The sequence below is a fragment of the Streptomyces sp. IBSNAI002 genome (assembly GCF_052244475.1).
In the GTDB taxonomy this organism is placed as follows: Bacteria; Actinomycetota; Actinomycetes; order Streptomycetales; family Streptomycetaceae; genus Streptomyces.
In genome coordinates this window covers 3,429,599-4,327,508 of record NZ_JBQPXG010000002.1, presented here as the reverse complement: position 1 = coordinate 4,327,508, position 897,910 = coordinate 3,429,599, and the positions used below count along the sequence as shown (strand labels likewise).

Annotated in this window: 824 protein-coding genes, 9 tRNA genes, 6 rRNA genes, 1 other RNA gene, 14 pseudogenes and 2 riboswitches (2 of these 856 cut by a window edge); of the genes and pseudogenes, 468 read left to right on the top strand and 386 right to left on the bottom strand. The window is 71.8% G+C overall.

All coding sequences use genetic code 11. The annotated features are described in order from the left end of the window. The 5 genes from ACTVZO_RS20900 to ACTVZO_RS20880 form a co-directional block, all read left to right on the top strand. A protein-coding gene (locus ACTVZO_RS20900) for an RrF2 family transcriptional regulator (protein WP_443299834.1) crosses the window boundary here: on the top strand, positions 1-4 show its end. It extends 509 nt beyond the left edge of the window; the window shows 4 of its 513 coding nt (coding positions 510-513); the start codon falls outside the window, past its left edge; the stop codon is at positions 2-4. 45 nt (positions 5-49) lie between these two features. After that, positions 50-448, top strand: a complete 399-nt coding sequence (locus tag ACTVZO_RS20895; protein WP_443299833.1) for a RidA family protein — start codon at positions 50-52, stop codon at positions 446-448. A 100-nt stretch (positions 449-548) separates the two neighbouring features. Next, positions 549-962 carry a hypothetical protein gene (locus tag ACTVZO_RS20890; protein ID WP_443299832.1) on the top strand — a complete coding sequence of 138 codons (414 nt, stop codon included), beginning with the start codon at positions 549-551 and terminating at the stop codon, positions 960-962. Then, on the top strand, positions 959-1,921 hold the full coding sequence (locus tag ACTVZO_RS20885; RefSeq protein WP_443303233.1) for an ATP-binding cassette domain-containing protein: 963 nt from the start codon (positions 959-961) through the stop codon (positions 1,919-1,921). Before ACTVZO_RS20890 ends, ACTVZO_RS20885 begins: the two co-directional genes overlap by 4 nt. Further along, positions 1,918-2,796 (top strand): ABC transporter permease, encoded by an 879-nt coding sequence (locus tag ACTVZO_RS20880; protein WP_443299831.1) that lies wholly within the window; start codon positions 1,918-1,920, stop codon positions 2,794-2,796. The genes ACTVZO_RS20885 and ACTVZO_RS20880 overlap by 4 nt, the downstream gene beginning before the upstream one ends. A 157-nt stretch (positions 2,797-2,953) precedes the next feature. Here the strand turns inward: ACTVZO_RS20880 and ACTVZO_RS20875 are convergent, their stop codons facing one another. The 6 genes from ACTVZO_RS20875 to ACTVZO_RS20850 all read right to left on the bottom strand — a co-directional run bounded on the left by ACTVZO_RS20875 (position 2,954) and on the right by ACTVZO_RS20850 (position 7,539). After that, positions 2,954-3,127 carry a hypothetical protein gene (locus tag ACTVZO_RS20875; protein WP_443299830.1) on the bottom strand — a complete coding sequence of 58 codons (174 nt, stop codon included), beginning with the start codon at positions 3,125-3,127 and terminating at the stop codon, positions 2,954-2,956. 64 nt (positions 3,128-3,191) lie between these two features. Continuing rightward, complete coding sequence (locus tag ACTVZO_RS20870; protein ID WP_443299829.1) at positions 3,192-3,557, bottom strand: hypothetical protein; 366 nt, start codon at positions 3,555-3,557, stop codon at positions 3,192-3,194. A gap of 136 nt (positions 3,558-3,693) precedes the next feature. Then, entirely contained in the window at positions 3,694-4,371 is a 678-nt protein-coding gene (locus tag ACTVZO_RS20865) for a hypothetical protein (protein WP_443299828.1), read from the bottom strand. 201 nt (positions 4,372-4,572) lie between these two features. Beyond that, on the bottom strand, positions 4,573-4,818 hold the full coding sequence (locus ACTVZO_RS20860) for a hypothetical protein (protein WP_443299827.1): 246 nt from the start codon (positions 4,816-4,818) through the stop codon (positions 4,573-4,575). A 188-nt stretch (positions 4,819-5,006) separates the two neighbouring features. After that, a complete protein-coding gene (gene pucL / locus ACTVZO_RS20855; RefSeq protein ID WP_443299826.1) occupies positions 5,007-5,924 on the bottom strand; it encodes a factor-independent urate hydroxylase in 918 nt (305 codons plus the stop codon). Between the two features lie 253 nt (positions 5,925-6,177). Beyond that, positions 6,178-7,539: an aspartate aminotransferase family protein gene (locus ACTVZO_RS20850; protein WP_443299825.1), complete on the bottom strand. Its 1,362-nt coding sequence runs from the start codon at positions 7,537-7,539 to the stop codon at positions 6,178-6,180. Positions 7,540-7,697: 158 nt separating this feature from the next. Here ACTVZO_RS20850 and ACTVZO_RS20845 point away from each other — a divergent pair, with 158 nt between their 5' ends. Next, positions 7,698-8,120 carry an ATP-binding protein gene (locus ACTVZO_RS20845; RefSeq protein ID WP_443299824.1) on the top strand — a complete coding sequence of 141 codons (423 nt, stop codon included), beginning with the start codon at positions 7,698-7,700 and terminating at the stop codon, positions 8,118-8,120. A gap of 43 nt (positions 8,121-8,163) precedes the next feature. On the opposite strand, the gene ACTVZO_RS20840 is transcribed toward ACTVZO_RS20845, so the two are convergent. Beyond that, positions 8,164-8,988: a SigB/SigF/SigG family RNA polymerase sigma factor gene (locus ACTVZO_RS20840; protein ID WP_443299823.1), complete on the bottom strand. Its 825-nt coding sequence runs from the start codon at positions 8,986-8,988 to the stop codon at positions 8,164-8,166. Between the two features lie 279 nt (positions 8,989-9,267). On the opposite strand from ACTVZO_RS20840, the gene ACTVZO_RS20835 reads away from it, so the two are divergent. Next, complete coding sequence (locus ACTVZO_RS20835) at positions 9,268-10,245, top strand: ATP-binding cassette domain-containing protein (RefSeq protein WP_443299822.1); 978 nt, start codon at positions 9,268-9,270, stop codon at positions 10,243-10,245. Beyond that, positions 10,242-11,048 carry an ABC transporter permease gene (locus ACTVZO_RS20830; protein ID WP_443299821.1) on the top strand — a complete coding sequence of 269 codons (807 nt, stop codon included), beginning with the start codon at positions 10,242-10,244 and terminating at the stop codon, positions 11,046-11,048. The genes ACTVZO_RS20835 and ACTVZO_RS20830 overlap by 4 nt, the downstream gene beginning before the upstream one ends. Here the strand turns inward: ACTVZO_RS20830 and ACTVZO_RS20825 are convergent. The 3 genes and pseudogenes from ACTVZO_RS20825 to ACTVZO_RS20815 all read right to left on the bottom strand — a co-directional run. Next, a pseudogene (locus ACTVZO_RS20825) lies at positions 11,032-14,157 on the bottom strand (BTAD domain-containing putative transcriptional regulator); the annotation flags it as partial. The gene ACTVZO_RS20830 and the pseudogene ACTVZO_RS20825 overlap by 17 nt on opposite strands. A 97-nt stretch (positions 14,158-14,254) precedes the next feature. Then, entirely contained in the window at positions 14,255-14,632 is a 378-nt protein-coding gene (locus tag ACTVZO_RS20820) for a hypothetical protein (protein WP_443299820.1), read from the bottom strand. Between the two features lie 96 nt (positions 14,633-14,728). Next, the gene (locus tag ACTVZO_RS20815; protein ID WP_073917174.1) at positions 14,729-14,932 is read right to left on the bottom strand and encodes a cold-shock protein; all 204 of its coding nucleotides are present in this window, start codon (positions 14,930-14,932) and stop codon (positions 14,729-14,731) included. Positions 14,933-15,330: 398 nt separating this feature from the next. On the opposite strand from ACTVZO_RS20815, the gene ACTVZO_RS20810 reads away from it, so the two are divergent. Beyond that, positions 15,331-15,756: a hypothetical protein gene (locus tag ACTVZO_RS20810; protein ID WP_443299819.1), complete on the top strand. Its 426-nt coding sequence runs from the start codon at positions 15,331-15,333 to the stop codon at positions 15,754-15,756. A 40-nt stretch (positions 15,757-15,796) separates the two neighbouring features. Here the strand turns inward: ACTVZO_RS20810 and ACTVZO_RS20805 are convergent, their stop codons facing one another. Next, positions 15,797-17,155: a chloride channel protein gene (locus ACTVZO_RS20805; protein ID WP_443299818.1), complete on the bottom strand. Its 1,359-nt coding sequence runs from the start codon at positions 17,153-17,155 to the stop codon at positions 15,797-15,799. After that, on the bottom strand, positions 17,152-17,691 hold the full coding sequence (locus tag ACTVZO_RS20800) for a potassium channel family protein (protein ID WP_443299817.1): 540 nt from the start codon (positions 17,689-17,691) through the stop codon (positions 17,152-17,154). The genes ACTVZO_RS20805 and ACTVZO_RS20800 overlap by 4 nt, the downstream gene beginning before the upstream one ends. 175 nt (positions 17,692-17,866) lie before the next feature. On the opposite strand from ACTVZO_RS20800, the gene ACTVZO_RS20795 reads away from it, so the two are divergent. Beyond that, on the top strand, positions 17,867-18,796 hold the full coding sequence (locus tag ACTVZO_RS20795) for a YhjD/YihY/BrkB family envelope integrity protein (protein WP_443299816.1): 930 nt from the start codon (positions 17,867-17,869) through the stop codon (positions 18,794-18,796). On the opposite strand, the gene ACTVZO_RS20790 is transcribed toward ACTVZO_RS20795, so the two are convergent. Next, complete coding sequence (locus tag ACTVZO_RS20790; RefSeq protein ID WP_443299815.1) at positions 18,714-20,027, bottom strand: hypothetical protein; 1,314 nt, start codon at positions 20,025-20,027, stop codon at positions 18,714-18,716. The genes ACTVZO_RS20795 and ACTVZO_RS20790 overlap by 83 nt on opposite strands. Positions 20,028-20,241: 214 nt before the next feature. On the opposite strand from ACTVZO_RS20790, the gene ACTVZO_RS20785 reads away from it, so the two are divergent. Together ACTVZO_RS20785 and ACTVZO_RS20780 are read left to right on the top strand one after the other, a co-directional pair. Next, the gene (locus ACTVZO_RS20785) at positions 20,242-20,517 is read left to right on the top strand and encodes an isoamylase early set domain-containing protein (protein WP_069920970.1); all 276 of its coding nucleotides are present in this window, start codon (positions 20,242-20,244) and stop codon (positions 20,515-20,517) included. 7 nt (positions 20,518-20,524) lie between these two features. Next, a complete protein-coding gene (locus ACTVZO_RS20780) occupies positions 20,525-21,052 on the top strand; it encodes a SixA phosphatase family protein (RefSeq protein ID WP_443299814.1) in 528 nt (175 codons plus the stop codon). A 72-nt stretch (positions 21,053-21,124) separates the two neighbouring features. On the opposite strand, the gene ACTVZO_RS20775 is transcribed toward ACTVZO_RS20780, so the two are convergent. After that, complete coding sequence (locus ACTVZO_RS20775) at positions 21,125-21,865, bottom strand: PP2C family protein-serine/threonine phosphatase (RefSeq protein ID WP_443299813.1); 741 nt, start codon at positions 21,863-21,865, stop codon at positions 21,125-21,127. 85 nt (positions 21,866-21,950) lie between these two features. On the opposite strand from ACTVZO_RS20775, the gene ACTVZO_RS20770 reads away from it, so the two are divergent. Then, a complete protein-coding gene (locus ACTVZO_RS20770) occupies positions 21,951-22,250 on the top strand; it encodes a hypothetical protein (RefSeq protein ID WP_443299812.1) in 300 nt (99 codons plus the stop codon). Between the two features lie 332 nt (positions 22,251-22,582). Here the strand turns inward: ACTVZO_RS20770 and ACTVZO_RS20765 are convergent. The 3 genes and pseudogenes from ACTVZO_RS20765 to ACTVZO_RS20755 all read right to left on the bottom strand — a co-directional run bounded on the left by ACTVZO_RS20765 (position 22,583) and on the right by ACTVZO_RS20755 (position 25,834). Continuing rightward, positions 22,583-23,781: pseudogene (locus ACTVZO_RS20765) on the bottom strand (NAD(P)/FAD-dependent oxidoreductase). Positions 23,782-23,905: 124 nt separating this feature from the next. Further along, positions 23,906-24,850: an RNA polymerase sigma factor SigJ gene (gene sigJ / locus ACTVZO_RS20760; RefSeq protein WP_443299811.1), complete on the bottom strand. Its 945-nt coding sequence runs from the start codon at positions 24,848-24,850 to the stop codon at positions 23,906-23,908. A gap of 42 nt (positions 24,851-24,892) precedes the next feature. After that, complete coding sequence (locus ACTVZO_RS20755; protein ID WP_443299810.1) at positions 24,893-25,834, bottom strand: alpha/beta fold hydrolase; 942 nt, start codon at positions 25,832-25,834, stop codon at positions 24,893-24,895. Between the two features lie 125 nt (positions 25,835-25,959). On the opposite strand from ACTVZO_RS20755, the gene ACTVZO_RS20750 reads away from it, so the two are divergent. Together ACTVZO_RS20750 and ACTVZO_RS20745 are read left to right on the top strand one after the other, a co-directional pair. Continuing rightward, positions 25,960-26,577 carry a TetR/AcrR family transcriptional regulator gene (locus ACTVZO_RS20750; protein WP_443303232.1) on the top strand — a complete coding sequence of 206 codons (618 nt, stop codon included), beginning with the start codon at positions 25,960-25,962 and terminating at the stop codon, positions 26,575-26,577. Positions 26,578-26,678: 101 nt separating this feature from the next. Further along, a pseudogene (locus ACTVZO_RS20745) lies at positions 26,679-26,894 on the top strand (SUMF1/EgtB/PvdO family nonheme iron enzyme); the annotation flags it as partial. A 141-nt stretch (positions 26,895-27,035) separates the two neighbouring features. Here ACTVZO_RS20745 and ACTVZO_RS20740 read toward each other — a convergent pair. The 6 genes from ACTVZO_RS20740 to ACTVZO_RS20715 all read right to left on the bottom strand — a co-directional run bounded on the left by ACTVZO_RS20740 (position 27,036) and on the right by ACTVZO_RS20715 (position 31,105). Continuing rightward, the gene (locus ACTVZO_RS20740; protein WP_443299809.1) at positions 27,036-27,599 is read right to left on the bottom strand and encodes an NADPH-dependent FMN reductase; all 564 of its coding nucleotides are present in this window, start codon (positions 27,597-27,599) and stop codon (positions 27,036-27,038) included. Positions 27,600-28,239: 640 nt separating this feature from the next. Then, the gene (locus ACTVZO_RS20735; protein ID WP_443299808.1) at positions 28,240-29,439 is read right to left on the bottom strand and encodes a PP2C family protein-serine/threonine phosphatase; all 1,200 of its coding nucleotides are present in this window, start codon (positions 29,437-29,439) and stop codon (positions 28,240-28,242) included. A 199-nt stretch (positions 29,440-29,638) separates the two neighbouring features. Further along, positions 29,639-29,923: a hypothetical protein gene (locus ACTVZO_RS20730; RefSeq protein WP_443299807.1), complete on the bottom strand. Its 285-nt coding sequence runs from the start codon at positions 29,921-29,923 to the stop codon at positions 29,639-29,641. Between the two features lie 50 nt (positions 29,924-29,973). Further along, positions 29,974-30,243 carry a hypothetical protein gene (locus tag ACTVZO_RS20725; RefSeq protein WP_443299806.1) on the bottom strand — a complete coding sequence of 90 codons (270 nt, stop codon included), beginning with the start codon at positions 30,241-30,243 and terminating at the stop codon, positions 29,974-29,976. 92 nt (positions 30,244-30,335) lie between these two features. Then, a complete protein-coding gene (locus ACTVZO_RS20720) occupies positions 30,336-30,524 on the bottom strand; it encodes a hypothetical protein (protein ID WP_443299805.1) in 189 nt (62 codons plus the stop codon). A gap of 5 nt (positions 30,525-30,529) precedes the next feature. Continuing rightward, positions 30,530-31,105: a DUF5994 family protein gene (locus tag ACTVZO_RS20715; protein ID WP_443299804.1), complete on the bottom strand. Its 576-nt coding sequence runs from the start codon at positions 31,103-31,105 to the stop codon at positions 30,530-30,532. Between the two features lie 280 nt (positions 31,106-31,385). On the opposite strand from ACTVZO_RS20715, the gene ACTVZO_RS20710 reads away from it, so the two are divergent. Next, the gene (locus tag ACTVZO_RS20710) at positions 31,386-31,886 is read left to right on the top strand and encodes a DUF5994 family protein (protein ID WP_443299803.1); all 501 of its coding nucleotides are present in this window, start codon (positions 31,386-31,388) and stop codon (positions 31,884-31,886) included. A 145-nt stretch (positions 31,887-32,031) separates the two neighbouring features. On the opposite strand, the gene ACTVZO_RS20705 is transcribed toward ACTVZO_RS20710, so the two are convergent. Then, positions 32,032-32,232, bottom strand: a complete 201-nt coding sequence (locus ACTVZO_RS20705) for a hypothetical protein (RefSeq protein ID WP_443299802.1) — start codon at positions 32,230-32,232, stop codon at positions 32,032-32,034. Positions 32,233-33,123: 891 nt separating this feature from the next. Between ACTVZO_RS20705 and ACTVZO_RS20700 the strand changes: the two genes are divergently transcribed. Further along, positions 33,124-33,600 (top strand): cupin domain-containing protein, encoded by a 477-nt coding sequence (locus ACTVZO_RS20700; protein ID WP_443299801.1) that lies wholly within the window; start codon positions 33,124-33,126, stop codon positions 33,598-33,600. A gap of 8 nt (positions 33,601-33,608) precedes the next feature. Then, positions 33,609-33,760 (top strand): annotated as a pseudogene (locus tag ACTVZO_RS20695) (amino acid permease); the annotation flags it as partial. A 41-nt stretch (positions 33,761-33,801) separates the two neighbouring features. Here the strand turns inward: ACTVZO_RS20695 and trxB are convergent. From trxB to ACTVZO_RS20680, 3 genes are read right to left on the bottom strand one after another with little or no spacing between them, the layout of a single operon-like run. Further along, positions 33,802-34,785, bottom strand: a complete 984-nt coding sequence (gene trxB, locus ACTVZO_RS20690) for a thioredoxin-disulfide reductase (RefSeq protein ID WP_443299800.1) — start codon at positions 34,783-34,785, stop codon at positions 33,802-33,804. A 5-nt stretch (positions 34,786-34,790) separates the two neighbouring features. Beyond that, positions 34,791-35,210: an arsenate reductase ArsC gene (locus ACTVZO_RS20685; protein WP_385979178.1), complete on the bottom strand. Its 420-nt coding sequence runs from the start codon at positions 35,208-35,210 to the stop codon at positions 34,791-34,793. Positions 35,211-35,258: 48 nt separating this feature from the next. After that, a complete protein-coding gene (locus ACTVZO_RS20680) occupies positions 35,259-35,888 on the bottom strand; it encodes an arsenate-mycothiol transferase ArsC (protein WP_443299799.1) in 630 nt (209 codons plus the stop codon). Positions 35,889-35,964: 76 nt separating this feature from the next. On the opposite strand from ACTVZO_RS20680, the gene ACTVZO_RS20675 reads away from it, so the two are divergent. The 4 genes from ACTVZO_RS20675 to ACTVZO_RS20660 all read left to right on the top strand — a co-directional run bounded on the left by ACTVZO_RS20675 (position 35,965) and on the right by ACTVZO_RS20660 (position 38,515). Beyond that, the gene (locus ACTVZO_RS20675) at positions 35,965-36,279 is read left to right on the top strand and encodes an ArsR/SmtB family transcription factor (protein WP_393784786.1); all 315 of its coding nucleotides are present in this window, start codon (positions 35,965-35,967) and stop codon (positions 36,277-36,279) included. A 40-nt stretch (positions 36,280-36,319) separates the two neighbouring features. Continuing rightward, positions 36,320-37,111, top strand: a complete 792-nt coding sequence (locus tag ACTVZO_RS20670; protein WP_443299798.1) for an aquaporin — start codon at positions 36,320-36,322, stop codon at positions 37,109-37,111. Continuing rightward, on the top strand, positions 37,108-38,163 hold the full coding sequence (locus ACTVZO_RS20665) for an ArsO family NAD(P)H-dependent flavin-containing monooxygenase (protein WP_443299797.1): 1,056 nt from the start codon (positions 37,108-37,110) through the stop codon (positions 38,161-38,163). The genes ACTVZO_RS20670 and ACTVZO_RS20665 overlap by 4 nt, the downstream gene beginning before the upstream one ends. Before the next feature lie 73 nt (positions 38,164-38,236). After that, a complete protein-coding gene (locus tag ACTVZO_RS20660) occupies positions 38,237-38,515 on the top strand; it encodes a hypothetical protein (protein ID WP_393784783.1) in 279 nt (92 codons plus the stop codon). 17 nt (positions 38,516-38,532) lie between these two features. Here ACTVZO_RS20660 and ACTVZO_RS20655 read toward each other — a convergent pair whose 3' ends face one another. Next, positions 38,533-39,027 (bottom strand): GNAT family N-acetyltransferase, encoded by a 495-nt coding sequence (locus ACTVZO_RS20655; protein ID WP_443299796.1) that lies wholly within the window; start codon positions 39,025-39,027, stop codon positions 38,533-38,535. Beyond that, positions 39,024-39,386, bottom strand: coding sequence for an ArsR/SmtB family transcription factor (locus tag ACTVZO_RS20650; protein ID WP_393784781.1), 363 nt, complete (start codon positions 39,384-39,386; stop codon positions 39,024-39,026). Before ACTVZO_RS20650 ends, ACTVZO_RS20655 begins: the two co-directional genes overlap by 4 nt. A gap of 113 nt (positions 39,387-39,499) precedes the next feature. Here ACTVZO_RS20650 and ACTVZO_RS20645 point away from each other — a divergent pair, with 113 nt between their 5' ends. Both ACTVZO_RS20645 and ACTVZO_RS20640 read left to right on the top strand, forming a co-directional pair. Continuing rightward, positions 39,500-40,864, top strand: a complete 1,365-nt coding sequence (locus ACTVZO_RS20645) for an NAD(P)-binding domain-containing protein (RefSeq protein ID WP_393784780.1) — start codon at positions 39,500-39,502, stop codon at positions 40,862-40,864. A 5-nt stretch (positions 40,865-40,869) separates the two neighbouring features. After that, positions 40,870-42,105: an MFS transporter gene (locus tag ACTVZO_RS20640; RefSeq protein ID WP_443299795.1), complete on the top strand. Its 1,236-nt coding sequence runs from the start codon at positions 40,870-40,872 to the stop codon at positions 42,103-42,105. A 40-nt stretch (positions 42,106-42,145) separates the two neighbouring features. On the opposite strand, the gene ACTVZO_RS20635 is transcribed toward ACTVZO_RS20640, so the two are convergent. From ACTVZO_RS20635 to ACTVZO_RS20625, 3 genes are all read right to left on the bottom strand, one after another. Then, positions 42,146-43,681: an ISL3 family transposase gene (locus tag ACTVZO_RS20635; protein WP_443299794.1), complete on the bottom strand. Its 1,536-nt coding sequence runs from the start codon at positions 43,679-43,681 to the stop codon at positions 42,146-42,148. 19 nt (positions 43,682-43,700) lie between these two features. Then, positions 43,701-44,075, bottom strand: a complete 375-nt coding sequence (locus ACTVZO_RS20630; protein ID WP_443299793.1) for an STAS domain-containing protein — start codon at positions 44,073-44,075, stop codon at positions 43,701-43,703. A gap of 415 nt (positions 44,076-44,490) precedes the next feature. After that, positions 44,491-44,691 (bottom strand): hypothetical protein, encoded by a 201-nt coding sequence (locus ACTVZO_RS20625; RefSeq protein ID WP_443299792.1) that lies wholly within the window; start codon positions 44,689-44,691, stop codon positions 44,491-44,493. 161 nt (positions 44,692-44,852) lie between these two features. Here ACTVZO_RS20625 and ACTVZO_RS20620 point away from each other — a divergent pair, with 161 nt between their 5' ends. Then, positions 44,853-45,173 carry an isoamylase early set domain-containing protein gene (locus ACTVZO_RS20620; protein WP_443299791.1) on the top strand — a complete coding sequence of 107 codons (321 nt, stop codon included), beginning with the start codon at positions 44,853-44,855 and terminating at the stop codon, positions 45,171-45,173. Between the two features lie 215 nt (positions 45,174-45,388). On the opposite strand, the gene ACTVZO_RS20615 is transcribed toward ACTVZO_RS20620, so the two are convergent. Next, positions 45,389-45,949 carry a hypothetical protein gene (locus tag ACTVZO_RS20615; RefSeq protein WP_266594587.1) on the bottom strand — a complete coding sequence of 187 codons (561 nt, stop codon included), beginning with the start codon at positions 45,947-45,949 and terminating at the stop codon, positions 45,389-45,391. Between the two features lie 220 nt (positions 45,950-46,169). Between ACTVZO_RS20615 and trhA the strand changes: the two genes are divergently transcribed. Then, complete coding sequence (gene trhA, locus ACTVZO_RS20610; protein ID WP_443299790.1) at positions 46,170-47,000, top strand: PAQR family membrane homeostasis protein TrhA; 831 nt, start codon at positions 46,170-46,172, stop codon at positions 46,998-47,000. Between the two features lie 67 nt (positions 47,001-47,067). On the opposite strand, the pseudogene ACTVZO_RS20605 reads toward trhA, so the two are convergent. Beyond that, a pseudogene (locus ACTVZO_RS20605) lies at positions 47,068-47,426 on the bottom strand (PRC-barrel domain containing protein). Positions 47,427-47,981: 555 nt separating this feature from the next. On the opposite strand from ACTVZO_RS20605, the gene ACTVZO_RS20600 reads away from it, so the two are divergent. Beyond that, positions 47,982-49,193 carry a PP2C family protein-serine/threonine phosphatase gene (locus ACTVZO_RS20600; protein ID WP_443299789.1) on the top strand — a complete coding sequence of 404 codons (1,212 nt, stop codon included), beginning with the start codon at positions 47,982-47,984 and terminating at the stop codon, positions 49,191-49,193. A 118-nt stretch (positions 49,194-49,311) separates the two neighbouring features. On the opposite strand, the gene ACTVZO_RS20595 is transcribed toward ACTVZO_RS20600, so the two are convergent. Beyond that, the gene (locus ACTVZO_RS20595; RefSeq protein WP_030726644.1) at positions 49,312-49,650 is read right to left on the bottom strand and encodes a MerR family transcriptional regulator; all 339 of its coding nucleotides are present in this window, start codon (positions 49,648-49,650) and stop codon (positions 49,312-49,314) included. 987 nt (positions 49,651-50,637) lie between these two features. Here ACTVZO_RS20595 and ACTVZO_RS20590 point away from each other — a divergent pair. After that, complete coding sequence (locus ACTVZO_RS20590; protein ID WP_443299788.1) at positions 50,638-50,997, top strand: hypothetical protein; 360 nt, start codon at positions 50,638-50,640, stop codon at positions 50,995-50,997. Positions 50,998-51,100: 103 nt separating this feature from the next. Here the strand turns inward: ACTVZO_RS20590 and ACTVZO_RS20585 are convergent, their stop codons facing one another. The 5 genes from ACTVZO_RS20585 to ACTVZO_RS20565 form a co-directional block, all read right to left on the bottom strand. Further along, positions 51,101-51,412, bottom strand: a complete 312-nt coding sequence (locus ACTVZO_RS20585) for an SCO5918 family protein (protein ID WP_443299787.1) — start codon at positions 51,410-51,412, stop codon at positions 51,101-51,103. Between the two features lie 49 nt (positions 51,413-51,461). Further along, positions 51,462-51,866 (bottom strand): CBS domain-containing protein, encoded by a 405-nt coding sequence (locus tag ACTVZO_RS20580; protein WP_443299786.1) that lies wholly within the window; start codon positions 51,864-51,866, stop codon positions 51,462-51,464. 46 nt (positions 51,867-51,912) lie between these two features. After that, positions 51,913-53,427, bottom strand: coding sequence for a DEAD/DEAH box helicase (locus ACTVZO_RS20575; RefSeq protein ID WP_443299785.1), 1,515 nt, complete (start codon positions 53,425-53,427; stop codon positions 51,913-51,915). A gap of 310 nt (positions 53,428-53,737) precedes the next feature. After that, positions 53,738-53,941, bottom strand: a complete 204-nt coding sequence (locus tag ACTVZO_RS20570) for a cold-shock protein (RefSeq protein WP_030647895.1) — start codon at positions 53,939-53,941, stop codon at positions 53,738-53,740. A 493-nt stretch (positions 53,942-54,434) separates the two neighbouring features. Continuing rightward, positions 54,435-54,698: a hypothetical protein gene (locus tag ACTVZO_RS20565; RefSeq protein WP_443299784.1), complete on the bottom strand. Its 264-nt coding sequence runs from the start codon at positions 54,696-54,698 to the stop codon at positions 54,435-54,437. A 1,043-nt stretch (positions 54,699-55,741) separates the two neighbouring features. On the opposite strand from ACTVZO_RS20565, the gene ACTVZO_RS20560 reads away from it, so the two are divergent. Together ACTVZO_RS20560 and ACTVZO_RS20555 are read left to right on the top strand one after the other, a co-directional pair. Continuing rightward, positions 55,742-56,482 carry a helix-turn-helix domain-containing protein gene (locus ACTVZO_RS20560; protein ID WP_266879765.1) on the top strand — a complete coding sequence of 247 codons (741 nt, stop codon included), beginning with the start codon at positions 55,742-55,744 and terminating at the stop codon, positions 56,480-56,482. Between the two features lie 2 nt (positions 56,483-56,484). Beyond that, positions 56,485-57,258: a hypothetical protein gene (locus ACTVZO_RS20555; RefSeq protein WP_443299783.1), complete on the top strand. Its 774-nt coding sequence runs from the start codon at positions 56,485-56,487 to the stop codon at positions 57,256-57,258. 116 nt (positions 57,259-57,374) lie between these two features. Here ACTVZO_RS20555 and ACTVZO_RS20550 read toward each other — a convergent pair. Further along, positions 57,375-57,448 (bottom strand) — tRNA-Gly (locus ACTVZO_RS20550). A gap of 180 nt (positions 57,449-57,628) precedes the next feature. Here ACTVZO_RS20550 and ACTVZO_RS20545 point away from each other — a divergent pair. From ACTVZO_RS20545 to ACTVZO_RS20535, 3 genes are all read left to right on the top strand, one after another. Then, positions 57,629-57,841: a hypothetical protein gene (locus ACTVZO_RS20545; RefSeq protein ID WP_384215272.1), complete on the top strand. Its 213-nt coding sequence runs from the start codon at positions 57,629-57,631 to the stop codon at positions 57,839-57,841. Between the two features lie 85 nt (positions 57,842-57,926). After that, complete coding sequence (dcd, locus tag ACTVZO_RS20540) at positions 57,927-58,514, top strand: dCTP deaminase (RefSeq protein ID WP_030755680.1); 588 nt, start codon at positions 57,927-57,929, stop codon at positions 58,512-58,514. Continuing rightward, a complete protein-coding gene (locus ACTVZO_RS20535) occupies positions 58,511-59,014 on the top strand; it encodes a phosphoribosyltransferase (protein ID WP_443299782.1) in 504 nt (167 codons plus the stop codon). The genes dcd and ACTVZO_RS20535 overlap by 4 nt, the downstream gene beginning before the upstream one ends. 90 nt (positions 59,015-59,104) lie before the next feature. Here ACTVZO_RS20535 and ACTVZO_RS20530 read toward each other — a convergent pair whose 3' ends face one another. After that, positions 59,105-60,028, bottom strand: coding sequence for a Yip1 family protein (locus tag ACTVZO_RS20530; RefSeq protein ID WP_443299781.1), 924 nt, complete (start codon positions 60,026-60,028; stop codon positions 59,105-59,107). 252 nt (positions 60,029-60,280) lie between these two features. On the opposite strand from ACTVZO_RS20530, the gene ACTVZO_RS20525 reads away from it, so the two are divergent. Further along, positions 60,281-61,261, top strand: a complete 981-nt coding sequence (locus ACTVZO_RS20525) for a hypothetical protein (protein WP_443299780.1) — start codon at positions 60,281-60,283, stop codon at positions 61,259-61,261. A 93-nt stretch (positions 61,262-61,354) separates the two neighbouring features. Here ACTVZO_RS20525 and ACTVZO_RS20520 read toward each other — a convergent pair whose 3' ends face one another. Further along, on the bottom strand, positions 61,355-63,646 hold the full coding sequence (locus tag ACTVZO_RS20520) for a heterodisulfide reductase-related iron-sulfur binding cluster (RefSeq protein WP_443299779.1): 2,292 nt from the start codon (positions 63,644-63,646) through the stop codon (positions 61,355-61,357). 110 nt (positions 63,647-63,756) lie between these two features. Continuing rightward, a complete protein-coding gene (locus ACTVZO_RS20515; RefSeq protein WP_443299778.1) occupies positions 63,757-64,293 on the bottom strand; it encodes a sugar transferase in 537 nt (178 codons plus the stop codon). A gap of 243 nt (positions 64,294-64,536) precedes the next feature. On the opposite strand from ACTVZO_RS20515, the gene dnaK reads away from it, so the two are divergent. Genes dnaK through ACTVZO_RS20495 form a run of 4 tightly spaced genes read left to right on the top strand, consistent with a single transcriptional unit; the run spans position 64,537 to position 68,731 of the window. Continuing rightward, a complete protein-coding gene (dnaK, locus tag ACTVZO_RS20510; RefSeq protein WP_443299777.1) occupies positions 64,537-66,396 on the top strand; it encodes a molecular chaperone DnaK in 1,860 nt (619 codons plus the stop codon). After that, a complete protein-coding gene (gene grpE / locus ACTVZO_RS20505; RefSeq protein WP_443299776.1) occupies positions 66,396-67,043 on the top strand; it encodes a nucleotide exchange factor GrpE in 648 nt (215 codons plus the stop codon). Before dnaK ends, grpE begins: the two co-directional genes overlap by 1 nt. A gap of 39 nt (positions 67,044-67,082) precedes the next feature. After that, positions 67,083-68,264 carry a molecular chaperone DnaJ gene (gene dnaJ, locus ACTVZO_RS20500; protein ID WP_443299775.1) on the top strand — a complete coding sequence of 394 codons (1,182 nt, stop codon included), beginning with the start codon at positions 67,083-67,085 and terminating at the stop codon, positions 68,262-68,264. A 2-nt stretch (positions 68,265-68,266) separates the two neighbouring features. After that, a complete protein-coding gene (locus tag ACTVZO_RS20495) occupies positions 68,267-68,731 on the top strand; it encodes a heat shock protein transcriptional repressor HspR (RefSeq protein ID WP_443299774.1) in 465 nt (154 codons plus the stop codon). A 97-nt stretch (positions 68,732-68,828) separates the two neighbouring features. On the opposite strand, the gene ACTVZO_RS20490 is transcribed toward ACTVZO_RS20495, so the two are convergent. Beyond that, complete coding sequence (locus ACTVZO_RS20490) at positions 68,829-69,851, bottom strand: helix-turn-helix transcriptional regulator (protein WP_443299773.1); 1,023 nt, start codon at positions 69,849-69,851, stop codon at positions 68,829-68,831. An 84-nt stretch (positions 69,852-69,935) separates the two neighbouring features. Here ACTVZO_RS20490 and ACTVZO_RS20485 point away from each other — a divergent pair, with 84 nt between their 5' ends. Both ACTVZO_RS20485 and ACTVZO_RS20480 read left to right on the top strand, forming a co-directional pair. Continuing rightward, entirely contained in the window at positions 69,936-70,178 is a 243-nt protein-coding gene (locus ACTVZO_RS20485) for a hypothetical protein (RefSeq protein WP_443299772.1), read from the top strand. Beyond that, the gene (locus ACTVZO_RS20480; RefSeq protein WP_030026718.1) at positions 70,178-70,492 is read left to right on the top strand and encodes a hypothetical protein; all 315 of its coding nucleotides are present in this window, start codon (positions 70,178-70,180) and stop codon (positions 70,490-70,492) included. Before ACTVZO_RS20485 ends, ACTVZO_RS20480 begins: the two co-directional genes overlap by 1 nt. A gap of 152 nt (positions 70,493-70,644) precedes the next feature. On the opposite strand, the gene ACTVZO_RS20475 is transcribed toward ACTVZO_RS20480, so the two are convergent. Then, complete coding sequence (locus ACTVZO_RS20475; protein WP_443299771.1) at positions 70,645-71,049, bottom strand: pyridoxamine 5'-phosphate oxidase family protein; 405 nt, start codon at positions 71,047-71,049, stop codon at positions 70,645-70,647. A 137-nt stretch (positions 71,050-71,186) separates the two neighbouring features. On the opposite strand from ACTVZO_RS20475, the gene clpB reads away from it, so the two are divergent. Both clpB and ACTVZO_RS20465 read left to right on the top strand, forming a co-directional pair. Next, positions 71,187-73,787, top strand: coding sequence for an ATP-dependent chaperone ClpB (clpB, locus tag ACTVZO_RS20470; protein WP_443299770.1), 2,601 nt, complete (start codon positions 71,187-71,189; stop codon positions 73,785-73,787). A 113-nt stretch (positions 73,788-73,900) separates the two neighbouring features. Beyond that, positions 73,901-74,440, top strand: coding sequence for a YbjN domain-containing protein (locus ACTVZO_RS20465; protein ID WP_443299769.1), 540 nt, complete (start codon positions 73,901-73,903; stop codon positions 74,438-74,440). Positions 74,441-74,449: 9 nt separating this feature from the next. Here the strand turns inward: ACTVZO_RS20465 and ACTVZO_RS20460 are convergent, their stop codons facing one another. The 3 genes from ACTVZO_RS20460 to ACTVZO_RS20450 all read right to left on the bottom strand — a co-directional run bounded on the left by ACTVZO_RS20460 (position 74,450) and on the right by ACTVZO_RS20450 (position 77,371). Next, positions 74,450-75,640, bottom strand: a complete 1,191-nt coding sequence (locus tag ACTVZO_RS20460; RefSeq protein ID WP_443299768.1) for a glycosyltransferase family 39 protein — start codon at positions 75,638-75,640, stop codon at positions 74,450-74,452. Positions 75,641-75,778: 138 nt separating this feature from the next. Then, complete coding sequence (locus tag ACTVZO_RS20455; protein WP_443299767.1) at positions 75,779-76,969, bottom strand: pyridoxal phosphate-dependent aminotransferase; 1,191 nt, start codon at positions 76,967-76,969, stop codon at positions 75,779-75,781. Between the two features lie 66 nt (positions 76,970-77,035). After that, positions 77,036-77,371: a hypothetical protein gene (locus ACTVZO_RS20450; protein WP_443299766.1), complete on the bottom strand. Its 336-nt coding sequence runs from the start codon at positions 77,369-77,371 to the stop codon at positions 77,036-77,038. A 305-nt stretch (positions 77,372-77,676) separates the two neighbouring features. On the opposite strand from ACTVZO_RS20450, the gene ACTVZO_RS20445 reads away from it, so the two are divergent. The 13 genes from ACTVZO_RS20445 (at position 77,677) to ACTVZO_RS20385 (ending at position 92,824) form a co-directional block, all read left to right on the top strand. Then, positions 77,677-78,225 carry a DUF2617 family protein gene (locus ACTVZO_RS20445; RefSeq protein ID WP_443299765.1) on the top strand — a complete coding sequence of 183 codons (549 nt, stop codon included), beginning with the start codon at positions 77,677-77,679 and terminating at the stop codon, positions 78,223-78,225. Positions 78,226-78,422: 197 nt separating this feature from the next. Then, a complete protein-coding gene (locus ACTVZO_RS20440) occupies positions 78,423-80,066 on the top strand; it encodes a polyamine aminopropyltransferase (RefSeq protein ID WP_443299764.1) in 1,644 nt (547 codons plus the stop codon). A 33-nt stretch (positions 80,067-80,099) separates the two neighbouring features. Then, a complete protein-coding gene (locus ACTVZO_RS20435) occupies positions 80,100-81,032 on the top strand; it encodes an SRPBCC domain-containing protein (RefSeq protein WP_443299763.1) in 933 nt (310 codons plus the stop codon). A gap of 31 nt (positions 81,033-81,063) precedes the next feature. Continuing rightward, positions 81,064-81,852 (top strand): aldose epimerase family protein, encoded by a 789-nt coding sequence (locus ACTVZO_RS20430; protein ID WP_443299762.1) that lies wholly within the window; start codon positions 81,064-81,066, stop codon positions 81,850-81,852. Positions 81,853-81,873: 21 nt separating this feature from the next. After that, positions 81,874-82,413, top strand: coding sequence for an orotate phosphoribosyltransferase (gene pyrE / locus ACTVZO_RS20425; RefSeq protein WP_362295002.1), 540 nt, complete (start codon positions 81,874-81,876; stop codon positions 82,411-82,413). Between the two features lie 254 nt (positions 82,414-82,667). Continuing rightward, positions 82,668-83,690, top strand: a complete 1,023-nt coding sequence (gene fbaA, locus ACTVZO_RS20420) for a class II fructose-bisphosphate aldolase (protein ID WP_443299761.1) — start codon at positions 82,668-82,670, stop codon at positions 83,688-83,690. Positions 83,691-83,827: 137 nt separating this feature from the next. Further along, positions 83,828-84,241, top strand: coding sequence for a DUF3151 domain-containing protein (locus ACTVZO_RS20415; RefSeq protein WP_443299760.1), 414 nt, complete (start codon positions 83,828-83,830; stop codon positions 84,239-84,241). 146 nt (positions 84,242-84,387) lie between these two features. Continuing rightward, positions 84,388-85,233 carry a tryptophan 2,3-dioxygenase family protein gene (locus ACTVZO_RS20410; RefSeq protein WP_443299759.1) on the top strand — a complete coding sequence of 282 codons (846 nt, stop codon included), beginning with the start codon at positions 84,388-84,390 and terminating at the stop codon, positions 85,231-85,233. After that, the gene (gene kynU / locus ACTVZO_RS20405; RefSeq protein ID WP_443299758.1) at positions 85,226-86,431 is read left to right on the top strand and encodes a kynureninase; all 1,206 of its coding nucleotides are present in this window, start codon (positions 85,226-85,228) and stop codon (positions 86,429-86,431) included. Before ACTVZO_RS20410 ends, kynU begins: the two co-directional genes overlap by 8 nt. A 171-nt stretch (positions 86,432-86,602) precedes the next feature. Next, positions 86,603-87,481, top strand: coding sequence for an alpha/beta hydrolase family protein (locus ACTVZO_RS20400; RefSeq protein WP_443299757.1), 879 nt, complete (start codon positions 86,603-86,605; stop codon positions 87,479-87,481). A gap of 241 nt (positions 87,482-87,722) precedes the next feature. Next, positions 87,723-89,333: a PKD domain-containing protein gene (locus tag ACTVZO_RS20395; protein WP_443299756.1), complete on the top strand. Its 1,611-nt coding sequence runs from the start codon at positions 87,723-87,725 to the stop codon at positions 89,331-89,333. A 100-nt stretch (positions 89,334-89,433) separates the two neighbouring features. After that, a complete protein-coding gene (locus tag ACTVZO_RS20390) occupies positions 89,434-91,083 on the top strand; it encodes a PKD domain-containing protein (RefSeq protein WP_443299755.1) in 1,650 nt (549 codons plus the stop codon). 37 nt (positions 91,084-91,120) lie between these two features. Next, positions 91,121-92,824 (top strand): PKD domain-containing protein, encoded by a 1,704-nt coding sequence (locus ACTVZO_RS20385; RefSeq protein ID WP_443299754.1) that lies wholly within the window; start codon positions 91,121-91,123, stop codon positions 92,822-92,824. 77 nt (positions 92,825-92,901) lie between these two features. On the opposite strand, the gene ACTVZO_RS20380 is transcribed toward ACTVZO_RS20385, so the two are convergent. Both ACTVZO_RS20380 and ACTVZO_RS20375 read right to left on the bottom strand, forming a co-directional pair. After that, positions 92,902-93,432, bottom strand: a complete 531-nt coding sequence (locus tag ACTVZO_RS20380; protein ID WP_443299753.1) for a carboxymuconolactone decarboxylase family protein — start codon at positions 93,430-93,432, stop codon at positions 92,902-92,904. Positions 93,433-93,587: 155 nt separating this feature from the next. Beyond that, positions 93,588-94,871, bottom strand: a complete 1,284-nt coding sequence (locus ACTVZO_RS20375; RefSeq protein ID WP_443299752.1) for an adenylosuccinate synthase — start codon at positions 94,869-94,871, stop codon at positions 93,588-93,590. Between the two features lie 184 nt (positions 94,872-95,055). Here ACTVZO_RS20375 and ACTVZO_RS20370 point away from each other — a divergent pair, with 184 nt between their 5' ends. After that, on the top strand, positions 95,056-95,886 hold the full coding sequence (locus ACTVZO_RS20370; protein WP_443299751.1) for a diacylglycerol kinase: 831 nt from the start codon (positions 95,056-95,058) through the stop codon (positions 95,884-95,886). Between the two features lie 23 nt (positions 95,887-95,909). After that, complete coding sequence (locus ACTVZO_RS20365) at positions 95,910-96,506, top strand: hypothetical protein (protein WP_443299750.1); 597 nt, start codon at positions 95,910-95,912, stop codon at positions 96,504-96,506. Here the strand turns inward: ACTVZO_RS20365 and ACTVZO_RS20360 are convergent. Beyond that, entirely contained in the window at positions 96,479-96,979 is a 501-nt protein-coding gene (locus tag ACTVZO_RS20360; RefSeq protein ID WP_443299749.1) for a GbsR/MarR family transcriptional regulator, read from the bottom strand. The genes ACTVZO_RS20365 and ACTVZO_RS20360 overlap by 28 nt on opposite strands. A gap of 75 nt (positions 96,980-97,054) precedes the next feature. Between ACTVZO_RS20360 and ACTVZO_RS20355 the strand changes: the two genes are divergently transcribed. Next, positions 97,055-97,984 carry an ABC transporter ATP-binding protein gene (locus tag ACTVZO_RS20355; protein ID WP_443299748.1) on the top strand — a complete coding sequence of 310 codons (930 nt, stop codon included), beginning with the start codon at positions 97,055-97,057 and terminating at the stop codon, positions 97,982-97,984. Then, positions 97,981-99,555 (top strand): ABC transporter permease, encoded by a 1,575-nt coding sequence (locus ACTVZO_RS20350; protein WP_443299747.1) that lies wholly within the window; start codon positions 97,981-97,983, stop codon positions 99,553-99,555. The genes ACTVZO_RS20355 and ACTVZO_RS20350 overlap by 4 nt, the downstream gene beginning before the upstream one ends. A gap of 22 nt (positions 99,556-99,577) precedes the next feature. Here the strand turns inward: ACTVZO_RS20350 and ACTVZO_RS20345 are convergent, their stop codons facing one another. From ACTVZO_RS20345 to ACTVZO_RS20315, 7 genes and pseudogenes are all read right to left on the bottom strand, one after another. After that, positions 99,578-100,564, bottom strand: a complete 987-nt coding sequence (locus ACTVZO_RS20345) for an IS481 family transposase (RefSeq protein WP_443298085.1) — start codon at positions 100,562-100,564, stop codon at positions 99,578-99,580. 168 nt (positions 100,565-100,732) lie between these two features. Continuing rightward, positions 100,733-101,941, bottom strand: a complete 1,209-nt coding sequence (locus tag ACTVZO_RS20340) for a cytochrome P450 (protein WP_443299746.1) — start codon at positions 101,939-101,941, stop codon at positions 100,733-100,735. 9 nt (positions 101,942-101,950) lie between these two features. Then, complete coding sequence (locus ACTVZO_RS20335; RefSeq protein WP_443299745.1) at positions 101,951-102,610, bottom strand: response regulator; 660 nt, start codon at positions 102,608-102,610, stop codon at positions 101,951-101,953. Next, entirely contained in the window at positions 102,607-103,968 is a 1,362-nt protein-coding gene (locus tag ACTVZO_RS20330) for a sensor histidine kinase (protein WP_443299744.1), read from the bottom strand. The genes ACTVZO_RS20335 and ACTVZO_RS20330 overlap by 4 nt, the downstream gene beginning before the upstream one ends. Before the next feature lie 233 nt (positions 103,969-104,201). Further along, positions 104,202-104,513: pseudogene (locus ACTVZO_RS20325) on the bottom strand (acyltransferase family protein); the annotation flags it as partial. A gap of 381 nt (positions 104,514-104,894) precedes the next feature. After that, on the bottom strand, positions 104,895-105,437 hold the full coding sequence (locus tag ACTVZO_RS20320) for a MarR family winged helix-turn-helix transcriptional regulator (protein WP_443299743.1): 543 nt from the start codon (positions 105,435-105,437) through the stop codon (positions 104,895-104,897). Next, a complete protein-coding gene (locus tag ACTVZO_RS20315; protein ID WP_443299742.1) occupies positions 105,430-106,059 on the bottom strand; it encodes a DJ-1/PfpI family protein in 630 nt (209 codons plus the stop codon). The genes ACTVZO_RS20320 and ACTVZO_RS20315 overlap by 8 nt, the downstream gene beginning before the upstream one ends. A 242-nt stretch (positions 106,060-106,301) precedes the next feature. Between ACTVZO_RS20315 and ACTVZO_RS20310 the strand changes: the two genes are divergently transcribed. The 3 genes from ACTVZO_RS20310 (at position 106,302) to ACTVZO_RS20300 (ending at position 109,165) form a co-directional block, all read left to right on the top strand. Then, on the top strand, positions 106,302-107,663 hold the full coding sequence (locus ACTVZO_RS20310) for an aspartate aminotransferase family protein (protein ID WP_443299741.1): 1,362 nt from the start codon (positions 106,302-106,304) through the stop codon (positions 107,661-107,663). Between the two features lie 96 nt (positions 107,664-107,759). After that, positions 107,760-108,428, top strand: a complete 669-nt coding sequence (locus ACTVZO_RS20305; protein WP_443299740.1) for a GntR family transcriptional regulator — start codon at positions 107,760-107,762, stop codon at positions 108,426-108,428. An 86-nt stretch (positions 108,429-108,514) separates the two neighbouring features. Beyond that, positions 108,515-109,165, top strand: coding sequence for a hypothetical protein (locus ACTVZO_RS20300; RefSeq protein ID WP_384215315.1), 651 nt, complete (start codon positions 108,515-108,517; stop codon positions 109,163-109,165). A 136-nt stretch (positions 109,166-109,301) separates the two neighbouring features. Here ACTVZO_RS20300 and ACTVZO_RS20295 read toward each other — a convergent pair whose 3' ends face one another. Further along, the gene (locus ACTVZO_RS20295) at positions 109,302-110,057 is read right to left on the bottom strand and encodes an SLATT domain-containing protein (RefSeq protein WP_443299739.1); all 756 of its coding nucleotides are present in this window, start codon (positions 110,055-110,057) and stop codon (positions 109,302-109,304) included. A 267-nt stretch (positions 110,058-110,324) separates the two neighbouring features. Between ACTVZO_RS20295 and ACTVZO_RS20290 the strand changes: the two genes are divergently transcribed. The 7 genes from ACTVZO_RS20290 to ACTVZO_RS20260 all read left to right on the top strand — a co-directional run bounded on the left by ACTVZO_RS20290 (position 110,325) and on the right by ACTVZO_RS20260 (position 116,541). After that, positions 110,325-110,669 carry a YbaB/EbfC family nucleoid-associated protein gene (locus ACTVZO_RS20290; protein ID WP_384215317.1) on the top strand — a complete coding sequence of 115 codons (345 nt, stop codon included), beginning with the start codon at positions 110,325-110,327 and terminating at the stop codon, positions 110,667-110,669. A gap of 36 nt (positions 110,670-110,705) precedes the next feature. Then, positions 110,706-111,305 carry a recombination mediator RecR gene (gene recR, locus ACTVZO_RS20285; RefSeq protein WP_361750654.1) on the top strand — a complete coding sequence of 200 codons (600 nt, stop codon included), beginning with the start codon at positions 110,706-110,708 and terminating at the stop codon, positions 111,303-111,305. Continuing rightward, the gene (locus ACTVZO_RS20280) at positions 111,298-111,945 is read left to right on the top strand and encodes a DUF5063 domain-containing protein (protein ID WP_443299738.1); all 648 of its coding nucleotides are present in this window, start codon (positions 111,298-111,300) and stop codon (positions 111,943-111,945) included. The genes recR and ACTVZO_RS20280 overlap by 8 nt, the downstream gene beginning before the upstream one ends. 272 nt (positions 111,946-112,217) lie before the next feature. Then, positions 112,218-113,492, top strand: a complete 1,275-nt coding sequence (locus ACTVZO_RS20275; protein WP_443299737.1) for an aspartate kinase — start codon at positions 112,218-112,220, stop codon at positions 113,490-113,492. Beyond that, entirely contained in the window at positions 113,489-114,562 is a 1,074-nt protein-coding gene (locus ACTVZO_RS20270; protein WP_443299736.1) for an aspartate-semialdehyde dehydrogenase, read from the top strand. The genes ACTVZO_RS20275 and ACTVZO_RS20270 overlap by 4 nt, the downstream gene beginning before the upstream one ends. A gap of 246 nt (positions 114,563-114,808) precedes the next feature. Then, on the top strand, positions 114,809-115,480 hold the full coding sequence (locus ACTVZO_RS20265; protein ID WP_443303231.1) for a SigE family RNA polymerase sigma factor: 672 nt from the start codon (positions 114,809-114,811) through the stop codon (positions 115,478-115,480). Then, complete coding sequence (locus tag ACTVZO_RS20260; RefSeq protein WP_443299735.1) at positions 115,477-116,541, top strand: hypothetical protein; 1,065 nt, start codon at positions 115,477-115,479, stop codon at positions 116,539-116,541. The genes ACTVZO_RS20265 and ACTVZO_RS20260 overlap by 4 nt, the downstream gene beginning before the upstream one ends. Positions 116,542-116,574: 33 nt before the next feature. Here the strand turns inward: ACTVZO_RS20260 and ACTVZO_RS20255 are convergent, their stop codons facing one another. Then, a complete protein-coding gene (locus ACTVZO_RS20255) occupies positions 116,575-117,381 on the bottom strand; it encodes an SURF1 family protein (RefSeq protein ID WP_443299734.1) in 807 nt (268 codons plus the stop codon). 34 nt (positions 117,382-117,415) lie between these two features. After that, complete coding sequence (locus ACTVZO_RS20250) at positions 117,416-119,191, bottom strand: prolyl oligopeptidase family serine peptidase (protein ID WP_443303230.1); 1,776 nt, start codon at positions 119,189-119,191, stop codon at positions 117,416-117,418. A gap of 187 nt (positions 119,192-119,378) precedes the next feature. On the opposite strand from ACTVZO_RS20250, the gene ACTVZO_RS20245 reads away from it, so the two are divergent. From ACTVZO_RS20245 to ACTVZO_RS20235, 3 genes are all read left to right on the top strand, one after another. Further along, a complete protein-coding gene (locus ACTVZO_RS20245; RefSeq protein WP_167739578.1) occupies positions 119,379-119,546 on the top strand; it encodes a hypothetical protein in 168 nt (55 codons plus the stop codon). Between the two features lie 66 nt (positions 119,547-119,612). Next, positions 119,613-120,917, top strand: a complete 1,305-nt coding sequence (gene codA, locus ACTVZO_RS20240; RefSeq protein ID WP_443299733.1) for a cytosine deaminase — start codon at positions 119,613-119,615, stop codon at positions 120,915-120,917. Between the two features lie 39 nt (positions 120,918-120,956). Continuing rightward, a complete protein-coding gene (locus ACTVZO_RS20235) occupies positions 120,957-121,481 on the top strand; it encodes a DUF5956 family protein (RefSeq protein WP_443299732.1) in 525 nt (174 codons plus the stop codon). A gap of 30 nt (positions 121,482-121,511) precedes the next feature. Here the strand turns inward: ACTVZO_RS20235 and ACTVZO_RS20230 are convergent, their stop codons facing one another. From ACTVZO_RS20230 to ACTVZO_RS20215, 4 genes are all read right to left on the bottom strand, one after another. Continuing rightward, a complete protein-coding gene (locus ACTVZO_RS20230; protein WP_443299731.1) occupies positions 121,512-123,026 on the bottom strand; it encodes a SulP family inorganic anion transporter in 1,515 nt (504 codons plus the stop codon). Between the two features lie 113 nt (positions 123,027-123,139). Beyond that, positions 123,140-123,213: transfer RNA gene (locus ACTVZO_RS20225), tRNA-Pro, on the bottom strand. 40 nt (positions 123,214-123,253) lie between these two features. Further along, complete coding sequence (locus tag ACTVZO_RS20220; protein ID WP_443299730.1) at positions 123,254-123,961, bottom strand: Pr6Pr family membrane protein; 708 nt, start codon at positions 123,959-123,961, stop codon at positions 123,254-123,256. A 19-nt stretch (positions 123,962-123,980) separates the two neighbouring features. After that, the gene (locus ACTVZO_RS20215; RefSeq protein ID WP_443299729.1) at positions 123,981-124,919 is read right to left on the bottom strand and encodes a metallophosphoesterase; all 939 of its coding nucleotides are present in this window, start codon (positions 124,917-124,919) and stop codon (positions 123,981-123,983) included. Positions 124,920-124,987: 68 nt separating this feature from the next. Here ACTVZO_RS20215 and ACTVZO_RS20210 point away from each other — a divergent pair, with 68 nt between their 5' ends. After that, positions 124,988-125,449, top strand: a complete 462-nt coding sequence (locus ACTVZO_RS20210) for a GatB/YqeY domain-containing protein (protein ID WP_443299728.1) — start codon at positions 124,988-124,990, stop codon at positions 125,447-125,449. Positions 125,450-125,549: 100 nt separating this feature from the next. Here the strand turns inward: ACTVZO_RS20210 and ACTVZO_RS20205 are convergent, their stop codons facing one another. Further along, positions 125,550-127,844 (bottom strand): transglycosylase domain-containing protein, encoded by a 2,295-nt coding sequence (locus ACTVZO_RS20205; protein ID WP_443299727.1) that lies wholly within the window; start codon positions 127,842-127,844, stop codon positions 125,550-125,552. Between the two features lie 397 nt (positions 127,845-128,241). Here ACTVZO_RS20205 and ACTVZO_RS20200 point away from each other — a divergent pair, with 397 nt between their 5' ends. Then, a complete protein-coding gene (locus ACTVZO_RS20200) occupies positions 128,242-128,592 on the top strand; it encodes a WhiB family transcriptional regulator (RefSeq protein WP_443299726.1) in 351 nt (116 codons plus the stop codon). A 36-nt stretch (positions 128,593-128,628) separates the two neighbouring features. On the opposite strand, the gene ACTVZO_RS20195 is transcribed toward ACTVZO_RS20200, so the two are convergent. Together ACTVZO_RS20195 and ACTVZO_RS20190 are read right to left on the bottom strand one after the other, a co-directional pair. Then, on the bottom strand, positions 128,629-129,945 hold the full coding sequence (locus ACTVZO_RS20195) for an ArsA family ATPase (RefSeq protein WP_443299725.1): 1,317 nt from the start codon (positions 129,943-129,945) through the stop codon (positions 128,629-128,631). Between the two features lie 23 nt (positions 129,946-129,968). After that, on the bottom strand, positions 129,969-130,952 hold the full coding sequence (locus tag ACTVZO_RS20190; protein WP_443299724.1) for an ArsA-related P-loop ATPase: 984 nt from the start codon (positions 130,950-130,952) through the stop codon (positions 129,969-129,971). 53 nt (positions 130,953-131,005) lie between these two features. On the opposite strand from ACTVZO_RS20190, the gene ACTVZO_RS20185 reads away from it, so the two are divergent. From ACTVZO_RS20185 to ACTVZO_RS20170, 4 genes are all read left to right on the top strand, one after another. Continuing rightward, positions 131,006-131,167 (top strand): DUF4177 domain-containing protein, encoded by a 162-nt coding sequence (locus tag ACTVZO_RS20185; protein ID WP_007264966.1) that lies wholly within the window; start codon positions 131,006-131,008, stop codon positions 131,165-131,167. Then, positions 131,164-131,637 carry a RidA family protein gene (locus tag ACTVZO_RS20180; RefSeq protein ID WP_443299723.1) on the top strand — a complete coding sequence of 158 codons (474 nt, stop codon included), beginning with the start codon at positions 131,164-131,166 and terminating at the stop codon, positions 131,635-131,637. Before ACTVZO_RS20185 ends, ACTVZO_RS20180 begins: the two co-directional genes overlap by 4 nt. A gap of 120 nt (positions 131,638-131,757) precedes the next feature. Next, complete coding sequence (locus ACTVZO_RS20175) at positions 131,758-132,657, top strand: NUDIX hydrolase (RefSeq protein ID WP_443299722.1); 900 nt, start codon at positions 131,758-131,760, stop codon at positions 132,655-132,657. Further along, positions 132,654-133,502, top strand: a complete 849-nt coding sequence (locus tag ACTVZO_RS20170; RefSeq protein WP_443299721.1) for an MBL fold metallo-hydrolase — start codon at positions 132,654-132,656, stop codon at positions 133,500-133,502. The genes ACTVZO_RS20175 and ACTVZO_RS20170 overlap by 4 nt, the downstream gene beginning before the upstream one ends. Here ACTVZO_RS20170 and ACTVZO_RS20165 read toward each other — a convergent pair. Then, entirely contained in the window at positions 133,499-134,305 is an 807-nt protein-coding gene (locus ACTVZO_RS20165) for a nucleotidyltransferase domain-containing protein (RefSeq protein WP_443299720.1), read from the bottom strand. The two genes, ACTVZO_RS20170 and ACTVZO_RS20165, sit on opposite strands and share 4 nt — an antisense overlap. Before the next feature lie 153 nt (positions 134,306-134,458). After that, on the bottom strand, positions 134,459-135,133 hold the full coding sequence (locus ACTVZO_RS20160) for a Crp/Fnr family transcriptional regulator (protein WP_003981529.1): 675 nt from the start codon (positions 135,131-135,133) through the stop codon (positions 134,459-134,461). A gap of 233 nt (positions 135,134-135,366) precedes the next feature. On the opposite strand from ACTVZO_RS20160, the gene nth reads away from it, so the two are divergent. The 3 genes from nth to ACTVZO_RS20145 all read left to right on the top strand — a co-directional run bounded on the left by nth (position 135,367) and on the right by ACTVZO_RS20145 (position 138,350). Then, positions 135,367-136,260: an endonuclease III gene (gene nth, locus ACTVZO_RS20155; RefSeq protein WP_443303229.1), complete on the top strand. Its 894-nt coding sequence runs from the start codon at positions 135,367-135,369 to the stop codon at positions 136,258-136,260. Between the two features lie 127 nt (positions 136,261-136,387). After that, the gene (locus ACTVZO_RS20150; protein ID WP_443299719.1) at positions 136,388-137,134 is read left to right on the top strand and encodes an NUDIX hydrolase; all 747 of its coding nucleotides are present in this window, start codon (positions 136,388-136,390) and stop codon (positions 137,132-137,134) included. A gap of 13 nt (positions 137,135-137,147) precedes the next feature. Beyond that, complete coding sequence (locus tag ACTVZO_RS20145) at positions 137,148-138,350, top strand: MarP family serine protease (RefSeq protein WP_443299718.1); 1,203 nt, start codon at positions 137,148-137,150, stop codon at positions 138,348-138,350. Positions 138,351-138,698: 348 nt separating this feature from the next. On the opposite strand, the gene ACTVZO_RS20140 is transcribed toward ACTVZO_RS20145, so the two are convergent. From ACTVZO_RS20140 to ACTVZO_RS20120, 5 genes are all read right to left on the bottom strand, one after another. Continuing rightward, positions 138,699-139,673 carry an alpha/beta fold hydrolase gene (locus ACTVZO_RS20140; protein WP_443299717.1) on the bottom strand — a complete coding sequence of 325 codons (975 nt, stop codon included), beginning with the start codon at positions 139,671-139,673 and terminating at the stop codon, positions 138,699-138,701. Further along, positions 139,670-140,128, bottom strand: a complete 459-nt coding sequence (locus tag ACTVZO_RS20135) for a phage holin family protein (RefSeq protein WP_443299716.1) — start codon at positions 140,126-140,128, stop codon at positions 139,670-139,672. The genes ACTVZO_RS20140 and ACTVZO_RS20135 overlap by 4 nt, the downstream gene beginning before the upstream one ends. A gap of 50 nt (positions 140,129-140,178) precedes the next feature. Beyond that, positions 140,179-141,588: a Na+/H+ antiporter NhaA gene (gene nhaA / locus ACTVZO_RS20130; RefSeq protein WP_443299715.1), complete on the bottom strand. Its 1,410-nt coding sequence runs from the start codon at positions 141,586-141,588 to the stop codon at positions 140,179-140,181. A gap of 224 nt (positions 141,589-141,812) precedes the next feature. Further along, entirely contained in the window at positions 141,813-143,816 is a 2,004-nt protein-coding gene (gene acs / locus ACTVZO_RS20125) for an acetate--CoA ligase (RefSeq protein ID WP_443299714.1), read from the bottom strand. A gap of 167 nt (positions 143,817-143,983) precedes the next feature. Further along, on the bottom strand, positions 143,984-146,311 hold the full coding sequence (locus ACTVZO_RS20120; RefSeq protein WP_443299713.1) for a SulP family inorganic anion transporter: 2,328 nt from the start codon (positions 146,309-146,311) through the stop codon (positions 143,984-143,986). Between the two features lie 235 nt (positions 146,312-146,546). Here ACTVZO_RS20120 and ACTVZO_RS20115 point away from each other — a divergent pair, with 235 nt between their 5' ends. Continuing rightward, a complete protein-coding gene (locus tag ACTVZO_RS20115) occupies positions 146,547-147,857 on the top strand; it encodes a hypothetical protein (RefSeq protein WP_443299712.1) in 1,311 nt (436 codons plus the stop codon). Here the strand turns inward: ACTVZO_RS20115 and ACTVZO_RS20110 are convergent. Next, positions 147,811-148,845 carry a nucleotide-binding protein gene (locus tag ACTVZO_RS20110; protein WP_443299711.1) on the bottom strand — a complete coding sequence of 345 codons (1,035 nt, stop codon included), beginning with the start codon at positions 148,843-148,845 and terminating at the stop codon, positions 147,811-147,813. The genes ACTVZO_RS20115 and ACTVZO_RS20110 overlap by 47 nt on opposite strands. A gap of 109 nt (positions 148,846-148,954) precedes the next feature. Here ACTVZO_RS20110 and ACTVZO_RS20105 point away from each other — a divergent pair, with 109 nt between their 5' ends. Further along, the gene (locus tag ACTVZO_RS20105) at positions 148,955-149,776 is read left to right on the top strand and encodes an oxidoreductase (protein ID WP_443299710.1); all 822 of its coding nucleotides are present in this window, start codon (positions 148,955-148,957) and stop codon (positions 149,774-149,776) included. Positions 149,777-150,207: 431 nt separating this feature from the next. Here ACTVZO_RS20105 and ACTVZO_RS20100 read toward each other — a convergent pair whose 3' ends face one another. Beyond that, entirely contained in the window at positions 150,208-151,083 is an 876-nt protein-coding gene (locus ACTVZO_RS20100; protein ID WP_384219927.1) for an HAD family hydrolase, read from the bottom strand. Positions 151,084-151,535: 452 nt separating this feature from the next. On the opposite strand from ACTVZO_RS20100, the gene ssd reads away from it, so the two are divergent. The 7 genes from ssd to ACTVZO_RS20065 all read left to right on the top strand — a co-directional run bounded on the left by ssd (position 151,536) and on the right by ACTVZO_RS20065 (position 156,483). After that, positions 151,536-152,702 (top strand): septum site-determining protein Ssd, encoded by a 1,167-nt coding sequence (ssd, locus tag ACTVZO_RS20095; protein ID WP_443299709.1) that lies wholly within the window; start codon positions 151,536-151,538, stop codon positions 152,700-152,702. After that, a complete protein-coding gene (locus ACTVZO_RS20090) occupies positions 152,699-153,847 on the top strand; it encodes a TadA family conjugal transfer-associated ATPase (protein ID WP_443299708.1) in 1,149 nt (382 codons plus the stop codon). Before ssd ends, ACTVZO_RS20090 begins: the two co-directional genes overlap by 4 nt. Beyond that, the gene (locus ACTVZO_RS20085; RefSeq protein ID WP_443299707.1) at positions 153,844-154,728 is read left to right on the top strand and encodes a type II secretion system F family protein; all 885 of its coding nucleotides are present in this window, start codon (positions 153,844-153,846) and stop codon (positions 154,726-154,728) included. The genes ACTVZO_RS20090 and ACTVZO_RS20085 overlap by 4 nt, the downstream gene beginning before the upstream one ends. Then, on the top strand, positions 154,728-155,501 hold the full coding sequence (locus ACTVZO_RS20080) for a type II secretion system F family protein (protein WP_443299706.1): 774 nt from the start codon (positions 154,728-154,730) through the stop codon (positions 155,499-155,501). Before ACTVZO_RS20085 ends, ACTVZO_RS20080 begins: the two co-directional genes overlap by 1 nt. Before the next feature lie 61 nt (positions 155,502-155,562). Beyond that, positions 155,563-155,760 (top strand): DUF4244 domain-containing protein, encoded by a 198-nt coding sequence (locus ACTVZO_RS20075; protein ID WP_443299705.1) that lies wholly within the window; start codon positions 155,563-155,565, stop codon positions 155,758-155,760. Positions 155,761-155,824: 64 nt separating this feature from the next. Then, on the top strand, positions 155,825-156,133 hold the full coding sequence (locus tag ACTVZO_RS20070) for a TadE family type IV pilus minor pilin (RefSeq protein WP_443303228.1): 309 nt from the start codon (positions 155,825-155,827) through the stop codon (positions 156,131-156,133). Further along, positions 156,130-156,483: an Rv3654c family TadE-like protein gene (locus ACTVZO_RS20065; RefSeq protein WP_443299704.1), complete on the top strand. Its 354-nt coding sequence runs from the start codon at positions 156,130-156,132 to the stop codon at positions 156,481-156,483. Before ACTVZO_RS20070 ends, ACTVZO_RS20065 begins: the two co-directional genes overlap by 4 nt. Here the strand turns inward: ACTVZO_RS20065 and ACTVZO_RS20060 are convergent. Next, on the bottom strand, positions 156,419-158,905 hold the full coding sequence (locus tag ACTVZO_RS20060) for a DEAD/DEAH box helicase (RefSeq protein ID WP_443299703.1): 2,487 nt from the start codon (positions 158,903-158,905) through the stop codon (positions 156,419-156,421). The two genes, ACTVZO_RS20065 and ACTVZO_RS20060, sit on opposite strands and share 65 nt — an antisense overlap. An 81-nt stretch (positions 158,906-158,986) precedes the next feature. On the opposite strand from ACTVZO_RS20060, the gene bldG reads away from it, so the two are divergent. The 11 genes from bldG (at position 158,987) to ACTVZO_RS20005 (ending at position 175,066) form a co-directional block, all read left to right on the top strand. Beyond that, a complete protein-coding gene (bldG, locus tag ACTVZO_RS20055; protein ID WP_042812494.1) occupies positions 158,987-159,328 on the top strand; it encodes an anti-sigma factor antagonist BldG in 342 nt (113 codons plus the stop codon). Between the two features lie 100 nt (positions 159,329-159,428). Further along, positions 159,429-159,869 carry an ATP-binding protein gene (locus ACTVZO_RS20050; protein ID WP_443299702.1) on the top strand — a complete coding sequence of 147 codons (441 nt, stop codon included), beginning with the start codon at positions 159,429-159,431 and terminating at the stop codon, positions 159,867-159,869. A gap of 256 nt (positions 159,870-160,125) precedes the next feature. Continuing rightward, complete coding sequence (locus ACTVZO_RS20045) at positions 160,126-162,528, top strand: sodium-translocating pyrophosphatase (RefSeq protein WP_443299701.1); 2,403 nt, start codon at positions 160,126-160,128, stop codon at positions 162,526-162,528. 172 nt (positions 162,529-162,700) lie between these two features. Next, a complete protein-coding gene (locus ACTVZO_RS20040) occupies positions 162,701-163,267 on the top strand; it encodes a small secreted protein (RefSeq protein WP_443299700.1) in 567 nt (188 codons plus the stop codon). Between the two features lie 175 nt (positions 163,268-163,442). Further along, on the top strand, positions 163,443-164,957 hold the full coding sequence (locus ACTVZO_RS20035; RefSeq protein WP_443299699.1) for a DUF7059 domain-containing protein: 1,515 nt from the start codon (positions 163,443-163,445) through the stop codon (positions 164,955-164,957). A 113-nt stretch (positions 164,958-165,070) separates the two neighbouring features. Beyond that, a complete protein-coding gene (locus ACTVZO_RS20030; RefSeq protein ID WP_443299698.1) occupies positions 165,071-165,268 on the top strand; it encodes a hypothetical protein in 198 nt (65 codons plus the stop codon). A gap of 300 nt (positions 165,269-165,568) precedes the next feature. Next, complete coding sequence (gene topA / locus ACTVZO_RS20025) at positions 165,569-168,382, top strand: type I DNA topoisomerase (protein WP_443299697.1); 2,814 nt, start codon at positions 165,569-165,571, stop codon at positions 168,380-168,382. A gap of 212 nt (positions 168,383-168,594) precedes the next feature. Next, positions 168,595-171,813, top strand: a complete 3,219-nt coding sequence (gene tmk, locus ACTVZO_RS20020; protein WP_443299696.1) for a dTMP kinase — start codon at positions 168,595-168,597, stop codon at positions 171,811-171,813. A 76-nt stretch (positions 171,814-171,889) separates the two neighbouring features. Further along, positions 171,890-173,101, top strand: a complete 1,212-nt coding sequence (locus ACTVZO_RS20015; protein WP_443299695.1) for a DNA polymerase III subunit delta' — start codon at positions 171,890-171,892, stop codon at positions 173,099-173,101. 195 nt (positions 173,102-173,296) lie between these two features. Then, positions 173,297-174,847: an alpha/beta hydrolase gene (locus ACTVZO_RS20010; RefSeq protein ID WP_443299694.1), complete on the top strand. Its 1,551-nt coding sequence runs from the start codon at positions 173,297-173,299 to the stop codon at positions 174,845-174,847. A 145-nt stretch (positions 174,848-174,992) separates the two neighbouring features. Further along, positions 174,993-175,066: transfer RNA gene (locus ACTVZO_RS20005), tRNA-Thr, on the top strand. 194 nt (positions 175,067-175,260) lie between these two features. On the opposite strand, the gene ACTVZO_RS20000 is transcribed toward ACTVZO_RS20005, so the two are convergent. From ACTVZO_RS20000 to ACTVZO_RS19935, 14 genes and pseudogenes are all read right to left on the bottom strand, one after another. Beyond that, entirely contained in the window at positions 175,261-175,422 is a 162-nt protein-coding gene (locus ACTVZO_RS20000; protein ID WP_443299693.1) for a hypothetical protein, read from the bottom strand. Between the two features lie 7 nt (positions 175,423-175,429). Further along, positions 175,430-175,672 carry a hypothetical protein gene (locus ACTVZO_RS19995; protein WP_443299692.1) on the bottom strand — a complete coding sequence of 81 codons (243 nt, stop codon included), beginning with the start codon at positions 175,670-175,672 and terminating at the stop codon, positions 175,430-175,432. Positions 175,673-176,116: 444 nt separating this feature from the next. Continuing rightward, on the bottom strand, positions 176,117-176,977 hold the full coding sequence (locus ACTVZO_RS19990) for an immunity 49 family protein (RefSeq protein ID WP_443299691.1): 861 nt from the start codon (positions 176,975-176,977) through the stop codon (positions 176,117-176,119). Continuing rightward, entirely contained in the window at positions 176,978-179,713 is a 2,736-nt protein-coding gene (locus tag ACTVZO_RS19985) for a hypothetical protein (protein ID WP_443299690.1), read from the bottom strand. After that, on the bottom strand, positions 179,710-180,138 hold the full coding sequence (locus ACTVZO_RS19980; protein ID WP_443299689.1) for a DUF6507 family protein: 429 nt from the start codon (positions 180,136-180,138) through the stop codon (positions 179,710-179,712). The genes ACTVZO_RS19985 and ACTVZO_RS19980 overlap by 4 nt, the downstream gene beginning before the upstream one ends. Before the next feature lie 48 nt (positions 180,139-180,186). Next, positions 180,187-180,498 carry a pore-forming ESAT-6 family protein gene (locus tag ACTVZO_RS19975; RefSeq protein ID WP_443303227.1) on the bottom strand — a complete coding sequence of 104 codons (312 nt, stop codon included), beginning with the start codon at positions 180,496-180,498 and terminating at the stop codon, positions 180,187-180,189. A 96-nt stretch (positions 180,499-180,594) separates the two neighbouring features. Further along, a complete protein-coding gene (locus ACTVZO_RS19970; RefSeq protein WP_443299688.1) occupies positions 180,595-180,927 on the bottom strand; it encodes a hypothetical protein in 333 nt (110 codons plus the stop codon). A 119-nt stretch (positions 180,928-181,046) separates the two neighbouring features. Continuing rightward, positions 181,047-182,465: a DUF6177 family protein gene (locus ACTVZO_RS19965; RefSeq protein ID WP_443299687.1), complete on the bottom strand. Its 1,419-nt coding sequence runs from the start codon at positions 182,463-182,465 to the stop codon at positions 181,047-181,049. Between the two features lie 78 nt (positions 182,466-182,543). Continuing rightward, positions 182,544-186,518, bottom strand: coding sequence for a type VII secretion protein EccCa (gene eccCa, locus ACTVZO_RS19960; RefSeq protein ID WP_443299686.1), 3,975 nt, complete (start codon positions 186,516-186,518; stop codon positions 182,544-182,546). Positions 186,519-186,520: 2 nt separating this feature from the next. Continuing rightward, entirely contained in the window at positions 186,521-187,774 is a 1,254-nt protein-coding gene (locus tag ACTVZO_RS19955) for a MinD/ParA family protein (protein WP_443299685.1), read from the bottom strand. A 20-nt stretch (positions 187,775-187,794) separates the two neighbouring features. Beyond that, a complete protein-coding gene (gene eccD, locus ACTVZO_RS19950) occupies positions 187,795-189,150 on the bottom strand; it encodes a type VII secretion integral membrane protein EccD (protein ID WP_443299684.1) in 1,356 nt (451 codons plus the stop codon). 244 nt (positions 189,151-189,394) lie between these two features. Further along, positions 189,395-189,676 (bottom strand): annotated as a pseudogene (locus ACTVZO_RS19945) (hypothetical protein); the annotation flags it as partial. Between the two features lie 149 nt (positions 189,677-189,825). Beyond that, positions 189,826-190,668, bottom strand: coding sequence for a hypothetical protein (locus ACTVZO_RS19940; protein ID WP_443299683.1), 843 nt, complete (start codon positions 190,666-190,668; stop codon positions 189,826-189,828). 62 nt (positions 190,669-190,730) lie between these two features. Then, positions 190,731-192,302, bottom strand: coding sequence for an outer membrane protein assembly factor BamB family protein (locus ACTVZO_RS19935; protein ID WP_443299682.1), 1,572 nt, complete (start codon positions 192,300-192,302; stop codon positions 190,731-190,733). Positions 192,303-192,456: 154 nt separating this feature from the next. Here ACTVZO_RS19935 and ACTVZO_RS19930 point away from each other — a divergent pair, with 154 nt between their 5' ends. The 4 genes from ACTVZO_RS19930 (at position 192,457) to ACTVZO_RS19915 (ending at position 196,229) form a co-directional block, all read left to right on the top strand. After that, positions 192,457-193,671, top strand: coding sequence for a serine hydrolase domain-containing protein (locus ACTVZO_RS19930; RefSeq protein WP_443299681.1), 1,215 nt, complete (start codon positions 192,457-192,459; stop codon positions 193,669-193,671). Between the two features lie 126 nt (positions 193,672-193,797). Beyond that, complete coding sequence (locus ACTVZO_RS19925) at positions 193,798-194,286, top strand: GNAT family N-acetyltransferase (protein ID WP_443299680.1); 489 nt, start codon at positions 193,798-193,800, stop codon at positions 194,284-194,286. A gap of 56 nt (positions 194,287-194,342) precedes the next feature. Next, complete coding sequence (locus ACTVZO_RS19920) at positions 194,343-194,861, top strand: SigE family RNA polymerase sigma factor (RefSeq protein ID WP_443299679.1); 519 nt, start codon at positions 194,343-194,345, stop codon at positions 194,859-194,861. A 60-nt stretch (positions 194,862-194,921) separates the two neighbouring features. After that, positions 194,922-196,229, top strand: a complete 1,308-nt coding sequence (locus ACTVZO_RS19915; protein ID WP_443299678.1) for a hypothetical protein — start codon at positions 194,922-194,924, stop codon at positions 196,227-196,229. Positions 196,230-196,265: 36 nt separating this feature from the next. Here the strand turns inward: ACTVZO_RS19915 and ACTVZO_RS19910 are convergent, their stop codons facing one another. Continuing rightward, positions 196,266-197,936 (bottom strand): bifunctional 3'-5' exonuclease/DNA polymerase, encoded by a 1,671-nt coding sequence (locus ACTVZO_RS19910; RefSeq protein WP_443299677.1) that lies wholly within the window; start codon positions 197,934-197,936, stop codon positions 196,266-196,268. Positions 197,937-198,050: 114 nt separating this feature from the next. Between ACTVZO_RS19910 and ACTVZO_RS19905 the strand changes: the two genes are divergently transcribed. From ACTVZO_RS19905 to ACTVZO_RS19895, 3 genes are all read left to right on the top strand, one after another. Further along, entirely contained in the window at positions 198,051-199,229 is a 1,179-nt protein-coding gene (locus tag ACTVZO_RS19905) for a DUF2786 domain-containing protein (RefSeq protein ID WP_443299676.1), read from the top strand. A gap of 160 nt (positions 199,230-199,389) precedes the next feature. Beyond that, a complete protein-coding gene (locus ACTVZO_RS19900) occupies positions 199,390-201,435 on the top strand; it encodes an FUSC family protein (protein WP_443299675.1) in 2,046 nt (681 codons plus the stop codon). 130 nt (positions 201,436-201,565) lie between these two features. Then, entirely contained in the window at positions 201,566-201,811 is a 246-nt protein-coding gene (locus tag ACTVZO_RS19895; RefSeq protein ID WP_030656519.1) for a DUF397 domain-containing protein, read from the top strand. Positions 201,812-201,930: 119 nt separating this feature from the next. On the opposite strand, the gene ACTVZO_RS19890 is transcribed toward ACTVZO_RS19895, so the two are convergent. Further along, positions 201,931-202,437, bottom strand: a complete 507-nt coding sequence (locus ACTVZO_RS19890; protein ID WP_443299674.1) for an ATP-binding protein — start codon at positions 202,435-202,437, stop codon at positions 201,931-201,933. A 330-nt stretch (positions 202,438-202,767) separates the two neighbouring features. Here ACTVZO_RS19890 and ACTVZO_RS19885 point away from each other — a divergent pair, with 330 nt between their 5' ends. The 9 genes and pseudogenes from ACTVZO_RS19885 to ACTVZO_RS19845 all read left to right on the top strand — a co-directional run bounded on the left by ACTVZO_RS19885 (position 202,768) and on the right by ACTVZO_RS19845 (position 212,152). Beyond that, entirely contained in the window at positions 202,768-203,646 is an 879-nt protein-coding gene (locus ACTVZO_RS19885; protein WP_384229075.1) for a helix-turn-helix domain-containing protein, read from the top strand. Between the two features lie 89 nt (positions 203,647-203,735). Further along, complete coding sequence (locus ACTVZO_RS19880) at positions 203,736-205,193, top strand: aldehyde dehydrogenase family protein (protein WP_443299673.1); 1,458 nt, start codon at positions 203,736-203,738, stop codon at positions 205,191-205,193. A 57-nt stretch (positions 205,194-205,250) separates the two neighbouring features. Further along, positions 205,251-207,326: pseudogene (gene mrdA / locus ACTVZO_RS19875) on the top strand (penicillin-binding protein 2); the annotation flags it as partial. 107 nt (positions 207,327-207,433) lie between these two features. Further along, positions 207,434-207,946 (top strand): DinB family protein, encoded by a 513-nt coding sequence (locus ACTVZO_RS19870; RefSeq protein WP_443299672.1) that lies wholly within the window; start codon positions 207,434-207,436, stop codon positions 207,944-207,946. A 35-nt stretch (positions 207,947-207,981) separates the two neighbouring features. After that, complete coding sequence (locus tag ACTVZO_RS19865; protein ID WP_443299671.1) at positions 207,982-208,626, top strand: PadR family transcriptional regulator; 645 nt, start codon at positions 207,982-207,984, stop codon at positions 208,624-208,626. Positions 208,627-208,742: 116 nt separating this feature from the next. After that, on the top strand, positions 208,743-209,678 hold the full coding sequence (locus tag ACTVZO_RS19860; protein ID WP_443299670.1) for an ATP-binding cassette domain-containing protein: 936 nt from the start codon (positions 208,743-208,745) through the stop codon (positions 209,676-209,678). After that, entirely contained in the window at positions 209,675-210,475 is an 801-nt protein-coding gene (locus ACTVZO_RS19855) for an ABC transporter permease (protein WP_443299669.1), read from the top strand. The genes ACTVZO_RS19860 and ACTVZO_RS19855 overlap by 4 nt, the downstream gene beginning before the upstream one ends. Positions 210,476-210,558: 83 nt before the next feature. Further along, positions 210,559-211,317: a MerR family transcriptional regulator gene (locus ACTVZO_RS19850; protein WP_443299668.1), complete on the top strand. Its 759-nt coding sequence runs from the start codon at positions 210,559-210,561 to the stop codon at positions 211,315-211,317. Between the two features lie 142 nt (positions 211,318-211,459). After that, a complete protein-coding gene (locus ACTVZO_RS19845) occupies positions 211,460-212,152 on the top strand; it encodes a DedA family protein (RefSeq protein WP_443299667.1) in 693 nt (230 codons plus the stop codon). Between the two features lie 107 nt (positions 212,153-212,259). On the opposite strand, the gene ACTVZO_RS19840 is transcribed toward ACTVZO_RS19845, so the two are convergent. From ACTVZO_RS19840 to ACTVZO_RS19830, 3 genes and pseudogenes are all read right to left on the bottom strand, one after another. After that, positions 212,260-213,900: a threonine/serine ThrE exporter family protein gene (locus ACTVZO_RS19840; protein ID WP_443299666.1), complete on the bottom strand. Its 1,641-nt coding sequence runs from the start codon at positions 213,898-213,900 to the stop codon at positions 212,260-212,262. Between the two features lie 270 nt (positions 213,901-214,170). Next, positions 214,171-214,299: pseudogene (locus ACTVZO_RS19835) on the bottom strand (inorganic diphosphatase); the annotation flags it as partial. Between the two features lie 175 nt (positions 214,300-214,474). Next, positions 214,475-214,828, bottom strand: a complete 354-nt coding sequence (locus ACTVZO_RS19830; RefSeq protein WP_443299665.1) for a hypothetical protein — start codon at positions 214,826-214,828, stop codon at positions 214,475-214,477. A gap of 427 nt (positions 214,829-215,255) precedes the next feature. Between ACTVZO_RS19830 and ACTVZO_RS19825 the strand changes: the two genes are divergently transcribed. After that, positions 215,256-215,870, top strand: coding sequence for a hypothetical protein (locus ACTVZO_RS19825; protein WP_443299664.1), 615 nt, complete (start codon positions 215,256-215,258; stop codon positions 215,868-215,870). A gap of 123 nt (positions 215,871-215,993) precedes the next feature. Further along, the gene (locus ACTVZO_RS19820) at positions 215,994-217,640 is read left to right on the top strand and encodes a hypothetical protein (protein WP_443299663.1); all 1,647 of its coding nucleotides are present in this window, start codon (positions 215,994-215,996) and stop codon (positions 217,638-217,640) included. Positions 217,641-217,766: 126 nt separating this feature from the next. On the opposite strand, the gene ACTVZO_RS19815 is transcribed toward ACTVZO_RS19820, so the two are convergent. After that, the gene (locus ACTVZO_RS19815) at positions 217,767-217,919 is read right to left on the bottom strand and encodes a hypothetical protein (RefSeq protein WP_443303433.1); all 153 of its coding nucleotides are present in this window, start codon (positions 217,917-217,919) and stop codon (positions 217,767-217,769) included. Between ACTVZO_RS19815 and ACTVZO_RS19810 the strand changes: the two genes are divergently transcribed. After that, a complete protein-coding gene (locus ACTVZO_RS19810) occupies positions 217,889-219,538 on the top strand; it encodes a tyrosine-type recombinase/integrase (RefSeq protein WP_443299662.1) in 1,650 nt (549 codons plus the stop codon). The two genes, ACTVZO_RS19815 and ACTVZO_RS19810, sit on opposite strands and share 31 nt — an antisense overlap. Before the next feature lie 102 nt (positions 219,539-219,640). Here the strand turns inward: ACTVZO_RS19810 and ACTVZO_RS19805 are convergent, their stop codons facing one another. After that, entirely contained in the window at positions 219,641-220,132 is a 492-nt protein-coding gene (locus tag ACTVZO_RS19805) for an inorganic diphosphatase (protein WP_364852626.1), read from the bottom strand. Positions 220,133-220,305: 173 nt separating this feature from the next. Here ACTVZO_RS19805 and dacB point away from each other — a divergent pair, with 173 nt between their 5' ends. The 7 genes from dacB (at position 220,306) to ACTVZO_RS19770 (ending at position 228,152) form a co-directional block, all read left to right on the top strand. After that, the gene (gene dacB, locus ACTVZO_RS19800; protein WP_443299661.1) at positions 220,306-221,742 is read left to right on the top strand and encodes a D-alanyl-D-alanine carboxypeptidase/D-alanyl-D-alanine endopeptidase; all 1,437 of its coding nucleotides are present in this window, start codon (positions 220,306-220,308) and stop codon (positions 221,740-221,742) included. A gap of 38 nt (positions 221,743-221,780) precedes the next feature. Then, entirely contained in the window at positions 221,781-222,926 is a 1,146-nt protein-coding gene (locus ACTVZO_RS19795) for a zinc-dependent metalloprotease (RefSeq protein ID WP_443299660.1), read from the top strand. A gap of 236 nt (positions 222,927-223,162) precedes the next feature. Beyond that, on the top strand, positions 223,163-224,224 hold the full coding sequence (tilS, locus tag ACTVZO_RS19790) for a tRNA lysidine(34) synthetase TilS (protein WP_443299659.1): 1,062 nt from the start codon (positions 223,163-223,165) through the stop codon (positions 224,222-224,224). A 65-nt stretch (positions 224,225-224,289) separates the two neighbouring features. Then, complete coding sequence (hpt, locus tag ACTVZO_RS19785; protein ID WP_362394741.1) at positions 224,290-224,850, top strand: hypoxanthine phosphoribosyltransferase; 561 nt, start codon at positions 224,290-224,292, stop codon at positions 224,848-224,850. A gap of 209 nt (positions 224,851-225,059) precedes the next feature. Beyond that, positions 225,060-227,096, top strand: coding sequence for an ATP-dependent zinc metalloprotease FtsH (ftsH, locus tag ACTVZO_RS19780; RefSeq protein WP_443299658.1), 2,037 nt, complete (start codon positions 225,060-225,062; stop codon positions 227,094-227,096). 74 nt (positions 227,097-227,170) lie between these two features. Beyond that, a complete protein-coding gene (gene folE / locus ACTVZO_RS19775) occupies positions 227,171-227,779 on the top strand; it encodes a GTP cyclohydrolase I FolE (RefSeq protein WP_443299657.1) in 609 nt (202 codons plus the stop codon). A 97-nt stretch (positions 227,780-227,876) separates the two neighbouring features. Next, positions 227,877-228,152 carry a hypothetical protein gene (locus ACTVZO_RS19770; RefSeq protein WP_443299656.1) on the top strand — a complete coding sequence of 92 codons (276 nt, stop codon included), beginning with the start codon at positions 227,877-227,879 and terminating at the stop codon, positions 228,150-228,152. Here ACTVZO_RS19770 and ACTVZO_RS19765 read toward each other — a convergent pair. The 6 genes from ACTVZO_RS19765 to ACTVZO_RS19740 form a co-directional block, all read right to left on the bottom strand. Next, positions 228,149-228,634: a DUF3180 domain-containing protein gene (locus ACTVZO_RS19765; RefSeq protein WP_443299655.1), complete on the bottom strand. Its 486-nt coding sequence runs from the start codon at positions 228,632-228,634 to the stop codon at positions 228,149-228,151. The genes ACTVZO_RS19770 and ACTVZO_RS19765 overlap by 4 nt on opposite strands. Positions 228,635-228,686: 52 nt before the next feature. Then, positions 228,687-229,295, bottom strand: a complete 609-nt coding sequence (gene folK, locus ACTVZO_RS19760) for a 2-amino-4-hydroxy-6-hydroxymethyldihydropteridine diphosphokinase (RefSeq protein ID WP_443299654.1) — start codon at positions 229,293-229,295, stop codon at positions 228,687-228,689. Continuing rightward, entirely contained in the window at positions 229,292-229,651 is a 360-nt protein-coding gene (folB, locus tag ACTVZO_RS19755) for a dihydroneopterin aldolase (RefSeq protein ID WP_030010912.1), read from the bottom strand. The genes folK and folB overlap by 4 nt, the downstream gene beginning before the upstream one ends. 131 nt (positions 229,652-229,782) lie before the next feature. After that, entirely contained in the window at positions 229,783-230,226 is a 444-nt protein-coding gene (locus tag ACTVZO_RS19750) for a nuclear transport factor 2 family protein (protein WP_443299653.1), read from the bottom strand. 22 nt (positions 230,227-230,248) lie between these two features. Then, complete coding sequence (folP, locus tag ACTVZO_RS19745) at positions 230,249-231,121, bottom strand: dihydropteroate synthase (protein WP_443299652.1); 873 nt, start codon at positions 231,119-231,121, stop codon at positions 230,249-230,251. 111 nt (positions 231,122-231,232) lie between these two features. Next, positions 231,233-233,086: a phosphatidylglycerol lysyltransferase domain-containing protein gene (locus tag ACTVZO_RS19740; protein WP_443299651.1), complete on the bottom strand. Its 1,854-nt coding sequence runs from the start codon at positions 233,084-233,086 to the stop codon at positions 231,233-231,235. 151 nt (positions 233,087-233,237) lie between these two features. On the opposite strand from ACTVZO_RS19740, the gene ACTVZO_RS19735 reads away from it, so the two are divergent. Beyond that, positions 233,238-234,347: an alpha/beta hydrolase-fold protein gene (locus ACTVZO_RS19735; RefSeq protein WP_443299650.1), complete on the top strand. Its 1,110-nt coding sequence runs from the start codon at positions 233,238-233,240 to the stop codon at positions 234,345-234,347. Positions 234,348-234,418: 71 nt separating this feature from the next. Here the strand turns inward: ACTVZO_RS19735 and ACTVZO_RS19730 are convergent, their stop codons facing one another. Then, positions 234,419-235,387, bottom strand: a complete 969-nt coding sequence (locus ACTVZO_RS19730) for an ABC transporter ATP-binding protein (RefSeq protein ID WP_443299649.1) — start codon at positions 235,385-235,387, stop codon at positions 234,419-234,421. Between the two features lie 144 nt (positions 235,388-235,531). On the opposite strand from ACTVZO_RS19730, the gene ACTVZO_RS19725 reads away from it, so the two are divergent. From ACTVZO_RS19725 to ACTVZO_RS19705, 5 genes are all read left to right on the top strand, one after another. After that, positions 235,532-236,245 carry an ABC transporter permease gene (locus tag ACTVZO_RS19725; protein WP_443299648.1) on the top strand — a complete coding sequence of 238 codons (714 nt, stop codon included), beginning with the start codon at positions 235,532-235,534 and terminating at the stop codon, positions 236,243-236,245. Positions 236,246-236,249: 4 nt separating this feature from the next. Next, positions 236,250-236,924 carry an ABC transporter permease gene (locus ACTVZO_RS19720; RefSeq protein WP_443299647.1) on the top strand — a complete coding sequence of 225 codons (675 nt, stop codon included), beginning with the start codon at positions 236,250-236,252 and terminating at the stop codon, positions 236,922-236,924. Positions 236,925-236,955: 31 nt separating this feature from the next. Next, positions 236,956-237,936, top strand: a complete 981-nt coding sequence (locus tag ACTVZO_RS19715; RefSeq protein ID WP_443299646.1) for an ABC transporter substrate-binding protein — start codon at positions 236,956-236,958, stop codon at positions 237,934-237,936. Between the two features lie 98 nt (positions 237,937-238,034). Then, the gene (locus ACTVZO_RS19710) at positions 238,035-239,066 is read left to right on the top strand and encodes a hypothetical protein (protein ID WP_443299645.1); all 1,032 of its coding nucleotides are present in this window, start codon (positions 238,035-238,037) and stop codon (positions 239,064-239,066) included. Positions 239,067-239,188: 122 nt separating this feature from the next. Next, positions 239,189-240,271: an IS630 family transposase gene (locus ACTVZO_RS19705; protein ID WP_443303152.1), complete on the top strand. Its 1,083-nt coding sequence runs from the start codon at positions 239,189-239,191 to the stop codon at positions 240,269-240,271. Positions 240,272-240,388: 117 nt separating this feature from the next. Here the strand turns inward: ACTVZO_RS19705 and ACTVZO_RS19700 are convergent, their stop codons facing one another. From ACTVZO_RS19700 to ACTVZO_RS19685, 4 genes are all read right to left on the bottom strand, one after another. Next, positions 240,389-241,597, bottom strand: coding sequence for an IS701 family transposase (locus ACTVZO_RS19700; protein WP_443299644.1), 1,209 nt, complete (start codon positions 241,595-241,597; stop codon positions 240,389-240,391). Between the two features lie 74 nt (positions 241,598-241,671). Further along, entirely contained in the window at positions 241,672-241,887 is a 216-nt protein-coding gene (locus ACTVZO_RS19695; RefSeq protein ID WP_443299643.1) for a hypothetical protein, read from the bottom strand. A gap of 29 nt (positions 241,888-241,916) precedes the next feature. Next, positions 241,917-242,759 (bottom strand): arylamine N-acetyltransferase family protein, encoded by an 843-nt coding sequence (locus ACTVZO_RS19690; RefSeq protein WP_443299642.1) that lies wholly within the window; start codon positions 242,757-242,759, stop codon positions 241,917-241,919. 57 nt (positions 242,760-242,816) lie between these two features. Further along, positions 242,817-243,959 carry an NADH-quinone oxidoreductase subunit D gene (locus ACTVZO_RS19685; RefSeq protein ID WP_443299641.1) on the bottom strand — a complete coding sequence of 381 codons (1,143 nt, stop codon included), beginning with the start codon at positions 243,957-243,959 and terminating at the stop codon, positions 242,817-242,819. A 31-nt stretch (positions 243,960-243,990) separates the two neighbouring features. Between ACTVZO_RS19685 and ACTVZO_RS19680 the strand changes: the two genes are divergently transcribed. Together ACTVZO_RS19680 and ACTVZO_RS19675 are read left to right on the top strand one after the other, a co-directional pair. Further along, entirely contained in the window at positions 243,991-244,482 is a 492-nt protein-coding gene (locus ACTVZO_RS19680; protein ID WP_443299640.1) for a PH domain-containing protein, read from the top strand. After that, the gene (locus ACTVZO_RS19675) at positions 244,479-245,843 is read left to right on the top strand and encodes a PH domain-containing protein (protein WP_443299639.1); all 1,365 of its coding nucleotides are present in this window, start codon (positions 244,479-244,481) and stop codon (positions 245,841-245,843) included. Before ACTVZO_RS19680 ends, ACTVZO_RS19675 begins: the two co-directional genes overlap by 4 nt. Positions 245,844-245,912: 69 nt before the next feature. Here the strand turns inward: ACTVZO_RS19675 and ACTVZO_RS19670 are convergent, their stop codons facing one another. Next, positions 245,913-246,590 carry a response regulator gene (locus ACTVZO_RS19670; protein ID WP_443299638.1) on the bottom strand — a complete coding sequence of 226 codons (678 nt, stop codon included), beginning with the start codon at positions 246,588-246,590 and terminating at the stop codon, positions 245,913-245,915. Positions 246,591-246,607: 17 nt separating this feature from the next. After that, a complete protein-coding gene (locus ACTVZO_RS19665; protein WP_443299637.1) occupies positions 246,608-247,810 on the bottom strand; it encodes a sensor histidine kinase in 1,203 nt (400 codons plus the stop codon). A 107-nt stretch (positions 247,811-247,917) separates the two neighbouring features. Here ACTVZO_RS19665 and ACTVZO_RS19660 point away from each other — a divergent pair, with 107 nt between their 5' ends. Next, entirely contained in the window at positions 247,918-248,913 is a 996-nt protein-coding gene (locus tag ACTVZO_RS19660; RefSeq protein WP_443299636.1) for an SAM-dependent methyltransferase, read from the top strand. 116 nt (positions 248,914-249,029) lie between these two features. Here the strand turns inward: ACTVZO_RS19660 and ACTVZO_RS19655 are convergent, their stop codons facing one another. From ACTVZO_RS19655 to ACTVZO_RS19625, 7 genes are all read right to left on the bottom strand, one after another. After that, complete coding sequence (locus tag ACTVZO_RS19655; protein WP_443299635.1) at positions 249,030-250,580, bottom strand: M28 family metallopeptidase; 1,551 nt, start codon at positions 250,578-250,580, stop codon at positions 249,030-249,032. 127 nt (positions 250,581-250,707) lie between these two features. Next, positions 250,708-251,832, bottom strand: a complete 1,125-nt coding sequence (locus ACTVZO_RS19650) for a DUF5937 family protein (RefSeq protein WP_443299634.1) — start codon at positions 251,830-251,832, stop codon at positions 250,708-250,710. Positions 251,833-252,132: 300 nt separating this feature from the next. Next, complete coding sequence (locus tag ACTVZO_RS19645) at positions 252,133-252,942, bottom strand: type III pantothenate kinase (RefSeq protein WP_443299633.1); 810 nt, start codon at positions 252,940-252,942, stop codon at positions 252,133-252,135. 3 nt (positions 252,943-252,945) lie between these two features. Further along, positions 252,946-253,926 carry a carboxylating nicotinate-nucleotide diphosphorylase gene (gene nadC / locus ACTVZO_RS19640; protein WP_443299632.1) on the bottom strand — a complete coding sequence of 327 codons (981 nt, stop codon included), beginning with the start codon at positions 253,924-253,926 and terminating at the stop codon, positions 252,946-252,948. A gap of 2 nt (positions 253,927-253,928) precedes the next feature. Beyond that, positions 253,929-255,683: an L-aspartate oxidase gene (locus ACTVZO_RS19635; protein WP_443299631.1), complete on the bottom strand. Its 1,755-nt coding sequence runs from the start codon at positions 255,681-255,683 to the stop codon at positions 253,929-253,931. After that, complete coding sequence (gene panC, locus ACTVZO_RS19630) at positions 255,680-256,672, bottom strand: pantoate--beta-alanine ligase (protein WP_443299630.1); 993 nt, start codon at positions 256,670-256,672, stop codon at positions 255,680-255,682. Before panC ends, ACTVZO_RS19635 begins: the two co-directional genes overlap by 4 nt. Further along, a complete protein-coding gene (locus tag ACTVZO_RS19625; protein ID WP_443299629.1) occupies positions 256,669-257,583 on the bottom strand; it encodes a Rossmann-like and DUF2520 domain-containing protein in 915 nt (304 codons plus the stop codon). Before ACTVZO_RS19625 ends, panC begins: the two co-directional genes overlap by 4 nt. A 98-nt stretch (positions 257,584-257,681) precedes the next feature. Here ACTVZO_RS19625 and ACTVZO_RS19620 point away from each other — a divergent pair, with 98 nt between their 5' ends. The 7 genes from ACTVZO_RS19620 (at position 257,682) to ACTVZO_RS19590 (ending at position 261,649) form a co-directional block, all read left to right on the top strand. Beyond that, on the top strand, positions 257,682-258,857 hold the full coding sequence (locus ACTVZO_RS19620) for a threonine aldolase family protein (protein ID WP_443299628.1): 1,176 nt from the start codon (positions 257,682-257,684) through the stop codon (positions 258,855-258,857). A 136-nt stretch (positions 258,858-258,993) separates the two neighbouring features. Next, positions 258,994-259,182 carry a DUF397 domain-containing protein gene (locus ACTVZO_RS19615; protein ID WP_443299627.1) on the top strand — a complete coding sequence of 63 codons (189 nt, stop codon included), beginning with the start codon at positions 258,994-258,996 and terminating at the stop codon, positions 259,180-259,182. A gap of 53 nt (positions 259,183-259,235) precedes the next feature. After that, positions 259,236-259,832 carry a hypothetical protein gene (locus ACTVZO_RS19610; RefSeq protein ID WP_443299626.1) on the top strand — a complete coding sequence of 199 codons (597 nt, stop codon included), beginning with the start codon at positions 259,236-259,238 and terminating at the stop codon, positions 259,830-259,832. A 14-nt stretch (positions 259,833-259,846) separates the two neighbouring features. Beyond that, positions 259,847-260,014: a hypothetical protein gene (locus tag ACTVZO_RS19605; RefSeq protein WP_443299625.1), complete on the top strand. Its 168-nt coding sequence runs from the start codon at positions 259,847-259,849 to the stop codon at positions 260,012-260,014. 98 nt (positions 260,015-260,112) lie between these two features. Continuing rightward, positions 260,113-260,604, top strand: coding sequence for a BlaI/MecI/CopY family transcriptional regulator (locus tag ACTVZO_RS19600; protein WP_443299624.1), 492 nt, complete (start codon positions 260,113-260,115; stop codon positions 260,602-260,604). Between the two features lie 10 nt (positions 260,605-260,614). Continuing rightward, positions 260,615-261,145, top strand: coding sequence for an amino-acid N-acetyltransferase (locus ACTVZO_RS19595; RefSeq protein ID WP_443299623.1), 531 nt, complete (start codon positions 260,615-260,617; stop codon positions 261,143-261,145). A 165-nt stretch (positions 261,146-261,310) separates the two neighbouring features. Then, positions 261,311-261,649 (top strand): histone-like nucleoid-structuring protein Lsr2, encoded by a 339-nt coding sequence (locus tag ACTVZO_RS19590; RefSeq protein ID WP_384222814.1) that lies wholly within the window; start codon positions 261,311-261,313, stop codon positions 261,647-261,649. On the opposite strand, the gene ACTVZO_RS19585 is transcribed toward ACTVZO_RS19590, so the two are convergent. Beyond that, positions 261,628-262,233, bottom strand: coding sequence for an SCO3374 family protein (locus ACTVZO_RS19585; RefSeq protein ID WP_443299622.1), 606 nt, complete (start codon positions 262,231-262,233; stop codon positions 261,628-261,630). The genes ACTVZO_RS19590 and ACTVZO_RS19585 overlap by 22 nt on opposite strands. Positions 262,234-262,719: 486 nt before the next feature. Between ACTVZO_RS19585 and ACTVZO_RS19580 the strand changes: the two genes are divergently transcribed. Together ACTVZO_RS19580 and ACTVZO_RS19575 are read left to right on the top strand one after the other, a co-directional pair. Continuing rightward, entirely contained in the window at positions 262,720-265,245 is a 2,526-nt protein-coding gene (locus tag ACTVZO_RS19580; protein WP_399923346.1) for an ATP-dependent Clp protease ATP-binding subunit, read from the top strand. 408 nt (positions 265,246-265,653) lie between these two features. Next, a complete protein-coding gene (locus ACTVZO_RS19575) occupies positions 265,654-266,292 on the top strand; it encodes a M23 family metallopeptidase (RefSeq protein ID WP_443303226.1) in 639 nt (212 codons plus the stop codon). Positions 266,293-266,326: 34 nt separating this feature from the next. Here ACTVZO_RS19575 and ACTVZO_RS19570 read toward each other — a convergent pair whose 3' ends face one another. The 7 genes from ACTVZO_RS19570 to ACTVZO_RS19540 form a co-directional block, all read right to left on the bottom strand. After that, on the bottom strand, positions 266,327-267,565 hold the full coding sequence (locus tag ACTVZO_RS19570; protein WP_443299621.1) for a LamG-like jellyroll fold domain-containing protein: 1,239 nt from the start codon (positions 267,563-267,565) through the stop codon (positions 266,327-266,329). 72 nt (positions 267,566-267,637) lie between these two features. Next, the gene (gene cseC, locus ACTVZO_RS19565) at positions 267,638-268,954 is read right to left on the bottom strand and encodes a two-component system sensor histidine kinase CseC (RefSeq protein WP_443299620.1); all 1,317 of its coding nucleotides are present in this window, start codon (positions 268,952-268,954) and stop codon (positions 267,638-267,640) included. After that, positions 268,951-269,664 carry a two-component system response regulator CseB gene (gene cseB / locus ACTVZO_RS19560; protein WP_443299619.1) on the bottom strand — a complete coding sequence of 238 codons (714 nt, stop codon included), beginning with the start codon at positions 269,662-269,664 and terminating at the stop codon, positions 268,951-268,953. The genes cseC and cseB overlap by 4 nt, the downstream gene beginning before the upstream one ends. Before the next feature lie 52 nt (positions 269,665-269,716). Beyond that, positions 269,717-270,397 carry a hypothetical protein gene (locus ACTVZO_RS19555; protein ID WP_443299618.1) on the bottom strand — a complete coding sequence of 227 codons (681 nt, stop codon included), beginning with the start codon at positions 270,395-270,397 and terminating at the stop codon, positions 269,717-269,719. Then, positions 270,385-270,945, bottom strand: a complete 561-nt coding sequence (locus ACTVZO_RS19550) for a SigE family RNA polymerase sigma factor (protein ID WP_069920779.1) — start codon at positions 270,943-270,945, stop codon at positions 270,385-270,387. The genes ACTVZO_RS19555 and ACTVZO_RS19550 overlap by 13 nt, the downstream gene beginning before the upstream one ends. Before the next feature lie 239 nt (positions 270,946-271,184). After that, positions 271,185-272,117: an A/G-specific adenine glycosylase gene (locus ACTVZO_RS19545; protein WP_443299617.1), complete on the bottom strand. Its 933-nt coding sequence runs from the start codon at positions 272,115-272,117 to the stop codon at positions 271,185-271,187. A gap of 29 nt (positions 272,118-272,146) precedes the next feature. Then, positions 272,147-272,755, bottom strand: coding sequence for a phosphatase PAP2 family protein (locus ACTVZO_RS19540; RefSeq protein ID WP_443299616.1), 609 nt, complete (start codon positions 272,753-272,755; stop codon positions 272,147-272,149). 159 nt (positions 272,756-272,914) lie between these two features. On the opposite strand from ACTVZO_RS19540, the gene ACTVZO_RS19535 reads away from it, so the two are divergent. Together ACTVZO_RS19535 and ACTVZO_RS19530 are read left to right on the top strand one after the other, a co-directional pair. Further along, a complete protein-coding gene (locus ACTVZO_RS19535) occupies positions 272,915-273,706 on the top strand; it encodes a hypothetical protein (RefSeq protein WP_443299615.1) in 792 nt (263 codons plus the stop codon). A 171-nt stretch (positions 273,707-273,877) separates the two neighbouring features. Further along, a complete protein-coding gene (locus tag ACTVZO_RS19530) occupies positions 273,878-274,930 on the top strand; it encodes a S1C family serine protease (protein WP_443299614.1) in 1,053 nt (350 codons plus the stop codon). A 36-nt stretch (positions 274,931-274,966) separates the two neighbouring features. Here ACTVZO_RS19530 and disA read toward each other — a convergent pair whose 3' ends face one another. Next, positions 274,967-276,091, bottom strand: a complete 1,125-nt coding sequence (gene disA, locus ACTVZO_RS19525) for a DNA integrity scanning diadenylate cyclase DisA (RefSeq protein ID WP_274548915.1) — start codon at positions 276,089-276,091, stop codon at positions 274,967-274,969. Positions 276,092-276,244: 153 nt separating this feature from the next. Beyond that, a complete protein-coding gene (gene radA / locus ACTVZO_RS19520) occupies positions 276,245-277,657 on the bottom strand; it encodes a DNA repair protein RadA (RefSeq protein WP_443299613.1) in 1,413 nt (470 codons plus the stop codon). 147 nt (positions 277,658-277,804) lie between these two features. On the opposite strand from radA, the gene ACTVZO_RS19515 reads away from it, so the two are divergent. Beyond that, positions 277,805-279,532 carry a BACON domain-containing protein gene (locus ACTVZO_RS19515; RefSeq protein WP_443299612.1) on the top strand — a complete coding sequence of 576 codons (1,728 nt, stop codon included), beginning with the start codon at positions 277,805-277,807 and terminating at the stop codon, positions 279,530-279,532. Between the two features lie 20 nt (positions 279,533-279,552). On the opposite strand, the gene ACTVZO_RS19510 is transcribed toward ACTVZO_RS19515, so the two are convergent. After that, positions 279,553-280,410: a hypothetical protein gene (locus tag ACTVZO_RS19510; protein WP_443299611.1), complete on the bottom strand. Its 858-nt coding sequence runs from the start codon at positions 280,408-280,410 to the stop codon at positions 279,553-279,555. 63 nt (positions 280,411-280,473) lie between these two features. Between ACTVZO_RS19510 and ACTVZO_RS19505 the strand changes: the two genes are divergently transcribed. The 4 genes from ACTVZO_RS19505 (at position 280,474) to ilvD (ending at position 284,894) form a co-directional block, all read left to right on the top strand. Beyond that, positions 280,474-281,412: a Ppx/GppA phosphatase family protein gene (locus ACTVZO_RS19505; RefSeq protein WP_443299610.1), complete on the top strand. Its 939-nt coding sequence runs from the start codon at positions 280,474-280,476 to the stop codon at positions 281,410-281,412. 56 nt (positions 281,413-281,468) lie between these two features. After that, a complete protein-coding gene (locus tag ACTVZO_RS19500) occupies positions 281,469-282,302 on the top strand; it encodes a sugar phosphate isomerase/epimerase family protein (protein ID WP_443299609.1) in 834 nt (277 codons plus the stop codon). Then, positions 282,299-282,916 (top strand): TetR/AcrR family transcriptional regulator, encoded by a 618-nt coding sequence (locus ACTVZO_RS19495; protein WP_443299608.1) that lies wholly within the window; start codon positions 282,299-282,301, stop codon positions 282,914-282,916. Before ACTVZO_RS19500 ends, ACTVZO_RS19495 begins: the two co-directional genes overlap by 4 nt. Positions 282,917-283,043: 127 nt before the next feature. Beyond that, entirely contained in the window at positions 283,044-284,894 is a 1,851-nt protein-coding gene (gene ilvD / locus ACTVZO_RS19490) for a dihydroxy-acid dehydratase (protein WP_443299607.1), read from the top strand. A 101-nt stretch (positions 284,895-284,995) separates the two neighbouring features. Here ilvD and ACTVZO_RS19485 read toward each other — a convergent pair whose 3' ends face one another. Next, positions 284,996-287,146 (bottom strand): serine/threonine-protein kinase, encoded by a 2,151-nt coding sequence (locus ACTVZO_RS19485; protein ID WP_443299606.1) that lies wholly within the window; start codon positions 287,144-287,146, stop codon positions 284,996-284,998. 105 nt (positions 287,147-287,251) lie between these two features. Here ACTVZO_RS19485 and ACTVZO_RS19480 point away from each other — a divergent pair, with 105 nt between their 5' ends. The 5 genes from ACTVZO_RS19480 to proC all read left to right on the top strand — a co-directional run bounded on the left by ACTVZO_RS19480 (position 287,252) and on the right by proC (position 290,779). After that, positions 287,252-287,554 carry an SH3 domain-containing protein gene (locus ACTVZO_RS19480; protein WP_443299605.1) on the top strand — a complete coding sequence of 101 codons (303 nt, stop codon included), beginning with the start codon at positions 287,252-287,254 and terminating at the stop codon, positions 287,552-287,554. Between the two features lie 80 nt (positions 287,555-287,634). Next, positions 287,635-288,192 carry a hypothetical protein gene (locus ACTVZO_RS19475; protein WP_443303225.1) on the top strand — a complete coding sequence of 186 codons (558 nt, stop codon included), beginning with the start codon at positions 287,635-287,637 and terminating at the stop codon, positions 288,190-288,192. A 67-nt stretch (positions 288,193-288,259) separates the two neighbouring features. After that, entirely contained in the window at positions 288,260-289,099 is an 840-nt protein-coding gene (locus tag ACTVZO_RS19470; RefSeq protein ID WP_443299604.1) for an ABC transporter ATP-binding protein, read from the top strand. After that, the gene (locus tag ACTVZO_RS19465) at positions 289,096-289,851 is read left to right on the top strand and encodes an ABC transporter permease (RefSeq protein WP_443299603.1); all 756 of its coding nucleotides are present in this window, start codon (positions 289,096-289,098) and stop codon (positions 289,849-289,851) included. Before ACTVZO_RS19470 ends, ACTVZO_RS19465 begins: the two co-directional genes overlap by 4 nt. Positions 289,852-289,969: 118 nt before the next feature. Further along, positions 289,970-290,779, top strand: coding sequence for a pyrroline-5-carboxylate reductase (gene proC / locus ACTVZO_RS19460; RefSeq protein WP_443299602.1), 810 nt, complete (start codon positions 289,970-289,972; stop codon positions 290,777-290,779). A 52-nt stretch (positions 290,780-290,831) separates the two neighbouring features. Here proC and trpS read toward each other — a convergent pair whose 3' ends face one another. Beyond that, a complete protein-coding gene (gene trpS / locus ACTVZO_RS19455; RefSeq protein ID WP_443299601.1) occupies positions 290,832-291,830 on the bottom strand; it encodes a tryptophan--tRNA ligase in 999 nt (332 codons plus the stop codon). Between the two features lie 928 nt (positions 291,831-292,758). Here trpS and ACTVZO_RS19450 point away from each other — a divergent pair. The 11 genes from ACTVZO_RS19450 (at position 292,759) to ACTVZO_RS19400 (ending at position 304,692) form a co-directional block, all read left to right on the top strand. After that, positions 292,759-294,283, top strand: a 16S ribosomal RNA gene (locus ACTVZO_RS19450). Positions 294,284-294,566: 283 nt separating this feature from the next. Further along, positions 294,567-297,690 (top strand): 23S ribosomal RNA (locus tag ACTVZO_RS19445). A gap of 76 nt (positions 297,691-297,766) precedes the next feature. After that, a 5S ribosomal RNA gene (gene rrf, locus ACTVZO_RS19440) occupies positions 297,767-297,883 on the top strand. The 16S, 23S and 5S rRNA genes sit together here, the layout of an rRNA operon. A gap of 133 nt (positions 297,884-298,016) precedes the next feature. Then, positions 298,017-298,670 carry an HAD family hydrolase gene (locus tag ACTVZO_RS19435; protein WP_443299600.1) on the top strand — a complete coding sequence of 218 codons (654 nt, stop codon included), beginning with the start codon at positions 298,017-298,019 and terminating at the stop codon, positions 298,668-298,670. 43 nt (positions 298,671-298,713) lie between these two features. Beyond that, positions 298,714-299,952: an MFS transporter gene (locus tag ACTVZO_RS19430; protein WP_443299599.1), complete on the top strand. Its 1,239-nt coding sequence runs from the start codon at positions 298,714-298,716 to the stop codon at positions 299,950-299,952. Further along, positions 299,924-301,072, top strand: a complete 1,149-nt coding sequence (locus ACTVZO_RS19425; RefSeq protein ID WP_443303224.1) for an acetoin utilization protein AcuC — start codon at positions 299,924-299,926, stop codon at positions 301,070-301,072. Before ACTVZO_RS19430 ends, ACTVZO_RS19425 begins: the two co-directional genes overlap by 29 nt. A gap of 78 nt (positions 301,073-301,150) precedes the next feature. Next, positions 301,151-301,981, top strand: a complete 831-nt coding sequence (locus ACTVZO_RS19420; RefSeq protein ID WP_384228976.1) for a phosphatase — start codon at positions 301,151-301,153, stop codon at positions 301,979-301,981. A gap of 114 nt (positions 301,982-302,095) precedes the next feature. Then, positions 302,096-302,305, top strand: a complete 210-nt coding sequence (locus ACTVZO_RS19415; RefSeq protein WP_008738568.1) for a helix-turn-helix domain-containing protein — start codon at positions 302,096-302,098, stop codon at positions 302,303-302,305. Between the two features lie 121 nt (positions 302,306-302,426). Beyond that, positions 302,427-302,525: a 30S ribosomal protein bS22 gene (locus ACTVZO_RS19410; RefSeq protein ID WP_003948845.1), complete on the top strand. Its 99-nt coding sequence runs from the start codon at positions 302,427-302,429 to the stop codon at positions 302,523-302,525. A gap of 95 nt (positions 302,526-302,620) precedes the next feature. Continuing rightward, positions 302,621-303,712 (top strand): NAD-dependent epimerase/dehydratase family protein, encoded by a 1,092-nt coding sequence (locus tag ACTVZO_RS19405; RefSeq protein ID WP_443299598.1) that lies wholly within the window; start codon positions 302,621-302,623, stop codon positions 303,710-303,712. Further along, positions 303,712-304,692, top strand: coding sequence for a lysophospholipid acyltransferase family protein (locus tag ACTVZO_RS19400; protein WP_443299597.1), 981 nt, complete (start codon positions 303,712-303,714; stop codon positions 304,690-304,692). Before ACTVZO_RS19405 ends, ACTVZO_RS19400 begins: the two co-directional genes overlap by 1 nt. Before the next feature lie 193 nt (positions 304,693-304,885). On the opposite strand, the gene ACTVZO_RS19395 is transcribed toward ACTVZO_RS19400, so the two are convergent. The 3 genes from ACTVZO_RS19395 to ACTVZO_RS19385 all read right to left on the bottom strand — a co-directional run bounded on the left by ACTVZO_RS19395 (position 304,886) and on the right by ACTVZO_RS19385 (position 308,538). Then, entirely contained in the window at positions 304,886-306,103 is a 1,218-nt protein-coding gene (locus ACTVZO_RS19395) for a DUF5667 domain-containing protein (RefSeq protein ID WP_443299596.1), read from the bottom strand. A 236-nt stretch (positions 306,104-306,339) separates the two neighbouring features. Next, the gene (locus tag ACTVZO_RS19390; protein WP_443299595.1) at positions 306,340-307,155 is read right to left on the bottom strand and encodes an ECF subfamily RNA polymerase sigma factor, BldN family; all 816 of its coding nucleotides are present in this window, start codon (positions 307,153-307,155) and stop codon (positions 306,340-306,342) included. Positions 307,156-307,572: 417 nt separating this feature from the next. Beyond that, positions 307,573-308,538 (bottom strand): HAD family hydrolase, encoded by a 966-nt coding sequence (locus tag ACTVZO_RS19385; RefSeq protein WP_443299594.1) that lies wholly within the window; start codon positions 308,536-308,538, stop codon positions 307,573-307,575. Between the two features lie 80 nt (positions 308,539-308,618). Between ACTVZO_RS19385 and ACTVZO_RS19380 the strand changes: the two genes are divergently transcribed. The 8 genes from ACTVZO_RS19380 (at position 308,619) to ACTVZO_RS19345 (ending at position 317,393) form a co-directional block, all read left to right on the top strand. Continuing rightward, a complete protein-coding gene (locus ACTVZO_RS19380) occupies positions 308,619-308,897 on the top strand; it encodes a glutaredoxin family protein (protein ID WP_443299593.1) in 279 nt (92 codons plus the stop codon). A gap of 273 nt (positions 308,898-309,170) precedes the next feature. Beyond that, the gene (locus tag ACTVZO_RS19375; RefSeq protein WP_443299592.1) at positions 309,171-309,980 is read left to right on the top strand and encodes a redox-sensing transcriptional repressor Rex; all 810 of its coding nucleotides are present in this window, start codon (positions 309,171-309,173) and stop codon (positions 309,978-309,980) included. Then, the gene (locus tag ACTVZO_RS19370; protein ID WP_443299591.1) at positions 309,977-311,668 is read left to right on the top strand and encodes a glutamyl-tRNA reductase; all 1,692 of its coding nucleotides are present in this window, start codon (positions 309,977-309,979) and stop codon (positions 311,666-311,668) included. Before ACTVZO_RS19375 ends, ACTVZO_RS19370 begins: the two co-directional genes overlap by 4 nt. Further along, positions 311,665-312,633, top strand: a complete 969-nt coding sequence (gene hemC / locus ACTVZO_RS19365) for a hydroxymethylbilane synthase (protein WP_443299590.1) — start codon at positions 311,665-311,667, stop codon at positions 312,631-312,633. Before ACTVZO_RS19370 ends, hemC begins: the two co-directional genes overlap by 4 nt. Beyond that, the gene (locus ACTVZO_RS19360; protein WP_443299589.1) at positions 312,630-314,297 is read left to right on the top strand and encodes a uroporphyrinogen-III synthase; all 1,668 of its coding nucleotides are present in this window, start codon (positions 312,630-312,632) and stop codon (positions 314,295-314,297) included. Before hemC ends, ACTVZO_RS19360 begins: the two co-directional genes overlap by 4 nt. Positions 314,298-314,461: 164 nt before the next feature. Continuing rightward, a complete protein-coding gene (proP, locus tag ACTVZO_RS19355) occupies positions 314,462-315,958 on the top strand; it encodes a glycine betaine/L-proline transporter ProP (protein ID WP_443299588.1) in 1,497 nt (498 codons plus the stop codon). A 78-nt stretch (positions 315,959-316,036) separates the two neighbouring features. After that, the gene (gene hemB / locus ACTVZO_RS19350) at positions 316,037-317,038 is read left to right on the top strand and encodes a porphobilinogen synthase (protein WP_443299587.1); all 1,002 of its coding nucleotides are present in this window, start codon (positions 316,037-316,039) and stop codon (positions 317,036-317,038) included. Positions 317,039-317,120: 82 nt separating this feature from the next. After that, positions 317,121-317,393, top strand: a complete 273-nt coding sequence (locus ACTVZO_RS19345) for a DUF1876 domain-containing protein (RefSeq protein ID WP_443299586.1) — start codon at positions 317,121-317,123, stop codon at positions 317,391-317,393. Between the two features lie 62 nt (positions 317,394-317,455). Here ACTVZO_RS19345 and ACTVZO_RS19340 read toward each other — a convergent pair. Both ACTVZO_RS19340 and ACTVZO_RS19335 read right to left on the bottom strand, forming a co-directional pair. Then, a pseudogene (locus ACTVZO_RS19340) lies at positions 317,456-318,201 on the bottom strand (ABC transporter permease). Further along, positions 318,198-319,124 carry an ATP-binding cassette domain-containing protein gene (locus ACTVZO_RS19335; protein WP_443299585.1) on the bottom strand — a complete coding sequence of 309 codons (927 nt, stop codon included), beginning with the start codon at positions 319,122-319,124 and terminating at the stop codon, positions 318,198-318,200. The pseudogene ACTVZO_RS19340 and the gene ACTVZO_RS19335 overlap by 4 nt, the downstream one beginning before the upstream one ends. A 103-nt stretch (positions 319,125-319,227) precedes the next feature. Here ACTVZO_RS19335 and ACTVZO_RS19330 point away from each other — a divergent pair, with 103 nt between their 5' ends. Continuing rightward, complete coding sequence (locus ACTVZO_RS19330) at positions 319,228-319,998, top strand: TetR/AcrR family transcriptional regulator (RefSeq protein WP_443299584.1); 771 nt, start codon at positions 319,228-319,230, stop codon at positions 319,996-319,998. On the opposite strand, the gene ACTVZO_RS19325 is transcribed toward ACTVZO_RS19330, so the two are convergent. Together ACTVZO_RS19325 and ACTVZO_RS19320 are read right to left on the bottom strand one after the other, a co-directional pair. Further along, entirely contained in the window at positions 319,970-320,155 is a 186-nt protein-coding gene (locus ACTVZO_RS19325; RefSeq protein ID WP_443299583.1) for a DUF397 domain-containing protein, read from the bottom strand. The two genes, ACTVZO_RS19330 and ACTVZO_RS19325, sit on opposite strands and share 29 nt — an antisense overlap. Further along, positions 320,152-320,937 carry a helix-turn-helix domain-containing protein gene (locus ACTVZO_RS19320; RefSeq protein WP_443299582.1) on the bottom strand — a complete coding sequence of 262 codons (786 nt, stop codon included), beginning with the start codon at positions 320,935-320,937 and terminating at the stop codon, positions 320,152-320,154. The genes ACTVZO_RS19325 and ACTVZO_RS19320 overlap by 4 nt, the downstream gene beginning before the upstream one ends. A gap of 179 nt (positions 320,938-321,116) precedes the next feature. Between ACTVZO_RS19320 and ACTVZO_RS19315 the strand changes: the two genes are divergently transcribed. Continuing rightward, a complete protein-coding gene (locus ACTVZO_RS19315) occupies positions 321,117-321,479 on the top strand; it encodes an ATP-binding protein (protein WP_443303223.1) in 363 nt (120 codons plus the stop codon). Positions 321,480-321,491: 12 nt separating this feature from the next. On the opposite strand, the gene ACTVZO_RS19310 is transcribed toward ACTVZO_RS19315, so the two are convergent. Further along, the gene (locus ACTVZO_RS19310) at positions 321,492-322,289 is read right to left on the bottom strand and encodes a VOC family protein (RefSeq protein ID WP_443303222.1); all 798 of its coding nucleotides are present in this window, start codon (positions 322,287-322,289) and stop codon (positions 321,492-321,494) included. A gap of 373 nt (positions 322,290-322,662) precedes the next feature. On the opposite strand from ACTVZO_RS19310, the gene ACTVZO_RS19305 reads away from it, so the two are divergent. Beyond that, positions 322,663-323,142, top strand: a complete 480-nt coding sequence (locus tag ACTVZO_RS19305) for a hypothetical protein (RefSeq protein WP_443299581.1) — start codon at positions 322,663-322,665, stop codon at positions 323,140-323,142. Here ACTVZO_RS19305 and ACTVZO_RS19300 read toward each other — a convergent pair. Next, positions 323,073-325,979 (bottom strand): BTAD domain-containing putative transcriptional regulator, encoded by a 2,907-nt coding sequence (locus ACTVZO_RS19300; RefSeq protein ID WP_443299580.1) that lies wholly within the window; start codon positions 325,977-325,979, stop codon positions 323,073-323,075. The two genes, ACTVZO_RS19305 and ACTVZO_RS19300, sit on opposite strands and share 70 nt — an antisense overlap. Positions 325,980-326,184: 205 nt before the next feature. Here ACTVZO_RS19300 and ACTVZO_RS19295 point away from each other — a divergent pair, with 205 nt between their 5' ends. Both ACTVZO_RS19295 and ACTVZO_RS19290 read left to right on the top strand, forming a co-directional pair. Next, on the top strand, positions 326,185-327,078 hold the full coding sequence (locus tag ACTVZO_RS19295) for a Crystal protein ET79 (protein WP_443299579.1): 894 nt from the start codon (positions 326,185-326,187) through the stop codon (positions 327,076-327,078). 2 nt (positions 327,079-327,080) lie between these two features. Beyond that, entirely contained in the window at positions 327,081-327,635 is a 555-nt protein-coding gene (locus ACTVZO_RS19290) for a hypothetical protein (RefSeq protein ID WP_443299578.1), read from the top strand. 66 nt (positions 327,636-327,701) lie between these two features. Here the strand turns inward: ACTVZO_RS19290 and argS are convergent, their stop codons facing one another. Next, positions 327,702-329,462: an arginine--tRNA ligase gene (gene argS / locus ACTVZO_RS19285; RefSeq protein ID WP_443299577.1), complete on the bottom strand. Its 1,761-nt coding sequence runs from the start codon at positions 329,460-329,462 to the stop codon at positions 327,702-327,704. A gap of 177 nt (positions 329,463-329,639) precedes the next feature. Here argS and lysS point away from each other — a divergent pair, with 177 nt between their 5' ends. Then, positions 329,640-331,370: a lysine--tRNA ligase gene (lysS, locus tag ACTVZO_RS19280; RefSeq protein WP_443299576.1), complete on the top strand. Its 1,731-nt coding sequence runs from the start codon at positions 329,640-329,642 to the stop codon at positions 331,368-331,370. Positions 331,371-331,467: 97 nt separating this feature from the next. Here lysS and ACTVZO_RS19275 read toward each other — a convergent pair whose 3' ends face one another. From ACTVZO_RS19275 to ACTVZO_RS19265, 3 genes are all read right to left on the bottom strand, one after another. Beyond that, positions 331,468-332,820 (bottom strand): DUF2637 domain-containing protein, encoded by a 1,353-nt coding sequence (locus ACTVZO_RS19275; RefSeq protein WP_443299575.1) that lies wholly within the window; start codon positions 332,818-332,820, stop codon positions 331,468-331,470. 114 nt (positions 332,821-332,934) lie between these two features. Then, positions 332,935-333,696, bottom strand: coding sequence for a DUF3558 family protein (locus ACTVZO_RS19270; RefSeq protein ID WP_443299574.1), 762 nt, complete (start codon positions 333,694-333,696; stop codon positions 332,935-332,937). A gap of 136 nt (positions 333,697-333,832) precedes the next feature. Further along, on the bottom strand, positions 333,833-334,678 hold the full coding sequence (locus tag ACTVZO_RS19265; protein WP_443299573.1) for a DUF3558 domain-containing protein: 846 nt from the start codon (positions 334,676-334,678) through the stop codon (positions 333,833-333,835). Between the two features lie 192 nt (positions 334,679-334,870). Between ACTVZO_RS19265 and ACTVZO_RS19260 the strand changes: the two genes are divergently transcribed. Then, positions 334,871-336,064, top strand: a complete 1,194-nt coding sequence (locus ACTVZO_RS19260) for an RtcB family protein (protein ID WP_443299572.1) — start codon at positions 334,871-334,873, stop codon at positions 336,062-336,064. A 61-nt stretch (positions 336,065-336,125) separates the two neighbouring features. Here ACTVZO_RS19260 and ACTVZO_RS19255 read toward each other — a convergent pair whose 3' ends face one another. Next, positions 336,126-336,698, bottom strand: coding sequence for a Uma2 family endonuclease (locus ACTVZO_RS19255; protein WP_443299571.1), 573 nt, complete (start codon positions 336,696-336,698; stop codon positions 336,126-336,128). A gap of 160 nt (positions 336,699-336,858) precedes the next feature. Continuing rightward, entirely contained in the window at positions 336,859-337,944 is a 1,086-nt protein-coding gene (locus ACTVZO_RS19250; protein ID WP_443299570.1) for a hypothetical protein, read from the bottom strand. Between the two features lie 202 nt (positions 337,945-338,146). On the opposite strand from ACTVZO_RS19250, the gene ACTVZO_RS19245 reads away from it, so the two are divergent. From ACTVZO_RS19245 to ACTVZO_RS19235, 3 genes are all read left to right on the top strand, one after another. Then, a complete protein-coding gene (locus tag ACTVZO_RS19245; RefSeq protein ID WP_443299569.1) occupies positions 338,147-339,250 on the top strand; it encodes a glycosyltransferase family 39 protein in 1,104 nt (367 codons plus the stop codon). Between the two features lie 77 nt (positions 339,251-339,327). Then, on the top strand, positions 339,328-340,527 hold the full coding sequence (locus tag ACTVZO_RS19240; RefSeq protein WP_443299568.1) for a glycosyltransferase: 1,200 nt from the start codon (positions 339,328-339,330) through the stop codon (positions 340,525-340,527). A 33-nt stretch (positions 340,528-340,560) separates the two neighbouring features. Beyond that, the gene (locus ACTVZO_RS19235) at positions 340,561-341,232 is read left to right on the top strand and encodes a polysaccharide deacetylase family protein (RefSeq protein ID WP_443299567.1); all 672 of its coding nucleotides are present in this window, start codon (positions 340,561-340,563) and stop codon (positions 341,230-341,232) included. Here ACTVZO_RS19235 and ACTVZO_RS19230 read toward each other — a convergent pair. Both ACTVZO_RS19230 and ACTVZO_RS19225 read right to left on the bottom strand, forming a co-directional pair. Further along, a complete protein-coding gene (locus ACTVZO_RS19230; RefSeq protein WP_443299566.1) occupies positions 341,229-341,990 on the bottom strand; it encodes an SDR family NAD(P)-dependent oxidoreductase in 762 nt (253 codons plus the stop codon). The genes ACTVZO_RS19235 and ACTVZO_RS19230 overlap by 4 nt on opposite strands. A 55-nt stretch (positions 341,991-342,045) precedes the next feature. Further along, positions 342,046-342,381 (bottom strand): YnfA family protein, encoded by a 336-nt coding sequence (locus ACTVZO_RS19225; protein ID WP_443299565.1) that lies wholly within the window; start codon positions 342,379-342,381, stop codon positions 342,046-342,048. A 142-nt stretch (positions 342,382-342,523) separates the two neighbouring features. Between ACTVZO_RS19225 and ACTVZO_RS19220 the strand changes: the two genes are divergently transcribed. Continuing rightward, a complete protein-coding gene (locus ACTVZO_RS19220) occupies positions 342,524-343,015 on the top strand; it encodes a hypothetical protein (protein ID WP_443299564.1) in 492 nt (163 codons plus the stop codon). Here ACTVZO_RS19220 and ACTVZO_RS19215 read toward each other — a convergent pair. From ACTVZO_RS19215 to ACTVZO_RS19110, 22 genes and pseudogenes are all read right to left on the bottom strand, one after another. Further along, complete coding sequence (locus ACTVZO_RS19215) at positions 343,003-344,568, bottom strand: FAD-dependent oxidoreductase (protein ID WP_443299563.1); 1,566 nt, start codon at positions 344,566-344,568, stop codon at positions 343,003-343,005. The two genes, ACTVZO_RS19220 and ACTVZO_RS19215, sit on opposite strands and share 13 nt — an antisense overlap. A 56-nt stretch (positions 344,569-344,624) precedes the next feature. After that, the gene (locus ACTVZO_RS19210) at positions 344,625-345,368 is read right to left on the bottom strand and encodes a Mut7-C RNAse domain-containing protein (protein WP_443299562.1); all 744 of its coding nucleotides are present in this window, start codon (positions 345,366-345,368) and stop codon (positions 344,625-344,627) included. Between the two features lie 78 nt (positions 345,369-345,446). After that, positions 345,447-345,986, bottom strand: a complete 540-nt coding sequence (locus ACTVZO_RS19205; RefSeq protein WP_443299561.1) for a GNAT family N-acetyltransferase — start codon at positions 345,984-345,986, stop codon at positions 345,447-345,449. Between the two features lie 104 nt (positions 345,987-346,090). Beyond that, positions 346,091-347,494, bottom strand: coding sequence for an MGMT family protein (locus tag ACTVZO_RS19200; protein WP_443299560.1), 1,404 nt, complete (start codon positions 347,492-347,494; stop codon positions 346,091-346,093). Positions 347,495-347,561: 67 nt separating this feature from the next. Next, positions 347,562-348,710 carry an NADase-type glycan-binding domain-containing protein gene (locus ACTVZO_RS19195; protein WP_443303221.1) on the bottom strand — a complete coding sequence of 383 codons (1,149 nt, stop codon included), beginning with the start codon at positions 348,708-348,710 and terminating at the stop codon, positions 347,562-347,564. Positions 348,711-349,982: 1,272 nt separating this feature from the next. Next, positions 349,983-350,048, bottom strand: a pseudogene (locus tag ACTVZO_RS19190) (zinc-ribbon domain-containing protein); the annotation flags it as partial. Positions 350,049-350,053: 5 nt separating this feature from the next. After that, positions 350,054-350,626 carry a phage tail protein gene (locus tag ACTVZO_RS19185; protein WP_443299559.1) on the bottom strand — a complete coding sequence of 191 codons (573 nt, stop codon included), beginning with the start codon at positions 350,624-350,626 and terminating at the stop codon, positions 350,054-350,056. Beyond that, positions 350,623-352,608 (bottom strand): putative baseplate assembly protein, encoded by a 1,986-nt coding sequence (locus ACTVZO_RS19180; protein ID WP_443299558.1) that lies wholly within the window; start codon positions 352,606-352,608, stop codon positions 350,623-350,625. The genes ACTVZO_RS19185 and ACTVZO_RS19180 overlap by 4 nt, the downstream gene beginning before the upstream one ends. After that, positions 352,608-353,030, bottom strand: coding sequence for a GPW/gp25 family protein (locus ACTVZO_RS19175; RefSeq protein WP_030722541.1), 423 nt, complete (start codon positions 353,028-353,030; stop codon positions 352,608-352,610). Before ACTVZO_RS19175 ends, ACTVZO_RS19180 begins: the two co-directional genes overlap by 1 nt. Beyond that, positions 353,030-353,347, bottom strand: coding sequence for a PAAR domain-containing protein (locus ACTVZO_RS19170; protein WP_443299557.1), 318 nt, complete (start codon positions 353,345-353,347; stop codon positions 353,030-353,032). Before ACTVZO_RS19170 ends, ACTVZO_RS19175 begins: the two co-directional genes overlap by 1 nt. 76 nt (positions 353,348-353,423) lie before the next feature. After that, complete coding sequence (locus ACTVZO_RS19165) at positions 353,424-355,241, bottom strand: VgrG-related protein (RefSeq protein ID WP_443299556.1); 1,818 nt, start codon at positions 355,239-355,241, stop codon at positions 353,424-353,426. Further along, positions 355,238-355,966, bottom strand: coding sequence for a CIS tube protein (locus ACTVZO_RS19160; protein WP_443299555.1), 729 nt, complete (start codon positions 355,964-355,966; stop codon positions 355,238-355,240). The genes ACTVZO_RS19165 and ACTVZO_RS19160 overlap by 4 nt, the downstream gene beginning before the upstream one ends. An 87-nt stretch (positions 355,967-356,053) precedes the next feature. Further along, a complete protein-coding gene (locus tag ACTVZO_RS19155; protein ID WP_030664136.1) occupies positions 356,054-356,479 on the bottom strand; it encodes a phage tail protein in 426 nt (141 codons plus the stop codon). Positions 356,480-356,522: 43 nt separating this feature from the next. Beyond that, the gene (locus ACTVZO_RS19150; protein WP_443299554.1) at positions 356,523-359,600 is read right to left on the bottom strand and encodes a hypothetical protein; all 3,078 of its coding nucleotides are present in this window, start codon (positions 359,598-359,600) and stop codon (positions 356,523-356,525) included. Between the two features lie 4 nt (positions 359,601-359,604). Beyond that, positions 359,605-359,763, bottom strand: coding sequence for a DUF6760 family protein (locus ACTVZO_RS19145; RefSeq protein WP_167739575.1), 159 nt, complete (start codon positions 359,761-359,763; stop codon positions 359,605-359,607). Continuing rightward, positions 359,760-360,269: a hypothetical protein gene (locus ACTVZO_RS19140; protein ID WP_443299553.1), complete on the bottom strand. Its 510-nt coding sequence runs from the start codon at positions 360,267-360,269 to the stop codon at positions 359,760-359,762. The genes ACTVZO_RS19145 and ACTVZO_RS19140 overlap by 4 nt, the downstream gene beginning before the upstream one ends. After that, complete coding sequence (locus ACTVZO_RS19135) at positions 360,266-360,706, bottom strand: phage tail protein (RefSeq protein ID WP_030388073.1); 441 nt, start codon at positions 360,704-360,706, stop codon at positions 360,266-360,268. Before ACTVZO_RS19135 ends, ACTVZO_RS19140 begins: the two co-directional genes overlap by 4 nt. A gap of 35 nt (positions 360,707-360,741) precedes the next feature. Next, entirely contained in the window at positions 360,742-362,298 is a 1,557-nt protein-coding gene (locus ACTVZO_RS19130; protein ID WP_443299552.1) for a phage tail sheath family protein, read from the bottom strand. A gap of 180 nt (positions 362,299-362,478) precedes the next feature. After that, a complete protein-coding gene (locus tag ACTVZO_RS19125) occupies positions 362,479-364,644 on the bottom strand; it encodes an ATP-binding protein (RefSeq protein WP_443299551.1) in 2,166 nt (721 codons plus the stop codon). Then, positions 364,641-365,345, bottom strand: coding sequence for a DUF4255 domain-containing protein (locus ACTVZO_RS19120; RefSeq protein ID WP_443299550.1), 705 nt, complete (start codon positions 365,343-365,345; stop codon positions 364,641-364,643). Before ACTVZO_RS19120 ends, ACTVZO_RS19125 begins: the two co-directional genes overlap by 4 nt. Then, a complete protein-coding gene (locus tag ACTVZO_RS19115; RefSeq protein WP_443299549.1) occupies positions 365,342-368,494 on the bottom strand; it encodes a hypothetical protein in 3,153 nt (1,050 codons plus the stop codon). Before ACTVZO_RS19115 ends, ACTVZO_RS19120 begins: the two co-directional genes overlap by 4 nt. Positions 368,495-368,649: 155 nt before the next feature. Continuing rightward, positions 368,650-369,321, bottom strand: coding sequence for a LuxR C-terminal-related transcriptional regulator (locus ACTVZO_RS19110; RefSeq protein WP_443299548.1), 672 nt, complete (start codon positions 369,319-369,321; stop codon positions 368,650-368,652). Positions 369,322-369,489: 168 nt separating this feature from the next. Here ACTVZO_RS19110 and ACTVZO_RS19105 point away from each other — a divergent pair, with 168 nt between their 5' ends. Next, entirely contained in the window at positions 369,490-370,854 is a 1,365-nt protein-coding gene (locus ACTVZO_RS19105; protein ID WP_443299547.1) for a COG1470 family protein, read from the top strand. 219 nt (positions 370,855-371,073) lie between these two features. On the opposite strand, the gene ACTVZO_RS19100 is transcribed toward ACTVZO_RS19105, so the two are convergent. Both ACTVZO_RS19100 and ACTVZO_RS19095 read right to left on the bottom strand, forming a co-directional pair. Continuing rightward, positions 371,074-373,137, bottom strand: a complete 2,064-nt coding sequence (locus ACTVZO_RS19100; protein ID WP_443299546.1) for an eCIS core domain-containing protein — start codon at positions 373,135-373,137, stop codon at positions 371,074-371,076. 246 nt (positions 373,138-373,383) lie between these two features. Continuing rightward, complete coding sequence (locus tag ACTVZO_RS19095) at positions 373,384-373,821, bottom strand: hypothetical protein (protein WP_030161262.1); 438 nt, start codon at positions 373,819-373,821, stop codon at positions 373,384-373,386. 304 nt (positions 373,822-374,125) lie between these two features. Here ACTVZO_RS19095 and hemL point away from each other — a divergent pair, with 304 nt between their 5' ends. The 8 genes from hemL (at position 374,126) to ACTVZO_RS19055 (ending at position 382,332) form a co-directional block, all read left to right on the top strand. Beyond that, positions 374,126-375,448 (top strand): glutamate-1-semialdehyde 2,1-aminomutase, encoded by a 1,323-nt coding sequence (gene hemL, locus ACTVZO_RS19090; protein ID WP_443299545.1) that lies wholly within the window; start codon positions 374,126-374,128, stop codon positions 375,446-375,448. After that, entirely contained in the window at positions 375,445-376,125 is a 681-nt protein-coding gene (locus tag ACTVZO_RS19085; protein ID WP_443299544.1) for a histidine phosphatase family protein, read from the top strand. Before hemL ends, ACTVZO_RS19085 begins: the two co-directional genes overlap by 4 nt. A 144-nt stretch (positions 376,126-376,269) precedes the next feature. After that, positions 376,270-377,490, top strand: coding sequence for a hypothetical protein (locus tag ACTVZO_RS19080; RefSeq protein WP_443299543.1), 1,221 nt, complete (start codon positions 376,270-376,272; stop codon positions 377,488-377,490). Positions 377,491-377,556: 66 nt separating this feature from the next. Beyond that, positions 377,557-378,192, top strand: coding sequence for a TlpA family protein disulfide reductase (locus tag ACTVZO_RS19075; protein WP_443299542.1), 636 nt, complete (start codon positions 377,557-377,559; stop codon positions 378,190-378,192). A 5-nt stretch (positions 378,193-378,197) separates the two neighbouring features. Beyond that, entirely contained in the window at positions 378,198-378,971 is a 774-nt protein-coding gene (locus ACTVZO_RS19070) for a cytochrome c biogenesis CcdA family protein (RefSeq protein WP_443299541.1), read from the top strand. Positions 378,972-378,984: 13 nt separating this feature from the next. Continuing rightward, positions 378,985-380,724 (top strand): cytochrome c biogenesis protein ResB, encoded by a 1,740-nt coding sequence (resB, locus tag ACTVZO_RS19065; RefSeq protein WP_443299540.1) that lies wholly within the window; start codon positions 378,985-378,987, stop codon positions 380,722-380,724. Beyond that, positions 380,721-381,803, top strand: coding sequence for a c-type cytochrome biogenesis protein CcsB (ccsB, locus tag ACTVZO_RS19060; protein ID WP_443299539.1), 1,083 nt, complete (start codon positions 380,721-380,723; stop codon positions 381,801-381,803). Before resB ends, ccsB begins: the two co-directional genes overlap by 4 nt. Before the next feature lie 25 nt (positions 381,804-381,828). Further along, entirely contained in the window at positions 381,829-382,332 is a 504-nt protein-coding gene (locus ACTVZO_RS19055) for an SRPBCC domain-containing protein (RefSeq protein WP_443299538.1), read from the top strand. A gap of 24 nt (positions 382,333-382,356) precedes the next feature. Here ACTVZO_RS19055 and ACTVZO_RS19050 read toward each other — a convergent pair whose 3' ends face one another. After that, positions 382,357-382,671 (bottom strand): PLD nuclease N-terminal domain-containing protein, encoded by a 315-nt coding sequence (locus ACTVZO_RS19050; RefSeq protein WP_443299537.1) that lies wholly within the window; start codon positions 382,669-382,671, stop codon positions 382,357-382,359. 90 nt (positions 382,672-382,761) lie between these two features. Between ACTVZO_RS19050 and ACTVZO_RS19045 the strand changes: the two genes are divergently transcribed. From ACTVZO_RS19045 to ACTVZO_RS19025, 5 genes are all read left to right on the top strand, one after another. Then, positions 382,762-384,219, top strand: coding sequence for a menaquinone biosynthesis decarboxylase (locus ACTVZO_RS19045; RefSeq protein WP_443299536.1), 1,458 nt, complete (start codon positions 382,762-382,764; stop codon positions 384,217-384,219). A gap of 76 nt (positions 384,220-384,295) precedes the next feature. Continuing rightward, on the top strand, positions 384,296-384,790 hold the full coding sequence (locus tag ACTVZO_RS19040; protein ID WP_443299535.1) for a hypothetical protein: 495 nt from the start codon (positions 384,296-384,298) through the stop codon (positions 384,788-384,790). A 64-nt stretch (positions 384,791-384,854) separates the two neighbouring features. Continuing rightward, positions 384,855-385,775, top strand: coding sequence for a menaquinone biosynthesis prenyltransferase MqnP (gene mqnP / locus ACTVZO_RS19035; RefSeq protein WP_443303220.1), 921 nt, complete (start codon positions 384,855-384,857; stop codon positions 385,773-385,775). A gap of 19 nt (positions 385,776-385,794) precedes the next feature. Next, positions 385,795-385,959, top strand: a complete 165-nt coding sequence (locus tag ACTVZO_RS19030) for a hypothetical protein (protein ID WP_443299534.1) — start codon at positions 385,795-385,797, stop codon at positions 385,957-385,959. A gap of 182 nt (positions 385,960-386,141) precedes the next feature. Then, the gene (locus ACTVZO_RS19025) at positions 386,142-386,885 is read left to right on the top strand and encodes a UbiX family flavin prenyltransferase (RefSeq protein WP_443299533.1); all 744 of its coding nucleotides are present in this window, start codon (positions 386,142-386,144) and stop codon (positions 386,883-386,885) included. Here the strand turns inward: ACTVZO_RS19025 and ACTVZO_RS19020 are convergent. After that, on the bottom strand, positions 386,882-387,016 hold the full coding sequence (locus ACTVZO_RS19020; protein ID WP_443299532.1) for a hypothetical protein: 135 nt from the start codon (positions 387,014-387,016) through the stop codon (positions 386,882-386,884). The genes ACTVZO_RS19025 and ACTVZO_RS19020 overlap by 4 nt on opposite strands. Positions 387,017-387,137: 121 nt before the next feature. On the opposite strand from ACTVZO_RS19020, the gene ACTVZO_RS19015 reads away from it, so the two are divergent. From ACTVZO_RS19015 to ACTVZO_RS18995, 5 genes are all read left to right on the top strand, one after another. After that, positions 387,138-387,593 carry an Lrp/AsnC family transcriptional regulator gene (locus ACTVZO_RS19015; RefSeq protein ID WP_069920705.1) on the top strand — a complete coding sequence of 152 codons (456 nt, stop codon included), beginning with the start codon at positions 387,138-387,140 and terminating at the stop codon, positions 387,591-387,593. Positions 387,594-387,645: 52 nt separating this feature from the next. Then, positions 387,646-388,809 carry an aminofutalosine synthase MqnE gene (gene mqnE / locus ACTVZO_RS19010; RefSeq protein ID WP_443299531.1) on the top strand — a complete coding sequence of 388 codons (1,164 nt, stop codon included), beginning with the start codon at positions 387,646-387,648 and terminating at the stop codon, positions 388,807-388,809. A 94-nt stretch (positions 388,810-388,903) separates the two neighbouring features. Then, entirely contained in the window at positions 388,904-389,428 is a 525-nt protein-coding gene (locus ACTVZO_RS19005) for a GNAT family N-acetyltransferase (protein WP_443299530.1), read from the top strand. A 140-nt stretch (positions 389,429-389,568) separates the two neighbouring features. After that, positions 389,569-389,835 carry a DUF4229 domain-containing protein gene (locus ACTVZO_RS19000; protein ID WP_443303219.1) on the top strand — a complete coding sequence of 89 codons (267 nt, stop codon included), beginning with the start codon at positions 389,569-389,571 and terminating at the stop codon, positions 389,833-389,835. A gap of 399 nt (positions 389,836-390,234) precedes the next feature. Continuing rightward, entirely contained in the window at positions 390,235-391,590 is a 1,356-nt protein-coding gene (locus ACTVZO_RS18995) for a dicarboxylate/amino acid:cation symporter (RefSeq protein ID WP_443299529.1), read from the top strand. 103 nt (positions 391,591-391,693) lie between these two features. Here ACTVZO_RS18995 and ACTVZO_RS18990 read toward each other — a convergent pair whose 3' ends face one another. From ACTVZO_RS18990 to ACTVZO_RS18980, 3 genes are read right to left on the bottom strand one after another with little or no spacing between them, the layout of a single operon-like run. Beyond that, entirely contained in the window at positions 391,694-392,008 is a 315-nt protein-coding gene (locus tag ACTVZO_RS18990; protein ID WP_443299528.1) for a hypothetical protein, read from the bottom strand. Further along, positions 392,005-393,405 (bottom strand): hypothetical protein, encoded by a 1,401-nt coding sequence (locus ACTVZO_RS18985; RefSeq protein WP_443299527.1) that lies wholly within the window; start codon positions 393,403-393,405, stop codon positions 392,005-392,007. The genes ACTVZO_RS18990 and ACTVZO_RS18985 overlap by 4 nt, the downstream gene beginning before the upstream one ends. After that, complete coding sequence (locus tag ACTVZO_RS18980) at positions 393,402-393,851, bottom strand: hypothetical protein (RefSeq protein ID WP_443299526.1); 450 nt, start codon at positions 393,849-393,851, stop codon at positions 393,402-393,404. The genes ACTVZO_RS18985 and ACTVZO_RS18980 overlap by 4 nt, the downstream gene beginning before the upstream one ends. A 139-nt stretch (positions 393,852-393,990) precedes the next feature. Between ACTVZO_RS18980 and ACTVZO_RS18975 the strand changes: the two genes are divergently transcribed. After that, positions 393,991-394,536, top strand: coding sequence for an SCO4225 family membrane protein (locus ACTVZO_RS18975; protein ID WP_443299525.1), 546 nt, complete (start codon positions 393,991-393,993; stop codon positions 394,534-394,536). Here the strand turns inward: ACTVZO_RS18975 and ACTVZO_RS18970 are convergent. Beyond that, positions 394,503-394,685 carry a DUF397 domain-containing protein gene (locus tag ACTVZO_RS18970; RefSeq protein ID WP_443299524.1) on the bottom strand — a complete coding sequence of 61 codons (183 nt, stop codon included), beginning with the start codon at positions 394,683-394,685 and terminating at the stop codon, positions 394,503-394,505. The two genes, ACTVZO_RS18975 and ACTVZO_RS18970, sit on opposite strands and share 34 nt — an antisense overlap. Next, on the bottom strand, positions 394,682-395,539 hold the full coding sequence (locus ACTVZO_RS18965; protein WP_443299523.1) for a helix-turn-helix domain-containing protein: 858 nt from the start codon (positions 395,537-395,539) through the stop codon (positions 394,682-394,684). Before ACTVZO_RS18965 ends, ACTVZO_RS18970 begins: the two co-directional genes overlap by 4 nt. 152 nt (positions 395,540-395,691) lie before the next feature. On the opposite strand from ACTVZO_RS18965, the gene ACTVZO_RS18960 reads away from it, so the two are divergent. From ACTVZO_RS18960 to ACTVZO_RS18935, 6 genes are all read left to right on the top strand, one after another. Beyond that, a complete protein-coding gene (locus ACTVZO_RS18960; protein WP_443299522.1) occupies positions 395,692-396,120 on the top strand; it encodes an ATP-binding protein in 429 nt (142 codons plus the stop codon). Between the two features lie 225 nt (positions 396,121-396,345). Then, the gene (locus ACTVZO_RS18955) at positions 396,346-397,335 is read left to right on the top strand and encodes a helix-turn-helix domain-containing protein (RefSeq protein WP_443299521.1); all 990 of its coding nucleotides are present in this window, start codon (positions 396,346-396,348) and stop codon (positions 397,333-397,335) included. Positions 397,336-397,357: 22 nt separating this feature from the next. After that, positions 397,358-397,873 (top strand): DUF6232 family protein, encoded by a 516-nt coding sequence (locus ACTVZO_RS18950; RefSeq protein ID WP_443299520.1) that lies wholly within the window; start codon positions 397,358-397,360, stop codon positions 397,871-397,873. Next, entirely contained in the window at positions 397,873-398,202 is a 330-nt protein-coding gene (locus ACTVZO_RS18945; protein WP_443299519.1) for a hypothetical protein, read from the top strand. Before ACTVZO_RS18950 ends, ACTVZO_RS18945 begins: the two co-directional genes overlap by 1 nt. Before the next feature lie 294 nt (positions 398,203-398,496). After that, entirely contained in the window at positions 398,497-400,392 is a 1,896-nt protein-coding gene (locus ACTVZO_RS18940) for an AMP-dependent synthetase/ligase (protein WP_443299518.1), read from the top strand. A gap of 104 nt (positions 400,393-400,496) precedes the next feature. Continuing rightward, on the top strand, positions 400,497-402,035 hold the full coding sequence (locus ACTVZO_RS18935; protein ID WP_443299517.1) for an alpha/beta hydrolase: 1,539 nt from the start codon (positions 400,497-400,499) through the stop codon (positions 402,033-402,035). 37 nt (positions 402,036-402,072) lie between these two features. Here ACTVZO_RS18935 and ACTVZO_RS18930 read toward each other — a convergent pair whose 3' ends face one another. Beyond that, the gene (locus tag ACTVZO_RS18930; protein ID WP_443299516.1) at positions 402,073-403,254 is read right to left on the bottom strand and encodes a lipase family protein; all 1,182 of its coding nucleotides are present in this window, start codon (positions 403,252-403,254) and stop codon (positions 402,073-402,075) included. A 202-nt stretch (positions 403,255-403,456) separates the two neighbouring features. On the opposite strand from ACTVZO_RS18930, the gene ACTVZO_RS18925 reads away from it, so the two are divergent. Continuing rightward, the gene (locus tag ACTVZO_RS18925; RefSeq protein WP_443299515.1) at positions 403,457-403,951 is read left to right on the top strand and encodes a hypothetical protein; all 495 of its coding nucleotides are present in this window, start codon (positions 403,457-403,459) and stop codon (positions 403,949-403,951) included. A gap of 49 nt (positions 403,952-404,000) precedes the next feature. Here ACTVZO_RS18925 and ACTVZO_RS18920 read toward each other — a convergent pair whose 3' ends face one another. Beyond that, positions 404,001-405,011, bottom strand: coding sequence for an AraC family transcriptional regulator (locus ACTVZO_RS18920; RefSeq protein WP_443299514.1), 1,011 nt, complete (start codon positions 405,009-405,011; stop codon positions 404,001-404,003). A 161-nt stretch (positions 405,012-405,172) separates the two neighbouring features. Between ACTVZO_RS18920 and ACTVZO_RS18915 the strand changes: the two genes are divergently transcribed. Both ACTVZO_RS18915 and ACTVZO_RS18910 read left to right on the top strand, forming a co-directional pair. Continuing rightward, positions 405,173-406,906, top strand: coding sequence for an AMP-dependent synthetase/ligase (locus ACTVZO_RS18915; protein WP_443299513.1), 1,734 nt, complete (start codon positions 405,173-405,175; stop codon positions 406,904-406,906). A 117-nt stretch (positions 406,907-407,023) separates the two neighbouring features. After that, entirely contained in the window at positions 407,024-407,881 is an 858-nt protein-coding gene (locus ACTVZO_RS18910) for a trypsin-like serine peptidase (protein ID WP_443299512.1), read from the top strand. Here the strand turns inward: ACTVZO_RS18910 and ACTVZO_RS18905 are convergent. Genes ACTVZO_RS18905 through ACTVZO_RS18885 form a run of 5 tightly spaced genes read right to left on the bottom strand, consistent with a single transcriptional unit; the run spans position 407,878 to position 411,955 of the window. Next, positions 407,878-408,318 carry an NUDIX hydrolase gene (locus tag ACTVZO_RS18905; RefSeq protein ID WP_443299511.1) on the bottom strand — a complete coding sequence of 147 codons (441 nt, stop codon included), beginning with the start codon at positions 408,316-408,318 and terminating at the stop codon, positions 407,878-407,880. The two genes, ACTVZO_RS18910 and ACTVZO_RS18905, sit on opposite strands and share 4 nt — an antisense overlap. A 40-nt stretch (positions 408,319-408,358) precedes the next feature. Beyond that, positions 408,359-409,609, bottom strand: a complete 1,251-nt coding sequence (locus ACTVZO_RS18900) for an ABC transporter permease (protein WP_443299510.1) — start codon at positions 409,607-409,609, stop codon at positions 408,359-408,361. Next, positions 409,606-410,358, bottom strand: a complete 753-nt coding sequence (locus tag ACTVZO_RS18895) for an ABC transporter ATP-binding protein (protein WP_443299509.1) — start codon at positions 410,356-410,358, stop codon at positions 409,606-409,608. Before ACTVZO_RS18895 ends, ACTVZO_RS18900 begins: the two co-directional genes overlap by 4 nt. Then, complete coding sequence (locus tag ACTVZO_RS18890; protein WP_443299508.1) at positions 410,355-411,449, bottom strand: peptidoglycan-binding protein; 1,095 nt, start codon at positions 411,447-411,449, stop codon at positions 410,355-410,357. The genes ACTVZO_RS18895 and ACTVZO_RS18890 overlap by 4 nt, the downstream gene beginning before the upstream one ends. Next, positions 411,446-411,955, bottom strand: a complete 510-nt coding sequence (locus ACTVZO_RS18885) for a hypothetical protein (protein ID WP_443299507.1) — start codon at positions 411,953-411,955, stop codon at positions 411,446-411,448. The genes ACTVZO_RS18890 and ACTVZO_RS18885 overlap by 4 nt, the downstream gene beginning before the upstream one ends. Before the next feature lie 90 nt (positions 411,956-412,045). Between ACTVZO_RS18885 and ACTVZO_RS18880 the strand changes: the two genes are divergently transcribed. The 8 genes from ACTVZO_RS18880 (at position 412,046) to ACTVZO_RS18845 (ending at position 421,537) form a co-directional block, all read left to right on the top strand. Beyond that, on the top strand, positions 412,046-412,708 hold the full coding sequence (locus tag ACTVZO_RS18880; RefSeq protein ID WP_443299506.1) for a response regulator transcription factor: 663 nt from the start codon (positions 412,046-412,048) through the stop codon (positions 412,706-412,708). Next, a complete protein-coding gene (locus ACTVZO_RS18875; protein WP_443299505.1) occupies positions 412,705-413,946 on the top strand; it encodes a sensor histidine kinase in 1,242 nt (413 codons plus the stop codon). Before ACTVZO_RS18880 ends, ACTVZO_RS18875 begins: the two co-directional genes overlap by 4 nt. A gap of 26 nt (positions 413,947-413,972) precedes the next feature. Continuing rightward, positions 413,973-414,845: a L,D-transpeptidase family protein gene (locus ACTVZO_RS18870; protein WP_443299504.1), complete on the top strand. Its 873-nt coding sequence runs from the start codon at positions 413,973-413,975 to the stop codon at positions 414,843-414,845. 204 nt (positions 414,846-415,049) lie between these two features. Beyond that, on the top strand, positions 415,050-415,997 hold the full coding sequence (locus tag ACTVZO_RS18865) for an LLM class F420-dependent oxidoreductase (RefSeq protein ID WP_443299503.1): 948 nt from the start codon (positions 415,050-415,052) through the stop codon (positions 415,995-415,997). Between the two features lie 24 nt (positions 415,998-416,021). Next, entirely contained in the window at positions 416,022-416,807 is a 786-nt protein-coding gene (locus ACTVZO_RS18860) for an SDR family NAD(P)-dependent oxidoreductase (RefSeq protein WP_443299502.1), read from the top strand. A 105-nt stretch (positions 416,808-416,912) separates the two neighbouring features. Beyond that, positions 416,913-418,034 carry an LLM class flavin-dependent oxidoreductase gene (locus tag ACTVZO_RS18855; protein WP_443299501.1) on the top strand — a complete coding sequence of 374 codons (1,122 nt, stop codon included), beginning with the start codon at positions 416,913-416,915 and terminating at the stop codon, positions 418,032-418,034. 234 nt (positions 418,035-418,268) lie between these two features. After that, positions 418,269-420,059, top strand: coding sequence for an N-acyl-D-amino-acid deacylase family protein (locus ACTVZO_RS18850; protein WP_443303218.1), 1,791 nt, complete (start codon positions 418,269-418,271; stop codon positions 420,057-420,059). Next, positions 420,056-421,537, top strand: a complete 1,482-nt coding sequence (locus ACTVZO_RS18845) for an aldehyde dehydrogenase family protein (protein WP_443299500.1) — start codon at positions 420,056-420,058, stop codon at positions 421,535-421,537. Before ACTVZO_RS18850 ends, ACTVZO_RS18845 begins: the two co-directional genes overlap by 4 nt. Positions 421,538-421,546: 9 nt before the next feature. On the opposite strand, the gene ACTVZO_RS18840 is transcribed toward ACTVZO_RS18845, so the two are convergent. Then, the gene (locus tag ACTVZO_RS18840; protein WP_443299499.1) at positions 421,547-422,662 is read right to left on the bottom strand and encodes a DNA alkylation repair protein; all 1,116 of its coding nucleotides are present in this window, start codon (positions 422,660-422,662) and stop codon (positions 421,547-421,549) included. Between the two features lie 286 nt (positions 422,663-422,948). On the opposite strand from ACTVZO_RS18840, the gene ACTVZO_RS18835 reads away from it, so the two are divergent. Continuing rightward, complete coding sequence (locus tag ACTVZO_RS18835; protein WP_443299498.1) at positions 422,949-424,514, top strand: APC family permease; 1,566 nt, start codon at positions 422,949-422,951, stop codon at positions 424,512-424,514. Between the two features lie 179 nt (positions 424,515-424,693). Continuing rightward, a complete protein-coding gene (locus tag ACTVZO_RS18830; protein WP_443299497.1) occupies positions 424,694-424,972 on the top strand; it encodes a hypothetical protein in 279 nt (92 codons plus the stop codon). 25 nt (positions 424,973-424,997) lie between these two features. Here ACTVZO_RS18830 and ACTVZO_RS18825 read toward each other — a convergent pair whose 3' ends face one another. Then, positions 424,998-425,396, bottom strand: coding sequence for a VOC family protein (locus ACTVZO_RS18825; protein WP_443299496.1), 399 nt, complete (start codon positions 425,394-425,396; stop codon positions 424,998-425,000). A 101-nt stretch (positions 425,397-425,497) separates the two neighbouring features. Here ACTVZO_RS18825 and ACTVZO_RS18820 point away from each other — a divergent pair, with 101 nt between their 5' ends. Continuing rightward, positions 425,498-426,100, top strand: a complete 603-nt coding sequence (locus ACTVZO_RS18820) for a flavodoxin family protein (protein WP_443299495.1) — start codon at positions 425,498-425,500, stop codon at positions 426,098-426,100. Between the two features lies 1 nt (position 426,101). On the opposite strand, the gene ACTVZO_RS18815 is transcribed toward ACTVZO_RS18820, so the two are convergent. Both ACTVZO_RS18815 and ACTVZO_RS18810 read right to left on the bottom strand, forming a co-directional pair. Continuing rightward, positions 426,102-426,350, bottom strand: a complete 249-nt coding sequence (locus ACTVZO_RS18815; RefSeq protein WP_443299494.1) for a DUF397 domain-containing protein — start codon at positions 426,348-426,350, stop codon at positions 426,102-426,104. Continuing rightward, a complete protein-coding gene (locus ACTVZO_RS18810) occupies positions 426,347-427,198 on the bottom strand; it encodes a helix-turn-helix domain-containing protein (protein ID WP_443299493.1) in 852 nt (283 codons plus the stop codon). Before ACTVZO_RS18810 ends, ACTVZO_RS18815 begins: the two co-directional genes overlap by 4 nt. Positions 427,199-427,316: 118 nt before the next feature. Here ACTVZO_RS18810 and ACTVZO_RS18805 point away from each other — a divergent pair, with 118 nt between their 5' ends. Next, positions 427,317-427,736 (top strand): ATP-binding protein, encoded by a 420-nt coding sequence (locus ACTVZO_RS18805; RefSeq protein ID WP_443299492.1) that lies wholly within the window; start codon positions 427,317-427,319, stop codon positions 427,734-427,736. Here ACTVZO_RS18805 and ACTVZO_RS18800 read toward each other — a convergent pair. The 3 genes from ACTVZO_RS18800 to ACTVZO_RS18790 form a co-directional block, all read right to left on the bottom strand. Further along, positions 427,733-427,966 carry a hypothetical protein gene (locus ACTVZO_RS18800; RefSeq protein ID WP_443299491.1) on the bottom strand — a complete coding sequence of 78 codons (234 nt, stop codon included), beginning with the start codon at positions 427,964-427,966 and terminating at the stop codon, positions 427,733-427,735. The two genes, ACTVZO_RS18805 and ACTVZO_RS18800, sit on opposite strands and share 4 nt — an antisense overlap. A gap of 371 nt (positions 427,967-428,337) precedes the next feature. Then, positions 428,338-429,198, bottom strand: coding sequence for a TIGR03619 family F420-dependent LLM class oxidoreductase (locus ACTVZO_RS18795; protein ID WP_443299490.1), 861 nt, complete (start codon positions 429,196-429,198; stop codon positions 428,338-428,340). Between the two features lie 99 nt (positions 429,199-429,297). Then, on the bottom strand, positions 429,298-430,425 hold the full coding sequence (locus ACTVZO_RS18790; protein WP_443303217.1) for an ADP-ribosylglycohydrolase family protein: 1,128 nt from the start codon (positions 430,423-430,425) through the stop codon (positions 429,298-429,300). A gap of 507 nt (positions 430,426-430,932) precedes the next feature. Here ACTVZO_RS18790 and ACTVZO_RS18785 point away from each other — a divergent pair. Continuing rightward, on the top strand, positions 430,933-431,997 hold the full coding sequence (locus ACTVZO_RS18785) for a tyrosine-protein phosphatase (RefSeq protein ID WP_443299489.1): 1,065 nt from the start codon (positions 430,933-430,935) through the stop codon (positions 431,995-431,997). A gap of 77 nt (positions 431,998-432,074) precedes the next feature. Here the strand turns inward: ACTVZO_RS18785 and ACTVZO_RS18780 are convergent, their stop codons facing one another. Continuing rightward, positions 432,075-434,666, bottom strand: a complete 2,592-nt coding sequence (locus ACTVZO_RS18780; protein WP_443299488.1) for a bifunctional FO biosynthesis protein CofGH — start codon at positions 434,664-434,666, stop codon at positions 432,075-432,077. Between the two features lie 51 nt (positions 434,667-434,717). After that, positions 434,718-435,500: an SDR family oxidoreductase gene (locus ACTVZO_RS18775; RefSeq protein WP_443299487.1), complete on the bottom strand. Its 783-nt coding sequence runs from the start codon at positions 435,498-435,500 to the stop codon at positions 434,718-434,720. Positions 435,501-435,727: 227 nt separating this feature from the next. On the opposite strand from ACTVZO_RS18775, the gene ACTVZO_RS18770 reads away from it, so the two are divergent. From ACTVZO_RS18770 to ACTVZO_RS18760, 3 genes are all read left to right on the top strand, one after another. Next, positions 435,728-436,987: a serine hydrolase domain-containing protein gene (locus tag ACTVZO_RS18770; protein ID WP_443299486.1), complete on the top strand. Its 1,260-nt coding sequence runs from the start codon at positions 435,728-435,730 to the stop codon at positions 436,985-436,987. A 456-nt stretch (positions 436,988-437,443) separates the two neighbouring features. Next, the gene (locus ACTVZO_RS18765) at positions 437,444-438,337 is read left to right on the top strand and encodes a helix-turn-helix domain-containing protein (RefSeq protein ID WP_443299485.1); all 894 of its coding nucleotides are present in this window, start codon (positions 437,444-437,446) and stop codon (positions 438,335-438,337) included. 46 nt (positions 438,338-438,383) lie between these two features. Continuing rightward, on the top strand, positions 438,384-438,983 hold the full coding sequence (locus ACTVZO_RS18760) for a Uma2 family endonuclease (protein ID WP_443299484.1): 600 nt from the start codon (positions 438,384-438,386) through the stop codon (positions 438,981-438,983). Here the strand turns inward: ACTVZO_RS18760 and ACTVZO_RS18755 are convergent. Further along, positions 438,962-440,212, bottom strand: coding sequence for an aminotransferase-like domain-containing protein (locus ACTVZO_RS18755; RefSeq protein ID WP_443299483.1), 1,251 nt, complete (start codon positions 440,210-440,212; stop codon positions 438,962-438,964). The two genes, ACTVZO_RS18760 and ACTVZO_RS18755, sit on opposite strands and share 22 nt — an antisense overlap. Before the next feature lie 128 nt (positions 440,213-440,340). Here ACTVZO_RS18755 and ACTVZO_RS18750 point away from each other — a divergent pair, with 128 nt between their 5' ends. Continuing rightward, entirely contained in the window at positions 440,341-441,186 is an 846-nt protein-coding gene (locus ACTVZO_RS18750) for a hypothetical protein (RefSeq protein ID WP_443299482.1), read from the top strand. A gap of 171 nt (positions 441,187-441,357) precedes the next feature. Here the strand turns inward: ACTVZO_RS18750 and ACTVZO_RS18745 are convergent, their stop codons facing one another. The 3 genes from ACTVZO_RS18745 to ACTVZO_RS18735 all read right to left on the bottom strand — a co-directional run bounded on the left by ACTVZO_RS18745 (position 441,358) and on the right by ACTVZO_RS18735 (position 443,627). Beyond that, a complete protein-coding gene (locus ACTVZO_RS18745) occupies positions 441,358-441,567 on the bottom strand; it encodes a DUF397 domain-containing protein (protein ID WP_443299481.1) in 210 nt (69 codons plus the stop codon). A 208-nt stretch (positions 441,568-441,775) separates the two neighbouring features. Continuing rightward, positions 441,776-442,669, bottom strand: a complete 894-nt coding sequence (locus tag ACTVZO_RS18740; protein ID WP_443299480.1) for a helix-turn-helix domain-containing protein — start codon at positions 442,667-442,669, stop codon at positions 441,776-441,778. A 220-nt stretch (positions 442,670-442,889) separates the two neighbouring features. Continuing rightward, complete coding sequence (locus tag ACTVZO_RS18735; RefSeq protein ID WP_362304143.1) at positions 442,890-443,627, bottom strand: GOLPH3/VPS74 family protein; 738 nt, start codon at positions 443,625-443,627, stop codon at positions 442,890-442,892. Positions 443,628-443,799: 172 nt separating this feature from the next. On the opposite strand from ACTVZO_RS18735, the gene ACTVZO_RS18730 reads away from it, so the two are divergent. The 4 genes from ACTVZO_RS18730 to ACTVZO_RS18715 all read left to right on the top strand — a co-directional run bounded on the left by ACTVZO_RS18730 (position 443,800) and on the right by ACTVZO_RS18715 (position 450,290). Continuing rightward, positions 443,800-446,253, top strand: coding sequence for a hypothetical protein (locus ACTVZO_RS18730; protein ID WP_443303216.1), 2,454 nt, complete (start codon positions 443,800-443,802; stop codon positions 446,251-446,253). Between the two features lie 151 nt (positions 446,254-446,404). Further along, positions 446,405-448,270, top strand: a complete 1,866-nt coding sequence (locus tag ACTVZO_RS18725; protein WP_443299479.1) for an MFS transporter — start codon at positions 446,405-446,407, stop codon at positions 448,268-448,270. A gap of 99 nt (positions 448,271-448,369) precedes the next feature. Beyond that, positions 448,370-448,570: a hypothetical protein gene (locus ACTVZO_RS18720; protein WP_443299478.1), complete on the top strand. Its 201-nt coding sequence runs from the start codon at positions 448,370-448,372 to the stop codon at positions 448,568-448,570. A 415-nt stretch (positions 448,571-448,985) separates the two neighbouring features. Continuing rightward, positions 448,986-450,290, top strand: a complete 1,305-nt coding sequence (locus ACTVZO_RS18715; RefSeq protein ID WP_443299477.1) for an ATP-binding protein — start codon at positions 448,986-448,988, stop codon at positions 450,288-450,290. On the opposite strand, the gene ACTVZO_RS18710 is transcribed toward ACTVZO_RS18715, so the two are convergent. The 3 genes from ACTVZO_RS18710 to ACTVZO_RS18700 form a co-directional block, all read right to left on the bottom strand. After that, positions 450,193-451,059 (bottom strand): nitroreductase/quinone reductase family protein, encoded by an 867-nt coding sequence (locus ACTVZO_RS18710; RefSeq protein WP_443299476.1) that lies wholly within the window; start codon positions 451,057-451,059, stop codon positions 450,193-450,195. The two genes, ACTVZO_RS18715 and ACTVZO_RS18710, sit on opposite strands and share 98 nt — an antisense overlap. Positions 451,060-451,288: 229 nt before the next feature. Then, positions 451,289-451,361 (bottom strand) — tRNA-Arg (locus tag ACTVZO_RS18705). Positions 451,362-451,522: 161 nt separating this feature from the next. Continuing rightward, positions 451,523-455,113 carry a ricin-type beta-trefoil lectin domain protein gene (locus ACTVZO_RS18700; RefSeq protein WP_443299475.1) on the bottom strand — a complete coding sequence of 1,197 codons (3,591 nt, stop codon included), beginning with the start codon at positions 455,111-455,113 and terminating at the stop codon, positions 451,523-451,525. Positions 455,114-455,711: 598 nt separating this feature from the next. On the opposite strand from ACTVZO_RS18700, the gene ACTVZO_RS18695 reads away from it, so the two are divergent. Both ACTVZO_RS18695 and ACTVZO_RS18690 read left to right on the top strand, forming a co-directional pair. Continuing rightward, a complete protein-coding gene (locus ACTVZO_RS18695; protein WP_443299474.1) occupies positions 455,712-462,188 on the top strand; it encodes an RHS repeat-associated core domain-containing protein in 6,477 nt (2,158 codons plus the stop codon). Beyond that, positions 462,185-462,637 (top strand): hypothetical protein, encoded by a 453-nt coding sequence (locus tag ACTVZO_RS18690; RefSeq protein WP_443299473.1) that lies wholly within the window; start codon positions 462,185-462,187, stop codon positions 462,635-462,637. Before ACTVZO_RS18695 ends, ACTVZO_RS18690 begins: the two co-directional genes overlap by 4 nt. 114 nt (positions 462,638-462,751) lie before the next feature. Here the strand turns inward: ACTVZO_RS18690 and ACTVZO_RS18685 are convergent, their stop codons facing one another. From ACTVZO_RS18685 to ACTVZO_RS18675, 3 genes are all read right to left on the bottom strand, one after another. Further along, the gene (locus tag ACTVZO_RS18685; protein WP_443299472.1) at positions 462,752-463,150 is read right to left on the bottom strand and encodes a TOBE domain-containing protein; all 399 of its coding nucleotides are present in this window, start codon (positions 463,148-463,150) and stop codon (positions 462,752-462,754) included. Between the two features lie 9 nt (positions 463,151-463,159). After that, complete coding sequence (locus ACTVZO_RS18680) at positions 463,160-464,104, bottom strand: zinc-binding dehydrogenase (RefSeq protein WP_443299471.1); 945 nt, start codon at positions 464,102-464,104, stop codon at positions 463,160-463,162. A gap of 157 nt (positions 464,105-464,261) precedes the next feature. Further along, positions 464,262-465,539, bottom strand: coding sequence for a M6 family metalloprotease domain-containing protein (locus ACTVZO_RS18675; RefSeq protein WP_443299470.1), 1,278 nt, complete (start codon positions 465,537-465,539; stop codon positions 464,262-464,264). Between the two features lie 248 nt (positions 465,540-465,787). Here ACTVZO_RS18675 and ACTVZO_RS18670 point away from each other — a divergent pair, with 248 nt between their 5' ends. The 3 genes from ACTVZO_RS18670 (at position 465,788) to ACTVZO_RS18660 (ending at position 469,051) form a co-directional block, all read left to right on the top strand. Next, positions 465,788-466,498, top strand: coding sequence for a TetR/AcrR family transcriptional regulator (locus tag ACTVZO_RS18670; RefSeq protein ID WP_443299469.1), 711 nt, complete (start codon positions 465,788-465,790; stop codon positions 466,496-466,498). A gap of 77 nt (positions 466,499-466,575) precedes the next feature. Further along, positions 466,576-468,117, top strand: coding sequence for an MFS transporter (locus tag ACTVZO_RS18665; protein ID WP_443299468.1), 1,542 nt, complete (start codon positions 466,576-466,578; stop codon positions 468,115-468,117). A 142-nt stretch (positions 468,118-468,259) separates the two neighbouring features. Continuing rightward, entirely contained in the window at positions 468,260-469,051 is a 792-nt protein-coding gene (locus ACTVZO_RS18660) for a dioxygenase family protein (RefSeq protein WP_443299467.1), read from the top strand. Here ACTVZO_RS18660 and ACTVZO_RS18655 read toward each other — a convergent pair. Then, the gene (locus tag ACTVZO_RS18655; RefSeq protein WP_443299466.1) at positions 469,048-469,695 is read right to left on the bottom strand and encodes a Uma2 family endonuclease; all 648 of its coding nucleotides are present in this window, start codon (positions 469,693-469,695) and stop codon (positions 469,048-469,050) included. The two genes, ACTVZO_RS18660 and ACTVZO_RS18655, sit on opposite strands and share 4 nt — an antisense overlap. A gap of 506 nt (positions 469,696-470,201) precedes the next feature. Here ACTVZO_RS18655 and ACTVZO_RS18650 point away from each other — a divergent pair. Continuing rightward, entirely contained in the window at positions 470,202-471,179 is a 978-nt protein-coding gene (locus tag ACTVZO_RS18650) for a sigma-70 family RNA polymerase sigma factor (protein ID WP_443299465.1), read from the top strand. A 97-nt stretch (positions 471,180-471,276) separates the two neighbouring features. On the opposite strand, the gene ACTVZO_RS18645 is transcribed toward ACTVZO_RS18650, so the two are convergent. Further along, positions 471,277-472,224 (bottom strand): helix-turn-helix transcriptional regulator, encoded by a 948-nt coding sequence (locus ACTVZO_RS18645; RefSeq protein ID WP_443299464.1) that lies wholly within the window; start codon positions 472,222-472,224, stop codon positions 471,277-471,279. A gap of 63 nt (positions 472,225-472,287) precedes the next feature. Here ACTVZO_RS18645 and ACTVZO_RS18640 point away from each other — a divergent pair, with 63 nt between their 5' ends. The 4 genes from ACTVZO_RS18640 (at position 472,288) to ACTVZO_RS18625 (ending at position 477,799) form a co-directional block, all read left to right on the top strand. Continuing rightward, complete coding sequence (locus ACTVZO_RS18640) at positions 472,288-473,874, top strand: MFS transporter (protein WP_443299463.1); 1,587 nt, start codon at positions 472,288-472,290, stop codon at positions 473,872-473,874. 135 nt (positions 473,875-474,009) lie between these two features. Further along, positions 474,010-474,771, top strand: a complete 762-nt coding sequence (locus tag ACTVZO_RS18635) for a DeoR/GlpR family DNA-binding transcription regulator (protein WP_443299462.1) — start codon at positions 474,010-474,012, stop codon at positions 474,769-474,771. Next, on the top strand, positions 474,768-475,718 hold the full coding sequence (gene pfkB, locus ACTVZO_RS18630; RefSeq protein WP_443299461.1) for a 1-phosphofructokinase: 951 nt from the start codon (positions 474,768-474,770) through the stop codon (positions 475,716-475,718). Before ACTVZO_RS18635 ends, pfkB begins: the two co-directional genes overlap by 4 nt. 20 nt (positions 475,719-475,738) lie before the next feature. Beyond that, positions 475,739-477,799, top strand: coding sequence for a PTS fructose transporter subunit IIABC (locus ACTVZO_RS18625; RefSeq protein ID WP_443299460.1), 2,061 nt, complete (start codon positions 475,739-475,741; stop codon positions 477,797-477,799). A gap of 92 nt (positions 477,800-477,891) precedes the next feature. Here the strand turns inward: ACTVZO_RS18625 and ACTVZO_RS18620 are convergent, their stop codons facing one another. Beyond that, positions 477,892-478,662, bottom strand: a complete 771-nt coding sequence (locus ACTVZO_RS18620; RefSeq protein WP_443299459.1) for a DUF6227 family protein — start codon at positions 478,660-478,662, stop codon at positions 477,892-477,894. A 192-nt stretch (positions 478,663-478,854) separates the two neighbouring features. On the opposite strand from ACTVZO_RS18620, the gene ACTVZO_RS18615 reads away from it, so the two are divergent. Continuing rightward, positions 478,855-479,496 (top strand): vitamin K epoxide reductase family protein, encoded by a 642-nt coding sequence (locus ACTVZO_RS18615; RefSeq protein WP_443299458.1) that lies wholly within the window; start codon positions 478,855-478,857, stop codon positions 479,494-479,496. An 81-nt stretch (positions 479,497-479,577) separates the two neighbouring features. After that, on the top strand, positions 479,578-480,795 hold the full coding sequence (locus tag ACTVZO_RS18610; protein ID WP_443298897.1) for an IS30 family transposase: 1,218 nt from the start codon (positions 479,578-479,580) through the stop codon (positions 480,793-480,795). A 91-nt stretch (positions 480,796-480,886) separates the two neighbouring features. Here ACTVZO_RS18610 and ACTVZO_RS18605 read toward each other — a convergent pair whose 3' ends face one another. Then, positions 480,887-481,297, bottom strand: coding sequence for a rodlin (locus ACTVZO_RS18605; protein WP_443299457.1), 411 nt, complete (start codon positions 481,295-481,297; stop codon positions 480,887-480,889). A gap of 270 nt (positions 481,298-481,567) precedes the next feature. Between ACTVZO_RS18605 and ACTVZO_RS18600 the strand changes: the two genes are divergently transcribed. Together ACTVZO_RS18600 and ACTVZO_RS18595 are read left to right on the top strand one after the other, a co-directional pair. After that, on the top strand, positions 481,568-482,011 hold the full coding sequence (locus ACTVZO_RS18600) for a hypothetical protein (RefSeq protein WP_443299456.1): 444 nt from the start codon (positions 481,568-481,570) through the stop codon (positions 482,009-482,011). A 142-nt stretch (positions 482,012-482,153) separates the two neighbouring features. Beyond that, entirely contained in the window at positions 482,154-482,393 is a 240-nt protein-coding gene (locus ACTVZO_RS18595) for a chaplin (RefSeq protein ID WP_443299455.1), read from the top strand. A 69-nt stretch (positions 482,394-482,462) separates the two neighbouring features. Here the strand turns inward: ACTVZO_RS18595 and ACTVZO_RS18590 are convergent, their stop codons facing one another. The 4 genes from ACTVZO_RS18590 to ACTVZO_RS18575 all read right to left on the bottom strand — a co-directional run bounded on the left by ACTVZO_RS18590 (position 482,463) and on the right by ACTVZO_RS18575 (position 485,114). Continuing rightward, a complete protein-coding gene (locus tag ACTVZO_RS18590) occupies positions 482,463-482,810 on the bottom strand; it encodes a hypothetical protein (protein ID WP_443299454.1) in 348 nt (115 codons plus the stop codon). Positions 482,811-482,987: 177 nt separating this feature from the next. Beyond that, a complete protein-coding gene (locus ACTVZO_RS18585) occupies positions 482,988-484,133 on the bottom strand; it encodes a chaplin (RefSeq protein ID WP_443299453.1) in 1,146 nt (381 codons plus the stop codon). A 121-nt stretch (positions 484,134-484,254) separates the two neighbouring features. Further along, the gene (locus ACTVZO_RS18580) at positions 484,255-484,488 is read right to left on the bottom strand and encodes a chaplin (protein WP_443299452.1); all 234 of its coding nucleotides are present in this window, start codon (positions 484,486-484,488) and stop codon (positions 484,255-484,257) included. Between the two features lie 215 nt (positions 484,489-484,703). After that, the gene (locus ACTVZO_RS18575; protein ID WP_443299451.1) at positions 484,704-485,114 is read right to left on the bottom strand and encodes a rodlin; all 411 of its coding nucleotides are present in this window, start codon (positions 485,112-485,114) and stop codon (positions 484,704-484,706) included. A 296-nt stretch (positions 485,115-485,410) separates the two neighbouring features. Here ACTVZO_RS18575 and ACTVZO_RS18570 point away from each other — a divergent pair, with 296 nt between their 5' ends. The 9 genes from ACTVZO_RS18570 (at position 485,411) to ACTVZO_RS18530 (ending at position 496,650) form a co-directional block, all read left to right on the top strand. Next, the gene (locus ACTVZO_RS18570) at positions 485,411-486,520 is read left to right on the top strand and encodes a DUF3344 domain-containing protein (protein WP_443299450.1); all 1,110 of its coding nucleotides are present in this window, start codon (positions 485,411-485,413) and stop codon (positions 486,518-486,520) included. Positions 486,521-486,539: 19 nt separating this feature from the next. Beyond that, positions 486,540-487,727 carry a glycosyltransferase gene (locus tag ACTVZO_RS18565; protein ID WP_443299449.1) on the top strand — a complete coding sequence of 396 codons (1,188 nt, stop codon included), beginning with the start codon at positions 486,540-486,542 and terminating at the stop codon, positions 487,725-487,727. Next, complete coding sequence (locus ACTVZO_RS18560) at positions 487,724-489,250, top strand: exopolysaccharide biosynthesis polyprenyl glycosylphosphotransferase (protein WP_443299448.1); 1,527 nt, start codon at positions 487,724-487,726, stop codon at positions 489,248-489,250. Before ACTVZO_RS18565 ends, ACTVZO_RS18560 begins: the two co-directional genes overlap by 4 nt. Then, on the top strand, positions 489,250-490,644 hold the full coding sequence (locus ACTVZO_RS18555) for an O-antigen ligase family protein (RefSeq protein ID WP_443299447.1): 1,395 nt from the start codon (positions 489,250-489,252) through the stop codon (positions 490,642-490,644). Before ACTVZO_RS18560 ends, ACTVZO_RS18555 begins: the two co-directional genes overlap by 1 nt. Before the next feature lie 332 nt (positions 490,645-490,976). Next, positions 490,977-492,773, top strand: a complete 1,797-nt coding sequence (gene murJ / locus ACTVZO_RS18550; protein ID WP_443303215.1) for a murein biosynthesis integral membrane protein MurJ — start codon at positions 490,977-490,979, stop codon at positions 492,771-492,773. Then, positions 492,763-493,539: a polysaccharide deacetylase family protein gene (locus ACTVZO_RS18545; RefSeq protein WP_443299446.1), complete on the top strand. Its 777-nt coding sequence runs from the start codon at positions 492,763-492,765 to the stop codon at positions 493,537-493,539. Before murJ ends, ACTVZO_RS18545 begins: the two co-directional genes overlap by 11 nt. Then, a complete protein-coding gene (locus ACTVZO_RS18540; RefSeq protein WP_443299445.1) occupies positions 493,536-494,705 on the top strand; it encodes a glycosyltransferase in 1,170 nt (389 codons plus the stop codon). Before ACTVZO_RS18545 ends, ACTVZO_RS18540 begins: the two co-directional genes overlap by 4 nt. A gap of 32 nt (positions 494,706-494,737) precedes the next feature. Continuing rightward, positions 494,738-495,511 carry a lipopolysaccharide biosynthesis protein gene (locus ACTVZO_RS18535; protein ID WP_443299444.1) on the top strand — a complete coding sequence of 258 codons (774 nt, stop codon included), beginning with the start codon at positions 494,738-494,740 and terminating at the stop codon, positions 495,509-495,511. Beyond that, a complete protein-coding gene (locus tag ACTVZO_RS18530; RefSeq protein WP_443299443.1) occupies positions 495,508-496,650 on the top strand; it encodes a GNAT family N-acetyltransferase in 1,143 nt (380 codons plus the stop codon). The genes ACTVZO_RS18535 and ACTVZO_RS18530 overlap by 4 nt, the downstream gene beginning before the upstream one ends. A 5-nt stretch (positions 496,651-496,655) precedes the next feature. Here the strand turns inward: ACTVZO_RS18530 and ACTVZO_RS18525 are convergent, their stop codons facing one another. After that, entirely contained in the window at positions 496,656-498,263 is a 1,608-nt protein-coding gene (locus tag ACTVZO_RS18525; RefSeq protein WP_443299442.1) for a glycosyl hydrolase, read from the bottom strand. A 294-nt stretch (positions 498,264-498,557) separates the two neighbouring features. Between ACTVZO_RS18525 and ACTVZO_RS18520 the strand changes: the two genes are divergently transcribed. From ACTVZO_RS18520 to ACTVZO_RS18500, 5 genes are all read left to right on the top strand, one after another. Further along, positions 498,558-499,910, top strand: a complete 1,353-nt coding sequence (locus ACTVZO_RS18520) for a carboxylate--amine ligase (protein ID WP_443299441.1) — start codon at positions 498,558-498,560, stop codon at positions 499,908-499,910. Between the two features lie 31 nt (positions 499,911-499,941). Continuing rightward, entirely contained in the window at positions 499,942-501,216 is a 1,275-nt protein-coding gene (locus tag ACTVZO_RS18515; RefSeq protein WP_443303214.1) for an NAD(P)-binding domain-containing protein, read from the top strand. Positions 501,217-501,252: 36 nt separating this feature from the next. Continuing rightward, positions 501,253-501,498, top strand: coding sequence for a hypothetical protein (locus ACTVZO_RS18510; RefSeq protein ID WP_443299440.1), 246 nt, complete (start codon positions 501,253-501,255; stop codon positions 501,496-501,498). A gap of 14 nt (positions 501,499-501,512) precedes the next feature. Beyond that, positions 501,513-503,600, top strand: coding sequence for a SpoIIE family protein phosphatase (locus tag ACTVZO_RS18505; protein WP_443299439.1), 2,088 nt, complete (start codon positions 501,513-501,515; stop codon positions 503,598-503,600). Positions 503,601-503,671: 71 nt separating this feature from the next. After that, a complete protein-coding gene (locus ACTVZO_RS18500) occupies positions 503,672-503,848 on the top strand; it encodes a hypothetical protein (protein ID WP_443299438.1) in 177 nt (58 codons plus the stop codon). A 40-nt stretch (positions 503,849-503,888) separates the two neighbouring features. Here the strand turns inward: ACTVZO_RS18500 and ACTVZO_RS18495 are convergent, their stop codons facing one another. Continuing rightward, positions 503,889-504,320: a DUF6299 family protein gene (locus tag ACTVZO_RS18495; protein ID WP_443299437.1), complete on the bottom strand. Its 432-nt coding sequence runs from the start codon at positions 504,318-504,320 to the stop codon at positions 503,889-503,891. 186 nt (positions 504,321-504,506) lie between these two features. On the opposite strand from ACTVZO_RS18495, the gene ACTVZO_RS18490 reads away from it, so the two are divergent. Both ACTVZO_RS18490 and ACTVZO_RS18485 read left to right on the top strand, forming a co-directional pair. Beyond that, a complete protein-coding gene (locus ACTVZO_RS18490) occupies positions 504,507-505,175 on the top strand; it encodes a DUF4352 domain-containing protein (protein WP_443299436.1) in 669 nt (222 codons plus the stop codon). Between the two features lie 57 nt (positions 505,176-505,232). Next, on the top strand, positions 505,233-505,727 hold the full coding sequence (locus ACTVZO_RS18485) for a DUF5949 family protein (protein ID WP_443299435.1): 495 nt from the start codon (positions 505,233-505,235) through the stop codon (positions 505,725-505,727). A gap of 116 nt (positions 505,728-505,843) precedes the next feature. Here the strand turns inward: ACTVZO_RS18485 and ACTVZO_RS18480 are convergent, their stop codons facing one another. From ACTVZO_RS18480 to ACTVZO_RS18470, 3 genes are all read right to left on the bottom strand, one after another. Further along, on the bottom strand, positions 505,844-507,091 hold the full coding sequence (locus ACTVZO_RS18480; RefSeq protein ID WP_443299434.1) for a cytochrome P450: 1,248 nt from the start codon (positions 507,089-507,091) through the stop codon (positions 505,844-505,846). A gap of 67 nt (positions 507,092-507,158) precedes the next feature. Beyond that, positions 507,159-508,292, bottom strand: coding sequence for a low temperature requirement protein A (locus ACTVZO_RS18475; protein ID WP_443299433.1), 1,134 nt, complete (start codon positions 508,290-508,292; stop codon positions 507,159-507,161). A gap of 44 nt (positions 508,293-508,336) precedes the next feature. Further along, positions 508,337-509,059 (bottom strand): sirohydrochlorin chelatase, encoded by a 723-nt coding sequence (locus ACTVZO_RS18470; protein WP_443299432.1) that lies wholly within the window; start codon positions 509,057-509,059, stop codon positions 508,337-508,339. A gap of 202 nt (positions 509,060-509,261) precedes the next feature. Between ACTVZO_RS18470 and nirB the strand changes: the two genes are divergently transcribed. The 12 genes from nirB (at position 509,262) to ACTVZO_RS18410 (ending at position 525,238) form a co-directional block, all read left to right on the top strand. After that, complete coding sequence (gene nirB, locus ACTVZO_RS18465; protein WP_443299431.1) at positions 509,262-512,012, top strand: nitrite reductase large subunit NirB; 2,751 nt, start codon at positions 509,262-509,264, stop codon at positions 512,010-512,012. Positions 512,013-512,144: 132 nt separating this feature from the next. Beyond that, on the top strand, positions 512,145-513,554 hold the full coding sequence (locus ACTVZO_RS18460; protein WP_443299430.1) for an MFS transporter: 1,410 nt from the start codon (positions 512,145-512,147) through the stop codon (positions 513,552-513,554). 168 nt (positions 513,555-513,722) lie between these two features. Continuing rightward, complete coding sequence (locus ACTVZO_RS18455) at positions 513,723-515,027, top strand: anaerobic C4-dicarboxylate transporter family protein (protein ID WP_443299429.1); 1,305 nt, start codon at positions 513,723-513,725, stop codon at positions 515,025-515,027. Positions 515,028-515,234: 207 nt separating this feature from the next. Beyond that, the gene (gene pflB / locus ACTVZO_RS18450) at positions 515,235-517,505 is read left to right on the top strand and encodes a formate C-acetyltransferase (RefSeq protein WP_443299428.1); all 2,271 of its coding nucleotides are present in this window, start codon (positions 515,235-515,237) and stop codon (positions 517,503-517,505) included. A 105-nt stretch (positions 517,506-517,610) separates the two neighbouring features. Then, entirely contained in the window at positions 517,611-518,438 is an 828-nt protein-coding gene (gene pflA / locus ACTVZO_RS18445; RefSeq protein WP_443299427.1) for a pyruvate formate-lyase-activating protein, read from the top strand. Positions 518,439-518,506: 68 nt separating this feature from the next. Next, a complete protein-coding gene (locus tag ACTVZO_RS18440; RefSeq protein ID WP_443299426.1) occupies positions 518,507-519,604 on the top strand; it encodes an MFS transporter in 1,098 nt (365 codons plus the stop codon). Continuing rightward, positions 519,601-521,931 carry a molybdopterin oxidoreductase family protein gene (locus tag ACTVZO_RS18435; RefSeq protein ID WP_443299425.1) on the top strand — a complete coding sequence of 777 codons (2,331 nt, stop codon included), beginning with the start codon at positions 519,601-519,603 and terminating at the stop codon, positions 521,929-521,931. Before ACTVZO_RS18440 ends, ACTVZO_RS18435 begins: the two co-directional genes overlap by 4 nt. Before the next feature lie 6 nt (positions 521,932-521,937). Next, entirely contained in the window at positions 521,938-522,537 is a 600-nt protein-coding gene (locus ACTVZO_RS18430) for a 4Fe-4S dicluster domain-containing protein (protein WP_443299424.1), read from the top strand. After that, the gene (locus tag ACTVZO_RS18425; RefSeq protein ID WP_443299423.1) at positions 522,534-523,193 is read left to right on the top strand and encodes a ubiquinol-cytochrome c reductase iron-sulfur subunit; all 660 of its coding nucleotides are present in this window, start codon (positions 522,534-522,536) and stop codon (positions 523,191-523,193) included. The genes ACTVZO_RS18430 and ACTVZO_RS18425 overlap by 4 nt, the downstream gene beginning before the upstream one ends. After that, a complete protein-coding gene (locus ACTVZO_RS18420) occupies positions 523,190-523,558 on the top strand; it encodes a hypothetical protein (protein WP_382641896.1) in 369 nt (122 codons plus the stop codon). Before ACTVZO_RS18425 ends, ACTVZO_RS18420 begins: the two co-directional genes overlap by 4 nt. A 2-nt stretch (positions 523,559-523,560) precedes the next feature. Continuing rightward, the gene (locus ACTVZO_RS18415; RefSeq protein ID WP_443299422.1) at positions 523,561-524,988 is read left to right on the top strand and encodes a NarK family nitrate/nitrite MFS transporter; all 1,428 of its coding nucleotides are present in this window, start codon (positions 523,561-523,563) and stop codon (positions 524,986-524,988) included. Positions 524,989-525,025: 37 nt separating this feature from the next. Next, positions 525,026-525,238 (top strand): hypothetical protein, encoded by a 213-nt coding sequence (locus ACTVZO_RS18410; protein WP_443299421.1) that lies wholly within the window; start codon positions 525,026-525,028, stop codon positions 525,236-525,238. 31 nt (positions 525,239-525,269) lie between these two features. On the opposite strand, the gene mscL is transcribed toward ACTVZO_RS18410, so the two are convergent. The 6 genes from mscL to ACTVZO_RS18380 form a co-directional block, all read right to left on the bottom strand. Beyond that, positions 525,270-525,788, bottom strand: a complete 519-nt coding sequence (gene mscL / locus ACTVZO_RS18405) for a large conductance mechanosensitive channel protein MscL (RefSeq protein WP_443299420.1) — start codon at positions 525,786-525,788, stop codon at positions 525,270-525,272. A 105-nt stretch (positions 525,789-525,893) separates the two neighbouring features. Beyond that, the gene (locus ACTVZO_RS18400) at positions 525,894-526,508 is read right to left on the bottom strand and encodes a hypothetical protein (RefSeq protein WP_443299419.1); all 615 of its coding nucleotides are present in this window, start codon (positions 526,506-526,508) and stop codon (positions 525,894-525,896) included. 255 nt (positions 526,509-526,763) lie between these two features. After that, positions 526,764-527,597, bottom strand: a complete 834-nt coding sequence (locus ACTVZO_RS18395; protein ID WP_443299418.1) for an S-methyl-5'-thioadenosine phosphorylase — start codon at positions 527,595-527,597, stop codon at positions 526,764-526,766. 78 nt (positions 527,598-527,675) lie between these two features. Further along, positions 527,676-527,981, bottom strand: coding sequence for an FmdB family zinc ribbon protein (locus ACTVZO_RS18390; protein ID WP_443299417.1), 306 nt, complete (start codon positions 527,979-527,981; stop codon positions 527,676-527,678). 67 nt (positions 527,982-528,048) lie between these two features. Then, positions 528,049-529,449, bottom strand: a complete 1,401-nt coding sequence (locus ACTVZO_RS18385; protein WP_443299416.1) for an MFS transporter — start codon at positions 529,447-529,449, stop codon at positions 528,049-528,051. Positions 529,450-529,843: 394 nt separating this feature from the next. Further along, positions 529,844-531,379 (bottom strand): potassium/proton antiporter, encoded by a 1,536-nt coding sequence (locus ACTVZO_RS18380; RefSeq protein WP_443299415.1) that lies wholly within the window; start codon positions 531,377-531,379, stop codon positions 529,844-529,846. 224 nt (positions 531,380-531,603) lie between these two features. Between ACTVZO_RS18380 and ACTVZO_RS18375 the strand changes: the two genes are divergently transcribed. After that, positions 531,604-534,432: a penicillin acylase family protein gene (locus ACTVZO_RS18375; RefSeq protein ID WP_443299414.1), complete on the top strand. Its 2,829-nt coding sequence runs from the start codon at positions 531,604-531,606 to the stop codon at positions 534,430-534,432. Here ACTVZO_RS18375 and ACTVZO_RS18370 read toward each other — a convergent pair. Further along, a complete protein-coding gene (locus tag ACTVZO_RS18370) occupies positions 534,429-535,037 on the bottom strand; it encodes a 5-formyltetrahydrofolate cyclo-ligase (protein WP_443299413.1) in 609 nt (202 codons plus the stop codon). The two genes, ACTVZO_RS18375 and ACTVZO_RS18370, sit on opposite strands and share 4 nt — an antisense overlap. A 95-nt stretch (positions 535,038-535,132) precedes the next feature. Here ACTVZO_RS18370 and galU point away from each other — a divergent pair, with 95 nt between their 5' ends. The 9 genes from galU (at position 535,133) to ACTVZO_RS18325 (ending at position 545,766) form a co-directional block, all read left to right on the top strand. After that, a complete protein-coding gene (gene galU / locus ACTVZO_RS18365) occupies positions 535,133-536,035 on the top strand; it encodes a UTP--glucose-1-phosphate uridylyltransferase GalU (RefSeq protein ID WP_443299412.1) in 903 nt (300 codons plus the stop codon). Between the two features lie 4 nt (positions 536,036-536,039). Next, the gene (gene glp / locus ACTVZO_RS18360; protein WP_443299411.1) at positions 536,040-537,377 is read left to right on the top strand and encodes a molybdotransferase-like divisome protein Glp; all 1,338 of its coding nucleotides are present in this window, start codon (positions 536,040-536,042) and stop codon (positions 537,375-537,377) included. 73 nt (positions 537,378-537,450) lie between these two features. Beyond that, entirely contained in the window at positions 537,451-537,930 is a 480-nt protein-coding gene (gene moaC / locus ACTVZO_RS18355) for a cyclic pyranopterin monophosphate synthase MoaC (RefSeq protein WP_030662516.1), read from the top strand. Between the two features lie 140 nt (positions 537,931-538,070). Further along, positions 538,071-538,562, top strand: coding sequence for a MogA/MoaB family molybdenum cofactor biosynthesis protein (locus ACTVZO_RS18350; RefSeq protein WP_443303213.1), 492 nt, complete (start codon positions 538,071-538,073; stop codon positions 538,560-538,562). Continuing rightward, entirely contained in the window at positions 538,559-539,188 is a 630-nt protein-coding gene (locus tag ACTVZO_RS18345) for a GNAT family N-acetyltransferase (RefSeq protein ID WP_443303212.1), read from the top strand. Before ACTVZO_RS18350 ends, ACTVZO_RS18345 begins: the two co-directional genes overlap by 4 nt. A gap of 159 nt (positions 539,189-539,347) precedes the next feature. Further along, positions 539,348-540,388, top strand: coding sequence for a divisome protein SepX/GlpR (gene sepX / locus ACTVZO_RS18340; RefSeq protein ID WP_443299410.1), 1,041 nt, complete (start codon positions 539,348-539,350; stop codon positions 540,386-540,388). A gap of 78 nt (positions 540,389-540,466) precedes the next feature. Further along, a tRNA-Ala gene (locus ACTVZO_RS18335) sits at positions 540,467-540,540 on the top strand. 185 nt (positions 540,541-540,725) lie between these two features. Further along, complete coding sequence (locus tag ACTVZO_RS18330) at positions 540,726-544,331, top strand: hypothetical protein (RefSeq protein WP_443299409.1); 3,606 nt, start codon at positions 540,726-540,728, stop codon at positions 544,329-544,331. Between the two features lie 91 nt (positions 544,332-544,422). After that, positions 544,423-545,766: a CoA transferase gene (locus tag ACTVZO_RS18325; RefSeq protein WP_443299408.1), complete on the top strand. Its 1,344-nt coding sequence runs from the start codon at positions 544,423-544,425 to the stop codon at positions 545,764-545,766. Positions 545,767-545,775: 9 nt separating this feature from the next. Here the strand turns inward: ACTVZO_RS18325 and ACTVZO_RS18320 are convergent, their stop codons facing one another. Continuing rightward, complete coding sequence (locus ACTVZO_RS18320) at positions 545,776-546,270, bottom strand: GNAT family N-acetyltransferase (protein ID WP_443299407.1); 495 nt, start codon at positions 546,268-546,270, stop codon at positions 545,776-545,778. Positions 546,271-546,308: 38 nt separating this feature from the next. On the opposite strand from ACTVZO_RS18320, the gene ACTVZO_RS18315 reads away from it, so the two are divergent. Next, the gene (locus ACTVZO_RS18315; protein ID WP_443299406.1) at positions 546,309-547,112 is read left to right on the top strand and encodes an exodeoxyribonuclease III; all 804 of its coding nucleotides are present in this window, start codon (positions 546,309-546,311) and stop codon (positions 547,110-547,112) included. On the opposite strand, the gene ACTVZO_RS18310 is transcribed toward ACTVZO_RS18315, so the two are convergent. After that, on the bottom strand, positions 547,094-547,828 hold the full coding sequence (locus ACTVZO_RS18310) for a MerR family transcriptional regulator (RefSeq protein ID WP_443299405.1): 735 nt from the start codon (positions 547,826-547,828) through the stop codon (positions 547,094-547,096). The genes ACTVZO_RS18315 and ACTVZO_RS18310 overlap by 19 nt on opposite strands. Positions 547,829-547,981: 153 nt before the next feature. Here ACTVZO_RS18310 and ACTVZO_RS18305 point away from each other — a divergent pair, with 153 nt between their 5' ends. The 4 genes from ACTVZO_RS18305 to ACTVZO_RS18290 all read left to right on the top strand — a co-directional run bounded on the left by ACTVZO_RS18305 (position 547,982) and on the right by ACTVZO_RS18290 (position 551,595). Beyond that, positions 547,982-549,541 (top strand): flavin-containing monooxygenase, encoded by a 1,560-nt coding sequence (locus ACTVZO_RS18305; protein WP_443303211.1) that lies wholly within the window; start codon positions 547,982-547,984, stop codon positions 549,539-549,541. After that, positions 549,538-550,458 (top strand): alpha/beta fold hydrolase, encoded by a 921-nt coding sequence (locus ACTVZO_RS18300; RefSeq protein ID WP_443299404.1) that lies wholly within the window; start codon positions 549,538-549,540, stop codon positions 550,456-550,458. Before ACTVZO_RS18305 ends, ACTVZO_RS18300 begins: the two co-directional genes overlap by 4 nt. Then, entirely contained in the window at positions 550,455-551,339 is an 885-nt protein-coding gene (locus ACTVZO_RS18295; protein WP_443299403.1) for an SDR family oxidoreductase, read from the top strand. Before ACTVZO_RS18300 ends, ACTVZO_RS18295 begins: the two co-directional genes overlap by 4 nt. Positions 551,340-551,415: 76 nt before the next feature. After that, positions 551,416-551,595 (top strand): hypothetical protein, encoded by a 180-nt coding sequence (locus tag ACTVZO_RS18290; protein WP_443299402.1) that lies wholly within the window; start codon positions 551,416-551,418, stop codon positions 551,593-551,595. Positions 551,596-551,670: 75 nt separating this feature from the next. Here the strand turns inward: ACTVZO_RS18290 and ACTVZO_RS18285 are convergent, their stop codons facing one another. Further along, positions 551,671-554,934 (bottom strand): S41 family peptidase, encoded by a 3,264-nt coding sequence (locus tag ACTVZO_RS18285; RefSeq protein ID WP_443299401.1) that lies wholly within the window; start codon positions 554,932-554,934, stop codon positions 551,671-551,673. A gap of 165 nt (positions 554,935-555,099) precedes the next feature. Between ACTVZO_RS18285 and ACTVZO_RS18280 the strand changes: the two genes are divergently transcribed. Beyond that, on the top strand, positions 555,100-555,690 hold the full coding sequence (locus ACTVZO_RS18280) for a TetR/AcrR family transcriptional regulator (protein WP_443299400.1): 591 nt from the start codon (positions 555,100-555,102) through the stop codon (positions 555,688-555,690). A gap of 129 nt (positions 555,691-555,819) precedes the next feature. Next, positions 555,820-558,021: an MMPL family transporter gene (locus tag ACTVZO_RS18275; protein ID WP_443299399.1), complete on the top strand. Its 2,202-nt coding sequence runs from the start codon at positions 555,820-555,822 to the stop codon at positions 558,019-558,021. A 95-nt stretch (positions 558,022-558,116) separates the two neighbouring features. Here ACTVZO_RS18275 and ACTVZO_RS18270 read toward each other — a convergent pair whose 3' ends face one another. Beyond that, positions 558,117-558,542, bottom strand: a complete 426-nt coding sequence (locus tag ACTVZO_RS18270) for an SsgA family sporulation/cell division regulator (protein ID WP_385062997.1) — start codon at positions 558,540-558,542, stop codon at positions 558,117-558,119. A 166-nt stretch (positions 558,543-558,708) separates the two neighbouring features. On the opposite strand from ACTVZO_RS18270, the gene ACTVZO_RS18265 reads away from it, so the two are divergent. From ACTVZO_RS18265 to ACTVZO_RS18250, 4 genes are read left to right on the top strand one after another with little or no spacing between them, the layout of a single operon-like run. Continuing rightward, positions 558,709-559,758: an energy-coupling factor ABC transporter permease gene (locus ACTVZO_RS18265; RefSeq protein ID WP_443299398.1), complete on the top strand. Its 1,050-nt coding sequence runs from the start codon at positions 558,709-558,711 to the stop codon at positions 559,756-559,758. A gap of 1 nt (position 559,759) precedes the next feature. Further along, positions 559,760-560,521, top strand: a complete 762-nt coding sequence (gene cbiQ / locus ACTVZO_RS18260; protein ID WP_443299397.1) for a cobalt ECF transporter T component CbiQ — start codon at positions 559,760-559,762, stop codon at positions 560,519-560,521. After that, complete coding sequence (locus ACTVZO_RS18255) at positions 560,509-561,315, top strand: energy-coupling factor ABC transporter ATP-binding protein (RefSeq protein WP_443299396.1); 807 nt, start codon at positions 560,509-560,511, stop codon at positions 561,313-561,315. The genes cbiQ and ACTVZO_RS18255 overlap by 13 nt, the downstream gene beginning before the upstream one ends. A gap of 22 nt (positions 561,316-561,337) precedes the next feature. After that, positions 561,338-562,516: a serine hydrolase domain-containing protein gene (locus ACTVZO_RS18250; RefSeq protein ID WP_443303210.1), complete on the top strand. Its 1,179-nt coding sequence runs from the start codon at positions 561,338-561,340 to the stop codon at positions 562,514-562,516. A 9-nt stretch (positions 562,517-562,525) separates the two neighbouring features. Here ACTVZO_RS18250 and ACTVZO_RS18245 read toward each other — a convergent pair whose 3' ends face one another. Beyond that, positions 562,526-563,005 carry a YbaK/EbsC family protein gene (locus ACTVZO_RS18245; protein ID WP_443299395.1) on the bottom strand — a complete coding sequence of 160 codons (480 nt, stop codon included), beginning with the start codon at positions 563,003-563,005 and terminating at the stop codon, positions 562,526-562,528. Positions 563,006-563,278: 273 nt separating this feature from the next. Beyond that, positions 563,279-563,446, bottom strand: a pseudogene (locus ACTVZO_RS18240) (Twin-arginine translocation pathway signal); the annotation flags it as partial. On the opposite strand from ACTVZO_RS18240, the gene ACTVZO_RS18235 reads away from it, so the two are divergent. Then, positions 563,421-563,573, top strand: a complete 153-nt coding sequence (locus ACTVZO_RS18235) for a hypothetical protein (RefSeq protein WP_443303432.1) — start codon at positions 563,421-563,423, stop codon at positions 563,571-563,573. The pseudogene ACTVZO_RS18240 and the gene ACTVZO_RS18235 overlap by 26 nt on opposite strands. Before the next feature lie 31 nt (positions 563,574-563,604). On the opposite strand, the gene ACTVZO_RS18230 is transcribed toward ACTVZO_RS18235, so the two are convergent. Continuing rightward, positions 563,605-565,248: a penicillin-binding transpeptidase domain-containing protein gene (locus ACTVZO_RS18230; protein ID WP_443299394.1), complete on the bottom strand. Its 1,644-nt coding sequence runs from the start codon at positions 565,246-565,248 to the stop codon at positions 563,605-563,607. A gap of 661 nt (positions 565,249-565,909) precedes the next feature. On the opposite strand from ACTVZO_RS18230, the gene ACTVZO_RS18225 reads away from it, so the two are divergent. Beyond that, on the top strand, positions 565,910-566,062 hold the full coding sequence (locus ACTVZO_RS18225; protein WP_443299393.1) for a hypothetical protein: 153 nt from the start codon (positions 565,910-565,912) through the stop codon (positions 566,060-566,062). 153 nt (positions 566,063-566,215) lie between these two features. Then, complete coding sequence (locus tag ACTVZO_RS18220; protein WP_443299392.1) at positions 566,216-566,374, top strand: Mu transposase domain-containing protein; 159 nt, start codon at positions 566,216-566,218, stop codon at positions 566,372-566,374. On the opposite strand, the gene ACTVZO_RS18215 is transcribed toward ACTVZO_RS18220, so the two are convergent. Next, positions 566,365-566,754, bottom strand: a complete 390-nt coding sequence (locus tag ACTVZO_RS18215) for a hypothetical protein (RefSeq protein WP_443299391.1) — start codon at positions 566,752-566,754, stop codon at positions 566,365-566,367. The genes ACTVZO_RS18220 and ACTVZO_RS18215 overlap by 10 nt on opposite strands. A 165-nt stretch (positions 566,755-566,919) precedes the next feature. Between ACTVZO_RS18215 and ACTVZO_RS18210 the strand changes: the two genes are divergently transcribed. Both ACTVZO_RS18210 and ACTVZO_RS18205 read left to right on the top strand, forming a co-directional pair. Further along, positions 566,920-567,342, top strand: coding sequence for a hypothetical protein (locus ACTVZO_RS18210; RefSeq protein WP_443299390.1), 423 nt, complete (start codon positions 566,920-566,922; stop codon positions 567,340-567,342). 11 nt (positions 567,343-567,353) lie between these two features. Beyond that, entirely contained in the window at positions 567,354-567,569 is a 216-nt protein-coding gene (locus tag ACTVZO_RS18205) for a hypothetical protein (RefSeq protein ID WP_443299389.1), read from the top strand. Positions 567,570-567,911: 342 nt separating this feature from the next. Here ACTVZO_RS18205 and ACTVZO_RS18200 read toward each other — a convergent pair whose 3' ends face one another. After that, complete coding sequence (locus ACTVZO_RS18200; RefSeq protein ID WP_443299388.1) at positions 567,912-569,684, bottom strand: dolichyl-phosphate-mannose--protein mannosyltransferase; 1,773 nt, start codon at positions 569,682-569,684, stop codon at positions 567,912-567,914. Positions 569,685-569,771: 87 nt separating this feature from the next. Between ACTVZO_RS18200 and rsmI the strand changes: the two genes are divergently transcribed. The 14 genes from rsmI to ACTVZO_RS18130 all read left to right on the top strand — a co-directional run bounded on the left by rsmI (position 569,772) and on the right by ACTVZO_RS18130 (position 586,937). Beyond that, complete coding sequence (gene rsmI, locus ACTVZO_RS18195) at positions 569,772-570,680, top strand: 16S rRNA (cytidine(1402)-2'-O)-methyltransferase (protein WP_443299387.1); 909 nt, start codon at positions 569,772-569,774, stop codon at positions 570,678-570,680. A 159-nt stretch (positions 570,681-570,839) separates the two neighbouring features. Continuing rightward, complete coding sequence (locus tag ACTVZO_RS18190) at positions 570,840-571,349, top strand: hypothetical protein (protein ID WP_443299386.1); 510 nt, start codon at positions 570,840-570,842, stop codon at positions 571,347-571,349. Between the two features lie 10 nt (positions 571,350-571,359). Continuing rightward, positions 571,360-572,256: a TatD family hydrolase gene (locus ACTVZO_RS18185; RefSeq protein WP_443299385.1), complete on the top strand. Its 897-nt coding sequence runs from the start codon at positions 571,360-571,362 to the stop codon at positions 572,254-572,256. Between the two features lie 224 nt (positions 572,257-572,480). Further along, positions 572,481-573,569 (top strand): IS110 family transposase, encoded by a 1,089-nt coding sequence (locus tag ACTVZO_RS18180; RefSeq protein WP_443297374.1) that lies wholly within the window; start codon positions 572,481-572,483, stop codon positions 573,567-573,569. Between the two features lie 334 nt (positions 573,570-573,903). Then, positions 573,904-575,205, top strand: a complete 1,302-nt coding sequence (locus tag ACTVZO_RS18175) for a ubiquitin-like domain-containing protein (protein WP_443303209.1) — start codon at positions 573,904-573,906, stop codon at positions 575,203-575,205. Beyond that, positions 575,202-576,104 carry a 16S rRNA (adenine(1518)-N(6)/adenine(1519)-N(6))-dimethyltransferase RsmA gene (gene rsmA / locus ACTVZO_RS18170; RefSeq protein WP_443299384.1) on the top strand — a complete coding sequence of 301 codons (903 nt, stop codon included), beginning with the start codon at positions 575,202-575,204 and terminating at the stop codon, positions 576,102-576,104. Before ACTVZO_RS18175 ends, rsmA begins: the two co-directional genes overlap by 4 nt. After that, positions 576,101-577,000 (top strand): 4-(cytidine 5'-diphospho)-2-C-methyl-D-erythritol kinase, encoded by a 900-nt coding sequence (locus ACTVZO_RS18165; protein ID WP_443299383.1) that lies wholly within the window; start codon positions 576,101-576,103, stop codon positions 576,998-577,000. The genes rsmA and ACTVZO_RS18165 overlap by 4 nt, the downstream gene beginning before the upstream one ends. A 97-nt stretch (positions 577,001-577,097) precedes the next feature. Beyond that, positions 577,098-578,420, top strand: a complete 1,323-nt coding sequence (locus ACTVZO_RS18160) for an acyltransferase family protein (RefSeq protein WP_443299382.1) — start codon at positions 577,098-577,100, stop codon at positions 578,418-578,420. Positions 578,421-578,448: 28 nt separating this feature from the next. Next, a complete protein-coding gene (locus ACTVZO_RS18155; protein ID WP_443299381.1) occupies positions 578,449-580,251 on the top strand; it encodes an ABC-F family ATP-binding cassette domain-containing protein in 1,803 nt (600 codons plus the stop codon). A 144-nt stretch (positions 580,252-580,395) separates the two neighbouring features. Then, a complete protein-coding gene (locus ACTVZO_RS18150; protein WP_443299380.1) occupies positions 580,396-582,063 on the top strand; it encodes an outer membrane protein assembly factor BamB family protein in 1,668 nt (555 codons plus the stop codon). Positions 582,064-582,104: 41 nt separating this feature from the next. After that, the gene (locus tag ACTVZO_RS18145) at positions 582,105-583,826 is read left to right on the top strand and encodes an outer membrane protein assembly factor BamB family protein (RefSeq protein WP_443299379.1); all 1,722 of its coding nucleotides are present in this window, start codon (positions 582,105-582,107) and stop codon (positions 583,824-583,826) included. Positions 583,827-583,950: 124 nt separating this feature from the next. Beyond that, positions 583,951-584,640: a response regulator transcription factor gene (locus ACTVZO_RS18140; RefSeq protein ID WP_443303208.1), complete on the top strand. Its 690-nt coding sequence runs from the start codon at positions 583,951-583,953 to the stop codon at positions 584,638-584,640. 75 nt (positions 584,641-584,715) lie between these two features. After that, positions 584,716-585,675: a UDP-glucose 4-epimerase GalE gene (gene galE, locus ACTVZO_RS18135; protein ID WP_443303207.1), complete on the top strand. Its 960-nt coding sequence runs from the start codon at positions 584,716-584,718 to the stop codon at positions 585,673-585,675. A 488-nt stretch (positions 585,676-586,163) separates the two neighbouring features. Then, positions 586,164-586,937 (top strand): LuxR C-terminal-related transcriptional regulator, encoded by a 774-nt coding sequence (locus ACTVZO_RS18130; protein ID WP_443299378.1) that lies wholly within the window; start codon positions 586,164-586,166, stop codon positions 586,935-586,937. Here the strand turns inward: ACTVZO_RS18130 and ACTVZO_RS18125 are convergent. Next, the gene (locus tag ACTVZO_RS18125; protein WP_443299377.1) at positions 586,896-587,393 is read right to left on the bottom strand and encodes a MarR family winged helix-turn-helix transcriptional regulator; all 498 of its coding nucleotides are present in this window, start codon (positions 587,391-587,393) and stop codon (positions 586,896-586,898) included. The two genes, ACTVZO_RS18130 and ACTVZO_RS18125, sit on opposite strands and share 42 nt — an antisense overlap. A 161-nt stretch (positions 587,394-587,554) precedes the next feature. Between ACTVZO_RS18125 and ACTVZO_RS18120 the strand changes: the two genes are divergently transcribed. Then, the gene (locus ACTVZO_RS18120; protein WP_443299376.1) at positions 587,555-588,412 is read left to right on the top strand and encodes a trans-aconitate 2-methyltransferase; all 858 of its coding nucleotides are present in this window, start codon (positions 587,555-587,557) and stop codon (positions 588,410-588,412) included. 2 nt (positions 588,413-588,414) lie between these two features. After that, entirely contained in the window at positions 588,415-588,783 is a 369-nt protein-coding gene (locus ACTVZO_RS18115; RefSeq protein ID WP_443299375.1) for a VOC family protein, read from the top strand. Between the two features lie 83 nt (positions 588,784-588,866). On the opposite strand, the gene ACTVZO_RS18110 is transcribed toward ACTVZO_RS18115, so the two are convergent. Together ACTVZO_RS18110 and ACTVZO_RS18105 are read right to left on the bottom strand one after the other, a co-directional pair. Then, complete coding sequence (locus ACTVZO_RS18110) at positions 588,867-589,541, bottom strand: TetR family transcriptional regulator (protein ID WP_386186608.1); 675 nt, start codon at positions 589,539-589,541, stop codon at positions 588,867-588,869. Then, positions 589,538-590,518 carry an acyl-CoA desaturase gene (locus tag ACTVZO_RS18105; RefSeq protein WP_443299374.1) on the bottom strand — a complete coding sequence of 327 codons (981 nt, stop codon included), beginning with the start codon at positions 590,516-590,518 and terminating at the stop codon, positions 589,538-589,540. Before ACTVZO_RS18105 ends, ACTVZO_RS18110 begins: the two co-directional genes overlap by 4 nt. A gap of 322 nt (positions 590,519-590,840) precedes the next feature. Between ACTVZO_RS18105 and ppc the strand changes: the two genes are divergently transcribed. Beyond that, positions 590,841-593,612 carry a phosphoenolpyruvate carboxylase gene (gene ppc / locus ACTVZO_RS18100; RefSeq protein ID WP_443299373.1) on the top strand — a complete coding sequence of 924 codons (2,772 nt, stop codon included), beginning with the start codon at positions 590,841-590,843 and terminating at the stop codon, positions 593,610-593,612. Positions 593,613-593,674: 62 nt separating this feature from the next. Here the strand turns inward: ppc and pth are convergent, their stop codons facing one another. The 5 genes from pth to ACTVZO_RS18075 all read right to left on the bottom strand — a co-directional run bounded on the left by pth (position 593,675) and on the right by ACTVZO_RS18075 (position 597,879). Beyond that, entirely contained in the window at positions 593,675-594,265 is a 591-nt protein-coding gene (pth, locus tag ACTVZO_RS18095) for an aminoacyl-tRNA hydrolase (RefSeq protein ID WP_443299372.1), read from the bottom strand. Positions 594,266-594,364: 99 nt separating this feature from the next. Further along, complete coding sequence (locus tag ACTVZO_RS18090) at positions 594,365-594,946, bottom strand: 50S ribosomal protein L25/general stress protein Ctc (RefSeq protein WP_443299371.1); 582 nt, start codon at positions 594,944-594,946, stop codon at positions 594,365-594,367. A 194-nt stretch (positions 594,947-595,140) separates the two neighbouring features. Continuing rightward, positions 595,141-596,118 (bottom strand): ribose-phosphate diphosphokinase, encoded by a 978-nt coding sequence (locus ACTVZO_RS18085; protein WP_443299370.1) that lies wholly within the window; start codon positions 596,116-596,118, stop codon positions 595,141-595,143. 134 nt (positions 596,119-596,252) lie between these two features. Beyond that, positions 596,253-597,698, bottom strand: coding sequence for a bifunctional UDP-N-acetylglucosamine diphosphorylase/glucosamine-1-phosphate N-acetyltransferase GlmU (gene glmU / locus ACTVZO_RS18080; RefSeq protein WP_443299369.1), 1,446 nt, complete (start codon positions 597,696-597,698; stop codon positions 596,253-596,255). Positions 597,699-597,807: 109 nt separating this feature from the next. Then, a tRNA-Gln gene (locus tag ACTVZO_RS18075) sits at positions 597,808-597,879 on the bottom strand. A gap of 259 nt (positions 597,880-598,138) precedes the next feature. On the opposite strand from ACTVZO_RS18075, the gene ACTVZO_RS18070 reads away from it, so the two are divergent. After that, positions 598,139-599,407: a sensor histidine kinase gene (locus ACTVZO_RS18070; protein WP_443299368.1), complete on the top strand. Its 1,269-nt coding sequence runs from the start codon at positions 598,139-598,141 to the stop codon at positions 599,405-599,407. A 72-nt stretch (positions 599,408-599,479) separates the two neighbouring features. Here ACTVZO_RS18070 and ACTVZO_RS18065 read toward each other — a convergent pair whose 3' ends face one another. Continuing rightward, on the bottom strand, positions 599,480-599,989 hold the full coding sequence (locus ACTVZO_RS18065; RefSeq protein ID WP_443299367.1) for an SUKH-3 domain-containing protein: 510 nt from the start codon (positions 599,987-599,989) through the stop codon (positions 599,480-599,482). A 2-nt stretch (positions 599,990-599,991) separates the two neighbouring features. Then, entirely contained in the window at positions 599,992-600,597 is a 606-nt protein-coding gene (locus ACTVZO_RS18060; RefSeq protein ID WP_443299366.1) for a YwqJ-related putative deaminase, read from the bottom strand. 230 nt (positions 600,598-600,827) lie between these two features. Between ACTVZO_RS18060 and ACTVZO_RS18055 the strand changes: the two genes are divergently transcribed. The 3 genes from ACTVZO_RS18055 to ACTVZO_RS18045 all read left to right on the top strand — a co-directional run bounded on the left by ACTVZO_RS18055 (position 600,828) and on the right by ACTVZO_RS18045 (position 605,298). Beyond that, positions 600,828-601,835: an SMI1/KNR4 family protein gene (locus ACTVZO_RS18055; RefSeq protein ID WP_443299365.1), complete on the top strand. Its 1,008-nt coding sequence runs from the start codon at positions 600,828-600,830 to the stop codon at positions 601,833-601,835. Positions 601,836-601,842: 7 nt separating this feature from the next. Beyond that, a complete protein-coding gene (locus ACTVZO_RS18050; protein ID WP_443299364.1) occupies positions 601,843-604,302 on the top strand; it encodes an SUKH-4 family immunity protein in 2,460 nt (819 codons plus the stop codon). A gap of 123 nt (positions 604,303-604,425) precedes the next feature. Beyond that, positions 604,426-605,298 carry a cellulose-binding protein gene (locus ACTVZO_RS18045; RefSeq protein WP_443299363.1) on the top strand — a complete coding sequence of 291 codons (873 nt, stop codon included), beginning with the start codon at positions 604,426-604,428 and terminating at the stop codon, positions 605,296-605,298. Positions 605,299-605,423: 125 nt separating this feature from the next. On the opposite strand, the gene ACTVZO_RS18040 is transcribed toward ACTVZO_RS18045, so the two are convergent. Beyond that, the gene (locus ACTVZO_RS18040; protein WP_443299362.1) at positions 605,424-606,290 is read right to left on the bottom strand and encodes a hypothetical protein; all 867 of its coding nucleotides are present in this window, start codon (positions 606,288-606,290) and stop codon (positions 605,424-605,426) included. Between the two features lie 82 nt (positions 606,291-606,372). Then, positions 606,373-608,055 (bottom strand): MFS transporter, encoded by a 1,683-nt coding sequence (locus ACTVZO_RS18035; RefSeq protein ID WP_443299361.1) that lies wholly within the window; start codon positions 608,053-608,055, stop codon positions 606,373-606,375. A 365-nt stretch (positions 608,056-608,420) separates the two neighbouring features. Here ACTVZO_RS18035 and ACTVZO_RS18030 point away from each other — a divergent pair, with 365 nt between their 5' ends. Further along, entirely contained in the window at positions 608,421-609,197 is a 777-nt protein-coding gene (locus ACTVZO_RS18030) for an ABC transporter ATP-binding protein (protein ID WP_251063796.1), read from the top strand. Positions 609,198-609,250: 53 nt separating this feature from the next. Beyond that, positions 609,251-611,779: an FtsX-like permease family protein gene (locus ACTVZO_RS18025; protein ID WP_443303206.1), complete on the top strand. Its 2,529-nt coding sequence runs from the start codon at positions 609,251-609,253 to the stop codon at positions 611,777-611,779. Positions 611,780-611,855: 76 nt separating this feature from the next. Here ACTVZO_RS18025 and ACTVZO_RS18020 read toward each other — a convergent pair whose 3' ends face one another. Beyond that, a complete protein-coding gene (locus ACTVZO_RS18020) occupies positions 611,856-613,277 on the bottom strand; it encodes a DUF2079 domain-containing protein (protein WP_443299360.1) in 1,422 nt (473 codons plus the stop codon). 23 nt (positions 613,278-613,300) lie between these two features. After that, entirely contained in the window at positions 613,301-613,432 is a 132-nt protein-coding gene (locus ACTVZO_RS18015; RefSeq protein ID WP_443299359.1) for a hypothetical protein, read from the bottom strand. 131 nt (positions 613,433-613,563) lie between these two features. Here ACTVZO_RS18015 and mfd point away from each other — a divergent pair, with 131 nt between their 5' ends. Next, positions 613,564-617,103 carry a transcription-repair coupling factor gene (mfd, locus tag ACTVZO_RS18010; protein ID WP_443299358.1) on the top strand — a complete coding sequence of 1,180 codons (3,540 nt, stop codon included), beginning with the start codon at positions 613,564-613,566 and terminating at the stop codon, positions 617,101-617,103. A 66-nt stretch (positions 617,104-617,169) separates the two neighbouring features. On the opposite strand, the gene ACTVZO_RS18005 is transcribed toward mfd, so the two are convergent. Next, positions 617,170-617,343 carry an Rv0909 family putative TA system antitoxin gene (locus ACTVZO_RS18005; RefSeq protein WP_443299357.1) on the bottom strand — a complete coding sequence of 58 codons (174 nt, stop codon included), beginning with the start codon at positions 617,341-617,343 and terminating at the stop codon, positions 617,170-617,172. A 208-nt stretch (positions 617,344-617,551) separates the two neighbouring features. On the opposite strand from ACTVZO_RS18005, the gene ACTVZO_RS18000 reads away from it, so the two are divergent. Next, complete coding sequence (locus ACTVZO_RS18000; RefSeq protein ID WP_443299356.1) at positions 617,552-618,184, top strand: hypothetical protein; 633 nt, start codon at positions 617,552-617,554, stop codon at positions 618,182-618,184. Next, positions 618,181-619,695, top strand: a complete 1,515-nt coding sequence (locus ACTVZO_RS17995) for a protein kinase domain-containing protein (protein ID WP_443299355.1) — start codon at positions 618,181-618,183, stop codon at positions 619,693-619,695. Before ACTVZO_RS18000 ends, ACTVZO_RS17995 begins: the two co-directional genes overlap by 4 nt. Here the strand turns inward: ACTVZO_RS17995 and ACTVZO_RS17990 are convergent. Then, positions 619,683-622,031: a YfhO family protein gene (locus ACTVZO_RS17990; RefSeq protein ID WP_443299354.1), complete on the bottom strand. Its 2,349-nt coding sequence runs from the start codon at positions 622,029-622,031 to the stop codon at positions 619,683-619,685. The genes ACTVZO_RS17995 and ACTVZO_RS17990 overlap by 13 nt on opposite strands. A gap of 192 nt (positions 622,032-622,223) precedes the next feature. Between ACTVZO_RS17990 and ACTVZO_RS17985 the strand changes: the two genes are divergently transcribed. Further along, complete coding sequence (locus tag ACTVZO_RS17985) at positions 622,224-622,847, top strand: SurA N-terminal domain-containing protein (RefSeq protein WP_443299353.1); 624 nt, start codon at positions 622,224-622,226, stop codon at positions 622,845-622,847. Positions 622,848-622,875: 28 nt separating this feature from the next. Beyond that, a complete protein-coding gene (locus tag ACTVZO_RS17980) occupies positions 622,876-623,928 on the top strand; it encodes a nucleoside triphosphate pyrophosphohydrolase (protein WP_443299352.1) in 1,053 nt (350 codons plus the stop codon). Positions 623,929-623,963: 35 nt separating this feature from the next. Here ACTVZO_RS17980 and ACTVZO_RS17975 read toward each other — a convergent pair whose 3' ends face one another. Next, positions 623,964-625,184, bottom strand: coding sequence for a globin domain-containing protein (locus ACTVZO_RS17975; protein ID WP_443303205.1), 1,221 nt, complete (start codon positions 625,182-625,184; stop codon positions 623,964-623,966). Between the two features lie 121 nt (positions 625,185-625,305). Between ACTVZO_RS17975 and ACTVZO_RS17970 the strand changes: the two genes are divergently transcribed. From ACTVZO_RS17970 to ACTVZO_RS17940, 7 genes are all read left to right on the top strand, one after another. Beyond that, positions 625,306-626,592, top strand: a complete 1,287-nt coding sequence (locus ACTVZO_RS17970) for a cytochrome P450 family protein (RefSeq protein ID WP_443299351.1) — start codon at positions 625,306-625,308, stop codon at positions 626,590-626,592. A gap of 102 nt (positions 626,593-626,694) precedes the next feature. Continuing rightward, positions 626,695-627,729, top strand: a complete 1,035-nt coding sequence (locus ACTVZO_RS17965) for a transglycosylase family protein (protein WP_443299350.1) — start codon at positions 626,695-626,697, stop codon at positions 627,727-627,729. A gap of 276 nt (positions 627,730-628,005) precedes the next feature. Then, positions 628,006-628,178, top strand: a riboswitch (cyclic di-AMP (ydaO/yuaA leader). 3 nt (positions 628,179-628,181) lie between these two features. Beyond that, positions 628,182-628,886: a transglycosylase family protein gene (locus ACTVZO_RS17960; protein ID WP_443299349.1), complete on the top strand. Its 705-nt coding sequence runs from the start codon at positions 628,182-628,184 to the stop codon at positions 628,884-628,886. A 283-nt stretch (positions 628,887-629,169) separates the two neighbouring features. Beyond that, positions 629,170-630,456 carry a phosphopyruvate hydratase gene (gene eno, locus ACTVZO_RS17955; protein ID WP_030156501.1) on the top strand — a complete coding sequence of 429 codons (1,287 nt, stop codon included), beginning with the start codon at positions 629,170-629,172 and terminating at the stop codon, positions 630,454-630,456. Between the two features lie 90 nt (positions 630,457-630,546). Next, on the top strand, positions 630,547-631,038 hold the full coding sequence (locus ACTVZO_RS17950; RefSeq protein WP_384225154.1) for an FtsB family cell division protein: 492 nt from the start codon (positions 630,547-630,549) through the stop codon (positions 631,036-631,038). A gap of 86 nt (positions 631,039-631,124) precedes the next feature. Next, a complete protein-coding gene (locus ACTVZO_RS17945; RefSeq protein ID WP_443299348.1) occupies positions 631,125-631,676 on the top strand; it encodes a DUF501 domain-containing protein in 552 nt (183 codons plus the stop codon). Then, positions 631,673-632,671: a Ppx/GppA phosphatase family protein gene (locus ACTVZO_RS17940; protein ID WP_443299347.1), complete on the top strand. Its 999-nt coding sequence runs from the start codon at positions 631,673-631,675 to the stop codon at positions 632,669-632,671. Before ACTVZO_RS17945 ends, ACTVZO_RS17940 begins: the two co-directional genes overlap by 4 nt. A gap of 66 nt (positions 632,672-632,737) precedes the next feature. On the opposite strand, the gene ACTVZO_RS17935 is transcribed toward ACTVZO_RS17940, so the two are convergent. Both ACTVZO_RS17935 and ACTVZO_RS17930 read right to left on the bottom strand, forming a co-directional pair. Further along, positions 632,738-633,007, bottom strand: coding sequence for a type II toxin-antitoxin system RelE family toxin (locus ACTVZO_RS17935; RefSeq protein WP_443299346.1), 270 nt, complete (start codon positions 633,005-633,007; stop codon positions 632,738-632,740). Next, positions 633,004-633,276, bottom strand: coding sequence for a type II toxin-antitoxin system Phd/YefM family antitoxin (locus ACTVZO_RS17930; protein ID WP_443299345.1), 273 nt, complete (start codon positions 633,274-633,276; stop codon positions 633,004-633,006). The genes ACTVZO_RS17935 and ACTVZO_RS17930 overlap by 4 nt, the downstream gene beginning before the upstream one ends. A gap of 525 nt (positions 633,277-633,801) precedes the next feature. Here ACTVZO_RS17930 and ACTVZO_RS17925 point away from each other — a divergent pair. Both ACTVZO_RS17925 and ACTVZO_RS17920 read left to right on the top strand, forming a co-directional pair. Next, positions 633,802-635,187 (top strand): NAD(P)/FAD-dependent oxidoreductase, encoded by a 1,386-nt coding sequence (locus tag ACTVZO_RS17925; protein ID WP_443299344.1) that lies wholly within the window; start codon positions 633,802-633,804, stop codon positions 635,185-635,187. Between the two features lie 136 nt (positions 635,188-635,323). Beyond that, positions 635,324-636,658: a class I SAM-dependent methyltransferase gene (locus ACTVZO_RS17920; protein ID WP_443299343.1), complete on the top strand. Its 1,335-nt coding sequence runs from the start codon at positions 635,324-635,326 to the stop codon at positions 636,656-636,658. A 93-nt stretch (positions 636,659-636,751) separates the two neighbouring features. Here ACTVZO_RS17920 and ACTVZO_RS17915 read toward each other — a convergent pair whose 3' ends face one another. Then, on the bottom strand, positions 636,752-639,304 hold the full coding sequence (locus tag ACTVZO_RS17915) for an ABC transporter permease (RefSeq protein WP_443299342.1): 2,553 nt from the start codon (positions 639,302-639,304) through the stop codon (positions 636,752-636,754). Positions 639,305-639,359: 55 nt separating this feature from the next. Next, positions 639,360-640,133, bottom strand: a complete 774-nt coding sequence (locus ACTVZO_RS17910) for an ABC transporter ATP-binding protein (protein WP_443299341.1) — start codon at positions 640,131-640,133, stop codon at positions 639,360-639,362. A 440-nt stretch (positions 640,134-640,573) separates the two neighbouring features. Between ACTVZO_RS17910 and ACTVZO_RS17905 the strand changes: the two genes are divergently transcribed. Both ACTVZO_RS17905 and ACTVZO_RS17900 read left to right on the top strand, forming a co-directional pair. Then, positions 640,574-640,658 (top strand) — tRNA-Leu (locus ACTVZO_RS17905). A gap of 100 nt (positions 640,659-640,758) precedes the next feature. After that, entirely contained in the window at positions 640,759-642,024 is a 1,266-nt protein-coding gene (locus tag ACTVZO_RS17900; RefSeq protein WP_443299340.1) for a tyrosine-type recombinase/integrase, read from the top strand. On the opposite strand, the gene ACTVZO_RS17895 is transcribed toward ACTVZO_RS17900, so the two are convergent. Beyond that, on the bottom strand, positions 642,025-642,171 hold the full coding sequence (locus tag ACTVZO_RS17895; RefSeq protein WP_443299339.1) for a hypothetical protein: 147 nt from the start codon (positions 642,169-642,171) through the stop codon (positions 642,025-642,027). A gap of 363 nt (positions 642,172-642,534) precedes the next feature. Here ACTVZO_RS17895 and ACTVZO_RS17890 point away from each other — a divergent pair, with 363 nt between their 5' ends. Then, complete coding sequence (locus ACTVZO_RS17890) at positions 642,535-642,756, top strand: helix-turn-helix transcriptional regulator (protein ID WP_443299338.1); 222 nt, start codon at positions 642,535-642,537, stop codon at positions 642,754-642,756. On the opposite strand, the gene ACTVZO_RS17885 is transcribed toward ACTVZO_RS17890, so the two are convergent. After that, entirely contained in the window at positions 642,753-642,953 is a 201-nt protein-coding gene (locus ACTVZO_RS17885) for a hypothetical protein (protein ID WP_443299337.1), read from the bottom strand. The two genes, ACTVZO_RS17890 and ACTVZO_RS17885, sit on opposite strands and share 4 nt — an antisense overlap. Before the next feature lie 145 nt (positions 642,954-643,098). Between ACTVZO_RS17885 and ACTVZO_RS17880 the strand changes: the two genes are divergently transcribed. Further along, positions 643,099-644,097, top strand: a complete 999-nt coding sequence (locus ACTVZO_RS17880) for a hypothetical protein (RefSeq protein ID WP_443299336.1) — start codon at positions 643,099-643,101, stop codon at positions 644,095-644,097. Positions 644,098-644,201: 104 nt separating this feature from the next. Here ACTVZO_RS17880 and ACTVZO_RS17875 read toward each other — a convergent pair whose 3' ends face one another. The 30 genes from ACTVZO_RS17875 to ACTVZO_RS17730 form a co-directional block, all read right to left on the bottom strand. Further along, positions 644,202-644,399 carry a hypothetical protein gene (locus tag ACTVZO_RS17875; protein WP_443299335.1) on the bottom strand — a complete coding sequence of 66 codons (198 nt, stop codon included), beginning with the start codon at positions 644,397-644,399 and terminating at the stop codon, positions 644,202-644,204. 258 nt (positions 644,400-644,657) lie between these two features. After that, positions 644,658-645,134 carry a hypothetical protein gene (locus ACTVZO_RS17870; protein ID WP_443299334.1) on the bottom strand — a complete coding sequence of 159 codons (477 nt, stop codon included), beginning with the start codon at positions 645,132-645,134 and terminating at the stop codon, positions 644,658-644,660. A 401-nt stretch (positions 645,135-645,535) separates the two neighbouring features. Further along, positions 645,536-645,979: a hypothetical protein gene (locus ACTVZO_RS17865; RefSeq protein WP_443299333.1), complete on the bottom strand. Its 444-nt coding sequence runs from the start codon at positions 645,977-645,979 to the stop codon at positions 645,536-645,538. Then, positions 645,976-646,326, bottom strand: coding sequence for a DUF6415 family natural product biosynthesis protein (locus ACTVZO_RS17860; RefSeq protein WP_443299332.1), 351 nt, complete (start codon positions 646,324-646,326; stop codon positions 645,976-645,978). The genes ACTVZO_RS17865 and ACTVZO_RS17860 overlap by 4 nt, the downstream gene beginning before the upstream one ends. Before the next feature lie 108 nt (positions 646,327-646,434). Then, entirely contained in the window at positions 646,435-647,619 is a 1,185-nt protein-coding gene (locus tag ACTVZO_RS17855) for a helix-turn-helix domain-containing protein (RefSeq protein WP_443299331.1), read from the bottom strand. 95 nt (positions 647,620-647,714) lie between these two features. After that, positions 647,715-649,307, bottom strand: coding sequence for an SGNH/GDSL hydrolase family protein (locus ACTVZO_RS17850; RefSeq protein WP_443299330.1), 1,593 nt, complete (start codon positions 649,305-649,307; stop codon positions 647,715-647,717). A 642-nt stretch (positions 649,308-649,949) separates the two neighbouring features. Then, a complete protein-coding gene (locus ACTVZO_RS17845) occupies positions 649,950-650,297 on the bottom strand; it encodes a hypothetical protein (RefSeq protein WP_443299329.1) in 348 nt (115 codons plus the stop codon). Between the two features lie 13 nt (positions 650,298-650,310). Then, on the bottom strand, positions 650,311-650,565 hold the full coding sequence (locus tag ACTVZO_RS17840; RefSeq protein ID WP_443299328.1) for a holin: 255 nt from the start codon (positions 650,563-650,565) through the stop codon (positions 650,311-650,313). Between the two features lie 16 nt (positions 650,566-650,581). Beyond that, positions 650,582-651,394, bottom strand: coding sequence for an N-acetylmuramoyl-L-alanine amidase (locus ACTVZO_RS17835; RefSeq protein ID WP_443299327.1), 813 nt, complete (start codon positions 651,392-651,394; stop codon positions 650,582-650,584). Between the two features lie 66 nt (positions 651,395-651,460). Beyond that, positions 651,461-651,958: a hypothetical protein gene (locus tag ACTVZO_RS17830; protein ID WP_443299326.1), complete on the bottom strand. Its 498-nt coding sequence runs from the start codon at positions 651,956-651,958 to the stop codon at positions 651,461-651,463. A gap of 8 nt (positions 651,959-651,966) precedes the next feature. Further along, the gene (locus ACTVZO_RS17825) at positions 651,967-654,678 is read right to left on the bottom strand and encodes a hypothetical protein (protein ID WP_443299325.1); all 2,712 of its coding nucleotides are present in this window, start codon (positions 654,676-654,678) and stop codon (positions 651,967-651,969) included. Between the two features lie 9 nt (positions 654,679-654,687). Beyond that, a complete protein-coding gene (locus ACTVZO_RS17820; protein WP_443299324.1) occupies positions 654,688-656,697 on the bottom strand; it encodes a hypothetical protein in 2,010 nt (669 codons plus the stop codon). An 18-nt stretch (positions 656,698-656,715) separates the two neighbouring features. After that, entirely contained in the window at positions 656,716-657,021 is a 306-nt protein-coding gene (locus ACTVZO_RS17815; RefSeq protein WP_443299323.1) for a phage tail assembly protein T, read from the bottom strand. Positions 657,022-657,071: 50 nt separating this feature from the next. Then, complete coding sequence (locus ACTVZO_RS17810; protein ID WP_443299322.1) at positions 657,072-657,437, bottom strand: hypothetical protein; 366 nt, start codon at positions 657,435-657,437, stop codon at positions 657,072-657,074. Between the two features lie 8 nt (positions 657,438-657,445). Next, complete coding sequence (locus tag ACTVZO_RS17805; protein ID WP_443299321.1) at positions 657,446-657,868, bottom strand: phage tail tube protein; 423 nt, start codon at positions 657,866-657,868, stop codon at positions 657,446-657,448. 13 nt (positions 657,869-657,881) lie between these two features. After that, positions 657,882-658,283 carry a DUF3168 domain-containing protein gene (locus tag ACTVZO_RS17800; protein WP_443299320.1) on the bottom strand — a complete coding sequence of 134 codons (402 nt, stop codon included), beginning with the start codon at positions 658,281-658,283 and terminating at the stop codon, positions 657,882-657,884. Continuing rightward, complete coding sequence (locus ACTVZO_RS17795) at positions 658,280-658,660, bottom strand: HK97-gp10 family putative phage morphogenesis protein (RefSeq protein ID WP_443299319.1); 381 nt, start codon at positions 658,658-658,660, stop codon at positions 658,280-658,282. The genes ACTVZO_RS17800 and ACTVZO_RS17795 overlap by 4 nt, the downstream gene beginning before the upstream one ends. Position 658,661: 1 nt before the next feature. Then, positions 658,662-658,988, bottom strand: a complete 327-nt coding sequence (locus ACTVZO_RS17790; protein ID WP_443299318.1) for a hypothetical protein — start codon at positions 658,986-658,988, stop codon at positions 658,662-658,664. Between the two features lie 9 nt (positions 658,989-658,997). Continuing rightward, a complete protein-coding gene (locus tag ACTVZO_RS17785; protein WP_443299317.1) occupies positions 658,998-659,336 on the bottom strand; it encodes a phage head completion protein in 339 nt (112 codons plus the stop codon). Beyond that, positions 659,333-659,926 carry a hypothetical protein gene (locus ACTVZO_RS17780; RefSeq protein ID WP_443299316.1) on the bottom strand — a complete coding sequence of 198 codons (594 nt, stop codon included), beginning with the start codon at positions 659,924-659,926 and terminating at the stop codon, positions 659,333-659,335. The genes ACTVZO_RS17785 and ACTVZO_RS17780 overlap by 4 nt, the downstream gene beginning before the upstream one ends. A 16-nt stretch (positions 659,927-659,942) precedes the next feature. Next, positions 659,943-660,308, bottom strand: coding sequence for a hypothetical protein (locus ACTVZO_RS17775; RefSeq protein ID WP_443299315.1), 366 nt, complete (start codon positions 660,306-660,308; stop codon positions 659,943-659,945). A gap of 1 nt (position 660,309) precedes the next feature. Further along, positions 660,310-660,675, bottom strand: coding sequence for a hypothetical protein (locus ACTVZO_RS17770; RefSeq protein WP_443299314.1), 366 nt, complete (start codon positions 660,673-660,675; stop codon positions 660,310-660,312). 14 nt (positions 660,676-660,689) lie between these two features. Continuing rightward, the gene (locus ACTVZO_RS17765) at positions 660,690-661,553 is read right to left on the bottom strand and encodes a phage major capsid protein (protein ID WP_443299313.1); all 864 of its coding nucleotides are present in this window, start codon (positions 661,551-661,553) and stop codon (positions 660,690-660,692) included. Between the two features lie 14 nt (positions 661,554-661,567). Beyond that, entirely contained in the window at positions 661,568-662,314 is a 747-nt protein-coding gene (locus tag ACTVZO_RS17760) for a hypothetical protein (protein WP_443299312.1), read from the bottom strand. A gap of 154 nt (positions 662,315-662,468) precedes the next feature. Continuing rightward, positions 662,469-663,434 (bottom strand): hypothetical protein, encoded by a 966-nt coding sequence (locus tag ACTVZO_RS17755; RefSeq protein ID WP_443299311.1) that lies wholly within the window; start codon positions 663,432-663,434, stop codon positions 662,469-662,471. After that, on the bottom strand, positions 663,431-664,912 hold the full coding sequence (locus ACTVZO_RS17750) for a phage portal protein (RefSeq protein ID WP_443299310.1): 1,482 nt from the start codon (positions 664,910-664,912) through the stop codon (positions 663,431-663,433). Before ACTVZO_RS17750 ends, ACTVZO_RS17755 begins: the two co-directional genes overlap by 4 nt. Before the next feature lie 10 nt (positions 664,913-664,922). Further along, complete coding sequence (locus ACTVZO_RS17745) at positions 664,923-666,569, bottom strand: hypothetical protein (protein ID WP_443299309.1); 1,647 nt, start codon at positions 666,567-666,569, stop codon at positions 664,923-664,925. Then, entirely contained in the window at positions 666,553-666,894 is a 342-nt protein-coding gene (locus ACTVZO_RS17740) for a hypothetical protein (protein WP_443299308.1), read from the bottom strand. Before ACTVZO_RS17740 ends, ACTVZO_RS17745 begins: the two co-directional genes overlap by 17 nt. A gap of 993 nt (positions 666,895-667,887) precedes the next feature. Next, positions 667,888-668,319, bottom strand: a complete 432-nt coding sequence (locus tag ACTVZO_RS17735) for a hypothetical protein (protein WP_443299307.1) — start codon at positions 668,317-668,319, stop codon at positions 667,888-667,890. A 154-nt stretch (positions 668,320-668,473) separates the two neighbouring features. Continuing rightward, positions 668,474-668,698: a MerR family transcriptional regulator gene (locus ACTVZO_RS17730; RefSeq protein WP_443299306.1), complete on the bottom strand. Its 225-nt coding sequence runs from the start codon at positions 668,696-668,698 to the stop codon at positions 668,474-668,476. A 95-nt stretch (positions 668,699-668,793) separates the two neighbouring features. On the opposite strand from ACTVZO_RS17730, the gene ACTVZO_RS17725 reads away from it, so the two are divergent. Next, positions 668,794-669,039, top strand: a complete 246-nt coding sequence (locus ACTVZO_RS17725; protein WP_443299305.1) for a hypothetical protein — start codon at positions 668,794-668,796, stop codon at positions 669,037-669,039. 95 nt (positions 669,040-669,134) lie between these two features. Here ACTVZO_RS17725 and ACTVZO_RS17720 read toward each other — a convergent pair whose 3' ends face one another. From ACTVZO_RS17720 to ACTVZO_RS17590, 27 genes are all read right to left on the bottom strand, one after another. Next, positions 669,135-669,605 (bottom strand): DUF6221 family protein, encoded by a 471-nt coding sequence (locus ACTVZO_RS17720; protein ID WP_443299304.1) that lies wholly within the window; start codon positions 669,603-669,605, stop codon positions 669,135-669,137. Positions 669,606-669,634: 29 nt separating this feature from the next. Beyond that, positions 669,635-669,850, bottom strand: coding sequence for a hypothetical protein (locus tag ACTVZO_RS17715; RefSeq protein WP_443299303.1), 216 nt, complete (start codon positions 669,848-669,850; stop codon positions 669,635-669,637). Between the two features lie 8 nt (positions 669,851-669,858). Further along, complete coding sequence (locus ACTVZO_RS17710) at positions 669,859-670,260, bottom strand: hypothetical protein (protein ID WP_443299302.1); 402 nt, start codon at positions 670,258-670,260, stop codon at positions 669,859-669,861. 73 nt (positions 670,261-670,333) lie between these two features. Beyond that, on the bottom strand, positions 670,334-670,597 hold the full coding sequence (locus ACTVZO_RS17705; RefSeq protein WP_443299301.1) for a hypothetical protein: 264 nt from the start codon (positions 670,595-670,597) through the stop codon (positions 670,334-670,336). Continuing rightward, the gene (locus ACTVZO_RS17700) at positions 670,594-670,746 is read right to left on the bottom strand and encodes a hypothetical protein (protein ID WP_443299300.1); all 153 of its coding nucleotides are present in this window, start codon (positions 670,744-670,746) and stop codon (positions 670,594-670,596) included. The genes ACTVZO_RS17705 and ACTVZO_RS17700 overlap by 4 nt, the downstream gene beginning before the upstream one ends. A gap of 84 nt (positions 670,747-670,830) precedes the next feature. Beyond that, on the bottom strand, positions 670,831-671,286 hold the full coding sequence (locus tag ACTVZO_RS17695; protein ID WP_443299299.1) for a hypothetical protein: 456 nt from the start codon (positions 671,284-671,286) through the stop codon (positions 670,831-670,833). A 121-nt stretch (positions 671,287-671,407) separates the two neighbouring features. Further along, positions 671,408-672,328, bottom strand: a complete 921-nt coding sequence (locus tag ACTVZO_RS17690) for an IS3 family transposase (RefSeq protein ID WP_443297102.1) — start codon at positions 672,326-672,328, stop codon at positions 671,408-671,410. Beyond that, positions 672,325-672,633, bottom strand: coding sequence for a transposase (locus ACTVZO_RS17685; protein WP_443299298.1), 309 nt, complete (start codon positions 672,631-672,633; stop codon positions 672,325-672,327). The genes ACTVZO_RS17690 and ACTVZO_RS17685 overlap by 4 nt, the downstream gene beginning before the upstream one ends. A 66-nt stretch (positions 672,634-672,699) precedes the next feature. Continuing rightward, a complete protein-coding gene (locus tag ACTVZO_RS17680; protein WP_443299297.1) occupies positions 672,700-672,831 on the bottom strand; it encodes a hypothetical protein in 132 nt (43 codons plus the stop codon). Between the two features lie 330 nt (positions 672,832-673,161). Continuing rightward, complete coding sequence (locus tag ACTVZO_RS17675; RefSeq protein ID WP_443299296.1) at positions 673,162-673,542, bottom strand: hypothetical protein; 381 nt, start codon at positions 673,540-673,542, stop codon at positions 673,162-673,164. 9 nt (positions 673,543-673,551) lie between these two features. After that, positions 673,552-673,764 carry a hypothetical protein gene (locus tag ACTVZO_RS17670; protein WP_443299295.1) on the bottom strand — a complete coding sequence of 71 codons (213 nt, stop codon included), beginning with the start codon at positions 673,762-673,764 and terminating at the stop codon, positions 673,552-673,554. Next, complete coding sequence (locus tag ACTVZO_RS17665; protein WP_443299294.1) at positions 673,764-674,759, bottom strand: WhiB family transcriptional regulator; 996 nt, start codon at positions 674,757-674,759, stop codon at positions 673,764-673,766. The genes ACTVZO_RS17670 and ACTVZO_RS17665 overlap by 1 nt, the downstream gene beginning before the upstream one ends. A 9-nt stretch (positions 674,760-674,768) precedes the next feature. Beyond that, the gene (locus ACTVZO_RS17660) at positions 674,769-674,939 is read right to left on the bottom strand and encodes a hypothetical protein (RefSeq protein ID WP_443299293.1); all 171 of its coding nucleotides are present in this window, start codon (positions 674,937-674,939) and stop codon (positions 674,769-674,771) included. Beyond that, complete coding sequence (locus ACTVZO_RS17655; protein WP_443299292.1) at positions 674,936-675,472, bottom strand: hypothetical protein; 537 nt, start codon at positions 675,470-675,472, stop codon at positions 674,936-674,938. Before ACTVZO_RS17655 ends, ACTVZO_RS17660 begins: the two co-directional genes overlap by 4 nt. Positions 675,473-675,500: 28 nt before the next feature. Then, positions 675,501-675,863, bottom strand: a complete 363-nt coding sequence (locus tag ACTVZO_RS17650; RefSeq protein ID WP_443299291.1) for a hypothetical protein — start codon at positions 675,861-675,863, stop codon at positions 675,501-675,503. Beyond that, the gene (locus ACTVZO_RS17645) at positions 675,860-676,075 is read right to left on the bottom strand and encodes a hypothetical protein (protein WP_443299290.1); all 216 of its coding nucleotides are present in this window, start codon (positions 676,073-676,075) and stop codon (positions 675,860-675,862) included. The genes ACTVZO_RS17650 and ACTVZO_RS17645 overlap by 4 nt, the downstream gene beginning before the upstream one ends. Next, positions 676,072-676,389, bottom strand: a complete 318-nt coding sequence (locus ACTVZO_RS17640; protein ID WP_443299289.1) for a hypothetical protein — start codon at positions 676,387-676,389, stop codon at positions 676,072-676,074. The genes ACTVZO_RS17645 and ACTVZO_RS17640 overlap by 4 nt, the downstream gene beginning before the upstream one ends. 10 nt (positions 676,390-676,399) lie before the next feature. Next, positions 676,400-676,591, bottom strand: a complete 192-nt coding sequence (locus tag ACTVZO_RS17635; protein ID WP_443299288.1) for a hypothetical protein — start codon at positions 676,589-676,591, stop codon at positions 676,400-676,402. Between the two features lie 13 nt (positions 676,592-676,604). After that, positions 676,605-677,585 (bottom strand): hypothetical protein, encoded by a 981-nt coding sequence (locus ACTVZO_RS17630; RefSeq protein WP_443299287.1) that lies wholly within the window; start codon positions 677,583-677,585, stop codon positions 676,605-676,607. A gap of 42 nt (positions 677,586-677,627) precedes the next feature. Continuing rightward, complete coding sequence (locus ACTVZO_RS17625) at positions 677,628-677,990, bottom strand: hypothetical protein (protein WP_443299286.1); 363 nt, start codon at positions 677,988-677,990, stop codon at positions 677,628-677,630. 211 nt (positions 677,991-678,201) lie between these two features. Then, positions 678,202-678,357 (bottom strand): hypothetical protein, encoded by a 156-nt coding sequence (locus ACTVZO_RS17620; protein WP_443299285.1) that lies wholly within the window; start codon positions 678,355-678,357, stop codon positions 678,202-678,204. Continuing rightward, positions 678,354-678,788 (bottom strand): hypothetical protein, encoded by a 435-nt coding sequence (locus ACTVZO_RS17615; protein ID WP_443299284.1) that lies wholly within the window; start codon positions 678,786-678,788, stop codon positions 678,354-678,356. The genes ACTVZO_RS17620 and ACTVZO_RS17615 overlap by 4 nt, the downstream gene beginning before the upstream one ends. Continuing rightward, positions 678,785-679,321, bottom strand: a complete 537-nt coding sequence (locus ACTVZO_RS17610) for a hypothetical protein (protein ID WP_443299283.1) — start codon at positions 679,319-679,321, stop codon at positions 678,785-678,787. Before ACTVZO_RS17610 ends, ACTVZO_RS17615 begins: the two co-directional genes overlap by 4 nt. Further along, complete coding sequence (locus ACTVZO_RS17605; RefSeq protein WP_443299282.1) at positions 679,311-679,799, bottom strand: hypothetical protein; 489 nt, start codon at positions 679,797-679,799, stop codon at positions 679,311-679,313. The genes ACTVZO_RS17610 and ACTVZO_RS17605 overlap by 11 nt, the downstream gene beginning before the upstream one ends. Then, on the bottom strand, positions 679,796-680,212 hold the full coding sequence (locus ACTVZO_RS17600) for a hypothetical protein (RefSeq protein ID WP_443299281.1): 417 nt from the start codon (positions 680,210-680,212) through the stop codon (positions 679,796-679,798). Before ACTVZO_RS17600 ends, ACTVZO_RS17605 begins: the two co-directional genes overlap by 4 nt. A 97-nt stretch (positions 680,213-680,309) precedes the next feature. Further along, complete coding sequence (locus ACTVZO_RS17595) at positions 680,310-680,567, bottom strand: hypothetical protein (protein WP_443299280.1); 258 nt, start codon at positions 680,565-680,567, stop codon at positions 680,310-680,312. Further along, positions 680,564-680,818, bottom strand: coding sequence for a helix-turn-helix domain-containing protein (locus ACTVZO_RS17590; RefSeq protein ID WP_443299279.1), 255 nt, complete (start codon positions 680,816-680,818; stop codon positions 680,564-680,566). The genes ACTVZO_RS17595 and ACTVZO_RS17590 overlap by 4 nt, the downstream gene beginning before the upstream one ends. 161 nt (positions 680,819-680,979) lie before the next feature. On the opposite strand from ACTVZO_RS17590, the gene ACTVZO_RS17585 reads away from it, so the two are divergent. Beyond that, entirely contained in the window at positions 680,980-681,387 is a 408-nt protein-coding gene (locus ACTVZO_RS17585; RefSeq protein WP_443299278.1) for a helix-turn-helix domain-containing protein, read from the top strand. 312 nt (positions 681,388-681,699) lie between these two features. Continuing rightward, positions 681,700-682,554, top strand: coding sequence for a Bax inhibitor-1/YccA family protein (locus ACTVZO_RS17580; protein ID WP_443299277.1), 855 nt, complete (start codon positions 681,700-681,702; stop codon positions 682,552-682,554). A gap of 105 nt (positions 682,555-682,659) precedes the next feature. Here the strand turns inward: ACTVZO_RS17580 and ACTVZO_RS17575 are convergent, their stop codons facing one another. After that, the gene (locus ACTVZO_RS17575) at positions 682,660-682,890 is read right to left on the bottom strand and encodes a DUF4287 domain-containing protein (RefSeq protein ID WP_069920555.1); all 231 of its coding nucleotides are present in this window, start codon (positions 682,888-682,890) and stop codon (positions 682,660-682,662) included. Positions 682,891-682,991: 101 nt separating this feature from the next. Between ACTVZO_RS17575 and ACTVZO_RS17570 the strand changes: the two genes are divergently transcribed. Beyond that, on the top strand, positions 682,992-683,327 hold the full coding sequence (locus tag ACTVZO_RS17570) for a hypothetical protein (protein WP_443299276.1): 336 nt from the start codon (positions 682,992-682,994) through the stop codon (positions 683,325-683,327). Here ACTVZO_RS17570 and ACTVZO_RS17565 read toward each other — a convergent pair. The 3 genes from ACTVZO_RS17565 to ACTVZO_RS17555 form a co-directional block, all read right to left on the bottom strand. Further along, the gene (locus tag ACTVZO_RS17565) at positions 683,311-684,141 is read right to left on the bottom strand and encodes a hypothetical protein (protein ID WP_443303204.1); all 831 of its coding nucleotides are present in this window, start codon (positions 684,139-684,141) and stop codon (positions 683,311-683,313) included. The genes ACTVZO_RS17570 and ACTVZO_RS17565 overlap by 17 nt on opposite strands. A 384-nt stretch (positions 684,142-684,525) precedes the next feature. Beyond that, the gene (locus tag ACTVZO_RS17560; RefSeq protein ID WP_385063172.1) at positions 684,526-685,746 is read right to left on the bottom strand and encodes an acetyl-CoA C-acetyltransferase; all 1,221 of its coding nucleotides are present in this window, start codon (positions 685,744-685,746) and stop codon (positions 684,526-684,528) included. A gap of 124 nt (positions 685,747-685,870) precedes the next feature. Beyond that, positions 685,871-686,908 carry an SGNH/GDSL hydrolase family protein gene (locus ACTVZO_RS17555; protein WP_443299275.1) on the bottom strand — a complete coding sequence of 346 codons (1,038 nt, stop codon included), beginning with the start codon at positions 686,906-686,908 and terminating at the stop codon, positions 685,871-685,873. 134 nt (positions 686,909-687,042) lie between these two features. Here ACTVZO_RS17555 and ACTVZO_RS17550 point away from each other — a divergent pair, with 134 nt between their 5' ends. After that, entirely contained in the window at positions 687,043-688,425 is a 1,383-nt protein-coding gene (locus ACTVZO_RS17550) for a cystathionine beta-synthase (RefSeq protein WP_443303203.1), read from the top strand. Between the two features lie 339 nt (positions 688,426-688,764). On the opposite strand, the gene ACTVZO_RS17545 is transcribed toward ACTVZO_RS17550, so the two are convergent. Continuing rightward, positions 688,765-689,142, bottom strand: a complete 378-nt coding sequence (locus ACTVZO_RS17545; RefSeq protein ID WP_443299274.1) for a hypothetical protein — start codon at positions 689,140-689,142, stop codon at positions 688,765-688,767. 141 nt (positions 689,143-689,283) lie between these two features. Here ACTVZO_RS17545 and ACTVZO_RS17540 point away from each other — a divergent pair, with 141 nt between their 5' ends. After that, entirely contained in the window at positions 689,284-690,126 is an 843-nt protein-coding gene (locus tag ACTVZO_RS17540; RefSeq protein WP_443299273.1) for a MurR/RpiR family transcriptional regulator, read from the top strand. Between the two features lie 52 nt (positions 690,127-690,178). On the opposite strand, the gene ACTVZO_RS17535 is transcribed toward ACTVZO_RS17540, so the two are convergent. Further along, positions 690,179-691,519 (bottom strand): diaminopimelate decarboxylase, encoded by a 1,341-nt coding sequence (locus ACTVZO_RS17535; protein ID WP_443299272.1) that lies wholly within the window; start codon positions 691,517-691,519, stop codon positions 690,179-690,181. 103 nt (positions 691,520-691,622) lie between these two features. On the opposite strand from ACTVZO_RS17535, the gene hutU reads away from it, so the two are divergent. The 8 genes from hutU (at position 691,623) to ACTVZO_RS17495 (ending at position 701,302) form a co-directional block, all read left to right on the top strand. Further along, on the top strand, positions 691,623-693,287 hold the full coding sequence (gene hutU / locus ACTVZO_RS17530) for a urocanate hydratase (protein ID WP_443299271.1): 1,665 nt from the start codon (positions 691,623-691,625) through the stop codon (positions 693,285-693,287). A gap of 11 nt (positions 693,288-693,298) precedes the next feature. After that, the gene (locus tag ACTVZO_RS17525; RefSeq protein ID WP_443303202.1) at positions 693,299-694,489 is read left to right on the top strand and encodes an allantoate amidohydrolase; all 1,191 of its coding nucleotides are present in this window, start codon (positions 693,299-693,301) and stop codon (positions 694,487-694,489) included. Further along, positions 694,480-695,835 carry a formimidoylglutamate deiminase gene (locus tag ACTVZO_RS17520; protein ID WP_443299270.1) on the top strand — a complete coding sequence of 452 codons (1,356 nt, stop codon included), beginning with the start codon at positions 694,480-694,482 and terminating at the stop codon, positions 695,833-695,835. Before ACTVZO_RS17525 ends, ACTVZO_RS17520 begins: the two co-directional genes overlap by 10 nt. Positions 695,836-695,877: 42 nt before the next feature. Next, positions 695,878-697,056 carry an imidazolonepropionase gene (gene hutI, locus ACTVZO_RS17515; protein ID WP_443299269.1) on the top strand — a complete coding sequence of 393 codons (1,179 nt, stop codon included), beginning with the start codon at positions 695,878-695,880 and terminating at the stop codon, positions 697,054-697,056. 121 nt (positions 697,057-697,177) lie between these two features. Continuing rightward, entirely contained in the window at positions 697,178-697,852 is a 675-nt protein-coding gene (locus tag ACTVZO_RS17510) for an LPXTG cell wall anchor domain-containing protein (protein WP_443299268.1), read from the top strand. Between the two features lie 17 nt (positions 697,853-697,869). Then, positions 697,870-698,913 carry a COG1470 family protein gene (locus tag ACTVZO_RS17505; protein WP_443299267.1) on the top strand — a complete coding sequence of 348 codons (1,044 nt, stop codon included), beginning with the start codon at positions 697,870-697,872 and terminating at the stop codon, positions 698,911-698,913. After that, the gene (locus ACTVZO_RS17500) at positions 698,910-700,013 is read left to right on the top strand and encodes a hypothetical protein (protein WP_443299266.1); all 1,104 of its coding nucleotides are present in this window, start codon (positions 698,910-698,912) and stop codon (positions 700,011-700,013) included. The genes ACTVZO_RS17505 and ACTVZO_RS17500 overlap by 4 nt, the downstream gene beginning before the upstream one ends. Then, entirely contained in the window at positions 700,010-701,302 is a 1,293-nt protein-coding gene (locus ACTVZO_RS17495) for a hypothetical protein (protein WP_443299265.1), read from the top strand. Before ACTVZO_RS17500 ends, ACTVZO_RS17495 begins: the two co-directional genes overlap by 4 nt. A gap of 67 nt (positions 701,303-701,369) precedes the next feature. On the opposite strand, the gene ACTVZO_RS17490 is transcribed toward ACTVZO_RS17495, so the two are convergent. After that, positions 701,370-702,887 carry a peptide MFS transporter gene (locus tag ACTVZO_RS17490; RefSeq protein ID WP_443299264.1) on the bottom strand — a complete coding sequence of 506 codons (1,518 nt, stop codon included), beginning with the start codon at positions 702,885-702,887 and terminating at the stop codon, positions 701,370-701,372. A 494-nt stretch (positions 702,888-703,381) separates the two neighbouring features. Here ACTVZO_RS17490 and ACTVZO_RS17485 point away from each other — a divergent pair, with 494 nt between their 5' ends. Then, a complete protein-coding gene (locus ACTVZO_RS17485; protein WP_069920540.1) occupies positions 703,382-704,059 on the top strand; it encodes a response regulator transcription factor in 678 nt (225 codons plus the stop codon). A gap of 14 nt (positions 704,060-704,073) precedes the next feature. Further along, a complete protein-coding gene (locus ACTVZO_RS17480) occupies positions 704,074-705,339 on the top strand; it encodes an ATP-binding protein (RefSeq protein ID WP_443299263.1) in 1,266 nt (421 codons plus the stop codon). A gap of 21 nt (positions 705,340-705,360) precedes the next feature. Here ACTVZO_RS17480 and ACTVZO_RS17475 read toward each other — a convergent pair whose 3' ends face one another. After that, positions 705,361-705,903 carry a GtrA family protein gene (locus ACTVZO_RS17475; protein ID WP_443299262.1) on the bottom strand — a complete coding sequence of 181 codons (543 nt, stop codon included), beginning with the start codon at positions 705,901-705,903 and terminating at the stop codon, positions 705,361-705,363. Between the two features lie 190 nt (positions 705,904-706,093). On the opposite strand from ACTVZO_RS17475, the gene ACTVZO_RS17470 reads away from it, so the two are divergent. The 4 genes from ACTVZO_RS17470 (at position 706,094) to ACTVZO_RS17455 (ending at position 710,149) form a co-directional block, all read left to right on the top strand. Further along, positions 706,094-707,233 carry a 5-(carboxyamino)imidazole ribonucleotide synthase gene (locus ACTVZO_RS17470; RefSeq protein WP_443299261.1) on the top strand — a complete coding sequence of 380 codons (1,140 nt, stop codon included), beginning with the start codon at positions 706,094-706,096 and terminating at the stop codon, positions 707,231-707,233. After that, positions 707,230-707,766 (top strand): 5-(carboxyamino)imidazole ribonucleotide mutase, encoded by a 537-nt coding sequence (gene purE, locus ACTVZO_RS17465; protein ID WP_443299260.1) that lies wholly within the window; start codon positions 707,230-707,232, stop codon positions 707,764-707,766. The genes ACTVZO_RS17470 and purE overlap by 4 nt, the downstream gene beginning before the upstream one ends. Next, the gene (locus ACTVZO_RS17460; protein ID WP_443299259.1) at positions 707,763-708,944 is read left to right on the top strand and encodes a dipeptidase; all 1,182 of its coding nucleotides are present in this window, start codon (positions 707,763-707,765) and stop codon (positions 708,942-708,944) included. Before purE ends, ACTVZO_RS17460 begins: the two co-directional genes overlap by 4 nt. Before the next feature lie 143 nt (positions 708,945-709,087). Next, positions 709,088-710,149, top strand: a complete 1,062-nt coding sequence (locus tag ACTVZO_RS17455) for a membrane dipeptidase (RefSeq protein WP_443299258.1) — start codon at positions 709,088-709,090, stop codon at positions 710,147-710,149. An 8-nt stretch (positions 710,150-710,157) separates the two neighbouring features. Here the strand turns inward: ACTVZO_RS17455 and ACTVZO_RS17450 are convergent, their stop codons facing one another. Continuing rightward, complete coding sequence (locus tag ACTVZO_RS17450; RefSeq protein ID WP_443299257.1) at positions 710,158-711,501, bottom strand: UDP-glucose dehydrogenase family protein; 1,344 nt, start codon at positions 711,499-711,501, stop codon at positions 710,158-710,160. 229 nt (positions 711,502-711,730) lie between these two features. Between ACTVZO_RS17450 and ACTVZO_RS17445 the strand changes: the two genes are divergently transcribed. Beyond that, a complete protein-coding gene (locus ACTVZO_RS17445; RefSeq protein ID WP_351298970.1) occupies positions 711,731-712,903 on the top strand; it encodes an acyl-CoA dehydrogenase family protein in 1,173 nt (390 codons plus the stop codon). A gap of 253 nt (positions 712,904-713,156) precedes the next feature. Further along, on the top strand, positions 713,157-714,239 hold the full coding sequence (locus tag ACTVZO_RS17440; RefSeq protein WP_443299256.1) for a sugar phosphate nucleotidyltransferase: 1,083 nt from the start codon (positions 713,157-713,159) through the stop codon (positions 714,237-714,239). 62 nt (positions 714,240-714,301) lie between these two features. Here the strand turns inward: ACTVZO_RS17440 and ACTVZO_RS17435 are convergent, their stop codons facing one another. Then, positions 714,302-715,603: an LCP family protein gene (locus ACTVZO_RS17435; RefSeq protein ID WP_443299255.1), complete on the bottom strand. Its 1,302-nt coding sequence runs from the start codon at positions 715,601-715,603 to the stop codon at positions 714,302-714,304. A gap of 106 nt (positions 715,604-715,709) precedes the next feature. Between ACTVZO_RS17435 and ACTVZO_RS17430 the strand changes: the two genes are divergently transcribed. Further along, a complete protein-coding gene (locus tag ACTVZO_RS17430) occupies positions 715,710-716,246 on the top strand; it encodes an acyl-CoA thioesterase (protein WP_361752045.1) in 537 nt (178 codons plus the stop codon). 40 nt (positions 716,247-716,286) lie between these two features. Here ACTVZO_RS17430 and ACTVZO_RS17425 read toward each other — a convergent pair whose 3' ends face one another. Beyond that, complete coding sequence (locus ACTVZO_RS17425) at positions 716,287-717,786, bottom strand: LCP family protein (protein ID WP_443299254.1); 1,500 nt, start codon at positions 717,784-717,786, stop codon at positions 716,287-716,289. 165 nt (positions 717,787-717,951) lie between these two features. Here ACTVZO_RS17425 and ACTVZO_RS17420 point away from each other — a divergent pair, with 165 nt between their 5' ends. Then, positions 717,952-718,977: a glycosyltransferase family 2 protein gene (locus ACTVZO_RS17420; protein WP_443299253.1), complete on the top strand. Its 1,026-nt coding sequence runs from the start codon at positions 717,952-717,954 to the stop codon at positions 718,975-718,977. Positions 718,978-719,059: 82 nt separating this feature from the next. Here ACTVZO_RS17420 and ACTVZO_RS17415 read toward each other — a convergent pair whose 3' ends face one another. From ACTVZO_RS17415 to ACTVZO_RS17400, 4 genes are all read right to left on the bottom strand, one after another. After that, positions 719,060-720,772: an LCP family glycopolymer transferase gene (locus tag ACTVZO_RS17415; RefSeq protein ID WP_443299252.1), complete on the bottom strand. Its 1,713-nt coding sequence runs from the start codon at positions 720,770-720,772 to the stop codon at positions 719,060-719,062. Between the two features lie 62 nt (positions 720,773-720,834). Further along, positions 720,835-722,571, bottom strand: coding sequence for an LCP family protein (locus ACTVZO_RS17410; protein ID WP_443299251.1), 1,737 nt, complete (start codon positions 722,569-722,571; stop codon positions 720,835-720,837). A 223-nt stretch (positions 722,572-722,794) separates the two neighbouring features. Next, positions 722,795-724,048, bottom strand: coding sequence for an LCP family protein (locus tag ACTVZO_RS17405; protein WP_443299250.1), 1,254 nt, complete (start codon positions 724,046-724,048; stop codon positions 722,795-722,797). A 175-nt stretch (positions 724,049-724,223) separates the two neighbouring features. Beyond that, a complete protein-coding gene (locus ACTVZO_RS17400; protein ID WP_443299249.1) occupies positions 724,224-724,973 on the bottom strand; it encodes a TIGR03089 family protein in 750 nt (249 codons plus the stop codon). A 140-nt stretch (positions 724,974-725,113) separates the two neighbouring features. On the opposite strand from ACTVZO_RS17400, the gene ACTVZO_RS17395 reads away from it, so the two are divergent. Both ACTVZO_RS17395 and ACTVZO_RS17390 read left to right on the top strand, forming a co-directional pair. Then, a complete protein-coding gene (locus ACTVZO_RS17395; RefSeq protein ID WP_443299248.1) occupies positions 725,114-726,505 on the top strand; it encodes a peptidoglycan recognition protein family protein in 1,392 nt (463 codons plus the stop codon). Between the two features lie 207 nt (positions 726,506-726,712). Continuing rightward, a complete protein-coding gene (locus ACTVZO_RS17390) occupies positions 726,713-727,711 on the top strand; it encodes a DNA-3-methyladenine glycosylase family protein (protein ID WP_443299247.1) in 999 nt (332 codons plus the stop codon). Positions 727,712-727,732: 21 nt separating this feature from the next. On the opposite strand, the gene ACTVZO_RS17385 is transcribed toward ACTVZO_RS17390, so the two are convergent. From ACTVZO_RS17385 to ACTVZO_RS17375, 3 genes are all read right to left on the bottom strand, one after another. Then, a complete protein-coding gene (locus ACTVZO_RS17385; RefSeq protein ID WP_443299246.1) occupies positions 727,733-729,052 on the bottom strand; it encodes a coenzyme F420-0:L-glutamate ligase in 1,320 nt (439 codons plus the stop codon). After that, positions 729,049-730,008, bottom strand: a complete 960-nt coding sequence (cofD, locus tag ACTVZO_RS17380; protein ID WP_443299245.1) for a 2-phospho-L-lactate transferase — start codon at positions 730,006-730,008, stop codon at positions 729,049-729,051. Before cofD ends, ACTVZO_RS17385 begins: the two co-directional genes overlap by 4 nt. Positions 730,009-730,088: 80 nt before the next feature. Next, positions 730,089-730,583: a cysteine dioxygenase gene (locus ACTVZO_RS17375; protein WP_443303201.1), complete on the bottom strand. Its 495-nt coding sequence runs from the start codon at positions 730,581-730,583 to the stop codon at positions 730,089-730,091. 643 nt (positions 730,584-731,226) lie between these two features. Here ACTVZO_RS17375 and ACTVZO_RS17370 point away from each other — a divergent pair. The 3 genes from ACTVZO_RS17370 (at position 731,227) to ACTVZO_RS17360 (ending at position 736,883) form a co-directional block, all read left to right on the top strand. Beyond that, entirely contained in the window at positions 731,227-731,490 is a 264-nt protein-coding gene (locus tag ACTVZO_RS17370; RefSeq protein ID WP_003983763.1) for a WhiB family transcriptional regulator, read from the top strand. 279 nt (positions 731,491-731,769) lie between these two features. Next, the gene (locus tag ACTVZO_RS17365) at positions 731,770-735,399 is read left to right on the top strand and encodes a glycosyltransferase family 2 protein (RefSeq protein WP_443299244.1); all 3,630 of its coding nucleotides are present in this window, start codon (positions 731,770-731,772) and stop codon (positions 735,397-735,399) included. Beyond that, complete coding sequence (locus tag ACTVZO_RS17360; protein WP_443299243.1) at positions 735,396-736,883, top strand: DUF5719 family protein; 1,488 nt, start codon at positions 735,396-735,398, stop codon at positions 736,881-736,883. Before ACTVZO_RS17365 ends, ACTVZO_RS17360 begins: the two co-directional genes overlap by 4 nt. 62 nt (positions 736,884-736,945) lie before the next feature. On the opposite strand, the gene ACTVZO_RS17355 is transcribed toward ACTVZO_RS17360, so the two are convergent. Further along, a complete protein-coding gene (locus ACTVZO_RS17355) occupies positions 736,946-737,425 on the bottom strand; it encodes a metallopeptidase family protein (protein WP_443299242.1) in 480 nt (159 codons plus the stop codon). Positions 737,426-737,515: 90 nt separating this feature from the next. Between ACTVZO_RS17355 and ACTVZO_RS17350 the strand changes: the two genes are divergently transcribed. The 6 genes from ACTVZO_RS17350 to ACTVZO_RS17325 all read left to right on the top strand — a co-directional run bounded on the left by ACTVZO_RS17350 (position 737,516) and on the right by ACTVZO_RS17325 (position 743,060). Continuing rightward, positions 737,516-737,890, top strand: coding sequence for a DUF3499 domain-containing protein (locus ACTVZO_RS17350; protein WP_384221232.1), 375 nt, complete (start codon positions 737,516-737,518; stop codon positions 737,888-737,890). Positions 737,891-737,968: 78 nt separating this feature from the next. Further along, complete coding sequence (locus ACTVZO_RS17345) at positions 737,969-739,339, top strand: phosphomannomutase/phosphoglucomutase (RefSeq protein ID WP_443299241.1); 1,371 nt, start codon at positions 737,969-737,971, stop codon at positions 739,337-739,339. 176 nt (positions 739,340-739,515) lie between these two features. Further along, a complete protein-coding gene (locus ACTVZO_RS17340; RefSeq protein WP_037797711.1) occupies positions 739,516-739,701 on the top strand; it encodes a Trm112 family protein in 186 nt (61 codons plus the stop codon). 32 nt (positions 739,702-739,733) lie between these two features. Next, on the top strand, positions 739,734-740,867 hold the full coding sequence (locus ACTVZO_RS17335) for an SIS domain-containing protein (protein WP_443299240.1): 1,134 nt from the start codon (positions 739,734-739,736) through the stop codon (positions 740,865-740,867). A gap of 39 nt (positions 740,868-740,906) precedes the next feature. Then, positions 740,907-742,064, top strand: coding sequence for a mannose-6-phosphate isomerase, class I (manA, locus tag ACTVZO_RS17330; protein WP_443299239.1), 1,158 nt, complete (start codon positions 740,907-740,909; stop codon positions 742,062-742,064). A 72-nt stretch (positions 742,065-742,136) separates the two neighbouring features. Beyond that, positions 742,137-743,060: a cation diffusion facilitator family transporter gene (locus ACTVZO_RS17325; protein WP_443299238.1), complete on the top strand. Its 924-nt coding sequence runs from the start codon at positions 742,137-742,139 to the stop codon at positions 743,058-743,060. A 68-nt stretch (positions 743,061-743,128) separates the two neighbouring features. On the opposite strand, the gene lepB is transcribed toward ACTVZO_RS17325, so the two are convergent. Then, the gene (gene lepB / locus ACTVZO_RS17320) at positions 743,129-743,779 is read right to left on the bottom strand and encodes a signal peptidase I (protein WP_443299237.1); all 651 of its coding nucleotides are present in this window, start codon (positions 743,777-743,779) and stop codon (positions 743,129-743,131) included. Between the two features lie 176 nt (positions 743,780-743,955). Further along, entirely contained in the window at positions 743,956-746,052 is a 2,097-nt protein-coding gene (locus ACTVZO_RS17315; protein ID WP_443299236.1) for a fructose-specific PTS transporter subunit EIIC, read from the bottom strand. Between the two features lie 367 nt (positions 746,053-746,419). Between ACTVZO_RS17315 and ahcY the strand changes: the two genes are divergently transcribed. Continuing rightward, entirely contained in the window at positions 746,420-747,856 is a 1,437-nt protein-coding gene (gene ahcY, locus ACTVZO_RS17310; RefSeq protein WP_443299235.1) for an adenosylhomocysteinase, read from the top strand. Positions 747,857-747,945: 89 nt separating this feature from the next. Continuing rightward, positions 747,946-748,563, top strand: a complete 618-nt coding sequence (locus ACTVZO_RS17305) for a hypothetical protein (protein ID WP_443299234.1) — start codon at positions 747,946-747,948, stop codon at positions 748,561-748,563. 4 nt (positions 748,564-748,567) lie between these two features. On the opposite strand, the gene ACTVZO_RS17300 is transcribed toward ACTVZO_RS17305, so the two are convergent. Further along, a complete protein-coding gene (locus ACTVZO_RS17300) occupies positions 748,568-749,545 on the bottom strand; it encodes an RDD family protein (RefSeq protein WP_443303200.1) in 978 nt (325 codons plus the stop codon). Between the two features lie 112 nt (positions 749,546-749,657). Here ACTVZO_RS17300 and ACTVZO_RS17295 point away from each other — a divergent pair, with 112 nt between their 5' ends. The 5 genes from ACTVZO_RS17295 (at position 749,658) to ACTVZO_RS17275 (ending at position 757,749) form a co-directional block, all read left to right on the top strand. Next, positions 749,658-750,665 (top strand): stage II sporulation protein M, encoded by a 1,008-nt coding sequence (locus ACTVZO_RS17295; RefSeq protein ID WP_443299233.1) that lies wholly within the window; start codon positions 749,658-749,660, stop codon positions 750,663-750,665. A 611-nt stretch (positions 750,666-751,276) separates the two neighbouring features. Next, positions 751,277-752,801: ribosomal RNA gene (locus ACTVZO_RS17290) — 16S ribosomal RNA — on the top strand. 284 nt (positions 752,802-753,085) lie between these two features. After that, positions 753,086-756,209, top strand: a 23S ribosomal RNA gene (locus ACTVZO_RS17285). A 76-nt stretch (positions 756,210-756,285) separates the two neighbouring features. Further along, positions 756,286-756,402, top strand: a 5S ribosomal RNA gene (gene rrf, locus ACTVZO_RS17280). A 144-nt stretch (positions 756,403-756,546) separates the two neighbouring features. Then, positions 756,547-757,749 carry a cation:proton antiporter gene (locus tag ACTVZO_RS17275; protein WP_443299232.1) on the top strand — a complete coding sequence of 401 codons (1,203 nt, stop codon included), beginning with the start codon at positions 756,547-756,549 and terminating at the stop codon, positions 757,747-757,749. Between the two features lie 16 nt (positions 757,750-757,765). Here ACTVZO_RS17275 and ACTVZO_RS17270 read toward each other — a convergent pair whose 3' ends face one another. Genes ACTVZO_RS17270 through ACTVZO_RS17250 form a run of 5 tightly spaced genes read right to left on the bottom strand, consistent with a single transcriptional unit; the run spans position 757,766 to position 763,552 of the window. After that, on the bottom strand, positions 757,766-759,076 hold the full coding sequence (locus ACTVZO_RS17270; RefSeq protein ID WP_443299231.1) for a DUF58 domain-containing protein: 1,311 nt from the start codon (positions 759,074-759,076) through the stop codon (positions 757,766-757,768). Further along, positions 759,076-760,056, bottom strand: a complete 981-nt coding sequence (locus ACTVZO_RS17265; RefSeq protein ID WP_443299230.1) for an AAA family ATPase — start codon at positions 760,054-760,056, stop codon at positions 759,076-759,078. The genes ACTVZO_RS17270 and ACTVZO_RS17265 overlap by 1 nt, the downstream gene beginning before the upstream one ends. Further along, entirely contained in the window at positions 760,053-761,627 is a 1,575-nt protein-coding gene (locus tag ACTVZO_RS17260) for a DUF4350 domain-containing protein (protein ID WP_443299229.1), read from the bottom strand. The genes ACTVZO_RS17265 and ACTVZO_RS17260 overlap by 4 nt, the downstream gene beginning before the upstream one ends. After that, a complete protein-coding gene (locus tag ACTVZO_RS17255) occupies positions 761,624-762,304 on the bottom strand; it encodes a DUF4129 domain-containing protein (RefSeq protein WP_443299228.1) in 681 nt (226 codons plus the stop codon). Before ACTVZO_RS17255 ends, ACTVZO_RS17260 begins: the two co-directional genes overlap by 4 nt. Before the next feature lie 6 nt (positions 762,305-762,310). Then, positions 762,311-763,552 carry a hypothetical protein gene (locus ACTVZO_RS17250; RefSeq protein ID WP_443299227.1) on the bottom strand — a complete coding sequence of 414 codons (1,242 nt, stop codon included), beginning with the start codon at positions 763,550-763,552 and terminating at the stop codon, positions 762,311-762,313. A gap of 232 nt (positions 763,553-763,784) precedes the next feature. Here ACTVZO_RS17250 and mtrA point away from each other — a divergent pair, with 232 nt between their 5' ends. The 6 genes from mtrA to ACTVZO_RS17220 all read left to right on the top strand — a co-directional run bounded on the left by mtrA (position 763,785) and on the right by ACTVZO_RS17220 (position 770,623). Further along, entirely contained in the window at positions 763,785-764,474 is a 690-nt protein-coding gene (mtrA, locus tag ACTVZO_RS17245) for a two-component system response regulator MtrA (protein WP_189747360.1), read from the top strand. A gap of 1 nt (position 764,475) precedes the next feature. Next, entirely contained in the window at positions 764,476-766,428 is a 1,953-nt protein-coding gene (mtrB, locus tag ACTVZO_RS17240) for an MtrAB system histidine kinase MtrB (RefSeq protein WP_443299226.1), read from the top strand. Beyond that, complete coding sequence (locus tag ACTVZO_RS17235) at positions 766,406-768,280, top strand: LpqB family beta-propeller domain-containing protein (protein WP_443299225.1); 1,875 nt, start codon at positions 766,406-766,408, stop codon at positions 768,278-768,280. The genes mtrB and ACTVZO_RS17235 overlap by 23 nt, the downstream gene beginning before the upstream one ends. Before the next feature lie 101 nt (positions 768,281-768,381). After that, positions 768,382-768,672: a ComF family protein gene (locus tag ACTVZO_RS17230; RefSeq protein ID WP_443299224.1), complete on the top strand. Its 291-nt coding sequence runs from the start codon at positions 768,382-768,384 to the stop codon at positions 768,670-768,672. Positions 768,673-768,983: 311 nt separating this feature from the next. Further along, positions 768,984-769,679: a ribosome hibernation-promoting factor, HPF/YfiA family gene (gene hpf, locus ACTVZO_RS17225; RefSeq protein ID WP_384217608.1), complete on the top strand. Its 696-nt coding sequence runs from the start codon at positions 768,984-768,986 to the stop codon at positions 769,677-769,679. Positions 769,680-769,870: 191 nt separating this feature from the next. Then, on the top strand, positions 769,871-770,623 hold the full coding sequence (locus ACTVZO_RS17220) for a response regulator (protein WP_443299223.1): 753 nt from the start codon (positions 769,871-769,873) through the stop codon (positions 770,621-770,623). A 13-nt stretch (positions 770,624-770,636) separates the two neighbouring features. On the opposite strand, the gene ACTVZO_RS17215 is transcribed toward ACTVZO_RS17220, so the two are convergent. Together ACTVZO_RS17215 and ACTVZO_RS17210 are read right to left on the bottom strand one after the other, a co-directional pair. Beyond that, positions 770,637-771,818 carry a winged helix-turn-helix domain-containing protein gene (locus ACTVZO_RS17215; protein ID WP_443299222.1) on the bottom strand — a complete coding sequence of 394 codons (1,182 nt, stop codon included), beginning with the start codon at positions 771,816-771,818 and terminating at the stop codon, positions 770,637-770,639. Between the two features lie 10 nt (positions 771,819-771,828). Next, positions 771,829-772,413, bottom strand: coding sequence for a GNAT family N-acetyltransferase (locus tag ACTVZO_RS17210; RefSeq protein WP_443299221.1), 585 nt, complete (start codon positions 772,411-772,413; stop codon positions 771,829-771,831). 240 nt (positions 772,414-772,653) lie between these two features. On the opposite strand from ACTVZO_RS17210, the gene secA reads away from it, so the two are divergent. Then, positions 772,654-775,449: a preprotein translocase subunit SecA gene (gene secA, locus ACTVZO_RS17205; protein ID WP_443299220.1), complete on the top strand. Its 2,796-nt coding sequence runs from the start codon at positions 772,654-772,656 to the stop codon at positions 775,447-775,449. Between the two features lie 93 nt (positions 775,450-775,542). Here the strand turns inward: secA and ACTVZO_RS17200 are convergent, their stop codons facing one another. Continuing rightward, on the bottom strand, positions 775,543-775,989 hold the full coding sequence (locus tag ACTVZO_RS17200) for an Rv3235 family protein (RefSeq protein ID WP_443299219.1): 447 nt from the start codon (positions 775,987-775,989) through the stop codon (positions 775,543-775,545). Between the two features lie 319 nt (positions 775,990-776,308). On the opposite strand from ACTVZO_RS17200, the gene ACTVZO_RS17195 reads away from it, so the two are divergent. The 3 genes from ACTVZO_RS17195 (at position 776,309) to ACTVZO_RS17185 (ending at position 782,852) form a co-directional block, all read left to right on the top strand. After that, positions 776,309-776,809, top strand: coding sequence for a DUF6912 family protein (locus ACTVZO_RS17195; RefSeq protein ID WP_443299218.1), 501 nt, complete (start codon positions 776,309-776,311; stop codon positions 776,807-776,809). After that, positions 776,806-777,519 carry an HAD family hydrolase gene (locus ACTVZO_RS17190; protein WP_443299217.1) on the top strand — a complete coding sequence of 238 codons (714 nt, stop codon included), beginning with the start codon at positions 776,806-776,808 and terminating at the stop codon, positions 777,517-777,519. Before ACTVZO_RS17195 ends, ACTVZO_RS17190 begins: the two co-directional genes overlap by 4 nt. Positions 777,520-777,884: 365 nt before the next feature. After that, complete coding sequence (locus ACTVZO_RS17185; protein ID WP_443299216.1) at positions 777,885-782,852, top strand: NAD-glutamate dehydrogenase; 4,968 nt, start codon at positions 777,885-777,887, stop codon at positions 782,850-782,852. A gap of 101 nt (positions 782,853-782,953) precedes the next feature. On the opposite strand, the gene ACTVZO_RS17180 is transcribed toward ACTVZO_RS17185, so the two are convergent. Together ACTVZO_RS17180 and ACTVZO_RS17175 are read right to left on the bottom strand one after the other, a co-directional pair. Beyond that, positions 782,954-783,748, bottom strand: a complete 795-nt coding sequence (locus ACTVZO_RS17180; RefSeq protein ID WP_443299215.1) for an ABC transporter ATP-binding protein — start codon at positions 783,746-783,748, stop codon at positions 782,954-782,956. Beyond that, positions 783,741-784,649, bottom strand: coding sequence for an ABC transporter permease (locus tag ACTVZO_RS17175; RefSeq protein ID WP_443299214.1), 909 nt, complete (start codon positions 784,647-784,649; stop codon positions 783,741-783,743). Before ACTVZO_RS17175 ends, ACTVZO_RS17180 begins: the two co-directional genes overlap by 8 nt. 134 nt (positions 784,650-784,783) lie before the next feature. On the opposite strand from ACTVZO_RS17175, the gene ACTVZO_RS17170 reads away from it, so the two are divergent. After that, positions 784,784-785,419: a TetR/AcrR family transcriptional regulator gene (locus ACTVZO_RS17170; protein WP_443299213.1), complete on the top strand. Its 636-nt coding sequence runs from the start codon at positions 784,784-784,786 to the stop codon at positions 785,417-785,419. Between the two features lie 11 nt (positions 785,420-785,430). On the opposite strand, the gene ACTVZO_RS17165 is transcribed toward ACTVZO_RS17170, so the two are convergent. The 5 genes from ACTVZO_RS17165 to ACTVZO_RS17145 form a co-directional block, all read right to left on the bottom strand. Beyond that, a complete protein-coding gene (locus ACTVZO_RS17165) occupies positions 785,431-787,683 on the bottom strand; it encodes a bifunctional glycosyltransferase/CDP-glycerol:glycerophosphate glycerophosphotransferase (RefSeq protein ID WP_443299212.1) in 2,253 nt (750 codons plus the stop codon). 165 nt (positions 787,684-787,848) lie between these two features. Then, on the bottom strand, positions 787,849-788,745 hold the full coding sequence (locus ACTVZO_RS17160; protein WP_443299211.1) for a carbohydrate ABC transporter permease: 897 nt from the start codon (positions 788,743-788,745) through the stop codon (positions 787,849-787,851). Beyond that, complete coding sequence (locus tag ACTVZO_RS17155) at positions 788,742-790,106, bottom strand: carbohydrate ABC transporter permease (RefSeq protein WP_443299210.1); 1,365 nt, start codon at positions 790,104-790,106, stop codon at positions 788,742-788,744. Before ACTVZO_RS17155 ends, ACTVZO_RS17160 begins: the two co-directional genes overlap by 4 nt. Before the next feature lie 4 nt (positions 790,107-790,110). Then, on the bottom strand, positions 790,111-791,472 hold the full coding sequence (locus ACTVZO_RS17150) for an ABC transporter substrate-binding protein (RefSeq protein WP_443299209.1): 1,362 nt from the start codon (positions 791,470-791,472) through the stop codon (positions 790,111-790,113). Between the two features lie 153 nt (positions 791,473-791,625). After that, positions 791,626-794,571 (bottom strand): FHA domain-containing protein, encoded by a 2,946-nt coding sequence (locus ACTVZO_RS17145; RefSeq protein WP_443299208.1) that lies wholly within the window; start codon positions 794,569-794,571, stop codon positions 791,626-791,628. 414 nt (positions 794,572-794,985) lie between these two features. Here ACTVZO_RS17145 and ACTVZO_RS17140 point away from each other — a divergent pair, with 414 nt between their 5' ends. Next, positions 794,986-796,728, top strand: coding sequence for a protein kinase domain-containing protein (locus tag ACTVZO_RS17140; RefSeq protein WP_443299207.1), 1,743 nt, complete (start codon positions 794,986-794,988; stop codon positions 796,726-796,728). Positions 796,729-796,887: 159 nt separating this feature from the next. Continuing rightward, complete coding sequence (locus ACTVZO_RS17135; RefSeq protein WP_443299206.1) at positions 796,888-798,159, top strand: serine/threonine-protein kinase; 1,272 nt, start codon at positions 796,888-796,890, stop codon at positions 798,157-798,159. Between the two features lie 102 nt (positions 798,160-798,261). Here ACTVZO_RS17135 and ACTVZO_RS17130 read toward each other — a convergent pair whose 3' ends face one another. Next, positions 798,262-799,275 (bottom strand): isopenicillin N synthase family dioxygenase, encoded by a 1,014-nt coding sequence (locus ACTVZO_RS17130; protein ID WP_443299205.1) that lies wholly within the window; start codon positions 799,273-799,275, stop codon positions 798,262-798,264. Between the two features lie 328 nt (positions 799,276-799,603). Between ACTVZO_RS17130 and prfB the strand changes: the two genes are divergently transcribed. Beyond that, positions 799,604-800,713: a peptide chain release factor 2 gene (gene prfB / locus ACTVZO_RS17125; protein ID WP_443299204.1), complete on the top strand. Its 1,110-nt coding sequence runs from the start codon at positions 799,604-799,606 to the stop codon at positions 800,711-800,713. A 100-nt stretch (positions 800,714-800,813) separates the two neighbouring features. Here prfB and ACTVZO_RS17120 read toward each other — a convergent pair whose 3' ends face one another. After that, entirely contained in the window at positions 800,814-801,005 is a 192-nt protein-coding gene (locus tag ACTVZO_RS17120; RefSeq protein ID WP_069920483.1) for a hypothetical protein, read from the bottom strand. A gap of 255 nt (positions 801,006-801,260) precedes the next feature. On the opposite strand from ACTVZO_RS17120, the gene ftsE reads away from it, so the two are divergent. The 5 genes from ftsE to ssrA all read left to right on the top strand — a co-directional run bounded on the left by ftsE (position 801,261) and on the right by ssrA (position 805,174). Further along, on the top strand, positions 801,261-801,950 hold the full coding sequence (ftsE, locus tag ACTVZO_RS17115; protein WP_069923855.1) for a cell division ATP-binding protein FtsE: 690 nt from the start codon (positions 801,261-801,263) through the stop codon (positions 801,948-801,950). Between the two features lie 17 nt (positions 801,951-801,967). Next, positions 801,968-802,930, top strand: coding sequence for a permease-like cell division protein FtsX (ftsX, locus tag ACTVZO_RS17110; RefSeq protein WP_443299203.1), 963 nt, complete (start codon positions 801,968-801,970; stop codon positions 802,928-802,930). A gap of 67 nt (positions 802,931-802,997) precedes the next feature. Further along, positions 802,998-804,197, top strand: coding sequence for a S41 family peptidase (locus ACTVZO_RS17105; RefSeq protein WP_443299202.1), 1,200 nt, complete (start codon positions 802,998-803,000; stop codon positions 804,195-804,197). 18 nt (positions 804,198-804,215) lie between these two features. Then, positions 804,216-804,701 carry an SsrA-binding protein SmpB gene (gene smpB, locus ACTVZO_RS17100; RefSeq protein ID WP_361761784.1) on the top strand — a complete coding sequence of 162 codons (486 nt, stop codon included), beginning with the start codon at positions 804,216-804,218 and terminating at the stop codon, positions 804,699-804,701. A gap of 84 nt (positions 804,702-804,785) precedes the next feature. Then, positions 804,786-805,174, top strand: a transfer-messenger RNA (tmRNA) gene (ssrA, locus tag ACTVZO_RS17095). Positions 805,175-805,248: 74 nt separating this feature from the next. On the opposite strand, the gene ACTVZO_RS17090 is transcribed toward ssrA, so the two are convergent. Continuing rightward, the gene (locus ACTVZO_RS17090; protein WP_443299201.1) at positions 805,249-806,529 is read right to left on the bottom strand and encodes an SH3 domain-containing protein; all 1,281 of its coding nucleotides are present in this window, start codon (positions 806,527-806,529) and stop codon (positions 805,249-805,251) included. A gap of 47 nt (positions 806,530-806,576) precedes the next feature. Further along, a complete protein-coding gene (locus ACTVZO_RS17085) occupies positions 806,577-807,923 on the bottom strand; it encodes an MFS transporter (RefSeq protein WP_443303199.1) in 1,347 nt (448 codons plus the stop codon). A 94-nt stretch (positions 807,924-808,017) separates the two neighbouring features. Between ACTVZO_RS17085 and ACTVZO_RS17080 the strand changes: the two genes are divergently transcribed. The 8 genes from ACTVZO_RS17080 (at position 808,018) to ACTVZO_RS17045 (ending at position 817,936) form a co-directional block, all read left to right on the top strand. After that, positions 808,018-808,983: a LysR family transcriptional regulator gene (locus ACTVZO_RS17080; RefSeq protein WP_443299200.1), complete on the top strand. Its 966-nt coding sequence runs from the start codon at positions 808,018-808,020 to the stop codon at positions 808,981-808,983. 99 nt (positions 808,984-809,082) lie between these two features. Continuing rightward, on the top strand, positions 809,083-810,453 hold the full coding sequence (locus tag ACTVZO_RS17075; RefSeq protein WP_443299199.1) for a nitrate/nitrite transporter: 1,371 nt from the start codon (positions 809,083-809,085) through the stop codon (positions 810,451-810,453). A gap of 71 nt (positions 810,454-810,524) precedes the next feature. Then, positions 810,525-811,697, top strand: a complete 1,173-nt coding sequence (locus ACTVZO_RS17070; RefSeq protein ID WP_443299198.1) for a uroporphyrinogen-III synthase — start codon at positions 810,525-810,527, stop codon at positions 811,695-811,697. 32 nt (positions 811,698-811,729) lie between these two features. After that, positions 811,730-812,278, top strand: a complete 549-nt coding sequence (locus tag ACTVZO_RS17065; protein WP_443299197.1) for a GNAT family N-acetyltransferase — start codon at positions 811,730-811,732, stop codon at positions 812,276-812,278. A 164-nt stretch (positions 812,279-812,442) separates the two neighbouring features. Further along, positions 812,443-813,012: a CGNR zinc finger domain-containing protein gene (locus ACTVZO_RS17060; RefSeq protein ID WP_443299196.1), complete on the top strand. Its 570-nt coding sequence runs from the start codon at positions 812,443-812,445 to the stop codon at positions 813,010-813,012. Positions 813,013-813,128: 116 nt separating this feature from the next. Beyond that, a complete protein-coding gene (locus ACTVZO_RS17055; protein WP_443299195.1) occupies positions 813,129-815,435 on the top strand; it encodes a HelD family protein in 2,307 nt (768 codons plus the stop codon). Positions 815,436-815,900: 465 nt separating this feature from the next. Then, positions 815,901-817,310, top strand: a complete 1,410-nt coding sequence (locus ACTVZO_RS17050; protein WP_443299194.1) for an NAD-dependent malic enzyme — start codon at positions 815,901-815,903, stop codon at positions 817,308-817,310. A gap of 344 nt (positions 817,311-817,654) precedes the next feature. Further along, positions 817,655-817,936 (top strand): HU family DNA-binding protein, encoded by a 282-nt coding sequence (locus tag ACTVZO_RS17045; protein WP_007264399.1) that lies wholly within the window; start codon positions 817,655-817,657, stop codon positions 817,934-817,936. Between the two features lie 278 nt (positions 817,937-818,214). On the opposite strand, the gene murA is transcribed toward ACTVZO_RS17045, so the two are convergent. Next, a complete protein-coding gene (gene murA / locus ACTVZO_RS17040) occupies positions 818,215-819,561 on the bottom strand; it encodes a UDP-N-acetylglucosamine 1-carboxyvinyltransferase (RefSeq protein ID WP_443299193.1) in 1,347 nt (448 codons plus the stop codon). A 263-nt stretch (positions 819,562-819,824) separates the two neighbouring features. Here murA and ACTVZO_RS17035 point away from each other — a divergent pair, with 263 nt between their 5' ends. The 13 genes from ACTVZO_RS17035 (at position 819,825) to ACTVZO_RS16975 (ending at position 836,147) form a co-directional block, all read left to right on the top strand. After that, positions 819,825-820,385 carry a YqgE/AlgH family protein gene (locus ACTVZO_RS17035; RefSeq protein WP_384217476.1) on the top strand — a complete coding sequence of 187 codons (561 nt, stop codon included), beginning with the start codon at positions 819,825-819,827 and terminating at the stop codon, positions 820,383-820,385. A 29-nt stretch (positions 820,386-820,414) separates the two neighbouring features. Next, a complete protein-coding gene (locus ACTVZO_RS17030) occupies positions 820,415-820,699 on the top strand; it encodes a DUF3039 domain-containing protein (RefSeq protein WP_030010729.1) in 285 nt (94 codons plus the stop codon). 146 nt (positions 820,700-820,845) lie between these two features. Further along, positions 820,846-822,591, top strand: coding sequence for a beta-N-acetylhexosaminidase (locus tag ACTVZO_RS17025; RefSeq protein ID WP_443299192.1), 1,746 nt, complete (start codon positions 820,846-820,848; stop codon positions 822,589-822,591). 257 nt (positions 822,592-822,848) lie between these two features. Next, entirely contained in the window at positions 822,849-823,721 is an 873-nt protein-coding gene (locus ACTVZO_RS17020) for an FAD binding domain-containing protein (protein WP_384217481.1), read from the top strand. Next, positions 823,718-825,664, top strand: a complete 1,947-nt coding sequence (locus tag ACTVZO_RS17015; protein WP_443299191.1) for a (2Fe-2S)-binding protein — start codon at positions 823,718-823,720, stop codon at positions 825,662-825,664. The genes ACTVZO_RS17020 and ACTVZO_RS17015 overlap by 4 nt, the downstream gene beginning before the upstream one ends. Beyond that, on the top strand, positions 825,661-828,009 hold the full coding sequence (locus ACTVZO_RS17010; RefSeq protein ID WP_443299190.1) for a xanthine dehydrogenase family protein molybdopterin-binding subunit: 2,349 nt from the start codon (positions 825,661-825,663) through the stop codon (positions 828,007-828,009). The genes ACTVZO_RS17015 and ACTVZO_RS17010 overlap by 4 nt, the downstream gene beginning before the upstream one ends. A gap of 134 nt (positions 828,010-828,143) precedes the next feature. Next, a complete protein-coding gene (locus tag ACTVZO_RS17005) occupies positions 828,144-828,647 on the top strand; it encodes a hypothetical protein (protein ID WP_443299189.1) in 504 nt (167 codons plus the stop codon). Further along, entirely contained in the window at positions 828,647-830,041 is a 1,395-nt protein-coding gene (locus tag ACTVZO_RS17000; protein WP_443299188.1) for a WXG100 family type VII secretion target, read from the top strand. The genes ACTVZO_RS17005 and ACTVZO_RS17000 overlap by 1 nt, the downstream gene beginning before the upstream one ends. 48 nt (positions 830,042-830,089) lie before the next feature. After that, positions 830,090-831,241 (top strand): type VII secretion-associated serine protease mycosin, encoded by a 1,152-nt coding sequence (mycP, locus tag ACTVZO_RS16995; RefSeq protein ID WP_443299187.1) that lies wholly within the window; start codon positions 830,090-830,092, stop codon positions 831,239-831,241. 47 nt (positions 831,242-831,288) lie between these two features. Then, on the top strand, positions 831,289-831,714 hold the full coding sequence (locus ACTVZO_RS16990; protein ID WP_443299186.1) for a hypothetical protein: 426 nt from the start codon (positions 831,289-831,291) through the stop codon (positions 831,712-831,714). 8 nt (positions 831,715-831,722) lie between these two features. After that, positions 831,723-834,020: a hypothetical protein gene (locus ACTVZO_RS16985; RefSeq protein ID WP_443299185.1), complete on the top strand. Its 2,298-nt coding sequence runs from the start codon at positions 831,723-831,725 to the stop codon at positions 834,018-834,020. Positions 834,021-834,070: 50 nt separating this feature from the next. Continuing rightward, positions 834,071-834,571, top strand: coding sequence for a hypothetical protein (locus ACTVZO_RS16980; RefSeq protein WP_443299184.1), 501 nt, complete (start codon positions 834,071-834,073; stop codon positions 834,569-834,571). A 742-nt stretch (positions 834,572-835,313) separates the two neighbouring features. Then, positions 835,314-836,147 (top strand): alpha/beta fold hydrolase, encoded by an 834-nt coding sequence (locus ACTVZO_RS16975; protein WP_443299183.1) that lies wholly within the window; start codon positions 835,314-835,316, stop codon positions 836,145-836,147. Between the two features lie 283 nt (positions 836,148-836,430). Here ACTVZO_RS16975 and ACTVZO_RS16970 read toward each other — a convergent pair whose 3' ends face one another. Both ACTVZO_RS16970 and ACTVZO_RS16965 read right to left on the bottom strand, forming a co-directional pair. Next, positions 836,431-837,123 carry a response regulator gene (locus ACTVZO_RS16970; protein ID WP_443299182.1) on the bottom strand — a complete coding sequence of 231 codons (693 nt, stop codon included), beginning with the start codon at positions 837,121-837,123 and terminating at the stop codon, positions 836,431-836,433. A gap of 294 nt (positions 837,124-837,417) precedes the next feature. Continuing rightward, entirely contained in the window at positions 837,418-837,684 is a 267-nt protein-coding gene (locus ACTVZO_RS16965) for a hypothetical protein (protein ID WP_443299181.1), read from the bottom strand. 214 nt (positions 837,685-837,898) lie between these two features. Between ACTVZO_RS16965 and ACTVZO_RS16960 the strand changes: the two genes are divergently transcribed. Continuing rightward, positions 837,899-838,033 (top strand): SDR family oxidoreductase, encoded by a 135-nt coding sequence (locus ACTVZO_RS16960; protein WP_443299180.1) that lies wholly within the window; start codon positions 837,899-837,901, stop codon positions 838,031-838,033. 215 nt (positions 838,034-838,248) lie between these two features. On the opposite strand, the pseudogene ACTVZO_RS16955 reads toward ACTVZO_RS16960, so the two are convergent. Next, positions 838,249-838,953: pseudogene (locus ACTVZO_RS16955) on the bottom strand (IS3 family transposase); the annotation flags it as partial. 2 nt (positions 838,954-838,955) lie between these two features. Here ACTVZO_RS16955 and ACTVZO_RS16950 point away from each other — a divergent pair. Then, positions 838,956-839,291: pseudogene (locus ACTVZO_RS16950) on the top strand (tyrosine-type recombinase/integrase); the annotation flags it as partial. 97 nt (positions 839,292-839,388) lie between these two features. Here the strand turns inward: ACTVZO_RS16950 and ACTVZO_RS16945 are convergent. After that, positions 839,389-839,463, bottom strand: a tRNA-Cys gene (locus tag ACTVZO_RS16945). Between the two features lie 178 nt (positions 839,464-839,641). On the opposite strand from ACTVZO_RS16945, the gene ACTVZO_RS16940 reads away from it, so the two are divergent. The 5 genes from ACTVZO_RS16940 (at position 839,642) to ACTVZO_RS16920 (ending at position 845,216) form a co-directional block, all read left to right on the top strand. Next, positions 839,642-841,093, top strand: a complete 1,452-nt coding sequence (locus ACTVZO_RS16940) for an MFS transporter (protein WP_443299179.1) — start codon at positions 839,642-839,644, stop codon at positions 841,091-841,093. Between the two features lie 38 nt (positions 841,094-841,131). Next, positions 841,132-841,257: a hypothetical protein gene (locus ACTVZO_RS16935; protein WP_443299178.1), complete on the top strand. Its 126-nt coding sequence runs from the start codon at positions 841,132-841,134 to the stop codon at positions 841,255-841,257. Positions 841,258-841,373: 116 nt separating this feature from the next. Continuing rightward, positions 841,374-843,158: a DEAD/DEAH box helicase gene (locus ACTVZO_RS16930; RefSeq protein WP_443299177.1), complete on the top strand. Its 1,785-nt coding sequence runs from the start codon at positions 841,374-841,376 to the stop codon at positions 843,156-843,158. 395 nt (positions 843,159-843,553) lie between these two features. Beyond that, positions 843,554-844,195 (top strand): IclR family transcriptional regulator, encoded by a 642-nt coding sequence (locus ACTVZO_RS16925; protein ID WP_354384399.1) that lies wholly within the window; start codon positions 843,554-843,556, stop codon positions 844,193-844,195. Between the two features lie 244 nt (positions 844,196-844,439). After that, complete coding sequence (locus ACTVZO_RS16920) at positions 844,440-845,216, top strand: YlbL family protein (protein WP_443303198.1); 777 nt, start codon at positions 844,440-844,442, stop codon at positions 845,214-845,216. Here ACTVZO_RS16920 and ACTVZO_RS16915 read toward each other — a convergent pair. From ACTVZO_RS16915 to ACTVZO_RS16885, 7 genes are all read right to left on the bottom strand, one after another. Beyond that, on the bottom strand, positions 845,146-846,441 hold the full coding sequence (locus ACTVZO_RS16915; RefSeq protein WP_443299176.1) for an MFS transporter: 1,296 nt from the start codon (positions 846,439-846,441) through the stop codon (positions 845,146-845,148). The two genes, ACTVZO_RS16920 and ACTVZO_RS16915, sit on opposite strands and share 71 nt — an antisense overlap. A gap of 87 nt (positions 846,442-846,528) precedes the next feature. Beyond that, positions 846,529-847,164 carry an ArsR/SmtB family transcription factor gene (locus ACTVZO_RS16910; protein ID WP_443299175.1) on the bottom strand — a complete coding sequence of 212 codons (636 nt, stop codon included), beginning with the start codon at positions 847,162-847,164 and terminating at the stop codon, positions 846,529-846,531. Positions 847,165-847,293: 129 nt separating this feature from the next. After that, on the bottom strand, positions 847,294-848,277 hold the full coding sequence (locus ACTVZO_RS16905) for a glycine betaine ABC transporter substrate-binding protein (RefSeq protein WP_443299174.1): 984 nt from the start codon (positions 848,275-848,277) through the stop codon (positions 847,294-847,296). Beyond that, positions 848,278-849,162, bottom strand: a complete 885-nt coding sequence (locus tag ACTVZO_RS16900) for an ABC transporter permease (RefSeq protein ID WP_443299173.1) — start codon at positions 849,160-849,162, stop codon at positions 848,278-848,280. It lies immediately after the preceding gene. Next, positions 849,159-850,448: a betaine/proline/choline family ABC transporter ATP-binding protein gene (locus ACTVZO_RS16895; protein WP_443299172.1), complete on the bottom strand. Its 1,290-nt coding sequence runs from the start codon at positions 850,446-850,448 to the stop codon at positions 849,159-849,161. The genes ACTVZO_RS16900 and ACTVZO_RS16895 overlap by 4 nt, the downstream gene beginning before the upstream one ends. After that, positions 850,441-851,088 carry an ABC transporter permease gene (locus tag ACTVZO_RS16890; protein ID WP_443299171.1) on the bottom strand — a complete coding sequence of 216 codons (648 nt, stop codon included), beginning with the start codon at positions 851,086-851,088 and terminating at the stop codon, positions 850,441-850,443. Before ACTVZO_RS16890 ends, ACTVZO_RS16895 begins: the two co-directional genes overlap by 8 nt. Positions 851,089-851,104: 16 nt before the next feature. After that, positions 851,105-851,581 (bottom strand): Lrp/AsnC family transcriptional regulator, encoded by a 477-nt coding sequence (locus ACTVZO_RS16885; RefSeq protein WP_443303197.1) that lies wholly within the window; start codon positions 851,579-851,581, stop codon positions 851,105-851,107. Between the two features lie 121 nt (positions 851,582-851,702). Between ACTVZO_RS16885 and hppD the strand changes: the two genes are divergently transcribed. Further along, a complete protein-coding gene (gene hppD / locus ACTVZO_RS16880; RefSeq protein WP_443299170.1) occupies positions 851,703-852,857 on the top strand; it encodes a 4-hydroxyphenylpyruvate dioxygenase in 1,155 nt (384 codons plus the stop codon). A gap of 133 nt (positions 852,858-852,990) precedes the next feature. On the opposite strand, the gene ACTVZO_RS16875 is transcribed toward hppD, so the two are convergent. Further along, positions 852,991-854,529 carry a tetratricopeptide repeat protein gene (locus tag ACTVZO_RS16875; protein ID WP_443299169.1) on the bottom strand — a complete coding sequence of 513 codons (1,539 nt, stop codon included), beginning with the start codon at positions 854,527-854,529 and terminating at the stop codon, positions 852,991-852,993. A gap of 127 nt (positions 854,530-854,656) precedes the next feature. On the opposite strand from ACTVZO_RS16875, the gene ACTVZO_RS16870 reads away from it, so the two are divergent. Beyond that, positions 854,657-856,039: an FAD-binding oxidoreductase gene (locus ACTVZO_RS16870; protein WP_443299168.1), complete on the top strand. Its 1,383-nt coding sequence runs from the start codon at positions 854,657-854,659 to the stop codon at positions 856,037-856,039. 26 nt (positions 856,040-856,065) lie between these two features. Here the strand turns inward: ACTVZO_RS16870 and ACTVZO_RS16865 are convergent, their stop codons facing one another. Beyond that, a complete protein-coding gene (locus tag ACTVZO_RS16865) occupies positions 856,066-856,545 on the bottom strand; it encodes an SsgA family sporulation/cell division regulator (protein WP_443299167.1) in 480 nt (159 codons plus the stop codon). 258 nt (positions 856,546-856,803) lie between these two features. Here ACTVZO_RS16865 and ACTVZO_RS16860 point away from each other — a divergent pair, with 258 nt between their 5' ends. Further along, positions 856,804-858,408, top strand: coding sequence for an RDD family protein (locus tag ACTVZO_RS16860; RefSeq protein WP_443299166.1), 1,605 nt, complete (start codon positions 856,804-856,806; stop codon positions 858,406-858,408). A gap of 77 nt (positions 858,409-858,485) precedes the next feature. Continuing rightward, positions 858,486-859,250, top strand: coding sequence for an RDD family protein (locus ACTVZO_RS16855; RefSeq protein ID WP_443299165.1), 765 nt, complete (start codon positions 858,486-858,488; stop codon positions 859,248-859,250). Between the two features lie 29 nt (positions 859,251-859,279). On the opposite strand, the gene ACTVZO_RS16850 is transcribed toward ACTVZO_RS16855, so the two are convergent. Beyond that, positions 859,280-859,630 (bottom strand): hypothetical protein, encoded by a 351-nt coding sequence (locus ACTVZO_RS16850; RefSeq protein ID WP_443299164.1) that lies wholly within the window; start codon positions 859,628-859,630, stop codon positions 859,280-859,282. Positions 859,631-860,102: 472 nt separating this feature from the next. Between ACTVZO_RS16850 and ACTVZO_RS16845 the strand changes: the two genes are divergently transcribed. Together ACTVZO_RS16845 and ACTVZO_RS16840 are read left to right on the top strand one after the other, a co-directional pair. Beyond that, complete coding sequence (locus tag ACTVZO_RS16845) at positions 860,103-862,460, top strand: immune inhibitor A domain-containing protein (RefSeq protein WP_443303196.1); 2,358 nt, start codon at positions 860,103-860,105, stop codon at positions 862,458-862,460. A 112-nt stretch (positions 862,461-862,572) separates the two neighbouring features. Beyond that, the gene (locus tag ACTVZO_RS16840) at positions 862,573-862,875 is read left to right on the top strand and encodes a hypothetical protein (RefSeq protein WP_069920444.1); all 303 of its coding nucleotides are present in this window, start codon (positions 862,573-862,575) and stop codon (positions 862,873-862,875) included. Between the two features lie 38 nt (positions 862,876-862,913). Here the strand turns inward: ACTVZO_RS16840 and ACTVZO_RS16835 are convergent, their stop codons facing one another. Both ACTVZO_RS16835 and ACTVZO_RS16830 read right to left on the bottom strand, forming a co-directional pair. Then, positions 862,914-863,519, bottom strand: a complete 606-nt coding sequence (locus ACTVZO_RS16835) for an isochorismatase family protein (RefSeq protein WP_443299163.1) — start codon at positions 863,517-863,519, stop codon at positions 862,914-862,916. A gap of 140 nt (positions 863,520-863,659) precedes the next feature. Further along, complete coding sequence (locus tag ACTVZO_RS16830; protein WP_443299162.1) at positions 863,660-864,988, bottom strand: nicotinate phosphoribosyltransferase; 1,329 nt, start codon at positions 864,986-864,988, stop codon at positions 863,660-863,662. An 80-nt stretch (positions 864,989-865,068) separates the two neighbouring features. On the opposite strand from ACTVZO_RS16830, the gene clpS reads away from it, so the two are divergent. The 8 genes from clpS to ACTVZO_RS16790 all read left to right on the top strand — a co-directional run bounded on the left by clpS (position 865,069) and on the right by ACTVZO_RS16790 (position 870,404). Then, positions 865,069-865,383 carry an ATP-dependent Clp protease adapter ClpS gene (gene clpS, locus ACTVZO_RS16825; protein ID WP_361750857.1) on the top strand — a complete coding sequence of 105 codons (315 nt, stop codon included), beginning with the start codon at positions 865,069-865,071 and terminating at the stop codon, positions 865,381-865,383. Continuing rightward, a complete protein-coding gene (locus tag ACTVZO_RS16820) occupies positions 865,383-865,985 on the top strand; it encodes a DUF2017 domain-containing protein (RefSeq protein ID WP_443299161.1) in 603 nt (200 codons plus the stop codon). Before clpS ends, ACTVZO_RS16820 begins: the two co-directional genes overlap by 1 nt. A 330-nt stretch (positions 865,986-866,315) precedes the next feature. Then, positions 866,316-867,770: an amino acid permease gene (locus tag ACTVZO_RS16815; protein ID WP_443299160.1), complete on the top strand. Its 1,455-nt coding sequence runs from the start codon at positions 866,316-866,318 to the stop codon at positions 867,768-867,770. Positions 867,771-867,852: 82 nt separating this feature from the next. Continuing rightward, the gene (locus ACTVZO_RS16810) at positions 867,853-868,275 is read left to right on the top strand and encodes a Mov34/MPN/PAD-1 family protein (protein WP_443299159.1); all 423 of its coding nucleotides are present in this window, start codon (positions 867,853-867,855) and stop codon (positions 868,273-868,275) included. A gap of 88 nt (positions 868,276-868,363) precedes the next feature. Then, positions 868,364-868,471: a putative leader peptide gene (locus ACTVZO_RS16805; protein ID WP_312847437.1), complete on the top strand. Its 108-nt coding sequence runs from the start codon at positions 868,364-868,366 to the stop codon at positions 868,469-868,471. 90 nt (positions 868,472-868,561) lie between these two features. Further along, complete coding sequence (locus tag ACTVZO_RS16800; RefSeq protein WP_443299158.1) at positions 868,562-868,840, top strand: MoaD/ThiS family protein; 279 nt, start codon at positions 868,562-868,564, stop codon at positions 868,838-868,840. After that, positions 868,840-869,790 (top strand): PLP-dependent cysteine synthase family protein, encoded by a 951-nt coding sequence (locus ACTVZO_RS16795; protein WP_443299157.1) that lies wholly within the window; start codon positions 868,840-868,842, stop codon positions 869,788-869,790. The genes ACTVZO_RS16800 and ACTVZO_RS16795 overlap by 1 nt, the downstream gene beginning before the upstream one ends. 170 nt (positions 869,791-869,960) lie before the next feature. Further along, positions 869,961-870,404 carry a DUF7144 family membrane protein gene (locus ACTVZO_RS16790; protein WP_443299156.1) on the top strand — a complete coding sequence of 148 codons (444 nt, stop codon included), beginning with the start codon at positions 869,961-869,963 and terminating at the stop codon, positions 870,402-870,404. A 65-nt stretch (positions 870,405-870,469) separates the two neighbouring features. Here the strand turns inward: ACTVZO_RS16790 and ACTVZO_RS16785 are convergent, their stop codons facing one another. Next, positions 870,470-870,826, bottom strand: coding sequence for a DUF488 domain-containing protein (locus tag ACTVZO_RS16785; RefSeq protein WP_443299155.1), 357 nt, complete (start codon positions 870,824-870,826; stop codon positions 870,470-870,472). Further along, a complete protein-coding gene (locus ACTVZO_RS16780; protein WP_443299154.1) occupies positions 870,823-871,257 on the bottom strand; it encodes a hypothetical protein in 435 nt (144 codons plus the stop codon). Before ACTVZO_RS16780 ends, ACTVZO_RS16785 begins: the two co-directional genes overlap by 4 nt. A gap of 205 nt (positions 871,258-871,462) precedes the next feature. Between ACTVZO_RS16780 and ACTVZO_RS16775 the strand changes: the two genes are divergently transcribed. After that, complete coding sequence (locus ACTVZO_RS16775) at positions 871,463-872,215, top strand: MBL fold metallo-hydrolase (protein ID WP_443299153.1); 753 nt, start codon at positions 871,463-871,465, stop codon at positions 872,213-872,215. A 48-nt stretch (positions 872,216-872,263) separates the two neighbouring features. Here the strand turns inward: ACTVZO_RS16775 and ACTVZO_RS16770 are convergent, their stop codons facing one another. From ACTVZO_RS16770 to ACTVZO_RS16760, 3 genes are all read right to left on the bottom strand, one after another. Continuing rightward, positions 872,264-873,178: a DUF7916 family protein gene (locus ACTVZO_RS16770; protein WP_443299152.1), complete on the bottom strand. Its 915-nt coding sequence runs from the start codon at positions 873,176-873,178 to the stop codon at positions 872,264-872,266. 95 nt (positions 873,179-873,273) lie between these two features. Then, positions 873,274-874,500, bottom strand: coding sequence for a PTS transporter subunit EIIC (locus ACTVZO_RS16765; protein ID WP_443303195.1), 1,227 nt, complete (start codon positions 874,498-874,500; stop codon positions 873,274-873,276). A 367-nt stretch (positions 874,501-874,867) separates the two neighbouring features. Then, positions 874,868-876,169: a PTS transporter subunit EIIC gene (locus ACTVZO_RS16760; RefSeq protein WP_443299151.1), complete on the bottom strand. Its 1,302-nt coding sequence runs from the start codon at positions 876,167-876,169 to the stop codon at positions 874,868-874,870. 253 nt (positions 876,170-876,422) lie between these two features. On the opposite strand from ACTVZO_RS16760, the gene ACTVZO_RS16755 reads away from it, so the two are divergent. The 4 genes from ACTVZO_RS16755 to rdgB all read left to right on the top strand — a co-directional run bounded on the left by ACTVZO_RS16755 (position 876,423) and on the right by rdgB (position 878,653). Further along, the gene (locus ACTVZO_RS16755; protein ID WP_069920430.1) at positions 876,423-876,656 is read left to right on the top strand and encodes a glucose PTS transporter subunit EIIB; all 234 of its coding nucleotides are present in this window, start codon (positions 876,423-876,425) and stop codon (positions 876,654-876,656) included. Between the two features lie 96 nt (positions 876,657-876,752). Beyond that, positions 876,753-877,478 (top strand): ribonuclease PH, encoded by a 726-nt coding sequence (rph, locus tag ACTVZO_RS16750; RefSeq protein WP_030717976.1) that lies wholly within the window; start codon positions 876,753-876,755, stop codon positions 877,476-877,478. Positions 877,479-877,574: 96 nt separating this feature from the next. Then, entirely contained in the window at positions 877,575-877,973 is a 399-nt protein-coding gene (locus ACTVZO_RS16745) for a hypothetical protein (protein WP_443299150.1), read from the top strand. Between the two features lie 77 nt (positions 877,974-878,050). Further along, positions 878,051-878,653: an RdgB/HAM1 family non-canonical purine NTP pyrophosphatase gene (gene rdgB, locus ACTVZO_RS16740; RefSeq protein ID WP_443299149.1), complete on the top strand. Its 603-nt coding sequence runs from the start codon at positions 878,051-878,053 to the stop codon at positions 878,651-878,653. Positions 878,654-878,707: 54 nt separating this feature from the next. On the opposite strand, the gene ACTVZO_RS16735 is transcribed toward rdgB, so the two are convergent. From ACTVZO_RS16735 to bcp, 3 genes are all read right to left on the bottom strand, one after another. Then, a tRNA-Leu gene (locus ACTVZO_RS16735) sits at positions 878,708-878,791 on the bottom strand. 48 nt (positions 878,792-878,839) lie between these two features. Continuing rightward, positions 878,840-879,553 (bottom strand): HNH endonuclease signature motif containing protein, encoded by a 714-nt coding sequence (locus tag ACTVZO_RS16730; RefSeq protein ID WP_443299148.1) that lies wholly within the window; start codon positions 879,551-879,553, stop codon positions 878,840-878,842. Between the two features lie 446 nt (positions 879,554-879,999). Next, positions 880,000-880,467 carry a thioredoxin-dependent thiol peroxidase gene (gene bcp / locus ACTVZO_RS16725; RefSeq protein ID WP_443299147.1) on the bottom strand — a complete coding sequence of 156 codons (468 nt, stop codon included), beginning with the start codon at positions 880,465-880,467 and terminating at the stop codon, positions 880,000-880,002. Between the two features lie 106 nt (positions 880,468-880,573). On the opposite strand from bcp, the gene ACTVZO_RS16720 reads away from it, so the two are divergent. The 3 genes from ACTVZO_RS16720 to ACTVZO_RS16710 all read left to right on the top strand — a co-directional run bounded on the left by ACTVZO_RS16720 (position 880,574) and on the right by ACTVZO_RS16710 (position 881,773). After that, positions 880,574-880,891 carry a DUF3618 domain-containing protein gene (locus ACTVZO_RS16720; RefSeq protein ID WP_362297359.1) on the top strand — a complete coding sequence of 106 codons (318 nt, stop codon included), beginning with the start codon at positions 880,574-880,576 and terminating at the stop codon, positions 880,889-880,891. A 61-nt stretch (positions 880,892-880,952) separates the two neighbouring features. After that, positions 880,953-881,294 (top strand): GroES family chaperonin, encoded by a 342-nt coding sequence (locus ACTVZO_RS16715; protein ID WP_030239046.1) that lies wholly within the window; start codon positions 880,953-880,955, stop codon positions 881,292-881,294. Between the two features lie 57 nt (positions 881,295-881,351). Beyond that, positions 881,352-881,421, top strand: a riboswitch (guanidine-III (ykkC-III) riboswitch). Positions 881,422-881,452: 31 nt separating this feature from the next. After that, on the top strand, positions 881,453-881,773 hold the full coding sequence (locus tag ACTVZO_RS16710; RefSeq protein WP_030026576.1) for a DMT family transporter: 321 nt from the start codon (positions 881,453-881,455) through the stop codon (positions 881,771-881,773). Positions 881,774-881,805: 32 nt separating this feature from the next. Here the strand turns inward: ACTVZO_RS16710 and ACTVZO_RS16705 are convergent, their stop codons facing one another. Next, positions 881,806-884,265, bottom strand: coding sequence for a transglycosylase domain-containing protein (locus ACTVZO_RS16705; RefSeq protein WP_443299146.1), 2,460 nt, complete (start codon positions 884,263-884,265; stop codon positions 881,806-881,808). A 187-nt stretch (positions 884,266-884,452) separates the two neighbouring features. Between ACTVZO_RS16705 and ACTVZO_RS16700 the strand changes: the two genes are divergently transcribed. From ACTVZO_RS16700 to ACTVZO_RS16680, 5 genes are all read left to right on the top strand, one after another. After that, positions 884,453-885,256 (top strand): ABC transporter permease, encoded by an 804-nt coding sequence (locus tag ACTVZO_RS16700; protein ID WP_443303194.1) that lies wholly within the window; start codon positions 884,453-884,455, stop codon positions 885,254-885,256. Then, positions 885,249-886,160 carry an ABC transporter permease gene (locus ACTVZO_RS16695; RefSeq protein WP_443299145.1) on the top strand — a complete coding sequence of 304 codons (912 nt, stop codon included), beginning with the start codon at positions 885,249-885,251 and terminating at the stop codon, positions 886,158-886,160. Before ACTVZO_RS16700 ends, ACTVZO_RS16695 begins: the two co-directional genes overlap by 8 nt. 2 nt (positions 886,161-886,162) lie before the next feature. Continuing rightward, positions 886,163-887,137, top strand: a complete 975-nt coding sequence (locus tag ACTVZO_RS16690; RefSeq protein WP_443299144.1) for an ABC transporter ATP-binding protein — start codon at positions 886,163-886,165, stop codon at positions 887,135-887,137. A gap of 74 nt (positions 887,138-887,211) precedes the next feature. Then, positions 887,212-887,868, top strand: a complete 657-nt coding sequence (locus ACTVZO_RS16685; protein ID WP_443299143.1) for a DUF1707 SHOCT-like domain-containing protein — start codon at positions 887,212-887,214, stop codon at positions 887,866-887,868. A gap of 525 nt (positions 887,869-888,393) precedes the next feature. Continuing rightward, positions 888,394-889,797, top strand: a complete 1,404-nt coding sequence (locus ACTVZO_RS16680; RefSeq protein ID WP_443299142.1) for a DUF445 domain-containing protein — start codon at positions 888,394-888,396, stop codon at positions 889,795-889,797. 44 nt (positions 889,798-889,841) lie between these two features. Here ACTVZO_RS16680 and ACTVZO_RS16675 read toward each other — a convergent pair whose 3' ends face one another. Both ACTVZO_RS16675 and ACTVZO_RS16670 read right to left on the bottom strand, forming a co-directional pair. Then, the gene (locus ACTVZO_RS16675) at positions 889,842-890,141 is read right to left on the bottom strand and encodes a hypothetical protein (protein WP_384228899.1); all 300 of its coding nucleotides are present in this window, start codon (positions 890,139-890,141) and stop codon (positions 889,842-889,844) included. Between the two features lie 53 nt (positions 890,142-890,194). Beyond that, entirely contained in the window at positions 890,195-890,374 is a 180-nt protein-coding gene (locus ACTVZO_RS16670) for a hypothetical protein (RefSeq protein ID WP_443299141.1), read from the bottom strand. A 165-nt stretch (positions 890,375-890,539) separates the two neighbouring features. On the opposite strand from ACTVZO_RS16670, the gene ACTVZO_RS16665 reads away from it, so the two are divergent. From ACTVZO_RS16665 to ACTVZO_RS16640, 6 genes are all read left to right on the top strand, one after another. Beyond that, positions 890,540-891,076: a GNAT family N-acetyltransferase gene (locus ACTVZO_RS16665; RefSeq protein WP_443299140.1), complete on the top strand. Its 537-nt coding sequence runs from the start codon at positions 890,540-890,542 to the stop codon at positions 891,074-891,076. 37 nt (positions 891,077-891,113) lie between these two features. Then, a complete protein-coding gene (locus tag ACTVZO_RS16660) occupies positions 891,114-892,574 on the top strand; it encodes a hypothetical protein (protein ID WP_443299139.1) in 1,461 nt (486 codons plus the stop codon). A gap of 34 nt (positions 892,575-892,608) precedes the next feature. Further along, positions 892,609-893,070 carry a very short patch repair endonuclease gene (locus ACTVZO_RS16655; RefSeq protein ID WP_443299138.1) on the top strand — a complete coding sequence of 154 codons (462 nt, stop codon included), beginning with the start codon at positions 892,609-892,611 and terminating at the stop codon, positions 893,068-893,070. Positions 893,071-893,146: 76 nt separating this feature from the next. Next, a complete protein-coding gene (locus ACTVZO_RS16650; RefSeq protein WP_443299137.1) occupies positions 893,147-895,240 on the top strand; it encodes a helix-turn-helix domain-containing protein in 2,094 nt (697 codons plus the stop codon). Next, positions 895,237-896,220, top strand: a complete 984-nt coding sequence (locus ACTVZO_RS16645; protein ID WP_443299136.1) for a hypothetical protein — start codon at positions 895,237-895,239, stop codon at positions 896,218-896,220. The genes ACTVZO_RS16650 and ACTVZO_RS16645 overlap by 4 nt, the downstream gene beginning before the upstream one ends. A gap of 56 nt (positions 896,221-896,276) precedes the next feature. Further along, a complete protein-coding gene (locus ACTVZO_RS16640) occupies positions 896,277-897,167 on the top strand; it encodes a DUF6339 family protein (protein WP_443299135.1) in 891 nt (296 codons plus the stop codon). A gap of 20 nt (positions 897,168-897,187) precedes the next feature. Here the strand turns inward: ACTVZO_RS16640 and ACTVZO_RS16635 are convergent, their stop codons facing one another. After that, on the bottom strand, positions 897,188-897,910 hold the 3' portion of the coding sequence (locus tag ACTVZO_RS16635; RefSeq protein WP_443299134.1) for a DNA cytosine methyltransferase. 555 nt of this gene lie beyond the right edge of the window; 723 of the gene's 1,278 nt are visible here — the last part of the coding sequence; the start codon falls outside the window, past its right edge; its stop codon occupies positions 897,188-897,190.

Genomic DNA, 897,910 nt, shown 5'->3' with positions numbered 1-897,910 from the left:
GTAGTCACACCGCACGTACGGAAACGGAAACGGAACCAGGGAGCTCGGCATGACGCGCAGCATCATCAACCCGGCAGGACTCCACACCCCGACCGCCTACGGCTACAGCCACATCGTCTCCGCCCCCGGCGAGCAGGTCTTCATAGCCGGCCAGTACGGCTCCGACGGGAACGGGCACGTGGTGTCCGGGGAGTTCGCCGACCAGGTCGCGCAGGCCTTCGCCAACCTCCGCACGGCACTGGCCGCCGCCGGACTCGGCCCCGCCGACGTGGTCCGCGTCGGCACGTACATCGTCGGCCACGACGAGGAGAAGCTGGCCGTCCTCCTCGAGGAACTGCACGCCACCTGGGGCACCGAACTGCCCGCGCAGACCCTGATCGGAGTGGCCGCACTGGCCCTGCCCGGCATGCTCTTCGAGATCGACGCGGTGGCGGTGCGCCCCGCCTGACCCGTCCGCACGCCCCTCCGCCCGGCCCGTCCGCCGGTTGATCCACTTGCCGGTCGGGGGCGGCGGGTGTGCCCTGGATGATGGGAGAGAGGAGCCCGTCATGGCACATGTGGCACCCACCGCCTCCCGGCGGCACGACTACCGTCCGACCGCGACGGCCACTGACCACACCGCCAGGAACGCCCTCACGCGGGCCCTGCTCGCCGGACTCGTCTACGGGGTCTGGGCGGCCTTCATCAAGCGCCAGATGGGCCCCGTGGACGCGGGCAACGTCTTCTACGGCATCCTGTGCGGGGCGATCTTCGCCGGCATCATGTTCGCGCTGAACCGGGTCGGGCCCCGGCTGCAGCGCGAGCTCCACGCCGCCGCCTACGGAGTCTTCCTGGGCGTCGCGGCGGGCTACCTGCACAGCCTGACCAACTCCAGCGTCCTCAGGGCGACCGTCATCGGTCTGTTCGTCGGCATCGGCGTCGGGGTCACCGCCTTCTACCGGTACTACACGCGCGAGGACTGAGTCCCACGGGTTCCGCCGGCCACGCCATCGAGACAGCCGGCCTCGTCAAGGTGTTCGGGGAGACCCGGGCCGTCGACGGTGTCGACCTCACCGTGCCCGCCGGAACCGTCTACGGGGTCCTCGGCCCCAACGGGGCGGGCAAGACCACCGTGGTGAAGATGCTGGCCACCCTGCTGCGCCCGGACGGCGGGGAGGCCCGCGTCTTCGGCAAGGACGTCACCCGCGAAGCGGACGCCGTGCGCGGCCGGGTCAGCCTCACCGGCCAGTACGCCTCGGTCGACGAGGACCTGACCGGCACCGAGAACCTGGTGCTGCTCGCGCGGCTGCTCGGGCATTCCCGGCCCGCCTCCCGGGAGCGCGCCGCCCAGCTCCTGGAGGCCTTCGGGCTCTCGGCCGCGGCCGGCCGCCAGGTCAAGCAGTACTCCGGCGGCATGCGGCGGCGCATCGACATCGCCGCCTCCATCCTCAACACCCCCGACCTGCTCTTCCTCGACGAGCCGACCACCGGCCTCGACCCGCGCAGCCGCAACCAGGTCTGGGAGATCGTGCGCGCCGTCGTCGCGCAGGGCACCACCGTGCTGCTCACCACCCAGTACCTCGACGAGGCCGACCACCTGGCCTCCCGGATCGCCGTCATCGACCACGGCAAGGTGATCGCCGAGGGCACGAAGGGCGAGCTGAAGGCCTCCGTGGGTGCGGGCAGCGTGCACGTCCGGGTGCGGGACCCGGCCCAGCGGGCCGAAGCCGTGCGCCTGCTGGCCGCCGTACTCGACGAGTCCGTCACGCCCGATCCGGATCCCGTCGCGCTGACCGCCCGCGTCGACGACGCCCGCTCCGCCGCGGCCGCCCTGGCGGAGCTGGCCCGGGCCGGGATCGTGGTCGACACCTTCGCCCTCGGCCAGCCCAGCCTCGACGAGGTCTTCCTCGCACTCACCGACGACAAGGGGGCGACGACGTGAGCGTCCCCGCCACCGACGAGCCGGCCACGACGACCGGTACGGCCGCTCACGACGCGGAGTTCGCTGCCCCGCACGCCGACCAGCTCGCCGCACTGCTGGTCTCCGGCCGGCGCCCGCCGCGCCCGAGCGCGCTCTCGACCTCGCTGACCTTCGGCTGGCGGGCGGTCCTGAAGATCAAGCACGTCCCCGAGCAGCTCTTCGACGTCACCGCCTTCCCGATCATGATGGTGCTGATGTACACGTACCTCTTCGGCGGTGCGCTGGCCGGCTCCCCGGGGACGTACATCCAGACCCTGCTGCCCGGCATCCTCGTCATGTCGATCGTGATGATCACGATGTACACGGGCGTCTCCGTCAACACCGACATCGAGAAGGGCGTCTTCGACCGCTTCCGCACGCTGCCCATCTGGCGGCCGTCGACGATGGTCGGCTACCTGCTCGGCGACATGCTGCGCTACGCGATCGCGTCGGCCGTGATGCTGGCCGTGGGCCTGCTCCTGGGCTTCCGCCCGGCGGGCGGGGTCATGGGGGTGCTGGCCGGGGTGGCGCTGCTGATCGTCTTCTCGTTCGCCTTCTCATGGGTGTGGACGATGTTCGGGCTGCTGCTCCGCAGCGAGAAGTCCGTCATGGGCGTGAGCATGATGGTGCTGTTCCCGCTCACGTTCCTCAGCAACATCTTCGTGGACCCGAGCACGATGCCGGGCTGGCTGCAGGCCTTCGTCAACAACAGCCCGGTGACCCACCTCACCACCGCCGTGCGCGGTCTGATGGCGGGCCGGTGGCCCGCCGCCGAGATCGCCTGGTCACTGGGGTGGGCGGGACTTCTGGTCCTGGTCTTCGGGCCCGTCACGATGCGGCTCTACAACCGCAAGTAGCCGTCCTTTCGGCCGGGTCCGGCCGGTACCTCTGCCCGAGGCGGCCGGGGGGCCGCCCGGCGCAGACTGGTCGTGGCGCCGGTTCCCGTGCCCGTGGTCGAACCTCACATGACCACTCTCCGTTGCCGAGGGCGTGGGAACCGGCGCCCCTCCATTTCTACGCGGCGGAGTCCGCGGCGGCCGTCTGCTGGGGTTCGCTCTCGGGCTCGGGCGCCGAGCCCGCGGTCTTCTGGGACACGGCCGGGTCGGCACTCTGGCGCACCGGCGGCGTGAACCGGGTGACTTCGGCACGGAGCATGGCGTTCAGGGCGGCGTACGCGTCGATGGGCATGGCGGAACCTCACGGTGCTCAGGGGGGTGTGGGGGGACTGCGCTGCTCCGGAGCCTCGGCCGGCTCAGCAGCGCAGGACCACACTCCGCACCGTCCGCGCGGACAGCGGCGGCCCGGCCGTCCGCCACACGGGCGCGGCCACGGGCCGGTCCTCGGCATGTTTCACGTGAAACACCGGCAGCGGAGTCCGCCGTACACCGGGTGTCCCGCGCTGAGCCGACCGTACGGCGGCCCGCGCCTCGGGTTCGGCGGCCGGATCGGACTGGCCCTCGGTGGGCTCGGCGGGGGCGGAGGAGGAGGGCCGGGACTCGGCGACCGTCGCCGCGGCCGGACCGGCACCGAACACGCACAGCAGCACGACACAGGCCGCCGTCAGGGCCTTGGTCAGGGCCCCGATCAGCGCCGCGCGCACGTGCTGCCTCCCGCTCATGCGAGGGGTGTGCCCCGACACGCCGGGCGACTCCCGTCCCGGTTGCCAGAAGCGCCCGACCGGCCGAACGAAGAGCGCCCCGTCGGCTGACAGCGGCCAGGTCGGCGGCCAGGTCGGCGGCCAGGTCGGCGGCCTGTCAGCGGCCCCGGCGCTGTCCCGTCAGCCGGGCCAGTACGGCGGTTTCGCCACCCACCAGCCGCAGTTGGGGCCGTCCGGACCGGCCCTCGTGTCCGCCGGACGCACCGGGGGAGAGCCGGATGACCGTGAACACGGCCGTCCGGCCGTCGTCCCGGGCGATCTCGACGGTCCGGCCCCGCTGGAGCCCGGCGAGGTCCAGCCCCGGACCGCTGATCACGGCGGTACCGGCCGACCCGGGCGCCGGACCGCCGCCCTGCCACGAGGCCCCGTCCCGCCGGTCCCGCCCGGCATGCCCGTCCTGCCCGCTCCGGCCGGCCCCCTCGGCCGCGTCGGGCCCTCCCGGCGTCCCCGGCACCCGGAACACCGGCACGTCGATGCCCAGGCTCGGCACCCGCAGCCGCAGCGGCCGCGCCGCCCGCAGGGGCACCGTGACCGGCCGCAGCGGTCCCGCCGCCGTCCTCGGCGACCGCACGCCGTGCCCGGGAACGTGCGCACCGGGCAGCTCCCGCTGCCGGGCCAGGCGCCGGTGGTCGGACAGCCCCAGCGCCCGCGAGGGCAGGGCGTCGTCGGTGGCCGAGACCGAGGGGTCGGCGCCCTCGGTGCGCTGCAGCACACCGATGCCGGTGGCCAGCAGAACCACCGTCAGTGCGGCGACGACCGACTTGGCGCGGGGCATGCGGGTCCCTCCGGTCCGGCTCGGGCGGCCGGGTCATGTGAGCAGTGGATACCTCCTCTGCCCTCCGGCACCCGGTGAAACACGGGAGGCTGACGGAACGTCACGGGCGTGTCGCCTCCGGGGAACCGGCGTTTTCCCAGCTGGCGGCGGGTCCGGCCCGATCGCCCCGGGCAGGGGACGCCCTACACCCGAACGGGTGATTCAGGTCGTCACCAGCGTCGCCGTCGCCGCGCCCATCAGGACCGCGGCGAGGTGGACCGCCGGGTGGCCGTAGTCCCCGCACCACAGGTGGCGGGCCAGGCCGCCGAGTGCGGCCAGGGAAGCGATCACACCGAGCTGGCCGAAGAGCGTGACGGCGGTGAAAGGGGCCAGGAGCAGCAGGAAGGAGTTCAGCCAGAAGGGGGCTGCGCCCGTCCAGCCCCGCCATTCCCTGATCGCCGTCGGCATGGAACTACAGGCCCCCTCGCCCATTCGTGGTCAACTCGTCGGCTGCACAGCCTCCTTGGGTGCGGCGATCGGCACAAGGGTCTGTTTCGGCTACCGAACCGGAACCGCGGCTGGAACTCGCCCACCCAGCGGAACGGCCCGGACCCCGCAGCGGGGTCCGGGCCGAACGGAGCGGCAAACGGAAGGCGTCAGGCGACGATCCAGTCGGAGGTCGCGATCACCGGCTGGACGCCGTCGCGGTGGATGGTGCCCTCGATGAGGCCGTACATCCGGTCCGCCGCGAAGTAGACCTCGTTGTCGTTCTTGAGGCCGAAGGGCTCCAGGTCGACGAGGAAGTGGTGCTTGTTGGGGAGGTTGAGGCGCACCTCGTTGACCTTGGGGCAGTTGTCGAGCACGCGCTCGGCCATCTGGTTCAGGGTCTGCTGCAGCGAGTACGAGTAGGTCTCCGCGAAGGCTTCCAGCATGTTCTTGCGGACCTTCTTGTACGCCTGGTCCCAGTCGTGGGAGGCGTCGTCGGCGGCCAGTGCCGAGTGTGCCCAGCGCGCGGTGACCTTGGTCGCCAGGATGCGGTCGTACGCCTCCTGGAGCGTCGTGTACTTGTCCTTGATGAAGCCGTGGAACTCGGAGTTCGTCGAGTTCATCACCGTCAGGTCCTTCAGACCCGAGATGACCTGGAGGCCCGTCGTCTCGCTGTAGGTGATCTGCGCGGTGCGCACCTCCTGGCCCTTGCGGACGAAGGAGTGCTGCTCCTTGCGCGTCGGGACCGGGATGCGGTCCCACACGTATTCCTCGATGCGGATCTGGGCCTCGCGGATCGGCTGCTGCGAGGAGACGAAGTGCTTGGCGAGCAGGATGCCGAAGGCCTCGGGGGACTCGATGCCGTGTTCCTTGCCGAAGGCGTACACCGTGTTCTTGGTGGTGTCGGTCGGCAGGCAGTTGGCGTTGTCGCCGGTCAGGTGGACGTCGCGGAACTCGCCGCGGAGCGCGACCGACACGTTGAGGTCGCGGATCTCGTGCCACGAGCCGTCGCCGCCCTTGCGGGTCACCTTGACGATGCGGTTCTCGGCCTTGCCGTACTGGTTCTGCGCGAGGACGTGCTTGCTCATGCTGTCTTCCTTCGGATTCGGGAACACGGAGTCCGGTCGTCTGGATCCCGTACGCCCGGCGTCCAGCGGCGCCTGAAGACGTCCCGCTCCCCGCCGTTCGGCCCCGCAGGACCGCCCCGGGACTGACGTGCATCCCGGTCCGTAGGTGCTTGTTCGTACGCACGGATTGCAGCATGTGTACGGCGCGTTAACCACCGTACGGATCATCCGAACACCAGCACCCACGATTTGGGCGACCCCACAGATCCGCAGGTCAGAGCATGTGAGCATCCGCGACCGAGAGGGCCTCGCCGAGGATTTCCAGCCCCTTCGCGACGTCCTGCGCCGAGATGTTGCAGGGCGGCGCGACGTGGATGCGGTTGCCGGCGACGAGCGGCCACAGGCCGCCCTTCTTGCAGGCGGCGCCGAAGGCGGCCATCGGGGCGTTGTCCGCCCCGGAGGCGTTGTACGGCACGAGCGGTTCGCGCGTGGCGGCGTCCCGGACGAGCTCCAGGGCCCAGAAGGTGCCCAGGCCCCTGACCTCACCGACCGAGGGGTGCCGCTCGGCGAGCGCGCGCAGTCCGGGGCCGAGCAGCTCGGCGCCGGTGCGGGCGGACCGCTCGACGATGCCCTCCTCCTCCATGACGTTGATCGTCGCGACGGCGGCGGCGCAGGCCAGCACGTGCCCCGAGTACGTCAGCCCGCCCGGGTAGGGCCGGCGGGCGAAGGTCTCGGCGATGGCGGGCGAGATGGCGACCCCGCCGAGCGGCAGGTATCCGCTGGTCACGCCCTTGGCGAAGCAGAGCAGGTCGGGGACGACGTCCCAGTGCTCGGCGGCGAACCACCGGCCGGTGCGCCCGAAGCCGACCATGATCTCGTCGAGGATGAAGACGATGCCGTAGCGGTCGCAGAGCGCGCGCACGCCGGGCAGGTAGCCGGCGGGGGGCACGAGGACGCCAGGGGCCCCGCCGACGGTCTCCAGGATGATCGCGGCGATGGACTGCGGGCCCTCGAACACGATGGTGTCCTCGAGGTGGCGCAGGGCCCGCTCGCACTCCTCGGCCTCGGTGGCCGCGTAGAACGGCGAGCGGTAGGCGAAGGGGCCCCAGAAGTGCACGACGCCGGCGGTCGCGGTGTCGTTGCCGAAGCGGCGGGCGTCGCCGGTCAGGTTGATCGCGGTGGACGTGGCCCCGTGGTACGAGCGGTACGCGGACAGCACCTTGGGACGCCCGGTGTGCAGCCGGGCCATGCGGACGGCGTTCTCGACGGCCTCGGCCCCGGCGTTCGTGAAGAAGATCTTGTCGAGGTCGCCCGGGGTGCGCTCGGCGATCAGCCGCGCCGCCTCGGAGCGGACGTCCACGGCGAAGCCGGGTGCGACGGTGCACAGCCGCGCGGCCTGCTCCTGAACGGCCGCGGTGACCTTCGGGTGCTGGTAGCCGATGTTGGTGTAGACGAGGGCGCTGGAGAAGTCGAGGTAGCGGTTGCCCTCGTAGTCCCAGAAGTACGAACCCTCGGCCCCGGCGACGGCGAGCGGGTCGATGAGCTCCTGTGCCGACCATGAGTGGAAGACGTGCTTCCGGTCGGCGTCCTTCACAGCGTCCCTCGCGGCGGCGGGGTCGTGGGCTTCTGCGTTCATGAAACGAGAGTAGTTGTCCACGATGTGGAATAGGCGGCCGTCCGCGCTTCGGGACGGCCCGCGCCGATGCCGGAAGAGGCCGGTGCGGCCCGCCCTAGGATTGGCAGCCCCGGGTAGGGGTACATGCGGCGCGGAGAGGCGCGGAGACGGGAGGCCCTGTGGCCGAGCAGACGCGGAGGCTCGTTCTCGGCGGCGCCACGACCGGTGTCGTGGGCCGGTGCCGGGACTTCACCCGCAAGGCGCTGGCCGACTGGCAGTGGCCCGGGGAGGCGGAGTCCGTGGAGGACGTGCTGCTCCTGGTCTCCGAAGTGGTCACCAACGCCTGTCTGCACGCGGGCGGCCCCCGGGAGCTGGTCCTGCGGCACACCCCCGAACGGCTGCGCGTGGAGGTCAGCGACGACAGCCCCGAGGTCCCGAGGCGGCGGCCGCCCGGCGACCGCGCACTGCCGGGGGGACACGGGCTGATCGTGCTGGAGCGGCTCGCGCGCGGCTGGGGCGCGGTGCCCGCGCCGGACGGGCGCCCGGGCAAGACGGTCTGGCTGGAGGTCCCGGTCCGCGGAGGCCCCCGCGACGTGCGCTAGGGTCAGACACCCCCTAGCGCCGTGACCCGGTGAACCGTCCCGGTCACAGCACGAGGCCGTCTTCGTGGTCCGGGCCGTCGGTGAGCAGCCCGGTGCGCAGGCGCTCCAGGGTGCGGGTCAGCAGGCGGGACACGTGCATCTGGGACAGGCCCAGCCGGTCGCCGATCTCGGACTGCGTCAGCTCCTGCCCGAACCGCAGGGAGAGCAGCATCCGCTCGCGCTCCGGCAGACAGGCCAGGATCGGCTTGAGCGACTCCAGGCAGTCGATCCGTTCGTACGCCGGCTCCTCCTCGCCGAGGGAGGGCCGGTCGGCGCCCGATTCGCGCTCGCCCTCCTCCTGGGCGGGTGCGTCCAGGGAGCGCGCGGAGTACGCGCAGGCGGCCTTGCGGCCCTCCACCAGCTCCTCGGGCGTCACGTGCAGCCGCTCCGCGAGCTCGGAGTCCGTGGGCTCGCGGCCCAGTGCCTGTTCCATCGCGTCGTGCGCCTTGGCCGCGTCGATCCGCAGCTCCTGGAGCCTGCGCGGCACCTTCACCGCCCAGCTGGTGTCCCGGAAGAACCGCTTGATCTCCCCGGTGATCGTCGGCATGGCGAACGAGGTGAACTCCACCCCGCGCTCCGGGTCGAACCGGTTGATGGCCTTGATCAGGCCGATCGTGCCGACCTGGACGATGTCCTCCATCGGCTCGCTGCGGCCGCGGAAGCGCCGGGCCGCGTACTTCACCAGGCTGAGGTTCAGCTCGACCAGGGTGTTGCGGACGTAGCTGAACTCCGCGCTGCCCTCCTCCAGCTCGGCCAGCCTCCGGAACAGGGCCACGGACAGGGATCTGGCCTCGTGGGTCGCGACGTCGGTGAGTTCTGTGTGGTGCATGGCGCTGCGCTCCTCCGACGGGCGGGCCCCGCTGGATCCGGGGGACGCGCCGTCGTGGTGTCCCGAGCTCTCTCGTGCCGACTCACTGTCTCCAGGGATATACCCGCCCGGAACGGTACGTACCCCACCCGGATGTCCGCCGCGGCCCCGTATCAGCGATCTGTCAGCGGCTCTCAGCGCCGCCGAGGGCCCCTCTCAGCGGTCTCTCCGCGCGCTGTCAGGCCCCCCGGCCAAGGTGACGCCATCACCACCGCAGCGCACCCGAAACGAGGGGACACCATGCACCGGATCCCGACCCGCGAGACCCGGCCGGCGGCCATCACCGCCACCGGGCTCCGCAAGTCCTACGGGGACAAGACCGTCCTCGACGGCATCGACCTGCACGTCCCGGCGGGCACGGTCTTCTCGCTGCTCGGCCCGAACGGCGCCGGCAAGACCACCACCGTCCAGATCCTCTCCACCCTCGTCTCCGCCGACGCCGGCCAGGTGCGCGTCGCCGGGCACGACCTGGCCGCGGCCCCCGGCTCCGTGCGCTCCGCCATCGGCGTCACCGGCCAGTTCTCGGCCGTCGACAAGCTGCTCACCGCCGAGGAGAACCTCCGCCTGATGGCGGACCTGCGCCACCTCGGCAAGCGGGCCGGCCGGCGCCGCGCCACCGAGCTGCTGGAGGCCTTCGACCTGGCCGACGTGGCCGGGAAGGTCGCGATGACCTTCTCCGGAGGGATGCTGCGCCGCCTCGACCTGGCGATGACCCTGATGGGCGGCCCGCAGATCATCTTCCTCGACGAGCCGACCACCGGACTCGACCCGCGCAGCCGCCGCGCGATGTGGCAGATCATCCGCGACCTCGTCGCCGGCGGGGTCACCATCTTCCTGACCACCCAGTACCTGGAGGAGGCCGACCAGCTCGCCGACCGCATCGCCGTCCTGGACGGCGGCAAGCTGGTCGCCGAGGGCACCGCGCACGAGCTGAAGCGGCTGGTCCCGGGCGGGCACATCCGGCTGGAGTTCACCGACCCGGCCGGCTTCGAGCGGGCCGCCCGCACCCTCGGCGAGGTCACCCGCGACGAGGAGGCCCTCACGCTCCGCGTTCCCAGCGACGGCGGCGTGCGCTCGCTGCGCTCCCTGCTCGACCGGCTCGACGCCCGGGCGATCGAGGTCGGCGGCCTCACCGTGCACACCCCCGACCTCGACGACGTCTTCCTCGCCCTGACCGGGCAGACCATCCCGACCCAGGACAAGGAGTCCGTGCGATGACCACCACCGCCCCCCTCACCGGCCCCGCCCCCGCCCCCGCGAAGCACCTGTTCCGCGACTGCGGCACCATGCTGCGCCGTCAGCTGGTGCACGCCCTGCGCTACCCCGGCCTCTCCCTCGGCACCATCGCCGTACCGATCGTCTTCCTGCTGCTCTTCGTGTACGTCCTGGGCCGGCCCCTCGCCGCGGGCATCGGCACGGGCACCGACTACATCAACTACCTGGCCCCCGGAATCCTCCTGATGACGGTCACCGCCGCCTCCATGACCACCGCGGTCTCCGTCTCCACCGACCTGACCGAAGGCATCGTCGCCCGCTTCCGCACCATGGCGATCTCCCGCTCCTCGATCCTCGTCGGACACGTGCTCGGCAGCATCATCCAGACCATGATCAGCGTCGGCCTCGTCATCGGGCTGGCCCTGCTGATGGGCTTCCGCCCGAACGCCGGCCCCACCGGCTGGCTCGCCGCACTCGGCCTCATCGCCCTGCTCGCCATCGCGGTGACCTGGCTGTCCGTCGCCCTCGGTACGCTCAGCAAGTCCCCCGAAGGCGCCAGCAACATCGTCATGCCGCTGGCCTTCCTGCCCTTCATCGGCAGCGCCTTCGTCCCCACCGACTCCATGCCCGCCGTCGTCCGCGCCTTCGCCGAGCACCAGCCCTTCACCCCGGTCATCGAGACCATCCGGGCCCTGCTCATGGACACCCCGGTCGGCAGCGAGGGCATCGCCGCCGTCGCCTGGTGCACCGGGATCGCCGTGGCCGCCTGCCTCTGGGCGAACAGGCTGTTCAACCGCCCAGCGTGACCCGCGCCAGCTCCCGTACGTCCTCCATGGCCACCGCGCTCCCGTGACGCGCCGCCTCGGCGAAGTACTCCTCGTACTTCTCCCCGAGCGCGGCGCGCGCCGCGTTCTCCACCCGGTCCGCGTCCGGGCGCGAACGGTCCGGCCCGCCCCGCACCGCCAGGGCCGTCGCCAGCAGCCGCGCGGCCTCCTCCGGCCGGCCCGCCCGCGCCGCCTGGTCCGCCACGCCGACCAGCACCTGGGCAACGGTCGGGGCGTGCAGGGAAGCGACCGCCAGCTCCAGGGCCTCGGCCCGGTGCGCTCCCGCCGCCTCCAACTCGCCGTCGGCCGAGTCCAGATGGCCGAGGGTGTCGAGCAGCAGCGCATGGAACACCTGGTGGACGGCGACCGCCCGGACCTCCTCCCGGGCCCGCGCCACCTCGGCGCGCGCCTGCGCCGGGTCCCCGCTCCAGCGCGCCAGATCCGCCCGGCCGTGCGCGGTGGCGGCCAGCGCCTCCGGCCAGCCCGCGGCCCGGGCGTCCCGCTCGGCCCGCGCCATGGCCGCGGCGGCCGCCGCCGGATCCCCGGCCAGCCAGTACAACTGGGCCTGCTTGACCCGCGCGTGCAGCTGGTCCTGTACGGCCCCCATCTCGCCGATCACGGCGATGGCCTCGGCGTAGTGGCCCAGCGCCGCCGCGAAGTCGCCGCGCTGGGCGACCAGTTCGGCCAGCACCGTCAGCGCGAACGAGATCCCCCAGCGCTCCCCGAGCCCCCGGAAACCGGCCAGCGCCTCCTCGATCTCCGCTTCGGCCACGGCCGGCGGGCCGCCCGCCGAGAGCCGGGTGCGCGCGCCGCCCAGCAGGGCCTGCGCCCGCACCCACGGGTCCTCGTCGGCCAGCAGCGCCGACCAGGCGTCCAGCGGCGGGCCGCTCGCGCCGTCGGCGCGCAGCAGCCGGTCCAGCGGTTCCATGAACCGCACCACCGGGTGCCGGGTGTCCCTCCGTTCGGCGAGCAGCAGTCCCCGGGCCAGCAGCTCCGCGGTCTGCCGGTCGTCCCCGAGCCCGGAGGTCGCGAACAGCACGGCCAGCGCGCAGGCCAGCGCGCGGCTCTCCTCGTCCCGGGGCGACTCGGCCTCCCCGGCGGGCAGCGGCAACGCCAGGGCCCGCGCGGACAGTTCGCCGCCCTCCGCCTTGCGGCCGCTGAGCCACCAGTACCACCCGGCCGCCGCGACCAGCCGTACGGCCTCCCGGGCCTCGCCCGCCGCGATCGCTCCGCGCAGCGCCGCGTTGAGGTTGTCGTGCTCCTCGCCGAGCCGGGCGAGCCACTCCAGCTGCTCGGCCCGCCGCAGGTACGGGTCCGCCGTCGACGCCAGCCGGGTGAAGTACGCGGCGTGCGCCCGGCGGAGCCGCTCCTCCTCCCCGGCCTGCGCGAGCCGCTCCAGGCCGTAGGCGCGGATCGTCTCGAGCATCCGGTAGCGCCCGTCGCCCGCCGTCACCAGCAGCGACTTGTCGGTGAGCGAGGTGAGCAGGTCCAGTACCCCGTACGCCTCCACCGGTCCGCCCGCGCACACCCCCTCGGCCGCCTCCACCGTGGCGCCGCCCGGGAAGGCCGCCAGCCGGCGCAGCAGCGCCCGCTCCGGCTCGGTGAGCAGCTCCCAGCTCCAGTCGACCACCGCGCGCAGGGTCTGGTGCTGGCGGGGGGCCGTCCGTGCGCCGCCGGTCAGCAGCCGGAACCGGTCGTCGAGCCGGGCGGCCAGCTGCTCGGCGCTCATCGTGCGCAGCCGGGCCGCGGCCAGCTCGATGGCGAGCGGCATCCCGTCCAGCGCCCGGCAGATGCGGATCACCTCGGAGGCCGTCTGCTCCGTGACCGCGAAGTCCGAACGGGCCGCCGCGGCACGGTCGTTCAGCAGCCGGACGGCCGCGTACGACATGGCCTGCGCGGCGTCGGCGCCCTGCGGCGGCAGGGCCAGCGGGCGCACCGGCCACAGGGCCTCGCCGGTGAGGCCGAGCGGTTCGCGGCTGGTCGCCAGGACGTGCAGTCCGGGGCATTCGCCGAGCAGCCGGTCGGCCATCGCGGCGGCCGCCCCGATCAGGTGCTCGCAGTTGTCCAGGACCAGCAGGGCGGTTCGCGTGCGCAGCGCCGAGGCGAGGCGGTCCAGCGGATCGCCCGCGGCCGTCGTGTGTTCCCGCAGGCCCAGCGCGGTCAGGACGGCCTGCGGTACGTCTGCCTCCGCGCTCAGCGGTGCCAGCTCCACCAGCCAGACGCCGTCGGGGAACCGGCCGAGCTGCGGACGGGCGCTCTGCACGGCCAGCCGGGTCTTTCCGGCGCCGCCCGGCCCGGTGAGGGTGGTCAGCCGGAAGCGGCCGATCAGGTCCGCCACCCCGGCGAGGTCCTCGTCCCGGCCCACGAAACTGGCCAGCGGGGCCCGCAGGTTGGTCGGCGGCGCATCGGCCTCCGGTGCGGCGGATGCGGCAGCGGGGGCAGCGGCAGGGGCGGGCCCGGGTATCGGCGCGGCCGGCTCGCCGCGCAGGACGGCGGTGTGCAGCGCCGACAGCTCCGGTGACGGGTCGGTGCCGAGCTCCTCGGCGAGCACCTCGCGGGCCCTGCCGTAGGCGGCGAGCGCCCCGCAGGTCGGCCTCGATGCGGTCCTCCAGCGCCGCCATGCGCAGCTCGCCGAGCCGGGCCACCGGCGCCCGGAAGAACTCGGACGCGGCCACGTCCAGCAGCGCGGGCCCGCGCCACAGCCCGAGCGCCCGGCGCAGCAGCGCCGAGGCCTCGCCCGGGTCGGTGGCCAGGGCTTCGCGGCCGGCCGCGGCCAGCCGCTCGAACCGCACCACGTCCACCTCGTCCGGATCGAGGAGGAGGCGGTAGCCGGCCGGATGCGAGGCGACGTCCACGCCTGGCAGGGCCCGGCGCAGCCGGGACACCAGCGCCTGCAGGGCGTTCGAGGCGCCCATCGGCGGATCGTCCTCCCAGATCCCGTCGATGAGCAGCTCGGAGGCCACCACCCGGCCCGGTTCCAGTGCCAGCAGGATGAGCAGGGTCCGCAACCGCGCCCCGCCGACCCCGACGCCGCCCCCGTCTTCGCCCCGTACCTCCAGGGCCCCCAGCATCGAAATGCGCATGACGTCATTCTGCGGGAGGCCCGTGGGGCGGGTGGGCGGGCGGGCGGGCGGTTGCGGTGGGGGCAGGGTGCAGTGGGTGCAGTGGGTGCAGTGGGGCGGCGGGAGTTACTTGTCCGAGTAGCTGAAGTCTCCGACGGTCCAGGCGCTGACGTCCTTGAGCGCGATCCGGTACATCCCTCCGGTCTCGGGGATGCCCAGGGTGCCCTGGAGGATGCGTGCCACGTGGAAGTGCAGGTGAGAGGGGGTACCGGCGTCGGGCGGGGTGCGGCCTGCGGGGCTGGTTCCTCTGAACACCCCGGCGAACGGGGCCAGTTGGTCGGAGTCCTGGAGGACTTCGGCGACGCGCTGGCGCCAGACGCTCTCGGGGGCGAGGCGGCCGGTGATGACGGCGCCGTGGACCACGACGGTCAGGGACATCTGATTGGTTTGCTCCGACTCGACCATGGCGGCGAGATCGATGAGCAGGTCGTCAGGGGTCGACATGGGCGGGACTCTAGCAAGCGCGGACGCCGTGGAAGACGACAAAGCCGGGGCCCGCACCGTGAGGTGCGGGCCCCGGCCCGACTGTGCGTGCCGACGTCAGGCGGGAACGATGTTCTCGGCCTGCGGGCCCTTCTGGCCCTGCGTGACGTCGAAGGTGACCTTCTGGCCTTCCTGGAGCTCACGGAAGCCGGAGGCGGCGATGTTCGAGTAGTGCGCGAAGACGTCGGCGCCGCCGCCCTCCTGCTCGATGAAGCCGAAGCCCTTTTCCGCGTTGAACCACTTAACGGTGCCGGATGCCATCTGAATTCTCCTTTGGGGCAGTGCCCGGAATCGCACTGTGCGAATACCGGTCGTCGCTGTGATGATTGCCCCGCCGGAAAGAATACCGGTAATAAGAAGTATTTTGGGAACCACAACTGCAACTGACGTCACCGTAACACAGAAAGGTGCTGTGAGCAGGGCGACTTCCCCTTCCGGGTCGGCCTAAACGAATTTCTTCCCGGGAAATTCATATAATTAATTTTCTGGGCGGTGGCGCATGCCGTCACCCGCCCAGCGGAACGCGCCGTGCGGCGCCTTCCCCCGAACGGTCCGGATGTGGATGCGGAATGTGATCATTCATGCCTAATTTGGCGGGGTGCGGTCAGGCCCCCCGGGCCTGCACGACCGCTCCCGTCTCCCTGAGGAAGGCCCCGCCCATGAAGCGATTCCCGGTGATCGGCGTGCTCTGCGTCGGCGCGGCGTTCGGTCTCGCCGCGTGTTCCGACGACAGCTCGCCGTCCGAGGAGGCCACCAAGGCCGCGGCCGAGGTCTGCAGCGGCCTGACCGAGCTCAGGGCGGACAACGCCAAGCTCAAGGCCCTGGACCCCGCGGTCGCGACCAAGGACCAGGTCAAGGACGCCTACCAGGCCGTGCGCGAGGACTGGGACGGGGTGAAGGACAACCTCGGCAAGCTGAAGGACGCGGAGCGCTCCGCCCTGCAGTCGGCCTCCGACGACCTCAAGAAGGCCTACGAGGACCTGCCCGGCGACACGACCGGCAAGGACGCGCTCACCAAGCTCCAGCCGCAGATCCAGAAGCTGGAGGAGACCTCCGCGGCCGCCGCGACCGGTCTCCAGTGCTGACGAACTGACGGCGGGCGGGCGCCCGGCGGCCCGGCGCCCGCTACGCGGCCACCGGGCGCCCGGCGGGCAGCAGTTCGGTGACGACGAAGGCCACCACGGCCGCCAGGATCACCACGGGCATCATCGCGGTACTCCCGAGCACCAGGACCACCAGCACCACGCTGCTCACCGGCAGGCGCAGGGTCGCGACGGTGGCCGCCGCCATCCCGGCCGCCATCGCGGGGACGAAGCCCAGGCCCGGCAGGGGCGCGAGGAGCACGCCCGCGGCGGCTCCGAGGAAGAGCGAAGGGAACACCGGGCCGCCGCGCAGGCTGCCGAGGCACAGCGCGTAGGCGGCGCCCTTGAAGGCCAGGACGGCGACCAGCGCCCCGATGCCCCAGGCCTGCGGGTCGGCGGCGAGCGGGGCGAGGGCGGCCTCGCCGGAGGAGGCCACCTCGGCGGGAGACCGCCCGGTGGCCAGCGCGTACGCGGCGGCGCAGGCCGCGGCGCCCAGGGCGAACGGCACGGTCCGTACGAGGGGCCGCACCCGCACGTACGCGGCGACCGCCCGGGCCCCGGCCCGCACCGGGTACATCGCGACGGCCACGACCACCGCGACGGCCAGCGACCACAGCACGTCCGCCAGGTCCAGGCGGGGGAGCGGCGCGGACAGCTTCAGGGACAGTTCGCCGGTCCCCAGCCCGGTCCAGCGCCCCAGGCCCGTGAACACCAGGGACCCGACCCCGCTGGACAGCAGGGCGGGCAGCATCACCGCGAAGAGCTGCGGCCCGCCCACCCCCGCCACCTCGATCAGCAGCACCGCGGCGACCACCGGATTGCCGAAGATCGCCGAGATGGCCGCCGCCGCTCCGGCCGCGCCCAGCAGCGCGGTGTTCTGCGGGGTCGCCGGGGCCTGTGCCAGGTCCCGGAAGAGCAGGGCCAGCCCGCCGCCCAGCGCGATGAGCGGAGCCTCCGGACCCAGGACGGCGCCGAGCGGCAGACTGGCCGCGGCGGCGAGCAGGACTCCGGGCAGCGCGGCCGGTGAGGAGCCCCCCACCTGCATTCCGGCGGCGGGCACGTGGCCGCCGGCGCCGGGCAGGTGCGTGACGATCAGGCCGACGAGCACGCCCGCGACGAGCAGCAGGGGGAACGGCCACCACCAGGGCGGAGCGTCCTGGCCCAGCGCCTGCGGCAGATCGGCCCACAGCAGGTGCTCGAGCCGGCGGAGCCCGACGAGGAACCAGAAGGCGGCGAGGGACACCGGTACGCCGATGAGCGCGCAGAAGACGAGCAGCTTCGGGTAGCCGGGGCTGCGGAGCAGATGCCGCAGGACGTCCGGTTCCGGCGGCACGGCCCCGGCCCCGCCGCCGCTCCCGGGGTCACCGGTGTTCCCGGCCCCGCTGGAGCGAGACTCCGTCATGGGTCACTCCCTTCCGCCGTCCCCCGCCTGCGCACCCCGATCCGTACCGCCCCGAAGAGCACTTTGGCGATCACTCCCACCACGACCAGATCGGCGACCATCTGCACGGTGGTCAGCGCGCGGCTGAGTTCGCTGGTGGGCACGATGTCCCCGAACCCGACGGTGGCGAACACCGTGACGGAGAAGTAGAGGGAGTCGGTCCGGTTCAGCGGTTCCGAGAAGGACTCCGGCACCTGCGCGGAGAGCAGGAAGTACGTGACGGAGAACAGCACCAGGAACAGCGGCACGGCGGTGGCGAGCGCCTCCACGGCCCGCAGCCGCGGATACTCCGCGCGGGTGATGGCCCGGGCCTGCCAGACGACGAGCCACCCGAACAGTCCCAGCCCGGCCACGAGCGTGACGACGGTGAGGGTCCCGAACCCGCGGTCCAGGGGGGCCAGGTAGAACAGCGCGGTGATCAGGACCACCCAGGTCACGGACCGGAACGTGTGACCGGCCAGGACGCGTCGGCGGCGCTGGGCTGCGTTGCCTTCCATGGCTTCAGGAGAACGGGCCGCGGCCCGTTCCGCGACCGGAGCGGACTCGGAATGCGGGGGCGTCGTATACGAGGTATGTGAAGTATGTGAGGTATGCCAGGCGAGAGGTATTCCTCCGCGTTTCGTGGAAGGGTGGTGACCGCCGTCGGTGGATCGTCCCCGTGAGGAGCTCACCGTGCCGGAACCGGAGGAGGCCAGTCCCCGCCGGATCGTCCTGCCCGCCAGGCTGCGCGGCTGGATGGAACGTCACACCCCCCTGCTGGGACGGCTCCTCGAGCAGCTCGGCGCCGTCAACGTGCTGGACTGCGCCACCAGACTGGCCGCCCAGGCCTTCCTCGGCGCGGTGCCCGCCCTCTTCGTCATCGGCGCCCTCGCGCCCGACTGGCTCCAGGAACAGCTGGTCTCCTCGGTCCGCACGACCCTCGGACTTCAGGACGCCGCGCTGGACCAGGTGCGGGCCGTGTACTCCGCCACCGACTCCACGGCCACCGCGAGCACCGGTGTGGTGGGGCTCGTGGTGACCCTGCTGTCGGCGACCGCGTGCAGCCGCGCCCTCCAGTCGATGTGCGAGCGGTCCTGGCACCTGCCCAAGGCCAAGGCCCGCCTCGCGGCCTGGCGGTGGCTGGTCTGGCTCCTGGTCTGGCTCACCGCCCTGCTGTTCCAGGGGCCGGTGCAGAACGCCTTCGGCACCGGATTCGCCGCCGGCTTCGTCCTCGCGGTGATCAGCGGCACGCTGCTGTGGTGGTGGACCCAGCACCTGCTGCTCGGCGGCCGGATCCCGTGGCTTCCGCTGCTGCCGGGTGCGCTGCTGGCCGGGGTGGGGGAGCAGGTGCTGTCCGTGGCGTCGAGGGTCTACATGCCCCTCGCCGTGGAGCGGAGCCTGCGCCAGTTCGGCAGTCTCGGCTCCGTCTTCGTCCTGCTGTCCTGGCTGATCGTGCTGTTCGTCGTCATCACGGTCGCGGTCGCCGTCGGGTACGTGATCGCCCGCGAGCCCGTGCCGGCCCGCTGGCTGCGCACTCCGCTCAACTCCCTCCGGGAGTCCCGTTCCGGCGGCCCGCCCGGTCACCCGCCGGGCCACCTTCCCGGCCACCTTCCCGGCCGCTGACCCCGCCGCCGCCCCCGCCGCCGACCCGGCCGTCCGCGGCCAGCAGCGCCAGCACGGCGAGCACCGCCAGCAGGATCGTCGCCAGCAGCAGCACCGCCGGCACGGTCGGGTGGTTCCACAGCGCGAACCCGAGCGCGACCAGCAGCACCGCCCCCACCGTCAGCGGGCGGCGCCGCGCCTCCACCCACGCCCCGGCCCGTCCCGTGCCGACGCCGTGCGCGGCGGCCCAGTGCGCGGCGGAATCGGCCGTCCGGTCGGCGCCGCCGCGCAGGCCGCGCGGCAGCCGGCCGCCGCCGGACAGGTAGGCGCCGAGCGCCACGACCACCCCGAGGACCAGCGTGGTCCGCAGGCTGACCCGCAGGAACCGCACCAGCGTGTCGAAGACCGCCGCTGCCGCCGCCGGGGACTGGACCTGGGGCGGAAGGTGGTCGAGGTAGTAACGGCGGGCGACGGCCAGGCCGATGCCGACCAGGAGGCAGGCGGCGGCCCCGCACAGCGCCGTGGTCACCAGGGCCCGCCGGCGGCGCCGGGCGAGCAGGACTCCGGCCGCTGCGAGGAGGACGGTGAGCACGGGCAGCCAGTTGCCGAGGACGTCGAGCAGGCGGACCGCGCCCCTGACCTTCCCCAGCTCGTCGGACCGGAACAGCACCATCTGCTTGTCGACCTCGGGGATCCGCTCGGCCGGTGCGAGCCCTGCCTGCACGAGCTCCTCCTTGACGGTCTCCACCGCGCTGCCGACGTCGAGGGTGACGGTCCCGCCGTCGATCCCGACGGCGCCGCGGCCCCGGCCCGTCAGCGCGTGCACCACGGCGGTGTGGGCGGCGCGATTGGCCCGCGTCCACAGCGCCTCGAACCGGTCGCTCTCCACGAATCGGGTCGCCACCTTGGAAACGGCCTGGTCGGCGGCCGCGTCCAGGCCCGGGCCGAGCGCCTTGACCGCCGTGCCCACGCGCGGCGGCAGCCCCTGGGCCTCGAGCCACCGCGCCAGGTCCGCCGTGACCCGGGTGCCGTCCACCCGGACGTCCGCTGCCTCGCCGATGCGGCGGACGGCGGCCTCCTCGACCGCCGGGTCCGAGGCCAGCGGGGCGACCGTGGCCACGTACCGGTCGTTGTCCAGCACGATGTCGTGCACCCAGACGGTGAGCAGCGAGACCGGTACGAGCAGACAGGTCAGGGTGATCAGGACGGCCGAGAAGGCACTCATGGCGACCCGTCCGGCTCGCTGGCTCATGGCACTCCCGGGGACGCGCGCTGCGAGAACCGCTTCCCGCCCATTGGACACGCACCGCCCGGGGAGCGGCGTGTTCGGTTGAGCCCACCGTGTCCCACACGTGGTGGACGGGTGATCCCTGCCCGCGCGGCGGAGGCGTCGACATGCGGGCCGCCCGCCTGGCCCGGAGGATGGGCGCCATCCCGTCCGCCTCCGCAGTCAGGAGCTGTTTCCCATGCTGGAGCGCAAGCTGCGCAAGGACCGTACCGAGGTCACCTTCGTCCTTCCGGCGGACACCCCGCCCGGGCCGGTGAGCGTGGTCGGCGACTTCAACGACTGGCAGCCCGGCGCGCACACGCTGAAGCCGCGCAAGGACGGGAAGCGGGCCGTCACGGTCGAGCTGCCGTCCGAGAGTGCGCACTCCTTCCGCTATCTGGCCGCCGGTGACTACTGGTTCAATGACGACAGCGCCGGCGACCGGGACGGCCCCAACAGCCGCCTGCACACGTGAGGCATCCATGACAGCGGGTACGGTCCGGCGGCTCGTCGTCCTGCGGCACGCCAAGTCCGCCTGGCCGCCGGACGTGCCCGACGCCGAGCGCCCGCTCGGCCCGCGCGGTCTGCGCGACGCCCCGGCCGCGGGCCGCTGGCTGCGCGAGGCGGACCGGGTACCCGACCGCGTCGTGTGCTCGCCCGCCCGCCGCACCCGTCGGACCTGGGAGCTCGCCGCGGCCGAAGCCGGGCTCGGTGCGCCGGTGGAGTACGAGGAGCGCGCCTACGGGGCGAGCGCCGGGGAACTGCTGGACCTCGTACGGGAGACCCCCGCGCGGGTGCGGACGCTGCTGCTCGTCGGGCACAACCCCGGCTCCCAGGAGCTGGTGCTGCTGCTCGCCGGCGAGGGGGACGCGGCCGCGCTGGAGCAGGCCCGTACGAAGTTCCCGACCTCCGCGATCGCGGTGCTGGACCTGGCCGGTCCCTGGTCGTCACTGGCACCGGGCACCGCCAGGCTGTCCGGCCTGGCCGTGCCCCGGGGCGTCAAGTCCTGACGCGGGGGCGGACGGTGGGCCCGGCCGCGGTCCTGGGGCCGATTCGTCGGCCGGGTCCTCGGCCCTCGGGCCTCACTCGCCGATGCGTACCAGGGCGAGCGTGATGTTGTCCGGGCCCCCGGCCCCGATGGCCGCCTTCCACAGTTCGAAGGCCGCCTTGCCGTCGTCGTGCACGCGCAGCAGGCCGTCGATGGTCTCCTCGGGCACCGGGTCGGTCAGCCCGTCGCTGCACACCAGGTAGCGGTCGCCGGGGGTCAGCGGGAAGTCCGCCACGTGCGGGGTGACCGGGGTCTGCCCGCGGGTGCCGCCGAGCACCTGGGTGACGGCCGAGGTGGTGCGGTGGCCCGGCGCCGGGGGCGGGCTGTCGTCCACGCTGAGCTGGCGCAGCCCTTCCCCAGTCGCCTGGAACACCTTGCTGTCACCGACGTTGAAGGCCAGCAGCGACTCCTCCAGTACGAGGGCGCCGGCGACCGTGGTCCCCATGGCGGTCAGGTCCGGGCGGCCTGCGGCGGCCTCGTACACCGCGCGGTTGCAGACCTCCAGGGCGTCGCGGACGGCCTCGCCGCCGTCCAGCGACGGGCCGAGCAGGGAGAGCTCGCGGACGACCAGCTCACTGGCGACCTCGCCGGCCGGCTGACCGCCGAGCCCGTCGGCCACCGCGACGACGAGCGGCCTGCCGAGCGGGAACACGAGCGTCTGGGGGCTCTCGGTCGCGGTCCCGCACAGCGTCCACGGGCCGATGACCAGGCTGTCCTCGTTGTGCTCGCGCACCAGCCCGGTATGACTCAGGGCGGTCACGGCGATGTACGGCACCCCACCATTGTTGCGCCGCTCGGCATGCGGCGCGTGACCTGCCGGAGCAGGCTGGTCGTGGGGCCCGAGGAAAGGACTGCGACAGATGTTCGCGAGGCTGAGCACCTACCAGGGATCACCCGTTCCCGCGGAGGGAGACCTGAGCGCGCATTCGGAGGAGATCGTCCGGCAGGTCCAGGACCTTCCCGGTTTCCGGGGCGTCTACTACCTCGTCGACCGCGCCTCGGGGAAGGCCACCTCGCTGACCTTGTGGGACGACGAGCGGACCATGCGGGAGAGCGAGGAGCGGGCGACCCGGATCCGCGAGGAGACGGCCCTGCGCGAAGGCCAGCGGATCGTGTCGGTCGAACGCTTCGAGGTCGGCTTCAGCCGTCTCGAGCCGTAGCGCGGAGCCGCGACGACTGCCCGGCCGTACGAACCAACGGGAGTCCCCATGACGCAACCGAAGCCCGCCCCGCCGACCACGTCCTTCCCCCCGGACCCGGCCGGCCGGCCTTCGCCCGCCGGCCACCGAGGTCACCCCGGGCACCCCTTCCCGGCCGACCCGCAGGCGCCGAGACCGGCCCGCGGCCCCGTCCCGGAGCCTTTGCGCCCGGAGTCCTCGCGCCCGGAGCCCGAAGCACCGGGTGCGCACGGCTGGACCGTCCCCGAACCCGGCGGCCGCGGCCGCCCGTAGCCGAACCGGCGGGCTCCGCGTGACCGGCCCGGGCCGCGAGGTCAGGCCGTGGCCCGCGCCCGGTCGAGGCTCGCGGTCTCCTGCCGTACGACGCGCCGGCGGCGGGCCGGGATGCCCAGGGTCGGGTTGGCGACGCCCCAGGCCGCGCCCTTGCAGATCAGCTCCTTGTAGCGGGCGGCCGTGCGGCCCGTCAGGGCGCGTTCGACGGCGCGGTCGTCGGCGGTGACGAACTGGATCAGGCCGTCGCGGCGGCCGAGGGAGACGCACTGCTGGGAGTAACGGAGGGGGATGCGGGGGATCTTGGTGCCGGCGAGGCGGGCGGCGAGGGCGTCGGCGGCCTGCCAGGTCATGGGGATGCCCGAGGCGCAGGACATGCGCAGGGGCTTGTCGCCCGGGCCGAGCGCCATCGCCGCGTCGCCCACGGCGTACACGTCGGGGTGCGAGACCGAGCGCATGGTGCCGTCGACCACGATCCGGCCGTCGTCGGCGAGCTCCAGGGTGGTGGCCCCGGCGATCGGGTGGACGGCGAACCCGGTGGTCCACACCGTGACGTCGGAGGGGAGGGTCCGGCCGTCGTCGACGGTCACGCGGTCCGCTTCCACGGCGTCGACCGCGGTGTGTTCGTGGACGGTGATGCCGAGCCGGCCGACGACCTTCCGCAGGTGGGCGCGGCCCTTCTCCGAGAGCCAGTCACCGAGGGCGCCGCGCGCGACGAGCGCGACGTCGAGGTCCGGGCGGGTCTCGGCGATCTCGGTCGCGGCCTCCAGGCCGGTCAGGCCGCCGCCGACCACGACCACGGTCCGGCCGGTGCCCAGGGCGGCCAGGCGGTCGCGGAGGCGCTGCGCGCCGGGGCGGCCGGCGATCTCGTGGGCGTGTTCGGCGACGCCGGGGACACCGCCGTCGTTCCAGCCGCTGCCGAGGGCGTAGACGAGAGTGTCGTACGCGAGTGCTTCCCGCTCGGGGCCGTGTCCGGCGGCGTCACCGTCTTGCGGTCCACGTCCACGGCGCCGACCTTCGCGAGCTTCAGCTCCACACCCGTGCCCGCGAACATCTCCCCGAACGGCCGGGGCCTGAGTTCCTGGCCGGCCGCGATCTGGTGCAGCCGGACGCGCTCGACGAAGTCGGGCTCGGGGTTGACGAGCGTGATGCTGACATCCGCGCGGTGCAGCCGCTTGGCGAGGCGGCCGGCGGCGAGGGCTCCGGTGTAGCCGGCTCCGAGGACGACGATGCGGTGCTGCATGTCCGTGCTCCTGTCTGGGCGGGGGCCGCCGGTGTCCGGCGTCGTTACGCCCCTTGAACCGGACAGCCCTCCATTCCCTGACAGGTGCGGGATGTGACCTGCATCACACCGCTCCGGAAGGGTCTCAGAGGGTGTGCAGCGGGACCTCCCCGCGTCCCGCGTCGGCCCACTGCCCGGTCGCCCGCACGAGCTTGTCGGGGTTGACCTGGCTGCGGATCGCGACGATGCCCTCCGCGGTGGCCTCCAGGCAGATGATCCCGGCGACCCGCCCGTCCACGACCGCCACGATGGCGGGCCCGCCGTTCGCGGTCGTGGCGAAGATCTCCGGCACGCCGCCGATATGGGCGCGCTTGGCCGCGCTGGGCTTGAACAGGCCGCGCATGAACGTCGCGACCGCGAGCGCGCCCTCGAACGCCTTCGCACGGGCCGGAACCTTCCCGCCGCCGTCGCCGACCGCGACGGCGTCCTGCGTGAGCAGGCGGATGAGGGGCTCCGTACGCCCACTGGTCGCCGCGGCCAGGAACTCCTCGACGATCCGGTGGGCGGCGGCCTCGTCGATCTCGGTGCGCGCCCTGCCGTCCGCGATGTGCTTCTTGGCCCGGTGGTAGGTCTGCTGGCTGGCGGCTTCGGTGATGTCCAGGATCTCGGCGATCTCCCCGTGCGGGCAGGCGAAGGCCTCGCGCAGCACGTACACCGCCCGCTCGCCCGGCGACAGGCGCTCCAGCAGGACGAGGACGGCGTACGACACCGAATCGCGCTGCTCGGCGGTATCGGCCGGACCGAGCATCGGGTCCCCGGCGAGCAGCGGCTCGGGCAGCCACTGGCCGACGTACGTCTCGCGCCGGGCGCGTGCCGAAGTGAGCATGTTGAGGCACCCGTTGGTGAGCACCTTGGTCAGCCAGGCCTCGGGCACCTCGATCCGCCCGATGTCGGCCGCCTGCCAGCGCAGATACGTCTCCTGCACGGCGTCCTCGGCGTCGCTCGCCGACCCGAGCAGCCGGTAGGCGATGGCCTCCAGCCGCGGCCTGGCGGCCTCGAACCGGTCCACGTCACTCATGATCAGCGCCATGCCCGCGATCCTAGGTGCCCCGAGACCGTTGTCGGCCGCCGCCTACGGATTCGAACGGGCGGCGTCGAGGGAGTCGATGTCCTCCATGAAGGACAGCATCCGGGCGTTGACCACGTCCGGGTGGTCGATCTGCGGGCCGTGTCCGGTCGCGCTGACGATCTCGGCGCGGGCTCCGGGGACGAGGCGCGGTACGCGTTCCAGCTGCCGCTCGGGGTGCACGAGCAGGCTGTGCTTGCCCATGATGACGTAGAGCGGGGTCCGGACGGACCGCAGCGCGTCCTCGGCCAGCGGCAGGGGCGCGGGGCGGCGGATCCGGTACGCGCGGGCGCCGAGCTGGATCCACCTGCGCATCTCGGGGACCGCGAGCACCGGCTGGTCCAGCCAGGCGGCGAGGCGCGGGCGCAGCGCCTTCGGGGCGAAGGTGGCGAACAGGCTCACGAACACCCAGGCGAAGAAGCGCAGGCCGACCTTCTCCAGGCCGCCCGGGTCGAGGGCAGTGACGGAGGCGAGCCGTCCGGGCCGCCGGTGGGCCTGGTTGAGGACGAGCCAGCCGCCGTAGGAGGAGCCGACGAGGTGGACCCGGTCGAGGCCGAGCGCGTCCAGGGCCTCGTCCATCCACTGCGCGGCGCGCTCGGGCTGCCACATGGGCTCGCGGTGGACGCTGCGGTTGGCGTCGCCCGGGGTGTCGAGGGCGTAGACGGGGCGGTCGAGGCTGAGTCCGGGGGTGTTGGGGTACCACATCGCCGAGCTGTAGCCGGCGCCGTGGATGAGGACGATCGGGGTCCGGGCCCCGGCGGCGGGGTCCACGGGGCCGTACCGGTAGACGTGGGTGGTGCCGAAGCCCGTCTCGACGTCCGTCTCGGAGCGGGCGGGCGCCCCCATCGCGTGGAGCACGTCCTCGGCGGCGAAGTAGCGGTCGCGCAGGGCTTCGTTGACGTAGCGGCCGACATCGCGGCGGCGTGCGCGGGCGGTGTTCTCGGGCACGGCGGCACCTCCTGGGAAGATCCATTCTTCGTGGTACGACCGTACCATCAATATGGTACGCCGGTATCATGAAGAAGTCCGGGCAGCGGGAACGCGCCCCCATCGACAGGCGGAGACACGAGAAGATGCCGAAGCGCGTGGATCACGAGGAGCGGCGCGCCCAGATCGCCGAGGCACTCATCCAGGTCGCGGGACGGCGCGGACTGCATGCCGTCGGCATGCGCGACGTCGCCGCCGAGGCGGGAGTATCCCTGCGTCTCGTGCAGTACTACTTCGAGACCAAGGAGAAGCTGCTCTTCCACGGCCTGCGCCACCTGACCGACCGCTTCACGGCGAGGGTGGGCGCCCGCCTGGCCGCCGCCGGCCCGGACCCCGGGCCGCGCGCCACGGTGGAGGCGCTGCTGCTGGCCTCGCTGCCGACCGACGAGGAGAGCCGTACCTTCCACCTGCTGTACAGCTCGTACGCGATCCTGTCGGTGACCGACGAGGCACTGGCCGCCCAGCCCTTCATCGACAACCCCGACGCCGCGGAGAACGCCCTGACCGGACTCCTCGAGCAGGCGCAGGCGGCCGGCCTGGCCGACCCGGCCGCCGACGCGCGCACGGAGGCGATCAGCCTGCTCGCGATGGCGGCGACCCTGGGCACCGGCATCCTGGTGGGCCAGCGGACCCCGGAATCGGCGATCGCGGTACTCGGCCACCACCTGGACCGGATCTTCACGACGGCGGAGACGCCCGAATAGGGACATGGGGACGCGGATCCGACCCGCGCGAGGCGGCGTCCGTACGCGTGGTTACGCGTCGTTGCGCGGTGCGCGTCGGCGCGTGAGGCACGGTGAGGGGCATGAGCGTCACCGTGCGGCCCCCGACGAAGGCCTCGGCGAAGGACATGGTCCGGATCCCGGGCGGGACGTTTCTGATGGGGTCGGCCGACTTCTATCCCGAGGAGAGGCCGGTCCACCCGGTGACGGTCGACGGCTTCCGGATGGACGCGCATCCGGTCACCGTCGCGGAGTTCCACCGGTTCGTGAAGGCGACCGGGTACGTGACGGTTGCCGAGCGGGAGCTCGATCCCGCCGACTACCCCGGCCCTTCACCTTCACCGGCGGTACCCTGCACCGCGTCGCCGTCGACGTCAGCGGCGAACCGTACGTCGACCTCGAACGCGAAGCGGAGGCCATGCTCGCCCGCGAATAGCGGCCTATTGCCGCTCGGGTTCCGGCACCGGTCCGCAGGCCTCAGCCAGCAGGGCGATCACGCCGCCCATCTGCTCGCGCACCTGCGGATCGCCGATGAGCCCGTCCGCCCCGACCGCATGAGGGGCCACCGGAATCCGGGCGCAGGCCGGTTCCACGATGGCGGCGCCGGTATGGCCCAGCACGAGGCGCAGCGTTGCCTCCGCCCCCTGGCCACGCCCGGGGGCGGCGGCGTTCACCCACGCCACGGGCTTGTCGCAGATCTCGGTGCCGCCGACCGTCCAGTCCAGCAGGTTCTTGAACGAGCCGGGCAGCGTGCCCGCGTACTCCGGAGTGCAGATCAGCACCGCGGCAGCCCCGCCGATCGCAGCCCGCAGCCCGGCCACGGGAGCGGGCAGCGGATCGGCGTCGTCGTCGGGGTTGAAATGCGGAAGCCCGGCCAACCCCTCGTACACGACGGTACGCACATGCGCGGGGGCCACTGCGCGCGCGGTGTTCAACACCGCCTCGTTGGAGGACCCGGCCCGCAGGCTTCCGGACAGCAAGAGGATCGACGGCAGCTCGGACACCCCGGCACCCTACCGATCGTCGTTGTCAGTGCCTCCTCTTAAGGTCACCGCATGACGACGTTCCGTTCCAGCCTCACGCTCTGGCGGATGGTCAGCGGGGCACGGGAGCTCACTGAGCACCCCGAGTGTGCTGGAGCGCATCGGTGCAGTGCTGCGCGTCATGGAGCCCGCCTCCGGCGGGAGCAGGTACGGCAAGGGCAGGCCCTTGGTGAACGCCTTGGAAGATGTCGCCCAAGAATTGGTCCTGCTCGGAGACTTCGCTCTTGCGCAGCGGTTCCAGCGCTTCGCCGCCTACGCCGGCGGCGAACTGTTCCTCGAAATCCTCGAGAACCACTACGACGAGAACGCCCGGCGTCGTAGCGAGGAAGGCATACGCAGGCTGGTGGCCATCGGTGCCGATCGAGCGGTGGCCGTTCTGGACGCCCTCTCCAAGGACGACCCCGAGGCGACGGTGGCTGCTCCACGGTTCCCACGATGTCGGGTCTGCCCTGTCGGGCCGGGCACGGAATCCCGTCGGCCGGAGGCATCGCCCCAACGGCGTACGGGAAAGCCGGGCCGGGTCAGCCCGCCGAGCTCCACGTCGTACGGATCCGAACCGTTGTTCACCGTCCCTGCCGGCACGTTGGGTCAGGGCCTTCCGTCATCCGCGCCACTCGAACAGGACGAGCGTCGCATCGTCCGAGGTGGTTTCGCCGCGTGCCCGCATGAGGGTGTGGGACAGGTCCCGGGCCACCGCGCGGATTCCCTGGTCAGCCTGCTCAAGCTGGTTCACCCAGTCGATCAGCTGCTCCTCGCCGAACTGTTCCTGCCCGCTTTGGTGTTCTTCGATCAAGCCGTCGGTGAAGCACAGGACGCGGTCGCCCGGCTCCAGAGTCACCGCGCTGACCTGTGGCTGGGCCCCTCCGAAGCCGACGGGAAGGGTCGTGGGGCTGTCCAGACGGCGTACGACGCGGTGCGCGCGGATCAGCATCGGCGCAGGATGCCCCGCGTTGACCCACTGGAGGCGTCCCGTGTCCGTGTCCAGGCGCATCATCTGGGCCGTCACGAAGTGGTCCGGGTCGAACTGTTCGGCGACGGCCCGGTCCATGAAGAGGTAGATCTCGGACAGTTCGATGCTGATGCGGCGCGCGTGGCGGTATGCGCCGATGGCCACCGTGGCCATCGTGGCCGCGTCCAGGCCGTGCCCCATGGCGTCGACCATGGCGAGGTGCAGGACGTCGCCGTTCAGGGCGTAGTCGAAACTGTCCCCCGCCACGGCGTAGGCGGGCTCCAGGACTCCGGCGACAGCGACGCGCGGCATCACCATCGACAGCGGGGGCAGCAGGGACCACTGGATCTCTGCGGCCACGCTCATCGGTTCGCTGCGGCGGGTGCGGAAGAAGAGGTCGGTGTAGCCGTTCTTCGTCTCCAGCAGGTCGGCCACCAGGCCCGCGACCCTGCGCAGGAGCCGGCGGGTGTCGTCGTCGATCCCGCCCAGAGTGACCGCCAGGACCCCCACCTGGTCGCCGCCGTCCAGCAGGGGCAGGTGGACCCGTACGCCGTCGGGCGTCAGGACTTCGAAGGGGCGTGCCTCCAGGAAGCACCGGCCGGCTTCGGACCGGTCGATGGGCTGCGGCTCACCAGCGGCCAAGCCGCCGACGGGCAGGGGGACCAGCTGTCGCTGTCCGTAGTCCTGGAGCAGGATCTGTGGTTCGCGTCCCCCCAGCCGGGCCATCGTCTCGGCGACGAGCGGGCCGACCATGTGTGGTGCCAGCTCGGGCGCACGGTCCAGGAACACCCCGAGCAGTTCCTCCCCGAAGCTCTCCGAGCGGTCCGGGTCCCCGCGCCCTCCGACGGTCATCCTCTTGCCTCCAACCGGGCGGCGGGCCGGCGTCCGGCTGCATGGGCAGCCTGGCCTTCAGGATGCTCCCCCGCGACCGGGCCCGCCACACGGCTTCCGTGCCCGACGGCCTTTTCCGGTTCGCCTGGCGTCCGCGTCCGCGCGCACATCGGCCGTCCCTGAACGCTCGTGATCAATACATCAGGGCGTGCCTTTCGGATCAGTCCGGGCGCCTGGCCGTCCCTTCCTCCTCGGCCTCCATGCGCCGGATTCCCTCGTGGGTGAGGGTGACCATCGCGGGGGTGTTGCCGGGTTCCCAGTCGACAGTGATCAGTCCTTCGCCGGCCAGATACGTGCAGGCGGCGGCCAGGTCCTGTTCCGGTACGTGAAGGTCGCGCCGCAGCTGCGCTCCGGTGAGGCCGAGGAGGCGGTTGCCTTCGACGGCTTCGTACAGGACCTGGAGCACCTGTTCGCGGTAGGTCTTGCGTTCGCGCAGTGTGGCCATGACCGCGTCCTTTCGTGTGTGGGGTGCGCTCCGGGGCCCGCCGGGGCTTCTCAGATCTCGTCGGAGTGGGCGCCGGTGCCGACGGGGGTCCGGCTGGCGGCCAGCCACGAGCGGGCGTCGGGGCCGGCGGGTGTTGCCGTGTCCACGGTGAGGTGGAGGCGGGTGTCGCCGTCGAGACCGGGGTAGCTGCGCGCCTCGGCACCGGCGAAGCAGCCGCGGAGGGCTTCCGCGACCGCGCGGGCGGCTTCGGGCGTGTGGGCGATGATCCGTACCTCGGCGTGCCCGAGCGACGGCAGTTCCTGGGTCTTTATGTACTTCACGTGGGCGTGTTCCCTTCGTAGTGGGCGGAGGATTCGGCGGGTGGGCGCGGGGCGCCCGCCCGACGGCCCCGGTCAGGAGGAAGGCCTGTTCCTCACCGGTCGGCATCCGTGCGGTGGGCTCGACGACCGGTGGCGTCCGGCAGACCGGGAGGTCTCGGCAGGGGGTCGCTGAACTGGTAGGCCGCGATCCGCGCGTCGTGCTGGGCGTTCAGCAGGTGGATCCAGCGCATTCCGGTGGCGATCGCGAGGATGATCACCGCGGTGAGGACGACGGTCTCCACGAAGCTCACCTCCAGCCGATTCCGGGCAGCGGGAGGGCGCTTCGGCCTATCGGGTTCCCGAAGGCGGACATGCATGCCCCGCCCTCGCCCTCCCAGGTGTCTTCCCGACGACGGGCATCGCGGATGCTGCGCCCTATGGCGGCTTCGTTGGCCATCAGCACGCTCGAGGTGAGGACGCTGCCCGGTATCGCCGCGGCGGCCATCAGGCGGGCCGCGGCTGCGGGTGCGGTCTCGGGCGGAATCACGAGGAGGTCCCAGCGGCCGACGGTGTAGGAGAGCAGGATCAGTTTGTCGGGGTCCTGTTCGGTGAACCAGCCCACGTGCAGCGTGCGCCCGTCCATGGCCACGGTGTGCGGTACGACGGGCCAGCGGGTGGGGTTCACGGTGACGCGGGTGATGCGGCCCCAGGGCTCGTCCAGGGCGGCCAGCAGCCTCGGGAGCTCGGCTTCAAGGTTGCGTGAGAGGGGCCACCAGGCGCCGTCCAGCCGGCCGGCGAGCGTGCTCTTCGGGGTGAGGGACAAGCGAGCCGGAAGCTCTGCGGCGAGGTCGCGGGGGGCGGTCCGTGCGAGGGTCGTGGCCATGATGTGGACCTGCCCCCGGACTGCCCATCGGCAGCCCGGTATTTAGGCGATCGCCGGAAATGACACCCGCGTGAAAGCCGGTGTGCGAAGTACTTCCGGTGCTTTCACTGTACGCCTGTTCGGCCGACCATGACCGGCGTGACCTGGTATTTCCGACGGGCCGCGGAGCGCGTGGCGGGAGTACCGTGAAAGGACGGGCCCGCGCACGTCGCCCGACGGCACCGCACTGGTGCCGACCTGCGACGCAGCACGGCCGCACCCCGTAGACGGGCGGACCCACATGGCTGACTCCGACACCCCCCACACGTCTCCACTGCTCCTGCCGGACGCGATCCACGAGGCGATCAAGCCCGGTACGGCACTGCTGCGCCTGGAGACCACGAGCTCCCGGCAGGGGCGCCTGGACGGCGCGTGGTGGCCGCGCACCCGCGACATCGAGACCGAGCTGCCCGCGCTGATCAGCGTGTTGACCGGGCATCTCGGCCTGATTACCCGCGTGGGCGTGGACGCGTCCGCCTGGAACGGCCTCCCGACCCGCCTGGTCATCGACGGCCGGGTCGTGCACCTCGACTCCGACCCGGTCGGCGACGACACCGTCCTCATCACCCGCGGCCACAACGACCACTTCGCCCTGCTGGTGGTTCCCCCGGACACCACCGCCGACGCCGCCCGCGAAGCCATGGCCCGCGCCGTCCGCGCCGACAACATCACGCAGGCCGCTCAGATCCTCATCGCCACCACACCCGAACCTGAGGACAGCACCGCCGATGCGGCAGGCTGACCCCGGTTCCTCAGGGGCCTAGCCGAGAGCGTGGCGCCACCGTGGCGGGCAGCCCGGTCCCCTCCGGCGTCGGGGTGCCACAGAGCCCGGCCGGAGTGACTGTGGACCGGCCGGGCTCTGGGCGTGTGGGCGAGTCGTGCGCTGGTCAGAGCCCCTCGTCGTGCAGGTCCTCTTCGCGCAGCAGGTCGTCCTCACGGCGGCGCGAGGTCTCCTTCGGGCCAGGCTTCTGTCCCTTCTCGCGGGACGGCTTGCCCGGCTGGGGCTGCGCGGGGTCTCCGGGGCGACGGTGCTCCTGCGCCTCGCGGCCCTTGCCCGACTCCTGACGCTTGTCCTGCCTACCGTCCATGACGGCGACTCCTCTTGGTGAGTGGGGTACGGATTCCTCTCGGATCACGCTGACACGCACAGAGACGGCCCGCATCATGTCGACTGCGAAGCGAGGCACACGGATGAGGCCCCTCCCGAGCGGGCAGCGTCGAAAGGCCGGCCATCCCTCCAGCGCCGAGGAGGACGCGATCCGCACCCCGCCCAGGGCCCAACCTGACGCCCTACGAGGGCACTTGTGGCACGCGAATGGCATGAGACCCCAGAGGGATCTGGACAACAAACAAGCCCCAGGTCTGTGACCTGGGGCTTTGTCATGGAGCGGATGACGGGAATCGAACCCGCTCTATAAGCTTGGGAATCATGACGCTGCGGGTGTCGATATGGCTTCTGACCTGGGGATACGGTCGGCTGTAAGGCCTGCGTCGGGCGTCTGTCCGGAACTCTGTTGACCGCTGCTCGCCGCCCTGAAGGGCACGGATGGGGCACGCTCCTGCCTGGCGCCTCGGCGAGGCGGGGCAACCCGTGATTTTCGTCCGTCCGTGGGACGGGCGGGCGGAGGCCGGACTGCTGGGTTGCACGAGCAACGCGCTCACCGCAGGTGCCTGGCCGAGATGGCGAGGGCGGTGGCCGGCCGCCGCGTGTGTCAGCAGGTGCCTCGGGCGGTTTGGCGCGGTGCGTCAGAGGCCCTGATGGTCCGCCGTTGTTCTGTTCGCCGGCTTCCTGTTGGCCGTGGTGTTCGACTGCACGACCGGGCGTACGGCGGAATGCGGCAACGCATCGCAGCCGTTCGTGCGGTAGCGGCTCGCGCGCTTGCGGCCGGAAGAGCCCATGGCTCTGAGAGTGTTGACGTGGGCGGGCGCAAGACCATGACCGTGTACCGCGTGCCGCCTTCGTCGACCAGGGGAGAAGCATGACCACCAAGGACGTCGGGCCGGAACCTCAGAGTTTCGACCTTGAGAAGGCGACGCTCGAGAACTCGAACTATCGCGCGGTCGCCTGGTCTGGGAAGTACCTTCAGCTGACCCTCATGTCGATCCCGGTGGGTGAGGACATCGGCTTGGAGGCGCACCCGGAGACTGACCAGTTCCTACGGCTCGATGCGGGCCGGGGCCGCGTACAAATGGGCCGCACGAAGGATCGACTCGACTTCGACCGGGAGGTCGAGGATGGCTGGGCGATCTTCGTGCCCGCCGGCACGTGGCACAACGTCACCAACATCGGTGAGGAGACCCTGCAGCTCTACGCCGTGTACGCGCCGGTCCACCACGCGTCGGGCAAGATCCATGGGACAGCCGCCGACGCGGAGCGCGATGAGGACTCGGGCGATGACGAGCCGCCGAGCTGGTCGGTCCAGCCTGTCCAGCAGCCTTCGGACGAGCACGCCTGACCAGCGAGGGCACCGTCGTGGCCGTACTTGGCGCGAGTGCCGACGTGCGCGGGACGATCGGCCTTCCTCCTTCGGGGCGCTCGCCTACTGCACCATCGCCAACGCCTCCGCTTGGACGTTGACTCCGGCCGAGAGTCGGCCGGAGCGGATCATGCCGGTCGGGGCCCACTCGCCGGAGTGGGCCCCACCAGTCTGCTCAGGTCAGACGGCTGAGGCTATCGGCTCGTTCTGTGTGCGCAGGGCGGCAAGGTACCGCTCGGCGTCCAGCGCTGCCGCACAGCCGGTGCCGGCTGCGGTGATCGCCTGGCGGTAGGCGTGGTCGACGACGTCGCCGGCGGCGAAGACGCCGGGGATGTTCGTCCGTGTGGACGGAGCCTCGACGTCGATGTAGCCCTCGTCGTCGAGGTCGAGCTGGCCGGTGAACAGCTCGGTGCGAGGGTCGTGCCCGATCGCGATGAACAGTCCGGTCACGTCGAGGTCGCGGGTCTTGCCGGTGAAGGTGTCGCGTAGGACGACACCGGAGAGCATGCCGTTCGTCTCCTTGATCTCGGCGATTTCGCTGTCGAAGGCGAAGGAGATCTTGTCGTCGGTGAAGGCCCGGTTCTGCATGACCTTGGATGCGCGCAGTGTGGAACGGCGGTGGACGACGGTGACGGACTTGGCGAAGCGGGTGAGGAAGGTGGCTTCCTCCATGGCGGTGTCGCCTCCTCCGACCACGACGATGTCACGGTCGCGGAAGAAGAACCCGTCGCAGGTCGCGCACCAGGACACCCCGCGACCGGAGAGTTCGTCCTCATTGGGCAGGCCGAGCTTGCGATAGCCGGAACCGGTGGCGATGATCACCGTCTTGGCGCGGTGGACGGTGCCTTCGGAGTCGGTGACTTCCTTGATGGTGCCCGTGAGGTCGACGGAGACGATGTCATCGTCGATCATCTCGGCGCCGAACTTCTCGGCCTGGGCCCGCATGTTGGTCATGAGGTCCGGGCCGTCGACCCCGTCGGGGAAGCCGGGGAAGTTCTCGACCTCGGTCGTAGTGGTCAGCGACCCGCCGACGAAGATGGAGCTGCCGAACAGCAGCGGCTTCAGCTGGGCGCGGGCGGTGTAGAGGGCGGCGGTGTACCCGGCGGGGCCGGAGCCGATGATGATGACGTCGCGTATGCCGTCACCAGCGGTGGTCTGCGGCATCGGTGTCAGCCCTGCTTCTTGGCGTCGATCTCGGCGATGAGGCCCTCGATGAGGCCCTTGATCTCGTCGCGGATGGGGCGGACGGCCTCGACACCCTGGCCGGCCGGGTCCTCGAGCTGCCAGTCGAGGTAGGTCTTGCCGGGGAAGTACGGGCAGGCGTCGCCGCAGCCCATGGTGATGATGTAGTCGGAGGCCTGGGCGGCTTCCGGGGTGAGGACCTTCGGCTTCTGGTCGGAGATGTCGATGCCCAGCTCGGCCATGGCGGCGACGGCGGAGGGGTTGATCCGCTCGCCGGGCACGGAGCCGGCGGAGCGGACCTCGACGCGGTCGCCCGCGAGGTGGCGCAGGAACCCGGCCGCCATCTGGGAGCGGCCCGCGTTGTGGATGCAGACGAACAGGACGGAGGCGGCAGGAGCGGAGGACATCTGTTCTTCCTTGGAGTGAGTCGACTGCGGTGGGGATCTGCGGGGGCTTCAGGGAGCGAGCTGGGTGAGGAGCTCGGTGATGTGTGCGTCGATGGCGTCGCGGATGTCGCGTACGACGGCGATCGGCGCTCCGTCGGGGTCGGCCCCGGGCCAGTCGAGGTAGCGGCGGCCGGGCATGACAGGGCAGGTGTCGCCGCACTCCATCGTGATCACGATGTCGGCGGCCTCGACGACTTCCGAGGTCAAAGGCTTGGGGTAGGCGTCCGTGAGGTCCGCGCCCGCCTCGGTGAGGGCCTGTGCGATGTGCGGCTCGACCTCGTCGGCGGGGTGGGTACCCGCGGAGGAGACGGTGACGCGCTCGCCCGCCCGGTGTGCGAGGAGAGCTGCTGCCATCTGGGAGCGGCCAGCGTTCTGGCTGCACACGAACAGCACCCGCGTCGGGCCGCTCGTCAGCCCTTGTGCGTGGGCGAGGGCGCCCAGGCGGTCGGCGGTCAGCCGTTCCGCCAGCACGACGAGGTGCGTACGGATCCGTGCCTGCTCGGCGAGCCGGGTGTAGGAGTCGGCGAGCAGGCCCAGCACGGTTTCCGGCGCGAAGTGGCCGGCGTAGCGGGAGGCGAGACGGGCAGCCCCTGCGGCCAGGCGTTCGTCCGGCAGGAGGGGTGAGGAGGGCGTGGGCATGGCGATCCCGTTCAAAGGAGCCAATAAGGTCAGCTCGGGCTGGTGTCAGCCCCAGCTGATGTGACAGTATCAGCCCATGATGACGTCAGTCGACACTGATCTGATCCGGGTTCTGGCCGACCCGCTCAGGCTCCAGATCGTGACCCTGCTCGCGCGCGAGACGCTGTGCACCACCCACCTCGTGGAGGAGACGGGTGCCAAGCAGACGAACCTCTCCAACCACCTGAAGGTGCTCCGGGAGGCGGGGGTCGTGGAGACGGAGCCATGCGGGAGGTACATCTACTACCGCCTGCGCCCGGATGTCATCGAAGCCCTCGCCGGTCAGTTCGCCGACCTCGCCCAGACCGCGCGTGCCACCGCCGAAGCGAACCTCAAGCGGTCCTGCCCGTAGCTTTTCGCGCTTTGCCTCACCTGCCCGAGGAGACCCTGCCTTGACCGCCACCGAGCCCGTCGCCGCCCCCGCAGCGGAGAGCGACATAGCCGCCGACGCGCCCCAGCCCGCACCCGGCGCGACCCCGCCCCGCACCCCGCTGATCGCCCGCGCCGCCGCCGAGCTGGTCGGCACCGCGGCCCTGGTCGCGATCGTCGTCGGCTCCGGCATCCAGGCCACCGACCTCACTCAGGACGTGGCCCTGCAGCTGCTGGCCAACTCCACTGCCACGGTCTTCGGCCTCGGCGTGCTGATCGCCCTCCTCGGGCCGGTCTCCGGCGCGCACTTCAACCCGGCCGTCACCCTGGCCGAGTGGTGGACCGCCCGCCGCGGCGGCGCCGGAGTCACAGCCCGCGAGCTCGCCGTCTACGTCCCCTCCCAGATCGTCGGCGCCATCGGGGGCGCGATCCTGGCGGACGCGATGTTCGGCGAGCCGCTGGTGAAGTGGTCGCAGCACGACCGCTCGGCCGGCAACCTCCTGCTCGGCGAGGTCGTGGCGACCGCCGGCCTGATCCTGCTGATCTTCGGACTGGCCCGCACCGACCGCCTGCGCTTCGCCCCCGTCGCGGTCGCGTCGTACATCGGCGCGGCGTACTGGTTCACCTCGTCCACGTCCTTCGCCAACCCGGCCGTCACCGTCGGTCGCGCCTTCACCGACACCTTCGCGGGCATCGCCCCGGCCTCCGTGGCCGGGTTCATCGGCATGCAGCTGGTCGGCGCGATCGTGGGCCTGGCGCTCGTGGCGGTCATCTTCATGCGCGGCAAGAGCGACACGGAGCGGCCCGCGGCATGACGCGCAGTGCGGATGTGGTGGTGATCGGCGGCGGCCAAGCAGGGCTCGCCGCCGGGTACCACCTGCGCCGTCTGGGCGTCGAGCACGTCATCCTCGACGCGCAGGCGGCACCCGGCGGGGCCTGGCAGCACACCTGGGACTCCCTCCGTCTGTTCTCCCCGCCGCAGTACTCCTCGCTGCCCGGGCGGCTGATGCCCGCCCAGCCCGGCGAAACGTACCCGGACGCGCGGCATGTCGTGGAGTACCTCGCCGACTACGAGAAGCGGTACGAGCTGCCGGTCGAGCGCGGGGTGTGGGTCGACGCCGTGCACCGCGACGGCACTCATCTGCGGGTGGAGAGTGAAGCGGGCGACTGGCGGGCCCGCACGGTCATCAGCGCGACAGGCACCTGGACCCGCCCGTTCATTCCCGCCGTCCCCGGTCGTCGTGAGTTCTCCGGACGCCAGCTCCACACGGTGCAGTACAAGAGCCCGGTCGAGTTCGCCGGCCGGCGGGTGATCGTGGTCGGCGGCGGCAACTCCGGCGCCCAGGTCGCCGCCGACCTCGCCTCCGTGGCCGAAGTGACGTGGGCCACCCAGCGTCCGCCCCGCTACCTGGCCGACGACATCGACGGCCGCGCCCTCTTCGACGCGGCCACCGCCCGCCGCCAAGCGCTGGACGCTGGAAGCACCGACACCGGCGGCGTCGCCTCCCTCGGCGACATCGTGGCCGTGCCGCCCGTACGTGCCGCCCGCGACGCCGGACTCTTGCACGCGAAGCCGATGTTCACCCGGCTCACCCGCACGGGTGCCGAGTGGGCCGACGGCACCCTCGCGGAAGCGGATGCGGTCATCTGGTGCACCGGCTTCCGCCCCGCCCTCGCTCACTTCGCCTCACTGCGCCTGCGCGGCACCCGCGGCCACATCGCGACCGTCGGCACCCGGGCCGTCGACGACCCGCGGCTGCACCTGCTCGGCTACGGCGACTGGACGGGCCCCGCCTCGGCCACCCTCATCGGCGTCGGCCGTCCCGCGCGCGACGCCGCCCGCGAGATCGCATCCCTGCTGTCCTGACGCCCAGTGTGACCCCTGACGCGCCTACGCTGGAAAGGCAAGCCTGTCCGGGGGCCTGCCGAAAGGCCGTCCGATGCACATGCGCCACCACTTCCACATCGACCACGCGGGGCACTCGGTGAGCGTCACTGTCGAGACCGGCCGCAACCCCGTTGTGGGGGTCCTCGTGGACGGCAAGGAGGTCGTCCACGAGACGGCTGACCACGACCGGCCCATGGTCCTCCCCATTGAGCTGCCCACCGACCCGCCGACTCCGGCCGAGGTCAGGACGGCATCGGGGCCCGGCGTGCCACGCTGCATCCTGCACCTGCCCGACGGCGAGCAGCACGTCATGTCCCCGCGTTCTTACTGACCGGCAGTCGGGAAGCGTCAGGTGACGGCGGGGCTGCGGCGCTCCAGCAGCACCACGTCGCGCCAGACGCCGTGGTGGCGGCCGATGCGTTCGCGGGTGCCGATGATCCGGAAGCCGGCCCGCTGGTGGAGGGCGAGGCTGGCGTGGTTTTCGGGGAAGATGCCGGACTGGATCGTCCAGATCCCCGCGGCCTCCGTCGAGCCGATGAGGGCCGTCAGCAGGGCGGAGGCGACACCCTGGCCACGGGCGGCAGGGTGGACGTAGACGGAGTGCTCGACCACGCCCGCGTACGCGCACCGGTCCGAGACCGCGCTCGCCGCGACCCAGCCCAGGACCTTGCCGTCGGCGGCGATGGCGACGAAGCGGTGCTCCGGCAGCTTGCCCGCCTCGAACACCCGCCAGGTGGGGGCGGTGGTCTCGAAGGTGGCGTTGCCCTCGTCGATCCCTGCCCGGTAGATCGCCAGGACCTCATCCGCGTGCGCTGCGTCCAGTGGCGCGATGGTGATGCTCATGCGGAGGCCGCGCGGGTCAGGAGCTGCCCCATGGCGGCGAGCACCGCGGGCTCCACCCGGTAGTACACCCAGGTGCCGCGCCGCTCGGAGGAGAGCAGGCCCGCGTCCTTGAGCTTCTTCAGGTGATGGGAGACCGTCGGCTGGGAGACGCCGACATCCGAGATGTCGCACACGCAGGCCTCGCCGCCCTCGTGGGAGGCGACGGCGGAGAACAGCCGCAGGCGTACCGGGTCGCCCAGGGCCTTGAACATGACGGCCGTCCGCTCGGCCTCCTCGGCAGTCAGCGGGCGCTCCGTCAGGGGCGGGCAGCACGCCGCCACGGCCTCCGGTTCCAGCAACGGCAACACCTTCGTAGTCATGCCCCCATCATCCGAGAAACTTCGACGGATGTCTATGTTGACGAACATCGATCCAGCTGCCAATCTGAGGATGTCAGGACATCGACAGACGTCGAATCAACTGGGAGCCCGCCGTGAACGCATCCACCGAAGCCCTGCCCGTCGTCGTGATCGGCGCCGGCCCGATCGGACTCGCCGCGGCTGCCCGACTCATCGAGCGGGACATCGAGCCCCTGGTCCTGGAGGCCGGACCGGCCGCCGCGTCCGCCGTGCGCGACTGGTCGCACGTACGCCTCTTCTCCACCTGGTCCGAGGTCGTCGACCCGGCAGCCGAGAAGCTCCTCGCGCCGACCGGCTGGGTGAAGCCGGACGGTGCCACCTACCCGTCCGGCGGAGACTGGGCCGATCTCTACCTCCAGCCCCTGGCCGACACCCTCGGCGACAAGGTCCGCTACGACGCGACCGTCACCGGTGTCTCGCGCACCGGCCGCGACCGCATCGTGGACGCCGACCGCGAGACCCAGCCCTTCGTCGTTCACCTCACCAGCCCCGACGGCCGCGAAGAGCGGATCTTCGCCCGCGCCGTCATCGACGCCTCCGGAACCTGGTCCACCCCGAGCCCTGCCGGCGGCAGTGGCCTGCACGCCCTCGGGGAGAAGAGCGCGGTCGACCACATCACCTACCGCGTCCCCGACCTCAAGGACGCCGTCGTCCGCACCCGCTATGCCGGCAAGCGCACCGCCGTCATCGGCTCCGGCGCCTCCGCCTTCACCGCTCTGGCCTACCTCGCCGATCTTGCCAAGGCGGAGGACGGCGCCGGGACGCACGCGACCTGGATCCTCCGGCGCGGGATCAGCGGATCCACCTTCGGTGGCGGTACCGCCGACCAGCTGCCCGCCCGTGGCGCCCTCGGCCTCGCCGCCAAGGCTGCTGTCGACGGCGGCTATGCCGACGCGGTCACCGGCTTCCGCACCGACGCCATCGAGAAGACCGAAGACGGCCGCCTGGTCCTGGTGGGCGAGGACGGCCGCCGCCTGGATCCGGTCGACGAGGTCATCGTCCTCACCGGCTTCCGCCCCGACCTCACCTTCCTGGACGAGCTGCGCCTCGGCCTCGACGAGCGCCTCCAGGCGCCGGTCGAGCTCGCGCCGCTGATCGACCCCAATCAGCACTCCTGCGGAACGGTCTACCCGCACGGCGCGAACGAGCTCTCCCACCCGGAGAAGGACGTCTACCTCGCCGGCATGAAGTCCTACGGCCGCGCCCCGACCTTCCTCGCCATGACCGGCTACGAGCAGGTCCGCTCCATCGCCGCCGCCCTCGCCGGTGACCTCGAGGCCGCCGAGCGCGTGGAGCTGACCCTTCCCGAGACCGGAGTGTGCGGCGGCGCGGGCCTCTTCGACCAGCCCGAGGCCGCGGAAGAGACCGGAGGCGGCTGCTGCGCCGCCCCGGCCACCCTCACCATCGGAGCCCCCGCCACCGTCTCCGGCGGCTGCTGACCACCGTGCCCAACACCCAGGCCGGCGTGGCCGCGACCGGAACGGGGGTCCGGTCGCGGCCACGCGCCGCCCTGCCCGCCCTGTGCGCCACCCAGGTCACCAGCTGGGGAATCCTCTACTACGCCTTCCCCGTTCTGGGCTCCCGGATCACTGCTGACACCGGCTGGTCCCCGGCCGCCACCACCGCGGCCTTCTCCGGAGCCCTGCTCGTCTCCGCCGTGGCGGGCATCCCCATCGGCCGGATCCTCGACCGCCGAGGACCGCGAGCCGTGATGACCGCCGGCTCCGCGCTCGGTACGCTCGCCCTCCTGGTGATCGCAGCCGCACCCAATCTCACTGCATTCAGCGCGGGTTGGCTGCTCGCGGGCGTGGCCATGGCCGCCACCTTCTATCCGCCCGCCTTCGCCGCCCTCACCCGCTGGTGGGGTCCCCACCGCGTCCGCGCCCTGACGATCGTCACCCTCGCCGGCGGACTTGCCTCCACCGTCTTCGCACCGCTGACCGCATCCCTCGCCGAGCACCTGAGCTGGCGGGCCACGTACGCGGTCCTCGCGGCGATCCTGGCCGCAGTCACCATCCCCGCGCATGCCCTGGCGCTTCGTGCCCCGTGGCCGGCCGCCCCACCGCCGCCACCCGCCATCAGTCGCACGCCCGTCCCCCGCAGCCGCCCCTTCCTCCTCCTGGCCGCAGCCTTCACCCTCTCCAGCTTCGCCATGTACGCCGCCGTCATGGGCCTCATCCCACTCCTCACCGAACGCGGAGCAACACCCATCCAGGCTGCCTGGGCCCTGGGGCTCGGCGGAGCAGGCCAGACCCTCGGCCGCACCCTCTACGCGAGCCTGTCCGCCCGCACATCCGTCACCACCCGCACGGCCACCCTCATCGCCCTCGGCGGCGCGACCACGGCAGCCCTCGCCCTCATTCCCGGCCCCGTCCCCCTCCTGGTGATCCTCGCTGTCCTGGCGGGAGTCGTCCGAGGCAACCTCACCCTCCTCCAGGCCACCGCGGTCACCGATCGCTGGGGCACCGCGCAGTACGGCCGTCTCTCCGGGCTCCTCGGCGCGCCGGCCCACATCGCCGCAGCGCTCGCACCGTGGGCGGGCGCCGTCCTCGCAGGTCCACTCGGCGGACACCAAAACCTATTCCTGCTCCTCGCAGCCCTGTCCCTCGTAGCCACGATCCTCTCGCTCGGAACCGTCCGATCGCAGAGGGTCTGTCCAGTAGACGGCTCTGTCCCGTAATCGGCTCTGTCCCGTAATCGGTGGTAACGAAGGGTCACGGTCAGTGCAGGAGGATGCGGTGCCGAAGGAGGTCGAAGCCTGCGCGGCAGTGCATCTGCCTCATGATCCGTTTGGTGCGGGTATTGACGCCTTCGGTCCGGCCGTTGTGGTGCGGGAGGGTGATGCCCGCGTTGACGGTCGCGCGGTCGAGCTCGAGACCGTTTGCAAAGGCATGGAGGTAGGGCAGCTGGGCCGTGCGGACGCCGGTGATCCACGCGGTCAGCTTCTTGTCGTTGCCTGCGGCCGGAGTGAGGAGCTGTGCGAACTCACGGATAAATGAGGCTAGTTGGGCCATCTCGGGGCAGGCTGCGGTGAGCTCGGCGAGGAGGCTTGTGTCCTTGTCCCGGAGGTGGTCGGGATGGGTGAGCAGGAGGCGGGCCAGCCATCGCGGGGTGGTGACGGGCCGGTCGCCTTCGGCCCGGCCCTGGGTGATGTAGCGGTAGAGGAGGTTGAAGCTGCCGGTGTAGCCCTGCTCCTGTACCTCGCGGAACAGCTGTTTCACGGGGACGGCGGGGTCGGCCGCACGGCGTTCGCGCAGGTGGTCGCGGTAGGGGTCGACCAGGGTGGGACGGTAACGCGGCGCCCGGCGCAGGGCCTCGGGTTCACGGGTGCGTGCGTAGCGCTTGACGGTGTTGAGTGACAGGTTCATGCGGCGGGCGCATTCGAGGAGGCCGACGCCCTTGCCGAGAAGGTCGTGGATCTGGTGCCAGCGTTCCCGGGTGGTCTGCTCGTGGACGCCGGCCGGGCGGGGTGTGTTCGCGGTGGCCCAGCAGGCGCTGTGGGAGCGGACCTCGGCCAGGGTCTTCTCACACAGGTTCTTCCACGGGTGCCAGCGGCCGCTGACCTGCACCGCTTCGGGGAGGGCCCGGCGGACGGCCTCGCCGTAGGCGCCGGAGCCGTCGCGGCAGACGATCTCGACGCCGGGGTGCTTGCGCAGCCATCTCTCCAGGGCGTCGGCGCCGCGGCCCGGGAGTACGTCGATGCGTGCGCCGGTTTCAGCGTCGATCAGGACAGTCGCGTAGCGGTGGCGACGCTTGAGCGCGAAGTCGTCGACGCCGAGGACGCGCGGCACCCGCACCACGGGCAAGGGCAGGTGGGCGAGAAGCCTGAAGGCGGTTGAGCGGGATATCGCCGCAGCCAGGACACGGGAGAGGCGGGCGCCTGCCCGGCCCGCTAACTCCTTCACCACCGAGCCGAGCTGGTCGGCGAGCCGGCATGTGCGCCGCTGATAGCGTTCGATCAGGCCCGGGACCTGTTCCCGGAACGTCTGCCGGGGGCAGCCCGACACCGGACAGACCAGGCGCCGGACCTGTACCGACACCACGACCCGCCTGCCATCCGCCGGCACGTCCGCGATCGTACGACGGTGGATGCCGTGCACCTGCCCAGTAGGCTGCCCGCACACCGGGCACTGCACTGGCTCGTCCCGCGTCCGGGCCCGCACCCGGATGTACTCGCCCTCGTCCGCCACATCCTCGACGACCAGCGATGCAAGTCCCGAAAACACCACGCTCACAAGGTCGTTGACATCTTCCATGCAGCATCAACGACGACCGTCACCCTTGGTTACCACCGATTACGGGACAGAGCCGTTCCTTGTACAGGCCCACGTCGTGTGGCGGGGTGCGGCGGAGCAGGTGGTTGCTGGAGGTGAGGGTGAGGAGCCGAGTGGGCTGCCGCTGGAATCCACTGATGGTCAACGATGCCTGCCGCTGCTGGAAGTCGCGGTCGAGGTCGAGCAGCAGGTGCAGTGCAATGACGTCCATGAAGGGCACGCCGACGAGGTCCAGTCGTAAGGGGGCGCCGTCGGCTGCCGCGGCGGCGGTGGCCTCGTGCAGGGCCGGGCAGGTGTCCATGTCCAGTTCGCCGGCCACCTTGATGACCGTGCCTTCTAGATCGTGGCTCATGGTGACGCGGATGCCGTCGTTCATGGTTCGCCCCGTTCAGGGGTCGAGCCCATCACGGTTGCCCGCCGATGCGGGAAAGAAGGCCGCTGAGCGCGCGGCGTAGGGCCGCGCACAGCCGAGCGAGACCACCCGTACCAAACCTTGGCCATTGCATGGCCGTAGGGGCGGCGCGGGGTCTCCCACCAGACCAGGCTGGTTGTCCCCCTTACGGTCCCAGAAGTCGTGGCCGCAGTACAGACGGCGCCCGGCCGCTCTGGGTATACCGTGCTGTCCGCCGCTGAGGTAAGAGAAGATCAGCCGCTGTACCTGCCGGAGCGAAGCAGCCTGCACAGTTCGCGGAGCGCCGGCCCTGTTACTGAGCTTGCAGCGACGTGACACAGCCCGGCCGGGGGACTGCGGTCCGGCCGGGCTCTGGGTGTGTGGGCGAGTGGTGCTCTGCTCAGAGGTTCTCGTCGTGCAGGTCCTCTTCGCGCAGAAGGTCGTCCTTGCGGCGGCGCGAGGTCTCCTTCTGGACCTGCCTCTGCCCCTGCTCGCGGGACGATTTGCCCGGCTGGGGCCGTGCAGGGTCTCTGGGGCGCTGGTGCTCCTGCGCCGCGCGGCCCTCGCCCGGCTCCTGGCGCATGTCCTGCCTACCGTCCATGACGGCGACTCCTCTTGATGCGGGGGTACGGATTCCTCTCGGATCACGCTGACACCCGCAGTAGCGGTCTGCATCACGTCGACTGCGAGGCGAGGCACACGGGTGACGCCTGTCCCCGGTGTGGCGGCGTCGGAAGGCGCGCCATCCCTTCGGTACCGAGGATGGACGCAATCCGCACCCGCCCCTGCTGGCAGGAGCCCCGTCTCATGCTGGAGCCCACGCTGCGCAAGGACCGCACAGAGGTCACCTTCATCCTGCCCGCCGACACCCCACCCGGCCCGGTCAGCGTGGTGGGCGACTTCAAGGACTGGCAGCCCGGTGTCCACACCCTGCGGCCGCCTAAAGACGGGAAACGGGCCGTCACTGTCGAACTGCCGAGCGAGAGTACGCATTCCTTCCGGTATCTGGCCGCCGGCGATCACTGGTTCAACGACGAGAGCGCCGGCGATCAGGACGGCCCCAACAGCCGTCTGCACACCTGATGGACCCAGCGGCGTGAGCTGGCAAGCCCTGTGCCGTTGACCGCCGACACGTGCCCCGGCCCCACACCCCCGAGGCCGGGAGGCGTGCGACGGCCTCTGATTCCGTGCCCGCTCAGGGGCCGTCGTCGTCCGCGCAGGCCAGAGGCTGCCGAGCAGCGGCGGCGCTCGTCGATGGCCCGTCTACGGCCGTCCTGTGTCGAGAGGAAACCTGGCGCTCAGACACACCTCCATGCGTCGAGGAAGGCTTTCCGCTCAGCCGGATCAGCTGATTTGTGGTCCGCGTGCAGGACCCGCCAGGCGGTGAGTTCGAGATCCCGGAGCCACAGCTCGCCGATGACCTGCGTCTTGAGGTCGGGGAGGTGGTCGGATTCGGCGAGCGCCTGGCCGATTACCTCTCCGGCTGCGACGCGCTGGGGCGGGGTCATCTCGTCGACAGCCGAGAGGATCTGACCGGCCAGACCGGTGCCTTCTCCGGCCAGCGAACTCAGCACGAACGTCTTGATGTTGGCGGGCAGCAGGTAGAGGGAGCCTGAGGTCCTCCACAGGTCCGACCAGAAGCGTTCTCCGGCCTCGGTGGGAGCGGGGAGCGCGGCCAGCAGTCCGAGGAGGTGCGCGGTGGCCGCGTACCCATCGGAGTGGGCGGATGCTACGACGGCGATGTCGGCGACGCGCTCGACGTCGATTCGGCCCGCTTCGAGGCGTGGGTCCAGTCCCAGTCGCTGTTCCAGCTGGTGGGAAAGGGGGGCGGATGCGTGGGAGCGGAACTCGGGAAGCATCGGCGGTCCTTGAACGTAGGAGAGCGGAGAGGCCCGTTCGGAAGCCCTGATCGTTCCCATGGCACGCCGACTTACACGACTTCCACGGCCCCAGTTGGGGGCAGGCCTCCAGGACCGGAACCATGGGGCGGCTGAACAGACCGAGTCCGGCGGTGCCGGCCCGGTGGCCCGAGGCAGGCCTCGGGCAATGCTCCTGCGGGCAGGCTCCTAACATGAGCACGTGGTTGCCAGTGACGCCCAGCAGTCCGAGGCAGGAAGGGAAGCCGTGTCCCGCGACGATGTCGAAACCGGCGGTGTGTCTTCCGCACCGACGGTCGGAGGATGCGAGGCAAGTGGTCCTCCCACCGGATCGCACCGTGACAAGGCCGCCGAGGACTCCCACCCGGTTGCCGACCTGGTCGAGCGAGCGGCCGATCTGGTGGAGCCGATCAAGCCGAAGCTACGAGGCTGGCTTCACGCCGGAATGGTCCCCGCATCGCTGGCCGCGGGCATCGTCCTCATCTGCCTGGCGGGGACACCGCACGCCACCCTGGCCTGCACCGTGTACTCCGTCACCGCCTGGATGCTGTTCGGGACGAGCGCCGTCTACCACCTCGGCACGTGGGGACCACTCGGTGAGGCCGTTCTGCGTCGCCTCGACCACGCCAACATCTTCCTGATCATCGCCGGCACCTGTACCCCGCTTGCCGTGCTCCTCCTCCCCCCTGACCAGCGGTCCGTCCTGCTGTGGATCGTGTGGACGGGCGCTCTGGCCGGCATCGCCTTCCGTGTCCTGTGGGTCGGAGCTCCCCGCTGGCTGTACACCCCCTGCTACCTGGCCCTGGGCTGGGCACCGGTGCGTTACCTGCCCGACTTCCTGGACAGTGGTGGGGCGCCCGTACTCGCCTTGATCGTGACCGGCGGGCTTCTCTACAGTGCGGGCGCGGTTGTGTACGCCCTTCAGCGCCCCGACCCCTCGCCCCGCTGGTTCGGCTTCCACGAGGTCTTCCACGCCCTGACCGTGGCAGCCTTCACCGCGCACTACATCGCCATCTCCTTCACCGTCTACTGAGCACGGCAATGTTCTGCCCGGGGGCTGCTGTCGCCCTGGGGCGGGCGAGTTGCCGACTGGCTTCGGGTCAGGGTGCGAGGGGGCGGCGGAGGGAGAGGTAGTAGTTGCCGACGGCGGACAGGTAGCGGTGGTCAGCCGTTTCGCTGTCGGTGGTGAACTGGGGAGCGGCTTTGATCTCTTCCCGGGTCCCTGACACCTTTACCGTCCGTGTTTCGGTGTCGATGCCGGCGACGGCGCCGACCGGGATCAGAATGCTCTTGCCGAACACCCACACGCCGGTGTCGACGAACAGGTGTTGCATGCCGGGCTGGTCCTGCTGGCGGTCCACGTGCCCGATGGTTCCGTCAGCCGCCTAACCGTGAACCCCACCAGTGACTGCCGGGACGTGTAGCCGCTGTCCTGCGCGTACATCCGCACACCGCTCACAACCCCGTCTCCTCACTCTCGGCTCGAAGGCGGCGGCCACAGCCACACCGCCGGCTTGACTCGTCCATCCCCATGCCCCGGTGTTGACCACGCAACCGAGTCCTCAGAGGGTTGCGGACGTGCGCACGACGCCGGCAGCCGTGCGGCGGATTGCGAAGTCGAGAGGTGAGGCACCCTGCCCGGTTGCCTCTCACCAGCGCATACACACCGATTCCGGCAACGCCCCCCGTATGGGGGCCGGTGCGCTGTTCGGGTGAACCAGTCAGGCAGTACGGCTTGCACGCGCAGCAGCGGACCCCCGGCGTGCGGGTGCTCGGGCAGGGTTGAGAACCGGTCGGCCCAGAGGGGCCCTCGGATGCACGGAGCAGCCTTCGGCGAGGCAGTAGTGGACGACCGCAAGGCCTCGGGCGCTCCGGGAACAGCGCCAGGGAGCAGTTCTCGCGGCGAGGCCGGATTCCACGATGTCGGAGGAGGAGAGGAGCGGCCATGCCACCAACTGAGGAGCGGGACACAGATGCCCGTCGGGGGCGCGCCGGCTGTGAGCGGCAGACGGAGATGGACCTGGCCGGCGCGCTCGCGGCGGCGGAAGCCGCCTCCCCGGTCGAATCACTGGACGTTGTGGCGCGGATGCTCAGGGACCGTCTGAACGCTGCAGCGGTCTCGTTCCTCATCGTCGACTTCACCGGGTCGTCGGTGGTGCGGCTCGGCGCGTCTGACAGCGTCGAGTCCGACGAGCCCCCTGAGCGCATCGCTCTGCCCGGCACCCTCTACGGGGACGTGCTACGCACACAACGGCCTGCCCTGCAGCGACAGAGCGGCGGCGGCCCCGTCAGGGTCGTGGCGCCGGTCACCAACCGCGGCGACGCCATCGGCATGCTCGAGCTTTTCCTGCCGGATCATCCCGACGAGGACGCGATGCGGCAGATTGGCGCGACCGCGCACGCCCTGGCCTACATCGTCATCGCCAACCGGTCCTTCACCGACGTCTACCAATGGGGCCGCCGTACTCGGCCCCTGAACCTGGCCGCAGAAATTCAGCACCGGCTCCTCCCCGCCTCACTGGCATGTGAGGCGGCCCAGTTCACGGTCGCCGGAGCACTGGAACCGGCGACGTATGTCGGCGGTGACACCTTCGACTACGTCGTCGACCGCGACACCATGCAGCTCTCCGTCACCGACGCCATGGGCCACGACGTGGAAGCCGCCCTCCTCGCCACCCTGGCCGTGGGCGCCCTCCGCAGGGCCAGACGGGCCGGCGCCGAGCTCGAGGAGCAGGCTCACGAGGCCAACCAGGCAGTCGTCGACAACGGCAGGCAGGGCTTCGTCACCGGGCAGCTGCTCCGCGTCAGCCTGCTCGACGGGACCACCCAGTTTGTCAACGCGGGGCACCCCTGGCCGCTGCGCCTGCGACACGGAACGGTTGACGAGATGGTTCCCAAGGTGGACCTACCCTTCGGTGTCCAGCCCCGTACCGCCTACCGTGTGCAGCGGCTGGACCTGCAACCGGGGGACCGGCTCGTGATGCTCACCGACGGCATGCTCGAGCGCCGCGCCGTGGATGTCGACCTTCCCTCCCTGATCGTGCGCACAGCCGATCTCCACCCCCGCGAGGCCTCCCGCGCTCTGGTCGCTGCGATTCTGCACGCCCACGGCGGGCACCTTCAGGACGACGCGACGGTGATGTGCCTGGACTGGCACGGCACCCACCAGGCCACGCGCAGCGCTAACGCCGGGGCGGACCTCACGGAAGCATCAGCGCCTGAATAGCACTCCGCCCACAACCCACCTTGCAGCCGCGACCCGACGATCACGACCGAAGCGGGGCGGTTGAGCGAACGCCGCCCCCTGGGCGCGCAGCACGCCGATGCTGACGGGCACCCTCACCTCAGGCCGAGGACGGCGGCGCGGATGATTCGGCGGCGCGGCGGTATTCGGCGTTGATGCGCTGGGCTTCTTCGAGCTGGTCCTCGAGGATGATGATGCGGCAGGCGGCCTCGATGGGGGTGCCCTGGTCGACGAGCTCCCGGGCGCGGGCGGCGATACGCAGCTGGTAGCGGGAATAGCGGCGGTGGCCGCCCTCGGAGCGGAGCGGTGTGATCAGGCGGGCCTCTCCGAGGGCGCGGAGGAAGCCCTGGGTGGTGCCGAGCATGTCTGCCGCCCGGCCCATGGTGTAGGCGGGGTAATCGTCGTCGTCGAGACGGCCGAACGAGTCGTCTGCTGTCATTGAACCTCTCTCATGGAACGCGTGGAAGGGCCCTGGTGCCGTACGGCACCAGGGCCCCGAAGGAACTACTACACCATCTGTCGGCCCTGATACTGCGCCGACCCTGTGTTTCCGCCGACCCGTCCGAACGGGGACAGGCTGTGCGGGGATCGCGGTTGCTTGACCGGAGACCACCTCACTATCGATGTCCTGCGGTACCCGGGCTCAAGGCTTCCGCCCGGGCGATCCTGATGGTGCTCGGCTCCTCCGTTCTTCCCTCGGTGATCAACTGTTTACTGCTTGCACTGCTCATACTGCGTACTGCTGGTGGCCTGACCCAGCGCCACTCTTCGGCAGCCAGCCCCGTTGCCCGTCCTGCGTCTGCTCTGGCTTGGAACCCCACTGCCGAACTTCCCGGTGCGCGCGCCCGCAGCCGACGCCTTCACCGAGGTGCTGCTCACTCACTTCACTGCTGGGTACTGCGAACTGCACTCACTTCGGGTACTGCTACTGCGTTAACTGCGTACTGCTCACGGCGGCCCCTGATCACTGCGGGCCGCCCGGTCCGGTCGTCAGTCCCGTCGCCGTCCTGCAACAACCCTGGCTTCGGAACTCCACCACCGCACCGTCATGCGAACTGCAACTGCGGGTACTGCTGCCCGGCAGTTCGTCTCTGCCAGGCCCTGCTGTCTCTCTGGGCTACGAGAGAAACCATAACCACGCCACAGGCCAATGTCTACTCCGGCCGTCACAGATTTTCGCCGAGGAGAGCTAGACCTTCGCGGTCGGACCAGATGTGCAGAGAGCAGCCTGCACAGCAGGTCAGGGGCTCGGACGCCCTGTCCTGTACGGCCGTACCGGTGGATTCGGCTGTCCCATGGTCACCGCATCGCCCGAGCAACCGGTGTCACCCGTCGGGCCTCCGGTGGGAAGACGGTCAGTGCTCTTCTCGACCGGTAGTGCTACCGGTCGAGAGGACGGGACGACCGGTGCATAAAATCGGCTCTCATGTCGAAGCCTGACGAGCTGCTCGTTGACGTTGCCACCTTGGTGGAGTCCGGGCAGAGCAATCAGATGTCTCTGACCGTGGTCACCGGTGGTGCTGTCATCACCGGTCGGCTGGCTCCCGAAGCCGTGTGGAGGCAGCGGGTGTCGGAGGTCCTGACGGACTCGGCCCGCCTGGGTGAGTTCGCCGCCATCTTCACCGCAACGACACCCCAAGAGGGGCTGCCCACCCATCTGCACTTCCATGTGGCCCGCATCCTTCAGGGCACGGTGGGGATCCCGGAGACGGGTGGGATGTATCGCGTCTCGATCGCGGATGTCAGCGCCTGGACCATGGGCGACTTCAGCTACTCCGACCACTGACCCGACATTCGCGTAACTCCCGGTATGCGGGAGGGCCCGACCGGCGCGTGCCGGTCGGGCCCTCCTCGCTGTTGGGGATGTCGGCTCGCGCCGGCCCTGTCCGTCAGACGGTCACCGGGATGCCGAGCAACGCGGAAGCCTGCTGGAGCGGGCTGAGGACACGCGTGGGCACGGCAGCCCGGGGGAGGCCGCGGCAGGTGAACCCGAGCTGGGTCATGGCCCGGAGGACTTCACCGGCGCTGAAGTCACGGCGGTCCTGGCGGGTGATGACCTGACCGACCTGCTTGACGGGGTAGGTACGGCGCCCGATGACCACGGACTCGCCGACGACCTGCTCGGGCTTGACGCCCTTCATCGACTCCAGGACACCGCTCTTGGTCAGGTCGAACGGGAAACGGGCGATGACACAGCGCATGTTGCCTCACAGGAAGTAGAAGGGGACGGTCGTTCCGCGGTGAGGCGGTTCAGCGGGCAAGGGCGAGAACGCCCAGAGCACTGCCCTGCTCGTCGACGACCGGCAGGGCATCGAGCCTGCGGTAGCGCATCGCGTGCTCGGCTTCGGCCATCGTGGTCACGGGCGAGGTGACCGGCCCGCGGCCGCCGAGAACATCGCGCAGACGGACCTGGTCCGTGTACGCCGCGCTGTCGCGGACGGTGGCGAGCCTGGCCTGGGTGACCAGCCCGGTGCACAGGCCGTCCTCGTCGCAGACGAGCAGATGACCCGCGCGGGCACTGGCCATGACAGCCAGGACCACCTCGACCGTCATGTCGTCACAGACCTGTGGACCGGCCGCCTCCATCGCGTCGCCCACCGTCCGGTGCACAGGGTTGGCGTTTGCCGAGCGGGGCTGCATCTGGACCAGCGTCACAACGTGCCTCCTGCAGAGATGGGTCAGTTTCCTGATCACGTGGTTCTCAGGCCGCCGCATCGAAGGCGGACTGCCGCACGCTCACACGCCGGACCGTCGACGCGGGCCGTCGCCTGCCACGGGAGGCCGTGCTGCGCTTGGCACGTTCGACGACCGGTGCGGCAATGATGACGGGGACGCCGGAGGGTGCCTGGGCACCGGTGATCCGGTTCAGGGCCTCTTCGCCCGAGCGGACCTGGGTGGTCTGCGGGGTGATGCCCGCAGCCTGCATGAGGCGGGTCATGTCGCGGCGCTGGTTGGGGGTGACCAGGGTGACGACGCTGCCGGACTCGCCGGCGCGGGCGGTGCGGCCACCCCGGTGGAGGTAGTCCTTGGGGTCGGTGGGCGGGTCGACGTTCACGACGAGGTCGAGGTTGTCGACGTGGATGCCGCGCGCCGCCACGTTCGTCGCGACCAGCACGGTCACGTGGCCGGTCTTGAACTGGGCGAGGGTGCGGGTGCGCTGCGGCTGCGACTTCCCGCCGTGCAGGGCGGCGGCCCGGACACCACTGTTCAGCAGGTCCTGGGTCAGCCGGTCGACGGCGTGCTTGGTGTCGAGGAACATCATCACCCGGCCCTCGCGCGCCGCGATCTCCGTGGTTGTCCGGTGCTTGTCGGCGCCGTGGACGTGCAGCACGTGGTGCTCCATCGTGGTCACCGCACCGGCCGAGGGATCCACCGAGTGCACGACCGGGTCGGTCAGGTAGCGACGGACCAGCAGGTCGACATTGCGGTCCAGGGTCGCGGAGAACAGCATCCGCTGCCCCTCGGGGCGCACCTGGTCCAGGAGAGCGGTGACCTGCGGCATGAAGCCCATGTCGGCCATCTGGTCGGCTTCGTCCAGGACGGTGATCGCGACCGGATTCAGCCGGCAGTCGCCGCGGTCGATGAGGTCCTTCAACCGGCCGGGCGTGGCTACGACGACCTCCGTGCCTCCGCGCAGCGCTCCGGCCTGCTTGCCGATCGACATGCCGCCGACGACCGTGGTCAGGCGCAGTTTCACGGCGCGGGCGTACGGCGTGAGGGCGTCGGTCACCTGCTGGGCCAGCTCGCGGGTGGGGACGAGGACCAGGGCGAGCGGCTGGCGGGGCTCGGCGCGCTGTCCGGCGGTGCGGGCCAGCAGGGCGAGACCGAACGCGAGGGTCTTGCCGGAGCCGGTGCGCCCGCGGCCGAGCACGTCACGGCCCGCAAGGGTGTTGGGCAGGGTGGCGCCCTGGATCGGGAAGGGCACGGTCACACCCTGCGCGCCGAGAGCGGCCAACAGCTCGGCCGGCATGGCGAGGTCGGCGAAGGCCTCGACGGCGGGCAGCGCGGGAGTGATGGTCTTCGGCAGGGCGAACTCGCCTTGGACCGCGGCGGGCCGGCGGCCGTAGCCGCCCGAGCGGCTCGAACGTCCGGAACGGCTCGGGGTTGACGATCCGAACCGGTTGCCCCGTTCCGAACCGGCGGCAGCGCCGAAAGTGGGGCCGCCGGTGCGCGTGCGGGTGCGGGAGGAACGGTCGTTCGTACGTGTGCGGTTCATTCAGAACCTTCCTTGATACGGCACGTATCAAGGAATTCCCGCAGCGGAAACGCAGCGCAGGGAATCACAAGAACGGGCCGAATGGAATGCGAAAGCGACTCTGGACTACAGAGATTCTGTACGGTCGCAGGCACTGGGATGGGGTGGCGTCATGTGGACGCGAAATCCAGAAAAATCGAGTGGGTGAAGCTCCGAGGAGGCTGTAACCCTGAATGCTTCATCCCGCAGGTGACACCACTACGGGGAATGGGCGCAGCTGGGGCCCGCACCCCGAGGGATGCGGGCCCCAGCTACGAAATGCGCGTCAGCGTCAGGCGGGAACGATGTTCTCGGCCGTCGGGCCCTTCTGGCCCTGTGCGATGTCGAAGGTGACCTTCTGGCCTTCCAGCAGCTCGCGGAAGCCCTGGGCTGCGATGTTCGAGAAGTGGGCGAAGACGTCGTCGCCGCCACCGTCCTGCTCGATGAAGCCGAAGCCCTTTGCCGCGTTGAACCACTTCACGGTGCCAGATGCCATGTCATATCTCCTTTGGGGCAGTACACCAGCGTCCGCACTGTACGGACACCGTGTCGCCGCGATGATGCCCCGCCGGATATCTACCGGAAATATGAAGTGCTCGAAAGTGGCGCGAAGGCCGACTGGAGCACTTGAAGTTTTTGGGTACCAAAACTGCAACCGAGATCGACAGTAGCATGCCGCAGCGGTTGGTGTGCGTGAAATATCTCCATCGTGTGCGGCGCGGAAAAACTCTCCCTGCGGGGTCCATTAAACTCTCTGACCGCGGGGATAGATATTGATTCCCCCCGAGTGCAGCGTTTCGGGAGCAAGGGTGTCCGCCAGCTGCGACGTGCGGTCCATCGGAACGTGAGCCTGCGGGGTGGGTCCGCAGCGCCCTCCCGATGGGATCAGCAGCTCGCAGGTGCTCCATGGCGGTCTCGGGGGCGCTCACGGCGAGGCGGCGTGACCAGCCCCCACACTCGCTACACGTCTGGTCCACAGCGCCTGACCATCACTGCGGTCGTTCGCGCAGCCGCTCTCGAAGGTGGAGGAGAACCTCGGTGTCGGCGATGTCGACCAGGGCTGCCAACAGGATCCGGATACGTACCTCATCGCCGTGGCGCACAGCCTGCACGATGGCCTCGGCGGTGGCGGCCGCCTCGGCGGGAAGGCATAGCGGGCCGGCCGTGGCCCACACGTGAACGGCAGGACCATCCCTGCCCGGCCGCTCCGCCGGAGTCTCCTGCTCAGGGTCACTGCCTTCATCCATCGGCACCCGCGGGAACCTCCTGACGAGATGATCGGCTGAATGGTGATCTCCAGGACCATCTCGCCGACGCGGCTGGACCATAAGCCCCCCGAGTCCCGGTGCGCAGCTTTCTCCGAGACTCGCATCAGTGGAGACCGGTGTGTGAAGCCTGTCCCGCTGAGAGGCGTGGCACTCTCGTCGCGAGCACCGTTGGCGGGGAAGGGTGGCGCAGGGGATGGCTGAGTTGAAGTTCGAAACCGTCGTGTGCCCGCACTGTTCGGCCTGCCCAGCCACTGGGCAGGCCCGTACCATCGCCGTCGACCGGCGCCGGGTGACGGTGACGTGGCATCTCCCTTCCTGCCCGCACTACGCCGCCGATTGTGTGTTGGCCGGGAAAGAGGACTAGGTAGTCCCGCCTCGGGTCTGCGCCGCCCCTTCCGGTCAACCGCCTCTTTGGGAAGGCGAATTCACGCGGCGGGGGCAGTCGTGTGACGCAGGTCATCAAGAATGCGTCTCGCGGGTCCGAGATCGGCGGGGCCCGTGTGGTGCAAGTGGTGCGTGAAGGGCCCTTCGAGCAGGGCATTCCCGCCAGTTGGGGCACGCAGAGGGCACGGCAGGGGCTGAGAGGTCTAGACAATGAAGAAGGCCCAGGTCGCTGACCTGGGCCTTCTTGTAAGAGCGGATGACGGGAATCGAACCCGCGCTATAAGCTTGGGAATCTATGGCGGGCGGGGTATCTGTAATGCGCCTGACCTGCGAAAACAGCCCGCTGAGGGAGCTGCCGCGAGGGTCTGCGCGTGCCCGTATGGACCGCTGTTCACCGCTCCGCAGGGCACGGATGGGGCACGTGTCTGCCGGATTGGCGGGATGGGGCATTTCCCCCACTCGGTAGGCGAATCGCCAAGGGTTGCTGCTGAGGGCCACGTGCCACAGAGGTAGATCGTGCGTCGCCGCGTCGGTGATTGCGCCTTGCCTCCCGAAAACGTGAGAGTTGACGCAAGGGGACCGGGGCGAGAGACTGGTTGCGTGTTCTCTCCTTGGTCCGTGAGAGGAGGCGCAAGGAGGCGGGCATGGAATTTCTGTCGGTGAAACAGGCTGCGGCCCTGCTCGGGGTGGACGACTCCCGTGTTCGTCAGTTGCTGCATGACGGAAAGCTCCAAGGGCAACGAGTCGGAGGTCGTTGGCTGGTCGCAGGGGACAGCGTCCGGGATCGCAAGGACCGTGGCCCTCGTTCGCGGAGACCGCTGTCGGCCCGCAATGCCTGGGGCGTTCTGGCGGTGCTGGACGGCCATCAGCCGGTGGGTCTGTCCGATGCCGAGAAGTCCCGGGTGCGGATGCGGTTGCGGAATCTCCTTGCCCACGGGCAACTGGCGCCGGACCTGCTCCAGGAGCTTCTTGCTGCCCGCGCCGAGGTTCGCTCGTACCGCGTTCATTCAGGCGTACTGCCGGTTCTGCTCGCCGCTCAGGATGTGGTGAGGGGGGGAGCGAGCGCCGCGGCGCAGGCGGGGGCGGACTACGTCGCTCTCGGGCGTGCGGAGATCTACGTACATCCCGACAGGCTTGACAAGCTGGAAGCCGAGTTCGGCATGGTCCGTGACGAAGGGCGGGGCAATGTCTCGGTCCGAATCCCCCCGGCGGAGATGTGGCCGTTCCTGACCTCAAGGTCTGAAACGCCCGGGCAGGGCCGTGACGTCCCCGCCTCAGTGGTGGCGGCCGACTTGCTGGACCGCCATGAGGGCCGAGCCGACGCTGCCGCAGCCGGGTTGCTTGAGTCTCTGCTGGCTCGCTACGCGCAGCCTCGGAAGGTGTGATCATGGCGGCTGATCTGCCCGACGTACGACTGGAGTCGGACCTGTTCACCAGCCCGCTGGTGGAGTTGTGGGGCGTGCTGTTCGACCTTGCGGAGCAGGTGCCGGACGCCTGGTCGCTGATCGGCGGGCAGATGGTGCTCCTGCACGGCCTGGAGCACGGTCGGACCCCACCGGCGGCGAGCGCCGACCTGGATGTCCTGGCTGACGTGCAGTCGGACCAGCAGAGCTTGCGCCGTTTGGTTGCGGCGCTGGAACGGCTCGGATTCTCCCCCGCCGGCATGTCGCCGCAGGGCAATCTGTTGCACCGCTATCAGCGCGGTGTGGAGCCACAGCGGTTGGTGGTGGATCTGCTGGCGCCTGACAACCTCGGCCCCCGTGCAGACCTCACAACGACGCCGCCCGGTCGCACGCTGGAGGTGCCAGGGGGCCGTCAGGCTGCGCGGAGAACCGAGGCTGTGAGTGTGCGACTGGGGCCGCGGACCGGCCGGATCCGTCGCCCCAGCCTGTTGGGGGCGATCGTGGCGAAGGCTGCAGCGGTGAGCATCAAGACCGCTTCACCGGAGCGGCACTACCGCGATCTGGCGTTCTTGCTCTCGTTGCCCGCCAATCCACTGCAACTCAGAGATCAACTCGACAAGGGCGACCGTAAGAAGCTCGCGTTCGCGAAGGCCTTGAGCGAGCCGCAGCACGCAGCTTGGCGTCAACTGGCCGACGAGGGCGCCCGGGCGGACGGCCAGGCCATGTACGCGTTCTTGTCTCCGCCTGCGACGACGTGAGAACAGCCGAAGGCCCGCGACCTCGTCGCCGTCAAGGTGGTGCACAAGTGGTGCGGGACTCCTGAATAGGTCTAGGCAACACAAAAGCCCCAGGTCGTTGACCTGGGGCTTTGTCGTGGAGCGGATGACGGGAATCGAACCCGCGCTATAAGCTTGGGAAGCTCATGTTCTACCATTAAACTACATCCGCGCAGCGGTCCAGTTGTCTGGATCGGTAGCGTTGTCCACTCTACCCCATGATCGACCCCCGGTGAATCCGCCCCGGTGGCGTTGGCGCGTGGCGTGTGCACGGAGGCGTGTGGGGGCGGGAGTTGGGGCGTACCGTGGGGGTGCCGGAGCGGCGGCTGGAGTGGGTCCCGATCATCCCCTAATGTGGCGATTCGTCGCAGTACAGCTCGTTGGGGAAAGGGACTCGATGGAGCACACCGTCGTCCGTTGTGCCGAAGGGCACGTTTTCAGTACCGCCTCCTTCCCGCTGCAGCACCTCGGTGCCGGCCGGATCGGGCCCGGGCGGCTGTTGCGGTGTCCGCGGTGCGCGCGGCTGAGGCAGGCCGTGCCCGTGGGTGGTGCCGTCAGGCGGTAGTGGGGACGGCAGGTTCCGGCAGGCGTGGCGCGCGGGTGCCGCTCTCGATTGGGGGTGGCCCGCGCGCTCTGCGTATCCTCGGGACGTGCTTCTCTCTGACAAAGACATCCGGGCCGAGATCGACAGCGGACGGGTTCGCATCGACCCGTTCGAGGAGTCGATGGTGCAGCCCTCCAGCATCGACGTACGCCTCGACCGGTTCTTCCGGGTGTTCGAGAATCACCGGTACGCCCACATCGACCCGGCGATCGAGCAGGTGGACCTGACCCGGATGGTCGAGCCGGAGGGGGACGAGGCCTTCATCCTGCACCCCGGGGAGTTCGTGCTCGCGTCGACCTACGAGGTCATCTCGCTGCCCGACGACATCGCCTCCAGGCTGGAGGGGAAGTCCAGCCTGGGCCGCCTCGGTCTGGTGACGCATTCGACCGCCGGGTTCATCGACCCCGGGTTCTCGGGGCACGTGACCCTGGAGCTGTCGAACCTCGCCACGCTGCCGATCAAGCTCTGGCCGGGCATGAAGATCGGGCAGCTGTGCATGTTCCGGCTCAGCTCGCCCGCGGAGTTCCCGTACGGCAGCGAGCGGTACGGGTCCAGGTACCAGGGCCAGCGCGGGCCGACCGCCTCGCGCTCCTTCCAGAACTTCCACCGCACCCAGGTGAGGCACGAGGCATGAGCAACGGCGCAGTGCGCGAGAATCTTGACTACGAGGGGTTCGGGCGGGCTGTGCGCGAGCTCGCGCAGACCATCGCCGACGACGGGTACGAGCCCGACATCATCCTGAGCATCGCCCGCGGCGGGGTGTTCGTCGCCGGCGGGCTGGCGTACGCGCTCGACTGCAAGAACATCCACCTGGTGAACGTGGAGTTCTACACGGGCGTGGGCACCACCCTGGAGATGCCGGTCATGCTCGCGCCGGTGCCCGAGGCGATCGACTTCACCGACAAGAAGGTCCTCATCGCCGATGACGTGGCCGACACCGGCAAGACCCTGAAGCTCGTCCACGACTTCTGCCTCGGCCACGTCGCCGAGGTGCGCTCCGCCGTCATCTACGAGAAGTCCCACTCGCTCGTGAAGTGCGAGTACGTGTGGAAGAAGACCGACGAGTGGATCAACTTTCCCTGGTCGGTCGAGCCGCCCGTCGTGCGGCGTGAGGGACAGGTTCTCGACGCCTAGGGGACGTGGACGCGTCTCACGCGTGAGAGGGCCCGCCGTGCGGTTGTCGCGCGGCGGGCCCTCTCTCGTGTGCGTGACGTGACCGGGCGGTCAGATCGTGCCCAGTTTGATGATCGACAGCAGTGCGATCAGCTGGATCGCCGACGCGCCCAGGGCCTTCGGCCACGGCAGGTCGTGGGACTTGCCGATCAGCGCCGTGAACAGGGCGCCCGCCGCCAGCCAGGTGGCCCAGCCGAGGACCTGGACCAGCCCGTTGTCGCCGCCCAGGAACACGGCGAAGAGCAGGCGCGGGGCGTCCGTCAGCGACATGACCAGCATGGACAGGCCCACGGTGGGCTGCCAGGAGCCGTCGCCGCCCAGCTGGCGGGCCAGCGTGTGGGTGACCGCGCCGAGCAGCAGCCCGCAGATCACGAAGGCCACGCCCGTCGAGAGGACGATCGGCACGGCCTTGGAGAGGGTCGCGTTGATCACGTCCTGCCGGGCGTCGTCGAGGCCGAAGACCGCGAGGAGCCCGTAGAGGAAGGTCACGGTCAGCGCCGGACCCCAGACGGCGTAGTCGCGCATCTGGAGGAAGGTCTGGCCCGGCCGCGTCACGATGCCGCGCAGCAGATCCTTCCACGGCAGCCGCGGGCCGGACGGGGCGGCCGCGGCCGCGCCCGCCTGGTACGTCGCGCCCTGGCCGTACGGGTCCTCGCCGACGGCGAAGACCTGGGTGTGCCCCGGGTTGTCGTTGGTGTAGCCCCCGTGACCGCCCTGGCCGCCGTGCCCGCCCTGGCCGCCGTGGCCGTACGGGGCCTGCGGGTGCTGCTGCTGGCCGTACGGGTCGAAGTACTCGGGCTCGCCGTGTCCCCCGGCGCCCGGCTGCGGCCACTGCTGTTGCGGCGGCGGGCCTGCGGGAGGGTAGGGCTGCTGGCCGTACGGAGGCGGTTGCTGCTGTCCGTACGGCTGCTGCCGCGGAGGTTGTTGCGGGGTGCGGTTGTTGTCCCGGCCGCGTCCGATCCTGAATCCAGCCACGTGATCGAAAGTACCTGGTCCCGCCGCGCCCCGTGGACGGGCGGCCGGAAGGAGGGGCCTTTGCGGCTGACCTGTGACATCCCCTAGGGGGCGGCAGGGTGTCCGGTTTACATGGCTGCGTCGGATTCTGTGGGCCTTCGTTACGTTACCGACGGAATGCCCACATATGGGGCCCGTAGCTTCGTGTCCGTCGACGACGCCTCGCAGAGCAATCGCCAGAGCACGAGTACGAGCACGAGAAGAGCACCCATCATGCGCAGCACCCGCCGCACCACCCTCCGTACCGCCGCCGTCCTCACCGGCGCGGCCGCCGTCCTGGCCCTCCCCGTCGGGTCCGCCTTCGCGGACTCCCCGGCCGTTCCGGAGCCGGAGGTGCTGCCCGGCATCGAGCAGCCGCAGGTCGACCCGTCCGTCGACCCGTCCGTCGACCCGTCGGTCAAGCCCACCCAGCCCACAAAGCCGGCGAAGCCCACCCCTCCGCCGGCGAAGCCGACCGCCGGCGTCCGGGTGTACGTCACCACCGTGAAGCTGGCCGACGGCTCCGTGGCCAAGGTCTACAGGCTCGGCGCGCACCACTTCGAGGCGGACATCTTCTCCGGCTCCACGAAGCTCGACACCCTGGTCAGCAAGGGCGGCGCCGCCGCGTACGGCCAGAACAACGGGCTGCACGTCGTGCTCCAGCCGAACGGCACCGTGACCACCTGGATGGAGGGCGGGGAGAAGCCGAAGCCGCACGTCAAGCCCGAGGTGAAGAAGGAGAGCTCGGTGCGGATCACCATGCCCGACGGCCGCACGGCCAAGCTGGTCGACGGCCCGTACGGCAAGCGCGTCGACCTCTCGATGCCGAACGGGAAGGCCCTCGGCAGCATCGACCTGAAGCACCCGAGCACGCAGAACGACGGCTGGACGTACAAGCTCGTCCAGGACGGCAAGCGCGTGAAGTTCGTCGTCATCGACGGCAAGGGCGGCGGGAACAGCTGGGTGTACGACTTCAACGGCAAGCTGATCGAGAAGTACACCGTGCAGAAGGACGCGAAGAACGACGCGAAGAAGGGCGAGGCGAAGCCCGCCGTCGTCGGGAAGGTCGTGCCCAAGGGCGGCGTGCAGGCCGGCGCGGAGGGTGTCGCCGAGCCTACGGGCGACACGCCGAAGCTGGTCGCCGCGGGCGGCGGGATGGCCGCGGTGGGTGCGGCCGGCCTCGGCTTCGCGATGCTCCGCCGCCGGTCCTCCTGACCAGGTCCGAGCGGGTGTGACACCACAGCGCAACGGCCGGTCCCCCGCGGGGGACCGGCCGTTGCGCTGTGTGCTGCGGGGCGCCGCGTACTGCTACTTGGCTTCCTCGGGCTTCGCCTCGGCGGCCACATCGGCCTCCGTCTCCGCCTCCGCCTCCGCCTCGACCTCGACCGGCTCCGGCGTCTTCACCGAGTCCAGCAGCAGCTGCGCCACGTCGACGACCTGCACGGACTCCTTCGCCTTGCCGTCGTTCTTCTTGCCGTTCACCGAGTCGGTGAGCATGACGAGGCAGAACGGGCAGGCGGTCGACACGATGTCCGGGTTGAGGGACAGCGCCTCGTCGACGCGCTCGTTGTTGATGCGCTTGCCGATCCGCTCCTCCATCCACATCCGCGCGCCACCGGCGCCGCAGCAGAAGCCCCGCTCCTTGTGGCGGTGCATCTCCTGCTGGCGCAGCCCCGGCACGGCCGACATGATCTCGCGCGGCGGCGTGTAGACCTTGTTGTGCCGGCCCAGGTAGCACGGGTCGTGGTACGTGATCAGGCCCTCGACCGGCGTCACCGGCGTGAGGCGGCCCTCGTCGATCAGGTGCTGGAGCAGCTGCGTGTGGTGGATGACCTCGTACTCGCCGCCCAGCTGCGGGTACTCGTTCGCGATGGTGTTGAAGCAGTGCGGGCAGGTCGAGACGATCCGCTTCGCCGACTTCGGCTTGCGGGTCGACGGGTCTTCGTCGTCCTCGCCGAACGCCATGTTCAGCATGGCCACGTTCTCCTGGCCCAGCTGCTGGAACAGCGGCTCGTTGCCCAGGCGGCGGGGCGAGTCACCGGTGCACTTCTCGTCGCCGCCCATGATCGCGAACTTGACGCCCGCGATGTTCAGCAGCTCCGCGAAGGCCTTCGTCGTCTTCTTGGCCCGGTCCTCCAGGGCGCCGGCGCAGCCGACCCAGTAGAGGTAGTCGAACTCCGAGAGGTCCTCGGCGTCCTTGCCGATGATCGGGACCTCGAAGTCGACCTCCTTGGTCCACTCGACGCGCTGCTTCTTCGCCAGGCCCCAGGGGTTGCCCTTCTTCTCCAGGTTCTTGAGCATCGTGCCCGCCTCCGACGGGAACGCGCTCTCGATCATCACCTGGTAGCGGCGCATGTCGACGATGTGGTCGATGTGCTCGATGTCGACCGGGCACTGCTCCACGCACGCACCGCAGGTGGTGCAGGACCACAGCACGTCCGGGTCGATGACGCCGTTCTCCTCGGCGGTGCCGATCAGCGGGCGCTCGGCCTCCGCGAGGGCGGCGGCCGGGACGTCCTTCAGCTGCTCCGCCGTCGCCTTCTCGTTGCCCTCCATGTCCTTGCCGCCGCCGGCGAGCAGGTACGGGGCCTTGGCGTGCGCGTGGTCGCGCAGCGACATGATCAGGAGCTTCGGGGACAGCGGCTTGCCGGTGTTCCAGGCCGGGCACTGCGACTGGCAGCGGCCGCACTCCGTGCACGTGGAGAAGTCGAGGATGCCCTTCCAGGAGAACTGCTCGACCTGCGAGACGCCGAAGACGTCGTCCTCGCCCGGGTCCTCGAAGTCGATCTGCTTGCCGCCGCTGGTCATCGGCTGGAGGGCGCCGAGCGCGGTCGCGCCGTCGGCGTTCCGCTTGAACCAGATGTTCGGGAAGCCGAGGAAGCGGTGCCAGGCGACACCCATGTTGGTGTTGAGCGAGACCACGATCATCCAGATCAGCGAGGTGCCGATCTTGATCATCGCGGTGAGGTAGATGGCGTTCTGCAGGGCGCCGAGCGAGAGCCCCTTGAAGGCCAGCACGAGCGGGTACGACACGAAGTACGCCGCGTCGTACGAGTCCACGTGGTGGATGGCGCCTTCGAGGCCGCGCAGCGCGAGGATGGCGAGGCCGATGGTCAGGATGATGTACTCGACGAAGTACGCCTGCCAGGCCTTCGAGCCGGTGAAGCGCGACTTGCGGCCCGCCCGGGAGGGCAGGTTGAGCAGCCGGATCGCGATGAGGACGAGGATGCCCACGACCGTCATCAGGCCGATGAACTCGATGTACATCTCGAACGGCAGGAAGCCGCCGATGACCGGCAGCGTCCAGTCGGCCTGGAAGAGCTGCCCGTAGGCCTGCGCCAGTGTGGGCGGCAGCGTCAGGAAGCCGACGGCGACGAACCAGTGCGCGAAGCCGACGATGCCCCAGCGGTTCATCCGGCTGTGGCCCAGGAACTCCCGGACCAGGGTGATCGTTCGGGCCTTCGGGTCGTCCGTACGGCTGCCGGCCGGCACGGGCTGGCCGAGCTTCACGAAGCGGTAGATCTGCGCCACGGCTCGGGCGAGCAGCGCGACGCCGACCACGGTCAGGACCAGCGACACGATGATCGCGGCGAGTTGCATGGAAGGGCTCCTCGGGCGGCACTTACTAAGCGGTAACTTATGAAGTCAAGGCTTGAGGTTACCCATTCCCGACGCCGCAATGTAGCTGAGCGTGCGGTGATCTGTGTCGCTCAGGGCTGCCTATGTCGGTAGGCCGCCCGTGGGGTCTGCGCCAGGATCGCGAGGTCCATCCCGAGCCAGTGGTTCTCCACATAATGCAGGTCGAGCAGGGGCATCTCCTCCCACGGTAGGTCCGAGCGGGCGCTCACCTGCCACAGGCCGGTCATGCCGGGGCGTACGAGGAGCCGCTCGGGCCGGTCGGTACGGGGCTCCGGGCGCGGCCCGACCAGGGACATCTCGCCCCGGAGCACGTTGATCAGCTGTGGCAGGGCGTCGAGGGCGCACCGCTCGACGGCCTCGCCGGCGCCGCCCGCGCCGTCGGTGCGCAGCCGCCGGACCAGGAACGGCCGCCCGGCCAGGCCGGCGGCGGGCTCCCGTACGAGGACCCGGCCGCCCTGGGTCACGTAGAGCAGGGCGGCGGCGAGGGCGAGCGGTACGGCCGCCACGGCGAGCAGGAGCACGGCGCCGGCCAGGTCGACCACCCGTTTCGCCGGCGGGGCGGTGGGCACCCGGAGCCGTGGCCGGGGGGCGGTGAGTGTGAGCGGCATTCCAGCACCGTGCCGGACGCCTCCCGGCGGGGGCGGGGTGGCGCGCGGTCGGCGGGGCGTGGGGAACCCGTTCGGCTGCGGCGCCGCTCCGGGGGCTGCGTCCGCCCCGTGCCCCGGTGTGGCGCAGGGTTGCGCGTAAGGATGGGCTAAAGGTTGAGTCGAGCCGACTCAGTTCTGTTGACGCGAGCGCGGCGGTACGGCATCCTTGAGCCTGTTGCACTCAAGTCAGCTGGAGGAATTGAAATGGCACGTGCGGTCGGCATCGACCTGGGCACCACTAACTCCGTCGTCAGCGTTCTGGAAGGCGGCGAGCCCACCGTCATCACCAACGCCGAGGGCGCCAGGACCACGCCGTCCGTCGTCGCCTTCGCCAAGAACGGCGAGGTCCTCGTCGGCGAGGTGGCCAAGCGCCAGGCGGTCACGAACGTGGACCGGACCATCCGCTCCGTCAAGCGCCACATGGGCACTGACTGGAAGATCAACCTGGATGGCAAGGACTTCAACCCGCAGCAGATGAGCGCCTTCATCCTGCAGAAGCTGAAGCGCGACGCCGAGGCGTACCTGGGCGAGAAGGTCACGGACGCGGTCATCACCGTCCCGGCCTACTTCAACGACTCCGAGCGTCAGGCGACGAAGGAGGCCGGCGAGATCGCGGGCCTGAACGTCCTGCGTATTGTCAACGAGCCGACGGCCGCCGCCCTGGCCTACGGTCTCGACAAGGACGACCAGACCATTCTCGTCTTCGACCTCGGTGGCGGCACCTTCGACGTGTCGCTCCTCGAGATCGGCGACGGCGTCGTCGAGGTCAAGGCCACCAACGGTGACAACCACCTCGGTGGCGACGACTGGGACCAGCGCGTCGTCGACTACCTGGTGAAGCAGTTCGCCAACGGCCACGGCGTCGACCTGTCCAAGGACAAGATGGCGCTCCAGCGTCTGCGCGAGGCCGCCGAGAAGGCGAAGATCGAGCTCTCCTCCTCCACGGAGACCTCGATCAACCTGCCCTACATCACGGCCTCCGCCGAGGGCCCGCTGCACCTGGACGAGAAGCTCACGCGCGCTCAGTTCCAGCAGCTGACCGCGGACCTGCTCGACCGCTGCAAGACCCCGTTCCACAACGTCATCAAGGACGCCGGCATCGCGCTGTCCGAGATCGACCACGTGGTCCTGGTCGGCGGCTCCACCCGCATGCCGGCCGTCGCCGAGCTCGTCAAGGAGCTCACCGGCGGTCAGGACGCCAACAAGGGCGTCAACCCGGACGAGGTCGTCGCCATCGGCGCCACCCTCCAGGCCGGCGTGCTCAAGGGTGAGGTCAAGGACGTCCTGCTCCTCGACGTGACCCCGCTGTCCCTCGGCATCGAGACCAAGGGCGGCATCATGACCAAGCTCATCGAGCGCAACACCACGATCCCGACCAAGCGGTCCGAGATCTTCACGACGGCCGAGGACAACCAGCCGTCCGTGCAGATCCAGGTCTACCAGGGTGAGCGCGAGATCGCGGCGTACAACAAGAAGCTCGGCATGTTCGAGCTGACCGGCCTGCCGCCGGCCCCGCGTGGCGTCCCGCAGATCGAGGTCTCCTTCGACATCGACGCGAACGGCATCATGCACGTCACGGCCAAGGACCTTGGCACGGGCAAGGAGCAGAAGATGACCGTCACCGGCGGCTCCTCGCTCGGCAAGGACGAGGTCGACCGCATGCGCCGGGAGGCGGAGCAGTACGCGGACGAGGACCTCCGTCGCAAGGAGGCGGCCGAGTCCCGCAACCAGGGCGAGCAGCTCGTCTACCAGACGGAGAAGTTCGTCAAGGACAACGAGGACAAGGTCCCGGCCGAGGTCAAGACCGAGGTCGAGGCCGCCGTCTCCGAGCTGAAGGAGACCCTCAAGGGCGAGGACACGGCCGAGATCCGTACCGCCACCGAGAAGCTCGCCGCGGTCAGCCAGAAGCTCGGCCAGGCGATCTACGCCGACGCCCAGGCCGCTCAGGGCGCCGCCGGTGCCGCTCCCGGTGACGCCGGTCAGGCCGGAGCGACCGACGCCGCGGACGACGTCGTCGACGCCGAGATCGTCGACGACGAGAAGCCGAAGGGTGGCGCTGCCTGATGTCGGAGGAGACCCCGGGTTTCGACGAGAAGCCCGAAGTCCCCGCCGACGGCACGCCCGACGAGCCGAAGGCCGCCGACTCCGCGAAGGAGGAGGCGGCCCCGGCCGGGGACGCGGCGCAGGACGTGGCGCTGCTCGCACAGCTGGACCAGGCCCGTACGGCGCTCGGTGAGCGCACCGCGGACCTCCAGCGGCTCCAGGCGGAGTACCAGAACTACCGCCGCCGGGTGGAGCGGGACCGGATCGCCGTCAAGGAGATCGCGGTCGCGTCCCTCCTGACGGAACTGCTCCCGACCCTGGACGACATCGGCCGGGCGCGGGAGCATGGCGAGCTGGTCGGCGGCTTCAAGTCGGTGGCCGAATCGCTGGAGACCGCCGCGGCGAAGATGGGATTGCAGCAGTTCGGCAAGGAGGGCGAGCCCTTCGACCCGACGATCCACGAGGCCCTGATGCACTCGTACGCGCCGGACGTCACCGAGACGACCTGCGTGGCGATCCTGCAGCCGGGGTACCGGATCGGCGAGCGTACGATCCGCCCCGCGCGGGTCGCGGTGGCCGAGCCCCAGCCGGGCACGGCCCCCAAGTCGGAGTCCGCGGAGGGCGAAGCGCCGTCGGACAAGGACGCGGATGCCCCCGACAAGGGCTGAAGCTGAACCAGTAGAGGTACGAGAGGAGGGACACCGCGGATGAGCACGAAGGACTTCGTCGAGAAGGACTACTACAAGGTCCTCGGTGTCCCGAAGGACGCGACCGAGGCCGAGATCAAGAAGGCGTACCGGAAGCTCGCGCGCGAGTTCCACCCGGACGCCAACAAGGGCGACGCCTCGGCCGAGGAGCGCTTCAAGGAGATCTCCGAGGCGAACGACATCCTCGGCGACGCCAAGAAGCGCAAGGAGTACGACGAGGCGCGCGCCCTGTTCGGCAACGGCGGCTTCCGCCCGGGACCGGGCGGGGCCGGCGGCTCGTTCAACTTCGACCTCGGAGACCTCTTCGGCGGTCAGCAGCAGGGCGGCCAGGCCGGCGGCTTCGGCGGTGGCCTGGGCGACGTCTTCGGCGGCCTGTTCAACCGCGGCGCCGGCCCCGGTGCGGGCACCCGCACCCAGCCGCGCCGCGGCCAGGACATCGAATCGGAGGTCACCCTCTCCTTCACGGAGGCGGTGGACGGGGCCACGGTCCCGCTCCGGATGTCCTCGCAGGCCCCCTGCAAAGCCTGTTCCGGAACCGGCGACAAGAACGGCACCCCCCGGGTGTGCCCGACCTGCGTCGGCACCGGGCAGGTCTCGCGGGGCAGCGGCGGCGGCTTCTCGCTGACCGACCCCTGTGCGGACTGCAAGGGCCGCGGCCTGATCGCGGAAACCCCCTGCGAGGTCTGCAAGGGCAGCGGGCGCGCCCGCAGTTCGCGCACCATGCAGGTCCGGATCCCGGCGGGCGTCTCCAACGGCCAGCGGATCCGGCTGCGTGGCAAGGGTGCGCCGGGCGAGCGCGGGGGCCCCGCCGGTGACCTGTACGTCGTCGTGCACGTGGATGCCCACCCGGTGTTCGGCCGCAAGGGCGACAACCTCACGGTGACCGTCCCGGTGACCTTCACCGAGGCGGCCCTGGGCGCCGACATCAAGGTCCCGACCCTGAACGGCCCCTCGGTGACGCTGAAGCTGCCGCCGGGCATCCCCAACGGCCGCACCATGCGGGCCCGCGGCAAGGGAGCGGTCCGCAAGGACGGCACCCGCGGCGACCTGCTGGTGACGGTGGAGGTCGCGGTCCCGACCGAGCTGTCGGACAAGGCCCGCGAGGCGCTGGAGATGTACCGCGATGCGACGGAGTCGCAGGACCCGCGTACCGCGCTGTTCGAGTCCGCGAAGGGAGCATGACCATGGACGGCCGCCGACGACAGTCCTCCCGCCTGGGCGGGGGCTACCAGCTCACCGATGAGACCCCGGTCTACGTGATCTCGGTGGCCGCCCAGCTCTCGGGCCTGCATCCGCAGACCCTCCGCCAGTACGACCGCCTGGGCCTGGTCTCCCCGGACCGGACGGCCGGCCGCGGCCGGCGCTACTCGGCCCGCGACATCGAACTGCTCCGCACGGTGCAGGCGCTGTCCCAGGACGAGGGCATCAACCTGGCGGGCATCAAGCGGATCATCGAGCTGGAGAACCAGGTCGCCGCGCTCCAGCAGCGCGTGGCCGAGCTCTCCGCGGCGGTCGACGGCGCGGCGGCCACGCTCCGGGCCCGCGAGGCCCAGGTGCACGCCTCGTACCGGCGCGACCTGGTTCCGTACCAGTCTCCGCAGCCGGGCAGCGCCCTGGTCGTCTGGCGCCCCAAGCGCCCGATGGACTGACGGCGCAGCGGCGGTTTTCAGCCAGCGCACGCATGCGGAAGGCCCCTGCCCGGGAACGGGCGGGGGCCTTCCGTTTGTGTGGGTCGGCAGTGGGTAGTCAGAGCTGCCGGTGTTCCGGGGTGTCGAGGATCCCGGACTGGGCGATGAGGAAGCCGAGTTGGGCGCGGCTGCCGCTGCCCAGGTAGGCGGCGAGCTTGGCGATGTGCGCCCGGCAGGTGCGTACGTTCATCCCCAGGCGGCGTGCGATGGCCTCGTCCACGTGCCCCTCGACGAGCAGCTGGGCGATGGTGCGCTGTACGCCCGAGATGCCGTCCGGTGCGTGCGTGTACGTCACTTCCTCGCTCAACGGCACGGCGCGGCGCCACAGTTGCTCGAAGACCTTGATGAGGTAGTCGACCAGTCCCGGGTGCCGGAGCTCCAGTGCCACCGTCCGGTCGTCGCTCGCGGGGATGAAGGCCACCGTGCGGTCGAAGATCATGAGACGCTCTATGAGCTCCTCGAGTGTGCGGATCTCCGCCTTCCCCGTGGAGATCCGGTCCACGTAGGCGAGCGTGCCCTGGCTGTGGCGTACCGTGTGCTGGTAGAGCGTGCGGATGCTCACGCCGCGGTTGAGCAGCGGCGCGGCGCGCTCCAGTGCCTCGGTGAGGATGAAGCTGGGCCGGGCTCCGCCCGGTTGGACGGTCAGGGCCTCGGTGTGGCACTCGGCGGTGGCCAGGTCGAGGGCCGCGTTGATCTGCTCGAAGCCCTCCAGCACGGTGATGGCGTGGGTGGTCGCGGGGCTCTGGGCGCTGATGGTCAGGAACGGCTCGAATGCGTCGGCGAGATCTACGGCGCTGCGTCTCCGGTCCCGGATCTCACGTTCGAGCGGATGGAGCCGCTGGGTGAGGGCGACGGACGGGGGAACCGCGCGCAGCTGGTTCGCGTCATCGGGGTCAGGCCTCAGCAGAGCGAATTCGAGCAGGCAGGGGGCGTTCTCCACCTCGCCGCGGGAGACGCGGCCGGTGCTCAGCGCAGCCGCGTAGAGGCGCGCTCCCTCGGGGCACATGGCTGTGACCGGGTGGGGATGTGTCGGGTTTGTGTCGCTCTTGGGCAAATCTCCACCCCCCAGGGTCCTGAACATGTAAGAACATGATGCATCGTCCCTGTGGCACTGACGTGCCTGAATGAGCCATCGTCAGTCACGCGGGGGAGAGGATTCCATCAAGTGAGGACGAAGCCGACCATGTATAAGAGAATGCTTCGCTCGGTGCTTGCCGTTGTTTTCTCCGTCGTTGCGGTCCATGGGGCAGTCGTCGCCTTCAACGGCGACGCGGGAAGCGTTCAGGCCGACACCGGTACCGGTACCAGTACCAGCACGCCCGTCGAATCGGTAGGCAAGACCGATCTGGGCTGGAACACGGCTCCCGCTGATCTCGGCTGGAACACCACGCCGGCGAAGGTCTCCTGATGACCCCCGACGACCGCGGCTTCCGCCGCGAAATGGCCTCTGCCTACCGCTCCGGCTGGCAGTTCATCGACCTCGCCACGGCCATCCCCCACCCTGGCGACTCGTTGATGGTCACCCTGTTCGGACAGCCGATCGTCATCGTGCGCGAGGAGGACGAGGACGTACGTGCGTACCGCTGCCTGCGTCGCCCCCGCGGCGCGCCGCAGCCCGTCCGCTGCGAGGTGCGCTACGGAATGGTCTTCGTCAACCTCGACCAGCGCGATCACCAGCTCTTCGAACCTGATATCACCACCGCCACCCCCCGCAGTGCCTGAAGCGATTCCCCCGTCGTTGCAGATCGCTCAGGTGCTACCCCCACACAACGGCGCCATCGTGGACCTGACCACGATGGCGCCGTTGTGATGTCCGCGTCCACTCGTCGGCCGGACAAGATTTGGTTGCGGACCGCGCCCGGGGCCGGCCGCCGTCAGGCCCGGCCCATCGCCCGCTCCAGGGTGATCTCCACGACCACCCGGTCGGGATTGGGCGAGGGGGTCCGCCCGTAGCGCTCCGCGTAGCGCGCCACCGCGTCGGCGACCGACGCCTCGTCCGTACGGATCACCGCGCGCCCCTCGAGGGTGGCCCAGCGGCGTCCTTCCATCTGGCAGACCGCGACCCGGGCGGTGCCCGGTCCCGCCGCCAGGATGTTGCGGACCTTCCTGCTGTGCCTGTTGCTGATCACCCGGGCCAGTCCGGCCTCCGGGTCGTACGTCACGCCCACCGGCACCACGTGGGGCGATCCGTCGGGGCGCGGGGTGGTCAGCGTGCAGACGTGCCGCTCCCGCCAGAAGGCGAGGTACTCGGGCGTCGGGTTGAGTACGTCATGGGACATGGCCGAAGGGTACGGGGCGGGCCCGTCCGGGCGACCGCCCGCCTGCCTTGAGCGGACCGCCTTGAGTGGAATAGACTCAACTTTGCATAGGTTGTTCATGTCATGGTTCTGTCCCCCCAGAGAGGAGCACATCACCCGTGGATGCCGAGCTGACCAACAAGAGCCGGGACGCGCTGAACGCGGCCACCAGCCGGGCCGTCAAGGGCGGCCACGCCGATCTGACGCCCGCGCACCTGCTGCTGGCGCTCCTCGCCGGAGAGGACAACGAGAACGTCACCGACCTCCTCGCCGCCTCCGACGCCGACCAGGTCGCCGTACGGGACGGCGCGGAGCGGCTGCTCGCCGCCCTGCCCAGCGTCACCGGGTCCACGGTCGCGCCCCCGCAGCCCACCCGTGAGCTGCTCGCCGTACTCGCCGAGGCCGACGCCGAGGCGGGCAAGCTCGGCGACGACTACCTCTCCACCGAACACCTCCTCATCGCGCTCGCCGCCAAGGGCGGCGCGGCGGGTGAGGTCCTTTCCGCCCAGGGCGCCAGCGCGAAGAAGCTGCTGGACGCCTTCCAGAACGCACGAGGAGGGCGGCGGGTGACCACCCCCGACCCCGAGGGTCAGTACAAGGCGCTGGAGAAGTTCGGCACCGATTTCACGGCTGCCGCCCGCGAGGGCAAGCTCGACCCGGTGATCGGCCGGGACCACGAGATCCGCCGCGTCGTCCAGGTGCTGTCGCGGCGCACGAAGAACAACCCGGTGCTGATCGGCGAGCCGGGCGTCGGCAAGACGGCCGTGGTGGAGGGGCTGGCGCAGCGCATCGTGAAGGGCGACGTGCCGGAGTCGCTGAAGAACAAGCGGCTGGTCTCCCTGGACCTGGGCGCCATGGTCGCCGGCGCGAAGTACCGCGGTGAGTTCGAGGAGCGGCTGAAGACGGTCCTGGCGGAGATCAAGTCCAGCGACGGCCAGATCATCACCTTCATCGACGAGCTCCACACGGTCGTCGGCGCGGGCGCCGGCGGGGACTCGGCGATGGACGCGGGCAACATGCTCAAGCCCATGCTGGCCCGCGGTGAGCTGCGCATGGTCGGCGCGACGACGCTGGACGAGTACCGCGAGCGGATCGAGAAGGACCCGGCGCTGGAGCGCCGCTTCCAGCAGGTGCTGGTCGCCGAACCGTCCGTCGAGGACACGATCGCGATCCTGCGCGGGCTCAAGGGCCGCTACGAGGCGCACCACAAGGTGCAGATCAACGACAGCGCGCTGGTCGCCGCGGCCACCCTCTCCGACCGCTACATCACCTCCCGCTTCCTGCCGGACAAGGCCATCGACCTGGTCGACGAGGCGGCTTCGCGGCTGCGCATGGAGATCGACTCCTCGCCGCTGGAGATCGACGAGCTCCAGCGGGCGGTGGACCGGCTGCGCATGGAGGAGCTGGCCCTCAAGAACGAGTCCGACCCGGCCTCGCTCGAGCGCCTCGACAAGATCCGCAAGGACCTCGCCGACCGCGAGGAGGAGCTGCGCGGGCTGACGGCGCGCTGGGAGAAGGAGAAGCAGTCCCTCAACCGCGTCGGTGAGCTCAAGGAGCGCCTGGACGACCTGCGCGGGCAGGCCGAGCGCGCCCAGCGCGACGGGGACTTCGACAGCGCCTCCAAGCTGCTCTACGGGGAGATCCCGACGGTGGAGCGGGAGCTGGCGGAGGCCACCGAGGCCGAGGCCGAGGCGTCGAAGGACACCATGGTCAAGGACGAGGTCGGCCCCGACGACATCGCGGACGTGGTGGGTGCCTGGACCGGCATCCCGGCCGGCCGCCTCCTGGAGGGCGAGACGCAGAAGCTGCTGCGCATGGAGGACGAGCTGGGCCGCCGTCTGATCGGCCAGGGCGAGGCCGTACGGGCCGTCTCGGACGCCGTGCGCCGCACCCGGGCCGGGATCGCCGACCCGGACCGGCCGACCGGCTCGTTCCTCTTCCTGGGCCCGACGGGCGTGGGCAAGACCGAGCTGGCCAAGGCGCTGGCGGACTTCCTCTTCGACGACGAGCGGGCGATGATCCGCATCGACATGTCGGAGTACGGCGAGAAGCACTCCGTGGCCCGCCTGGTCGGCGCCCCGCCCGGATACGTGGGCTACGAGGAGGGCGGCCAGCTCACCGAGGCCGTCCGCCGCCGCCCGTACTCCGTGGTGCTCCTGGACGAGGTGGAGAAGGCCCACCCGGAGGTCTTCGACATCCTGCTCCAGGTCCTGGACGACGGTCGTCTCACCGACGGCCAGGGCCGCACCGTGGACTTCCGCAACACCATCCTGGTGCTGACCTCGAACCTGGGCAGCCAGCTTTTGATCGAGCACAGCATGATGGACCCGGCCACCTCGGCGGAGCAGAAGAAGCAGCAGGTCCTGGACGTGGTCCGGGCGAGCTTCAAGCCCGAGTTCCTCAACCGTCTCGACGACCTGGTGGTCTTCTCGGCGCTGACCGGCGACGAGCTGGCCCACATCGCCGAGCTCCAGATCGGCCGCCTGGCCAAGCGGCTGGCCGACCGCCGCCTGACGCTGGAGGTCACCCCGGCCGCCCTGGCCTGGCTGGCGGACAAGGGCAACGACCCCGCGTACGGGGCCCGGCCGCTGCGCCGGCTGATCCAGACGGCGATCGGCGACCGCCTCGCCAAGGAGATCCTCTCGGGCGAGGTCAGGGACGGCGACACCGTGCGGGTCGACGTCGCCGGCGAGGGCCTGCTGGTCGGCAAGGCGCTCTGACCTCCCCCGCCGCACCCCCGTGTCCGCCCGGAGCGGATCGAGCGCCGTCGGGCTGGACACGGGGTGGGCGGCATGGGGGAGGATGCAGGTATCCGCACGAAGGGAAGTACACGGTGAGCATCGACCCGGCCTCGATTCCGAACTTCGGAGGGCAGCAGCCCGATCCGCAGGCCACAGGACCGGCGGGCCCCGTCGTCCCCGACCAGGATCTGGTCAAGCAGCTGCTGGAGCAGATGGAGCTCAAGTACGTCGTCGACGACGAGGGTGACCTCGCGGCGCCGTGGGAGGAGTTCCGCACGTACTTCATGTTCCGCGGCGAAGACGAGCAGCAGGTCTTCTCCGTGCGGACCTTCTACGACCGTCCGCACAAGATCGACGAGAAGCCCCAGCTCCTCGAGTCGATCGACGACTGGAACCGCCGCACCCTGTGGCCGAAGGTCTACAGCCACACCCACGACGACGGCTCGGTCCGTCTGATCGGTGAGGCGCAGATGCTGATCGGCACCGGCGTGAGCCTGGAGCACTTCGTGTCCTCCACGGTCAGCTGGGTCCGCGCCTCCATCGAGTTCGACAAGTGGCTCGTCGAGCAGCTTGGCCTGGAGAAGGAGATCGACTCCACGGGCGGCGACGACGAGGGCGACACCAACGGCTAGGACCCGCTCCTAGAGCGGTACGCGGGCCACGAGCAGCAGGTAGAGCCCGTAGCCGTAGCTGAGCCCGGCCAGCCCCGCGGTCACCATGACCGCGGTGCGCGGCCGGGCTCTCGCCATGACGGCCGCGACCGGCAGCAGCAGCGGGAAGGCCGGGAGCAGGAACCGCGGCTTCGACTCGAAGAAGCCGGCCCCGCCGTACGCGATCAGCAGCAGTATCGCCGTGTAGGCGAGCAGCGGCAGCGGGATGCGGTCCAGCACCAGCAGCATCGCCAGCAGCCCGGCCGCGGCCAGCAGGACCACGGTCACGGTGGTGGCCAGCGGCACGTGCCCGCCGGTCAGCACCCGCTCGGCGGAGCGCAGTGCCCCGGCCCCGAAGTCGAAGCGCGAGCCCCACTGCCGCTGCACCGCGAAGTACCCGCCGAGGGGATCGCGCACCCGCACCCCGACGGCCACGACGTACGCCGCCCAGCCCGCGGGGGCCAGCAGCCCGGCCACCCACACCTCGGGCGCCCGGGACCGGCGGCTGAGGATCGCGCACAGGGCCGTCACCGAGACGGCCGCGGCGACCGCGAGCCCGGTCGGCCGGGTCAGCCCCGCGAGCACGGCGAGGCCGGCGGCCCACAGCCAGCGCTCGCGCAGCAGGGCGTAGAGGGCCCAGGCGGCGAGCGCGGCCAGCAGGGCCTCGGTGTAGGCCAGGCTCAGCACCACGGCGTGCGGCAGCGCCGCCCACAGTCCGACGAGCAGCAGTCCGGCGCGGGGCCCGATCACCCGTTCGCCGATCCGGTACACGCCGACGGCGGCGACCGCGGCGCAGATCCAGGCGACGAGGATCCCGGCCGGGACCAGCCCGCCGGGCAGTACCGAGCCGACCAGCCTGATCAGGGTCGGGTAGAGCGGGAAGAAGGCGTAGTCGCTCTGGATGGAGCCGGTGCCGGTGGTGGGGTTCGGCCACATCTGGGTGCGCCCGTAGCCGTTGGCGGCGATCCCGAGGTACCAGACGGAGTCCCAGGACCTGCCCAGGACCCGGAGCGGGTCCTTCCCGGCCCACCAGGAACCGAGGGTGAGGATCAGTACCCCGGCGCCGCGTACGGCGGCGAACACCCCGAGCGCGATGACCGTCGCCGGCGCGGCGGCCCGCACCGCCTTGACGGCGCGCATCTCCAGGGGCGACGCGGACACCGAGACTCTGCCCGTTGCCATGTATCCCGACTTTCCTGCTCTTCGTGAGTACGCTCATCCGATGATGAGAGCTTCGGGCACGTTCCAGGCCGTCAGCTTCACACCGGCCTCGCTCACCCCGCAAGCACACCTGGCAAACGACGACGCCCCGGTCCGGGGCTAGAGACGGCCCAGGCGGGACACGGCTTCACGGAGGACTTCGGTCCGCTTGCAGAAGGCCCAGCGGACCTGGGTGGCCCCCGCGGACTTGTCGTCGTAGAAGACCTGGTTCGGGATGGCGACCACGCCGCAGCGCTCGGGCAGGGCGCGGCAGAAGGCCAGTCCGTCCTTCTCGCCGAGCGGGGTGATGTCGGTGGTGACGAAGTAGGTGCCCTGCGGGCGGTAGACCTCGAAGCCGGCCGCCGCCAGGCCGTCGGCGAGGAGGTCGCGCTTGGCGGCCAGGTCCGCGCGGAAGTCCTCGTAGTACGCGTCGGGCAGGGCGAGGGCCTCGGCGATCGCGTACTGGAAGGGCCCGGAGGAGACGTAGGTGAGGAACTGCTTCGCCGAGCGGACCGCCGTGACCAGCTCGGGGGGCGCCGTCACCCAGCCGACCTTCCAGCCCGTGAAGGAGAACGTCTTCCCGGCGGAGGAGATGGTGACCGTGCGCTCGCGCATGCCCGGGAACCCGGCCAGGGGCGTGTGGACGCCCTCGAACACCAGGTGTTCGTAGACCTCGTCCGTGACGACCAGGAGGTCGCGCTCCACGGCGAGGGCGGCGACGGCGGAAAGCTCCTCGCGGGTCAGGACCGTGCCCGTCGGGTTGTGCGGGGTGTTCAGCAGGAGCAGGCGGGTGCGCGGGGTGACGGCGGCGCGCAGTTCGTCCAGGTCGAGGACGAAGGCCCCGGCGTGCGGGCGCAGGGTGACGGGGACGCGCACGGCGCCGGCCATCGCGATGCAGGCCGCGTACGAGTCGTAGTACGGCTCCAGGGCGATGACCTCGTCGCCCGGTTCGAGCAGGGCCAGCAGCGCGGCGGCGATGGCCTCGGTGGCACCGGCCGTGACCAGGACCTCGGTGTCGGGGTCGTAGCCGAGGCCGTAGAAGCGCTGCTGGTGCGCGGCGATCGCGGTGCGCAGCTCGGGGACGCCGGGGCCGGGCGGGTACTGGTTGCCGAGGCCCGTGAGGACCGCGCGGGAGGCCGCCTCGGCGATGGCGGCGGGGCCGTCGGTGTCGGGAAACCCCTGGCCCAGGTTGATCGACCCGGTGCGGGCGGCCAGCGCCGACATCTCCGCGAAGATCGTGGTGCCGAAGGCCGCCAGACGGCGGTTGAGGAAGGGGCGGTCGCTGCTCACGGGTGCGCTCATGAGCGCCATCCTGGGGGGAACCTCTGGAGTTGCTCAAGTGTGCTTTGGGCCGCGTGGCCTGGGGGCATCCCCCCTTCACACGGGACGCGGGGATCCCGTCCCCCGGGAAGACCGGGGCGTGAGAGAGGGGGCGGACATGGTGTTCGTCTTCATTGTGATCGGCTTGATGGTCTTCGCCTTCGTCGCCTTCATCGCGACGGTGGCGGCCCGTTCGTTCCAGAAGGGGTACTCCGGATCCGGCTCGGGTTCGGGCTCGGGTACGAGCAGCAGCAACAGCAGCTGGTGGGCGGGGGGCGGCAGCAGCGGATCGTCGTCCTCCTGCGGTTCGTCCTCCTCCTGCGGATCGTCGTCGTCCTCCTGCGGCGGTGGCGGGGGGTGCGGCGGTTCCAGCTGACACGGGGCAGCTGGCACCGCGCGCACGAGGGCGCCCGGCGGTACGTTTGCCGCCGGGCGCCCTCTGCTTTCGCGGACGCACCACGACGCGCGGGACGCGTGTGGTTGAACACGTGAACTGTGGAGCCCCCGGGGGGATGTAAACCCCGTCAAGTTGGGTAAAAACGCTGTGAGTGCCGTGCCTTTCATGATTCCCTCGGTTGAGTAGACCAGTCCTCGGACCTCCCTGGACTTCCTGTGGACCCGTGCCGGTGTCCCCCCACCCGTTGACTACCGCTGGCGGGCCCCGGCCCATCTCCCTCGCGCGTTTGCGGAGCCGACTCATGCTCACGACCCTCCAGACCACCTACACCGACACGCGTGCCGCCGATCTCGCCTGGGCCCTGGGTCGGGACCGGCTGCCCGCCCTGGCCGTACTGAACCTCGACCTGTCGGGTGCGAAGGTGGAGCTGCGCTTGCTCGGGGCCTCTCATCAGGTGCTCCTGGAGGAGGGCGAGGTGCTCTGTTCGGAGACGGTCGCCTGTATGCCCGGCAGCAGTACGCCGCTGCCGCTCGGCGTGGCCAAGCGGGTGGGCGACTGGGAGTACGAGTTCGCCGCCCGGGTCGAAACCCTGTCCCGCGGCTCCTTCGCGGGCCGGGCGCAGGAGCTGCTCGCACTGGTCGCCGACCACCCGAACGGACTAGCGGGCACCTTCCCGGGCAGTCCGCACGCCTTCACCGCCATGCTGGCGCAGCACTACGAGGGCCAGGTGCGCTGGCGGACCTGGCACGCGTACCCGCAGGAAGGTCAACTCGTGGCCACCCGGACCCGGATCGGCGTACGCGCGGGCGCCTCGGCCGTGGCCACCCTGGAGTCGCACGCGGTGCTCTGAACCGTCTCCCCCTGCCCGCCGAGGCACGGCGGGCCGCTGCGCCCCGCCTCCGGGAGCGCGCCGGGGCGGCCGCGGGGCCCGGTGGTCCGCGGGGCGCGACCGGCCCCGCGGGATTACGCCAACTGGCCGGATCAGTGCGCCACTTGCACCCATGTGGGTGACCGGATGCGAGTGGGCGGTGACGTACGGTTCGCTTCATGATCGACCGTTCCGTCCCGCGCCGGGTCCTCCCGGCTCCGGAGCCGCGGGGCGCGGGGACCGTCCCGGCCGCCCTGCCCGTACGGCCCCGGACCGGCCGACTCCTCGTGCTGGCCACCGTGTTCGTCTGCGCCGCCTGCGGGCTCGTATACGAACTGGAGCTGCTCGCCCTCGGCTCCTACCTCATCGGCGACTCCGTCACCCAGGCGTCGGTCGTGCTGTCCGTCATGGTCTTCGCCATGGGCGTCGGCTCCCTGCTCGCCAAGCGGCTGCGGCACCGGCCCGCCTTCGGCTTCGCCGCCATCGAGGCCGGGCTCGCGCTGCTCGGCGGGCTCTCGGCCATAGCGTTGTACGCGAGCTTCGCCTGGCTGGGCGAATCACGGCCCGCCCTCGTCGCCTTCTCCTTCGCGATCGGCGTCCTCATCGGCGCGGAGATCCCGCTCCTGATGGCCCTCATCCAGCGCATCCGCAGACAGGACGCGGGCGGGGCCGTCGCCGACCTGTTCGCCGCCGACTACGTGGGCGCCCTGGTCGGCGGCCTGGCCTTCCCCTTCCTGCTGCTGCCGGTGCTCGGCCAGCTCACCGGCGCCATGCTCACCGGCACGGTCAACGCGGTCGTCGGCGGCGGGCTCGTGCTCTGGCTGTTCCGCCGCGACCTGAGCCGGCGCGCCCGCTGGACGCTGGTCGCCGCCAACGTGACGGTCCTGTCCGTGCTCGGCTGCGCGACCGTCCTCGCCGACGACTTCGAGCGGGTCGCCCGCGGCGCCGTCTACGGCGAGGAGGTGCGGGTCGCCGTCCAGACAGGGGTGCAGGAACTGGTGCTCACCGGGCCGTCGACCGGCTCCCCGCGCTCACTCGACCTGTACCTCGACGGTCGGCTGCGGGTCAGCGGCTACGACGAGTACCGCTACCACGAGGCCCTCGTCCACCCCGCCATGACCGGCGCGCACACCCGGGTCCTGGTCCTCGGCGGCGGTGACGGGCTCGCCGCCCGCGAGGTGCTCCGCTACCGCGACGTCGCCTCCGTCACCGTCGTCGAACTCGACCCCGGCGTGGTCCGGCTCGCCCGCACCGACCCGATGCTCTCCGCGCTCAACGCCGGCGTGTACGAGGACCCGCGGCTCGGCGTCGTCACGCAGGACGCCTTCCGCTGGCTGCGCGGACCGGCCGCCCGGGGCCGCTTCGACGTGATCGTCTCCGACCTCCCCGACCCCGGGATCACCCCGAGCACGAAGCTGTACTCGCAAGAGTTCTACGGGCTGGCCGCGCGGGCCCTGCGGCCCGGGGGCCGGATCGCCGTGCACGCCGGACCGATGGCCACGCGCCCGCGCAGCTACTGGACCGTCGAGTCCACCCTGCGCGCGGCCGGACTGCGGACCTCCCCGTACAGCGCGGGCGGCCGCCTCTCCGGCTTCGCCGCCGGACCCGACCGCACCCCCCTCGGCGGCAGCGGCGCGCCCCCGCAGGACTGGGGCTTCGTACTGGCCTCCCGCGAACAGGCGCCCCCGCTGAAGGTGGACCGCGACACGCCGGCGCTGCGCTCGCTGTCGACGCGCTCGCTCCAGGACGCGGCGCGCGACGCCGAGCGCACCCGGATGACGGGACTTCCGCCGTCGACCCTGCCGCACCCGCGGTATTCGTGACCCGGTGCGGTCCTCGTCGGTAGGCTCGACCGCATGGAGCATCAGACGTTCGTTCCGGTACCGGCAGACAGTCTCCGCGCCGTGCTGCGCGACCCCGTCCGGACGGCCCGGTGCGTGCCGGGGCTCCAGCAGGACGCCGATTCCGCGTCCGGACCGCTCTCCGGACGGCTGAAGATCCGGGTCGGCGGGCACACCGTGACCTACCGGGGCGCCTTCTCCGTCGCCGAACGGGACCGAGACCACTTCGCCGTCGACGGCGAGGGCACGGAGGTCCGGGGCAGCGGGACGGTGAAGCTCGCCCTCGCGCTGCGGATCACCCCGGAGGGGGACCACCGGACCCGGCTCGACTTCACCGCCGGGGCCACCGCGGACGGCCGTGCCGCCGCATTCGGGCCCGAGGCCACCGCGACCGCCGTGCGGCGGCTGCTGGACCAGACCGCCGAGCGCCTCGCGGAGGCGGCGCGCGGCGAGCCGGCGGGATCCGAAGGGCCCGCAGAGTCCGGCGCGTCCGGCTCGTCCGGCTCGTCCGCCTCATCCGGCTCGTCCGCCTCGTCCGGGGAGTCCGTCGGGCCCGAGGTGAGCGATCCCGTGGCGGACGCCGAGGAGGACGAAGGCGCCGGGTCCGCGGGATCCGAGGACGAGGACATCACCGAGGTCACCGCCTCGGTCTTCGACACCGACGTACCGCCGCCCTCCCTGGACCCCTTCCTGGCCGGCGGGTTCGACGACCTCGACGACCTCGGCGATCTCCCGCGGCCCCCGGCCGAGGCCGCCCACGCCCGCCGCACCATGATCGGCCGCAGCGCCGAGGAGGTGGACCACGCGCCCCCGCGCGGCCGGTACGCCCCCGTCCCCGCGCCCGCCGCCACCACCGCGGGTGACAGCCTGCGCTGGCTCGCCCCCGCCGCCGTCCTCGCCCTGGCCTCGGCCGTCGTCATCGGCCGCGCTCTGCGCCGCCGACGCTGAACGGCGCGCCAGCCGCATTAGGGTCGACCGCATGAGTACGCAACTGAGCGCCGGCGGCGCCGAGCTGACCATCGACCAGGAGAACGGCTGCCGGATCAGCAGCCTGCGCGTCGACGGGACCGAGCTGCTCCGCCAGGGCCCGCACTTCGGGGCCTTCCCGATGGTCCCCTGGTGCGGCCGCACCGCGAACGGGCGGTTCCGTGACGGCGGGGCCGTCCACCAACTGCCGCTCAACCACCCCCCGCACGCCATCCACGGCTTCGGCCGCGACACCGCCTGGCGGCGAGGCAGGCTCACGGACACCGAGGCGGCCTTCGTCTTCGACCTCGCCGACCCGTGGCCGTGGCCCGGCCGGGTCACCCAGGGCTTCGAGCTGACCCCCGACGGGCTGACGCTCTCCATGGGCGTCGAGACGTACGGCGACTCCTTCCCGGCCCAGGCGGGCTGGCACCCCTGGTTCCGGCGCAACCTCGGCACCGGCGGCGAGGACGTGCGGCTCGACTTCGCACCCGACTGGCAGGAGGAGCGCGGCGACGACCACCTCCCCACCGGCCACCGCATCGACCCGAAGCCCGGTCCGTGGGACGACTGCTTCGGCATGCCGCACGGCGTGGACGTCACCCTCACGTGGCCCGGCGCGCTGGAGCTCAAGGTCACCAGCCGCGAGGAATGGGTGGTCGTCTACGACGAGGAGGCCGAGGCCGTCTGCGTCGAGCCGCAGTCGGGCCCGCCGAACGGGCTGAACAGCCTCCCGCGCCTGGTCACCCCCGTCGACCCGCTCGAGGTCTCCACCACGTGGACGTGGCGGCGGCTCCCGTAGAGCCGAATTAAGCTCAGGGGCATGAGCGACGTACGCGATGAGCTTCTGCAGCAGATCAAGGACAAGGCCGTCGTGCACGGCAAGGTGATCCTCTCCTCCGGCCGGGAGGCCGACTACTACATCGACCTCCGCCGGATCACCCTCGACGGCGAGGCGGCCCCGCTGGTCGGTCAGGTCATGCTCGACCTCACCGCCGACCTCGACTTCGACTGCGTCGGCGGCCTCACCCTGGGCGCCGACCCGGTCGCGACCTCGATGCTGCACGCCTCCGCCGCGCGCGGCGGGCGGCTGGACGCCTTCGTCGTCCGCAAGGCCCAGAAGGCGCACGGCATGCAGCGCCGCATCGAGGGCACCGACGTCAAGGGCAAGCGCTGCCTGGTCGTCGAGGACACCTCCACCACCGGCGGGTCCCCGCTGACCGCCGTCGAAGCGGTCCGCGAGGCCGGCGGCGAGGTCGTCGCCGTCGCCACGATCGTCGACCGCGGTGCGGCCGGGGCCATCGCCGAGGCGGGGCTCCCCTACCTCACCGGCTACCGCCTCGAGGACCTGGGCCTGTCCTAGCCACCGGAGTCCGGACACCGCACCCGGACAACTGGGGCCGAAGGTCCCCGTACGTCCTGGATCATGTCCTGACCTGCTGCTTTTCTGGCGGCCGGGATGTTTCACGTGAAACATCCCGGCGGCTTCCGGCCGTACTGGCCGACAGCGGGGGTGGAGTGTCGGGCGGAGTCTGGAAAGATGGGTGCGACGATGACGTCGCCCCCAGGTCAGGGCCCGCAATAAGCACACTCCCCGCACATCCAAGGAGCGGACAGATGCCCATCGCAACCCCCGAGGTCTACAACGAGATGCTCGACCGGGCGAAGGCAGGCAAGTTCGCCTACCCGGCCATCAATGTGACCTCGTCCCAGACCCTGCACGCTGCGCTGCGCGGCTTCGCGGAGGCCGAGAGCGACGGCATCATCCAGATCTCCACCGGTGGTGCGGAGTTCCTGGGTGGCCAGCACAACAAGGACATGGTCACCGGCGCCGTCGCCCTGGCCGAGTTCGCGCACATCGTCGCCGCCAAGTACGACATCACGGTCGCGCTGCACACGGACCACTGCCCCAAGGACAAGCTGGACGGCTACGTCCGTCCGCTGCTCGACATCTCCGCCGAGCGCGTCGCCAAGGGCCTGAACCCGCTGTTCCAGTCGCACATGTGGGACGGCTCCGCCGAGACCCTGGCCGACAACCTGGCCATCGGCCAGGAGCTGCTCGCCAAGGCCGCCGCCGCGAAGATCATCCTCGAGGTCGAGATCACCCCGACCGGTGGCGAGGAGGACGGTGTCAGCCACGAGATCAACGACGAGCTGTACACCACCGTCGACGACGCGATCCGTACCGCCGAGGCCCTGGGCCTGGGCGAGAAGGGCCGCTACCTGCTGGCCGCCTCCTTCGGCAACGTGCACGGCGTCTACAAGCCGGGCAACGTCGTCCTGCGCCCCGAGCTCCTCAAGGACCTCCAGGCCGGCGTCGGCGAGAAGTACGGCCAGGCCTCGCCGTTCGACTTCGTCTTCCACGGTGGCTCGGGCTCCACGGCCGAGGAGATCGCCACCGCGCTGGAGAACGGCGTCGTGAAGATGAACCTCGACACCGACACCCAGTACGCGTTCACCCGCCCCGTCGTGGACCACATGTTCAGCAACTACGCGGGTGTGCTGAAGGTCGACGGCGAGGTCGGCACCAAGTCCAAGTACGACCCCCGCACCTGGGGCAAGGCCGCGGAGGCCGGCATGGCCGCGCGCGTCACCGAGGCCTGCGCCAACCTGCGCTCCACGGGCACCCGGCTGAAGTAGGCGCTCGCGCGCACGCCGAAGTGAGCGCTCGCGCGCGTACGTTCACGCCGTTCCCACCGAAGGGCCCGGCCCGCCGTCCGACGACGGCGGGCCGGGCCCTTCGGCGTTCGTGCCCCGCGATACCCCAGACTGGGGGCATGTCCATTCACCAGAACCTGCTCGGGGGCCCCGCCCCCACCCACCTCCCCGACGAGCCCGGCCGCGAGGCCCTGGCGTCCGGCACTCCCGCGGTCGAGGTGGCGGCCGCGCACCCCACCTCCTCCCTCGCCTGGGCGACCCTCGCCGACGAGGCCTTCGCCGCCGGCCGCACGGTCGAGTCGTACGCGTACGCCCGCACGGGCTACCACCGCGGACTCGACGCCCTGCGCCGGGCCGGCTGGAAGGGCCACGGCCCCGTGCCGTGGGAGCACGAGCCGAACCGCGGCTTCCTCCGCGCCCTGAACGCCCTGGCCCGCGCCGCCGGGGCGATCGGCGAGAAGGAGGAGTACGAGCGCTGCTCGACCTTCCTGCGCGACTCCTCGCAGACGGCCGCGGACGCGCTGGGGGCCTAGCCGCCGAGGCGGGGGTGTGACGTACGCCACTCTCCGCTGGAGCCCCGCCCCGACCGGGTCCTATGATGCGGGCAGGGGACCGGGGCTCCACTTGCCTCACGGAAGGAGCGGACCGCTACCCGGAAGCACGTGTCGAGGAGACAGCGATGTCGAACACCCTTGATGCCTCCGGAGCCGGTTCGGACACCCCGAACCTCGACTTCGCCGGCACGACCCCGTACGAGGACTACGTCCAGGCGGACGTCCTCACCCACCTCCAGAACCTCCGCTCGGACGACCCCGGCGAGATGGTCTTCCTGGTCACCACCCAGGTCATGGAGCTGTGGTTCACGGTCATCGTCCACGAGTGGGAGACCGCGGCGAAGGCCCTGCGCGAGGACCGCGTACCGGTCGCGATGGATGCGCTGAAACGATCCCTCCGCGAACTGGAGGCCCTCAACGCCTCCTGGCGCCCGCTCGCCCAGCTCACTCCGGGCCAGTTCAACGCGTACCGCGCCGCGCTCGGCGAGGGCTCCGGTTTCCAGTCGGCGATGTACCGCCGCATGGAGTTCCTGCTCGGTGAGAAGTCCGCCTCCATGCTGGTCCCGCACCGGGGCGCCCCGCGGGTCCACGCGGAGCTGGAGAAGGCCCTGCACGAGCCCAGCCTCTACGACGAGGTCCTGCGCCTGCTGGCCCGCCGCGGCCTGCCGGTCCCGGACGCGGTCCTGAACCGCGACCTGTCGCAGCGCTACGAGCCCTCGGCGGAGGTCGAGGCCGTCTGGACGGGCCTGTACGCCGCCCCGGACGAGCACCTGGACCTGCACCGGCTGGGCGAGGTCCTCACCGACGTCGCCGAACTGGTCTGGCGCTGGCGCAACGACCACCTCGTGGCCACCCGCCGCGCGATGGGCGCCAAGACGGGCACCGGCGGCTCGGCGGGCGTCACCTGGCTGGAGAAGCGCGCCACGAAGAACGTCTTCCCGGAGCTGTGGACGGCCCGCAGCCATGTCTGAGCCGATGCGGATACCCGGTCTCCAGGCCCGCGCCGAGGCCCTGGACACCGCCGACGAGCTGGCCAAGCTCCGCGAGCGCTTCACCCTGCCCGAGGGCGTCGTCTACCTGGACGGCAACAGTCTCGGCGCGCTGCCGGCCGGCGTCGCCGACGCCACCGCCGATGTCGTCGCCAGGCAGTGGGGCGAGCTCCTCATCCGCTCCTGGGACGAGAGCGGCTGGTGGACCGCCCCCGAGCGGATCGGCGACAAGCTCGCCCCCCTGATCGGCGCGGCCGCCGGCCAGGTGGTCGTCGGCGACTCCACCAGCGTCAACCTGTTCAAGGCCCTGGTCGGCGCCGCCCGCCTGGCGGAGCCGGGCCGCACGCGGCTGCTGGTCGACGCCGCCACCTTCCCCACCGACGGCTACATCGCGGCCTCGGCGGCCAGGATGACCGGCCTCGAAGTGGTCCCCGTGGACGCGTCCGCAGCCGCGGGGGCGATCGGCGAGGACACCGCCGCGGTGCTCCTCAACCACGTCGACTACCGCTCCGGCCGGCTGCACGACCTCCCGGCCCTGACGGCGGCCGCCCGCGCCGCCGGCGCGGTCACGGTCTGGGACCTGTGCCACTCCGCGGGAGCCCTCCCCGTCGGCCTCGACGAACACGCCGTCGACCTCGCGGTCGGCTGCACGTACAAGTACCTCAACGGCGGCCCCGGCGCCCCCGCGTACCTGTACATCGCCGAGCGCCACCAGGCCGCCTTCGACTCCCCCCTCCCCGGGTGGAACGGCCACGCCGATCCCTTCGCCATGACGCCGGAGTTCATCCCGGCCGACGGCGCGCGGCGCGGCCGCGTGGGCACGCCGGACATCCTGTCCATGCTGGCCCTGGAGGCGGCGCTCGACGTCTGGGACGGCGTGTCCGTCGAAGCCGTGCGCGCCAAGTCCCTGGCCCTGACCGACTTCTTCCTCGAATGCGTCGCGGCGTACGTGCCGCGGGACAAGGTCGAATCGGTCACCCCGGGCGAGCACGCGCACCGCGGCAGCCAGGTCTCGCTGCGCACCGCGAACGCCCGCGAGGTCATGCGGGAGCTCATCGCGCGCGGCGTCATCGGGGACTTCCGGGCCCCCGACGTCCTGCGCTTCGGCTTCACCCCGCTCTACGTCGGATTCGCCGACGCGGAGCGTGCGGCGCGCACACTGGGTCACATTTTCGGGTGACCCCGTAGCGAAACGTCACATCACCGGGCGGGCGGGGCTACGGCTCCGCCCGCTCCGGCACATCCCGGGCCCCGCACGGAACGGCGCGTTCCGGACTGATACGGTCCCGCTCTGCCGGACCACCGGAACATCTGTCCCCGCTGTCCCACGCGTTACCGAGAGGTTGAGCCGATGACGGACCCCGCCGCAGTGGAACGGGACGCCGCCGAGGCTGCCTCGGCCTTCTCCCATCCGGCGGTCGCGCCGGACGCGACCGCCGCGTACGGGGAACACCCCGACCAGGTCGTCGACTTCTACGCCCCGCGCGGCGCGGGCGAGGGCCCGGCTCCGCTGGTCGCCGTGCTGCACGGCGGGGCCTGGCGGGCTCCGTACGACCGCCGGCACATCACGCCGTTCGCCGATTTCCTGGCCCGGCGGGGCTTCGCGGTCGCCAACGTGGAGTACCGGCGCGGGAGTTCCCTTCCGCACCAGGGGTCCGAGGGTCCCGTCGCCGGACGTTGGCCGGAAACCTTCGATGACGTCGCCGCCGCTCTGGACGCCCTTCCGGACCTCGCCGCGGCCGCCCTGCCGCAGGCCGACATCCGCCGGGTGGTCCTGACCGGCCACTCGGCCGGCGGCCACCTCGCGCTGTGGGGCGCGGCCCGGCACGTGCTCCCGTACGACTCCCCGTGGCGGCTGCCCTGCCCGCCGCCGCTGCGCGGAGTGGTGGCGCTGGCCCCGATCGCGGACTTCGCGGTGGCGGAGGAGCTCGGCGTGTGCGGCGGCGCGAGTGCGCAGCTGCTGGGCGGGCCGGAGCGGTTCGCCGCCCGCCTCCCCTTCGCCGATCCGGCGGCCCTGCTCCCGACGGGCATCGCGACGGCGGTGGTCCAGGGGCGCGCGGACATCGTGGTCCCGGCCGCGGTGGTGGAGTCGTACGTGGCCGCGGCGGCGAAGGCGGGGGAGACGGTGGGGCTGACCCTGCTGGACGGGGTCGGCCACTTCCCGCTCATCGACCCGGCGGCGGACGCCTGCGCGGTGGTGGCGGAGGAGATCTCGCAGCTGGCCTGGTAGAGCCCGCCGGACTTGGGGGGCGGGTCGGCTGCCCAGAACGGGACAGGACGGGGCGGTCCGGGACAGACCGGAGTCGGTTTCCCGCCACCCGCCCGAATACCCGGCTGAACCCTCGCCGTAAGGTATGTAGGCTGCACCCGATACATCCTGAGCACGTTCAAAAATGGGGGGATCGGTGCGCAGTCGCCGTCTCGTAGTATCCGCCGCACTCATCGCAGCCGGTGCGGGTCTCATACCGGGAATGGCCCACGCGGCCGACCCGGGCAAGCCGGCCTCCAACCGCGTGGCCGCCTCCGCCGTGGACCTGGACAAGGCCGCGGCGTCGAGCTTCAAGAAGTTCACCAGCCCGGCTGACAAGTCGGTCCGCAAGACCCTGCCGACGGCCCAGGGCAAGGCCGCCACCGCCCAGGCGCAGGGGGCCGCCGTGGGCAACCCCGACCTGGCGATGATCCTGAACGCCAGCGGTGAGACCGCGCACGGCCTCACGCTGGACACCGAGATCATCAGCGCGTCCGCCTCGCTCAGCATCACCATCGAGTGGGGCGACGGCAAGAAGGACACGACCACGGCCGGCGGCTCCACCACGCTGACCAACAGCCACACGTACGCGGAGCTCGGCGAGTACACCGTCAAGGTCACCGTGACGGACGCCGCGAACCAGGCCGAGATCGTCAACACGCTGCCGATCCAGACCGCGGGCTCGGACTTCACCCCGTACGGCCCGACCCGTCTGCTGGACACCCGCAGCGGCATCGGCGCCACCAAGGGCAAGGTCCCGGCGCGCGGCACGGCCCACCTGAAGGTCGGCGGCAACGGCGGCATCCCGAACGGCGTCACGGCGGTCGTCCTGAACGTCACCGCCACGAACACCACCCAGGCCGGTCACGTCACCGTCTTCGGTTCGGGCCACGAGCAGCCGATCACCTCGAACGTCAACTTCGAGGCCGGTCAGACCGTCCCGAACCTGGTCATCGTGCCGGTCGGCAAGGACGGCTACGTCGAGCTGTTCAACGGCGGCTGGGAGTCCATCGACCTCCTCGCGGACGTCACGGGCTACTTCACCCGGTCCGCGGCCAGCGGTTACACGTCGATGAACCCGACCCGCTTCGTCGACTCCCGCGAGGGCCTCGGCACCTCCAAGGGCCAGGTCGCCGGCCAGTCGGTCTTCAGCACGCAGATCAGCGGCCTGCGCGGGGTGCCCCAGGGCATCACGGCGGTGGCGCTGAACGTGACCGTCACCAACCCGAAGGAGACCGGTCACCTGACGGTCTTCCCGAGCGGCCAGTCGGCTCCGTCCACGTCCAGCGTGAACTTCACCGCCGGTCAGACCATCGCCAACTCGGTGATCGTGCCGGTCGGCCCTGACGGGAAGATCAGCATCCGCAACGGCGCCTGGGCCGGTGCCGACGTCATCGTCGACGTCGTCGGCCACTACAGCCAGGCGAGCAACGGCGCCTACGTGCCGGTGTCGCCGGGCCGCCTGATCGACAGCCGCGACCCCGCGAGCCCGATCTACGGTGAGCTCCCGGGCCGCATGTACTTCGCGCTGGAGATGCCCGGCTACGAGGCCGGCATCGCGGGCTACGTGCTGAACACCACGGTCACCAACACCCAGGGCGCCGGCTTCCTCTCGGTCGCCCCGGACCCGAACAGCATCGAGGACTACTGGGACGGCGTCGCGGTCGAGCCCGCGCGTCCGGGTGCCTCGACCCTGAACTGGACGGCGGGCAAGACCGTCCCGAACCTGGTCCAGGCCGGCACGGGCCCCTTCGGCGTCGTCGACTTCTGGAACCAGGGCTGGGAGCCCACGGACCTGATCGTCGACATGTTCGGCTACTACGAGACCAAGTAGCGGCACGCACCACCGCCCCGGGCCCGGCCGTCGAGGCCGGACCCGGGGCGCTTTTCTACCTCGACCCAGCAACGCACACAGACAGAAATATGGGGGGCCGGTGCGCAATCGCCGACTCGTAGTTTCCGCCGCTCTCGTCGCGGCAGGTATCGGTCTGATCCCGGGCACCGCCCAGGCGGCGGGCCCGGTGGCGCCCGCGGGGCAGGGGCCGGGCGTGTTCGCGGCGGCTCAGGGCAAGGCCGGGGGGCAGGGCAAGGGGGAGGCCGTTCGCAGCGGCGCGGACCGTACGGTCGTCACCTCGCGGGCCGACGCGGCCGGCAACCCGGACCTCGCCATCGAGCTGGCGGCCTACGCCAACTCCGCGCACGAGGTCCTGCTGGTCACCGACGTGAAGAGCGCGGCCGCCGCGCTCGAGGTCACCGTCGACTGGGGTGACGGGGCCACGGAGAAGTACGCCGCGGCCGGCGCCGACACGCAGAACAAGACCCACATGTACGCCGAGGTCGGCACGTACAAGGTCAAGGTCACGGTGAAGGACACGACCAACGGCGGCACGGTCGTGAACGAGGTCGGGTTCGTCACCGCCGGCAGCGAGTTCACCCCGCACGCGCCCACCCGCCTGCTGGACACCCGCGAGGGCGTCGGTGCGGCGAAGGCCAAGGTCGGTGCGAAGGGCATGGTGGCCCTGAAGGTCGGCGGCAGCGCCAAGATCCCCGCGGACGTCGCCGCCGTGGCCCTCAACGTCACCGTCACCAACGCCACCGACGCGGGCCACATCGCGGTCCAGCCCGGCAAGGACTTCCTTCCGCCCAAGACGTCCAACCTCAACTACGTCGCGGGCCAGACCGTCCCGAACCTGGTGATCGTGCCGGTCGTCGACGGCTACGTCCACCTGGTCAACGGCGGCTGGGGCCCGGTCGATCTGATCGCCGACGTCACCGGCTACTTCACCCACTCCGCGGCGAGCGGCTACGCCCCGCTGACGCCGGTGCGCGCCGTCGACACCCGCGAGGGCCTGGGCACCGCCAAGGGCCAGGTCGCCGGATACGGCACGTTCGGCGTGGAGGTCGCGGGGCGCCACGGCATCCCGAAGGGTGCCACCGCCGTGGCGCTGAACCTGACGGCCACCAACCCGCAGGAGGCCGGTCACCTGACCGCCTTCCCGAGCGGGCAGGCGGCGCCGTCGACGTCCAGCGTGAACTTCTCGGCCGGTCAGACGGTCGCGAACTCGGTGATCGTGCCGATCGGTGCTGACGGGAAGATCAGCGTCCGCAACGGCAGCTGGAAGGGAGCCGACGTGGTGATCGACGTCGTCGGCTACTACAGCCCCGAGAGCAACGCCGCCTTCCGGTCGGCGGACGAGCCGTTCCGGTTCATCGACACCCGCGAGAACGCCTGGTACCGCACCGCCGGCCCGGTGCCGGCCCGCGAGTACCTGCTGCTGCCGCTCCTGGGCGATTCGGCCGAGCCCGTCACGGCCTGGGTGCTGAACGCCACGGTCACCAACACGCGCGGCGCGGGTCACCTTTCGGTCGCTCCCGACCCGAACACGTGGACCGACTACCAGAAGGGCCGGCAGGTCAGGCCGGAGCGTCCGGGCTCCTCCTCGCTGAACTGGACGGCGGGTGCGACCGTCCCGAACCTGGTCCAGACGTCCGGGGGCAAGGGCGACGTCATCGACTTCTGGAACCAGGGCTGGGAGCCGGTGGACATGATCATCGACTGCCTCGGCTACTACGAGACCAAGTAGAGCCGACATCGACATCGACAGAGGAATGGGGGGATCGGTGCGCAATCGCCGACTCGTAGTCTCCGCCGCCTTCGTGGCGGCGGCTTTCGGCCTGGTCCCGGGCCTGGCCCACGCGGCGGGTCCCGTTCCGGTGGGCCCCGCGTCCGCGGGCCACGGGAAGGCCGCTCCGGCCGTGGACCTGGACAAGGCCCGGGCCGCCGCCGCCCTGACCTTCGCCAGCCCCGCCGACCGTACGGTCCGTACGGTCGGCAATCCGCCGCCGGCCGGCCGGCACAAGGCCGCAGGGGCCCCGGCCCAGGCCCCGGCCCAGGCGCAGGCCGCCGAAGGGAATCCGGGCCTCGCCGTCGCGCTGTCCGGATCGAGCCACACCGCGCACGGACTCGACCTGGAGTCGACCGTCACGAGCGCCGGCGCCCAGCTCGACATCAGCATCGCCTGGGGCGACGGGACCGCGGAACGGGTCACGGCCTCCGGCTCGACCGTGCTGAACAACAGCCACAGCTACGCCGAGGTCGGCACCTACACCGTCACCGTCTCCGTGTGGGACGCGACGAACAAGGTCTCGGCCGTGAACACGACCGAGATCGTCACGGCGGGTGCAGACTTCACGCCCCACGCCCCCACCCGGCTGCTGGACACCCGGGAGGGCGTCGGCGCGCCGAAGGCCAAGATCGGCCGGTGGGGAATGACGGCCCTGAAGGTCGGCGGCGTCGGCAAGATCCCCGCCGGGGTCACCGCCGTGGCGCTCAACGTCACGGTCACCAACACCACCGCCTACGGGCACATCGCGGTCCAGCCCGGCAAGGAGTACGTCGAGCCCACCACGTCGAACGTGAACTACGTTCCCGGGCAGACCGTCCCCAACCTGGTGATCGTTCCGGTCCACGAGGGCTACGTGCACCTGGTCAACAACGGTGCCGGCTCGGTCGACCTGATAGCGGACGTCACCGGCTACTTCAGCCGGACGGAGTCCAGCGGCTACACCTCGCTGACTCCGGTCCGGTTCGCCGACACGCGTGAGGGCCTCGGCACGGTCAAGGGACAGGTCCCCGGCTACGGCACGTTCGGACTGGACATCGCCGACCGTCGGGGCGTTCCGAAGGGTGCCACCGCGGTGTCCCTGAACGTGACCGTCACCAACCCGAAGGACGCCGGTCACCTGACCGCCTTCCCGAGCGGGCAGGCGGCGCCGTCGACGTCCAGCGTGAACTTCTCGGCCGGTCAGACGGTCGCGAACTCGGTGATCGTGCCGATCGGTGCCGACGGCAGGATCAGCATCCGCAACGGCGGCTGGGCCCCGACCGACGTGGTGGTCGACGTCGTCGGCTACTACAGCCCCGAGAGCAAGGCGGCCTTCATGCCGCTCGTCCCGAACCGGCTCCTCGACACCCGCAGCTGGGCCTACGGTCCGCTGCCGGGCCGCAGCTACGTCCCCGTGCCGATCTACACCGGTGCCCCCGGCATCGAGGGCTACGTGCTGAACGCCACGGTCACCAACCCCCGTGGGGACGGCTTCCTGTCGGTCTCCCCGGACCCGAACTCGTGGGACCTGTACGAGAACGGCACCGCGGGCTGGCCCGAGCCGCCCGTCTCGTCCACGCTGAACTGGACGTTCGGCGCCACCGTCCCGAACCTCGCCCAGGCGAGCGCGGGCAGGAACAACGTCATCGACTTCTGGAACCAGGGCTGGGACGACATCGACCTCGTCGTCGACATGTTCGGCTTCTACGCGAAGAACTGATCCACCCGGCGGACACGGGGAAGGGGCGGTGCACCGTACGGCGCACCGCCCCTTCCCCGTGTTCTCGGTCAGCCGCGTCAGCCTCGGTCCCACTGCTCGTCGGCCAGCGAGGCGACCGGCTGCGGCTTGCCGATGACCGCGAGGGCGATGAAGAAGCTGATCTGGCCGATCGCGATGGTGAGCGTGGCGAGGGCCTTCTCGTCGTAGTGCTCCGCCACCTCGGCGTACAGCTCGTCGGTCACGCGCTCCCGGCCGTGCGGCGCGGGCTGGAGGGTGGCCTCCACCAGGGCGAGCGCGGCCCGCTCGGCGCCGTCGAAGTACGGGGCGTCCTGCCAGGAGGCGACGGCGGTGATCCGCTCCTCGCTCTCCCCGGCCTTGCGCAGGAACGAGGTGTTGAGGACGGTCAGGTAGGTGTTCCCGACGATCTGCCCGGCCCGCAGCTGGACGAGGCTGATCGTCTTGCGCGGCACCGAGCGGTTGCCGGTCGCCCGGAAGAGCGCCGCGCTGACCTCGCCCAGCTCGGGCACGAACGCACCCGGGTCGGCCATCCGGGACGGCGGGGTCTTCGTCGGGGTGGAGGTGTTCGTGTCCGTGTTGGTGTTCGTCATGGCTGCTCGCTCCTTCGGGCCGGTGTCTTCACAGCACTGACGCAGGGGCGGGCACGGATGTGACCGGTGGCGGGAGATTTCTTTTCCGAGGCGTCCCGGAACGCCGACGGGGCGGCGGGCGCGGGTGCGCCGGCCGCCCCGTCGGGGGGTACCGCCTAGAGGAACGAGTTGATCTCGATCGTCTCGGTGCGGCCGGGGCCGACGCCGATCGCGGAGATCGGGGCGCCCGACATCTCCTCGAGGGCCTTCACGTACGCCCGGGCGTTCGCCGGAAGCTCCTCGAAGGTCTTCGCCTTCGTGATGTCCTCGGACCAGCCGGGGAGGTATTCGTAGATCGGCTTCGCGTGGTGGAAGTCCGTCTGCGAGTACGGGAGCTCCTCGACGCGCTTGCCGTCGATCTCGTACGCGACGCACACCGGGATCTGCTCCCAGCCGGTCAGCACGTCCAGCTTGGTGAGGAAGAAGTCGGTCAGACCGTTCACGCGCGTGGCGTAGCGTGCGATCGGCGCGTCGAACCAGCCGCAGCGGCGGTCACGGCCGGTGGTCACGCCGCGCTCGCCGCCGATGCGGCGCAGGTCCTCGCCGTCCTGGTCGAACAGCTCGGTCGGGAACGGGCCGGCGCCGACGCGGGTCGTGTACGCCTTCAGGATGCCGATGACGCGGCTGATCTTCGTCGGGCCGACACCGGTACCGGTGCAGGCGCCGCCCGCGGTCGGGTTCGAGGAGGTGACGAAGGGGTACGTGCCGTGGTCGACGTCGAGCAGGGTGCCCTGGCCGCCCTCGAAGAGCACGACCTTGTCCTCGTCCAGCGCGTTGTTGAGGATCAGGGTGGTGTCGGCGACGTAGCCCTTGATCTGGTCCGCGTACTGGAGCATCTCCTCCACGATCGCGGCGGCGTCGATCGCGCGGCGGTTGTAGAGCTTCGCGAGGAGCTGGTTCTTGCCCTCGAGCGCCGCTTCGACCTTCTGGGTGAGGATCGACTCGTCGTAGAGGTCCTGGACGCGGATGCCGACGCGGTTGATCTTGTCCGCGTACGTCGGGCCGATGCCGCGGCCGGTCGTACCGATCTTGCGCTTGCCGAGGAAGCGCTCGCCGACCTTGTCGAGGGTGACGTTGTACGGCGTGATCAGGTGCGCGTTGCCGCTGATGAGCAGCTTGGAGGTGTCGATGCCGCGCTCGTTCAGGCCGCGCAGCTCGGAGAGCAGGACGGCCGGGTCGACGACGACGCCGTTACCGATGACCGGGGTGCATCCGGGCGAGAGGATGCCGGAGGGGAGAAGGTGCAGTGCGTACTTCTGGTCGCCGACGACGACCGTGTGGCCGGCGTTGTTGCCACCCTGGTAGCGCACTACATAGTCAACGGATCCACCGAGCAGGTCGGTGGCCTTTCCCTTGCCCTCGTCACCCCACTGAGCTCCGAGCAGCACAAGAGCGGGCACAGGCGTACACCTCTTCCGGATGGGGCATGTCGAAGGTCAGGGGGCGTACGACGATGTACACCGCAGGCTGAGCCGTCGGACCGGTACCCCGGAATAGACGAAGGCCCTGGCGCAATAGCGCAAGGGCCTCTTGCACAAAGATGCTACCCGAGGAAGGACCGAGGTGTCGGCTCCAGAGCCCACCATGAGCCAAGCGGGCGCGCCGGTAGGCGGCCTTCTCGTGCTCGTCGACCCGGTCGCCCGCCGTCTTGACGGCGAGTCCGTGCGGATCGCGAAGGATGTGTTGTCAGCGGGCGCGGCGGCGAAAATCTGCCTCCCGGACTCACAGGAGGAGTTTGCGCGGGCCCTGGCCCGCCGGGGTCATCGGCGGCCCGTGATCGTGGGCGACGACCGGGCCCTGGTGCGCGCCGTCGGGCTGCTGCACCGGGAGCGGGGGCTGGCGGAGGGTGCCCTTTCGCTGGTGCCGGTGGGGCCTGCGGGGTCGCTGGGGCTGGCCGGGGCGCTGGGCGTGCCGCTGTCGGCCGTCGCGGCGGCGCGGGCGGTGCTGGAGGGTGCGGTTCGGATGTGCGACCTGCTGGTGGACGACAGCGACGGGGTGGTGCTGCGGACGCTGCGGATCCCGCCGCTGCGGGCGGCGGCCGCCGGGCCCCCGGCCGGTCCCTCGGTGTGGAGCGCGTACCGCTCGCTGGTGCGGACGCTGGTCCGGCCGGTGGCCGGGGCGGGCGACGCGGCCCGGCTGCGCCTGCGGGTGGAGGCGGACGGGGTGCTGCTGGCGGACGTGGTCCGGCCGGTGGAGGACGTCTCGGTGACCACCGGGGAGGACGGCGGGCTCGCGGAGGTCGTCGTGCGCACGGGGGGCGGGGGCGCGGGTTCGACGGTGTCGGCGCGGGCCAAGACGGTCTCGGTGTCGGGCACGGACTTCCGCTACCGGGCGGACGCGGCGATGACCGGTCCGGTACGGCGGCGCACGTGGACCCTGCACCCCTCGGCGTGGGCGCTCACCGTGCCCCGCTGAGGGCGACGGGCGGGAGGGGTCCTGTGGCGGAGGCGGAGGCGGTGTCGGGGGCGGCGGTGTCGGAGGCGATGCGCGGGGCGTTCGCCGACTGGCGGCGGGACGGGCTGCTGCTGTGCCTGCTGCCGGTGTTCTGCTGGCCGGCGGTGGTCGCGGCGGTGCTCACGCGGCCCGTGGCGCTGCTGGTGCTGCTGAGTCCGGTGGTGTTCGGGGTACGGGAGCTCCTCGCCGCCCGGTGGGCGGGCCGGGCCCTGCGGGATCCGGCCGCGCGCTGGACCACGTACGAGGCCGTGGTCGTGCGCCGCGGGTGGCTGCCTCCGGTGCTGGTGCTGGTGCTGCCGTCGGGGGAGCGCACCGGGCAGCGGGCCCGGGTGAGCCCGGGGCTGCTGGGCCGGCGGGTGCTGCCGCCGGGCCTGTCGCGCCCGGCCGCGGGGGGTCGGGGCCCCGGGGACGGCGTGGTGAGGGTGCTGCTCGCCGGGGATCCCGCGGTCGGGGGCGTCCTGTGGGTTCCGGCGGTCCGTCGGCTGGGGCGGGCCCGGCCTGCCGGGGCGGGCTGGACAGGCCGGGCGGGCCGGGCGCGCCGCGGGGGCCGGTTTCAGCCCAGGTCCAGGGTCTCCCGGTAGGTCCGCCAGCGGTCCAGCAGGCCGAGCAGCTCGCCCTGCATGAACTCGAAGAACGCCGCCGTCTCGGCGACGCGCGCCCCGGCCGGGGTGTCGGCGCCCAGGCCCGCGGCGCCCTCGCGCAGGGTCTTCTCCCACAGGGTCAGCACCTGGTCCCGCCGGGTGAAGGTCTCGTACCAGAGCTCGTTGTGCAGGACGTACAGGTCGCGCCGCGAGCCCGGTTCGCGCTCGCGGCTGACCATGTTGACCTGCGCCAGGTAGGCCACGGCCCCGGACACCGCCGCCGGGCTGATCCGCAGGGCCTCGCCGAGCTCCGCCGAGGTCAGCGCGGCGCTGTCACTGGCCAGCAGCTGTGCGAAGACCCGCGCGGCCATCCGCGGCATGCCCGCCTCGGTCAGCTGCGCGCCGAACCGCTCCACGAAGCGGGAGACCGCTTCCCCGTCGCGTACCGCCATCGCGTCCATCTCGTCTGCCATCTCATCCGCCACCTTCCCAACTTTATGCGATTTCTTAACTTCACAAATTTGTGAAGTAAGCGTACGTTCGGAAGTATGACGAAGGCAATCAGCGTCGCCGGACTCCACAAGGCGTTCGGCCGCACCCACGCCCTGGACGGGCTCGACCTCTCCGTCGCCACCGGCGAGGTGCACGGCTTCCTCGGCCCCAACGGCGCCGGCAAGTCCACGACGATCCGGGTCCTGCTGGGCTTGCTGCGCGCCGACTCCGGCACCACCGAACTCCTCGGCGGTGACCCGTGGGCCGACGCCGTCGCCCTGCACCGCCGCGTCGCCTACGTGCCCGGCGACGTCACCCTGTGGCGCAACCTCTCCGGCGGCGAGGTCATCGACCTCTACGGGCGGCTGCGCGGGGGCCTGGACCGGACCCGCCGCGCCGAGCTGATCGAACGGTTCGAGCTGGACCCGGCCAAGAAGGGGCGCACGTACTCCAAGGGCAACCGGCAGAAGGTCGCCCTCGTCGCCGCCTTCTCCTCCGACGCCGAACTGCTCATCCTCGACGAACCCACCTCCGGCCTCGACCCCCTGATGGAAGGCGTCTTCCGGTCCTGTGTGGCCGAGGCCCGCGCCGCCGGGCGGACCGTCCTGCTGAGTTCGCACATCCTCGGCGAGGTCGAGGCGCTCTGCGACCGGGTGAGCATCATCCGCAAGGGCCGCACCGTCGAGACGGGTACGCTCGGCGACCTCCGCCACCTCACCCGTACCTCGATCAGCGCCGAACTGGCCGCGCCGCCCAACGGCATCGCCCACCTGCCGGGCGTGTACGACGTGCGCGTGCAGGGCCTGCGGGTCAGCCTCCAGGCCGACACCGACAAGCTGGACGCCGTGCTGCGCGCTCTCACCACGTCGGGCGTACGGTCGCTGACCTCGACCCCGCCCACCCTCGAGGAGCTGTTCCTGCGGCACTACGCGGCCGCCGACGCGGCCGCCGACTCGGACTCGGACTCGGAAGGTGCCTCGCGATGAAGGACCAACTCGCGGGTACGGGAACCCTGCTGCGGCTGGCCCTGCGACGTGACCGGGTGATGGTGCCGGTCTGGACCGCGGTCGTGTCGCTGCTGGTGCTGAGCATGCCCGCCGCCCTCGAATCGGTGTACGCGACGCCCGCCGACCGGGCCCGGCTGGTCGTCACGATGGGCGGCAACGGCTCCCTGCGCGCCCTGTACGGACCGCTGTTCGGCGACTCGGTCGGCGCCCTGACCGCCTGGCGCAGCGGGGTCTTCGCCGGGCTGCTCGCAGGGGTGATGAGCCTGGTCATCGTGGTCCGGCACACCCGCGAGGAGGAGGAGACGGGCCGTCAGGAGATGCTCTCCGCCGCCATGGTGGGCCGTCGGGCCCCGCTGACGGCCGCGCTGCTCGCCGCCCTCGTGGCGAACGGCATGGTCGCGCTGGTCGTCACCGCCGGCCTCGCGGGGCGGGGGGCGGGCGGTGCGCCGGCCCTCGGACTCGGCCTCGGCGCCACCGGGATGGTCTTCGCGGGGCTGGCGGGCATCGCGGTCCAGCTCACCGAGAGCGCACGGCTCGCGAAGGGGCTCACGGGGGCGCTGCTCGGCGCCGCCTTCGTCCTGCGCGCCGCGGGCGACGCGGGCTCACGGACCGGCTCGTCGGTGCTGACGTGGGTCTCGCCGCTGGGATGGCTGGAACACGTACGGGCCTTCGCCGCCGAACGCTGGTGGGTGCTCGCCCTGTTCGCCGCCGCCGTGACCGCGCAGGTGGTGACGGCGTACGTGCTGGCCGGGCGCCGCGACGTGGGCATGAGCTTCCTGCCCGCCCGCCCCGGCCCCGCTCAGGGCCGGCTCGGCTCGGCCGGGGCGCTGGCCTGGCGGCTGCAGCGCGGCAGCCTGACCGGCTGGAGCCTGGGCTTCCTCGCGGCCGGCCTGGTTTTCGGCGGGATGACGGACGGGGCCACGGAGCTGGTCGGGGACAACGAGAGGACCCGGGAGATCATCGAGCGGATGGGTGGTCAGAGCGGGATCGCCGACGCGTTCCTCGCCACGATGGCGGGGATGCTCGGCCTGGTCGCCGCCCTGTACATCGTCTCGGCGGTGCTGCGGCTGAGCGGCGAGGAGTCGGGGCAGCGCGCCGAACCGCTGCTGGCGCACGCGGTCGGACGGCTGCGCTGGGCCGGCGGTCACCTGGCCGTCGCCTTCGCGGGCTCGGCGCTGATCCTGCTGCTCGGCGGCCTCGGCCTGGGCATCGGACACGGGCAGGACGTCGCCGGGGCCGTCGCCGCCGCGCTCGCGCAGCTTCCGGCGGTCTGGGTGATCGGGGCCGTCGCCGCCCTGCTCTACGGCGCGGCTCCCAGGTACGCGGTGGCCGCCTGGGCGGTGGCCGGGGCCGCACTGGCCCTGGGCTGGGTCGGGCCCGCGCTGCGGCTCCCGGAGGCCGTCATGGACCTCTCGCCCTTCGCCCACCTGCCGAAGCTGCCGGGAGCCGAGGCCCTGACCTGGACGCCGCTGCTGACCTTGACGGCTCTGGCGGCGGCCCTGACGGCGGCCGGCCTCGCGGCCCTGCGCCGCCGCGACATGGCGGCCTAGGTGTGCGACTGCTGGTGCTTGATTACACCGGGGCCTCGGTCTTCTGCTTGAGGCGTTCGTAGGGTGTCTGGCCGCCGAGGGCGCCGTGGGGGCGGTGGTAGTTGTAGTAGTCCTCCCACTCTCGCAGCTTGTCGTTGAAGACGCCTGTGTCGTCGATGACGAGGCCGTCGAGCATGCGGTAGAACTCCTCGGCGTCGATGCGATGGGAGCGTTCGACTTTGCCGTTGAGGTGCGGTGATGCGGGTTTGATGTAGGTGTGGGCGATGCCCTTGTCGAGAACGTTCCAGTGGAAGGCTGACTGGAACTCCGCGCCGTTGTCGGTCTGGATGACCTCGATGCGGAACGGCAGGCGCTCGAGGACGTAGTCGAGGAACTGGACGGCGGTCTTCTGGTCGCACCGCGGGTAGATCCGCAGCACCCGCAGCCTGGTGCAGTCGTCGATGGCGGTGAACTGGTAGTACTTCGCCCGGCGCCGCCGTTTCGGAAGGGGCCCGGTCACCGGCGCTGCCGCAGGAGCCTGCGCAGGGAGGCCGATCGGCTCGATGAATTTGACGTCGATCTGGACGCGGTTGCCGGGCAACTGCTTCTCGTAGCGGGTGTAGCGCTTGTCGTGGCGTTTGTAGCGCTGGGAGGCCGGCAGCCGGTTCAGCCCGAGCTTCTTGAGGATGCGGTAGACGGCTGAACAGGCGATGTCGATGTCGTGGTACCGCTTGAGGTACATCTTGATCTTCATCGGACCGAAGTAGTAGTGCCGCCGCAGGTAGACGATCTTGTTCACGACGTCGGCCTCGGTGGCGTGAGGACAGTGGTGCGGCTTGCTGGACCGGTCCCGCAGGCCGTCGAGGCCTTCGTCCTGGTAACGGCGCTGCCACTTATAGAAGCAAGTGCGGCTGATGCCGTAGTACCGGCAGGTCAGCGCGACGTTCCCCGTGACTTCTTCGGCGTGTCGCAGGACCGCAAGGCGGTGCTGGGCCTGACGGTCCTGCTGCTGTTGAGGTGAAGGGGGCACGGCAGACCTCCGTCTACTCGGAGACCCATGTGTAACCAACGTCCGGCAGTTTCATACCTAGGGCCTGTCGTCAAACTCCCGTCGTCGCCCGGAGGGCGGCCCAGGCGTCGCGGGGCAGACGGGAGTTTGACGACAGGCCCTAGGGTCCGCCGCCCGGGCGCCCGCCGCCTAGAACTCCACGAGCAGGCGCTCCAGCCCCCGGATGACGTACCCGTCCCGCCACTGCGGCTCCTCGGCGAGCCGCAGTGGCGGGACGCCGTCTGCGAGCAGCGCTCCGAAGGAAGCCTCCAGTTCGCGGCGCGCGAGCGGCGCCCCCAGGCAGTAGTGGATTCCGGCCCCGAGCGAGAGATGCGCGTTGTCGGGCCGTACGAGGTCCAGGGTGTCGGGATCGGTGAACCGCGCGGGATCCCGGTTCGCGGACCCGAAGAGCAGCGCGACCTCGGCCCCGCGGGGGATCTCGGTGTCCCCGATCCGGATGTCGTCGAGCACCCAGCGTTCGAACAACTGGAGGGGCGTGTCGTACCGCATGAGTTCATCCACAGCTGTGGACAACTTTTCGGGATTCGGATCCGCACGCAGCGCATCGAGCTGCCCGGGGTTGCGGAACAGCGCCCACCAGCCGTTGACCGTGGTGTTGACGGTGGCCTCGTGCCCGGCGTTCAGCAGGAGCACACAGGTGGAGATCATCTCCTGCTCGCTGAGCCTGCCCTCCTCGTCGTGAGCGGCGATCAGGCCGGAGATCAGATCCTCGCCGGGCCGTGCGCGCCGCTCGGTGATCAGCCCGCGCAGATACGCGCTGAACTCCACGCTCGCCCGCACCGCCCGCCGCGCGGTCTCCTCGTCCGGCCGGAGCTCGTACATCCCGCAGATGTCCGCCGACCAGGGCCGCAGCATCCCCCGGTCCGCCTCCGGCACGCCCAGCAGCTCCGCGATCACCGCCACGGGCAGCGGTTCGGCGACCACGGTGAGCAGGTCCCCGCCCCCGTCCGCGAGCAGCTGCCCCACCAGCTCCCCGGCCAGCCGCCGCACGGCCGGCACCAGCCGCTCCACCGTCCGCGGGGTGAAGGCCTTCGCGACCAGCCTGCGCACCCGTGCGTGCGCGGGATCCTCCAGGTCCAGCAGCCCGTTCCCGTTGAGCACGTGGAAGGGCTCGTGCTCCGGGGGCGGCGCCTCGCGCCCGAACTCCTCGTGCGTGAACCGGTGCAGGTACGTTCGCCCCAGCCGCCGGTCCCGCAGCAGCGCACTCACATCGGCGTAGTGCGGCACCAGCCACTGCCCGGTGGCCTCGCACCACATCGCCCGCCCCTGCTCCCGCAACTCCCGGTACGCCGGGTACGGATCGGCGACGAACGCGGCATCCCACGGATCAAAGCCCATCCCCGCACCCTACGACGGAGTCACCAGCCGGGTCTCGTAGGCGAACACGGCGGCCTGGGTGCGGTCCCGCAGGCCCAGCTTCACCAGGATGCGGCTCACATGGGTCTTGATGGTGGATTCGGCGACGATCAGCCGGCCGGCTATCTCCCCGTTGGACAGCCCCTGCGCGATCAGTACCAGCACCTCCTTCTCACGGTCCGTCAACTCGCCTACCCCGGCCGGGTCCGCGACCCTCGGCGTCTCGGCGAGCTTCGAGAACTCCGAGATCAGCCGCTTGGTCACCGACGGCGCCAGCAGCGCCTCCCCGGCCGCCACCACCCGTACGCCGTCGGCCAGCTGACGGGCCGACGCGTCCTTGAGCAGGAACCCGGAGGCCCCGGCCCGCAGCGCCTGGTACACGTACTCGTCGAGGTCGAAGGTCGTCAGGACCAGCACCTTCGCGTCCGTGTCCGCCGCCACGATCTCCCGCGTCGCCTCCAGCCCGTTCATCAGCGGCATCCGGATGTCCATCAGCACCACATCCGGGCGCAGCGCCGCCACCTGTGCGATGGCCTCACGGCCGTCGACGGCCTCTCCGACGACCTCGATGCCCTCCATGGCGTTCAGCAGGACGGAGAATCCCTCGCGCACCATCATCTGGTCGTCGACGATCAGCACCCTGATCGTCATGGCGTCCCCACCCCCGTCCCCGTCCCGGTCTCCTTCGGTGACCCGGCCGGGGGCTCCGCACGGTGGGGCACCGGTATGAACACCGCCACCTCGTACCCGCCCGCCGCCGTGACACCGGCGGTCATCTCCCCTTCCAGCATGGCCACGCGCTCCCGCATCCCCGTGATCCCGTGCCCGGCCCCCTGCGAGGGCCGTACGTCCCCGGTCGCCGCCCCGTTGACGATTCGTATCCCGAGGCCGCCCAGCACGTACGAGACCTCCACCGAGGCAGCCGACCCCGGCGCGTGCCGCAGCGTGTTGCTCAGTGCCTCCTGGATGATCCGGTACGCCGACAGCTCCACCCCCTGCGGAAGCTCGCGCATGGCGCCCGTGACCGTCTTGTCCACGCTCAGTCCGGCCTCGCGCACATTGGCCAGGAGTCCGTCCAGCGAGGCCAGCGTCGGCTGAGGGGCGTCCGGAGCCTCGTAGTCCGCGGAGCGCACCACACCCAGCACCCGCCGCAGCTCCGTCAGAGCCGCCACCGCGTTCTCCCGGATGGTGACGAACGCCGCCTCCAGCTCCGGCGGCGGGTTCTTCACCCGGTACGGCGCGGCCTCCGCCTGGATCGCCACCACCGACATGTGGTGAGCGACCACGTCGTGGAGCTCCCGCGCGATCGTGGTGCGCTCCTCCAGCAGCGTCCGCTTGTCCCGCTCGACGGCCGTGACCTCCTGCTGCGCGCTCACCTCGGCCTTCGCGGAGCGGCGTATCTGGATGCTGCTCGCGATCGCCAGCGCGATCGCCGAGGTCACCGCCATCTGCGGCAGACCGGTCGCGTACCCGTTGCCGAGCAGCACCGACATCCCGAAGCCGAGCGCGAGGGTCAGCGTCCACATCCAGGCCGCGACCCGCGGGCCGGTCCGCAGGGTGACGAGGACCATGACCGCGAGGTAGGAGAGGAAGCTGCCCGGGCTCCAGGGCCACTCCGGGCCCCCACCGATCACGGCGAGCACCAGCGTCATCGCCACGGCAGCCCACCACGCGGCCACGGGCCGCACCAGCGTCATGAGGACCGGGACCGCGGCTATGAGCCCCACGGCGAGCCTGCCGGCGTCGCCCATGAACACCGAGTGCGTGGCGGCCGTGAACAGGACGACGAAGAACGCCAGACCCGCCACCGCCGCATACTGCCGCCACGGCGCGTACCGGCGTATCGCCCCGGGCAGCCGGCGCACGAAGCGCCCCTGCGTCTCCACCAGGGGCAGAGGCCGGTAGGCGAAGATGTCGGTGAAGAGGTCCTGGCGCAGGGTCTCGATCACCCCTGATGCCATTTGGATCTCAGGCGTCCGGGCTGTCCCCCCGGTGGTCGTCTCGGTCATACACACCACCGTAGGCCGGTGCCGTCGTCGTCCGCGTCGCCGCCCAAGGGGATTTCCGCAGGTCCCTCTCAGGTACTACACGGGTGATCTCAGTAGCCCGTCGGACGGACCAGCCCGGTCTCGTACGCGAACACGGCGGCCTGGGTGCGGTCCCGCAGGCCCAGCTTCACCAGGATCCGGCCCACATGGGTCTTCACCGTCTGCAGCGCCTCGTACACGTACTCGTCGAGGCGAAGGCGCCCGCCGACCCAGGTGCGGTACGAGTCCCCGCGCTCCCGCGCCGAGGCGTAGCCGCGGGCGGCGACCTGCCCGCCGATGAGGAAGAAGACGGCCAGTGTCTGGAACACCCAGGACACCGGGGCGAGCATGCCCGTGTACGCCAGCGGACTGGTGCTGCTCAGCCCGCCGTCGGCGGTGGTCAGGGCGGTGACCAGCCAGTGGCCGAGGACCACGCCGAGGATCGCGAAGGCCCGCAGTGCGTCCACGGCCCGGTCGCTGCCCCGGCCGTCGAAGGTGAGGAACCGCGCCGTACCGGCCGCGTCCATGGCGCGCAGCCTCGCCGCCCGCCCGGTGCGTCCGGCGTCCGCCGCCATCCGCGCCGCCTCGGCGAGGTCGGCCAGGTTGGCCGCGTACCGGTCGAGGGGCGTGGCGGACTCGGCGAACGCCGCGGGTACGGGCGCGGGGACGTTGGGGGAGGAGGCGGCGGACAGCGGAATCACGACGGCCGCTGCGACCAGCGTCGCCAGCAGGGTCCGGCGCGGCCGGCCGGCCGGCGCCAGGCCACGAGCGAGACCCGCCAGGCCGCGGCCGCGGCTGCGGCCACGACCGCGCGCCTCCGGTATCGCCGTAGCCGTAGCCGTAGCCGTAGCCGTAGCCGTAGCCGTAGCCGGCGCCGCCGCCTCTCGACCGCGTAGCCGTCGTCGCCGTCACGGCGCCTGGTCGTCAGCCCGGGGCTCCGCCATCGCGTCCAGGGCCTTCGCCAGGCGGTTCAGGACGTGGACCGTTTCCGCGAACGCCGCGTCGCCCAGTTCCTCCGCCAGGCGCGTGGCCAGGGTGGCGTGGCCCGGGGTGATCCGGGCGATCGCCGCGCGGCCCGCCTCGGTCGGGCGCAGGAGTTTGGCGCGGCGGTGGGCCGGGTTCGGGACGTACTCGGCGAGGCCCTTCGCGGCGAGCAGGTCGGCGATGCGCTGGACGCTCTGCCGCGTGATGCCCATGGCCCGGGCGATGCCCGCGACCGGGAGCGGCTCCCGGAGCACGGCGCCGAGCACCTGCCACCACGCCGCGGTCAGTCCGGCCGGGCGGGCCAGTTCCTCCGATACCGCGAGGAACTGGCCGTTGAGGCGGAACACCCCGAGCGCGGTCCGGCTCAGCAGGTCCTGACGAGCCCGAAGCGGCAACGGCAACGGCAACGGCAACGGCTCCGGCTCCGGCTCCACGTCGTGCCCGGCGTCCTGCTCCGCCTCACGCATCGCCCGACTCCGCCGCCGCCATCAGGACCGGGTACGCGCTCGGGTCCGAGTCGTGGAAGAGGCGGTACCACGCGTCGAGTACGTCCGGCTTGTACACGTCCAGCCGGGCGAAGACCTCGCGGGCGAAGGCCACCGGTTCCGTCGGCCCCGCCGTGATGAGGTCGCCGTCCGTCACCGCGTCGGCCTCGACGTAGTGCTCGGCGCCCCCGTACCCCGGCTGCTCCGCCAGGTAGAAGGAGACCGCGCTGGTGTGGGCGCGCCCGTCCAGCAGGCCCTCCCGGGCCAGGCCGGCCGTGGCTCCGCAGATCGCCGCGACCGGAACCCCGGCGTCCAGGAACTCCCGGGCCTTCGCCGCGAACGGTGCCAGCTCCTCGCCGGTGTCCCACAGCGCGGCGCCGGTGAGGATCAGCAGCGAGGAGTCCTGCGGCCGCAGCTCGGCCAGTGCCTGGTCGGGCTGGACGCGGACGCCGCCCATGGTGGTGACCGGCCGCTCCGCGGACAGGGCGACGGTGCGGACCTGGTGGCCGCGCTGGGTCAGGTGCGCGGTGGTGTGGCCGGTCTCCCAGTCCGCGTACGTGTCGTAGACGGCGAGGTGGACGGGCTTGCGCGGGGTCTCGTTCATCGTGATCGCCTCCGGCGTTGACTGCGTTGACGTTCGGGCTCCGTACGACGTTCGGTACGACGTTCTTCCGTGCTACTGCGTGCGACCTGCTCCGCTCTATGACAAGAGGCTGTCATGATGACAGGATGTTGTCAATGAGCAGGGCGGCACACCGCGCGGCCGACAGACTGCCGAGACCGGCCCCCCACCCGCATACAGTCCGCCGATATCCCGCCCCACCTGCGCACTTCTAGCGTGACGCCATGACCCCTCATGTCACCTCGCACACCCTCGCCGCAGTGAAGGACGCTGACCGGAAGCACGTCTTCCACTCCTGGTCCGCCCAGGCCCTGATCGACCCGCTCGCCGTGGCCGGGGCCGAGGGGTCGTACTTCTGGGACTACGACGGCAAGCGCTTCCTCGACTTCTCCTCCCAGCTGGTCAACACCAACATCGGCCACCAGCACCCCAAGGTCGTCGCCGCCGTCCAGGAGCAGGCCGCCCGGCTCTGCACCCTCGCACCCGGCTTCGCCGTCGACGTCCGCTCCGAGGCCGCACGCCTCATCGCCGAGCGGACCCCGGGCGACCTGGACAAGATCTTCTTCACCAACGGCGGCGCCGAGGCCGTCGAGAACGCCGTCCGCATGGCCCGGCTGCACACCGGCCGGCAGAAGGTGCTGTCCACCTACCGCTCGTACCACGGGGCCACCGCCGCCGCGATCAACCTGACCGGCGACCCGCGCCGCTGGCCCTCCGACACGGCCGCCGCCGGTGTCGTGCACTTCTGGGGCCCGTACCTCTACCGCTCCGCCTTCCACGCCACGACCGAGGCCGAGGAGTGCGAGCGCGCCCTCGCCCACCTCGCCGACACCATCGCCTTCGAGGGGCCGCAGACCATCGCGGCGATCATTCTGGAGAGCGTCCCCGGCACCGCCGGGATCATGACCCCGCCGGCCGGCTACCTCGCGGGCGTGCGCGAGCTCTGCGACCGCCACGGCATCGTCTTCGTCCTCGACGAGGTCATGTCGGGCTTCGGCCGCACCGGCACGTGGTTCGCCGCCGACCACTGGGGCGTCACCCCCGACCTGATCACCTTCGCCAAGGGTGTGAACAGTGGATACGTGCCCCTCGGCGGCGTGGCCATCTCCGGCGCCATCGCCGAGACCTTCGCCACCCGCCCCTACCCGGGCGGACTCACGTACTCCGGCCACCCGCTGGCCTGCGCCGCCGCCGTCGCCACGATCAACGCGATGGAGGAGGAGGGCATCGTCGAGCACGCCGCCCACCTCGGCGCCAACGTGATCGGCCCGGCGCTCGCCGAGATCGCCGAGCGCCACCCCTCGGTCGGCGAGGTCCGCGGGCTGGGCGCCTTCTGGGCCCTGGAACTCGTACGGGACAAGCAGACGCGCGAGCCCCTCGTCCCGTACAACGCCTCGGGAGCCGACAACGCGCCGATGGCCGAATTCGCCGCGGCCTGCAAGGCCTCCGGGCTGTGGCCGTTCGTGAACATGAACCGCACCCACGTCGTCCCGCCGTGCACCATTTCGGAGACGGAGGCGAAGGAGGGCCTGGCCCTGCTGGACGAGGCGCTGACGGTCGCAGACCGCCACACCACGTCCGGATAGCGGACGGTACATTCGCATACCGATCTCCAACCGCTCTATTTCAGCCTCGCTGTCTGGCCTAAGGTGTCCGGAGTTCACCTAAGGAGACGGACCCCTATGCCAGGCAGCGGCGCTGTCACCCGCAACACACTTCGCCAGCAGATCGCGGACGCGCTGCGTGACGAGGTGCTCGCGGGACGTCTGCCGCCCGGGACCGAGTTCACCGTCAAGCAGATCGCCGAGCAGTACGAGGTCTCCGCGACCCCGGTCCGCGAGGCGCTGGTCGACCTCTCGGCGCAGGGGCTGCTCGAACTGGTCCAGCACCGGGGCTTCCGGGTGCGGATCTTCTCCGTGGACGACTTCCGGGGAATGATCGAGGCCCGCTCGCTGGTCGTGGACGGGATCTTCCGCAGGCTCGCCGAGCGGGGCGCCGCCATCGGCTCGGGCGAACTGCTCGTGTCCGTACGGCGCCGGGCCGACGAGGCGCGCCGGGCCGCGCAGAGCGGTTCGCTCGAAGTGCTGATCGGCTACGACCTGCGCTTCTGGCGGGAGCTCAGCGAGCTGGTCGGGAACACGTACATCTCGGAGTTCCTGCACCGCATCCGCGTGCAGTGCTGGGTCTTCGCCGTGCCCCACCTCCAGCGCGATCCGGAGCAGCTGCGGGCGGCGCTGTGGGACCAGCACAGCGACCTGGTGGACGCGGTGACCCTCGCCGACGCCGACGCGGTGCGCCGCATCGTGCGGGGCTACAACCAGCACGGGCTGGACTGGGCGGCCGGGCTCTAGAAGTACGGGTTCTGCGCACCCCTTCGCGGAGCGTGTCCGGCGCACTACGCTGGCCGGATCGGCGGCAACGACTGATCGGAGCCCGCGTGGCCTGTGACCTGTGGCTGGTCCCCCTTGTCGACGTGCTGTGCCACAGCCCCGACAACCCGTTCGCGGAAGAGATCGCCTCGTACGACAAGGCGCTCGGCGAGGCCGGGCTGCCGTCCGTGCCCGTGTTCGCCTACATGCCGGGCCTGAGCGGGGACGTGGCCCCGGTCGCCGGCTTCGACTACGACGCCCTGCACTTCCTGCGGCGGGCGTACCTGCTCCAGATCTGCGGGCTGCCGGTGACTCCGGTGGACGAGCTGGGCGGGGACTACGAGCAGCTGCTGGAGATGTTCGAGCCGACGGCCCAGCAGTCGCACCTGGTGTGGCACTACGACCATGCCGGGGCGTACGTTCCGGTGGACTTCGCGGCTCCGCTGGCGAACGAGGAGCTGCTGGCCGGCGGCGGGCCGCTGGGGTCCGCGCAGGGGCTGCTGCGGGAGCTCTGGGTGGTGGCTCCGGCCATCGGGATAGACCCCGGGAACCCGCCCGCCGCGCCTGCTCCGCCGGGGAGGCCGACCTCGCTGGAGGAGCCCGCGGGGCCGATTCCGTACGACGACAGTCCGTTCGCGCGGGAGCGGCACGTGTGGCTGGGGCTGCACGCCGCGGCCACGCGGAGCCTGGGCCAGGGGTCGATGATCATCTTCAGCTGAGCCGCATGCGCCGGCCGTCGGCGTACCGGGCGGGGCCGGGGAGGGGGCGGGGGTCCGAGAATCCGGGGCCCCGCACCGCAGACCCCCGCACCGCAGACCCCCCGCCCCTCCGCCCACGGCCTCGGGCCACACCGAATCAGCGCGGCTGCTCCGGGGGCCGCTGGCGCGGCATGTTGGGGCGGGTGCCCGGCGGGAGGGGGAAGCGGGCCGGGGGGACGTAGGCGTCGGGGCGGGCCCCGTTGGCACCCAGGGACTGCATGACCAGGGGGGCCGGGCCGGAGCTGAATTCCACCATCCACTCCGCGGTCTCGGAGCGCACCAGCTCGGTCACGTCCTCCGAGAACCGCCGCAGCACCGTCAGGCACCGCTCGGCGGCCTCGCTGGCCGTGCCCTCGGTCGGCCCGAGCACCTCGCGCACGTTCTCCGAGGCCCAGTCGAACTGCAGGGTCTGGAGGCGGCGCTGCACCGCCTGGGCCGTGGCCACGTCCCGCATCCAGCCCGAGGTGAGGCCGAAGAACCGGTCGCAGGCCAGGCAGGCCGCCGCCAGCAGCAGCGACAGGAACCCGTACCCCGAGGCGCCGGGCACCGAGCCCGTCAGCTCCATCAGCGGCAGCGCGGCGCCCGTGACGGCGCCCAGGGCGGCCCCGACGCGCAGCACGCGCGCCCCCCGGCGCTTCCACGCCCGGTCGGACAGGTACCACTCGGCGGTGCGCAGCGCATCGGCCTCGACACGGCGGTAGAGCTCGTCGAGCCGCTCGGCAGGCTCGCCCCAGTCACCGAGGGGGAACGGCCGTCCGGTCAGATCGCCCGCCGCCATCGGTCCGCCGCCCTCCTCCCGGGGATCCCGGGGATCCCGGGGTGGCCCCTCGGGCTGCATCTCCGGCTGGCTCACCCGGCACTCCCTCTGCCTGCGCTGACGTGTGGTGGTGCGCGTGTGCGCAATGATGCGCATGCTCTTCCTACCTTCGAATGGGGCGCGATGGGCAACGAATCCCGGGATTTCCGCCCACAAGGAGGTCTCCATCAGGTACGCGTACGTCCTGTCTCTCACTCGAAAGAGTTGGTCCTCACGGCGTAGGGCGCAGCGCGCGGGGAGCACGTAGGCTCGGATTGACCAAGCTGCCCCAGGCTTGGACCGATGCTACGGAGTGAGTTACCTGTGATTCCCGGTGGTGGCCAGCCCAACATGCAGCAGCTGCTCCAGCAGGCCCAGAAGATGCAGCAGGACCTCGCCGCGGCCCAGGAAGAGCTGGCCAGGACCGAGGTCGAGGGCCAGGCGGGCGGCGGCCTCGTCAAGGCGACGGTGACCGGTTCCGGTGAGCTGCGCGCCCTGGTGATCGACCCGAAGGCGGTCGACCCCGAGGACACCGAGACCCTCGCCGACCTGGTGGTCGCGGCCGTGCAGGCGGCCAGCGAGAATGCCCAGGCGCTCCAGCAGCAGAAGCTGGGCCCGCTGGCCCAGGGGCTGGGCGGCGGCAGCGGCATCCCCGGCCTCCCCTTCTAGCACTCCCACCCCACCCGAACGAAAGAAGGCAGTCCGTTGTACGAAGGCGTGGTCCAGGACCTGATCGACGAACTGGGCAGGCTGCCCGGCGTCGGGCCCAAGAGCGCGCAGCGGATCGCCTTCCACATCCTGCAGACGGAGCCCACCGACGTCCGCCGCCTCGCGCACGCGCTGCTCGAGGTGAAGGACAAGGTCCGGTTCTGCGCGGTGTGCGGGAACGTGGCGCAGGAGGAGCGGTGCAACATCTGCCGTGACCCGCGCCGCGACACCACGGTCATCTGTGTCGTGGAGGAACCGAAGGACGTCGTCGCGATCGAGCGGACCCGCGAGTTCCGGGGCAGGTACCACGTCCTCGGCGGCGCGATCAGCCCGATCGAGGGCGTCGGCCCCGACGATCTGCGCATCCGCGAGCTGCTGGCGCGGCTGGCGGACGGCGAGGTGACCGAGCTGATCCTGGCCACCGACCCGAACCTGGAGGGCGAGGCGACCGCCACCTACCTCGCCCGCATGATCAAGCCCATGGGCCTGAAGGTCACCCGCCTGGCCAGCGGGCTCCCCGTCGGGGGAGATCTGGAGTACGCGGACGAGGTCACGCTCGGGCGGGCCTTTGAAGGAAGGCGACTTCTCGATGTCTGACGCAACGCTGCACGCACTGGGCCAGGATCCGGACGACTTCGCGGCTTCGATCGCGGACCAGATCGAGTCCTTCATCGTCGCGGTCACCGAGGTGGCCAAGGGCGAGGACCCGGACAGCGCGGTGCCCTTCCTCCTCCTGGAGGTCTCCCAGCTGCTGCTGGCGGGCGGCCGGCTGGGCGCGTACCAGGACGTCCTGCCGGACGAGCGTTACGAGCCCGACCTGGGCCCGGAGCCGGACGTGGACGACCTGCGCGAGCGGTTCGCGATCATGCTGGAGCCGGTCGACGTCTACTCCGAGGTCTTCGACCCGTACGAGCCCCGCAAGGCCCCGGTGGCGCACAGGATCTCCGACGACCTGGCCGACGTGGTCGCCGACCTGCGGCACGGGCTCATCCACCACCAGGCCGGCCGGATCACGGAGGCGCTGTGGTGGTGGCAGTTCTCGTACTTCACCAACTGGGGTCCGACGGCCTCGGCCACCCTGCGCGCGCTCCAGTCGCTGATCGCGCACGTACGCCTGGACCAGCCGCTCGCCGCCCTGGACGGCCTGGACACGGACGAGGACCTGGCGGAGGACGACCTCGCGGAGCAGGCCGGAGAGGTGATGGCCCAGGAGCTCGGCGGCCTCGGCCGCGCATGAGCCCCGCGCCGAGCGAGAACCCGCGCCGAGCGAGAACCCGCGCGAACCGAGAGCCCGCGCGAACCGAGAGCCCGCGCGAACCGAGAGCCCGCGCGAACCGAGAGCCCGCGCGATGTGAGAACCCGCGCGAAGGGGGAACGCTCGCGAAACGAGCACCGCGCACGGGAACCCATCCTTTGATCTTCACGTCTCATGATGTGGTACGAAGCGGTCGGATCCCGGGCGCTCGTTAGACTGCACCAGCAATGAGACGGACTGAGCGAGGAGCGCACGTGGGCCTTGTCGTGCAGAAGTACGGAGGCTCCTCCGTAGCCGATGCCGAAGGCATCAAGCGCGTCGCCAAGCGGATCGTGGATGCCAAGAAGAACGGCCACCAGGTGGTCGTCGTGGTTTCCGCGATGGGCGACACGACGGACGAGCTGATCGATCTCGCCGAGCAGGTTTCACCCATGCCTGCCGGACGCGAATTCGACATGCTGCTGACCGCCGGAGAGCGGATCTCCATGGCCCTGCTGGCCATGGCGATCAAAAACCTGGGCCACGAGGCCCAGTCGTTCACCGGCAGCCAGGCAGGCGTGATCACCGACTCGGTCCACAACAAAGCGCGCATCATCGATGTCACGCCGGGCCGTATCCGCACCGCGCTGGACGAGGGCAACATCGCCATCGTCGCCGGCTTCCAGGGCGTGTCCGCGGACTCCAAGGACATCACCACCCTCGGCCGGGGCGGCTCGGACACCACCGCCGTCGCGCTCGCCGCGGCGCTGGACGCCGAGGTCTGCGAGATCTACACCGACGTGGACGGCGTCTTCACCGCGGACCCCCGCGTCGTGAAGAAGGCCCGGAAGATCGACTGGATCTCCTCCGAGGACATGCTGGAGCTCGCCGCCTCCGGTTCCAAGGTGCTGCTGCACCGCTGTGTCGAGTACGCACGCCGATACAACATCCCGATCCACGTCCGCTCGTCCTTCTCGGGACTGCCGGGCACGTGGGTCAGCAACGAGAATCCGCAAGGGGACGAGCAGGTGGAGCACGCCATCATCTCCGGAGTCGCTCACGACGTCTCCGAAGCCAAGATCACGGTCGTCGGCGTCCCGGACAAGCCGGGCGAGGCCGCGGCGATCTTCCGCGCGATCGCGGACGCCGAGATCAACATCGACATGATCGTGCAGAACGTGTCGGCGGCCTCGACGGGCCTCACCGACATCTCCTTCACGCTCCCCAAGGCCGAGGGCCACAAGGCCATCGACGCCCTGGAGAAGGCGAAGGGCCAGATCGGCTTCGACTCCCTGCGCTACGACGACCAGATCGGCAAGATCTCCCTGGTCGGCGCGGGTATGAAGACCAACCCGGGCGTCACCGCCTCGTTCTTCCAGGCGCTGGCCGACGCGGGCGTCAACATCGAGCTGATCTCCACCTCGGAGATCCGCATCTCCGTCGTGACCCGCCAGGACGACGTCAACGAGGCCGTCCGCGCCGTGCACACGGCCTTCGGCCTCGACTCCGACAGCGACGAAGCCGTCGTCTACGGAGGCACCGGACGATGACGACGCCCCGGTCCTCCGGCCCGGCGCTCGCCGTGGTCGGGGCGACCGGAGCGGTCGGCACCGTACTGCTCCAGATGCTGTCCCTGCGGGCCGACGTCTGGGGCGACATCCGCCTGATCGCCTCCGCGCGCTCGGCCGGCCGCATGCTGGCCGTCCGCGCGGAGCAGACCGAGGTGCTCGCCCTCACCGAGGACGCCTTCGACGGCCTCGGCCCGGGCGACGTCGCGCTCTTCCTGACCCCGGCCGACATCTCCGCCCGGTGGGCCCCCGTCGTCACCGCACGGGGCGCCGTCGTCGTCGACCAGTCCGCCGCGTTCCGCGAGGACCCCGAGGTCCCGCTCGTGGTGCCCGAGGTCAACGGGCACGCCGTACGGGTCCGGCCGCGCGGGATCGTCGCGACCCCCGACTGCGTGACCGCCGCGATGATCGCGGCCCTGGGCGCGCTGCACGCCGAGTACTCGCTCACCGAGCTGTTCGTCTCCTCGTACCAGGCCGCGAGCGCCGCCGGCCGGGCCGGCTCCGAAGCGCTGCGCCGCCAGCTGTCGCTGGTCGCCGGGACCTCCCTGGGCGAGCAGCCCGGAGACGTGCGCCGCGCCGTGGGCGAGGACACCGGCCCCTTCGCGGCTCCGCTCGCGCTCAACGTCGTGCCCTGGTCCGGGGAGCTCCGCGAGGACGGCTGGTCCTCGCACGAACTGGCCGTGCGCCAGGAGACCCGGCGGATCCTGGAACTGCCGGAGCTGCCGATCGCGGTCACCTGCGTACAGGTTCCCGTGGTGACGGGTCATTCGGTGACCGTGCGGGCCCGGTTCGAGAACGAGGTGGACGCCGCGCACGCCCGGCAGATCCTGGACGCCGCGCCCGGCGTGGTCCTCGTGGACGCACCGGAGGCGGGGGAGTTCCCCACGCCGGCGGACGCCGCCGGGACGGATCCGGCCTGGGCGGGACGGGTGCGGGTCTCGCTCGACGACCGGCACGCGCTGGAGTTCTTCGTGTGCGCCGACAATCTCCGCAAGGGCGCCGCCCTGAATGCCACTCAGATCGCGGAACTGATCGCAGGTGAATTTGCGTAATTCGCTTTGTAGGATCGGTGTGTAGATCCCTTGATCAAGGTGATGGCCCGACTGCCGTCTCGATAGACGGGGCAATCGGGAAGAGCGGGTACGCATGAGGGCAATGGGGATATTGCTGTGGCGGCTGCCTCGCGCGTACAACCCTGACGGGGGGACGCGTGTCCTACAGGCGTGGCAGAGGCACTGCTCGAACTGGCCGTCCTACCGGCGCGCAGCGGGTTCATCCCGTCGCGCCGGGGCTCCCGCATGCCCGGCGGCGGTCTTCCTGTGATCGTTCCCGTCCCGCCGGCCGGGCCGTCCGAGGTGCCCGTCCGGGGCGCCGTACCGACCCCGGGCGGCCGCGTGCCCTCGCCGCGCGACGGCGCTGAGGCGGGCGGGGCGCCCGCGGGGGCCGAGGCCGGGGCCGTGACCGAGGTGGTGGCGGGCACCACCGTCGACCACCTCACGGAGACGTACCAGGCGCACTACCGCTCGCTCCTCGGTCTGGCCGCGCTGCTCCTCGACGACACGGCGTCCTGCGAGGACGTGGTCCAGGAGGCGTTCATCCGCGTGCACTCGGCCCGCAACCGGGTCCGTGACCGCGAGAAGACGCTGGCGTACCTGCGCCAGACCGTCGTGAACCTCTCCCGGTCCGCCCTGCGCCGGCGCATCCTCGGCCTCAAGCTGCTGTCCAAGCCGATGCCGGACATGGCGAGCGCCGAGGAAGGCGCGTACGACCAGCTGGAGCGGGACGATCTGATCAAGGCGATGCGCGGACTGCAGCGCCGCCAGCGAGAGGTGCTCGTGCTGCGTTACTTCGCGGACATGACGGAGGCTCAGGTCGCGGAGACGCTCGGGGTGTCACTCGGCTCGGTGAAGGCGTACGGTTCGCGGGGCATTGCCGCGCTGCGGGTGGCGATGGAGGCTGCGCAGTCATGATGGACGACCACACGGCGCCCGGCGGCGCGAGTGAGGAAGACAGGCTGCGGGGCCTGCTGCACGGGGCCGTCGAGGGCCTGAAGCCCGCCGACGGCGCGCTGGAGCGGCTGCGGTACGCCGTCCCCGCCCGCCGGACCCTCAAGCGGCAGGCCTTCGTCGGCGCCGCGGCCGTCGCCCTGCTCGCCGGAACCGCCATCCCGGCCGCCCTGCACATGACGGCCGGCGAGGGCGCCACCACCGACCACTCGGCGATGGCCGGGCACGGGTCGGAGGCCGGGAAACCGGGCGCCGCGTCCTCGGACCCGCACCAGAACGGATCGGGCAGCCATCCCAGGGCCACCCGCTCCGGAGGCGGCGCGCCCGAAGCGGGCGGCACCACCGGGCAGCGGGACCCGAAGACCGGCGGGGCCCCGGCCGGCGGAGCGACGGCCGGCCCGTCGAGCAGCGGCACCGACCCCGGCACGGTCGTGGGCACCGGGAACGGCCCGCAGCCGCCGGCGTCCGCACCGGGTGTCCCCGGGTGCGGGGCAGAGCAGCTGGGCGTGGTGGGATCGGCCCGCACCCCGGAGGCCGACGGCAAGATCTACGGCAGTTTCAAGGTCACCAACGTCTCCGCGCAGGGCTGTCTCGTCACCGGCCCGGACACCGTGACCGCGGCCGCCGCGGCCGGTGCCCCGACCGGCCCGGGCGGCGGTGTCGCCGTGGTCGGCCACACCGCGGGGGACCCGGCGAGCGGGCTGCTGCCCGATCCGTCGGCGGAGACGCCCCTGCTGGTGCTCCAGCCGAACGCGGCGTACGAGGTCCGCTTCGCCTGGGTGCCGTCGGCCGAGCCCTGTCCCGCGGCGAGCCAGGACGCGGGGGCGAAGCCGCCGCAGGGCCAGTCCGCCGATACGCCCGTCGCCGACCCGGAGACGGGGAGCACGCCCCCGGCCGCCCCGGGCGTGGCCGTGTCGCACACGCCGCCGTCGGGCGCCCCGGTCACCCGGACGACGATCCCCGAGGCCTGCGGGGGAACGGTCTACCGCACGGGAGCGATCCCGGTGGACACGCCGAAGCCGTAAGGGCCCTCGCCGAACGGGCCGGGCGCGGCGGGGTCAGACCCGCTCGGCTGCCGTCGCCGTCGCCGTCGCCCGCGGCTGCGCCGGGGCCTCCGGCAGCAGGCCCGCCTCCGCGTCGCGGAGGGTCTCCAGCTCGCGGCGGTAGAGGCGGAACCACATGAACAGCACGAAGGCGACGAAGACGAACCACTCGCCGGTGTAGCCGAGGTTCTGGAAGGCCTTCAGGTCGAGCCCGGTGTTGTTGGGGGCCGCGGCGGGCACCGGCGTCATGCCGTCCGACGGGGTCTGCACGGTCAGCCATGCGTCGTACAGGCCGTACGGGACGATGTTGACCAGCGAGGCCGCCCCGATCACGCCGAGCTGGCCGGCCGGCAGGCCGCCCTGGGAGTGGACCCCCTTGGTGCCGGAGTTCTCCGAGGCCTGGAGCGCGCCCGTGACCTCGACGCGGCCGGCCGGCGCCGCCGGGGCCTTCGCCGGATCGGCGGCGCCCGGCAGCCAGCCCCGGACCACGGGGACGGCCTTGCCGGAGTCCGTCTTCAGCAGGGTCAGCACGTAGAAGCCGGTCGCTCCGTCCAGCCGCCTTTCGGGGACCAGCAGTTGGTCGCCGTACTCCCCGGCGATGGAGGCCAGCCGTCCGGAGGTCTTCTTGTCCACCGGGAGCAGCGAGTCCAGCGGCGCCGCCGTCTGCTCGGCGGGCCGCTCGGAGGTCGCCTCGCGGTGGCTGTCGACGCGGTCCTCGAACCGGCCGAGCTGCCAGGACCCCATGAACAGGCAGAAGGGGACGGCGAGCGCGACGAAGACGTTGATCCCCCACCAGCGCGGGGTCAGGAGAAACCGGTGCACCCCACCACCGTACGGGGGGTGCACCGGCGCGGGTCTAGCGGGGCAGGTGCTTGAGCGCGAAGTCCAGCTCCATCCGGACCTGCTTGATGCGCTCCTCCACGACCAGCGAGCCGTGCCCGGCGTCGTAGCGGTACACCTCGTGCACCGCATCGCGCGCCGCCAGCCGGTCGACGTAGTTCTCGATCTGCTTGATCGGGCAGCGCGGGTCGTTGAGGCCCGCCGCGACGTAGACCGGAGCCGTCACCGCGTCGACGTACGTCAGCGGCGAGGAGGCCTCGAAGCGGTCCGGCACCTCCTCCGGCGTGCCGCCGAAGAGGGTGCGGTCCAGGGACTTCAGGGCCTCCATCTCGTCGTGGTACGCCGTCACGTAGTCGGCGACCGGTACGGAGGCCAGGCCCACCGCCCAGGCGCCGGGCTGCGTGCCGAGGCCCAGCAACGTCAGGTAGCCGCCCCAGGAGCCGCCCGAGAGCACCAGCCGGGCCGGGTCCGCCAGGCCGGAGGAGACCGCCCACTCGCGGACCGCGGCGATGTCCTCCAGTTCGATCAGGCCGACCCGGTGCTTGAGGGCGTCCGTCCAGGCGCGGCCGTAGCCGGTCGAGCCGCGGTAGTTGACCCGGACGACCGCGAAACCGTGGTCCAGCCAGGCCGCCGGGGTCGCCGCGAAGGAGTCGCTGTCGTGCCAGGTGGGGCCGCCGTGGATCTCGAAGACCGTCGGGAAGGGGCCGTCGCCCTGCCCGGCCGGCCGCTGCGCGAGCGCGTGGATCCGCCCGCCGGGGCCCTCCACCCACACGTCCTCCACCGGCACCGAGCCGGGCGCCCGGAAGCCGGGCGGGTCCAGGACGGTCGCGCCCGAGGTGGACCGTACGGCCGAGGGCTCGGCCGCCGACGACCACTGGTACTCCACGGTTCCGTCGGGACGCGCCGTGGCACCCGACACCGTCCCCGGCGGCGTGTCCACGCGTACGAGCTCCCGCGCGGCCAGGTCGTACCGCCAGAGCTCGCTGCGCGCCTCGAACTCGTGCGCGATCAGCAGGGCGGAGCCGTCCGGGTACCACTCGGCGCTGACGTCGCCCGGCAGGTCGATCGCGAGCTCCTCCTCGGTGCCGGCGGCCACGTCCCACACCATCGGCTCCCACCGGCCGCGCCGCTGGTGGCCGACCAGGAGCCGGGTGTCGCCGGCGACCGGCGCGAAGCCGAGTACGTCCAGGCCCAGATCCTCGGTGCCGCCCCGGGAGTCGTCCAGCTCGGCGACGGCGGCGCCGTCGAGGGTGATCACGCGCAGCGCGGAGTGCATGGCGTCACCGTGCTCGGTGTGCTCGACGGCGACGAGGGTCCCGTCGTGGGACAGGTCGCCGACCCCGGCCGATTCGCGGTGCCGGTAGATCACGGAGGGCGCGCTGCCGTCCGGCCGCCACACGTGGATCGTCGTGCCGTCCTCGTCGGTGGAGCGGCCCACGACGGCCGTGCCGTCACGGCCGATGGCCAGCCCGGAGGGGTAGGAGGGCTCCAGGCCGGGCGTGGCCGGTTCGTCGGGGCCGCCCGCGAAGGGCTGGCGCACCCAGGTGCCGAACTCGTCGCCGTCGGTGTCGGAGAACCACCAGATCCACTCGCCGTCGGGGGAGAGGGTGCCGTCGGTGGTGCCGTTGGGGCGGTCGGTGGCCTGGCGCTGGGTGCCCGTCGCGCGGTCCCAGGCGTAGAGCTCGAAGGTCCCGGTCGCATTGGAGACGAAGAGCGAGCGGTCCGGAGCGTCCTCGGCCCACTCGGGCAGCCCGACGCGGGGCGCCCGGAACCGTTTCTCCCAGGCGGGCATCCCCTCACCCGGGGCCGTGCCCGGGGTCGTGCTCGTGTTCGCGGTTTCGCCGGTTTCGCCGGTGGTCAGATCGGTGTCGCTGGTCATGCCCCCATTCTTGCCGCACGCCGCGCCGGGATGCCGACTGCTCCGGACGGGCGCACAGTGGAACCCGTACGCGTGTTCCGTGTCCCGAGGAGGAGTGATCATGGCCAAGAAGGCTCGCACCGGACACCACGGCCACCAGGATTCCGAGCGCGCACTGGCGAAGAACACCGCGGCCGAGGCGCGCGCCAAGGCCGCCGTCCGAGACGTGCAGTCGCTCTCCGCGAAGACGCGGGGCATGCAGCAGAAGGCTCAGGCCAAGCGCGGCTGAGTCCGGCACCCGGTCACGGCCCGCGCCCTCCCACGAGGGGGCGGGCCGCGTGCGTACGCTGACCGCATGCGGATGATCGTCCGGGGTGCCCGGCTGCTGCACGCTCACGGCCCGTCCGACGGCCTCTGCGACGTCGAGGTCGCGGAGGACGGGCGGATCGCGCGGGTGATCCCGTACGACGACCAGAAGGAGCCGCCCGCCACCGGGACCCTCATCGAGGCCCACGGATCGCTCCTCACCGCCCCCTTCGTCGAGCCGCACATCCACCTCGACACCGCCCTGACGGCCGGGCAGCCGCGCCCCAACGCCTCCGGCACCCTCTGGGAGGGCATCGCCTGCTGGAGCGAACGCAAACGGACCCTGACCCGCGAGGACGTCGTCGCCCGGGCCACCGGGGTGCTGCGCTGGCAGGCGGCGCAGGGCGTGCTGCACGTGCGGACCCACTGCGATGTCACCGACCCGGCGCTCACCGCCCTCGACGCGCTCCTCGAAGTCCGCGACCGGGTCCGGGACGTCATGACCCTGCAGATCGTGGCCTTCCCGCAGGAGGGCATCGTCTCCTTCCCGGACGGCGAGGCACTGCTGCGCGAGGCCGTGGCGCGCGGAGCGGACGTGGTCGGCGCCATCCCGCACTTCGAGGACACCCGGGAGGACGGGGTCGCCTCGCTGCACACCGCCTTCGCGCTGGCCGAGGAGCACGGGCTGCGGGTGGACGCGCACTGCGACGAGATCGACGACGAGCAGTCCCGCTTCGTCGAGGTACTGGCCGCGCTCGCGCTCCGCTCGGGCCTGCGCGAGCGCGCCACGGCCTCCCACACGACGGCCATGGGCTCCTACAACGGCGCCTACAGCTTCAAGCTCCAGCGGCTGCTGTCGCGTTCGGGCATCAACCTGGTCTCCAACCCGTTCGCCAACCTCAACCTCCAGGGCCGCTTCGACGGCTATCCCAAGCGCCGCGGCCTCACCCAGGTCAAGGAGATGCTGGCGGCGGGGGTCAACGTGGCCTTCGGCCACGACGACGTCATGGACCCCTGGAACGCGCTCGGCACCGGCAATCCGCTTCAGACCGCCCTGGTCGGCCTGTACGCCGCCCAGCTGACCGGCGCGGACGAGATCCCGCTGGCCTTCTCGATGGTGACCGACCGTGCGGCGCGGGTCCTGGGCCTGCCGGACACCGAGTACGGCATCAGGGAGGGCGCCCCCGCCTCCTTCGTCCTGCTCCCGGCCCCGACGCCCGAGGAGGCGATCCGCCGCCAGGTCCGGCCCCGGTACGTCGTCTCGAACGGCACCGTCCTGGCCCGGACCCCGCCCGCCCCGACCGTCCTCAGCTGGCCGGGCGAGCCGCCGGCGGAGGTCGACTTCAGCGTGTGAGAACCGGGTTCGCGGGGCCGCGCCGGATAGCGTGCCCGCATGTCGTGGGACGAGGACGGAACACCGCACCCGCTCGCACTGCGCCGCACCGGCCGCAGCGAACTGGAACCGGACCGGCTGCCCGAGGTACGGGAGCTGGAGGTGCTCGGCTGGGAGCCCGCGCCCGAGGAACTGCGCTGGGCCTTCCTCCCGTACGTCTGGCCCCCGGCGGCCCGCACCTGGATCCCGGACCGCTCCACGCACTGGGCGGTGGAGACCTCGCTGGACGGCCACGGCCACATCACCGGGATCGAATGCGCCCCGCTCCCCGACACCGACCTGAACGGCCTCGACGGCGAGACCGACACCGCCCTCGCCGCCCTCGGCCTGCCGCCCCGCCCCCGGGGACGGCTCTGGCTGCTCCGCCCCGTCGGCCCCTTCCCCACCCTGGCGGCGCTCCTCGCCCGCCTCGACGCGACGGCCGCGGCGCGGGGAACGGAGCCCGGCCTCTCCCCGGAGTTCCTCACCCTGGTGCGCACCGAACTCGCCGGACTCGCCGGACCCACCGCGCTCGACGAGGAGTAGGGGCCGGGGAGGGGAAGCGGAACCCGGGGGTCAGTGCCCGGAGGAGAGTTCGCCGCTGAGGCTGCCGTGGATGCGGGCGCTGGCCTCGTTCAGGCCGGTGATCTCCACGGTCTTGCCCCGCTGGGCGTACCGGTGCCCGATCGCGTCCAGTGCGGCCACCGAGGACGCGTCCCAGATGTGGGCGGCGCCGAGGTCGATGATCACCTCGTCCGGGTCGCCCGCGTAGTCGAACTGCCCGACCAGGTCGTTGGAGGAGGCGAAGAACAGCTCGCCGGTCACGCGGTAGACGACCCGGCCGCCGTCCGGATCGAGGACGGAGGTGACGTTGGCGAGGTGCGCGACCCGCTTCGCGAAGATGACCATCGCGGTCACGCAGCCCACGACCACGCCGACGGCCAGGTTGTGGCTGGCCACCACGCACACGACGGTGACGACCATGACGGTGGTCTCCCCGGCGGGCATCCGCCGGAGCGTCTTCGGCGCGACCGAGTGCCAGTCGAAGGTGGCCAGGCACACCATCACCATGACCGCGACGAGCGCCGCCATCGGGATCTCGGAGACGACCGGCCCGAAGACGATGCACAACACCATCAGGAAGACGCCCGAGAGGAAGGTCGACAGCCGGGTCCGGGCTCCGGACACCTTCACGTTGATCATCGTCTGGCCGATCATCGCGCAGCCGCCCATGCCGCCGAAGAACCCGGTGACGATGTTCGCGACGCCCTGGCCGATGGACTCCCGCGTCTTCGAGGACCGGGTGTCGGTGATCTCGTCGACCAGCTTCGCCGTCATCAGCGACTCCATCAGCCCGACGAGCGCCATGGCCAGCGCGTACGGGGCGATCAGGGTCAGCGTGTCCAGGGTGAACGGCACGTCCGGCAGGCCCGGCACCGGCAGTGCGGACGGCAGTGCGCCCTTGTCTCCGACGGCCGGCACGGCGATGCCCGCGGCCACGGTGATCGCGGTCAGGGCGGCGATCGAGACGAGCGGCGCCGGCACCGCCTTCGTGACCTTCGGGAAGAGCACCAGCAGCCCCAGCCCGGCGGCGAACAGCGCGTAGGCGGCCCAGGGGACGCCGCGCATCTCGCGGACCTGGGCCATGAAGACCAGGATGGCGAGGGAGTTGACGAAGCCCACCATCACCGAGCGCGGGATGAACCGCATCAGCTTCGCCACGCCCAGCGCGCCGAGCACGATCTGGAAGACGCCGGCCAGGATCACCGCCGCGATCAGGTACCCGAGCCCGTGCTCCCGGTTCAGCGGAGCGATCACGAGGGCCACCGCACCGGTGGCGGCGGAGATCATCGCCGGCCGGCCGCCCACGACGGAGACCACTACGGCCATGGTGAACGAGGCGAACAGCCCCACCGCCGGATCCACCCCGGCGATGATCGAGAACGAGATCGCCTCGGGGATCAGCGCGAGCGCGACCACCAGACCGCCGAGCACCTCGGTCCGCAGCACCTTGGGCGAGAGCCGCACGCGCCGGCCCGGACGACGTATGCCGCGCAGCCGCGCGAACCCGGACGCAGGAGAAGAAGACACGGGGGCTCAGACCTCGGACTCGGGCGCGCCCGAGCCGGCGGCCGGGCACGCGGAGACAACAGGAAGGGCCTGATCCGCTCTGCGGATCAGGCCCTTGACCTGGTCTTACGAAGTCGGGGTGGCGGGATTTGAACCCACGACCTCTTCGTCCCGAACGAAGCGCGCTGCCAAGCTGCGCTACACCCCGATCGTCACCCTTGCAGCGCTTGCTGCCCTGGCGACATCGATTACTTTAGCGGACCCTCGGCCGGAGACGAAATCCGGTTTTCACGCGGGGCCCGCCCGGCCAGGGGCGGAACCGGACGGCGGCGGTCCACCGCGACGAGGGCGAGGCCGAGGGCGTAGAAGAGGATGCCCAGGACGAACGAGTTCAGGGCGACCCGGCCGTAGCCGTACTGGGCCACGTCGATGAAGGGGTACGTGTACCGGGTCTTCGTGCCGGGGGCGAGCAGCGCGCCTCGGACCAGCGCGAAGGTCACGTACGCGAGCGGGAAGGCCAGCCACTGGAGGGCGTACCGCGGGCGCAGGGTGCGCGGGGCCGTCAGGAGGAGGAAGTCCAAGGCGGCGCCGACGGGCGTGACCGTGTGCAGGAGCTGGTTGGCGGCGGCCTTGGCCCCGGTCAGCTTGTCGAGATCCTCGGCCGTGTTGAACGGGCTCGCCGGGTTGGCCAGGACCAGGTGGAAGACCAGCCCCGTCACCAGGATGAAGAGCAGCACCCCGCCCCGGTGGAGGGGGGCGACGTCCGGCCGTCCCCGCCACGCGCGGACGGCGGAGAGGCCGAAGACGACCGCCACCGCGATGTTCGTCCAGATGGTGAAGAAGCTGAGCACGACCGGGACGCTGCCGTACGCGCACTCGATGACGACCCCCGTCACCGCCGCGGCGCAGATCAGGGTGCGGAAGGCGGCCGGGACGACGCGCTGGGCTGTGGTCATCCCGGAAACGTACCCGCCGCTACGCCTTCGGCGTCAGGGTCAGGAGGGTGGCTTCGGGCGGGCAGGCGAAGCGGACCGGGGTGAAGCGGTTGGTGCCGCAGCCGGCCGAGACGTGGAGGTACGCGCGGTTGCCGTCCGCCTCGTGCGTGGACAGGCCCTTCACCCGCTTGGTGTCCAGGTCGCAGTTGGTGACCAGCGCCCCGTAGAAGGGGATGCACAGCTGTCCGCCGTGCGTGTGGCCGGCGAGGATCAGCGGGTACCGGTCGGCGGTGAAGGCCTCCAGGACCCGCAGGTACGGGGCGTGCACCACGGCCATCGAGAAGTCCGCGTCCCGCTCCGGGCCGCCCGCGACCTGTTCGTAGCGGTCGCGCTTGATGTGCGGGTCGTCCAGCCCGGTGAAGGCCAGCTCCAGGCCCTCCACCTTCAGCCGTGCCCGCGTGTTGGTGAGGTTCAGCCAGCCCGCCGCGTCGAAGGCGTCCCGCATCTCCTCCCACGGGTTGTGGACGGCGCCGACGACCGGCTTGTTGCCGTTCAGCCCGTGCCGGCCCTGGGCCTTCTCGAGCAGGTAGCGGCCGGGGTTGCGCAGCCGCGGCCCGTAGTAGTCGTTCGACCCGAAGACGTACACGCCCGGGAAGTCCATCAGGGGGCCCAGCGCGTCGAGCACCTCCGGGATGCCCTCGGTGTCCGAGAGGTTGTCGCCGGTGTTGACGACGAAGTCGGGGCGCAGGCCCGCGAGGGACTGGAGCCAGGCGCGCTTCTTGCGCTGCCCGCCGACCATGTGGATGTCCGACACCTGGAGCACGCGCAAAGGGCGCATGCCCTGGGGGAGGACGGGCACCGTGACCCGGCGCAGCCGGAAGGAACGGGCTTCGAAACCGGCGGCATAGGCCACGCCCGCGGCCCCCACCGCGGCGATTCCGGCAGCTGCCTTCAGGGGGACTCCGTAACGCGCACGCATGGCCCCATCGTCGCAGACCGGGAAAACCCGCGGGCGCCACCGCCCCCGCAGGTGGCAGACTCGTGTGCATGACCACGCTCAAGGCCAAGCTCCAGGAAGACCTCACCGCCGCCATCAAGGCGCGCGACGAACTGCACTCGTCCACGCTGCGGCTGACCCTCTCCGCCATCACCAAGGAGGAGGTCGCGGGCAAGGAGGCACGTGTCCTCTCCGATGAGGAAGTCCTCAAGGTGATCGCCAAGGAGGCGAAGAAGCGCCGCGAGGCGGCGGAGGCCTTCGGCCAGGGCGGCCGCCCCGAGCAGGCCGCCCGGGAGACCGCGGAGGGCGAGTTCCTCGACACCTACCTCCCCAAGCAGCTGACCGACGACGAGCTCGTCGCGATCGTGGCGCAGGCGGTCGAGGAGGCCAAGGCGGGGGGCGCCGAGGGCCCGCGGGCCATGGGCGCCGTCATGAAGATCGTGAACCCGAAGGTGGCCGGCCTGGCCGACGGCGGGCGCGTCGCCGCCGTCGTCAAGCAGCAGCTCGCCTGAGCCGTACGCGGTACAGGCCGCGCGCGCGGCACAGGCCGTACGCGACGAGAGGGGCCCCAGCCTGATCCGGCTGGGGCCCCTCTCGTCGTGCTGCCGCCCGCTACTGGCCTTCGCGGCCGCCGATCACACCCGGCGGGAGCGTGATGCCGGGGAACGGGTTCTCCGGGGTGGCGCCGCCCGTGGCACCGCCCGTGGCGCCGCCGTCGGCGCCGCCGGGGCGTCCGCCGGGCTTGTTGTCACCGCCGGGCTTGCCGGGCTTCCCCGGCTTGCTCGGGTTCGTGGCCGGCCGTCCGCCGTTGTTGCCGCCCGGGAGCACGGGCTCCGGGATGCTGACGGTGGTGAAGTCGGCGGACTCGCGGCCGGACAGCGCGCCGGTGATCGCGTTCTTCCAGATCGGGCCGGGCAGGCCGCCGCCGAAGACCTTGGGGTAGTACCTGCCGCCGATCTCGATGTTCTCCATCGTGATCTTCTTCGCGCCGCCCGAGCCGACCCACACCGCGCCCGAGATGTTCGGGGTGTAGCCGACGAACCAGGCGTTGTAGCGGGAGTCCGTCGTACCGGTCTTGCCCGCGCTGTCGCGGTCGGTCAGGCCGGCCCGCTCACCGGTGCCGGAGTCGACCACTCCGCGCAGCAGGGTGTTGATGGTGTCGGCCGTCTCCGGTGCCATGGCCCGGTCGCACTTGGGCTTCGGCACGGCGAGCGCCTTGCCGTGCGCGTCGGTGATCGACTCGATGGCCACCGGCGTGCAGTACACACCGCGGTTGGCGAAGGTCGCGTAGGCGTTGGCCATCGTCAGCGGGGAGAGTTCGGCGGAGCCGAGCGCGATCGAGGGGGCCTCGACGAGCTTCTCGCCGTTGGCCGAGTTCACGCCGAGCTTCTGCGTCATCTCCATGACCGGGCAGAGGCCGATCTCCGAGACCATCTGCACGAAGTAGGTGTTGATGGACTTCTCCATCGCCGTCCGCAGCGCGTACGGACCGATCTCGTCCTCGGTCTCGTTCTCGGCCGTCTGCAGCTTGCCGTTCGACAGCGGCAGGTTGAGCCAGTTGCTGCCGTCGCACTTCTGCACCGGGCTCGGATAGTCCATCTTGTTCGGCGCCGGGTACACCTTGGACGCCGGCATGCCCCGCTCTATGGCCGCGGCCGCGATGAACGGCTTGAACGTGGAGCCGACCTGGAAGCCGAAGTTCGAGCCGCCCATCCGCTTGTCCACGGAGTAGTTGATCTGCGTCTCGTTCTTGCCGAAGCCGTACGGCTTGGACTGCCCCATCGCCAGCACCCGGCCGGTGCCCGGCTGGACCATGGTCACGGCCGTCGCGATCGAGTCGTCCTGGTTGACGTGGTCCTTGATCGACTCGTTGGCCGCGTCCTGCGACTGCGGGTCCAGGGTGGTGCGGACCGTCAGGCCGCCCTGGTTCCAGAGCTTGGCCCGCTCCTCGCGGGTCTTGCCGAAGACCGCGTCGGTCAGGAAGCTGTTGCGGACGTAGTCGCAGAAGAAGCCCGCGCCCTTGACCGCGGTGATGCAGCCGTTCTTCGGCTTGGTCACCTTCAGCGTGACGGGCTTGGCCTTCGCCGCGTCCGCCTCGGCCTGCGAGATGTCCTTGATGTCGGCCATCCGCTGGAGGACGAGGTTGCGGCGCTTCATCGCCTCCTGCGTGTCGTTCACCGGGTCGTACCGGCTCGGCGACTGGACGACGCCGGCGAGGAGCGCGGCCTCTTCCAGGGCCAGGTCCTTGGCAGGCTTGCTGAAGTAGCGCTGGGCCGCGGATTCGACCCCGTACGCCTGCTGGCCGAAGAAGGTGATGTTGAGGTAGTTCTCGAGGATCTTCTTCTTCCCGAGTTCCTCTTCGACCTGGATCGCGTACTTCAGCTCGCGGATCTTGCGGCCGAGGCTCTTCTCCTGGGCCTCGCGCACCTTGGTCTCGTCGTCGCCGGCCTCTTCGACGAACACGTTCTTCACGTACTGCTGCGTGAGCGTCGAGGCGCCCTGTGCGGCGCCGCCTTCCTGAGCGTTGCGGTTGACCGCGCGCAGGATGCCCTTGAGGTCGACCGCGCCGTGCTCGTAGAAACGCGAGTCCTCGATGGCGACGATTGCCTTCTGCATGTACGGGGAGATCGCCGTGAGGGGGACCACCTGCCGGTCACGCGAATAGACAGTGGCGATCAAGCCACCTTCGGAGTCCAGGATCGTGGTCCGCTGGCTCAGTGGCGGAGTCTTGAGATTGGCCGGGATCTCATCGAATCCCTCGACCGTGCCCTTGGCAGCGAGTCCCAGGGCTCCTGCCGCCGGAATCGCCATGCCGGCCAGCACAACTCCGGAGAGAACGGACACCCCGAGGAACTTGGCGGCCTGCTGGCTCCCCGTGAGCCCGCCGCCCGAGCGCTTCTTTCCCATGGAGGGCAGCCTACGTTCTCATTCGCCGGACACGCGCGAATGCCTTGGCCTAAGCTGTCCTCAACTGTCACAGCAGCGCGGTCCGACATCAACCCCTCGGCTTGATTTTCACCCTTCCCGAATGGGGTGGACTCATGTCCGAATCTCGCCTCCCGTGATGAGGGCGGCCCACTGGCGACTCGGTGATTTCACCCGAATCGCCGGAATGGTCGGGCATGTCGTCCGATCACTCCGTCGGGTGATCTGCCGCTTACCCATAGTCCGTTCGGACCATTCAAGATTGGGCCCGTCGGGGGTGTTGCACTGTGCTCGCCTTCCGTAACGTCCTCAACTGGCAGCGGTGAATATGCCGCTACCGCCGTGGGGGAGCCTCGATTCGGGAGAGGACGGCGCCGGGATGGGCTGGGTTACCGACTGGAGTGCGCAGGCAGCCTGCCGCACTACCGATCCGGATGAACTGTTCGTTCAAGGAGCGGCACAGAACAGGGCCAAGGCGGTGTGCACCGGATGTCCGGTGCGGACCGAGTGCCTGGCCGACGCGCTCGACAATCGTGTCGAGTTCGGCGTGTGGGGCGGAATGACCGAGCGGGAACGCCGTGCGCTGCTGCGCAGGCGTCCCACCGTCACCTCGTGGCGACGGCTGCTCGAGACCGCCCGTACGGAGTACGAGCGCAGTACGGGCATCCTGACCATGGATGCCGATGACGAGATCGACGTTCCGTACGAGGCGTACGCGGCAGTCGGGTAGATCACCCGGGCGCCACGTCGTACGGACACCGAACGCCTATGCTCCGGCCGGAACCCCGGCCGCGAGTCGCTCTCCGATGGCCCGCAGCCCGGCGAGGTCGTGCACATCGCCGGGCAGGGCCGCCACTTCGGCCACTGCCACCTCGGGGTGCAGTGAGGTGAAGCGATCGCGTGTGCGCTGTTCGCGCGCGATCACCTGCATCCGTTCGGCGTGCAGCCGCAGCAGTCCTGCCGTGATCTCGTCCACGTCGGGGGCGGGAGGCCCGTCGTCGGCGGAGTCGGTGGGGTCGGCGGAGTCACGAAGTCCAGCTTTCCCGGACTCCTGATCGACAATGCCGCCTTCTTCAAGATTCTCTGCGGCGGCCAGGGCCCGCTCGGCGGACAGCTGGTCGGCGCCGCTGCCGTGCACCCGGTTCAGTACCAGACCGGCCAGCGGCATCTTCTCCGCGGCCAGCCGCTCCACGAAGTACGCCGCCTCGCGCAGGGCGTCCGGTTCGGGAGCCGCGACCACGAGGAAGGCCGTACCGGGAGCCTGGAGCAGCCGGAAGGTGGCGTCCGCGCGCGTGCGGAATCCGCCGAACATGGTGTCCATCGCGGCCACGAAGGTCTGTACGTCCTTCAGCAGCGAGGCGCCCATCAGCTTGCTCAGCGTGCCCGTCATCATCGACATGCCGACATTCAGGAACTTCATTCCGGCCCGGCCGCCCACCTTCGCGGGAGCCATCAGCACGCGGATGAACTTGCCGTCCAGGAAGGACCCGAGCCGCTTCGGCGCGTCGAGGAAGTCCAGCGCGGACCGGCTCGGCGGGGTGTCCACGATGATCAGGTCCCAGTCGTCCCTGGCCCGCAGCTGCCCCAGCTTCTCCATCGCCATGTACTCCTGCGTGCCCGCGAAGCCGGCCGACAGGGACTGGTAGAAGGGGTTGGCGAGGATGGCCTGGGCCCGCTCGGCGTCCGCGTGACCCTCGACGATCTCGTCGAAGGTCCGCTTCATGTCCAGCATCATGGCGTGCAGTTCGCCGCCGGCAGCCCCGTTACCGCCCCCGCCCCCGCCCCCGCCCCGGCCCCCGTTGCCGCCGGCCTCGCCGCCGGCCTCGCCGTCCGCGTCCCCGGATCCCACCCCGGTGACCCTCCGCGGCGTGTTGTCCAGCGAGTCGATCCCCATCGACTGCGCCAGCCGCCGCGCCGGGTCGATGGTGAGCACGACCGCCTTGCGGCCGCGCTCCGCCGCCCGTACGCCCAGGGCCGCGGCGGTGGTGGTCTTGCCGACCCCGCCCGCCCCGCAGCACACGATGATCCGGGTCTGCGGATCGTCCAGCAGCCCGTCCACGGCCAGCCGCGGCGGAGTGTCCATGCCCACGGTGTGCACCCCCTCGCTCATTCGCCCACCGACTGCTTCCGCAGTTCCTTGGCGAGCTCGTACAGCCCGGCCAGATCCATTCCTGCGCCGAGCAGGGGCAGTTCGTACGTCGGCACGTCCAGCCCCGCCAGTACGGCGCGCTGCGCGCGTTCCAGCTCCACCCGGCCCGCGTGCTCGGCGGCCTGCGCCAGCAGCGGCTCGACCAGCCGCTCGGCCAGCCCGCCGCGGCGTGCGCCGCCCAGGCCCGCCCGGGACAGCGCCTGGGCCAGCCCGGCCCGGTGGTCCTCGGCCGCGGCCCGCAGGGTGTCCTCGTCCAGGTGGTGCGGGCGCACCATGTTGACGACGACCCGGCCCACGGGCAGCCCGGCCCGGCGCAGTTCCTCGATGCCGTCCGCGGTCTCCTGGACGGGCATCTCCTCCAGCAGGGTGACCAGGTGCACGGCCGTCTCCGGGGACTTGAGCACCTTCATGACGGCCTGGGCCTGGTTGTGGATCGGCCCGAACCGGGCCAGGCCCGCCACCTCGTCGTTGACGTTCAGGAACCGGGTGATCCGCCCGGTCGGCGGCGCGTCCATGATCACGTGGTCGTAGACGAACCGGCCCGCCTTGTCCTTGCGCCGCACCGCCTCGCACGCCTTGCCGGTCAGCAGTACGTCGCGCAGCCCGGGGGCGATGGTCGTCGCGAAGTCGATGGCCCCGAGCTTCTTGAGCGCGCGGCCCGCCGAGCCGAGCTTGTAGAACATCTGGAGGTAGTCCAGCAGCGCCCGCTCGGCGTCGATGGCGAGCGCGAAGACCTCACCGGTGCCGCCGGGCGCGACGGCGATCTTCCGCTCCTCGTAGGGGAGCGCCTCCGTACCGAAGAGCTGTGCGATGCCCTGCCTGCCCTCGACCTCCACCAGAAGAGTCCGCTTGCCCTCGCGTGCGAGGGCCAGCGCGAGCGCCGCGGCGACCGTGGTCTTGCCGGTGCCGCCCTTGCCGCTGACCACCTGGAGCCTGCTCACAGCGTCCGAGCCTAATTCCTTCGCCTCGGACCGCAGGCACTACCCTCGCTCCCATGACCAAGAAGTTCGAATACGCGACGGTCCCGCTGCTGGTCCACGCCACCAAGCAGATCCTGGACACCTGGGGCGAGGACGGCTGGGAGCTCGTCCAGGTCGTGCCCGGGCCGAACAACCCCGAGCAGCTGGTGGCCTACCTCAAGCGGGAGAAGGCATGAGCGGCGTCGTCGAGGCGAAGCTGGCCGAACTCGGCCTGACCCTGCCCGAGGTCGTCCCGCCGCTGGCCACGTACCAGCCGGCCGTGCGGTCGGGCGCGTACGTGTTCACCTCGGGCCAGCTCCCGATGGTCAAGGGCAGCCTGCCGGTCACCGGCAAGGTGGGCGCGGAGGTCTCGGCGGAGCAGGCCAAGGAACTGGCCGCCACGTGCGCGCTGAACGCCCTGGCCGCGGTCAAGTCGCTCGTCGGTGACCTCGACAAGATCGCGCGCGTCGTGAAGGTCGTCGGCTTCGTCGCCTCGGCCCCCGACTTCACGGGCCAGCCGGGCGTGCTGAACGGCGCGAGCGAACTCCTGGGCGCCGTCCTCGGCGACAAGGGCGTCCACGCCCGCAGCGCCGTGGGCGTCGCGGTCCTTCCGCTGGACGCCCCGGTAGAGGTCGAGATCCAGGTCGAGCTGACCGCCGGAGCCTGACACCCGCTCGCCGACGGGGCCGGCCTTCCCGGCCCCGTCGGCGTTCGGGGCGCGGAGTTCCGGGAGGCCGGGCACAGGGCGGCCCTCGAACATCGGGCCGGATGGCCGTAGCATCCGGCCATGCCGAATGGTCAGCACGGTCAGCAGCAGCCCCCCGCCGGAGGCCAGTGGTACCCGCCGGAGTGGCCCGACCGCATCCGCGCGCTCGCGGACGGTTCCCTCACCCCGGTCGACCCCAGACGCGCCGCCACCGTGATGCTGCTGCGCGACACCCCGGCCGGTCCCGTCGTGCACATGCTGCGCCGCCGGGCCTCCATGGCCTTCGCCGGAGGCGCGTACGCCTACCCCGGCGGCGGGGTCGACCCCCGCGACGAGGAGCACCAGGTCGGCTGGGCCGGTCCGAGCCAGGAGGACTGGGCCGACCGCCTCGGCACGGATGCCCGTACCGCCCAGGCCATCGTCTGCGGCGCCGTACGGGAGACCTTCGAGGAGGCGGGCGTGCTGCTCGCCGGCGAGACCCCCGGCACCGTCGTGGGCGACACCACCGGTGACGACTGGGAGGCCGACCGGCAGGCCCTCGTGGCGCGGGAGCTGTCCTTCGCGCAGTTCCTGGACCGCCGCGGCCTGCGGCTGCGGTCCGACCTGCTCGGTGCGTGGGCCCGCTGGATCACCCCGGAGTTCGAGCCGCGCCGCTATGACACCTGGTTCTTCGTCGCCGCCCTCCCCGAGGGCCAGCGGACCCGCAACGCCTCCACGGAAGCAGACCGGACCGTCTGGATCCGCCCGGCCGACGCCGCGGACGGGTACGACAAGGGCGAGCTGCTGATGATGCCGCCGACCATCTCCACCCTGCGCTCCCTCGAGCCGTACGGGCGCGCCGCCGAGGCGCTCGCCGCGGCCGGGGCGCAGGATCTGACCCCCGTACTGGCCCGGGCCGCGCTGGAGAACGGCGAGCTGGTGCTCAGCTGGCCGGGCCACGACGAGTTCACCAAGCGAGTGCGCCTCGGAGGCCCCTCATGACCGATGCCGCCGCACTGCCCGGCCAGCCCCGCGGAAACGTCACCTCCGGGCCCGCCACCGCCCGCGCGGTCAACATCCTGGCCCCCAACCCCTCCGCGATGACCCTGGACGGCACCAACACCTGGCTGCTGTGCGAACCCGGATCCACCGAGGCCGTGGTCATCGACCCGGGCCCGCTGGACGAGGCCCACCTCCGGGCGGTCGTCGACACCGCCGAGCGGGCCGGCAAGCGGATCGCCCTCACCCTGCTCACCCACGGCCACCCCGACCACGCCGAGGGCGCCGGCCGGTTCGCGGAGCTCACCGGCACCAAGGTCCGCGCCCTGGACCCGGCCCTGCGGCTGGGCGACGAGGGCCTGGCCGCGGGGGACGTGATCAGGACCGGCGGCCTGGAACTGCGGGTGGTCCCGACCCCCGGGCACACCAGCGACTCGCTCTGCTTCCACCTGCCCGCCGACCGCGCCGTCCTGACCGGGGACACCATCCTGGGCCGCGGCACCACCGTGGTCGCACACCCCGACGGCCGCCTGGGGGACTACCTGGACTCCCTGCGCCGGCTGCGCTCGCTCACCGTCGACGACGGCGTGCACACGGTCCTGCCGGGCCACGGGCCGGTCCTGGAGGACGCCCAGGGAGTCGTGGAGTTCTACCTGGCCCATCGCGCGCACCGGCTCGCGCAGGTCGAGACCGCCGTCGAGGACGGGTTCCTGACCCCGGAGGCGGTCGTGGCCCACGTCTACGCGGACGTGGACCGCTCGCTGTGGCCGGCCGCGGAATGGTCCGTACGGGCGCAGCTCGAGTACCTCCAGGAACACGGGCTGATCCCCGGCGGCCCCGAACTCTAGGCGCTCCTGGGGGCCTTCGTGCCGTGCCGGGCGGTGTACTCGTCCGCGAGCCACGGCCCGAGGTCCTCGATGTACGCGCGCAGCACCGCCGGGTCGGCGACGGGGTCCAGCGCCACGGCGGCCGCGGCCCGCATCTGGGCCGCACGCTCCGGGTAGTACGTACCGAAGATCTCCGCGGACTCGGCGAGATCGCTGGTCCAGCCTCCCCACCGGGGCATGACCAGGGTGAATCCGGTGCGCACCAGGCGCCGCGCGCAGGTCCGGCTCAGCCTGCGGTAGTCGTCCGGGGCCGAGGCCTCCCGGAGCCTGGTCCGCCACCCGGGCAGCAGGTCGGCCAGGTCGCCGTTGGTCTCGCGGGCCAGCAGGCTGTCCGGGCGGTAGCGGGGCAGGTGCTCGGCCAGGTCCGCGCCCAGCAGCGGGGTGCACAGGCAGGCCAGGAACCAGCCCAGGTCGAATCGTTCCGCCTCGCTCAGCACACGGGCCTTGTCCTCGAGCAGGATGCCGGCCCCGTCGATCTCCGGGAAGTCCTCGTCGAGCCCGCGCGCCAGCACCTCGGCGGCGTCCCGGTCCTGGTCGGCCGGCGCCTGGTGCAGGACGAGCAGCAGGTCGAGGTCGGACCGCCCGGGCCGGGCCGTTCCGCGCGGCACGGAGCCGTACAGGTAGGCGCTGTGCAGCCGCCGCCCGTACGCGTCGCCGGTCCGCTCCCGCGCCGCTGCGACGACGCCCCGGAACTCCCCGCGCACCGCGCCGAGGGACCCCTCCCGCTCGAAGTACCCGTACGCGTCCAGGCCTCTGTGCTCCATGCCTCCACTGTGCCCGGCGGCCCCGCGAATCCGGCTGAGCCCGGACGGAGTCCGGGCGGCGGAGCGGGGCGGCGGAGTGGGGCCGGACGCGGCGGCCGGGCGCGCGAAGGCCCCGCCCGGGCTACGGGCGGGGCCTTCGCGGAGCCGGGAAGGTCAGCGGGACCGCTTGGCGAGCCGCTCCACGTCCAGGAGGATCACCGCACGGGCCTCGAGGCGCAGCCAGCCGCGGCCCGCGAAGTCGGCCAGTGCCTTGTTCACGGTCTCGCGGGACGCGCCGACGAGCTGCGCCAGCTCCTCCTGCGTGAGGTCGTGCACCACGTGGATGCCCTCCTCCGACTGCACGCCGAACCGGCGCGACAAGTCGAGGAGCGCCCGCGCCACGCGGCCGGGTACGTCGGAGAAGACCAGGTCGGACATCTGGTCGTTGGTCTTGCGCAGGCGCCGGGCGACGGCGCGCAGCAGCGCGGTCGCGACCTCGGGCCGGGCGTTGAGCCAGGGCTGCAGGTCGCCGTGCCCGAGGCCGAGGAGCTTGACCTCGGTCAGCGCGGTGGCGGTGGCGGTGCGCGGGCCCGGGTCGAAGAGCGACAGCTCGCCGATCAGCTCGCCGGGGCCGAGGACGGCCAGCATGTTCTCGCGGCCGTCGGGGGAGGTGCGGTGGAGCTTCACCTTGCCCTCGGTCACGACATACAGCCGGTCGCCGGGGTCGCCCTCGTGGAACAGGGCGTCACCGCGTGCGAGGGTCACCTCGCCCATGGAGGCGCGGAGCTCCGCGGCCTGCTCGTCATCGAGCGCCGCGAAGAGCGGGGCGCGCCGCAGAACGTCGTCCACGAGTTTCTCTCCTATGTCGACCAGCTCAGGGGACCGGTCTCCCATTTTGCCGGACGGCTCAAACAGTGCGATCAATCACTACCAAGGATGCCGGACGGACGCGCGTGCTGGGTGATGAGAGACCAATCAGAGTGGTGTTACCTGAGGTCCGGGCGGGTGTCGGCGCCCGGCCTTAGGCTGGCCGGGTGTCCAATAAGCCGGTGAGAGCACAGGCCAAGGGGTCCGCGGGAGTGATGGCGGCCCGAAATTCTGCTGTGGGCGAACAAGGTCCCGTGGAGGCGTCCGCGAAGGCCCGACCCGCCCCCGAGGGCAAAGGTTCGGCCAAGAAAACCGCCGCGAGACCTGCCGCGGCGAGGCCGGAATCCCGCCTGGCCATGGTGCGCCGGGCCCGCCGCATCAACCGCGAGCTGGCCGAGGTCTACCCGTACGCCCATCCGGAGCTCGACTTCCGCAATCCGTTCGAGCTGCTCGTGGCGACCGTACTGTCCGCGCAGACCACCGACCTGCGGGTGAACCAGACGACCCCGGCCCTCTTCGCGGCCTACCCGACCCCCGAGGACATGGCAGCGGCCTCTCCGGAGCACCTGGAGGAGCTGATCCGGCCGACCGGGTTCTTCCGGATGAAGTCGAAGTCCCTGCTCGGGCTCTCGCAGGCGCTGCGGGACCGCTTCGGCGGGGAGGTGCCGGGACGGCTCGAGGACCTGGTCACCCTGCCCGGAGTCGGCCGCAAGACGGCGAACGTGGTCCTGGGCAATGCCTTCGGCGTCCCGGGGATCACCGTGGACACCCACTTCGGCCGGCTCGTGCGCCGCTGGAAGTGGACCGAGCAGGAGGACCCGGAGAAGGTCGAGGCGGAGATCTGCGCGATCTTCCCCAGGAGCGAGTGGACGATGCTCTCGCACCGCGTGGTCTTCCACGGCCGCCGGATCTGCCACGCCCGCAAGCCGGCCTGCGGGGCCTGCCCGATCGCCCCGCTCTGCCCGGCGTACGGGGAGGGCGAGACGGACCCGGAGAAGGCGGCGAAGCTGCTGAAGTACGAGAAGGGCGGCCAGCCGGGCCAGCGCCTGACCCCGCCCCCGGACTACCCGGGCCTGCCGGCCGCGCCCCTGGGCTCCGCCCCGGCGTGATCCGCCCCCGGGGCGATCGAGGCGCGGGGCCCCGGCGGCGGCCGCGCCTGAGGAACGAATCGGTACCCGCACCGCGTTTGGCGGTGTGGGAGACGGTGCTGACAGAGAGACGCGGACAGGGACGCCTATGACTGGGGCTACGCAGGACCGCCGGGCCGGCGCCGACACGCACCGGCCGTCGTACGAGGGCCGGAGCGGCGGGCTCGACGGCCCGGCCCTGTCCACCGAAGGCCTTCCGGCCTGGCTGGACCCCGTCGTCGAGGCCGCCCGGACCATCGAGCCGCCGCAGCTGAGCCGCTTCCTGCCGCCCGAAGACGGCCGGGGGCGGCAGTCCGCCGTGCTCGTCCTGTTCGGCGAGGGCCCCCGCGGGCCCGAGCTGCTGCTCATGGAGCGCGCCGGCACCCTGCGCTCGCACGCGGGCCAGCCCTCCTTCCCGGGCGGCGCCCTCGACCCGGAGGACGGCGATCCGCACACCACCGGCCCCCTGCGCGCCGCGCTGCGCGAGGCCGAGGAGGAGACCGGCCTGGACCCGTCCGGTGTCCAGCTCTTCGCGGTGCTGCCCCGGCTCTACATCCCCGTCAGCGAGTTCGTGGTCACCCCGGTCCTCGGCTGGTGGCGCACCCCGAGCCCGGTCGGCGCCGTGGACCCGGCCGAGACGGCCCGCGTCTTCACGGTGCCCGTGGCGGATCTCACGGACCCCGAGCACCGGGTCACGGCCGTGCACCCGAAGGGTCACCTGGGGCCCGGTTTCACCGTCGAATCGGCGCTGGTCTGGGGTTTCACCGCCGGAGTGATCGACCGGCTGCTGCACTTCGCGGGCTGGGAGCGCCCCTGGGACCGCTCGCGGCGGGTCCCGCTCGACTGGCACGCGTGAGACGGTGGCCCCTGTGAACGTGCTGGACATCCTGTTGCTGCTGGCGGCCGTGTGGTTCGCCATCGTCGGCTACCGCCAGGGGTTCGTCGTCGGCATCCTGTCGGTGATCGGCTTCCTCGGCGGTGGTCTCGTCGCCGTGTCCCTGCTCCCGCTGATCTGGGACCGGGTGACCGACAACGGCACCCAGGTGTCCACCACGGTCGTGGTGATCGCCGTCGTCGTCATCATCGTCTGTGCCTCGATCGGCCAGGCCCTGACCACCCACCTGGGCAGCCGGCTCCGCCGCCAGATCACCTGGTCGCCGGCGCGGGCGCTGGACGCGACCGGCGGGGCCCTGGTCAACGTCGTCGCGATGCTGCTGGTGGCCTGGCTGATCGGCTCCGCGCTCGCCGGGACGTCACTTCCCACGCTGGGCAAGGAAGTCCGCAACTCCAAGGTGCTCCTCGGTGTGTCGCGGGTGCTGCCCGCACAGGCGAACACCTGGTTCTCGGACTTCAGCTCCACGCTCGCGCGCAACGGCTTCCCCCAGGTGTTCAGCCCGTTCTCCAACGAGCCCATCACCGAGGTCAAGGCGCCCGATCCGGACCTCGCCTTCAGCCCCGTCACCGAGCAGGCCAAGCAGTCCATCGTGAAGGTGGTCGGCACCGCGCCCGGCTGCAGCAAGGTGCTGGAGGGCACGGGCTTCGTCTTCGCGCCCGGCAAGGTGATGACCAACGCGCACGTCGTCGGCGGGGTCGGCGAACCGACCGTGCAGATCGGCGGCGAGGGCAAGCTCTACGACGGCAAGGTCGTGCTCTACGACTGGGAGCGCGACATCGCCGTACTGGACGTGCCCAAGCTGAAGGCCCCGGCGCTGGAGTTCACCGACCGGGACGCGGGCAGCGGCAGCGACGCGATCGTCGCCGGGTTCCCGGAGAACGGCGCGTACGACGTCCGCGCCGCGCGGGTCCGCGGCCGGATCAACGCCAACGGCCCGGACATCTACCACCGGGGCACCGTCCGGCGCGACGTCTACTCGCTGTTCGCGACGGTCCGTCAGGGCAACTCCGGCGGACCGCTGCTGACGCCCGAGGGCAAGGTGTACGGAGTCGTGTTCGCGAAGTCCCTCGACGACCCGAACACCGGCTACGCCCTGACCGTGGACGAGATCCGCGACGACATCCGGATCGGCCGCACCGCGGTACAGCGGGTCGACAGCCAGGGCTGCGCCCTCTGACACCGGTTCCGCCGGGTTCACCGGGCCCATCGGGTCCAGCGGGCTCACCGGGCCCGCGGGCCCGGTGGAGCGCCGGGGTCTCTACGTCCGTGGATGGCGCAGGCGCGCCGAGACCCACAGGGCCCTTCGGCGCAGGATGCGCGGAATCCCGAGGCGGAGGTCGTGGCCGTCCCGGCCGGTCCTCCCGTGGGTGCCCGGCGTCGCGGCCGAGCGGCGTTCGTGTGCGGTGTCACCGTAGTCGTGCGTCCAGCCCATACTCCGAGCTGTGCCCGTGACCCATGGTCGGTAACCCCGTACGCGGCGGCCAATTGGCCTATGCGCGAGGCAATTGAATGTTTGTCATACCGGTCAGCGGTCCGGTTCGGGGTCCTTGAGCCAGTTCACCAGCTCGGTCGAGAAGGCCACCGGGTCCTCCTCGTGCGGGAAGTGCCCGAGACCGTCGAACAGCCGCCACCGGTACGGGGCTTCGACGTACTCGCCGGATCCGGCCGCGCTCCGCGTGCGCATCACCGGGTCGAGCGAGCCGTGCAGGTGCAGCGTCGGCACGCGCACCGGTCGCTTCATGCGCCGGTTGAACTGGAGGCCGTCGGGCCGTGCCATCGACCGCATCATCCAGCGGTAGGGCTCGATCGAGCAGTGTGCGGTGGAGGGGATGCACATCGCCCGCCGGTACACGGCGAGCGCCTCCTCGTCCGCGACGCCGTCCTCCTGCAGCCGGGGCCCCGACCAGTCCCGGATCAGCTCCGCCACGAGCGCCCCGTCGTCGGCGACCAGCTGCCGCTCGGGGATGAACGGGCGCTGGAAGCCCCAGATGTGCGAACTCGCCCTGGTCTGACCGAAGTCGGACAGCATCGCCGACCGCCAGCGGCGGGGGTGCGGCATGGACGAGACGACCAGGCGGCGCACGAGCTTGGGCCGCATCACGGCCGCGGTCCAGGCGAGGTAGCCGCCCAGATCGTGCCCGACGAGCGCGGCGTCCGGCTCGCCGAGGGACCGTACGACCCCGGTGATGTCCAGCGCGAGATTGGCCGGGTCGTAGCCGCGCGGGGTGCGGTCACTGCCGCCCACTCCGCGCAGGTCCATCGCGACAGCCCGGTAGCCGGCGTCGGCGAGCGCGGCCATCTGGTGCCGCCAGGTCCACCAGAACTGCGGGAAGCCGTGCAGCAGCAGCACCAGCGGCCCGTCGCCGACCTCGGCGACGTGGAAGCGGGCGCCGTTGGCGGCGACGTCCCGGTGCGTCACCGCCCGCCCGCCGGGCAGATCGAGCCGGATCGCCGAGGCGGCGGTGGGCGGATTGCCGGGGTCAGGTGTGGGCGCTGTCATGAGGACGAGCGTGCCACACCCACGGCCTTGTCACTCACCGGCCGCGCGTGCGGCTTGACGGTCCCGACGAGCGCCGCGGTCTGCTTGACCGATTCGATGGTCTTCACCGGCGGCTTGACCTTCTTGAACTTGACCATGGCGAGCAGCCCGGTCAGGCCCGCGAGCAGCCAGAACGCGCCGCCGACGATGAGGAAGGACCACGCGAGGCCGAGCCCGAGGTTATGGATTCCGTAGGCCGCGGCGAAACTCAGTACGGGGAGGGAGAAGAGCAGCAGCACGCCCGCGACGATCGCGGCACCGCTGCCGATGCCCGCGCGCTTGACGTCCTGCTTGATCTCCACCTTGGCGAGCGCGATCTCGTCGTGCACCAGGGCCGACATCTCGGCGGTGGCCGAGGCGACCAGCTGGCCGAGTGTGCGCTCGGCTCCTTGCGCCCCTTGGTCCACTGCGCTCATCGCTCTCTCCCTCTGTCGTCTGCCGCGTCGGTACGCCGCCCTCCGTCAGATCATGCCGGACGGTCGCCCTCGATGCTGGACCCGGCCGCCGCTTCGGCCCTGCGCCGGTGCTCCGCGGCCTTCGCCTCGTGGATCCTGGCCATCCGCAGGTGGTACGCCGGGGTGTGCTCCTCGTAGATGTCCGGGATGCCGTCGTGGTCCTCGTCGCGCTCCTCGGCGTCGGTCAGGGCCCGGTACTTGCGGTCGCGGAGCTTGAGCAGGACGCAGGCGAACACCGCGGCGATGAGGGAGCCGATGAGGACGGCCGCCTTGACCTCGTCGGTGAGGAGCGGATCGCCGGCGAAGGCGAGTTCGCCGATGAGCAGCGAGACGGTGAACCCGATTCCGGCGAGGGAGGCCACGGCGAGCACGTCCGGCCAGGCGAGGTCGTCGTTGAGTTCGGCCTTGGTGAAGCGGGCGGCGAGCCAGGTGCCGCCGAAGATGCCCACCGTCTTGCCGATGACCAGGCCGAGGACCACCCCGAGGGTCTCGGGCCGGGTGAAGACCTGGCCGATGGACTCGTCGGAGAGGGAGACCCCGGCCGCGAAGAGGGCGAAGAGCGGTACGGCGAGACCGGCCGAGACCGGCCGTACGAGGTGCTCGATGTGCTCGCCGGGGGAGTGCTTCTCGCCGTCCCTGCGGGTGCAGCGCAGCATCAGGCCCATGGCGACGCCGGCGATGGTGGCGTGCACGCCGCTGTTGTACATCAGGCCCCAGATGGCGAGGGCGAGGGGCACGTAGACGTACCAGCCGCGGACGTCGCGGCGCAGCAGGAACCAGAACAGTATGAGGCCCACGACCGCGCCGCCGAAGGCGAGGAAGTCGATCTCGCTGGTGAAGAACACCGCGATGATGACGATCGCGAAGAGGTCGTCGACGACGGCGAGGGTGAGCAGGAACGCGCGCAGGGCGGAGGGCAGCGAGGTGCCGATGACCGCGAGGACGGCGAGTGCGAAGGCGATGTCGGTGGCGGTCGGGACCGCCCAGCCGTCCAGGGACCCGCTGCCGAATACGTTGACGAGGGCGTAGACCCCGGCGGGGGCGGCCATGCCGCATATCGCGGCGATGACGGGGAGGGCGGCGGCCTTGGGGTCGCGCAGGTCGCCCGCGACGAGCTCGCGCTTGAGCTCGATGCCGGCGACGAAGAAGAAGATCGCCAGGAAGCCGTCGGCGGCCCAGTGCTGGATGGAGAGGTCCAGGCCGAGGGAGGCGGGGCCGATGTGGAAGTCCCGGACGGCCTGGTAGCTCTCCGCCAGGGGAGGGGTGTTCGCCCAGATCAGGGCGGCGACGGCGGCCACGAGGAGCAGAACACCGCCGACGGTCTCGGCGCGCAGGGCGTCGGCCACGAACCGCCGCTCGGGGAGCGAGAGGCGGCCGAGGAGCTTGCGGCTCTGGTTGTCGGTGGGGTTGGGCGCGGCCACGGTGGGACACCTCCGGTTGGTCGACGGCATGGCTAATGCAGTTGCCGACCAGACTTCCCGGCGCACCCTGAGATTTCGAACGTCAAATCTTGACGCTTCTCATACATTACAGGGTGACGCGGTCGTATCAGGCGATCTTCACCTTAAATGGCAGAGGGGCGCCCGGCGCGCTGTGCGCCGGACGCCCCCTTCCGCCTTGTGGGCCGGTGGCCCCGAGGCCCTGCTCAGTCCTCGCTGGACGCGGACGGCAGCTTGCTCTGGATCAGGTCCATGACCGAGGAGTCCGCGAGCGTGGTGACGTCGCCGACCGTCCGGTTCTCCGCCACATCGCGCAGCAGGCGCCGCATGATCTTGCCGGAGCGGGTCTTCGGCAGCTCCTGCACCGGCAGGATCCGCTTCGGCTTGGCGATCGGGCCGAGCGTGGCACCCACGTGGTTGCGCAGCTCGGCGACCAGGCTGTCGGTCTCCGAGGCGCTGCCGCGCAGGATGACGAAGGCCACGATGGCCTGGCCGGTGGTCTCGTCGGTGGCACCGACCACGGCCGCCTCGGCGACCGAGGGGTGGGAGACGAGCGCCGACTCGACCTCGGTGGTCGAGATGTTGTGGCCGGACACCAGCATCACGTCGTCCACCCGGCCGAGCAGCCAGATGTCGCCGTCGTCGTCCTTCTTGGCACCGTCGCCCGCGAAGTACTTGCCCTCGAAACGCGACCAGTAGGTGTCGATGAACCGCTGGTCGTCGCCCCAGATGGTGCGCAGCATCGACGGCCACGGCTCGGTCAGGACCAGGTAGCCGCCTCCGCCGTTCGGGACCTCGTGCGCCTCGTCGTCCACGACGGTGGCGGAGATCCCGGGCAGCGCGCGCTGCGCCGAGCCCGGCTTGGTCTCCGTGACGCCCGGCAGCGGGGAGATCATCATCGCGCCGGTCTCGGTCTGCCACCAGGTGTCCACGATCGGGCAGCGGTCGCCGCCGATGTGCTTGCGGTACCAGATCCATGCCTCGGGGTTGATCGGCTCGCCGACCGAGCCCAGCACGCGCAGGCTCGACAGGTCGAACTTCGCGGGGATGTCGTCGCCCCACTTCATGAACGTACGGATGGCCGTGGGCGCCGTGTAGAGGATGGTGACGCCGTACTTCTGCACGACCTCCCAGAACCGGCCCTGGTGCGGGGTGTCCGGCGTGCCCTCGTACATCACCTGGGTGGCGCCGTTCGCGAGCGGCCCGTAGACGATGTACGAGTGCCCGGTCACCCAGCCGATGTCGGCGGTGCACCAGTAGACGTCGGTCTCCGGCTTCAGGTCGAAGACGGCGTGGTGGGTGTACGCGGTCTGCGTGAGGTAGCCGCCCGAGGTGTGCAGGATGCCCTTGGGCTTACCCGTGGTCCCCGAGGTGTAGAGGATGAAGAGCGGGTGCTCGGCGTCGAAGGCCTGCGGGGTGTGCTCCGCGGACTGCCGGCCGACGACCTCGTGCCACCAGACGTCGCGGCCCTCGGTGAAGGCGGTGTCCTGGCCGGTGCGCTGTACGACGAGCACGTTCTTGACCTGCGGACACTTGCCGACTGCCTCGTCGATGGCGGGCTTGAGGGCGGTGGCCTTGCCGCGGCGGTAGCCGCCGTCGGCGGTGATGACCAGTTTGGCGTCTGCGTCCTGGATGCGGGAGGCGACGGCATCGGCGGAGAAGCCGCCGAAGACCACGGAGTGCGCGGCGCCGATACGGGCGCACGCGAGCATCGCCACGACCGCCTCGGGGATCATCGGCAGGTAGACGGCGACGCGGTCGCCGGCCTGTACGCCCAGCTCGGTCAGGGCGTTGGCGGCCCTGGAGACCTCGTCCTTGAGCTGCGCGTAGGTGATGGAGCGGCTGTCGCCGGGCTCGCCCTCGAAGTGGATGGCGACGCGCTCGCCGTTGCCGGCCTCCACGTGGCGGTCCACGCAGTTGTAGGCGACGTTGAGCTTGCCGTCCGCGAACCACTTCGCGAAGGGCGGGTTCGTCCAGTCGAGCGTCTCGGTCGGCTCCGTGGCCCAGGTCAGCCGCCGGGCCTGCTCGGCCCAGAAGCCCAGCCGGTCCGCGTCGGCCTGTGCGTACGCAGCCTGTGTCACGTTGGCGGCGGCGGCCAGATCGGCGGGCGGTGCGAACCGCCGCTCCTCCTTCAGCAGATTGGCCAGGCTTTCATTGCTCACGACATGTCCCTTTCCCAGGGTGTCCGTTGTGTCCCCGGCATAGCTCATCAGTCAGCGGCCCAGGTGACAAGAGCTAACCGAAAATTGGTTTAGACCTATAGCGTGTCCGGGTGCGCGCGACGGCCCCTTCCCGCTGCAGGGTGCGGAAAGGGGCCCAAAGGATGGCACGGATACCGCAGGGTATCGGTTCGCGCGTGCCGGGAAGGTGTCGCGAATCAGGCGTTCTGGCCGACCGTGTCGAAGACCCGGCAGTCGAAGAAGTCCTCGCCCTCGGACAGCAGGTAGGCCTGCGCCTCACCCACGTGGAAGTACATGCCGTGCAGCTCCAGCGTGCCCTCGGCGAGCCGCCTGGCCACCGATTCGTGGGCCCGCAGGTGCTCCAGCTGCTGCACCACGTTGGTCAGGCACAGCTGTTCCACCGCGTCGGCCGGGAGCCGGCCCGAGATGCGGGCCCAGGCGTGGTGCCTGCTCGCCATCCGCTCCAGGCTGGGCAGCCCGTGCCGCAGCCAGCGGCGCAGCGGGGTCATGGGCGTTCCGGGGGAAGAGTTGAGCAGCGCCTGCATGGCTCCGCAGCCCGAGTGCCCGCACACGGTGATGCTGTCCACCTTGAGCACGTCGACCGCGTACTCGATGGCCGCGGCGACGGAGTCGTCGGTGGACTCGGCGCCCGGCAGGGGGACCAGGTTGCCGACGTTGCGGACCGTGAACAGGTCGCCCGGACCGCTTGCCGTGATCATGCTGGTCACCAGGCGTGAGTCCGCGCAGGTGAGGAAGAGCTGCGAGGGCCGCTGCCCCTCGCGGGCCAGGCGGGCCAGCTCGTCCCGTACGTGCGGGGCCGTATCGCGCTGGAAGGCGCCGATCCCGTTGGCCAGTTGACCGGCGCCCCGCCGCCGCTGCGGAGCCGGCGCCGGGGCTGCCGGCGCGGCCGCGGCGGCCGGGTCCGGGAGGGCACCGACGGCCTGGTGGTCGCAGTGGTTCTGCCACGGGGTCCAGGGGCGGCAGCACTGGTGCCCGCCGCGCTGCGCGGCGCGCCCGGAGCGCGGGAACGCGTCGGCCCGGCGGCCGGTGACCTCCACCGACCCGCCGTGGGCGAGGTGGGAGTCCTGCCAGTCGCGCAGGGTCTCGTAGGCCGCGTGGTCCATGAAGGAGCCGTCCAGCTCGATCACCACGCGCCCGTCGTGCGGGATCTGGTTCAGCACCCGGCTCAGGCGGGGTACCGCGAGGAAGGTCAACTGCCCGCGTGCCCACACCTGGTGGACGCCGCTGTCCAGCTGTTCCACCGTGATCCGCGTCTTGGCCAGCCGGTGCAGGGCGAGGGCGACCGCCACCGCGATGCCGATGGCCACGCCTTCCAGGACCCCGCCGAGGACCACGGCCACGATGGTCGTGCCGTAGACCGGGATCTCCCGGTGCCGGGTGACGCTGCGCAGGTGCGTGATGCTCACCATCTGCACGCCCACGGCCATGACCAGCGCGGCCAGGGCGGCGAGCGGGATCAGGTCGAGGACGGGGACCAGCAGTCCGGCCGCGAGCAGCACCCAGAAGCCGTGCAGCATGGACGATTTCCGGCTGACCGCGCCGGCCTTCACGTTGGCCACGCTGCGGACGGCCACGCCCGTGATCGGCAGTCCGCCCAGCGCTCCGGAGACGATGTTCGCCGCGCCCTGGCCGCGCAGTTCGCGGTTGAGGTCGGCGCGCGGCGGGCGGTTCGTACCCCGCTCGGAGGCGATCAGCTTGTCGGTCGCGACCGCGGAGAGCAGCGACTCGACGCTGCCGACCAGGGTGATGGTCAGTACGGCGGCGGTGAGGCCGAGCACGGGCCCTTCGGGCAGTTCGGGCAGGGCGTGGCTGCGCCAGGAGGGCAGGTCGACCCGGGGCAGCGAGAGCCCGGCCAGGGCCGCGAAGGCGGTGGCCGTCGCCACGGCCGCGAGCGCGGCCGGGACCTTGCGCAGGGCGCTGCCCGTCCGCCCGGGCAGCCGTGGCCAGCCGAGCAGTACGACCAGCGTCAGCACGCTGACGCCGAGCGCGACCGGATGCAGGTCCGCCAACTGGCCCGGCAGGCCGAGGACGTTCGCCACGGCGGAGCTCTGCGGGGTGCCGCCGAGCACGATGTGCAGCTGGGCCAGCGCGATGGTCACGCCGATGCCGGCGAGCATGCCGTGCACGATGGCGGGGCTGACCATGAGCGCCGACCGGGCGGTGCGCAGCAGGGCGAGGCCGAGCTGGCAGAAGCCGGCGAGCACGGTGATGGCACATGTGGTGCGCCATCCGTAGTGCTGGATCAACTCGGCGGTGACGACGGTGAGTCCGGCTGCGGGGCCGCTCACCTGGAGCGGGGCTCCGCCCAGCCGTGCGGCGACGATTCCGCCGACCGCCGCCGCGACCAGTCCGGCCTGGAGCGGTGCGCCGGTGGCCAGCGCGATGCCGAGGGAGAGCGGCAGGGCGATCAGGAACACGGCGACGGAGGCGGAGAGGTCCGCCGGCAGGTCCTTGCGGAGCTGTGCGCGGTCTTTGGCTGTGGGGGTGCGTGGTGTGGCTGTCATAAGGTCCCGTCTCCTCGGGGGAGGGGTGAAGCGGCGGGAGTCTCAACACTCGGTAAATGGATGGTAATGGAGAGTAAAGGCCCGTGGTGAAAAATACGGGCAAATGGACTACGAATTAACCCTCTGGGGTGATTAAGCATTTTGTTCGGCTTGTCATACCTTCCTCAGGTCAGACCGCATGGGACGTTGCGGCGCGGAAGTCCTGCGATGGAACTGCGAGGGAGAGGTGGGGCGGATGATCGCCGCCACGAAGAAGATCGCCGGCGGCCTGGTCGCCACGGCCCTGGTCCTGGGAGCCGCCGGGTGCAGCGGCTCCGAGCCTGCCAGGTCCCCGGCCCCCGGTCCTCAGAAGCCCCGCGAGGGCGCCGCCGCCCCCGAGGCCCCCGGCAGCGTCAACCGGCCCATCGGCGACGGCTCGACCGCGTACACCGGTGCCCAGCCGAACGTCCGGAAGGCGCAGAAGCTGGGACCCGGTGAGAAGCCGCCGCAGTTCGTCGTGTTCTCGTGGGACGGGGCCGGCGAGGACAGCCAGAAGCTCTTCTCGCATTTCCGCGAGGTCGGCAAGAAGTACAACGCCCGGATGACGTACTTCCTCAGCGGTGTCTACATGCTCCCGGAGGAGAAACGCTCCCTCTACACGGCTCCGCAGCACGAGTCCGGCCGTTCGGACATCGGTTTCGGCGACCTCCAGGGCATCAAGGACACCGCCACCCAGGTCCGCGCGGCCTGGCTGGAGGGCAACGAGATCGGCACCCACTTCAACGGCCACTTCTGCGGCCCGGAGGGCGGCGTCGGCACCTGGTCCGTGGACGAGTGGAAGAGCGAGATCAGCCAGGCCAAGTCCTTCGTCAAGAACTGGAAGACGAACGCGGGCCTGAAGAACATGGAGGCGCTCCCCTTCGACTACGACAAGGAGCTCATCGGGGCCCGCACCCCCTGCCTCGAAGGCCAGAAGAACTTCATGCTCGCGGCGAAGGACCTGGGCTTCCGGTACGACTCCAGCGGCATCAGCAAGCAGATCTGGCCCAAGAAGACGGACGGGCTCTGGGACATCCCGCTGCAGCTGGTCCCCGTGCCGGGGCGGGCTTTCGAGACCCTGAGCATGGACTACAACTTCATGACGAACCAGTCCGGAACCACCTCTCAGGGCGACCCCTCGCAGCACACGTACTGGGGCGACCAGATGCGCGACGGCCTGCGCCAGGCCTTCGACCGCGCCTACCAGGGCAACCGGGCGCCGCTGATCATCGGCAACCACTTCGAGTCCTGGAACGGCGGCACCTACATGCGCGCCGTCGAGGAGTCCATCAAGGGGATGTGCACCCAGAAGGAGGTCCGGTGCGTGCCGTTCCGCGAGCTGGCGGACTGGCTGGACGCGCAGGATCCCAAGGCCGTGGAGTGGATGCGCACCCTCGACGTCGGCGAGGCGCCGAAGGAGGGCTGGGCGAAGTTCCTGACCGCGGGGCCGCCGCCCGCACCGCCGACGGCCCCCGCCGGGGTCACGCCGGCTGAGGAGCGGGCCGAAGCCGCGGCGGACGAGGGCTGACGAGGGCCTCGATCCCTTCTTCGGTCCCCTCGCGCAGGACGAAGCCGGGGTCGACCTGGTCCGCCAGGTCGACCCCGGTCTTGGCGTTGCCCCAGCTCTCCGCGTTCTTCAGGTGGAACCGCACCATCTGCTCGGTGTACCGGTCCCAGTCGCGGTGCGCGTACGAGTCGTCCGCAGCGTCCTGGAGGGACTGGAGGGCGAGCCGGTTGGTGGCCTCCAGCAGTTCGAAGGCGGCCGGCCGGCCCTTCTCCATGGCCCGCACCCAGTCGGAGTGCCCGACGGTGACCAGCAGGTCCTCGCCGACCTCGTCCTGGAGGAACTCGATGTCCTCGGGGCCCTGCACCTTGTTGCCGACGACCTTCAGCGCGACCCCGAAGTCCCGCGCGTACTCCTTGTACTGGCGGTAGACGGACACGCCCTTGCGGGTCGGCTCGGCGACCAGGAAGGTCACGTCGAAGCGGGTGAACATGCCCGAGGCGAAGGAGTCGGAGCCCGCGGTCATGTCGACGACGACGTACTCGTCGGGGCCGTCGACGAGGTGGTTCAGGCAGAGCTCGACCGCCCCCACCTTGGAGTGGTAGCAGGCCACGCCCAGATCGGCCTCGGTGAACGGACCCGTCGCCATGAGGCGTACGGGCTCCCCGTCGAGCAGGAGCGTGCGCGCGCAGGCCTCGTACACCGGGTTGTCCTCGGTGACCCGCAGCAGGCGCGAACCCCGGCCGGGCGGCGTGGTCTTGATCATCGTGTCGGCGGACGCGATGCGCGGGTTGGAACCCCGCAGGTAGTCCTTGATCAGGGGCAGGTGCGCGCCGAGTGCGGGCAGTTCGGCGGCCTCGTCCTCGCCGAGCCCGAGGGCGGTGCCCAGGTGCTGGTTGATGTCGGCGTCCACCGCGACGACGGGGGCTTCATTGGCGGCGAGGTGGCGGATGAAGAGGGAGGACAGCGTGGTCTTGCCGCTGCCGCCCTTTCCCACGAAAGCGATCTTCATGTTCACCAAGCGTAGTGGGTCGACAGCGTTGAGTTGTCAAGGTGAGTGAAGAAGACCACTCCAAGGAGGGGTCGGTGCTACGGGCGTGCAGTGCGTAGGCTCCCTACCTATGAGTAGCGCTTCTGACCCGCTGGCCGCCCTGTCCGGGCTGCCGGGTGTCGCAGATTCCGTGGATTCCGTACGCAAGGCCGTGGACCGGGTCTACGGGCACCGGGTCATGCGCCGCCGCAGTGGCGAGATCACCTCGGAGGCCGCGCTGCGCGGCGCGCGCGGGAGCGCGGCCCTGTCCGGCGCGGACTGGGCGCTCGAAGAGGTGCGGCGGCGCACCGACTTCGGTTCCGAGCCCGAGGCCCTGACGGTGGGCGCGGCGCTGCGGCTGACGGCGGAGGCCGGTCAGCTGCTGAGCATCTGGCGCCAGTCTCCGATGCGGGTGCTGGCGCGGCTCCACCTGGTCGCTTCGGGGTCCACGAAGGACGGCGACGTGGTGGGCCGGCCCCGCCTGGCCGGCGAGCCGGTGGACGAACCGCTGGTGGGGCTGCCGCTGCCGGGCGCGGACGAGGTCGCGGGCCGACTGGACGGGCTGTCCGGCCTGGTCATCGCGGGCGGCTCCGCCCCGGCGCTGGTCACGGCGGCGGTGGTGCACGGGGAGCTGCTGGCCCTGCGCCCCTTCGCCACCTACAACGGGCTGGTGGCGCGGGCCGCCGAGCGCATCGTCCTGATCAACAGCGGTCTGGACCCGAAGGCGATCTGCCCGGCGGAGGTAGGCCACGCGGAGCAGGGCCGGGATGCCTATCTGGCCGCTTTCGAGGGGTACGTCTCCGGGACTCCGGAGGGGATGGCCGCCTGGATCGCGCACTGCGGACGCGCGATCGAGCTCGGTGTGCGGGAGTCGACGGCGGTGTGTGAGGCGCTGCAGCGCGGCGCGGCCTGAGGCGCGCGAACTCCGCCGGGAACCCGGTGTCCGCGGCTTCCGGGCCCGGACATGGGTTGCGGCGACACCGTACTGCTCTGGTGTCGCCGCTGGCACTTACGCCCAGTTACCAAGCGTCCTCGAAAGTTGCCCATCAGGTCGGGAGCTTTGCCCGTCACCTGGTGCGGCTGGCCCGTAATCGACGGGTCGACGTCGCGTGGGTGCTCGGCGTTCATGCTTCGGTCCGTGGGCCTTACTGCGTTTTAAAGATGATCCTCTCGGATGTTCTTTGGTCTCGCGGGCCGTTGCTTTATTTGTACTCCGCTTCGGAGCCAAGCGAAACCCCTGATTCCAGTTTTTACTTTCCGGGGCGATCGTGGGTGAACCGGACACCCTGTATCGCCCCAGGTCAGGACATTCGGGGGGTTGGGGCGGGGCCGGGAGGGCGCCTGTCAGGAGGACGAGGCGGCGGCCAGGGCGCTGGCCCGGCGCCGGCTCGCGTACCAGACCAGCCCGGCGGTCGCGGCCGCGGCGCCCACCGCTGCGGCGGCGACGAGGGCGGGTCGTGCGGGCATCGACAGCCCGGGCAGCCGCTGCTTCAGCCGCACCGGGCGGTTGAACACGAGCACCGGCCACTCCCGGGCCAGCGCCTCGCGGCGCAGCGCGCGGTCGGGATTCACGGCGTGCGGGTGCCCCACCGCTTCCAGCATCGGGATGTCCGTGACCGAGTCGCTGTAGGCGTAGCAGCGGGCGAGGTCGTACCCCTCGGACTCCGCGAGCTCGCGGACGGCTTCCGCCTTCGTGGGTCCGTAGGCGTAGTACTCGATCTCGCCGGTGAAGCAGCCGTCCTCGCCGACCACCATGCGCGTGGCGACGACACGGTCGGCGCCGAGCATCTCTCCGATGGGCTCGACCACCTCCGCGCCGGAGGTCGACACGATCACCACGTCGCGGCCCGCGGTGTGGTGGGCCTCGATGAGGGAGGCTGCCTCGTCGTAGATGATCGGGTCGATGAGGTCGTGCAGGGCTTCCGCGACGATCTCCCGGACCTGCTGCACGTTCCAGCCCTTGCAGAGGGCGGAGAGGTACTCGCGCATCCGTTCCATCTGATCGTGGTCGGCGCCGCCGGCCAGGAAGATGAACTGCGTGTACGCGGTGCGCAGCACGGCCCGCCGGTTGATCAGGCCGCCCTGGTAGAAGGACTTGCTGAACGTCAGGGTGCTCGACTTCGCAATGACCGTCTTGTCCAGGTCGAAGAAGGCTGCGGTGCGAGGTGAGGAGTGCGGCAAGGGCTGATTTTCCACGCTCCGAGCATATGCGCCCACCATTCGGCGTAAGGTGTGGCGCGTGGGTTTGCCTGAGAAGGCTCTCGGGTACACCATGGAAGTCACGGATCGTTCGCGACCGTGCTAACCCGGTCTGGCTCCTCCCCCCCCGAGTCGGACCGTGGGGACGACCCCCGCTCTCCCCCCCGGCGGGGGTCGTCGCATGTCCGGACGCGGTTCGCGTCCCTGCCTCCGGCCCCAAGTGACCATCCCTTCGGCCCTCCTTGTCGATGGAACCTCCGCGGCGAAGGCCCTCACCCCTTGAGACTCGTGACGGTGCGTAGCGGTTCCGCCGCGCTCTGGAACTCACCTGTGCGGGTGGCCGGGTTATTCACAATCGACTCGTTGTCCACAGTTTTCGAGCAAGATCCACTTCTTTTTCCCGATGGCTGCACGGTGATTCCGGCCGCGAAGTGCGCGGTGCTGGATTTCGCAGGGAGAAGGGGGCGGAGATCGTGGCTCGATCGAAGTCGTGTGAAACGCCGGAGTCCGTGCCGGCCGGGGCGGGGACCGTGGCCGCGGGGCCGGCCTGGGGCGCCGGCGGGCGGCCGCTGATCATCACCGAGGATCCCCTGCTGCTCGACGACCTGCTGCGGCTGTGCGCCGCCGCGGGCGCCGAGCCGCACGTGCACCACGAGGTGCCGGAGCCGAGCGGTGCGGCCGGACCCGGCGGTGTCGGCTGGGAGTCCGCGCCGCTCGTCCTGGTCGGGGACGACGCGGCCGGGCGGGTGCGCGGGGCGCCGCGCAGGGACGGCGTGTTCCTCGTCGGACGGGACCTGGACGACCCCCTCGTGTGGCAGCGGGCGGTCGAGATCGGCGCCGAGGAGGTGCTGAGGCTCCCCGATGCGGAGAGCCTCCTGGTCGACCGGATCGCCGACGTGGTGGAAGGAGCCGGCCGGCCCGCCCTCGCCGTCGGGGTGATCGGCGGCAGCGGCGGGGCCGGGGCCTCCACCCTCGCCTGCGCCCTCGCGCTGCGGGCCGCCCGCACCGGCGAGCGGACCATCCTCATCGACGGCGACCCGCTGGGCGGCGGGATGGACGTCCTCCTCGGGGGCGAGGCCGCGGAAGGGCTGCGCTGGCCCGACTTCGCGGGCTCGCGCGGACGGGTCGGCGCGGGAGCCCTGGAGGAGTCCCTGCCCGAACTGCACGCCCTGCGCGTGCTCAGCTGGGACCGCGGGGACCGGGTGGTGGTGCCGCCCGCCGCGATGCGGTCGGTGGTGGCCGCGGCGCGGCGCCGGGGCGGGGTCCTGGTGGTCGACCTGCCGCGGCGGGTGGACGAAGCCGTGGCCGAGGTGCTGGCCCAGCTCGACCTGGTCCTGCTGGTGGTGCCGGGCGAGCTGCGCGCGGTGGCCGCCGCGGGCCGGGTGGCGGCCGGAGTGCGGATGGTGGCCCGCGACGTCCGCGTCGTCGTACGGGGGCGCTGCCCGGGCGGCCTCGAACCGGAGGCCGTGGCCGCGCTCCTGGGAGTGCCGCTGGCCGGTGAGGTCCCGGTCGAGGTCGGCCTCCCGGGCCGGGTGGCCGAAGGAGAACCACCGGGGTCACAGGGGCGGGGCGCGCTGGCCCGCTTCTGCGACGGCTTCTGGCAGCGGGCGCTCAACTCCGCCCAGGGGGTGCCGGCATGAGCGCGGTACTGCTGGACGCGGTGCGCAGGCGGCTCGCCGAGACCGGAGCGGAGCCGACCCCGGCGCGGGTGGCGGCGGCCCTGCGGGCGCAGGGCAGGCTGCTGGGAGACGCGGAAGTGCTCGGAGTCGCCGCCGAGTTACGGTCCGAGCTGGTCGGCGCCGGCCCGCTCGAGCCGCTGCTCGCCGACCCGGAGGTCACCGACGTGCTGGTGGCCGCTCCGGACCGGGTGTGGGTGGACCGGGGCGGCGGGCTCGAGCTGACCGGAGTGACCTTCGAGGGCCCCGAGGGGGTGCGCAGGCTCGCCCAGCGGCTGGCCGCCGTCGCCGGGCGCAGGCTGGACGACGCCCGGCCCTGGGTGGACGCCCGGATGCCTGACGGCACCCGGCTGCACGCGGTGCTCCCGCCCGTGTCCGTCGGGTCGGCCTGCCTCTCGCTGCGCGTGGTGCGGCCGCGCGCGTTCACGCTGGAGGAGCTGGTCGAGGCGGGCACCCTGCCGCCCGGCGGGCAACGGCTGCTGCGGGAGATGGTCGAGGCCCGGCTCTCGTTCCTCGTCTCGGGCGGGACCGGAACGGGCAAGACCACCTTGCTCAGCGCCCTGTTGGGGCTGGTGGGTCCCACCGAGCGGATCGTGCTGGCCGAGGATTCGGCCGAGCTGCGCCCCGACCACCCGCATGTGGTGCGCCTGGAGACCCGGCCCGCCAACCAGGAGGGTGCGGGCCTGGTCACCCTGGCGGACCTGGTGCGGCAGGCACTGCGGATGCGCCCGGACCGGCTGGTGGTCGGCGAGGTCCGGGGCCCTGAGGTCGCGGACCTCCTGGCGGCCCTGAACACCGGACACGAGGGCGGCTGCGGCACGGTCCACGCCAATGCGGCCGCCCACGTACCGGCCCGGCTGGAGGCGCTGGGGACGGCCGCCGGGCTCGACCGGGCCGCCCTGCACAGCCAGTTGGCTGCCGCGCTGACCCTGGTGGTCCACCTCGTCCGGGACCGGGAAGGCCGGCGCCGGGTGGCCGAGGTGCACGTGCTGGAGCGGGACGCGGCCGGGCTGGTGGTCACCGTGCCGGCGCTGCGCTGGTCCGCGCGGGGCTTCGTACGGGAGCGGGGCTGGGAGCGGCTGCGCCCGCTGCTGCGAGGTGCCCGGTGAGCCCCGGGGCCGCGCTGCCGCTGCCGGTGTTCGCCGGGGTGCTGTGTGCGGCGGCGGCCGCCTGGGGGCTGAGCGGCGCGGACCGGGTGTCCCGGCGGGCCCGGGTGGTGCTGGCCGGGGGCGGTCCGGTGGTGCCCCGTGGTCCGGCCCGCGTGGAGCGGCTGCTCGTCGGCGTACGGGTGCGGTCGGCGCGGTGGCGGGAGTGGGCCGCCCTCGGGGTGGGGCTGCTGGTCGCGGTGGCCGGCGGGTCGGTGATCCCGGCGCTGGCCGGAGCCGCCGCGGTGCCCCTGGTGAGGCGCTGGCTGCGGATCCGGGCGCGGGAGCGGGCCCGGGTGGCGCGGGCCGCCGAGGTGGTGGCGCTGTGCGGGGCGGTGGTGGGCGAGCTGCGGGCGGGGGCCCAGCCCGGGCAGGCCCTGACCGCGGCGATACGGCGCACGGTGGACGGCCCCGGCGGTCCGGGTGCGGCGGAGGCAGGGGTGCTGGCCGCCGCGGCGTTCGGCGGGGACGTGCCCGGGGCGCTGCGGCAGGCGGCCCGCGAGCGGGGCGCGGAGGGGCTGGCCGGGATGGCCGCCTGCTGGCGGGTGTCGGTGGACGGCGGCGCGGGTCTGGCCGCCGGGCTGGACCGGCTGGAGGGCGCTCTGCGGGCCGAGCGGGACCGGCAGGAGTCGCTGCGCGCCCAGCTGGCGGGGGCGCGGTCCACGGCCGTGGTGCTCGCCCTGCTGCCCCTGGTGGGGCTGCTGATCGGCACCGGGCTGGGTGCGGATCCGCTGCGGGTGCTGCTGCACACCCCGATGGGGTGGGGGTGCCTGGTCGCGGGAGCGGTGCTGGAGGCGCTCGGGCTGCTGTGGTGCCGGCGGATCGTACGGACGGGGGAGCGGTGATGGGCGGCTTCGCGATCCACAGGCTGGGGACGGCGCTGTGCCTGACGGCGGCGCTGTGCACGGCGCTGGCGCTGGCGGCGGCGGTCCGGGAGCGGCGGGCGCGGCGCAGGCTCGGGCTGCTGCTGGGGGTGCGGCCGAGGCGGCGGGAGCCGGTGTGGCGCGCCCGGACGCACGGCGCGGTGGCCGGCTGGGCCGGGCCGGCCGGGGCGCTGCTGTCGGGCTGGGTGCTCGTCGGCGGGATGGCCGGGATGGTCGTGGGAGCTCTGGCGGCGCTCGGAGTACGGCGCTGGCAGGGCAGGGCGCGCCCCACGGCCGGGGTGGATCCGCGGGAGGCGGAGCGTCAGCTGGCGTTCGCCGCGGACCTGTTGGCCGCCTGTCTGGCGGCCGGGGCCGGGCCCGTGGAGGCCGCGGAGGTCGTGGGGGAGTCGCTGGGCGGCCCGGTGGGCGAGCGGCTGGCGCGGGCCGGGGCCGAACTGCGGCTCGGCGGCGAACCAGGAGCCGCATGGGGGAGGTTGGCGGAGATACCGGGTGCCCGCGCCCTCGCGGAGTGCCTGGAGCGGGCCGCCCGGACGGGGGCTCCCGCGGCCGAACCGGTCTCCCGGCTCGCGTCGGCCCTCCGGGAGGACCGGACCCGGCAGGCGGGTGCCAGGGCGCAGAAGGCGGCGGTGCTCGTCACGGCCCCGGTCGGGCTGTGTTTCCTCCCCGCATTTCTCGCGATCGGGGTCGCTCCGGTGGTGATCGGAATGGCCTCCGGCCTTCTCTCGAACACCTGACGTCACATGAGCCACGCACATTAACCACTCACATCAACAACGGAAATCAACAGGAGTAGCCATGAGGATCATCTGGTTTCGGATGCGGACGGCACTGCGCGGCCGCGGAGGCGATGCGGGGATGTCCACTTCGGAATACGCCATGGGCACGATCGCGGCCTGTGCGTTCGCCGCTGTTCTGTACAAGGTGGTGACGAGTGAGGTGGTCTCCACGGCCCTTCAGTCGACCATCGGAAAGGCACTCGATGTTCCGTTCTGAGGACGAATCCGGGGCCGTGGGGGAAACGGGGGACCGGGGATTCGTCACGGCGGAGGCGGCCTTGGTGATTCCCGCTCTGGTGCTCTTCGCCGCGCTGCTGGTGTGGGCGCTGATGGCGGCGGCCGCGCAGATCCGGTGCGTGGACGCCGCCCGGGCCGGGGCCCGGGCGGCGGCCCGGTCGGAGCCTGCGGAGGTGGCGGTGGCGGCGGCCCGGGCGGCCGCCCCGTCGGGGGCGCGGGTGTACCTGGAGCGGGCGGGCGACCTGTGGCGGGTTCGTGTGGAGGCCCCGGCTCCGGGACCGCGCGGGCTGCCGGTGCGGCTCGGGGCGCGGGCGGTGGCCCTGGCCGAGGACAGCGTGGGGCCGCCGCCGTGAGCCGGGACCGGGGTTCGGCGACGGTGTGGGCGGTGCTGGTGGCCACGGTCCTGGGCGCGGTCTTCGGCGGTGTGCTGCTGCTCGGTCAGGCGGTCGTGGCCCGGCACCGGGCGGCCGCCGCCGCGGACCTGGCGGCGCTCGCGGCGGCGGCGTCCTGGGCCCACGGGCCCGGGAGGGCCTGTGGGGCGGCGCTGCGGGTGGCCCGGGCCCAGGGCGCGGTCCTGGCCGCCTGCGGCCTGCGGGGCGAGGTCGCGGAGGTCACGGCGCGCCCGGAGGCCGGGGCCTTCACCCCGGAGATCCGGGCCCGGGCGGGCCCGCCCCGGGAGGAGCCTGCGCCAGGAGGCGGGTGAGCAGGCGGATGGCGCCGCGCTTGTGGAGGGGGTCGTTGCCGTTGCCGCACTTGGGCGACTGGATGCAGGACGGGCAGCCGGCCTCGCATTCGCAGGCCGCGATGGCGTCGCGGGTCGCCGTCAGCCAGGCGCGGGCCGTGTGGAAGGCCCGTTCCGCGAACCCGGCGCCGCCGGGGTGGCCGTCGTAGACGAAGACCGTGGGGAGGAGGGTGTCGGGATGCAGCGGCACGGAGACGCCGCCGATGTCCCAGCGGTCGCAGGTGGCGAACAGCGGGAGCAGGCCGATGGAGGCGTGCTCGGCGGCGTGCAGGGCGCCGGCGAGGATCTCCGGGTTGATCCGTGCCTCGTCGAGCTGGTCCTCGGTGACCGTCCACCACACGGCCCGGGTGCGCAGGGTGCGGGGCGGCAGGTCGAGTCTGGTCTCGCCCAGCACCTCGCCGGTGATCAGTTTGCGCCGCAGATAGGAGACGACCTGGTTGGTGACCTCGACGGAGCCGTAGCAGAGCCGGGCCGGGCCCCAGGGGACCTCGGTCTCGGTCTCCAGGACGGAGATGGAGGTGGTGTCGCGGGCGGTGGTGGAGAAGGGCGGGTTCGACTCCTCGACGAGGGCCGCCGCGTCCGCCAGGTCCAGGTGCTTCACGAGGTACGTGCGGCCCTGGTGCAGGTGCACGGCCCCCTCGTGGACGGCGGTGTGGGCGGCCGACTCGTCGACCGTGCCCAGCAGCCGCCCCGTCGAGGCCTCGACGATCTGCACCGGGCGGCCGCCGCCGCCCCGGATGTCGGTCAGGTCCGAGGCCCGCTCCCGGCGGGTCCAGTGCCAGGCCGTGGCCCGCCGGCGGAGCAGCTTCGCCGCTTCGAGCTGGGGGAGGAGGTCCTTGGTCGCCGGGCCGAAGAGGTCCAGGTCGGCGTCGGTCAGCGGGAGCTCCGCCGCGGCCGCGCACAGGTGGGGGGCGAGCACGTACGGGTTGTCGGGGTCCAGCACGGTGGCTTCCACGGGCTGCCGGAACAGCGCCTCGGGGTGGTGGACGAGGTAGGTGTCCAGGGGGTCGTCGCGGGCGACCAGCACGGCCAGGGCGCCCTGGCCCGAACGCCCGGCCCGGCCCGCCTGCTGCCACAGGGACGCCCTGGTGCCCGGGTAGCCGGTGATCAGGACCGCGTCCAGCCCCGAGACGTCCACGCCCAGCTCCAGGGCGGTCGTGGCGGCCAGTCCCAGCAGCTCCCCGGAGTGCAGGGCCCGCTCCAGGGCCCGCCGCTCCTCGGGCAGGTAGCCGCCCCGGTAGGCGGCGACCCGCCGGGCCAGCGACCGGTCCACCTCGGAGAGGCGCTCCTGGGCGATCACCGCGATCAGCTCGGCGCCGCGCCGGGAGCGCACGAAGGCCACCGTACGGACCCCCTGGACGACCAGGTCGGTCAGCAGGTCCGCGGTCTCCGCCGTGGCCGTACGGCGCACGGGGGCGTCCTTCTCGCCGCGCAGCTCGGTGAGGAGCGGCGGCTCCCACAGGGCGAAGACGACCTCGCCGCGCGGCGAGGCGTCCTCGGTGATCTCGGTCACTCGCGTTCCGGTCAGCCGTGAGGCGGCCGCCGCCGGGTCGCTGGCGGTGGCCGAGGCCAGCAGGAACACCGGATCGGAGCCGTAGCGGGCGCACAGCCGCCGCAGCCGGCGCAGGACCTGGGCCACGTGGGAGCCGAATACCCCGCGGTAGGAGTGGCACTCGTCGATCACGACGTAGCGCAGGGCCTTGAGGAAGGAGGACCAGCGGGGGTGGGCCGGGAGGATGCCGCGGTGCAGCATGTCGGGGTTGGTGAGGACGTAGTTGGCGTACTGGCGCACCCATTCGCGCTCTTCCACCGGCGTGTCGCCGTCGTAGACGGCGGGGCGGACCGCGTTGCCGAGCGGGGCGGCCAGTTCCCGCACGGCGCGGCGCTGGTCGGCCGCCAGAGCCTTGGTAGGGGCCAGGTAGAGGGCGGTCGCACCCCTGCCGTTCGGCGCCTCCGCTCCGTCCGCGAGGGCGGAGAGCACGGGCGCCAGGTAGGCCAGCGACTTGCCCGAGGCGGTTCCGGTGGCGACGACGACGGATTCGCCGTCCAGGGCGTGCTCGGCGGCCGCGGCCTGGTGTTCCCACGGATGGCCGATCCCGGCCGCCTGAATCGCGGCTACGACATCCGTTCGGATGCGGTCGGGCCAGACTGCATGACGGCCCTCCCGAGGGGGCAAGTGCTCCGTATGGGTGATGCGCGCAGCCCGGGAAGGCCCCCGTGACAGGCGGTCCAGGACCGTGCCGGGAGTGGGTCGTGGGTCCGCGGGTGCCGTGGGCCGACCGGGGCGGTGAGTATTGGCCATTGGAACCGAGTGTGTCACCGGCGTGCGGGACAATGGTCCCAAGGCGTCGTGCGCGCCTGCCGGTAAGTGATTGAATGCCATCGCGGCAGCCAATCCCTCGCCTACCTTCGGGTGGGGAGGCCCCTGGGGGGCGCCGCTCGATAGCAAGGTGCTGGAGGATCCGTGGACCTGTCCCTGTCGACTCGCACTGTCGGCGACCGTACGGTCGTAGAGGTCGGTGGCGAGATTGATGTGTATACCGCGCCCAAGCTGCGCGAGCAGTTGGTCGAGTTGGTGAACGACGGCAGCTACCACCTGGTTGTCGACATGGAGCGAGTGGACTTCCTCGACTCCACCGGGCTTGGTGTGCTCGTGGGAGGCCTCAAGCGCGTCCGCGCGCACGAGGGTTCGCTGCGGCTGGTGTGCAACCAGGAGCGCATCCTGAAGATCTTCCGCATCACCGGTCTGACCAAGGTGTTCCCGATCCACACCTCCGTGGACGACGCCGTCAACGCCACCGACTGACGGCTCCCGAAGGCAGGGAGCCGATAGGAGAGCGGGGGTACCGGGCCACTGACGGCCCGGGCCCCTGTCAAGGCACGCCCGTAGTCCGAGGGGGACGCGCATGGCCACCGTTGAACTGCGCTTCAGCGCCCAGCCCGAACACGTCAGGACGGCCCGCCTCGTCGCGGCCGCCGTGGCGCGCCGGGCGGGAGTGGAGGAAGCCGTCCTCGACGAGGTCCGCCTCGCCGTGGGCGAGGCCTGCTCGCGCGCCGTCGGACTGCACATCAGCAACGGGCTGACCGCGCCCGTCCGGGTCGTCCTGACCGAGGAGGAGAAGGTGTTCTCCATCGAGGTCGGCGACGAGGTTCCCGGACCGGCCGGCGGCCCGGGCGATGCCGTGTCCGGCATCGACGCCGCCCTGGACCCCGACGCCGACGGAGAGGACGAGATGGGCCTCGCGGTGATCAGTGGGCTCGTCGACGACGTCGAGGTGACCAGTGGGGAATCGGGCGGGACCATCCGGATGAGCTGGCCCGTCTCGGGCGCCGGCGATCTGCCGTAGATCCACTGAGCGCGGATTCCTTCGTATCTTCCGATCTTTATCAAGGCCCTGCTGAGCAGGGCCTTTTTCATTTCCCTAGATCAATGACCGGGCGTCAATGCCTTTGCCCCATTACCACTTTCGAGGGTAATGGAGTGACGCGATCTATTGCTGAGGAGCAAGAGCACGCCAATTCCGTTTCCTGTGCACTGTTTTGATCAGGGTGCGCTCCCTACAATCCGTCCACATCTTGAGCTCATCACGTCAAGGAGGACGAATGACGGGGCTCTTCACCCCTCTCGCGCCGGATCGCACCTCTGATCTGGCAGCCGCAGTACTCACCGATGACAACCGGCTCATCGTGATCGTCATCGCGGCCGTGGCACTGGCCGCCCTCGTCGTCGCGCAGATCCTGGTCCGCCAGGTCCTCGCCGCCGACGAGGGAACCGACAGCATGAAGAAGATCGCCGCGGCGGTGCAGGAAGGCGCCAACGCCTACCTGGGCCGTCAGCTGCGCACCCTCGGCGTCTTCGCCGTCGTGGTGTTCTTCCTGCTCTTCCTGCTCCCCGCCGACACCTGGTCGCAGCGGGCGGGACGTTCCGCCTTCTTCCTCGTGGGCGCCCTCTTCTCGGCGGCCACCGGCTACATCGGCATGCGGCTCGCGGTCCGCGCCAACGTCCGCGTCGCCGCCGCCGCACGCGAGGCCACCCCCGCCGAGGGCGAGCCCGCCAAGGACCTGACCGAGGTCTCCCACAAGGCGATGAAGATCGCCTTCCGTACGGGCGGCGTCGTCGGCATGTTCACCGTCGGCCTCGGCCTGCTCGGCGCCTCCTGCGTCGTCCTGGTCTACGCGGCCGACGCCCCCAAGGTCCTGGAGGGCTTCGGCCTCGGCGCCGCGCTGATCGCGATGTTCATGCGTGTCGGCGGCGGCATCTTCACCAAGGCCGCCGACGTCGGCGCCGACCTGGTCGGCAAGGTCGAGCAGGGCATTCCGGAGGACGACCCGCGCAATGCCGCGACCATCGCCGACAACGTGGGCGACAACGTCGGCGACTGCGCCGGAATGGCCGCCGACCTCTTCGAGTCGTACGCCGTCACCCTGGTGGCCGCGCTCATCCTCGGCAAGGCCGCCTTCGGCGACCTGGGCCTGGCGTTCCCGCTGATCGTCCCCGCGATCGGCGTGATCACCGCGATGATCGGCATCTTCGCGGTCTCCCCGCGCCGCAGCGACCGCAGCGGAATGGCCGCCATCAACCGCGGCTTCTTCATCTCCGCGGTGATCTCCCTGGTGCTGGTCGCGATCGCCGTCTACGCCTACCTGCCGGCCACCTACAAGGAGCTCGTCGGGGTCGAGAACGCCGCGATCCTGAACCACTCCGGAGACCCGCGCGTCCTGGCCGTCGTCGCCGTCGCGATCGGCATCGTGCTCGCTGCCCTGATCCAGCAGCTGACCGGCTACTTCACCGAGACCAACCGCCGACCCGTCCGGGACATCGGCAAGTCCTCCCTCACGGGTGCGGCCACCGTCGTCCTCGCCGGCATCTCGGTCGGCCTGGAGTCCGCGGTCTACACGGCGCTGCTGATCGGCCTCGGTGTCTACGGGGCGTTCCTGCTCGGCGGCACGTCGATCATGCTCGCGCTCTTCGCGGTGGCCCTGGCCGGCACCGGACTGCTCACCACCGTCGGCGTCATCGTCGCCATGGACACCTTCGGGCCGGTCTCCGACAACGCCCAGGGCATCGCCGAGATGTCCGGGGACGTCGAGGGCGCCGGTGCGCAGGTGCTGACCGACCTGGACGCGGTGGGCAACACCACCAAGGCCATCACCAAGGGCATCGCCATCGCCACGGCCGTACTCGCGGCGGCCGCGCTGTTCGGCTCGTACAACGACGCCATCGCGACCGCGGTCAAGCAGGTGGGTGCCAAGGCCGGGGAGATGAACCTCAGCCTGGACATCGCGCAGCCCAACAACCTGGTCGGGCTGATCCTGGGCGCGGCGGTCGTGTTCCTGTTCTCGGGCCTGGCCATCAACGCGGTCTCCCGCTCCGCGGGCGCCGTGGTCTACGAGGTGCGGCGCCAGTTCCGCGAGCACCCCGGGATCATGGACTACACCGAGAAGCCCGAGTACGGGCGCGTGGTGGACATCTGCACCAAGGACGCGCTGCGCGAGCTCGCCACGCCCGGCCTGCTCGCCGTCCTCACCCCGATCGCCGTGGGCTTCACCCTCGGGGTCGGCGCCCTCGGTTCCTTCCTCGCGGGCGCCATCGGCACGGGCACGCTGATGGCGGTCTTCCTCGCCAACTCCGGCGGCGCGTGGGACAACGCGAAGAAGCTCGTCGAGGACGGCCACCACGGCGGCAAGGGCAGTGACGCCCACGCGGCGGTCGTCATCGGCGACACGGTCGGCGACCCGTTCAAGGACACCGCGGGTCCGGCCATCAACCCGCTGCTGAAGGTCATGAACCTGGTGGCACTGCTGATCGCCCCGGCGGTCGTGCAGTTCAGCTACGGCCCGGACACCAGCGCGACCGTACGGGCGGTCGTCGCCGTGCTCGCGATCGGCGTCATCATCGGCGCGGTGTACGTCTCCAAGCGCCGCGGCATCGCCGTCGGCGAGGAGCCCGAGTCCGGAGCCGCCGAGCGGGTGGGCCAGCCGGCCGACCCCGCGACGGTCTCCTGACCCGAGGCACGGCGGCGCAGGGGGCGCGGGCCGGGCAGGGCCGGCCGGAAGCCCCGTGCGCCCGAACGGCGGACAGGCGGCGCGGACTGACGCGCCGTCTGTCCGCCTTTGTGCGCCGCCGGATGACGGCCGTGTATCTTCCGGGCCGAGAGCCTTCGAAGGGACCAATCCGGTGAACAAGAAGCTTGCGGCCGCAGTGTCGGGCGGTGCGGTACTGATGCTCGTCCTGTCCGGGTGCGGTGGGGACGACGGCGACAAGAAGGCCGACGCCTGGGCCAAGAAGGTCTGCGACCAGTGGCAGCCCGAACTTGAGAAGGTCGAGGCGGCCAACGCCGAGATCAAGCGCGTGGCGACCGAGAGCAGCAAGCCGGAGGAGGTCCAGAAGACCGATTCGGCGGCGTTCGCGACCATGTCCGAGTCGTACAAGACGATGGGGACCGCGCTGCAGGGGGCGGGAGTTCCGCCGGTCAAGAACGGCCAGGCGACGCTGGACGCGGCGGTCAAGGGCTTCGAGGAGACCTCCAAGGGCTACGCCGACCTGAAGACCAAGATGGACGCGCTGGACGCCAAGGACCAGACGAAGTTCGCCGAGGGGCTCAAGGAGCTGGCGGGCGGCCTCCAGGAGGCCACGAAGGGCGGCAAGGACGCCCTCGCCCAGCTCAACGCGGGCGGCCTGGACAAGGCGATGAACAGCCAGAAGGGCTGCCAGGTCACGGCGCCCTCGCCGTCGCCCAAGTAGCCCTGCGGGGCGGTGGGCTGACGGCGGCCGGGGCGGCCGCGTTCCGGAAGGGACGCGGCCGCCCCGTCGCACGTCCGGGCCCGCGACGGCCCGCGACGGCCCGCATTGGCCCGCAACGGCCCGCGGCGCCCGCGCGGGCGCACCGATCGCCGGTCCCAGCGGCCACAATGGTGGGGTGAGTACCACCAGCCTTCCCTCGCCCGACCACGCCGCCGAGCTGCGTACCGCCCTGCTGGCCGCCGGCTTCACCGCCGACGGGCTGCTCGACCTGCTCGGTGCCCCCGCCTACGCCGCCCTCGCCCGCAGCGAGACGGTCCCCGCCCTGCGCGCCACGCGCGGCGGCGGTGACGGCGCGCTCGCCAGCCTGGTGCGGCTGTTCCTGCTCCAGCAGCCCGTCCCGTACGTGCACGCCCAGGGCGCGCTGCCCGTCGAGGATGCCCTCGCCGACGGCTGGCTGCGCGCCGAGGGCGACGAGGTGCACGCCACCGTCGACGTGCGCCCGTACGGCGGGCCCGACGGCGAGGACTGGTTCATCGTCTCCGACCTCGGCTGCGCCGTCGGCGGGGCCAGCGGGATCGGCAGCCGCGAGGAGGGCGTGGTCCTCGGGGTCGGCGGTGCCTCCACCACGCTGGCCGGGATCACCGTCCGCCTGCCGGTGGGCTCGGCCCTGGACCTCGGCACCGGATCGGGCATCCAGGCGCTGCACGCGGCCCAGCACGCCACACGGGTCACCGCGACCGACGTCAACCCCCGGGCGCTGGAGTTCACCCGGTTGACGCTGGCACTGTCCGGCGCCCCGCAGGCGGAGCTGCTCACCGGGTCGCTCTTCGAGCCCGTCGGGGAAGCGACGTACGACCTGATCGTGTCCAACCCGCCGTTCGTGATCTCCCCCGGCGCCCGCCTCACGTACCGGGACGGCGGCATGGGCGGCGACGACCTGTGCCGGACCCTGGTCCAGGAGGCCGGCGCGCACCTGAACCCCGGCGGGTACGCGCAGTTCCTGGGCAACTGGCAGCACGTGGAGGGCGAGGACTGGCACGACCGGGTCCGCTCCTGGGTGCCGCGAGGCTGCGATGCGTGGATCGTGCAGCGTGACGTGCAGGACGTGACGCAGTACGCCGAGCTGTGGCTGCGGGACGCGGGTGACCACCGTGCCGACCCCGCCGAGTACGCGCGGCGGTACGAGGACTGGCTGGACGAGTTCGAGGCCCGCAAGACGAAGTCCGTCGGCTTCGGCTGGATCACCTTGCGCCGGACGGACGCGGCCGAGCCCTCGATCGTGGTGGAGGAGTGGCCGCACTCGGTGGAGCAGCCGCTCGGCGAGACCGTCCTGGCCCATTTCGCACGCCAGGACTACCTGCGCGACCACGACGACGCGGCTCTTCTGGAGGGCTACTTCCAGCTGGCGGTCGAGGTCGTGCAGGAGCAGGTCGGCGCGCCGGGCTCGGAGGATCCCGAGCACGTCGTGCTCCGGCAGAACCGCGGAATGCGGCGCGCGACCAAGGTCGACACGGTCGGAGCGGGTTTCGCCGGAGTGTGTGACGGCTCACTGAGCGCGGGGCGGATCCTGGACGCGATCGCGCACCTGGTCCAGGAGGATCCGGTCGTGCTGCGGGACCGGACCCCGGAGGCCATCCGGATGCTCGTCGAGCAGGGCTTCCTGGAGCCGGTCACCGACCCGGGGCGGTAGCCGGAACCGGGATGTAACCCGGGGTTCGCCCGCCGTATCCGAACGGCTGGAAGGCTCTCGCGCAGCGGGATCCGGGGGGATCCCGGGAGCGGCCCAGGGGTAGGGAGAGCGGCATGGAGAACGGTCCGGCGATCTTCTCGGGCGCCGTGTTCCTGCTGTTCGGGGCGGCTCTGCTGGCCTGGACGGGGGCGCGCGCCCTGCGCGGCGCGCTGGTGGCCGAAGGAGTGCGCCCCGCCGTGGCCGTCCCGCTGGCGCTGCTCGCCGGCGGGGTGTCGCTGGCCCTCGGCGCGTGGTGCCTCGCGAGGCCCTGACGCGGGGCCTCGGCCGCTTCGTTCCGGCCCTCGAAGCAGGTCCGGACGGCGATGCGGAAGCCGGTGCGGGGGAGGCTCGGGGAGGGGTCCGAGGGCGGGGCCAGACGGCCCCCCGGACACTCGGCCCGGTGACCGGCAGGGGCCCGGCGCGGCATCCGGGCGGCAGAACCGGCACTTGTCGGGTTACCGTTCGAGTGGCCGTTGCGGGCTTGTGCCGTTTGACACGGGGGCGGGTTGTACCGTCACACTCCGCAGCGTCGCCGTACCGCGACCGAGTGCCGACCGGAGAGAAGAGCCAAGTTGTCCCCGACTAGCGAGACCGCAAAGGGCGGCCGCCGACTCGTCATCGTCGAGTCCCCTGCCAAGGCGAAGACGATCAAGGGCTACCTCGGCCCGGGATACGTCGTCGAGGCGAGCGTCGGGCACATCCGCGACCTCCCGAACGGCGCGGCCGAGGTTCCCGACAAGTACACCGGCGAGGTCCGCCGCCTCGGCGTCGACGTCGAGCACGACTTCGCGCCGATCTACGTCGTCAACGCCGATAAGAAGGCCCAGGTCAGGAAGCTCAAGGAGCTGCTGGCCGAGTCCGACGAACTCTTCCTCGCCACCGATGAGGACCGCGAGGGCGAAGCCATCGCGTGGCACCTGCAGGAAGTCCTCAAGCCCAAGGTCCCCGTCCACCGGATGGTCTTCCACGAGATCACCAAGGACGCGATCCGCGACGCCGTCGCCAACCCGCGCGAGCTGAACCAGCGCATGGTCGACGCGCAGGAGACCCGCCGCATCCTCGACCGCCTCTACGGCTACGAGGTCTCGCCGGTCCTGTGGAAGAAGGTCATGCCGCGCCTGTCGGCCGGCCGCGTCCAGTCGGTGGCCACCCGCCTCGTCGTCGAGCGGGAGCGCGAGCGCATCGCCTTCCGCTCCGCCGAGTACTGGGACCTGACCGGAACCTTCGCCACCGGGCGCACCGGTGACGCCTCCGACCCCTCGACGCTGGTCGCCCGCCTGAACACGGTGGACGGCAAGCGCGTGGCGCAGGGCCGTGACTTCGGCTCGAACGGGCAGCTCAAGAGCGAGGTGCTGCACCTCGACGAGGGAGGCGCCCGGGCGCTCGCCGCCGCGCTGGCGGAGACCTCGTTCGCCGTCCGCTCGGTCGAGTCCAAGCCGTACCGCCGCTCCCCGTACGCCCCGTTCCGTACGACGACGCTCCAGCAGGAGGCCTCGCGCAAGCTGGGCTTCGGTGCGAAGGCGACCATGCAGGTGGCCCAGAAGCTGTACGAGAACGGCTTCATCACCTATATGCGTACGGACTCCACCACGCTGTCGGACACCGCGGTGTCGGCGGCGCGGGCGCAGGTCACGCAGCTCTACGGGGCCGACTACCTGCCGGAGAAGCCGCGCGTCTACGCGGGCAAGGTCAAGAACGCCCAGGAGGCGCACGAGGCGATCCGTCCTTCGGGTGATCGTTTCCGCACCCCGGCGGAGACCGGTCTGACCGGCGACCAGTTCCGCCTCTACGAGCTCATCTGGAAGCGGACCGTCGCCTCCCAGATGAAGGACGCGGTCGGCAACAGCGTCACCGTGAAGATCGGCGGGCGGGCGGCCGACGGCCGGGACGCCGAGTTCACCGCCTCCGGCAAGACGATCACCTTCCACGGGTTCATGAAGGCCTACGTCGAGGGCGCGGACGACCCGAACGCCGAGCTCGACGACCGCGAGAAGCGCCTCCCGCAGGTCGCGGAGGGCGACGCGCTCGCCGCCGAGGAGATCACGGTGGACGGTCACTCGACCAAGCCGCCGGCCCGCTACACCGAGGCCTCGCTGGTCAAGGAGCTGGAAGAGCGCGAGATCGGCCGCCCGTCGACGTACGCGTCGATCATCGGAACGATCCTCGACCGCGGCTACGTCTTCAAGAAGGGCACGGCGCTCGTGCCGTCCTTCCTGTCGTTCGCCGTGGTGAACCTGCTGGAGACGCACTTCGGCCGGCTGGTCGACTACGACTTCACCGCGAAGATGGAGGACGACCTCGACCGCATCGCGCGGGGCGAGGCCCAGTCCGTGCCGTGGCTGAAGCGGTTCTACTTCGGCTCGGAGGACGCGACCGAGGTCGTGCCCGCCGACGGGGACCACCTCGGCGGTCTGAAGGAGCTGGTCACGGACCTGGGCGCGATCGACGCCCGGGAGATCTCCTCCTTCCCGGTCGGTCAGGACATCGTGCTGCGCGTCGGCCGCTACGGGCCGTACGTGGAGCGGGGCGAGAAGGACGCGGAGGGCCACCAGCGGGCCGACGTACCGGACGACATGGCTCCGGACGAGCTGACGGTCGAGTACGCGGAGGAGCTGTTCGCCAAGCCGAGCGGCGAGTTCGAGCTCGGCAAGGACCCGGTCAGCGGCAACGAGATCGTCGCCAAGGACGGCCGCTACGGGCCGTACGTGACGGAGATCCTCCCCGAGGGCACGCCGAAGACGGGCAAGAACGCGGTCAAGCCGCGGACGGCCTCGCTCTTCAAGTCGATGAGCCTGGACACGGTCACCCTCGACGACGCGCTGAAGCTGATGTCGCTGCCGCGCGTGGTCGGCGTGGACGCGGAGAACGTCGAGATCACGGCCCAGAACGGCCGCTACGGCCCGTACCTGAAGAAGGGCACGGACTCGCGGTCGCTGGAGACCGAGGACCAGCTCTTCTCGATCACGCTGGACGAGGCGCTGGCCATCTACGCGCAGCCCAAGCAGCGCGGCCGGGCCGCGGCCAAGCCGCCGCTGAAGGAGCTGGGCACGGACCCGGTCAGCGAGAAGCCGGTGGTGGTCAAGGACGGCCGCTTCGGGCCGTACGTGACGGACGGCGAGACGAACGCGACGCTGCGCCGGGACGACGACGTCGAGACGATCACGCCGGAGCGCGGCTACGAGCTGCTCGCGGAGAAGCGGGCGAAGGGCCCGGCCAAGAAGACGGCGAAGAAGGCCCCGGCCAAGAAGGCTCCGGCGAAGAAGGCGACGGCGACGAAGACCGCTGCCGCGAAGAAGACGACGGCGGCCAAGAAGACGACCGCGAAGAAGACGGTGGCGAAGAAGGCCACGGCCAAGAAGGCGGCCGCGGCGCCGGCGGACGAGTAGCCCCCGGCCGGTCCCGGCCGGTCCCGGCCAACGGATCGCCGGCCGACGGGCCGGACGGCGTCGTGTGCTCCGCACGAGGCCGTCCGGCCCGTCGGCGTTCGCGGCGCGGGGGTCCGGGGTGGGGGCCCGGGGAGCGAAGGTGGGTCCGGGGTCACAGTGGACCTTGTCCACAGGCCTCCGCAGCGGCCAAGCGCAGCGGATAGGCTGGGCGGATGACGCGAGCCGAGCAGCCGACGGTCGTGACCGCCCCCGCGAACCCCGCCTACGACGAAGCCCTAGCCGCGGATTCCCGCGAGCGTGCGGTGCGCGCACTGCTGCGCACCCCAAGGCTGCGCCGGCTGTGGAGTGCCCAGTTGGTGAGCGGCATCGGTGATGCCCTCGCGCTGCTGGTGCTGGTGCTGCTGGCCCTTCAGGCCGCCGCCACCGAAGGAGCCTTCGGCGGCGGCTACCGGGGTGCGGCCCTCGCCGTGGCCGTCGTCTTCGGGGTCCGGATCCTGGCCACCCTGTTCTTCGGAGCGGTCCTGCTGGGACCGCTTTCCGGTCTGCTCGCCCCGGGCGGCAAGCTGGACCGCCGCTGGACGATGATCGGGGCCGACGGGGTGCGGCTCGCGCTCTTCGTCGTCGCCCCGCTGTGGCTCGACTGGATCCCGGCCCACGCGCTCACCGCGCTGCTGGCCACCGTCTTCGTGGCCGGCGCCGCCGAGCGGCTGTGGACCCTGGCCAAGGAGAGCACGGCTCCGGCCCTGCTGCCCGTGCCGCCGCCCGAGGGGGCGACCGTACGACCGCTTCCTGACCACTTGGACGCGCTGCGCCGGCTGAGCCTGCGTACGGCGTTCGCGGCGCTCCCGGTCGCGGCGGCCGCGCTGCTCGCCGCCACCCTGGTCGGCAAGGCCCTCGGGCTCGGCGTCGACTGGTTCGCCGCGAACCAGGCCGCGCTCGGCTCGTACGTGGCCTCCGGCCTCTTCGCGGCCTCCGTGTCGCTGCTGCTGCCGCTGGTGCTGCCCGGCGGGAAGACCCCGCGGCCGCGTTCGCCGCTGGAGGGCCTGCGCGCCCCCAAGACGGGGGACCGGCCCGACAAGGGCCGGACCGGCGTCATCCCGCTGCTGGTCCTGGCCTGCGCGGCCGTCGCGGGCGCGGTGTCCTGCGCCGTGGCCGTGGCCGTGCTGCACGCCTTCGACCTCGGCGGCGGTCCGGCCGCCTTCGCACTGTTCGTCCTCGCGCTGGTCGGCGGCACCGCTGCGGGCATCCGCGCCACCCAGGCCGGCAAGGTGCTGCCCGCCCTGTCCAGGCGGCGGCTGCTGGCCCTGGCCATAGCGGTGGCCGGGCTGTCGCTGCTGCTCGCCGGGCTGGTCGCGGACACCGCCACCGTGCTGTTCCTCTCGCTGCTCGCCGGCGCCTCCGCAGGTGTCGCCGCCAACACCGGGCACACGTTGCTGGACCAGGAGACCGAGGAGTTCCGCCGGGCCCGGGTCACCGAGCACCTGCACGCGGTCGTACGGGTGGCCGTGGCGCTCGGAGCCGTCGTGGCGCCGGTGCTCGCCGCGGTGATCGGGCCGCACCGGCTGGGCGGGGGCGAGGTCGTCGTCGCGCACGGCGGCGCCGCCTTCACCCTGATGCTCGTCGGCGCCCTGCTGCTGCCGGTCGCGGCCGTGGTCCTCGCCAAGGCAGACGACCGCAGCGGAGTGCCCCTGCGGCGTGACCTGCGCGAGGCGCTGCGCGGCGGGGAGCCGGTGCAGGCCCCGTCCGGCACCGGGTTCTTCATCGCCCTGGAGGGCGGCGACGGCGCCGGCAAGTCCACGCAGGTGGAGGCGCTGGCCGACTGGATATGGGGCAAGGGCCACGAGGTCGTCGTGACGCGGGAGCCGGGGGCCACCCCGGTGGGCAAGCGGCTCCGTTCGATCCTGCTCGACATCTCCTCGGCCGGGCTCTCGAACCGTGCCGAGGCACTGCTGTACGCCGCCGACCGCGCGGAGCACGTGGACACGGTGGTGCGCCCGGCCCTGGAGCGCGGCGCGGTGGTCATCTCGGACCGCTACATCGACTCCTCCGTGGCCTACCAGGGGGCGGGCCGCGACCTCTCCCCGACGGAGATCGCGCGGATCTCGCGCTGGGCCACCGACGGGCTCGTCCCGAACCTGACCGTGCTGCTCGACGTGTCGCCGGAGGCGGCGCGCGAGCGGTTCACGGAGGCTCCGGACCGGCTGGAGTCGGAGCCGGCCGAGTTCCACCAGCGGGTGCGGTCCGGGTTCCTGACCCTGGCCGCGGCCGATCCCGGTCGCTACCTGGTGGTCGACGCGGGCCAGGACCCGGACTCGGTGACCACCGTCGTACGGCACCGGCTGGACCGGATGCTGCCGCTCTCGGAGGCCGAGGTGGTGGCCCAGGCCGAGGCCCGGCGGCTCGCCGAGGAGGAGGCCCGGCGCCGGGCGGAGGAAGAGGCCGCGCGCAAGGCGGAGGAAGCCCGGCTGAAGGCCGAGGAGGAGGCCCGGCTCGCCCGCGAGGCCGAGGCGGCCCGGATCAAGGCCGAGGCGGAGGCCGCGCGCAAGGCCGAGGAAGAGGCGCGGGCCCGGGCCGAGGCCGAGCGGCTGCGTGCCGAGGCCGAGGAGAAGGCCCGGGCGGCCGAGGAGGAGCGGCTGCGCCGGCAGGCGGAGGAGGAGGCCCGGCTGCGCGCCGAGGCCGAGGAACGGCGGCTGGAGAAGCAGCGGCGGGCCGAGGAGGCCCTGCTGAAGGCCGAGGAAGCGCGCCGGCTGGCTGCTGCGGCGGCGGCCGAGGCGGCGGCCCGGGCGTCGGCGGCAGCGGCGGCTTCGGCTGCTGCGTCGGCTCCTGCTCCCGCTCCTGCTCAGGCGTCGGCCCCGGCTCCGGCTCCGGCTGCTCAGGCCCCGGCTCCGGCTCCGGCTGCTCAGGCCCCGGCTGCCCCGGCTCAGGAACCGGCTTCGGCTCCGGAGCCGGATGGTCCGCATCCGGACGATGCGGTGACGCTTGAGACGCCGGCGCTCCGGCGGGTCGTCCAGCCCGACGACATCACGCAGACCGTCCCCGTCCCGAAGGTCGACACGACGAAGCCGCCGGTCCGGCCGACGGACGAGACCGCCGTACTGCCTCCCGTGCGGCCGACGGAGGAGACGGCCGTACTGCCTCCCGTACGCCCGCAGGCCTCGCGGCCCACGGCCCGGCGCCCCGAGGAGAACCCGGCCGACCGGGTGCCTCCGGGCATCTTCCGGGACTCCGGGGGCGCGGGCACGGCGGGCGAGGACCGGACGCGCGAGCTCCCGGTCCTCGGCGAGGACGGCCGTCCGCGCCGGCCGCGGTCGGACTGGGCCGAGGAGACCCCGCTGGACGATCTGCCGTCGCTGGCGGACGAACTGCTGGGCCGCCGCCGGGACGACGAGCACGGTGAGGACGACGAGCGTGGCCCGCGCCGACGGCGCTGACCTGGGCGGGACCGGATTGTCAGTGCCGCGCGCCACAATGGGTGCACGCAGAGTGAAGTGAAAGGTGGTGGGCGGGATGCCCGTGTGGGACGACCTGGTGGGACAGGAGCGGGTCCAGAGGCAGCTGGCCGCCGCCGCCCGCGATGCCGACGCCCTGGTCACGGCCGCCACGGACGGCACCGCGCCGCCCGCCGCCTCCAAGATGACCCACGCCTGGCTCTTCACCGGGCCGCCCGGCTCGGGGCGGTCCACCGCCGCCCGGGCCTTCGCCGCGGCCCTGCAGTGCACCAGCCCCGACCGCGCCCTCGGAGGTGAGCCGGGCTGCGGGTTCTGCGACGGCTGCCACACCACCGTGATCGGCACGCACGCCGATGTGGAGATCGTCCGCACCGATCTGCTGTCGATCGGTGTGAAGGAGACCCGCGAGCTCGTGCGCCGGGCGCAGCTCTCCCCGGCCGTGGGCCGCTGGCAGGTCATCGTCCTGGAAGACGCCGACCGGCTCACCGAGGGCGCGGGCAATGTGATCCTCAAGGCCGTGGAGGAGCCCGCCCCGCGCACGGTGTGGCTGCTGTGCGCACCCTCGCTGGAGGACGTGCTGCCCACCATCCGTTCCCGCTGCCGGCACCTGACGCTGCGCACCCCGCCGGTCGACGCCGTGGCCGAGGTGCTGGTCCGGCGCGACGGCATCGAACCCGCCGTGGCCGCGGCCGCCGCCCGCGCCACCCAGGGCCACATCGGCCGGGCCCGCCGGCTCGCGACCGACGAGTCCGCCCGCTCCCGCCGGGCCTCCGTGCTGAAGCTCCCGCTCCGCGTCGACGACGTCGGCGGCTGCCTGAAGGCCGCGCAGGAGCTGGTGGACGCCGCCGCCGAGGACGCGAAGCAGGTCGCGGAGGAGGTCGACGCCAAGGAGACCGAGGAGCTGAGGGCAGCCCTCGGTGCCCAGGCGGGCGCCGGCAGCCGGATGCCGCGCGGCACGGCGGGTGTGATGAAGGAGCTGGAGGACCGCCAGAAGCGCCGCCGCACCCGCACCCAGCGCGACACCCTGGACCTGGCGCTGACCGACCTCACCGGCTTCTACCGGGACGTGCTGGCCCTGCAGCTCGGCTCGACCGTGGCCATCGCCAACGAGGAGATACGCCAGGACCTCGACCGGATCGCCCGTGCCTCGGGTCCCGAGCGGACCCTGCGCCGGATCGAGGCGATCATCGCCTGCCGGGAGGCCCTGGAACGCAACGTGGCGCCCCTGCTCGCGGTCGAGGCCATGACGATGTCCCTGCGCGCGGGCTGACCGGCCCGTCGGCGTCCACGCCTGGTTGACCGGCTCACCCGTACGGGCGGACCAGTCGCCGGCGCCCGGACGGTCCAGGTCCGTTCCCGGTCCGCGCCCCGCCCGGCGGGGGCCGCGGAACGGGCGGGGCTGTCCTGGCCCCGGGCGCGGTCTGGCCGCGGCCAGACCGCGCCCGGCAGGACGTAGTCTCCGAGGATGGACACCAGTCGCCTGCTGCGTACCACCGGAACCGTGATGGCAGCCGCCGGGCTGCTGCTCGTCGGATGCTCCTCCGGAGGGTCGGCGGGCCCCCGGGCGGCCGCGTCCTCCGCCTCGGCGCAGCCGTCCCCCGATCCGGCGGCGCTGCGCCCGTACTACGAGCAGAAGCTGAGCTGGCGCGACTGCGGTGTTCCCGGGTTCCAGTGCGCCACCATGAAGGCCCCGCTGGACTACGCGAACGCCGGCTCCGGCCAGGACGTCGACATCGCGGTGGCCCGCCGCCAGGCGACCGGCCCGGGCAAGCGGCTCGGCTCCCTGGTGGTCAATCCGGGCGGCCCGGGCGGATCGGGCATCGGGTACCTCCAGGCGTACGCGGGCATCGGCTATCCCGCCGCCGTCCGCGGCCAGTACGACATGGTCTCCTTCGACCCGCGCGGGGTGGACCGCAGCAGCCCCGTCGAATGCCTGACCGGCCCGGCGATGGACAAGTACACACAGGTGGACCAGACCCCGGACGACGCGGCCGAGCAGGCACTGCTGGTGGCGGCCTTCAAGGAGTTCGCCGCCGGCTGCCAGGCGCACTCCCAGCGGGTCCTGCCGCACGTCTCCACGGTCGACGCGGCCCGCGACATGGACCTGCTGCGCGCGGTGCTGGGCGACGAGAAGCTCACGTACGTCGGCGCGTCGTACGGCACCCTCCTGGGGGCCACGTACGCGGACCTCTTCCCGGGCCGGGTCGGGCGGCTGGTGCTGGACGGGGCGATGGATCCGTCCCGCCCGGCGCTCGACCTGAACCGGGACCAGACGGCGGGCTTCGAGACGGCCTTCACCGCCTTCGCGAAGGACTGCGCCAAGCAGGACGGGTGCCCGCTCGGCACGGGCGCTCCGGATGCGGTGGCGGCCCGCCTGAACGAGTTCTTCCGCAAGCTCGACGCCCAGCCCGTACCCACGGGCGACGACGCCCGGCCGCTCGGCGAGGCCCTGGCGACCACGGGGGTGATCGCGGCCCTGTACGACGAGAGCGCCTGGCCGCAGCTGCGCGAGGCGCTCACCTCGGCGATGGACGGCGACGGGGCGGGCCTGCTGAGCCTGGCCGACAGCTACTACGAGCGCTCGCCGGACGGCACGTACGCCAACCTGATGTCCGCGAACGCCGCCGTCAACTGCCTGGACCAGCCCCCGGCCTTCACCGGCCCGGACGCGGTGCGATCCGCCCTGCCCTCCTTCGAGAAGGCCTCCCCGGTCTTCGGCAAGGGCCTGGCCTGGGCCTCGCTGAACTGCACGTACTGGCCGGTGAAGGCCGCGGGCACGGCGAAGCCCCTGGCCGCGAAGGGCGCCCCGCCGATCCTGGTCGTCGGCACCACCCGCGACCCGGCGACCCCGTACAAGTGGGCAGAGGCCCTGGCGGACCAGCTCGAGTCGGGCACCCTCCTCACGTACGACGGCGACGGCCACACGGCGTACGGCCGCGGCAGCGACTGCGTCGACACCGCGATCAACAGCTACCTGCTGGAGGGCAAGGTCCCGCAGAAGGGCAAGAAGTGCTGAGCCGAGGACGAGGCATTCACCCCGGTATGTGACCTACGTCCCACCCCTGCGAAACCTGGTTCGAGGCACCCGCCGACACCCTGTAGACTTGGCGCCGCTGCTGATGAGAGCACCTCTTCGAGGGAATACTTGTCAGACCAGCGGTGCCGCCTTAGCTCAGTTGGCCAGAGCAACGCACTCGTAATGCGTAGGTCTCGGGTTCGAATCCCGAAGGCGGCTCTGTAGAACCCCCAGGACTCACTCGCCGTGACCTGGGGGTTTTGCTTTTTTGCCGCGCAAGGGTTCCTCCGTGACGATGCCTGAGGAGCTGTTGCGTGAGCGGGTCGCCGGGCGGTCGGTGGGGCCTTACCTGAGTGCGGTGTGCTTCCTCGTCATATGGGACTGCCACGCCCAGCGGGCGAGCCCGCCGACGGTCAGGGAGACGATGATGGCGCCCCGGTCGATGACGTGGGGGAGGCCGGGAAGAAGGAGAAGAAGGCGAGGGGCATCGCGGCGCCCGTGAGGAGGGCGACGATCCCGGCACGGCGGCGTTTGGCGGCCCAGGCGGGGTCTTCGGGAGTGGGCTGGGCGGTCATGTGCGGCTCACATCGTGATGTTCCGGCACTGGCTGACCCGGCGCGTGCCGTTGATGTTGAGGTGCGCGCACGCCTTGCCGTAGCGGGGCAGTGTCTGGGGTGAGTTGTCGCGCATCGGGTGGATCTCGCACTCCGTGTGGGTCTTGCCGCGGGAGATGCGGTAGGTCTTGTTGTTGGTGTCCGCGTAGGTGAAGTCGATGCGCCAGTTGCAGAAGCCGGCGTTGAGTGCGCCGACGAAGCCGCAGTCCACGCCGGCGTGCGCCTCGGCGGGAGGTGAGACGGCCAGCGTGGCGGTCGTGGCGAGAGTGGCGATGATCCGGGCTGTGAAGAGCTTGCCCGTCGGTAACCGTCGCCCCGGTTACCGGCGTTGTGTGTGAGCGCTGCGTGGGCGGGCGGCACGCGGAGGTCGCTGTCGAGGTCCTTGTGGGGCGACGTGCCGGCGCAGGGACTGCGCCGGCTGCGGGAGAAGCGGTGGCTACGTGGGGAACTCGCCGCGCCAGGAGCGGTTCAGGAGCCGGCTCGGGAGGTACTCCGGGACCACGTCGATGGGGAATTCGCCGTCGTGGGCGAATGCCGGGGGAGTTCTCCAGGGGCTCGGTGCCCTCTATCGCGGTGGCCGTCATCCGCGCCGCGTAGTCCTCGTCGTCAAAAGCCTGCTGCGCCATGCCGGTCAACAGTGACGGTCATCCGGTGGCTACGTCGGGAATTCGGCGGCCCAGGTGCCCTCGACCAGGTGCTTCGGCAGGTACTCGGATTCGACTTCGAGGGGAAAGTCGGCGTCCTGGGCCAGGCAGGCCATTGCCAGGGGGGCCAGGGCCACCCATCCGTAGCAGGAGTCGGCACGCTCCTGGTCGGCGGTCCAGTACGCCTTGTGAGCGCGGAGTGCCTCTTCGAGCGAGCGGTTGAACTCGTCATGACTGCCGGTGGCCCGCCAGCGCAGAAGGTCCATCGGCGGCCATACGATCTGCGAGACATGGTCCGGTGCGACGAACGAGGTTGCGTCGGGGTCGGTGCCCCGAGCGGCTTCCACCAACCGTTCGGAGAAATCAGGTCGACCCAGCCAGAAGGACTTCAGTGTTTCGATCCACGCGTAGTTGAATTCGTCGTAGACCGCCCCCGATGCGCGCAGCGCCTCCGTCGGAACATTGCAAAGGTCCGTGATCCGCTGGGCATTGCGGCAGATGACCGCCAGGTAGAAGGACGTGGTCCAGTGACCGGCATCGACGAATGATTCGGGGCTGGTGAAGGCCGGCACCGTGCGGGTCTCGTGGTGGATGAGGCACTCCACGCCGGCTTCTGCCGTCGTGGCGGCGGCGAAGATGGCTGCCCCGCACTGCATGGCGACGACCCAGGACTCCCACGACTCCAGCCATGCGGCGGCGGGGTCTTGCACGCTGCGTTCGTAGGCCGTGACCAGAGCCGTTGACATGGCGCTCTCCAAGGCGAAGGGCGCCTTGTGGATCCGTTCGAGGAGCTGCGTCGTGTGCTCCGGCAGTGCGGGCTCCCGGTCGGGAAGGTCCTGCCGGGAGATGGTGTGGCGGGGAACGGTGGCCACTTAGCTCGCTTCCTTGAAGATCTTGAAGTACTGGAGTTCTCCACCAGCATAGGTGCCGGTATGGTGCTTCGCCTGAACCATGACGTATTGGACCTTTTCGTCCAGCAGGGCAATGCGGAGTTTGATCGCGAGCTCCCGGTCCCGGCCTCCGCGCGCGTACATCTCCGACGCGATGGTGTGGGCGTATTCGAGCGTTCCTTGCCTGACTTGCCTGTTGGCGTCGGCGCCGACGCCCTGGCGCCAGGCGAGCCGTCCGTCGGGCGCCTTGGCCTCGACTATCAAGTAATCGCCGTTCTTCAGCTTGTAGAGCTGATCGAAAGCACGAGAGCCGTTGGGGGTGCTGGGGAGATCGGCGATTTCCCTGGCCCCGGGGAAGACCTCGGGGATGACGTGCAGGCGCGCGGAACCCTCGCCCAGGGCTTCGCCTACCTTGGTATTGACCGGCACATCACCGAAGGCTTCCTTCGCCGCCTTCAGTGCGGCTGCGGTTTCCGTGGTCGGGTCGGCTTTGTGGGCCCGCTCCGCAACCCCGAGTTCCGTGTATTCCTTGTGTTTCGACGCAAGGGAATTGAGTTCGTTCGTGGCCGTGTCGGACAGGTTGTCAAGCGTGGGAGTTTCGGGCTTGAGGCGGAACTGTTCTCCCGGGCCGTAGGGGAGATTGCTGGTGGAAATGAGCTTCCCGCCCTCGACCTCCTTCAATATGGGCAGATACTGTCCGTCGACGATTTCGTTCGCGTGTCGACGATGGTTGGCCGCGTCGTAGTACCTGCTGCGCCAAGCGGGGTCCTCATTGGCCAACCGGACGTGTTCGTCCTGGACGACCTTGGCTTCCTCGGGCGTCCTGTCGACCAGTTGGTCCGGCTGATCCGCGTGACGGCCTCCGTCCGCCGCGTCGCCCGCGTGGCTGCCGCCCGTGCCCGACGCCCCCGGGGGCTGGTGGCCGCCCGCAGCCGGGCCGCCCGTGTGGGTGGCGGCGGTGCCCGGGCCGTCGGGGTGGGTGGCGGCGGTGCCCGGGGTGTCCGGGTGGGTGGCGGGTGTGGACGGGGTGTCCGGGCGGGGGGTGCCGCCCGGGTTGTTCAGGTCGTTGCGCGGCATGTTGTCCGGGGCGTGGCCGCCCGGGGTGTTGTCGACGCCGCGCGGGCCGAGTGCGCCGTCGTCCAGCGCGTGGACCGGGTCGGAGATGTTGCTGCCGAGGCGGATGCCGTCGTCGCCGCCGCGGCCGCCGACGCCGGCCAGTTCGCGCTCCGGGACCTTGGCGGTGGCCGGGGAGTCCACCTTCGGGGCGTCGGTCTTCGGCACGCCCGCGTCCGCATCCGGCTTGCCCGTCGGGGCGTCCTTCGCGTGCTGGGTGATCGCGCCGTCCGCGTCGTAGAGGTTGCCCTTGGGGTCCATGAACTGCGACGGGCCGTCCACCGGCAGCTTGACCGTGCCCGGGGGGAACGTCGTCGTGCCCTCGGGGAGTCTGATGGTGCCGTCCGGGAGCTTGGCCACGCCTTCGGGGACCGGGGCGCCGGAGGGGAGGTGGATCGCGCCGTCCGGCAGCATGACCGCGCCGTCGGGGAGGGCGATCGCGCCGTCCAGGTTGATGCTCGGGGCCTCGACCTTGCCCATGCCCTTGAGACCGGCCATCACGTCGCCGATCTTGGAGAAGCCCGCTCCGGCTCCCTTGAACATGTACGTCATCGGGTCGATCGCCCGGCCGGCCTTGCCCGCGAAGGACAGGGCCTTGGCGACCGCACCCGCCTTGCCCGCGCCCGAGACCGCGCCGCCCGCACCACCGGTGAAGACAGTGGTCAGGACGTTGAAGGTGACCGCGCCGGCGGCACGGGACGGGTTGGAGCCCCACTGGTCCCAGGCGAGGAGGGCCTTGCCGGTCTCCTTCATCGCGGTGCGCGAGTCGCGGAGCCAGGAGGGGAGTTTGTCGTCGGGGGCGGCGAGGAAGAGGGGGCCGGCGCCCGGTATCGACATGATGGCGAGGCCGGTGCCCAGTTTGGCAAGGCCGGTCCAGGACTGCTTGAACGTGTCCCAGCCCTGGAGCCCGACCAGGCCGCCGAGGCCCTTGAGGGTGCCCCAGACGCCGTCGACGACGATGCCCTTGCCGAACTCCCACGCGTGTTCCCACACCTGCCAGGCGGGGATGGACTCCTCGACCGCGTCGCCCCAGGGCAGGGACTTGGACTGCTTCATCGCCTCGGCGTCGTAGCCGTACATGTCCTTGGCGTTGGAGCCGTCGTTGACCTTCAGCGGCTTGCCCCCGACCAGCGCGACGATCTTCGCGTAGGCGGCTCGTTCCACTTCCTGGAACTGGGCCCAGACCTCGGCGATCTCGTTGCGGCGATCGAGGTTCTCGTCGATCAGATCGCCGTCCTCACGCCACTTCTCGTCCTTGTCCGTCTTCTCGCGGAACGTTTCCGCTTCCCGCTTCAGACTCTCCAGCTTCTTGATGACCGGCTCGGCGTCGCGGGAGTACGTGCCCAGGGCGCCGGCGATCGTGCACATGTCGGAGCTCAGCTTCAGCCCGAGGTCGGAGACGGGCTTGGTCGTCGCGAACAGCTGATCGGCCTCGGGCGCCTGGTAGAAGGCCTGGATCCCACCGAAGCTCGTATGCACATCCGAGGTCTTCGTCGCGACCGCCGCACCACCCGACGAGATCGCCTTGACCTTCTCCTCGAGCGTCGCCAGATTTCCCGTGAAGACCGGCACCTCAGCCGGATCGACCGGCGCGTCCCCACTCACTTGCCGCCCCCCGGCTTCTCACGCAGCACATCGAGATTGACGGCCCTGGCCGCGTCCTGGGCGGCCTTGGCCTGCTCCAGATCGCCTTCCAGGTACTCGTTCGTCGCCTTCACCGCACCGAGGATGCACGCCTCGATCCGCTCCGCCATCGACGTGAACTCCGGCTTGCGGGCCGTCAGGTACTCACCCAGGGCGGCCGCCACCGGACCCATCGCCTTCTGGCTCAGATGCGGCTGCCCCACCGGCACCGGACCCGCCAGCTTCGTCTCCGCCTGCGAACCCGGCACCGCCGTCCCCGCCGCCTGAGCCGCCTCCGACATCGCCGTCAACAGCGCGTTCAGCGCCTTCTCCAGCTCGCCGGCATGCGTACCGACCGTCCTCAACTGGCCCTGCACACCCTGCGGCTTGATGTCCCACGCCGTCACCAACGAACCCCCGTACCACCCCACCGACCGACCTGCCCACCCGCCTGCTCAGCCGATGTCGTCGACCGCGGCCTTCGCCCGCTGGAGCGTCTGCCGCGCCGTCACGTCGTTCTTCTCCAACGTCGTGTTCAACAGCCGGATGATGTTCTTGACCTCCTGCGACGCGTTCTTCCACCGCAGCTCCTTGGCGTGGTAGTCATCCGCCACACCATCCGCCGCGAAGTCCGTCATCGCCGCCGACACCTGCGCCTCACGCGCCGCGATCACCTGCTCCAACTGCCCGATCACGGCCTTGATACCGCCCTGCACCTCCGTCGAGGCACCCACGTCATACGCACGACGATCCGTCCCACCAGCCACCACAACCACACTCCCCGCGAGAACAACAACCATCAGAACAAGCCGCACCAACAGGACCAACACGACCACCAGGACCCGCAGGACCCGCAGGCAGACCTAACGGCCCCGGAAACGCGCCCCGTCGAAGTTCGCCGCACCCTGCTGCTGACGCGCGTTCTCACCCTGCTCCGCGTCACCCGACCCGAACGCCTGCTCCATCCCCGACTGACCACCCACGATCGCCGCCAGCGAAGCGTTCAGCTCCTTCGCGATGTCATCGGCACGCAGCTTGAACGAATCGAACGCCACCTTGCCCTGACCCTGGAACTTGCCCTCCAACGGCTGCGCCGCAGCCACCAGCTGCTTGATCAGCGAACCCAGATCCGTATTCGAGCCACGCGACCCCGACATCAGATTCGTCAGAACCTGCGTCCCCATGTCGAACTTCATCCCACACCCCCGTACATCCGAACGATCGTAAGCATGTCCAGTTCTATCAAGTCACGTCGCTCCTGCAACCAGCAATGAGCCTGTTGTGACCCACCCATGACAAACCCCGCCAGAGGTCTTCACGAGCCCTTCAGATGGCCCATCAGCCGCTCGAAGTCAGCCCACCCCGCCAGGTCCGACGGGTCCCCCGGCAGCGGGTAGTAGTAGGCGGGACGGGACTTGGGGCCCAACCGCACGGGCTGCGCGGCCAGCGGGGTGCGCCGGGCCCGGTCGTCCGGCATCGCCCGGACCTCCTCCGAGCCCAGGACGAAGGCCAGCGGCACGCCCGGTCCCTCGAAGCGCGGCGGCACCAGCAGATCGCGGCGCGCTTTGCGGAGCTGTACGAGCATCGACTGGAGGTGGTGGCGGGTGGCGAGGGCCTCCGCGGTGCGGGGCAGGGCGTCCAGCGGGGGTTCCTCGCCGGCCCCGTAGCCGAGCGCCAGCGTCACGGTCTCCTCGACGCCCGCCTTCGTACGGCTGATCCGCACGGTGGCGAGACCGGGCCGCTCGGGGCTGCCGACGACCACGAACCAGGTCGGCTCGGGGGCCCGGGCGAAGGCCGCGTCGGTGAGCCGGCCCGGAGACCAGGGCAGGTTGGCCGGTTCGGCCGTGCCCCAGCCCGCCGGGGGCTCGCCGGTCAGCTCGCGCCACACCGTCTCCAGGGAGCCGCCGAGGACGAGGCGGTCGTCCGCGGGGTGGATGGTGCGGTAGGTGATGGCCAGCTGCCGCTCGGGCGTCTGCGCGACCTCCTTGTACGAGCCGGCGACGGGCGTCCGCGGGTCCTCCTCGGTGGCGTCCTCGGCCACCACGGTGGCGAACATGCCCTCCTGCCAGCGCAGCACGGCGCCCGAGAGCCCGTCGTAGTAGCCCTCCCGCTCGTCCTGGACCACCCACCGCGAGGGCCAGTCCGGCATGTTGGCCAGCATCGCCGGGGACAGCAGGGTGCCGGGCGGAGTGACGATCTGGAGGCCCCGCTCGGCGGCCGCGGCGGCCCGGAAGGCGTCGGAGAGCCAGGCCGTCATGGCGACGACCGGACGGTCCATGATGACCACGGCGACGTGGGGGGTCAGCACGTCGACGGCGGGCTGCGCCGCGGCGGGCGTGGGCGCGACGCTGACCCCGTCGCTCCGCACCACGCCCGTCGAGCGCGCCGCCTCCGGCGGCCAGGCCGTCCCCCCCGAGAGGACGGAGAGGCGGGCCGCGAAGGTCCCCGCGAGGCGCTCGGCGTCGGGGACACCGGTGGTGGCGCGGGCCTCCGTCCACCAGTACGGAACGCGCGGCGGGGTGGCCCCGAGCAGCCGCTCGGCCTCCCCCTCCACCTGAACCAGCAGCGGCGCCTCGACCGACACCAGCGGCCGCCCCTGCTCGTCGCAGAGCTGTACGACCGCCCCCTCGCCCGTCGTGTCCACCAGCTTGTCGGGGCCTCCGGAGAGGAGTCCGGCGACCACCGCCCACGGATCGGGCATCTTCGGGGTGAGGGCTATGACGTCCTTGGTCATGGGGTCGTACGGTCCTTCGCAGTCCGGTTTCAGGCAGGGGGCGGGCAGGGGGGCGGGCAGGCAGGGGCGGGACGGGCACTACCCGGGCGTGTACACGGTCTGGATCAGGCGGTTGGGCTGGCCCCTGCGGATGAGCACACCGCGGCCGGCGGGCTGCTGGGAGGCGTACGCCCCCGGGAACAGCTGGCCCTCGCTCCGGTCGCCCGCCATGACGACCGCCGAGGCCCCCGATTCGCGCAGGCCCTGCACCAGCGGTTCGTACATGCCGCGCGAGGCGCCCGCGACGCGGCGCGTCAGGACGAAGTGCAGGCCGATGTCGACCGCCGAGGGGATGTACGGGACGAACGGGGCGAGCGGCGACTGCCCCGCGGTGGTGAGCACGTCGTAGTCGTCGACGAGGACCACGATCCGCGGTCCGCCGCCCCAGCTGCCCGGCTCCAGGTCCTCCAGCGGGGCGCTGTCGTCGGGCATCCGCCGTTCCAGCTCGGTGGCGATGCCCGCGGCCAGCCCGGCGCACATCTTGGCGTTGTAGGCGTAGCCGCCGTTGAACTCCTCCGGGACGGCGCCGCGCAGGCTGCGCCGCGGGTCCATGACGGCGAAGACCAGCTCGTCCTCGCCGTAGCGCTCGATGAGCCCGCCGGCGACCGTCTTCAGCAGGTTCGTCTTGCCGCATTCGCTGTCGCCCATGACCAGCAGGTGCTGGTCGTGCCGGAACAGGTCCAGCAGTACGGGCGCCAGCGCGCTCTGGTCGAGGCCGATCGGCACTCGCTGCGGCTCGGCGACCGGGCCGGGCAGCAGGTGCGGCTCCAGCAGGTGCGGCAGCACCCGCACCGGCTGGGCGGCCTCGCCGGTCCAGGTGGCGCGGATCGTACGGGCGGTGCGCTCCAGCACCGCGCCCAGCTCGCTCGTCTCGCGCAGGCCGTCCGTACGGGGCAGCGCCACCTGGGCGAAGAGCTTGCCGTCGGTGAGGACGCGGCCGGGTTCGTCGGGCGAGAGGGTTTCGGCGAGCTTGCGCTCGATGCTGGACTCGCCGGGGTCGTTGAGGCGCAGCTCCACGCGGGTGCCGAAGTTCGACTGGGTGGCGATGCGCACGTCGTTCCAGCGGAGCATGCCCGCGACGACGTGGATGCCGTAGCCGCCGCCGCGCTTGAGGATGTCGACGACGGCGTCGTCGAGCTCTTCGAAGTCGTCGCGCAGTGCGCCGAAGCCGTCGATGACCAGGACGATCTCGGCGGAGGCCAGCTGGGGCAGCCGGCCGGCCGCGTGCAGGGTGCGCAGTTGCTCCACGGAGTCGATGTGGTGCTCGCGGAACACGTCCTCGCGCAGGGCGAGCATCGTGCGCACCTCTTCGACGGTCCGGGCCGCGCGCTCGCGGTCGGCGCGCCCCGCGATCCCGCCGACGTGCGGCAGGCCCGACAGGGCCTGGAGGCCGCCGCCGACCAGGTCGAGGCCGTAGACGCCGACCTCCTGCGGGGTGTGGGTCAGCGCGAGCGAGAGGACGAGGGTGCGCAGCAGGGTGGTCTTGCCGGACTGCGGGCCGCCGATGACGGCGGCGTGGCCGCCCGCGACGGTCAGGTCGAGGAACCACTCGCCCTGCCACTGCTTCGTCGGATCGTCGAGCAGGCCGAGCGGGACCGACAGCCGTCCGCGGCGCTTGGCGAGCTGCATGCCGCGCGCGCCCACGTCGAGGGGGCCGGCGACCGTGTCCAGGGAGATCGCCCCGGGCAGTGGGGGCAGCCAGATGCGGCGGACGGGTGCGGCGGCGCCCCGCAGCTGGTCGACGATGACGCCCATCTCGGTGGGCCCGGTCTCGCGGCGCCGGGCGGAGGGCTCCTGGCCGCCGCTGCTCTCCGGCTTGGACAGGGTGTTGAAGGCCTCGTACTCCAGGGCGAGGGGGCCGGTGTCCTCGTCTTCGGTGCGCTGTACGGGGCCCCGGTAGGCGCCGGAGACGTAGCTCGCCTTGAACCGCTCGTAGTGGCTGGTGTCGACCTTGAGGTAGCCGAAGCCGGGCAGCGGAGGCAGGTGGAAGGCGTCCGTGGTGTCCAGGACCGTACGGGACTCGTCGGCGGAGAAGGTGCGCAGGCCCAGCCGGTAGGAGAGGTACGTGTCCAGGCCCTTGAGCTTGCCGCCCTCGATGCGCTGGCTGGACAGCAGCAGGTGCACGCCGATGGAGCGCCCGATGCGGCCGATGGACAGGAACAGGTCGATGAAGTCGGGTTTGGCGGTGAGGAGTTCGCCGAACTCGTCGATGACGACGAACAGGTGCGGCAGCGGGTCCAGGTCGGGCCGGCGGTCGGCGCGCAGCGCGGCGTAGTCACCGATGTCGGCGACGTTGCCGGCGTCCTTGAGGACCTGCTGGCGGCGTTTGACCTCGCCTGCGAGGGAGGCGTGGACGCGTTCGACGAGACCGGCCTGGTTCTCGAGGTTGGTGATGACTCCCGCGACGTGCGGCAGGTCCGCGAACGGCGCGAAGGTGGCGCCGCCCTTGTAGTCGACGAGGACCAGGGCGAGGTCCTCCGGCGGGTGGGTGGCCACCAGGGCGAGGACGAGGGTGCGCAGCAGTTCGGACTTTCCGGAACCGGTGGCGCCGACGCACAGGCCGTGCGGGCCCATGCCCAGTTCGGAGGACTCCTTCAGGTCGAGCAGTACCGGCTCGCGGGAGTCGCTGATGCCGATGGGCACGCGCAGGAAGGCGCGTTCGCCGCGCGGGGCCCACAGCTCCGGCAGGTCGAGGCGGGCCACGTCGTCGATGCCGAGCAGGTCGGCGAAGTCGACCGGACCGGAGAGCGGGGCGTCGATGAGGGATTCGGCGGACAGGCGCAGCGGGGCGAGCATCCGGGCGAGGCCCTCGGCGAAGGGGATGCCGACCTCGTCGACGGTGCCGTGGGCGCTGATGGGCTCGTCCTGGCGGAGGTCCTCGATGAGGATCGTGTCGCCTTCGACGGTGATCCGTACGCCGACGTGTCCGGGCTCCTGGACCCGCTGTTCGAGCAGGTGGAGGACGGTGACGCCCATCTCGCGCAGGCCGACCGCGTCGTCGGGGCGGGGCAGTTCGACGGCGTCGTCACCGTGTCCGTCGGTCACGACGAGCAGCCGGGAGGTCATGGTCAGGGCGTCCTTGCCGGACAGTCCGCGGCGCACCTCGGCGGCGTAGGAGGCGCGGCGGCGCAGCTCGGGGCCGACCTGCCGGGCGAGCTGGGCCGGGGAGGGGGCGATGCGGCGGGCGGCGACGGGGCCGTCGAGCTGCTCGGTGTCCAGGAGGTGCGGCATCCACTTGGCCCACTCCCAGTCGTCCCGCCGGTCGCCGGGGACGGCGAGCGCGATCGCCACGTCGTCGGGGGCGTGCAGGGCGGCCGTCTGGACCAGCAGGGCGCGGGCGACGCGCAGGCAGTCCTCGCGGGGGCCGATGACGCTGATGTTGCCGACGCGGTCGAGGGGGACGGTGAGGGGGAGTTCGGTGCCGTTGCGGAAGCGGGCCGTCAGCGCCGAGGCCTCGTTGAGCATGAACTGGTCGGGCGGGGTGAGGACGGTGGATCCCTGCTGGCCGATCTGCAGGTCGCGCACGGGCATCTCGCCGGTGCCGACGCGCACGCGCAGGAAGTCGCCGTCGACGCGGCGGCGCTCCCACAGCCGGGCCGGGTCGCGGACGATGTCGTACAGGGCGTACGGCGGCGGGTTGAGCACGTCGGCGTGCTCGCCGCGTTCGCGCTCCTCGCCGGCGAGTTCCTCGCGCAGGTCCTCCAGGTAGGCGAGGTAGGCCTCGCGCTGGGTGCGGCGGGTGCGCTGGGCCTTGCCGCGCTGCGAGAAGACGAGCGTGAGGGAGCCGATGATGGTGACGACGAGGATCAGTGCGCCGAGCGCGGCGAACTGGCTGTTGCGCACGACCGTCATCATCACGACGGACGACATGACCCCGGCCACGGGCAGCAGCGACATCGCGATGTTGCCCGCCTTCCCCTCGGGGAGGTTGGGCGGGGCCTCGATGGTGCGTGCGGCGGGGGCGGCCGGCGGCCGGATGGTCCGCGCCGGGCGGTGGATCAGTCGGGTACTCATCGTCAGTGGCGCTTCTGGGAGAGCTGGAAGACGTCCGCGGCGAGCCGGGCGGCGGTCTGCCTGGTCGAGTGGGCGAGCAGTTCGGTACGGATCCGGCCGCCGTCGGCGAGGTGGCGGTCGTACGGCAGGACGTGGACGCTCGGTCCGGCGGCCTGGAGGGTGCGGGCCGCCTCGGCGAGGTCGACGCCGGAGTGCGGCGCCTGCTCGGTGAGCACGGCGACCGTGCTCGCCATGACGTGCGGGGGCAGGCCCTGCATCCACTGGAGGACCGCGTACGTGCTGGTGACGCCGTCCAGGGTGGCGGGGGCCGCCAGGACGCGGGCCTGGGAGGCGGAGAGCGCGACGCGGGCCACCTCGGCGGGCAGCGTCTCGCAGTCGACGACGGTCACGCCGAAGTAGCGGCGCAGCGCGACCATGGCCCGCTCGTAGGCGCGGGTGTCGAGCATCGCGCCGATCTGGCCCTGGCTGCCGGGCAGCAGCCAGGCGTTGTCGCGGAGCTGTACGAGGTAGCCGGTGACGTCGAGCAGCGACATCTGGGGTTCGACGATGTCCGCGACGTCGCCGGTGGTCCAGCGCAGGGTGTCGGCGCCGAGGCGGATCGGCAGCGAGCCCAGGGCGGGGTCGGCCTCGACGAAGAGGACGGGGTCCTGCCGGTAGTGCGCGTACGTGGTGCCGAGCAGTGCGGCGACCGTGGACTTGCCGGCGCCGCCGCGGATCGAGGTGACGGCGATCTGCCGGCCGGTGGTCACGGGCTGCTGGAGCAGCTCGGCGGCGCGGGTGGCCTCGGCGACTTCGCGGGCGGCGGAGGAGGAAACGGTTCTGCGTACGGCGCGCAGGGCGCGGGCCGAGAACGGCTCACCGCGCCTGGGCTTGCGCCCCGCACCGGCGAGGTTCCGGTCCACGGCGGGCCGCGACTCGGGGGCGGGGGCTCCCTGCCGGTGTCCCGCGGAGGTGTACGCGGGCTGCGGACCGGCCTGCGGATGGGCCTGCGGACGGGCCTGCGGCGCCGGGTAGCCCTGGGGTGCGCCGGAGGGCTGGGCCGCCGGTGCTCCGGCCGGGCCCTGCGGCGGGTAGCCGTAGGCGGGGTCCGGGGCGCCCGGGGCGGGGGCCTGCTGGGCGGGTCCGGGCGCCGGATACTGCGGGCCGCCGGGGCCCGGCGCGGGGTGCTGCGGGCTGCCCTGGCCCTGCGCGTCGGGCTGCGCTCCGCCCCTGAGGTCGCGCAGGACGTCGCCCTGCCAGTTGTCTCCGTGTCGCATGTCTGCGCCTGCCCTCTTCCTCAGAACTTGTTGAGCAGCTGCCCGTACACGCCGAACACCCCGACGGCGAGCGGGAAGAGCCCCACCATGCCCACCGATTCGACGAGGTCGGCCGTGCGCCGCAGCCGGACCTGCACGTGCTCGGGCGGCTGCACCGCGAGGACGAGCAGGGGCAGCAGTCCCGCCAGACCCAGGACGGCGAGCGGTCCGGCGCCGGCCCCGTGCTCGGTCCACAGCATCACGAGGCGTACGACGAGCAGCGCCGCGGCGGCGATCAGCGCCACGACCTCGGCGACCAGCGGGAAGGCCCGCGCCCTCGACAGGAGCACCACGGCGACGAGCGCGGGCAGTGCCACCGTCCACACGGACGGCTGGTCGGCCAGCGTCAGCAGCCAGCCGGCGGCCGCCGCCGAGATCGCGGTGGCGATCGTCGCGAGCGCCAGCCCGCGGTGCGTGGCGGCGAGCGCGTTGCCCACCTCGTGGCGGCTCACGGAGGCCCCGCCCGAGCGGCGGTCGTCGAGCGCGGTGAGGCCCGAGGCCATCAGGGCGAGCCGCGGCAGCAGGCCGAGCAGCACCACGGAGACGAGGGCCATGACCGCGCCGAGCCGGGCCGGGTCGCTCTGGAGGGCGGCGACGGCCTCCCACAGGGCGGTGATCACCGCGGTGGCGACGGCGCCGAAGAGCCCGCCGCGGCCGAGCGGCGAGAAGTAGCCGAGCAGCAGCAGGGTCAGGACGAGCGCGCCCGCGACGGCGGCGAGCCGTGCGCCGCCCGACCAGTGGTAGGCGTCCGCGGCGGTCCACGCGGTGAGCAGGCCCAGCCCGCCGGAGGCGAGCAGGAGGGCCGTGGCCAGGCCGCGGTTGCCCTGCCCGATCCGGGAGACGAGGGCGCCGGCCGCCATCAGGACGAGCGTGACGGCGGTCAGTGCGCCGGCCAGCGATTCGAGTCCGAACTCGCGGCGGGCGAGCAGTGCGGCGGTCATGGTGAAGGCGACGGTCGCCACGCCCGCGCTGCCCCGCCGGGCGGCGGGACGCCAGCGCCAGGCCTGCAGGTCGAGGTCGTCGGAGACCAGGTCGGTGACGTCGTGGACCACGGGGGCGGGCGGCGCGGAGTGGCTCCTGACGAGCCGCAGGACGGCGCCGTCGGCTATCCCGGCCGACGCGAGCGTGCTCTCGTGCGGCAGCGCGGAGCCGTCCGACGTGATCAGCTGACGGGTCAGCGGGCGGGTGGCGGCCCGGTCGTCGAGCAGCTGCAGTATGTCCGGCAGCAGCTGCCCGATCGGAGTGTCGGAGGGCAGGACCACATCGGCCCGGCGCCGCTCGCCGACCAGGGTCACCCGGCTCAGTTGCGCCCGGGAAGTCGTTGCTGTGCTCACCACTTACGGGAACCTATCATCGCGGGATTGCGACCTTTCGGGCCATTGGGGACAAGGCGCTGCTGCCGGACTGTGAACTCTCCCGGATCCGCACGAGCCTCTGCTTCTTCCTCTGCGACTCCGGCTGCGCCGGCTCCTACGACGGCGTCGGCTTGGCGGACTTGGCCGGGGCCGCGGGCGTGGGCTGCGCCGTCTGCGGCGGTTTCGACGGCTTCGCCGACTTCGACGGGGACGCCGACGTGCCCGCCGGTCCGGACGGCTGCGCGGCCGGCGGCTGCATCCGGCCCTGCTGTTGCTGTTGCTGCTTCTGCTGCTCGGCCTTCTGCTTGGCGAGCGTGTGCTGGACGAAGGACCAGCCGACGCAGCCCGCGCACAGGACGGCCGCGATGGCGATCCCCGCGAAGAGCTTCCCGAGCCGCTCGTCCGCGGTGCGCCGTGCACGCTGCGCGCCGAACAGCAGGGCGTCCCTCATCCTGCGGCGGCGTACCGCCACCGATTCCAGAAGCTGGCTGTCGTAGTCCCGTGCCATCCGTCGTCCGTTGCCTCAGTCTCGGCTCGTCGAGCGCCGGCCACCGCTCCGGGGCGCGGCCGCTGCGCGTGCGCCATACGAAGTCCCCCGTGTTTTGCCCCTGCAACATAGAGCATGCGTCCGAATCCGGCACATCCGGACCGGGGCGGTCAGGGGGCGAGGGGCTCCGGCTCCTTGGGATCGCCGGCGAGGCGGACGGTGCTCATGATGCGCATGATCAGGTCGTCGCGGACGGCGCCGGGCACGCCCGTGCGGCCGTGGAAGTCCCATGCGACGAAGCCGCCCTTGGAGTTCTTGAAGCCGAAGACCACCGCCTGGCCGTCGCCTGCGCAGCGGTTGGGCTGCGTGGCGCCCGCGGAGCGGGCCTTGACGTAGGTGCCCTTGACCCCGGCCTTCGTGCGGTACTCCACCGGCTTGTCCCAGGTCACGAGGGATTTGTCGGGCTGGGTGTGGGCGGCGTAGACCCAGGTCGGCGCGCTCTTCTCGGCGACGTCCGCTGTGTCCTTGGCCCCTTCGGCACCCTTGGTCCCGGAGGAGGCGAGCTTCACGTCGTCGATCCGGCCGTCGCCGGTCGCGTCGATGCTGCACCACTTGGACTTGTAGAAGGCGGGCGCCGTGTGCCCGATGAGGACCTTGTCCGGGTCCTTGCGGTCGGTGTAGCCGCTGAAGACGCTGGGCTCGGCGACCTCCCAGTCCGGCGGGACGTCGAAGGCGGTGCCGTGCTGGGGGTTGACCACCGTCTTCCAGCCCGCGATGAGCGGCTTCGTCGGATCGGCCGGGGCGGCCTCGCGCCCGCCCCCGCCGTCGCCGTTCCGGACGTACACGACGGCGGTGACGGCTGCGGCGACCGCCGCCACGGTCAGCACGCAGATGCCGACGAGGGTCCGCTGCCGTGCCCGCCCCGGCTGCTGTGGCTGTGGCTGTGGCTGTGGCTGCTGCGGCGGCGGCCATTCCGGCGGGCCGAAGCCGTCCTGCTGGTACGGGTTCTGCACGTGTCCCCCTGTTTTCCTGAGCTCGCCTGCTCGCCTGCTCGCCTGCTCGCCTGCCCGTTCGCCTACTTGCCGAAGGAAAGGATCGCGCGGCTCGCGACCTTGGGCTCCGGGCCGACCACCCTGCCGTTGAGCAGGAACAGCCGTCCCCCCGCCCAGGCGATGCGGACCCCGTGGTCGTAGAAGACGCCCTCGGCCCCCGCGGCCACCGCCGGGCTCTGCAGGAGCGGCTGGGCCGAGCCGTCGGCCGGGGAGAGGGAGACGACGGAACCGGACGCCCCGCTGCCGGGCGCGACGTAGACGACGACCCGGCCGTCCTCCACGGCGAGCGGCCACATGGTGCGGCCCTTCGGCTGCTCGGCCGTGCTCCACTTCTCCTTGCCGGTGTTCAGGTCGACGGCGACGACCTTGAGGGTGTCCTCGATGCCGAGCTCCTTGCCGGGCTTGCCGGCGCCGACGTAGAGCGTGTCGGCGTCGGCCGCGGCGGCGTAGCACTCCTGGTAACCGGTCGAGTTGCCCCAGCCGTTGCAGCGGCCGCTGACCCCGAAGGCGGCGTCGCTCTGCGAACGGACCTTGCCGTCGGCCGTGAACGCCGTGATGTTCCAGGTCTTCTTTTCCTTGTGGTAGGCCGCGACCACCAGCGGGTCCACGGACAGCACCCGGCCGACGGTCCAGCCCTTGTCGTACGTGTGGCTCCACTTGGAGCCGCCGGTGGCCGGATCCAGCTCCTCGACCATCGACTGCGCGGCCGAGGTCGGCTCCTTCGGGGGGAAGCAGTAGCGGAGGCTGATCAGTCGGGAGCCCCCGGCGAACGCGTGGGGGGAGCAGCCGTTCGTGTTCGACGTACCGAAGAGCTTCCTGCCGTCGGTGACCGAGAAGCCGCTCATGACCGCTGACCTGGCGACGGCCACGGTGTCACCGGTGATGGCCAGCTCCAGTTGCAGCGCCGTGTCGTAGCGGTTCTCCTGCGGCACCGGAACCTTCCAGCCCGCCGTCCCCGTGGTGAGGTCGATCTGCTGGAGCTGGTTGCACTGCGCCGTCGTCGAGTCGGTCTCCTTCACGCCCACGACGAGCTTGCCGGTGGCGGCGGGGGCGCGCGGGACCCCGCACAGCGGGGTCTGGAGGGGCAGCTTCCACTTCTCCTGGCCGTCGGCCACCGCGTAGCCGGTGACCTCCTTGTTCATCGCCTTGACCACGACGTCGCCCACCCGCCACGGGCCGAACTGCGAGGCCCCCGACTCGGCGAGCTCGGTCTCGTTGTCCCGCAGCCACACCCGGGACTCGCCGGGCTGGATGCCGGCATTGGGGTCGTAGGTGTCGGGGCCGACACCGGGGCCCTTGCCGTCGCCCTGGTCGACGGAGGGAGAACCGGTCGGCGCGGCCGGATCCGCGGCGGCCTCGGGGTCCTTGCCCCGGTCGCCGCCGAACGTGACGTACGCCCCGCCGCCGATGACGAGCAGGACGCAGGCCAGCGCCGTCAGGATGACCGCCGTCCGGCCCCGGAACGCGCCGCGCGGCCCGGCGGGCCCGGCGGGCCCGGCGGGCCCGGCCGGAGCGGAAGGACCGGCACCGGTGCCGCCGGGCCGCGGCTCGAACGGTTCGGGTGGCGGCCCGAAGCCGGCCGGTGTCTGGTTCATGACACGAGTGTGGCCGGTACGGAGGCCTTTCTAGAATAGATTTTTAGACTACTTCGGCCGGTTCAGGCCATGCCGCCCCGGTCGCCCGGGAGGGGGCGCCGGGCTACTTTGGGAAGGGTGGGGGGGCTTCGCTTCGCGTGGCGGGAGGCCGGCCATGGTGACACGGTGGCGCAGTGCGGCGGTGGGAGCGGCCGCGGTGGGGCTCGCGCTGGCACCCCTGGGGGCGGGAACCGGATACGCGGGGGACACAGCGGCGCCTTCCCCGGCAACGGTGGCGTCGGCGCCCGCCGTCGAGGACTTCCCCGCGCTGACCTCGGCGGTGGCCGCTCGGCTGGACGCGGCCGTCAAGAAGGTCATGGCCGACGCGAAGGTGCCCGGGGTGATGGTGGCCCTCTCGGCGCCGGGCAAGGGCGAGTACGTACGGTCCTTCGGCATCGCGGACAAGGCGACGGACGCGCGGATGGCCAGCGACCTGTACATGCGGATCGGCAGCGTGACCAAGACGTTCACCGTGACCGCCGTGCTCCAGCTGGTCGATCAGGGCAGGGCGGCGCTCGACGACCCCATCGGCAAGTACGTCGAAGGGGTCCCGAACGGCGACCGGATCACCCTGCGCGAGCTGGCCGGCATGCGGAGCGGGCTGTTCAACTACTCCGCGGACGAGGACTTCTACAAGGCCCTGACCAGCGACCCCCAGCGCGTGTTCACCCCGCAGGAACTGCTCGAGTACGCGTTCAGTCACCCCGTGCTCTTCGAGCCGGGCGCGGACTTCCTCTACTGCAACACCAACCTGATCCTGCTCGGGCTGGTCGTGGAGAAGGTGACCGGGCAGAAGCTCGAGGACTACGTCAACCGCGAGGTCGTCGTGGCGGCCGGGCTGAAGCACACGCTGTTCCCGACCGGCGCGGAGTTCCCGAGTCCGCACGCCCACGGCTACACGGACCAGACGGCCTCCGGCACGACCGAGGACGCCACGAACTGGAACCCCTCCTGGGGCTGGGCGGCCGGTGCGATGATCTCCGACCTCCCCGACATGCGGAGCTGGGCGAAGACCCTCGCCACCGGGACCCTGCTGACCCCCGCCACCCAGGCCGAGCGGGTGAAGGTGGACCCGGCGCTCCCCGGCGCGGGTTACGGCCTGGGCATCTTCAACGTCGAAGGCTGGATCGGGCACAACGGCTCCCTGCCCGGCTACCAGGCGCTGGTGGTGTACCTGCCGCAGGCGCGGGCCACGCTGGTGGTGCTGCTCAACACGGACATCTCCTCCGAGGGCTCGGAGCCCAGCACGCTGTTCGGCAAGGCGATCACGAACGTCGTCACCCCCGGGCACGTGTTCTCGCTGCCCGCCCAGTCCGTGACCGGCCACTGACGCCGCGTGCTCCTCGGCCCGCCTCCTCGGCCCGCCTCCTCGGCCCGCCCCTCCGCGCTGCCTCCGCGCCGCGTCCTGCCCGCACAATGGTCCCGGCGCGCGGCAGTCGGATCCGAGGAGACACGCATGACACGTACGAACGCGAACGGCCGGGCGGCACAGTCGGGCGTCGCGGTGCGCACCGCGGGCGAGGGGGACCTGGAGGTGGCGGCGGAACTGTTCCGCGGCTACCTGGAGTTCTACGAGGTCGACGTGAAGGATGCGGAGCGGCCGCGCGCCTTCCTGGCGGAGCGCCTCGCGAAGGACGAGTCGACCGTCCTGCTCGCCGACGTCCCCGGCGCCGGGACGGTGGGGTTCGCCCAGGTCTACCGGACCTTCTCGTCGCTCTCCATGCGGCCCGTCTGGATCCTGGGCGACCTGTACGTCGCACCCTCCGGCCGCCGCACCGGCGCGGGCCGTGCCCTGCTGCGCGAGGTGCTGAGCCGGGCGCGTGCGGCCGGGGTGGCCGGGGTGCAGCTGGAGACGGCGTACGACAACACGGTCGCGCAGGGGCTGTACGAGGCGGAGGGCTTCGTCCGCGAGGGCTTCCACGTCTACTTCCACGAACTGGGCTGAAACATTTCCGCACCCCCGTCGCGTCATGGGGGTGAGACGGGCGGGAGGGGGAGTGGATGCGGCAGGGTCGCAGGGACGGGTTCCGGGAGTTCGCGGCAGGACGGTCCGGTCATCTGTACCGGTCGGCCTGTCTGCTGACGAGCGGGGACACCCACCTCGCGGAGGACCTGGTGCAGGAGACCCTGGGGCGGATGTACCTGCTCTGGGGGCGGATCTCGCGCATCGACAATCCGTCGGCGTACGCGCAGACGGTGCTGGTGCGGGCCTTCCTGACGCACCAGCGGCGCCGGTCGGCAGGTGAGCGTCCGGTCGGGGAGTTCCCCGAACCGGGCACGGCGGGGGCGGTCGGCGGCGCCGATCCCGCGCTGCGGCTGACGCTGCTGGAGGCGCTGGGTCGGCTGGCGCCGAAGGACCGGGCGGTGCTGGTGCTGCGGTACTGGGAGGACCGCAGCGTCGAGGAGACCGCCGACGCGATGAACGCCAGCTCGGCGGCGGTCCGTACCCGGACCACGCGGGCGCTCGCCCGGCTGCGCGAACAACTGGGCGGCAACCTCACCGAGTTCGCCGAGCTCTGAGCGTGCCGGTCCGTCTCGTGGACCCACCCCATCGTTCAAAACCGGAAGGTCTGGTTCCCTATGTCCCTCGAAGATGAACTCGGCGAAGCCCTCCGGCGTGCGGGGAACGGCTTCACGGCCGACCGGGACGCCCTCGTGGAGGCCGGTGAGCGGCGCGGCCGGCGCCTGGTGGCGCGCCGCCGGGCCGCCGTGACCGGCGGCTCGGTGCTGGCCCTGGCCGTGATCGGGGCGGCCGGCGCCTACACCGGCGGCCTGTTGGACGGTTCCCGGAGCGGCGGCGCCCGCCCGGTGCTCATCGCCGCGCCGCCACCGCCGACGGGCGGCGGGTCCGGCGCGGACGCCGCGCCGGTGCTGCCCGGGGGCGGTACCGGCGCGGTCTCCGGCGAGCAGCTGCTGGCCGTGTTCAGGGAACTGCTGCCCGGGGGGACGCTGACCGGCACCACGACGCGCGGCACCGAGGAACCGCCGTACGTGTCCGGGGTGTACGACGACGGCAAGGGCAAGGCGGTCATCGGCCTGGCCCTCTCCCGGGTGGACCCGCACGGGAGCAACGCCCTCGAGCTGACCCGGTGCGGGGACAAGAACGTCCAGGAGTACGACGACTGCACGGTCGAGCAGCTCGCCGACGGGTCCAGACTGCTGCTCCACCAGGGCTACGAGTACCAGGACCGGCGGGAGGCCACGAAGCTCTGGCGGGCCGTGCTCGTCACCCCGCGGGGCTTCCTGGTCGAGGCGTCCGAGTGGAACGCACCGGCCGAGAAGGGCATGCCGGTCAGCCGGCCCAACCCGCCGCTGACCACCTCGCAGTTGAAGGCCCTGGTCACGTCGGACCGGTGGCACCCGGCGCTGAACGACCTGCCGGCGGCCGAGCGGGAGCTGCCGCCCGGGCCGAACGCCGGTGCCGGTGCGGACCCCGGCGCCGACGCCGCGATCCCGCTGCGGGAACGGCGGGTCGAGGCGGCACTGAAGAGCCTGCTGACCCCCTACGGCATCGCGATCCTCTCCCAGGGCGGCCAGGAGGGCCAGGGCTACGCCGTGCTCGACGACGGCCAGGGCAAGTCCCTGGTGCGGCTCAACGTCCAGTGGACCGACAACACGGGCGTCTTCACCGTCCTGTTCTCGGGCGCCGGGGTCACCACGCTGCCCGACGGCACCCGGGTGAGGATCACGCAGGGCGCTGCCGAGGAGGGCAGGGGAGTGGTCGAGTGGTCGGTGGACACCCTGCGCGAGGACGGGCTGCGCGTGCAGGTCACCGGTTACAACACCGCCAACCAGTCAGGCTCGGCCACCCGGCGGACGCCCGTGCTGAGCCTGGACCAGCTCAAGGAGATCGCGCTCGCACCGGGGTGGATCCGGCCCGGCGACTAGGACGTCGCTGCCGGCCCTGCCGTCTCCCGGCGGTGCCTACTTCGCGTCGGCGTAGCACTCCACGACCGCCGTGGTGAAGGGGAACCGGACCGGGGTGTCGCCGAACGCGATCCGGCCGGCCCGGTCACCGGCGGCGCGGATCGCCTCGGAGACGGCCGCCGCCTCCTCGGCCGGGCAGTGCACGATCACCTCGTCGTGCTGGAAGAACACCAGCTCGGCCCGCATCCCGGCCAGGGTCTGCCGCAGGGCCGCGAGCAGCAGCAGGGCCCAGTCGGCGGCGCTGCCCTGCACCACGAAGTTGCGGGTGAACCGGCCGCGGGCCCGGGTGTTGGTCGAGGCGTAGCTCGGGGTCCAGGAGTCCTCCCGGTCCTGGGGGATCCCGGCCTCCCCCTCCTCGGGGACCTCGGCCGGCGGCGGGCAGGTGCGGCCGAGCCAGGTCCGTACGAGCCGGCCCTCCTCCCCGGCCCTGGCCGCGTCGTCCACGTACGCCACGGCCTGCGGGAAACGGCGGCGCAGGGCGGCCAGGTTCTTGAGGCCGTCCCCGGAGGTCTGCCCGTAGACGGCGCCCAGCACGGCGATCTTGGCCTTGTCGCGGTCGCCGGAGAAGCCCTGGCGGGAGACGGCGGTGTAGAGGTCCTCGGGCCGGCCGGCCACCTCCATGAAGGCGGGGTCGCGGGAGATCGCCGCGAGCACCCGGGGCTCCATCTGGTCGGCGTCGGCCACCACCAGCCGCCAGCCCGGGTCGGCGACGACGGCCCGGCGGATCACCTTGGGGATCTGCAGGGCCCCGCCGCCGTTGGTCACCCAGCGGCCGGTGAGGGTGCCGCCCGGGATGAACTCCGGGCGGAAACGGCCGTCGCGCACCCAGTCCGCGAGCCAGCTCCAGCCGTGGGCGGTGTAGATCCGGTACAGCTTCTTGTACTCGAGGAGCGGTTCGACGGCGGGATGGTCCAGCTCCTGGATCGCCCAGCGGCGGGTGGACGTGAGCCTGATCCCGGCCTCGGCGAAGGCCTTGACGACGTCGGCGGGCAGGTCGGGGCGCACGCGCCGGCCGAAGGCGGCGGAGACCGTGTCGGCCAGCTCGGCGAGGCGGCGCGGCTCCCCGCCGCCCGCGTACCGCTCGCCGAGCAGTTCGGTCAGCAGGGCGCGGTGGACGTCGGCCCGCCAGGGCAGGCCCGCGCGGTTCATCTCGGCGGCGACGAGGAAGGCCGCGGACTCGGCGGCGGTGAGCAGCCGCATGCGGTCGGGGTGGGCGGTGGCTTCGAGCCGTTTCACCTGGTCGGCGTGGACGGCGAGCAGGGCGTCGAGGGTGACGGGGGTGGCCGGCCGCGGGTCGAAGAGGGAGTCCTGGGCGGCGGGGTCGGCGGCGCGCTGCGGCGGGTCGGGCGGTACGGGGGCGTTGCTGAGGCGGGCCCAGGCGGCGGCCGCCGAGCGGGGCTCGCCGAAGCGGCCCTCGTGGCCGAGGAGCAGCAGCTCGGCGTCCTCGACGTCGTGGCACCGTTCGACGCGGGCGCCGGCGGCGAGCAGGCGGGGGTACACGGCCGCGGTGGACCGCCACACCCAGCGGGTGGCGGGGGGCGCGGCCCGGACGGCCTCCGCCGGGTCGCGCACGGTGATCCGGGGGCCGGCGGCCGGGAGCACGGGCGCGGCGTGCCATCGCCCGTCGGCGTCCTCGGCCAGGGCCCAGCGGCCGGCGTTCTCGCTCACGAGTGCGAGTGTCCCACCGGGGTCTGACAGCCCCGCCGCGCCGCGCCCGGGCGCTCCGCCCCCGGACTCCCCGCCCGGAAGGGGCGCGAAGGGGGACATGCCAAGCTGAGAGGTGTGAGAGACCTTGCCGAAACCGTCGACCGAGCCTTCGCCGCCGCCCTCTACGCCCAGGACGACACCGGGCTGGACACCGGGGCCTCCCTGCTGGTCGCCGAGTCCGGGCGGTGGGCCGGGGTCGGCCGGGAACTGCTGGGGCGCGGGGAGGCGTACGCACGGCAGGGCTGGGAGCGGGGCTGGCGGCCGGCCGACGTGCTCCGGCTGGTCCGCCGGGACCTGGAGGAGCGCCACCTGCGGATCGCCGGGGACGTGATCGCCGCCGAGGCGCGCCGCTACGCCCGGCTCCCGGAGCGCTGGACCGACGCCGAGGTGTGGTGGGGCGAGGACGGCTCGTACGCGGAGCGGCTGGCGCAGCGGGAGCGGACGGACCGGTTCACGCTGGCCACCGCCGTTCTGGAGGTGTTCCGGCTGCTGATCCGGCTGCCGTCGATCGAACCGGTGGGCCCGCTGCCCGGCGACCCGGTGGACGCGCTCGCCGAGCACGCGCACATCGAGCCGCGCATGCTCGGCCGGATCCGCGCGCTGCTCGCGAAGGCCGAGGCGACCACCTACCCGGAGGAGGCGGAGGCGCTCAGCGCCAAGGCCCAGGAACTGATGGCCCGGCACACCGTGGACGAGGCGCTGCTCGCCGCCGGCGCCAAGGGCCCGGCCCAGGTGCCCGGGGCCTGCCGGATCGGTGTGGAGCCGCCGTACGAGGAGGCCAAGGCGGTGCTGCTCGACGCGGTGGCCACCGCCAACCGCTGCCGGGCGGTGTGGAACAGCGGGTTCGAGTTCTCCACGGTGGTCGGCTTCGAGAGCGACCTGGAGGCGGTGGAGCTGCTGTACACCTCGCTGCTGGTGCAGGGCACGGCGGCGATGACCCGCGCGGAGGCGGCGCAGCGCGCGGGCGGACGCAAGCGGACGAAGACCTTCCGGCAGTCCTTCCTGCTCGCGTACGCCAGCCGGCTCGGGCGCCGGCTCGCCGAGACGGCCGAGCACGCGGTGAGCGGGACGGCCGAGCACCTGCCGGCGCTGGTCGCGCGGGACGTGGCGGTCACGTCGAGGGCGGAGGAGATGTTCCCGCGGACGACGACGACACGGTTGCGGGGCGCGAGCGACCACGCGGGGTGGGAGGACGGCACGGCGGCGGCGGACGCCGCACACGTCACGGGCCGCCGCCCCCGCCTGCCCCGCTGACCGGGCCGCGCCCGCCCCGCTGGCCGGGGCCCGGACCGGGCACGTTCCAGCCCCGCCGGCGTTTGAGGCGTGGGGGTTCGGGGGTGGAGCCCCTGACGGCGGCCCGCACCCGGACGGGTTGAACCAGGGCGCACCTGGGCAAAACGGTACGCTCGGCGCCATGAGTTGGCTTCGGGCACTGAAGGACACCGCCCGGGTCGGCATGACGGTCGAGCGGACCCGCCTGGAGCCGCTCGTCGCGCTCCGCGCCACCGCCGGCCTCGCCATCGTCGTCGCCGCCGGCCTCGTCCTCCTCGGGCCGGGCTCGGCGGCCAGTTCCGCCTTCGGCGCCTTCATGGCGGCCATCGCCACCTTCCAGAAGAGCTGGCGCCCGCGCCCCGTCCTCGCCCTCGCCGCCGGGCTGACCCTGGCCGTCTCCACCTTCGTCGGGTACCTCGTCGGGGCCTCGCACACCGGGTTCTTCCTCGCCCTGCTCGCCGTCTGGACCTTCCTCGCGGGCCTGATGTGGGCGGCCGGCCCCACCGCCGGGATCATCGCCTCCGGCAACGTCGCGATCGTGCTCGTCACCGTCACCCTGCCCACCTCCGTGCCGCAGGCCGCCGGCCACGCCGCGATGATCGCCGCCGGCGGGGTCGTCCAGGCGCTGCTGATCGTGCTGTTCCCGGTCCGCCGCTGGGGCGCCCAGCGCGACGCCCTCGCCGACGCGCTCGCCGCCGAGGCCGACTACGCGCGGCGCCTGCGCCAGGACCCCCTCGCGCCCTTCGACCCGCAGCCCCTGATGAGGGCCCGGGCCGCCGCCACCGTGACCGTGCGCCAGGCGCGCCGTCGCCCCGCCGAACTGCACGGCGCGCGCGGGCTCGCCGAGCGCGTGCGGCCCGTGCTGGCCGTGCTCGCCGACCCGGCGGTCGGGGCCCCCGCCGAGGGGCCGGGCCGGGACCGGGTGCGCGAACTGCTCGCCGCCGCCGCGGCCGTGCTGGACGCCGCCGCGCGGGCGATCCGGCACGGGGATCCCGTACGCCTCCCCGCGCCGGCCCTGGCGGTCCTGAAGTCCCCCGACACGGCGGACCTCCTGGCCGGCGCTCCGCTCCGGGCCGCGCGCCGGCTCGCCGCCCTGCTGGACGACGTACTGGAGACGGCCGAGCCCGGATCCGGCCGCACCGCCGATCCCGGCGAGTCGATGCTCAGGCCCACCCTTCCGGGGCTGGTGCCGCTGGTCCTGCGGGCCGTGCGCGCCGAACTGCGCCCGGACTCCCCGGTCCTGCGGCACGCGCTGCGCCTGACCGCGGTGGCCTGCGCGGGCCTGGTGATCGGCCGCGCGCTGCCGTTCGGGCACGCCTACTGGGCGCCCATGGCCTCCGTGATGGTCATGCGGCCGGACTTCACGCAGACCTACTCGCGCGCCGTGGCCCGCTTCGGCGGGACCCTCGTGGGCGTGGCCGTCGCCACCGGCATCGTGCAGCTCGCCCAGCCCGACATGTACCTGTCCGGGTTCCTCGCCGTGCTCAGCGCGGGCCTGATGTACGTCCTGATGCGCACCGGGTACGCCGTCTCGCAGGTCTTCGTCTCCGCCTACGTGGTCTTCCTGCTCGGCATGGGCGGGGTCCGCTGGGACCAGACCGTGCCCGACCGGGTCGCCCTCACCCTGGTCGGCGGACTGCTCGCGATGATCGGCTACGCCCTCTACCCGGCCTGGGAGACCCCGCGGCTGCGGACCCGCCTCGCGGACTGGATCGCGGCCGACGGGCGGTACGCGGCCGCCGTGCTCGGCCAGTACGCCGATCCGGCCGGGGCCCGGCGCGCCGACGTACGGGAGGCCCTGCTGGCCGCCCGCGACGCCCGGGTCGCCTGGCAGGAGGCCCTGGACCGGGCCGCGGGGGAGCCCGTGCGCCACCGCGGCCTGTCCCGCGCGGCCGCCGACGGCGCGGGGGACGCCGTGGCCGCGCTGGGCCGCGGCGCGATGCTCCTGGAGGCCCACCTGCCCGACCGGGCGCACGAGCCGGTGCCCGGTGCGGCCGCCCTGGCGCAGGCGGTGCGGACCGCCACCGAGGCGGGTGCGAAGGCGGTACGGGAGCGCCGGGTCCCGGCATGGGACGAGGTCAGGGCCGTGCTGGCGGACGGGGATGGGCCCGGTCCCGGGCTGCTGCGGGAGGCCGGAGAGCAGCTCTTGGACTCGCTGGACGGGGTGTCGCTGGCCCTGCGCCCCTGAGGGCCTTCCCCGGCCGGACCGCTCTGTGATCAGGGAAGCACCGCGCGTGCACGTGCATCTGCCCATGCATCCGCTTATGAACACAGCTATGATCCGGTGCAGTTGACATCTGCACTATCGGGGGCTTCCTGTGGACCACGCGTACAACGGGATGGCAGCTGCAGAACTCGCTTCCTTGTTTGAGCTGACCTGGCAGAAGAGCAGACACAGCAACTCGCAGGGATCCTGCGTGGAGTTCGCGAAACTGCCCGGCGGCGATGTAGCCATGCGCAACTCGCGCTTTCCGGACGGCCCGGCGCTCGTCTATACGCCGGCCGAGATAGAAGCCCTGCTCCTGGGCGTCAAGGACGGCGAGTTCGATCACCTGATCGGCTGATCTTCTGACGGAACAGCGCACTTCTTCGAGCCATGCACGTGCACTGGCCGGGAATGATCACTGAGATCAGTCCCGGCCAGTCGTCGTGTCAGGGGCGGGTGGTTCCCGGTGGTTCCCGCTCAGTCGTGGAGCAGGAACAGGGCCCAGACCACCTTGCCGGTCAGCCGGCCCGCGAGCGGGTGCCAGCCCCAGCTGTCGCTGTAGGAGTCCACCAGGAACAGCCCGCGGCCGGACTCCAGGTCGCAGTTCTCCTCCGTGCGCTCGGGGGAGAAGGAGCCCCCGGGCCGGTCCTCGCTGGGGTCGCGCACCGCGCAGACCAGCCGGGTGCTCCACCGCATCAGGTGCAGCCGCACCGGCGGCTCCGCCTCGCCCGCGGCGCGCGCGTCCTCGGGCAGGGCATGGCGCAGCGCGTTGGTGACGAGCTCGGAGACGACCAGCGCGACATCGTCGAACCGCTCGTCGAGGCCCCACTGGGACAGGGTGGACCGGCAGAAGGAACGTGCCCCGCGGACGGCTTCCAGGCGGGCGGGCAGAGCGCAGGACGCGGACCCGGACACAGCCGTGGGGTCGACCGGGGGAAGCCCCTGCCGTAACGGCTCGAGCATGGTCGATCCATTCGTCCCCATGCGAGGCACTCCCGGGATTCGCGGACGGGGCGGCGGCCTCGTCCAAAGAGAACTGCGGGGTGGGTCCGGCGCCGGCGCGAAGTGCACGCAGGTGCGCGGGGACCATCGTTCCGAATGGGAGAGCCGGATGCAAGGGCAGATGCACGTGCACGCGCCGGACCTGTCCACTCCCGTGATGGTTCTTGCTCATTTCTTCCTACGCATACTTACGGACTTCTTTTCCGAGAGCCGGGATTCCGTTACAGAACGAGTACGGGCCGATGCGTTTTGGTGGCAGACTGCGGGCCCTGGGGTGCGGGGGCCCCTCGACGCGCACGCATGCCAATTGCGATGGGGAGGGCAGTACTAGTGACCGCAGAAGCGAGCGGTTCCGTGGTGCGCCGCATCCTCCTGGGCTCCCAGCTCAGGCGACTCCGAGAATCCCGCGGCATCACCCGTGAGGCGGCCGGCTACTCGATCCGCGCATCCGAATCGAAGATCAGCCGCTTGGAGTTGGGAAGGGTGAGCTTCAAGGCCAGAGACGTGGAGGACCTCCTCACGCTCTACGGGGTCACGGACAACGCCGAGCGCGAGTCCCTCCTGGGGCTGGTCCGCGAGGCCAACGCGACCGGCTGGTGGCACAGTTACGGCGACGTACTGCCCGGCTGGTTCCAGACCTACATCGGCCTGGAGGGCGCCGCCTCGCTCATCCGCATCTACGAAGTCCAGTTCGTCCACGGCCTGTTGCAGACCGAGGCCTACGCCCACGCCGTCGTCAGCCGGGGCATGCCCGGCGCCACCGCGGCCGAGATCGACCGCCGCGTCGCGCTGCGCCTGGAGCGTCAGAAGGTCCTGGTCTCCGAGAACGCGCCGGTCTTCCACGCCGTCCTCGACGAGGCCGCCCTGCGCCGTCCGTACGGCGACCGCGACGTGATGCGCGGCCAGCTGGAGCACCTCATCGAGGTCTCCCAGCGGCCCAACGTGCAGCTCCAGGTGATGCCCTTCTCCTTCGGCGGCCACGCGGGCGAGAGCGGAGCCTTCACCCTGCTGCGCTTCCCCGAGTCCGACCTCCAGGACATCGTCTATCTGGAACAGCTGACCAGTGCCCTCTACCTGGACAAGGACGAGGAAGTGGGACAGTACGAGCGTGCGATGGAGCGGCTTCAGGCCGATTGCCCCGACGTGGACCGGACGCGGGATCTTCTGCGTGGCCTGCTCCAACTGTCTTGATTCGAACGTACTATGACTCCTGATCAGTGCATGATGACCGATCGGTCTCCGGTGCAGCGCACGGGTGCGCGCTCGCAGTAAGGGATGGCATGTCCATATTCAGCGACCTGGCTCACCAGTACATCGACGGCGAATGGCTGGCCGGTACCGGTTCGTGGGACATCATCGACGTCAACCCCTACAACGGGGAGAAGCTCGCGGCCATCACGGTGGCCACCGTCGAGCAGGTGGACCAGGCCTACCGCGGTGCCGAGCGCGCCCAGCGGGAGTGGGCCGCCACCAGCCCGTACACCAGACGCGCGGTCCTGGAGCGTGCCCTGCGGATCACCGAAGAGCGCGAGAAGGAGATCGTCGAGGCGATGATCGACGAGCTCGGCGGGACCCGTCCCAAGGCCGAGTACGAGATCTACCTCGCCAAGGAGTTCATGCGCGAGGCGATGCAGCTCGCCGTCCGCCCCGAGGGCCGCATCTTCTCCTCGCCCGTCGAGGGCAAGGAGAACCGGGTCCAGAGACTCCCGGTCGGCGTGATCACCGTGATCAGCCCCTTCAACTTCCCGTTCCTGGTCACCCTGAAGTCGGTCGCCCCTGCGCTGGCGCTGGGCAACGCGGTGGTGATCAAGCCGAACCAGAACTCGCCCGTGATCGGCGGCGGGGTCATCGCCAAGATCTTCGAGGACGCGGGGCTGCCGGCCGGACTGCTGAACGTCCTGGTCACCGACATAGCCGAGGTCGGCGACGCGCTCCTGACCCACCCCGTCCCCAAGGTCATCTCCTTCGCGGGCTCGGACCGGGTCGGCCGGCACGTCGGAGCGGTCGCCGCCCGCCACTTCAAGCGCACGGTCCTGGAGCTCAGCGGCAACAGCGCGCTCGTCGTCCTCGACGACGCCGACCTCGACTACGCGGTGGACGCGGCCGTCTTCAGCCGCTTCGTCTACCAGGGCCAGGTCTGCATGGCCGCCAACCGCATCCTGGTCGACGCCTCCGTCGCGGAGGAGTTCACCGAGAAGTTCACCGCCCGCGTGCGCGCCCTGAAGACGGGCGACCCGCACGAGGCCGACACCCACATCGGCCCGCTGATCAACTCCTTCCAGGCCGACGCCCTGACCGCGCTGGTCGACCAGGCCGTGGAATCCGGGGCCCGGGCACTCGTACGCGGGTCTACGCGCGGCAACCTGGTCGAGCCGACCGTGCTCACCGGCCTGCCCGAGGACTCCCCGCTGATGAGCCAGGAGATCTTCGGCCCGGTGGCCCTCCTGGTGGTCTTCGACGGCGAGGACGAGGCGGTCCGGATGACCAACGCCACCCCCTACGGCCTGAGCGGGGCCGTGCACACGCGGGACGTGGAGCGCGGCGTCCGCTTCGCCCAGCGGATCGAGACGGGGATGATCCACGTCAACGACTCGACGATCGGCGACGAGCCGCTGGCCGCCTTCGGCGGCGAGAAGGCCTCGGGCCTGGGCCGGCTGGGCGGCGAGGCCACCGTGGAGGCCTTCACCACCCAGAAGTGGATCTCGGTCCAGCACGGCCGCAGCCGATTCCCTTTCTGACATCCGAAAGGTCCTAGACTCGACCGGGCGTAGTGGAGCCGCCCGGGGGAGTGCAAGTTGAGCAACATACCCGAGACCGGCCGGACCCCTCGGGTCCAGAACCGTCTCGTCGTCATCCAGATCGTGGTCTTCTCGCTGCTGCTCACCCTGGGCGGACGGCTCTGGTACCTCCAGATACGCAATGGCCAGGAGTACACCGACGAGGCCAAGAACAACCACGTCCAGCGGGTGGTCCAGCCCGCCGTGCGCGGCTCGATCCTGGACTCGCGCGGGGTGCCGCTCGCCGACAACGCGACCCACCTGGTGGTCTCCGCCAACCGCACCGAGCTGCTGACCATGAAGGACCGCGGCAAGGCCGTCCTCACGCGCCTCGCGGGCGTCCTGGGCATGGACCCCCAGGAGGTCGTCGACAAGGTCCGGCTCTGCGACTCCAAGACCCCCCAGCCCTGCTGGAACGGCTCGCCGTACCAGCCGATCCCGGTCAGTGACGAGGCCACCACCGAACAGGCCCTCCAGATCCACGAGCACGCCGAGGACTTCCCCGGCATCACCGCCGAGCCCACGGCCATGCGGCGCTACGCCGCGCCCGACGAGGCCAACACCTCCCAGGTGCTCGGCTACCTCTCGCCGGTCACCGACGAGGAGATCGCCAAGGCGAAGAGCTCCGAGTCCCCCTACCTGCGCTCCGACCAGGTGGGGCGCTCCGGCCTGGAGCGCACGTACGACAAGGAGCTGCGCGGCAAGGCGGGCATCACCCGCTACGAGGTCGACAACCTCGGCCGGGTCATCGGGCAGGGCGAGACGGACAAGGCACTGCCCGGCTCGAACGTCGTGACCTCGATCGACTCCCGGGTCCAGGCGGTCGCCGAGCGCGAGCTGGACAACGCGATGATCGAGGCCCGCGACCAGTACGACAAGAACACGCGCAGGAACTACGAGGCCGACTCGGGCGCGGTCGTGGTCATGGAGTCCAGGACGGGCCGGATCGTGGCGATGGCCTCGAACCCGACCTACGACCCGAACGCCTGGGTGGGCGGCATCTCCGCCAAGGACTACGCGTCGCTCACCGACAAGGAGTCGAACTACCCGCTGCTGAACCGGGCGATCCAGGCCCAGGCGGCGCCCGGCTCGATCTTCAAGGTGGTCACCTCGACCGCCGCGGTCAACGCCGGGTACCCGTTCAACAACCGCTACCCCTGCCCCAGCTCGTACTCGGTCGGCAGCCAGACCTTCACGAACTTCGAATCGCAGGGCCACGGCGACATCACGATCGGCCGGGCCCTGGAGGTCTCCTGCGACACGGTCTACTACCTGCTCGCGGACCAGGAGTGGAAGAAGGACGGCGGGATCAACCCGAAGAAGAACCCGAACGACTGGTTCTTCAAGACCGCCCACGAGTTCGGACTGGGCAAGCGCACCGGCATCGACCTGCCGAACGAGGTCCCCGGCCGGGTCCCCGACCGCAAGTGGAAGCAGGACTTCTTCGAGGCGAACAAGGACGCCTGGTGCCGGGACGGCAAGAAGAACGGCAGCTTCGCCGAGCAGATCGCCTACGAGAACTGCCGCCAGGGCAACCAGATGCGCGAGGGCGACGCGATCAACTACTCGATCGGGCAGGGCGACACCCTCGTCACCCCGGTCCAGATGGCCTCCGTCTACGCGGCCATCGCCAACGGCGGCACGCTGCACCAGCCCAGCGTCGGCAAGGCGATCGTCAGCGCCGACGGGACCTCGGTCCGGGAGATCGCGCCGAAGGAGCAGGGCAGGCTCCCGATGGACGCCAAGACCCGGAACAACATCAACGAGGCCCTCGCCGGGGTGGCCACCTCGGGCAGCGCCGCCTGGCGGTTCGGCGGCTGGCCGCAGAAGCAGATCCCGATGCACGCCAAGACCGGCACCGCCGAGGTCCAGGGCAAGCAGACCACCTCGTGGTTCGCCTCCTACACCGAGGACTACACGATCGTCATGACGATCTCCCAGGGCGGCACCGGCTCGGGCGCCTCGGGGCCGGCGGTCCGAAAGATCTACGAAGCGATGTACGGCCTCGACCCGACGGGGAAGCAGGACCTGTCCAAGGCCCTGCTGCCGAAGCCGGCCACCGCGCTGCCCGCGATTCGCCCGGACGGGGAAATCTCCCCGCACTGAGGCTGCATCTAGGACAGGAGCTGACCGCGATGCTCCGTAGCGTGTGAGGTGTCGGGGGGAGCGGCTCCCCGGCACCCCACAGAAGGCGGTCGGTCATGGCACAGATTTCCACCGAGGTCCTCGGCGACGAGCGCGGCACGCTCCTCGCCTTCGTCGAGGCCCAGCGGGCGGCCCTGCGCGCATCGGTGCTCGGGCTGACCGACGAGCAGGCCGCGAGCCGCCCCAGCGCCAGCGAGCTGTCCCTGTCCGGGCTGCTCAAGCACGCGGCCGAGGTCGAGCTCAACTGGCTGCGGCTGGCCCAGCAGCAGCCCAACGAGCGGCAGCGCAGCGCGGAGACCTGGGGCGAGGCCTTCCAGCTCGTCGACGGCGAGTCCATCCCCTCCGTCCTGGCCATGTGGGAAGGGGTCGGCGAGGAGCTGGAGGACTTCGTCCGGGCCCTGCCCAGCCTCGACGAGGTGTTCCCGCTGCCTCCGGCTCCCTGGTTCCCCCAGGACGCCAAGGTCTCGATGCGCTGGATGCTCCTGCACCTGGTGGAGGAGTACGCCCGGCACGCGGGCCACGCGGACATCCTCCGCGAGAGCATCGACGGCACCAAGGCCATGGGCTGAGCGGGGCCCTGAGCGGGGCTTAGTAGCCTGGCCCCATGTCAGCGATCCGGCTTCTCGTCCTCGGCGCCGTCCGTCAGCACGGGCGGGCGCACGGGTACCAGGTGCGCAACGACCTCGAGTTCTGGGGCGCGCACGAGTGGTCCAACACCAAGCCCGGATCGATCTACCACGCGCTGAAGCAGATGGCGAAGCAGGGCGTCCTGCACGCGCACGAGGTGGCGCCCAGCGCCGCCGGCGGGCCGCCGCGCACCGAGTACGAGGTCACGGACGCGGGGCGCGCCGAGTACTTCAGGCTGCTGCGCGAGGCCCTGGCGGCGTACGACCAGAAGACGGACGTGCTGTCCGCGGCGATCGGATTCATGGTCGATCTGCCGCGGGCCGAGGTCCTGGAACTGCTCGGTGAGCGGCTGTCGAAGCTGGCGGGCTGGCGGTCGTCGGTGACGGACTACTACGAGCCGGAGGCCGGCCCCGGGCAACTGGGGCACATCGGCGAGATCATGCACATGTGGGTCCACTCCGCGGACGCCGAGGCGGAGTGGACGCGGGGGCTGATCGCTCGGATCGAGGGCGGCGCGTACTCCTTCGCGGGCGAGGGCGGGGAGCCGTTCGTGGGGGTCCTGGCGGACGGCGAGGAGAACCCGTACGCGCAGTCCGGCCCGTCGGCCCCGTCCTGCCCGTAGTCGACGGCCGCTCGGAGCATGATTTCTAATCAAGTTTGACTAGCCGCTCGCGGGGCACTACCTTGCAGGTCGCTAATCAAGTTTGACTAGCGAGGACGAGTAAGGAGTCGGTCGCGTTGGCGATCTCCCTCGAAGGTGTCCACAAGCGGTACGGCGACAAGCACGCCCTGGCCGGGCTCGACCTGGAAGTGGCCCCCGGCACGGTCCACGCGGTGCTCGGCCCCAACGGGGCCGGCAAGACCACGGCCGTGCGGATCATGAGCACCCTGCTGCGCCCCGACGAGGGCGTGGTGCGGGTGGCGGGTCTCGACGTACGGACCGACGCGGCGGCCGTCCGCTCCCGGATCGGGCTCCTCGGCCAGCACGCCGCGCTCGACGAGGATCTGGACGGGCGGCAGAACCTGGAGATGTTCGGCCGCCTCTACCACCTGGGCGCGCGCCGGGCCGGACTGCGGGCGGACGAGCTGCTCGAGGGCTTCGGCCTCTCGGACACCGGCCGCAAGCCGGTGAAGAAGTACAGCGGCGGCATGCGCCGCCGCCTCGACCTCGCGGCGTCCCTGATCACGGACCCCGAGGTGCTGTTCCTGGACGAGCCGACCACCGGCCTCGACCCGCGCGGCCGCGCCGAGGTGTGGAGCGCGGTCCGCTCCCTGGTCGGCGGCGGCACGACCGTCCTGCTGACCACGCAGTACCTGGAGGAGGCCGACCAGCTGGCCGACCGCATCGCGCTGATCGATGCCGGACGGGTGGCCCGGGAGGGCACGGCGGACGAGCTGAAGGCGCTGGTCGGGGCCGACCGGATCGTCGTCGTCCTGGGGGACCCGGCGCGGCTGGCCGAGGCCGCGGCGCTGCTCCCGGACCCGTCGGTGGACCCGGACTCCTCGACGCTCAGCTTCCCCGTGGAGGACCGGATGGCGGGCCTGGCCCTGACCCTGCGGGCGCTGGAGGGCGCCGGCATCGAGGCGGAGGACCTCGGGGTCCGGCGGCCCACGCTGGACGAGGTCTTCCTGCACCTGACGGACGCGTCCGGCCGCGAGGAGGTGGCGGCATGAGTGCCACGTGGGCGGTCTCGGACTCCTGGACGATGACCCGGCGCGAGCTGGCGCACTGGGCGCGGCAGCCGGTGCAGGTGGTCGTCGGACTGGTCTTCCCGGTGATGCTGCTGCTGATGTTCGGATTCCTGGTGGGCGGCGGCCGCGGGATCGACGGCGAGTACGTCGAGTTCCTGGTGCCCGGGATGTTCGCGCTGACCATGGCCTTCGGGCTGGAGTCGACGATGACGGCCGTCACCCGGGACCTGGAGAAGGGGGTCATCGACCGGTTCCGGGCCATGCCGATGTCCTCCTCGGCGGTCCTGGTCGGCCGCAGCATCGCCGACATGATCCAGTCGGCCGTGGGCCTCGTGGTCCTGGCGGGGGTCGGGCTGCTGCTCGGCTGGCGCTGGCACGGCTCGCCGGCGGCCGCGCTGGCGGCCTTCGCGCTGCTCCTGCTGCTGCGCTTCGCGATGCTGTGGATCGGGATCCACCTGGGCATGGTCGCGGGCCGGCCGGAGCTGGTGCAGGCGGTGCAGATCCTGGTGTGGCCGGTGGGCTTCCTGTCCAACGCCTTCGCCACCCCGCAGTCCATGCCGGGCTGGCTGGGGGCCGTGGTCGAATGGAATCCGATGTCGGCGACGGCGACGGCGGTCCGCGACCTGTTCGGCAACCCGGCGGCGGCCTCCGCCCCGGCCGGGGAGCCGGTGAGCTGGGCCTTCGAGCACGCCGGCCTGCTGGCCGTCGGCTGGCCGCTCCTGCTGCTGGCGGTCTTCTTCCCGCTGGCGGTGCGCCGCTTCAGGGGCCTGAGCACGTAGCCGTCCCGGCGGACTTGCACCTCACGCGGCGTGAGGGCCCACAGTGAAGGGCGTACCCGACCGGAACGAGGAGGGAGGCGGACATGGGCTACTCCGTGGGCCAGGTCGCCGGATTCGCCGGAGTCACGGTGCGCACCCTGCACCACTACGACGAGATCGGGCTGCTCTCGCCGAGCGGCCGCAGCCACGCGGGTCACCGGCGCTACGGCGACGCGGACCTGGACCGGCTGCAGCGGATCCTGTTCTACCGGGAGCTCGGCTTCCCCCTCGACGAGGTCGCGGTCCTGCTGGACGATCCGGAATCCGATCCGCGGGAGCATCTGCGCCGGCAGCATGCCCTGCTGACCGACCGGATCGCCCGGCTCCAGCAGATGGCCAAGGCCGTTGAGCACGCCATGGAGGCGAAGAAGATGGGCATCAACCTCACGCCCGAGGAGAAGTTCGAGGTCTTCGGGGACCACGACCCCGAGCAGTACGACCAGGAGGCGCGGGAGCGGTGGGGCGGCACCGACGCCTACGCCGAGTCGCGGCGCCGGGCGGCCTCGTACACGAAGGACGACTGGCAGCGGATCCAGGACCAGTCCGCCGAGTGGGGCATCCGCTACGCGGCCCTCATGGAGGACGGCGGGCCCGCCGAGGGCGAGCGCGCCATGGACCTGGCCGAGGAGCACCGGCTCCACATCACCACCTGGTTCTACGACTGCCCGTACGAGATGCACACCTGCCTCGGGGAGATGTACGTCGCGGACGAGCGCTTCAAGGCGTTCTACGAGGCCCTGCGGCCGGGTCTCGCCGAGCACCTGCGGGACGCCATCCTGGCCAACGCCGTGCGCAAGGCGTAGCCGAAACGTCACGCACCCGACCCCCTCCGGGAACTGGAACCGGGAGGGGGTCGTGTGCGTTGATAATTGAGACCGCCTTTACCTTGCCCGCAACCGCCTGCTGCCCCCGGCACGCCCCCCGATCCAGGAGAGTCCGGAACCCGTGTACACGATTGCGCTCGGCCCTGAGTGGCTGTCCCCGGACTATCTGATCTCGCACTTCGGACTGATCGGCATCCTGGTCATCGTCTTCGCGGAGTCGGGACTCTTCGCGTTCCTGCCCGGTGACTCGCTGCTGTTCACCGCGGGTCTGCTGGTCGCGGACGGCCAATACATCACGCAGCCGCTGTGGCTGGTCTGCACGCTGATCGTGGCCGCCGCGATCATCGGCGACCAGGTCGGCTACATGATCGGCAAGTACTTCGGGCCGAAGCTCTTCAACCGTCCGAACTCCAAGCTCTTCAAGCGGGAGAACCTCGACAAGGCGCACGAGTTCATGGACCGGCACGGCCCCAAGGCCATCGTGCTGGCCCGCTTCGTGCCGATCATCCGCACCTTCGCGCCGATGGTCGCGGGCGCCGGCACGATGAAGTACCGCACCTTCCTGACCTACAACATCATCGGCGGCATCGGCTGGGGCGCCGGCGTCACGATCGCGGGCTACTGGCTCGGCCAGATCGAGTTCATCAAGACGAACGTCGAGCCGATCCTGGTGGGCATCGTCCTGATCTCGGTGATCCCGGTGGTCTTCGAGGTGCTCAAGGCCCGCAAGGAGAGCAAGGCCGCGGCCGCCCAGGCCCCGCTCGACGCCGAGGGCCAGGCCCCGGGCCAGCGCGGCCGCCACGCGAAGCGCTAGGCCGTCCCGGCCGTCCCGTACCGCCCGTACGCCCCGGAACCCCGCGAGGGGTCCCGGGGCGTACGCGTCGGCCCCCTCCGGCCCCCCTCCGGCCCCCCTCCGGCCCCTCAGAAGCCGCGGGTGCGCTTGGCGGCGCGGCGCTTGGCCGCGCTGGCCGCCCCCGGGATCCGCATGAACAGGCGGGAGGCCTCCGAGCCCAGGTTGACGCCGATCGCGATGGCGAGGGCGATGGCCGCGGCGTTCACGAGCGAGGCGAGGCCCTCGTTCAGCCGGTTCTCGGCGATCAGCAGCAGCCCGTAGTACGTCGCCGAACCCGGTAGCAGCGGCCCGATGGCCGCGGTCGTGTACGGCAGGGCGGAGGCGAAGCGGTAGCGGGAGAAGAGCTGCCCGAACAGGCCGACCAGCCCGGCGGCGATGGCGGTGGACGGGACCGGCGGGATCTGGCCCGCGTAGTGAAGGGCCCCGAAGGTCACCCAGGCCACCGCGCCGTTCAGCGTCACGATCCACACGGTGGAACGTTCCTGCTGGAGGAGGACCGCGAAGGTGAACACCAGCACCATCGAGGCCGCGATCTGGATCAGCGGCCGCTGCTGGATCTGCAGGACCTCCTCCGGCCGCGGGGAGGCGTCGAACTGCAGGCCGATGTACAGCACGACCAGCACGCCCATGATGATGCCGATGAAGAGGTACATGACCTCCAGCAGCCGGGCGGAGGCGGTGATGTAGTAGCCGGTCAGCCCGTCCTGCACCGCCGCGACCAGGGCCCGTCCGGGCAGCAGCGCGAAGAGCCCGCCGGTGATCACGGCGGAGGCCTTGACGTCGATCCCCGTCATGTTGAGCGCCACCCCGATCGCGGCCGGCGGCATCGCGGCGACCACGAACTGGTAGAACTCCGGCAGCCCGCGCCCGGCGCACAGCCAGGCCAGCCGGTCGCCGAGGACCGCCCCGAGGGCGGCCGCGATGAAGACCAGCACCCCGCCGCCGACCAGCGTGGAAGCCGCCCCGGCGAGCAGTCCGGCGGCGGCCGTGAGCATCCAGCCGGGGTACGGGTGGCGGTTGCGGCGGATCTCGGCGAGGCGCCGGTAGGCCTCCTCCAGCGAGACGTCGATCTCGTGGGCGCTGATGTCGTCCACGAGGCGGAAGACGGCGGAGAGCCGGTTGTAGTCGGTGCCCCGGCGGCGCACGGTCCGGTTCGCCGACACCGGGTCGTCCACCAGCGAGGGCTGGTGGGTGATCGACAGCATGGTGAAGGTGACCGTGGGCTCGCAGCGGTCCAGCCCGTAGGAGCGGGCCACCGCGAACATGGCGGCCTCCACGTCCTCGGCGCCCTCGCCGCCGGCGAGCAGGAGCTCGCCGATGCGCAGGGTCAGGTCGAGCACGCGGCCCACGGCGGGCCCGGTCTCGGCCGTCCGCTGCACCAGGTCCGGCACGGGCCGCACGTCCACCGGCATGCGCAGCATCGTGCGCATGCGGTCCTGCCAGGGGGACTCCTTCAGCCGGGCGATGGGGAAGCCCTGGCCGGGCGTGTAGGCGGGCGGGGAGTGCGCGGCGCTGTACGTGGCCGGGTTCGCGAAGGCCGAGCCCTCGGGCTCGGGCTGCACCGGCTCCGCGCCCGCCGGGAGCGCGAACTCCGAGGTGGGCTGATCGTCCTCCGGAGCCTCGGGCTCCATCCCGGGCGGCGGTGTGAAGGCGCTGTGCGCCTCGTCGGACTGGGGCTTGCGGTCCTCCACCCCATCGGCTTCCGCCACGCGCCCTCCAGCTCCGCGATCACCTGCCGTATCAGTATGCGGAACCGTTTCCTCCCCGGCGACGCCGCGTCCCTCCCGCCGCCGGCCGTTCCTCTACCCGCCCTGCCCCGGTTCCCCGGGTCTACGCCCCGGCCCCCGTCGCGGGGCTGCGGGGGCCCATGGGGCACGGGGCCGGACGTGACAGCGGGCGGCACCCCGTCGAGGGGTGCCGCCCGCTGTCGAGCCCGAGGGGCCGGGGGAGGTCCCCGCCGGCCCGCTCACCGGCGGAGCCTAGTGGTGGCCGCCCTGCGCCTCGAGGCGCTTGTACGAGGCCTCGATCTCGGCCTCGGCCTCGGTACGGCCGACCCAGTTCGCGCCCTCGACCGACTTGCCCGGCTCCAGGTCCTTGTAGACCTCGAATTGTTGCGCTGACCTGCGGCTACGTCCAATCGTTGGCTGAGCTGCGCGTGGGTGGTGGTTGATGGTGGTCGAAGGTGCCCCCTGGCGGTCGTCCCACGGCCCGGAGACGGCCCGGCCCGGGGCCCCAGGACTCGCAGTGCGTCCGGACGCGTGAACGCTGACGGACGGGGCTGTATCAGACGGACTGAGACGAAAACTCACCCTTGGCGTAGCGTCGGGGTGTGCTGGCGAACATGCCCGCGTCGAGCCGAAGATCCGTGACCAGAAGGCGTCCGGGATCGGCCTGCTGCGCTCCCGCGAGCTGGATGTGAACGCCGCCTGGCTCACCGCCACCACCCTCGCCGCTGACCTCAGCTGCTGATTTCAGCTCCTCGCCCTCGACCTGGCCAAAGCCACCCCCAAGACCCTGCGCTACGGCATCCTCCACGTCCCCGCCCGCCTCGTCAGAGGCCAGCGCAGACGCCGCCGTGCAACTCCCCGACACCTGGCCCTGGAACACGGCGATCATCCGCTCCTTCGAACGGATCATCGCCTTGCCCCACCCCACCTGAGCAGCACGAGGGGGGCTACCCGCAAGCCCTGGGCCCGTGGAACCCGGCGTCCTCCGGCACGCCAGTCGACGCGCACCCCTGACCAGAACCGTCCCCGGACAGGCATCAACGCGACATCACGGACGCAAGATCAACCGGCTACTGCCGTGAAACAACGAGGCTGGAACCGGTAAGGAACCGCTGGAACACCAATCCTGCGCGCGGCTGAAGACCCTTCGGAACGCGCATCACGCGTCTGCGCCCTGCCGGCGCGACGGCCTCTTGGGGTGCCCCAAGTGCTGACTGTATGGCTCTGCCGCGCTGTATCACCCGCGCGTTTACTGGTCCGCATATCGGCGATTACCGCCCGAAGAACCGTATCTCCAATGGCCGATCAGCCACTGCCGGAATGGAAAACACGAGAACATGAGCACACTTGAAGAGAATTCACCCGCGTTCATCCTCGCGAATGGACTGTACGCATCGGTTACTACCGGCACATACGACGCTACTGTCTACGAGAGCGATCTCTGGCAGCACATGCGAATTCATTGGGGAACCCATCCCACCCCCGAGTGGGAGACCTCCATGGATGCCGAGGTGAAGAGTGTACTCGATCAGCTCAAGAAGGTATGCGAGCAGAATCACTTCGAAATCGGAACATTCCTTCAGACCACTCTTCCCGCAGCGCTCCATCAGATCCTTCCGCACGGTTCAGGGCGGCAGGATCACCAGAAACATCAGAAGGTCGAGAAGGAGCCGGTCACTGGCCCCTCAAACGGCGGAGACAAAACATGGATCCCCAGCAAGGCCGAAATAGACGACCTGGCTAACTACTTCTCCACGTGCAACGCACTGGAGGAAATTGCAGAGGACGGTGAGGGCTTCATGCACCCGGACTTCTATTTTGCAGTGCTTAAGATGCTGAACAAGAGTGGTGACTTCGACGTCGCCGCGGAGGCCACCCCTGGAATTTTGGTTGCCGAGAGCAGCGACGGCGTGACCATCGAGAGTATTAAGGGAAACGTCGTGGTGCAGTAGCCCGCCGGTATCGCCGTACACGAACGCAGGCCACCGAGGATCTCACAGCATTTTCGAACCATCGAAAATCATCGTCTCTCACACGAACCTCACGTCACCAATCTAAGGAGAGAGTTCTCTTCCATGGAACCAACTACCACCACCACGATCCTTTGGCAGCTCGTCGGAGCAAGCAAGAACATGGTTCCGATCGACTACCCGATCGACATGCAGCCAACAATCCAGCAGGATGCCTTCGGCACGGGGCTTGACGTAAATCGGAACGGGACCTGCCTCGCATCGAAACAGATGTCGATTCGGTTCACATACGAAAAATTCCACAGCGCCCTCGCGACCACAAACGCGAAGAACATGCCTAAGCGGGCTCTTGTTTTGGCCGCCATGAAGGCGAATCTGGAACGACTTGAGAAGCAGTACGGAAAGTTCGACGAGGACGTCGCACGCCAGAAGCTCAAAATTCAGGAATACAAGAAGAAGGTACGTTTTCGGGTGCCGATCGAGATCAACTTCGATCTGACTCAGTACGAGAGGCTGGTGCACACGGATTTCGTGCGCTGGCAGGCCAAAATCGAGGGCTTGGCGAGCCAGCCTGGTTACGCCGGGACCCCCCTACCCGACTTCGACGGCGAGAAGATTTCTAGGTACTGCAAAATCGGCAGCGTCTCCGTCCACAGCGGGGGCCATGCCAAGAAGAAGAACTCCAACTCCGAGAAGTTGCTAATGAAGATCCATGTGATCTGCGACGGCCCGCATGACAACGAGGGCATGGCGACTCGAAACAAGCGGCTCATCCGCATCAAGGTAGACGTCACCTCCCCCGGCGTCTTGGGCTGGGGCGACAAGGTGGAGGAAAATTTCGAGCTCGCCTATTGGGCAAGTATCGACGCGGGCGTAGAGAAGGTCGAGAGGACGACCCTGGTGGCCCTTGGCCACGATGACGATGACGATGACGGTGACGATGACGACCAGCCTCACTGGCGTCATGACGTTGATAGTCGCACGAAAGCCCACTTCAAGGATGCATCGACTGAATCTCTCAAGCATTTCCGGGAGAGGCAGGCCAAGGGAAAGGAGGGAAAGAAGGTGAAGAAGAAGGAAGATAAACTCGATAAGCGCGCACACCAGAACAGCTACGAAAACATCACCATCCCTCCACGGAATCATGCTCAGCCAATTGGCGAAATGTCAGAAGCAGCCGTCTGGGAGATCATCCGAAGGGCTTTCGGTGAAAAGAAGACCGGATACCGCACGGCAATCGCCGCCATGGAAGTAGAATATAAGATGCGCCGCGGAGTCAACATCGGACTTTCTGATAATGTGTTCGACTTTGCGATCATTCAGTTCAAGCGGGTGTACCATGCGAACATTCCAGTGACCGGCGACCTGTTCGATCTGTTTAGATGGGCAGACAGGAGGAAGGAAACATTCCTCCTTAAGCCGGTATTCGACCTTATTCTGCGAGGACGGGACAATGAAGCGTGGATGGAGCTCGAGCGGCTAAAAATATCAGAATCCAAGCGAATCGGCCAGCTCATGGAGGTTGCACCCCTGTTCGGCTATCAGATTCCCGGATCTGTCACAGGGTTCTGGACGAATACTGGGTTCTGCGCGGCACTGCGCACCGCCGCAGGAATTATTGAATCTCCGCCCGAAACCCCTCGCACCCCCAAGGGGAGGACCCACGACATATCCGAAACCGATGAGCGCAGGATCATCGAAGTTCTGCCGGACAGCAGCGAAGACGGCGTGAATCTTTCGGATTACACCTGATAGTCTCGATCTTCATGACGGCCCGTCGATTTCATCGACGGGCCGTCTCTGTTACTTTTCGACCTGGACAACACTCTGATCGACCGTACCGCGGGCCTTGAGGACTGGGCCCGTGGTTTCGTGCGCTCACGTGCTCTGCCCCATAAGGCAGAGGCCATCATCTGTGATCCGCTCAGCGAGCGGGCACACCCTGAGGACCTCGTGGACCTGCGGGCGATTTTCCATCTCGGCGATGACCCGGAAGATCTTTGGCACGACTGCGTCGATGGCGTCGCGCACTCGGTGCGCTGCTTCCCTGGGGCCCGGGAGGGGCTCGAGCCCTACGCCGCGCGGGGTGGACCGACATCGCGACGAACGGCGCGGGTGACATCCAACGCGCCAAGCTCGCTGCGACCGGTCTCGCCCCGCTCTTCCACGGCATCTGTGTGTCGGGGGAAGCGGGGGTACGTAAGCCGGAGCGTCGGTTCTTCGAGGCCGCGGCGGCTGAGTGCGGATTGGCTCTCAACGACGGGGGATGGATGGTCGGCGACAATCCCGAGACAGACATGGTCGGGGCGAGGACAGTCGGACTGCGAACGATGTGGGTGGCCGCCGGCCACATCCAAGACCGCTGGTTCAAGACCAAGACCGACGCCGAGGGCAAGCCCGTACTCAACGGGAAGGGCAAGCCTGTACAGGAGCGGACCGACCGCTACGGCAAGGGGATGCGCTACCGCGCGCGCTACATCGGCCCTGACGGGTCGGAGAAGTCCCAGAGCTTCCCCGACGGGCAGAAGCGCCTCGCCGAGGACTGGCTGACGAACGTCAAGAAGGACATGGCGGACGGCACCTATGCCGACCCGGGCGCGGCCAAGAAGACGTTCGGCCAGTACGCCGAGGAGTGGCTGTCCTCGCAGGGAGGGGAGGTCACGACGCGTGAGTCCACCCGGACCTGCATTCGAAAGCACTCGATTCCGTACCTGGGCGGCCGCCCGCTCAACTCGTTTCGGCCGCAGCACATTCGGACGTGGCTCGCGGAGCTGGAGAAGAACATCGAGTCGTCCTCGTACAGGGCCGCTATCTTCCGCTGCGTCTCCACGGTTCTCAGCGCCGCTGTGGACGACGGTTACATGCGTACGAACCCGTGTCGGGCCCGGAGCGTTCGGGCCCCGCGCGCCACGTCCGGACGCGTGCGGCCGTGGCTGCCCGAGACCGCCCGCCTGGTCCGGAAGGGCCTGCCCGAGCGGTATCAGACGATGGTGGACTTGGCCGGAGGCGCCGGGATGCGGCAGGGCGAGGTGTTCGGCCTGGCCGTCGAGGACATCGACGCGGAAGGCGGTTGGCTGCACGTGCGATGCCAGGTGAAGCAGGCGCGCAGCACCCTGATGTTTGGTCCGCCCAAGGGCGGCAAGGAGCGGGACATTCCACTGCCCGAAGGTCTCGGGGAGCGCCTTGCGGAGCACTGCCGGAAGTTCCCGCCACAACCGGTCACGCTGCCGTGGCAGACGCCCGATGGCGCAGAGGTGACCCGCAAGCTCGTCTTCCTGCGCGATGGCAAGCCTCTCGCCGTACACCGGAACGTCTTCAATGCATCCGTGTGGAAGCCCGCGCTCGTGGGGGCCGGGCTCCTCCTTGACGAGAAGGACGAATGGGGCCGCTACCCGGCAGCCCGAGAGCACGGGATGCACGCCCTGAGGCACATGTACGCTTCCGTGCTGCTCGATGCGGGGGAGAACATCAAGGCGCTCGCGTCGTACCTCGGACACCACGATGCGGCGCTGACCCTCCGGATCTACGCACACCTCATGCCGAGCAGCGAGCACCGCGCCCGAAGGGCCGTAGACGGGGCCATTTTCGGCTCTCACGGCCCAGAGACGGCCCAGAGTCCGGAAGGATCTTCCGGCGACGTCGCCGAGTGAACGCAGAACGGGCCCTGTCCCTCCCGAATACCACCGGGAGGGGCAGGGCCCGCAGCGTGGGCCAGGGACCGTACAGCCTACGGAAAGTACAGGTCAGAGGGGTCAGTGGCCGCCCTGCGCCTCCAGGCGCTTGTACGAGGCCTCGATCTCGGCCTCGGCCTCGGTACGGCCGACCCAGTTCGCGCCCTCGACCGACTTGCCCGGCTCCAGGTCCTTGTAGACCTCGAAGAAGTGCTGGATCTCCAGGCGGTCGAACTCGGACACGTGGTGGATGTCGCGCAGGTGCTCGACTCGCGGGTCGGAGGCCGGCACGCACAGCAGCTTGTCGTCGCCGCCCGCCTCGTCCGTCATGCGGAACATGCCGATGGCGCGGCACTTGATCAGGCAGCCCGGGAAGGTCGGCTCGTCGAGGATGACCAGCGCGTCCAGCGGGTCGCCGTCCTCGCCGAGGGTGTTCTCGACGAAGCCGTAGTCGGCCGGGTAGCTGGTCGAGGTGAAGAGGCGACGGTCCAGACGGATCCGGCCGGTCTCGTGGTCCACCTCGTACTTGTTCCGCGAACCCTTGGGGATCTCGATGGTGACGTCGAACTCCACGTCCTGCTCCTCCATGATCAGCTTCAGCAGTCCCAATCGCTTCGGGACGGCATTTGATTCAAATACGCGCGCGTCCGGCCCCACCCTGCGGGTGGGGTGCCATGCTCGCGGCAAGACGCAGTGGTTAAGTGTCCCTCACGCATATGTGTGATCGCGAAAGGGGCTGGTCCGAGGTGCCATTGATCAAGACGTGGCAGCTCATCGCGGGCTCGGCCGCCGCCGGCCTCGCCCTGTCGGCGGCGGTCGTGACCGCCTCCGGTCCGTGGGACTCCGGCCAGCGTAAGGCCGAGCGGGACAGGGCCGCCTCCTGGAGCCTTACGGGTGGCGCAGATCACGGTGACGGCCCCGGTTCCGGCACCTTCCCGCAGGCCGCCCCCAGTGCCCCCGGCGTGCTCGGCGCGATCGGCCCCGGAGCCCCGCGCCAGCAGGCGGCCGCGGCCCCCGAGGGCCTCGCCGCGGCGCTGCGGCCGCTGCTCGCCGACCCCGCGCTCGGCACCGTCCGCACCGCCTCCGTCGTCGACACCGGCACCGGACAGGTGCTGTACGAGTCGGGCGCGCGGGACGCGATGACCCCCGCCTCCACCATCAAGATCGCCACCGCGGCGGCGGCCCTGGCCGCGCTGGGGCCCGAGCACCGGATCCGCACCGCCGTCGTGCCCGGCGCCGCCCCCGGGCAGATCCTCCTCGTCGGCGGCGGCGACCCCTCCCTCACCGCCCAGAAGAAGAGCCCCGCCGGATCCGGCGGCAGCCTCGTCGCCCTCGCCGCCGACACCGCGCAGGCCCTCAAGGCCGCCGGCACCGACAGCGTGAGCCTGGGCTACGACGACGGCCTCTTCACCGGCCCCGTCCGCCACCCGATCGGCGAGAACCCCAACATCGCGCCCGTCACCGCGCTGATGGCCGACGAGGGCCGACCCGACCAGTCCACCTCCGGGCCCGTGGCGCGCACCGGCGACCCGTCCAAGGACGCCGCCGGGGCCTTCGCCGCCCTGCTGACCGAGCGCGGCGTGAGGGTCACCGGCGCACCCGCCCGGGCCAAGGCCCCCGAGGGCGCCCAGCCGCTGGCGGCCACCCACTCCACCCCGCTGGCCGGACTCGTCGAGCGGATGCTGACGCACAGCGACAACGACATCGCGGAGGCCCTCGCCCGCCAGACCGCCCTCGCCTCCGGCCATCCCGCCAGCTTCGAAGGCGGCGAGAAGGCCGTCACCGCCCGGCTCGCCGCCCTCGGCGTCGACGTCTCCGGCTCCCGCTTCGCCGACGGCAGCGGCCTCAGCCGTGCCGACAAGGTCAGCCCCGGACTGCTGACGGCCCTGCTCGCCAAGGCCGCCGACCCGCAGCGGCCCGAGCTGCGGCCCGTCCTCACCGGCCTGCCCGTCGCCGGATTCACCGGCACCCTGCGCGCCCGCAACTCCGGCACCTCACCGGCCGCCGGGCTGCTCCGCGCCAAGACGGGCACGCTGACCGGAGTGAACTCCCTCGCCGGCACCGTCGTCGACCGCTCCGGCCGGCTCCTCGCCTTCGCCTTCCTGACGGCGGGCAGCACGGACGCCCCGGCCGCCGAGAAGGGCCTCGACAAGCTGGCCGCGGCGGTGGCGGCCGCGCCGTAGGGGGTCCGCCCGGGCGCCGGTCCACGTACGGTTGACGCATGACGAGCATCGGTGGTGCGGAGATGGTCGACTGGAACCTCGCGGTGGCGACCGCGACCCGGCTGGTGCGTCCCGGCCCGGAGGTCAGCCGGGACGAGGCCCGGGCCGTCGTCGCGGAACTGCGCGGACACGCCAGGACCTCGGAACGGCACGTACGCGAGTTCACCCGGATGATCCCGGACGGGACACCCGTCAACGACACGCCCGTCCTGGTCGTCGACCGGGCCGGCTGGGTCAAGGCCAACGTGGCCGGCTTCCGCGAGCTGCTCCAGCCGCTCCTCGGCAAGATGCAGGACCGCCGGGCCGGCACCCCGGGAGCGGCCGTCTTCGGCGCGGTCGGCGGCAAGGTCACCGGCGTCGAGCTGGGCATGCTGCTGAGCTTCCTGGCCTCCCGGGTCCTCGGCCAGTACGAGACCTTCGCGCCGGTCTCCCGCGACCTGCCCGGCTCCGCGGCCGGCGGCGGCCGGCTGCTGCTCGTCGCCCCGAACATCGTGCACGTCGAGCGCGAGCTGGAGGTGCACCCGCACGACTTCCGGCTGTGGGTCTGCCTGCACGAGGAGACGCACCGTACCCAGTTCACGGCCGTCCCGTGGCTGCGCGACCACCTCGAGGGCGAAATCCAGACGTTCCTCGGCGCCACCGAAGTCGACCCGGTCACCGTCCTGGAGCGGCTGCGCGAGGCCGCCCAGTCCTTCTCCGGCGCCCGCCCCGACGCCGAGCGCGGCGACGAGGGCCGCTCCCTCGTCGAGATCGTGCAGACCCCCGAGCAGCGCGAGGTGCTGGGCCGGCTCACCGCCGTCATGTCGCTGCTGGAGGGCCACGCCGACTTCGTCATGGACGGGGTCGGCCCCCAGGTGGTGCCCTCGGTCGCCGAGATCCGCGAGAAGTTCCAGCAGCGCCGGGCCAGCGGCGCGGGCCGCCTGGACGCCGCGCTGCGCAAGCTCCTCGGCCTCGACGCCAAGCTGCGTCAGTACCGCGACGGCGAGCGGTTCGTGCGCGCCGTCGTCGACCAGGTCGGCATGGACGGCTTCAACCGCGTCTGGACCTCTCCGAACACACTGCCGACGAAGTCCGAGATCGCCAGGCCGGCGGAGTGGGTGGCCCGCGTACACCGCAAGGGGAGCGAAGAGAGCGAAGAGGCGTGACGCAGGGGGCGTAAACATGTCTCGTTGGGGGAAGCAGCATCACCCGTCCGAGGGACCGTGGGCCGTGGAAGGGCGTGCGATGCTCGGGGAACGGCTCGGCTCTGTCACCATCGACGCACTCTGAGTGACATACCCGCCCTGCGGGGGCCGCCTCCCGGCACCCCCGACGCACCACCCCCGACGCTCCACCCCCCGAAGCCTCCGAGGCATCCGAACTCCATCGAAGGGCACCGGACATGGGTCCCCATCCTGCGGTCGCGGCGATACGCCTGGCGGTCCGCCGCGCACTCCACGACGTCCTCACCGACCTCACCGACCACCCCCGGATTCCGTCCGGTGCCGGCACCGTCGCCGGCCCCCGCACCGCGACCGGGACCCTGCCACTCGTCCTCGTCGCCTGCTCCGGCGGCGCCGACTCCATGGCGCTCGCCTCCGCCCTGGCCTTCGAGGCGCCCAAGCTCGGCATCCGGGCCGGCGGCGTCACCGTCGACCACGGACTCCAGCCCGGCTCCGACCTCCGCGCCGCCGAGGTCGTCATCCGCATGACCGCCCTCGGCCTCGATCCGGTGGAGTCCGTCGCCGTGCGCGTCGGCCGCGACGGCGGTCCCGAGGCCGCGGCCCGCGACGCCCGCTACGGCGCCCTGGACGAGGCCGCCGACCGGCTCGGCGCCTCCGCCGTGCTGCTCGGCCACACCCGGGACGATCAAGCCGAAACCGTCCTGCTGGGCCTCGCCCGCGGCTCCGGCATCCGCTCCCTCTCCGGCATGGCGGAGGTCAGCGGCGGACCCGGCCGCAGCCACCGCTACCGCCGCCCCTTCCTCCAGGTCGACCGGCAGACCGCCCGCAAGGCCTGCATGGTCCAGTCCCTCCCCGTCTGGGACGACCCGCACAACATCGACCCCGCCTACACCCGCTCCCGGCTGCGCCACGAAGGACTGCCCGCCCTGGAGAAGGCGCTGGGCAAGGGCGTCGTCGAAGCGCTCGCCCGCACCGCCCAGCTCTCCCGCGACGACGCCGACGCCCTGGACGCCTGGGCCGCCGAGGCGGAGAGCGGCGTACGCGACGAGGACGGCCGTCTGGAGTGCGCCAAGCTGTACGCCCTGCCCCCGGCCGTCCGCCGCCGGGTGCTGCGCAGGGCCGTGGTCGCGGCCGGTTCCCCCGCGGGCTCCCTCTTCGCCCGCCACATCGAGGAAGTCGACCGCCTCATCACCGGATGGCGCGGTCAGGGCGCCATCAACCTGCCCGGCCGGGTGGAGGCCCAGCGGCAGGGTGGCAGACTTGTCATCCGGCAGGGCTGATTGGTGCTGAAACACGGCTGAGTCCTCCGGGGGCACCCCCGGAGCCCCGGCCGACAACGAAAGTGATGCGGGTGGACGAGAAGGACATGGGCGGCGACCTCCAGTCGGTGCTCATCACCAAGGAAGAGATCGACGCGAAGCTGGCAGAGCTGGCCGCGAAGATCGACGCGGAGTACGCGGGCAAGGACCTGCTCATCGTCGGCGTCCTCAAGGGCGCGGTGATGGTGATGGCGGACCTGGCGCGCGCCTTGTCCACCCCGCTCACCATGGACTGGATGGCGGTGTCCTCGTACGGCGCCGGGACCCAGTCCTCCGGCGTGGTGCGGATCCTCAAGGACCTGGACACCGACATCAAGGACAAGCACGTCCTGATCGTCGAGGACATCATCGACTCGGGCCTGACGCTGTCCTGGCTGCTGTCGAACCTGGGCTCGCGCCAGCCGGCCTCCCTCGAGGTCGTCACGCTGCTGCGCAAGCCCGACGCCGCCAAGGTCGCGATCGACGTGAAGTGGGTCGGCTTCGACATCCCGAACGAGTTCGTCGTCGGCTACGGCCTCGACTACGCGGAGAAGTACCGCAACCTGCCGTTCGTCGGCACGCTCGCCCCGCACGTCTACGGCGGCTGACCCCGCTCCCGCCGCCGCCCCCGGGGCGCCCCGGAAGCTCCGGGGAACCTGGGGGCGATTCCCGCCGTTGGAGCAGGGGAAGGCGGGTCTGTCAGCCGTCCCACGAGGCCGCGGGTGACAATACAGGGGTACATTCCGAAGAACAGTCTTTACTCACAGCAGCATTTACCTACGGGCAGGAGGGACGGGGCGCTCTGCGCCCCGTATGGATGGACGTGAAGCGATACTTCCGTGGGCCGGTCATGTGGATCGTGCTGGCCGTCCTCGCCGTGGTCGTGTTGATGAATGTCGTCGGCTCCGGCGGCGGCTACAAGTCGGTGGACACCAGCGAGGTCATCAAGGCGATCAACAGTGGCCAGGTGGAGACAGCCAAGCTGACCACCGGCGACAGCCAGATGATCAAGATCGAGCTGAGCGACGGCCAGAAGCTCGGCAAGCACGACGGCACCAAGTTCCAGGCCAACTACATCGGGGATCAGGGCGTACAGCTCGCCCAGAACCTCCAGACCAAGTACGAAGCCGGTCAGATCCCGGACGGCTACTCCGTCACTCCGGACAAGACCAGCCCGTTCCTGAGCGTGCTGCTCTCGCTCCTGCCCTTCGTCCTCATCGTCGTGGTCTTCCTGTTCCTGATGAACCAGATGCAGGGCGGCGGCTCCCGAGTCATGAACTTCGGGAAGTCCAAGGCCAAGCTCATCACCAAGGACACCCCGAAGACGACGTTCGCCGATGTCGCGGGCTCGGACGAGGCCGTCGAGGAACTCCACGAGATCAAGGAGTTCCTCCAGGAGCCGGCGAAGTTCCAGGCCGTCGGCGCCAAGATCCCCAAGGGCGTGCTGCTGTACGGCCCGCCCGGCACCGGCAAGACCCTGCTCGCGCGCGCCGTCGCGGGTGAGGCCGGTGTCCCCTTCTACTCGATCTCCGGTTCCGACTTCGTCGAGATGTTCGTCGGCGTCGGTGCCTCGCGTGTCCGCGACCTGTTCGAGCAGGCCAAGGCCAACGCCCCGGCGATCGTCTTCGTCGACGAGATCGACGCCGTCGGCCGGCACCGCGGTGCGGGTCTCGGCGGCGGTCACGACGAGCGCGAGCAGACCCTCAACCAGCTGCTGGTCGAGATGGACGGCTTCGACGTGAAGGGCGGCGTCATCCTGATCGCCGCCACGAACCGTCCCGACATCCTCGACCCGGCGCTGCTGCGCCCGGGCCGCTTCGACCGGCAGATCGCGGTCGACCGCCCGGACATGCAGGGCCGTCTGGAGATCCTCAAGGTCCACCAGAAGGGCAAGCCGGTCGCCCCGGACGTCGACCTGGGCGCTGTCGCCCGTCGCACGCCCGGCTTCACCGGTGCCGATCTCTCCAACGTCCTGAACGAGGCCGCGCTGCTCACGGCCCGCTCGGACAAGAAGCTGATCGACAACCACTCGCTGGACGAGGCCATCGACCGTGTCGTGGCGGGCCCGCAGAAGCGGACCCGGATCATGTCGGACCGGGAAAAGAAGATCACCGCGTACCACGAGGGCGGACACGCCCTGGTCGCGGCGGCCTCCCCGAACTCCGACCCGGTCCACAAGATCACGATCCTGTCCCGCGGCCGGGCACTGGGCTACACCATGGTCCTGCCCGACGAGGACAAGTACTCGACCACGCGCAACGAGATGCTCGACCAGCTCGCGTACATGCTGGGCGGGCGCGCGGCCGAGGAGCTGGTCTTCCACGACCCGACCACGGGCGCGGCGAACGACATCGAGAAGGCGACGGCGACGGCCCGCGCGATGGTCACCCAGTACGGGATGACCGAGCGCCTCGGCGCCATCAAGTTCGGCGGCGACAACACCGAGCCGTTCCTGGGCCGCGAGATGTCGCACCCGCGGGACTACTCGGAAGAGGTCGCGGCGCTGGTCGACGAAGAGGTCAAGAAGCTCATCGAGACCGCGCACAACGAGGCCTGGGAGATCCTCGTCGAGAACCGCGACGTTCTCGACAACTTGGTCCTCGCGCTGCTGGAGAAGGAGACGCTGAACAAGGAGCAGATCGCCGAGATCTTCTCGACGATCGTGAAGCGTCCGGCCCGCCCCGCGTGGACCGGCTCCTCCCGCCGCACCCCCTCCACCCGTCCGCCGGTGCTCTCGCCCAAGGAGCTCCAGCTGACGAACTCGGCGAACGGCACGTCGGCGGCCACCGCCGTCACGCCGGTCTCGACGGAGAAGGGCATCGAGGTGGCCCCCGAGGACCGCCCTGAGGCCTGATCCACCCGGAATGGAAGCCGCGCCCCCCAGGTTCTAGCCTGGGGGCGCGGCACTTTTACAGGAACGAGGAAGCAATGACGGACCCAGTGACCCTGACCGGCGACGAGGGCACGATCGGCGTGTTCGACGAGAAGCGCGCCGAGGCGGCGGTCCGTGAGCTCCTGATCGCGGTCGGCGAGGACCCGGACCGCGAGGGCCTCCTGGAGACCCCGGCGCGCGTGGCGCGGGCGTACCGCGAAATTCTGGCCGGTCTGCGGCAGCAGCCGGAGGACGTCCTGACCACGACGTTCGACCTCGGCCACGACGAGATGGTCCTGGTCAGGGACATCGAAATCGTATCCCTGTGCGAGCATCACCTGCTGCCGTTCCATGGTGTCGCCCATGTCGGCTACATCCCTGCGGAGACCGGCAAGATCACGGGCTTGTCCAAGCTGGCTCGCCTCGTGGACGTCTTCGCGCGCCGTCCGCAGGTTCAGGAACGACTCACCACGCAGATAGCCGACTCCCTCATGAGGATCCTGGAGGCACGAGGTGCGATCGTAGTGATCGAGGCGGAGCACATGTGCATGTCGGTCCGAGGCATCCGCAAGCCGGGCGCCAAGACCACCACGTCGGCGGTGCGAGGCCAGCTCCGCGACCCCGCGACGCGCAGTGAGGCCATGAGTCTCATCATGGCCCGCTAGGCGCATTGTCAGTGCGGCCCGCTACGGTCCCCTTCCGTGACGTCACCGAGGGGGACCGATGTGCTGGGGTCTACCGAGGCAGCAGACGGTCAACGCCGTGAGCGGGCGGCTCCGGGCGTGTGATGTCCGACAGCTGCTGTGGACACCGGACGGATGGACGCACGCCGGTGATGCGGTCGGCACCGTGGTGGCCTGGTCCCACGCGCGCAAGCTCTGCCGGGAACGGCTGTCGATCCAGCCGGGGTACCAGTTCGGCTACCTGGTCGGGGCGACGTGCTCAGACGGCACGGTGGGCAAGTACAGGTTCGCGCTCACCCCGCACCCGGGCTTCCTGGTGAACGGACACCTGGCCCGAGTGCCCTGGGATACCTAGGCCCGGGCCGGGGCCTCCGGGGTGTCGTCGTCCTCCGGGAGTTTGAGGACGTGCTCCAGGAACAGGGCCGCGGCGATGACCGCCGCGCCCGCCAGGACCGAGAAGCCGGCGTACCAGGCCTGGTCGCGGCGGGCGGGCACGTCGAGGGCCTCGGTCAGCAGGAAGACGCCGACGCCGCCGTAGGCGCCCGCGACCAGGGCCGCGACCAGCGCGCTGGCCTGGCCGAAGACGACCGCACGGGCCGCCATCAGCGGCTCCACGCCCTTGGCCTCCGGCCGTCGCTCACGCTGGGCCTTGAGCCGGGAGCGCATCGACAGCGCCGTCGCGAGCAGGACCGCCGCGATGACGCCCAGGACGATGGGGGCGGCCAGCGGAACGCCCGGCAGGGTGCCGTACGCGTTCCACAGCCGAGCGCCCGCCCAGCACAGCACCCCGGAGGCGGCGAAGATGCCCGCCAGGACCGCCGGCCTCAGTTGCTTCACTTGCCAGATCCCCGCTTTCTGCGCCAACCGTCAGCAGTCCACAGGGTAACGACTACTCCGGCAGGCGGAGTTCCAGGTCGGGGCGCGGCGTGATGCCCGTCAGGCCGATTCCGGCCAGGAGGGCGCTGACGCCTCCGTGGCCCGGGATCTGGGCCTCCGGGTCGATGTCGTGCCACGGGGCCAGTACGAAGGCGCGCTGGTGGGCGCGCGGGTGCGGCAGGGTGAGGACCGGGTCGTCGGAGACCACCTCGGCGTACGAGACGATGTCGACGTCGATCGTGCGCGGGCCCCAGCGCTCCTCGCGGACGCGGTCGAAGGCCTCTTCGATGGCGTGGCCGCGCTCCAGGAGCGAGGACGGGGGCAGCGTGGTGCGCACCTTGACGACCGCGTTGAAGTACGCGGGCTGCGAGCCGGGCTCGACGCCCCACGGCTCGGTCTCGTAGACGGGGGAGACGGCCTTGACCCGCAGGCCCGGGGTGTCGCCGAGGGCGTCGATGGCGCCCTGCAGGGTCTCCAGCCGGTTGCCGAGGTTCGCGCCGAGCGCGATCACGGCCCATTTCGGGTTGGACAGCGTGGTGTCCGCCGCGTCGACGGTCTCGACGACCGAGGCGGGTACCGGCTGGACGGTGGGGTCGCTCTGTGCGTTCAGTCCGTTGTTCATGCGCGGCTCCGGGTGATCGTGATGGTCACGTCGTCGAAGGGGACGGTGATGGGTGCGTCCGGTTTGTGGACGACGACCTCCACCTGTGCCACCGCTTCGTGCTTGAGGCACTGCTGGGCGATCCGCTCGGCAAGAGTCTCGATCAGGTCGACGGGCTCGCCCTGGACCACGTCGACGACCTCCTCGGCGACGACCCCGTAGTGCACGGTCTTCGCCAGGTCGTCTCCGGCCGCCGCGGGGCGGGTGTCGAGGTGCAGCACCAGGTCGACGATGAAGGTCTGGCCCTCCTCGCGCTCCCGGGGGAAGACGCCGTGGTGCCCGCGAGCCTTGAGGCCGCGCAGCGCGACACGATCCACGCGAATCACTCCTGCTTTCGTAGGTTCTTCCGGTCCCGGGACTCCCCGGGGCCATGGGCCTACGCCGAGTGCGGTCGGCGTCGTCCGTCTTCGAATTTACCTGCGAAATACTCCCGACCCCGCCGGAGGGGTCAGGAGGCGTCCTCCTCCTCGTCCTCGTCGGACTCCGTGAGCACCGGTGAACCGTGGTGGGACCAGAGCCGCCAGCCCTCGGATGTGCGTCGGAACACATTCGTGGCGACGACCAGCTGGCCGACGAGCGGGCCGAGTTCCCCGCCGTCCTCGGCGGGTCCGCCGCTGAGGATGTTCTCGGTGCAGGTGACGAGGGCGGTGTCGCCGATGACGGCGACCTTGGTGTCGGTGAGGAAGAACTGGATGTAGTCGGTGTGGGACATGATCAGCGCGTACGAGCGGAGTACCTCGCCGCGTCCGGAGAGGACCGGCCAGCCGGGGTGTACGCAGGAGATCTCGTCGTCGAGCCAGAGTGCCGACAGGGCGTCGAAGTCCCCCTGCTCCATGGCCTCGTAGAAGGCCGTGTTGACCTCTTCGACGGCTTCGATGTCGGTTCTGCTCACAGGGCTCCTTCTCGTTCGGTGGTCACAGCGCTCCTTCCACGGCCCGGGCCACCCGAACCGCGTCCGCGGTCGCCCGTACCTCGTGGACCCGTACGGCCCAGGCGCCCTGGTGGGCGGCGATGGCCGAGACGGCGGCCGTGGCGGCGTCGCGTTCGCGGGCCGGCGGCGGTGCGGCGTCGGAGCCGCCGGCCAGGACCCGGCCGAGGAAACGCTTCCGCGAGGCGGCGACCAGCAGCGGGAAGCCGAGGGCGCGCAGCTCGGGCAGGCGGGCCACGAGGGCCAGATCGTGCTCGGCGTTCTTGGCGAAGCCCAGTCCGGGGTCGACGAGGAGCCGCTCGGGGGCGATTCCGCCGTCGACGACGGCGTCGATGCGGGCGCGGAGCTCGGCGGTGACCTCGGCGAGTACGTCCTCGTAGACGGCGAGGCGGTTCATGCCGTCGCTGAAGCCGCGCCAGTGCATCACCACGAACGGGACCTCGGCCGCGGCGACCGCCGGGATCATGCCGGGGTCGGCGAGCCCGCCGCTGACGTCGTTGACCAGGAGCGCGCCGGCGGCGACGGCCTGTGCGGCGACGGAGGCGCGCATGGTGTCCACGGAGACGGTGACGCCCTCGGAGGCCAGGCCGCGCACCACGGGGACGACCCGGCGCAGCTCCTCCTCCTCGTCGACGCGGGAGGCGCCGGGGCGGGTGGACTCGCCGCCGACGTCGACGAGGTCGGCTCCCTGGGCGGCGAGGTCGAGGCCGCGCTTGACGGCCGCGGTGGTGTCGAACCAGCGGCCGCCGTCGGAGAACGAGTCGGGGGTGACGTTGACGACGCCCATGACCGCGCAGCGGTCCCAGTCGGGCAGGCCTGTGACCTGGCCCCGGGGGGCCGGACCGCGGTTGCTGTTCATGGGTTCAGGGTAGAGCCCTCGGCTCGGGGCGCCTCCATCGCCGGCGGGGCCGGGGGAGGCCGTGAACGCCCGCTGGCGGGGGACCCCGGCCCAGCGGGCGGTGCGGGCGGGTCAGGCCGCCCGGACCTCGCGTTCCTGCTGCTTGGGGACGGTCGCCACGTGGTGGTTGTGGGCGCAGGTGCGGACCGGCTTGGGGCGGCGGCGGCTGGCGAACAGGCGGGGCAGTGCCAGCGTGACGAAGCCCTCGGCCTGCATGGCGGCGAAGCCGATGCGGGGCAGGTCGCGGGTGGTGCGGAAGACCACGAAGCGGGGCTCCCAGCGGGGGCGGAACTTCGCGTTGAACTTGTACAGCGACTCGATCTGGAACCAGCGGGACAGGAAGACCAGCAGGTTGCGCCACATCCGCAGCACCGGGCCGGCGCCGATCTTCTCGCCGCGGGCCAGGGCCGAGCGGAACATCGCGAAGTTCAGGGAGACCTTCTCGATGCCGAGGGCCGGGGCGGCCTCCAGGGAGGCGACGATCAGCAGCTCGTTCATGCCGGGGTCGGCTGCGCGGTCGCGGCGCATGAGCTCCAGGGACATGCCGTCCTTGCCCCAGGGCACGAAGTGCTGGATGGCCTTGAGGTCGCCGAAGGGGCTGGTGTCGCCCTCCTCGTCGCGGTGGGCGGTGGCGATGAAGCAGTCGCCGTCGCCCGGGTCGCCGACCCGGCCCAGGGCCATGGAGAAGCCGCGCTCGGTGTCGGTGCCGCGCCAGGCTTCGGAGGCGCCGCGCACCTGCTCGAGCTCGGTCTCGGTGAGCTCGCTGACCCGGCGGACCTTGGTGGTGTAGCCGTTGCGTTCGATGCGCTTCACCATCTGGCGGACATTGCGCATGGCGCGGCCGGAGAGGGAGAAGTCTTTGACATCGACAATCGCCTCGTCACCCAGCTCCAGCGCGTCGAGCCCGGTCTCGCGGGTCCAGACCTCGCCGCCGGTCTCGCTGCATCCCATGACGGCCGGGGTCCAGGAGTGGGCCTTGGCCTCTTCCATGAACCGCTCGATGGCGCCGGGCCAGGCCTCGACGTCGCCGATGGGGTCGCCGGAGGCGAGCATCACGCCGGAGACGACGCGGTAGGTGACGGCGGCCTTGCCGCTGGGGGAGAAGACGACGGCCTTGTCGCGGCGGAGCGCGAAGTGGCCGAGGGAGTCGCGGCCGCCGTGCTTGGCGAGGAGCTCGCGCAGCTTGACCTCGTCGTCCCCGGTGAGCCGGGCTGCCGGGTGCTCGGGGCGGAAGGCCAGGTAGATGGTGGTGAGCGCGGTCAGCATGCCGAGGGCGCCGAGGGAGTACCCGACGGTCCAGGACACGCGGCCGGCGTAGTCCACGGGGCCCTCGAAGCCGAAGAGCCCGACGACCACGTGCTTGATCTGCTCGTAAAGGCCGGGGTTGCCGACGACCTTGCCCGGGTGGACGTTCACGATGACCAGGCCGAGCCCGATGGAGCCGGCGCTCATCAGGACGAAGTTCGCGAGCGCCTTCCAGCGGCTGCGCGGGTCGGGCAGGGCCTTGAATTCACTCTGGTGGCGCAGCAGCAGGGCCAGCAGCACCGCCGCGATGACCACGCCGATGATCGAGTGCCGGTACATGAACTGCGCCACGGCGCCGGCGGGGAGCAGGACCACGGCGGCCCGCCAGGCCCGGCGCTTGTGGCGCTTGAGGCCGTGGGCGAGCAGCAGGAGCAGTACGCCCGCGCTGATGGACAGGGCCGCGGCGAAGGGGCCCAGGGAACCGGGCAGCACCTCGGTGACGGCGTGGATCCGGCTGTGCCGGAACCGCGGGAAGACGCCCGCCGCGATGTCCAGAAGGCCGACGATCGTGACGGCCGTACCTACGAGGCCGGGCACGGTCTCCGGTCGTGGCCCGCGGAGGATTCGGCGGACCCGCTTCGGAACCTGTCCGGACTTATCGCCATCTATCCTGCTAGACATCGCTTCCCGTTGCTCCGCGAGAGATCATGTGGCCGAAGGCCGCGACAGCCTCCGGGTGTGGTGCGTCCATTAGGACGACATCGACGGGGAGCGGGTTCACTCTTCCGTCGGAAATTTCCAGTCCTGCCATCAGAAAGTCGACTGTCTGCTCATGGGTCTCACCAGTAATACGGTTCTGGCGCTGGCCGTCCTCGCCGGTGTGCTGCTCTTCGCCGCCACGGTCTGGTTCTGGCCGAAGCTCTCGGGCCGCACCTGGCGCGCGTTCGCCGGCCGGATCGGGCTCCTGCTGGCGACCCAGCTGGCGCTCTTCTCGGCTGTGGGTCTCGCGGCGAACAAGTCGTTCCTCTTCTACGGTTCCTGGGCCGACCTGTTCGGGCAGGAGACGTCCGTGGGCAAGGTCGTCGACCACTCGATGAGCAGCAAGGACATCAAGGTCGTCGACAAGCAGAAGCTGGACGTGCCGGGCGGCGCCAAGCCCCACGTGGGCGGACAGATCCTGAAGGTTGCCATATCCGGGCAGAAGTCGAAGATAACGAGCCCGGGCTACGTGTGGCTCCCGCCGGAGTACTTCCAGCCGCAGCACAAGGACGAGAACTTCCCCGCGTCCATCGTCCTGACCGGGTACCCGGGCACCGCCGAGAACCTGATCAAAGGGCTCGACTACCCGATGAAGGCCTTCAGCCTGTCCAAGGCGGGCAAGATGAAGCCGATGATCCTGGTCATGCTGCGGCCGACGATCGCGCCGCCGCGTGACACCGAGTGCGTGGACATACCCGGCGGCCCGCAGACGGAGACCTTCTTCGGCGTGGACCTGCCGCAGGCCATCCAGGACACCTTCCGGGTGGGCAAGGAGCCCAGGAACATGGGCTTCATCGGCAACTCGACCGGCGGTTACTGCGCCCTGAAGATCGCCGCGCACTATCCGCAGACCTTCGGCGCCGCCGCGGGTCTGTCCGCGTACTACGACGCCCCCGACGACCCGACGACCGGCGACCTGTTCCACGGTGACGAGAAGCTGAAGGAACGTGCGAACGTCCTCCAGAGCATCCGGGACAAGGAGCCGACGGGTACGTCCTTCCTGGTCACCAGCAGCGAGGTCGGCGAGCCGAACCTCGCCGACACCAAGAAGTTCATCAAGCTGGTCAAGGGCCCGGACCGGGTCTCTTCGATCATCCTCGACAGCGGCGGCCACAACTTCAACACGTGGCGCCGCGAGATCCCGCCGATGCTGACGTGGATGAGCGGCCGCATCCAGGCCTGACGGCCGTGCGAGCGCGAGGCAGAGGGGAAGGGCCCGACTCCGGTCGGGCCCTTCCCCCTTTCCCGTGGTGCTCAGGTCTCTTGCAACTGGGCGCGGCGCAGGGCCCGGTGGACGCCCTCCGGGGTCAGTACGCCGACCAGTTCGCCGGAGTCCGGGTCGGTGACCCCGATCCGGCCCGAGTCCTCCTGGAGCAGGGCGGCGAGCGCCTCGCGCAGGCTCGCGCCCAGCTCCACGGCCACGGGCGGGGCGGGGGCGCGGGCGTCGGCGGCGGCCAGGTCGGCCGGTCCGACCGTGGTGACCGCGAGCCGCTTGAGGCCGCGGTCGGAGCCGACGAAGGAGGCCACGTAGTCGGTGGCGGGCGCGGAGAGCACCGCGGCCGGGCTCGCGAACTGCTCGATGGTGCCCGCCCCGTACACCGCCATGCGGTCGCCGAGCCGGATCGCCTCCTCCAGGTCGTGGGTGACCAGCAGGATCGTCTTGCGCACGGTCTTCTGCAGCGTGAGGAACTCGTTCTGGAGCCGCTCGCGCACCACCGGGTCCACCGCGCCGAACGGCTCGTCCATCAGCAGCACCGGCGGGTCGGCGGCGAGCGCGCGGGCCACGCCGACGCGCTGGCGCTGGCCGCCCGACAGCTGCTCCGGGTACCGGCCGCCGTACACGGCCGGGTCCAGGCCCACCAGTTCGAGCAGCTCCGCCGCCCGGGCGCGGGCCTTGGCCTTGGGCGTGCCGATGAGCTGGGGCACGGTCGCCGTGTTCTCCAGCACCGTCTTGTGCGGGAACAGCCCGACCTGCTGGATGACGTAGCCGATGCGGCGGCGCAGCTCGACCGGGTCGGCGGCGGAGATGTCCTCGCCGCCGAGCAGGATCCGGCCGGAGGTCGGCTCGATGAGGCGGTTGACCATCTTCATCGTGGTCGTCTTGCCGCAGCCGGACGGTCCCACGAGCGTGACCAGCTCACCCTCCGCCACTTCGAAGGACAGGTCCTCGACGGCCGTCGTCCCGTCGGGGTAGCGCTTGGTCACATGCTCGAATCGGATCACATCCCCATCCTTCCCTACCCGTCCGCCCTGACCGGCGAAGGATTCATGAGGAGAGTGTTACGTCGCTGCGAAGGGATCCGGCCATTGTCGGTGGCTGGGGTTAGGGTCGCTCTTGTACGTGGGCCGGTGACGGGGGGTGAGGGCATGGCGGGGCAGAACTGCCTGGTGGCGAACGACTGGATCTGCTGGGAGTACGTCTCCTCCCGCTCCCAGGAGCTCACCGACGCCACCCTCGAGCACATCTGGATCACGGGTGTGTCGGTCGTCATCGGCATCGCGGTGTCCGTCCCGCTCGCCCTGCTGGCGCGGCGCGGCCGGCGCTGGGCGGCGCCCGTGCTCGCCGTCACCACGCTGCTCTACACGATCCCCTCGCTGGCCATGTTCTCCCTGCTGCTGCCCGTGTTCGGGCTCTCGGCGGCGCTCGTGGTGACCGGCCTCGTGCTGTATTCGCTGACCATCCTGGTCCGCAATCTGCTGGCCGGGCTGGAAGCCGTCCCCGAGGAGGTGCGGGAGGCCGCGCGCGGCATGGGGTACGGCCCCGGGCGGCTGCTGTGGCAGGTCGAACTGCCCCTGGCGCTGCCCGCGCTGCTCGCCGGGGTACGGATCGCCACCGTCTCCACGGTCGCGCTGACCACGGTGGGCTCCATCGTGGGCAAGGGCGGCCTCGGCAACCTCATCGCCCCCGCCGTGAACAGCTCCTTCAAGGCCCAGGTGCTCACCGCCTCGGTGCTGTGCGTGCTGCTCGCGCTCGTCGCGGACCTGCTGCTGCTCGGCGTACAGCGGCTGCTCACGCCGTGGACCCGTCCGGCCCGGCCCGGGCGGAGCGCCCGCAGGGCCCGGTCCCTGAAGGAGGCCTGAGGCGATGGGCGTGCTGGGAGGGGCCTGGGACTGGCTGGCCGACGGTGCCAACTGGTCGGGGGAGAGCGGCGTCTGGCACCGGCTGGGCGAGCACGTCTACGTCAGCGGGGTCGCTCTGGCGATCGCCTGCGCGGTGGCCCTGCCCGTCGGCCTGTACCTCGGCCATCTCGGCAAGGGCGGCGCCCTCGCCGTCAACGTCTCCAACATCGGCCGCGCCGTGCCCGTCTTCGCGGTGCTCGCCCTGTTCATGGTCTCCCCGCTGCGCAACGCGGGTTATCTGCCGACCATCGCCGCGCTCGTGCTGTTCGCCGTTCCGCCGCTGCTGACGAACGCGTACGTCGGCATGCGCGAGGTGGACCGCTCGGTGGTGGAGGCCGCCCGGGGCATGGGCATGTCCGGCGGCCAGCTCTTCTTCCGGGTGGAGCTGCCGCTCGCCCGGCGCCTGGTGATGACCGGCCTGCGCTCGGGCGCCGTGCAGGTCATCGCCACGGCCACGATCGCGGCGATGGTCGGCCAGGGCGGTCTCGGCCGGATCATCACCGCCGGATTCAACACGTACAACACCGCGCAGGTCGTCGCCGGCGCCCTGCTGGTGGCGGCGCTGGCCCTGCTGGTGGAGGGCGCCCTGGTGGCGGCGGAGCGGCTGCTGCCGCGGCCGGCGGGCGCCCCGTCCCGCTGACCCCTTTCCCCGCCTCGAACGGAGTACCTCCATGAGCAAGACCACGCGCGTCCTCGGCGCGTCCCTGGGCGGCCTCGCCCTGACGGTGTCGCTGGCCGCGTGCGGCGGCGACAGCCTGGAGAAGAGCAAGGACGGCGGCTCGGCCTCCGCCGCCTCCGGGGGCGACAAGGGCGCCCTGGTGATCGGCGCGGCCGGGTTCACCGAGTCCAACGTGCTGGCCGAGCTGTACGCGCAGGTCCTCAAGGACGCGGGCTACAGCACGTCGATCAAGACGGTCAACAACCGCGAGCTGTACGAACCGTCGCTGGAGAAGGGCGAGATCGACGTCGTCCCGGAGTACGCGGCCACCCTCGCGGAGTTCCTGAACGCCAAGGTGAACGGCCCCAAGGCGCCCGAGGAGAAGCCGGTCGCGTCGAGCGACGTCGCGGCGACGGTGGCGGCGCTGGAGAAGCTCGCGGCCCCGCTCGGCCTGAAGGCGCTGCCCGCCGGTCCGGCGGTCGACCAGAACGCCTTCGCGGTGACCAGGGAATTCGCCCAGAAGAACAACCTGAAGTCCCTTTCCGATCTTGGAAAGTCCGGGCTGAAGGTGAAGATCGCGGCGGGCGACGAATGCGCCGTCCGCCCGTTCTGCGCCCCCGGGTTGACGAAGACGTACGGAATCCAGGTTTCCGGTATCGACCCCAAGGGTGTCGGCACCCCGCAGGCCAAGCAGGCGGTGAAGGACGGTACCGACCAGCTGGTGCTGACCACCACCACGGACGCCACGCTCGACAGCTACGGTCTGGTCCTGCTCGAGGACGACAAGAAGCTCCAGAACGCCGACAACGTGCTGCCGGTGGTCAACGCCAAGGACGCGGGCACCCCCGAGGTCGCGGCCGCGCTCGACAAGCTGACCCGGGTGCTCACGACGGCCGACCTGGTCGACCTGAACCGCAAGGTGGACGCCGAGCGCGCCAAGCCGGCGGACGTGGCGAAGGCCTACCTGGAGTCGAAGGGCCTTCTCAAGAAGTAGCGGTTACCGGGTTGATGGAGAATTGTGGGTTAACTGCCCGGCAAGAGATTGCCGGGCGGGTACCCCACATGGCCTCCACGCCCTGTAAATTTCAGGCCATGCCCCGTGGACGCCACCGCAATCCCGAACCCCTGCACCGGCTGCTCACGCCGACGGCCGTCGCCGGTGTGTCCCTCGCCAGTGCCGGCGCGGCCTGGCTGCTCGCGGAACCAGTGGCGCTCAGGCTGCTCGTGGCCCTCACGGCCACCGCCGGGGTCGCGGGCGCCGTCATGATGCGCGCATGGGACCGCTCGGCGGGCCGCCGCGTGGCGGAGCTGGCGCGCGAGCGCGTCAAGGACGAGTGGCGGACGGACGAGCGGATAGCCGAGCTCGAGTCCGACCTCGAAGAGGCCCGGATGCTGCGCGCCAGGCTGGACGCCAAACTGCGCGCCAAGCGCGTCGAACTGGCCGGACTGCGCGGCGAGCACGCGGCGCTGCTGCGGCGGTACGCCACCGCCGAGACCGAACGGGCCAGTGCCCTGGAGGGCCGCCGGCTGCTGGCCATCGAGGCCACCGCGGGCCCGGCCGCGGCACCCAGGGAACTCACGGCGGGCTCCGAGGAGCGCACCTCGGCGGGCGCGCCCACCGCGGTCGGCTACGCCCGCGCCCACGCGGCGCTGAGCGCGCTGGCCCGCAAGGAGCGGACGCGCGCACTGCCGCCGGCCGCTTCCGCTCCGGCCCCCTCCGCTCCGGCTCCGGCCGCCGCGGCCCGGGCCTCGGTCCCGGCCCGCCGGCCGGCCGCGGCGGTGGCCCCGTACGCGGCGCAGCGGCGCACCGCCTCGCGCGCCGAGGGCGGCTTCGACTTCTTCGGCACCAAGAACGCGGCGCAGGCCCGCGCGGCGATCGAGGCGGTCCAGAACGAGGACTTGGCCGACGTGGTCGGCGCGGAGGCCCTCGCGGTCCACGAGGCGGAGTCGGCGCGCACCCCGGCCGCCGGACCGGCGACGCCGGACGAGGCGGCGGCGGACGGGGCGCCCGAGGACGCGGCACCGGCGGACGCGGCGCACGCCGCGGCCCAGGTCATCGACCTGACCGCGCACGACGAGACCGAGCCGATCGACGTCGCCCGGCTGCGCACCGCCATCTCCTAGGGCATGTCGTCAAACTCCCGTCGTCGCCCGGAGGGCGGCCGCGGGGCAGACGGGAGTTTGACGACAGGCCCTAGTGTTCTGAATCTGGAATTCTGTTCAGATGTAGGCTTTTCGGTATGGCGATGGGGAGGCCGAAGGCCGAGTTGGTGCTCACGGATGAGGAGCGGGCCGCGCTCGAGGGCTGGGTGCGGCGCCGCTCGACACCGCAGGCCTGGGCCTTGCGTTGCCGGATCATCCTGGCCAGTGCCGAAGGTGCGACGAACAAGGACGTCGCGGCCTTGGTCGGTTCCACACCTCAGGCGGTGGGTCGGTGGCGAGCCCGGTTCGTGCAGTACCGCATCACGGGCCTGGGGGACATGCCACGGTCGGGCGGCCCGAGGACGGTGACGGACGAGCAGGTCGCCGCCCTCGTCACCAAGACGCTGGAGTCGACGCCGAAGGGCGCGACGCACTGGTCCACGCGGTCGATGGCCAAAGAGACCGGCCTGTCGCAGTCGACGGTGTCCCGTATCTGGCGGGCGTTCGGTCTGCAGCCGCACCGGTCCGAGACGTTCAAGCTGTCCACGGACCCGTACTTCGTCGACAAGGTCCACGATGTCGTCGGCCTCTACCTGGACCCGCCGGAGCGGGCCCTGGTTTTCTGCGTGGACGAGAAGTCGCAGATCCAGGCCCTGGACCGGTCCCAGCCGGTGCTGCCGATGATGCCGGCGGTGCCCGAGCGGCGGACGGCCGACTACGTCCGGCACGGCACCACCACGCTCTTTGCCGCACTCGAAGTCGCCACCGGCAAGGTCATCGGATCCCTGCACCGCCGCCACCGGGCCGAGGAGTTCAAGAAGTTCCTGGTCAAGCTCGACAAGGAAATGCCGGCCGGCCTCGAGATCCACCTCGTGCTGGACAACTACGCCACCCACAAGACCCCGGACATCAAGAAGTGGCTGCTGGCGCACCCCCGCTTCCACCTGCACTTCACGCCCACCGGATCCTCCTGGCTGAACCTGGTGGAGCGGTGGTTCGCCGAGTTGACCACCAAGCGGATACGGCGAGGTGTCCACAAGTCCGTGCAGGCCCTGGAGAAGGACATCCGGGACTGGATCGCCACCTGGAACAGCGACCCGAAGCCCTACGCCTGGACCAAGACCGCGGACGACATCCTCGAACGACTCGCCAGCTATCTGAACAGAATTCCAGACTCAGGACACTAGTAGGGCTTTGTTAGGTGCTGTCGTAGGGCTGCCAGGGGACGGTTTGCTGGCATGTGGGGCAGGCGCCGGTCCAGGTGGCGAGTAGGTGTTGGAGGAGGTCCAGGGCCTGGTAGAGGGTCAGGCCCTGGCAGGGGCTTTTGGGCTGCTCCGCTGTTCGGTGAGGAACAGGTGGGCTGCGGTGACGAGGGTGACGTGCCGGTGCCAGCCGGTGAACGAACGGCCCTCGAAGTGGTCCAGTCCCAGGGCTGTTTTCAGCTCGCGGTAGTCGTGCTCGATCCGCCAGCGGGACTTCGCCAGACGGACCAGGTCCTTGGCGGGAAGGCCGGCGGGCAGGTTCGAGATCCAGTACTTGACCGGCTCGGCCTCGCCCTCGGGCCACTGGGCGATCAGCCAGACGAGCGGGATCGTGCCGTCCTCAGCAGGCTTGGGCCGCCGGCCGGCGAGGCGGACCCTCAGGAAGACGAAGTGCGAGCTCATCGCCGCTTTCGAGCCCTTGCGCCAGGTCACGGCCCGGCCCCGGTGGCGTCCGGCAGTCAGCACATGCTCGCGTAAGGACACCGGCCGCGTGCGGTATCGGGGCAGCGGGCGGGGCCCGAGCCCGCCATAGCCGGGCTGGTGCGGCACGGCGTCCTCGCCGTGGGCGGTCATCTCGCCCTTGACCTGCAGGACGTAGGCCAGCCCGCGGTCTTCCAGACCGTGGCGGAAATCGGCGTTCGCACCGTAACCGGTGTCCGCGACCAGGGCGGCCGGCCGGAGGCCGATCCCGGCGAGTTCGTCGAGCATCTCCAGCGCGAGTTGCCACTTCGGGCGGTGGTATTCGCTCTCGGGGATCCGGCAGGCCGCCCGGCGCTGGGCCGCCTCAGGCCCGTCCCACGACTGCGGCAGGAACAACCGCCAAGACAGCGGGCACGAGGCGGTGTCGGAGGCGGCATGGACACTGACGCCGATCTGGCAGTTGCCGACCTTGCCCAGGGTGCCCGAGTACTGGCGGGCAACCCCGGGCGATGCCTTGCCGTCCTTGGGGAAACCGGTGTCATCGACCACCCACACCTGCGGGCGCACCGCCTGCACAGCCCGCCACGCCAGCCCGGCCCGCACGTCCTTCACCGGCCAGGTCGAGGAGGTCATGAACTGCTGCAACTGCTGGTGGTCGACCCCGAGGCGTTCGGCCATCGGCTGCATCGACTTCCTGCGGCCGTCCAGCAGCAGCCCCCGCAGGTACAACTGGCCCTTCGCCTGCCAGTCCGGCCGCACCAACGGCGCGAACACCTCGGAGGCGAACTCCTCCAACCGGACCCGAACCGCGGCAAGCTCCCCAGCCCTCATACAACCAGCGAACTACCGAACACCCGACGTGACAAGACCCGCTAACAAAGCACTACTAGGACCCCGGCCGTCTCCTAGAACAGCGGCAACTGCCCCGGATGCGGCCCGAGGACGAACCCGTCCAGCGTCGGCGCCGAGGCGCCGAGCACCACCCTGGCCCGTGAGCCGGGGCAGGAGACCAGGTCGGCGCGGCCGCGACCGTCGGGAGGGTCGTGGCGGGCGATCCGGCCGCCGGTGACGGCGCAGTCGCGGCCGCAGGCGGGGCAGGCCCGGCGGGGGGAGGAGGACATGGCCCCAAGTCTGCCCTGCCGCACCGACATCAGCCCTGCTGGGCCGTCAGCCACGCCTCGTGGGCCCGGCTGACCCGGTCCCACAGGGCAGTCCGGTCCGCGGGCGTCAGATCGTCCAGCTCCCGCCCGAAGACGGTGGCGATGACCTCGTAGAACTCCTCCTGGCCGGTCAGCTCGCGGTCGCTCGGCCCCTTCGCCGGGTCGATGCGGGTCAGGATCCGCCCGCGCATCAGGTCGATGGACTCGGCGTCCCGGCGCAGCAGGGCCAGGGTGCGCACGAAGGAGGAGTCCTCGGCGGTGGACAGCCTCAGGTGCTCCGCCTCGAACTCGTCCATCCCGGCCGCGGCGGACCGGAAGTTCATCAGGGGGAACGGGCTGCCCGGGTTGTAGTAGCTCCAGCCCTCCAGTGGCCCGGCCAGGCGCTCCAGCCGGTAGCCGAAGCCGCCCTGTTCGTACTCGCCCTCGCGCAGCGGCAGCGGCTCGTAGGGGCCGTCGCCGAGGCCCACGTCCACCAGGTACGCCTCGCCGCCGACCCGCACGGTCAGCGCGAGGTGGTTGCCGTTGACGTCCTGCGCGCCGGTCTCCTCGTAGACGCCGCCCACGTGGCGGGTGACCTCGTACCCGAGGTGTTCCAGGAGCGCGGCGAAGGCCCCGTTGAGGTGGAAGCAGTAGCCCCCGCGTCCGTCGGCGAAGCGGCGCGCCGACAGCTCGGGGCCGATGGCGGGCGGCCGGCCGAGCTGGATGTCGATGTTCTCGTAGGGGACGCGCTCCAGGTGGGCCCGCTGGAGGGCGAAGAGCCCTTCGGCGGAGGGCGCGGCGGGGGCGGTCACGCCAAGTCGTCGCAGATACGCGTCGAATATGCCAGAAGTCATGTGATCACCCTATGGGTCACATGCCTGGATTTCCCGTCAAATGAGCTGTGGTGCGCGCTACTTGTCGATGTCGCCGACCACGAAGAACAGCGAGCCCAGGATCGCCACCATGTCCGCGACCAGCGTCCCCGGCAGGAGCACGGCCAGCGCCTGGATGTTGTTGTACGAGGCGCTGCGCAGCTTCAGCCGGTACGGGGTCTTCTCGCCCTTGGAGACGAGGTAGTAGCCGTTGATGCCGAGGGGGTTCTCGGTCCAGGCGTACGTGTGGCCCTCGGGGGCCTTCAGGACCTTGGGCAGGCGCTGGTTCACCGGGCCGGGCGGGAGCTCGGCCATCCGGTCCAGGCAGGCCACGGCGAGGTCGAGCGCGTTGTGGGTCTGGTCCAGCAGGACCTCGAAGCGGGCCAGGCAGTCGCCCTCGGTGCGGGTGACGACCTGGAGGACGTCCTGGAGCTCGCCGTACGCGAGGTACGGCTCGTCGCGGCGCAGGTCGAAGTCGACGCCGGAGGCGCGGGCGATGGGGCCGGAGACCCCGTACGCGTGCACGGCCTCGGCGGAGAGCACGCCGACGCCGCGGGTGCGGCCCCGGAAGATCTCGTTGCCGTGGACCAGCTTGTCGTAGACGTCCATGCGGGTGCGGACGTCGGCGATGGCCTCGCGGGCCCGGCCCAGCCAGCCGGCCGGGAGGTCCTCCTTGAGGCCGCCGACGCGGTTGAACATGTAGTGCATGCGGCCGCCGGAGATCTCCTCCATGACGGCCTGGAGCTCCTCGCGCTCGCGGAAGGCGTGGAAGATCGGGGTGATCCCGCCCAGTTCGAGCGGGTACGAGCCGAGGAACATCAGGTGGTTGAGCACCCGGTTCAGCTCGGCCAGCAGGGTCCGCATCCACACGGCCCGCTCGGGGACCTCCATGCCGAGCATCCGCTCGACGGCCATGACCACACCGAGCTCGTTCGAGAACGCGGACAGCCAGTCGTGGCGGTTCGCGAGCATCACGATCTGCCGGTAGTCGCGTGCCTCGAACAGCTTCTCGGCGCCGCGGTGCATGTAGCCGACCACGGGCTCGGCGCTGACGATCCGCTCGCCGTCCAGGACGAGACGCAGGCGCAGCACGCCGTGCGTGGAAGGGTGCTGGGGGCCGATGTTGAGCACCATGTCGGTGCTCTCCGCCGCCCCGCCGATGCCGACCGTGGTCTCCGTCATGGCGGCATTGTCTCAGCCCTACGCTTGAGGAATGGAAACGGGGACTGCGGGTGAGACGGTGGGGCCCGAGTGGGTGGGGCTGCCGGGTGGGCTGCTGAGGCTGCGCCGGGTGCTGCTGGTGGTGTGGACGGGGATTCCGGCGGTGGCCACGGGGGTCGTGGCGGGGCTGCTGATCGGGCCGGCCTGGGCGCTGCTGGGGGTGTTCTGGCTGCTCCTCCTGGTGTGGGGCTGGGACCTGACCGGCCGGAACTGGCGGTCCTGGCGGTACGCCGAGCGTGCGGACGACCTGCTGATCAGCAGAGGCGTGCTGTGGCGGGAGCAGACCGTGGTCCCGTACGGGCGGATGCAGCTGGTCGAGGTGACCTCGGGGCCGCTGGAGCGCCGCTTCGGGCTGGCTTCCGTACAGCTGCACACGGCCGCCGCTGCCACGGACGCCAAGATCCCGGGCCTCGCGCCCGCCGAGGCGGAGCGGCTGCGCGACCGGCTCACCGAGCTCGGCCAGGCAAGGTCGGCGGGCCTGTGACCCCCGAACCGGCGCAGGCCGCTCCGGTGGGAACCGCCCCTGCCGTCACGGGCGAGCGGCGGCTGCATCCCCTCACCCCGCTGCGCCGTGCGTGGGTGCCGATCGCGGCGACCCTCGGTGTCGTCCTCCAGCAGGGCGACAGGGCGCAGCAGTGGATAGCGGACCAGTCCGCCGTGCTGCGCCTGCTGGCGCTGGCCGCCCTGGTCCTCGTCTTCGGCCTGTACGGGTTCTTGAGCTGGTGGGTCACGTACTACTCGGTGACCGACACGGAGCTGCGCATCCGCACCGGTCTGCTGTTCCGGCGCACCGCGCACATCCGGCTCGACCGGATCCAGGCCGTGGACGTCACCCGGCCGCTGCTGGCCCGCGTCGCGGGCGTCGCCAAGCTGCGCCTCGATGTGATCGGTACCGAGGACAAGGACGAGCTGGCCTTCCTCTCCGAGAAGGAGGCCGTGGCCCTGCGCGCCGAGCTCCTGGCCCGGGCGGCCGGCTTCGCGCCCGAGGAGGCGGTGAGCCTGGGCGAGGCCCCGGACCGGGAGCTGCTGCGCGTACGCCCGCGCGACCTCGTCGTGTCGCTGCTGCTGAGCCTGGGCGTCTGGGCGGCGCTGGCCGGCGGACTGACCGCGCCCGTGGTGGTGTGGTGGCTCAGCTCCAGCCCGTGGGCGGCCGTCGTCACCCTGCTCCCGCTGCTCGGCGCGGTCTGGGCGGGCAGCGCCGGCCGTTTCCTCGTCGAGTACGACTGGCGGGTCGCCGAGTCCCCGGACGGGCTGCGCCTCGACCACGGTCTGCTCGACCGGGCCCACGAGACCGTGCCGCCGGGCCGGGTGCAGACCGTACGGATCGTGGAGCCGCTGCTGTGGCGGCGGCGCGACTGGGTCCGGGTGGAGCTGGCCGTGGCGGGCTCGAAGAACGACGTGCTGGTCCCGGTGGCCTCGCGGGCCGCCGCGTACGCCGTGACCGCCCGGGTGCTGCCGGGCGTGGACCTGGCCGCCCTGTCCTTCAGCGGCTCGCCGGGCACCGGCTCGCGCTGGGTGGTCCCGGTGTGGTGGAAGGGCTACGCCCTGGCCGTCTCCGGGGACGTGTTCGCCGCCCGGCACGGCCGGGTGTGCCGGCGTACGGAGATCGTCCCGCACGCCAAGGTGCAGAGCGTCCGGCTCACCCAGGGGCCCTGGGAGCGGGCCCGCGGCCTGGCCGACGTGCACGTGGACACCGGGGCGAACGGCACGGTGACGGCCCGGCTGCGGGCCGCCGGCGAGGCCGCCGAACTGCTGCGCGCCCAGGCGGCCCGCTCGCACACCTCCCGCGCGGCGGCCCGTCCGGACCGCTGGATGACGACTCCCGGGACGGAGACGGGGGCTTAGGACTCCGGCCCCGGGCCGCCCGGCCCGGGGAACTCCGCTGCGGGGGCGGCCCAGGTCGAAGGAGACGGCCTAGCCGAGGCCGCCGCCGCCCGCGCGGACCAGGCCCGTCTCGTACGCCAGGACCACCACCTGCACGCGGTCGCGCAGGCTCAGCTTGGTCAGGATGCGGCCCACGTGGGTCTTCACCGTCGCCTCCGAGAGCACCAGCCGCGCCGCGATCTCGCCGTTCGACAGGCCCTGGGCCACCAGCAGCATGACCTCGCGCTCGCGCTCCGTCAGCCGCTCGATCTCCTTGTTCTGCGGCTCCTGAGTGGTCGTCGGGAGCATCGGGGCGAAGCGGTCCAGCAGCCGCCGCGTCGTCGACGGGGCGACCACCGCGTCCCCGCTGTGCACCGAGCGGATCGCCGCCAGCAGCTCGGCCGGCGGCACGTCCTTCAGCATGAACCCGCTCGCCCCCGCCTTCAGCCCGGAGAACGCGTACTCGTCCAGGTCGAAGGTGGTCAGGATGATCACCTTCGGGTGCTCCTCCGGCTCACAGATCCGCCGCGTCGCCTCGACCCCGTCGAGCCTCGGCATGCGCACGTCCATCAGCACCACGTCCACCTTCGTGGCCCGCAGCACCTCCAGCGCCTCCAGGCCGTCACCGGCCTCGGCGACGACCTCCATGTCCGGCTGGGCGGCGAGCACCATGCGGAAGCCGGTGCGCAGCAGCACCTGGTCGTCGACCAGCATCACTCGGATGGACATCCGTCACCTCGTCCTCTTCAACTCTTCTTCAGGGGCAGCAGCGCGCTGATCCGGAAGCCGCCGCCGGGCCGCGGCCCGGCGTCCAGGGTTCCGCCGACCATACCGATCCGCTCGCGCATGCCGATCAGTCCGTGCCCGGCGCCGTCGGCGCCGCCGTCCTCGTACAGCTCGTGTGCCGCTCCCCGCCCGTCGTCCTCGACCAGCAGGCCGAGCCCGTCGTCGAAGTAGACCAGCCGGACGCTCGCCTTCGCGTCGGGGCCCCCGTGCTTGCGCGTGTTGGTCAGCGCCTCCTGCACGATCCGGTACGCGGTCAGCTCCACTCCGCTGGGCAGCCGCCGGGGCGCGCCCTCGACCTCGAAGTCCACCGTGAGCCCCGCCGCCCGTACCTGCTCGACCAGCACCTCGATCTGCTCGACGTCCGGCTGGGGCACGTAGTCCTCGGACTCCTGCGGTTCGCCGGTGCGCAGGACGCCCAGCAGCCGGCGCATCTCGGCGAGGGCCTGGCGGCCGGTGCCGGAGATGGTCTGGAGGGCCTCCTTCGCCTGCTCGGGCGCCACGTCCATGACGTACGCGGCCCCGTCGGCCTGGACCACCATCACCGAGACGTTGTGCGCGACGACGTCGTGCAGCTCGCGGGCGATCCGGGCGCGCTCGGCGGCCACGGCCACCTTGGACTGCGCCTCGCGCTCCTTCTCCAGCCGCTGGTTCCGCTCGATGAGCTGGGCGTAGTAGGCCCGCCGGGTGCGCAGCGAGTCGCCCAGCACCCAGGCGAGGGCGAAGGGGACGATCATGAAGACGGCGAACAGGATGTTGTCGACGTCGTTCGTGCCCTTGTCCACGCCGTGCCGCACGAAGTAGAGCGGCGCGGCGACCAGCCCCCAGCCCAGTGCGGTGCGCGAGACCCAGCGCGGGACCTCGCTCGCGGCGACGGTGAAGAGGATCACGAACATGGCGACGTCGTAGAACCCGGCGATGACGCCCACGGCCAGCTGGTAGACCCCGGCCCCGAGGGTGAGCCAGAACATCGACTGCGTCCACTTGCGCCGCAGGGCCACGGCCGTGCTCATGGCGAACACCACGGGGACGGCGACCAGCTTCATCGGGGTGTCGACGGTGGATTCGGCAGCGACGTTCAGCATCGAGACCCCGAAGAGGAGGACAGCCCAGAAGCTGTCGACGCCCGTCGGGTGTCTGCGGAGGAAGTCGTAGAGGCGCTGCACGTAACCCAGAGTAGGGAACGTGGATAGGTGCTGGAGTCAACCAGAGGTTCCAACCTGGCCCGGGGGGCGTACTCCGCAAGGTGGAGGGTGAGCATAACCTTCGTGGGATGAGCGCCCAGGATGCATCCGAGACCCCGGTCCGATGGCGCAGTGCGATGGAATCCGCGCTGTACGGGCCCGGCGGTTTCTACGTCCGCCCGGACGGGCCCGGGCCCGCCGGGCACTTCCGCACCTCGGTGCACGCCTCCGGGCTGTACGCGGGAGCCGTGGCCCGGCTGCTGCGGTGGGTGGACGCGGAGCTCGGGCACCCGGCGGACCTGGACCTGGTCGACGTGGGCGCAGGGCGGGCGGAGCTGCTGACCGGGGTGCTCGCCGCGCTGCCGGCGGAGGTGGCCGTACGGGTGCGCCCGTACGCGGTGGAGCGAGCGGAGCGGCCGGCGGGGCTCGACCCGCGGATCAGCTGGGTGGCTTCGCCGCCGGAGGGGACGACGGGGCTGCTCTTCGCCAACGAATGGCTGGACAACGTGCCCCTCGACGTGGCCGAGGACGGGCGGTACGTGCTGGTCGCGCCGGACGGTACGGAGAGTCCCGGCGGCCCGGTGGACGACGCGGACCTGGCCTGGCTGGAGCGGTGGTGGCCCGGCGGCGGCCGCGTGGAGATCGGCCGGACCCGTGACGAGGCCTGGGCGGCGGCGGTGGCCGGTGTGGAGCGGGGCCTGGCGGTGGCGGTGGACTACGCGCACACCCGGGAGACGAGGCCGCCGTACGGCACGCTGACGGGCTTTCGCGGGGGGCGGGAGGTCGCGCCGGTTCCGGACGGCAGCTGCGATGTGACGGCGCACGTGGCGTTGGACGCCTGCGCGGCTGTGGGCCCGGGTGCGGGCCCGGGCCCGGTGCTGCTGAGCCAGCGCGAGGCCCTGGCCGCCCTCGGGGTCTCGGGCGCCCGGCCGCCGCTGGCCCTGGCGTCCGAGGATCCCGCGGGGTACGTGCGGGCGCTCGCCCGTGCCGGGCAGGCGGCCGAGCTGACGGCCCGTGGGGGGCTGGGGGACTTCCTGTGGCTCTGCCGGCCCGTGGGGATCGCGGCTGCCTGGCCGGGCGGCTGACGCGGCCCTGCCGTGGGCTGACGCGGCCCTTCGGCCGCCGCTGGGGCTGGATGCCCGGTACGGCCGGAGGGGGCGGGATCCCGTGTGGGATCCCGCCCCCTCCTCAGGGCTCCTGGTTACCGCGTGACCTCGTCGTGGCCCGCGTGGAGGCCACCGCCGCCGCCGCTGCCGCCCGGGGTCGGGACGGAGACGACCGGCTTCGAGAGCGGGGCCAGGTCGTGGGCGTAGTGGCCGACCGCGTCCGCGATGACGTCGACGTTGATGTCGAGCGCCTTCTGGTCGATGTTCGTGATGTCGTCACCCTTGCCGTGGTAGTTCACGTCGTAGGCGACACCCGCCTGGCCGCCGAACTTCGCGGCCTCCGCCGGGGTCTTGATGCCCTCGGCGCCGGTGAACGTACCGCCGGACGGGATGCCGACCTCGATGAACGGGCCGTAGTCCGAGCGGCCGGAGAAGTCCGTGCCCGCGTGCGGGATCTTCTTGGAGTCGAGGAAGTCGGTGATCCCCTTCTCGATCTGCGCGGAGCCCTCCGGGCCGGGGCCCGCGCCCACGCCGTCCGAGTCGTCGCCGTCGTAGACGAAGTAGGCGGCGTTCGGCGAGGCGATCATGTCGAAGTTCAGGTAGAGCTTGATCTGCTTCTTCTGGGCCTCCGTCAGCCCCGCGACGTACGCCTCGGAGCCGAGCAGGCCGTACTCCTCCGCCGACCACCAGGCGAACTTGACCTTGTTCTTGATCTTCGTCTGGCTGCTGGCGAGGCGCTGCGCGACCTGGAGGATGCCGGCCGAGCCGGAGCCGTTGTCGTTGATGCCCGGGCCCGCCGCGACCGAGTCGAGGTGCGCGCCGAGGAAGACGGTGTTGTTCTCGTCCCCGCCGCGGGTCTCCGCGACCACGTTGTACGTCTTGCGGTTCTCGCGGAACTCGCGGATGTCCAGGGTGACCTCGACCGGGCCGGCCGCGGCCTCGGCGGCGAGCTTCTCGCCCTCCGCCTGCGTGATGCCGCCGGTCGGGACCTTGCCCGCGGTGGCGTCGCCCAGGGTGCCGTTCAGGGCGCCCTCGGTGTTGTTGTAGAGGATCGCGCCGACCGCACCGGCCGCGGCCGCGTTGGCCTGCTTGACCGCGAAGGTGCAGCCGCCGCGCTTGACCAGGGCGATCTTGCCCGTGAAGGCGCCCGCGGCGAAGTCGCCCGGCTCGCAGCCGTTGGTGCCGTCCGCGTCGACCGGGGCGACCGCGACCTGCGCCGTGATGCCGTCCTCCGGGCCGCTCGCGGTGTACGTCATCAGGCGGATCGGGACGTCGCGCCCGTTCGCGCCGTTCACCGTCAGCTTCTCGGCGATGGTCTCGACGTACACGAAGTCGAACTCGTTCTTCGTGACCTTGTAACCGGCGGCCTTCATCACGGCCTCGACGTACTTCGCCGACTGGACGTGGCCCTTGGAACCGGCCACGCGATTGCCGTCGTTGTAGTCCGCGAGCGCCTGCAGGACCTTCAGGTGGTTGTACGCGCCCTTGCCGGTCGCTTCCTTGACCAGCTTCCTGGCCAGCGCGTCACCGCGTGCGGCGTCGCTCTGCGGGCTCGTCGCGCCGGCCGGGCCGGCGAGCAGCAGGGGCGAGACAAGGGCCGCGGCCGCCAGGGCGGCGGTGGCAGCGGCTATACGGCGTGAGGGCATGCAAGGTCCTTCCACGGCAAAGTGCGAGCAGGGCCAAACGGTGGACGCACGTTAAGCGGCAAGGAGCCGCCATGGCCAGAGTTTCAACTGATTCCGGTTCATGAAATCCGGATATCGGCGAATTGGCCTAGCGCAGGATGCCCTCGATGAAGTCCGAACCGATGCGTGCGACGGCAGACAGATCCAACTGATGCTGGGCATAACGGCCTTGGCGTCGCGTATGGATCAGACCGGCCTTTTTCATGACCGCCAGATGGCGTGACACTTCCGGTGCGGTGATCCCGTACACGGTCGCCAGCTCACCGGTCGTGTACGGGGCCCGGGCCAGACTCCGGCACAGCATCATCCGTACGGGGTGCGCCAGTGCCTCCATGCGCCGCCGGAGCAGTTCCACGGACCCGGGTGCGGAGTCCAGTTCGGGGGAGCCGAGCGGGTAGTGGACCACCGGACGCCAGCCCGGTGCGTGCAGCACCAGCAGGTGAGGCCAGCCGAAGTTGGTCGGTATGAAGACCAGGCCGGTGCCGGTGCGGGGGTCCGTGGCGGTCGTCGAGCCGTCCACCATCTTGTCTGCGGTGATCGTCGTGTGGTCCTCGTCCACGCCGAGCGCCGTCGAGACCTCCTTGAGCGCGGCCGGCAGCCCCTTGCGGCGCAGCAGCTCGGTCTTGTGCCGGGCGTCGGCGGCCTGCGCGGGCTCGACGCGCTTCCAGATCTCGGCGAAGAAGGCCTCGTCGCAGTCCTCGACGAGCCGCCGCATCCACACCCGTACGGCCGCGGTGTCGTCCAGCAGCCGGATGGAGAAGGCCAGCTGACGGGGGCCGCGGGCGGCGGCCGTCTCCAGCGCCTTGGCGCGGCTCGACGGGTCGGTGAGCGGGGAGGGGCCGCCGCCGTCGTTGTACGAGGCGAGCCAGCAGTGTTCGAGGGCCGCCGTCACGAACCGCTCGTCGTCCATCCGGTCGAGTACGTCGAGCTCCTCGGCCAGGGTGGCGCTGGGCAGGCCGGTCCCGCCGGGGACTCCGGCGAAGGGCATGAAGATGTCGGAGAAGGAGCTGCGCCACATGAACTCGGCCTCCAGCAGCCGGTCCGCGAGGCACGGATCGAGCGTGGCGGCGGTGGCGGTGCTCCAGGAGGCGAGCCGGGGGTGGTGCGCGGGCTGGGAGAGCGCGTGCAGGGCCATGCAGAGCTCGGCGAGCGGGGAGGGCGTGAAGCTGATCCGCTCGGCGGGGAGCCCGGCGATGTCGATGGTGACGCTCATCGGGCCATTCTGCCGGTGCGCTCCCGCGCGGGGTGGCGGTGACGGGGCCGGAGGGGCGCGGGCCCGTCACCCGGGGCCGTGCCCCGGACCCGTGTGCCGGTGCGGCGCCGTTGCGGGGGCTCCGCCCCCGGGCCCCCGCGCCTCAAACTCCGGCGGGGCTGGAAGGTATGGGCTCCGCCCCGGGCCCCCGCACCTCAAACTCCCCCGGCCACCGCCGGGAGGTGCCCCCGGGCGGGGCTGGGTTCGGCCCCTTGGGCGCGACCCGTCCCCCGCGCCACCGCCGGGGAGGTGCCTGCGGGGTTACTCGAAGTTGGGGGCGTTGCGTTCGTAGACCAGGCGGAGGCCGATGAGGGTCAGCCAGGGTTCGTGGTCGTCGATCGCCGAGGACTCGCCGAGGACCATCGGGGCCAGGCCGCCCGTGGCGATGACCCGGACGTCGTCCGGGTCGCCGTTCGGGCCGGCCAGTTCCTTGGCCATCCGGCCCACGACCCCGTCGACCTGGCCCGCGAAGCCGTACACCACGCCCGACTGCATCGCCTCGACCGTGGACTTGCCGATCACGTTGCGCGGGCGGGCCAGCTCGATCTTGCGGAGCTGGGCGCCGCGGACGCCCAGGGCCTCCATGGAGATCTCGATGCCGGGGGAGATGACCCCGCCCACGTACTCGCCCTTCGCGGACACCGCGTCGAAGGTGGTCGCCGTGCCGAAGTCGACCACGATCGCCGGGCCCCCGTAGAGCTCGACCGCCGCGACCGCGTTGATGATGCGGTCCGCGCCGACCTCCTTCGGGTTGTCCATGAGGATGGGGACGCCCGTCTTGATGCCGGGTTCGACGAGGACCGCCGGCACGTCGCCGTAGTAGCGGCGGGTGACCTCGCGCAGCTCGTGCAGGACCGACGGCACCGTCGAGCAGATCGCGATGCCGTGGATCCCGTCGCCCAGCTCGCTGCCGAGCATCGGGTGCATGCCCATGAGGCCCTGCATCAGCACGGCCATCTCGTCGGCCGTGCGGCGCGGGTCGGTCGAGATGCGCCAGTGCTCGACGATCTCGTCACCGTCGAACAGGCCCAGGACCGTGTGGGTGTTGCCTACGTCGATGGTGAGGAGCACGGGTTACACCGCCTCGCGCAGATCGAGGCCGATGTCCAGGATCGGCGAGGAGTGCGTCAGCCCGCCGACCGCCAGGTAGTCCACGCCGGTCTCCGCGTACGCCCGGGCGCTGTCCAGCGTCAGGCGGCCGGAGGACTCCAGCACCGCGCGGCCGGCCACCAGGGCCACGGCCTCGGCGGTCTGCGCGACCGTGAAGTTGTCCAGCAGGATCAGGTCGGCGCCCGCCTCGAGGACCTCGCCGATCTGCTCCAGGGTGTCGACCTCGACCTCGATCGGAACGTCCGGGAAGGTCTCCCGTACGGCCTTGAAGGCCTGCGCGACGCCGCCCGCGGCCACCACGTGGTTGTCCTTCACCAGCGCCGCGTCCGACAGCGACATGCGGTGGTTGACGCCGCCGCCGCAGCGCACCGCGTACTTCTCCAGGGCGCGCAGCCCCGGCGTGGTCTTGCGGGTGTCGCGGACCTTGGCCCCGGTGCCCTCCAGCACGTCCGCCCAGCGGCGGGTGGCGGTCGCGATGCCCGACAGGCGGCACACGATGTTCAGCGCGCTGCGCTCCGCCGTCAGCAGGTCGCGGGTGCGGGAGCGTACGGACAGCAGCACCTGCCCGGCCTTGACGGCGTCGCCGTCCTCCGCGTGCCGCTCCACCTCGAAGGCCTCGGTGCAGACCACGGAGAACACGGCCTCGGCGATGCGCAGGCCGGCCACGACGCCGTCCTCGCGGGCGATGAAGTCGGCCACCGCCTCGGCCTCCTCCGGCACCGTGGCGACGGTGGTGACGTCCACCCCGCCGTCCAGGTCCTCGGAGAGCGCCATGTGGGCGATGTCCTCGACCTCGACGGGGTCCAGCCCGGCGTCCGCCAGCAGCTGGGCCAGGGCCGGGTCCAGGCCGGTCTCCTCGCCGTCGCCGCAGGCGCAGTCGTCGCCGCAGCCGGCGCCGTCGTCGGCGGGCTGGTCGATCAGGGGAAGTTCGTCGGGGGTGCTCACGGTCACTGCTCCAGGCTCTGGGTGCTGAGGGGTACGTGCACGGACGGGAAGTCCGCGGAGTCGGTGGGGGTGACGACCAGCGCCCGCTTCTCGGTCGCCGACAGGCGGACGACGAGATGGCGGCGCCAGGCGGCATCGTCCCGGTCCGGGTGGTCCTCGCGCCAGTGGCAGCCGCGGGTCTCCACGCGCCGCTGCGCGGCGGCGACCAGTACCCGGGCCACGCACAGCAGGTTCGTGGCCTCCCAGGTGTCCACCCCCGGTTCGGCGGTCTTGCCGTGCGCTTCGAGGGAGTTCAGGGCGGTGGCGTACAGGCCTTCGAGCGCCTCGGCGGCCGTGCGCAGGGACGCGGCGGAGCGCAGCACGCCCGCGCCGTCCGTCATGATCCGCTGGATCTCGTGCCGGGCCTCGGCGGGCTGCAGCGGGCCGGTCGAGGGCACCGGTACGCCGGGGCCGTTGCCGGAGCGTGCCTGCGCGGTGATGTCGTCGGCGATGCGCTCGGCGAAGACCAGGCCCTCCAGCAGGGAGTTGGAGGCCAGCCGGTTCGCGCCGTGCACGCCGGTGCAGGCGACCTCGCCGCAAGCGTACAGGCCCGGGACGGTGGTGCGGCCGTGCAGGTCGGTCCGTACGCCGCCGGACGCGTAGTGCGCGGCGGGCGCGACCGGGATCGGCTCGGTGACCGGGTCGATGCCGTGGGAGCGGCAGGCGGCGAGGATGGTGGGGAAGCGCTGCTCCCACATCTCGGCGCCGAAGTGCCGGGCGTCGAGGTACATGTGCTGGGCGCCCTGCTCCTGCATGCGCCGCATGATGCCCTTGGCGACGATGTCGCGGGGGGCGAGCTCGCCGAGCTCGTGCTGTCCCACCATGAAACGCACGCCGTCCGCGTCGACCAGGTACGCGCCCTCGCCGCGGACCGCCTCCGAGACGAGGGGCTGCTGGCCTTCGGCGTCCGGGCCGAGGAACAGCACCGTCGGGTGGAACTGCACGAACTCCAGGTCGGAGACCTCGGCCCCGGCGCGCAGGGCGAGCGCCACGCCGTCGCCTGTGGAGACGGAGGGGTTGGTGGTCGCGGAGAAGACCTGGCCCATGCCGCCGGTCGCGAGGATCACGGCGGGCGCGTGGACGGCGCCGACGCCGTCGTGCTGGCCCTCGCCCATGACGTGCAGCGTGACCCCGGCGGTGCGGCCGTGCGCGTCCTGCAGCAGGTCGAGGACGAGCGCGTTCTCGACGGTACGGATCCCCGCGGCCTGCACGGCTTCGACGAGCGCCCGGGAGATCTCGGCCCCGGTGGCGTCGCCGCCCGCGTGCGCGATCCGGCGCCGGTGGTGGCCGCCCTCACGGGTCAGTTCTATCTCCCCGGTCTCCGCGGAGGTGTCGAAGACGGCGCCCGTGGCCATCAGCCGCCGTACCGCGTCCGGTCCTTCGGTGACGAGCAGCCGGACGGCCGCCTCGTCGCACAGGCCCGCACCGGCGACCAGGGTGTCGTCCAGGTGCTGCTCGGGGGTGTCGCCCTCGCCGAGGGCCGCGGCGATGCCGCCCTGGGCCCAGCGGGTGGAGCCGTCGTCGAGCCGGGCCTTGGTGACCACGACCGTACGGCGGCCGGCGGCGGCGCAGCGCAGCGCCGCGGTCAGCCCCGCGACGCCGGAGCCGACGACCACGACGTCGGCGTCGACGGCCCAGCCGGGGGCGGGTGCGTGCAGCCGTATGCCGGTGCCCGCGCCGGTGCCGCCCGACGGGAGGCCTCTGCCTGGGGTGCTCACGAGTGTGCTCCGAATTCCAGTGGGATGTTGTCGATCAGCCGGGTCGTGCCCACTTTCGCGGCGACGGCCAGTACGGCCTGTCCGGTGAACCCGGGGCCGGCCTCGGCGAAGTCCTGCGGGTCGACCAGCGCCAGGTAGTCCAGCACGAGCGGCGGCTCGTGGCGGCCCGCCTCCTCCAGGACGTGGGCCGCGGCGGCCCGTACGGCGTCCGGGAGCCCGGTGCCCGCCGCGGAGACGGCGTGCGCGTCGGCGGAGGCGCGGATCTCGCCGAGCCGGGCCAGGGCGGTGGCCCGCTCGTCGCTGGCCGGGGAGGCCTCGGCGCGGGCCCGCAGCGCGGCCTGCGCGGCGAGCCGGTCCTGTCCGGCGAACAGGGCGCGGGACAGGGCCAGGGCGGTGCGCCGCTCGGCGGACGAGAGGTAGCGGTTGCGGGAGGACAGCGCGAGCCCGTCGTCCTCGCGGACGGTCGGTACGCCGACCACCTCCACGGGGAAGTTCAGGTCGGTGACCATACGCCGGATCAGGGCCAGTTGCTGCGCGTCCTTCTGGCCGAAGAGGGCCAGGTCGGGCTGGGTGAGGTGGAGCAGCTTCGCGACGACGGTCAGCATCCCGTCGAAGTGGCCCGGGCGGGTGGCCCCTTCGAGGCGCTCGCCCATGGGGCCGGCACTGATCCGCACCTGGGGGTCGCCGCCGGGGTAGACCTCGTCGGCCGCCGGGGCGAACACCACGTCGGCGCCCGCCCCTTCGGCGATCGCGAGGTCGGCGTCGAGGGTGCGCGGATAGCGGTCCAGGTCCTCGCCCGCCCCGAACTGCAGGGGGTTGACGAAGACGGTGACCACGACCTGGCCCTGCGGTCCGGCCAGTTCGCGGGCCGAGCGGATCAGGGTGGCGTGGCCCTCGTGCAGGGCGCCCATGGTCATCACGACGGCACGGCGGCCGGTGCGCGGCAGTTCCCGGAGCTCCGCGGCGGTGTCGAGCAGCAGTCGGCTCACGGGGTGTCGCCCCCTTCCGGGTCCGGGTCGGCGAGCACGCCGAGCAGGTCCTCGGCGAGCTCGGGCTTGAGCAGTCCGTGGGCGAGGGCGCGGTCGGCGGTGGTGCGGGCCATCGCCAGGTATCCGGAGACCGTGCCGGGCGCGTGCTTGCGCAGCTCCGAGACGTGCGCGGCGACCGTACCGGCGTCGCCGCGGGCCACCGGGCCGGTCAGGGCGGAGTCCCCGGAGCGCAGGGCGTTGTCGAGGGCCGCGCCGAGCAGGGGGCCGAGCATCCGGTCGGGGTGCTCGACCCCGGCCTTGCCCAGCAGCTCCATGGCCTGGGCGACCAGGGTGACCAGGTGGTTCGCGCCGAGGGCGAGGGCCGCGTGGTAGAGCGGACGGTTCTCCTCCGCGATCCACTCGGGCTCTCCGCCCATCTCGATGACCAGGGCCTCGGCGGCGAGCCGCAGCTCCTCGGGGGCGGTGACGCCGAAGGAGCAGCCGGCCAGCCGCTGCACGTCGACCTCGGTGCCGGTGAAGGTCATCACGGGGTGCAGGGCGAGCGGCAGGGCGCCCGCGCGGCGCGCCGGGTCGAGCACGGCGGTCCCGTACCGGCCGGAGGTGTGGACGAGGAGCTGTCCCGGCCGGATCGCACCGGTCTCGGCGAGCCCCTCGACCAGGGAGGGCAGCGCGTCGTCGGGCACGGTGAGGAGGACCAGATCGGCCTTCTCGAACACCTGCTCGGGTGATACGAGGGGGACGTCGGGCAGCATCCGCGCGGCGCGGCGCACCGAGGCGTCGGAGACGCCCGACACGGCGACGGGCAGGTGCCCGGCCTGCTGGAGCGCGCGGGCCAGCGCGGGGCCGACCCGGCCGGCTCCGACGACACCGACCGCCAGCCGGGCAGGGCGTGGCTGCTGTGATGGATTCACGCGGGGAGGGCCTTCCGTTCCAGTCCGCGGGGGGTACCGGACGATACGCCGCCATGCTAGCTCCTGGCCCTTTGGCCGGTCGGCGATGATCGTGAGCCATGAGCGAGGACTACGAGGGCTACGCGGACACCGAGGACACCGGGCACGCCGAGGCCGCCGAGGACACCGAGCGGGAGAAGCGGCAGGCTGCGGCCTGGCGGGGGGCCGGGCGGATGCTCTCCCGTTCCCTGCGGGACGCCACGGTGGCGGAGCTGCTGGCGCCGCTCGCCCATGCCCCGTACGACCTGGACCAGCCGGCCGACCTCTACGGCAACGGCGTGGTCGCCGAGCTGGAGCGGCGGGTCGCGGACCTGCTGGGCACCGAGGACGCCGCCTTCTTCCCGAGCGGGACCATGGCCCAGCAGGTCGCGCTGCGCTGCTGGGCGGGCCGGACCGGGAACCCGGTGGTGGCGCTGCACCCGATGAGCCACCCCGAGCGGTGGGAGGGCGGCGCGCTGTCGGCCGTCTCGGGGCTGCGGGTGGCACACCCGACGACGGAGGCGCGCCAGCCGTCGGCGGAGGAGGTCGCGGGGCTCGCGGAGCCGTTCGGCACGCTGATGCTGGAGCTGCCCCTGCGGGAGGCGGGCTTCCTCCTGCCCACCTGGGAGGAGCTGGAGGCGCTGGCGGACGCGGCCCGGGAACGGGAGGCGGTGGTCCACTTCGACGGGGCCCGGCTGTGGGAGTCCACGGTCCACTTCGGGCGGCCGCTGGCGGAGATCGCGGGGCTCGCGGACTCGGTGTACGTCTCGTTCTACAAGTCCCTCGGCGGCCTGAGCGGGGCGGCGCTGGCCGGGCCGCGGGCCTTCGTGGAGGAGACCAGGGTCTGGCGCCACCGGTACGGCGGCCAGATCTTCCGGCAGTTCCCGCAGGCCCTGGCCGCGCTGGCCGGGCTGGAGCGGGAACTGCCGCGGCTGCCGTCGTACGTGGCGCAGGCGCGGATGGTGGCGGCGGCGCTGGGGCCGGCCTTCGCGCAGGCCGGGATCCCGTGGTCGCGGGTGCACCCGGAGCCGCCGCACACCCACCAGTTCCAGGTCTGGCTCCCGTACGACCCGGAGCACCTGACGGAGGTGTCGGTCCGCGTGGCGCAGGAGACGGGCCGGGTCCTGTTCCGCCGTTGGTGGCCGGCGCCGGTCCCCGGCCTCGCGGTGACCGAGGTCGAGGTCACGGAACCGGGCCTGAGCTGGACCGGGGCGGAGGTCGCCGAGGCCGTGGCGGCCTTCGCGGCGCGCCTGTAGTGCCGGCGGGTTCCCGGCGAGGCCCCTTCGAGGCCTCGCCGGGAACCGGGGAATCGCCGGATTGCGTTAAAGACACCGCCGGGGGGCGGACGCGGAGATACCGTCCCCCCACTGGAAATACCCGCGAGGAGACACCATGACCGCTCGGCCCACGTGGCAGAAGTCCTCGTTCTGCGGCGAGGCGGAAGACGCCTGCGTCTACGTATCCGCCGCCCCAGGCACCCTCGTGCGCGTCGCCGACCGCGCCGATCCCGCGCACCTCGTGCTCGCCACGACCCAGGCGGCCTGGGCCGATTTCCTGGCCGCGGTGAAAGAGTCCGGCTGACCGACCGGCCGCGCCAAAGGGGATTTTGTCCGATTAGCGCGTATCTTCGGCCCATGCCCACGCCCTACGGATCCCGCGGCGGCATGGCGTTCAGTGCCGCAGAGCTGCACGTGCTCAGGCGCTCGCTCGCCCACGCCCTTCAGTCCTCCTCGGCCCCCCTCAAGGCCTCGGAGGTCCAGGACTGCCTGCGCCTCGCGCAATCGGTGGACGACGTGGTGCAGGAGGCGGGCCGGCTCAGAGCCTTCCTCCTGGAGGATCTGGCCCGCTACCGGGGCGCCCTGCCCGGCAGCCTCTCCGGGTACCTGGAGCTGCTCCAGGACGCCCTGGCCGCCGGCTACGAGCCCGCACCGGACGATCTGGCGGCCCTGCGCGCCCTGCGGGCCAACCCGGTCGCCGCGGCGCTGCTGGTCCGGGCCCAGGCCGTCCTGGAGCGTTCCGTACGCCGCCGGCTGTCGACCGCGCCCGCGCCGCGGACCCGGCTGCTGGCCCTGGCCGGCGGCCGGGAGGAGCCGGCCCCGGGCCCGAAGCCCCAGCCCAAGCAACCGCCGCAGCCACAGGCGCCCCCGCGGCCGGTCCCGACCCCCGGCGAGGTGTTCCCGCCGCGCCGCAAGCCGACCCCGCCCCCGGCGGAGGGCCGGGCCGCCGGATAGTTACGCTGAGGGGCATGGACTACGTTTCCGCGCTCGTGCCCCCCATCGTGATGGCCGCGTTCTTCATCGCTCTCGTCGTGACGATCGTGAAGACCCAGGGCGGCGCCAACAAGGCCAAGGAGGACGAAGCGGTCGACGCCGTGATCGCCCGGGCCGAGGCCGCCCGCCAGCCGCGCAAGTAACCGGCGCCGTCCGGGGTCCCGTCGGGGCCCCGGATTTTGTCGCGCGTTGCCGAGCGAATAGTCGGGCAATTACCCACAAGCCGCACTATCGTGCTGTTGTGCCTCGCCCCTTGGGAGAACTCGAAGACGCCGTCATGACGCGGGTGTGGCAGTGGAACCGCCCGGTCACCGTTCGAGAAGTGCTGGAAGACCTCCAGCAGGAACGGTCCATCGCGTACACCACGGTCATGACCGTTATGGACAATCTTCATCAGAAGGGCTGGGTCCGCCGGGAAGCGGAAGGCCGCGCCTATCGATATACGGCGGTCTCGACCCGCGCCGCATACTCGGCCGCACTGATGAACGAAGCGTGGTCGACCAGTGACAACCCCGCGGCCGCCCTCGTCGCCTTCTTCGGCATGATGTCCGCGGAACAGCGGGAAGCCCTCCGGGACGCCGTCCGGATCGTCCAGCACGACGATGAAGCGGCCGAAGCGGCCGATGCGGCCGATGCGGCCGAAGCAGCGGCCCCGGCCGAGGCGGCCGCACCGGCAGGCTCCGCCCCGGCCGGAGGGGAGTCCGGCGAGCGTCCGGAGGGACCGGGGCGATAGCGTCCGGGCCATGGGAGAGTTTTCCGCCGCACATCCAGAAACAGTGACGATCCGCCGTGCCCGCACCGGTGACGTTCCCGCGCTGCGCCGCCTGCTCGACCAGTACGTGCAGCAGCGGATCCTGCTCGACAAAGCACCGGTCGTCCTTTACGAGGACATCCAGGAGTTCTGGGTCGCGGAACGCGAGTCCGGCGGCCAGGTGGTCGGGTGCGGCGCTCTCCACGTGATGTGGGAAGACCTCGCCGAAGTACGCACTCTCGCCGTCGACCGCGACCTCAAGGGCGCCGGCGTCGGTCATCTGGTGCTGGAGCAGTTGTTGCGGACGGCCCGCGAGCTCGGCGTGAGCCGGGTTTTCTGTCTCACCTTCGAAGTGGACTTCTTCGCGAAGCACGGCTTCGTCGAGATCGGGGAGACCCCGGTCGAGACCGATGTCTACATGGAGCTCCTGCGTTCCTATGACGAGGGCGTCGCCGAGTTCCTCGGTCTCGAACGAGTGAAGCCGAACACCTTGGGCAACAGTCGGATGCTTCTGCACCTCTGATCGATGGCCCCGGCTTTTCCGGCCCTCCCCGCACCTGTGGCCTATGTCCGAATCGCGCACGTTTCCCGCCCCGTTGCCGTCCTGAACCTCTCCCCGGGGGTTTGTGTTTTCCAGGCAAAAGCGGTTTCCTTTCCGCGTACTGCTTTTCGATGAAAGGAAATCCCGGTGGCACAGAAGGTTCAGGTCCTTCTTGTCGACGACCTCGACGGCGGCGAGGCGGACGAGACGGTGACGTTCGCTCTGGATGGCAAGACCTACGAGATCGACCTCACCACCGCCAACGCTGAAAAGCTCCGCGGTCTGCTCGACCCGTACACGAAGGGCGGCCGCCGCACCGGCGGGCGCGCGACCGCGGCCCGGGCCAAGGGCCGTGCCTCGGCGACGACCGGTAACCCGGACACCGCCGAGATCCGCGCGTGGGCGAAGGACAACGGTTACAACGTGAACGACCGCGGACGCGTCCCGGCCGAGATTCGCGAGGCCTACGAGAAGGCCAAGGGCTGACCGCACCGCGTCGCAGGGCGCCGCAGCCGCGCGCGGTGGCATTCCGTCGCCGCCGCCGCCACGAGGCGTACGAGATCGGGCCCACGGGCGGGTCCGGAGCCCGGCCCGGGGGGACCCGGCAGGGCCGGCAGCAGTGCCTCGCACCCCTGCTCGGGGGGCCGCAGCCACACGGCGGCCTCCCGAGGGCCGGGGGGCGGTCCCGGCGGAGCCGGGGCGGTGATCCGGCCACCCGCACCCAGGGCGGTCAGATCCAGGGCGACCCCGCCCCACTCCAGCCAGTCGAGCAGCCCGTCGAGCTCCTCCGCGCTCCCCGGGGCCACCAGGAGCCTCATCCTGCGCCCCATGCGGGCGACCGGGCCGGTGTCGACCGGCCTGCGCAGGAGCGCCGCCCCCGCATCGGACGGCAGCTCCAGCACGTCGAACCGGACCCCGGTGACCAGCTGGACCGGCGGGCCGCCCGTCACGGGCCAGCCGAGCACGTGCTCGTACCAGGAGGCGTGGGCGGCGCTCGCGGCGTACGCGGCCTCCTCGGCCGGGACGCGGGGCAGCGGGACGGCGGGGGCTGCGACGGTGCTGGAGGCCATGCCCTGAGCAACTTCCGCGGAGCCCGCGGGTTACGGCCGGGATGCCTCCCGGCGGGAGCACGGGGATGACGCACCGCACGCGGATCAATGCGGAACGTAAACATCCGCGGGGCGGAGTCCCACATTCGGGACGGAATCTTGTTCGCCCTTAGCGGAGGGAACCGGTGCCACCGGCATGGAGTGTCAGTCCTTACGGGTAAGACATTCCTAGTGGATCGGGGCGACACGCTGATTTGACGGGCTTCCGTTCGCCATCGGCGTACACGCATGACGGGTATCTGCCTGGCCTGCGGGAACATCGTCTCGCACCATCGGGTTGGAGCAGTTGTCGGCTCTGCAAGCCGGTTTTCCCCGCTGACGCGGGGGTGAGCCGCGGAGGGATGTCGGCAGTTGGAATGAGCTGTCCCGCCCCGCGGGACTAGCATGCGGAAGGACAGGGCGGGGACCGACCCCGAACTGCCCGACCGCTCTGAGGAGCGATAAACGATGTTCGAGAGGTTCACCGACCGCGCGCGGCGGGTTGTCGTCCTGGCTCAGGAAGAAGCCCGGATGCTCAACCACAACTACATCGGCACCGAGCACATCCTCCTGGGCTTGATCCACGAGGGTGAGGGTGTCGCCGCTAAGGCCCTGGAGAGCCTCGGGATTTCGCTCGAGGCTGTTCGCCAGCAGGTTGAGGAGATCATCGGTCAGGGGCAGCAGGCCCCGTCCGGCCACATCCCCTTCACCCCGCGGGCGAAGAAGGTCCTGGAGCTTTCGCTCCGAGAGGCCCTCCAGCTCGGCCACAACTACATCGGCACCGAGCACATCCTGCTCGGCCTGATCCGCGAGGGCGAGGGCGTCGCCGCCCAGGTCCTCGTGAAGCTGGGCGCCGATCTCAACCGAGTCCGGCAGCAGGTCATCCAGCTGCTCTCCGGCTACACCGGCGGGGGCAAGGAGTCGGCCACGGCCGGCGGCCCGGCCGAGGGCACGCCCTCGACCTCGCTCGTCCTGGACCAGTTCGGCCGCAACCTCACCCAGGCGGCCCGCGAATCCAAGCTCGACCCGGTCATCGGGCGCGAGAAGGAGATCGAGCGGGTCATGCAGGTGCTGTCCCGCCGCACCAAGAACAACCCGGTCCTCATCGGCGAGCCCGGCGTCGGCAAGACCGCCGTCGTCGAGGGCCTGGCGCAGGCGATCGTCAAGGGCGAGGTCCCCGAGACCCTCAAGGACAAGCACCTCTACACGCTTGACCTCGGCGCCCTGGTCGCCGGTTCCCGCTACCGCGGTGACTTCGAGGAGCGCCTGAAGAAGGTGCTCAAGGAGATCCGCACCCGCGGCGACATCATCCTGTTCATCGACGAGCTCCACACCCTCGTGGGTGCGGGTGCCGCCGAGGGCGCGATCGACGCCGCGAGCATCCTCAAGCCCATGCTGGCCCGTGGTGAGCTCCAGACCATCGGTGCCACGACGCTCGACGAGTACCGCAAGCACCTCGAGAAGGACGCGGCCCTCGAGCGCCGCTTCCAGCCGATCCAGGTGGCGGAGCCTTCCCTCCCCCACACGATCGAGATCCTCAAGGGCCTGCGCGACCGCTACGAGGCCCACCACCGCGTCTCCATCACGGACGAGGCCCTCGTCCAGGCGGCGACGCTGGCGGACCGGTACATCTCGGACCGCTTCCTGCCGGACAAGGCGATCGACCTGATCGACGAGGCCGGCTCCCGGATGCGCATCCGCCGGATGACCGCGCCGCCGGACCTCCGCGAGTTCGACGAGAAGATCGCGGGCGTGCGCCGCGACAAGGAGTCGGCCATCGACTCCCAGGACTTCGAGAAGGCGGCGTCTCTCCGTGACAAGGAGAAGCAGCTGCTGGCGGCGAAGACCAAGCGCGAGAAGGAATGGAAGGCCGGCGACATGGACGTCGTCGCCGAGGTCGACGGCGAGCTCATCGCCGAAGTCCTCGCGACCGCGACCGGCATTCCCGTCTTCAAGCTCACCGAGGAGGAGTCCTCGCGACTGCTCCGCATGGAGGACGAGCTCCACCGCCGGGTCATCGGCCAGAAGGACGCCATCAAGGCGCTCTCGCAGGCGATCCGCCGTACCCGTGCGGGTCTGAAGGACCCGAAGCGCCCGGGTGGCTCGTTCATCTTCGCCGGCCCGTCCGGTGTCGGTAAGACCGAGCTCTCGAAGACGCTCGCCGAATTCCTCTTCGGTGACGAGGACGCACTGATCTCCCTCGACATGTCGGAGTTCAGCGAGAAGCACACGGTTTCCCGTCTCTTCGGTTCGCCCCCCGGCTACGTGGGCTACGAAGAGGGCGGCCAGCTCACCGAGAAGGTGCGCCGCAAGCCGTTCTCCGTCGTCCTCTTCGACGAGGTCGAGAAGGCCCACCCGGATATCTTCAATTCCCTTCTCCAGATCCTGGAGGACGGTCGTCTGACCGACTCCCAGGGCCGGGTCGTGGACTTCAAGAACACGGTCATCATCATGACGACCAACCTGGGTACGCGGGACATCTCCAAGGGCTTCAACCTGGGCTTCGCGGCCCAGGGCGACACCAAGACCGGGTACGAGCGGATGAAGGCGAAGGTCAACGAAGAGCTCAAGCAGCACTTCCGGCCCGAGTTCCTCAACCGCGTCGACGACACGGTCGTCTTCCACCAGCTCACCGAGGAAGACATCATCCAGATCGTCGACCTGATGATCGCCAAGGTGGACGAGCGCCTGAAGGACCGCGACATGGGCATCGAGCTGAGCGGCGACGCGAAGCTCCTGCTCGCCAAGCGCGGCTACGACCCGATCCTGGGTGCCCGGCCGCTGCGCCGGACCATCCAGCGCGAGATCGAGGACATCCTGTCGGAGAAGATCCTCTTCGGCGAGCTGCGCCCCGGTCACATCGTGGTCGTCGGCAAGGAGGGTGAGGGCGAGGACGCCAAGTTCACCTTCCGCGGCGAGGAGAAGTCGGCTCTGCCCGACCTCCCCCCGATCGAGGCCACGGGCTCCGGCCCGGACCTGTCGAAGGGCGCGTGACCGCCGGAGCGCGGTAGCGACAGCGGTACAAGCCGTACAAAAGGGGCGGCCCCGGAACCGAAAGGTTCCGGGGCCGCCCCTTTCGGTTGCCTGCCGAAGGTCCCGCAAGGGCCGGGCGAAGGCCCTGAGCCGGTGACAAGCCGCACAGGGCAAATCGGACCTACTAGAAGGTTTCGTAGATCCAGTCACCCGATTTGTCCACCAGCGACCCGGTAGTGACCTGGTCAAACGAGTTCGTCACACGTACCAGGTCTACGAGTTCGGGTAGTAATGGGGAGGTTTGGGGAAGGGCGGGGGCCCGGGTTACCAAAGATGAGCCCACCCGGCACACGCCAGACCGTGCCGGGTCACTTCATGCCCGTGGCGGGCGTGAACCACGTTCTGTCCCCGGCCCCGGAGGTCTCCTTCATGTCCGCGAAGCGCGTCATCACCACCCGTACCCGTATCGCCGTCGGCGCAACCGCTCTCGGTGCGGCGCTGGCCCTCGGGGCCGGGACGACCGCCGCCTTCGCCGACACGACGCAGACCGCCCTCACCGGGACCGCCGAGCTGGTCGCCGAGCAGGCCGCGGCCCAGGCCGCCGGCGCCGCGAAGACGGCGAAGACCGCGACCACCGCCGCGAAGACCGGCCTGTGGGACAAGCCGGTCGAGAAGTACACGCTGTCCGCGACCTTCGGCAAGGGCGGCAGCATGTGGTCCAACAAGCACTCCGGCCAGGACTTCGCCGTCCCGGTCGGCACCCCGGTCGACGCCGTGGCCGCCGGCACCGTCGTCAAGGCGGGCCCCAACGGCGGCGGCGACGGCCCCGCGTACGGCAACGCCGTCGTGATCAAGCACGCGAACAACACGTACTCGCAGTACGCGCACCTCTCGAAGATCCAGGTCAAGATCGGCCAGAAGGTCGCCGTGGACCAGCAGATCGCGCTGTCCGGCAACACCGGAAACTCCAGCGGCCCGCACCTCCACTTCGAGATCCGCACCACCCCGAACTACGGCTCGGCCGTCAACCCGGTGTCCTTCCTGCGCACCGTCGGCGTCACCATCTGACCTGACGGGTCCCCGGACCGGTCCCTGGCCGGTCCTAGGTGAGCAGCCAGGAGTGTGAGGGCTTCGTCGCCGCGGGCATCTTGCCCTCCTTGTAGGCGGCCGCCAGCTCGGGCGAGAACGCCGTCTCGTAGACCCGGATGTTGTGCATGCCCCCCTGCCACGCGCTGGACCAGATCCCGTGGTGGCGCGAGCGGCCCAGCTGGAGCGGGCCGGGGGCCTGCCAGATGCCCGGCACGGCGGCCTCGCCGGCCTTCTTGCCGTCCACGTAGAGGGCGATCGCCTTCTTCTCCGCGTCGTACGCCCCGATGACCGTGGTCGGCGTCTTGACCATGCCCAGGCCCTCGGCGACGACGGTCTGCGTGGTCGCCGCGGCGCCCTTGTCCCCGGTCTGCACCCGGAAGATCCAGGCCTGCTTGCCGTTCACCTGGTCGATGCCCAGCTCGAACGAGAACGACTCGCCGTCGCCCTGGCTCACGGCGATCCGCGAGCCCTTGGCGGCCGAGTTGTAGAGGCGGGCCGTGACGGAGAAGCTCTTCGTCACGTCCACGGCCGCCTCGGAGGCCTGCGCGTAGGACTTCGACGTGCCCTTCGAGACGATCTGGAACCGCTTGCCCACCGGGGCGATCTGCGTGTCGGGCCCCAGCCGGATCCCGATCTTCCCGTTGCTGTCGCGCAGCAGCGTCGCGTCGCCCTCGACGGTGGGGGAGTACGGCGCCGCCGAGCCCGAGGGGCCGCCCGGCGAGGCGGACGCCGACACCGCGGGGTCATCCGTCGGGACCTCCGGGTGCTCCTCGCCGCCCAGCAGGAAGAACGTTCCGCCGCCGGCCAGCAGCGCCAGTACGGTCACCCCGCCGCCCAGCATCCACAGCCGCTTCTTGCGCCGCTCGGCCGCGGAGCGGTCGGCCATGGCCTCCCAGTCCGGCTGATCACCGGCCGGCCCCTGTCCCGGCCCCGGCCCCAGCCCCTGCCCCGGTATGCCCGGCTGCCCGGGCGGCCACGGCGCCTGCTGCGCCCTAGGGTCCTGCCGGTACGGGTCCGGCTGGTGCGCGTCGGGCTGGTACGGGTTCGGCCCGCCCGCCTGGGGGTAGCCGTAGCCGCCGCCGTCCTGCGCGGGCGGGCCGGGCGGGAAGCCGTAGCCGCTCTGGGCGGGCGGTGTCCCGGGCGGGAAGCCGTACCCGCCCTGTGCGGGGGGCCCCGGCGGGAACCCGTAGCCACCGCTCCCCGGGGCGGGCTCGGGCTGCGGGTTGCTCGGGGGATTCGTGCCGTCGCTCATTCCACGGATGCTAAGTCACGGACCTGCCGGGCCGTACGGCCCGGTGCCGATCCGGTCCTCCCCGCCACCGGGCTACTGCTGGGGCTTGACCACCGGGAAGCTGCCCGTCGCCGTCGGCGCGTGCTCCGGCAGCCACAGCACCGCCACGGCGCCCGCCGCCCGGCCCTCGCGGTCGAAGCCGCCCGGGGCGGCCACGTTGCGGAAGGTCAGCCGGGCGCCCAGCACCCGCGCCTGCCCCTCCGCGATGGTCAGACCCAGCCCGTGCCCCACGCCCGCGCGGTCCGTCGACCCGGTCCGGAAGCGGCTCGGCCCCTCGCGCAGCAGGGCCTCCGGGAAGCCCGGCCCGTGGTCGCGGATCCGCACGACCCGGCCCTCCACGTCGACCTGGACCGGTGGCCGCCCGTACCGCGCGGCATTGGCCAGCAGGTTTCCCAGGATCCGCTCCAGGCGTCGCGGGTCGGTGCTGACGATCTCGTCCGCGACGACCCGTACCGACGCCTCCGGCATCAGCGCCGTCACCCGCCGGCTCACGAACTCGCCCAGCGCCACGTCCTGAAGCTCCGCGCGCTCGGAGGCGCTGTCCAGCCGGGCCACCTCCAGGACGTCCTCGACCAGCACGCGCATCGCCTGCGCCCGGTCCCGTACGAGCTCGGTCGGCCGGCCCGGGGGCAGCAGTTCGGCCGCGGTGAGCAGGCCCGTCACCGGTGTCCGCAGTTCGTGCGCGATGTCCGCGGTCACCCGCCGCTCGGCCTCCAGCCGCTGCTGGAGGGCGTCGGCCATGGCGTCCACGGCCCGCGCGAGGTCGTCCGTCTCGTCGCGTACGACGCCCCCGACCGCGTCGCGCACCCGGACCTCGGGATCCCCGTGCGCCACCCGCTGCGCGGCCGTCGCCGCCTTGCGCAGCCGGCGGGAGATCTGCCCGCCGATCAGGACGCCCAGCGCCGAGCCGCCGACCACCACGGCCAGGGAGCCGACGACCAGCGCCTGGTCCAGGTCGCGCACCATGTTGGCGCTCTCCCGGAACTGCGTGTGCAGCGACAGCACCTGCCCGTTCTCGAGCGGCACCGCGGCCCACACCTCGGGAGCCGCCCCCGTCGCGGACTCCTGCACGTACGTGCCGCGCCGCCCGGAGCGCGCCTTCTCCCGCAGCTGGGCGGGCAGGTCCGGGTCGTTGAGCTTGGCGCCCATGGGCGGCTTGCGCCCGGCCTCGGCGTTGCGGGAGATGAACTGCACGCGGTCCAGCTGCACGTCGCGGGCGCTCTCCAGCATCGACACCCGGGCAGCGCTGTGCACCACCAGGCTCAGCGCGACGGCCGTGAGGGCGCCCACGGCGGCGACGGCGATGGTGATCTTCCAGCGGATCCCCGTGCGGAGGTGGAGCCGTCTCATGCCTTGAGCTTGTATCCGAAGCCCCGGACCGTCTCGATCCGGTCCTGGCCGATCTTGGTCCGCAGCCGCTGGACGTGGACGTCCACCACCCGGGTGTCGCCGCCCCAGTCGTAGTCCCAGACCCGTTCCAGCAGCCGGTCGCGCGACAGCACGGTGCCCGGTGCGGAGGAGAACTCCAGCAGCAGCCGCATCTCGGTCGGGGTCAGCGCCACGGCCACGCCCGCCCTGCGCACCTCCATGCCCTCGGTGTCGACCTCCAGGTCGCCGAAGGAGAGCACCCCGCGCTCCGCGTCCTGACCTTCGTCGTGGGAGCCCTGGCCGCCGTTCCGCGGTCCGCCGGCGTGGCCGAAGCGGCGCAGCACGGCGCGGATCCGGGCGACGAGCACCGATCCGTCGAAGGGCTTGGTGACGTAGTCGTCGGCCCCCGCCTCCAGGCCCAGCACCACGTCGATGGAGTCGGCGCGCGCCGACAGCATGATCACGGGGACGGTGGACTCGTCGCGGATGCGGCGGCACAGGCTCACGCCGTCCATGCCGGGGACCATCACGTCGAGCAGGGCGATGTCGGGCCGGTTCGCCCGGAAGGACTCCAGTCCGGACAGGCCGTCGGGCATGGCGGTGACCACGAACCCGTCGCGTTCCAGCGCCAGGGTCGTGGCCTCACGGATGACGTCGTCGTCCTCCACGAACAGGACATGGGTCTCGGCCATGCGGGAGCCTCGCCTCGGTTCTTCGGTTCTTCGGTGCTCGGTGGTGCGGCGGTCAGTTCTTCTGGGTCACGGCCGGAGCGGGCTGGCTGCCGCTGTCGACCACGTTGCTGTATTCGGAGTGCACCCGGTCCTGCTCGGTGAACTTCTCCCCGTCCCAGCGGTACGTGATCACGTCCTCGCCCGACGGATAGGAGAGCGGGTCGCTCTTCGCGTAGACCTGCTTCGTGACCACCAGATCACCCCGGTCGATCTCCGCGTAGACGGGCGGCTGCTCGTCCGAGAAGACATTCTCGTACGTCGCGCCGTCCGCGCGGTACACGTACGAACCGCGCCCCAACGCGTCGGCGCAGGACAGGACGTTGACCACGATGTCGACGACGGTGCTGCCGGTGACCTTCCCGTAGCTCACGTCCACGGGGTACTCCTTGCCCGTGCAGGGCTTGAGGTCCCGCTTGACCTCGGCGCTCACCTTGGGGTCCGCCTTGAGCAGGGCCACCGGGTCGACCTTCTTCAGCGGCTTGCCGGAGGCGGCCGCGGTCGGCTCGGGGGAGGATGCGGAGGGGGCGGTCTTGGCCACCGGGTCCGTCCGTGCGGGGCCGCCGTCGCGCAGCCCGGTACCGCCCGTGGCGCAACCGACCGCGAACACGGCTGTGCCGACGAGGACGATCGTCCCCGCCGACACCAGGACCAGCGAATTCCTGCCGGTCAGTCCTTGGCCATTCAGGCCGCGCACCGCTCACGCCCCTCGTACCGGATGGTGTGGTCACCGCGCTCCAGCGCGCGCATGTCCAGGTCCCGGCTCTCCAGCTCCTGCCGGAGGCGGGCCAGCGCGCGATGCAGCGTGCTCTTCACGGTACCCGCCGACATGCCGAGCGCGGCAGCCGTCTCCTCGGTGCTCATCTGCTCCCAGTGTCGCAGTACGACCACGCTGCGCTGCTTGGGCGCGAGCACCTTGAGGATGTCCATCAGCAGGGCCCGGTCGGCGCGCTGGTCGGAGCCGTCCTCGACGGAGGCGTCGGGGAGCTGCTCGGTGGGGACCTCTTCGAGCTTGCGGGCGCGCCACCACTCGGTACGGGTGTTGATCATGACGCGGCGGAGGTAGGCGTCGGCCAGGGACTTGTCGGCGATGCCGTCCCAGCGGCCGTAGGTGCGGACGAGGGCGGTCTGCAGGAGGTCCTGCGCGTCGGTGGGGTCCGGGACCAGGCGCCGGGCGCTGCGCAGCAGCGCGTCCTGCCGGGTGCGTACGTACTCCTCGAATTCGAGTACCTCGCCGTGCGCCATCTCAGACCGCCTCCGTTCCGTGCAACCGCTCTTCCGCTGCCTTACGGATCCGAAGGTACGGAGGGGTTGTCACGGGCCTGTGCGGGCCAGCCTTCGGTGGACGCACGGACACCCATAGGTTGTGTAACAGTGCCCGTGAGCTGCGGTTTCGGCGTTGAAAGCGGAATAGTTGAGTCGGATACGACTCGGCCGCGAGCCGGCTCCGGACCGGCTCCGGACCGGCCCCGCGCGTGCCCGTGTCAGGTCTGCGGGAGCCGGTACATCCCGCCCTCGAGCGGCTCCACCAGCCCGTCGGAGACCAGCCCGTCGAGAGCCCGGGCACGCTGCACCGGCTCGTCCCAGACGGTGTCGAGCACGGCCTGCGGAACCGCTCCCACCGCCTCCCGGAGCACCGCGAGCAGCCGGCCCCGTACCTGCCGGTCGGTCCCGGCGTACGTCTGCCCGCGCCGCGGCGGCCCCTCGTGCGCCGGCTTCCCGGCGAGGCGCCACGCGCACAGCCCGGCCACCGGGCAGCGGCCGCAGCCGGGGTTCTTGGCGGTGCACACGAGCGCGCCGAGCTCCATCGAGGCCGCCGCCCAGCGGGCCGCGGTGTCCTCGTCCGCGGGGAGCAGGGCCCGGGCGAGGCGACGCTCGGCGGCGGTGGTGGCGTTCGGGGGGTACTCCACCCCGGTGGAGGTGCGCGCCAAGACCCGCCGGACGTTCGTGTCGAGCACGGCGTGACGCTGCCCGTACGCGAAGGAGGCCACGGCGGCCGCGGTGTACTCGCCGATCCCGGGCAGCGCGAGCAGCTGCGCGTGCTCCCGCGGTACGTCGCCCCCGTGCCGCTCCGTTATCGCCACGGCCGCGCCGTGCAGCCGCAGCGCCCGGCGCGGGTAGCCGAGCCGCCCCCACGCCCGTACGGCCTCGCCCGGGGCCTCGGCGGCCAGGTCCGCGGGGCGGGGCCACCGGGCGAGCCACTGCTCGTACACCGGCAGGACGCGGCTGACGGGGGTCTGCTGGAGCATGAACTCGCTGACCATCACGCCCCAGGGGCCGGCCTCGGGGCGGCGCCAGGGCAGGTCGCGGGCGTGCTCGTCGAACCACGCGATCACGGGGGAGTGCAGGGCGTGGGAGACGGCCGGGGACTCGGGGGAGTCGGGGGATTCGGAGGAGGTGATGGGGGATGCAGTCATGACAGACGGCATCCTGGCACGTTTCGTCCCTACCTTGCGGGGCCCGGGCCGGTGAACCAGACAACTGCCGGTACCCCGCTCGCCCGCATGGCGGCGATGATCCGGCCGGCCGGGCCGGTGAGCGCCAGTACGAACAGGGCGGCCAGCGAACCGCCGAGCAGCAGGCCCATCGCCACGTCGTGCGGGTAGTGCACGCCGACGAAGACCCGGGAGAAGGCCATCAGGAGGGCGAGCGGGACGGTCAGCAGCACGAGGCGGCGCACGGCCATGGCCAGCGCGACCGCGGCGGCTCCCGCGATGGCCGCGTGATTGCTGGGGAAGGACCAGTCGCCGGTCGGCGGGCAGGGGACGAGCGAGGCCGCAGCCCCGGCCACGGCGCGGCAGGGCCGCTCCTCGTCCACGGTGGACTTCACGAGCTCCGAGGCGACGTAGGCGGCAGCGGTGGCGGCGGGGGCCAGGACGGCGAGCGTGACCGCACGGGAGCCGGCCCGTGCGCGCGAGCGCCACCAGACGGCCAGGAAGAGCACTCCGAAGAGCAGCAGCCCGTACTCCGTCCATATCTCGAACGCCGACCGCACCCAGCCGGGTGTGGAGTGGGCGAAATCGGTGATGTCGAGATACAGGGCTGTGCTGTCCATGGTCACCGACAGTACTCAAATGCGACTAGTGCCCGCGTCAGACTCTTGGCCGATTCCCGGTACCCCGGATGCGCCTCCAGGATGATCATCCGCAGAACAAACCCGCGGCGCGGCATGGGGCGCGCCGATCGGGCCGCGGACTCTCGTAAAGTTCCGTCCGTGGGATCTCTGCGCAATCCGGTCGGGCCGCTCCCCTCCTCCATCTACTGGCGACGGAGGGCTGTGCTGGCGTCCGTCGTCGCGCTCCTCGCGCTCCTCGCCGTATGGACCGTCAGTTCCGGCGGGGGGAAGTCGAGTACGAACGGCAAGGGCCAGGGCCACCCCGATCCCATCGCCTCGATCACCCCCGGCCCGGCGGGCACGGGGCCGGCGATCAGTCAGGCCCCGGGCGGACGCACGGAGTCGGGCGGCGGCGGCACCGGATCCGAGGGCGGAGGCTCCGCCGGCACGGGTAAGAACGGCGAGCCGGGCAGCGGTACGGGCACGGGCGGCGCGGGCTCCGGCACGGGCGGCGGCGGGGCCCCGGTCCCGGCGGATCCCGCTCTGCCCACGTGCGCGCCGACGGCGCTGCAGTGGGAGGTCAAGAGCGTGAAGAACGAGTACGAGGCGAACGAGAAGCCCCGTCTCGAACTCGTCGCCCGCAATGTCGCAGGCACCACCTGCAAGGTCGATCTCGGCCCGAAGCAGGCGGTCCTGACCATCCTTCAGGCCGCCAGCGGCAAGGCCGTGTGGTCCTCGGCGGACTGCCCGACGGGGTCCGGCAGCGCGTTCTTCCGCCTCCCCGCCCAGGGCGAGACGAAGCATTCGCTCGACTGGGACCGCAAGTTCAGCGCCGCCGACCAGTGCCAGGCGCCTCCGGCGGGGGCCGCGGGCCCCGACACGTACGTGGTCGAGGTCAAGTCGCCCGGCATGCCGGTGGCCCGGACCTCCTTCGTCCTCAAGCAGGACTGAGAAGAGGACCGGCCGTCCGCTTCGCCCGGGCCGGTCCTCCCCTCCAGGACAGCTCGGCTCCACGGGATTACGCTGAAATCACAGCGATCGTTCCCGGCCGGCAGTGGTTCCAGGGGGCGGGGCCTGGCCGCCCCAGTCGAAGGGGACCTTATGAGTGCGAGAGTCACGGGTGTGGCTGTCGGCGTCCTGGCCGCGGTCATCACCGCTTGGAGCCCCGCGACGGCGTGGGCGGAGGATCCTTCGCCCAAACAGGTCTACGAGAAGGCCGCGCCGGCCACGGTGCACGTGATCGGGAAGTACGGCGCCGGCACCGGCTTCATCTACGACGCCGACGAGGGCCTCATCGTCACCAACGCACACGTCATCCAAGGGGAGGCCGCCCTGAAGGCGGTCATAGGCGACGGGCCGCCGGTCCCCGTGCGCGTGCTCGGCAGCGACCCCTGCGAGGACCTCGCGGTACTCAAGCTCGCCTCTCCGCAGGAGGACCTGAAGGAGCTGAAGTTCGGCAAGAGCGGCGACGTGTCGACGGCCGACACCGTCATGGCACTGGGCTATCCGGCATCGCTGGGGGAGACCGACGCCACCCAGAACGTCGCCTTCACCTCCGGCGCCGTGCAGACGCCCGAGGTGGGCACCACACCCCTCACGTCGCTGCCGCGCTACCCCTCCCTGATCCAGCACTCCGCGACCGTCAACCCGGGCAACTCGGGCGGGCCGCTGCTCAACGCCAAGGGAGACGTCGTCGGGATCAACACCCTCGGCTACTCCGAGGAAGGGGTGTCGGGGCAGTTCTACGCGATCAGCAGCGACCACGCGGAACCCAAGCTCGCCGGGCTGGCCGCGGGCGACAACAAGAACGACCCCGGCTGGTGGCTCCTCGACATGTCGGACCCGAGCCTCCCGGCCACCTTCGAGGAGATCGGCCCCGAGGACAGCAAGGCCTTCCAGGCCTTCCAGAAGCAGGGCATCGACGGAGTGATCGCCCTGAGCGTCAGCCCGCAGTCCCCGGCCGCCAAGGCCAACCTCGGAGCCGGCGACGTCATCAACATGGTCAAGGGCGAGCCCGTGACCTCGGTGGCCGACGTGTGCGACGTCCTCCAGTCGGCGGCGGCCAACGAGAAGCTCAGCGTGGACGGCGTCTACACCGGCACCCTGACCAGCACCGGCGGCAAGCCGGGCGAGGCCTGGAACGCCGAGGTGGTCCTCGGAGGCAAGAAGTCCTAGGCCGCCTCCCGGACGTACGCAGACGTACGCAGACGTCTAGACGTACCGCTCGAGGATCGAGGATTCGGCCAGGCGGGACAGGCCCTCGCGGACGCTGCGCGCGCGGGCCTCGCCCACCCCGTCCACCGTCTGAAGGTCGTCCACGCTCGCCGCGAGCAGCTTCTGCAGACCCCCGAAGTGCTCCACGAGCCGCTCGATGATCGCGCCCGGGAGGCGGGGCACCTTCGCCAGCAGCCGGTACCCGCGCGGCGAGACCGCGGAGTCCAGGGTCTCCGGCGACCCGGTGTAGCCCAGCGCCTTCGCCACGATCGCCAGCTCCAGCAGCTCCGGATGCGTCAGCGCGTCCAGGGCCGGCAGCGCCTCCTCCACCGTGCGGGAACGCTTCGCCGTCGGCTCCGGCACGTAGTCGCGGATCACCAGCTCCCGCTCCTGCTCGATGCCCACCGTCAGCTCGTCCAGCTGGAGCGACAGCAGCCGTCCGTCCGTACCCAGCTCCACGACGTACTCGGCGATCTCGGTCGCGATCCGGCGGACCATTTCCAGCCGCTGCGCGACCGCGGTCACGTCACGAACCGTGACCAGGTCCTCGATCTCCAGCGCCGACAGCGTGCCCGCGACCTCGTCGAGGCGCAGCTTGTACCGCTCCAGCGTGGCCAGTGCCTGGTTCGCCCGCGACAGGATCGCCCCGGACTCCTCGAGGACCCGCCGCTCCCCGTCCACGTACAGCGCGATCAGCCGCATCGACTGCGACACCGAGACGACGGGGAAGCCGCACTGCTTCGAGACGCGGTCCGCGGTCCGGTGCCGGGTGCCCGTCTCCTCCGTGTGGATCGACGCGTCCGGCACCAGCTGGACGCCCGCCCGCAGGATCTTGGTGATGTCCTTGTCCAGGATGAGCGCGCCGTCGAGCTTGCACAGCTCGCGCAGCCGGGTCGCCGTGAACTCCACGTCCAGCACGAAGCCGCCCGTGCACATCGCTTCGACCGACTTGTCCATGCCGAGGACGATGAGCCCGCCGGTGTTGCCGCGGACGATCCGTTCCAGGCCGTCACGCAGCGGCTGACCAGGTGCGACCGCGCTCAGCGAGGCGCGCATCATGGCCTCCTGCTTGGAGCTCGCGCCCGACTTTCCGGATGCTGCTGCCCCGTCCTTGGCTGCCACTGCACTCCTCGGGTCGCGGGTTGCGCCGCCTGCGTACGGCCGGGCGGACCATGCCGAAGTCTACCGGCGTGCGCTGCGGCCCGGCCGTGGCTTGGCCAGGGGGTCCCCGCGGGGACCCGTACGGACCCTCTGACCTGCCAGGGCCCGCCCGCCCTAGGAGCCGTCCCGTTCCCTGGCCGGCGTACGGGAGCGGCCGCGCGGCAGGACCCGTAGAGCGTCGCCCATGTCCGCGACCTCGGTCACCTTCATCCCGGCCGGGACCTTGCCCGGATCGGCCGGGACCAGGGCGTGCGTGAAGCCGAGCCGGTGCGCCTCGGCGAGGCGCCGCTGTACGCCGGTCACCCGGCGCACCTCGCCGGCCAGGCCGACCTCCCCGATGGCCACGAGGTTCTTCGGGAGCGGGACGTCGCTTGCGGCGGAGGCCAGGGCCAGCGCGATCGCCAGGTCGGCGGCCGGCTCGGTCAGCTTCACCCCGCCCACGGTGGCGCTGTAGATGTCGCGCTTGCCCAGCGCGGTGATCCGGCCGCGCTGCTCCAGCACCGCCAGCATCATCGAGACGCGCGAGGTCTCCAGGCCCGACGTGGTGCGCCGGGGGGAGGGGATCTGCGAGTCCACGGTCAGCGCCTGCACCTCGGCGACCAGCGGACGCTTGCCCTCCAGGGTCACCGTCAGGCAGGTCCCGGGGACCGCCTCGGCGCGCCGGGTCAGGAACAGCCCGCTCGGGTCGGCGAGCCCGGTGATCCCCTCGTCGTGCAGTTCGAAGCAGCCCACCTCGTCGGTGGCCCCGTACCGGTTCTTGATGCCGCGCACCAGCCGCAGCCGGGCGTGCCGGTCGCCCTCGAAGCTCAGCACCACGTCGACCAGGTGCTCCAGGAGGCGGGGTCCGGCGATCGCCCCGTCCTTGGTCACGTGGCCGACGAGCAGGGTGGACATCCCGCGCTCCTTGGAGACGCGGATCAGGGCCCCGGCGACCTCGCGGACCTGGGCCATGCCGCCGGGCGCGCCGTCGATCTCGGGGGAGGCGACGGTCTGGACGGAGTCCAGGACGAGGAGGGAGGGCTTCACCGCGTCCAGGTGCCCCAGTACCGCCGAGAGGTCGGTCTCGGCGGCCAGGTAGAGGTGGTCGCTCAGCGCGTTGATGCGGTCGGCGCGCAGCCGGACCTGGCTCGCCGACTCCTCGCCCGTGACGTAGAGGGTGCGGTGGTCGCCGTTGGAGGCCTTGGCCGCGACGTCGAGCAGCAGGGTCGACTTGCCGACGCCGGGCTCGCCGGCGAGCAGCACCACGGCGCCGGGCACGAGCCCGCCGCCGAGGACCCGGTCCAGTTCGTCCACGCCGGTGCTGCGCGCGGTCGCGGTCCGGCCGTCGACTTGAGCGATCGGCACGGCGGCCGTCGAGACCCGGCCCGCGGCGGTGGTCCGCACGGCGGGCGCGCCCATCTCCTCGACGGTGCCCCACGCCTGGCACTCGGGACACCGCCCGAGCCACTTCGCGGTCGTCCAGCCGCATTCGGTGCAGCGGTAGGACGGCCGGTCCTTGGCGGATGAACGAGCAGTGCGGGCAGCCATGCCGCACACGGTAGCCGCCGGCACCGACAGCGCCGACCGGGCGGCCGACAACCGCACCGTCAGTACTTCACCGATCTGTTCACCCGTAAGGGCTAAATCCTGGGAAGGCTTCCGGAGGTCCCCCGGCGCGCCGCCTACGGTCGCCGAGTGAACAGCAGCAGCCAGGCACACTCCTCGTCACGCTCCGGCGCACACCGGGCGCACGGGCGCACGCTCCTCGAGGGGGAGCCGCCGCCGCCCTTCCGGCACGAGCCGTACCTGGACGGCCTGTTCACCTACTGCCTGTCGGTCCTGTGCGACCACGACACCGCCACCGACGTGCTGGGCGACGTGCTCGCCGTGGCCGAACGGCATCCCGGCCGCTGCCCCGACGAAGGGGACCGGCGGGCCTGGCTCTACGCCCTGGCCCGCTGGGGCTGCCTGCACAGGATGGCGGAGCAACGGCGCGCACGACAGGGAGCGCATTGCGCCCGGCGCGCGCCGGAGCGCACGAATCCCGGTAGTGCGCCGGGCGAGGGTACGGAAGGCGACCCGTCGGGCGGGGCCCGCCGGACGCTTGACGTGAGCGCCTACCGCCGTACCGAGCTGGCCCGGCTCGCCTGGCCGGAGGCCGCCGGGACCACGCCCGAGCAGCGCGAGGCCCTGGAGCTCGCCGTCCGCCACCGCCTGGGCGTCACCGAACTGGCCGCCGTCCTCGGCACGCCCCCGGCAGCCGCCCGGGAGCTGCTGTCCGGCGCCGCCTGCGAGGTGGAGCGCACCCGTACCGCCCTCGCCGTGGTGGAGACCGGCAACTGCCCGAGCGTTTCCCGGCTCACCGGCGACGGGCAGGTCCTGCTGTCGACCACCCTGCGCGCCGAGCTCGTCCGCCACGTCGACGACTGTCCGCGCTGCCGCCGCGCCGCCGAACGCGTGGGCGCCGGAGCGCCCTGGCCCGGCTCCGGCGGCATCGGGGCCGCCGCCCTGCCGCTCGTCCCCGCGCCCCGCACCGCCGTCCACGCGGCGATGCTCCGCACCGGCGGCCGGGGGCGACGGCCCGTCCCGCGCTTCGACCGGACCGGCTTCCCGATGGACCCCAAGGACCGCGCGGCCCGCCGCGACCGGATGCGGGCCCGGGCGGTGACCACCACCGTGGTCGCCACCGTCGTCGCGGCGCCGGTGATCGCGCTGTGGGCGGCGTACCGCGGAGCGCCCGACACCGGCGAACCCGTGGGCGACGCCGCCACCCGCATCTCCGCGAGCGAGACCGACCTCCCGCTGCCGCCGCACATCGGCGGCCGCCCGCTGACCGCCTACGAGAACGCCGGGAACACCTCGTCCACCACCGGCGGGGCCGCCTTCGCCCCGGGGAGCGCGGAGCCCGACGTATCCGTCGAGGTGATCAGCACCGGACCCCCGCCCGCCGCCGACCGGCCCGGCGCCCCCGGCCGGCTCGGCGTGGCCGCGTCCTCGCAGGGATCCACCACGCTGCTCACCCTCACCGCGTCCGGGGGCGCCCCGGTGGACTGGCGGCTCTGGTCCGACGCGCCCTGGCTGCGCGCGAGCCGGACCGCGGGCACGCTGGCCCCCGGAGAATCGGTCACCCTGAGGATCACCGTCGACACCGAGGCCCAGCCCGTGGGGGGCTGGTCGGCCCGGGTGGGGGTGGATCCGGCGGGTGCGGTCGTCTCCATCCAGGGCCGCGGCCGCCCGGCCCCGACCCCGGAGCCGCCCTCGACCCCGGCCCCGACGCCCACGCCGACCCCGCCGCCGAGCCCCGATCCCACCCCGACGCCCACTCCGACCCCGACCCCCACGCCGACCGAGACCCCGACGCCCACGCCGACGTCAGGAGGAACGGTTTCCCCCGGCCCCGACCCGTCGGCCTCGTCGACCTGACGGCCCGGTCGGCCCCCGGCCTAGCCCGGGAGCACCGGGTCGGCCGGGTGCGGGGCCATCGGCAGCAGCGAGGCGAGCCGCGCCTCGCACAGCTTCACCAGCTCCTCGTACGCCTCCTTGCCCATCAGCTCGGTCAGCTCGGGGCGGTACGAGACGTACACCGGCTGCCCGGCGCCGTGCGCGGAGGTCGCCGACGTGCACCACCAGTGCAGGTCGTGCCCGCCCGGGCCCCAGCCGCGCCGGTCGTACTCGCCGATCGACACCTGGAGCACCCGGGTGTCGTCGGGCCGGTCGATCCAGTCGTAGGTACGGCGGATCGGCAGCTGCCAGCAGACGTCGGGCTTCGTCTCCAGCGGCTCCCGGCCCTCCTTCACGGCCAGGATGTGCAGCGAGCAGCCGGCCCCGGCGGGGAACCCCGGCCGGTTGAGGAAGATGCACGCGCCGTCCCAGCGGCGGGTCTGCTTCTCCCCGTCCTCGTCGGCCTGGGTCCAGCCCGTCTCGCTGCCCACGTCGTGGAACTGCCACAGCTCGGGGGTCAGCCGGGCCACGTGCCGGGCGACGCGCTTCTCGTCGTCCTCGTCGGAGAAGTGCGCGCCGAGCGTGCAGCAGCCGTCGTCCGCCCGGCCCGCCTGGATGCCCTGGCAGCCGCTGCCGAAGATGCAGGTCCAGCGGGAGGTGAGCCAGGTCAGGTCACAGCGGAAGACCTGCTCCTCGTCGGCGGGATCGGGGAACTCCACCCAGGCCCGGGGGAAGTCGAGGCCCTTCTCGTCGGAGGCCGCCGCGGCGCCCTTGGCCTTGGCGGCCTTGGCGGCCGTGGAGGCCTTCGTTCCCGCCTTGTTGCCGGACTTGGTCTTGTTGGCCTTCTTCGTATTTGGCACAAACCCAAGCCTAAGCGCCCCTTACGCAACCCCTACGCGTTCGCCGCAGTAGCGTTTCCCCCTATGAGACTCGGTGTCCTTGATGTGGGTTCGAACACGGTCCATCTGCTTGTGGTGGACGCGCACCCCGGCGCGCGCCCGCAGCCGGCGCACTCGCACAAGGTGGAAATGCGGCTCGCGGAGCTCCTCGACGAGGCCGGCGCCGTCACGCCCGAGGGCGTCGAGCGCCTGGTCTCGGTGATCGCCGACGCGGTGCAGGCCGCCGAGGACAAGGGGTGCGAGGACGTCCTGCCCTTCGCGACCAGCGCCGTGCGCGAGGCCACGAACGCGGACGAGGTGCTGGCGCGGGTCAGGGCCGAGACCGGTGTCGACCTGCCCGTACTGAGCGGTGCGGACGAGGCCCGGCTGACCTTCCTGGCCGCGCGCCGCTGGTTCGGCTGGTCGGCCGGGAAGCTGCTGGTCCTCGACATCGGCGGCGGCTCGCTGGAGATCGCGTACGGCATCGACGAGGACCCGGACGCGGCCGTCTCCCTCCCGCTGGGCGCGGGCCGCCTCACGGCGGGCTGGCTGCCGGGCGACCCGCCGGACGCGCTGGACATCCGTGCCCTGCGCCGGCACGTGCGGGCGGAGATCGCGCGGTCGGTGGGGGAGTTCAGCCGCTTCGGAACCCCCGACCACGTCGTGGCGACCTCCAAGACCTTCAAGCAGCTGGCCCGCATCGCGGGCGCGGCCCGCTCGGCGGACGGCCTCTACGTGCAGCGGGACCTGACCCGCAAATCGCTCGAGGAGTGGGTACCGCGGCTGGCCGCGATGACCACGGCCCAGCGTGCGGCCCTGCCCGGCGTCTCGGAGGGCCGGGCGAACCAGATCCTGGCGGGAGCGCTGGTCGCCGAGGGCGCGATGGACCTCTTCGGCGTCGAGGAGCTCGAGATCTGCCCGTGGGCCCTGCGCGAGGGGGTCATCCTGCGCCGGCTGGACCACTTGCCGACGGGCAACGCCTGAGGGGGCGGGCCGGGCCGCGCCCGGGAGCGCCGGGCCGCACCCCGTACCCTGTGTCCGTGGCAGAACCAGTCCGTGTCCCGACCGCGAAAGTCGCCCTGTCCACCGCCTCCGTATATCCGGAGTCCACGGCGACCGCCTTCGAGATCGCCGCGCGCCTCGGCTACGACGGCGTCGAGGTCATGGTCTGGACGGACCCGGTCAGCCAGGACGTCGACGCGCTGCGCCGGCTGTCCGACCACCACCGGGTGCCGATCCTCGCCGTCCACGCACCGTGCCTGCTGATCACCCAGCGGGTGTGGTCCACCGACCCCTGGACCAAGCTCCAGCGCGCGCGGGCGGCGGCCGAGCGGCTGGGCGCGTCCACCGTCGTCGTGCACCCGCCGTTCCGGTGGCAGCGCCAGTACGCGCGGGACTTCGTCACCGGGATCTGGCGGATGGCCGACGAGACCGACGTCCGGTTCGCCGTCGAGAACATGTACCCCTGGCGCTACCGCGACCGCGAGATGCTCGCGTACGCGCCCGAGTGGGACGTGACGAAGGACGACTACCGGCACTTCACCGTCGACCTCTCGCACACCGCGACCGCCCGCACCGACGCCACCGAGATGATCGACCGGATGGGCGACCGGCTCGCGCACGTCCACCTCGCCGACGGAAACGGCTCGGCGAAGGACGAGCACCTCGTCCCGGGCCGCGGTACGCAGCCCTGCGCCGAGCTGCTGGAGCGGCTCGCCCGCACCTCCTTCGACGGTCACGTGGTGATCGAGGTCAACACGCGGCGCGCCATGTCCTCGGCCGAGCGGGAGGCCGACCTCGCCGAGGCGCTGGCCTTCACCCGCCTGCACCTCGCCACCGCCTCCGCCCCGCGCGACGGGGTCCGGCGCCCGTGACCGAGCCCGTCAAGCGCCGCCGCGGCCCCGGCCGGCCCCGCCAGGACGAGGTGGAGGAGGGCCCCGGCACCCAGGAGCGCATCCGCCTCGCCGCCCGCTCCGAGTTCGCCGCGCGCGGCTACGACAAGACCTCCGTACGCGGCGTCGCCAAGGCCGCCGGTGTGGACCCGGCCCTGGTCCACCACTACTTCGGCACCAAGGACGACCTCTTCGCCGCAGCCATCGAGCTGAGCATGGAGCCGGCGATGGTGGTCCCGGCGATCCTCGGCGAGGGCCCGGACGGCATCGGGGAACGGCTCGTCCGCTACTTCCTCGGGATCTGGGAGAACCCGGTCACCCGGGCGCCGCTGCTGGCCGTGATCAGGTCGGCGCTGACCCACGAGGCCGCGGCCGCGGTGCTGCGCCGGATCGTCCTGCGCCGCCTGCTCGAACGGGTGGCGGCCGACCTCGACGTCCCCGACCCGACCTTCCGCGCCGAGCTCGCCGCCTCCCACATGGTCGGCATCGCGATCCTGCGCTACGTGGTCCAGGTCGAGCCCCTCGCGTCCGCCGATCCGGACGACATCGTGGCCCTGGTCGCGCCCACCCTCCAGCGCTACCTGACCGAGGAATGAGCCGCCCGTCCCGGCATGCGGACTTGCTGTCCGTATCGCGGGCGAGGGGCGTAGCCTCGTAATTGATTCATATCTACAGTCGTGGCCGCGCTCGCAAGGCCGGCCGCACTCATGGGGAGTGAACCCGATGCCCGAGCTGAGGTCCCGCACCGTCACCCACGGCCGCAACATGGCGGGCGCACGCGCCCTTATGCGTGCGTCGGGCGTAGCGAGCGAGGACATCGGGAAGCCGATCATCGCGGTCGCCAACTCCTTCACCGAGTTCGTCCCCGGGCACACGCACCTCGCCCCGGTGGGCCGGATCGTCTCCGACGCCGTCCGCGCCGCCGGAGCCATCCCGCGCGAGTTCAACACCATCGCGGTCGACGACGGCATCGCCATGGGCCACGCCGGCATGCTGTACTCGCTGCCCTCCCGCGACCTCATCGCGGACAGCGTGGAATACATGGTCGAGGCCCACTGCGCCGACGCCCTGATCTGCATCTCCAACTGCGACAAGATCACGCCGGGCATGCTGATGGCCGCCATGCGCCTCAACATCCCGGTCGTCTTCGTCTCCGGCGGCCCGATGGAGGCCGGCCAGGCCACCCTCGTCGACGGCACCGTCCGCAAGCTCGACCTGATCGACGCCATGGTCGACGCCTCCAACGAGAACGTCTCCGACGAGGACGTCCTGCGGATCGAGGAGAACGCCTGTCCGACGTGCGGCTCCTGTAGCGGCATGTTCACCGCCAACTCGATGAACTGCCTCGCCGAGGCCATCGGCCTGGCCCTCCCCGGCAACGGCTCGGTCCTGGCCACCCACACCGCCCGCCGCGCCCTCTACGAGGAGGCCGGCCGCACGGTCGTCGAGATCACCAAGCGCCACTACGAGCAGGACGACCACTCCGTCCTGCCGCGCAGCATCGCCACCCGCGAGGCCTTCGGGAACGCCATGGCCCTGGACATCGCCATGGGCGGCTCCACGAACACGATCCTGCACCTGCTGGCCGCGGCGCAGGAAGCGGGCCTGGACTACGACCTCACCGACATCGACGAGGTCTCGCGCCGCGTCCCGTGCCTGTCCAAGGTCGCGCCGAACGTGGCGCCCGGCGGCACGTACTACATGGAGGACATCCACCGGGCCGGCGGCATCCCCGCCATCCTCGGCGAGCTGCACCGCGGCGGACTCCTCAACAAGAACGTCACCACCGTCCACTCGGACGGCCTGGAGGACTGGCTCGCGAAGTGGGACGCCCGCTCCGGCACCGCCTCCGAGGAGGCCATGGAGCTGTGGCACGCGGCCCCCGGCTGCAAGCGCTCCGCCAGCGCCTTCTCCCAGTCCGAGCGCTGGGAGACCCTCGACCTCGACGCCGAGGGCGGCTGCATCCGCTCGGTGCAGCACGCGTACTCCAAGGACGGCGGCCTGGCCGTGCTGCGCGGCAACATCGCGCTCGACGGCTGCGTCGTGAAGACGGCCGGCGTCGACGAGTCGATCTGGACCTTCGAGGGGCCGGCCGTCGTCTGCGAATCGCAGGACGAGGCCGTAGACAAGATCCTCCGCAAGGAGGTCAAGCCGGGCGACGTCGTCGTGATCCGCTACGAGGGCCCGCGCGGCGGCCCCGGCATGCAGGAGATGCTCTACCCGACCTCCTTCCTCAAGGGCCGCGGCCTGGGCAAGGTCTGCGCGCTCGTGACGGACGGCCGGTTCTCCGGCGGCACCTCGGGCCTGTCCATCGGCCACGCCTCCCCGGAGGCGGCCTCGGGCGGCACCATCGCGGTCGTCGAGGACGGCGACCGGATCCGCATCGACATCCCGAACCGGTCCATCGAACTGCTGGTCGACGAGGCCACCCTCGCCGCCCGCCACGAGGCCCTCGGCGGCGTCTACGCCCCGAAGGACCGCGAGCGCAAGGTCTCCGCGGCCCTGCGCGCCTACGCTGCGATGGCCACGAGCGCCGACAAGGGCGCCGTCCGGGACGTCTCCCGCCTGGGCTGACACCGCACGCACGGCATCCCGCGGCGCCCCCGCACCCTCCGGTGCGGGGGCGCCGCGCGTTCACCACGCCGCGGGATCCCCGGCGGGGGGGCGCCGCGCGTTCACCACGCCGCGGGATCCCCGGCGGCCACCCCGAACACGGACCCGTCGGGGGCACTCCCGAACACCCGCCCGTCGGCCACCACGGGCGCGGGGACCGTGGCCGTGTAGGTGCCCTGGCCCGTCCCCATCCGGGGGTCCGTCTGCCCGACCAGCCGCCCGGCCCGTGCGTCGACCGCGATCAGCCGGCCGTCGGCCGCCATCAGGAACACCCGCCCGCCGTCGACCACCGGCCGCGACGCCGCGGCCACCGCCGTCTCCAGCCGCCACGCCTCCTTCTCCCCGGCGACCGCCGTCAGCGCACCCGAGATCCCGATCAGGTACACGACCCCGTCCGGTCCCACGGCCGCCTCGGCCTGCAACTGCTGCACCGACAACGGGGTGCGCCGGACCGCCCGCGTGGCGAGGTCGACGCGCACGACCGCGACGGACATCCCCTGCAGATCGCCGGCCAGCAGGTGCAGAGCGCCCTGGGCCACGCCCACCGGTTTGAGCAGTCCCGGTGTGCGCAGCTGCCAGCGCACCGAGCCGTCCGCCGGGTCGACCGCCGAGAGCTGCGAGGACGTGCCGTCGTCGGCGCGGGTGGACACGTACAGGTCGAGGCCGCCGTCCGGCCCGCCCGGACCCGTGAGCCACACGGACCCCGTCCGTCCCAGGCGCTTGCTCCAGCTCGCGGCGCCGGTGGCCGCGTCGAACGCCGTGACGGTCCCGTCCGCCCCGGCGGCCAGCACCTTCGGGCCGGCGGGCAGCACGGTCGCGTTCCGCGCGACGTCCTTCTTCCACCGGGGTACGCCCGTCGCCGGGTCCAGCGCCTGGAGCAGTCCGCTGCCGGGGGTCACGGCCAGGACGAGCCCGCCGTTCGTGACGGGCGCGATGGCGGTGGCGCCCGGCGTACGCGCACCCGTGCCCGGTGCGGGCAACGACCAGGCGAGGGCGCCGTCGGCCGGGTCCAGCCGGGCCGCGGCGAGGCCCGGCGTCGAGCAGTACAGCGCTCCGGCGGCCGCCGCGCACGCGGACACCGTGTTCCCGGGACCGCGGTCGCCGAGCGGGGCCGACCACGGCACGGGCGAAGCCGGAGCCGCGGCCGGGCCCTGCGGCCCCGGCGCCGTGCGCCCCGCGGGGTCCCCGTCGTCCGCGAACCCCGCGTACGCTCCCGCGGCCCCGCCCGTGAGCAGCAGCGCGAGGACGGCCGCGAGGGCGGGCCGGCGCGGCCGCCGCCGCGCCTCCGGGGCGCCGGTGATCCGTACGCGCCGGTGCGTGGCGTCGTCGGCGGACGGGGGCGGCGCCGAGACCGGCCGCCGCGGCTGCGGTATGAAGGCGCGGGTCTCCTCGCCCGTCGGGTACGCGGCGGCCCGCAGCTCTCCGAGCAGGGCGTCGGGGGTCGGCCGGTCGGCGGGGTCCTTGGCGAGGCAGCGCGCGATGACCGGGGCGAGGGAGGACGGCACCTCGGCCAGGTCCGGCTCGCTGTGCACCACCTGGTAGGCGACGAGGTAGTGGCTGTCGGAGTCGAACGGGCCGCGGCCGGTCGCCGCGTGGACGAGCACCGCCCCCATCGCGAACACGTCCGCCGCCGGTCCGACCTCCCGCGGCCGCTGGAACTGCTCGGGCGCCATGAACGGCGGTGTCCCGATCAGCTTGCCGGTTTCGGTCCGCAGATCGCTGTCGGCCGGCCGCGAGATCCCGAAGTCGATGACCCGTACCCCGTCCGGGGCCATCAGCACGTTGCTGGGCTTGAGGTCCCGGTGCACCACACCCGCGCGGTGGATGTCCCGCAGCGCCTCCGCCAGCCCCGCGCCGAGCCTGGCCAGCGCACCGGGGCCCAGGGGCGCCTCCCGTACCTGCTCGGCGAGGGTGGGGGCGTCGATGAACAGGGTGGCCATCCACGGCCGCTCGGCATCGGGGTCCGCGTCCACGACGGGCGCGGTGAACGCGCCGCTCACCCGCCGGGCGGCCGCGACCTCCTGGCGGAACCTGGCCCGGAACTCGGGATCCATCGCGTGCTGCGCGTGGACGACCTTGACCGCCAGCCGCAGTCCGGACGCGGAGGTGGCCAGATGAACCACGCCCATGCCACCGGAACCCAGGACGGATTCCAGCCGGTACTGCCCGGCGTACTCCGGAAATCCGGCCCGTTCCGCGCGCAGTGAGTGCACTGCCGACCACCCCCGCCGGAGCCTAGTCGATGGCGCATATGAAGCGGTAAGGGCCTGCTACCCTGCGCGAGTTGCAGAGCGTCATGCTCAAGGGGGAGATTTCCGATGTCGGTTGAGAACGAAGTGAACGAGGCCCAGACCCTCTCCGGAGGTTCCGGCTACAAGTCCTACCCGGTCGCACCCGGCGTCCAGCTCAACGTGCGCAGCGGCCCGGGCACCGGATACCCCGTCGTCGCCGTCCTGCCGCTGGGAGCCCGGGTGACCATCCGCTGCCAGTGCGCGGGCACCACCGTCTCCGGCCCGTACGGCACCACGAACCTGTGGGACTGCGTCGGCAACGGCCAGTTCGTCTCCGACGCGTACGTCAAGACGGGCAGCGACGGCTACGTCGCCGCGCACTGCGGCTGAGGGCCGCGGCCGACCGGGGCGCGGGCCACGCCCGTCTGACACGTGAGACACAGCCGGCCCGTCCGGCCCGGCGGGCGATAATCGCCGATGTGAGCGACGACCAGCGAGACCAGACCCCCGCCGAGCCGGCCCAGGCCCCCGCCGAGGCCCCCGCCCCGGCCGTAGCCGCCGGACCCGAGCCCGAGCCGATCCGGTTCTTCGGCACCACCTGGCTGAACCACGACGGCGGCTACGGCCTGCGCCGCGCCGCCGTCGCCGCGGGCTCGCTGGTCACCGCCGTCGCCGCGGCGGTGCTGCTGCGCCTCTCCTACGAGGGCCTGGAGCTCGGCAACGTCGGCCCCTTCCTCAGCATCTCCGTCGTCGTCCTCTTCGCGATCTCCAGCTCCATCGCCTTCGCGAAGACCTGGGAGTCCTTCAGCCGCCGCCCGGCCCCCTCCTCCGACGAGGCCGCCCTCAAGGGCCTGAAGGCGATCGGTTTCATCGGCTCCCTCATCGCGTACTTCCTCCGCTGCCTCGTCGAGGCCCCGGGCGAGAAGCTGCGCCGCGCCGAGTACGAGCGTGCCGTGGCCGATTTCGCCCGTCGCCGCAGCTCCCGTACCGGCAACCCGGCCGCGCGCCGCCCCAAGCGCAAGAAGTAGGCAGGACCGGACCGGATTTTCCTCCCGCCGATTGACGCCCGGCACAGCCAGGAGCATTATTCATCACATGATGAATAACCCGCCTCCAGAAGCCCCCGGAGCCCCGGAAACCGCGCCCGCCGTGCACGCCGCCGGCCTGACCGTCCGCCGCGGCACGGGCCGAGCCCCCCGCACCGTCCTCGACGGCATCGACTTCGACGTCCCCCGCGGCCGCATCACCGGCCTCCTCGGCCCCTCCGGCTGCGGGAAGTCCACCCTCATGCGCGCCATCGTCGGCACCCAGGCCCGCGTCACCGGCACCCTCGACGTCCTCGGCCACCCCGCCGGCCACCCCGGGCTCCGCTCCCGCATCGGCTACGTCACCCAGGCGCCCTCCGTCTACGACGACCTCACCGTCCGGCAGAACCTCGACTACTTCGCCGCGGTCCTCGACCCCGGCCGCGCCGCCGCCGGCCGACGCACCGCCGCCGTACGCCAGGCCATCACCGACGTCGACCTCACCACCCACACCGACGCCCTCGCCGGGAACCTCTCCGGCGGCCAGCGCAGCCGCGTCTCCCTCGCCGTCGCCCTGCTCGGCACCCCCGAGCTCCTCGTCCTCGACGAACCCACCGTCGGCCTCGACCCCGTCCTGCGCCGCGACCTCTGGAACCTCTTCCACGAGATCACCCGCAGCCGCGGCGCCACGATCCTCGTCTCCTCGCACGTCATGGACGAGGCCGAGCGCTGCCACGACCTGCTCCTCATGCGCGAGGGCCGCATCCTCGCCCAGGACACCCCCGAGGCCCTGCGCACCCGCACCGGCTCCGCCACGGTCGAGGAAGGCTTCCTCCGCCTCGTCGACGAGGCCAACGCCACCGCCAAGGCCCACGCCACCGCCACCGCCGACAGGGAGCCGCAGCGATGAGCGCCACGTCCTCGATCAACGCCGCCCGCACCACCGCCACCGCCGGCCGCGTCCTGCGCCAGCTCGGCCACGACCCGCGCTCCATCGCGCTGATGCTGCTGGTCCCCGTACTGATGCTGACGCTGCTCCGCTTCGTCTTCGACGGCAGCCCGAGCACCTTCGACGGCATCGGCGCGTCACTCCTCGGGATCTTCCCCCTCATCACCATGTTCCTGGTGACCTCCATCGCCACCCTGCGCGAGCGCACCTCCGGCACCCTGGAACGGCTCCTCGCGATGCCGCTCGGCAAGGGCGACCTCATCGCCGGCTACGCCCTCGCCTTCGGAGCCGTCGCCGTCGTCCAGTCCCTGCTCGCCACCGGGCTCGCCCTCTGGCTCCTCGGCCTCGACGTCGTCGGCTCCCCCTGGCTGCTGCTCCTCGTCGCCCTCCTCGACGCGCTCCTCGGCACCGCGCTCGGCCTCTTCGTCTCCGCCTTCGCCGCCTCCGAGTTCCAGGCCGTCCAGTTCATGCCGGCGGTGATCTTCCCCCAGCTCCTCCTGTGCGGCCTGTTCGCGGCCCGCGACACCATGCACCCCGTCCTCGAGACCCTCTCGGACGTCCTGCCCATGTCCTACGCGGTCGACGGCATGACCCAGGTCCTCACCCACACCGACATGACCGCCGACTTCGTGCGCGACGCCGTCATCGTCGCCGCCTGCGCCCTGCTCGTCCTCGCCCTCGGCGCGGCCACCCTCCGCCGCCGGACCCCGTAGCCCCGCAGCCCGCCCCCGGCCGCCCACGGACCGGACACCCCGCCCGGCCCACCGGCCCGAGTGCAAGGATGATCCCGTACGCAGTCATACGCAGCGCGTTCGGCGAGGTGAATCGGGCATGACCCAGACAGTCGCAGTCCTCGGTACCGGCAAGATCGGCGAGGCCCTGCTCAGCGGGATGATCCGCGGCGGCCGGCCGGCCTCCAAGCTCCTCGTCACCGCCCGACGCGCGGAACGCGCCGAGGAGCTCCACGCCCGCTACGGCGTAGAGGCCGTCAGCAACGCCGAGGCGGCCAAGCGCGCCGACACCCTCATCCTCACCGTCAAACCGCAGGACATGGGCAAGCTCCTCGAAGAGCTCGCCCCGCACCTCCCCGCCGACCGCCTGGTCATCAGCGGCGCCGCCGGCATCCCGACCTCCTTCTTCGAGGAGCGGCTCGCGCCCGGCACCCCCGTCGTCCGCGTCATGACGAACACCCCCGCCCTCGTCGACGAGGCCATGTCCGTCATCTCCGCCGGCAGCCACGCCACCGCCGCGCACCTCCTCCACACCGAGGAGATCTTCGGCGGAGTCGGCAAGACCCTGCGCGTCCCCGAGTCCCAGCAGGACGCGGCCACCGCCCTCTCCGGATCCGGACCCGCGTACTTCTACTTCCTCGTGGAAGCCATGACCGACGCCGGCATCCTGCTCGGCCTGCCCCGCGCCCAGGCCCACGACCTGATCGTGCAGGCCGCCATCGGCGCCGCCGTGATGCTCCGCGACAGCGGCGAGCACCCGGTCAAGCTCCGCGAGGCCGTCACCTCCCCGGCCGGTACGACCATCAACGCGATCGTCGAGCTCGAACGGCACGGCGTCCGCGCCGCCCTGATCGCCGCCCTCGAAGCGGCCCGCGACCGCAGCCGCGAGCTCGCCTCCGGCAACAGCTGACCGACGCGTCGGGGTACGGGCAGCCACCGCTCGCCGGAGGCTGCCCTCCCCTTCACGGTGCGAGCAGCCCGATGGCCTCGTACGCCCGGTCGACGACCGGCCGCGCCAGCTCCCGGGCCCGCCCCGCACCCTCCCGCAGCACCTTGTCCACCTGGGCGGGATCCGCGGCCAGCTCGGCATGCCGCTCCCGCACCGGCCGCAGCAGCTCGACCACCGCGTCGGCGACGTCCCGCTTCAGCGCCCCGTACCCGGTGTAGTCCGCGGCCAGCCGCACGGGGTCCCCGCCGGTACAGGCGGCCAGGACGTCGAGCAGGTTCGCGACCCCGGGCCGCGACTCCCGGTCGTAGACCACCCCGCCGTCCCCGCTGTCGGTGACCGCGCGCATCACCTTCTTGCGGACGGCCCCCGGCTCGTCGAGCAGATAGACGATCCCGGTGCCGTTCGCGTCGGACTTCCCCATCTTCGAGGTCGGCTCCTGGAGGTCCATGACCCGGGCGGCCACCGCCGGGTGCGTGGCCTCGGGGACCGTGAAGGTGTGCCCGTACCGCTGGTTGAAGCGCACGGCCAGATCGCGGGTCAGCTCGACGTGCTGCCGCTGGTCCTCACCCACCGGCACCTCGTCGGTCCGGTACGCGAGGATGTCGGCGGCCATCAGCACGGGATAGGTGAGCAGCGACAGCCGTACGCCGTCCCCGGCGGCCTGCGCCTTCGCCGCCTTCTCCTTGTACTGGATCATCCGGCGCAGCTCGCCGTCGGTGGCGGTGCACTCCAGCAGGTACGCGAGCCGGGTGTGCTCGTCGACATGGCTCTGCACGAACAGCGTGCACCGCTGTGGATCCAGCCCGGCGGCGAGCAACAGCGTCGCAGCCTGCCGGCTGAGCCTCCGTACGCGCGCCGGCTCGTGCTCGACGGTCAGCGCGTGCAGGTCGACGACGCAGAACAGGGCCTCGTCCGGCGCCTGCTCGGCGGCGACCCACTGCCGAACGGCGCCCAGGTAGTTGCCCAGCGTCAGGTGCCCGGTCGGCTTGACCCCGCTGAAGATCCTCGTCATGTCCCGCTCTCCCTTGTGTGAGTGGTTCCGGGCCGCCGCGACGGGCGACCGAGCCACTCCCGGGAGGGGAGAAAACGAAACGGCCGCCGAAGCGGCGGCCGTGAGCGCATGCGTGCTCGCGTTGCAGTCGGCCGCCGTCAGGCGGGCCACCAACGCAGGTCGAGCGTGAGCGCATGCGTAGTCATGGACCCAGCGTAGACGGAACGGGATGAAGACGCCGTGAAGTTCGAGCGGCCCGCGCGGCCGGTCAGCCGGGGGTTGACACAGGTGTGCCCGATCCGTAAGGTTCTTCGAGTTGTCCGAAGTGAGCGCCGACCCCGGTCGGTCCCCGGACGACCATCCCGCACTACACATTCGAACGAACGACTGACTTTGTCGTCCCGTTTTCATGCGTATTTGCGAATGAGGAATCCGCGTCCGAGGACGCCGCCGCCGATTAGGTTCGGGGGCAAGGAATCCGCTACTGTCTCACTCGCCGGAAGGGCCCAACAGCCCAGAAGGCAAACCCCACTGACTGGGGGTCAGGCCCGAATGGATCTGATAGAGTCGGAATCGCCGGAAAGGGAAAGCGCAAAAGCGCAGGACCTGGAAAGCACCGAGGAAGTCGGGCCCGAAAGAGTCTGATAGAGTCGGAAACGCAAGAACGACAGAACGAAAGCCCGGAGGAAAGCCCCAGTAAGTGTTACTGAGGGTGAGTACAAAGGAAGCGTCCGTTCCTTGAGAACTCAACAGCGTGCCAAAAATCAACGCCAGAAGTTGATACCCCGTTCCACTTCGGTGGATCGAGGTTCCTTTGAAAAAGACCTGTGAGGCTTCCTTGTGGAGTGCTTGCAGGCAATTACACAGCGAGGACGCAGTGGACGGTCGGTCTTATTCCGACATGATCGTCCCGCTCTACGTGATGTGTGCACCCGATTACGGGTAAACATTCATGGAGAGTTTGATCCTGGCTCAGGACGAACGCTGGCGGCGTGCTTAACACATGCAAGTCGAACGATGAAGCCCTTCGGGGTGGATTAGTGGCGAACGGGTGAGTAACACGTGGGCAATCTGCCCTTCACTCTGGGACAAGCCCTGGAAACGGGGTCTAATACCGGATACCACTCCTGCCTGCATGGGCGGGGGTTGAAAGCTCCGGCGGTGAAGGATGAGCCCGCGGCCTATCAGCTTGTTGGTGGGGTAATGGCCCACCAAGGCGACGACGGGTAGCCGGCCTGAGAGGGCGACCGGCCACACTGGGACTGAGACACGGCCCAGACTCCTACGGGAGGCAGCAGTGGGGAATATTGCACAATGGGCGAAAGCCTGATGCAGCGACGCCGCGTGAGGGATGACGGCCTTCGGGTTGTAAACCTCTTTCAGCAGGGAAGAAGCGAAAGTGACGGTACCTGCAGAAGAAGCGCCGGCTAACTACGTGCCAGCAGCCGCGGTAATACGTAGGGCGCAAGCGTTGTCCGGAATTATTGGGCGTAAAGAGCTCGTAGGCGGCTTGTCACGTCGGATGTGAAAGCCCGAGGCTTAACCTCGGGTCTGCATTCGATACGGGCTAGCTAGAGTGTGGTAGGGGAGATCGGAATTCCTGGTGTAGCGGTGAAATGCGCAGATATCAGGAGGAACACCGGTGGCGAAGGCGGATCTCTGGGCCATTACTGACGCTGAGGAGCGAAAGCGTGGGGAGCGAACAGGATTAGATACCCTGGTAGTCCACGCCGTAAACGTTGGGAACTAGGTGTTGGCGACATTCCACGTCGTCGGTGCCGCAGCTAACGCATTAAGTTCCCCGCCTGGGGAGTACGGCCGCAAGGCTAAAACTCAAAGGAATTGACGGGGGCCCGCACAAGCAGCGGAGCATGTGGCTTAATTCGACGCAACGCGAAGAACCTTACCAAGGCTTGACATATACCGGAAAGCATTAGAGATAGTGCCCCCCTTGTGGTCGGTATACAGGTGGTGCATGGCTGTCGTCAGCTCGTGTCGTGAGATGTTGGGTTAAGTCCCGCAACGAGCGCAACCCTTGTCCTGTGTTGCCAGCATGCCCTTCGGGGTGATGGGGACTCACAGGAGACCGCCGGGGTCAACTCGGAGGAAGGTGGGGACGACGTCAAGTCATCATGCCCCTTATGTCTTGGGCTGCACACGTGCTACAATGGCCGGTACAATGAGCTGCGATACCGCAAGGTGGAGCGAATCTCAAAAAGCCGGTCTCAGTTCGGATTGGGGTCTGCAACTCGACCCCATGAAGTCGGAGTTGCTAGTAATCGCAGATCAGCATTGCTGCGGTGAATACGTTCCCGGGCCTTGTACACACCGCCCGTCACGTCACGAAAGTCGGTAACACCCGAAGCCGGTGGCCCAACCCGTAAGGGAGGGAGCTGTCGAAGGTGGGACTGGCGATTGGGACGAAGTCGTAACAAGGTAGCCGTACCGGAAGGTGCGGCTGGATCACCTCCTTTCTAAGGAGCACAGTACCGATTGCAGGCAAATGTTCTGCACGGTCAGCTCATGGGTGGAACGTTGATTAGTTGGCATCTTCGGTCTGATGGTTCTCGAGTACTGCTTCGGCGTGGAAAGAGGAGATGGACGAACGAAGATGCTTGGCACGTTGTTGGGTCCTGAAGGTACGGCCGTATGGTCATGTCTTCAGTGCCGGCCCCAGTGAACTTGTTCTCTTCGGAGTGCAGGGTGATGGGTGGCTGGTCGTTGTTTGAGAACTACACAGTGGACGCGAGCATCTGTGGCCAAGTTTTTAAGGGCGCACGGTGGATGCCTTGGCACCAGGAACCGATGAAGGACGTGAGAGGCCGCGATAGGCCCCGGGGAGCTGCCAACTGAGCTTTGATCCGGGGGTGTCCGAATGGGGAAACCCGGCAGTCGTCATGGGCTGTCACCCACTGCTGAACACATAGGCAGTGTGGAGGGAACGAGGGGAAGTGAAACATCTCAGTACCCTCAGGAAGAGAAAACAACCGTGATTCCGGGAGTAGTGGCGAGCGAAACCGGATGAGGCCAAACCGTATGCGTGTGATACCCGGCAGGGGTTGCGCATGCGGGGTTGTGGGAATTCTTTTGATCGGTCTGCCGGCCGGTCGGCGAGTCAGAAACCGTTGATGTAGTCGAAGGACATGCGAAAGGTCCGGCGTAGAGGGTAAGACCCCCGTAGACGAAACATCAGCGGCTTGCTTAAGAATCTCCCAAGTAGCACGGGGCCCGAGAAATCCCGTGTGAATCTGGCGGGACCACCCGCTAAGCCTAAATATTCCCTGGTGACCGATAGCGGATAGTACCGTGAGGGAATGGTGAAAAGTACCGCGGGAGCGGAGTGAAATAGTACCTGAAACCGTGTGCCTACAAGCCGTGGGAGCGTCGCTCATTGGGTTTACCCAATGGGTCGTGACTGCGTGCCTTTTGAAGAATGAGCCTGCGAGTTAGCGGTGTGTAGCGAGGTTAACCCGTGTGGGGAAGCCGTAGCGAAAGCGAGTCCGAATAGGGCGATTGAGTTGCACGCTCTAGACCCGAAGCGGAGTGATCTAGCCATGGGCAGGTTGAAGCGGAGGTAAGACTTCGTGGAGGACCGAACCCACCAGGGTTGAAAACCTGGGGGATGACCTGTGGTTAGGGGTGAAAGGCCAATCAAACTCCGTGATAGCTGGTTCTCCCCGAAATGCATTTAGGTGCAGCGTCGTGTGTTTCTTGCCGGAGGTAGAGCACTGGATAGGCGATGGGCCCTACCGGGTTACTGACCTTAGCCAAACTCCGAATGCCGGTAAGTGAGAGCACGGCAGTGAGACTGTGGGGGATAAGCTCCATGGTCGAGAGGGAAACAGCCCAGAGCATCGACTAAGGCCCCTAAGCGTACGCTAAGTGGGAAAGGATGTGGAGTCGCAGAGACAACCAGGAGGTTGGCTTAGAAGCAGCCACCCTTGAAAGAGTGCGTAATAGCTCACTGGTCAAGTGATTCCGCGCCGACAATGTAGCGGGGCTCAAGCGTACCGCCGAAGTCGTGTCATTGCAGCAATAGGGCCAACGCCTGCTGTGATGGGTAGGGGAGCGTCGTGTGCCGGGTGAAGCAGCAGCGGAAGCTAGTTGTGGACGGTTCACGAGTGAGAATGCAGGCATGAGTAGCGATACACACGTGAGAAACGTGTGCGCCGATTGACTAAGGGTTCCTGGGTCAAGCTGATCTGCCCAGGGTAAGTCGGGACCTAAGGCGAGGCCGACAGGCGTAGTCGATGGACAACCGGTTGATATTCCGGTACCCGCTTTGAAACGCCCAATATCGAATCAGGCGATGCTAAGTCCGTGAAGCCGTTCCGGACCCTTCGGGGAAAGGAAAGTGGTGGAGCCGACGAACCAGACTTGTAGTAGGTAAGCGATGGGGTGACGCAGGAAGGTAGTCCAGCCCGGGCGGTGGTTGTCCCGGGGTAAGGGTGTAGGCCGAGGGGTAGGCAAATCCGTCCCTCATATAAGGCTGAGACCTGATGCCGAGCCGATTGTGGTGAAGTGGATGATCCTATGCTGTCGAGAAAAGCCTCTAGCGAGTTTCATGGCGGCCCGTACCCTAAACCGACTCAGGTGGTCAGGTAGAGAATACCGAGGCGTTCGGGTGAACTATGGTTAAGGAACTCGGCAAAATGCCCCCGTAACTTCGGGAGAAGGGGGGCCATCACTGGTGATCGGACTTGCTCCGTGAGCTGGGGGTGGCCGCAGAGACCAGCGAGAAGCGACTGTTTACTAAAAACACAGGTCCGTGCGAAGCCGTAAGGCGATGTATACGGACTGACGCCTGCCCGGTGCTGGAACGTTAAGGGGACCGGTTAGTGCGCTTTCGGGCGTGCGAAGCTGAGAACTTAAGCGCCAGTAAACGGCGGTGGTAACTATAACCATCCTAAGGTAGCGAAATTCCTTGTCGGGTAAGTTCCGACCTGCACGAATGGCGTAACGACTTCTCGACTGTCTCAACCATAGGCCCGGTGAAATTGCACTACGAGTAAAGATGCTCGTTTCGCGCAGCAGGACGGAAAGACCCCGGGACCTTTACTACAGTTTGATATTGGTGTTCGGTTCGGCTTGTGTAGGATAGGTGGGAGACTTTGAAGCAGCCACGCCAGTGGTTGTGGAGTCGCCGTTGAAATACCACTCTGGTCGTGCTGGATGTCTAACCTCGGTCCGTGATCCGGATCAGGGACAGTGTCTGATGGGTAGTTTAACTGGGGCGGTTGCCTCCCAAAGGGTAACGGAGGCGCCCAAAGGTTCCCTCAGCCTGGTTGGCAATCAGGTGTTGAGTGTAAGTGCACAAGGGAGCTTGACTGTGAGACCGACGGGTCGAGCAGGGACGAAAGTCGGGACTAGTGATCCGGCGGTGGCTTGTGGAAGCGCCGTCGCTCAACGGATAAAAGGTACCCCGGGGATAACAGGCTGATCTTCCCCAAGAGTCCATATCGACGGGATGGTTTGGCACCTCGATGTCGGCTCGTCGCATCCTGGGGCTGGAGTCGGTCCCAAGGGTTGGGCTGTTCGCCCATTAAAGCGGTACGCGAGCTGGGTTTAGAACGTCGTGAGACAGTTCGGTCCCTATCCGCTGTGCGCGTAGGAATATTGAGAAGGGCTGTCCCTAGTACGAGAGGACCGGGACGGACGAACCTCTGGTGTGCCAGTTGTCCTGCCAAGGGCATGGCTGGTTGGCTACGTTCGGGAGGGATAACCGCTGAAAGCATCTAAGCGGGAAGCCTGCTTCAAGATGAGTATTCCCACCTCCTTGAGAGGGTAAGGCTCCCAGTAGACGACTGGGTTGATAGGCCAGATGTGGAAGCCCGGTAACGGGTGAAGCTGACTGGTACTAATAGGCCGAGGGCTTGTCCTCAGTTGCTCGCGTCCACTGTGTTAGTTCTGAAATAACGAACAGCTGTGTTCATGCCAGCGTTCAAATTTCATAGTGTTTCGGTGGTCATAGCGTTAGGGAAACGCCCGGTTACATTCCGAACCCGGAAGCTAAGCCTTTCAGCGCCGATGGTACTGCAGGGGGGACCCTGTGGGAGAGTAGGACGCCGCCGAACAATCATTGCGGAAGCCCCGCATCGAATCCTTATGGGTTCGATGCGGGGCTTTTCTGCGTTCACCGGCAGAATCCGTCGGATGCCCGGCATGGGGTAACCGTGGATCCGGGTTGACGGCTCGTAGGGTTGGGGGATGGGCTATGACCTCGTCATCTTCGACAACGACGGCGTGCTGGTGGACAGTGAGCCGCTCGCCAACAGCATCCTCGCCGGGTACCTGAGCGAGCTCGGGCACCCCACCTCGTACGAGGACTCGCTCCGCGACTACATGGGATCCGCCGTGCACCGGGTGCACGACCTCGTTCTCGAGCGGACGGGGCAGCGGCTGCCGGAGGACTTCGACGCGACGCTGCACGAGCGGACCGTCGCCGGCTTCGAGCGGGAGCTGCGGCCGGTGCCCGGGGTCGAGGAGGTGCTCGGAGAGCTGACCGCCCACGGGACGGGATACTGCCTGGCCTCCTCCGGAAGTCATGAGCGGATCCGCGTCGGACACCGGGTGGCCGGGCTCGACGGATGGTTCGAAGAGGAGTGGATCTTCAGCTCCCAGGACGTGGGCCAAGGCAAGCCGGCGCCCGATCTGTTCCTGCACGCGGCCCGGGCCATGGGCGTGGAGCCCGCGCGGTGCGTCGTGATCGAGGACAGCCCGCTGGGCATCCAGGCCGCCGTGGCCGCGGGGATGGACGTGTTCGCGTTCACGGCGATGCTGCCCGCCGAGCGGCTCCCCGGGGCCACCGCGTACTTCGGTGACATGAAGCAACTGCCGGGGCTCCTGCAACTGCCCGTGTGATCGCTCTACCCACCGGTAGCCACGGGGCCTACGCTGACCCGCCATGACGGTTGACGTACGGCTGCGGCGCGGCCGCGGTGCCCTGGGGCTCAGCTTCTTCGCGCAGGGCGTCGCCTTCGCGCTGCTCGTGACCCGGATCCCGGCCATCCAGGACCGGTACGGGATATCCGACGGGCTGCTGCCCGCCTTCCTCGCCGCCGTCCCGGTGCTCGCCGGGGTGTCGAGCGTGGCCACCGAGCACCTGGTGAAGCGGGTGGCTCCCAGCACCGTGCTCCGGTGGGCGCAGCCCGTGGTGCTGCTGGCGCTGCTCGGCGTCGGAACGGGCAGTCAGATGTGGCACGTGGCGGTGGCCCTGGGGGTGTTCGGGCTGGCGGTGGGTGCGCTGGACGCCTCGATGAACATGCTCGGGGTCAGCCTCCAGCGGGAGTACGGGCGCAGCATCATGCTCGGCTTCCACGCGGCCTACAGCCTCGGGGGGATCGTCGGTGCCTCGGCCGCGTGGGCCGGGGCGCACTGGCATCTGGACCTGTTCCTGAGCTACCTGCCGGCCGTGGCGGTGCTGGTGCCGCTGGTCCTGCTGGGCGGCCGGAGGTACGTGGACGCGCCCTTCGAGGCGGTCGGGGAGAAGGGGCCCGGGGAGAAGGGTCTCGGGGCCGGCGGCGCGAAGCTGCTGCTGCCGCTGTGCTTGGTGATGGCGTGTGCGTACATCGGGGACTCGACGGTGGCGAACTGGAGTGCCAAGTACCTTCAGGACGTGCTGGGCAGCTCCGAGCAGCTGGCGACCGTCCCGTACAACGTCTACATGGTCACCACCTTGATCGGGCGGGCCGTCGGGGACCTGGGCGTGCGGCGCTTCGGGGCCGCGGCCGTGGTGCGGGGCGGGACGGTGGTCGCGGCCGGCGGGTTCGCGGTCGTCGCGGCGGCGCCGGGTGCGTGGGTGGGGATGCTGGGCTTCACGATGCTGGGGCTCGGGCTGTGCGTGATCGTGCCGCAGACCTTCGCGGCCGCGGGAAGGCTGTTCCCGGGCGGTTCGGACACCGCGATAGCCCGGCTGAACATCTTCAACTACGTCGGCTTCCTGATCGGCTCGCCGCTCGTGGGCGCGATCGGGGACGCGTGGAGCTACCGGGGCGCCATGCTCGTGCCGATGGTCCTCGTGCTGATCACCCTGTTCTACGCCCGCTCGTTCGGACCGCGGGAGGCGGCCCGATACGGTGTCGGGCATGAGCGGCGAGCCGATGACCGGGCTGTTGATGTGGGACGAGGCGGTAACGAGGTATGACTTCGGGCCCAGCCATCCGATGGATCCGGTGCGTCTGGCGCTGACCATGGGCCTGGTGCGCGCCTTCGGGCTGGACCGGGCCCTGGAGGTACGGGCGGCCAGTGCGGCCGGGGAGTCGACGCTGCGGCTCGTGCACCGGGAGGACTACGTCGCCGCGGTGCGCGAGGTGTCCGCGGATCCGGGGGTCGCCGACGGTTCGTACGGGCTGGGGACCATGGACGATCCGGCGTTCCACGGGATGCACGAGGCGTCCGCGCTGATCGCAGGTCAGTCGGTGGCGGGCGCGGAGGCGGTGTGGCGGGGCGAGGCCGGGCACGCGGTGAACTTCGCGGGCGGGCTGCACCACGCGATGCCGGGCGGGGCTGCCGGTTTCTGCGTGTACAACGACGCGGCGCTGGCCATCGCCCGGCTGCTGGAGCTGGGGGCCGAGCGGGTCGCGTACGTGGATGTGGACGTCCATCACGGGGACGGCGTGCAGGCGGCCTTCTGGGACGACCCGCGGGTGCTGACGGTCTCCCTGCACGAGCATCCTCGGACACTGTTCCCGCAGACCGGCTGGCCGGAGGAGACGGGCGGTGCGGCGGCGGAGGGTTCGGCGGTGAACGTCGCGCTGCCGGCCGGGACCGGGGACGAGGGGTGGCTGCGGGCCTTCCACGCGACGGTGCCGGAGCTGCTGGCGGACTTCCGGCCGCAAGTGCTGGTGACCCAGCACGGGGCGGACACGCACTTCGAGGACCCGCTCGCGCACCTGGCGGTGTCCCTGGACGCGCAGCGCGCCGTCCAGGAGGCCTGCCACCGGCTGGCGCACGAGCACGCGGACGGGCGGTGGCTGGCGCTCGGCGGCGGAGGGTACGCGGTGGTGGACGTCGTGCCGCGGTCGTGGACGCATCTGGTGGCGATCGCCGCGCACCGGCCGATCGACCCGGCGACGGCGGTCCCGGCGTCGTGGCGGGACGAGGTGTACGCGCGGACGCGGCAGTTGGCGCCGGCCCGGATGACGGACGGCCGTGACGTGGAGTGGCGGGATTGGGACGCGGGCTACGACCCGGCGGACCGTACGGATCAGGCCGTCCTCGCCACCCGGCGCGCGGTGTTCCCGCTGCGCGGAATGCTGACCTGACGATGCATCGTTACGCCAACTGTGGGGCGGTTCTCCTGAATTGATGATCCGCCAGGTGTGGTGGGGCAGCATCGGAGGGTGTTGAGCTCCGCCGCGCTGCGTGCGCATCTGCTGGCCGCCCGGTTGGCCGGGCCCATCGCGACCTCCCGGGAGGAGAGCCTGCGCAGTTACCGTCTGTTCGCGGCGGGTGATCCACGGGTGCTGCTCGGGCTGGATCCCGAGTGGGCGTGGGGCGAGGGTGACCTGCTGAGGCTGATGGCGGACAAGTGCGGTGTGTCGGCGGACCCGGCGCACGTCAGCGGCCCGGACGTGATCGATCCGGAGCGGACCATGGAGGCGCTGGAGGCGTTCGCCGGACGGCTGCGGGCGGCGGTCGGGGCGCGCTCCCCGGTGCTGTTCGGGACGGGGCATCCGCACCGGCTCCTGGGTTTCTACGCCGGGTTGGCCGAGGCGATGTCGGCGGCGGGCTGTGTTGTCCTCACCCCGGCGCAGGGGGTGAGCGTCGACATGGCGACCCGGTTCGGCGTACGCACGTACAGCATCGATTACGTACGGGGGGTCGCACTGGTGCGGGAGCCCGGCGTGCGGTCACCGGGGAGTGCCACCGGCGCACACTCCCATTCGCCGCTGCCCGTCCGGCTCGCGCTGGGGGCCCTGGCGGAGGCCGGCGGGCCCTTGCCGGAGTTGGTCGTGGGGGATCACGGATGGGTCTGCGGTGCTGGTCAGCTGGGTGTGGAGGCGATCGGGCTGGCGGATACGGACGATCCCGCGCTGTTCGTCGGCGAGGCCGAGGGGCGGGTCGCGGTGGCCGTGCCGATCGATGACGCGGTGCGTGCGGACTACTACCGACCGCTTACTCGCTATGTGCTCAATCGGGCCAGTCTGTCGGGGTGGCAGGAGTGGCCGTAGCTCCTCTTCCCCACTCGTATCACGCGCCCCTACTCTGGGGAGTGAGCGTGCGACGACGAGGAGTAACCGGAGGGGAAGCCGGTGCCCGTCATGCGCGGAAGGTCAAGGTGTGTCATGGCTGCTGGCGAGAGGCCTCTCAGTGAGGTTCAGTTCCTGACCGTGGCGGAGGTTGCCTCGGTGATGCGAGTGTCGAAGATGACCGTGTACCGCTTGGTGCACAACGGTCATCTGCCCGCAATCCGGGTGGGCCGGTCCTTCCGGGTCCCCGAGAACGCGGTTCACGAGTACCTCCGAGAGTCCTATGTGGGGGTGGAGTCGGCCTGAGACTGACCTCGGCATGCCCTCGGATTACAAGCTCGGAGCTCGGGACGGTAGGCTAGGCCGACGTAGGTCGTGTGGGCCCCGACGCCCCGCACCGAATGAAGAGAAGTGAGCGAGGGTAGTCGTGGGCTCTGTTATCAAGAAGCGGCGCAAGCGGATGGCTAAGAAGAAGCACCGCAAGCTGCTCAAGCGCACCCGCGTCCAGCGCCGTAACAAGAAGTAAACGGCAGCTGTACGTGTTCTCCGCAGCCCCTCCACCATTCTGGTGGAGGGGCTGCGGTGCAGCCGGGGGACTTCTTCGAGGGAGGCGCTGAGCTCGTGGGGAAGGTCGTACTCGTCACCGGGGCTGCCCGGCAGCTGGGTGGCCGCTTCGTGCGCCGCATCCAGCGCGACCCGGATGTCGAGCGGGTGATCGCGGTCGACGCGGTGACTCCGCCGCACCGGCTCGGATCGGCCGAGTTCGTCCGTACGGACATCAGGCAGTCGGCGATCGCCCGCGTGCTGGCCGAGCACGCCGTGGACACGGTCGTCCATCTGGCGGTGACCGGAGGCAGCGTGGGGACCGGCGGGGCGCACAGCACCGTCAAGGAAACGAACGTCATCGGGACGATGCAGCTCCTCGGGGCCTGCCAGAAGTCACCGACGGTCCGGCGGCTCGTCGTGAAGTCCAGTACCAGCGTGTACGGGGGCACCTCGCGGGATCCGGCCGTCTTCACCGAGACCACGCAGCCGAAGTCGCTGCCGGCGGGCGGGTTCGCCAAGGACGCCGCCGAGGTCGAGGGCTACGTACGGGGCTTCGCGCGCCGGCGGCCGGACGTCGCGGTGTGCGTGCTGCGGTTCGCGAACATCCTGGGGCCCTTCGCCGATTCGGCGCTCGCCGAGTACTTCTCGATCCCCGTGATGCCGACCGTGCTGGGCTACGACCCGCGGCTGCAGTTCGTCCACGAGGACGATGTGCTCGACGTGCTGCGGCTGGCGGCGAAGGAGCCGCGGCGGGGGACGCTGAACAGCGGGACCTTCAACATCGCGGGTGACGGCGTACTGCTGCTGTCGCAGTGCTCGCGGCGGCTGGGGCGGCCCACGCTGCCGCTGCTGCTGCCCGCCGTGACGTGGGTGGGGTCGGCGCTGCGGGCGGTCGGGATCACGGACTTCTCCCCGGAGCAGATAAGGCTCCTGACGCACGGCCGGGTCGTGGAGACCTCGCAGATGCGGGACGTGCTCGGCTTCGAGCCGGTGTACACGACCGCCGAGACCTTCGCGGACTTCGCGCGCAGCCGCGGGGGCGGGCTGCTGCCCCCGGCGCGGGCGGCGCGGGCCGTGGACCGGGTGGCGGCCGTGCTGAAGGTGGACGGCCGGGAGGTCGACGGCCGGGATGTCGACGTGGAAGCGGTTGAAGGAGCGAAGCGATAGTGGCGGACGCCAAGGTCATTCCGTTCGACGAGGACCGGCCGCGCCGGCGGGCGCCCCGCAGGGTCCGGGCGGTGTCCGCTCCCGAGCCGGAGACGGAGCCGACGGTGCCCGTTCCGGCGGCGGAGCCGGAGCCCGCGGGCGGTGGCCTGGAGCGGCGGATCGCGGGCGGGCTGGCGTTCCTGCGGCGTCGGGTCACCGGGGAGTACGACGTCGATGAGTTCGGCTACGACAAGGAGCTGACGGACCAGGTCCTGATGTCCCTGATGAGGCCGCTGTTCGACAAGTACTTCCGGGTCGAGGTCAAGGGCATCGAGAACATCCCGGCGGAGGGCGGTGCGCTGATCGTGGCGAACCACTCCGGGACGCTGCCGCTGGACGGGCTGATGCTCCAGGTGGCCGTGCACGACCGCCACCCGGCGCAGCGGCACCTGCGGCTGCTCGCGGCGGATCTGGTGTTCATGCTGCCGGTGGTCAACGAGCTGGCCCGGAAGGCCGGCCACACCCTGGCGTGCGCGGAGGACGCCCAACGGCTGCTGGAGGCCGGGGAGCTGGTCGGGGTGATGCCCGAGGGCTTCAAGGGGATAGGGAAGCCGTTCGGGGACCGGTACAAGCTGCAGCGCTTCGGGCGGGGCGGGTTCGTGTCGACGGCGCTCCGTGCGGGCACCCCGATCGTGCCGTGCTCGATCGTGGGGGCGGAGGAGATCTACCCGATGGTCGGCAACGCGAAGACGCTCGCGCGGCTGCTGGGGATCCCGTACTTCCCGATCACGCCGACGTTCCCGTGGCTGGGGCCGCTGGGGGCGGTGCCGCTGCCGACGAAGTGGACGATCCAGTTCGGCGAGCCGATCTCCACCGCGGGGTATGCGGCGGAGGCGGCCGACGATCCGATGCTGATGTTCAACCTGACGGACCAGGTGCGGGAGCAGATCCAGCACACGCTGTACAAGCTGCTGGTGCAGCGGCGGTCCGTGTTCTTCTAGGGCGGACCGGGCCGCGGGCGCTCGGCGGACGGAGCCCGGCGCAGCTGGCCGAAGCTCGCGAAGCGGTGCGAGGTCAGCAGACAGAGGGGCCAAGCTGCTGGTGCAGCGGCGGTCCGTGTTCTTCTGAGGTCCGTCCTCTTCCGACCGTGTGCGCGGGGCGGGGCTGTGATGAGCAGCCCCGCCCCGCGCCGTCCTACTGCTCCGCGTCCTCCGCGTTGATGCCCAGGCCCGGTAGGAGGCCCGGGAGGAGGGGCGGCAGGGTGATGTCCGGCCTGGGCTGGTCCACGGTGCCCGGGGAGGGCGGTGCGGACTGGCCCGCGGGCGGGTTCAGCAGGTCGCCCGTGCCGCCCAGGAGGCCGCCCGGGGTCTCGGGCTTGCTGCTGCTGCCCGAGGGGGACGGCGACGCGGGGCTGTTGCCCGACGGGGTGCCGGAGGCCGGGGTGGACTGCTGCTTGCCGCTCGGGGTGCCCGGCTTGGCCGGGGTGCCGGGGGAGCCGGAGCCGCGGGTCTGCTCGGGTGGCTTGGGGAGCAGGCCCTGGAGCGGCGCCACGTCTTCGTCTATGGCCTGGAAGACCGACTCCACCTCGCCTCCCACGTCCGTGAGCTGCGCGGGCAGCCTCTCCTTGAGCTTGCCCCACGCGTCGCGGTGGGAGCGGGAGAACGAGGACAGGGCCTGGATCGGGCCGAGCTCGCCGTTCCGCTCGTAGGCCGCCTGGAGGAGCCGGTGGCCCTCTTCCGCGTCGTGCTTCACTCCCGCCAGTGCTCGGCGGATCTCGCCCAGGACCTCGTGGTCCAGCACGTTGCCGCCCCGGCCGCGCTCCATCAGCCTGCGGGCTTCCGAGAGGCGGTTCGAGGCCTGGTCGAGATAGAGCTCGCCCCGGTCCGAATCGCCGTCGGCCATCCCGAGCTTCAGGTCCTCCATGCCCCGTTTCACGGGGTACAGGTGGTCACCGGGCAGGGCGTCGGAACTGGCAGCGGCCACACCGCTGAAGGCCCCCGCGGCCACACCTACGGTGAGACCGCCTGCTGCGATGCCCTTGGACCAGCGGGAGCGGGGCCGCAATTTCCGGAGCGAGGTCGCCCGGTGGGCGCCGCGGCCGGTCCGCTGTTCGGGCACCTGAGGGTCCGAGGCGGCACCGCCCCCGGCCCTCTCCTCCAGCACCATGGCCTCCATGGCGGCAACGAGCTGGGCTCGCTGCACCACTTTGACCTCTGGGTCCAGCACTGGGCGCGGCATACGTTCGCCGAGCACGCTCGCCAGGGCCAACAGCCGGTCGTGGTCGGCAGGTTCGGCAGGTGCCTCGGACTGCTCGGCCGCCGGGTCCGGTTCCGAAAGGTCGGACGGGGTCCGATCCTCCAGGGCCTGGGCGAAGGCGTTCGCCCGCCGGTGCGGAGTCACGTTCGCGATCACTGGCGGCACCTCCTCTCGTCATGACGATCGACTCCCCAGGGTGTCCGGAAGGTTGCCTTCCTTGAGCACATCCACACTTTCGAGTGAGCGGCTTCGGGCAGGGCTTGTCCACAGGGGGTCTGCATTCCGCACAACGAGCGTCGCGGCACTTGGGTTACGGACGAAGGATGATCGGACCACAGCGTCATCGAGGGGTCACCGGATGTATGTGAGTTTGTGTTGATGTGGGAAGGGGATCAGCGGGCGTCGTCCGGGAGGAGGCGGGCCAGCGTGCGTACCGCCCGGTACTGGAGCGTTTTGATGGCTCCCTCGTTCTTCCCCATGACCCGGGCGGTCTCGGCGACCGACAGGCCTTGCAGGAAGCGCAGGGTCACGCACTCCTGCTGCTGCGGATTGAGTTTCCGTACGGCCTCCAGCAGGGCCGCGTTGGAGAGGGACTCCAGGACGGAGTCCTCGGGGCTGCGCTCGACCTCGTTGGCGTCGAGCATCTCGCCGGTGGTGACCTCCAGCCGGAAGCGGCTGGACTTGAAGTGGTCGGCCACCAGGTTGCGGGCGATCGTCACGAGCCAGGCGCCGAAGTCGCGGCCCTGCCAGGTGAAGGTCGAGATGCGGCGCAGGGCGCGCAGGAAGGTCTCACTGGTGAGGTCCTCCGCCGTCGCCTTGCCGCCGACGCGGTAGTAGATGTAGCGGTAGACCGTGTCGCTGTACTGGTCGTAGAGGCGGCCGAAGGCCTCGGCCTCTCCGGCCTGGGCGCGTTCGACCAGGTCCATCATGCGGGCCTGGTCGCTGTCCGCGGTGGGGCGGCGGGGGGTGGTCTGGGTGCTCGTGCCGGCGGCGTCGTTCGAGCCCCCGGCCGCGCGGCCTCGTCTGCCCACCGTCGCTCCGCCGTCGGTCAGGGCATAGCAAGGACCGGCCGGGCCGAGGCCGGCAGGGACCGCGGCGGCGAAGGCGGGGACGGCGTACGCGGTGGGGACGAAGCCGCGCAGGTGGTCGAGGACCGTTGCGCGCAGCGTAGCCAGGCCCGAGGCGTCAACCCCGACAGGTGGGTACACGGGACTCCCAGAGGCAGAGCTTCCATCACGTGCAGTGCGGGACCGTTCACCCGTCGTGGCGACAGATGGCCGGTGGCATGCGTTTGAGGAGAATAACGCTTCGTACAGGCAGCGCTACACCCAGTTGCACAAATCACCGGTTCCGACACTTCCGTTGCGTGTCGAGGGCATATTCAGTCGCAGTTGGTGATCGATTGGTGATCACTTGGGTGCGCGGAATGGACGCTTCCATGGGGGCTCGCGACCGAGTCGGGCAGGCCGGAGTGCCGTGCCCCGTCCGGGGGTAGGGCTGGGGGAATGCCCGGTCGGCCGCGGGCCGGAGCGGGGGAGGGGCCGGAGCGGCGGGGCGCCGGGTCCGGCCCCCGTGCGGGGCCCGGAGCGGTACGGGCGCCGGCCGGGCCGGGGGGCCCGGCGGTGCTACTTCCGGCGGCGGTGCAGGGCGATCGCGGCGGCCGCGCCGCCCGCGATCGCGCCGACCCCGGCGGCTGCCGGGACGCCGACCTTCACGGCCTTGCGACCGGTCCGATAGTCGCGCAGCCGCCAGTCGTTGGTGCGGGCATGCTTGCGCAGTTTTGTGTCGGGATTGATCGCGTACGGATGTCCGACCAGCGACAGCATCGGGATGTCGTTGTGCGAATCGCTGTACGCGGCGCAGCGTTCGAGTTCCAGGCCCTCGGCGGCGGCCAGGGCGCGGACGGCCTCCGCCTTGGCGGGGCCGTGCAGCGGTTCGCCGACCAGGCGGCCGGTGTAGATCCCGTCCACGGATTCGGCGACGGTGCCGAGGGCGCCGGTCAGGCCGAGCCTGCGGGCGATGATCGTGGCCGTTTCGACGGGGGCGGCGGTGACCAGCCACACCTTCTGGCCGGCGTCGAGGTGGGCCTGGGCCAGGGCGCGGGTGCCCGGCCAGATCCGCTCGGCCATGTACTCGTCGTAGATCTCCTCGCCGATCGCCATCAGTTCGGAGACCTTGTGGCCCTTGACGATGGACAGGGCGCTGTCGCGGGCGTCCTGCATGTGCTCGGGGTCCTCGACCCCGGCGAGCCGGAACCAGGCCTGCTGCCAGGCGAAGCGGGCGAGCTCGCGGCGGCGGAAGAACTCGCGCTTGTACAGGCCGCGGCCGAAGTGGAAGATCGCGGCGCCCTGCATGACGGTGTTGTCGAGGTCGAAGAAGGCGGCGGCGAGGTCGTCGCCCGCGACGGGGAACTCCGCCTCTTCCCCTTCTTCCGCGAGGGCGTCGAGGTCGGTGTCGAGATCGGGCTCCGTGAGCGGTGGGGCTTCGGCCAGCGCGGTCTTCCGGGCGGCCTCGGCCGAGGCCTCGCCTGCCAGCACGCTCCGCGCGCTTGCGGAGCGTCTACGGGGGGTGAGCCATCCGAGAGCGGCCATGCGGCGAGCATAGCCACTGTGTTCGGGAGTTCTCGAACCGGTGGGAAACGGAGGCGTTAACACTTCGGGAGAATGAGGCCATGAGCCCTTTGTTGCGACGCAAGGAAAAGAAGCGTCCCGCCGAGCGGATGGTGACGCTCATCGGGAAGCCGGGGTGCCATCTGTGCGATGACGCGCAGGCGGTCATCGAGGAGATCTGCGCGGAGACCGGTGCGCAGTGGGAGAAGAAGGACATCTCGCAGGACGAGGAGCTCTACCGGCTGCACTGGGAGCAGATTCCCGTGGTGCTGGTGGACGGGGAGCAGCACACCTTCTGGAGGGTGAACCCGGAGCGGCTGCGGCGGGCATTGGGGAGCTGACCCGTATCCCGGTTACCATCATGGGCGATTTGTGCGGTCTCGGGGGCGTATCTGTGAGGAGTGTGTACGGTTTTGCCCCCCTTGGGATTTGAACGGGTTCGGCGTGCCGTTGGTCCTGCTCTTCTGTGCCGAGGTTGCGTGACCCCGGTCACTTTGGTCGGACAAAATGGACACAATCTTTGTGCACGCGTTCACAAAGGCATAGCCTGCTGTCGACGGGGCGGTCCTGGGACAAGTGGCCGCCTGCAGCCCCGCTCATCCCGCAGGAGCATCGTGGCAACTGGCCGAACTCACCGACCGGCGACCCGCAGCCGAGGTATTCCCGAGGCCACTGTCGCCCGGCTTCCGCTGTACTTGCGCGCCCTCACCGCGCTCTCCGAGCGATCGGTGCCCACGGTGTCCTCCGAGGAGCTCGCGGCCGCCGCCGGAGTCAACTCCGCGAAGCTGCGCAAGGACTTCTCCTACCTGGGCTCCTACGGCACGCGCGGCGTGGGCTACGACGTGGAATACCTCGTCTACCAGATCTCCCGCGAGCTCGGGCTGACCCAGGACTGGCCCGTCGTCATCGTCGGCATCGGCAACCTCGGCGCGGCCCTCGCCAACTACGGCGGCTTCGCCTCGCGCGGTTTCCGCGTCGCCGCGCTCATCGACGCCGACCCGGCGATGGCCGGCAAGCCGGTGGCCGGGATCCCCGTGCAGCACACCGATGAGCTGGAGAAGATCATCGAGGAGAACGGGGTCTCGATCGGCGTCATCGCGACGCCGGCCGGTGCCGCCCAGCAGGTCAGCGAACGGCTGATCGCGGCAGGTGTCACCTCCATCCTGAACTTCGCCCCGACCGTGCTCTCCGTGCCCGAGGGCGTGGACGTGCGCAAGGTCGACCTCTCGATCGAGCTCCAGATCCTCGCGTTCCACGAGCAGCGCAAGGCCGGCGAGGAAGCCGCCGCCGCGGCTGCCGAGGGCGGCTCCTCCGTGGGCGGCGCGGCCCCCGCCGCGGCCGTCGTGCCGCCGGCCGGGCGTGCCGCCGCCGAGGCGCGCAAGGGCGGGCCCGAGGGCGACGTGCCGGCGGTGATGCCGGCATGAGTCTGCTCGTCGTTGGGCTGAGCCACCGCAGCGCGCCCGTGAGCGTGCTGGAACGTGCCTCGCTGTCCGCGGACGCCAAGGTGAAGCTGCTGCACGACACCCTGGCCGCCGAGCCGGCGGCGGAGGCGGCGGTGCTCGCCACGTGCAACCGGATCGAGCTGTACGCGGACGTGGACAAGTTCCACGCCGGTGTCGCCGAGCTGTCCACGCTGCTGGCGCAGCACAGCGGGGTGGCTCTGGAGGAGCTCACCCCGTATCTCTACGTGCACTACGAGGACCGGGCGGTGCACCACCTGTTCTCGGTGGCGTGCGGGCTCGACTCGATGGTCGTGGGCGAGGGGCAGATCCTCGGCCAGATCAAGGACGCGCTGGCCCTGGGGCAGGAGCTGCACACCGCCGGGCGGCTGCTCAACGACCTGTTCCAGCAGGCGCTGCGGGTCGGCAAGCGGGCGCACTCCGAGACCGGGATCGACCGCGCCGGACAGTCGCTGGTCACCTTCGGGCTCGAGCAGCTCGCCGGGGCGCGGGTGCCGGTGGGGGAGTGGGCCGCCGGGAAGCGGGCGCTGGTGATCGGCGCCGGGTCGATGTCCTCGCTGGCCGCGGCGACGCTGGCGCGGGTCGGGGTCGCGGAGATCGTGGTCGCGAACCGGACCGCCGAGCGGGCGGAGCGGCTGGCGGAGATTCTGGTTGCCTCGGGCACCGGGGTGAAGGCCGCCGCGGTGCCGATGGCCCTGGTCGCGGAGGAGCTGACACGAGTCGACGTGGTCGTCTCGTGCACGGGCGCGACGGGGCTCGTGCTGAGCGCCGACGACGTGCTCGCCGCCGTGTCCCGGGGCTCCGCCCCGGACCCCGCGCCCCAAACGCCGGCGGGTCCGGACTCGGGATTCCCCGACGGGTCCGCCGTTGCCGCGGGTCTGGACGCCGAGGTCGTGGGGCGGCTCGCCGCTGCCGCGCGGGCGCACGGCCGGCTCGCCGACGCCGGGGCCGCGCGGACCATCACCGCGGTCGAGCCCGACGGGTGTCCCGTGGGGCCCGACGGGCGGGCCGCGCTGACCGGGGTCGACGCCAGTTCGCTCGAGCTGCACGGCACCTGGGCCGACCAGGGCGAGGCCGCCGCGCAGCGGCAGCCCCGGCGCAGTGCCCGTACGCAGGCCGACGGCGCCGGCGGCGCGCGGCTGGCGCTGCTGGACCTGGCCATGCCCCGGGACGTCGACGCCGCCGTGCACCGGATCCCCGGCGTACGGCTGGTCGACATCGAGAGCCTCGCCGAGGCGTCCGCGGACGCCCCGATGGCCGCCGACGTCGACGCGGTGCGCACGATAGTCGCCGGGGAAGTGGCGGCCTTCGGCGCGGCCCAGCGGGCCGCGCACATCACGCCCACCGTCGTCGCCCTGCGGGCCATGGCGGCCGAGGTCGTGGCCATGGAAGTGGCGCGGCTCGACGGGCGGGTGCCCGATCTCGACGAACGGCAGCGGGCCGAGGTCACCCAGACCGTGCGCCGCGTCGTCGACAAGCTCCTCCACGCGCCGACCGTGCGCGTCAAGCAGCTCGCGAGCGAGCCCGGCGGCGCCGGGTACGCCGAGGCGCTGCGCGAACTCTTCGACCTCGACCCTCAGACGGTGGCTTCCGTCAGCCGGGCAGACGCGGCCGATCCCCTGAACGACGACGACCCAGGACGGGCATCATGAACACACGTCCCGACCAGCCGCTGCGGCTCGGTACGCGGCGGAGCAAGCTGGCCATGTCCCAGTCGGGCCACGTCGCCGAGGCGGTACGGGCGGTCACCGGCCGGCCCGTCGAGCTCGTGGAGATCACGACGTACGGCGACGTCTCGCGCGAGCACCTCGCGCAGATCGGCGGGACCGGCGTGTTCGTCACGGCCCTGCGCGACGCGCTGCTGCGCCGCGAGGTCGACTTCGCCGTGCACTCGCTGAAGGACCTGCCGACCGCGCAGCCCGACGACCTCGTGATCGCGGCGATGCCGCGGCGCGAGGACGCGCGGGACGCGCTCGTCGCCCGGGACGGCCTGACCTTCGAGCAGCTGCCCGACGGCGCCCGGATCGGTACCGGTTCGCCGCGGCGGACGGCCCAGCTGAACCACTACGCCCGCTCGCTCGGCAAGCGGATCGAGACCGTGCCGATCCGCGGCAACGTCGACACCCGCATCGGGTTCGTACGGGACGGGGAGTTCGACGCCGTCGTGCTCGCCGCCGCCGGCCTGAACCGGATCGGGCGCAGTGACGAGGCCACCGACCTGCTCTCGGTCGACCACGTACTGCCCGCTCCCGGCCAGGGGGCCCTGGCCGTGGAGTGCCTCGCGTCCGAAACGGACCTCATCGCCGCGCTCGGCGAACTCGACGACCCGCACACCAGGGCCGCCGTGACCGCCGAGCGTTCCCTGCTCGCCGCCCTGGAGGCCGGCTGCAGCGCACCCGTGGGCGCGTTCGCCGACCTTTTGGCCGACGGGCAGATTGTCAATGAAATGCGCCTGCGCGGCGTCGTCGGAACCCTCGACGGCTCGACGCTGGTGCAGCTGTCCACCACCGGTCCCGTGCCCCAGTCGTACGACGAGGCCATGTCTCTCGGCCGCGAACTCGCGGACGAGATGCTGGCCAAGGGCGCGGCCGGTCTGATGGGGGAGCGATCGCTTTGAACCCCTCAAGTCCGACCACCTCCGCTTTCCCGGCACTCGCCGCCCACGGACACGTCACCTTCCTCGGTGCCGGCCCCGGCGACCCGGGTCTGCTGACGCTGCGCGCCGTCGAGGCACTCGCCGCCGCGGACGTACTGATCGCGGAGCCCGAGGTGCTCGACGTCGTACGGACGCACGCGCGCGCGGGTGTCGACACGCCGCAGTTGACGGTCGCTGACGAAGTGTCAGCAGCCGCCGGGGTCCCGGTGATCCGCGACGCCGCCAATCTTGTCATGGAGGCCGCACGGTCCGGCAGGCGGGTCGTGCGTGCCGTGACCGGTGACCCCGGTCTCGACGGGAACGCGGCCGAGGAGATGCTCGTCTGCGCCACGGCCGGCATCCCCTTCGAGGTGGTGCCGGGTGTCGCCACCGCCGTCGGCGTGCCCGCGTACGCAGGTGTGCCGCTCAGCGACAAGCGGGGCGCGGACGTGCGGTTCGTGGACGCGAAGAACGCGCCGGCGCGCTGCTGGAGCGAGGTGGGGGCGAGCGACGGGATCGTCGTCGTCTCCGCGACGCTGGAGACGGTCTCGGCGGCCGCCGCCGAGCTGGTGGGCGCCGGGCGCAAGCCCGACACCCCGCTGACGGTGACCGTCGCCGGTACGACCACGCGCCAGCGGACCTGGTCCGCGACGCTGGGCACGATCGCCCAGGTGTTCAAGCAGGGCAAGGTGCTCCCCTCTCCCGAGGGCGCCCGGCCGGTCATAGCCGTGGTCGGTGAGCACAGCGCCGCCGCGCGGCGCGAGGAGCTGGCCTGGTTCGAGTCGAAGCCGCTGTTCGGCTGGCGGGTGCTCGTACCGCGTACGAAGGAGCAGGCCGCCTCGCTCTCCGACCAGCTGCGTTCGTACGGCGCGGTGCCGCACGAGGTGCCGACGATCGCCGTGGAGCCGCCGCGGACCCCGCAGCAGATGGAGCGGGCCGTGAAGGGCCTGGTGACGGGCCGCTACGAGTGGATCGCCTTCACCTCGGTCAACGCCGTGAAGGCGGTGCGCGAGAAGTTCGAGGAGTACGGGCTCGACGCGCGGGCCTTCGCGGGCATCAAGGTCGCCGCGGTGGGCGAGCAGACCGCTGCCGCGCTGGTGGAGTTCGGCGTGAAGCCGGACCTGGTACCGAGCGGGGAGCAGTCCGCGGCCGGTCTGCTGGAGGACTGGCCGCCGTACGACCCGGTCTTCGACCCGATCGACCGCGTGTTCCTGCCGCGGGCCGACATCGCGACCGAGACGCTGGTCGCCGGGCTGATCGAGCTCGGGTGGGAGGTCGACGACGTCACCGCCTACCGGACGGTGCGCGCGTCGCCGCCGCCGGCGGACACGCGTGAGGCGATCAAGGGCGGCGGTTTCGACGCCGTGCTCTTCACGTCCTCGTCCACGGTCCGCAACCTGGTCGGGATCGCGGGCAAGCCCCACAACGTGACCGTGATCGCGTGCATCGGGCCGGCGACGGCCAAGACCGCGGAGGAGCACGGGCTGCGCGTGGACGTGCTGTCGCCGGAGCCGAGCGTGAGCAAGCTGGCGGAGGCGCTGGCCGAGTACGGCGCGGCGCGCCGCGAGGCGGCCAAGGAGGCCGGCGAGACGGTGTTCCGGCCGAGCGAGCGGCGGCCCGGGGCGCGGCGTCGTCGTACGACGTGAGCGGCTTAGGCCGGCCGGCACAGGCGGCGCGAAGGGCCCGGATGCGGTGCGCATCCGGGCCCTTCGCCGTGTGATCCGCGTCGCACCGGGCTCCCCGGCCCGTTTGGGACGGCTGTGACCGCGCAGGCGGGAGGGCTGGAACACCTCCGAGGAAAGGACCGTCCATGGCGGCTCCCCGACCCCCGCAGACGGCCGACCCGGAAGCGGTGAAGCGCCACCCCGGGCTGTTCCGGGCGATCAGACAGCGCCGCAACCCGCGGCTGCGCCGGACGGACATCACCGTCACGGACGACCGCGCGGTCAAGCGCGCCGTGAAGGCGGCCTCGCTGGGCAACGCCATGGAGTGGTTCGACTTCGGCATCTACTCCTACCTGGCCGTCACCCTCGGGCACGTCTTCTTCCCGTCGGGCGACGACACCACGCAGCTGCTGTCCTCGTTCGCGACGTTCGCCGTGGCCTTCCTGGTGCGGCCGCTCGGCGGGATGTTCTTCGGGCCGCTGGGGGACCGGCTGGGCCGCAAGAAGGTCCTGGCCCTCACCATGATCCTGATGGCGGTGGGCACCTTCGCGATCGGGCTGATCCCCTCGCACGAGGTGATCGGCCTGTGGGCCCCCGCCCTGCTGATCCTGTTCCGGATGCTCCAGGGCTTCTCGACCGGCGGTGAGTACGGCGGCGCCTCCACCTTCATCGCCGAATACGCGCCCGACCGGCGCCGGGGGTTCTTCGGGAGCTTCCTCGAATTCGGCACCCTGGCCGGCTACGTGGGTGCGGCCGGGCTGGTGACCGCGCTGTACGCGGTGCTCGACGACGCACAGATGGAGTCCTGGGGCTGGCGCGTCCCCTTCCTCGTCGCGGGTCCCCTCGGCCTGGTGGGCCTCTACCTGCGGCTGCGGCTGGACGAGACGCCGGCCTTCCGGAAGCTGGACGGCGGGTCGGCCCGTGCCACCGAGGCCGCCGACGGCGTGGAGACGTCCGGCAAGGGCGACCTCGCGCGGATCTTCCGCGAGCAGTGGCCGACGCTGATCCTGTGCGTCTGCCTGGTCGGTGCGTACAACATCACCGACTACATGCTGCTGTCGTACATGCCGACCTACCTCTCCGACGAGCTCGGCTACAGCGAGACCCACGGCCTGCTCGTCCTGATCGCGGTGATGGTCTTCCTGATGCTCCTCATCAGCCGGGTCGGCGCGCTGTCCGACCGGTTCGGGCGCAAGCCCGTGCTGATGGCGGGCATGGCGGGGTTCCTCGTGCTCTCCCTGCCGTCGTTCCTGCTGATCCGCCAGGGCGGCATCCCGGCGATCACGGCCGGCATGCTGCTGCTGGGGCTCTCGCTGCTGTGCATGCTCGGCACGATGTCGGCCGCGCTGCCGGCCCTGTTCCCGACCCAGGTCCGCTACGGCTCGCTGTCCGTGGGCTACAACCTGTCGGCGTCGGTCTTCGGCGGGACGACCCCGCTGGTGATCACGGCCCTGATCGGCAGGAGCGGCTCGAACCTGATGCCCGCGTACTACGCGATGGGCGCGGCCCTGGTCGGCCTGGTCGCGGTGGCGTGCATGAAGGAGACCGCCCGGATGCCCCTCGACGGGTCGCCGCCGGCGGTCGAGACGCACGAGGAGGCGGCGGAGCTGTGTGCGGCGCAGTCGCCGGAGCCGAGGTTCTGAGCCCGCACCGCCGTTCCGCCCGGGGAGGGCTCTAGGCTTGTCGCGACTGTTCTCGATGCTCGAAGAGGCGACGACAAGATGAGCACGTACGGATCCTTCCCCGGCTCGCGGCCCCGGCGGCTGCGCACCACCCCTGCGATGCGGCGGATGGTCGCGGAGAACCGGCTGCACCCCTCGGACCTGATCCTTCCGGCGTTCGTGCGCGAGGGCATCAGCGAGCCCCTGGCGATCTCGGCGATGCCGGGCGTGGTCCAGCACACGCGGGACACGCTGCGCAAGGCCGCGCTGGAGGCGGTGGAGGCCGGGGTCGCGGGGATCATGCTGTTCGGTGTCCCGGCGGACGAGAACAAGGACGCGCTGGGCACGGCGGGCACCGAGCCGGACGGGATCTTGCAGCTCGCGATCCGCGATGTGAGGGCCGAGGTGGGTGACGACCTCGTCATCATGTCCGACCTGTGCCTGGACGAGTACACGGATCACGGCCACTGCGGGGTCCTCGACGAGCACGGCCGCGTGGACAACGACGCGACGCTGGAGCGGTACGCCGAGATGGCGCAGGTCCAGGCCGACGCGGGGGTCCACATGGTGGGCACGAGCGGGATGATGGACGGTCAGGTCGGGGTCGTCCGCGACGCGCTGGACGAGACCGGCCACGAGGACGTCTCGATCCTGGCGTACACGGCGAAGTACTCCTCGGCCTTCTACGGGCCCTTCCGCGAGGCCGTCGGGTCCTCCCTCCAGGGCGACCGCAAGACGTACCAGCAGGACCCGGCGAACGGGCGGGAGTCCCTGCGGGAGCTGGCGCTGGACCTGGAGGAGGGCGCCGACATGGTGATGGTCAAGCCGGCCGGGCCCTACCTGGACATCCTGTACCGGGTCGCGCAGTCGGTGGACGTCCCGGTGGCGGCGTACCAGATCAGCGGCGAGTTCGCGATGATCGAGGCGGCGGCGGAGAAGGGCTGGATCGAGCGCGACCGGGCGATCCTGGAGACCCTGCTGGGCATCAAGCGGGCCGGCGCGGACACGATCCTGACGTACTGGGCGACGGAGGTCGCGGGCTGGCTGCGGCAGAGCCGCTGACCCTGCCCGCCGGGTCCGCTCGCGTACCGGATCCCGGGGGCGCACCCTGGAGGGAAGGGTGACCCCCTGGAGGTGATGCACCATGTCCACGCTCGTCGGGTGGCATGTGGAGCTCGGATTCACCGAGGAGGGCCACCGCACCAGTGCGGCGGCCCTGGTCAGGCTCGGGGACGGCTCCGAGATCAGGGCGCACGGCTATGCCATGCGCCACCCCTCCGACCCGGAGCAGCTGAGGGTCGGGGAAGAGATCGCGGGTGCTCGTGCGCTCATGGATCTCGCGTCGCAGATGCTGCAGAAGGCCCACGCCGAGATCGACGAGGCGACCGGGCGGCATTCCTACCCGCTCAACCGCTGAGCCCAGCGGCGCAGTGGCGGATCGGGTCCGGCGGACCCGCCGGCGGTGCTCTTCGGAGCCCGTCAGCGGGTCCGTCGGTTGAAGAGGGCGGCCGCCAGGGCCACGGATCCGGCCGTGATCGCCGCGCACCAGGTCAGGGCCGTCCAGGGGGCGTTGCCGCGGGCTGGCCGAGGAGCAGGGCGCGCAGGGACTCGATGACCGGGGTCAGCGGCTGGTGCTCGGCGAAGCCGTGGAGCCAGTCGGGCATGGTGTCGATGGGCACGAAGGCGCTGGACGGATAGGGCAGGAACATCATCAGGAACGTGAAACCTCCCGCCGCCTCGGGGGACTTGGCGAGCAGGCCGAGCGTCGCGGCCAGCCAGGAGATCGCCGTGATGTACGCGACGAGGAGCGCGGCCGCGGCCAGGAAGGCGGGCGCGGCGGCCTGCGGGCGGAACCCGATGGCCAGGGCCACGGCCAGCACCAGGGCGGTCGACACGATGTTGCGCAGGACCGAGGCGCTCACGTGTCCGGCCAGGATCGGGACGCCGCCGACGTCCCGGGACCGGAAGCGGTCGATGACGCCGCCCCGCATGTCGTCGGCGACGCTGACGGCGGTGCTCGCCGCGCCGAAGCCCGCGCAGAGCAGCATGGCTCCCGGGACCACGTACGTCACGTAGGCCGTCCCGGTGTCGATGGCCCCGCCGAAGAAGTAGACGAAGATCAGCATCAGCATGACGGGCAGCATCAGGGCCGTGATCAGCGCGTCCGGCTGGCGGCTGCTGATGCGCACGCTGCGGCGGGCCAGGGTCAGGGCGGAGGAGTTCACGCTGCGGCTCCCGTCAGGGTGAGGAACACGTCGTCGAGGGTGGCGCTGCGGACCGTGAAGCGGTCCACGGCGGTGCGGTCCGGGTCGATTTCGTCGAGCAGCGCCCGGACGTGGGCGGCGCTGCCGTCGGTGGGCAGGCCGAGGGTGAGCTCCTCCGGGGCGAGGTGGACGGCCCGCCCGGCGAGCGCCTCGTAGGCCTCGCGCGTGGTCAGCGTCAGGTCGAGGCGGTGGCCCGCGACCCGCGACTTGAGCGCGGCGGGCGTGCCCTCGGCGGCGATCCGCCCCTCGGCCAGGACGGCGACGCGGTCGGCGAGCCGGTCGGCCTCCTCCAGGTACTGGGTGGTGAGCAGCACGGTCGTGCCGTCGGCGCGCAGCTCCCGTACGAGGTCCCACAGGTCCTGCCGGCTGCGCGGGTCGAGCCCCGTGGTCGGCTCGTCCAGGAAGATCACCTCGGGTCGTGAGACGAGCCCTGCGGCGAGGTCGAGGCGGCGGCGCATACCGCCCGAGTACGTCTTCGCGGTGCGACCGGCGGCCTCGGTGAGGCCGAACCGGTCCAGCAGTTCGCCGGCGCGGATGCGGGAGTCGCGGGCGGAGAGCCCGGCCAGGCGGCCCATCATGCGGAGCATCTCGGCGCCGGTCTGGAGGTCGTCCACGGCCGCGAACTGGCCGGTGAGGCTGATGCGTCGGCGGACCCGGGAGCGGTCGGCGGTGACGTCGTACCCGGCGACGTGGGCGGTCCCGGAGTCGGGCGCGGTGAGGGTGGCCAGCAGCCGGACGGTGGTGGTCTTGCCGGCGCCGTTGGGGCCGAGCAGGGCCAGGACGCTGCCGCGCGGGACGGCCAGGTCGATGCCGTGGAGGACGCGGAGGCCGCCGTAGGACTTGGTCAGGCCGGTGGCGTGGATACCGAGGTCGTTCGTGGTCATCCGGGACCACGCTCCTTTCTGCGTACGGGTTACGCTCTTCTGTGTAAGTAATACACAGAACTAGGATGTGGGTCAACGGCTTACGAGGGAGGCGGCGGCGGCGATGGCGAAGGAACCGGTGGGCGACACCGGGCTTCCGGCGAGCCTGGAGATGGCCTGGGGCCTGCGCGAACGCCCCGGCAAGGGCCCGCGCCCCACACTGACCCTCACCAAGATCGTGGCCGCGGCCATGGCGCTGGCCGCGGCGGAGGGCATGGAGGCCGTCTCCATGGGCCGGGTGGCCAAGGAGCTGGGCGTCTCGACGATGTCCCTCTACCGGTACGTCACGGCGAAGGAAGAGCTCTACATCCTGATGGCGGACGCGGGCGTCGGGCTGCCCCCGGAGCCGGCCGGCGGGGAGGAGCGGGGCTGGCGGGAACTGATCTCGGAGTGGGCGTACACGCAGCGGGCCGTCCTGATGGCCAACACCTGGATCCTGCGCATCCCGATCACCGGCGCCCCGGTCAGCCCGAACCAGCTCGCCTGGATGGAACGCGGGCTCGCCGCGCTGGCCGGTACCGGGCTGGAGGAGGGCGAGAAGATCTCGACCATCATCCTGATCGGCGGGCTCGTCCGGAACGAGGCCGTCATGGCCGCGGACATGATGGACGCCATGCGGAAGTCCGGCGTCGCGCCGGATGTGGCGATGTCCCAGTACCTGCGCACGCTGCGGCTGATGACCGGGCCGGACACCCACCCGGCCGTGACGCGGCTGCTGGACTCCGAGGCGTTCGCCGGGTCCGGCGAGCCGGACTTCCAGTTCGCGTTCGGGCTGGGCCGGATCCTGGACGGCCTGGCGGAGCTGATCAGCTCACGGAGCCGGCCCACGCCGTGAGGCCGGCCCAGGCGGCGGGGGTCAGGGCCAGGACGGGGCCGTCCTGGACCTTCGAGTCCCGGACGTGGATTGTGGCGGGGCCGGCGGCGATCTCGACGCAGGCGTCGCCGTCGCCGCCGCTGTAGCTGGACTTGAACCACGTCAGTTCGGTGCTCATAGCTCTCCTAGCAGGCGGTCCAACAGGCCTTGTGTCTGCACGGTGTTGAGGGCCTGAGTCCGCAGCATTGCATATCGGCGAGCCATGATGCTGACCTCGTCGGGGTCTGAGATGAGCCTGCTGCCACGCTGACTCTCCGAGTACCCGAGGTGCTGGTGGGACGGGGTTTCCAGGAGGATGAAGGGGCCGTCGAGGGCTGCGTGGGCGGATTGATCCAGCGGCATCACCTGTACGGAAACATCCGGAAGCTCTGTACAGGCGAGCAAGTGCCGCAGCAGTTCCCTGTGGACGTCTCGTCCGCCGATGCGGTGGCGGACGGCGGGTTCCCAGATGACGAAGCTCAGAGTCGGTGGTGTCTTGCGCCGCAAGATCGTCTGCCGCGCCATGCGGCGGGCGGTCAGATCCTCAATCGTTTCCTCGGGGTGCGCCGGCACGCGGCACTTGAAGAGGGCTCGGGCGTATCCCTCTGTCTGGAGAAGCCCAGGCACGCGCTGGCCTTCGTACCAGGACAAGGCGATGGCTTTGAGTTCAAGGGCCAAGTACTCCTCGGCCCACGGAGGTGTCGTGTCGATGTCGGGTAGTTCCAGCGCTGCCACTGTGAGCAGGCCCGGCAGGCCGAGGTGGAAGTCCATCAGCTCCGCGACGTTCGGCATCAGCGCGCGGCGGCCCTGTTCGATGGACGCGATGGTCTCCTCGTCCAGCCGTACCCGCTCTCCGAGCTGCTTCTGGGTCAGGTTCTTGGCGACTCGGCCTGCGGCCACCTGCCGTCCGACCATCTTCATGGTCGTCGCATTGGGCCGTGCGCGCTTCCTCGGTGGCATGACGGTGAACTCCCCACCCGTGTTCCTGAACTACCCGGCTCCGACCCGTACTCATCACTGAGTACGGGTCGGCGCACGGCCACAGGCAAGTCACGCACCGCGACGATCGTCCCGTGAACGTGAATACTCAACCCGCCCTGATGCGGGACCGCTTCTACCCCCGCACGCACCAATCCGTGCGCTCCGCCAGGCACTTCGCCGGGGAGACGTTTGACGTGTGGGGTGTGACGTCCCGCAAGGCCGATATGTTGCTCTGCGTGAGCGAGTTGGCCACGAACGCCCTGCGGTACGGGGTTCCGCCCGGCCGGGGCTACCGGGTGCGGCTGCTCGTCTTCGAGGACGCGACCGTCCGGGTCGAGGTGCACGACAGCGGGCCCGGGCTCTCGCGGATGGCGGAGCGGCGGCCGGTCGGGCGGGGGCTGACGATCGTGGCGGCCCTCGCCGACGCCTGGGGCGTGCTGCCCCGGGCGCCGGGCAAGGTGGTGTGGTGCGAGTTCCGCTGACCCCGGCAGGGATCAGGCGGGCTGCTCCGGGGCCTTCGCCTTGATCACCGCGAACACCGCGCCCTGCGGATCGGCCAGGACGGCCATACGGCCCGCCACCATGTCGAACGCGGGCATGAGGACCTGGGCTCCGGCCTCGGCGGCCGCGGCCTGGATGGCGTCGACGTCGTCCGCGTGGAAGTACGGCAGCCAGTTCGGGGGCGTTCCGGGCGGCAGGTTGTCGAGGCTCATCATCCCGGCCACGGCGCGGCCGGCGACCTTGAACTCGGTGTAGTCCGGCCCGCCTTCCATCTCGGTCGGCGCCGTGGTGACCGGCAGGATCGCGGAGTAGAACGCGGCGGCGGCGTCCGTGTCGCCGGTGCTGAGTTCGCTCCAGATCAGCGCGCCGTGCTCGTTGACGATGCCCGCGCCGTCGAAGGTGCCCGGCTCCCACAGGCCGATGACGGCGCCGGTCGGGTCGGCGGCCACGGCCATCCGGCCGAGGTCCATGACGTCCATCGGACCCATCAGGACCTCGCCGCGCGCGTCGGTGAGGGACTTGACGGTGGAGTCGAGGCTGTCGGTGGACAGGTACGTCGTCCACACGGTCGGCGGCAGCGGGTCGGGGACGCTGCCGTCCGGGTACATCGCCTTCATGATGCCGGCGACCGGCTTGCCCTTGAGCGTGCACACGGAGTACCCGCCCTGTTCGGACGGGCCGATCTCGCCCTGCCAGCCGAACAGGCCGCAGTAGAAGTCGAGGGCCGCCTGCTGGTCGGGCACCATCAGGTCGATCCAGCAGGGGGTGCCGGGCTTGTAGGGGCCGTTCATGTCGGGCACGGGGGCCTCCGGAGGTGGGCGGGGGATGGACGGGCCGTCCCCTACCCGGGCCGGACGCACCGAACCGGGCCGTTCGGGTGAACGGCCCGGTCCCCGCGACCAGGGCGGCGCCCAGGGCGAGGGCGACACCCGCGGCGCCGCCGTTCGGGTTGGGCTGGTTGCCGTTGTCACCGGTGGCCGGGTCGGCGGCGTTAGGGCCGCGTGACGTCGGCCGTTAGGCCCCTGGGGCAGCGTTCCCTCTGGCGTCGGGCAGGCCCCGCGCCGCCGGAGAAACCAACCCGAGGCAGACAGGGAGACGGCCGTGGACTCAGTGGTTCAGCGATACGGGCGACGCAGTACGTTCCGGGGACGGACGGCGCGGCGCTTGGCGACGGCGGGGGCGGCGGCCGCGGTGCTCCTCGCCGGTCTGGCGGCCGGGCCCGCGAACGCGGTGGCGCAGCCAGCGGGGGCCGGAGCCGGGGCCGGGGCCGTCGCGGATCGGCAGCAGAGCGTCCCCGGGATCCAGGCGGCACGCAGCACCCGGATCACGCTGACCAACAAGACCCCCCTGGCGTGGACGCGCTGGGACGCCTCGCTGGACCACGGCTTCTGGCACACGGAGCCGCCCGCGACGATCGCCGCGGGCTCCGCGGGCACCTGGCAGTCGGATTCCAGCGGGGTACTGACCGGCACCGAGGGGCGGGCCGTCTTCGGCACGGACCACGGCCCCGTGGAGATCTACTGGAACAACCCCTACTTCGGCAGCAACCAGTACGGCTGCCGGGTACCGTCCGGCTACTCGTGCCGGCAGACCGGCGGCCCCGGCAACAACGCCTCGGTGGCCTTCGAGGTCGGGTGGTTCTGACGCTGCTGCCCGCGGGCCGGCGCCGGTGAGCTCTCACCGCCCGGCGCCCGGCGCCCGGTGAGGGCCGCCGCCCGAGACAGGCAGCGGCGGGCTTCCTCGCCGCGGCCGAGGGCGCGCAGCGCCTTGCCGCAGGTGTCCAGCAGCAGCGCCCGGCGCTCGTCCGACTGCTCCGCGGAGGCCAGTTCCAGGCCCCGGCGGCCGTGGGCCAGCGCCTCGCCCGGACGTCCGGTCGTCAGACAGTGCGCGGCCAGATGGTAGAGGGCCAGGACCTCGGTGTGGGGGTGACCGAGGTCCTGAGCCATGCGCGCCGCCTGTTCGCGCAACTCCCCGGCGCCCGGCAGGTCGCCCGTGCGCTCCAGCGCACCGGCCCAGTTGACCAGGGCGATCACGTGGCCGAGCGGGTCCGACGCCCGCAGTGCCGGCTCCGGCGCCCGGCTCAGGTGCTCCAGTGCCTCGGTGTGCTGTCCGTTCTCGGTGAGGACCCAGCCGAGCAGCGAGCGCAGCCGCGACAGGGCATCCGGATCGTCGAGCACGGTGGCGGCGTCGAGGGCGCGCCGGAGGGTCGGCTCCCACCCGTCGTGCACTTGGCGCACGACGAGCGGCCACAGCTGAACCGCGATGCGCCAGGCCAGCTCGGGGTGCCCGGCGTCGGCCGCGGCGGCGACGGCCGCGGTCAGGTTGGCCCGCTCGGCGCCCAGCCAGGCCATCGCCTCCGCGCGGCCGCCGAAGACGGGCGGCGGGCCGGGCGGCAGCACGTCGGCGGGCAGCGAGCAGCAGGGCTGGCTGCCCGGTTCCGCCGCCGCCGTGGCGGCCCGGGCGGCCGACAGGTAGTGCACCAGCAGCCGGTGCAGCCCGCCGGAGTCCGCCAGGTCGGCGCCGGAGCGGGCGTACAGGCGGGTCAGGTCGTGCATCAGGTACCGGTCGCTGGTCCGCTCCTCGAGGAGGTGGGCCGTGGCGAGGTCCTCCAGGGCGCCCCGGGCCGCCAGGGCCGGCAGACCGCTGAGGGCGGCCGCGGCGCCCGCGTCGAGTTCGGATCCCACGTGCAGGGCGAGCTGCCGGAACAGCAGCGCGGCGTCCGGCGGCAGTTGCTGCACGCTCATCCGCAGGGTCGCCCCGACCCCGAGGTCCTCGCTGCTCAGCAGGGACAGCCGCTGATGTTCGTCGACCAGCCCGTCGGCCATGGTGCGAAGGGCGAGCCGGGGCCGTGCGGCGAGGCGGGCGGCGGCCAGCCGCAGGGCCAGCGGAAGGCCGTCGCACAGGACGGACAGTTCCTCCGCGGCGGCGGGCTCCGCCTCCACCCGGCCGTCGCCGATGACGGTGCGCAGGACCCGCACCCCGTCGGCGGGGGCCAGCCGCTCGAGCGGCAGCAGCCGCGCGCAGTCGGTGGCCACGAGCCCTTCCAGCCGGTTGCGGCTGGTGACGAGCACGGTGCAGCCGGGCGTACCGGGCAGCAGCGGGCGGACCTGGCCCGAGTCGCGGGCGTTGTCGAGCAGGACGAGCGCGCGGCGACCGGCGAGGGTCGCGCGGTACAGGCCCTCCGCGGCGCGCGCTTCGGCGGGCAGCTGCTCCTCCGGGACGCCGAGGGCCTGGAGGAAGTCGTGCAGGACACCCGTCGTCTGGGGGCCGGTGCCGTCCGGCTCCCCGGCGCGCAGATCGGCGTAGAGGATGCCGTCGGGGAAGTCGGCGGCGTGCGCGTACGCCCAGTGGACGGCGAGCGAGGTCTTGCCGACCCCGGCCGGGCCGGTGACCACGCTGAGCGGCGCCCGGTCCGACCGCGCGATGCCGGTGAGCCGCGCCAGGTCGTCCGTACGGCTGACGAAGCCGACGGGAGCGCGCGGTAAGAGGAGGGGCGGCGCGGGCGGCACAGGCCGGGCAGTGGCCTGCGGGGCCTGGCGGGGGCGTGGAGCCGGGGTCTGCGGGTGCGGATGCTGCGGCGATGGGCGGGACTTGCCGGACTGCGGAGCCTGACGCGCCTGGAGCGGCTGACGGGCCTGGGGGGCCTGGCGGGACTGTGGGGCCTGGCGGGACCGTTGAGCCTGGGCGGCCTGGGCCGTCTGTGCGGTCTGTGCCGTCTGTGCGGCCTGCCCGGCCTGCCCGGGGTGGGGTGGTGTGCCGCGTAGGAGGGTCAGGTAGGCCTCGGACAGGGCGGCGCCCGGGTCTACGCCGAGTTCTCGGGCGAGTCGGCGTTGCGTGCGGCGGTAGAGCTCGACGGCGTCGGCCTGGCGGTCCGCGCGGTGCAGCGTGCGGACGAGGGCGGCGATCAGGGACTCCCGCAGCGGGTGCCGCTCCGCGGCGGGCCGCAGCAGTGCCAGCGCCTCCGCGACCCGGCCGCCGCACGCGTACGAGGCGGCGGCGAAGTCCTCCAGCGCGGCCAGGTGTTCCTCCACCAGCCGGTCCGCCGTCGCGGTGATCAACCGGGTGTCGCCCGCCCCGCCGAGCACCGGACCGCGCCACAGCCCGAGGGCCTCCCGCAGCAGTTCCGCCGGCTCCTTCCCCGGCGGCGCCGCCGCGGACCGGCGCACCAGCTGGCGGAAGCGCCACAGGTCCGCCGAGCCCGGCGCGGCCCGCAGGGCGTACCCGCTGTCCCGCGTGACGACGTCGGTGTCCCGATCGGCGCGCAACAGGCCGCGCAGGGCCGACACATGGCCGTAGACGACCGTCCGGGCGTGGGTCGGCGGCCGGTCGTCCCATAACGCCTCGGTGATCCGCTCGGTCCCCACGGGAGCGCCGTCCGCCAGTACGAGCAGAGCCAGAAGGGCCCTGCGCTTGGGCGGCCCGAGCGGTATCTCGGCCCGCCCCGAGAAGGCCGACACCGGCCCGAGCAACCGGAAGTCCATCACGTGCCCCACCCGCCCCACGTCGTTCCTGACCGCACCCTACGAACCCATAGGGGCCTACTCACGGGCGAAGAGGCATAAAGGCGCGAAGTGGTTCACCAACTGCCGCAACACAGCCGGAATCCGCGTTAGATCCCCGTTAGCCCGCGTCGGCAGGCTCATCGCTGCGAAGCCGGAACGAGGAACGAGGAACAAGGAGACAGACATGTCGACGCACTCGGGATTCCACAGAGGAGCACGCGGCGCCGCCGTCGCGGTCATGGCGGCCGCCATGGCGATCGCCCCGGCCGTCACGGCCGTCGCCGCGACCGGGAACGACACCTCACAGCAGTCCACGGTGGTCGCGCAGTCGGCGCGCAGCACCAAGGTGAAGGTCGTCAACGAGACGACGACGACGATGTACCGCAACTACACGGAACTCTCGCACGGGGTGTGGGACGACGAAACGCCGCCGGAGTCGATCGACGGCGGGAAGTCCGCCTCGTGGGGATCGCACTCCTCGGGGATGATGACGGGAACCGAGGGGGGTGCCTGGTACTCCCTCGGCAACGACGGCGAGGCCGCCATCCACTGGAACAACCCCTACGTCGGGGGCAACTCCTACGGCTGCTCCGTGCCCAATGGCTACACCTGTTCGCGCACGGGCGGTGGCGGCAACAACGCGACGGTCACCTTCACCATCGGCCGCAACGGAGCGAAGGCGGCGGCCGCACCCGCCGCTGCGCAGGACGGGTCGTTCTCGGCCACGGCGGCCCGCAGCACGCAGGTCAAGCTGCAGAACCGCACGCCCAACACCATGGAACGCACCTCGTCGAGCCTGGTGCACGGCACGTGGAGCGACAACATGGTCCCGCCGGACCGCGTGTACCCCTTCGGTGACGGGACCTGGCGGTCGGAGTCGAACGGCTTCATGACCGGGACGGAAGGGGCGGCGGTGTTCAGCATGCTCGACGTGGGCAACGTCAGCATCGGCTGGAACAACCCCTACGCGGGCGCCAACAGCTACTACTGCCACGTCCCGGAGGGCTTCGACTGCAAGCAGGGCGGCGGCAGCGGCGACAACGCCTCCGTCACCTTCACCGTGACGAAGAAGGGCTGACGATGAACCGACGCATCGCAGCGGTGGCGTGTGCCGCCGCGCTGACCGTGATCGCCGGGGGTACGGCCTCGGCCGCCCCGGCCCCCGCCGCCCCCGACGCCGCCGCCCCCGCCGCCGCGTTCGCCGCCGCCCTCGGCTCCGTGGGCGCGATGGCGGTGACACCCGGGCAGACGTACGTCATGGCACCCCGGGACGCGCCCGACCAGTGGCTCGGCGACAACGACTACTTCGGTTCCGTCGTGTGCCAGGCCAGCCGGCTCTGGTACGGCAGCCGGCACGACAACGCCGTATGGCGGGTGGCCGGGAACAACGACGGCTCCATATCGCTCGTGAACATGGACGCGTCCCAGAACAGCATGAGCCTGGCGTCCGCGGGCGACGGCATCCGCATCGACGAGGGCACCGGCGACTCGTTCCACTGGGACGTGGTCGCCGGCCCCGGCGGGACGGTCGCACTGCAGAACAGGCAGACGAGGCGGTTCCTGTCCGTCGTCGCCGGGACGGTCGTGGGCGCCGCCCAGGCCTACTACTGGTACATGACCAACGCGCGCCCCTGAAACGGCGGCGGCCCCGCCTCCAGGAAGGGGAGGCGGGGCCGCCGCTCGCGTGCGGGCGGGAAGCCGTCAGAGCTTCTCGGGCGTCCGGATGCCGAGGAGGGACATGCCCTTCGAGAGCGTGCGGGCCGTCAGGTCGCACAGGAAGAGACGGTTCTCGACCTGCTCCGGGGTGTCCGCCTTCAGGACGGGGCACTCCGAGTAGAAGGTCGTGTAGAACGAGGCCAGCTGGTAGAGGTACGCCGCCAGCTTGTGCGGCGCGTACTCCGACGACGCCTCCGCGATGAGCTCGCCGAAGTGGTCCAGATGCAGGCCGAGCGCACGCTCGGCCGGGGCGAGGGCCAGCTCCGGGTGGGCGGCGGGCTTCGCGTCCCCCGCCTTGCGCAGGATGGACTGGATACGGGCGTACGCGTACTGGAGGTACACGGACGTGTCACCCGTCAGCGAGACCATCTGGTCGAGGTCGAACTTGTAGTCGCGCGCGGCGGAGGTCGAGAGGTCCGCGTACTTCACCGCGCCGATGCCGACCTGGACCGCCCGCTCGCCGATCTCGGCCTCGGACAGGTCCTGCGCCTTCTCCCGTACGACGGCCGCCGCGCGGTCGATGGCCTCGTCCAGCAGGTCCACCAGCCGGACCGTCTCGCCCTCACGGGTCTTGAACGGCTTGCCGTCCTTGCCGAGGACTGTGCCGAAGGCCAGCTGGACGGCCTTGACCTCGTCGTTCAGCCAGCCCGCCCGGCGCGCCGTCTCGAAGACCATCTTGAAGTGCAGGGACTGCCGCGCGTCCACCACGTAGATCAGGCTGGTCGCCGACAGGTCGGCGACGCGGTTGCGGATCGCCGAGAGGTCGGTGGCCGCGTAGCCGAAGCCGCCGTCCGACTTCTGCACGATCAGCGGGGTCGGGTTGCCGTCCGGGCCCTTCACGTCGTCGAAGAACACGCACAGCGCGCCGTTGGAGCGGACGGCGACGCCCGAGTCCTCCAGCAGCTTGCACGTCTCGACCAGCATGTCGTTGTAGCCGGACTCGCCGACCACGTCCCGGTCCTGGATGTCCATGTCCAGCTTGTTGAAGACGGAGTAGAAGTAGATCTTCGACTCGTCGACGAACCGCTGCCACAGGGCGAGGGTCTCCGGCTCGCCCGCCTGGAGGTCCACCACCCGCGCCCGGGCCCGCGTCTTGAACTCCTCGTCGGAGTCGAAGAGCGCGCGCGAGGCCTTGTAGAGCCGGTTCAGGTTGGACATGGCCTCCTCGCCGGAGACCTCCGAGTCCGACTTGTGGTCCAGCTCGTGCGGGTGCTCCAGGAGGTACTGGATGAGCATGCCGAACTGGGTGCCCCAGTCGCCGATGTGGTGGCGGCGGACCACCTTCTCGCCCGTGAACTCCAGGATCTCCACCATCGCCGCGCCGATCACGGCGGACCGCAGGTGCCCGACGTGCATCTCCTTGGCGACGTTCGGCTGCGCGTAGTCGATGACCGTGGTGCCCGGGTTCGCCGCGAGCGGGACACCGAGGCGGTCGTCGCCGGCGCGCGCCGCGAGGGTCTCGATGATCGCCTTGTCGGTGATGGTGATGTTGAGGAAGCCCGGGCCCGAGACCTCGATCTCCTGGATCAGGTCACCGGTCGCGATGCCCTCGACCACGGTCGTCGCCAGCTCGCGCGGATTGGCCTTGGCCTTCTTCGCGAGCGCCAGGATGCCGTTTGCCTGGAAGTCGGCCCGGTCGCTTCGTCGCAGCATGGGGTCGGCGGCACCGGCCTCCGGCAGTGCGGAGGCGAGTGCGTCCGCGACGCGCTGATCGACGGAAGAAGCGAGGGAAGGGACCGAGGCCATGAGCTGCCGTTCCTGTGAGGTTGTGCCGGTGGGTGCACTTGGTTGTTCCGACAAGTGCCGAGTATCCCACGCGGCCGCTGCCGGTTCCTCTGGAAATGGGGCCGTGGAGCAACCCCGGAGCGGCCCGGTCCGTCTGGGAGAATGGCTGAAGCCAGCATTCGAGTAGAAGGACGTGTCGTGGCTCAGAGCAGCACCGAGACCGACTGGGTCTCCCGTTTCGCGGACGAGGTCATCGCCGAGGCGGAGCGCCGAGCACCCGGCAAACCTGTCGTCGTCGCGTCCGGAATCTCGCCCTCCGGTCCGATCCACCTGGGCAACCTCCGCGAGGTCATGACCCCGCACCTGGTCGCGGACGAGATCCGCCGCCGGGGCATCGAGGTCAGGCACCTGATCTCCTGGGACGACTACGACCGCTACCGCAAGGTGCCCAAGGGCATCCCCGGCGTGGACGAGGAGACCTACGGCCAGTACATCGGCCGCCCCCTGACCTCCGTCCCCGCCCCGGCCGGATCCGAGTACGCCAGCTGGGCCGAGCACTTCAAGGCCGCCCTGATCGGCGCCCTGGCCGAGCTGGGCGTCGAGTACGACCCGATCAGCCAGACCGAGCAGTACACCTCCGGCGCGTACCGCGAGCAGGTGCTGCACGCGATGAAGCACCGGGGTGACATCGACGCCGTCCTCGACCAGTACCGCACCAAGCAGAAGCCGGGCGGCAAGAAGCCCCAGCAGAAGCAGGTCGACGAGGCCGAGCTCGAGGCGGCCGAGGGCTCCGGCGCGGCGGCCGAGGACGACGGCAGCACCGGCGAGGGCGGGTACTACCCGTACAAGCCGTACTGCGGCCAGTGCGGCAAGGACTTCACCAAGGTCACCTCGTACGACGACGAGACGACCGAGATGACCTACGTCTGCACCGAGGACGAGTTCACCGAGACGGTCAAGCTCAGCGAGTTCAACCGCGGCAAGCTGGTCTGGAAGGTCGACTGGCCGATGCGCTGGGCCTTCGAGGGCGTCGTCTTCGAGCCCTCCGGCGTCGACCACTCCTCGCCCGGCTCGTCCTTCCAGGTCGGCGGGCAGATCGTGCACATCTTCGGCGGCGAGCAGCCGATCGGACCGATGTACGCGTTCGTCGGCATCAGCGGCATGGCGAAGATGTCCTCCAGCAAGGGCGGGGTCCCGACCCCGGCCGACGCGCTGAAGATCATGGAGCCGCAGCTGCTGCGCTGGCTGTACGCGCGCCGCCGCCCGAACCAGTCCTTCAAGATCGCCTTCGACCAGGAGATCCAGCGGCTCTACGACGAGTGGGACAAGCTGGAGGCCAAGGTCGCGGACGGCTCCGTGCTGCCCGCCGACGCGGCCGCGCACACCCGCGCCGTGCGCACCGCCGCCGCCGAGCTGCCGCGCACCCCGCGGGCGCTGCCGTACCGGACCCTCGCGTCGGTCGTCGACATCACCGCCGGCCACGACGAGCAGACCCTGCGCATCCTGACGGACCTCGACCCGTCGCAGCCGCTCACCTCCCTCGACGAGGTACGGCCCCGCCTGGACCGCGCCGAGAACTGGATCACCACCCAGGTCCCCGCCGACCAGCGGACCCTCGTACGCGAGGCGCCCGACGCGGAGCTGCTGTCGTCCCTGGACGACGAGGGGCGCGAGTCGCTGCGCCTGCTCGTCGACGGTCTCGACTCGCACTGGTCGCTGGACGGGCTCACCACGCTGGTCTACGGCGTGCCGAAGGTGATGGCCGGGCTCGAGCCGGACGCCAAGCCGACGCCGGAGCTCAAGGTCGCCCAGCGGACGTTCTTCGCGCTGCTCTACCGGCTCCTCGTGACCCGCGAGACCGGGCCGCGTCTGCCCACGCTGCTGCTGGCCGTGGGCGCCGACCGGGTGCGCCAGCTGCTCGCCGTCTGAGCCGGCCCCGCAGAGGCATGGGGAAGGGCCCGCACCCCTCGGGGTGCGGGCCCTTCCCCATGCCGTGCCGAGCTCGTGCTCAGGCTCGTGCTCAGGCTCAGGCGATGTGCTCGTTCTCCAGGTCCTTCTGGTAGCGCTGCTTGAACGTCGGGATCATGCGGCGCAGCAGCGAGCCGCTGCGCGGGTGGGTCACGCCGTAACCGTCCGACAGGTGTATGTCGAGCGCCTCGGCCGTCGGGAAGTCGTTCTGCTCGTCGACCAGCGCACGGAACACCTTGTACGCGACCTCGGCGAACTCCGCCTCGTCCGGCCCGTCGGCGGCCTCCGGAGCGTCCTCGTGACGGGGAGCCGGAACCTGCGCCTGATCCTGCTGCGGCTCCGGATGAGGCAGCGGCTCCTGCTCCTGCTCCGGCTGCGGGGCCTCCGGGCCCGCCGGGCGCATGACCGGGGTCGGCTCCAGGCCCTCCACGTACTGCGGGTTGTAACCGCCCTCGTACGCCGCCTGCGGAGCCAGCGGCGCCGCGAACCACGCGCTGGCGTGGGCCGCGGGCATGGCCGTCGGGTCCACCGCGAACGCCGGCGGCGCGTGCGCCGCCGCCACGGCCGGTACCGGGGCCTGGGCCTCGCCCGCTGACCGGGCCTGCGCCTGCGCGTCCTGCGCCGCCTCCTGACCCGGGCCGACGGCCAGGGCGGCCGCCGCCAGAGCGGGGGCCTCGGCCGTGGCCGCAACGGCAGCCGCCGGAACCGCAGCCGTCGGCGGCAGCAGCACCGGGTCGATGCCCGCCGCCGCCAGCCCCTCCGGGGCCGTCTGCGCCAGGGGCACACCGATCCGGGCCAGCTTCAGCGGCATCAGGGCCTCCACCGGAGCCTTGCGCCGCCAGGCACGCCCGTACCGCGCCTGGAGCCGGGCCTGGTATATCAGCCGGTCCTGCTCCATGCCGACCGCCTGCTCGTAGGAGCGCAGCTCCCACAGCTTCATCCGCCGCCACAGCTTGAACGTGGGCACCGGGGACAGCAGCCACCGGGTGAGGCGCACGCCCTCCATGTGCCGGTCCGCGGTGATGTCCGCGATCCGGCCCACGGCGTGCCGGGCGGCCTCGACCGTCACCACGAACAGGATCGGGATCACGGCGTGCATGCCGACACCCAGCGGGTCCGGCCAGGCCGCGGCGCCGTTGAAGGCGATCGTCGCCGCGGTCAGCAGCCACGCCGTCTGGCGCAGCAGCGGGAAGGGGATGCGGATCCAGGTCAGCAGCAGGTCCAGCGCGAGCAGGACGCAGATGCCCGCGTCGATGCCGATCGGGAAGACCAGGGAGAAGCTGCCGAAGCCCTTCTGCAGGGCGAGGGCGCGCACCGCGGAGTACGAGCCCGCGAAACCGATGCCCGCGATGACGACGGCTCCGGCGACCACGACGCCGATGAGTATCCGGTGCGTACGAGTCAGCTGCATCGCGGCCACCCGCGATCCCCTCCCCTTGTCGAGCACACTTACCGAGCCTTTACCCGGCCGCGGCAGGCACAGCGTACGGGTGACCCGGTGTCAACGCCTCAGGCGGGCCCGCTCCTACTGCGCGGGCTGGGGGGACTGCGCCTGCTCCGGCTGCTTGTTGGCGGCGTCGACCGAGGCCACGGCCTCCTTCGCCGCCGCGATGGCGTCCTGCAGCAGCTTCGCCTGGTCCGGCGCGCCGGCACCTTCGTACGCGGCGCCGTTGTAGTCCAGCGTCACGACCACGTTCTGCGTGCGGGCCACGATCGTCGTGTTGAAGAAGTCCACGTCCTTCTTCACGGTGTACACGACCGAAGTGGCCTGGTCGCCGATCCCGCCCGCGTCCTCCGCCTTCACGTTCTGCGCGCCCTCGGACGCCTTCGACGCCTCGACCTGCTTGTTGTACTGCTCCTCCGCGCGCTTGTTCGCGCTGCCGAGGGAGGCCTGCGAGTCGTAGCGGAAGAAGGAGATCGAGAGCCAGCGGTACTGCGAGCCCTTCAGACCGTCCTCGTCCAGACCGTTCCAGGAGCAGCTGGCCCGGCTCGCCAGGTCGTTCGACTTGGTCGCGGTGCCGTTCTTGTCCTTCGCCTCGGGGACGAGCGTGTCGACCGTCGCGGTCTGGACCGCCTTGCAGGGGTCCGGGAGCGTGGCATACGCCGCCTTCTCCAGGGTCGCGGACGGCTTCGCGCTCGGCTGGCCGGATGCGGAGGATTCGGACTTCTTGCCGCCGTCCGAGCCCGAGCCCTTGCCCGAATCGGACGAGCATCCGGTGACGGTGAGGATCACCGGGACGGCTGCGCAGGCGAGAACGCGGGTGAGGCGCGAGGCTGATCGGTGCATGTTTCCTTCAGTGCGTTGGTGGGTCTTCTTCGGACACGGGGCCGTACGGGACCGGACGCGGGACCCGGGCAACGGTAGCCCGATCGGGTGGCGGCGTGCTGTGCGCGCCGTCACCCCGGGCCGCGGCGCAGCCCGCTCACTCGCCCAGGCGCTCGACCAGAGCTTGCGCCAACTGCCTTGTCCTGTCCTGGGTTTCGGCGCTGGACGGGACCGTACCGGGCAGCGCCGGCTGCACGCTGTACTCCAGCGTGACGATGACGTTCGAGGTACGGAACACCATGCGCACGGTGCGCGACTGCGCCGCGGCGGCCCCGGCGGGACTCAGCTTGTCCTCGACGAACGCCTCCGTCCCGAGGCCGTCCAGGACGCGCGAGCCGAGCTCGACGGGGGCGGACGGGCTGGTCGACGGGCTGCCGGACGGCGATCCCGCACCGACGCCGCCGGGCTGCGGCGGGGCCGGGGCGGAGGGCGTCGGGCTGCCCGCGGGTGTCGAGGAGGGGCTCGCGGTCGGGCCGGGGAAGGGCAGCTTGGCGTCGGTCAGCTGGCGCACGTACACCTGGTGCGCCTTGTCGTCGTCGCTGGTGGTGGCCCGGTCGTACGAGACCACGCGCTCGAAGTCGACCGACAGCAGCCGGGTCTCCTCGGGTGTCTGCGCGCTCCAGCGGCAGCCGACGCGCCGGTCGCCGTCGTACGAGGCGTCCGCGGTGCCGGCGTAGAGCTGGTCGCGCTGCTCCGGGGTGAGCGACTCCGCGGCCGGGAGCATGGCCTTGAGGCGCTTGCTGTCCGCTGCCTTGCAGGGGGCGGGCAGGATGCGGTACTTCCCGGGTTGCGCGGGCGCGGCCTGGTTCCCGCCGGCCTTCGAGTCGCTGGTGCTGCCGGTGCCGCTCCCGCCGGTGCACCCGGTCAGACCGGCCGCGCCGGCCACGAGTGCGGTGAGCATCGCGATGCCCGGCAGGGCTCGCCGTACCGCCTTGCGCTGCACGTCCAATGGCTCCCTTCGACCGGCGGGCCCCCCGACGGTCAGGAAAATGCGTTGCCGCGGCTCGGGCGCGGATGGACACAATGTCTATCGCACACGCTGGTGCCGGCGCCGGTCCCCTGTCGTATTTGGGATCAAGAGCGAGGCCTTTTGCGCTTTCTGACTTTTCTGTGGTTTTCGGGGGATTGATTCCAAATGTCGTATGTAGAGGTACCTGGGGCGAAAGTCCCGATCCGGATGTGGACGGACCCGGCGTCGGTCGAGGACCATGCGATGCAGCAGCTGCGCAACGTGGCCACCCTTCCGTGGATCAAGGGCCTGGCCGTCATGCCGGACGTCCACTACGGCAAGGGAGCCACGGTCGGGTCGGTGATCGCGATGAAGGACGCGGTCTGCCCGGCGGCGGTGGGGGTGGACATCGGCTGCGGCATGTCGGCGGTGAAGACCTCCCTGACGGCGAACGACCTGCCGGGGGACCTGTCGAAGCTGAGGTCGCGGATCGAGCAGGCGATTCCGGTGGGCACGGGGCTGCACAAGGAGGCCGTGGACCCGTCGCGTCTGTACGGCTTCTCGGCCGACGGGTACGAGGACCTCTGGAAGCGCTTCGACTACATCACGGATGCGGTCAAGTTCCGCCGGGAGCGTGCCACGAAGCAGATCGGAACGCTCGGAGGCGGCAACCACTTCATCGAATTCTGTCTCGACGAGTCGGGTTCGGTCTGGCTGATGCTGCACTCCGGTTCCCGGAACATCGGCAACGAGCTGGCGGACTTCCACATCAACGTGGCGCGCGGCCTCGACCACAACCAGGGCCTGGTCGACCGCGACCTGGCCGTGTTCCTGGCGGCGACCCCCGAGATGGCGGCGTACCGGAACGACCTCTTCTGGGCTCAGGAGTACGCGAAGTACAACCGCGCGGCCATGATGAGCCTGTTCAAGGAGGTCATCCGCAAGGAGTTCCGGAAGGCGAAGGTCTCCTTCGACCAGGAGATCAGCTGCCACCACAACTACGTTGCGGAGGAGCGGTACGACGGCATGGACCTGCTGGTCACCCGCAAGGGGGCGATCCGCGCCGGCAGCGGCGACTACGGGATCATCCCGGGCTCCATGGGCACGGGCTCGTACATCGTGAAGGGCCTCGGCAACGAGAAGTCCTTCAACTCGGCCTCGCACGGCGCGGGCCGGAAGATGAGCCGGACGGCGGCGAAGAAGAAGTTCTCGGCGCGGGACCTGGCGGAGCAGACCAAGGGCGTCGAGTGCCGCAAGGACTCGGGCGTCGTGGACGAGATCCCGGGCGCGTACAAGTCGATCGAGCAGGTCATCGACCAGCAGACCGACCTCGTACGGGTCGTGGCCAAGATCAAGCAGGTCATCTGCGTCAAGGGCTGACGCGGGGCCCGGGCCGATCGTGATCGGCCCGGGCTCTTGTACGGGGGGCTCCGATGCCGGGTCAGTCGAGCAGCATGTCCACGGGCAGTTCGACGGCCACTCCGATGTCGTCGGGAAGCGTGAGCGACGTGCCCCGCTTGAACTTCTTGCTCATGCCGTAGCGCGTGCCGCGCGGATCCGTGTGGAGCACGACTTCGTCATGGCGCCGGTCGGCCACCACGTAGACGGGGACGCCGGCCCTGGCGTAGCTCTCCACCTTGGTCCCGATGTCGTCCGCCCAATTCGAGGACGTGACCTCCAGGATCATTCGGAAGACGTCCGGGCGGTAGCAGTTCTTCACCACCTTGTGGTCGAGGAAGTCAGCTTCCACGAGCGAGAAGTCCGGTACGGCGTAGTCGTCCGCGCCGGTGGGCAGCCAGATGCCAATGCCCTGGAGGAATTCCAGGCCCGCCCTCTCGGCTCCTGCTTCGTGGAACGCCACAGTGAGCCTGGTAAGGGTGCGGGCGTGTCGCCCGTCGGCAGGGGGTGTCACGGTGAGCCTCCCCTGGAGAATCTCCACTCGGTGCCCGGGAAGCTCCCTGGAGAGTCGATCGGCGGCCTCCGCGATCGTGGTCTCGTGCTGTATCACGGCCATAGCTTCCTCCGTTTCGTGACCCACGCTTTCGGAGCGTAGCCGTGGGCGCGGACGGTTCGCTCGACTTCACCCGTACGGGTCCGCAGGGCGACGCACGCACGTGTGCCGTGCTCCGGATGGGCCCGGGCACGGCACGTGTGGTCCATCGGGGTTTGCGGGGTCAGGGGTGCATGTCGAGCTTTGACGGGCCCTTGTCGGGCTTGGGGGGTGCGCTCACGCCGGGCCTGAGGGGTGCGCCCTGGGTGAGGAGGACGGATCCCGGCTGCGGGAGGGCCGCGGTCCAGACGCGGGTGGGCGGGCATACGAGCAGGTCCGGCTCACCGCGGTCCACGTCGCACGCGGTTTCCCATACCTGTCCGCCCGTGGTGACCACCTCGACGTTGATCCGGTTGGAGGTCTCCACGATCGAGATGCTGCAGGGATCGGCCGGGTAGGTCGTGGACTGGGAGCTGAGGTCGTACCAGGTGTAGGCGGGTTGGACGCCCGGCTCCGGGCGGTTGTCGGCGTTGAAGTCGTACACGCCCGCCCATGCGGTGCCGTCGGGGGTCAGGACGGCCTTGTACTTGACCTCCGCCTCGTCCCAGGAGGTGGAGCTGTCGACGCAGGGGCCGGCGGGGCCGACCGCACCCGTGGCGCCGGTTGCGCCCGTGGCGCCGGTGGTGCCTGTTGCTCCCGTGGTGCCGGTCGCGCCCGTGGCTCCTGTGGCGCCGGTGGTTTCTGTTGCTCCCGTAGCGCCCGTGGCTCCTGCGACGCCCGTGGCTCCTGCGATGCCCGTGGCTCCCGCGGCGCCCGTGGCCCCGGTCGGGCCCGTATCCCCGGTGGCGCCCGTTGCTCCGTCGAGGCCGGTGGCGCCCGTGGCTCCGGTTGCTCCGTCGAGGCCGGTGGCTCCTGTTGCTCCTGGGGCTCCCGTGGCTCCGGTGGCGCCCGCCGGACCCGCCGGACCCGCCGGGCCGGGCTTGCCTTTGCAGTCGCCCTTGTCGTGGTGGTCCGCGCCGAAGCCCATGACGCCCGGGCCGTCCTCGGGGCGGTCCGGGCGGTCCGAGCCCTTGCCCTCGTGGCACTTGTCGCCGCCCGCCGTGCCGACCGGCACCGGCCCGGCGGGCAGCGGTCTTTCCGCGATGGCCAGCGCGGGGTTGGCGAAGCCGAGCATCACGATCGCCAGTGATGCCAAGGCCCCGCCGGCGACCCACCTGCCCTGCCGCGGAAGCGGGCCCATGCGGGACGGCGTCCCTTTCTCCGGACTCATCTGCGTCGTCCTCCTCGTGGAACCGGATGGATGGAAACGTGTGGACTTCGACCGGGATCTTTGGGGCAAGGAGGGCGAAACGGCGGAAGGCGCGAAGGCTGATCATCACATCGGATTGACGCGCGGAGCCGATCAGGCGAATGCCCGGGGCACGGTCCGTGGCCAGCCCCGGGCGGCGCCGCGACGGCGCTATGACTGGTCCGTGACGACTCTGATCCGTCCTGCCCGGAACGCGGAGGCCCGGCCCGGGGAAAGGGGGCGACGACGCCTTCCCGGAGCGCGATCAGGGCTGTGGCTGTGGCCCGCGGCGGTCACCCTGACCGTCGTGGTCGTCGGGATCGACGGCCCCCAGCTGGGCACCGACGAGCTGGTCACCTGGGACGTCGGCCGGCGCGGCACGGGCCGGATCCTGGCCCTGGTGCAGGACGTCGACGCCGTGCACGCCGCGTACTACCTCCTGATGCACGGTTGGATGGCCGTCTTCGGCGACTCGCACCTCGCCCTTCGCCTGCCCTCGGCGCTGGCCATGAGCGGCGCGGCGGCGTGCGTGGCGCTGATCGGGGCCCGGCTCTTCGGCCGGCGCGCGGGTCTGTGCGGCGGGCTGCTCTTCGCGCTGGTCCCCGCAGTGAGCCGGTTCGGCCAGGAGGCCCGCGGCTACGCGCTGGTGGTCCTGGCCGCGACCCCGGCCACGTACCTGCTGCTGCGGGCGCTGGACAGGCCGCGGAGCGGGTGGCGCTGGGCGGTGGCGGCGGGTGCGGGGCTGGCGGTGGCCACCCGGCCGTCGTCCCGCGCTTCCGAGCCTTCCGAGCCTTCCGGGGCGTCCCGGTCGTCCTGGCTGCCGGTCGCGGTGGGGCTGGCCGTACTCGCGCTCCTCGTGCTCCCCGACCAGAGCAGGATGCGGGGTGCCTTCGAGCACGACGTCCCGCACGCCGCGGACTACGCGGGCGCCGCGCGGATGATCGAGAAGTACCACCGGCCGGGGGACGCCGTGGTCTACGTCCGGGGTGCGCCCTGGATGCTCGACCAGGGGGTCCGGTACTACCTCCGGCGGGACCTGAGCCTGCCGGAGGTGTTCCTCGCGGCGACGGCGTCCGAGAACGCCGAGCTGTACCCGACCCATTGCGGCCGTCCGGAGGCGTGCCTGAAGGGCGAGGGCCGGATCTGGGTGGTGGTGCCGGGCAACGGTCCGGATGCGCTGGAGGCGGTTCCGGCGCCCCAGGCCAGGGCGCTGCGCGCGCGGTACACCACCTACGGGTCGGAGCACCTCAGCGGTCTGACCGTCGCGCTGCTGCAGCGCAAGCCGTAGCCCCGAAGCCTCCTTCCCTGCCTTCTCTCTTCCCTCCTTTCCCTTCTTTCCTCTTCACGCACAGAGATGGATGGGCTGTGACATCAACGGTCTGCCTGAACATGATCGTCAAGGACGAGGCCCCGGTCATCCGGCGCTGCCTCGAATCCGTACGCCCGCTGATCGACAGCTGGGTCATTGTGGACACGGGGTCGACGGACGGCACGCAGGACGTCATCCGCGAGGTGCTCGGAGATCTGCCCGGCGCTCTGCACGAGAGCCCGTTCAAGGGGTTCGACGCGAGCCGCAGCGAGGCGATCGACCTCGCGATGGCCCGTGGTGACGCGGACTACCTGCTGTTCATCGACGCCGACGACCTGATGGAGGTGGCGCCGGGCTTCCGCATGCAGCCGCTGACCCATGACGCGTACCGGGTCGCGCTGCACGACGGGCCGATCATCCACTGGCGTCCGGCGCTGGTCTCCACGCGGCTGCCGTGGCGCTACGTCGGGATCCTGCACGAGTACGTCGAGTGCGGGCAGCCGTACGGCCTCGGGACGCTCGTGGGTGCCAACATCCTCTCGGTGGGCGGCGGGGCGCGGCTGCGGGAGGACGGCCAGCGGAAGAAGTACCTGCGCGATGCCGAGCTGCTCCAGCAGGGGCTGGTCAGGGAGCCCGGCAACGCGCGCTACGTCTTCTACCTCGCGCAGAGCTGGCGGGACGCGGGAGAGCCCGAGAAGTCGCTCGAGGCGTACGACCGGCGGGCGGTCATGGGGGGTTTCGCCGAGGAGGTGTTCTGCGCCCGGTTGTACGCGGCGCGGCTCGCGGTGGAGGTGGGCCGGCCGTCGGGCGAGGTGGTGGACCGGTTCCTGGGGGCGCACGAGAGCCGGCCTTCGCGAGCGGAGGCGCTGGGCGACCTGGCCCGTCTGTGCCGTGTCAACGGGCAGCGCTGGCCGCTGGCGTACATGTTCGCGCGGCAGGCGGTGCGGATCCCGTATCCGGGTGACGTGCTGTTCGTGGAGTTCGACTGGTACGAGTGGCGGGCCCTGGACGAGCTGGCGGTGGCCGCGTACTGGGTCGGCGAGTACGAGGAGTCGGCGCGGTGCGCGGAACGGCTGCTGGCGGAGGGCAAGCTGCCGGCGGGTGAGCGGGAGCGGGTGACCCGCAATCTGGAATTCGCCCGCGGCAGGCTCGCCGAGCCCGGGAGGCCCGGCGAGCCCGGGAGGCCCGGCGAGCCCGGGAGGCCCGGCGAGCCCGGCCGGCTCGGCGTGCAGGATCTCGTGCAAGTGGGGGGTTGACGGAGGGAGTTGGTCTAGACCAGGGTGTGCGGCATGTGGAGATCTCGTGTGCTTGTCGCCGCGCTCGCGTCGATGTCGCTCGCCCTCGGGGCCGCCGGGTCCGCGCACGCGCGGGTGGGGCTGCCGCCCGTCGTGAACCATGTGCCGACGCAGGAGAAGGTCGTCTTCATCACCATCGACGACGGCTGGAACCACGATCCGGAGGCCGCCCGCATCCTGCTGGAGAAGCGGGTGCCGGTGTCGCTGTTCCTGCTCCCGGGGGCGACCTCGTACGACACGGAGTACTTCACCCGGCTCACCGGGGAGGGGCGGGCCAGTGTGGAGAACCACACGGTCAACCACCCGGACCTGACGACGCTCGACGCGGCCGGCAAGGACGCCGAGGTGTGCGGGGCCGGGGAGCGGCTCGAGGCGGCCTTCGGGCGGGCGCCGAAGCTGCTGCGGCCGCCGTACGGGGCGGTGAACGACGAGGTGCGGCTCGCGGCCAAGGCGTGCGGGGTGAAGGCGCTGGTGACGTGGACGCACGACGTCACCACCTGGGGCGAGACGCCGCCGACGCCGCGGCTCGAGCGCGGTGACATCGTGTTGCTGCACTTCACGCCGACGCTGGCGGCGGACCTCCAGCGGGCGCTGGACGCGGCGAAGGCCGCCGGGCTGAAGCCGGCGGCCCTGATGCCGCACCTGAAGTCGGCGGGAGTGCTCTAGAGCTCGCGGTGGACCTTGGTGTTCGAGGCCTGGGCGCGGGGCCGGACGACCAGGAGGTCGATGTTGACGTGGCTGGGGCGGGTCACGGCCCAGGTGACGGTGTCGGCCACGTCGTCGGCGGAGAGGGGCTCCGCGACGCCCGCGTACACCTTGGCGGCCTTCTCGGTGTCGCCGCGGAAGCGGGTGGTCGCGAACTCCTCGGTCTTGACCATGCCTGGGGCGATCTCGATGACGCGGACGGGCCGGCCGACGATCTCCAGGCGGAGGGTCTCGGCGAGGACGCGGGCGCCGTTCTTGGCGGCGACGTAGCCGGCGCCGCCCTCGTACGTGGAGTGGCCGGCGGTGGAGGACAGGACGACCACCGTGCCGTCGCCGGAGGCGGTGAGCGCCGGCAGCAGGGCCTGGGTGACGTTGAGCGTGCCGATGACGTTGACCTCGTACATCGTGCGCCAGTCGGCGGGGTCGCCGGTGGCGACGGGCTCGGCGCCGAGGGCGCCGCCCGCGTTGTTGACCAGGACGTCGCAGCGCTCCAGGGCGCATGCGAGGGCGTCGACGGCGGGCCGGTCGGTGACGTCGAGGGCGTGGGCGGTGGCCTGGTGGCCGGCCGCGGTGAGCTCGGCGGCGAGCGCCTCGATGCGGTCCTTGCGGCGGGCGGTGAGGACCACGTGGTAGCCGGCCGCGGCGAGCTGCCGGGCGGTGGCGGCGCCGATGCCGCTGCTCGCTCCGGTGACGACGGCGGTTTTGGTGGCCGTGCTCATGTGCGGGGCTCCTCGTTCGTTCGTACGGGCGATTACCCGCCAGCATAGGTCGGGCTCAGCGGCCGCGCGGAACGTACATGATCACGGCCATGCCGACGAGGCAGACGAGCGCGCCGACGATGTCCCAGCGGTCGGGCCGGTAGCCGTCGGCGACCGCACCCCAGACGAGGGATCCGGCGACGAAGACCCCGCCGTAGGCGGCGAGGACGCGGGCGAAGTCGCCTTGGGGCTGGAGGGTGGCGACGAATCCGTACAGGCCGAGGGCGATGACCCCGACGCCGATCCAGGCCCAGCCCCTGTGCTCGCGGACGCCTTGCCAGACGAGCCACGCGCCGCCGATTTCGAGGAGGGCGGCGAGGGTGAAGAGGGCTGCGGAGCGTGCGATGAGCATGGCTGGAAGCGTACGGGGCGGTGGGGTCCGGGGCGGCGGGGCGTGGGGCGGGCGAATGGCGGGATGGCCCGCCCTCATTCGTGTGATGGTCCGACCGGTTGGGCCGGGTGGTGGTTAGCGTCCGCGCGTGGAGGTGGTGGCGATGCGCCGTGTTGCCGTACGGAGTGTGGTGCTGGCAGGGCTGCTGGCGTTCGGTGGGGCGGTGCCCGCGGGCGCGGCCCCGGTGGGCGCGGGGCCGGTGGGGTCGGGGCCGGAGGCCGACGTGGCGTACCACGGGCGGGTTTCCCTGGCCCGCGGCCAGTTGCGGATCTGGCTGGTCCCGCAGAACGAGGGGCCTTCGGCGCTGCCCAACACGACGGTGCGGGTGCGGCTCTCGGCCGATCTCGCGGACCGGCAGGAGCTGTCGGAGGGCTGCGCGCGGGTCGGGCCGCGGGAGGTGGTGTGCGAGACCGGGCCGCTGCCGTTGCGCGGGCGCGGCCGGCACATCGGGCTGCTGCTGGAGCTGCGGGAGCGGGCGCCGGAGGTGGTGGTGCGGGTCGACACCTGGTGGAACGGTGGAGCGACGGACCGGAACCACGCGAACAACGAGCACGTGGTGCTGGCACTGGACACCGGGGACGCCTACGCCTTCTGACCGGGGCCTGCGGGGCCTGCGGGGCCTGCGGTACGGGTGGCAGGTGCGGTGGGCAGGAGCCAGGCGGCCACGGCCGCCGCGAGTTCGGTGTCGGCGGCCCGGGGCGCGCTCCAGGCGACGTACCCGTCGGGGCGGACGAGGACGCAGTCGGTGCGGGCGGCGGTACGTCCCTGCGCGCGCCAGTGGACGTGGGTGAGCGGGGCTCCGGGCGGGGTGGGCCGGCCGGGCGGGGTGATCAGGACGAAGCCGCCGGTGCGCAGGGCCTCGTAGAGCCGCTGTCCGTGCGGGCCGGGTTCGAGGGCGAGGTCGGGGGCCCGCCGGCCGGCGGGGCGGCGGGCGCCGGACGGGGGCGGGTAGGCGAGCCCGATGCCGGAGACGAGGCCGAGGGCGCGGTCCTGGGCGGGGCCGACGCGCGGGAGGACGGCGGCGCCGAGGCTGCGGGCGGTGCGGCGCAGGGGGCCGGTGGCCATGACGGCGCGGACCAGGGTGCCGCTGATGCGCAGGACGAGGCGGCCGACGGGGTGGCGTTCGCGGTGGTAGCTGTCGAGGAGGGCCTCGGGGTCGGGGGTGCGGCCGTGGAGGACGGCGGCGAGCTTCCAGGAGAGGTTGGCGGCGTCCTGGAGGCCGGTGTTCATGCCGAGGCCGCCGGCGGGGGAGTGGACGTGCGCGGCGTCGCCGGCGAGGAAGACGCGGCCGGAGCGGTAGTGGGGGACCTGGCGTTCGTCGCTGTGGAAGCGGGACATCCAGCGGGCGTCGTGCATGCCGTGGTCGGTGCCCAGCGCGGTGCGCAGGATGGTGCGCAGTTCGTCGAGGCCGACGGGGTCGTCGTCCTGGGCGCGGCCGTCGCGGTGCCAGCCGATGGCGCGGTACCAGCCGTCGCCGAAGGGGACGAGGAAGCCGAAGGCGCCGGCGTTGCCGTTGACGGCGAGGAGGTCCTGGGGAGGGTCGGTCAGCCGGACGTCGGCGAGGATCATGGAGCGGACGACGGCCTGGCCGGGGAAGGGCAGGCCGAGGGCGGTGCGGATGGTGGAGCGGACGCCGTCGGTGCCGACGGCGTGGCGGGCGTGGAGCGTGGTGCGGGCGCCGTCGGTGGTGCGCCGCAGGTAGAGGGTGACGGTGTCCCGGTCCTGGCTCAGTCCGATGAGCTCACTGTCATATCGGATGTCCGTGCCTGTGGACAGCGCGCGGCGCTCGAGCAGTTTCTCTGTCTCATATTGAGGGGTGATGAGCACGAACGGGTAGCGGGTGCTCAGTCGTTGAAGGGAGACGGGCATGCCTCCGAAGGGGCTCAGGCGGTCGATCCGCCGGCCGGTGGAGACGAGTGCGTCGGCGAGGCCGCGCGCGTCGAGCAGTTCGAGCGTGCGGGCGTGCACGGCGAAGGCGCGGGTGAGGTTGGCGGCGGTGCGCGGGCGGCGTTCGACGAGGGTGACGGAGAGTCCGGCGGCGGCGAGGTCACCGGCGAGGAGCAGCCCGGTGGGCCCGGCGCCGACCACGACGACGTCGATGGTGTCCTCTGCGTGCTGCGCGTCCTCTGTGCCCAGTGCGGCGGTCATGCCTCGGCAGTCTGCCAGCCGCGGGCCTCCGGGGCGCGGTGTCGCGCCGCCCTGTGTCAGACGGTCCCCGAATCGGCGGTGCCGAATTCGAGGAGCGCCTCGTCGACGATCCGCTCCAGGCGGGCGTGGTGGGCGCCGCGCCAGTAGACGCGCTCGCAGTCGGTGCACTCGGCGAAGACTTCGTAGGAGCGGTGCGTGCCGTGTTCCAGGCGGTCGCCGACGCTCTCCTTGTCGGCTTCGCGGAGCGGGCCGTTGCAGGCGGTGCAGCGGGTCCACGGCGCGAGGGCGGGAGCGAACCGGCCGAGGATGTCGCGCAGTTGGTCCTCGGGGTTGTCGCTGTAGACGTACGCGCCGGCGAAGATCTCGCGGCGGCGCAGCAGTCCGCGGTCGCGGGAGAGCAGGACGCGCCGCTCGGCGGCGGAGCGGGTGGCGAGGGCCGGGTCGCCGATGTCCTCGTTCTCGTAGGCGGCGTCGACGCCGAGCAGGCGCAGGCGGCGGGCGAGGGTGCCGAGGTGCACGTCGAGGAGGAAGCGCAGCGGCGCGCCGGGGACCGGCTGGGGGCGGTCGACTCCGAACACCTCGACGGACTGGCCGTCTTGGGGCACGTAGGAGACGGGCACCTCGCGGCCGTCGACGAGGATGCGGCCGACTTCGGTGAGCGGGACGCCGGCCGATTCGACGACGTGTCCGAGGCTGGAGGCGCCGTCGGTCGCGGTCGGTACGCGGTCGGCGCGCCGGCTGGGCGCGGCGAAGAGGCGCAGTTCGGGGGCGAGGGTGAGCTGAATGCCGGGTCCGTTCACCCTGTCAGCATGCCACTGCGGGGGCGGCGGATGCCGCGAATTACGAGGTCGCGGCGGTCCGGGCCGCCCGCGGGCGGATCATCGCGGGGGAGTGGGGGGAGCCGGGGTGACGGGTTGGAGGCGGTAGCGCCAGTCGAAGCTGGGGTGGGGGACCCCGGGCGGGTACTCGAAGGCGACCTCGCCGAGGCATTCGAAGCCCGCACGGCGGCAGACCGCGTTCGAGGCCGCGTGGTCGGTGCCGGGGAAGGCGTGGACGGTGTCGCGCGTGCCGTGGGTCCGGGCGTAGGCCAGGACCTCCGTCACCGCGGCCACGGCCAGCCCGCGGCCCTGGAACTCGGGCAGCACGCCCCAGCCGGACTCGTACACCGGCTCGCCCTGCCACTCCCGCTCCCAGAAGCCGACGCTCCCGACGCTCTCCCCGGTGGCCTCCAGCACCACGCGGAACATCCGACCGGCCGCGGGCTCCCGCGCGCTCAGGGCCTCGTACCGCCGCTGTCGGTCGAGCAGCTTCGCGGCCGTCTCCGGCCCGCCCAGGTACCGGGTCATGGCGGTCTCGTTCTTGCGCTCCAGCAGCCAGAAGTCGCCGGCGGCCCAGGGGGTCAGCAGTACGGATTCCATGCGTCAAGGCTGCCAGACGCCGGGTGCCCGGTGCCCGGTGCCGGGCGTCCGGTGCCGGGTGCCGGGGTGTGGGATGCCGGGGCGTGGGGTGCCGGGGCTCGGGCTCAGTCCTCGGCCAGGCGCTGGAGCTCCGGCACGGACAGGCGGGCGGACGGTGCGGCGATGCCCGCGCTCAGCGGCACGCCCTCGGCCGTCAGGAGGGCTTCGGGGGTGTCGGTCCGGGTGCCGTCCGGCCACCGGAACCGGGCGCTGACCCTGCCCTTCGCGTTGAGGACCCGCCACGCGTTCGTGCAGCGGTCGCAGGTGGCCAAGTGGGTGCCGACGGGTACGGCATGGCTTCCGATGAGGGCCGCGAGGTCGCCGTAGGTGGTCCAGCGTCCTGCGGGCAGCCTGTCCAGCAGGGTGTGCAGGCCGGTCCAGTCCCGGCCCGCGCCCTCGACCTGGTGCGCCAGGTCGACCAGGGTCAGCCCGGCCAGGGCGGCCCACTCGTCCGCGTCCACGTCCTCGGGGGTGTGGGCGGGGTCGATCTCCCACCAGGTCGTGCCCTGGATGCCGTCGGGGGAGCGGCCCGTCACGGTGCGGAAGATGTGCTCGGCCAGGCCGGTCGGGGTGTAGACGAGCCCGTCGGCCTCCCAGGTCAGCGGCTTGGCCTTGGTGTTGGTCCAGACGGCGGTGCCGCGCCCGGCCGCCTGGCCCGCCCAGTCGGAGATCCGGGCCCGCAGCTCTGCCGGGCCCCCGCCGCTTCGGGGGACCAGCCTGAGCCTGGTCCCGTCGGGCAGCAGCCCCGCGTCCACCAGGACGTGCACGCGGTTGCGTGACCGTGAGCGCTCCTGCAGGGTCTGGGCGACGGCGCCGGACTCGCTTCGGGCCGGGGCGAGGGTGAACTCCTCGACCTCCGGGACCGGGTAGACCTTCGTGAACCCGGCGACGAGCTGCCCCGCCACCTTCCACATGCTCACCTGGACGAGATCGATGTCGAGGTTCATCTCGGAGAGCCACACCACGGTGTGCGTGACCTGCTTGGGAAAACCGCCGGCGATGATCACCTGGCGGGGCCGCCGCAGCAGTTCGGGCCGCAGCTCCCCGCCGACGTGATCGCGCAGCACCTGCCGGCACTCCTCCAGCCCCAGGCTCTGCCCGCGCGCCGCGAGGAAGTCGCGGTGGGCCTGGGCCAGGGTGTCCAGGCTGAACCGCGAGACGAGCGCCGCGTACGTGATGGCCTGGAGGTGGACGTCCCGGTCGGCCATGCCGCGCTTGAGCTCCGCGACGACCAGCTGGCCGGTCGAGTCCAGCCCGAGCACGTCCAGCCGGTCGCGCGCCGGTATCCCGTCGGTGTCGGCCCAGCGGTCGTACTCCGAGGTGACGACGAGTACCGACTCCCCCAGGACCTGCGGGTTCCCGATCACCCACTCCTGCAGGTGGCGGCGCTCGTACAGGCTCTCGGCGGCCAGGTCGGTCCGAGCCGCGGGCTCGGCCGACTGGCCGGTGACGGTGAGCAGGTGGTCCACGGATCCCCCTCCGCGATGCGCTTGCGCGTGCGTGTGCCGTGGGCGGGAGTCTAGGTCAGTCAGCCGGTCAGCTCCGCTGGAAGAACTCCACTTCCGCCAGGGCGACATGGCGGTCCGGGGCCAGGCCGGCGGGGGCGTCGAGGGTCAGGCGGACCGTGGTGACGTCGCTGATGCCGGTGGTGAACGTCTGCGGGCCGGGCTTGTCGCTCAGGGTGAGCTTCTTGTTGACCTTGCGGCCGTCCCGGTCCGTCACCTCCATGTCGATCTGGAGGGCCCGGCCCTGCTTCGCGTAGTCCTCCGGGGAGGTCGAGGCGCCGTTGGTGATGATCACGGCGACCAGGCGGAACGGTTTGCCGAAGGTGTACGTCACCGAGGCGCCGGGGCCGGGCGCGGCCCAGTAGCGGTTGCTGAGCCCGTCCGTGGCGTGGCCCACCGGGTGCCCGGGCAGGTCGGCGCTCGCCTCGGCGCGGGTGGCGGTCACCGCCTTGGCCTTGCCGAGCTTGTCCAGGGTGTCCTGGACCAGGTGGCGGCCGGCGGGCAGCAGGAGGAAGCCGCCCGCGCACAGGGCCAGTACGACGGCCAGGACCACCAGGAACCGCACCAGCCGGCCGGAGCCGGCGCGGGTGCGGCGGCGCAGCGGCCAGACCGTGCGCCACCAGGGCAGGGGGGCGGGCGCGGCGGCCGGCTTGAGCGGAGCCGCGCAGCGGCGGCAGAAGCGGCGGTCGGGCGGGTTGGGCGTACCGCAGGCCGGGCACGGCACCCCGGCCACGACGTCGCTCACCGCGGCGGGCCGCACGACGGGGCGCGGCGCGACGGGCTTCGCGGGCTGAACGGGGGCCGGGGCCGGGGCCGGGGTCGGTGCCGCGGGGACGCTTGGGGCGACGGGGCCGGGGGAGGCCGTGGCGGGTTCGGAGGACGGCCGGGCCACTGGCTGCGCCTGCGTCCCACCCGCCTCTTGCCCGTCCCGGCTGTCGCCGCCGTCTGCCGGTGCCTGTGGCGCATCGCCCTCGGGCACGGCCGCGGGGGACTGCCGACGCAGCCAGGGCAGCCGCAGGCCCGCGCGGGCGGGCGGAGCCGTCGGCTCGGCGCCGGGCAGACCGACCGGGGCTGACTCCGGGGCGGCCCGTCGGCGCGACCAGCGCAGCCGCAGCCCTGCGCGGGCGCCCGGAGCCTCCGCCTCCGCCGCCCCGTCGACCCCCTCCGGCTGCGCCGCCACAGGGCCCGTACCCGCTGGGTCTACGCCTTCCCGGGCCATGCCCGCTCGGGAGTTGCCCTCCCGGGCGGGGACCGCCTGGGGGTTGCTTGCTCGGGCTGCGCCGTCCTGAGCCGTTCCAGCTTGGGCGGTGGCTTCGCGCGGTGTGCCCTGGTGGGGCACGGCCCCTTGGGCCGCAGCCTCCTGGGCTATGCCCGTCGGGGCCGCGGCGCGCCTGGCTGCGCCTGCCCGGGTATTGCCTTCCGGGGCGGGGGCCGTGCCGCCATGAGCCGTTCCTGCTTGGGCGGTGGCTTCGTGGGGCATGGCCCCTCGGGACGCAGCCTCCTGGGCTGCGCCTGGTTGGGCCGCGCTGTCCTGGGCTGCGCCTGCCTGAGCGGTGGTTTCCCGGGCTGTGTCCGTGTGGGGCCTGCCCTGTTGGGCCGTGCTTTCCCGGGGCGTGGCCCCTTCGGGCGTGCCTTCGCGGGCGGGGCCCGGTTGGGCGCTGTCCGTCCGAGCCGTGCCTGTGTGGGGCGTGCCCCCCTGGGGCGTGCCTTCCCGGGTGGGGCCGGATCGGGCTGAGCCCTCCCGTGCCGGGGTCGCTTGGGACGTGCCTTCCCCGGCCGTGCCGGTCTGGGACGCGCCTGTTGGGGTCCCGCTGGCTTGGGTTAGGCCGGCGTGGGCGCGGTCCGTCCAGGCCGGGCGTGTATGTGTCGGGGTAGCTGGGGGCGTGCCGTGTTGGGCTGCGGACTCCCCGGGCGTGGCCCCTTGAGCCGCCCGGGCGGAACCCGCTTGGGCCGTGTCGTGGCGGGCGGTGCCTAGGTGGGCTGACCCTTCCGAGGGCGGGCCGGACTGTGCCGTGGTCCCTTCGGTCGTGCCGTGTTGGGCTGAGCCCTCCCCGGGCGCGGCCCCTTGGGGCGTGCCCGCGTGGGCAGAGCCTTCCCGGGGCGGGCCGGACTGTGCCGTGGTCGCTTCGGTCGTGCCGTGTTGGGCTGAGCCCTCCCCGGGCGCGGCCCCTTGGGGCGTGGTCTGTTGGGCCCCGGTTGTGTCTGCCCGGGCGGTGCCCGTCTGGGCCGGGCCCGCGTGGGCAGAGCCTTCCCGGGGCGTGGTCCCTTGGGGCGTGCCCTCTCGGGGCGTGGCCTCTCCGGTCGTGTCCGGCTGGGCGGGGGCCTGTTGGGCTCGGGCCGCCTGGGCCGCCTGGGCCGCCTGGGTCTGGCCCGTGTCGGGTGTGTCCGTGTCGGGGGTTGGGTGGGGTGTGGCTGAGCCCGGTGGGGTGGGGTCCGACCAGCCCAGGTAGGCGCCGCAGTTGGGGCAGAAGGATTCCGTGGGGGAGTTGGAGGCTCCGCATACCGGGCACGCGCGCATGGCCGTCACCTTTCCTCGCCTTCGGGCGGTCCCGGCAGGACCTCCACCCGGCAGACCGTGTGGACGGGGCACAGGGTGCGGATCAGGGCGTGGACGCGGTCCGCGTCCACCGGGTGCGCTCCGCCGTCGTGGAGCGGCCAGACCCGGATCAGGACTTCCTGCGGGGGCGCGGGCGGCAGGTCGGCGCCCGGTGTGCGGGACCAGGTGGCCGCGCCGTCGCCGCTGACCTCGGCGGATACGCCCAGGATCAGCCGCAGGGCCTCGGTCAGGCCGCGCCGGGTGCCGCGCCACCGGTGCAGTTCGACCGCGCGGGCCACCGCCTCGCGCCGCAGCTCCAGCGGCCACCGCGGGTCGTCGACGCCGCCGACCCAGGTGGCCAGCCAGGGCAGGAAGTCGGCCGGGGCCAGCCGGGGGTCGAAGTAGGCGGGCAGGTTGTCGAGGACCGAGAACACCGGGGCCAGGACCGTGTCCAGGCCCGCCGTGAACCGCTGGGCGAAGTCGTCGTCGGCGTACAGCGCGGGCAGCTGTTCCCCGATCGGGTGCCGGCTGGGCAGGCCCGGGACGGCGGCCCGGCTCATCCGCGCACCCCCGGCCCCGGCCCCGGCTCCGGCTCCGGCTCCGTGACGACCACCTGGTGCTGGTACGAGAAGACGAGCGCGCCAGGACCGAGGTCGATGCGGTCGACCGGGGCCCCGCGCCGGCCCGTGATCGGGTCGGCGGCGAACATCCGGATCTCCTCCACCAGCACGTCCCCGATGGCGCGTTGCAGTACGCCGAACACCTCGCCGTACTGCACGGGCCGCCCGAACGGCCAGCCGGCGCCGTCCGGTCCGCCGCGCAGCGGGTTGAGGTGGCGGAACAGCGCGGCGAGCGCCGCCTCGCGCACCCGGTCGGCGTCCCCGGCGGGCGCCGACAGCCGGGCGACGACGGTGACGCCCTGGTAGACGGGTGGTTCCACGACGAGCCGGGTGCCGATCAGGCGGCGTTCGTCGAGGGTGCGGGTGATGGCGGTGAGCACCTGGTCGGAGGGGATCAGCTGCTCGAAGCGGAGCCGGTCGTCGCCCTCGTCGGCCACCGCGTCCGGCACCACCAGGACCCGTACCGCGCCCGGGCCGCCGCCGTCCCGGTCGGGCAGGCAGCGGACCCGGCGCACCGAGGGCGCCGCCTGACGGGCGATGATCTCGTAGTCCTCGGCGGTCACCGCGCGCTCCTGCATGCGCAGCGTCTCCGGCGCCCGCAGCTTGGCGTTGTCGATCGTCTCCCCGGCGACGCCGCCGCGCGCCGCCTCCCGGTTGGCGACGCGCGCGACGTACGGGACGGAGCTGCGCAGTACGGAGATCGCCCCGCGGGAGACGTTGCCCGCCGGGCCGCCCCCGGTGCGGTAGCGGGCCACCCGGACCTGGGAGCCCTTGGGCGGTACGGCGCCGCAGGGGCGCAGGGTGCCGTCGGCTTCGCGGAGCACCGGCGGGAACGCGAACTCGCCGGTGGTGGCATTGACGCGCACGTGCCGGTCCTCGGGCCGCGAGCGGCCGAAGTGGTCCACGACGTCCCAGCGCTGCCACCCCTCGGGGGAGGACACCTCCACGACCGGGGGCTCCCCGTCGAGGAGTACGGGCGGGCGGCCGAGCCGGAAGGTCTGTCCCGCCACGCCCTCGGACGCGCCGAGGGGTACGTCGGCCACGCGCTCGGCGTGTTCGACGGTCATCGTGCCGCCGACGGTGAAGACGGAGGCCTCGCGCACGGTCGGTGACTCGGAGTAGAACGGCTGGCCGGGCTCCGGTTCGGTGACCCGGCAGCGCAGCCAGCCCGCGCGGGTCCCGCTGATCAGGGCGGCGGCGTGGCCGGCAGGCACGTACACGATGACCTCGCCGGGCCGGTTCAGGCCGCCGGTGCTGTCGGAGTCGGTCTCGCAGCGCTGCCACCGGGCGCCGTCCCACGCCTCCCACACCAGCGGGGGCTGGCGCGGGTCGACGCCGACGCCCTCGACGCGGCTGTCGAGGCGTACCGCGACCACGCAGCGCGGCACGGCGGTCGGGAGGCCGAACAGCAGCGCGTCGCCGGGTTCGGGCGTCGCCTGGAAGCACGGGATGTCGCGGCCCTCGGCGAGCGCGCCGGTCCGGTCGGTCAGGTCGCCGGTGCGGGGCGCGGTGACCAGGCGTGTCAACTCGCTGGGCAGGATGCGCAGATCGTCGGTGGTGGCGAAGACCACGGCCTCCTCGGTCTCGCCGGCGGCGGTGGTCACCTCGGTGCCCGCGGGCAGGGTCACCGTGTCGGGCTGCGGAGCCGACAGCCAGAAGTCGACGTCGGCGAGGGCGGCCGAAGGGGGGTACAGCTGGATGCCCAACAGGTCGAGGAACGCCAGGTAGTTCTTGTCCGGGACCCGGTTCAGCCGGTACAGCAGCTGGTCGACGAGGTAGGCGAAGGTCTCGATCAGGGTGACGCCCGGATCGGAGACGTTGTGGTCGGTCCACTCCGGGGCGCGCTGCTGCACGTACCGCTTCGCCTCGTCGACGAGCTGCTGGAACCGTCGGTCGTCCAGGTTGGGGGAGGGCAGGGCCATCAGTCCGCGACCATTTCCTCGGCCCCCTCCTCGGAGGGGATCGTGTAGAAGGGGAAGACCAGGTTGCGCCGGTCGTTGGTGGTGCGCACCGTGTAGTGCACATCGATGTAGAGGGTGCCCGCCTCGACGGAGTCGAAGGCCACGACGACCTCGTCCACCGCGATCCGGGGCTCCCACCGCTCCAGCGCCTCGCGCACCTGCTGGGCGACGCGCCCGGCGGTGTCGCCGTCGCCGGGGGCGAAGACGTACTCGTGGATGCCGCAGCCGAATTCGGGCCGCATCGGCCGCTCGCCGGGCGCGGTGCCCAGCACGAGGCGGATGGCCTCCTCCAGTTCCCGCTCCCGCTCGACCATGGCGATCCCGCCGGTCGGGCCGACGCGGAGCGGGAAGGCCCAGCCGCGGCCGATGAACCGTTCGCTCATCACGCGCCTCCGATCAGGACGTTGGGGGCGCCGGTCAGGACCATGGCGCCGCACGCGGTCTGATCGCGCGCCCGGGCGGCGGGCAGCCCGCCGATGAGCACGGCTCCCGCGGTGAGGGCGGCCGGGTTGGGCATGATCACGTTGGCCGGTCCCATGGCCGCGTGCGGCGGGACGACGCAGACGTGCAGGCTGCCCACGACGGCGGCGGGCCGGCCGCCGATCAGCACCGTCGCGACCGCCGCGGCGGCGCCGGGCGGCGGCGTGGCGAGCCGGCCACCGTGGTTGGTGGGGTCGCCGGTACGGGCTGCGGCTGGCATCGGGTGCTCCTCGGGAAGGCGGTCGTACGGTCGTGGTACGGGGTCGGGGTCGGGGTACGCGGTGGGGGGGGGACTGTCAGTTGATCCGGATGAGCCGGGCCTTGAGCACGGCGAGCAGGCCGCCGTTGACGGTGACGTCCGTGGTGCCGTTCACCTTCACCGACCGGCCGCCGATGCTGACCCCGGCCGTGCCGTCGATGTCGACCTGCCGGCCGGAGACCTTCACGGTGCCCTTCCCGGCGTCCAGCGTGATGCCGGTCTTGTCCAGGAGGACCGAGGTCAGGGGGCGGCCCCGCCCGGCGTACACGGTGAGCTCGATCCGGTCGCGGCGGTCGTCCATGCGTACTTCGAGCCGCTCGTCCCCGGTGACCAGCCGCAGCCCGGAGGGGCCCGGGGCGGCCGCGTCCAGCAGCTCCACGCGGTGGCCCGAACGCGACACCACCGAGCGGCGGTTGACCTTGCCACTGGTCTTGTCGATCAGCGGCACGTCGTGCGGCGAGGGCTGGTCCACGCCGTTGTAGAGCCCGCCGAGGACGTACGGGCTGTCGAGGAGCCCCTGCTCGAAGCCGACCAGCACCTCGTCGTTGACCTCGGGGCTCACCACGCCGCCGCCGCCCTTGCCGCCCCACTGGACGGTGCGCACCCAGTCGGTGACGTAGGTGTCGTCGAGCCAGGGGAACTTCAGGCGGACCGCGCCGCGTTGGGAGCCGTTCGGCTCGCGGACGTCCGTCACCACGCCGATGGCGAGCCCGGGGATGCGAGGCCCGCGTCCCGGCGCGTTGGCGCCGGTCACCAGGCCGGTCAGGGAGCGGTCCGGGCTGGCGCTGACCCACACGGTGGTGCGGTAGCCGCCGTGCGGCTCCAGGACGTGCTGCACGGCGGTGGCGGTGTACCGTCCGGAGAAGGCCTGCCCCACGTTGCCGAGCGCCACCGGCTTGCCCGCGCGCAGCAGCGGGTTCCCCTCGGCCACCGCCTCCAGTTCGCCGAAGCCGGCGCTGGTCTGGGCGGCCGCCGCCTTCGCGGCCGCCATCGTCTCGGCCTGCGTGCGGTACGGGGTGTCGGTGACGGCCACGGAGGACTTGCCGAACCGGGCGGCGAGCTGCGGGCCGAGGCCGGGCACGACGGTGTCGCTGACCACGGACGGCTGCTCGGCGATCAGCGGCCGCTTGGTCGTCACGTCCCAGCCGCGCACCTGCACCTTGGAGGCGCCGTCGGCGGCCGACAGCGCGGCGCGCAGGGCGAGGAGGTTGCGACCGTATTCCAGGACCATCGGGTTGCGCGTCGCCGATGTGGACGGGGCGGGCGCACCGGAGGCCTTCACGGGCCGGGTGAACTGGAGCAGCCCCTTGTCGTCGATGCGCACCTGAGCGCCGCTCTCGCCCGCGAGGAACTGCAGGAAGTCCCAGTCGGAGACGTTCGCCTGCGACAACTGCTTGTACGTCACCGGCGCGGCCTCGACCTTCCCGACGGCCAGCCCGGCGCCGGCGGCGACCTTGCGGACGATGGCGGCGGCCGTCATGTTGCGGTACGCCACGACCTTGCGGCCGCGCTGGAGGCGGTGCGCCTTGGAGTAGGCGCGTACGACGGTGAACGAGCCGGTGCGGTCCCGGTCGATCTCCAGGGCCGTGACCTCGCCGTTGAACAGCCGCTCCCGGGCCTGCCCCTTCACCGTCGTCACCGACACCCGCAGCGGGGAGCCGATGGTGATGCCGGTGGCGCGCAGGAACTCGTGGTCGGGGTCGCGGTAGGTGAGCACCGCGGTGTCCGGCAGGCCCACGTTCTCGTCGACCACACAGCTCACCAGCTGCGCGACCCACACCGGCGGCAGTTCGCCGGGTGCCTCCACGATGGGGTCGGCCGCGAACGACCGGCCCCCGGACTCGGATCCGCTCACCGCTGTTCCTCCTCGCCGCCGTCTTCGTCCTGTACGCCCGGCACCACGAGCTCGGTGCCGGGGACCAGCGCCATCGGGTCGTCGATGCCGTTGGCCTCCGCGATGGCCCGCCAGGCCGTCGCGTCCCCGTACTCGCGCCAGGCGAGCATCGCCAGGCTGTCGCCCGCCACCACGATGTGGGTGCTGCGGGCGGTGCGTGAGCCGGAGGTCGGGTTCTGGCCCGGCGGGTCGACGCTCGCCTCCTCGATGGACAGCGAGCAGGTGGCCCGCAGCGGCTTGCCGTCCACGTCGAAGAGCGTGTACGAGATCGACAGGTTCGACAGGACCCCGTCGAACGAGGTCGTCCGTGCGCTGCCCCACTCGAAGCGGACCCAGGGGCTCGCCGGCTTCTTGCGGCCGAGGCTGGCCGGGGTCGGCACGCACGCCTTCATCAGCTTCTCCACCGCCTGCTCCACGGAGTTGTCGTGGGTGGCGGTGGCGTCGAGGAACACGTCCAGGCTCAGGGTGCGCGGACCGCTGCCCACGAACTCGGGCAGCGCCGACTGCCCCGCCATCCGGGACGGGGACCGCCGCCACTCGGTGGTCTTTCCCAGTTGCAGGGTGGAGGGGTTGAACTGGAGGTCGAGCTTCGCGATCGTCCCGCCCGGCTTGGCGCCGACCGAGGTGGGGGGCTCTTTGAGGGTGAGCTGGGCCCTGGCGCGGCTGGCGCGTGCCGATGAGGCCATGGCGTGGGCTCCCTTCCGGAGCGGGGACGGAGAAGCGGACGGGGGGCGGGGCGGGCAGGGCGGGCGGGTGGCGGTGAGGCGCGGGTGTCAGGAGGGCAGCAGGCCCGCGTGGGCGATCTCCAACGTCTCCACCGCCGCGGCGGAGTTGGCGGGGTCGAAGGACGGCCCCTGCCAGCGGACCGGGACGATCCCGAACACCTGCCAGCTGATGATCCGGCTCAGGTCGGGCCGCAGGGCGACGATCTCGCCGTCCTTCGGCTCGACCCGGCGCAGCGTCTCGTCCAGCCAGCGGCCGATCTTCGCGGTGTCGGCGGTCACGGGCCGGGTGAGGGTGATGTTCGACCAGGTCACGCGGCCCGGCAGCTGCCAGGTGAAACCGTTGTTGCCGCCCTCGGCGTAGCTCTCCATCTCGACCTCGGCGCCCATGCCGGAGCAGGTGTGGAAGGCGCCCAGGTCGTTGCCGCCGATCGCCAGCCGGAAGAACACGCTGGTCGCGAAGATGTTGTCCGTCATCGGTCCGTCGTCCGTTTCTCGTTCGTACGTGTGCGCGGCGCGCTCAGCGGCGTCCGTCGAAGGGCCGGCCGGCGCGTTCCCGGCCGCGCCGCAGCTCGGTGCGCAGCAGGCGGGCGACCGGATCGAGCAGTCGGCGGGCCAGGTCGTCCAGGTCGGCGTCGGGGATCTGGGGCGCGGCCGCTTCCTTGCGCTCGTGGCGGCTCGAGGCGGTGGAGCCCGTCTGCGTGCCCGTCGGCGTGCCCGCCTTCGTGCCCGTGGCCGTGGGCGGGCGGCGGTTGCCGCCGCCGGTCGCTGGCGGAGCGGTCTGGACGTTCACCGGGGCGGGGGTGCTCCGGCCGCCGCCCGTGGCGCGCTGCACCGGTGGCGTGCCCGGCGGGAGCGCGGGGCCGGTGACGGGCGGGGGGACGGCGGGCGCCGGTGTCCTGGGCCGCACCACCGGGACGGGCTGCGCAGAGGACGAGGCCGCCGCGGACGGCTGGACCACGAGCGGCGCCGCGTGCGCACCGGTCACGGGCAGGGGCGCGGCCGGGCCACGGCCACGGGCGGTGACGGCCGGGGCGGGCGCCGGGCGCACGGCGTGGACGGGACGCGGGCCGTGGCCCGGGGAGGCGGGGGTACGCGCCGGCCGCGGCCCGTCGGAGGCGCGCTGGACCTGCGGTGGCGCGGCGGACGGGGAGGGCCAGCGTGCCGCGACCACGGGACGGCTCGCCGGACGGGGAGCGGGGGCGGCCGCACTGCCCATGTCGCGGGTGTCGAGGGGCAGGGGCCGCGCCGACAGGAGCTGAAGGGTACGGGGCACGGGCGCGGCCGCGTCGCGGGCGGCGTGCGGCGGCGGGTCGGTGACGGGCCGGGCGACGACGAGCGGGACCGGGCCGCCGGTCCGGCGGGCGGGCGGGGCCGGTGTGCCGGCCCCGGCCGGGAGGTCCGCCGAGGCGGCGGCGGCCCGCTGGACGAGCGGGGTCGCGCCGGCCGGGCCGCCGGACGCGGGAGCCGCGGTGGTGGCCGGTGCGGTGGTGGCGGGGCTCTGCGCGTTGCCCGCGCCCAGCAGGGGGGCGTGGACGGACGAGGGAGCGGGCGCGCGCTGGACGTCGGCGGGGAAGCCGGGCCGCGCGGCGCTCGGCGGCAGCGCGGGCAGCGGAGCACCCAGCCCGCTGCGCACGCGCGGAGCGGAACGTTCCGGGGCCGGGGCCTCGAGGGTCGGCTCCGCCTGGCGCTGGACCGTGGGCATGGCCGGGGCGGGGGCGGGGGCGGAGCTGGTGGTCGTGGTGGTGGCGGGGAGTTCGGTGCGGGGTGTGCCGAGGGGTGCGCGGGTCTGTGCTCCGGCCGGGGTGGGGCTCGGGGTGTCGGCCGTGGGTGCTGCCTGGCGCTGGACCGTGGGCATGGCCGGGGCGGGGGCGGGCGCGGAGCCGGGGGTCGCCGTGGAGCCGGGGGTCGCCGTGGAGCGGGCCGACGGCACTGCGGTGGCGGGCAGTTCGGTGAGGGGTGCGCCGAGCGGAACGCGGGTCTGCGCACGCTGCACGGGCGCCCCGGCGTCGGCCGTGGCTTCCGCCTGGCGCTGGACCACGGGCAGAGCCGGGGCGGAGGCCGCGGCGGGGCCGGGTGTCGCCGGGGAGCCGGCCGACGGAGCGGAGGCGCCCGGGAGTTCGGCCGGCGGGGCGCCGAGCGGGGCGCGGCTCTCCGCACGCTGCACAGGGGTGTCCGGTCCGGGTGTGGCCGTGGCCGGCGCGCGGGTGGGACGTACGACGGACACGCGGCGCCTGGGCGCGGCGGGGACCCGGGCCGCGGTCAGCGCACGGCCGACGGGGCGCGGCCGGACCGCCGTGTGCACGGCCTCGGCGCGGGGCGAGGGGGCGTCGGGGGCGGCCGCCGCCCGCTGGACGGGCGGGGTGGACGCGGCGGATGCCGGGCGGGCCGCCGGGGCGCCGCCTTCGGCGGTCGCGCCGGGGACCACCGCGATACGGCGGATCAGCGGGAAGACCGGCGGCGTCGCCGCCCGGCCGGGTGCGGCGACGGCACCCTCGGCGCGCTGCACGGCGGGAACGGGGGCGCCGAGCACGGCCGGGGAGTGCGTGGACGTCAGCCCACGGCTGCCGGGCGTACCACCGGCCGGTGCCTCCGCACCCGGACCGCCCGCCCGCGCGCCGCCACGGGCGGTGGCACGGGCAACGACCGGACCCGGCGCGGACGGACCCGCGGCCGCACCCGGGACCGGGCCGTGCGGAGCCGAAGCACTCGGACGGGAGCCGGCACGGGCCGACGGCCCGCCGGACGAAGGGGAGCCCGACGAAGGGGAGCCCGACGAAGGGGAGCCCGACGACCGTTCGCCGGACGCGGGGGCCGAGCCGGATGACGAGCCGGAACGGGACGAGGGCCCGCCGGACGAAGGTCCCCCGGACGCGGGGGCCGACCCGGAGGACGAGCCGGTACGGGACGGTGCGCCGCCGGAGGGCCGGGAGCCGGACGACGGCCTGCCGGGCTCGCGGGGTGCGGGCGCGGCGGAGGCCGACGGTGACGTGTCCGCGGACGAGCCGGTGCCGGGCCGGGTCCGGCGGGAGATCTGCGGCGTGTCGCGCTTCGGCGCGGTGGCGGGCTCGCGGGGTGCGGCCGGAGCCGTGGTCCGTACGTGGGTGAGCGGTGCCTCCGCCCCGGGCGCGGGCTCCGCTTCGGTCGGGCGCCGCAGCGCGCGCAGCAGCAGCGGGCCGCCGCCGGAGGCGGAGGCCGGGCCGGGGCGTGCGGCGGCGGGGCGGGCCACCCCGCGTACGAGGCCGGCCGGGGCGGACGGCAGCACGGCGTGGGCCAGCCCGGTGTCGAACGACGGATCGCGCCACGCGGCCAGTCCGGACCGGAAGGCCAGCCCGTCGCTGACGCCCATCGGCGCGCGCGACAAGGTCAGCCGGGGCGCCGTCGTCATGCGCCAGCCGCCGTCCCAGTCGCCCGGCACACCGGCCTGCCCCGCACCGGCCTGCCCCGCACCGGCCTGCCCCGCACCGGCCTGCCCCGCACCGGCCTGCCCCGCACCGGCCGCGCCGCCGGAGGGCGCCGTGTCCGGGGGCGTTGTCCGCCCGTCGGCCGCGGCGTCCGGCACGGCGGCGCGCCGACGCAGCCTGTCCCGCCATGCCATGTGCTCAACCGCCTTCGTTCACACGGGTGTTGATACGAGCTATCTCGGTGACCCACTCCTGTCGCTCGCCGTGGGTCAGGTCGAGGATCTCGTCGCGTTGCCAGTGGAAGTGGTAGGCGATGTACGCGATCTCCTCCCTGAGCCGGGGGAGGGCGTACGTCACGATTCCCCCAGGCGCCCACCGGAGAGGTCGACCTCGAAGCCGCCCTCGCAGTGCGGGCAGGTGACGGCCGCACGGGTGTGGCCCTCGCTGTTGACGCGCCGGTAGAAGTCCTGGAGGAACGCGACGTCGGTCGCGTACATCCGCTCCACGATCCCGGCGTGCACGTCGGTGATCGTGCCCAGCCGGGTGATGACCTGGCTGAGCAGGACCACGCTCAGGTACGCCGGGTTCTCCTTCACCCGCAGGTCGATCTGCGGGCGCAGCTCGTCGCGGGCCGTGGCCAGGCGCATCGAGCCGTGCCGGTGCACGGTGCCCGCCTCGTCCACGTACCCGCGCGGCAGCTCGAACTCGAACTCGGTGCGCAGCCCGTGGTCCTCGCGCGAAGCCGAAGCCGGGGCCGGAGCGGCGGCGGCCGGGGGTACCGCCACCTGCTCCGGGGTCTGGGTGGGCGCCGTGACCTGGAGGATCTCCTCCAGGCTGCCCGCAGTGACCGTACGGCGCCTCATTCGACGATGATCTCCTCGAACACGATGGTCACGGACTCGGTGGCCGCGGCGGACTCGCCCGCCTTCAGGGACGGGCCCTCCCACTTGGAGGCCCAGCCCTGCATCAGCTGGATGCGGCGCACGGTGGCGCCCGTGGAGTCCTTGATCTCGATGGTGAGGTTCTGCCGAGCGGTGTCGACGGCCCCGTTGTTCAGGGTCTCCTTGATCCACTTGGTGAACTCGCTGCTCTTGTCGAGTCCCCGGGTGATCGTGACCTCGCCCGCCTGGCGCGCGCCGGGCTGCTTGCGGATGATCTGCTTGCCCTCCGCGCTGACCTGGCGGACCTCGACGACCTCTTCCTCGACGGTCAGGCCGCTGATCTCCTGGATCGATTCGACCAGGTAGCCGCCGAGCTGTACGCCGAAGATATGGGTGGAAAGAGCATCGCCCTCTGCCATGACTGTCCTTCACCTTTCCTTGCTGCCCCGGAGGGTCACTCGTCGACGAGACTGGTGCTGTCGGAGAACTGGGCCAGCCGGAACACCACGAACTCGGCGGGCTTCACCGGCGAGACGCCGATCTCGCAGACCACGCGGCCCTGGTCGATCGACTCCTGCGGGTTGTTGTCCCGGTCGCACTTGACGTAGAACGCCTCGGCCGCCGTGCGGCCGAACAGCGCGCCGCGGCGCCACTCCTCGGTGAGGAAGGCGGTGACGTTGCGCCGGATGCTCGACCACAGCCGGTCGTCGTTCGGCTCGAAGACCACCCACTGGGTGCCCAGGAGGATGGACTCCTCCAGGTAGTTGAAGAGGCGGCGCACGTTCAGGTAGCGCCAGGCCGGGTCGGAGGACAGGGTGCGGGCGCCCCAGATCCGGATGCCCCGGCCGGGGAAGGCCCGTACGCAGTTCACGCCGATCGGGTTGAGCAGGTCCTGCTCGCCCTTGCTCAGGCGCAGTTCCAGGTCGACCGCGCCGCGGATCACCTCGTTGGCGGGGGCCTTGTGCACACCGCGTTCGGCGTCGCTGCGCGCCCACACGCCGGCGATGTGGCCGCTCGGCGGGACGGTGGTGTTGCGGCCGGCGGCCGGGTCGAAGACCCGCACCCACGGGTAGTAGAGGGTGGCGTAGCGCGAGTCGTAACCGGCCTCGTCGTTGCGCCAGTTGCGCACCTGCTGCGCGGAGAGCCCGGGCGGGGTGTCCAGGACGGCCACGCGGTCGCCCATCTGCTCGCAGTGCGAGATCACCGCGAGCTGCACGGTGCGGACGCCCTCGGAGTCGATGTCGCCGCGCTGGTAGGCGCTCATCAGGTCCGGGACCGCGACCATGGTGATCTCGTCGATGGTCTCCAGGCCGGCGAACCCGGTGCGGGCGGCCGCGTCGCCGACGTACTCCGCCGGGTCGAGGCGGGCCACGCCGCCCTGGCCGGTGGTGGCGGGTGCGGCGGGGGCGTCGGCCAGGGCCACGGTCTGGGCGGCGGGCCGGGTCTGGGTGGCGCCGCGCTGCTCGGTGACCTCGATCAGCTTCGAGGCGCGGGCCTGGGTGACGAGGTAGCCCTTGACGTTCTTGCGGGCGGACACCTCGTAGCTCTCGGCCACCTGCTCGCCCTGGCGGACCACGAGCTTGAAGCGGTCCTCGGGCGGGTTCTCGCCGTCCGCGGCGGCGATCTCCACGGAGACGCCGGTGACGCCCGGCCGGGCCGAGAGCAGGAAGCCGCCGAGCTCGGCGGGCTCCACCGCGCGGGGCTGGGGGCGTCCGCCGGCGGCGGCCGGAGCGGAGGCGTCCTGGGCCGATCCGCCGATGCGGACGACGTACGCGGCGCCGCCGCCGTTGGCGAAGTACCCGTAGACGGCGTGGGGCAGGTAGGTGCCCTCGGTGAAGCCGCCGAAGTGCTGGCTGTACTGGTCCCAGCTGGTGACCAGGGTGGGCTCGTGGAACGGGCCGCTCTGGGCGAACCCGACGAACGCGGCGACGGCGGTGCCGACCCCTTCGATCGGGCGAGCACCGGACTGCACCTCCTCCACGTACACGCCCGGGGTGAGGTACGTCGGCATGCTCGCTCCTTCGGTCTTCAATTCACGTCGTTCCGTGATCAGTTCTGTGCACAGCCTTTACGGCTGCCGCCGCCGGTGGCAGAGACCTGCGGACCTGGCCGGGGGCAAGCGCGCTGCCCTCGTGGTCGCCGCCGCCGGACCTGCCAGGCAGCGGGCCCGGCCGGTCCGGTGCCGCCCGGCTCAGAACTGCGTGACCTGGCCCACGTACGGTCCGAACTCGCTCTCCAGGAGCAGCCGTCCGAGCTTGCGGTACTCCTGGGCGACGGCCTTCACGACCTGGGGCATGGTCAGCGGCTCACCCGCGTCGGCCGCGAAGTAGGCGGCGGTGACCGCGCAGGCCCGGATCGATCCCCCGGCCAGCTCGAACCGGTCGGCGCAGAAGGCGAGATCGAGGTCTCCGGCCCGGGGCAGCCGGTCGCCCAGGCACCGCTCCCACAGGGCCAGCCGCTGGGCCGCGTCGGGCACCGGGAAGTCCGCGACCACGTCCAGGCGGCGGGTGAACGCCTCGTCGAGGTTGGCCCGCAGATTGGTCGTCAGGATGGCGATGCCGTCGAAGGACTCCATCCGCTGGAGCAGATACGCCGACTCCATGTTGGCGTGCTTGTCGTGGGAGTCCTTGACCTCCGAGCGCTTGCCGAAGATCGCGTCGGCCTCGTCGAACAGCAGGACCGCGTTGACCGCCGAGGCCTCGGTGAAGATCCGCTCCAGGTTCTTCTCGGTCTCGCCGACGTACTTGTCGACGACCGTCGACAGGTCCACCACGTACAGGTCCATGCCCAGGTCGGCCGCGACGACCTCGGCGGACATGGTCTTGCCGGTGCCGGAGGAGCCCGCGAACAGGGCGATCACCCCGCGCCCGCGTCCGCCGCCGGGCCGCATGCCCCACTGGCCGAGCACCTGGTCGCGGTGGCGGGCACGGACCGCGAGTTCGCGCAGGCTGCGGTGGGTGGGGGCGGGCAGCACCAGGTCGTCCCAGCCCACCGCGGGCTCCACGCGGCGGGCGAGCCGGGCGAGCCCCGCGCCGTTCTGGGCCCGTACGGCGGCGCGCAGGTCCTCGGGGGAGACCGGGCGGCCGTCGAGCGCTGCCGTACGGACGGCGGTGCCGGCGGCGCGGCGCAGCTGTCCCGCGTCGAGCCGGTGCGCGGACACGGACCGGGCGAGGGCGTCGGCGTCGCCCGCCGCCGCCGCCCCTGCCCCTGCCCCCGCCCCTGCCCCCGCCCCCGTCGTGCCGTGGCCGTCGGCGGCCCGCTCCAGCGCGAGCCGCCAGCGGACGACCTGCCGGTCGGGGGCGGGGGAGGCCACCGTCAGCGTGACGGGGGTGTCGGCCGCCCAGGCCGGTTCCCAGCCGCTCGTTCCGTAGGTGAACAGGGGGATGCCGCGCAGCTCCGTGCACAGCGTGCGCAGGACGCGGGCCCGTTCGTCGGGCTTGTCGGGCAGGTCCTCCACCGGTCCGAGCAGTACGCCGGCCCCCGTGAGGCGGGCCTCGCGGGCGGTGGCGCGGGCCAGTTCGGGCACGGCGCGGGCGTGGTGGGCGAGCGCGGCGGCGTCCAGGGCGAGGGGGGCCGGCCCGTTCGCGCGCAGCGCGGCGGCGGCGAGGCCGACGGGGTCGCCGCCGCGGGTCCGCAGGTGGACGTGGCCGGTGCCGCCGGCCGCTGCGGCGGCGGCCCGGTGCAGCTCGGCCGGGTCGACGGCCGGGTCCTCGGTGGCCTCGCCGAGTACGTCGGCCAGCCGCGGGTCGGGTGAGGCGTCGCCCAGCAGGTGGGCGGTGACCCGGTCGGGGACGGCCAGCACCCGGGACAGGGGCGGCCGTTCGGGCTCGGTCACCTCCAGCAGGCCGCCCGCGAGGAGCGGGGCGGTGGGGGAGAGCCGGAACCGTGCGGCCGCGGATCCGGTGCGGCCGCACAGTTCGAGGGCGAGGCCGACGGTGGGCCGGCGGCGGGTCAGGTCGTCGTTGAGGTAGCCGTAGAGCTGTTCGAAGCGGGCGTCGAGGTCCGGCGCCAGGGCGACCAGGAGCAGGTCGAGGTCGAGCGGGGCCAGCGCGAAGCGCGTTGCGAGGATCCCGAGCGGCGAGCCGGGCGGCGGGTCGGCCGGGCCGGCCGGGCCGAGCGCGGGCAGGCCGTGGCCCTGCCGCGCGTCCAGGATGCGGGCGGCGGCGTCGGGGGTGAGGTACTGGCCCCGGTAGGGGTCGTCGGGGTCGGGATCGACGGCGCGCCGGGCCGCCACGGCCCGGCGCACGCGCTCCTCGACGACCCGGAGCCGCTCCCAGAGGTACGGGACGGGGGCCTCGGCCGGAGCCGTCGCCCCGGCCGTCGCCTCGGTCGGGGTCGGGGTGAGCGTGTGGGTCATGGCTGGCGTTCTCCTCGGCGGCGGCGCGCGGGCGCGTTCGGCCGCTGCCGGGAGCCGCCGAAGCCCTCCGGGCCCGGTTCGCCCAGCTCGGCGTAGCGCAGCCGGCGCGCGCCCTCGGTTCCGTCCGGCTCGGCCTGCGGCACGGACCGTACGAGGAGCCCCTCGGTGACCGGCGGGGACGCGACCTTGCTGATGCCCGCCAGCGGTGCCTTCACGCGCAGGCCCAGGGACGGCTTCAGCTCGCCGCCCAGCGCCGACCACACGTCGGAGGCTGCCGGGGCGTCCATGCCGGTGCCCCCCGCGTCCACGTCCACGAGCAGTCCGAGTTCGGCGAGCGTGCCGCCGAGCAGGTGCTGGGGCAGCGTGTCGGTGGACACGAGGCAGGCCAGCACCTGGGAGAGCAGCCGGTGTTCGTCCTGCGGCCGGCTCGCCCACGCGGTGACCAGATACGTCAGATCGAACCAGCGGGGCGGTGTGCGGCGCGCGACGACGAAGCCGTCGGCGTCGTACACCTCGCCCGCGCCGCTGCCGCGCCGGGTGTGGTCCTCGCGGATGTCGTACAGGAACACGCAGACCGTGGGCGCACTGCGGCGCGCCGCCCAGTCGCGCGTCGGCGCGTCGAAGACCACCTCGACGCCCGACGCCTCCAGGCCGGACTCCGCCAGCAGCCGGCGCAGTCCTTCGTCGACCTCGTGGATCACCGGCGGGTCACCTCGTCCGGCGGCTGCACCGTACCGCTGACCACGAGGAAGTCGGTCTGCACCGGTGAGAATCCGGGGCCGCTCGCGGTGATGATCCGGGGTCCGGTCTGGTCCTTGGCGAGGATGAGCAGCTGGCCGGTGAACGTGCCGTCGGGCTGGGGGACGGTCGGCGCGGCCGCCGCCGTGATGCCCGGCTTCCACGCGAACCGCACCGGCACGCCCGGCGGGAAGTCCTCGCCGCGCACCGAGGTGACGAAGCCGGGCTTGCCGATCGGCGGCACGGCGACGATCCGCGGCTGGAGGATGCGCAGCTGCTGCTCGGCGGTGTTGTCGCCGGGGTCGGCGTCGGTGCCGGTGGTGGTGAGGCTGCCGGTCACCCGGCCGGTGAGGGCCTTGTCGGGGTTCAGGACGACCTGGAGGACGGTCCGGGCGCCCGGTGCCAGGTCCGGCAGGGCGCACAGCCAGTTCTGGTCGCAGCCCGGCGGCGGCCCGCCGTTGGGCAGGCCCGCGGGCAGGCCGATGCGCAGCCGCAGGCCGGTGGCCAGGGCGCCCCGACCGTTGGCGACGGTGTACGTGACGACGACGCGGCCGCCCACGTAGCCGGGGTTGGGCTGCGCCGTGACGCGGACCCCGGGACCGGCCGCGGGCGCCGGCGGCTCGGGCTGCGGCGTCGGCACCGGCGGGGCGGGGGTCGGGGCCGGCGGGGCCGGGGTGGGCGTCGGGGGTACGGGGGCCGCGCGGACGGGCACCACGGTCCGGTCGTTGTTGTCGCTGGGGCGGGGGTCGAGCACGGTGCCGGTGACCGACCAGCCGATGGTCTGGTCTCCGGGGGTGAGGCCGGTGAGGGTGGCGGTGACCGGGACGGTGGTGCCGGGGCGGACCACGCCCAGGGTGCAGGTCAGCGCCGCCACCTCGCAGGTGGCGCCGGGTGCGGTGAGTCCGGTGACGCCGACGCCGAGCGGGGGTGCGATCGTCAGCCGGGTCCCGGGCGAGGCCGCCGGTCCGTGGTTGACGACGTCGACCCGCAGGGTGGCGGAGCCGCCGACGGTGAGCGGCGCGGCCTTGTCCGGTGCCCGGACGGCGAGGTCCACGGACTGCTGCACGCTCGGTTCCTTCTGGCGGCCCGGCAGGCCGGTGACGAGCAGGTTGTGGGCGCCGGTGGCCACGTCGACGTGCTTCAGCTTCTCCGGGCTGTTGACGGCCCGGGAGCCGCGGGCGCTGAGCACCAGGCTCTTGCCGTCGGCGGTCCAGGCGGCGTCGCGGGGCTGGAACGGCCCCTTGTCCGGGGGCTCGGGCAGTTCCCGGCCGCAGGCGCCCGGGACGTCGCGGGCGGCATCGGGCAGCAGCACCCGGCAGGCCCCGCCCGCCGCGGAGGCGAGCAGGATCCCGCTGCGCTCGTCGACGCGGCCGCCGCCGTTCTTGCGGTTGAAGGCGATGGTGGCGCCGTCCGGGGAGAACGCCGGGCTGTCGTCGATGACCTCGCAGGCGCCGAAGCAGACGCCGGCGCTGAGGTCGCGCTGCTGGTGCAGGCGGTCCACGGGCACGGTCCAGACGTGCTTGTTGCCGCCATGGCCGTTGATCACGAGGTTGCGGGTGAAGGCCAGTGTGGTGCCGTCGGAGGACCAGGTGGGCTGGGCGTCGCCGCCCCGCGGCTGGCCGGCGGGCGGGGTGATCTCGCCGCGGATCGCGCCGGTGGCGGCGTCCGCGATCAGGATGCGCGAGGGGCCCGCGGCGCCGCCGACGCCGCCGGGCGAGGTCCGGGTGAAGGCCAGGGACCTGCCGTCGGGGGAGAACGTCGGGTCGGTGTCCCAGTCCTTGGGGCCGCGGCCGGCGAGCGGCAGGGGCGCCGGCTGCGAACCGTCGGCGTCCGCGATCCAGATCCGTTCGATCCGCCCGTCGGGCGTGTCCTCGAAGCGGGTCACCACGATCCTGCGCCCGTCGGGCGTGTAGTTCTGCCGCTCGGTCCACGGGTCGGACCCGGGGGCGGGCTGGAACAGCGGGTCCTTGGCCGGGTCGGTGTTCGTGTCGGCCGCCGGGTCCTCCTTGAGGATGGTCAGGCCGAGGTCGCGGGGGTCGGAGCCGTCCATCCGGGCGTCCTGCAGGGTCACCACGCGCGGTCCGGCCGCGGAGGTGCGCTCGACCACGGTGCCGCCGCCGTCCAGCGGACCGAGCCAGGTGGGCGCGCCGACCTCGCGGTCCTCGCTGAGCACCACCTGGGGCGTGTCCGCCGCGTGCGCGGGCACCCGGAAGACGTGGTCCCAGTCGCCGACGCAGTCACAGGTGCGGTCCGGGCTGAGGAAGAGCAGTCCGTTCCCGTCGGGCAGCCAGGCTGCCCCGTGGGTACGCCAGTTCGCCTGGGCGCCCGCCAGCAGCGGGCCGCCGCCGCGTCCGTCGGTCCACCGCAGGCGGGGCCCGTCCGGTCCGGTGGCGGTGTACGCGATGACGTCGCGGTTCGCCGTGTTGTCCACCGGGTTCCACACCGGTTCGGTCGCCGTGCCGTTGGCGGGGTCGGAGACGCGGGTGGCGGCGCCGCCCCGCAGGGGGCGAGCGTAGACCTGCCGTCCGGCGGCCCGGTCCTCGTCGCTGGAGTACGCCAGACGTCCGCCGTCCGGCGAGACCGTCGGGTCCTGCTCGTTCGCGGGGGTGTCCGTCAGCCGGGTGAGGCCGGTGCCGTCGGTACGCACCAGCCACAGGTCGCGCTGGCTGCCGCCGGCCCCGGCGGTCGGCCCCGAGTCGAAGACGACCGACCGGCCGTCGGGGGTCAGCCGGGGGTTCGCCGCGTCCATGCCGCTGGTCAGGCGGTGCACCGAGCCGTCCGCGGCCCGCAGGTAGACCTGCGGGTTCCGCTCGTCGCGGCGGCTGGCGAAGACCAGCCGGTCGCCCAGCGCGGCGGGCTGCAGGTCCTGGTGCGCAGGGCCCTCCCCGAACAGGGGCGTGCTGGACGTGCCGGTCGCCACCCGCCCGAGGCTGCGGTGGCGGGTGCCCGCGTACGCCACCCGGCTGTCGCCGGCGTCCGCCGCGAGGGTACGTGCCTCGGCGTCGCCGGGGCCGGTCGCCGCCGTCACCGCGAGCAGGGGGATCACCAGCAGCAGCGACGCGCCGACTCTCCCCCAGCGGGGTCGCCGGTCGCCGGATCCACCCGTGCCCATCAGGGTCCACCTCACCGTCGGGTGCAGCATCTACGTATGACCCCGCCACCCTGCGGCCCCGCCGCCGGGTGGCGGCATGGCCGCGGGGCCGGACCCGGGGGAAGCACCGGGTGCGCTTTCGGGCAGTGGCGGGGGCAGCGGGGCGTCCCGTTCCGTCAGATCAGCCCGTTGCGCAGGGCGTACCCGACCGCGTGCGTGCGGTTGCGCAGCTGGAGCCGTGTGATGACCTCGTGCAGCACGTTCTTGACGGTCCGTTCGGAGTACGAGGTCTTGCGCGCGATCTCCGCGGTGTCCATGCCCTCCGACACCAGGCGCAGCATGTCCGCCTCGCGCGGGGTCAGGGTGGACAGGGACACGGCGCGCGGGTCGAGCGCCGAGCGCTGGAGGCTGCCGACGTGGTCGAGGAGCTTCGCGAGCAGGTCGCCGGGGAGCACTCCCTCGCCGTTGGCTATCGCCAGGACCAGCCGCAGGAGCCGGTCCTGGTCGGCCTCGGTGCGCCGGAGCACCGCGGTGACCCCGCATTCGATGGCGCGCTGGAGCGCGTCCCCGGATTCGAAGGTGCCGACCACGAGTCCGGTGCGGGTGTCGGAGTTGTGCCGCAGCCGGTACAGCAGGGAGGCCGTCTCGTCGTCGACGGTGTCCACGGTCACGAGCGAGACCTGCGCGGTGTCGGCGTCCGCGTGGTCGACGAGCGAGATCTCCGGCCGCTGGCGCAGCTGGTGGACGACCCCGACGCGCAGGATCGGGTCGGACGCGTACACGGCCACGGTGACCCGTTGGCCGGCGCCGGATGAGGGGGCGGGTCCGTTGTTGTCAGGCTGGGGCATGTGGCGTACCTGTTCCGGGAGGCGTATGTCGGCATACGGGAGGGGAGGAATGGTCAACGAGTGGGTCGCGCCGAGGAGTTGTGAGGAGCCTGCGGGGGCATCGGGGCTGCCCGGGGCCTTGCCCTCGCGCCCGTGGAAGCGGCGGAGCCGCCGCTCTAGCGTCGTGGTGTGATATCCCCAGCAGCCTCTACCAGCCCTGGCGCGCCCGGCCTCGACATCCCGGCGGTGTCGGTGATGCCCGGCGGGACCGCATCCACCAGCCTGACCGTCCGCAACGACAGCGACATCGTCGAGGCGTACCGCCTGGAGGTCGTCGGCGACTGCGCTGCGTGGACCACGGTGGAACCCGAGCGCCTCTCCCTCTACCCCGGCACCTCGGAAACGGTCACGATCCGCCTGGACCCGCCGCGTTCGTCGCAGGTGCGGGCGGGTGACATGCCGCTCGCGGTGCGCGTGCTGCCCACCGAGCAGCCCGATGCGGTGCGGGTCCCCGAGACCACCGTGCACGTCGAGGAGTTCCGGGAACTGCGCGCAGAGAGCGCTCCCAAACGCCGCCGCGGCTGGCTGCGGGGGCGCTATCGACTGGCCGTGCGCAACGAGGGCAACGCCCCCGTACGGCTCGGGTTCACGCCCGCGCAGCCGGGTGAGGAGCTGAAGTTCGACTTCGCCCCGGCGGCCCTGAAGCTGGAGCCGGGGGAGTCGGCGGAGGTGGTGCTGAAGGTCCGCACCGGCACGCCGGTGTGGTTCGGAACCCCGGTGACCTGGCCGTTCACGGTCGAGGTGGCCGAGGCCGCCGAAGGCGACGGCGAGAACGCCGGGGAGCGGGCCGAGCGTGCCGAGCGGGCCGAGCCGGACCCCGTCCGGGCCCCGCTGGAGGTGGAGTTCGTCCAGATCCCGATCTTCCCGACCTGGCTGCTCGCACTCCTGGCGGCGCTGCTCGCCCTCCTGCTCGCCTGGTTCATGCTGGTGCGCCCGGCCGTCCGCAGCACCGCCAAGGAGGCCGCCGACCAGGCGGTCCAGAACAGGCCGCCCCCCGCCGCTGACGCCGGCGGGCAGACCCCGGGCGCCGGCGGCGGAGCCCAGCCGGGCGGCGGCAAGAGCCCCCAGCCCGGGACGGGCGGTGGCGGTGCGGGCGCCGGGGCGGGAGCCGGTGCCGGGTCCGGCGGGGGCGGGGGTGGCCAGCAGAGTTCGGCCACGATCGACCTGCAGACGGCCGGCGGACAGACCAACACCGGTGCCTACACGGTGCCCGCGGGCAAGGCGTTCGGGATCACGGACATCGTCGTCGCCAACTTCCAGGGCGACGAGGGGGTGGTGACGATCAGTTTCGGCGACCGCAAGATCACGACGATCGCGCTGGAGACGTTCCGCAACCAGGACTACCACTGGGTCACCCCCATCAGCATCACCGAGAGCCAGACTGTGACCGTCCAGGTGACCTGTGCGAAGCCAGGCACCCCTGCCACCGGTCGTCAGGCGCAGGAATGCCACGAGGTGCTCAACGTGAGTGGTGTACTCAGCGACCTCAGGTGACCCGAGCGGAACAGACATACTCGGTCAGGTAGTGCGCCAGGACAAAGAGCGCCTCCCCCGTTCCGTCCGGAAATCGGTACTCCGATATCCGGCCGGATGTCCGTTCTTCGACCGTACGTTCTCATTCCAGCGGCCCCGGAGCAGTGAACTCGGGGCCGGTGGATGCCAGTTGGGCATGCAAAAAAGTTGGCTGGATCTCGACTAGGTCGGGAGCGCCGATCAGTGCGAAGCGGGCGCCGTGACCTGCTCACCGGAGGCCAGGACCACCGTGGCGCCGCTGAGGTCGACCGTGTTCGGCAGCATCGCCTGGGGCCGCAGCAGGTCCTTGAGGAGGAAGCGCATCAGATCGGGGCCGGACATCGCCTTGAGCCGGTCCGCGAGCTGCGGGTTCACCTCCCCGAGGCGCTGGATCTCCACGATGGCCCGCTCCACCAGGCCCGGCACGATGTCCCGGCCCATCAGGGTGTTGGACCGCAGCCGCTCCGAGTGGACCTGCTCCTGTTCGCCGCCGCCGTAGGTCATGGTGCTGTGCGGGTCCGACAGCGCCTGGGTCGTGGAGAACATGATCTGGCCCCTGCGGTCCGGGTCCGACTCGTTGCCCATCGCCTCCATGACCTTCTCCATGTCGAGCGCGTCGGCGCCCGCCGCCGCCCCGATGTCGAACTTGCGCACCGGCAGGTCGAATCCGGGCGAGAAGGTCTCCTCGCGGGTGCCCAGCCTGCTCTGCGTCTGCGCCGGGTCCCCGGGCTTCGCGCGCACGGTGGGGTACTCGCGCTGCGCGAAGTCGCTGAGCATCAGCCAGCCCTGGCTCATCAGGGGGGACCTGGTGAGCGGGAGCTGGATGCGGGCGGGCTCGTCGCCGCCGAACCGCGTCTCGCGGAACGGGCTGTTCTCCACCTCCAGGAAGAAGAAGACGAAGCCCTCGTTGGCCAGCACGTGCTTGTCGTAGGCCTCCGAGTTGTTCGGCGCGTCGGGGTTCGCCTTGATCAGCTCGGTCTTCGACTTCATCTGCCCCTGCGAGAGCATCGCCTCGGCCCGGGACTTGCCGGTGTAGTGGCACAGCACGCTCCGGTCGAGCGCGGCCGACAGCTTGGTCCGGACGTCGGCGACCCAGCTCCGGTCGCCCTTGCCCCCGTTGATCTCCTTGGCCATCCCGGCCCGGTTGAGCTCCGACAGCTCGCGGAAGTAGCTCGCCCCGTGCATCTGGAACGCGGCGGCGCTGTCGGCCCACTGCTCCTGCTGCCACAGCATGCCGTTCTGCGTCATCGCCTCGAACGGCGGCCGCGCCCCGTCGGGGAACTCGTTGTCGCGCACGAGCTGGTCGTTGACCAGCACCAGTTCGTCCTTGATGACCCGGAGCGCTTCCGACAGCCAGGGCTTGACGGCCGCGGCCGCGTCCTCCTCGGCCGGGGCGAACTCCTGCGTCAGGTCCGTCAGCGCCATCATGCAGTGCATGGGGTCGCGGTTGGTGTCGGCGTCGTACGCGGCGATGCCCGCCCGCACCCGCGCCACCAGGTCCTCCGAAGGCGCCGGCATGGCACGGGTCTTCGCCATGAACCGGCCGAACAGGTTGCCGCCCCGCGGCGGGTCGGCCGGCAGCGAGGTGCCGAGATCCTCGGGCCCCTTGCGCTGGACGACGGCGGGCCCGCCGGGCGCCGGCGCGTGCGCGCCGTGCTCCTCGCAGGCGGAGCGCTGCACGTCGGGGGCGGGCCCGGCCATGACCCGGCTCGCGTTGGCCTCGGCCTCCCGCTCGAAGCGGTCGCCGGGGTCGCTGACCCGCAGCCCGTGGCCCGAGTCCGTGCCCGAGACCGGCCCCTGCCGCTGCTGGATGACGTGGGTGAGCTCGTGGGCGAGGGTGTGCTTGTCCTTCCCGCCGTCCGTGACCACCACATGGCTGCCCGAGGTGTACGCCCGGGCGCCGATCTCGGCCGCGGAACGCTGGGCCAGGGGATCGGAGTGGACCCGTACGTCGGAGAAGTCGGCGCCGAGCCGGTTCTCCATCTCCTCGCGCAGGGGTGCGTCCAGGGGCCGACCGGGCGTGCGCAGCACCTGGTGCGCGGTCGCCCGCTGCACCGCCGCGTCCTCGTGCCCGTGGCCGGCGCCGTGGCCCGCCGCGAGCATGCGCGTCACCGCCGCGTTGCCCACGGACCGCTGGAGCGCCGGCAGTGCGGCCGACGCGGGAGCGGCGGGAGCCCGCTCCTCACCGGCACGTGGCGGCCGGGACGGGGCGGAGCCCTCCTTGGAGGCATCGGCCGATGCCTTGTCGCGGGCGGGGATACGCATGGGCCGTGCCTCTCGTCGGAACGCTGCGGAACGCATCCCTGCTTACCCGCCGAACGATCCCGTCCGACATGCCCGTTCGGCCACATCCGGGGGAAGAGGGGACCGCCGCGCGGGCTGTGGGACCGGAGTCACCCGGCCGCCCGCCCGGCCGGAGGCGGTGCGCCCCGATGGTCACGCGTTCCGGGAACCAGCCGGGCGACCGGCGGCAGCCCCGTGAATGGGCCGCCCCGGAGGGGGAGGGACGGGTCAGGGCCAGACCAGGCAGTACGGCTGGTGGCCGGCCTCGTGGAGGCGGTGGGAGAAGTCCTGCCACTCGTGCAGGAGCTGGTAGACGTTGAACGCGTCGCGCGGGCCGCCGCGGTCCGGGACGGTGGACCAGATGAACGCGGCCGCGCCCACCGATTCCTCGCCGATGCCGCGCAGCGGGTCCACCACCGTCATGGGGAGCTTGACCACCGCGTAGTCGGGGTGGAGGACGACCAGCTCCAGCGGGGGCACCTTGTGCAGGGGTATGCCCTCGATGCCGGTCAGGACCATCGCGGCCACCGTCTCCGGCTTGATCTTGGTGAACAGGCCGCCCATGCCGAGCTCGTCGCCGCCGAGCTCCTCGGGGCGCATCGTGACCGGGACGCGGGCCGCCGTCGCACCGTCGGGGGCGCCGAAGTACTTGTACGTCACGCCCATGCCGCGGCCCCTGGGGAGCCCGTCGGGTGCTTCCGTCGGCACCGGGACGGCGTCGGCCGCCTCCGTGGAGCGGCGGCGGTGCTTGCCCCGGCGGCGGGCTTCACGGGCCTCGCGGGCGCGCTGCGGGTCGAGGCCGTCCGTACCCTCGCCCGGTCCACCACCGCGTTGCATATCTCCACCCGACTGGTCTTGCTTGCCCCGGCCCCGCGGCCCCCGCCACGCAGCCTGATCATCATGGCAGTGACCTCCCCCGCGGCGGCGCGGTGAAACGCCCGTCCGCAAGTCTGTCGCGGCCTCTGAGACCATGGCTGGTGTGAGCTACCCGTACCCGTATGAAGCCCCAGTTTCGCAGACGCTCTTCGAGCGCGCCTCCCTCGTGACCCCCGGCGGCGTGAACTCTCCGGTGCGCGCCTTCCGAGCCGTGGGCGGTACGCCCCGGTTCATGGTGTCCGGCACCGGTCCGTACCTCACCGACGCCGACGGTCGCGAGTACGTCGACCTCGTGTGCTCGTGGGGCCCGATGATCCTCGGCCATTCCCACCCCGAGGTGATCGGGGCGGTCCAGGCGGCCGTCGCCCGCGGCACCTCCTTCGGCACGCCCGGTGAGGGCGAGGTCGCCCTCGCCGAGGAGATCGTCGCCCGCGTCGCCCCCGTCGAGCAGGTGAGGCTCGTCTCCTCCGGTACGGAGGCCACGATGTCGGCGATCCGGCTGGCGCGCGGGTTCACCGGCCGGGCCAAGGTCGTGAAGTTCGCAGGCTGCTACCACGGCCACGTGGACGCGCTGCTGGCCGCCGCCGGTTCCGGGCTCGCGACCTTCGCGCTGCCGGACACCCCCGGGGTGACGGGCGCGCAGGCCGGCGACACGATCGTGCTGCCCTACAACGACATCGAAGCGGTCCGGGCGGCCTTCGCCGCGCACCCCGGCGAGATCGCCTGTGTGATCACCGAGGCCGCGCCCGGCAACATGGGCGTCGTGACCCCGGCCGAGGGCTTCAACCAGGGGCTCGCCGACCTCTGCCGCGAGAACGGCGCCCTGTACATCTCCGACGAGGTCATGACCGGTTTCCGGACCTCCCGCGCCGGCTGGTACGGCGTGGACGGGGTCAAGCCCGACCTGATGACCTTCGGCAAGGTCATGGGCGGCGGTTTCCCGGCCGCGGCCTTCGGCGGCCGCGCCGATGTCATGGGCCACCTGGCCCCGGCCGGCCCGGTCTACCAGGCGGGCACCCTCTCCGGAAACCCGATCGCCACCGCCGCCGGCCTCGCGCAGCTGCGCCTGCTGGACGACGCCGCGTACGAGAAGGTGAACGCGGTCTCGAAGGAGATCCAGGGGCTGGTGACCGCGGCGCTCGCCAAGGAGGGCGTGGCGCACCGGGTGCAGACCGCGTCCAGCATGTTCTCGGTCTTCTTCACCGAGGACGAGGTGCGCAACTACGACGACGCCAAGAAGCAGGAGTCCTTCCGCTTCAACGGCTTCTTCCACTCGATGCTGGCGCAGGGTGTCTACCTGCCGCCGTCCGCCTTCGAGTCCTGGTTCGTGTCCACCGCCCACGACGAGCGGGCGGTCGAGCGGATCGCGGCGGCCCTGCCGGCCGCGGCCCGGGCCGCCGCGGAGGCCACCGCATGAGCAGCAGCGAGATCACCGTCGTCCACCTGGTGCGCCACGGCGAGGTGCACAACCCGGAGGGGGTCCTGTACGGGCGCCGGGACGGCTACCACCTGTCCGAGCTCGGCCGGCAGATGGCGGACCGGGTCGCCGAGCACCTGGAGAACCGGGACGTCACGTACGTGGTGTCCTCCCCGCTGGAGCGGGCCCAGGAGACGGCCGCGCCGATCGCCAAGAGCCACGGCCTGGACCTGGCCACGGACCGGCGGCTGCTGGAGGCGGAGAACGTCTTCGAGGGCAAGACCTTCGGCGTCGGCGACGGCGCGCTGCGCAAGCCCGGCAACTGGAAGCACCTGACGAACCCGTTCAAGCCCTCCTGGGGAGAGCCGTACGTCGAGCAGGTGGTCCGGATGACGAGCGCGCTGGAGGCCGCGCGCGACGCGGCCCGCGGCCACGAGGCGGTGGCGGTCAGCCACCAGCTGCCGATCTGGATCGTGCGCAGCTTCGCGGAGAAGCGCCGGCTGTGGCACGACCCGCGCCGCCGCCAGTGCACCCTCGCCTCGATGACGTCCTTCACGTACCAGGGCGACCAGCTGGTGTCGGTGGGCTACAGCGAGCCGGCCCGGGACCTGGTGCCGGCGCACCTGCTGGCCGGGGCGAAGCCGGTGAAGGGCAAGTCGAAGGCCTTCGGCGCCTGATCCACATGCTGTGACGATTCGTTACAGCTTTGCCTAAATAAATAGCAAGACGCGCGGGAATCACCGTGTCAGCGCACAAACTCAGGCTAATTGTCCGTTTATATAACGGAACATGGCTCTTGGGTCTGACGACGGGACGGTGACATGCGCGACTTCAGTCGAAGGGGAGTGCTCGGGCTCGGACTGGGTGCCGCGGCCGCGGGCATCGCGGGCTGCGGCGGCGGCGGCGGATCCGGTCCGGGCAAACCCGGCCCCATGTCCACCGAGACCCCCGGGCCGCCCCCGGCCAGGCCGATCGGCGACGGCTCCACCGCCGACACCGGACCGCAGCCCCACCAGCCGGACAAGCCCGTGCCCCTCCAGCCGGGAGAGGTCCCGCCGCAGTTCGTCGTCTTCAGCTGGGACGGTGCGGGCGAGATCGGCAACGGTCTCTTCCCGCGCTTCCTCAAGCTCGCCAAGGACCACGGCGCGGGCATGACCTTCTTCCTCTCGGGCCTCTACCTCCTGCCCGAGTCGAAGAGGGCCCTCTACCACCCGCCGAACAATCCCGTCGGGGCCTCCGACATCGGCTACCTCAAGGACGAGAACGTCCGCGCCACCCTCAAGTACGTCCGCGAGGCCTGGCTCGACGGGCACGAGATAGGCACCCACTTCAACGGCCACTTCTGCGGCGGATCCGGCTCGGTCGGCAGGTGGACCCCGCAGGACTGGCAGAGCGAGATCGACCAGGCCGTGTCCTTCGTCACCAACTGGCGCACGAACACCGGCTTCACCGACGTGGACCCGCTGCCCTTCGACTACCGCAAGGAACTGGCCGGCGCCCGCACCCCGTGCCTGCTCGGCCAGGACAGCCTGCTGCCGACCGCCCGCGAGCTGGGCTGGCGCTACGACTCCAGCTCGCCCGGCGGCCTCCAGGTGTGGCCGGTGAAGAAGTCGGGCGTCTGGGACCTGCCGCTCCAGTCGCTGCCCTTCCCCAGGCGCTCCTTCGAGGTGCTGTCGATGGACTACAACATCCTCGCCAACCAGTCGAAGAACACCACCAGGGGCGTCCCCGCCAACTACCGGGGCTGGCGTGCCCAGGCCACCGCCACCTACCTCGGCGGCTTCCGGCGGGCCTACGAGACCAACCGTGCGCCGCTCTTCATCGGCAACCACTTCGAGGAGTGGAACGGCGGCATCTACATGGACGCCGTGGAGGAAGCCCTCAAGGGCATGGCAGACAAAAGGGATGTACGGCTCGTATCCTTCCGGCAGTTCACCGACTGGCTGGACGTCCAGGACCCCAAGGTGCTCGCCAAGCTCCGCGCCCTCGGCCCCGGCCAGTCGCCCAGCGTCGGCTGGGCCGCGTACCTCGCCGCTGCCTGACCAGCACCTTCACGGCCCTGCGGGGGGTGCGGTAGATCCGCATATCGCCCATGCGAAACTTTTCACATGAGCCTTAGCCGCGCCCCCCGCCGCCGCTCGACCAGCGGCCGCCGCGCACTCCTGCTGACCGCGGCCACCGTCGCGGGCCTCATGACCCTGACGGCCTGCAACGATTCGGACGGCGGCGGCAAGCCCTCCGGCGGCTCCGGCGGCAACTACGTCACCGGCAAGGGCGGCATCTCCACCGTCGCGGCCGGCGAGCGCACCGAGGCCCCCAAGCTCGACGGCGAGACCGTCGACGGCAAGACCCTGGACACCACCGAGCTCAAGGGCAAGGTCGTCGTCCTCAACGTGTGGGGCTCCTGGTGCCCGCCGTGCCGCGCCGAGGCCCCGTACTTCGCCAAGGTCTCCCAGGAGATGGCCGACGCCGGCAAGGACGTCGCCTTCGTCGGCATCAACACCCGCGATACCAGCAAGCAGAACGCGACCGCCTTCGAGGAGAGCTACGGGATCACCTACCCGAGCCTCTACGACCCCGCCGGAAAGCTGATCCTGCGCTTCCCCAAGGGCACCCTCAACCCGTCGGCCATCCCCTCCACGATCATCCTCGACAAGCAGGGCAGGATCGCCGCCCGCACCCTCGTCGCGGTCAACGAGGAACAGCTGCGCTCGATGATCGACCCGCTCCTCGCGGAGAAGTGACACCCGTGGTCGACTACGTCCTCGCCGCCGAGGCCACCGGGGTGAACGAGACGGTCCTCAGCGGCGCGCTGCTGCTGGCCCTGCCGATCTCGCTGCTCGCGGGCCTGGTGTCCTTCTTCTCGCCCTGCGTGCTGCCGCTGGTCCCCGGCTACCTCTCCTACGTGACCGGGGTCAGCGGCGCCGACCTCGCCGAGGCGCGGCGCGGACGGATGCTGGCCGGCGCGCTCCTGTTCATCGCCGGCTTCACCGCCGTCTTCGTGTCCACGGGCGCGCTCTTCGGCTTCTTCGGGGAGACCCTCCGGGAGAACAACGAGATCATCTCCCGGGTGCTCGGCGGAGTGGTGATCCTCATGGGCCTCTTCTTCATGGGCGCGATCCCGGGCCTGACGATGCGGGAGTTCCGCTTCCACAAGAAGCCGACGGCGGGCCTGCTCGGCGCGCCCCTGCTCGGCGTGCTCTTCGGCGTCGGCTGGACCCCCTGCATGGGCCCGACCCTCGCGGCCGTCACCACGCTCTCCCTCGACCAGGCGAGCGCCGGCCGGGGCGCGCTGCTGACCGTGGTGTACTGCCTGGGGCTCGGTCTGCCCTTCATCCTCGCCGCGATCGCCTTCCGCAAGGCGCTCGGGGCGTTCGGCTGGGTGAAGAAGCACTATGCGTGGGTCATGCGCATCGGCGGCGGCATGCTGATCCTGACCGGTCTGCTGCTCGTCACAGGAATGTGGGACAGCATCGTCAGCGACATGCAGAGCTGGACCCAAGGCTTCACGGTGGGGATCTGAGGACTACACGGACATGAGTACGACAGACAACACGTCCACCGAGGCGCCCCACGAGTCCGCGGACCCGGACGCGGACACGAGCACGGAGACGGACACGGACGCGGCCGAGACCGCGGCCGGCTCCCAGCTCTCCACCGCCCCCCTCGAGGACCGCGGCCCCGTCGGCATCGGCGTGATCGGCTGGGCCCGCTGGTTCTGGCGGCAGCTCACCTCCATGCGGGTCGCGCTGATCCTGCTCTTCCTGCTCTCCCTGGGCGCCATCCCCGGCTCCCTCATCCCGCAGACCGACGTCGACGCCATGAAGGTCGCCGTCTGGAAGAGGGACAACCCGTCCTGGGTCACCGTCGCCGAGAAGCTCCAGCTCTTCGACGTCTACGGCTCGGTGTGGTTCTCCGCGATCTACCTGCTGCTGTTCGTCTCGCTGATCGGCTGCATCCTGCCGCGCTCCTGGCAGTTCGTCGGCCAGCTCCGCGGCCGCCCGCCCGGCGCCCCCAAGCGGCTGGACCGGCTGCCCGCGTACACGACGTGGCGCACGGCCGCCTCCCCGGACGAGGTGCTCACGCACGCGAAGTCGCTGCTCGCCGGGCGGCGCTTCCGCACCGAGGCGGCGGGCGGCCGGAACTCCGTCGCCGCCGAGAAGGGCTACCTGCGCGAAGCCGGGAACCTGATCTTCCACGTCGCGCTGATCGTGATGCTGGTGGCCTTCGCCTGGGGCCAGTACTTCAAGTCCGAGGGCGGCAAGCTCGTCCTGCGCGGCACCGGCTTCTCGAACACGCTCACCCAGTACGACGACTTCAAGTCCGGCGCCCTCTTCGACCCAGACGACCTGCCGCCGTTCTCGTTCACCCTGGACAAGTTCGACGCGACCTACGAGCTGACCGGCCCGCAGAAGGGCACCCCGCGCGACTTCAAGGCGTACGTCACCTTCTCCGACGGCGCGCACGGCACCCCGCGGAAGCGCGAGATCCAGGTCAACGAGCCGCTCGAGGTCGACGGCTCCAAGGTCTACCTGCTCGGCCACGGCTACGCGCCGGTGGTCTCGGTGACCGACCCCACCGGCAAGGTGGTCTTCAAGGACGCCGTGCCGGTGCTCCCGCAGGACGCCAACCTCACCTCCACCGGTGCCATCAAGGTCACCGACGGCTACAAGGACAAGGACGGCAAGAAGGAGCAGCTCGGCTTCAACGCCGTCTTCGTGCCGACGTTCGCCGGCGAGGGCCAGGGCACGATGTTCTCCCAGTTCCCGGACACGTTCATGCCGCGGCTCATGCTCAACGCCTGGCACGGCAGCCTCGGCGTGGACTCGGGCCTGCCGCAGAACGTGTACCAGCTCGACACCACCAAGATGGAGTCGTACAAGGACGAGTCGGGCCAGCCTTTCAAGCAGAAGCTGGCGCCCGGCGAGACGATGACCCTGCCGGGCGGCGCCGGCACCGTGAAGTTCGAGGGCATCGAGCGCTGGGCCACCTTCTCCGTCACCCACCAGCCCGGCAGCGGCCTCGCCCTCGCGGGCGCGATCGCCGCCATCGCGGGCCTGGCCGGATCCCTGTTCATCCAGCGCCGCCGGATCTGGGTCCGCGCGGTGGCCGGCGAGGACGGCGTCACCGTCGTCGAGATGGCGGGCCTCGGCCGCAGCGAGTCCGCCAGGCTCCCGGAGGAGCTGGCGGACCTCGCCGCCACGCTGCACGAGCAGGCGCCGACCGCGACGCCCGCCGAACCTGTCGAAGAAAACCCCGAAGGAGAGCGCGGATGACGCCGCTCGCTGCCGCAGCCAACGAGAACCTGGCTCAGATCAGCAACTACCTGATCTATTCGTCGATGGCGGTCTACATGCTCGCCTTCTTCGCGCACATCGCCGAGTGGACCTTCGGCAGCCGCAGCAAGGTGGCCCGTACGGCCGCCGCGCTGACCCCCGCCAAGACCGCCGCCGCCCCCGCCGTGCAGGTCCGGGGCAAGGCCGGCAGCACGGCCGTCCTCGACAAGCCGAAGGTCGTCACCCGCTCCGCGGCGGGCACCCGTGACGTGCCGGACGGCCCGGGCGCCGCGGGCGGCACCGTACAGGGCGACCTGTACGGGCGGATCGCGGTCTCGCTGACCGCGCTTGCCTTCCTCATCGAGGCGGGCGGCGTCGTGGCCCGCGCGATGTCGGTGCAGCGGGCCCCCTGGGGCAACATGTACGAGTTCTCGATCACCTTCTCCACGGTGGCCGTCGGCGCGTACCTGGTACTGCTCGCCCTGAAGAAGAACGTCCGCTGGCTCGGCCTGATCCTCGTCACCACGGTCCTGCTGGACCTCGGCATCGCCGTGACCTGGCTCTACACCGAGAGCGACCAGCTGGTCCCGGCCCTGCACTCGTACTGGCTGTGGATCCACGTCTCCACCGCGATCTTCTGCGGCGCCGTCTTCTACATCGGTGCGGCCGGAGCGGTCCTCTACCTCTTCCGCGACGCGTACGAGGCCAAGCTCGCGGGCGGCGGCAAGCCGGGGCGGTTCGCCTCCTCGGTGCTCGAGCGGCTGCCCTCGGCGGGCTCGCTCGACAAGTTCTCGTACCGCATCAACGCGGCCGTCTTCCCGCTGTGGACCTTCACGATCATCGCGGGCGCGATCTGGGCGGGCGACGCCTGGGGCCGCTACTGGGGCTGGGACCCCAAGGAGGTCTGGTCCTTCGTGACCTGGGTGGCGTACGCCTGCTACCTGCACGCGCGGGCCACCGCCGGCTGGAAGGGCCGCAAGGCCGCCTACCTGGCGCTCTTCGCCTTCGCCTGCTGGATCTGGAACTACTACGGCGTGAACATCCTGCTCAGCGGCAAGCACTCGTACGCGGGCGTCTGACCGGCGGGAGTGGGACGCTGGTGTCATGCCTCCCGTGAGCCATGGCACCAGCGAGAGCCGCGGCGCGGACCTCTGGCGGATCCGCTTCGAGCCGCACCTCCCGTACGCCTACGCGACGCTGTGGCCGGCCCTGACCACGCCCGAGGGGCTGCGCGGCTGGCTGGCCGGGGCCGAGGTCCTGGAGCGCCGGCTCGGCGGAGCGGTCACCCTGCGCTGGCTCAACACCGGGACGGTGGTCACCGGGCACGTCACGGCCTGGGACGTCGAGCGGGTCGTCGAGTACACGGTGAGCGGACACGGGCGGATCCGCTTCCACCTGGAGCCCGTGGGCACCGACTCGACGGTGATCCGCTTCGTGAACGAGCGGGGCGGTCCCGAGAACGAGCGGCTGGACTGCCTGGCCGGCTGGCACGAGCACTTCGAGCTGCTGGAGTCCGCGCTGGCCGGGCGGCCGGCGGACTGGACCGCCTGGACCGGCGGCCACTGGGCCGCGCTGCGCGAGCAGTACGCGTCCCCCGCCGCGGCGTGACCGGCGCGGGCCGGCCCTCGCGGGTCAGTCCGAGCCCTTGTCCTTGTCCCGGTCCTTGTCCCGGTCCCTCTCCTGCTCGTCGCGCAGGCGCTTGAGGAACTCCGGGTTGTCGTCGGGTGCGACCCACTGGCTCCGGCGCGGCCGTCCGCCGCCCGCGGCGGCCCGCTTCTTCCCCGCGAACAGCCACATCACCGGCCCGACGATGGAGAAGAGCAGGATGATGATCACCCAGACCACCTTGGGGAGGTGCTTGACCTCTTCCTCGGGCGTGTTCAGGCAGTCGATGAAGGCGTAGATGGTCAGCGCGATGATCAGCAGGAACGGCAGATAGCGCAGCACGGTGTGGGACCGACTCCCGGGCAGTGACGGCGGGCCCGCTGAGGGCCCCGGTGACCCTCCCAGGGTAGTTGGTGACGGATACTTGCCCCTATGGCTTACGACGATCTCCGCTCGCTGCTCCGGGCTCTGGAGCGGGAGGGCGACCTCAAGCGCATCAAGGCCGAAGTCGACCCGCACCTCGAAGTGGGGGAGATCGTCGACAGAGTGAACAAGGCGGGCGGCCCGGCCCTGCTGTTCGAGAACGTCAAGGGCTCGGCGATGCCGCTGGCCATGAACGTCTTCGGCACCGACCGCCGCCTGCTGAAGGCGCTGGGCCTGAAGTCGTACGGCGAGATCAGCGAGAAGATCGGCGGGCTGCTCAAGCCGGAGCTGCCGCAGGGCTTCATCGGCGTCCGCGAGGCCTTCGGCAAGCTCGGCTCGATGGTGCACGTGCCGCCGAAGAAGGTGAAGGGCGAGTCCGCGCCCGTCCAGGAGGTCGTCCTCACCGGCGACGACGTGGACCTCGACCAGCTCCCGGCCCTCTTCACCTGGCCCAAGGACGGCGGCTCCTTCTTCAACCTCGGCCTCACGCACACCAAGCACCCCGAGACCGGCGTCCGCAACCTGGGCCTCTACCGCCTCCAGCGCCACGACAAGCGCACCATCGGCATGCACTGGCAGATCCACAAGGACAGCCGCAACCATTACGCGGTGGCCGCCAAGCGGGGCGAGCGGCTGCCGGTCGCGATCGCCTTCGGCTGCCCGCCCGCGGTGACGTACGCGTCCACCGCGCCGCTGCCCGGCGACATCGACGAGTACCTGTTCGCGGGCTTCGTCGCCGGCAAGCGCATCGAGATGGTCGACTGCAAGACCGTGCCGCTCCAGGTCCCGGCCAACGCGGAGGTCGTGATCGAGGGCTGGCTGGAGCCGGGGGAGACCCTCCCGGAGGGCCCGTTCGGCGACCACACCGGCTTCTACACCCCGCAGGAGCCCTTCCCCGCGCTGAAGATCGACTGCGTGACGATGCGCAGGCGTCCGCTGCTCCAGTCGATCGTGGTGGGCCGGCCGCCGACCGAGGACGGCCCGCTGGGCCGTGCGACGGAACGCTTCTTCCTCCCGCTCCTCAAGATCATCGTGCCGGACATCGTGGACTACCACCTGCCCGAGTCGGGCGGCTTCCACAACTGCGCGATCGTCTCGATCGACAAGAAGTACCCGAAGCACGCCCAGAAGGTCATGCACGCCATCTGGGGCGCGCACATGATGTCGCTGACCAAGCTGATCGTCGTGGTGGACGCCGATTGCGACGTCCACGATCTGCACGAGGTGTCCTGGCGGGCGCTCGGCAATACGGACTACGCCCGCGACCTCACGGTGGTCGAGGGCCCTGTCGACCACCTCGACCACGCCTCCTACCAGCAGTTCTGGGGAGGCAAGGCGGGCATCGACGCCACCAAGAAGCTCCCCGAGGAGGGCTACACCCGCGACGGCGGCTGGCCCGACATGGTCGAGTCCGACCCGGCGACGGCCGAACGGGTGACGCGGCGTTGGAAGGAGTACGGACTGTGAGTCCCGAGACGAAGATGAGCGAGAAGAGCGCCGGGCCCGCTCCCCGTTCCCACGGGGATGAGCCGGAGTACGGACTGTGAGCCCGATCGCGATGGGCGGCCCGGCCCTCTTCCTCGGCGGCGAGACGTACGTGGCCCTGGTGCGCCCCGAGCTCGATCCGGCCGACCCCGGTGTCCGGCGGGCCGCCGAGGAGGCGGGCGTCTCCCCGGAGGAGTTCGCCGGCCCCGGCGACGTCTGGGCGCTGATGCTGGACTGGGCCGACGGCGGGGACGGCGGGGAAGACGAGCACGGCGGGGGCGGCGGCTTCGAGCTGCCGGGCCTGCGCGACTCCGAGGCGGAGGACTTCGCGGAGCGGCTGGAGGCGGCCCTGGCCGCCGGCGGGCGGTTCACGGTCGAGGCCGGTGCGGTCCTGCGGCTCGACGCCCGTCCGGTCGGCGAGGACTACGCGTTCACCGCCCGGATCACCCCGCCCGAGGGCGACGCGGAGGCCTTCCTGATCCTGGAGACCGACCCGGTGCCCCTCGCCACGCTGCTGGCCGACCTCGAAGAGTTCCGCGGGAGCCTGGCGTGACCGGCGCCGTCCTCCCGGGCGGCCCGACGGCCCACCTCGAAGCCCTCCGGAGGGACTGCGCATGATGACCACCGCCGACGGAGTGGTCGGGCCCGGCCCCGCACCCGAGGCCACCAACAAGATCAAGGCGTTCCTGCGGCTCGTGATGATCGAGCACTCGGTCTTCGCGCTGCCCTTCGCCTACATCGCCGCGCTCACCGCCATGTTCCGGCTCGACCGGAGCGTGCACTGGGGCACGCTGCTGCTCGTCACCGTCTGCATGGTGGGCCTGCGGACCTTCGCGATGGCCGCCAACCGGATCATCGACCGCGAGATCGACGCCCGCAATCCGCGTACGGCCGGCCGCGAGCTGGTCACCGGAGCGGTGTCGGTGCGGTCCGCGTGGACCGGGGCGGGGATCGCGCTCGTCGTCTTCCTCGGCGCGGCGGCGCTGCTGAACCCGCTCTGCCTGGCCCTGGCGCCCGTCGCGGTGGTCCCGATGGTGGTCTACCCGTACGGCAAGCGGTTCACGAACTTCCCGCACGCCATCCTGGGCCTGGCCCAGGCGATCGGCCCGGTCGGGGCCTGGCTGGCGGTCACCGGCGAGTGGTCGTGGGACGCGGTCATCCTGGGGCTGGCGGTGGGCGTGTGGATCGGCGGCTTCGACCTGATCTTCGCCTCCCAGGACGTCGCCGCGGACCGCGCGGAGGGCGTCAAGTCCGTCCCGGCCCGCTTCGGTGTCCCGGCCGCGCTGTGGGGGGCCCGCGGCGCGCACGTCGTGACCACGGCCCTGCTGGTCTGGTACGCCCTGGCCACGGACGCGGGGATGTTCTTCTGGGCGGGCCTGCTGATCGTGGTCTGCGCCTTCTTCTACGAGCACGGCATCGTGACTCCGCACGACCTGTCCCGCCTGAACCGGGCCTTCTTCACGGTCAACGGGTTCATCGGGATTGCCCTGTTCGTGTGCGCGGTGCTGGACCTGACCGTCCGGGGCCTGACCTTCTAGGGCAGCGGCGGCCGGGCTCGTGCCGATAGAGGAACTGGAGGAGCTGGAGGAGCTCCGGAGGCTGAGGGACGAGGCCGACGTCGCGGAAGCCCGACGGCGTGAGGCCGACAGGAGCGCGACGCCGGTCGGCCGTGACGCCTTCATGGCCCGGTTGGAGGACGAGGACCGGCAGGCCGCTCAATGAGGCACACCGTTGTCTGGGAGCTTCCGCGATGGAGCCCCGACGGCGAGACGGTCATGGTGTACGTCATCAAGGCCGGCCGGGTGGGTTGAGCCCCGCGCTGTCCTGGATCCGTGACCGGCTGCCGGTCCGCGCCGGACACCTCACCGGGCCGTGCCCAGGCGTGGCCGGATAGTCTCGGAGGTATGACTGAGCGCAAGCGCACCCCGTGGGTGGTCGGGGTTTCCGGGGCTTCCGGGACCCCGTACGCGGCGGCGGTGCTCCGCGGGCTGCTCGCGGCGGGGGAGAGCGTCGACCTGGTGGTCAGCCGGGCCTCGCGGCTCACCCTGCTGGACGAGACCGGCATCGCCTTCCGGGACGCGCACTGGCGGGACGATCTGGGGGAGTGGCTGGAGCGCGGGGCGGACGGCAAGCCCGCGACCTTCGCCCGTCCGGACCTGGACGGAGTGCGCTACTGGGGTGCGGGGGACCTGGCCGCCGGGCCGAGTTCGGGCTCGTACCCCGTCAAGGGGATGCTCGTCGTCCCCGCCTCCACGGCGTGCGTGGCGGGGGTGGCGCTCGGGCTGTCGAAGGACCTGCTCCAGCGCGTGGCGAGCGTGACGCTCAAGGAGCGGCGGCGGCTGGTGGTCTGTGTGCGGGAGACCCCGCTGAACGGGCAGACGCTGAAGCATCTGGTGACGCTGGACGAGGCGGGCGCGGTCGTGCTGCCCGCCTCTCCGGCGTTCTACGCGGGTGCGACGCACATCCAGGATCTGGTGGATTTCGTCGCGGGGCGGGTGCTGGACGCGGCAGGGGTGCCGCACCGGCTGTACCGCCGTTGGGAGGGAGAGCTCGGCGGAGCCGTCGCTCGGAAGGGAGAGCTCGGCGGAGCCGTCGCTCGGAAGGGGGAGCTGGGCGGCTCCCGGCCTCCCGGGGCAAGCGGTGGCTAGCGCTTCTTGGCGCTGCGCGGCCTGCGGGTCTTGTCCACGCGGTGCGCGGCGGACGGCTGGTCGGTGCGGGATCGGTTGGCCAGCTCCTGGAGCTGTCGCATGTGCGCGTAGGCCATCTCGATCGTGTACACGGTGAACCACTCCTGAAGATCGTCATTGATCTGTTGAAAGATTCACAGGGTGTTGACCCTGTGTGCCTTAGATTCTATACCTAAACTTGCAGGATCGCCGAATAATGGAAGGCTCCACGTAATGGACACGGTGGACAGGCAGCTCATCCAGGCACTTCGCGAGAACGGTCGTGCCTCGTACGCGGAGCTGGGCCGTCTCGTGGGCCTCTCCGGCCCCAGCGTCACCGACCGCATCAACCGGCTGGAGTCGGCCGGTGTGATCACCGGCTACCGCGCGACCGTGAACGCGGCCTCGCTCGGCCTCGGCGTCACCGCGCTGATCGGGCTCTCCATGTCCGACGCCGCCGACCACGAGGACGTCGCCCGGCGGCTGCGCGACCTCGCGGAGATCGAGGACTGCTGGTTCATCGCGGGCGACGACTCCTTCATGCTGAAGGTGCGCGCCAACGACGTGGACGGTCTGGAGAAGATCATCCGCAGGCTCTCCGGCACCAAGGGCGTCTCCCGCACCCGCACCACCATCGTGCTCTCCACGAAGTGGGAGAACCGGGTCGGGGAACTTCCCGAGGAAGGCTGAGAGTACGGTTGGACGGGTTGCAGGACAGGCATCTAGAGGAGGCGACCGCCTGATGGACGCTGGGCTCAAGCGCGAGCTGGAGGAGAAGGTCCGTTCCGGCGAGCGGCTGACCCGTGAGGACGGCATCGCCCTCTACGAGTCGGACGACCTGGCCTGGCTCGGTGGCCTCGCCCACGAGGTGCGCACGCGCAAGAACGGCGACGTCGTCCACTTCAACGTCAACCGCCACCTCAACATGACGAACGTGTGCACCGCCTCGTGCGCGTACTGCTCGTTCCAGCGCAAGCCGGGCGAGAAGGACGCGTACACGATGCGCATCGAAGAGGCCGTGCGCCTGGCCAAGGCCATGGAGAACGACAACCTCACCGAGCTGCACATCGTCAACGGCCTGCACCCCAACCTGCCGTGGCGCTACTACCCGCGCTCGCTGTCCGAGCTGAAGAAGGCCCTGCCGAACGTCTCGCTGAAGGCGTTCACGGCGACGGAGATCCACCACTTCGAGACGATCTCCGGCATGTCCGCCTCGGACATCCTGGACGAGCTGATCGAGGCCGGCCTGGAGTCGCTCACCGGCGGCGGCGCGGAGATCTTCGACTGGGAGGTGCGCCAGCACATCGTCGACCACCGCACCCACTGGGAGGACTGGTCGCGCATCCACCGGCTGGCGCACTCGAAGGGCCTCAAGACCCCTTCGACGATGCTGTACGGGCACATCGAGGAGCCGCGCCACCGGGTGGACCACGTGCTGCGGCTGCGCGAGCTCCAGGACGAGACCGGCGGCTTCCAGGTCTTCATCCCGCTGCGCTACCAGCACGACTTCGTGGACATGAAGGACGGCAAGGTCCGCAACAAGCTCCAGGCGCGGACGACGATGGCGACGGGCGCCGAGGCCCTGAAGACCTTCGCCGTCTCCCGTCTGCTGTTCGACAACGTGCCGCACGTCAAGGTCTTCTGGGTGATGCACGGCGTGCAGACCGCCCAGCTCGCGCTGCAGCACGGCGCGGACGACATGGACGGCTCGGTCGTCGAGTACAAGATCACGCACGACGCGGACAACTACGGCACCCCGAACAAGCTGGGCCGCGAGGACCTGCTCGAGCTGATCCGCGAGGCGGGCTTCCGCCCGGTCGAGCGCAATACGCGCTACGAGATCATCCGTGAGTACCCCGGCCCGGACGCGGACCTGCGCGAGACGCCGCAGGCGATGCGGGTCTGACGCGCGGTCACCGCGAGGGCGTGTGACGAGCCCCGGTCCGCGGTGCGGCCGGGGCTTCGTTGCCAGCGCTGCCAGTAATAGATAATCTTCAGGCGTGACCCTTACTTTCACCCTGGATCCGGTCATCGACCCCGCCCTGCGCGAGGGCATGCTGTCGCTGTGGGCCGATGTCTCCAACGCGGGCGGCGCCGTGGGCTTCGTCCCCCCGGTCACCGCCGACGACATCCGCCCCGCGCTGATCAAGCAGCTCGCCGCGGTCGCCGACGGCGGCAGCCGGCTCCTGGTCGGGCACGACGAGACCGGCGAGGTCGCCGCGACCGCGTTCCTGACCCACAACACGCACCGGCTCCAGCTGCACTGGGTGTGGGCCTACACGGTGATGGTCCACCCGCGTCACCAGGGCAAGGGCTACGGCCGCGACCTGATGGCCGCGGCGGCCGAGGCCGCCCGCTCCCTCGAGGGCATCGACGCGATCCGCCTCGGCTGCCGCGGCGGCCTCGGCCTGGAGCGCTTCTACGAGTCCTGCGGCTACAAGGAGGTCGGCCGCGTCCCCGACGCCATCCGCGTCGCCCCGGGCGACGACCGCGACGACATCACGATGCTGCTGCCGCTGTACTGACCCGGCCGGGCAGCCGACCCCAGCGGGCCGGAGCGGTGGCCCGGCGTGCTTCACTGGACGGGCACGTGCCGCCGTACGAAGACGAGAGAGAAGGGGTCACCGTGTCCCTCAAGCCGAGCGCGACGATCCGCTACACCGCGATGCGTCTGGGCATCTTCGTCGGATGCCTCGTCGTCGTCGCCCTCCTGGTCAACCTCGGCTGGGTGCCCGCAGGCCTCGGCGAGGCCAACTTCGCCTGGGTCGTGCTGCTGGCCCTCGTCATCTCCGCCCCGCTCTCCTTCGTGCTCCTGCGCAAGCAGCGCGACGAGATGTCCGAGCAGATCTCCGGCCGGGTCACGGGCGCGAAGCAGAAGCTCGCCGCGAACCGCAGCCAGGAGGACGCGGCCGACGACGCGGCGCGCGCGTGACCTCGTAGCGGTCCGTTAGCTTCCTCACACACCGAACCGCCCCAGAGCCGGGTAGACCGCCCGCTGCGCTGGGGCGGTCGTGTTTTCCCGTCCCAAAGAACCCCTTTGAGATTCTCAAAGGGTAGGTGTTAGCGTGTTCAACATGTTGACCACAGCTGCGCACCCGATGACCGTGAGCGTTCCGCTCGTGGCGCGCCTGGACGTCGACCTCTGCCGCCGCGCGACCGCGGCCTGTTGCTGTTGATCCGCCTCGTGCGCTGAATCGATACAGCAGCGGTCCCGGCCGGCCGCGCTCCTTCCCCGGGCTTCGCCCGGGAGGTGCTCCTGGCTGCTGCCGCACCGCACCACCCCTCCCGCAGAACTTCCCCTGTCTTCGTGCGTCACCCCAGGAGCGTGTTCGTGTCCGCGTCCCCCCAGGCCCAGGCTCCCGCCAAGGCCTCGTTCAAGTTCCCGTTCTGGGCCCAGATCCTCGCCGGTCTGGTCCTGGGCGTCCTGTTCGGCTGGATCGCCCGCAGCCAGGACGTCAGCTGGCTCGGCACCACGCTCGAGAAGACCGGTGACATCTTCATCCAGCTGCTGAAGCTGGCCATCGCGCCGCTCGTCTTCTTCGCGATCCTGGTGTCCATCACCAACCTGCGGAAGGTGAACAACGCCGCACGGCTCGCCTCGCGCACGCTGCTCTGGTTCATGATCACCTCGCTGATCGCGGTCGGCATAGGCATCGCGATCGGCCTGCTGACCGACCCCGGCGCGGGCACCGGCCTCACCGCCGCCGACGGCAAGGAGCCGAAGAAGACCGGCTCCTGGATCGACTTCCTCACCGGGATCGTGCCGACGAACATCGTCACGCCGTTCACCGAGCTGAAGGTCCTCCAGATCGTCTTCCTGGCCGTCGTCGCCGGTATCGCCGCCCTCCAGCTCGGCGGCAAGGCCAAGCCCGTCCTCGACCTCGCCGAGTCCGTGCTCGAACTGCTCCAGAAGGCCCTGTGGTGGGTCATCCGCCTCGCCCCGATCGGCACCATCGGCCTGATCGGCACCGCGATCGCCACGTACGGCTGGGAGCTCATCGGCAAGTACGCGACCTTCACGGCCGACGTCTACATCGGCTGCGCCCTGGTGATGTTCGGCGTGTACCCGCTGCTGCTCGCCACGGTCGCCAAGGTCAGCCCGGTCCAGTTCTTCAAGGGCGCCTGGCCCGCCATCCAGCTGGCCTTCGTCTCCCGCTCCTCCGTCGGCACCATGCCGGTCACCCAGAAGGTCACCGAGCGCCTCGGCGTCCCGAAGGAGTACGCCTCCTTCGCCGTCCCGTTCGGCGCCACCACCAAGATGGACGGCTGCGCCGCGATCTACCCGGCGCTCGCCGCGATCTTCATCGCGCAGATCTTCGACGTACAGCTGGGCATCAAGGAGTACCTGCTCATCGCCTTCGTCTCGGTCATCGGCTCGGCCGCGACGGCCGGTCTGACCGGTGCCACGGTCATGCTGACGCTGACCCTGTCCACGCTGGGCCTGCCGCTGGCCGGTGTCGGCCTGCTGATGGCGATCGACCCGATCCTGGACATGATGCGCACCGCCACCAACGTGGCCGGCCAGGCCCTGGTCCCGGTCATCGTCTCGGCCCGTGAGGGGATCCTGGACAAGGAGGCCTACGCCTCCGCCTCTGCCTCCCCGCTCGACGAACCCGCCCCGGCGCCCGCTGAGACCGCCGAGACCGCCGAGACCGCCAAGCCCGAGCCGGTGGCCGTCCCCGCCTGACGCCCGCACCGCGCCCGCACGCGCGCGCCCGCACGCGCCGCAGCCCCCGCCCCCGTCCGGGCGGGGGCTGCGGCGTGTTGTGCCGTGCCATGCCGTGCCGGGGCTACAGGGTCGCGATGCGCACCCAGGCGACCGCCGAGAGCAGCGCCGGCAGCACGTACCACCAGCGGTTCATGGTCCGGCGGTACACCGGGAGCAGGCAGACGAGCAGCCCGAGCAGGCAGATGAAGTACACGGCGTGGGCGCCCGAGCCCATGTCGGCGCGCGTGCGGTCGTCGCCCGGGTCCGCCTCCGCGATCAGCAGCAGCACGCAGAAGTACACCGCCGGCGCGTAGAGGAGGCCGAGCGGGACCCCCAGCACCCACTGGAGGCAGCCCCGGTCCTCGGGCAGGTCGATGCTCTCGCGGCGGAGCCTCATCGCATGGCGTCCTTCGCTCGGCCCAGGTCGTCGACGAACCGGTCACCGTACCCCTGGGCCTTGCCCAGGTCCCAGTAGGGGCCGCCGTTGTAGCGTGCGGCGATCTCCCGCTTCTGGGCCTCCGTCAGCCGGTCCGCGGGGACGTCGGCGAAGCTCGTCTCCGCCTTGATCTGCGCCAGGTGGGCGCCCGCGACGAAGGCGTTCTCCTTCGGGTCCTGGAGCGCCTGCTCCACCAGGCCGCGCTGCTGCTCGGTGAGGTGCTCGGGGTCGTAGCCCAGCACCTCCGCGCCGCGCCGCAGCTGAATCGCGATGGGACCGTACGAGGTCTCGTCCGACCTGCCGCCGAGCCGGTCCGGGAGGTTGTGCGGGGCGACGGGGCTCAGCCCCCAGGGCGCCTCGGCCTGTTCGCGGGCCGCCCCGACCAGGTCGTCGGCGAAGCCGGGCTGCCAGCCGCCGACCTCCTGCCAGGCCACTCCGGCGAGGAGGTCCTCGGGCACGCCCGCGTGCGCGGCGGCCGCGCGCAGGACCGCCTTGTTCTGCGCGATCCAGTCCGCGCGCATGCCGTCGGTGACGTTCGGGACCCAGTAGGTGTCGGCCGCGTCGGGCAGTCCCGCGACCTTCATCCGGATGTCCCGCAGCTGCGGCGAGACCAGGGTGTCCGGGCCGACGGGTCCCGTCATCTCCCGCCTGGGACCACCGCCCGGCAGGCGGGTCAGGGGGTCGGTGCGGGCCTCGGCCGCCTCCCGGCGGATGTCCGCCATCGCCGCGTACAGGTCGGGGCGGCCGCCGGCGCCCTTCACGACGAACTCGGGGAGCAGCTCGTACGCCTGCTCCAGCGCGTGCACGCAGGTGCTCCGGGCCTCTTGCTCCGCGGTCTTCGCCAGCCGGAAGTTCCCGCCCGCGTCGTCGTGGAGCCGGTTCGCCTCGTCCCTGATGTCGTCCACGTCCATGGTGAGCTCGGCCAGACCGTCGAGGAAGCCGGTCGTCGCCCGCATGTCCTCCCACTGGCGCATCGGTTCGGCCTCCTGCGCGGTGCGGGTGACGGCGGTGCCCTTCGTGCCGATCAGTGCGGCGAGCGCCCGCTCGGAGCGCCTGCCGTTGCCGTAGTGGGACTTGGCGGTGCCCAGCGCCAGGGCGTAGGCGTGCAGGGCGCTCGCCGCCTTGTCGTAGCCCTCGGCCAGCCGGGTCACCAGCATGCGGGCCTCGGCGAGGCGTGCGGTGTACGTGTGGCTGCCGTCGCTCTGCCACTGGGTACGGGTCTCCGCCCGCCGGGCGGGCTCCTCGACCTGGACGAGGAGGTCGCGCAGCCGGCGGAACTCGGCGGCGTTGCGCTCCACCAGGGCGGGGGAGCACTCCTCCAGGAACTCGACGTCGCCGCGGTGGCTCAACCCGCTCATCTCGACTCCGGCTTCACGTAGGCGCCGTCGGTGAGGAGGCTGTCGAGGAAGGCCCGGGCGGTGTCGTCGTCGACCCGGGCGAAGCCGGTGCCGGTGGTCTTCAGACGGGTGGCCAGCGCTGCGAACAGGGCGACGGTGTCCTTGAACTGGTCGTCGGCGAACCGGGCGAAGCGGAGGGTCTGGGCCGAGACGTCGGCGTGTGCGCGCGGGGCGCGGGCCATGGTGGACGCGTCGCCGTCCGGGCGGCCCTCGTGCAGGAGCGCGGCGATCTCGATGAGCAGGTTGGCGTTGCCGTTGATGGAGCCGGCCCCGGCGAGCAGCCCCCCGGCGGGCCCGCCACCGCCCGCCTCCGGCGCCACCTGACCGAGCCGCACGGCGGGCGGCCCCTGGCCCTGCCCGGCCAGGACGGCAGCCTTGTGCTGCGCCCATTCCGCGTCGAACGACATCCGGTTCCCCCTGACGTGACCCGATCACGCTGGATCATGTCCATGCTAATGCGAGGGCATCAGGAGGCCCGCCTCCTGGGCCGGCCGCCCGCCCGGAGCCGTAGGGCGTACGCAGGCGGATGAGTAGCCGTACTCAGGCGTGCCCGCTCCGCCGTTTCGATACTGGCTGTCGGACGAAGAGGGGGAAGTCGTGAGGCGGCGTCGGTCGAGGCTTGAAGTGTTGGTTCCCGCGGGCTACCTGGCCGTGGTGCTCGGATTGCTGGTCTGGGTGGACGTGCTCGTCCGGACGGGGGACGCAGGGTTCGCCGGGGTCTGGCCGGTGCTGGTCACCGCCCCGCTCAGCCTGGCGGTCATGGGGCTGATCGCGCCCGCTCCCAAGTCTCTCGGGGAGCCGGAGATCGCGCCGCCCGTCCACACGGGCCCCGTGCCGCCCGAGCCCTTGCCCTTGCCCTTGCCCGGCGAGCCGCCCGTGACCGGGGGGCCGCCCCCGGCCGACCCGGGCTCGTACGACCTGCCCGCCTCCGAACTGTCCGACATGTGGCTCGGGTTCGGCTTCTACGGGGTGGTCCTGGCCTGCGCTCTGTGCAACGCCACGGCGCTCTGGGCGCTGGTACGCGGCCTGAGCGGGCTGCTGGCCCGCCGGCGTCGGGCTCAGGTGTGCGCGATGAATCCCGCCCAGGCGTGAGGGCCGAAGGCGAGGTGGGGGAGGCGGAGGTCTTTGGAGTCGCGGACGTGGACGGTGGCGGGGGTGGTGGCCACCTCGACGCAGTCGTCGCCTTCGCTGCTGTCGCTGTAGCTGCTCTTGAACCAGTCCAGCTTGGGGTTGTCGATCATGTCTCTCCCAGCAGTTCCTCGATGAAGGCCAGCGACGCACGCGGCGTGAGGGCTTGAGCTCGGATGATGCCATAGCGCAGTTCGAGGATTCGGAGCTGCTTAGGGTCGGAGACCGGACGCCCTTGGAACGCACCTTCCGACCGGCCCACTGCCGTACCGTCCGGGAATTTGAGCACCTGGATCCGGCCCCCCATGCCGGCGTGCTCTTCGACGTCGGTCGGCATGACCTGGAACTCCACGTTCGGCAACTTGATGACCTCCAGCAGGTGTTCGAGCTGTCGGCGCAGGACCATTGTGCCTCCGATCCTGCGGCGGAGTGTCACCTCCTCCTGCACGAAGGCGAGCGCCGGGCCTGGGGCCCGGTCGAAGACCGAGTGGCGCGCCATGCGCGCAGCGAGCATCTGGTCCAACTCGTCCCTGGAGTACGCGGGCCGCCGCATCCCGAACAGCGCTGCCGCGTACTCGGATGTCTGAAGCAGTCCATGGATGTTGTGGCTGCTGTACACGCTGATCTCGACAGCCCGCCCCTCGAGCTTCGCGAGATCCCGCACCTTCTTGGGATAGCGGACCTGCTCGACGTCCGCCTTCATCGCGGCGATCCTCCCGCCCGCCCGCAGTACCTCGTCCGCCTTGTCCAGGTATTCGGGGCGGGGGATCCGCTTGCCCGCCTCGACCTTGCGGACCAGGTCCTCCCCGTACCCGATGGCCAGCCCGAAGTCGGCGGCCCGGGTGTCGGCGGCCTCCCGCCAGGCGCGGAGCTGCCGGCCGAGCGCGGCCAGGACCGCCACTCCCTGCTCGTCCTCCGGATCGACGTCCCAGCCCGCGTCTTCCGTACCGTCACTGTCCACGCTCACGCGCCCACCTCCGACGAGCCGAATGTCCCCACACCCCTTGCCCGGCCGGAGTTCGGGACAGCCGCGACAGCTCAGGACAACCGTCGGACAAAGGCCGGACGCACGGGCGCTCCCGCTTCTCACGGTACGCACACCCCGCCACGCTGTGTGACGTGAATCATGGACTCGCCCCACACCGGGCCACCACCGACCGGTTCGACGTACGGCTTTCCTCCACCCCGCGCGGTGCCCGGCTGGCCCGGCTGCTCGCGGTCGAGCAACTGAGGGCGTGGGGGCTGCCCTTGTGGGATCCGGCCCAGGTGGTGGCCGAGCTCGCCGTGAACGCCGTGACCCACGGGCGGGTGCCCGGGCGGGACTTCCGGTTGGTGCTCGGGGTCGGCGGAGGGGTGCTGCGGATCGAGGTGACCGATACGCGGGGTGACCGGGTCCCGGTCCGCCGCGATCCGGGGCGGGGGCTGGTGATCGTCGAGGGGATCGCGGAGCGTTGGGGCGTAAGGGAAGGGCCCGCACCGTCCAAGGTGGTGTGGGCGGAGGTCTCGTTGGCCGCCGGGTCGCGGGGCCCCGCGACCCGGCGTGCTTAGACGCGTAAGTGCCACATCACCGGTGAGAGAACCAACCGACCAAACCCGCCCCGTCCACGCGGGCGGGCGCCATCCCTCGGATGGGTGAATCCTGCCAACTGGGCTGGATTTACGACTGGTTGCCCGGCATATGCTCGCCCCGACCACCGCAGACATGAGACGGCCCCCGGCGGGACTGGCATCCCGGTCGAGGGCCTGACCAAGCAGGAAGCTCAAACCTTCCCCATGGCTCTTCAGCAGACTAACGCGCCCTCGCCCGCCGCGCCCCGTGTTCCCGCCGGGACCCCCCGATCAGGTGTCGTCCACGTCAACGTACGGCACGCCAGTCACTTCACGGTGGTGGGCAACGGCCTCGCCCAGCACCGCGAACTGTCCTTCACCGCACGGGGCATCGCCCTGTACATCCAGTCGCTGCCCGCCGGTTCGCCCGTCGGCGTCAAGGCCCTCGCCGGGCGGTCCGCGGAGGGTGAGATCCGGGTCGCCGCGGCCTTGCGGGAGCTGGAGCGGTACGGGTATCTGGTGCGGCGGCGCGAGCGGCTGGCGACGGGGCGGGTGGTGACCCGTACGTACTCGTACAACAGCCCGGCGGTCGGCCCGAAGGCCGAGCCCCTACCCGCCCCCGAGCCCCTACCCGCCCCCGAGCCCGCCCCCGAGCCAGAGCCGGTGGCAGTGGCGGAGCCGGCCCCCGAGCCCGAACCGGCCCCCGAGCCCGAACCGGCCCCCGAGCCGGAGCCGGCCCCCGAGCCCGTTCGTCGGGAGGCGGTGGAGTTGCTCGCGGGGCTGCGCAGTGAGGACCCCCGGCTGCTGCTCGCCGCCCGCGACGTGACGCGGCTCGCGCCCGCCGCCTCGGTCTGGCTGGAGCGCGGGGTCGAGCCCGAGGCGGTACGCCGCGCCCTGGCCGCGGACCTTCCGGCCGACCTGCGCAACTCGGCGGCCCTGATCGCGTACCGCCTCAAAGCCCGGGTTCCGCCCCGTCTCCCGGCGCCCCCGCCCGCCCGGCCCGTCAGGCGGCCCGACCCGCTCCAGAACTGCGACGGCTGCGATCGGGCATTCCGCGCCCCCGGACCTGGCCGCTGCCATGAGTGTCCGCCGGATTTTGGAGCAACCGGCTCCGCTGTCAAGCGGAATGGCGAATTGATCATCACTAAATTGAAATTGTCCGAACCCTGCGTAACCGATCGGGCCCGTCCTACACTGCGTGCCGAGAAGTCCTAAAAACAGGCAAGGGGGGCGAGATATGGCGCGTAGCCAATCAACCGTTGAAGTCCGGGTGCACGAAGGCGTGCTGTGGGTCGACGGTGAGGCTTATCCGTTGCGCAACATCTCCCACGTCGGACAGCGCGTATTGGAGGTCGACAAGGGCGCGGCATGGAAAAAGTTCATCGGCCGTGCGCTCGGCGCTCTCATCATCGGCGGGATCGTGGCGGCCGCCGCCGGGGAAATCGGGTTCATCCTGCTGGTCGTCGTGCTGGGTCTGCTGATCTGGCAGCTCGTCACGGTGATCGGCAGGCCCCCGCTGTACGGTCTGGTCCTCAACACCTCCGGCACGCAGCGCGATGCCGTGTGGTCGACGGAGCACAGCGAGATCCAGGCCCTCGTCATGGAGATCACCAAGGCGATCGGCCGGCCCGACACCGCGCAGGTGGTCTACAACGTGAAGCACGCCGTCATGGGTGACCACATCGAGCAGTACGGGGCCGGGAGCATCGGCAGGGCCCAGCACAGCGGCTCCGGAAACATCGGGGGCCGGTGATGGGTGACCAGTACACGCAGTACGGGTCCGGGAGCATCGGCAAGGCGGAGCACAGCGGCTCCGGGGACATCGTCGCCGGCGGAAAGCACGTGGGCGTCCCCGAGGCGGGGTCGCCGGCCCTGCAGAAGCTCCTCGACGAAGTCCGGGCGATGCGGGAGCACCTCGACGAGAGCGACCGGGCGGAGGTGGACGCGGCAATCGAGGAGATCAGTTCGAATCCCTCCGAAGGCCGCTTCAACAAACTGCTCCGGACGTTCTCCGGAATCGCCGCGCTCATCGGAGAAGCCGGAGTTCCGGTGATCTCCGCGGTGAAGGCGCTGCTCGGCTGAATCCGCGGAGTCGGCCGCCCCGGTCGAATCCGCGGCAGGACGGAGGGTCACATCCAGTGGCCCTCTTTTTTCTGTCCGGAGCCGGGTTCAGGGGTCGGGTTCGGGGTCGGTGCTACCTGAAATTACGTAGATAAATGCATTCGATCCGGTGTCCGGGAAGTGCCTCTTGACGCGCACGGGGAGGGGGAAGCGTGGAGCGTCGGTGAAGAAGGAGGTTGCGGGGGTGTTCGGGCCGGGTTGACGCTGCGTACATTACCGGCGGTAACTCGCTGCCCCAGCCGAGGAGAGTGCACCGTGGGAGCCGAGCTCACGCCGGCCCGGCCCGCCGGACCCGTCGAACCCGTCGAACCCGTCAAGTTCACAGTCGACGGGGTGGTGCGCGAAGTACGGGTGCCCGCGCTGGCGGGCGTGCCCGAACGGGGCTCGCTCGGGGACATCCCCTTCGACAACGCCCGCGAGGCGCCCGACGAGGCGGTGCTCGCGCGCAAGGACCGGGACGGCACCTGGCACGACGTGACCGCGGCCCGGTTCGCCGCCGAGGTGCTCGCCGTCGCGAAGGGCCTGATCGCCGAGGGGCTGCGGGAGGGCGACCGGCTCGCCATCATGGCCCGTACGACCTACGAGTGGACCCTGCTCGACTTCGCCGGATGGGCCGCCGGGCTGGTCACCGTACCGATCTACCCCACGTCCTCCGCCCTCCAGGTGCGCTGGATCATCCAGGACTCCGGCGCCGTCGCCTGCGCCGTCGAGGACACCGCGCAGGCCCGCATCATCAGCGCCGAGCGGGCCAACCTGCCCTGGCTGGCCCACCTGTGGGAGCTCGACACCGGCGCCGTCGCCCGGCTCGTCAAGGCCGGTGAGCACCTGCCCGACGCGGTGGTGCACGCCCGGCGGGCCGCCCGTACGCCGGAGGCCGTCGCCACCCTGATCTACACCTCGGGCACGACCGGGCGGCCCAAGGGCTGCGTCATCACGCACGGCAACTTCTTCGCCGAGGTCGACAACGCGGTGGAGCTGCTGCACCCCGTCTTCAAGTCCGTCAGCAAGGACCCGGCCTCCACCCTGCTCTTCCTGCCGCTGTCCCACGTCTTCGGGCGGATGGTCGCGGTCGGCTGCCTGCGGGCCCGGGTGAAGCTCGGGCACGCGCCGAGCATCGCCACCGGGGAACTGCTCGCGGATCTCGCCGGGTTCCGGCCGACGTTCCTGCTCGCCATCCCCTACGTCCTGGAAAAGGTCTACAACACCGCCCGGGCCACCGCCGAGAAGATGGGCCGGGCCGCGTCCTTCGACCGGGCCGCCCGCATCGCGGGGAGGCTCGGCGAGAAGACCGCCGCGGGCGGGACGCCCGGGCTCGGGCTGCGCGCCGCGCGGGCGCTGTACGACCCGCTCGTCTACCGGCGGATCCGGGCCGCGCTCGGCGGACGCGTCCGCTACGTGCTCAGCGGCGGGTCGCCGCTCGGCCGCCGCCTCGCCGCGTTCTACACCGGCGCCGGCATCGAGGTCTTCGAGGGGTACGGGCTCACGGAGACGACCGGTGCCTCGACCGTGACCCCGCCCCAGCGGCCCCGGCTCGGGACGGTCGGCTGGCCGCTGCCCGGCACGGCCGTCCGGATCGCGGACGACGGCGAGGTGCTGCTGGGCGGGGGCCACGTCTTCGCCGGGTACTGGAACAGCGGCCAGGGCGTCCCGTACGGGAGCTGGCTGCCGACCGGGGACATCGGCGAGCTCGACGCCGACGGGTACCTCACCATCACCGGCCGCAAGAAGGACCTGATCATCACCTCCGGCGGCAAGAACGTGGCCCCCGCGCCGCTGGAGGACTGGCTGCGGGCCCACCCCCTGGTCGGCCAGTGCATGGTCATCGGCGACAACCGGCCGTACATCACCGCCCTGATCACCCTGGAGCCGGACGGCCTGCTGCACTGGCGCCAGATGCACAAGAAGACGGGCGTGCCGATCTACGAGCTGGTGCGGGACGAGGAGCTGCGGGCGGACCTCCAGCGGGCGGTCGACGAGGCGAACCGGCTGGTGTCGCGCGCCGAGTCGATCCGCCGCTTCACCGTCCTGCAGGCCGATTTCACGGAGGCGCGCGGCCACCTGACCCCATCGCTGAAGCTGAAGCGGGCCGCGATAGCCCGCGACTACGCCCGCGAGATCGACGAGCTGTACCGGGGACCGCGCGAGGCCTGATCCGGCGGTCGAGGGGCGGGGATGCGGGGATGCGGGGGTGCGGGGGCGCGTTTATCGTGGGCTGACCGCTCCTGCGGTCCGGGGGGTTGCCCGAGGAGGGCGCCGTGCACCGTTCCCGCCCCCGTGGCCGCTCCCGCGGCCCGTCCCGCGTCGCCGCGGCCTGTGTGCTGGTCCTGGCCTGCCTCGGCGCGGCGCCCGGCCCGAGCTCGCCGCCGCCCGCACCCGCCCCCGCCGTCCGGTGGGGGGAGTGCCCCGAACGGCCCGTGCCCGACGCCATGCGCTGCGGGACCGTCCAGGTGCCCCTCGACCACGCGGCGCCCGGCAAGGGCACGGCCGAGATAGCCCTGGCCCGGATACCGGCCACCAACCCCGAGAAGCGCCTCGGCTCGCTCCTGCTGAACTTCGGCGGCCCCGGCGCCCCGGGCATCGCGAGCCTGGCCGCCGACCCCGACGCCTTCGCCGAGCTCGGCGAGCGCTACGACCTCGTCGCCTTCGACCCGCGCGGCGTCGGCCACAGCGAGCCCGTCTCCTGCGGGGGCTCCCAGCACACCGCCCTGGAGGAGGGAGCGGACGCGGCGGCCGTGCTGGCCGCCCTGCGCGCCGTGGTCAGGAGCTGCGAGCTGGCCTCCGGCCCCGTCCTCCCGTACGTCGGGACCGTGCACGTCGCCCGCGACATGGACGTCATCCGCCGGGCACTGGGCGACAAGAAGCTCAACTACCTCGGCTTCTCGTACGGGACCCGGCTCGGCGCCGTCTACGCGGCGCAGTTCCCCGGCACCACCGGCCGCATGGTCCTCGACGGCGTCGACAGCCTCACCGAGCCGCTGACGGAGCAGGCCCTCGTCTCGGCGCGGGGCCAGCAGCGGGCCCTGGAGAACTTCCTGACCTGGTGCGCCCACCAGTACGGGTGCGTCTACGGGACCAACACCCGCACCGCCAGGGAGAAGGTCGAGGCCCTGGTGACCCGGCTCGACGAGGAGCCGCTGGTCGGGCACGACGGCTCGTACGTGACCGGGCAGGACCTCGTCTACGCGATCGGCGCCGCCCTGTACTCGCCGCTGATGTGGCCCGCGCTCGCCGACGCGCTGAAGACGGCCGAACGGGGCGGCGACCCGGCGGAGCTGCTCCAGCTCGGCGCCCCGGTGGAGCCGTCCGACGGGGAGGAAGAGGTGCCCGACGGCCCCGGGAAGGTGCCGGCCGACAACAGCGAGGCGGCGCTCGTCGCCGTGAGCTGCGCGGACGACCCGGACCGGTCGGACGAGAAGGCGGGTGCGGCCGCCGTCGAGAAGGAGATGGAAGCCCTGGAGGAGGAGTTCCTCAAGGCCTCGAAGATCTTCGGGCCGAGCCAGCTGTCGACGGTGCTCTCCTGCTACGGCCGCCCGGCGGGCACCGACTTCATCCGGCGGATCGACCGCCCGGGCGCCCCGCGGATGCTGCTGGTCGGCACCCGAGGGGACCCGGCGACCCCGTACGAGTGGACGGAGGAGACGGCCGAGCGGCTCGGCTCGGCCGTGATCGTGGACTACAAGGGGGACGGGCACACCGGCTACGGCTCCTCGCCCTGCGTCAGCGAGTACGTGGACCGCTTCCTGCTCAGCGGGCGGCTGCCGTCCGGGACGCGGTCCTGCCCCGCCGTGGAGTGAACGCACGGAGGGGCAGGTGCCGCACCGCCGCGGGGCGTCAGCAGTTGGAGTGCGTGGCGCGTCCGGCGAAGCGGTCCGCGAGCCAGTTGCCGGCCGCCGGCGACTGGGTGATCACACCGCTGACGTGCTCACCGATCCAGATGGTGTCGAATTCGAGGTTCGCACCCCGCGCGCACCAGTCGGAGCGCAGCCCGCGGCCCACCCCGTAGGGGATCAACTCGTCGGCGAGCGCGTGGTACTGGTACACCGGCGCGGCCGGGGCGGTGCGCCCGAGCCGGCTCTGGCCCAGCCGGGCCTGCCAGTCGGGCTGGCCGAGAGGGTTGCGCGTGGTCAGGTCGGAGATCCGCTTGAAGGAGCCGGCGATCGCGTCGATCGCCACGCAGTTCTCCTTCATGCCCGCGACCAGCGCCTTGCCGGCCGGGTTGAGGTAGGAGTCCAGCTTCAGCTCGGGGAAGGCGGCGTCCTGGCCGGCCGCCGCCATGAAGATCAGTCCGGAGCCGAAGGAGCCGTTGTTGGAGTCGGCCACCTTCAGCAGGTCGGCCGGGACGCCGCCGGTCGCCGTGCCCTTGACCTTCAGCTCCGGGGCGTACGAGCCCTGCAGTTCGGCGGCCCAGCTGCTGGCCTGGCCGCCCTGGGAGTAGCCCATGATGCCGACCGGGGTGTCGGCCGGGAGGCCTGCCTCCGGGAGCCGGGTGGCGGCGCGGGCGGCGTCGAGCACGGCGTGCCCGGCCGAGGGGCCCACGGTGTAGGTGTGCACGCCCGGGGTGCCGAGGCCCTCGTAGTCGGTGACGACCACGGCCCAGCCGCGCAGGGTGAGTTGCTGGATGAGGTTCGCCTCCATGGCGGTGCCGTACGGGATGTTGTTGCTCGGTGCGCAGGAGTCGCCTATGCCGACGGTGCCGACGGCGTACGTGATGAGCGGGCGCGGGCCGGTGCGGCCGTCCTGCGGGACGATGACGGTGCCCGAGACGGTGTTCGGGGTCCCGTCGGCGGTGGTGGAGCGGTAGTGGATCTTCCAGGCCTTGGTGCGGGTGGGCTGGCCGGGCAGCGGGTGGAAGGCGGAGGGGGCGCTGCTGACCAGGTCTCCGGGGCGGGCGGTCTGCGTGGCGTCCGCTTCGGCGGCGGTGGCGCCGGTGGTGGCGCCGGTGGCGGTGGCGGGGATCGCGGCCGAGAGGGCCAGGGCGGCGACGGCGGCCAGGGCGGTGCTTCGGAATCGCATGGGCGGCTCTCCCAAGGGTCCGGGTGGGGGTAGGTGAGGCGACGGTAGTGACCGACCGGTAGGAAGGTCGCTGACCGTGCAGCTCAGCTTTCCTGGCCGGGAATCGCAGGCCTTGTCCGGCGCGGCGGGGGTGCGGTACAAACGCGCGACACACCGGGTCGGTTCTCGGCCATCGGGTGGCCGATAACCTCTGGGGGTTTCCGTGTCCGGACGCGGAGAGAAGTTCAAGCAGCGGGCGACGCTCTGCCTCGTGCTCGCGGGCATCGCGGCCGGGGTCTTCTTCTTCGTCGGCAGCGGTTCCCAGAAGCCGACGGGCTGGGGCGCGGCCTACGCCTTCGGCGCCCCGGCCGGTGTCGAACTGCCCTCGCGGTGCGGTACGGAGACCTTCGTCCGGGGCGGCAGCGGGAGCCGGGGCACGGCGAAGTGCGAGGGCACGCGGTGGACGGCCGGCGGGGTGCCGCGGACGGGCACGCTGTACGCGTACGCGGACGAGATCGGGAAGGACGGCGGCGGGAAGCTGGTCTTCGAGGGGGAGGCGCGGGCGCTGGGTGACCGGGTGTACGGAGAGCCGGAGTCCTGGGAGAAGGCCCTCCACCTGACCACCCTGGGCCTGGCCGCCCTCGCCGTCCTCGGCCTCGCCCTCTCGGCCCTGGCCGCGCTGTTCGCTCCGCGCGGAGCCCGTCCCCGGAGGGGCTGACCGCTCGCCTCGGTCGCGCCCCAGGAAGGGTGCCGGGCTCGCCGGCTGGTCAAGGGCTCGCCGCGAGGCGGTACGCGCCCGGGGTCGTGCCCGTCCAGCGGCGGAAGGCCCGGTGGAACGCCGTGTCCTCCGAGAAGCCCAGCCGGGCCGCGAGCTCCGCGATCGGTTCCCCGCTCTCCGCCAGCCCCGCGATCGCCGCGTCCCGCCGGACATGGTCCTTCAGCTCCTGGAACGAGGTTCCCTCCTCCCGCAGCCGGCGCCGCAGCGTCGCCGGCGACACCGCCAGCCGCGCCGCGACCTCCCCCAGCTCCGGCAGCCGCGGCGAGCCGCGCAGCTGCCGGGTCAGGGTCCGGCGGACCTGCTCCGCGACCGTCGTCCCGTACTCCGGCCGCGACAGCAGGTCGAACGGCGCGCGCCGCAGCATCGCGTCCAGCGCGGGCTCGTCCCGCACCAGCGGCGCCGTCAGCCAGTGCGCGTCGAAGACCGCACCTGTACGGGCCTCCCCGAAGCGGACCGGGCAGTCGAAGAGGATCTCGTACTCGTCCTTGTGCGGCGGCGGGGGATAGCAGAAGGCGGCGTGGGCCAGCGGGATGCGCCGGCCGATCAGCCAGCTGCTCAGCCGGTGCCAGATGGCCAGCACGCACTCGGTCAAGAACCGTTCCTCGTCCCGGGCGAAGTCGTTGCGCACCGTGAACCGCGCCTCCGCTCCCACGACGTCGAGGGTGAGCTCCGGCCCGCCCGGGAACAGCCCGTAGAACGCGGCCGCCCGCTCCATGGCCGCGCCCAGATCCCGGCAGCCGAGCGAGGCGTAGCACATCATCGCGAAGGTGCCGGGCCGGCTGGGGACCGGGCTCAGGCCCAGGAACTCGTCCTGCGTGGTCCGGTACAGCGCCCGGAACAGGCGCGCGAACTGCGCGGGCGTGATCCGGGCCCGGTCGTCGCCCAGCAGCAGCGGCGGGATCTGCGCCTCCTGGAGCAGCGGCACCATGTCGATGCCGCTGCCGCGCGCCCCCGCGAGCAGGGCCCGCACGTGGTGCACGGTGATGGTCCGCCTCCCCATGCTCCGACGGTAGCCGCCCGCGCCGCCGTGCGATACGGCGTCGGCGCGCCGTCCCGGCCGGGATGAGCGCTGCGGCCAGCACGGCTGACGCTTCCGGTCATGCCGCCGGACGCCCCCGGCTGCCTAGCGTCGGGAGTCACCAACTCCCGGGAGGGCACGCGATGGACGTCGACGGCCGGCCGAGCACCCTGGCGCAGTTCACCCAGTGGACCGGGGAGAGGTACGGGCCGGAGACGGCCCTCAGGTTCCGGGCGCCGGGAGGCGGCTGGCAGACCCGCACGTACGGGGAACTGGGCGCGGAGGTACGGGCCGTCGGGCGGGCGCTGCTCGGCCTGGGGGTGGCCGCGGGCGAGCGGGTGGCCGTACTGGCCGAGACCCGCCCGCAGTGGACGTACACCCATTTCGGGGTGCTGGCGGCGGGCGCGGTCCTCGTCCCGGTCTATCCGACGGCGGGGGAGGAGGAACTGGCCTGGGTCCTGTCGGACTCGGCGGCCGCGGTCGTGGTCTGCGACGACGCGGCGCAGGCGGCCCGGGTCGAGGCGCTGCGGCCCGCCCTGCCCGCGCTGCGCGCGGTGGTGGGGATGGACGCGCTGCCGGGCCTGCCGCAGGCTCCGGAGGCGGCGCTCCTCGCGCGCGCCGCGGCGGTCGCGCCCGGGGCGGACGCGTCGATCGTCTACACCTCGGGCACCACGGGCCTGCCCAAGGGCTGCCGGCTCACCCACGGCAACCTGGGCGCGATCCAGGACGCCACCCTCCCGCTCATCAAGGGCGGCCCGGGGGACTCGACGTACCTCTATCTGCCGCTCGCGCACCTGCTGGCGCAGCTGATCCAGTTCACGACGCTGCTGGAGGGCGGTGAGCTGTGCTACTTCGGCGGCCGGATCGAGGACGTGCTGGCGGAGCTGGCGGAGGTCCGCCCCACCCACCTCCCCTCCGTGCCCCGGCTGTTCGAGAAGCTCCACTCGGTGGTGCTGTCGCTGGCCGAGGGCCGGGAGGGCGGCCGGGAACGGCTGGAGGAGGCAGTGCGGCTGGGCCTGCTCGCGGCGGAGGGCCGGCTGCCGGACGAGCTCCGGGACGCCTACGAGGCGGCGGAGAAAACGCTGTACTCCCTGGTCCGGGGCGCGTTCGGGGGCCGGCTGAAGTGGGCGCTCACCGGCGGCGCCCCGATCGCCCCGGCGACCCTGGACCTGCTGAGGGCCTGCGGGATCGCGGTGTACGAGGGGTACGGGATGACGGAGTCGGGCGGTGTCATCTCCCTCAACCACCCGGGCGCGGTCCGGTACGGGACGGTGGGGCGCCCCATCGCGGGCTGCGAGGTGCGCATCGCGCGGGACGGGGAGGTGCTGGCGCGCGGGCCGATGGTGTTCCCCGGCTACCACGCCGACGCGACGGCCTCGGCGCAGGCGCTGGACCCGGACGGCTGGCTGCACACCGGGGACCTCGGGGAACTGGACGCCGAGGGGTACCTGCGGATCACCGGGCGCAAGAAGGAGATCGTGATCACCTCGGCGGGCAAGAACCTGACGCCGACGGAGGTCGAGTTCGCCATCCAGCGCTCGCGCTACGTCTCCCGCGCGGTGATGGTCGGCGACCGCCGCCCGCACCCGGTGGCCCTGATCACCCTGGACGCGGAGGAGATCGCCGCCTGGGCGGCCCGCGAGGGCCACGACCTGGGCGCCGCCCCCGCCTCCCACCCGGCGGTCCGCGCCCTGGTCGGGGCGGCGGTGGCGGAGGTCAACGCCACGGTCTCCCGCCCGGCCCGCATCCGCGCCTTCCACGTCCTCCCGGAGGACTTCACGATCGCGTCCGGGACCCTGACGCCGACGCTGAAGCTGCGGCGCCGGGCGGTGGCGGAGCGGTACGCGGCGGAGATCGAGGCGTTGTACGCGGGCTGAGCGCCTCCCGCGGTGAGCGCGGGGACGGGGCCGCGGGGCGCGGGGCGGGATCCGTGCGCCTTGCACCCGGCCCCGCCCGCGGGGCATGCTTCGCCCGGGTGCAGCGGAAGGATCATCATGTCGGTGGACAAGCGGACCGTCGTGACCGTGGTGCTGTGTGCCCTCGCGGCACTGGGGGCCTCCGCCGCGGTGGCCGAGCTGGCGCCGCCGCCCGGGGCGGACGCGCCCGCGCGGGCGAAGGCCGCGACCACGCCGTCGCCGACGGCCCCGTCGCGCTCCCAGGCGGCGAAGCCGCAGCTGACCACCCCGCCCAAGAGCACGCTGCCGCCGGCCGTCACCCCCCAGCCCGGCGGGCCCGCGGCCTTCACCGGGGCCCTGTTCACGAACGGTCTGGACAGCGACCACTTCTGCACCGCCACCGTGGTGCAGAGCCCCGGCCGGAACCTGATCATCACGGCCGGGCACTGCCTGCTCGACGGAGACCAGGGCGGCGGCACCGCCGTCTTCGTGCCCGCGTACGCCAACGGGTACGCCCCGTACGGCACGTGGAAGCTCGAGGAGGTCTTCGAGGACGAGCGCTGGGCCGAGGGCACGGACGACAGCTACGACCTCGCCTTCGCCCGCCTGGCCCCCGACGCCACGGGCCGGAACATCGAGGACGTGACGGGGGCGGCCGTGCTGGACACCAGCGGCCGCTCGGCCGAGGAGGTCACCGTCACCGGCTACCCGGCCGACCGCAAGGTGCCCCGTACCTGCACGGCGGTCACCGTCCGCGAGAGCGACACCGAACAGCGCTTCGACTGCGCCGACTTCCCCGGCGGCACCAGCGGCAGCGCCTGGATCGCCCGCGACGGAAAGATCATCGGCATCCTGACGGGCGGTGACACGGACGACGTGTCGACCAGCACCATCCTGGGCGACTACGCCGCCTCGCTGTACGGCAAGGCCACGACGGGCACGGCCCGGCCGAACTAGCCGATCAGTCCCAAGTGCACCGGCCCGGCCGGTGCGTTCGCCAGGAGGTCCGGCAGGCGCGGCGGCCACAGGGGTTCGCCCAGGGTGGCCAGGCGCTGCGGGGAGAGCCACTGCCAGTGGATGTCCGGGTGTTCGAGCACCGGTTCGCGGTGCGGGCCCGTGGTGAGGTAGATGTGCTCGTGCTGGCGGACCGGGATGCCCTGGTGCGTGAAGTCGTGCTCCCAGGTGCACAGCAGCCGCCCCGGCTCGAGGTCGGTCCAGCCGGTCTCCTCCCGCAGCTCCCGCCGTACGCACTCCTCGGGGCTCTCGCCCGGGTCGATGCCCCCGCCGGGCGGCAGCCAGTGGATGCCGACCTCCACGTTGTTCTCGCGGAAGAGGAACACCGACCCGGCGGGGGACAGGATGACAACGCGCGCTGCGTGACGTGGAGTTCGCATCGGACCAGCGTACGCCGGTGATCGCGGCCGGCTCCGGGGATTATCCGGCGGCCAGCGCCAGCGTCGGGGACAGCTTCGCCGCCCGGACCGCCGGGTAGAGACCGGCCAGGGTGCCGATGGCCAGGGTGGCCGCGAAGCCGCCGCTGACCGCCCAGAGGGGGACCACCCAGGGCAGGTCGCCGGCCCGGGCGTAGACGGCCGTGGCCGCCGCGCCCAGGGCGATGCCGGCGAGGCCGCCGAGGCCGGACAGCAGCAGGGACTCCGTCACGAACTGGATCCGGATCTGCCCCTTCGTGGCGCCCAGCGAGCGGCGCAAGCCGATCTCGTGGCGGCGTTCCAGTACCGAGATGATCATGGTGTTGGCCACGCCGACCCCGCCCACCAGCAGCGCGATCCCGCCCAGTCCCAGCAGCAGCGTGCTGAACGCGCCCTCCGTGGCCGCCTTCGCCTGGAGCGCCGCCGACGGGTCGCTGACCGCGACCGCGCTCGGCGTCTGCGGGTTGGCCGTCTGGGCGATCAGGTTCCGCACCTGCGCCACCCGGTCGTCCGCCGACCGCTCGTACACCGCCGTCGGGTGCCCGTCGAAGCCGAGCAGCTGCTCGGCCGCGTCCCAGCCGATCAGGGCCGAGCGCTCGATCTCCGGGGCCAGCGGCACCGGCGCCAGGATGCCGATCACGGTGAAGTACCGGCCGCCGATGAACACCTGCTGGCCCGGCTCGGTGATGCCCAGGCGCCGGGCCGAGACGTCGCCGAGCACCACCGAGGGGTAGCGGCCGGTGGCCTCGTTGAGCCAGGTGCCGCTGCCCATCCTGGCGCGCAGGGTGCCCAGCAGGTCGTCCTTGGCCGCCTTCAGCACGATCCCGCCCGTCTCCTCCGCCGGGATGTTCTCCGAGCGGCGCACGGACTCGGCCACGTCACCGGTGGTGCCGATCGACTCGACCCCCTGGATGCGGGAGATCATGCCGGGGGCGTCCTTGGGCAGTTTGGTGTCCTGCCCGTTGAACATCCCCTGACCCGGCGTCGCGACCAGCATGTTCGTCCCGAGCCGGTCGAGTTCGCGCAGCAGCTTGGCCTGGCTGGAGGAGGAGATCCCGACCACCGCGATCATCGTCGCGATGCCGATGGCGATGCCGAGCGCGGACAGGAACACCCGCATCGGGCGCGAGCGCAGCCCGGCCGATCCGACGTGCAGGACGTCACGGGGGGTCAGCCTGGGCGGGGTCAGCCGCACGGCACGACGGGCCCTGCGGCTGCCCGTACGACCGCCCGCACGGCCGCTCGTACGGCTCATCCCGCCACCCCCGCCCCGGCCGGCCCTGCCGCAAGGGCCGCCGCGGCGGCCCCGGCCGACGCGTTGCGGACATCGGCCACGATCTCGCCGTCCCGGATCCGGACCTGGCGCGGCAGGCTCGCCGCGATCTCCTGGTCGTGGGTGATCACGGCGATGGTGGCCCCGTCCGCGTTCAGCTCGTGCAGCAGCTCCATCACGGACTCACCGGACGCCGTGTCCAGCGCGCCCGTCGGCTCGTCGGCCAGCAGCAGGTCGGGTGCGCCCGCCACCGCGCGGGCGATCGCCACCCGCTGCTTCTGCCCGCCGGACAGCTCGTGCGGCCGGTGTTCCAGCCGGTCGCCGAGACCGACCCGCTCCAGGGCCCGCTCCGCCCGCCGGCCGCGCTCGGCCCGCGAGAGGCCGGAGTACAGCAGCCCCTCGGCGACGTTCGCCCGGGCGCTGACGCCCGGCACCAGGTGGAAGGACTGGAAGACGAAGCCCACGTGCCGGGACCGCAGCGCCGACAGCGAGCGGTCCGAGAGGGCCGCGACGTCGTGGCCGACGATCCGTACGCCGCCCGCCGTCGGCCGGTCCAGGGTGCCGACGATGTGCAGCAGGGTGGACTTCCCGGATCCGGACGGGCCGACGATGGCCAGCAGCTCGCCGCTCGACACGGTCAGGTCGACCCCGCGCAGGGCCGCGACCCCGCCCGGGTACTCCTTGGTGACCCCGGACAGCTCGACCACGGGAGCCGGATGCGTGTGCGTCATAGCTTCGGGATCCCCACCTGCATGCCCTCCTTGAGGGCGTCGCCGGTCACCTCGACCCGGCCGTTGCCGAACATGCCCAGCTCCACCTTGACCTCGCGCGCCCTGCCGTCCTCGACGACCTGCACGCCGAAGCCGCCGCCGGTCAGCGCGAGCAGCGCGTTGACCGGTACGGAGAGCACGCCCTTGCGCGTCTCGCCGGTCAGGCCGACCGACACCGGGGACTGGTCCGGGGCGTTCACCTCGGCGGGTTTGTCCAGCGCGACGACCACCTCGACCTTGGCCTTCTTGTCGCCGCCGCCGGGACCGCCGCCGCCCTCGCCCTTCTCGTCCGGACCGGCCGTACCGCCCACCGAGTCGATCTTGCCGGTGACCGTGGTCCCTCCCGGCAGCCGCACGGTGACCGGTTCGCCGGTCTTCGCCGCGCCCGCCTTCGCCGCGTCCATCTGGAAGCGGACGACCCGCTCGGTGCCGGTCAGGGTCATCACCGGCTTGCCCGGGCCCGGCTCGTCACCGACCGCCGAGTCGTTCTTCTTGACCCGCTGAGGCCCCGAGGCGAAGGCGATGTCCTCCTTGGCGACCTCGCCCGTCTCCGGCACCTTGTGCGCCTTCTGCCACCGTTTGACCGCCGTGGCCGTACCGGCCGTGAAGGTGCCGTCCTCGGGATCCAGCCCGGTGCCGTGGCCCAGCGCCTGGAGGTTGCGCTTGAGCTGCTTGACGTCGTCGCCCTTGTCCCCGGCCTTCAGCGGCCGGTACATGGGCGTGGACCCGTACATGAGCCGCACCGGCTTGCCGTTGACCTCGTACAGCTTCCCGTCCCGCTCCACCGCCGCACCCTCGCCCGCGACCCAGGTCAGCACGCCCGGACCGGCCGAGTTGACCTTGCGCTCCTGGGCGTAGCCGAGGGTGCCCTCCACCTGGAGGCCCGAACTGAGGTCGCCGCGCTGCACCGGCGCGGTGGCCGGTGGCAGACCGCTGCCGCGCTGCTCCTGCCCGCTCTCCTGCTGCGGCTGGGCCATGACCGCGTACCCGCCGCCCGAGGCGGCGAGCACGACGGCCAGTGTTCCCAGCAGCCATTTGCCGCGCTTCCTCACGACCGGGCCGCTTCGCACTTCTTCTGGGCGTCCTCGAAGGCCTTCTCCTGGCCCTGGGGGATCTCGATGCCGCTCCGCGCCCCGCCGTTGTACTCAGGGTCCTTCAGCTGGATCCCGTTGTCGCGCATGCAGCGGATCCACTTCAGCTCCTTGTCCTTCTCCTCCTGGGTGGGCTCCTTGCCCGAACCCGGGCCGCTCATCCCGCAGGCCTTCATGGCCTCCTGCATCTTCTCGGGGTCGGCGCCGCCGCCGACCGTCATCCCGCGCGGGTCCTGGCCGGGCGCGGGGTCGGGCGCGTCTATGCCGTGGTCGCGCAGGCACTGGCGCATCTTCACGGCGTTGTCCGCGTCCGAGCCCGAGCCCGAGCCGGAACCGCCGCCCGACGCGGAGTCGTTCTTGCCGGTGTTCCCGCCGTTCCCGCCGTCCGAGCCGCCCGCACATCCGGTGACGGCGAGTGCGAGACCGGTGATGACAGCGGCCGTGGTCATGATGAGGGATCGCTTCATGCGGCCGACCCTGCGGCAAAGGGCCCTTTCGCTTCCCTCTCCGACCGTGCTTACAACGCCGAAATACCGATGTCGGGTAGAGAGGACGCCATGCGCGTACTGGTGGTGGAGGACGAGGAATTCCTCCGGGAGATGATCGCCGAGGGGCTGCGCCGCGACGCGCTGGCCGTCGACGAGGCCGGCGACGGCCTGGAGGCCCTGGAGCGCCTGCGCCTGGGGGCGTACGACGTGCTCGTCCTGGACCGCGACCTGCCCGGACTGCACGGCGACGAGGTCTGCCGCCAGGTGGTGCGCGAGCGGCTGCTGACCCGCGTCCTGATGCTGACCGCGTCCGGGACCGTACGCGACCGGGTCGAGGGCCTGGGCCTGGGCGCCGACGACTACCTCACCAAGCCCTTCGCCTACGACGAGCTCCTCGCCCGCGTCCTCGCCCTGGGCCGGCGCGCCCGCCCCGCCCTGCCGCCCGTACTGGAGCGCGCCGGGATCGCCGTCGACACCGCCCGCCGCAGCGCCACCCGCGACGGACGCCGGCTGGCCCTGTCCCGCAAGGAGTTCGCCGTCCTGGAGGCGCTGCTGCGCGCCGAGGGCGCGGTGGTCAGCAACGACGACCTCATCGAGGACGTCTGGGAAGAGGACACCAGCTACTCCACCAACGCCGTCCGCGTCACGCTCAGCAAGCTCCGCGCCAAGCTGGGCGAGCCGCCGCTCATCGAGACCGTGCCGGGCGCGGGCTACCGGATCGCGGCCCGGTGACCGCGTTCGCCCGCCGCGTCCTGCGCACCGAACGCGGCCGGCTCACCGCCCTGTACGGCTCGCTGCTGCTGCTGGCGGGCGGCGGACTGGTGGCCCTGGTCTACGTCCTGCTCGGGCAGGGGCTCTACGCGAGCGTCAGCGGGGCCGTCAGCACCGTCTCCCCCGCACTGCGCCTGGGCGAACGGCTGGAGACGGACCCCGGCCGCACCCCCGCCCCCGCCCAGAGCATGGCCCCGGGCGAGGCACCCTCGCAGGAGCAGCTGAGGGGCTACGCCCTCACCCAGAACCTGACGGGCGCCGTCACCGAGGCGACCCAGCACCGGCTGCTGACCGTCTCGCTCATCGCCCTCGCGGTGTTCGCCGTGCTGTCGATCTGGCTGGCCTGGTGGATGGCCGGCCGGGTGCTGCGCCCCGTCGCGGTGATCACCGGGACCGCGCGGCGGCTGTCCGGCGAGAACCTGGACGAGCGGATCGCCCTCGACGCCCCGCCCGGCGAGCTCAAGGAGCTCGCCGACACCTTCGACGCGATGCTGGGGCGGATGGAGCACCTGGTCTCCGCCCAGCGGCGGTTCGCGGCGAACGCGGCGCACGAACTGCGCACCCCGCTCGCCGTGCAGCGGGCGGCGGCCGAGATCGGGCTGGCCGGGGAACCGTCGCCGGAGCGGGTCGCCCGGATCCGCGAGCGGCTGATCGGCGTCGCCGACTCCAGCGAGCACCTCATCGAATCGCTGCTCCTGCTCGCGGTGTCGGAGGAGGGGCTGGAGTCGGCCGAGCCGGTGGACCTCGCCGCGCTGGCCGCCGCCGAGCTCGCGGCCTGCCCGCAGCAGGGTCTGACGGTGCAGCGGACGCTGGCCCCGCTGACCGTCATGGGCGACCGGACCCTGCTGGGACACCTGGTCCGCAACCTGCTGACCAATGCCGTACGTCACAACCGCGCGGGCGGCCGGCTGACCCTGGCGACCTCCGCCGAGGGGGAACTGACGGTGTCGAACACGGGCCCGGTGATAGATCCGGGCGACGTGCCGAAGCTTCTGGAGCCCTTCCGGCGGCGCGCGGAACGGCAGCACACCGCAGGTGAGGGCGCCGGTCTGGGGCTGTCGATCGTCGCGTCGATCGCCCGTGCGCACGAGGCGGAGCTGACGGCGCGGGCCAATCCGGCCCCGGACGGCGGGCTGACCGTCGGTGTCCGCTTCCCGGCGGCAGACCTCCGGCGGCAGGGCAGCGTTCAGCCGCGGTGAAGGGCGGCTGATGTACGGTCGGTTCAATGAGCAAGCACCGCCGAGCCCGCTCCCGCACGCTGCGTCCCTCGCGTACGCCTCGTCAGGGACGCACTCGTACGTCCTCGCCCACGTCCCGTCGGGTGGCCCTCGTCGCCACCGCCGGGCTGCTGACCTTCGCGGCGGGCTGGGTGTACGCCCTCGACCAGAAGGCCGTCGGCACCTCGTCGCAGGCGAGCGCCGACTCCCGCCCCCCGGCCGCCGACCGCGCGGCGCGCGACGCCCAGCGGGGCGCCTCCGAGGCCGCGCCGAAGGCCGCTCCCCGCGATCCCCTCCAGGGGCTGACCGGCATCAGCGAGCAGACCCTGGCGAAGATCCCGGCCGATGCCCGCCAGCTCGTCCTGGTCACCGGCAAGGCCGGGGACTCCTCGGAGTCCACCGCCGCGTTCTACACCCGGCCCGCGGCCGGCGCCGACTGGGTGCGCGGCGAGAGCTGGCCGGCCCGCAACGGGGCGAAGGGCTGGTCCACGGAGCGCACGTACGGGGACCTGACCTCCCCGCAGGGCGTCTTCGCGCTCACCGACGCGGGCGGGCTGCTGCCGCCGCCGTCCGGTACCCGGCTCCCGTACCACAAGGACGGCGCGTTCGTCGCCACGGGGCGCGGGGTGAACGGGGAGTCGCTGGCGGGCTCCTTCGACTACGTCGTCGCCATCGACTTCAACCGCAGGCCGGGGAAGTCGCCGCTCGACCCGGTCAAGCCGGAGGGCGAGCGCAAGGGCGGCAACATCTGGCTCCACGTGGACCACGACGGCCCCTCGCAGGGCTGCGTCGGCATCCCGAAGGACGCGATGAAGAAGGTCCTGGAAACCCTCGACCCGGCGGCGAAGCCGGTCATCGTGATGGGCCCCGAAGGCTTCTGACGTCCCGCTCCGTCAGCTCCGGCCGGCCGTGCCCGGTCGGCCTCGACGAGGGCACAGCCGCTACGGGTACGGGTGCGTACCCGTACCCGCGACGGCCGGGCCCCGGGCGATCCGGTCACCCCTCTTGCCTGACGGTCCGTCAGCTACGACGATGGCCCGGCACCGATATGACGAATCGGCAGACGAAGGCGAGGCGGGTCCGGCATGGCGCGCGTGTTTCCGGAAGGTCGGCTGGTCTACGGGATGCAGCTCCCGGTCCAGTCGCAGAGCACCATCTACGCCGAGCCCTGGGAGGCGTCGGCCACCGCCGCCGACCTCGCCGAGGTGGCGCGGGCCGCTGACCGGGCCGGCTTCGGGTACGTGGCCACCTGCGACCACGTGGCCATCCCGAGGCGGCTCGCCGGCCCCATGAGCACCATCTGGTACGACCCGGTGGCCACCCTGTCCTTCCTCGCCGGCATCACCGAGCACGTGCGGCTGCTCAGCCACGTCGCGATCCTGGGCCTGCGCCACCCGCTGATCAGCGCCAAGCAGTACGCCACCCTCGACCACCTGTCCGGCGGCCGGCTGATCCTCGGCGTCGGCGCCGGGCACGTCCAGGAGGAGTTCGAGATCCTCGGCGTGGACTTCGCCCGCCGCGGGGCCGTCCTCGACGAGACCCTCGACGCGCTGCGGGCCGCGCTCGGCCCCGAGGAGTACCCGGAGTTCGAGGGCGAGCTGTTCTCCTTCAAGGACCTCGGCCAGCTGCCCCGGCCCGCCCAGGAGCGGATCCCCGTATGGGTCGGCGGCTCCTCGCCCGCCGCCGTCCGCCGGACCGCGCTGCGCGGCGACGGCTGGCTGCCGCAGGGCGACCCGCGCGAGAAGCTCCCGGCGCAGATCGCCCGCATCAAGGAGCTGCGTGCCGAGGCCGGGGTCACCGGCCCCGTCGAGTTCGGCGCGATCACCGAGCCGCTGTACGTCGGCGAGCCCGGCTGGGACACCGGCCGCCGCGCCCTCACGGGCAAGGCGGAGGTCCTCGCCGAGTCCCTGCGGGAGTACAAGGCGCTCGGGGTGGACCAGATCCAGGTCCGCTTCCGCAACCGCGACCGCGCCGAGCTCGTGGACCAGATCACCGCTTTCGGGGCCGAGGTGGGCCCCCTCCTCAACGACTAGGCCGCGAGTGACTGGGAGTACGGCATGGGAAAGCTGGACGGACGCGTCGTCATCATCACCGGCGCCGCACGCGGGCAGGGAGAGCAGGAGGCCCGCCTCTTCGCCGCCGAGGGGGCCAGGGTGCTCCTCGGTGACGTGCTGGACGAGCAGGGCGCCGCCGTGGCCAAGGAGATCGGCGAGGACCGGGCCCGGTACGTCCGCCTCGACGTGAGCCGCGAGGAGGACTGGGCGGGTGCGATAGCCGTCGCGCGGGAGGCCTTCGGCCCGGTCGACGGCCTGGTCAACAACGCGGGCATCCTGCGCTTCAACGAGCTGACCGCGACCCCGCTGGAGGAGTTCCAGCAGGTGGTCCAGGTCAACCAGGTGGGCGCCTTCCTCGGCATCAAGTCGGTCGCCCCCGAGATCGAGGCGGCGGGCGGCGGCACGATCGTCAACACCTCCTCGTACACCGGCCTGACGGGCATGGCGTACGTCGGTACGTACGCCGCCACCAAGGCGGCCATCCTCGGCCTGACCCGGGTCGCCGCGCTGGAGCTGGCGGGCAAGGGGATCCGGGTCAACGCGATGTGCCCGGGGGCCGTGGACACCCCGATGGCCAACCCCGGCCTGCTGGATCCGGCGGGGCTCACGGACGAGGCGCGCGAGGCGATGGCGCAGCTGTACAAGCGGGTCGTGCCGATGGGGCGGGTCGGGCAGCCGGAGGAGATCGCGAAGCTGGCCCTCTTCCTGACCAGCGAGGACTCCTCGTACATCACCGGCCAGCCGTTCGTGATCGACGGCGGCTGGATGGCGGGTGTGAGCATCCTCTAGTCGTATCTGATGGAGCGTCAGGTATTGACGCTCCGCCCCCGGCGATGGAACAGTCGAGACATCGAATCTGACGCAACGTCAGAAATCAAAGGACGGTGAACCCCCTTGGAATTCGGGCTCTTCGTGCAGGGATACGTGGCCGAGTCACGGTCCAAGGTCGACCCCGAGGCAGAGCACAAGGCGCTGATCGAGGAGACCGAGTACGTCATCCAGGGCGACAAGTCGGGCTTCAAGTACGCCTGGGCCTCCGAGCACCACTTCCTGGAGGAGTACTCGCACCTGTCGGCGAACGAGGTCTTCCTCGGATACCTCGCGCACGCCACGGAGCGGATCCACCTCGGCTCCGGCATCTTCAACCCGCTCGCCCCGGTGAACCACCCGGTGAAGGTGGCCGAGAAGGTCGCCATGCTCGACCACCTCTCCAAGGGCCGCTTCGAGTTCGGCACCGGCCGCGGCGCGGGCAGCCACGAGATCCTCGGCTTCCTGCCCGGCATCGAGGACATGAACGGCACGAAGGAGATATGGGAGGAGACCATCGCGGAGTTCCCCAAGATGTTCCTCCAGGAGGAATACGAGGGGTTCCAGGGCAAGCACTGGTCGCTGCCGCCGCGCAAGGTCTTCCCCAAGCCGTACGGCAAGGCGCACCCGGCCATGTGGTACGCCGCCGGCTCCCCCTCCTCGTACGCGATGGCGGCGAAGAAGGGCCTGGGCGTGCTGGGGTTCAGCGTGCAGAAGGTCTCCGACATGGAGTGGGTGCTCGACCAGTACAAGACGGCCATCCAAGAGGCCAAGGCCATCGGGGCCTTCGTCAACGACAACGTCATGGTCACCTCGACGGCGATCTGCGCCGAGACCCACGACAAGGCCGTCGAGATCGCGGTCAACGCCAACATGAACCGCTTCCAGTCGCTGGTCTTCCGCTACCACGACACCTTCCCGCGGCCCGAGGCCATCCCGCAGTGGCCCGAGCTGCTGCCGGAGTACAACGCGGAGATCATCGAGCTGCTGATCGCCGAGGAGCTGATGATCTGCGGTGACCCGTCCGAGGTCCTCCAGCAGTGCAAGCGCTGGGAGCAGGCCGGAGCGGACCAGCTCTCCTTCGGGCTGCCGACCGGGGTGTCGTACGAGGACACGATGACCACGATCAAGCTGATCGGCGAGCACGTGATCCCGGAGATCGACACGGATCCGGTCCACCGCACGACGCGCTTCCGCGAGGCCGCGTAGCGCTAGGCCCGGCGGGGGTACAGGGGCCGCGTCCCCGACCCCCGACCCCCCGGACAGGGGCGGCGTCTTCCCGGACCGCCGCCCCGCACCGGCCCCGGCCGGGCGGCCACCGGCCGGGGCCCAGCCTCCACCCGCAGGTGCGGCGCCGCTGCGGGGGCTCCGCCCCCGAACCCCCGCGCCTCAAACGCCGGCGGGGCTGGATAGTCCAGCCCGCCGGCGTTTGAGGCGCGGGGTCTGGGGCGGAGCCCCAGGAACGGCGCCGCACCTGTACACCGCACCGGCAGAAGGGACGTCATGCTCGACCACCTGATCAAGGGCGCCACCGTCGTGGACGGCACCGGCGCCCCCGCCCGCATCGCAGACGTCGGCATACGCGACGGCCGCATCGTCGCCATCGGCACGGTCACCGAAGAGGCCCGCACCAGTGAGGACGCCACCGGCCTCGTCCTGGCCCCCGGCTTCGTCGACCCCCACACGCACTACGACGCCCAGCTCTTCTGGGACCCGTACGCCACCCCCTCCATGAACCACGGCGTCACCACCGTCGCCGGCGGCAACTGCGGCTTCACCCTGGCCCCGCTCAACCCGGCCCGCCCCGAAGACGCCGACTACACGCGCCGCATGATGAGCAAGGTCGAGGGCATGGCCCTCACGGCCCTGGAGGAGGGCGTCGACTGGACCTGGTCGAGCTTCGGCGAGTACCTCGACGCCCTCGAGGGCCGGATCGCCGTCAACGCCGGGTTCATGGTCGGCCACTGCGCCCTGCGCCGTCACGTGATGGGTGAGGACGCCGTCGGCGGGCAGCCCACCCCCGAGCAGATGCAGGAGATGCTCGACCTCTTCCACGACGCCATGAACGCCGGTGCCTGGGGCCTGTCCACCACCCAGTCCTCCACCCACTCCGACGGCTCCGGCGCCCCCGTCGCCTCCCGGCACGCCAGACCCGCCGAACTCCTCGCCCTCTCCAATGCGGTCGCCGAACACGAGGGCACCCAGCTCGAAGCCATTGTCGCCGGCTGCCTCGACCAGTTCTCCGACGCGGAGATCGACCTCTTCGTCGAGATGAGCGCCGCCGCCGGCCGCCCGCTGAACTGGAACGTCCTCACCATCGACGCCTCCGTCCCGGAACGGGTCCCGCGCCAGCTCGTCCCGAGCGAGCGCGCCCGCGAGGCCGGCGGCCGGATCGTCGCCCTGACCATGCCGATCCTCACCCCCATGAACATGTCGCTCGGCACCTTCTGCGCGCTCAACCTCATCCCCGGCTGGGGGGACGTCCTCGGACTGCCCGTCCCCGAGCGGATCGAGAAGCTGCGCGACCCGGCCGTACGCGCCGTGATGCTGGAGCGGGCCGCCTCCAAGGAGGCCGGGGTCTTCCGCCGCCTCGCCAACTTCGGCCGCTACGTCATCGGCGACACGTACAGCAAGGAGAACGAGTCCCTGTCCGGCCGCGTCGTGGGCGACATCGCCGCCGAGCGCGGCCAGGACGCCTTCCAGTGCCTGGTGGAGATCTGCGCCAACGACGACCTGCGCACGGTGCTCTGGCCGATGCCCACCGACAACGACCCGGCGAGCTGGGCCCTGCGAGCCGAGACCTGGCAGCACGAGGACGTCATGCTGGGCGGCTCCGACGCCGGCGCGCACCTCGACCGCATGTGCGGGGCCCCGTACACGACCCGCTTCCTCGGCGACTGCCTGCGCGGCCGCAAGCTGGTCCCGCTGGAGCAGGCGGTACGGATGCTCACCGAGGACCCCGCCCGGCTGTTCGGGCTGCGCGAACGCGGCCGGATCGCCGAGGGCTACCACGCGGACCTCGTGCTCTTCGACCCGGAGCGCATCGACGCCGGGCCGGCGACCCTGGTCCACGACCTGCCCGGGGACAGCCCGCGGCTGGACGCGCGGGCCGTCGGGATCGTCTCGGTACGGGTCAACGGCGTGGAGACCATCCGCGACGACGAAGTGACGGGCGCGGTCCCGGGCACCGTGCTCCGGTCGGGCAGGGACACGAGGACGGTGAGCACGCGGTGACCGAAACGCAGAGGCACGAGGCGGGCAGGCTCTTCATCGGCGGTGAGTGGGTGGAACCGGCGGGCGGCCACTACGAGGTGGTCAACCCGGCGGACGAGTCGGTCGTCGGGCTCGCGCCCGAGGCGTCCCCGGCGCAGGTCGCCGAGGCGGCGCGCGCCGCGGCCGAGGCCTTCGGCGCCTGGTCCCGTACGAGGCCGGAGGAGCGGGCCGTGATCCTGGACCGGGCCGCCGACATCATCCAGCGCGAGTACGAGCCGTGGACCGCGCTCGCCCAGGCCGAGACCGGCGCGCCGACGGGCATCGCCCGGGGCATGCAGGTCGGGGTGGGCGTGGCCCGGTTCCGGCGGTACGCCCGCGGAGCCCTCGAACCCGTGGAGAAGGGCCTTGCGCCGCAGGTGACGGAGGCCGGCCCGATGGGGAAGGCGGGCATCCTCGGTGCGCTGGAGGTGCGCCAGCCGGTCGGTGTGGTCACCTGCATCACCTCCTACAACAACCCGTGGGCGAACCCGGCGGGCAAGGTGGCCCCGGCGCTGGCCATGGGCAACACGGTGGTGGTCAAACCGGCCCCGCAGGACCCGCTGTCGGTGTTCAAGATGGCCGAGGCGCTCGCGGAGGCGGGGGTCCCGGCCGGTGTGGTGAACGTGGTCAACGGCCAGTCGGTGGCGGTCGGCGAGGCGGCCGTGGACTCCCCGGACGTGGACATGGTGTCCTTCACCGGCTCCACGGCGGTCGGGCAGCGCATCGCCGAGGTGTGCGGGCGGTCCATGAAGCGGCAGCTCATGGAGCTGGGCGGGAAGGGCGCGGCGGTCGTCTTCGAGGACGCCGACCTGGACGCCGCGATGATGGGCATCGGCACCACCTTCTCCTTCTACTCCGGGCAGATCTGCACCGCCCCGACCCGGGTGATCGTGCACCGGTCCGTCCACGACGCGCTGGTGGAGAAGCTGACCGGATACCTGGCCTTCATGAAGGTCGGCGAACCGGCGGCGCAGGGCACGGTGGTCGGCCCGGTCATCTCCGCGGCCCACCGCGACCGGGTGGAGTCGTACGTCGAGCTGGGCCGCAAGGAGGGCGCGCGGATCGCGGTCGGCGGTGACCGGCCGTCGGTCCGCCCGGACGGCAAGGGCTTCTACGTGGCCCCGACCCTGCTGGTGGACTGCACCAACGACATGCGGGTGGTCCGCGAGGAGATCTTCGGCCCGGTCGTCGTGGTCGTCCCCTTCGACACGGAGGAGGAGGCCGTGGCCCTGGCCAACGACTCCGACTTCGGGCTGATCAGCTACGTCTGGTCGGGGGACGCGGCACGCGCCTTCCGCGTGGCCCGGCGGCTCCGCTCGGGCGGGGTGGGCGTGAACACCATCGGCCGGAACATGGAGGCGCCGTTCGGCGGCTTCAAACGGTCCGGTGTGGGACGCGACGTCGGCTCGTACGCGCTCCACGCCTACAGCGAGATCCAGTCGATCGTCTGGACCACCTGACGGCGTCCCCTAGACCACGGCCGGACCGGTGCGGGGCGCGTCCAGCGCGAACGCGGCCTCGCCCCGGACCCGGCCGTTGACCTGCAACTGCACCAGGTGCTCGCCGGAGTGGTAGCGGCGGGTGGTGATGGGTTTGAAGGAGTGGCGCTTGGTGCCGGTGAGGGTCTCGCCGGGGGCCAGGGCGCGGGTGGTGAGCTTGAAGACCTTCGGGGTGCGGCTGCCGTTCGCCTTCGTGTGGTGGACGACGTAGTCCACCACCAGCTCGGCCGGCTCGCCGCCGGTGTTGGTGAGGGCGTAGTCGAAGACGAGGTGGTCGCCCACGGAGATCCGGGGCGTGCGGACCACCGGTCCCGTCACCGTGACCGGGACGTCGGGGGAGTGCCCGAGCAGGGTCAGCGCGTCGGGCCGGCCGGCCTTGATCAGGGTGCGCAGTCCGTGCCGGACGACGCGATCCGTCGTGGGCGGGACCTCGCCCCCGCCCAGCCATCCGGCCGCGGTCTCCACGGCGAGCGCGGGGTGGTCCCGGCTGATGTCGTTGAGGTGGTTGGAGACGGACCGGCGCACGTACTCCGACTCGTCGCGGTACAGGGCGTCGAGCACCGGCAGCGCCGGGCGGGGGTCGGCGACGAAGGCGGGCAGCTGCGGAGCCCACGGCAGCCGCGGCCGGGTCCCCTCGCTGGCGAGGCGGCGCACGTGCGGGTCGGGATCGGCGGGCCAGTCCCGTACGACGGCCAGCGCGCGGGCCGGGTCGGCGCGCAGGAAGGGCCGTACGGCGGATTCGGCGGTCAGCCGCGGCGTGAGGTCGTGCAGCAGCGCGAGGCCGGGCTCGAACACCTTCAGTCCCCGCACGGCCACGGCCTCGTCGACGGGGAGGGTCATCCAGCCGTCGAAGCCCGGGTCGGCCAGTGCGGTGCGCACGACGGCCTCGAAGCCGGTCCAGTCGTCGGGCAGGTCGGCGAGGACGGCGTCGCGGACGGCGGCGACGCGCGCGCTGTACGACAGGCCGTCGAGTGCGCCGGCGCTCTCGCGCAGGGCGGGCGAGGTCCGGCGGCCGGCCGCGCGGGCCAGCCGTCGTGCCAGGTCGCCGACGGTGTCGGCGCTGAGGAGTTCGTCGGCCGTGGGCATGGGGTCAGTCTGGCCCATGCGACCCGTGGGCCGAAGCGGGTTACCGGTGGTCACCACAAAGTCACGAGGGAAACTTTGAAAACGCCCAAATCGGACATGGCTGCGGTTTCCGTATGGCGAAAGAGTTCCCTGAATGCCTGCTGAACCGTGGCTGGATTCGTTCGTGAACCTTGTATTGCGTTCTCGTGAACGGCGGAGGTCTCTGGATTCAAAGGCAATCCAGGGGCTTTGGGTCCGGACTTACGTCCCTCATATATGGAATGCGCAGCATCTAACGTCCTGACTCATGACTCAGCTGGACGTTCGGCCTCAGGCCGGAGACACGGTAAGCGGCGTCGCCGAGGGCGATGTTCGCGGCAAGGGCCTCGGCAAGGGGTCCGTCGGCCTGGTGGGAAGCGCCGTCATCGGCATCTCGACCGTCGCCCCTGTCTACTGCCTGACCTCGACCCTCGGCTCCACGGCCGGTGAGGTCGGAGTGCAGATGCCCGCGATCTTCTTCGCCGGGTTCCTGCCGATGCTCCTGGTGGCCTTCGCCTACCGCGAGCTCAACAAGGCCATGCCGGACTGCGGCACCTCCTTCACCTGGACCGTGAAGGCCTTCGGCCCGCGGATCGGCTGGATGTGCGGCTGGGGCCTGGTGATCGCCACGATCATCGTGCTCTCCAACCTGGCCGGCGTCGCCACCTCCTACTTCTGGCTGCTGGCCGGCGAGATCACGGGCAACGAATCGATCGCCGCGCTGGACGACAACAAACTCGTCCACATCGCCACCTGCCTCACCCTCATCGCCGTCGCGACCGCCATCAGCTACCGCGGCATGACGGCCACCAAGGGCGTCCAGTACGCCCTGGTCGGCCTCCAGCTCGTCGTCCTCGCCGTGTTCGTCGCGATGGCCTTCCAGAAGGCCTCCGCCGGCACCTTCGACACCGGCCTGGACTTCTCCTGGTCCTGGATGAACCCCTTCGCGGTCGAGTCCATGGCGGCCTTCACCGCCGGACTCTCGCTCTCGATCTTCATGTACTGGGGCTGGGACGCCTGCCTGGCCACCAACGAGGAGACCACCGGCTCCACGAAGACCCCGGGCCGCGCCTCCCTCATCGCCATGGTCGTCCTCGTCGGCTCCTACCTGGCCACCGGCGTCGCCGCCCAGATGGCCGTCGGCTCCGGCGGCGAGGGCCTCGGCCTCGGCAACGAGGAGACCTCCGGAAACGTCTTCGCCGCCCTCGCCGGCCCGGTCATGGGCCCGGCGCTCGGCATCCTGCTCTTCGTCGCGGTCCTGGCCTCGGCCGCCGCCTCCCTCCAGACCACCTTCATCCCGGTGGCCCGGACGGTGCTCGCCATGTCGACCTACGAGGCCCTGCCGCCCGCGTACGCCAAGGTCCACGAGCGGTTCAAGACCCCGGGCCGCGCCACCGTCGTGGCGGGTGTCGCCACCGGCGCCTTCTACACCGTGATGACGCTGGTCAGCGAGAACGTCCTGACCGACACGATCTTCGCGCTCGGCCTGATGATCTGCTTCTACTACTCACTGACGGCCTTCGCCTGCGTCTGGTACTTCCGCGGCGACCTGCGCCGCTCCGCCCGCGACCTGTTCTTCAAGGGTGTCTTCCCGGTCCTGGGCGGCCTGCTGCTGGCCGCGGTCTTCTTCAAGACCCTGTACGACGCCTACGACCCGGCCTACGGCTCCGGCTCCACCCTCCCGGGCGTGGGCGTCGGCAACGTCTTCGTCATCGGCGTCGGCCTGCTGGCCCTCGGCCTGGTGATCATGTTCATCACCGAACGCCGCAGCCCGGCCTTCTTCCGCGGCGAGGTCCTCACCAAGTCCACCCCGGCCCTGGTGGTCGAGGACTGACCCCACCCGGCCCCGCTCGGCCCCACCCCACGCCACCTGGCGAGTCAGCGCCGCGGCCCCGGATCGATCCCCCCGATCCGGGGCCGCGGTGCGTGCCGCCGGACATCCGATGCGCGCAACGGCCGGGACGAGGGGGTGACCCGGGCAGTGGCGGGGTCGTTGGGCACGGCATGAATGCCATGAAGCGCACCCTTTCCGCCCTGCTCCTCTCCGGCGGGGCCGCCCTCGCACTCAGCCCCGTCGCCGCCCACGCCGACGAGCCGGCCAAGGCGCCGCCGGTCGCCGACCGCGTGATCGACATCGTCGACCACCCCGCCCAGACCGTCCAGGACACCAAGACCGCGCTCGGCGCGACCGCCGCGGCGGCCGGATCCGCGACCAAGGCCACCGACTCCTCCCTTTCGGGCGCGGGCAGCGCCCTGTCCAGCGGCCTCCCCAGCGCCCCGAAGGTCGGCTGAGGGCTTCCCGGAGCGCCCCGGCGGCTCAGCCCCAGGTGCGGGAGCAGAGCACCAGGCGGTAGCCGTCGGGGTCGGCGACGGTGACACCCCACTCGTCCCAGTACGGGTTGTGGGCGGCGACCCGGGTCCCGCCGTGCGCGACGAGCCGCTGGACGAGGGCCTCGTCGGGGGCCCCGCCCAGGTAGACGACGAAGAGGTCGTCGGCGGTGGGGGAGGGCGCGACCGGGTTCCCGGCGTCACGCGTCAGCTCGAAGTGCCAACCGCCCCCGGCGGGCCCGACCATGAGCAGGTCGTGCTCCCCGGGCACGCTCTCGGCGGTGCGCCACAGCACGTCGAGCCCGAGCCCGTCGACGTAGAACCGCTCGGCGGCGGCCAGGTCGAGGGAGGGGCGGGCGACGCGGACGTGCGTACGTGAATCGATCATGCGGTGCAGCGTACGGAACCCGCCCGTGACCGCGCGGCGGTGGTGCGCAGGGCGGTGCGCAGGGTGGGAATGTGCCGCCGGGCACGGCAGTTGCACGCACCATGACCACCGACGCAGCGCATGACACGGACCGCTCGTTCCTCTTCGTCCTCGGCAGCTCCCGGCCCGACGGCAACACCGAGATCCTGGCCCGCGCCGCCGCCGAGCAACTGCCCGCCGGCACCCCGCAGCGCTGGGTGGACCTGGCGCAGCTGCCGCTGCCCGACTTCCAGGACGGCCGGCACGAGACCGGCGGCTGGCCGGTCGGGGAGACCGAGGAAGAGCTGCGGCGGGTCACGCTGGAGGCCACCGACATCGTCATCGCCTCGCCGCTGTACTGGTACTCCCTCTCCGCACAGACCAAGCGCTACCTGGACTACTGGTCGGGCTGGCTGGGCGTGCCCGGCCTGGACTTCAAGAAGCGGATGGCGGGCCGGACGCTGTGGGGCGTCACCGCCCTGGCCCACGAAGAGGAGGAGGTCGCCGACGGGCTGATCACCAGCCTCAACCACTCGGCCGCGTACATGCGGATGCGGTTCGGCGGGGTACTGCTCGGCAACGGCTCCCGGCCCGGCCAGGTGCGCGACGACGAGCGGGCGATGACCCGCGCCAAGACCTTCTTCGCGCGCGAGACCCCGCCCGCCCGGTTCCCGTACGAGGCGTAGCTCAGCGGTCGGCGGTGACCCCGCCCAGGAAGACGCCCCAGGCGGCGGGGCCGACGGCCAGCTCGGGCCCGGCCGTCACCTTGGAGTCCCGGACGTGCACGGCTTCCGTACAGGCTGCGACCTCGACGCAGTCGTCGCCCTGGCTGCCGCTGTACGTGGACTTGTGCCAGGAGAGGGCGACCTCGACGCAGTTGTCGCCCTGGCTGCTGCTGTAGCTGCTCTTGAACCACCGGAGCCGGGAGCTGTTCACAGGGATCCTCGCATTCGCATCAACAGGCCCGCGCTGTCCGCAGGATTGAGGGCCTGGATGCGAAGTTTGGCATATTGCTGATGGAGATTGCTGACCGCTTTCGGGTCAGAGATGACCTGGCCCATCTGAGGACCTTCGGTGTATCCCAGCCACTCGTGCTCCTGAGTTTCGAGGAGGCAGAAGGGGCCGTCGGTACCTGCGTGTTCCGGGCTGACCGTCGGCATGATCTGGAGGTCCACATTGGGCAGCCTTCCGACCTCCAGCAGGTGGTCGATCAGCTCGCGGGTCACCTCCGGGCCTCCCGTCTGCCGTTCGATCACCGCCTGCTCGATGATGAAACTGAAGGCGACGTAAGGGGTTTTGTGGAGCAGGGCCTGCCGGGTCAGTCGGAAGGCGACGCGCGCCTCCGCCTCCTCTGGCCTCGCCAGCGGAGGGACGTCCCGGATCTGGACCCGGGCGTAGGCCTCCGTCTGTAAGAGCCCCGGAACCGACCGGCACTCGTACGTGTTCAGGGCCAGCGCCTTCTCCTCCAGTTCCGCCCACCGCCTGAACCACCTGGCCAGGCCCCGCCGTCGCGTCAGCTGGGCCGCCGCGATGTGGATGACGCCGAAGGCGTTCAGGGCCTCTTCCGTCCGGTCGACGAACTTCGTCGACGGGTGGCGTCGGCCCTGTTCGACCGAGCCGACGTACTGGACCGAGTAGCGGATCTTCGTCCCCAGCTGCTCCTGGGTCAGGCCGGCCCGTTTGCGGGAGGCCTTGACCACCTCGCCGAAGTTCCGCAGGTCGTTGTCCGGCTCGACCTCGCCGTCACCGCTCTCTTCGGCATGCGCATGCGTCGTCACGGTCACCTCCCGGCACTCAGGCTCACGGACGGTGACCGCTACTGTCCAGATACTCGACTCGTACAGTTGAAAAGTAGCGGTTGCCGTGCTGGGAACGGCCCTGGCCGCACGGGATGTTGCTGCCATGACCGCACCCCTCACCCCCGCCGGGACCCTCGCACGCACGTTCACTCAGCGTTTCAGTTCCACCCGACGTGGAGCCCGTCTCGCCCGTCAGCTGGCCCTCGTGGAACTCCACGCCTGGGGCATCCCCGAATCCACCGGGCTGTCCGCCGACGCCGGGCTCGTCGTCGCCGAGCTCGCCGCCAACGCCGTCACCCACGGCCGGGTGCCCGGGCGGGACTTCGAGCTGCGGATGGTGCTGCTGGAGGGGGTGGTCCGGATCGAGGTGTCGGACCCGCGCCGCGACCGGCGGCCCGTTCCGCTGCCCCACGCCTACCAGGCCGAATCCGGTTACGGGCTCCGCATCGTCGATGCCGTCGCCGCCCACTGGGGGGTGACGGACCGGCTGGTCGGCAAGACCGTCTGGGCGGAGCTGGGCTAGGGCGCGGCGTCGCGGACCGAGCCGGTGCTGGTGCCCGTCTCGTAGCCCACGAAGCAGGTGATCTCGCGGTCCCCGAGGCCCCACCCGGTGGCGAGCGGGCCGTAGTAGTAGACGTGCAGCTCCTTCGGCAGTTCCTTGCCTCCCACGTAGTCGTGGAGCGCCGTGGTGTCGACGCACTTCTCGGTGGCGAGGGAGGCGATCTTCTCCATGCCCGGGTACTTCCCGGGCATGGACGGCGAAGGTGGCGTACACCTCCCCCTCGTGGGGCTGGTCGCAGGGCACCACTGTCACCGAGGTGCGGCCCGTGCCGCTGCCGTCGTCCTCGTAGTCCTTCAGGTCGTCGTCCGTGGTGAAGCACTCCCCGGTCCGCAGGTTCTTGGGGTCGTCGGCGACCGCGCCGGGGGCGTGGCCCAGTGCTCCGGCGAGTGCGAGGAGCAGTACGGACGCGCATCGCAGTGCTCTGGACATGCGTATGTCCTCCTTGCGCAGAGGATGAGACGCAGCCGACAGTCGGCGCCGCCGACGGCCGGGGCGGTGCACCTCTGTCCACGCTACCCCCCGCCGCCGGGGGGCCGCCTGCGGGAGAGGCGGCCGTCCCGGGTCAGAGGTAGCGGGCGAACTCGTCCAGGGTGCGCAGGACCTCCGCCTCCGGGGCCGAGGGGAGCTGGAGGACGACCTCCTCGATGCCGAGGTCGGCGTAGTGGCCCATCTTGCCGGGGGTGGGCTGGACGGCGTACGGGACCACCTGGAGGGACTTCGGGTCGCGGCCGGCGGTCTCCCAGAACCGGCGCAGCACCGGCAGGGACTCGGTGAGGCCGCCGCCGCCGATCGGCAGCCAGCCGTCGGAGTGGTCGGCGATGGCGGTGAACAGCTTCGGCCCGGCCTGGCCGCCGATCAGGGTGCGGGGGCCGTACAGGGGGACGCCGGGGCCCAGTTCGCGCGGGGTCTGGACCGGCTTCGGATGGGCGGAGCTGGCCTGGACGGAAGAGAACTCGCCGACGTACGCGGTGGGTTCCGGGGCCCACAGGGCACGCATCAGGGCCATCCGGTCGCGGACCAGTTCGCGGCGGGTGCGCCATTCGACCCCGTGGTCGGCGGCCTCCTCGACGTTCCAGCCGTAGCCGATGCCGAGGGTGAAGCGGCCGCCGGAGAGGTGGTCGAGGGTGGCGATCTGCTTGGCGAGGCCGATCGGGTCGTGCTGCGCCACGAGCGTGATGCCGGTGCCGAGGTGGAGCCGCTCGGTCACGGCGGCGGCCTGCCCGAGGGCCACGAACGGGTCGAGCGTGCGCCCGTACATCTCGGGGAGGTCTCCGCCCATCGGGGCGGCGGTGTCACGGACGACCGGGATGTGGGTGTGCTCCGGCAGGTAGAGCCCGGCGAAGCCCCGCTCCTCCAGGCTGCGTGCGAGGCGGACGGGCGAGACGGTGCGGTCGGTGAGGAAGATGGTCGTGGCGATCCGCATGGCTTCTGACACCTCCGAGACGTGGGACCCGCAACGGTACGGCCTGGGAGCCCGATTGTTGAGGGGGCGTCAGATCGGTGTCGGCCGGCGGCCGCCTTGTCAGCCGCGCGGGTAGCGGGCCAGCCAGCCCGGGGAGGTGGCGGTGGGGCCGTGGAGGGACGGGCCCTGGGTCATCTCCAGGGCGAAGTCGTCGGCGAGCTCCAGGAGCGTGGCGCGGCCTTCGAGTTCGGCGAGCCAGGCGGCCGGGAGGGCGGTCTCGCCGTGCAGCGCGCCGAGGAGGGCTCCGCACAGGGCTCCGGCGGCGGTGGAGTCCCCGCCGTGGTTGACGGCGAGGCGCAGGCCGTGCGGGACGTCCTCGGCGACCAGGGCGCAGTAGACGGCGGTGGCGAGGGCGGCTGCGGCGTCCCCGTCGGCCGCGAGGTCTTCGACGGTCGCGGGGCCGGGCGCGCCCTCGGTGACGGCGGCCAGGGCGCGCTGGAGGACGTCGGTGACGGGCTGGTGCCCGGGGCGGGTGCCGAGCTGGCCGAGGGCGCGCTGGACGGCGGAGTCCAGGGACTCGCCGCGGGTCAGGCCGTGGACGACGAGGGCGAAGGCGCCGGCCGAGAGGTACGCGGCGGGGTGGCCGTGGCTCTGCGTGGCGCATTCGACGGCCAGCTGGAGGACCAGGGCCGGCTCCCAGCCGACGAGCAGGCCGAAGGGGGCGGAGCGGGTGGCGGCGGCCGCGTCGCGGGCGGTGGGGTTCTTCGGCTGGGCGGGGGTGCCGAGGGTGTCGTCGGCGAAGCCGGTCAGGCAGGCGCGGTCGGGGTCGCGGCGGGCGTAGAGCCACTCCTGCGCGGCGAGCCAGCCGTTGTCCTTGCGGCGTTCGTCGGGGCCCCAGTCGTGCTGGGTGGCGGCCCAGCGGAGGTAGGCGCGGTGGACGTCGGTGGGCGGGTGCCAGGTGCCGGCGTCGCGGCGTACGTGGGCCCGTATGAGGCCGTCCACCGTGAAGAGGGTGAGCTGGGTGGCGGCGGTGACGGGGGTGGCGGTGGGCGTGGTCAGGCCGTCCGGGCCGTGCGCCGCGCGGATGGCGTCGAGGGTGAGCCGGCCGGCGGGTGCGCCGAAGGCGTCGCCGATGGCGGAGCCGAGGAGGGTCCCGCGGACCCGGCTGCGGAAGTCCTGCTGCTCGAGCCGCCCCCAGAGCCCGGTGACGGGCGCCCCGACCCGCCTGCCGGCGGCGGGCCCCCGCACGTGCGCGACGCCGTGGCCGGCATCGCGGCCGTGCGTGGCCGGCCCGGCCGCGTCCGGCCCGCCGGGCCCTGCCGCCGCGCCGTGTGCGTGGGCCGTGCCGTGCCCGTGGGCCGCCGGGCCGGACCCGGGCAGGCCCGGGGTGCCGCGGCCGTCCGTGCCCCCGGTGGGCGCCGGCTGCGCCGGGGAGGGGCCGGGTGGGCCCGCCGGTGTGCCCTGAATGACCGCCGAGCCCGCGCCCGTTGTCGCGTCCATCATCCTCACCGTCCCCCTGGCCGTGTCTGCGGCCGCCGCCACGGCAGCACTGGCGCGCACTGTAGTGGACAGCTTCGGTCGAATCCGGAAGCAGCCCGTCAAGCGGTCCGTAAGCATGCGGAGAACGGCCGGAAAGCGAATACTTTCGGCCGCCGCCCCGGCTGATGGCACGTTTTGCCACTGGCCTTCGGCCCGGCTGGTTCCAGCCATGCCTCGTTCATCCGCAGTTCTCCGCGGCCGCCCAGCCTCACAGGCATGAAGAAGGCACTCCTCGCCGCGACCGTCGTCGCCTCCGCTGTCACCGCTTCCCTGTTCGCGGCCCCGCTCGCCTCCGCCTCCGGCTGGGACCGGCAGGACCGTTCGGCCATCCCGTTCACCGAGGCCACCGTCACCGCCGGAGCCGACGGCTCCTTCACCCTCGAGTGGAAGGCCAAGGACACCAAGCGGGTCGAGATCAAGGCGAACGGCAAGGTCGTCGCGAAGGGCGGCGCCCAGGGCCGGGCCGTCGTCACCGGACTGCCCGCCGCCGACCGCCAGTGGTTCGACTTCAAGCCGCAGCACGGCCAGGGCCTGCGCCTCGCCGACCGCCTGATCAAGCTCGACGGCACCGTCAACTTCCGCGACGCCGGCGGCTACCGCACCGCCAACGGCCAGTGGGTCAAGATGGGCGAGGTCTACCGCTCGGACGCGCTCGACAAGCTCACCGAGAACGACCTGGCCAAGCTCCAGCGCCTGCGCGTCAAGACGGTCTTCGACCTGCGCATGGCCGACGAGCGCAGCAAGGACGCCGACAAGGTCCCCGCGGGCGCCACGTACGTCGTCGCCGACGTCTTCGCGGGCTCCGGCTCCTTCCAGACCCTGCCCAAGACCCCCGACGAGGCCGTCAAGGCCATGGTCGACGCCGAGAAGGCCATGGTCTCCGGCGAGGGCGGCAAGAAGGCGTACACGCAGGTCCTCGAGGGCATTGAGCGCGACCGCAGCCGCTCGGTCCTCTTCCACTGCACCGCCGGCAAGGACCGCACCGGCTGGGCCAACGCCGCCCTGCTGACCGCCCTCGGCGTCCCGCGCGCGACCGTCGAGGCCGACTACCTGGCCAGCAACGACTACCGCAAGGCCGCCAACGACGCGATCCTCTCCCACCTGCCCGCGCAACAGGCCGCCGTCTACAAGCCGATGCTCGACGTGCGCTCCGAGTACCTGAACGCGGGCTACGGCGAGGTCACCGCGAAGTACGGCTCCTTCGACCGCTACCTCAAGGACGGGCTCGGCATCGACGCCCGCGATCTGAAGCAGCTGAAGAAGGACCTGCTCGTCGGCTGACCGGACGCGCCCCGGGGTGCGGGGGCCCGGCCGGACACGCCACGTCCGGCCGGGCCCCCTGCCCCTCCTGTACGCCGTCAGTCCAGGACCGGCAGCAGTTCCGGCAGGTGCCCGTCCGAGGCGCGGGCCGCGTCCTGGCGCTCCGCCGGCACCTCCCCGTACAGCGTCGTACGGGCCTTCGCGGGCCGCCCCGCCGCCTCGGCGACGGCGATCAGGTCCCGCACCGACTTGTACGAGCCGTAACTCGACCCCGCCATCCGCGAGATCGTCTCCTCCATCAGGGTCCCGCCCAGGTCGTTGGCCCCGGACCGGAGCATCTCGGCCGCGCCCTCCGCGCCCAGCTTCACCCAGCTGGTCTGGATGTTGGGGACGTACGGGTGCAGCAGCAGCCGCGCCATCGCCGTCACCGCGCGGTTGTCGCGGACCGTGGGCCCGGGCCGGGCGATGCCCGCCAGGTACACGGGCGCGTTGGTGTGGATGAACGGCAGCGTCACGAACTCCGTGAACCCCTCCACCCCCTTGGACAGGGCGGCCTGCTGGATCCGGGCCAGCGTGCGGAAGTGCCCGAGCCAGTGGCGCGGCTGGTCCACGTGCCCGTACATCATCGTGGACGAGGAGCGGATGCCCAGCTCGTGCGCGGTGGAGATGACCTCGATCCAGTCCGCCGTCGGCAGCTTGCCCTTGGTCAGGACCCACCGCACCTCGTCGTCGAGGATCTCCGCCGCCGTGCCGGGTACGGAGTCCAGACCGGCCTCCTTGGCGGCCGTCAGCCAGTCCCGCACCGACATCCCCGTCCGCGTGGCCCCGTTGACGACCTCCATCGGCGAGAAGGCGTGCACGTGCATCCCCGGGACGCGCTGCTTCACCGCGCGCGCGATGTCGAAGTACGCCGTCCCGGGCAGGTCCGGGTGGATGCCGCCCTGCATGCACACCTCGACCGCGCCCACGTCCCAGGCCTGGGCGGCCCGGTCGGCGACCTGGTCCAGGGAGAGCGTGTAGGCGTCGGCGTCCGTGCGGCGCTGCGCGAAGGCGCAGAAGCGGCAGCCGGTGTAACAGACGTTGGTGAAGTTGATGTTGCGCGTGACGACGTAGGTGACCTCGTCCCCGACCACCGACTTCCGCAGGTCGTCGGCGATCCGGCAGAGGGCGTCCAGAGCCGGCCCGTCGGCGTGCAGCAGGGCCAGGGCCTGGGCGTCGGTGAGCCCGGTCGGATCGTTGGCGGCCTGCGCGAGCGCGGCCCGTACGTCGGTGTCGATGCGCTCGGGCACCATGCCGGGAGCGGCCGCCTCGCGCAGCGCCTCCCAGTCGCCGTAGATGTGGTCGAAGTCCTCGCGGCGGTCGCCGGTGCGGCCCTCGGTGTCGATGGCGGTGTGCAGATCGGTCCGCCCGGACGAGGTGAAGGCCTCGTCCGGCTCCTGCCACGGCCGGCCCACGACCTCGGCGGACTCCTCGGCCAGCCCCGTCTCCGGGTCGGCCAGCGCCCGTACGTGCGGCAGCAGCCGCGGGTCCAGCCACGGCTCGCCGCGCCGCACGAACTCCGGGTAGACGCACAGCCGCTCGCGCAGCGCGAAGCCGGCCGCCGCGGACCGCTCGGCCAGCAGGTCGATCTGGGGCCACGGGCGCTCGGGGTTGACGTGGTCGGGGGTCAGCGGCGAGACGCCGCCCCAGTCGTCGATCCCGGCGCCGATCAGGCGGGCGTACTCCCCGTCGACCAGGTTGGGCGGCGCCTGCAGGCACGCGGACGGGCCCATGATGTGCCGGGCGACGGCGATCGTCGCGACGAGGTCGTCGAGTTCGGCGTCCGGCATCCCGCGCATGGCCGTGTCCGGCTTGGCGCGGAAGTTCTGGATGATCAGCTCCTGTATGCCGTGGTAGGAGCGGGAGACGCGGCGCAGTGCGAACAGGGACTCCGCGCGCTCCCCGTACGTCTCGCCGATGCCGATGAGCAGCCCGCTGGTGAAGGGCACCGAGGACCGCCCGGCGTCCTCCAGCACGCGCAGCCGGACCGCGGGCTCCTTGTCGGGGGAGCCGTGGTGCGGGCCGCCCGGCTCGGACCACAGACGGGTGGCGGTGGTCTCCAGCATCATGCCCATGGACGGGGCGACCGGCTTGAGCCGCTGGAAGTCCGACCAGGACATGACACCCGGGTTCAGGTGGGGGAGCAGGCCGGTCTCCTCCAGGATCCGGATGGAGATGGCCCGTACGTAGGAGATGGTGTCGTCGTAGCCCTCGGCCTCGAGCCACTCGCGCGCCTCGGGCCAGCGGTCCTCGGGCTTGTCGCCGAGGGTGATGAGCGCTTCCTTGCAGCCGAGCGCCGCGCCGCGGCGGGCGATGTCGAGGACCTCGTCCGGGGACATGTACATCCCGTGGCCGGCCCGGCGGAGTTTGCCGGGGACGGTGGCGAAGGTGCAGTAGTGGCACTTGTCGCGGCACAGCCGGGTCAGCGGGATGAACACGCTCTTCGAGTACGTGATGACACCGGGCCGCCCGGCGGCGGCGAGTCCGGAGTCCCTTACGCGTGCGGCGGAGGCGGTGAGGTCGTCGAGCGCCTCACCGCGCGCCTGGAGGAGTACGGCCGCCTCGGTCGCGTCGAGCGCGACGCCGTCGCGTGCCCGCCGGAGCGCGCGGCGCATCGCGTTTTCGGTCGGAGCGTCACTCGGAGTGGTCATGGGCCGAGCATACGATCCAGTCGTACGGGCCAGGGGAGGTCGGTGGCGTGCTCATCGCATCAGCTCACCGGCGTTGACCAGCAGTGACTGGCCGGTTATCGCCCGCGCCCGGTCGGAGGCGAGGAAGGCGGCGGCGTCCGCGACGTCCCCGTCGGTGGCGAGGTCGGGCAGCGCCATGCGCTCGGTGAGGCGGGCGTGGACCTCGGCCTCGGGGACGTTCTCGGTGTGTGCGGTGAAGGTGACGAAGGCCTGTACGGGCGGGCCCCACATCCAGCCCGGGAGCACCGTGTTGACCCGGATCCGGTGCGGGCCGAGCTCGCGGGCCATGGAGTACATGGCGGAGGTCAGGGCGCCCTTGGAGGCGGCGTAGGCGGCCTGCTGGACCTCGTTGGGCGCGGCGACGGCGGACTGCGTGCCGATGATGACGACGGAGCCGCCGTTCTCCTTGAGCGTGGGCAGGCAGGCCCGGGTCATCCGGAGCGTCCCCAGCAGGTTCACGTCGATGATCTGCTGCCAGGTCCCGAAATCGGCGTCCTCCAGACCGCCGAAGTAGGAGTCCCAGGCGGCCACGTGCACGACGGCGTCGATCCGGCCGAACCGCTCCCGGGCGAGCGCGGCGAGGGCCTCGCACTGGCGCTCGTCGCCGATGTCGGTCGGGAGGTAGGCGGTGTGCGCCCCGTCGGGGTCGATCTCGGCGGCGGATTTGGCCAGATTCGCCTCCGTCCGCGCCCCGAGTACGGCGTTCCCGCCGTCGCGGACCACGGTGGCGGCGACCTGGTGCCCGAGCCCGGCCCCGACCCCGGAGACGATGACGGTCTTCCCTCGCAGCAGCATGACGGGCCTCCAGGAGCAGCGTATCTGACGGGTCGTCAGGCTAGGGTCCGGGCGGCGGGATGGGAAGGGGGCGGGGGGCGTCCGTCGGCCCGCCGGGCGGGCCGACGGGCGGCTCGCCTCGCGACCGGGTCGGTGCGGACCTACCCTGGTGCTGCTGCCTTGGTCCGCGTACGGGGTCCGCGTACTCGTACGTGCGTTCGTCCCCCTCGTGCGACAGGAGGCATGCCGTGAGTCCCACCCGCACCCGCACACGCCTGCGCCGGGCCTGCGTGGCCGCCGCCGCGGCAGGTCTGCTCGTCACCCCGGCCCTCGCGGGCCCCGCGCACGGGGCTCCCACACCGGGCCCGTCCGTCTCCGCCGACGCCGCCGCGCGGTTCCCGCGGCTCACCCCGGCCGTCGCGGCGAAGCTGGACGCCGCGGTCCAGCGGGTCCTGCGCGAGGCGCGGGTGCCGGGCGTGATCGTGGGCCTGTGGGCCCCCGGCAAGGGGAGCTACGTACGGACCTTCGGCGTGGCCGACAAGGCCACGGGCTCTCCCATGGAGACCGGCTTCCGCATCCGGATCGGCAGCGAGACCAAGACGTTCACCGTCACCGCGCTCCTCGAACTCGTCGACCAGGACAAGCTGGCCCTCGACGACACCATCGGGAAGTACGTGGACGGAGTCCCGAACGGGGACCGCATCACCCTGCGCGAACTGGCGGGGATGCGCAGCGGGCTCTTCAACTACAGCCTGGACGAGGACTTCAACAAGGCGCTCGCCGCCGGCCCGACCCGGCCGTTCACACCGCAGCAGCTGCTCGAGTACTCCTTCAAGCACCCGGTGCAGTTCGAGCCGAACGCGCAGTGGCAGTACAGCAACACCAACCTGATCCTGCTGGGTCTCGTCGTGGAGAAGGCCGGCGGCAAACCCCTCCAGGAGTTCATCCGCGAGGAGGTGCTGGAGCCCGCCGGGCTGCGGCAGACGCTCTTCCCGACCGACGCGCACTTCCCCGACCCCCATCCGCAGGGCTACACGGACGACACGACCGGGAAGATCGTCAACGCGACCGACTGGAACCCGTCGTGGGCCTGGGCCGCGGGCGCGATGATCTCGGACCTCATGGACCTGCGCAGCTGGGCGCGCACCGTGGCCACCGGCTCGCTGCTGACGCCCGAGACCCAGGCGGAACGCCTGAAGACGACCTCGATCGACGGCATTCCCGGTGCCGGGTACGGGCTGGGCATCTTCGACGTCCAGGGCTGGATCGGCCACAACGGTTCGCTGCCCGGCTACGAGACCCTGACCGTGTACTTGCCGGAGGCCCGGGCGACGATGGTGGTCCTGCTCAACACCGACGTCCTGCACGAGGGCCAGGAGCCCAGCACGCTCTTCGGCGAGGCGATCACGAGCATCGTGACCCCCGACCACGTGTACCCGGGCCACGTCCCGACCGCCCCGGAACCGACGGGCGCCACCCCGACGGGCGCCGCGCCGACCGCGTCGTAGCCGCGGCCGGTTCGGCCACAGGGCGGGCCGACGCGCCCGGACGTGCAACTGCCCTGTTCGGACCGGGTGGTGCAAAGCTGTGCGCCGGTCGCGGGGGGTGCGGTTGCGTCGGTGGCAGCCACCAAAGAACCGGAGAAAGAACCAGACCCAACCCCTCCAGCTCCCCCGTTCGACCGCAATCGCCCGGTCGGGTGAATTTGCCCAACTCGACTGGATTCGCGTGGGGTTGGCTGGCATATCCTCGCCGCGACAACTCCAGACATGAGACGACCCCCGGCGGGACGGCAATCCCGGCCGAGGGTCTGATCCACGAGGAAGCAGACCTTCCCAATGGCTTTCCAGAAGCTTAGCCGGGTCATGCCCGCAGCGCGCCGTGCTACGCGCGGAACCGCCCGATCCGGTGGCGTTTCCGGCGTCCGGCACGCCAACGTCCCCCTTACGGGCCACTTCACCGTCGTGAGCAACCGGCTCGCCCAGCACGGGGAGCTGTCGCTGCTCGCGATCGGCACCGCCCTCCACATCCAGTCGCTGCCCGAGGGCGCCCAGGTCAGCATCCGGGCCCTGGCCGAGCGCTTCCCCGAGACCGAGTACCGCATCGGGCGGGCGCTGAACGAGCTGGAGGCGGCCGGTTTCCTCCGCCGGACGCGCCTGCGGACGGCCGAGGGCAAGGTGGTCACCCGCACGGTGTCGTACAACCTCCCGCTGTCCACGACCCCGCCGGACGCGGACCCCGAGCCACCGTCGCACCCGCACCCGGACCCGCACCCCGAACCGGACCTGGTCCTGGATCCGCACCCGGACCTGCACCCCGAACCGAACCTGGTCCTGGATCCGCACCCGGACCTGGGCCCGGACCCGGGCCAGGGGCCGGATCCCGAAGCCGAACCGGCCCCCGGGCCGCCCCCGCCCGGCCCTGCGCCGCGCGGCGACCGCGACCGCGTACGGGAGTCGGCTCCTGCTCCGGCGCTCCGCGAGGAGGCCTCGCGGCTGCTGGCCGGCCTGCGGATCCGCGACCCGCGGCTGCTGCTCGCCGCCCGGGACGTCGAGCGGCTCGTACCCGGTGTCGTGGAGTGGCTGGAGCGCGGGGCCGCTCCCGAGGCCGTACGGCGGGCCCTCGCCTCGGACGTCCCGTCCGACCTGCGCAACCCGGCCGGACTGCTCGCCTACCGGCTGCACGCCGCGATCCCGCCCCCACTGCCCGCCCCCGATCGGCGACCCACCGGAACCCCGCCACCCGACCGGCCCCGGTACCCCTTCCAGACCTGCGACGGCTGCGAACGCGCCTTCCGCTCCCCGACCCCCGGAAGCCACTGCGGCGACTGCACGGCCCGCGACCGGAAGGCTGCCTAGCATGAAGGTGAGAACTCGGCCCCCTGGGCACGGACGAGGAGCCACCATGACCATCACCCACGACGACGCGCGGCGGCGGAACCACCGGTACCGGCTCCTGCGCGATGTCGTCGAGCAGGTCGAGGACACCGTCCCGGGGAAGCTCGAGATCACCAAGGAAGGGATCGTGCACGACATGATGTCCCCGGGACGCCCGCACGAGTTGACCGCAGGTCTCGTGAGCAGGCGCTTGGAGAAGGCCGCACCCGAGGGAATCTGGGCGCACCTGGGAACGCCCGACGTCGAGGACGAGCCCGAGGGCATCATGCGGCACCCCGACATCATGGTGATCGCGTTCGAGGACATGCAGGGCGAGGGGCCGTTCGACCCGCGGACGATCGTCGCCGCCGTCGAGGTCGTCTCCCGTTCCAACCCCGACAACGACTGGATCGGCAAGGTGCGGGACTACCCGCTCCTCGGCATCCCCGTGTACGCCGTCTTCGACCCCCGCACCGGCACGGGGGCCGTCATGTCCGACATCCACCAGACCCCCGACGGCCCGCGCTACGCGACCCGCAAGGACTTCGTCTACGGCGAGGACGTCACCATCGCCGACTGGACCATCTCGACCGACGGGCTGCCCCGTTACGCGGACCCCGGCGCGTAGTCCGCCACCGCCGCCGCCAGGCGGGTCAGGCCCTGCGTGATCTCCTGCGGGGTGTGCGTCGTGAAGGACAGGCGCAGGGTGCGGGGGTCCGGGGGGCCCGTGAAGAAGGGGGATCCCGGGACGAAGGCCACGTCGTGGGCGAGGGCCGCCTTGAGCAGGGCCGTCGCGTCGTGGCCGGCCGGGAGGCGGGCCCAGACGAACATGCCGCCCTCCGGACGGTTCCAGGCCGAGCCCGCCGGGAGGGCCCCGGCCAGCCCCGCCAGCAGGGCGTCGCGGCGGGCCCGGTAGGCCGCGCGGACCGTGGCCACGTGCGCGTCGAGGTCCACCGCCGCCAGGTAGTGCGCGGCGGCCAGCTGGTCCACCGTCGAGGTGTGCAGGTCCGCGGCCTGCTTGGCGACCACCGCGGCCCGGCGCAGCGCCGCCGGGGCCCGCAGCCAGCCCAGCCGCAGCCCCGGCGCCATGATCTTCGAGAAGCTGCCGAGCAGGGCGGTGCGGTCCTCGGCCCCCGGGTGCGCGGCCAGCCACGGGAGCTCCGCGCCCTCGTAGCGGAGGTCCCCGTACGGGTCGTCCTCGATCAGCCACAGGCCCAGCCGCGCCGCGATCCGCGCCACCTCCGCCCGCCGGACCGCCGGCAGGGTGCGCCCCGTCGGGTTCTGGAAGGTCGGGACGGTGTAGAGCAGCTTGGGGCGCTCCCGGGCGACGAGCTCCTCCAGGGCCTCGGGTATCAGGCCCTCCGCGTCACAGGGCACCGCCACCACCCGGGCCCCGGCCATCCCGAAGCACTGGAGGGCGGCCAGGTAGGTGGGGTTCTCGACCAGCACCACGTCCCCGGGTTCGACCAGCGCGGCGGTGAGGAGGGTGAGGGCCTGCTGCGAGCCCGAGGTGACCAGCACGTCGTCCGCGCCGGTCGCCAGGCCCCGGGCCGAGGCCCGCCGCGCGACGGCCTCGCGCAGTTCCGGCGCGCCCTCGGTGGTCGAGTACTGCAAGGCCCGCCGCGCCGATACGGCGAAGGCGGTGTCGTACGAGGCCCGAAGGCCCTCGGCGTCGAAGAGTTCGGGCGCGGGAAGGCCGCCGGCGAAGGAGATCACCCCGGGGCGTTCGGTGAGCGCCAGGATCCCGCGTACGGGGGAGCCGCCCACCGAGGCGACGCGCGAGGCGAACGCGGGCGGCGCGGCAGAGACGGTGACGGAGTCGGGAACGGAGACGGAGACGGCGGCGTCTGCGGGCACGGGTGGCTCCTCCGGGAGTGGGGTGCGGGCATCGTAGCGACAGATAGATGCAGATGACACCTATGTGTCACATGGTGAACGGTGCCCGGGGACTCCCGATCTGACGCAACATCAGCTAGACCGGTCGCATGACGACAGAAGAGCGGGACACCCGCGCCGAGGACTACGCCGAGCTCGCGGCCGTCGGCCCGTACGGCGTCCGCCCCGGCCATGCGCTGATCACCATGGTGGAGCCGCACCCGGGCCACGAGTACGCGTACAACCGCTGGTACGAGGACGACCACTACTACGCGGGCGCCATGGCCATGCCCTGGATGTACGCGGGCCGCCGCTGGGTGGCCACCCGCGAACTCCAGGAGCTGCGCTACCCGGAGAAGTCGGCGGTCGCCCAGCCCGTCACCGCCGGCTGCTACATATCGACGTACTGGGTCACCGAGGGCCGCTACGACGAGCACATGAAGTGGACGGTCGGCATCAACAAGCGGCTCAACCGCGACGGGAGGGTCTACCAGGACCGCACCCACGTGTTCACGGCCTTCCAGGACCACGAGGCCACCGTCTACCGCGACGGCGCCGCCGGTCCGCGGGACTTCCACGCCCTCGACCACCCGTACGCCGGCCTCGTCGTCCAGGTCGTCGACGCCGACGGGCCCGCGCAGCGGGACGAGCTGCTGGAGTGGCTGCGCGCCCGGGCCCTGCCGAAGCGGCTGCACGGCTCTCCGGCCGCGATGGTGACGCTCTTCCGGCCGACACCGCTGCCCGGCGACCGGATGACGTACGTCAAGCAGGTCGAGGGGGTCGACACCCGCCTGACGCTCCTGTGGTTCCTGGAGCAGGACCCCCGGACCTGCTGGGACCGCTTCCAGGGGCTGGACGCGGAGGTCGCGGAGGCGGGGCTGGGGCGGGTGGAGCTGGTGGCGCCGTTCATCCCCACGGTGCCGGGGACCGACCGGTACGTCGACCAGCTGAGGTAGCCGTAGCCGTGGTCGCGGCAGGTCGGAAGCGGACATGGCCGAGCCCCCTCGGCCAAGACGGCGGACCGGTCGAGAGGGCTCCAGCCAGTGGTGCGGGTACTGCCTGAACTGCCTTCACTGCCTGTACTGCGGTTAACGCGTTCGGGTCGCTTGGGGCGCATGCCGTGACGTTCAGGCGAGGCGTCCCAGCCGGCCCTCGGTGACGCCGTCGACGAACGAGGTCCAGGAGCCGGGCGCGAAGGTGAGGGACGGACCGTCCTGCGCCTTCGAGTCGCGGACCGCGACGGCCTCCATGACGGGGGACTTGACCTCGACGCAGGCGCCGTTGGCGGAGTAGGAGGACTTGGTCCAGTTGTGCGTGGCGCCCTGACGAATAGCCATGTTTCTCTCCGGTTCAGCGAGTAGTTCCGTTTGCGGCGTCGGCCGGCTCGTTTCCCCGGCTGACGTGATCGACGCTACCCGCAGCTCCTGACGGGCGAAGGAGGCATTCACCCGACCGAGTGGCATATTCCATTCAGGTCTTATGCGGCCGGGGAGTGACGGTGTACGGTACCGGCCCTCCCCATGGCCTCATGGGATTCCTGCGCCTTTATCGCGACTCGTCGACCTTTCCCGCGTATGTGCCGATGATGTCGGAGATGAACTGGCGGGTCTGGTCGACATTGAGGGCCTGGGCGCGCAGGTGCTCGTACATGACGCTGTACTTCTGCACGTCGTTGGCCTTCTCCAGGTACAGGTCGCTCGTCACGCCCTCGATGTAGACCACCGTCGAGTCGGACGCGTCCGGGAATTCCAGAATCGCGTACTGGCCGTTCACGCCGGGGTGCGCGCCGAGCGCGAACGGCATCACCTGCACCGTGATGTGCGGCTGTTCCGACTGCTCTATCAGGAACTCCAGCTGCCGGATCATCAGCTCGGCATCGCCCACGCGCCGGCGCAGCGCCGCCTCGTCGATGACCGCCCACAGGCGCAGCGGCCCGAGTTCCGGATTGTTGTTCTCGGTCTCGGAGAGCCGCTTCTGGCGGTGCATCCGGACCTGGACCCGCTTCTCCACGTCGGCCGGAGCGGTCTCCGGCCACGCGCCGCGGACCAGGGAGTGGGCGTACTCCGTGGTCTGGAGCAACCCCGGGATCACCAGGGGCTCGTAGGTGCGCAGGCTCGCGGCGTCCGTCTCCAGGCCGATGTAGACGCTGTACGGGATGTCGCCGAAGGCGTGCCACCAGCCCTGCTGGCGGGAGTCCTTCGCCATCTGCATGAGTGAGTCCACGAGCCTGGGGTCCTCCACCTCGTACACCTCGCACAGGTCGCGTACGTCGCGCTGGCTGATGGACCGGCGGCCGTTCTCCAGCCGGCTGATCTTGGACTGGGAGACGAGGAGGCGCTCGGCGACCTGCTCGGCCGTCATGCCCTTGTCCTCGCGGAGCTTGCGCAACTCCATGCCCAGTCGGCGGCGTCGGACGGTGGGATTGACATTGGACGCCACGTGAACGGCACCTCCGCCTTCTTCTGTCGTGCAGCTGTCTGTCTCTCTGCGTGGCTGATGCTGAGCAGACTGCCACCGAAGGGTGCTGCGGCGCTGGGGAACGGCCGGGAAAAAACAGACGCGCGGGGCGGCGGGACCGGCTGACCGGCCTCGTCACCCCGCGCGCCGGCGTTGTGATGGCGTTGCGGTGGAGCGGGTGGAACGAGTGGAACGGGGTGGATCAGTGCGCGGCCGCGCGGGCCATCGCACCCGTCCGCCGCGGCTGCAGCGGAACGCTGCCCGCCGTGGCCCGAGCCGCCGGCTGTGCCGGTGCGCGGTCGCGGCGCGGCTGTGCGGCCACACCGTTCTGGACGTCCATCACGGCGTGCGCCACGAGTCCGCCCATCGGGTCGTGCCGGATCAGATCCCGCAGCCGGGATCTGGACGACCGCCCCTCGTTGCCTGGGTACAGGTGCTTGCCGAGTCCGACCGCGTGGGCCAGTGCGGCAAGCGCCGCGGTCCGCGGGTCCGGCGGTACGCCGGTGCGGATCGCCGTGTCCAGCCGGGCACGGATCTCCCGGCTGATCGCCGTGTCCGTCGCCTGGTAGCGAGTCGTCGGCAGCACCCCGCACATCTGGCCCGCGACGGCATGGACCATGCCGCAGCGCTCCAGGTGGGCGAGGTAAATCTGGCGGAGCCCCAGCCGGGGTCCGCCAATCCAGTGGACGGCCCGTACCGGACTGCCGCGCCTGCGCAGCAGTTCCAGTGCGGAGTCCAGAGTCGGATCTCCTGTCGGCCGTGGCATCACCACGGCGATACGATCCCCGTCAGGGGCTATCCGTCCTGCCAGAGCCAGCTCCACTAGCTGTGCCCCGGCCAGGCCGAGGTCGAGCGACTGCGGCTGCGCCGTGGTACCCGTGGCCGGGTCCAAGGCGAGCAGCAGAAGCTCCTCCGGAATTGTTCTGCGGCTCCTGCCCATCCATGCCTCCCCGCGTGGATGAGTGACAGGGTGACGCCTCTCACATTCATCTGTCGAGAGCGCGTGGCCGCTTTGTGGGGGAACCCGCAGCTATGTCGTTCTCGTCTAGCACGTGGGCGATGCCCCCTAGACGGGACACTGTTAGACATTCGGACAGCCGGACGTGGCGACGATGGAGGAGGAACTGGTGGCGGGCGAGTCCCCCGACAAGTCGGTTGATGAGGGAACGCCGGGGACGGCGTCGACCTCCGCGGAGAGCGATCCGAGGCTGTCGGTGTTCCGGCAGCGGGATCCCGAGACTCCTGCCTCGGCGGACACAGCCGTGGACGCGGAACCGGACCCGGACGGTTCCGGCGGCCGCGACGCGCTGCGCGACGCGGTGGCGGCCTGGGTCGCCACGGCGGACGAGCCCGCCCCGGAATCGGACGACCGCCCCGCCGCTTCCGCGTCGGCGGTTCGAACCCCGGCCACCGACCCGGCCGACTCGGCCCAGGAGCCCGACACGGATTCCGCGCCCGCGTCGCAGCGGCCGTCGGGCGACCAGCGCACCACCTCGTTCCGTCTGTCGCCTGCGGCGGCGCCGGAAGCGGCTGAACCCGGTTCGGATTCCGCTTCGGCGTCGGAGCAGTCGGCTGATGAGGGCCGTACCACGGCCTTCCGGGCCGCGAAGCCGGCTGCTGCCGCGTCGCCGTCGGCGGATTCCGGTTCGGAGTCGGAGCAGCCGTCGGGCGACCAGGGCACCACCTCGTTCCGTCTGTCGCCTGCGGCGGCGCCGGAAGCTGCTGAACCCGGTTCGGATTCCGCTTCGGAGTCGGAGCAGCCGTCGGGCGACCAGGGCACGACCTCGTTCCGTCTCGCGGAGCCGGCTGCCGCGTCGCCTTCCGCGGATTCCGGTTCGGCTTCGGAGCAGCCGGCCGGCGACCAGCGCACCACCTCGTTCCGGGCTGTGAAGGCCGACTCCGCCGAGGCGGGCGACAGTGAGCGGACTGCTGTGTTCCGGGCGGTGAAGCCCGCTGCGGACGCGCCTGTCAAGGAGCCCGCCCCGCGGGAGCGGACCGGGGTGTTCCGGATTCCGGCCGCGGACGCCGGCGACAGCGAGCGGACCGCAACCTTCCGTGCCGTGAAGCCGGCGGTCCCGGCCCCGGCCCCCGCCGACGAGCAGCCCGCGGATTCCCCCGCGCAGGCCAAGGCCAAGCCCAGTACCTTCGTACCGCTGCGCACCGACGAGCCCGTACAGCCGCCGAAGGCATCCGCCCCGGCCCCCGCCCCCGCGGCCCCGGCCGCTTCGGCCCCCGCCTCGACGGACCGCACCGAGCGGACCACCCAGCAGCCCCTGCCCCCCAAGCCGCCGCTCGACATGCTGGCGGACCTCACGAACAACCCGCCCCCGCCGCCGAGCCCGCTCCGCACCGCCGTGCGACGGTTCAAGATCTACTTCCCGCTCGTCGTGCTCCTGGCGATCATCCTCGCCGTCGTGCAGCTGGTGCGGCCCCTGCCGGAGCCGAAGCTCGTGATGACGGCGAAGTCCTCGTACACCTTCGACGGCGCCAAGCCCGAGCTGCCCTGGCCCAGCGAGGGCCAGGCCTACATGGCCGCCGCCGGCCTCGGCACGCTCGGCCAGTCCGGCGAGCAGAAGCCCGTGCCGATCGCCAGCGTCACCAAGTCGATGACGGCGTACATCATCCTGCGCGACCACCCCATCAAGAAGGGTGAGCAGGGCGCGATGATCGACATCGACAAGACGGCCGAGACCGAGGGCAAGAAGAACGACTCGGTCAACAACGAGTCCACCCTCGACACGGTCAAGGAGGGCGACAAGATCTCGGAGTACGACGCGATCGCCGCCCTGATGATCCCGTCGGCCAACAACATCGCGCGGCTGCTCGCGCGCTGGGACTCCGGTTCCCAGGAGGCGTTCGTCAAGAAGATGAACGACACCGCCAAGGAACTCGGCATGGCCAACACCACCTACACCGACCCCTCGGGCCTGGACGCGACCACGGTCAGCACCGCCGAGGACCAGGTGAAGCTGGGCCTCAAGCTCGTCGAGATCGAGACCCTGCTGGACATCACCAAGAAGCCGAGCTGGGTCGACCCGTCGGGCAAGAAGTGGGACAACTGGAACCGCCTCGTCCCGTACAACGACTCGCTCGGCATCAAGACCGGTACGACGACGAAGGCCGGCGGGAACCTCCTCTTCGCCGCCCAGAAGAAGATCGGCAACACCAACCAGCTGATCGTCGGCGCCGTCCTCGGCCAGCACAAGCCGCCGATCATCGACAGCGTCATCTCCGCGAGCAAGCAGCTGATGCTCGCCACGCAGAAGGCCCTCGAAGGCGCGCCCGTCGTGAAGAAGGGCCAGGTCGTGGGCTACGTGGACGACGGGCTCGGTGGTCGCACCCCGGTCGTCGCCACCGCCGACGTGCAGGCGGTCGGCTGGGCCTCGCTCACCGTGAACGTGAAGCTGGCCGACGGCGGCAGCAAGATCCCGCAGACCGCCAAGTCCGGCACCGAGATCGGCGTCCTCACGGTCGGCGAGGGCGCGAGCCAGGTGAAGGTGCCGGTGGCGCTACAGGGCGAGCTCGCCGCACCCGGCATCGGCAGCAAGCTCACGCGCGTCGGCTGAGAGCCGGCGAACGCGCGGATCCGGCGCCCCGGGCAACCCCGGGGCGCCGGGACGCGTCTTGGGTTCCGGGACCTGAACGTGCCGGGCGTCCGGGGCGTCCGGACGCGGGCAGGTGCGGGGTGTGGACTCGTGGGTTGGGGAGAGTACGTCAGTGACCACCGCTGAGCAGCGGCAGCAGCAGGAGGGCCGACGCGGCGAGGGCCACGTCGGCGCCACCGGCGTGCCCGCACCCGACCCCGCGCCCGGCCGCGGCGGCACGGGGACGCGGGCTCTGGACCGGGTCCGCCGCCACCCCGTCGCCGTGTCGACGCTGCTCGCCGCGGTCCTGCACGTCGTCTGGTTCTTCACCTTCGCCAACAGCGGCGGCGACCTCGCCGCGCAGGACGCCTGGGCCGAGTTCGTCGGCCGCCACCCCGACTCGGCGTACAACCTCGCCTGGTACGGAGGCATGCACCCCGTCTCGTACAGCGTGGTCTCGCCGTACCTCATGCACATGCTCGGCGTCCGGACCACGATGATGATCGCGGGCACCGTCTCGGCCGGTCTGCTCGCCCTGGTCCTGACCTGCTGTCGCGGCGCGGTGCGCGAGCCCCTGTGGCCGGCTCTGGCCGGGGTGTACGGGCTGTTCTGCAACGCCCTGTCCGGCCGTGTCACCTTCGGCCTCGGCGTGATGTTCGCGCTGGGTGCGGTCGCCGCCGTCTTCTGCTGGCCGCGCAAGTGGGCCGCGCGGCGGTGGGCCAAGGCGGCCGTCGCCGCCCCGCTGGCCGGACTCGCGACCGCCTCCAGCCCGGTCGCCGGACTCTTCCTCGGCGTGGTCGCGGCCGCGCTGTTCCTGAGCGGGCGCCGGCCGGGCGCCTACGCGCTGGGCCTGGCCCCGGTGGCCGTGGTCGGACTGTCGGCCTGGCTGTTCCCCTTCTCCGGGACGCAGCCGATGAAGTTCGGATCGGCCTGGCTGCCCTTCGTGTTCGCGCTGGCGGTGCTGTTCCTCGTCCCCGAGCGGTGGCGGACGGTCCGGATCTCCTCGGCCGTCTACGCCTTCGGGGTGTTCCTGACCTGGGCGATCGACTCCCAGATCGGATCGAACGTCACCCGGCTGATCATGCTCTTCGGCGGGGCCGTGCTGCTCGCGGCCCTCCCCGCTGCGGTCCCGCGCTCCCGGCGCTGGTACGCGCTGCTGCTCGCCTTCGTCGGGCTGAACATCTGGATCACCACCAACAGCATCACGGACATCGTGCGCACCACCCCGGTGGCCGCCTGGAACCGCGAGCTGGCCCCGCTGGTCGACCAGCTGCAGAAGGCGGGCGCCGACCGGGGCCGCGTCGAGGTGGTCCCGGCCAGGAGCCACCGCGAATCCTCCGCCTTCCCGTCGTACGTGAACCTCGCGCGCGGCTGGAACCGGCAGGCGGACCTGGAGCGGAACCCGCTCTTCTACGACGACACCCTGACCGCCGACAGCTACCGGGCCTGGCTCGAGCGATGGGCGGTGCACTACGTGGTGCTGCCCGCCGACAAACCCGACTCGGGCGGGGAGGACGAGGCGAAGCTGGTGCGCGAGGGGCTCCCGTACCTCCAGCAGGTGTGGGGCGACGCGAACTGGCAGCTGTTCAAGGTCCACCAGCCGACGGACCTGGTGTCCGGGCCGGCGACGGTGGTGCGGGCGGGCGCCGACCGGCTCGTCATCGACGTGCGGCAGGCCGGGCGCGTACTCGTGCGGATCCCGCACTCGCCGTGGCTGGGCCTGGTGGACGGGGCCGGCAAGCCGGTGGCGCCGCCGGAGGAAACCTTCGCGTCGAAGGCGAAGGCCGCCGCCGTGAAGGAGTACGCGAACACGGCGGGATGCCTGTTCAAGGCCGCGCCGGACGAGTCGGGCGACGTGTGGACGGAGCTGCTGGCGCCGGGCCCGGGGCAGTACCGGGTGGCGGCGAAGTACCAGCTGCCGCGGGGCACGCCCTGCCCGGAGGAGCTGGTCCACGGCACACTGGGACCGCCGGACGGGCCGGCACCGCCCCAGCCTTGATCCACCATCCTTTACGTTCGGCCCGGGTGCGTTTACCGCTATATCTGCATACGATCCCAGTAGTCCGATTGGGTGCTTCCCGAGGGAGTTGACGACGGGATGAGCAAAGAGCAGAAGCGGGACTTCCGAGAGGCCTACCAGGCCCAGGAGCCGGACCGGCCGCCGCGCCCGCCGGGCCACGGCTTCGACGGTCTGCTGCGGAGCAAGGTCAAGGGCGGGGCGCACACGAAGGCGGCCCTGAAGCGGGCCGGCACCCCACAAGGCGACCGCATCGGCGAACGCAGCAGGGGCCTGAGCTGACCTTGAGCCGACCCTGAGCTGACCGACCCTTTCGAGAGGCCCTTCCGGCTCCGGCCGGAAGGGCGTTTTTTTCGCATCGTCACGACATCGCGGGGCGGCATCCGGGCAACCGTTACCTCGCCGACGGACGGCCCACACACGCCCCTCGTAGCGTCGGCCCCATGACCCGCACCCCCGCCGCCGCCCCGAGCCGCGCCTGCTCACCTGCGGCGGAGAGCTGAAGGGCGGCCACCGCACCAACAACGTGGTCTTCTACGCCGATCTCGTGCCGGCGCAATCCGGCGCCCGCCGCGAGGGCGCCGCGGCAGGCGCACTACGGTGACCTGGCGGCCGCGGACGGCCGTACGCCGGCCGCGCCTCCACCACCAGCCAGGACGGACGGGCCGACAGGACCACGAAGGGGGACCAGCGCACGATGAGCCTTCGGCTGCCCGCCTGGACCTCGACCCTGACCTGGAAGGCCGCGGTCTTCATCACCCTCATGTGCTGCGGTCTCGCGGCACTGCTCGGCGGCCTCGTCCACAGCGCCATGACCCACCAGACGGTCAGCACCGCGCGGGAGAAGGCCCTCGCCAAACTGGACCGCACCGTCACGGCGTACGAGACCGGCGCGCGGATGGCCCGCGGCGAGGGCATCGACCCCGTCGGCCTGCCGGCGGAGCTGCGCGCGCTGGCGCTGACCGGCAAGCGCGCCACGGTCATCGGCGAGCACCGCGGCCGCGCCGCGATGTGGGCGGCGGCGCCGGCCGACCACGACACCGCGATAGCCGTGTCCGTGGACTTCACCACCGCCGAGCGGACGATCGCCGAGCTGGACCGGGCCATCCTCGGCTCCTCCGTGCTCGCCATCGGCGGCACCCTGCTCATCGGCGCGGTCGGCGTCACCCGGATCACCCGGCGGCTGCAACTGACCGCCCAGGTGGCCCGCCGGATCAGCGCGGGCGACCTGGACGCGCGGGTCGACGACAGCACGCGCACCAAGGACGAGGTCGCGGCGGTCTCCCGGGCCCTGGACACCATGGCCTCCTCGCTCCAGAGCAAGCTGGAGGCGGAGCAGCGGTTCACGGCGGACGTCGCCCACGAGCTCCGCACCCCGCTGACCGGACTGAACGCGGCCGCCGAGCTCCTGCCGCCGGGCCGCCCGGCCGAGCTCGTACGGGACCGGGTCCAGGCGATGCGCGCGCTGACCGAGGACCTCCTGGAGATCTCCCGGCTGGACACGGGCAGCGAGCGCGTGGACCTGGACTCCCACGACCTGGCCGGCCTGGCGGCCCGCGCGATCCGCGCCTCGGGCACCGAGACGGGGCTCGAGGTGGTCTCGTCGCTCCGCGTGGAGACCGACCGGCGGCGCCTGGAGCGAATCCTCGGCAATCTCGTCGCCAACGCCCACAAGCACGGCGCGGCCCCGGTCAGGGTCCGGGTGGACGGCCGGACCCTGACCGTGACCGACGCGGGCCCCGGCTATCCGGAGTACCTGCTCACCGCCGGCCCGCAGCGCTTCCGTACGGAGGGCATGAACAAGGGCCACGGCCTGGGGCTGACCATCGCCGCCGGCCAGGCCCGCGCCCTCGGCGCCGCCCTGGCCTTCCGCAATCCGCCGGAGGGCGGCGCCGAGGCCCGCATCACCCTTCCAGAGCCCGCAGCACCGGAAGCAACTGCGCCTCCTCGTTGTCGAGATGTGCCTCCAGCTCGCGGCTCAGCCGCTCCACCCGCTCGCTGAACCCGGTCCCCGGGCCGGTGCCCGGCGGCCCGTCCAGCGCGTCCACGAGCTCCTCCTGGAGCCGGGCGATGACGCGGTGCTCGGCGTCGATCCGCCGGAAGAACTCGCGCAGGTGCGGATGCTGTTGCTCCAGGTACGGGAACAGCCCGGCGTCCTCGGCGCGGTGGTGGAACTCCAGGCTGTGGCAGAACGCGAGGCAGTGCTGGCGCAGTTGCATCCCGAGCGAGCCGGGCCCGGCGCCGCGCGCCTGCTCCCGTACGAGGACCAGCTGGGCCCGCAGCCACCCGTGCACCTCGAGCAGCTTCCCGGCGACCCCGCCCTCCCCGGCGGGCGCCCCGTGCGTGCGCTGGAGCGCCACGACGGGAATCACCCGCCGGGTCCGCTCCTGGTACTCCCCGTAGCCGGGCTCCTCGCCGACGACGTGCGCGAACAGCTCGTCCCGCCGCGCGCCCTCGGCGGGCACGGCGACGGCCTCGTACTCCCCGGCCGCGGTCTCGACCTGTACGAGGGGACGGGCGAGCAGGTTGTGGAACCAGGCGGGATGCCGGTCGGCCCCGCCCGCGGAGGCGACGACGAGCAGGGTCCCGCCGCCCCCGGCGTCCCCGCCGTGCAGGGGGTCCCGTACGAACCCGAGCGGGACGGTGTGCGGTTTCCCGGACCTGGCCCCGGTGGTGGTGAGCAGGATCAGCTCGGAACCTTCGAAGGGCCCGCCGACCCGGCCGGCGTTCGCCCGGAACTCTTCGATGACCGCTTGATTGAAAGATGACACGGAGTGTGGATTCCTCACGGAGTGTGTGCGTGCGATGGCAGCGAACAACCGAGGGGAATCACCCGTAGCCGGTGGCGTGGAAGCCCATGAGCCCGGTCCTTGACGAATAGGTGCCTGCCCGACCACCGCCCGGCCCACATCTCAGTAGGCGGCGTCACGCGACACGCGCACCATGGAACCACAACAAGGCGAGGACCCCCAGCCGTTTCGGCTGGGGGTCCTCGTGATGTGCCCTCGGCAGGATTCGAACCTGCGACACCGGCTTTAGGAGAGCCGTGCTCTATCCCCTGAGCTACGAAGGCGGGGTGCGCGGACCTGGCCGTGAGGCCGGGCCGTCGCGGTCAGTGTAGCGGGTGACGCTTGATCCGCACCTGCGATCCCCCGGTGACGCCCCGGCCGGCCGTCGCGGTGCGACGGCCGGCCGGGGGGCTTCGGGGCTACCGGTGGTGTCCGGTCCGCCCGGTCAGAAGATGCCGGTGATCCGGGTGGCCCAGGAGCCGTCGCCGACCACGGTCGGGGAACCGTGCAGGGTGGGGGTGCCGGGGTAGAAGCGCAGGACTCCGGTGCCGCTGGTGCCGCCGCCCAGGGTGGCCCAGAAGTCCGCGGTCTCCTGTCCCGCCGTGGGCACGAACTGCTTGTAGGTGCCCTGGTCCACGACCTGGCCCTGCACGTTGGCCGCGCCCGCGAACTTCAGGACGTTGCCGGGGTGCCAGGAGGCGGAGCCGCCGTACTGGCTCCGGGTGCCGATGCGGTAGTCGGTGCCGCCCTGGCCGTCGTCGGCCCGGACGCCGGGGTACAGCCACAGCTTCCCGTACTCGCCGTTGGCGGTGTCGGTGCCCCGCCAGCGGCCCATCAGGTCGGGGACGGTGTCGCCGTCGACGTCGCCGAGCGCGACCACGTCGTACGAGCCCCAGCCGCTGCCGCCGGGGTTCTTGCCCGGCTTGAGCTTGTAGGTGCCGGTCTCCATCGCCAGCGGGCCCTCGACGGTCCCGGTGTAGTGGACCAGGCCGTTGCCCTCGATGACGATCAGGTCGTTGCCGGGCATGCCGTCGGAGTTGCCCGGGGCCATGATGCCGCTCGCCCCCGCCCAGCTGCCGGGGACGTTCCACTTCTGGGCCCCGGTGCCGTTGCACTGGTAGATGGCCAGGCGGGTGTTGTTGGCCGTGTTGGCACCCGGCAGGTCGAAGCAGAGGCCGGTGACCGGGTTGAGCAGCGAGCCGTCGCCGCGGTCCACCCACTGCTGCGCGGGGGAGCCGTTGCACTCGAAGAGCTGCACCTGGGTGCCGTTGCCGCCGCGGCCCCACGGGACGTCGACGCACTTGCCGAGGACCTTGAGGGCCTTGCCGGTGAGCTGGAACTCCTGTGCTGTGGTGCCGTTGCAGACGTAGTACTGGATGGCGGTGCCGTTGGCGGTGGCGCTGTTCGCCACGTCCACGCACTTGTCGCCCGCGCCCTTGAGGGGGCCGGAGTCCTTGCCGGTCGGGTGGATCAGCTCCTTGCGGCCGCCCGTGAGCGGAGCGCCGTTGCCGTCGCCCGGGTACAGGTAGAGCTTGTTGCCGATCCGGGCGAAGTAGTCCTCGTACCCGTCCTTGGTCTGGCCGTCGACGGCGGAGATGAGGTCGCCGCGGTGGGCGATCTGCGCGCCGTTCCACTCGCCCAGGCCGGGCAGGACCTGGCCGTCGGTGTGCCGGCCGTCGCCCTTGCCCGGGTAGATGATCAGCTTGCCCGTGTCGTCGGTGGCCAGAAGGTCCACGTGGCCGTCGCCGTCGAGGTCGCCGGGCAGGTCGCCGCGGACCCGGCCGTCGGGGGTGCGGACGAAGGCGGGGGCCTGGGTGACGATCATCGTGGTGTCGGTGGCCGGGCCGTTGCCGTCGTACAGCGAGGTGTTGCCGTAGAGGTCGTACGCCTGGACGTGCAGCCGGTTGTTGGGCCACAGGCTCGGCTTGAGCGAGACCGTGGCGGAGCCGTTGGCGTCCGCCTTGACGAAGGTGCCGCCGGCGCACTTGTCGTTGGCGACGGGCAGCGGGGTGTTGAGGGCGTAGCAGAAGCCGTCCACGCCGCCGAGCGGGTCCTTGGAGGTGAACTTCACCTTGCGCTCGGTGCGGGCCGGGGCGCTGGCCACGTCCAGGGCGAGGCCGTCGGCCGAGGCCACGGTGGGCTTGGGCGGGGCCGTCTTGTCGACGTTGAACCCGCACTGCGGGGTGTAGCCGGAGACGTCGGTGCCGTCCTCGGCGCGCACGAACCACTTGTAGCGCTTGCCCTCGGTGAGGGTGTTGATGTCGACGACGTGGACGGCGGTGCCGCCGGAGGCCACGGTCGGCCGGGGCGAGGCCAGGGTGCCGCCGCCGTACTCCCACAGCTCGAAGGCCGCGGTGAGGTTGCCGCCGTCGGGGTCGGACAGCCGTCCGGTCAGGGTGAGGTCGGCGCGGCCGACGGTCGGCCAGGTGGCCGGGTCGGAGCTGCACGCCACCTGCTTGTTGCCGGAGCCGCCGGGGACGTACGGGCCCTGGTAGAAGGCGCTGGAGTCGACCTTGGGGACGCGGTTGTACGTGACCTCGAGGTGCGGGTTGTTCTGGAACTTCTTCCAGCTGGACGCGCTGCCCTCGTGGGAGGAGGCGGAGCGCAGCCCCAGGGTGAGGTCGGTGCCGCCGCCGTTGGCCACGTCCTGGACGAGGTCCTTGAGCGCGGCGGCGTTGAAGTCCTCACCGGCGGCCTTGCAGCTGTCGCCCCAGCCGTGCGCGAAGCTCTTGGTCTGCAGGGTCCTGTTCCACGACGGCTGGCTGTTCCAGGTCGTGCCGGTGCTGATGGGACCGGTCCAGCCCAGCTCCACCGGGGTGGCGGTGCAGGACCAGGAGTAGGTGTTGAAGACGTTGAAGGTGGCGCTCATGATCCGCGCGCCGGCCAGCCCGTTGGTGTTGAGCTGGAAGAACGAGCGGGCCGTGCCGCTGGTCTGCGTCTCGTGGCCGACCCGGGCGAGCTTGTCGGTGAAGCTGCCGCCGTTCCAGTAAGCGGTGTTGGCCAGGTTCGTACCGTCCTGCTTGTACGCCATGGCCCAGTTGACCCGGTTGCCGCCGGAGAAGATCGGGTCGATGACGACCGGGAAGACGGTCTTCGGGTCCGTGAGCATCCCGGTGTCCGGGGTGATGGTGAGGCTGTCGCCGGTCACCTTGGCGCCCATGTCGGCCGACCGCGCCGGGGGCGTGAGCTCCTGCGGGGTACCGCCGGCGGTGAGCTCGGCGGCGTCCGTCTTCGACAGGTGGGAGGAGTCCCACATCGCGGGGGTGGGGGCGCTGAACAGCGCGTCGCCCTCGGTGTCCACGGCCTTGAGCGCGCCCTTGGCGTCCGCCTTGAGGCCGAGGCCCTTGTTCTTCAGGCCGAAGGTGAGCTTGGCGAGGCGCGGGTTCTTCGCGGCCTCGGGCGTCTTGACGACGAGGTGCTGGGCGAAGCCGTCCACGGCGGCGACCAGCTTGAGGTCCACGCCGGGCAGCACCTCGGGGTAGAGGGCGGTCTCGCCCTCGATCCGGGGCTCCGGCAGGGCGTCGGGCCAGCTGAGGGACATGGTCTTGCCCTCCCGCTGGAGGGTGGCGAGCGGGGTGGTGCCGCCGCCGGAGAAGGAGATGCCGAAGGTGGCGGCCGCGGGGGTGATCCGGCCGTCCGCGGTCGGCTCCAGCGTCGCGTCGGCGTTCTGCCAGGTGCCGTCGACCTTGGTGAAAGCCGGCCGGACGTACTGCTTCCACGTGAAGCTGCCGTCGGGGTTGGCGATGACCTGGGTGTACTCGTCGCGCTGTTCGACGACCTCGACGGGCTTGCCGCCGGCCCGGGCCTTCGCGGAGGCCTGCGCCTCGCCGGGGCCGGGGTCGGTCTTGGCCGTGCCGTCGGCGGACGCGCCGTTCGCGGACGAGCCGTTCGCGGGCGTGCCGCCGGCCGGCGTGCCCTCCGAGGGCGCCCCGCTCGCGGCCCGGGCCGCTGCCTCACGGGCCGCCGCCTCGGCGCGCGCCGTGGCGTCGCCGGGCGTTTCGGCGGCCACCGCCGCGGGCGCGAGGGCCAGCGGCACGGCAATTCCGGCGCTGAGCGCGGCCGCGACAACTGCCGCCGAAAGGCGGCGCCTTCGCCGACCCCCGGCCGCTCCAGGTACCTTCACCGGATTCCACCCCACATTGGCTGACGATTACAGCCGCTTTGCGGCCGGTAATCCCTTGATAAGAGTTGGCCGAGTATCAGCCGAGGGAAGTATGCGGGGATCTTCACAGGTGAGCCACAGGGTCCGCATGTGACTTAGCGTCAATTCCTGCGAGGTATTGCCCCGTGATGTCCGGTTAGAGGGGTTCGTATGCCTACCGAAGGTGTGTGACCTGTCAAAGAGTGTCCGGATTGGGAATTTGTTCCCGGATGAATTGACGGGCGCCATGAGACCAAGCTCACTTTGCTCTTTACGTAAGAAATCTTGGTGTACGTTCCCGAGGCCGCACCCGGATGTCGGTGCGAACTTGACCTGTACATGGAGTTGTTTCGGCGTGATGAGATTCACGGTGGGGGCTTCCCGTTCTGCACACGGGACGCCAAGGGGGCGGGGAAGTTCTTCATCCCGCGGAGGAAAGCTGCTGCGCCAAGGCGCGGGCGTCGTCAGTGCGGTGCTCTGCGGAGCCCTGCTGGTGTCGTGCGTTCCCGAGGGGGGACCGTCGGCCGAGGGGCTGGACGGATTCGAGCCGCGCGCGGTCCAGAAGACCGGCTCGGTGAAGGGCGCCGCGTTCGGCAAGCGCGGCACGTCACCGGTCAGCGAGACCGACAAGAAGCCCTGGAAGCGGAAGAAGGTCAGCTGGCCGGCCGCCGCGGAGGGCGACGCCGTGCTCGGCGCACCCGCCCCCGCCGCCCGGTCACTGGCCGACGGCCCGAACGCCGACGGGATACCGGGCCCCGCCCACACCCCCGTCAAGGGCCTCCCGGTCGCGGTCGCCCCGCTGACCGCGCCGCCGGCCGCACCGCCGGCCGCGCCGCCCCTGGGTGCGCCGTCGAACGCCAAGGCCGCGGCGCCCGGCAAGTCCGCCGCCCCGCAGGGCCGCACGCCGGAGGCCAGCGCCCCCGAGAAGCTGCACGTCAAGGTCGAGGACCAGAAGGCCGCGGCGAAGGCCGGTATCGACGGTGTCCTGCTCACCGTCAGCCGCACCGACGGCGAGAACGCCGCCGGACGTGCCTCCGTGCAGCTCGACTACACCGGATTCCGCCACGCCTACGGAGCCGACTGGGGCTCCCGGCTCCGGCTCGTGCAGCTCCCGGCGTGTGCCCTCACCACGCCCGACAAGCCCGAGTGCAAGGCCTTCAAGCCCCTCGTCACGCACAACGACGCCGCCACCGGGGTCCTGACCGCCGAGGTCGACGTGGCCCCGGACGCCAAGGCCGCCAAGGCCGCCAAGGCCGCCAAGGCCGCCGGCGCCGAGGCGCCGGCCGCGATGGCCGCCCCGATGGCCGCTGATGCCATGGCCTTCGCCGGTGGCACCGTCCTCGCGGCCGCCGCCGCCCCGGACGGCGCGGCCGGTGACTTCAAGGCCACCTCGCTGTCCCCGTCCGGCAGTTGGACCGCGGGCGGCAACCACGGCGGGTTCGCCTGGTCGTACCCGATGGCCATGCCTCCGGTGCCGGGCCCCCTGGGGCCGAAGGTCGCCCTCAGCTACAACTCCTCGGCCGTGGACGGCCGTACGGCCTCCGCCAACAGCCAGCCCTCCTGGGTCGGCGAGGGCTGGTCGATGGAGATGGGCTTCATCGAGCGCCAGTACATGGGCTGCCGCGACGACAAGGGCAGCGGGACCAACGCCCCGGAGAAGACCGGCGACGTCTGCTGGAAGTCCGAGAACGCGGTGCTGTCCCTCAACGGGCAGAACACACCGCTCGTCAAGGACGCCACGACCGGCGCCTGGAAGTCCGCCAAGGACGACGGTTCGCGCGTCGAGCAGCTGACCGGCAGCGCCACCGACACCGCCAACGGCGACGACAACAACGAGCACTGGCGCGTCACCACCGCCGACGGCACCCAGTACTGGTTCGGCAAGAACCGCCTGCCCGGCTGGACCACCGGCAAGGAGGAGACCGACTCGACGCTCACCGTGCCGGTCTTCGGCAACCACGCCGGCGAGCCGGGCCACGGCACCTCGTTCGCGAACTCCGTCAAGGACCAGGGCTGGCGCTGGAACCTGGACTACGTGGTCGACCCGCACGGCAACGCGATGGCGTTCTTCTACGACAAGGAGAAGAACGTCTACGCGAAGAACTCGGCGGGCATGACCACCATGCCCAAGGGCTCCGCCACCTACGACCGCGGCGGTTACCTCACCCGCATCGAGTACGGCCACCGTGCCGGCCAGGTCTACGCCGCGAGCGCCCCGGCCAAGGTCAACTTCGGTGTCTCCGACCGCTGTCTGGGCACCGCCACCGACTGCGCCTTCGACAAGGCGCACGCCGACAACTGGCCCGACACCCCCGTCGACCAGCAGTGCGAGCTGAACAAGGACTGCATCAACGGCGCCCCGAGCTTCTGGTCCAAGAAGCGCCTGACCAGCGTCTCCACCCAGGTCCTCAAGGGCGGCGCGTACCAGGACATCGACGGCTGGACCCTGGGACAGCAGTTCCCGGACACCGGTGACGCCGGCGGCAACGGCCTGTGGCTGTCCAACGTCACGCGCACCGGCAAGGCCGGCACCACCCCGGTGACGCTGCCCAAGGTCGACTTCGGCGGCACCCTGATGGCCAACCGCGTGGACGCCGCCGAGGGCCGTCCGCCGCTGAACAAGTTCCGCATCACCCGGATCAGCAGCGAGACCGGCTCCGACGTCCTCGTCTCGTACTCGGCCGCCGAGTGCGTGGCCGGGCAGACCCCGGCGCCGGACGCCACCAACACCAAGCGCTGCTACCCCAACTGGTGGACGCCCGACGGCGGCAGCGAGCCGGTGAAGGACTTCTTCCACAAGTACGCCGTCACCAAGATCACCGAGAACGACAAGGTGGCCGGCTCCACGGCCTCGGTCACCGAGTACGAGTACCTCGGCGGCGTCGCCTGGGCCAAGGACACCAACGAGTTCACCCTCGACAAGCACCGCGCCTTCAGCGACTTCCGCGGCTGGGGCAAGGTCCGTACCCGGACCGGCACCGCCAACAAGAAGCTCACCGAGGCCCGCTACCTGCGGGGCATCGCCGGGGCCCAGGTGACCGACTCCTTCGGGAACGCGTTCACCGACGCCGAGCAGTACGCCGGCATGACCCTGGAGACCTCGGACTACGACAAGGACGGCACCGGCGGGACCATCACCGCGACCGCCGTCGCCAAGCCCTGGTCCCGCGAGACCGCGAGCCAGACCCGCGCCGGCACCACGGACCTGAAGGCCCACCAGACCAACCAGGACACGCAGACGGGCTACCTCCTGCTCTCCCCGGGGAACTGGCGGACCACCCGGTCGGGCACCGGCTTCGACCAGTACGGCCAGGTCACCAGCGTGTCGGACGAGGGCGACCTCGCCGTCTCCGGTGACGAGATGTGCACCCGCACCACCTTCGCCGCCGCCGACACGGCGAACTGGATGCTCTCCTACCCGGCGACCGTCCAGCGGACCTCGGCCGTCTGCGCCACCCCGGCCACCCCGGCGAACACCCTGACCGAGGTCCGTACCTCGTACGACTCCAAGGCGCACGGAACCGGCCCGGTCAGCGGGCAGGGCCACCCGACCAAGGTCGAGGAGCTCGAGCGGTACGACGGCGCCACGCCGGTGTTCGCCACCGTCAGCACCGGCAAGTTCGACGCGTACGGCCGTCCGCTGGAGCAGACGGACGCCGCCGGAAACAAGACCAGCACCGCCTACACCCCGGCGACCGGCGCCCAGCCCACCAAGACCACGGCGACCAACGCCAAGGCGCAGACCACCGTCACCACCTTCGACGGCCTGCGAGGCCTGCCGCTCGACGCCACCGACGTCTCCGGCCGCATCACCCGCCAGAAGTACAACGCCCTCGGCCAGCTCACCGCCGCCTGGCGGCCCGGCCGTGACACCACCCAGCCGGCCGACGTCACCTTCGACTACCTGACGCGCAACAACGCGCCGACGGCCGTCACCTCGAAGACCCTGCTGGAGAACGGCAAGTACCGCTCGGCGATCACCCTGTACGACGGCCTGCTGCGCAAGCGCCAGACGCAGACCGACGCCCACGGCGGCACCGGCCGGCTGGTGAAGGACACCTTCTTCGACAGCCAGGGCCGCGAGTACAAGACCAACGGCGAGTACTACAACGACCAGCCGTCGGCCACCGTCCTGCTGTCCGTCGCCGACAACCAGATCCCCACCCAGACCGTCACGGAGTTCGACGGCCAGGGCCGCGTCACGGCCGCGATCACCCTCTCCAAGGGCGTCGAGAAGTGGCGCTCCTCCACCACCTACGGCGGCAACTGGGTCGCCACCGTCCCGCCGCAGGGCGGGACCGCGTCCCTCGCCCTGTACAACGCGCAGGACAAGGTCGCCGAGCTGCGCCAGTACAAGGACGGCAACCCCGTCCTCGGCGCCCCGGCCTCCGCGTACGAGTCCCTCACGTACACGTACGACGCGGACGACCGCATCACGCGCCTCGTGGACGCGGCCGGCAACGCATGGACCACGGACTACGACCGGCGCGGCAACCAGGTGAAGACCACCGACCCCGACAAGGGCGCGGTCGACAACACCTACACCGCCGACGGCAAGGTGGCCACCACCACCGACGCCCGCGGCGTCAAGGTCGCCCACCGCTACGACGAACTGGGCCGCCGCACCGCCACGTTCAAGGACAACACCACCACCGGCGAGAAGCTCGCCGAGTGGGTCTACGACACCCTGCCGGGCGGCGTCGGCAAGCTGACCTCCTCGACGCGCTACGAGAAGGGCAACGCCTACACCACCGCGGTCAAGGGCTACGACGCGGGCGGCCGGGCCACCGGCTCGACGGTCACCGTCCCGGGCGCCGAGGGCAAGCTGGCGGGAAGCTACACCTTCTCCACCACCTTCACCCCGACCACCGGCCTCACCGCCACGACCGCCTATCCGGCCGGCGGCGGCCTCGCCGCCGAGACGGTGCGCAACGGCTACACCGAGTTCGGCCTGCCGACCTCGGTCGGCAACGGCACCGACGTCTACTCGCTGGGCAGCCAGTACTCGCCCTTCGGTGAGGTCCTCCAGACGGTCCTGGGCGACATCGGCGGCCGCATGGTCCAGACGTACACCTACGAGGACCACACCCGCCGGCTCAGCAGCGTCCTCAACGACCGCGAGGCGAGCGGCCCGCAGACCATCGACAACAAGGTCTACGGCTACGACCCCGCGGGCAACGTCACCCGGATCCGCAACGACCGCGACGACAAGACCGTCGCGGACGACCAGTGCTTCACCTACGACTACGCGCGCCGCATGACGCACGCCTGGGCGTCCACGGACGCCTGCGCGCTCAAGCCGACGGCCGGAACGCCCACCAAGCCGAAGGTCGGCGGGGTGGACCCGTACTGGTACTCGTACACCTACGACGCCGTGGGCAACCGCACCCAGGAGGTCAAGCACGACCCGGCGGGCGACCCCGCCAAGGACGTCACCCGCAACTCCGCCTACCCGCAGCCGGGCGCGAACCGGCCGCACGCCCTGGACAAGGTCTCCACGACCGGCCCCGGCGCCCGCGAGGACTCCTTCGAGTACGACGCGTCGGGCTACACGACCCGCCGGGTCACCGCGCAGGGCGACCAGAAGCTGACCTGGGACGCCGAGGGCCACATGGCCACGTCCACCGTCGGCGGCAAGACGTCCTCCTTCGTCTACGACGCGAACGGCAACCGCCTGCTGCGCAAGGACGCGGACAAGATCACCCTGTACCTGGGCAACCAGGAGCTCACGCTGACCGTGGCCACGGCCAAGGTGAGCGGCGTCCGCTACTACAAGGCCGGGCAGTCCACGATCGTGGCCACCTCGGACGGCAAGCTGGCGTACCTGCTGGGCGACCACCACAACACCGACGAGGTGCAGGTGGACGCGATGTCGATGGACTACAAGCGGCGCAACCAGACGCCGTTCGGCACGGCGCGCGGCGCACAGCCGGCCGCCGGCACCTGGGCGGGGGAGAAGGGCTTCGTGGGAGGCACCAACGACGCCTCCACCGGCCTGGTGCACCTGAACGCGCGCGAGTACGACGCGGCCAACGGCCGGTTCATCTCGGTGGACCCGGTCATGGACCCGAACGACCCGCAGCAGCTGAACGCCTACGCGTACGCCAACAACGCGCCGGTCACCGCCAGTGACCCCAGCGGCCAGTTCTTCGGCGGCTTCCCGCCGATCGTGCGGCCGATCCCCGAGTTCGTGAAGGAGACCTACAAGCGCGTCAAGGCGCAGAACACCGCGCGGCACACCATCGAGCGCGGCATGAAGGCCTCCGGTTCCTACGGGTCCGCCTGGCGGGCCGCGTACGGTGCGAGGGAGAAGGGCTCCCAGCGCTGGACCGGCAACGTGGGCGCGGGCGAGGACCGCGGCGTCATCGTGGTGAGCTTCTTCATCCACACCAAGGACGCCATGCTCGGCGCCCTGATCGGCGACGACCGCAGCTACTCGACCGACCCGAGCGCGCCGTACCGGATGCTGGTCTTCTGGGACACCGCGAGCGGCAACGTCAGCTTCACGGTGGCGCCCTCGCACACGGCTCCCAAGGTCAAGTACTCGGGCGGTTCGCTCGGTATGGGCGGCGGCAACAAGGCCGAGTACGTGAAGTCGGAGATGCTGCCCGCGCTCAAGATCTGGGGCAACGAGGGATCGAACTCGTACTCCACGCTGCTGACGCGCAACATCATCGAGGCGCGCAAGAGCGACTCGAACACCCTGGAGGTGGACCTGCACGCCGTGCAGCCGCTGATGCCGGTGGGCTCGGTCGACGGCCACCTGACCATCGCGCCGAACGAGGGCATGGTGCGCAGGACCGGGGACAAGTACCCCGACATGACGGTGACCCAGTACCGCCAGGGCCAGGGGGCCCAGCGGATCGCCCATGACGACATGGCCCACACCAGCGGTCTGCCGTCCCTCCCGATCTGGACCAATATGGACCGTACGTGGATGAACGACCTCTGCACGAAGGGATGCTCATGACCGGTGCCGGCCGCCCGGGCGGCACCCGCCCGGTCGGCGGCAGCGGCCGGCGGGACAGCTGGTACTGGTGGCTCCTGGTCTGCGCGCTCCGCTACGTGCCGACCTTCGCGGTGGGCTGGACCGTCGCCTCGGCGGTGGCCCCGCGCGCCACGGGGTACGAGGGCCGCGTGCTGTCCTTCGGGGAGTCCTTCCTCGTCTTCATGAGGGAGCTCCCCGGCTTCCTGGCCGCGATCGGCGGGGTGACGGTCTTCCTGCTCCTGCTGATCGCCCGGCTCAGGAAGGGTGACCCGCTGCAGTTCCGGTTCACCGCGAGCATGCTGTGCCTGCTGCCGATGACGATCTTCCTGTTCTTCGGCGGCGGTCTGCTCACCGTGGCGATGTTCGCGACGCAGATCATCTTCACGGCGTTCGTCATGCCGGCCCCCGGGCCGGGTGAGCGCAAGGTCTGATCCGTCCGGTACGAAACGGCGGCGGGGCCCGGCACCATCAGGTGCCGGGCCCCGCCGCCTTCTGCGCTCCGGGGGCCCGGGGCCCGGGGTACAGGCCCCCGGCCGCCCGCGGCCTCAGTCGCGGTCGATGTGCACGCTGGTCGACTTCACCCGGGCGGTGGCCCGCATGCCGACCTCCAGGCCCAGCTCCTCGACGGCCTCCCGGGTCAGCAGGGACACCACGCGGTGCGGCCCGGCCTGGACCTCGACCTGGGCCGCGACATCGCCGAGCCTGATCCCGGTCACGATGCCGGGGAAGGCGTTGCGGGCCGAGGTGTACGGGGCGTCCGCCTCCTGGGCGGACGAGGCCTCCTGCGCGGCCTCGACGCAGAACGCCGCCAGGTCGGGGCCGTCGACGATGCGGCGCTTGCCGTCCCGGCGGGTGGGGAAGCGGTCGGCGTCCGCCCACCGCCGGGCGGTGTCGACGCTCACGCCCAGCAGACGCGCGGCCTGCCCGATGGTGTAGGACTCCATGCGCCCACCCTAGACGCGCGCCGGCTCCGCAACAGGGGCGGGGAAGAGGACCAGTGGCTTGATCATGCCCGGTTCGGCGGCCGCGAGGCGCCGGTGGGCCTCCTCGACGCGGTCGAAGGGGAACTCGTGCGTGGTGATCCCGACCGGGTCCACCTCGCCGTCCCCGATCAGCCGCAGCATCCGCCCCAGCCGGTGCCCGCCGCGCCCCTCCGCCGGCCGGCACCGCGCGAAGGCGACCCGCCCGCCGCGCCCGATGCCCCGGTACGCGGCCGTCCGGGCCCCGGCCGCACCGGTGGCCACGATCGCGGTGTCCACGCCCGCGCCGCCGGTCAGCTCCAGGATCCGCTCCGCGGAGTCCTCGTAGGCCGGGTCCACCACCACGTCCGCCCCGAAGCGCAGCGCGAGGCGCTGCCGTTTGATCTCCGGTTCCACCGCGATGACCCGCGCGGCCCCGAGCCGCCGGCACGCGACCGCGGCGCTCAGGCCGACCGCGCCCTGGCCGAAGACGGCGACCGCGGCGCCGGCCGGCAGGGCCGCGCCCTCGGCGGTGGCGAAGCCCGTGGCCAGCGCCCCTGCCGCGTACAGGGCCTGGTGGTCGGTGATCGTGTCCGGCAGGGCGGTCAGCCCGGCGCCGACGGCGGGCAGGCGGAAGTACTCGGCGAGCGGACCGTGCCCCTCGGCCGCGACCCGCCGGCCCACGAGGTCGTCCGCGACGCCGTTCCCGACGGCGGCCACCACGCCGACCGCCTCGTGTCCGAGCAGCCCGCAGGCACCGGAGGCACCGGAGGCACCGGAGGCACCGCCGCCACCGGGCGCACGGGCCGCCGTGTGTCCGTCCCAGGCGCACAGCAGCGCCGCCGTGGTCCGTACGAGGACCTCCCCGGGCCGCGGCCGCGGCACCGGACGGTGGGCCACGGCGGCCTTGCCGGTCCGGTGCAGCACGAAGGCCTTCACCGCGGCTCCCTCCCTCCCTCGTGTTCCCTCATGGCATGCCTGCGCCTTCCACCCTCGCCTGCCGGACGCCGGGGCGAGGGGGCCGGAGGTCGGGACCTGCCGGGACGAGGGTCCGCAGTTCTCCCCGCGAACGTCTCCCGCGCACCCCTCCGCGACGTCAGGGCCGGATGATCCGGACCTGGTAGCTGCCGTTGCGCAGTTCGCCCACCACCGAGACGCTGATGCCCGCCTTCTCGTCGGTGAACGTCTCGCCCGGCCGGAACGGCGCGTCCGACAGCTCCGCGTGCACATTGGGCCGCCGGGTGCAGCCGCCGCTCTGGCCCCTGCTGTCCGAGACCGTCACCGGACCCTGCCCGGTGTCCACGTCGGAGTCCACCTTGTAGATGAGGACACCGGGTTTGCAGACGGCCTCGTCGTTCCCGGCCTGCGTGCGGACCTCCACCGCGTACCCGGCGCTCTCCGACAGGGGCACGAAGGCCAGCTTCGTCCCGCCCGCGACCGCCAGCGGCGACAGCACGTGGTCGCTGGCGCCGGACTTCGACGCACAGCTGATCTGCGTGCCGTCCAGCCAGCCCAGCTTCCACTTGTGCCAGCCCAGCAGGTCGTTGTTGGAGCCCCAGTCCTCGCTCATGATGTCCCAGTGCCCGACCGTGCCGCCGCCGTCGGAGGTGTACAGGTCGGGCAGCCCGAAGACGTGCCCGTTCTCGTGCGGCAGGACCCGGTAGCCGGTCTCCCGGTAGGTGCCGGAGCCGTCGTCCTGCCGGCTGTAGACGAAGGACGTGTTGGCGAGCGGCACCCCGTCGGCGACCGGCGCCTCGCCGTTGCCCGAGAAGGTCACCGACAGGACGGTGTCCAGGGCGGACGGCCCGGCGTTCGGCGTGACCAGGATGTTGACCAGGTCGTACTTGGCGAAGTCCACCTCGGCGTCGGCGGCCTTCGCGATGTGCTCGACCAGCTGCCGGTAGCCCGGTTCGTACGCGGACCCGCGCTCGATCCCGTACGCCGCGAAGGGCATCGGCATCCGCAGCCATGTCCGTACCGGTGCCTCGGCCCGGTAGCTGAGCCGGCCGTAGGAGCTGGTCCGGAACCAGTTGGAGGTCTGGGGGAAGAACTCCGCCATCCGGTCCAGGGCCGTGCCCTCGCCCTTGGCGTCGGGGAAGTCGATCATCAGGTTGAGCGCCTTGACCTCGCCGGTCGAGCGCGCGTACCCGGGCGGCGTCGGCATGCCCTCGGACATCTGCACGCCCATCGTGCCGGCGATCCGGCAGGGCGCGAGCGCCGATTCGACCGTCGTGGCCACGGGCCCGGCCGCCGAGTGGCTGCCGCCGGATATCCCCGTGCTCGCCGTCGCCGTGACGGCGAGGGCCAGCGCGGTCAGGCCGATGAACGCGCTGGTACGGCGGGATCTGCGTATCCGCTGGCGGGTCTGCGGCATGGAGATCGCCTTCGGGTCCGCGGCAGCCGGCCCTCTGCGGACTGCGCTCTGTTCGTCACCCTCCGACGGCTGCGGCGCGCCCGCGCGCCGGAGGAGGCCGAACGGGAATCGACATGTGACTCAGGTCACACGGAGGAGTGAAATAACCGGGGATCGGATCCCCGTTTGTACGTGAGTCCCACGAAGTGGGGACCGGCTCCCCGTTTGGAGGGTGCGCCGTACGACTCACCGCGCCAGGGAGGCCCGGAATGAAGCGCCCCAGCACCACCGCCCCGGCGGACCTGCCCGTCCCGGGAGCGGCCGTGGACCTGGCGGCGCCCAAGGCGGACACCGGCGCGGTTCCGCGCCCGCGTGCCGACGCCGTCCGCAACCGCGAGCGGATCCTCGTGGCGGCCCGGGAGGCGTTCGTCGAGTTCGGCTCCACGGCCGCCTTCGACGAGGTCGCCCGCCGGGCGGGCATCGGCAACGCCACCGTGTACCGCCACTTCCCCGACCGCCCCACGCTCGTGCACCACGTCGTGCTCTACGTGATGGGCCGGGTCGGCGCGCAGGCCGAGGCCGCGCTCGCCGAAGGGCCCGACGCCTTCGCCGCGCTGTGCCGGTTCACGCACGCCGCCGCCGACGAGCGGATCGGCGCCCTGTGCACCATGCTCGGCGGCGACTTCGACCGCGAGCACCCCGAACTCCTCGCGGCCCGCAGTGCCTTGGAGGCCGGCGTCGAAACCCTGCTGTCCAGCGGCCAGGAGGCCGGGCTGGTCCGCACGGACATCGGCGTCGGCGACCTGATGGTCGCCCTCTCCCAGCTCAGCCGCCCGCTGCCCGGCATCGCCTGCCTCGACGCGGACCAGTTCGTCCACCGTCATCTCCAGCTCTTCCTCGACGGGTTGCGGTCTCCGGCCCGCTCCGAGCTGCCCGGTTCGGCCGCCACCTTCGAAGACCTGAGGAAGAAAACCATGTGACGCACCCAGAGGGCCCTCATAAGCCTTTTCCGGTCTATTCAGTCATTCCGCACAGCACAGCGAAATTGGGTACCCCCATGCCGAAAACAGCCGCGACACCGCCGCAGCTGGCCGCCGACCCCAGCCGCTGGAAGGCGCTCGTCTTCATAGCCCTGGCACAGCTGATGGTCGTCCTCGACGCGACGATCGTGAACATCGCCCTCCCCTCCGCCCAGACCGACCTCGGCATCTCCGACGGCAACCGCCAGTGGGTCATCACCGCGTACGCGCTGGCCTTCGGCGGACTGCTCCTCTTCGGCGGCCGCATCGCCGACAAGTGGGGCCGCAAGAACGCCTTCGTCGTCGGCCTCATCGGCTTCGCCCTGGCCTCCGCGCTGGGCGGCGCCGCGAACGGCGAGGCCATGATGCTGGGCGCCCGCGCCCTCCAGGGTGCCTTCGGTGCGCTCCTCGCCCCGGCGGCCCTCTCCCTGCTCGCGGTGATGTTCACCGACGCCAAGGAGCGGGCCAAGGCCTTCGGCATCTACGGCGCGATCGCGGGCGGCGGCGGCGCCGTCGGCCTGATCCTCGGCGGGGTCCTCACCGAGTACCTGAACTGGCGCTGGACCTTCTTCGTCAACATCCCCTTCGCGATCGTCGCGGCCGTGGGTGCCTGGATGGTCATCCGCGAGGCCGCCGGTTCCCGCAACCGCGCCCCGCTCGACATCCCCGGCGTGGTGCTCTCCACCCTCGGCCTCGTCTCGCTGGTGTACGGCTTCACCCGCGCCGAGTCGGCCGGCTGGTCGGACGCCCTGACCGTGGGCATGTTCATCGCCTCGGCGGTGCTGCTGGCGGCGTTCGTCTTCGTCGAGTCCAAGGTGAAGTCCCCGCTGCTGCCGCTGCGCGTCCTGCTGGAGCGCAACCGCGGCGGTGTCTACCTCTCGCTCGGCCTGGCCGTCATCTCCATGTTCGGCCTGTTCCTCTTCCTCACCTACTACCTGCAGGTCGTGAAGGGCTACTCGCCCGTCATGACCGGCTTCGCCTTCCTGCCGATGATCGCGGGCATGATCACGGGCTCCACGCAGATCGGTGCCCGGCTGATGACCCGGGTCGCGCCGCGCCTGCTGATGGGCCCGGGCTTCCTGCTCGCCGCCACCGGCATGCTGCTGCTGACCCAGCTCGAGGTCGGGTCCTCGTACCCGGCGCTGATCCTGCCGGCGCAGCTGCTGCTGGGCCTCGGCATGGGCACGGCGTTCATGCCGGCCATGTCCCTGGCCACGCACGGGGTGGACCCGGCCGACGCCGGCGTCGCCTCCGCCATGGTCAACACCTCGCAGCAGGTCGGCGGCGCCATCGGCACCGCGCTGCTGAACACGATCGCCGCCTCGGCGACCACCGCGTACCTGACCGACCACGCGGCCGAGGCCGCGACGGGCGGCGCGACGGCGAAGCTGATCCAGGCCCAGGCCATGGTCGAGGGGTACTCCTCCGCGATCTGGTGGGCGGTCGGCATCCTGGTCGCCAGCGCGGCCATCGCGCTGACCTTCATCACGACCGGCCGTCCCGGCGCGGGCGGCCCGGTGGCCTCCGGCTCCGGATCCGCCGAGGACAGCGAGTTCAAGGTCCCGGTGATCGCCCACTGACGCAGGCGGCGACGGGAGCGCCCGTCAGGGAATGACTGAACACCCCGCTTGGTTCAAATTTGAACCAAGCGGGGTTAGTCTTTTCGGGCGACCCCGTGCGGAGTGGACCACGACCCCGTACCGACGATCGAGGAGCGCCCCCATGACCGCCCCCGCCCCGACCCGTATGCCGGCGCTCTACCTCAGCCACGGAGCACCGCCGCTCGCGGACGACCCGGTCTGGCCCGGGGAGCTGGCCGCCTGGTCCGCCGCCCTGCCCCGTCCCACCGCGATCCTGATGGTGTCGGCCCACTGGGAGGAGGCCCCGCTCGCCCTCGGTGCCACCCGCACCGTCCCGCTCGTCTACGACTTCTGGGGCTTCCCCGAGCACTACTACCAGGTCCGCTACGAGGCCCCGGGCGCTCCCCGGCTCGCCGACTCCGTCCGCAAGCTGCTCCAGGCCCCCGGCACCCCCGTCCAGGACGTACCGGACCGCGGGCTGGACCACGGTGCGTACGTCCCGCTGGTGGAGATGTTCCCGGAGGCCGACATACCGGCCCTGCAGATCTCCCTCCCGACGCTCGACCCGCGCCGCCTGATGGACATCGGCCGCAAGCTCGCGCCCCTGCGCGACGAGGGGGTCCTGATCGTCGGCAGCGGCTTCTTCACCCACAACCTCGCCGCCCTGCGCCACACGGGCCCCGGCGTGCCCGCCTGGTCGGCCGAGTTCGACGCGTGGGGCCACGAGGCCCTCGCCGCCGGAGACCTGGACTCCCTGCTCGACTTCGAGGCCAAGTCCCCCTCGGGTCGCCTGGCCCACCCCCGTACGGAACACTTCGCCCCGCTCTTCGTCACGCTCGGCGCGGCGGAGGCCTCGGGCGACCTCGCCACCCGCCGCGACACGGTGGACGGCTTCTGGATGGGCCTCTCGAAGCGCTCCGTCCAGTTCGGCTAGGGAGCTGCCCGCAGGGCCCCGGTGATCGCCTCGCCGATCACGAACCCCTTGGCGGGCCCCTCGGGAACGATCACCTCGGTCCCGTAGGGCATCCGGACCTCGGACGCGTACCGCGCCTCACCCGGCACGGGGCCGGTCAGCACGCTGACGGTGCCGTGTCCGTCGAAGTCGTCGATGATCACGTAGACGGGGATCCCCGCCCGTGCGTACGCCCGCCGCTTGCGTTCGCGGTCGCGCTCGAGGGTCTCCTTGCCGGGTGACACCACCTCCGCGATCAGCTCGACCGCGGAGGCGTCGATTCCGAGGCCGTCCTCGGTGACGTGCTCTTCGGCGTCCTCCAGGGTGATGAAGACGTCCGGGATCCAGACCTTGCGCTTGTGGATGACGTTCATGTCCTGGTGCGCGGCGAATTGGCCGCCGTCCAGGAACTTGTCCAGGGCGCGGCGCAGGCGATTGGCGATCCGACCGTGTGAGTAGCGACCCGTGGGTGACACCTCGATGAACCCCTCGACGATCTCGGCGCGGTAGCCCTCGGGGAGTTCCATGGCCTTCCATGCCTGCCACAGGACGTCGTCCAGGTCCGACGGGGGGGTCGCGACCTTCGGCATAACGGCCTCCAGCGTCTCGTGGGCGAGAGCGGTCATGTGTGGCACCTCCTCTCAGTGTGGGCGTCGCCGGCCGGACGGCACAAGCGACTCTCTGACGCTAGGGAGTCGGGCTCCCATGCCAGAGGTATATGCCGAAACCTCACCCGGACGGGTGGCGGCCCGCACTGCGTCATCCGGTTTGGGGGTCAATGGTCCTGATGTCACGTATCCAGCGATTCGATCGTCCGTCCAGGCAACCAGAAGGCGGCGCGGGTCGTCTTCAGGGTGGGAGTGCGGCCCTGGGCGGCACTGTTCCGGACCGGCCTCCGCTCCGGGCCTGACCTGCACCTCTTCGGGTCTTGCAGCACCCGGCCCCGGCTGGTGGCGGGGCAGGATACTGCAAGATCTGGAAAAAGAGGGAGCAACGTGGGAATTCTGTCTCGATTCCAGTCGTTGTTTCCTTCGGAAGCGGGCACTCGGGAGAGTGTCCGGGGACGTACCACCCCGCCAGGGTGGCCGTCCGGCAGCCGCACCGCGACCGAACTCATCGCAAGGGAGCACGCATGGCAACCCGCGCCGTCGCCCGTCGTCAGTCCACGAGCAGCGCACGCGCTGTGGGCGGGGAGATCGCAGACCGCGACCTGGTCGGCATGTACCTGGACGAGATCGCGCGCACCCCACTGCTCGACGCGGCCAAGGAAGTGGAGCTCTCCCAGATCATCGAGGCGGGCGTCTACGCCCAGCAGATCCTCGACGGGGCCATAGAGCGCGGGGGCACGACGCCCTCCCGCGAGGAGCTCGAGGCGCTGGCCGCCGAGGGCGAGCGCGCCAAGGAAGTCTTCATCCGCTCCAACCTGCGGCTCGTCGTGGCCGTGGCCCGCCGCTACCCGCGCAGCGGCCTGCCGCTCCTCGACCTCATCCAGGAGGGCAACGCCGGCCTGGTCCGCGCGGTCGAGAAGTTCGACTACGCCAAGGGCTTCAAGTTCTCCACGTACGCCACGTGGTGGATCCGCCAGGCCATCACCCGCTCCATCGCCGACCAGTCCCGCACCATCCGCCTCCCCGTCCACCTGGTCGAGGAGCTCGGCCGGATCCGCCGGGTGCAGCGCGAGTTCAACCGGGAGAACGGCCGGGACCCGGAACACGCCGAGATCGCCGCCGAGCTGGACTCGACGGAGAAGCGCGTGGGCGACGTCCTGGACTGGGCGCGCGACCCGGTCAGCCTGAACATGTCGGTGGACGACGACGGCGACACGCAGTTCGGCGACCTCCTCGAGGACACCTCGGCCATCTCGCCGGAGCAGTCCGTGCTCTCGCTGCTGCGCAGCGAGGAGCTGGAGGACCTGCTCGGCAAGCTCGACCAGCGCACCGCGTCGATCATCAAGATGCGGTACGGCATCGACGACGGCCGCGAGCGCACGCTGACCGAGGTCGGCAAGCAGCACGGCCTGACCCGCGAGCGGATCCGCCAGATCGAGAAGCACGCCCTGCTCGAACTGAAGCGCATGGCCCGCGACACCGGCTTCGACGCAGTGGCCTGACCCGGCCCGCCCGAAGCCCCCCGAACGAGCCCCGGCACCTATCCCCCCCAGGTGCCGGGGCTCCCCCCGTCTCCCCCCCACACCCGCCAGACACTCCCTAGGGGGCCGCCGCCGACGTGAGCCGCGCGGCCAGCGCCCCGGCCGCGTCCCGCAGCACGGCAGGCTCCCGCACGGTGAACGCCAGCCCCGTCAGCGCCAGCCGCGCCACCAGCCACTCCGGAGTGTCCCCGCTCTCGAACCGCACCCGCGTGCCCGAGCCCGGATCGGCGACCGCGCCCTCCCGCAGCCACTGCGGCAGCTCCGCCGCCCCCGCCGCGAAGGTGACCTCCACGGCGTACGTCTGCCGCCCCCGCAGCCCCCGGCGGACGAACTCCTGCGGGTCCATCGGCAGTTCCCGGGGGGTGAACCGCGCCCCGGTCGCGAAGGCCTCGCCCACCCGGTCCACCCGGAAGGTCCGCCAGTCCTCCCGTTCCAGGTCGTAGGCGACCAGGTACCAGCGGCTCCACGCGCTCACCAGCCGGTACGGCTCCACCAGCCGCCGCGACCGGGCCCCGTCCCCCGCCTCGTACGCGAACCGCAGCCGCTCCGGCCCCGCCACCGCCGAAGCGATCGTCGTCAGCGTCCCCGGGGCCACGCTCGGCCCGTCGCCGCGGGTCAGTGCGACCGTGGCCGACTGGAGCACCCCGACCCGGTGCCGCAGCCGGGACGGAAGCACCTGCTCCAGCTTGGCCAGGGCCCGTACGGAGGCCTCCTCCACCCCCTCGATCGCGTGACCGGCGCCCGCCCGCAGCCCCACCGCGATCGCCACCGCCTCCTCGTCGTCGAGGAGCAGCGGGGGCATCGCCGCCCCCGCCACCAGCCGGTAGCCGCCCTCCGCCCCCAGCGTGGCCTCGACCGGGTAGCCCAGCTCCCGCAGCCGCTCGATGTCGCGCCGGATCGTACGGGGGCTCACCCGCAGCCGGTCCGCGAGCTCGCTCCCGGGCCATTCGCGCGGGGTCTGGAGGAGGGACAGCAGGGAGAGCAGCCGTGCCGGGGTGTCGGTCATGTGTTCCAGGTTGCCAGCGAAATAGGACACCAACTGACCTAGATCTTGTCTAAGTTTCTCTTCATGAGCACCGAGACGTCCAAGACATCGCCCGAAAGAGAGAACGGGCCCGTGCGAGAAGAGCGGAACGAAGCGCCCCACCACGTATCCGGCTCGCCCGCCGACCGCCGCCGCTGGCTGGCGCTCGCCATCGTGATGACCGCGACCTTCATGGACCTGGTCGACGTCACGATCGTCAACATCGCGATACCCAGCATGCGCCAGAACCTCGGCGCCTCCACCAGCGCGATCCAGTGGATCACCGCGGGCTACGCGCTCGCCTTCGCCGCGGGCCTGATCACCGGCGGCCGTCTCGGTGACATCTACGGCCGCAAGCGCGTCTTCCTCATCGGCATCAGCGGTTTCACGGTCGCCTCGCTGCTCTGCGGCATCGCCGAGAACCCCTCGATGCTCGTCGCCTCCCGCATCCTTCAGGGTGGCATGGCCGCCATGATGGTTCCGCAGGTGCTGGCGATCATCCACGTGAGCTTCCCGCCGCACGAGCGCGGCAAGGTCTTCGGCATGTTCGGCGCGGTCGTGGGCCTCGGCGCCGTCTCGGGCCCGATGCTCGGCGCACTGCTCACCGAGTGGAACCTGTTCGGTCTCGAATGGCGCCCGATCTTCCTGATCAACCTGCCGGTCGGCATCGCGGCGGTGATCCTCGGCCGCATGTTCATCAGCGAGTCCAAGGCCCCCAAGGCCCTGCGCCTCGACCTCGTGGGTGTCGTCCTCGCGACCCTCGCCCTGGTGATGCTGATCTTCCCGCTCACCCAGGGCCGCGAGCACGACTGGCCGCTGTGGGGCTTCCTCTGCATGATCGCGTCGCCGTTCGTCTTCGCCGCGTTCATCGCCTACGAGAAGTACAAGATCAAGAAGGACGGCTCCCCGCTCGTGGAGCTCTCCCTCTTCAAGGTCAAGAGCTTCTCCGGCGGCATCGCCGTCCAGCTCACCTTCGGCATCGCGACCGGCATCTTCTTCCTGGTCTGGACGCTGTACATGCAGATGGGCCTGGGCTGGAGCGCCCTGCGCGCCGGCTGCACCGGCATCCCCTTCTCGCTCGCCGTCTCCGGCGCAGCGGGCATCTCGGTCCAGAAGCTCGTGCCGCGCTTCGGCCGCAAGGTGCTCCAGGCCGGTGCGCTGATCATGGCCTCGGGCCTGCTCCTCTACATCTGGGAGTCCGAGCACTACGGCATGGGGATCACCTCCTGGCAGATGGCCGCCCCGCTGGTCCTGATGGGAATCGGCATGGGCCTGATCGTGGCCCCGCTCAACGACACGACGCTGTCCGAGGTGCCGCGCGAGCACGCGGGCTCCGCCTCCGGCCTGATCAACACCACCGGCCAGATGGGCAACGCGCTGGGCCTCGCACTGACCTCCGTCGTCTTCTTCGGGCTGATCGACGACGACATGGTCTTCGGCGCGCCGTACGTCGAGGCCTTCCGCGGCGCGCTGTGGTGGGTGGCGGGCGTACTGCTCGTGATCTTCGCGGTGATGTTCATGATGCCTCGCAAGTCGATCCCGATGGAGCAGCGCGAGGGCGGTTCCGAGCACCCGGCCACGCTCGCGGAGAACTCCCCGGGCGGTGCCCCGGAGAAGGTCCCGGCCGGCTGAGGCCGTTCGGCCCCACTTCACGGACATGCCCGCTTTCGACGGCGGGCATGTCCGTTTCTCTTTGTTCTGCCTCCGCTTCGGGCGTACCGTAGGGGTCAACCCACACAGTCGGGCATCGAACGGATGTAAACCCACATGTACGCACCGGAGCGTCAGCAGGAGATCCTCCGCCTCGCCCGCGAGGCGGGCCGGGTCGACGTGCTCTCCCTCGCCGACCGGTTCCAGGTCACGGCCGAGACCGTGCGCCGCGACCTGAAGGCCCTCGACCGGGCCGGTCTGGTCCGCCGCGTGCACGGCGGGGCCATACCGGCCGGCCGCCTCGACTTCGAACCGGACCTCACCGAGCGCGAGTCCACCGCCGCCGACGAGAAGGACCGCATCGCGGCCGCCGCCCTCGCCGAACTCCCCGACGGAGGCAGCGTCGTCCTCGACGCGGGCAGTACGGTCGCCCGCCTCGCGGCCGCGATCCCGGTCGACACCGCGCTCACCGTGGTCACCCACGCGCTGCCCGTCGCCGCGCGGCTCGCCGACCACACCGGCATCGACCTCCACCTGGTCGGCGGCCGCGTCCGCCACCGCACCCGCGCGGCCGTCGACGCCTGGGCCCTGCGCGCCTACGCCGAGATCCGCGCCGACGTGCTCTTCCTCGCGACCAACGGCTTCACCGCCCAGGGCGGCCTGACCACCCCCGACCTCGCCGAGGCCGCCGTCAAGCGCGCCGCGATGGCCGCCGCCCGCCGGGTCGTCCTGCTCGCCGACTCGGCGAAGGCGGGACAGGAGCACTTCGCGTGCTTCGGCTCCTTCGCGGACGTCGACCTGCTCATCACGGACAAGGGGCTCGACCCCGCCCACAAGGCGGCGATCGAGGCCGCCGGTACGGAAGTTGTGCTCGTATGATCCTCACCGTCACCCCCAACCCCTCCCTCGACCGGACGTACGAGGTCCCCTCGCTGGAGCGCGGCGAGGTGCTGCGCGCCACCGGCGACCGCGTCGACCCCGGGGGCAAGGGCGTCAACGTCTCCCGGGCGGTGGCCGCCGCGGGCGTCCGTACGACGGCGGTCCTGCCGCTGGGCGGAACCCCCGGCACCCTGCTCGCGGAACTCCTCGTGGCGCAGGGCGTCGACGTCACCGTCGTGTCGGTCGCCGGCGAGACCCGGGCGAACATCTCGCTCGCCGAACCGGACGGCACCCTCACCAAGATCAACGCGGCCGGTCCGGAGCTCACGCCCGCGGAGTCCGTCCTTCTCCTGGACACGGTCCGCACCTGCTCCGGCGCCGCCGCCTGGATCGCCTGCTGCGGCAGCCTCCCGAGGGGCCTGCGCCCCGAGTGGTACGCCGACCTCGTCACCCGCGCCCACGAGGCGGGGGCGCGCATCGCCGTGGACACCTCGGGCCCGGCCCTGCTGGCGGCGCTGCCCGCCCGCCCCGACGTGATCAAGCCCAACGCGGAGGAGCTCGCCGAAGCCGTCGGCCGCCCGCTGGCCACCCTCGGCGACGTGGTCAAGGCGGCCGAGGAGCTGCGCTCGCTGGGCGCGGGCGCGGTCCTGGCCTCCCTCGGCGCCGACGGCCAGCTGCTGGTCTCCGCGGAGGGCACCCTCCACGGCACCGCGCCGGCCCCGGCGGTCCGCAGCAACGTCGGCGCGGGCGACGCCTCCCTGGCCGGCTTCCTGATCGCGGGAGGCGCCGGCCGCGAGGCCCTCGCCTCGGCCCTGGCCCACGGCGCCGCCGCGGTCCAGCTCCCCGGCAGCGCCATGCCCACCCCTTCGGACCTGCGTCCCGACGCGGTCCGGATCACCCAGGACCTTCCCCTGGACCTCCCCCTGTCCGAACCCGCCACGGCCTGACGCGAGCAAAGGAGCCCGCGATGAGCGTGATGATCACCCCCGAACTGGTCGACCTCGACCTGTCCGCCGACTCGAAGGAAGCGGCGGCGCGGGCGCTGGCGGAACGCATGGCGGAGCGCGGCTGGGTCACGGACCTGGACGGCTTCCTGGCGGACGTCGCGGCGCGCGAGGCCCAGATGCCGACCGGCCTGGAGGGCGGCATAGGCATCCCGCACTGCCGCAGCGCCCACGTCACGGCCCCCACCCTCGCCTTCGGCCGGTCCCCGTCCGGCATCGACTTCGGCGCCCCCGACGGCCCGGCGGACCTGGTCTTCCTGATAGCCGCCCCCACCGGCGCGGACGACGCCCACCTCTCGATCCTGTCCACCCTGGCCCGCCGCCTGATGCAGCCCGCCTTCACGGCCGCCCTCCGAGCCATCGCGACCCCGTCGGAAGCCGCCGCCCTGATCGCGGGAGAACCGGCCGCACCGGCCGCACCGGCCGCACCAGCCGCACCGGCCGCACCGGCCGATTCAGCCCCGCCCGGGGGTCCGGAGGCGGAGCCCGCGGCTTCGGCCAGGGCCGGGGCGGGGGAGGGCCCCGCAGAACAGCCGTTCCGCGTCGTGGCCGTCACCTCCTGCCCCACCGGCATCGCCCACACCTACATGGCCGCCGAAGCCCTCCAGCAGGCCGCCACCGAGGCCGGAATCGACCTCCGCGTCGAAACCCAGGGCTCGGCCGGCTTCACCCGCCTGGCCGCCGAGGACATCGCATCCGCCGACGCCGTCGTCTTCGCCCACGACGTCCCGGTCCGGGACCGCGCCCGCTTCGCGGGGAAGCCCACCGTGGACACCGGCGTGAAGGCCGGCATCAACCGTCCCGCCGAACTCCTCGCCGAGGCCCGCGACAAGGCGGCCCGCGGCGAGGTAGCCGACCACGCCCCGACCCCGGTCGAACGGGCCGGGGAGGAGGCCGAGGGCTACGGCGCCAGGCTCCGCACCTGGCTCATGTCCGGCGTCAGCTACATGGTTCCGTTCGTCGCCGCCGGCGGACTCCTCATCGCCCTCGCCTTCGCCATCGGCGGGTACGAGATCAACACAGCCCCCTCCGTCGCCGAGCACTTCGTCTGGACCGAGTCCGCGAGCTGGGCCGCGCTCCTCTTCCAGACCGGTGGCCTCGCCTTCGGCTTCCTCGTCCCGGTCCTCGCCGGATACATCGCCTACGGCATGGCCGACCGCCCCGGCCTCGTACCCGGCTTCGTCGGCGGCGCGGTCGCCCTCACCATCAACGCCGGTTTCCTCGGCGGCCTGATCGCCGGCCTCCTCGCCGGCGGCACCGTCCTGGCCGTCCAGCGGCTGAGGATCCCGACGGCGCTGCGCGGGATCATGCCCGTCGTCGTCCTGCCGCTGATCGGCTCGGCCGTCACCGCGTTCCTGATGTTCCTGGTCGTCGGCAAGCCCGTCGCCTCGCTCCAGCAGGCCCTCACCGACTGGCTGTCCGGCCTCTCCGGCGCCAACGCGGTCATCCTCGGCGTGATCCTCGGCCTGATGATGTGCTTCGACCTCGGCGGCCCGCTCAACAAGGTCGCGTACGCCTTCGCCATCGGCGGCCTCGCCACCCCCAACGAGGGCAGCCTGAAGGTCATGGCCGCCGTGATGGCCGCCGGAATGGTCCCGCCGCTCGCGATGGCGCTGGCCACCACGGTGCGGGGCCGGCTCTTCTCCAAGACCGAACGGGAGAACGGCAAGGCCGCCTGGTTCCTCGGCGCCTCCTTCATCAGCGAGGGCGCGATCCCCTTCGCCGCGGCCGACCCGCTGCGCGTCATCCCCGCCTCGATGGCCGGCGGCGCGGTGACCGGCGCGCTGTCGATGGCCTTCGAGTGCACCCTGCGGGCCCCGCACGGCGGCATCTTCGTGATCCCGCTGATCGGCAACCCGCTGCTCTACCTGGTCGCCATCGCCGCCGGTACGGCGACCACCGCAGGCCTGGTCGTCCTCCTCAAGGGCCTGCGCAAGCAGCCCGAGCCCCCGGTCCCGGCGACCGAGCACCCGGCCCCGTCCGCCGAGCCCGCGGACCGGACCGGCATCACGGCCGCGGCCTGACAACGGCGGACGCGGGCGCGGGGGCGGGGCGGCACGCCCCGCCCCCGGCCGTACTCCCGGCTCCGGCAGTCCCGGTCAGGCCCGGCGCGGCATCACCGCACGCGGCCCCGCAGCTCCATCGCCTCCCGCGCGGCCGCCTCGCTCTCGTACACCTCGCACATGTGCCGTCCGTCCGGCGTCGCCGTGTGCTCGACCTCCCACAGGCTGACCTCTTCGCCGTCCAGCAGGACGAAGGCGTGCTCGTACAGGCTGAAGCCGGCCTCCCGCCCGCCCGAGGGGCAGGGCCGACCGCCGAAGGACTGCGTGATCTGGTGCGCGTACGCCGACCGCAGCCGGGCCGCCACCTCCTCGCCGGGCCGGTCCGCGTTCTCCGCGCGGCGCAGCACCCGCCGGGCGTGGTCGGCGGACTCCTCCACCGCGTACTCCCGGTGCGGCCGCGCCCCGGCGGCGGCCGCGAACAGCGCGCTCAGCGCCCCCGCGTCGTCACCGGCCTCCTCGTCACCCGGCAGGAGCACCGGGTCCAGGGCCGCCTCGGACGGGGGCTCACCGAACAGCCGGGCCACGGCCAGGCAGGTCTCCGCCTTGCTCGCGAAGAGCTCGTGCCGGACCGCCCGGTCACCCGCCTGCCGGTACACCAGTTCCCACAGCGAGACGGAACCGCCGTCGGCGAGCAGGTAGGTGTGCTGGTGGGTCTCCCGCCAGACTCCGGTCGCGGGACTGTGGTGGGTGGTGTAGAGCGAAGAGCTGTGGGCGAGCGCCGTGCCGAGGCGCTCGACGAGCCTGTCGGGCAGGTCGAAGGAGTTCAGGGCGCGGCCGAGGAGCCGGCCGAGGTGTGCCTCGGTTGTCTCGTACGGATCGCTCACGGTGGGTCTCCAGGCCGTCGCAGCTTGTCACTTCGCGGAAGCTCAACGTAACCCCTCGCTCTGACATCACGTCCGGGGTTCGGTAAAACGTCCGGGAAGCAACGGGGGTTCCCGCCACACCTTCAGGTCAACTTGCGTATGGATGAGCACGGTTAGGCCCACTCTGTGGTGGAGCGCGGGACTATGGGCCGCATGGCAACGAACACAGTGGCCCTCCCCCGCCAGCAGGGGCGGCCCCGCACCCGACCCGAGAGCGAACAGGACGCCGCGCCGCGAGGACTGGCCTGGCTGCTGGTCATCACCGGCGCGGCCGGGCTGCTCGCCTCCTGGGTCATCACCCTGGACAAGTTCCTCCTGCTGGAGGATCCGGACTTCAAGCCCGCCTGCAGCCTCAACCCCGTGGTCTCCTGCGGCAGCGTGATGAAGAGCGAGCAGGCGGCGGTCTTCGGATTCCCCAATCCCATGCTGGGGCTGGCCGCCTACGCCGTCGTGGTCTGCGTCGGCGCGGGCCTGCTGGCCGGCGCGCGCTACCGAGGCTGGTTCTGGCTGGGTCTGAACGCCGGGACCCTCTTCGGCGTCGGTTTCTGCTCCTGGCTGATGGTCCAGTCGCTGTACGAGATCAACGCGCTGTGCCTGTGGTGCTGCCTGGCCTGGGTGGCCACGCTGCTGATGTTCTGGGCCGTCACCGCGCACAACGCCCGTACGGGCACCCTGCCTTCGCCCGGACCGGGCCGGGACTTCTTCGCCGAGTTCGGCTGGGCCCCGCCCGTCCTGCACATCGGGGTGATCGCCATGCTCGTCCTCACCCGGTGGTGGGACTTCTGGACCGGCTGAGGGCACGGCCCGCACGAAAGGGCCCCGGCAGCTGGACTTGGGTTCTAGAAGTCGTCGCAACACCCCAGCTCAAGGGGTGCGATGGAGTTCGAGATCCGCGAGGTGCGGACGGTGGCCCAAGGCCGTCGGAAGCTGGTCCGTGAGCGGGAGGAATACTTCCGGCTCATGGACCAGGGCCTGAGCAGTTCCGAAGCCTGCAGACGAGTCGGGATCAACCTGCGCACGGGCAAGCGGTGGCGTAACGGCCGCAACCCGTCGGGCCGGCACAAGGCGGCACCACCGGTTCGTCCGGTGGTGCCGCCTTCCGCGTCGTCGCGGTATCTGTGTGAGGCCGACCGGATCCACATCGCAGACCGGCTGCGGGAGAAGGCCACGATCCGGGCGATCGCGGCCGAGCTGGGCCGCAGCCCGTCCACGGTCAGCCGGGAGCTTCGCCGCAACCGGCACCCGGGGAACGGGCAGTACCGGCCCTTCGCGGCGCAGGCCCGGGCCGATGACCGCCGGCCACGGCCCAAGCCGCGCAAGATCAGCCAGAACCCCGAGCTGAGAGCCGCGGTCCAGGCCGGCCTGGACGAGCTGTGGAGCCCGGAGCAGATCTGCCAGGCTCTGCGGGCACAGTTCCCCGACCGGCCGGAGATGCACGTGGTCCACGAAACCGTCTACCAGGCCCTCTACGTCCAAGGACGCGGGGAACTGCGCAGGGAGCTCGCCGGAGCACTGCGGACCGGACGGGCCCGCCGCAAGCCCCACCGCCAGGCCCAGCAGCGACGGCCCCGCTTCGCCGAGCCCATGGTCATGATCAGCGAGCGTCCCGCCGAGGCGGAAGACCGTGCGGTCCCCGGCCACTGGGAAGGCGACTTGATCATCGGCAAGGACAACGGGTCCGCGATCGGAACCCTGGTCGAGCGGGCCACCCGATACGTGATGCTCGTGCACCTGCCGGACGGCCGGAGCGCCGAGCAGGTCCGCGACGCACTGCAGGAGACCGTCCAGCTCCTGCCTGCCCACCTGAAACGGTCCCTGACCTGGGACCAGGGTTCGGAGATGGGCCGCCATCACGAGTTCACCGTCGCCACCGACGTTCCGGTCTACTTCTGCGATCCGGCCAGTCCCTGGCAGCGCGGCTCGAACGAGAACACCAACGGCCTGCTGCGGCAGTACTTCCCCAAGGGCACCGACCTGTCCGTCCACGACCGGGAACACCTCGACGCCGTCGCCGCCCAGCTCAACGGCCGCCCACGCAAAACGCTCGACTGGGAAACCCCAGCCGAGCGCCTGCATAAACTGCTCGCGGCCTGATCAACATGACCACGTGTTGCGACGACCCCTAGAAAGCACCGGACGCTGCCGGGGCCCTCGACGTTCGCTCAACGGGCACGGGGCCCGGAGATCAGCTGCCGGCGGAGGCGTTGCCCGAGAGGAGCGAGATGTTGTCCAGGATGTGCGAGAGCGTCTCGTCGCCCTTGGCCTGGGTGGAGTTCTCGGTGCACTGCTGGTTCATCGGGTTGGACGCGACGTTGATGTCCTGGACACCGACGTTGAGCAGCGCGACCAGCGACTGGGCGTTGACCTTGACCGGCAGGCCGACACAGGGCTTGTTCAGGGTGCCCTGGACCAGGCCGAGCTGCGGGCTCTGGTCGCCGTGGGTCTTCTGGTTGCCGTAGATCTGCTGGGCGCCGTTGCCGTTCACGGTGTTGATGCCGTTGTCGTTGCCGATGGCCATGGCCGGGGCCGCGGCGGCAGCGCCCGCGCCGACGGCAACGGCGGAGACAGCGGCGGCGGTCATGATCTTCTTGAACATCTTGATCCTTCTGTCGCACGAGTGCCCGCTAATGGAGCGCCCTGGTCAACTGGCCTGCCAGGGGGTTGGTTCCGCGGCTTCACTCAAACGGCCCGTGTGGGGGGAGGTTTTCCCCGGCCCGGGTGAGAGGCCTCCGGACGCCTGCGCGAAGCCCGTACGAAGCGCGCAGTCGGACCGCCTCCGGTTGCGCTCCGTGAGAGGTGTTCGCACGGTGGGTGAGGGAGCGGATCGCATCGGTCCGTATCCGCGCGACCACGAGAAGGAACATCCATGCACCCCACGAAGCCGTCCCGCGTCCGCCGCGCCCGCCTCCTTGTCCCGTCGGCCCTCGCCGTCGTCATACTGTCCGGCGCGGCAGCCCCCGCGGGCGCCGTGGAAGGCGACCGAGCGGCCGTCCGTCAGCAGCTCGAGACCCAGCAGCGCGCGGCGGCCGGTCCCATCGACGACCTCATCAACGGCCTCCTCGAATCCATCAAGGCGCTCCTGCCGGCGGGGGTCACCCTGCCCGACATCAAGATCCCGGAGATCAAGCTCCCCGAGATCAAGCTGCCGGAGATCCCGGGGGTCCAACTCCCGGAGATCCCCGGCGTGGAGCTCCCCGCGCTGCCGCCGCTCACCCCGCCGACGCTGCCGGACCCGGCGGCTCCGGTGGAGATCGTGCCGGAGCTCCCCGACCTCGAACTCCCGGAGATCGAGATCCCGGGCCTTCCGTAACGTCCGCGGCCGTTCGCGGTTACGACTATTGAGCTGAACAGGTCTGATCGCGGACGGAACCGTGTCGCAAGGGAAGATGGGCCGTTTCGCTCGATGTGAGCCCCGGATCGGGGCAGAACATCGAACAGAAGGTGCACTTCCCATGAACTCTGCCAAGAAGGCCGCCCTGGTCCTGGCCACCGCTGGTCTCGCTGCGGCCGGTGCCGCCGGCTCCGCCGTCGCCGACTCGTCGGCCGAGGGCGCGGCCGTGGGTTCCCCCGGTGTGCTCTCGGGCAACCTGGTCCAGGTCCCGGTCCACGTGCCGGTCAACGTCTGCGGTAACACCGTGAACGTGATCGCGCTCCTGAACCCCTCGTTCGGCAACGTCTGCGTCAACGACTGACGCCGGCCGTACAACGACTGTGGGCGCCCCCGGCCTCGCCGGTGGCGCCCACAGTCACGTCCGGACCGCTCAGCGGGCGGCGCCGCCGTTGAGCTGGACGCCGCCGAGGAGCGGGGACGCCTGGGTGGCGCCGTTCGCGAGGCCGAGCAGCTCGCCGGGCACGTTGTTGCGGACCTGGTTGACCCGCTGGACGGTGCCCAGGACGTTGTCGACGTGTTCGCCCTGCTCGGCCAGTCCGGCACCGACGATCTGGGGGAGCTGCTCGGAGACCGGGTTCACGGCCTCCGTCACCGTGGTGGCCCCGCTGGTGAGGCTCATGGGTACGGGGGAAGCGGCATCGGCGGCGAAGGCGGGGGCGGAGGCGCCGAGGGCGGCTACGGAGCCGACGACGACAGCGGCGACCTTCGTGAGCTTCATTATCGAAATCCTCATTCTTTCGTGGGCCGAGGCTCAGCGGCGACCGTCGCGCCGCTTTCGCCCTGGGTAACGATTCCCTGCCGATCGGGAAACGCGACGCACGGGTACATGACAGCGGCCGGAGAATCCGACAAGGGATTCTCCGGCCGATATTTCTTCCGATTACCGGTATTGCCGTCAGGAGACGCGCGACCGCCGGTAGAGAATGGCGCCGCCGAGGATCAGCGCGGAGGCGAGGGCCGCCGCGGCCGCGGGCTGGCCCGCGCCGGTCTCGGCCAGCACGGGCGCCGTCACCTGGGCGGGCGCGGGCGCGGGAGCGGGAGCCGGCCCGGGAGCCGGGGCGGGCAGCGGCGCGGGCTCCGCCGCCGGGGGCAGGTGGACGGGAGTGTCACCGGCGGGGGCGGCCGGGGGCTGGTCGCCCGGCCGGACGATCTCCGGTGCGGGCTGCTCCACGGGCTGGCTCCCGTGCGGCGGCCGGGGCGCGGGCTCCTCCTCCGGGCCGGGCGCGGGCGCCGGGGCCGGAAGGGTTACGGGCGCCTCCTCGACCGGGGCGGGAAGCGGAGCCGGTGCCTCGTCGACCGGGGCCGGGAGCGGCGCGGGCGTCTCGTCCGGGACGGGCTCCGGCCCGGGGGCGGGAGCCGGGGCGGGCAGCGGCTCCGGCGCTTCGTCGACCGGGGCGGGGGGCTGCGCCTCGGGGCTCGGCGCCGGGTGCTCCTCGACCGGCTCGGGCATGGGGTGCGGATGCTCGGGTGCCGGGGGTGCGTGGTTCACCGGCGGGGGCGGCGGCGACCCGGGGTGGTCGTCGCACTCCTCCTCGCCCTCCTCCCGGCCGGAACCGCCGTAACCGCCCTCGTGGCGGGGCTCCTCCTGGCGCGGCTTGGCGTGCCGCGGCCCCTCGTGGCGGGGCTGTTCGTGGCGGGCCTGCTCGTGGCGCGGCGATTCGTGGCGCTGCTCGGGGACCGCGTGCCGGGGTCCCGGCCGCTCCTCGAGGTAGCGCTCGAAGGCCTCGGCGTTCTCGGGGCTGAGGTAGCGCCCGTAGTCGTAGCCGTCGTGGGTGTGCGAGCCGGTGGAGGTGGCGCAGGTGTTGCCCATCGAGGGGTTGAGGGCCGCGCCCCCGTCCACGCTGTTGCCGCACACGTTCGGCGCGAAGGTGACCGGTACCGAGACGCTGTTGCCGGCCAGCACACCCGGAGAGTGCGAGGCCTCGGCCGTCGCTCCCGGGTGCGCGTAGGCCGCACCGGTCGCGATCGACAGCAGACTCGAGGCTGCCGCCGCCGTGAGCATCCCCTTGCCCAGTACCTGTCGGCTCAGTACCTGTCGCATGGGTCCTTCCCTGTCTACCGGCGCTGGTGCCGGTGCTGAATCGAAGGTGGCCTCGGAGTGCACCGCCGTGCACTCCGAGGCCACCCCGAGGAGGTCTGCCCGTGTGGGCCGGGCCGCTGCGTCAGTGGTTGACGCAGGCGTTGCCGAACGCGGGGTTCAGCAGGCCGATCACGCTGACGCTGTTGCCGCAGACGTTGACCGGGATGTTGACGGGCACCTGGACGGTGTTGCCGGACAGGACACCGGGGGAGCCCGCGGTCTTGCCCGAGGCGTCGGCATCGGCCAGGGCGGGGGAGGCGGCACCGGCGGCCATCAGAACCCCGGCGGCCAGCACCACTGCCTTCTTGTGCTTCATTTTCTTTTTGATCCTTCCCGCAGAGGTCTATCCGCTGCAGAAATATCAACGAGTGGTCGAGGCAAAAGAAACCGTGGGTTTTCGGTACTGCTCCGCGAATTCGCCCGGATGGTGCGGAGAATTCGGGAAGGCGGTGAATGCGCACCCCCATTCGCGCATTCACGTGGCGAGGCCGCCGCGACCCGAAGGTGCGGCGGCCTCGCTGGGGTCCTCGGTCAGCTGCCGACGGAGCCGTTGCCGGTGAGGAGCGAGATGTCGTCCAGGATGTGCGAGAGCGGCTCGTCGCCCTTGGCCTGGGTGGAGTTCTCGGTGCACTGCTGGTTCATCGGGTTGGACAGGACCGGGATGTCCTGGACGCCGACGTTGACCAGGGCCAGCACGGACTGGACGTTGGCCTTGGCCGGCAGGGCGATGCAGGGCTTGTTGAAGGAGCCCTGGATCAGCGCCATCTGCGGGCTCATGTTGCCGTAGGTGGCCTGGTTGCCGTAGATCTGCGAAGCGCCGTTGCCGTTCACGGTGTTGATGCCGTTGTCGTTCCCGATGGCCATCGCCTGCGGCGCCATGGCGGCACCCATGCCCACGACCGAGGCCGCAACCGCCGCCGTGGCCATCATCTTCTTGATCATTGTCGTCCCTTTTTTGCAGGATTGCCCGGTACTGGAGCACCCGGAACAACGGCCCGGCCCGCGCCGGGGTTGCGTGACTTCACCCGGATGCCGCCGTTTCGGACGCCGCGGTTGACGCTCAGGCGTTCCCGCCTTTTCGGTTCGAACAATGGTGCAAGCCATAACGACCCGCCCACTTCAAGGGTGCGTGGCATCGCCCAAAAGGCCGTACGAGCGAGTCCGACGTGATTTCCAGCCCGATTTCTGACAAAGTGCACTCCTGTTTTGTCCCCTTGATCGAAATTGGAGACGGGGTCATGGGTTCCTCCCGCAGAATCCTCGGCACACTCGGTCTGCTGTCCTGCCTCACCCTTTCCGTGTTCGCCCCCGCCGCGCAGGCTTCCCCCGCTCCGCTCGCCCCCGCTCCCCGAGAGATGCCCCGACTTCCGTTCACCCAGCGTTATCAGGCCGCGCAGCACGGCGGGCTGGTACGGGCCTCCAACTCCGGCATCAGCTGCCGCCGGGAGGAGTCCCCGCAGGCCGAGCCGTGCGCCGAGGTCAAGCGGGGCGCCGCGGGGGTCAACGGCGACTTCGAGATGTTCTACAGCGAGGTCGACAAGGACCCGGACACCTACAACTCCACCCGCGCCGAGCTCAAGGTCCCGCAGGGCGCGAAGGTCTCCTACGCCCGCCTCTACTGGGGCGGGAACCTGCGGGTGGGGGAGCAGAAGCCGCCGGAGGACAACGGCCGGGTGCTCGTCGCCGAACCGGGCGGCGCGTACAAGGAGGTCCTGGCCGACACGGTGATGGGCCACCGCACGGACGCGGGCAGCGACGCCTACCAGGCCTCGGCCGACGTGACCCCGCTGGTGCGCAAGGGCGGCGCCGGGATGTGGACGGTGGCGCAGCTCAACATCGCGATGGGCCACTCCGACGCGGGTGCGTGGGGCGGGTGGACGCTGGTCGTCGCCTACGAGCACCCGCAGGAGCCGGTGCGCCGGATCTCGGTGTGGGACGGGTTCGAGTCGCTCGCCGCGCGCCCGGGGGCCGGTGACGGGCTGGTCGAGGTGGACGGTCTGGACGCGCCGGCCGGGGCCTCCGGGCGGGTCGGGGTGGTCGCGTACGACGGGGACCGCGGCACCTTGGACGACTCACTCACCGTGACGGCCGACAGTGGCCGCCGGGTGAGCCTCAGCGATCCGGAAAATCCTTTCAATGATGTCATGAATTCTACGATCACGGAATTCGGACAGCAGACGTTCGTGCGACAGCCTGATTATGTGAACAATCTCGGCTATGACGCGGACGTCTTCGACCTGAGTCCCGCCCTGTCCGGTGGTGCCCGCAGTCTGAGTTTCAGGTTCACGGGCGAAAGTCAGGGTCATTTCCTCGGTGTGCTCTTCGTTCAGACAGACGCGCGCCGCTGAACGCAGGAGACCACTCCACGTGCCCACACAGCCATGGGCGGCACAGCCCACGACCGTCCTCCACCTGGCCCAGCCCGTAGACGGCGGTGTCGCGCGCGTCGTCACCGACCTCGTGCGCGCCCAGAGCGCCGCGGGCCTGCGCGCCGTCGTCGGCTGCCCGAGCGGCGGAACGCTCGCCGACGCCGCCCGGGACGCCGGAGCCGAGGTGCTCACCTGGCGCGCCGGGCGGGCCCCCGGACCCGCCCTGCCCGCCGAAGTCCTCGGCGCCCGGCGGCTGCTGCGGCGCGTCCGGCCCGACCTCCTGCACGCCCACAGCGCCAAGGCCGGACTGGCCGGGCGGCTCGCCGCCCGCGGCGCCGTCCCCACCGTCTTCCAGCCGCACGCCTGGTCCTTCGACGCCGTCGGCGGGGCCACCGGCGCACTCGCGCTGCGCTGGGAGCGCTACGGGGCCCGGTGGGCCGACCGGGTGCTCTGCGTCAGCGAGGCCGAGCGCCGCGCGGGCGAGGCCGAGGGAATCGCCGCCCGCTGGTCGGTCATCCGCAACGGCGTGGACCTCGACCACTTCCGGCCCGGCTGCCCGGACCCCGACCAGGACAAGGCCCGGGCCCGCGCCGGGCTGCCGCTGCCCGCCGCCTTCCGGGGTGACGGGCCGCTCGCCGTCTGCGTCGGACGGCTCTGCCCGCAGAAGGGGCAGGACGTCCTGCTGCGGGCCTGGCCCGAGCTGCTCGGCACCGTCCCCGGAGCCCGCCTCGCCCTCGTCGGCGACGGCCCCGACACCGAACGGCTGCGCCGCACCGCGCCCTCCGGAGTGCTCTTCGCGGGCGCTGCCCCGGACATCCGACCGTGGCTTCGGGCCGCCGATCTCGTTGTACTGCCGTCGCGGTGGGAAGGCATGGCGCTCGCCCCGCTCGAAGCCATGGCCTGCGGCCGCCCGGTCCTGGTCTCCGACGTCAGCGGTGCCCGGGAGAGCCTGCCGCCCGGCCAGGGACGGCTCTGCCTGGTGCCGCCGGAGGACCCGACGGCGCTGGCCAAGGCCCTGGGACGGCTGTTGGCCGAACCGCGGCTGCTCGCCGAACTCGGAGAGCAGGCCCGGCAGCACGCCCGGACCGACTTCGACGTGCGGCGGACCACGGACGCGGTCACCGGCCTGTACCACGAACTGCTGGGCAGGCCCCGGCCCTTGAACCAGGAGCGCATCAGCCGATGACGATGGACAGCGCACCCGCCCGGCACACCGGGCAGGGCGGCACGGGGCCCGCCGGCAGTGCCGGCATCACTGCCGTACGCCGGGCCGCGACCGCCATCCACCCGCCGCGCGGGCCCAGGGCCGGCCAGGCCCGGACCGCCGTGCGCCCGCAGCGGGTCCGCCGCCGCGACGGCGTACTCCCGCTGCTCGCCGCCGACGCGCTGGCCGCCGTACTGACCGTGACGGCGCTGTCCGCGACCGCCCTGCCCGCCGCCGCCCTGCCGGTCGCGGCGGGCGCGCCGCTCGCCGTCCTGCTCGCCGGGCTGCACGCGCAGGCCGGCCTCTACCGGCCCCGGCTCGCGCCCTCCGCGCTCCTCGAACTGCCCGCACTGGCCGGACGGTCCGCCGTCCTGTGGTGCGGCGCGGCCACGGTCGTCGCCGCGGTCGAGCCCGCCCGGGCGCTGGGCTGGAGCGCGCTGCTCACGGCCGTCTGCCTGCAGGTCGTCCTGGCCTGCGCGGGGCGCGGGTTCGTCAACCAGCTCCGCCGTCGCACCCGCGTGCGACGGCCCGCCTCCGCCCTCGTCGTCGGACCCGGCGGCGGAGCGGGCGCGGTGGCCGCGGCCCTGCACGGCCGCCCCGAGTACGGCCTGCGCCCGGTCGGGCTCGCCGACACCGGGACCGCCGTGGAGGCCGGCACCGGCACGCTGCCGGTGCTCGCCACCCACGAGGACATCCGGCGCGCGGTCATCCAGAACTCCGTGCGCCACGCCGTGTTCACCCGCCCGCCCGAGGCCGACGAGCGCACCGCCTCCCTGGTCCGCCTCTTCCACGACCACGGCTGCCGGCTCTGGCTCGCCGACCCGGCCGGTACCGCCAAGGTCACCGGGATGCGGGTGGCGCACCCCGCCGACCAGCTGTGGGGCTACGCCGTCCAGCCCCTGCTGCCCCGCCCCGCGCGGCCGCTGGAGCGCGGGGTCAAGCGCGGCCTCGACGCCGCCCTCGCGCTGGTCGCGCTGGTGGCCGCCGCGCCCGTGATGGCCGCCTGTGCGCTCGCCGTACGGCTGTGCGACGGGCCGGGGGTGATCTTCCGGCAGGAGCGGGTCGGCTTGTACGGGCGCCCCTTCACACTGCTGAAGTTCCGTACGCTGCGCGCCGACGAGCACGAGTCCGCCACCCGCTGGACGGTCGCGGGCGACCGGCGGATGAGCCCGGTCGGCTCCTTCCTGCGCAAGTCCTCGCTGGACGAGCTGCCGCAGCTGTGGAACGTCGTGCGGGGGGACATGAGCCTGGTCGGCCCGCGCCCCGAGCGGCCCTTCTTCGTCGCCAAGTTCTCCACCGTCCACCCCGGTTACGAGGCCCGGCACCGGATGCCCGTCGGCATCACCGGCCTGGCCCAGATCAACGGCCTGCGCGGGGACACCTCCATCGAGGACCGGGCCCGGTTCGACAACCACTACATCGACACCTGGTCGCTGTGGCAGGACCTGTGGATCCTGGCCCGCACCGCGGCCTCCTTCTTCCGCTTCCGGCTGGGGGGCAGCTGATGAGCCTTGCGGTATCCCTGAACGGTGCCCGGACCGGCCATCGTCCGGGCGGTCCGGGGCTGCTGCGGCGGCACTGGCCGCTGCTGCCGCTCGCCGCGACGGTGCTGTTCCTGCTGGCCCCGCTCCCGGCGGGCGACGCCACGGCCTCGGGGAAGGTCGGCCCGGCCGACGCGGCCTCGCTGCTGCTGGTCTTCGTCTGCGCCGTGCAGGCGCTGCGCGGGCGGGTGCGGCGGCTGACCCCGCTGGGCGTGCTCGTGCTCGGGACGCCCGCGGTGGGGCTCGCGGTCGCGACGGTGACCGCCGGGGACCCGTACGCGGCCCTGCCGGGCTTCGTGCGCTACCTCCAGGTCTTCGTGCTGGTCCCGGCGGCGGTGGTGCTGCTGGTGCGCGACGCCGGGGAGTTCCGGATCGCCGCCGGGTGCTTCGTGGTCCTGGCGCTGGTGCAGGGTGCGGTGGGGGTCGTGCAGTACGCGACCCAGACCGGAGCCTCCTACCAGGGCGAGGACATCCGGGCCGTGGGCACCTTCGGTCCCGGTGACGTCATGGGCATGGCCACGGTGGTGGCGTACGGGCTGGTCGTGGCCACCGCCGTCGCACTCGCGCCGGGGCTGCCGCGGCGGGCCCGGCGGATCGCCGGGGGCTGCGCGCTGGTCCTGGTGCTGCCGCTGGTGCTGTCCTTCAGCCGGGGCGCGTGGATCGCCACGCTGGGCGCGGCGGTGCTGGTGATGCTGCTGGCCGGGATCCGGCGGGCGCTGAAGGTGCTGCTCGCGCTGGCCGCCGCCGGGGTGGTCCTGGTGGGCGGGCTCGGGGTCGGCTCGGAGATGGTCGCGGAGCGGCTGACCTCCATCACGCAGGTCTCCAGCGCCCCCGACCAGTCCGTGACCGACCGCTACACGATGTGGGCCGCGGCGGAGTCGATGTGGCGGGAGCGGCCGGCGGTGGGGGTGGGGCTGAAGGGCTTCCCCGCCCACCGGGACGGGCACGCCTCGCTGGGCCTCTCCTCCGGCAGCGACACCGCCGGCGCGGGCCAGGGCTACATCCGCCAGCCGCTGCTCTCCCCGCACAACATGTACCTGCTCATCCTGAGCGAACAGGGGCTGATCGGGCTGGTCGCCCTGGCGGGCGGCTGGGCGGCGCTGCTGGTGGCGGGCGCGCGGCGGCTCGCCGGCGGCGGTGCCCGGCGGATCAGGGACTGCGGGCTGATCGCGACCGGGCTGTTCGTCTGGCAGCTGACCGACTTCCTGTACGCGGACATCGGCGGCCCGTCCACCGTCCTGACCGGCGTGATCATCGGCCTGGCCGCCTGGTGGGCCCTGCCCTCCCCGGAGGACGGGGTCCCGGGCGGCCCGGCGTGGTCCGCCGGCCCGGCCCCCGAGGGTTCGGGCGGCCGGTGACCGACACGACGCCCTGGCGGCCCGCCTCCGACCCTCCGGCCGGGGCGGGCCCCGCCCATGTCCCGGACCTGGACCCGGGCCCCGGCACCCCGTCGGCCCCCGCGGAGCCCGGCGCCGCCGAGGACCGTGCCACCGGGCCGCTCCGTGACCCGGTGCTGCCCGGCCGCCCCCTGACCCCGCCGGACCCGGCCGACCCCGCCTCCGCCCCGGACCCGGTGCCCGGGCCGGTGCGGGGGCCGGTGCTGTCCGGGCGGGCGGCCGGGGTGGCGGCCAGGGATCCCGGGTTCGTCGCAGGAGCGGTGCCCGGGGCCGCCGGGCCCCGGCGGGTGCGGGTGGCCGCGTACGCCAACGGCGGCCCGCCGCGCGGAGCCGGTACGGGCCCCGCCGGGCCCGCGGCCCCGCGCGGCCCCGGTGCGGGCTCGGGTGCGGGCCCCGGTGCGGGCCGGACCCCGGCCCGGTCCGCACCGTCCGCGGCGCCCGCCGCGCCCCCTGCCGCCGGGAGCAGCGGGCCGCCGCTGGGGCGGTTCCTGGCCAAGGCGGCGGCCGTCACCGCCGGCCTGACCGCCGCCGGGGCCGTGTTCGGGCTGGTGCGGGACCAGACCATCGCGCACCTCTTCGGGGCCGGGCACGACAGCGACGCGTTCCTGATCGCCTGGACCGTGCCCGAGATGGCCTCGACGCTGCTCATCGAGGACGCCATGGCGCTTCTGATGGTGCCCGCCTTCAGCCACGCCCTCGCCCGGCGGTCGGCCAGCCGGGCCGGGCTCACCCGGATGGAGGCCCGCGCACAGGACCCCGTACGGCTGCTCGTCGGGGCGACGCTGCCCCGGCTCGTCGTGTTCCTGGCCGCCGTGGCCTCCGTGCTCATCGTGGCCGCGCCGCTCGTCGTCGCCGTCCTCGCCCCCGGCCTGCCCGATCCGGAACTCGCCGTCCAGTGCACCCGGCTGACGGCGCTGACCGTCCTCTCCTTCGGCATCGCCGGATACTTCAGCGCGGCGCTGCGGGCCCACCGCTCCTTCGTACCGCCCGCCGCGATCTACGTCTCGTACAACGTCGGCATCATCGGCACCATGCTCGCGCTGCACGCCCTGTGGGGGGTGCGGGCCGCCGCCGCCGGGGTCGCCGCCGGCGGACTGCTGATGGTCCTCGTGCAACTGCCCGCCTTCATCCGGAACGTGGGCTTCGGCCCGCCCCGCGCCGCGCGCGTCACCGGTCCCGCCCGCTGCCAGCGCGACCGCGACCGCCCCACCCTCATCGCGTTCGGGGTCATCGCGCCCGTCATCTTCTTCGCCGTGTTCCGGCAGTCGCAGGTGCTCGTCGAACGGTTCCTCGCCGCGTCCCTCCCGTCCGGGGCGATCTCGCACCTCAACTACGCGCAGAAGGTCGCGCAGATGCCGATGGTGCTCTCCCTGATGATCTGCACCGTCACCTTCCCCGTCGTCGCCCAGGCGATGGCCGGCGGGGAGCGGGAGAAGGCCCGGCGGCGCGTCGAACAGGATCTGGCACTGGCCTGCCTCGCCGTGCTGATGGGCACCGCGCTCGTCATCGGCTACGCGCCACAGATCATCCAGGTCCTCTTCGAACGGGGCGCCTTCACCCACCAGGACACCCTCGCCACCGCCTCCGTCATGCGGGTCTACGGACTCGGACTGCTCGGCCACTGCCTCGTCGGAGCACTGTCCCGGCCCTTCTTCTCGACCGCCCGGCCCACCTGGTTCCCGGCGCTCGCGATGGGCGCCGGACTGATCGTCAACATCGTGGCCGGAGCCTTCGCCGTCGGCTGGTGGGGCATCTACGGCATCGCCGCCGCCAACGCGGCCGGCATCACCACCACCGCCGTCCTGCTGCTCACCGGCCTCGGCTCCCGGATCGTCCCCATCCAGGGCGGCCGGGTCGCCGTCAGCATCGGGCGGCTCGCGGTGTCCGCGGCGGCCGCCTGCGCCACCGGCTGGATCGCCGGGCCCATGATCCCCGACCCGCTGCTCAGCGCCGCCCTCGGCTGCCTGCTGGTCCCGGCGATGTTCGGAGCCACCGGCACCGCCATACGCGCCCTCGAAGTCACCGCCCTGCCCGGTCAGATCGACCGGTTCACCTCCCAGTTCACGCAGAGGTTCCGCAATGTCCGCTGACACCGATACGGCGCCCGCCGCCGTGGTGGGCCCCGCCCGACGGACCGCATCGCCGTGGGTCCTGATGTACCACTCGGTCGCCGAGTTCACCGACCCCGCCGAGGACCCGTACGGGATCACCGTCACCCCCGGCGCCCTGGAGGTCCAACTGCTGTGGCTGCGCTCCCGCGGGCTGCGCGGGGTGTCGGTCGGCGAACTGCTCAGGGCCCGGGACGCCGGCCGCGCGGCCGGACTGGTCGGGCTGACCTTCGACGACGGCTACACCGACTTCCTGACGCACGTGCTCCCGCTGCTGCGCCGCCACGACTGCACCGCCACCCTCTTCGTCCTGCCCGGGCGGCTCGGCGTGGACAACGTGTGGGACCCGCTCGGGCCGCGCAAGTCCCTGCTCACCGCCGAGGGCATCCGCGAAGTCGCCGCGGCCGGACAGGAGATCGGCTCGCACGGGCTGCTCCACCAGGACCTCACCGCGGCCACCGACGACGTGCTCCGGCAGGAACTCCAGGGCAGCCGCGACCTGCTGCGCGAGCTGACGGGAAACCTGCCCGAGGGGTTCTGCTACCCGTACGGGCACCTCGACGCGCGGGTCGTCGCCGCCACCCGGGCCGCCGGATACGGGTACGCCTGCGCCATCGACCCCGGCCGGCTCGCGGGCCCGCACGCCCTGCCCCGTACGCACATCAGCCAGGCCGACGGGGGCGCGCGGCTGCGCGTCAAGCAGGTCCGCCACCAGGCCCGCGAGCTGCGGCGGGTGGTCCTGCCGTGAAGGCCCTGCACATCATCACCGGGCTCGGGGTCGGCGGCGCCGAGCAGCAGCTGCGCCTGCTGCTGCGGCACATGCCGATGCGCTGCGACGTCCTGACGCTGACCAACCCCGGGGCGGTCGCCGAGGGGCTGCGCTCCGACGGGGTGCGGGTCGTGCACCTGGGGATGCGGGGCAACCGGGACCTGGGGGCGCTGCCGCGACTGGTGAAGTTCATCCGGCGCGGCCGCTACGACCTCGTGCACACCCACCTGTACAGGGCCTGCGTGTACGGGCGCCTCGCGGCCCGGCTCGCCGGCACCAAGGCGACCGTGGCCACCGAACACTCCCTCGGCGAAGCCGAGATCGAGGGCCGGCCGCTGTCGGGCGGGGTGCGCGCCCTCTACCTGGCCAGCGAACGGCTGGGAGCCGCGACGGTCGCCGTGTCGGACACCGTGGCCGCCCGGCTGGAGGGGTGGGGAGTACCGGCCGCGCGGGTGCACGTCGTACCGAACGGGATCGAGTCCGTCCGCTTCCGCTTCGAGGACGGCGTCCGGCGCTCCACCCGGGCCCGGACCGGGCTGCCGGAGCGGGCCTTCGTGGTCGGCGGGGTCGGCCGGCTGGTGCCCGGCAAGCGGTTCGACGTCCTGGTGCGGGCCGTGGCCGCGCTGCCGGGGGCGCACCTGCTGCTCGCCGGGGACGGGCCCGAGCGCGCGGCGCTGCGACTGCTCGCCGCGGAGCTGGGCGCGCAGAGCCGGATCCACCTGCTGGGCGAGCGGGACCCGCTCGGCGACAGCGCGGACGGCCGCACCCCGGGGATCCCGGCGCTGCTGGCCGCCATGGACGTCTTCGTCTCGCCGTCGCGGGAGGAGGCCTTCGGGCTGGCCGTGGTCGAGGCGCTGGCCGCCGGGCTGCCGGTGCTGCACGTCACCTGCCCGGCCATCGACGACCTGCCCGCCGCGCAGGCCCCCGGCGCCCGGCGCATCGGCACGGGCACGGAGGAGCTGGTCGCGGCCCTGCGCGGCCACATGGAGGCGGGGGCCCGCCGGCTGCCGCCGCCGCCCGTGGTCCGCCGCTACGACATCACCCGCAGCGCGCGGCAGCTGCTCGACGTGTACGACCTCGCGCTGTCGGCCGCGCCGGGCCCGGCCGCCTCCCTCGCGGGCGCGGCGCCGTCGCGGCCGGAATGAACCCCTTCACCCTTCACGAAACGAGAAGAGCCATGGCCGAAAGCGCCGAGCAGAAGAAGTCCGACAAGAATTCCGAGAACAAGCCGGCGAAGAAGTCCGACCACCGGTCCGGGAGGAAGCGGCTCGGGCGGCGGCTGGTACCGCCTCCGGCGTGGTGGCCGCTGCCCGCGTGCGCCCTGCTGGGGCTGGCCGCGGGCGGGGCGTACGGGGTGCTCAAGGCGCCCGAGTACGCCGCCACCAGCTACGTCGTCGCCGTGCCCGACGACACCACCGAGCCGGCCACCGCCCTCGGCTTCGCCCAGGCCTACGCCCGCATCGCCACCAGCAGCTCCACGCTCGCCTACGCACAGCCCCGCGCGGGCATCGCCGCCCGCCAGCTGCGGACCCAGGTGCGGGCCGAGACCTCGCCCGAGTCCCCGATGATCGCGATCACCGGTACCTCCAAGAGCCCCGGCGAGGCCGCCGACATCGCCAACGCCGTCGCCGACGCCCTGTCCCTGAGCAGCAATCAGGCCGCGAAGAACACCGGCGTGCAGCTGCTGCTGTTCAACCAGGCCGTGGCCCCCACCGACCCCGCCTCCCCGTCCGCCGCCATCAGCGGCGCCGTGGGAATGTGCGCCGGCGGGCTGCTCGGCGGGCTGTGGCTGCTGGCCCGGCCGGCCCGGCGCAGGGACCAGGAGCAGGTGCGGGAGCAGGCGGAGCCGAGGGCGCGGGCGGCGCAGGAGCAGCCGCTCGCCGAGGAGTACCCCTCGCTTCCCGCGCAGGGTGAGCACGCCGAGACCAAGGAGAAGGAGTCCGTGCGATGAGTGCGGGCCCCGCCGCGGCCCTGTCGGTGACGCTGTGCCGCGACTCCCGGCAGTTCGCCGCGCTGGAGGAGCCGTGGAACCGGCTCGTCCGCGCCTGTCCCACCGCGACCCCCTTCCAGAGCCACGCCTGGCTGCACTCGTGGTGGCTGTCCTACGGGAAGGACGGCCGGCTCCGGATCGTGCTCGTGCGGCGCGGCGAGGAACTGGTCGGCGCGGCCGCGCTGATGCTCGTACACCGGCCGCTGCCGCTGCTCGTGCCGCTCGGCGGCCCCATCACCGACTACTTCGACGTGCTCGTCTCCGCCGAGCACACCGACCAGGTGGTCCCGGCGCTCGCCCACGGGCTGCACCGGGCCGCCCGGGGTGCGGTCGTCGACCTGCGCGAGGTCCGTCCCGGGGCCGCGGCCGAGGCGCTCTACACGTACTGGCCCGGGGTCGCGGCCCGGCTCGCGGACTCCACCTGCATGGAGCTGCCCGCGCTGCCCTTCGACGAGCTGGTCAAGCGGATGCCGGCCTCCGGCGCCCAGCGGGTCAGGGCCAAGCTCCGCAAGACCGACGCGGCCGGGATCGAGGAGCACGAGGTCGGCGAGCACGAGGTCCCGCGTGCCGTACGGACCCTGCTGCGGCTCCACGAGAAGCAGTGGCGCGGCCGCGGGGTGACCCCCGAGCACCTCAGGCCCCGCTTCGCCGAGCACCTGACCCGGGCCACACGGCGGATGGTGCGGGCGGGGGAGGGGCGGCTGACGGAGTTCCGGCTGGACGGCAAGGTGGTGGCGGCCAACGTCACGCTGCTGTCGGCCGGGCTCAGCGGCGGCTACCTGTACGGCGCCGATCCGGACCTGCGGGCGCGCAAGGTGGACGTGGCGACGCTGCTGCTGCGCCACGAGGCCGGGCGGGCGCTCGCCGAGGGCCGTCCGGTGGTGAGCTTCCTGCGCGGCAACGAGCCGTACAAGAACCACTGGCGGCCCGAGACCGTGGTCAACCAGCGGTTCCTGCTGGCGACCAGCGCGCTCGCGCCCCTGCTGCGGCTGCACGAGTCGCAGGTGACGGGGCGCGAGCGGGCGGTGGACGCGCTGCGGGAGGCGCTGCCGGCCGCCAGGGACTGGCGGGCGCGGCTCAACGAACTGCGGGTGCGATGACCCGTCTAGAAGGGCCAGAAGCCGGAGTCCTTGCTCAGGTCGACCTTGACGCAGACCGACTGCTTGCCGACCAGCTTGGAGAGCCACTCGCCGAAGCTGAGCGGGACGCACCACTCCTTGGGGTTGAGCGGCGGCTTCGCCGGCTCCGGCAGCGGCTGGGGCTGCGGCTGGGGCCGGGAGGGGACGGGCTCCGGCGAGGGCACGGGCGTCGGCTCGGGCGCCTCGGGGCTCGGGACGGCGGGGCTCGGGACGGCGGGGCTCGGGGTCGCCGGGGCCGGGACCTCGGGCGTGGGCACCAGCGGACTCGGGGTCACCGGGGCCGGGGTCACGGGCGTGGGCCGGGGCACCTCGGGCGACGGCGCCTGGGAGGGTGCCGGGACCTGCGGGCTCGGGGCTTCGGACGGCGTGGGGACCTCGGGCGTGGGGATCTCGGGAGTCGGCACGGCCGGCGTCGGGACCTGCGGGGTCGGGACGGCCGGCGTGGGCACGTTGGGTGTGGGTACGGCCGGCGTGGGCACGGCCGGCGTGGGCACGGCCGGGGTGGGCACGGCCGGGGTGGGCACGACGGGCGTCGGGACCACCGGGGTCGGGACCACCGGCGTGGGCACCACCGGGGTCGGGACGACCGGGCCGGGAACCTCCGCGCTCAGTGCCTCGCGGAAGACCTTCGTGGACTCCGGGTTCTGCTTGCACTGCCACACGCCGTGCGGGCAGTAGTCGGTGATGGTGTGGTAGAGCGGTTTGTGCAGCTCGATCCACTTCAGCATGCGCCGCACGTACTCCGGGTTGTCCCCGCGCCGGAACAGCCCCCACTCCGGGTACGAGATCGCCTTGCCGTGCGCTTCCGCGAAGTCGACGTGCTGCTGGAGTCCGTACGGCTGGGAGATCTGCTCGTCGAAGTTCCGGCCGGGACCCTGGTCGTACGAGTCCATCCCGATGATGTCGACGACGTCGTCGCCGGGGTAGCACTCGGTCCAGCCGATCGCGTCCTTGCCCCGGTTCGGCGCGAAGTCGAACCGGAACTCCTGTCCGGGCACGGCCCGCATCGCGGTGACGATGCGCTTCCAGTACACCTTCCAGTTCTCCGGGTCCGGGGCGCACCGGTGGGTGTAGGTGATGCCGTTCATCTCCCAGCCGAGCACGATCACCGTGTCCGGCACGCCCAGCGCCACCAGCCGCTCGGCGAGCCGCTGGAAGTGCCGGTCGAACTCGCCCTGCGCGCCCGCCCTGATCAGCCGGGCGACCTGGTGGTCGGGCACCCGGCCCTCGTTGCGTTCCTGCATGGGGACGTTGAGGACGAACAGCCGGTCGTCCTGGGCGCGGCGCCACCGCGCCCAGTCCTCCAGGAAGCCGACGTTGCCCTCGATGCCCGCCCACCGGTCGCCGGGCAGGTAGGTGTGCCCGACCCGGATCTCCTTGCCGCCCAGCCAGTTCGACAGGTTCGGGATCCGCGCCACGCCGGGCGGCCCGTAGTCGAGATAGGCGCCCATGGCGATGTCCGAACCCGGGTACCGGTCCTCATCGGGTTCCGCGAGCGCGGCCCCGGTGGCGAGCAGTCCGGCCGTGACCGTACCGATGCAGGTGCTCGCCAGTCGGCGGCGTGGTCTGGGCATGGCGTCTCCCGAGCTTTCCTGAATCGGTGTGCTTACCAAAGACGTTAGGCATCACATCTGACGAATGGCCTGTTCGGTGCCGCTGCCGTAGGCCATTCGCAGGTGCGCACCCTCCCCGCTTGGTCCGACTAGGTGAAAGACACCGCTGCCATGCACGCGTATCTCAACCATGTGCCCGTCGTTCTGCTCAGACTCGACCGCAATCCGTTCCACCACGGAACCCTCGGCGCCGTCAGATCCCTTGGCCGCAGGGGCGTGGAGGTCCATGCCGTCGTCGAGGCCGGGGGAGGTCCCATGGGGCGTTCGCGCTATGTGCGCGCCGTGCATCCGGGGCCGGTCGGCGGGCTGGATCCGGAGGTGCCCGAGACCTTGCTCGAGTGCCTGACCGGGGTGTCGGAGCGGATCGGCCGGCCGGCGGTGCTGATCGCCATGGACGATCTGAGCGCGATCACGGTGTCCCGGATCGGGCCGATGCTGACGGACCGTTTCCGGATTCCCCATCAGCCCGACAACCTGCCCGCCCGGGTGGCCGACAAGGCCGAACTGGCGCGGCTCTGCGCGCGCTGGGACGTGCCGCACCCGGAGACGGTCGTCCCGGCGAGCGGCGGCGAGGCGGCGGAGGCCGCCTGGCGGCTCGGTCTGCCGGTGGTCGCCAAGTGGAGCCGGCCCTGGCTGCTGCCGGCCGGGGCCGACGGCCTGCGCAGCACCACGCTGGTGCACAGCGTCGCCGAGGCCCGGCGGCTGTACGAGCGCTCCGCCGAGGCCGGGAGCCGGCTGCTGCTCCAGCGGTTCCTTCCGGCCGGGCCGGACACCGACTGGTTCTTCCACGGGGCCTTCGCCCGGGGCGGGCGTCCGCTGCTGGCGGGGTCGGGCCGCAAGGAGCTGTCGTGGCCGGTGCGGACGGGGCTCACGGCGGTGGGCCGCTGGCTCCCGGATCCCGCGGTGGAGGAGGCGGGGCTGCGGCTCGCCGAACGCCTCGGATACCAGGGGATCCTGGACCTGGACTTCCGCCGCGACGAGCGGGGCACCTTCCGGCTGGTGGACTTCAACCCGCGCCCGGGCGCGCAGTTCCGGCTGTTCACGGACACGGCCGGGCTGGACGTCGTACAGGCGATGTACCTGGACCTGACGGGTCAGCGGGTCCCGGAGCCCGCGGGCGGGCCGGGCCGCGTCTTCGTCGCCGAGAACTACGCGCTGCTGGCGGCGGTGCGCGGCCGGTCCCTGCCGCGCCGCGGCGCGGCGGGCCCGGCGCGGGCCGCGGCGGATCCGGCGCCGGGCCCGCCGCAGGCCGCCGCGGCCCGGCGGACCGGCCCGAACCGGGCTCCGGCGGGACGGCCGGACCGGCCCGGGCAGCCCGACCGGCCCGGGCGCCCGGCGGCGGGCCGGGAGCGGGGGCGGGTGGAGGCCGCCTGGTTCGCCGGCGACGACCTGATGCCGTTCCTGGCCATGCTCTGCGCCTTCCTCGGGCGCGGGGTCGGCAAGGGCGCGCGCGTCCTGCGGGGTGTGCCCGCCCAGGGCCGGCGCACCGCCCTCGCGGCGGTCCGGGCGCCCCGCCAGCGGGGGCGGGACCAGCCCGGGCCGGCCCCGCTCTCCCGGTCCGCGCCGCCGGAGGCCCCGGCGTCCCCGGACGAGCTGGTGACCCGTTGAGCACGACAGTGGAAGGACGGCCGTGACCCGGATGGACGATCTCGTGGTGGTCGGCGCGGGCCCGTACGGGCTGTCGATCGCCGCGCACGCGGCGGGTGCGGGGCTCGACGTACGGCTCCTGGGCCGGCCGATGGCCTCCTGGCGCGACCACATGCCCGACGGCATGTACCTGAAGTCGGAGCCGTGGTCCTCCAACCTGTCCGCGCCCGACGGGCGGCACACCCTGGCCGAGTACTGCGCCACCCGCGGCCTGGCCGCGGAACACGGCACTCCGCTGCCGATCGGCACGTTCAGCGAATACGGGATGTGGTTCGCCCGCCGTGCCGCGCCGGAGGTGGAGGAGGTGACCGTCACGGAAGTGACCCCGCAGGGGGACGGCTTCCGCGTCCACACCGCCGAGGGGCCGCCGCTGCTCACCCGGACGGTCGCCCTCGCGGTCGGCGTGATGCCCTTCGCCCACCATCCGCAGACGCTGCGGGACCTGCCGCCCGGCCACTACTCGCACAGCAGCGGACACCGGGACCTGACCCGTTTCGCCGGTCTCGAGGTCGCCGTGCTCGGGGCCGGGCAGGCGGCCCTGGAGACCGCCGCCCTGCTGGCCGAGCAGGGTGCCCGGCCCTGCCTGGTCGCCCGCCGCGCCCGGCTGAACTGGAACGCGGTGCCGCAGCCGCTGAACCGCCCCGCGCTGCGCGCCCTGCGCGATCCGCACAGCGGGCTCGGCACCGGCTGGCGCAGCTGGGCCTGGTCCGAGCTGCCCTGGGCGGTGCGGCGGCTGCCCGCCGCCACCCGTGAGCGGATCGCGGCGACCGCGCTCGGCCCGGCCGGCGCCTGGTGGCTGCGGGACCGCTTCGAGCGGCGGGTGCCCGCGCTGCTCGGTCACCGGCTGCACCGGGCGGTCGCGGTGGGCGAGCGGACCCGGCTCGGGCTGACCACCAGGTCCGGCGAGTCCGTGGTGCTGGACACCGCGCACGTCATCGCGGCCACCGGGTTCACCCCGGACCTGGCCCGGCTGGAGCTGCTCGACGCGGGGCTGCGGGCCGCGCTGGAGACCGTGGGGGACGGCGGGACGCCGGAGCTGAGCCCGGGCTTCGAGTCCTCGTGGCCCGGACTGTTCTTCGCGGGGCTGCTGACGGCTCCCTCATTCGGCCCTTCCATGCGATTCGTGCACGGTGCGGGCTTCACGGCGGGGAGACTGGTGCGAGGAGTCCGCAAACGGCTCGGTGCACGGGGCCCGCTGCCGGGCTCCGCCGGTGAGGCCCGGTGTCCCCGGGCCGCCGCCGGGCATCCCAAGACGTATCTGCGGTGAGATCCGCAGTGAGACCCGCGGTGAGAGGGGTCCGCCATGAGCGCGGAGCGAGCACAGGGCCGTGGCTGGGTACGGATTCCCGGCAGCCGCGGCGAACAGCCCGCCACGGCCCGGGCCACCGGGTACGACCGTGGCCCGTACGCGACGGCCTCCCACCCCGTCCAGCCCCCGATCTACCTCTCCCTCGTCACGCGCTGGCGGGAGGCCGGGCGCACCCTTCCGGGGCATCCTGACGAGGAGTGGGAGCGGCTGATCTCCCAGCCGTGCTGGCCCGGCCGTTAGGTGGTGTGTGTCTCGTGGCAGCGGCGGAGCGCGACCGTCCCGAGCAGGTCCGGCGGTCTCCCCGGACCGGTCCGGGGGAACGGCTGGCGCTGAACGGCATGGGAAGTTTCGAGTGGGACCTGGACGCCGGATCGCTGGCCCTGGACGAGGCCGGGATGGACGTCTTCGACCTGGAGCCCGAGCGGTTCGACGGCACCCCGGAGGGGCTCGGGCTGCGCATCCCGCCGGAGGACGGCGCCCGGCTGGCCGAGACCGTGGCGGGCGTCCTGGAGAGCGGCGGGGACGCGTACGGGGCCTACTTCACGGTGCAGCGGCGCGACGGCCGCGACCAGTGGACGCACACCCAGGGCCGGGTGCTGCGGGACGCGGACGGGCAGCCGCGGCGGATCGTGGGGATCGTCCGGGACGCGACGACGGAGCTGGCCCAGGCCACGACGCTGCGCCGGCTGGAGACGGCCCGGGCCCAGCAGACCACGATCGTCCAGCGGACCACGGAGGCCCTGTCGCGGGCGGTGACGGTCGACGACGTCACGGCCGCGCTGACCGGGGCGGGCGCCCTGGAGCGGCTCGGAGCGGACGGGCTGGCCCTGGGGCTGGTCGAGGGCGGCACGATGAAGATCATCGCGCTGAGCGGGGAGTCGCTGGAGATCCTCAGCGAGCGGCGGTTCACCCGGCTGGACGGTTCGCTGCCGCTGTCACAGGCGGTGCTCAGCAGGCAGGCACGTTTCGCCACCTCGCTCAGCGCGCTCGGTGAGGAATTCCCGCTGCTCAGCGACTACCTGAGCCGGATCCGGTTCGACGCGGCCGCCTATCTGCCGCTGATCGCGCAGGCCCAGGCCATCGGCGGGCTCGTCCTCTTCTACCGGCGGCGCACCGAGTTCAGCCCGGAGGAGCGCAACCTCTGCCTGGGACTGGCGGGCATCGTGGCCCAGTCCCTCCAGCGCGCGCTCCTCTTCGACCAGGAGCGGGAGTTCGCCACGGGACTGCAGGCCGCCATGCTGCCGCGGCGGATCCCGGAGATCACCGGAGGGGAGATCGCGGTCCGCTACCACGCGGCCTGGAGCGGGCGGGAGGTCGGCGGGGACTGGTACGACGTGATCGCGCTGCCCCGCGACCGGGTAGGCATCGTGGTGGGCGACGTACAGGGCCACGACACGCACGCGGCGGCCATCATGGGCCAGCTGCGGATCGCGCTGCGGGCGTACGCGGGCGAGGGGCATCCGCCGTCGACGGTGCTGGCCCGGGCCTCGCGCTTCCTCGCCGAACTGGACACCGCCCGCTTCGCGACCTGCATGTACGCCCAGGTGGACCTGGAGACGGGCGGCGTACGGGCCGTGCGCGCGGGGCACCTCGGCCCGCTGATCCGGCACACGGACGGCCGGACGGGCTGGCCCAACGTGCGCGGCGGCCTGCCGCTCGGGCTGGCCACCCTCTTCGAGCAGGAGGAGTTCCCCGAGACCCGCCTCGACCTGGTCCCCGGGGAGACGCTCGTGCTGTGCACGGACGGCCTGGTGGAGGAGCCGGGCACCGCCATCACCCAGGGGATGGAGGCCCTCGCCCACGCGGTCCGCAGCGGCCCGCAGGAGGCCGGGGCCCTCGCCGACCACCTCTCGGACCGGCTCTGGGAGCGCTGGGGCTCCGGGGACGACGTGGCCCTGCTGGTGCTGCGCCGGGAACCCGACCCGGGCACCCACCGGGCCCCGCGCATCCACCAGTACATCCACCAGGCCGACCCGGAGGGGCTCTCGGAGGCCCGCTACGCGCTGCGCCAGGCGCTGCGCGACTGGGGCATGCCCGACCTCGCCGACGACGTGGAACTGGCCGCGGGGGAACTGCTGGTCAACGCCCTGCTGCACACCGACGGCGGAGCGGTGCTGACGATGGAGGTGCTGCCCGAGCCGGTCCGGCGGATCCGGCTGTGGGTCAAGGACCGCTCCAGCGTGTGGCCGCGCCGGCGCACTCCGGGCGAGGCGGCCACCACGGGCCGGGGGCTGCTGCTCGTGGACGCGCTGGCCACGCACTGGGGAGTGGAGTCCCGCGGTGACGGCAAGGCCGTGTGGTGCGAGTTCGACGCCGCGGGCAGCCCCCGGAGCGCAGGGTGACCGGACGGTCACCCCGAGTTGTGGGGCGCCCGGGGCGGGGCGATGATGCGCGGTATGGAACGGATCGTGCTGTGCGCAGGCTGAGCAGGGGCGCCGCGACGGGCATCCTGGCCGTGCTCCTGCTGGGTGGAGTCATGGCGGGGCTGTCGACGGTCGTGGACTGGACGACGGGGCGGCCGCACGCGGACCGCGGGTGCCAGTCGGTGGCGTTCATGTCGATGACGGACGTCGCGCCCGAGTGCCGGTAGCGGCGGCTACCGGCCGGGCGCCTCGGGCCGAGCGGCCGTCTCAGTGGCCGTCGACCAGCACCAGGTCGATGGTCTTGCCGTCCTCCGCGACCGTGTCGACGGAGCGGGGCATCAGGCCCGAGAAGTGGATCTCGTTGAGCCGCGCCTCGGCGCGCGCCGGGCCCGCCTTGATGCCCGGGGTGTACCTGAGCGAGCCGGTGGCCTGCCACGCGTGCTCCTGTCCGTCGCAGGTCGCCTCGCCGCCGCCGAAGGCGAGCCGGGTGCCGTGCTGGATGACGGAGGCCGCGATCTGGAGCTTCGCCCCCACGGGTGACGGGCTCGTGCAGTGGTACGTGCCGGAAAGGGTGACCGTGCCGTCCTCGGAGATATGACCGTACGGCTGTACGGAAATTCCCTGGTCGAAAGAAGTGGCTTCGGCGGGGGCGGTGAATACGGCTGTGGCGGCCAGTGCGGACAGTGCCGCAAGGGCCATGCGGGTTCCGTGAATACCCATGATTCCTCCGGTGTGCGCGGGTGGCGGGATTCCGCCGGAACGAATTGTGCTGGCAGTCGGGGGCAACTCGTCGTACACGCCTGCCGGGCGTACTCGTGTCGGTGTGTGCAATTCCCTGCTCGGGCGCGTGAGACTGACCGAAATACGTCCCCGAAGGGATCCCGCATGCCGCAGTCCGCCGCTCCCGCCCCCGTCCTCGCCCCCGTCCGGTTCCGCCCGCCCTCCCGCCTCCCGCGGTGGGCCGCCGCCCTCCTCCCGCTGCTGGTGTTCGGCGCCACGGCCTGCCAGGGCGCACCCGAGAGGGCCGCCCTGGCCCCCGCCGCGGTGCCCGCCGTCGTGGTGGACGACGGAGCGCCGGGCGCCGAGGGGTCGGGCGCCGAGGGGTCGGGCGCCGAGGGGTCGGGCGCGCGGACCGGGGTGAAGGATGCCCGTGTGGGTGAGGCCGTACGGGTGCACGGGCAGCAGGTCGGACGGCACCTGGAAGCAATGCTCAGCGCGTACGTGGATCCGGCGGTCAGCGTGGAGAAGAACTTCGCCCCGCCCGCCGGCAAGCGCTGGGTGGCCGCCTCGATGTCGTTCGTCAACGTGGGCGGGGCCTCGTACGGGGCGCTCGGACGCATGTGGGCGCACGACAGCGCGGGACAGCGCCACCCGGTGGTGCCCACCGGTGAACTGACCACCGGCAAACCCCTCGTCTTCGATTCCCTCGCGGTCGGTGAGCGGGCCGAGGGATGGGTCGTGTTCGAAATCCCGGAAAACGCACGCATTGAGCGGCTCCAGTACCAGGACACGAACATCCAGGCGAATTCCGGAGGGGGATTCTGGGCGGTCTAGCCCGCCCGGGTGAAAGGCCGTGAAAGGGTCGGGCGGCAGACCACTAGGGTGCGGCGCATGACTTCTACTCAAGCCGAAATCGACCGGTCCCAGCTCGGCACCCTTTCGGTGCTCGCCTGGATCGGCGACCCCTCCGAGGCGCACGACATCCCGTACCTCCTCGCCTACACCCTCGGGGACGGCCCGGGCGGACGGGAGGCCGGCGAGGCGGCGGCCCGCGGGCTGCTGGAGGAGATCGGCCTGCCCATCGGAGACGTCGTCATGGACGGCACCCGCAACCCGGCCGCCTTCCCCGTGCAGATCCTGCTGGAGGGCAACCAGATCGCGCTCACCCTGCCGGGGATGAACGCGCAGTGCACCGCCCCCGACGAGTGGGTCGCCGCGGCGAACGAGAGCGGGCAGGCGTACTTCCTGTTCGCCACCCGCGCCTGGCCCGAGGCGGTCCCCGGCCGGCCGGTCGACGCGGAGACCCTCCAGGCGTTCGCGGGCGACGAGGCCGTGCTCACCGGCAGCGCGCACTGCGTCCTGACCGTGCGGCGCCTGCAGAAGTAGCCGCGCACCGCACCGCAGCGCACCGGGCCGCGCCGCCCGCCAAGTGCTCCGGCCGCCGGGCTCCCAGCCTGCCCGGTGGCCGGTCCCGGTCCCGGTCCCGTTCCCGGGCCCCGGGCTCAGGGGCGTTCGAAGGCGAACTTGAGCGAGCGGACCCGGTTGTCGAAGTTCGACCCGGCCAGGTCCGGCAGGCCCACCGCCCGTAGTCCGACCGGCCGGGTGAGCAGTTCGCGGAAGAGCTCCCTCATCTCCACCCGGGCCAGGTGCGCGCCCAGGCAGAAGTGCGGCCCGCCGCCGCCGAACCCCAGGTGCGGATTGGGCGAGCGGGTGATGTCGAAGGCGTCGGGGTCCGGGAAGACCGACTCGTCGCGGTTGGCGGAGGCGTAGTAAAGGACCACCTTGTCGCCCGGGCGGAAGTCGTGGCCGCCCATGGTGTGCTCGGCGGCCACGGTCCGGCGGAACTGGATGATCGGCGTCGAGTGGCGGACCATCTCGTCCACCGCGCCGTCCGCGTACTTCTCGAAGTCCGAGAGCAGCAGGTCGCGCTGGCCCGGGTTGTCGGTCAGCAGGGTCAGCCCGTGCGTGATCGCGTTGCGGGTGGTCTCCACCCCGGCGACCATCAGGAGCGAGAAGAAGGCGCCGAGCTGGCGGGCGCCGAGCGCCTGGCCGTCGACGTTCGCGCACACCAGCGCCGAGATCAGGTCGTCGGTGGGGTTCTTGCGCCGCTCCCGCCCGATGCCGGCCACCATCCTCTGCATCCGGGCCAGCGCGCGCAGGCCGCGCCCGGGCATCCGCAGCCGGGCCGCCAGCCCCCGCTCCACGCCGATGTTCTCGGAGGCGTGGTTGACGCGGTCGGCGATCTCGGCGCGGTAGTGCTCCGGGATGCCCATCATGTTGCAGATGACCTCCAAGGGCAGGCGGGAGGCCACCGCCGAGACGAACTCCTCGGGCTCCTCGGCCAGTACGTCGTCCACGATGCGGGTCGCCACCGCGTGGATGTCCGCCTCGGCGGCGGCCAGCAGACGGGGCGTGAAGGCCCGTTGCACGATCTTGCGGAGCTGGGCGTGGTCGGGGCCGTCCAGATTGACCATGGAGTCCCCGAACAGGGCGCGGACCCACCGCGCGGGCTCGGGGGTGGTCACGCCGGGCGCGCTGGCGAAGACCTTGGGGAGGCGGCTGGCCTCCTGCACGTGGGCATGGCGGACGAGGGCCCAGTGCCCGGTCCCCTCCGGGACGAAGACGGGCGATTCCAGGGCCCGCAGACGGGCGAAGGCGGCGAGCCGGTGGGCGGGGGGCTGCTGCCAGAAGCCGGGCTCGGCCAGATCCCTGCCGGGGTCCTGGCCGGGGCGTTGCGCGGGGAGTGTCATGGCCTGGAAACGGCGGCGGGGGTGCGGGAGTGACGGCCCGGGCGGAGCCCGGCAGTGGCACCGCAGGTCAACGGGGCGTTCGGGTCGACAGGGTCATGCCGACCGCCACGGTGGCGGTCGCGACCAGCCCCGCCCAGAGCACCGCGTACGGGCCCGTCCAGGTGCAGGCCAGCACGGCGAGCGCCGACACCGGAAGCACCAGCTGCTGGGCGAGGCCGCGCTTGAAGTGGCGGGAGTGCAGGAGCCACACCATCAGCAGGAACAAGGCGGTCGGGACGGTCAAGGCCGCGTTCGCGGCGGTCTGGGAGATGTGCGCCTTGTGGACCGCGTGCTCCACCGCCACCTCGATGCCCGCCCCGATCGCCGCGCCGGAGGCGAAGATCAGCAGGTGGCCGTAACCCCACGGGATGGCCTCGCGGTTGGAGGTCAGGTGCTCGTGCATCGGCACCGCGAAGTAGATCCACCACGCCGCGAAGACGATCAGGAGCCCGCCGCCCGCGATCGGCAGCAGCAGGTCCAGCGCCTCGTTCTCGTCGAGGGCCGACTTCACCGCCACCGTGCTCGCGGCGATCGTCTCGCCCAGCACGATGATGGTGAACAGGCCGTACCGCTCCACGATGTGGTGCGCGTGCCACGGCGTCTGGTGGCCGTGTTCGGCGATCACCGGGACCATCAGTTCCATGGCGGCCACGACCAGGAACAGCCACCGCTTCCAGTCGTCCGGCGCGAACAGCAGCGCCACCCAGGCGGCCTGACAGATCACCAGCCCCGCCGCGTACTTCAGCGCCGCCGCGCGGGCGGCACCGCTCTCCCCGGCGGCGGCCCGCAGCCACTGCGCGGTGAGCGCCACCCGCATGATCAGGTAGCCGATGACGGCCACCGTCCAGTCGTTCTGGTCGAAGGCCCGGCTGACGCCCGCCGCGTAGACGAGCACGCCCGCGATCTGCACCAGCGTCGCGATCCGGTACGGCACGTCGTCGACGTCGTAGGCGGAGGCGAACCACGTGAAGTTCATCCACGCCCACCACACGCCGAAGAAGACGAAGAAGTAGCCGACCACCCCCGTGCCGGGATGGCCCTCGGCCAGTGCGTGCACCAGCCGGGCACCGGCCTGGGCGATCGCGACGACGAAGCAGAGGTCGAAGAACAGCTCCAGCGGTGTCGCCGCGCGATGGTGCTCCTCGCGGCTGCGAGCGGTCATCGGAATATATGTCATACCGTCAAGAAGACCAGATATATGCGGATTCAGTAGGCCAGACGCGCGGCCCTCGCCATCCGGGTTCCCCGGGCGGTCGCGAACCGCTCCACCACCAGGCGGGCCAGCCGCGGATGGTCGGCCAGCGGCTGCGACACCGTCCAGGCGCCGCACCCGGCCAGGGCGTGCGTGAACCGGCCCGGCGCCAGCAGGTGCGCGGCCACGGCGATCCGCCGGTGCCCGGCGGCGCGCAGACCGGCCAGCGCCTCGGGCACCGAGGGACCGGCCGAGGTCAGGTAGGCGGGGACCACCGGGACCGGATCGGGGCCGCGGTCCTCCGCCAGCAGCGCGGCGAGCCGGGCCGCGCAGTCCGCCGTACCGGCATTGCCGCCGGGCCGGGAGGAGCCCGCGCCCGCCACGATCACCGCGTCGGCCCGCGCGTGGCGGCCGTGGCGGAGCTCGGCGTCGCGCAGGCGGCTGTGCAGGGCGAGCGCGACGGCGGGCTCGCCGGCCAGGCCGTCGGTGAGCAGGCAGCCGGTGCCTTCGAGGACGGCCGGGATGTCCACGCGGCGGTGGTAGCCGTCACCGAGCAGCAGCGGGACGACCACCGCGCGCGGGTGCTCCCGTACGGCCTCGGCCAGGGACGGCGACTGGACGTCCAGGTGGCCCACGACCGCGCGGACCCCGCTCAGCGAGTCGATGGCGGCGGTGAGCCGGCCGACGGCCGAGGCGGCGGCCGGGGCCGCGCTGCCGTGCACGGCGAGTACGAGCATGCCCTTCACGCTAGGCGCGCGAGGGGCCCCCGGCAGGGCGTCGAAGGGCCCCGGTCGGGGGCCGCAGGTCCTGCGGAGGGAGGGGGCCGTGGGCCCGGGGCAAGGGGTCCTTTTCGGTGCGGCGGCGCAGGGGACGCGGCCTACGGTCGAAGGGTCGGGAGCAGTCGGGAAGATACGCACGCACACGGAGTGAGTGAGACCCATGGCGCAGACGCTGGTTGTCATCGGGCACGGCATGGTGGGACACCGCCTGCTGGAGGCGCTCGCCGAGCGCGACGCGCTCGCGGACCCGGCCCGCCCCGGCGACTCCGGGTGGCAGGTCACCGTCCTCGCCGAGGAGGAGCGCCCCGCCTACGACCGCGTGCACCTGTCCGCCGCCTTCACCGGCGCCACCGGCGAGGAGCTCTCGCTCGCCGCCCCCGGCTTCCTGGAGCGGTACGGCATCGACCTGCGCCTGGGCGATCCGGCCGAGCAGGTCGACACCGCCGCCCGTACGGTCACCAGCCGGTCCGGGGCGGTCGTCGGCTACGACGCGCTGGTGCTGGCGACCGGCTCGTACCCGTTCGTCCCGCCGATCGAGGGCGCGGACGCCGAGGGCTGCTTCACCTACCGGACGCTCGACGACGTCGAGGCGCTCACCGCGTACGCCGCCGAGGCGCGCACCGGAGTCGTCATCGGCGGCGGGCTGCTCGGCCTGGAGGCGGCCGGCGCGCTGCGCACCCTCGGACTGGCCACGCACGTCGTGGAGTTCGCCCCGCGGCTGATGCCGCTCCAGGTGGACGACGGCGGCGCGGCCGCCCTGCGGGCCACGATCGAGTCGATGGGCGTCGCCGTGCACACGGGCGTCGGCGCGGCCGGAGTCGGCACCGACGGGGACGGCCGGGCGGTCAGCCTGCGGCTGACCAGCGGGCAGGACATCAGCGCGGACGTGGTGGTCTTCTCGGCGGGCGTGCGCCCCCGCGACCGCCTGGCGCGCGAGTGCGGGCTGGCGGTCGGCGACCGCGGCGGCGTGGTCGTGGACGCGCACTGCCGTACGAGCGACCCGTACGTCTACGCGGTCGGCGAGTGCGCGCAGACGGTGGACGGCAAGGTGTACGGCCTGGTCGCGCCCGGCTACCAGATGGCCGAGACGGTCGCGGAGGCCCTCGCGGGCGCCGGGACGCTCACCTTCACCGGAGCCGACACCTCCACCAAGCTCAAGCTGATGGGCGCCGACGTGGCCTCCTTCGGCGACCCGTTCGCCCCGGAGGGCCGGGACGGGGCCGTCTCCGTGGTGTTCTCCGACGCGCGCGAGGGCGTGTACAAGAAGCTGCTGCTGGGCCCGGACGGCGCGCTGCTCGGCGGCATCCTGGTCGGCGACGCGGAGGCGTACGGCTCGCTGAAGCCGCACGCGGGCCGGGTGCTGCCGGCCCCGCCGGAGGCCTTCATCCTGCCCTCGTCGGAGGGCGTGGCGCTGCCGGGCGCGGACGCGCTGCCCGATGACGCGGTGGTCTGCTCCTGCCACAACGTCACCAAGGCGCAGGTCCGCGACGCCGTGGTCGCCGAGGCGCTCACCGACATCGGCGGGATCAAGAAGTGCACCAAGGCGGGCACGGGCTGCGGCGGCTGCGTCGGCACGCTCCAGGCGGTGCTGGACGCCGAACTGGCGGCGGCGGGCATCGAGAAGCCGCGCGGCCTGTGCGAGCACTTCGCCCTCACCCGCGCCGAGATCTACGAGAAGGTGCGCACCGAGCACATCCGCGGCTTCAGCGAACTGCTGGAGACGTACGGGCAGGGCGGCGAGGGCTGCGCCGTCTGCAAGCCGGTGGTGGCCAACGTCCTGGGCACCCTCGCCCCGGACCTGGGCATCGGGCACATCCTGGCGGGCGAGCAGGCGGCCCTCCAGGACTCCAACGACCTCTTCCTCGCCAACCTCCAGAAGGACGGCACCTACTCGGTCGTCCCGCGCGTCGCGGGCGGCGAGATCAGCGCCGAACAGGTCATCGCACTGGGCGAGGTGGCCCGCGACTACGGGCTCTACACGAAGATCACCGGAGCGCAGCGGATCGGGCTCTTCGGGGTCCGCAAGGAGCAGCTGCCGGACATCTGGCGCCGGCTGGGCGGGGCGGGCTTCGAGTCCGGGCAGGCGTACGGGAAGTCGCTGCGCGCGGTGAAGTCGTGCGTCGGCGCCCGCTTCTGCCGGTTCGGGCAGGGGGATTCCATCCAGCTCGCGATCGACCTGGAGCTGCGCTACCGGGGGCTGCGCACCCCGCACAAGTTCAAGGGCGGGGTCTCGGGCTGCCTGCGCGAGTGCGCGGAGGCGCGGGGCAAGGACATCGGCGTCATCGCCACCGCCAACGGCTGGAACCTGTACGTCAGCGGCAACGGCGGTGCGGTACCGCGCCACGCCGACCTGCTGGCCTCGGACCTGTCGGCGGCCGGGCTCTTCGTCCTCGTCGACCGGTTCCTCATGTACTACATCCGCACGGGCGAGCGCCTGGAGCGCACGGCGGCCTGGATCGAGCGTCTTGAGGGCGGCCTGGACCACCTGCGGGAGGTCCTGATCGAGGACTCGCTCGGCATCTGCGCGGAGCTGGAGGCGCAGATGGAGCGGCACGTGGCGGCGTACGAGGACGAGTGGCAGGCGGTCCTGGAGGACCCGGCGGCGCTGGAGCGCTTCGGGACGGTCGATTTCGGCGCCGCCCCGCAGGCCCTCGAGCCGGGGCGCGGACGCGCCGCCGTACTGGCCGACGGTACGCAGGCGGCCCTCTTCAAGGACCGGACCGGAGAGGTGTACGCGGTCGGCAACCGGGACCCCTTCTCGGGTGCGGACGTCATCGCCAACGGGATCATGGGCTCCCGCGACGGGGTCCCCGTCGTCGCCTCCCCGATGCACAAGCAGGTCTTCGACCTGCGGACGGGCGTCTGCCTGGACGATCCGGAGGTCCGTCTGCCGGTGCTCCCGCTGGACTGAAGCACTGCCGAACGCACTGTGGGCGACGGGACCTTGTCCCGCCGCCCACAGTGCGTTCTCCTCTGCCGCGAGGCACCCCCGGACACGGAATCTGGATAGGCAAGGACACCCCTCGACCTCTGAGGACACGACATGAGTTCCGCCACGAAGGACGCGGTGAGGCCGCAGCTCGCCGATCCGGCGCAATACCGTCCCGGCCGCACCATCACCGAATGGACGCCGGAGGACCCCTCCTTCTGGCAGTCCACGGGGAAGAAGGTCGCGACCCGCAACCTGTGGATCGCGGTGCCCGCCCTGCTGGTGGCCTTCGTGGTCTGGCAGGTGTGGAGCATCACGGCGACCAACCTGAAGGACGTCGGCTTCGGCTTCTCGCAGTCCCAGCTGTTCTGGCTGACGGCGGTCCCCGGCATCACCGGCGGCAGCGCGCGCATCGTCTACACCTTCATCGGCCCGATGATCGGGCAGCGGCGCTTCACGGCCATCTCCACGGTCGTGCTGATCGTGCCGCTGCTGTGGCTGGGCTTCGCGGTGCAGAACCCGGACACCCCCTACGGCACGATGATCGCGATCGCGGCGCTGTGCGGTATCGGCGGCGCGAACTTCTCCTCCTCCCTGGCCAACATCGGCTTCTTCTACCCGAAGGGGGAGAAGGGCAACGCGACGGGCATCAACGGCGGCCTGGGCAACCTGGGCGTGTCGGTGGTCCAGCTGCTGACCCCGATCCTGATCACCTCGTCGGTCCTGGCGATCGGCGCGGGCCAGAAGAAGGCGGACGGCTCGGAGATCTACCTCCAGAACGCGGCCTTCGTCTGGGTGCCGGTGCTGATCGTGCTCGCCGCGGTGGCCTGGTTCGGCCAGAACGACCTGAAGGTGGCCTCCACCCCCTTCAGCCAGCAGAAGATCATCTTCAAGCGCAAGCACAACTGGCTGATGACCTGGCTCTACGTCGGCACCTTCGGCTCCTTCATCGGTTTCGCGGCGGCGCTGCCGCTGCTGATCAAGACCACCTTCCCCGCCTACTCGGTGGCCACCTACGCCTGGATGGGCCCGGCGCTGGGCGCGCTGGCCCGCTGGGCGGGCGGCTGGATCGCCGACAAGCTGGGCGGCGCCCGGGTGACGATCCTGTCCTTCGTGGGCATGGCCGCGTCCATCATCGGCGTGATCACCTTCCTGCCGGCCGGCTCCGATTCCGGTTCCTTCTACGGCTTCTTCTTCTGCTTCCTGTCGGCCTTCTTCTTCTCGGGCATCGGCAACGGCTCGACCTTCCGGCAGATCCCGGTGATCTTCCGGAGCCAGCACCTGAAGGGGCTGACCGAGGGCACCCCGCAGTACGCGGCCGCGCTGAAGCAGGCCGAGATCGAGTCGGGCGCGGTCACCGGCTTCACGGCCGCGATCGCCGCCTACGGGTTCTTCTTCATCCCGGCGATGTTCGCCAACTTCGCGGTGACGAGCGCGATGTGGGGCTTCGTGGGCTTCTACGCCTCCTGTGTGGTCGTGGCCTGGTGGTTCTACGCCCGCAAGGGCGCCGAAGCACCGAGCTAGGCCCCGCGCTCACCCCCCGCCCCGGCCCCTCCCACGGGTCCGGGGCGGAGCCCCGAGGCGGTGGCGCGGACGGGTCCGCACCCGCACACCCGACTCCCGCACACCAGACCCCCGCACACCCGACCCCCGCACACCCGACACCCACGGAAGGCCACGCCAGTGCTCGGCATGTTTCTGCAGCTCGGGGTCATGGTGGCGGCCATCTGGCTCGGGTCGCGGAAGGGCGGCGTCGCCATGGGGCTCTGGGGCGCCGTCGGGGTGTTCGTGCTCGCGACGTTCTTCGGGGTGTCTCCCGCCGACACCTCGGGCATCGTGGACGTCATGCTGATCATCCTCGCGGTGATCATGGCGGCCGCGGCCATGGAGGCGGCGGGCGGGATCGACTACCTGGTCGGGCTCGCCGAGCGGGCCATCCGCCGCAACCCCCGCCGGGTGGTCTTCGTCGCGCCCCTCGTCGCCTGGGCCTTCACCCTGGGCGCCGGCACCGCGCACGTCTTCTACCCGCTGCTGCCCGTCATCCACGACGTGGCCCGCGAGGGCGGGGTCCGGCCCGAGCGGCCTATCGCGGTGGCCTCCATCGCCGCCACCTTCGGGATCACCGCCTCACCCGTCTCCGCCGCCATGGCCGCCATGATCGTGATGTTCGACGGCGACGGCTGGAACCTCCCCCGGATCATGGCGGTCGCCGTCCCCGCCACCCTCCTCGGCGTGCTGGTCGCGGCCACCGTCCAGTCCAGGGTCGGCAAGGAGCTCGACCGGGACCCCGAGTACCTGCGCCGGCTCGCCGCCGGGGAGATCGAGGCCCCCGCCCCGGCCGAAGCCGCCGCGCCGCCCGGGCCGCGGGCGCGCTGGTCGGCGTACCTCTTCCTCGGGGGGACCGTCGCCGTGGTCGTCAGCGGTCTGTTCCCCGCGCTGCGCCCCGGTACGGGCAAGGGGCCGCTCTCCATGCCCGCCACCATCGAGATCCTGATGATGGCGGTGGCCGCGCTGATCCTGCTGCTGTGCAAGGTCGACGCCAAGCGCGTGCCGGGCACGGACGTGGCCAAGTCCGGTCTGGTCGCGGTGATCGGCGTCTTCGGGCTGTCGTGGCTGGGGCTGTCCTTCATCGGGGCCAACGAGGCGCGGATCACCGGCGCCCTCGGCGGGGTCGCACACGACCACCCGTGGTTCTTCGCCATCATGCTGCTGCTCCTCTCCGCGCTGCTGTTCAGCCAGGCCACCACCACGAAGGCCCTGATGCCGCTCGGCCTCGCCCTGGGCATACCGGCACCGTTCCTCATCGCGATGTGGCCCGCCGTGAACGGCTACTTCCTCTTGCCGACCTACGGGACCTTCATTGCAGCGATCAACTTCGACCGGACCGGTACCACCCGCGTCGGCCGGTTCGTCGTCAACCACTCCTTCATGCTGCCCGGCCTGGTCACGACGTGCGTCGCGGTATCCACAGGCTTCGCTCTGATTCGTATCGTCTGATTTTTCGAGAAACTTGTGAAAGTTTTCACAAGCGCACGATGGACTTTCGGTCCATGTGAAACCCCAGGTCAGGGGCGGCCCGGGCGTTGGGTCGCCGGAGACTGCGGGACCTTCGGGCGTCAGCTCGGGACCAATGCGGCGCCAAATGATCGATCAAAAGGCGTGCAATAGAGACAAGCAATGAGGCGATGGAAGAAGGTGCGGGCGATGACTGCCACCCCTGCGGAGACCACGAAGATCGGCGAGGCCTGGGAGGGCTTCAAGGGCGGCCTGTGGCGTGACGCCATCGACGTCCGCGACTTCATCCAGCAGAACTACACGCCGTACGAGGGCGACGACACCTTCCTCGCCGGCCCCACCGAGCGCACCGCGGCCGTGTGGAAGGCGATCACGGACAAGTTCCCGGAGGAGCGCGAGAAGGGCGTCTACGACGTCGCGTACGACATCCCGTCCTCGATCACCGCGCACGCGCCCGGCTACATCGACCGCGACAAGGACCTGATCGTCGGCCTCCAGACCGACGCCCCCCTCAAGCGCGCGATCATGCCGTACGGCGGCTGGCGCATGGTCGCCGGCGCCCTGGAGACCTACGGCTACCCGGTCTCCGAGGAGCTGGAGAAGGTCTTCACCGACTACCGCAAGACCCACAACGCCGGTGTGTTCGACGCCTACACCCCCGAGATCCGCGCCGCCCGCAAGGCCGGCATCGTGACCGGTCTGCCGGACGCCTACGGCCGCGGCCGCATCATCGGCGACTACCGCCGCGTGGCCCTGTACGGCGTGGACCGCCTCATCTCCTTCAAGAAGGAGGAGAAGGAGGGCCTGAACTCCCTCCCCGCGGGCCACCGGACGCTGGAGGAGACGATCCGCCTGCGCGAGGAGCTCGCCGAGCAGATCCGCGCCCTCGCCGAACTCAAGGCGATGGCGGCCTCCTACGGCTACGACATCTCCGGCCCGGCGACGACCGGCCGCGAGGCCATCCAGTGGCTGTACTTCGCCTACCTGGCCGCCGTGAAGGAGCAGAACGGCGCGGCCATGTCGCTGGGCCGCACCTCCACCTTCGTCGACGTCTACCTCCAGCGCGACATCGAGGCCGGACTCCTCACGGAGGAGCAGGCGCAGGAGCTGGTCGACGACTTCATCATCAAGCTCCGCATCGTCCGCTTCCTGCGCACCCCCGACTACGACGAGCTCTTCTCCGGCGACCCGACCTGGGTCACCGAGTCGATCGCCGGCATGGGCGAGGACGGCCGTCCGCTGGTCACCCGGACCTCCTTCCGGTACCTCCAGACCCTCTACAACCTCGGCCCGGCCCCCGAGCCGAACATGACCGTCTTCTGGTCGCCGCAGCTGCCGCAGGGCTTCAAGGAGTTCTGCGCGCGCGTCTCGATCGACACCTCCTCGGTGCAGTACGAGTCCGACGAGCTGATGCGTCCGCGCTTCGGTGACGACACCGCCATCGCGTGCTGCGTCTCTGCGATGCCGGTCGGCAAGCAGATGCAGTTCTTCGGCGCCCGCGTGAACCTCGCCAAGACCCTCCTCTACGCGATCAACGGCGGCCGCGACGAGAAGTCCGGCGCCCAGGTCGGCCCCGAGACCGGCGCGCTCACCTCCGAGGTGCTGGACTACGACCAGGTCATGGCCAAGTTCGACGAGCAGATGGAATGGCTCGCCGCCACCTACGTGCACGCCCTGAACGTCATCCACTACATGCACGACCGGTACGCCTACGAGCGCATCGAGATGGCGCTGCACGACCGCGACGTGCGCCGCACCATGGCCTGCGGCATCGCCGGCCTGTCGGTCGCCGCCGACTCGCTGTCCGCCATCAAGCACGCCGAGGTCACCGCGGTGCGCGACGAGACGGGCCTGGCCACCGACTACCGCGTGGAGGGCGACTACCCGGCCTACGGCAACAACGACGACCGCGTCGACGACATCGCCGTGTGGCTCGTCGAGGAGTTCATGAAGAAGGTGCGCAAGCACGAGACGTACCGGGGTGCCGAGCACACCCAGTCCGTGCTGACGATCACCTCGAACGTCGTCTACGGCAAGAAGACCGGCAACACCCCGGACGGACGCCGCGCGGGCGAGCCGTTCTCGCCGGGCGCCAACCCGATGAACGGCCGAGACACCCACGGCTACGTCACCTCGGCGCTGTCGGTCGCGAAGCTTCCGTACGAGGACGCCGAGGACGGCATCTCGCTGACCAACACCGTCACCCCCGACGGCCTGGGCCGCACCCCCGAGGAGCGGATCAAGAACCTGGCGGGCGTGCTCGACGGCTACATGGCCAGCGACGGCTTCCACATGAACGTCAACGTGCTCAACCGCGACACGCTCATGGACGCCATGGAGCACCCGGAGAACTACCCGCAGCTGACCATCCGGGTCAGCGGTTACGCGGTGAACTTCGTCCGCCTCACGCGCGACCAGCAGCTCGACGTGCTGAACCGCACCTTCCACGGCTCCCTCTAGGAACCGTCACAGGCCGCGCGGCCCCGGGGCCGGGCCCTCACCCCGGCCCCGGGCCGCGCGATCCAACGGACACCAGATCAGCAGATCCGAACTGGAGCACCTGCCATGACCGTCCTCTTCGGTACGAGCCTCCCCGTCGGCCCCGACGCGGCGGTCGCCGTCAGCGCCGGCCAGACCCCGGCAGCCGCGGCGACCCAGCGGCCGAGCGAGGGCTCGGTGCACTCCTGGGACCTGTCGACCGGGGTGGACGGTCCGGGCACCCGCTTCGTCACCTTCCTCTCCGGCTGCCCCCTGACCTGCCTGTACTGCCACAACCCCGACACGTGGAAGATGCGCAACGGCAAGCGGACCTCGGCCGACGACGTGATCGCCGAAGCCGCCAAGTACCGCACCTTCATCGCCGCGTCCGGCGGCGGGGCCACCGTCTCGGGAGGGGAGCCGCTGCTCCAGCCCGTCTTCGCGGGCGAGCTGCTGCACCGGCTGAAGCACGAGCTGGGGCTGCACACCGCCCTGGACACCTCGGGCTTCCTCGGCGTACGGGCCACCGACGCGCTGCTGCGCGACACCGACCTGGTCCTGCTCGACATCAAGTCCTGGGACCGGGAGACGTACAAGAAGGTCACCGGGCGGCCGTTGCAGCCCACCCTGGACTTCGCGCGCCGCCTCGCGGACCTCGGCAAAGAGGTGCACCTGCGCTTCGTCCTGGTTCCCGGGCTCACCGACGCGCGGGAGAACATCGAGGGGGTCGCCGCGTTCGCCGGCGGCCTCGGCAACGTCTCGCGGGTCGACGTCCTGCCCTTCCACAAGCTGGGCGAGGGCAAGTGGCAGGCCCTGGACATGAACTTCACCCTCCGCGACACGCCCTCGCCCGGAGCCGAGCAGGTGGCCGAGGCCAAGGCGATCTTCGCAGCCAGGGGCCTGACCGCCGTCTGAACCCGTTCGGCCCAACCAGGGCCATGGCATAACGGGCTGAATCGGCACATACCGCCTAGCGTGGTGCTGTGTCCGAGCCCACAGAAGTACTCGCCGCAGCCCCGCCACCGCCGGAGCCACCCGAGACCCCGCCGCCGGCCGGCAGATCCGTCACCGCGCGGGCCACCCTGGCCGGCACCGTCGTCTCGCTCCTGCTCATCGCCGCGATCGTGCTGGGCAGCCGGCTGCTGCGCGACTTCGACTCGGCGCTGCTGCCGTACGCGGTCGCGACCGTGTTCCTGGCCTTCGGCGTGGCCTACCGGTACACCGTCTGGGTCTCCGCACCCGGCGCGCGCCGCCTCTTCAAGAAGGGCTTCGGCAGCTTCTTCTCGGCCGCCAACTTCCGCAAGGCACCCACCGCCCTGCCGAAGATGATCGCCACCTACCTCGGCTTCCAGAAGTTCCTCGGCGCCCGCTCGCGCGCCCGCTGGGCCGCCCACCAGCTCATCTTCTGGGGTTGCATCCTGGCCGCGCTCATCACCTTCCCGCTTACCTGGGGCTGGTTCACCTTCACCTCGGACAGCGGCTCCGGCCCCGGATACGAGATGCGGATCTGGGGCTTCAAGGTGCTCGGCTTCGACTCGCTGAACATCCTGGGCTGGCTGATGTTCCACGGCCTGGACGTCGCGGCGGTCCTGGTCATCCCCGGGGCCTCGTACTTCCTGTGGCGGCGGATGAAGGACCGCGGGGCCATCACCGGCCAGCGCTTCGCCTACGACCTGCTGCCGCTGATCTGCCTGATCGTGATCTCCGTGACCGGGCTGCTGCTGACCTTCTCGTCGATCTTCCTGCACGGCGGCGGCTACGAGTTCCTCGCCATCCTGCACATGGTGTCGGTGGTGTTCACCCTCATCTACATCCCGTTCGGGAAGTTCTTCCACATCGTCCAGCGGCCGGCCGCCGTCGGCATGCAGCTGTTCAAGTACACGGCCCGCCAGGAGGACCAGGTCTTCGCCTGCAAGCGCTGCGGGGAGCCCATCGACACCACCCCGTACGTGGAGAACCTGCGCGGCACCATGCAGGACCTGAAGCTCGACTTCAACGCCTTCGTCGAATACTGCCCGCGCTGCAAGCGGATGCTGCGCGGCAACGCCTATCTGACCCACGTCAAGAAGGGCTTCAAGTGACCGCGACCGACCCCGCCAAGGCCGCGTCGCGGTCCGTCCCCGTCTCCATCGACCCCTCCATCGCCCCGCCCGGCACCCGCAACTTCCGCGACGCGGGCGGCATCCCCGCGGACCAGTGGCACGCCGACCAGAACGGCGAGACCCTCGTCCCCACCCACTGCTGCTTCTGCGGCGTGCAGTGCGGGATGTACCTGCGCGTGGACAAGGGCGGCAAGGTCTTCGGCGTGGAGCCGCGCAACCACGACATCAACCGGATGCGGCTGTGCCCCAAGGGCATCAACGCCTACCAGCAGGTCAACCACCCCGACCGGCTGACCGCCCCGCTGATGCGCCGCTCGCGGGACGAGGAGTTCAAGGAAACCTCCTGGGAGGAGGCCCTCGACTTCACCGTCTCCGAGGTCCGGCGGATCCAGCAGGCCCACGGCAACGACGCCTTCGGCCTGCTCGGCGGCGCCAGCCTGTACTCCGAGAAGACCTACCTGGTCGGCAAGTTCGGCCGGGTCGCCCTCAAGACCCGGCACGTCGACTACAACGGCCGGCTGTGCATGGTCAGCGCCGCGGGCGCCAACAAGCTGGCCTTCGGGATCGACCGGGCCGCCAACCCGTTCTCCGACATCCTCCTCACCGACTGCCTGCTGATCGCCGGGTCGAACGTGGGGGAGTGCTTCCCCGTGATGACCCAGTACGTCTGGGGCGCCCGCGACCGGGGCGCCTCGCTGATCGTGGTCGACCCGCGCGAGACCGCCATCGCCCGCACCGCCGACGTGCACGTCGCCCTCAAGCCCGGCACCGACTCGGCCTTCTTCAACGCCGTGCTCCACGTGATCGTCGCCGAGGGCCTGACCGACGACGCCTACCTCGCCGCCCACACCACCGGCTGGGAGGAGGTCAAGCGAACGGTCGCCGCCTACCCGCCCTCCCGTTCCGCCGCGATCTGCGGGGTCCCCGCCGAGCAGATCGTCCAGGTGGCCCGGATGTTCGGCGGCGCCGGCAAGGCGATGGCCTTCCACGCGCGCGGCATCGAGCACCACTCGCAGGGCGTGGAGAACTGCCTGTCCGTCATCAACCTGTGCGTGGCCACCGGAAACCTCGGCAGGCCCGGAGCCGGCTACGGCACCATCACCGGCCAGGGCAACGGCCAGGGCGGCCGAGAGCACGGCCAGAAGGCCGACCTGTTGCCCGGTGGCCGCTCCATCCTGAACGAGGAGCACCGCCGGCAGATCTGCCGGATCTGGGGCATCGAGGAGTCCGAACTCCCGCCCGCCGGGACCTCCATGATGGAGATGGTCTGGCAGATGCAGCGGCGCGAGATCCGCGGTCTGATCGGCATCTGCAACAACCCCTTCGTGTCGCTGCCCAACTACGCGACGGTCAAGGAGGGCTACGACGCCCTGGAGTTCCACGCACAGTTCGACTTCTTCCTCTCCGAGACCGCGACCAACGCGCACGTGGTCTTCCCGGTCACCGTCTGGGCCGAGGACGAAGGCGTCATGGCCAACACCGAGGCCCGCGTCGTCAAGCACAACAAGGCGCAGGAGCCGCCCGCCGGGGTGCGCACCGACACCTGGGTGATGTGCGAACTCGCCAGACGCCTCGGCGCCGGGGACAAGTTCGACTTCGCGGGCTCCCGCGAGGTGTTCGAGGAGCTGCGCGTCGCCTCGGCCGGCACCGTCAACGACTACTACGGCATCACCTACGAACGCCTGGAGGAGACCGGCGGGATCATGTGGCCCTGCCCCTCCACCGACCACCCGGGCACCCCCCGGCTGTTCGAGGGCGGCAAGACCTTCCACCCCGACGGCAAGATCCACATGCAGGTCGTCGAGTGGCACGCGCCGATGGACCCCTACACCGAGGAGTTCCCGCTCTCCCTCACCACCGGCCGCACCGTCGCGCACTTCCTCTCCGGCAACCAGACCCGGCGCCTGGGCGCCCTCGTCGAACAGACGCCGCGCCCCTGGGTGGAGGTCCACCCCTCGCACGGCTTCAAGAACGGCGACCCGGTCCGGGTGGTCACCCGCCGCGGCAGCGAGGTCTTCCCGGCCCTGGTCACCGAGGCCATCCGCCCCGACACCGTCTTCATCCCGTACCACTGGCCCGTCCCGACGGCCGCCAACGCCCTGACCATGGACGCCCTCGACCCCCGCTCGAAGATCCCCGAGTACAAGGTCTGCGCGGCGCGGGTCGAGTCGGCCGAGCGGATCGACGAGGTCCCCGCGCCGCCCACCGCCCCCGGCCGCGAGGCCTATCCGGAGACCCAGGTCTCCCGCACCGACCCCCTGCCCCCCACGTCCCCGCAGGGCCGTGGCACGGCGGAGAGGAGCTGATCCGCCATGATGGGCCGTACGATCTTCATCGATCCGGGCCGCTGCATCGGGTGTCAGGCTTGTGTCTCGGCCTGCCGCGAATGCGACTCCCACCGCGGAAAGTCGATGATCCACCTCGACTACACCGACCCCGGCATGTCCGTCGCCTCCCTCCCGACCGTCTGCATGCACTGCGAGGACCCCGTCGCCCCCTGCGCCGAGGTCTGCCCCGCCGACGCGATCCTGGTGACCGCCGACGGCGTGGTCCAGCAGGCCGACACCACCCGCTGCATCGGCTGCGCCAACTGCGTCAACGCCTGCCCCTTCGGCGTCCCGAAGATCGACCTCCAGGCGAAGCTGCAGATGAAGTGCAACCTCTGCTACGACCGGACCGCCTACGGACTGGCCCCCATGTGCGCCACCGTGTGCCCCACCGGGGCCCTGTTCTACGGAACCCTCGAGGAGCTCCAGGCCGAGCGCCCCGGAGTCCAGGTCGCCGACTCCTTCGCCTTCGGAGACGTGATGGTCAGTACCGGCGTGGCGATGGTCGTGCCCGCCGACAAGGTCCAGTGGCCGGTCCCGGGCGGCCTGCCCGTGGTCGAGGTGAACGGAGTGGACGTCCGATGAGCGTCACCGAACAGCCGGCTCCCGCACCCGGCCAGGATCCCGACGGCGATGCCGCCGCGGAGCAGCTCCGCGACCGCATCAGCGCCGACTCCCTGACCACCCGACGCGACTACCTGCGGATCGTCGCCACCGTCTCCGGCGGCCTGGCCGTCGGCGGTGTCGGCGTGGCCGCCGGCATGCTGCACCGGCACGGCGACAGCGAGAAGCTGCCCGAGGCCAAGCTGGTCGCCGCCCAGCTGGCGCCCGGCCAGTCCGTCGCCTTCCGCTTCCCCGGGGAAGAGGACCGCGCGCTGGCCGTACGGCTGGCCGACGGCAGCCTCGTCGGCTACTCCGCCGTCTGCACCCACCTGGCCTGCGCCGTGCTCTGGCGCGAGGACCGGGGGGCCGACGGGGAGCTGTACTGCCCTTGCCACGAGGGCGTCTTCGACGTCCGCACCGGCGAGGTGACCGCGGGCCCGCCGCCGCGCCCGCTCCCCATGGTCTTCCTGACCGAGCAGGCCGACGGCAGTGTCTGGGCCATCGCCACCGCCCGGTCGGGCGAGTCGGCCAAGGACGCCCTGTGCCGGCAGTTCGGCGATTCCCGCCCCGAGACGACCCGCAGGCTGGGCTGCCCCGGAGCGGATCGCGCCGCCTCCGACGAAAGCCGACGGACGTGAGCGACGCACCACTGCCTCCGCGCCCCGACTACCGGCCGGGAAGCGCCCAGCCCCGGCTGAACCGGCCGGTCCACGAGCGGTATCCGCAGATCCGCTCCACCAGCGGCTACGGGGACCCGCGGATCCGGCACACGGGCCCCGGCCCGGGCGCCGGCACCGAGCAGGAGCCGGAGCGGTCCTCGAAGCTCAACGCCCGTCTGGCCCTCGCCCTGACCGTGGTCATCGGACAGCTCTGGGCGCTGACCGTGACCGTCAACGAGTGGATGAAGGGCAACACCGGAACGGCCTGGTGGGGTGCGGGCTTCCTGATCCTGTCCTTCCTCGTCGTGATCGCGCTGTGGCTCCTCGACCCGAAGGACCGATGACCATGTCGATACCCACGCCCACCCCGTCCACGGTGTCCTCGGACCGAGCGGAGAGCTACAAGCCCGGCGCCACCATCGGCGACTGGCGGCCCGAGGACGACGGCTTCTGGCAGTCCACCGGCCGCAGGGTCGCCCAGCGCAACCTCTGGGTCTCGATCCCCGCGCTGATGCTCGGCTTCGTGGTCTGGCAGGTCTGGTCGGTCACCGTGGTCAAGCTCAACGACGTCGGCTTCGGCTTCTCCAGATCGCAGCTGTTCTGGCTCACCGCCATCCCCGGCATCACCGGCGGTACCTTCCGGATCCTGTACACCTTCATCGGGCCGATCTTCGGCGAGCGGAAGTTCACCGCCGTCAGCACCTTCATCCTGGTCGCGCCGATGCTGTGGCTGGGCTTCGCGCTCCAGGACACCGGCACCCCGTACTGGGAACTGGCGCTGATCGCGGCGGTCTGCGGGATCGGCGGTGCCAACTTCGCCTCCTCGATGGCCAACATCGGCTTCTTCTTCCCCAAGCGGGAGAAGGGCAGCGCCAACGGCCTCAACGGCGGGCTCGGCAACCTGGGCGTGAGCGTGGTCCAGCTGGTCGCCCCGCTGGTGGTCACGGCCGCCGTACTCGGTGCCCCGGCCGGCGGCCCCCAGCACGATGCCAAGGCGAACACCGACATCTGGCTGCAGAACGGCGCCTTCCTGTGGGTGCCGCTGCTCGTCATCATGGCGCTGCTCGCCTGGTTCATGATGAACGACCTGAAGGTGGCCGCCGCCCCGTTCAGCCAGCAGAAGATCATCTTCAAGCGCAAGCACAACTGGCTGATGACCTGGCTCTACGTCGGCACCTTCGGGTCCTTCATCGGCTTCGCCGCGGGCCTGCCCCTGCTGATCAAGAACAACTTCGAGGCGCAGGGCTACCAGGCCACCACCTATGCCTGGATCGGCCCGTTCGTCGGCGCGCTCATGCGCTGGGCCGGCGGCTGGCTCTCCGACAAGATGGGCGGCGCCAGGGTCACCATGCTGTCCTTCGTCGGGATGGCGGCCGCGCTGGTGGTGGTGATCTTCGCGCTTCCGCACAGCGGGGACCAGGGCAGCTTCTGGGCCTTCTTCATCGGCTTCCTGGTGGCCTTCGCCTTCTCCGGCCTCGGCAACGGCTCGACCTTCCGGCAGATCCCGGTGATCTTCCGGGACCAGCACATGCGGGAAGCCGAGGGCAAGGGCCCCGAGGCGCAGGCCGCCGCGCTGAAGCAGTCCGAGATGGAGGCGGGTGCCGTCACCGGCTTCTCCTCCGCCATCGCCGCCTACGGCTTCTTCTTCATCCCCGCGATGTTCGCCGCCATGGCGGTCACGCACGCGCTGTGGCTGTTCATCGGCTTCTACGCCACCTGCCTGGTGGTGTGCTGGTGGTTCTACGCCCGCAAGGGCGCCGAAGCCCCCAGCTGAGCGGGGCCGCCCCCGGGGGCGGCCGTACTCTGGAGGCATGAGCACCCCAGCCGCCCCCGGCCCGCAGCACGGGTCCGCCGTGCCGCCGAAACCCGAGCCGAAGCCCAAGCCCCGGCTCGTCTTCGACGACCCGCTGGACCAGCAGTCCTCGGACGACACCGACCGGGGCTGGGGCGAGCGGCCGCCCGCCGGCGGAAGCACGGCCGACCTGGCCCGCTTCCTCGACGAGAAGCCCCCGCACCACATCTGAGCCGCCCGGGCGGCCCGCCCGGACCGCGCGGCTAGAACGCGTCGCGCGACCCCGGTGCCCCGGTGCCGCCGCCGTTGGCCCCGCGCTGCGCGACCAGGGCGTCCCGGATCTCCTTGAGGACCTCCAGCTCCGTGATCTCCATGGTCTCCTTGACGCCCTCCTTGGCCTTGCGGCGCGCCTCCACCTTGGCGAGGTACTTCGCCATCGGCAGCACCATCAGGAAGTACACGACGGCCGCGGTGATCAGGAAGGTCAGCGCGGCGTTGAGCACCGAGCCCCAGAGGATCTCGACGCCCGTGGGCTGACCGCCCGCGTCGACGCCGCAGGGGGCCTTCAGACACGACTTGTAGACGTCGAGGTTCTTGGTCCCGATGGCTCCCACCAGCGGGCTGATGATTCCCTTGACGATGGAGTTCACGATGTTCGTGAACGCGGCACCGATGACCACGGCGACCGCGAGGTCGACCACGTTGCCGCGCATCAGGAAGGCCTTGAAGCCCGCCAGGATGCTCTCCTTCTTCTTCTCGCTCACCACTGAGCCCTTCTTCATATCTGCCGAACACGGAGTCAACGGTTCCGAAAACTACGGCAGTCCGGGCGCGATGTGTCCAATCGACCCCCACCTCGAGGTGACTTGACCGACCGCGTGTGCGAATCAACACAGCGTCACCGCCAGTCGGGCCGTCGCACCCGCGCCCACGAGGGCCCGCGCGGTGTCCCGGGGAACGGACAGCACCACCAGCGCCCCGCCCTCCCCGACACCCGGATCGGGACCGGGCACTTCGGTGACCCGGGCGCCCGCAGCCACCACCCTCGGAGGTCCGGCGCGCTCCGCCGCGACCACGTCGACCCGGTCGCCGCGCCGCAGCAGCCGCACCGTCCCCGCGTCGGCGATGCGCACCGGAGCCGACACCATCGGCACGGGTGCGGGCGGGGCGGCCCGGGGGGAGGCCCGTACCTCCGGTGGGGCGGCCGACCGCGAGGCCTGCGCCTCCGTCCCGCCCACGGCCAGTGCCGCCGCCGCGACGGCCAGCCCGGCCGCGACGGCCCGCCGCCTGCGCCGCAGGGCCCGGCGCAGCCGGTCGCCGCCCCGCCCGACCCGCAGCGGCGGGAACGGGGGCACGGGGCGCGCCGGGGGACACGGGGACGAGCACGGGACCGCGGGCGCGGGCGCGGGAACGGGAACCCCGGAACCGCGTACGGGAGCCGCGGCGGAAGGGGAAACGGGCGCGCACGAGAGGGCCGAAGAGCGCGCGGGCGTACGGGACATGAGGGCCACCACCAGTCGGAGTGAGTCGCTGTGTCCGGACCCGTCGCCCGGACACAGCCCACGATCCGGCCTCCCGCCGGATCCCGCTCCGGCCTGTGGACGGTCCCCAGCCTGTGGACAACCCCGTCACCCGAAGGTGTCAGTCCGCCCTCGTACGGCGGCTACGCAGCTACCGCGGCTACGCAGCTACGGAAGCCACGGCCGCAACCGCGGCCACGGCGCAACCACGGCCACGGCATCATCACGGCCACGGCGCTACGGCAGCTCGATGCCCAGGTCCCAGCCGTCGTGGGCGTGCGTGCACAGGCAGGCGCGCGACTCCGTGGCCGGGAGCGCGGCCACCGCGTCGAAGAGGACCTCGCGCAGCCGGCCGACGTTCTCGCCGAACACCCGCAGGACCTCCGTGTGGGACACGCCCTCGCCGGTCTCGGCGCCGGCGTCCAGGTCCGTCACCAGGGCCATCGACGTGTAGCAGAGCCCCAGCTCCCGGGCGAGCACGGCCTCCGGGTGGCCCGTCATGCCGACGACCGACCAGCCCGCCGCCGCGTGCCAGCGCGATTCGGCGCGCGTCGAGAACCGCGGCCCCTCGATGACGACCATGGTGCCGCCGTCCACCGGCTCCCACTCCCGCCCCCGCGCCGCCGCCAGGGCGACCGAGCGCCCCACCGGGCAGTACGGGTCCGCGAAGGTGGTGTGCACGACGTTCGGCACGCTGCCGTCGGGCAGCGGCTCCCCGTCGAAGAAGGTCTGCGCCCGGGACTTCGTACGGTCGACCAGCTGGTCGGGGACGAGCAGCGTGCCCGGACCGTACTCGGTGCGCAGGCCGCCGACCGCGCACGGGCCCAGCACCTGGCGGACGCCGACCGACCGCAGCGCCCACAGGTTCGCCCGGTAGTTGATCTTGTGTGGCGGGACGGTGTGGCTGCGACCGTGCCGGGGCAGGAAGGCCACCTGCCGGCCTCCCAGCTCACCCACGTACAGGGAGTCGCTCGGGGGACCGTACGGGGTCTCCACCTGGATCTCGGAGACGTCCTCCAGGAAGGAGTAGAAGCCCGAACCGCCGATGACACCGATCTCTGCGTTCACCATGCGGCCCACCCTAACCGGGCATGCGGAAGGCCCCGCTGCCCGGTGGGCGGCGGGGCCTCGCGACGTATGGACGCGCGGTCAGGCGGCCGAGGTGGAGCTGCTGCCCGTGCTCGACGACGTCGAGGAGGACGAAGCGGCGGGCGCGGCGGCCGTGGACGTCGACGAGGTCGAGGCCGGCTTCGAGGCAGGCGTGCTGCTCGACGAAGAGCCACGGCTGTCGTTCCGGTAGAAACCGGAGCCCTTGAAGACGATGCCGACCGCGGAGAACACCTTCTTCAGGCGTCCGTCACAGTTCGGGCATACGGTCAGTGCGTCATCGGTGAACTTCTGCACGGCCTCAAGGCCCTCACCGCATTCGGTGCACTGGTACTGGTAGGTCGGCACGAATTTCCTCCTGGCACTCTGACTCAATGAGTGCTAACGACGCTCCATGGTGACGTATTCCGGCGGATCAGTCCACCGTCACCGGCACGCGGTGACCCATCCCACGCTCGTTCACCCGGTTACGGGAGGCCACCGGTGCGGCCTGCGAGGTGGCCTGCGAGGTGGCCGATGCGGTGGCGGGCGCGGTGGCGGGCGAGGTGGCCGGAGCCGACGAGTTCACGATCCGGCTCGGAGCCTTCGGCGCCAGCTTCGCGCGCAGGGCCAGCAGGGTGACCAGGGCCAGCGCGGTGGCGGCCATCGGCACCAGGAAGCCGTACGAGGACCCGTGGGCGTCCGTCAGACGGCCGGCCAGGGTCACGGCGACGGCCTGCCCGAAGGCGACCGCGCCGGTCAGCCAGGTGAAGGCCTCGGTGCGCGAGGCGGCCGGGATCAACTGCTCGATCATCGTGTAGCCGGTGATCAGCGCCGGGGCGATGCACAGACCGACGACGAGGCCGAGCGCGCCCAGCAGGACCGCCGAGTTCGCGGCCCACAGGACCGAGGCGGCGGCGGTGAGGCCGATGTAGCCCAGGATCAGGCGGCGGCGCGGGCCGATCTTCCAGGCGATGGCGCCCATGGCGATGCCGGCGACCATGTTGCCCGCGGCGAAGACGCCGTAGAGCAGGCCGTTGGCGCCCGGGTTGCCGATCTCGTTGGAGAAGGCGGCGAGCGAGACCTGCATGCCGCCGAAGACGGCGCCGATCCCGAGGAAGGCGACGATCAGGACGCGCAGGCCCGGGAAGGACAGGGCGGAGGCGTGCTGCTCGCCGTTCGCGGGGCGGCCGGCCGGCTTGGGCTGCGTGGCGCGCTGCGCGGCGAAGACGAGGCCGCCGACGAGCGTCAGGGTGGCCTCGGTGATCAGGCCCGCCGAGGGGTGGACCTGGGTGCACAGGAAGGTCGCGAGGACGGGGCCGACGACGAAGGTGAACTCGTCGGTGACGGACTCGAACGCGGCCGCGGTCGGCAGCAGCGGGGAGCCCTCGAGCTTGGCGGCCCAGCGGGCGCGGACCATGGGGCCGGCCTGCGGGACGGAGGCGCCGGTCGGGATCGCGGCCAGCACCAGCGCCCACAGCGGGGCGCCGAGGAGCGCGAGGGCGGCCAGCGCGCCCACGGAGGCGGTGTGCGTGAGGGCGGCCGGGACCAGGACGGCGCTCTGGCCGAACCGGTCGGTGAACTTGCCCATCAGCGGGGCGAACACGGCCATGGACACGCCGGTCACGGCGGTCACGATGCCGGCGCTGCCGTAGGAGCCGGTGGTGTGCTGGACGAGCAGGAGGATGCTGACGGTGAGCATCCCGAAGGGGAGCCGGGCGGCGAAACCGGGAAGTACGAAGCCCAGGGCACCGGGGGTGCGCAGGAGCTGCCCGTAGCCGGGGCGGGCGGACGTGGTGGACGTGGCGGATGTTCCGGTCGTGACCGCGGATGTCACGGCCTTGCCTTTCCGCTGCCTGGTAGAGCGTCCCCGTCTGCGGACGGTGCGTCGCCTTGTGAGCGACCGCACCCGTACATGTGGGAGCCCCGAGAGCTGTCCTCTTGCGCAGAACCGAGTGATACCTGGGCGCCCACTGCGGGAGGGAGCCACGGCCGCTTTGCGGTCGCGCCAGCTCTGCGTCAGGCAGAGTTGGTTCGATCTGTTGTGCCTTCATCGTACAGGGGAAGCCACTACCACGCCCTGTGATTGCGGCGACAAGGCGTGTCTTCACCTGCGATTAACGGGAGCTTCGCCTTGTTAAGCCCACCGAAACAAGGGCAAACCGGGTCATATATCACGGAAATCGGCCGAATTAGAACGCCGCTCTAAAGTCCGGCTCCATCGGGACGCGTCAGCCGCGCGAGCCCGCGGACCCGTTTCCGCCCGTCCCCAGCCACCCGGCCAGCTTGCCGCCGCGGGCCACCGCGCGCAGCCGAGCCTCGGCCGCGTCGCGCACCGGGTCCGTGGCCACCACCAGCAGCTCGTCCCCGCGCCGCAGCACGGTCGACGGCAGCGGTACGAAGCTCTTGCCCTCGCGGACCACCAGGGTGACCGAGGCCCCCGGCGGCAGCCTCAGCTCGCTCACCTCGACGCCGTGCATCCGCGAGGCCGCCGGGATCGCGAAGGACAGCAGGTGCCCGCGCAGCTTCTCCAGCGGCGCCGACTCGATCCCGAGGTCGGAGGCGTTCTGGTCGGTGGCGCCGAGCTCCAGCTTGCGCGCCAGCCAGGGCAGGGTCGGTCCCTGCACCAGGGTGTAGACGACGACGAGCACGAAGACGATGTTGAAGACCCGGTCGCTGCCCTCGATCCCGGACACCATCGGGATGGTCGCCAGGATGATGGGCACGGCTCCGCGCAGCCCCGCCCAGGACATCAGGGCCTGCTCCCGCCACGGGATGCGGAAGGGCAGCAGGCTGACGAAGACCTCCAGCGGCCGCGCGACCATCGTGAGGACGAGCCCGATGATCACGGCGGGCCAGAAGTCGTTCACCAGCTCGTGCGGGGTGACCAGCAGTCCGAGCAGGACGAACATGCCGATCTGGGCGATCCAGCCGAGTCCGTCGGCGAACCCCCGGGTGGCAGGCCAGTGCGGGAGCTTGGCGTTGCCGAGCACCATCGCGGCCAGGTAGACGGCGAGGAAGCCGGAGCCGTGCGCCATCGCGCCGGCCGCGTACGCCGTCACCGCGATGGCCATCACGGCGATCGGGTAGAGGCCGGAGGCGGGCAGGGCCACGTGCCGCAGCCCGTACGAGCCCAGGAAGCCCACGGTCAGGCCGATCGCGGCGCCGATGACCAGCTCCAGGGCGATCTTGCCGAGCAGGACGTACCAGTCGTCGATCGGGCCGACGGTGGCGAAGGCCACGACCAGGATGACGACGGGCGCGTCGTTGAAGCCGGACTCCGCCTCCAGCACGCCCGTGATCCGGGAGGGGAGCGGGACCTTGCGCAGGACGGAGAAGACGGCCGCCGCGTCGGTCGAGGACACGACCGCGCCGATCAGGAGGGCCTGGCGCCATTCCAGGCCGACCAGGTAGTGCGCGCCGGCGGCCGTGATGCCCACGCTGACCGCGACGCCCACCAGCGACAGCACGATCGCGGCCGGCAGGGCCGGTCTGATCTCTTTCCACTTGGTGCCCAGACCGCCCTCGGCGAGGATCACGACGAGCGCGGCATACCCGATGACCTGCGTCAGCTCGGCGTTGTCGAATACGACGTTGCCGATGCCGTCCTGGCCTATCGCGATGCCTATGCCGAGGTAGATGAGCAGGCTGGGGAGGCCGCTGCGTGAAGAGATGCGCACCGCCGCGACGGCGATGAGCAGCACGAGCGAGCAGACCAGCAGAAGCTCATTGAGCGTGTGGACAGTCAGCGGGCGACCCTTCCTCAAAGCGCGCGGAGGATCCGGTGGACCGTTCCTCCAGCGGCAGGTTCGGCAAGTAGTTCGTTACCTTACCTAATCTTTGACGTTCCCTTTACGCGATAGCCACATTGTGAAACGCCTGTTCGTCCCTGTCCTTGCCAGCTCCACCCCTGACGGATCAACGAGTACGGTCCTGCGCCTATGGTTGCTCCCAGCACTCCCAGGACCACCCTGCCCCTCTAAGGACAGCGATGCCCGCCAACGAAACCGCTCCTCCCGTCAAGAAGAAGGGACGACGCGCCCGTCTGATCGTGCTCGTGCTGGTCCTGGCTCTCTTCGCGGGCCTCGGCTACGGGGCGTACTGGGGCGTGGACAGCGTGCGCGCCTCGTTCCCCCAGACGACCGGCTCCCTCAAGGTGCCGGGCCTCACCGGGACCGTCGAAGTCAAGCGCGACGCCCACGGCATCCCCCAGCTCTACGCCGACAACGACGACGACCTCTTCCGCGCGCAGGGCTTCGTCCACGCGCAGGACCGGTTCTGGGAGATGGACGTACGCCGGCACATGACCTCCGGGCGGCTCTCGGAGATGTTCGGCGCCGGCCAGGTCGAGACCGACGCCTTCCTGCGCACGCTGGGCTGGCGCCAGGTCGCGCAGGCCGAGTACGACAAGAAGCTCTCGGACGAGACCAAGAAGAACCTCCAGTCCTACGCCGACGGGGTCAACGCGTACCTGAAGGGGAAGTCCGGCAAGGACCTCTCCGTCGAGCACGCCGCCCTGAAGCTCACCGACGAATACCAGCCCGAGCAGTGGTCGCCGGTGGACTCGGTGGCCTGGCTCAAGGCGATGGCCTGGGACCTGCGCGGCAACATGCAGGACGAGATCGACCGTGCGCTGATGTCGAGCAAGCTCACGCAGGCGCAGATCGACGAGCTCTACCCGCCCTACCCCTTCGACCGGAACAAGCCGGTCGTCGAGGGCGGCAAGGTCACGGGCGGCCAGTACGCACCCCAGGCCTCCGGCGGCTCGACCGCGATGGGCGCCCAGACCTCCACCGGAACCGGCACCGGAACCGGAACCGGAACCTCCACCGGCACCGGCAGCGGACTCGCCGGCAACGCCACCGCCCAGGGCGCGGCCGTCGGCCTGAGCACCCAGCTGACCTCCCTGGCCAAGACCCTGGACGAGATCCCCGCGATCCTCGGCCCCAACGGCAGCGGCATCGGGTCGAACTCCTGGGTGATCGCGGGCAAGTACACGACCACCGGCAAGCCGCTGCTCGCGAACGACCCGCACCTGTCCCCGCAGCTGCCCTCGGTCTGGTACCAGATGGGCCTGCACTGCCGCACGGCCTCGGCCCAGTGCCAGTACGACGTGTCCGGCTACACCTTCTCCGGGATGCCCGGCGTGGTCATAGGGCACAACAACGACATCGCCTGGGGCATGACGAACCTCGGTGCGGACGTCACCGACCTCTACCTGGAGCAGGTCAAGCCCGAGGGCTACGTCTACGACAACAAGGTGATCCCCTTCACCACCCGCGACGAGGTGATCAAGGTCGCGGGCGGCACCAGCAAGAAGATGACCGTCCGCATCACCAACAACGGTCCGCTCGTCTCCGACCGCAGCAGCGAGCTCGGCACGGTCGGCTCCCGCGCCCCGGTCGCCAGCTCCGCGCCCGACCGCGGCAACGGCTACGCCGTCGCCCTGCGCTGGACCGCCCTGGAGCCGGGCAAGTCGATGGACGCGGTCTTCAAGCTGAACAAGGCCAAGAACTTCGAGGAGTTCCGCAAGGCCGCCGCCGACTTCGAGGTGCCCTCGCAGAACCTGATCTACGCCGACGGCAAGGGCCAGTCCGGCAACATCGGCTACCAGGCCCCGGGCCGGATCCCGGTCCGCGGCGCCGGCGACGGCCGGATGCCCGCGCCGGGCTGGGACTCCAAGTACGCCTGGAAGACCGGCAAGGACGGCAGCGTCGAGTACATCCCGCAGAGCGAGCTGCCCTTCGAGTCCAACCCCTCGCGCGGCTACGTCGTCACCGCCAACCAGGCGGTCATCGAGAGCGGCACCGGCGCCGGCAAGTACCCGTACCTGCTGACCACCGACTGGGGCTACGGCGCCCGCAGCCAGCGGATCAACGACCTCATCGAGGCGAAGATCAAGGACAGCGGCAAGATCTCCACCGACGACATGCGCGCCATGCAGATGGACAACAGCAGCGAGATCGCCGCGCTGCTGACCCCGATGCTGGCCAAGATCCAGGTCGACGACCCGGACGTGCGCTCCGCGCAGAAGCTCCTGGAGGGCTGGAACTACACCCAGGAGAACGACTCGGCAGCGGCCGCCTACTTCAACGCGGTCTGGCGCAACATCCTCAAGCTGTCCTTCGGCGACAAGATGCCCAAGGAGCTGCGGATCGAGGGCAGCTGCATGAACGTCCGCGCCGACAGCAGCGGTCCGGCCGACGAGCTCGCCGAAACGGTCCGCGAATGCGGCACCCGCGGCCCCGACTCGGCGCAGCCGGACGGCGGCGACCGCTGGTTCGAGGTGGTCCGCCGCCTGGTCAAGGACGAGAAGTCGCCCTGGTGGCACTCGCCCGCGGCGCGCAACAAGCCCGCCGCCGCCACCCGCGACGAGCTGTTCGCGCGGGCCATGGTGGACGCCCGCTGGGAGCTCACCGCCAAGCTCGGCAAGGACCAGTCGACCTGGAGCTGGGGCCGGCTGCACCAGCTGACGCTGAAGAACCAGACGATCGGCACCGAGGGTCCCGGCTTCATGCAGTGGCTCCTCAACCGCGGCCCGTGGAACCTGGGCGGCGGTGAGGCCACCGTCAACGCCACCGGCTGGAACGCCTCCAGCGGCTACGGGGTCACCTGGGTCCCGTCGATGCGGATGGTCGTCAACCTCAACGACCTCGACAAGTCCCGCTGGATCAACCTGACGGGCGCCTCGGGGCACGCGTACAACTCCCACTACACGGACCAGACGACGATGTGGGCCAAGGGCGAACTGCTGGACTGGCCCTTCGGCAAGGACGCCGTGGACAAGGCGACGGTCGACACGCTGACCCTCACGCCTTAGAAGCGGAGCACCCCGGACGGGGTGGCCACCGCCTGGACGGGGTGGTCGTGCGGTTCCTCCGGGACCCGCGCGACCACCTCGTCGTCGTAGAGGAGCACGACCAGCGCGGGATGCGCCCCGGCGCGCTCCAGCCGCTCCAGGACCCGGTCGTACGAGCCCCCGCCGCGGCCCAGCCGCATCCCGCGGCCGTCCACCGCGAGCCCGGGCAGCAGCACGGCGTCGGCCGCGGTCACCGCGTCCGGCCCGAGCGCCGGACCGGTCGGCTCCAGCAGCCGCATCTTCCCCGGGTGCGCGGCCTCGGCGAGGCCGCCGGGGCCCTCGTACGCCGCCCAGTCGAGGTCGTTGTCGGGCAGCAGCAGGGGCAGCAGCACCCGCTTGCCGGCCGCGCGCAGGGCGTCGAGGAGGGGCCGGGTGCCGGGCTCCGTGCCGATGGAGACGTACGCCGCCACCGTTTGGGCACCGGCCAGTTCGGGTAGGGCGAGGGCCGTGGCGGCCAGTGCGCCGGCGGCCGCGCGGCAGGTTTCGGGGGACAAGGCGCGGCGGGCGGCGAGGAGTTCCCGGCGCAGTCGGGACTTGGTGGAAACGGGATGCGGATTCTCTGTCACAGCGGGTTCAAATATCCTCGGGAAATCGGCACATAAGTGGACCTACCTACTGCGATCTGGCCTGGCGTTCGGTAGGACCCACTATCGTTCGGGGCATGACTATGTTGCACCCCGTGATCAAGAAGGCCGTGATTCCGGCTGCGGGCCTCGGCACTCGCTTCCTTCCGGCGACCAAGGCGACCCCGAAGGAAATGCTCCCCGTTGTGGACAAGCCGGCCATCCAGTACGTGGTCGAGGAAGCCGTGGCGGCCGGGCTCGACGACGTACTCATGATCACTGGGCGTAACAAGCGTCCTCTGGAAGACCACTTCGACCGGAACTACGAGCTGGAATCGGCCCTCATCGCCAAGGGCGACGACGACCGGCTCAAGAAGGTCCAGGAGTCCAGCGACCTGGCCACCATGCACTACGTCCGCCAGGGCGACCCCCGCGGCCTGGGCCACGCCGTCCTGTGCGCCGAGCCGCACGTCGGCCGCGAGCCCTTCGCCGTCCTGCTCGGCGACGACCTCATCGACCCGCGCGACCCCCTGCTGCGTCAGATGGCCGAGATCCACGGCCGCACCGGCGGCACCGTCATCGCGCTCATGGAGGTGGACCCGGCCAACGTGCACCTCTACGGCTGCGCCGCCGTCGAGGCCACCGACGAGGACGACGTGGTCCGCATCACCGGGCTCGTCGAGAAGCCGGACCCGGCGGACGCCCCCAGCAACTACGCGGTGATCGGACGGTACGTCCTCAACCCCGCGATCTTCGACATACTGCGGGAGACCGAGCCGGGCCGCGGTGGGGAGATCCAGCTCACCGACGCCCTGCAGAAGCTGGCCGCCGACGAGACCATCGGCGGTCCGGTGCACGGCGTGGTCTTCCGGGGCCGCCGCTACGACACCGGCGACCGCGGCGACTACCTGCGGGCCATCGTCCGTCTCGCGTGCGAGCGCGAGGACCTGGGCCCGGAGTTCCGCACCTGGCTTCACCGTTACGTCACGGAGGAGATGTAGCACCTTGAGCAGTTCCGCACCGCAGGACACCGGCCACCGTCTGTGGTCCGTGGACGAGCACCTCGCGGACGTCCTCGCCACCGTCCGGCCGCTGGAGCCCATCGAGCTCCAGCTGCTGGACGCACAGGGCTGTGTCCTGGTCGAAGACGTCACCGTGCCCGTCGCCCTCCCGCCCTTCGACAACAGCTCCATGGACGGCTACGCCGTCCGCGCGGCCGACGTCCAGGGCGCGAGCGAGGAGTTTCCCGCGGTGCTGACGGTCATCGGGGACGTCGCGGCGGGCAGCGGTGAGCTGCCCACCGTGGGCCCCGGCGAGGCCGCCCGCATCATGACCGGCGCCCCGCTGCCGCCCGGCGCGGAAGCCGTCGTACCGGTCGAGTGGACCGACGGCGGCACGGGCGGGGGCGCGGTCTCCGGGATGACCCCGGCCAGCGCGGCCCCCGAGGGATCGGGCGGCGAGGTGCGGGTGCACCGCCCCGCCGAGGCCCGGGCGCACGTCCGCTCGCGCGGCAGCGACGTACAGGCCGGGGACCTGGCCCTGGCGGCCGGGACCGTCCTCGGGCCGCCGCAGATCGCCCTGCTGGCCGCCATCGGGCGGGGCACCGTACGGGTGCGGCCGCGCCCGCGCGTGGTCGTGATGTCCACCGGCAGCGAGCTGGTCCAGCCGGGTGAGGCGCTGGCCTCCGGGACGATCTACGACTCCAACAGCTTCGCGCTGGCCGCGGCCGCGCGGGACGCCGGGGCCATCGCCTACCGGGTCGGCGCCGTCGAGGACGACGCCGACACCCTGCGCGCCACCATCGAGGACCAGCTGATCCGGGCGGACCTGCTGGTCACCACGGGCGGGGTCAGCGTTGGTGCCTACGACGTGGTCAAAGAGGCGCTGACGTCGGTGGCCGGCGGCGAGGACGACGTCAGCGGCGGCAAGATCGACTTCCGCAAGCTCGCCATGCAGCCCGGCAAGCCGCAGGGCTTCGGCACCATCGGCCCGGACCACACCCCGCTGCTGGCCCTGCCCGGCAACCCGGTGTCCTCGTACGTCTCCTTCGAGCTGTTCGTGCGCCCCGCGATCCGCGCGCTCATGGGCCTGCCGGAATCCGAGGTCGGCCGGCCGTCCGTACGGGCGGTGCTCAAGGCGGACAAGGCGCTCGGCTCTCCGGCCGGCCGCCGGCAGTTCCTGCGCGGCAAGTACGACGCGCAGAGCGGGACGGTCAGCCCGGTCGGCGGATCGGGCTCGCACCTGATCGCCGCGCTGGCCCACGCCGACTCGCTGATGGTCGTACCGGAGGACGTCACCTCGGTGGAGCCCGGGAGCGAGCTGGAAGTGGTCCTGCTCGGCTGAAGCCCCGCCGGTGCGGGTAGCGTGTGTCGCACCACACAGGCCCCTCCGGGGCCCAGAGCGGAGCGGCGCAGCGATGAGTACCGAGAGCAGGCTCACCCACATCGACGAGGCCGGCGCGGCCCGGATGGTCGACGTCTCGGCGAAGGACGTCACCACCCGGACGGCCCGCGCCAGCGGGCGGGTACTCGTCTCGCCCCGGGTGATCGAGCTGCTGCGCGGCGAGGGCGTGCCCAAGGGCGACGCCCTCGCCACCGCGCGGATCGCCGGGATCATGGGCGCGAAGAAGACTCCCGACCTGATCCCGCTCTGCCACCCGCTGGCGGTCTCGGGCGTGAAGGTCGATCTGTCGGTGGCCGACGACGCGGTGGAGATCCTCGCCACCGTGAAGACGACCGACCGCACGGGCGTCGAGATGGAGGCCCTGACGGCGGTCGCCGTCGCGGGGCTCACCGTGATCGACATGGTGAAGGCCGTGGACAAGGGTGCGGTCATCACGGACGTGCGGGTGGAGGAGAAGACCGGCGGCAAGTCCGGCGACTGGGCGCGCTCGTGAACGCCCCGCGCGGCGGCGAGGTGCACAGCCACAGCCACGGTCACGGCGCCGGCCACGGTCACGGCGCCGGCCCCGGCCCCGAGGGCCCGGCGGCGTCGCCCGCGCCCGCCGCCCCCGGAGCCGCTTCCGCGGGCCGGGCCCTGGTGGTCACGGCCTCGAACCGGGCCTCGCAGGGCGTGTACGCCGACCGGGGCGGCCCGCTGCTGGCCGAGGCGCTGGAGCAGCTCGGCTTCGCGGTGGACGGCCCCCGGGTCGTCCCCGACGGCGATCCCGTCGAACAGGCGCTGCGCGAGGGCGTGGCGGCCGCGTACGACGTCATCCTGACCACCGGCGGCACCGGCATCTCGCCGACCGACCGCACCCCGGACGCCACCGCGCGGGTCCTGGACTACGAGATCCCGGGCATCCCGCAGGCCATCCGGGCCGAAGGGCTGGCGAAGGTGCCGACCGCGGCGCTGTCCCGGGGCCTGGCGGGCGTGGCCGGACGCACCCTGATCGTCAACCTGCCGGGTTCGACGGGCGGGGTGCGCGACGGCCTGGCCGTCCTGTCCCGGATCCTGCCGCACGCCGTGGACCAGATCCGCGGCGGCGACCACCCCAGACCCGCGGAGCATTCCGGGAGCACGAGCTGAACGGCCCGTCCTGGCCGGTCGTCCTGACGGACGGCGATGTCACGCTCCGGCCGATAAAGCTGCGGGACCAGAAGGCGTGGCGCGAGGTCAACCGGCGCAACCGTGAGTGGCTCCGGCCCTGGGAGGCGACGATTCCGCCGCCCGCGCCGTGGGGGCCGGTGATCCAGCGGCCGACGTACCGCCAGATGGTCCGCCACCTGCGGGCGGAGGCGAACGCGGGCCGCATGCTGCCGTTCGTCATCGAGTACCAGGGCCGTCTCGTCGGCCAGCTGACGGTCGCCGGGATCACCTGGGGCTCGATGTGCGCGGGCCACGTCGGCTACTGGGTGGACAGCGAGGTCGCGGGCCGCGGGGTGATGCCGACGGCGGTCGCGCTCGCGGTGGACCACTGCTTCCGGAAGGTCGGCCTGCACCGGATCGAGGTGTGCATCCGTCCCGAGAACGGGCCGAGCCGCCGGGTGGTGGAGAAGCTGGGCCTGCGCGAAGAGGGGCTCCGGCCGCGCTATCTGCACATCGACGGGGCCTGGCGCGACCACCTCGTCTACGCGGTCACGGCCGAGGAGGTGCCGGAGGGGCTGCTGCGGCGCTGGCACCGGGCACGGCACGCGCAGTCCCCGCCGAAATGAAGAAACGAATATTCGTTCGAATTAAGACCTTCACGGAACCGATTCGCCCATAACCTGATCCGAAGAGTCACAAAAAAAGTCCGTGATATCAGCGAGATCGCGCGACACACCGGCCCAATTGGCCGATCCCCTCGCCCGTACCCCTCTACGGTGTGAGGTGTGAGCAGCAGCGGCCTCATCTACGCAGTCATTGTCGGGGCCTGGGCCGCCTACTTGGTGCCCATGTGGCTCCGGAGGCAGGACGAGCTGAACGAAGCCCGTCCGACGGAACGCTTCTCCACTGCCATTCGGCTGCTTTCCGGCCGGGCGGGAATGGAGCGCCGTTACGCCAAGGGACTGCGTGAGCGCGGTGACGAGCAGGCGGAGCCCCAGCCCCACGCGGACCCGGACGCCGCGACGGAAACGGTGAATTCCGTGGACGCCGACGTCCGGGCCTTTGTCGTGCCCCCGACCAGGGCGGAGCCGAGACCGGCCGCCGCCGAACGGGAGCAGCGCGCGGAGCGGGCCCGGCGCGAACAGCGCCTCCAGGTCCTCGCGCGCCGCCGGCGCACCACCGCACTGCTCTTCCTCGTCTTCACCCTCGGCGCGGTCGTCGCCGCGGTCGGCGGACTGCGCTTCCTGTGGGCCCCGGCCGTGCCCGCCCTGCTGCTGAGCGCGTACATCGTGCACCTGCGGGTCCATGAGCGGCGGCGCTACGAGTTCACCATGGACCGGCGGCGCGCCGAGGCCGCCGCCCGGCAGCTGCGGGAGAGCCGCCAGCGCCGCTGCCACCCCGAGGACGCCGCCGGCGCGGGCGCCGACCCGGACCCCGCGCCACCGGTCTCCCCGCAGGAGGCCGGACGGCGCGCCCTGGTCGAGCAGACCGACCACGCCGAGTGGGTGGACCAGCAGCGCGAGCGCGAACGCGGCCCCGCCCGCGGTGACAGCTGGGAGCCCGTCCCGGTCCCGCTGCCCACGTACGTGACGGCGCCGGTGGCCCCGCGCGCCACCGGCCCGGCGACCCCGGACGCCTGGAGCTCGACCCGCTCCAGCACGGCCGAGCCGACGGAACCCCGCCTGCGCGCCCAGCCCGCGGTGCCGGCGCCGAAGGCGGAGGCGAAGCCCCCGAGCACCCCGCGCCCGCGCGGCCGCGACCGGGGCCGCACCCCGCTGTTCGACCAGTACGAGGGCGAGGACCGCCCGCGCGCCGCGAACGAGTAACGGGTGACCTGCGCGGACCCTCCGGGATACGCGTTTTGGAGCACCCGCGCCGGGATGCTAATGTTTCACACGTCGCAAGGGCCTGTGGCGCAGTCTGGTAGCGCACCTCGTTCGCATCGAGGGGGTCTGGGGTTCAAATCCCCACAGGTCCACAGACGATGAAGATCCCGTCCGATCGCAAGATCGGGCGGGATCTTCTGCTTTCCCGGTGTGCTTCCCGGTGCGGTCCCACTCGCACGTAAACGCCATGCGAGCCCCCAACCCCCGACGGCTAAACTCCGGCTGCCCGTAACTCCCGTGATGGTCACCGGGGTCGGGCTGCTCGAACGGGGGGTTCATGAGTTTGCTGCTGCCCATAGGCAGAAGAGCGGACAGGAGACGGGGGAGAGGCCGCGGGGCCGTCGCCGCCGGCGCCCTGCTGCTCGCCGTACTGACCGCCGCCACCGGCCCGACCGGATCCGCGTTCGCGGCCGCCGCGCCGCCCGGGGCCGCCGCCTCACCGCAGGCCGAGCCCACCGCGCCCGCGAAGGCCGGGCCCGAGGCCCCGCCGAAGGCCGACCCGAAGGCCGACCGCGAAGCCGCCGTCAAGGCGCTCGCGAAGAGCGACGCGGCGCAGGCCTGTCCGACCGCACTCGCACCGCACACCATCGTCGACTGCGCCGTCGAGCCGTACCAGAAGGCCTCCTTCACGCTCACGCTGCCGCAGCCGAAGGACGTGGTGGTGTACCAGGTCGTGCACACGAGCTGGGCCAACCACCGGCTGATCGCACCGGACGGCTCCGCCGTCACCTGCGAGAACGTCCTCGGCTCCGGCTCCGCGGGCGGCACCATGCGCTGCCCGACGGGCACGGCAGGCACGTACAAGCTGGAGATCTCCGAGCAGAGCGGCTCGCCGAACACCGTCTCGGCGGCGTACGTCCCGGTGCTCACCTCCACCGCCTGCAAGCCGGTCGGCGCCGCCGACCGCAAGCTCGGCGCTCCGACCGTGTTCCACGGCGCGCTGGCCGCCGGCTCCGCGGGCGACTGCTACACGCTGGACCTGGCGGCGGGCGACGTGCTGCGCACCCACGCCTCCACCTACCGGGTGCAGCAGTCCGTCCACGACGCCACCGGCAACGAGGTCTGCACCTCGCGGGGCGACGAGGGCGACACCCTCGACTGCAAGCTCACGGGCACCGCGCCGTTCCGCATGTCGGTGGTCCAGGGCTCGGGCGCCGCGCAGGAGTACGACGTCACCGCGGCCCGCCTCTCCAAGCCGGAGGGCTGCCCGGTCGTCGAACCGCAGGCGTTCGGGGCCTCCCCGGACCTGACCTCGACGGCACGCTGCCGCACGCTGCGCGTGGCGCAGGCCGGCGGGTACTCCTTCGAGCCGGTCTCCGCTGGCTCCGTCCCGTCCGGCACCCTGTTCGCGTCCGACGGCACCCCGCTCGCCGGCTGCCTCCAGGGCGCCTGCGAACTGGCCCCCGGTGACCACACCTGGGCCGTCGACCCCCGGAGCACCGAGACCGACGCCTTCGGCATGGCCTTCCTCTCCGCCAAGGAGAGCCGCGGCTGCACCGCGACCCACGACAACGGCCTGGTGGCCGGTCCGGCCACCGGCACGTTCGGCGGGCCCGGACAGAAGCTCTGCCTGACCCTGCCGACCGCCACCGGCAAGGGCCTCTACCTGCTCAACCGGCCTCCCGCCGAGGGCACGTACGCCGATGCGGTGGTCTACGACGCGGCCGGCGCCGAGCAGTGCGACAACGAGGGCCGGACCTACAGCGTCTGCAAGCTGACCGGCACCGCGCCGTTCCACGCCGTGCTGAGCGGCACTCCCTCCCAGTCGTACGGGCTGGTCATCCACCGGACGGAGGAGGCCGCGGGCTGCACCGCCTGGCAGCAGACCGGCTTCGACGGCACCTGGGGCGCCGAGGTCCCGCTGACCGCGGCCGCACCGCTCCGCTGCCTGAGCATTCCGGCGGACCGGCACTCCACCGCGGAGATGCTCGACTACGCCAACCTCGCCAACACCGTGAACGCCTCGGTCCGGCTGACCGACCCCGCGGGCACCGAGGTCTGCTCCACGGCCGGTTCGAGCACCACCGTGTGCAACCTGGCCGCCGGTGTCCCGTACACCGCGATGCTGATCCGCTCCGGCTGGCAGGAGGACACCTACAAGCTGGTCCGCCGTGACGTCTCGCAGACCGCGAAGTGCACCGACCCGGTCACGACCAACGTCGGCGGCAGGTCGACCCCGTTCGACCTGACCTCGGCGCTCGACGCCCGCTGCGTACGGGTCGCGGCCGCGGCCACGGACAAGTTCTGGCTGAGTTCGCGGACCCTCGGGGACGCGCGCTACGAGCCCACCACGCTGATGATGGTGCTCGACGCCAACGGCAAGTACCTCTGCAACCAGGCGGGCTCCTCCTGCCGGGTCACCGGCTCGACCTCGTACGTCGCGGTCGTTCTCGCATCCGGCTACAAGGACAAGCCCATCCACACGAACGTCGACGCCTGGAAGGTGGCCACGTCCGCCGGCTGGGCGCCGGAGTGCGCCGCCAACAAGGTCTCGGTCGACGGCTTCCCGGTACGGAGCGGAACCCTCTCGGAGTCCTCCACCGCGTACTGCGCCGTGGTCGACATGAAGCCCGGCCAGGCCTTCAACGTCGTCGGCACCAGCACCACCGACAACGTGGGCGGACCCGGACTGGACCTGCTCGGCGCCGCCGAGTGGGGTGCCTACAGCCCCAGGTTCAACTGCCTCCAGTCCCAGGGCAGGTTCGGCGGCCGCTGCGCCGCGTCGAGCGACGCACCGGCGGGCCAGGCAGCCCTGATGCTGACTCCCCGCAAGGCGGCCACCCCGCTCGACTGGAGCATGCAGGGCGTCTGCGACACCGGCTGCGTCCGCCCGCCGAGCCAGGTGCCGAGCTCGATCAGCCCCGCGACCAGCCCCGCCGGGACGCAGACCCAGGCCGTCGTACGCGGTACCGGGCTGACCCTCGGCACCAAGATGAAGCTGGCCGCCCATGCCGTCGACAAGACGTTCATGCAGCCCGTCTCGGTGAACGCCGACGGCACCGCCCTGACCGTCCTGGTCGACACCAACGGGCTGGAGCCCGGGCACTACGACCTGGTCATGGACGGCATCGGATACACCACCGGAGTGCCCTCTCCGGGCTACATCCCCCAGGCGTACACCGTCACGGCCGCCTCGGCCGGGGGCAAGGGCCGGTTCGTGCCGATCACGCCCTCGCGGTTCCTGGACACCCGTGACGGCACCGGCGCCGCCAAGGCCCGGGTCGGCCCCGGTGGGGTCGTCACGCTCCAGGTCTCGGGCGTGAAGGGCGTCCCGATGACCGGGGTGACCGCGGTCGTCATGAACGTGACCGCCGTCAACCCGACCGAGGCGGGGCACGTGACCGTCTACCCGAACGGCCAGGCCGCACCCGGGGTGTCCAACCTCAACTTCACCGCCGGGCAGATCGTGCCCAACCTGGTGACGGTGCCGGTCGTCAACGGCAAGGTCGACCTGCGCAACAACTCCGGCTCGGTCGACCTGATCGCCGACGTCACCGGCTACTACTCGGCCAACGGGTCGACGTTCTCGGCCGGTTCGCCGGTGCGGCTGCTCGACACCCGGGACGGGACCGGCGCCCGCGCCGGGGCCGTGGGCCAGGGCGGTTCCGTCAGCCTGAAGGTGGCCGGGGTCGAGGGCGTGCCGTCGACCGGGGTGACCGCGGTGGTCCTCAACGTCACCGTCACCGGCCCCACCCAGGACAGCCACCTCATCGTCCACCCGCACGGTGTCGACCGCCCCGGCGTCTCGAACCTCAACTACCGGGCGGGACAGACCGTCTCCAACCTGGTGGTGGTCCCCGTGGTGGACGGCCAGGTGACGTTCTTCAACAACGCCGGCAGCGTCGACGTCATCGCCGACCTCAACGGCTGGTTCGCCTCCTGAACCGACCGCTCGAAGCCCGGGGCCCGTCCGATCTCACGATCGGGCGGGCCCTCGGCCGTTGTGCGGGGAGCACGGTGGGTTGAATGGGCCCATGACGATCACGAATGAGCCGGACGGCGCGACGGCGCAGGCGTGGGCCGCGCTCGGCGGAGCAGCGGAGCTCGCCGGGCGGGTGCGGTACCGCGGGGCGCCGGGACCGGGCCGCGGGCCGCTGCCGGTACGGGAGCTGGCGCGGGCCACGGTCGGGGTGTGCGCGCTCGCCGCCGCCGAGCTGGCCGCCGTACGGGCCGGGGGCGGGCCCGCCGACGCGGCTCCGGCCGTCGTGGACGAGGGCGCGGTGGCCACGGCCTTCGTCAGCGAGCGCGGGCTGAGGGTGCGGGGGCGGGAGCCCGTGGGCTTCGCCCCGCTGTCCGGCTTCTGGCGGGCGGCGGACGGCTGGCTGCGCACCCACGCCAACTACCCGCACCACGAGTCCGCGCTGGTGCGGGCCCTGCGGCTGCCGTCCGCGACGCCGGTGGCGGTACGGGCCGCGGTGGCGGGCCGGACGGCCGTCGAGGTGCAGGAGCGCGTCTACCGGGAGGGCGGGCTCGCGGTCGCGGTGGCGCGGGAGTACGGGGACCCGCGGCCGCTCGTCGAGACCGTACGGGCGACCGGGGCGCCGGGCCGGACGCGCGGGCCGGCCCCCGTGGGGCTGCCCGCGGCCGGGGTGCGGGTGCTGGACCTGACCCGGGTGATCGCCGGGCCGGTCGCGACGCGCACGCTCGGGCTGCTGGGCGCGGACGTGCTCCGCATCGACGCGCCGTGGCTGCCGGAGGCGGCCGACACGTACGCGGACACCGGCTTCGGCAAGCGGTCGGCGCTGCTGGACCTCGCGGCCGCGGCGGACCGGGAGGTGTTCGACGAGCTGCTGGCCGGGGCGGACGTGGTGGTGACCGGCTACCGGCCGGGCGCGCTGGAGCGGCACGGCCTGGGGGCCGGGGAGCTGCTGGAGCGGGCGCCGGGGCTGGTGGTGGCCCAGCTGTGCGCGTGGGGCTGGGACGGGCCGTGGGCCGGCCGGCGGGGCTTCGACTCGCTGGTGCAGGCGGGCTACGGGATCGCCGCGCGGTACGCCGGTCCGGACGGCGTGCCCGGGGTGCTGCCGGCGCAGGCGCTGGACCACGGCACGGGGTACCTGATGGCGGCCGGGGTGCTGCGGGCGCTGGCGCAGGGGGGCGGGCGGGCGCTGCGGTTCTCCCTGGCGGGTACGGCGTCGTGGCTGGTCCGGGAGGTCCCGGCGGCGGCCGGTCCCGGCGCCCCGGGATACGCGCCGGAGCCGTGGCTCCGGCGGACGGACTCGGGGTACGGTCCGCTCCGGTACGCCGCGAGCCCCTTCGGGGACTGGTCGGCGGGCCCGTCCCGCTGGGGCACGGACCGGGCGGCCTGGCTCCCGCGGTAGGGGGCTGCGTTACGTCAGCGGCTTCGCCATGCAGCGGCTGGAGTCGTAGAAGCGGTAGTGGCCGAACTTCGGGGCCATGGCGTAGCCCGAGGAGAGGTACAGCGCGATCGCCTCCGGCTGCTGGTCGCCCGTCTCCAGGACCATCCGGGTCCGGCCCGCCGCACGGGCGTCGTCCTCCAGGACGGCCAGGATCCGGCGGGCCAGGCCCAGCCCGCGGGCTTCCGGTATGACGTACATGCGCTTCAGTTCGGCGTCGCCGTCCGAGTAGCCCTCGTCGTTGCGGTCCTGGCTGCGCCACCCGCCGCTGGCGACCGGCACGCCCTGGGCGTCGTACGCGAGCAGGTAGAGGCCCCGCGGCGGGACGAACATGGCCGGGTCGAGGAAGGTGGCGTCGCCCTCCCCGTCGTCGTACCGGGCCCGGTACTCCAGCTGGACCTGGTCACTGAGCTTGACCGCGTCCGGGTGGTCGTACGGCACTGGCTGGAGCTGGATCCCATGAGACATCCGGACATCGTACGGAACGCTGCCGCTAAGGTGCAGGGATGCTCACCGTGACCTCCGTGAATGTGAATGGGATCCGCGCCGCCGCCAAGAAGGGCTTCGGGGCGTGGCTCGAAGGATCCGACGCCGACGTGGTCTGCCTCCAGGAGGTACGGGCCGAGGAAGGGCAGATTCCGGAGGAGGTGCGCAGCCCCGAGGGGTGGCACACCGTGTTCGCGCCGGCCGCTGCCAAGGGGCGGGCCGGGGTCGCGCTCTACACGCGGCGGGCGCCCGAGCGGGTGCAGGTGGGGTTCGGGAGTGACGAGTTCGACACCAGCGGGCGGTACCTCGAGGTCGACCTGCCCGGTGTGACCGTCGCCAGCCTCTACCTGCCGTCCGGTGAGGCCGGGACCGAGAAGCAGGACGAGAAGTACCGGTTCATGGCGGAGTTCCACACCTACCTCCAGGCACTGAAGGCACGGGCCGCCGCGGACGGGCGCGAGGTGGTGGTCTGCGGGGACTGGAACATCTGCCACCGCGAGGCCGACCTCAAGAACTGGAAGACGAACCGGAAGAACGCCGGCTTCCTGCCCGAGGAGCGCGAGTGGCTCGGCACCGTGTACGACGGGGCCGGTTACGTGGACGTGGTGCGCGAGCTGCACCCGGACACCGAGGGGCCGTACTCCTGGTGGTCCTACCGCGGGCGTGCCTTCGACAACGACGCCGGCTGGCGGATCGACCTCCAGGTCGCGACCCCGGGCCTGGCGGCGAAGGCCGTGAAGGCGTTCGTGGAGCGGGCCGAGACGCACCCGGAGCGGTGGTCCGACCACGCTCCGGTGACGGTCGTCTACGAGCTCGGTGTGTGACCGGACGCGGAAGCCGAAGCGGAAGGGGACGCGGGTCCGGACCCGGATCCGGTCCCGGAGGCCAGCAGGCGGTCCATCGCCATCGTGAGTTCGGCCTCGACCACGCTCTTCGCCAGCGGGCGCAGGCGCGGCAGGGCGTCCTCCGGGAGGTGGGCCGAGATCAGCTCGGTGAACAGGGCGGCCATCGCGTCCGCGTGCTCGCGGACGCGGCGGCCCGTCTCCAGGACGGCCGCCAGTGGTACGCCCTCGCGCACCAGGGCCGAGGAGACGTCCAGCAGGCGGCGGCTGACGTGCACGATCTCGTCGCCGTCGGTGGCGAGGTAGCCGAGGTCGAGGGAGGCAGCGAGGTTCTCCGGGGTGACCTCGCCCTCGAAGTAGTCGGCCAGTGCCTCGGGCGTCAGCCGGACCGGGGTCTCCTCCGACCAGCCCATGCCGAGCAGCTCGCCGAGCTGGCCGACGTCGCGGCCGTTCTCGAAGGCGGCGGTCAGCTCCGCGATGCCGCCGAGCGTGTGGCCGCGCTCGAGCAGGGCGGCGATGGTGCGCAGCCGGGCCAGGTGGTGGTCGTCGTACCAGGCGATGCGGCCCTCGCGGCGCGGCGGCGGGAGCAGCTTGCGCTCGCGGTAGAAGCGCAGGGTGCGGACCGGTATGCCGGCCGCCTCGGCCAGTTCCTCCGTACGGTATTCGCGCACTGTCGTCCCTGCTTCCGTGTCCACCACGCCCGAAGCCTATGGCGTACTGGCGGTAACTTTCCGGGCTCGCCCCCTACCCATGAGTACGGGGCTGCTCTACTCTCCCGATTGTGCCAGTGATTGCTGGCAGTGTTGCGGATGTGGAAGGCGGCGGGCATGGGCGGCATGGGCGGCGGCGACATCACGAAACGCGAGCACGTACGCGTGGCGGTGATCGGGTCCGGATTCGGCGGGCTCGGCGCTGCCGTACGGCTGCGGCGCGAGGGGATCACCGACTTCGTCGTGCTGGAGCGCGCCGACTCGGTCGGCGGCACCTGGCGCGACAACAGCTATCCGGGGTGCGCCTGCGACGTCCCCTCGCACCTGTACTCCTTCTCCTTCGCGCCCAACCCGGACTGGCCCCGGACCTTCTCCGGCCAGCCGGCCATCCGCGCGTACCTGGAGCACGTCGCCGACACCTTCGGGCTGCGCCGGCACATCCGGCTCGGCCACGAGGTCCTGATGATGCGCTGGGACGCGGACGAACTGCGCTGGGAGGTCGAGACCTCGGCCGGCACGCTCACCGCCGACGTCGTCGTCTCGGCGACCGGGCCGCTGTCCGACCCCAAGATGCCGGAGGTCCCGGGGCTCGCCGGGTTCCCGGGCAAGGTCTTCCACTCCGCGCGCTGGGACCACGACTACGACCTGGCCGGCAAGCGGGTCGCCATGATCGGTACGGGCGCCTCCGCCATCCAGATCGTGCCCGCCATCGCGCCCGACGTGGAGCGGCTGACCCTCTTCCAGCGGACCGCGCCGTGGGTGATGCCGCGCACCGACCGGGCCATCACGGCCGCGGAGCGCTGGCTGCACCGCCAGCTCCCCTTCACCCGGGCGGCCCGCCGCGGGCTGCTGTGGGGCATCCGGGAGCTCCAGGTCAGCGCCTTCACCAAGCGGCCGAACCAGCTCGGGCTCATCGAATCGCTGGCCAAGGCCAATATGGCGCGCTCGATCAAGGACCCGGCGCTGCGCGCCAAGCTGACGCCCTCCTACCGGATCGGCTGCAAGCGGATCCTGCTGTCCAGCGAGTACTACCCGGCCCTCGCGCGGCCCAATGTGGACCTGGTCGCCTCCGGCCTCAAGGAGATCCGCGGCTCGGTGCTGGTCGCCGCCGACGGGACGGAGACCGAGGTCGACGCGATCGTCTTCGGCACCGGCTTCCACGTCACGGACATGCCGATCGCCGACCGGGTGGTGGGCGCGGAGGGCAGGACCCTGGCGGACGAGTGGAAGGACGGGATGCAGTCGCTGCGCGGGGCCACCGCGGCCGGCTTCCCGAACTGGATGACGATCATCGGTCCGAACACCGGGCTCGGGAACAGCTCGATGATCCTGATGATCGAGTCGCAGCTCAACTACATGGCCGACTACCTGCGTCAGCTGGGCGTGCTGGGCGGGCGGGTCGCGCTGGCGGCGCGGCCGTCGGCGGTGAACAAGTGGAACCGGCAGGTGCAGGCCCGGATGGAGCGGACGGTGTGGAACACCGGCGGCTGCACCAGCTGGTACCTCGACGCGCAGGGGCGCAACACCACCGTGTGGCCGGGGACGACGGGTGAGTTCCGCCGGGAGACGCGGAGCGTGGATCTGGCGGAGTACGAGGTCGTACGGGTCCGCGAGCGCGAACGGGTCCCGGCCGAGCGGGTCCCGGCCGAGCGGGCCCCTGCCGAACGGGCAGCGGCCGGACCGGTGGAGGGCGCCGCATGAGCCGGCTCACGCACGTCACCGCCGGGCGGTACGCACCGCCCGCCGCGCGGCGCGAGCTCGTCGCCGAATCCGTCGACGGGGCACGGCTGCACGTAGAGGTCCACGGGGACGAGGGTGCGCCGGCCGTGGTGCTGGCGCACGGCTGGACCTGTTCGACCGCGTTCTGGGCCGCGCAGATCCGGGAACTGGCGGGCGACCACCGGGTCATCGCCTACGACCAGCGCGGCCACGGCCGCAGCCCCGCCGCCCGGACCCACAGCACCACCGCCCTCGCCGACGACCTGGTGGCCGTGTTCAAGGCCGCCCTCGCCCCCGGGGAGCGGGCGGTCGTCGCCGGGCACTCCATGGGCGGCATGACGATCATGGCCGCCGCCGCCCGGCCGGAGTTCGCCGAGCACGCCGCGGCCGCGCTGCTGTGCAGCACCGGCAGCGGCCGGCTGGTCGCGGAGGCACGGGTGCTGCCGCTGCGGCCCGGGCGGGCACGGACCCGGCTCACCGGCGCGGTCCTCGGGGCCCGGGCCCCGCTCGGCCCGGTCACGCCCGTCGCCCGGCGGATCCTCAAGTACGCCACCATGGGCCCCGGTTCCGCGCCGGACAAGGTGGAGGCGTGCGCCCGTATCGTGCACGCCTGCCCCACCCGGGTCCGGCACGCCTGGTCCGAGGTGCTCGCCGGGCTGGACCTGGACGCCGACGTGGCCCGGCTCACCGTGCCCACCGCGGTCATCGGCGGTACGGACGACCGGCTCACGCCCGTGGTGCACGCCCGGGGGCTGGCGGCCGCGCTGCCGAACTGCGTGGGCCTCACCGAGCTCACCGGCATGGGGCACATGACCCCGATCGAGGCCCCGGAGGCCGTCACCACGGCCGTGCGCGAGCTGACCTCGCTGTATCTCGACCAGAAGGAGAAGTCGCTGTGAGCGCTCGCAGGAGTCTGGAAGGCCAGGTCGCCGTCGTCACCGGCGGTGCCCGCGGGGTCGGCGAGCTGCTCGCCCGCAAACTCTCCGCGCGCGGCGCGAAGATCGCGCTCGTCGGCCTGGAGCCGGAGGCCCTCAAGGAGGTCTCCGAGCGGCTGCACACCGACAGCGACCACTGGCACGCCGACGTCACCGACCACGAGGCCATGGCCCGGGTCGCGCAGGAGGTCAAGCAGCGCTTCGGCAAGGTCGACATCGTCGTCGCCAACGCGGGCGTGGCCGCCGGCGGGCCGTTCGCCGACTCCGACCCCGTCGCCTGGCGCCGGGTGATCGAGGTCAACCTCATCGGCGGCGCCGTGACCGCCCGGGCCTTCCTGCCGGTCCTGACGGAGAGCCGCGGCTACTTCCTGCAGATCGCCTCGCTCGCCGCGATCACCCCCGCTCCGATGATGACCGCCTACTGCGCGTCCAAGTCGGGCGTCGAGGCGTTCGCCCACTGCCTGCGCGCCGAGGTCGGCTACAAGGGCGTCAAGGTCGGTGTCGGCTACCTCTCGTGGACCGACACCGACATGGTGCGCGGGGCCGATCAGGACGAGGTCATGCGGGAGCTGCGCCAGCGGCTGCCCTGGCCCTCGAACCGCACGTACCCGCTGGGCCCGGCCGTCGACCGGATCGTCGCGGGCATCGAGCGGCGCTCGGCGCACGTGTACGCGCAGTGGTGGCTGCGCGGAATGCAGGGGGTGCGCGGCTACCTGCCGGGGATCATCGGGGCCGTGGGGCAGCGCGAGATGAAGCGGTTCGAGCCGCGGCTGGCCGGTGTCTCCAGGGGACTGGTCGGAGCCGGCGGGGCGGCGGACGAGCGGGAGCGCACGCACGGTAGCTGATCGAAATGCGGCCTTTGTCGGCCCGTGCCAGTCTGGTCGAGGCCCGACCACCAACACCCCTGATGGAGTGAAGAGCATGGGTATCAAGGACCAGTTCGAGGCGAAGGCGAAGGAACTCAAGGGCAAGGCCGCGGAGGGCGGGCAGGACGAGGCGTCCGAGCGGTCCCGGCAGCTCGGGGAGACGAAGCAGCCCCAGGCGGAGCGGCCGCCGGCCCACCGGGCCCGCGACGAGTTCGACGAGAACTGGGACGCCTGATCCCGAGCCGAAGGGGCGCGACCGCTGTCCGGTCGCGCCCCTTGCGCATGCCCGCGTCCCGCTACGGCCTACGGCTTACGGCCTCGGCGGCAGCTTCGGGCGCCGCAGGTCCGGTACGTCCGTGTAGCCGGGCGGCACGGCGGCCGGGTCCTGCTCCAGCAGTTCCAGCGCCAGGTGCACGGCGTCGTCCAGCTGCGCGTGCCGCCCCTCCGCCCAGTCGAGCGGGGTGCGCAGGACCGCGAGGTCCGGTTCGACCCCGTGGTTCTCCACCGACCAGCCGTACTCCGGGAACCAGGCGGCGTTCATCGGCACCGTGATCACCGTGCCGTCGCCGAGGGTGTGCCGGCCGGTCATCCCGACCACCCCGCCCCAGGTGCGCTGGCCCACCACCGGGCCCAGCCCGAGCAGTTTGATGGCCGCGGTGATCATGTCCCCGTCCGAGGAGGTCGCCTCGTCGGCGAGGGCCACGATCGGGCCGCGGGGCGCGTTGGAGGCGTACGAGACCGGCTGGGCGCCCCGCGTGAGGTCCCAGCCGAGGATCGAGCGGGTCAGCTTCTCCACGACCAACTCGCTGATGTGCCCGCCCGCGTTGCCGCGTACGTCCACGATCAGCGCGGGCCGGGACATCTCCATCCGCAGGTCGCGGTTGAACTGGGCCCAGCCCGAGCCGCCCATGTCGGGGATGTGCAGGTAGCCGCACCGGCCGCCGCTGAGCTCGCGGACCACCGCGCGCCGCTTGGAGACCCAGTCCTGGTAGCGCAGCGGCCGTTCGTCGATCAGCGGTACGACGGCCACCCGGCGGGCCCGGCCCTCGCCCTCCGCGGGCTGGAAGGTGAGCTCGACGGTGGTGCCGCCGGCCCCCGACAGCAGCGGGTAGGGGCCGGTCACCGGGTCCACCGGGCGCCCGTCCACGTGGGTGAGCACGGCGCCCTCCCGGATGCCGGTGCCGGCCAGCGGGGAGCGGGCCTTGGAGTCGGAGGACTCGCCGGGCAGGATCCGGCCGAGCACCCAGGTGCCGTCCCGGTGCACGAGATTGGCGCCGAGCAGCCCGATGGCCCGCTGGTAGTGCGGGGGGCCCTCGTTGCGGCGCGCGGGGGCCACGTAGGCGTGCGAGGTGCCGAGTTCGCCGAGAACCTCGCGAAGCAGGTCGGCGAACTCGTCGGGCGAGGCGACCCGTTCGACCAGGGGGCGGTACTGGCGCAGCACCCCGTCCCAGTCGATGCCGCACATCTTCGGCTCCCAGAAGTAGGCGCGGATGATCCGCCCTGCCTCCTCGAAGGCCTGGCGCCATTCGGCCGCCGGGTCCACCTCGTGCAGGATGCGCCGCAGGTCCAGGTAGACGGTGGAGTCCCCGTCGCCCGACTCGGTGGCCGGGACGGCCCGCAGGTCGCCGTCGTCGTTGATCACGAGCCGGGTGCCGTCGCCGCTGACCGCGAACCAGTCCAGCCCCGAGGCCAGTTCGGTCTTGCGGGCCTTGGTGAGGTCGAAGTGCTCCAGGGTGGGCTTGCCGCTGATGTCGGCCGGGTTGGCGAAGGTCTCGCCGAGCGCGCCCGAGATCGGCCAGCGCAGCCACACCAGTCCTCCGCCGTGCACCGGGTACAGGGCGGAGTACTTGGACGCGGCCACCGGGAAGGGCGTGACACGGCTCTCCAGGCCCTCCACCTCCACGGTCACCGTGCCGTCGCCGGTGTCCGGCTCCCCGTCGCCGGGGTCGAGGCCGCCGGCCGCCGGGCGGCCCTCGGGGGACAGGGCGAAGGGCGAGGGGGTCGCCGAGGAGAGCGGCACCAGGTAGGGCCGGCAGCCCAGCGGGAAGGACAGGCCGCCGGTGTGCACGTCGTACACCGGGTCGAAACCGCGCCAGGAGAGGAAGGCCAGGTAGCGGCCGTCGCGGGTGAAGACCGGGTTCTCGTCCTCGAAGCGGCCGTTGGTGACGTCCACGACGGTCCGCGCGCCCGGTCCGGAGATCCGGGCCATCTTGATCTGCCGCAGCGACCGCCCGATGCCCGGGTGCGACCAGGTCAGCCAGACCCCGTCGGGTGAGAACGCCAGGTCGGTGACGGGCCCGTTGATGGACCGGATCAGCTCGGTGACCTCCCCGTTGGACTCCTCCGTGGCGTCGATCAGCAGCAGCCGCCCGTCGTTGGAGGCGATGGCGAGCCGCTCCCCGTCCGGGTCCGACAGGAGTTCGGTCACCCGCCCCAGCTCGCCCGAGGCCAGCCGGCGCGGCTCCCGCTCCCCGGAGGCCCGCGGCAGGTAGGCGATCTCGATGGCGTCCTCGCCCTCGGCGTCGGTCACGTAGGCGACCTGTCCGCCGCTGCCGAGCATCTCGGGCAGCCGTACCCGGACGCCCGGGGTGTCGGCGATGGTCCGGGCCGGGCCGTCGCGGTGGGTCAGCCAGTACAGGCTGCCGCGTACGACGACCGCGCTGGCCCGGCCGGTGGCGTCCACGGACAGCGAGTCGACGTGGCTGGCGGCCGGCACCTGGTACGAACGGCGGCCCGCGCGCGGCCCGCCGAGCCGGACGTCGAGCCTGCGCGGGAGGGCGTCGGGAGCCAGCGAGTCCACCAGCCAGATCTCCCCGGCGCACTGGTAGACGATCCGGGTGCCGTCGCTGGACGCGTGCCGGGCGTAGAACTCCTCGTGGTCGGTGTGCCGGCGCAGGTCGGTGCCGTCGGGCAGGCAGGAGTACAGGTTGCCGATGCCCTCGTGGTCGGAGAGGAACGCGATGCGGCCGCCGACGAACATCGGGGAGTCGAGGTGGCCCTCGACCTCCTCCAGCAGCTGCTCGCCGTGCAGCCACAGCCGGCCGGTGGCGCCGCCGCGGTAGCGCTTCCAGGCGGCCGGCTCGTGCGGCGGCTTGCCGGTCAGGAGCAGGGTGCGGTGCTCTCCGCCGATGTCTGCGACCTGGATGTCGGAGCAGGGCCCCCAGGGGAGGCGACCGCCGGGGCTGCCGTCGGTGGGCAGTTTGTGGGCCCAGGCGAAGTGGGAGAACGGCTGGCCGTGCGAGGAGACCGCGAGGACGTTGCCGTCCGGGTCCCAGCCGCAGACCCGGGTGTCGGTGGAGCCCCAGTGGCTGAGCTGGCGGGCCGGGCCCCCGTCGACGGGGGCGAGGTGGATTTCGGGGTCGAGGCTGCGCCAGGTGGAGAAGGCGATGTGCCGGCCGTCGGGGGAGAAGCGGGGATGGCTGACCCGGGTCCGGTCGACGGTGATCCGCCAGGCGCGGCCCACCGGAGCTCCAGGGGGAACCAAGGGCGCCACCCAAAGATCGTCCTCGGTGGCGAAACACAATAGGTCGTCGTGCAGGTGCGGGAAGCGGAGGTACGCGACGTCGTGACTCACCCCCCAATGCTTTCCGCGCCAGGGGGGCCCGGCAACTCGTACAGGTGATCCATGCCACTCCCTTATGCGAAACGGAACGGTTTCGTTTCGCTTGGAGCCGGGGTATCGTCTGAGGCGTACGGAACACATTCGTTTCGATAAGGCGCGTTCGGACGGGAGGCGGAGATGACCGAGGCGATCGCGGCCCGGCGCAGCCGGATCACCCCCGAGCGGGAAGCCGAACTCCACGGAGCGGTCCTCGACCTGCTCCGCGAAGTGGGATACGAGGCGCTGACCATGGACGCGGTCGCCGCCCGCACCAAGTCCAGCAAGGCCACCCTCTACCGCCAGTGGGGGAGCAAGCCCGAGCTGGTCGCCAAGGCCCTGCGATGTACGCAGCCCGTCTCGCTGCGGGAGATCGACACGGGCAGCCTGCGCACGGACTTCGCGCGCATGGTCGAATGCTCCGACGACGCGCAGATGGCCAAGGACACCGCGCTGATGCGGGGTCTGGCCCATGCCGTCCACGAGAGCCCGGAGCTGCACAAGGCCCTGCGGGACCTGCTGGTCGATCCCGAGATCAACGGCCTCCAGGCGATGCTCCGGCGCGCGGTGGACCGGGGCGAGATCCGCCCGGACTGCCCGGCGCTGGACTTCGTGCCGCACATGCTCATCGGGGCGTTCATCGCGCTCCCGCTGATCGAGGACCGACCGGTGGACCGGAACTTCCTCGGCCACTTCATCGACGCCGTGGTCTTCCCCGCCCTCGGCGTCTGAACTCCCCTCCTTCCTGTCCCCGCCGTACCTCCTGCTGTTCCTGACACGCCGCTCTCGTCGTCGGGCCGGCTCTCCATGCCCTGATCCGCACCGGATCCATCCCACGACCCGAACGGGAGAACCACCGACGTGGCCACCTTCCTCTACCGCCTCGGCCGGGGCGCCTTCCGGCGCCGCGGCCTTGTCGCCCTCCTCTGGGTGGCACTGCTGTTCGCCGCCGGATTCGGCGCGGCAACGGCGTCCGCACCCACCTCAGGCTCCTTCTCGATACCCGGCACGGAAGCCCAGAGGGCCTTCGACGTGCTGGACAAGAAGTTCCCCGGGATGGCCGCCGACGGCGCCACCGCCCGGATCGTCATCAAGGCCCCGGCCGGCGCCAAGGTCACCGATCCCGAGACCAAGGCCCAGGTCGAGAAGATCGTCGAGGACCTGAAGTCCGGTCCGGGCAAGGACCAGATCTCCTCGGTCGCCGACCCGTACCAGAGCCAGGCCGTGAGCCAGGACGGCTCCACCGCCTACATCAGCACCAAGTACAAGGTCAGCGGCATGGAGCTGACCGACGCGACGCGCGAGGCGCTGACCGAGTCCGGCAAGGAAGCCCAGGCCAAGGGCCTCACCGTCGAGATCGGCGGTGACGCGCTGATGGCGGCCCCCGAGACCGGCTCCGGCGAGATCATCGGCATCCTGGTCGCCGCGATCGTCCTGGTCATCACCTTCGGCTCGCTGATCGCGGCCGGGCTGCCGCTGCTGACCGCGATCATCGGCGTGGGCATCGGCGTCTCCTCCATCACCGCGCTCGCCAACGTGCTGGACCTCGGCAACACCACCGCCACCCTCGCCACGATGATCGGCCTCGCGGTCGGCATCGACTACGCCCTCTTCATCGTCTCCCGCTACCGCGCGGAGCTCGCCGAGGGCCAGGAGCGCGACGAGGCCGCCGGCCGGGCCGCCGGAACTGCTGGTTCCGCCGTGGTCTTCGCCGGTCTGACCGTGGTCATCGCCCTGGTGGGCCTGGCCGTCGTCAACATCCCGATGCTCACCAAGATGGGCTTCGCGGCCGCCGGAACCGTGGTCATCGCGGTGCTGGTCGCCCTCACGCTGGTCCCGGCCATCCTGGGCTTCGCGGGCAAGAAGGTCCTGCCGGCGGGCGAGAAGAGCAGGCTCTTCGGCAAGGGCAAGGCCAAGCCGGCCGACACCGAGAAGAAGGCCAACGGCGGCACCCGCTGGGCCCGCTTCGTCCTGCGCCGCCCGGTCATGGTCCTGCTGGCCGGTGTGATCGGCCTCGGCGTCATCGCCATCCCGGCGAGCAAGCTGGAGATGGGCCTGCCCGACGACGGCGCCCAGCCGGTCTCCACCACCCAGCGCCAGGCGTACGACCTGCTGTCCGACGGCTTCGGCCCCGGTTTCAACGGCCCGCTGATGGTGGTCGTGGACGGGGACAAGGCGCTCGCGGACTCCACCGTCGACCGGATCAAGGGCCTGGACGGCGTGGCCGCGGTCGTTCCGCCGATGCCCAACGAGGCCGGCGACGCCTCGATGATCACCGTCATCCCGAAGGACCGCCCGTCCTCCGTGAAGACGGAGGAGCTGGTCCACGAGATCCGCGACGGCAGCGGGGACGACGTCATGGTCACCGGCGCCACCGCGATGAACATCGACTTCTCGCAGAAGATGAACGACGCGCTGCTGCCCTACCTGGCGCTCGTGGTCGGCCTCGCCTTCCTGCTGCTGATGCTGGTGTTCCGCTCGATCCTGGTTCCGCTCAAGGCGGCCCTCGGCTTCCTGCTCTCGGTCGTCGCCGCCCTCGGCGCGGTCGTCGCGGTCTTCCAGTGGGGCTGGCTCGGCTCGCTCTTCGGCGTGGAGCAGACCGGCCCGATCATGTCGATGATGCCGATCTTCATGGTGGGCGTGGTCTTCGGTCTGGCCATGGACTACGAGGTCTTCCTGGTCACCCGGATGCGGGAGGCGTACGTCCACGGCGAGCGCCCGGGCCAGGCCGTGGTGACCGGCTTCCAGTACAGCGCGCGGGTGGTCGTGGCCGCCGCCGTCATCATGATCGCGGTGTTCGCGGGCTTCATCGGAGCCAGTGAGCAGATGGTCAAGATGATCGGCTTCGGTCTGGCCGTCGCCGTCTTCTTCGACGCCTTCGTGGTCCGCATGGCCATCGTCCCGGCGGTGCTCGCGCTGCTCGGGCACAAGGCCTGGTGGCTGCCGCGCTGGCTGGACAGGCTGCTTCCGAACGTCGACGTGGAGGGCGAGAGCCTGCGCAAGCACCTCGCGGGCTCCTCCTCGGAGGGCCCGGACAAGGACCGCGAGCTGGTCAACGCCTGACCCCGTCCCGTACGGCCGACACCCCGGCCCCGTACCGCCTGATCACCAGGCGGTACGGGGCCGGGTCGCGTTGCGGCGGACGGGCCGCCGTGCGCCTACCGGGTGGCGGGGGAGTACGTACGGCGCAGGAAGCGGCGCAGGGCGGCGATGTCGAACTGGACGACGGCGACGCCCTCGGGGGAGTGGAACTCCACCACCGCCTGCACGCGGCCGCAGGGCCAGACGCGCACGTCGCCGGTTCCGGTCGGGGCCTGGAGGCCCGCCTCCAGGAGCGCGCGCGGGAAGACCCACTCGTTGTCGGTGCCCTCGGGGGACAGGTCCGCGGGGAAGACGATGCGCACGGCGAGCGGCTCGGCCGCGGCGAAGCGCAGGGCCACCGGAACCTTCCGGTAGAGCGGGTCGTCGCTGATCACACGCGCGGTGACGCGCTCCTCGACGGCGGTGGCCGTCGCGGTCACGGTCGCCGTGGCGGTCGCGGTCGCAGTGGCGCTCGCGGGGGGATTCTCGGCGGTGGCTGACACGACAAGACTCCTCTTTTCGGAACATATGCGTCCGTTTGTCCTCCAGCCTCGCACATTCCCACGATTCCGCACGGGTCTATTTGTGATGCGGACGCTCTTGCCAACAGTTTGCAACTGAGCACTATTCTTGAACGGTTGCAGACTGTGTGAGAAGCGGAGCTACTCCATGCATGTGCCCGACGGATTCATCAACGCACCCGTCTCGGTGGCCGCCGGAGTGGCGGCCGTCGCCGCCGTCGCCGTCAGCCTCCGCGGCGCCCGCCGCGAGCTCGACGAGCGGACCGCGCCGCTGGCCGGCCTTGTCGCCGCCTTCATCTTCGCCGTGCAGATGCTGAACTTCCCCGTCGCCGCCGGCACCAGCGGGCACCTGCTGGGCGGTGCGCTCGCCGCGATACTCGTCGGCCCCTACACGGGCGTGCTCTGCGTGTCCGTCGTCCTGCTCATGCAGGGCATCCTCTTCGCCGACGGCGGCCTGACCGCGCTCGGCGTCAACATCACCGTCATGGGCGTCGTCACCGTCCTCCTTTCCTACGGGGTCTTCCGCGGGCTGCTCAAGGTGCTGCCCGGCACCCGCGCCTCGGTGACCGCCGCCGCCTTCACCGGAGCCCTGTTCTCGGTGCCCGGCGCCGCCGCGGCCTTCACCGCGCTCTACGCCGTCGGAGGGACCACCGACGTCCCGCTCGGCAAGGTGTTCACCGCGATGGTCGGCGTGCACGTGCTCATCGGCATCGGCGAGGCCGCCATCACCGCGGCCACCGTGGGCGCCGTGATCGCCGTACGGCCCGACCTGGTGCACGGGGCGCGCGGACTGGCCGCCCCGCTGAAGCTGCGCGTCGGCGGAGAGCTGGTCGACGCCCCGGCCGCCGCCCCCGCCCCGGCCGCGGCCCGCTCCACCAAGAAGGTGTGGGCGACCGGCCTGGTCACCGCCCTGGTCCTCGCCGGGTTCGTCTCCTTCTACGCCTCCGCCAGCCCCGACGGCCTGGAGAAGGTCGCCGCCGACCAGGGCATCGACGCCACGGTCGAGGAACACGCGGCCGCCGGCTCCCCGCTCGCCGACTACTCCGTCAAGGACGTCACCGACGCCCGCCTGTCCGGCGGCCTCGCGGGCGCCCTCGGCGTCGGGGCGACCGTCGCCGTCGGCACCGGCGTCTTCTGGGCGGTCCGCCGCCGCCGTACGGACGAGCAGCCGGTCTCGGCCCCGGTCTCGGCGGGCTGACATGGGTGCGGGCCACGCCCACAGGCTCTACCGCCCCGGGCACTCCCCGGTGCACGCGCTGCCGCCGCACTGCAAGCTCGCGGCGACCTTCGCGTTCGTGGTGGTCGTGGTCTCCACCCCGCGGGAGGCGATGTGGGCCTTCGGGGCCTACGCCGTCCTGCTCGCGGCCGTCGCGGCGGTCGCGCGGGTACCGGCCGGCTTCCTGCTGCGGCGGCTGCTGATCGAGATCCCGTTCGTGGCCTTCGCGGTGCTGATGCCCTTCGTGGCCGAGGGCGAGCGGGTCGACGTACTCGGCCTCTCGCTCAGCGTCTCCGGACTCTGGGGCGCCTGGAACGTGCTCGCCAAGGGCACCCTCGGCGTGGCCGCGTCCGTACTCCTCGCCTCGACGACCGAGCTGCGGGCGCTGCTGCTGGGCCTCCAGCGGCTGAAGCTGCCGCCGCTGATGGTCCAGATCGCCTCGTTCATGATCCGGTACGGGGACGTGATCGGCGGCGAGCTGCGGCGGATGTCCATCGCACGGCGCTCGCGCGGGTTCGAGGCGCGCGGGATCCGGCACTGGGGCGTGCTGGCCAAGACGGCCGGCGCGCTGTTCATCCGCTCCTACGAGCGCGGCGAGCGGGTCTACCTGGCGATGGTCAGCCGGGGCTACGCCGGCTCGATGCCGCTGATCGACGAGGCGGTGGCCACCCGCACGCAGTGGGCGTACGCGGCCGTGCTCCCGGTGACGGCCCTCGCCGTCTGTCTGATGGGATGGAACCTGTGACTGCTCCCGGCCCCGGTCCGGCCCCCGCATCCGGCGCGTCCCCCGCGCCCGCCGCTTCGCTCGAGGTGACCGGCCTCGCCTACGCCTACCCCGACGGGCACCAGGCCCTCTTCGGGGTCGACCTGACCGTCGCGCACGGCGAGCGGGTGGCCCTCCTCGGGCCGAACGGGGCCGGCAAGACCACCCTCGTGCTGCACCTCAACGGCATCCTGGCCGGCGGGGTCGGCTCCGTGCGCGTGGCCGGGATGCCGGTGGAGAAGCGCAACCTCGCCGAGGTCCGGCGCCGCGTCGGCATCGTCTTCCAGGACCCCGACGACCAGCTCTTCATGCCGACCGTCCGGGAGGACGTGGCCTTCGGCCCGGCCGCGGCCGGGATGCGCGGCGCCGAGCTGGAGGAACGGGTCCGGGACGCGCTGGAGCAAGTCGGGATGGCGGGCTTCGCCGACCGGCCGCCGCACCACCTGTCCTTCGGGCAGCGCCGCCGGGTCGCGGTGGCGACCGTACTGGCGATGCGGCCCGAGATCCTCGTCCTCGACGAGCCCTCCTCCAACCTGGACCCCGCCTCGCGGCGCGAGCTCGCGGACATCCTGCGCTCGCTCGACGTGACGGTGCTGATGGTCACCCACGATCTGCCGTACGCGCTGGAGCTGTGCCCGCGCGCGGTCATCCTCAGCGAGGGCGTGATCGCCGCCGACGGCCGCACCCAGGACCTGCTGTGCGACGAGGCGCTCATGCGGGCCCACCGGCTGGAGCTGCCCTTCGGCTTCGACCCGCGTTCCGTATCGGTGGCATAAGCACCGGTCCCGGTTTGTTGCACTGCCTGTGGACATCCAGGGTGTGGTGACGGAGGGCTTCGAGCCCGTCAGGGACGCGTTCGTGCGCAATTTCGAGGTGCTCGGGGACCGGGGCGCGGCGGTCGCCGTGTACCGGGACGGCCGCAAGGTCGTGGACCTGTGGGGCGGCACCAAGGACGCGACCGGCACCGAGCCGCGGGCCCCGTGGACGGCCGACACCGCGCAGATCGTCCGCTCCGCGACCAAGGGGGTGGCCGCCGCGGTGCCGCTGCTGCTGCACCAGCGCGGGCTGCTGGACCTGGACGCGCCGGTGGGCTCGTACTGGCCGGAGTTCAAGGCGGGTGGCAAGGAACGGATCCTGGTCCGCGACCTGCTCGCCCACCGCGCGGGGCTCGCGGCGCTGGACCGCGGGCTGACCGCGGCCGAGGCGGCGGACGGGGTCTCCGGGCCGCGGGCGGTCGCCGCGCAGCGGCCGTTCTGGGAGCCGGGCACCGGGCACGGCTACCACGCGCAGACCTACAGCTGGCTGCTGTCCGAGCTGGTGCTGCGGGCGACCGGGCGCACGGTGGGCGGCATCCTCGCCGAGGAGATCGCCGAGCCGCTGGGCCTGGAGTTCTGGATAGGCCTGCCGGAGACGGAGACCGGGCGGGTGGGGCGGGTGGCGCCGGTCGAGCCGCCCGCGAGCGCGGGCATGCTCAAGACCCGGCCCAGGAGAAACGTTTCCGAGGCCTACGCCGACCCGGAGTCACTGACGCGCCGCGCCTTCGCGGCCATCGACCCGCTGCCGGACGAGAACGACCCGGCGTACCGGGCCGCCGAGCTGCCGGCCTCGAACGGCATCGGCACGGCGCGCGCCCTGGCCCGCTTCTACGCGGCCACCGTCGGCGTGGTGGAGGACGGCGCGCGGATCTTCACCCCGGCCACCACCGCCCTCGCCGGCAAGGAGCTCTCGGCGGGCCCGGACCGCGTCCTGGTGGTCAACACCCGCTTCGGCCCCGGTTACATGCTGCACGGCCCGGCCTCGCCCCTGCTCTCGCCGTCCTCCTTCGGGCATCCGGGCCGCGGCGGTTCGCTGGCCTTCGCGGACCCGGAGGCGGGCATCGGCTTCGGCTACGTCACCAACGCCCACGCCAAGTCGGTCACGGCGGACCCGCGCGCCCAGGCCCTCGTACGGGCCCTGCGCACGGCCCTGGCCGCCTGACGCCGGGGGTCAGCCCGCGGCTTCCCGTACGTCGGTGACGGTGGCCCCGGCGAGTTCGACGAGCTGCTGCGGCGCCATGGGGAACACGGTGTTCGGTGTTCCGGCGGCGGCCCAGACCACGTCGTGGCCGAGCAGCCGCCGGTCGGCGAGCACCCGGGTGCGGGTGCGGTGCCCGAAGGGCGGGACCCCGCCGATGGCGTAGCCGGTGGTTTCGCGCACCAGGGCGGCGTCCGCCCGGGTGACCTTCCCGGCGCCGAGCTCCCGGCGCACCGCCTCCACGTCGACCCGCGAGGCCCCGTCCATCAGGACCAGCACCGGGACCCCGTCCGCGGCGAAGATCAGCGACTTGACGATCTGGCTCAGCTCACAGCCGACCGCGGCGGCCGCGTCCACCGCGGTACGGGTCCCTTCGGGAAACGCCCGGACGGTGAGCTCGAGCCCCAGCCCGGCCAGGGCCTCGGCGAACAAGGGGTGCGTGGAGGTCGTCATACGCGGACGCTAGCGCCGCCGACACCGCCGACGCGAGGCGGTTTCCGCGCCCGGCCGGGTTTTCAGTCCAACGGGAGGCCCTGGTGGGCGGCCACGATCGCGTCGATCCGGTGCGCCAGGTCGAAGTCGGCCCGGGTCAGCCGGCGTCCGGCGTCGTGCGTGGTGATGGAGGCGCGCAGGTGGTCGATTGCGGAGGTCGAGGTCCGCGTGGTGCTGGACCCGGCGGGACCGGTCCGCGATGGTCACGATCGCGGCCACCGCCGCGTGGTAGCGGATCTCGTAGGTCACGCCTCGCCAGAAGGCGGCGGCCGGCAGGTCGCCGGCGTCCTGGTACAGCCAGCCGACGAGGGCGGCGTAGGCCGCTCCGACCCGCAGGAGACCAGGCCGCACCTCACCCCGCGCGGAGCGGACGAGCTTGTCGATCAGTTGGTACTGCGCGGCCGTGATCGACGAGAACGTGTCGGACTGCCCCGCCCAGGAGCACTGGGCGGAGCTCGCGTACATCCGGGGCGCGTCCGGCCGGGAGTTCTCCACGGCCGTCGCCAACCTGGAGCCCGTCGCCTCGTGAGCGGTTCCGGCAGCCGCGCCCCGCCCCCCGGTCAGCCCGCGTTCAGGACCGTGGCGACGATCGGGCCCGCCGAGTCGCCGCCGTGGCCGCCCGCTTCGACCACGGCGGCTGCGGCCAGGTCGCCGCTGAAGGCCGTGAACCAGCTGTCGGGGCTGCCCGCGCCGTCGACCTCCGCGGAGCCCGTCTTCGCGCCCTTGTCCGAGCCGCCGACCGAGGCCATTGCCTCGCGGCCGGTGCCGCTGGTCGCCGTCAGCTTCATCATCGAGACCAGCTGCTGCTGCACCGAGGGCTTCATGCGCCGCTGCGCCGTCGCGATCGTGCGGCCGTCGAGCTCCGGGGAGACCAGCAGCGGCTGGCGGAACACGCCCGTGCGGGCGGTCGCCGTGATGGACGCGACGTTCAGCGGGTTCATGGTGATCTGACCCTGCCCGATGTACTCGGCGGCCGCCGCCGCGCCCGTCGCCGGCGGGACCTTGCCGTCGGTGGACTTGATGCCCGTCTTCCAGTCCAGCCCGATGCCGAAGACCTCGGTGGCCTCCTTCGGCAGCGCCGAGTCGTCGCCGACCGGCTTGATCTGCTTGATGAAGGCGGTGTTGCAGGACCGGGCGAAGGAGGTCGCGAAGTTCGTGCCGGCCGGCAGCTCGAAGTTCTTCAGGTTGTGGAACGTACGGCCGCCCCAGGACACCTCCTTCGCGCACTCCGCGGGCTTGTCGGCCGACACCAGGCCGCGGTCCAGCAGCATGGCCCCCGTCACGATCTTCATCGTGGAGCCGGGCGCCCGGTTGCCCGCCATCGCCGCGTTGTAGTTGTCCTTGCGGTGGTTGGCGACGGCCAGGATGTGCCCGTTGCTCGGCTTGACCGCGACCACCGAGGCCTCGGGGAACTTGGCGACCGCCTGCTCGGCCGCCGCCTGGACCTTCGCGTCCAGGTACGTCTTCAGGACGGTCGGCTCCCCCTCGACGAGGGTCAGCAGGGTCCTCTTCGGCGCGTTCTGGTCCGCCGGCTCGATCCAGACCTCGGCGCCCGCCTTGCCGCCCACCTTGGACCCGTACGTCTCGCGCAGCTCGGCCAGGACCTGCCGCAGCGAGGGGTACTTGTCCGCGGTCAGCTCCTCGCCGTTCCGGTCGACGGCCTTGACGGGCGGGCTCGCCGGGGTGCCCGCGCGCAGGCTCTCGTCCTTCTGGAGCTGCGGGTGGATCACCGAGGGCTGCCAGTCGACCAGTGGCTTTCCACTGGTCAGGCCGCGCACCACGGTCAGCTGGGAGTCGTACGCGAGGGGCTTGGTCGTGCCCTCGTACGTGATTTCCGCCTCGACCTTGAACGGCACGGTGGTGCCGTTCGGCGTGCCCGGGGTGATCACGGCCTTGGACACGTACGCCTTGGACCGGTAGTCGCCCACGGCGGTCTGCGCGGCCTGCGCGTTGTTGGTCAGATCGGCGGCCGCCCGCTCGTCACCGGCGGCCCACGCGGCCAGGAAGGCCTTCGCGGTCGCCGCGGTGTCCTTCTCGGAGACCGGGCCGCTGCCCTTCTCCGACTGGATGCCGGTACCGCTCTTCGCGCTGTCCTTGCCGTCGCCGCCCGCGTCCCCGACCAGGGCGTACACCCCGTAGCCCGCGCCGCCGACCAACGCGAGGAACACCCCGCCGACGACGGCGCCCTTCGCTGCCCCGTTCACTCTTCTGTTCCTCCCCCGGAACCAACATTCTCTGAACATGTTCAAAGAACCTGCGGGGTGAACCCTACGCTGCGTCGCCGTTCGCCTTCGCTCTTGTTACCGGACCGGAACATCCATGGCCGAAAACGAGCGGAGGAACGGGACGGCCCGGCATACGTCGCCCGATGGACTTCGTTCACACGGTGGAGGACTGGGCAGAGACCCGTCGGCTGCATCGGGCCGAGGGGATGGCGATCCGGGGCGATCGCCCGCATCTGGGGATTTCGGGGAACACGGTCAATCGGGCTCTGGCCGCGGATCGGGTTCCGTAGTACGAGCGGGCGGCGAAGGGCCCGGCGGTCGACGCGGTCGAGGCCGAGATCAGGGAGCTTCGGCGTCAGACACCCACGATGCCCGCGACGGTGCTCGCGGAGCGGATCGGCTGGGACCGGGGAATGACCCTTCTCGAGGACCGGGTGCGTGAGCTGCGGCCGACGTGTGTTCCGGTCGATCCGGTCTATCGGCCGGGCGAGCTGGCCCAGCGCGATCTGTGGTTCCCGCCGGTGGACGTCCCGCTCGGTGGCCCGTCCGGTCGGATGCCGGTGATGGTCTCGGGCCATTCGCGAATGATCACCGCCCGGATGCTGCCCTCGAAGGGGACCTGGTCGAGGGGTGCCGGCGGATGCCGACCGGGTGGGGTGTGGTCCCGAAGATGCCGGTCTGGGACAACGGGGCCGGAATCGGCCGAGGCGTCCGGACCGGCGAGTTCGCCGCGTTCGCGGGCCTGCTGGCGACGAAGATCTACTTGTGCCGGCCCGTGGTCCGGAAGCGATAGGCTCGTCGAGCGGGCGAACGGCCGTCTGGAGACCGCGTTCCTGCCCGGCCGCCACTTCAGCGGCCCCGACGACTTCAACACCCAGCTCGAAGCCTGGCAGGGCGTCGCCAACCTGCGCATCCACCGGACCCTGGACACTCGTCCGATGGGTCGGTGGGAAGTCGACCGGGCCCAGATGCCGGCTCTCCGGCCGTCGACCCGCCGGCCTGGTGGAGATTCCAGACCCGGCTGGGTCGCGACCACTACGTCAGCGTCGACACCTGCGACTACTCCGTCGACCCGGCCGCGATCGGCCGCCACGCCTACCAGTGAAGATTCGGTACCGTGAAAGCATAATATTCCTGAGTGTATTTACCCCATCGCTGCACCGCGTCCCTGAGTTGCACAAGCATATCGTATCGGTAATGCGTATTCTCGGTGTCTCCAATGAGAATCTGCTGCCACGCCTCGTCGCCGTAGAACTCTCGACAGAATTGCTCAATTGGATAGTCCCACTCTGCTGGCCACCCGCCCATCCAGTTCACGGCTTCCTCGTAAATGGTGTACAGGGAGGCTACGAAGTGTGTCTTCTCGCCGGTGGTGATCCTGGGATCAACGATCGCAAGGTAGTCCCCGTTGATTTTCTGCTTCATTGCCGCGGTCCAGTTGTAGGACTCCCAGCCGGTGGGGACTATCGGATTCCATTGTTCCATTTTCTTTCCTTTCGGTCGATCGAAGCTCGAATGAGTATCGGGGTCTTTGTCATCTTTTGAGATTTCAGTGATGACTGGATTAGGGCATTCCCGGTGAGGGGGTTCTGTAGATTGTGTTCGCTGCAGCCGCAGACGGACACTCCCTCCGGGGCAGGCATTAGGGCATTGCGGTGTGCGGCCCTGGTCGCGAAGAAGGTCAAGCCGACCGGGCCCGGCCAGGCAGGGCGCCTCTTCGGACACGCCAAGGTCCGCGGCCTCCACTTCCAGATCGTCACCGTCAAGACCACCACCTGCGCACCGGTCACCGTCGCGACAGGACTCCGCGCGGAATCCGCCCACTTCTCCCACAAGGTCGTGGACGTCTGGCGCAAGGCCGGAGCCCGGTTCTCCCCGGCCGTCGAGGTCACCAAGACGATCCGCGCGGCGATCGAGACGATCGACGGCGACGCCTGGATGCCGATCAAGTACACCGACGCGATCTGGGACGAGGACGAGGGACACTGGTCGCCGACGCCGAGACAGCAGAGGTTCACTTCACGGCGTTCACCAGCAAGAAGAAGGCGTTCCGCGCCACCGCCCGGCTGCTGATCGTGCGCCGCGTGAAGCGGCTGAACCCGAAAACCGGGCCCGAGGGGCAGAACGCGCTGTCCGCCGTCTGGCGCCACCATGCGGTCTTCACCGACAGCACCTTCATCCCCACCGACGCCGAACCGATGCACCGCGTTCACGCCTCGGTGGAACAGGTCTTCGCCGATCTGGAGGACTCTGCCCTGGCCCGTCTGCCCTCGGGCACGTTCACCGCGAACCCCGCCTGACTCACCCCGGCGGCAGCCGCCTGCAACCTCCCCCGCGCTGCCGGCCGCCTCGCCTCCGTCTTCCATGCCAAGGCGCGGACCGGCACGATCCGCCGTCACCTCATCGACATCCCGGCCCGCATCGCACGCCCGGCACGACGGATCGTGCTGCACCTGCCCCAACAGTGGCGTCGGGCCACTGACTTCACCGACTGTGGATCGCCACCGGGCAGCGGATGCAGACCTGACAACCTGACCCCGCCACCCGCCACCCGCCACCCGCCACCCGCCACCCGCCACCCGCCACCCGCCCACGACCCGGAGTGGCAACGCCCGTCGGCGTCGGGGCCCGCGTTTCGGCTGCTAGACCCAGGTGTCCAGCCACATGCGGGCGCGCCACGAGTCCATCGGGAGGGTCTGGCCCGTGTAGATGGGCCAGAAGTAGATGAAGTTCCAGACGATGAGCAGGACCAGGACGCCCGCCCCGATCGCGCCCAGCGTCCGGCGCCGTTCCGTCGAGCCCGCCGGGCCCAGCAAGGCTCCGATCATCATCGCCACCGCCAGGCACAGGTACGGGACGAAGACCACCGCGTAGAAGAAGAAGATGGTCCGCTCCTGGTAGTTGAACCAGGGCAGCAGGCCCGCGCCCAGCGCGCACGCGATCGCGCCCGCCCGCCAGTCGCGGCGGAAGAACCAGCGCCACAGCACGTACAGCAGCGCGAAGCAGCCCGCCCACCACAGCAGCGGGGTGCCCAGAGCCAGCACCTCGCGGGCGCACTTGCCGGCCTCCGTCGCCGGGCAGCCGTCGGTGCCGGGCTCCGGGGACTCGTAGAAGTAGGAGACGGGCCGGCCCAGGACCAGCCAGCTCCACGGGTTCGACTCGTACGTGTGCCCCGAGGTCAGCCCGACGTGGAAGTCGTACACCTCGGTCTCGTAGTGCCACAGGCTGCGCAGCCACTCCGGCAGGAACGACAGTGCGCTGCCCTGGTCGTTCTTGGCGGCCCAGTCGCGCAGGTAGCCGCCCTTGCCGTTGTCCGGGCTGAAGATCCAGCCCGACCACGAGGCCACGTACGTCACCACCGCGACCGGGACCGTCGAGACGAACGCGGGCAGCGCGTCGCGGCGCAGCATCGCCGCGTACGGGGCGCCCGCGCCCGCCGTGCGCCGCGCCGCGGCGTCCCACAGGACGGTGAGGAGGCCGAAGAAGGCCAGGACGACGAAGCCGTTCCACTTCGTGCCGGCGGCGAGTCCCAGGCAGACGCCCGCCAGGATCCGGTACGGGCGCCAGCCCAGCCCCAGCGTCTCGGCGATCTTCACATCGGGCCGGGTCCGGCCCTCCTCGTCCACCGGGAGGGCGTCCGCGAGCCGGGCCCGCGCCCTGTCCCGGTCGATGAGCAGCGCCCCGAACGCGGCGAGCACGAAGAACATCAGCACCAGGTCGAGCAGTGCGGTGCGGCTCATCACCAGGTGCAGGCCGTCCACCGCGAGCAGCGCACCGGCCAGGCAGCCCAGGAAGGTCGACCGGAACAGCCGCCGCCCGATCCGGCACAGCATCAGCACGGACAGGGTGCCGAGCACGGCGGTCATGAACCGCCAGCCGAAGGGGGTGAAGCCGAACATCCACTCGCCGAGCCCGATGACCCACTTGCCGACCGGCGGGTGCACCACGTAGCCCGGGTCCAGCGGGAGGGGGACCGAGCCGGGGTCGGCGAGGATCGACTTGTCGATGTCCTTGGGCCAGCTCGCCTCGTAGCCCTGCTTGATCGTGGCCCAGGCGTCCTTGGCGTAGTACGTCTCGTCGAATATCACCGCCTTCGGGCTGCCCAGGTGCACGAACCGCAGCACTCCGGCGACCAGCGCGATCAGCACCGGCCCCGCCCACGACACGATCCGCTGCCAGGTGCCCCACACCTGCTGCGGGAGCCCGAAGGTCATCCACAGCTGGGGGGACGGCTGGGCGTACGGGGGCACCAGGCGGGTGCGCACGTCGCCGCGCGCCGCGCCCGGGCCGCCGCTCGGCACGTAGCCGAAGGCGCGCAGGCGGCGCAGCCAGGCGGGCTGCTCTTCTTCGCGCCCCGCCGGCGGGGCGGGCGGGGCCCCCGCGGGGCTGGGCGGCGGCGTCGCGGTCTTGGTCACCGGGTCATCGTAGGGAACGGATCTGTGGGAACCCCAGCACCGGGGGCGTACGGGCGCGGGGCCCGGCGGGGCTGAGAGGATGGCCGGGTGACCACAGACCAGCCCCGCGGTACCGAGTCCAGCTCCCAGCCGACCTCAGCGCCGGGAGTCCTCGTACTCGCCGGCACCCCCATCGGCGACCTCACGGACGCCCCGCCGCGGCTCGCGGCCGAGCTGGAGCGGGCCGACGTGATCGCCGCCGAGGACACCCGGCGGCTGCGCCGGCTGACCCAGGGCCTCGGCGTGCACACCACCGGGCGCGTCCTGTCGTACTTCGAGGGCAACGAGTCCGCACGCACCCCGGAGCTGGTCGAGGCCCTGACCGGCGGGGCGCGCGTCCTGCTGGTGACGGACGCCGGGATGCCCTCGGTGTCCGACCCCGGCTACCGGCTGGTGGCCGCCGCAGTCGAGAAGGACATCAGGGTCACGGCCGTGCCCGGGCCGTCCGCGGTGCTCACCGCGCTGGCCATGTCCGGACTGCCGGTGGACCGGTTCTGCTTCGAGGGGTTCCTGCCGCGCAAGGCGGGCGAGCGCCTCGGGCGGCTGCGCGAGGTGGAGGGCGAGCGGCGCACGCTCGTCTACTTCGAGGCCCCGCACCGCCTCGACGACACCCTGGACGCCATGGCGGAGGTCTTCGGCGCCGAGCGCCGCGCCGCCGTGTGCCGCGAGCTGACCAAGACGTACGAGGAAGTCAGGCGCGGCGGGCTCGGCGAGCTGGCGGCCTGGGCCGCCGAGGGGGTCCGCGGCGAGATCACCATCGTGGTGGAGGGCGCCCCGCCGGCTGCCCCCGGCGATGTGGACGACGAGGAGCTGGTGCGCAGGGTACGGGTGCGCGAGGAGGCGGGGGAGCGGCGCAAGGAGGCCATCGCGGCGGTCGCCGCCGAGGCCGGGGTACCCAAGCGCGAGGTGTTCGACGCGGTGGTCGCGGCAAAGAACGCGGCACAAAAGGTGCCGTAAATCGGTAAAGGGCTAACCTGAAAGGCAAAGCTCAGACCGCGCACCGGGCGCTTTGGGCATGAGTCGCCCAAAGACCGTCCAACACTAGACAGGGCCTGATGCGCTCCCGCCCGAAGAGGCGTCCACTGGCAGTAGCACAGTGGAACAAGAGGAGCTGGCATGAGTGAGATCGCTGAGACCCCGGTACCTGTGACAGCGCCCGGCACCGCTTCCGCCGGCCCTCCCGTACAGACGGTGCACGAGGCGTACTCCTTCGCGTGCATGAAGTGCGGGTACGGCTGGGAGCAGGCCTACGAGATAGAGCACCACGTGGACGGCAAGGGCGAGCCGTTCATCGTGTACACGGCCGAGGGTGAGCGGGTGCCCTCCCCGCTGTCCAACCCGACCTGCCACAACTGCGGCGGCCACGTGGTGCGGATCATGCGCGCGGGACAGGTCTCCTCGGTGCTCGGCATGCTGGACCAGCTCTACCACCACCGCGTCGCCCCCGGGATCGCCGGGCCCGTCCCGGCGGGCGCGGACGTCCCGCGGACCCGCAAGCCGCACAAGGTGCACAAGGCGCCCAAGGCGTCCCCCGCGCACGACGCCCCCGGGCCGGTCGCGATCGACGAGTCCGAGAAGCACCCGGGCCTCCTCTCCCGTCTGCTGGGGATCTTCCGCCGGTCATAAGATCGGCCCCATGAGCACTTCGTCGGCCCCGGCCTCCAGAGCCTCCAAGGACGCACCGCCACCGCTGCCCGAACCCCTCCGGGTGGCGGTGGCGGACTCGCACACCCACCTGGACATGCAGTCCGGCACCGTCGAGGAGGGCCTCGCGAAGGCCGCCTCGGTGGGTGTGACCACGGTCGTCCAGGTCGGCTGCGACGTGAAGGGCTCCCGCTGGGCCGCCGAGACGGCCGCCGCGTACGAGAACGTCCACGCGGCGGTGGCCCTGCACCCGAACGAGGCCCCCCGGATCGTGCTCGGGGATCCTGACGGGTGGTCGCGTCAGGGCGCGCGGGCGGGCGGCGGCGAGGCCGCGCTCGACGAGGCGCTGGCCGAGATCGAGGCCCTCGCCGCGCTGGACCACGTCAAGGCGGTCGGCGAGACCGGGCTCGACCACTTCCGCACCGGGCCGGAGGGAATGGCCGCGCAGGAGCGTTCCTTCCGCGCCCACATCGAGATCGCCAAACGCCGGGGCAAGGCCCTGGTGATCCACGACCGCGACGCCCACGCGGACGTGCTGCGCGTGCTGCGGGAGGAGGGCGCACCGGAGCGCACCGTCTTCCACTGCTACTCCGGGGACGCCGACATGGCGCGGGAGTGCGCGGCCGCCGGGTACTACATGTCCTTCGCCGGCACGGTCACGTTCAAGAACGCGGCCCCGCTGCGCGAGGCGCTGGCCGTGGCCCCGCTGGAGCTGGTGCTCGTCGAGACCGACGCCCCGTACCTGACCCCGGCGCCGTACCGCGGACGGCCCAACGCCCCGTACCTCATTCCGCTGACCGTACGGGCGATGGCGGCGGTCCGCGGCATCGACGAGGACGCGATGGCCACCGCGCTGGCCGCCAACACGGCGCGCGCCTTCGCCTACTGACAGTGAGGATGTTCGTGAGCGTCTCCCGGCAGGGTCTGACCCACCCACTGACTGACCTCGGGTCCTCAACGGGATCTGTCGACTCCGCCCGGGAGACGCTCGTGTGCAGCCACCGGACCGGCCTGCGTGACTTCATAAGAGCCTGGCCAGAGGCCCCATCACTGTCTCGTCCGCCCGCTCGGCCGGTGGCTGCCGCCCTGACCGCTCGAGTGGAGAGGACGGCGATGTCCACCATCGCACAGCAGGACCGCGAGATCACCGGCGGCGTCGACACCCACAAGGACACCCACACCGCGGCGGCCATCGACTCGGCGGGGCGCCCGCTGGGGGCCGAGCAGTTCGAAGCCACCGCGGCCGGCTACCGCAAGCTCCTGGCCTGGCTCCGCTCGTTCGGCACCCTGGTGCTGGTCGGCGTGGAGGGCACCGGCGCCTACGGGGCCGGCCTCGCCCGCTACCTGCACGAGCAGGGCATGAGCGTGGTCGAGATCGACCGCCCGGACCGCAAGGCCCGCCGCTGGCAGGGCAAGTCCGACCCGGTAGATGCCGAGGCGGCGGCCCGCGCGGCCCTGGCCCGACGCCGCACCGGCATACCCAAGCAGCGCGACGGCCAGGTGGAGGCCCTGCGGAGCCTGCGCGTCGCCCGCCGCAGCGCGGTCCGCCAACGAGCCGATGTTCAACGGCAGATGAAGACCCTGGTCATCAGCGCGCCGGAGGAACTACGCGCCGCCCTGCGTGAGCTGGGTGACAAGCAACTGATCACCACGTGCGCGGCCTCCCGGCCCGACGCGGCCCGTGCCGGAGAGCCAGCCGTCGCGGCCAGGCTCGCCTTGCGCACCCTGGCCCGCCGCCACCAGCGACTCACCGAGGAAGTCGGCGAGCTCGACGAGCTCATCCACCCGCTGACCGCGGATATCGCCCCGGCGCTGCTGGCTCTGAACGGCGTGGGCTCCGACGTCGCCGGGCAGCTGCTGGTCACCGTCGGTCAGAACCCCGAACGCCTTCGCTCGGAAGCCGCCTTTGCCATGCTCTGCGGCGCCGCCCCGCTGCCGGCATCCTCCGGGCGCACGCAGCGCCACCGCCTCAACCGGGGCGGCGACCGAGCGGCCAACTCGGCCCTCTACCGCATCGTCCTCTGCCGCCTGCGCTGGGACGAACGCACCAAGAGGTACATGGAACGCCGGACGAAGGAGGGCCTGTCGAAGAAGGAGATCATCCGCTGCCTCAAGCGGTACATCGCCCGCGAGATCTACCAGATCCTGACCGCCCCCACGCCGACGACCATCACCGCAGAACAGCTCACAACCGCCGCTTGACATCCATAAGAGCATCCACCCCCGCCGGACGACACGCTGCGCGACCGTCCGGCTTTGGTGCGTGACGACTCCTCCGCTAAGGTGCCGTGCCCGAACCAGCGGGTGCCGGAACACCAGTGGAGCGAGCGTCGTGAGCGATACGCAGGGCAGTCACCGCCGTGGCGGTCCCGTCCCTGGGGCGTACGGGGATCCCGGCGCCCCGGACCCGGGCGCGGACCCGGAGGTCCCCGGCCCGCGCAGGGCCGGGCGGCGGCGGGCACGCCAGGGCGGACAGCCGTCCGGGTGGGCCGACCCCGAGGCGCCGACGGTGCCCGCCGTCGCCGCCACGCTGCCGATGACGCCCGTGCCCGGAACGGCGGGCGGATCCGGCGGGGCCCTCGGGGCCGGTTCGGGCCGCCGCAGGGCCCCCGCCCCTGCCTCCGCCTCCGCCCCGGTCGCCCTGCTGCCGCCCCCCGAGGCCCCGCCGCGGTCCGGGTCCGGGTCCGGGCCCGCGCCCGGCCCCGGTACCGGCAGACGCCGCCGCACCGCCCCCGCCGAGCCCCCGCCGGGCAACTGGCGGCGGATGGTGCCCCAGGCCCTGGTCGTGGCCTTCCTCGCGGGCGGCACCACCGCCTTCGTCGCCGCCGACAAGGAGGTACGGCTCACCGTCGACGGCGTCCCGCGCACCCTGCACACCTTCGCCGACGACGTCGACGAACTGCTGGCCTCCGAAGGCCTCGACGTCGGACCCCACGACCTCGTGGCCCCCGCCCCCGGCGAACCCCTCGACGACGGCGAACAGGTCGTCGTCCGCTACGGCCGGCCCCTGCGCCTGACCCTCGACGGCCGGCAGCGCCAGGTGTGGACCACCGCCCGCACCGTCGAAGGGGCGCTGCGCCAGTTCGGCATCCGCGCCGAGGGCGCCTACCTCTCCGCACCCCGCACCGCGCCCGTCCCGCGGGCCGGACTCGCCCTCAGCGTCCGCACCGAACGCAGCGTCACCTTCATGGCCGACGCCCGCGAACGCACCATCCGCACCAACGCCGCCACCGTCCGGGAAGCCCTGGACCAGGCCGGCATCACCCTGGGCGGCCAGGACACCACCTCCGTGCCGCCCGACTCCTTCCCGCGCGACGGCCAGACCATCACCGTGCTGCGCATCACCGGCACCCGGGAGGTCCGCGAGGAGCGCATCCCGTTCGAGACGGAGCGGGTCGAGGACGGCACCCTCTTCGCCGGCACCGAGGTCGTCGAACGGGCCGGCCGGCCCGGGGCCCGCCGGGTCACCTACAGCCTGCGCACCGTCAACGGCGTCCGCCAGAAGCCCCGCCGCATCGCCGACGAGACCGTCCGCGAGCCCGTCACCCAGCTCGTCAAGGTCGGCACGAAGCCGCTGCCGACCTCCGTCTCCGGCGCCGACGGCCTCCACTGGGCGGCCCTCGCCCAGTGCGAATCGGGCGGCCGCCCCTCGGCCACCGACCCCTCGGGGACGTACGGCGGCCTCTACCAGTTCGACGTACGGACCTGGCAGGGCCTGGGCGGCAGCGGCCGCCCGCAGGACGCCCCGGCCTCGGAGCAGACGTACCGGGCGAAGAAGCTCTACGTGCAGCGGGGGGCGAGTCCGTGGCCGCACTGCGGCCGTAGGCTTAGCGGGTGAGCACCGCAGAGCAGCAGCCCAACGAGACCCCTTCCGACGCCCTCCTCGGGCCGGCCGACATCAGGGAGCTGGCCGCCGCACTCGGTGTGCGCCCGACCAAGCAGAAGGGCCAGAACTTCGTCATCGACGCCAACACGGTGCGCCGGATCGTGCGCACCGCCGAGGTGCGGCCGGACGACGTGGTCGTCGAGGTCGGCCCCGGACTGGGCTCGCTGACGCTCGCTCTGCTGGAGGCCGCCGACCGGGTCACGGCCGTCGAGATCGACGACATCCTGGCGGCGGCGCTGCCCGCCACCATCGAGGCCCGGATGCCCGGGCGCAAGGACCGCTTCGCGCTGGTCCACTCCGACGCGATGCTGGTGACCGAGCTGCCCGGCCCCGCTCCGACCGCGCTCGTCGCGAACCTGCCGTACAACGTGGCCGTTCCCGTCCTGCTGACCATGCTCGACCGGTTCCCGACCATCGAGCGGACCCTGGTGATGGTCCAGGCGGAGGTCGCCGACCGGCTCGCCGCCGAACCCGGCAACAAGGTCTACGGGGTGCCCTCCGTCAAGGCCAACTGGTACGCGCACGTCAAGCGCGCCGGGTCCATCGGCCGCAAGGTCTTCTGGCCGGCGCCGAACGTCGACTCCGGGCTGGTCTCGCTGGTGCGGCGGACGGAGCCGGTCAAGACGACCGCCTCGAAGGCGGAGGTCTTCGCGGTCGTGGACGCGGCCTTCGCGCAGCGCCGCAAGACGCTGCGCGCGGCGCTGGCCGGCTGGGCGGGGTCGGCGGCCGGAGCCGAGGCGGCGCTGGTCGCCGCCGGGGTCTCGCCGCAGGCGCGCGGGGAGTCGCTGACGGTGGAGGAGTTCGCCGCGATCGCCGAGCACAAGCCCGAGGCGCAGAGGCCCGCGCTGTGAGCGTGACCGTACGAGTCCCCGCGAAGGTCAACGTCCGGCTGGCGGTGGGCGCGGCCCGCCCCGACGGCTTCCACGACCTCGCGAACGTCTTCCTCGCCGTCTCGCTGTTCGACGAGGTCACCGCGACCCCGGCCGACGAGCTGACCGTGACCTGCGCGGGCCCGGACGCCGGCCAGGTGCCCCTGGACCGCACGAACCTCGCGGCGCGTGCCGCCGAGATCCTGGCGGCGCGGGCCGGCATCGCCCCCGACGTCCACCTGCACATCGAGAAGAACATCCCGGTGGCGGGCGGCATGGCCGGCGGCAGTGCGGACGGGGCGGCGGCCCTGCTGGCCTGCGACACCCTGTGGGGCCTGGGCACCGCGCGCGACGAACTCCTCGACATCTGCGCGGAGCTGGGCAGCGACGTGCCGTTCAGCCTGGTCGGCGGGGCGGCGCTCGGCACCGGCCGGGGTGAGCTGCTGACCCCGGTCGCGGCGGGTGCGTTCCACTGGGTGTTCGCGGTGGCCGACGGCGGGCTGTCGACGCCGGCGGTGTTCCGTGAGTTCGACCGCCTCACGGCCGGTACGGAGATCCCGGAGCCCGAGGCCCCGCCGGCGCTGCTGGCGGCCCTGGCCTCGGGGGACCCGGACGCACTGGCCCCCGTCTTGGCCAACGACCTTCAGCGGGCGGCCCTGTCGCTGCGGCCCGCGCTGGCGCGGACCCTGGCGGCCGGCGCCGAGGCCGGCGCGCTGGCCTCGCTGGTCTCGGGCTCCGGCCCGACGACGGCCTTCCTCGTCCGGGACGAGGAGGCCGCCGCGAACGTGGCGGCCGCGCTCGAAGCCTCGGGCACCTGCCGCACCACCCGCGTGGCGTCGTCCCCGTCCCCAGGTGCCACGGTCCTGCGCCGTAGCTGACAGACCCGGGGCTGACGGGCCGGGTCGGACGTACTCAGGCGGGAGTTGAGTACCCGGCCCCTGTCGGCGGAACCGGCCGGCGGCGAGCCTGAGGGGCATGACAGCCAGCGCACGCGATATGGCCACGGCCACCCCCGCCTCACGGGACCGGTACGTCGACCTGCTGAGGGTGGGGTCGCTCGGGACCGTCGTGCTCGGGCACTGGCTGACGGCCGCCGTCGGCGGCGACGGCATAGGGAACCTCCTCGCGCTCGTGCCCGGGCTCCAGACGCTCACCTGGGTGCTCCAGGTCATGCCCGTGTTCTTCTTCGTCGGCGGGTTCTCGCACGCCCTGTCCTACCGCTCCCTCGCCCGCCGGAGCGACCGGCCCGTGTACGCCGCCTTCCTGCGGGCCCGGCTCCGGCGGCTGCTGCGGCCCACGCTCGTCTTCGTCCTCGTCTGGGCCGCCGCCGCGCTCGCCGTGCAGCTCGCCGGGCTGGGCGGCGGCGGGCTCGGCGGGGCGGCGCTGCGGCTGGTCACGCAGCCGCTCTGGTTCATCGGGATCTACCTCGCGATGGTCGCCTTCACCCCGCCGCTGCTCAGGCTGCACGAGCGGTGGGGATGGGCCGCCTTCGCCGGGCTCGCAGCATCGGCCGCCGCCGTCGACGTGCTGCGCTTCGCGTTCGGGGTGCCGTACGCGGAGTTCCTCAACTTCGCCTTAGTCTGGCTCGCCGTCCACCAGCTCGGCTTCCTGCGCGCCGACGGCCGCATCCGCCGGCCCGCCGCCCTGGCCGCCGCCGGCCTCGCCGGGGCGGTGCTGCTCGTCGCGTACGGCCCGTACCCCCTGTCCATGGTCGGGATGCCGGGCGAGAAGGTGTCCAACATGGCCCCGCCGACCCTCGCACTGCTCGCGCACGGCCTGTGGCTCGTCGGCGCCGTGCAGCTGCTCGCCCGCCCGGCCGGCGCCTGGCTCGACCGCCCCCGCGTCTGGCGGGGCGTGGTCGCCGCGAACGGGGTCGCGATGACCGCCTTCCTCTGGCACCTCACCGCCATGCTCGGCGTGTACGGGGCCCAGCTGGCCCTCGGCATCGCCCTGCCCGCGCCCGCGAGCGCCGCCTGGTGGGCGCAGGTCCCCGTACGGATCGTGCTCGCCGCCGCGCTGGCCGGCGCACTCGTCGCCCTCTTCCGCCGCTTCGAGGCCCCCGCGGCCGTGACGGCGCCGGACCCCGGCAGCGGTCCGCGGGCGGCGCTCGGCATCACCCTGTGCCTGCTGGGCGTCCTCGGCCTGTCGATGACCGGCCTCGGAGGGCTGCTCGAGGGGCACAGCGCCACCCTGATCGCCCTGCCGGTCACCGCTCCGGCCGCGATCGGCATGGCCCTGGGCGGCTGGCTGCTCGTGGAACGGTCCGGCCCGGCCCGGAGGGTTAGGCTGAGGGGCTGATCCACACCCTTTCCCTGGAGCGCGTCTGATGGCCGTCAATCTGGTCAATGTCGAGGCAGTCAGCAAGGTGTACGGCACACGTACCCTGCTCGACGGCATCTCCCTCGGCGTGTCCGAGGGGGACCGGATCGGTGTCGTCGGCCGCAACGGCGACGGCAAGACCACCCTCATCCGGATGCTGGCCAAGCTGGAGGAGCCCGACACCGGCCGGGTCACCCAGAACAGCGGCCTGCGCATGGGCGTGCTCACCCAGCACGACTCCCTCGACCCCGCGGCCACCATCCGCCACGAGATCATCCGGGACATGGCCGACCACGAGTGGGCCGGCAACGCCAAGATCCGCGACGTCCTGACCGGCCTGTTCGGCGGCCTCGACCTGCCCGGCTTCGGGCAGGGCCTCGACACCGTCATCGGCCCGCTCTCCGGCGGCGAGCGCCGCCGCATCGCGCTCGCCAAGCTGCTCATCGCCGACCAGGACCTGCTCGTCCTCGACGAGCCCACCAACCACCTCGACGTCGAGGGCATCTCCTGGCTGGCCCGGCACCTCCAGGAACGCCGCTCCGCGCTGGTCTGCGTCACCCACGACCGCTGGTTCCTGGACCAGGTCTGCACCCGCATGTGGGACGTGCAGCGCGGCGAGGTGCGCGAGTACGAGGGCGGCTACAGCGACTACGTCTTCGCCCGCGCCGAGCGCGAGCGCATCGCCGCCACCGAGGAGCAGAAGCGGCAGAACCTGATGCGCAAGGAGCTGGCCTGGCTGCGCCGCGGCGCCCCCGCCCGGACCTCCAAGCCCCGCTACCGCATCGAGGCCGCCAACGAGCTGATCGCCGACGTGCCGCCGCCGCGCGACCGCTCCGAGCTGATGCGCTTCGCCAACGCCCGCCTAGGCAAGACCGTGTTCGAGCTGGAGGACGTGACCGTCCAGGCCGGGCCGAAGACCCTCCTCAAGCACCTCACCTGGCACCTGGGCCCCGGCGACCGCATCGGCCTCGTCGGCGTCAACGGCGCGGGCAAGACCTCCCTGCTGCGCGCCCTCGCCGAGGCCGCCCGCACCCAGGGCGAGACCCAGCCGGCCGCGGGCAAGGTCACCGTCGGCAAGACCGTCAAGCTGGCCTACCTCTCCCAGGAGGTCGGCGAACTCGACCCGTCGCTGCGCGTCCTGGAGGCCGTCCAGCGCGTCCGCGACCGCGTCGACCTCGGCCAGGGCCGCGAGATGACCGCGGGCCAGCTGTGCGAGCAGTTCGGCTTCACCAAGGAGAAGCAGTGGACGCCGGTCGGCGACCTCTCCGGCGGTGAGCGGCGCCGGCTCCAGATCCTGCGCCTGCTGATGGACGAGCCCAACGTCCTCTTCCTCGACGAGCCCACCAACGACCTCGACATCGAGACCCTGACCCAGCTCGAGGACCTCCTCGACGGCTGGCCGGGATCGATGATCGTGATCTCCCACGACCGGTTCTTCATCGAGCGCACCACCGACACCGTGATGGCGCTGCTCGGCGACGCGAGCCTGCGGATGCTGCCGCGCGGCCTCGACGAGTACCTGGAACGGCGTCAGCGGATGATCGAGGCGGCCGCCCCGGCGCCCGCCCCGGCCGCCGCGGCCGCGAAATCCACCTCCTCCGGGGACTCGCGCGCCGCGAAGAAGGAGCTCCAGAAGATCGAGCGGCAGCTGAACAAGCTCTCCGACCGCGAGAGCAACCTGCACGCGCAGATCGCCGAGAACTCCACCGACTACGACAAGGTCGCCAAGCTCGACGGCGAGCTCCGGGAACTGCTCTCGGAGCGCGACGATTTGGAGATGCGCTGGCTGGAGCTGGCCGAGGAGGCGTAGCCCCTCCCGGCAACTGGCCGGATAACGACGTCATCACGGCCCGGTCCGCCCTTGGGAACAGGGGGCGGACCGGCCCGGCGTAAGGCCTGCGTGAGTGATAGAAAGGTCATCTTCCCCGCCCCCTGACCCCGAAGGTACGCGCTGATGACCGAGCCGCCCCAGCCGCCGAACCAGCCGCCGACACCTTCCGGTTACGGACACCTGCCCGGTCCGCCGCAGTCGGGTTACGGCCAGCCGCCGCAGGGCGCCAACCCGTACGCCCAGCAGCCCCCGACCGTCCCGCAGCAGCCGGCCGCCCCGGGATGGGGGCACCATCCGGAAGCAGCCGGGGGAGGCTACCCGCCGCCGCCCCCCGGCGCCCCCGCGATGCCGCCGGGCGCCCCCGGCACGCCGCCCCCGGCGAAGAAGAAGACGACCGTCCTGATCGCCGCGGCGGTCGCGGGCCTCCTCGTCGTGGGCGCCGGCACGTACTTCGCGTTCTTCCGCGGCGACGACAAGGACCCCAAGCCTCCCGTCGCGCAGGAGCCCGCCTCGCCCGACGCCAAGCCCTCCGGCTCCCCTTCCGTCGACCAGGGGGACGGCAGCGGCAACGGCGGCGCCGAGGCCGACCTCAACTCCGGCCGCAAGCAGGGCGAGGACAAGGTCCTCTGGCTCAAGACCGCCAAGATCGACGGCCCCGGCGCCGGCGTCGAGACCGACGGCCAGTGGGTCGTGGGCGACACCGTGGTCAAGACCGTCGACAAGGCCGTCACCGCCTACGGGGTCGCCGACGGCAAGGAGAAGTGGAAGATCGCCCTTCCCGCCGGGGCCTGCGCCGTCACGCGCCAGACCACCGCCGACGGCAAGACCGTGGTCATGTACCGGGACGGCGATTCGAACAGCGCCAACTGCAACCAGATGCGGCTGATCGACCTCAAGACGGGCAAGGAGGGCTGGTCGAAGGAGGTGCCCAAGGAGGGCGCGTTCGACCTCTTCGTCGACCCCAGCCTGGCCATCACCGGGGACACCTTCACCGTCAGCCGTCTCACCCGGGCCACCGCCTTCAAGCTCAGCACCGGTGACAAGCTCTTCGCCGGCCCGGCCGAGGGCTGCGTCCCCGGCGCGTACCCCGCGGGCAACGGCAAGATGCTCGGGATCGCCACCTGCCACGACGCCGACAGCACGGTCGAGGTCCAGGACGCCGACCCGGTCACCGGCAAGAGCACCTGGTCCTACCGGCTCCCCAAGGGCTGGAGGGTCAACCGGGTCTTCTCGCTCGACCCGATCGTCCTCGACCTCGGCAACCGGGACACCAAGGAGCGCTCCATCGTGGTCCTCGGCCCCGACGGCAAGCAGCGCGCCACCGTCACGGGCGAAGGCACCTTCTCCACCCAGTGCGGGATGAACCACGACGACTCCCTGCAGAGCTGCGCCACCGCGGTCGTCGACGGGGGCACCCTCTACATGCCCACGACCCCGGAGGACCTGGGCACCGCCAACGAGATCGTCGCCTTCGACCTGGGCACCGGCAAGGTCAAGTGGCGCGTCCCCGCGGGGGACAAGCGCACCATCGTGCCGCTCAAGGCCGAGAACGGCCAGCTGATCGCCTACCGCAGGGCGGAGTTCGGCATGGGCGGCGAGGTCCTCACGATCCCGGCCGGCGGCGGTACGCCCACCGCGGTGCTGCGCCACCCGTCAGGCCCGGCCTCGGAGGTGGAGAGCACCTTCTTCGCCCCGGTCGTCGACTACGCGGACGGGCGGTTCTTCATCTCCACCATCCGTCTGCTCGCCCAGGGCAAGGACGAGAAGCTCCTGATGGTCTTCGGCAAGTGAACGCGTCCACCGAGCCGCCCAGCGAGAGGCAGTAGCAACCCATGAGTACCCCGCCGCCCCCCAGCCAGCCGCCGTCCGGCGGCTTCGGAGCGCCGCAGGACCCGCCGCCCATGCAGCCGCCCGTGCCTCCCGCGCCGCCGCAGCAGCCCCCCACCGCGCCTCAGCAGCCGCCGGCCCCGCCGCAGCAGCCGCCGACGCAGCCCGCGTACGGCTACCCGCAGCAGCCCGGCGCCGGCTACGGCTACCCGCAGCAGCCCGGTACGCCCCCGCCCTTCGGGCCGCCCACCACGCCCATGTACAGCGCCCAGCCCCCGGCCGGCGGCTCGGGCGGCGGCAACGACGTGCGCAACCAGCTGCTGATCGTCGGCGCGGCGCTGCTGGCCATCGTCCTCATCGTCGGCGGCGGCTTCTGGTACGTCGGTGACGACGGGGGCAAGAACGACACCGCGGACAGCGGCCCCGCCAAGCCCGGCGACGACAAGTCCCAGCCCGGCGCGGGCGGCACCGAGAAGGTGCCCGCCAACACCAAGTCGAAGGTGCTGCTCAACCAGCCGAGCCCGACGCCGGACGAGATGGTCCAGGTCCCGGGCTCCTGGCTGACCGACACCACCTACGTGAAGTCCGACGTGTACAAGATCGTCGGCTACAACGTCGTCGACGGCGGCAAGAAGTGGGAGGTTCCCCTCCCGGGTGAACTCTGCGGTGCCACCCCGCACGTGACCGACAAGAAGTCGGCCGTGCTCTTCCGGCCCGCGAAGCCCACGCCGGAGGCCAAGTACCCGCCGTGCACCGAGGTCGGCGTCATCGACCTGGAGGCCGGAAAGCTCCTGTGGTCCGGCAACGCCAAGAGCGCCACCAGCGGTGACAAGCCCGTCTCCTACTACGAGGTCACCCTCAGCGGGCAGACGGTCGCGGCCGGCGGCTCCTCGGGCGGCGCCGCCTGGAACCTCGCCGACGGCAAGTCGCTGTGGCTGCCCAAGACCGACGGCGAAGGCTGCCGCGACGCCGGCTACGCGGGCGGCGAGGCCCTCGCGGTCCTCCGCAAGTGCGGCCAGAGCTCCACCCCGACCCTGTACGCGCAGATCCTCGACCCGACGACCGGCGCACCGCAGTCCTCGTACAAGCTCTCCCCGGGCATCGACTACGCCAGCATCGTCTCCACCAAGCCCCTGATCGTCGCCGCCGACGTCGGCAAGACCGCCAAGAACGCCACCGGCGTCAGCGACCTCTTCGTCGTCGACGCGGCGGGCCAGCTGAAGGCGCGCATCTCGCTGTCCTCCGGCAACTTCGGCGGCGAGTGCAACACCGAGGTCGAGCGCTGCTTCGGCTTCGTCGTCGGCAACGGCAAGCTCTACCTGCCCTCGTACGAGCACCAGGGCCAGGACCCCTACGGCAAGACCAACGAGCTGCTCTCCTTCGACCTGGAGACCGGCAAGCAGACCAACGAGGCGGCCCCCGCGGGCGAGCGCCACAAGCTGTTCCCGCTGCGCATGGACGGGTCGAACATCATCGCCTACAAGGAGCCCCCGTACGACAAGGGCGGCCAGATCGTCAGCATCGACGGCAAGACGATGAAGGAAACCGTCCTGATGGAGAACCCGTCGGACAAGACGACCCAGCGCATCGAGACGGCCTACTCGCCCGACCACCACGAGTACCGCTACCACAACGGCAAGCTGTTCCTGGCCCGTACGTCGGTGAAGAAGCCGTACTCCTCGACGTCCGACCCGGAGTACATCTTCTCCTCGTTCACCGCGAGCTGACCGGCCCGCGTCCACGGAGCCCCCGGAAGGTCCGCCTTCCGGGGGCTTCTGCGCGGATACCCCCGCGCACCGTCGAACAAGCGTGTAGCTTGCCGGGTCAGAAGGGTCGGGGGTGGGGCACGCAATGGGCGTACGGGTCGTGGTGGTCGACGAGCACCGGCTGCTGGCCGAGGCGCTCGCCTCGGCCCTGAAACTGCGCGGTCACCGGGTGCTCGCCGCCGCCGCACCGGCCGCGGGCGCCGCCGAACTGGTCATCAGCCGCGCCCCCGAGGTCTGCCTCCTCGGCACCGCGGTCCCCGCCGAGCCCGGGGTGTTCGAACCCGTCGTCCGGATCAAGCGCGAACGGCCGCAGATCGCCGTGGTCGTGCTCGGGCCCGTGCCCAGCCCGCGCGGGATCGCGGCCGCCTTCGCCGCGGGCGCCTCCGGGTACGTACGCCACGACGAGCGGATCGAGGGCGTGGAGCGGGCGCTGGCCAAGGCCCGGGCCGGCGAAGTGGCGATCGCCCCGCAGCTGCTCCAGGGCGCCTTCGCGGAACTGCTCAACCCCGCCGCCCAGCCCGACGACGAGGGCAGCCGGCTGCTGCGGCTGCTCACGCCGCGCGAGGTGGAGGTGCTGGTCCGGGTCGCCGAGGGCGAGGACACCCGGCTGATCGCGGCGGGCATGGCCATCGCGCCGAGCACCGCCCGTACGCATGTCCAGCGGGTGTTGATGAAGCTGGGCGTGGGCTCGCGGCTGGAGGCGGCGGCGCTGGCCGCGCGTACCGGCCTGCTCGACCGGGCGGCGCCGGCGGGGCCCGGCCAGACGGTAGTTTGACGGGACGATCCAGCACGCGCGCGCACCCGCGTGTGATCCCCCGCGAGAGGCAGTAGGCGAGTGAGCAACACGGCGATGCACAAATACCTGGTGACCGGCGGCGCCGGATACGTCGGCAGCGTGGTCGCGGCCCATCTGCTGGAGGCGGGCCACGAGGTCACCGTCCTCGACGACCTGAGCACCGGCTTCCGCGAGGGCGTGCCGGCGGGCGCCGCCTTCATCGAGGGCCGGATCCAGGACGCCGCCCGGTACCTGGACCCCTCCTACGACGCGGTGCTGCACTTCGCTGCCTCCTCGCAGGTCGGCGAGTCCGTGGCGAACCCGGGCAAGTACTGGGAGAACAACGTCGGCGGCACCCTGGCCCTGCTGGCCGCGATGCGCGGGGCGGGCGTGCGCAAGCTGGTGTTCTCCTCCACCGCCGCCACCTACGGGGAGCCGACGGAGGGCCTGCTCACCGAGGCCTCGGTGACCGCGCCGACCAACCCGTACGGGGCCTCGAAGCTGGCCGTGGACCACATGATCGCGGGGGAGTGCGTGGCGCACGGCCTGGCCGCGGTGTCCCTGCGCTACTTCAACGTGGCGGGCGCGTACGGGGAGTTCGGCGAGCGGCACAGCCCCGAGACCCACCTGATCCCGCTGGTCCTCCAGGTGGCGCTGGGCGAACGCGAGTCGATCTCGGTGTTCGGCGAGGACTACCCGACCCCCGACGGCACCTGCGTGCGCGACTACATCCACGTCGCGGACCTGGCCGAGGCCCACCTGGCCGCGCTGGAGGCGGCCGCGGCCGGGGAGCACCTGATCTGCAACCTGGGCAACGGCAGCGGGTTCTCGGTCCGCGAGGTCGTCGAGACGGTCCGCAAGGTGACCGGCCACGAGATCCCCGAAGTCCTCGCGCCGCGCCGGGCGGGGGACCCGGCGGCGCTGGTCGCCTCGGCCCGGACGGCCCACGAACGGCTGGGCTGGACCCCGAGCCGCTCGGACCTCACCGGCATCATCACGGACGCGTGGAACTTCGCGCGGACGCACACCTCCTGAACCTCGGGCCCTTCCCGGACCTTCCTGAACACGCTCTTCCCGCGCGCCCCCCCGCACCGTGACCGTGCGGGGGGCGCGCGCGTCTTCGCGGTGCGCCGCGTGTGGGCGCCGTGCGCGGGCGCCCAGCGTGCACACGCCGGGTGAAATGCACATCGTGCATCTGCCCGTGGCACACGCCGGTCCGGAAGCGGCCATCCGGACCTTCGGCGCAGTCGAAATCAAGCCACCATAAAGGCCGTTCGGAACGGCCCCGCCGGAAAATCCCCGGGAAAACTTCTGCTATTCGGCCAACCGCGAGCCGTACCTCGCCCTACGCTGATGCGTGACACCGGTGGGGGCCGGTGTTGATTCAGGGGTCGAGACAAGTCGGGTACGGCGTCCGCTCCGGGGTAGTGCAGAGATGTCACGGCGGCGGCCGCGGCAGCTGCGGATCACCCGGTCCGGGCTCCGTACCCGCCGTCGTCCGTTCCCCGACCCTTGGGGGTTTTGTGGTTCGTATCCGGGTTCTCGTGGTCGACGATCACCGCATCTTCGCCGAATCGCTCGCCGCCGCGCTCGCGGCCGAGCCGGACGTGGAGGTGTCCGCGGCCGGCAGCGGCCCCGCCGCGCTGCGCTGCCTCGAACGGGCGGTGGCCGAGGGCCGCCGCTTCGACGTCATGCTGGTCGACGCCGATCTCGGCGCCATCGCCGGGAGCGTGCCCGGCCAGCGGGAGCCGGGCTCCGGCTCCGGTCCGCCACCGCCCGCCTCGGACGGGATCGCGCTGGTCGCCGGCGTGCGGGTGTCCCATCCGGGCGTGCGCACCGTCGTCCTCGCGGAGCGGGACGACCCCCGGCGGGCGGCCCTCGCCCTGCAGGCGGGGGCATCGGGCTGGGTGGCGAAGGACTGCTCGCTGTCGCGGCTGCTGGCCGTGATCCGCGGGGTCCTGCGGGAGGAGACGCACCTTCCGCCCGCGCTGCTGACCGGGGTGCTCCGTGAACTGACCGCCGCGCGCAAGCACCGTACGGACAGTGAACGGCTCGTCGAGTCGCTCACCCCGCGCGAGCACGAGGTGCTGCGCTGCATGGTGGCGGGCCTGGGCCGCAAGGACGTGGCGGCGCGGTTGTTCCTGTCCCCGCACACCGTCCGCACGCACATGCAGAACGTGCTGGGCAAGCTCGGGGTGCACTCCACGCTCGCGGCGGTCGCGCTGGCCCGGCGGGCGGGCGTACGGCCGGCGGACCTAGCCGGGGATGTTGTCGAACGGAGCGGTCAACTGGCGTAGCAGCGCGGCGAGATCGCCGCGCTGGATCCGCGAGAGCTGGGCCAGGATCGCCCGCTCCTGGGCCAGCAGCCCGGCAAGGGCCTGGTCGGCGCGGTCGCGGCCCTCGGGGGTCAGTCGTACGAGGACCCCCCGGCGGTCGCTGGGGTCGGGCAGCCGCTCGACGAGGCCCTTCTTGGCGAGCCGGTCGATCCGGTTGGTCATGGTCCCGGAGGTGACCAGGGTCTGGGTCAGGAGCTGGCCGGGCGAGAGCTGGTAGGGCGCGCCGGCGCGGCGCAGGGAGGTGAGGACGTCGAACTCCCACGGCTCCAGGCTGTGCTCGGAGAAGGCGAGCCGGCGGGCGCGGTCGAGGTGCCGGGCGAGCCTGCTGACGCGGCTGAGCACCTCGAGCGGTTCCACGTCGAGGTCAGGGCGCTCCCGCCGCCATGCCGCTACCAGTCGGTCGACCTCGTCCTCCATGCCGATCAGTGTAAGGGGTCTGTCGATGTGAAGTCTCTTCACGTCATGTATCTTGATATCAAGTATCTTGACCACGAGATATAAATGCGGCGACCATGGGGCATGGAGGGGGCCGGAACTGATTCCGCTTCCGACCGCCCCGCCAGCAGGGAGGCTCGAACATGTATTCCGATACCGCACAGGCCGGGATCCCCACGGCCACCGCGCCCTCCGCACCCACCTGGGACCCCCAGCAGTACCTTCGGCACGCCGGCCATCGCACGCGCCCCTTCCTTGACCTGCTGACCCGCATACCCGAACTCCCCACCCGCCCCGCCCGCATCGCAGACCTCGGCTGCGGCCCCGGCAACGTCACCACCCTGCTCGCCGGCCGCTGGCCCGAGGCCCGGATCACCGGCTTCGACCTCTCGCCCGAGATGCTCCACCGCGCCACCGAGGAGTACGCCGGCCCCACCGCGGGCGGCGGCAGCCTCGAGTTCCGCCACGGGGACCTCGGCACCTGGCTGCCCGAGGAGCCCTACGACCTGATCGTCTCGAACGCGGCCCTCCAGTGGGTCCCCAGCCACCCCGGCTCCTTCGCGGCCTGGATCAACGGCCTGCGCCCCGGCGGCACCTTCGCCTTCCAGATCCCCGCCAACTTCAACGCCCCCAGCCACGCGCTGCTCGCCGAGCTCTGCGACGCACCGCGCTGGCGGGCCCGGCTCGCCGGACACGGCGCCCGGTACATCCACCTGCTCGAACCCGCCGAATACCTCGCCCGGTTCACCGAACTCGGCTGCGCCGTGGACGTCTGGTCGACCACCTACCACCAGCTGCTCCACGGACCCGACCCGGTGCTCGACTGGGTCAAGGGCACCGCGCTGCGCCCCGTCCTCACCGCCCTCGGCGACGACCGGGACGCCGTCGACGCCTTCCTCACCGAATACCGCGACCGGCTGCGCGAGTCCTACCCGCCCGGCCCCCGCGGCACCGTCTTCCCCTTCCGGCGGATCTTCGCCGTGGCCCGCAAGGAGGCCTGACCGTGCTCACCGCAGTCGACCACGTCCAACTCGCCGCGCCGCCGGACTCGGAGGACCGGCTCCGCGCGTACTACACAGGGATCCTCGGCATGACCGAGCTCTCCAAACCGCCCGTCCTCGCCGCACGCGGGGGCTGCTGGTTCGCCGCCGGACCGGTACAGCTGCACCTCGGCGTGGAAGAGGACTTCAGGCCCGCGCTCAAGGCCCACCCCGGACTACGGGTGACCGGCATCGCGGAGTACGCGAAGAGACTGGAGGAGCGCGGCGCCAAGGTCGTCTGGGACGAGAACCTCCCGGGCCACCGCCGCTTCTACTCCGAGGACCCCGTCGGCAACCGGCTCGAATTCCTCGAACCGCATCCCGGGGCCTGACCCGGACCCGCACCACACGACGGCGCCCCGCCACCGGATCTCCGGTGACGGGGCGCCGTCGTGCCCTGGGCGGCGGGCGGGGCTCAGCTCTTGCGGCGGCCCACCAGCTGCGGCTTCGACTCCAGGCCGTCCAGCCCGTGCCAGGCCAGGTTCACCAGGTGCGCCGCGACCTCCGCCTTCTTCGGGCGGCGCACGTCCAGCCACCACTGGCCCGTCAGCGCCACCATCCCGACCAGCGCCTGCGCGTACAGCGGGGCCAGCTTCGGGTCGAAGCCCCGCGCCTTGAACTCCAGGCCCAGGATGTCCTCGACCTGCGTGGCGATGTCACTGATCAACGAGGCGAAGGTGCCGGTCGACTGGGCGACCGGGGAATCCCGGACGAGGATGCGGAAACCGTCCGTGTAGGACTCGATGTAGTCCAGCAGCGCGAACGCCGCCTGCTCCAGCAGCTCCCGCGGGTGCCCGGCCGTCAGCGCGCCCGTCACCCCGTCCAGCAGCTGGCGCATCTCCCGGTCCACGACGACCGCGTACAGGCCCTCCTTGCCGCCGAAGTGCTCGTACACCACCGGCTTGGACACCCCGGCCTTCGCCGCGATCTCCTCCACCGACGTGCCCTCGAAGCCCTTCTCCGCGAACAGGGTCCGGCCGATGTCCAGCAGTTGCTGGCGCCGCTCCGCGCCCGTCATCCGAACCCGGCGGCCACGCCTGGGCTTGTCGCTGCTGGAATTACCGCCGTCGATCGCCACGCCTCCCATCATGCCGGGTTCGACCCGGTTTCCCTGCGCCGGGCCTCGATGCGGTCCGCCGAGGGCCAGCGCACGTCCGTGGCCCAGCCCAGCTGCTCGAACCAGCGGATCAGCCGCGCACTGGAGTCGATCTGGCCGCGCAGCACACCGTGCCGGGCCGAGGTCGGGTCCGCGTGGTGCAGGTTGTGCCAGGACTCCCCGCAGGACAGCACCGCCAGCCACCAGACGTTGCCCGAGCGGTCACGCGACTTGAACGGACGCTTGCCCACCGCGTGGCAGATCGAGTTGATCGACCACGTGACGTGGTGCAGCAGCGCGACGCGCACCAGCGACCCCCAGAAGAACGCCGTGAACGCGCCCCACCAGGACATCGTGACCAGACCGCCCACCAGCGGCGGGATCGCCAGCGAGAGCATCGTCCAGAAGATGAAGTCGCGCGAGATCCGCCGGATCGCCGGGTCCTTGATCAGGTCGGGCGCGTACTTCTGCTGGTCGGTCTGCTCCTCGTCGAAGAGCCAGCCGATGTGCGCCCACCACAGGCCCTTCATCAGCGCCGGGAGCGTCTCGCCGAACCGCCACGGGGAATGCGGGTCGCCCTCGTGGTCCGAGAACTTGTGGTGCTTGCGGTGGTCCGCCACCCAGCGCACCAGCGGGCCCTCCACCGCCATCGAGCCCATCACGGCGAGGACGATCCGCAGCGGCCGCTTCGCCTTGAAGGAACCGTGCGTGAAGTAGCGGTGGAAACCGATGGTGATCCCGTGGCAGGCCAGGAAGTACATGAAGACCATCAGGCCCAGGTCGAGCCAGCTCACCCCCCAGCCCCACGCCAGCGGCACCGCCGCCAGCAGTGCCAGGAAGGGAACGGTGATGAACAGCAGAAGGGCGATCTGCTCGATGGACCGCTTGTTCTCGCCGCCCAGTGTCGCGGACGGCGCAGGGGTGTCGGAGGACGCGGAGGCGTCCTCGATCAGATCGGGACTGGTGGTCATGGGGTCCCCTGGGGGGTGAGAGATTCGGCAGGCTCCCTGGCTACGGACCTACGCGCCCGTAACCTACGGCATCGTAAGTATGGCAAAGGCGGGTCCCTGGGCAACAGGAGCGCGGCCGGGGACCGTGCCGCAGGCGCCCGAGCGGTTCACGAGCCGCCTGATGAGACATTTGCCCAGGCACACGCGCCGGACACCTATCCTGTTGTCGTCGGACAGCGCGGTCCGCACGGGCAGCCCGAGCTGCGCATCAGGACCGGCATCGCCGTGCGCGGTCGGGAGCCCACCGCCCAGTAGCGCTCGAACACTGCAAGGAGCCGCACCTGTGAGCAGTGCTGACCAGGCCCACCTGGCCACCCAGCCGGCCGCCCCCGTCACCCCGGCCGCCACCGCCAACGCAGAGTTGCGCGCGGACATCCGCCGGCTCGGTGACCTCCTCGGCGAGACCCTCGTACGCCAGGAGGGCCAGGACCTCCTCGACCTCGTCGAACAAGTGCGCGCACTGACGCGCACCGACGGCGAAGCCGCCGCCGCCCTCCTCGGCGACACCGACCTGGAGACCGCCGCCAAGCTGGTGCGCGCCTTCTCCACCTACTTCCACCTCGCCAACGTCACCGAGCAGGTGCACCGCGGCAAGGAACTGCGCGCCCACCGGGCCGCCGAAGGCGGCCTCCTGGCCCGCACCGCCGACATGCTCAAGGACGCCGATCCCGAGCACCTGCGCGAGACGGTCAAGAACCTCAACGTCCGCCCCGTCTTCACCGCACACCCCACCGAAGCGGCCCGCCGCAGCGTGCTGAACAAGCTGCGCCGCATCGCCGCCCTGCTGGAGGAGCCCGTCACCGGCGCCGGCGACCGCCGCCGCCACGACCTGCGGCTCGCCGAGAACATCGACCTCGTCTGGCAGACCGACGAACTGCGCGTGGTCCGCCCCGAGCCCGCCGACGAGGCCCGCAACGCCATCTACTACCTCGACGAGCTGCACGCCGGCGCGGTCGGCGACGTCCTGGAAGACCTCGCCGCCGAGCTCCAGCGCGTCGGCGTCGAGCTGCCCGCCGGGACCCGCCCGCTGACCTTCGGCACCTGGATCGGCGGCGACCGCGACGGCAACCCCAACGTCACCCCCGACGTCACCCGGGACGTGCTGATCCTCCAGCACGAACACGGCATCACCGACGCCCTCGAGCTCATCGACTTCCTGCGCGGGCTGCTGTCGAACTCGATCCGCTACACCGGCGCCACCGAAGAGCTCCTCGCCTCCCTCCAGGCGGACCTGGAACGCCTCCCCGAGATCAGCCCGCGCTACAAGCGGCTGAACGCCGAGGAGCCGTACCGCCTCAAGGCCACCTGCATCCGGCAGAAGCTCGTCAACACCCGCCGGCGCCTCGCCCAGGGCACCCCGCACGAGGAAGGCCGCGACTACCTCGGCACCGCCGAGCTGCTCACCGACCTCACCCTCATCCAGACCTCCCTGCGCGAGCACCGCGGCGCCCTCTTCGCCGACGGCCGCATGGACCGCACCATCCGCACGCTGGCCGCCTTCGGCCTCCAGCTCGCCACCATGGACGTACGCGAGCACGCCGACGCCCACCACCACGCGCTCGGCCAGCTCTTCGACCGGCTCGGCGAGGAGTCCTGGCGCTACGCCGACATGCCCCGCGACTACCGCGGCAGGCTGCTCGCCAAGGAACTGCGCTCCCGCCGCCCGCTGGCCCCCACCCCGGCCCCGCTGGACCCCGCCGGCCAGAAGACCCTCGGCGTGTTCCTCGCGATCAAGGACGCCTTCGAGAAGTTCGGCCCCGAGGTCATCGAGTCGTACATCATCTCGATGTGCCAGGGCGCCGACGACGTCTTCGCCGCCGCCGTCCTCGCCCGCGAGGCCGGACTCATCGACCTCCACAGCGGCTGGGCCAAGATCGGCATCGTCCCGCTCCTGGAGACCACCGACGAGCTGCGCGCCGCCGACGTCATCCTCGACGAAATGCTCGCCGACCCCTCCTACCGGCGCCTCGTCTCCCTGCGCGGCGACGTCCAGGAGGTCATGCTCGGCTACTCCGACTCCTCCAAGTTCGGCGGCATCACCACCAGCCAGTGGGAGATCCACCGCGCCCAGCGCCGGCTGCGCGACGTCGCCCACCGCTACGGCGTCCGCCTGCGCCTCTTCCACGGCCGCGGCGGCACCGTCGGCCGCGGCGGCGGCCCCTCGCACGACGCGATCCTCGCCCAGCCCTGGGGCACGCTCGAAGGCGAGATCAAGGTCACCGAGCAGGGCGAGGTCATCTCCGACAAGTACCTCGTGCCCTCACTGGCCCGAGAGAACCTCGAACTGACCGTCGCGGCCACCCTGCAGGCCTCCGCCCTGCACACCGCACCCCGCCAGTCCGACGAAGCCCTCGCCCGCTGGGACGCGGCCATGGACACCGTCTCGGACGCCGCCCACGGCGCGTACCGCGAGCTCGTCGAGGACCCGGACCTGCCGGCGTACTTCTTCGCCGCCACCCCCGTCGACCAGCTCGCCGACCTGCACCTGGGCTCCCGCCCCTCGCGCCGCCCCGACTCCGGCGCCGGCCTCGACGGCCTGCGCGCCATCCCGTGGGTCTTCGGCTGGACCCAGTCCCGCCAGATCGTCCCCGGCTGGTACGGAGTCGGCTCGGGCCTCAAGGCCCTGCGCGAGGCCGGCCAGGAGGACGTCCTCGCCGAGATGGGCGGACGCTGGCACTTCTTCCGCAACTTCCTGTCCAACGTCGAGATGACACTGGCCAAGACCGACCTGCGGATCGCCCGCCACTACGTCGACACCCTCGTACCGGACCACCTCAAGCACGTCTTCGCCCGCATCGAAGCCGAGCACGAACTGACGGTCCGCGAGGTCCTGCGCATCACCGGCGGCGAGCGGCTCCTGGACTCCCACCCGGTGCTCCAGCAGACCTTCGCCGTCCGCGACGCCTACCTGGACCCGATCTCCTACCTCCAGGTCTCCCTGCTGGCCCGCCAGCGCGCCGCGGCCGCCCGCGGCGAGGAAGCCGACCCGCTGCTCGCCCGCGCCCTGCTGCTCACGGTCAACGGCGTGGCCGCGGGCCTGCGCAACACCGGCTGAGCCCCGGACCCGGACATGACGGAGCCCCCGCACCGGCCGGTGCGGGGGCTCCGTCACGTCCGTCAGGAGTTGTACGTGGACTGCGCGCGCTCCAGCCCCTCCTGGATCAGGCACTCCACCGCGTCGGCGGCCCGGTCCACGAACCAGTCGAGCTCCTTGCGCTCCGTGGAGGAGAAGTCCTTCAGCACGAAGTCCGCGACCTGCATCCGGCCGGGCGGCCGCCCGATGCCGCAGCGCACCCGGTGGTAGTCGGGGCCCATGGACTTCGTCATCGACTTCAGCCCGTTGTGGCCGTTGTCCCCGCCGCCCAGCTTCAGGCGCAGCGTCGGGTAGTCGATGTCCAGTTCGTCGTGGATCGCGATGATCCGGTCCAGTGGAACCTTGTAGAAGTCGCGCAGCGCCGTCACCGGGCCGCCGGAGAGGTTCATGAACGTCATCGGCTTCGCCAGCACCACCCTGCGGTTGGCCGGTCCCGGCGCGCCGATGCGGCCCTCGACGACCTGCGCCCGGGCCTTGTGCGCCTTGAACTTCCCGCGGATCCGGTCCGCCAGCAGGTCGGCCACCATGAACCCGATGTTGTGGCGGTTGCCCGCGTACTCCGGTCCCGGGTTGCCCAGGCCGACGATCAGCCAGGGTGCCGCGTCGTCCGACATCAAAAGCTCCTTAAGGCCTTGAACGAAGACGACCGCCGTCCCGCTCCAGTGGAGCCGGACGGCGGTCGGTCAGCAACTGCTGAGGGGGTGGGGCGAGGCTCAGGCCTCGGTGCCCTCGGCGGCGTCGGCGGCCGGCTCCTCGGCCTGCGGCGCGACGACCTGCAGGACGGCGATGTCGCCGTCGACGGCCAGCGTGGTGCCGGCCGGCAGGACCAGGTCCTTGGCGTGGATGGTGGTGCCGGCCTCGAGGCCCGCGATCGAGACGGTGACCTCGGTCGGGATGTGGGTGGCCTCGGCCTCGACGGAGATCGTGTTCTGGAGGGTCTCCAGCATGTTGCCGCCGGCGGCAAGCTCGCCCTCGGTGACGATCGCGACGTCGACGGTGACCTTCTCGCCCTTCTTGACGATCAGGAAGTCGACGTGGGAGATCGAGCGCTTCAGCGGGTGCTTCTGCACGGCCTTCGGGATGACCAGCTCGGTGTTGCCCTCGATGTCCAGGGAGATCAGGACGTTCGGGGTGCGCAGCGCCAGCTGAAGGGCGTGGGCGTTGACGTTGACGTGCTTCGGGTCGGTGCCGTGGCCGTAGATGACGGCGGGGGTCAGGGCGTCACGACGGGCCTGACGGGCAGCGCCCTTGCCGAAGTTGTCGCGGACCTTGGCGGCAAGCTTGATCTCGGACATGCTCACTCCTCGTGGGGTGACGGAAAACGGACGACGGTCACCCGGCCGGAACGGCCTGCTACGAAGAGCGCGTCGATAACGGAGCGTCCGCACACGAAAGTGCGGCCTCCCTCGCCGAGCAACTCGATGAGTCTACCGGCGGGGAGGCCGCACTTTCAAAAGGATCTTCTGTGGTCCGCGTTACGCGGACCCGCCTAATGCTGCTCCTCGAAGAGGCTGGTGACCGAGCCGTCCTCGAAGACCTCGCGCACGGCGCGCGCGATCATCGGGGCGATCGACAGCACCGTGATCTTGTCGAGCTCCAGGTCGGACGGGTCCGGCAGGGTGTTCGTGAAGACGAACTCGCTGACCTTGGAGTTCTTCAGGCGGTCCGCGGCCGGGCCCGACAGGATGCCGTGCGTGGCCGTCACGATGACGTCCTCGGCACCGTGCGCGAACAGCGCGTCGGCCGCGGCGCAGATGGTGCCGCCCGTGTCGATCATGTCGTCGACCAGGACGCAGACGCGGCCCTTGACCTCGCCGACGACCTCGTGGACGGTCACCTGGTTGGCGACGTCCTTGTCGCGGCGCTTGTGCACGATGGCCAGCGGGGCGTCCAGGCGGTCGCACCAGCGGTCGGCGACGCGCACGCGGCCGGCGTCCGGGGAGACGATCGTCAGCTTGGTGCGGTCCACCTTGGCGCCGACGTAGTCCGCGAGGACGTTGAGGGCCGAGAGGTGGTCCACCGGGCCGTCGAAGAAGCCCTGGATCTGGTCCGTGTGCAGGTCCACCGTGAGGATGCGGTCGGCACCCGCCGTCTTCAGCAGGTCGGCGACCAGACGGGCCGAGATCGGCTCGCGGCCCTTGTGCTTCTTGTCCTGGCGGGCGTACCCGTAGGACGGGACGATCACGGTGATGGAGCGTGCCGACGCGCGCTTCAGCGCGTCGATCATGATCAGCTGCTCCATGATCCACTTGTTGATCGGAGCCGTGTGGCTCTGGATCAGGAAGCAGTCCGCGCCGCGAGCCGACTCCTGGAAGCGGACGTAGATCTCGCCGTTCGCGAAGTCGAAAGCCTTGGTCGGCACGAGGCCGACTCCCAGCTGGTGCGCGACCTCCTCGGCCAGCTCGGGGTGGGCGCGGCCGGAGAAGAGCATCAGCTTCTTCTCGCCGGTCGTCTTGATCCCGGTCACAGCACTGTCTCCTCAGACGTGTTGAAAGCTGCTCGCCCCCATGTGCGTCCGTCCCGCACACGGTGAGCCAGCCGAATTGCGTGCACCTATCACGGTACGCCGTCGCGGACGTACTCGTTTCCGGTCAGTTCACCTCAACGGCCGTCGGAGTCCACCTGGACCGCCGACTGGGCCGCCGTCGCGGCAGCGCTTCCCGGACGCTTGCGGGCCACCCATCCCTCGATATTCCGCTGCTGGCCGCGGGCCACGGCCAGCGCGCCGGGCGGGACGTCCTTCGTGATCACGGACCCGGCGGCCGTGTAGGCCCCGTCCCCGATGGTGACGGGCGCCACAAACATGTTGTCCGAGCCCGTCTTGCAATGCGAGCCGACGGTGGTGTGGTGCTTGTGTTCGCCGTCGTAGTTCACGAAGACGCTCGCCGCGCCGATGTTGGTGTACTCGCCGATCGTCGCGTCGCCCACGTACGACAGGTGGGGCACCTTGGTGCCCTCGCCGATCGTCGCGTTCTTCATCTCGACGTACGTGCCGGCCTTGGCCTTCGCGCCGAGCACGGTGCCCGGGCGCAGGTACGCGAACGGGCCCACGGAGGCCGCGTCGCCGATCACCGCGCTGTCGGCCACCGTGTTGTCCACGCGGGCCCCCGGGCCCACCCGGGTGTCCTTGAGCCGGGTGTTCGGGCCGACCTCGGCCCCCTCGGCGATGTGGGTGGCGCCCAGGAGCTGGGTCCCCGGGTGGATCACGGCGTCCTGGCCGAAAGTGACCGTGACGTCCACGAAGGTGCCGGCGGGGTCGACGACCGTGACGCCCGCGAGCATGGCCTGCTCCAGCAGCCGCGCGTTCAGCAGGGCGCGGGCCTCGGCGAGCTGCACGCGGTTGTTGATGCCGAGGATCTGGCGGTGGTCGGAGCCGACGGCCGCGCCGACCCGGTGGCCGGCCTCGCGCAGGATCCCCAGGACGTCGGTGAGGTACTCCTCGCCCTGGCTGTTGTCGGTGCGCACCTTGCCGAGGGCGTCGGCGAGCAGGGCTCCGTCGAACGCGAAGACGCCGGAGTTGATCTCGCGGATGGCGCGCTGGGAGTCGCTGGCGTCCTTGTGCTCGACGATGGCCGTGACGGCGCCGCCGGCGTCGCGCACGATGCGCCCGTAGCCGGTGGAGTCGGGCACCTCGGCGGTGAGCACGGTGACGGCGTTGCCGTCGGCCTCGTGGGTGGCCGCGAGCCGGGCGAGGGTCTCGCCGGTCAGCAGGGGGGTGTCGCCGCAGACGACGATCACGGTGCCGTCGACGGTTCCGCCGAGCTCTTCGAGGGCCATCCGGACGGCGTGCCCGGTGCCGTTCTGCTCGTACTGGACGGCCGTGCGCACCTCGGCGTCGATCCCGGCCAGGTGGGCGGTGACCTGCTCGCGGGCGTGCCCGACGACCACGACGAGGTGGGCGGGGTCCAGCTCACGGGAGGCGGCGACGACGTGACCGACGAGCGAGCGCCCGCAGATCTCGTGCAGAACCTTGGGAGTGGCCGACTTCATACGGGTGCCTTCACCCGCTGCGAGTACGACGACGGCTGCCGGGCGGTTGGCGCTCACGGGGATGCCCTTCGGCTTCGGGGGTGGACCCGTGAAGGATACCGGGGGGCCGTTGCCCGCAAGCGAGGCCGGGTCCCGACCTTTGCGGTCAGGACCCGAACGTGCAGAGCTCCCCCGCCAGGACTCGAACCCGGACATAAGGCACCAAAAGCCTCAGTGCTGCCAATTACACCACAGGGGATTATTTACGACTAAATCAGACATCTCACCTGGTGATCCAGTCGACGGGATCTACTATGCCGCACCAGGCGCCCTCGATGCGACGGTACAAATCCGAGCCCTTCGATGCGCGTACTGACGAGACAACCCCGATACGTGTCGCCCGTGTTCTTCCGGTGGGTGCGTGGGGATGCGAAGGGCGCGGTCGTACGTGCGATGGCCCGCGGTCCCCGGGATTTTCGTTCGACCGCGCGCCGGGGCCGCTGCGTACGCTGGACGGCATGACCAGTACGGGGGATGTGGAAGGCCGCGCTGGGCCGCCGTTGTGGTGGGCGCGTCGCCGGGATGTCGTGGAGGACGTGGGGCTCGGCGCGGTGTCCGCCGTCGAGTGTGCGTGGGAGGGCGTGACCTTCGCCGGTGAGGCGGGGCTGCCGACCGCGGTCGGCGTGCTGTTCGGGTTGCTGGTGGGGGCCACGCTGGTGCTGCGGCGCCGGTGGCCGGTGGCCGTGGTGCTCGTGGGGATCGCCGTGGCGCCCGCCGCGATGGGGTTCCTGCTCGGGGTGGTGGGCCTGTACACGCTGGCCTCCTCCGAGGTGCCCCGGCGGATCACGGCGACGCTGGCCTCGATGACGCTGGCCGCGACCTTCGTGGTGATGTACCTGCGGACCAGGAGCGACGTCGAGGCCGACCACCTGCTCGTCGTGTCGCTGTCCGGGTTCGTGGCGGTGGCGCTGACCGTGCCGCCGGTGCTGTTCGGGCTGTACATCGGAGCCCGGCGACGGCTGATGGAGAGCCTCCAGGAGCGGGCGGACTCGCTGGAGCGGGAGCTGTCGCTGCTGGCGGACCGGGCCGAGGAGCGGGCCGAGTGGGCCCGCAAGGAGGAACGCACCCGGATCGCCCGGGAGATGCACGACGTCGTGGCGCACCGGGTGTCCCTGATGGTGGTGCACGCGGCCGCGCTGGAGGCGATCGCGGCCAAGGACCCGGCGCGGGCCGCCAAGAACGCCGCGCTGGTGGGTGACATGGGCCGGCAGGCGCTGACGGAGCTGCGCGAGATGCTCGGGGTGCTGCGCGCCGCCGAGAAGCCGGCGAAGCCGGTGGAGCGCGTGGAGCGGGCGCCGCGGCCGGTGCCCGTGGCGCTGGTGGGGAGTTTCGACGACGGGCCCTCGCTCGACGCGCTGGAGGTGCTGGTCGGGCAGTCGCGGGCGGCCGGGATGACCGTGGAGATGGTCGTGCACGGCCAGGGGGCGGAGTACGCGGTGGAGGTGGAGCAGACGGCGTACCGGGTGGTGCAGGAGGCGCTCACCAACTGCCACAAGCACGCTCCCGGCGCGCGGGTGACCGTACGCCTCGCGCACCGTGACCGGGAGGTGGCCATGCAGGTGGAGAACGGGCCGTGCGACGGGAAGGCGGCCGAGCCCGGCCTGCCGAGCGGGGGCAACGGGCTGGTGGGGATGCGGGAGCGGGTGCTCGGCCTGGGCGGGGTGTTCGTGTCCGGGCCGACCGACGAGGGCGGCTTCAAGGTGTCGGCGGTGCTTCCGGCCGGTTGAGCCGTCCGGGGCCGCCGGGCGGCCGGGCGGCCGGCGTCGTCGGCCCGGGGCCGGCCCGGGGTCGCCCCGCCGTCAGCCCGTCGTCAGGCGGGTCGGCTGGAGGCCGGTGAGGAGCAGGGTCAGGGCCTCGTCGATGCCTCCGCCGAGGTACCAGTCGCCGGTGTGGTCGATGCCGTAGACCCGGCCCTCGCGGTCGAGCGCGAGGTGGGAGCCCCCGTCGGCCTCGGTGCCGAGGGGGCACAGCTGCGTCGACAGCGCGCGGCCCAGATCGGCGAAGGTGCGGGCCAGGTGCAGGCCGGTCAGCGGGTCGAGCCGGACCGTGACGGGCGCTATCTGCCGGCCCGGTCCGGGGGCGCCGACCGTGAGGCCGCCGAACTCGGCCCAGGCCTCGACGGCCGCGGGGAAGACGGTGTGGCGGTGCCCTGCGGGGGTGGTGTGGTCGCGCAGCGCGTCGGCCCAGAACTCGGCCTGCTTGATGTCCCAGCGGCCGGGTTCCCAGCCGGCCGTGCGCAGGGCGGAGTCCACGGCGGCGGGGAAGCGGGTCGCCGAGGAGCGGTCGTAGGAGGCGGAGGCGGTGGTCATGGCTACTCGGAGGGGGTGAGGTCGACGGGGCGTACGCCGAAGTGGGCGAGGAGTGCTTCGCAGGAGCGGCACGGGGGCGCGTAGCTGCCGTGCAGGGGGTCGCCGTCCTCGCGGATGCGGCGGGCGGTGATCTTCGCGTGCTTGAGGGAGCGGCGGGCCTCGCTCGGTGAGAGGGGTTTGCGGGAGGCGCGCCGGGAGCGGGCGCCTTCGACGGCGGCCAGGTGGCGGGAGAGCAGGATCGCCTCGGGACACCGGCCGGTGAAACGTTCGCGCTGGCCGCTCGTGAGGGTGTCGAGGAAGTCCTGCACGAGGGGGTGGAGCACGGGCGGCTGGTCGGCCTTGCCGGCGGTGCCGGTGAGGGTCTCTCCGCGTACCGAGAGGGCGGCGGCGACGGTGGGCAGGATGCCGTCGCGGCGGAAGCGCAGGACGGGCGCGGCGGGGCGGCCGTCGGTGCTGCTCCAGCGCAGGCGGGGATCGCCCGCGGGGCCGCCCGCTTCGGGCGGGGCTCCTGACGGTCCGGTGGTGTCCGGGCCTCCCGGGGTGTCCGGGGTGCCCGCGTCCTCCGGGGTGGAGTCGCCCGGGTTCGTGCGTGTCGCCGTGTTCTGCATGGTCGTGCTTTCCCTCCCGTGGCGGCGGTGGTGGCCGCTGTCGCGCACGCCCCCGTGCCGCGGGGACAGCCTGCCAAATGTCACCTGTCATGCGGAAGCGGGGTCGAATATTCGTATCAATTCGGATGTTCCCGGCTCCCGGTCGGGCGTGCGGGTCGCGCGCGGGTGAGCCCCTTGCCCCAGCGCATAGGCTGTGGTGAACCAGCCAGATCCAGCAGGGGGCTACCGCCATGACGACAGGTCGGCTCGGGCAGCAGGCCGCGCCACCCAACGCCGCTTATTCGGGGCAGGTCGTGCATTTCCCGGACCCGGTCCGGGCCGCTCGGCATCCCCACGGAGTGCGGATGGACGGCAACGGGCATCCGGACTTCTCCGCGTACGCGCGCGCGGCGGTGGAGATCGCAGAGCCGCCGGAGGGCTTCGGCGTGGACGAGCTGCGGCTGACGGACTGCGTCTCCGCGAACGCGGCGATGCGGGCCTCCGGGCACGAGCTGTGGGACACGGTCGGCCCCGTGGCCACCCCGCACGGCTGGACCTGGCACCACGTCGCGGGTACGCGCCGCATGGAGCTGGTCCCCGTCGAGGTGAAGGCGCTGCTGCGGCACCACGCGGGGCTGGCGACGGCACCGGTGGACCACGCCAAGCGCGGGACGCGGCCGTTGCAGGAGGTGCGTCCGGCGCACCTGGGGCTGCCGAAGTCCGTGGTGTCGGTCACCGAGGAGCAGGTGCAGGGCGTCGAGGAGGACCTCGGCTACCGGCTGCCGGAGGCGTACCGCTCGTTCCTCAAGGCGGCGGGCGGCTGCGCGCCGGTCGGCTCGGGGCTCGACGTGGACCTCGGTCTGCTGGTGGACCAGCCGTTCTTCACGGTGCGCGAGGAGGCGGCGGTCAACGACCTCGTCTACGTCAACAAGTGTCTGCGGGACCACCTGACGAAGGACTACCTGTGCGTGGCCTTCGTCCAGGGCGGGCTGCTCGCCCTGAAGGTGAAGGGCGAGGGCATCGGTTCGGTGTGGTTCTCGCCGTACGACGACGCACGCGATCAGGACGGCTGGTCCGTGCAGGAGCGCGTGGAGCGGCTGTTGCTGCCGTGCGGCGGTGATTTCGATGCCTTTCTGGAGCGGTTGGCGGGCAATCCGCCGGAACTGGAGACGGTGGCCGGTCTGATGGTGGACGGCGGATTCGCACGCTCGGTTCCCGTGGCGGGGCCGGGTGCCCGTGCCGGTTCGGATGAGGGGTGACGGCGCGGTGGTGACGTTCGCGCAGGCGCAGGAGCGCGCCGAGGAATGGATCAACGGTGACGTGCCCGCGTACCAGCACCGCGAGGTGCGGGTACGCGAGTTCGGGCTCGGGTTCGTGGTGTGGGCCGAGGACCGCGCGGCCGGTCCGGTCTCCGGTGGCGGCCGTCAGCGGCTGGTCATCGCACGGGACAGTGGCGAGGTGACGCTGTGGCCCGGGCTGCCGGTGGGTGAGGTGATCCGCCGGTACGAGGAGGAGTACGGGGCCGCGGCTGCCGCCACGGCTTCGGAGGCTTCGGTTCCGCAGCCGCGGATCGACTCCGAGCAGACGTCGTTCATGCTGAGCCCGCCGGAGTGGCTGCAGGAGGCGGCGGACCGGGCGGGGATCCCCCCGGCCGTGGCCGTGGCCCCGGCCGCGCCGGTGCCGGACCCGGTGCCCGCGCCGGACCTGGTGGAGGCCGCGGCCTCCGGCTCGGGTTCCGGCTCGGGTTCCGTTTCCGTGCCGGCGGCCGACGCCGCGCCCGCTGCGGTGTCGCCGTCCGTCGACGCGGTGCCGCTGCGCCGCGGGGGCGAGGTCCCGTACGAGCCGACCGCCAACGACGGGGTGCCGGCCGGGTCCACGCCGTGGGCCGGGACCGATGTGAACTCCGGTGCGGACGACGCGTCCGTACCGCTGCCCGCGACCGTGTTCGCGCCGCCGCTGTCCGGGTCGGACCTGGACGAGGCGGCGCCGTCGGCGGTGGCCCCGGAGGCGAAGACCACGCTGATGCCGGGCGGCAGCCGGCTGCCGAGGACCGCGGTCGTCCCGGCGCTGGACCCGGAGGCGGGCTCCATCGCCGACGCGCCGACCAGCAAGGCCCGGGTCTCCCGGCCCGCCGAGCCCGCGCCCGGCGGGAGCAGGCCGTCGACCCCGCCCGGTCCGCCCACGCCGCCCGGTCCGCCCGGTGCCCCCGGGGCGCCCGGTGGCGGGCTGGACCATGCGGCGACGATGCTCGCGGGTCCCGCTGTGACGGGTCAGCCCGCGCCTCCCGGTCCGCCCGGCACCCCGGGTGCCGGCGTACCCCAGCCGCCCGGTCCGCCCGGCGCTCCGGGGTCGCTCGGGCGCGGCCTCGACCATGCGGCGACGATGCTGGCGGGTCCGGCCGTCACGGGTCAGCCGCCGGCGCCTCCCGGTCCGCCCGGTGCTCCGGGTGCCGGTGCGCCGCAGCCTCCCGGTCCGCCGGGTGCCCCCGGTGGCGGGCTGGACCATGCCGCGACGATGCTCGCGGGTCCGGCCGTCACGGGTCAGCCGCCGGCGCCTCCCGGTCCGCCCGGTGCTCCGGGTGCCGGTGCGCCGCAGCCTCCCGGTCCGCCGGGTGCCCCCGGAGGCGGGCTGGACCATGCCGCGACGATGCTCGCGGGTCCCGCGGTGACGGGTCAGCCGCCGGCGCCCCCCGGCCCGCCGCCGAACGCGCCCGCCGCGCCCGCGCCGCAGCCCCAGGCGCCCACCGGTGTGCCCACGGTCGGCCCCGGCTACCAGGCCGTGCTCCGCTACCGCGCCCCCGACGGCTCCGAGCAGCAGCTCATCCGCCGGTCGGCGCCCGGCACCCCGCACCCCGAGTGGCAGATCCTGTACGAACTGCGCGCCATGAACGTGCCGCCGCAGCAGGTGCTGGAGCTGCACACCGAGCTGGAGTCCTGCGAGCTGCCCGGCGGCTACTGCGCCCGGATGATCCGGGAGACGTGGCCCCAGGTGCGGATCACCAGCGTGGCCCCGTACGGCAAGGACCACGCGGGCCGTCAGCAGGGCATGCGCCATCTGCTCACCCACCAGGGCGAGCTGCACCAGGTGGCGGACGGCCCGGCGCGCCCCGCGCCGGTACGGGCGCCCCTGCCGCAGGTCCCGCTCCAGCCGGCGATCCCGCTGGACGCGATCGGGCAGGAGCTGGCGGGTGCGTTCGGCCCGCAGGGCGTGTTCCGCTTCGACCAGCGGGCCGTGTCCCGGCAGGGCGTGCCGGAGCTGGTGGCGCAGACGCTGATGTGGTCGGGGCTGCCCGTCGACTTCGGGCCGTTCTTCTGGGCGCAGGCGGTACCGGGCCAGCCGGTGCCGACGCTGGCCGAGCTGGCCGCGCAGCGGCAGGTACAGCCGGCGTCGGACGCGGGTTCGTACCTCGTCATCGGCAGCGACTTCGGCAAGGCGCTGTGCGTGCAGTACGGCACGGCGAACATCGTGGCGGTGCCGGTGGAGGGCGGCCCGGGCGGTGCTCCGGTGCCCCCGCAGTTCGTGAACTCGAGCCTGCCGCAGTTCGCCCGGTCCCTGGCGATGCTGGGTCACATGTGGCGGCTGAGGCAGCACCTGACGCCGGAGCAGGCGGGCCGCTGGACCGTCGATTTCCAGGCGAATCTGGCCGGGCTCGACAGTGCGGCGCTGGCCTCGCCGGAGAGCTGGTGGTCGGTGCTGCTGGAGCAGATGTGGGACGGACTGCTCTGATCGGATGATCGGTTGAATGGCCGGGCCGAGACCCTCGAACAGGGTCCCGGCCCGGCCATTCAGGCTTCTGGGAGCAAATGACGCATCCTTGACAGGAATCCCCGCGAGAGAGGCGCTTCCAGGATGAGTGCACCCATTGCGACTGTGCGCGGCCGTGGCTACCGGGCGGATCAGGTCGACCGGTATCTCGCCCGGCTGTCCGGCAGCCGTGACGAGGCCTGGGAGCGGGTGGCACGGCTGACCGTCCTGGCGAAGCAGATGGAGGGCGACGCGGCGCGGCTGCGCGAGGCCGTGTCCGCGCTGGCTCCCCAGACGTACGAGGACCTGAGCGAGCGCGCCCGCCGGATCCTGCTGCTCGCGCAGGAGGAGGCGGGGATCGTGCGGGGCGACGCGCGGGTGGACGCGGCCGAGGCGATGGGCGCGGCCGAGGCGCACGCGGAACGGGTGGCGGAGCTGGCCCGCCAGGACGCGGCGGCGGTGAGCGAGCAGACCGAGGTCCGCGCCCGGCAGGGGCTGCTGCGGGCGCAGCGCGAGGCGGACGACGCGCGGGCGGAGGCCCGGGAGGACGCGCAGGCGTGGCGGTCGGAGGCGCAGGCCGGGCTGGCGGAGACGCGGCGGCGGGCGGAGGCGCAGCTGGCGGAGCGCGAGCAGGAGCAGCGGGAGCGGTGGGAGGCGGCCGAGCGGGAGCTGACGGAGCGGGAGGCGGAGCTGGAGGCGCGCCACGCCGAGCTGGAACGCTACGCCGAGTCCCGGCTGGCGGAGGCCCGCCGGGGCTTCGCGGAGACGGAGGAGGCGGCGCGGCACGGCCAGGAGGACGCGGAGGCGCTGGCCGCCGAGCTGGTCGCGGAGGCGCGGGTGGCGGAGGAGCGGGTGGGGCGGGAGACGGACCGGGTCCTGCGGGAGCATGCGGAGGCGGAGGAGGAGATGCGGGCCCATATGAACCATGTCCGGTCGAGCCTTGCGGCGCTGACGGGACGGGCTCCTGCCGAGGGCTGAGCCGGTGGGCTCCGCGGTGGGCTCCGCCCTGGGTTCGCGGCTCGGGTCCGTCCCGGGTGCGGCTCGAAGACCGGGGCTCCGCCCCGGACCCTCCCCCAGACTCCGTCAGGGGGGACCCCCACGCCTCAAACGCCCGTGGGGCTGGAGGGGGCTGGGGGGTTGTAGTGGTAGGGGTCGCTGTGGAGGCCTCGGGTGGTGACCACCACCGTGAACGGGGGTGTCGCCGTGGCCGGGAGGGGGGCCGTGAGGGTGCCGGTCGCAGGGTCGGGTTCCGCGGGGACGGGGGAGCCGTTCACGGTGAGGGCGGGTGCGGCGGCACCGGGCCTGGCGGGGTCGGGGGACGTGAAGCCGCCGCCCTCGACCGTGAGGCGGCCCTCGGCGAGGGTGACGTCCGTGATCACCGGGTTCGGGCGCACGGCCATCTTGTTGACCAGGTACGCCCCGGCCGGCGCGCCCGTCAGCGCCCAGATCTCGGAGGGCAGGCGGGGGAGTCCGGCGCCGACGTCCGAGAGGAAGAACAGGACGACGTAGAGCATCGTGACCGCGCTGAGGGCGACGTACTGGAGGTCGACCAGGTCCGTGCGCCCGCTGTCGTTCGCGATGAGCTCCCGCAGCGGCCGCCGCCCCGATGCCGTGGACTTCGCGGCCGGTTTGGCCAGGCTGCCGTTCTCGACGCGCAGGCCGACCACCGTCTTCGCCGCGATCATGGCCACGTACGGGCCGCCGAGCAGCGGCAGGTACACGGTCGTCAGGGAGGACAGCGGGCCGTGCCCGCCCTGGAACCAGTCGGCGCCCCCGCCCGCGGTGAGTCCGAAGCCGAGGGTGGTGAGCAGCAGCCAGACCAGGATCACCGTCCAGGCCAGGGCCAGTGCCGTGGAGGTGGAGAGCCGGCCGTCGCGGCCGGTGACGAAGGCCGGGCTGCGGCGCAGCCGCAGGAGCAGCGGGCCGGCCAGCGCGGCCAGCAGGAGCAGTGCGAGTAATGCGGAAGCCATGTTTCGTCCCCCCGGAAACGGTCCTGGCCCCGACTTAACCCGTTGATCCCGGGCATGACAAGTCGCCGCCCGGTCGGGGCGGTTACTCCTCGACGTGCTCGGGCAGCACCGGGAACCGGCGCGGCGCCACCAGCAGCAGCACCAGCACGGAGACCACGGCCGCGACCGTCGCGCCGAGGAAAATGTGGTCCACGGCGGCGGCCACGGCCTCGCGCAGGTAGTCGGCCGCGGCCAGCGAGATCAGGCCCGGCTGGTCCAGGGCCTTCGTCACGTCGTCGAGGGCGGTGGGCAGTCCGGGTACGGGCGCGTCCGTGAGGCGGGCGGCGATGGTGGCGTTGGCGACGGCGGCCAGCAGGGCCGCGCCGACGCTCTGGCCGACCTGGCGGTAGAACAGGATCGAGGCGGTCGCGGTCCCCCGCTCCGCCCAGCCCACGGTGGACTGGACCCCGACGACCAGCGGGAGCTGGAACAGGCCGAGGGCGCCGCCCAGCAGCAGCATGATCAGCGCGGGCTGCCAGGGCTGGGCGGGGTACGGGAGCAGGGTGAAGGAGAACAGGATGGCCGCGGCCATGCCCATGCCGAGGGCCGCGGTCCGGCGGAATCCGATGCGCCGGTAGAGGTGCTGGCTGAGCGCGGCGCTGATCGGCCAGCTCAGGGTCATCACGGACATGACCAGCCCCGCGCCGATGGGGCCGAGGCCGAGCACGGACTGGGCGTACGTCGGCATGAACACCATCGGGGCGACCATCAGCAGGCCGAGCGCCCCCATGGCGAGGTTGACGGCGGCGATGGTGCGCCGGCGCCACACCCAGCCCGGCAGGATCGGTTCCTCGGCCCGGCGCTCGACCCGGACCACCACCGCGGCCAGCACCGCGCTCGCGCCGAGCAGCGCCAGTGAGGGCGCGGACAGCCAGGGCCAGGCGACCCCGCCCTGGACGAGCGCGAAGAGCAGCAGCCCCCCGCAGGCGAAGATCGACAGGGCCCCCGCCCAGTCGACGGGGCCGCGGCGGCCGGGCGACCGTACGGGCTCCTTCAGGTGACGCGAGATCATCCACAGGGCGAGGGCGCCCAGCGGCAGGTTGATCAGGAAGATCCAGCGCCAGTGGGCGTACGAGGCGAGCAGCCCGCCGAGCGCCGGGCCGGCCACGGCCGAGGTGGCCCACACCGTGGACATCCGGGCCTGGATCTTCGGCCGGTCCTTGAGCTGGTAGAGGTCGGCGGCCAGTGTCTGGACCGTGCCCTGGAGGGCGCCGCCGCCCAGGCCCTGGACGATCCGGAACGCGATGAGGGCGGCCATGTTCCAGGCGAGCGCGCACAGCAGCGAGCCGACGACGAACAGGCCGATGCCGAAGAGCAGCATGGGCTTGCGGCCGAAGGAGTCGGACAGCTTCCCGTAGACGGGCAGGGTGACGGTGACGGCGAGCAGGTAGCCGGAGAAGAGCCAGGAGAACACGGAGAATCCGCCGATGTCGCCCACGATCTGGGGGACGGCGGTGGCGACGATGGTGCTGTCGATGGCGACGAGGGACGTGCCGAGCATCAGCGAGGCGACCACGGCGCGGGGCGGCCGCCCCGGCTTCGCCACGGAGCCCGCGGCGGCCACGGAGCCCGCGGCGGCCACGGAGCCCGCGGCGGCCGGGGAGCCCGTGCCGGGTGTGGTGCCCGTGCCTCCCGTACCCGCCGTACCCGTCTTGCTCGCCGTGCCGGCCGGGACTCCGCCGGGTATGCCGTCCGGTCTGCCTGCCGCGCTCTCCGCTGCGCCCACCGAGATTCCTTCCCCCTGCACGTACTCGCGGGGAACACCTTCTCACCGCTGCCCTGTCCTGCGGTATCCCCCATGGCCGCTCCGCCGAAGGACGGAGAACCCCTAGGGGTCCCTCCGCACAACGGCCCAGGGGCCGTTCGTCCCGGCGGAGGAGGAGAAAGTCCGCGGCGCGTCTTTAACTGGTTCACATGGGCCGGAAGCCCCGGGGGGTGGGGTTAACCCCCGGGCGGATACGGCGATGGGCACCAGCGCGCCGGAGCCCGGTCCGCAACAGACTTTGGACGCGGCGCCGCACGCACACCGTGCGGCGGCCGAGCAGCACGCCGGGCAGGACACCGAGAAGGAGAACGACCGTGACAACGGCTATGACCGAAACCAGGCACGGGGGTACTGGAGGGCATGCTGCCGTCGCGGCCCGGGCGCGGAAGGTCGTCAAGGCCTACGGCTCCGGCGAGACGCGGGTCGTCGCCCTGGACGACGTGGACGTGGACATCCACCGCGGCCAGTTCACCGCGATCATGGGCCCCTCCGGCTCCGGCAAGTCCACCCTGATGCACTGCCTCGCCGGTCTCGACACGGTGACCAGCGGGCAGATCCACCTCGACGACACCGAGATCACCGGGCTGAAGGACAAGAAGCTCACGCAGCTGCGCCGCGACCGGATCGGCTTCATCTTCCAGGCGTTCAACCTGCTGCCCACGCTGAACGCCCTGGAGAACATCACGCTCCCCATGGACATCGCGGGCCGCAAGCCCGACGCCGAGTGGCTGAACCGGGTCGTGGAGACCGTCGGCCTCGCCGGCCGTCTCAAGCACCGCCCGACCGAGCTCTCCGGCGGCCAGCAGCAGCGCGTGGCGGTCGCCCGCGCCCTCGCCGCACGCCCGCAGATCATCTTCGGGGACGAGCCCACCGGAAACCTGGACTCCCGGGCCGGCGCCGAGGTCCTCGGCTTCCTGCGCCGCTCGGTGGACGAGCTCGGCCAGACCATCGTGATGGTCACCCACGACCCGGTCGCCGCCTCCTACGCGGACCGCGTCATCTTCCTCGCCGACGGCCGGATCGTCGACGAGATGTACGGGCCCACCGCCGAGCAGGTCCTCGACCGCATGAAGGACTTCGACGCACGCGGGCGGACCTCGTGAGCAACACCGTCCTGAAGACCTCCCGGCGCAACTTCGTCGCGCACAAGGGGCGGATGGCGCTCTCCGCCGTCGCGGTCATGCTCTCGGTCGCCTTCGTCTGCGGCACCCTGGTGTTCACCGACACCATGAACACCACCTTCGAGAAGCTGTTCGCCGTCACCAACTCCGATGTGACGGTCAGCCCCAAGACCGCCGAGAGCGGGGAGGAGACCCCCGACCGAGGCAAGCCCGAGACGTTGGCGGGCTCGGTCGTCGAGCAGGTCAGGAAGGCCGAGGGGGTCAAGGGCGCCGAGGGCGGCGTCGTCTCGATGGCCGTCACGGTGGTCAACGCCAAGAACGAGAACATGGGCTCGACCACCGGCGCCCCGACCATCGCGGGCAACTGGAGCGACAACGAGCTCAAGTCCATGAAGATCACCTCGGGTCAGGCGCCGCGCGGTCCCACCGAGGTGATGGTCGACGCCGACACCGCGAAGAAGCACGGCCTGAAGCTCGGTGACGAACTGCGCACCATCGCCATCACCGGCGACATCCGCGCGAAGATCACCGGTATCGCCACCTTCACCGTGACCAACCCGGGCGCGGCCGTCGTCTACTTCGACACGGCCACCGCGCAGCAGGCGCTGCTCGGCTCCCCCGACTCCTTCACGCACGTCAACGTCACCGCCAAGGACGGGGTGAGCGACGAGCAGCTCAAGGCGAACATCGCGAGCGCCGTCGGAGCGGACGCCTACAAGCTCCAGACCGCCAAGGAAGCCGCGGACGCCAACCGCAAGGACGTCGGCGCCTTCCTCGACGTCATGAAGTACGCGATGCTCGGCTTCGCCGGCATCGCCTTCCTCGTCGGCATCTTCCTGATCTTCAACACCTTCTCCATGCTGGTCGCCCAGCGCACCCGCGAGATCGGCCTGATGCGCGCCATCGGTGCCGACAGCGGACAGGTCCTGAAATCCGTGGTCCTCGAGGCCTTCCTGCTCGGCGTGGTCGGCTCCGTCCTCGGTGTGGCGGCGGGCGTGGGCCTGGCCGTCGGCCTGATGGCACTCATGGGCCAGATGGGCATGCAGCTGTCCACCGACGACCTGACCGTCGCCTGGACCACCCCCGTCGTGGGCATCGTGCTCGGCATCGTCGTCACCGTCGTCTCCGCCTTCGTCCCGGCCCGTCGCGCCGGCAAGGTCTCCCCGATGGCCGCACTGCGCGAGTCCGGCACCCCGGGCGACAAGAAGGCCGGGCGCATCCGGGCCGTCCTCGGTCTGGTCCTCACCGCCGTCGGCGGCGGTTCCCTCTACCTCGCCGGGGCCGCCGACAAGGCCGCGGCCGGATCCCTCTGGCTGGGCCTGGGCGTCGTCTTCACCCTCGTCGGCTTCATCGTGATCGGCCCGCTGCTCGCCGCGGGCGTGGTGCGGGTGCTCTCCGGTGTGATCCTGCGGCCCTTCGGGTCCGTGGGCCGCCTCGCCGAGCGCAACGCCCTGCGCAACCCGCGCCGCACCGGCGCCACCGCCGCCGCGCTGATGATCGGCCTCGCGCTGGTCGCCTGCCTGTCGGTGGTCGGCTCCTCGATGGTGGCCTCCGCGACCGAGGAGCTCGACAAGTCGGTGGGCGCCGACTACATCGTCGCCTCCGAGTCGGGCCAGCCCGTCCTGCCACAGGCCGAGCAGGCCCTGCGGGCCACCGCCGGCCTCGACCACGTCACCGCCTACCGCCAGCTGGAGGTCACGCTCACCGCGCCCGACGGCACCGACGAGAAGACCGACCTCGGCGCGACCGACCCGACGTACGCCAAGGACATCCGGCGCAAGATGACGGCCGGCGAGCACGCGGCCGCCTACGGCGCGGGCTCCATGTCGGTCGGCTCCCTCTACGCCGCCGCGCACGGCATCAAGCTCGGCGACGAGATGACCGTCGCCTTCGCCGGCGGCAACACGGTCAAGCTGAAGGTCGCGGCGATCACCAGCGACGAGGGCAACCTCGACAAGGGCATGAAGTACATCAGCACCGAGACCGCCCGGGCGAACGTGCCGGCGGACCGGATGCCGCTGCCCTTCATGATGCTGGCCACCGCCAAGGACGGTCAGTCCGACGCGGCCGCGTACAAGTCGGTCAAGGCGGCCATGGGCGAGTACCCGCAGTACGCGGTGCGCAACCAGGCCGACTACAAGCAGGCCCTGAAGGACCAGGTCGGCCAGCTGCTGAACATGGTCTACGGCCTCCTCGGCCTCGCCATCATCGTCGCGGTCCTGGGTGTCGTGAACACCCTGGCGCTGTCGGTGGTCGAGCGGACCCGCGAGATCGGCCTGATGCGCGCCATCGGCCTCTCGCGCCGCCAGCTGCGCCGCATGATCCGCCTGGAGTCGGTGGTCATCGCCCTGTTCGGCGCCCTGCTCGGCCTGGGGCTGGGCATGGGCTGGGGGGCCACCGCGCAGCAGCTCCTCGCCCTGGAGGGCCTGAAGGTGCTGGAGATCCCGTGGCCGACGATCCTCGGGGTGTTCGCCGCCTCGGCCTTCGTGGGCCTGTTCGCCGCGCTGGTCCCGGCCTTCCGGGCGGGGCGGATGAACGTTCTGAACGCGATCGCGAGCGAGTAGCACGGCCCGCGTTCGTCAACGGGGGTATGCCGGTCCGGGGCCTTGGGGTCCCGGACCGGCGTCGTTCCCCGCCGGGTCACTCGCGGCGCATCAGGACGACGCCCTCCGCCTCGCCCACCAGGGTGAACCGGGTGCCCGGATGCAGCTGGTGGGCGTAGCCGGTCGGGTCCTCGCCGGCCCACTTGGAGGAGTTGTCGATGGTGATCCAGTCCGGGACCACGCCCTTGCTGCCGCCGATCCAGAGCACCCGGCAGCGGGAGGTCAGCCGGGTCAGCGGGCCGGTGTCGGCCTCCACGGTCGCCCCGTCCGGGATCCGGGCGAGGAGCTCCTCGACGGCGGTGACGCGGGCCGGCTTCTCGTACGTACGGGCCTGCGCGAGCTTCTCGGTAGGCAGGCTGGTCGCGCTCAGGGCGAGGCCCGCGGCGAGGACGGCGGTCGGCAGCTGGAGGGCGTACGAGCGCAGCCAGGGCCGCTCGCCGCGCCGGACGGTGTCGATGGCGTCGACCAGGGCGAGGGTGACGACGGGCATGAGCACGGCGCTGTAGTGCCAGTCGGTGGACCAGTAGTGGTCGTCCCCGGACAGGAACCGCCAGCCGAGGGTGGGGGCGGCGACCAGTAGCAGCGGTGAGCGCAGGGCGAGCAGTCCGGAGGTGGGGATCAGCACCCAGGCCAGGGTTTCCAGCTTGGTGCCGAGCCCGGCGAAGGGGCCCGCGCCGTCGATCTTGTCCCAGTAGCCGTAGCCCGCCGTGGCGAAGGCCGGTATGAACACGGTGAACACGAGGACCGCGAAGACCGTGGCCCCGGCGGCGACCCCGAGGGCCGTCCAGGCGGCCCGCCGGTCGGTGGGCATGGCCCGCCAGGCGACGACCACGGCCAGCGCGGCGAGGGTGAAGCCCAGGTCCTCCTTGACGAAGAGCAGCGGCACCCCCCACAGCAGGGCGGCCCGCCAGCGCCGGTCGAGCAGCGCCTCCAGGGAGAAGGCGAGCAGGGGCACGGCGAAGGCGATCTCGTGGAAGTCGAACTCCACGGCGCGCTGGATGCCCCAGGACAGCCCGTAGGCGATCCCGAGGGCGAGCCCGCGGGGCCGGCCGAGCAGCCGTTCGGCCGCACGGGTGACGGGGACGGCGGAGAGCGCGAAGAGCGCCGCCTGGGCGACCAGGAGGGTGATGGGGCCGGGGAAGACCCGGTAGACGGGGGCGATCAGCGCGATGATCGGGGAGAAGTGGTCCCCGAGGATGTTGGCCCCGGGCCCCTTCAGGTCCGCGACGGGCACCTGGAGGTGGGCGTAGGCGCGGATGGCCTGCTCGAAGATCCCCAGGTCCCAGGAGGCCCACTCCATCCGCCGGAACCGGCCGACGGACAGCACGAGGTACACGAGGAACAGTCCGCCGGCCACGGCGTACGGCCCGGCCCACCGGCCCCTGCCCGCCGTGCCGCCGCGCACGGGCCCGGCCCCGGCCTCGGCCTCGGGCGGCCGGGCTATCGCATCGCTCGTCACGGCCTCGTGCTCCCTCGGCGACCTCAGACGGTCAGTACGCCGACATCGTAAAGGGGGACGTGCTCGTCCCGGGTGACGAGCACGAGCCCGCCCGCGAGAACGCCGTGGTGGATGCCGACGGGCAGGGCCGGCCCGGGCGGCACCGGCTCCGTCACCCCCGCGGGTGACCCGATTCCCCCGCGCGTCGGGGAGGGGGCCGTCGTAGGGTGGGGAGCCCCGGCCCGTGCGACGTGTCGGGCCCTTCGCGTTGCCCCTTCTCGACCCTCACCGGACGGAAAGCCCCTTCATGAGCCTGCACGGACTGCTCGACGCCGTCACCCGGGACCCCGCCCTCGCCGAGGCGGTCACCGCGGCCGGGGACGGCAACCGCATGCACGTGGACCTGGTCGGACCGGCCGCCGCGCGGCCCTTCGCGATCGCGGCGCTGGCCCGGCGGACCGAGCGGACCATCCTCGCCGTCACGGCCACCGGGCGCGAGGCCGAGGACCTGGCCGCGGCGCTGCGGTCGCTGCTGCCCTCGGCCGACGAGGTGGTGGACTACCCGTCCTGGGAGACGCTCCCGCACGAACGGCTCAGCCCCCGCAGCGACACCGTCGGCCGCCGGATCGCCGTCCTGCGCCGCCTCGCGCACCCGAGCAAGGACGACCCGGCCGCCGGGCCCGTGTCCGTGGTCGTCGCACCGATCCGCTCCGTGCTCCAGCCGCAGGTCAAGGGGCTCGGCGACTTGGTGCCCGTGTCCCTGCGCCAGGGCCAGAGCGTCGACCTCGGCGAGGTGACCCGGGCGCTGGCGGCCGCCGCGTACGCGCGCGTGGAGCTCGTCGAGAAGCGCGGCGAGTTCGCCGTGCGCGGCGGCATCCTCGACGTCTTCCCGCCCACGGAGGAACACCCCCTGCGCATCGAGTTCTGGGGCGACGAGGTCGAGGAGATCCGTTACTTCAAGGTCGCCGACCAGCGCTCCCTGGAGATCGCCGAGCACGGGCTGTGGGCCCCGCCCTGCCGCGAGCTGCTGCTCACCGACGAGGTGCGGGAGCGGGCCGCGGCCCTCGCCGAGGCCCACCCCGAGCTCGGCGAGCTGCTGAACAAGATCGCCGAGGGGATCGCCGTCGAGGGCATGGAGTCCCTGGCCCCGGTCCTGGTCGACGACATGGAACTGCTCATCGACGTGCTGCCCGCCGGGGCGATGGCCGTCGTCTGCGACCCCGAGCGGGTCCGGACCCGGGCCGCCGACCTGGTCGCGACCAGCCAGGAGTTCCTGATGGCCTCCTGGGCGGCCACGGCGGGCGGCGGCGAGGCCCCCATCGACGTCGGCGCCGCCTCCCTGCGCGGCATCGCCGACGTACGCGACCACGCCCGCGAGCTCGGCATGATGTGGTGGTCCGTCTCCCCGTTCGCCGCCGACGAGGCGGACCTGTCCGGCGGGGACACCCTCAAGCTCGGCATGCACGCCCCCGAGGCCTACCGCGGCGACACCGCCCGCGCCCTCGCCGACACCAAGGGCTGGATCGCCGAGGGCTGGCACACCGTCTACCTCACCGAAGGGCACGGCCCGGCCGCCCGCACCGTCGAGGTGCTCGGCGGCGAGGGCATCCCGGCCCGGCTGGAGGCCGAGCTGCGCACCCTGGAGCCGTCGATCGTCCACGTCTCCTGCGGCTCGGTCGAGACCGGATTCGTCGACCCGGCCCTGAAGATCGCGGTACTGACCGAGACCGACCTCACCGGGCAGCGCACCGCCACCAAGGACCTCGGCCGGATGCCGACCCGCCGGCGCAAGACGATCGACCCGCTGACCCTGGAGGCCGGCGACTACATCGTCCACGAGCAGCACGGCGTCGGCCGCTACGTCGAGATGGTGCAGCGCACCGTCCAGGGCGCGACCCGCGAGTACCTCCTCGTCGAGTACGCGCCCGCCAAGCGCGGCCAGCCCGGCGACCGCCTCTACATCCCCACCGACCAGCTGGAGCAGGTCACCAAGTACGTCGGCGGGGAGGCCCCGACCCTGCACCGGCTCGGCGGCGCCGACTGGACCAAGACCAAGGCGCGGGCCAAGAAGGCGGTCAAGGAGATCGCCGGCGACCTCATCAAGCTCTACAGCGCGCGCATGGCGGCCCCCGGCCACGTCTTCGGCCCCGACACCCCCTGGCAGCGCGAGCTGGAGGACGCCTTCCCGTACGCGGAGACGCCCGACCAGCTCACCACGATCGCCGAGGTCAAGGAGGACATGGAGAAGTCGGTCCCGATGGACCGGCTGATCTGCGGCGACGTCGGCTACGGAAAGACCGAGATCGCCGTCCGGGCGGCGTTCAAGGCGGTGCAGGACGGCAAGCAGGTCGCCGTGCTCGTGCCCACCACCCTGCTCGTGCAGCAGCACTTCGGCACCTTCTCCGAGCGCTACAGCCAGTTCCCGGTGAAGGTGAAGGCCCTGTCGCGGTTCCAGAGCGACAGCGAGTCCAAGGCCACCCTGGAGGGCCTGCGCGAGGGCTCGGTCGACGTGGTCATCGGCACCCACCGGCTGTTCTCGCAGGAGACGAGGTTCAAGGACCTGGGCCTGGTCATCGTCGACGAGGAGCAGCGCTTCGGCGTCGAGCACAAGGAGCAGCTGAAGAAGCTGCGCGCCAACGTCGACGTGCTCACCATGTCCGCGACCCCGATCCCGCGCACCCTGGAGATGGCGGTGACCGGCATCCGCGAGATGTCGACGATCACCACCCCGCCGGAGGAGCGGCACCCGGTGCTCACCTTCGTCGGCCCGTACGAGGAGAAGCAGATCGGCGCGGCCATCCGCCGTGAACTGCTGCGCGAGGGCCAGTGCTTCTACATCCACAACCGGGTCGAGTCCATCGACCGGGCCGCCGCCAAGCTCCGCGAGATCGTTCCCGAGGCGCGGATCGCGACGGCGCACGGCCAGATGTCCGAACAGGCCCTGGAACAGGTCGTGGTGGACTTCTGGGAGAAGAAGTTCGACGTGCTCGTCTCGACGACGATCGTCGAGTCCGGCATCGACATCTCCAACGCGAACACCCTGATCGTGGAGCGCGGCGACAACTTCGGCCTGAGCCAGCTGCACCAGCTGCGCGGCCGCGTGGGCCGGGGCCGCGAGCGCGGCTACGCGTACTTCCTCTACCCGCCGGAGAAGCCGCTCACCGAGACCGCCCACGAGCGGCTCGCGACGATCGCCCAGCACACCGAGATGGGCGCGGGCATGTACGTGGCCATGAAGGACCTGGAGATCCGCGGCGCGGGCAACCTGCTCGGCGGCGAGCAGTCCGGCCACATCGCGGGCGTCGGCTTCGACCTGTACATCCGGATGGTCGGCGAGGCCGTTGCCGACTACCGGGCCGCCGTCGAAGGCGGGGTGGAGGAGGAGCCGCCGCTCGAGGTGAAGATCGAGCTGCCGGTGGACGCGCACGTCCCGCACGACTACGCGCCGGGCGAGCGGCTGCGGCTCCAGGCGTACCGGTCCATCGCGTCGGCCAACTCCGAGGCGGACGTCAAGGCCGTGCGGGAGGAGCTCACCGACCGCTACGGCAAGCTGCCGGAGCCCGTGGAGAACCTGCTGCTGGTGGCCGGACTGCGGATGCTCGCCCGCGCCTGCGGGGTCGCCGACATCACCCTGCAGGGCGCCAACATCCGCTTCGGGCCGGTGGAGTTGCGCGAGTCGCAGGAGCTGCGCCTCAAGCGGCTCTACCCGGGGGCGGTGCTCAAGCCCGCCACCTCGCAGGTCCTCATCCCGCGCCCGAAGACCGCCCGGGTCGGCGGGAAGCCGCTGGTCGGGCGGGAACTGCTGGCCTGGACGGGGGAGTTCCTCACCACGATCCTCGGGTCGTAGCCGCCGCCCCGCGCGAAGGCGGGGCGCCGGCCGTGGCCGCCGCCCCGCCCGTGACGCGCGTGCGGGCTACTTGTTGGGATCGTCGTCGATCCCGAGCTTCTGTTCGGCCTGCTGCTGGGCCTTGTCGATCTGATCGGCGTACTTGCTGCCGGTCTTCTCGTTGGCCTCCTGCTCCAGGTTGTCGGAGATGTCCTTGCCCTTGACCTTGGCCTGGTCCCTGAACTTGTCGAAAATCCCCATGCGCACGTGCTCCTTTCGGGTCCCGTTTGCGACGCTACGCCCGTTTGGGGTGATTCGCTCGCCGGGGTCCGGAACCCGCTGCTCAGACCGCTTCGCGCACGATCGCGCGGCGACCGTACAACGGTTGGGCACATCCCCTCTCCATGGCCGGAATCGCTGTATACGCTCATACCCGAAACCCTTTCCGCACGGCCCGTCAGGAGCACCGATGCACGCCCCCGGCATCCCGCCGCAGCACGGCCACCAGCCCAGTTCCGGGGGCGTGGTGGCCTTGCGCGTGGTCTTCGCGCTGCTGCCGATCCTGAGCTGTGGCTTCCTGGCCTGGGGTTCGATGCTGCGGCTCGCCATCGTGACCCGCGCGGCCCGCGACTGGACGCTGCTCGCCGTGAGCGGCGTGCTCTCCGTCGGCTCGGTCGTGCTGATCGGCCTCGACCCGACCCCGGACACCAACGGCTGGCAGGGCAACACGGGGGCCGGCGGCATCATCCTCACCGGCTTCGCGACCTGCGTGTACTTCCTCGTCGCCGACATCCGTCACCACGAACGGCAGCGGACCGCCGGACCGCAGGGCCACTGGTACCCGCAGCAGCCCGCCCCGTACGCCGGACCGCAGCAGCCGACCGCGCCCTCCTACGGCTACCCGCCCGCCCAGACCACCGCCCCGGTCCAGCTGCCGCAGGTCCCGCAGCAGCCCCCGCAGCCGACCCCGCCCCCGCGCATCGGGCAGGTCCGCGCCGAACTCGACGAGCTCAGCGAACTGCTGCGCAAGCAGACCCCGCCGCCGCCCGGCGGCCCGTACCAGGACCCGAACCGGACCGCGATCCAGGACCCGAATCAGTGACCGACCGGCTCATCGGAGACCGCTACCAGCTGTCGTCCATCCTGGGCCAGGGAGGCATGGGCCAGGTCTGGACGGCGTACGACCGGCGCCTGGACCGCCGCGTCGCCGTCAAACTGCTGCGGCCCGACAAGGTCGCGGGCCCCGGCACCGTCGCCGAGGAACTGCGCCGCCGCTTCGTGCGCGAGTGCCGGGTCACCGCCCAGGTCGACCACCCCGGCCTGGTCACCGTGCACGACGCGGGCAGCGACGGCGACGAGCTCTTCCTCGTCATGGGATACGTGGAGGGCTCCGACCTCGCCGACCACCTCGCCGCGCACGACCCCTACCCCTGGCCGTGGGCGGTCGCGATCGTCGCGCAGCTGTGCTCGGTGCTCGCCGCCGTGCACGCGGTGCCGATCGTGCACCGCGACCTGAAGCCGCGCAACGTCATGGTCCGCCCGGACGGCACCGTCCTGGTCCTCGACCTCGGCGTGGCCTCGGTGATGGACACCGACACCACCCGCCTCACCAGCACCGGCACGCCCATCGGCAGCCCCGCGTACATGGCACCCGAGCAGGCCATGAGCGGCGCCGTGGGCCCGTACACCGACCTGTACGCGCTGGGCGTCCTGCTGTACGAACTCCTCAGCGGCAACGTGCCCTTCGCCGGATCCACCGCCCTCGGCGTGCTCCACCGCCACCTGTACGAGCCCCCGGCCCCGGTCCGCCCGCAGCGCCCGGAGATCCCGCCGGAGCTGGAGGCCCTCATGCTGCGCCTCCTCGCCAAGGACCCGCAGGACCGCCCGTCCTCCGCGCAGGCGGTGTACGAGGCCCTCGCGCCGCTGCTGCCCGCGAGCGGGAGCCGGGCCCCCGCCGGCCCGCTCGACCCCACCCGCCCCTTCCTGCGCCCCCAGGCCCCGTGGCCCGACCGGTCCACCGTCATCCCCCCGCAGCCGACCTCCCCGCCGACCCCGGCGCCCGCGCGGCCCGACATCCCCGGCGCCGTGGACGAGGCCCGCAAACTGCTGGACCAGGGCCGGCTGACGCAGGCCGGCGACATCCTCGGCGGCATCCTCCCGGCCGCCGCCGCCCAGCACGGCGAGCACTCGCCGGTGGTCCGCTCCCTGCGCAAGCAGTACGCCGCCACGCTGATGGACGACGGCCAGTACCGCCGGGCCCTGCCCGAACTGCGCCGCCTCGCCGACGAGTTCCCGGCCGGCGACCCCCAGTCGCTGCGCTTCCGCTACGACGCGGCGCAGTGCCTGGAGCAGCTCGGCGAACCGGCCGCGGCCCTGGCGGAGTACCGCTCGCTGCTCCCGCTCTTCGAAAACCACTACGCCAACCCGGACCCCGGGCTGCCCCTGGAGGTCCGCCGCCGGATAGCCCACCTGCTCCTCTCCCTCGGCGACCGGCCCGCGGCCCGCGACACCCTGGCCCGTCTGCTGTTCGACGCGGAACGGCTGCACGGCCCCGGCCACCCGTTCCCGGGCGAGATCCGCCGCACCCTGCACTGGCTCGGTCAGGTCCGCTGACGCCGCCCGCGCGCGAGCGCGAGGCCGAGGACGACCGCCAGGGCGAGCCCGCCGGCCGCCGCGCCCGGCAGCAGGCCCGGCGGGCGGAAGGAGCAGTCCACCGCGGTGGTCCGGCCGTCCAGGGGGACCGCCACCAGGCCCAGGTGGGCCGCGGCGGGCCGGCCGTTGCAGGTCCAGCCCGCGATCGCGGGCACCGAGAGGACCGCCGTGCCGGTGCTGCCGCCGGGGAGCACGGCCCGCACCCGCGAGGAGCCGACCGTGACCGAGCCGGCGGCCGTGGCGCGCAGCCGGGCCACCGCCGTGTCCAGGCGGCCGCGGTCCAGGCAGGACAGCGCCCACCGGGCGGGCGCGGCCTGGTCGAAGACCAGCGCCGAGGACCCGCCCCGCGAGAGGCCCATCGGCTGGACGGCCGCCCGGTTGCGCGGGGCGTTGCCGTTCAGCCGGAAGGCCGGGCCGTCGGCGAGCCGGGCCGTCGCGTTGTACTCCGGCGCCCACAGGTAGGCCTCCGTGCCCGCGCGGCAGACCCCGGGCGCGAGCGGGTCCTCGTACACCCGCGCGCCCAGCAGCAGTTCCTGGTTGGCGAAGGGCGAATCCCCGTAGGCGGCCGGGGCGCCCGGCGGGCGGGTCGTCACCAGCGGCGGGACCTCGGCGCGGCGGACCGTGCCGTCCGGCCGGAGGCGCGCGCCGACCGCGAAGACCGCGTCCGTCACCGGGCTGTCGATGCTCTGCACGTTGCGCCCGCGCGAGGTCCAGCCGGCCCCCAGGGCGACCATCGTGCGCGTGAACACCTCCGGGGTGTGGCTGCTGTAGTACGAACCGCCCTCCCCGCCCAGCAGCATCGGGTCGTTGCCCGTCAGGGCCGGCCGGCTCGGGTCGGTGCGGTACGCGGGCCAGCCCTCGGCGCCGGCCAGGGCCCCGGCGCGGGCGGTGTGCGCGCGGCCCCAGGACGGGTAGTCGTCGAGCCCGCCCAGTTTGCCCTTGTGGCCGAACGCGGTCGTCGCGGCGCCCTGCCCGACCAGAACGGCAGCCAGCACTACGGCCGCCGGGAGCACCAGGCGGCGGTGGCGCAGCGCCCACCAGGCCGCGGCCGCCAGCACCAGCCCGCCGGCGAACAGGACGTACCCCCAGGTGGTCACCAGCGGGCTCCCGCCGCCCCACAGGACGGCCGCCGCCAGCAGCCCCGCCCCGGCCGCCAGCGCCCGCCGCCCCGGCAGCCCCGCCGACAGACCCGCCCAGGCGGCGATCACGGCGATCCCGGCCAGCACGAAGGTCTGCCGGTACGGGCTCCCGTTCGGGGTCGCGAACAGGTGCCAGGCCAGGTGCGTCGGGGCCCACTGGAGGGAGAGCGCGACGGCCGCGGTCAGCCCGGCCCACGCCAGCCGGGTGCGCGGCGGCACCTTCCGGTGGAAGGGCAGTGCGGCCACCAGCAGCAGCGTTCCGGTGCCGACGAAGACGGCGGGGGAGGAGAAGGAGTACGTGGCCGGGAGCAGCCGCGCGAAGAGGTCCGCCCAGGACACCGGCCGGAACTCCTTGACCCAGCCCGGATAGGCCTGCCCGGAGCTGAGGAAGAGGGGGGCGAGCACCGGCGCCGCGAGCGCGATCCCCAGCACGGTCGTACCGGCCGCCCGGCCGGTCACGGCCAGCCGGGCCCTGGCCCCCTCCCGGGTCAGCACCACCCGGACCAGCACCACCAGTGCCGCGCCGAGGGTCGCCATGTAGGCGGTGTAGAAGTTCGCCGTCCAGCACACGGCCACGACCAGCGCGGCCGCCGTGAGCCGCCGCCCGCGCAGGGCCCATTCCCCGGTCAGGCACAGCAGCGGGAAGGCGATCAGGCCGTCGAGCCACATCGGGTTGTAGGAGGCCTCGATCACCGACCAGCCGCACAGCGCGTACGAGGCCCCGAGCAGCCCCGCCGCCCACCAGGCCCCCCGGCGCTGCGTGCGCAGCAGCCAGGTCATGGCCGCTGCCGCGGCGGCCGTCTTGAGCACGGTGACCACGTACACCGCCAGGTCTATGTCGGCCCGCGGGAACAGCCCGACCAGCACCGCGAAGGGGCTGGCCAGATAGGTGCCCAGGTCCGGCAGGAAGCTCGTGCCGTAGCCGGACTGCCAGTTGAACAGCAGCCCGCCCTCCGCACGCCCGTGCAGGAGGTCCCACAGGTGTGCGTGGAAGGGGACGAACTGGTTGCCGAGGTCGTTGATGCTGCGGTGGCGCGGTCCGTAGGGGAAGACGCGGGCGACGGCGTCCCCGGCACACACGGCCACCACCGTGAGCAGGGCGGCGAGCGCGGAGCCGGCCAGGCTCAGGCGTCGCGGCGAGCGGTGCGGTGTCGACATGGTGCGCCGACCTTGGCACCACCGGAGGACGGCGGGATGACCGAGGGGTGGCCGCGACACGAACAGAGGCGCACCCCAACACCCCGGGAATCGTTGGTCGAATCAGTGGCTCGGATCACCCTGACTGCATACCATCGATCATCGCAAGGCCCTTGTGCACCGACGCACAATCTCCCGGCCCTGGAGGCTCCTTTGCACCGTCGCACTGCGCTCTCCGTCTCCACCGCCCTGTTGCTGGCGGCCCCACTGCTGTCCGCGTGCTCCGGGCAGGCGCACCCCGGCACCGCGGCCGTCGTCGGAGGCGAACGGATCACCACCTCCGCCGTCCAGGCCCAGGTGAACGAGGTGCGTGCCGCCCAGAACCGCACCGGACAGGCCGCCGCGGAGCTCATCGCGAGCACCCCCAACCTGGAGCGGCAGAAGCTCGACGCGATGCTCCAGAGCCGCATCATCGACAAGATGGCCAAGACCGCCGGGATCTCCGTGTCCGAGAAGGACATCGAGGAGCAGCGCAAGGCGCTGGTCGAGGCGGAGGGCGGGCCCGGGCAGTTCGAGGCGGCGCTCCTGCAGAAGGGCGCCATGGCTCCCGGCCAGGCCGACCGGCTGCTGCGGGACCGGGCGCTGCTGACCAAGCTGACCGCCAAGTACGGCAACGGGAAGCTGGAGGAGCCCGCCCGGACCGCCGCGAAGGCCCTGCACATCGAGGTCAACCCGCGCTACGGCTCCTTCGACGTCGAGCAGATCAAGCTCGGCGCCGGGGAGACCCCCTGGATCACCCAGCGGACCCGGCCCGAGCAGGCACCCGCCGGAGCCTGAGGCGCGCCCGCGGAGGTAGGTTCGGGGGGTGACCGACCACGATCCCTCCGAGTCCACCGCGGCCGAGCCCACCGGGCGCATCGTCCTGCTGACCACCAGCCACCGGGTCGCCCCCGGCGTGCTGTCCTGGCCCGCGTGGCAGACCCTGCACGCCGCCGAGCGGGTGCTGTGCGCCGACCCCGGCCACCCGCAGCTGCCGTACCTGCGGGACGCGGGTGTCGAGGTCGTGCAGGGGAGCCCGGACGCGCAGGAGCTGGTCGGGGCCTGCGCCGGGGGCGGCACGGTCGTGGTGCTCCTGAGCGGTGAGGGCGACCAGCGGCTCACCGACGGGCTGGCCCGTCTCGCGGGCTCGGGCCGGGTCGCCATGCCCGATCTGGAGCTGCTGCCCGGCTCGTACGACCTGCCGGGCGCCCGCCTGCTCGATCTGGTCCAGGTGATGGACCGGGTCCGGCGCGAGTGCCCGTGGACCTCCCGGCAGACCCACCGGGGCCTGGCCAAGTACGCGATCGAGGAGGCGTACGAACTGGTCGAGGCCATCGAGGACGGGAGCCGGGAGGAACTGCGCGAGGAGCTCGGGGACGTCCTGCTCCAGGTGGTGTTCCACGCCCGGATCGCGGAGGAGGGCGCCGGGGAGGGCACGGCGCAGGACGGCGAGGAGTCCGGTGACGATGACGATGACGAGGGCGCCGGCGGGGCGTTCTCCATCGACGACGTGGCCGGGACCCTCGTGGAGAAGCTGATCCACCGGCACCCGCACGTCTTCGGCGACGAGAAGGCCGAGACCCCGGAGGACGTCAGCGCGCACTGGCAGCGCACCAAGGCGGTGGAGAAGAGCCGCGAGTCCGTCACGGACGGGATCCCGCTGGGCCAGCCGGGGCTCGCGCTCGCGGCCAAGCTCGCCGGGCGGGCCCGTACGGGCGGGGTGGCCGTGGAGCTGCCCCGCGGCGAGGGCATCGGCTACGAGCTGCTGGCGCTGGCGGCACGCGCCGAGGCGGCGGGCACCGACCCCGAGACCGCGCTGCGCGCCGCCGCCCGCGCCTACCGGGCCGCGATCCGGGCCGCCGAGGGCGTCGGCGAGTAGCCCACGGCGGCACCGGACGAGCTACGCCGGACGAGCTACGCCGGATCCCCCGGCGCGCGGCCCGAGGGGTTGTGCCAGTGCGGCGAGGGGCGGTTCAGGAACCACTCTCCGAAGCCCAGCGGGCGGCCGTTCGGGCCGTGGCCGCGTCCGGCGGCGGGCACGGAGTCGTGGAAGATCCGGCCGGGCAGGGCGCCCAGCTCCTCCAGGAGGCGGGCGGTCTCCTCGACGAACAGCGGCGGTCCGCTGAGGTAGACGTCCTGCTCGGGCCACATCCCCCGGTGGCCGAGCGCGGTGGCCAGCCGGTCCGTGGCCTGGTTGCGGTGCTGCCCGGGGGCGGGCGTGAGGTAGGTGACGCAGAGCCAGGGGCAGGCGGCGGCGTACTCGTCGATCAGCGGGCGGTCGTAGAGGTGCGCGGCGTCCCGCGCGACCACGAAGAGCCGGACGTCCTGGTCGGGAGGGCGCTCCGCGAGGTCCTCCAACAGGGCCCGGACCGGCGCCCACCCGGTTCCGGCGGCGATGAGGCTGGCCGGACGGTCCCCGCGGCGGAAGGTCAGCCGCCCGCCCGCGGCACCGAGCCGCAGCATCTCGCCCGGCTGCACGTCGCGGACCAGGGCGGTGCTGAGCCGGCCCCGCTCGATCCGGCTGACGTGCAGGTCCAGCGTGCCGTCGGGGCGGGGGGCGTTGCCGATGGAGTAGGTGCGCCAGGTCCTCGGGACGCGTTCGCTGCTCACGCTCGCGTACTGGCCGGGGAGGTAGGGGAAGGGGGCGTGCGGCTTCAGGGTCAGTACGCCGATGTCTTCGCCGTACTGGAGATGGCGTACGACCTCCGCGTCCCACCAGGCCGGCTCCCGCTCCTCGGCCGCGGCGGCGCCGGCCAGCATCGCGTCGGCTATCAGCTGGTACGCCTCGGCCCAGGCCTTCTCGGCCTGCGGGGTCCAGGCCTCGCCGGAGGCCTCGGCGAGGGCGGCGAGCAGGCTGGTGCCCACGGCCGCGTAGTGCTGGGGTCCGGCCCGGAACTTGCGGTGGTCGCGGCCCAGGTCGCGGAGATAGGGGAGGAGCCCGTCGTCCTCCAGGTGGGCGATCACGTGGGTGAGCGCGGCGAAGAGCCGGTCCCGCTGCCGTTCCATGTCCTCGGAGGAGGCCGGGAAGAGCTCACGGATGCCGGGGTTGTGCCAGAAGAGGTGGGAGTAGAAGTACTTGACCGCGTGCTCGGCCCGTCTCTCCACCACCGCGAAGCTGCTCTTCAAGATCCTCACATCCACAAAACCGAAAGTAGGAATGCCGGGGAAGGTGAGGTCAAGTGACGGCGGATCTGCGGACAGCCGCGGCGAAGCACCCATATGGGATGGGGGGACGGCGCCGGGATACGGTCATCGGGTGCACGAGCAGACCCCCGCAGACCCCGCAGACACCCCTTCGGCCCGCCCCGCCGGCCGGGGCCCGACCCTCTTCGACTGGGAGTTCGCGACCGATCCGTATCCGGCGTACGCCTGGCTGCGCGAGCACGCGCCGGTGCACCGCACCAAGCTCCCCAGCGGGGTCGAGGCCTGGCTGGTCACCCGGTACGCCGACGCCCGCCAGGCCCTGGCCGACCAGCGGCTCAGCAAGAACCCGGCGCACCACGCGGAGCCCGCGCACGCCAAGGGCAAGACCGGGATCCCGGGGGAGCGCAAGGCCGAGCTGATGACGCACCTGCTCAACATCGACCCGCCGGACCACACCCGGCTGCGGCGGCTGGTGTCGAAGGCGTTCACCCCGCGCAGGGTCGCCGAGTTCACCCCGCGGGTGCAGGAGCTGACCGACCACCTCATCGACGGGTTCGCGGAGCGGGGGGAGGCGGACCTCATCCACGAGTTCGCCTTCCCGCTCCCCATCTACGCCATCTGCGAGATGCTCGGCGTACCGCGCGAGGACCAGGACGACTTCCGCGACTGGGCGGGGATGATGATCCGCCACGGCGGAGGCCCGCGCGGCGGAGTGGCCCGTTCCGTGAAGCAGATGCGGACCTATCTCGGGGAACTCATCCACCGCAAGCGGGATGATCTGGGCAATGACCTCATTTCCGATCTTATCCGGGCGAGCGACCACGGTGACCACCTCACCGAGGCCGAGGCCACGGCCATGGCTTTCATCCTGCTTTTCGCCGGTTTCGAAACCACCGTCAACCTCATCGGCAACGGCGTCCACTCCCTCTTCATGAACCCGGGCGAGCGCGAGCGCCTCCAGGCCTCCCTCGCGGCCGGCGAAAGCGGCCTGCTGGAGACCGGCGTCGAGGAACTCCTGCGCTACGACGGCCCCGTGGAGCTGGCCACCTGGCGGTTCGCCACCGAGCCGCTGACCCTCGGCGGGCAGCGGGTCGCCACCGGGGATCCGGTCCTGGTCGTCCTCGCGGCCGCGGACCGCGACCCCGCGCGCTTCGCCGAGCCGGACACCCTCGACCTCTCCCGGACGGACAACCAGCACCTCGGATACGGGCACGGCATCCACTACTGCCTGGGCGCTCCGCTCGCACGACTTGAAGGACAGACCGCGCTTGCGACTTTGCTCACGCGTCTGCCAGATCTGGAACTAGCTGTTCCGCCCGAAGACCTGCGCTGGCGCGGCGGGCTGATCATGCGTGGCCTGCGCACCCTTCCCGTGCGCTTCACACCCCGAAACATCTGAAGGGCGACTGACCGGAAGTCAGTTGCCGACCGGAGTTGTGACAATCGTTCGAAGGCCGCTAGGTTCTGCCGTTACCCCGCCGTTATGCGAAAGGTGCAGCTCATGCGTTCCGGGAACGGCCGCCACAGACGCCCCCGCCAGGTGCCCGCGATAGTCGTCACCGCCGGAGTCACAGGCTCCGCGCTGGCACTGCCGCTGCTCGCCGCCACCAACGCCAGTGCGGCCGACACGTCCACGTGGGACAAGGTCGCCGAATGCGAGAGCGGCGGCGCCTGGAGCGCGAACTTCGGCAGCGGCCAGTACGGCGGCCTGCAGTTCAGCCAGGAGCAGTGGAGCAACGCCGGCGGACTCGACTTCGCCGAGCGGGCCGACCTGGCGAGCCGTTCCCAGCAGATCGCGGTGGCCGAGCGGGTGCTGGCCTCCCAGGGCCCGCAGGCGTGGCCGCTGTGCGCGGCTTCGGCCGGGCTGGACGGCCAGGGCCCCGCCGCCGAGGTCGACCCCGGCCTGCCGGGCGGCTCCCAGGCCGGCGCCGCGCCGTCCCGCCCGGACCACGGCGTGCCCACCACCGGGACCGGCAAGCCGTCCACGGACTTCGGCGCTCCGACGCAGCCCGCGCCGAGCCCGTCGTTCGCGCTCCCCGACGGCCCGCTCGCGCCCTCCCTCGGACTGCCCGTCATGCCCTCGCCGGACGACCCCACCACGGCGCCCGCCCCGGTGGAGCCCACCGAGCCGACCGCCCCCGTGAGCCCGGACGCGCCCACCACGCCGCCCGTCACCCCGCCGGTGACCCCGGGCCAGCCCCCGGTCACCGGGCCCCCCGTGGCCCCGGGCGACCCGACGGCGCCTGCGGCCCCGGAGACCCCCGAGGCCTCGCCCGACCCCGCCGCACCGCCCGTGACCGCCCCCGAGGGCAACGGCAAGCACCGCGGCGCGCCCGCGCTCGAGGCCCCCGGCCCGTCTGACGTCCCGTCGGAGCCCACGTACACCGTCAAGGAGGGCGACAGCCTGACGGCCATCGCGGACGCCAAGGGACTCAAGGGCGGCTGGAACGCCCTCTACGAGGCCAACGAGCAGGTCATCGGCGAGAACGCCGATCTGATCAAGCCCGGACAAAACTTGGATCTAACTGCCGAATAAGGGCACTTCGGGCAGCCGGAAAGAGTTGATTGTCCGTTTTCTGTAAGTGAGACATGTGTCTCTTCCGGTCAACTGGCGTGTCCCACCCGGCGGCTGCCGCAAACCCCGCCCTCACCTGCGCAAACATCCGTACGAGGGGCGCAAGTAGGGCCCGTTTCTCCCCGATGCCGCTCGTTGAACATCGGGGAGAGACCTGTCTACCTTCTGAATCGCTCGCCACCGCGAGCTCCTTCGACCGCATCGCCGAATCCTGCCGGCGGACGGGGGGAACAGTCGTCGCGTCAAGCGCCGAAGGCAGGAGCGGGGGAACCAAGGTAGGTGCCGGGAGCGGCCGTTGAGAGACGGTCACGCCACCGGCTAGGGGTTAAGACGTGCGCTAGGTCGCACGGCCGGGCAACTCACTCGCCCGAACCCGACAGCTCACCTCGTAGGCGTCGGTGAGGAGAAACTCCATGCTGCTTTCCGGCAAGGGCAAGCACCGTCGCGGTACTGCAATCGAGCGGTCCGTCCGCATCGTCACGCTCGCCGGTGTCGCCGGTGTGGCCGTCGCCGCCCCCCTGATGGCCGCGGGCACCGCCAGCGCCGCCACCGCGTCCGAGTGGGACAAGGTCGCGCAGTGCGAGTCCGGCGGCAACTGGGCCATCAACACCGGCAACGGCTACTACGGCGGCCTGCAGTTCTCGTCCTCCACCTGGGCCGCGTTCGGTGGCAAGTCGTACGCCCCGCAGGCCAACCAGGCCTCGAAGTCCCAGCAGATAGCCGTCGCGGAGAAGGTCCTCAAGGGCCAGGGCAAGGGCGCCTGGCCGCACTGCGGCAAGGGCCTGTCGAACTCCTCCTACACCGGCGGCGGCGCGACCGAGGCCGCCCCCAAGCAGGAGAAGAAGACCGAGCCCAAGAAGACCCAGCCGAAGAAGACCGAGCCGAAGAAGACGGAGCCGAAGCGCGCCGAGGCCCCGGTCACCGGCTCCGAGCGCACCGAGACCCCGGCCCCGCAGACCGGCAACGGCTCGTACGAGGTGAAGTCCGGCGACACCCTGGGCACCATCGCCGAGGCGAACGGCGTGCAGGGCGGCTGGCAGAAGCTGTTCGAGCTGAACAAGGACATCGTCTCGGACGCCGACCTGATCTTCCCGGGTCAGAAGCTGAAGCTCAGCTGAACACTGCGGCAATAGCCGCGGTGTCCCCGAGCAACAGGCAGTACCACGCACCACCACCCACCGCCCGGCGCGCCTTCCCCACGCGCCGGGCGGTGGCGCGTGCGCGGGCGGGGCCGTGATGATCAAGAGCCCTATGTCCCGGAAGAGGGGTATTCGGACCCTTTTTCGTCCCAGGACCCGGGCGGTCGGCGGGCCCAGTGCCCGGAGCCGGTTAGGCTCTAGGCGGCAAGGCCATCCCACGGCCTGATGCCACCGCACACCCAGCGTCACATCCCAGAAGGAGATGCTCGTGCCGTCCATCGACGTCGTCGTAGCCCGGGAAATCCTGGACTCCCGAGGCAACCCCACGGTCGAGGTCGAGGTGGGCCTCGACGATGGCAGCACCGGCCGTGCTGCAGTTCCGTCCGGCGCCTCCACCGGTGCCTTCGAGGCCATCGAGCTCCGTGACGGTGACCCCAACCGTTACATGGGCAAGGGTGTCGAGAAGGCCGTCCTCGCCGTCATCGAGCAGATCGGCCCGGAGCTCGTCGGCTACGACGCCACCGAGCAGCGCCTGATCGACCAGGCCATGTTCGACCTGGACGCCACCGACAACAAGGGCTCGCTCGGCGCCAACGCGATCCTCGGCGTGTCCCTCGCCGTCGCGCACGCCGCGTCCGAGGCCTCGGACCTGCCGCTCTTCCGCTACCTCGGCGGCCCGAACGCGCACCTGCTGCCCGTTCCGATGATGAACATCCTCAACGGTGGGTCGCACGCCGACTCCAACGTGGACATCCAGGAGTTCATGATCGCCCCGATCGGCGCGGAGTCCTTCTCCGAGGCGCTGCGCTGGGGTGCCGAGGTCTACCACACCCTCAAGAAGGTCCTGCACACCAAGGGCCTCTCCACCGGTCTCGGTGACGAGGGCGGCTTCGCCCCGAACCTGGAGTCCAACCGCGCCGCGCTCGACCTCATCGTCGAGGCCATCAAGCAGGCCGGCTACACCCCGGGCAAGGACATCGCGCTCGCGCTCGACGTCGCCGCGTCCGAGTTCTACAAGGACGGCAAGTACGAGTTCGAGGGCCAGTCCCGCTCGGCCGCAGAGATGACCGAGTACTACGAGGAGCTCGTCTCCGCGTACCCGCTCGTCTCCATCGAGGACCCGCTGTACGAGGACGACTGGGCCGGCTGGAAGGTCATCACCGACCGCCTCGGCGCCAAGGTCCAGATCGTCGGCGACGACCTCTTCGTCACCAACCCGGAGCGCCTGGCCCGCGGCATCGAGGAGGGCTCCGCGAACGCCCTGCTCGTGAAGGTGAACCAGATCGGTTCGCTGACCGAGACCCTCGACGCCGTCGAGATGGCCCAGCGCAACGGCTTCAAGTGCATGATGTCGCACCGCTCCGGCGAGACCGAGGACGTCACCATCGCCGACCTTGCCGTCGCCGTGAACTGCGGTCAGATCAAGACCGGCGCCCCGGCCCGCTCGGACCGCGTCGCCAAGTACAACCAGCTGCTGCGCATCGAGGAGATCCTCGACGACGCCGCGGTGTACGCGGGCCGCAGCGCGTTCCCCCGCTTCAAGGGCTAACCACGCCCTCGCCTCCGTACGTCCCCGCACTCGGTCCCGTACCGTGTGCGGGGACGTAGTGCGTAGTGCGTACACAGGGGAGGCGGATCAATGGCCGGGAACCGGGATCGGTTCTCCACCTTCTCGACCGCGACCAGGCTCAAGCAGCTCGGCGAGCGGACCGCCGCGCATGTCTACCGCTCGCAGTCGCGCCGCCAGGTCCGCCGCAGCCGGCTCACCGGCCGTGCCGCGCTCCTGGTGCTCGTCCTCTGTACCCTGGTCGTCGCCCTCGCGTATCCGATGCGCCAGTACGTGTCCCAGCGTTCGGAGATCGCGGAGCAGCAGCGGGCCGCGGCCGCCGCGCGGGAGCGCCTGGAGCGGCTCCGCGACGAGAAGGCCCGCTGGCAGGACGACGCGTACGCGGAGCAGCAGGCGCGCAAGCACCTGCACTTCCTGCGCCCGGGGGAGATCGGCTACATCATGACCGACCCGGGGGCCCAGGCGGCGGCCGAGCGGCACCGCACCGGCCAGGCCGGCTCCGACCGTCCCTGGTACTCCAACGTGTGGGACGGAGTGGACAAGGCCGACCGCCCCGGCGACTGAGCCCGACCGCACCCGTACCGCATCCGTACCGCACCGCATCCGTACCGCAGTACCCATCCACGAGAACGAAGAGACTTCCTCCAGGCATGCAGACGCCCCCGCCCCAGACCGACCGGACCGAGCCGACCGACGCGGACATCGAGGCGTTCGAGCAGCAGCTCGGCCGCCCGCCGCGCGGGCTGCGCGCCATCGCCCACCGCTGCCCCTGCGGCCAGCCGGACGTGGTCGAGACCGCGCCGCGGCTCCCCGACGGCACCCCCTTCCCGACGCTGTACTACCTGACGTGCCCGCGCGCGGCCTCCGCGATCGGCACGCTGGAGGCCAACGGCGTGATGAAGGAGATGCAGGCCCGGCTCGCCGAGGACTCCGAGCTCGCCGCCGCCTACCAGGCCGCGCACGAGGACTACATCCGGCGCCGCGACGCCATCGAGGTGCTCCAGGGCTTCCCCAGCGCCGGCGGCATGCCGGACCGGGTCAAGTGCCTGCACGTGCTGGTCGGCCACTCGCTGGCCGCGGGCCCGGGCGTGAACCCGCTCGGCGACGAGGCGATCGCCATGCTGCCGGAGTGGTGGGCCAAGGGCGCCTGCGTCACCCCGTGCGGGGAGAAGAAGGCGGACGACGAGGGGCCGCGGGGATGACCCGGGTCGCCGCCGTCGACTGCGGTACGAACTCCATCCGCCTGCTCGTGGCGGACTGCGACCCGGACACCGGCGAGCTCGTCGAGCTGGACCGACGGATGACGGTCGTCCGCCTCGGCCAGGGCGTGGACAAGACGGGCCGGCTCGCGCCGGAGGCGCTGGAGCGCACCTTCGCGGCCTGCCGGGAGTACGCGGCGGTCATCAAGGAGCTCGGCGCGGAGAAGATCCGCTTCGTGGCGACCTCGGCCTCCCGGGACGCGGAGAACCGCGACGACTTCGTACGGGGCGTCCTGGACATCCTGGGCGTCGAACCCGAGGTGATCTCCGGGGAGCAGGAGGCGGAGTACTCCTTCACCGGCGCCACCAAGGAGCTCGTCGTCCACGACCTCCCGCCGGCTTCGTCCGGGGGGACCCCCGTGGAGCGGCCGTTCCTGGTGGTGGACATCGGCGGCGGCTCGACCGAGTTCGTGGTCGGCGAGGAGCAGGTGCGCGCGGCCCGCTCGGTGGACGTGGGCTGCGTCCGGATGACCGAGCGCCACCTGGTGGTGGACGGGGTCGTCAGCGACCCGCCGACCGCGGCGCAGGTGGCCGCCATGCGGGCCGACATCGAGGCGGCGCTGGACCTGGCCGCCGAGACGGTCCCGCTGGCCGAGGCCCGCACCCTGGTGGGCCTGGCCGGCTCGGTGACCACGGTCGCCGGGATCGCCCTCGGCCTGCCGGAGTACGTCTCCTCGCGGATCCACCACTCCCGGATCGGCTACGAGCAGGTCCGCGAGATCAGCGAGCGCATGCTGACCTCGACCCACGCCGAGCGCGCGGCGATCCCCGTGATGCACCCGGGCCGGGTGGACGTGATCGGCGCGGGAGCCCTGGTCCTGCTGGCGATCATGGAGCGCACCGGCGCGTCGGAGGTCGTCGTCTCGGAGCACGACATCCTCGACGGCATCGCGATCAAGGCAGCAGAAGAGGCCGAGGCTGACAAGCAGCGGTCTTGAGCTGCTGCATGGCTGAACGGCGGCGCTCCGGTGAACTCACCGGAGCGCCGCTGCCGTGTTCGGCTTTCAGATGTTGCGGTAGACGTCGCGGCGGTCTCCGACCTTGACGACGAGGATGACGATCTCGCCGTCCAGCACCTGGTAGGCGATCCGGTAACTACCGACCCGGAGCCCGTAGAGGCCGGAGGGTCCGGTGAGCTTCTTGATGTCGGCGTCCTCGCGGAAGGGGTCGTCTCCCAGCGCGGTCAGGGCGGCGAGGATCCGCATGGCGGCCGGTTTGTCGATCGCCCGGAGCTGGCGTTGCGCAGCGGTGGTGAACCGGAACGCGTATTTCACGCCGCGCCGTCACCCCGTTCGCTGAACAGGTCGGCGAGGAGCTCGGCCATGGTCACGGTCGGTCCGCCCTCGGCGAGCACGGCCTCTGCCTCGCGCGCCAGCAGTTCGTCGGCCGCGTCTTCCAGCGCGTTGAAATCGGCGATCGGAACGAGGGCGGCCACTGGGGCACCGTTGCGGGTGATTATCGTCGGGGCGCCCTGTTCGGCCCGGTTGATGTGGTCCGCGAGGTGGGCGCGGGCTTCGCGCACGGTCACAGCGTTCTCACTCATGAATCAAGTGTACGCGTGTCTGTGTACACGCGTGATGGTGCGCCGATCCGGGATGGGTACAGGGGGAATGCTGGACGGCATCGCCTGGTCCGCTGCCTGAACGGCGGGTGTGCGGGGGGCCGTAGAGGTCTCGGGAGGCCCCGGGAGGGTCCCCGAGAGGGGCTTTGGTCCCGTGATCCACACGAAGTTCGTGAAGTTCTTCACAAGGAAAAGGGGCCTGTCGGGCCAGCGGATGGGCCTTTCGGGCCCCTACCGAGGCCCGCAGGCCCCTTTTCGTGGCCGTTCGTGCGATCGGCGGGCGCGACGGGTTCCGCGTCGGAGGTATGGACGAAGGCTGGTGGTCCAGTCCGGTTGAAGGCCTGGAGGCCAGTTCAGGACGGGTGAACAACGACTCCCGTTACACCGTGGTTCCCGTTGTGCGCCATGACCTCCGTCACGTGGGCGGCGGAGTGTAGCAGAGGCCTTCGGTCACCTTGTGAAGGGGCTCACGAGCGACACCCCATCGGGTGCTGGATACTCGTTCACATGAGCACCACGGAGCGTCCCAGGATCCTCGTTGTAGGAGGTGGGTACGTAGGCCTGTACGCAGCCAAGCGCATCATGAAGAAGATGCGTTACGGCGAGGCGACCGTCACGGTCGTCGACCCGCGCTCGTACATGACCTACCAGCCCTTCCTCCCCGAAGTGGCCGCAGGCAGCATCTCGCCTCGGCACGTCGTCGTCCCGCTGCGACGCGTGCTGCCCAAGGCAGAGGTACTCACCGGCCGGGTCACCAGCATCGACCAGGACCGCAAGGTCGCCGTCGTCACGCCGCTGGTCGGCGAGGCGTACGAGCTGCCCTTCGACTACCTGGTGATCGCGCTCGGCGCCGTCTCCCGCACCTTCCCGATCCCCGGCCTCGCCGAACAGGGCATCGGTATGAAGGGCGTCGAAGAGGGCATCGGCCTGCGCAACCACGTCCTCGAGCAGCTCGACAAGGCCGAGTCCACGACGGACGAGAACGTCCGCCGCAAGGCCCTCACCTTCGTCTTCGTCGGCGGCGGCTTCGCCGGCGCGGAGACCATAGGCGAGGTCGAGGACATGGCCCGCGACGCCGCGAAGTACTACTCCACGATCAAGCGCGAGGACATGCGCTTCATCCTGGTCGACGCGGCCGACAAGATCCTTCCCGAGGTCGGGCCCAAGCTCGGCACCTGGGGCAAGGAGCACCTCGAGTCCCGCGGCATCGAGATCTACCTCAACACCTCCATGGACTCCTGCGTGGACGGCCACGTGGTGCTGAAGAACGGCCTCGAGGTCGACTCCAACACCATCGTGTGGACCGCCGGCGTCAAGCCCAACCCGGTGCTGGCCCGCTACGGCCTGCCGCTGGGCCCCCGCGGCCACGTGGACGCCCAGCCGACCCTCCAGGTCACGGGCACGGACTACATCTGGACCGCCGGCGACAACGCCCAGGTCCCGGACGTCGCCTCCCGCAAGGCCGGCGTCGAGAACGCCTGGTGCCCGCCGAACGCCCAGCACGCGCTGCGCCAGGCCAAGGTCCTCGGCGACAACGTCATCTCGGGCATGCGCGGCTTCCCGCAGTCGGAGTACTCGCACTCCAACAAGGGTGCGGTGGCGGGCCTCGGCCTCCACAAGGGCGTCGCGATGATCGTCATGGGCAAGATGAAGATCAAGCTCAAGGGCCGGCTCGCCTGGTACATGCACCGTGGCTACCACGGCATGGCCATGCCGACCTGGAACCGCAAGATCCGCGTCTTCGCCGACTGGACCCTCGGCATGTTCCTCAAGCGCGAGGTCGTCTCCCTCGGTGCGCTGGAGACCCCCCGCGAGGAGTTCTACGAGGCCGCCAAGCCGGCTCCGGCTCCGGCCGCCGCCGCGGCACCGGCCCAGAAGGCCAAGGCCTCCTGACCCGGGTCTGACCGGAACACCCCCAGCACGTCCCCGAAGGGGCCGCCCGCCATCCGTGGTGCGGGCGGCCCCTTCGGCATGTCCGGGCCCCGGAATGGGTAGGCCGATGCGTCGGAGCTTTCTGGAGGTGCCTACGATGACCGACGCCGCGCCGCGGCTGGCCGCACTCGCCGAGACCCTGCTGGGCTCCCCGCTGCCCGTCCGCATACGGGCCTGGGACGGCAGCGAGGCCGGTTCGCCCACCGGCCCCACCCTCGTGCTGGCCAACCGCCGGGCCCTGCGCCGCATGCTGTGGAAGCCGGGCGAGCTGGGCCTGGCGCGCGCCTGGGTCGCCGGGGACCTGACCGTCGAGGGCGACCTCTTCGAACTGCTGGACCGGGTGGCGGGGCTGCTCTGGGAGCGGGAGCCCGCCGCCGGGCCCACCGCCCCCGTCCGGCACGCCCGGCTCGCCCGCGCCGCCGGCACCTTCGAGCTGCTGCGCGACCCCGCCGCGCGGGCCGCCGTACGCGACCTCGCCGCGCTGGCCCGGCCGTGGCCCGCGCCCGCACCGCCGCCCGAGGAGGCCCCCCGGCGCGGCGGGGCCGTCCACACCAAGGTCCGCGACCGGGCGGCCATCAGCCACCACTACGACGTCGGCAACGAGTTCTACGGCCACGTGCTCGGCCCGTCGATGGTGTACTCCTGCGCCTACTGGAGACCCGGGGCCACCCTGGAGGAGGCCCAGCGCGACAAGCTCGACCTGGTCTGCCGCAAGCTCGCCCTGACGCCCGGAGCGCGGCTCCTGGACGTCGGCTGCGGCTGGGGCTCCATGGTCCTGCACGCCGCCCGGGAGTACGGGGTCCGGGCCACCGGCATCACGCTCTCCCGGGAGCAGGCCGCGCATGCCCGCAAGAGGGTCGCCGAGGAGGGCCTGGCCGACCGGATCGAGATCCGCGTCCAGGACTACCGGGACGTCAAGGACGGCCCGTACGACGCGATTTCGTCGATCGGCATGGCCGAACACGTCGGCTCCGACCGCTACCGCGAGTACGCCCGCACCCTGCACGCCCTGCTGCGCCCCGGCGGCCGCCTGCTGAACCACCAGATCGCCCGGCCCCCGGAGCCCGACGAAGAGGCCTACCGGATCGACGAGTTCATCGACGCGTACGTCTTCCCCGACGGGGAGCTCTCGCCGCTCGGCAGCACCGTCGGAGAGCTGGAGCGGGCCGGTTTCGAGGTGCGCGACGTGGAGGCGCTGCGCGAGCACTACGCCCTCACCCTGCGGGCCTGGGTGTCCCGGCTGCAGACCCACTGGGACGAGGCCGTACGCCTCACCTCGCCCGGCCGGGCGCGGGTGTGGCTGCTGTACATGGCGGCCTCCGCGCTCGGCTTCGAGCACGGGCGGCTCGGGGTCAACCAGGTCCTCGCGGTGCGCCCCGGCGCGGGCGGCGACTCGGGGCTGCCGCTGCGGCTGCGCACCTGGGGCACGTAGGGGCGCAGGCGTTCGGCGCCTGCGGAACGGCAGAGGGGCCCGGGGCGTGTGCCCCGGGCCCCTCTGCCTGTCCCTCGTCGCCGACCTTCCGCGCTACTCGGTCTTGATGGCGGTGAGCATGTTCAGCCGGGCGGCGCTGCGGGCCGGCCACATGGCGGCCAGGACGCCGACCACGGCGGCCAGCAGGAGGAAGATGCCGATCCGGTCGTACGGCAGGACCAGCTCGTAGTCCGGCATGGAGTTCGCCATGGTGGTGCCGACGGCCCAGGCGAGGAAGACGCCGATGGCGACGCCGAGGACCGCGCCGAAGAGCGAGATCACCACGGCCTCCAGGCGGATCATGTTCTTGACCCGGCCGCGGTCGAGGCCGATCGCCCGCAGCATGCCGATCTCCTGGGTCCGCTCGAAGACGGACATCGCCAGGGTGTTGACCACTCCGAGCACCGAGATGACCAGTGCCATGCCGAGCAGGCCGTACATGATGTTCAGCATCGTGTTGATCATGCCGCCCATCTCGTTGCGCATGTCCTGCTGGGTGGCGACGGTGATGGCCGGGTTCTTGCCGAGGGCGTCGACGACCTTCTGCTGGCCCGCCGCGGAGGCCCCGCCGTCGACGTTGACGTACACCTCGCGGACGTACTGCTCCTCGCTGTGCTCGCTGAGGATCTTGTTGTCGATGACGTACGGGGAGAGCAGGCCTTCCATGTCCTTGTAGACGGCGCCGACCTTCAGGGAGCCCGTCTGGCCGTCGTCGTACCGGACGTCGAGGGTGGAGCCGACGGTCAGGTTCTGCTTCTGCGCGGTCTTCTCGGCGACCGCGATCTCGCCCTTGCCGAGGCTGTCCAGCGAGCCGCCGGTGACCTCGATGTTCAGCATCTGGCCGATGGTGGCGGGGTTGACGCCGGAGGCCGACCGGAAGTTCTCGCCGACCATGAAGTAGCCCGCGGCCTGCGGGGAGACGGCCTTGATCCCGGGGGCCTTGGCCAGGGTCTCGGCCACCGACTTGTCCAGGCCGCCCATGTCGCCCGCCATGGAGACCCGGTAGTCCGCCCTGAGCTTCTCGGTGCTCATGCGGTCGACGACCTGGCCCACGGTGATGCCCAGCACCGACAGGGTGGTGACCAGGGTCAGACCGATCGCCAGGGAGGCGGCGGTGACGGCGGTGCGGCGCGGGTTGCGGACGGCGTTCTGCGCGGCCAGCTTGCCGGGGACCCCGAACACCTTCTGCAGCAGCGGGCGGACGGCGGCGATGACCGGCCGGGAGAGCAGCGGCAGCAGCACGATCAGGCCGATGAGCATGAAGAACGCGCCCGCGCCGATGGTCATGCGGCCCTCGTCCTTGCCCATGGACACGCCGAGCAGGACCAGTCCGACGGCGAGGACGCCGATGACGGAGCCGATGACGTTGCGCAGCACCAGGGACTTCGCGCTGGCCGGCAGGTGGGCGCTGCCCATGGCGGCGACCGGGGCGATCCGGCCGGTGCGCCAGGCGGGCAGCACCGCGGCGACCGTCGTGACCAGGACGCCGATGACCAGGGCCGCGATGATCGTGCCCGGGGCGATCACGAGGGCGCCGCCCGGCAGCTTGGCGCCGAAGGAGCCGATCACGGAGCGCATGGCGACCGCCAGGCCGATGCCGCTGACCAGGCCGACGACGGCGGACACGGCGCCGACGACCAGGGCCTCGGCGAGCACCGAGCGCATGACCTGGCCGCGGTTGGCGCCGACGGCGCGCAGCAGGGCCAGCTCCTTGGTGCGCTGGGTGACCAGCATGGTGAAGGTGTTGTAGATGAGGAAGACGCCGACGAAGAGCGAGATGCCGGCGAAGACGAGCAGCATGGTGCCCAGCTGGCCCAGGCCCTTCTCGATGTCCTTGGCCTGTTCCGCGGCGAGCGCGGCGCCGGTCTGCGCCTTGGTGCTCTTGTCGTCGAGCAGCGGCTTGATCTCGGCGAGCAGCTGGTCGGCGGAGGCGCCGGCCTTGGCGCCGACCGACAGCTCCTGGAAGTAGCCGGGCTTGAGGTAGAGCTCCTGGGCGACCTTGGTGTCGAAGAGCACCAGGCTGCCGCCGGCCTGGACGGCGCCGTCCTCGGTGGTGAAGACACCGGCGAGGGAGTACTCCTTGACCGGGCCGTTGGTGGCGACGCGGACCTTGTCGCCGACCTTGTAGGAGCCCGCGTCGGCGGTGGCCTTGTCGAGCGCCATCTCGTCGGCCTTGGCCGGGCCGGCGCCCTGGACGAAGGCGTAGCGCGGGTCCTTGCCGTCCTTGACGGGCGTGTAGTTGGCGCCCCGGTTCGACCAGCCGGAGCCGATCAGCTTGCCGTTCTCGTCGCCCACGCCGGCGAAGCCGGAGACGCGGCCGGAGACGGAGTCGACGCCTCCCAGGGCCTTGACCTTGTCGAGGGTGGCCTGGCTGATGCCCGGTTCGCCCTCCTTCTGGCCGTTCTCGTCCCGGCTCTGGCCGTACGAGGTGACCGAGACGGCCACGCCGTCGTAGCTCTTGGCGGACTGGCTGGAGAGGGACTTCTCGAGGGTGTCGGTGAAGACGAGGGTGCCGGAGACGAAGGCGACGCCGAGGGTGACGGCGAGCACCGTCATCAGCAGCCTGGCCTTGTGCGCGAGCACGTTGCGCAGGGCGGTACGGAACATGGGGTCTCAGTCCTGGGGCTGGAAGTCTGGTGGAGGGCTTCGGGGAGACCCCGGGTCAGCTGGTGCGGCCCTTGGCGTCGAACGCCTTCATGCGGTCCAGTACGCCGTCCGCGCTGGGGCTGATCATCTCGTCGACGATCCGGCCGTCGGCGAGGAAGATGACGCGGTCCGCGTAGGAGGCGGCGACCGGGTCGTGGGTGACCATCACGACGGTCTGGCCGAGCTCGCGGACGGAGTTGCGCAGGAAGCCCAGGACCTCGGCGCCGGAGCGGGAGTCGAGGTTTCCGGTGGGCTCGTCGCCGAAGATGATCTCGGGGCGGGAGGCCAGGGCGCGGGCGACGGCCACGCGCTGCTGCTGGCCGCCGGAGAGCTGGGTGGGGCGGTGGGAGAGGCGCTCGGAGAGGCCGACCATGCCGATCACCGCGTCCAGCCACTGCTTGTCGGGCTTGCGGCCGGCGATGTCCATGGGGAGCGTGATGTTCTCCAGGGCGGTCAGGGTCGGCAGCAGGTTGAAGGCCTGGAAGATGAAGCCGATCTTGTCCCGCCGCAGCTGGGTGAGCTGCTTGTCCTTGAGGGAGCCCAGCTCGGTCTCGCCGATGCGCACGGAGCCGGCGGAGAAGGTGTCCAGGCCGGCGACGCAGTGCATCAGCGTCGACTTTCCGGAGCCCGAGGGGCCCATGATCGCGGTGAACTGGCCCTGCGCGAAGTCGACGGACACGTTGTCCAGGGCGACCACCTGGGTCTCGCCCTGGCCGTACACCTTGGAGAGGCCGGTGGCGCGGGCGGCCACGGCCTGGGTGGTGTGCGGGGCGTAGTTCGTGGTGGTCACGGAAGCGACTCCTGTCGGGGCGGGGCTGGGGGACGGCTGCGGGCCGTCCGTCTGCGGGACGCTTCCATCGTCGCCGCGCCCACCCCCGCTCGGGATCAACCGAGGTGCCCGTTCTCCGGCCCACTGGAGTCTGACCGGGGGGTCGTTCGTCTCCTCCTCTGGTATGACAGGGTCCTGGCGACCGGGTGGGGGCCCGGGGTGGCGGAGCGGGTGGCGCACGGGGTGGCGCGGGCCCGCGGCGGGCCATCGAAATCCCGTCATTCCCAGGTCGGGGGTGATCGTCGCCCAGAACGGGCCGACCGTGCGTTCTCGGGCCTGACGACCCCTCAAGCGCCAATAAAATCAGACAACATCGGATAGACGCCCCGTTGGCGGCGAGACCGTTCCGGATAGGCTCGGCGCAGCGTTCAAGGCTTTTTCCACGGGGGCCGCCACGCCCTGCCCGGATGGTGGAATGCAGACACGGCGAGCTTAAACCTCGCTGGCCTTCGGGCCGTGCCGGTTCAAGTCCGGCTCCGGGCACCACCACCCGCACCCCGTGTCACCTGCAAGATCAGTCGCATCGCGCCTTGATCGTTATCAGGTTCGGGAACACGTGGGGAACACGTGCGTCTACAGTGCCCCCATGGCGAGCGTGCACCCGCGGAAGAACCGCGCAGGAGAGATCACCAGCTATCAGGTCAAGTGGCGTGACGGCGGTACCCGCCAGGGGGCCGGCCAGTCGGAGTCCTTCGACAACGAGGACGACGCCGGCGTCTTCAAGGCCGCCGTGGACGAGGCGGGCCAGCACTGGCCGCCGGGCTGGGTCAAGGGCCGCGGGTACATCGCGGCCGAGCAGGTGGCCGAGGACGCCTACCGCTTCCGGGTGTACGCCACCCGGGTGATCGAGAACCGGACCGGCATCGAGGAGCGCTACCGCGGCGCCTGCCACAAGGAGCTCGCGAAGTGGGTGTTCCCCACGTTCGGCGAGTGCGACGTCCGCTCGGTCGAGCACTTCTCCAGCGACACGGTGAAGGCGTGGGTGCGGCAACTGGAGCGGACCAAGGTCTACCGGGGCCGGATGCCGGACGGGAGTCCCAAGGGCAAACCCATGTCCCCCAAAACCATCCGCAATCTGCACGGCCTGCTCTCCTCCATCCTCGGCGAGGCCGTGCGCAGCGAGCCGCCGCTGCGGGCCCGCAACCCCTGCGAACTGACCAACCTCCCGCGCATCGACGACGCCGGCGCCGAGGACGACGAGGACATCAGCTTCCTCACGCCGCAGGAGGTGCACGCGCTGCGGGCCGCCTTCACCCTGCGCCAGGACCAGCTGATGGTGGACGTGAAGTACGGGACGGGGCTGCGGTACAGCGAGCTCACCTCGCTGGCGCCGAAGTGCGTGCTGGACATCGACGGCGTACGGCCGCGGGTCCAGGTCCGCCGGGCGTGGAAGAGGGATGAACACGGCGGCTACTACATCGGCACCCCCAAGACCAAGCGGAGCCGGCGCACCCTTCGCGTCAGCACGTCGGTCGTGGCCGCACTCGTCGAGCTCCAGGCGGCGGCCGGCCTCGACGATGACGGGCTCTACTTCACTGGGGACAAGGGCCAGCGGCTCCACTACTCGACGTTCCACGACCGGTGGCAGCGGGCGGTGAAGCGGGCCAAGGAGGCCGGCCTGATGCCCAAGCACAAGAACCCGACGCCGCACGACCTGCGGCACTCCCACGCGGCGGCGCTCATCTCGGCCGGCCACGGGCTGACGTACGTACAGCGGCGGCTCGGGCACGAGAGTGTCAAGACCACGTCGGACCTGTACGGGCACCTGTTGCCCGAGGCCGACGACGATGCGATGGCGACGATCGAGGCCGCCATGTCTGGGGCCAGGCCGCATCTGCGCTCTGTCGGGTAGTCAGTTCTTGCGGCGCGCCGGCGCAGGGACCGTGGTGGTCCCTCCGCCGGGCGGCTGGTGGCCCAGGACGCCTTCGATGCGCGCGATGGCTACCTCCGCGCGCAGGGAGTCGACCTGTCGGGCCATCGAGGCGACCTGGCGTGTCATGGCGCGCTTGCGTATGGCGCAGGCGACGACACCAGTCACAACCACCCCAACGGTGATCACGTCCAAAAGCGTTTCGTACATCGGATCTCCCAGCTGAAGTGCGCAGGGCTTGCCGTGGGGGGTGTCCTGATGGCGCGGCATATGCCTGAGGGGTCTCGGCCGTTCGTAGGCTATACAGACTGTTTGTAGCTTCAACAGTACAAAGCGTGATTTTTTCTCGCAGGGGTTCCGGCCAAGTGGCCAGATCGTGACCGTAGGTCAGGCCATTTACCCACAGCGTTCAAGATCACACTTTTTACCCGGCTGGGTAAGGACAACGGAGCAAGATCATTCCAACGTGGACAGGTGCCGTCCACGCCCCCCATGCCCGACAGGGTTCTCGCCCGTCGCCGGGTCATCGGCGCGCGGATTCGGGCCGCCCGCAGGGACGCCAGCCTCACGCAGGAAGCCCTCGGTGAGCGGGTGGGAATCGATCACAAGACGGTCCACCGCATCGAGTACGCGACGAGCGACCCGCCGTTGAGCGTGCTCCTGCGGATTGCGGATGCCGTCGGCGTCCCCTTCGAGGACCTCGTCCGGCCTTAGCCCCAGCCGACGTCCTTCAGCGTGACGGTGGGGGTCGGCTCCGCCTCGGCGGGAGACGAGCCCCAGCCGACGTCGCCGCTCTGGGTCTCCGCCTGCGGCGTGCTGGTGGGGCAAGCGGACGCGAGCGCGGTGCCCCCGGCGACCGCCGTGAGGGCCAGGAGGGTCGCCGCCGTGAGCTGGGCTATCCGTCGCATCATGCGTCCTTTCGGGCGAACGGCAGGCGTTCGAACACGCATCCGCCTGTGTACCTAGTAGGTTGCCAGGAGCACGTGCCACAAATCCAGAGGCTCGGGCTGCGAGAACGCGCGGTGCGGAATCCCGCACTCGCGCATGGGGGGAACCATGGGCAACGTGGAACCGGAATCGACAGGTAAGGGCCTGGTCCCGCCCGGCCTGAACGGTGAGGATCAGGCTCTGTACCGAGCCCTGGCCGCTGGTACTCCACCACCGCTCGACGCGGACTTGAGTCGCCTTCGAGCCGCTGGCCTCGTTGACGAGAACCCGTACGAGCCGCACTCCTGGCTCGCGATGGACCCGCGTGCCGCCATCCAGCGTGTACTGGAGGCTGAGCGCAGCCAGCTCGCCGCGAGCCTGCGTCGCCTCGAGGCCATCCCCGTACTCGAAGGACTCTCGCCCACGTTCGAGCAGAACCGGCGCTTCGACAGCATGGGAAGCGAGTTCCTGCCCACGAAGGGGCAGATGAACGACCGTATCGGCGAGGTCACCGGGAAGGCCGCGGTGGAGCTCCTCGCCGCGCAGCCTGTCCGGCCAGCCGACCGGGACCCGGTTACCCACCGGATGGGCACAGACAGGTCCCTGGCGGCTCTTCAGCGCGGCGCCTCGCTCCGCTTGCTCTATCGGGCGAACGCGGCCGCGCATCCCGGCACGCAGGCGTACGTGGCCGCGCTCCTGGAGGCTGGCGGCGAGGTGCGGGCGATAGCCGGCCGCTTCCCTCGGTTCATCATCATTGATCAAAAATCTCTGTTCATCGACGACCATGTGACCGGGCACGCCGAGTCCCACAGTGGATGGCACGTCGCGGACCGCAGCAGCGTGATGTGGGCGCGCCATGCCTTCGACCTTCTCTGGGGTAACGCGGTGCCGTGGGCTCAGGCCCTGGCGGCAGCCGATGAGGGGGTGTTGAGCGACCAGCAGCTGGACATTCTGGAGCAGCTGAACGCTGGGCACTCGCAAGAGGACGCGGCGCGACGGCTCCGCATGAGTAACCGGTGGGTGAGCGAAGGCCTGTCGAGTGCGCGTCGCCAACTGGGACTCAAGTCGACGTTCCAGCTGATGACTTGGTACGGCCGTTGGCTGGAGCGGAACGCCGCGCAGGACTGACCCACTAGCGGTGTCCCCCCCGCCTGTACCAGCGCTACGGGCAAAGCGATCAGCGGAGCAGCCCCGGCCAGAGGGTCCGGCCGGGGCTACGGAAAGCGCCTTTTCTACAGGCCGCAGCTGGAGCAGGCGACGCTGAACGGCTGCTTCGTCTTCAGGTTCACCATGACGACGGTGCCGATGCCATGGCACGTGTCGCACGGGGTAATGCCCCGGCGACGCGCGGCCTCCTGGACGGTCGTCGTGAAATAGCGCACGACGTCCTCTTGTCGAGGGTCAACCCACTCTTCACGTTCTTCGCGCATGGCGTGGCCTCCTTGACGGCGCAGGTTCCAACCGTACGCGTGGGGCGCGAAGTCGGGAACTCGACGAGGCGGTTGTCGTGGGTGCGGCCGCTGCCCCCGCAGGCCTGGCAGGCGCCGGCATCCCGCGTCTGACCCGTGGTCGGGTCGGTGTAGAGGATGCGTCCGACGCCCCCGCAGTTGGAGCAGTTCGCGGACATGGTCAGTTCAGCCATGGGCTTCTCCCGGGGAGTTTGGGCGTGCTCAGATGGGCGGGGTGGTTCATGCCGCGGGCGGCGCGGCGCAGCCGGAGCCGCCGCTGGTGCACTCCGAGTGCATGCAGTCCCCCGCGTGGACGTCCGCGTCGGCCAGCGGGCCCCACAGGTACTCGTCGGGCGCGTATCCGGCCTCGCGGATGGCGGCCATGGTGAGGTCGAGAGTGTCCGCGTCCCGCTTGAGCGTTTCGGGGCCCTCCGGCCTGTGGTCCACGAATCGCCCCACGGCGGCGCACAGCGTCCGGTACATCTCGGTGTGGAGGATGAGCGCGTGCCAGCCGATGTCCACGGTCTTAGAGGGCCGCAGGTGCCGGTCGGTGGTCTGCGCGGCCGTGGCGACGAACTTGAGAGCCTCGTTGACGATCCGGACGGCGAGCGGCTCGTCGATGCCGTCGTTGTCGCGCTGCACCAAGTGCGCCACGCGAGCGAACCCGTCGTCGGACAGCAGGTGTCGGGCGGATGTGTCCAGGGTGGGCGTGGTCATCTCGATTTCCCTTCGTACGCGATCATGAATCCGTGCCGTGGGGTGAGCAGGGCATCGCCCACCCCTGCAGGGGTCGTTTTGCCAGGGGGCTGATGGGCCATCCCGGCCGAGGCGAGATCAGTGAGCTGTGCCGAGGACGATCACGGCAAGGAACCCGAGCACGACCAGGACGAACAGGACCTGCCCTCGCCAGTCGTTCACCGCCGCCACCGAGGGGTGCGTGGCGCCGTACTGACCTGGCGAGAGAAGCAGGCCGGATGGGCGTACATCGGTGGGCGGCCCGCGGACGCCGAGAAGTCGGGGCCTACCCGATTCTCGGGGAGGACTGCGACAGGCTGGTCGCAGTAGACGCAGTACTCGCGCGCGCTCAAGCCAGTGATCCTCTCTGGGTGTCGGGCGGTTCAGCTGGGGAACAGGCCGAGACGCCGGTCTGCCTTGTAGCCCACGGTGCCGGTGAGCACGTGGTCCGGCCTGGACGGCGGCAGGCCCGGGTCCAAGCAGACACCGACGTGGGCCGCCCGGTCGGCCTGGACGCGTATGGCCCACCCGCGCGGCGGCGGTGGGAGCGTAAGGAGCGTCTCCGGGTGCCCGTAGTCGAGGGCCCAGAACCCCTTCACGAAGTAGAGGCAGTGCGGCGTGGAGGGGTAGCCCTCGCCCTCGTGCAGGCCGAGGCCGGCGGCGATCCCGCGCAGGTAGCGGTCCACTGTCGTCTCGCGCCGTACGTGAGCCTCGGGATGGCCGAGCATCACGTACGCGCACCCGCGGGAGCCGCGCGCGAAGTTGATCCGCACTTCACCCACGAACGCAGCGTCGGGCATGACCGCCCGTGGCGTGGCGATGCTCATACGTCCGCCTGCCGCTGCCCGACTGCCTCGCGGCGCCGGCCTTCCTCGAGGAGAGCGTTGTGGAGGGTGCGTACGTGGCGGGCGAGGGATCGGGCGTGGTCCCAGTTCCCAAGGGGCCCCGGCGGGGGGCCCGCGGCGGTCTCGATGTCCCAGTCTGCGAGGGCGTTCGTCACCCGGGGGGCGACGCCGTCCAGCTTGCGGGCCCGGACAACGTACCGCTGCCCGTGCTCGACGAGGCGGCGTGTCAGGTCTGCGACAGCCTCGTTGCTGGGCTTCAGGTTGTACGAGACGAGGGTGCGCCGAACGAGTCGGGTGACCTCGTCAATCTCTACTCGTGTCGGTTTCACGCCTGCGCTCCCTACCGTCGTCAGCGGGTGGTGAGACGAGTCTGGGAGCACGACAAGGCCCCGACTATCACGACATGTTGATAGCCGGGGCCAAGGGTTTACTGGCGGTCAAACTCCCAGCCAGGAGCCGTACGACAGGAACGAATCGGGAAGTTGGCGGCGGGCCGCCTCCAGCCCCGCGTACGTCTCCCGGACCGTTTGGTGATACCGGGCCTGCTGCGGCGCCGCCTTCCGCGCCCGCACCAAGTTCTGGAAGCTCGTGTCGAGGTCGCCCGTCCACATCTGCGCCCGGGCCAGCTCAGCGAAATGGTGCGATTTCCGTGACTTCGGCCAATCCGTAGGCATAGCCACACCACGGCCAGCCTGAGCGGCCTGCCCGTAGTCGTCCAGCTCGGCCAGCACGCTGACCCGGTGCACGGCCACGTTCGTCGGTCCGAACGCCAGCCAGTGCACCGACACGGCCTCGCCCGTGCCGACGGCGATCCGCTCTGCCTCGTCGAGGTGCCCGTCTGCCCGGCCCTTGTCTTTCGACCGGCCGGCCATCACCGCGGCCCCGAGGTGGAGCTGCCCGGTGACGACCTCCCGCTCCCGGGAGGCGTCCGCCTGCGCGAGTGTGCGCAGGCCGAGCTGCACGAGCCGTTCGCCCGTGCGGTACTCGCCGTCACGGAGGTAGGTCAGGGCCCTCATGTAGCGGTACATGCCCCCGAACACCGCGTCGCTGCCGCGCTCGGCCGCCCAATCCATGCGCGCGAGCGCGAGCCCGGCCAGGTCGTAGAACCCCAACTTCGAGGCCACGTCGTAGGAGGTGCGGTAGAGACTCGCCAGCAGCAGCCAGCGCTCCCGTCCAGGTGCCGCGTGCGCGGCCGTGGTGGCCTCCAAGATGAGCCCCGGGAGCTGGGCGGCAGTTTGTTTGATCTCTCCCGCCCGGACGGCGACGAGGAGGGCCTCGGCGTCGTCGGCGAGGAGTTGGTCTGCGCGTGGAGTGATGTCGGGGTCGGCGCCGAGGTCGTAGACATCGAGGGCCTGCCGGATCGGGCGAATCAGGACGTCCAGCTCGTCCGCGCGGAGTTCGGTGGTGTACGGCTGGCCGGTGACCGTGGCTACGTCAACACGGAACACGCGGGCGACAGCCGCGATCAGGTAGGGCGAGGCCGCGATGACGCCTTGCTCGGTCTTGGTGTAGGTGCTGTAGGGGACCTGCGCGAGGTCCGAGACGGCCCTTTGGGTGAGGTGGCGTTCTTGGCGCAGGCGCTTCATGCGCGCGCCGGTGTGGTCGTGCGGTAGAGAGTGCATACTGGCTCCCGTTCAGACTCGACACCTGAACGGTACCGGTACACGACAAAATCGCCCCCTCTCAGCCTGCAGGCTGAGAGGGGGCGCTGTGCCGTTTAGGCAGGGATGAGTTCGCGGATCGCTGCCGTGATGCGCCGGGCCAGGTAGACGTGCCCGGCGTCGGTTGGGTGGATGCTGTCCCCACCGATGTACCCGGCGACGAGGCCGGATGTGATGAACGGTCCGTGGGTGGCCACCAGGACGCCGGCCGCGTCGTAGCAGGCTCCGGTGATCGGTGAGATGAACGGGATCTGCGCGGCCGCAGCCTGTACACGCAACGTCGTGTCGGTGTTCGTGAGGGACGCGCCCGGGGAGCCGCTCGGTGACCAGCAGCCGATGACGTACATCTCGCAGGCGGGGAGCCCAGATTTGAGGGTGGCGTACAGGCTGGCGGCCGCGGAGCCGATGGCCGCCTGGTCGCCGCTGGAATCGTTGTAGCCGCCCCACACGATCAGCCGGGTGGGCGCGTGGGGGATCACGTCGATCGGGGCTCGGGTCCCGAATGTCGCGAAGGCCCCTGCCGTGATGTAGCCGGTGCCGCCGCGGCCCTGCTCCCACGCATCCGTAGCGCCGAGGAGCCGGGCTGTCCGTGCGAACCAGGTTCCAGCGCCCGAGCCAGTGTTCTGTGCCGAGCCGTCCGGGATGGAGTCGCCAAGGACCATGAGCCGGCCGCCCTCTGCCGGGACCCGCCACATCGTTGCCGTGGGCGGCAGGTACACGCCGCCGAAGGGGAACGTGGCGAAGTCGAGGCGGATGCGGCGGGGCGCGGCCGAGCCGAGGTCAATGGTGATCAGGTGTCCGGATCCCGGCGTGGTGCCGCCGCTGCTCTGCATCAAGTCGGTGACCTTGCGGCCGTCGATCGACACCCGGAACATTGTCGCCGCGCTGATGTACTTCATGCGGACCTGGAAGATCGCGGCGTCCGTGCCGAACTCGACGCTCCAGATGCTTTGCCCCGAGCTGTACGTGTTGGGGTACTTCGACGTCGGCAGGACGTAGCTCGTGTCCGGGGCGCCCGCACCGATCTGGAAGCCTCCGGCGCCCAGGTAGGTGTACGGGCCGGTGACGTCCGTACCCGCGAGCGCCACCCCGGCCGGGGCGTACTTGATGTAGCCGGCCGTGGGTGTAGTCGTCTGCGCCGTGCCGATCGTCGGCGCGGCCCCGGCATACAGGCTGTCCGCGGTCACTGGGTCGGGGAGGTCCCGGCGGCGCCAGGCGGTCGCTACCGGCCCTGCGGGACCGGTAGCCCCGGTGGCACCGGTGGCCCCTTGCGGTCCGGGTGGCCCCTCGACTGGTGTGTAACCGGCCTGCGCCGGGTCGGCGTCGATGATGGCCGCGATCTTGATGGGGCTGCCGTCCCCCTCGGGCAGCTCGAATACGCGGCGGCGGTAGGGCAGCCCGTCGAGGCGCTCCTCGTAGACCCAGTACTTTCCGGTCGCGGGCTCGACGCCTGGCGCGTCGGTGACGGTGAGCGGCCGGGACAGAGCCCCGGCCACCACCTCGAAGGTCCCGCCGCCCGCGAGGATCTCCCCGCCATCGGCATCGGTCCACACCTGAGGAAGCGTGGACAGGACGATCCGACCAGTGGCCGGCTGCTGGGTGGCGGGGTTGGTGTAGGTGCCGACCACCGTCCGGGTGGGCTGGGGCATGACGGGCCTCCCTGCGAGGTCGCGGTCAGGGGTACTGCCGACGGGACGGGTCGAGCGCGGCGGCGGGTGACGGTGGCTGCTGTGTCGGCTGTGGGGCGCCGGTACGACGGCAGACAAGCGCGTCGGGGTCGCCGGCGGGCGGCTGGAGCGTGTAGCCGTCGGGGCAGGGCTGGCCGTTCTCGCCATCCGCCCCGGGCGGGCCCTGCTCGCCCGGCGGGCCGGCCGGGCCCGGTGCCCCCTGCGGACCGGTGGGACCGACAGGTCCTTCTCCGGGCGGCCCTGGCGCACCGGTTGCGCCCGGTGCACCGGCCGATCCGGTCGGCCCCGGCGGGCCGGTCGGGCCGGGAGAGCCAGCGGATCCAGGGGGGCCGGTCGGCCCGCGCTCACCACGCGGTCCGGCCGGGCCCTCGACGCCCTTACCGGGCTCCCCGCGACTCCCGGGCGGCCCGGCGACCGGGGATTCGCCGAGCAGCTGCACTTGCCTCGCCAGCTGATCGCGGGCCTCGTTCGCGGCGCGTAGGTCGTGGCCGAGGCCCTGGATGAGGACCACCAGGAGCGCGAAGCCGGCCAGGCCCAGGGCGGCCGCCACGGCGAACGCGAGGTCTGTCCGCCTGTGGCTGGCCTTGGAGGTGCGGTGTTGTCTCACGCTCCAGCCCCCCGGGCGTTGAGGTAGACGGTGAGCAGCAGCATCAGCACGGGGGCGATGATCGCCGTGAAGGCGAGCCGCCGGTCGGCGGCCCGCCGGTCGGCGATCTTCTGTGCGTCCTGCCGTTGCTGCTCGGCCTCTCTCTCGCGGGACTGCTCGATGGCCGCGATCCGCTCGAGGGCGGCCGCGGCCGCGCCGTCGCGGGCCTGCTTCTCGAGCTGGTAGCGCTCCATGCTGACCTTGCTGTCGAGCCTCAACCCGAGTTCACGAACGTCCTCCTTCAGGTCCTGGCGGACATCCTCGAGGCGACGCATCACCTCGCCGAGAGTCGGGTCGTCGGCCACGCGGTAGCTCCGATCAGACCGCGGTCGGACGGGACGGGGCCGCCGGAGCGGCAACCGTCTCGGTGATGCCCGGGCCCTCGGTGCCGCCGGAAGTGGCGATGGCGGTGAGCACCGCAAAGACGCTGGCGAGGCCGCCGATGGAGGCGGCCTGGCCCCAGTCGACGTCGAGGATGCCGAGCTGGTCGGCGCTGATGGCGCCGAGCACGCCCTGCGCGAAAGTGCGGACGGCGCGCTCGCCGGTGGCCTTCCAGAACGCGAAGGTGAACATGGTGGTGGTCTCCTGATCAGTCGATGACGGTGAAGCCGTGGGCGGCGCCCAGGCGGGTGAGGGAGGTCTTGCCGGGGATGCCGTCGGCGTCGGGGCCCGAGTAGCCGAGGCGTGTCTGCCAGGCCCGGTAGGCCGTGATGGTCGAGGTGCCGAAGTGCCCGTCGACGAGCGAGGCGGCGAGCAGGCCTTCGGCTCGGAGCGCGGCCTCCACGGTGCGGACGCCGGCGTACGACACCGGGGTCCCGGACCTGGGCGGGTCCACGCTCGCGGCGGAGATGAGCCGGGACAGGTCCACGACGACCTGCGCCGGCGGCGGGACGGCGCCCGGGCGGGGAGCGCCGCGCTTCACCCAGTCGTACAGCGGGGCGCCGGGGCAGGTGGTGGCGTGGCCGTCGCGGTGCCCGCCGATGTAGTCGCCAGCCTCGCCCTCGGAGCGCAGCCATTCGATGGCGTCGCGAAGGCCGTGCAGCTGCGCGTCCGGGGGGCTGTCCAGACCGCCCCCGGCCTTGGCTACGAGGCCGCAGACCGAGTAGTCGCGTGCATTCAGGACGGCGGTGCCGTTGGCGCCGCTGCGCTTGTTGGGGCCGCGGCCCTCGTAGACGGTGCCGTGCTCGCAGACGACCGCGTTGTACGCGATGTCGACGTAGCCCTCGGACTTGTTGGCGAGGTGGCTTGCTCGGATCGCGCGCACGTAGTCGTCGCACAAGTCGTGCCGGCGGGACGAGTACTCCGAGCCGAGGTAGTGCACCTTGACGCCGTTCGTGCGGGCGATGGATGCGGCCGGGGATGTGGCGGGCAGACCGTACTGCGATCTACGGACCAGGTCCATGAAATCCCTCCAGGGCATGAGAAAAGCCCCGGCCAGCAGGCTCGGGGCGTACAGGGGCGGGGCAGGTCAGGTGATGCGAATCGCCTGCAGGAAGCTCTTGGCGTAGATCTGCGTCGGGGTGGCGTGTGACGTGTCCTGCGCCCACCTGAGGATCATGTTTCCGGCCGCCGAGGTGGTCACGTGGGCGACGATCGAAGCGGTCGTCTTCGACCCGCCCGTGCCATAGGTTCCGACGCTGATGTTGCCCGAGGTCACCGCCTGCGACGCGTAGGCCGCGGCGCCGCCGAGGGCGGGCCCGTTCGCCGACCAGAAGATCGACGCGCCGGCAGGCAGAGCCCAGCTGAGTTTCAGGTTCCCGGCGTTGAACTGGCCGTCGTAGAACAGGGCACCGCGGACCGTGTAGGTGGCGGCAGCCTCCAACGGCAAGATCAACTGGTTGTCGTCCTGCAGCGTCGTCGACGCCGTGACCGGCTCGTCGATGGTTTTCACCACGGTGATGGGCTGCATCGCGGTCAGCAGGGCCGCGGTGACCCGCTGCCCGGCCGACCACGTGGGGTACGGCATTGCGCCTCCTACAGGGCGAGGATCATGGGCTGTGCGAGTCGCACGTCAGCCGCGCTGGAGTGGGCCTTGACGACCGCGTTGACCGAGCGGGTCACCGTGAGGGTCTGCGGGCTGCTCGCGCCGGTGACCGCGGTCACGGTCATGACTTCGCCGCCGACCTGAATGTCGAACGGGGTCTGTCCCGAGGTCGCCCACAGCGGGCCGCTCGGCGTGGCCACCGACAGCGAGGCCGCAGTCGATGTGACGCCCGAGGCGAGCGTCGAGGCGGCCGTGTCGAGGCGGCCGGTCGCCGTGTCGTCGAGGACTGCCACCGACCAGGGGCCGGCGGGCGAGCAGTTGAGCGTGATGTCCCATGCGGACGGCCACCCGATGACCTCGCTGTATCCCTCGACGAGCAGGTCGATGGGCCCGGGCGGCAACCAGGCCGGGGGGTTCAGGATCTGGATGCGGTCACCGATGTCGAGTGCCAGGACGTCCGGGATCAGCTCCGGTTTCGCGGCCAGATTGATCACGACGCTCGGATACCGGGCCGCGTCCCAGGTCCCCAGGTGCAGCGCCCAGGCCGCGATCGGCTCCGTCTGGGCGTCGCTGTGGAGGTTCAGCGTGGTCGCGTCGTCGTAGGTGCCCACCCCGAGAGGCGGCGCCAGCACGGACAGGGCACTCGATTCATCCACGGCCCGGGCTGAACTGCCGCCGGCGCGCGTGACCGTGCGGTCGTTGCGGACCCGTTGGTCGTCGTCGACCTGCTCCAGCGGCGGAGCCACATGACCCTGCGCGTAGTCGAGGGTCAGCGCCACCGGCTGACTGTTGAAGGACTGCCGGGCCCGGTAGCGCAGCGCGATCCGCTCGCGGTCCTCGTACAGGACCCCTCCGTCCGCGGCCTCGCACTCGCCGAGGAGCGTGAGCAGTGGGGCCGGCCCCTGCGCGCCCATCTGCGTGGGCGCGAACCCTGAGGTGACCGGCACGTTCTCCTCGGCTCCGAGGCGTGCGATCCGGTCGGAGGCGGTCTCGCCGCCGTAGCCGTTGTCCGAGCCGCCCCAGACCCCGAGGTCGGAGGAGGGGAAGACGGCCAGGTGCCCGATCCGCATGCCGGAGAAGTCGGGGCCGAACGCGGTGTCGAACCGCTCGACCAGGCCGACGGTTCCGGGCTCGGACCAGTTCCATGCGGAGCCGCTCCCGTTGACCTCAACCCAGCCGGCATGGAAGTCGACGTTGCCGCCGTTCTGCTGGGCGGAGAGGTCGAACCGGTACCACTTGCCCGGGCCGTAGGTGTCGGAGTTCGAGAACGACTCGTTGATGATCAGGTTGTTCGCCGCGTCGTAGCCCTCGATGCCGATGGTGGTTGAGGTGTACTTGACGACGATCCCGGCGGCGGTGCCGGTGGTCCGGAAGGCCAGCCACGGCTGGAGCGATCCGGGCGGCGCGTCGAGCTGGTAGATCAGCGAGATCAGGTATCCGCTGGTCGGGCTGGTATAGGCGGGGACGGGGCCGGCCATGATGGCGGCGCCGTCGATGGACGGCAGGGCGGCCGAGCCGGGGCAGCTGTCGTCCTCGCCGAAGGTGAAACCGCTGACCGGCATCGGCGGGCAGCCGACGATCGGCGAGTAGGCCTGCGTCGCCGTCCGTCCGTCCTCCATCGGCCAGTAGGCGACCGGACCTTGGCCGGGCAGGCGCCGGGCAAGCGTGGACGCCAAGGCCTTCGTGCCCTGGCCGAGGCGGCGCAGGATCCCGGACGCCTCGAGGGAGACGATTCGGTCCTGGCCGGAGAGGTCCCAGTGCGGCGGCCAGGACGACACCTCGGCGTGCAGCCGGTACTCCCTGGCACTGATCTCCGCCGCGCCCGCGAGCGTCCACGTGCGGCCGGCTGAGTCCGCCCAGGAGGTGGTGCCCGGCGCGAGGGCCCGCACGTCGGGTGACGCCACGACGCTGCCGCTGATACCGGAGCGCACCTCGGCCCGGTGCAGACGGCCCTTCCAGGGCAGACGGGTCTCCGTCCCGTTGACGTGGGTGGGGGCGATCTCCAGCGGCGCCGTCCCGCTATGGATGCTGGTGACACCCGTGCCGGTGACGGTGCTGAACTGGGTCCACGGCCCGGCGAGGGTCTCCGCCCAGTAGAGCCCTACGGTCCAGCCTCCCGCCCCGTTGTTCACGTCCAGGGTGGCCCGGACGGCCGCTCGCCGGGGGAGCTGCGGCATCAGTGTGGACGCGGCCACCGCGTTGGCGAAAAGGCCGGTCGGTGTCCACACGAACACCAGGAGGCCGTTGATGATCCGCAGGTACCAGGACCGCTGACCGTCGACCGAAGGCCACTTGCCCATCAGGATCTGCTGGACGCTGCGGGACCAGTCCGCGGTGACCTCGATACGCACGTCGATGTCGCCGACGATGTCGAGCGACGCGTGGTCGGGGGTGGCCACGATGTCGCCCGACACCCCGGTCGTGGCCAGGTACGCCTCCGGGCCCGTGACCGAGAAGCGGACCGGCGTGTTCCTCCCGATCAGCCCGTAGTTCGCGCTGCGGGGGTTCCGCGGGGAGTACAGGTTCCCGCGGTTGTCGAGCTGGAAGGAGGCGGTGCTGGGGTCGACGCTGGACGCCTCGTCCGGCCGGCCCCGTTCGATGGTGACGGGGACGCCCTCGCGCAGGGTGCTGGTGATGGAGGTCCAGACGCCGCCGATCTGCATCTCGGCGAGGAGCTCGATCGGGGTCTGCGGGAACGCCACGGGTCTCTCCTATCGCTGGCCGAAGGCGGTCGTCGGACTGCCCTGGCCCTTGGTCCGGACGACCTTGCTGATGGCGGTCTTGAAGGCGCTGTCGGCGCCGCCGAAGTCGAACTCGACGACGGCGCGAGTCGGCCCGTTCGCGCCGGTGGGGCTCTGGCCGGCGGCCTTCATGCCGGGCACGGTGACCATCTGCCGCATGGCGGCGTCGAGCTCTCCTTGGCCCGACTCGGCACCCTCGACGATGCCGGCGGGGATCCAGCGGCCTACCTGCTTGGCCATGACCCGCGACGGCGAGGCGATCCCGAGAGCTTTCGCGATGGGCCCCGGGATGAGGTTGCGGGCCCAGCCCATGAGGGTGGAGCGGAGCCAGCCGCCCATGGACTGAATGCCGTTCCACAGGCCGGTCACCACGTTCTTGCCGGCGTTGACCAGCCAGGTCGCGGCGCTGGCGAAGATCCGTTGGATCTGGCCGGGCAGGCCGCCGATGAAGCCCACGATGTTGCCGATGTTGCGGGTCGTGAGTTCTTTCGCGCGGGCCCACAGCTCCGACCAGATGCGGACGGTGAAGGCCTTGATCTCGTCCCAGTAGTAGATGATCAGCGCGACCAGGCCGATCACGGCGGCGATGATCCAGCCGATGGGCCCCATGGCGATCAGCCACTGTGCGGCCATGATGGCCGCCCACAGCACCGCGCGGGCCGCCATCATGACGAACTGGGCGACGGCGACCGCGGCAGCCCGGACGACCGCGGCGACCCAGGTTCCGATGGACACCAGCGCTGAGCCGACCCACGCGCCGGCGGTGGTCGCGGCCGAGACGACCGCGCCGGCAGCGATCCGCGCGTAGGCGACGAGACCGAACGCGAGCATGCGCGTCCAGCCGGCGATCGCCAGATAGGTGGAGGAGGCCAGCAGCCGGGTCGCGAGAGCTGTCGCGGCCGCGCCGATCCGGTACAGGCGCATGGCGACGACGACACCCATGATCGCCATGGCCAGGTTCTCCAGCACCCACGGCGGCAGGGAGTTGATCAGGTTGGCGAGGTAGCCGGCGAGCAGCGCGGTCACCCCGATGAGTGGGGCGATGGCGACCAGAAGCCGCAGCGCCGACTCAGCGAGAGCGCCGAGCGTCGCGGCTCCCTGCCGGGCGAGGTCGACGAACTTGGCGAAGCCCTCGCTTTCGCCGAGGCCCTTGCCCCATGCGGCGAAAGCGGCGGTTGCCCGCTCGAACCCGCCGGACATGTTGTCCGACAGGGGCGTGAAAGCGCCGATCAGGCCGCCGATCCCGACGCCGATGTTGCGGATCCCGACCAGGAAGCTCTTGAGGTTCTTGCCCGCGACCTCGGCCAGCCGCTCCGCGAGCGCCGGCAGGCCCTTCTTCGACACGCCGGCGCTCACCTCGCCGAGGAACTCCTTCAGGGCGCCGGCCGCGGACTTCACGAAGGGAGTGAGGAGGGGCATGAGCTTGGTCAGGATGCCGATGCCCTGCGTCATCACGGGCATGGTGGACACGGCGAGGCTGTCCGACCAGTCCTTGTAGGCGTCCTTCAGGCCCTTCTGCGCGACCGCGGCCTCCCGCGTCGCCGGCGGAAGGCCGTCAAGCTGCGCCTGGTAGGCCCGGTCGGCGTCCTTCGCGGCCTCCGACGCCTGCTTCACGTCCTCCAGAGCGGCCTTGTAGGCCTTGCCGCCCTTCGCGGCGAGCTGGGCGGCCTTGGCCTGCTTCAGCTCCACCTCGGCGTGCGCAGCCTCGGCCGCCTCAGCCGCCGAGGACGCCTCGGCGATGGACTCCAGCTGCGGCTTCAGCGCCAGCTGGAACGCCTTCGCGGCGATACCGGCCGTCGCGAACGCGGCGACCATGCCGCCGATGCCCGCGGTGACCGCAGCGATCGCGGGAAGGCCCACTCCCAAGCCGGCCACGCCCTTGGCCAGGGTCGTGAGGTGCCCGCGCGCGGCTTCCGCGCCCGCGCGCAGCTGGTCGGTGTCGATGCCGAGGCGGACCGTCATCGAGGCGAGGGTGGCCACAGCACACCCCCTCTCGGATCAGGCGTCGGTGTCGGGGGTTGTGCGGCGCAGGCTGCCGCCGAGCGCCACGTTCGCGGCCATCGCGGCGCGGAAGAGCTCTTCCGGGGTCTTGCGGACCCGCTCGGTGTCCCAGCGGGGCAGGAACGCGATCGGGTTGACGGGCCGTTTGCCCTTGGCGCGCTGGCTGTTGATGACGGCGGCCGAGACGAGGGCCGCGTGAAGGTCGCCGCGCAGGCCGCCCAGGGGGCCGGTCAGCTTCTCGTAGGCCTTCCACTCGGCGAGCTCAGCCGATCCGGCCTCGGACAGCAGGCGGCCTACGGTCATGCCAAGGTGCGCGGCCAGGCGGAAGTAGAACTGCCTGCCGGGCCGCGCCCTCAGTTTCCCGTGAGCTCCTTCACGTCGTCCGGGCCGAGCTTGGACAGGCGCATCGCGGCGTCACACACCCGCTGCAGGGCCTGCCCGGACTTCTCGCCGAGCCGCTTCGTCTCGGCCGGGGATCGGAACAAGGGCTTGCCGTTCTCGTCGACGATGGACGCCGCGGCGAGCCGGGCCCGGAATCCCTCGAGGCCCTCGGCGCGGACGGATGAGCCGTCCTTGCCGAGGAAGGACGCCTCGAACTTGTCTCGCTCGGTGCCGGGCAGTTCGCGGACGCGGACGGTCCCGCCCCACTCGGGTACGGCGACGTCCTCGTAGGCGAGGTCGGAGGCGCCGAGGATCTGTTCTGCGGACAGGTAGGTCACTGGGCGCCTCAGCTTCCGGTGGTGATGGTCGGCTTGCCGGACACCTTGAAGGTGAGGCTGGCGGCGAGCTTGTCGTCGTGCGGTGCCTCCGGCTCGAACCCGGTCAGGAGCGCGGTGAACGCCCACTCGCCGAGCGTGCCGGGCCACGTGATCTTGTAGTTGCGGGGGAGGGCGTCGGCGAAGTCGGCGATGATCCCGTCGTGTTCGCGCGGGTCGTAGTTGACGTCGACGCTCACCTCGCCGCCGTCCTTGAGGCCGCCGATGAACTCGCGCCACGCGTCGGGGCTGTCGTGGGCGGTGACGTCGAGGGTCTCCCGTTCCAGCGAGGGCGGGGTGATGTCGGTGACGTTCGCGATCGGGGTGAAGTTCTCGGTGGGGGTGGCACCGTCGCCCCTCTGCAGGGCGGTGCCGAATGCGTCCAGACCAGCCATGGGCCTGTCCTCCTTAGGTTTTGGTGAGCCAGACCCGGTAGGTCACGGAGATGTGCCGGATGGCGGGGTCGGGGTCGCGAAGCTCGGTGTGCTGCTCGTGGGCGATCGACACGTCCCGGAAGCCGTCCACGGCGAGGGGCTGCCGGTCCAGGACCGCGTCGGCCGCCGCCAGGACGTGGGCCGCTTCAGCCCAGCCGCGGTAGCGCGACCAGATGTCGAGAGTGACGTCGGCGGCCAGGCCTCGCTGGTTGTGCGCGTCGTCGACCTGCTCGGTGATGGACCCGATGGTCAGGTACGGGAAAGTCGCGTCCTCGGGTACCTCGTCGTACACGCCGGAGACCAGCGCGGTCAGCGGGGCGTCCGCGGTCAGGCGCGCGTACACGGCGCGCTGCAGCGGCCACAGGGCGGTGGTCACTCGGCGACTCCTCCCAGGTGCCGGCGCAGCGCGGCCCGGTAGGCGCGGGCCACGTCCGGGCGTACCTCGTTGAACGCGGGCACGAGGAACGGCTGGGCGGCCATCTTGGACGTGCCCTTCTCGACGTACAGGGCGTAGTCGACGGCCGGTTCGTCCCACACGCCGACCTCGGCCCGCCCCCACTGCTCGGCGACCTTGGTGCTGATGTCGCCGTGCAGGGCGCCGGACGCGCGGGGCGCCCGGTTCCGCGCCTTCTCCTGGACGTCCTCGGCCCACACGTTCAGGGTCTCGGTCCGGGCCAGGCGCATGGCCTCGGGGATCCGGCTGACGGCCCGTAGTGCCCGCTCGAGGCCGTCCAGGCGGATGCGGGAGGCCATGTCAGGGCAGCTGGACCACGGCCACGGTGACCGTGGTCACGCCGGAGTAGGTGATGGCGGCCCGGCCGGTCGACGGGTCCCGGAAGGCGGCCTTCAGCGGGAAGAACGCGGCGCCGGACGCGGGGACGGTCTGTGCCGCGTCGGCGACGGCCAGGTCGCCGACGGTGCCGGGCGTGGCCAGGGTGACGGTGATCGATCCGCCGCCGCCGTTGCGGACGTGCAGGTACAGCTTCTCGCCGACGGGGGCCTGGTCGCCGCCGCCGGCGGCCGCGGCGTAGGTGGGCTGGAGTCCGGACAGGGGCATGCGCTGAGCAGCCAGAATCGCCATGAGGGGTCCTCACGTTTCGGTGGTGGGCTGGCGGACCGTGCAGTCCGCCCGCAAGTAGGTGCCGGGCTCCGACGGCTCGTAGACGGCGTAGACAATGACCACCCGGCCGGGCGGTCGCAGTTCGTCGCCGCGGCGGACGTCAGTCCCGGCGGGGAAATACCAGGTTTCGACGAGGACGGTGCCCGCCTGCTGGGCGGCTGTGCGCTCGCGCGCGGACGGCTGGGACCGGCGCGCCCGGTGCGTGCCGGCCAGCGCCCACGCGGCCTGCTGGCCGCCGCCGCCGTCATCGACGAGGCCGACCCGCCAGGCCTCCACCCGGGTATTCAGGAGCCGGCCGACGCGGCTCACCGCGACCTCACCACGCCGGCGCCGCCGCCGAAACGCGCGGCCAGCCGCTCGACGAGGTAGTCGGGCAGCTCCATCTCAGTGATCAGGCCGGCGTCCCCGTAGGTCACGGAGTAGTCCCCGATGCGTTCCGAGCGGACGTCCCTGGCAGCCAGGCCCATGCCGTCCGGCTCGGATCGGTACGCGGCCAGGGCCGCGGCGGTCATCCGGCACACCAGGTCGACGATGTCCGCGGGCACCGTGGGCAGGCCGTGGGTGTAGGTGACCTCCACCTCGCAGGGGCCGTCTCCCGACGACCAGCCTCCGGCACGCCACAGCATGCCGGAGCGCAGCCGCCAGTCGGTGACAGCGGTCCCGCCGATCTCCACGGAGGCGACCGCGGTGACGGGTAGACCGGGCAGCCTCAGCCACTGCCCGGCCTCCCCCTCCAGGACCACGGTGGACGTCGCCTGCGAGACGGGGCCGCCCGCCGCGTCGCGCACGGCCGCCGAAGCCACCTCGAGGTACGTCTCAACGATGTACGTCTCGGCCGGGTCGACGGCCAGGCCGCGGCGGCTGAGGTCTTCGATGGTGGCCAGGGGAAGCAGGGTCACGGCTGCCTCCCCTCGATCACTCGGCCAGGTCGATCAGGTCAGCCTTGGACAGGTTCGCCGCGTCCTCCGCTGACATGTGGCCCTGAGAGACCACGAAGGCGATCCAGTCCGCCTTGACGGCGTTGACCGCCGGGCGGCCCGGTGCCCGGGACGGCCCGCCATCGGGCTGTTCCGCAGGAGCCTCGCCCTGCGCAGCCTCGCCGCTCTGCGCGGGTTCGCGCGGTGCCTGCGCGGGCGCGGGCGGTTGGCCGTACGGGGAGCCGTCGGAGTGGACGCGGACCAGCTGCCCGCGCTCGTACCGCTCGGCGATGGACTCGGGCAGGGGCAGGTCCATCGCGATGACGGCCCCGCCCTCACCCCGCACGTAGATCGTCTCGGCCATGTCAGGTGTTCCTCGGGATCTTGAACGCGGTCATGGTCATCGCGACGGACGTCTCGACGATCAATGAGCCGTCGTTCTGCAGGAACCGGCCCGATTCGACGGGGCCGATCCACTGGGTGGCGCCGTTGGCGACGGTCACGGTCAGGCTTCCCTGCCCCGAGGCGACGGCCAGCGGCAGAGCGCCCGCCAGGACGGTCGCGGTGCCGGAACCGCCCGAGGCGTTGGACAGGCGCAGCATGGTCAGCTCGGTGAAGGCGTTGGCGACCTGGCCGCCATTGCCGGCGCCCGAGGACACGGCCGTACCGGCCGGGTCGGCGAGGTTGCTGTTCGGAAGGAGGTTGCTGTACGCGACAGCGGTGCGTGCCATGGGTCAGGCTCCGATCAGGCGGCGGGGTTGATGAACGCGGCGGCCAGGTGGTCCGGCCGGATGACCTTCGCGCCGTACAGGGCCAGGCCCTTGACCGCGTCCGAGAAGCTCGACTCGGGGCGGTACGCCTCGGTCTTGTTCAGCTGCTCGGCGAACGTGATCGCTTCCGGCACGCCGGCCTGCACGACCTGGGTGTCGCCGGTCGGGTTGGGGCAGTTGTTCGACTCGTAGATGTCGAAGCCGGCCGCCCGGCCGACCAGGCCGTTGCGCAGGCCCGCGTCCGTGCCGGCGTTGTCGGCCTTGATGAAGCGGTCGTCGAGTAGGAGCGAGCCGTATGCCTCGGGCGGGACGATGCAGTACCGGCCGCTGGTGGGCACGTTGGCCTTCGTCAGCTTGGTCCGCAGCGGTACCAGGACCTTGTTGTAGAAGTCGCTCGGGGTGGTGTACGTGTCGATCGGGGAGCCGACCAGGTTGAGGAAGTTGCCGGCGGCGATCTGCGTGTACAGACCGGCGACGTACTGGTCCATCGTGTCGGCCAGTCCGTAGGCCGCCTCGCTCGTGGCCTGCGGCATCAGGCTCGACTTGGCCTGTCGCTTGTCGACGTCGTCGACCATGAAAGCCCAGTACTTCGCCTGGTCCACGACCAGGGTGCGCTGGGCGGTGTTGAGCTTCTCCGGCGTGATGACGGTGGTGCCGGGCACGTAGGTGCCGATCGCCGGCCGGGACACGGAGGTGATGCGGACGGTGTCGCCCGCCTCGGCGATCTCGCCCTCGTAGTCGCGGTTGACCACGCGCGGCGCGGCGTACACGAGGGCCTTGCGGGTGGCGACGAGGAGCTTGCTGCTCCAGATTTCGGGAACGAAGTTCCGCACGGTCATGGTGGCCTCCTGGCCTACTTGCCGCCCATGAGGTCATCGAGCTTGCCCTCGTCGCGGGCGCGGTCGATGGCTTCGGCGGTCATGGTTTTGAGGTCTGCTCGGGTGAGCTGCTTCGGCCGGCTCGCCTTGCGCGCTGCGCCGCCGTCGCCAGTGCCCTGGAACCTCTTCGCCGTTGCGGCTGCCAGGTAGGGCTTGGACTTGATGAGGTCTTGAATCGCTTCGGCTACCTCGTCCTCGTCGAGGTTGCCGTCCTCGTCGACCTCGAACTGCTCGAGGTCGAGGAACTTGAAGGCGTCGGCCGGATCCGCGAGGACGCCCTTGGCCGCGGCCTTCACCTCGGACCGGATGATCCGGGCGTTGGCCTTCGCGATGGCGTCTTGCTCGGCCTGGCGGCGCACCGTCGCGGCCTCGTCGGCGCCGTCCTTCTCCGCCAGGCGCTGCTCGAGCTCCTTGGCCCGGGCCCGCTCGGCGCGCCACTTGCCCTTCATGGAAGCCAGGGCCCGCTTGCCCTTGTCGCCGAGCTCGTCGGCGCCGGCCGGGTCGGCCTCGTCGTCGCTCTCGCCGGCGGGCCCGGCGGGGTCGTCGGCGTTCGCGCCGTCGTCCTCCTGGCCCTCCTCGTCGTCCTGCTCGTCCTTGCCCTCCTCCTCCTCCTCCTGGTCGCCGTCGGCGTAGAAGACGGGCGAGAAGAGGCCGGACGGATAGGGGCGGGCCCAACCGGGCGCGTGGGCGCGGGCGTGGCGGGCGAGGGTGGGGCGGTTCATGGGGTCTCCCGTTGCGGGTGAGGGGGCCGCGCGTTGCGCGCGGGTGGTGAGAAGTCCAGCGGCCCGGCAGGGGCGTCCCTGCCGGGCCGGTGTGCGCTGCCGGATCACGCCGACTCGTCGTCTTGACGCCCGCGCACGGGGCCGTTCGAGGACCTCAGTAGAGGTAGCCGTGCAGTCTCAGTAGCCGAACCGCGTGCTCGCGGTCCTTGGCGCGGCGCATGATCTCCTCGGGCATAAGCCGCACCGCCCGCGCAGTCGCGTACCGGCCCCCCGGCTTCCGCTCGAAGCTGGAACGCTGCCGCGCGGCGAGCCCCCGCCGTGTGGTGCCCTCGGTGGTGGCCTGCACGGTGCGCCCGTACAGGCTGGCCTCCCGCATACCGCGACGGGCGTTGACCACCTGCGCGACGTCCGCGCCGGCCTCGATCGCCTCGACCGCCTTGGACCCGAAGGCCTTGAGCCGCTGGGCCTCGGTCATCGACGTGAACACGTCCTTCGCGTCCACCGGGGTGGGCCGGGACGTGCGCGTGACGGGCGCCATCGTGCAGTCGCACCGCGGGTGCCGAGCGAAACCGTCCGACAGGGAGTACTCGCGGCCCGCGAGGACGATGCAGCGCGCGCACGCGGGCAGCTCCACCACTCGCACGTAGGACGTCACCGCGGGCCGCGTCGCCATCACAGTGAGATCAGCGGCCCGTCCGGCGTCCGCCACGACCGTGCGGACCAGCAGGTCCAGCAGCGCCGCCCCGGACGCCCAGGCGAGTGCCAAGGACGCACCGCGGGCGAGAGCGGAGAGCGTGGTGTACAGCGGGAACATCAGCAGCTCGGGCAACGGCCGCCCATCCCCGGCCACACCGGCCAGCATGTCGGGCCGCAGCTGGTCGGACTGCGCCCGGTCCGCATCCGTTCCCAGGACCGCGGCCAGGAACGGCTCCGCCTGCTGCGCCGCGGTGAGCTGCCCGGCGGTGGTGACGGCCACGGCCCGCGTGAGCAGCGCCACCCAGGATGCGCGCAGCTGGCCGGTGTCGGTCTGCCGCCACAGTGCGCCGGCGGCCGTCGCGGCCGCTGCGGCGGTCAGCGCCCGCTGACGCTGGTGCCGCTCGGCCTCCGCCTGGACGCTCACGCGGGCACCTCGTCGGCGGCCGGTTCCTCCTCGACTGACGGGTCTTCCGGCGGCCCGTCAGGCTGGCGCTGGGCCATCAGCCGCGTCAGGTCCGCCACCGGGTCCATCGCGGCCTGCGCCTCGCGCATCGCGACGACGTCGGCGACCTCGGTAGGTGTGAGCCCGTAGCGCAGAGCCAGCCACTCGAACGGGAACCCGATGTCGCGCAGCTTCAGCAGCGCGTCGGCCATCTGCGCGTGGGAGCGCGACTCGGAGTCCGCCCACAGCACGCTGCCCGCGCGCATCGCGCGGGCCCGCTCCGTCTTGCCCTGGGCGAGGAGGATGAGCTGGGCAACCTCCCGCAGCCCGTGGCCGAACCACAGCTTCTTCTCGTCCACGCGCTTGACCAGGCCGGTCTCGGCGGCCAGCAGCGCCCCCTCGGCCAGATTGGCCATCTTCCCGATCAGGTAGTGCTGGGGAGTGCGGGTCTGGGCAGCGAGGTGGCCGACGGCGACCTCGATGACCGCGGTGTACGCGGTGAGGTTGGCGGCCTGCCACTGGGCGATCTTGGCGTCTTTGCCTGTGATCCACAGGATCTTGTCGACGGCGAACTTCTCCAGGTCGACCGGTTGCTTTCCGACGACCTCGCCGGCCGCGTTCAGCTTGGGGATCATCGGTCGCTCGGCGCCGGTGATCACCCGCTGCGGGAAACTCGCCGCGTCCGACGCATTGAAGAGCAGCGCCCACTGGAGGTTGATCGCGTCCTGCATGGCCACCACGCCGGACACGTCCGGGATCGGCTCGCTGGTCAGCATGGGCCGGTTGGGCAGCTCCACCATCGGCACGATCCCCATGGGGTTGGGCTGAGGGTTCGGTTCAGCCTCGAGCTCGCGGGGCGCCCACCGGCTCAGCTCCTCGTCCACGTCGATCATCTGCGGGCTCTTGTCCTGCCGGGCTTGAGGCCGCGCGAACTTCCACACCTCGTCTGGCAGGTACAGCGTCGCGTAGTCCTGGCTCCCGTCCTGCCACCGCTTGAGCGCGGCCCGGCGCCGCCGGCGAGAGCCCGGCTCGTAGATCACGATGCACTGGGCCGCGTCCTCGAAGGTGACGACCGGCATGTCCGGGTCGTCGGGGTCGCCCCACACGAGGACGAATGAGCGGCCGGACGTCACCGCGCCGAGGAACCCCAGCTGCGAATCGGCGTCCAAGCCGTTGACCTGCCACACCTTCCACAGATCCTGATCGGCGATCTCCGCCCCCGACTCCTTGAACCCGGTGACGGTCAGGCGCTCCACCGGCGAGTCGGCCACGATCTGCACCCAGTTGTCGGAGAAGTCCTTGTACCGGTCGCCGTGGAACTTCGCGAACTCGTCCGAGGCGAACCGAAGCCGGGACTTGCCCCGGTAGTAGTCCTCGTTACGGTCGATCTCCGGCCGGCGCCGGATCAGCTCCGACTCCAGCAGGGACACCAGACGCTGCGCTTCCTCCTGTGTGGCCATGCACACCCCCCTACGCGGAGTAGAAGTAGGACTCTTCCTTGTCGGCCAGACCGGCCGCGATCACGTCGCCCAAGGCCTCGTGCGCGAGCACGCTGGCCACGGAGGCGTCGATCTTCTGGGTGGGGCTGGCCTTGCGCAGCACGTACAGGCCGGACGGCCGCACCGCGACGCGGGTGTTGGCGATGTGCCCCTCGGTGATCGGGCACCCGTCGTGCGTGAACGCGGACGCGCGGGTGCCGTCGGCGGAGTTCCGCTTGACCACGTCGGTCTTCAGACGCTCAGCCGCAGAGTGCATCTGCACCATCCGGCGCGTGTACCAGCGGATCACCCGCTCCTCGCCGTACTGGTCGACCCACTCGTCGACCTCTGTGTCCCAGTACGGCGGGTCCGCGTACATGCGCACCACGTCGTACCGGTTCATCAGCTGGTCAACCGCGGCCCGAACCTCGGCGCGCGGAACCTGGCCGCCATAGTCGGCCGGGTTCCAGATCGTCGGCTCGTCCTCCGGCCCGTACACCGGGGTGAACTGGAAGCCATCCATGGTTTCGGCCCGGATCGCCGTCCAGTCGTCCATATCAGACCCGTCGAAGCCAAGCACGACCCGCGTGTACGCGCGGACCCGACGAGGCTTGGCCTTGGCCGCCCACCTCGCGCCGTCCAGCCAGCTCGCCGTGCCGGCGACGCACCGGTTTCCGAAGAACCGCTCGGCCTGCGCGGGGTCCTTCTCCATGATCTCGGCGGACTCCGCCTCGATCGCGTCCAGGTCCACGTGGGCCGACCCGGCGTAGACGACGCTGTAGATCTTCCGCCGCTGCCGCTTGTCCTTGAAGGACAGAGACTTGGGCGCCTGCGGGTGGAACCGGAAGATATCCCGCGCCTTCGCTTCCGACGTCGTCTGGGCGACAGATGCTTCGCTCGGGTCCCAGCCGTTGGTGGTCTCCATCGACCGGCCGCCCATGCCGGCCGCGCCGCGCCGCTGCGTCTCGGCGACACGGCGCAGCCGGTTCGCCGTGGTGTACAGGCCGGTCTCGTCCTGCATGGCGAAGATGATCGGGTTGCCCAGCCGCGACAGTGCGCTCGAGGTGACGACGTCGATCCGCCCATCGTCCCCGACGCGGGTGAACTCCTCGCCGACCTTGAGGAAGGCGCCCAGCGGCCCCCGCTTCACCATCGACTGCAGGGGCCTGTAGACGTTGGTGACCTGGTCCGCCGAGGTGGCCGTCAACTGGATCTCTGGCGTTGGCCACGGCACGCCCATCGGATCGCCGGCCGGGTACTCGTACCACCAGCCGCAGTCACAGCCGTGATCCGAACACCGGTAGCGCTCACCGCCCTTGGCCCACCCGGCGAAGACCACAGGTCCCGCGGCCTCGGCGAGGACGATGGTCGCCGACCAAGGACCCTTGCCGGTCTTCTGCGGCATGACGACCTGCGACCGCCGGTAGTGGAACGCGGGAGCCAGCTGCCCGACCCGCGCGGTCGGCTTCACACGGTAGTGATTGGCCGTACACCACAGCTGCCACGGGTACAGCTCGAGACGCTCGCCCCTGCGGAATCCATCGGGAATGGGGCAGTGTTCCTCGATCCAGTCCGCGACCACCCACAGGGTGGGGAAATCGACGACGAACTCGGCGCCAGCGTCAGGCCCCTTCGCCACTGGGCACGACCTTGAGCCGGTCCCGCGCGGACGGCCGGCGCGCGACAGGCGCCGGCGTGGCATCCGCGTCCTCGAGGGCCTCGGTGGACGGCGCGATCTTCCACCGGTTGCGGAGCATCCCTTGAACGCTCAGCCCCAGGCTGTCGAGGTAGCCGCGCACCATCTTCTTGATATCGACCCGCGCGTCGGCCCGCTCAGCCTCTGCCAGCGTCCGCACGAACAGGGCCACCTCGAGGACCTGGCCGAGCTCCTCCCACATCACGGCCTGTGGCTTGTCCCACAGGCTTTCCCAGACGTCCCACTCCCGTGCAGTGGCCTCGGTCAAGGGCCACTCGGGCGCCTCACCAGTGCGGCCGTCCGCCGGCAGGTGCCGCCACCCGGCCGCGTCGGTCTTCCGGTCGCGCCGTAGCGCGTTCGGGTCGGGTGCCGGGCCGGATACGGCACGAGCTCCACCACGGGGCATGTTGATCACTCCCTCGGCCGCATTGCGCGGCACCGATCGCAGTCACATTGCGTGATCGCTGAGGACCCTTTGAACCTGACGAACTTCTCGGAGCCCTCCCCGGCGTCCGGGACCCCCTACCTGGGAGGGGGTCACCCCCCTGGGGTGATCACCCAAAGTGACCTCAAAGCGAGGTCAGATTCCCCAGGTTTCGCGAGCAGTTTTGGCGCTGTGATGTCTCTTGCTCATGGCCTGCCAGTTGGATGGATCGAAGCCTCGTGGCCCAAGCGGACCTAGCCCATCTATGTGGTCCACCTCGGTAGCAAGGTCACGTTGCAGAGGGGGGAGCGCAGCGCATCGTGTGCACTCGCAGTAGGGATGATCACGTAGGTACAGCGCGCTTGCTGTACGCCACTGTGTCCCTCGCCCTGCGTGGCGATGGGCTGGCCTGGACGCGTCGGCCTTGGCTTGGCAGCTGTCGCAGCGCCCTACAGGGGTGAGCTGGGGACATCCAGGGGTTGGGCATACCTGCATGGCCTTGCGAGGCATCAGGAGCCCGCTTCCGGGCCATCAGGGGGGATGGAGCGGCGTATGACTTCCCTGAGCGCTTCATCGGCACCGCTGAAGTCGAGCTTTACGGTGACCCTGCGATTGCCGTAGGTGCTCTCGGTGGGTACTGAGACAGGGCGTTGGCAGTGGGGGCACGGGATGTGCACGGTGTGCCTGTCGGTGGCCACGGTGCCTCCTTCGTGGTTGTGAGTTGCCGCCCGGGGCCCTCGTCCCGGGCGGCTGCACCGCACCCACTCCGCACCGAGTGGTCATGGGCGAGCCCGGCCGCCCCGAAGGCAGCCGGGCTCAAGTCTGGTCTCGTGTATGTCAGGGGCAGGACTCTTCGAGCTTGACTGAGTTGAAGATCAGCTTGGTGCTGGTGGGGGCCTTCGTGCCGGCGGCGGGCGTCTGGCTGCAGACCTTCCAGTTCCGGTCGAGTACCTGCATGCGGGACTGGCCTAGGGCGTCGGTGGAGCCGAGGAGGAAGAATCCGGCGGCCTGCGCGTTGTCCTGGGCGGCTTGGAGGATCTGTCCGACCGCGTTGGGGACGACCGCGGATTCGGCAGGTGCTGCGGGTGCGCTGCTGGTGGGGGCTGGCGCGGGCGCGGCTGACGTTGTGGGGGCGGCTGGCGCGCTGGTGGGCGCGACGCTCGGCGCTGCCGGCGCGGGTTGTCCTGTGTCGGTGGTCTGCGGGTTGCACGCGGTGAGAGCGAGGATGGCGGCTGCGGTGGCGAGGGCGGCGGTGTGGTGTGTGCGCATCGCGCCACTCTGTCCGGCCTCCGGCCACTGTGTGATGGCTGTGACCGGTCTGTGACGTGAGAAAGCCCCGCGCGGGGGCGGGGCTCGGGTGCCTGGTCAGCCTGCATTTGGGCATGACTGTACGGGCAAATCGTGGCGCGCTCTTGTTCGAGTGTCAAGCGGCATGATCAGCGTTGCGCTGTCCCATCCTGCTGGGCTTCGGCGCGTCGCGTGCAGCGAGGACGTCCTGCAGGCGGTAGATGGGGCGCTTGGGGGTGCCGCCGCACCGTGTCAGGAGGCCGCGGCGCACCCAGTCGCGGATGGTGGCCGGCTGGACTCCGCACGCGAGGGCGGCCGTCGTCGTGGTGACCAGTCCGGGCGGGAGGGCGAGGTACTCCATGTGATCAGTCTGGCCGAGGCGCGGCTGGACGTGGGCAGGGTGCCGCGGGCCATCCTCCGGATGCGCCCAGCCGCGGCGGGCAGCAGGCTGATGGGGTGGAGAACGCGCTGGTCACCGTGCACCGGATCTCCTCGTCGGGCGGCCGACGAGTGACGATCCGGGTTCGCGGGATCGACACGGTCCTCGGCCTGGCGTACAGCGACCGGGACCTGGTGGAGTTCCTGAGGCGGCTCGGGATTCCGGATCCCGAGGATCTCGTGCGGGGCGACTCACCGGCCATCGGATGGCAGGGCGGTCAGCCGCACGTGTACCAGCCGCAGGAAGCCCCGCCCAATGTGTGATCGGGCGGGGCTGGCCCCGAGTAGCGTCAGCAGCCCTGCTAGCGCGTGTAGGGAGTTTCAAGGTACGGCCCGGGTCTGACACTGCGAACGGCGGGTTACGGCCGCCACATGTCGCGGTAGTCGGGGTGGTCGGCGTACACCGCGGCATCGTCGAGCAGATCCGGGCACGGCCACTCGACGATGTCCTGCTCCGCCCTGTGGATGACTCGGTTAGGCGTGCACCACGTGCAGATCAAGAACGCCATGGAGGTCGTCCCGTCTGCATCGGTCAGGGAGAGGCGGCGTCGCTCAGGGGTATGGCGGGCCAAGCGCCGCTGCTTGGCGTCCAGATCAGCGAGGACATGCTGGGGGTCGTGCTCGGCGATGTGGATGGCGTCGGCGGTCGACTCAAAGACGCTCGCTTCGCTGCCCCAGCGTCCGCCGCCCACGACGACCGTGGCGTCTGCGGCGGAGATGGATTCGGCATACGCCTGGTTGTCGACTGTCCAGGGGCCGCGCGTTGCGGCCAGGGCGCCGACGGCGGTCGCGTGGTAGCGGGCGCGGAGGAACTGCGCCAGGTCGTCCATCACTGCCTCCCGATCTGTTCGGCGCCGGCTCAGAGCTCGTTGGGCTGGATGTCGAAGGCAATCACGACGGCCTCGGCGTGGCTCGGGTCCTCTGCGATGACCTGCTGTCGGAGCACTTCGAACATGTCCAGCCTGGTCGCTCCCTGCGGTGGCGTGACCGCTCCGGACCGCCGCAGCGTCATGAAGCCCTGAGGGGTTGGGACCGTCAGGGACATGAAGATGAAGTGGGTGCCCTGCTCGCTCATGCCGACCATCATCCTTCCTTGCGCGTGTCGCGCTCAAGCTGGACGAGACGCGGATAGTAGTCGCCGAATGTCGCAGCGAGCTCGGCGAGTGTCGCGGTGGTGTCGCGGAGTTCGGTGTACCAGCGGGCGGCGGTCTCGTCGTCCACCCCGACTTGATAGGCGGGTCGGGCGTTGACCAGCGTGTTCACGGTGTCGCGCAGGTCTTGCAGTGTCGCGGTGGTGTCCGCGACACGTTGGCGGCACTGCTCGGTCCGTGTCGCGGGCGGGGCCGCGGCGAGGGCCTGGCGGTCGCGGTGGATGACGTCCTTCGAGACGCCGAGCAGCGCGGCCATGGTGCGGATGGAGACCCTGTCGCGCGACATCTGCGCGACGAGGGCGCGGCGGCGGGGGACGTCGATGGGGTGGGTCATGGGGAGTCGGTGCTCCTGTCGCGGTCGGGGCCGGGCCGGCCGTACGGGGTGGCGGCCCGGCCTAGGGGTGGGGTCAGGAGCGAGCGACGGTGCGCAGGGCCGTGGCGTACTGGCGGCGGGTGGTGCCGGTGGCGACGTCGGGGGCGTGGGCGAGGACCTCGGCTTCGGCGGCGGCGACGAGGTCGGCGCGGATGCCGTAGTGCTCGGCGGCGACCTGGCCGGCGATGATGCCGCGGCCTTCGGCCCACATCGGGCTGTCGGGGCGGGCGTGGTCGAGGTAGTCAGCCATCTGCAGGAGCAGTGTTCGGCAGGTGGCGGTGGGCGGGATGGAGGTCATCGGGTCACCGCCGGGGTGATGGTGCCGGTGACGCCGGCGGCCGTGGCCCGCATGGTGATGGTCCGGCCGCCGTGGCGGCGGATCCATCCGTAGGCGAGCAGTCGGGGCGGCGACGTGGTGGGTCGGGTGGGCGTGGCAGTATCAGGCACAGCCGTACTCCTTGGAGGCTCAAGGGGTTTGGTCAGGCCCTCGTCGGTGTTGGTAGCGCCGCGAGGGCCGTTCTGTTGTCTGGGCTATCCGGCCAGGAGCACCTCCTGCTGCTCGTCGTGGTCCATCCACGTCTTGAGGTCAGCCCAGGTGCTCGGCGGGTACGCCACGGCACACCAGGGGCAGGTGATCCCGGTGCTGCTGCGGTAATGGCGCAGGACCGCACCGCACACGGTGCCGTCGGGGTTCTCGGCCGGGCAGGGCCCGAGGCGGGTGCCGTGCTCGCGCGTGTCGGGCGGGCAGATGATCGCCAGGGCCTGCTCGTCGAGCTGTCGGATCTCGGTGGCGAGGGAGCCAGCCATCGTCCACGTGGCGATGTAGTCGAGGTGGAATCCGAGGCGGGCGGCAGCGGTGGTGACACGATCTTCGATCGTGCCGGTGATGACCGGTGCTGATCCAACGCGCGAGGCCTGCATCGCGGCCCACCAGTCCTCGAGGACGCCGACGATGCCGCCCGGCCCGCGCAGGGTCAGCACGCGCATGGACACCGGCAGCGGCGCTTCGACGAGAGCGACGCGGCCGTATGAGGGCGCGCCGCCCGAGGGCTGCAGTTCGGGTTCCAGAAGCCGGTATGAGGTTCCCCCGCTGTGCGGGAGTGGTTGACTAGCTGGTCAGGGCGGGTTGACGTGGTTTCAGGTTCACTTGTTCGGTGGCTGCCTGGTTGGCGTAGTGCTTCTCCTCGAACTCGATGGGGCTGAGGTAGCCGAGTCGTTCCTGGATGCGGTGGGGGTTGTAGAAGCCGTCGATGTAGTTGAAGAGTGCGAGGTTCGCCTCGGCACGTGTGGCGAAGACGCGGCCGCGGACGCACTCGGTCTTGACAAGCATCCACAGATTCTCGGCGAGGGCGTTGTCATACGAGTCGCCGACGGAGCCCATGGAGGCTTGGATCCCGGCTCTGAGCAGGCGTGTTGTGAGCTTCACGGACGTGTATTGGCAGCCGTGGTCGGCGTGGTGAATGAGTTCGCCGGTGATGGGCTCGCGGGAGGCGAGGGCGTACTCAAGCGTGGTCAGGACCAGGTCGGCGTCGGCGCGGGCGGAGGTTTCCCAGGCGACGACGCGGCGGGAGAAGGCGTCGCGGATCGCGGAGAGCCACAGCGGGCCCTCCAGTGTGGCGATCATGGTCAGGTCGGTGACCCACAGCCGGTTCGGCCCGGTCGCGGTGAAGTCGCGCCCGACCAGGTCCGGGGCGAGCTCGGCGTTCGGGTCGCGGCGGGTGAAGCCCTTGGCCTTGCGGGGACTGAGGCCCTGGAGGCCGGCCTGGCGCATGAGCCGTTCGACGCGTTTGCGGCCGACTCGGGTGCCCTCGCGCCGCAGGACGGCGTGGACGCGCGGTGAGCCGTAGATCCCGCCGGAGGCGTCGTGGACCTGGCGGATACGGTCCGTCAGCTCGATGTCCCGGCGGCGCCGCTCGCACGGCTCCTTCTCCGCCCGGCGCCAACGGTAGTAGGTGGAAGAGGGGAGGGAGAGTTCCCGGAGTACGGGCTCGACCCCCAGGTGTGGGTGCTCGTCGAGGAGTCCTGTCACCTGGGCCGGGTCGGGTCGAGCTGCGCCGCGAAAAAAGCCGACGCCGTCCGCAGAACCTCATTCGCCCGCTTGAGCTGGACATTCTCCTTCCGCAAGGCCGCCAGTTCCTCACGCTCCGCGGTGGTGAGCAGGTCTCCCCGTTCGCCGGCGTCGGCCTCGGCCTGACGGATCCAGTTCCGCAGAGCCTCGTGATGCACACCGAGATCCTCGGCCATACGACGGATCACCGGCTTCGGCTCCGCGGCGCGATACATCCGCACCGCACGCTCACGCAACTCCAACGGATACTTCCTCGGTGCGGACATCGTCCGGGTTCCTCTCATGAGACCCATCTGACCCCCTGTCACCCATCCCCGCATCTCGGGGGAACCTCAGTACAGGGCGGGCATGCGGCGGAGCCGGCCATGGGTGGCCGCCCTGCAGCGCTGGCACAGGGTTTCGCCGGCGGCCAGCACCCGGCGGCAAACGCACGCGCGGGCGGGGGCGGCGCTGATGTCGGTCATCGGTTACTCCTGTCGTTGCGGCGGTAGCCGAGGAAGGCGAGCACGAGGCCGGCCAGGTAGCTGGCTGCGACCCAGACGGCGAGAACGGTGAGGGCGACTTTCACGGCCGGCGCCCCGTCTGGTGAGGCACCCGTACGACGGTTGCGCTCGGGGGCTGGGGCCGAGCCCCTGAGCAAGCGGGGCAGAAGTCGGTTCCGGCGGGGCTGCAGCGCCAGCCGTGCGTTCGGGCTTCCGCGCGTGCCTCAGGAACCGTGCTGCGGTAGACCGTGATGGCCCCGGTACAGGCCCCTTCGCGCCACTCGGTGTTGCAGCGCACCGTGATGGAGACGCTCACGCCTGGCTCCCAGGAGGCTGGGCGTCCGCCGCCGGTCGCCGGTCGAGGTCGGACACCCATGCCGCGCACACCGCGGCGACTTGGATCAGCTCGGTGCGCAGCTTGGTCGGGTCGGACTCGGCGAACGCCTCGGCCATCTCTTCGTTGAGCACGTGCCGCCACGTGAGGTCACCTCGTTCGGCAGCGCGCTGGCAGCGCTGGCGAGCCTCGGTGGCGGCCTCGTCGGCGTGGACCAGCCGGCCCCAACTCGCAGTGCGGGGACCGGTGCCGTCGGGTCGCCGCTGGTCACCGAACACGGCCAGCTGTCGACCCCGTTCGGCGTCGACCTCCTCGGCGAATCGGGCGAGGCCGGGAGTGGTGAACAGGGTGGGGTACACGGTGTCTCCTCAGGGGGCGGGCTGGTCGGTGGTCGGACGCTGTACGAGGCCGAGGACGATCGCGGTCGTGCACGGCCAGGGGACGGGCCGGGTCCACCGGCTAGGTCGGTAGGCCTCGTCGTAGTGCGTGGTGGTGGTGTGGCAGCGGGCGCAGTCGGTCCAGAGGGCGCGGCCGCCGATGATCCCGAGCACGGGCTCGTGCCCGAAGGTCTCGGCGGCCATCAGGCGGCACGCAGGTACTGGTCGAGGTCGGGCGCAGCCAGGTACAGGCGGCTGTCGGCCTCCCACCAGCCGCTGGAGACGCGGTAGACGTCGCCGTCCGCCTCGATGCGCTGGCGGTCGACGTTGCCGATCTCGGGTGTCTGCGGGTCGTCCCGGCGGACGTAGTAGATGCGCTTGGGCGTCTTGCGGGTGATGGGGAAGCGGACGACGCGGGCAGGCACCCAGGTGTTCTCGCCCTCCCAGTGGCCGGGTTCGATGCCGTACAGGTATTCGGCGGGGCCGGGCGCGGGCGCGGGTCGGCGAGGCTTCTTGATCGTGGTGCGACGCATCGGCCGGTCCGCCAGGTGACGCCATGCCACGCAGCGGGGCATCCCGCAGTGGGCCTTGACCAGGCCCTCGGCGTCGCGGCCGTAGCCGAGTCGGAACGCCAGGCGCAGCCCGCTGATCTCCTTGCCGCCAGCCAGGCACACGGACGGGCCGCCGATCCAGAGCAGGTGTCCCTCCTCGCCGGGTTCCGTGCGGGCGGTGAGCCGCTCCAGCGGCGTACGGGCGTCGGTGTCAGCGACCAACGGGAGGCCCAGGGACCGGCGCAGCCGGCCGACGGACGACCCGCTCATCCCGGTGGCGGCCGCAATCACGCGGATGGGGTGTTGGCCGGCGCGCAGCATGGTCTCGGCCAGGGCGACGTCCCCGACGAGCTCGCCCACGGCCGGGGCCGGGCGCTGCTCGCGGGGGACGAGGGCGGCGCGCTCGGCCTCGTTCAAGCCGCCGCGTACGCCGTCGCGGTAGTACCTGCTGGCCCGGCCTTCCTCGAGGAGAGCCGCGGACAGGCACTCGGCGGTCACCGGGCACGTGGCGCAGATCGCCTTCGCCTTGACCTCCCCGGCCGCGAACTCCTGCAGCCGTCCCACGCACGCGCCGCGCGCACCCCAGTTGTCGGCCGTGGCCGTGTCGGCGTGAGGGCGGGACCTGCGGTTGGTCACAAGGGTGGACATCGGGCCTCCTTAGGCACCGGTCGAGGCGGTCCGGGTGAGGGACCAGCCGCTGCTGACGAGGTAGGTGGCGATGGCCTCGGCGAGGCCGGCCGGGGTGGACTGGTCAGGAGGGGTCAGGACGCGGTGGTCCTCGATCGCCGCCGCGATGACGGACAGCACGGTGTCCGGAACGCCGCTCACTGCTGCGCCTGGCCGGTCGCCGCGCGCCACTGCGCGAGGACGGGCTGGGGGACGATGCCGACGGGCGGGCAGTCGACGTTGGCCTGCCGCGCCCAGGCGCGCACCGCGGCGGGGGTGTAGTCGCGTTCGGGGGCGGTGCGGGGCCGCGGTGCCGGGCGGCCCTTCAGCTCGGCCTGCCGTTCCCGCAGGCGGGCCAGCTTCTGCTCCAGCTTGTCGACCTCGCTGGCGATCCGCTGTACCTCCTCCTCCCGCTTGTGCCGGATGCCGAGGGCCTCCAGCGCGGTGAGCGCCCGTTCGGCGTACTGGCGGACGGCGGCGGCCTGGTGGTTGGTGCCCCACGCGAGGAGCGCGACCGCATCGGGCACGGCTGGCGGCGCCGTGGGCTGCGGGATGTCACCGCGGGCCACGAGGGACTTGTGCGTGTTGATGATGGCGGTGACGTCGGCCAGGCTGGCGCCGGTCTGGTCGGCTATCTGCTGGTCGCTGTATCGATCGCGGTGCATCTGCATCACGATGGCGGCGGAGACTCGCATGCTCTGTCCTTCGGGTGCGGGGGGCGGTTCAGCAGGGGCTGGCGAGGATCTGATGTCCGACGGACTCGCCGGCCCCGTCGCGGACGTCGCCCAGGGGGACCAGGAGGTCCGAGCGGCCACGCGTGGCCATAGCAACGCCGGCCGGGACGATCAGACGGACATCGGCACGCGGCGCGGGCAGGCCGCGCACGTGGAACTCGACGAGGTCGATGTGGACGGGCCGGCCACCGTGGATGTCGTCGCCGGGGCTGCCGAGGTCCAGTAGGTCGAGGTACGCGGCCGCGCCGTCTGTGGGGATGACCGTGCACCGGCTGTCGAGGGCGTCGTCGTCGACGACCTCGACGTCCGGCCCATACAGGCGGACCGGTTCACCGCTCAGGTTGATGATCATTCGGACACTCCTTGATCGGGACGGCTCTCGGCGGTGACGGCGGGGGAGGAGATGTGCCAGCCCTCGCGGCGGACGTCGGACACCGCGGCCGAGCCGACGACGGCGGCAACCCGTTCGGGCAGCGCCACGCCGAGGGCCAGGAGCTCGCGCTGCACGGTCGCCGCGATGACCGCAGCTACGGCGTCGGCCACGACACCCAGCGGCCGGCTCACCGCGTCCACCCCTGCCAGGGCGCCAGCCGCACACCGGACCGCTGCCGCGACGTACCGCGGCTGCTGCGCCCGGGCCGGGGGGTGGCGCACGTGGCGGCGTGCGGCATGCTCTGCCACTCGTAGGTCTCGACGTTGGGCCGCTCGGCGTTCAGGCCGCGCGAGCGCAGGGTGCCGACGCCGTCGCGGTAGACGGCCAGGTTCCCGAGCGGGTTCGGGTCGGCGTTCACGGCCTGGCGGCGGCCGGCGGCGGTGATGGTCCAGCGGATCCGCTGACCGCAGCTGGTGCAGGAGACGACGTCGTGGTCGCTGGGCATCCGGTACTCCTCAGGCCCCGGGCAGGGCGACACAGGAGTGCGTGAGGCACTGCACGTCGCCGCCGACGAGGTGGACGTGGCGGCCTTCGTCGACCAGGACGTCGGCGGCGAGCGCGGCCGCCGGTTCGGCCGTGAACGCCGCCGGGACGTAGACCTCCTCGTCGAGGTGCAGGTCGAGGCTGGGGGCGAGGTGAATCGTCATCGTGTGGGGCCTCTCAGGCGGTGTCGGTGTCGGTGATGTCGTCGGTGATGTGCGGGGAGACGAGGCGCCAGCCGTAGACCCGGATGGCCTCGGTGCGGCCGAGGGCTCGGATAGCGCGCCGTACGGCCTCGGGGTCGTCCTCGGCGGCCGCGCGCACCTCGGCGACGGTGGCCACGTGCTCGGGGTCCCGTACCGACAGCAGAAGCGGCATCTGCCCCCCGCTGCTGGCGCTTTTGGCCTTGACCTGAGCGGCCCGGGCGTCGCGGCGCTCCTGGGCGGTGAGCGCCAGGGGCGGCCGGGCGTCGGCCGGCGGCGGATCCGCGTCCGGCGGATCGTCCCCACCGGGGGGAGCGACCCCCAGGGTCAGGTGACCACCCACAGCAGCCGATTCCTGGGGTAGTACCTGGGTAACCCTGGGACGTTGGGGGGCCGGTCCCCCCATCTCAAGGGGGGCCGGTCCCCCCATTTCCAAGGGGGGCCGGTCCCCCCATTTGCCCACCGGTGAATTGGGGGGCCGGTCCCCCCTATTGGGCTCCTCGGATTGGGGGGCCGGTGCCCCCATTTCGGGGGCGGCCTCCTCGGCCCAGGGCGCCGCGTCCTTCTTCGGCCGGCGGCGCCTCTTGGCTTCCAGGGCCGCGACCGCCGCGGCCCAGTCGGGTCGCGGACTGATGACGAGCACGTACACGGTGGGACGGCCCGGGCCGGGCGGCTGCTCGGTCGCCACGACACCGGCCGCGACCGCGGCGGCCAACCAGCGGCGGACGTCCTTGAGGTCAGAGCAGGAGGCCGCCGCCACGCTCTGCACGCGGATCGGCGCGCCGTCCCGCATCCGCAGTACGCCAGAGGTGTTGGCGGCCGCGGCCAGGGCGTACAGGACAGTCAGGAACCCGCCACGCAGGGGCTTGGGGAGCTCCCGCGTCCATCGCCAGTACAGGGCGTTGCGGAAGGCATGCGGGACGCCGCCGCTGGCGTGGTCAGGCTGCTGGTCGGGCACGGGAGCCTCTCGGTGTTGAGGTCGTACGGCGGTGCAGGACGGTCAGTTAAGCTGCCGTGACCTCACGTACAGAGGCAGGGCCAGCTCGAAAACCGCGCGCTCGTACTGCGCTCCGTGCAGCCGGGCCAGCCACCCCCGGGACTCGAGCGCCCTGAGGTTCACGGCCACCTGCCCAGGCTTCAGCCCCGTGGTGGCGACGAGGCCGGCGAGCCCGGGCTGCGCTTTCGCCGGGATCTCCCCGTCGTCGGAGGCGAGCGAGGCCAGCGCGAGAGCGACGAGCCGACTGTTCGGGATCAACCTGCTGCAGCGGATGCCCTGCTGGTACCGGGCCCGGAACGTGGACCCGAGACCGGTGGCGGGCTGCAGGGCGCGGCTGGCGACGTCAAGGGGGGTCGGGATGGGCACGGTTCCTCCTGTGCGGGGTCGGGCTGTGGGATGGGGTCGGTGGTGCGGGTGAGGTAGGACCCGGCGGGCCAGCCCGGGCCGGGCGGCGTCTCGGGCCGCCCGGCCATGGCGTTCGGTGAGTGCCGGTCACAGCGCCACCCGCACGGGTAGAGGCGGGCGGCCTGCAGGCCGTGGGGCAGGGCCAGGGACTCGCAGGGTCGGGGCCGGCCGGTCACAGCCGACGAGCGGCGACCGCTACGGCGGCCCGCCACGAGGCGACGAGCGCGCGGGCCAGGCCGACAGCGGCCAAGACCGCGGCCAGCAGCCACGCCAGGCACCCAGTGGCGAACAGGACGAGCACGGCGAGGGCGGGCAGGTTGCCGGTCATGCCGGGCCCACGCGCAGCTCGGCCGTCCGTGAGACCTTCTGCAGCAGCTGCTCGGCCGCCGTGGCCCGGGCGGTCATGGCGCGCAGGTCACGGTCCAGGGATTCGTTGTCCTTCTGTGCCTTGCACAGAAGCTCGTCCAGGGCCCCGGCCCGTTCGCGCCACGTCCGGCGGTCCCGGGCGAGGGCCAGGGAACCCGGCAGGGTACTCAGCTCCCTCAGCGCCCGTACCTCGCCGCGCAGCCGCTCCTCCTCCTCCGTCCGCGTTGCGTGCGCCGGCGGTGTGGCGGCCGGCGTCGGTCCGGGGCGCGGGCCCGGCCGCAGGCTGCTTGTCACAACGAGCGGCGCGGGCTGCTCCTTGGCCTTGGCCAGCTCCTCACGGAGGTGCGCAACCTCGGACCGCAGTCGGCGGTTGGTACTCAGCCAGGCCCTCACAGGTCCGACTCCTCTCTGGCCTCGCGGTCGGCGCAGTCCTCGCATCCGCAGTCCGTCCAGGACCCGTCAATGAACTCGGCGTGACAGCCGTCGCCGTCCTCCAGCGCGGCCGGGGAGAGCCGCTCTCGCTCGGCTGCGCGCTCCTCGTCCGCAATGTCCTGCGTGATCTCGGCGGCCTTCTCCTCCTCGCGGGTGGGCTGCTCCACCTCGTCGGCGTACTCGGCGTAGTTGTGCATGGCTCCTCCGGGGATCAGATGGCCGCACTCGTCGCATTCGAGGCCGGCCGGGGTACGGGAGTGAGGGGTGGTGAGGTGGGCGCAGCGGGTGGTGTGGCAGGCGGCCCAGGCATCCGGGGCGCCGCCGCGGCGGTGCCGCCCGCTGCCGGGGTTGATCAGCCAGTCGGCGGCCGGCAGCGTCACCGGTGGGAACCGGTAGGGCGGCTGCCGTTCCAGCTGTCGCCGCACCCAGTACTGCGCGAGCTCCACAACGAGGCAGAGCAGGCCGAGTGCAAGTAAGGGCAGCTCAGGAGCCATGTCGCGCCCCGAGCCACGTGTCGACGTCGTCGCCGACGATGGTCAGGGCGACAGTCACGTCCCCGCGGTGGCCGCGCACGGTGTAGGCGCCCTCGGCGTAGGTACGGCTCGCGGGGTCAGCCTCGAACCGGCCGAGCCACCAGCGCAGGCAGTCGGCGGACTGCGGACGGACGGTGATCCGCACCTCAGTGGCGCTCCGTACGTCGGTGTGCGTCACGTCCGGCTGGGACATGCGCAGCCGCAGAGCCAGGTCTGCGGCCGGGGACTCCTCGTCGACGTCCAGAGCGACCGTGTGTCGCTCCGCGAGGGCCGCGGGCGGCTGGACGATGCGCGGGGCCCGGGCGGCCGCGGTCTCCGGGGACTGCAGCAGGCAGCAGTCCTCCAGCGATTCGGCGAGCTCATCCAGCGTGCCGTGACCGGCCTCCATCGCGGCCCGCATCGCCCCGGCCGCGGCGCGGATGCGCGTCTCGCGGCTCACTGGGACAGCGCCTGTCCGGCGGCACGCGCCTCCAACTCGGCGATCCGCGTCCGCAGTTCGCGCTCGACAGTCACCGTGGGCACGGCCGCGCGCAGCTGCACGGGGATCCCGGCGACGTGAGTGCGCAGGGTGTACCAGGTGTGATCGGCGTCGCAGCGCTCGCCCGCGTCGCTCAGCGTGCCGCCGAGGAGTGCGCGGGTCGCCTGCAGCAGGCTGGCGGCTGCGTTTTCGTCGGGGTCCACCAGCGGCCAGTAGCTGCCGCCGATCGCCACCCCGTGCGGGGACACGGACCAGGCGACGTCGGTGATCAGGAGCTCGCAGGCGGGGTCTTTCTCTGCGCGGCCCAGGAGGGAGAGCAGAGCGACAACGGCCGGAGCAGTAGAAGCAGTTCGGGGGGCGTTAGGGTCGTTCACGGTGTACCTCGCTTCGCAGCAGGTGGTGAGGTTGCCGGTAGGGGCTGTCCGGACCAGGCCCGGTCCGGGCAGTCCCAGCAGTGACGGAGGCCGCTGGTCAGCCCGAGCGGCGGGACGCGCGCTTCGGGCGGATCTGCGCCAGAGCCGGGGACCCCTCAGGGGCAGCCGGGACGGCGGCGAGCGACGGCCTCACGCGGTGCATCTGCTTGATCTCGAGGATGTCTTCCTCGGCGAACGCCACCGCCTTGCCCATCTTCTGGTGGGGCAGAGACGCCAAGTTCTCCTCGAGGTACGACGGGTAGCAGCACAGGAGCTCGGCGACCTGCTCAAGCTTGTAGTTCTGCAGGCTGCTCATCTGACGACGTGTCCTTCCGTCGGCTCGGCGTCGAAGTCGTGGGGGTCCAGGTTCAGGAGGCGGGCCAGGGCGAGCCGCAGGTGCGGCCGCGGCGTGTACAGCCCGCGCTCCACCTTGCTGAGGTGGGAGTGAGAGACCGGCACTCCTGCCTCGGCGCAGCGGCTGGCGAGGTCCACCAGCGTCAGACCGAGGCCGAGGCGACGGTGGCGCAGGGACAGACGCCCCGCTTCTCCTGCGGTTTTCTGTGGCATACGACGCAGATTAACGCAGATTCGAGAGTGGTGGCAACAGATCTGCGGTGATCTGTGCAGATCCGTTTGCGGAGATTTGGCGAGAACGGGAACGGGTACAGATACGGGCTGCGCTTGCCTGCGCTAATCTGCGTTGAACTGTCGGGTGAAGGGGTGTAGGGATGCCGGAGTCGTCGGGACTCGATGGCGCTATGGACAGGCGGCGGGTGGCGCTCGGGCTCACCTGGCGGCAGGTCGCGGAGCGGGCGGGCATCTCCTACGAGACCCTCCGGGCGGTCCGTAAGGGAGAGCAGGCCGGCGGCGACCTCACGCGCCGCGGGCTGGAGCGGGCCCTGCTCTGGGTGACCGGGGGTTTTGAGGTCGCCGAGCGCGGCGACGAGCCCTCGGTGCAGCCGGAGGGCCCTGCCCCCGAGGTGACCGAGGCGCAGGGGGAATCGCCCGCTGACCCGCAAGTGGAGGCCATCCTCACGATCTTGAATGGGCTGCCCGAGCGGGTGCAGGAGGAGGTTCGCCGGCGCCTCGGCGAGAAACTGCCGCCCGCTGTGCAGGAGAGTCGCAAGGCCAGCTGACGCGCCGTTAGGCCCGTGTTCCCTCCGTGTTCCCCTGGGAGCACGGAGGCAGGTCGAGCCCCGTTGAAGCGGGTCGAGGCAGGCCGAGACCGGGTGAAACCCGCAGGCCGCAGCGTCACCCCAGGTCAGTAGGGGTGACGGGTCGGGTTCAAGTCCGGCTCCGGGCACTCCGTAGGGCGCGGGGGCCGGTCCTTTTATCCCCTGCGCTTTGCCGTGCCTTCTCCTAAGATCCTCCTCCAGCAGTAGGGTGCTTTCTTTGCGAGCGCATTACTCTTGAGGCAAGGCCGCGCTCGGTGGCCATGGAGGAGTGAGATGAGGAGCAGTAACCCGGTCTTCTCGCGACGGGGGTTCAGCCGCGACAACGGTGGTTACGCGGGGTTTGACGCGCAGCACCAGCAGGCCGGGACCGCGACCAACCCGTATGCGACGAACCCGTATGCGACCGACCCGGCCACGGGCATGCCGCAGGCGCCGGTGCGTGCCAATGCGATGACCATGGACGACGTCGTGAGCCGCACGGGCATGACGCTCGGTGTGCTCATCCTGACGGCGACCCTGTCCTGGATCATGCTGCCGGTCGACCCGGCCAACCTGGGCAAGTCGTACGCCATCGGCATCGGCGCGGCCCTGGTCGCGTTCGTCCTGGCCATGGTCCAGTCCTTCAAGCGCAAGCCCGTCCCGGCCCTGATCCTGGGATACGCGGCGCTGGAGGGTGTCTTCCTCGGCGTCATCAGCGCGGCCACCAGCACCTACATGAGCCCGGGTGTCGTCATCCAGGCCGTGATGGGCACGATGTGCGTCTTCGCCGCCGTGCTCCTCGCCTACAAGATGGGCTGGATCCGGGTCAACCGGCGCTTCACCGGCTTCGTGATGGCCGCGGCCATGGGCTTCATCCTGCTCATGGTCGCCAACTCGCTGTTCGCCATCTTCGGCGGCGGTGACGGCCTCGGCTTCCGCAGCGGCGGCCTCGGCCTGCTGTTCGGCGCCATCGGCGTCATCCTCGGCGCGTGCTTCCTGGCCCTCGACTTCAAGCAGGTCGAGGACGGTCTGGCGTACGGCGCCCCGCGCGAGGAGGCCTGGCTGGCCGCCTTCGGCCTGACGCTGACCCTGGTGTGGATCTACCTCGAGATGCTCCGCATCTTCCAGATCCTCTCGGGCGACGACTAGCAGGACCGGCAGCCGCCCGAGCTGCCGTCCACAGCAGGGGGAAGGCCCCGCGAGCGGCTGCTCGCGGGGCCTTCCCGCGTTCGGGGGGACAGGGATCGTGGGGGCTCAGCCGAAGCGGCGTGCGGCTCTGCGCAGGTCGTACTCGTGGATGATCGCCTTGGCCTGGCCGTAGGACAGCTCGTGCGCGCCGCGCAGCCAGCTGACCTTCTCCTCGAACCGGACGAGGGAGGGGCCTTCGTCCACGGTACGGAGCCAGTCGGAGAGCTCACGACCGGTGGCCTGGGGGATTCTGTCGATCATGTTCCGGTGTGTCTGCTCGGAGAACTCTACGGACATGGGCGCCTCCGGAGGGATTGCCGTGCTGTTCTCTTCACGCCACCGTGCCGGAGAGTTCGCCCGTTGGCAATGGTGCCGGGACGGCGCGTAAGGTCGGCCGGGTGCTTGATACTTCGCCCCTGACCGCCGCCGTGGAACGTTTCGCCGACCGGTTGAGGGCCGCGCCGCAGAGCCGCCTCCGGCAAGGGGCCGCGGCGGCGGGGCTGGAGCTGGCCCGGGAGCTGGCCGGCCGCGCGCGGAGCCTGGAGGGCCTCCCGCCCCGGGAGATGCCGGACGCGGGGATCTTCGTCGTCGGGGACCAGGTGGCCGTGGCCGGGCGGGACCTCGCCGAGGCGCTGCGCTCCGTATCCGGGCCGGACGGCGCGAAGGCCCCGTCCGGGATGCTGGACGAGGCCGTGCGGCTGGTGGAGCGCGCGGAGGTCAGAGCGACGCGATGACGCGGTCCGCGAGGATGTAGACGTTGCTGTCCGGGTCCTCGGCGTCACCGCAGGAGAAGGTGAGCGCGTAGGCGCCGGAGATGCCCGAGCCGCCCAGCAGTACCGGCGCGGTGCCCGAGCGCAGGGCCTCGGCGAGCCGCTCCGCCGTCTCCCGGTGTCCGGGGGTCATGCAGAGCGTGGTGCCGTCCGTGAAGACGTACACGTCCAGAGTGCCCAGCGGGCCGGGGCGGACGTCCGCGAGGGCCGTACGGGCCTCCGCGAGCTCCTCGAGGCGGCTGACGGTGCGCTCGTGGTCCGCGCCGGGGTGCGCCTGGACCGGTACGAAGTCGGGGTGCGAGGGGTGGCGCCGGCGGGCGGCGGCCAGCTCGGCCGAATCCTCCGGGTAGTCGTCGGCCGCGTCCTCGCCCAGCACCGGCTCCAGACCCACCAGGTCCGCCTGCCGGGGCAGGAAGACCGGGCTGTCCTCGCCCAGGCCGGGCAGACCGCCCAGCAGGGCGCCGGGAGTCTCCCCGGCGAGGCGCGGCGAGGCGTCGGCGGCGTCACGGGCCTCCTGGGCGGCCCAGAAGGCCCGCGCCTCGGCCAGCTCGCGCTCGCGCTCCTCGGCGAGGGCCTCGGCCACGGCGGCTCGTATCTCGGCGGCGGGGGACTGCACGGCGCTGCGGGCGTGCGGCACGGTCGCACCGCGAGGGTGGACCGGCATCGCCAGCTCGCTGCGCAGGGCCGTGACCTGCTTACGCAGACCGTGGACGGCGTGCAGCGCAGCAGCGCCCACGGCCGTGGCAGCGGCCGTGGTCAGCAGCAGGGCAAGAGACATGGCGCTCACTGACTAACTCCTGATTGATTCGATCCCCCGACTTCCTACATCAGCTTGACCCGACCTGGGAATGGCATGCAGTGCATTACGTCATGAATTGGACAGGCCTTTCGTCCCGAAGCCCCCCTCCGTATATCGTCTGACCTGCACAAATGCCGATCCCCCAGGAGATAGGTCACATCCTGGGGGAGATTCGGTCACAGGTCGGCCGCGACGGGGTTAGATTCGCCGTCAGTACGCCGCAGGGGATCAAGAAGGATCCCTTGCGGCGCCTGGCCCCAGAACTAGCTCAGCCGCTCGGTTCTTCGATCGCGCTGAGCTTCGCCACCGCTGCGGGCAGGTGCCGCCCTCGTTCCTCGGGCGACCCCTACCCTCCGCTCAGGCTCAGCTCAGCCGCTCGATGACCATGGCCATGCCCTGGCCGCCGCCCACGCACATGGTTTCGAGGCCGAACTGCTTGTCGTGGAACTGCAGGCTGTTGATCAGAGTGCCGGTGATGCGGGCACCGGTCATCCCGAACGGGTGACCGACGGCGATGGCCCCGCCGTTGACGTTCAGCTTGTCCAGCGGGATCTCCAGGTCCCGGTAGGACGGGATGACCTGCGCCGCGAAGGCCTCGTTGATCTCGAACAGGTCGATGTCGCCGACCGTCAGGCCGGCCCGCTTCAGGGCCTGCTTCGACGCCTCGACCGGGCCCAGGCCCATGATCTCGGGGGAGAGGCCGGTGACACCGGTGGAGACGATCCGGGCCAGCGGGGTCAGGCCCAGCTCGCGCGCCTTGGTGTCGCTCATGATGACCAGCGCCGCGGCGCCGTCGTTCAGCGGGCAGCAGTTGCCGGCCGTGACCAGGCCGTCGGGGCGGAAGACGGGCTTGAGGCCCGAGACGCCCTCCAGGGTCACGCCGGCGCGCGGGCCGTCGTCGGTGGAGACGACCGTGCCGTCCGGGGTGGTGACCGGGGTGATCTCCCGCTCCCAGAAGCCGTTCTTGATGGCGGCCTCGGCCAGGTTCTGCGAGCGGACGCCGAACTCGTCCATGTCCTGGCGGGTCACGCCCTTCAGGCGGGCCAGGTTCTCGGCGGTCTGCCCCATCGCGATGTACGCGTCGGGGATCAGGGCGTCCTGGCGCGGGTCGTGCCAGGACGCGCCCTCGCTCTGGGCGACGGCGGCCGTACGGGCCTCCGCGTCCGCGAAGAGCGGGTTGTGGGTGTCCGGCAGGCCGTCGGAGGAGCCCTTCACGGACCGGGACACCATCTCGACGCCCGCGGAGATGAAGACGTCGCCCTCGCCCGCCTTGATGGCGTGCAGGGCCATCCGCGAGGTCTGGAGCGAGGAGGAGCAGTAGCGGGTGATCGTGCAGCCCGGCAGGTGGTCCATGCCCATCTGCACGGCCACGATGCGGCCCAGGTTGTGGCCCTGCTCCCCGCCGGGGAGGCCGCAGCCGAGCATCAGGTCGTCGATGTCGCGCGGGTCCAGCTCGGGAACCTTGGCGAGCGCGGCCTGAATGATCGTGGCGGTCAGGTCGTCCGGGCGGATGTCCTTGAGGGACCCCTTGAAGGCGCGCCCGATGGGCGAGCGGGCGGTGGAAACGATGACTGCTTCGGGCATCGGGGCTCCAAGGGGGGTGCGTCGTTGCGGGACCGCATGCGAAGTTACCGCCCCGTACGGTCGAATTCACCCGGCGGGACGTGTGATACCGGTCGCTCCCGCCGGTCCGCGGAGCGCGCGGCGGTCAGGCCGGGCCCGACACCCCCGTGGCGGAGGCCGTCGCCGACTCCGGGAGCTCCTCGCCCGGCACCCGCCGCCTGCGCCGGTGCTTGAGCAGGGCCCAGGGACCGCGGGCCGCCGTGACCTCCGTACCGGCCTGGCCGGCCGCGGCCGAGGCCGCCTTCGCCACCAGCAGCATGTCCTCGTCCCGGGACACGTCCAGCCGGTCGGACTCCGGCCACAGCCCGAGCGCCGCGCACAGCGTCGGCAGCACGGCCATGGCGGCCGTCGCGTACCCCTCCGCCGACGGGTGGTAGGAGTCCGGGCCGAACATCTCGCGCGGGTTCGCGGCGAACTCGGGGCCCAGCAGATCCCCCATCGAGACCGTACGGGCGCCCAGCGCGACGACCCCTATGGTCTGGGCGGCCGCCAGCTGCCGCGAGACCCGCCGGGCCACCCAGCGCAGCGGCTGGTACACCGGCTCGATCGTGCCCAGGTCCGGGCAGGTGCCCACGACGACCTCGGCCCCCGCGAGCCGCAGCCGGCGCACGGCCGAGGTCAGGCAGCGCACCGACTGGGTCGGCGGCATCCGCCGGGTCACGTCGTTCGCGCCGATCATGATCACGCACACGTCCGGGGCGGGCGCGCCCTCGCCCGCGGGCCCGTCGAGCAGCAGGCCCACCTGCCGGTCGAGGTCGTCCGACATGGCGCCCGAGACGGCCACGTTGCGCAGCTCCACGGGCCGCTCCGCCACCGCCGCCAGCCCCGAGGCCAGCAGGGCGGCCGGGGTCTGGCGGGCCCGCCGTACGCCGAGCCCCGCGGCCGTGGAGTCGCCCAGCATGCCCAGGCGCAGCGGCCCCGGGCTCTGTTCCGGCCCGCCGAACTCGCTCCCGTACAGCCCGTCCGCGCGCGGCGGATCCGGCAGTCCGCTCCCCACCGTGCGCTTGGCGAACTGCATCTCCGCCAGCACCAGTCCCACCGCGGCGACCCCGACCAGCCCGAGCCCGCCCCCGCCGTACGCCGCCCCCGCCGCGATCCGGCGGGCCGTTCTCGCCCTGGACACCCTTCAGGCCACCTCGCTTCCCTGCCTGCTCCTGTTGACCTTCCTGCCCCGTACGGACGGTCGGCCAATCCCTTTCCGCATACTCTGGCCCTGCCTCCCGGAGAACCCGTGGAGTCCCCTCCTTGGAGAACATGGTGCAATTCCACGACTCGATGATCAGCCTCGTCGGCAACACCCCGCTGGTGAAGCTCAACCGTGTGACCGAAGGCCTCCAGGCCACCGTCCTTGCGAAGGTCGAGTACTTCAACCCCGGCGGCTCCGTGAAGGACCGGATCGCCGTACGGATGATCGAGGCCGCCGAGCAGAGCGGAGCCCTCAAGCCCGGTGGCACCATCGTTGAGCCGACCAGCGGCAACACGGGCGTAGGACTCGCCATCGTGGCCCAGCAAAAGGGCTACAAGTGCATCTTCGTCTGCCCCGACAAGGTGTCGATGGACAAGATCAACGTGATGCGCGCGTACGGCGCCGAGGTCGTGGTCTGCCCGACCGCCGTCGACCCCGAGCACCCGGACTCGTACTACAACGTGTCCGACCGCCTCGCGCGCGAGCCCGGCGCCTGGAAGCCCGACCAGTACAGCAACCCGAACAACCCCCGTTCGCACTACGAGACCACCGGTCCCGAGCTGTGGGAGCAGACGGACGGGAAGATCACCCACTTCGTGGCGGGCGTCGGCACCGGTGGCACGATCTCCGGTACCGGCAACTACCTCAAGGAGATCAGCGGGGGGAAGGTCAAGGTCATCGGGGCCGACCCCGAGGGTTCGGTCTACTCGGGCGGCTCGGGCCGTCCGTACCTCGTCGAGGGCGTCGGCGAGGACTTCTGGCCGACCGCGTACGACCCGGACGTGACGGACGAGATCATCGCGGTGTCCGACAAGGACTCCTTCCAGATGACCCGCCGCCTCGCCAAGGAGGAGGGCCTGCTCGTCGGCGGCTCCTGCGGCATGGCGGTCGTCGCCGCCCTGCGCGCGGCCGAGGGCCTCGGCCCGGACGACGTGGTCGTCGTACTGCTCCCGGACAGCGGCCGCGGCTACCTGAGCAAGATCTTCAGTGACGAGTGGATGGCCGGACACGGCTTCCTCGAGGAGGCCGGGCCCGCCGCTCGCATCGGCGACGTGCTCAGCGACAAGGAGGGCGGCATCCCCTCCCTCGTCCACATGCACCCCGAGGAGACCGTCGGCGAGGCCATCGAGGTCCTGCGCGAGTACGGCGTCTCGCAGATGCCGATCGTCAAGCCGGGTGCGGGCCACCCGGACGTCATGGCCGCCGAGGTCATCGGCTCCGTGGTCGAGAAGGAGCTCCTCGCCGCGCTGTTCGCCCAGCGGGCCTCGCTGACCGACCCGCTGGAGAAGCACATGAGCTCCCCGCTGCCGCAGGTCGGCTCCGGCGAGCCGGTGTCCGAGCTGATGGCGGTGCTCGGCGAGGCGGACGCGGCGATCGTCCTGGTCGAGGGCAAGCCGACCGGGGTCGTGAGCCGTCAGGACCTGCTGGCGTTCCTGGCCAAGTCGGCCAAGTAGTCCGCGACCCGCTCGGCAGGGGGCGGGGGGCTCCGGCGCCCCGCGTCCCGGCCGCGCCTCGGGAGGTCGCACAATCGGTACGGGCCCGACACGTGACGGCAGCACCGGCTTAACACGGCTCCGGCACAGTGGTGTTCGTCGGCAGGAGCGCAAACGCTCCGGCCGCACCACCGAACGGCGTTGCGCACCTCCGGAGCGGCTCCCGGACCGCGTGGACGCCTTGGACGCGGACGGCCCTGACCCGGCCCGTGTCCGTCGCGGGGACCGCCGTCGTCCCGCCCCCGGTAACCCGGGGTGCGGCGGTCCCCGCGCCAACTCCTCCGCGGCCCGCAGGCCCGGCTACTCGGCCGGACCCCGCCGGAAGTGCTTGGTGGCGTGGATGAAGTTCACGCCGAGGATGCCGCCCCAGGCGACCAGCAGGCCCGCCAGATCCGCCTGCGCGGCGGCGATCGCCGACAGCGGGATCGCCAGCACCAGCGTGATGATCGCGAAGCCGAAGCGTTCGCCGAAGTTCCCCTCCGCCGGATCCGGGCGGCGGTCCCCGCCGCCCACGCGGGCCGCGGACAGGCGTTCCTCCGCCAGCCGGCGCCGCACCTGTGTGTCGACCTTCTCGACGAACGAGTCCACCAGCGCGGCCTCGTACTCCGGGCCCAGCTCCCGCCGGGCGTCCAGCGTGGCGTCGAGTTCCTTCTTCAGCTCTCGGGCGTGCGCGTCCATGCCCACAGGTTAGGAACCGCCGCGGGCCCCCGCACTGGGGCTAGCCCCCGTATCCGTATCGCGGGCGCGGCTTGCCGAGCTGCATAACCACATGCAGAGTGCTCGGTGACTGAATAACCCATGGGGACGGAGGGGACGGGAATGAGCGACAGCCCGGCCGCGCGGCTGCAGAAGCTGTTCGAGGGGCACCGGCTGACGCCGACCCAGCGGCGGATCGCACACTGCATGGTGCGCGGGGCGGCGGAGGTGCCCTTCCTGTCGAGCGTGGAACTCGCCGAGCTGGCCGGGGTGAGCCAGCCCTCGGTGACCCGCTTCGCGGTGGCGCTGGGCTTCGACGGCTATCCCGCCCTGCGCCGCCACCTGCGCGAGGTGGCCCCCGCCGAGCGGCAGGACGTCACGCACGAGGACGCGTACAACGAGTACCAGCAGGCGGTGCAGGGCGAGATCGAGAACCTGCGGCAGCTCGCGGCGGTGCTCGCCGACCCCTCGCCGGTCCAGGAGGCGGGACGGCTGCTGGCCGCCTCCACCCCGCTCCCGGTGCTCGGGCTGCGGGCGGCGTCCTCGCAGGCGCGCGGGTTCGCGTACTTCGCCGCGAAGGTGCACCCGGACGTACGGCTCCTCGACGAGGGCGGCTCGATGCTGGAGGACCGGATCGACGCGGCCGTCGGCGCGGGGGCCTCGGCGCTGCTCTGCTTCGCGCTGCCGCGTCATCCCCGGGAGGTCGTGGACGTACTGGAGCGCTCGCGGCGGGCCGGGCTGACGGTGGTGACGGTCGCGGACTCGGCCTTCGCTCCGGTGGCCCGCCACTCGGACCTGCTGATCCCGGCGCCGGTGGGGACCGGGCTGGCCTTCGACACGGCGTGCGCGCCGATGCTGCTGGGGCGGGTGCTGCTGGAGGCCATGGCGGACGCGCTGCCCGGTGCCCAGGCCCGGCTGGAGGCCTTCGACGCCAGGGCCGCGGCACGCGGCCTGTTCGTGGAGTAGCCGCGTGGCCGAGTAGCCCCTGCGGAGCCCCGGCAGCGCCGCCGCGCCGTGGTCACAGCAGGGCGTCGCGGAACGCGCCGCCCGCCTCGGCGACGATCGCCGGCAGGGTCTGCGACGGCCGGGCCAGGGCGAAGCGCACCGCGCCGGCCGGCGTCACGGCGAAGCCGTGCACCGCCGGGCGGGGAAGGCTGTTGTAGCCGTAGTGGGCGGTGAAGAAGTACGCGCCCGTGTCCGGCACGCCGATCAGATCCCCCGGCGCGAGCAGCGGCAGCTCCCGGGCGCTCGCCAGCAGGTCCCCCGCGAAGCAGGCCGGGCCCGCGATGTCCTGGGCCACGGGCTCGCCGCCCTTCGGGGCGCCCTTCGCGTCGTACGGCAGGATCCGCAGCGGCCACGCCGCCGGGGCGTACACGGTGCGGGTCGCCAGCTGGACCCCCGCGTGGGTGAGCGCGATCGGCCGGGACCCGGTGGTCTTGGTGTACTCGACGCGGGCCACGACCACCCCGTGCTTGGCCAGCAGCGACCGGCCGAACTCCGTGACCAGACCGTACGAGCCGTCGAAGAGGGCCGGGACCGCCTCGCGCAGGGCGCCCACGTAGTCCGCGTACGCCGGGGTGTGCTCGTCCGAGGTGAAGTTCACCGGGAGGCCGCCGCCGATGTCGAGGGTGTCGACCTGGCGGCGTCCGGCCGCCGCGTTGATCTCCTCGGCCAGCGCGTGCAGCTCCCGCACGCCCTCGGCGATCAGCGGCAGCGGGACGCCCTGGGAACCCGAGTGGATGTGCAGCCGGGTCAGCCACGGCCGGTCCAGGTACGCCCCCACCAGCCACGCGCGGGCGCCCGGGTCGCGCAGCGCGATCCCGAACTTCGAGGTCGCGGTGGCCGTGGACAGGGCGTCGATGGTGCCCGCTCCGGTCTGCGGGTTGATCCGTACGCCGACGGGGGAGGCCGTGTGCGCCTCGGCGACGAGCGCGTCGAGCCGTTCCAGCTCCTGCCGGTTGTCGGCGTTGACGGCGATGCCCAGGGCCAGCGCCTCGCGCAGTTCGGCCACGGTCTTGGCGGGGGAGTCCAGGACGGTCCGGTCCGCCCCCACCCCGGCCGCCCGGGCCAGCGCCAGCTCGCCGGGGCCGGCCACCTCGCAGCCGAGCCCCGCGTCGGCCAGCAGCCGCAGCACCGGGACGAGCGGGGCGGCCTTGACCGCGAAGGCGTGCAGGACGGGGGTGCCGGGCGCCAGCGCGGCCTCGAAGGCGGCGGTCAGGGCCGCGGCGGAGGCCCGGATCCCGGCCGTGTCCAGCAGGCAGACCAGGGGCTCGCCGTCCAGCAGCCCCTGCTCGACGGCGGCCCGTACGGCCAGATCGCGGCGGGCGGCGGCGCCTCCCGTGTCCACGTCGGCAGCCATACCGCCATCCCATCATCCGAAGGAGCCGCCCGCAGCTGTTGACTGAATCTATTCAGGGGGCCAGGATGTGAATGGATTGACCAACATCGGAGGAGGCACCGCCATGTCAGGACCCCGCCCCGTACGTGCCGCGCGAGGCACCGAGCTCAGCACCCTGGGATGGCAGCAGGAGGCCGCGCTGCGGATGCTCCAGAACAACCTCGACCCCGAGGTCGCCGAGCACCCCGACAAGCTGGTCGTCTACGGCGGCACCGGCAAGGCCGCCCGCGACTGGCGCTCGTACGACGCGATGGTCCGCACCCTCCAGACCCTCAAGCAGGACGAGACGATGCTCGTCCAGTCCGGCCGCCCGGTCGGCGTGATGCAGACCCACGAGTGGGCGCCGCGCGTGCTGCTCGCCAACTCCAACCTCGTCGGCGACTGGGCCAACTGGGAGGAGTTCCGGCGGCTGGAGCAGCTCGGCCTGACCATGTACGGGCAGATGACGGCCGGGTCCTGGATCTACATCGGCACCCAGGGCATCCTCCAGGGCACCTACGAGACCTTCGCCGCCGTCGCCGCGAAGAAGTTCGCCGGCACCCTCGCCGGCACCATCACCCTCACCGCCGGCCTCGGCGGCATGGGCGGCGCCCAGCCGCTGGCCGTGACGATGAACGACGGCGTCGCGATCTGCATCGACGTCGACCCGCGCGCCATCGAGCGCCGCATCGAGCACCGCTACCTGGACGTCAGGGCCGACAACCTGCGCCACGCCCTCCAGCTGGCCGTCGAAGCCCGCGACGCCCGCAAGCCGCTCTCCATCGGCCTGCTCGGCAACGCCGCCGAGCTGCTCCCGCAGATGCTGGCCGAGGGCGCGCCGATCGACATCGTCACCGACCAGACCTCGGCCCACGACCCGCTCGCGTACCTGCCCGTCGGCGTCGACTTCGAGGACATGGCCTCCTACGCCGCCAAGGACCCGGCCGGCTTCACCACCCGCGCCCGCGAGTCCATGGCCCGGCACGTCGAGGCCATGGTCGGCTTCATGGACGCGGGCGCCGAGGTCTTCGACTACGGCAACTCCATCCGCGGCGAGGCCCAGCTGGCCGGCTACGACCGCGCCTTCGCCTTCCCCGGCTTCGTCCCCGCCTACATCCGGCCGCTGTTCTGCGAGGGCAAGGGCCCCTTCCGCTGGGCCGCCCTGTCCGGCGAGGCCTCCGACATCCACAAGACCGACAAGGCGATGCTGGAGCTCTTCCCCGAGAACGAGTCCCTGCACCGCTGGATCAAGATGGCCGGCGAGCGCGTCCACTTCCAGGGCCTGCCCGCGCGCATCTGCTGGCTCGGCTACGGCGAGCGCGACAAGGCCGGCGAGCGCTTCAACGAGATGGTGGCCGACGGCACCCTCGCCGCGCCGCTGGTCATCGGCCGCGACCACCTCGACTGCGGCTCGGTGGCCTCCCCGTACCGCGAGACCGAGGCCATGCTCGACGGCTCCGACGCCATCGCGGACTGGCCGCTGCTCAACGCGATGGTCAACGTCGCCTCCGGCGCTTCCTGGGTCTCCCTGCACCACGGCGGCGGCGTCGGCATGGGCCGCTCGATCCACGCGGGCCAGGTCACCGTCGCCGACGGCACCCCGCTCGCCGGCGAGAAGATCCGCCGCGTCCTCACCAACGACCCGGGCATGGGCGTCATCCGCCACGTCGACGCCGGCTACGACATCGCCGAGTCCGTCGCCGACGAGCGCGGCGTGCGCGTTCCGATGCGCGAGGGCGACGACGCGTGACCTTCCACGAGATGTGGGCCGAGCTCGCGCCCATCGGCCGCCACGCGGACACCGGCGGATACCGCCGGTACGCCTGGACCGGCGCCGACGCCGACTGCCGCACCTGGTTCCAGGAGCAGGCCGAGGCGCGCGGGCTGACGTACGAGACCGACCGCAACGGCAACCAGTGGGCCTGGCTCGGCGACCCCCTCGCGGGCGACGCCGTGGTCACCGGCTCGCACCTGGACTCCGTCCCCGACGGCGGGGCCTTCGACGGCCCCCTCGGGGTGGTGTCCTCCTTCGCGGCCCTGGACGAACTCCGCAGGAGGGGCGCGGAGTTCGCCAGGCCACTTGCCATCACCAACTTCGGTGACGAGGAAGGGGCCCGCTTCGGCCTCGCCTGCGTCGGCTCCCGGCTCGCCGCGGGGCAGCTGACCAAGGAGAAGGCGTACGAGCTCCGCGACGCCGACGGGACCTCCCTCGCGCAGGCCATGGAGGCCGCCGGGTACGACCCCGACGGCATCGGCGCGGACCCCGAACGGCTCGCCCGGATCGGCGCGTTCGTCGAACTGCACGTGGAGCAGGGCCGCGCCCTCGACCTGTCCGGGGACCGCGTCGGCATCGCCTCCGCGATCTGGCCGCACGGCCGCTGGCGGTTCGACTTCCGCGGCGAGGCCAACCACGCGGGCACCACCCGCCTGGTGGACCGCCGCGACCCGATGCTCACGTACGCGGCGACCGTGCTGGCCGCCCGCACCGAGGCGGCCCTCGCCGGGGCCGTCGCCACCTTCGGGAAGATCGCCGTCGAGCCCAACGGGGTCAACGCCATCCCCTCGCTGGTGCGCGGCTGGCTCGACTCGCGCGCCGCCGACCAGGCCACCCTCGACACGGTCGTCACCGCCATCGAGAAGGCCGCCCGCGAGCGCGCCGACCAGGACGGCATCGACCTCGGCGTCGTCCGGGAGTCCTTCACCCCGGTCGTCGAGTTCGAGCACTCCCTGCGCGACGAGATGAACCGGATCCTGGGCGGCGGGGTCCCCGTACTCGGCACGGGGGCGGGACACGACGCCGGAATCCTCTCCGCGGCCGTCCCGACCGCGATGCTGTTCGTACGCAACCCCACGGGCGTCTCCCACTCCCCGAAGGAGTTCGCCGCCGAGGACGACTGCGTCGCCGGAGTCCTCGCACTCGCCGACGTACTGGAAGGCCTGGCATGCGGTTGAAGGGGCACGTGCTGACGACGTACTGGCTGGAGCACGCCTGGCTCGGCACCCACGTCGAGCCGGGCGTGGCCCTGGAGGTCACCGGAGACGGGCGGATCGGCGCCCTGCGCACCGGTGTGGACGCCCCGCCGCCCGGCGCGGAGATCCTGCGCGGCCTGACCCTCCCGGGCCTGGCCAACGCGCACTCCCACGCCTTCCACCGGGCCCTGCGCGGCACGGTCCAGGTGGGCTCCGGCACCTTCTGGACCTGGCGCGACTTCATGTACAAGGTCGCCCAGAACCTCACCCCCGACAGCTACTTCGCGCTCGCCCGGGCCGTGTACGCCGAGATGGCGCTGGCCGGCATCACCAACGTCGGCGAGTTCCACTACGTCCACCACGCCCCCGGCGGCGCCCCGTACGCCGACCCGAACGCGATGGGCGAGGCCCTGATCGAGGCCGCCGCCGCGGCCGGCATCCGCATCACCCTCCTGGACACGGCGTACCTCTCGGCGGGCTTCGGCCAGGCTCCCAACACCCACCAGCTGCGGTTCTCCGACGGCACCGCCGAGGCCTGGGCCGAGCGCGCGAGCGCGGTCAAGCCCCGTGACCACGCCCGGATCGGCGCCGCGATCCACTCGGTCCGCGCGGTACCCGCCGCCGAGCTGGCCACCGTGGCCGGCTGGGCCGAGGAACGCCGGGCGCCCCTGCACGTCCACCTCTCGGAGCAGACCGCCGAGAACGACGCCTGCCAGGCCGCTCACGGCCGCACCCCGACCCAGCTGCTGGCCGACCACGGCGTGCTCGGCCCGCGCACCACCGGCGTCCACAACACGCACCTGACCGACGCGGACATCGCCCTCCTCGGCGGCACCGCCACCGGTACGTGCATGTGCCCCACCACCGAACGCGACCTCGCGGACGGCATCGGCCCGGCGACCCGCCTCCAGCACGGGGGCAGCCCGCTGTCCCTGGGCAGCGACAGCCACGCCGTGATCGACCTGCTCGAAGAGGCCCGCGCGATGGAGCTGAACGAGCGCCTGCGCAGCCGCACCCGGGGCCACTGGACGGCGAACGCCCTGCTCACCGCCGCCACCGAGGACGGCCACGCGGCCCTCGGACTCCCGGACGCGGGCCGGCTGGAGGCGGGCGCGCTCGCGGACTTCACCACGATCGCGCTGGACTCCGTACGCACGGCCGGGACCCTGCCGCGGCTCGGCGCCGAGACGGCCGTCTTCGCCGCCACGGCGGCGGACGTCCGCCACACGGTGGTCGGCGGCCGCCACGTGGTCCGCGACGGCGCCCACACCCTGGTCGAGGACGTCCCGTCCGCCCTGTCCGACGCGATCGCGGCCCTGCGGTCCTGACCGTGCCGCCTGCGGGGGCAAGCAAGCTCTGAGAGGAACCCAGTGACCACCACCGCCATCACCAACATCGGCAGCCTCGTCACCAACGACCCCGCCGTCGGCGACGGCAGCCCCCTCGGCCTGATCGAGAACGCCGCCGTCGTCACCGACGGCGACACGATCGCCTGGGTCGGCCCGGCGGCGCAGGCCCCCGCAGCCGACGAGCGCTTCGACGCGCAGGGCCGCGCCGTCATCCCCGGCTTCGTCGACAGCCACAGCCACCTCGTCTTCGCCGGCGACCGCACCGCCGAGTTCAACGCCCGGATGTCCGGCCGCGCCTACTCCGCCGGAGGCATCCGCACCACGGTCGCCGCCACCCGCGCCGCCACCGACGCCGAGCTCGAGGCGAACCTGGTGCGCCACCTCGACGAGGCGCGCCGTCAGGGCACCACCACCTTCGAGACCAAGTCCGGCTACGGGCTCACCACCGCCGACGAGGCCCGCGCCCTGCGCATCGCCGCCGCGCACACCGAGGAGGTCACCTACCTCGGCGCGCACATCGTGTCCCCCGACTACGCCGAGGACCCGGACGGCTACGTCGCCCTCGTCACCGGGGAGATGCTGACGGCCTGCGCCCCGTACGCCCGCTGGGTGGACGTCTTCTGCGAGAAGGGCGCCTTCGACGGGGACCAGGCCCGCGCGATCCTGACCGCCGGGGCGGCCGCCGGGCTGATCCCGCGCGTCCACGCCAACCAGCTGTCGTACGGGCCCGGCGTGCAGCTCGCCGTCGAGCTCGAAGCGGCCTCAGCCGACCACTGCACCCACCTGACCGACGCCGACGTCGACGCCCTGGCCCAGGCCGCCTCCACCACGGTCGCCACCCTGCTGCCCGGCGCCGAGTTCTCCACCCGCGCCCAGTGGCCCGACGCCCGCCGCCTGATCGACGCCGGTGCGACCGTGGCCCTGTCCACCGACTGCAACCCCGGCTCCTCCTACACGAGCTCCATGCCGTTCTGCGTCGCGCTCGCCGTCCGCGACATGCGGATGACCCCCGACGAGGCCCTCTGGTCGGCCACCGCCGGCGGAGCCCGCGCCCTGCGCCGCACCGACATCGGCGCCGTCACTCCCGGAGCCCGCGCGGATCTGGCCCTGCTCGACGCTCCCAGCCACGTCCACCTCGCCTACCGCCCGGGTGTCCCGCTCGTTTCCGGCGTGTGGCAGCGGGGTGTCCGGGTGTACTGACGAACGGTCAATTCCGGCCTGCCCTTTGTCTTCCCTCCGTAAGGCCCCGGGCGTACCTTGAGCCACCAATCTGATGTGTCGTCAGTAACTTGTGGTCCCGAGGTCCGAGGGGAAGACGAAGGTGTCCAACCGGAAACGCTCCACCGCGCTCGCGCTGGCCTCCGCGCTGGCCGGATCGGCGGTACTGCTGGCCGCCCCCGCGGCCCAGGCCGCGGTCGTCGACGTGGCCTACGACTGCAAGACCCCGATCGGCGACAAGTCGGCGGTGTCGCCCATCGACATCAAGGCCGTCAAGGAGGGCGACGGCTACAAGCTGACGATGTCCTTCCAGAAGGGCGTCTCGTCCAGCCCCATCGAGCTGGGCAAGGGCGCGATGAACCCCAGCGCGGTCATCGTCGTCGGCGGAGCGGAGAAGGCCTCCGTCCCGGTCTCCGGCCCGCCCAACCCCGAGGCCGCGCCCGCCAACACACCCATCAAGATCACCGATCTCTCGGGCACCTACACCCCCAAGAAGAGCGGCAAGGTCACCTTCACCGCCGGCGTGCTCACCATCAAGGCGATGGGCACCACGACCACCTGCACCCCCGGCAACGGCCCGGGCCCGTCCCTGGAGCTGGACGTCACCGCCGCCGGCGGCGGCGCCCCGGCCGGTGACGAGGACGGCGACGGCGCCCTCCCGCAGACCGGCCCCACCGACTCCGCCCTCGCCCTCGGCACCCTCGGCGCCACCGTGCTGCTCTCCGGCGCGGCCGGCGTGCTCTGGCTGACCCGGCGCGGCCAGCGGGCCCGGTCCTGAACGGAGCGCCCCCGGCCATGCCCGTGCTCCGACCCTCCCGAAGGCTCCGCCGGTCCGGGGTGCCGCTCCTGGCGACCGCCGCCCTGTACGCGGCGGCCGCGACGGCCGCCGCGACGCCCGCCGCGGCCGACGAGCCCGGCTGGACCGCCGAGCCCGCCGCCGGAGCGGCCGCCGCCGCCCGGCCCGGCGCCGACCGCCCGTTCTTCTACCTCGCCGGGACCCCCGGCACCGTCCTCGAGGACCGCATCGCCCTGGCCAACACCACCGACCAGGAGCGCACGATCACCCTGCGCGGGGCCGACGCCTACAACACCCCCGACGGCGCCTTCGCGGTCCGCCCGGCCGGGCCCGCCGCCGAGGGCCGCCCGCAGGGGCCCGGGACCGGCGCCGGATCCTGGATCAGCTTCGGTGCCGGAGCCACCGTCAAGATCCCGCCCCGGACCCGCGCGGTGGTCCCCTTCACGCTCACCGTGCCGCCCGCCTCCCCGCCCGGCGACCACCCCGCCGCCGTGGTCGCCACCGAAGCCGGCCACGAGGTCGGCGTACGGGTCCACCTGCGGGTCAGCGGCCCCACCTTGGCCGCGCTCACGGTCGAGGACGTCGCCGTACGGGGCAGGGGCTCCGCCGCCGTCGTCTCCTACACCCTCGTCAACCGCGGCAACGTGGCCCTCGCCCCCGAGCTGGGGCTCGAGGCCGAGGGACTCTTCGGCGAGGTGCCCGGCCGCACCGGCCGCGCCCTGCCCGTGGAACTGCTGCCCGGCCAGCGGGTGGAGCTGACCGAACCGTGGCCCGGAGCCCCGGTCCTGGACCGGGTGAGCGTCACCCTCACCGTCACGGCCCCCGGCGGCGCCCGCGCGGTGGCCGCCGGATCGCGCTGGCTCGTGCCCTGGAACCTCGTCGGCTGGACGGGGGCCGGCCTGCTCGGCCTCGGCGGGACCACCGCGGCCGCGCTGTACCTCGTACGCGCCCGCCGGCCCCGCCCGGACCCGTCGCACGACGCGCCGCCCGCGGCCGGACCTGTCCCTGCACCGGAACACGAACTGACGGGAGCCTCCCGGTGAGAAGACTCGGAGCCCTGCTCGCCGCCGGGCTGGCCGTGTGCGCGCTGGCCCTGCTCCCGGCGCCCCCGGCCGCCGCCGACGAGGGCAAGGCCGCCGTGGCGCTCTCGCTCCAGGAGGCCGCCAAGGGCACCGAGATCACCGTCACCGGCACCGGCTGGCGGGCCAAGACCCTCGTGATGCTGCTGGTCTGCGGGCAGAACATGATCGGCGGCACCAACAGCTGCGCCAACGCCGACGGCGTCGCCGTATCGGTCGGCGACGACGGGCGCTTCGCCGCGCAGCTGCCCGTGGTGGCGCCTCCCAAGCCCTGCCCCTGCGTCGTCAACGTCACCTCCGTCAACGGGGACCAGTCCACCGTCGCCGCCGCGCTGAAGATCACCGACCATCCGGTGGCCGAGCTGCCCGCCGAATCCGGCACGGCCCGCCTCGCGATGCTCACCGGGGTCCGCCTGGAGGGCGACGACGGAGTGCTGACCTGGTTCGGGGCCCCGCCCAGCCGGACGTTCAAGGTCACCGTCGGCAACCTCGGATCCGCCCCCGTCAAGGACCCGGTCTTCCAGCTCGGCACCGCCCACGGGGTGTTCGCGCCGCTGTGGGAGGAGGTCCGGTGGAAGGGCACGATCGCGCCCGGGGGCAAGGCGGAGGTCGCCCTGAACGTGGCCCTCACCGCCGGCGCCCACGGGGACTACACCGTCTCCCTCAAGTACGGCGAGACCGTCGTGGCCACCCAGCCCTGGGGCGTGGACCGGCCGTACGGGGTCCTGCTCTTCTGGGGCCTGCTCCTGCTGGTCGTCCCGGCCGCGGTGTTCCGCGTCGGCATGGCCGTCGTCGACCGGGTCCGGCCGCGCACCGCGGCCGCCGGCCGCCACCGCGGCGCCCGTGTCCCCGAGGCGGCGGCCGCCGTGACGGCCCGCCTGCCCAGGATCCCCGCCGTACGGGGGCCCGCCCGCGCGGCCTCCGGCCCGCCGGCCGATGCCCCGCCGGCCCCCGAGACCCCCACGGCGGTCCTGCCGTGGTTCACCCCGGACAGCGCGCCGGAGACAGCACCGCAGACGTCCGCACCGTCTGAGAACCGATCGACGACGAAGGGACATTCGTGAAGACCCAACGGAGGGTGAGCGCGGCCGTGGTCGCGCTGCTGCTCGGCGGCGCGGGTATCGCCATCTCGGCTTCTCCCGCCGTGGCCGCCGAGGCCACGTTCAAGGTCAAGTGCGTTCCGCCGGCCGGCGGAGGCGACCCGGTGGAGGGCGAGACCACCGCCAAGATCACGGCCCCGGCCACCGCAAAGGTCGGTGACGAGGTCGAGGTGGTCTGGGAGACCGTCAAGCCCGCATCGAACAACACGGACCTGATGGACATCCCGAAGGACTCCGTACAGCCCACCGGCTGGATCGCGGTGGGCGGCGCCGGAACGGGCGAGCTGAAGGTCGTCGGGGAGAAGAAGAACCCGCCGATCCCGAAGAAGGCCCCCATGGTCATGTCGCCCATGAAGGCCAAGCTGAAGCTCACCAAGGCCGGCAAGATCACCCTGACCCCCGGCAAGTACGAGGTCGCCGTCTCGTTCTCCTTCGGCACCTTCGTCACCAAGTGCGCGCCGACCGGCGAGGTGAAGGGCGGGGCGACCATCGACGTGGCGGCCGGCTCCAGCGGCGGGACGACCGACGGAGGCACCACCAACGGAGGCAACACCAACGGAGGCAACAACAACGGCGGCACGGCCAACGGCGGCACCACCAGCGGCGGGGGAGGCGGCCAGACCGACTTCCCGGGCAAGGCCGTCGAGGTCGCCTTCGACTGCGGCCCGGTCGTCCCCGGCGGCATCAAGACCCCGGTGACGATCAACGCGAAGAAGAACGGCGGCAGCTACGACCTGACCGTCAAGACGGCGAAGGGCGCGATGGCCGCGCCCATGGCCCTGCCCGCGGGGGCCCTCAAGCCCTCGATGAACGTCAAACTCGGCGGCGCGGACAGCGGCACGGTCAAGGTCGCGGGCCCCGCCAACGCGGAGCCGATCGCGGACAAGGCCCCGGTCAGCCTCAACGACATGACCGGCACCTACAAGCCGGGCAAGACCGGCAAGGTGACGCTGAGCCCGGACCAGCTGACCATCGACGTCACGATGGCCCCGGGCTCCACGCCGATCAACGTGCCCTGCAAGGCGACCAGCAGCGGCGTCTCGCTGGAGCTGGACACCACCGCCCAGGCGGGCGGCTCCGGCTCGCCCTCCACCACGGGCGCCACCACCAGCGGCCCGGGCGGACTCGCCGACACCGGCGCCGAGGACGAGGGCGGCATCAAGGCCCTGGCCCTGGTCGCCGGCACGGTCATCCTGCTCGGCGGCGCGGTCTTCACCTTCACCCCGTGGCGCCGCCTGCGCGGCACCAGGTAACCGGCACGCGAAACGGCCCGGCACACCTTCCGGTGTGCCGGGCCGCTCGTGTGGCGAAGGGGGTGCGTCAGTGCACGGAGCCCATCATCGACTGGACCTTCTTGCGGTACGAGTAGACCGCGAAGCCCGCGAGCACCGCCGCCAGGGCCTCGAAGCCGATCACCCACGTGCCGTTCAGGTCGACACCCGCGATGGAGAGCAGGCTGGTCGTGCAGTCACCGGCGGTGACCGCGAGGAACCAGACGCCCATCATCTGGGAGGCGTACTTCTGGGGCGCCATCTTCGTGGTGACCGAGAGGCCGACCGGGGAGAGGCACAGCTCACCGATGGTCTGGATCATGTAGATCGAGACGAGCCACATCGGGGAGACCATGGTGCCGTCGCCGGCCATGTTCATCGGGACGATGAAGACGAAGAACGAGGCACCGACCAGGACCAGGCCCATCGCGAACTTCACGATGGTGTTCGGCTCCTGGTTCTTGCGGGCCAGCCACAGCCACAGCCAGGCGAAGACCGGGGCCAGCGCCATCACGAACAGCGGGTTCAGCGACTGGTACCAGGTGGCCGAGAAGCCGAGACCGAAGATCGTGTCGGCGGTCTTGGAGTCCGCGAACAGCGACAGCGTCGAGCCGCCCTGGTCGTAGATCATCCAGAAGACGGCGGCGGCGATGAAGAACCAGATGTAGGCCGTCATCCGCGACTGCTCGGGGTTCGACAGGTCCTTGTCGCGCTTGATCCGCGTCAGCACGGCGACCGGGATGATCAGGCCGGCCAGGGTCAGCGGGACCAGGGCCCAGTTCAGGGTGTAGTAGCCCAGCCAGACCACGGCGCCGTAGAAGACGGCGATGCCCGCGACCCAGAGCAGGACCTTCCTGATGACGGCGGTGCGCTCCTCGGGAGTCAGCGGGTTCGGGACCTCGCTGCTCTTCGGGCTCAGGTTCTTGGTGCCGATCAGGAACTGGGCGAGGCCCAGGCCCATGCCGACGGCGGCGAGGGCGAAGCCCAGGTGCCAGTTGTGCTCCTTGCCGACCGTTCCGACGATGAACGGGGCGACGAAGGCACCGAGGTTGATGCCGATGTAGAAGATCGTGAAGCCACCGTCGCGGCGCGGGTCCTCCGGGCCGTCGTACAGGTGGCCGACCATCGTGGAGATGTTGGCCTTCAGCAGACCGGAACCGGTCGCGACGAGGATCAGACCGACGAAGAACATCGCCTGGCCGGGAAGCGCCAGCGACAGGTGGCCACCCATGATCACGAAGCCGGCGATCGCGACCGTCTTGCGGGCACCCCAGACGCGGTCACCGAACCATCCGCCCGGCATGGCCATCAGGTAGACCATGGAGACGTACACGGAGTAGATGGCCGTGGTGGTGGCCGCGGTCATCGCAAGGCCGCCGCCCTGGCTGCCCGTGGCGGCGTCGGCGCCGCCCGAGACCAGGTAGTACACGAGAAGTGCGCGCATGCCGTAGTAGGAGAAGCGCTCCCACATCTCGGTCATGAACAGCGTGGCCAGGCCACGGGGGTGGCCGAAGAAGGTCGGTTCCGCGGACGGATCCGCCGAGTCCTTCGTCAGGCTGGAAGCCATGGTCGATCCTTGCTTGCTCGGGACGCGTGGCTTCGTGAGCCCAACAGCGCCCGGTGGGGGGTGGCCGGCACCGGCATCGAAGGTCCCACCCCACGCCCGGGGGTCTCGTCCCCGTGGGGTTCGGGGGCGAAGAGACATCCGTAACCGGGATCCACGCCCGGCCGCGCATCATCGCGCGGCGGGCCCGGCCCACAGGTCATTCACTGTCATCAAGCCCGGACCGGCAGTCCGTCAAGACTGCCCGTTCCGGTCAGGACAGAAATAGAGACCTTCGGCGCGGTTTTCGGCACAAAGGTCCCTGAGGTAGTGCATCAGGCGTCTCGACACCATACGACACGACAGGGCGGCATAAGGAAGGACTTGAGATATGGATCACAGGTCATCGAGGAACCGTCTGACCATATTCGAAGGTGGTTAGTGGTTCGTACGCACAGATAGACAGGGGCGTTCCCGGGGCCCCCTCGAACCAGTCGCCTCGGACTACCATCACCCACATGACGCGTGTACTGCTCGCCGAGGACGACGCATCCATCTCGGAACCCCTGGCCCGCGCCCTGCGCCGGGAAGGGTACGAGGTCGAGGTCCGGGAGGACGGCCCCACGGCCCTGGACGCCGGACTGCAGGGCGGCGTGGACCTCGTCGTCCTGGACCTGGGCCTGCCGGGCATGGACGGCCTGGAAGTGGCCCGACGGCTGCGCGCCGAGGGCCACGGCTTCCCGATCCTGGTCCTGACCGCCCGCGCGGACGAGGTCGACACGGTCGTCGGCCTCGACGCCGGCGCCGACGACTACGTGACCAAGCCGTTCCGCCTGGCCGAGCTGCTGGCCCGGGTCCGGGCCCTGCTGCGGCGCGGCGCCGCCGAGACCGCCCAGCCGCCCGCCACCCACGGCGTGCGCATCGACGTCGAATCGCACCGCGCCTGGATGGGCGAGGAGGAGCTCCAGCTCACGGCCAAGGAGTTCGACCTGCTGCGCGTCCTGGTCCGCGACGCCGGCCGGGTCGTCACCCGCGACCAGCTCATGCGCGAGGTCTGGGACACCACCTGGTGGTCCTCCACCAAGACCCTCGACATGCACATCTCCTGGCTCCGCAAGAAGCTGGGCGACGACGCCGCCAACCCCCGCTACATCGCCACCGTCCGCGGCGTCGGCTTCCGCTTCGAGAAGAGCTGAGCAGCTCCCACGCCATGCGCCGCCGCCTGATCAACTCCACGCTCGCCGTCGTACTCGTCGTGATCGCCGTCTTCGGCGTCTCCCTGGTCATCGTGGAGACCAGGACCATCACCAGCAGCGCCCAGGACCGCATCGAGTACGAGGCACAGCGCCTGGTCGGCATCGTCGAGGCGAACGTCCTCGAACGCGAGCGCGTCGACCCGCAGGCCCTGTCCGACCAGCTGGACGTCGGCCACCACGCCACGATCACCATCCCCGGGCAGGCCACCGTCGAGGTCGGCCACCGGATCGACGAGGACGTCATCCGCGGCACCGCACGCGGTGAGCAGGGCGAGCTCGTGGTCGTCGAGGAAGCCCGCTCCACCGTGACCAAGGAGGTCGGGCGGACCCTCGCGGTCGTCGGCGCCGTCGCGCTGCTGGCCGTCGTGGCGGCCGTCCTGCTGGCCGTGCGGCAGGCGAACCGGCTGGCCTCCCCGCTCACCGACCTCGCCGAGACCGCCGAGCGCCTCGGATCGGGAGACCCGCGGCCCCGGCACAAGCGCTACGGGGTGCCCGAGCTGGACCGGGTCGCGGACGTACTGGACTCCAGCGCCGAGCGGATCGGGCGGATGCTGACCGCCGAGCGGCGGCTGGCCGCGGACGCCTCGCACCAGCTGCGCACCCCGCTGACCGCGCTGTCGATGCGGCTGGAGGAGATCACGGTCACCGAGGACCTGGAGACCGTGCGGGAGGAGGCGACCATCGCCCTCGCCCAGGTGGAGCGGCTCACGGACGTGGTCCAGCGGCTGCTCACGAACTCGCGGGACCCGCGGACCGGCTCGGCGGTCCCCTTCGACCTCGACGAGGTCGTCAAACAGCAGGTGGAGGAGTGGCGGCCCGCCTACCGCAGCGCCGGCCGCGCCATCGTGCGCTCGGGCAAGCAGGGCGTACGGGCCGTCGGCACCCCGGGCGCGGTCGCCCAGGTCCTGGCCACGCTGGTGGAGAACGCACTGATGCACGGCGGCGGCACCGTCGCCCTGCGCACCCGGGTGATCGGGAACCAGGCGGTGCTGGAGGTCACGGACGAGGGGCCGGGGGTCCCGCCGGACCTCGGCAACCGGATCTTCGAGCGGGCCATCAGCGGCCGGAACTCCACCGGCATCGGCCTGGCCGTCGCCCGGGACCTCGCCGAGGCGGACGGCGGGCGGCTCGAGCTGCTCCAGGCGCAGCCGCCGGTCTTCGCCCTGTTCCTGAGCCGGACGGCCCGGGAGCACTCGGAGCCGGAGAAGACGGTCCGCTAGGGCATGGTCAGGGCTCGCGGCTCAGCTCGCCGCGGGTTCGGGTTCCGGCTCGGGCTGCGGTTCGGGCCTGCGGTCCGGCTTGGGCAGCGGGGCCGGCTCGGGTATCGGCTCGGCCTCGGCGGCCTGCGGCAGGGCCTTGAATACCCAGGTCCGGTACGACCAGAAACGGAAGACGGTCGCGGTCGCGATGCCGATGAACTTGAAGACGTTGGTGGCGACCGAACCGTCCCAGCCGAATCCGTACGTGGCCGTGTACAGCACGCCGTTCTCGATGACCAGGCCGATCGCGCTGAACCCGGCGAACAGGACCAGCTCCCGGGTCCGGCCGCTCTTGGCGCGGTCCCGGTAGGCGAAGTAGCGGAAGCCGAGGTAGTTCGTGGCGATGGCGACCACGGTCGCTATCACGCTCGCGCGCACCACCTGGAGGTCCGTCGTGTGCCGGATCAGGTTGAAGACACCCAGGTTGACCAGCACGCCCAGACCGCCCACGGCGCCGAACTTGGCGACCTCACGAACGAGACCGCGTACGCGTTCGAGGACGGGTCCGTTCCCCGGCGTGCTCATCTGAATGGTCAGTCCCTGTCGGTCACCGCCCCGCACGGGGGCGTCCGCTGTTCTCCGTCAACCCCTCCATGGTAAGTGTCGCCCCTCCGGTCCGTCTGTGCCTTCGGGCACCGTGCGACGCACGGCACACCGGCGGCCGCGCGCCAGGGGCACGTCCGGATGGCGGAATACCGCCGGATACCCTGGAGAAGTGACGTTCCCGGTAGTCGGCATGGTCGGCGGCGGACAGCTCGCCCGCATGACCCACGAGGCGGGTATCCCCCTCGGCATCAGATTCAAGATCCTCAGTGACACCCCACAGGACTCGGCGGCCCAGGTCGTGAGCGATGTCGTCATCGGCGACTATCGCGATCTGGAGACGTTGCGCGCCTTCGCGCGCGGCTGCGACGTGATCACCTTCGATCACGAGCACGTGCCCACCGAGCACCTCAGGGCCCTGGAAGCGGACGGCATCCCCGTCCGCCCGGGGCCCGACGCGTTGGTGCACGCCCAGGACAAGGGGGTGATGCGCGCCCGCCTCGACGAGATCGGCGCGCCGAGCCCCCGCCACCGGATCGTGAGCGATCCGGCGGACGTGGCGGCCTTCGCGGACGAGGTGGGCGGCTTCCCCGTCATCCTCAAGACGGTGCGCGGCGGGTACGACGGCAAGGGCGTGTGGTTCGTCCGCACGCCCGAGGACGCGGAGGCCCCCTTCAAGGCGGGCGTCCCGGTCCTCGCGGAGGAGAAGGTCGAGTACGTCCGCGAGCTCGCGGCCAACATCGTCCGCTCCCCGCACGGCCAGGCCGTCGCCTACCCCGTCGTCGAGTCCCGCCAGGTGGACGGCGTCTGCGACACGGTGATCGCCCCGGCCCCGAACCTCTCGGAGGCCCTGGCGGGCGAGGCACAGGCCCTGGCCCTGCGCATCGCCCAGGAACTCGGCGTGACCGGCCACCTGGCCGTGGAGCTGTTCGAGACCACCGACGGCCGCATCCTCGTCAACGAACTGGCCATGCGCCCGCACAACAGCGGCCACTGGACCCAGGACGGGGCCATCACCTCGCAGTTCGCCAACCACGTACGGGCGGTCCTGGACCTTCCGCTGGGCGACCCGCGCCCCCGCGCCGCGTGGACGGTCATGGTCAACGTGCTGGGCGGGGACTACCCCGACATGTACGCGGCCTACCTGCACTGCATGGCCCACGACCCGCAGCTGAAGATCCACATGTACGGCAAGGACGTGAAACACGGCCGCAAGGTCGGCCACGTCAACACCTACGGCGACGACCTGGACGATGTGCTGGAGCGCGCACGCCACGCTGCCGACTACCTCAGAGGAACGGTCACCCAATGAGCACCTCCGCCGCAGCCCCCCTCATCGGCATCGTCATGGGGTCCGACTCGGACTGGCCGGTGATGGAGGCCGCAGCCAAGGCACTGGACGAGTTCGAGATCCCCTACGAGGTCGACGTCGTCTCCGCGCACCGGATGCCGCGCGAGATGGTCGCGTACGGGGAGCAGGCCGCCGACCGCGGGCTCAAGGCGATCATCGCGGGCGCGGGCGGGGCCGCCCACCTGCCCGGCATGCTCGCCTCGGTCACCCCGCTGCCGGTCATCGGCGTCCCGGTCCCCCTGAAGTACCTCGACGGCATGGACTCGCTGCTGTCGATCGTCCAGATGCCCGCCGGCGTTCCCGTCGCCACCGTCTCGGTCGCCGGGGCGCGCAACGCGGGCCTGCTGGCCGTACGGATGCTGGCGGCGCACGACAAGGAGCTGCTGGCCCGGATGCGCGACTTCCAGCAGGAGCTGAACGACCAGGCCACCGAGAAGGGCAAGCGGCTGCGGACGAAGGTCGCGGGCGCGGAGTCCTTCGGATTCGGCAAGTGAGCGCGGCGCGGCGCCTGGACGAGGCGCGCGAGCTGCTGGCCGAGCACCCCGTCGTGGACGGCCACAACGACCTGCCCTGGGCGCTGCGCAAGCAGGTCCGCTACGACCTGGACCGGCGGGACATCGCCGGCGACCAGTCGGCGTACCTGCACACCGACATCCCGCGGCTGCGGGCCGGCGGGGTCGGCGCACAGTTCTGGTCCGTGTACGTGAGCACCGAGCTGACCGGCGACGAGGCGGTCAGCGCCACGCTGGAACAGGTGGACGCGGTCGGCCAGCTGATCAGCCGTTACCCCGCCGACCTGGTGCGGGCGCTGTCCGCGGACGACATGGAGGCGGCCCGCGCCGACGGCCGGATCGCCTCGCTGATGGGGGCCGAGGGCGGCCACTCCATCAACAACTCGCTCGCCACCCTGCGCGCCCTGCACCAGCTGGGCGTGCGGTACATGACGCTCACGCACAACGACACCATCGACTGGGCGGACTCGGCGACCGACGAGCCCCGGCACGGCGGTCTGAGCGACTTCGGCCGCGAGGTCGTCCGCGAGATGAACCGCGTCGGCATGCTCGTGGACCTCTCGCACGTGGCCGCGACGACGATGCGCGACGCGCTGGACGTCACGGCCGCACCGGTGGTCTTCTCGCACTCCTCGGCGCGCGCGGTGTGCGACCACCCGCGCAACATCCCCGACGAGGTGCTGGAGCGGCTCCCGGCCAACGGCGGGGTGGCGATGGCCACCTTCGTCCCGAAGTTCATCCTCCCCGCCGCCGTCGAGTGGACGCTGGCCGCGGACGAGAACCTGCGGGCCCACGGCCGGCACCACCTGGACACCACGCCCGAGGCGATGGCCCTGCACCGGGCCTTCGAGGCGGAGCGCCCGCGCCCGGTGGCCACGGCCGCCACCGTCGCCGACCACCTGGACCACATGCGCGAGGTGGCCGGGATCGACCACATCGGCATCGGCGGGGACTACGACGGCACGGCCTTCACCCCGTCCGGTCTGGACGACGTGGCCGGCTACCCGAACCTGATCGCGGAGCTCCTCACCCGCGGCTGGTCGAAGCCGGACCTGGCGAAGCTGACCTGGTCCAACGCGGTACGGGTGCTGCGCGACGCGGAGTCGGTGGCGCGGGACCTGTCGGCGTCCCGGGGCCCGTCCAACGCGGTGATCGGCTAGACGGCCCAGCTGCGGAGGGGTGTGGCAACCGGGTGTGACCTGCGGGTTACACCCGAATGCCACATCTGCCGGGCGACCGGGGCGTCCCGCGTGTCACGGTGGCAGCAGCTCTCCCTGCTGCCGCCGAGACCGGAGCGAACGCCATGGCCGACCTGCAGGATGAACCCCACTCCGTGGGCATCGGGGCGGAAGACCTTCCCGCCCCCACAGCGGTGACCAGCGCCCTCGACCGGGCCGCCGCGCTGCTGTCCGTACATCCCGTCGCGGACGGGTGCAACACGCTCGTCTGGACCTTGCGCCAGAGCCCGTACCACGACATCGACACGTCCGACGCCGGGGTCGACACCGACATCCCGCGGCTGCGCGCCGGGGGAGTGGGCGCCCAGTTCTGGTCGCTGCTCACCCCGGGCGAGGCCGCCGCCGACGACCAGGCGGTCTCCGACACCCTGGAACAGATCGACGTGGCGCTGGCCCTGGTGCGCCGCTACCCCGACAGCCTGACCCTCGCGCTGACCGCGGACGACATGTCGGACGCCCGCAACCGCGGCCGCATCGCCTGCTTCCTCGGGCCCGTGCCCGGCCGTACGCTGACCGACTCCCTGAGCCCGTTGCACGCCTTCCACGCGCTGGGCGTACGGATCTTCGCGCCGGCGGGAGCGCCCTGGGCCCAGCAGGACCTGGCGGCCTTCGGCCACGAGGTGGTCCAGGAGGCGAACAGGCTGGGCATCCTGCTGGACCTGACCGGATGCCCGTCGCTGACGGCCCGCCGGATCGCGGCGGCCTCGAAGGCGCCGGTGATCGTCTCGAACACGGCGGCCGCGGCCCTGAACCCGCATCCGGCCAACGTGACCGACGAGGTCCTGCTGGCCCTGCGGGAGGCGAACGGCCTGGCGATGATCACCTTCGACACCGCCCGGACCGGGGACTCCCTGCACGCGGTCGCGGACCACGTCGACCACGTCCGGGCCGTCGCCGGCCCGCACTGCGTCGGCCTGGGCGCCGCCTTCGGCACCGAACCGGGCAACTCCCGCCCCACGGGCCTGACCGATCCCTCGGGCTACCCCCGGCTGATCGCGGAACTCCTGGACCGAGGCTGGCCGGAAGCCGACCTGGCCCTCCTGACCTGGGGCAACACCCAGCGCGTCCTCCGCGACACGGAATTCACCTCCCGAGCCGCCCACCACCGCCGCGCGACGCCTTCCTGACGCTCGGCCTACGCGTGCGGGCGGCCCATCGCCCGGTAGGTCCACCCGGCCGCCCGCCACACGGCGGGGGCGAGCGCGTTGCGCCCGTCCAGGATCAGCCGGTCGGTCACGACCCGGCCCAGCTCCGCCGGGTCGAGCTCGCGGAACTCGCGCCACTCGGTCAGGTGGAGGACGACCTCCGCGCCCCGGGCCGCCTCCACCGCGGAGTCCGCGTACCCCAGCGTCGGGAAGACGCGCCGCGCGTTGTCCATGCCCTTGGGGTCGTAGACGGTGACCTGCCCGCCCTGGAGGTGGATCTGCCCGGCCACGTTCAGTGCGGGCGAGTCCCGGACGTCGTCGGAGTCCGGCTTGAACGTGGCGCCGAGCACCGCGACCCGCTTGCCGAGGAACGACCCGCCGACGGCGTCCCGCGCCAGCTCCACCATGTGCCCGCGCCGCCGCATGTTGATCGAGTCGACCTCCCGGAGGAAGGTCAGCGCCTGGTCGGCCCCCAGCTCGCCGGCCCGCGCCATGAAGGCCCGGATGTCCTTCGGCAGGCAGCCGCCGCCGAAGCCGATCCCGGCCCGCAGGAACTTCGCGCCGATGCGGTCGTCGTAGCCGATGGCCTCCGCCAGCTTGACCACGTCACCGCCCGCGGCCTCGCACACCTCCGCCATCGCGTTGATGAAGGAGATCTTGGTCGCGAGGAAGGAATTCGCGGCGGTCTTCACCAGCTCGGCCGTCGGGAAGTCCGTGACCACCAGCGGAGTCCCCTCCGCCATCGGCGTCTCGTACACCTCCCGCAGCAGCTTCTCGCCCCGCTCGCCCTGTACGCCGATCACGATCCGGTCGGGGTGCAGGGTGTCCTGCACGGCGAAGCCCTCCCGCAGGAACTCCGGGTTCCAGGCCAGCTCCACGTCCGCACCCGCCGGCGCCAGCTCCGCGAGCTTCGCGGCCAGCCGCTGCGCCGAGCCCACCGGCACGGTGGACTTGCCGACCACCAGCACCGGCCGCGTCAGGTGCGGGGCCAGCGAGGCCATCGCGGAGTCGACGTACGACATGTCACACGCGTACTCGCCGTGCTTCTGGGGAGTGTTCACACACACGAAGTGCACGTCGCCGAATGCGCCGACCTCCTCCCAGGAGGTCGTGAACCGCAGCCGCCCCGTCGACCCCGGCAGCCCGGCCACGTGCGCGGACAGCAGCTCCTCCAGCCCGGGCTCGTACATCGGCACCCGGCCCGACGCCAGCAGTTCGATCTTCTCGGGCACCACGTCCAGCCCCAGCACCTCGAACCCCAGCTCCGCCATCGCCGCGGCGTGCGTCGCGCCGAGGTAACCAGTGCCGATCACAGTGATCCTGAGGGGGGCCATGGGTGCTCCGTACAGTTGCGGGGGTGCGGCGGGCCGTTCGCGGCCACTGAGCATAGTCGGGCCGGTCGCGGGGGACGTTCTCCAGTGGCGGCCCCGTTGTCTCCGGCAGCCGGCCCCGCTGTCACGCAGCTCACGTGGGCGGTCCATACCGCCATCCGTGCAGTGGCCACTAAGCTTGGGTTACTTAACGGTAGTTAGCATCACGCATCACCCTGGGGAGTGAGAGATCTTGGCGGGTTCTGCCGACTTCGACCTGTACCGCCCGGCCGAGGAGCACGACATGCTCCGCGAGTCGGTCCGCTCGCTCGCCGAGGCGAAGATCCTGCCGTTCGCCGCCGCGGTCGACGAGGAGTCCCGCTTCCCGCAGGAGGCCCTCGACGCCCTCGTCGCCAGCGACCTGCACGCCGTCCACGTCCCCGAGACCTACGGCGGTGCCGGCGCCGACGCCCTGGCCACCGTGATCGTGATCGAGGAAGTGGCCCGCGTCTGCGCCTCCTCCTCCCTGATCCCCGCCGTCAACAAGCTCGGCTCGCTCCCCGTGATCCTTTCGGGTTCCGAGGAGCTCAAGGCCAAGTACCTCGGCCCGCTCGCCAAGGGCGACGCGATGTTCTCGTACGCGCTCTCCGAGCCGGACGCGGGCTCCGACGCCGCCGGCATGAAGACCCGCGCGGTCCGTGACGGCGACTTCTGGGTCCTCAACGGCGTCAAGCGCTGGATCACCAACGCGGGCGTCTCCGAGTACTACACGGTCATGGCCGTCACCGACCCGGAGAAGCGCTCCAAGGGCATCTCGGCCTTCGTGGTCGAGAAGTCCGACGAGGGCGTCTCCTTCGGCGCCCCGGAGAAGAAGCTCGGCATCAAGGGCTCCCCGACGCGCGAGGTCTACCTCGACAACGTCCGCATCCCGGCCGACCGCATGATCGGCGCCGAGGGCACCGGATTCGCCACCGCGATGAAGACCCTCGACCACACCCGCATCACGATCGCCGCCCAGGCGCTCGGCATCGCCCAGGGCGCCCTGGACTACGCCAAGGGCTACGTCCAGGAGCGCAAGCAGTTCGGCAAGCCGATCGGCGACTTCCAGGGCGTGCAGTTCATGCTCGCGGACATGGCCATGAAGATCGAGGCCGCCCGCCAGCTCACGTACTCGGCCGCGGCCAAGTCCGAGCGCGTCTCCGCCGGAGGTGACAAGGAGGACCTGACCTTCTTCGGCGCCGCGGCCAAGTGCTTCGCCTCCGACGTGGCCATGGAGGTCACCACGGACGCCGTCCAGCTCCTCGGCGGCTACGGCTACACCCGTGACTACCCGGTCGAGCGCATGATGCGCGACGCCAAGATCACGCAGATCTACGAGGGCACGAACCAGGTCCAGCGGATCGTCATGGCCCGCAACCTGCCGTAACACGCCCGGCCCGCACGCACGCGGACGACCCCCGGCAGGCCGCCGGGGGTCGTCCGCGTCGCGAGGGGCGGACCCGCGCGGTGCGGCGCGGGAGCGGGGGCCCGCACGGTGCCGGGGCATTTGGGGACACGCCCGGCACTACGGCCCCACCGGCGCGCGCCACCGCGCCACGCGCCGCCTACCGGCCCTTCGGGCCACTCGGATGGGCTAAATTTGGGCCTTCGTACGCAGGAATCGGTTGGGGAGAACGCACATGACGGAAGCGATCCTGCTGGTCGGCGGACAGGGGACGCGGCTGCGCCCCGTGACGGTGAACACACCGAAGCCGATGGTCCCGACCGCAGGCGTGCCCTTCCTCGCCCACCAGATAGCCCGCGCCGCCGCCGCCGGCGTCACGCACATCGTGATGGCCACCTGCTACCTCGCCGAGGTCTTCGAGCCCTACTTCGGTGACGGGTCCGAGTTCGGCGTCCACCTCGAGTACGTCGTCGAGGACGAGCCGCTCGGCACCGGCGGCGCCATCCGCAACGCCGCCCGGCTGCTCACCGGAGACCCGGACTCCGCGGTCCTCGTCTTCAACGGGGACATCCTCACCGGCCTGGACATCGCCGGCCTCGTCGCATCCCACAAGACGGCCGACGCCGACGTCTCCCTCCACCTGGTCCGCGTCGAGGACCCGCGCGCCTTCGGCCTGGTGCCCACCGACTCCGAGGGGCGGGTGCTGGCCTTCACCGAGAAGCCGCAGACCCCCGAGGAGATCATCACCGACCAGATCAACGCGGGCTGCTACGTCTTCCGCCGCAGCGTGATCGACTCCATCCCGGCGGGCCGCCCGGTCTCCGTCGAGCGCGAGACCTTCCCCGGCCTGCTGGCCTCCGGCGCCACGCTGCACGGCGTCACCGAGAACACCTACTGGATGGACCTGGGCAGGCCCGAGGCCATCGTCCAGGCCTCCGCCGACCTGGTGCGCGGCGTGGTCTCCTCCCCGGCCGTCCCCGGCCGGCGCGGCGAGTCCCTCGTACTGCCCGGTGCCCAGGTGGCGGCCGGGGCCAAGCTGTCCGGCGGCACGGTGGTCGGAGCCGGGGCCCGGATCGAGGCCGGAGCGGTAGTCCAGGGCTCCATCGTCCTGGAGGGCGCCGTCATCGGCGCCGACGCGCAGGTGAGCGCCGCCCTGGTCGGCGCGCGCGCCTCGGTGGGCGAGCGGACCGTGCTCGACGGCGCCGTCATCGGCGACGACGCCCGCGTGGGGGCCGACAACGAGCTCCGCTCGGGCGCCCGGGTGTGGTGCGGGGCGGAGCTGCCCGCCGCCGCCATCCGCTTCTCGCCGGACGCCTGACCCCCCGCAGGGCCCACCGGCCGCCGCGGGACCCGCAGGGGTCCGCGGGGCCGCCGCCGGGGTCACTGCCCCCGGACGGTGACCTTCTCGTCGTTCTGGATCTGCTTCACCAGCTGCTGGACCTTCGCCTTGTCCCAGACGAGGTTGCCGCCGCGCTGCCCGGAGATCGGCATGTTCATCGACACGCCGTCACCGCCGTTGACGCCCTTCATGGCGAAGAACATCTGGCCCATGTCGTACAGGCCCATGTCCTTGTCGACGATGAGCGTGTCCAGGCCGGCGCCCAGCAGCGGGTAGAGGTCGAACGGGTTGAGGACCGTGGACGGCGTCGCCGCCTGGCTCGCCAGCGCCGACAGGAACTTCTGCTGGTTCTTGGTGCGCTGGAGGTCGGACTCGGCGAAGGCGTACCGGGTCCGTACGAAGGCCAGCGACTGCTCGCCGTTCAGGGTCTGCTTGCCGGCCTTGAAGTCGGCGCCCGACTTCTCGTCCTTGAAGCCCTCCTCGATGTCCAGCTCCACCCCGCCCAGCGCGTCCACGATGTTCGCGAAGCCGGCGAAGCCGATCTCCGCGTAGTGGTCGATCCGCAGGCCGGTGTTGTGCTCCACCGTCCGCACCAGCAGCTCGGGGCCGTCCTCCGCGTACGCGGCGTTGAGCTTGACCCGGCGGCCCTGCGCGGGGAACTTCTTGCCCGACTGGGAGCCGACGAAGGACGGGATCTCCACGTCCGAGTCGCGCGGCAGCGAGATCATCGTGTTCCCGCTGGAGCACTTCGCCAGGATCATCATCGAGTCGGTCCGCTTGCCCTCGGCCGAGCCCGTGTGGAGCTTCTTCTTCTCCTCGTCGGACATGCCCTCGCGGCTGTCGGAGCCCACGATCAGGTACGTCGTGCAGTCGCCCTCCTTCGGGCGCTCGATGACCTTCGACAGGTCGACCTCGCGGCGCACCTTGGAGTCCGCCCAGAAGTACGTGGAGACCGTGGTCACCACCAGCGCGGAGACCAGCACGATCGAGCCGACCTTGATCCGCTTGCGCCAGTCCGGGGCCGCGCCGGGCCTCCGCCCGGGGCCGCCGGGCCCCGACGGCGGCTGAGACGGCCCGCCGGGCCCGCCGGGGCCCGCGGGCGACCCGTAGACCTGGCCGGTGTTGTAGCCGCTGTCGTAGCCGCCGTACGTGTCGTGGCGCTGCCCGTGCTGCGGGGGCACCGAGGGCGCGGGCGGCGGCCCGGGCCGCCGGGCGGGCGGCGGTACCGCCGGGCGCGGGGGCTGCTGCCGCTGGACGTGCCGCATCCGCCGCGCGCCCTCGGGCTGCGATCCCGCGCTGCCGCGCCCGTACCCGTCCTCGCGCCCTTCAGGCCAGTCATTCATGCGCCCAAGGATGCCTGCCCGGGCGTGTCGCCCGACAGCCCGGGGGGCTTTCCGTTCCGGTCCTGTTGCAGAGCTGATGCCTCCACCGCGCATCTAAGGTGTGCGTATGACAGAGATACCGGGCGAGCTGCCCGGGAAGCCGACCGCGGCCTCCCGTACGACCCTCAGCCACATCATGACGGCCAACGACACCAACCTCCTCGGCACGGTGCACGGCGGCGTGATCATGAAGCTGGTCGACGACGCGGCCGGGGCCGTGGCCGGGCGCCACTCGGGCGGCCCCGCGGTCACCGCGTCCATGGACGAGATGGCCTTCCTCGCACCCGTACGGGTAGGCGACCTCGTGCACGTGAAGGCCCAGTGCAACTGGACGGGCCGCTCCTCCATGGAGATCGGCGTACGGGTCCTCGCGGAGCGGTGGAACGAGTCCACCCCCGCCACCCAGGTCGGCAGCGCCTACCTCGTCTTCGCGGCCGTGGACGCCGAGGGCAAGCCCCGCCGGGTCCCGCCCGTGCTCCCGGAGACCGAGCGGGACGAGCGGCGCTACCAGGAGGCCCAGATCCGCCGCACGCACCGGCTCGCGCGCCGCCAGGCGATCATGGCCCTGCGCGAGGAGCGGGCCGCCCAGGGCTTCGACGACTGAAAACCGGGCCCACCGGGCCCCGCCGGCCCGCGCCCGCGGCTCAGCGCGCCGCGCAGGTCACCTCGTCGCCCGTCAGCACCCCGGCGGTGCCCTGGTAGGGGTCCTCCGCCCGGACCGGCACCACCTTGCGGTAGTCCGAGCCGGCGATCACCACCACGGTCCGGCCCTGGCGCGCCACCGCCCGCAGCTCGCTGCCGGGCAGCGCGGCCGCCACCGAGCGGGCGGAGCGGTCCCAGCGCGGGTCGTACGTGATCACCGTGCGCCGCACGTCGCGGCCGGCGCCGTTGCCCGGGGCCCCGGTGGTGTCGAAGCCGGTGGCGCGCAGCGCCGCGTCCACCCGGCCGCCCAGTCCGTCGATCCGGGTGCCGTTCTCCACCTGCACCCGGACCTGCTTCGGGGGCACGTCCACCGGCACGGCCGCGGCCCGCCCGCCGGTGTTCCCGGGCCGGGGCGTGGCCAGCGGCCGGTCCTGGCGGAGCGCCTCGAAGAGCTTGGCGGCCTTCGGTTCGTCCCACTTCACGGTGGAGCCGATGCTCTTCACCCGGAAGGAGGGGTCGCCGACGGGCACGGAGGCGAACTCCGAGGAGGAGGGCGTGAAGTCCCGCATCGCCTGGCCCAGAGCGAGCATCTGCTCCGAGCCGAAGCCCCGGTCGGCCCGGACCGAGCCCAGCAGGGTGGAGCTGACCTGCTTGAACTTGACCGGGTTGAGCAGCACCCCGCCGGTGGTCGCCTGCTTGATCAGGGCGGCGAGGAACCGCTGCTGGCGCTGCATCCGGCCGAGGTCGGAGGCCCCGTCGATATGGCGCGAGCGCACGTACTGCAGGGCCTGTCCGCCGGTCAGCCGGTGGGTGCCGGGCAGCAGGTCGAGGCCGGTGTTCGGGTCGCGCATGGTCTTGGCGGTGCAGATGTCCACGCCGCCGATCGCGTCGACCGTCTTCATGAAGCTGGTGAAGTCGACCTCCAGGTAGTGGTCGATCTTCACCCGGGTCATGTTCTCGACCGTCCGCACGGTCAGGTTGGGGCCGCCCTCCGCGTAGGCGGCGTTCAGCTTCACCGGGTGCGCCTTGTGCGCCTTCCCGGTGACGAGGTCGTGGTGCGCGGGCACCTCCGCGTAGCTGTCGCGGGGCAGGCTGATCACGCTCGCCCGCTCCCGGTCCGCCGACAGGTGGACGAGCATGATGGTGTCGGTGCAGCGGCAGGGCGCCCCGCCCAGGCGGTACTCGCGCTTCTCCTCCGGCGTGATCTTCTCCCGGCCGTCGGTGCCGACCAGCAGGAAGTTCAGGCCGTGCCCGGCCTGCGGGCGGTTCTTCATGTCCTTGAACGGGTCCACCCGCTCGATCCCGGTGTCCAGCCCGGTCATCACGGCGTGCCCGACGGCCCCGCAGCCCAGCACCACCACCGACAGCCCGGCCGCGATCCGCACCCCCCACCGGGGTCTGTCGCCCCCGGGCCGGGCCGGACCGCCGCCGGCACCGCCGCGCCGTGCGCGCTGTGGCTGGGGCGGCCTGGCGGGACGGGTGGGACGGTGCGGCTGGGGCACGGTGGACACCTCCGCGGGGACAGCAGGGGAAACGATCGGCCTGGATCTGATTCGTCAGAACAGTAGGCCCATACGATCAGCCTCTGTCCTTACCGCTCACTCGGCGCGCACCCGGTTCCCCCGTACGCGGTAACGTGACACCGATACCCGACCTTGAAGGACCACATGCCCGCCCAGCAGCCCGCAGTCTCGGTGATCATGCCGGTGCTCAACGAGGAGCACTACCTCCGCGACTCCGTCCGCCACATCCTGGAACAGGAGTACGCGGGCGAGATGGAGGTGGTGATCGCGCTGGGGCCGTCCACGGACCGCACCGACGAGATCGCCGCAGAGCTCGTCGCCGAGGATTCCCGAGTCCACACCGTTCCGAACCCCACGGGCCGGACCCCGGCCGCGCTCAACGCCGCCATCAAGGCCTCGCGTCACCCGATCGTGGTACGCGTCGACGGCCACGGCATGCTCTCGCCGAACTACATCGCCACCGCCGTGCGCCTCCTGGAGGAGACCGGTGCGCAGAACGTCGGCGGCATCATGCACGCCGAGGGCGAGAACGCCTGGGAAGAGGCCGTCGCCGCCGCGATGACCTCGAGGATCGGCGTCGGCAACGCGCCGTTCCACACCGGAGGCCAGGCGGGACCGGCCGAGACCGTGTACCTGGGCGTCTTCCGCCGCGAGGCGCTGGAGCAGCAGGGCGGCTACAACGAGGAGTTCATCCGCGCCCAGGACTGGGAGCTGAACTTCCGCATCCGCGGGGCCGGCGGCCTGATCTGGTTCTCCCCGGAGCTGAAGGTCCAGTACCGGCCGCGGCGTTCGGTGCGGGCCCTGGCCAAGCAGTACAAGGACTACGGGCGGTGGCGCCACGTCGTGGCCCGCTACCACTCCGGCTCCATCAACCTGCGCTACCTGGCCCCGCCGGTCCTGGTCTGCGCGCTCGCGGCCGGCGTGGTCGTGGGTGCGGCCGTCACCCCGCTCGGCTTCGCCGTCCCGGCCGGCTACCTCGCGGCGATCGCCGTGGGCTCCGTCCCGGCGGGCAAGGGCCGCTCCCTCAAGGCCCGGGCGCAGATCCCCCTGGCCCTGGCCACCATGCACCTGTGCTGGGGCTACGGCTTCCTGACGAGCCCGCGCTCGCTCGCGAACAAGCTCATCGCGACCCGCCGCCCGGCCGTGCACCGGGACCCGTCGCAGGTCTGAGCGGTACGAAGGGGCCCGGTGTGGCGGCTGTGAACCGAACAGCCGCCGCACCGGGCCCCTTGTGCGTACGCGTGCGCACCCGCTACCAGGTGAAGCCCTCCTGGACCGGCATGCAGGCCTTGTCGTTGTCGCCGTTGAGGGCGTGGGCGGAGGTCGGGGCCACGGTCGGCGCGGGCGGCGGCGGGGTCGGCGCGCCGCCGGACCGCCAGTCCTTGCCGACGAACAGGACGATTCCGGGGACCTCGGCGGACTTCTGCACCGCGGTGGCGGGCAGGCCGAGCGCGGTCGCGACGGAGGCGGCGTCGGCCGCCTGGGCGTCGGTGGCGAAGCGGACCACCGTGGTGTCCTCGGCGCCGGTCTGGGTGTCGGCGGTGGCCTTGGTGAAGCCCTTGCCCTTCAGCAGCGAGGCGACGTCGTTCGCCCGGAGCTTGACCTTGGCTTCCGCGCCGTCCTTGCCGCCGGTGGCGTTGCGGACGGAGACCGCGACCTTCGCGGGCGCCGAGGCCGGGGCGGTGGACGGGGCCGTGGACGGCTGGGCCGGTGCGGAGGGGCCCGCGGAGGTGCCCGGGGAGGTGCCCGGCGAGGGGGAGGCGCCGCCTTCCGGGGTCCCCGAGCCCTTCCCGTCCAGCGCGATGTCCTCGCGGACCATGCGGAACAGGGCCTCGGCCTCGCTGGGCATCGGCTCGACCCGCCCGTCCATGCCGGGCCGCGTGCTGTAGACCCACGGCATGGTGGTCATGGTGATCCGCCCGGGCGAGACCTTCTTGAGCTCCATGCTGAGGTCGTACAGCTTGTCGATCTTGTTCAGGCCGGTGTCCACGACCATCGCCTCGATCGCGGCCTGCGCCAGGCTGTTCAGCTTCACCGGGTTGGTGAGCTTGGCGTTCTTGCGGAACTCGCGGGCCATCGAGTTCATGTACTGGTGCTGCGCGTGGGTCCGGGCGATGTCGGTGCCGTCCTCGAACCCGTAGCGGGTGCGCAGCCACTGGAGGGCCGTCTCGCCCTGGATGATGCTCTCGCCCTTCGGCAGCTTCAGGCCGGAGCCCTTGCCGTCGCGGGTGCGGGAGTGGACGTTCTGCTCGACGCACACCGGGACGCCGCCGATGGCGTCCGCCATCGACACCACGCCCTTGAAGTCGATCATCATGAAGTGATCGATGGGGATCTTGGTCAGCTCGGTCCAGGCGGCGACTGTGCAGCCCGGTCCGCCGCGCTGGAGCGACTCGTTGGTCTGGACGAGCCCCTTGCTGGCGGGGTGGACCTTGCCGTTCGGCTCGGTGCACTTGGGCATCGTCAGCATCGTGTCGCGCGGCATCGACACCACCGACATGTTGCTGCGGTCCGCGGACAGGTGCAGCAGCATCTGCACGTCCGCGAGCGGCGGGCCGTCGAAGGTGTTCGTGGCCCCGCCGAGGGCCTGGTTCGCCGCGTCGTCGCGGGCGTCGGAGCCGATGAGCAGGATGTTGAGGGGGGTCTGGCCGAAGGAATTGGGCTTGGAGCCGCCGAGTTTGGTCTCGCCGAGGTTCAGCGCGTCCGTCTTGATGCTGCCGTTCAGGTGGCGGTAGTAGAGGTAACCGCCCGCCGCCGTCGCGAGTATGAGCAGGGACAGGACGGAGGACACCCACCGCAGCACCCGCCGCCGGCCCCGCCTGGTGGACCGGTCGGCCGCCCGCCGGGCGGCCCGGGAGCCGCCCCGCGGTGGGGGTATCGAGCCGGACCCGCCCGCTCCGCCGCCGGATATGTCCCCGGCGTCCGGGGCGGCCGTCCCCTCCCCTCGCACGCTGCTGTGCCTCACATGTCCCCCCTCAAGATCCTGCTGTGGTCGTTACCGTGCCTGGCACCGCCGGCGGTGCCCCGTTACTTGGCGCAGACCGCCTTGTCCGCCTGGGCCTGCTGGACGTCCTTGGGCAGCTCCTGCGGAACCGGAGCCCCCAGCGGGGCACCCGGCTGCTGGAAGTCGGGGCCCAGCGTCAGCTTCATCGGCGTCTTCGCCGCGGCGTCCGCCGTCCCCATCTTCAGAGCGGTGGCCGGCAGCCCCAGGGCGTCGGCCAGCGCCCGGGCCTGGTCGGCCTGGTTGGGCGCGTACTCCAGCTGCGTGGCGCCGACCTTCGCCGGCGCGTTGCCCTGGTTGCTGGCCTTGGACATGCCCTTGGTGTTCTGGAGCCAGTTCAGCGTGGTGGAGGCGGAGCCCTTGGGCCCGCCGCCGTTGTACACGCCGACCCGCACGTCCGCCGCCGGTGCCCGGTTGCCCTGGAGCAGGGCGTCCTGCTTGGCCTTGGCGTCCGCGTCGGCCGCCTCCTGCGCGGCCTGCTCCTTCTTCTCGACCTCCGTGAGCGAGACGTCCCCCCGGATCATCTGCAGCAGCGGTTCGGCCAGATTCCTGTCCACCACGACGGTGGCCTTGACCTTCTCGGCCGGGTTGTCGAGTACCGGCATGGTCGTGAAGGTGACGTTCTTGAGGTCGATGTCCTTCAACTCACCCGCGAGATCGGTGAGTTTGTCGATGGACCCCAGTCCCTGGTCCACGGTCAGCGACTTGGTGGCCGCCTCCGCGAGCGAGAAGAACTTCTTCGGGCTGGTCAGCGTCTCCTTCGACTTCATCTCGCGCATCATCGAGCCGAGGAACTGCTGCTGGGTCTTGATCCGGTCCAGGTCGCTCTCGTTGCCGAAGGCGTGCCGGGTCCGTACGAAGGCCAGCGCGTCCTCGCCCGCCAGCCGGTGCTCGCCCGCCGGCAGCTTGAGCTTGGAGTCCTGGTCGTCGACGGCCTTCTCCAGGCAGACGGGCACCCCGCCGACGGCCGTGCTCAGGGTCTTCACCGCGTTGAAGTCGACCATCATGAAGTTGTCGATCTCTATCCCGGTGAGCTCCTTGACGGTGCGCATCGTGCAGCCCGCGTCGCGGCCCTCCTGGCCCAGGCTGTTGTTGAAGCGGGTGCCCTTCGTGCCCTTGATCTCCTTCGTCGTGCCGTCGGGCTGCTTGGTCGGGCAGGACGGGATGTCGGTGATCAGGTCGCGCGGGATGGACAGCGCGGTGGCGTTGGAGCGGTCCTTGGCGACGTGGAAGAGGATCGTGGTGTCGGCGTGGCCGACGCTGTCCTTGTCCCCGTAGCCCTCGTTGCCGGAGCCGCTGCGCTTGTCGGTGCCGATGACCAGGATGTTGATGGCCTGGTCCTTCTTGAAGCCGCCGGTGCCCGCGCCCGCGATATCGGTGACGCTGAGGTTGCCGTTCAGGTGGTCGTAGTAGAAGTACGCCGCCGCGGCGCCGCCGACCAGCAGGAACGCGAGCGTTCCGCTGGTGATGAGCAGCGCCTTCTTGCGGCGCCCGCCTCCTCCGCCGCCCTTGCGGGAACGGCCGCCGCGCCGGCCGCCGGGCGGGCCGTCACCGCGCCGCGGCCTCGGGACGGCCGGGGACGGTGCGACGGGCTTGCCGGGTGCGGAGGGCGACGGCGCTCTGCGTGGAGCGGCCACCCCCGGCCCCTGCTGGTGCGCTGCGGAGTCGCCCAGTCGCAGTTCGTAGTTGCCGGTGCGGGGATTGAGCACCCACTGGTCTGCGGGGTCGATCTCGTCGGCCCGCCCACGGCTTTGCGCATCCACGGTTGCTCGAATCCTCCGTCGGGTGCCTCGCGACGCGCCTCCCCCAGGCGCACGGTCAACGATCCGGCTGCAGGTGCCCGCCCTCTGGTCCGGCGGGGCACCGGATCGCTCACCTTATCCGCCAGCTTCGGCTGCAAACCATGCTGGTGACAAATTCCACTCCCCTTATAACGGGGCGAACCTCTCAACCCGTTCGGTTCGGTCACCGGCTTTTGGGATTGCTTTACCGGCAGTCGGCGATACCCGCCGTCGTCCCGGTGAAGGTGGGGACGGGTGCGGGGGTGCTGGTGGTTCCCTCGCCGTCCCGGCCCGACCCGTCCCGCGGCGCTCCGGACCCGGTGGCGCTCACCGGCTCGTTCCCGGTGCCGTCTCCGGTCCCGTCCCCTGTGCCGTTCCCGGTCTCGGGCTTCGGCGGGGCGACCGTCACCGGCTGGTCGGTGCGCAGCTGCTGGAACAGCCGGGAGGCATCGGGCTCCACGAGTTCATCCCGATTCGGGTCGGCCCAATACGGTTTGCGGGGAACTATCAGGAACTTCACTTGGTCAGTCGGTATGTCCCGAACCCCCCGCACGAGTTCGTACAGGTCGCGCAGCGACGCCAGCCCCGGGTCCGTGGTCACCGACGAGGTCGCCGCGTCCAGCAGCGGATACAGGCGGGCCGGGTTCAGCAGCACCCCGTTGCTCTGCACCTTCTTGACGAGCGAGCCGAGGAACTGCTGCTGGCGCTCCATCCGTTCCGTGTCGCTGCCGTTGCCCAGGCTGTAGCGGGCGCGGACGAAGCCCAGCGCCTGTTCGCCCTGGAGGGTCTGGCGCCCCGCGGGCAGCCGCAGCTTGGCCTCGGAGTCGTCGACCGGCTGCTTGAGGCAGACCTCCACCCCGCCGATGGCGTCGACCATCTTCTTGAAGCCGTCGAAGTCGATCACCATGTGGTGGTCGACCCGGATCCCGGTGAGCCGCTCGACCGTACGGATCGTGCAGCCGGCCCCGCCCCACTGGAACGCCCAGTTGAACTGCGCGCGCCGCTCACGGGTGCGGCTCCCGTCGGCCATCAGGCACTCGGGGATGTCCGCCATCAGGTCGCGGGGTATCGACACCGCCGTCGCGCTGCGCCGGTCCGCGGGCAGGTGCAGCAGGATCGTGGTGTCCGAGCGCTCGGTGCCCTGGTCCTGCCCGTACCGGGCGTTGTCCTTGCCCGAGCGGGAGTCCGAGCCGATCAGCAGGATGTTCTGGGCGCCGCTCGCGAAGTGCGCGGGACGGTCGCGCTCGTACCGCAGCAGCTCGGCCGCCGCCGAGGTGTCCTCGGTGATGTTCCCGTCGAGCTTGTTGTAGATCCACCAGCCGCCGGCCGAGCCCGCCAGGACCAGGAAGGCCGCCCCGAGACCGGTCCAGCGCAGCAGTCGGCGCCGACGGCTGCGCGGCGGCTTCGAGCCGCCCGCCTCCGTCCCGGTCCCGCCCGGTATGCCTGCGCTGTCCGTCACTGGCGTCCATCCCCTCGCCGTTCCGACAACAGCCGTACGGGTGAGTACGGCCACTGCCGATCCTGCATCCGGGTGGCCGGGGCAGCCCGGGGGCAGGGGCGTGTCTAGGGCCATGTGGGTGACAAATCGCCCATTACTGCATTTAATCAGTCTGAGTGACGGAGCTCCGGGCCGCTCAGAGGGTGTGGGTGACCCGCTCGCTCTCCACCCGCTGCGCCAGTGCCTCCGGCGACAGCCGGTCCAGGTTCCGGCACAGCACCACGGAGCCGCCCGACGCCAGCGCGGCGTACAGCCCGGCCGAGAGGCCGTCCCAGGTGTCGTAGCCGAGCCCGGTCAGCACCCGCGAACCCGCACCGAGGCCGAGCTTCGCCGCGTCCTCGCGGGCCCGCGCCGTGAGCTCCGCGTACGAGAGCTCCTCGCCGCCCACGGCCAGCCCGGGCCCCTGCGGGTCCACCGGTACGAAGGGCGCGAAGCGGTCCCCCTGCCCCGGCACCTCGACCGCGTAGTCCGCGAACCCGGCCGGCGGCTGCGGGAACCGCCCGCCCAGCGGCCGCAGCGCCAGCGCCACCCGCTCACCGGAACAGGCCCGGGCCTCGTCCAGCGAGTCCGGCCCGCTGACGACGAGATCGGCACCGGCCGGATCCCCGCCGACCTCGGCGACGACCCCGACCGAAGCGCAGGCGAGCAGCCAGACGGCGCTCTGCCAGTGCGCGGGGAGCATCAGCGCGAGCCGGTCCCCGGGCTCGGCGCCCAGGTCGCCCTGGAGCAGATTGGAGGTCTTGGCCACCCAATTGGCGAAGGTGGCGACGGACAATTCCACGCGCTCGCCCGTGGCGTCGTCGTAGAAGGTGACGAGCGGGCGGCCCGGATCGGCGGCGAGCGCGGATCGCAGCAGGTCGGCAGGGGTGCGGTCAGTGGCGTTCACCCGGCACAGGGTACGCGGGGCCGTCCCCCGTACGGCGGCCCGCTGCTCCGCCGTACGGGGGAGGGGTGTGCGGGGGCGGGCCGGACGGGCCGTCAGTTCTCGGATGGCGCCCGCCGGTGCGGGTGCTCACCATCCTTTTCATGCGTGGATTCCTTGCTTCCTCGATCGGCGTCGCGACCGCCGCCGTACTGGCCCTGCCCGTCACGTTCCCCACCGCGGCCCTGGCGGAGTCCGCCCCCGTAGCCCCCGCCGGTTCCACCCAATCCCTGCCGCTCGTCCCGCTGGGACCCGCGGCGACCCGGACGCCCGGCGTCCCCGGAATGAGCGCCTCGCCGGGCACCCTGCCCGAGACGCAGGGCCTGACCGCCCACGAGGTCAAGACCTTCTCGCTGGTCGGCGTGGTCTGGGACGACGTCACCACCCAGCTGCACGGCAAGGTCCAGGTCCGCACCCGCTCCGCGAAGACCGCGACCTGGTCCGACTGGCAGGACGTCGAGACCCACAACAGCGAGCACGCGGCCGACCCCGACGCGGTGGAACGCGGCTCCGGCCGGGTCCGCGGCGCCACCGCCCCGCTGTGGGTCGGCGAGTCCGACGGCGTGGAGGTCCGGGTCCAGGCCGAGCCCGGCGCCTCCTCCAGCCGAGCCCCCTCCCGGCTGCCCACGGGCATGCGCATCGAACTCGTCGACCCGGGTACGGAAACCCCCGCCACCGGGTCGGACGGCAAGAACAGCGGTCCCGAAGGCGACGACAAGGGCGAGGTGGTGGTGCCCGGCATGACGATGGAGATGGCGGAGTCCTCCGCCGCGAACCTCCCGCACGCGGAACTGGGCGCCAACGAGATCACCGAACTCGACAAGGCCGACTCCACCGCCGACGCGGTCTTCGCGAGCGACGGCGAGCTGAGCGCGGCCGCCGCCCCGTACATCGGCCCGCGCCCGCGGATCGTCACCCGCAAGGGATGGGGCGCGGACGAGTCCCTGCGCGAGTCGGGCTTCGTCTACACGACCACGGTCAAGGCGGCGTTCGTCCACCACAGCGCCTCCGGCAACAACTACGCCTGCAAGGACGCCCCGGCGGTCCTGCGCAGCCTGTACCGCTACCACGTGGTCAGCAGCGGCTGGCGGGACTTCGGCTACAACTTCGCCGTCGACAAGTGCGGCACGGTGTACGAGGGCCGCGCGGGCGGGGTCTCCAAGGCGGTGCTCGGCGCGCACACCATGGGCTTCAACACGAACAGCATGGGCGTCGCGGTGCTGGGCACGTTCACCTCCACGAACCCGCCGGCGGCGGCCACGGACGCGGTCGCCCGCCTCACGGCCTGGAAACTCGGCCTCTTCAACCGCGACCCGCGCGCGAAGACGAACCTGGTCTCGGGCGGCGGCAACCGCTACCCCAAGGGCAAGAACGTCTCGATGAACGTCATCTCGGGCCACCGCGACGGCTTCGCCACCGCCTGCCCGGGCGCCAAGCTCTACGGCAAACTCCCGACGACCCGCACCTCGTCAGCCAAACTCCAAGGCCGCCCGTAGCCCCCGGCCCGGGTCCCCCGGCCCCGTCCGGGGGACCCAGGCCGCGCGATCCAGCCCCCGCCGGGCACATCCAGCCCCGCCGGCGTTTGAGGCGCGGGGTCCGGGGCGGAGCCCCGAACCCCTGACCCGCACCAGCCCGGCGGCCCCCGCCGGAGCCCCCCCCGCCCAAGCCCCCTGCCAAGCCCCCGGCAGGGCTACGCTCAGTACATGGCCGCCCGCTTCGACCCACTCAACCGCACCACCGTGCGCGGCGGCCGCACCCCCGTACCCGACGGCACGCCCCGCCCGGCAGGGGCCGGCGCCAAGGCCCGCCGCTGGACCCCCGACGGCCCCGTCGACCTCGGCATCACCCTCGGCCCCCTCAGACGCGGCCCCGCCGACCCCACCTTCCGCACCACCCCCGACGGCTCGGTCTGGCGCGCCAGCCAGACCCCGCAGGGCCCCGCCACCCTCCGGGTCTCCCGGACCGGCGCCGAGATCGCCGCCGAGGCCTGGGGCCCCGGCGCCGACTGGCTCCTGGAGCAGCTGCCGGCGCTCCTCGGCTCCGGCGACGACCCCGCCGCCTTCGTCCCCCGCCACCGCCTCGTGCACGCCAGCCACCGCCGCCGCCCCGGCCTGCGCCTCACCCGCACCGGGCTGGTCCTGGAGTCCCTGATCCCGGTCGTCCTGGAGCAGAAGGTCACCAGCGACGAGGCGTACCGCTCCTGGCGCCGCCTCGTCCGCCAGTACGGCGAGCCCGCGCCCGGCCCGCACGGCCTCGGCCTGTACGTGATGCCCGCCGCCCGCACCTGGGCCCTGATCCCGTCCTGGGATTGGCACCGGGCCGGGGTCGACGCCAAACGCTCCGGCACGATCGTCCGGGCCGCCCGCGTCGCACCCCGCATCGAAGAGGCCGCCGCCATGGAGCCCGCCGCGGCCGCCGCCCGGCTGGAGGCCGTCCCCGGGATCGGCCCCTGGACCTCCGCCGAGACCCTCCAGCGCAGCAACGGCGACCCCGACGCCGTGACCACCGGCGACCTCCACCTGCCCGGGATCATCGGCTACGCCCTCGCCGGGGACCGCGACGCCGACGACGCGGTCATGCTGGAGCTGCTGGCCCCGTACGCAGGCCAGCGCCACCGCGCCGCCCGCCTGATCCTCCTCGCGGGCCGCACCCCGCCCCGCCGCGCACCGCGCATGCCGCGCAGCGACATCGGCCGCCTCTGACTCCGCCCGGGCGGCCCCCGGCTACCGGACCCGGACGAAGTCCTCCGCGGACCGCGCGGGCCGCTCCCGGGGCGCCTCGGCCGGATGGCCCACCGCCACCGCGCCCATCGGATCCCAGTCGCCGGGCAGCCCCAGCACCTCGCGCACCACGTCCCGGCAGAACATCGTCGAGGACACCCACGCCGAGCCCAGCCGCTCCGCGGCCAGCGCGACCAGGAAGTTCTGCACGCCCGCGCCCATCGCCACGACGAACATCTCCCGCTCGGCGGCGTCCCGCCGCGCGTCCCCGTAGGCGTGCGCGCCGTCCGTCACCAGACAGGGCACCACCAGGTACGGGGCGGCGCGCAGCAGGTCGCCCCGCCGCACCCGCTTCGCGATGGACTCCTCCGCCTTGCCGTCGGCCCGCAGGTCCGCGACCCACGCGTCGCGCATCGCGTCCAGCAGCTCCAGCCGGGAGGCCGCCGACTCCAGCAGCACGAACCGCCACGGCGTCGTGTGGTGCGGAGCCGGGGCCGTGACGGCCGCCGCCACGGCCCGCCGCACCGCGCCCGGGTCCACCGGCTCGGTGGTGAAGGCCCGTACGGTACGGCGCTGCGTCACGGCCTCCCGTACCGCCTCCGAGGTGCCCAGCCGGAACATGTCGTCGGCCGGGGAGCGCACCAGGTCCCGCGCCGAGGTGCCCTCGCCGAGCAGGTGCCCCAGACCGCGTACGACGGCCACCGGCAGACCGGCCGCCTTGCCCTTGACCAGGTCGCCCGCCGCCGCCAGCTCGTCCGCGGTCGCCACGACCGTCGCGCTCAGCGGGTTGCCGTGGGTGTCCGCGCCCCCGCGCAGGTCGTCCAGGACCCGCACGCCGGCCGAGCCGATCGCCACGTCGGTGAGCCCGGTGCGCCACGGCCGTCCGAAGGTGTCCGTCACGACCACGCCCACGTCCACGGAGAGGATGTCGCGCACCCCCTCGCGGATCGCGGCGGCCGAGGCGTCGGGGTCCTCGGGCAGCAGCAGGACCGTACCGGGCGCGGTGTTGGAGGCGTCCACGCCGGCGGCCGCCATCACCAGCCCCTGCCGGTTCTCGACGATCCGCAGGGAACCGCGGCGCGCGACGACCCGTACGGTCTCGGCGTCTATGGCGGCCTCGCGCGAGTCCGCCTCGACGACGCGGCCCTCGGCCTTGGAGACGATCTTCGAGGTGACCAGCAGGACGTCCCCGTTCCGCAGGTCGGGCGCGGCCACCGTGATCAGCTTCGCCAGGTCGTCACCCGCCCTGACCTCGGGGATCCCGTCGACGGCCCGTACCTCGTACGAGGGACCGGGCCCGCCCGGAGCGGCCGGGCCGGTCACCGGGAGGCCTCGGCCAGTTCCAGTGCGGCCCGGGCCATCCCGGCGGTCGCGGCCAGGTCCGTCATCATGAGCGGCACGGCGCGGCAGGTGATCCCGGCGGCCTCGACCCCGGCGACGGCGTCCGCGTCGGCGGTGTCCACCAGCCAGCCGTCGAGCAGCTCGGTGCCGTAGTGCAGGGCGACGGCGGCGGCCGTGGACTCGACGCCCACCGCGGCCAGCACCTTGTCGGCCATCCCGCGCACGGGGGCGCCCCCGACGATGGGGGAGAGGCCGACGACCGGCGCCTGTGCGGCGGCCACGGCGTCGCGGATGCCGGGCACGGCGAGGATCGTCCCGACCGACACCACCGGGTTGGACGGCGGGAAGACGATCACGTCGGCGGCGGCGATGGCCTCCAGTACGCCCGGCGCCGGCTTGGCCTGCTCGGCCCCGACGGGCACGATCGCCTCCGCGTCCACCGCGGCGCGCAGCCGGACCCAGTACTCCTGGAAGTGGATGACCCGGCGCTCGCCGGTGCCCGCGTCGGTGATCGCGACGTGCGTCTCGACCCGGTCGTCGGACATGGGCAGCAGCCGCACCCCGGGCTGCCAGCGGTCGCACAGGGCCTCGGTGACGGCGCTCAGCGGGTAGCCCGCGCCGAGCATCTGGGTACGGACGATGTGGGTGGCGAAGTCGCGGTCGCCGAGGCCGAACCAGGCCGGTCCGACCCCGTAGGCGGCGAGCTCCTCCTTGACGGTGAAGGACTCGTCGGTGCGGCCCCAGCCCTGGTCCTCGTTGATGCCACCGCCGAGGGTGTACATCACCGTGTCCAGATCGGGGCACACCTTGAGCCCGAACAGGTGAATGTCGTCACCGGTGTTGCCGATGACCGTGATGTCCGCGTCGGGCACTGCCGACTTGAGTCCGCGGAGGAACCGGGCGCCGCCTATACCGCCGGCCAGAACAACAATGCGCATGCGGACAGTCTGTCAGCCGAAGGCTGTCGTGGAGCGGCGGTGGTCGGGCGACGGGCGTGACCGCCGGGTGGCGGACCGGGCTACGCGGGTACGGACTCCGGCGTGGCCGGCGAGCAGCCGTGCATCGGCATCCGGGTCAGGCCGGGGAAGTAGACGTGCAGGCTGACCGCGCCGTCGAGGGTGTCGTTGACGACCTCGTGCGCGTACCCGGAGGAGAAGACCCGCTGGGAGCCGGCGCCGAGGGTCAGCCGCCCGCGGGGGCTGCGCTCGGTGAGCTCTCCCTCGAGGACGGTCAGGACGCCGGAGGAGGGGCCGTGGTCGTGCAGGCCGCTGCCCTGGCCGGGCACCCAGCTGAGCAGCCAGACCTCGTAGCCGGGGCCCGTGCGCAGCCGGTGGTACCAGCGGGTGGTGGCGTCGTACTGGACGAGGTGCTCCCAGGAGGCGCGGTCCTCGGCGATGGAGCGGGCGAGCCCGACGAACTCGGCGACGGTGGCCGGGTGTTCGCGGGCGGGCTGCAGGAGGTGCTGGACGGCGAGGATGTCGCCGGCGATCTGGAGGTCGCTTTCGACGGTGATCGGGGTGCTGTTCATCGTGGGAGGTCCTCGACGGATGTCAGTGGTGCGGGCGGTTGCTGTGGGGCGCGGCCGGAGCTCGACGGAGCCGGAGCTCCGGAGGCATCAACAGCTGCAACAGCAACAGCGAACCTGGGCAGCGCACAGGAACCCACGAATGGGGGTCCGGGTGGCGACTGCGGGCGCTGACATGCGAACAAGGAGAACGGGTCAGAGGTCGGACTGTCAACCCAATGTCCGTTTTGGGGGAAAAGTTTCACCTCATCCGGTTACCGTGCGCGGAGAAAGGTTTGTGCAGTCCACGCCGGGGGATGTGCCGCTGTACCGCGCCCAAACCTGTGGGCGCCATCTCGTGACCGGACTGTGATCTCCGCCGCTTCTTTGGCCGAATCGCAACCCGGCGAGCGGGTGGCGCGTGAATCGCGGTAAGGGCGTGGCCTGAAGGGCGCCTGTGGCATGTGTCACGATTTTTGGCGATATGAACACTTTCTGCATACGCTTGGTTCCGCAGAGTGAATAAGGGGCCCAATAGCAGATCTCGGCTTGACTGCTCCGGAGCCACGCACTTGTAATTTCACTCGTGTCGTTACGTAGCGATCAGTAACGGCATCACCACGGGGACGCACAGACAGAGCGAGGGGCGCACATGACCGAGCTGTTTCAGGAACTGCTGGTCGAGGAGGCGGACGAGGAGCTCGGATGGCAGGAGCGCGCTCTGTGCGCCCAGACCGACCCCGAATCCTTCTTTCCCGAGAAGGGCGGCTCCACCCGCGAGGCCAAGAAGGTCTGCCTCGCCTGTGAAGTCCGCTCCGAATGCCTCGAGTACGCCCTCGCCAACGACGAGCGATTCGGTATCTGGGGCGGACTCTCCGAGCGTGAGCGCCGTCGGCTGAAAAAGGCCGCGGTCTGATACGCCCCGGGCCCTTCGGCCGGATACCCACCGCACATCGCACGACATATCGAACTGCGCGGCCGACACCGCAAATCACGGCAAACAGCACCACAGGCAGCACAGCGAAGAGCACGGCAAACGGTCCGCCTCCTGCACCTTCCCCGCAGGAGGCGGACCGCTGCTTTGCCAGCCGTTAGGGTGGGGCGCTGTCCAGCAGCCTCCGAGGGCACACCACCCCCGGACCCACCCCCGTGACCCGGTCCCGGGGGACCCCCAGGCCGGAGGGCCAGTAGCGCGATGTCCCTGCACAGCCAGTCGGCGGCCTCCCACCAGGCCCCCGCCACCCCCGAGTTCCCACGGCACGTCGTCACCGCGGTCCTCGTCGCCCACGACGGCGCCCGCTGGCTGCCCCGGACCCTCGCCGGCCTCCTCGGCCAGGAACGCCCCGCGCAGAACCACATGGCCGCCGACACCGGCAGCGCCGACGAGTCCGCGCGGCTCCTCACCGAGGCCTTCGGCGACGACCGCGTCCTGCACCTCGCCCGCCGCACCGGATTCGGCACCGCCGTCGACGAAGCCGCCCGCACCGCCGGCACCCTGACCCCCGAGGACCTCCCGTACCTCAAGCGCCCCAGCGGCTGGGATCCCGTCAGCCGCACCTGGCGCGACGACACGTACGACCTCCCCGAGCTGCCGTACGGCGAACCCGTCCAGTGGCTCTGGCTCCTCCACGACGACAGCGCTCCCGAACCCGACGCCCTCACCGAACTGCTCCGCGTCGCCGACGAGAACCCCGACGCCGCCGTCATCGGCCCCAAACTGCGCGGCTGGTACGACAAGAAGCAGCTCCTCGAAGCCGGCGTCACCATCGCCCGCAGCGGCCGCCGCTGGACCGGACTCGACCGCCGCGAACAGGACCAGGGCCAGCACGACCAGATCCGCCCCGTCCTCTCCGTCTCCACCGCCGGCATGCTGATCCGCCGCGACGTCTACGAAGAGCTCGGCGGCTTCGACAAGCGGCTGCCCCTCATGCGCGACGACGTCGACCTCTGCTGGCGCGCCCAGAGCGCCGGCCACACCGTCCTCGTCGCCCCCGACGCCGTCCTGCGCCACGCCGAGGCCTCCGCCCGCGAGCGACGCACCGTCGACTGCGCCGGCCGTACGGCCGCCGGCCCGCACCGCGTCGACAAGGCCGGCGCCGTCTACACGATCCTCGCCAACAGCTCCGGCCGCGCCCTGCCCTACGTGCTGCTGCGCGTCCTGCTCGGCACCGTGCTGCGCACCCTCGCCTACCTCGTCGGCAAGGCCCCCGGCCAGGCCGTCGACGAGTTCACCGGCCTGCTGGCCACCCTGCTCCGCCCCGGCCGGATCCTCGCCGCCCGCAAGGCCCGCCGACGCCCCGCCGTGCCCGCGGCCGACCTGCGCCCGCTCTTCCCGCCGCCCGGCGCCTCCCTGCGGGCCAACGCCGAACAGCTCGCCGGATACTTCGGCGACGCCCGGGCCGCCGACCCCGCCCCCGCCGGCCGGCACGGCGGCGGCAGCATCCTCACCGCCCCCGGCGAGGAGGGCGACTACCCGGTGGCCGAGGAGCGCTTCGCGCGCCTCAAGCGGATCGCCCGCAACCCCGCCCCCGTCCTCTTCGGCCTCCTCCTGCTCGTCTCCCTCGCCGCCTGCCGCTCCCTGATCGGCGGCGGCACCCTGATGGGCGGAGCCCTGCTCCCCGCCCCCGACAGCGGCCCCGCCCTCTGGCGCGCCTACACCGACGGCTGGCAGGCCGTCTCCACCGGCTCCACCGTCGGCGCACCGCCCTACCTGGCCGTCCTCGGCGCCTTCGGCACCCTCCTCCTCGGCTCCACCCACGCCGCCCTGACCCTGCTGCTCGTCGGCTCCGTACCGCTCGCCGGACTCACCGCGTACTTCGCCTCCCGGCCCCTCGTCGAATCCCGGCTGCTGCGCGCCTGGGCCGCGATCGCCTACGCCTTCCTGCCCGCCGTCACCGGAGCCCTCGCCGGGGGCCGCCTCGGCACCGCCGTCCTCGCCGTCCTGCTGCCCCTGATCGCCCGCTCCGCCGTCGCCGCCTTCGGCCTCGCCGACAGCGAGCGCGGCAGCTGGCGCGCCGTGTGGACGTACACCCTGCTGCTGACCCTGGCCACCGCCTTCACCCCGGTCGTCTGGCCGCTCGCCGCCGTCCTCGGGGCCGGCGCGCTCGTCGTCCACCGCACCCAGTGGAAGGCGTACGGACCGCGGTTCCTCGCCACCCTCGCCGTCCCGCTCCTCGTCCTCGCACCCTGGTCGGTGGGGCTGCTCACGGACCCCGGCCGCTTCCTGCGCGAGGCCGGACTACCCGACGCGACCGGCTCCGCCTCCGCCCTCGACCTGCTCGGCATCAGCCCCGGCGGCCCCGGCGCCGCCGGCGGGCTGCTGCTCCTCGGCATCGTCCTGGCCGCGCTCGCCGCCCTGCTGCGCACCGACCGGCAGTTCGCCGTCCGCACCGCCTGGGCCGCCGCCCTCACCGCCCTGCTCCTCGCGGTCCTCCTGAACCGCGGCGGGTGGGCCGGACCGGCCACCCTCGTCTACGGCCTCGCCCTGCTGGCGGCCGCCGCCCTCGGCGCCGACGGAGCCAAGGAGCGCGTCGCCGCCCGCAGCTTCGGCTGGCGCCAGCCGCTCGCCGCGCTGATCGCCCTCGCCGCCGCCGCCGGACCGCTGATCGCCGCGGCCGCCTGGCTCGTGGCCGGCGCCGACGGCCCCCTCCAACGCCGCGACCCCGTACAGGTGCCCGCCTTCGTCGCCGACGCCGGCGGGGACGACAACCAGACCCGCACCCTGATCCTCGACCTGGACGCGCCGTCCACCGTCTCCTACAGCCTCGTCCGCGGCTCCGGCGGCCGCCTCGGCGACGCCGAGACCGCCGCCCGCACCGGCAGCGACCCCCGCCTCGACAAGGTGGTCTCCAACCTCGTCGCAGGCTCCGGAGCGGACCAGTCCAGCCAGCTCAGCGCCTACGCCATCCGCTTCGTCATGTTCCGCCCCGGCGGCCCCGAGGAGATCCGCCGCGTCCTCGACGCCACCCCCGGCCTCAGCCGCCGCCACCAGCAGGACGGCACGGCGCTGTGGGGCGTCGAACCCTGGCTGCCGCGGGCCGTCATCGTCTCCGGCAAGCAGGGCGAGGCCCCGATCCCCGTCGCCGCCGGCCCCGTCGAGGCCCACGGCAAGATCCCGGACGGCGAGGCGGGCCGCGTCCTGCGCATCGCCGACCGCGCCGACTCCGCCTGGCAGGCCACCCTCGACGGCAAGCCCCTCAAGCCGAAGACCCTCGACGGCTGGGCGCAGGGCTTCGAACTGCCCGCCGCGGGCGGCCGCCTCGACCTCGTCCACGAGGACTCCCTCCTGCGGACCGGCTGGCTGTGGGCCCAGGGACTCCTCGCCCTGGTGCTGCTCGTGATGGCCCTGCCCGGCCGCCGCGAACAGCTCGACGACGACCTCCCCGAGGACGAGGCCGCCGTCCCGGCCCAGCCCGGCCCGGGCGAGGCCGGCGAGGGCCGCCGCGCCCGCCGCCTCCGCGCCGAGGCCGAGCAGGCGCCCGCCGCCCCGGTGGAAGCCGCGGTCGCCGCCGACCCGTACGCGCACATCCCGGCGCAGCCGGTGTACGGGGAGGACGCGGGCGCCGCCGGAGGGAGCCCGGGGGAGTACGCCTACCAGGCCTACCCGGACCAGAGCGGCTACGCCTACGAACCGCAGCCGCAGCAACCCCCGCAGCAGCCCTACGCGCAGCCCGGGGAGTACGAGCAGCAGTACCCGTACCCGCAGCAGCAGGCGCAGGAGCAGTACCCCTACCCGTACGAGCCGTACCCGCCGTACGACCCCCACACCGGCCACGACGGCCAAGCCCAGTACGACCCGCGCCCGGACGGGAGCCCCCAGCAGTGAAGCAGCGCGCACCCCTCACGCTGGCGGCCGTGGCCGCGGCGCTGGCCGCCGTCACGGGCGTCGCCGCCCTCACCGCCCCCGCCGGGGGCACGGCGTCCGGGGACGAGGCCCCCGCCGCCGCCCGGATGCCCGTGGAACGGTCCCTCCTGGTCTGCCCGGCGCCCAGCTCCTCGGACATCGCGGACACCACGTACACCGCGGTCACCCCGGGCGCGGCCGCGTCCGCCGAGGGCAAGGGCTCGGCCCGGCTGCTCGGCGCCACCAAGGACGCCAAGCCGGTGCTGGAGCCCAAGGAGGTGGGCAAGCCCTTCGGGGCCACCGCCTCCGGCGCCGACGCCCCGGCGCTCACGGGCAGCGCCGACGGGGTCCTCGCCCCCGGCTGGTCCGCGCAGCTGACCACCAAGGTCTCCGTCGGCCGGGCACGGGGCGTCCTCGGCGCCTCCTGCACCGCGCCGGGCACCGACTTCTGGTTCCCCGCCGTGAGCACCGCCAAGGGCCGCGAGGACTACCTGCACCTCACCAACCCCGACGACGCGGCGGCCGTCGTCGACATCAAGCTCTTCGGCCCGGACGGAGCGGCCAAGCCCGACGCGGGCACCAGCGAGAACATCCGGATCGACCCCAAGTCGAGCAAGTCGGTCCTGCTCTCCTCGCTGATCCCCGGCAGCCAGCTCGCGGACGCCACCGCCCACGTGACGACCCGGGCGGGCCGGGTCGGCGCCTCGGTCCAGGTCGCCGAGGAGGGGGTCGGCTCCGACTGGCTGCCGGCCGCCACGGACCCGGCGGGCTCCCTGGTCCTGCCCGGCATCCCGGCCGACGCGGTCTCCGTACGGCTGGTGGCCTTCGTACCCGGCGACGAGGACGCGGACCTGAAGATCCGGCTGGCCGCCCCGAACGGGCCCATCTCCCCGGCGGGCAACGAACAGCTGCACGTCAAGGCCGGTATGACCGCGAGCGTCGACCTCAAGGACGTGACCCGCGGCGAGCCGGGCTCACTCCTGCTCACCCCGGCCGACCCCAAGAAGGCCGCCCCGGTCGTCGCGGCGGTACGGGTGGTGCGCGGCACGGGGGCCAAGCAGGAACTGGGCTTCGTCCAGGCCACCGGGCCGGTGGGCACGCGGGCGACGGTGGCCGACAACCGGCCCGAGGAGAACGCGACCGTCCTGTCCCTGACGGTCCCGGGGGACGAGGACGCCAAGGTCAAGGTGACGGCCTCGCCGGGTACCGGAGGCGGGGAGGCGGCCTCCCAGGAGGTGACCGTCAAGGCGGGCACCACGCAAGTGGTGGCCGCCGCCCCGGCGGGCGGCAAGGGCTCCTACGCCCTCACCGTCGAGACCCTCTCGGGCGGCCCGGTCCACGCGGCCCGCACCCTGAACCTGCCGCACGAGGGCACCGCGATGTTCACCGTCCAGACCCTGTCCGACGACCACTCCACGGTCGCGGTCCCCAGGGCCGTCGAGGACCTCTCGGTCCTGACGAGGTAGCGCGTCCGAAGAAGTCCGAAGAAGTCCGAAGAAGTCCGAAGGAGACGGTGCCCGCGCCCCGCTCAGTCCTGCCCGTAGCGCGGGTCCACCGTCTCCGGGGACAGCCCCAGCAGCTCCGCCACCTGCTCCACGACGATCTCGTGGACCAGCAGCGCCTTCTCGTCGCGCGTTTTCGTACGGATCTCCACCGGCCGGCGGAAGACCACGATCCGGGCCGGCCGGCCCTCGCGCGGCTCCGAGACCCCGCCCAGCGGCACCGCCTCGTCGTTCCATCCGGCGTCCGGTCCGCCCGGCGGTCCCGGTACGTCACCGACGAGGAACTCCACCTCGGCCAGCTGCGGCCAGCGCCGCTCCAGCCGCTCCACGGAGTCCCGTACGAGGTCCCCGAACAGCTCCGACCTGCTCGCCGACAGCGGCACCTGAGGGGGCGCCACCGGCCCGCGCATCCCGCGCCCGTGCCGGTCCCGGCGGCGCGGACGGGGCTCGGCTGGGGCCCCGGCCGGGGGCTGGGCAGGACGGGGAGGCAGCGGGCTGTCGGTCACCCCCGCAGGGTAGCTCTCGGCACGACACGGGGGAGTGAGCGGCGGGAGAGTCGTCGCGGCCCGGTCAAGAGTGCGGTACCGTCCAACGTCGTGAGCCTTGTACGTCGTTGTTCGCGCACCGCGTGCGGCCGCCCTGCCGTCGCGACACTGACGTACGTCTACGCCGATTCGACCGCAGTTCTCGGCCCGCTCGCCACCTATGCCGAGCCCCACTGCTACGACCTGTGCGCCGAGCACTCCGAGCGCCTGACCGCCCCGCGCGGCTGGGACGTCGTCCGCCTGTCCGACGGCTCCGGGCCGTCGCGCCCCAGCGGCGACGACCTCGAAGCCCTCGCCAACGCCGTCCGCGAAGCGGCCCGCCCCCCCGAGCGCGCGGCGGAGGCCGGAGGATCCGCGGCCCGCGGCCCGGCCACCGGCGAGACCCGTCGCGGACACCTGCGCGTCCTGAGATCGCCCGATTCCTGACGCTCCGACCGTCTGAAGAGCGGGTACCGGTTCAAGGTAGGTTGGCCGGACCGCACAGAACCTTCAGGAGGGCAGGCAGTGGCCGCAGATCTTTCGAACATCGTCAAGGCGTATGACGTGCGTGGTGTCGTGCCGGACGAGTGGGACGAGTCGTTGGCGGAGCTGTTCGGTGCCGCGTTCGTGGAGGTCGTGGGTGCGTCGGCGATCGTGATCGGTCATGACATGCGGCCGTCGTCGCCGGGTCTGTCGGCTGCTTTCGCGCGGGGTGCGGCGGCGCGGGGTGTGGATGTGACGTTGATCGGTCTGTGTTCGACGGATCAGTTGTATTACGCGTCGGGTTCGCTGGGTCTGCCGGGTGCGATGTTCACGGCTTCGCACAATCCCGCGCGGTACAACGGGATCAAGCTGTGCCGGGCGGGTGCCGCTCCGGTGGGTCAGGACACGGGTCTGTCGCAGATCCGCGGGCTGGTGGAGAGGTGGTCGGTCGAGGGTGTTCCGGCGGTTCCGGGGGGCACGGTCCCCGGCAGGGTCACGGAGCAGGACACCCTGACCGGTTATGCCGCCCATCTCAAGGGGCTGGTGGACCTGGGGTCGGTCCGTCCGCTGAAGGTGGTGGTGGACGCGGGCAACGGGATGGGTGGTCACACGGTTCCGACGGTGTTCGAGGGTCTGCCGCTGGATGTGGTGGCCATGTACTTCGAGTTGGACGGGACGTTCCCGAACCACGAGGCGAATCCGCTGGATCCGAAGAACATCGTGGATCTGCAGGCGCGTGTCCTGGTGGAGGGCGCGGATCTGGGTATCGCGTTCGACGGGGATGCGGACCGGTGTTTCATCGTGGACGAGCGGGGCCGGGGCGTCTCCCCGTCGGCGGTCACGGCGCTGGTCGCGGCGCGTGAGCTGGCGCGCAACGGTGGTACCGGCACGGTGATCCACAACCTGATCACGTCGTGGTCGGTGCCGGAGGTGGTCCGTGAGAACGGGGGCACCCCGGTCCGTACCCGTGTCGGGCATTCCTTCATCAAGGAGGAGATGGCGAAGACGGGTGCGATCTTCGGTGGTGAGCATTCGGCGCACTATTACTTCAAGGATTTCTGGAACGCGGACACGGGGATGCTGGCCGCGTTGCATGTGCTGGCGGCCCTGGGCGGTCAGGACGGTCCGTTGTCGGGTCTGGTGGCTTCGTACGACCGGTATGCGGGTTCGGGTGAGATCAACTCGACGGTCGGTGACCAGGCGGGCCGTCTGGCGGCGGTGAAGGCGGTCTACGGGGGTGTCGGGGGTGTCACGATCGATGAGCTGGACGGTCTGACGGCGACGGGCGAGGACTGGTGGTTCAACGTGCGTGCCTCGAATACGGAGCCGTTGCTGCGTTTGAACGTGGAGGCTCGTGACGAGGTGACGCTGGCGAAGGTCCGCGACGAGGTGCTGGGCCTGATCCGGGCCTGATCTGGGGGAGGCGGCGGGGGCTGTCCGCAGCCCCCGCCGCGCCTTCCGGCCGAGGTGGCCCGCACCCGGGCCCGCACCCGGGAAAGGCCCCGTCAAGCCGCACCGCAGGTGACTCGGCGGTACGCTGACCTCGCCGCACCGCAGAACCATCCGCATCCCCGAAGGGAACCCGCCCCATGCCGCTCGAAGCCGGTCTTCTGGAGATCCTCGCCTGCCCCGCCTGCCACTCGCCCCTCGAGGACAAGTCGGCCGACGAGACGGCTCCCGAGCTGATCTGCACCGGTCAGGACTGCGGCCTCGCCTACCCGGTCCGTGACGGAATCCCGGTCCTCCTCGTGGACGAGGCCCGCCGCCCCGCCTGACCCCACACGCGCCGACACCGCCGGAGGCCGCCATGCTCGACGAGTCGCTCCTCGACGCACCGGACGATCTCGCCCGCGCCGACCGGCGGGGCCTGCTACGAGGCGCCGCGGAAGCCGGGGCCAGGGTCCGCACCGCGGCCCGGCACGCGGCCGAAGCCGGCCTCGCCGACCTGCATCCCGACGGCCGCCCCCGCGCGGTCCTGATCGCCGGCGCCGGAACCGCCGCCACCGGAGTCGCCGACCTGCTCGGCGCCCTCGCCGGAGCCTCCGCGCCCGTCATCCGCCTGGACCCCACCGGCGTCGCGCACGCCTCCGGCGCCCTGCGCTGGACCCTGCCCGGCTGGGCCGGCTCCGTGGACCTGCTCCTCATCGCCACCACCGACGGCACCGAGCCGGGCCTCGGCGTCCTCGCCGAGCAGGCCTACCGGCGCGGCTGCAACGTCGTCGCCGTCGCGCCCGAGCGCTCACCGCTGAGCGAGGCCGTGGACGGCGCGCACGGACTCCTCGTACCGATGGCCAAGGCCCCGTACCAGGAGTACGACGAGTCCGCCGCGGCCGGACCCGGCGCCCTGTGGGCCCTGCTGACCCCGCTGCTGGTGCTCCTCGACAAGGTCGGCCTGGTCAGTGCCGCACCCAGCGCCCTCCAGCTCGTCGCGGACCGGCTCGACCGCACCGCTGAGCGCTGCGGACCCGCCATCGCGACCTACTCCAACCCGGCCAAGACCCTCGCCTCCGAGCTCGCCGACTCCCTCCCGCTCATCTGGAGCGAGGGCACCGGCGCCGGCCCCGCCGGCCGCCGCTTCGCCGCCACCCTCGCCGAGCTCGCCGGCCGCCCCGCCCTGGCCGCGGCCCTCCCCGAGGCACTGCCCTCGCACGGTGTGCTGCTCGCCGGCTCCTTCGCCGCCGGGGCCGATCCCGAAGACTTCTTCCGTGACCGGGTCGAAGAGCCCCAGGCTCTCCGCGCCCGCATCGTCCTGCTGCGTGACCGGCCGGCCGGCGGGCTTTCCGCCGCCCCTGCCGCACGCGAGCTCGCCCTCAGCCACGACACGGCCATCAGCGAGCTCGAACCGGAGGAGGGGGTGGAGCTGGAGCAGCTCGCCGAGCTCCTCGCCGTCACGGATTTCGCCACCGCCTACCTGGCGCTGGCTTCCGGGGGACACAGCTGAGGTACACGTCCGTACCCGGCTCTATCCAGGAAGACGACGATGGACCGCCTGACGAACACGATCCGCCCCTACGCCTGGGGATCGACCACCGCCATCCCCCACCTGCTCGGCGCGCTGCCCACCGGTGAACCCCAGGCCGAGCTGTGGATGGGCGCCCACCCGGGCGCACCGTCCCGCATCGACCGCGGAGCCGGCGAGGAGGCCCTCTCGGACGTCATCACCGCCGACCCCGAGGGCGAACTCGGCGCCGCCACCGTCGCGCGGTTCGGCCCCCGGCTGCCCTTCCTCCTCAAGGTCCTCGCCGCCGGCGCCCCCCTCTCCCTCCAGGTCCACCCGGACCTCGCCCAGGCCAAGGCGGGATTCGAGGACGAGGAGCGGCGCGGCATCCCGATCGACGCGGGCCACCGCAACTACAAGGACCCCAACCACAAGCCCGAGATGCTCTGCGCGCTCACTCCGTTCGAGGGGCTGTGCGGCTTCCGTCCCCCGCTGCACTCCGCCGACCTGCTCGAAGGCCTCGGAGTCGGTTCCCTCAAGCCGTACGCCGACCTGCTGCGCGCCCACCCCGAGCACGCCGCGCTGCGCGAGGTGCTCACCGCCGTACTGACCGCCGACCGCGAGGAGATGGCCCGTACCGTCGCCGAGACCGCGGCCGCCGCCGAGCGCCTGGGCGGCCCGTACGCCCCGTACGCCCGCCTCGTCCACGACTACCCCGGCGACCCGGGCGTCATCGCGGCCATGCTCCTCAACCACTTCCGACTCCAGCCCGGCGAGGCGGTGTTCCTCGGCGCGGGCGTCCCGCACGCCTACATCGAGGGCCTCGGCGTAGAGCTGCTGGCCAACTCCGACAACGTGCTGCGCGCCGGGCTCACCCCCAAACACGTGGACGTGCCGGAGCTGCTGAAGATCGTGAAGTTCGAGTCCGGCGACCCGAAGGTGCTGCGTCCCGAAGGCGACGGCGAGGAGGTCTACGAGACGCCCATCGAGGAGTTCCGGCTCTCCCGCTTCCTCCTCGCGCCCGGCGCTGCCTCGCGCGTGCTCCCCGAGGACACGGCGCAGATCCTGCTCTGCACGGCCGGTTCACCCCGCGTGGGCGAACTGTCCCTGACCCCGGGCGAGTCGGTGTACGTACGGGCAGGGGAAAAGGCCGAACTGTCCGGAACGGGCACCGTCTTCCGGGCCACCGTGGTGGTCTGACGCGGCGTCCGGCACGGCAGCTGCAACAATGTGCGGCCGGTAGTCAGTGGCTAGGAAGGACACCCTGCACCCATGAGCGCGTCGGGCGGTACCAAGGCGATCGTGGCGGCACTCGCCGCCAACCTCGCCATCGCTGTAGCCAAATTCGTGGCGTTCCTCTTCAGCGGCTCCTCGTCGATGCTCGCGGAAAGCGTCCACTCGCTGGCGGACTCCGGGAACCAGGGGCTGCTGCTCCTCGGCGGGAAGAAGGCCAAGCGCGAGGCGACCCCGCAGCACCCGTTCGGGTACGGGCGCGAGCGCTACATCTACGCGTTCCTCGTCTCGATCGTGCTCTTCACCGTCGGTGGCATGTTCGCCATCTACGAGGGCATCGAGAAGATCAACCACCCGCACGCGATCGAGGCCTGGTACTGGCCGGTCGGCGTCCTCGTCTTCGCGATCATCGCCGAGAGCTTCTCCTTCCGCACCGCGATCAAGGAGTCGAACGAGATCCGCGGAAGGCAGACCTGGAGCCAGTTCATCAAGCGGGCCAAGGCCCCCGAGCTGCCCGTGGTGCTCCTGGAGGATCTCGGCGCGCTCGTCGGCCTGGTGCTCGCCCTCGGTGGTGTCGGCATCGCCCTGCTGACCGGCAACGGCGTCTGGGACGGCATCGGCACCCTGTGCATCGGCGTCCTGCTCATCATCATCGCCATCGTCCTGGCCGCGGAGACCAAGTCCCTGCTGCTCGGCGAGGCCGCGGGCACCGACGAGGTCGACAAGATCAACGCGGCGCTCGTCGACGGGGTCGTCGTCACCCGTGTGATCCACATGCGGACCCTGCACCTCGGCCCCGAGGAACTGCTGGTCGCCGCCAAGATCGCCGTCGAGGGCCACGACACCGCGACGCAGGTGGCGGACGCGATCAACGCCGCCGAGGCCCGCATCCGCGAAGCCGTCCCGATCGCCCGGGTGATCTACCTGGAGCCGGACATCTACCGCCCGGACACCGTCAAGTAGTCCGCAGGCGTACGGCGAAGGCCCCCGCGAGCCCACACGGCCCGCCGGGGCCTTCGCCGTAACCCCTCTCAGACCCCCGGCGGCACCCGGCCCGCGTACGCCGGCTCCTGCGCCACGGCCGCTCCCGCGCGGCGGCGCAGCCGCAGCGCGGCGAAGCCGGACACCGCTCCGGCGGCCAGCACGGCGGCCCCGGCGAACACCGCCGTGCGCAAGCCGGCGACCAGCGGATGGCCCGTGCCGACGACCGTGCCCTTCACGGCCGATACGGGCACCGTCCCGCCTTCCGTGTGCCGGTACCGGTAGCGGGAGTCCGCGGAGTTGCCGCGGGTGTCGCCCAGCACGAACAGCCGGTCCTTCGGCACCGTCACGTCGAACGCTCCGGGCGACCCCGCCACCGGGTCGCCGTCCAGGACGTACGGCTCCTCCAGCGGCTTCCCGTTCAAGGTCAGCGTCCGGTCCCCGGGCCGGTAGGCGATGCGGTCGCCGCCCACCGCGACGACCCGTTCCACTTGCAGGCCCCGCTCGGCCCACACCGAGCCGTCGAAGAGCACCACGTCGCCCCGGTCCACCCCGGGAGCCAACGTGTTGACCACCATCGACCCGCCCGCCGACAGGGTCGGCCGCATGTGGTCCGACGTCATGACCCGCGTCGGCGTGAAGAGGTACCCGCCCAGCCCTCCGGCAGAGCTCACGGCCCCGCCCAGCACCAGCAGCACCACCGATGCCACCTCGAGCCGGTGTCCCGGAGCCCTGCCCCGCATTGCCACGATCCCGCCCTGCTCTCCTCGGTTCCACGTGCCGCCGAACTGTACGGCTCGGCGCCGCCGGGAACGCCGACGGGGTCCCGCATCAGGTGCGGGACCCCGTCGGGCGGAGCTTCGGCTCCTTGCTGCGGCTACTGGATCTCGCGCAGCACGTCCAGGATCGCGGGCTCGTCCGGGGCGCTCTGCAGGCGCTCACGGAACCCGCCGTCCATCAGCTTGCGCGACAGCAGCGCCAGGATCCGCAGGTGCTCGTCACCGGCCGCGGCCTCCGGCACCGAGATCATGAAGATCAGCCGGGCCTTCGTCCCGTCCAGCGCGCCCCACTCGATGCCCTCGTCGGACCGGGCGAAGCCGACCGTGGGCCGGGTCACCGCGTCCGTCTTGGCGTGCGGGATCGCGATCGACTCTCCGAGACCGGTCGTCCCCTGCGCCTCCCGGGCGAGGGCGACCCGTACGAGCTCGTCCACGTCCTGGACGTTGCCGGTGGAGGCCAGCATCTCCGCCATCTCGCGGATCGCCGCCTCCTTGGAGCCGGCGGCCAGCTCCGTCCTCACCGTCTGCCCGGTGAGGTATCCGGAGAGCACCTCGGGCTGCCCGGAGGCCGGGGCGGCGGCAACGGCCGCGGCCGGGGCCTGCGCCCGTCCGGCGGCTGCCTCGGCACCCGAACCCGAAGCCGAACCCGCGCCCGCGCCCACGCCGGCCAGGACCGGCTCGGGGGCGAGCACCCGCGGCGCGCCGCGGCCGTCCCGGCGCTGCTTGATCTCGATCAGCGCGTTCGTGGTCAGCGCGGTGACGACCGTGCCCGCCGCGATCGCGACGAAGAACATCGCGACCCCGCTGACGGCGCCGAACGCCGCGACGATCGGACCGCCGTGCGGCACCGAGTCCTCGACCCCGGACAGGCCCGCGAGGGCACCGGCCACCGCGCCGCCCAGCATGTTCGCCGGAATGACCTGCGCCGGCCGCGCGGCGGCGAACGGAATGGCGCCCTCGGAGATGCCGAAGAAGCCCATGAACAGCGCGGCGATGCCCGTCTCCCGCTCCTGGTCGGAGTAGAGCTTGCGGCGCAGCAGCGTCGCCAGGCCCTGGCCGAGCGGCATCACCGGGATCGCGGCGGCGGCCATGCCCATGACCGCGTTGTTGGTGCCGATCAGACCCACGGCGACGAGGAAGGCCGTCTTGTTGACCGGGCCGCCCATGTCGAAGGCGATCATCAGACCGATCAGCGCGCCGAGCACGATCGCACTGGAACCGGTCATCCCGTTCAGCCAGTTGGTCAGGTGCGTGAACAGCCAGGAGATGGGCTGGCCGATCACGTAGATGTAGAACAGGCCGAGCGCGACCGTCGACACGATCGGGATCACGATGATCGGCATGATCGGCTGGACGAACTTGGGGACCTTGACCTTCTTGATCCAGATGACCAGATAGCCCGCCAGGAAACCGGTCGCGATCGCTCCCAGGAAGCCCGCGTTGGCCTCGGCCCCGTAGATGTTCACGGCGTCGGCGGCGAGGAAGCCGCCGATCATGCCGGGTACGAGGGCCGGCCGGTCGCCGAGCGCGTAGGCGATGTAGCCGGAGAAGATCGGCAGCATCAGCTTGAAGCCGAGGCCGCCCAGTGCGTTGACGTAGAACCAGAAGGAGTCCTTGTCGAACTCGATGCCCTCGGGCGTGGAATGCCCGCCGAGCGCGATCGAGATGGCCAGCAGCAGACCGCCCACGACCACGAACGGGATCATGTGCGAGACGCCGTTCATCAGCGCCTTGTACGCCGCCCCGCGCTCCCGGCCGCCGCCCGCGGCCCCGCTCCCGCCGCTGCCCGCACCCGCGGCCGTACCGGCCTGGACCGGCGCGGTCCGCACGCGTTCGATCAGCTCCTCCGGCTTGTGTATGCCGTCCGCGACACCGGTGGACAGGACGCGCTTGCCCGCGAAGCGCTCGCGGTCGACCTCCTTGTCGGCGGCGATGATGATGCCGTCCGCCTCTCTGACATCGTTGTCAGAGAGCACGTTCTCGGCCCCGATGGAGCCCTGCGTCTCCACCTTCATGTCGATGCCGAGACGGTCGGCTGCCTGCTGGAGCTTCTCCGCGGCCATGTACGTGTGCGCGATCCCGGTGGGACACGCGGTGACGGCGAGCAGCTTCAGGCGCTTCTGCCCCGCCCCGGACGTCGGCTGGGAGGTGTCCCCAGCGCCCCCGCTTGCGGGAGGGCCTGCCGGACTGGTCACTGAAATCTCCTTACGCCGTGGGGCCACCTGCGGGATCGCGCGACCGAGCACGCATTCCGATCCACCGGCATCCTTCCCCAGGTAAGGGATGGATCAAAAGTCCGAAAGGCCCTGAACCTGCCTGCCGGAAGGCCTGAACCCAAGCCATGACTTGCCCCCCGCCAACTGGGGGAGGCTGGGCCGATCGGTGTAGATTCGTCATCAGTGTCAGGCGTCGCTGCTGATGGCGGTCGGGCGGTCCTTCGTGACCGGCCGAGGGGAGAGAGGGCCCCCGACGGACTGTGCTCGGTGCGCCGCTTCCTGCTCACGCACGGCAGGCGCACGGCTCAGCCGTACCCACCCTCTCGAACCATGAGGAGCAGCACCCATGGACTTCAAGGTCGCAGACCTTTCCCTCGCCGCCTTCGGCCGCAAGGAGATCACGCTGGCCGAGCACGAGATGCCGGGCCTGATGTCGATCCGCGCCGAATACGCGCAGACCCAGCCGCTGGCCGGCGCCCGCATCACCGGCTCCCTGCACATGACCGTGCAGACCGCCGTGCTCATCGAGACCCTCGTCGCCCTCGGCGCCGACGTCCGCTGGGCCTCCTGCAACATCTTCTCGACCCAGGACCACGCGGCCGCCGCCATCGCGGTCGGCCCGAACGGCACCCCGGAGAACCCGCAGGGCGTCCCCGTCTTCGCCTGGAAGGGCGAGACGCTGGAGGAGTACTGGTGGTGCACGGAGCAGGCGCTGACCTGGCCGAACACCCCCACCGGCGGCCCGAACATGATCCTCGACGACGGTGGTGACGCCACCCTCCTCGTCCACAAGGGCGTCGAGTTCGAGAAGGCCGGCGCGGCCCCGGACCCGTCGACGGCGGACTCCGAGAAGTACGCCCACATCCTCACGCTCCTGAACCGCACCCTCGGCGAGGCCCCGCAGAAGTGGACGCAGCTCGCGTCCGAGATCCGCGGCGTGACGGAGGAGACCACCACCGGTGTCCACCGCCTCTACGAGATGATGGCCGAGGGCAGCCTGCTCTTCCCGGCGATCAACGTGAACGACGCCGTGACGAAGTCGAAGTTCGACAACAAGTACGGCTGCCGCCACTCGCTGATCGACGGCATCAACCGTGCCACCGACGTCCTGATCGGCGGCAAGGTCGCCGTGGTCTGCGGCTACGGCGACGTCGGCAAGGGCTGTGCGGAGTCGCTGCGCGGCCAGGGTGCGCGGGTCATCGTGACCGAGATCGACCCGATCTGCGCGCTGCAGGCGGCGATGGACGGCTACCAGGTCGCCACGCTGGACGACGTGGTGGAGACGGCCGACATCTTCATCACCACGACCGGCAACAAGGACATCATCATGGCCTCGGACATGGCCAAGATGAAGCACCAGGCGATCGTGGGCAACATCGGCCACTTCGACAACGAGATCGACATGGCCGGTCTCGCGAAGATCGAGGGCATCGTCAAGGACGAGGTCAAGCCGCAGGTCCACACCTGGAAGTTCGCCGACGGCAAGGTCCTGATCGTGCTGTCGGAGGGCCGTCTGCTCAACCTGGGCAACGCGACCGGCCACCCGTCCTTCGTGATGTCGAACTCGTTCGCGGACCAGACGCTGGCGCAGATCGAGCTGTTCACCAAGCCCTCGGAGTACCCGACCGACGTCTACGTGCTGCCCAAGCACCTCGACGAGAAGGTCGCCCGCCTGCACCTCGACGCGCTGGGCGTGCGCCTGACCACCCTGCGCCCGGAGCAGGCCGAGTACATCGGCGTCAAGGTCGAGGGCCCGTACAAGCCCGACCACTACCGCTACTGATCACCGCGCGGCAGTAGCAGCAGCACGTCACGCAGGCCCCCGGCTCCCATGCCGGGGGCCTGCCCCGTACCCATCCAAGGACCGACACGATGCCCCGCGGCCGCTACTCCCTGCACGACCCGCACGACCACGCCCCCCTCGGCGAGGAGCACTTCCACTGTGCCCCCGGACCCTCCGGCTGGCGCTACGTCTCCCAGCTGACCGCCCCGAACGGCGATCACCGGGGCTCCGTCGACCTCGCCGTCGACGAACTCGGCCGGCCCATCCGCCTCGAGGTGAACGCGTCGAGCTGGCAGGTGCGCGGGGCCGCCATCGACGGCGTCACCTGGGTCCGCACCGACCCCACCGGCGCCGAGGCCACCGAGGGCAACGTCCACGCCCCCGGCTTCACCGGCACCTCGCCGGCCTTCCTCATCGCGACGGCCCGCCTGCTGCGGCTGACCCCCGGCGCCCCCGCCACCCGCGTCCGGCTCCTCGCCCTCACCGATCCGGTACTGGCCCCCCGTACGGTCGACCAGGCCTGGGCCCTGCTGCGCCGCGAGGAACACCCCGCCGACAGCGGCCCGCTCCTGGTGGACGAGTACCAGGTCAGCGCCCTGGACACCGGCGAGGTCCACACGGTCCACATCGCGGGCGACGTGGTCCTGTCCGCTCCCGGCATCGAACTCGAACACCTGGAGACCCCGCCCTCGGTCTTCGAGGAGTGACCCCTCAGGCCGGCGGCGCGAACCCACCGGCGCGGGGCGCCACCGCGGGGGCGACCGGCGCGGTGGGCGCGGTGGGCGCCACGGGTGCCACGGGTGCGACGGGCGCGGCACCGGCCACGGGACCGTGGCCGGGCGGGCGACCGTACGCGGGCAGCTGCCCGGCCCCGGCCCCGGGCACTCCCGAGGCCGCGGGAGCCGGACCGTACCCGGGGACGGCGGCGCCGGGCACCGGGCCGGCAGGGAAGGCCCGGGCGGCATCCCGCGACTGCCGCTCGTGCACCACGGCCATCAGGAACGCCGCGGCCGGCACGCCCGCCGGCGCGGGCGCCCCGGTCCGCGCGACCAGATCGTCAGCGAGCCGCGCCGCCATCGCCGCGCCGACCCGCGGGTCCAGCTGGTTCATCCGCGTCAGGTACTGGCGTATCGCCAGCCACAGCCCGTCCGGCACCGCCGACAGGTCCAGCCCGGTGAAGCGCCCCGCCAGCCACGGCGGCGGCGGAGGCACCGGCATCACCCGCGCCCCCGGCACCCGCTCCCGGACGACCAGGGTCCCCGCGAACACGTCCCCGAGCCGTCGCCCGCGCGCCGACACCAGCGAGGCGATGCACGCCACCGCCCCGAAGGTCATCAGCAGCTCCACCACGCCCAGGGCCCCGCGCACCAGCGCGTGACGGAACCGGATCGGCCCGCCGTCGTCCCGTACGACCCGCAGCCCGCAGGCCAGCTTGCCCAGCGAACGGCCGTGGCTGAGCGTCTCCACCGCGATCGGCACGCCGACCAGCAGCAGTACGAAGGAGGCCACCGTCACGGCGGCCCGCGCCGCCACGTCGAGCGAGGAGGTCGCGAAGGTCAGGCCGACGGACAGGATCACGTACCCGGCGACGTACACGACCAGGTCGAGGACGATCGCCAGCGCGCGGCTCGGCAGCCTCGCCGGCCTCAAGCCCAGGACGACCGCGTCCCCCGTCACCAGATCGCTCACCATCAGCACCTTTCGCATGACCTGCCCCGCCCCTGAGGCATCCAGTCTGCCAAGCTGACCACACGAGGAATAGCCAGCAGCAGGGGCACTGGGGCAGGGGAGCGGCAACCGGATGGATCTCGACGTCTTCGTGACGGCACACCGCGCGGAATGGGACCGCCTGGAGCAGCTCCTGGGCCGCGGCCGCAAGCTGACCGGTGCCGAGGCCGACGAACTCGTCGCCCTCTACCAGCGCACGTCCACCCATCTCTCCCTCGTGCAGTCCAGCGCCCCCGACCCCGTGCTCACGGGCCGCCTCACCCAGCTGGTCGCCCGCGCCCGCGCCACCGTGACGGGCACCCGCCGGGCGGGCTGGCGCGACGCCGTTCTCTTCTTCACGGTCGGCTTCCCCGCGGCGGTCTACCGCAGCCGCCGCTGGTGGATACCGACGGCCCTGCTCTCCACCGCGCTCGGCGTGCTCATCGGCTGGTGGATCGCGACGCACCCGGAGGTGCAGGGCGCCATCGCGGCCCCCGAGCACCTCAAGGAGCTCACGAAGCCCGGCGGCCAGTACGAGACGTACTACTCCAGCAACCCGGCGGGCTCCTTCGCGGCCCAGGTCTGGACGAACAACGCCCAGGCGGCGGCGATCTGCCTGGTGCTGGGCGCCTTCCTCGGCCTGCCGGTGCTCTGGATCCTCTTCCTGAACATGGCCAACCTCGGTGTGGGCCTCGGGCTGATGGCCTCGGCGGGCCGCCTGGACGTGTTCCTCGGCCTGATCCTCCCGCACGGCCTGCTCGAACTGACGGCGGTCTTCGTCGCCGCGGGCACCGGCCTGCGGCTCGGCTGGACGGTCATCGACCCGGGCCCCCGCACACGGCGCACGGCCCTCGCCGAACAGGGCCGCGCGGCCCTCGGCATGGCCATCGGCCTCGCGGCGGTCCTGTTCGTCTCGGGCCTGATCGAAGGCTTCGTCACCCCGTCAGGCCTGCCCACCTGGGCCCGCATCACCATCGGCGTCGTCGCCGAGGCCGCGTTCCTGCTCTACGTCTACGTCCTGGGCGGCAGGGCCGCACGGGCCGGCGAGGCGGGCGACGTCGAGGCCGCCGACCGCACGGCGACGCTCCCCACCGCGGCCTGATGTGCGGACGGGCCCTCCGAGCTGCTAGTCTCCTCAGGTCCCGGAAGTCCTGTTGACACAGGACGGACGGGGAGGTAGATTCGAACGGTTGCCTCGGACTGGACAAGTTCGGCAGCGACGGTTTAGAGTCCTTCTCGCCCCTGCAAGGAATGCAATTCCAGCGGGGCTCAATCGACTCCTCATTCGGGAATCCGAAGCCGGTAAATCCGGTGGAAAGCTTCTGATAGAGTCGGAATCGCCGGAAAGGGAAAGCGCGAAAGCGCAGGACCTGGAAAGCGCCGAGGAAGTCGGGCCCGAAAGAGTCTGATAGAGTCGGAAACGCAAGAACGACAGAACGAAAGCCCGGAGGAAAGCCCCAGTAAGTGTTACTGAGGGTGAGTACAAAGGAAGCGTCCGTTCCTTGAGAACTCAACAGCGTGCCAAAAATCAACGCCAGAAGTTGATACCCCGTTCCACTTCGGTGGATCGAGGTTCCTTTGAAAAAGACCTGTGAGGCTTCCTTGTGGAGTGCTTGCAGGCAATTACACAGCGAGGACGCAGTGGACGGTCGGTCTTATTCCGACATGATCGTCCCGCTCTACGTGATGTGTGCACCCGATTACGGGTAAACATTCATGGAGAGTTTGATCCTGGCTCAGGACGAACGCTGGCGGCGTGCTTAACACATGCAAGTCGAACGATGAAGCCCTTCGGGGTGGATTAGTGGCGAACGGGTGAGTAACACGTGGGCAATCTGCCCTTCACTCTGGGACAAGCCCTGGAAACGGGGTCTAATACCGGATACCACTCCTGCCTGCATGGGCGGGGGTTGAAAGCTCCGGCGGTGAAGGATGAGCCCGCGGCCTATCAGCTTGTTGGTGGGGTAATGGCCCACCAAGGCGACGACGGGTAGCCGGCCTGAGAGGGCGACCGGCCACACTGGGACTGAGACACGGCCCAGACTCCTACGGGAGGCAGCAGTGGGGAATATTGCACAATGGGCGAAAGCCTGATGCAGCGACGCCGCGTGAGGGATGACGGCCTTCGGGTTGTAAACCTCTTTCAGCAGGGAAGAAGCGAAAGTGACGGTACCTGCAGAAGAAGCGCCGGCTAACTACGTGCCAGCAGCCGCGGTAATACGTAGGGCGCAAGCGTTGTCCGGAATTATTGGGCGTAAAGAGCTCGTAGGCGGCTTGTCACGTCGGATGTGAAAGCCCGAGGCTTAACCTCGGGTCTGCATTCGATACGGGCTAGCTAGAGTGTGGTAGGGGAGATCGGAATTCCTGGTGTAGCGGTGAAATGCGCAGATATCAGGAGGAACACCGGTGGCGAAGGCGGATCTCTGGGCCATTACTGACGCTGAGGAGCGAAAGCGTGGGGAGCGAACAGGATTAGATACCCTGGTAGTCCACGCCGTAAACGTTGGGAACTAGGTGTTGGCGACATTCCACGTCGTCGGTGCCGCAGCTAACGCATTAAGTTCCCCGCCTGGGGAGTACGGCCGCAAGGCTAAAACTCAAAGGAATTGACGGGGGCCCGCACAAGCAGCGGAGCATGTGGCTTAATTCGACGCAACGCGAAGAACCTTACCAAGGCTTGACATATACCGGAAAGCATTAGAGATAGTGCCCCCCTTGTGGTCGGTATACAGGTGGTGCATGGCTGTCGTCAGCTCGTGTCGTGAGATGTTGGGTTAAGTCCCGCAACGAGCGCAACCCTTGTCCTGTGTTGCCAGCATGCCCTTCGGGGTGATGGGGACTCACAGGAGACCGCCGGGGTCAACTCGGAGGAAGGTGGGGACGACGTCAAGTCATCATGCCCCTTATGTCTTGGGCTGCACACGTGCTACAATGGCCGGTACAATGAGCTGCGATACCGCAAGGTGGAGCGAATCTCAAAAAGCCGGTCTCAGTTCGGATTGGGGTCTGCAACTCGACCCCATGAAGTCGGAGTTGCTAGTAATCGCAGATCAGCATTGCTGCGGTGAATACGTTCCCGGGCCTTGTACACACCGCCCGTCACGTCACGAAAGTCGGTAACACCCGAAGCCGGTGGCCCAACCCGTAAGGGAGGGAGCTGTCGAAGGTGGGACTGGCGATTGGGACGAAGTCGTAACAAGGTAGCCGTACCGGAAGGTGCGGCTGGATCACCTCCTTTCTAAGGAGCACAGTACCGATTGCAGGCAAATGTTCTGCACGGTCAGCTCATGGGTGGAACGTTGATTAGTTGGCACGGTTTCCCAGATGGATCACGAGTACTGCTTAGGCGTGGAAAGTGACTCACTGACGGGGGATCGTGCTTGGCACGTTGTTGGGTCCTGAAGGTACGGCCGTATGGTCATGTCTTCAGTGCCGGCCCCAGTGAACTTGTTCTCTTCGGAGTGCAGGGTGATGGGTGGCTGGTCGTTGTTTGAGAACTACACAGTGGACGCGAGCATCTGTGGCCAAGTTTTTAAGGGCGCACGGTGGATGCCTTGGCACCAGGAACCGATGAAGGACGTGAGAGGCCGCGATAGGCCCCGGGGAGCTGCCAACTGAGCTTTGATCCGGGGGTGTCCGAATGGGGAAACCCGGCAGTCGTCATGGGCTGTCACCCACTGCTGAACACATAGGCAGTGTGGAGGGAACGAGGGGAAGTGAAACATCTCAGTACCCTCAGGAAGAGAAAACAACCGTGATTCCGGGAGTAGTGGCGAGCGAAACCGGATGAGGCCAAACCGTATGCGTGTGATACCCGGCAGGGGTTGCGCATGCGGGGTTGTGGGAATTCTTTTGATCGGTCTGCCGGCCGGTCGGCGAGTCAGAAACCGTTGATGTAGTCGAAGGACATGCGAAAGGTCCGGCGTAGAGGGTAAGACCCCCGTAGACGAAACATCAGCGGCTTGCTTAAGAATCTCCCAAGTAGCACGGGGCCCGAGAAATCCCGTGTGAATCTGGCGGGACCACCCGCTAAGCCTAAATATTCCCTGGTGACCGATAGCGGATAGTACCGTGAGGGAATGGTGAAAAGTACCGCGGGAGCGGAGTGAAATAGTACCTGAAACCGTGTGCCTACAAGCCGTGGGAGCGTCGCTCATTGGGTTTACCCAATGGGTCGTGACTGCGTGCCTTTTGAAGAATGAGCCTGCGAGTTAGCGGTGTGTAGCGAGGTTAACCCGTGTGGGGAAGCCGTAGCGAAAGCGAGTCCGAATAGGGCGATTGAGTTGCACGCTCTAGACCCGAAGCGGAGTGATCTAGCCATGGGCAGGTTGAAGCGGAGGTAAGACTTCGTGGAGGACCGAACCCACCAGGGTTGAAAACCTGGGGGATGACCTGTGGTTAGGGGTGAAAGGCCAATCAAACTCCGTGATAGCTGGTTCTCCCCGAAATGCATTTAGGTGCAGCGTCGTGTGTTTCTTGCCGGAGGTAGAGCACTGGATAGGCGATGGGCCCTACCGGGTTACTGACCTTAGCCAAACTCCGAATGCCGGTAAGTGAGAGCACGGCAGTGAGACTGTGGGGGATAAGCTCCATGGTCGAGAGGGAAACAGCCCAGAGCATCGACTAAGGCCCCTAAGCGTACGCTAAGTGGGAAAGGATGTGGAGTCGCAGAGACAACCAGGAGGTTGGCTTAGAAGCAGCCACCCTTGAAAGAGTGCGTAATAGCTCACTGGTCAAGTGATTCCGCGCCGACAATGTAGCGGGGCTCAAGCGTACCGCCGAAGTCGTGTCATTGCAGCAATAGGGCCAACGCCTGCTGTGATGGGTAGGGGAGCGTCGTGTGCCGGGTGAAGCAGCAGCGGAAGCTAGTTGTGGACGGTTCACGAGTGAGAATGCAGGCATGAGTAGCGATACACACGTGAGAAACGTGTGCGCCGATTGACTAAGGGTTCCTGGGTCAAGCTGATCTGCCCAGGGTAAGTCGGGACCTAAGGCGAGGCCGACAGGCGTAGTCGATGGACAACCGGTTGATATTCCGGTACCCGCTTTGAAACGCCCAATATCGAATCAGGCGATGCTAAGTCCGTGAAGCCGTTCCGGACCCTTCGGGGAAAGGAAAGTGGTGGAGCCGACGAACCAGACTTGTAGTAGGTAAGCGATGGGGTGACGCAGGAAGGTAGTCCAGCCCGGGCGGTGGTTGTCCCGGGGTAAGGGTGTAGGCCGAGGGGTAGGCAAATCCGTCCCTCATATAAGGCTGAGACCTGATGCCGAGCCGATTGTGGTGAAGTGGATGATCCTATGCTGTCGAGAAAAGCCTCTAGCGAGTTTCATGGCGGCCCGTACCCTAAACCGACTCAGGTGGTCAGGTAGAGAATACCGAGGCGTTCGGGTGAACTATGGTTAAGGAACTCGGCAAAATGCCCCCGTAACTTCGGGAGAAGGGGGGCCATCACTGGTGATCGGACTTGCTCCGTGAGCTGGGGGTGGCCGCAGAGACCAGCGAGAAGCGACTGTTTACTAAAAACACAGGTCCGTGCGAAGCCGTAAGGCGATGTATACGGACTGACGCCTGCCCGGTGCTGGAACGTTAAGGGGACCGGTTAGTGCGCTTTCGGGCGTGCGAAGCTGAGAACTTAAGCGCCAGTAAACGGCGGTGGTAACTATAACCATCCTAAGGTAGCGAAATTCCTTGTCGGGTAAGTTCCGACCTGCACGAATGGCGTAACGACTTCTCGACTGTCTCAACCATAGGCCCGGTGAAATTGCACTACGAGTAAAGATGCTCGTTTCGCGCAGCAGGACGGAAAGACCCCGGGACCTTTACTACAGTTTGATATTGGTGTTCGGTTCGGCTTGTGTAGGATAGGTGGGAGACTTTGAAGCAGCCACGCCAGTGGTTGTGGAGTCGCCGTTGAAATACCACTCTGGTCGTGCTGGATGTCTAACCTCGGTCCGTGATCCGGATCAGGGACAGTGTCTGATGGGTAGTTTAACTGGGGCGGTTGCCTCCCAAAGGGTAACGGAGGCGCCCAAAGGTTCCCTCAGCCTGGTTGGCAATCAGGTGTTGAGTGTAAGTGCACAAGGGAGCTTGACTGTGAGACCGACGGGTCGAGCAGGGACGAAAGTCGGGACTAGTGATCCGGCGGTGGCTTGTGGAAGCGCCGTCGCTCAACGGATAAAAGGTACCCCGGGGATAACAGGCTGATCTTCCCCAAGAGTCCATATCGACGGGATGGTTTGGCACCTCGATGTCGGCTCGTCGCATCCTGGGGCTGGAGTCGGTCCCAAGGGTTGGGCTGTTCGCCCATTAAAGCGGTACGCGAGCTGGGTTTAGAACGTCGTGAGACAGTTCGGTCCCTATCCGCTGTGCGCGTAGGAATATTGAGAAGGGCTGTCCCTAGTACGAGAGGACCGGGACGGACGAACCTCTGGTGTGCCAGTTGTCCTGCCAAGGGCATGGCTGGTTGGCTACGTTCGGGAGGGATAACCGCTGAAAGCATCTAAGCGGGAAGCCTGCTTCAAGATGAGTATTCCCACCTCCTTGAGAGGGTAAGGCTCCCAGTAGACGACTGGGTTGATAGGCCAGATGTGGAAGCCCGGTAACGGGTGAAGCTGACTGGTACTAATAGGCCGAGGGCTTGTCCTCAGTTGCTCGCGTCCACTGTGTTAGTTCTGAAATAACGAACAGCTGTGTTCATGCCAGCGTTCAAATTTCATAGTGTTTCGGTGGTCATAGCGTTAGGGAAACGCCCGGTTACATTCCGAACCCGGAAGCTAAGCCTTTCAGCGCCGATGGTACTGCAGGGGGGACCCTGTGGGAGAGTAGGACGCCGCCGAACAATCATTGCGGAAGCCCCGCACCAGGTATCTGGTGCGGGGCTTTTCTGCGTTTTACGGGCTGTTCGGGGCGTGCCGTCCGTGGGGAGTGGGCCGGCTGGTCGGAGACTGGGAGTCCGCACCGATCGGGTTTCGGAGAGCTGCCCATGCTGGCTTTGCTGGTTGTGCTGTCCCTGTTGTTCGCATGGGCCCTCGCCGCGGACCGGCTGGCCCGGTGGAGCATCACGGCGCCGCTCGCGTTCGCCATCGCCGGCATCGTCCTGACCCGCGGCTACGACCCCGCCGTCCCCCTCGACCTGGAAGCCCACAGCGCGCACCGGGGCGTCGAGCTCGTACTCGCCGTGCTGCTGTTCGTCGATGCCACCGAGGCCAAGAACTACGAGGTGCTGAAGGACCGGTCCGTCGGGGAGCGGCGGCTGCTGTTCCTGGCGCTGCCGGTGTCGGTCATCCTCGCCACGCTGGCGGGGGCGCTGCTGTTCCCGGGGACGAACTGGTGGCTGCTGGGGGTCACGGCGCTCGTCGTCATGCCGATGGACCTCGCGCCGATCTCCATGTTCCTGCGCGACCGGCGGGTGCCGCTGCGGGTGAGGGCCGCGCTGAACATCGAGGGCGGTTTCAACGACGGGCTGATCTCGCCCGTGTTCGTGTTCTGCGTGGCCAACCTCGTGAGCGCCCACTCCAGTTCCTTCACCGACCTGGTCGTGCACGCGCTGAAGGAGGCGGGGCTCGCGGTGCTCGTGGGCATCGCGCTCGGCTATCTCGCCTCACAGCTGGTGCGGCGGGCGCTCGGTGCCGGCTGGGCGAGCGCCGAGACGCTGCGGCTGGCGAGCCTCGCGCTGCCGTTCATGGCGTACGCGGCCTCGGTGCTGATCGGCGGGAACGGCTTCGTCGCGGCCTTCGTCACGGGCCTCTGCTATGCGGCCACCGCCCACGAGGTCGGCGGCAACAACCTGGAACTCGTCCACGACGTGGCGCAGGTGATGGCCTTCGCCGTGTGGTTCACCTTCGGCAAGCTCACGGCGGACGAGTTCGAGAGCGGGGTCGGGTGGGAGGTGGTGCTGTACGGGCTGCTGGCGCTGACCGTGCTCCGGTTCGTGCCCGTCTACTTCTCCGTGGCCGGGATGGGGTTCGACCGGCCCGAGCGGTGTGCGCTGGGCTGGCTGGGCTCGCGCGGGGTGACGTCCATCGTGTTCGGGATCCTCGCCGTCACCCAGCTGTCGCCCGAGGACGGGACGTTCGTCGTCAACGCGATGAGCGTGACGGTGCTGCTCAGTGTGGTCCTGCACGGGGTGTCCGTCGTACCCGTCGCCCGCTGGTTCGAGCGGCGGGCGACGAGGTCCACCACATGAGTGACCACCACGTGCGTCAGAGACGCCCGGCGGCCTTGAGGGCCAGGTACGCGTCGGCCAGGGCGGGGGCCAGGGTGTCCGGGGTGGCGTCGACCACGTGGACGCCGTGGCGGGTGAGCTGGTCGGCCGTGCGGCGGCGCTGGGACTGCGACTGGGTGCCGGCCGCTGCCTCGTAGACCGCCTCCGGGTTGCCGCGGGACGTCGTCATCTCGGCCACGTGGGGATCCGCGACCGAGGCCAGTAGGACCGTGTGGCGCTGGGTGAGGCGCGGCAGCAGGGGCAGCAGGCCCTCTTCGATGGGGGCCGCGTCCAGGCTCGTCAGCAGGACCACGAGGGAGCGGCGCGGGGCGTTGCGGAGGATGGTGGAGACCAGGGTGCGGGAATCCGTCTCGACCAGTTCCGGTTCGAGGGGGGCCATCGCGTTCACGAAGGACGGCAGGATGTCGGCCGCCGGGCGGCCCTGGACCTGGGCGCGGGGGCGGCGGTCGTGGGCCAGCAGGTCCACGCGGTCGCCGGCGCGGGTGGCCAGGGCGGCGAGGAGCAGGGCCGCGTCCATGGCGGAGTCCAGGCGGGGGGCGTCCCCGACGCGGCCCGCCGAGGTGCGGCCGGTGTCCAGGCAGATGAGGATGTGCCGGTCGCGTTCGGGGCGCCAGGTGCGGACGGCCACCTTGTGCCGGCGTGCCGTGGCCCGCCAGTCGATGGACCGGGTGTCGTCGCCGGGTACGTAGTCGCGGAGGCTGTCGAACTCGGTGCCCTCGCCGCGGGTGAGGACGCTGGTGCGGCCGTCCAGTTCGCGCAGGCGGGCGAGGCGCGAGGGCAGGTGCTTGCGGCTGGTGAAGGGCGGCAGGACGCGGACCGTCCACGGGAGGGTGTGCGAGGCCTGGCGGGCCCACAGGCCGAGGGGCCCGTACGAGCGGATCGTGACGCGGTCTGCCCGGCGGTCGCCGCGGCGGGTGGGGAACAGGCGGGTGGTCAGGCGGCGGCGTTCGCCGGCGGGGACGTCCAGCCGGTGGCGGGAGGCGGCCGTTTCCGTGCCGGGGATCCAGCTGCTCGGCGGCCAGGCGTCGCGGACCCGGGCCCGCAGCCGGCGGCCGCTCGGGTTGGTGACGGTGAGGTGGACGTCCGCCGGTTCGCCGAGGCGGACCGAGGTGTCGCCCGAACGGGTGAGGCGGAGGGTGCGGACGGGTGCGGCCAGGGCCCAGTCGACCGCGCAGGCCAGCGCCAGCGGGCCGTTGACGGCGAGCATCCCCGTCCAGCTCGGTTCGAGGATGCCGACGGGGATGCTGCCGAGGGCCGCCAGCAGGGCGGTGCGTCCGGTGAGGGCCATTACCGCGGGACGGGGACGTGGGAGAGGATCGCGGTGATGACGGCGTCGGCCGTGACACCCTCCATCTCGGCCTCCGGGCGCAGCTGGACGCGGTGCCGCAGCGTGGGCAGGGCCAGCGCCTTGACGTCGTCGGGGGTGACGTAGTCGCGGCCGGTGAGCCAGGCCCAGGCGCGGGCGGTGGCCAGCAGGGCGGTGGCGCCGCGCGGGGACACGCCGAGGGTCAGGGACGGCGATTCGCGGGTGGCGCGGCAGATGTCGACGACGTAGCCGGCGATCTCGGGGGACACGGAGACCTTGGCGACGGCCTCGCGGGCGGCTTCGAGCTGGGCCGGACCGGCCACCGGGCGGATGCCCGCGGCGTGCAGGTCACGGGGGTTGAAGCCGGCGGCGTGCCGGGTCAGGACGCCGATCTCGTCCGCGCGGGAGGGCAGCGGCACGGTGAGCTTGAGGAGGAAGCGGTCCAGCTGGGCTTCCGGCAGGGGGTAGGTGCCCTCGTACTCGAGCGGGTTCATGGTGGCGGCGACGAGGAAGGGCTCGGGGAGCGGGCGCGGGGTGCCGTCGACGGTGACCTGGCGCTCCTCCATCGCTTCGAGGAGGGAGGACTGGGTCTTGGGGGGCGTGCGGTTGATCTCGTCCGCGAGGAGGAGGTTGGTGAAGACCGGGCCGTTCTGGAAGGAGAACTCGGCGGTGCGGGCGTCGTAGACGAGGGAGCCGGTGACGTCGCTCGGCATCAGGTCCGGGGTGAACTGGACGCGCTTGGTGTCGAGTTCGAGGGACGCGGCGAGGGCCCGGACGAGGAGGGTCTTGGCGACGCCGGGGACGCCTTCGAGGAGCACGTGGCCGCGGCACAGGAGGGCGACGACCAGGCCGGTGACGGCGGAGTCCTGGCCGACCACGGCCTTGCCGATCTCGGTGCGGAGCGCTTCGAGGGAAGCGCGGGCGCTGTCCGCGGCGGCGGACTCGGTGGCCGGGTACGTCATGACGTACGGACCTCTCTTTCGAGGGCGTCGAGGTGGTCGGCGAGCGCGACGAGTGCCGCGTCGTCGGAGGGTGTGGGACCGAAGAGGGTGCTGGTCACGTCGTGGCCGCCGTCGCCGAGGCGGGCGGACACGGCGGGGACCAGGGTGACGGGGTCGTGGGCCTGCGCGGCCGGTACGCCGACCAGGGAGGCCAGGCGTTCGCGGGCGGCGGCGCGCAGCACGGTGGACGCGCGGTCGCGGGCCCCGGCCTTGCGGTAGAGGCGGGCGCGGCCCTCGGTGGCCTCGGAGGCGCGGATGACGACGGGCAGCTTCTCGGTGACGAGGGGGCCGAGGCGGCGGGCGCGCCAGAGGGCGGCGAGGGCGGCGGCGACGAAGAGCTGGAGCAGGGCCCAGGACCAGCCGTCCGGGATGAGCTCGACGAGGCTCTTGTCCTCGTCGGTGCCGGCGTCGGCGGAGTCGGAGTCCGCGAGGGACGGCATGTACCAGACGAGGTCCGGTCGGGAGCCGAGGAGTTGGAGGGCGAGGGACGCGTTGCCCTCCTCGGCGAGGTTCTCGTTGAGGAGGATCGTGCCGGAGCCGAGGAGGACGGTGTCGCCGCCGGTGCCGGTGCCGTTGCCGGTGGTGCCTGCGGGGAGGACCAGGAGGGTGGGGCGGCCTTCGCTGGGGTAGCAGGCGGTGGTGCGCGGCAGGCCGGTGGTGTAGCGGCGGTCGTCGCCGGTGGTGGCGGGGCCGGCGGAGGCCGCGGCGGGCAGGTCGCAGGCCGGGGCGAGGGTGTCGGCCCCGGTGGCGCTCTCGGTGCGGACGCCGGGGGCCAGGTCGGTGAGGCTGTGGCTGCCGGGGGCCAGGAGCACGGTGCGGCCGCCGGAGAGGTCCATGGCCGAGCGGAGCAGGGCGCGCTGGTGGGCGCCGAGGCGGTCGGGGTCGGTGACCAGGAGGGTCGTGCCGGGGCCGGCGGCGTCGGCGGCCTCGCGGGCGGTGGTGACGACGCGGGTGGTGACGCCGCGGTCCTCGAGGAGCTCGGCGACGGCCCGGCTGCCGTAGGGGTCGGCGGACCGGGGGTCGAGGAGGCCGTGGCGGGTGCCGGAGCTCAGGGCGGCCAGGGTGATGGCGCCTGCGGCGAGCACGGCGACGAAGGCGAGGGTCCGGCGGGTGCGGCGGATCAGGCGGGCGCGGTCGGGTCGGGGGGCCGTGGCCTGGCCGGTGCCGTGGTCGTTGCTCTGGCCGGGCGGGGTGCGTTCTGCCAGGGCGGTGGTGGGGGCGGCGTTCGACGGGGTGGTTCCGGTGGGGCCGGGCGGGTGCCGGGGCGTCTCCTCGGGCGCCGAACGTGGCGAGGGGTCGGAGAGTGATGCGGAAGTGTGTTCGGCGCCCTCCCGGGAGTGCCCCGACACACCCCCTGCCCCACCGGAACCTGGCAGGTCGGAGGCGTGCGGGGGGCGCCCCGGTGCGTGCCCGGCCCCGTCGGAATCGGGGTGGGCGGGGGTCTGCGGGGAGTGCCCGGGCGCGTGGTCGGGCTTGTGGGACGACGGGGTGCCGGGGTGGGCCGGGGTGGGGTCGGAGCCCGGGGTGGTCATGCGGTGGGTCCCGTCGGGAGGGGCTTGGCGCGGTCCAGGGTGAGGTCGAGGGCGCGCAGGCGGGCGTACGTGTCGGCGTCGGCGGTGCGGCCGCCGTAGGTGACGTCGTCGAAGGTACGGGCGGCCGCGCGGAGGTCCGAGGCGTGGGCGGGGAGCGCGACGGCGGCTTCGGCGGCGGCCTCGTCGGCGGTGCGGCCGGGCCGCGGGTCGAGCAGGGTGCGCTCCTCCAGGGAGCGGACGACGGCGCGCATGCGTTCCTGTACGGCTTCGGTCCAGTGGCCTGCGGCGGCGTGGGCGCCGGCGGCCGTGCGGTGGTCGGCGGCGCTGCGGATGCCGTCGGCGAAGAGGACGCCCGTTCCGGCGGGGATCCGGCCGGGGGCGCCGAGCCGCCACCACAGGGCGGTGGCGGCCAGGAGCACGAGGAGGACGATCACGAGCAGGCCGAGCGTGCCTCCGGGGGTCGCCCCGGAGGCCGCGTCGAACAGGTTGTCGATCCAGTCGAGGAACTTGCGCAGGGCGCGGTCCAGCAGGCCCGGGTCGTTCTCGTGGTACATCGGCTTGGACAGTTCGTGCTCGGCCGCCTCCTGGGCGGGCTCGCGCGGTGTCGTGACCGGTGGTGTCTCGGCGCCGGGCAGGAGCGCCGTGGCTCGGGTGATGAGGCCCCCCGTGCTCATCATGGGTGGTCAGCCTCCGGTCGTGCCGTAGTTCTCGATGCCGGCTGCCCGGGCGAGCTCCAGGTCGAGTCCCTCGCGGCGGATGCGCTGGTCCACGTAGAGAAGGACGGTCACGCCGGCCACGATCGGCATGACGATGGTCTGGGCGATGATCGAGCCGATCCCGGAGAGGATGAGCGCTCCCCAGGCGGAGGAGGCGGTGCCGTCCTCCAGTCCGCTCATCCCGCCGCCGAAGACGGCCATGCCGACGATCGTCAGCGGCCAGACGATGATCGCCGAGACGATGCCGGTGATGATGTTGGTGAGCACGGTGATGCCGAAGATGCGCCACCAGGTGCCCTGGACCAGCTTGGAGGAGCGGCCGAGGGCCTTGAAGACCGTGCTCTTCTCCAGCATCAGCGCGGGCGAGGCCAGGCTGAACTTGATCCACAGCCAGGTGAACAGCGGGATCATGACGAGCGCGCCCACGATGGTCAGTCCCGGGCTGCGGGTCAGGAGGCCGGGCAGGATCAGCACGGTGCCCAGCAGGATCGCGCCGATGCCCAGCAGGAACGTCAGGCCGAAGAGGCGCAGCATCTGGGGGCGGGACTCGCGCCAGGCGGCGGAGACCGTGGAGGTGGTGCCGAGCACGGCCCGGCTGTAGATCATCGTGAGCATCGCGGTGGCCACGATGCCACCGAGGGCCGCGATGAAGCCGACGGCGACGAGGGCCGCCATGGCGACGAAGATGTCGTTGACGGTGGTCTGGTCGAGGGTCGCCCCGGCCTCGGGGGCGACGGCGAGGTCGGCCATCGCGTACTTCTGCGTGAGCAGGCTGAGGATCTGCACCACGGTGGCCACGACCAGGGTGATCGGCAGGACCGAGCGCCAGTGGGAGCGCATGGTGGCGACGGCGCCGTCCAGGATCTCGCCGAGGCCGAGCGGGCGCAGCGGGATCACGCCGGGCTTGGCGGCCGGGGGCTGGCCCCACTGGCCGGGGCCGCCCGGATAGCCGTACTGGCCCTGCTGTCCGTACTGGCCCCCGTACGGCGCCTGGCCCCAGCCCTGGCCCTGCTGGGGCTGCTGGGGCTGTTGCGGGGGTCCCTGCGGGGGCGGGGTCTGGCCGGGTGACGGGCTGGTCCACTGGCCCGGCGGCGGCTGCTCGGCCGACCATTTCGGGTCGCCGGAGACAGGACGGTCGGCGGGCGCCCCGGGCCGCTCGCCATCGGACGGAGAGGGTCCGGGCGTAGCCCAGCCCGGCGAGTCGTTCATCGTCGCTCCTTCATGCACCTGCTGCGGCGGGGGCGCTGGTCGCTGCCATCGTGCCACGTGGGTTACACGAACGGACCAGCGATCCCCCCGGATCATCGGCAGCCCGTACCTTCAATTGTCACCCGGATCCGGGGCAGACTGGACGACCTGATCTCCACGCAGGTCCGAGGGGCGATTTCCAGCCCTTTTGGCTGTGGGACAGCTCACCGCCAGGTAACGATTAGCTAATGGGATGATGTCAACCATGAAGGGACGCGTCCTTGTCGTCGACGACGACACCGCGCTGGCCGAGATGCTCGGCATTGTGCTGCGTGGAGAAGGTTTTGAGCCGTCGTTCGTTGCAGACGGTGACAAGGCACTTGCTGCCTTCCGGGAGGCGAAGCCGGACCTGGTGCTGCTCGACCTCATGCTGCCCGGACGGGACGGCATAGAGGTCTGCAGGCTGATCCGGGCCGAGTCCGGCGTGCCGATCGTGATGCTCACCGCCAAGAGCGACACGGTCGACGTCGTGGTGGGCCTGGAGTCCGGAGCCGACGACTACATCGTCAAGCCGTTCAAGCCGAAGGAGCTGGTGGCCCGCATCCGGGCCCGCCTGCGCCGGTCGGAGGAGCCCGCTCCCGAGCAGCTGGCCATCGGTGACCTGGTCATCGACGTGGCCGGGCACTCGGTCAAGCGGGACGGTGCCTCCATCGCCCTGACGCCGCTGGAGTTCGACCTGCTGGTCGCCCTGGCGCGCAAGCCCTGGCAGGTCTTCACCCGTGAGGTGCTGCTGGAGCAGGTCTGGGGCTACCGGCACGCCGCGGACACCCGCCTGGTGAACGTGCACGTGCAGCGGCTGCGCTCCAAGGTCGAGAAGGACCCCGAGCGCCCCGAGATCGTCGTGACGGTGCGCGGTGTCGGCTACAAGGCCGGACCCAGCTGAGGTGCAGTCCGGCAGGGACCGGGGCGGCTCGCGCTGGGGAAGTCTGCGGGCCGGCCGGCTGCTCCAGGAGGGGGCGCCCGGCGCCTCCGTGCTGCGGCTGTGCGTACGCCTCGTACGCCGGCCGGTGCTTCCGGCTGTCCGGCTGTGGCGGCGCAACATGCAGCTGCGGGTGGTCGCCGCCACCCTGCTGATGTCGCTCGCCGTGGTCCTCGCGCTCGGCTTCGTCGTGATCGCGCAGGTCAGCAAGGGCCTCCTGGACGCCAAGGAGGAGGCCGCGCAGAGCCAGGCCGCGGGCGGGTTCGCGGTCGCACAGGAGAAGGCCAACACCCCCGCGACCGTGGACGGGCCCGACGCCGCCGACAACAAGGTCGGACTGGACGCCAGTACCTGGATGAACTCGCTGGTCAAGCAGCTGGCCAGTGGCGGCCAGACCGCCTTCGAGGTGGTCGCGCTCGGCGCCGGCACCGGTGAGCAGGTCCTGCCCGGCACCCAAGGGGTCAAGGGCGCCCGCGCCTCGGGCAACGTGGATCCGACCGCGAGCGTGCCCGTCAACCTGCGCCGGGCCGTCAACCATTCGGCGGGTACCTTCAAGACCTTCTCCGAGATCCGGTACACCGCCGGGGCCGGGGAGAAGGCCCCCGAGCCCGCCCTGGTCGTGGGCAAGCGGCTCACCGACATCAACGGGGACCCGTACGACCTGTACTACCTCTTCCCGCTCAGCCAGGAGGAGGAGTCCCTCAACCTGGTCAAGAGCACCATCGCCACCGCCGGGCTGTTCGTCGTCGTGCTGCTCAGCGCCATCGCGTGGCTCGTGGTGCGGCAGATCGTCACGCCCGTCCGGATGGCCGCCGGGATCGCCGAGCGGCTGTCGGCCGGGCGGCTGCAGGAGCGGATGAAGGTCACCGGTGAGGATGACATCGCCCGGCTGGGCGAGGCCTTCAACAAGATGGCCCAGAACCTCCAGAACAAGATCCAGCAGCTGGAGGACCTGTCGCGGATGCAGCGCCGCTTCGTCTCGGACGTCTCGCACGAGCTGCGGACCCCGCTGACGACGGTACGGATGGCCGCGGACGTCATCCACGACGCGCGGGTCGACTTCGACCCGGTCACCGCTCGCTCCGCCGAGCTGCTCGCCGGGCAGCTCGACCGGTTCGAGTCGCTGCTCGCCGACCTGCTGGAGATCAGCCGGTTCGACGCGGGCGCGGCCGCCCTGGAGGCGGAGCCCATCGACCTGCGGGACGTCGTACGCCGCGTCATCGACGGGGCCGAGCCGCTCGCGGAGCACAAGGGCAGCCGGATCCGGGTGCTCGGCGACACCCAGCCGGTCATCGCCGAGGCCGACGCCCGGCGGGTGGAGCGGGTGCTGCGCAATCTGGTCGTCAACGCCGTGGAGCACGGCGAGGGACGCGATGTGGTGGTCCGGCTGGCGTCCGCGGGCGGGGCCGTCGCGGTCGCCGTACGGGACTACGGCGTCGGGCTCAAGCCCGGCGAGGCGACCCGCGTCTTCAACCGCTTCTGGCGGGCCGACCCGGCGCGGGCGCGCACGACCGGCGGCACGGGCCTGGGCCTGTCGATCGCCGTCGAGGACGCCCGGCTGCACGGCGGCTGGCTGCAGGCCTGGGGCGAGCCGGGCGGCGGCTCGCAGTTCCGCCTCACCCTGCCGCGCACCGCCGACGAGCCGCTGCGGGGCTCGCCCATCCCGCTGGAACCCGAGGACTCCCGGGCCAACAGGGCCAGGGCCGCGGCCGAGGCCGCGGGCAGCGCGGCGGACCGGCGGCAGCCCGCGGACGCGGGGGACCGGTCGCCGATACCGCCGCGGCCGGCGGCGGCCTCGGGGCAGTCCGTACCCGCCGACCCGACGGCCCTGCCGGGCAGCGGCGCCAGGGTCGTGGCCCGGCCGGCCGAGCAGGCACCACAGGAGGAACGAACCGATGCCGATGCCGACGGACGCTGAGGCAGTGCCGGGGAGGGCGCGCGCCGGGGCCCGCGGCAGGAGGCTGCGCACGCTGCGCGCGTACGCGCTGGGGGTGGCCGGGCTGCTGCTGGCCGGGTGCGCCTCGATGCCCGACCGCGGGGAGATCCGCCGGGTGCAGGCCTCGCAGGGCGTCGACTCGCAGGTCCGGGTGTTCGGCGTACCGCCCGCGGACAAGGCCAGCGCGGGCGAGATCGTCGACGGCTTCCTGGAGGCGATGACCAGCGACGATCCACAGCTGGAGACCGCCCGCAAGTACCTCACCGAGGAGGCCGCGAAGAGCTGGCGGCCCGGCACCGCCGTCACCGTGCTCTCGGCCGGCCTCGACCGGTTCCCGGTCCGCACCGAGAAGGACCCCGACGGGCCCCGCTGGAAGGTGACCGGCAAGAAGCTCGCGACCGTGGACGAGCGCAGCGCGTACCAGCCGGGGAGCGGGGACTACGCGGAGTTCCTCCAGCTGGTGCAGGAGGACAAGCAGTGGCGGATCTCCAGTCCGCCGAGCACCCTCGTGCTGAGCGAGTCGGACTTCCAGCGCATCTACCGGCCGGTCAACAAGTACTACTTCGCGGGCGGCGCCCTGGTCGCCGATCCCGTGTACGTGCGCCAGCGCAGCGACCCTGACTCGCGGATGGACCCGACCACGCAGACCGTCCAGTCGCTGCTGGCCGGGCCGTCCAGGTGGCTCGCGCCGGTCGTCGAGTCCAGTTTCCCCACCGGGACGGAACTGCGGCCGGGCACCAAGTCCCTTTCGTACGACGGCCAGAACACGCTGCGGGTGCCGCTGAACGACAAGGCGGACAACGTCGCGTCGCCGCAGTGCCAGAAGATGGCGACCCAACTCCTCTACACGGTCAAGGAGCTGACGGGCTCCCGGCTCGACCGGGTCGAACTGCTGCGCTCCGACGGGAAGTCGTCCTCGCTGTGCGAGGTGACGTCGGTGACGGCGGACGTGATCGCGAAACGGCCCGGGACGCCCGAGTACCAGTACTACGTCGACGACCAGGACCGGCTGGTCCGGATGAAGCTCGACGTGAGCAGCGAGGACCAGCAGCCCCGGTCCGAACCGGTGCCGGGGCCGCTGTCCGCGCCGCCCGGGTTCAAGGTCGGCTCGGCGGCCGTGTCGTACGACGAGCGGCGCGCGGCCGTGGTCTCGCAGGACGGGCACGGGCTGTACGTCGTGTCGCTGACCGGGTCCGGGGCCATGCCGCAGCCCGTGCTGACGGGCAAGGGCGCGAAGTCGAACATGTGGTCCGCGCCCAGCTGGGACGCGGCGGGCGACCTGTGGGTCGTCGACCAGGATCCGCAGGCCCCGGCGCTGTGGCGGGTGCCGGACGGTACCGGGACCCCCGAGAAGGTGCAGGTGGCCGGGCTCGACGGGCGGATCGCCTCGCTGAAGGCCTCCTCCGACGGGGCGCGCATGGCGCTGCTCGTGGAGAAGGGCGGCCGCAAGACCCTGTGGGTGGGGCGGATCGAACGGCCCGACGCCAAGGGGGACGTCTCGGCGGTGTCGGTGCGCGAGCTGCGCCCGGCGGCCCCGCAGATGACGGACGTGACGGCGATGAGCTGGGCGCCGCGGGGCAGGCTGCTGGTGGTGGGCCGGGAGACCGGCGGGGTCGTGCAGGCCCGCTACATGCTGGCGGACGGTTCGGTGGTCGCGGCGAGTCTGCCCGGGGCGACCGGGCTGAGCGCGGTCGCGGTGGCCGCGTCGGAGGACGAGGCGAAGCCGAAGCCGGTGGTGGGGTACTCGGCGGACGACGGCATCGTGTGGCTGCCGCCGGGGGCGCAGTGGCGCAAGGCGGCGGTGGGCGGCCGGAACCCGGTGTACCCGGGCTGACCCCGTGCGCTGTCCACAGGGGTGGCGGGTCCTGCGGGGGCCCGGCACCGTGGGGGCATGCGCGGGTGGTGGCAGGAGCTGGCCGGTCTGGTCCTGCCGGTGTGCCCGCGCGCGTGGCGCCCGTACTGCGGTTGCGGCGGGCGGTGGCGGACCAGGCGGGCCTGGGAGCCCGAGAGCGCCGGGAGAACCTGGCGGGGGCGCTGGAGGCGTGCCCGGGCGGGGCGCGGCTGACGGCCGGGGCCGGGCTCGTGCTCGTCGACGATCTGATCACCACGGGAGCCACGCTGGCCGAGGCGGCCCGGGCGGTGAGGGCGGGCGGTCTGGACGAGGGGGGCGGGCCGCGGGCGGCCGTCGTGGCCGCAACTCGGACAGAGCAAAAAACCGGTGAATAGATTTGGAACTGCCGGGGAAGGTCCATCGTTGCAGGTAGATAAGAGTGGATGGCCACCGGAACGGAAGTACGTTCCGGTAGCGGGTGCCGACAACCGTCATAGAGGGATATGTTCGGTTGTGAGGACTGGCGAGCCTTGGGCCCCACGCATCGCCGTCGCTCGACTCCGAAGTCGGTGGGGTGTAGATCTTGCCGATGGGGGAGGAGGAGGTGAAAGTCGCCAAGTCCGAGGCTCCGGCCTTCACCGGAGTCTGGTGCGAAAGGGAGACGCTTCGCCCCGTCGGGCGGAGCTATCCGGGAACGGAGTTCTGCGTGGACATCGTCGTCAAGGGCCGCAAGACCGAGGTGCCCGACCGGTTCCGCAAGCACGTGGCCGAGAAGCTGAATCCGGAGCGGATCCAGAAGCTCGACGCCAAGGTGATCAGCTTGGACGTCGAGGTGTCGAAGGAGCACAACCCGCGCCAGGCCGACCGTTCCGACCGTGTGGAGATCACCCTGCGTTCGCGGGGCCCGGTGATCCGTGCCGAGGCCGCCGCAGCCGACCCGTACGCGGCGCTGGACCTGGCTCAGGACAAGCTGGAGGCCCGGCTGCGCAAGCAGCACGACAAGCGCTACACCCGCAGGGGCGCGGGCCGGATCTCGGCGGCAGAGGTCGCCGACGTCGTGCCGGACGCCGCGCAGCTGAACGCGAATGGCGAGCCGTTCTCCGAGGAGAAGACGAACGGGGTTCCGATCACCCGGATCGGATCCATCGAAGTGCAGGGCGAAGGCCCGCTCATCGTCCGCGAGAAGACCCACTCGGCCTCACCCATGTCGCTCGACCAGGCTCTGTACGAGATGGAGCTGGTCGGACACGACTTCTACCTGTTCGTCGACTCCGAGACGAAGCTGCCCAGCGTCGTCTACCGACGTCACGCGTACGACTACGGCGTGATCCACGTGAACCCCGATGGCGCATCCAGCTCGGAGGAGCCGCGCGGTGGTGCCGGGGGCGCGCTCGGCGGCTGAGCACCTCGTTCTGCCGCCCCCGCGGGACGCTCCGGCGTCCCGCGGGGGCTCTTTGTATGGCGCGTATGCGCCGGGCGGTCGGCCGTGGCCCCCCGCGCCGTGCCGCGGGCATGGAATCATGGCGGGCAGTCAACCGGCGGCGTGGCCGGTCCGGTTGGCCCAGCAGCTCGGCACATGCAGGGGGAGGAACGATGGCGGACAGCTTCGGGCCGGTGCGCGGTGACGACGGTGCGGGCTGCCGTGGGGCGGACCCGGCCGCCGGATCCGCCGGGGCGTCGGCGGGGGAGCCCATCAGGGTCCTCGTGGTCGACGACCACGCGCTGTTCCGGCGGGGGCTGGAGATCGTCCTCGCGCAGGAGGAGGACATCCAGGTCGTCGGCGAGGCGGGGGACGGTGCGGAGGCCGTGGACAAGGCGGCCGACCTGCTGCCGGACATCGTGCTGATGGACGTGCGGATGCCGCGGCGCGGCGGGATCGAGGCGTGCACCTCGATCAAGGAGGTGGCGCCTTCCGCGAAGATCATCATGCTGACGATCAGCGACGAGGAGGCGGACCTCTACGACGCGATCAAGGCGGGTGCGACCGGCTACCTGCTGAAGGAGATCTCCACGGACGAGGTGGCCACGGCGATCCGGGCGGTGGCGGACGGCCAGTCGCAGATCAGCCCGTCGATGGCGTCGAAGCTGCTCACCGAGTTCAAGTCGATGATCCAGCGGACCGACGAGCGGCGGCTGGTGCCGGCGCCGAGGCTGACGGACCGGGAGCTGGAGGTCCTGAAGCTGGTGGCCACCGGCATGAACAACCGGGACATCGCCAAGGAGCTGTTCATCTCGGAGAACACCGTGAAGAACCACGTCCGCAACATCCTGGAGAAGCTGCAGCTGCACTCCCGGATGGAGGCCGTGGTCTACGCGATGCGCGAGAAGATCCTGGAGATCCGCTAGCCGCCCGTGGCCGCTACGCGCGCCGTGCCGTGAGCTCCGCCCGGACGGCCGCCGCCTCCTGCGGGGTCTGGGTGCGCTCGACGCGCACCTCCTCGCACCCCACCCACCGGGCCGCCTCCCACAGGGCGTCGGCCATGGCGGGAGCGGCCCCCGGGGTCTCCAGGGAGAGCTGGCGGGCCACCAGGGTGCGGCCCTCGCGGGCCGGGTCGACGCGGCCCCGCAGGCGGCCGCCCGCCAGCAGCGGCATCGCGAAGTACCCGTGCAGCCGCTTGGGCTTGGGGACGTAGGCCTCCAGGCGGTGCGTGAAGCCGAAGATCCGTTCCGTGCGGCGGCGGTCCCAGACCAGCGAGTCGAACGGCGAGAGCAGCGTCGTGCGGTGGCGGCCCCGGGGGGCCGCGGCGAGCGCCGCCGGGTCGGCCCAGGCCTGCTTCCCCCAGCCCTCCACCGCGACCGGGACCAGTCCGGAGTCCGCGATCACCCCGTCGACCTGGTCGCCCTTGAGGCGGTGGTAGTCCGCGATGTCGGCGCGGGTGCCCACGCCCAGCGACTGCCCGGCCAGGGCGACCAGCCGGCGCAGGCACTCGCGGTCGTCCAGGTCGTCGTGGAGCAGGGCGCCGGGCACGGCGCGCTCGGGCAGGTCGTAGACCCGCTTCCAGCCGCGGCGTTCGCTGCACACCACCTCGCCGGTGTCGAGCAGCCACTCCACCGCGATCTTGGTCTCGGACCACTCGAACCACTCGCCGCCGTTCTTGGCGCCGCCCAGCTCGGTGGAGGTCAGCGGGCCGTCCGCCGTCAGCCGGTCCAGGACCGCCCGCGTCGAGTGCTGCTTGTCCCGGAGGACGTGCCAGCGGTGGCCGCGCTCCCGGTTGGCCCGGCGGCGGAAGGCGAAATGCGGCCATTCCTCGATGGGCAGGATGCAGGCCGCGTGCGACCAGTATTCGAAGGCGTGGCGGTCCGACCAGTACGCCTTCTCCACGGTGTCGCGGCCCACCGCGCCGAGGCGCGCGTACGGGATCAGCTCGTGCGAGCGGGCCAGAACCGAGATCGTGTCCAGCTGTACGGCGCCCAGGTGGCGCAGCACGCCGCGGACCCCGCCGCGGCGGTCGGGTGCGCCGAGGAAGCCCTGCGCGCGCAGCGCGACGCGGCGCGCCTCGTCGGCGGACAGGGACAGGGTCGGCTGCGGCAGGCTCGTCATGATCCGCAGCCTAGGACGCACCACTGACATCGCCGGGCAGGTACGGGAGCGCGGGGGTCAGGCCCAGGTCGGAGGGGAGCAGGGCGCCGATCCAGCAGTCGCGCGCGGTGCCGCCCCGCAGCACGCCGGCCCGCAGCACGCCCTCGAAGCGGAAGCCGGCCTTCTCGGCGACGAGGCGGGAGCCGGTGTTGCCGGCCTCGGCGCGCCACTCGAGGCGTACGGCGCCCACCTCGGTGAAGGCCCAGCGGGCCACGGCGCCCACGGCCTCGGTCGTGTAGCCCCGGCCGCGGTGCTCCTTGACCGCCCAGTAGCCGATCTCGTACGAGTCGGTCCCGTGCACGTGGACGCCGACGGCGGCGACCAGCGGGCCGTCGCCCCCCAGGCGCACGGCGAAGGCGTACGCGGTGTCCTCGCGCCAGCCGCCCGGCACGACCTCGTTCACGAAGCCGTGCGCGTGCTCCCGCCCGTAGGGGGAGGGCACCAGCGTCCAGCGCTGGATGTCGGGGTCCTGGCAGGCGGCGTACACCTCGTCCTCGTCAGAAGGGGAGAAAGGGCGCAATTCCAGCCGGGCCGTCTTCAGTGTCGTGTGCTCCATGAACGGATTCTGGTGTCCGGGCGGGTGTCGCGGGAACTCTTTTTCACAACGGCGGGCGGGAACAGCGGCACCTTCCGAGCCTCCCGTACGTTCTCAATCCGGGCGCCCACGCCCTCGCGGCTACGGCGGACCTCCCGACGCGACCACGTCCTCGCTTACGATGGCCGTTGCGGTGGGGCCCACCTGCCGTGCCCGTGTACGAACAGTGCCCAGGCCCGACCGGCAAGGAGACAAACCTCGGTGTCCGTCTTCAACAAGCTCATGCGTGCAGGCGAAGGCAAGATCCTGCGCAAACTGCACCGCATCGCGGACCAGGTCAACTCCATCGAAGAGGACTTCGTCAACCTCTCCGACGCCGAGTTGCGGGCGCTCACGGACGAGTACAGGCAGCGCTTCCAGGACGGCGAGAGCCTGGACGACCTGCTGCCCGAGGCCTTCGCGACCGTACGCGAGGCGGCCAAGCGCGTCCTCGGCCAGCGCCACTACGACGTCCAGATCATGGGCGGCGCGGCGCTGCACCTCGGCTACGTGGCCGAGATGAAGACCGGTGAGGGCAAGACCCTCGTCGGCACCCTGCCCGCCTACCTGAACGCGCTGTCCGGCAAGGGCGTCCACCTGATCACGGTGAACGACTACCTCGCCGAGCGCGACTCCGAGCTGATGGGCCGGGTGCACAAGTTCCTCGGCCTGGAGGTCGGCTGCATCCTGGCGAACATGTCGCCGGCGCAGCGCCGCGAGCAGTACGGCTGCGACATCACGTACGGCACGAACAACGAGTTCGGCTTCGACTACCTGCGCGACAACATGGCCTGGTCGAAGGACGAGCTCGTCCAGCGCGGCCACAACTTCGCCGTGGTCGACGAGGTCGACTCGATCCTCGTCGACGAGGCCCGCACCCCGCTGATCATCTCCGGCCCCGCCGACCAGGCCACGAAGTGGTACGGCGACTTCGCGAAGCTGGTGACCCGCCTGACCAAGGGCGAGGCCGGCCAGCCGCTGAAGGGCATCGAGGAGACCGGCGATTACGAGGTCGACGAGAAGAAGCGCACCGTCGCCATCCACGAGTCGGGTGTCGCGAAGGTCGAGGACTGGCTCGGCATCGAGAACCTCTACGAGTCGGTGAACACCCCGCTCGTCGGCTACCTCAACAACGCGATCAAGGCCAAGGAGCTCTTCAAGAACGACAAGGACTACGTCGTCATCGACGGCGAAGTCATGATCGTCGACGAGCACACCGGCCGCATCCTCGCCGGCCGCCGCTACAACGAGGGCATGCACCAGGCCATCGAGGCGAAGGAAGGGGTGGACATCAAGGACGAGAACCAGACCCTCGCCACGATCACCCTGCAGAACTTCTTCCGCCTCTACTCGAAGCTGTCGGGCATGACCGGTACGGCCATGACCGAGGCCGCCGAGTTCCACCAGATCTACAAGCTCGGCGTCGTCCCGATCCCGACCAACCGCGACATGGTCCGCAAGGACCAGCCGGACCTGATCTACCGGACCGAGGTCGCGAAGTTCGCCGCCGTCGTCGACGACATCGCGGAGAAGCACGAGAAGGGCCAGCCGATCCTCGTCGGCACGACGTCGGTCGAGAAGTCCGAGTACCTCTCCCAGCAGCTCTCCAAGCGCGGCATCCCGCACGAGGTCCTCAACGCCAAGCAGCACGACCGTGAGGCGACGATCGTCGCCCAGGCCGGCCGCCGCGGCGCCGTCACCGTCGCCACGAACATGGCCGGCCGCGGTACCGACATCAAGCTCGGCGGCAACCCGGACGACCTCGCCGAGGCCGAGCTGCGCCAGCAGGGCCTGGACCCGGAGGAGCACATCGAGGAGTGGGCGCACGCCCTCCCCGCGGCGCTCACCCGGGCCGAGGCGGCCGTCAAGGCCGAGTTCGAAGAGGTCAAGGACCTCGGCGGGCTGTACGTGCTGGGCACCGAGCGGCACGAGTCGCGCCGTATCGACAACCAGCTGCGCGGCCGCTCCGGCCGACAGGGCGACCCGGGCGAGTCCCGCTTCTACCTGTCGCTCGGCGACGACCTGATGCGCCTGTTCAAGGCCCAGATGGTCGAGCGCGTCATGGCCATGGCCAACGTGCCGGACGACGTGCCGATCGAGAACAAGATGGTGACGCGCGCGATCGCGTCGGCCCAGTCGCAGGTCGAGACCCAGAACTTCGAGACGCGCAAGAACGTCCTGAAGTACGACGAGGTCCTCAACAGCCAGCGCGAGGTCATCTACGGCGAGCGCCGCCGCGTCCTGGAGGGCGAGGACCTCCAGGAGCAGGTCCGCTTCATGATGGACGACACGATCGACGCGTACATCGCGGCCGAGACGGTCGAGGGCTTCGCCGAGGAGTGGGACCTGGAGCGCCTGTGGGGCGCCTTCAAGCAGCTCTACCCGGTGAAGGTCACCATCGACGAGCTGGAGGAGGCCGCGGGCGACCGGGCGGGCATCACCGCCGAGTTCATCGCGGAGTCCATCAAGGACGACATCCACGAGCAGTACGAGACGCGCGAGAAGACGCTCGGCTCCGACATCATGCGCGAGCTGGAGCGGCGCGTGGTGCTGTCGGTGCTGGACCGCAAGTGGCGCGAGCACCTGTACGAGATGGACTACCTGCAGGAGGGCATCGGCCTGCGGGCGATGGCCCAGAAGGACCCGCTGGTCGAGTACCAGCGCGAGGGCTTCGACATGTTCAACGCCATGCAGGACGGCATCAAGGAAGAGTCCGTCGGCTACCTGTTCAACCTGGAGGTCCAGGTCGAGCAGCAGGTCGAGGAGGTTCCGGTGCAGGACGCGGCGCCGTCGCTGACGAAGGAGCCGGCCCGTCCGGAGATCCGGGCGAAGGGGCTGGACGCGCCGCAGCGTCCCGACCGGCTGCACTTCTCGGCGCCGACCGTCGACGGTGAGGGCGGTGTCGTCGAGGGTGACTTCGACGCGGACGGTGCCGGTGGCGGCGACACCGACGGCATGACGCGGGCGGAGCGGCGGAAGGCCGCGAAGGCCTCCGGCGGGCGTCGCCGCAAGAAGTGACCCCTGCGGGGTCGAGTTCACCGGCCGGGGCCGGACACCTCGAGGGTGTCCGGCCCCGGCCGGTTGTGTTCCGCGTGCGGTGGGTGGGGCGCTTCATGTGCGGGGGGTTCGGAGTTCCACCGCTGCGCAGCGCCAGCGGAGGTCCGGGCCCTGTTCCAGGCGGAAGGCCATCGCCGTCATGCGGTCGCCCGTGGCGATGCGGGCGAAGGCCTCGATGACCCCCGGGCCCGGGGTGAAGCGGCCGCACTGGCGGACGACGGGGCGCAGGTCGTCGCGCAGGTGCTCCGTCGGGGCCAGGGTCACCAGCTGCTCGTAGGCGGGTCCGACGGTGTGGCCGAGGAGGGAGTGGACCGGCCTCAGGCCGCTGACGACCGCCAGCAGGCGATCGGCGAACCAGTGGTGCGGGCCGAGCCGCAGGGCGCGCGGCGGGGTCGCCGGGCGCCGGGTGTCGCGCCGCCCGGCGGGCCGGGTCCGGGACTGGCCGCCGGTCCGGCGGCGGGCCGCCTCGCCGCCGACCGTGCCGCGCATCGTGGTGTCCATGGCGTTCTGCCCCCGAACTGGCCGGGCCCGGCGGATACCGGGCGGTAACTTGATGGGGATTTTCTACGGCGGCCCGAACACGCCCCGCAACCGCCCGCTCGCCCGGCCCGGCCGCGGCTCCGGTTCACCTATCCGAGTGCCCGGCCCGCTCCCCGGGGCCCCGGCGGCGCGACACCGGGGGTCCGGGGTGGACGGGGCGCGGGCCCGCGCCCGCACCCCGAAGGGGGACGGGGCCGTCACCCGGAGGGCGGTCCGCCCCCGGTGGTCCCGGGTGCGGTCGTATCCTGGGGGCGTTTCCGACTACCGAAAGCAGCCGGCCATGCGCGTCTACGTCCCCCTGACCCTCCCCGGGCTCGCCGAGGCGCACGAAGCGGGTGAGCTGGGCCCCGGTCCGCTGCGTGCGTACGCCGTCACCCCCGCGCTGCGCGAGTGGTACGTGTCGGACGACATCGAGGAGCTGGAGTACGCGGCCCTGAGCCGCGCCGCGGCCGCCTCCCTGCGGCTGATCGCCGCCGACCCGGCCACTCCGCCCCGGCGGGTCGTCGTCGCCCTGGACGTCGCCGACAAGGCCGCCACCGCCACCCCCGGCGTGGACGAGGCCACCCTCGGGCAGGTCGCCCTCGCCGACGCCGTGCGCCTCTCCGTGGCCGCCGCCGTGCACGTGGACGCCGATGACGCCGAGGAGGACGTGGCCGCCGCCGCACGGGCCGTGGAGGCCGCCGACGGCGGGGACGGCGACGCGCGGTTCACCGTGGACGGCGCCGAGGACCACGAACTGCTGTGGTTCGGGGTGCAGGAGATCCCGGGGCTGCTGAAATGACGTCCCGGACCCCGCTCCCGGCCCCCGTCCCGGCCCCGGCCCCGGCCCCGGCCCCGGCCCACATCGTGTGGGACTGGAACGGCACCCTCCTGCACGACATCGACGCCGTCATGGCCGCGACGAACGCCTCCTTCGCGGAGCTCGGCTTCGCGCCGATCAGCCTCGAGACCTACCGCGACCTGTACGTCGTACCGGTGCCCAAGTTCTACGAGCGCCTCATGGGCCGGCTGCCCACCGAGGACGAGTGGCTCGTCATGGACGACACCTTCCACCGGCACTACTGGGCCGCCGCCGAGGGCGCCGCGCTGGCCGAGGGCGCCCGCGAGCTGCTCCGGGACTGGCAGGGCGACGGGCTCACGCAGTCCCTGCTCTCCCTCGCGCCCCACGAGAAGCTCGTGCCGCTGGTCCGCCTGCACGGCATCGACGGGCACTTCCTGCGCGTCGACGGACGGACCGGGCCCTCCCACACCAGCAAGGCGGGGCACCTCGTACGGCACATGGCCGCCCTGGACGGGACGGGCGTGACGGCCGCGCGTACGGTCCTCATCGGAGACGCCGTGGACGACGCGCTCGCCGCGGCCCACGTCGGAGCCCGCGCCGTCCTCTACACGGGTGGTTCGCACAGTCGCAGCAGTCTGGAATCGGCCGGAGTGCCCGTGGTCGACTCGCTGGCCGAGGCCGTCCGCACAGCTCGGGAACTGGCCGGATAACGACCGTCGCGCCGCCGCGTCGGCGCCTCCCTCGCGTCGCTGTCCAGAACGTCAAAGTTCAACCTCAAGTTTTGTACACATCCATGACGTGTCTGGGGCGGGTGGAAGTAGCCTGGTACCCGTGATCAGCGCGATAGTCATCGGGGGCACCGAAGCCTCCGGCCTGCGCCCGAGGCACCACCGTGCCCGGGCCCTCGCTGGTTTCCGCCGCCGGGACGTGGCGCCTATGGCTCATTCCTCCCGGTCGGCTCTCCCTACGGCGCAGCCCCGATCCCGTCCGGACATCCCGGCGCGCGGTGCTGTGCCATTTTTTTCTTCACCACCTACGTCACGCAATGGCGCGTTGACCCCAGGAGCCAGAGGACATGCAGACCAAGCTGGACGAAGCAAAGGCCGAGCTGCTCGCGCGGGCGGCCCGGGTAGCTGAGAACAGCCCGGCCGGGGGGCTACTTCCGACTGGGTCCGAGCAGGGGGAGCGTCCCGACCGGGACACGGTGCTCGCCTACCTCCAGCGCTACTACCTGCACACCGCCCCCGAGGACCTCTTGGACCGGGACCCGGTCGACGTGTTCGGGGCGGCGCTCTCGCACTACCGGCTCGCGGAGAAGCGGCCGCAGGGCACCGCGAACGTGCGCGTGAACACGCCGACCGTGGAGGAGAACGGCTGGACCTCCAGCCACTCCGTCGTCGAGGTCGTCACCGACGACATGCCCTTCCTCGTGGACTCCGTCACCAACGAGCTCTCCCGCCAGGGCCGCGGCATCCACGTCGTCATCCACCCGCAGGTCGTGGTCCGCCGTGACGTCACCGGCAAGCTGATCGAGATCCTCGGGCCCGACTGCGACGCGCACGGCCCCAGGACCGCGCGCCCCCACGACTCCCTCGTCGAGTCCTGGATCCACGTCGAGATCGACCGCGAGACCGACCGCGCCGACCTGAAGCAGATCACCGGCGACCTGCTGCGCGTCCTGTCCGACGTCCGCGAGTCCGTCGAGGACTGGGAGAAGATGCGCGACGCGGCGCTGCGCATCGCCGACGGCCTGCCCGACGAGCCCACCGCCCCGGACCTGCGCGAGTACGAGCTCGAAGAGGCCCGCGAGCTGCTGCGCTGGCTCGCCGACGACCACTTCACCTTCCTCGGCTACCGCGAGTACAACCTGGTCGACGGCGACGCCCTCGCGGCCGTCCCCGGCACCGGCCTCGGCATCCTGCGCTCCGACCCGCACCACAGCGGCAAGGACGACGGCCACCCGGTCTCGCCGTCCTTCAACCGGCTGCCCGCCGACGCCCGCGCCAAGGCCCGCGAGCACCGCCTGCTGGTGCTGACCAAGGCCAACAGCCGCTCCACCGTGCACCGCCCCTCGTACCTCGACTACGTCGGCGTCAAGAAGTTCGACGCCGAGGGCAACGTGGTCGGCGAGCGCCGCTTCCTCGGCCTGTTCTCCTCCGCCGCGTACACCGAGTCCGTGCGCCGCGTCCCGGTCATCCGCCGCAAGGTCACCGAGGTCCTCGACGGCGCCGGCTTCGCGCCGAGCAGCCACGACGGACGCGACCTGCTGCAGATCCTGGAGACCTACCCGCGCGACGAGCTGTTCCAGACCCCGGTCGACAAGCTCCGCGAGATCGTCACCTCCGTGCTGTACCTGCAGGAGCGCCGCCGGCTGCGGCTGTACCTGCGCCAGGACGAGTACGGGCGCTACTACTCCGCGCTCGTCTACCTGCCGCGCGACCGCTTCACCACCGGCGTCCGGCTGCGGCTGATGGACATCCTCAAGGAGGAGCTCGACGGCATCAGCGTCGACTTCACCGCCTGGAACACCGAGTCGATCCTCTCCCGCATCCACTTCGTCGTCCGCGTCCCGCAGGGCAAGGAACTGCCGGTCCTCACCGACACCGACGTCGAGCGCATCGAGGGCCGTCTCGTCGAGGCCGCCCGCTCCTGGGCCGACGGCTTCTCCGAGGCCCTGGTCGCCGAACTCGGCGAGGAGCGCGCCGCCGAACTGCTGCGCCGCTACGGCACCTCCTTCCCCGAGGGCTACAAGGCCGACCACTCGCCGCGTGCCGCCGTCGCCGACCTCTGCCACCTGGAACGGCTCTCCGCCAGCGACCGCCCGTTCGCGCTCTCGCTGTACGAGCCCGTCGGCGCCGGCCCCGGCGAGCGCCGGTTCAAGATCTACCGCACCGGCGAGCAGGTCTCGCTCTCCGCCGTGCTGCCCGTGCTCCAGCGCCTGGGCGTCGAGGTCACCGACGAGCGCCCGTACGAGCTGCGCCGCTCCGACCGGGTCAGCGCCTGGATCTACGACTTCGGCCTGCGGATGCCCGCCGTCGGCGCCAACGGCGACGCCCACCTCGGCGACGGCGCCCGCGAGCGCTTCCAGGACGCCTTCGCTGCGGTCTGGCAGGGCGACGCGGAGAACGACAACTTCAACACCCTGGTGCTGAGCGCCGGGCTGACCTGGCGGCAGGCCGTCGTCCTGCGCGCGTACGCCAAGTACCTGCGCCAGGCGGGCTCCACCTTCAGCCAGGACTACATGGAGGACACCCTCCGCAACAACGTCCACACCACCCGTCTGCTGGTCTCCCTCTTCGAGGCGCGGCTGTCGCCCAGCCGCCAGGCCGCCGGCAGCGAGCTCGTGGACGCCATGCTGGAGGAGCTGGACGGGGCCCTGGACCAGGTCGCCTCGCTGGACGAGGACCGGATCCTGCGGGCCTTCCTCACCCTCATCAAGGCCACCCTGCGCACCAACTTCTTCCAGGAGGCCTCGGGCTTCGAGTGGCACGACTACGTGTCCATGAAGTTCGACCCGCAGGCCATCCCCGACCTGCCGGCGCCCCGCCCGGCGTACGAGATCTGGGTGTACTCGCCGCGCGTCGAGGGCGTGCACCTGCGCTTCGGCAAGGTCGCACGAGGCGGCCTGCGCTGGTCCGACCGGCGTGAGGACTTCCGTACGGAGATCCTCGGCCTGGTCAAGGCGCAGATGGTCAAGAACACGGTGATCGTGCCGGTCGGCGCCAAGGGCGGCTTCGTCGCCAAACAGCTCCCGGACCCCTCCGTGGACCGCGACGCATGGCTCGCCGAGGGCATCGCCTGCTACCGCACCTTCATCTCGGCGCTGCTCGACATCACCGACAACCTGGTCGCGGGCGAGGTCGTGCCCCCGCAGGACGTGGTGCGCCACGACGAGGACGACACCTACCTCGTCGTCGCCGCCGACAAGGGCACCGCGACGTTCTCCGACATCGCCAACGGGGTCGCCGCGCAGTACAACTTCTGGCTGGGCGACGCCTTCGCCTCCGGCGGCTCGGCCGGTTACGACCACAAGGGCATGGGCATCACGGCCCGCGGCGCCTGGGAGTCCGTCAAGCGGCACTTCCGCGAGCTCGGCCACGACACCCAGACCCAGGACTTCACGGTCGTCGGCGTCGGCGACATGTCCGGCGACGTGTTCGGCAACGGCATGCTGCTCTCCGAGCACATCCGTCTGGTGGCCGCGTTCGACCACCGGCACATCTTCCTCGACCCGACCCCGGACGCGGCCACCTCGTACGCCGAGCGCCGGCGCCTGTTCGACCTGCCGCGCTCCTCGTGGGCCGACTACGACACCTCGCTGATCTCGGCGGGCGGCGGCATCCACCCGCGTTCGGCGAAGGCCGTTCCGATCACCGCGCAGGTCCGCGCGGCCCTCGGCATCGAGGCCGGCGTCACCAAGATGACCCCGGCCGAGCTGATGCAGGCGATCCTCAAGTCCCCCGTGGACCTGGTGTGGAACGGCGGCATCGGCACGTACGTCAAGGCCACCTCCGAGACGCACGCGGACGTCGGCGACAAGGCCAACGACGCCATCCGCGTCAACGGGTCCGACGTACGGGCCAAGGTCATCGGCGAGGGCGGCAACCTGGGCCTGACCCAGCTCGGCCGCATCGAGTTCGCCCGTACCGGCGCGGGCGGCGAGGGCGGCAAGGTCAACACCGACGCCATCGACAACAGCGCCGGCGTGGACACCTCCGACCACGAGGTGAACATCAAGATCCTGCTCAACGCGGTCGTCGCGGACGGCGACATGACCGTCAAGCAGCGCAACAAGCTGCTCGCCGAGATGACCGACGAGGTCGGCTCGCTGGTGCTGCGCAACAACTACGCGCAGAACACGGCGCTCGCCAACGGCGCGGCGCAGGCCCCCAGCCTGCTCCACGCGCAGCAGCGGTTCATGCGCCGCCTGGAGCGCGACGGACTGCTCAACCGCGAGCTGGAGTTCCTGCCCACCGACCGGCAGATCCGCGAACTGCTCGCCAACGGCCGGGGCCTGACCCAGCCGGAGCTGGCCGTCCTCTTCGCCTACACCAAGATCACGGTGGCGGACGAGCTGATCCACACCGTGCTGCCGGACGACCCGTACCTGCGCCGCCTGCTCTTCGCGTACTTCCCGGCAGCCCTGCGCGAGAAGTTCCCCGAGCAGGTCGACGGGCACGCGCTGCGCCGGGAGATCATGACCACGCTGCTGGTCAACGACACCGTCAACACCGGTGGTTCGACCTTCCTGCACCGCCTGCGCGAGGAGACCGGGGCCTCCACGGAGGAGATCGTCCGGGCGCAGCTCGCGGCCCGCGAGATCTTCGGCATGGCCGAGGTGTGGGACGCGGTCGAGGCCCTCGACAACAAGGTCGCGGCCAGTGTCCAGACCCGGATCCGGCTGCACTCGCGGCGCCTGGTCGAGCGCGGTACGCGCTGGCTGCTGAACAACCGGCCGCAGCCGCTCCAGATCACCGAGACGATCGAGTTCTTCGCCGAGCGCGTCGGGCACGTCTGGGCCGAGCTGCCGAAGCTGGTGCGCGGTGCCGACCTCGAGTGGTACCAGTCGATCATGGACGAGCTGATCGGCGAGGGCGTGCCGGAGGAGCTGGCGGCCAAGGTGGCCGGCTTCTCCTCCGCCTTCCCGACGCTGGACGTCGTCGCGATCGCGGACCGCACCGGGATGGCCCCGCTCGACGTCGCCGAGGTGTACTACGACCTCGCCGACCGCCTGGACATCACCCAGCTGATGGACCGGATCATCGAGCTGCCGCGGGCCGACCGCTGGCAGTCGATGGCCCGCGCCTCCATCCGCGAGGACCTGTTCGCGGCGCACGCGGCCCTGACCGCCGACGTGCTGTCGGTGGGCAACGGCAGCTCGACCCCCGAGGAGCGCTTCGAGGCCTGGGAGGAGAAGAACGCGGCGATCATCGGCCGTGCCCGGACGACCCTGGACGAGATCCGGGGCTCGGACGACTTCGACCTGGCGAACCTGTCGGTGGCGATGCGGACGATGCGCTCGCTGCTGCGCGCGCACAGCTAGGCCTTCTTGCCGGACGGGCCGGGGCCCGGGACCTTCGCGGTCCCGGGCCCCGGCCCGTCGGCGTTCCGGCTGCGCCCCTAGGGGGCATCCGTCAGACACCCCTAGCCCTTCGTGAAGGCCTCGTACGCGGCGCAGACCTCGTCGGACGGGCCGTCCATGCGCAGGACGCCCGATTCGAGCCAGATCGCGCGGTCGCAGGTCTCGCGGACCGTGTTGATGCCGTGGCTGACGAGGAACACGGTGCCGGCGCGTTCGCGCAGCTCCTCGATGCGGTCCTGGCTGCGCCGCTGGAAGGCGGCGTCGCCGGTGGCCAGGGCCTCGTCGATCATCAGGACGTCGTGGTCCTTGGCGGCGGCGATGGAGAACCGGAGCCGGGCGCCCATGCCGGAGGAGTAGGTGCGCATGGGGAGGGAGATGAAGTCGCCCTTCTCGTTGATGCCGGAGAAGTCGACGATGTCCTGGTAGCGCGCCTTGACCTGTTCGCGGGTCATGCCCATCGCGAGGCCGCCGAGCACGACGTTGCGCTCGCCGGTCAGGTCGTTCATCAGCGCGGCGTTCACGCCCAGCAGGGAGGGCTGGCCGTGCGAGTAGACCGCGCCCCGGGCCACCGGCTGGAGCCCGGCGATCGCCTTGAGCAGGGTGGACTTGCCCGAGCCGTTGGATCCGATGAGGCCGATGGCCTCGCCCTTGTACGCGGTGAAGCTGACGCCCTTGACGGCGTGCACCTCGCGGATGCCGGGGGCGGGCTTGCGGGAGAAGAGCCGGCTCAGGGCCGCGGTGGCGCCGCCCTTGCGGCCGCCGCCGTTGACCTTGTAGACGACGTGGACCTCGTCCGCGATCACGGTGGGGACGCGGGTCCCGGGGGTTCGGCGGGTCTTCGTTGCGGTGTCAGCCACGGCCGTACTCCTCCTCTGCCTTCCAGAAGTAGACGAACCCGCCGGCGCCGGCGAGCAGGGCCCAGCCGATGGCGATCGGCCAGACGTGGTGCGGGAGCGAGTGCGCGGTGAAGCTGTCGATCAGGGAGAAGCGCATCAGGTCGATGTAGACGGCCGCCGGGTTGAGCTTGAGCACCAGCAGCACCCAGTGCGGCAGGTGGTCGGTCTTGAGCATCTGGTCGATCGACCACATGACGCCCGACGAGTACATCCAGGTGCGCAGCACGAACGGCATCAGCTGGCTGACGTCGGGGCTCTTGCTGCCGATGCGGGCCATGACCATGGCGCAGCCGGCCGCGAAGACGGCCATCAGCAGCAGCGTCGGGACCGCCAGCAGCCAGGAGAGGCTCGGTGTCTGGCCGAAGGCCAGCAGCAGGATCACCAGGGCGGCCATGGTGACCAGCAGCTGCTGGAAGAGCTGGATGACGGTGGAGATCGGCAGGCTCGCGCGGGGGAAGTGCAGGGCGCGCACGAGGCCGAGGTTGCTGTGGACGGACCGGGTGCCGGCGTTGATGGAGCTGCCGATGAAGTCCCAGACGAAGACGCCGGTGATCAGGAACGGCAGGTAGTCGGGCACGCCGTGGCTGGCGTGCATGACGATGCCGAAGATGAAGTAGTAGACCGCCGCGTTGAGCAGCGGGGTGACCAGGTGCCAGACCTGGCCGAGCTTCTCCGTGCTGTACGTGGCCTGCATGCGGGCGGTGGCGTACGCCGTCACGAAGTGGCGCCGGTCCCAGAGCTCCGCGACGTAGCGGGGGAGGGAGGGGCGGGCGCCGCTGAGGGTCAGGCCGTGGGCGGCCGCCAGCTCCGCGGGGGTCGCCGGGGTCGCGGGGGCGGTCGGGGGTGCGGTCGCGGTGGTCACGGGGGTCGCTTTCGCCGGGGTCAGGGCGTCATCGACGATGGGACGGGCCCGTATCGTCGCTACGGCGAGGTTAGGGCGTGACGCGACGGAACGCAACCGTATCGTCGTAACGTGGGCGCAGCTATGCTCTGTGCATGACCACGGATCCTGCCGACACCGTCGCCGCCCCCGCCCGCCGCACCCCCGCCGGGGCCGCCGTCCTGCGCGAGGACGTGACCGAGGCGATCCGGGAGGCGGTGGTGGAGGAACTGGCCGCGGTCGGCTTCTCCCGCATGTCCATCGAAGGCATCGCGCGGCGGGCCGGCGTCGGGAAGACCGCGGTCTACCGGCGCTGGAAGTCCAAGCTGCACCTGGTGCTGGACCTGGTCGGCGCCTTCGCGGTGGACGGCCTGCCGGTACCGGCGACGGGCTCGCTGTACGGGGACGTACGGGCCCTGCTGGAGGTCATGTCACACGTACTGCGGCACCCGGTGGCCTCGGCCGTGATCCCCGACCTGCTGGTCGAGGCGGCCCGCAACCCGGAGATCGCCGAAGCGGTACGCGGGGCCCTGCTCGAAGGCCAGCACCGCATGGCCCAGGGCATCGTCGCGGACGCCGTCGCCCGCGGCGAACTCCCCGAGGGCATCAGCCCCGACCACGCCCTCGACCTGCTGATCGGCCCCCTCTACTGGCGCCAGGTAGTAGTCCGCGACACGGTGACCCCCACCCACCTGGACACCCTGGCCCACCAGGTGGTGGCAGGCCTGAAGACAAACCCGGGGCCTGCCTGAGCGCACGCCGGCTACGGCCAGACGTGGGCCAGGGTTGGTTCCGGGGTGGGGGTCGGGGTCGGGGCCGTGGGGGTGGGGCGGCGGTCCTGGAGGGGGGTGATCGCCGGGATCGGGGTGGGCTGGCCCAGGAAGATCCGGCGGACCACGCGCTCCGCCGCGTGGCCGTCGTCGTACTGGCAGAAGCGCGTGCGGAAGGCCGCGCGGAGCTGGGCCGAGCGGGAGCCCTGCCAGTGGCCCGTCGTGAAGATGTCGACCAGTTCGTCCTCGGTCCGGGCGATCGCGCCCGGCGGGCACGCGCGCAGGTCGAAGTACGTGCCGCGGGCCGCCTCGTACGCCTCCCAGTCGTCCGCGTGGATCACGATCGGGCGGTCCAGCGCCGCGTAGTCGAACATCAGGGACGAGTAGTCCGTGACCAGCGCGTCGGAGGCCAGGCAGAGTTCCTCCACCGAGGGGTGTGAGGAGACGTCCAGCAGGCGCGGGTGGGACTCCGCCGGCCCCTGCGCGTCCGCGTACGTGAGGTGGGTGCGGGCCAGGATCGTGAAGCGCGGGCCCAGGTCGCGCAGGACCCGCTCGAAGTCCAGGTGGTCCGGGCGGCTGCGCCGGTAGTCGCGGTGGGTCGGCGCGTACAGGATCGCCGTGGAGCCCGCCGGGATGCCGAGGCGTTCGCGCAGTTCCAGGACGTCGGCCTGGGTGGCCCGGTGGAAGACGTCGTTGCGCGGGTAGCCGTACTCGAGGGTGGTGTACGCCGAGGGGACGGCCTTCTCCCACACCAGGGTGGAGTGCCGGTTCGCCGAGAGCAGGTAGTCCCACTGGTCGGCACCGCGCAGCAGCCCCGCGAAGTCCGGGGTCGGGGTGGCCGCGGGCCGGTCCTGGAGGTCCAGCCCGACCCGCTTGAGGGGCGTGCCGTGCTGGGTCTGGACCACGATCTGGCCGGGGCGCTTGACCAGGGCCCGCTCGCAGTTGACGTTCGTCACCAGGTACGTGGCCCTGGCCAGGGCCGACCAGTACGCAGCCGAGCCCGGGCGCAGCAGGGCGGTCTCCCGGGGGAGGGTCGCGGCGTGCCGCGGGTCGCAGATCCAGGCCGTGCGCATGGCGGGCGCCAGCTCCCGCAGCTTCGCCTCGATCGCCGCCGGGTTGCAGGCGTAACCGCCGTGCCAGTACGCGGAGAAGACCGCGAGCTCCGGGCGCAGCGGGAGCAGCCGCTGGGTGCGGTAGTGGAGGCGCAGGGCGCTCTCGCGCAGCCCCCGCCACAGGGCCGACGTGCCGCGGCCCGCCGCCAGCGCGCACGACCGCAGGGCCGACAGCAGCCGGTACGTGCGCCGGGTGCCCAGCCGCATCAGCAGGTGGCGGATCCGGTCGGTCCGCGACAGGGACGAGGCCCGGGCCCCCGGGGCCCGGTAGCGGCGCAGCAGGGCGGAGGCCCGGCTGAAGAACTCGGCCCGGCTCGCGCGCGGGAGGCGGCGCGGGTCGGCGTACAGGGCGCAGAAGTGCTCGGCCATCCGCCGGTGCACGGCGGGGCGCCAGCGCTCCAGCTCGGGGCGGCCCGCGAGGTAGCCGAAGACCCGGTCGTACTGGTCGAAGAGGTCGAGGTGGCGCCGGCTGGAGGTGGTCAGGATCGAGCCGGTGCGGCGCTGGCGGTAGTGGACGCAGACCCGGTCCAGGACGGCTACGGACTCCGCGGCCAGCAGCGCCGGGTAGGTCCAGGGGGTGTCCTCGTAGAGGCCGGGCGGGAACGCGAAGCCCTCGCGCTCCACGTACTCGCGGCGGTACGCCTTGTTCCACACCACCATCAGCATGCCGAGCAGGGCCGGCCGGTCGGCGAGCCGGAAGCTGGCCGGGCCCTCCTCGGACAGCCGGTGCGCGAGCCGGTTGCGGACCAGTTCGCCGGTCCAGAAGGTGCGCGCGTAGTCGTAGACCAGGACGTCGGGGGAACCGGTGGCCTTCAGCCGGTCGGTGATGGCCTGGAGCGCGCCGGGTGCCAGGGTGTCGTCGCCGTCGAGGAAGACCAGGTAGTCGCCGGTGGCCCGGGCCAGGCCCGCGTTGCGGGCCGGGCCCAGCCCGAGATTGTGCGCCAGGTGCACGGCCGTCACCCGCGGGTCCCGGGCCGCGTACTCGTCGATGATCGAGCCGCAGGCGTCCGGGGAGGCGTCGTCGACCGCGATCAGTTCCAGATCCGGGTACGACTGCGTCAGGACCGAGTCCAGACTCTCCTGGAGGTACGCCTGGACCTTGTACGCGGGCACGATGACGCTGAACCGGGGCACGGCACATCCAGGGGTCGGCGCGGGCATATTGCTCCCCCAGCTACCGCTGGGTGGTATCCCCGAGCAACCCCGGGTGTGGTGTTCGGGTTACGCAGCGTGTGGCATTCGGGTTACGCAGCGTCAACACCACACGTCGGGGCGGTGCCGCCGGGCCGCCGTGCGCCGCTACTTGATCGCCCCGGCCATCACCCCCGAGACGAACTGCCGCTGGAAGGCGAAGAAGACGATCAGCGGGATCACCATCGACAGGAACGCGCCGGGTGCGAGGACGTCGATGTTGTTGCCGAACTGCCGTACCTGCTGCTGGAGCGCCACCGTCACCGGCGGGTTCGCCGAGTCCGCGAAGACGAGCGCGACCAGCATGTCGTTCCACACCCACAGGAACTGGAAGATGCCGAGCGAGGCGATGGCCGGACCGCCCAGCGGCAGCACCACCCGTGCGAACAGCCGCAGTTCGCCCGCGCCGTCCAGGCGGGCCGCCTCCAGCAGCTCGCGCGGGATCTCCGCGAAGAAGTTCCGCAGCAGGAACACCGCGAACGGCAGCCCGAAGGCGGTGTGGAAGAGCACCACGCCGGCGGTGGTCTCGAACAGGCCGATGGAGCCGAAGAGTTCGGACACCGGGATCAGTGCCACCTGGACCGGTACGACCAGCAGCCCGACGACGACCAGGAAGAGCCAGTCCCGTCCGGGGAACTCCAGCCAGGCGAAGGCGTATCCGGCGAAGGCGCCCAGGACCAGGACGAGCAGGGTGGCCGGGACCGCGATCGCGACCGTGTTCAGCAGCGAGGCGGTGATCGTCTCGTTCGCCAGCAGCCGCTCGTAGTTGCCGGCCGTCAGGCGCGCGGGCGCGGTCAGCGCCTGCCACCAGCCGCCCTTGTTCAGGTCGCCCGGGGACAGGAAGGAGGAGAGCAGCAGGCCGAGCGTGGGCAGCAGCCAGAAGAGCGCGGCCGCCACCAGGAACACGCGCACCGCGCCCGCGCCGAGCCGGGCGGAGACGGCCTTGGCGTACGAGGTCTTGGCGGACGGGGCCACCGGGTCCGGCGTCGCGTCGGAACGGCTCATCGGGACCCCTCCTTCCGCAGCCGACGGATGTTCACCAGCATCACCGGGACCACCAGCACCAGCAGCAGCACGGCGATGGCGCTGCCCAGGCCCGGATCGGCGTCCGTGCCGAAGGAGGTCCGGTACAGCTGGAGCGCGAGCACGTTCGCATCGTCCTGCACCGCCCCCGGCGCGATCACGAACACCAGGTCGAAGACCTTCATCACGTTGATGACGAGGGTGACCAGCACCACCACCAGCACCGGGCCGAGCAGCGGGACGGTGATCCGGCGGAACACCTGCCACTCGTTCGCCCCGTCCACCCGGGCCGCCTCCAGCAGCTCCCGCGGTACCGACGCCAGCCCGGCCCCGATCAGCACCATCGCGAAACCGGCCCACATCCATACGTACGCCCCGATCACCGCCGGGGTCACGAGCGCCGGGCCCAGCCACTGGACCCCCGCGTACGCCTCGCGGAAGTTCGCCGCCGGCAGGCGCAGCTGCGCCCCGTCGGCCTTCGCCGACAGGGTGAAGGTGCCGTCGGCGCGGGCCGTCGCCGTGTCGACGACCCGGCCGTCCTTGACCGCCTCGATCCGCATCCCGGCGAAGGCCTGCTCGGCCGGGTCGACCGTGTTCGTGACGCCGCCCCCGCCGCGGGTGAAGTCCTGCCAGGCCGTCCCGGTGACCTTCCCGGGCTCGGCCGCCGCCGTCCGCGCCGTACGGGTCCCCTCCGGCAGCGCCTCCGGGGCCACGCCGACCAGCGGCAGCAGCACCGGGGTGCCCGCGCGGACCGGATCACGCGTCATGAACGCGCCCCCGCCGGCGTCCGTCAGCGGGGAGTCCCGGCCCGGGCGGGCCTTGGGGAAGGCCGAGGACTCCGCGAAGGTGTCGTGGACCCCGACCCAGACCGCGTTGGCGACGCCCCGGTCGGGGTCGTGGTCGTAGACGAGCCGGAAGATGATGCCCGCCGCCAGCATCGAGATCGCCATCGGCATGAACACCAGCAGCTTGAACGCCGTTCCCCAGCGGACCCGTTCGGTGAGCACCGCGAAGATCAGGCCGAGGGCGGTGGCCGTGGTCGGTGCGAGCACCACCCACAGGGCCGTGTTCCCCAGGGCGGTGCGGATGGTCGGGTCGCTCAGTATCTCCCGGTAGTTGTCGCCGCCGACGAAGCCGGTCCCCGGGCGGTCGAAGAAGCTGCGGTAGACGGAGTAGCCGATCGGGTGCACGACGAGCGCGCCCAGCAGCACGAGGGCCGGCAGGAGGAACGCCGCCGCGATCAGACGCCGGCGCCGGGCCTCGGCCGAGCGGGGGCCCCGGCCCGCCGGGGCGGTCTTGGCGGAGGCCGTGGCGGTGGCCGGGGCGGTCACTTTGGCCGTCACGGGATCAGTTCCCGTAGGCCTTGGCCGCATCCGCCTCCAGTTTCGCCTGCGTGCCCGCCACGTCCGACGGGTTCGCCAGGAAGTCCTGGAGGGCCTTCCACTCACCCGCCCCCGGGGTCCCGCCGAAGGCCGCCGGAGCCTGGTCCGACATGTCGAAGCGGAAGTCGTCGCCCGCCGCGATCAGCGCCTTGGCGATGTCGCGCTGGATGTCGTTGGGGTACGCGGCCGGGTCGACCGCCTTGTTCGGGGAGATGAAACCGCCCTCGCGCGCCTGGATGGCGGCCGCGTCCGCCGAGGCCAGGAAGGTCAGCAGCGCCTGCGCGCCCTTCGACGGCTTCAGGGCCACCGCCACGTCACCGCCCGAGACCACCGGAGCCTTGGCGCCGACGGCCGGGAAGGGGAAGACGAGCGCGTCCGTGCCCATCTTCGCGTCGGTCTGCGCGATGTTCACCGCCACGAAGTCGCCCTCGTAGACCATCGCGGCCGCCGGCCGGTCGCCGCCGGTGAAGGTCTGGGTCACCGACTTCGGGAACTCGGTGGACAGGGCCCCGCTCGGCCCGCCCGCCAGGAAGTCCTTGCGCCCGAACAGCTCGCCCAGTGTGGTCAGGGCCTGCTTGACGCTGTCGTCCGTCCACTTGATCTGGTGCTTGGCCAACTGGTCGTACTTCTCCGGGCCGGCCTGCGACAGGTAGACGTTCTCGAACCAGTCGGTGAGGGTCCAGCCGTCCGCGCCGGCCACGGAGACGGCCGGGGTGCCCGAGGCGGACAGGGTGTCGGCCGCGGTCAGCAACTCCTTCCAGGTCTCCGGGGGTTTGACGCCCGCCGCCTCGAAGGCCTTCGCGTTGTACCAGATCAGCGACTTGTTCGCGGCCTTGTAGTAGACGCCGTACTGGGTGCCCCCGACGGCCCCGAGCGTCTTCCAGCCCGCCGAGTAGTTCTTGTCGAGCTGCGCCTGCGCCTCCGGGCCCACCGGCTGCGCCCACTTGTTCTGCACCGCCGAGACCAGCGCCCCGACCTGCGGGAGCAGCGCCACGTCCGGCGGCGCCCCGCCCGCGATCTTCGAACCGAGGAAGGTGACGATCGGGTCCTGGGCCGGGACGAAGGTGACCGAGGCCCCCGTCCGCTTCTCGAACTCCTTCAGGACCTTGGTGAAGTTCTCCTGCTCCGGTCCCGTCCAGACCGCGGCGACCTCCAGCTTCTCGCCGTCCAGCCGGGGTAACGCCACGCCGGGGGACTGCTCCGCACCGCCCGGGGCCGGCTGGTCCCGCCCGCCGTCGCCACCGCCGCACGCGCCGAGCGTGAGCGCGCCCGCCGCGGCCAGTGCCGCCCAGCTGAGTGTCGTACGGCTCGTTCCGTGCCTGCGCATGGCTGTGCCCCCGATGCCCGTGATGTGTCCCGGACCACAAGGTCTACGCCGACCCGCGCGCCCCCGCAATACCGCCTCGGGCGGGCGGGCCCGGGCCGGGGCGCCCCGCGAAGCGGTCCGCGCGACGTGCCCGGGGAGCGGCCGGGAGGGCGCCTACGGGGCGGCCGGGAACAGCACGGGTATCGCCGAGACCAGGTGCGAGGCCCGGTCCAGGGCGCTGGCCAGCAGGGCGAGGTCGGTCGGCCCGTTGCCCAGCTCGCGCACCGGTCGGCGGGCCGGCGGGTCGCCCATCCGCTCCCACTCCACCGGCACCACGGTCGGCCGCAGGGTCGCCGTCCGGGGGATCCGGCCGGTGACCCGGCCCGCCTGGAACGGCACCGCCCGGCCTTCCGGAGAGCGGAGCAGGCCGCGGCCGGGGCCCGGCTGGTCGGGGGCGTCGAGCTCCACGCGCAGGGTCGACAGCCGGGCCAGCACGGTGTCGGCCGTACGGTCCGGGCGGGCGCTGGTGGCCACCAGGTGCACCCCGAGGCGGGCGCCCTCACGGGCCACCGCCTCCAGCGCGCGGACCACCGAACCGGCGGCGGGGCGGCCGGTGCTGCCGAGCCCCGGCGCGACCAGCGCGTCGAAGTCGTCCACCAGCACCACCAGACGGGGCAGTGGACTGGGTCCGGCCGGGTCGGTACGGGAGGCCGACAGGGAAGAGCGCAGCCGCAGCGTGCCCGTGCGCTGCGGGTCGAGGTCGCCGCGCAGTTCGCCCTCCGTGGGCCGGCGGGGCGCGACCATCCGGTCGGAGACCTCGCGCCGTGCGTGCCACTCGGCGAACGGCGCCCCCTCCAGCAGTTCGTCGCGGCGCTTGAGCTCCGCGCCCAGCGCCTGGGCGAACTCCCGCATCCGCACCGGATCCGAGGCCACCAGGTGGGCCGAGACGTGCGGGAGGTCGGTGCAGGGCGCCAGCCCGTCGCCGCGCTCGCCGCCCGCCCCGTCGACCAGGACCAGCCCGAGCCGGTCGGGCCGGGCGCCCGCCGACAGCGAGGCGGCCACCGACCGCAGCAGTTCGGTCCGCCCGCTGCCGGCCGGGCCCTCGATGAGCAGGTGCGGGCCGTCGTGGACCAGTTCGGTGCCGACGGGGCCGCGCCGTCCGCTGCCCAGCACCAGCTCGACCAGGCCGCCCACCCCCTGCCCCTGCTCGGTGGCCGCGGCCCAACGGGCCATCAGGGAGGCCGGGGTGGCCCGCGCCAGCCCCAGCTCGTCGAGCAGCCGGGCCGTCGCGGGCAGGGTGGCGGCGGCCGGCCGGTACGGCTCGGCGGTGCCCGCGCCCTCGGGGCGCAGCGGCGCCAGGGCGCGGGCGAAGCGCTCGGCCCAGGCCGCGGACACGGCGTCGGCGGTGGCCGTCTCGCCGCTCGGGGCCGGCCGGCCGCCGCGGACCGCGAAGGTCCGTACGGTCGTGGCCACGTCCCCGCTGAGCAGGGCGACCGCGCCGCAGTCCCGGAAGGCCGGGGCGTTCGCGCAGGCCGCCTCGTACGTCTCGGCGAGGGGGGACGCGGGGGTGGCGGGCGGGGCCTCGGCCAGCGCGAGGACGTGGATTCCGGCGGCCGGGCCGTGCGAGGCGAGCCGGCCGGTGATGTCGCGCAGGGCGCCGGAGCCGGGATCGCCGTCCAGGACGAGCAGGGTGTACGGGCCCTCGTAGGCCTCGGCGGCCTGCCGCACCCGCTCGGGGTCGGCGGCGGCCCAGTGCGTACCGAGCGGGCCGTCGTCGAGGCGCCGGGTCAGCTCGCCGGCGCGGGCGGCCGCCTGGTCGCGGTCGTACGCGAGGAGCAGCCGGCAGTCCTGGCCGTGCGCGGGCCGTACGTGGGGCAGCCAGCCCAGCCAGCCCCAGTCGCGGCGCCGTTCGGGCAGGGTGCGCGCCCGGTCGGTGCAGACCAGCACGATCTCCAGCTGCGCCGGGGCGTGCAGGGCGGCCAGCTGCGCGACCACACAGCGGGCCAGGCCCGTCAGCCGGGCGCGCGGGCCGGCGATGCCGAGGGCCCCGACCGCGCGCAGGGACACCCGGCTGCCCGCGCCGAGTCCCACCTCCAGTACCGCGGAGTGCCCCGGCGTACGGGACCACAGCCGTTCGGTGGGCCCCAGCGCGGCCAGCAGCAGCGCGGCCGGGTCGTCGGCGTCGGGGGCGGCGGCGACGGCCACGGCAGCGGGCCCGGCCGGAGCCTCGGCGGGCTCCTCGCCGCGCACCCACTTGCGGGCCCAGGCGCCGAGGCCCTTGCGGCGGCCGGCGGCCGGTCCGTCCGGAGCGCCCGCGGCGGCGGGGCCGGGCTCGGGTGCGGGCCCGGGCTGTCCGGCGGCGGCGTCCCCGGCGTACGGGTCCGGCGCCGAGCCGGGGGTGCCGGTCCACTGCGTGCCGGGCAGGCCGGGACGGGGCGCGGGCGGGCCGGTCACGGCGGGGGCCGCCGGGCCGCGGCCGCCGAGGGCCAGGTGGCCCTCCAGGTCCGGGGTCACGGGCAGCGGGGCGGCGGCCGCGGCAGCCAGCCGCAGGGTGGACTCGCCCACCCGCAGCAGCGCGCCCGGCGGCAGGGCCACCGCCTGCGGTCCCACGGGGGCGCCGTCCAGCGTGGTGCCGTTCGTCGAGTCCAGGTCGGCCACCGCCGCCCGCCCGTCCCGCAGCACGGTCACCGTGCAGTGCAGCCGGGACACGTCGGGGTCGTCCAGCGGGACGTCGGCGTCGGCGGAGCGGCCCACCTTGATCTGCCCGCTGTGCAGCAGGTGCACCCCGCCCGCGTCGGGCCCGGACACCACGTGCAGTTGGGGCGCGCCCGGGCTCTCCTCGGGCAGTACGTCCGGGACCGGGCCGTGCAGGGCCACCACCGCCCCGTCCACCAGCGGGGGTTCGCCCAGGATCCGCCGCTGGAGGTCGAGCCGCTCGGCTCCGGCGTAGAGGACGACCGTGCCCCCGGTGTCCGGTCCGCCGACGGTCGCCGCGAGCCCGGAGGCGACCGCGGCCAGCGCGGTGCCCACGGGCGCGGTGACGAGTACGTCACAGCTCACGGGGGCGGTCGAGGGCTGGTGGCCGCTGCGCGACCCAAGGACGGTCAACCGGATCTGCATCGCCGTCAGCGGTCCCTTCTGCGCGGTGCGCGGTGTGTGCGCCCGGCAGGGAAACGCCGGCGCACCGCTGCCCGACCGCCCCCCGCCCGGCACGGACGCGTCGTCCGGTCAGGTCTGCCGGAAGGCGCGGCTCCCGCCCGTGCCGTTCCGTACGGGTGCATCCTCGCACCTGTCACGGACAACACGCCCGGCACCCGCCGACAATTGATCTTGATCGATCACGGCGCGGCACCGACCGCGGTCGGATCGGACGCCGAGCAGGGGAAAATCGCCACCGGCATACCCCCCAAACATCACTCTTCGTACATATGTGCGGCAACCAACCTCCGGCACCCGGCGTCCTTCATGGGGACACCCCCTAGAGTGGGTCGGAAAATCCGGACGACAGAAGACGACAGCAGGGGAGCGCGAGACGTGCGGCCAGTCGGCAGCAAGTACCTGCTCGAGGAGCCGCTCGGGCGCGGCGCCACGGGCACCGTCTGGCGTGCCCGCCAGCGAGAGACCGCGGGTGCCGAGGCGGCCGTGGCCGGGCAGCCCGGCGAGACCGTGGCCATCAAGGTCCTCAAGGAGGAGCTGGCCCAGGACGCGGACATCGTCATGCGCTTCCTGCGGGAGCGCTCCGTCCTGCTGCGCCTGACGCACCCCAACATCGTGCGCACCCGCGACCTGGTGGTCGAGGGCGATCTGCTGGCCCTGGTCATGGACCTGATCGACGGCCCGGACCTGCACAAGTACCTGCGCGAGAACGGGCCCTTCACCCCCGTCGCCGCGAGCCTGCTGACCGCGCAGATCGCCGACGCGCTCGCCGCCAGCCACGCCGACGGCGTGGTCCACCGCGACCTGAAGCCGGCCAACGTGCTCGTCGACGAGCGCGGCGGGCAGATGCGGCCGATGCTCACCGACTTCGGCATCGCCCGCCTCGCGGACTCCCCGGGCCTGACCCGCACCCACGAGTTCGTCGGCACCCCGGCCTACGTGGCCCCCGAGTCCGCCGAGGGCCGCCCGCAGACCTCCGCCGTCGACATCTACGGCGCCGGGATCCTGCTCTACGAGCTGCTCACCGGCCGGCCGCCGTTCGCGGGCGGCACGGCGCTCGAAGTGCTCCACCGCCACCTCAGCGAGGAGCCGCAGCGCCCCGCGACCGTTCCCGAACCGCTGTGGACCATCGTCGAGCGCTGCCTGCGCAAGGAGCCGAACGAGCGGCCCAGCGCCGAGAGCCTGGCCCGCGGACTGCGCGTGGTCGCCGCCGGCATCGGCGTGCACTCCACGGCGGCCGAGGTGGAGGCCGCGCTCGGCGTCGGCGCCCTGCTCGCGCCCGACCCCTCGCCGGCGCCCGTCCCCGAGACGCCGGGCGTGCTCGGCTCCGCCGACCCGACGCAGGTGCTGCCCGCGGGCGCCGGCTCGCCCATGGGCGCGTACGACCCCAACGCGATGACCAGCGTCATGCCGCCGGTCGGCGCGGCCGGCGGGGCGGACCCGACCTCGGTGATGCCGCCCGTGCAGCAGCCGGACCAGCCGCATCCGTGGGAATCGCAGATGCGCGCCGTCCGCGACCGCAACGAGCAGACGCAGGTCCAGTACCTCGATCCGAGCGAGGACCCGCTGCGCCGCCGCCCGCAGCGGCAGGCGCCCCCTCCGCCGCAGCACCGGCCCCAGCAGCCCCCGCAGCAGCAGTACCAGCAGCCGCACCCGCAGCAGCCCCAATACCGGCAGCCCCAGCAGCCCCAACAGCGGCCTCCGCAGCAGCAGTACGCGCCCCCGCCGCCTCCGCAGCACTACCGGCCGCAGCAGCACCAGCCGCAGCCGTACCAGCAGCCGCAGCCTCCGCAGCAGCCCCAGTACCGGCAGCCGCAGCCGCAGCAGCAGCCCCCGCAGCAGCAGCCCCCGCAGGGTCCGCCGCCGCGGCAGCAGGCCCCGCGCGAGCCCCGCCGCCGCAGCGCCAACCCGGTACGGATCCCCGGCCTCGGCTGCCTCAAGGGCTGCCTCGTCATGATCCTGCTGTTCGTCGTGGCGGGCTGGCTGGTCTGGGAGCTCACCCCGCTCCAGGAGTGGGTCGGCACCGGCCGGGGCTGGTGGGACCAGCTGTGGACGATGGGCTCCGCCGTCGTCGACTGGGTGGGCTCCCTCGGGGACAGCTCGGGCTCCACCCAGCCCTGAACCGGGCCCCGTAGCGCCGAGTTCGTGGATTTGTCGACTTCTGGGGGCTGATTTCGCCCGCAGAAGTGAAGGTCGCCGCGAATCCGGGCCCCTGCTGGCCTCCAACACCCATCCGGCCGCGTAGCTTTGGTGCGTACGCCAGCCGCTGAGGGAGCAGTCGTGGCACGGAAGATCGGCAGCCGGTACACCGCGCACCAGATCCTGGGCCGCGGCAGCGCGGGCACGGTGTGGCTGGGCGAGGGGCCTGACGGGCCCGTCGCCGTCAAACTGCTGCGCGAGGACCTCGCCTCCGACCAGGAGCTGGTCGGACGGTTCGTCCAGGAGCGCAGCGCGCTGCTCGGCCTGGAGCATCCGCACGTGGTCTCCGTCCGCGACCTCGTCGTCGACGGCAACGACCTCGCCCTCGTCATGGACCTCGTACGCGGTACGGACCTGCGCACGCGCCTCGACCGCGAGCGCAGGCTCGCCCCCGAGGCGGCCGTGGCCATCGTCGCGGACGTCGCGGACGCGCTGGCCGCGGCGCACGCGGCCGGGGTCGTCCACCGCGACGTCAAGCCCGAGAACGTCCTGCTGGACATGCAGGGCCCGCTCGGCCCGGGCGGAGCGCATCCGGCGCTGCTGACCGACTTCGGCGTGGCCAAGCTGATCGACACCCCGCGGCGGGCCTCCGCGAGCCGGGCCTCGGCGCCGACCACGCGGATCATCGGCACACCGGACTATCTGGCGCCGGAGATCGTCGAGGGGCTGCCGCCGCGGGCGGCGGTGGACATATACGCCCTGGCCACGGTGCTGTACGAGCTGCTGGCCGGATTCACCCCCTTCGGCGGGGGCCACCCCGGGGCGGTGCTGCGGCGGCACGTCACGGAGACGGTGGTCCCGCTCCCGGGGATCCCCGACGAGCTGTGGCAGCTGATCGTGCAGTGCCTGGCCAAGGCGCCGGCCTCGCGGCTGCGCGCCTCGGAGCTCTCCGTACGCCTCCGGGACCTGCTGCCGCTGCTGGCCGGGATGCCGCCGCTGGACGTGGACGAGCCGGACGACGCGGAGCCGGAGCCGGACCCCTCGGACGCCCCGTCCGCGGCTTCGGCCGCGTCCGCCGCGGATCCGGTCCGCCGGCGGGGCGTGGTCCCGCTGGTCCCCGGCTCCGCGACCGACTCCAACCGGGACACCCACACCTCGATGCGGGTGCCGGGGCCGGACGAGCTGGCGGGCGGCGCGCTGGGCACGGCCCGGGTGCCCCGCCCGGCGGGCGGCCACCGCCCGGGCTCGGCCCGGCACCGCGCGGAGGCCGCCCGCAAGCGGCGCCTGGCCCTGTCGGCCGCGGCCGTCGCCCTGGCCGCCGCGGTCGGCCTGGGCAGCTGGCTGGCCCTTTCCGGGGGCGAGGAGCCGGAGCCCCGGCAGGACCACAAGCAGTCGGGCCCCCGCAACCCGTAGGCGTCCGAGGCGCCACCGCCACCGCCACCGCCACCGCCACCGGGCCCGGGCCCGGGGCCCGGGGTCCGGGGTCCGGGCGGAGCCCCGGGGCCCGGCGGCCGCCTACGCCGCGACCAGCTCCGGGTGCCAGCGCCGGGCCACCGCGGGGTGCGCGCGGACCCAGCCCTTCAGCTCGTTGCGCCCGTACTCCGCGTGCAGCGGGTTCGACGCGTCGTGCGCGACGCCCGGCGCCTGCGCGAGGTACTCCCCGGGCACCGTCTCCACCACCGCGTCCAGCCGCGGGTTGTAGAAGAACGGCACCGAATACCGCTCCACCGCACCCGGAGGGCTGACCACCCGGTGGTCCGTCGCCGTCAGGTAGCCCTCCGTCGCGATCTCCAGCAGCTCGCCCAGGTTGACCACGAACGCGCCGGGCAGCGGCGGGATGTCGACGTAGCCGCCGTCCCGGACCACCTGGAGGCCGCCCACCGAGTCCTGGAGGAGCAGGGTCAGGAAGCCGTAGTCCTTGTGCGCGCCGACCCCCCGGTCCGCGCCCGTCGGGTCGGACCCCGGATAGCGGATCAGCTTCGTGTGCAGGTGGGGGCGGTCCGCGAAGGCCGCGTCGAAGAAGTCCGGCGGGGCGCCGATCGACGCCAGGATCTCCCGGAGCAGCCGGTGGGCGACCCCGGCGAGCCGGGACTGCCAGTCCAGGACCACGCCCCGCAGCTCCGGCAGCGCCGCCGGCCACTGGTTCGGGCCCTCCAGCCACAGGTACGCCGGGTCCCGCGGCCCCACCGCCGGCGCCGGCCGCTCCGCGCCCACGTCCAGCTGGTCCCGCCAGTCGGAGGCCCCGCCGGTCAGCTCGTGGCCGATCCGCGTGTAGCCGCGGAAGTGCGGGGAGTTCAGATTGCTCACGGTCAGCCGGTCGGCCTCCGGAAGAGCGAAGAAGGCCCTGGTCAGCTCCAGCACGCGGGCGCTCTCGGCATCGGTGACCCCGTGCCCGGTGAGGTGCAGGAACCCGGTGTCCCTGGCCGCTGCGTGCAGCTTCTTCAGGAATCCGGCCCGCCGGGCCGGGTCGTCCGCCTCGGAGAGGTCCAGGACGGGGAGGGCGGGAAGGGACGGGTGCGCGGACGGCATGACGGCTCCGTTTCGGATGTCACGGGGTCCTGTTCCCCCTTCGGGTGGCGGGGGCCGCGGGTGGGGAGGGCCGCCGGCAGGGATGGCGCCGGGACCGCTTGGGCCGCGTACAGGACCAAGTCGGATCGGTGTGGATCAGGCTTGGGGATGGTCCGGCGGCAGACAGCTCGACGTCGTGACGCGCATGTGGTCGACATGCCGGCGCTTCACGAGGCGCGTGACGAAGAGAACGGTCATACGGTGAGCGTACGCCCGTGCGAGCGCTCATCAGTACGGGTGATCCGGCCTGCCCGGACGGCCCCGGCCGCGGACCGGCTACGCTGGACCCGTGGCAGTCGTCGATGTTTCCGAAGAGCTGAAGTCCCTCTCCTCGACCATGGGGTCGATCGAGGCCGTCCTGGACCTCGACAAGCTGAGGGCAGATATCGCCGTGCTCGAGGAGCAGGCCGCCGCGCCGTCCCTGTGGGACGACCCGGAGGCCGCTCAGAAGATCACGAGCAAGCTTTCCCACCTCCAGGCAGAGGTCCGCAAGACCGAGACCCTGCGCGGGCGCATCGACGACCTCTCGGTGCTGTTCGACCTCGCCCAGGAGATGGACGACGCGGACACCCTCGCGGAGGCCGAGGCGGAGCTGGTCTCCGTACGCAAGGCCCTGGACGAGATGGAGGTCCGGACCCTGCTCTCCGGCGAGTACGCCGAGCGCGAGGCCCTGGTCAACATCCGTGCCGAGGCCGGCGGCGTCGACGCCTCCGACTTCGCCGAGCGCCTCCAGCGCATGTACCTGCGCTGGGCCGAGCGGCACGGCTACCCCACCGAGGTCTACGAGACCTCGTACGCGGAAGAGGCCGGCATCAAGTCGACCACCTTCGTCGTCAAGGCCCCGTACGCCTACGGCACCCTCTCCGTGGAACAGGGCACCCACCGCCTCGTGCGGATCTCGCCCTTCGACAACCAGGGCCGCCGCCAGACCTCCTTCGCGGGCGTCGAGGTGCTGCCGGTCGTCGAGACCAGCGACCACGTCGAGATCGACGAGACCGAGCTGCGCATCGACGTGTACCGTGCCTCCGGCCCCGGCGGCCAGGGCGTCAACACGACCGACTCGGCCGTGCGCATCACGCACATCCCGACCGGCATCGTGGTCTCCTGCCAGAACGAGCGCTCGCAGATCCAGAACAAGGCCAGCGCGATGAACGTCCTCCAGGCCAAGCTGCTCGAGCGGCGCCGTCAGGAGGAGCAGGCCAGGATGGACGCCCTCAAGGACGGCGGCAGCTCCTGGGGCAACCAGATGCGGTCCTACGTCCTGCACCCGTACCAGATGGTCAAGGACCTGCGGACGGAGTTCGAGGTCGGCAACCCGCAGGCGGTGCTCGACGGCGAGATCGACGGCTTCCTCGAGGCCGGCATCCGCTGGCGCAAGCAGCAGGAGCAGACCGCGTAACCCCCCCGGCATGCGGAAAGGGCCCGGACACCTGATGTCCGGGCCCTTTCGCCGTGCATCGCACGGACTCTTCATGATCTGTACGCCATGATCGGTACGTCTACGCGGTCTGCTGGGCCACCAGCGCCAGCGCGGCCACCAGGATCACCATGAGGGCGATGAGCGCCACGGGATTCAGGCCGGAGAAGGGGCCCTCCTGCTGGAGGCGCTCCCGGTTCGCCCGGCACACAGGGCAGCGGCCCTGGCTTACGGGTGCGGCGCAGTTCGCGCACACGAGCCGGTCATATGTCATGCGCTCCTCCTCTCGTCCCCATCACACTGCGACATCGACTACCACTACAACGCGGCGGGGAACGAGACCGTTCCCCCTACCACTGTGCCAGCTTCGCCGGCATTCGGCGCGGCCCGTCCGGTCGATCGCGGTCCCGAGCGGCTCCGGATCCTCCCGGACCAAGGGATAAAAGGGGCATCTCCGGTAGCCGGGTCCACACCCCGCGCCCGTTCGCGTATGGTCACGCACACCTACTCCCGGCGACCGTGGTGCACCGTGATCCGATTCGACAGCGTCTCCAAGTCCTACCCGAAGCAGAACCGTCCCGCACTCAGAGATGTCTCCCTGGACATCGCGAAGGGCGAGTTCGTCTTCCTGGTCGGCTCCTCCGGCTCCGGCAAGTCCACCTTCCTGCGGCTCATCCTGCGCGAGGAGCGGGCGAGCCACGGCCAGGTCCACGTCCTGGGCAAGGACCTCGCCAAGCTCTCCAACTGGAAGGTGCCGCAGATGCGCCGCCAGCTGGGCACCGTCTTCCAGGACTTCCGCCTGCTGCCCAACAAGACGGTGGCCGAGAACGTGGCCTTCGCGCAGGAGGTCATCGGCAAGCCGCGCGGCGAGATCCGCAAGGCCGTCCCGCAGGTCCTGGAACTCGTCGGCCTCGGCGGCAAGGAAGACCGGATGCCCGGCGAGCTCTCCGGCGGCGAGCAGCAGCGCGTGGCCATCGCCCGTGCCTTCGTCAACCGCCCCGCCCTGCTCATCGCGGACGAGCCCACCGGCAACCTCGACCCGCAGACCTCCGTCGGGATCATGAAGCTGCTGGACCGGATCAACCGGACCGGCACCACCGTGATCATGGCGACCCACGACCAGCAGATCGTCGACCAGATGCGCAAGCGCGTCATCGAACTCGAACAGGGCCGACTCGTGCGCGACCAGTCGCGCGGCGTCTACGGCTACCAGCACTGAAAGGTCCCTGAGACGCAATGCGCGCCCAGTTCGTCATGTCGGAGATCGGCGTCGGTCTCCGTCGCAATCTCACCATGACCTTCGCGGTCATCATCTCCGTGGCCCTGTCGCTGGCCCTGTTCGGTGGCTCCCTGCTCATGCGCGAGCAGGTCAGCAAGATGAAGGGCTACTGGTACGACAAGGCCAACGTCTCGATCTACCTCTGCAACAAGTCGGACGCCGAGCAGGCCACCGAGGCCGCCAACAAGGCGGCCGGGTCGGGCGACCTCGGGGTCGCCACCTGTCGCAAGGGCGCGGTGACCGACGAGCAGAAGAAGCAGATCGAGACCGAGCTCAAGCAGATGTCCCTGGTGAAGTCCGTCGCCTACGAATCGGCGGACGAGGCCTACAAGCACTACCAGGAGCAGTACGGCCACACGGCGCTGGCCTCCTCCATCACCCCGGACCAGATGCAGGAGTCCTTCCGGGTCAAGCTCAAGGACCCGGAGAAGTACAAGGTCGTCACCTCGGCCTTCACCGGCCGGGACGGCATCCACACCGTCGACGACCAGCGCCAGGCCATCGACGACCTCTTCAAGATCCTCAACTACCTCAACGTCGCCGCGCTCGCCATCATGCTGATCATGCTGATCGTGGCGCTGCTGCTGATCGTCAACACGGTGCGCGTCTCCGCGTTCAGCCGGAGGCGGGAGACCGGGATCATGCGGCTGGTGGGTGCCTCCAGCTTCTACATCCAGGTCCCGTTCATCATGGAGGCGGCCGTCGCCGGGCTCATCGGCGCCCTGTTCGCCTGCGTGATGCTCGTCTCGGGCCAGTACTTCGTCATCGACCATGGCGTCGGCCTGCGGGACAAGATCCAGATCATCGATTTCATGGGCTGGACCTCCGTCATCACCAAGCTGCCGTACGTGCTCTTCATCGGCCTCCTGATGCCCTCGGTGGCCGCGTTCCTCGCATTGCGCAAGTACCTGAAGGTGTGACAAGCGCCCCGTGAGCGGTCCGGTCAACCATCCGTACCGGCGCGGGGCTTGTCCTAGACTCGGCGCCATGCTGGGCTTGCCGAGTGTTCCCGCCTTCTGTCAGCGGCCCCGCGACCTGCGTCGCGGGGCCGCTTTGACGTTGGCCTTCCTTGCGGCCGTCACCGCCGCCGCGAGCACCGGCTGCTGGGACCGCGAGGACACCGCGGCCGCCCTCACCGTCCGTGCCGAGACCGCGGAGGCCTCCGCGCCCGAACCGCCCAGAGCCACCGGCACCGCCGACCGGGAGGCCGTGGCCCGGGCCGCCGCCGAGGCCGTCGCCGACGGGAAGTCCGGCAAGAAGGCCGCCCAGGAGGTGGTCAGCCGCAGCGGCGACCGCTGGGGGACCGTCTACGACCAGGGCGAGTACGCCGCCTTCGCCGAGGGCCTCGACGGCCGCTGGACCGGGGTCGGGCTCTGGGCCCGGCGCGGCGCCGAAGGCCGCATCGAGGTCGACCGGGTCCAGCCCGCCGGCCCCGCCGCCCGGGCCGGCGTACGGGCCGGGGACCGGCTGCTGAGCGTCGACGGGCACGCCGTCACCGGTCTCGCCGTCGCCGACGTGATCGCCCTGCTGCGCGGCCGGGCCGACACCCCCGTCGTGCTGAACCTGAGCCGCGACGGCGCCGACCTCACCGAGACCGTCCGCCGCGAGCAGCTGCGCACCGAGCCGGTGACCGTACGGCAGCTCCGCGACGGGATCACCGTCATCAAGGTGGCCTCCTTCACCCGCGGTTCGGGCGAGCGGGTCAAGGCCGCCGTGCGCGCGGCCCCGCCCGGCGCCGGGGTCATGCTCGACCTGCGCGGCAATCCGGGCGGGCTGGTCGCGGAGGCGGTGAAGGCGGCCTCCGCCTTCCTGGACGGCGGTCTGGTGGCGACGTACGACGTACGGGGCGATCAGCGCGCCCTGTACGCGGACCCGGGCGGGGACACCGGCCGGCCGCTGGTGGCCCTGGTGGACGGTGGCACGATGAGCGCGGCCGAGCTGGTGACCGGCGCCCTCCAGGACCGCGGCCGGGCGGTGGCGGTGGGCTCCAGGACCTTCGGCAAGGGCTCGGTGCAGATGCCGACGGAGCTCCCGGACGGTTCGGTGGCCGAGCTGACGGTGGGCACGTACCGCACGCCGGGCGGCCGCAGCCTGGACGGCGGCGGCATCACCCCCGACGTGGCGGCGGGTGCGGGCGTCGAGGAGCGGGCCGCGCAGGTATTGAGTGGCCTCGGGGTGGGTCCGTAGTGCGAAAATGACCGCACTATGGCTAAGGAAAAAGGGCGCAAGCTGATCGCCCAGAACAAGAAGGCGCGGCACGACTACACGATCCTCGACACCTACGAGTGCGGTCTCGTGCTCACGGGGACCGAGGTCAAGTCCATGCGCCAGGGCCGGGCCTCGCTGGTCGACGGCTTCGTGTCGGTGGAGGGCCGCGAGGCGTGGCTCTACAACGTGCACGTGCCCGAGTACAGCCAGGGCACCTGGACCAACCACAGCGCCCGCCGCAAGCGCAAGCTCCTCATGCACCGGGAGGAGATCGACAAGCTGGAGCGCAAGTCGGAGGAGACGGGTCACACGATCGTGCCCTTGTCGCTGTACTTCAAGGACGGCCGCGCGAAGGTCGAGATCGCGCTGGCCAAGGGCAAGAAGGAGTACGACAAGCGGCAGACGCTCCGGGAGAAGCAGGACACCCGCGAGACGAACCGGGCGATCTCGGCGATCCGGCGCAAGCAGCGGGGTACGGTTTAATCTCCTGGCACGCGGTGGTCCACTTCGCGTACCATGGCGTCAGCACCCGCCGCTCGCGGTGGACGCTACTTGTTAACAAAACATGGGGATGATCGGTTTCGACAGCGGATGTCGATGCAGGGGAAGCGAGCCGAGGAAGCGGCAATGATCTCGCTAACCATATGTCGCAAACAATAATCGCCAACTCCAAGAGCGATAACTCCCGCTTCACCCTCGCTGCCTAATAACAGTGAGCTGAAGCCTCTGTGAGGAGCGTCAGCCCGGAAGTGGTCCCGGTCCGGATCCTGGCGTCAACAAGGGATCTAAACCTCTAGCCCCGGTCACGGGGGTTGGAGGGAAATCAAACAGTGACTGAGCCCGTCGGAGACTTGTCCGTGTGATCTCCGGGGCTGAGAAAAGCGCAGCGGACTGCGCTCGGAGAAGCCCTGCTTCTGCACCGTTGGACGCGGGTTCGATTCCCGCCATCTCCACTCATCCCATGTGGGCAAAGGCCCCGCAGCCTCTCGGCTGCGGGGCCTTTGTCATGTTCGGGGGGCGGGGGCGGCTGTCAGCAGAACGGGACCTTGTTGAGGTTCAGGGCGTAGCGGGCGGAGATCCAGCCGCTGCCGTCGGCGAGCTTGTACCAGATCGAATTGCCGTCGACCTTCTGGCCGTTGACCTTGCACTGGAGCTTGACGACCGTGCCGGTCAGGGCCTTGCCCTTCTTCGCGTACTGCGTGCCGGGGCCGGAGCGGATGCCGAGGCCCTTGCCGGGGGCGACGATCTTGGCCTTCGGGTGCTCGTGGTGGCCGCCGCCGCACTTGCAGTCGCCCGGCTTGCCGGTGTCGCCCTTGGGGCCCTTCGGGCCCTGCGGACCGGGCTTGCCCGGCAGGCCCTGGGGGCCCTTCGGACCCTTGGGCCCGGCAGGACCGGCGGGGCCGGGCTTTCCGGGCTTGCCCTGGTGACCCTTGGGGCCCTGCGGGCCGGGCTTTCCAGGCTTTCCGGGCTTGCCCTCGTGGCCCTTGGGGCCCTGCGGGCCGGCAGGGCCTGCGGGGCCTGCGGGGCCTGCGGGGCCCTGAGGTCCCTGGGGTCCGGGCGGGCCGCCCGCGGGGCCCTGCGGCCCTTCGGGGCCCCTTGGTCCTGCGGGTCCTGCGGGTCCTTCGGGGCCGACGGGGCCCGTGTCGCCCCGGTCGCCCTGGGGGCCCTCGGGGCCGGCCGGGCCCTGGGGGCCGCGGGGGCCGTGCGGGCCGGTGTCTCCCTTGTCTCCCTTGTCGCCCTTCTCGCCCTTGGGGCCGGGCTTGCCGGGCTTGCCGTGGTGGCCGGGCTTTCCGGGCTTGCCGTCGTCGCCCTTCGGACCCGTCGGCCCGGTCACCGAGGTGGCCACGGCGAACAGGGCGGGCGCCTCGGCGCCGGTCGCCCACTCGCCGCCGTCCAGCGTCGTGCCCTCCGGGGCGTTCGCGTCCACGCGGACGGACACGCCGAGCCGGGTCTGCTCGTTCGCGGGGAAGACGAAGCCCGCGCGGGTTCCGGCCTCGCAGGTCAGCTGGCGCGCGTCGCGCGAGAGCGTGCACGGGGAGGCCGTGCGCCGGCCGTTCCAGTAGAAGCGGGCCTCCGGGAACGTCGTCCGTTCCGGCGCGGTGATCCGGAAGGTGCTGCTGACGGCCTGATCCGTCCCGGTGGCGGCGGCGATGACGACGCGGCCCGTCCGGCCGGGAGCGATCGACGGGACGTACGGCTGGGAGAACCGCATCCCCGCCGAGTCGGCGAGGGCGGGTACGGCCGGCACGAGACAGGAGGCGGTGACGGCCGCGACGATCACGGCAGCCGAAACGGAGCGGTGAGCAGACAAAGGGTGTTCCTCCGCGAAGAAAGGGCGCTGGGGGAAGGCACCCCCAGTTATTGCGGATCGCGGGCGGCGGCGGTGCGTACCACGCGGGAACGATCACCCGCCCGCCGGATGAATCGCCCTGCCGCCGCAGCCGCCACCACGGCCACGGCGGCGACGGCCGCCGCCGCGGGCAGCAGGTAGGCCGTCGGCGCACCGAGCCGGTCGACCGTCAGGCCCGCCGTGGCGGAACCGGCCGCGATACCGGCGAAGATGGCGGTGACCGCGAGGGTCATGCCCTCGTTGAGGCGGCCGGCGGGGGTCAGGTCGTGGACCCGGGACATGGCGGTGACCATCGTCGGGGCCGTGGCCATGCCGGCGAGCAGCAGGGCTCCGGCGAGCACGGGCACCGAGCCGGTGGCCGCCGCGGCCCAGGGCATGGCCATGAGGACGGCCAGGACGCCGACGCAGGTCCGCAGGGTGCGGGGGCGCAGGGTGCCGTAGAGCAGCCCCGCCGCGCAGGAGCCCGCCGCCTGGAGGGCCAGGACCAGGCCGGAGGCGGCGCCCAGCCCGGCGGCGTCGAGGTAGGCGATCGAGGTGACCTCCATGGAGCCGAACACCAGGCCCAGGCAGGCGAACAGGGCCAGGAGCGGAGCCAGGGCGGGCAGCGGCGAGCCGGGCCGGGGCGGCGCGCCCGTCGCCGGGGGTTCGGTGGCGCGCTGGGCGGTGAAGACCAGCATCCCGGTGAGGAACAGGGCGGCCCCGACGAGGGTGCCGGCCTCGGGGAAGACGGCCGTGCAGAGGAAGGCGGCCAGTACCGGGCCGAGCAGGAAGCAGAGTTCGTCGGCGGCCTGTTCGAAGGACATCGCCGTGTGGTGCGCGACCGGGGAGCCGCGCAGCAGGCGGGTCCAGCGGGCCCGGGACATGCCGCCGATGTTGGGGGTGGTGGCGGTCGCCGCGTACGAGGCGAAGAGGGTCCAGGCCGGGGCTCCGGTCCGGACGCACACGATCAGGCAGAGGGAGCCGAGGACCGCGAACAGGGTGGCGGGAACGGCGATCCTCGCCTGCCCGTACCGGTCGACCAGCCGGGCCGTCCAGGGCGCGACCAGGGCGGTGGCGGCCAGGCCGGTGGCCGTGACCGCACCGGCGAGGGCGTACGAACCGCGCTGGCCGGCGATCATCATGACCGCGCTGATCCCGAACATGCCCATGGGGAGCCGGGCGAGGAGGTTCCCGGCGGTGAAGGCGCGGGTGCCGGGGAGGGCGAACAGGCTCCGGTACGGGCCGAGGACGCGGCCCGGGGCGGCGGCACGGGCGGGCGCGGGCGCAGGGGCAGGCGCAGGCGCAGGCGAAGAAGCAGCAGGGGCGGCCGGGGCCGCCGGGGCCGCGAGGACGAGCGTGGTGCCGGTGACGGTCATGAGGGGCATGGCAACCACCCTCGGCCGGACCCCCGTTCGGCGTCCAACACCTGTTCGGAGCCCATTCACCGCTTTCTGTTGTTAGTCTCCCGGGGTGATCCCCCGAGATGTGGACCCGCGCCTGCTGCGCGGGTTCGTCGCCGCCGCCGAGGAGCTGCACTTCACCCGTGCGGCCGCCCGCCTCTACGTCGCCCAGCAGGCCCTCAGCCGCGATGTCCGCCGTCTCGAACGGACCCTGGGCACGGCACTGTTCGTACGGACCACCCGCGCCGTCGAGCTGACCGCCGACGGGCTGCGGCTGCTGCCGCTCGCCCGGCGGGTGCTGGCCGCCCACGAGGACCTGGCCGCCGCCTTCACCGCCCCCCGCGCCCTCCTCGTCGACCTGAACACCGACGGCCCCAGTACGGGCCGCCGGGTCCTGGAGCGGGCCCGCGAACTCGCCCCGGACTGCGAGCTGATGGCCCGCTTCGAGAGCGGGCTCACCCACGCCGCCGCCGAGATCGCGGCCGGCCGGCTCGACGTGGCCTTCGGGTACGCCGACGGGCTGGCCCCCGCGCTGCGCACGCGCCTCGCGCAGGCGCCCGTACGGTACGAGCCGCTGGCCGTGCTGCTGCCCGAGGGGCACCCGCTGGCCGCGCAGGACACCGTACGCGTGGACGCGCTGGCCGGGGAGACCGTGTACGCGGGCGCCGGGAACCCGCGGACCGCGGAGTGGACGGAGCTCGCGCGCGAGCTGTTCGCCGGGCGCGGGATCGAGATGGCGCCGCCCGCCCCCGTGGCCGTCGGGAAGGAGGAATTCCGCCGGGTGATGGCCAAGACCGGCAACCCGGTCCTGGTGACCGTGGACTTCCTCGACATGCCCGGCTGCGTGAAGCGCCCGCTGACCGACCCCGTCCCGCTGTCCCCGCTCTCGATGGTGTGGCGGCAGGGTTTCGGCCACCCCGGGCTGGACGCCCTGCGCGCCGCGGCCGGCGCGCTGGCCGCCGAGCGGGGATGGCTCGAACCGCCCCCCGGCAGCTGGGTCCCGGCCCGGCTCACACCCGGAGCCCGCTCCGGGTGAGAGCAAGGTTTCCCGGCGGTCATCAAGCGGGGACCGGGACCGAAACGCGCCCTTCCTACGGTCGTGGACCACGGACGCGACAGCTGTGGAGGGCGTGTGATGACCGGTACGACCGCACCGCGCAAGGGGGGCCGCTGGATCGAGCGGTGGGATCCCGAGGACGAGACGTTCTGGAGGGAGACCGGCGAGCGCGTCGCCCGCCGCAACCTGGCCTACTCCGTGCTCTCCGAGCACATCGGGTTCTCCATCTGGTCGCTCTGGTCGGTGATGGTCCTCTTCATGGGCCCCGAATACGGCATCGACCCGGCCGGGAAGTTCTTCCTGATCGCCACCGCGACCCTCGTCGGCGCGCTCGTACGGGTGCCCTACACCTTCGCCGTCGCCCGCTTCGGCGGCCGCAACTGGACCGTCTTCAGCGCCCTGCTGCTGCTCGCGCCCACGGTGGCCGCGATCCTGGTCATGGAGCCCGGCACCTCGTACGGCACCTTCCTGGCCGTGGCCGCCCTCACCGGAGTCGGCGGCGGCAACTTCGCCTCGTCGATGACGAACATCAACGCCTTCTTCCCGCTGCGCAAGAAGGGCTGGGCGCTCGGGCTGAACGCCGGCGGCGGCAACATCGGCGTACCGGTGGTGCAGCTGGCCGGCCTGCTGGTCATCGCCACCGCCGGGGCCGGGCACCCGCGGCTGCTGCTGGGCGCCTACATCCCGCTGATCGTGATCGCGGCGGCGCTGGCCTTCGTACGGATGGACAACCTGGCGCCCGTGCGCAACGACACCGGAGCCGTCCGCGAGGCGGTCGGGGACGCGCACACCTGGATCATGGCGTTCCTGTACGTCGGGACCTTCGGGTCCTTCATCGGCTACAGCTTCGCCTTCGGACTGGTGCTCCAGACCCAGTTCGGGCGCACCCCGCTCCAGGCCGCCTCGCTGACCTTCGCCGGGCCGCTGCTCGGGTCGCTGATCCGGCCGGTGGGCGGGGCGCTGGCGGACCGCTTCGGCGGGGCGCGGATCACGCTGGGGACGTTCGTGGCGATGGCGGCGGCCACCGGCGTGGTGGTGTTCGCCTCGCAGCGGCAGTCGCTGGCGGTGTTCCTCATCGGGTTCGTGGCGCTGTTCGTGCTCAGCGGCCTCGGCAACGGCTCGACGTACAAGATGATCCCGGGCATCTTCCAGGCCAAGGCGCTGGCCCGCGGGATGGGCGGCGAGGCCGCGGCCGCGTACGGGCGGCGGCTCTCCGGGGCCTCCATGGGGCTGATCGGGGCGGTCGGGGCGCTCGGCGGGCTGGGCATCAACCTGGTCTTCCGGGAGGCGTTCCGCACCTCCGGGTCCGGCACCGCGGCCTTCGTCACCTTCCTCGGCTTCTACGCCGTGTGCTGCGCGGTGACCTGGGCGGTATACCTTCGCCGGCCGGCGGCCGCGGTGCTCCCGGCGGCCGGGGTCGAGGCGAAACCGCAGCTCACGTCGGTGTAACCGGGGCGAAATACGGGTGAACCGAGCCCGACACGCCACCTTGGCAGGCTCGGTCCACCGCACCGCCCCCCATGCACGTCACGAGGCAGGTCACGATGGACGACACCAAGACCGGCCCGCTCGCGGGCTTCACCGTCGGCGTCACCGCCGCCCGGCGCGCGGACGAACTCATCGCCCTGCTGCGCCGGCGCGGGGCCTCCGTGCTGCACGCGCCCGCGCTGCGGATCGTTCCGCTGGCCGACGACAGCGAACTGCTCGCCGCCACCAAGGAACTGATCGGCTGCGCCCCGGACGCAGTGGTGGCCACCACCGCGATCGGGTTCCGCGGCTGGATCGAGGCGGCCGACGGGTGGGGGATCGGCGAGGAACTGCTGGCGCGGCTGCGGACCACCGAACTCCTGGCGCGCGGGCCGAAGGTGAAGGGCGCCATCCGGGCCGCCGGTCTGGTGGAGGCCTGGTCCCCGCAGTCGGAATCGCTCGCCGAGGTACTGGAACGGCTGCTGGCGGCCGGGGTGGCCGGCCGGCGGATCGCCCTCCAGCTGCACGGGGAGCCGCTGCCGGGCTTCGTCGAGGCGCTGCGGGCCGGCGGGGCCGACGTGGTGGTGGTCCCGGTGTACCGGTGGATGGCGCCCGAGGACCTCGCCCCGCTGGACCGGCTGCTGGACGCGGTGGTGGGCGGCGCCGTGGACGCCGTCAGCTTCACCTCGGCCCCGGCGGCGGCCTCGCTGCTGTCCCGGGCCGAGGAGCGCGGCGTCCGGGAGCCGGTGCTGGCGGCGCTGCGGGGCGGGGTGCTGGCCGCCTGCGTGGGGCCGGTGACCGCGCTGCCGCTGCAGGCTCACGGGGTGGACACCGTGCAGCCGGAGCGGTTCCGGCTGGGCCCGCTGGTGCAGCTGCTCTGCCAGGAGCTGCCCGGCCGGGCGCGGGTGCTGCCGGTGGCCGGGCACCGGCTGGAGATCCGCGGGCACGCGGCCCTGGTCGACGAGGAGCTGCGGCCGGTGCCGCCGGCCGGGATGGCCCTGCTGCGGGCCCTGGCCCGGCGGCCCGGCTGGGTGGTGGCCCGGGCCGAACTGCTGCGGGTGCTGCCGGGGGCGGGGCGCGACGAGCACGCCGTGGAGACGGCGATGGCCCGCCTCCGGGTGGCGCTGGGGGCCCCGAAGATGATCCAGACCGTGGTGAAGCGGGGGTACCGGCTGTCGCTGGACGCGGGCGGAGAGGTCAAGTACGGGGAGGCGCCCGCCCCGTGACGCGCGGGGAGCTCCTGGGCTAGCGTGCGGCAATGATCATTGACGGCGTGGAGATGAGGGGCCTCGAAGCCGGCGACGCCGCCGGGCTGGCCGTGGCCTACGCGCGCAACCGGGCGTTCATGGCGCCCTTCGAACCGTTGCGGCCGGAGGACTTCTACACGGAGCGGGGGCAGCGGGCCCGCATCGAGGGCATGCTCGCGGACCGGGACGCCGGGCGGATGGTCCCGTACGTGCTGGTCGAGGCGGTGGGCGGGTCCCCGGTCGGCGCGATCAACCTCGGTTCGATCGCGCTCGGGCCGCTGTGCAGCGGCGGCGTGGGGTACTGGGTGGACCAGGACTGGAACGGCAAGGGCCTGGCCACCGCCGCCCTGGAGGAGGTGTGCCGGGTCGCCCGCGAGGAACTGGGCCTGCACCGGGTCGAGGCCGGCACCCTGGTCGGGAACCTCGCCTCGCAGCGGGTGCTGCGCAAGGCCGGCTTCGAGGAGTACGGGCTCGCCCCGCGCTTCCTGCACATCGACGGGGCCTGGCGCGACCACCGCCTCTTCCAGCGCCTCCTGCACGACGATCCGCCCGCGCGGTAGCCCGCCGGGGAGCGCGTCCGAAGCCCGCCCGCAGCCGCCCGGGCCCTCCCCGGCCCGCCCCTCCCGGGCGGCCGGGTCCGCGGGCAACCCCGTCGGGGGCTTCCGCTCGTACGCGCGGGGCGGCACTCTGGGGGGACGCCCCACGACGCGAGGCGGTGACGGGCATGCGGTTCGACTCCGGCCGGGTCTGCCTGGACCTGGTGGCCACTCTCGCCCCCCACGAGGGGCTCCCGGACGGTGACGGGCTGCGGCTGTGGCTCGCCGGAGCGGGTCTGGTGCCCGACCGGACGCCGCTCGCCCGGGTCGGCCCGGACTGGGCGGCCGCCTTCCGGTCCCTGCGCGCCGACGTCGACAGCCTCGTACGGGCGGAGCTGGACGGAGCCCCGCCGTCGGCCACCACGGCGCACGCACTGGCCCGGGTCAACGCGCTGGCCGCCGGACCACCCCCGGGCCTGTGCGCCGTACGGGACCAGGAAGGGCACCTCGTACGGGAGCTGTGCGGCGGCGTGGAGTGCGGGACCCTGCTCGCCGCCGTGGCCCGGGACGCCGTCGAGCTGCTCACCGACCCCGGCGAACTGGCCCTGCTGCGGGCCTGCGAGGGTGACGGCTGCACCCGCGTCTACCTGGACACTTCCCGCGGCCACCGGCGCCGCTGGTGCTCCAGCGAGCTGTGCGGCAACCGCGAGCGCGTCGCCCGGCACCGCCGCCGGGTCCTGGCCGGCGGATCCGTCTAGGCACGACGGCCCGGCCGGTGCGACACCGCCGGGCGCGGTTCCGGAACGGGCGTGCGGACAGGGGGCCGGTTCGCGTACGGTTGACGGTCGCCCATGCACGTCAGAAGGGGGCCTTGGTGGCCGCGCAGAATGCCGCTGTCGACAGCACGGCGGATTCGGTCCGAGATCGGGAGATCGCGGTCGAGCAGACGCATCTCGACCAGGTGTACAGACGCCTCGAGGAGAAGATCCACGAGGCCGAGTTCCTGATGAACGACGCCGCCAAACGCGGTCAGGTGGGCACCCCCGGTGCCCTCGCCGAGCGCGACGCGCAGGTCTTCCGGGCGGGCATCCACCTGAACCGGCTGAACAACGAGTTCGAGGACTTCCTCTTCGGCCGCATCGACCTCGTGCTCGGCAAGGACGGGGAGCGCGGCCCGGACGGCGCCTACACCTCCGTCGAGCCCGCCGACGACGCGATCCGCGGGGACCTGAGCGCCGACATCGCCGAGACCCTGCACATCGGCCGCATCGGGGTCCTGGACTCCGACTACGCGCCGCTGGTCATCGACTGGCGGGCCCCGGCGGCCGCGCCGTTCTACCGCTCCACGCCCAAGGACCCCGGCCGCGTCGTGCGCCGCCGCGTGATCCGCTCCAAGGGCCGCAAGGTGCTGGGCGTCGAGGACGACCTGATGCGCCCCGAGGTCACCGCCTTCCTGGACGGCCGGGAACTGCCCGCCATCGGCGACGGCGCCCTGATGGCCGCGCTCGGGCGGGCCCGTACGCACTCGATGCGGGACATCGTCTCCTCCATCCAGGCCGAGCAGGACCTCGTCATCCGCGCCCCCGCCGCCTCCGTCGCCGAGGTCGCGGGCGGACCGGGCACCGGCAAGACCGCCGTCGCCCTGCACCGCGCCGCCTACCTGCTCTACCAGGACCGGCGCCGCTACTCCGGCGGCATCCTGATCGTCTCCCCGACCCCGCTGCTCGTCGCGTACACCGAGGGCGTGCTGCCCTCCCTCGGCGAGGAGGGCCAGGTCGCCATCCGGGCGCTGGGCTCGCTGGTCGACGGGGCCGAGGCGACCACGTACGACGACCCGGCCGTGGCCCGGGTCAAGGGCTCCTCGCGGATGCTGCGGGTGCTGCGCAAGGCCGTACGGGGCGCCCTGGAGCTCGGGGGCGCCCCCGAGCGGCTGCGCGTGGTGGCCTTCGGGCGGCGCCAGGAGCTGGAGGCCGACGAGCTGAACCGGATCCGGCAGAACGTGCTCGGCGGCACCGCGCCGGTCAACCTGCTGCGCCCGCGCGCCCGCAAGCTGCTGCTCGACGCCCTCTACGCGCGGTCCGGCCAGTCCGGCCGGCACAGCGACCCGGAGCTGGCCGCGGAGCTGCGCTCCGCGTTCGACGAGGACATCTCCACCGAGGACGCCTTCATCGACTTCCTCGACCGCTGGTGGCCGGAGCTCACGCCGCGCGCGGTACTGGCCGCGATGGCCGATGAGCGGCGCCTCGGCCGCTGGTCGCGCCGGGAGCTGAACCCGCGCGAGACCCGCCAGCTGGCGCGCTCGCTGCGCCGGGTGGGCCCGGACGGCAAGGGGCCCCTGTCGGTGCACGACGTGGCCCTGCTCGACGAGCTCCACCAGCTGCTCGGCGCGCCCGCCCGGCCCAAGCGGAAGCGGGACATGGACCCCCTGGACCAGCTCAGCGGGCTGGAGGAGCTGATGCCGATCCGCGAGGAGACCCAGTGGGAGCGGGCCGAGCGGCTCGCGGCAGAACGCACCGAGTACGCGCACGTCATCGTGGACGAGGCCCAGGACCTGACGCCGATGCAGTGGCGGATGGTGGGCCGGCGGGGCCGGACGGGCACCTGGACGGTGGTCGGCGACCCGGCGCAGTCCTCGTGGACCGACCCGGACGAGGCGGCCGCGGCCCGCGACGAGGCCCTCGGGTCCCGGCCGCGCCGGCGGTTCACGCTGACGGTGAACTACCGCAACCCGGCGGAGGTCGCCGAGGTCGCGGCCCGGGTGCTGCGCCTGGCGATGCCCGGCATGGAGCCGCCGTCGGCGGTGCGCTCCACGGGCCTGGAGCCCCGTTTCACGGCCGCCGGGGACGATCTGGGCGCCGCAGTGCGGGAGGAGACCCGCAGGCTGCTGGAGCAGGTCGACGGGACCGTCGGCGTGGTCGTCGCCATGGACCGGCGCGCGGAGGCCGCGGGCTGGCTCGCGGACCTGGGGGAGCGGGCGGTGGCGCTGGGCAGCCTGGAGGCCAAGGGGCTGGAGTACGACGCCACGGTCGTCGTCTCGCCGGCGGAGATCGCGGACGAGTCCCCGGCGGGGCTGCGGGTGCTGTACGTGGCGCTGACGCGCGCGACGCAGCAGCTCACGGTGGTCTCGGCGGAACGGGACCGGCCCGACGCCTCCGGGGTGCCGGAACTGCTGCTTCCGTAGGGCCCGGGCCTGCCGTACGGCGGGCGCGGGCCGCCCGCGCCCGCCGTACGGCCGGATGGTCCGCGGCCAGGAGCGTGGTCGGCACAACCGGCCGCCGGGAGGGGGACCGCATTCGGCGATCCTTTGTTAGCCTGGTGAAGGCACCGACTCGATCCAAGCCCCCGGGCCCAACCTTCGTCGCTTAGAGCGACCACTTGCCGCGAGGCGAGCATGGCGGGTCGGTGTCGTAGACATAGACAGGTCCGCCCCCTCCACGTGTGGAGGGGGCGGACCTGTTTTGTATGGACCCACCATTCCGCACGCCTTCTCTATCTCGTATGGTGGAAGTGTCTTTCCGAAATTTGTAGCTGGTTACCTTGTACCGGCTGGTAGGTGGGACGATCGGACAACAGGTCCCGCCACGCCGCCTGCTGTGTGCCGGGCCCTGTGTACAGCGAAAACCAGGGACAGAAGAGGAACACGGCCATGGCAACGGCGCCCAGCGTCTCGTATTCGATGACGGTCCGCCTGGAAGTGCCCGCGAGCGGAACCGCGGTCTCCCAGCTCACCACCGCCGTGGAGTCCTCCGGCGGCTCGGTCACCGGCCTCGACGTGACCGCCTCCGGTCACGAGAAGCTCCGGATCGACGTCACCATCGCCGCGACCTCCACCGCGCACGCCGACGAGATCGTCGAGAAGCTGCGCGGCATCGAGGGCGTCAGCCTCGGCAAGGTCTCCGACCGCACCTTCCTGATGCACCTCGGCGGCAAGATCGAGATGGCGTCCAAGCACCCCATCCGCAACCGCGACGACCTCTCGATGATCTACACCCCGGGCGTCGCCCGCGTGTGCATGGCGATCGCCGAGAACCCCGAGGACGCGCGCCGCCTCACCATCAAGCGCAACTCCGTCGCAGTCGTGACGGACGGTTCCGCCGTGCTGGGCCTGGGCAACATCGGCCCGATGGCCGCGCTGCCCGTCATGGAGGGCAAGGCCGCCCTCTTCAAGCGCTTCGCGGGCATCGACGCGTGGCCGATCTGCCTGGACACCCAGGACAGCGACGAGATCGTCGCGATCGTCAAGGCCATCGCCCCGGGCTTCGCGGGCATCAACCTGGAGGACATCTCCGCACCGCGCTGCTTCGAGATCGAGGCCCGGCTGCGCGAGGCCCTCGACATCCCCGTCTTCCACGACGACCAGCACGGCACCGCGATCGTCGTGCTCGCCGCCCTCACCAACGCACTGCGCGTCGTGGGCAAGGCAGTTGGCGACGTCAAGGTGGTCATGTCCGGTGCCGGCGCGGCCGGTACCGCCATCCTCAAGCTGCTCCTCGCGGCGGGCGTCAAGAACGCCGTCAGCGCCGACATCCACGGCGTGGTGCACGCGGACCGCCCCGACCTCGTCGACGCGGCCCCCGACTCCCCGCTGCGCTGGATCGCCGACAACACCAACCCCGAGGGCTACACGGGCACGCTGAAGGAGGCCGTGGTCGGCGCCGACGTCTTCATCGGCGTCTCCGCCCCGAACGTGCTCTCCGGCGAGGACGTCGCGGCGATGGCGGAAGGCGCGATCGTGTTCGCGCTCGCGAACCCGGACCCCGAGGTGGACCCGGCCGTCGCCCGCCAGACCGCCGCCGTCGTCGCCACCGGCCGCTCCGACTTCCCGAACCAGATCAACAACGTGCTGGTCTTCCCGGGTGTTTTCCGCGGCCTGCTCGACGCCCAGTCGAGGACCGTGAACACGGACATGATGCTGGCCGCGGCGACCGCTCTCGCGGACGTCGTCGGCGAGGACGAGCTGAACGCGAACTACATCATCCCGTCGGTGTTCAACGACAAGGTCGCCGGCGCCGTCGCGGGTGCCGTCCGCAAGGCCGCCACCGTCCAGGGAAGCTGACCCGCGGGCTGTGACGGCCCTCACGGGCGCCCCGATCCCGGCGCGTCGCGAGATGCGGGCCGTGCGGGGCGCCTCTAGGGTTGCGGGGATGCCCGCGAGGTCCCGCGGTGCGCAGCTGCGTATGGGCGAGGGCGTGGACGGAGCGTCACCGCGGCGTGACTGTGGCGCTTTTCGTGTGACCCCAGCGGGTGCCGGATTGGCTTTCCCGCCGCTGGTGGGGGCAGGATGCGTAACCGGGCGAGAGGGTCTGACGTTCAGACCCGGGTCCGGGGACTGTCCTAGGGCCCTGGCAGCATCGGCTTCGATCTCACGCCTCTAAGGCAAGTTGAACACGGGAGTACAACATGAACCGCAGTGAGCTGGTGGCCGCTCTGTCCGAGCGCGCCGAGGTGACCCGCAAGGACGCCGACGCCGTTCTGGCCGCGCTCGCCGAGACCGTCGGCGAGATCGTCGCCAAGGGCGACGAGAAGGTCACCATCCCCGGCTTCCTGACCTTCGAGCGCACCCACCGTGCCGCTCGCACCGCGCGCAACCCGCAGACTGGCGACCCCATCCAGATCCCGGCCGGCTACAGCGTGAAGGTCTCCGCGGGCTCCAAGCTCAAGGAAGCCGCCAAGGGCAAGTAGTCCTGCCCCGGCGCCGGAGGCCGCACAGGCCTTTGGAACGGCAGCAGTACGCCGAAGGGCGGCCACCCCGGACGGGGTGGCCGCCCTTCGGCCGTGCCGGGCCTGCGCCGGGCCCGGCCGTTCCGGGGTCCGAGCGGGGGCCCGGGGAACGCCTGACGGGCGCCTGACGGGCGTCTGAGGGGCCATGAGAAAGCCCCCCGGGGCCCTTGCGGGGCCTCCGGGGGGCTTTCTGACGGTCCGACGGCCCCGGCGGGCGCCGCCGCGGGCCGGCATGCGGCTCAGACGAGGTCGCCGCCCGGCAGCTCGACCTTCGCGCCGAGCTCCACGAGCTTCTCCATGAAGTTCTCGTAGCCGCGGTTGATCAGGTCGATGCCGTGGACCCGCGAGGTGCCCTCGGCCGCGAGCGCCGCGATCAGGTACGAGAACCCGCCGCGCAGGTCGGGGATGACCAGGTCGGCGCCCTGCAGCTTGGTGGGGCCGGAGACGACCGCCGAGTGCAGGAAGTTGCGCTGGCCGAAGCGGCAGGCCGAGCCGCCCAGGCACTCGCGGTACAGCTGGATGTGGGCACCCATCTGGTTGAGCGCCGAGGTGAACCCGAGCCGGGACTCGTAGACCGTCTCGTGGACGATCGAGAGGCCCGTGGCCTGGGTCAGGGCCACCACGAGCGGCTGCTGCCAGTCGGTCTGGAAGCCGGGGTGGACGTCCGTCTCCAGCGCGATGGCGTTGAGCGGGCCGCCCGGGTGCCAGAAGCGGATGCCGTTGTCGTCGATCTCGAACGCCCCGCCGACCCGGCGGAAGGTGTTCAGGAAGGTCATCATCGAGCGCTGCTGGGCGCCGCGCACGTAGATGTTGCCGCCGGTCGCCAGGGCCGCGGAAGCCCAGGAGGCGGCCTCCAGGCGGTCCGGGAGCGCCTTGTGGTTGTAGCCGCCGAGGCGGTCGACACCGGTGATCCGGATGGTCCGGTCGGTGTCCATGGAGATGATCGCGCCCATCTTCTGCAGTACGCAGATGAGGTCCTCGATCTCGGGCTCCACGGCGGCGTTGCTGAGCTCGGTGACGCCCTCGGCCAGGACGGCCGTCAGCAGCACCTGCTCGGTCGAGCCGACCGACGGGTAGGGCAGGCGGATCTTGCAGCCGCGCAGGCGCTGGGGGGCCTCCAGGTACTGGCCGCCCTCGCGCTTCTCGATGGTCGCGCCGAACTGGCGGAGCACGTCGAAGTGGAAGTCGATCGGCCGGCCGCCGATGTCGCAGCCGCCGAGGCCCGGGATGAAGGCGTGGCCGAGGCGGTGCAGCAGGGGGCCGCAGAACAGGATCGGGATGCGCGACGAGCCCGCGTGGGCGTCGATGTCGGCGACGTTCGCGCTCTCGACGTGGGTCGGGTCGAGCACCAGCTCGCCCGGCTCCTCGCCGGGACGGACCGTCACCCCGTGCAGCTGGAGCAGCCCGCGCACGACCCGGACGTCACGGATGTCGGGGACGTTGCGCAGCCGGCTGGGTTCGCTGCCGAGCAGAGCGGCGACCATGGCCTTGGGCACGAGGTTCTTCGCACCGCGGACACGGATCTCGCCCTCGAGCGGGGTGCCGCCGTGGACAAGCAGTACATCGTCACTGACTGTGCCGGTCATGAATCTCGCGTTCCGGAGTGGGGTGGGCAGGGGGCCAGTGAAAAGAGTAAGGGCCACCACCCCTTTGTTTGTATGGCTGACGCGGCCGTAGGACTGTCATGAATTCGGTACAACACCCTCCGTACCCACCACATGGCGGAGCGTCGCCTTCCGCTCGCGCCGCCCGCGCGCCCTCCCCCCTGCTGCCGTGCGCCCTGAGCTGCGGGAGATCCGATCTCTCCGGCCGGTCCCCGCAACGGGCGAATGTGCGGGATCATGGCGGCATGACCGAGGTGTCCTCCCTCACAGGGCGGCTGCTCGTGGCCACCCCAGCCCTCGCGGACCCGAATTTCGACCGCGCGGTGGTGCTGCTGCTCGACCACGACGAGCAGGGCTCCCTCGGCGTGGTCCTGAACCGGCCGACCCCGGTGGGCGTCGGCGACGTCCTGCTGCCCTGGGCCCCGCTGGCCGGCGATCCCGGCGTGGTCTTCCAGGGCGGTCCCGTCGCCCTGGACTCGGCCCTGGGGGTGGCGGTCATCCCGGGCGAGGAGGGCCCGCTCGGCTGGCGCCGGGTGCACGGGGCGATCGGGCTGGTCGACCTGGAGGCGCCGCCCGAACTGCTGGCCGCGGCGCTCGGCTCGCTGCGGATCTTCGCCGGCTACTCGGGCTGGGGCCCGGGCCAGCTGGAGGACGAGGTCGGCGACGGCGCCTGGTACGTCGTGGAGTCCGAGCCCGGTGACGTGTCCTTCCCCGACCCCGAGCGGCTCTGGCGGGCGGTCCTGCGCCGCCAGCGCAGTGAGCTCGCGATGGTCGCCACCTATCCGGACGACCCGTCGCTCAACTGACCCCCGCGGCGTTCAGTACCCTGGTTTTTATGAGCACTCTTGAGCCCGAGCGCGGGACTGGTACGGGGACCCTCGTAGAGCCGACGCCGCAGGTGTCCCACGGCGACGGCGACCACGAGCGCTTCGCCCACTACGTCCAGAAGGACAAGATCATGGCGAGCGCGCTCGACGGGACCCCCGTCGTCGCTCTCTGCGGCAAGGTCTGGGTGCCGGGCCGGGACCCGAAGAAGTACCCGGTCTGTCCCATGTGCAAGGAGATCTACGAGTCCATGGGCCCCGGCGGGGACAAGGACAAGGGCGGCAAGGACAAGTAGTCCGGCCCCTCGGCGGCAGGGCCAAGGCCCCCGGCGTGCGCATCGGCGTACCCCGGGGGCCTTTCGCGTACTAGGGTCGGCGCGACGAGCACTCTGCGGAACGGGCGTTGCGTGGAGTGCAACAGGCTGCTGCGAAGGGCTGACGCATGGACCTGATTCCCGCACCCCGGCTCGCCGACTTCCACGAGGGCGGGCTCCGTTTCGAGTTCGGGCCCGATCCGGTGCTCGCCGCCGGGCCCGGCACGGAGGGCGCCGCCCGGTGGCTGCGCCGGGAACTGGGCGGGGCCACGGGCTGGAGCCTGGCGCCCGCGGCCGGGGCGCCCGCGGCCGGGGCGCCCGCGGCCGGGGCGCCCGCGGACGGGGCGGACCCCGTCGGGCCGGGCGGTGCAGCCGTCGCGATACGGCTCCGGATCGACCCGGCGGCCGGGGAGGGGCTCGGGCAGGGGCCGGGGCAGGGGCCGGGGCAGGGCCCGGGTGCGGCGTCCGAGGCGTACGCCCTCACCGTCGACGGGAGCGGCGTCGAGCTGACCGGTGCGAGCGAGGCCGGGCTGTTCTGGGGCGTCCAGACGCTGCGTCAGCTGCTGGGGCCCGAAGCCCACCGCAAGGCCCCGCTGCCCGGTCGCACCTGGAGCCTGCCGTACGTACGGATCACGGACGCGCCCCGCTTCGGATGGCGGGGGCTGATGCTCGACGTGGCCCGGCACTTCATGCCCAAGGACGGGGTGCTCCGGTACATCGACCTGCTCGCCGCGCACAAGCTCAACGTGCTGCACCTGCACCTGACGGACGATCAGGGCTGGCGGGTCGAGATCAAGCGCCACCCGAGGCTCACCGAGGTCGGCGCGTGGCGGGCGCGCAGCCGGTGGGGCCACCGCGCCTCCCCGCTGTGGAACGAGACCCCGCACGGCGGCTACTACACGCAGGACGACATCCGCGAGATCGTCGCGTACGCCGCCGAACGGCACGTCCGGGTGGTCCCGGAGATCGACGTACCGGGCCACTCGCAGGCCGCGATCGCCGCGTACCCCGAACTGGGCAACACCGACGTGGTCGACACCGCGGCGCTGGAGGTGTGGGACGACTGGGGCGTCAACGAGAACGTGCTCGCGCCGACCGAGGCCGTCCTGCGGTTCTACGAGGGCGTCTTCGAGGAGTTGCTGGAGCTGTTCCCCGCCGAGGTCTCGCCCTTCGTGCACGTGGGCGGCGACGAGTGCCCCAAGGCGCAGTGGAAGGCCTCGGCGGCGGCGCAGGAGCGGATCCGGGAGCTGGGGGTCGACGGCGAGGACGGGCTCCAGTCCTGGTTCATCCGGCACTTCGACGCCTGGCTCGCCGAGCGCGGGCGGCGGCTGATCGGATGGGACGAGATCCTCGAGGGCGGCCTCGCGCCCGGCGCGGCCGTCTCCTCGTGGCGCGGGTACGAGGGCGGGATCGCCGCCGCGGAGGCCGGGCACGACGTGGTGATGTGCCCCGAGCAGCACGTCTACCTGGACTACCGCCAGGCGGGCGGCCCCGACGAGCCGGTGCCCATCGCGTACGTGCGCACGCTCGAGGACGTCTACCGGTTCGAGCCGGTTCCGCCGAAGCTTTCGCCCGAGGCGGCCGCCCATGTGCTCGGCGCCCAGGCCAACATGTGGACCGAGGTGGTGGAGGACCAGGGCCGCGTCGACTACCAGGTGTTCCCGCGGCTTGCGGCCTTCGCCGAAGTGGTGTGGTCCCGCCAGCCCGCCCCGGAGGAACGGGACTTCGCCTGCTTCGAGGGGCGGATGACGGCCCACTACGCGCGACTGGACGCCCTCGGGGTCGGTTACCGGCCACCGGGGGGCCCGCTGCCGTGGCAGCGGCGCCCCGGGGTGCTCGGGCGGCCGAAGGAGGGAGCGCCCCCGAACGTGTGACAACGAGAACCGGAACTCTGGCTGGATTCCTGGTGATACGGGGAAAAACGGACGTTGGGCCGGTGGTGCCCGGTTCCCGGCGGCGGCGGGCCCGGGGCGCCCGGAGCGGGCCGCGGGTGCAGGAGCGCCGGGCCCGACCCTCGCGCCGTGCGCGCGGCAAGATGTGCCAGAGTTGCCACCTCCCGGCGGTGAGGACGTACCGTACGGCGGACAGGCGCGAGCGCCGGGACCGGGGACATCGGGAAGGGGCAGCTGGGTTGACCACGCACGCACCGCAGGCGGCGCAGTCCGTGACGCTGCCGGCCTCGCTCGACGAGGCCGTGGCGGCTCTCACCGCCATGCCCGCCGCCGTGCCCGTCGCGGGCGGCACCGACCTCATGGCCGCCGTCAACGCCGGGCAGCTGCGGCCCGCCGCGCTGGTGGGCCTGGGGCGGATCAACGAGATCCGCGGCTGGCAGTACCAGGACGGGCACGCGCTGCTCGGCGCGGGACTCACCCACGCGCGGATGGGACGGCCGGATTTCGCCGCTCTGATCCCCGCGCTGGCGGCCGCCGCCCGCGCCGCCGGGCCCCCGCAGATCCGCAACGCCGGCACCCTCGGCGGCAACATCGCCTCCGCCGCGCCCACGGGCGACGCCCTGCCCGTACTGGCCGCGCTGGAGGCCGTACTCGTCATCGTCGGCCCGGCCGGATCGCGCGAGATCCCCGTGTCGCACCTGCTGGCCGGCCGCGAGATGCTGCGGCCCGGCGAGCTCATCGGCTTCGTCCGGGTACCGCTGCTCCACGCGCCGCAGGTGTTCCTCAAGGCCACGGGCCGTACGGGGCCGGGGCGCGCGGTGGCGTCCGTGGGACTGGTGCTGGATCCCGCGCGCCGGGGCGTGCGCTGCGCGATCGGGGCGGTCGCCCCGATGCCGCTGCGCCCGCTGGAGGCCGAGCAGTGGGTGGCCTCGCTGATCGACTGGGACGGGGAGCGGCACCTGGCCCCCGAGGCGCTGGAGGCCTTCGGCGAGTACGTCGCGGCCGCCTGCGTGCCCGACCAGGGGGAGCCGGTCGCCCCCGGTGTACTGCATCTGCGGCGGACGGTGGCCGTGCTGGCGCGCAGGGCGCTGGGGAGGGCGCTGAGCTCATGAGCGGGAACGAGAACGAGAACGTGACGCAGGGGAACGGAACGGCGAGCTGGGGCTGGGAGCCGGTGCCGCAGGGCGGCGAGTACGACTCCGACGCGACGGCCTTCGTGAAGCTGCCGCAGGACATGCTGGACGCGCTGGGGACCGGCGAGCCGCTCGCCGCGCCCGGCCACGGTTACGTGCCGCCGCCGATGATCGTGCCGCTCGGCTCGGCCAGCACGGATCCGTCGGCCACCGGTACGTGGACGCTTCCGGTGCAGTGGCCGGAGGCGGGCGCGTCGGCGCCGGCCGCCGCCCCTGCCCCGGCCCCCGCCCCTGCCCCGGCCCCCGCCCCTGCCCCGGCCCCCGCCCCCGTCCCGGCCCCGGTCCGCGGGCCGATCCCGGCGTCGATCCCGATTCCGGCGTCGGTGGCCGCGGCGTTCGCCGAGGCGGAGCCTGAGCCGGAGGCGCAGGCGGAACCGCTGTTCCCGCAGCCGCACTCCCCGTCGCGGCAGGATCCGGATCCGGGGGCGACGGCCGAGTGGCGGTTCGCGGACGACTCCTCGTCGACCGGCCAGTGGGCCGCCGACTGGAGCCAGGCCCCGGCCACGCTGCCGGGCGGCGCCGCGGCGCCGTGGGCCGAGCACCCCGACTACGCGGCCCAGCAGCCGGAGCCGCAGCCCGGGCCGCAGCATCATCATCATCAGCAGCACCAGCCCGGGACGCTGCCGGGAACCGACGAGGCCGTGGCCTCGGCGGCCGCCGCGCTGCGGATGCCGGGCGGGCCCGGCGTCGGCTCCGCGCCGCGGCGCGGGCCGCGCGTGCTGGGCGGCCCCGGCGTGGGCACGCCGATCCCGGAGGCGGCCGAGCCGGTGCACCCGGCCCCGCACGACATCGAGGCCGCTCACGGTCCGGCGGCCGTACCGCTCGAGGAGGAGCGGCCGCACCCGGTCGCGCCCGGCGGGCTGGACCTGTTCGGCGGAGTGAGGGCCGAGGCGGAGACCGCGCAGCCGGGGTTCGAGCACCGGCAGCAGGGCGAGGAGGCCGAGCCGGAGCCCGGGGCGGAGCCGGTCGCGGAGGCTGCGGCGGAGCCCCAGGCGGAGCCGTCTGCGGAGGCGTCTGCGGAGCCCGGGGGTACGGACGGGCACGGGTTCGCCGGGGTCGTCCCCGGACCGGCCGGGATTCCGGCCGGGTCCACGCCGACCGGGGACACCGCCGACATCGCTGTGGCACCCCCGGCCGAGGACACCGCCGAAGGTTTCCCGACCGAGGTGCCGACGTACGGAGAAGAAACGGCGGCAGCCGAGGCCGTCGCCCACCACGAGCACCCGCAGGCCTCCTACGTCCTGCGCGTCAACGGCGCCGACCGGCCCGTGACCGGTGCCTGGATCGGCGAGTCGCTGCTCTACGTGCTGCGCGAGCGGCTCGGCCTCGCCGGCGCCAAGGACGGCTGCTCGCGGGGCGAGTGCGGCGCCTGCGCCGTGCAGGTCGACGGCCGGCTCGTCGCCTCCTGCCTGGTCCCGGCCGCGACGGCCGCCGGGAGCGAGGTCCGCACCGTCGAGGGTCTCGCGACGGACGGGGAACTCTCGGACGTACAGCAAGCGTTGTGCAGGTCGGGTGCGGTGCAGTGCGGGTTCTGCGTGCCCGGCATGGCGATGACCATCCACGACCTGCTGGAGGGCAACCACGCCCCCAGCGAGCTCGAGACGCGTCAGGCCCTGTGCGGCAACCTCTGCCGCTGCTCCGGGTACGCGGGGGTCATCGACGCCGTGCGCGACGTCGTGGCCGGACGCGAGGCGGCGGCGGCCGAGGGGGCCCAGGGCCACGGGCACGGCCAGGGCCACGGCCAGGGCCACGGTCAGGGCCACGGTCAGGGCTCGGGTTCGGCTCCGGCCGCGCCGGAGGCCCGCATCCCGCACCAGGCAGCGCCCGGCGAGGGCGGCATCCACCACGGAGGCACGGCGTGAGCGGGCAGGACGCGGCGACGGCGACGACAACGGTGAACACCACGGTCACCGCCCTCGGGGCGGAGGACGGGGCCGCGGCCGCCGAGCAGCGGGTACCGAGCGGAATCGGTGCGTCCGTCCCGGCCGCCGACACCCGCGCCAAGAGCGAGGGCACCTTCCCCTACGCCGCCGACCTGTGGGCCGAGGGCCTCCTGTGGGCCGCCGTGCTGCGCTCCCCGCACGCCCACGCCCGGATCCTCTCCATCGACACCTCGGCCGCCGCCGAGATGCCCGGCGTGCGCGCCGTCGTCACCCACGCCGACGTACCCGGCGCCACCACGCACGGCCGCCGCATCGCCGACCGGCCGGTCTTCGCGCACGACGTCGTCCGCCACCACGGCGAGCCGATCGCCGCCGTCGCCGCCGACCACCCGGACACCGCCCGGCTCGCCGCCGCCGCGATCGCCGTCGAGTACGAGCTCCTCGACCCGGTCACCGACCCCGAGCAGGCCTTCGGCGCCCCCGCCCTGCACCCCGACGGCAACCTGATCCGGCACATCCCGCTCCGCTACGGCGACCCGGAGGCCACCGGCGAGGTCGTCGTCGAGGGCCTGTACCGGATCGGCCGGCAGGATCCCGCCCCCATCGGCGCCGAGGCCGGGCTCGCCGTGCCCCGCCCCGACGGCGGCGTGGAGCTGTACACCGCCTCCACCGACCCGCACACCGACCGCGACCTGGCCGCCGCCTGCTTCGGCCTGGAACCGGACCGCGTACGCGTCGTCGTCACCGGCGTGCCCGGCGCGACGGCCGACCGCGAGGACGCGGCCTTCCAGCTCCCCCTCGGCCTGCTCGCCCTGCGCACCGGCTGCCCGGTCAAGCTGGCGGCCACCCGCGAGGAGTCCTTCCTCGGCCACACCCACCGCCACCCCACGCTGCTGCGCTACCGCCACCACGCGGACGCGGAGGGCCGGCTGGTCAAGGTCGAGGCCCAGATCCTGATGGACGCGGGCGCGTACGCCGACTCCTCCGCCGAGTCCCTCGCGGCGGCGGTGGCCTTCGCCTGCGGCCCGTACGTCGTCCCGCACGCCTTCGTGGAAGGCTGGGCGGTCCGCACCAACAACCCCCCCTCCGGCCACGTCCGCGGCGAGGGCGCGATGCAGGTGTGCGCCGCGTACGAGGGCCAGATGGACAAGCTCGCGGCCGCCCTCGGTATCGACGGCGCGGAGCTGCGGCTGCGCAACGTCCTGGCGACGGGCGACCTGCTCCCCACCGGCCAGACGGTGACCTGCCCGGCGCCGGTGGCCGAACTGCTGCGCGCGGTCCGTGACTTCGAGCTGCCCGCCCTTCCGAAGGACACCCCCGAGGACGAGTGGCTGCTGCCGGGCGGCCCGGAGGGCGCGGGCGAGCCGGGCGCGGTGCGGCGCGGGGTCGGCTACGGCGTCGGCATGGTGCACATGCTGGGCGCGGAGGGCACCGACGAGGTCTCCACGGCCACCGTGAAGGTGGTGGGCGGCACGGCGACGGTCATCTGCGCGGCGGTCGACACCGGCCAGGGCTTCGCCACGCTGGCCCGCCAGATCGTCCAGGAGGTACTGGGCGTCGACGAGGTCGCGATGGCTCCGGTCGACACCGACCAGCCGCCGGCCGGCCCGTCGGCGCACGGCCGCCACACGTGGGTGTCGGGCGGCGCGGTGGAACGCGCGGCGAAGATGGTGCGCACCCAGCTCCTCCAGCCGATGGCCCACAAGCTGGGCATGTCCACGGAGCTCCTCCAGATCGCGGACGGCCGGATCACGTCGTACGACGGCGCGTTCTCCACGACGGTCGCCGAGGCCATAGAGGGCAAGGAGCTCTGGGCGACGGCCCAGTGCCGCCCCCACCCGACGGAGCCCCTGGACGCGGACGGCCAGGGCGACGCCTTCGTCGGCCTCGCCTTCTGCGCGATCCGCGCGGTGGTGGACGTGGACATCGAGCTGGGTTCGGTACGGGTCGTGGAGCTCGCGGTGGCGCAGGACGTCGGCCGGATCCTCAACCCCCGCCAGCTGGAGGCCCGTATCGAGGCGGGCGTCACCCAGGGCGTGGGCGCGGCGCTGACCGAGAACCTCCGCACGGTCTCGGGCCTGGTCCGCCACCCCGACCTGACCGGCTACGCCCTGCCGACGTCGCTGGACGCCCCCGTGGTCCGCATCGTCAAACTGGTCGAGGAACGGGACGTGGTGGCTCCGTTCGGCGCGAAGGCGGCGAGCGCGATCCCCGTGGTGACGGCGCCCGCGGCGGTGGCCTCGGCGGTCCGGGCCGCCACCGGCCGCCCGGTCAACAGGCTCCCGATCCGGCCGTCGGCGGCGGTCGCCGCACCCAACTCCTGACCGTGTGACCCGCATTGCACCTGCAACCTGGGAGTTGGGGCTGTGGGTGCCGGTCGCTACAGTGACCCGTGAGATTGCGTACGCGCGCGTGCGAACCGCGTGTGCGAACGGGGACGGGGAGCGGGGAGGCCATCGTGGCAGTGGAGAGCGAGCCGGGCCTGTTGGGGCAGGATCTGACGCCCGGACTGGCCGACGCGATCATGGCGCAGGCGGCGGCGCTGTCGGTCGAGTACGACACGATGAAGGAGTACAAGGGCCTGGTGGACGGCCTCCTGACGTCACTGGAGGACTCCCAGGCCGACCACGGCAAGCTGGCCCACGGCACGCTCCCGGCGGGCGCACTGGGCAAGGGCTTCCCGGAGGCCGAGGCCCTCCACACGTCGTACGACAAGGTCCACACGGAGCTGCAGACGCTGTCGAAGGGACTGGCGGGGCAGATCGAGGCCCTGGGCATCGCGATCCTGACGGCGGGCAAGGGCTTCGGCGACGTGGACGAGGAGACCAAGCGGCGCATGGCGGCCATCGCGAAGGAAGCCCAGGAGAACTACGACCCGAAGCGCGACCCGTACGCGGAGACTGCGCCGCCGGCGAACGACCCGGGTGCGAACGGCGACACGAGTCGGGGCGGTCGGATCTGATGGCGGCGACGAACTTCGAGGGATACTCGCACGCGCAACTGGCCGCGATGGTCGCCTCGCTGGACCCCAAGACGGTGTCGCAGCGCGGTACGCAGCTCACGGAGGCCGCGAAGACCATCAAGGAGATCGGCCAGAAGCTCAAGGACCACAAGGTCAAGGGCTGGGAGGGCGAAGCCGCGACGGAGTTCCAGGAGTGGGTCAACCGCGCGGGCAGCGCAACCCTGGTCCTGGCCGACTTCAGCTCCACGGGCGGCCACTGGATGACGCTCGCGGCCCAGACCATGTCCGAGATCCACATGCCCCCGTACGACGCGGGGGCGGAGGCCGCTCTCAAGGAAAACCTCGAGATCTCCCGGAAGCACCACAACGACCCGGACGCGAAGCAACTGGGCCAGGAGGCTTGGTCGAAGCTGAGCGGGGACCACGGGCGGGCCGTGGACGCGCTGACGAAGCTGTCGCAGTCGTATGCGTTGTCGAAGGCGGAGCTGGACAAGGCGGAGGTTCCGACCTTTCCCAAGCCGCCGGGGGTGTTCATTCCGCCTCATGTGGCCTCCGAGGTGGACAGGGAGCGCTTCGGCGGCTCCGGGCCGGGGAGCTACTCGGGAAGCTCGACTTCTGCATCGTCGGCACCCGGTGCCAGTGGTTCTACGAACGAACCGGGCTGGGTACCCGGGCACCCGCCCAAGCAGGACGTCACCCCGACGGCGCCGGCTCCGGTGCCCCCCGACCGTGAGGTGGACGTGGACCTCGACACCGTAGCGACGCTCCCGCCCCCAACTGCGCCTCCCATGACGACTCCACCTGTCAGTCCGCTGCCCACGGGGCCCACGGGTCCCGCTCCCGTGGGCATCGTCCCTCCTGTGCCCCTGCCTCCGGTGGGTGGGATGAAGACGATCCCCGGCATCGGCCCCGTCGGCCCGATCGGGCCCGGCTCCGGTACGAGCGGGCCTCTGGGCAAGCTCGGCCTGCCCCCGCGTGACACCGGCATCATGGGCGGCCGCCCGGTGACCTCCCCAGGCCCCGGCGCAGGCATCCCCCGCGGCACGGTCATCGGTACGGAAGCCGGCCATGCCGGACGCCCGGTGAACGGCATGATGGGCGGCGGCCTGGGCGGTGCCCATGCCGGTGCGGGCGGACCCGTCGGGGGCCGCCGACTGGCCACGGAGCCGGGAGGTATCGTCGGCGGGCGTCAGCCTGCGGCGGGCGGTCGGGCGACCCCCTTCACTCAGGGCGGCTCGGGGCTCGTACGGAATGCCACCGGCGGCATTGGGGCGGGTGCCCCTACGCCGGGCAGGCGTCGCGATGACCAGAGGGGTGAACGCCCCGACTACCTCGCCGAGGACGAAGAGACCTGGCAGGGCAACCGTCGTGTTGTTCCGCCGGTGATCGACTGAGCAGAACGGACGTTGTACGGGATGCGCATGCGTAAGACGACCTCGGCCGTGGTGGGTCTGCTGCTGGCCGGGGTCGCCGCGACCCCGGCCCACGCGGAGACGATTCGATCGCAGCAGTGGCATCTCGACGCCATGAAGGCCGACGACATCTGGAAGATCAGTACGGGCAAAGGGGTCACCGTCGCCGTGATCGACAGCGGCATCGACCGCATCCCGGAACTCGAAGGGCAAGTGCTCCCCGGTAAGGACTTCGAACCGGAAAGCACGAGGGGCGACGAGCGCACGGACGTCAGCAGTCATGGCACCACCATGGCTGCGATCATTGCGGGAACAGGCAAGCACCCGAGCGGTGATGGCGCCTTCGGGCTTGCACCTGGTGCCAGGATTCTTCCGATCCGAGTGCCCCACGACATGCAGATGGCGACCCCGTCCTGGGTCGAGGCCATTCGCTATGCAGCAGACTCGGACGCCAAGATCATCAACATTTCGCTGGCCATTGACGGGACGCCGAAGGATGACAAGGCGCGTAGCGAGGCGGTGGAGTACGCCCTCTCCAAGGGGAAGCTGATCTTTGCTGGAGCCGGGAATGACGGCAACCGGACGGTCAAGTATCCGGCTGCGACCCCCGGGGTGGTGGGCGTCGGGGCAGTGGACCCCAATGGGGAGCCGACCAAGGAGTCACAGCAGGGCTCATTCATCGACATGGCAGCCCCGGGCGTCGACATCGTCACGGGCTGCGCCGGTAAGACGGGTCTCTGCACGAGTCACGGCACGAGTGACGCGACCGCCCTAGCCTCCGCCTCCGCCGCCCTCCTCTGGTCCGCGCACCCCGACTGGACCAACAACCAAGTGCTCCGCGTTCTCCTGAACACCGCCGGCAAGCCCGTCGACGGCTCCCAGCGCAACGACTTCGTCGGCTACGGCGTCGTCCGTCCGCGGGTCGCCGTGCCCACCCCCGGCGACCCCGGCCCGGCGAACGAGTTCCCGCTGCCCGACCTGGCGGCTGCCGAGGCGGCTGCCAACGCGCCCTCGGCCTCCGCGGACGGCAAGGCTCCCGACTCGGCGGCTTCGGCGCAGCCGGGGGCCCAAGCCGAGGAGAAGGAGGAGGGCGGCCTCCTTCCCTGGATCGGAATCGGGCTGGGAGCCTGCCTGCTGATCGGCGGGGCCGTCACGGCCGTCGCCGTACGCCGTAACCGCTGACCGCTGACCGCTGACCGCTGACCCGACCTGACGAGGGAGTTCACGCGATGTCGTTCGACGAGGAATGGTCGGCGGCGCGCGCCACGGCCGCCGCCAATGTCTCCATGCGGCTCAACCAGGTCCCGGTCGATCCGGGTGGCGGCGGCGGTGGCGGCGGCCTCGATCTGAACCAGGACCACATCGGAGCCATCGGCTCCGAGGCGTACAAGCTCCACTCCCGGCTGCAGACGGACGGCAAGCACGCCGCGACCTCCACCGCCGAGGCGGCTGGCGCGCTCACGAAGGAGAACTTCGCGAGCGGGGCGGCACTGAGCAAGGCGAGCACCGTCTGGGAGAGCCAGGTGAAGACCCTCGTGGCCGCCTGCGCGAACATCTCCAACGGGCTGAACTACTCGCTCTCCTCCCACGCCAAGGACGAGGAACAACTCCGCGCCGACTTCACCACGTCCGCGCTCAACTCATACCTCAAGTAGGCGCCCGCATGCTGACGTACGAGAACGTGATGAACGCCCCGCTGGACAAGCTCCAGACAGCGGTCGCCGACTGGAAGGCGATGGTCGGCAAGCTGGACGAACTCGCCGAGGCGGCCCGCAACGGCATGAAGACGAAGGCCGACAAGGCCGAGTGGAGCGGGGTCACCGCCGGCGTGGGGCGGGAGTTCGTCGCCAAGACGGCCAAGGAGTTCGATGACGCCGCGAAGGAGGCCAAGGGCGTTCACTCGCTCCTGGCCGACGCGCACACCACCTTCAAGGCCGCGCAGGAGCAGTTGAAGAAGATCGCCGCGGAGGCGCCGGCCGCCGGATTCCAGGTGGACGCGACCGGCCGGGTCACGGCCGTTCCGCTGGCCACCGAGGGGGAGCGCAACGCGGCGCGCCACGACCCCGACTACCAGCAGAGCCTCCGTACGAACCGCGATGCCTGGCAGGCCCGGATCAACCGGGCGGTCGAGGACGCCGCGGACGCCGACGACTCGCTCGTGCGCGCGCTTCAGGCGAACGTGAGCGACGAGCACAACTTCAACGGACCGAAGTTCAGCACCCTGGACGCGGAACAGGTCTCCCGCGCCGCCGAACTGATGAAGAAGGTCACCGGGGAGGGAGGTACGGCCCGCAACGTCGAGGCGCTGCGTGAGCTGGAGGACCTGCTCGACGACAACCGCGCGGATCCGGAGTTCGCGACGGACTTCTACCGTTCCGTTGGCCCCGAGGGCACCCTCGAGGCGTACGCCAGGATGTCCCTGGACGCGACCGGCCTCGGACCGGCGGCCAGGGACCGGCAGCTGATGGTCGCCAACATCCAGAGCGACATGGGCGCGATGCTGGGGCTGGCGACGCAGAAGGACGTCCCGAATCGCCTGGACGCGGCGTGGACCGCCGGCCTGCTGAAGGCCGGCCGCAAGGAGATGCAGGTCACCGGCGATCTGACGAGCAGGATCTACGGCTACCAGGCGCTGGGCGCGCTGCTCCACGAGGGCAAGTACGACAAGGACTTCCTGACCTCGGTCGGGCGCGACATGGTGGCGTTCGACCGCGAGAACCCGAAGGCCTGGGAGCATGGGTCTCCGTACGACCCGAAGACGGTGCTCAGCCAGGGCCAGGACGGCAGCCGGGGCTTCTACCCGCTGACGGGGCTGATGGACGCGATGTCCCACAACCCGGACGCGGCGACGGCCTTCTTCAACGAGCCGGTCCGCCAGGACAGCAACGGCGACGGCATCGTCACCTCGGCCGACAAGGTCGTGGACGGCCGGCACGGCAAGGCGCGCGGGATGGTCGACTACATGCTCGACAAGGAGTCGTGGGCCGACGCCTTCGACCGGACCGCGGACCACCCCTACGGCGAGGCGGGCCCGGCCCAGGCGGCCCTCGGGGCCGCCCTGGAGACGGCGGTGAGCGGCCGCGCGGCGGGCGACGAGGACGCGAAGCCGGTGCCGCACACCGAGGGCATGAAGGCGGTCATGGAACGCGTCGTCGAGAAGATCGGTGACAAGCCGGAACTGGTGGCCGCGAAGCCGGGGGAGCCGGACGGGCCGCTGAAGGGGCTGTCAGGGCACTTCGGCCAGATGGCGGCCGAATACATGCCGGACCTGCAGGCCTCGGCGGAGAACGGCAGCCGGATGATCAAGGCCAACGGAGTGATGGCCGAGTTCCACAAGGCCGACATGGCCGCCTTCATCGGAGCGGTGGGCCAGGACCCGGACGCGTACGGTGCCATGACCAACTCCCAGCGGGCGTTCACGACCACTCTCGTCAACGACGTCGTCGTGCACCGGACCGAGTACGAGGACCTGGACGCGGCGATCAAGAGTGTCGTGCACCCCGGTGGCCAGATCGCCGGCATCCTGTCCGAGGCTCGGGCCGAGGGTTCGTTCGCAGAGAACGGACACAAGGCGGAGGAGTACGTCAAGGGCGTCGAGGAGAACGCCAAGTGGATCAACCGCGGGATCAGTGCGGCCGGTGGTAAATACGTGGAGATGGTGCCGCTCGCCGGGGACGTCGTGGAGTGGCTCCAGGAGGACATCACGGAGGGTGTCGTGGAGCGCGCCAAGAAGGACCAGGCGGAGAAGACCGGCGAGGCCGACCACAAGGCGGTGCTCGACTATACGAACGCGCAGACGGAGGCCGGCGAGTCCGCGGCGCAATCGGTCCGCAAGGCGGTCGAGGGAACGGGCATGAGCCAGCGGACCATCGACGCCCTCGCGGGCGTGGCTTCGACAGAGACGGCGAACGCGCATGCGGTCGGCCGAGGCCAGGTCGTCACGTCCAACGGCGGTTCCTGATGTGCGCGGCTCGTGCCTCCATAGTGCTCGCCGTCAGCAGCCTGACCGCCGTGGTCGCGCTGACCGGCTGTACGGACGCGGAGAAGGGTGCGGCCCCACGGTTGTCGGAGCGCACCTGCTTCGGCATCTTCACGCCATCCGATCTCGAGCCTCTGATGGGGCCCGGCAAGAAGGTGAACGAAACCTCACCGGCCGACGTCAAACTGTCAGCGGAGCGCCGCTCGGCGACCTGCAACGTGGATGTCGACGGCCAGGGACGGTTCCTCGTATCGGCCACGCGCCAACCACTGGGCCAGCACTTCACCTGGCCGCCCACCGACCCGAACCAGCCCCCGGCGGATCCACTGCCGCTCGGAGACAAGGGGATCGTGTGGAACACAGGTGCCCGCGTCGCGCTCACCTGCAAGGGCCCCGTGGATTCCTTCGAGCTTCTGCTGACGATCGGGGGTTCGGTAGAGCACATGAAGCCCGGCACATCGCGATCCCTGTTCACCACGCTCATGACGAAGTACCTGGCAGCCGCCAAGCAGCAGACCGGGTGTGAGGCCTAGTGGGGTGCGCGCCGGTGGCCCGGCACGGCGAAGGCCGCTCAGGAGGGGTTCTGAGCGGCCTTGTGGAAGCCGTGACCGGAATCGAACCGGCGTAGCTCGCTTTGCAGGTTTGTCCACGTCAGGCAGACCGCGATCCGGGCGTGTTCAAGGACGTTCAATCCCGTACGCGACCAGTGATCACCAGAGCTGCATGAACGGCCTTGGATGACCGCGCACGAGGACGAACGAGACGGAAACTGAGACGGTGGGTGGAACCCAAGCAGTTCTGGGACAGGTGACTCCAAGCGCTCCGGAGCACCTGGCAGCTCGCTGACCTGAGGCTCATTGGTTGGGGCGCCACGAATGGCACGATATTCGCCTCCGCCGCAGCACTGCTGCCGCGGAGGCCCGGCAGCCACCAACCCCGGATGTCCAGTGGAATTGGGTGTCCGGAAGCAGAAAGGTGCCGCTGGCCTGCAAGGATGCGAGTGTCGAGGTCGTATCCGTTGCGAGAGTCAGACAAGCGGGGCTGGCGAAATCTAGGTAAATCACCACATACGCGCACGAAAATGCGACCAGTGGGATATTCGCCAGTAGTCCTTGATTTTGTCTTGAATGTGCATGGCTTCTTTGGCTGCATCCTGCAAGTAGGGCGCATTTTTGTCCTTATGCCTACTCTCTTTGAGTAGCACCAATGGGGGATGTCGGGCGGCATGTTCTCCGACACGATGTGCCGCAACGGATCTTGTGAGGAGATATTGATATGCGAGTCAATCGAATAGTCACCTCCCTCGGGGCGGCTGTTGTCATCGCGGCCATGGGGGCTCCTGCCGGATCGGCGGCACCGAAGGGTCCGGAGAGGGTGGCAGCCGTCAAGCCCACGGTGGTGCTTGTGCACGGGGCCTTCGCGGATTCCTCGAGCTGGAGCCGCGTGGTTCAGCAGCTTCAGGGGAATGGCTATACCGTGATCGCGCCTGCTAACCCCCTGCGCGGCCTGGCGCAGGATTCTGCGTACCTTGCGAGTGTTCTCCGGGGGATTGACGGCCCGGTCGTCCTGGTCGGTCACTCGTACGGCGGTGAGGTGATCAGCAATGCCGCTGCTGGTGCAGCGCAGGTGAAGGGCCTGGTCTACGTTGCTGCGATCGCTCCGGACAAGGGAGAAAGCGCGAACGACATCCTCGGCGCATTTCCCGGAAGTGAGCTTCCCAACGCCACCACCACCCTTCCCTACACGAACGCCAACGGGGGTGCCGGAACGGATCTCTACATCAAGCCCGACAAATTCCGCGAAGCCTTTGCGGGTGACCTTCCCGCTGTCCAGACCGACGTCATGGCAGCGACCCAGCGGCCAGTCGAAGCGTCGAGCCTGGGCGAACCGAGCACTGACGCTGCCTGGCGGGACATCCCCTCCTGGTACCTCGTCGCCAACGAGGACAAGGCGATCCCTCCCGCTGCCCAACGTTTCATGGCCCAGAGGGCCAAGTCCCAGACCACTGAGGTGAAGGCCGCTCATGCTGTCGCGGTTTCCCGCCCCGATGCGGTGACTCAGGTGATCCTCAAGGCCACCAGGACCATCGAATCTCAGCCCGGCCGCTAGCCGGCCGCGATCTACGTGACGGTCCGCCGGGGTTCTCTCCGGCGGACCCTTTCGACTGGGGGCGCTTCCTGCCCGCATGGACTAGGCATGTCGTCGGTGCGATCCACCGGACATCGGCCATCAGGCGGTGTGGAAGGGGGTGAAGAATGGTCTGTGAGGGCGTCCAACCGTCCTCACTCGCCTCTCCCTTCGGAACGCTAGCCTCCGGTCCACAAGTCTGGCAGCAGGGAACTAAGCTTGGCATAGCCACGCCAAGCGGCCCAACCCTGCTGCGGGATCGAGGTCAGGTGAGGATTCCACGTCTCATGGCTTCGGCGACGGCCGCGGAACGGCCGGAGACCCCGAGTTTGCCCAAGACGTTCTGCACGTTAGATTTGACCGTTGAAGGTGCGAGGAACATGGTGCGTGCCATCTCGGGGGTGGACATGCCTGCCGCCAGCATTTCCAGTATCTGGATTTCCCGATCGGACAAGTGTGGGCGGCGCGCCTCGGCCCTGATGCGTATCTCGGATACGAGAGCGGATGTCAGTTGGGAGGGCAGGACAGTCTCGCCTCGGGCGCAGGCCATGACTGCCCGGGCGATCTCGTCCGCCTCGGCTGTTTTCGTGAGGTAGCCGGAAGCGCCTTCCTGCAGGGCCTTGTAGACGATGGCGGCCTCCGTAAACGCGGAGAGGATGAGTATTTTGGTGGGCGAGTTTCTTCCTGACAGAGCCCGAGCCACTTGGATGCCGTTGAGCAGCGGCATCCGGTAGTCGAGAACGGCTACGTCCGGCTTGACCTCGCGGATGGCGGAAAGGGCGGCTTGCCCGTCCTGGTATTCCCCCACCACCTCGAAGGAGGAGTAGTCACCGGCCAGAATGCTCCGGAGCCCGCTGCGGTAGACGGGGTGGTCGTCCGCGATCAGGACGCGGATCCTGGCAGGGGTCTGGGGGGAGGGGTGGATGGGGTGGCTCCAAAAGGGAGGAACTCGCCTCAATGGGCTGTTGAGGTGGCACTGTTTCGTGCCGAGTTGCCGGCCAGGTGACGGACGAAGTGGACCCGCTTGTTCGCATTGGGGTGGCCACGTGGCACTGCCGGGCCCACGCGCGTATCGATCCCATCTCTGGAGGTTCCCAAAGTCGAGCAGGAGGTGGGATGAGTACGCGTGCATCCGGGGAGGCGCCAAGTGAAGCCGTTGTCATACCAGGTCGGCAGATGTGAACGAATGTTGCCCGTCGAGGTTCCAAGCAGGCAACGGACTTGAGTCAATTCTGAGCATGTTTACCGGAGTTCACGGTGCCAGGACGCGGACAGCGCTGGGTGTTACCATCGGCCTCCGGCTATGACCCAACGTCGCTTCGTCGGGGCCGATGCCACGTATCTTGGCGGTCAGGCGCCGAGGGGGAAAGTCCGCCCCGTCGGTGCGTTGGGCGGCGTGCAGGGTGTGTTTGAAGCTGATCCGCGTGGGTGGGATGCCCTGCCCGGCGGCGCTGGTGGTGGCCAGGTGGCGTACTGCCTGGTAGACGCAGAGCATCGCCCACAGCTCCTGGGCGACCATCTCGGGACTGTTTGAACGCAGGGTCGCGGTGCGCCGCCGCGCTGCCCTACCTTGATCGATCGGTAGATCGTTTCGCTGGTTGGTCCAGCGGCGCGCGCCCGTCCGTTCGGAGCCGTTCAGGAGGGTACACGGGGCATGTGAGCCGGGGGCCCTGTCCGACGCTGAACGGTGGCGACCGGCGGTGAGGTGACCCCCGGAGCGTGGACACAGGGGTTTGTGGAGAGGCCGCGCTCCGATGCGCCGCGCCGCACAGCCAACCGATGTGGCCAATGTGGTGGCTTCATTGATCGCCGATCCCTACCTTACCGGCGAGGTAATAGTGGTCGATGGCGGGATGAATCTCATCTGATCCGGAGTTATCGGCGAGTTGGCTTCGATTCTTCAGACACGGTGGCTATCTGCAGCTGCCGTTCCCGAGATCCGTCAAGTGATCGGCAAAGCTGGCTGTGAGGCTCGCGAGTACGGTTTGCCCCTTCTCGGCGGTGGCTTGGGAGGGGAAGCCGATGACTCCGGACCTGGTGTACTCCTTCATTGAGGCTGATCCCGGGGAGTGGACACCGGGTTTCATGCGACGAGCGACAGCGTACGTGTCGTGATGAGTTGTTGTTCGAACTCGGCTGGGGTGCGGTATCCGAGTGCGGAGTGGCGACGGCGCCGGTTGTAGTACGCCAGCCAGCGGAACAGCTCGAGCCGGGTCTGTGCCTTCGAGGTCCAGCGGCGGCCGTGGAGCAATTCGTGCTTGAGACCCTGGAAGCACGACTCGGCGAGGGCATTGTCGTAGCTCGAGCCGACCCGGCCCATGCTGCGACGGATGCCGTGCCGGCGGCAGACGTCGGCGAAGGCGGCCGCGTTGTACTGGGCGCCTCTTTCCGTGTGAAAGACGACGCCGCGGACCTGGTCACCGCGGGAGGCCACGGCCATCTCGATCGCGTCGGTGACCAGCGAGGTGCGCATGTGGTCCGCGATCGACCAGCCCACGACCCTCCTCGAGCAGATGTCGATCACTGTGGCGAGGTAGAGCCACGTCGCACCGGCGGCTATGTACGTGATGTCGCCGCACCATCTGGTGTTCAACGTGTCCGCGTTGAAGTCGCGCATCACCAGGTCCGGCACGGGCGGCGCGGTCCTGTCCGCGATCGTGGTCCGCTTCTTCCTCCGCAGGTGCCGGCCGACGATGTCGTTGACCCGCATCAGCCGGGTCACCCGCTTTCGGTTGACACCCCGTCCCCTCGCCCGAAGCTCGGCATGGACGCGTGGCGCCCCATACGCCTCGGTGGCAGGAGGGCCGGCTGGTGTTCCCCAACGAACACGGCCGCAGTCCGTCCCACCGCCGGGATTGGGCGGAGTGGAAGGATCTGCTGGCTGAGGCGAACGTCCGCGACGGCCGCCTGCACGACGCCCGGCACACCGCCGCGACGGTGCTGCTGATCCTCGGGGTTCCCGAGCGCGCGGTCATGGGGCTCATGGGGTGGTCGACCACCGCCATGGCCGCTCGGTACCAGCACATGGTGGACCCGGTTCGGACGGACATCGCGAGGCAGGTGGACGGTCTGATCTGGAAGTCCGAGACGGACCGGCCCGATGACGACGACGGATCGGCCGGCGCCCTCGTACGGCCAACTGAGACGGGAACTGAGACGGGCAGCGAAAAGGGCGGCACCCTGGGAAGGGTGCCGCCCTGTCGTTCTGCCTGGTCGGGGCAGGTGGAAGCCGTGACCGGAATCGAACCGGCGTAACTCGCTTTGCAGGCGAGTCCCTCAACCACTCGGGCACACGGCTGTGGGGTGGTGATGGGTATGACCGTAGGGGGCCCGGGCGGGGCGGGGAAGAGGGGGGCCGTGGATGCAATGGGAATGACATGCCGCGTTCACAGTCCCTGGTCCTAGGTCCAAGGGACGAGGCCGGGTCCGTCTCATTGACAGGGTCCAAAAGCGGGGACGCCCCTTACTCTGGGGCGATGAGTGCCCTTGAACCCCGTGTGCCCCAGATACCCGCGCCGATCCCGGCCCCCTCGCAGGGCGGGATCCTCGGGGCCGCGTACCGGACGCTCAGCATCGGGATCATCTCCGTCGTGTTCCTGATCGCCTTCGAGGCCACCGCCGTGGGGACGGCCATGCCCGTGGCCGCGCGGGAGCTGGAGGGGGTCGGGCTGTACGCCTTCGCCTTCTCCGCCTACTTCACCACCAGCCTCTTCGGCATGGTCCTGTCCGGGCAGTGGGCCGACCGGCAGGGGCCGCTGCGGCCGCTGACCGTCGGGATCGCCTCCTTCGCTGCCGGGCTCGTCGTGTCCGGGACGGCCGGCCTCATGGGGCTGTTCGTGCTCGGCCGGGCCGTGCAGGGGTTCGGGGGCGGGCTGGTGATCGTCGCCCTGTACGTCGTCGTCAGCCGCGCCTACGAGGACCGGCTGCGGCCCGCGATCATGGCGGCCTTCGCGGCGAGCTGGGTGGTGCCGTCCATCGTCGGCCCGCTGGCATCGGGCACCGTCACCGAGCACCTCGGCTGGCGGTGGGTGTTCCTCGGGATCCCGGTGCTCGTCGTCGTCCCGCTCGCCGTCGCGCTGCCCGCGATACGCAGGACCGCCTCCGGGCCGGTGGACCCCGAGGCGCCGCCCGTCGCCTTCGACCGGCGCCGGATCCGGCTGGCCTTCGGCATCTCGCTCGGCGCCGGCCTGCTCCAGTACGCCGCCCAGGACCTGCGGTGGCTCTCGCTGCTCCCGGCGGCGGCGGGCGTGGCCCTGCTGGTGCCGGCCGTGCTGGGGCTGCTGCCGCGCGGGACGTACCTGGCGCGGCGCGGGCTGCCGTCCGTGGTGCTGCTGCGCGGGGTCGCGGCGGGGTCGTTCATCGCGGCCGAGAGCTTCGTGCCGCTGATGCTGGTCACCCAGCGGGGCCTGAGCCCGACCATGGCCGGGTTCTCGCTGGCGCTGGGCGGGCTGACGTGGGCGGGCGGCTCGTGGGTCCAGTCGAAGGGGCGGATGGCCCCGTACCGGGAACGGCTGATGGTGGGCGGGATGGTGCTGGTCGCCGTCGCCATCGCCGCGGCGCCCGCCGTGCTGATCGAGTCCGTGCCCGTGTGGACGCTGGCGCTGGCCTGGGCGGTGGGCTGCCTGGGGATGGGGCTGGTGATCGGTTCCACCAGCGTGCTGCTGCTGAAGCTGTCGGCGCCGGAGGAGGCGGGGGCCAACTCCGCCTCCCTGCAGATCTCCGACGCCCTGGCCAACGTGGTGCTGCTGGCCGCGGGCGGTGCGGCGTTCGCCGCGCTGGGCGGGGGAGCGGTGGGGGCCGGCCACGCGCTGGGGGAGGCCGCGACGGCCTCGCATCCCGCCGCCTTCGTGGTGGTGTTCCTGCCGATGGCCTGCGTGGCGCTGGTGGGCGCCTGGGTCGCGACCCGGCTCGAGCCCACCGCGAGGTGACCGCCGCGAAGTGACCACCGCGAAGTGACCACCGTGAGGTGACCGCCGCGAAGCACCGGCGTGAGGTGACCACCGCGAAGCACCGGCGTGAGGTGACCACCGCGAAGCACCGGCGTGATCCGTACGAGCCGCCCGCCGCGCCGCGCCCCGGCGGAGCGGTGTGACGCTCGACGCACCCGCCGAGGTCATGGGCCTGTCCCTCCCCGGCGGGTCGGCCCGTCCCGGTAGGGTGGCCCGGTTGTCCTACGTACGACCGCCGAGAGTGACGAAACCGGAGACCGTGACTACTACCGCCTCCCACCACCTCTCACCCGCCTTCCCCGGCCGTGCCCCCTGGGGTACCGCCAACAAGCTGCGCGCCTGGCAGCAGGGGGCGCTGGACCGGTACATCCAGAACCAGCCGCGGGACTTCCTCGCGGTCGCCACGCCCGGCGCCGGAAAGACCACCTTCGCGCTCACCCTCGCCTCCTGGCTGCTGCACCACCACGTCGTGCAGCAGATCACCGTGGTCGCGCCGACCGAGCACCTGAAGAAGCAGTGGGCCGAGGCCGCCGCGCGGATAGGCATCCGGCTGGACCCGGAGTACTCCGCCGGGCCGCTGAGCAAGGACTACCACGGGGTCGCCGTCACCTACGCCGGCGTCGGCGTGCGCCCGATGCTGCACCGCAACCGCTGCGAGCAGCGCAAGACCCTGGTGATCCTCGACGAGATCCACCACGCGGGCGACTCGAAGTCCTGGGGCGAGGCCTGCCTGGAGGCCTTCGACCCGGCGACCCGGCGCCTGGCCCTGACCGGTACGCCCTTCCGGTCCGACACCAACCCCATCCCCTTCGTGGCCTACGAGGAGGGGAACGACGGGATCCGGCGGTCCTCCGCCGACTACACCTACGGCTACGGCAACGCGCTGGGGGACGGGGTCGTCCGGCCCGTCATCTTCCTCTCCTACAGCGGCAACATGCGCTGGCGGACGAAGGCGGGCGACGAGATCGCTGCGCGGCTCGGCGAACCGATGACCAAGGACGCCATCTCGCAGGCCTGGCGCACGGCGCTGGACCCGCGCGGCGACTGGATGCCCAACGTGCTGCGCGCCGCCGACCAGCGGCTGACGGAGGTCAGGAAGGGCATTCCCGACGCGGGCGGCCTGGTCATCGCCTCCGACCAGGACTCGGCGCGCGCGTACGCCAAACTGCTGCGCGAGATCACGGGCACCAAGGCGACCGTCGTGCTCTCCGACGACACCGGCGCGTCGAAGCGGATCGACGAGTTCAGCGCGGACGGCAGCCGCTGGATGGTCGCGGTCCGCATGGTGTCCGAGGGCGTCGACGTGCCCCGGCTCGCCGTGGGCGTGTACGCGACGACCATCTCGACCCCGCTGTTCTTCGCCCAGGCCGTCGGGCGCTTCGTGCGATCGCGCAGACGTGGCGAGACCGCGTCCGTGTTCCTTCCGACCATTCCCTACCTGCTCGGCTTCGCGAACGAGATGGAGGTCGAGCGCGACCACGTCCTCGACAAGCCGAAGAAGCAGGGCGAGGAGGACCCGTACGCCGAGTCCGAGAAGGAGATGGACGAGGCGAACCGGCAGGAGGACGAGGACACCGGCGAGGACGAGCAGATGTCCTTCGAGGCGCTCGAGTCCGACGCCGTCTTCGACCGGGTGCTGTACGACGGCGCCGAGTTCGGCATGCAGGCGCACCCGGGCAGTGAAGAGGAGCAGGACTACCTCGGCATCCCGGGGCTGCTGGAGCCCGACCAGGTGCAGATGCTGCTCCAGAAGCGGCAGTCGCGGCAGATCGCGCACAGCCGGCGCAAGCCGGACGCGGAGGCGGACCTGCTGGAGCTGCCGGCCGACCGGCGGCCCGTGGTCTCGCACAAGGAGCTGCTGGAGCTGCGCAAGTCGCTGAACACGATGGTGGGCGCGTACGTCCACCAGAGCGGCAAGCCGCACGGGGTCATCCACACGGAGCTGCGCCGGGTGTGCGGCGGGCCGCCTAGTGCGGAGGCGACGGCGGGGCAGCTGCGCGAGCGGATCAAGAAGGTGCAGGAGTGGGCCACCCGGATGCGGTGACCGGGACGGGGTTCGGGACGGGGTTCGTGCGCGGGGGCGTGCGGGCCCCGTTCGTGCGTACGGGCGCAGGCGTGGGTGTGCCCGGGTGTCGATCCCGACAAGATCAGAGTAAGGGCGAGGCAAAGGGCTCTTGGAGGGAACGAGGTCACGAATCGACACCAGGGCCGATCAGGAACCGGCATAAAGCGGTAGCACGCGCCCGGATTCTGGACGAGGCCTTCCGCTGAGCGGACCCGCTCGCTACTGTCCCCGCATCGAACGCACCGTGGCAGCGCCGCCGCGGGAGCGCAGCCGGTGCCATGGCCGCTACCGGCGGCCTCTCCGTGCGTCGCCGCGGGACCGGCGGCGTGCCACCCCGAGAGTCACCGCCGCTCACCGAAAGAGGGAGAGGCGTCGTGACCGCGGAAACCTCCCAGACTCTCGACAGAGGGCTCAGAGTCCTCAAACTGCTCGCCGACACCGACCACGGTCTGACCGTCACCGAGCTTTCCAACCGCCTCGGTGTGAACCGCACCGTGGTCTACCGGCTCCTGGCCACCCTGGAGCAGCACGCCCTGGTCCGCCGTGACCTCGGCGGCCGGGCCCGGGTCGGGCTCGGGGTGCTGCGGCTGGGCCGGCAGGTGCATCCGCTCGTACGCGAGGCGGCGCTGCCCGCGCTGCGGTCGCTCGCCGAGGACATCGGTGCCACCGCGCACCTGACCCTCGTCGACGGCACCGAGGCGCTGGCCGTCGCCGTCGTGGAGCCGACCTGGACGGACTACCACGTGGCCTACCGGGCCGGCTTCCGCCACCCGCTGGACCGCGGTGCCGCCGGGCGGGCCATTCTGGCCGCCCGTCAGGGGTCCTTGATCGATCCCGGGTACACGCTGACCCACGGGGAGCTGGAAGCGGGCGCCAGTGGCGCTGCCGCGCCACTCGTGGGCATAACCGGGCTGGAGGGCAGCGTGGGCGTGGTGATGCTGGCGGACGCGGTGCCGGAGCGGGTGGGGCCGCGGGTCGTGGACGCGGCGCGTGAGGTCGCCGACGCCCTTCGCTAGGCCGCGGGCTTGGCGGGTACCGGTCGGGCCCGGCCGGTCCGGTCGGGGCGCGGCTCCCGGGCGTGGGTCGGGTGCGGCGCCGTTGCCGGGGGCGCCGCACCCGGCCCCCCGCGCCTCGAACTCCCCCGGCTACCGCTGGGAGGTGCCCCCAGGCGGGACTGGGTTTGGCCGGGCCGGGTTTGGCCGGGGCGGGTTTGGGCGGGTGGGCAGATAGATTGGCCCGGTGCTCTCTCGTCTTCTGCGGATGCCGCGTCCCGTTGCCCTGGCCGTCTGTGCCGTGCCCGTGGTCGGGCTGTTCGCCGTCGCGCTCCTCGCGCCGCTGCCCTTCGTGGTCGCCCAGCCGGGGCTCACGGCCGACGTGCTGGGTGAGCGGGGCGGGAAGCCCGTCATCACGGTCGCCGGTGCGCCGACCCGGCCGACCACGGGCCAGCTGCGGATGACCACCATCCAGGCCACCGGTCCGTCCACGACGGTGAACCTGCCCGAACTCCTCGACAACTGGTTCGACGGCTCCCGGGCCGTCATGCCCAGGGAAGCCGTCTACTCCTCGGGCGGAACCGACAAGGAGATCGAGCAGCACAATCTGGAGGAAATGGCCAAATCCCAGTCGGCCGCCGCCGAGGCCGCCCTCGGCTATCTCCACAAGGACCCCAAGGACGTGAAGGTCGACCTGAACCTCGCCGACGTCGGCGGGCCCAGCGCCGGGCTGCTCTTCTCCCTCGGCATCGTCGACAAGCTCGACGGCGACGGCAGCGGGGGCGACCTCACCGGCGGGCGCACCATCGCCGGTACGGGCACCATCGCCGCGAACGGCGAGGTCGGCGCGGTCGGCGGAGTGGCCCTGAAGACGCAGGCCGCGCGCCGCGACGGGGCGACGGTGTTCCTCGTACCGAAGGCCGAGTGCTCGGACGCTCAGTCCGAGCTCCCCGAGGGACTCCGGCTGGTCCCCGTCACGACTCTGACGGATGCGGTGAACTCCCTGCGGGCACTGAACCGCGGAGAGGACGCTCCGTCCTGCTGACGGGTGCGGCGGAGTTCAGCCCGCGCCACGCCGGGAAGACCAGCGGGGCCAGCGTCGTCAGCAGGTAGGCGCCGCCGAACAGCAGCAGCGCACGCGTCACCCCGAACCCGTCGACCAGCAGCCCCGCGGCCAGCCCGCCCATCGGCATGGCCAGCTCGCAGCCCGCCGTGCTCACCCCGGACACCCGGCTGCGCAGTTCCTCCGGCACCCTCTCGTACACGACCGTGGTCAGGATCGGGTTGAGCACGCCCGCGCCGAGCCCGGACAGGGCCATGGTCACCGCGAGCGGCAGCGGGGTGTCGGTGAAGGCGGCCGTCACGAAGCGCGGAGCCCCGCACAGCAGGAACGCGGCCGCGAACACCGCCCGGCGGGGGAACCGCTCGCCCCAGGCCCCGTAGAGCAGGGCGCCCAGCAGCGCGAAGCCGCCGAAGAGGGAGATCATCAGGCCCAGGGCGGTGGCGCCGCCGAGGACCTCGTCCCCGTGCACCGGCAGCAGGACGGAAGCCCAGCCCTGGTCAAGGCCGTTGGTCATCATCACCATCACGGTGATGCCCATCAGCAGCCGGGAGCGGGTCAGGAAGGCCCAGCCCTCGGCCAGTTCGGCCCGGTACCCGGCGAACGACACCTTCCCGGCGGCGCGTTGCGGCTCAGCGGCCGGCACCCCGCGCAGGAAGGCGGAGACCAGCAGGGCGGACGCCGTGAAGGTGGCCGCGTCCAGCAGCAGTACGGTCTCGGCCCCGAAGGCCGCGATCAGTACGCCGGCCAGTGCGGCCCCGACCATCCGGGCTCCGCGCGAGACGGCGTCGTACAGGCTGGCCGCCCGGGCCACGGTGGTGCCCGCGTGCTCGGCCAGGCTCGGCAGGAGCACGTACCGGGCGGTCAGGCCCGGGGTGTGCACGAGCCCGCCGACGGCCATCAGCGCGCACAGCATCCAGAACTCGAGCAGGCCCGCGTAGTGCAGCAGCGGGATCGCGCCGACCGAGACCGCGCAGATCAGGTCCGAGGCCGCGGAGACCCGCCGGCGGCCGATCCGGTCGATGACCGGGCCGCCGACGAGCGCGGCGACGACGACGGGCAGGGTGGCGCAGAAGGCGACGATCCCGGCCCGGCCGGCGCTGCCCGTGGTCTGGAGCACGAACCACGGCACGCCGATCAGGGTGAGTGAACTGCCGGCTATGGAGATGGTGTTGGCGGCCAGCACCGCCATGAACGGCCGTTTGCTCATGTCGTGTGCGGGTGGTGCGGGCGGGCGGGCATGGCAGGGCTCCTTCTGCGTCAGGGCGTGGGCACGGCGCTGTCGGGGGGTGCGGGGCTATCGGGGGGTGCGGCGCGGGAGGACGTGCGTGTGGAAGCGGACGGCTTCCCTGCCGTCCGAGTCCGAGTCCGAGTCCGCGCCCGCGTCCGAGCCGGTTTCCGGGGGCGGCAGGTCGCGGTAGCTGTTGATCAGGTCGTGGAGCTTTCCGATCAGCTCCACGCTCTGCGCGGCGGTCAGCCTCAGCGTGAAGTCGCTGAGGTCCGCGGCGCCGCGCCATTCGGCGGGCCACTCGTGCGCCGTGCCGAGCCAGGTGTTCAGCTCCTGCGTGTGGTTCCTCGCGATCTCGGCCAGGAACACGTCCGCCGCGCCGCGCGTCACCGCGTCGTCGGCGTGGATCTGGCCCTCGTCGAGGGCGGTGCCCTCGTGGGAGGACTTCCACCACCGCTCGCGGCCCTTGCCGCGCTCGGGCGCGTCCTCGACGAAGCCGTGCGCGGCGAGCTGGCGCAGGTGGTAGCTGGTGGCGCCGCTGGACTCGCCGAGCTTCGCGGCCAGTTGGGAGGCCGTGGCCGGGCCGTCCAGGCGCAGCGCGGCCAGCAGGCGCATGCGCAGGGGGTGGGCCAGGCCGCGCAGGGCGTGGGCGTCGAGGGTGCGGACGTGGGGCTGGTTGCCGGGCGGCGGCGGCGTCTCGGACATGCCTCGACTGTAGAGTTGCAAAGATTCCTCTGCAAGGATTTCTTTGCAACGAATTCTTTGGAGCGAGCGCTCTGGAGCGAGTGCTCGGGAGCGGCCTCTCCGGCTCCGGCGCAACGGCCTCGTCCGCGGTCAGCCCTCCTTGATGAAGCCCTCCTTCAGGAGCCAGTCCTTGGCCACCCCGTGCGGATCCTGTCCGTCCACGTCCACCCGGGCGTTCAGCTCCCGCGCCACCTGCGTCGTCAGCCTCTTCGTCAGCGGGTCCAGCAGCTCCGCGATCACCGGGTACTCGGCGAGCGTCTTCGCGTGGACCACCGGGGCCGCGTTGTAGTTGGGGAAGAACTTCCGGTCGTCGGCGAGGGTGTCCAGGTCCATGGCCTCGATCCGCCCGTCCGTCGTGAACGCCTCGCCCAGCAGGCAGGAGTCGGACTTCGAGACCTGCGTATAGATGATCCCGGCGTCCATCTTCCGGACGTTGGCCGTCGGGATCTTCATCCCGTACGCCTTCTCCATGCCCGGCAGCCCGTCGTCGCGCGAGGCGAACTCGTTCTCCACGCACAGCGTCACCGCCGACGGGTCCTCCCGCGCCAGCTTCGCCACGTCCGAGAGCGTCTTCAGCCCGTACTTGGCGTTGTTCTTCTTGCTGATCGCCAGGGTGTAGGTGTTGTTGAGCGTGGACGGCGGCAGCCACGCCACCCCGTTCCCCACGTCCGCGTCCCGCACCGCCTCCCACTGCCGCCGGGGGTCGTCGATCGGCTCCGCGTTGCCCTGGTAGGTGATCCAGGCCGTGCCCGTGTACTCGTACATCGCGTCCGCGTCGCCCTTGCGGACCGCCTCGCGCGAGCTGATCGAGCCGGGCAGGTTGGTCCGGTCGACGACCTCCGCGCCGGCGGCCTTGAGGATCAGGCCGACCATCTGGCCGAGCACGATGTTCTCGCTGAAGTTCTTCGAGGTGACCGTGAGCGTGGCACCCTTGAGCGGCTCGCCCTGCCCCACCGAGCCCGGTACGACGTCGTCCGCCATCGGCGATCCGCTCTTGAGCCCGCAGCCCGCGAGGGTCAGCAGCGCCACCGCGCCGACGGCCGCCCGTGCCCGCAGGGTACGCACGGTACGCATCTAGGCCTCCAGCCCGCGCGGGGTCAGGACCGTCTCCGCCAGCGAGGCAAGCCAGTCCACGAACAGGGCGAGCAGCACGGTGAGGACCGAGCCCAGGATCAGCACCGGCATCCGCTGCGTCTGGATCCCGGAGGTGATCAGGTCGCCCAGGCCCCCGCCGCCGCCGAAGGTGGCCAGGGTGGCCGTGCCGACGTTGAGGACCAGGGCGGTCCGGACGCCCGCGAGGATCAGCGGGACCGCCAGCGGCAGTTCCACTTTCGCCAGGGTCCCGGTGGCCGACATGCCGATCCCGCGGGCGGCCTCCACCAGCTGCGGGTCGATCGCCCGCAGCCCCGCGACCGTGTTGGACAGCACGGGCAGCACGGCGTACGCGACCATGCCGATGATCGCCGTGGACGGGCCGATGCCGAGCCAGATCACCAGCAGGGCCAGCAGGCCGATGGCGGGGGTGGCCTGGCCGACGTTGGCGACGGCGGTGACCAGCGGCGCGGCCCGGCGCAGTCCGCCGCGGGTGAGGGCGATGCCCAGCGGGATGGCGATGACCAGCACCCAGAACGTGGAGATCGCGGTCAGCTGGACGTGCTGCCACAGCCGCAGTTCGACGTTGCCGCCGGAGAGGGAGTTCTCGGCGATGGAGTCGAGGCTGATGTTGGTGATCCACAGGTAGGTGGCCAGCAGGGCCAGCGCCAGCGCGGCCGGCGGCAGGACCAGCCTGCGCCAGGTGATCCGGCGGGGCGGGGGCGCCGGCGCCGGGGCCTCCTCGGCCTCCACCAGCTCGTCGTCCCGCAGGACGAGGTCCCTGAACGAGTGCCCCTTGACCTCGTGTTCGCCCGGTGGCCGTTCGCCCTGCGGCCGTCCGTCCGGTGCGGAGTTCGCGGTGCTCACGAGTCGCCCGCACCGCCCTCCAGTTCCCGTTCGGTCCGGTGGTGGCGCAGTTCCTCCAGGTCGTGCCGGTGCTCGGCGGCCGTGAGCCGGTCGGCCTCCAGCATCTCGTGCACCGAGTTCAGCAGGGTCTCCATGTCGACGACGCCGATGTACTCGCCGCGCCGGCCGGTCACCGCGACCCGGCCGCCGCTGTCGGTGAGGACCGCCTCCAGGGCGTCGTGCAGGGTCGCGTCCCGGGTGACGGTGTCGTGCACCAGCTGTCCGGCCCGGGCCAGGGAGCCCTTGGCGCGCATCAGGTCGCCCCGGCGCAGCCACTTGTAGGGGCGGCCGCGCCGGTCGAGCATCAGCAGTTCGTTGGTCGTGCCGTCGCGCAGGGTGTTGAAGATCTGCTGGAGCGGATCGTCCACCGAGACGGTCGGGAAGGCGGCGATCCCCACGTCCCGTACGCGGGTCAGGTTGAGCCGTTTGAGGGCCGCGCCGGCGCCGACGAAGCCGGAGACGAAGTCGTCGGCGGGGTTGGTGAGGATGGCCTCGGGGGTGTCGAACTGGGCGATGTGCGAGCGCTCGCGCAGCACCGCGATCCGGTCGCCGAGCTTGATGGCCTCGTCGAAGTCGTGGGTGACGAAGACGATCGTCTTGTGCAGCTCGTGCTGGAGCCGGATCAGTTCGTCCTGGAGGTGGTCGCGGGTGATCGGGTCCACCGCGCCGAAGGGCTCGTCCATGAGCAGGACGGGAGGGTCGGCGGCCAGCGCCCGGGCCACGCCGACGCGTTGCTGCTGGCCGCCGGAGAGCTGGCGCGGGTAGCGGCCGTGGAACTCGCGCGGATCGAGCCCGACCAGGTCGAGCATCTCCTCCACCCGGTCCTTGACCTTCGCCTTGGACCAGCCGGTCATCTTCGGGACCAGGGCGATGTTCTCGGCGACCGTCATGTGCGGGAAGAGGCCGGAGGACTGGATCGCGTAACCGATCTTGCGCCGCAGTTTCACCGGGTCCATGTCGGTGACGTCCTCGTCGCCGATGCGGATCCGGCCCGAGGTGGGCTCGATCAGCCGGTTGATCATCTTGAGGGTGGTGGACTTCCCGCAGCCCGAGGGGCCGACGAAGACGACCGTCTCGCCCGCCTTGATCTCCATCGAGACGTCGTCGACGGAGGGGTTGGGGTTGCCGGGGTAGCGCTTGGTGAGGTTCTCCAGCCGGATCGTCGCGCCCGAGGTGCTTCCCGGGCCGCCGGCGCTGCCGGTCTCGGACTCGGTCTCGGTCTCGGTCTCGGACTCGGACTCAGGCACGGATTCCCCTCGGGATGGTCAGACGGCCGAGCAGGACGTACGCGGCGTCGAAGAGCAGGGCGAGGATGACGATGCCGATCGTCCCCGCCAGTACCTGGTTGATGGCGTTGGCGCTGCCCAGCGAGGCGATCCCGCGGAAGATCTCGTTGCCGAGGCCTGGCCCGGAGGCGTACGCGGCGATCGCGGCGATGCCCATCAGCATCTGGGTGGAGACCCGGATCCCGGTGAGGATCGGCGGCCAGGCGAGCGGGAGCTCGACCTTCAGCAGCCGGGCGGTGCGGGACATCCCGATGCCCGTCGCCGCGTCGACCAGGGCGGGGTCCACCCCGCGCAGGCCGACGATCGAGTTCCGGACGATCGGCAGCAGCCCGTACAGGGTCAGGGCGATCACCGTCGGCGGCACCCCGAGCCCGACCATCGGGATCAGCAGGCCGATCAAGGCCAGGGAGGGGATGGTCAGGATCGTGGCGGTGGAGGTGATGGCGAGGTCGCCGCCCCAGTTGCTGCGGTAGGAGAGCAGGCCGATGGCGAGGCCGAGCACGGTCGCGATGACCATGCACTGGAAGACCACGCTGGCGTGCTGGAAGGCGTCGGTGAGGAGCTGCTCGTGGCGGGCGGACACGTACCTCCAGAAACTCACACCACGTCACCTCGTCCTATCGGCCGTCGTCCTCGGCCGCTTGTTCGACCAGTGGGATGATCCGCAAGGGTACGGGATTCTCCATGACAATCGCGGTCGAAGCCCGCACGATGCCATCAAATCCGACAACACGGTCGATCACCCGCTGGAGATCGGCGTTGGACCGGGCCACGAGCCGGCACAGCATGTCCCCGTGCCCCGTGGTGGTGTGGAGCTCCAGCACCTCGGGCACCCCGTCCAAGTGCGCCCGTACGTCGACCCCTTGGCCCTGCTTGATCTCCAGCGTGGCGAAGGCGGTGACCGGGTAGCCGAGGGCCGCCGGATCGACCTGCGGGCCGAACCCGCGGATGACGCCGTTCGACTGAAGCCGGTCGAGCCGGGCCTGTACGGTCCCGCGCGCCACCCCGAGCCGCCGCGAGGCCTCCAGGACCCCGATCCGGGGCTCGCGGGCGAGCAGGACGATCAGACGGCCGTCGAGTTCATCGATGCCCACGGGGCCTCCAGGGTGGTCATAGTGCACAGATGTTTCAGTCATCCTCCGCTCCTGCTGGTCACTCTGTACAGCCAAACAGGAAACTATTGCGCAGCTTGTGGATCGGCGGGACTCTGCCCTCATGACTGAGTCTTTGACGAACCTCGCCACCACCCCCCACACCGCGCGTGGGGCGGACCCCTTCCCGGTGAAGGGCATGGACGCGGTCGTCTTCGCCGTCGGCAACGCCAAGCAGGCCGCGCACTACTACTCCACGGCCTTCGGCATGAAGCTCGTCGCCTACTCCGGACCGGAGAACGGCGTGCGCGAGACGGCCAGCTACGTGCTCACCAACGGCGCCGCGCGCTTCGTCCTCACCTCGGTCATCAAGGCGACGACCGACCGCGGCCGCTTCCTCGCGGAGCACGTCGCCGACCACGGCGACGGCGTGATCGACCTGGCCATCGAGGTCCCGGACGTGCGGGCGGCGTACGCGTACGCGGTCGAGCACGGCGCCCGCGGCCTGGAAGAGCCGTACGAGGTCAAGGACGAGCACGGCACGGTCGTGCTGGCCGCGATCGCCACCTACGGCCAGACCCGCCACACCCTGGTGCAGCGCGGCGACTACGCAGGCCCCTACCTGCCGGGCTTCGTCTCCGTCGACCCGATGGTCGAGCCCCCGGCCAAGCGCACCTTCCAGGCCATCGACCACTGCGTGGGCAACGTCGAGCTCGGCCGCATGAACGAGTGGGTCGCGTTCTACAACAAGGTCATGGGCTTCACGAACATGAAGGAGTTCGTGGGCGACGACATCGCGACCGAGTACTCGGCGCTGATGTCCAAGGTGGTCGCGGACGGCACCCTGAAGGTGAAGTTCCCGATCAACGAGCCGGCGATCGCGAAGAAGAAGTCGCAGATCGACGAGTACCTCGAGTTCTACGGCGGCGCGGGCGTCCAGCACATCGCGCTGGCCACGAACGACATCGTCGCGACCGTGCGGTCGATGCGGGCGGCGGGCGTGCAGTTCCTGGACACGCCGGACTCGTACTACGACACGCTCGGCGAGTGGGCGGGCGAGACGCGGGTGCCCGTGGAGACCCTGCGCGAGCTGAAGATCCTCGTCGACCGCGACGAGGACGGCTACCTGCTGCAGATCTTCACCAAGCCGGTGCAGGACCGGCCGACGGTCTTCTTCGAGATGATCGAGCGGCACGGATCGATGGGCTTCGGCAAGGGCAACTTCAAGGCGCTGTTCGAGGCGATCGAGCGCGAGCAGGAAAAGCGCGGCAACCTGTAGCCCGCCAGACCCCGACCCCCCGGCCGAGGCCGGGGGGTCACGGCTGCCCGCCGCCCGAGCGCGAGGCCGCGGGGTGGCGCAGCCGTACGGACCTGCCGGGTCGCGGCCCCGTGAGGGGAGGGCCGCGGCCCGGTCAGCGGGATGACGGAGACGAGGACGGGGACGGCTGCGGCTTCGGCTTCGCCGCGGGCTTCGGCTGCGCGACGGGCTGCGCGGCCTTCGGGAGCTCCGGAGCCACCCACGGCCTGGTCGGCCGCATGTTCTCCGGCCCGCCCGACGGCGGCTGCCCGACCGCCGCCAGGGCCTCCTTCGCCAGCGGCCCCCGCAGCGGCGAGAAGTGCGGATTCGTCCGCATCGCCTCCTGCAGGTGGCGCCGCGTCGCCGCCTCGTCCCCCAGCCCGCGCTCGATCATCGCCCGGTGATAGGCGAAGTCGGCGCTCCGCAGCCCCAGATCGGTCGCCTTCTTCGCGTACTCCAGCGCCGCCGAGTCCTCACCCGCCTTGTGCAGCGCCCAGCCCAGCGCGTCCGCGACCTGCACGCTCTTGTGCCGCGACCACTCTTCCGACAGCCGCCGCACCGCCGCCGCCGGATCCCCGTGGTCCGCCTCGTACAGGCCCAGCACCACGTCGTCGTCGACCCCGTGTGCACCGCCCCGTACCGTCAGCGCGCCCAGCATGTCGTACGGCAGGCGCGCCTCCTCGTCGCGGCCCAGCGAGTCCAGCAGCTCACCCAGTTCCAGCGCCAGCCGCGGCACCGGAGTGCGGCCCAGCGCCATCCGGTAGTCCCGCACCGCCTCCCCGCCGCGCCCCAGCGCGGCCAGCGCCCGGGCCCGGCCGCCCAGCGCCTCCGCCTGCGCCGGATCCGTCCGCAGCGCCCCCTCGTACAGCCGCAGCGCCTCCGCCGCCTCGCCCCGCTCCCAGGACAGCTCCCCGAGCCGGAACAGCGTGTACGCCTTCTCCGCCGGCCCCTTGGCCGCGCCCGCCGCGTGCTCCATCGCGACGACCGCGTCCTCGCGCCAGCCGCGGTCCCGGTAGACCTGCGAGGCCCTGACGTACGCCGCCAGGCCCGGCCGCAGCTCCAGCAGCCGCTCCATCGCCGCCTGCGCGGCCTTGTACTCGCCCAGCCCCGTGTACGCGTCCACCAGCACCGGGTACGCCGTCCACCGCTTCGGGGACTGCGCCCGTACCAGCTCGCCCCACTTCTTCCCGGTCCCGTAGTCCCGCCGGGCATTGGCCAGCGTGCCCATGCCCGTCATCGCGTCGAAGTTGCCCTTCTCCGCCGGGCGGACCTCCAGGGACCTCTTGAGGGCCTTCTCCGCCTTCGGGAACCAGGCCGGGTCCGCGGAGCGCCGCGCCTGCTCCAGGTAGGCGCCGCCCAGGACGGCCCACGAGGCGTCGTCGTCCGCGTGCTTCGCCAGCCATTTCTCGCGGTCCGCGACCAGCGCCGTCAGGTCCACCACCGCGGCGGGCGCGCCCATCCCGACCGCCGCCGCGGCCCGTTCGCTCGGCCCCGGCGGGCGGGCGTCGTCCCCGGTGCGGGCCGGCCGGATCAGCAGGGCCCCCGCGATCAGGACCACCGCGACCGCGGCCGCCACGAGCGTCTTGCGGCCGGTGAAGGTCACGGGCGGCGCCGGGGTCTGCGATTCCTCGTCGATACGGTCGATACGGTCCATGGGCTCACTGTGCGTCAATATGAAGAGCTCTCCGGGGTGCCCGAAGCCGGTCGCGGCCGTGTTCACACCGATGGTCCCCCCGTGCCACCCCCTGGGAGGCGCGGCCGCCGGCGACCACACTGGACCCATGGATGACGATCTCTTCGCACGTCTTCGATCGAGCCTGCTGGCAGGCCTTCCCGCCGAGGCCCTGCTCACCGACCCCCAGGTGACCGCCTCCTACGCCACCGACATGGCCAGCTTCTGCGCCGCGGGCACCCCCGCCGCCGTGGTCCTGCCCCGCACCGTGGAACAGGTCCAGCACGTCATGCGCACCGCGACCGCCCTACGGGTCCCCGTGGTCCCGCAGGGCGCCCGTACCGGCCTGTCGGGCGGGGCCAACGCCTCCGACGGCTGCATCGTGCTGTCCCTCGTCAAGATGGACCGGATCCTGGAGATCTCCGCCGTCGACCGGATCGCCGTCGTCGAACCGGGCGTGGTCAACGCGGTGCTCTCGCGGGCCGTCGCCGAACAGGGCCTGTACTACCCGCCCGACCCCTCCAGCTGGGAGCAGTGCACCATCGGCGGCAACATCGGCACCGCCTCCGGCGGGCTGTGCTGCGTCAAGTACGGGGTCACCGCCGAGTACGTGCTGGGCCTCGACGTGGTCCTGGCCGACGGGCGGCTGCTGAGCACGGGCCGGCGCACCGCCAAGGGCGTCGCCGGGTACGACCTCACCCGGCTCTTCGTCGGCTCCGAGGGCAGCCTCGGCATCGTGGTGCGGGCCGTACTCGCGCTGCGTCCGGCGCCGCCCCGCCAGCTCGCGCTGGCCGCGGAGTTCCCCTCCGTCGCCGCCGCCTGCGCGGCCGTCTGCGCCGTCATGGAGGCCGGTCTGACCCCCTCGCTGCTGGAACTGATGGACCGTACGACCGTGCGGGCCGTCAACGCACTCGGCAAGATGGGCCTGCCGGAGGCCACCGAGGCCCTGCTGCTCGCCGCCTTCGACACCCCGCACGCCCCCGAGGACCTCGCGGCCGTGGGGGAGCTGTGCACGGCCGCCGGGGCCACCGCCGTCGTGCCCGCCGAGGACGAGGCGGAGTCGGAACTGCTGCTCCAGGCCCGCCGGATGTCCTTTCCCGCGCTCGAGGCGCTCAGGCCCGCGACGATGATCGACGACGTGTGCGTACCGCGCTCGCGGCTCGCCGAGATGCTGGACGGCACGGCCGCGATCGCCCGAGCTCAGGACCTGCTCATCGGGGTCTGCGCGCACGCGGGCGACGGCAACACCCATCCGATCGTCTGCTTCGACCCCGCCGACGAGGACGAGACGCGGCGGGCCCGCGAGTCCTTCGGCGAGATCATGGCGCTGGGGCTCTCGCTCGGCGGGACCATCACCGGCGAGCACGGGGTGGGCGTGCTGAAGAAGGAATGGCTGGCCCGCGAACTCGGCCCGGTGGGGCTGGAGATGCAGCGGGCGGTCAAGGACGCCTTCGACCCGCTGGGCCTGCTGAATCCGGGCAAGCTGTTCTGAGGCGCCGGCGGATTCCCCGTCCGGCGTCACAGGTCCCCCTCGGCGGACTCGTCCGAGGGCCAGGGGTCGCGCAGCCACAGTTCGTCGGCCGGGGTCGGGGTCAATAGCTCGGCCAGGGCGTCGTCCAGGCCGAGCCGCTCGGCCTCGGTGCCGGGCGGGACGATGCGCAGGGTGCGCTCCAGCCAGGCCGACACGGAGACGGCGGGGGCCTCCAGCAGGGCGTCGCCGTCGGGCGAGCTGAGGGCCATGCAGAGCACGGACCTGTTGTCGATCTTGGTGGGCCAGATCCGGACGTCGCCGTGACCGCACGGGCGGAACACCCCCTCGACCAGCAGCTCGCGGGCGAAGGTCCAGTTGACGGGGGCGCTGGAGCCGGTGTGGAAGGTGATGTGGACGGCGTACGGGTCGTCCGTCAGGTAGAGGAGCCGTGCCGGGACGGGGACGCTGCGCTCGGGGGACAGGACCAGCTTGAGTTCCAGCTCGCGCTCGATGACGGGGTGGTGCATGACGGCCTCACTTCGGTTCGGTGCGCGGGCGCGGAGCGCGCCCCACACCTGGAGAGAGCTCCCGTGTACCCGGGTATGACGCGACTTCGGGGGGCGAATCGAAGGTTGGCCGAATTCTGTCGGGTGACCGGAAACAGTCGCATGGCCCGGGGTTCGCCCGAAGGTTTGGAATCTCCCGTTACCGGACCTGTCGGGGGGCGGTTCTTGGCTATGGTCCTGCCTTGCACATGCCTCAAGCCACGATCGGAGTTGGGGACATTGACGGCCTCCCCTGGTGACGGCGAGCACGCGGCCCGCGAGGGCTACTACCCCGATCCGTCCATCCCCGGATACGTCCGGTACTGGAACGGCGCCGCCTGGGTTCCGGGTACGAGCCGACCTGCCCCGGCGGTTCCGGTGCCGGTGTCCGTGCCGGTGGAGGAGACGGGGCCGGTGTTCCTGGACCAGACCTCGGCGACGGAGGCGGTGGCCGAGCCGGTGGCCGGGCCGGACGTCGGGCCGGCGGGCGGTCAGGCGGTGTGGCAGGCCGACCCCCTCCACCAGGCCGGCTTCGGCGGGCCGCGCGACCACCGGGTGTCGTGGGGCAGCCCGGCGGAGCCCGGGCAGCGGCCGGAACCGGCGCCCGGGCCGGCGCCCGGGCCGGCGCCCGGGCCGGCCCCGCTCGCGGCCCGCGCCCCCGCCGCCGGGATCTCCCTCGCCCGTACGCCGTCCGCCGCGGCCGGGATCCTGTCGGCCCGCTCCCCGGCGGCCGCGGCCCCGGCTCCCTCTCCGGCCCCGGCTCCGGCGTGGCCCGACGCGCCCGGTGGGGCCGGCGGGTCCAGAGGCTCCGGCCTGACGTCCTCCTGGCCCGAGATGGCGTCCGAGGCCCCGGAGCCCCCGGCCGCCGCGGCCCGTCCCGAGCCCTGGCCGCCCCGACCTGCGGGCGTGCGCCCCTCCATCCCGGCAACCGGGGCCACGGCACCGCCGGAGCCCCGCGCACCCCGCGACGAGCCCCCCGCCGAGCCCTGGCCCCCGCGCCGGACAGGCCCCGAGGCACAGGGCCACCGCGGGGACGCCCCCGGCGGCTGGCGCCCCCACGTCGAGCCCGCCGAAGCCCCGGCCGCCCGCCGGGAGGCAGACGCGGGGGGCCGGCGGCCCCGTGGGGAGGCCGCCGAAGCCCCGGCGCCCCGCAGGCAGGCCGCCCCGGGGGCCCAGGCCCCCGCCGAGCCCTGGACCCCGCCCCGGAAGGGCGAGCCCTCCCCGTCCCGCCGGGAGTCCGACCCCGGCGGCTGGCGCCCCCGCGGCGAGCCCGTCGGGGCCCCGGCCGGCCGCCGGGAGGCGGACGCCCCCCGGCGGGAGGCAACAGGCGGACGGCAGACGACCCCGCGGGACGTGTTCGAGCGGATGGCCGAGCGGGCCGTGCGGCCCGCCGGGCTGGTCCGCCGGGCCGTGGCCCGGGCCGTGGACTCCCTGGTCTTCGCGGCCGTCGCGGCCGCCGCCGCGTGGCCCCTGCTCCCCGACGCCACCGCCCACCTCCAGGCCAAGGTGGACGCCGCCCGGGAGAGCGGCCGCACCACCACCGTCTGGCTGCTCGACGGGACCATCGCCGGCCACCTCGGCCTGGTCCTCGGGACCGTGTTCGTCTTCGGAGTCCTCTACGAGGCCCTGCCCACGGCCCGTTGGGGCCGCACCCCGGGCAAGAAGCTGCTCGGCGTGCGGGTTCTGGCCACCGCGACGCTGCGCCCGCCCACCGTCGGCGCGGCCCTGCGCCGCTGGCTGGTGTACGCCTTCCTGGGCTTCCCCGGCAGCCTCTGGTGCCTCGTCGACCGTCCGCGGCGCCGGGCCTGGCACGACAGGGCGGCCGGGACGTACGTGGCCCGCTGAGCCGCCCGTGACGGGCCGGTCCCCCGGATGGACCGCGTCGCGTTGCGGGGCCGTCGGTGCCGGGTTCGACTCGGGCCATGAGTACCGACCAGCCGCCGCCGGGCGAACGCCCCGAGGACGACCCGTTCCTCAAGAAGCCCCAGGAACCGACGCCTCCGTCGGGCGGTTCGCCGTACGGCTCACCGCCCCCCGGCCCCCCGCCCCCCGGCGGCCCGGGCGGCCCCGGTGGCCCCGGCAGCCCGGGCGGCGGCGGATACCCGCCCGGCGGGGGCGGATACCCGCCCCCGCCGCCCCCGTACAACGGCAGCGGTGACCCGTACGGCGGTGGCGGCGGCTACGGCATGCCCGATCCGCTCGCCGGGATGCCCCCGCTCGCCGACTTCTTCAAGCGGCTGGTCGCCCGCGTCATCGACGTGATCATCGTCGCCGTGCCGCTGTTCCTCATCCAACTGGCCTTCGGCACCAAGCGGTACATGGTCGAGACGAACCGCGGCGAGGACATCAGCGAGGTCATCACGCGGTCCTACAGCGGCAGCGGCCTGATCATGACGCTGATCTCGATCGTCGCGTACATCGGCTACGACTGGTGGTTCACCCACAAGAACGGCCAGACCATCGGCAAGAAGGCGATGGGCCTGCGCGTCGCGATGCTCAACGACGGCAGCGTCCCGCAGTCGAGCCCGGCCCTCGCCCGCGCCGCCGTGCTCTGGCTGCCGACGCTGATCTGCTGCTTCTGCCTGTGGCCGATCGCGCTGGTGATCTCGATCCTGGTGGACAAGCCGTACAAGCAGGGCCTGCACGACAAGGTCGGCAGGACGGTGGTCGTGCAGTCCACCACCTAGCCGCCGGGGCGCGCGGGCGCCCGGTCGTGTCAGTGGTGAACGGGGTGTTCGGCAGCGGCCGTCCGGGGTTCGGGTACCCGGGCGGCCGTCGGCGCGTCCGCGTACGGCAGGTGCGCCGGGACGGGCGCGGGCGCGGGGGCGGGCGCCGGGGCCGGGGCGGTCGTGGCGGCCGGGGCCGAGCCGGGGCGGGCCGCGTGGCGGCCCCTGCGCCGCGGGAGCGGCACGGTGACGGCGACGAGCAGGCCGAGCGCGAGGGCGGCGGCGGCGATGAGCGCGATCCAGAGCCCCGAACTCGTCTGCGAGAGCAGCAGCATGGCGATCGTCGACACGACGACGGTGGCGGACCCGTAGGCGAGCTGTGCGGCAGTCGGACGCGGCATGGCGATATCCGTCCTCAGGGAGGGGAGGGGGAGTCGGCTCAACTCGGTCGCGTGTCAAGTGACTCTACGACGGGGATGCCCGAGCGGAACCGCCAGTAAGCGTGACCTAACCCACGGTGCCGGTGCACGGGGGGCGCACGGGGTCATGCCGCACGCCGCCGTGGGCCCCGAAATGCCCCGCCGAGGCGCGCGCCGGACGACCGTGAAGCGGCCTTCGCCCCATATGGCAGCGGAACGTCCGAATAGCGGAACTCGCTGACCGCATAGTGCAGTTGTAAGGAACAAGTCAAGGTCTGTCTTTTCTTTCGACTCTCCGGTCAAATGTCGTCACTTGAGACGCGCGCCGCGCGGAACCCCCCGCTCCTATGGAGACGTTCCGACCGTCCATGCGGCCGCGGGAGGGGAACGACATCAAGTGACCAGCAACTCCGCCAGACGGCGTGCGCTTCGTACCGCCGCCGTCGCCGTGACCATGGCCGCCTGCGCCACCAGTGCCACCTTCTTCACCGTCGCCTCGGCCCAGGCCGACGACAAGGGCCCGGGCGCCGCCCCGGCCGCCGACCGGCAGGACCCGACCGCTCCTGCCAAGGTGGTCGAACACGACCTCCGGGGCCCGTTCAGCGAGCAGCAGGCGCAGCAGCGCAAGGCCGCCCTGGACCAGGTCCTGACGGGCAAGAAGGACGTCGAGCAGCGCGGCGCCTCCAAGGTCGTCAAGCTCGACGACAAGAAGTACGTCGAGCTCGGCCGCGAGAAGACCGACAAGATCTTCACGATCCTCGTCGAGTTCGGCGACCAGGTCGACGACACGACCATGTACGACCCGGACGGCCCCGGCCCGAAGCCGCCCGTCCAGAAGTACGGCGGCACCCCGGGTCCGCTGCACAACACGATCGCCCAGCCGGACCGCGCGAACGACAACTCCACGGCGTGGCGCAAGGACTTCAGCCGCGATTACTTCCAGGAGCTGTACTTCGGTACGGGGCAGGGCAAGCACTCGCTGAAGACCTACTACGAGAAGACCTCCTCGGGCCGCTACTCGGTCGAGGGCGAGGTCTCCGACTGGGTCAAGGTCCCGTACAACGAGGGCCGCTACGGCTCCAACTACTGCGGCCAGACCAACTGCTCCAACGTGTGGGACACCGTCAAGGACGGCGTCCTCGCGTGGACGGAGGCCCAGAAGAAGGCCGGCAAGACCGACGCGCAGATCAAGGCGCAGCTGGCCCAGTACGACCAGTGGGACCGCTACGACTTCGACGCCGACGGCAACTTCAACGAGCCCGACGGCTACATCGACCACTTCCAGATCGTCCACGCGGGCGAGGACGAGTCGGCCGGCGGCGGCGTGCAGGGCACGACCGCGCTGTGGGCGCACCGCTGGTACGCGTACGGCACCAGCGCGGGCAAGACCGGCCCGGACAACAACAAGGCCGGCGGCACCCAGATCGGTGACACCGGCATCTGGGTCGGCGACTACACGATGCAGCCGGAGAACGGCGGCCTCGGCGTCTTCGCGCACGAGTACGGCCACGACCTCGGCCTGCCGGACCTCTACGACACCTCCGGTGGCGGCGAGAACTCGGTCGGCTTCTGGTCCCTGATGTCGGCCGGCTCCTGGCTCGGCACCGGCAAGGACTCCATAGGCGACCTCCCGGGCGACATGACGGCCTGGGACAAGCTCCAGCTCGGCTGGCTGAACTACGACACAGCGAAGGCCGCGACGAAGTCCACCCACAAGCTGGGCGTGGCGGAGTACAACACCAAGGACAAGCAGGCGCTGGTCGTCGAGCTGCCGAAGAAGAAGGTCCAGACCGACGTCGTCGCTCCCGCCGAGGGCTCCGCCCAGTGGTGGAGCAACATGGGTGACGACCTCAAGAACACCCTCACCCGCTCCGTGGACCTGACGGGCAAGACGTCCGCCGCACTGTCCCTCAAGGGCTGGTGGGACATCGAGGCCGAGTACGACTACCTCTACACCGAGGTGTCCACCGACGGCGGCGCCAACTGGACCGCCCTCGCGGGTACGGCCGACGGCACGGCGCTTCCGGTCGACGCGGCGGGCAACCCGTCGCTGACCGGTGTCTCGGGTGCCTGGAAGTCGCTGAACTTCCCGCTCGACGCCTACGCGGGCAAGAAGATCGACCTCCGCTTCCGCTACCAGACGGACGGCGGCGCGGGCGGCAAGGGCTTCACCGCCGACGCCGTCACCCTGACCGCGGACGGCTCCGCGCTGTTCACCGACGGCGCCGAGAACGGCGACAACGGCTGGACCGGCAAGGGCTTCTCGCGCATCGGCGCCAACTTCACCAAGGAGTACGCGCAGTACTACCTGGCCGAGAACCGCCGTTACGTCTCGTACGACTCCACCCTCAAGGTGGGCCCGTACAACTTCGGCTTCGGCAACACCCGTCCGGACTGGGTCGAGCACTACCCGTACCAGGACGGCCTGCTGATCTGGCAGTGGGACACCTCCCAGAAGGACAACAACACCAGCCAGCACCCGGGCCAGGGTCTGATCCTGCCGATCGACGCCAACGCCAAGCCGATGAAGTGGGCGGACGGCACCCTGCTGCGCAACAAGATCCAGCCGTACGACGCCACCTTCAGCGCGTACTCGACGGACGCGTTCACGCTGCACAAGAACGGCGAGTCGCTCTTCCTGAAGCCGAAGCCCGCGCAGCTGGTCTTCGACGACCGCAAGGGCAAGTACTTCTACGACGAGAACCCGACGGGATCGGTGAAGGTCACTGACACCAACACCAAGATCAAGATCCTGAAGGAGACCTACGACGGTGAGGTCATGACCATCGAGGTCGGTCCCTCTTCGAAGTAATTCGGTAAAACCGCAGGTCAAAGCATGATCGGCCGTCGCCCCCTAGCGGGCGGCGGCCGATCGCGTTTAGATGCGTGGTGCGAGTTTCTTATTGACGGGGGAGATGACAGCCATGCCCGGTGGAGGTTTCGTCAGATTGCCAGGCGGCAGCGTGGTGGTCGCGCTCACGCTGCCGCGACCCTCGGGAGAGGGGGGAAATGTCCGGGTTCTGGTGCACGCCGCGAACCGGGCCCGCGCCCTGACCAGGCTGCGGAACCTCGGCATGCGGGCGGTGTACCTGCGGGGCAACGCGCAGCCCCCGACCCCGGACGAGGTCACGGCGGTCCTGCACCACCCGGACGGCCTGCTGTGGCGCTGCGCGCCCGACGTGGCCGAAGAGCTCTGGCACCCGATCCGGGCCCTGCTGGGCACCTAGCCGGGACCCCGGGGCCCCGGACACCCGTCAGACACCCCCTAGACGTCCCCGCCGGGCGCCCGGCCGCCGATCAGGACGACTCCGGCGGTTCGGAGCTCGTCCAGGGCGCGGGCGGTGGTGTGCGGGGCGACTGCGGCCGTCAGGTCCAGCAGGACCCGCGTGGCGAAGCCGGCGCGGGCGGCGTCGAGGGCCGTGGCCCGGACGCAGTGGTCGGTGGCGATGCCGACCACGTCCACCTCGGTGACGTGCCGGTCCCGCAGCCAGCGCGCGAGGTCCGTCCCGTTCTCGTCGGCCCCCTCGAACCCGCTGTACGCGGCCTCGTACGCCCCCTTGTCGAAGACGGCGGCGACCGCGCCGGAGGCGACGGCCGGGGCGAAGTTCGGGTGGAAGCCGACGCCCTCGGTCCCGGCGACGCAGTGGACGGGCCAGGACGTCTCGTAGTCCGGCTCGGCCGGGGGGTGCGCGAAGTGGCCGCCCGGGTCGATGTGGTGGTCCCGGGTGGCGACCACGTGCCGGTAGCCGGCGGTGGCCTGTCCGATGAGCTCCGTGACGGCGGCGGCCACGTCGGCTCCGCCGGTCACCGCGAGGCTGCCGCCCTCGCAGAAGTCGTTCTGTACGTCGACGACGATCAGTGCGCGGTGCATGTCGCGTGCCCTTCGCTTCGGCGGGTGTGGATGTGCGGGCCGGCTGCTGAGGGCTCTGCCCCGGGACCCCCGGGCCTCAAACTCCCCCGGCTACGGCCGGGAGGGCCCCCGGGCGGGGCCCTGAGGCCGCCGCACCCGGCTCAGATATACTCGGTGGCGAGCACGGCCTCGCCGCGCGAGAGCTGGGTCGCCGACAACGGCAGGCCGGCGCGTGCGGCGCGGTGCCGGTCGCGGGCGGCCTCCAGCGGTTCGCGGGCGATGACCTCGCCGGCCTTGACCAGCTGCGTCAGGAGCTGCCGGTCCGCCAGCGCGGCCGGCACCGGGCCGGTGCCGATGACCTCCGCCTCGGCGACGCCGTCCGCGTCGACCCGGCGGGCCGCCCACTTGCGGCCGCCGAGCGAGGTCTTGCCGCCCGTGGACTTCTTCGCCACCGGCGCCAGCGGCGCCTTGGGGTCCGCCGACGTCGCCCGCGCCACCAGCTTGTAGACCATCGAGCACGTCGGGTGCCCGCTGCCCGTCACCAGCTGGGTGCCCACCCCGTACGCGTCCACCGGCGCCGCCGCCAGCGAGGCGATGGCGTACTCGTCCAGGTCCGAGGTGACCACGATCCGGGTCTGCGTGGCCCCCAGCTCGTCCAGCTGCTGCCGCACCCGGTGCGCCACCAGCAGCAGGTCGCCGGAGTCGATGCGGACCGCGCCCAGCTCCGTGCCCGCGACCTCCACGGCCGTGCGCACCGCCTCCGCCACGTCGTAGGTGTCCACCAGCAGGGTCGTGTCCCGGCCCAGCGAGGCCACCTGGGCCGTGAAGGCGTCCCGCTCGCTGTCGTGCAGCAGGGTGAAGGCGTGGGCGCTCGTGCCGACCGTCGGGATGCCGTACCGGAATCCGGCCGCCAGGTCCGAGGTGGAGGTGAAGCCGCCCACGTACGCGGCGCGCGAGGCGGCCACGGCGGCCAGCTCGTGCGTGCGCCGGGCGCCCATCTCGATCAGCGGCCGCCCGCCGGCCGCCGAGGACATCCGGGAGGCCGCCGCGGCGATCGCCGAGTCGTGGTTCAGGATCGACAGGATCACGGTCTCCAGCAGCACGCACTCGGCGAAGCTGCCCTCGACGCGCAGGACCGGGGAGCCGGGGAAGTAGACCTCGCCCTCCGGGTAGCCCCAGATGTCGCCGGAGAAGCGGTACGAGGCCAGCCAGTCCAGGGTCCGCATGTCCACGACGGCCCGCTCGCGCAGGAAGTCCAGCACCGCGCCGTCGAAGCGGAAGTTCTCCACCGCGTCGAGCACCCGGCCGGTTCCGCCGACCACGCCGTAGCGGCGTCCTTCGGGCAGCCGGCGGGTGAACACCTCGAAGACCGAGCGGCGGTCGGCGGTGCCGTTCGCCAGGGCGGCCTGCAGCATCGTCAGCTCGTAATGGTCCGTGAAGAGCGCTGTCGACGGCACGTCCACCGGCAGGCCCAGGTCCGCAGGGTTCATGCCGGCGATGCTAGCGCACATTTCGTCAAAGTGACGAGATCTAGGACCCGTTTGTGCGACGGGCCCGTCACGATGGCAGCATGGGACAAGTGAGTGTTGCTCCCATTGAGATCGAACGCACCGAGTCGGCCGAAGAGACCTTCGCGGTCCCCGAACCCGACGTCCCCTGGGTGACCCTGGTGCACAACGACCCGGTCAACCTCATGAGCTACGTGGCGTACGTGTTCCAGGCGTACTTCGGCTACTCGAAGGACGTGGCGCACAAGCTGATGCTCGATGTCCACCACAAGGGGCGGGCGGTCGTGTCCAGCGGCAGCCGCGAGGAAATGGAGCGCGACGTGCAGGCCATGCACGGCTACGGCCTGTGGGCGACCCTCTCCCAGGACCGCAACTGATGGGCGGCACGTTCCAGTCCCTGAAGGGCGGCGGCGCCGCCATCGCGCTCGACGAGATCGAGATCTCCATCCTGCGCTCCCTCGCCGTCCAGCTGCTCGAACTGATCGGCCCCGGCGAGCCCGAGCCCGCCGAGGACGCCGACCCGCTGGCCGCGCTGTTCGCCGCCGACGGCCCCACCGAGCCCCCGGCGGACCCGGCGCTGGCCCGGCTCTTCCCCGACGCCTACGGCGGCCCGGGCGGCCCCGGCGCCGATGAGGACGCCGAGGAGCTGCGGGCCCGCTCCGCGGAGTTCCGCCGCTTCACCGAGAACGACCTGCGCACCCGCAAGCGCGAGGACGTCCTGGCCGTCGTGCACAGCCTGAACCGGCTCACCCCGGCCGGCGACGGCGCGGCGCTGCTCGAGCTGACCGGGGAGCTGCCGCTGCGCTGGCTCGGCGCGCTCAACGACCTGCGCCTGACCATCGCGGCCCGCCTCGACATCACCGAGGACGACGAGAGTGCCGTGCTGTTCCGGCTGCCGGACGACGATCCGCGCAAGCCGATGGTGATGGCGTACCTCTGGCTGGGCGGCCTCCAGGAGACGCTCATCGAAACCCTCTGACGACCCTCTGGGGACCCTCAAGGGCGTACGGCGTTCGCTCAGCGGACGCTCAAATCCGGATAACGATCAGATCACCGCGATGCGGTGGTCTGATCTGTTTCAGGATCTATGTCCTGAAATTGTGGTGTCCTGCGTCACATTTTTCGCCCTCGGGCACCCGTAAGCACGTGATAAATCTTCACGATCGCCGCCGGGACGCCACCCATGACCCGCGGCCTGCTTGAACCGGCTGACCGCCGGCGTGCAACTCCATCCGTATCCGGGGGGATCGAGGACCCGATCCGCAGCCATCAGAAGGCGCGGGTCGGCGTGGAGAAAGGCGCACCAGACATGACCTCTGTGCAGGTCGAGCAGCACGGCAAGACGCCCGGAGAGGGCACGCGGGGCGAGGGCGGCGAGGGCTACCACCGCACACTCGGCGCCCGCCAGATCCAGATGATCGCGATCGGCGGAGCCATCGGCACCGGCCTGTTCCTGGGCGCCGGCAAGGCGATCTCCAAAGCGGGTCCGAGCCTGATCCTGGCCTACGCCATCGCGGGCCTGGTCATCTTCTTCATCATGCGGGCCCTGGGCGAGCTGCTCATGTACCGCCCCGTCTCGGGCTCCTTCTCGGACTACGCCCGCGAGTTCCTGGGCCCCTTCTGGGGGTACGTGACCGGCTGGACGTACTGGCTCTTCTGGGTGGTCACCGGCATCACCGAGGTCACCGCCGCCGCGCAGTACATGTCGTACTGGACCCACGACAGCTTCCCGCAATGGGCGTACGCGCTGATCTTCACCGTCATCCTCTACGGCGCGAACCTGATCTCCGTGAAGCTCTTCGGTGAGCTCGAGTTCTGGTTCTCCATGGTCAAGGTCACCGCCATCGTCGGCATGATCCTGATCTGCGCCGGCATCCTCACCATCGGGTTCTCCGACGCGGGCGACACAGCGACCGTCAGCAACCTGTGGAACGACGGCGGCTTCTTCCCCAAGGGCATCGGCGGCACGCTGATGACCCTGCAGATCGTGATGTTCGCCTTCCTCGCCGTCGAGCTGGTCGGCGTCACCGCCGGCGAGTCCAAGGACCCCGAGAAGACCCTGCCCAAGGCCATCAACACCGTGCCGTGGCGCATCGCCGTCTTCTACGTCGGCGCGCTGATCATGATCCTGTCGGTCGTCCCGTGGACGCACTTCCAGCCCGGCGTCTCGCCCTTCGTCGCCGCCTTCGAGCGCATGGGCCTGGGCATCGGCGCCGCGATCGTCAACTTCGTCGTGCTGACCGCCGCCCTGTCCTCCTGCAACTCGGGCATGTACTCGACCGGCCGCATGCTGCGCGACCTCGCGCTCAACGGCCAGGGCCCGAAGTTCTTCACCAAGCTGACCAAGAGCGGCACCCCGCTGATCGGCACCACGTTCTCCGCCGCGCTGATGCTGGTGGGCGTCTGGATCAACTACGTCGCCCCGGGCAAGGCCTTCGACTACGTGGTCTCCTTCGCCACCATCTCCGGCATGTGGGCCTGGATCATGATCCTGGTCTGCCAGCTCCGCTACCGCGCCAAGGCCGACCGCGGCGAGCTGCCGCAGTCCTCCTTCCGCGCCCCCGGAGCCCCGTACACGAGCTGGTTCGCCCTGCTCTTCATCGGCATGGTCATCGTGATGATGGGCGCCGACAAGGACGCCCGCGTCTCCCTGTACTGCGCCCCGCTGTGGGGTCTGATCCTGGCCCTGGGCTACCTGTTCTCGCAGCGCCGCGGCCAGGACGGCGGCACCTCGGTGAAGGTCTCGCTGGACGTGGACGCCTGAGGCCACGGACCTCTGTCCACCATTCGGGCCCTCCCGTACCACTCCTCGGTACGGGAGGGCCCGTCTGCTTATCCTGTCGCTCATGCTGACCCTCACCCAGGACCTGTACGACCGGATCGTCGCGCACGCCCGCCGGGACCACCCGGACGAGGCGTGCGGCGTCGTGGCCGGACCGGCGGGCACCGGCCGGCCCGAGCGCTTCGTCCCGATGCTCAACGCGGCCCGCTCGCCCACGTTCTACGAGTTCGACTCGAAGGACCTCCTCAAGCTCTACCGCGAGCTGGACGACCGCGACGAGGACCCGGTGATCGTCTACCACTCGCACACCGCGACCGAGGCCTACCCGTCCCGCACGGACGTCACCTACGCGAACGAGCCCGGAGCGCACTACGTGGTCGTCTCGACGGCGGACACGGACGGCCTCGGGGAGTTCCAGTTCCGCTCGTACCGGATCGTCGACGGCGAGATCACCGAGGAAGAAGTGCAGGTCGTCGAGGCCTACTGACCCACCGGTGACCAGCATGTGAGCGCAATGCGTCCACGATGCGGGATCCCACTCCAAACGGGGGACCTGGAATCGTTAACATGACCGCATGGTTTCCCACGACGTGAGCATCGAGACGCCCGGCAGGCTGCTGCTCGTGGCGCGGCTGCACGTCGACCTGTGCCGCCTCGCCAGCGCGATCTGTCCCGCCGTCTGAGCACCAGAGCACCAGAGCCCCCTCGCGCGGGGGGCCACGAACCCGCGCGCCTTCACGTTCTCACGCCGTCACTCACGACTGGAGCCAGCCATGGCCATCGAGGTCCGCATCCCCACCATCCTCCGCACCTACACCGACGGCGAGAAGGCCGTGTCCGGTGAGGGCGCCACCCTCGCCGACCTCTTCTCCGACCTGGAGACCCGGCACAAGGGCATTGAGGAGCGCATCGTCGACGGAGGCCAGCTGCGCCGCTTCGTGAACGTCTACCTCAACGACGAGGACGTCCGCTTCCTCGACGGCATCTCCACCGGGCTCAAGGACGGCGACAGCGTCACCATCCTCCCGGCCGTGGCCGGCGGCGCTGTCTGATGCGTTACGACTCCCCGCTGGCCGCCGTGGGCAACACGCCGCTGGTCCGGCTGCCCCGGCTGTCGCCCTCGGAGGACGTCCGCATCTGGGCGAAGCTCGAGGACCGCAACCCCACCGGCTCGATCAAGGACCGCCCGGCGCTCCACATGGTCGAGCAGGCGGAGAAGGACGGACGGCTGTACCCCGGCTGCACGATCCTGGAGCCCACCTCGGGCAACACCGGGATCTCCCTGGCGATGGCGGCCAAGCTCAAGGGCTACCGCATCGTCTGCGTGATGCCGGAGAACACCTCGCAGGAGCGGCGCGACCTTCTGGCCATGTGGGGAGCCGAGATCATCTCGTCGCCGGCGGCGGGAGGATCCAACACCGCGGTGCGGGTCGCCAAGGAACTGGCGGCCGAGCACCCCGACTGGGTGATGCTCTACCAGTACGGAAACCCGGACAACGCGGGCGCCCACTACGCCACCACCGGCCCGGAGGTCCTCGCCGACCTCCCGTCCATCACCCACTTCGTGGCGGGCCTGGGCACGACCGGCACCCTGATGGGCGTCGGCCGCTACCTGCGCGAGAACGTGCCCGGGGTCAAGATCGTCGCAGCGGAGCCGCGCTACGACGACCTGGTGTACGGCCTGCGGAACCTGGACGAGGGATTCGTCCCGGAGCTCTACGACGCCTCCGTGCTCACCACGCGCTTCTCCGTGGGCTCGGCGGACGCCGTCACCCGGACCCGGGAACTCCTCCAGCTCGAGGGCATCTTCGCCGGCGTCTCCACGGGAGCCGCACTGCACGCGGCGATCGGCGTCGGCCGCAAGGCGGTGGCCGCGGGCGAATCGGCGGACATCGTGTTCGTCGTGGCCGACGGCGGCTGGAAGTACCTCTCGACGGGCGTCTACACGGCCGCGACCACGGAAGAGGCCATCGAGGTCCTCCAGGGCCAGCTCTGGGCGTAGCCCCCGGCCACCCCTCCTCGCGCGCCCCCGGCCCGCTCCCTCCACCGGGGGAGCGGGCCGCGGCGCATCCGGTCGTACGTCGCCCGAATGGCCCACGGAAGTCGCCGGGACGGCGGTACGGGCAGACGCTGAACGTGCCCGACCGACCCCACAGAGAGGGTGGTGGCCCGATGACGACCACTCCCAGCCCCGCAGCCCCCGGCACGTCCGGCAAACCCCCTCCCGCGGGGAGCGGATCCCCCTGGGCGGCGGGAGGCGTGCTGTTCGCCGCCGTCCTGATGATGATCAACGGCGTGTTCGCGATCTTCGAAGGGATCGCCGCGCTCGCCAAGGACGAGGTCCTGTTCCGGGTCCGCAACTACTCGTTCCAGTTCGACCTGACGTCCTGGGGCTGGATCCACCTGCTCCTGGGCATCGTCGTCCTGATCGTCGGCATCGCCATCCTCAAGGGCACGACATGGGGCCGGGCCGTCGGCATCGCCCTGACCGGCGTAATGATCATCCTGCACTTCCTGTGGCTGCCCTACCAGCCGTTCTGGTCCCTGATCGCCATCGCGATCGGGGTGTTCGTGATCTGGGCCCTGTGCACCGACCGCAGCCCCAGCGCCTTCTGACCCGCGAAGGCCCGCCGCGGGCCGGGGCGCCCACGGGGCGCCCCGGCCCGCCGCGCTCACCGCACTCACCCGGACCCGGCGCCCAGCAGCTCCGCGAGGACCGCCGCATGGCTCGAGGCCGGCTCCCGGACCGCCGTCAGGAGCGTCACGGGCCCCTCCGCCGCCAGCTCCCGCAGCCGCTCCAGCTCCGCCACCGCCGCCGGCTCCGCCAGCTCCGCCTCGTAGCGGCTCCGGAACTCACCGGGGCTGCCGCCGGCGTGGAACCACTTGCGCAGCTCCGCCGACGGAGTCACGGCCCGCGGCCAGGAGTCCACCGCCGCCGCCTCCTTCGACAGACCCCGCGGCCACAGCCGGTCCACGAGCACCCTCACCCCGTCCGCCCCCGGCTCCGGGGCGTCGTAGACCCGCCGCACCCGGATCACCGCCCGCCTCCCAGTCCCTTGACCTCGTCCCACACCACCGGATCCAGCACACCCACCCGCCTCCCGAACTCCCACAACGACACGTCCTCCGGCCGGTCGGCCTCCAGGAAACTCGTACGGCCCTGCGCCCCCACCGTCCCCGGCGGCAGCGGGATCACACCGGCCCGCCGGTCGTCGTATTTCCCGCTGATCCACGCGACCCGCGCCCGGTGCCCCCGTACCTGCCCGACCGCCAGCACCAGGCAGACCCGGCCGTCCGCCAAGTACCACAGCTCACCCGCCCGGGGCCTCGGCGGCGGCCCGGGACCGTGCGCGGGCCCGGGCCTGGCCCGGCGGGGGAGCCCCAGCCGCCTCCCGGCGACCAGCGCGACCAGTGCCACCACCGCCACGACCACGACCGCGGCCACCGCGGGCCACCAGGACGTGTCCATGTTTCGACCGTAGCCGTGCGGGAACGCCCCGGCATGGCAACGTGCGGCAACGCCCGTGCCCGCCGTCGCTCCCCCGGGTGACAGCACAGGTGATTCCCCCCACAACGGCCCGCCGTGGAGGAGCGACCGGTCGTTTCGCGCCTTACGCTCGACCCACGCACGGCCCGCATTCCGTCCACGGACCGTCCACGGAGGTTCACGCTCCATGAAGCTCACCGTCGTCGGCTGCTCGGGCTCGTTCCCGTCCGCGGAATCGGCCTGTTCGAGCTACCTCGTCGAGGCCGACGGCTTCCGGCTGCTCCTCGACATGGGCAACGGCGCCCTCGGCGATCTCCAGCGCTACATCGGCCTCTACGACCTCGACGCGATCTTCCTCAGCCATCTGCACGCCGATCACTGCATCGACATGTGCGCGTACTTCGTCGCCCGCTTCTACCGCCACGAGGGCGGCCGCTGCGGCACCATCCCCGTCTACGGCCCCGACGGCACCGAGAAGCGCCTGACCACCGCCTACGACGACGTCCCCGACGAACGCTCGATGAGCGAGGTCTTCGACTTCCGCACGCTGAAGTCCGGCACCTTCGAGATCGGCCCCTTCCAAGTCCGCACCGAACGGGTCAGTCACCCCGTCGAGTCGTACGGCATCCGCGTCGAGCACGGCGGCCGCTCGCTCACGTACTCCGGCGACACCGGGACCTGCCCCGAACTCGGCCTCCTCGCCGAAGGCGCCGACCTCTTCCTGTGCGAGGCCTCCTTCACGCACGGCAAGGAGGACATCCCCGGTCTCCACCTCAACGGCCGCGAGGCCGGACAGTACGCCCAGGGCGGCGGAGTCGGCCGGCTCGTCCTCACCCACATCCCGCCGTGGACGGACGCACAGCAGAACATCACCGACGCCCGCGAGGTCTACGACGGCCCCGTCGACCTCGCCCACCCGGGCGCCGTCTACGAGGTCTAGGGGGTGTCTGACGGATGCCCGCGGCGTCGGACATCCGTCAGACACCCCCTAGGCCGAGGCCGCGGGCCGCGCCTGCCGGCCGCCGAGGGCCATCCGGACCCAGGTGTGCCGGCGGCCGCGGATCGCCACCGAGTACGCGTACATCACCTCCGGATCGCACATGCCCGGCAGGTACGAGTCCCCGAAGTGGTGCGCGTCGAAGCCCGCCTCCTTGGCACCCAGCGCCAGCTGCGGCACCACGTTCGCGTGGGAGCCCTCCTGGCTGGTGCCGATGGCTCCCATCGCGATCGCCCCCGCGTCCTGCACCGCGGCCACCGCCTCCGCGGCCAGCTCCCGCGTCACCCCGGGCAGCGTCCCCGGCAGCGGCATGACCACCCCGTCCGCGCCCGCGTCCACCAGCGCCGTCAGCCGCGCCGTGGTGACCCGCTCCGGATGCCCGGCGTGGTGCATCTTCCCCGACCACAGGGCCGCGTCGGCGCCCAGCCCGCCGCGCAGCTCCTCGGTGACCCGCGCCATGGCCTCGTACGAGCCGCCCGTGCCCGGGTTCGCCGTGATGCACAGCATCGCCGCGCCCATGTCGATCAGGCGCTTGGCGTACTCCGGCTTCGCGCGCCGGATCTCCGGTACGTCGCCGGGCTCCAGGTTCACTCCGACCGGCCGCCCGATCACCCGGGCCAGCTCGGTGAACGAGGCGAACTCGCCCAGCCCGGGCAGCCGCAGCCGCTCGCCGTCCCAGGCCCGCTCGATGAGGTTCAGTACGACGATGTCCGCGCCGAAGGCGGCCACGAGCTCGGCGTTGTGCACGCCGCGGCCGTCCGGGTGCGGGGAGAGCGCGGCGCGCTCGGCGAAGACCTCGGCGACCATGGTCCGCCCCTCGGCGGCGGCCACCGCCCGGGTCAGGGCGCGGCCGCGCAGGGCGGCGAGCTGATCGCGATCGAGGTCGAGGATGCGCTGTTCTGTCATGGTTTCCACGGTATGCAGCGCGGACAGGCCGAAGCCCCCGCCTTTCGGAAGGAAAGGCGGGGGCTTCGGACCCTTTACGGCGCGTGCGCGCAGGCTTACTTCGCCTCGGCCTTCGCCAGCTCGGCGAGCTCCTCGTCGGACTCGCGGCCCGGGGTGGGGAGGTTGAACTTCGTGATCGCGAAGCGGAAGACGAAGTAGTAGACCACCGCGAAGCAGAGGCCGACGCCGGCCAGGCCCCACGGGTTGTTCGCGATGCCCAGGTTCAGCAGGAAGTCGACCGCGCCGGCGGAGAAGCCGAAGCCGTCCTTCATGCCGAGTGCCCAGGTCAGCGCCATGGAGACACCGGTGAGGACCGCGTGGATCGCGTAGAGCACCGGGGCGATGAACATGAAGGTGAACTCGATCGGCTCGGTCACACCGGTGACGAACGCGGTGAGCGCGAGGGAGAACATCATGCCGCCGACGACCTTGCGGCGCTCGGGGCGGGCGCAGTGCACGATCGCGAGGCAGGCCGCCGGGAGGGCGAACATCATGATCGGGAAGAAGCCGGTCATGAACTGTCCGGCGCTCGGGTCACCGGCGAGGAAGCGGGCGATGTCGCCGTGGACGGGGCCGTTGGCGCCCTCGAAGGAACCGGCCTGGAACCACGGGAAGGAGTTCAGCAGGTGGTGCATGCCGATCGGGATCAGCGCACGGTTGGCGACACCGAAGATGCCCGCGCCCACGGAGCCGGAACCGACCAGCCACTCACCGAAGTTGTGCAGACCCGTGCCGAGGACCGGCCAGATGAGGCCGAAGACGATACCGGTGACCAGACCCGCGAGGGCCGAGAGGATCGGGACGAGGCGGCGGCCGCCGAAGAAGCCCGCCCAGTCCGGCAGCTTGGTCCGGTAGAACTTCTGGTAGAGCAGGGCCGTGATGACACCCATCACGACACCGCCGAGCACACCGGCGTTGACCGCGGCGTCCACCATGACGATCTTGCCGCCGACCACCTTGGCGACCTGAGGCAGGTTGCTGTCGGTGAAGGTGGCGAGCACCTTCTGGAAGACCAGGTAACCGGTGACGGCCGCCAGCGCGGTCGAGCCGTCCGACTTCTTGGCGAAGCCGATCGCGATGCCGACGGCGAAGAGCAGCGCCATGTTGTCGAGGATCGCGCCACCACCGGCGGCCATGTATCCGGCGATCTTGAGGATGAACGTCGGGAAGACGTCCTTGTCGCCGAGCATGTCGTCCGCGCCCAGGCGGAGCAGGAGCGCGCCGGCAGGCAGCACTGCAACGGGGAGCATGAGGCTCCGGCCGATGCGCTGCATGACGGCCATCACGCCAGCGCCCTTCTTCTTTTCAGCCGCGGGGGCGGCAGCCGTGGACACAACTTCCTCCAGTGGGCAAGGCGCCGCCAGAGGAGAACCGGGGACGGCGACGTCTCAGAAAGGGGGGTACGCGGGCCAGACAGGCCCGCGTGGTCTACACCAATAGGTGGTGTAGACCAGTTGTAACACGGTGAGGGATAGATAAGGAACCTTCGATTTCCTGTGGTCTACACCACACGTGGACGTGACCGGCCCCGCACCGGCCCCACATCGGGCCCACCGGCCCTCCGGACATGGCCAAGGCCCCCGGATCCGCAGATCCGAGGGCCTCGAAACAGGGCCGAAAGACCCGGCCCGCGCGGGCCGGTGACGACCGCTACGCCTTGGTGTTCTCCTTCTGCATCTCCTCGATCTCCTCGTCCGACTCCCTGCCGGGCGTCTTGATGTCGAACTTCGTGATCGCGAAACGGAACACCGCGTAGTAGACGACCGCGAAGCACAGGCCGATCGGGATGATCAGCCACGGCTTCGTCGCCAGGTTCCAGTTGATGAGGTAGTCGATCAGACCCGCCGAGAAGCTGAAGCCGTCGTGCACCCCCAGCGCCCACGTCACCGCCATCGACACACCCGTCAGCACCGCGTGCACCGCGTACAGCGCCGGCGCCACGAACAGGAAGGAGTACTCCAGCGGTTCGGTGATGCCCGTGACGAACGAGGTCAGGCCCACCGACAGCATCAGGCCGCCGACCTCCTTGCGGCGCAGTGGCTTCGCGCAGTGTGTGATCGCCAGCGCCGCCGCCGGAAGCGCGAACATCATGATCGGGAAGAAGCCGGACAGGAACAGGCCCGCATTCGGGTCGCCGTTCAGGAACATGTTGATGTCGCCGTGGACCGTCTCGCCCTCCGGCGTCGTGTACGAGCCGAACTGGAACCAGATCGGCACGTTCAGGAACTGGTGCAGACCGATGACCAGCAGCGCCCGGTTCGCCACGCCGAAGATGCCCGCGCCCCACGAGCCCAGCCCGATCAGCCAGTCGGAGAAGCTCTCCAGTGCGTCACCGACCGGCGGCCAGATCCACAGGCACAGCGCCGCGAAGGCGATGGCGACGAAGGACATGATGATCGGGACGAGCCGGCGTCCGTTGAAGAAGCCCAGCCAGTCGACCAGCTTCACCCGGTGGTAGCGCTGCCAGAACCAGGCCGCCAGCAGGCCCATGATGATGCCGCCGAAGACCCCCGGGTTCTGGTAGGTGAATCCGGTGAAGGTGTCGTTCGGCCCCAGGCAGCCGCCGCCGATGTTCTTCGTCCCCTCGGGGCAGGTCTTGGGGAAGGCGTGCAGCACCCCGCGGTAGACGAGGAAGCCGGCGACGGCGGCCAGGGCCGTGGAGCCGTCCGCCTTCTTGGCCATGCCGATCGCGACGCCGATGCAGAACAGGATCGGCAGGCCGAGGTCGGGGTCCAGCAGGGCCCCGCCCGCACCCGCCATCACCTTGGCCACGTCCGTCCAGTTCAGGCCGTCCTTGCCGAAGACGTCTTCCTGGCCGAGGCGGTTCAGGATGCCCGCCGCGGGCAGTACCGCGATCGGCAGCTGCAGGCTGCGTCCCATCTTCTGCAGCCCCTGGAACAAGACGCTCCGCCACTGGCTTCGCGGCTTGGCTGCGGCGCTGTTCGCGCTCATCGGCGTCCTCCCTGGCCGGCCCCGTTTTGGCAGTCGCAACGCGTGCGGCACACTGGTGTAGACCAGTTGCGGGCAGGTTGCTGCTGATCGTCATCATTCGGCAGATACCGGTCATGTGCTCGCGTAGCTGGGCCAACCGTGCGTTACCGTGACAAAGCGGACCGTGTGGGCAGTTGCCCGCGTGCCGGACGCCGAGACTCGTTCTTCGTAACTCCCCCGGACTCCGTCCGGGGGGACCCCCAAGGAGAAACACATGGCCACCAAGGCTGAGAAGATCGTCGCCGGGCTCGGCGGTATCGACAACATCGAAGAAGTCGAAGGCTGCATCACCCGCCTGCGCACCGAGGTCCACGACGCGAGCCTGGTCGACGAGGCCGCCCTCAAGGCCGCCGGCGCCCACGGCGTCGTCAAGATGGGCACCGCCATCCAGGTCGTCATCGGCACCGACGCCGACCCGATCGCCGGCGAGATCGAAGACATGATGTGAGCTGAGCCCACCCGCTCGGCCACCCGCCAAGGACCCCGTCCCGGACCCCTCCGGACGGGGTCCTCGCGCTGCTCCACAGGGGCTAGGCTCGGGGCCATGTCTCGCATCGACGGCCGTACGCCCGAACAGCTCCGCCCGGTCACCATCGAACGCGGATGGAGCAAGCACGCCGAGGGCTCCGTCCTCATCTCCTTCGGAGACACCAAGGTCTTCTGCACCGCCTCCTTCACCGAAGGCGTCCCGCGCTGGCGCAAGGGCAGCGGCGAAGGCTGGGTCACCTCCGAGTACTCGATGCTGCCCCGCTCCACCAACACCCGCGGCGACCGCGAGTCCGTCCGCGGCAAGATCGGCGGCCGCACCCACGAGATCTCCCGCCTGATCGGCCGCTCGCTGCGCGCCGTCATCGACTACAAGGCCCTCGGCGAGAACACCATCGTCCTGGACTGCGACGTCCTCCAGGCCGACGGCGGCACCCGCACCGCCGCGATCACCGGCGCCTACGTCGCCCTCGCCGACGCCGTCGCCTGGGGCCAGCAGAAGAAGCTGATCAAGGCCGGCCGCAAGCCCCTCACCGGCACCGTCGCCGCCGTCAGCGTCGGCATCGTCGACGGCGTCCCGCTCCTCGACCTCTGCTACGAGGAGGACGTGCGCGCCGAGACCGACATGAACGTCGTCTGCACCGGTGACGGCCGCTTCGTCGAGGTCCAGGGCACCGCCGAGGGCGAGCCCTTCGACCGCAAGGAACTCAACGCCCTCCTGGACCTGGCGGCCGGCGGCTGCGCGGACCTCGAAGCCATCCAGCTGGGCGCGCTCGAACTGTAAGCGGCAACCGCGGCGCGCGGATTCGCGTCCGTCCTGGTACGGGCGCACGGTGTCACAGCCGTGCGCCCGTCCACGTATCCGACCCCTGGGGACCTGATGAAGCAGACGATGAAGCCGAAGCACCGCGTCGCCGCCCTGGCGCTGGCCGCCGCGCTGGCCATACCCGCCCTGTCCTCCTGCGACGCGATCTCCACGGCCATGGACTGCGCGAACACCGCGGTGGCCATCACGGACGGCGCGAACGACCTCCAGCAGGCGGTCTCCCAGGCCGGCAACAGCCCGCAGGACGCCCAGAACGCCCTCAACCAGATCGAGGACAACCTCAAGAAGATCGGCGACCAGACGGACAACGCCGACCTGAGCAAGGCCATCGGCTCGATGAACACCGCGGTGAAGAACGTCCGCGACGCCATCCAGAACGGCGACGCCACCCCGGACATCCAGCCGGTCGCGGACGCCGCGAGCGAGATCTCCAAGGTCTGCACCCCGGGCTGACGCACCGGCGGGGCGCGGGCGGCGGGACCGAGGGCGGCGGGACCGCGCGCGTCGCGGGCAGGCCATAATCGGTGACCATGACCCGCCTGATCCTCGCGACCCGCAACGCGGGCAAGATCTCCGAACTCCACGCCATCCTGTCCGACGGCGGCCTGCCGCACGAGCTGGTCGGCGCGGACGCGTACCCCGAGGTCCCGGACGTCAAGGAAACCGGCGTCACCTTCGCCGAGAACGCCCTCCTCAAGGCCCACGCCCTCGCCCGGGCCACCGGCCTGCCGGCCGTCGCCGACGACTCCGGCCTGTGCGTGGACGTCCTGAACGGCACCCCCGGCATCTTCTCGGCCCGCTGGGCCGGCACCCACGGCGACGACGCCGCGAACCTCGCGCTCCTGCTGGCCCAGCTCGGCGACATCGCCGACGAGCACCGCGGCGCCCACTTCTTCTGCGCGGCGGCCCTGGCCCTGCCGGACGGCACCGAACGCGTCGTCGAGGGCCGCCTCCTGGGCACCCTCCGCCACACCCCGTCGGGCACGGGCGGCTTCGGTTACGACCCGGTCCTCCAGCCCCTCGGCGAAACCCGCACCTGCGCGGAACTCACCCCGGCGGAAAAGAACGCCATCTCCCACCGGGGCCAGGCTTTCCGGGCCCTGGTTCCGGCGGTGAGGGAACTCCTGGGCTGAGCGGGTACGCCGAGGGTCCCGCACGCGTTGCGTGCGGGACCCTCGGCGTTGACGTGCGGTTGGGGGGACTCGAACCCCCACGGGTTTTACCCCACTTGGACCTAAACCAAGCGTGACTGCCAATTCCACCACAACCGCGACATATAGCCCAATTCGGACATTGCGCCTGGTTGGACTGTCGTCAGTCTACGGGGCGCCCGCGGGGGGCCGCAGGCTTGGGCGGCGATTGCGGCACCGCGTGTCCGTCAAGGAGTGGCAGTTGGGGCATAGGTAGCGGAGGTTCTCAGGGCGGTTGTCGAGCCAATCCCCACTGACGTGGTCGATCTGGAGCGTCAGCGGCTGTCCGAGCCAGTGTCCCTGGTTGCCGCAGCCTCCGCAGAGGTACGGGATTCCGATCTCCTGCAGCGCCCGGTGCAGGCGTGCGCGGTTGGTCCGGGGGGATCCTTCGGGAAGTCTGACGAGGGTGTCCGCTGCAGTGGCCCTGGCCGGCGCCGGCCTGTCGGATGCCCAGGCGCGCCGCCGGAAGTGGGTGACGTCGAGTCCGAGTTGCGCGACGCGACGCCGGACGCGACGGTGGTTCACGTCATTGACGGCGAGGCCGAGGGCGCGCATGAGGTCCGCGTAGCTCATGGCCGTCGGGACGGCAGCGCGCAGGGCCTCCTCCGGAACGGCCGACCGGGTGTTGCGGAAGTGGGTGGTGTCGATGCCCCGCTCCTTCAGCATCCTTGCGAGTGCGGAACGGGACCGGCCGTCATCAGGTAAGCCCAGAGCGCGAGCCGTGCCGCGGATGCTGTGGGAGGAGCCCGCGGCCATGGCCAGCTCTTCGGTGCTGAAGGGCAGTTCGATGCCGCTGCGCTGCATGCCGCGGAAGCGGCTCGTGTCTATGCCCGCAGCCACCATCCGGCGGGCGATATGGGACAGGGCGCCGGTGGCAGGGGGGATTCCCAGTTTGACGGCTACCTCGCGGACCGTGGTCGAGGAAGCGGCCGCGGCGGCTATGGCCTCGTCCGGGTACTTGCGCCACGGACTGCGCCTTGCGAAGTGGCTGCTACTGATTCCGAGCGAAGCGACCCTTTCCTGCAGTACGCGGCGTTGGCCGCCGCTCTCCTTGAGCCGAGCCTCCGCATCAGGTCGGCCCAGCCGTTGGATTCGGCGACGGATCTGGCCAGTCTGTCGCGGTTGTACGGATCGACCACGGTCTGCTCCCCTTGCCTCCGGCCGTGTGTGCGGCCCTCGTACGGAGTAACGGGCCGGTGGTCGGGCGGTCACGGCCCGCCTCGTCCGATAAGCGGAGCGGCCCGCACCGGGTGGGTGCGGGCCGCCGACGGAGGGTGGGGAGGGGCGGGTCAGATGCCCAGGTCCTTGATGATCTTGGCTACGTGGCCCGTGGCCTTGACGTTGTAGAAGGCGTGCTCGACCTTGCCGTCCTCGTCCACGACCACCGTCGAGCGGATGACCCCCGTCACCGTCTTGCCGTACAGCTTCTTCTCGCCGTACGCGCCGTAGGCGGTCAGGGTCTCCTTCTCCGGGTCGCCGACCAGCGTGACCTTCAAGTGCTCCTTCTCGCGGAACTTCGCCAGCTTCTCCGGCTTGTCCGGGGATACGCCGATGACGTCGTAGCCGGCCGTGGCCAGCACGTCCAGGTTGTCCGTGAAGTCGCAGGCCTGCTTCGTGCAGCCCGGCGTCAGCGCGGCCGGGTAGAAGTAGACGATCACCTTGCGGCCCTTGTGGGCGGCCAGCGAGACCTCGTTACCGTCCGCATCGGGCAGGGTGAAGGCGGGGGCGGTGTCGCCCGGCTGAAGTCGCTCGCTCATGTCGGCAGTCTCCTCAAGAGGGGATCGGTACGTGCACGAGACTAAGCTGACAGACTGTTCATGGCGGACTACGCCCCCACAGGACCACGACGACGGAGGCAGCGCGGTGCCGGAAGCCAGGACCCCCGCACAGATCGAGGCGGACATCGTCCGCCGCCGCGAGCAGCTCGCCGAGACGCTCGACGAGATCGGCGTGCGCATGCACCCGAAGACGATCATCGGGGACGCGAAGGCCAGGGTCGCCTCCACGGTCGACCACACCGCCGGGCGCGCCTTCGTCGCGGTGAACCGCCTCGTGACGGACGTGCGGGACGGTCTGCGCCACGACGACGGGGCCCCGCGCGTGGGCCGGATCGTGCCCGTCGCGCTGCTCGCGGCCGGTGTGGTCGGGCTGCTGGTGGTCTCGGCCCGGCGCAAGCGCTGATGACCCGAGCGCCGATGACCCTGCGCTGCGCGGGCCGGGCGGCGGCAGGTAGGTTCGTGGCGTGAGCGAGAACACCACCCACGACAAGCTGCCCATCCGGATGCTGCACGACCGCGTGCTCGTGAAGTCCGATCTGCCGGAGGGCGAGCGCCGCTCGGGCGGCGGCATCCTCATCCCGGCGACGGCCGCGGTGGGCAAGCGGCTGGCCTGGGCGGAGGTGGTCGCGGTCGGGCAGAACGTGCGGAGCGTGGAGCCCGGCGACCGGGTGCTGTACGACCCCGAGGACCGGGCCGAGGTCGAGGTCCGGGGTGCGACGTACGTGCTCATGCGCGAGCGGGATCTGCACGCGGTGGCCGCCGAGCGGCTCGAGGGATCGAAGGACTCCACCGGGCTGTACCTCTGACCCCCTTGCTCCGAAGACTGCCGTGAAGGGCTGGTGGCCCGGGTCACCAGCCCTTTCGCCGTCTTTTGCTACGGTGGAGGGGAACCCGACGAGACGCGCCGTACCGGGTACGACAAGACGACGCACCCCGTATCGCTCGATGTCTCGGAGGTGCCGTCATGGCATGGGTTCTGCTTCTCCTCGCCGGTCTGCTCGAGGTCGGCTGGTCGATCGGCATGAAGTTCACCGAGGGATTCACCCGGCTGTGGCCCAGCGTGTTCACGGGCGCCGGGATCGTCGCCAGCATGGTGCTGCTGTCGTACGCGGCGAAGACCCTGCCCATCGGTACCGCGTACGGCGTGTGGGTGGGCATCGGCGCCGCCGGTGCGGCCGTGCTCGGTATGGCGGTGCTGGGTGAGCCCGTCACCGCAGCCCGGATCTTCTTCATCTGTCTGCTGCTGGTCGCCGTCGTGGGGCTGAAGGCGACCTCCGGCCACTAGGCCGCCGGGCTGGGCCGCCGGGCCCCGCAGGGTCATTCGAGGAAGGCCGACGGGGGGCGCAGCCCTCCCACCGCGCCCGCGTCGGCGCCCTGGGCCGCGCCCTGGCTGCCGCCCTGTGTGGTGCCCGCCTGGGTGCCCGCGGAGGTGCCGCCCTGGTTGCCCTGGGTGGTGCCTCCGTTGTTCTGGCCCCCTTGGGTCTGCCCGCCGTTGTTCTGCCCGCCGTTGTTCTGGCCGCCCTGGTTCTGGCCCCCGTTGTTCTGGCCGCCCTGGTTCTGTCCGCCCGTCGGGTTCGGCGGGGTCGGGCGGGTGGGGCGGCCGGGCGGGGTCGGGGTGCGTTCGCCCGGCTCGGTCTCCTCCGGCGGTTCCGATTCGAAGGCCGGCGGCGGCGGGGGCTGGGCCGCGCCCGGCTGGAGTTCCAGGTCGAAGTCGACGGGGTCGGTGCCTTCCAGGGCGGTCTTCGTGTAGGCGGCCCAGATCCGGGCCGGGTAGCCGCCTCCGCCGATACGGGCTTCCCCGAGGGCTCCGTACAGCGACTGGAGGGCGCCGGTGTCCGGGTCCTGGCCCATCATCGCGACGACCGTGACCAGGTCCGGGGTGTAGGCGGCGAACCAGGCCGAGCGGTCGAGTTCGCCGGTGCCGGTCTTGCACGCGGCCGGGTGGCCGGCCGCGAGGGCGGCCGTGCCGGTGCCGTTGTCGACGACGCTGACGAGCATCGAGCTGGTGGTGTCGGCGGCCTCCCGGGTGACCGCCTGGGTGCCGGCGCGGTCGGGCAGGGCGACGGTGTCGTCGTCCTTGGCGATCTTCTCCAGGAAGGTGTAGGGGGTGCGCCGGCCGTGGTCCGCGAGGGTGGCGTACGCCTGGGTCATGTCCAGGACGCTGGCTTGCATGGTGCCCAGTGCCATGGCGGGGCCGGGGTCGAAGTTGGGGGTGTTCTCGGGGATCCCGAGGGCGACGGCCGTCTCCTTGACCTTGAGGGTGCCGACGTCGACGGCCATCTGTGCGTAGACGGCGTTCACGGAGAGGTCGGTGGCGGTGTTGACGGTGATGTTCCCGTAGCTGACCTGGCCCTCGTTCTCGGGGGCGAAGCGGATCCGGCCGCCGACGACGGGGCGTTTGTTGTCGCCGTTGTAGATGGTGTTGGGGGTGATGCGGCGGCCGTCCTGGGTGCGGGAGTCGTTCTCGACGGCGGCGGCGAAGACGAACGGTTTGAAGGTGGAGGCGACCTGGTAGTCGTGCCGGGTCGCGTTGTTGACGTACTGCTTGGTGTAGTCGATGCCGCCGTACAGGGCGACGACCTTGCCGGTGGCCGGGTCGATGGAGACCGCGCCGGCCCGCACCACGCGGTCGGCCTTGCGCTTCTCCGGGTCGAGTTTGGAGACCATCTGGTCGTCGACGGCTTCGACGAGGTCGTTCTGGCGGCGCTTGTCGATGGTGGTGGTGATGCGGTAGCCGCCCTCGGCGAGGGTCTTGTCGTCGAGGATCTTGTTCTCGGTGATGTAGTCCTTGATCGCCTCGACGAGGTATCCGCGCTGGCCGGAGAGGCCGGCGGCGGCGCGGACCTTGCCCGGTTCGGGGAACTGGGTCGTGGCGCGTTCGGCGGCCGGCAGCCAGTCCTTCTTGACCATGCCGTCGAGTACGTAGTTCCAGCGGGCGAGGGCGCGGGGGCGGCCCTGGGGGTGCGAGACGACGTCGAAGGCGCTGGGGGAGTTGAGGAGGGTGGCCAGGTAGGCGCCTTCGGCGGTGGTGAGCGTGCCGACGTCCTTGCCGTAGTAGGCCTGGGATGCGGCCTGGATGCCGTAGGCGTTGCGGCCGAAGTAGCTGGTGTTCAGGTACCCCTCGAGGATGTAGTCCTTCGACTTCTCGCGACCGAGTTTGATCGCGATGAAGAACTCCTTGGCCTTCCGTGTGATCGTCTGTTCCTGACCCAAGTAGTAGTTCTTGACGTACTGCTGAGTGATCGTCGAACCCGACTGTGTGCCCTTGCCGGTCGCGGTGTTCCACGCGGCGCGGAGCATCGCCTTCGGGTCGACCGCCCGTTCGGAGTAGAAGTCCCGGTCCTCGGCGGCCAGTACGGCCTGCTGGACGGTCCGCGGGACCTGTGACAGCGGGACGTTGACGCGGTTGACCTCGCCGTCGCGGGCGAGCGGGGAGCCGTCGGAGTAGAGGTAGACGTTCGACTGGGCGGTCGCGGCGGCGTTGGCCGGCGGGATGTCCACCAGCAGGTAACCCGCGACCAGGGCGCCGCCGAGCAGCAGCGCGAGCAGCAGGACGCCGCCCAGCAGCATGCGCCAGGTCGGCAAGAGGCGTCGCCAGCCGGTCCGTTTGCGCCGGGGCTTCTTGCCGGGCCTGCCTGGCTTCCCCGGTTTCCCGGGTCCGGCGGGCCCGGTGGAACCGGCGGGGTGGCCGGGATCACCGGCCTGCGGGTGCTGCCGTCCGTCGGGCGTGTCCGGGTCGCGAGGGGTCCAGCCCGGGGGTGGTGACTGGTCGCTCATCTCCAGGACTCCTCGACGCCGTGCGAAATATCCACTTCTGTACCTCATGGTGTCTACCCGATTGGCCGCCGATTCCGCTCCGGACGGGGGTAAATCGGTCGCGTGGCTCGCCCCTCCGCACTAAGCTCGCGCGCTTTGGCCGACGTAGGAACGACCTGGGAAAGCGAGGGATACGGTGCGTCAGCGAGTGCGCCTCTACCTGGCCGTCGCGGCAGGCGGGTTCCGGCGCTACGCGAGCTACGGGACCGCGACCGCCGCCGGGGTGTTCACCAACACCGTGTTCGGTTTCATCCTCGCCTACACGTACATGGCCTTGTGGGACGAGCGGCCCGGACTCGGCGGCTACGACCAGGCACAGGCCCTGACCTTCGTATGGGTGAGCCAGTCGCTGCTCGCCGCCGCGGCGCTGATCGGGGGCGGGTTCCAGGAGACGTTCCAGGAGCGCGTCCGTACGGGTGACATCGCCGTCGACCTGTACCGGCCGGCGGACCTCCAGATGTGGTGGCTCGCGGCCGACCTGGGGCGGGCCGCCTTCCAGTTGGTGGGGCGCGGGGCGGTCCCGCTGGTGGCCGGGGCGCTGGCCTTCCGGCTGGCGCTGCCCGCCGACCCGGCGCGCTGGCTGCTGTTCCTGGTCTCGGTCTCGCTGGGGCTGGTGGTGAGCTTCGCGCTGCGCTACCTGCTGGGGCTGGCCGCGTTCTGGCTGATGGACGGGGCCGGGATCAACCTGATGGCGCAGGTCGTCGCCATCTCCTTCTCCGGCGTGCTGCTGCCGCTGACCGTGTTCCCGGGCGGTTTCGGGGAGTTGGTGCGGATCCTGCCGTGGGCGGCGATGCTCCAGGTGCCGATGGACGTGCTGCTGGGGCAGCACTCCGGGGCCGGCAACGCCGTGCGGGCACTGGGGTTCCAGGCGGGGTGGGCGTGCGTACTACTGGGATCGGGACGGCTGTTGCAGTCGGCGGCGACGCGGAAGGTGGTGGTCCAAGGTGGCTGAGGCGGTGCTGGAGCGGGGCCCGGAGCGCGAGCCGGAGCCGGGCCGCGAGGCGCGGCCGGAGCGGGGGTCCGGGGCCGTGCAGGGGCCGCGGCGCGGCCGGGTGCGGGAGGGGCTGCGCGGCTACCGGCTGATCGTCGAGATGTGGATCCGGTCGACGATGACGTACCGGGCGTCCTTCCTCCTCGCGCTGTTCGGGAACGCGGCCATCCAGCTGCTCGACTTCGTCGCGATCTGGATCATGTTCCAGCACGTGGACGCGCTGGGCGGCTTCTCGCTGCCCGAGATCGCCCTGCTGTACGGGTCCTGCTCGGCCTCGCTGGGCCTGGCCGACCTGCTGCTCGGCAACACCGACCGGATCGGGCTCCGCGTCCGCGACGGCTCGCTCGACACCATGCTGGTGCGGCCGGTCCCGCTGCTCGCGCAGGTCGCGGCGGACCGGTTCGCGCTGCGGCGGCTCGGGCGGACCGTGCAGGGGCTGGTGGTGCTGGGCTGGGCGGTGTCGGTCCTGCCGGTGGACTGGTCGGCCGGGAAGGTGCTGCTGGTGCCGCTCATGATCGTGGCCGGGGCGGCGATCTTCGGGGCGGTGATGGTGGCCGGGGCGGCGTTCCAGTTCTGGGCCGGGGACGCGGCGGAGGTGCAGAACTCCTTCACGTACGGCGGGAACACGATGCTCCAGTACCCGCCGACGATCTTCGCGAAGGACCTGCTGCGCGGGGTGACCTTCATCGTCCCGCTGGCCTTCGTCAACTGGCTGCCGGCGCTGTACGTGCTGGGGCGGCCCGATCCGCTCGGCCTCCCGGGGTGGGTCGCGTTCCTGAGCCCGCTGGTGGCCTTCGTGATGTTCCTGCCCGCGTCGCTGGCGTGGCGCGCGGGAGTCCGTTCGTACCGAAGCACGGGGAGCTAGCTGTGGCTGTGTCGGATGCGCTGATCTCGCTGGACGGGGTCGAGAAGGTCTTCGACGTACGGCGCCGGGTGGGCCTGATGCGCCGTGAGAAACGCCAGGTCAGGGCGGTGGACGGGATCAGCTTCGAGGTGGCGCGGGGCGAGATGCTCGGCTACATCGGGCCCAACGGCGCAGGCAAGTCGACCACGATCAAGATGCTGACCGGGATCCTGACCCCGAGCGGCGGCCGGCTGCGGGTCGCGGGCATCGACCCGGCGCGGGAGCGGATGCGGCTCGCCCACCGGATCGGGGTGGTGTTCGGGCAGCGCACGACGCTGTGGTGGGACCTGCCGCTGAAGGACTCGTACGGCCTGATGCGGCGGCTGTACCGGATCCCGCGGGCGCGGTACGAGGAGAACCTGGAGCGCTGCGTGGACCGGCTGGACCTGGCCGAGCTGCTGGAGGTCCCCGTACGGCAGCTGTCGCTGGGGCAGCGGATGCGCGGGGACATCGCGGCGGCGCTGCTGCACGATCCGGACGTGCTGTACCTGGACGAGCCGACGATCGGGCTCGACGTGGTGAGCAAGGCCAAGGTGCGGGGCTTCCTGCGGCAGCTGAACGCGGAGCTGGGCACGACGGTGCTGCTGACCACGCACGACCTCCAGGACATCGAGCAGCTGTGCGAGCGGGTGATGGTCATCGACCACGGGCGGCTGATGTACGACGGGCCGCTGGCCGGGCTGCACGCGGCGGGGTCGGCGGGGGAGAGCGAGCGGACGCTGGTGGTCGACCTGGAGCGGGAGCTCGGGCCGATCGAGGTGGCGGGCGCGCGGGTGGTGAAGGTGGACGGGCCGCGGCAGTGGCTGGCGTTCCCGGCGGGGGCTTCGGCCGCGCCGCTGGTCGCGGCGGTGGCGGCGCGGTATCCGCTGTCGGACCTGTCGGTGCGGGAGCCGGACATCGAGGACGTGATCGCGCGGATGTACGCGGGCCGGGGGTAAATCAGGGGCATCCCGGAGACCGGCAGGGGTTGAAGCCGTACAACTCCCCGGATTCCCTGCATAGGCTGGTCCGCATGAGTGACGAGCGGCCGTTGCCGGAGCTGAGGGCGTCGGATGCCGACCGGGACCGGGTGCTGGAGCGTCTGCGCGACGCCGTCGCCGAGGGCCGGCTCGACATGGAGGAATTCGAGGAGCGGCTGGAGGCGGCGTACAAGTCGCGCACGTACGCGGAACTTGAACCGCTGACGCGCGACCTGCCGTCGGCGGGGGCGCCGGCCCCCCTGCCGGCACCGTTCGCGGCCCCGGGGGCCTCGGGGGCGTCCTGGCCGGCGCGGATCGGGGGCCGGGCGTCGTCCGCGACCGGGATCGCGGTCATGTCGGCGTTCCAGCGCAAGGGCGCGTGGACGGTGCCGGCCCGCTTCGACGCGGTGGCGTTCTGGGGCGGCGGGGAACTGGACCTGCGCGAGGCCAATTTCGCGGAGCGCGAGGTGGTGATCAACTGCATCGCGATCATGGGCGGCATCGAGATCACCGTGCCGCCGGGGGTGGAGGTCGAGGTCCGGGGCTTCGGCCTGATGGGCGCGTTCGACCAACGCGACACCCCGGGCCCGCCGGAACCGGGCGCGCCACGCGTGGTCGTCACGGGCCTGGCCTTCTGGGGCGGCGTGGAGGTCAAGGTCAAGCCCCCGAAGAACCCCCCGAGGGGCCCGTCACTGGAAAAGCGCCTGTAGCCCGGGGGCCCTCCGCCGCGCCCCCACCCCACGCCCGGGCTCCGGAGGAGGCTGCGCGGAACGCGTGGTGGAGGGGAGGGGCCGCGTGGGGGTGTCCCCGCAGGACGAGCGCGCAACGGGGGCTGATGGCGTCCGAACAGGCTTGGTGCGCGAGCCGGGGAGACACCCCGCAGGGGCGCCGCGGACCGCCCGGCCCCGCCGGCCCCGCCCGGGCCGCCCGCGCCCGGGCTTCGGAGGAGGTTCCGGGGAACGCGTGGTGGAGGGGAGGGGCCGCGTGGGGGTGTCCCCGCAGGACGAGCGCGCAACGGGGGCTGATGGCGTCCGAACAGGCTTGGTGCGCGAGCCGAGGAGACACCCCGCAGGGGCGCCGCGGACCGCCCGGCCCCGCCCGGGCCGCCCGCGCCAAGCCCTGGCCGAGCACCGGCGCAGCCCGGGCCCGGGCGGGGCCGAGGCGAGGACCAGCCCCGCACCCCGCAGGGGATTGGCGTGGCGGGAACTCCTCGCGCCTCCCAGTAGTCGGATGCTATGCAGACAAAACCGGCGTGCCCCGGGGGAAGGCAGGACCACGTGGACCACCGCACCACCACCGGAGGTGCCGCCACACCACCACCGCCACCACGAGCGGCAGCGGCAACGGCAACGGCAGCGACAGCGACCGGCACCGGCTTCGTGTTCAGCCCCGCCGACGAAGAGCGCCGCCGCGGCGTCCGCCGCATGAAGACCACCGCGACCGGCCTCCTGGTCCTGGTCGCGCTGGTCTACGTACTGGCCAAGTACGCCCAGCACGCCTGGGGCGCCGGCGGCTGGGCCGGCTACGTCGCGGCCGCCGCGGAGGCCGGCATGGTCGGGGCCCTCGCGGACTGGTTCGCCGTCACCGCCCTGTTCCGGCGTCCCCTCGGCCTGCCCATCCCGCACACGGCGATCATCCCGACCAAGAAGGACCAGCTCGGGATCTCCCTAGGCGAGTTCGTCGGGGAGAACTTCCTCTCCTCCGACGTGGTCAAGGCCCGCCTCCACTCCCTCGGCATCGGCGGCCGCCTCGGCGCCTGGCTGGCGGAGCCCGCACACGCCGACCGGGTCACCGCGGAGCTGGCCACCGCCCTGCGCGGAGCGCTGACCGTACTGCGCGACGCCGACGTACAGGCCGTCGTCGGCGAGGCCATCACCCGGCGCGCCGAGACGGCCGAGATCGCGCCCGGCATCGGCAAGACGCTGGAGCGGGTCGTCGCGGACGGCGGCCACCACCGCGCCGTCGACCTCGTCTGCGCCAAGGCCCACGACTGGCTGGTCACGCACGGGGAGTCGGTGATGGACGCGGTCCAGGGCGGAGCGCCCGGCTGGACCCCGCGGTTCGTGGACCGCAAGATCGGCGACCGCGTGTACAAGGAGCTGCTCCGCTTCGTCACGGAGATGCGGGACATGCCCGAGCATCCGGCGCGCGGGGCGGTGGACCGCTTCCTGACGGACTTCGCGGCCGACCTGCAGTCGGACACGGAGACCCGTGCGAGGGTGGAGCGGCTCAAGTCCGAGATCCTGGCCCGCGACGAGGTCCAGGACGTCATCGCCTCCGCCTGGTCGGCGATCCGCTCGATGATCATCTCGGCGGCGGAGGACGAGCAGAGCGAGCTGCGCCTGCGGGTCCGCTCCTCCCTGATGTCCCTGGGTGCGCGGCTGGCCACCGACGGCCGGCTCCAGGACAAGGTGGAGGGCTGGATCGAGGGCGCGGTCGTGTACGTCGTCACCAACTACCGGACCGAGATCACCTCGCTGATCACGGACACGGTGGCGGGCTGGGACGCCGAGCACACGTCCCGCAAGATCGAGGCCCACATCGGCCGGGACCTGCAGTTCATCCGTATCAACGGAACGGTGGTCGGCGCCCTTGCGGGCCTGCTGATCTACACGGTGTCCCGCGCGTTCGGCGCGTGAGCCGGGGCGGGGGCCGGCCCCGGAGGCGGCCTGCTGCCGGCCCGTCAGCCGCGGTCGGCGACGGCCCAGGACGCGGCGGCCACGACCCCGGCGGCCCCGATCACGGCCGGCCACGCGCCGACCTTCTTGGCCAGCGGGTGCGCGCCCGCGAAGCCGGCCAGGTACAGCGCGCCGAGCCCGGCCGCCGCGGGCGCCCCGCCCCGGCGGTGCCACTCGCGTCCGGCGGCGATCCCGGCGGCGCCGAGGACGACACCGCCCAGCGGCCGCTTCTTGGTCCAGCGGGCGACGGCGTAGCCGCCGACCAGCCCGGCGGCCGCCACTACGGAACTCGGTACCCGCGCCATGTCGAACTCCTCGGTCTTCCCGGTCATATGAGTCGCTTGTCTGCCGTGCGAGGCTAACGCGGCCGCCCGGCCATCCGGCGGGCGCCCAGGATCCACACCACGACGACCACGGCCCCGCCGATCAGGGCGTCCGGCACCGCGTCCCGTACCGCGCGCGGCAGCAGCGCGACGACGCCCAGGACGAGAAGAAACGCGAGCGCGCACCGGCCGGCCGCCCGAAGCAGTCTGTCCACGGCTGCTCAACGCGGGCGCGGGGCCTGCCGACACGGAGGGCGGGGAGGGGATTTGTCGCACACTCGCCGGATCCGCGCGATGTGCCCTTGTGGAACCTGAAGGGCATACATTCACTCTCCCCACCCAAAGGGAAAAATCCCGCCTAACCCAGGAGCCAGGACATCGTGATCTGCTACGGACAGGCCGTCCTCGACCTCGCGGACGAACTGGTCGACGCCTACGCCGACGTCTTCTCCGGTCCGCCTTGGAACGAGGACGAAGAAACCATTCGCCAGTTCGCCGCCCGACTCCCGGCCGATGCCCGCCGCGCCGGCTTCCGTACGGCCCTCGCCCAGTCCGCGGCCGGCATCGACGGCTTCGCCACCGGCTGGATCACGCCGGCCACGTTCCCGAAGAACCGCGCGTACGCGCAGGTCGCGGCGCAGCTGGGCGCGGCCCGGGTGCGGGAGCTGCTGATCGGCGCGCTGGAGATAGACGAACTCGCCGTACGCCCCTACGCGCGCGGCCGCGGCACGGGCCGGGCCCTGCTCACCGAGATCACGGCCGACGCCCCGGACCGCCGCGCCTGGCTCCTGACCTCCCGCCTGGCCACCGACACCGTGGCCACGTACCGCCGCCTGGGCTGGCACGAGGTCGAGGCCCGCCCCGGCACGCAGACGGGCGTGATCGTCTTCCTCTCCCCGGACCACCCGAACCACTGAGGGTGTCCACCCCGCCCCGGCAGGGCATACCGCCCGCATGATCACCCCCCACCCCACCCGGCCCCACCCCACCCCCGACACCCACCCACCCCACCACCCCGGCCACACCCCCCAGCAGCAGTCGGCGCACCTCCCCCACCCCCGCCCACCCGGCCGCACCCCCACTCCCGAGCCGGCGGCCCGTCCCCCGCAGCCGGAGCAGGCCCCGCAGCCCCGCTGGCCCGGCCGCACCCACACCCCCGAGCCGCCGCCCCGCCCCCCGCAGCCGGAACAGGCCCCGCAGCCCCTCCTGGTCGGCCGCACCCCCACTCCCGAGCCGGCGGCCCGTCCCCCGCAGCCCCCGCAGGCCCCGCACCCCAGCGGGCCCCCAAAGGCCAGCCACTCCAGCCGGCCTCCGCAAGCCGGACGGCCACGCCGCGAGTCCCCGCGAGCCAGCCCACCCCACCAAGGCGGTCCACCCCGCCGATCCGGCCGGCCCCCGCAGGAGCGGCAGGACCGGCAGCCCCGCCAGACCCCGGCGCCCCGTCGCCAGCTCAACCTGGCCACACGGCATCAGCTGACCGCGGCCGGCGTCCCCGACGGCACGATCACCTCCCGGACCCGCCCCGGCGGCCCCTGGCAGCGCTTACTGCCCCGGGTCTACCTCCTCCAGACCGGCCCCCCGGACCAGCGCCAGCGCGCCCTCGCCGCCGTCCTCTACGCCGCCGAGCCCGCCGCGGACCCCCTGTCCGGCGACACGGCCGTCCTCACCGGCGGCGCCGCCCTCGCCCTCCTCGGCATCCGCGGAGCCCCGTACGGCCCGGAGACCCCGGCGGACGTCCTGATCCGCGCCCCGCGCCGGCTCACCGGCACCCCGCAGGTCCGTCCGCTCCCCACCTCCCGGTGGCCGCGCACGATCACGGTCTGCGGAATCCCCAGCACCCGCCCGGTCCGTGCGGCGGCCGACTTCGCCTCCCGCGCCACGGACGCCGACTCCGACCGGATCCGCTCGACCCTGGCGCAGGTGGTCCAGGCGGGCTGGTGCCACCCGCAGGACCTGCACGCCGAACTCCGCGCCGCCCGCCTCCTCACCCGCCCCGCGGTCCGCGCCGCGGCCGCCGAACTCCTCGCCGGAGTCCGCTCGATCGCCGAGGCCCAGGCCCGCGACGTCCTCACCGCGACGGACCTCCCGACCCCCCTCTGGAACGCCCGCCTCCACACCCCGGACGGCACCTTCCTGGCCAGCCCGGACGCCTACTGGCCCGACGAAGGCGTAGCGCTCGAGATCGACTCGGCGGAGTACCACTACACCCGCGACGCCTGGCACGCCACCCTCCGCCGCCGCCTGCGCCTGGAGTCCCACGGGATCCTGGTGGTCAGCGCCACCCCCTCGATACTCCGCGACACCCCGCACGAAGTCCTAGCCGCCCTCCGCACCCTCCTCACCCTCGCGTCCACTCGCCCCACGCCACCCACGGCCCAGGCCCGCGGCCACCAACAGCTCCCGCTGCCCTTCTGAGTGCCCGGCGCCCGGCCCGGTTCACAATGGTGGGGTGGAGAAGCTGGCAACGACGGCCACCGTGCGTACTCGGATGAGTCGCCAGAAGAGCCGCGACACGGGGGTGGAGGTGGCCTTGCGCAAGGCCTTGCACGCCAAGGGGGCGCGGTACCGGATCCACCGGAAACCGGTGAAGGGCGTGCGGCGCGAGGCGGACATCGTGTTCGGACCCGCGCGCGTGGCGGTGTTCGTGGACGGCTGCTTCTGGCATGGCTGCCCCGTGCACGCCACGTGGCCGAAGAACAACGCCGAGTTCTGGCGCGCCAAGATCGAAGGGAATCGGCGCAGGGACCTGGACACGGACGCCCGGTTGGTCGAGGCCGGATGGCTGGCCGTGCGCGTGTGGGAGCACGAGGGGGCGGAGGAGGCGGCAGTGCGCGTGCTGGCCGTCGTCGCGACTCGGCGGGCGAGCGCCCGTCAGAAGGCCGAAAAACCAGGATCCATCTCGAATATTTGACAACGCCATCTTTGTCAAATATGCCCTGTTAGGGTGATCGCGACGTACACCGTGGCGAGTCAGGGGAGGGCGCTGCATGGAGCACCGAGGTGAGGATTTCGGCCCGTGGCTCGCAAGGCAGTTGAATCGGATGGACATGTCGCAATCCGACCTTGCAGCCCGTCTCGGTTTGACCCGTGCGGCGGTCTCCGCCTGGGTGAACGGCCGAGCGGAGCCTCGGGAGGAGACCAAGCGGTCGCTGGCAGAGGTGTTCGGCGCCGACCCCGACCTGGTAGACAGTCGAACGACCGACATATCGACGAATCGACCGCTGCGATGGCATCACCGCACGGCCCATGCCGACGGGGGACGTGAGTACGGCAACGCCGCGGCCTTCGCCTTCGACGCCGACATGGCCGTCCTCGCAAGGGAGGCCACCCAGAACGCTCTTGACGAGCGGCTCGACGCCAACGTCCCGGTCCGAATGCACTACACCCTGCATGAACTGACGGGCGAGCACCTGTCCTCGTTCCTGACCACGCTGCAATGGGACGAACTGCGCCCGCACTACGATCGGGCGGCCGCGGCCGAGCAGAAGGTGTCGAGGAGCCTACGGGCCGCGTTGGACGAGCTGGAGTCGAAGAACTCACTGCTCCTCCTGCGGGTGGATGACTTCAACGCCAACGGGCTCACCGGGCCGGAGTATCACGACGGTCGCTTCGCCGCCGTCGTCAGGCGCCAGCTCGACAGCCACAAACAGTCCGGAGGCCGGGCGGGCGGCTCCTACGGGCTGGGCAAGGCGACGCTGTGGGCGGCCAGCCGGTTCGGCCTCGTCCTCATCAACTCCACCCTCTCCGAGCCGCACGAGGGCAGGACGGAGCGACGCGTCATCGGACGGCTCGACCTGCCCTGGAGGCAGGTCGACGGGGAGGCCTTCGCCGGCCCGGCGTGGTTCGGTGAGCCGGATACGGACCCGACACACAAGGACGTGTCACGGTCGTGGTGGGCCGAAGAGGGGACGACACGCAGCCTGCACCTCGAGCGGCAGACCGGCGAGCCCGGTACGTCGTTCCTGGTGGTCGGCGCCCACGACGCTTCGGGTGACGCCGAGGAATTGCGTGACCTCCACGACAAGGTCGTGCGATCGCTCGCCGATGGATTCTGGGCGGCGATGATCGGAGGCGTCGCGGCCGGCCCTCTGCTGGAGGCACGCGTCTCCACGTTTCGTGACGGGGAGGTGGTCGTGCCCGAGGAGCGGGTCGATCCGTACACTCGCCACCCTGCGTTGAGTCGTGCCCTCCAAGCCCACCTCGACGGACGGACGGTCGACAGCCTCACGGCGGAGGATCAGGTGGCGCGTGCCGAGGTGCCACTGATCGTCACGCCTTTGAAGGGCCGCGGAAGGCCGCGTGACAAGGGTCGGGAGCACCTGGCGGTCCTCCTGCTCACACCGGCGGCCGATGCGGACGAGCGACACAGCCGCGTGGTCTGCATGCGCGGAAACCGCATGACCATCACAGAACATCGGCCACGGGAACTGCCACTGGGGACAATGCCGTTCCAGGCTGTACTGCTCGCGGGATACGCAACAGACCGGAGTGGCGAGGACGTGGCCCTGGCCGAGGAGTTCCTGCGTGCCTCGGAGCCGCCCGAGCACGATCGTTGGGACCGGACGGAAGAACTCACCTCACTCTACGAGCGTGGTGCCGTCAGCCGGCTGAAGGAGTTTCGCAGCGATGTCGACAAGGCCGTGCGCGCTCTGGTCGGCAAGCGCGAGACGAAGCGGGCGGGCGGTCCCGCGGTCCTGCGCGAGCTTCTCACGTGGGACGCGAACACCGGTGCGGCGCGGCGGGTGCATGGATTCCCCACGGTCCGCGGAGTGACGGCACGCGTGGAGGAATCCGGTGCCTGGAGCGTGACCGTGGAGGTCAGGCTCCCTGCTGCCGAGGACCCGTGGAGGCTGACGCCCGTCGCGAAGTTCGACGTACGTTCGGGAGGCCGTACCGTGGTCGGGTGGTCGGATCTCGTGGCCGAGGAGGACTGCCGCGTGGAGAAGGGCGACCTCGTCGTGGAGCCCGGCGTGCGCAGTGCGGTCTTCCGCGGGGTCACCGATCCGGCAACGCACCCGGTGCGCAGTGGATACGCCCGACTCGTGGTGGAGGTCCAGAAGGCTCGCGGAGGTTCGGCGTGACAGCGGTTTTCCCCTATCCGACGCTCTTCGGGGACGTGGAGCTGAGAGTCGTGTCCGTTTCGGTGGACAACCGGGAGCTTCCGTACTCGATGATCTCGGCTACCGATCGGGCGGTGGCCCTGCACGAAGCGGGGCGTGGTGCTTGGGACCGGGCCCGACTCCGGCTCTCCGTGACCTTCCCGGAAGCGGAGCTTCGATCGGGTCCGTGGTCCGATGTGGTGTTCCTCGCCGTTGTTTCGGAGAAGGCGACCAACGCCCGTACGACCGCGGTGCTGTCCCGGGCGGGGGACGGTTCGATGCAGGGGACCGTCGAGGTGGACAGCGTGGCTTTCCTGAGGCGGGCCACGCTGGGCGTGTTGGTGGTCGCGACGGTGGAGGGCGTGGCAGGCCGGCTGGTGGGATCCGCCGTCAACGACTGGTACGTCGATCTGAAGGCCTCGACGCCTGCCCGACAACGCGAGATCGAGATCGTCGAGGTGGACTTCAAGGAGGGTGAGTACGAGTGGCTCAGGCCCTACAAGGAATCTGCCTGGATCGTCGAAACCACGGGCGATGTTCCGACCGTGTATCTCAACACCGGAGCCGTCGAGGGCTTGTTGGAGGCGCTCCGTGGCTCGGGTGGCAGTCCGGCGGAGCGGATGTTGCGTGATCTTGCAGCGTCCCAGATCGCCCAGGACGCCTGGACCGCGATGTTCCACACGGCCATCAGCGATCTGGACGCGGACGAGGACGGAACTCCGATACTGCCGAGGGGATGGCGGGAATCAGTGCTGCGGTCCATGCTCCCGGACGTGCTGCCGGGTCGCCAACCGACCGATGCGCTCTACGAGATCGCCGAACGGCGGGCCAAGGGGTACGGGTGGGCGGAGATCCAGACCGGCGTGCAGTTCGCCGCCGGGCGGCGAAGCCGCACGACGAGGAACCTGACCAATGCGGTGCGCTCCGTGCAGCACCTCGAAGGGGCCGGTGACACGCGTTGAACCGAGTCGACGATAGGGAACTCCCTTCGGGTCTGGGGCTGTTGACGGATGCGTCGGTGGCCAAGTATCTCGGTCGGGCCGTGCAGACCGGGCAGGAGCGGCCGCCTCAGGTCGCGCTTCGAAGGGCAGCCGAGATGTTGGGCGCCGCACACCGGTGGCGGACCGGACCGGTGCGGGTACTGATCGACGAGTCGATGCGACGCTTCGGGGACCAGCGGACGGCGGCGGACGGCTGGTTGGCTCCCCGGCTGCACGCCACCCTGCGCATGACGCGGGCCGAGGCAGCGGACGGCCGACTCTGGAACTTCGTCGCGATGGTCGTCGCCCCCGACTACGTCGCTTGGCGACACCGGGGATCCGACAGGGGCAGTGGGTCGGGTGCGGCGACGGCCGCCCGATTCTGCGGACCGCACTACACACAGGCCTTCTCCCGACTCTGGTGGGCCGCGGAATTGTTCCGTGACGGAGCCGACTATCGCCCCGTCGAGGCGGCCTGCCGGGTGCAGGACGTGCTGCAGACCACGATGCGCTTGGACGTCATCGATCACCGCCCGACCGCACAGGCGATCCTGAAGGTGCTGGAACGGCAGCTCGCTGCTGGTGTGTCTCGGCCGGGGGACCAGGTCAACGCGCTCTCAGCGGCTGTGAACGCGGCGGGCAGCACCCTGGTGTACGACGTGCTGGCCCCGGACCGACCGGCCGATACCGATGCGCTCCAGGAATGGATCGACGAAGCGGAGGACGCGGCGGAGGCTCCTTGGGGGCGACTTCCGGAAGGTCCCGGGGACGGTGTGGTGAGTCGGTCCTCGGTCGAAGCCCTGGTGCCTATCTTCGAGCAATTGTTGGTCGATGCGCCTCTGCGGGACCGCTCGGCGGGAGGTAGGAACGTTCCCGCGCCCCGGGTGCCGGTAGGGGTGAGCCTGACCAAGCCATCGGACCACGTCTGACGGGCGGCCCGATGGCGCGGCTAGTTGTTCCGGGCGAGGAAGGTGTGGATGGCCTCGGCCAGCGTACGGCCGAGGCCGACGGGCACGGCGTTGCCGATCTGACGGGCGATCTCGATCTTTGTTCCGTACCACTTGAAGTTCTCGGGGAACCCCTGGATGAGGGCGGCCTCGTAGTGGGTGATCGGGCGGTGCTCCGTTGGGTGCAGGTACCGTCCCTTTTCGGGTTTGTAGAACTCGGTCCGGATCGTCACCGAGGGCGCGTTCTTCCGCATGCGACCCATGACGTCGCCGGATCCGGAATTGTGGTTGTCCCAGCTCTCGGTTGAGAGGTAGAACTCCTGCCCCTTGAGTCGGCTGTAGTCCTTTTCCGTGGAGAGGCGAATGCGGCCGGCCCGGTCGAGACGATAGCTGACCCCGCGGAGGTTGTTCCGGTTTCCGTTCTCGGGAATCGCCATGTACCGCGCTCGGGAAAGATCCTCGGGGTTCCGGCCGAAATGGAGATCCGTCGTGAGGTAGTGACCGGGGACGGCGCCGGCGGCATCCGCCTCGTCGCGCGGATCGGGCATGCGTTCCAGGATTGGGCGCTTGGCGGAGACGTCGAAGACCTTGGAAACCGGAACCCAGCGTGGCAGGGCCTGACCGCCGGGAACGGAGTCGAAGAGGGCGTCCTGTGCCTCGGCGGACTCGTATCCGTGCTTGTGGTGCGTGGGTGCGGGGTGCCGCAGTGGCTGGGCGAAGTCCTT

Excerpts from the sequence above, each read along its gene's own strand:
- ACTVZO_RS20895 (WP_443299833.1), top strand. The coding sequence starts at position 50 with ATGACGCGCAGCATCATCAACCCGGCAGGACTCCACACCCCGACCGCC.
- ACTVZO_RS20890 (WP_443299832.1), top strand. The coding sequence starts at position 549 with ATGGCACATGTGGCACCCACCGCCTCCCGGCGGCACGACTACCGTCCG.
- ACTVZO_RS20875 (WP_443299830.1), bottom strand. The coding sequence starts at position 3,127 with ATGCCCATCGACGCGTACGCCGCCCTGAACGCCATGCTCCGTGCCGAA.
- ACTVZO_RS20870 (WP_443299829.1), bottom strand. The coding sequence starts at position 3,557 with ATGAGCGGGAGGCAGCACGTGCGCGCGGCGCTGATCGGGGCCCTGACC.
- ACTVZO_RS20865 (WP_443299828.1), bottom strand. The coding sequence starts at position 4,371 with ATGCCCCGCGCCAAGTCGGTCGTCGCCGCACTGACGGTGGTTCTGCTG.
- ACTVZO_RS20860 (WP_443299827.1), bottom strand. The coding sequence starts at position 4,818 with ATGCCGACGGCGATCAGGGAATGGCGGGGCTGGACGGGCGCAGCCCCC.
- pucL (WP_443299826.1), bottom strand. The coding sequence starts at position 5,924 with ATGAGCAAGCACGTCCTCGCGCAGAACCAGTACGGCAAGGCCGAGAAC.
- ACTVZO_RS20850 (WP_443299825.1), bottom strand. The coding sequence starts at position 7,539 with ATGAACGCAGAAGCCCACGACCCCGCCGCCGCGAGGGACGCTGTGAAG.
- ACTVZO_RS20840 (WP_443299823.1), bottom strand. The coding sequence starts at position 8,988 with ATGCACCACACAGAACTCACCGACGTCGCGACCCACGAGGCCAGATCC.
- ACTVZO_RS20835 (WP_443299822.1), top strand. The coding sequence starts at position 9,268 with ATGCACCGGATCCCGACCCGCGAGACCCGGCCGGCGGCCATCACCGCC.
- ACTVZO_RS20830 (WP_443299821.1), top strand. The coding sequence starts at position 10,242 with ATGACCACCACCGCCCCCCTCACCGGCCCCGCCCCCGCCCCCGCGAAG.
- ACTVZO_RS20820 (WP_443299820.1), bottom strand. The coding sequence starts at position 14,632 with ATGTCGACCCCTGACGACCTGCTCATCGATCTCGCCGCCATGGTCGAG.
- ACTVZO_RS20815 (WP_073917174.1), bottom strand. The coding sequence starts at position 14,932 with ATGGCATCCGGCACCGTTAAGTGGTTCAACGCGGAAAAGGGCTTCGGC.
- ACTVZO_RS20810 (WP_443299819.1), top strand. The coding sequence starts at position 15,331 with ATGAAGCGATTCCCGGTGATCGGCGTGCTCTGCGTCGGCGCGGCGTTC.
- ACTVZO_RS20805 (WP_443299818.1), bottom strand. The coding sequence starts at position 17,155 with ATGACGGAGTCTCGCTCCAGCGGGGCCGGGAACACCGGTGACCCCGGG.
- ACTVZO_RS20800 (WP_443299817.1), bottom strand. The coding sequence starts at position 17,691 with ATGGAAGGCAACGCAGCCCAGCGCCGCCGACGCGTCCTGGCCGGTCAC.
- ACTVZO_RS20790 (WP_443299815.1), bottom strand. The coding sequence starts at position 20,027 with ATGAGCCAGCGAGCCGGACGGGTCGCCATGAGTGCCTTCTCGGCCGTC.
- ACTVZO_RS20785 (WP_069920970.1), top strand. The coding sequence starts at position 20,242 with ATGCTGGAGCGCAAGCTGCGCAAGGACCGTACCGAGGTCACCTTCGTC.
- ACTVZO_RS20780 (WP_443299814.1), top strand. The coding sequence starts at position 20,525 with ATGACAGCGGGTACGGTCCGGCGGCTCGTCGTCCTGCGGCACGCCAAG.
- ACTVZO_RS20770 (WP_443299812.1), top strand. The coding sequence starts at position 21,951 with ATGTTCGCGAGGCTGAGCACCTACCAGGGATCACCCGTTCCCGCGGAG.
- sigJ (WP_443299811.1), bottom strand. The coding sequence starts at position 24,850 with ATGGCGCTGATCATGAGTGACGTGGACCGGTTCGAGGCCGCCAGGCCG.
- ACTVZO_RS20750 (WP_443303232.1), top strand. The coding sequence starts at position 25,960 with ATGCCGAAGCGCGTGGATCACGAGGAGCGGCGCGCCCAGATCGCCGAG.
- ACTVZO_RS20735 (WP_443299808.1), bottom strand. The coding sequence starts at position 29,439 with ATGACCGTCGGAGGGCGCGGGGACCCGGACCGCTCGGAGAGCTTCGGG.
- ACTVZO_RS20730 (WP_443299807.1), bottom strand. The coding sequence starts at position 29,923 with ATGGCCACACTGCGCGAACGCAAGACCTACCGCGAACAGGTGCTCCAG.
- ACTVZO_RS20715 (WP_443299804.1), bottom strand. The coding sequence starts at position 31,105 with ATGGCCACGACCCTCGCACGGACCGCCCCCCGCGACCTCGCCGCAGAG.
- ACTVZO_RS20710 (WP_443299803.1), top strand. The coding sequence starts at position 31,386 with ATGGCTGACTCCGACACCCCCCACACGTCTCCACTGCTCCTGCCGGAC.
- ACTVZO_RS20705 (WP_443299802.1), bottom strand. The coding sequence starts at position 32,232 with ATGGACGGTAGGCAGGACAAGCGTCAGGAGTCGGGCAAGGGCCGCGAG.
- ACTVZO_RS20700 (WP_443299801.1), top strand. The coding sequence starts at position 33,124 with ATGACCACCAAGGACGTCGGGCCGGAACCTCAGAGTTTCGACCTTGAG.
- trxB (WP_443299800.1), bottom strand. The coding sequence starts at position 34,785 with ATGCCGCAGACCACCGCTGGTGACGGCATACGCGACGTCATCATCATC.
- ACTVZO_RS20685 (WP_385979178.1), bottom strand. The coding sequence starts at position 35,210 with ATGTCCTCCGCTCCTGCCGCCTCCGTCCTGTTCGTCTGCATCCACAAC.
- ACTVZO_RS20680 (WP_443299799.1), bottom strand. The coding sequence starts at position 35,888 with ATGCCCACGCCCTCCTCACCCCTCCTGCCGGACGAACGCCTGGCCGCA.
- ACTVZO_RS20675 (WP_393784786.1), top strand. The coding sequence starts at position 35,965 with ATGATGACGTCAGTCGACACTGATCTGATCCGGGTTCTGGCCGACCCG.
- ACTVZO_RS20665 (WP_443299797.1), top strand. The coding sequence starts at position 37,108 with ATGACGCGCAGTGCGGATGTGGTGGTGATCGGCGGCGGCCAAGCAGGG.
- ACTVZO_RS20660 (WP_393784783.1), top strand. The coding sequence starts at position 38,237 with ATGCACATGCGCCACCACTTCCACATCGACCACGCGGGGCACTCGGTG.
- ACTVZO_RS20655 (WP_443299796.1), bottom strand. The coding sequence starts at position 39,027 with ATGAGCATCACCATCGCGCCACTGGACGCAGCGCACGCGGATGAGGTC.
- ACTVZO_RS20650 (WP_393784781.1), bottom strand. The coding sequence starts at position 39,386 with ATGACTACGAAGGTGTTGCCGTTGCTGGAACCGGAGGCCGTGGCGGCG.
- ACTVZO_RS20635 (WP_443299794.1), bottom strand. The coding sequence starts at position 43,681 with ATGGAAGATGTCAACGACCTTGTGAGCGTGGTGTTTTCGGGACTTGCA.
- ACTVZO_RS20630 (WP_443299793.1), bottom strand. The coding sequence starts at position 44,075 with ATGAACGACGGCATCCGCGTCACCATGAGCCACGATCTAGAAGGCACG.
- ACTVZO_RS20625 (WP_443299792.1), bottom strand. The coding sequence starts at position 44,691 with ATGGACGGTAGGCAGGACATGCGCCAGGAGCCGGGCGAGGGCCGCGCG.
- ACTVZO_RS20620 (WP_443299791.1), top strand. The coding sequence starts at position 44,853 with ATGGACGCAATCCGCACCCGCCCCTGCTGGCAGGAGCCCCGTCTCATG.
- ACTVZO_RS20615 (WP_266594587.1), bottom strand. The coding sequence starts at position 45,949 with ATGCTTCCCGAGTTCCGCTCCCACGCATCCGCCCCCCTTTCCCACCAG.
- ACTVZO_RS20600 (WP_443299789.1), top strand. The coding sequence starts at position 47,982 with ATGGACCTGGCCGGCGCGCTCGCGGCGGCGGAAGCCGCCTCCCCGGTC.
- ACTVZO_RS20595 (WP_030726644.1), bottom strand. The coding sequence starts at position 49,650 with ATGACAGCAGACGACTCGTTCGGCCGTCTCGACGACGACGATTACCCC.
- ACTVZO_RS20590 (WP_443299788.1), top strand. The coding sequence starts at position 50,638 with ATGTCGAAGCCTGACGAGCTGCTCGTTGACGTTGCCACCTTGGTGGAG.
- ACTVZO_RS20585 (WP_443299787.1), bottom strand. The coding sequence starts at position 51,412 with ATGCGCTGTGTCATCGCCCGTTTCCCGTTCGACCTGACCAAGAGCGGT.
- ACTVZO_RS20575 (WP_443299785.1), bottom strand. The coding sequence starts at position 53,427 with ATGAACCGCACACGTACGAACGACCGTTCCTCCCGCACCCGCACGCGC.
- ACTVZO_RS20570 (WP_030647895.1), bottom strand. The coding sequence starts at position 53,941 with ATGGCATCTGGCACCGTGAAGTGGTTCAACGCGGCAAAGGGCTTCGGC.
- ACTVZO_RS20560 (WP_266879765.1), top strand. The coding sequence starts at position 55,742 with ATGGAATTTCTGTCGGTGAAACAGGCTGCGGCCCTGCTCGGGGTGGAC.
- ACTVZO_RS20555 (WP_443299783.1), top strand. The coding sequence starts at position 56,485 with ATGGCGGCTGATCTGCCCGACGTACGACTGGAGTCGGACCTGTTCACC.
- ACTVZO_RS20545 (WP_384215272.1), top strand. The coding sequence starts at position 57,629 with ATGTGGCGATTCGTCGCAGTACAGCTCGTTGGGGAAAGGGACTCGATG.
- ACTVZO_RS20535 (WP_443299782.1), top strand. The coding sequence starts at position 58,511 with ATGAGCAACGGCGCAGTGCGCGAGAATCTTGACTACGAGGGGTTCGGG.
- ACTVZO_RS20525 (WP_443299780.1), top strand. The coding sequence starts at position 60,281 with ATGCGCAGCACCCGCCGCACCACCCTCCGTACCGCCGCCGTCCTCACC.
- ACTVZO_RS20520 (WP_443299779.1), bottom strand. The coding sequence starts at position 63,646 with ATGCAACTCGCCGCGATCATCGTGTCGCTGGTCCTGACCGTGGTCGGC.
- ACTVZO_RS20515 (WP_443299778.1), bottom strand. The coding sequence starts at position 64,293 with ATGCCGCTCACACTCACCGCCCCCCGGCCACGGCTCCGGGTGCCCACC.
- dnaK (WP_443299777.1), top strand. The coding sequence starts at position 64,537 with ATGGCACGTGCGGTCGGCATCGACCTGGGCACCACTAACTCCGTCGTC.
- grpE (WP_443299776.1), top strand. The coding sequence starts at position 66,396 with ATGTCGGAGGAGACCCCGGGTTTCGACGAGAAGCCCGAAGTCCCCGCC.
- dnaJ (WP_443299775.1), top strand. The coding sequence starts at position 67,083 with ATGAGCACGAAGGACTTCGTCGAGAAGGACTACTACAAGGTCCTCGGT.
- ACTVZO_RS20495 (WP_443299774.1), top strand. The coding sequence starts at position 68,267 with ATGGACGGCCGCCGACGACAGTCCTCCCGCCTGGGCGGGGGCTACCAG.
- ACTVZO_RS20490 (WP_443299773.1), bottom strand. The coding sequence starts at position 69,851 with ATGTTCAGGACCCTGGGGGGTGGAGATTTGCCCAAGAGCGACACAAAC.
- ACTVZO_RS20480 (WP_030026718.1), top strand. The coding sequence starts at position 70,178 with ATGACCCCCGACGACCGCGGCTTCCGCCGCGAAATGGCCTCTGCCTAC.
- ACTVZO_RS20475 (WP_443299771.1), bottom strand. The coding sequence starts at position 71,049 with ATGTCCCATGACGTACTCAACCCGACGCCCGAGTACCTCGCCTTCTGG.
- ACTVZO_RS20460 (WP_443299768.1), bottom strand. The coding sequence starts at position 75,640 with ATGGCAACGGGCAGAGTCTCGGTGTCCGCGTCGCCCCTGGAGATGCGC.
- ACTVZO_RS20455 (WP_443299767.1), bottom strand. The coding sequence starts at position 76,969 with ATGGCGCTCATGAGCGCACCCGTGAGCAGCGACCGCCCCTTCCTCAAC.
- ACTVZO_RS20445 (WP_443299765.1), top strand. The coding sequence starts at position 77,677 with ATGCTCACGACCCTCCAGACCACCTACACCGACACGCGTGCCGCCGAT.
- ACTVZO_RS20440 (WP_443299764.1), top strand. The coding sequence starts at position 78,423 with ATGATCGACCGTTCCGTCCCGCGCCGGGTCCTCCCGGCTCCGGAGCCG.
- ACTVZO_RS20435 (WP_443299763.1), top strand. The coding sequence starts at position 80,100 with ATGGAGCATCAGACGTTCGTTCCGGTACCGGCAGACAGTCTCCGCGCC.
- ACTVZO_RS20430 (WP_443299762.1), top strand. The coding sequence starts at position 81,064 with ATGAGTACGCAACTGAGCGCCGGCGGCGCCGAGCTGACCATCGACCAG.
- pyrE (WP_362295002.1), top strand. The coding sequence starts at position 81,874 with ATGAGCGACGTACGCGATGAGCTTCTGCAGCAGATCAAGGACAAGGCC.
- fbaA (WP_443299761.1), top strand. The coding sequence starts at position 82,668 with ATGCCCATCGCAACCCCCGAGGTCTACAACGAGATGCTCGACCGGGCG.
- ACTVZO_RS20415 (WP_443299760.1), top strand. The coding sequence starts at position 83,828 with ATGTCCATTCACCAGAACCTGCTCGGGGGCCCCGCCCCCACCCACCTC.
- ACTVZO_RS20410 (WP_443299759.1), top strand. The coding sequence starts at position 84,388 with ATGTCGAACACCCTTGATGCCTCCGGAGCCGGTTCGGACACCCCGAAC.
- kynU (WP_443299758.1), top strand. The coding sequence starts at position 85,226 with ATGTCTGAGCCGATGCGGATACCCGGTCTCCAGGCCCGCGCCGAGGCC.
- ACTVZO_RS20400 (WP_443299757.1), top strand. The coding sequence starts at position 86,603 with ATGACGGACCCCGCCGCAGTGGAACGGGACGCCGCCGAGGCTGCCTCG.
- ACTVZO_RS20395 (WP_443299756.1), top strand. The coding sequence starts at position 87,723 with ATGGCCCACGCGGCCGACCCGGGCAAGCCGGCCTCCAACCGCGTGGCC.
- ACTVZO_RS20380 (WP_443299753.1), bottom strand. The coding sequence starts at position 93,432 with ATGACGAACACCAACACGGACACGAACACCTCCACCCCGACGAAGACC.
- ACTVZO_RS20370 (WP_443299751.1), top strand. The coding sequence starts at position 95,056 with ATGAGCCAAGCGGGCGCGCCGGTAGGCGGCCTTCTCGTGCTCGTCGAC.
- ACTVZO_RS20360 (WP_443299749.1), bottom strand. The coding sequence starts at position 96,979 with ATGGCAGACGAGATGGACGCGATGGCGGTACGCGACGGGGAAGCGGTC.
- ACTVZO_RS20355 (WP_443299748.1), top strand. The coding sequence starts at position 97,055 with ATGACGAAGGCAATCAGCGTCGCCGGACTCCACAAGGCGTTCGGCCGC.
- ACTVZO_RS20350 (WP_443299747.1), top strand. The coding sequence starts at position 97,981 with ATGAAGGACCAACTCGCGGGTACGGGAACCCTGCTGCGGCTGGCCCTG.
- ACTVZO_RS20340 (WP_443299746.1), bottom strand. The coding sequence starts at position 101,941 with ATGGGCTTTGATCCGTGGGATGCCGCGTTCGTCGCCGATCCGTACCCG.
- ACTVZO_RS20335 (WP_443299745.1), bottom strand. The coding sequence starts at position 102,610 with ATGACGATCAGGGTGCTGATCGTCGACGACCAGATGATGGTGCGCGAG.
- ACTVZO_RS20330 (WP_443299744.1), bottom strand. The coding sequence starts at position 103,968 with ATGACCGAGACGACCACCGGGGGGACAGCCCGGACGCCTGAGATCCAA.
- ACTVZO_RS20320 (WP_443299743.1), bottom strand. The coding sequence starts at position 105,437 with ATGCGTGAGGCGGAGCAGGACGCCGGGCACGACGTGGAGCCGGAGCCG.
- ACTVZO_RS20315 (WP_443299742.1), bottom strand. The coding sequence starts at position 106,059 with ATGAACGAGACCCCGCGCAAGCCCGTCCACCTCGCCGTCTACGACACG.
- ACTVZO_RS20310 (WP_443299741.1), top strand. The coding sequence starts at position 106,302 with ATGACCCCTCATGTCACCTCGCACACCCTCGCCGCAGTGAAGGACGCT.
- ACTVZO_RS20305 (WP_443299740.1), top strand. The coding sequence starts at position 107,760 with ATGCCAGGCAGCGGCGCTGTCACCCGCAACACACTTCGCCAGCAGATC.
- ACTVZO_RS20280 (WP_443299738.1), top strand. The coding sequence starts at position 111,298 with ATGTCTGACGCAACGCTGCACGCACTGGGCCAGGATCCGGACGACTTC.
- ACTVZO_RS20270 (WP_443299736.1), top strand. The coding sequence starts at position 113,489 with ATGACGACGCCCCGGTCCTCCGGCCCGGCGCTCGCCGTGGTCGGGGCG.
- ACTVZO_RS20265 (WP_443303231.1), top strand. The coding sequence starts at position 114,809 with ATGCCCGGCGGCGGTCTTCCTGTGATCGTTCCCGTCCCGCCGGCCGGG.
- ACTVZO_RS20260 (WP_443299735.1), top strand. The coding sequence starts at position 115,477 with ATGATGGACGACCACACGGCGCCCGGCGGCGCGAGTGAGGAAGACAGG.
- ACTVZO_RS20250 (WP_443303230.1), bottom strand. The coding sequence starts at position 119,191 with ATGCCCGCCTGGGAGAAACGGTTCCGGGCGCCCCGCGTCGGGCTGCCC.
- ACTVZO_RS20245 (WP_167739578.1), top strand. The coding sequence starts at position 119,379 with ATGGCCAAGAAGGCTCGCACCGGACACCACGGCCACCAGGATTCCGAG.
- codA (WP_443299733.1), top strand. The coding sequence starts at position 119,613 with ATGCGGATGATCGTCCGGGGTGCCCGGCTGCTGCACGCTCACGGCCCG.
- ACTVZO_RS20235 (WP_443299732.1), top strand. The coding sequence starts at position 120,957 with ATGTCGTGGGACGAGGACGGAACACCGCACCCGCTCGCACTGCGCCGC.
- ACTVZO_RS20220 (WP_443299730.1), bottom strand. The coding sequence starts at position 123,961 with ATGACCACAGCCCAGCGCGTCGTCCCGGCCGCCTTCCGCACCCTGATC.
- ACTVZO_RS20215 (WP_443299729.1), bottom strand. The coding sequence starts at position 124,919 with ATGCGTGCGCGTTACGGAGTCCCCCTGAAGGCAGCTGCCGGAATCGCC.
- ACTVZO_RS20210 (WP_443299728.1), top strand. The coding sequence starts at position 124,988 with ATGACCACGCTCAAGGCCAAGCTCCAGGAAGACCTCACCGCCGCCATC.
- ACTVZO_RS20205 (WP_443299727.1), bottom strand. The coding sequence starts at position 127,844 with ATGGGAAAGAAGCGCTCGGGCGGCGGGCTCACGGGGAGCCAGCAGGCC.
- ACTVZO_RS20200 (WP_443299726.1), top strand. The coding sequence starts at position 128,242 with ATGGGCTGGGTTACCGACTGGAGTGCGCAGGCAGCCTGCCGCACTACC.
- ACTVZO_RS20195 (WP_443299725.1), bottom strand. The coding sequence starts at position 129,945 with ATGGACACTCCGCCGCGGCTGGCCGTGGACGGGCTGCTGGACGATCCG.
- ACTVZO_RS20185 (WP_007264966.1), top strand. The coding sequence starts at position 131,006 with ATGACCAAGAAGTTCGAATACGCGACGGTCCCGCTGCTGGTCCACGCC.
- ACTVZO_RS20180 (WP_443299723.1), top strand. The coding sequence starts at position 131,164 with ATGAGCGGCGTCGTCGAGGCGAAGCTGGCCGAACTCGGCCTGACCCTG.
- ACTVZO_RS20175 (WP_443299722.1), top strand. The coding sequence starts at position 131,758 with ATGCCGAATGGTCAGCACGGTCAGCAGCAGCCCCCCGCCGGAGGCCAG.
- ACTVZO_RS20170 (WP_443299721.1), top strand. The coding sequence starts at position 132,654 with ATGACCGATGCCGCCGCACTGCCCGGCCAGCCCCGCGGAAACGTCACC.
- ACTVZO_RS20165 (WP_443299720.1), bottom strand. The coding sequence starts at position 134,305 with ATGGAGCACAGAGGCCTGGACGCGTACGGGTACTTCGAGCGGGAGGGG.
- nth (WP_443303229.1), top strand. The coding sequence starts at position 135,367 with ATGGCGGCCCGAAATTCTGCTGTGGGCGAACAAGGTCCCGTGGAGGCG.
- ACTVZO_RS20150 (WP_443299719.1), top strand. The coding sequence starts at position 136,388 with ATGACTGGGGCTACGCAGGACCGCCGGGCCGGCGCCGACACGCACCGG.
- ACTVZO_RS20140 (WP_443299717.1), bottom strand. The coding sequence starts at position 139,673 with ATGACAGCGCCCACACCTGACCCCGGCAATCCGCCCACCGCCGCCTCG.
- ACTVZO_RS20135 (WP_443299716.1), bottom strand. The coding sequence starts at position 140,128 with ATGAGCGCAGTGGACCAAGGGGCGCAAGGAGCCGAGCGCACACTCGGC.
- acs (WP_443299714.1), bottom strand. The coding sequence starts at position 143,816 with ATGAGCTATGCCGGGGACACAACGGACACCCTGGGAAAGGGACATGTC.
- ACTVZO_RS20120 (WP_443299713.1), bottom strand. The coding sequence starts at position 146,311 with ATGACAGCCACACCACGCACCCCCACAGCCAAAGACCGCGCACAGCTC.
- ACTVZO_RS20115 (WP_443299712.1), top strand. The coding sequence starts at position 146,547 with ATGATCGCCGCCACGAAGAAGATCGCCGGCGGCCTGGTCGCCACGGCC.
- ACTVZO_RS20110 (WP_443299711.1), bottom strand. The coding sequence starts at position 148,845 with ATGAAGATCGCTTTCGTGGGAAAGGGCGGCAGCGGCAAGACCACGCTG.
- ACTVZO_RS20105 (WP_443299710.1), top strand. The coding sequence starts at position 148,955 with ATGAGTAGCGCTTCTGACCCGCTGGCCGCCCTGTCCGGGCTGCCGGGT.
- ACTVZO_RS20100 (WP_384219927.1), bottom strand. The coding sequence starts at position 151,083 with ATGGTGGGCGCATATGCTCGGAGCGTGGAAAATCAGCCCTTGCCGCAC.
- ACTVZO_RS20090 (WP_443299708.1), top strand. The coding sequence starts at position 152,699 with ATGAGCGCGGTACTGCTGGACGCGGTGCGCAGGCGGCTCGCCGAGACC.
- ACTVZO_RS20080 (WP_443299706.1), top strand. The coding sequence starts at position 154,728 with ATGGGCGGCTTCGCGATCCACAGGCTGGGGACGGCGCTGTGCCTGACG.
- ACTVZO_RS20075 (WP_443299705.1), top strand. The coding sequence starts at position 155,563 with ATGAGGATCATCTGGTTTCGGATGCGGACGGCACTGCGCGGCCGCGGA.
- ACTVZO_RS20060 (WP_443299703.1), bottom strand. The coding sequence starts at position 158,905 with ATGGCATTCAATCACTTACCGGCAGGCGCGCACGACGCCTTGGGACCA.
- ACTVZO_RS20050 (WP_443299702.1), top strand. The coding sequence starts at position 159,429 with ATGGCCACCGTTGAACTGCGCTTCAGCGCCCAGCCCGAACACGTCAGG.
- ACTVZO_RS20045 (WP_443299701.1), top strand. The coding sequence starts at position 160,126 with ATGACGGGGCTCTTCACCCCTCTCGCGCCGGATCGCACCTCTGATCTG.
- ACTVZO_RS20030 (WP_443299698.1), top strand. The coding sequence starts at position 165,071 with ATGGAGAACGGTCCGGCGATCTTCTCGGGCGCCGTGTTCCTGCTGTTC.
- tmk (WP_443299696.1), top strand. The coding sequence starts at position 168,595 with ATGACGCGAGCCGAGCAGCCGACGGTCGTGACCGCCCCCGCGAACCCC.
- ACTVZO_RS20015 (WP_443299695.1), top strand. The coding sequence starts at position 171,890 with ATGCCCGTGTGGGACGACCTGGTGGGACAGGAGCGGGTCCAGAGGCAG.
- ACTVZO_RS20010 (WP_443299694.1), top strand. The coding sequence starts at position 173,297 with ATGGACACCAGTCGCCTGCTGCGTACCACCGGAACCGTGATGGCAGCC.
- ACTVZO_RS20000 (WP_443299693.1), bottom strand. The coding sequence starts at position 175,422 with ATGACCGCCCAGCCCACTCCCGAAGACCCCGCCTGGGCCGCCAAACGC.
- ACTVZO_RS19970 (WP_443299688.1), bottom strand. The coding sequence starts at position 180,927 with ATGAAGTTCGACATGGGGACGCAGGTTCTGACGAATCTGATGTCGGGG.
- ACTVZO_RS19965 (WP_443299687.1), bottom strand. The coding sequence starts at position 182,465 with ATGACCAAGGACGTCATAGCCCTCACCCCGAAGATGCCCGATCCGTGG.
- eccCa (WP_443299686.1), bottom strand. The coding sequence starts at position 186,518 with ATGAGTACCCGACTGATCCACCGCCCGGCGCGGACCATCCGGCCGCCG.
- ACTVZO_RS19955 (WP_443299685.1), bottom strand. The coding sequence starts at position 187,774 with ATGCGACACGGAGACAACTGGCAGGGCGACGTCCTGCGCGACCTCAGG.
- ACTVZO_RS19935 (WP_443299682.1), bottom strand. The coding sequence starts at position 192,302 with ATGAACCAGACACCGGCCGGCTTCGGGCCGCCACCCGAACCGTTCGAG.
- ACTVZO_RS19930 (WP_443299681.1), top strand. The coding sequence starts at position 192,457 with ATGGTGACACGGTGGCGCAGTGCGGCGGTGGGAGCGGCCGCGGTGGGG.
- ACTVZO_RS19925 (WP_443299680.1), top strand. The coding sequence starts at position 193,798 with ATGACACGTACGAACGCGAACGGCCGGGCGGCACAGTCGGGCGTCGCG.
- ACTVZO_RS19920 (WP_443299679.1), top strand. The coding sequence starts at position 194,343 with ATGCGGCAGGGTCGCAGGGACGGGTTCCGGGAGTTCGCGGCAGGACGG.
- ACTVZO_RS19915 (WP_443299678.1), top strand. The coding sequence starts at position 194,922 with ATGTCCCTCGAAGATGAACTCGGCGAAGCCCTCCGGCGTGCGGGGAAC.
- ACTVZO_RS19900 (WP_443299675.1), top strand. The coding sequence starts at position 199,390 with ATGAGTTGGCTTCGGGCACTGAAGGACACCGCCCGGGTCGGCATGACG.
- ACTVZO_RS19890 (WP_443299674.1), bottom strand. The coding sequence starts at position 202,437 with ATGGGGACGAATGGATCGACCATGCTCGAGCCGTTACGGCAGGGGCTT.
- ACTVZO_RS19885 (WP_384229075.1), top strand. The coding sequence starts at position 202,768 with ATGGGGAGGGCAGTACTAGTGACCGCAGAAGCGAGCGGTTCCGTGGTG.
- ACTVZO_RS19880 (WP_443299673.1), top strand. The coding sequence starts at position 203,736 with ATGTCCATATTCAGCGACCTGGCTCACCAGTACATCGACGGCGAATGG.
- ACTVZO_RS19870 (WP_443299672.1), top strand. The coding sequence starts at position 207,434 with ATGGCACAGATTTCCACCGAGGTCCTCGGCGACGAGCGCGGCACGCTC.
- ACTVZO_RS19865 (WP_443299671.1), top strand. The coding sequence starts at position 207,982 with ATGTCAGCGATCCGGCTTCTCGTCCTCGGCGCCGTCCGTCAGCACGGG.
- ACTVZO_RS19855 (WP_443299669.1), top strand. The coding sequence starts at position 209,675 with ATGAGTGCCACGTGGGCGGTCTCGGACTCCTGGACGATGACCCGGCGC.
- ACTVZO_RS19850 (WP_443299668.1), top strand. The coding sequence starts at position 210,559 with ATGGGCTACTCCGTGGGCCAGGTCGCCGGATTCGCCGGAGTCACGGTG.
- ACTVZO_RS19830 (WP_443299665.1), bottom strand. The coding sequence starts at position 214,828 with ATGATCCGTTCGAAGGAGCGGATGATCGCCGTGTTCCAGGGCCAGGTG.
- ACTVZO_RS19825 (WP_443299664.1), top strand. The coding sequence starts at position 215,256 with ATGAGCACACTTGAAGAGAATTCACCCGCGTTCATCCTCGCGAATGGA.
- ACTVZO_RS19820 (WP_443299663.1), top strand. The coding sequence starts at position 215,994 with ATGGAACCAACTACCACCACCACGATCCTTTGGCAGCTCGTCGGAGCA.
- ACTVZO_RS19795 (WP_443299660.1), top strand. The coding sequence starts at position 221,781 with ATGACGAGCATCGGTGGTGCGGAGATGGTCGACTGGAACCTCGCGGTG.
- tilS (WP_443299659.1), top strand. The coding sequence starts at position 223,163 with ATGGGTCCCCATCCTGCGGTCGCGGCGATACGCCTGGCGGTCCGCCGC.
- hpt (WP_362394741.1), top strand. The coding sequence starts at position 224,290 with ATGCGGGTGGACGAGAAGGACATGGGCGGCGACCTCCAGTCGGTGCTC.
- ftsH (WP_443299658.1), top strand. The coding sequence starts at position 225,060 with ATGGACGTGAAGCGATACTTCCGTGGGCCGGTCATGTGGATCGTGCTG.
- folE (WP_443299657.1), top strand. The coding sequence starts at position 227,171 with ATGACGGACCCAGTGACCCTGACCGGCGACGAGGGCACGATCGGCGTG.
- folK (WP_443299654.1), bottom strand. The coding sequence starts at position 229,295 with ATGAACAACGGACTGAACGCACAGAGCGACCCCACCGTCCAGCCGGTA.
- folP (WP_443299652.1), bottom strand. The coding sequence starts at position 231,121 with ATGAACAGCAACCGCGGTCCGGCCCCCCGGGGCCAGGTCACAGGCCTG.
- ACTVZO_RS19740 (WP_443299651.1), bottom strand. The coding sequence starts at position 233,086 with ATGTCTAGCAGGATAGATGGCGATAAGTCCGGACAGGTTCCGAAGCGG.
- ACTVZO_RS19735 (WP_443299650.1), top strand. The coding sequence starts at position 233,238 with ATGGGTCTCACCAGTAATACGGTTCTGGCGCTGGCCGTCCTCGCCGGT.
- ACTVZO_RS19725 (WP_443299648.1), top strand. The coding sequence starts at position 235,532 with ATGGCGGGGCAGAACTGCCTGGTGGCGAACGACTGGATCTGCTGGGAG.
- ACTVZO_RS19720 (WP_443299647.1), top strand. The coding sequence starts at position 236,250 with ATGGGCGTGCTGGGAGGGGCCTGGGACTGGCTGGCCGACGGTGCCAAC.
- ACTVZO_RS19715 (WP_443299646.1), top strand. The coding sequence starts at position 236,956 with ATGAGCAAGACCACGCGCGTCCTCGGCGCGTCCCTGGGCGGCCTCGCC.
- ACTVZO_RS19710 (WP_443299645.1), top strand. The coding sequence starts at position 238,035 with ATGCCCCGTGGACGCCACCGCAATCCCGAACCCCTGCACCGGCTGCTC.
- ACTVZO_RS19705 (WP_443303152.1), top strand. The coding sequence starts at position 239,189 with ATGGGGAGGCCGAAGGCCGAGTTGGTGCTCACGGATGAGGAGCGGGCC.
- ACTVZO_RS19700 (WP_443299644.1), bottom strand. The coding sequence starts at position 241,597 with ATGAGGGCTGGGGAGCTTGCCGCGGTTCGGGTCCGGTTGGAGGAGTTC.
- ACTVZO_RS19695 (WP_443299643.1), bottom strand. The coding sequence starts at position 241,887 with ATGTCCTCCTCCCCCCGCCGGGCCTGCCCCGCCTGCGGCCGCGACTGC.
- ACTVZO_RS19690 (WP_443299642.1), bottom strand. The coding sequence starts at position 242,759 with ATGACTTCTGGCATATTCGACGCGTATCTGCGACGACTTGGCGTGACC.
- ACTVZO_RS19685 (WP_443299641.1), bottom strand. The coding sequence starts at position 243,959 with ATGACGGAGACCACGGTCGGCATCGGCGGGGCGGCGGAGAGCACCGAC.
- ACTVZO_RS19680 (WP_443299640.1), top strand. The coding sequence starts at position 243,991 with ATGGAAACGGGGACTGCGGGTGAGACGGTGGGGCCCGAGTGGGTGGGG.
- ACTVZO_RS19670 (WP_443299638.1), bottom strand. The coding sequence starts at position 246,590 with ATGTCCATCCGAGTGATGCTGGTCGACGACCAGGTGCTGCTGCGCACC.
- ACTVZO_RS19660 (WP_443299636.1), top strand. The coding sequence starts at position 247,918 with ATGAGCGCCCAGGATGCATCCGAGACCCCGGTCCGATGGCGCAGTGCG.
- ACTVZO_RS19655 (WP_443299635.1), bottom strand. The coding sequence starts at position 250,580 with ATGCCCTCACGCCGTATAGCCGCTGCCACCGCCGCCCTGGCGGCCGCG.
- ACTVZO_RS19650 (WP_443299634.1), bottom strand. The coding sequence starts at position 251,832 with ATGAGCGTCACCATCGACATCGCCGGGCTCCCCGCCGAGCGGATCAGC.
- ACTVZO_RS19620 (WP_443299628.1), top strand. The coding sequence starts at position 257,682 with ATGAGCGAGGACTACGAGGGCTACGCGGACACCGAGGACACCGGGCAC.
- ACTVZO_RS19615 (WP_443299627.1), top strand. The coding sequence starts at position 258,994 with ATGACCGCTCGGCCCACGTGGCAGAAGTCCTCGTTCTGCGGCGAGGCG.
- ACTVZO_RS19610 (WP_443299626.1), top strand. The coding sequence starts at position 259,236 with ATGCCCACGCCCTACGGATCCCGCGGCGGCATGGCGTTCAGTGCCGCA.
- ACTVZO_RS19605 (WP_443299625.1), top strand. The coding sequence starts at position 259,847 with ATGGACTACGTTTCCGCGCTCGTGCCCCCCATCGTGATGGCCGCGTTC.
- ACTVZO_RS19595 (WP_443299623.1), top strand. The coding sequence starts at position 260,615 with ATGGGAGAGTTTTCCGCCGCACATCCAGAAACAGTGACGATCCGCCGT.
- ACTVZO_RS19585 (WP_443299622.1), bottom strand. The coding sequence starts at position 262,233 with ATGGCCTCCAGCACCGTCGCAGCCCCCGCCGTCCCGCTGCCCCGCGTC.
- ACTVZO_RS19580 (WP_399923346.1), top strand. The coding sequence starts at position 262,720 with ATGTTCGAGAGGTTCACCGACCGCGCGCGGCGGGTTGTCGTCCTGGCT.
- ACTVZO_RS19575 (WP_443303226.1), top strand. The coding sequence starts at position 265,654 with ATGTCCGCGAAGCGCGTCATCACCACCCGTACCCGTATCGCCGTCGGC.
- ACTVZO_RS19570 (WP_443299621.1), bottom strand. The coding sequence starts at position 267,565 with ATGAGCGACGGCACGAATCCCCCGAGCAACCCGCAGCCCGAGCCCGCC.
- cseC (WP_443299620.1), bottom strand. The coding sequence starts at position 268,954 with ATGAGACGGCTCCACCTCCGCACGGGGATCCGCTGGAAGATCACCATC.
- cseB (WP_443299619.1), bottom strand. The coding sequence starts at position 269,664 with ATGGCCGAGACCCATGTCCTGTTCGTGGAGGACGACGACGTCATCCGT.
- ACTVZO_RS19550 (WP_069920779.1), bottom strand. The coding sequence starts at position 270,945 with ATGGCGCACGGCGAGGTACTCGAATTCGAGGAGTACGTACGCACCCGG.
- ACTVZO_RS19545 (WP_443299617.1), bottom strand. The coding sequence starts at position 272,117 with ATGACTGCATCCCCCATCACCTCCTCCGAATCCCCCGACTCCCCCGAG.
- ACTVZO_RS19540 (WP_443299616.1), bottom strand. The coding sequence starts at position 272,755 with ATGGACAGCACAGCCCTGTATCTCGACATCACCGATTTCGCCCACTCC.
- radA (WP_443299613.1), bottom strand. The coding sequence starts at position 277,657 with ATGGCTGCCCGCACTGCTCGTTCATCCGCCAAGGACCGGCCGTCCTAC.
- ACTVZO_RS19505 (WP_443299610.1), top strand. The coding sequence starts at position 280,474 with ATGAGACTCGGTGTCCTTGATGTGGGTTCGAACACGGTCCATCTGCTT.
- ilvD (WP_443299607.1), top strand. The coding sequence starts at position 283,044 with ATGCCCGAGCTGAGGTCCCGCACCGTCACCCACGGCCGCAACATGGCG.
- ACTVZO_RS19480 (WP_443299605.1), top strand. The coding sequence starts at position 287,252 with ATGTCGGTTGAGAACGAAGTGAACGAGGCCCAGACCCTCTCCGGAGGT.
- ACTVZO_RS19470 (WP_443299604.1), top strand. The coding sequence starts at position 288,260 with ATGATGAATAACCCGCCTCCAGAAGCCCCCGGAGCCCCGGAAACCGCG.
- ACTVZO_RS19465 (WP_443299603.1), top strand. The coding sequence starts at position 289,096 with ATGAGCGCCACGTCCTCGATCAACGCCGCCCGCACCACCGCCACCGCC.
- proC (WP_443299602.1), top strand. The coding sequence starts at position 289,970 with ATGACCCAGACAGTCGCAGTCCTCGGTACCGGCAAGATCGGCGAGGCC.
- trpS (WP_443299601.1), bottom strand. The coding sequence starts at position 291,830 with ATGACGAGGATCTTCAGCGGGGTCAAGCCGACCGGGCACCTGACGCTG.
- ACTVZO_RS19435 (WP_443299600.1), top strand. The coding sequence starts at position 298,017 with ATGGGCTATGACCTCGTCATCTTCGACAACGACGGCGTGCTGGTGGAC.
- ACTVZO_RS19430 (WP_443299599.1), top strand. The coding sequence starts at position 298,714 with ATGACGGTTGACGTACGGCTGCGGCGCGGCCGCGGTGCCCTGGGGCTC.
- ACTVZO_RS19425 (WP_443303224.1), top strand. The coding sequence starts at position 299,924 with ATGTGGGACGAGGCGGTAACGAGGTATGACTTCGGGCCCAGCCATCCG.
- ACTVZO_RS19415 (WP_008738568.1), top strand. The coding sequence starts at position 302,096 with ATGGCTGCTGGCGAGAGGCCTCTCAGTGAGGTTCAGTTCCTGACCGTG.
- ACTVZO_RS19385 (WP_443299594.1), bottom strand. The coding sequence starts at position 308,538 with ATGGCCGCTCTCGGATGGCTCACCCCCCGTAGACGCTCCGCAAGCGCG.
- ACTVZO_RS19380 (WP_443299593.1), top strand. The coding sequence starts at position 308,619 with ATGAGCCCTTTGTTGCGACGCAAGGAAAAGAAGCGTCCCGCCGAGCGG.
- ACTVZO_RS19370 (WP_443299591.1), top strand. The coding sequence starts at position 309,977 with ATGAGTCTGCTCGTCGTTGGGCTGAGCCACCGCAGCGCGCCCGTGAGC.
- hemC (WP_443299590.1), top strand. The coding sequence starts at position 311,665 with ATGAACACACGTCCCGACCAGCCGCTGCGGCTCGGTACGCGGCGGAGC.
- proP (WP_443299588.1), top strand. The coding sequence starts at position 314,462 with ATGGCGGCTCCCCGACCCCCGCAGACGGCCGACCCGGAAGCGGTGAAG.
- hemB (WP_443299587.1), top strand. The coding sequence starts at position 316,037 with ATGAGCACGTACGGATCCTTCCCCGGCTCGCGGCCCCGGCGGCTGCGC.
- ACTVZO_RS19345 (WP_443299586.1), top strand. The coding sequence starts at position 317,121 with ATGTCCACGCTCGTCGGGTGGCATGTGGAGCTCGGATTCACCGAGGAG.
- ACTVZO_RS19335 (WP_443299585.1), bottom strand. The coding sequence starts at position 319,124 with ATGACCACGAACGACCTCGGTATCCACGCCACCGGCCTGACCAAGTCC.
- ACTVZO_RS19330 (WP_443299584.1), top strand. The coding sequence starts at position 319,228 with ATGGCGAAGGAACCGGTGGGCGACACCGGGCTTCCGGCGAGCCTGGAG.
- ACTVZO_RS19325 (WP_443299583.1), bottom strand. The coding sequence starts at position 320,155 with ATGAGCACCGAACTGACGTGGTTCAAGTCCAGCTACAGCGGCGGCGAC.
- ACTVZO_RS19320 (WP_443299582.1), bottom strand. The coding sequence starts at position 320,937 with ATGAAGATGGTCGGACGGCAGGTGGCCGCAGGCCGAGTCGCCAAGAAC.
- ACTVZO_RS19315 (WP_443303223.1), top strand. The coding sequence starts at position 321,117 with ATGCGGGACCGCTTCTACCCCCGCACGCACCAATCCGTGCGCTCCGCC.
- ACTVZO_RS19310 (WP_443303222.1), bottom strand. The coding sequence starts at position 322,289 with ATGAACGGCCCCTACAAGCCCGGCACCCCCTGCTGGATCGACCTGATG.
- ACTVZO_RS19300 (WP_443299580.1), bottom strand. The coding sequence starts at position 325,979 with ATGGACTTCCGGTTGCTCGGGCCGGTGTCGGCCTTCTCGGGGCGGGCC.
- ACTVZO_RS19295 (WP_443299579.1), top strand. The coding sequence starts at position 326,185 with ATGTCGACGCACTCGGGATTCCACAGAGGAGCACGCGGCGCCGCCGTC.
- ACTVZO_RS19290 (WP_443299578.1), top strand. The coding sequence starts at position 327,081 with ATGAACCGACGCATCGCAGCGGTGGCGTGTGCCGCCGCGCTGACCGTG.
- argS (WP_443299577.1), bottom strand. The coding sequence starts at position 329,462 with ATGGCCTCGGTCCCTTCCCTCGCTTCTTCCGTCGATCAGCGCGTCGCG.
- ACTVZO_RS19275 (WP_443299575.1), bottom strand. The coding sequence starts at position 332,820 with ATGCAGCTGACTCGTACGCACCGGATACTCATCGGCGTCGTGGTCGCC.
- ACTVZO_RS19270 (WP_443299574.1), bottom strand. The coding sequence starts at position 333,696 with ATGCACCGATCAGCCTCGCGCCTCACCCGCGTTCTCGCCTGCGCAGCC.
- ACTVZO_RS19260 (WP_443299572.1), top strand. The coding sequence starts at position 334,871 with ATGTCGTATGTAGAGGTACCTGGGGCGAAAGTCCCGATCCGGATGTGG.
- ACTVZO_RS19255 (WP_443299571.1), bottom strand. The coding sequence starts at position 336,698 with ATGGCCGTGATACAGCACGAGACCACGATCGCGGAGGCCGCCGATCGA.
- ACTVZO_RS19250 (WP_443299570.1), bottom strand. The coding sequence starts at position 337,944 with ATGAGTCCGGAGAAAGGGACGCCGTCCCGCATGGGCCCGCTTCCGCGG.
- ACTVZO_RS19235 (WP_443299567.1), top strand. The coding sequence starts at position 340,561 with ATGTGGAGATCTCGTGTGCTTGTCGCCGCGCTCGCGTCGATGTCGCTC.
- ACTVZO_RS19230 (WP_443299566.1), bottom strand. The coding sequence starts at position 341,990 with ATGAGCACGGCCACCAAAACCGCCGTCGTCACCGGAGCGAGCAGCGGC.
- ACTVZO_RS19225 (WP_443299565.1), bottom strand. The coding sequence starts at position 342,381 with ATGCTCATCGCACGCTCCGCAGCCCTCTTCACCCTCGCCGCCCTCCTC.
- ACTVZO_RS19220 (WP_443299564.1), top strand. The coding sequence starts at position 342,524 with ATGCGCCGTGTTGCCGTACGGAGTGTGGTGCTGGCAGGGCTGCTGGCG.
- ACTVZO_RS19215 (WP_443299563.1), bottom strand. The coding sequence starts at position 344,568 with ATGACCGCCGCACTGGGCACAGAGGACGCGCAGCACGCAGAGGACACC.
- ACTVZO_RS19205 (WP_443299561.1), bottom strand. The coding sequence starts at position 345,986 with ATGGAATCCGTACTGCTGACCCCCTGGGCCGCCGGCGACTTCTGGCTG.
- ACTVZO_RS19185 (WP_443299559.1), bottom strand. The coding sequence starts at position 350,626 with ATGAGCCGGGCCGCCGTCCCGGGCCTGCCCAGCCGGCACCCGATCGGG.
- ACTVZO_RS19180 (WP_443299558.1), bottom strand. The coding sequence starts at position 352,608 with ATGGCCCTGCCCTCCCCCAACCTGGACGACCGACGGTTCCAGCAGCTC.
- ACTVZO_RS19175 (WP_030722541.1), bottom strand. The coding sequence starts at position 353,030 with ATGAGCGAACGGTTCATCGGCCGCGGCTGGGCCTTCCCGCTCCGCGTC.
- ACTVZO_RS19170 (WP_443299557.1), bottom strand. The coding sequence starts at position 353,347 with ATGCCAGCCGCAGCCCGTACCGGCGACCCCACCAACCACGGTGGCCGG.
- ACTVZO_RS19160 (WP_443299555.1), bottom strand. The coding sequence starts at position 355,966 with ATGGCCTCATCGGCACGCGCCAGCCGCGCCAGGGCCCAGCTCACCCTC.
- ACTVZO_RS19155 (WP_030664136.1), bottom strand. The coding sequence starts at position 356,479 with ATGACGGACAACATCTTCGCGACCAGCGTGTTCTTCCGGCTGGCGATC.
- ACTVZO_RS19150 (WP_443299554.1), bottom strand. The coding sequence starts at position 359,600 with ATGGCATGGCGGGACAGGCTGCGTCGGCGCGCCGCCGTGCCGGACGCC.
- ACTVZO_RS19140 (WP_443299553.1), bottom strand. The coding sequence starts at position 360,269 with ATGAGGCGCCGTACGGTCACTGCGGGCAGCCTGGAGGAGATCCTCCAG.
- ACTVZO_RS19135 (WP_030388073.1), bottom strand. The coding sequence starts at position 360,706 with ATGGCAGAGGGCGATGCTCTTTCCACCCATATCTTCGGCGTACAGCTC.
- ACTVZO_RS19130 (WP_443299552.1), bottom strand. The coding sequence starts at position 362,298 with ATGCCGACGTACCTCACCCCGGGCGTGTACGTGGAGGAGGTGCAGTCC.
- ACTVZO_RS19125 (WP_443299551.1), bottom strand. The coding sequence starts at position 364,644 with ATGACCCACACGCTCACCCCGACCCCGACCGAGGCGACGGCCGGGGCG.
- ACTVZO_RS19115 (WP_443299549.1), bottom strand. The coding sequence starts at position 368,494 with ATGGGCACGGGTGGATCCGGCGACCGGCGACCCCGCTGGGGGAGAGTC.
- ACTVZO_RS19110 (WP_443299548.1), bottom strand. The coding sequence starts at position 369,321 with ATGCCCCAGCCTGACAACAACGGACCCGCCCCCTCATCCGGCGCCGGC.
- ACTVZO_RS19100 (WP_443299546.1), bottom strand. The coding sequence starts at position 373,137 with ATGCGTATCCCCGCCCGCGACAAGGCATCGGCCGATGCCTCCAAGGAG.
- ACTVZO_RS19095 (WP_030161262.1), bottom strand. The coding sequence starts at position 373,821 with ATGGGCGTGACGTACAAGTACTTCGGCGCCCCCGACGGTGCGACGGCG.
- hemL (WP_443299545.1), top strand. The coding sequence starts at position 374,126 with ATGGCTGGTGTGAGCTACCCGTACCCGTATGAAGCCCCAGTTTCGCAG.
- ACTVZO_RS19085 (WP_443299544.1), top strand. The coding sequence starts at position 375,445 with ATGAGCAGCAGCGAGATCACCGTCGTCCACCTGGTGCGCCACGGCGAG.
- ACTVZO_RS19080 (WP_443299543.1), top strand. The coding sequence starts at position 376,270 with ATGCGCGACTTCAGTCGAAGGGGAGTGCTCGGGCTCGGACTGGGTGCC.
- ACTVZO_RS19075 (WP_443299542.1), top strand. The coding sequence starts at position 377,557 with ATGAGCCTTAGCCGCGCCCCCCGCCGCCGCTCGACCAGCGGCCGCCGC.
- resB (WP_443299540.1), top strand. The coding sequence starts at position 378,985 with ATGAGTACGACAGACAACACGTCCACCGAGGCGCCCCACGAGTCCGCG.
- ccsB (WP_443299539.1), top strand. The coding sequence starts at position 380,721 with ATGACGCCGCTCGCTGCCGCAGCCAACGAGAACCTGGCTCAGATCAGC.
- ACTVZO_RS19055 (WP_443299538.1), top strand. The coding sequence starts at position 381,829 with ATGCCTCCCGTGAGCCATGGCACCAGCGAGAGCCGCGGCGCGGACCTC.
- ACTVZO_RS19045 (WP_443299536.1), top strand. The coding sequence starts at position 382,762 with ATGGCTTACGACGATCTCCGCTCGCTGCTCCGGGCTCTGGAGCGGGAG.
- mqnP (WP_443303220.1), top strand. The coding sequence starts at position 384,855 with ATGACCACCGCCGACGGAGTGGTCGGGCCCGGCCCCGCACCCGAGGCC.
- ACTVZO_RS19025 (WP_443299533.1), top strand. The coding sequence starts at position 386,142 with ATGACTGAGCGCAAGCGCACCCCGTGGGTGGTCGGGGTTTCCGGGGCT.
- ACTVZO_RS19015 (WP_069920705.1), top strand. The coding sequence starts at position 387,138 with ATGGACACGGTGGACAGGCAGCTCATCCAGGCACTTCGCGAGAACGGT.
- mqnE (WP_443299531.1), top strand. The coding sequence starts at position 387,646 with ATGGACGCTGGGCTCAAGCGCGAGCTGGAGGAGAAGGTCCGTTCCGGC.
- ACTVZO_RS19000 (WP_443303219.1), top strand. The coding sequence starts at position 389,569 with ATGCGTCTGGGCATCTTCGTCGGATGCCTCGTCGTCGTCGCCCTCCTG.
- ACTVZO_RS18990 (WP_443299528.1), bottom strand. The coding sequence starts at position 392,008 with ATGAGGCTCCGCCGCGAGAGCATCGACCTGCCCGAGGACCGGGGCTGC.
- ACTVZO_RS18985 (WP_443299527.1), bottom strand. The coding sequence starts at position 393,405 with ATGAGCGGGTTGAGCCACCGCGGCGACGTCGAGTTCCTGGAGGAGTGC.
- ACTVZO_RS18980 (WP_443299526.1), bottom strand. The coding sequence starts at position 393,851 with ATGTCGTTCGACGCGGAATGGGCGCAGCACAAGGCTGCCGTCCTGGCC.
- ACTVZO_RS18970 (WP_443299524.1), bottom strand. The coding sequence starts at position 394,685 with ATGATCGACAACCCCAAGCTGGACTGGTTCAAGAGCAGCTACAGCGAC.
- ACTVZO_RS18955 (WP_443299521.1), top strand. The coding sequence starts at position 396,346 with ATGGCTCTTCAGCAGACTAACGCGCCCTCGCCCGCCGCGCCCCGTGTT.
- ACTVZO_RS18950 (WP_443299520.1), top strand. The coding sequence starts at position 397,358 with ATGGCGCGTAGCCAATCAACCGTTGAAGTCCGGGTGCACGAAGGCGTG.
- ACTVZO_RS18945 (WP_443299519.1), top strand. The coding sequence starts at position 397,873 with ATGGGTGACCAGTACACGCAGTACGGGTCCGGGAGCATCGGCAAGGCG.
- ACTVZO_RS18930 (WP_443299516.1), bottom strand. The coding sequence starts at position 403,254 with ATGCGATTCCGAAGCACCGCCCTGGCCGCCGTCGCCGCCCTGGCCCTC.
- ACTVZO_RS18920 (WP_443299514.1), bottom strand. The coding sequence starts at position 405,011 with ATGGGGAGGCGGACCATCACCGTGCACCACGTGCGGGCCCTGCTCGCG.
- ACTVZO_RS18915 (WP_443299513.1), top strand. The coding sequence starts at position 405,173 with ATGGACGTCGACGGCCGGCCGAGCACCCTGGCGCAGTTCACCCAGTGG.
- ACTVZO_RS18910 (WP_443299512.1), top strand. The coding sequence starts at position 407,024 with ATGTCGGTGGACAAGCGGACCGTCGTGACCGTGGTGCTGTGTGCCCTC.
- ACTVZO_RS18905 (WP_443299511.1), bottom strand. The coding sequence starts at position 408,318 with ATGCGAACTCCACGTCACGCAGCGCGCGTTGTCATCCTGTCCCCCGCC.
- ACTVZO_RS18900 (WP_443299510.1), bottom strand. The coding sequence starts at position 409,609 with ATGAGCCGTACGAGCGGCCGTGCGGGCGGTCGTACGGGCAGCCGCAGG.
- ACTVZO_RS18895 (WP_443299509.1), bottom strand. The coding sequence starts at position 410,358 with ATGACGCACACGCATCCGGCTCCCGTGGTCGAGCTGTCCGGGGTCACC.
- ACTVZO_RS18885 (WP_443299507.1), bottom strand. The coding sequence starts at position 411,955 with ATGAAGCGATCCCTCATCATGACCACGGCCGCTGTCATCACCGGTCTC.
- ACTVZO_RS18880 (WP_443299506.1), top strand. The coding sequence starts at position 412,046 with ATGCGCGTACTGGTGGTGGAGGACGAGGAATTCCTCCGGGAGATGATC.
- ACTVZO_RS18870 (WP_443299504.1), top strand. The coding sequence starts at position 413,973 with ATGAGCAAGCACCGCCGAGCCCGCTCCCGCACGCTGCGTCCCTCGCGT.
- ACTVZO_RS18865 (WP_443299503.1), top strand. The coding sequence starts at position 415,050 with ATGGCGCGCGTGTTTCCGGAAGGTCGGCTGGTCTACGGGATGCAGCTC.
- ACTVZO_RS18860 (WP_443299502.1), top strand. The coding sequence starts at position 416,022 with ATGGGAAAGCTGGACGGACGCGTCGTCATCATCACCGGCGCCGCACGC.
- ACTVZO_RS18840 (WP_443299499.1), bottom strand. The coding sequence starts at position 422,662 with ATGCCCACGGCCGACGAACTCCTCAGCGCCGACACCGTCGGCGACCTG.
- ACTVZO_RS18835 (WP_443299498.1), top strand. The coding sequence starts at position 422,949 with ATGACTCAGCTGGACGTTCGGCCTCAGGCCGGAGACACGGTAAGCGGC.
- ACTVZO_RS18830 (WP_443299497.1), top strand. The coding sequence starts at position 424,694 with ATGAAGCGCACCCTTTCCGCCCTGCTCCTCTCCGGCGGGGCCGCCCTC.
- ACTVZO_RS18825 (WP_443299496.1), bottom strand. The coding sequence starts at position 425,396 with ATGATCGATTCACGTACGCACGTCCGCGTCGCCCGCCCCTCCCTCGAC.
- ACTVZO_RS18820 (WP_443299495.1), top strand. The coding sequence starts at position 425,498 with ATGACCACCGACGCAGCGCATGACACGGACCGCTCGTTCCTCTTCGTC.
- ACTVZO_RS18805 (WP_443299492.1), top strand. The coding sequence starts at position 427,317 with ATGACCGCACCCCTCACCCCCGCCGGGACCCTCGCACGCACGTTCACT.
- ACTVZO_RS18800 (WP_443299491.1), bottom strand. The coding sequence starts at position 427,966 with ATGCCCGGGAAGTACCCGGGCATGGAGAAGATCGCCTCCCTCGCCACC.
- ACTVZO_RS18795 (WP_443299490.1), bottom strand. The coding sequence starts at position 429,198 with ATGCGGATCGCCACGACCATCTTCCTCACCGACCGCACCGTCTCGCCC.
- ACTVZO_RS18785 (WP_443299489.1), top strand. The coding sequence starts at position 430,933 with ATGAAGAAGGCACTCCTCGCCGCGACCGTCGTCGCCTCCGCTGTCACC.
- ACTVZO_RS18780 (WP_443299488.1), bottom strand. The coding sequence starts at position 434,666 with ATGACCACTCCGAGTGACGCTCCGACCGAAAACGCGATGCGCCGCGCG.
- ACTVZO_RS18775 (WP_443299487.1), bottom strand. The coding sequence starts at position 435,500 with ATGCTGCTGCGAGGGAAGACCGTCATCGTCTCCGGGGTCGGGGCCGGG.
- ACTVZO_RS18760 (WP_443299484.1), top strand. The coding sequence starts at position 438,384 with ATGACCATCACCCACGACGACGCGCGGCGGCGGAACCACCGGTACCGG.
- ACTVZO_RS18750 (WP_443299482.1), top strand. The coding sequence starts at position 440,341 with ATGACGACAGAAGAGCGGGACACCCGCGCCGAGGACTACGCCGAGCTC.
- ACTVZO_RS18745 (WP_443299481.1), bottom strand. The coding sequence starts at position 441,567 with ATGGCTATTCGTCAGGGCGCCACGCACAACTGGACCAAGTCCTCCTAC.
- ACTVZO_RS18735 (WP_362304143.1), bottom strand. The coding sequence starts at position 443,627 with ATGGGCAGGAGCCGCAGAACAATTCCGGAGGAGCTTCTGCTGCTCGCC.
- ACTVZO_RS18730 (WP_443303216.1), top strand. The coding sequence starts at position 443,800 with ATGGAGGAGGAACTGGTGGCGGGCGAGTCCCCCGACAAGTCGGTTGAT.
- ACTVZO_RS18720 (WP_443299478.1), top strand. The coding sequence starts at position 448,370 with ATGAGCAAAGAGCAGAAGCGGGACTTCCGAGAGGCCTACCAGGCCCAG.
- ACTVZO_RS18715 (WP_443299477.1), top strand. The coding sequence starts at position 448,986 with ATGAGCCTTCGGCTGCCCGCCTGGACCTCGACCCTGACCTGGAAGGCC.
- ACTVZO_RS18690 (WP_443299473.1), top strand. The coding sequence starts at position 462,185 with ATGACCGGTGCCGGCCGCCCGGGCGGCACCCGCCCGGTCGGCGGCAGC.
- ACTVZO_RS18685 (WP_443299472.1), bottom strand. The coding sequence starts at position 463,150 with ATGGAGTCCTACACCATCGGGCAGGCCGCGCGTCTGCTGGGCGTGAGC.
- ACTVZO_RS18675 (WP_443299470.1), bottom strand. The coding sequence starts at position 465,539 with ATGCCGCAGACCCGCCAGCGGATACGCAGATCCCGCCGTACCAGCGCG.
- ACTVZO_RS18670 (WP_443299469.1), top strand. The coding sequence starts at position 465,788 with ATGAAGCGCCCCAGCACCACCGCCCCGGCGGACCTGCCCGTCCCGGGA.
- ACTVZO_RS18665 (WP_443299468.1), top strand. The coding sequence starts at position 466,576 with ATGCCGAAAACAGCCGCGACACCGCCGCAGCTGGCCGCCGACCCCAGC.
- ACTVZO_RS18660 (WP_443299467.1), top strand. The coding sequence starts at position 468,260 with ATGACCGCCCCCGCCCCGACCCGTATGCCGGCGCTCTACCTCAGCCAC.
- ACTVZO_RS18655 (WP_443299466.1), bottom strand. The coding sequence starts at position 469,695 with ATGACCGCTCTCGCCCACGAGACGCTGGAGGCCGTTATGCCGAAGGTC.
- ACTVZO_RS18650 (WP_443299465.1), top strand. The coding sequence starts at position 470,202 with ATGGCAACCCGCGCCGTCGCCCGTCGTCAGTCCACGAGCAGCGCACGC.
- ACTVZO_RS18645 (WP_443299464.1), bottom strand. The coding sequence starts at position 472,224 with ATGACCGACACCCCGGCACGGCTGCTCTCCCTGCTGTCCCTCCTCCAG.
- ACTVZO_RS18640 (WP_443299463.1), top strand. The coding sequence starts at position 472,288 with ATGAGCACCGAGACGTCCAAGACATCGCCCGAAAGAGAGAACGGGCCC.
- ACTVZO_RS18635 (WP_443299462.1), top strand. The coding sequence starts at position 474,010 with ATGTACGCACCGGAGCGTCAGCAGGAGATCCTCCGCCTCGCCCGCGAG.
- pfkB (WP_443299461.1), top strand. The coding sequence starts at position 474,768 with ATGATCCTCACCGTCACCCCCAACCCCTCCCTCGACCGGACGTACGAG.
- ACTVZO_RS18625 (WP_443299460.1), top strand. The coding sequence starts at position 475,739 with ATGAGCGTGATGATCACCCCCGAACTGGTCGACCTCGACCTGTCCGCC.
- ACTVZO_RS18615 (WP_443299458.1), top strand. The coding sequence starts at position 478,855 with ATGGCAACGAACACAGTGGCCCTCCCCCGCCAGCAGGGGCGGCCCCGC.
- ACTVZO_RS18610 (WP_443298897.1), top strand. The coding sequence starts at position 479,578 with ATGGAGTTCGAGATCCGCGAGGTGCGGACGGTGGCCCAAGGCCGTCGG.
- ACTVZO_RS18605 (WP_443299457.1), bottom strand. The coding sequence starts at position 481,297 with ATGTTCAAGAAGATCATGACCGCCGCCGCTGTCTCCGCCGTTGCCGTC.
- ACTVZO_RS18600 (WP_443299456.1), top strand. The coding sequence starts at position 481,568 with ATGCACCCCACGAAGCCGTCCCGCGTCCGCCGCGCCCGCCTCCTTGTC.
- ACTVZO_RS18595 (WP_443299455.1), top strand. The coding sequence starts at position 482,154 with ATGAACTCTGCCAAGAAGGCCGCCCTGGTCCTGGCCACCGCTGGTCTC.
- ACTVZO_RS18590 (WP_443299454.1), bottom strand. The coding sequence starts at position 482,810 with ATGAAGCTCACGAAGGTCGCCGCTGTCGTCGTCGGCTCCGTAGCCGCC.
- ACTVZO_RS18585 (WP_443299453.1), bottom strand. The coding sequence starts at position 484,133 with ATGCGACAGGTACTGAGCCGACAGGTACTGGGCAAGGGGATGCTCACG.
- ACTVZO_RS18580 (WP_443299452.1), bottom strand. The coding sequence starts at position 484,488 with ATGAAGCACAAGAAGGCAGTGGTGCTGGCCGCCGGGGTTCTGATGGCC.
- ACTVZO_RS18575 (WP_443299451.1), bottom strand. The coding sequence starts at position 485,114 with ATGATCAAGAAGATGATGGCCACGGCGGCGGTTGCGGCCTCGGTCGTG.
- ACTVZO_RS18570 (WP_443299450.1), top strand. The coding sequence starts at position 485,411 with ATGGGTTCCTCCCGCAGAATCCTCGGCACACTCGGTCTGCTGTCCTGC.
- ACTVZO_RS18560 (WP_443299448.1), top strand. The coding sequence starts at position 487,724 with ATGACGATGGACAGCGCACCCGCCCGGCACACCGGGCAGGGCGGCACG.
- ACTVZO_RS18555 (WP_443299447.1), top strand. The coding sequence starts at position 489,250 with ATGAGCCTTGCGGTATCCCTGAACGGTGCCCGGACCGGCCATCGTCCG.
- ACTVZO_RS18545 (WP_443299446.1), top strand. The coding sequence starts at position 492,763 with ATGTCCGCTGACACCGATACGGCGCCCGCCGCCGTGGTGGGCCCCGCC.
- ACTVZO_RS18535 (WP_443299444.1), top strand. The coding sequence starts at position 494,738 with ATGGCCGAAAGCGCCGAGCAGAAGAAGTCCGACAAGAATTCCGAGAAC.
- ACTVZO_RS18530 (WP_443299443.1), top strand. The coding sequence starts at position 495,508 with ATGAGTGCGGGCCCCGCCGCGGCCCTGTCGGTGACGCTGTGCCGCGAC.
- ACTVZO_RS18525 (WP_443299442.1), bottom strand. The coding sequence starts at position 498,263 with ATGCCCAGACCACGCCGCCGACTGGCGAGCACCTGCATCGGTACGGTC.
- ACTVZO_RS18520 (WP_443299441.1), top strand. The coding sequence starts at position 498,558 with ATGGGGCGTTCGCGCTATGTGCGCGCCGTGCATCCGGGGCCGGTCGGC.
- ACTVZO_RS18515 (WP_443303214.1), top strand. The coding sequence starts at position 499,942 with ATGGACGATCTCGTGGTGGTCGGCGCGGGCCCGTACGGGCTGTCGATC.
- ACTVZO_RS18510 (WP_443299440.1), top strand. The coding sequence starts at position 501,253 with ATGAGCGCGGAGCGAGCACAGGGCCGTGGCTGGGTACGGATTCCCGGC.
- ACTVZO_RS18495 (WP_443299437.1), bottom strand. The coding sequence starts at position 504,320 with ATGGCCCTTGCGGCACTGTCCGCACTGGCCGCCACAGCCGTATTCACC.
- ACTVZO_RS18490 (WP_443299436.1), top strand. The coding sequence starts at position 504,507 with ATGCCGCAGTCCGCCGCTCCCGCCCCCGTCCTCGCCCCCGTCCGGTTC.
- ACTVZO_RS18485 (WP_443299435.1), top strand. The coding sequence starts at position 505,233 with ATGACTTCTACTCAAGCCGAAATCGACCGGTCCCAGCTCGGCACCCTT.
- ACTVZO_RS18480 (WP_443299434.1), bottom strand. The coding sequence starts at position 507,091 with ATGACACTCCCCGCGCAACGCCCCGGCCAGGACCCCGGCAGGGATCTG.
- ACTVZO_RS18475 (WP_443299433.1), bottom strand. The coding sequence starts at position 508,292 with ATGACCGCTCGCAGCCGCGAGGAGCACCATCGCGCGGCGACACCGCTG.
- ACTVZO_RS18470 (WP_443299432.1), bottom strand. The coding sequence starts at position 509,059 with ATGCTCGTACTCGCCGTGCACGGCAGCGCGGCCCCGGCCGCCGCCTCG.
- nirB (WP_443299431.1), top strand. The coding sequence starts at position 509,262 with ATGGCGCAGACGCTGGTTGTCATCGGGCACGGCATGGTGGGACACCGC.
- ACTVZO_RS18460 (WP_443299430.1), top strand. The coding sequence starts at position 512,145 with ATGAGTTCCGCCACGAAGGACGCGGTGAGGCCGCAGCTCGCCGATCCG.
- ACTVZO_RS18455 (WP_443299429.1), top strand. The coding sequence starts at position 513,723 with ATGTTTCTGCAGCTCGGGGTCATGGTGGCGGCCATCTGGCTCGGGTCG.
- pflB (WP_443299428.1), top strand. The coding sequence starts at position 515,235 with ATGACTGCCACCCCTGCGGAGACCACGAAGATCGGCGAGGCCTGGGAG.
- pflA (WP_443299427.1), top strand. The coding sequence starts at position 517,611 with ATGACCGTCCTCTTCGGTACGAGCCTCCCCGTCGGCCCCGACGCGGCG.
- ACTVZO_RS18430 (WP_443299424.1), top strand. The coding sequence starts at position 521,938 with ATGATGGGCCGTACGATCTTCATCGATCCGGGCCGCTGCATCGGGTGT.
- ACTVZO_RS18425 (WP_443299423.1), top strand. The coding sequence starts at position 522,534 with ATGAGCGTCACCGAACAGCCGGCTCCCGCACCCGGCCAGGATCCCGAC.
- ACTVZO_RS18415 (WP_443299422.1), top strand. The coding sequence starts at position 523,561 with ATGTCGATACCCACGCCCACCCCGTCCACGGTGTCCTCGGACCGAGCG.
- ACTVZO_RS18410 (WP_443299421.1), top strand. The coding sequence starts at position 525,026 with ATGAGCACCCCAGCCGCCCCCGGCCCGCAGCACGGGTCCGCCGTGCCG.
- mscL (WP_443299420.1), bottom strand. The coding sequence starts at position 525,788 with ATGAAGAAGGGCTCAGTGGTGAGCGAGAAGAAGAAGGAGAGCATCCTG.
- ACTVZO_RS18400 (WP_443299419.1), bottom strand. The coding sequence starts at position 526,508 with ATGTCCCGTACGCCCGCGCGCTCTTCGGCCCTCTCGTGCGCGCCCGTT.
- ACTVZO_RS18395 (WP_443299418.1), bottom strand. The coding sequence starts at position 527,597 with ATGGTGAACGCAGAGATCGGTGTCATCGGCGGTTCGGGCTTCTACTCC.
- ACTVZO_RS18375 (WP_443299414.1), top strand. The coding sequence starts at position 531,604 with ATGCCCGCCAACGAAACCGCTCCTCCCGTCAAGAAGAAGGGACGACGC.
- galU (WP_443299412.1), top strand. The coding sequence starts at position 535,133 with ATGACTATGTTGCACCCCGTGATCAAGAAGGCCGTGATTCCGGCTGCG.
- moaC (WP_030662516.1), top strand. The coding sequence starts at position 537,451 with ATGAGTACCGAGAGCAGGCTCACCCACATCGACGAGGCCGGCGCGGCC.
- ACTVZO_RS18330 (WP_443299409.1), top strand. The coding sequence starts at position 540,726 with ATGAGTTTGCTGCTGCCCATAGGCAGAAGAGCGGACAGGAGACGGGGG.
- ACTVZO_RS18325 (WP_443299408.1), top strand. The coding sequence starts at position 544,423 with ATGACGATCACGAATGAGCCGGACGGCGCGACGGCGCAGGCGTGGGCC.
- ACTVZO_RS18320 (WP_443299407.1), bottom strand. The coding sequence starts at position 546,270 with ATGTCTCATGGGATCCAGCTCCAGCCAGTGCCGTACGACCACCCGGAC.
- ACTVZO_RS18315 (WP_443299406.1), top strand. The coding sequence starts at position 546,309 with ATGCTCACCGTGACCTCCGTGAATGTGAATGGGATCCGCGCCGCCGCC.
- ACTVZO_RS18300 (WP_443299404.1), top strand. The coding sequence starts at position 549,538 with ATGAGCCGGCTCACGCACGTCACCGCCGGGCGGTACGCACCGCCCGCC.
- ACTVZO_RS18290 (WP_443299402.1), top strand. The coding sequence starts at position 551,416 with ATGGGTATCAAGGACCAGTTCGAGGCGAAGGCGAAGGAACTCAAGGGC.
- ACTVZO_RS18280 (WP_443299400.1), top strand. The coding sequence starts at position 555,100 with ATGACCGAGGCGATCGCGGCCCGGCGCAGCCGGATCACCCCCGAGCGG.
- ACTVZO_RS18265 (WP_443299398.1), top strand. The coding sequence starts at position 558,709 with ATGCATGTGCCCGACGGATTCATCAACGCACCCGTCTCGGTGGCCGCC.
- cbiQ (WP_443299397.1), top strand. The coding sequence starts at position 559,760 with ATGGGTGCGGGCCACGCCCACAGGCTCTACCGCCCCGGGCACTCCCCG.
- ACTVZO_RS18255 (WP_443299396.1), top strand. The coding sequence starts at position 560,509 with ATGGAACCTGTGACTGCTCCCGGCCCCGGTCCGGCCCCCGCATCCGGC.
- ACTVZO_RS18245 (WP_443299395.1), bottom strand. The coding sequence starts at position 563,005 with ATGACGACCTCCACGCACCCCTTGTTCGCCGAGGCCCTGGCCGGGCTG.
- ACTVZO_RS18225 (WP_443299393.1), top strand. The coding sequence starts at position 565,910 with ATGCCGACCGGGTGGGGTGTGGTCCCGAAGATGCCGGTCTGGGACAAC.
- ACTVZO_RS18215 (WP_443299391.1), bottom strand. The coding sequence starts at position 566,754 with ATGGAACAATGGAATCCGATAGTCCCCACCGGCTGGGAGTCCTACAAC.
- ACTVZO_RS18190 (WP_443299386.1), top strand. The coding sequence starts at position 570,840 with ATGAGTGAGATCGCTGAGACCCCGGTACCTGTGACAGCGCCCGGCACC.
- ACTVZO_RS18185 (WP_443299385.1), top strand. The coding sequence starts at position 571,360 with ATGAGCACTTCGTCGGCCCCGGCCTCCAGAGCCTCCAAGGACGCACCG.
- ACTVZO_RS18180 (WP_443297374.1), top strand. The coding sequence starts at position 572,481 with ATGTCCACCATCGCACAGCAGGACCGCGAGATCACCGGCGGCGTCGAC.
- ACTVZO_RS18175 (WP_443303209.1), top strand. The coding sequence starts at position 573,904 with ATGACGCCCGTGCCCGGAACGGCGGGCGGATCCGGCGGGGCCCTCGGG.
- ACTVZO_RS18160 (WP_443299382.1), top strand. The coding sequence starts at position 577,098 with ATGACAGCCAGCGCACGCGATATGGCCACGGCCACCCCCGCCTCACGG.
- ACTVZO_RS18155 (WP_443299381.1), top strand. The coding sequence starts at position 578,449 with ATGGCCGTCAATCTGGTCAATGTCGAGGCAGTCAGCAAGGTGTACGGC.
- ACTVZO_RS18150 (WP_443299380.1), top strand. The coding sequence starts at position 580,396 with ATGACCGAGCCGCCCCAGCCGCCGAACCAGCCGCCGACACCTTCCGGT.
- ACTVZO_RS18145 (WP_443299379.1), top strand. The coding sequence starts at position 582,105 with ATGAGTACCCCGCCGCCCCCCAGCCAGCCGCCGTCCGGCGGCTTCGGA.
- ACTVZO_RS18140 (WP_443303208.1), top strand. The coding sequence starts at position 583,951 with ATGGGCGTACGGGTCGTGGTGGTCGACGAGCACCGGCTGCTGGCCGAG.
- galE (WP_443303207.1), top strand. The coding sequence starts at position 584,716 with ATGCACAAATACCTGGTGACCGGCGGCGCCGGATACGTCGGCAGCGTG.
- ACTVZO_RS18125 (WP_443299377.1), bottom strand. The coding sequence starts at position 587,393 with ATGGAGGACGAGGTCGACCGACTGGTAGCGGCATGGCGGCGGGAGCGC.
- ACTVZO_RS18120 (WP_443299376.1), top strand. The coding sequence starts at position 587,555 with ATGTATTCCGATACCGCACAGGCCGGGATCCCCACGGCCACCGCGCCC.
- ACTVZO_RS18110 (WP_386186608.1), bottom strand. The coding sequence starts at position 589,541 with ATGATGGGAGGCGTGGCGATCGACGGCGGTAATTCCAGCAGCGACAAG.
- ACTVZO_RS18105 (WP_443299374.1), bottom strand. The coding sequence starts at position 590,518 with ATGACCACCAGTCCCGATCTGATCGAGGACGCCTCCGCGTCCTCCGAC.
- pth (WP_443299372.1), bottom strand. The coding sequence starts at position 594,265 with ATGTCGGACGACGCGGCACCCTGGCTGATCGTCGGCCTGGGCAACCCG.
- ACTVZO_RS18090 (WP_443299371.1), bottom strand. The coding sequence starts at position 594,946 with ATGTCCGAGATCAAGCTTGCCGCCAAGGTCCGCGACAACTTCGGCAAG.
- ACTVZO_RS18070 (WP_443299368.1), top strand. The coding sequence starts at position 598,139 with ATGACCAGTACGGGGGATGTGGAAGGCCGCGCTGGGCCGCCGTTGTGG.
- ACTVZO_RS18065 (WP_443299367.1), bottom strand. The coding sequence starts at position 599,989 with ATGACCACCGCCTCCGCCTCCTACGACCGCTCCTCGGCGACCCGCTTC.
- ACTVZO_RS18060 (WP_443299366.1), bottom strand. The coding sequence starts at position 600,597 with ATGCAGAACACGGCGACACGCACGAACCCGGGCGACTCCACCCCGGAG.
- ACTVZO_RS18055 (WP_443299365.1), top strand. The coding sequence starts at position 600,828 with ATGACGACAGGTCGGCTCGGGCAGCAGGCCGCGCCACCCAACGCCGCT.
- ACTVZO_RS18045 (WP_443299363.1), top strand. The coding sequence starts at position 604,426 with ATGAGTGCACCCATTGCGACTGTGCGCGGCCGTGGCTACCGGGCGGAT.
- ACTVZO_RS18040 (WP_443299362.1), bottom strand. The coding sequence starts at position 606,290 with ATGGCTTCCGCATTACTCGCACTGCTCCTGCTGGCCGCGCTGGCCGGC.
- ACTVZO_RS18030 (WP_251063796.1), top strand. The coding sequence starts at position 608,421 with ATGACCGAAACCAGGCACGGGGGTACTGGAGGGCATGCTGCCGTCGCG.
- ACTVZO_RS18025 (WP_443303206.1), top strand. The coding sequence starts at position 609,251 with ATGGCGCTCTCCGCCGTCGCGGTCATGCTCTCGGTCGCCTTCGTCTGC.
- mfd (WP_443299358.1), top strand. The coding sequence starts at position 613,564 with ATGAGCCTGCACGGACTGCTCGACGCCGTCACCCGGGACCCCGCCCTC.
- ACTVZO_RS18005 (WP_443299357.1), bottom strand. The coding sequence starts at position 617,343 with ATGGGGATTTTCGACAAGTTCAGGGACCAGGCCAAGGTCAAGGGCAAG.
- ACTVZO_RS18000 (WP_443299356.1), top strand. The coding sequence starts at position 617,552 with ATGCACGCCCCCGGCATCCCGCCGCAGCACGGCCACCAGCCCAGTTCC.
- ACTVZO_RS17990 (WP_443299354.1), bottom strand. The coding sequence starts at position 622,031 with ATGTCGACACCGCACCGCTCGCCGCGACGCCTGAGCCTGGCCGGCTCC.
- ACTVZO_RS17965 (WP_443299350.1), top strand. The coding sequence starts at position 626,695 with ATGCGTTCCGGGAACGGCCGCCACAGACGCCCCCGCCAGGTGCCCGCG.
- ACTVZO_RS17960 (WP_443299349.1), top strand. The coding sequence starts at position 628,182 with ATGCTGCTTTCCGGCAAGGGCAAGCACCGTCGCGGTACTGCAATCGAG.
- eno (WP_030156501.1), top strand. The coding sequence starts at position 629,170 with ATGCTCGTGCCGTCCATCGACGTCGTCGTAGCCCGGGAAATCCTGGAC.
- ACTVZO_RS17950 (WP_384225154.1), top strand. The coding sequence starts at position 630,547 with ATGGCCGGGAACCGGGATCGGTTCTCCACCTTCTCGACCGCGACCAGG.
- ACTVZO_RS17945 (WP_443299348.1), top strand. The coding sequence starts at position 631,125 with ATGCAGACGCCCCCGCCCCAGACCGACCGGACCGAGCCGACCGACGCG.
- ACTVZO_RS17940 (WP_443299347.1), top strand. The coding sequence starts at position 631,673 with ATGACCCGGGTCGCCGCCGTCGACTGCGGTACGAACTCCATCCGCCTG.
- ACTVZO_RS17930 (WP_443299345.1), bottom strand. The coding sequence starts at position 633,276 with ATGAGTGAGAACGCTGTGACCGTGCGCGAAGCCCGCGCCCACCTCGCG.
- ACTVZO_RS17925 (WP_443299344.1), top strand. The coding sequence starts at position 633,802 with ATGAGCACCACGGAGCGTCCCAGGATCCTCGTTGTAGGAGGTGGGTAC.
- ACTVZO_RS17920 (WP_443299343.1), top strand. The coding sequence starts at position 635,324 with ATGACCGACGCCGCGCCGCGGCTGGCCGCACTCGCCGAGACCCTGCTG.
- ACTVZO_RS17915 (WP_443299342.1), bottom strand. The coding sequence starts at position 639,304 with ATGTTCCGTACCGCCCTGCGCAACGTGCTCGCGCACAAGGCCAGGCTG.
- ACTVZO_RS17900 (WP_443299340.1), top strand. The coding sequence starts at position 640,759 with ATGGCGAGCGTGCACCCGCGGAAGAACCGCGCAGGAGAGATCACCAGC.
- ACTVZO_RS17895 (WP_443299339.1), bottom strand. The coding sequence starts at position 642,171 with ATGACACGCCAGGTCGCCTCGATGGCCCGACAGGTCGACTCCCTGCGC.
- ACTVZO_RS17890 (WP_443299338.1), top strand. The coding sequence starts at position 642,535 with ATGCCCGACAGGGTTCTCGCCCGTCGCCGGGTCATCGGCGCGCGGATT.
- ACTVZO_RS17885 (WP_443299337.1), bottom strand. The coding sequence starts at position 642,953 with ATGATGCGACGGATAGCCCAGCTCACGGCGGCGACCCTCCTGGCCCTC.
- ACTVZO_RS17880 (WP_443299336.1), top strand. The coding sequence starts at position 643,099 with ATGGGCAACGTGGAACCGGAATCGACAGGTAAGGGCCTGGTCCCGCCC.
- ACTVZO_RS17875 (WP_443299335.1), bottom strand. The coding sequence starts at position 644,399 with ATGCGCGAAGAACGTGAAGAGTGGGTTGACCCTCGACAAGAGGACGTC.
- ACTVZO_RS17870 (WP_443299334.1), bottom strand. The coding sequence starts at position 645,134 with ATGACCACGCCCACCCTGGACACATCCGCCCGACACCTGCTGTCCGAC.
- ACTVZO_RS17865 (WP_443299333.1), bottom strand. The coding sequence starts at position 645,979 with ATGAGCATCGCCACGCCACGGGCGGTCATGCCCGACGCTGCGTTCGTG.
- ACTVZO_RS17855 (WP_443299331.1), bottom strand. The coding sequence starts at position 647,619 with ATGCACTCTCTACCGCACGACCACACCGGCGCGCGCATGAAGCGCCTG.
- ACTVZO_RS17850 (WP_443299330.1), bottom strand. The coding sequence starts at position 649,307 with ATGCCCCAGCCCACCCGGACGGTGGTCGGCACCTACACCAACCCCGCC.
- ACTVZO_RS17840 (WP_443299328.1), bottom strand. The coding sequence starts at position 650,565 with ATGTTCACCTTCGCGTTCTGGAAGGCCACCGGCGAGCGCGCCGTCCGC.
- ACTVZO_RS17835 (WP_443299327.1), bottom strand. The coding sequence starts at position 651,394 with ATGGACCTGGTCCGTAGATCGCAGTACGGTCTGCCCGCCACATCCCCG.
- ACTVZO_RS17830 (WP_443299326.1), bottom strand. The coding sequence starts at position 651,958 with ATGCCGTACCCCACGTGGTCGGCCGGGCAGCGGGTCACCGCGGCCCTG.
- ACTVZO_RS17815 (WP_443299323.1), bottom strand. The coding sequence starts at position 657,021 with ATGACCGTAGGCCGCCTGCTGTCCGAGGCCGGATCGGCTGAGCTCGCC.
- ACTVZO_RS17805 (WP_443299321.1), bottom strand. The coding sequence starts at position 657,868 with ATGGCTGGTCTGGACGCATTCGGCACCGCCCTGCAGAGGGGCGACGGT.
- ACTVZO_RS17795 (WP_443299319.1), bottom strand. The coding sequence starts at position 658,660 with ATGGCCTCCCGCATCCGCCTGGACGGCCTCGAGCGGGCACTACGGGCC.
- ACTVZO_RS17790 (WP_443299318.1), bottom strand. The coding sequence starts at position 658,988 with ATGGCGATTCTGGCTGCTCAGCGCATGCCCCTGTCCGGACTCCAGCCC.
- ACTVZO_RS17775 (WP_443299315.1), bottom strand. The coding sequence starts at position 660,308 with ATGGCCGAGACGATCTACGTGCGGGGTGAGGGCGGGGCCGTCATCGCG.
- ACTVZO_RS17770 (WP_443299314.1), bottom strand. The coding sequence starts at position 660,675 with ATGGCACGCACCGCTGTCGCGTACAGCAACCTCCTTCCGAACAGCAAC.
- ACTVZO_RS17765 (WP_443299313.1), bottom strand. The coding sequence starts at position 661,553 with ATGACCGTGCGGAACTTCGTTCCCGAAATCTGGAGCAGCAAGCTCCTC.
- ACTVZO_RS17760 (WP_443299312.1), bottom strand. The coding sequence starts at position 662,314 with ATGAACCGCCCCACCCTCGCCCGCCACGCCCGCGCCCACGCGCCCGGT.
- ACTVZO_RS17750 (WP_443299310.1), bottom strand. The coding sequence starts at position 664,912 with ATGGCCACACAGGAGGAAGCGCAGCGTCTGGTGTCCCTGCTGGAGTCG.
- ACTVZO_RS17735 (WP_443299307.1), bottom strand. The coding sequence starts at position 668,319 with ATGCGCACACACCACACCGCCGCCCTCGCCACCGCAGCCGCCATCCTC.
- ACTVZO_RS17730 (WP_443299306.1), bottom strand. The coding sequence starts at position 668,698 with ATGGAGTACCTCGCCCTCCCGCCCGGACTGGTCACCACGACGACGGCC.
- ACTVZO_RS17720 (WP_443299304.1), bottom strand. The coding sequence starts at position 669,605 with ATGGACGACCTGGCGCAGTTCCTCCGCGCCCGCTACCACGCGACCGCC.
- ACTVZO_RS17715 (WP_443299303.1), bottom strand. The coding sequence starts at position 669,850 with ATGAGCGAGCAGGGCACCCACTTCATCTTCATGTCCCTGACGGTCCCA.
- ACTVZO_RS17710 (WP_443299302.1), bottom strand. The coding sequence starts at position 670,260 with ATGACCCACCCCATCGACGTCCCCCGCCGCCGCGCCCTCGTCGCGCAG.
- ACTVZO_RS17705 (WP_443299301.1), bottom strand. The coding sequence starts at position 670,597 with ATGACCTCCATCCCGCCCACCGCCACCTGCCGAACACTGCTCCTGCAG.
- ACTVZO_RS17695 (WP_443299299.1), bottom strand. The coding sequence starts at position 671,286 with ATGCGCGTGCTGACCCTGCGCGGGCCGGGCGGCATCGTCGGCGTCCTC.
- ACTVZO_RS17685 (WP_443299298.1), bottom strand. The coding sequence starts at position 672,633 with ATGTCCGCACCGAGGAAGTATCCGTTGGAGTTGCGTGAGCGTGCGGTG.
- ACTVZO_RS17680 (WP_443299297.1), bottom strand. The coding sequence starts at position 672,831 with ATGACCGACATCAGCGCCGCCCCCGCCCGCGCGTGCGTTTGCCGCCGG.
- ACTVZO_RS17670 (WP_443299295.1), bottom strand. The coding sequence starts at position 673,764 with ATGGCCGCCGAGACCTTCGGGCACGAGCCCGTGCTCGGGATCATCGGC.
- ACTVZO_RS17665 (WP_443299294.1), bottom strand. The coding sequence starts at position 674,759 with ATGTCCACCCTTGTGACCAACCGCAGGTCCCGCCCTCACGCCGACACG.
- ACTVZO_RS17655 (WP_443299292.1), bottom strand. The coding sequence starts at position 675,472 with ATGCGAGTCTCCGCCGCCATCGTGATGCAGATGCACCGCGATCGATAC.
- ACTVZO_RS17650 (WP_443299291.1), bottom strand. The coding sequence starts at position 675,863 with ATGATCATCAACCTGAGCGGTGAACCGGTCCGCCTGTATGGGCCGGAC.
- ACTVZO_RS17640 (WP_443299289.1), bottom strand. The coding sequence starts at position 676,389 with ATGCCCAGCGACCACGACGTCGTCTCCTGCACCAGCTGCGGTCAGCGG.
- ACTVZO_RS17635 (WP_443299288.1), bottom strand. The coding sequence starts at position 676,591 with ATGACGATTCACCTCGCCCCCAGCCTCGACCTGCACCTCGACGAGGAG.
- ACTVZO_RS17620 (WP_443299285.1), bottom strand. The coding sequence starts at position 678,357 with ATGACCGGCAACCTGCCCGCCCTCGCCGTGCTCGTCCTGTTCGCCACT.
- ACTVZO_RS17610 (WP_443299283.1), bottom strand. The coding sequence starts at position 679,321 with ATGGCTCCTGAGCTGCCCTTACTTGCACTCGGCCTGCTCTGCCTCGTT.
- ACTVZO_RS17595 (WP_443299280.1), bottom strand. The coding sequence starts at position 680,567 with ATGAGCAGCCTGCAGAACTACAAGCTTGAGCAGGTCGCCGAGCTCCTG.
- ACTVZO_RS17590 (WP_443299279.1), bottom strand. The coding sequence starts at position 680,818 with ATGCCACAGAAAACCGCAGGAGAAGCGGGGCGTCTGTCCCTGCGCCAC.
- ACTVZO_RS17585 (WP_443299278.1), top strand. The coding sequence starts at position 680,980 with ATGCCGGAGTCGTCGGGACTCGATGGCGCTATGGACAGGCGGCGGGTG.
- ACTVZO_RS17580 (WP_443299277.1), top strand. The coding sequence starts at position 681,700 with ATGAGGAGCAGTAACCCGGTCTTCTCGCGACGGGGGTTCAGCCGCGAC.
- ACTVZO_RS17575 (WP_069920555.1), bottom strand. The coding sequence starts at position 682,890 with ATGTCCGTAGAGTTCTCCGAGCAGACACACCGGAACATGATCGACAGA.
- ACTVZO_RS17565 (WP_443303204.1), bottom strand. The coding sequence starts at position 684,141 with ATGTCTCTTGCCCTGCTGCTGACCACGGCCGCTGCCACGGCCGTGGGC.
- ACTVZO_RS17560 (WP_385063172.1), bottom strand. The coding sequence starts at position 685,746 with ATGCCCGAAGCAGTCATCGTTTCCACCGCCCGCTCGCCCATCGGGCGC.
- ACTVZO_RS17545 (WP_443299274.1), bottom strand. The coding sequence starts at position 689,142 with ATGGACGCGCACGCCCGAGAGCTGAAGAAGGAACTCGACGCCACGCTG.
- ACTVZO_RS17540 (WP_443299273.1), top strand. The coding sequence starts at position 689,284 with ATGAGCGACAGCCCGGCCGCGCGGCTGCAGAAGCTGTTCGAGGGGCAC.
- ACTVZO_RS17535 (WP_443299272.1), bottom strand. The coding sequence starts at position 691,519 with ATGGCTGCCGACGTGGACACGGGAGGCGCCGCCGCCCGCCGCGATCTG.
- hutU (WP_443299271.1), top strand. The coding sequence starts at position 691,623 with ATGTCAGGACCCCGCCCCGTACGTGCCGCGCGAGGCACCGAGCTCAGC.
- ACTVZO_RS17525 (WP_443303202.1), top strand. The coding sequence starts at position 693,299 with ATGTGGGCCGAGCTCGCGCCCATCGGCCGCCACGCGGACACCGGCGGA.
- ACTVZO_RS17520 (WP_443299270.1), top strand. The coding sequence starts at position 694,480 with ATGCGGTTGAAGGGGCACGTGCTGACGACGTACTGGCTGGAGCACGCC.
- ACTVZO_RS17505 (WP_443299267.1), top strand. The coding sequence starts at position 697,870 with ATGCCCGTGCTCCGACCCTCCCGAAGGCTCCGCCGGTCCGGGGTGCCG.
- ACTVZO_RS17490 (WP_443299264.1), bottom strand. The coding sequence starts at position 702,887 with ATGGCTTCCAGCCTGACGAAGGACTCGGCGGATCCGTCCGCGGAACCG.
- ACTVZO_RS17485 (WP_069920540.1), top strand. The coding sequence starts at position 703,382 with ATGACGCGTGTACTGCTCGCCGAGGACGACGCATCCATCTCGGAACCC.
- ACTVZO_RS17480 (WP_443299263.1), top strand. The coding sequence starts at position 704,074 with ATGCGCCGCCGCCTGATCAACTCCACGCTCGCCGTCGTACTCGTCGTG.
- ACTVZO_RS17475 (WP_443299262.1), bottom strand. The coding sequence starts at position 705,903 with ATGAGCACGCCGGGGAACGGACCCGTCCTCGAACGCGTACGCGGTCTC.
- purE (WP_443299260.1), top strand. The coding sequence starts at position 707,230 with ATGAGCACCTCCGCCGCAGCCCCCCTCATCGGCATCGTCATGGGGTCC.
- ACTVZO_RS17455 (WP_443299258.1), top strand. The coding sequence starts at position 709,088 with ATGGCCGACCTGCAGGATGAACCCCACTCCGTGGGCATCGGGGCGGAA.
- ACTVZO_RS17450 (WP_443299257.1), bottom strand. The coding sequence starts at position 711,501 with ATGGCCCCCCTCAGGATCACTGTGATCGGCACTGGTTACCTCGGCGCG.
- ACTVZO_RS17440 (WP_443299256.1), top strand. The coding sequence starts at position 713,157 with ATGACGGAAGCGATCCTGCTGGTCGGCGGACAGGGGACGCGGCTGCGC.
- ACTVZO_RS17435 (WP_443299255.1), bottom strand. The coding sequence starts at position 715,603 with ATGAATGACTGGCCTGAAGGGCGCGAGGACGGGTACGGGCGCGGCAGC.
- ACTVZO_RS17430 (WP_361752045.1), top strand. The coding sequence starts at position 715,710 with ATGACAGAGATACCGGGCGAGCTGCCCGGGAAGCCGACCGCGGCCTCC.
- ACTVZO_RS17420 (WP_443299253.1), top strand. The coding sequence starts at position 717,952 with ATGCCCGCCCAGCAGCCCGCAGTCTCGGTGATCATGCCGGTGCTCAAC.
- ACTVZO_RS17395 (WP_443299248.1), top strand. The coding sequence starts at position 725,114 with ATGCGTGGATTCCTTGCTTCCTCGATCGGCGTCGCGACCGCCGCCGTA.
- ACTVZO_RS17390 (WP_443299247.1), top strand. The coding sequence starts at position 726,713 with ATGGCCGCCCGCTTCGACCCACTCAACCGCACCACCGTGCGCGGCGGC.
- cofD (WP_443299245.1), bottom strand. The coding sequence starts at position 730,008 with ATGCGCATTGTTGTTCTGGCCGGCGGTATAGGCGGCGCCCGGTTCCTC.
- ACTVZO_RS17370 (WP_003983763.1), top strand. The coding sequence starts at position 731,227 with ATGACCGAGCTGTTTCAGGAACTGCTGGTCGAGGAGGCGGACGAGGAG.
- ACTVZO_RS17365 (WP_443299244.1), top strand. The coding sequence starts at position 731,770 with ATGTCCCTGCACAGCCAGTCGGCGGCCTCCCACCAGGCCCCCGCCACC.
- ACTVZO_RS17340 (WP_037797711.1), top strand. The coding sequence starts at position 739,516 with ATGCCGCTCGAAGCCGGTCTTCTGGAGATCCTCGCCTGCCCCGCCTGC.
- ACTVZO_RS17335 (WP_443299240.1), top strand. The coding sequence starts at position 739,734 with ATGCTCGACGAGTCGCTCCTCGACGCACCGGACGATCTCGCCCGCGCC.
- manA (WP_443299239.1), top strand. The coding sequence starts at position 740,907 with ATGGACCGCCTGACGAACACGATCCGCCCCTACGCCTGGGGATCGACC.
- ACTVZO_RS17325 (WP_443299238.1), top strand. The coding sequence starts at position 742,137 with ATGAGCGCGTCGGGCGGTACCAAGGCGATCGTGGCGGCACTCGCCGCC.
- ahcY (WP_443299235.1), top strand. The coding sequence starts at position 746,420 with ATGGACTTCAAGGTCGCAGACCTTTCCCTCGCCGCCTTCGGCCGCAAG.
- ACTVZO_RS17305 (WP_443299234.1), top strand. The coding sequence starts at position 747,946 with ATGCCCCGCGGCCGCTACTCCCTGCACGACCCGCACGACCACGCCCCC.
- ACTVZO_RS17295 (WP_443299233.1), top strand. The coding sequence starts at position 749,658 with ATGGATCTCGACGTCTTCGTGACGGCACACCGCGCGGAATGGGACCGC.
- ACTVZO_RS17275 (WP_443299232.1), top strand. The coding sequence starts at position 756,547 with ATGCTGGCTTTGCTGGTTGTGCTGTCCCTGTTGTTCGCATGGGCCCTC.
- ACTVZO_RS17270 (WP_443299231.1), bottom strand. The coding sequence starts at position 759,076 with ATGGCCCTCACCGGACGCACCGCCCTGCTGGCGGCCCTCGGCAGCATC.
- ACTVZO_RS17265 (WP_443299230.1), bottom strand. The coding sequence starts at position 760,056 with ATGACGTACCCGGCCACCGAGTCCGCCGCCGCGGACAGCGCCCGCGCT.
- ACTVZO_RS17260 (WP_443299229.1), bottom strand. The coding sequence starts at position 761,627 with ATGACCACCCCGGGCTCCGACCCCACCCCGGCCCACCCCGGCACCCCG.
- ACTVZO_RS17255 (WP_443299228.1), bottom strand. The coding sequence starts at position 762,304 with ATGATGAGCACGGGGGGCCTCATCACCCGAGCCACGGCGCTCCTGCCC.
- ACTVZO_RS17250 (WP_443299227.1), bottom strand. The coding sequence starts at position 763,552 with ATGAACGACTCGCCGGGCTGGGCTACGCCCGGACCCTCTCCGTCCGAT.
- mtrA (WP_189747360.1), top strand. The coding sequence starts at position 763,785 with ATGATGTCAACCATGAAGGGACGCGTCCTTGTCGTCGACGACGACACC.
- ACTVZO_RS17235 (WP_443299225.1), top strand. The coding sequence starts at position 766,406 with ATGCCGATGCCGACGGACGCTGAGGCAGTGCCGGGGAGGGCGCGCGCC.
- ACTVZO_RS17220 (WP_443299223.1), top strand. The coding sequence starts at position 769,871 with ATGGCGGACAGCTTCGGGCCGGTGCGCGGTGACGACGGTGCGGGCTGC.
- ACTVZO_RS17215 (WP_443299222.1), bottom strand. The coding sequence starts at position 771,818 with ATGACGAGCCTGCCGCAGCCGACCCTGTCCCTGTCCGCCGACGAGGCG.
- ACTVZO_RS17210 (WP_443299221.1), bottom strand. The coding sequence starts at position 772,413 with ATGGAGCACACGACACTGAAGACGGCCCGGCTGGAATTGCGCCCTTTC.
- ACTVZO_RS17200 (WP_443299219.1), bottom strand. The coding sequence starts at position 775,989 with ATGGACACCACGATGCGCGGCACGGTCGGCGGCGAGGCGGCCCGCCGC.
- ACTVZO_RS17195 (WP_443299218.1), top strand. The coding sequence starts at position 776,309 with ATGCGCGTCTACGTCCCCCTGACCCTCCCCGGGCTCGCCGAGGCGCAC.
- ACTVZO_RS17190 (WP_443299217.1), top strand. The coding sequence starts at position 776,806 with ATGACGTCCCGGACCCCGCTCCCGGCCCCCGTCCCGGCCCCGGCCCCG.
- ACTVZO_RS17185 (WP_443299216.1), top strand. The coding sequence starts at position 777,885 with ATGCAGACCAAGCTGGACGAAGCAAAGGCCGAGCTGCTCGCGCGGGCG.
- ACTVZO_RS17170 (WP_443299213.1), top strand. The coding sequence starts at position 784,784 with ATGACCACGGATCCTGCCGACACCGTCGCCGCCCCCGCCCGCCGCACC.
- ACTVZO_RS17160 (WP_443299211.1), bottom strand. The coding sequence starts at position 788,745 with ATGAGCCGTTCCGACGCGACGCCGGACCCGGTGGCCCCGTCCGCCAAG.
- ACTVZO_RS17150 (WP_443299209.1), bottom strand. The coding sequence starts at position 791,472 with ATGCGCAGGCACGGAACGAGCCGTACGACACTCAGCTGGGCGGCACTG.
- ACTVZO_RS17145 (WP_443299208.1), bottom strand. The coding sequence starts at position 794,571 with ATGCAGATCCGGTTGACCGTCCTTGGGTCGCGCAGCGGCCACCAGCCC.
- ACTVZO_RS17130 (WP_443299205.1), bottom strand. The coding sequence starts at position 799,275 with ATGCCGTCCGCGCACCCGTCCCTTCCCGCCCTCCCCGTCCTGGACCTC.
- ACTVZO_RS17120 (WP_069920483.1), bottom strand. The coding sequence starts at position 801,005 with ATGACATATGACCGGCTCGTGTGCGCGAACTGCGCCGCACCCGTAAGC.
- ftsX (WP_443299203.1), top strand. The coding sequence starts at position 801,968 with ATGCGCGCCCAGTTCGTCATGTCGGAGATCGGCGTCGGTCTCCGTCGC.
- ACTVZO_RS17105 (WP_443299202.1), top strand. The coding sequence starts at position 802,998 with ATGCTGGGCTTGCCGAGTGTTCCCGCCTTCTGTCAGCGGCCCCGCGAC.
- smpB (WP_361761784.1), top strand. The coding sequence starts at position 804,216 with ATGGCTAAGGAAAAAGGGCGCAAGCTGATCGCCCAGAACAAGAAGGCG.
- ACTVZO_RS17085 (WP_443303199.1), bottom strand. The coding sequence starts at position 807,923 with ATGACCGTCACCGGCACCACGCTCGTCCTCGCGGCCCCGGCGGCCCCG.
- ACTVZO_RS17075 (WP_443299199.1), top strand. The coding sequence starts at position 809,083 with ATGACCGGTACGACCGCACCGCGCAAGGGGGGCCGCTGGATCGAGCGG.
- ACTVZO_RS17070 (WP_443299198.1), top strand. The coding sequence starts at position 810,525 with ATGCACGTCACGAGGCAGGTCACGATGGACGACACCAAGACCGGCCCG.
- ACTVZO_RS17065 (WP_443299197.1), top strand. The coding sequence starts at position 811,730 with ATGATCATTGACGGCGTGGAGATGAGGGGCCTCGAAGCCGGCGACGCC.
- ACTVZO_RS17060 (WP_443299196.1), top strand. The coding sequence starts at position 812,443 with ATGCGGTTCGACTCCGGCCGGGTCTGCCTGGACCTGGTGGCCACTCTC.
- ACTVZO_RS17050 (WP_443299194.1), top strand. The coding sequence starts at position 815,901 with ATGGCAACGGCGCCCAGCGTCTCGTATTCGATGACGGTCCGCCTGGAA.
- ACTVZO_RS17045 (WP_007264399.1), top strand. The coding sequence starts at position 817,655 with ATGAACCGCAGTGAGCTGGTGGCCGCTCTGTCCGAGCGCGCCGAGGTG.
- murA (WP_443299193.1), bottom strand. The coding sequence starts at position 819,561 with ATGACCGGCACAGTCAGTGACGATGTACTGCTTGTCCACGGCGGCACC.
- ACTVZO_RS17035 (WP_384217476.1), top strand. The coding sequence starts at position 819,825 with ATGACCGAGGTGTCCTCCCTCACAGGGCGGCTGCTCGTGGCCACCCCA.
- ACTVZO_RS17030 (WP_030010729.1), top strand. The coding sequence starts at position 820,415 with ATGAGCACTCTTGAGCCCGAGCGCGGGACTGGTACGGGGACCCTCGTA.
- ACTVZO_RS17025 (WP_443299192.1), top strand. The coding sequence starts at position 820,846 with ATGGACCTGATTCCCGCACCCCGGCTCGCCGACTTCCACGAGGGCGGG.
- ACTVZO_RS17015 (WP_443299191.1), top strand. The coding sequence starts at position 823,718 with ATGAGCGGGAACGAGAACGAGAACGTGACGCAGGGGAACGGAACGGCG.
- ACTVZO_RS17000 (WP_443299188.1), top strand. The coding sequence starts at position 828,647 with ATGGCGGCGACGAACTTCGAGGGATACTCGCACGCGCAACTGGCCGCG.
- ACTVZO_RS16990 (WP_443299186.1), top strand. The coding sequence starts at position 831,289 with ATGTCGTTCGACGAGGAATGGTCGGCGGCGCGCGCCACGGCCGCCGCC.
- ACTVZO_RS16985 (WP_443299185.1), top strand. The coding sequence starts at position 831,723 with ATGCTGACGTACGAGAACGTGATGAACGCCCCGCTGGACAAGCTCCAG.
- ACTVZO_RS16975 (WP_443299183.1), top strand. The coding sequence starts at position 835,314 with ATGCGAGTCAATCGAATAGTCACCTCCCTCGGGGCGGCTGTTGTCATC.
- ACTVZO_RS16965 (WP_443299181.1), bottom strand. The coding sequence starts at position 837,684 with ATGGTCGCCCAGGAGCTGTGGGCGATGCTCTGCGTCTACCAGGCAGTA.
- ACTVZO_RS16940 (WP_443299179.1), top strand. The coding sequence starts at position 839,642 with ATGAGTGCCCTTGAACCCCGTGTGCCCCAGATACCCGCGCCGATCCCG.
- ACTVZO_RS16920 (WP_443303198.1), top strand. The coding sequence starts at position 844,440 with ATGCCGCGTCCCGTTGCCCTGGCCGTCTGTGCCGTGCCCGTGGTCGGG.
- ACTVZO_RS16915 (WP_443299176.1), bottom strand. The coding sequence starts at position 846,441 with ATGAGCAAACGGCCGTTCATGGCGGTGCTGGCCGCCAACACCATCTCC.
- ACTVZO_RS16910 (WP_443299175.1), bottom strand. The coding sequence starts at position 847,164 with ATGTCCGAGACGCCGCCGCCGCCCGGCAACCAGCCCCACGTCCGCACC.
- ACTVZO_RS16905 (WP_443299174.1), bottom strand. The coding sequence starts at position 848,277 with ATGCGTACCGTGCGTACCCTGCGGGCACGGGCGGCCGTCGGCGCGGTG.
- hppD (WP_443299170.1), top strand. The coding sequence starts at position 851,703 with ATGACTGAGTCTTTGACGAACCTCGCCACCACCCCCCACACCGCGCGT.
- ACTVZO_RS16875 (WP_443299169.1), bottom strand. The coding sequence starts at position 854,529 with ATGGACCGTATCGACCGTATCGACGAGGAATCGCAGACCCCGGCGCCG.
- ACTVZO_RS16870 (WP_443299168.1), top strand. The coding sequence starts at position 854,657 with ATGGATGACGATCTCTTCGCACGTCTTCGATCGAGCCTGCTGGCAGGC.
- ACTVZO_RS16865 (WP_443299167.1), bottom strand. The coding sequence starts at position 856,545 with ATGCACCACCCCGTCATCGAGCGCGAGCTGGAACTCAAGCTGGTCCTG.
- ACTVZO_RS16855 (WP_443299165.1), top strand. The coding sequence starts at position 858,486 with ATGAGTACCGACCAGCCGCCGCCGGGCGAACGCCCCGAGGACGACCCG.
- ACTVZO_RS16850 (WP_443299164.1), bottom strand. The coding sequence starts at position 859,630 with ATGCCGCGTCCGACTGCCGCACAGCTCGCCTACGGGTCCGCCACCGTC.
- ACTVZO_RS16845 (WP_443303196.1), top strand. The coding sequence starts at position 860,103 with ATGGCCGCCTGCGCCACCAGTGCCACCTTCTTCACCGTCGCCTCGGCC.
- ACTVZO_RS16840 (WP_069920444.1), top strand. The coding sequence starts at position 862,573 with ATGCCCGGTGGAGGTTTCGTCAGATTGCCAGGCGGCAGCGTGGTGGTC.
- ACTVZO_RS16835 (WP_443299163.1), bottom strand. The coding sequence starts at position 863,519 with ATGCACCGCGCACTGATCGTCGTCGACGTACAGAACGACTTCTGCGAG.
- ACTVZO_RS16830 (WP_443299162.1), bottom strand. The coding sequence starts at position 864,988 with ATGAACCCTGCGGACCTGGGCCTGCCGGTGGACGTGCCGTCGACAGCG.
- clpS (WP_361750857.1), top strand. The coding sequence starts at position 865,069 with ATGGGACAAGTGAGTGTTGCTCCCATTGAGATCGAACGCACCGAGTCG.
- ACTVZO_RS16820 (WP_443299161.1), top strand. The coding sequence starts at position 865,383 with ATGGGCGGCACGTTCCAGTCCCTGAAGGGCGGCGGCGCCGCCATCGCG.
- ACTVZO_RS16815 (WP_443299160.1), top strand. The coding sequence starts at position 866,316 with ATGACCTCTGTGCAGGTCGAGCAGCACGGCAAGACGCCCGGAGAGGGC.
- ACTVZO_RS16810 (WP_443299159.1), top strand. The coding sequence starts at position 867,853 with ATGCTGACCCTCACCCAGGACCTGTACGACCGGATCGTCGCGCACGCC.
- ACTVZO_RS16805 (WP_312847437.1), top strand. The coding sequence starts at position 868,364 with ATGGTTTCCCACGACGTGAGCATCGAGACGCCCGGCAGGCTGCTGCTC.
- ACTVZO_RS16800 (WP_443299158.1), top strand. The coding sequence starts at position 868,562 with ATGGCCATCGAGGTCCGCATCCCCACCATCCTCCGCACCTACACCGAC.
- ACTVZO_RS16795 (WP_443299157.1), top strand. The coding sequence starts at position 868,840 with ATGCGTTACGACTCCCCGCTGGCCGCCGTGGGCAACACGCCGCTGGTC.
- ACTVZO_RS16790 (WP_443299156.1), top strand. The coding sequence starts at position 869,961 with ATGACGACCACTCCCAGCCCCGCAGCCCCCGGCACGTCCGGCAAACCC.
- ACTVZO_RS16780 (WP_443299154.1), bottom strand. The coding sequence starts at position 871,257 with ATGGACACGTCCTGGTGGCCCGCGGTGGCCGCGGTCGTGGTCGTGGCG.
- ACTVZO_RS16775 (WP_443299153.1), top strand. The coding sequence starts at position 871,463 with ATGAAGCTCACCGTCGTCGGCTGCTCGGGCTCGTTCCCGTCCGCGGAA.
- ACTVZO_RS16770 (WP_443299152.1), bottom strand. The coding sequence starts at position 873,178 with ATGACAGAACAGCGCATCCTCGACCTCGATCGCGATCAGCTCGCCGCC.
- ACTVZO_RS16765 (WP_443303195.1), bottom strand. The coding sequence starts at position 874,500 with ATGGCCGTCATGCAGCGCATCGGCCGGAGCCTCATGCTCCCCGTTGCA.
- ACTVZO_RS16760 (WP_443299151.1), bottom strand. The coding sequence starts at position 876,169 with ATGAGCGCGAACAGCGCCGCAGCCAAGCCGCGAAGCCAGTGGCGGAGC.
- ACTVZO_RS16755 (WP_069920430.1), top strand. The coding sequence starts at position 876,423 with ATGGCCACCAAGGCTGAGAAGATCGTCGCCGGGCTCGGCGGTATCGAC.
- rph (WP_030717976.1), top strand. The coding sequence starts at position 876,753 with ATGTCTCGCATCGACGGCCGTACGCCCGAACAGCTCCGCCCGGTCACC.
- ACTVZO_RS16745 (WP_443299150.1), top strand. The coding sequence starts at position 877,575 with ATGAAGCAGACGATGAAGCCGAAGCACCGCGTCGCCGCCCTGGCGCTG.
- rdgB (WP_443299149.1), top strand. The coding sequence starts at position 878,051 with ATGACCCGCCTGATCCTCGCGACCCGCAACGCGGGCAAGATCTCCGAA.
- ACTVZO_RS16730 (WP_443299148.1), bottom strand. The coding sequence starts at position 879,553 with ATGGTGGCTGCGGGCATAGACACGAGCCGCTTCCGCGGCATGCAGCGC.
- bcp (WP_443299147.1), bottom strand. The coding sequence starts at position 880,467 with ATGAGCGAGCGACTTCAGCCGGGCGACACCGCCCCCGCCTTCACCCTG.
- ACTVZO_RS16710 (WP_030026576.1), top strand. The coding sequence starts at position 881,453 with ATGGCATGGGTTCTGCTTCTCCTCGCCGGTCTGCTCGAGGTCGGCTGG.
- ACTVZO_RS16705 (WP_443299146.1), bottom strand. The coding sequence starts at position 884,265 with ATGAGCGACCAGTCACCACCCCCGGGCTGGACCCCTCGCGACCCGGAC.
- ACTVZO_RS16685 (WP_443299143.1), top strand. The coding sequence starts at position 887,212 with ATGAGTGACGAGCGGCCGTTGCCGGAGCTGAGGGCGTCGGATGCCGAC.
- ACTVZO_RS16680 (WP_443299142.1), top strand. The coding sequence starts at position 888,394 with ATGCAGACAAAACCGGCGTGCCCCGGGGGAAGGCAGGACCACGTGGAC.
- ACTVZO_RS16675 (WP_384228899.1), bottom strand. The coding sequence starts at position 890,141 with ATGGCGCGGGTACCGAGTTCCGTAGTGGCGGCCGCCGGGCTGGTCGGC.
- ACTVZO_RS16660 (WP_443299139.1), top strand. The coding sequence starts at position 891,114 with ATGATCACCCCCCACCCCACCCGGCCCCACCCCACCCCCGACACCCAC.
- ACTVZO_RS16650 (WP_443299137.1), top strand. The coding sequence starts at position 893,147 with ATGGAGCACCGAGGTGAGGATTTCGGCCCGTGGCTCGCAAGGCAGTTG.